This is a genomic window from Amycolatopsis umgeniensis (assembly GCF_014205155.1).
Classification (GTDB): Bacteria; Actinomycetota; Actinomycetes; order Mycobacteriales; family Pseudonocardiaceae; genus Amycolatopsis; species Amycolatopsis umgeniensis.
Genome location: NZ_JACHMX010000001.1, coordinates 5,615,844 through 6,538,589, shown reverse-complemented (window position 1 = coordinate 6,538,589; position 922,746 = coordinate 5,615,844). Strand labels below are relative to the sequence as shown.

Here is a 922,746-nt window from a genome sequence, read left to right as displayed (position 1 = left end):
GCCGTTCGCCCTCCGCGGTGAGGTGGACGTAGTCGAAGGTGAACTGGATCTGGGTCTGCGTCAGCTCTTCCAGCCGCAGCCGGATGGACAGCTCGTCGAACGCGGTGATCTCCGCGTAGAACTCGCAATCCACCTTGAGCGTGAACAGCTTGAGGTCGTGGCGGACCTCTTCGAGCACGGCGGGCGCCTTCTCCTTCAGGAACATCTCGCGGCACCGGCCCTGCCAGCGCACGTAGTTCACGTAGTAGACGTTGCCGACCAGGTTGGTCTCTTCGAACCCGACCGTGTGCAGGATCTCGTAGTAGTCGGCCATGTCAGTTCTCCTCTCCCTGGAGCACCGCGAAGACGACGGGATCGGTCCGGTCGTTGACGGTCGTCACCCAGGTGGCGATGCGGGCACTGCCGTGGGAAAGCACCGCCCAGCCGTCCGGGTCGACCCGGTGCACGGTGAGCGCCTGTGTCATGTCTCCGGTCTTGCGCACGCATTCCAGCGCGCTCCAGACCCTGGTGTGCGCGACCGAAAGCGGCTCGCGGGCGTCCGCGGCGAGCAGTTCGCCCACCGCGAGCAGATCCTCGCCGAGCAAGCCCGCCCAGTCCTCGGGTGTCCGTTCGATCGCCGTCTCGACGTCGCAAGCGATCTGGCCGGAGCCCGCGATCGCCAGGGTGAGGTCGGCGCTGTGCGACGCGCTGACGTCGACCCCGTCGGCCTCCGGTTTCCCGTCCGGCCGGTAGCGGATCTCGAGCGGGGCGTCGACGGCGCGGCCGGCGGCCAAGGCCGTCTGCGCCCGCCGTTCGGGCGTGGTCTCCACGGGAACGCCCACCGGATCCGGTTCGACGACGATCGCGCGGGACGAGCCGAGCAGCCGTTCGACGGAACGCTCCAAATAGGACCCGAGCATCGACGGGACCCAAGGCCCTTCGCCGTCGCGTTTGCGCACCGCGCGCAGCTTCAGCCCTTCCCACCGCTCGACGAGCGTCCCGTCCGGGTTGCGGACGTCGAGGTCGTAGACGTAGCTGTCGCCGTCCTGCGAACGCTCGCGGGCGTCGAGGAGCACGTACTCCGGGTCCTGCTCGCCGGGCTCGGCGAGGTACAGCCGCTCGATCCCTTGCGGCAGCAGGGTCGCGTCCGGGACGCAACACTGGATCGCGTGCATCATCGCGTCGCGGGTGCCCGGGTCGGCCAGGAGCTGTTCCTGCGGGAGGAACGGCGCGAACCAGTCGACCTCGGCGCCGGTCGCGATCTCCGCGACCGCGTGCCGCGCACTGGCCCGCCGGTATCCGGTGACGCGCTGGAATCGCTTGCCCTGGAAGAGAACCGTGCCGTACAGCTCGGTCGTCGGGTCGACCGGGACCGGCGGCAGCGCGACGTCGCGGAGCACCGTCTCGCCGAGCGGATCCGGCCGGGAGAACCGCAGCCTGGCACGGAAGTGGTCGGCGCTGAACCCGGTCTCCCCGCTGCGCAGCACCACGTCCACCGTTTCGGCGTCCCTGGCCAGCGCGGCGAGCCGGATCGTGGTCGACCCGCCCGGCGAGACGATGATCGGGCGCAGGAACTCGACGTCGGAGAACACCGGTGCCGGCAGGGTTTCCGCGGCCAGCGCGGCCTTGGCGACCTGGGTCATCGCCTCCATGCCGATCACCGCCGGGAACAGCAGCTGACCGTCGAGCAGGTGGTCGGCCAGATACGGGTCGCTGCCCGCCGAAAGGTCGGCCTCGGTGATCAGCTCGACCCCGGGATAGTGCACGACGGCGCGGTCGACGAAGCGGGTCAGCGGCAGTTCGCGCTTCTCCACCGGCAGGGTGGCCAGCCCCGCGGTACGGCCGCAGACGACCAGTACCGACGGGGCGGCCGGATCGCCGACGACCTGGCGGAGGATCTCGATGCCCTCCTCGGTCGGGATCGGGGTGATGCCGTCGCGCATCAAAGCGCTGACCACACCGAGCTTTTCGCCCATCCCGGTCCCGGACCAGACCGACCATTCGAGGGCGATCGCCCGCGCCAGGGGGTGTTCGCGGCCGAAGCGCACGGTCAGTTCGGTCATCCAGTCGTTGGCCGTGGCGTAGTGCGCCTCACCGCGCAGGCCCGCCCGTCCGATGATGCTGCCGAAGGTGACCAGCAGCTTGATCTTGTCCTGGTCGACGGCGTCGAGGACGGCGTTGAGGCCGCCGATCTTCGGGGCGAGGGTCTTGCGGAAGGTCTCCTCGGTCAAGGAGAACAGCGCGGCGGGCTCGTTGCGGCCCGCGCCGTGCAGGACCGCGGTGACCGGGCCGAACTCGGCCTGGATCCGGCCGATGGCGTCCGCCACCTGCTGGGCCGCGGTGACGTCGGCGCGCTCGTAGCGGAAGTCGATACCGGCCGCCGCCATCCGCCCGAGGTTCTCCGAAAGTTCGGCGTCGTCGGCCGGATCGCTCCGGCCGAGCAACGCCAGTTTCGCGCCGGAATCCTTGGCCAGCGCCAAAGCGCTTTCCGCGGTGATGCCCTTGCCGCCACCGGTGACGAGCAGGACGTCTTCGGTGCCCAGCGGGGTCCCTTCGGCCTCGGACGGTTTGAGCGCACCCAGTTTCGGCACCGTGCGAACACCGGTCGAGTCGTAGCGGACTTCGCTGAAGTCGGTGGTCGCCGCGACTTCGGTGACCACGGTGGACACCGCGACGGTGAGGGCCTCGGGGTCGACCGGGTTGACGTCGGCGAGATCGACGATCGTGGTCCGCGCGGACGGGTCCTCCAGGCGAAGCGTCTTCGCCAGGCCGGAGGCGCCGAGTCCGTGCTGCACCACGACGAACCGCGTGCCGTTGGGCGCGGCCAGCACCGCGCGGCCCGCGTCAAGGAACAGCCCGACGTCATCCGCGTCGCTGTCCTCGTTCAGGCAGAGGAGGACACCGTCTCCGACACCCGCGGTGGACAGCGCCGCGCGCAGCGGCTCCGCCAGCGGGTGACCGTCCGGGGCGAACGCCGTCCAGTCCGCCCGGGAGAGACCGGCGGTGGAGATGCCCGGGGTGAGGTCGGGCGCCGGCTTCGGCGCGACGACGTACTCGACCGCGAACGGCCGGACCCACGGGCCGACACCGGCGACCTCGGCCTGGTTGCTGTCGGCGGGTTTGGCGGTCTGCGCCAGTTCGTCGATCATCTCGGCGAGTTCGCCGAGACAGACGGTGGCGAAGTTCGGCATGCCCTCGAGCGCCGGGCGGCCGAGCGCCCGGGTCACGTCGTTGACCAGCTGACCGACGGTGATCGACGAAAGGTGCAGGTCGTCGAGCGGATGCGTGTCGGCGGTGACCGCTTCGAGCGGCAGTTCGACGCGCTCGGAAGCGAGCTTGCGCAACAGATCGAGCGTGCTGCTGCCGCCGCTTTCGGAGGCCTCTCCCGCCGGGCCCGCTTCTTCCGGTGCGGCGACGCGATCACGAGTCAGCACCGCGCCGATGGACGGCGCCGCCTCGCACGGGCTCGCCAGGAAGTTGAAGACACCGTCGGCGGGCAGTGCCCGGACGACGCGGCCCGCGAAGAGCGCGGAGGTCTCCAGCGGGGCACCGAAAGCGAACGCGGCACCGGCGACCTTGAGCACCGCGGCCAGCGTCGGGCTGTCGGTGTCGAGCGGGAGCACCGGGGTGCCGGGCGCGATCTGGCGGAACAGGCCGGTGAGCACCCGGCCGGGTCCGACCTCGATCACCAGGTCGCTGCGCTCGGCGACCTTCGCGGCCGCCTCACGGAAACGGACCGGCAGGACCACCTGGTCACGCAGGAGATCGCGCAGGTCTTCGGCGGCGTGCAGGACGTCACCGGTCACCGTGGAGACGACCGGCCGGTCGAGCCTGGTGAAGTCGAACGCGGCGAGTTCCTCGGTCATCGCCTCGGCGGCCGGGACGACCGCGGGTGAGTGGAACGCGTGTGAAACATTGACGCGAGCGGCGGTGACCCCTTCGGTGCGAGCGCGGGCGACAACCCTGTCGATCGCCTCCGCCGGTCCGGAAAGGACGGTCTGTTCGGGCGCGTTGTAGCCCGCGATGACGACCTCTTCGCCCTCCGCGAGCCGCTCGGCGACGCCCGGTGTGGCGGCGATCGCCGCCATGGCACCGTTTCCGTCGCTCGCGGTCGCCATCACCCTGCCGCGGATCTTGGCCAGCGCGAGGACTTCGCGTTCGGTGAGCGCGCCGCCCCAGTGCAGCGAGGTGAGCTCGCCGAGGCTGTGGCCCGCGACGGTCTGCGCCTCGATGCCGAGGCTCTTCAGGACCCGGAGCCCGGCGAGCGAACCGGTGACGATCCGGGGCTGGGCGACGTCGGTGGCGACCTGGTCGGCACCGGTGGACAGGCCCGCGGCCCGGTAGATGTCGTCGGCGTGGGCGAAACGTTTGCGCGCCGCGCCGACCGTGCCCTGCCCGGAACCCTGACCGGGGAACAGGAAGCCGATCTTCGGCCCCTTGGATCGCGAGCTCGCGAAGATGCCCTCACTCGAGGAGAAGACTTCCGGCTCGCCCTCGCCGAGGAGGTCGAGGAGTTTCGAGAGCTTGCGCTCGGCGTCGTCCGGATTGGTCGCGACGATCGCGGCCCGGACGGGCTTTCCGGACAGTTCCGCGGCAAGCGTGCCGGCGAGGTCCGCCAGCTCGGCGAGCGAGAGCTTGGGAACGACCTCCAGCAGCCCGGTCACCTGACCGCGCAGCGAGGCCGCGTCGTCGGCGTCGAGCAGCAGCAGTTCGCTGTCCTGCCGTCCGGCGACCAGCGACCGGGTCTTCTCGTCGAGTTCCTTGCGGCGCGCGGCGCCGGGGGCCTCGGTGACGGTGACGTGCGAGTTGATCCCGCCGAAACCCATCGCGGAGACACCCGCGCGGACAGGGTGGTCCGAGGGCCACAGCCCGGCCTCGGCCGGGACGTACATCCGCGCGGAATCCCCGACGAGCGACTCGTGCGGCTCGTAGTGGCCGGTGGCGGGCGGGATGACCTGGTGGTAGACGGCGAGGGTGGCCTTGATCAGCCCGGCGACCCCGGCCGCGGCCTTGGTGTGGCCGATGTTGCCCTTGATCGTGCTCAGCGCGGCACGTTCGGCGAGCGGGTCGGCGTCGCGGCGGGCGGTGGACAGCGCCTCGATCTCGGTGGCGTCGCCCAGTGCGGTGCCGGTGCCGTGGCCCTCGAAGTAGGAGACGGTCTCGACGCCGTAGCCGGCCTTGTCGTAAGCCCGCTTCAACGCCAGGCGGTGACCCGACGCCTCGGGGCGGGTGATGCCGCCCTTGCCGTCGGACGAGACACCCCAGCCGCCGATCGAGGCGTAGATCCGCTTGCCCTGCGCGATCGCGTCCTCCTCGCGCATCAGGACGAGCATGCCGGAGCCCTCACCGGGCCAGAACCCGTTGGAGTCGGCGTCGTAGACCTTCATCTCGCGTTTGGCGAGCGCGCCGGTCTTGGCGAAGCCGATCACCTCGAACGGGTCGATCGACAAGTCGACCCCGCCCGCGATGGCGACGTCGAGGTCGCCTTCCGAGAGCGCGTTCGCCGCGGTGACCACGGAAAGCAGCGACGACGAGCAGGCGCCGTCCACGGTGAACCCGCCGCCGCCGAAGTCGAAGAAGTTGCAGACCCGGCCGGCGATCGTGTTCGCCAGCCCGCCCGCGAGCGTGTCCTCGTCGATCTCGGGGAACGGCGCCTTGTACTGCGCCTCGAGGTCGTGGAGGAACTCCGCGGTGTCGCCCTCGGCCCAGCCGCGCTCGGCGAGCGCCGCCGCGACCGTGCGGCGGACGTACGGCCAGCGCAGCCGCATGATGTTGGCACGCGAGAACTCACCGGTGAGGCTGTTGCCGATGACCACGCCGGTCGCGGGCCTCGGCAGCCCTTCGCCCTCGGGGAAGCCCGCGTCCGCCAAGGCCTGCGCGGCGACGTCGAGGGCCAGCCAGTGCGTGGTGTCGGTCGAGCGGAACGTGCTGCCCGCGACCTTGTACTTGATCCGGTCGAATTCGTAGTCGCGGAGGACCGCGGCCTTCTGCGCGTAGAAACGGTCTGGGGCCCCGGCGTCCGGCGAGTAGTAGTCCTCGCGGTTCATCCGCTCGTCGGGCAGTGTCCGGAACGCCCGGCGGCCGGCGAGGACGTTCTCCCACAGTTCTTCCGGGGAACCGGCGTCCGGGTATCGGAGACCGATACCGACAATCGAAATCCGCTCAACGCTCATGCCACCGCACTCCCCTAGCTCTCAACCACTCAAGTCACGGAATCCGGTCTCGGCGCCCGCTCTGTCCCCAGAACCGCGGGCGCCGCCCGCATCTGCAGTCCGGTCAAGCATGACCCTGAGCGGGGCCGACAGTCTTCTCTCATGTTGTTGAAGCCGGGCCAACGAATCCGGCGGCCGCCACGGGAATCCCGTGACGGCCGCCGTGATGACGCGCGGACTATGTCCCGAACACGCCGGTGGTCCCAGGAGCATCAACAGTCACAGCGAGGCCGCGTGAAGGCCCCCTTCCCTACGCTCAAGGTAGGGAAGGAGTCCTTCACGGACCTGAGCGACCGGGCTAATCGCGGATCGGGGTGAGCGAAACGCAGTGGGCGGCGGCGGTGAAAGCCGTCCAGCCCACCAGCTCGACCAGTTCCCGATCGACCGGCCCGACGGCCGAAACCAAAGCGTCGTCGACCTGATACGGCGCTTTCGCGACCACCAAAGCCAGCCGGGTGGCCGGATCGTCGAAAGCGTCGATCCAGGAACGGCTCAGCCCCGGCGGCGATCCGTCCCAAGTGGACAGTTCGCTGAGGACGACATCCCGCACGGCCGCGGGGACCGTCAGCGACTCGAAAGCCGCGGAAGCACGCGAGAAGGCATCCTCGACCACGGGATTACCCGAAGCCCAGTCGACCGAACGCGACCCGGCGGGCAGGAACTCCAGGGACTCCCCCGGCGAAGCTCCCTGCTCGGGCCGCAGGAACCGGCCGAGCACGGCCTTCGCCTTGGGCCGCGCGGAATCCGGCACGGACGGAGGCAGTGGCGACGGTCCGAGGAACACGCTCACCACCCGGTTCAGGTAGTGGAACGCGAACGCGACCGCGGTCAGCTCGGCCCGGGCCGCGGCGGAGGACGCCGAAGCCCGCGGATCCGCCACCGGATGGCCGGACTCGATCGCCTCGGTCACCGAAGACCGCCCGAGCGAGCCCAGCGCCATCCCGTGGACCTCGACGCAATAGGGGCACGAATTCCCCTGCGACACCAGGGTCGCGACGACCTCTCGGTCCGCCCGGCTCGTCGCCCCGTCCGCCACCAGCGATTCCCGCAGCATCGACCAGACGGCCGCGAGTACGGGAGGGGACGGCGAGTGCAGCGCGACCGGCGGCGCCAGCATGCCGAAGTCCCGTTCCACCTGGCGGTAGACGTCGCGCACGAGCCCGGTCGCCCGGCCGGCCGGAACCGGCCGGACGTGCCGGACCTCGCGCAGAGCCCGCCGCAAGGCGAGCTGCACCACCTTCGGTGTCATGATCAGCTCCCGGCCACCAGCGACAGCTTGCTGACCGCCCGGCGCCCGGTGATGGAACCGTCCGGAGCCGGGGCGCCGTAGGTGACGTCGACGCCGCGAGCCTGCAGCGCCCGCACGATGCCCGGCACCGAACGTTCGGCCAGCGCCGCGATCGTCATCGCCGGGTTCACCGTCAGCGCGCCCGGCACGGAAGCGCTGTCGGTCACGAAGATCCCGGGGTGGTTGCGGAGTTCGTGGTTCGGGTGCAGCGCCGAGGTCTCCGGATCGTCACCGATCCGGCAGGACGCCAGCGGGTGCACGGTGTACGCGCCGACGACGTCGTTGGTCCACGGCGCCACCTTCGCCAGGCCGTCCTTCTCGAGGATCTCCTTGCACTCCGCGTCGGCCAGCGACCAGCCGTGCAGGGTGTTCGGCGTCGGGTCGTATTTCAGAGGGCCGCGGCCGAGCATCTGCTGCGAGATGCGGTAGGCGTTGCCGGTGGGCGGCGGCGCGCCGAAGACGCCCTCGTTGTCGTCCTCGGTCATCAGGAAGATGGTCAGCCAGGAGGCCCACTGCTTGAGGATCTCCTTCTTCTGCGGACCGAACCAGCGTGGTTCGTCGCCACCGGGCACCTGCGCGAGGATCGTGCCGAGCCCTGGCGGGAAGTACAGCTGCTCCAGCGAGTACCGCTCGTACTCCGGCAGCGAGCCGTCGAGTTTGTCCCAGTTCGCCACGGTCGGGCCCTTGCCGATGTGGTTGGCCTCGTAGACCTTCCCGTCCTCACGGGACAGTCCGAGCACCTCGCGGACCCGCTCTTCGTTGATGATCGCGGTGTTGAGCCGCTCACCGTTGCCCGAGAAGTACCGGCCGACCGCGTGCGGCATGGTGCCCAGCGCCGACTCGGACCGCTGCAGGATCACCGGGGTCGCCCCGGCACCGGCGGCGATGATGACGACCTTCGCGTCGATCGTCCCGCTGCCGGACTGCACGCGGTAGTCCTCGTCGTCGACGATGTTGAAGTGCACGCGGTAGTCGCCGTCGTCGATCCGCTCGATCCGCTGGACCTCGTGCAGCGGCCGGATCTTCGCACCGTGCGCGAGCGCGGCGGGCAGGTAGTTGGTCAGCAGCGAGCGTTTCGCGTCGAACCGGCAGCCGGCCATCATGAAGTTGCAGTTCACACAGCGGTCGTTGTCCACCGCGACCGGCGCCGGGTTGGCTGTCCGTCCCGAGTGGTCGCAGAGCGCGGCCCACAGGCCACCGGCGTACGAGACGTCGTTCCAGTCCTGTGTGGACACCGGGAGCGAATCCGAAACCCGGTCGTACCAAGGCTCCAGCGTGTCCCTCGTCAGCGCCGACGGCCACATGCGCCTGCCGATGCTGCCGTGGCGCTCGAAGACGAACTTCGGCGCCCGCGGCATCGCGGCGAAGTACACCACGCTGCCGCCGCCGACGCAGTTCCCGCCCAGCACGCTCATCCCGTCGCCGACGACGAAGTCGAACGCGCGGGTGTAGGACGAACCGAGCAGGTAGTCGTGCTCGAACTCCTTCGTCTCCAGCCACGGCCCACGTTCCAGCACGGTGACCTTCGCCCCGCCCGCGGCCAAGTGGTAGGCGGGGATGGAGCCACCGAACCCGCTGCCGACGATGACGACGTCGGTCTTGTCGTACGCGTTCATGCGGGGCTCCCGGAGGGCGTGGTGTCAGGGTGGAGTTGCGCGAGTTCGCGGCGGTAGGAGAACTTCGGGAACCGCCACAGGCCGTCCTCGTCGGGCGCGGTGTACCCCATCGCCAGCAGACCGGGGTGGCCTTCGGCGATGGCTTCGGCGGTGTGCTTGTGCGCCGCGCTGTCGAAGGACATGTTGCAGAACAAGGCGAGGCTGACCCAGCCGTCCTTCTCCGGATGCCCCGGTGCGGTCAGCTGTCGCACCAGTGCCGTCCTGTCCACGAAGGACAGTGCGACGAACGACGGCAGCGTCTCGTCCAGGGTGAGGTCGTGTTCCTTGGCGTAGACCTTCGCGTGGTCGTTGAGGGACTGCGCCAGATAGGGCAGTCCGACGGTCACCCCGGTCGCCTCGGTGTGCAGCAGTTCGAGCGCGCCCGCGACGACGGCACCCGGCCCCGCCGAAGCACCGGCGATCGCGTGGTCGTCGGGGAACCGCTTCTCCCCCGGCACGATCGTGTCCGCGTAGGCCTCCAAAGTGGACACCTTGACCTGTTCGTCCGAATCCACGGAACCTACCTCCTGTTCCTCGTGTGCACGGTCATCGGGAGGCCGCCGCGCACCCGCAGCGACAACATCGCCTCCGGGACGACTTCGTAGCCCGGCAGCTTCCTGAGCTCGAGATCCCGCAGGACCATCGTCAGCACGAAAACGGCCTCCATCACGCCGAGGCTGTTGCCGATGCAGAACCGCGGCCCGGCGCCGAACGGGATGTAGGCGTACCTGGGCCGCCCGCTCGGGCGGTCCGGATCGAAGCGGTCCGGGTCGAACTTCTCCGGATCCGGCCAGAAGTCCGGGTGGCGATGCAGGGTGTAGGGCACGACGACGACGTCGGAGCCGGCGGGGATGTGATAGCCGCCGATCTCGTCGTCGGCCTGCGCCACCCGCGGCAGCAGCCACACCGGCGGGTACAGCCGCATGACCTCCTCGACCACCCTCGCCGTGTACGGCAACCGGTGCAGGTCGTCATGCGTCGGCAGCTGGTCGCCGAGGACCTCGTCCGCCTCGGCGCGCAGTTTCGCCGCGACGTCGGGATGTTCGTCGAGCAGGTGGAACGCCCAGCCCAGCGTGCTCGCCGTCGTCTCGTGCCCGGCCAGCAGCAGGGTGATCAGCTCGTCGCGCATCTGCTCGCGGGTCCCGTCGGTGGCGATGAGACGCGAAAGCACGTCCTCGCCGCCCTCGATCGGGTTCGCCAGCCGCTGCTCGACGAGTTCCTCGGCGATCCGGCGGAGATCGTCCCGCGATTCCTTGAACCGCAGTTGTTTCTTGAGCGGGGCCCACTGCGGGACCATGCTCAGCGTCACCGCCTCGAACATCGCCTGGTCCTGCACCGCTTCGAACGAGTGCCCCAGCGAGGTGAACCCGCCGAGGTCCGCGTCGAGCAGCGTCTTGCCGAGTACCCCGAGCGTCAGCCCGGTCATCTCGTGCAGGATCTCCACCGGTCCCTCGGTGTCCCGCAGGTGTTTCACGAGACCTTCGACCTCGTTCGCGACGACCGAGGCCTGCCGCGCGATGCGCTTGGGCTGGAACACCGGCTGGATGGTCCGGCGCTGCTTCTTCCAGACGTCGCCGTCGCTGGTGAGCAGCCCGTCGCCGAGTGCCCGCCTCGCCTCCTGGAGGCCGATTCCCTTGTGGTAGTTCGCCGCGTTGTCCGCGAGTACGTGTTTCGCCAGCTCGGGATGGTTCACCAGGTACATCGTCTTGGGACCGATCGCGATCCGGACGACGTCCCCGTGCGCCTCAGCCGAGTCCGACATGAGCGCCAGCCGGTCGGTGAAGAGCTTCTTGAGCAGACCGAAGGTCGCTCGGCGCGGCGGCCCGGGGGGCGCGAGACGCGCCCCCCGGGTGGTTTCCGCACCGGAGGTCATGCCGCCACGGCCCCGGTCTCTTCGGTTTCCGGCTTCTCCGCCGGCTTGGGCAGGCTGGTGACCTCGGCCGACTTCGCCTGCTCGGCCTCCCACTTGGCGGTGGCCTTCTGCGAGAAGTGCAGGCCCCACAGGAACATCCCGCGGATCAGGCAGACCAGGGCGGTGGCGAGGAAGAGGCCGTACGCCACGTGGACCACCATGAAGAACCCGTAGGCGATCGCCACCCCCGAACCGAACAGCATCTGCGACGCGGGCTTCGACGGGGTCGTGCCCGGGTCGGTGACCATGTAGTTCGTGTAGAGCACGAACGCCACGCCCGTCATCATCCCGAGCGCGCCGGGGATGGCGGTGTCGAACACCAGGCCACGGATGATCGCCTGCAGCGCGAACGTGATCAGCCAGGCGCCGATCAGCCACATCCGCTGGGTCAGCAGCGCGTTGAGCACGGTGCCCGAGATCATGATGATGCCGACGATCAGCCAGCCGACCCACGAGTCGACCTGCTCGGTGAAGTGATAGGGCGGCGCGATGCTCGCCCAGGGGAACACCAGCAGGATGATCGTGATGCCGAAGTTCGACGGGTTCATGTAGTGCCGGAGCCTGCCGCGCACCGGGGCCTGGAGGACCCACTTGGCACCGACGGCGACCACCACGCCGAAGATCATCACGAGGACCTGGTCGTTGACGTAGGTCAGCATGTTCAGCGCGAGACCGGTGATGTGCGCCGGGAACAGGAACTCCACCAGTCCCTTGAAACCGTTGCCCCGGAAGCGGACGTCACGCCCCTGGACGCGCGCCCCGATGATCTCCAGCAGGATTTCCGTGGTGTACGCCGTCGCCAGCGCGATGAACGGATAGACGTACGGCTGCTCGAAACCGAGCACGGTGTAGCCGATGATGTTGAAGATGGTGATCGAGATCGCGAACCGGCGAAGGGCCGTGATCGTCTTGTTGCTCTTCGGTGCGGTGAGTGTCTGCTCAGCCATGACGGTCACTTCTCCTTAGCCTGAGCGCCGAGCTGGAACGTGTGGTTGCCCGGGGTCAGCTGGACTTCCTGGGTGCGGATGGTCCCCGTCAGGTCGCGCCACTGCAGGCACACCTTCACCGGCCCGGTGACCTTGCCGAGTCCGATCTGGACCTCGTGGCTGCGCTTGCCGGAGTGGCCGCTGCCGCCGTCGACGCGGTCCATGTACTTCTTGCCGTCGGGGGTGATGACGGTGACCTGCGCGCCGATCGCCGCGGTTCCCGCCGCCGGCAGCGGACCTTCGGCCGAAGCCTTGTCGTGCACCAGCTTCAGGTTCAAGTACGACCCGGAGTCGGGGCTGACGTTGCGGTAGAAGATCGGCTGCTCCCACTGGCGGGCCACGGCGAAGTCGAGCTTGCCGTCGCCGTCGGCGTCACCGGTGGCGATGCCGCGAGTGGGCACCGGGACGGCGAGACCGAGGCGCGGGGCCAGGTCGGTGTAGCGGCCGTCGGATCCCTTGGCCCAGAAGTGCAGCGTGTGGTCGCCGCCGACGTCGTCACCGGCCACCATGTTCGGCCAGAAGTACGGGTGCTTCAGCAGTTCGTCGTTGGACGTCGCCAGTTCCTGCAGCTGCGGCCAGCGGTTGACGTCACCCTTGACGAAACCGGTCGCCTGGGTGATCACGGACTCGCCGCTGTTGTTGTAGTCGGCGATCTTGACGTCCCAGCCCCAGCCGGACCACGCGGTGCCCGCCTGTGCGCTGCGGTCCACCCACGGTGCCTCACCGCCCTGCAGACGGCCGCGCAGATCCGCGGTGTCCTTGGCGGTGTTCATGAACTGGAAGTGGCTTTCCTCGATACCCCACGACGTCGTGATGTTGCTGACGTACAGGTCGTAGAGACCGTCGTGGTCGAGGTCGGCGAAGTCGACGCCCATGCCCTTGAAGGAGTCGTTGCCGAGCACCTTCGACTTCGGCTCGGCGGCCCCGCGGATCCCCTTCACCTCGGCGAATTCGACGTGGCCGGGGCGGGACTTGTTGTACAGCAGGCGGTCGTGCCCGAAGTCGTTGCCGATGTAGAGCTCCGGCAGGTTGTCGCCGTCGACGTCGGTGGCACTGGCCGCGAGCGACCAGCCGCCCTGGGCGTCGGCCGGGATGGCCTTGTCGTCGAGGGCGAACGTCGCGGTCGGTTTCGCGCCCTGGGTGGCACCGGTGAACCGGAGGATGTACTTGCCACCGGCGTTGTCGGCGTGCGACATCGATTTGTTCATCTCGACCCCGCCGTCGACCCGGTCGTCCAGCACCGCGCTGTCGGGGAAGTAGTTGCCGATGAAGACGTCCTGGTGGCCGTCGCCGTCGAAGTCACCGACGGACGCGGCGTTGGTGTTCCACAGTGGACCGGAGTACTCGCCGTTCTTGGAGTTGTTGCCCGGCACCAGCTCCACCGGCTCATACGCCGACGGCTCGAGTTTGGTTGCGACCGGCTTCGCCAGGAAGGCGATCGGCGTACGGCCCCAGTAGTAGGCCAGCAGGTCGACCCGCCCGTCCTCGTTCAGGTCGGCGGGGACACAGCCCATGGGTGCGATGTACTTGCCCATCGGCAACGGCGCCGCGTCGAGCGCGAACGGCGCGTACCGGTCACCGCCCTTGCCCGGCGTCGGGGTGACGACCACCTGGTCGCTGCGCGGGTCCACGAAGCACAGGTCGTTGGCGAGCTTGTCCCCGTCGAGGTCGTTCACCGCGATCGCGGCGCCGACCGACGAGATCCAGGCGCGGATGTGTTCGTACTCCTTGTTCACCGTGCGGATCGACTGGCTCTTCGCCGCCTCCGGCAGGGCGATCGTCAAGGGTTCGAACGCGTACTTGGAGGCCATGGTGTCCGCTTCGGCGGTGGAGACCGTCGGCAGCTGCGCCACCACGAAGAGTCCCGCCATCAACAGCAGCGCCACGATGCCCGCAAGCTGCTTGCGGAGCCAGCCCAGGGTCGACCTCATTTGCCTGCACCTCCAGAAGTGAGTACCTCGGCGGCGATCTGCTGTCGCCAGGTTTCGAAATGCGGGAGCTCGCCGTCGCGGACCACGGCGGGGCGAACTTCCTGGGTGATGGCCGCGGCACGCTCGGCGGGCAGCCCGCAGATGGCCTGTGTGGCGACATCGGTCTCGGGGATCAGCAGCCCGGCGCGGACGCGGGCCTCGGCGGCGAAAGCGCTGCCCTGCGCCAGGTTTCCCCGGTACTCACCGGCGAACTCGGCCAGCTTCAGCAGTTCGTCGGAGGTGACACCGCACGCGTACGTCGAGGCGAGCCCGACACCGGCGTAGAGGTCTCCGTGGCGCCGCTCGGGGAAGCGCGCGATCGCGTCGGTGACACGATCGACGTCGGTGCCGCAGATGAACCACAGCGCCCGGCCGATGCCCTGGTCGATCGCCCGCAACGAGTAGCCGTTGTTTCCCTTGGGCCAGTTGAAGTCCTGGTCCTGGAACTGACCGTCGATGTACTTGGCGGTCTTGAAATAGGCCTGGTGGAAGCCGTACCCGTCGAGCACCAGCCAGCGCAGCAACGGGTCGAAGTCCTCGGCGGACGGCCAGCGGAAACGCGGCAGCCGCGCCATCGCCCAGCCGACACCGACGTAGATGATGTAGTCGTGTTTCTCGCCGGGACCGGCGAGGAAGTCCGCGATGTGCCCTCGGCCGCCTCCCGGCAGCCCGTCCAGCATTCCGTACCCCATTCCCGCGCCTTCGTAGGCGAAACCGCGGTATTTCACCGGAATGTCTTCGAGCCATTCTTCCGCCTGCTCGACGGTGCGCGCTTCGACAGCGTGCGCGTAGCCGAGCAGGAATTTCTCACCGACGGTCTCCAGCAATTCTTGAGCGGCTGGGCTTTTCTTGTGGAAACCCCGCTTGTCCAGCGACGTCTCGGAGACATCCGGTGTGATCATGCGACGTCTGAACGTGCGCCAACCATTGCCCAACGCACTCTCCCCCTAACGGGTGGATTCGGATTCAAAGGACTGGTTAAAGGCTCACATGTGCGGCGATGGAGCAGCTACTCCACGGTTGCGCCCGCGTTCTCCCGGTTTGCGTGACCGGGAGAACGCGGGAACAAAACGTTCGGTCAGGCCACCGCACGGAGGTAGCCGGGCGCGGGCATGGTCATCCGGTTGCCGGTGGAAGCGGGCCCGCCCGCCAGGGTGATCGCCATCGGGGCGTCGGTCGGCTGCGGGGTGCGCATCGGCATCCGCAGATGGACCCGGCCGAACCGGGTGATGTCGACGCGGGCGGGCAAGGTGCCCACGGAGAACGAAGAGGCCGCCGTCCCCGCGGCGTGCTCGGCGACCGCGATCACGGTCCAGCGGCCTTCGGGGACGTTCTGGATCTCGATGTCCGCGGACAGGACGTTGGCCCTGCCGCCGAACGCGACCGGGCCGCACTGCGGGATCGACTCGGCGAACAGTCCGATGAGGACACTCGCCGGGCCCGCCCCGCGCGGGGTCTCGACGCGCACGCTGATCGTGCCGGTGCCGCTGCGCATCGTGGCGCAGCCCATTCCGGCGCTGTGCAACGCCTCCAGGGTGGGGAGCCGCTGGAAATGCGGCGCCAGCGCCACGAGCAGCTTGCCGACCTCGGGGTCACGGTACTGGGTCGGGGTCATCCCGACCGCACGGGTGAAGCGGCTGGTGAACGTGCCGACACTGCTGTAGCCGACGCTGCACACGATGTCCGACACCGTCAGCGAGGTCGTCAGCAGCAGTCGTTTCGCTTCGAAGAGCCGGATCGCGGTGAGGTACCGGCCGGGGGTCACCCCGGTCGCCTTGGTGAAGATCCGCGAGAAGTGGAACGGGCTGACGAAGACTTCGGATGCCAAGTCGCCCAAGGTGATCGGGTCGAAATACCTCGCGTGCATCGCTGAGATGGCCTGCAGCACCGCGGGTTGCAAGGGGGACGCCGGCTCGAGGAGCCGACCGGATTCGATGACGCCTTTCTCGTTCGCCGCCGTGGCGACTGTTCGTAGCTGCATCAGACCAACCTCGGATTCGCCGTCGCTTTTCCTCTGTGGTCAGCAAACGCGTCACCGATTTCGAAGCACTCGACACGCGATCGAGATGGGGTCTGTCCAGGCGTTATCCAGGTCTGCGCGATCGGCGAACGGTCGAGTCGACAGCACGAACGGCGATCTCGCGTGATTGAGAGGCGATCTCGCGTGATTGAAGACGGAACACGCGAGATCCGCCTTCAATCACGCGAGTTCGGTGTTCAGTCACGCGAGATCGGTGTTCAGTCAAGCCGGGAGATCGAGCGCGCACTCCCCGACGCCCACCTCGGCGGGCCATTCGAGTTTGAGGGCGCGGTCGACGCGGTCGCCGGCGTCCACCGGGACGGCGTGCGCGGTCAGCCCCATCGCGCGGGCGACGAGATAAAGCGTCTGTTGCAAGGCGCCGACGTGCGCGAGCGTCGTGGCGTACGCGCCACCGCCGAGTACCGACGCCATCCTCGGCATCCGCGCGGTCACCGTGATCAGCGCCGAGGGACGCCGGTGGTTGCCGCCGCCGATCATCGCCATGTCGAGCATCGCGTCGAGATCGGACTCGTCGTCGTTGACCAGGCTGAGCCGGTGGTCGAGCGGATCGTAGTGGTAGATCCCGCGATCCAGCCCCGAACAACGGTTCACCGAGACGTACAGCTCGAGCTCGTACAGGCAGGCGACGCTGAAGTACGGCCGCTGCGAAGCGCTGTGGCTGGGCCCGTTGGGCATGTGGGCGGGCCCGATCGACCGGATCCGCGCGCCGCGGAACAGGAACTCGCCGATCTGCTCCGCGGACAGCACGCCCTCGGTGAATTCGGGGCAGCTGTGGTCGTTCTCCAGCAACGTCGTCAGCGTCGGATCGGTTTCCGCGCGGTCGGCCAGATCCGGCCGGTAGAGCGCGTACACCGGTCCCTCGCCGGTGGCGGCCTTGACCACCGGCGGTTTCCCGAGCCCGGGCAGATCGGCCGGGCCACCGGGCCGCCAGGTCCGGCTCGTGGTGTGGAACAACAGTTCGTCCGGGGACCACAGGCCCAGCTCGGGGTCGTCGTCCTCGGCGAACCGGCCGTGCTCCCCGGCGATCTGGACGACACCCGCCGCGACCAGATAGGACACGATCGCGCCGACCACGCCGGCCTCGATCCCCGTCGTGGTGGCGATGTCCCCCGTCGACTTCGCCGTCGCCAAGGTCGCGGCAACGTGCACCGCCCACGGCTGGTACAGCACGACGCGGTACCGCGCGGACGGCGACTCCAGCCCCATCCCGTCGGCATCGGAGCGCAGGGAACAGAAGCGGGACAACCGGATCGGGCGCGCGGCCGGGATCTCCACCGGCTCGAACACGGGCGCGAGCACCACCGGGATCACCGACAGCAGCGGGCCTTTCCCGTCGGCGAGACCGAGTGAATGCACCACCGAACCGCCGAGCTCCTTGAGCGCTTGGCGCAGCGCGTCGGCGCCCTCGGCCGTCCAGCTCAGCTCGCCTTCGAGATCGGGCTCACGCTCGACCGGTTCCCAAGACGAAGTCACGTTCGCCAGGGAGACCGGCCCCAAGGCCATCCGCCGCAACGATTCCCGGACCAGTGGTTCCGCACGGTCGAAGTCGTACTCCCCCCACCGGGTGACGACCACCAGTGAGCCGTCCTCACCGATCTCGACAAGGCTGTCGTCGGTGAGCGACCACAGGGGGATCGTCTCGGCCACACCGGCGGGGGGATCAGTCGACACCAGTTGCTCCAGCGGGATCTACAAGAACATGGGGAAGGGGTTCAGCCGGTCGTAGGAGGTGGGTTCGGCGAGCCTGCCGAGCCGCACCGGCACGTCGAACAGCCGTCCGGGGGCGAAGCGGCTCCAGAAGGGCCGCAGCCCCGGAACGACCACCCTGACCACCGGCAGGTCGATGTCGGGTCGGGTCTGATCGAGCACCAGCGTCTCCATCCCCAGCGCGGACAGCTTGCGTACCAGTGATTCCACGTCGTCCCGTACGTCGGGCCGCCGGACGAACTTGAAGTCCGCGGCCCGTCTCGCCGATCGCCCGGGCGCCGGCCGCAGGTACGGCTGGTTGGCGACCGTAGCGTGCCGGAGCCACTGCGCCGCATCGGGATCGTCGAGTTCGACGTCGTTCGCGAGCACCGCGGGGATCATCTGGTTGAGCTCGCTGACCGCCCTCCGCAGCGCCGTCCTGGGGTCCAGGTGGGCGCCGAATCCCATCATGACGTTCTCGCGCGGCCCGGCGATACTCCTGGACAGCGCGACCATCACCGGGACGCCGAGGTCCGCGGTCAGATCGAGGACCCACAGTTCCCGGCCTGCCCGCGCGTACTGCCCGACCATCTCCTCGGCCCACGGGTCGTCGAACGTGGCGATGTCGACGCCGGGCATGGGAAGCCGGTTGTACCACCACATCGCGACGGCGTCGCGCTCGACGAGCTCGAGAAGTCCTTGCAGGATCGCGTCTTCGAGGCTGCTGCCCGCCGCGCAGCCATTGGAGTCGGCGCGCATCCCCGTGATCCCGCACTCCGGCGGCACGCCGTAGTAGAGGTACGCCGTCGGCATCAGCTTCCGGCGCTGCTGCGAAAGCGACCACAGCGGCGTCCAGTCGACGGCGGCCTTGTCATCGAACCGTTCGGGGACGTGCTGGAAGATCGCGTGCTTGGCGTTCCATTCGTCGCGCGCGGCGTACTGGCGCTCGTCGAAGAGCATGCACGAGTTCGGGTGGACGGCGTCCTCGCCGAGCGCGCGGAAGGTGTCCCGGATCCGCAGTTCGTCGCCCTGGTAGTTCGCGGAGAACCGCTCGATCGCTTCGCACAGCGCGCCGACCTCGGCGTCGAGCGGGCTCGCGCCCTTGCCGCCGTTGTCCCCGCGCAGCCCGGCCTGCAAGCCGGCCTCACCACGCACCCGACGCGCGACGTTGAGCCCGGAGCGGTACGCGTTCACGAACGCCGGCGCCCTCGGGTCGCGGGCGATCTCCTTGATGACGCCGGTGACCGGGCTGACCAGGTGGCCGTAGCGGTCGAGCACCTCGACCGGGGTGAGCGTCCGGTGCCCGCCACCGCCCGAGGTCGCCTTCTTCGCTTCCCGCAGCACGACCGGTTCGGCCGTCCGCTCGGCGACGATCCCGTCGTCGCCGCATTCCGGACACTGCGGGCGCCGCCGCAGTTCGTGCAGCCTGCCCTGCAGGTCGAGGGTGTCGAGGATCCAGACGGCCTGCTGACCCGGATACCGGTGTCCCGCCAGCCATTTGGACGCTTCGAGGGAGATCAGATGCGACGCGGCCGCGGTCAGCGGCGGCACGGCGGGCATCGGGAACGAGGCGGGGCCGTCGTGCCCGAGCACCTCCTGCACACAGGCCTCCGCGTGCCGGTGCCCCCACAGCCGGTTGGTCAGGCAGTGCCAGCAGCCGGACCGGCCGGGTTGCATGATCGGGCCGATCCACACCTGCGAACCCGACGGCCGCGCCAGCAACCACGGCCTGCCGGTGCGCCGGTGCTCGGCGTCGATCTCGGCCAGCCTCGGGTCGAGGTAGTCGTCGCACAGCACGATGGCCAGTTCGGAGGCGGTGCCGACCACCTCGATACCGCTCGCGACGAGCGCGTTCTGCACCTGGGAGGTGTCCACACCGCGGCCGATCGCGGTCAGGCTCGCCGTCGCGGGCTTCTGCCGGCAAGCCACCGCGGACGCGTCGAGACCGCACGCGTCCCAGTACGCGAGCGCGCGCTCGTCCCCGCTGAGCTCGTCCGGCACCCGGACGGTGACCAGACCCGCTTCCACCAACCGCGCCAGCACCCCGGTGACCTGCTCGGCGCTCATCCCCGCCGGGCAGGCGGACAGAACCGCGTCGAGGTCACGGGTGCCGTCGAGCAGCGCCGCCACCGAGGCGACCTGCGCGCCGCGCATCGCGATCACCCCCTGCTCCGAGAACAGGTATGCGCCGTTGCCCTCGCTGATCTCCGCGCGCAGATGCCGTTTGAATCCCAGACCGCCGGTGCTGGAGCCGGACCCGGTCAACACGGTCTCGTGCATGGGAACCCCCTAGGTCGGTGCGGTCTCCGAATCCTGCTGCCAGAGAGCACATATCGGCCAGTGCGCGATTCACGGCTCGGATGTGAAAAACCCATGTTTTCCCGGGAGACACGCACGCGGGACCTGGTGGACGGCTCACTGGCCCGGTGACGGGGCGCTCTGTCACTGTCGATGCACTGGGAAAACGACACGACGCGTATCGAGCTGGAGGGCGCTTGCGATGTACCCCGGATCACGAGTATCGGACACGCACCACGGCTCGGCACCCAACCCGATTCCGGCGCTGTCCGCAAGTCCACTCCGCTTCACGCTCCTCGGCCCGCTCGAACTCCTGCGGGACGGGATCGACTACGCGCCGACGACACCGAAACTGCTCCAGGTGCTCGCCATGCTGGTGATGAGCCCGGGCAAGATCGTGCACATCGACACGATCGTCCAGGAACTGTGGGCCAACGACCCGCCGCGCAGCGTCCGCACCACGATGCACACCTACGTCTACCAGCTGCGCCGGTGCATCGACGAGAACGGCCTCGCCCCCTACGGCGAGACCATGCTGGCGACGAAACCGCCGGGTTACGTGTTCCGGATCGACCGCGAGCAGGTGGACGTCTTCGAGTTCCAGGCACTGCAGAAGAAGGGCCGGGAGCTGCAGCTACGCGGCGAGCACGCCGAAGCGGCGAAGTCCTTCCGGGAGGCGCTGGACCTGTGGGCCGGCCCGCCGCTCGCGAACGTCCATTGTGGACCGGTGCTGTCGGCGTACGCCGTCGACCTCGTCGAGCAGCGGCGCAGCACCCTGCACCTGCGCATCGAGGCGGACATCGCGGCCGGGATGCGGCACGAGCTGATCGGCGAACTGCGTTCACTGGTCACCGCGAACCCGCTGGACGAAGCCCTGCACGGCCAGCTGATCCGCGTGCTCGGCCGCAGCGGGCGACGATCCGACGCGCTCGCGACCTACCGCCAGGTGCGCGCGAGGCTCAACAATGAACTGGGCGTGGAACCCTGCGACGAGCTGCAGATCCTGCACCATGACCTGCTCTCCGAGGGTGAACCCGCGTGAAAACCGACCTCTGCCACGGGAAACGAAAGTGAGGATCGACGGATGAGCAGTCGTACCTATGGACAGTTCTGTGGTCTCGCCAGGGCGCTGGAGATCATCGGCGAACGCTGGTCGCTGCTGATCGTCCGTGACCTCGTCCTCGGCCCGAAGCGGTTCACCGAACTGCAGGCGGGCCTGCCCAAGATCCCCGCGAGCACGCTGTCCGCGCGGCTCAACGAACTCGAGCAGTCCGGCGTGCTGCGCCGCCGCCTGCTCCCCCAGCTCGACGCCGCCGTGGTCTACGAACTCACCGAGTACGGCGGCGAACTCGACCAGATCGTGCTGGACCTCGGTCTCTGGGGGGCGCGGTCGCTCGGGCAGCCCGCTCCCGAGGACGTTTTCACCCTGGACGCGGCGATCCTCTCGCTGTACACGACCTTCCAGAGCGAGAAGGCCAAGGGCACCCACGCCACCTACGAGCTGCGCTATCCGGGTGAGATGGTCCTGCACGCGATCATCGAGGACGGCGCGCTCAAGGTCGCGGACGGCGCGCACCCCGGCGCCGACGCGACGATCGAGCCGCTCGGCCCGTTCATCAAGGATCTGCTGAGCGGGGAGCTCAGCGCCGCCGACGCGGTCCGGACCGGCAAGATCCGGATCGAGGGCGCCTTCGAGTACTTGGAACTGTTCACCGAGCTGTTCCACATCCCCGCCGCGCCTCAGGTGTCGAACGGAATCGTCATCCGCTGACCAACCGGGCCACCATTCCGTGACCCACGGTGCATTTCACTGATCCATTCGTGGTTACCGGCAACCGAACGGCGTAACACTACGAGTCAGATCAGCAATCCGGAGTAACGGGAACGGCCGGTTCGCGGGATATCTTCGATATCCGTCACCGGCCGGTCTTTCGCCCAAGGAGCCTCTTCATGGCCTCACTCGATTCGCCACGTCCGGGCCTACTCGCCTCGCTCAACGGGAAATACCACCGCGCGGCGCTCAACATCTTCGCGCTCGTCGTGCTCGCTCACTGGGCGGAACACCTGGTGCAGGCGTTCCAGATCTACGCCCTGGGCTGGAAGACCTCGGACGCGCGCGGCGTGCTCGGCATCCCGTTCCCCAAGCTGATCAGCTCCGAATGGCTGCACTACGGCTACGCCATCGTCATGCTGATCTTCCTGTTCGCCCTGCGCAAGGGCTTCGCCGGCCGCTCGCGGCAGTGGTGGAACCTGGCGCTCGGCCTGCAGTTCTGGCACCACATCGAGCATCTGCTCCTGCTGATCCAGGCACAGACCGGCTGGCGCCTCGGCGGCGGGACAGCGCCGAGCAGCATCATCCAGCTGTTCATCCCGCGCGTGGAGCTGCACCTGTTCTACAACACGATCGTCACCATCCCGATGATCATCGCGATGCTCGTGCACCGGAAGGCCGCCGCCGCCGAATGGCAGCTGACGGGTTGCACGTGCGCGCCCGAGAGCCGGCGTGAGCTGGCGTCGACGGCCTCGTGACCAGGAGACTCTTCGCGCTCCTGGCCCTGGTGGCCGCGTGGTTCGGGGTCGCGGTACTCGCCGCGGCCCCCGCCTCGGCCCACGTCGAACTCCTCTCCTCCACCCCCGCCGACGGCGCCCGGCTCACCTCGGCGCCCCCGCTGGTCTCGATCACCCTGTCGGAGAACATCGGCATCCAGCCGAACTCGATCAAGGTCGTCGACCAGCAGGGCACGAACGTCGTCAGCGGGCCGGTGTTCCAGCCCGGTGACGTCGCCGAGCAGGTCGCCGTCAAACTCGAGCCGGATCTCCCCGACGGCAGCTACCTCGTCGAGTACGCGTTCGTCTCGACGGACTCACATCCCGTCCGCGGCACGATCGCGTTCGTGATCGGCACCGGGCCGCTCATCACCTCGGCGGGCGCGGTGTCCGCCTCCACCGGGACCGATCCGGTGACCGACGCGCTGTTCACCACCTTCCGCTGGGGTTCTTTCGGCGGGGTGGCCCTGCTCGGCGGGCTGGTGTTCGTGCTGGTCTGCCGTCCGGGCGGCCGGACCGACCCGGCGGCGCGGAAACTGATCACCACGGGCGTGTGGCTTTCCGCCCTGACGGCCGTGGCCGGGTTCCTGCTGCAAGGCCCCTACGTCGCGGGCCGGGGCGTCGGCGCGGTCTTCGAACCGGAGCTGATCGAGGCGACCCTGCGAGTGGCGTACGGGAAGCTGCTGCTCCTGCGCCTGGCCGCGATCGTCGCGCTCGCCGTGATCGTGCGACGGCTGCTGGCGGGCGACCTGCCGGACAGGCTGCGGTCGCGCTACGAGAACCTCGGCATCGCGGCCGGGTTCGTCGTGATGCTGAGCTTCTCCGCGACCGGGCACGCCGTCGCCGACAAGATCATGTTCCTGTCGGTCAGCGCCGACCTCGCGCACTTCGGTGCGATGGCCGTCTGGGTGGGCGGGCTGATCCAGCTGGCCGTGCTGCTGCGCGGCAGGTACTCGGCGGACGAGGCCGAACCGGCGTTGGCGCGGTTCCACCCGATCGCCACCTGGTCGATCGTGATCATGGTGGTCAGCGGCGCCTATCTGGGCTTCCGGCTCGTCCCGTCGGTGGAAGCGCTCTGGACGTCGGCCTACGGCATCGTCTTCCTGCTGAAGCTGACCGGTTTCGCCGCGTTGCTGCTGGTGGCGAACCTGAGCCGCAACGCGGTGCGACGCGGGATCGCCGGCCGCGGCGGCACCGGCGTCGTGACCGCCGACCTGCGGAAACTGCGGGTCAGCGTCGGGGTCGAGGTGCTGATCGTGGCCGTGGTGCTCGCGCTGGCCGCGGCGCTGTCGTCGATGTCCCCGACAGGCTGATCAGCGCTCGACGGCCTCGGCCGGCGGGACGAACGGCCCCCACGTGAAGGCCCGGAGCCACGGTTCCGGATCGCCCAGCCAGTCCAGGGCGGCGATCTGGGCCGGGCTCCGGCGCCCGGCGAGTGACCGGTACAGGTCCACGGGCGGGCCCGAGAGCACGGCGGCGACCGGTTCGGTGCCGGCGATCCAGGTCGCGCCCTCGATCTCGATCCGCATCCCGGGCAGCCCGTGGCTCCCCAGCGAGGTGGCGAGACCGCTGACGAGCACTTCGAAACCGCGCAGCCAGGCCGCGTGCGCCTCCGGCGGCGGAACGCCGAGTGCGTAGCGGAGATCGAGTTCGTGGGTGAAGGCGTCCATCACCATGATGTCGCCGCGGCTCTTCCCCTCGCCGTCCGCGGCGAGGAGGGTGTCGGCCTCGAGTCCGCGCTCGGTCCAGAGCCGCAGCAGTTCGGCGGCCGACGCCGTCTCCGGAACCGGGCACGGCTCACCGCCGAACCGGGTGATCACCCGGTCGCAGATCTCGGTCAGATGCGCGAGCAGATCCCGCACGCTCCACTGTGGACACGACGGCACGGTGCGGCCGCCCGCGCCCGCGTGATCGGCGAGCAAGATCGCGATGTTCTCTCTGACCTGCCGATACCCCTCGGCCGCGGTCGCCGTATTCCAGCCAGGGACCCGAATTCGGCTACTCGTCACGCGGCCACCTCCACTGTGAGTCAAGGGACAGGGGTCAAGCGATGATCGTCCATTCTCCCACCGGTTCCAGGATCACCCTTCTTCCCGCTTGCGCGGACCGCTCGGCGCAAAGATCACCCACCAGTGACGCGTGTCGTTGCGGCTTCAGGCACACTGGGCGGGGAAAGCCCCCGTGCGACAAGGAACTCTGTCGTCTACGAGAAGCCGCACACAGGTGACGGATCGCCCACTGTGGAGGTGACCAATGGAAATGCCCGGCTTCGATCTGGCGTGGCGTGGTTTCAATCGCGCCCAGGTCCGGGAATTCGTTCGCGAGGTGGAAACCGAACTACGGCGCGTGGCCGCCGAACGCGATGAAGCGCTTCGCCGCGGCGAAGCTCTCGCCGCCAGGCTCACCGCCACCCAAGAGGAAAACCGTGAGCTGAAGGCCAGCGTCGACCGGATCAGCCGCGTCCCGATCGCCCCGGACGCGCTGCAGGAGCGATCGCGCCGAATGCTCGAACTCACCCGCGAAGAGGCCGAAGACATCACCGCGCGCGCCACCGAAAAGGCTGCCGAGGCCGAGGCGGAGCGGAGGCGGATCACCGAAGACTTCGAACTCGCCATGACGCTGCGCAGGGCGGAGGCGATGCGCGTGCTCGCCGCACAGGACGAAGCCGCGCAGGCGAGAGCACGGAAACTGCTCGACGACGCCGCCACCGAAGGCGAGCGCCTGGTCTCCGAAGCGCGACAGAAGGCCGACGTGGCCCTCAGCCTGCGCGAGGGTGTGCTGAAGCAACTGCTCGGCTGCCGCGATCTGCTCGCCGAAGCCGGTACGGTCCTGACGCTCACCGCCGACACGAAACCCGAAGTGCCCGTTCAGCGCCGGAGCAGGCCAGAGGCCCGCACCGGCACCGAAGCGGCCGCCACTTAAGCGTCGTCGCCCGACGAATAGACCACCGGCCGGATCTCCATCGCGTTGATGTGCGCGTCCGGGACCTGGCCCGCGATCTCGATCGCGCGTTCCTTGCTGTCGCATTCGACCAGGTAGAAGCCGGCCAGATACTCCTTCGACTCCGCGAACGGGCCGTCGGTGACCACCGGGACGCCGTCACGTACCCGGACCACCGTGCTCTCCTTCGGCTCCCCCAGCGCCTGCGTCCCGAGCAGCTCGCCGCTCTCGGTCAGCTTCTTCATGAAAGGGTCGATGCGGGCGACCACCTCGTCGCGCTCGGCCTCGGGGAGGGCGTCCCACGCGGCGGGGTTCATCGTGATCATGATCATGTACTTCATCGGTGTTCCTCCTGGTCGTCCGGCCGTGTCCCGGCCACTCACGCAGGAGTCGGAGTCACCGGATCGTCCTCGACATCCTGGCACCCGCGAATTTCGCCCGCCCGGGGCGGATACGTGGGGAGGGTATACTCGGCGATGGCTGGGGAACGACGAGAGAACGGGTGCGGAATGACGGGCTACGGCAGCGAGCGGGAGGCCTACCTCAAGCGCCTGCGCCGGATCGAGGGGCAGATCCGCGGTTTGCAGCGGATGGTCGAAGAGGACAAGTACTGCATCGACATCCTGACCCAGGTGTCCGCGGCCACCAAGGCGCTGCAGTCGTTCTCCCTCGAACTGCTGGACGAGCACCTCGCCACCTGCGTGGTCCAGGCGGCCGCCGCGGGCGGGGAAGAGGCCGACCTCAAGGTCCGGGAGGCGTCCGACGCCATCGCCCGGCTGGTCCGCTCTTAAGCAATCCCGCGGAACCCGCGCAGCCGCAGGCTGTTGCTGACGACGAACACCGAGGAGAACGCCATCGCGGCCCCGGCGATCATGGGGTTGAGCAGGCCGAGCGCGGCCAGCGGCAGCGCGGCGACGTTGTAGGCGAACGCCCAGAACAGATTGCCCTTGATCGTGCGCAGCGTCCGGCGCGAAAGCCGGATGGCGTCCACGGCCGCGCGCAGATCGCCGCGGACCAGGGTCAGGTCGCCCGCCTCGATCGCGGCGTCCGTCCCGGTGCCCATCGACAGTCCGAGGTCGGCCCGCGCGAGCGCGGCCGCGTCGTTGACGCCGTCACCGACCATGGCGACCACCCGGCCCTCGGCCTGGAGCCGTTTGACGACGTCGACCTTGTCCGCGGGCAGGACCTCGGCGACGACCTCGTCGATCCCCACCTCGGCGGCGACCGCTCGCGCGGATCCGGTGTTGTCGCCGGTCAGCAGAACCGGCCGGAGCCCGAGCGCCCGTAGTTCCGCCACGGCCTGCTTCGAGGTCGGCTTGACCGTATCGGCGACGACGACCACACCGAGCGCCTCGCCGTCGCGGGCGACGACGACAGCGGTCGCGCCGCGTTCCTCGGCGGCCGCCTTGACCTGCGCGAGCTCGTCGCCGATGGTGATGCCGTGCTGGTCGAGGAGAGCGGGACGCCCGGCGAGGACGGTCTTGCCCTCGACCTCGCCGATGACGCCCAGACCCTCGACGTTACGGAACCCTTCGACCGGCGGCAGCTGACCCAACCGCTCCTCGGCGGCCGTGACGATCGCGCGGGCGATCGGATGTTCGGAAGCGTGCTCGACCGCGGCGGCGAGCCGGAGCACCTCGTTGCCGCCATGGAGATCGGTGAGGCTCATCCTTCCCGCGGTCACCGTGCCGGTCTTGTCGAGGACCACGGTGTCGACGGCACGAGTGGACTCGAGCACCTCCGGCCCCTTGATGAGGATGCCCAGCTGCGCGCCGCGGCCGGTGCCGACGAGCAGCGCCGTCGGCGTGGCCAGGCCGAGCGCGCACGGGCAGGCGATGATCAGGACCGCGACGGCGGCGGTGAAGGCGGCGTCCGCCCCGCTGCCCGCCCCGAGCCAGAAGCCGAGCGTGCCGACAGCGAGCGCGATCACCACCGGGACGAACACGGCCGACACCCGGTCGGCGAGGCGCTGGACCCGGGCCTTGCCGTTCTGCGCGTCCTCGACCAGCCGCGCCATCTGCGCGAGCCGGGTGTCGGCGCCGATCCGCGCGGCGCGGACGACGAGCCTTCCGCCCGCGTTGACCGTCCCACCGGTCACGGTGTCACCGATGGTCACCTCGACCGGGACGGCTTCCCCCGTCAGCATGCTCACGTCGACCGCCGAACCGCCGTCGGTCACGACGCCGTCAGTGGCGATCTTCTCCCCCGGACGCACGACGAACTCGTCGCCGACCTTCAGGTCACCGATCGGGACACGGCTCTCGACACCGTTTCTGAGAACCGCGACGTCCTTCGCGCCGAGTTCGAGCAGCGCACGCAGGGCGGCGCCGGAACGGCGTTTGGACCTCGCCTCGAAGTAGCGGCCGGCCAGCAGGAACGTGGTGACCCCGGCGGCGACCTCGAGATAGAGGTTGCCGGAGCCGGACCCGCGTTCCATGGTCAGCTCGAAGCCGTGACGCATACCGGGCACTCCGGCGGCGCCGAACAGCAGCGCGTACAGCGACCAGAGCGTGGCCGCGGCGACGCCGAGGGAGATCAGGGTGTCCATGGTGGCGGCGCCATGACGGAAGTTCGTCCAGGCCGGGCGGTGGAACGGCCACGCGCCCCAGGTGACGACAGGCGCGGCCAAGGCGAGCGAGACCCACTGCCAGTAGGTGAACTGCCAGGCCGGGACCATCGCCAGCACGATCACCGGAACGGAGAGCACGGCGGAGACCGAGAGCCGCCGCTGGAGCCCCGCCGTGTTGTCTTCGGCCGGCTCGGGTTTCGGCGGCTCGGCCGTGTAACCCGCGGACTCGACGACACCGACGAGGTCGTCGACCGACACCGCGGCGGGAAAGTCGACCTGCGCCTTCTCGGTGGCGTAATTGACCGTGGCGGAGACACCGTCGACCTTGTTCAGCTTGCGTTCGACCCGCGCGGCACAGGACGCGCAGGTCATCCCGCCGATGGCCAGTTCGACCCGCTGGGATGTCCCGACGCTCACGGCGTGCCTCCCGTGTGACCCTCGTGATGCCCTTCGTGCACGCTGGTCGGCGCGGGCGGGGCCGGGGACGGCGCCTCGTCCAGCGGGCCGACGGCGGAGCCGATCGCCCAGGCGACGACGAACACCGCGACCAGGGCCGCGGCGAACGCCGACACCTTGACGGTGGTGCTCACGAGACGAGCTGGTAACCGGCCTCGGTGACGGCCGCGTCCACAGTGTGGACATCGAGCGCGGTATCGCTGGTGACGGTTACCTTGCCACTGGCCACGTCCACGTTCACGGCGCTGACGCCCGCGATGCCGCCGACCTCCTCGGTGACGGAGGAAGCGCAGTGCCCGCAGGTCATGCCCTTGACGGTGTAGGTGGTTTCGGCCATCGGTACGCACTCCTTCACAGGACAAACGAAGCGATCACTTCTTTTATACCCCATGGGGGTAGGGGTGTGCATTGAGAGGGCGGGCACACTGCGGCGATGAGGAAGATCTCCGCCATCGGCATCGGCGTCGGCGACCCGGAACACCTGACCGTCCAGGCCGTCCGGCTGCTGAACGAGACCGACGTGTTCTTCGTCCTCGACAAGGGTTCAGAGAAGCAGGACCTGGTGGGCCTGCGCCAGGAGATCCTCGACCGGTTCGTCGAACGGCCCGGCTACCGCGTCGTGCGGGCGCCGGACCCCGAACGCGACCGTACTCCGGCCGACTACCGGAAGGCCGTCGCCGACTGGCACCGGCTCCGCACCGACGTCTACGAAACCATGATCGGTTCCCTCGGCCCCGACGAGCGGGGCGCGTTCCTCGTCTGGGGCGACCCGGCGCTGTACGACTCGACGTGCGCGTTGCTGGACGCCGTACTGGAGCGGGGCAACGTCGAGTTCGAGTACGAGGTCGTCCCCGGGGTCAGCAGCGTGGCCGCGCTGACGTCCCGGCACCGGACCACGATGAACCAGATCGGACGGCCCGTGCTGATCACGACCGGCCGTCGGCTCGAGGCCGGCTGGCCCGCGGACGCCGACGACGTGTTCGTGATGCTGGACGCGCAGTGCACGTTCTCGCGATTCGTGGATGCGGGCCTGGAGATCTACTGGGGCGCGTACCTCGGCACACCCGACGAGCTCCTGCGCTCCGGCCCCCTGACCGCCGAACTCGCCGCGGAGATCCGCGACGTCCGCGCTTCGGCACGCTCGCGGAAGGGCTGGATCATGGACATCTACCATCTACGGCGCCCCGCTCCTCGCGCCTCGTGAGGCGAGAATGTCCTAGGTGGTCGTGAGCCTCTGCGTGGGCTGTGTGGATTTAGGGACGTTGAGTGTCCCTATTTCCACACGGCCTGGCCGGATCGGGCCGGTCATACGCGGGGGACTGTGTGGGTTTGGGACGTTAGATGTCCCGAAATCCACACGGTGCGGCGGGTGGGTATGAAAAAAGGGGCCAGGCCCCGGGAGAACTCGTGGTTCTCTACCGGGGCCTGGACCCTTTTCAATGTTAGTCCGGCGGTGTCCTACTCTCCCACAACCCTTCGGTTGCAGTACCATCGGCGCTGTCAGGCTTAGCTTCCGGGTTCGGAATGGGACCGGGCGTTTCCCTGACGCTATAACCACCGAAACACTACGAAACAACACACACTCGTTTGTTTCACACAAACGGTGTGGTGTTTCAGAGCTGTAGAGTGGATGCGTAACATCTTTGTGGGCAAGTCCTCGGCCTATTAGTACCAGTCAACTCGACAACACATTACTGTGCTTCCATTTCTGGCCTATCAACCCAATGGTCTGTTGGGGGCCTTAACCCATCAAGGGTGGGATACCTCATCTTGGAACAGGCTTCCCGCTTAGATGCCTTCAGCGGTTATCCCTTCCGAACGTGGCCAACCAGCCATGCCACTGGCGTGACAACTGGCATACCAGAGGTTCGTCCGTCCCGGTCCTCTCGTACTAGGGACAGCCTTCCTCAAGTATCCTACGCGCGCGGCGGATAGGGACCGAACTGTCTCACGACGTTCTAAACCCAGCTCGCGTGCCGCTTTAATGGGCGAACAGCCCAACCCTTGGGACCTACTCCGGCCCCAGGATGCGACGAGCCGACATCGAGGTGCCAAACCATGCCGTCGATATGGACTCTTGGGCAAGATCAGCCTGTTATCCCCGGGGTACCTTTTATCCGTTGAGCGACACCCCTTCCACCAGGTGGTGCCGGATCACTAGTCCCGACTTTCGTCCCTGCTCGACATGTCTGTCTCACAGTCAAGCTCCCTTGTGCACTTGCACTCAACACCTGATTGCCAACCAGGCTGAGGGAACCTTTGGGCGCCTCCGTTACTCTTTAGGAGGCAACCGCCCCAGTTAAACTACCCATCAGGCACTGTCCCTGAACCAGATCATGGTCCGAGGTTCAGATTCCCAATCCGACCAGAGTGGTATTTCAACAACGACTCCACCAACACTAGCGTGCCAGCTTCACAGTCTCCCACCTATCCTACACAAGCCGAACCGAAAACCAATACCAAACTATAGTAAAGGTCCCGGGGTCTTTCCGTCCTGCCGCGCGTAACGAGCATCTTTACTCGTAGTGCAATTTCGCCGGGCCTGTGGTTGAGACAGCCGGAAAGTCGTTACGCCATTCGTGCAGGTCGGAACTTACCCGACAAGGAATTTCGCTACCTTAGGATGGTTATAGTTACCACCGCCGTTTACTGGCGCTTAAATTCTCAGCTTCACCCCGAAAGGTTAACCGGTCCTCTTAACGTTCCAGCACCGGGCAGGCGTCAGTCCATATACATCGTCTTGCGACTTCGCATGGACCTGTGTTTTTAGTAAACAGTCGCTTTCCGCTGGTCTCTGCGGCCACCCACCCCTAGTCCGCGAAGGACTTCAGAGTGTTTGGCCCCCCTTCTCCCGAAGTTACGGGGGCATTTTGCCGAGTTCCTTAACCACAGTTCACCCGATCGCCTTAGTATTCTCTACCTGACCACCTGTGTTGGTTTGGGGTACGGGCCGTGCACGCACTCGCTAGAGGCTTTTCTCGGCAGCATAGGATCACTCTACTTCACCTCAATCGGCTACGCATCACGTCTCAGCCTTAATAGAGTGCGGATTTGCCTACACTCTGGCCTACACGCTTACACCAGTACTACCACTCACTGGCGGAGCTACCTTCCTGCGTCACCCCATCACTCGACTACTACGGAATCAGATCCCACGCTCCACACAGAAACCTCCGTCCGAAGACATTGGTAACTGGCTTTGGGTGGTTAGTATCAACCGCCTCATCCTGGGCGCACGTGCTCGGGTACGGGAATATCAACCCGTTATCCATCGACTACGCCTGTCGGCCTCGCCTTAGGTCCCGACTTACCCTGGGCGGATTAGCCTGGCCCAGGAACCCTTGGTCATCCGGCGGCAGAGTTTCTCACTCTGCATTCGCTACTCATGCCTGCATTCTCACTCCCACACCCTCCACGACTGGCTTCCGCCGCCGCTTCCCTGGATGCAGGACGCTCCCCTACCCATCCACACGACTAGATAACCATCCTAGGATGGAAACCGATCTGTATGTGTGAATGACACAGCTTCGGCGGTGTGCTTAAGCCCCGCTACATTGTCGGCGCAGGACCACTTGACCAGTGAGCTATTACGCACTCTTTCAAGGGTGGCTGCTTCTAAGCCAACCTCCTGGTTGTCTGGGCAATCCCACATCCTTTCCCACTGAGCACACACTTGGGGGCCTTAGCTGGTGTTCTGGGCTGTTTCCCTCTCGACGACGAAGCTTATCCCCCGCCGTCTCACTGCCACACTCTCACACCACGGTATTCGGAGTTTGGTTGATTTCGGTAACCCGGTAAGGCCCCTAGACCATCCAGTAGCTCTACCCCCGTGGTGAAACATGTGACGCTGCACCTAAATGCATTTCGGGGAGAACCAGCTATCACGGAGTTTGATTGGCCTTTCACCCCTACCCACAGCTCATCCCCTCAGTTTTCAACCTAAGTGGGTTCGGCCCTCCACGTCGTCTTACCGACGCTTCAGCCTGGCCATGGGTAGATCACTCCGCTTCGGGTCTAGACCACGCGACTCAGACGCCCTATTCAGACTCGCTTTCGCTACGGCTACCCCACACGGGTTAACCTCGCCACGCAGCACTAACTCGCAGGCTCATTCTTCAAAAGGCACGCCATCACCGTAAACATCAAAGATGTTGCTCGGGCTCTGACGGCTTGTAGGCACACGGTTTCAGGTACTCTTTCACTCCCCTCCCGGGGTACTTTTCATCTTTCCCTCACGGTACTAGTCCGCTATCGGTCTTCAGGAAGTATTTAGGCTTACCGGGTGGTCCCGGCAGATTCACAGCAAATTCCACGAGCTCGCTGCTACTCGGGAACACCAGACAAACAATCCACAACGTGTTTTCGCGTACGGGACTCTCACCCACTCCGGTCGCCCATCCCAAGGCGTTCCACTAACACGCGTAACCGTTCCGAGGACTGTCAGATCCTCGACGCTGGGTCCCACAACACCACACACACAACGCCTGACAGCTTGACATGTGCATGGTTTAGCCTCTTCCGCTTTCGCTCGCCACTACTCACGGAATCACGGTTGTTTTCTCTTCCTACGGGTACTGAGATGTTTCACTTCCCCGCGTTCCCTCCACACACCCTATATATTCAGATGCGGGTAACACCACATAACTGGTGCTGGGTTTCCCCATTCGGAAATCCTCGGATCACAGCTCGGTTGACAGCTCCCCGAGGCATATCGCAGCCTCCCACGTCCTTCATCGGCTCCTGAAGCCAAGACATCCACCATGTGCCCTTAATAACTTGACCACAAAGATGCTCGCATCCACTCTACAGTTCTCAAACACCACACCAGAAACAAACTCCCGGGGGGTTAGCCCCTTGGCGTGTTGCCTCAGGACCCAACAGCGTGCTCGTGAACGATCATCGACCAGACCCGGCAGAACACTTTCCACGCCCCCGAAGGAGCAGTACTCGCACTTGCCGGCAACCTGGCCTCAGGCCATAACCAGTAGTTCCACAATTCCTTGAGCAACCAGAACAACACCACATTCGGATGTTGAGTTCCGGCCACCCCATCATTCTGGTTCCGGGTATCCCGGGAACGATGGATGTGTTGCTCCTTAGAAAGGAGGTGATCCAGCCGCACCTTCCGGTACGGCTACCTTGTTACGACTTCGTCCCAATCGCCAGTCCCACCTTCGACCACTCCCCCCCTTGCGGGTTGGGCCATGGGCTTCGGGTGTTACCGACTTTCATGACGTGACGGGCGGTGTGTACAAGGCCCGGGAACGTATTCACCGCAGCGTTGCTGATCTGCGATTACTAGCGACTCCGACTTCACGCAGTCGAGTTGCAGACTGCGATCCGAACTGAGACCGGCTTTAAGGGATTCGCTCCACCTCGCGGTATCGCAGCCCTCTGTACCAGCCATTGTAGCATGTGTGAAGCCCTGGACATAAGGGGCATGATGACTTGACGTCATCCCCACCTTCCTCCGAGTTGACCCCGGCAGTCTCCCACGAGTCCCCGCCATAACGCGCTGGCAACGTAGGATAAGGGTTGCGCTCGTTGCGGGACTTAACCCAACATCTCACGACACGAGCTGACGACAGCCATGCACCACCTGTACACCAACCACAAGGGAAGCCCTATCTCTAGGGATGTCTGGCGCATGTCAAGCCCAGGTAAGGTTCTTCGCGTTGCATCGAATTAATCCACATGCTCCGCCGCTTGTGCGGGCCCCCGTCAATTCCTTTGAGTTTTAGCCTTGCGGCCGTACTCCCCAGGCGGGGCGCTTAATGCGTTAGCTACGGCACGGACAACGTGGATGTCGCCCACACCTAGCGCCCAACGTTTACAGCGTGGACTACCAGGGTATCTAATCCTGTTCGCTCCCCACGCTTTCGCTCCTCAGCGTCAGTATCGGCCCAGAGACCCGCCTTCGCCACCGGTGTTCCTCCTGATATCTGCGCATTTCACCGCTACACCAGGAATTCCAGTCTCCCCTACCGAACTCAAGTCTGCCCGTATCGCCCGCACGCTCCACGTTAAGCGTGGAGTTTTCACGAACGACGCGACAAACCGCCTACGAGCTCTTTACGCCCAATAATTCCGGACAACGCTCGCACCCTACGTATTACCGCGGCTGCTGGCACGTAGTTAGCCGGTGCTTCTTATCCAGGTACCGTCACTTGCGCTTCGTCCCTGGCGAAAGAGGTTTACAACCCGAAGGCCGTCATCCCTCACGCGGCGTCGCTGCATCAGGCTTTCGCCCATTGTGCAATATTCCCCACTGCTGCCTCCCGTAGGAGTCTGGGCCGTGTCTCAGTCCCAGTGTGGCCGGTCACCCTCTCAGGCCGGCTACCCGTCGTCGCCTTGGTAGGCCATTACCCCACCAACAAGCTGATAGGCCGCGGGCTCATCCTGTACCGCCAGAACTTTCAACCACCCCCCATGCGAGGAATGGTGATATCCGGTATTAGACCCAGTTTCCCAGGCTTATCCCAAAGTACAGGGCAGATTGCCCACGTGTTACTCACCCGTTCGCCACTAATCCACCCGAAGGCTTCATCGTTCGACTTGCATGTGTTAAGCACGCCGCCAGCGTTCGTCCTGAGCCAGGATCAAACTCTCCAACAATGTCAAATTTGATCGAGGCAAATAAATGCTCTCAAAGGAACCTCTTTACGAGGTTACAAATACATAAGCTCTACTGGCTTAGTTCACTAGCACACTGTTGAGTTCTCAAGCAACACACCCCGAATCGCACCGCAGTCACGCGGCCTTATCCGAAGCAGTTATTTCTAGCAGTTTTTGGTGAGACACCCACTCAACCACCCTGAGGTGAGAGCTTGGTTCGTGTCCCGCGGCCACCCGGTTTCCCTGGCGACTTGGAGAACTTTACATGGCCCGAAAGGGCCCGAAACAGGGGGGTACCTTAACGACGTTTACGCAGGTCAGCGGGCATAAACGAGCCCGCGCCCGGTGATCGTCCGGGGAGTGGCCCAGGTGAACGCCCGGAAGAAACATTGCTCCGAGTACATTGCACCGTATTGAACTACTCGATTGCTCCGATTAGCGTCGGCTCCATGAGTACTGCGGAACTCGACGGCATCTCCGTCGCCTACGACGACCTCGGCACCGGGTTGCCCGTCGTCCTCGTCCACGGCCACCCCTTCAACCGTTCGATGTGGCGTCCCCAGGCCGAACGCTTCAGCCGGGAGGGTTACCGGGTCATCACCGCGGACCTCCGCGGCTACGGGGAGACGACCAAGCCGGCACAGGAGCAGAAGACCGGGCTCGACGTCTTCGCCGCCGACATCGCCCGCCTCGCCGATCACCTGGGCATCGAGCGGTTCGTCCTCGGCGGTCTCTCCATGGGCGGGCAGATCGTCATGGAGTTCCACCGCACGTACCCCGGCCGCGTCCTCGGGCTCCTGCTCGCCGACACCTCCCCTCAGGAAGAGACGGAGGAGGGCAGGCGCGTCCGCAACGAGACCGCGGACCGCGTCCTCGCCGAGGGCATCGGCTGGTACGCCGACGAGGTGCTGACGAAGATGGTCTCGCCGGAGAACGTCCGCACGATGCCGGACGTGGCGGCGCACGTCTTACAGATGATGCGCACGACTCCCCCGGAAGGAGCGGCGGCGGCGCTCAGGGGCCGGGCCGAGCGCCCGGACTACCGGGACAGCCTCACCCGCGCGAAGGTGCCGAGCCTGGTCGTCGTCGGGACCGAGGACGAGTTCACGCCGGTCTCGGACGCCGAACTGATGCGCGACCTCATCCCGGGCTCCACCCTGGCGGTGATCGAGGGCGCCGCGCACATGCCTAACCTGGAGCGCGAGGCCGAGTTCGACGCCGTGTTCGCACGGTTCTTGAAAGAAATTGGGTGATCGTCTCCATGTCCGGGAAGACCGTTTTCGTGACCGGCGCCAGCGCCGGGTTCGGCGTCGAGATCGTCCGCCGGTTCGCCGCCGACGGCGCCAAGGTCGTCGCGGCCGCGCGCAGCAAGGACCGGCTCGACAAGCTGGCCGACGAGCTCGGCGAGAACGTCCTGCCGATCGAGCTGGACGTCCGTGACGCCGACGCGGTGGCCGCGCTGCCGGAGTCCCTGCCCAAGGAGTTCGCCGAGGTCGATCTGCTGGTCAACAACGCCGGCCTCGCGAAGGGGCTCGAGCCCGCCCATCGGGCGAAGCTCGACGACTGGGACCAGATGATCGACACGAACATCAAGGGGCTCGCGCATCTCACCCGTGCGTTGCTGCCCGGCATGGTCGAGCGCGGCCGCGGGCACGTGATCAACATCGGGTCGATCGCGGGTACCTATCCGTACCCCGGCGGCAACGCCTATGGCGCGACCAAGGCGTTCGTGCACCAGTTCAGCCTGAACCTGCGGGCCGACCTGCACGGCACCGGCGTCCGGGTGACCAACGTCGAGCCCGGCATGGTCGGCGGCACGGAGTTCTCGGTCGTCCGGTTCGAGGGCGACCAGGGCAAGGCCGACAACGTCTACAAGGGCACGACGCCGCTGACGGCCGCCGACGTGGCCGAGTCCGTCTTCTGGGCGGCTTCGCAGCCGGAGCACGTGAACATCAACGTCATCGAGTTGATGCCGGTGGTGCAGAGCTTCTCCGCGCTGCAGATCCATCGATCGGAGTAGAACCAGTCAGGCAGAGCCTGTCCGCTGAGGGTGGTGGTGGGGCGGGGTCTGGGTGAGCGCGAAGAGGTCGAAGAGCGCCTGCTGTTCCGGGCTCCGCTCGGTCAGCAGGCGCCGCGTCCGCGGGCGTCCGCCGGTGGAGGGGTAGCGCAGCACCGTCTCCCCTATCCCCGCGAGGCTGTCCATCAGTTCGCGGACCGACAAGTTCATCCCGGCCCGGTCGGCCTCGCGCCGCATGAGGTGCGTGACCGTCGACGCGAGCACCGTGACCAGTGTGTGGACGGCGATCCGGTGCGGGGTCCAGTCCCAGCGCGGGGCGGGCCCGGCGACGGCGGGACCGGTCAGCCAGCGGAACGTCGAGTCGAGGTGCGTCCGGGCGCGGTAGGCGGTGACGACCTCGGACACCGGCCAGTCGTGGTCGGTGACCAGTACCTGCTTGCCGAAGAACTCGTCGTGCAGCCGCGACACGGCGGCGTCGTCGACCTTCCAGGTCAGCCGGATCTCCCCCGGCCTGGTGCCGGTCAGCGCGGGTGAGAGCACCCTTTCGACACGGCGGCCGCGCGTGATGCGCGCGATTTCGGCGTTCACCTGCCCTCGGTCACCTCTATAGGTGCCCGAGGCCAGTGCGGCGTCGAGGCCGGCGAGCTCGCGGGCCGCCGTGCCCAGTTCCTCGCCGAACGCGCGGCCCTGCGCGTTGTGCAGGGTGTCCGAATGGGTCAGGATCACGCGCCGCCGTACGCCCGCGACCACGGCCCTGGTGTCGAGCGCGGTCAACCCGGCGAAGCGCTCCGGATCGACGGGCTTGCGCGCGGACGCCGGTTTCGCCAGCAGCTCCGGATGTTCCGAGAGCGGGAGCGCGCCGACGAAATGCCGTCCGAGGTCCAGTTGAGCCGCTTGGCCCGCCGTGAACACCAGTGTGACGGGATACAGCGAGCGGAGTTCCTCGGCGAGCGCCGCGAACGGCGGCGCCCCCGCCCTCGGGTACACGTGCGACGCCAGCGGGATCGCGCCGTCCTTGGTGACCACCAGGCCGAGTCCGGCGAGTTCGCAGTGGCAGGGATCGGCCGTGGTGAAGGTGGCGAACTGCGGCACGTCGACGGCGAGCGCGGCGTCTCCCGTCCCCAGCACCGAGAGCACCGCGTCGGCGACGGCGGTTTCGATCCGCGTGATCCGTTCCGGGGTGAGGCGTTGCAGCGCTCGCCAGTGATTCGCCAGGTCGGCCTTCAGGAACTCGCGCGCGACGCCGTCCTCCCACCAGGAGGCCAGGTCCGTGTCCGGCGCTGTCGCCCGGTGCAGGACCGCGAGCGCGAGATGTGAGCCCAAGGTGGTCTCGGCGCGCTGGGCTCCGACGGCTTCGTCGACCCGGCGGACGAACTCGAGCCGCCGCAAAGTGGCCCACACGGCCGCGACGTCGCCGAAGGTCCGGTGCCGCGCTTCGCCGGGCGCGGAGACGTCGCCGTCCATCGCGCGCCCGATCTCCTCGGCGGTGCCGAGGTAGCGCTGGGACACCACACGGGGCTCACCGTCGACCCGGGCGGAGGTGACGAGGTAGTAGTACGTCCGCCCGCCGACCTTCTTGCCGATCACCGAAGCCACACTTTAGGTAATACACTCCAGGCAGGTGATCGGCAACCAAGATATGCCTTTGACCAGCGGAAACAGTGACGATACCCACGTGGGTGACACAGTGGCGGGATGCGCACTGGCAGCTGGAGCGAGTCCGGCCATAGCGTGCGGGAATGGCATCCCCCGCTGACGCGACCGCCCCCACCACCTCGGCGATGCGCCGCGCGCTCGCCAGGGCGCGCGATGGGAAGACCCTCGACCTCACCGAGGCCTCGATCCTGCTCCAGGCTCGCGGCGACGATCTCAAGACGCTGTCCGAGCACGCCTCCCGCGTCCGTGACGCCGGGCTCGTCGCGGCGGGCCGCCCGGGCGTGGTCACCTACAGCCGTTCGGTGTTCATCCCGCTGACCCGGTTGTGCCGGGATCGCTGTGGCTACTGCACTTTCGCGACCGTTCCCGGCCGCGTCGAAGCGCCGTTCCTCTCCCCCGACGAGGTACTCGACATCGCGCGCAAGGGTGCCGCGATGGGGGTCAAGGAGGCGCTGTTCACCCTCGGCGACCGTCCGGAGGACCGCTGGACGGCGGCGAAGGACTGGCTCGACGCGCACGGCTACGACGACACGCTGTCCTACGTCCGCGCGATGGCGATCCGGGTCCTCGAAGAGACCGGCGTACTGCCTCACCTCAATCCGGGCGTGCTGACCTGGCAGGACTTCCAGCGCCTCAAGCCGGTTTCGGCGTCGATGGGCATGATGCTGGAGACGACCGCGAAGCGGCTCTACACCGAGAAGGGCGGCCCTCACTACGGCTCGCCCGACAAGGATCCCGACGTCCGCCTGCGTGTCCTGGAGGACGCCGGTCGCAGCTCGGTGCCGTTCACGACGGGCATTTTGATCGGCATCGGCGAGAACTTCGAGGAACGCGCCGACGCGTTGTTCGCCATCCGCAAGGTCGCGAAGACCTACGGCGGCATCCAGGAAGTCATCGTGCAGAACTTCCGCGCGAAGCCGGACACGAAGATGCGCGCGACCCCGGACGCCGATCTTGAGGAACTCGCCGCGACCATCGCCGTCGCGCGGCTCGTGCTCGGGCCGACGATGCGCATCCAGGCACCGCCGAACCTCATCGGCCAGCAGTACGAACTGATGCTGAACGCCGGCATCGACGACTGGGGCGGCGTCTCCCCGCTGACCCCCGATCACGTGAACCCGGAACGCGCGTGGCCGCAGATCGACGAACTCAAGCGCCGCACCGAGGCGCTCGGGTTCACCGTGCGCGAGCGGCTCCCGATCTATCCGGAGTACGTCAAGACCGGCGAGCCGTGGCTGGACCCGCGGATGAACGCGCATCTCGCGCCGCTGACCGACACCGAGACCGGGCTCGCGATCGAAGAAGCCATCCCGGTGGGCATCCCGTGGCAGGAGCCCGACGGCGGCTGGAAGGAGGCTGGGCGGACCGATCTGCACGTCGAGGTCGACACCGTCGGGCGAACGGAAGACCGCCGCAGCGACTTCGACTCGGTCTACGGCGACTGGGACGAGATCAAGGGCAACATCAAGACCGCGCCGCAGCGGTTCGACACCGACATCCGGGATGCCTTGCGCAGCGCGGAAAAGAACCCCGCCGGGCTTTCGGACGACGAGGCTCTCGCGCTGCTGCACGCCGACGGCCCGGAGCTCGACGCGTTCACCAAGATCGCCGACGACCTGCGTCGCGAGGTGAACGGCGACGACGTCACCTTCGTGGTCACGCGGAACATCAACTTCACCAACGTCTGCTACACCGGCTGCCGCTTCTGCGCGTTCGCCCAGCGGCGCACCGACGCCGACGCGTACACGCTTTCGCTGGAGCAGGTCGGCGACCGGGTCGACGAGGCTTGGGCCGCCGGAGCGACCGAGATCTGCATGCAGGGCGGCATCCACCCGGATCTGCCGGGCACCGCGTACTTCGACCTCGCGGCCGAGGTGAAACGGCGTCAGCCGGGCATCCACCTGCACTCCTACAGCCCGATGGAGGTCGTCAACGGCGCTTCGCGGACGAACCTCTCGATCGAGGATTGGCTGGCACAGGCGAAGGCGTCCGGCGTCGACTCGCTGCCGGGGACGGCCGCGGAGATCCTCGACGACGACGTCCGCTGGGTGCTGACGAAGGGCAAGCTGCCGACGTCGGAGTGGATCAACGTCGTCACCACCGCGCACAAACTCGGCATCACGACGACGTCGACGATGATGTACGGCCACGTCGACACCCCCGCGCACTGGGTCGGGCACCTGAAGCTGCTGGCGAAACTGCAGCGTGAAGGCCTGGAGCGCAACGGGCGGCGCGGGTTCAGCGAGTTCGTGCTGCTGCCGTTCATCCACCAGAGCTCGCCGATCTACCTCGCCGGGCTCGCCAGGGCGGGGACGACGCTGCGCGAGAACCGCGCGGTGCACGCGCTGTCCCGGCTGCTGCTGCACGGGATGATCGACAACATCCAGAGTTCCTGGGTGAAACTCGGTGAAGAGGGCAGTCGCGCGGTGCTGCGGGGCGGGGTCAACGACATCGGCGGGACGCTGATGGAGGAGACGATCAGCCGGATGGCGGGTGCGGCCAACGGGTCGTACAAGACGATCAGCGACATGCGCGCGATGGTCGAACCGCTGGGCCGTCCGCTGCGGCAGCGGACCACCGAGTACGGCACGCCGACGCCCGAGCGGATCGCGGCGGCCGAGGCGTCGGACGGTGTCGCGACCGCGGTCCGGCGGCCGTCACTGCCGCTTGTCACCACCTGACGAAAACCCCGTGATGGCCCCCTGACTCGCGTACACCGTGGGGAAGGGGGCCATCACTTTGCGTGTGTCACCGCTCACAAGGCGCGGGGGCTGCGGGTGTCTTCTGTGCTAAACCCGAGAATCACTTCCGGGCAGCCGAGAGGACGTCGATGACCGCGAGCGCAGTCCAGGTGGCCGACACCGCCCGCTATCCGCTCTCCGAACCGGGAAGCCCGGCCTGGCGCGAAATCGTCGCCCGCACCCGCGCCGAACTGCGGGAAACGGGGTGCAGCGTCTTGGCCGACTTCATCCGCCCGGAGTTGCGCGACGTCCTTCGCCGCGAAGGCGCGGAGATCGCTCCCGAGGCGTACGCGAAGGTCGAACGCGTCAACGCCTACAACACCGCCATCGACACTCCGCTGCCGGAAGACCATCCCGGCCGCACGATCATGGAACGCGGCAACGCCTTCGTGGCGCGCGACCAGATCCCGGCGACCGCGGTCATCCAGCAGCTGTACTCGAGCCGTGAGTTCCAGCGGTTCGTCGCGGACTGCTTCGAGCTCCCCGAGCTCCACGAACTCGCCGATCCGCTGTCCGGACTGGTGCTCAACGTGATCGAACCGGGCCGCTCGCATCCGTGGCATTTCGACACCAACTCCTACACCGTCAGCATGCTCACGCAGGAGGCCACCGACGGCGGGGTCTTCGAATACTGCCCGAACATCCGCTCCGAAGCGGCGGAGAACTTCGACGACGTCCGTGCCGTTCTGGCGGGCGAAGGGGATCACCTGATCCGGCGGCTCACTCTGCGTCCTGGCGATCTTCAACTCTTTCGCGGACGCTTCGCGCTTCACCGCGTGAGTAGTGTTCAAGGGTCAGTCGCCCGCCATTCCGCGATCTTCGCGTACAGCGAGCGTCCTGGGGTCATCGGCAGTCCGGAACGGACGAGACAGCTGTTCGGCCGGGTACTGCCGGAACACGTCGCTTCGGCGACCGTCCGGGGCGATCAGCTGCTCGACTAAGTCAGGAGCTTGGCCCGTGCCTTTGGATTCGACCGGCAAGATCTCTTTCGATCACATCTACACCGAGCCCGATCCGCGTGCCTTCTTCGGCACCTTGCGCAGGCTGGACTACGGCATCCCCCAGCAGGCCAAGGCCTACTTCGCGAAACTGATCGACGAGTACCGCGCCGAGCAGGACGTGAAGGTGCCGACGGTGCTCGACCTCGGCTGTTCCTACGGCGTCAACGCGGCGCTGTACCGGTGTGACACCTCGATGGAGGAACTGTACGACCACTACGCGGGCGTCGAGTCGCTGAGCAGGGACGATCTGATCGCGCACGACCGGCGGCTGGTCGAGAGGCTCGCCGTCGGGGACGGGGTCCGTTTCATCGGACTCGACACCTCCGCGCCCGCTCTGGACTACGCGCTCGCCGCGGGTTTCATCGACGAGGCGATCCACGCGGATCTGGAGAACGAGGAACCGACCGAGGAGCAACGCGCGCTGCTGGCCGACGTCGACATCGTCATCTCGACCGGCTGCGTCGGCTACGTCACCGAGAAGACCCTCGTCCGGATAGCGCGGGAAAACCGGCCCTGGATGGCGCATTTCGTCCTCCGGATGTTCTCCTACGATCCGGTCGCCACGAGCCTCGGCCGGCTGGATTACGAGACGACCGGGGTCGACGGCGTCTTCCGGCAGCGGAAATTCGCGTCGGAAGAGGAACGGACGCAGATCCTGGACAACCTGTCCGTCGCGGGCGTCGACCCGCGTGGGCTGGAAGACGACGGCAGGCTGTACGCGCGGCTGTTCGTCTCCCGCCCGAACGGCGCGGCGGGCGGGCTCGCCTCCGCACTGAACGCCCTTCCCCTTCGAGATCAAGGATGATCGTGAGCAGTCCGGAACTGTCCACCCGCACGTTCGGCAACGAGGACGTCCTGCCGCGGGTTCCCGTCCCCAGCCTGGAGGACACCTGTCGCCGGTTCCTCGAGTGGTGCTCGCCGCTGCTCACCCCCGGCGAGCTCGCGGAAACCGAAGGCGCCGTCGCCGAGTTCCTCGCGGAAGGGAGCCCCGCGCACGAACTGCAGAGCGCGCTCGAGGCGTTCGACAGCCGTGAAGACGTCCGCAGCTGGCTCGACACCTTCTGGCCGTACCGCTACCTCGGCCGCCGAGACCGGATCGCGCTCAACGCGAACTTCTTCTTCCTGTTCACCGAATCCCCCTTGGGACAGCTGGAGCGGGCGGCCGAACTGGCCGCGTCGGCGGTGGACTACAAGCTGAAGCTCGACGAGGAACTGGTGCCGCCGATCGTGCTGCGCGGGCAGCCGCAGTCGATGGTGCAGCACAAATACCTGTTCTCGGCGACGCGGATCCCCGGCGCCGTGCAGGACACCGCGCGCACGCCGTACCGCGAGGACTGGGAAGGGCCGTCGAGGGCGCGGCACATCGTGGTCTTCCACCGCGACACCCCGTTCCGGATGGACGTCATCGCGCCCGACGGCCGCCCGTACTCCCCCGAACAGCTGGTCGCGGGGTTGCAGGTGATCGTCAAGTCGGGGAACTTCGTCGAGGATCCGGAGACCGCCGCCGGGCATTTCACCACCAAGGCCAGGGCGGAGTGGGCGGCGACGCGCGAGGCGTTGCTCGCCGCCGGGAACGCGGCCGCGCTCGACGACATCGAGACGGCGCTGTTCTGCCTGTGCTTGGAGGACTTCACCCCGGCGGACACGCAGGAAGCGTGCGACAAGCTGCTGCACGGCGACAGCGGCAACCGCTGGTTCGACAAGGCCGTCTCGCTGATCGTGTTCGAGGACGGCACGGCGGGGATCAACGTCGAGCACTGCGAACTGGACGGGACCACGATCCTCGGGTTCACCGACGCGCTCCTGAGCGGAACGCGGCTGGAGCGGGCGCCCGCCGACGGTGTCCCGGCGTCCGAGGTCATCGAGTTCGTCCTGGGTGACGCGCTTCGCGAAGACGCGCGCGCCGCTGCGGCGTCCTTCGCCGAGTACGCCGGCGCGACAGCTACGAAGACGGTGTCCTTCACCAACTTCGGCGCGAAGCGGGCGAAGGAGCTGGGGATGTCCCCCGACGGCTTCGCGCAGATGGCGTACCAGCTCGCGCACAAACGCGCGAAGGGGATCACCGGCGCGACGTACGAATCGATCGCGACACGGCAGTACCGGAACGGGCGCACCGAAGCGATGCGGGTGGTGACGCCCGAGGTGCACTGGTTCGTCAAGACGATGGACGACCAGAACGCGGACCGGCAGACGCGGCAGTCGGCCTTCCGCGCGGCGGCGGCGAAGCACGTCACGCGGGCGAAGGAGTGCCAGGCGGGCGAGGCGCCGGAGCAGCACCTCTGGGAGCTGCAACTGATCCAAAAGCGGCGCGGTGTCGAGGGATCCCCGGCGCTGTACTCGTCGCCTGGCTGGCTGAAGATGCGCGACGACTACCTGAGCACCAGCTCGGCGCCGTCGGTGAACATCCAGTACTTCGGCTTCGGGTCGACCAGCCCGCAGTGCATCGGCATCGCGTACGTGCTGCTGCCGGACAGCCTCAACATCTACCTGTGCACACCGAAGCACGTGGCACACGAGATGGAACTGTTCGCGACGGAACTCGCCACCGCCGTCGAAGAACTGCAGGAGTTGCTGGCCTGAACTCGAACGGGTCGGTCCAGGTGGTCGTGAGTGTCCGGGCCCACTGTGACCGGCCCGTTCGTCGGGCTCGAAGGCGTGACTCGCGTGATCAGACCCGTAACTCGCGTGATTGGCTGCCGCACTCGGATGTACGGCGTCTGATCACGCGAGTTCCGTCTCTGATCACGCGAGTTCCGTCTCTGATCACGCGAGTTCGCCGTCTGATCACATGAAACCGCCGCCCGTGCGGGTCGATAGGATCCGCGGGTGCTGGGGAAAGCGATCTCAACGGTGTTGGCGACGGCGTTGGTGGCGGCTGGGTGCAGTACCCCGCCACCACCAATGCCTGTCCCGCCGACGGTCCACACTCCCGTGCCGGGCGAAGTCGAACCGGCGGGCTGTCTCGGCACCGGTGTCACGGTGAAGTCGGGGCCGGTCGACGCCGCTTTGGGTCACCGGGCGATCGTCCTGACCTTGACCAACTGCGGCACGACAGCGCGCACACTCACCGGCTATCCCGAAGTCCGCTTGCTGGACAAGGAAAAACGCCCGATGACGGTCGAGGTCGAGCACGGGACTTCGTATATGGCGATCGATCCCGGCGCCGCGCCGCAGACGGTCCAGCCCGGCGGGACGCTGCTGTCGGTGGTCTCGTGGTCGAACACCGTCACCGTGGGTTCGCCGGAAGCGGGCGCCTATGTGACCGTCGCGGCGGCGAAGGGCGACCCGGAGCAGCGGATCACGGTCGACACCGATCTCGGCACGACCGGCAAGCTGACGCTCACGGCCTGGAACCCGAAGATCAAGAACTGATCTTTGTGACGAGACCGCACGGCATCGCCACGGTTCGGCACGAAGTCTCCTGAACCGCGGCAAGGCCCGCTTACGATCGGTGACGAACTCGATCTTGGGGGACCTCCATGCCGCGCATCCTGCTCGTCGAAGACGACGAGGCCCTGGCTGAAGCGCTCACACTCGCGCTGAAGGCCCTCGGGCACGACGTCGTCGTCGCGCCGACCGGGGAGCGGGCGCTGGACGCGCTGTTCACCGACCGGCTGGACCTCGACTTCATCCTGCTCGACGTCATGTTGCCCGGGATGGACGGCTTCGAGGTCTGCCGCCGGATCCGCGCCCGCAGCAGGCTGCCGCTGGTCCTGCTAACGGCCCGCGGCGATCCGATCGACATCGTCGCCGGGCTGGAATGCGGTGCCGACGACTACGTGGTCAAACCCGCCGAACCGCGGGTGATCGACGCGCGGATCAAGGCGATCGGCCGTCGGGCGGTCACCGCTCCGGGGCCGTCGCCAGGGATGCTGCTGGTGGGGCGGCTGGAGATCGACGCGGGCGCGATGAGCGTGACCCGCGACGGCGTCGAACTCGCGCTCACCGCGACCGAGATCCGGCTGCTCGTCGAGTTCGCGGAGCATCCGAACCAGGTGCTGAGCAGGCAGACGCTGCTGAAACGGGTCTGGGACTACGGCTACGTCGGCGACTCCCGGATCGTCGACGCGGCGGTCGCGCGGCTGCGGGCGAAGATCGAGGACGATCCCGCGAATCCCGTCGTGCTGAAGACGGTGCGCGGGCTCGGCTACCGGCTGGTGGGCCAGTGAGGCGGCCGTCGTTCGGGCTTCGGACGAAGGTGACCGCGGCGGTCGTCCTGGTGACGACGACGGCGACCGCGGTGATGGCCTTCACCGCGTCGAAAGTGCGGGAAGACGACGCCGTCGACAGTTTCGTCTACACCGCCGAGACGTCGTTCGGCGCCATGTTCGAGCAGTCCTGGCGGGGCCTCGAAGCGATCATGGACAACAGATCCACCCTGGAAGGGTTCGCCACCATGATGACCGGCAAGACCGGGGAGTGGGCGCTGTTCGCCAAGTGGCCCGATGGCCAACCCGACCTCGTGACCTTCGCTTCGACCGATCTCTGGTACCGGGCACAGCCCGTGCCGGTGCGCGTCGCCGACCGGCTGGGGCTCGTGGCGTCGGTCAAGGACCGGGTGCTGGTCCGTACGGGCAAGACGATGGACCTGCTGACGGCGATCACCGTCGACCCGCAGACCGGCAGGCGGCTTCTCGTGGTCAGCGGCAACTTCGTCGACTACTGGCTGGTGCAGTTCTTCGACCTCACCCCGCTCGACATCGATCTGGCCGAACAGCGGAAGAAGCTGGTGTACATCGCTCTCGGCGTGGCCGCGCTCGGTGTCGTCGCGGCCCTGTTCACCGCATGGAACATCCAGCGGCCGGTGCGCCGGGTCGCGTCCGCCGCCCGCGATCTGGGCGACGGCGCCTTCGACGTCCGTGTCCCGGTGAAGGGCCGTGACGAACTCGCCGAGCTGGCCAAGTCTTTCAACACGATGGCCGATCGGGTCGGCGTGGCGATCGAGGACCTGCGCGCCAAGGACCGCCAGCAGCAGCGGTTCGTCGCCGACGTCGCCCACGACCTGCGGACCCCGCTCGCCTCGATGGTCGCCACGGTCGACACCCTCGACAGCGCCACCCCCGAGACCCGGACCCGCGCGACCGAACTGCTCGGCACGCAGACCCGGCGGCTGGCGAGGCTCGTCGAGGATCTGATGGAGATCTCCCGGTTCGACGCGGGCTCCGCGGACTTCCGGCCGGAACCGGTCGAGTTGCCCGAGCTGGTCGAGGACGCGATCGAGGTCAGCGTGCCGGGGGCCGCCGTCGAGGTGACGAGCATCGGGGACACGACCGTCGTCGCCGACCCTCGCCGCGTCCACACCGTCGTGAGCAACCTCCTGGTCAACGCCGTCCGGCACGGCCGGACCCCGATCACCGTGACCCTGGAGGGCGCCGCCGACGCCGTGACGATCCGGGTCGCCGATTCCGGGCCGGGGGTTCCCGGGGAACTGCTCCCGATCCTGTTCGACCGGTTCGTGCGGGGTGATCACGCGCGGCGGGCGACCGAAGGCAGCGGGCTCGGGCTGGCGATCGCCCGGGAGAACGTGCTGATCCACGGCGGCTCGCTGGCCGTCCGCAACGACCGGGGCGCGGTTTTCACCGTGCGTCTTCCACGGGTGTCACCAACGTGAGCCCACGCGGCTCGTAGCCGTCGAAGTACGGCATCGGGACGTGCGTGAGGATCAGGAACAGCGCGGTCAGGACGGCCATCTGCGGGAGCTTCAGTTCGCGGCGGCCGAGCCAGAGCCACAGCACGACCACGAAGTCGGTCACCAGCAGGAAACCCCAGCGGGCGTCGTCCCAGCCGCCGAACGCGAGCAGCACCGGTGCCGCGATGGCGGCGACGGGCGCCGCGGCCGTGAGCGAAGGCCGGTGCAGGACCAGGAATCCGCCGACCACCACGATCGCGATCGGCACCAGATACAACAGCACGTGGGTGATCGAGTACATCCGCCAGCTCTCGGCCTGCGTGCGCCCGAAGAGGTTCAGCGCGTCGACACGGTAGGCGAAGTCCACTGTGGACAGTTCTCGCCCGAGCTTGGCGACGGCGCCGGGAGCGACGGGCGGCAGCGCGAGGATCAGCAGGCCGAGCCCCGCGCCCGGGGCCAGCAACGCGCAAGCGCGCCGGAACGGGAACCGCCGCAGCAGGACGAAACCGAACACCGGCAACACGGTGAGCAGTGCGATTTCGTGCACCGTCACCGAAAGCGCCATCATCGCGCTCGCGAGCACCGGCCGGTTCCGGTGCAACGCCCACAACGCGCCGAACAGCAGCAGGTACAGCATCTGGTCGAAGTAGCCGACTTCGTGGAACAGATAGCCGCCGGTCGGCAGCAGGAGCCAGGCGACGATCAGCAGCCGCCGGCTTTCGGTACGGCTGCGGAAGAACGCGATCGCCACCGCCGTCAGCAGCGCGCCGAGGACGAGGAAGCTCGCGACCGCGAAGACCAGGTAGTGCTGCCCGAACGGCTTCAGGAGCGTGCCGACGAGGAAACGCCGGTGGAAACCGTCGGTGAGGGAAACCGTTTGCAGGGTCGCCGCCCAGGTCCCCGGCAGCCGGAGCCCGGTGTACGCGGCGACACCGGCGGCGATCGCGAACAGCGCCGTGATGCTCCGCCGCGGGGTTTTCTCGAGAACGGGAGCGAGCGCCCGTTCGAGCAAGGTGGCCATGACGCCAAGCTAGGAACGGATCATGCGAATCCCGTGATAATCGCGCGACAGTTCCGTCATGGCTTTGTTACATGATTGTCGAGGTGAGGAACGCCTGGTCGGCCCCGTCGGCGACGAACGCGGTCCGCGCCTTGCCGTTCATGGGCAGCTCGCAGGAACGCCACTGCGCGCCGGACGCCTCGACGATCTCCGGGAACGTCCGGACGACCGGCGCCGGATCGGTGTGGACGGCCGCGTCTTCCGGCGGTGCCGGGTCACAGGCCGCGATCAGGACGACCGCGGCCGTGCTCCCCAGCGTCTTCCCCATGGAGCGCATGGGGACATCTTCGCTCAGGCGGTGAGCTTCAGGATGTCGATTCCGCGAGTGTTGTCGGCGACGTAGACGTAACCCTTGTGCCAGTAGGGCGCCCACGCGCTGGCGTCCGCCGGGCGGAAGTAGGCGATCTGCTTCGGGTCGGTCGGATCGCTGACGTCGAGGAACCGCGTGCCCTGCGTGTAGAACGATTGCACGAGGACCTTGCCGCGGACGTCGAAGTAGTGCGCGGAGCAGTCGCCCGTCGCCGGGTCGCTGCCTTCCTGCCCGGCGACGCTCCAGGTGCCGACGGACTTGAGGCGGAACGGCTTCTCCGGCGTCGAGCGCCAGCCCTCGCCGTTGTAGGAGTTCTGCAGCGACGAGATCGTCAGCACGCCGTCACCGGCACAGCCGTCGAGGAAGCTCTCCTCGGTGGCGTAGATGAGATCCCGCCCACGCCAGCGGTTCGACTCGGCACCGTCGGCCGAGCGGTGTCCGGACGGATGGAAGCTGTTGTGCATGAACTTCGACGGCGCCGCCGTCTCCTCGATCCCGCCGCCCGCGTAGGGCACCGGTTCGAACGCCGTCGCGCGACGGACCTTGCCCAGTACGGGATCGCGGTGGTAGCCGCTGGTCCAGTAGCCACGGACGCCGCCGCGCCCGGACACCCACGCCACACCCTCGTCGTCGACCTGGACGTCGTGCACGTAGTCGGTCTTGCCGTCGTTGCGCGCGAGTTCGATCGGGTTCGGGAACGTCTTGGGGTTGCGCGGATCGCGGATGTCGGTCACCCAGATCGGGCGGCCGCCCCAGTCGGCGGGCTGGTTCGCGGCCTTCGCCGGGCCACCGGTCCAGAGGTACCGGCAGTCGTCGACGCAGCTCGTCGTGTGACCGGCGGGCACCTTGGTGTAGCTCAGGATGGCCGGTTTGTCCGGGTTCTTCAGGTCGATGATGTAGATACCGGACTCGCCGGTCTGCGTGGTCCCGCCGTAGGCCCGCGGATCCCGCGCGAGGAACACGAGCTTGCGTTTGACGTCGACCTCGGTGTCTTCGGTTTCCCACAGTCCGGGAAGGCTGACCTCGCCGATCAGCTTCGGCGCCGTGGGGTTCTTCGTGAGGTCGTAGACCTTCAGGCCGAACTCGCCGGAAACGGCCATGACGTCGCGGTGGCCGTACTGCAGGAAACCCATGGCGATGGCGCCCTGAGCGTCGGGCACGTTGCCGACGGCCTTGACGTTCTTCACCGCGCCGGGTGCCCCCGAGACCCGAACCTTCTCACTCGCCGGCTTGTCCTCTTCACCGCAGGCGGCGGCGGGCAGGCCGGTGGCGATCAGGGTCACGGTGACCGTGGTGATCGCCAAGCATGAACGTAGCAACCAGTTTCCTCGCACAGAAACCTCCCAGGCTGGTCCCCACACCCTATGATCACCACTTTGCCCGCACAACCGCCGATGGTCGGTGCGGAACTGCTATGACATGACCATGCGCTTGCGTCTTCTGGTCCCGCTCCTCGCCGCCGCCCTGATCGCCGCGGGCTGCACGGAATCCGGCGAACCGCCCGCACCGGACGTTCTTCGCGTGGGGCTGTCCGCGCCGGTCTCGACCAATCCCGCGGACGTCCGCGATCAGGCGGGCAGGCTCGTCACGAGCGCGCTGTGGACACCGCTGGCGGACTACGACCCCGCGACGGGGAAGGCGACACCGCGCGCGGCCGAGTCGATCGTCAGCACCGACCGGATCACCTGGACGGCCAAGCTTAAGGACGGCGGGAAGTTCCACGACGGCACCCCGGTCACCGCGCAGTCCTATGTGGACACCTGGAAAGTCGTGGCCCGGGAAAGCTGGGCGGCTTCGCGGGTGCTGAAGGATCTCGTGCGGGCCAAGGAGATCACCGCGCCGGATCCGCTGACGATCCGGCTCGTCCTCGACCGGCCGTCCGGGCAGATCCCCGCCTTGCTCTCCTCTCCCGCCCTGGTCCCGCTGCCCGCGTCCGTGCTGGCTTCGCGTGATTGGGCGGGGTTCGCCCGACGGCCCATCGGCAACGGACCGTTCCGCTTGGACGGGGACTGGCTGCCATCAGGCGGCAAACTCGTCCGCGTGGCGGACGCGGCGGGCAAGGCGCGCGTGATCGAGCTGAAGACCGGGGACGCGGCGGCGCAGTACGACGAGGTCAAGGCCGGGAAGCTCGATCTCTCCACCGCAGTCCCGGGCGATCGTCACGAGGCCATGCACACGGATTTCGCGCAGCGGCACGTGATGTGGGCGCTCCCGAACGTTTCCTACCTCGGTTTCCCGTTGACCGCTCCGCACTTCTCCGACGCGACCGTCCGGCACGGCTTCGCGCTCGGGATCGACCGTGCCGCGCTGGAGGCCGGCGTCCTCGGCAAGCAGGCGGACCCGGCGAAGTCGCTGCTGCCGCCCGCCGTCGCGCCCGGCGAGCGCAGCAGCACCTGCCGTCCGTGCACGTTCGACGCGGAGGCGGGGAAGTCCCTGTTGAGCCAGGCGGAGTTCCCCACCACTCCTGTCCACTTCGGACAGTCCCAGACGCGCTGGCAGGGACCGCTGGCCGAACAAGTCACCAAGGCCGCCGGTGTCCCGCTCTCCCCGGAGCCCGGCGAGGGACCGTTCGCGATCGACGTGGATCTCGCGACGCCCAGCCCGCAGGAGGTGCTGGCCAAGATCGTCGAGTTCACCGGTTACTCCAGTGACGGGTTCGCCGACCTGCTGAAATCGGCCGAGGAGACCGAAGCCGCCGACAGCGGCGAGGTCTATCGCCTGGTGGAGAACCAGTTGCTGCGGGATCTCCCGGTCGCGCCGCTGTGGTCCGGGCACGGGCACGCCGTCTGGGCGGACCGGGTCGGCGACGTGAAGGCGACGTCGTTCGGGAGCGTGGACCTGTCAGCGGTTTCCGTGCGGTGACCCGAGCGTGCACTCCCCCGCGACGACGTCGATGAAGGCCGAGGTCAGCGGGTCGGGCGTGCTCCGGCAGTAGGCGGCGAGCGTACGCCGGATCGCCGGTTCGGGCCGCAGGACCCGGCCGTGGAAGCCCTCGGGCAGCACGTTGGCCGGGACCAGCGCGGGACCGAGGCCTGCCGCGGCGAGCACCGGGGCCGCCGCGCTCTGTTCGGTCCGGACGGCGGCCCGCGGCTGGAATCCCACCGCGGCGCAAGCCTGGTCGACGAGATCGGCGAGGCCGTTGCCCGGCGCGTAATGCACCCACGCGCAGTCGGCGAGGGTCGCCAGGTCGACGACGCCGGTGCCGTCGTCCTCGCGGGGCCCGTCGATCGGCAGGACGACGACGAACTCCTCGGTGCCGATTTCGCGCACCGGCCCGTCCCAGCCCGGCGGGACCGGGCCGACCGCGACGTCGGCCTCCCCCGCCGCCATGGCGTCCCGGAGTTCGTCCGCGTGCCGGAACTCCACCAGCCGGACGTCGACGTCCGGCCGTTCCCTGCGCCACACGCGCAGCGCCGCGGGCAGGACACCGAGGCCGACCGAGTAGACCGTGGCGATCTGCAGTTCCCCGGCTTCCAGCCCGGACGCCTGCCGGGCGGCGCACCGGGCGCGTTCCGCGTCGGCGAGGGTGGCGCGGGCGTGCGGCAGCATGGCGCGGCCCATCGGCGTGAGGCGGACGCTGCGCGGCAGGCGTTCGAGCAGCGGGCCGCCGACGCCCTTCTCCAGCGCGCGCATCTGGTGCGACAGCGCGGGCTGCGTCACGTGCAGCAACTCCGCGGCGCGGGTGAAGGAGCCGGTGTCGACGACGGTCACCAGGTACTCGAGCTGCCGCAGGCTGGTCATGAACTCAGCTTATCGGAGCGGTGAGATCTATGCCTTGGACTTATCTCGACCGCCGGGCCAAGCTCGGTGACATGAACGAAGAACGCAAGGTCGCCCTGGTCGCCGGGGCCAACGGGGTCATCGGCAAGAACCTGATCGCTCATCTCGAGACCCAGCCCGGCTGGCGGGTCATCGGCCTGTCACGGCGCGGCGGCCCGGGTCAGATCGCCGTCGACCTGCTCGACGCGGACGACACCCGCGCGAAGCTCGGCGGCCTGGCCGACGTCACGCATGTCTTCTACGCGGCTTATGTCGACAAGCCGACCTGGGCCGAACTGGTCCCGCCGAACCTGGCGATGCTGACCAACCTCGTCGACGCGATCGAGCCCGCCTCGCCCGGCTTGAGCCACATCAGCCTCATGCAGGGCTACAAGGTCTACGGCGCCCACCTCGGCCCGTTCAAGACCCCGGCGCGCGAAGACGACGCCGGCCACATGCCGCCCGAGTTCAACGTCGACCAGCAGCAGTTCCTGGAACGCCGTCAGGCGGGGAAATCCTGGACCTGGTCGGCGATCCGGCCGTCGGTGGTCGGCGGAACCGCGCTGGGCAACCCGATGAACCTCGCGCTGGCCATCGCCGTCTACGCGTCGATCTCGAAGGAACTCGGCCTGCCGCTGCGTTTCCCCGGCAAACCCGGCGCGTACAACAGCCTCCTGGAGATGACCGACGCCGGACTGCTGGCGAAGGCCACCACCTGGGCCACCGGCTCGACGAACGAGGCGTACAACATCGCGAACGGCGACCTGTTCCGGTGGAGCGAACTCTGGCCGAAGATCGCCGCGTACTTCGAGCTGGAGGTGGCGCCGCCGCTGCCGATGTCCCTCGACGTGGTCATGGCGGACAAGGAAGAGCTGTGGGATTCCATCGCCGCGAAGTACGGCCTCGAGGTGCCGTACAGCGCCGTCTCGTCGTCTTGGGGCTTCGCCGACTTCGTGTTCAGCTGGGACTACGACATGTTCGCGGACGGCTCCAAGGCGCGGCGGGCCGGCTTCCACGAGTACGCCGAGACCTCGGCGATGTTCTTCCGGCTGTTCGACGAGTTCAAGAAGGCCAAGGTGATCCCTTAGCCCCGCCCGATGTAGGGCATCGTGGTCGCCGTGATGGTCAGGAACTGGACGTTCGCGTCCAAGGGCAGTCCGGCCATGTACAGCACGGCGTCCGCGACGTGCCGGGAGTCGAAGGTCGGCTCGGCCTTGACGCCGCCGTCGGCCTGCGGGATGCCGTCGGCCATCCGCAGCGTCATCTCGGTGGCGGCGTTGCCGATGTCGATCTGTCCACAAGCGACGTTCCAGGCCCGGCCGTCGAGGGAGATCGACTTCGTCAGCCCGGTGACAGCGTGTTTCGTCGCGGTGTAGGCCACGGACGCGGGACGCGGCGCGTGTGCGGAGATCGAGCCGTTGTTGACGATCCGGCCGCCGCGCGGGTCCTGCGCCTTCATCAGCCGCACGGCCTGCTGCGCGCACAGGAACATCCCGGTCAGGTTGGTGTCGACGGCGCGTTTCCAGTCCGCGAAGGACAGTTCGTCGACCGTGCCGCCCACCGACACGCCCGCGTTGTTCACCAGGAGGTCCAGCCGCCCCCACTCCGCGCGCACCGTCTCGAACAACGCGGCGACGGAATCGGGGTCGGCGACGTCGGTGGGCACGGGAAGCGCTTTCGCGTCCCCGCCCGCGGTCTCGGCCAGCGCGTCCGCGCGGCGGCCCGCGAGCGCGACCCGGTAACCCGCGCCGAGTAACGCCCGGGAGATCTCCCTGCCGAGCCCGGAGCCCGCCCCGGTGACGACCGCGGTCTTGCCGTTGCCCATCGATCCTCCTCGCAGACCGTGCCGGACCGATCCGGCTCGGTGATTGTTTTCCGATTACCCGCGTCCGTTCAGACTAGCGCGGCGGCGCTCGGGGAAAACGTTCACCCGGCGGCCGTCGCGCCTTCATGAAAACCGGTAACCCCTTCACCACATCGAGGCGATTCACCGGATGTGCCCAGGGGGAATTCACACCGTTCGAATCCGCGATTCCAGCTGGTCCAGACCGGCGACGAGACCATCCGATGGCGACTGCTCGGCGGCAACAACGTGTCGCTGGGCTCGGCCCCCGACGACTATCCGCGAGCTGAGGAATGCCTCGTCGCGATCACCTGGCTCAACGCGCACATAGCCGAGCTGACCAGCGATTTCAGTCATCTCAGCGGGGGTCGCTGGCGATGGCGCCTGCACACCGGCGACCGGATCGTCGCGATCGCCAGCCATGCCTACGGACGCCGTATCGAGGCGCAACGCGGACTCGACCGGTTCCGGTCGGCCACCACCGAAGCGGCCATCGGGGAAGGGATCGAGACCATAGCCGATTGGCGCCGGAAATACCGCCGTGATTCCGGCGGGCATTCACAGAATCGTTCTCCGTGACGGCTGATCACGGAAAGTGCGTTCCCCGGAGATTAACCACCATGACGTCGGGCGGGAACGCGAAGCACCGCAGCCGGACAGTGTTGCGGAGCGAGGATTGATGGCAAGTCACGGAATCCCGTGACGACTTGGGGACTAGAGAAAGAGTGCAAACAAGATGCGTGCTCGTACCACTCGGTTTCTCGGCGCCACCGCCATCGCCGCTTGTGCCTGCCTCACCCTGACCGGCACCGCCTCGGCGGTCGCCCCGGCCAACGGCCTCGAAGACGTCCTTGCCGCGGCGGGCTCGGACACCACCGTCGACATCACCGGCGCGATCCTGGCCAACGCCAACGGCGCCGCCTGGAACAGCGATCCCGACAACCACGTCAACATCCCGCCGCTGCTCGCCCCGGGCGCGACCTTCACGGTTCCGGGTGACCTGTACGCCGACGAGGTCGTCTACAACACCACGACCACCCTGCCGCCGAACGGCTCGTCCCAGGGCAAGGCCGCGCTCAAGGCTTCGGGCGACGCGGCCGACGGCAAGATCGACATCGCGCGTTCGTCGTCGCCCCGCGGCTCGTCCGACCCCGCGTCGTTCGAGTACTACGCCTTCGCGACCGACGGTGTCACCTGGTCCTCTTCGGCGACCGGCTCGGGCGCGGGCCTGACCCTGTCGCTCGCGCAGCTGCGCGGCATCTACGACGGCTCCATCACCAACTGGAACCAGGTCGGGGGCGCCAACGCCGCCATCGTCGTCTACCTGCCCCAGACCGGCTCCGGCACGCTGAGCTTCTTCACCACCACCGTCCTCGGCTTCGACCCCACCACCAAGCCGGTCACCATCAAGCGGTTCCAGGAGCACGACGGCAACTCCATCGCGGCCGCCGACCGCGCCCGGGCGATCGCGCCGTTCTCCATCGCGCAGTGGATCGCGCAGGGCAACACGGTCGTCGCCGACAAGCGTGCGGGCTTCACCGTCAACCCGCTGACCGGCGCCGGCTTCAACGGTTCCCCGGTCTCCGGTTCCGCCGGCAACTACACCCCGGCCTTCACCACGGCGTTCCTCGGTTCGCGCAGCGTCTACAACGTGCTCGACACCCGGACCCCGAGCTACGACCAGGCCCAGCGCGCCGTCGGTTTCGCCGCCGGTGACACGGCCGCGACCGCCAGCCCGCTGTGCGGTGGCCAGCTCGCCACCACCATCAAGCGGTTCGGCTTCCTGACCATCTCGGGCCCGAACGGCCTGTCCTGCGTCAAGTCCTGACCCCTCCTAGCGCGTGAAGGCCCCCTTCCCTCGGCCACGGTTTCAAGTGACCAGCCGAGGGAAGGGGGCCTTCACGCGGAGCGGGGTTCTACTTCTTGGGGGCGACACCCAGTGCGGCGAGCGCCGGGTCCGTCATGATCACGCCCGCGCCGGTGACCGGGTCGAAGCCCGGGGCACCGAGGTCGATCGCGGTCGACACCAGGGCGCTCCTGATCTCGGCCGGGGTCGCGGCGGGCTTGCCCTGCTTCAGCAGCGCGGCGATGGCGGCGGCGCTCGGCGCGGCGGCCGAGGTCCCGAAGAACGGCTGGAAGCCGGTCACCGAGGTCGCGACGCCGTCGGCGGCGGTGATGTCCGGCTTGTTCCGGATCGCGCCACCGGTCGAGGACACGTTGCCGGGCGTGATGACCGAACCGTCCGGGTTGTAGAACTGCTTGCGGCGACCGTCCGAAGTGAACCGCTCCCACTTGCTGGCCGCGGTGAACAGGCCGGGGAACGGACCGGCCGGGTTCGCCGGGTCACCGGTCTCGAGCGCGCGGCCGAAGGCACCGGCTGCCGGGGCGGCCGCGACGCTGAAGGCGTTGGCTGCCGCCGAGTGACCGGAGGTGACACCGTTGGTGCTGAAGGCTTTCAGCGATCCCGAGGTGACGAAGCGGCCGCGGATGACGTTGAGCGCGATGAACCGGTCGGAGCCGCTGTACTTGACCGCGGCGACCTTGAAGCCCGAGCCGCTGGCCGGGACCTGGGCGATCTCGTACGGGTTCTGGGTGCCGTTCTGCGTGCCCTCGCTGGAGGCGACGACCGAACCGGACGAGTTCAGGACGAACAGGTCGTAGTCGCTGGTGGCCTTGCCCCACGGGTCGGACCAGAACAGGGTGACGTAGCGGCCGACCGAGTTCGGCGAAAGCGCGTTGTACAGCTGGGTCGTGGCGCTCGGGTCGAAGTCGTGCGGCGTGCCGGTGACCCCGGGGATCTTGCTGCTGGAGCCGCGGAAGTCACCCTCGTAGTAGCCGCTGGTGCCGTCGGTCAGGTTGCCCGAGTTGCCCGCGGAGGAGAAGTAGAGCACGCCCGCCGCGGTCACGTCGTTGACGGCCTGCGCGACCGGGCCGTCCTGGAACGGCGACTCGTCGAAATAGGACACGTCGTCGACGATGATCGTGCACTTGCCGGTGGTGCGCAGCGCGCGGATGTTGTCGGCGAAGCTCTGCTCGCTGGTGAACGCGGTCGCGAAACCGAGCGCGGCGCCGGGAGCCATGTCGTGGATGATCTCGAGCATCGCGGTGCCCTCGTCACCGCTGCCCGCCTGACCGGGGAGAACGTCGACGGCGGGCAGCTCGCCCGCGGTCTGGGACGCCTGGAGCGACTTGATGCCGTCCGAGAGGACACAGACCTTCTGGCCCGCGCCGTTGACGCCGTACTTCGTGCGGGCGGTGTCGTTGCCGTGCGCCTTGTCGCCCTCGGCGACCTGCACCGCGGCGGCGGCCTGCGTCGCCGTGGCCTTGCGGCGTTCCTGCGGCGCGGACTCGTTCCAGGTCATCGCCTGGGAGGCGGCCCTGACCTCGGTGACGTCCCCGCGGCCGGCGATCGCGTCGACGGCGTTCAGCGGGAGGTCCGCGCGGATCGCGCCGGTCGGCGAGGCGTAGCGAACGTTTCCGCCCGCCGCCTTGACCGCGTCCACCAGGGACTGTCCGGCGCCCTTGATGTCCACCGCGACGGTGCCGGCGTCGCTGACGCCCAGCCCTGTCCGGTACTCGGGCAGCTTGCCGGCCAGACCCTTGTCGGCACGCAGGCGCTTCTCGACGACGAGCTGGCTCGACTGCTTGCGCTCGGCAGGAGTGAGGCTCTTCTTGATGCTCTGCAGCGCGGAGATCCCGGTCTGCGTCCGCACCTCTTCCGAGGCCTGCGCCCCGGAAACCGCGGTCGACAGCAGCAAAGCGCCGACCGCGACCGGAACCGAGTACGTGGCTACCCGGTTGAATCTGCTCATCGAACTCTCCCTGTTTTTCACGACACAGCCCGCTACAGGAATCCCTTCGGCTGCCCGAATGGATTACCCCTGAACGGGTGTAATGGGGAGAATCTAAAGAGCTCTCAGTGAGGAGTCCACCGACCAAAGTCGGTAAGGGGGAAGATCCAAAACGTGAGACGGATTTCGAGTCCGAAAAGACCGAAATCTTTCCCGGAGCTAAGCCCAGGCGGGAAACAGTCGCCAAAGCGCCAAAGCCGCCAGCGACGCCAGGGTGAGCAGGACCGGCCCGGTGATGACGTAGGTGGAAACGGGTCGCCATCGGCGGTAGAGGAAAGTCGCCCCGGCAGCCGCCGCCACGAAACCGCCGAAAGCCAGCACGAGCTCTGCCCACGCGGCGCTGTCCCCGGTCCGGCCGTCCTGCGCGTCCGCCTTGCCGTTCTGCGGGGTCGGCCGGAACGGCTTGCCCTCCAGCACCGCCGTCACCACGGTCGCTTCCTCCGAGGCCAACGGCCACCAGGACGCCGACGTCACCAGGGTCAGCCGGTCGTTCTCGGTCTTGCCGTAGTCCGCCCCCTCGTCGAGCGGGCGGGTGGCCTTCGCGGTCACGCGGTAGACGGACTTGCCCTGGGTCGTCGCGACGACGATCTCGTCGCCGGATTCGAGGGCGTCCAGCGAACCGAACGGACCGCCGTAACCCGCGTTGCGTGCCGCGATCGCGGCATTGCCCGGCTGGCCCAGCCCGGCGGTTCCCGGCACATGGCCGGGCCCGGAAGCGGTTTCCCCGCTCGACGCGCCTTCGATGACGACCTGCTGCAGCTTCAGCGAGGGGATCTCCAGTACGGCGACCGGTTTGCCGAACTCGACCGGTTTGGTGGGCGGAGCGGCGCCGAAGAGACTCTGGCTGGCACCCAGCGCCAACGCGATCTCGCCGCGGATCTCCCCCAGTGCCTTCCGCTGGTCGCTCGACTGCAGCATCGGTCCCAGCGCGTAGACGACCAGCGCCAGCGCCACCAGCGTGGTGACCAGCCAGGCGAAGAGCACGGCGCCGATCCAGCCCGGACCGAAGCTCAGGAACCGGGTCTCCGGTCCGGGCGCCGCCTGCCTGTCTTCGACGTAGGTGCTCACGCCGCCCCACCAGCCGAGTTGCGCCGCAGGAGACCGAAGAGCATGGCGAACGCGGCGCCGATCTCGGCCAGCGCCACGACCAGCCACCTCGGCACCGGGCGCCCGGCGGCGACGTACGCCGTCGCGGACGGGAGCGTCGCGAGGATCACCAGGGCCACCAACGGGATGAGGGCACCCAGCACCCCCGCCCCCGCGAACTTCGGGATGTCGATCGACTCGGCGAGGTTCTTGGCGGCCAGCACACTCTCCGGGGTGGGGGTGGCCGCGGGGGCGGGCCCGGTGGCGGCGGCCGTCCCCGACGTCCCGGCCGTCGAACCCGGTCCGCCGGAGGGACCGGTCAACGAGGAGTTGGCGACCGGCGTGGCACCGCTACCGCCCGCGGGCGGCGGATTCTTCGCTTCTTCCCGTTCCTGACAGGCGTCCTTGACCGTTCCGGTACCGATCTTCGCCGCCCGCACGGGTGCGGCGGCGGCCAGACCGGGACTCAACGGGGTCATCCCCGGCGGGAGCAGTGCCTGCCCGTAGCCGGCCGCCATGTCGGCGACTGCCTTGAGCTGCGCTTGCTTCGCGGTCATCGGTTTGCAGGTGGCGTCGATCAACGGATTGACCGGCGCCGCCAGGTACTCCACGAAGGTCAGCGGGTACGCGCCGTCCTTGGTCACGGTGCCGGGCTGCACGGTCCCGTCCGCGCCGACCGTCATCGAATCGGCCGCCAGCTGCAGGCTTTCCTTGGTCGGCGCGACGAAGTTCCCCTTGCCGTCCGGGAGCGCGACCGGCGCCCAGCCGTAGGCCCTCGCCGTCGCGAGATCGGTGATCACCCAGCTCATACAGCCGCCGGTGCAGACGAATCCCGTGCCGACGACACCGTTCTGCACGGTTTTGCGCACGGCGAGCTGACCGGTTTTCGCGTCGACGTTGTGCAGGGAGAGTGCGCCGGGATCGAGGACGTTCAGATCGGAGATCACCCCCGGTGATTTCCCGTCCAGCTCGCCGAAGTACTTCTCCCCCTTCTTCGGGAAGACCCAGGCCGTCGGCGCGGCCACGGCGAGGGCCTTGCTCAAGGTGAGCGGCACGGTGCCCGGTCCGGATTCCCCGGTCACCCCGAAGAAGTCCAGGCTTTCGGCGCCGGCCCGGGCGCTGGCCGCGTTCGTCTCGTTCTCCCTCGTGACCGCGGCGAGCCCGGGGTTGCGGCCGACCAGCGGGGAGCCGTTCCTGAAGATGCCGCCCCGGCCGTCCAGATCGGGTTGCTGGCCGCCCTTGGTGAGCATGTTCGCCACTTCGTCGTGGGTGAACCGCAGGGTGCCGTTGAACTTCGCGTTGAGCGAGTTCCCGTTGTCGTCGCTGTCGGTCGGCGACCACCCGACCGCGGCCACGACCGCCGCGTTGATCCCGACCGGGATGTACTGCCGGTCGCGCACGGTCTGGCTCGCGAGCGTGCTCCCGCTGCCGGTGATGACGAGATCGGAGGTGCCCTTGTCGAAAGCGGTCAGTCCGGCGTTCTCCGTCTCGCTCACGATGTTCGCCGGCTGCTCGGCCTGGGTGGGCGCGCAGAGAGCCTGGTTCCAAGCGACCGCGGCCCGCCCCAGCCTTTCGGGCATGCTGGCGCTGATCGTGTTCTGACCGGCGCCCTTGCACCCCTTGACGCCGATCTCCTGCTGCGTCGGGGTGAATTCGATCGAACTGTCGATCCAGGTCACGAAAGCGCCGTCCGCGTTCTTCGCGGTGATCGTGACCGCGACCGAACAGGGATTCCGCTCATCGCAGCGGAAGGAGTACTTCCTGCGGGTCTTGGCGCCGGTCGCCGGGTCGACGACGTCGGGATTGTCCGCCCAGGAAACCGCCGGAGGCTTGTCCGCCTGACCTTCGGCGTTTTTGTTGAAGGTGGTGTACTGCGGATCCCAGATAATCGGTTTCGGGGTGGAAGCACCGAGGGGGATCTGGGTGTCGATGACGATATCGCCGGTTCTGCTGCTCCGGCGTCCCGTAGCGCTGTCCATATGCGCCGGATTCGCGATGAACTCGTCCTTCAATTCCCCGCAATAGGCCTTGACCCGCGCGCTGACGGTGTTGTCCCGCGCCCACGGCGGTTTACCGGCCACCTTGATCAGATTGTCCGGGAGGACCTTCGGGCAGACTTTCAGGGACGCCTGGGCACCGCTCGCCAATCCCGACACCGTGATCCGCACCGGGTCGCCGTTGCGGGCCGCCGTCAGCTCCGCGGGCTCGGTTTTGAGTGTGTAGGGCGGGTTCGCCGGCGCTTGCGCCTGTGCCGCGGGGACGGACACTCCCGTGACCATCAGCACCCCGCAGATCAGCAAGATCCCGACTTGTCTCGCACGGACGAAGAACACGGACGACTCCCAAGGTGCGCGGGCATACGGCGGAGAGCGGGACTCGTTGGAGAACCTCGCCGAAACCAACGTCCCCGAGTCGCCCGTTCGGGGTCAACCGTCCCCGGACCCGCCCCGGCACAGATTCACACGCGCCCCGTCGGGCGTTCTCCGCATGGACACCTTTCGCGGTATCGGGCCGCACATACTGGCCGCATCGAGGGGCGACGTGGTGTGCCCTCAATTCCCTTGCTCACCGAGACGAAGGAAGGCCGCTCGTGACCGTCGCGCCACCCCGGCCCGACCCGTCCCCACCGGGAGCACCGGTGCGGCGGGCGATCACCGAAGTCCTTTCCCGGGCCGACCGGGCGTTCCGCCGGGTCACCACCGGCGCCGGGCTGACCATGCTGGGCATCCTCCTGGTCATCGGCTTCTTCCTGGTGTATCGGTCCGGACCAGCCTTCGAGAACAGCGGATTCGGCTTCTTCGGCACCATCCGGTTCGATCCGGCCTCCGGCGTACTCGGTGTCCTGGGCCTGCTCTACGGCACGGTGGTGGTCGCGCTCATCGCCGTCCTGATCGCCGTCCCGCTGAGCATCCTCGCGGCGCTGTTCATCACCGAGTACTCCAGCGGACGGGTCCGCGGCTTCCTCACCGGCCTCGTCGACCTGCTCGCCGCCATCCCCAGCCTGCTGTACGGCCTGTGGGGATTCAGCTTCCTCGGACCGCAGATCGTGCCGGTTTCGCAGTGGCTGACCGAGAACCTCGGCTGGTTCCCGCCGTTCGCGGCCAAGGAGAACACGCTGTACATCCAGTCCATGTTCATCGCCGGACTGGTGGTCTCCCTGATGGTCCTCCCGATCACGACCTCGGTGATCCGCGAGGTGTTCGCGCAGACCCCGCCCGGTGAAAAGGAAGCGGCGCTCGCTCTGGGCAGCACCCGCTGGGGCATGGTCAAAACCGTCATGCTGCCGTTCGGCCGGGGCGGGATCATCGGCGGTTCGATGCTCGGACTCGGCCGCGCGCTCGGCGAGACGATCGCCGTTTCCCTGCTGCTGCCCCAGGTTCCGGAGATCGCGCAACACGTCCTGCAGTTCGGCGGCGCGACCATCTCCGGGTTCATCGCGAACAACTCGGGCGCGTCCGGGCTCTATCTGTCCGGGCTGATGGCCGCGGGCCTGGTGCTGTTCCTCTTCACGCTGGCCACGAACTTCACCGCGTCCGTGATCATCTCGAAGAGCCGGTCCGGTGCGGGAGTGGATGCCTGATGACCACGACACTCACTCCCCCGGTCACGTCAGGCCCGCGCAAACTCGTCAAACGCCGTCCGTCGGAGACCACCCGCCACGACAGGCTGGCGGCGCTCGGCTGCGCGGTGTCGGCCACGTTGCTCACCTGGTTCGTCATGCACCTGCTGCTGGAATCCCCCGGCTGGCTGGCGGATCTGATCGTCGCCTACCTGCTGTACCTGGCGATGCTCTACCTGGTCACGCGAGACCGGCTGGGCAAGCTGGCCGCGTCGGACCGGATCGTCTCGACCATCGTGGTCTCCGGAGCGCTCACGCTGCTCGTCCCGTTGCTGTTCCTGTTGACCTACATCGTGATCGAGGGCGCGCCCTACCTGCGCCTGGGTTTCTTCACCCACGACATGTCCGAGGTCGCGCCGACCGATCCGGTCACCGCGACCGGCGGGCTGCACGCGGTGGTCGGCACCCTCCAGCAGACCGCGCTGACCCTGGTGTTCGTCGTCCCGCTGGGCCTGCTCACCGCGATCTTCCTCAACGAGACCCGGTCCCGGTTCCGCCGCCCGGTGCGGATCATGGTCGACGCGATGAGCGGTCTCCCGTCCATCGTGGCCGGTCTGTTCATCTACGCGGCGCTGATCATCCCCGGTATCCAGGCGGGCGTGGGATTGTTCAGCTACAACGGTTTGATGGCCACACTGGCGTTGACGATGGTCATGCTGCCGACGGTGACGCGGACCGTGGACGTGGTGCTCCGGCTGGTGCCCGACGGCCTGCGCGAGGCGTCGCTGGCGCTCGGCGCGAGCCGGGCCCGGACGGTGTGGTCGGTGGTCCTGCCCACCGCGCGGACCGGTGTCACCACCGCCGTCATCCTCGGCATCGCCAGGGTGGCGGGGGAAACGGCACCGCTGCTGTTCACCTCGTTCGGCTCGCTCGCGATGAACGCCAACCCGTTCTCCGCTCCACAGGAGAGCATCCCGCTGTTCATCTACCGCTTCATCAAGCAGCCGCTGGAGAACGTCCAGCAGCGCGGCTACGTCGGCGCGCTCGTGCTGATCCTGCTCATCTTCAGCCTGTTCGCGATCGCCAGGTTCGTCGGTCGTGATCGTTCGAAGCGCAAGGCCAAGAGTTCGAAGAAGACCTTGAGAACACAGGAGAACCGGTGACCGACACCACCGAACTGTCCGATGTGGACATCAGCAGGCCTCAGGTCACCTTGACCGGCGGTCCCCCGCCCGGTGCGGCCACGCTCGAGTCGCGGGAGATCGGCGCCTGGTTCGGCGACAGGCTGGTCCTCGAAGGCGTGTCGTTGCGGATGCCCGCCAAGGAGGTGACCGCGCTGATCGGCCCGTCGGGCTGCGGCAAGTCGACTTTCCTGCGCATCCTCAACCGGATGCACGAACTCGTGCCGTCGGCGTCCCTGACCGGCGAAGTCCTGCTGGACGGCCAGGACATCTACGCCGACGGAACCCGGCCCCAGCAGGTCCGGCTGCGCATCGGCATGGTGTTCCAGAAGCCGAACCCGTTCCCGGCGATGTCCATCCGGGACAACGTGCTCGCCGGGCTCAAACTCGCCGGTGTCAAATGCGACGACAAGAACGCGCTCGTGGAACAGAGTCTCGAGCGCGCCGGATTGTGGCGCGAGGTCCGCGACCGGCTGAGCTCCCCCGGCGGCGCCCTGTCCGGCGGACAGCAGCAGCGGCTCTGCATCGCCCGCTCTCTCGCGGTCCAGCCGAACGTGCTCCTGATGGACGAGCCGTGCTCCGCCCTCGACCCGACGTCCACCCGGCGGATCGAGCAGACGATCGCCGAGATCGGGCATGAGGTGACCGTCGTGATCGTCACGCACAACATGCAGCAGGCACAACGGGTTTCGGATCATTGCGCGTTCTTCCTCGCGGCCGAGAACGAACCCGGCCGGGTGATCGAACACGGTCCGACGGACACGATCTTCAACGCGCCTTCGGATGAACGCACCTTCGACTACGTGAACGGGCGATTCGGATGACGGCGAGCAGACTGGTCACGCTGGGCGGGGTCTCGGCGCTGCTGCTGGCGGTCTCGCTGGCCGGCGCGCCCGGTGCGGCGGCGCTCAGCAGGGTCACCGGCTCCGGGTCCAGCTATGTCGGCGTCGCGATGACGGACTGGCAGAACGGCGCGACGTCACGCGGTATCCCGGTGAACTATTCGGCCACCAACTCACCTGCCGGGGTCAACCAGTACGGCGACCGGACGGTCGACTTCGGCGGGACCGAAGCCGAGGTTTCCTCGCTCCTCGCGGCGGGCGGTGGCGGGGTGACCGCGCAGACCCGCGGCTACCAGTACGTCCCGGACGTCGCCGGCGCCGTCGCCGTCATGTACAACGTGACCGACCAGGCCGGGAAGCGGGTCGACTACCTGCACCTGACCCGCGAAGTGATCGGCCGCATCTTCAGCCGGGACATCACCCGCTGGAGCGATCCGGCGATCACCGCGACCAACGGCGGGAAGTCGTTGCCGGACCAGCCCATCACGCTGGTCGGGCGAACCGGGCAGTCCGGGACGACGGCGCTGTTCTACGACTTCATCGCGTATGCGGCGCCCGACGCGTACCAGCGCTTCGTCTCCCGCAATGTCGGCAACGGGATGGGGAGCCTGCCCTCCGGGGTGCGCCCGATCCAGCTGCCCGAGCGCGGACCGGACGCCGACTGGTACCGGCTGCTCGCGGACTCGGACCAGATCGCGCAGGCCATCGGCAAAGCGACCATCCCGTTCTCCATCGCCTACGACGAATTCGCCTACGCGCAACGTCACAACGTGCCGTCGGCGTGGGTGCAGAACGGCGCCGGTCAGTACACCCAGCCTTACGCGGAGAACATCGCGTCCGCGCTGAAGTTCGCGGAACTCCGCCCGGACCTCAGCCAGAAACTCGACAAGGTCTACTCGAACGCCGACCCGAAGACGTACCCGATTTCGGCGTATTCCTACATCATGATGCCCTGCACGACCGGCCGGGACACCTGCCGCGGCGGCTACGGCGATCAGGGCAAGACCGACACGATGACAGCGTTCCTCGAACACGTCGCCTGCGACGGCCAGATCAACATGGCCCGGATCGGCTATTCGCCACTGCCGCCGAACCTGTCGCAGGAGATCATGCACTCCAATTCACGGCTCACGGGGCAGCCGCCGAAACAGCTGAACGCGGGCAACTGCGGCAACCCGACCTTCCGCGGCAGCCTCGGGGCGGGCGCCAGCAGTCCGCCCGACCCGCTGGTGACCGCCGGGATCCTGAACCCGAACGGCAAACCCAAGGCCGGTCCCGGGGCCGGGGGTCCCAGCGCTTCCGCCGGTCCCAGCGCGGGTCCGGCCAGTGGCGACAAGACCGCGACCGCGACAGCGGGCCCCGACGAAGAGTCCGCGGGCGGCGGCTCGAAGAACTGGCGAGAGGCCGCACCCGCGGCCTACGACGAAGGCGGCTTGGGCGGCTTCGGGGGCTGGGCGGCGCTGGTGTTGTTCGTGGCGATCGTGGCACCGTTGGTGGTGCGCGGGGTGATCCGCAAGCTGCGGAGGACCTGAGGCAGGCTTCGGTAGGTGAGCATGCCGAGGGGCCCGTCGCCGGTGGGGGTGGCGGGCTTCTCGGGTCAGGCGTGGGCGCGGTGGAGGGTGTTGCGCCGGGCTCGTTGTAGCGGGTCCAGATACTGAGGCGGAATGAACTCCGGTAACCCGTCGGCTGCCATGCGGACTTGCCAGTCGCCGTGGTGAATCAGGCGGTGGTGGAACCCGCAGAGCAACACCAGGTTCCGGAGATCCGTGGGCCCGCCGTCTGCCCAGTGATCAATATGGTGGGCGTGGCAGTTCCTGGGCCGTCGATGGCAGCCGGGGAAGGCGCAGCCTCTGTCGCGGATGTTGAGGGCTCGGCGTTGCGCGGGGGTGACGAACCGCTTCAACCGCCCCACATCCAACGGCTCACCCGCCGCGTTCATCACGATCGGCAACATCAGGCAATCGCACGCGGCCATCCGCGCCTCGCGGGCGGTCATCTTTCCGACAAAGTCCACACACGCGGTGCCGAGCCCAGTTTTCAACTCCTCGAGCCCGATGGTCACGTGGATCAGGGTGCGGTAGCCGTTGGTTCCGGGCTGATCGGGACACGCGACCGCCAAGTCCAGGAGTTCAGCCCACGCGTCGCCCTGGCGTTCAGCTTTGGTGCGTATATCGGCTTGGCCGCACTCATCGGCCGGGCGTGGTGCTGCGTAGGCCTCGAGGGCGGCGGTGCGGGCACCGAGTTCGTCGTCGAGGAGGCCGTTCAGCTTCCAGAACCCGTCCTTGCGCCGTTCCAGGGTGACTTCACGACAGGGTTGTTTGGGTTCGGGGTCTTTGGGTTCGTTGCCGTCGGGGTCGAGCCAGGCGAGCAGGTTGTCCCCGAGCTTCGACACCTGCCGGGGCCCGGCGTCGCGGGCCAGATCGGCGAGGGTCTTCTCCGCGCACTCCCGATCCTCGACCGAGGTGCCCGGCGGGATCTTGGCCAGGATCTCCAGGATCTGCTTGATCCGTTCACTTCCGATAGCGCCCTCGGCGGCAGCCGCACCGGTCGCGGGAGCGACCGCCGGAACCTCCGAGCCGTCCAACGAACGCGTCGGGTTCAGCGCGATCGCCTGACTCACGATCGGACCGGCCTCACCCCGCGACAACCCGGCCACATCAGCGAACCACGCCGCCGTGGAACCGTAGCCGTAGAGGTCTTTCGCGCCCCGGGACTCGACCTCCGCCAGATACCGCCCCAGACCGGCGGAGGCGATCCGCATCAGCTGCAGGAACTGCAGCACGCCATGAGCAAGCTCCAGCTTGCCAGCACGCCACAACTCCTGCGGCAACTCGGGGAGAAAGGTCTCGGACACCCCACAACAATACCGCATTCTGTCGAACAGGTGTTCGTAATTTTAAGCAACAACACAACCGGCACATTCACCACCGCCGGGTGAATCCGTCAAATGACGCTGCTACTTGGCGTGAGATCAAACGTCAGCCTGGCGCTTGTTCGGCGATCTCGTCGCTGGGCAGGTCGAGGACGGGGAACCGGAGCCGCCCCAGGTGAGCCCTGGTTCGGGCACGAGACATGTGATTACCCGACGCCTTCATCCAGGGCAGTGAGCAGAAGCTCCCCGTCGCCGATCCAGTCGCGTCCCGGTCGGAATTTTAAGCAACAACACAACCGCCACAGTCACCACCGCCGGGCGAATCCGTCAAAATGATGCTGTTACTTGGTGTGAGATCAAACGTCAGCCTGGCACTTGTTCGACGATCTCGTCGCTGGGCAGGTCGAGGACGGGGAACCGGAGCCGCCCCAGGTGAGCCCTGATTCGGGCACGAGACATGTGATTACCCGACGCCATCATCCAGAACAGTGAGCAGAAGCTCCCCGTCGCCGATCCAGTCGCGTCCCGGTCGGAATTTTAGGCAACAACGCAACCGGAACATTCACCACTGACGGGTGAATCCGTCAGAACGGTGCTACTACCCGACGTGAGATAGCCGCAGTTAGTCGACTAGCTGCGGCGTAACACCTCACGCAGGACTGACGAGTTCATCCCGCAAGTTCCACCACAAAGCGGGAGAGCACCATGTACATCCCACCCGAACCATCCGCATACCCGGCGAAACCTCGACGCTGGCCGTGGTTTCTCGGTACTGCCATCGCCGTCGCCGCACTCTCGACCACCTTGGTCCTCGTACTGCTCGGCAACGAACGCGACGGAAATCCCAAGCCCGTGAGCGCCGCGAAATCGACCTCGTCACCCTGCAAGAGCCCGGATCTGAAACCGCCTTGCCAAGGCGTCAACGGCTGGGTTCTGGCCGATGGTTCCTACGAAAGCACCACACGCACGACCCCACCCGCTTACGTGGCACCGACGACGACCAGCCCGCCACCACTGACCCCCGCCGATTTCACCCTGGAACCGAAGACCTACTCCAAACAATGTTTCGGTTCGGCCGGATGCGTCGTGGTCGTCGAACCCGCCGTGAGCTACAAAGGCACCGCGGACGCCATGCTGAGCCACGGAACGTGCTCGATGACCTACGACATCACCGGGGACAAGTCCGGCACGATCACCGACACGCTCAGCTTCGTCGGAACGAGCGTGACCATGCACCGCTCCGTCCTTTCGACGTCGTCTTCGAAGACCAAGGTGGCCATCAAGATCGTCAGCGTTTCCTGTCCCTGACCGAGCCCCACCCTCACGGAAAGGTCAGCACGACCTTCCCGCGCCCGTGTCCGGTCTCGATCTCCCGATGCGCCGCCGCGGCCTCGCTGAACGGGTACGTCCGCCGCACCAGGAACCGCAGCTCCCCCTTGGCGTACAACGACGCCAGCATGCCCAACCGCTCCGCCGACCGCGTTCCGGTGACCACCCTCGCCCCCGCCTCGGGCGCGCGGGCGTGGTCGACCAGGGTGAGCACGCGGTCCGGATTCCCGACCAGCTCCAGCGAAAGGTCGAACGCGACACCGCCGGCCCCGTCCAGCGCGGCATGGATACCGGACGGCGCGAGGGCACGCACGCGATCGGCGAGACCGTCGCCGTAGACCAGCGGTTCGGCGCCGAGGGAACGGACGTACTCCTGGTTCGCCTCGCTCGCCGTGCCGATGACCCGCGCGCCGCGCAGCGCGGCGAGCTGGACGGCGGCCGTGCCCACCGCACCCGCCGCGCCATGGACCAGCAGCGTCTCGCCGCGGGCGACCCGCAGGGAGTCCAGCGCCAGGTACGCCGTCTGCGTCCCGGCCGTGAAACCGCCCGCGACCTCCCAGGGCATCTCCGGCGGCTTCGGCGTGACGTTCTCCGCGGGCACCACGATGTACTCGGCGTACGCCTGTACGGCGGTGAAGCCGAGCACCTCGGCCCCCGCGACGAGGCCGGTAACCCCGGAACCGACCTCGTCGACGACCCCGGCGAACTCGTTCCCCGGGACACGCGGCCAACGCAGCTCGAGCCCCGTGGGTTCCCAGCCCGCCCGAACGGCCGCGTCGTACGGCTGCACCCCCGCCGCCTTCACCCGCACCCGGACCTCTCCCGCCCCGGCGTGCGGCTCCTCCAGCTCCAGCACCCGGAGCACTTCCGGGCCACCGGCTTCCGTGAACGCGGCCGCTTTCATCTTGTTCCTCCAGTTCGTTCCCCTGCTGTCGGAACCCAGCCTCATCTCTCCACTTAACTGGAGGTCAAGAGTTGTCGGTGTGACGTTCTAAGCTTCGGGAGTGACGAGCTACCGCATCTCCAGGGCAAGCGCTTCCGACGCCGTCAGGATCACGGCACTGGTGCACGAATCCGCCGCCTACCAAGGGGAGTACGCGTCGATACTCGAGGATTACCGGGTCACCGAGGACTACCTCGCCACCCATCCCGCGTTCGTCGCCCACGCGCAGCGTGACGTGGTGGGCTTCTACAGCCTGATCGAGTACCCGGCCGAGCTGGATCTGCTGTTCGTCGCCGATTCCGCCCAGGGCACCGGCATCGGCGCGTGGCTGGTCGAGCATATGCTCGGGCAGGCCGCGGACCTCGGCATGACCGAAATCCGGGTCGTCTCCCACCCGCCCGCGGCCGGGTTCTACGAGCGGATGGGCGCGCGTCGCGTCGGTGTCATCCCGCCCAGCCCGCCGAAGGTCACTTGGGAGCGTCCGGAGCTGGTCTTCGACGTCAAGCGTCCACCGCGCGGCTGAACCGGCCGATCAGTTTGCGCAGATGCCCGGCGAACTCCGGCGAGTCGACGACGTCGAAGTCGGTGTCGAGCATGCCCAGGTAGAGCGCCAGGTAGTCGAGCGTGTCCGCACCGGCCTTGAGCAGGCAGGTCCGCTCGTCGATGGCTTCGACCACGACGGCGGGCGGCACCTTGGCCGCGACTCCGGCCGCCGCGGCGTGCACCCGGATCGTCACGTGGTGCCGCCACAGTGCCGCGCCCACGCCGCGCTGCAGATAGGCGATCACGCCGCCTTCGGGTGGTTCACGCTGGTCGAACCGTCGCCCGTGGGGAGTACGCGGCCGCACCCGATCCGCGCGAAAGGTCCGCCAGTCCTGCCTGTCGACGTCCCAGCCGACGAGGTACCACCGGCGGCTCATGTGCACCACCCGGTGCGGCTCGACCTGTCGCCGCGTCTCGGATCCGTCGTGCCCCACGTAATCGAACCGCAGGGTCTCGCGGTCACGGCAGGCGTTGGCGATGACCGTGAGCACTTCGGCTTCGACGGTGGGGCCGCCGCCCCGCACGGCGAGCGTCGCGGAATTCAGCGCCTCGACACGGCGCCGCAGCCGCGAGGGCAGCACCTGCTCCAGTTTCGCCAGCGCGCGGACCGACGTCTCCTCGATCCCCGCGATCGTCCCGCCCGCGGCCGTGCGCAGGCCCATCGCCACCGCGACGGCCTCCTCGTCGTCGAGCAGCAACGGCGGCATGGCCGCGCCGGCTCCCAAGGTGTAGCCGCCCGAGACGCCCGGCGTGGCATCGACCGGATAGCCGAGACCGCGCAGCCGCTCGACGTCGTTGCGGATGGTCCTGGTCGTGACGTCGAGCCGGTCCGCCAGTTCCGGGCCTGTCCACACACGTTTCGCCTGCAGCAGCGACAGGAGCCGCAGCAGTCTCGCCGAAGTTTCCGCCATGGATTCCACCTTGTCCGCAATCGCGGAACGATCCTTTCCGCAATTGCTTCTAGCGTAGCTCTCATGAACGAAATCAAGCCCTTCCGCATCGCCATCGACCAGACCGAGCTGGACGACCTCAAGGACCGCCTGAGCCGGACCCGCTGGCCGCGCGAGGTCACCGGAGACTGGAGCCGAGGCGTCCCCGTCTCCTATCTCAAGGGGCTGGCCGAGTACTGGGCCGGCGGCTTCGACTGGCGGGCCCAGGAAGCGAAGCTCAACGAGATCCCGCAGTTCACCACCGAGATCGACGGCCAGACCGTGCACTTCCTGCACGTCCGCGCCGCCGACCCGGACGCGCTGCCGGTGCTCCTCACGCACGGCTGGCCGAGCTCGCCCTTCGAATTCCGCGAGCTCATCGACTCGCTGGGCGGCGAGTTCCACCTCGTCATCCCGTCGCTGCCCGGCTACGGTTTCTCGATCTCAGAAGGGCCAGGCTGGGGCAACCTGTTCCGCGTCGCCCAGGCGTGGACCACGCTGATGGACCGCCTCGGCTACGAGCGCTTCGGTGTCCATGGCACCGACGCGGGTGCCGGGGTCGCGAGCATCCTCGGGGTGATCGCCCCGCATCGCGTGGTCGGCGTGCACCTGACCGGCACCGGCGCCGCCATGCCGCTCGGCCCCGCACTGGACCTCGACGGGCTGTCCGGCGAGGACCGTGACCGGGCCGAACAGTTCAACCAGAGACAGCTCGACGGGATCGGCTACCTTCACCTTCAGTCGACCAGGCCGCAGACGCTGGCGTATTCACTGAACGACTCTCCAGTCGGCCAGCTCGCGTGGATCGTGGAGAAGTTCGCCGAATGGACCGACCCCGCCAAGAAGCTGCCGGAGGACGCCGTCGACCTGGATCACCTGCTGGCGTCGGTGAGCCTGTTCTGGTTCACCGGCGCGGGCGCGTCCTCGGCGCACGCGATGTACGAAGGCATGCAGATCTATCGGCAGATGTCACAGGGCGGCTGGGACAGTGACGGCGAAACACCCGCCGGCCCGCCGCTCGGCATCGCCGTCTTCGCCGGGGACACCACGATCCGAAGCCTCCAAGACGGCCCGGTGGAACACTGGACCGAACACGACACCGGCGGCCACTTCCCGGCGATGGAGGTCCCCGACCTGCTCGCCGAAGACCTCCGCACCTACTTTGGCAAACTCCGCTGATGACGACGCAGATCCTGAGCCCGCGAGCGCTCAACCGCGCGACCCTGGCCCGGCAGCTCCTGCTGGAGCGTTCCGGCCTCCCCGCCGTCAGCGCGATCGAGCGGCTGGCGGGCCTCCAAGCGCAAGCGCCCGACGCGTCCTACGTCGGCCTCTGGTCGCGGTTGCGAGACTTCGAAGCGGACGAGCTGGCGAGACCGATGGCCGCTCGAGAGGTCGTCCGGTCGACGCTGATGCGGGGCACAGTGCACCTGGTGACGGCCGAAGACGGTCTCGCGCTGTGGCCGACCATCAAACCCGTGGTCGAACGAGGTTTCCTCGGTCATTACTCGAAGGAGGTCGCCGGTCTCGATCTCGTCGCGATCACCGAGGCGGGGCGGGCGCTGCTGGAAGAGCGGCCCCGCACGCGCGCCGAGATCCGGACCGCGCTGGCGGACCGGTGGCCCGACGCGGACCAGCCCACCCTCGCCTACGCGGTCAACAGCCTTCTCCCCCTCGCGCACGTGACGCCGCGGGGACTGTGGGGTCAGCAGGGGCCGGTCGCGTTCTCCCTGCTCGACGAGTGGGTCGGCAAACCGATCGCGGACGGCATCTCCCTCGACGATCTGGTGCTGCGCTACCTCACCGCGTTCGGCCCGGCGACCGTCCGGGACGCGCAGGTCTGGTCGGGACTCACCAAGCTCAAGGAGGTCTTCGAACGGCTCCGCCCACGGCTGCTCACCTTCACCGACACCGAAGGGAAGGAACTGTTCGATCTCCCCGACGCGCCGCGGCCCGATCCGGAAACCCCGGCACCGCCTCGGTTCCTGCCTGAGTACGACAACGTCCTGCTCTCCCATGCCAACCGTGCCCGTGTGATCCCGGATGGCCGCCGAGTGCCGTTGCCGCCGGGTTCCGGGGGCCGCAAGGGCACGCTGCTCGTCGACGGCGAATTCCTGGCCATTTGGGCGATCGGAGGGGCGACCCTGACGATCGAATCCCGGAAGCCCCTGCGCGATCAGGAATCGATCGCCGAAGAGGGCACCCGGCTGCTGGAATTCGTAGTGCCGGAACAGAGCCACGACGTACGTTTCGGCATCGGCGGATAACAGTCCGGCCTTTTGCCGTAACGATGGGCGCCGTTCGGGCGAAGCAAGGCCGCAAGAAGCCTGAAGGGAGCGGGCAATGAGCAGGAACTACGGATTCTTGACGGTGCTGGCGGGGCTGGGCGCGCTGGCGGTCATCGCGGTGGCGGCGGTCATGCGGTACCCGAACACTTCGGACGTCACGGCGGTGATCACCGCGGCGGGGACGGTGATCGGCACGGTGGTGGGCGCCTTCTTCGGGGTGAACGCGGCTTCGGCGGGGCGGGTGAAGGCCGAGGAAAGCCGGGATCAGGCGACGGCGGCACTGGTCAAGGTGGCCGCCAAGGCGGATGAGGACAGCGCCGTCGCGAAGGCGGCGATGGAAGGCGTGCGCTGAGCGTCCTCTGTGGACGCTCAGTCGAGCGCGTCGAGCAGGGCGAGATCCGGCGGGACGAGGGTGGTGGAGAGCACCAGCTCCCGCAACAGGTTGTCGTTCAACGCGTTTCCGACCGGTTCGCCGACCTCCTCGCGCCGCAAGCCGTAAACGCCGCCGGCGGACAACCGCGCCCGCACGTCGATGACGACGTGCTCGACGCGGCGGCTGGTCCACGTCTCGTCGGGGCGGAGTTCGGCGAGCATCTCGGCCGTGTGCTGACGGGACAGCGGCTGCGGGTTGAGGTCGTGCAGAAGGTAGCGCTGACCGAAGACGACCAGGACCAGCCGTTCCTCCGCGCTGAGGCGCCAGCGGCGGGGCGGGACGGTGACGTCACCGTGCCGGGTGGCTGGCTGGCCGCCGTCGGGACCCGCGACGTACAACTCGAGCAGGTGCTCCCGCCTGCCCGAGCCACGGACGAACAGCGGCGTGTAGCCATCCGACAGGGGGATCGGGTCCTCGCCCTGGGACAGCCAGCGCGAGTTCGGCAGCCGGATGGGCAACTGGCCGGTGTTGCTGACCCACCAGTGCCCGCCGGTGAAGTTCAAGATCCCGTGCCTGCGGCTGACCTGCAGATCGTTCTCCCCCACACAGACGTCGACCTGCGGCCGGTTGCGCCCGAAGGAGATCTCGCCGCCCTCGTCCGGGTCGACGGACACGCCACCCGCGAGCGTCAGGGCGAACACCGCACCGGGAGCCGACTGGGGCACGCCGAGCGCCAGGCTTTCGTGCGTCGTGGTGAGCCGCTTCATTCGTGCCTACCTCCTGTCCCCGGCAGTATGCGAGACGCCGCCGGGGAGGGGTCCCCGCGCCGTCGCTTTACGTTCAGCATATGTCTACTCAGCGTGTGGCCGGCTTCCTGCTCGTGTCCGCCGCGGCCCTGGCCGGTTGCGGATCGGACACCCCGCCCGCCTCGCCACCGCCCACCTCGTCGCCCGCCCCGGTGTCCTCTCCCGCCACCGTGTCCTCGTCGTCGCCCGCCCCTGTTTCGTCGTCGGGTGTCGCCCACCCGGATGGCCCCCTGGTAGCGGCGCAGGGCACCGACCTCAAGTCCTGCCGGGACGGCGACTGCGAAGTCATCGTGAAGCCGAAAGACAAAATCGCCTTCGAAGCCCGGCTACGCGTCACCTACTTCGCTGTCGACGCCGTGACGGCCGACGGTGTCACGATCTCGGCCGCCCTCACAAGCGGGGCACGCGCGTCGTTCAGTGGCCGCAGCGGCTCCTCGAACGGGATCGCGTACACGGTGACCGCGGTCAAGGACGGCAAGGCGGTCCTGAAACTCACGCCGGCGACCTGATGTCGCGTTCGTCCGTACTGTGGAGAGCATGATTGACTTCTCCAAGGACACCGTCTTCAAGCTCACGCCGTGCAAGCCGAAGGACATCGCGCCGACGGTGCAGCCGATCATCATCCCCGGGGAACAGATCATCTCGTCATTCAAGGCGGTGCGCGACTTCGTGGTGTTCACGAACAAGCGGCTGATCGCGGTGAACGTCCAGGGCATGACGGGCAAGAAGAAGGACTTCACTTCCTTGCCCTACAACAGGATCCAGGCCTTCTCGATCGAAACCGCGGGCACATTCGATCTGGACGCCGAGCTGGACCTTTGGTTCAGCGGACTGGGGAACGTGCGGCTGGAGTTCCGGGGGTCGGACATCCGGGCGATCGGCCAACTGATCGCGACCCACACGCTCTAAGTTCCGGTGCGTTGGTCGGCTACTTGCGTCAGGTTGGCTGCGGGAGGGCGTTGGGTCCGGTGGGTCGTGAGTGGCGATTCGGGTTTTGCCACTCACGACCCACCGGCGCTGACCTGCGTTGCTTTGGGCTGGCCGAGGTGTTGCGAAAGCCACTTTCGCAACGTTGAAGGTTGCGAAAGTGGCTTTCGCAACACTGCCGCTCAGCGTCGAGGCGACCGGGCGCCTACCTGTTGACCCAGGGCTCCCAAGCTCTTCGACCTCGACATGATCGCTCTGGCGGCCTGGAGACGGCCTAGCGGTCGACCGGAAGCGGATATGTCGGAGTGGCTGAGGTTCCACCAGGCCCACGCACGCATGTACCTCGAAGTGTCCGAAGTGGACCGATGGCGCCACCACGAACTCAAGTACTGGGTGGGATACGAAGAGCGCAAGGCCCAGGAGATAGCCGCACGGATGCGGTCGACTACAGCCTGACCGCACGGGGGTCGTGAGTGGCGATTCAGGTTAGGGCCAAGCGTGTCTTGAGTACCACGGCCAGGCGGTTTCGCGTGATCAGACGGACGACACACGTGACTGGGTGGACGACACGCGGTGGAACTCGGCCGTCGCCGGATGGCGTCCGTCTGGTCACGCGAGTCGTCCATCTGATCACAGGTGTCGTCCACCCAGGCACGCGAAAGTACCGGCTGGGTCGGGTGGGTCGTGAGTAGCAAGTCGCATTAGAAACACGACTCACCACTCACGACCAACTGGACCGAGCGCTTACATGTTGATCATGTGTCCCGCGAGACCGTGTACGGCTTCCTTCACCGCTTCCCCCAAAGTCGGGTGAGCGTGCACGTTTCGCGAGATTTCGTGCACCGTCAGGTCCCACTGCTGCGCCAAGGTCAGCTCCGGCAGCAGTTCGGTCACCTCGGGCCCGATCAGGTGCGCCCCCAAAAGCTCACCATGCGCAGCGTCGCTCAGGATCTTCACGAAACCGACGGCTTCGCCGAGGCCGTGCGCCTTTCCGTTGGCGCTGAAGGGGAACTTCGCCACCTGGACGTCGAAGCCCTTTTCGCGGGCCTGTTCTTCGGTCCAGCCGAAGCTGGCGATCTGGGGCTGGCAGTAGGTGGCGCGCGGGATCATCACGAAGTCGAGTTCCATGGTCTCGGCGCCCGCGATGGTCTCGGCGGCGACGACGCCCATGGACTCGGACGCGTGCGCGAGCATCAGTTTCGCGGTGACGTCGCCGATCGCGAAGATGTGCGGGACGTTGGTGCGGCCGCGCGAGTCGATGGCGATGGCGCCGCGGTCGGTCAGTTCGACGCCGGTCTTGTCCAGGCCGTATCCCTCGGTCCGGGGCTGGAAACCGATGGCCTGCAACACCTTGTCCGCTTCGAGGACGCGGGACTCGCCGTTCTTCGACACGGTCACCAGCACACGCTCGCCGGTGTCGTCGATCGTTTCGACCTTGGTGGAGGTCAGCACCTCGATGCCGAGCTTCCGGTAGCGGCGCGCGAGTTCGGCGGAGACCTCGGCGTCCTCGAGCGGGACCATCCGGTCGAGGTACTCGACGATGGTCACCTTCACACCGTAGTTGTGCAGCACGTAGGCGAATTCGACGCCGATCGCGCCCGCGCCGGCGATGACGATGCTCTCCGGCAGTTCGTTTTCCATGATCTGCTGTTCGTAGGTGACCACGCGGTCGCTGCGCGTGGTGCCCGGCAGCAGGCGCGCGGTGGCGCCGGTGGCGATCACGCAGTGGTCGAAGGTGACCCGTTCGCCGTTGACCTCGATGGTGTTGGCGTCGAGGAAGGTGCCGTGCCCGTCGTACTCGGTGATCTTGTTCTTCTTCATCAGGAAGTGCATGCCCTTGACGCGACCGTCCGCGACCTTGCGGCTGCGGTCGAAGGCGGCTTGGTAGTCGAAGGTGACCTTCCCTTCGACCTGGATCCCGAACGACTTCGCCTCTTTGGTCACGATGTGCGCGAGTTCGGCGTTGCGCAGCAGTGCCTTCGACGGGATACAGCCGACGTTGAGGCAGACCCCGCCCCAGTATTTCTCCTCCACGACCGCCGCGCTCAGCCCCAGTTGCGACGCCCGGATCGCCGCCACGTAACCGCCGACCCCGGCGCCCAGAACAACGACGTCATAGTGTGCGCTCATACCTCGAAACCTACCCCTCACCGGGACGGTCCGAAGGGTGAGAATGCCTACTCGGGACGGGAGCCCCGGATCTCGACCAGCAGCTCGGTCACCGCGGTCATGATCCGCTTCGTCGCCTCCTCCAGCACCTCGCGCGACGGCGAGGGCGTCATGAGGTCGGAGAGGTCCACCGGCGGACCCGCGATCAGGTTCACCGTCTTGCGGGGGAAGCCGCGCGGGAGCACCGCGTCCGACGGCAGCAGGTGGTGCGTGCCCCAGTTCGCCAGCGGGATCACCGGGACGCCGGTCTCCAGCGCGATCCGCGCGATCCCGGTCTTGCCGCGCATGGGCCACCCGTCCGGGTGATCCGTGAAGGTCGCCTCCGGGAAGATGACGACGCATTCGCCCTCACGCACGGCGCTGACGGCGTCTCGGTACGCGCCCGACGCCGTGGGCGCCCCGCGGTACACCGGGATGTGCCTGCCCGAGCGCATCACCGAGCCGACCACCGGCGCGTCCCACAGGCTCGCCTTCGCCAGGTAGCGCGGCACGCGCCCGTGCGCGAGGCAGTACGCCGTGACGGTAGTCGGGTCGGCGAACGAGAGGTGGTTCGACGCGACCAGGAAGCCGCCCGACGCGGGCAGGTGTTCCCCGCCGCGCACCCGGAACCGGGTGAACAGCACCAGGAACGGCCACACGACATTGATCGCGAGGCTGAACCAGAACCCCCGGCCGGCGCGGGCGAAACGCCGGCCGAAGGCGATCATCTGGCGGAACGTCAGCAAGTCACCCGAATCGGAGCTCAGTGCGGTCCAGCGTTCACGAGGTCTCAGCGCCATGGACGTAATTCGTAGCCGAACCCGCCCCGGTTCGGCTGAAACCAGGCGCGAACGCGGCGCGGATCACACGCGTTCGAGCACCACCACGGGGATCTCACGGTCGGTCTTCTTCGCGTACTCGTTGTAGTCCGGCCAGACCTTGGCGAGCTTCTCCCACAGCTTCGACCGCTCCTCGCCCTCGAGGGTCCGGGCCCGCGCGGTGAACTTGTCCGCCTTGACCTGGGCTTTGACCTCGGGGTTCGCCTGCAGGTTCTTGTACCAGCCCGGGTCCTCCGGCGCGCCGCCCTTGGAGGCCACGATGACCGGGTTGTTCTCGTCGTCGAACTGGTAGATCAGCGCGAACTTCCGGTCCTCGCCGGTTTTGCGCCCCTTGGTGGTGAGGACGAGACAAGGCGCGCCCTTCTCCCAGTCGTGACCCACCTCGCCGTCGGTCTCTTCGTAGCGACGGACGTGCTCGTCACCGAAAAGCATGTCTGGGTTCCTCTCCTCGTCCTGGCGTGTACCGGCGTCCTGCCAGTCTGACGCGAACCGGTCGGTCGCGCTGATCAACTCGTGCAGGGTGCCGGGTTCGTCGAACGCGTGACCCGAGTCGCCGACCATCACCAGTTCCGCACTCGGCAGCACCTGGCTGAGTTCCCAGGCGGTGATGGCCGGGGTGACCACGTCGTAGCGTCCCTGGACGAGAACGCACGGGATGTCCCGGAGCTTCCCGGCGTCACGCAGCAGCTGGTCTTCGGCCAGCCAGCCGCCGTGCCGGAAATAGTGGTTCTCGATCCGCGCGATCGCGAGGGCGAACGACGGATCGCTGAACGCGTCGATCACTTCCGCCTGCGGGCGCAGTTTGACCGTTTCGCCTTCCCAGCGGCTCCACGCGATCGCGGCGGGTCCGTGCACCGAGGGATCCGGATGGTGCAGGAGTTCGTGATAGACCTCGATCAGGTTCTCCTGGCGGCGCGAAAACGGCACGGGCGCCAGGAAACGCGACCACGCTTCGGGGAAGAGGAACGCCGCTCCCCCGCCGAAGAGCCATTGCAGTTCCTTCACCCGCAACGTGGCCACGCCGCGGAGAACGAGTTCCGTGACCCGCTGGGGATGGGTTTCCGCGTAAGTCAGCCCGAGCACACTCCCCCACGAGCCGCCGAAGACCATCCAGTGTTCGATGTCGAGATGCTCGCGCAACCGCTCGATGTCGGCGACCAGGTGCCACGTCGTGTTGGCCGAAAGATCCGCCTCCGGCGTGGCACAGTTCGGCGTACTGTTCCCGCAGCCGCGCTGGTCGAAAAGAACGATCCGGTACCGCTCGGGATCGAACAGTCTGCGATGTCTCGGGCTCGAACCACCTCCGGGGCCACCGTGCAGGAAGATCACGGGTTTGCCCTCGGGATCGCCGCATTCCTCCCAATAGATCTCATTGCCGTCACCGACAGGCAACATCCCTTGGACGTAAGGTTCGATTTCCGGGTAAAGGCCGAGCATGTCCGACACTATGCCCCAAACGCCAGCTTGGAGGATCGATGAAGGCCCGCCCCCACGTGACGCTGGAAGATGTGGCGCGCACCGCGGACGTGTCGCTCGCGACAGCGTCCCGCGTACTCAACGGCACCGCCACCGTCCGGGGGGATCTCCGCGAACGAGTGATCGCCGCGGCGGCCGAACTCTCGTACACCCCCAACGCTCACGCTCAGGCGTTGGCCGGTGGCTCACAGCCCACCGTCGGGGTGATCTGCCACGACGTCGGCGACCCCTATTTCGCCGCGATCGCCGGCGGGGTCATGCGGGTGGCGAGTGAGAACGACCTCCTGGTGATGCTCGCGAGCACGTTCCGGGATCCGGCCAAGGAGGTCGCCTACGTCTCCACGCTGCGCGCCCAGCGCGCGTCGGCCATCCTGCTGATCGGCTCCGCGTTCGAGGACAAGGCGTGGGAGAAGGCGATGGCCGCCGAACTCGAGCCGTACCGGCGCGGCGGCGGGCACGTCGCCGCGGTCAGCAGGCACCGCGGGCTCAAAGTGGACACCGTCCAGCCCGACAATCGCGGTGGCGGCGCCGAACTGGCGAAGGCCCTGCTGGAGCTGGGGCACCGGCGGTTCGCCGTCCTCGCGGGGCCGAGGAGTCTGACCACCGTCGTCGACCGGCTCGACGGGTTCGCCGCGCAACTGCTGGAGCACGGCGTCGAACTCCACGAGGACGACGTCGCCGAGGCGGCTTTCACCCGTGACGGTGGCTACGAGGCGATGGAGAAGGTGCTCGCCCGGCCGCGGCACCAGTGGCCGACGTGCGTGTTCGCGGTGACCGACGTGATGGCGATCGGCGCGATGACGGCGTTGCGCGACGCGGGCGTCTCCGTCCCCGGCGAGATCTCGATCGCCGGTTTCGACGACATCCCGGTAGTGCGCGATCTCACGCCGTCGCTGAGCACGGTCGCGCTGCCGCTGGAGAAGCTCGGCGAACGGGCCATGGACCTGGCACTCAAGGCCTCGCCCGGCACCCGGCCGCGCGTGGTGCGCATGTCCGGCGAGGTCGTCCTGCGCGACAGCACCGCTTCCCCCGCTCGCTGAAACCCTTGTGCGGGTCCCGAGGCGTGACTTACCGTGGTCCGAGAAAGCGCTTTCTCGCACCCGCGCCACGGAGACCCGATGACCTTGATCGCCCTGCCCACCGCCGACGGCGGACTGGCGGAGTGGACGCCGCAAGGGGCGGAAACGCCCGCGAAACCGGCATCACCGCCGACCTCCCGGATCGCTTACGCGGCCGCCCACGTGGTGGCCGACCCGCTCGCCGTCGCCGATCCCGAAGAAGGCGCGGTGCTGGACTGGGACACGACGCTCGCCTTCCGCGAGCACCTGTGGTCCTGCGGTCTCGGCGTGGCCGAGGCGATGGACACCGCCCAGCGCGGCATGGGCCTGGACTGGGACACCACCAAGGACCTCATCCGGCGCACCGGCGCGCTCGCCGACGGACGGCCGTGGGTCGCCGGGGTCGGCACGGACCAGCTTCCCGGCGGCGACGCGACCGCCGAGTCCATTGTGGACGCCTGGCGTGAGCAGCTGGACCTGGTCGGCGAAGCCGGGGCGATCCCGGTCGTGATGGCCAGCAGGGCGCTGGCCGCGTCGGCGTCCGAGCCCGAGGATTACCATGCCGCGTACGGGAAACTGCTCTCCGGCGCGGACCGTCCGGTCCTGCTGCACTGGCTCGGCGAGCAGTTCGACCCGGCGCTGGCGGGTTACTGGGGGCACGGTGACGTGCGAGAGGCCGCGCGCGAACTCGGCAAGCTCTGCGCGGACCACGCCGGCGTGATCGCCGGGGTCAAGGTCTCGGTACTCGACGCGTCGATCGAGACCGAGTTCCGCCGCGCGCTGCCCGAAGGCGTCGTTTGCTACACCGGCGACGACTTCCACTACCCGGAACTGATCGCCGGGGACGAATACGGGCACAGCGAAGCACTTCTGGGCATCTTCGACGCCGTCGCACAGGTCGCGGGCGCCGCGCTCGCGAGGCTCGACGAAGGAGACAAGGCCGGCTTCCACGGCCTGCTCGATCCGACGGTGGCGCTGAGCCGGGCGATCTTCCGCGCGCCCACCAGGAACTACAAGACCGGCGTCGTCTTCCTCGCCTACCTCAACGGGCACCAGGAGCATTTCCGGATGGTCGCGGGCCGCGAATCGGCCCGGTCCATCACGCATCTGGCCGAACTGCTGCGCCTGGCGGACGCCGCCGGGGCGCTCGCCGACCCGGACCTCGCCGTCGCGAGGATGCGGCCGTTGCTGGCCGCGGCGGGGGTGTCCTGATGGACCGGTTGAGCCTGAACCAGATCACCACCAAGGCGTGGTCGCTGCCGGAGGCCGTGGCGGGCTGCGCCGAGACGGGTGTCCGCTGGATCGGCCTGTGGCGGGACAAGGTCGCCGAGACCGGCGTCGAGGAGACGGCCCGGCTGCTCAAGGAGTACGACGTCGGCGTGTCGTCGTTGTGCCGTGGCGGTTTCTTCACCGGGATCACTCCGGAAGGGACGCCCGTGGACGGTGTCGCGCAGACCAGGGAGGCGATCGACGAGGCCGCCGCGCTGGGTGCGGACGTCCTCGTCCTGGTCGTCGGCGGGGTGAACGGCGACCTGACGTCGTCGCGGCAGCGGGTCGCGGACGCCGTCGGCGAACTGGCGCCCTACGCCGGGGAGCGCGGGGTCCGGCTCGGTCTGGAGCCCTTGCACCCCATGCAGTGCGCCGAACGCTCAGTGCTGTCCACAGTGGACCAGGCACTCGCGATCGCGCTGGAGCATCCGGCGGAGCAGGTCGGCGTGATCGTCGACGAGTTCCACGTGTGGTGGGATCCGCGGATCGAGGAGTCGATCGCCGCGGCGGCCGGGCGGATCGCCGGATTCCACGTATGCGACCAGAAGGTGCCGTTGACCGACACGCTGCTCGGCCGCGCGCTGCCTGGCGACGGCCCGATCGACCACCGTCATCTGAAGGCCTGTGTCGCGGCCGCCGGGTACACCGGGCCGATCGAGGTCGAGGTGTTCGACGCCGACCTCTGGCGCCGTCCCGGTGCCGAAGTCCTCGCGGAGACCATCGAGGCGTACCGGGATCACGTTTCCTGACGAAAGTAAGGGGCGTCCGCTGCCCTTGGACCGCTGTCCGGGCGGCCGTGGTTTCCTACCGTTCGCGGTATGAAACCACGGCTGCTCTGGTGGCTGGGCACAGCGCTGCTCCTGCTCGCCGTCCACACCGACTGGAACGTCCCTCTCGCGGCCTGGGTGTTCCCGGTCTTCCTTCTCCGCTACGCCCGCCTGGTACCCCTCCGGCGCGCGATCCTGTTCGTGGGCCTGTCCCTGCTGATCGGGCAACTGTTCTGGCTCGGGGTCACCGGTTTGGTGTTCGTCCTGTCGGGGTTGCTCGCCTTCGCGCTGCTCGCGGTCCTGCAGACGACGGCGTTCCTCGCCGATCGTCTGCTCGCCGATCGCACCGGACCGCTGAGGACCTTAGTGTTCCCGGCGACGCTGGTAGCGGGTGAGTACCTCTTCACCCTCATCACCGGCTTCGGGGAATTCGGTGCGCTCGGCAGTACCCAGGGCGGAAATCTGCCGCTGCTCCAGACGGCGTCCGTCACCGGCGTGTACGGCCTCACCTTCGTCCTCGCGTGGTTCGCCTCGGTGGCGAACACCGTGTGGGCGGAAGGATGGCCGCGGGTCAAGCGCACGGCGCTCGTCCACGCCTGCGTGCTCGGCCTGGTGTTCATCGCCGGCGGCGCTCGGTTGCTCTTCGGCGCTCCGACCACGGACACGGTCCGGATCGCGGGGATCAGCCCGTCGGCCGCCGCGGACAAGACGAGTTCCGACGCACTGGAGCGGATCAGTGTGAAGTATTGGCGGGCGCAGGAAGTCAACGCGGCCGACCCGGCCGCGGTCAGTGCCGCCTTCGCGCCGGTGACCGAAGATCTCGTGACCAGGACAAGGCAGCAGGCGTCGGCGGGGGCGAAGATCGTCGTCTGGCCGGAAACGCACGCCAGAGTCCTCGAACGCGACCAGGCGGAACTGCTGAAGCGGGTCGGGGCCGAGGCGAAGCAAGCGGGCATACACGTGGGACTCGCGTACGCGCTCTACACCACTCAAGCCCCCTATATCCGGAATCTGGCCGTGCTCGTCGGGCCGGCGGGCGAGGTGCTGTGGACCTACGACAAGACGCATCCGACGCCGATGGAACCGATGACGCCCGGCCCCGGCACCGTGCCCACCGCGGATTCGCCGTACGGACGGCTCGCGACGGTCATCTGCTACGACGCGGATTTTCGCGACCTGATGCGCCAGGCCGCGGACAAGGAGACCGCGCTGATGCTCGTCCCCGCCAACGACTGGCCCGGATTCGGTTCGCTGCACTCGGAGAAAGCCGTGTTCCGCGCGGTGGAAAACGGTTACTCGGTCTTCCGGCACTCCACCCACGGTATTTCCACAGCCGTGGACGAACAGGGCCGGATACTCGGGAAAGCGGACTACTTCCGCACCGATCAGCAGACACTCGTCGCGGATCTGCCGGTACAGCCGAGAACACAGACCGTGTACGGCCGTATCGGTGACGTGTTCGCCTGGCTGTGTCTCGCGCTCGCCGCGCTCTGTCCTTTATGGACATACCGACGGGGACACACAGGGAAACGTTAGCGCCCTGTTACGGACGGGGTGGCGTTCGTAACGTCTTGGCCGAAAAGAACAGTGTTCAACGGTTAAGCTCCCCCGCATGCCGAAATTGCTGGTGGTGGAAGACGACGACGCGATCGGCGGCGTCCTCGAATCGACCCTCCGCCTGCACGGCTATGAGGTTTCCTGGCAACGAGACGGGCGCACCGCGCTCGCGGCCGCGGCGGCCGACGACATCGACTTCGTCCTGCTCGACCTCGGTCTGCCGGATCTGGACGGGGTCGAGGTCTGCCGACGGCTGCGCGCGGCGCTCCCGGGCGCCGTCCTGGTGATCCTGACCGCCCGGCAGGAGGAGATGGACGTCGTCGTCGGCCTGGAAGCCGGTGCCGACGACTACCTCACCAAACCCATCCGCCTCGGCGAACTGCTCGCCAGGGTGCGGGCGCACCTGCGGCGCGGGACGGCACCGCCGGAGAGCAGGCCTGCGATCGCCGTCGGGCATCTGCGGGTGGACACCGCCGGACGCCGGGTCAGTGTCGGCGGCCGGGAGATCCCGTTGCGCGCCAAGGAGTTCGATCTGCTCGCCCGGTTGGCCGAACAGCCGGGCGTCGCGGTCAGCCGGGACACCCTGATGTCCGAGGTGTGGGACGCGCACTGGTACGGCTCCACGAAGACCCTCGACGTCCACATCGCCGCGCTGCGGCGGAAACTGACCGAGTCGGCGCCCACCCCCGAGCAGGCGCCGAGGATTTCGACACTGCGCGGCCACGGGTACCGCCTCGAACAGCCCTTCGAGGGCTAGGCGGTGTCCTAATAGTCCCGAAGGTCGGAGACCTCGTCGCGGGCGGCGAGCTGCGCTATCCGCGCCGACGCCGCCACGCACGAAACGATCACCACCGCGCCCAGCATCCCGAAGTACCCGTGCGGGAAGGCGACCCATTCCGCCGGGGTGAGCAGGACGAACAGCACGCCGAGCAGATGCCCGGCGATCAGTCCCCCGCCGCCGACGATCAGCGCGTCACCCGCGATGAAGGTCGCCACCTGACGGCGTTTCCCGCCGAGGGTACTGACGATCAGCAGGTCGCGGCGGCGTTCGTTGAGCGCCAGCCCGAACGACGGCCCTGCCGCGGCCGCGGCGAGCAGGAGTGACGCCACCCTGTCCACCGTCGCCGCGGTGCAGCCGTCCCTGGTGAGGGCGGACGAGATCGCGAACGCCACCGCCAGCGCGACGAGCGCCACCGACCGCGCCAGCAGCGCGCTCCGCCACGAAATGGACAGCGCGAGCACCCCGGCGAGCCCGGAGACGATCGGTCTGAGCGCCCCGCCGATCGCCCGTTTTCCCTTGCGCAGTCCCAGCTCCACCAGACGCCACAACAGCATCGTGCCGCCCGCCCAGCCGAGCAGCGGCCAGAAGAACGCGAGTGCGAGCAGGATGAAGTCGAGTCCGTAGGACGACCACCAGGGCGGCCCGTCGTCGGCGGGAACGAAATACCACTCGCGCAGGACGGGCGGGAGGACGGCGATGGCCGCGACGATCAGCCCGCCGAGCAGCAGGAGAACGATTTCCCGGACAAGCGACAACCCGGACCCCGGCAGGAAACCGGCGGCCAGCGACAGCACGACACCGACCACGCCACCGGCCAGCCCGGCGGCCGCGGCTTCGGCCGAGGCCAACGCGAGCACCTGTCCGCCTGTCGCGCCCCGGGCGCGCAGCAGATCCTGGTCTCCTCGCAGCGAACGCTCCGACGGGGCGGCCAGCAGCACCACGAGCACCGTCGCGGGCACCCACGGCGGTGCCGGGGCGCCGGTCCAGCCGTGCACCGCGAGCAGTGTGGTCACGATCGCGACCCCGGCCGCGGGCACGCCGAGCCTGGCGGGGCGCACGCGCGCGATCCCGCCGACCCACAACGCCATCGCCGCGATCACCGGTCCCGCACCAGCTTCCCGTCGACCATCGCCCAGCGTTCGCCGAACAGCTCCGCCGGGGCCTTCTCGGCGGTGGCCACCAGCAGCCCGGCGGCCAGCCGGTCCGCCGCCTGCACGAGCCTGCCGAGGAGTCTCTCCGCCGCCGGCTGGTCCAGCCAGCCCGCCGGGTCGTCGGCGAGGATCAGTTTCGGCGCGGGCGCGAGCGCCCTGGCCAGGATGGCCAGCCGGATCTGCTCGCCGGTCAGGTCACGGGGCGCCTTCTTGGCGAAGCCGGTGAGGCCCACCAGTTCCAGCGCGCCGTCGACGGCGTCGCGGACGGCGGTGCCGGTCCGGCCCGCGAGCACCAGCGGCAAGGCGACGTTGAGCCGGACGTCGAGATCGCGCAGCAGGCCGCCGTCCTGCAGGATCAGCCCGATCAGGTCGGGGCCCGGCGGCGACGGCTCGAACGCGGGCCAGTCGATGGTGCCCGCCGTCGGTTTCTTCATCCCGGCGAGCAGGTGCAGCAGCGTGGTCTTCCCGGCACCGGCCCTGCCGGTCACCACCGCGCGGGTCCTCGTGCCGATCACGCAGTTGACGCCGTGCACGGCCACCACCGCGGTCAGCCCGGAGCCATAGGTGTGCGCCAGTTCGTCGGTGCGGACCAGCGGCGCGGTCACGCCACTCTCACGATCCGGTGGGCGCCGGCGGCGATCCCTTGATCACGGGTCGCCACGACGACGGCCGTCCCGCAGGTCGCGACGGCGCACAGCAGGTCCATGAGTTCGAGTGCGGCGAGCCCGTCGAGTTCGCCCGCCGGTTCGTCGGCGAGGACCACGTCGGGCGCTCCGGCCAGCACGACGGCGACTCCGGCCCGCGCGCCTTCCAGCGCCGACAAAGCGCGGGGATAGGCGTCACCCCGCCCGGCCAGGCCGACCAGTTCCAGCAGGTCAGCGGCGGTTGCGGCGGTGTGGCGGCCGACGAGCCGACCCGCGAGCAACACGTTCTGCTCGACGGTGAGATGGTCGAAGAGGTTCCCTCGTCTGAGCAGGACGCCGACGCCGGGAGCACCACCGGAGGTGTCGTAACCGCCGGTGGGCAGCACGGCCACACACTCGCCCGGGACGGCGAACCGGACGAGGGGGACGGATCCGGGCCCCGGGCCTGCCATGACGGCGGCACGTCGGCGCATGGCCCCAAGGTAAAGCGAACGGGGTCAACATCGCCTTGATCTCAGGTCAACGGACGGCAAAATATCGCTTCGGGTGGGTGATCCTCGTCCTCGTCGGCCACACTCTGTCCGTGCGCCGCCGGATCGTCACCCTCACCGTGCTGGCCGCGGTGCTGGCGATCACCCTCTTCGGGGTGCCACTGGCCATCGCGGTCGCCAAATTCCACGAAGGCATGTCCACTCACGACCTCGAACGCGCCGCCGACACCGTCGCCCTCGCGGTGACCGGCGATCTCGCCAACGGCCGGATCCCGGAGATCAAGCCCGGTGACGACGACGAACGCATCCGGGGCATCGAGGTCGCGGTCTACACCCCCACCGGCAGGCTCATGACCGGGGACGGCCCGGCCACGGAGGACGAGTTCGTGCGGAGGGCGCACGACATCGACATGGCGACGGGGACACTCGGCGACGAAGTGGTCCTCGCCGTCCCGGTCCTCAGCGGACCTTCGCTGGTCGGGGTGGTCCGCGCCGCCCATCCACGGTCCGAACTGGACTCCAGGATCCGGCTGACCTGGCTGAAGATGGGCGGGCTCGCCCTCGTCGCGATCGCGGCCAGCTGGCTGATCGGACGCCGGATCGCCACCCGGCTCGCCCGGCCGCTGGAGGAACTGGCCGTCACCGCAGAACGTCTCGGCGAAGGCGACTTCACCGTGCGCACCCGCCGTACCGGGGTCCGTGAGATCGATCAGGTCGCCGAGGCGCTCGACGCCACCTCCGCGAGGATCGGCGAGACGCTGGAACGCGAGCGCACGTTCTCCTCCGACGCCTCCCATCAGCTGCGGACGCCGCTGACCGGGCTGCGCCTGCAACTCGAAGCGGCGCTGGAGAGTCCCGATCGCGACCCCTACGCGACGATCCGCGACGGCATCACGTCGGCCGACAGGCTGGAGCGCACCATCGACGACCTGCTGGCGCTGGCCAAGCAGACCAGGGCCCCGCGCGCGCTGCTCGATCTCGGCAAACTCTTCGAGGAGGTCCGCCAGACCTGGCACGGCCTGCTCGCCGGACGCGGTCGCGCGCTGCGGATCAGCGGCCGCGAGGCCCTGCCGGCGCGGGCTGCGGACGCGGCCGTGCGGCAGGTGCTCGCCGTCCTGCTGGACAACGCGGCGGCGCACGGACGCGGCACGGTCACCGTCGTCGCACGCGACGCCGGGGACGCGCTGGCCATCGACGTGAGCGACGAGGGGGCGATCCCGGACGGGAGCGATCCGTTCGTGACCGAAGAGCGGACCGAGGAGCGGGAAGGCCACGGGATCGGGCTGCGGCTGGCGCGGAGCCTGTCCGAGGCGGAGGGCGGGAGGCTGCGGCTGACGAGCCCGTCGCCGACGACGTTCACGCTGCTCTTGCCCGCCGAACGGCCCGCACCGCGTGAAGAAGGCCCGGGCCTGGCGAGCTAGGGGGGGTTACTCGCCAGGCCGGGCCGGTAGGAGGCAAACGCGCCCCGACAGCGCGCACGGCATGCCACCTGAGAGAAGACGGTAAAGACCGGCGGGCCAACAGACGGTACACGCCGGATTAACTTACACTTTGCTTTCAAATGTCACAGAGAATCCGCGACCGTCCGGCCGGGCTGAATCGATCGTGGGAAGATATGACGTATGACCACGGAGCCGGCGCCGAGATGGCGGAGACTGGAACCGGATGAGCGCAAGGAACAGATCTTCGCCTGCGCGGCGCGTCTTTTCGGGGACCGGCCCTACTCCGAAGTGTCCACATCGGACATCGCGGCCGAGGCCGGGGTGGCCAGGGGTCTGATCAACCATTATTTCGGCACCAAACGCGAGCTCTACCTGGAGATCATCCGGCGGGCGCTGACCGTGCCGCGGCTCGCTGTCGAGATTTTGCCGGAGGGCCCGCTCGAACTGCGCGCCGACGTCGCCATCGACTGGTTCCTGGACATGGTCACCAGTCAGGAGAAGATGTGGCTGGCCGCGATCGCGCCGGAGGGCATCGGGCGCGACCTCGAGGTCGAACGGATCCTCGAAGAGGCCGATCGCGAATCCGCCGACAGGGTGCTCGAAGCCGTCGGCCTTTCCCGCGAGAGCGAACACGGGCAAGAGCTGAACGCGCTGGTCCGCGCATTCGGCGGAATGGTCAAGGCGGCGGGCCGCGAATGGCTCGTCCGCGGTTCGCTCGATCGCACCCAGGTGCACACGCTGCTGAGCAAATCCCTCGTCACGCTGGTCGGTGAAGTGTTCCCCGAGATCCAGCGCAAGTGACATGAGAAGCCCCCGGCACCTCGAGGGGGAGGTGGGTGCCAGGGGCTTCGGGACCGGTGACTGAGCACCGGTATCCCTCCACACTACGCCGATTCACTGTCACGGCTCTGTCAAACTTTCAAGAGCGTTCAACTGGGTGAGCCGGTGCTCGAGCCCGTCGAGGCAGCGCTCGACAGCGTAACCGTAGAGACGTTCGTAGTAACCGGCCGCGAGATCGGGGTCGGCGACCAGCGCCGCGATCGATTCGCCCAGCGCCGCCATGCCCGGCAGGTCTTCGCGGTCGCGGTACGCCGCGTAGCCCTCGGACCGGTCGAGCTGGAGCGCCATCGCGCTCTCGCGGTCGTCCTCCATCGCGACGAACTGGCAGGCGGTGGCGAGCAGCAGGTTGTAGGCGAACGGCGCCTCGGTGCCGAATCCGGCCGCGAGCAGGCGGCCGATACCGGTGTTCATGGTCGGCACGGCGGCCGCGACCGACGGCCCGAACAGGGCCAGCCGTCGCGCCGAACCCGGATAGCGGCGCAGCACGGTCCGCACGGTGGGCAGGAACTCGTCGAACCAGGCCCGCCACGGCAGGGTCTCCTCGGGCAGGGTCAGTTCGCCGACCACCCGGTCCAGTACCGCGACGACGACGGTGTCCCGGTCCCCGACGTGGTGGTAGACCACCGCGGGGTAGGCGTCGACGGCGGCCGCGAGCTGCCGCAACGTCCAGTTCTCCAGACCGGTCTCGGACGACAGTTCGAGCGCGGCGTCGACGATCCGGTCCCTGGTGACCGCCGGCCGTCCGGAAGCCGCGCGGGATCGGGGGCGCGCACCCGCGTCTTCGGAGAAAGTCGGCATGCGGGCTACCGTATCCGCATTCGGCTGGTCGCATGGCGGGGGCTTCCGGCAGGATCGTGCCATGCCCCGCGCGCGTGTGAACGGTCTCGAGCTCGAGTACGACACCTTCGGCTCCCCCGCGGATCCGCCGCTCGTCCTGGTGATGGGGCTCGGCGCCCAGATGGTCACGTGGGAGGTCGGCTTCTGCGAGCTGCTCGCCGAGGGCGGTTTCCACGTCGTCCGGTTCGACAATCGCGACATCGGCCTCTCGTCCTATCTGGACGATCTCCCCACGCCTGACCTCGGCGCTCTCGCCGCGGGTGACCTGACGACGGCGCCGTACCTGCTCTCGGATCTCGCGTCCGACGTCACCGGGCTGTTCGACGCGCTCGGGTTCGGGCGCGCGCACGTCGTCGGCGCGTCGATGGGCGGGATGATCGTGCAGCAGCTCGCGATCGACGCGCCGGAACGGCTGCTCAGCCTCACGTCGATCATGTCGACCACCGGGGATCCCTCGGTCGGGCATCCGGAGCCGGCGGCGCTGGCCGGGCTGACGCGCCCGCCCGCCGCCACCCGTGAGCAGGCGATCGAAGACGGTGTCGCGTGGTTCAAGCTCGTGGGCTCGCCCGGTCATCCCTCCGACGACGAGTTCCTGCGGATGAAAGCCACCCGTAACCACGACAGGGCGAACCATCCGGCGGGCGGATTGCGGCAGGCCGCCGCCGTCGTCGCTTCGGGCGATCGCACGGCGGAACTGCGCGAAGTCCGCGTCCCGACGCTCGTCCTCCACGGCGAGAGCGACCCGCTGATCAACGTCAGCGGCGGGAAGGCGACGGCGGAAGCGATCCCGGACGCCGAACTGGTGCTGTTCCCCGGGACGGGACACGAACTGCCGCGGCAGCTGTGGCCCGCGATCGCCGAAACGATCATCGCGCACGCGCGCAAGGCCTGAGGCATCAGGATTTCGTCAAGAAAAGCGACGACAGCGTAGGGAAACCGTTCACGCGGGCGACACGTCCGGTCACGCGGAGTTGACTGGGCGGATGAGGAATCCCGAGTGCTTCGGTTTCCCGTTCGGTTGTGTCGCCGTCGTCGCCGCCGCGTCGGTCGCCGGACTGCTCGGCTCGGCACGACATCACGAAATTTCCTTGGTGGCCTTGGGTTTCGTCGTCCTCGTCGCCGGTGCCGTGACGAGTATGGTGGCGGCGGCCGGGACGATGCTGATCGCCTGGAGTGTCCACTCGGGATTCACCGCCGGATCGCTGGGCGCGCTCGAATTCACACCCGAAACCGGTGTCGCGGCCGCCGTCTTCTTCGGGGCGACGCTCACCGGAGCGGCGTATCGCGGCCGATGGGTTCAGCGGGCGACGACCATCGCGACCACGGTCGTGAAGGATCCGCCGACGTTCAAGGTCAGCACGTTCCGCACGCCTTCGATCTGAAGCGGTCCCGCGGTTCCCGCGACCTGGCGCGCGGCGTCGTGCACCATCCGCACCCCGGTCGCGCCGACCGGGTGACCGAGTCCGAGCAGCCCGCCGCCGGGATTCACCGGCAGGACACCGTCGCGCGCGATGCCGCCGGACTCGATGAGCCGTCCCGCCGACCCCGGCGGAGCCGCGCCGAGATGTTCCAGCGCCACCAGCGCGGTGATGGTGAAACAGTCGTGCAGTTCGACGACGTCCATCTCCTCGGCGCCGGAGACCTTCGCGCGCTTGTACGCGTCGAGCACCGCTCCGCGCAGATGTGGGAACAGGTACTCGTGACCTTCGGCGCGATCCAGCTTGCCCCGTAAGGACAACTGCGCCGTGCGATGCCCGAATCCGGCCAGGCGCGGAACTTCGGCGAGATCGCGGCCGACCCGTTTCGCCCACTCGGCGGCGAACCCCGGTGAGGCGAGGACGATCGCGGCGGCCCCGTCGGAAATGCGGCCGCAGTCGTTCTTGCGCAGGACGCCTTCCACGACGGGGTTGAGCCCATCGTCCTGGCCGAACGAGCCGTCCGGGAAATTCCAGCCGCGTGCCTGCGCCATCGGGTTGAGCGCGGCGTTCGCGAAAGCGTTGCGGGCGAACAGGCCGAGGTGCGCGGGATCGAGTCCGTACCGCCAGTCGTAGACATCGGCGACGTCGGCGAACAAGGCGGGCCAAGGGAACTCGGCCGCCTGCGCCTCGGCGCCGACCCACGCGGCCGACCCGAGATGGGCGGCCGCCGTCCGCGCGTCGGTGTTGCGCATGATCTCCAGCCCGGTCACCAGCGCGACGTCGTACCGGCCGGATTCGAGGTCGGCGCTCGCGGCGAGCACCGCCGTCCCGCCCGAAGCGCAAGCGGCCTCGTGCCGGGTGCTCGGGACGCCGTCCAGCTCCGGGACGGCCGACACCAGCAGCCCACCGAGCTGGGCCTGGCCGGTGAACAACTCGCCCGCCAGGTTGGCGACGTGGGCGACACCGATCTCGTTCGTCTCGACCTGCGCGTCCACCAGTGCGTCCGGGACCACTTCGGCGAACATCTCGAACAGTCCGCCGCCCTCTTTCGCGAAGTTCCGCGCGAAATCGGTCTGTGCCCCGCCCAGTACGAAGACCGTCATCGGCCGGTTCCACTCTCCAGGTCCTGACCTGGTGCCGTGCCCGAGTCGCCCCACCCCCTGGAAGGGGCGACTCGGACGGCGGCTTTCCGGCCCTTGCGCGCCTGCCCACACCCCTCCGGTGGGCGGACGCGAAGGGGATCACTACTTACGGGAAGGTTCCAGCTGGTCCGCCCGGACCCAGGTCGCGTGAAAACCGAGCGGGACACGCTGGGGCAACAGGACCCTGGCCACGGGTCCGGCAGTGAGATCGGCGGCGTCGAAGATGTCCAGTTCGGAGCGCCCCTCACGCTCGTCCTGGACGAAGGTCACCAGATAGCCGTCATCGGAATCGGCGGCCGCGCCGTCGCGGGGTGCGAACGGCGCCTCACTACCCCACCGGCCCGGACCGAAGCGATACTCGGTCTTGGCGCCGGCACGATTGTCGTAGCACACCAGGCCGTCGAACTTGAGCGTCGAATCCGGCGAGATGTGCACCGCGTAGGAGAAGCGGTTCCGGCCGCCGACCACCCTCGAGTCGACGGACGGGAATTCGGTGTTGTCGTCGTCGAGCTGGGCCTCCAGGCACTGTCCGGTCCGCAGGTTGAACCGGTAGCGGTGCAGCGACGCGTCCAGCCGCAGGTACGACAGCATTTTGGCGAGCGGGGTGTGCGCGTCGGCGCGTGGCTGCGGGCGCTGCACGCGGCAGACGTCGAGGACGATTTCCTCGCCCTGCTCCCAGGAGTTGACGACGTGGTAGATGTAGCACGGGCTGGCTTCGAACCAGCGGATCTGGCTACCGTCACCGTAGCGAGGCAACACCCCGAACCGGCTCGGCAGCGAACGGTCGAACAGCAGCTTGTGGCGTCCGTTGCGCGCCGCTTCCATGTCCTGGACCAGCGGTAAGTCCATCAGCACGGCGTAGTTCTCGGTGATCGCCATGTCATGCGGCAGGCGCGGGCCGGGGAGTGCGATCTCGGTCGTGTTCACGACCTTGCCGTCCGCGCTGATCACGCCGTAACGCAGGTACGGCGGCCGCGGCCCGTAGTCGAACCAGAACATCTCGCCGGTGCGCTCGTCGACCTTCGGATGGGCCATCATGTCGCCGACCAGCGTGCCGAGGAAGTCCTCGGCGCCCAGCGTCTCCAGCGAGAGCGGGTCGACCGCGTACGGCGTGCCGCACATGTACCAGGTGGAGAGCACCTGGCCCCGGTGGAAGATCAGGTCGGTGTTGGCGCTGTCCTTGACGTTCAGGCCGTGCGTGTTGCCGAACGGGTTGCCCTTGGGCGACTCCATGACGCCCTTCCAGAGCGCCTTGCCCGCTTCGGATTCGGCCTCGAAGGCCTTGGTGCGGACCCAGCGGTTGCGGTAGCGGGCCTTGCCGTTCTCCAGGTGGACGGCGTGGATCATGCCGTCGCCGTCGAACCAGTGGTAGCGGCCCTCCGGGGCGAACCGGGGGTTGGGCCCGTTGCGCAGGTACACGCCGTTGAGATCGGCGGGGATCTTGCCGATGACCTCGAGATCGCTCGCGTCGATCTCTTCGCCGACCGGGGCGTAGACGCCCATCAGATACGGGTTGACCTCGGGTTCCCCGGTGGCGGCTGCCACCAGGATCGGCTGCTCGGAGGTACTCGTCATCGGCTCTCCCCGGTTGGTTCGCGTTGACCGATTGGGTGAGACACTATGATTTCTGTAGCCAGCTGTCAATAGACTTCTTTTGCTGTAGTCAGTAGTACGCTGAGAGCGACACCTCCGAAGGGAACTACGTGACAGAGGCGACGGCGCACCGCGTCAGGCCGGCGGGCGACCCGCTGCGCCGGGCACTCGAACTGCTCGGCGATCAGTGGACCTTGCTGATCCTGCAAAGCCTCTTCCTCCGCTTCCGCCGCTACGAAGAGCTCCGGCTCCGGCTCGGCATCTCCCCCACCGCGTTGTCCGGGCGGCTGCGCGAAATGGTCGACGCGGGCATGCTCGTCCGCACGCCGTACCGGGACGCGCGCCGCACCCGGCACGAGTACCGGCTCACCGAACGCGGCCTCGAACTGAGGCCGCTGCTGATCTCGATCTGGGCGTGGGAACGGGAATGGGTCGAGGGAAGGCGGGCCGTCCTGCCCACGCTGATCCACCTCGACTGCGAACTGGCCACCTCGGCGCCGCTCGGCTGCGCCGCCTGCGAACGCCGTGTCGACGCCCGCGACATCCGCGCGCGGCGCCTCGACGACACCGGCGTCGTCGAGGCGACGGCGACGAAACGCTTCCGCCGCAAGGACGCCGAGTCCCTCGCCGCCGATCCGCTGATGTTCTTCCCCGACACCATGGAACTCCTCGGCGACAGGTGGTCGACGGGGCTGGTCGTGAGCGCGCTGCTCGGGGCGCGGCACTTCTCGGAGTTCGAACGCGAACTCGGCATCGGGCCCAGCGTTCTTTCGGGCAGGCTCTCGAAACTCGTGGAAGTCGGCGTGCTGCGGACGGGGATCGCGAAGACCCGCACCGACGCGCACGACTACCGGCTGACGGCGAAAGGGCTCGCGTTCTTCCCCGCGCTGGCCTTCATCGCCGAATGGTCGCGGGGCTTCGAGGTTCCGGGACAGGAGCCGGACATCACGCTGGAGCACGTGGACTGCGGCAACCGGCTGAAGCCGATCCTGCTGTGCGACCACTGCTGGCGGCCGCTGCTGCGGAACCGGATCCAGTTCGGCGGCCCGGTCCAGCTTCCCGCCCCGCCGAGGTGACGTAAATCGACTCGCCAACCGGAGTGGTTCCTGACAGGCTGAGGACTTGTCACATGTCGTCACCTCGGAGGTAGCAATGACTGAACCCGCGCCGTCCCCAGCGGATGGAGAAGAGGACGACACCAAGCGCAAGTTCCGTGAGGCGCTGGAGCGCAAGCAGGCTCAGGCCCGCTCCGGCTCGGCCCACGAGAACGCGGGCGGCAAGAACCTGCACGCGCACGGGCCCGCCGCGAACAAGCGCACCTTCCGTCGCAAGAGCGGCTGAGCTCCTAGGCCTCCCGGCCCGGACGGACATGACGCGAAAGCCACTTTCGCACCCTTCAAGGTTGCGAAAGTGGCTTTCGCGTCACTGCCTCTCCTAGCTACACCGTCAGGATCGACCGCAGTCCGCCGACCTCGGTCATCCGGCGCTCGGCCAGCCTGTCCGCCGCCGCGGCCGGGGGCACGCCGTCGGCCTTGGCCAGCGCGAACACCGCCTTGGTGGTGTCGAAGATGGCCGTCGTCTTGCGCTTCGCGCGCGCGAAGTCGAAGCCGTGCCGCTCGTCGTCGACCTGGATCACGCCACCGGCGTTGACCAGGTAGTCCGGCGCGAAGAGGATGCCGCGGTCGTCGAGCAGCTTGTCGACACCGGGGTGCGCGAGCTGGTTGTTGGCGGCGCCGCAGACGATCTTGGTGCGGAGCTCGGCGACACTCTCGTCGGTGAGCACCCCGCCCAGCGCGCACGGCGCGAAGACGTCGAGTTCGGTGCGCATCAGCGCGTCGAGGTCTTCGACGACCTCGACGCCGGGGTACGCCGCGCGGGTGCGCTCGATCGCCGCGGGCGAGACGTCGGTGATGACCACCTGCGCGCCCGCCTCGATCAGATGCCCGACCAGGATGTGCCCGACCTTGCCGACCCCGGCGACGCCGACCTTGCGGCCCGCGAGGTCGGGAACGCCCCAGACGGCGTCCGCGGACGCGCGCATGCCCTGGTAGGTGCCGAAGGCGGTGAGCACCGAGGAGTCGCCGGCGCCGCCGTTCTCCGGCGAGCGGCCCGTGACGAACTCCGATTCGCGGGCGACGATGTCCATGTCCTGGACGTAGGTGCCCACGTCGCAGGCGGTGATGTAGCGGCCGCCCAGCGACTGGACGAACCGGCCGAAGGCGCGAAGCAGCGCTTCGGTCTTGTGCTTGTGGGGGTCGCCGATGATGACGGCCTTGCCGCCACCGAGGTCGAGCCCGGCGAGCGCGTTCTTGTAGGCCATGCCCTTCGACAGCGCGAGGACGTCCGCGAGCGCGGCTTCCTCGGAGGCGTACGGGTAGAACCGGGTCCCGCCGAGCGACGGCCCCAGCGCCGTCGAGTAGATCCCGATGATGGCCTTCAGGCCGGTGGCCTGGTCTTGGCAGAAGACGACCTGTTCATGGCCGGTACCTTGGCCGAACACTTCGGTCACTGTGGTGACTCCTTGTCATGGAGTGCCCGTGGCTTGTGGCTCACGTGCGAAGTTCCTGGAACAAGGCACAGTCCCCGACGAAGGTCGTCCGGCGGCGACGGTGCCACAGCGCAAACCTAGCGGACGATCTCGCCCAGGATGCGGAGTGCGGAGTCGAGCTGACTGTCGGACAGATACGGCGCCGGTCCGAACCGCAGGTACGCGCCGCGGCTGTCGGTCCGTACCCCGCGTTCGGCGAGGGCGGCCTGCAGCGCTCCGGCGTCTGCGCACTTCAGCGACAGGAAGCCGCCGATGCGGTCCAGCGGGGTCTCGCGGTCGCGCGTGATGATGTCTTCGGGCAGGCCGAGCTTGTCGAAACCCTCGGCGAGGAAGCCGACCTGGTGCCGCGACACCTCCCGCAGGAACTCGGGTGTGAGCCCGTGCTCGGCGAAGAACCGGAAGACGCGGGCGCCCCGGTAGTGGCTCGTCGGGTCGTAGGTCGCCCCGGCGAACCTGTCCGAACCGCTGGCGTAGGCGACCTGGCCGGGCCGGCGCTCGTCCGCGAGCGCGCCGAACTCGGCGTACCAGCCGGTGACGACCGGCCGCAGTTCCTGCGCGTGCGCGGGCATCCGCAAGAAGCAGTTGCCCTCGCCGAGCTGGAGGTACTTGTAGCCGCCGCCGAGCACCCAGGCGTTGGTGAGCCCGAGGTCGTGCAGCGCGAACGGGACGACGCCGAGCGCGTGGTAGGCGTCGACGACGAGGTTCACCGACTTCGAAAGGCAGACGTCGGCGAGGTGGGCCAGCCCCGGCACCAGCCGGGAGGTCTCGAACAGCACGGCCGAGACGAGTACGGCGGCGGTGTCTTCGGTGACCTCGGCCGCGACGCGTTCGGCCAGGGTGGCGACAGGGGTCGAGGGGACGCGAACGACCTCGACACCCTCCTCGGCCAGCCTCGCCAGCTGACGGCGCAGTGTGTGGAACTCCCCGTCGGTGGTGATCAGGCGCGGACGGCCGCGCAGGTCCATCGCGGAAAGGAACCGGATCACCAGATCGTGGGTGCTGGCGCCGAGCGCGATGCCGCCGTGCGGGTCACCGAGCAGCGCCCGGAACCCGGCCCGCAGCTCGTCGGCCTTGGCGAAGGCCCGGTCCCATTTCGTGTCGACCTCTTCGGCCGCGTCCGCGAAAGCCTCCAGAAGGCCTTCCCGTGCGACGTCCGGCCAAGCCTGGTGCGAGTGCCCGGTCAACAGGATCCGGTCCGCCACACCGAATTCCGTGTAGTGCGCCGCGAGCGCGTTCGGGTCGCGGCGGAGTTCGTCGAGGTTCGTCAAAGCCTGCTCCGCACCGCCCAGAGGTCCGGGAACATCGGGGAGAAAAGCGTCGTACGCAGGTAATGCGCGCCCGACGAACCCCCCGTCCCGGTCTTGTCTCCGATGGTGCGCTCGACCATCTTCACGTGCCGATACCGCCACTCCTGCATCCCTTCGTCCAGATCGACCAGGTGCTCCGCCACGACGGACGGCCCTGTGTCGTCGCGGTAGACCCGCAGCAGAACCTCTTGGAGCGCCGGAGAGGGTTCGAGTGGCTTGGTGACATCGCGCCCGGTCGGGACGTCGTACCCCTTCACCGCGAGGTAGGTGGTGAAGGAATCGAACAGCGACGGCCGTGCCATCGCGTCCGCGATCTGGGCACGCTGGTCACCGCCCTCGGGGTAATGCGCGAACACCCGCTCGTCCCGACGGCCGAGAACGGCCTCCAGAACACGGAATTGAGCCGACTGGAACCCGCTCGAAGCGTCGAGTCGCGCGCGAAAGCTGGTGAACTGGCTCGGAGTCATCGTCTCGAGCACATCGATCTGCGCGACCACCACCTTGAAGATAGTCAGGATTCGCCTCAGCGTGCGGGTGGCGTGAGCGGTGTTACCCGCTTCGAGTTGCTCCTGCAGGTAAAGCGCCTCGTGGAGAACTTGTTTGAACCAAAGTTCATACACTTGGTGGATCACGATGAAGAGCAGTTCGTCGTGCTCTTCGGACCTCGGATGCTGCGCGTCCAGCAATTCGTCCAGCGAAAGGTAGGACGTGTAACTCAATGCGGCCTGCGTGTCTTCGTTCATGGTTCGGTCACCTCATCGAAGTGGCGCTGTGCCGCCGGGGCCAGCGCCTGGTACAGATCGTGGAACAGCTCGACCGCGGCCGCCCGGCTCGGCGGAGCCGGCACCAGCCCGACCGGGAGTTCCGGGTCGAGCGACGGGAAGGCGCGGAAGGTGTGCGTCAGCCAGGTTCGGACCTGGAACGCCTCGGCGTCAGGCAGGTCGCCTGAATATCCGCCGAAATCTCGGACGAACGCGTCGTAACGCGCGGCGAGGTCGTCGAGGTTCCAGGCCCGGCCGGCGAACCGCCGGACGTCGAGACCGGCCGACGGTTTGCCGAGCATCAGCCCGGCGTGTTCGGAAACGTCCAATTCGGTCAGCAGGGCGAGCACCTCGGCCTCGCGGTCGTGCGGGGCGATCCAGGTGCCGTCCTGCACCGGGCCGAACCCGAGGAAACGCAGGCGGCGCACCAGCCGTTCCCGAGCCTGACGGCGGCTTTCCGGGATGCTCTGCCACAGCACCGTCCACTCGCCGACCTCGCGTTCGCGTCTGCCGAGTGAGAAGATCCGGCGGTCGCCGTCCTCGAGCAACGCGATCGTGCGGCGGGTCAGCGAGTAGTGGACGAGCCTGCCCGCCTTGTGTCTCGCGAGCAGGTCGCGGCGGGCGAGCCTGGCCAGCGCGATCCGCGCGGCGCCGTCGGAGAAGCCGAGCCCGGCGAGCACGCCGACCAGGCCGCCGGACCAGACGCGGCGGCTCTCGCGCGGCGACACGTACGTGCCGAGCAGTGTCACCACCAGCTCTTGGGGACCTGGGTCGCCGTGGGATTCGGGCATGCGGGCAACTCTATACACCTCAGGCCGCTGCGGTGTAGCTTGATTCGGGTGACGTACTTCGCGGATTTGAGCTCGCGTCAGGTCGCCGCGCTCGCGTCCGACGCGCGCGTTCCCGTGCTGCTGTTGCCGGTGGGCGCCGTCGAACCGCACGGACCGCACGCGCCGCTGGGCACCGATCCCCTGATCTCGCGGGGGATGTGCGAGCGCGCGGCCGCGCGGCTGGCGGGCGACGCGAGCGTCCACGTGCTGATCCTGCCCGAGGTGCCCTACGGCGTGACACGGTTCGCGGCCGGGTTCGCGGGCGGTATCTCGATCGGCGAGGAGACGCTGCACGCGCTGCTCACCGACATCTGCGGCGCGCTCGTCGAGCAGGGACTCTCCCGGATCCTGCTGGTCAACAATCATTTCGAGCCCGCGCATCTCGCGGTGCTGCGGCGGGTGGCGGAGACGGCGGGCGTCGGCCTCGTCGATCTGGTGCGCCGCCGGTACGCGGCGCGGCTCACCGACGAGTTCCGCTCCGGCGAGTGTCATGCCGGGCAGTACGAGACGTCGCTGGTGCTCGCCGACCGCCCGGACCTCGTCGATGTCACGATTCAACGCGAGTTGCGACCGGTCCACGTCGACCTGGCGCGCGGCGGGGTCACGGATTTCGCCTCGGCCGGGATGACCGACGCCTACTGCGGAACCCCCGCCCAGGCGACCGCCGAAGAAGGCGAGAAGACCTTCTCGGTGCTCGCCGACATCCTGGTCGAAGCGATCCGGGAGCTGGTATGACCTTCAACCTGGCGACCCATTTCGTGGACCGCCTCCCCGGTTCCCGCACGGCGCTGGTGTGCGGCGACGACGAAGTCACCTACGCGGAGTTGGCGACGTTGGTGAACCGGGCCGGGAACGTGCTGCGGGAGCTGGGTGTCCGAAGTGGACAGCGGGTCCTGCTGGCGTTGAACGACAGCGTCGAGTTCGTGGCCGTCTGGTACGCGGCGCAGAAGATCGGCGCGGTCACCGCCGAGGTCTACTCCTTCCTGCAGCCCAAGGATTACGCGTACTACCTGGACTACACCGAGGCCGTCGTCGTCATCGCGGACGGCTCGACGCTGCCCGCGCTGCGCGAGGCCGGGGCGCGGAACCTGCTGGTGATCGGCGATGTCGCGCTGGAGCCCGGCGAGCACTCGTTCGCCTCGCTGGTCGCGTCGGCGTCGGCTGAACTGGAAGCCGCGCCGACTTCGCTGGACGACGTCGCGATCTGGAAGTTCACCACCGGGAGCACCGGCTCGCCCAAGGCGTGCGTGCATCCGGCGCGCAGCGCGCTGGAGAGCTTCGACCGCTACGCGCTCGGCGTACTCGGCCTCCGCGAGGACGACCGAGTGCTGGCCGTGCCGAAGCTGTTCTTCGGTTACGCGCGGGATCTGACAGCGCTGTTCCCGTTCGGCGTGGGTGCTTCCGGGATCGTGTTCCCGCAGCGCAGCACCGCCGATCTGCTCTTCTCGCTGATCGAGCGCTATCGGCCGACGATCCTGGTCAACGTGCCGACCATGATGAGCGCGATGATCGCCCATCCGGCGGCGTCCACTGTGGACATGAGTTCGTTGCGGCTCGCGACGTCGGCGGGCGAGGCGCTGCCTTCAGAGCTGCATCGCAAGTGGGACAACCTGTTCGGTGTCCCGGTGATCGACGGGATCGGCTCGTCGGAGGCGTACCACATCTATCTGTCCAATGTGCCCGGCGCGCAGCGGGTCGGCAGCCTCGGCCGCGAGGTCCCCGGCTACCGCGCCCGCATCCTGGACGAGAGCGATGATCCGTTGCCGGACGGCGAGATCGGCACCCTGGAGGTCACCGGTCCGACCATCGCGCGCGAATACTTCGGCGACGCGGAGAAGACCGCGCGGACGTTCCGCGGCGACACCCTGCGCACCGGCGACCTGTTCAGCCGCGACACCGACGGGTTCTTCCACCACCACGGCCGTGCCGACGACCTGCTGAAGGTGTCCGGCGTGTTCGTCGCGCCGAGCGAGATCGAAGACTGTCTCATCGGTCATCCCGCCGTCGTCGACTGCGCGGTGCTGGGCGTGACCGTCGACGGCCTGATGGTCCCGCGGGCGTGCGTCGTCCTGGCGGAAGGCTTTTCCGTCACGCCGGACGAACTGAAGGACTACGCGCGGACGCATCTGGCGAAGCACAAATATCCGCGCGAGGTGGTGTTCGTGACCGGACTCCCCCGCACCGCCAACGGAAAACTCGATCGGCGCGCGCTGCGCCGGGTGGAGGCAGAGTGAGCAGGATCGTCGTCGTCACCGGCGGGACACGCGGGATCGGCGCGGCCATCGCCGCCCGGTTCCAGGCCGCCGGGGACAAGGTGCACGCCCCCGGCCGGGCCGACTGCGACGTCACCGACGAGGCCGCCGTCGCCCGGTACTTCGACGGCCTCGGCCCGGTGGACGTGCTGGTGAACAACGCCGGGATCTCGGCGAGCGCGCCGCTGGCGAAGACATCGCTGGAGCAGTGGCGAACGCAGATCGAAGTCAACGCGACCGGCGCTTTCCTGTGCACGCGGGCGGTTCTGCCCGGCATGCGATCGCGCGACACGGGCCGGATCGTCACCGTCGCGTCGACCGCGTCGCATATCGGCTACCGCTACACGGCCGGGTACACCGCGTCGAAACACGCCGCTGTCGGCCTGATGCGGGCGACAGCCGCCGAAGTCGCCGGCACCGGCGTCACCGCGAACGCCGTCTGCCCGGCCTTCGTCCGCACGGACATGACCGCCGCCTCGGTGGCCCGGATCCAAGAACGAACCGGCCGCGACGAAGCCGACGCGGAAGCCGCCCTCGCCGCCGCGTCCCCACTCGGCCGCCTGCTCGAACCCGGCGAGGTCGCCCACGCGGTGACCTTCTTCGCGGCCGCCGAAGCCGCCGCGATCAACGGACAGACACTCGTCCTCGATGGAGGTGGGATCCAATCATGAGCCCGTTCCGTGCCACGCCGCCGATCACGGCGGACTGGGAACACTTCGAGTTCACCGTGGACGACGGCGTCGCCACGGTCACCCTGGACCGCCCCGAAAAGCTGAACGCGCTCACCTTCGACATCTACGCGGACCTCCGCGATCTGCTGGCCGAATTGCCGCACCGCGGCGACGTCCGGGTGCTGGTCATCACCGGCCGCGGCCGCGGATTCTGCTCAGGCGGCGACGTCGAGGAGATCATCGGCGAACTCCAGAAAATGGAGTCCGCCGAACTGCTGGAGTTCACCCGCATGACCGGCGCGGTGGTGAAGGCGCTGCGCGAGTGCCCCATCCCGGTGATCGCCGCGGTGAACGGTGTCGCGGCAGGCGCGGGTTCGGTGATCGCGCTGGCCAGCGACTTCCGGCTGCTGGCTTCGTCGGCGAAGTTCGCCTTCCTGTTCACGAAGGTCGGGCTGGCCGGTGCGGACATGGGCTCGGCGTACCTGCTGCCGCGGCTGGTCGGCCTGGGCCGGGCGACGGAATTGCTGATGCTGGGCGACAAGATCGACGCCGCGCGGGCCGAGGCCATCGGGCTGGCTTCGCAGGTCGTCCCCGACTCCGACTTGGCTTCGGCGGCTTCTTCGCTGGCACGGCGTTTGGCCGATGGACCGGCGCTGGCGTACAGCACGACGAAGGTCCTGCTGACCCGGGAACTGGACATGGATCTTGGGAGTTCCATCGAACTCGAGGCGATCACGCAGGCTTTGCTGATGACGGCGAAGGACCACGGGGAGTTCTATGCGGCCTGGGCGGCTGGGCGGTCGCCTCGGTGGACCGGGCGGTAGCCCGTCCTCTTTCCGTGAAGGCCTCCTTGCCTACCCTGAGGGTAGGGAAGGAGGCCTTCGCTACGTCCGGTCGGGCGCTGTCGGCGATCAGGCGTGTCGCGAAAGCCACTTTCGGGACGTCTGATGTCCCGAAAGTGGCTTTCGCGACATCAGGGTGGCAGCGTTGCGAAAGCCACTTTCGCAACCTTCACCGTTGCGAACGCCACTTTCGCAACACACCCCTGGCTCACCCACGACCAAGGCACGTTCGCCGCGCCCTCACCACTCACGACCCACCCGACCCACGCATTCAGTCCTCTAAATGCGGGCCGCGAGCAAACGTTCAGCCAGAACCCGGCACCGCTCCCCCAGCTCCACCGGTTCGATCACCTCGAAAGAATGCCCCAGCACCACCACATGCATCAGCAGGAAGTCGAGATCCCCGGCCCCGCTCAGCACCTCGCACCGCGAACGACCGGCGTCCCGCACCACCGCCGCCGACGCCGGGATCTGCGCCCGCACGACAGAAGCGGGCGCGTGCACCAAAAAACGCGCCTGATACCGATAGACCCGGCTGGCCACGTTCTCCTGCACATAGGCCGCCGCATCAGGCGCCGGACGCGGACGGAAACGCCAGGAGCGCGCGGAAACCTCGGTCATCCGGTCGACGCGGAAGGTGCGCCAGTCATCCCGGTCGAGGTCGAAAGCCAACAGATACCAACGCCTCCCCGAAGCCACCAACCGATACGGCTCCACCCGCCGAGCAGCAACCCCTCCAGAGGACGGATACCCGAAGCCCGCCTCGACCTCGTCCCGGCACGCGCGAGCCAAGGTCATCAGGACGTCAGGGTCGATCGGCGCGCGGCTTCCGTCGAACGAGACGACCGAGCCGGACAGCGCGCGGACCTCGTGCCGGAGTCTGGTCGGCAGCACCCGGTCGAGTTTCGCCAACGCCCGCAGCGCCGCTTCACCGCTGCCCGCGCCGGCGAGCAACGACACGGCGGTGGCGATCGCCTCCTCGTCGTCCAGCAGCAGTGGCGGCATGTCGTGGCCGGGACCGAGCTGATAGCCGCCGCCGACGCCGTTGCTGGCCTGCACCGGATAGCCGAGCGCGCGCAGCCGCTCGATGTCCCGCCGGATCGTGCGCGGGGTGACGCCGAGCCGTTCGCCCAGTTCGGGGCCGGTCCACACCGCGCGTTGCTGCAGCAGTCCGAGCAGGGTGAGCACCCGCTCCGTCGTACCCCGCTCGTCCTCCATGTCCCTCACTGTGTCAGAGATAGCGGACCGATCCTGTCCGCTAGGTGTGTCAGAGTGACCCCATGAACCGCAAGAGCCGCGAATTCCAGGTCAGCTTCGACGCCCTCGACCCGAAAGCCCTGTCGACCTTCTGGCGCGACGCCCTGGGCTACGTCCACCCCGGCCCGCCGGGGGTCGAAGTGCCCGAGGGCACCGATCCGCTGGACGCGTGGGACGAGTTCCTCGAGCGGGTGGGCGTGCCCGTCGAGCAGCGCAACAGCAGGTCGGCCCTCGAAGACCCGGACGGCGAAGGGCCGAGGATCTTCTTCCAGCAGGTTCCGGAGGACAAGGTCGCCAAGAACCGCGTCCACCTCGACCTCCGCGCCGCGCCCGGACTCCAGGGGGACGAGCGTATGGCGGCGCTCGAGGCCGAGTGCGAAAGGCTCGTCGCACTCGGGGCGAAGCGAATTCAGCGCTTCGAGCCCGAGCAGCCGCTGAGCCTCGGCTTCATCGTGATGAACGACCCGGAGGGCAACGAATTCTGCCTAGACTGACGTGACGGCGATCGCGTTGTCCTCCAGCGAGCCGAAATACAGCTTCCCGGCCCGCTCCCGGACCCCGACGAGCACATGGAACCCGTCGATCTCCCCGCGCAGTTCGTGGACCTGCTTCCCGTCCGGAGTCACGCCGCGCACCCCGCATTCCCGTGCGGGCGCGGGCTGGAGCGACGTCGGCAGCGCGCGGACGCCTGCCCGCAGCGGCGCGGGGAGCTTCTGCACCAAGGAAAGCGCGGGAACCTTCGGGCTCGCCACGGTGATCCAGATCAGCCCGTCGCTGCCGGTCGAGATGTTGTCGGGATAGCCCCACAGATCGTCGACGAGATAGTCCCGCGTGCCCGCCCGGTCACCCGCGAGCCAAACGCGGGCGACCCGGTAGGCGCCGGTCTCGGCAACGGCCACATAGGACTCGTCGGGCGGCAGCGCGACCCCGTTGGCGAACTGGAAACCGTCGGCGAGCTGCTCGATCTTCCCGTCCGGGGTCCGGCGCAGCAACCGGCCGCCGCCGGTCTGCTCGATCAGGTCGTCGCGCCACTTCTCGATGCCGAACCGCCGCGACGAGTCGGTGAAGTACACCGTGCCGTCGGCGGCGACGGCGGCGTTGTTGCAGAACACGAAGTCCAGCCCCACCGCCGAAGTCGCCAGTGTGGTGACGTCGCCACCGGCGAGCGGCATCGTCAAGAGCCCGGCCTTGGCGTCGCAGATCAGGAGGTCTTCACCGAAGAACTCCAGCCCCAGCGGACGGCCGCCGGTGTCGCCGAGGACGTCGATCCGCTTGCCGTCCGGCGAGACGCGCAGGATCCGCCCGTCGTCGACGCCGGTGTAGACGCGTCCCTGATCGTCGACCACGACGTCCTCGGGACCGTGCCCGTTGACCGGGATGACCGTGACCTCGCCGAACGCCATCGCGTGTCTCCTAGCGGTAGGTGAGCAGTTCCGCGGCTTCCGCCTCGAAATGCGGATGTTCGTTGAACGACAACAAGGTCACCCCGCCGCGGCCGGACACCAGTTTGGTGATGCCCGCGTTCACGGTGACCCGGTTCAGCTTCAGCAGTCCCGCTTCGGGCGTGCCCATCAGCGCGCCGCAAACCGTCGCGATCACACCGCCGGAGCTGAAGACGACGGCGTGCTCGCCCTTGCCCAGTGACGCCACGACATCCGCCAGCGCGCCCTTCACCCGCTCCAAGAACTGGGGCCACGTCTCGGCGCACGGACCGGAAGCCCCCGCCGAGACCCAAGCGCTCAGCGCACCGTCCAACGCGGCCTGATACGCCCGCGAATCGGTCTGCTGAACCCCGGCGGCATGGTACTTCGCGATGTCGACGTGATCGTACTCGTTCCAGCGTTCGTCCTCGACGACGGCGATTCCGGAGCCGAGCGTCTTCAACGCCGTCGCCGCCGTGTCCCGTTGGCGGGCAAGGGAACCGGCTCGCGCCTGGGTGAACTCGACACCTCGCCGCAGCAGTTCCTCACCGACCACGGTGGACTGTTCGAAGCCGCGCGGCGAGAGCTGGTCGTAATTCTCCGCGCCGAACGAAGCCTGCCCGTGCCGGACCAGGTAGATCGCACCCATCTACGCCCGCCCTCCGATGATCCGGCGGCAACGTCCGTCGAGATAGCCGACGAACTGCCAGAGATCCTTCAGCGCCGGGTTCGTCGTCTGTCCTTCGTGGAAACGGTAGTAGATCTGCTGGATCACCACCGCGAGCCGGAACAGGCCGTACACCTCGTAAAACGTCCAGTCGCCGATCTCGAGACCGGAGCGCTCCGCGTACCGCCGGACGAATTCCTCGCGCGTGTACATCCCCGGCACATGCGTCGGCTGACGGCGGCTGAGCTTCATGACGTCGTCATCGTCGTCCTGCACCCAGTACGCGAGGGTGCTGCCGAGTTCCATCAGCGGATCGCCGAGGGTGGCCATCTCCCAATCGAGCACGCCGACGATGTCGAGCTCGTCGTCGAGCACCAGGTTGTCGAGCCGGTAGTCGTTGTGGATCAGGCAGATCTTGACCTCGGACGGCTGATTCTCCTTCAGCCACGCCATCACCTCGGCGCAGTCCGGGACGTTGTCCGTGCGCGCCTTGAGGAACCGCTCCGACCAGCCGCGCACCTGACGTTCGACGTAACCGGCGCCCTTGCCGAGATCGGCCAGCCCGGCGGCCTCCACGTCGACGGCGTGCAACTCCACCAGCCTGTCGACGACCTTGCCGCACAGCTCGAGCGCGCTCTCCGCCGTCAGGTCGAGCCCTGGAGGAAGGTCTCCTCGCAGGATCAAGCCTTCGAGGCGTTCCATCACGTAGAAGTCGCCGCCGAGCACGGTTTCGTCGTCGCAGAAGGCGAGAACCTCGGGCACATAAGGGAAGACAGGCCGCAAAGCCCGCTGGACCCGGAACTCGCGGCGCATGTCGTGCGCGGAAGCGGCCTTGTGCCCGAGGGGCGGGCGCCGCAAGATCAGTTCCCGGTCCGGGTAGGTCAGCAGGTAGGTGAGGTTCGAGGCACCACCGGGGAACTGACGGACCTCGGGCGGCGAGTCGCCGGGTCCGGCCAGCCAGGCGTGCACCGCGGCGGGGTCGAACGAGTCCTCACCGCGTACCTCGACGGTCTTGTCCGCGGCCGAGGTCATCCGAACTTCTTCAGCACCGACACCGGGACGAACCGGAACACCTTCGCGAGCAGGCTCCACGGCCACGACGGCACGAACGCCTTCGGCTTCTCGGTTTCGATCGCCTTGACCAGCGCCTGCGCGCCGGCTTCCGCCTTGGTGGCGAGCGGGATCTTCGAGATGTCCACGTTCATCTCCGACTCGATGAAGCCGGGCAGCAGCTGGGTGACCTTGATCGGCGTCTTCATGAGCTCGATCCGAGTGCCCTCGGTCAGCGCCGAGACGCCCGCCTTCGAAGCGGCATACGCGGTCAGGTTGCCGGGGAAGGCGCGAAGCGCGGAGAAGGAGGAAACCACGACGAGGTGGCCTTCCTTCTGCTTGCGGAAGATGCCGGCGGCGGCCTCGATCTGGGCGGCCGCGGCGAGGAAGTTCGTCTGCAGGGTCTGGCGGTTGGCGTCGAACCGGCCGGAGCCGATCGGCTGGCCCTTGCCGAGGCCCGCGTTCACGATCACGCGGTCGAGGGATCCGAGCTCCTCGCGGAACTCCTCGAAGACGGTGAAGACCTGGTCGTGGTCGTTCACGTCCAGCTTCCGGGTGATCACGGTGATGCCCGGGTAGGCCTTCTTGAGCTCCGCGGCGAGGGTGTCGAGCCTGTCGACACGACGTGCCGCCAGTGCCAGATTGCGGCCTCTTGCGGCGTACTGCCTGGCCATTCCCTCGCCGAGTCCGGAGCTCGCCCCGGTGATCAGGATGTTCTTCCGCAGGACCATGGCTGGAGCTTACCCGTTGGTAACAAGTCCGGCGCCCCTCGGACAGGCGGCTGCCCCCGGCGCCTGGGATTCGCCGGGGGCAGCCTGTCCGAAAGGAGCGCTTACTTCACCTGGAGCAGCTTGTTCGCCGTGCCACCGGTCGGGTTGCTGATCTTGCCGTCGGCGGCCGCGGCGACCAGACCTTCGGCGACCTGGGCCGGGGTGGCGTCAGGGTGGGCCGAGAGGTAGAGCGCGGCAGCGCCCGCGACGTGCGGCGAAGCCATCGAGGTGCCACTGATGGTGTTCGTGGCGTCGTCACCGGTTCCCCACGACGAGGTGATGTCGACACCCGGCGCGTACAGGTCGACGACCGAACCGTAGTTCGAGAAGCTGGCCTGCTTGTCGGTCTTGTCGCTGGCGGCCACCGTGATGGCCTCCTTGACACGGGCCGGCGAGGTGGTGCCGGCGTCGGAGGACTCGTTGCCCGCCGCGAGCGCGAAGGTCACGCCCTTGGCGATGGCTCCCTTGACCGACTCGTCCAGGGCGTCGTCCGCGCCACCGCCCAGGCTCATGTTCGCGACCGACGGGCCCTTGGCGTTCGCCGCGACCCAGTCGACACCGGCGACGACACCTTCGGTGGTGCCGCTGCCGTTGGCGTCCAGCACGCGCACGCCGACGATCTTGACGCCCTTGGCCAGGCCGTGGTCCGTGCCGCCGATGGTGCCGGCGACGTGCGTGCCGTGGCCGTGCTCGTCGTTGGGGGTGTCGTCGTTGTCGACGAAGTCCTTGCCGCCGGTCGCGCGGTCACCGAAGTCCTTGTGCGAGCCGCGGACACCGGTGTCGATGACGTAGGCGGTGACGTTGTCGGCCTTCGTCGGGTAGGTGTATTTCTGGTCGAGCGGCAGGTCCGCCTGGTCGACGCGGTCGAGGCCCCACGACGGCGGGTTGTCCTGGGTTTCGCTGATCTTGAACGTCTTGTTCTGGACGACGTACGCGACCTGCGGGTCGGCGGCGAGACGCTTCGCGGCGGCCTCGTCGGCCTTGATCGAGAAGCCGTTCAGCGCCGAGCCGAACGTGCGGGAAAGCGTGGTGCCGTACTGACCGGTGAGGCCCTGCGCCTTGGAGGCGACGTTCGCGGTGATCTCGCTCGCCGCGGCCACGCCCTGGCCGACCGCGGTGGGCTTGAGGACGACGATGTAGCTGCCGCCGACCGCGTTGGCCGCGCCGGCGCCGCGGATCTCGCCCTGCTGGTCGGCGTTGGCCGCACCCGCACCGAACGTGGCGACCGCCGCGGTCACACCGGCGAGGGCGACCCCCGCCACCAAACCGCTACGGGTCTTTCGGGACTTCAGGTTCTTCCGGGACTTGCTCACTGGTTCCCTTCCTGCCGCGCCGTGCGGATCACCCGGGAGGATGATCGTTGCTGCAGCCATGCAAACCGGTTCGCAAGGTGCCGGGCAATGATTCACAGTTACCAGTACTAGGCCATACGGACTAGTCACGCTCGTCCGGAAAGGCGTTTTCGCCTGGCAGAAGGCGCCCCTGGAGTGTTACCCCAGACTGATAAAGTTATTCGTGTTGTTATCAACTCCGAGGGTGTCAAGAAACGGCAGGCGGGGGCGGTCGGGCGACATATGGTGGCGGGGAGCACGGCGGACCGAGTGACCACGAACGACGAAGAGGAGCCGCGTACCGCGTTCGCCACGGCGTTGCGATCGGCCATCGCCACCAGCGGCCTGAGTCTCGATCGGATCCAAGCCCGGCTCTTGGCCCGTGGCGCGTCGGTCAGCGTCACCGCGTTGAGTTACTGGCAGTCGGGTAAACGCCAGCCGGAACGGCAGAGTTCACTGTCCGCCGTCCGGGTCCTCGAAGAGGTACTGGCGGTTCCCGCGGGTTCGCTGCTCAGCCTGCTGCCGCCGCCGAGGCCGCGCGGAGCGTCCTCACGCCGCAGCCGCGCCACCACCGAACAGCCGATGACCTTCCCTCTCGAAGCGCTCCAGGCGCTGCTGGAGAAGGTCGGCGCCCCCAACGCGCTCGAACAACACCATCAGCTGAAACTGGTCGGCCTGCACGATCTGTGCGAGATCGCCGCGGACGGCGGGCAACGCGCGGTGACCGCGCGGGCGGTGTTCCAGGCGGGCGCGGACGGGCAGGACCGCTGGCTGCTGGTCTACGCCCAGGGCGATCCGGAGGCGGGGCCGCCGGTGCTGAACACGCTGCGCAACTGCCACGTCGGCCGCGCCGAGGTCGACGACGAGCACGGGCTCACGGTGGCCGAACTGCTCTTCGACCGGCCGATCGATCGCGGTGAGACGCATCTGATCGAGTATTCCCTGACGAACCCGGGGCCGCCGTACCCGGAATGCCGGAACACGCACTATCGCGAGTTCCGGCGTCCGGTCCGGGAGTACCTGCTGGAGATCCGGTTCGACCCGGACACCATCCCGACGAAATGCTGGCAATACTCCCGGCAAGGCACCTCACCGCTGGACCGGAAGGAACTCACCCTGGACCAGGGCAGCGGTGTCCACGCCGTCGCGCTCGACTTCGGTCCCGGCGTTTTCGGCATCGACTGGGAGTACTAGTGCAGCTTGGTGCGCAGCACCTTCCCGGTCGCGTTGCGCGGTAGCTCGTCGAGGAACTCCACGTCGCGCGGCACCTTGTACCGGGCGAGGTTGGCCTTGACGTACTCACGCACCCCCTCGACGTCCAGATCCGACTTCTCGGCCCGCACCACGAACGCCTTCAGCCGCTGCCCGAACTCGGGATCCTCGACGCCGATGACCGCCGCCTCGAGTACGTCCTCGCGTTCGACCAGGAGATTCTCCACCTCGATCGGGAAGACGTTCTCGCCGCCGGAGACGATCATCTCGTCGTCGCGGCCGTCGATGAACAGCAAGCCGTCCTCGTCGAAATGGCCGACGTCGCCACTGGAGAGGAGACCGTCGATGATCTCCTTGTTCCGGCCGTCGGTGTAGCCCTGGAAGCTGAGCCCGCTGCCGACGAACACCCGGCCGGTGACGTGCGGCTCGGTGATCTTGCCGCCCTTTTCGTCGTACAGCGCGACCTTGCAGCCCACCGGCGCGCGGCCGACCGTGCCCGGCGCCTTGCGCCAGTCCTCGGGCGTCGCGACCGTGGCGACCGCGACCTCGGTCGAACCGTAGAGGTTGTGCACGACGTCGCCGAACGCGGTGGTCGCGCGGTTCCCGAGGTCCGGGGACAGCGCGGAGCCCGCGACGAAGATGATCCGCAGGCACGAGGTGTCGTACTTGGCGCGGATCTCTTCGGGCAGGTCGACGATCCGCTGCAGCATCGTCGGAACCAGGACGAGCGTGGTGCAGCGGTTCTCCGCGACCCCGCGCAGCGTCTCCTCCGGCACGAACTTGCGCCGCATGACGACCTTCGAGCCGAGCGCGAAGGACAGGATGAACTGCGAAAGCCCGGTGCCGTGGAACAGCGGCGCGCCCATGTAGGTCGCCTCGCCGGTCCGCAGCGGGATGCGGTCGAGGAACTGCGCGGAGGCGAGCGCGGAGGTGTGCGGCCGCGGCGCGCCCTTCGGCGTCCCGGTGGTGCCGCTGGTCAGGAGGATGAAGCCACCCGGTTTGGCGGGCGCGGGCCACGGACGGTCGTCGGTGCTCGCGACCAGTTCGGTGACGACCGGGATGTCGCGGGGGCGCACGGTGTCCGAGTCGACCCACGCGAGGTAGTGGTCGACCTCGCCCTCGACAGCGTCCAGCAGGTCGGTGAACTCCTGGTCGTACACGAGCGCCGTGACACCTTCGCGCTTCGAGACGTCCGCGAGCTGCGGTTTGGCGAACCCGGTGTTCATCAGCAGCAGTTTCGCGCCGAGTTTGCCCGAGGCGAGCATCGTCAGCACGAGACCGCGGTGGTCCCGGCACAACGCCGCGATCACCGAACCCGGGCCGAGACCGCGTTCGGACCACGCCCTGGCCAGCGCGTTCGACTGGGTGTCGAGCTGCTTGAAGGTCAGCGGGCCGAGTTCGTCGATGATGCCCGTCGCGGTCGGGTCCCGGCGGGCGGCGATCATGTTCGCGCCGGCGAACGGACCCCACTTCCGCACCATGACCAGCGAGCGCAGGCCCTCGTCGACCCTCGGGATCGGGAGCAGGCCCGCTTGGCGCATCACGTCGATACTCCGCACGGTCTCGGTCACCTTGCCCGCCACCATGGTGGCGAGGCCGGTGGGGTTTCTCATCCGGGCACCTCCGTTGCTGCTGCGGCGAGACACCATGCCGACGGTGTTCGCGTACCGGCGGTATGGGTTGCTACTCGACAGTAGCCGACCGATAGCGCAGGCGCACTAACCGTCTGGTGACAGAAATGTCGGTGGGAACCACCACAATGTGAGTGTGCAGGCGATCGCAGGTCAAGAGGAAGAGGGCGACTTCGCGATCTCGATTTCCGGGGAACGGCCGCTGCGAGGCCTGAAGCTCCCGGAGTTCGTGGACCGGGTACGGAGTTCGGAGGCGGAGCACTCACCCCGTTGGGTGTTCCCGTCGGTCGAACGGACGTATCCGGCGTTGATCAAGGCGGGCGTCCGGGTGCGGCGGTGTCACGACCTGACGCTGACCGAGGGTCTGCTGCTGGCGCACGAGGGCCGTCCGCAGGAGTCCCGGAGCCTGCACGGCGCGCTGGCCAGGGCGAACGGTCAGGAGGCGCCCGCCGACGAGGCGCCGGTCTGGGCCGAGGACGACCAGCCGACGCTGTTCGAGACGCGCGGTCCCCGACTGCCGCCCGGTGTCACCCTGCTCGACGCGGCCCGCCGGGTGCTGGCCGAGCAGGAGAAGCGGGTCGCGCTCACCGAGCATCCGGAGCGGCTCCGGCTGCTTTTCGCGGCGGAGTCGGCGAGCGCGCTGGCGGCCGCGGAGATGTCGGCCGACGGCTTGCCGTGGCGAGCCGATCTGCACCTCCAGTTGCTCGCCGACCAGCTCGGGCCACGCGTGCCCGCCGGGAGCCGTCCGAAGCGGCTGGTCGAGCTGGCGGCGAAGATCAGCGACGCTTTCGGCGGTCGTCCGGTCAACCCGGATGCCCCGGCCAGCGTCGTCCGGGCGCTCGGACGCGAGGGCATCGAGGTCACGTCGGCGAGGAAGTACCTGCTGCGCGACATCGACCACCCCGCCGTCCCGCCGCTGCTGGAGTACAAGGAACTCGCGCGGCTGCATTCGGCCAACGGCTGGACCTGGCTCGACGAGTGGGTGCACGACGGCCGGTTCCGCCCGCACTACATCGTCGGCGGGGTCGTCTCGGGACGCTGGGCGAGCCGGGGTGGTGGCGCACTGCAGATCCCGAAGGTGCTGCGGACCTGCGTCCGGGCGGATCCGGGCTGGAAATTGGTGGTCGCCGACGCCGCGCAACTGGAGCCGCGGGTGCTGACGGCGCTGTCCGGGGACCGCAAGCTGGCCGACGTCGCCGCGGCCACGGATCTGTACGCGAGCCTCGCCGAGGCGATGTTCTCCGGAGTCCGCCGTGTTCCGGTGCCCGCCTGGGACGACCGCGACGATCGGGACCGGGCGAAGATCGCGATGCTGTCGGCGATGTACGGCGGCACGTCCGGCGAGGCGGGACCGCTGCTGGCGTTGCTGCGGACCAGGTTCCCGGACGCGGTGTCCTATGTGGAGCGTGCCGCGCAGGCGGGGGAACGCGGTGAGCGTGTCCGCTCCCGGCTGGGCCGGACGTCACCCGCGCCGTCGGAGGCCTGGCGCGCGCTGACCGGCGGCGTCGCGGAGGACGAGGCCGGCGAGCTCAAGGCCCGCCAGGCGTCACGCAACTGGGGCCGGTTCACCCGGAACTTCGTCGTGCAGGCGAGTGCGGCCGACATGACAGCGGTCCTGCTGGCGACCCTGCGGGGAAAGCTCCCCTCCCCCGCGCATCTGGTGTTCTTCCAGCACGACGAGGTCCTGGTGCACACCCCCGCCGAGTTCGCCGACGAGGTCTCACAGTCCATTGTGGACAGCATGGCGGAGGCGGCGCGGATGCTGTTCGGCACCGCCTGCCCGGTCCGGTTCCCGCTGCACATCGCCGCCGTGGACACCTACGCCGACGCGAAGTGAGTTCCGCCCCCAAGCACGCGAGTTCCGCCTCTGATCACGCGAGTTCGCCCCTCAATCACGCGAGTTCCGCCTTCCAGCCAGCGGAACACCCGTGATCGGGCGACGAACTCGCGTGATCGGAGGGACGACACTCGTGATTGAGGACGGGACACGTGTGATTGGGGGCGGGACTCGCGTGATTGGAGGCGGGACACGCGTGATTGGGGGCGGGACTCGCGTGATTGGAGGCGGGCCACGCGTGATTGGGGGCGGGACTCGCGTGGTCAGGCGGCGTCGTCGAGGGCCTTGATGACCCGCTTGAGGGAAACGGGGTGGGCGGTGCCGAGTGTCTGGGCGAAGAAGCTGACCCGCAGTTCCTCGATCATCCACCGGATCTCTTGCAGGGCAGGTGACGAAGTCCCGGGCGGCACCGCGTCGAGCGCGGTCTGGTACTCGTTGCGCAGCCACGCGATGTCGCCGGTGCGCTGGATGTCACGGGTCGGCTCGGTCGGGAGTTTCTCCAGTCGCCGTTCGATCCCGCGCAGGTACCGGACGACGTGCTTGAGCCTGTCTTGCCCGGTCTCGGTGACGAAACCCTTGTGCACCAGCCCGTTCAGCTGCGAACGGATGTCCGCGAGCGAATCCGCCGGACCGCGGGTGTCGGCCAGCCGCGTTTCGACGTCGTTCGCCGCGCGCAGGATCTTCTCGACGTTGGTCAGCACGTCGAGCACCCCGGCGTTCAGCCCGGCGCGCACCTTTTCCTGCAGGACGGCGAAACCGGCCTCGTCCCAGCGCGGGCCGCCGTTGTCGGCCACAAGCTTGTCGACGGCGCAGTCGACGCAGTCTTCGAGCAGGGCCGCCACGGAGCCGTGCGGATTCCGGTTCAGCACGAGCTTCGACGAGTTGCCGAGGTTGCGGGTGATGAACTTCATCGGCGACGGCAGGTTCAGCCGCAGCATCCGCCGTGTGCCCGCCCACATCGACTTTTCCTGCTGCCCCGGCGTGTCGAGCAGCCGCACCGCCACGGTGCCGCCTTCGTCGACCAGCGCCGGATACGCCTTGACGTCGTGCCCGCGCTGCTTGCTCGCGAACACCTTCGGCAGCTCGCCGAACGCGGGTGTGGTCAGGCCCTGGCGCTCGATGCTGTCGGCGGCCTGGGAGATCGTCGCGCGCACCTGGCCGCTCAGGTCCCGTTTGAGCGCCTCGATGTCCTTGCCCTCGGACACCTTCTTGCCGCGGACGTCGACCACGCGGAAGGTCATCTTCAAATGCTCGGGTACCGCGGACAGCTGCCAAGCGTCGTCCGGGATCACCACCCCGCGCAACGCTTCCAGCTCGTCGGCGGCGGCGTGCAGCAGCGGCCCGTCGGCCGGGCCGACCCGGGACAACACGAGCTTCGCGTGATCGGGCGCCGGCACGAAGTTGCGCCGGATCGCCTTGGGCAGCGATTTGATCAGCTGCGTCACCAGTTCTTCGCGCAGGCCGGGGACCTGCCAGTCGAAGCCGTCCGGGGTGACCTGGTTCAGCACCGGCAGCGGGATGTGCACGGTGACACCGTCCGCGTCCGCGCCCGGCTCGAACTGGTACGTGAGCTTGAAGGTCTGTGTGCCCTGGGTCCAGAAGTCGGGGTAGTCGGCCTCGCGTACGCCACCCGCGGTCTCGTTGATGAGCATCGTCTTCTCGAAGCTCAGCAGATCGGGCTCGGTGTGCCGCGCCTTCTTCCACCAGCTGTCGAAATGCCGTGCGGAGACGACGTCCGCCGGGACGCGCTGCTCGTAGAACTCGAACAGCGTCTCGTCGTCGACCAGAATGTCGCGGCGCCGGGCCCGGTTCTCCAGATCCTCGACCTCGTCGAGCAGCGCGCGGTTCTCGCGGAAGAAGTGGTGCCTGGTCTCCCAGTCGCCTTCGACCAGCGCGTGCCGGATGAACAGCTCGCGGCTCATCTCCGGGTCGATCCGGCCGTAGTTGACCCGGCGGTCGGCGACCAGCGGGACCCCGTACAGGGTCACCTTCTCGAGCGCCATCACCGCGCCCTGCTTGCGTTCCCAGTGCGGCTCGGAATAGTTCCGCTTCACCACGTGCCCGGCGAGCGGCTCGACCCATTCCGGCTCGATCCGCGCGTTGACCCGGCCCCACAGGCGCGAAGTCTCGACCAGTTCGGCCGACATCACGAACCGCGGCTGCTTCTTGAACAGCGCCGAACCCGGGAACACCGAGAACCGCGCTCCCCGCGCGCCGAGGTAGTCGCCCTTCGCCGGATCCTTGAGCCCCACATGCGACAACAGCCCGGCGATCAGCGACGTGTGCACACGTTGCGGATCGGCCGGGCCGGTGGAAACCGTGGCGAGGGTGATGCCGAGCGGTTTGGCCAGCTGGCGGAGCTGGCTGAAGATGTCCTGCCATTCGCGGATACGCAGGTAGTTCAGGTACTCGTTACGGCACAACCGGCGGAACTGGTTGCTGGACAACGCCTTCTGCTGCTCGCTGACGTACTCCCACAGGTTCAGGTACGCCAGGAAGTCGGACGTCTTGTCGGCGAAGCGCGCGTGCTGCTCGTCCGCCGCCTGCTGCTTCTCCGCGGGCCGCTCGCGCGGGTCCTGGATGGACAGCGCGGCGGCGATGATCATCACTTCCCGCACACAGCCGTTGCTCGCGGCTTCCAGCACCATCCGCGCCATCCGCGGGTCGACAGGGAGCAACGCCAGCTTGCGGCCGGTTTCGGTGAGCTTCTTGCCGTCGGTCATCTCGAAGGCGCCGAGCTCTTGCAGCAGCTGGACACCGTCGGTGACCTGGCGGCGATCCGGCGGTTCGACGAACGGGAACGCCGCGATGTCGCCGAGGCCGAGCGACGTCATCTGCAGGATGACCGACGCGAGGTTGGTCCGCAGGATCTCCGGATCGGTGAACTCGGGCCGCGCGTCGAAGTCGTCCTCGGAGTACAGGCGGACGCAGATACCGTCGGAGGTTCGCCCGCACCGGCCCTTGCGCTGGTTCGCGGACGCCTGCGAGACCGGCTCGATCGGCAGCCGCTGGACCTTGGTGCGATGGCTGTAGCGCGAGATCCTCGCGGTGCCGGGGTCGACGACGTACTTGATACCCGGCACGGTCAGCGAGGTCTCGGCGACGTTCGTCGCGAGCACGACCCGCCGCCCGGTGTGACGCTGGAACACCCGATGCTGGTCCGACGACGAAAGCCGCGCGTACAGCGGGAGGATCTCGGTGTTCCTCAGGTCCAGTTTGGACAGTGCGTCCGCGGTGTCGCGGATCTCGCGCTCGCCGGAGAGGAACACCAGGATGTCCCCGGGGCCCTCGTGCTGGAGTTCGCCGACGGCGTCGCAGATGGCCTGCGTCTGGTCACGATCGGTGTCGGCGTCCGGATCGTCTGGGTCGACGACCGGCCGGTAGCGGACCTCGACCGGATACGTCCGGCCGGAGACCTCGACGATCGGCGCGTCGTCGAAATGCTGGGAGAAGCGCTCCGGATCGATGGTCGCCGAGGTGATGATCACCTTGAGGTCGGGACGGCGCGGCAGGAGCTGCTTGACGTAGCCGAGGATGAAATCGATGTTGAGGCTGCGCTCGTGCGCCTCGTCGATGATCAGCGTGTCGTACTGCCGCAGCATCCGGTCGGTCTGGATCTCGGCGAGCAGGATGCCGTCGGTCATCAGCTTGACCAGCGTGTCCTGGCCGGACTGGTCGGTGAACCGGACCTTGTAGCCGACGGCCTCACCGAGTTCGGTGTTCAGCTCGGAGGCGATCCGGTCGGCGACCGTGCGCGCGGCGAGCCGCCTCGGCTGCGTGTGCCCGATCTGGCCCCGGATCCCGCGGCCGAGTTCGAGACAGATCTTCGGCAGCTGGGTCGTCTTCCCGGAGCCGGTCTCCCCCGCGACGATCACCACCTGGTGATCGCGGATGGCCGCGGCGATCTCGTCCTTGCGCTGGCTGACCGGCAGCTCTTCGGGATAGGAGATCTTCGGGACGCCGTCGCGGCGGCGGGTGACCCGCAGCTCCGCGGCCTCGATGTCGGCCTCGATCTGCGCGGCGGCGCTCTCGGCGTTCCGCGCTTTCCGGGCACCGTCGAGCCGGCGCCGGAGGCGGTGCTCGTCGCGCGACATCAACTCGGGCAGGCGAGCGCGCAGGGCGCCGAGCGGGGAAGTTGTGGAACCAGCCATGACCGGCACCAGGATAGCCGTGCGTGACGATCAGGGCCTCCGAATATGCCGGAGGCGACATCCCCCTGGTCAGGAACGGGTGAGCGACCCCGGCGTGAGATCGGCGATCCGCCGGTGACCGGACAGGCCCATGGTCAGGTCGAGGTCGGCGAGCAGGCTCCGCAGCACGTGCCGGACGCCCTCCTCCCCCGCGTGCGCGAGCCCGTACACCCAGGGCCGTCCCACCAGCACGGCCTTCGCCCCGAGCGCGAGCGCCTTGGCGATGTCGGCGCCGGTGCGGATGCCGGAGTCGAACAGCACCTCGATCCGGTCGCCGACCGCGGCCACGATCTCCGGGAGCGCGTCGAGCGAGCCGACGGCCCCGTCGACCTGGCGACCGCCGTGGTTGGACACGACGATCCCGTCCATCCCCGCTTCCACGGCACGGCGCGCGTCGTCGGGGTGCTGGATGCCCTTGAGGACGATCGGCCCGTCCCAGTGCTCACGCAGGAACGGCAGCCTGTCCCAGGTGCTGTCGGTGCCGGTGATCATCGAGATCCAGCGCAGGATCGCGGTGGGCGGGTCCTCTTCGGGCGTCTTTTCCAGCAGGCCGCGGAACACCGGGTCGCTGAGCGGGATCCCGAGCCCCTCGCCCTTGATGAACGGCAGGTACGCGTGGTCGAGGTCGTTCGGGCGCCACGCCAGCGTCCAGGTGTCGAGCGTGACCACGAGCGTGGTGAAGCCCGCGGCCTTCGCCCGCGCCAGGATGCTCGCGCAGACGTCGTTGTCGGTCGGCCAGTACAGCTGGAACCAGCGCTGCCCGTCGCCACTGGCCTCGGCGACGTCCTCGATGCTGGTCGAGGACGCCGTCGACATGATGTAGGGCAGGCCGACCGACGCCGCCGCCCGCGCGGCCGATGGCTCGGCACCCTCGTGCACGATCGACTGGACACCGACCGGCGCCAGCAGCACCGGCGCCGGCAGCGTGGTCCCCAGAACCGTCGTCGACAGGTCGCGGTCGGTGGAGCCGGTCAGCATCCGGGGCACCAGGCGCCAGCGGTCGAAGGCCTCGCGGTTGGCGCGCGCGGTGGCGCCCGAACCGGCCGAGCCCGCGACGTACCAGAACGGGCCGGGCTCCAGGATCTCCCGCGCCGACTCCTCCAGTTTCGTGGCGTCGGTGGAGCACGGCGGGAAAGTCCCGCCGAGCCCCTGCAGGTAGATCTCGTTCTGGTAGCCGCCGAACCGCTCGGTCACCCGGGCCTCCTCGTCACGTCGCCCTGGCCGGCTCTTCGCGGCGGGTCGAGCCTCGGACGATACCCGCCGGTAGTAACCAGGTGAGTTTCTCCGAGCGGATGACCGCGACTGGACCGATCACGGCCAGCAGCAGGACGTAGCCCGCGACGAACGGCGCGACCCGCGAGTCCAGCCCGGCCGCGGTCGCCATCGCGGCGAGCACCAGGGAGAACTCGCCGCGGGTGAGCACGGTCAGCCCGATGTTCACCCCGGCTTGGCGGTCGAATCCGTGCAGTCTCGCGGCCAGCGCTCCCGCGCCCAGGTTCAGCACGATGGTCAGCGCCACCGCGATCAGCACCGGCACGACCACCGAGCCGACCGCGTTCGGGTCGATGCTGAGCCCGAAGATGAAGAAGAACAGCGCGCCGAAAGCGTCCCGCAGCGGGAGCACCAGCTTGTGGATCCGCGGCGCGACCTTCGACCCGCCGAGCATCATGCCGACCATGAACGCGCCGATGGCGTCGGACACCCCGACCTCTTCGGCGACGGCGGCGCCCATGACGGCGACACCGACGAAGCAGACTGTCAGCAGTTCGTCGTCGGCCGAGCCGAACAGCTTCGACACCACCCGGCCGCCCCAGCGGGCGAGCGCGGCCATCACGATCAGGAACGCGAAGGCCTTGCCGAAATCGGCCATGGCCGAGCCGAAACTGCCGGCCCCGGACAACACCGGCTGCAGCAACGCCAGGTACAGCGCGAGGAACAGGTCCTCGATCACGATGATGCCCATGATCAGCCGGGATTCGGGGTTGTTCATCCGGCGCGCTTCGAGCAGGAGTTTGGTGACGATCGCCGACGACGAGATCCCGATGGCACCGGCGATGACCAGCGCTTCCCTGGTCCCCCAGCCCAGCAGGAAGCCGAACGCGAGCCCGCCGCCGATGTTGAGGATCAGGTAGATCAGCCCGGACCAGACGAGTTTGCGCCCGCCCTTGGCGAGATCGTCGAGTGAGAACTCGAGGCCGAGGTAGAACAGGAGGAAGACCAGACCGAGACCGGCGAGCACACCGAGCTCGCTCGGATCGTCCACAAGGGACAGTCCGGGGGTGTTGGGGCCGAAGACGAATCCGGCCAGCATGAACAGGGGGATGGTGGGCAGCCCGATGCGGGCGCCGGCTCTGGCGATGACACCGGCGGCGAGGAACGCCCCGCCGACGGCCAGCAAGGCATGACCGGAACTCATGGAGACCTCCGATGGTGGCTGACTTCTGGCTGAGGACCGGGTCAGCGCGGAGGCGCGCGTGCGGGCGCCTGGGGCACCGCACGGCTGATGACGACGGATTCGCCCTGCTCAGGGGCTGGTCCGGCGTCGAGGAGCTCGACGGTCGCCGTCTCGGCGGGCACGTCGGCGAGCGGAACTGCTTGGCCGCCGTGAAAGGCGGGCAGCGGATGGGTCGCGAAGACGGCGACCGGGTCTTCCTTCGCCGCGCGGCCGTGCCCGTGGGGGACCGTCGGCGTGACGAAGGCGAAGACGAGCAAGATCAGCAGGAAGAAGACGGAACGGTGCCGTGGGGCGGGGGCACGGTCCGTCGTCATCTGACAGATACTTTACCAGTCCTTTATAGACAAATCGACGGGTCCCGCCACATGGGCAGCATCGGCGGCCCGCCGTCGACCGCGAAAACCCGGCCATGATCGCGAAAACCCAGCCGCCGGTACAGTTTCGCGCTCTCCGGGCTGCTGGCCTCCAGGTACGCGGGCACGGTTCCGTTGCGGTCGAGGCCGTACCGCAGCAGCCGTGCGCCGATCCCCTGACGCTGAGCGTTCTCGCGGACGCCGATGAACTGCGCGTGGTGGTATTCGCCGCCGGGAGCGTGTTCCTCCATCAACTCGAACAACGCGGCGAGCCTGCCCAGTTCTTCCCTGGAGAGTCCTGCGAACGCTTCGCCGTCCATGTCCTCCGCACCGGCGGGCGTCCAGAGGACGGCGCCGGAGAGGTCGCCGGTGACGTCGATGTGGCCGCCCGCGGCCAGCGCCCCGCGCGCGATCGCGCGGTGGAAGATCGGCAGCGCCACCGCGCGGCGCCCGTCATCGGGGAAGACCCACACGCTGACCGGGTCTTCGTGGAAGGCCTCGGACAGCACGTCGACCACGGTGTCCATTTCGGACGGTCCGGCGGCGCGCACGGTCATCGTCCGGACCTCGGCGTGGCCGGCGCGTCCTCGTCTTCGAGCGGGCCACCGATGGCGGCGTACGTCTCGGGATCGCGTGTCCGCAGCACTTCCGCGCGCAGGAAACCCACCAGGGCCGCGAGGACCACGAGACCGGGCAGCCCCCAGCGCAACGCGAAGTTGCCCGCCGGGCCGAGCAGCAGATCGAAGTTGACCAGGATCAGCGCGAGCACGGCCGACAGCGCGAGGATCGCCAGCCCCGGCGCGATCCAGCGGCGCCAAGCGTTTTCGGCGTGGCGGCGCCGTTTGAAAAAGCCGATCACCGAAAGCGAGACGGCGATCATGATCACCACGACCCCGGTCGACGCCGTCGTGCCGAGCCAGGTGAACAGTTCGGTCACCGGGTCGCGGTCCGCGATCGCGAACAGGGCCACGACCACCAGGGCGAGCGCGGTCTGCGTGAGCGATCCGGCCACCGGGGAGCCGGTGCGTTTGCTCGTCTTGGCCAGCGAACGCGGCAGCAGCCCTTCCCGGCCCAGCGCGAAGAAGTAGCGCGCGACGGCGTTGTGGAAGCTCAGCAGCGCCGCGCATTGCCCGGTCACGAAAAGCGTGTAGGCGATGTCGGAGAACGTTCCGCCGAGATGTTGACCCGCCAGGTTGAACAGCAGATCCGGCCCCTGCGCGGCCGCGGTGGTGACGATGACGTCGGGTCCGGCGCCCACGGCCAGCGCGAGCGACGAAACGACGTAGAGCACCGCGGTGAGGCCGATCGCGGCGAACGTCGCCCGGCCGACCGTGCGGCTGGGCTCGCGCGTCTCCTCGCCGTAGGTCGCCGCGCCCTCGAAACCGATGAACGCCGCGGCGGAGAATGCGAACACCGCGCCCACCCCGGTGGTGAACAGGCTCGACGGCTCCAGCGGCACCCAGGAAACGCTGCCGCCCGCGGGATTCGCGAACAACGCGATGTCGACGATCGCGACGACGGCGACCTCGAGGCACAGCGCCACCCCGAGCACCTTGGCGTTGAGGTCGATCCGCAGGACCCCGAGCGCGCCGACGATCACCACCATCACCAGCGCGCACAGCCACCACGGCGGCGGGGATCCGGTGAGCGTGCCGAGCCAGGTCGACACCGACCAGCCGAACAGGCCGTAGATGCTGATCTGGATGGCGTTGTAGGTGATCAGCGTGACGAACGCGATCCCGGCGCCGGTGGATTTGCCGACGCCGTTGGCGACGTAGGGATAGAAGGCGCCGGCGTTGGTGATGTAGCGGCTCATCGCCGCGTACCCGACCGCGAACAGCCCCAGGATCGGAGCGAGCAGGAGGAACGACAAGGGCACACCGACATTGCCGGTGACCGCGTAGTTCGTCGGGACCCCGCCCGCGATGGCGAAGAGCGGACCCGCCGCCGCCACCACGAAGAAGACGATCTGAGCGGCTCCGAGCCGCCGTTGGCCGAGACCGCGCCGCGGTCTGTGCGTACCCATGAACCCGTCCCCCCGGACGTCGGTTTGGCGGCGAACGCGTTCGATCCACGTTCTTGATCTTGTGAAAGCCATCCAACCTTAGGGCCGGACAACCCGGCTAGGTACGTCCGTTCAGGCTAAAAACGGACCTCGGGTCGCAGCGGGTGGGCGGCTACCGCTACTTTGGCCGTCCCGCACTACAACGCCGGAGGGCGTGCCTATTCATGCGTCGGCTGACCTTGGTCGATTCCCTGTTCTTCCTCGCCCACGACGAGTTCACCGGAAAACCCGCGCTGCGCCGCACGGGACTCGGCATCGGAATGGCCGGTTCCGCGCTCTGCGATCTCCTCCTCGCCGAGCGGATCACCGTGGAACGCAAGCGAATCCGGCCGTTGTCACGGCGTGGCCTCGCCCATCCCGCGCTGGATCGGGTGTTCTCGGAAATCCTCGGCGAGCGCGAGTGGCACACCGTCCGGGAATGGGTCGACCACCTCCGCCAGGATCTCGGGGAAACGGTCGCGAACAATCTGCTCCACGCGGGAGTGATCAACCGCGAGACCGACCGCGTGCTCATGCGGAAAAATCACCGGTACCCGCCGCGGGATCTGCTGATGTCGACGGCCGCGCGCAGCAAGGCGAGGGCCGCCGTACTCGGCACCGACCGGCCGGATCCGCATTCGGTCTGCCTGGCGCTGCTGGCCTGGACCGTCGGCCTCGACGATCTCTGCGAACCGGAACTCGACCGCGCGGGCCTGCGGGCCTGGGCCGAAGCCACCCACCGGGAACTCCCCAAGGCGCTCGCCGAGCTGATCTCGGGCGTGGACGCGGTGGGGGCCGCGGTCGTCTACACCGGCGACAGGCGGTGACCGACGGTAGTGTGGCGCCATGCCCAGCGGCCGTGATCACGACGTCGTGCTGTTCGGCGCCACCGGGTTCACCGGTGGCCTGACGGCGGAGTACCTCGCGCGCACCGCGCCGCCCGGCCTGCGCCTCGCTTTGGCCGGACGCGATCTCGGCAAGCTGGAAGCGTTGCGGGAAAAGCTTTTCTCGCTCAACGCGGAGTTCGGCGCTTTGCCACTGGTGCGGGCCGACGTCTCCGATGTGGACTCGCTGCGGCGGGTCGCGGAGTCCACGAAGGTCGTCGCCACCACGGTCGGCCCGTATGTCCACTACGGAGAACCGCTGGTCGCCGCGTGTGCCGAGGCCGGGACCGACTACGCCGATCTGTGCGGCGAGCCCGAGTTCGTCGACAGGATGTACGTCGCCCATCACGCCCGCGCCGTCGAAACCGGCGCCCGGCTCGTGCACGCCTGCGGTTTCGATTCGATCCCGCACGACCTGGGCGTCCTCTTCACGATTTCCCGGCTGCCGCAAGGGAAACCGATCCGGATCGACGGATACGTGCGCGCGGGCGCACTTCCGTCGGGCGGCACGTTCCTTTCGGCGCTGACCGCGTTTTCCCGGCTGCCTTCGAGTTTCCGCGCCGCGCGGGACCGCGCCGCGGCCGAGCCACGACCGGAGGGCCGCCGTGCGCGTTCCCCGCTCGGCACTCCGCATCGCGGCCCCGACGGTTTCTGGGCGGTCCCGCTGCCGACCATCGACCCGATGATCGTCGAACGCTCCGCCGCCGCGCTCCCCGCGTACGGCCCCGACTTCACGTACCGGCATTACGCGGCGGTCAAACGGCTTCCGATGGTGGCCGCCGGTGCCGCCGGGATGGGTCTCGTCTTCGGCGCCGCCCAGATCCCACCCGCGCGGCGGGCGCTGTCGAAGCTGCTGAAGCCCGGCGGCGGCCCGGACGAGGCCCGGCGGGCCCGGTCGTGGTTCTCCGTGCGGTTCCACGCCGAGAGCGGCGGCGAGCGCGTCGTGACCGAGGTGTCCGGCGGCGACCCGGGTTACGGCGAGACGGCGAAGATGCTCGGCGAGTCCGCCCTGTGCCTGGCGCTGGACGACCTGCCGGAGACGGCCGGGCAGGTCACCACGGCGAACGCGATGGGGCAGGCCCTGATCGGCAGGCTGAGCGACGCCGGCCTGCGTTTCGCGACCCTCTAGGCGGAGCCGCGCAAAAATCTTCAACCATCCGACACCCTTGCCGGAAACTGTCATTCGTGGTTATCGTGTGCGCACGCCGCAGTCGAACCGATGAGAAAATGACAATTCTCTGTGGAAAGGGACACCTTTCATGAGTGACACCCTGCGGCCCGCGATGCGCCGCGCTCTCGGCGCGGTCTCCGTCCTCGCTCTCGCCGTTTCCGGCCCGGTCGCGATCTCCTCGTTCGCCTCCGCCGAGCCCGCCCCGGCGACGGCGTCGATCTTCGCTTCCGGTGGCGACCTCGCCTCGCCGGAGAAGAAGGAGATCGCGATGCAGATCGTCTCCAGCGCGGAAAACTCTTCGCTGGACTGGAAAGCGCAGTACGAGTACATCGAGGACATCGGCGACGGACGCGGGTACACCGCCGGCATCATCGGGTTCTGTTCCGGTACCGGTGACATGCTCGATCTCGTTGAGCGGTACACGAATTCGGTTCCCGATAATCCGCTCGCGGAATACCTCCCCGCGCTACGGAAGGTCGACGGCAGCGATTCGCACGAGGGCCTCGGCAGCGGTTTCGAAAACGCGTGGCGCCAGGCCGCCGCCCGTTCGGACTTCCAAGCGGCGCAGAACGGCGAACGCGACCGCGTCTATTTCGATCCGTCGGTGAACCAGGCGAAATCGGACGGCTTGGGCGCACTGGGACAATTCATCTACTACGACGCCATCGTGATGCACGGCCCGGGCACCAGCTCGGACAGCTTCGGCGGCATCCGCTCCACCGCGCTCCGGTCGGCCCGGCCGCCGTCACAGGGCGGCGACGAAACGACGTACCTGAAGGCGTTCCTCGACGCGCGGCGCGTGATCATGAAGCAGGAAGAGGCGCACGCGGACACCTCGCGGATCGACACCGCGCAACTGGTGTGGCTCGACGCGGGCAACCTCGACCTGCACACCCCGCTGAAGTGGAAGGTCTACGGGGACCCGTTCGAGATCGACTAGCGCGTGGCCTCGTGAGTGGCGAGGGGCCTTCACGCGCGGCCGGTGTGACTGCTGGTGCGCGTGAGCCGGAAGTGGCGATCCGCAAGTCCGTGAAGGCCTCCTTCACTACCCTCAGGGTAGGCAAGGAGTCCTTCACGGACCGGACCCACGAACTCACATGGCCAGCAGGTCCTCAGCGGTCCGCGTGTTGATCACCCTGTCCGGTTCGATCCCCAGCTCGGTGGCCCGCACACAGCCGTAGACCAGCCAGTCCAGCTGACCAGGCGCGTGCGCGTCGCTGTCGATCGCGAAGTCGCAGCCCAGGTCCACCGCGAGGTTCAGCAGCCGCGTCGGCGGATCCCGGCGTTCGGGCCGCGAGTTGATCTCGACGGCGACCCCGTTGCCCCGGCAAGCGGTGAACACCGCCTCCGCGTCGAACTCCGACTCGGGCCGCTTCCCGCGCGCCCCCATCACCAGCCGCCCGGTGCAGTGCCCCAGCACCCGGACCCGCGGATGCTGGACGGCCGCGAGCATCCGCGGCGTCATCTCCTTCGCGGGCATCCGCAGTTTCGAATGCACGCTCGCGACGACGAAGTCCAGCTGCTCCAGCAGGTCTTCCTCTTGGTCCAGCGTGCCGTCGAGGTGGATGTCGACCTCGATGCCGTGCAGGATCCGGAACGGCGCCATCGTCTCGTTCAGTTCCGCGACGACGTCCATCTGCCGCCGCAGCCGTTCGGGCGAAAGGCCGTTGGCGACGGTCAGCCGGGGTGAGTGGTCGGTCAGCACCATCCATTCGTGCCCGAGCGAGCGAGCGGCCTCGGCCATCTCCTCGATCGGGCTCCCGCCGTCGGACCAGTCCGAATGGGTGTGGCAGTCGCCGCGCAACGCCGCCCGCATGGGACCGCCGTCGGGCAGTTTCGGCTCGCCGAGCTTTTCGAAGTACGCGGGACGACGTCCGGCGAGGACGTCTTCGACCACGGCCGCTGTCGCCTTGCCGATATTCGGCAACGCGGTCAACGTGCCGGCCTCGGCACGTTTGCGCAGGTCATCCGGTTTGACCTTGGCGATGACCGCCGCCGCCTGCCGGAAGGCCCGCACCCGGTAGGTCGGCTCGCCCGCGCGCTCCAGCCGGAACGCGATCTCCCTCAACGCCTGCGCCGGTTCCATGGCTCCTGTCTACCCCGTCAGCGGCGAAGAGGCAGCTCATGCAGAGCGACGTCGCGCAACTCGCCGTCGCCGATCTCGGCGGTCTGGTACGTGCAGAACGGCTGACGGCGCCGGTCCGTCGGCGAGCCGGGGTTCAGCAGCCTCAGCCCCTTCGGCGTGACCGTGTCCCACGGGATGTGACTGTGCCCGAACACGAGGACGTCGGTGTCCGGGAAGAGTTCGTCGCAGCGGCGCTCGCGTCCCTGTTTGCCGCCGGTTTCGTGGATGACCGCCAGGCGGACACCCCCTAGTTCGGCCCGCGCGATCTCGGGGAGCCGCGCCCGCAGGTCCGCGCCGTCGTTGTTGCCGTAGACCCCGATGAGCCGCTTGCTCCGGGCCTCGAGTTCGTCCAGCAGGGCGACCTCGACCCAGTCGCCCGCGTGGACGACGACGTCCGCCGCTTCGACCTCACGCCAGACCTGTTCCGGCAGTGCCTTCGCGCGCGGCGGAAGATGCGTGTCGGCGATGAGCAGCAGGCGCATCACTCGTCTCCGATGGCCTCGAGGATCCGGCCGAGGAAGTCGCCGATGTGGGCGCGCAACAGCCCGGCCGCTCCGTCGGCGTCGCCCTTCTTCGCCGCCGCCAGCACCGCCTTGTGCTCTGTCCACTCCTTGCGCCAGCTGGGGTTCGCCTCCCAGCCGACCACACTGATCAACGCGGCGCGATCCTTGAGGTCGTCGAGTATCGAGACCATCAGCGGATTGCCGCAGCCGCTGTAGAGCGCGCGGTGGAACCGGCGGTTGAGCAGGCTGAGGGCGGCCTGGTCCTTGTCCGCGATCGCCGCCGACGCCTCCTTCAGCGCCTCCGCGGCGTCTTCGAGCAGCTCCGGCGCGCGGCGTTCCACCGACCGGCGCACGGCTTCGGGCTCCAGCACCATGCGGACGTCGTAGACCGACCTCGCCAGCTCCGCGTCCACCACGCATACCGACGCGCCCTTGTACGGGCTGAACGTCACGAGCCCCGTGTTCGACAGCACCTTGAGCGCCTCGCGGACCGGCGTCTTCGACACTCCGAGCCGGGCCGCGAGCTCGGCTTCGACCAGCGGCTGACCGGGCTTCAGCTCACGGGTGAGGATGCCGCGGCGAATCTCCTCGAGCACCACTTCGGTACGCGAGGCGGGCAGGCTGAAGGTCGATGACATCGGGCAATCATATATGAGATGCCATACTCGGGAGCATGAAAGCCCCCGAGGAACTCCGAAGCCACCGTTGGTTCGGTGGCGACGAACTGCGCGGCTTCAGTCACCGGGCCCGGAGCAGGCAACTCGGCTACAACCCCGAAGAACACCTCGGGAAACCCGTCATCGCGATCCTCACCACGTGGAGCGACATCAACCCGTGCCACATGCACCTGCGCGAGCGGGCGGAGCAGGTCAAACGCGGGGTGTGGCAGGCGGGCGGATTCCCGCTGGAGTTCCCGGTCGCGACGCTCTCGGAGACCTTTCAGAAACCGACGCCCATGCTCTACCGCAACCTGCTGTCGATGGAGACCGAAGAGATCCTGCGCTCCTACCCGATCGACGGCGCCGTCCTCATGGGCGGCTGCGACAAGACGACTCCGGCGTTGCTGATGGGCGCGACGAGCGCGGGCCTGCCCGCCATCTTCGTGCCCGCGGGCCCGATGTTGCGCGGGCACTGGCGCGACGAGGTGCTCGGCAGCGGCACCGACATGTGGAAGTACTGGGACGACAAGCGTGCCGGGCTGATCGGCGACGAGGAACTGTCCGAATTGGAGCGTGGGCTCGCCCGTTCCCCGGCACCTGCATGACGATGGGGACCGCCGCCACGATGATGTCGGTCGCCGAGGTGCTCGGCCTGACCCTGCCCGGCGCGGCGTCGATCCCCGCCGTGGACTCGGCGCACCACCGGATGGCCGCGGCGAGCGGCGCCCGCGTGGTGGACATGGTGTGGGAGGACCTCACCATCACGAAGATCCTCGACGAGCGCGCGTACGCCGACGCGATCACGACCGTGCTCGCGCTCGGCGGCTCCACCAACGCCGTCATCCACCTGATCGCGATGGCCGGTCGCGGGCGGATCCCGTTGTCCGTCGACGATTTCGACGCGGTCTGCTCTCCCGGCTGACCGACCTGCTGCACACCGATCGTGTCACCGTCACCGGCCGGACCCTCGGCGAGACACTGGAAACGGCGCGGGTGCACAACGACGACGTCATCCGCACCCGCGAGAACCCTGTCGCCGCCGAAGGAGGTGTCGCCATACTTCGCGGGAATCTCGCGCCGTCGGGCGCGGTGATCAAGCACATCGCCGCCCAACCGCGGCTGCTCGTCCACACAGGACCCGCGGTGGTGTTCGACGACTACGAGGACTTGAAGAAACGCATCAACGACCCCGCGCTCGGCATCACCGAGGACTCCGTCCTGGTGCTGCGCGGTTCCGGCCCGCTCGGCGGCCCCGGCATGCCCGAGTACGGGATGCTGCCGCTGCCCGATCACCTGCTGGCCAAGGGGATCCGCGACATGGTCCGGGTGTCCGACGCGCGGATGAGCGGCACCGGTTACGGCGCCTGCGTGCTGCACGTCGCGCCGGAATCCCACGTGGGCGGGCCACTCGCGCTGGTCCGCGACGGCGATCCGATCACCTTGGACGTCCCTTCGCGACGGTTGAGCCTCGACGTCGATGATGCGGAATTGCAACAACGCCGGGCGAGGTGGACCACACCACCCCCGCGGTACGAACGGGGTTACGGCGCGTTGTATTCCGAACACATCACGCAAGCCGACGAGGGCTGTGACTTCGACTTTCTCGCCAGAGTGGGCGAAAATCCGGAACCTGACGCCCAGTGACCACCCGACGGAGTGACGGGCTCACCCAACCGGGCGAGTTGCACGGCCACAAAACGCCCCCCGTATCTTGAACGTACGTCCGGAACGTGTGGAAGGCCCGGATGTTCGATCACGACGTCCAGGCTCACTGGACCGTGGAGGGTGGAGAGTTGCCGCAGGAACCGCGCTGGCCCGAGTCCCACGCTGAGCAGACGGACATTCTCCCGGTCGTCACGCCCGGGTTCGCGGAGTCTGCCACGCCGCAGGAGCCCACGCCACCGAAGCGCCGCCGGAGCTATCGCAAGGCCGCTTTCATCGGCGGCGGCGTGTTCGGCCTGCTGGTCGTCGCGTACGCCCTCGACGTGCTGGTCTCCCAGGGCAGCGTCCCGCGCGGCGTCACCGTCGCCGGGGTCGATGTCGGCGGGATGGACCGTACGGCCGCCGAGAGGGAGCTCAGGGGCGGCATCGAGCCGCGGCTGACCCGGCCGGTGAAGGTCGTCGCGGGCGACGCCGAGGAGTCGCTGGCGCCGACGGCGGCCGGACTGCGCCTCGACTGGCCCGCCACCCTCGACCAGGCGGGTGACCAGCCGCTGAACCCGTTCACGCGGGTCGCGTCGTTCTTCACGACCACCGAGGTCGGCGTCGTCACGCAGACGGAGGACGGCAAGCTCACCGCCGCGCTCGAGAACCTGCGCGAGAAGATCGACCGCGACCCCGTCGAAGGCACCGTCCGCTTCGAGGAGGCCAAGCCGGTCGCCGTCGAGCCGAAGACCGGGCAGAAGCTCGACGTCGAGGCCGCCAAGCAGACGATCCTGGACCGCTGGGCCGGCGGGGAGCCACTCACCCTCGCGGTCACGCAGACCCCGGTCAAGGTCTCGCCGGAAGCCGTCCACGCCGCTCTCGAGCAGGTGGCGAAGCCCGCCGTAGCGGCGCCGCTCGTGATCAAGGGCGAGGGCAAGGACGCGATCGTCAAACCGGACGCCATCGCCGGCGCGCTCACCTTCGAGGCCGCCGACGGCGGCGTGCTGAACCCGAAGGTGGACAACAACAAGATCATCGAGGCCGCGGGCCCGCAGCTGAAGTCCACCGAGAAGGAGGGCAAGGACGCGCAGATCGTCTTCGAAGGCGGCAAGCCGACCGTCCAGCCCTCCGAGGACGCCAACGTCGTCGACTGGGAGCCGAGCCTGAAGCCGGTGCTCGACGTGCTCAAGCGCACCGGTGCCCGCGACCTGCCGGTGACCTACAAGAAGACCCCCGCCAAGGTGACCACCGAGCAGGCGAACCAGCTCGGCATCAAGGAGGTCGTCAGCGAGTTCAAGACCGCCGGGTTCGCCGCGGACTCGGGGACGAACATCCGGGTCGTGGCGCAGAAGGTCAACGGCGCCATCGTGAAGCCGAACGAGACGTTCAGCCTCAACGGGTTCACCGGGCCGCGCGGCGCGGCGCAGGGTTACGTCGAGGCCGGGGTCATCAAGGACGGCGCGCCCGGCCGCGAGGTCGGCGGCGGGATCTCGCAGTTCGCGACCACGCTGTACAACGCCTCGTACTTCGCCGGCATGAAGGACACCGAGCACAAGGAACACAGCTACTACATCAGCCGCTACCCCGCCGCGCGCGAGGCGACGGTGTTCCAGAACCACAACGGCGGCAGCGTCATCGACCTGAAGTTCACCAACGACGGTGACACCGGTGTCGCGATCCAGACCATCTGGTCGCCTTCGGACATCACGATCCGGCTGTGGGGCACCAAGAAGTACACCGTCGAGTCGGTACCCGGCGGCCGCAGCAACCCGTCCGAGCCGCCGACGAAGCCCGGCCCCGCCGAGAACTGCAAGCCCAGCAACGGCGCACCCGGCTTCACCACTTCGGACACCCGGATCATCAAGGACGCCGCGAGCGGCCGCGAGGTCCGGCGCCACACCCGGAACGTGCACTACAACCCGCAGCCGAAGATCACCTGCGGCACGGAGTAGCGGGCTGAGGGGAACCATCCCCTCATCTCACGCGGCGAAGGGCGCTTTCCCTGCATGACCATGCGGGGAAAGCGCCCTTCAGCCTTCTCCGGACTTCACCGAGCGCGGCCGAGGAGGTACGCTAAGTAACTCACTCGATCAGGTGGGGGTGGCCACGACATGACCTCGACGGCGACCTTCCGGCAGATCCTCGCGGTCGGTGAACTGCGGGCGATCTGGTTCGCGGAACTCCAGTCGATCCTCGGCGATCAGGTGGCCAGGGTCGCCCTGTCGGTGCTGGTGTTCCAGCGGACCAACTCGGCGACCTGGCCCGCGCTGACCTACGCGCTCACCTACCTGCCCGATCTGATCGGCGGACCGCTGCTCGGCGGTCTCGCCGACCGGTTCCCGCGGCGGGCGGTGATGGTCTGCTCCGACGTCGTCCGGGCGCTCCTGGTCGCGGTCCTCGCGATCCCCGGCATCCCGCTGCCCGTACTCGCCGCCGTCCTCGTGGTGGTGCAGCTGGCGAACGCGCCGTTCACCGCCGCGCAGGCCGCCGTCCTGCCGTCGGTGCTGAGCGGGGACCACTACGTGCTCGGGCAGTCGCTGATGAAGATCACCAACCAGGTCGGGCAGCTCGCCGGATTCGCCTTGGGCGGCGCGGTGATCGCCACGATCGGCCCGGGACGCGGACTGGCCCTCGACGCGGTGACGTTCGGCATCTCGGCGGTCGTCCTGCGGCTGGGGGTCCGCGCGCGGCCCGCTTCGGGCCCCGCCGGACGGGCGACGTCGACCCTACGGCGGCTTTCGTCGGGTGCCCGCACGATCTGGCGCGACCGGCGGCTGCGCGCGCTGGTCGGCCTGGCGTGGCTGGCGGGTTTCGTGATCGTGCCGGAAGGGCTCGCCGTGCCGTACGCCGCGGAGATCGGCGGCGGGGCGGGGACGGCGGGACTGCTGCTCGCGGCGCATCCTGCGGGGATCGTGCTCGGTGTGTTCGTGCTGGGCCGTCTGGTGCGGCCCGAAGTCCGGCTGCGGATGGTCGGGATACTCGCGCTCGGTGCGATCGTGCCGCTCGCGGCGTTCTGGTTCCGGCCGTCGCTCCCCTACGCCGCCGGACTGCTCGTGCTGTCCGGGATGTGCGCGGCCTATCAGGTCACCGCGAGCACCACGTTCATGCGGTTGGTCCCCGACACCGAACGAGGCCAGGCCTTCGGCCTCGCCGGGTCGGGACTCATCGCCGTGCAGGGAATCGGGCTGATCGCCGGCGGCCTGCTCGTCGGCGTGCTCGGTTCACCCGCGACGACGGTCTCGGTCATCGCATTGGCCGGTCTCGTAGTGGCTGTTCCGGCCACCCGGGCTTGGCGCCACGTGGCCCCTCTTCACCCCCTTTGACCGGAACCGGGTATTCACCAGTTCTGCCCGCGCATGGAGCTCACCCCCTCCAAGTCCCGATCCCGGTCACGCGTGGTGCACCCACGCCTACCCATACAGCGTAGTGACACCTAGTATCCAACCGATTACGTTCGTCACCGTGGCGCTAACGAATTGGGCGCTGTGGCGGCTGCCCAATCGCGGTTTGATCGGCTTCGTCCTCCTGGTGGACGTCGCGGCGATCGCCGGATCCGCCTGGTCTTTTCTCCGCGTCCCCTTCACTCCGGGCGACGCCGTGCCCTTCGCGATCCTGATCGCCAGTGTCGTGCTGTACACGGAATTGTCGCGGCCGGTGGAGCGCGTGCGGGAACGGTTCGCGGGCACGCCGCACATCTCGCTCGACAGTGTCTGGACCTTCGCGGCCGTGTTGCTGGTGCACCCCGGGCTCGCCGCACTGGTCATCGCCATGTCGTTCTTCTACCGCTGGTTCCGCGGGCAACCGAACCCGTTGTTCCGTCGGACGTTCTCCGCGTCGGCGACAGTGCTCTCGGGCTTCGCGGCCGCGGTGTTCCTCGCCCGGTACGCGGACCCGTTCGACGTCCTCCCCCGCGACGTCCGCTCGTTCGGGCTCGTGGTCGCCGCGGGCGGAGTGTTCCTGCTGGTCAACACCGCGCTGATGACGACCGCGGTGTACTACGGCACCCCGCACGACAGGCTGCGCGACGCGCTGGCGAAGCCGTTCGAGTACGCGCTCGAGACGGCGACGATCGCGCTCGGCATCATCGTGGCGTGGGCGCTGCGGGACTGGCCGGTGGTGCTGCTGCTGGTCGTCGGGATCACGCTGGTGCTGCACCGTGGCGTGCTGCTGAGGCAACTGAAACGGCAAGCGCGCAGCGACGCCAAGACAGGGCTGCTCAACGCGAAGGCGTGGCGCGAGGCCGCGTCCGACGAACTCGATCGCGCGCGGCGCGCGGGACGGCACACCAGCCTCCTGATGCTCGACGTCGACCGGTTCAAACTGATCAACGACCGGCACGGGCATCTGGTCGGCGACCGGTATCTCGCCGCCATCGCGGAAACGCTGCGCACCGAAGTGCGCGGCACGGATCTGGTCGGACGGTTCGGCGGCGAGGAATTCGTCGTCCTGCTGCCCGGTACGCCCGCCGTGCACGCCCACGCGATCGCGGAACGCATCCGGTCGAGTATCGCGGGCCGGGCCGGTGACCTGCCGGAGCACGTCACCGTGTCGATCGGCCTCGCCGACCGGCCGGGGGTGGCCGACCTCGACGCGGTGATCGCCGTCGCGGACCGGGCGCTGTACGAGGCCAAGAACACCGGCCGGAACCGGACCTCCGGCTATCAGGTGACCGGCTGACCCGGGTCAGGGAAGCCCGGCCAGCGACTTCTCGAGGGCCTCGTCGGGCAGCGCGTTGTCGACGATGTCGCCCGCGAGGTACGCGCCGTACGCCGGGAGGTCGAGGTGGGCGTGCCCGCACAACGCGGTCAGAATCACCTTCTCCTCGCCGGTTTCCTTGCACCGCAACGCTTCCTGGATACAGGCGGCGAGCGCGTGCGTCGGCTCGGGCGCCGGGATGATGCCCTCCGTCCGAGCGAACCGGACACCCGCAGCGAAGCAGGCTTCCTGACCGATGGCGATCGCGTCGATGAGGCCGAGCTCGTAGATGTGCGAGATCAGCGGCGACATCCCGTGATAGCGCAGGCCGCCGGCGTGGATGGGGTCGGGGATGAAGCCATGACCGAGGGTGTGCATCTTCAGCAACGGCGTCAGCCCCGCGGTGTCGCCGAAGTCGTACGCGTACTTCCCCCGGGTGAGCGAGGGGCAGGCGGCCGGTTCGACCGCGCGGATCACCGGGTCCATCCGCCCGGCGAGTTTCTCGCGCAGGAACGGGAAGGCGAGCCCGCCGAAGTTGGACCCGCCGCCGGTGCAGCCGACAAGGACGTCCGGAGTGTCCCCGGCCAGCTCGAACTGCTTGAGCGCCTCTTCGCCGATGATCGTCTGGTGCAGGAGGACGTGGTTGAGCACGCTGCCGAGCGCGTAGCGGGTGTCCTCCGCCTGCGCCGCCTGCTCGACGGCCTCACTGATCGCGATGCCGAGGCTTCCGGTCGATCCCGGGTCGGCGGCCAGGATCGCGCGGCCGGACGCGGTCAGCTCGGACGGGCTCGGATGCACGGTGGCGCCGAACGTCTCCATCATCAGCTTGCGGTAGGGCTTCTGGTCGTACGAGGCGCGGACCTGCCACACCTCGCATTCGAGCCCGAAGGTGGCGCAGGCGAACGCGAGCGCGCTCCCCCACTGCCCGGCGCCGGTTTCCGTGGTCAGCCTCGTGACGCCCTCGGCCGCGTTGTAGAACGCCTGCGGCACCGCGGTGTTGGGCTTGTGCGAGCCGACCGGGCTGACACCTTCGTACTTGTAGTAGATGCGGGCGGGCGTGCCGAGCGCCTTCTCCAGCCGCCTCGCGCGGAACAGCGGCGAAGGACGCCAGAGCCGGTAGACGTCCAGGACCTCTTCGGGGATGTCGACGTACCGTTCGGTGGTGACCTCTTGCGCGATGAGCGCCTGCGGGAACAGCGGTGCGAGATCTTCCGGGCCGACAGGCTCGCGTGTGCCCGGATGCAGGGGCGGCGGTGGCGGCTCCGGCAGATCCGGGATGACGTTGTACCACCGGGTCGGCAGGTCCGCTTCGTCGAGGATGTACTTCGTCCGCTCCGCCATTGAGCCTCCTCCGTTCTCTTCAACCTAAAGGGACGGACGGCGTGACACCAGGGATCGCTACTACGGTGTGGGCATGGGGAATCTCGTACTGCTCGACGCACCGTCGAATCTCGGGCTGCGTCCACCCGCCGAAGGAGTGGTTCCGGGCTGTTACAAGGCGCCGGGCGCGCTGCGTGACCACGGCCTGCTCACACGTTTGGGGGCGGCCGACGGCGGAGTCGTCACTCCGCCGCGGTATCTGCCCGACTGGTCGCCGGACGGCCGCGTCCGGAACGCGGCCGGTATCGCGGCGTACACGGCGGCCCTCGCCGGGCGTGTCGCGAAGATCCGCGCGGACGGCGGCTTCCCGGTCGTCCTCGGCGGCGACTGCTCCATCGCGCTCGCCGCGATGCTGACCCTGCGTCGCGAAGGGCGCTTCGGCATCGTCTACTTCGACGGTCACGACGACTTCCGGCACCCCGGCAACTCCGACTTCGTCGCCAACGTCGGCGGCGAAGCGCTCGCCGTCGTGACCGGCCGCGGCGCTCCGGAACTGACCGATGTGGACGGCCTTTCGCCCTACGTCCGGGACGAAGACGTCCTCGTGCTCGGTGTTCGCGCGGAAGAGTCCGCCGAAGCACGGGAAGCCGGGCTTCGCGTCGTGACCAGCCAAGAGCTCATGGCCTCCGGCACCGAGGAGGCGCTCGCCGCCGCACGCGAGATTTTCGCGCCACTGGACGGTTTCTGGATCCACATCGACATCGACACGCTCGACCCGGAGTTCGTGTCCGCCGTGGACAGTCCCGACCCCGGCGGGCTCAGCCCGGACAGGCTCGTCGAACTTCTCCGCGGCCTGCTCGCGATCCCCGGCGCGGCCGGACTGGAACTGACCATCTTCGATCCCGACCTCGACCCCGACGGCACGCAGGCCGCCCTGGTGACGGACTGTCTCGTGCGCGCACTGGAAGGACTCCGATGACCCAGGTGACTCAGGTGACCGTCGCCGACGGCTCGTTCGACGCCCCGCTCTGGCTGCCCGAATCCGGCTCCGGCCCGGGTCTGGTGCTGATCCAGGAGATCTTCGGTCTCGACGACTACCTCGAATCGGTCGCCGCCGACCTGGCCGCACTCGGCTACGTCGTCGCCGTGCCCGAACTGTTCTGGCGGATCGCCCCCGGCTGGTCGGCCACCCACGACGAAGCAGGCGTCTCGGCGTCGATGGAGGTCGCCGGCAAGCTCGACCCGGCACGCGCCGTCACCGACGTCCTCGCGACCCTGGCGACGCTGCGCTCCCTGCCCGAAACCGACGGCCGCGCGGGCGTCTTCGGCTTCTGCCTCGGCGGCTCTATGGCCTACGCGGCCGCCGCCGAAGGCGCCCCGGACGTCGCGGTGTCGTACTACGGTTCGCGGGTTCCGGAGCAGCTTCCGTTGCTGGACAAGATCACCTGCCCGATCCAGTTCCAGTTCGGCGAGGCGGATCCGTACATTCCCGTCGAGGGAGTGCGTCGCCTGGCCGACGCGGTCGCTTCCCACGAGGGCGCGGAGATCCACATCCACGAGGGGGCGGGACACGCGTTCCACAACCATGTCGCGCCGATGTTCCACCAGCCTGAGCCCGCCGCGGCCGCTTGGGCGCTGACGCTGGAATTCCTGGGACGCACGTTTCCGGCCTCGTGAGTGGGGATGCTTAGCCGGGACTGTGTGGATTTCGGGACGTCAGATGTCCCGAAATCCACACAGTCGGGCGTCGCTGTTCCGGCTAACAGCGGCAGAGACCATCGTCGCGGACCGCGATACCGCAGCCGTCGCAGTAGTCGACCTTGACGTGTAGTGGCGTCGGACGTGCGGTCGATGGGTTAAGCGGTTTCGCCTTGCGGGATCGGACTTCACCGCGGAGCGCGGCAATCGCCGCACTGCTGACACCCGCGAACCCCGCCTCCTCGACCGCTTCCCGCCATTGGCGATTGCTCGCGCCCGGATGAGTTCGCAACCACTGGACGGCGAAGCCATGCCACGCTACATCGTCGGCGGAACGACGCCTCTTGTTTCCCGAAGTGCTGCGGCGGACGTGTTTCTTGGCCCGTGCCGGGTCCGTGCGTGACTTGACACGCAAGCGCTCGATCAGCTGCGTCGTCGCGTTCTTGTGGCCCGCCGAGCGCAAGGCGCGCAAGCACTCACGGTTCGTTCCCTGAGGGAAGGCAGCCAGCCATTTCCTTGCTGCCGACTGCCAAGTGCCTCCGGAGACAGCAGATGGCACCGTGCGCGGACCATCGGGCGCCGGAACACGCTTTTTGTGTCTGAGCCGCTGCCCGCTCCCATGGACGATCCACCCTTGAGCCGGTGACTCCCCGAAAACCTCCGGATCCGGAATGTCATCGTCAGGGCCGTACTCCGGCATGACCTCGTGTCGATGTGCCCGGGCCAGATACCAATCGTCGATCCCCACCACAGTCGGCCACCTTCCGCCCTGTCGTCCGTGTGACATGAGTCGTGTGAATGGCCGAATCCGCAACCTGCGATGGTCAACTGTCACGCAGGCGGGCATCGTCGGAATATGTCGGTGCCTCCCGGTAGTTTCCCCACCATGGCCACATTGGTGAGTTTTCACGCCCACCCCGACGACGAGTGCATCGTCGCGGGCGGCGTCATGCGCAAGGCCTTCGAGGAAGGTCACCGTGTCGTGCTCGTCGTCGCGACCAGGGGGGAGGTCGGCGAGGTCCCGGACGGGTTCCTCGACGACGGAGAGGAGTTGTGGCAGCGCCGCGTGCAGGAGACGCACGCTTCGGCCGAGGTGCTGGGAGCCAAGCGCGTGGAGTTCTTGGGGTACACCGACTCCGGCATGATGGGCGAGCCGCGCAACGACGTGCCCGGCACGTTCTGGCAGGCCGATGTCGAGGAGGCCGCGCAGCGGCTGGCCGAGATCCTGCGCGAGGAGCAGGCCGACGTCCTGACCGTGTACGACGACAACGGCGGCTACGGGCATCCGGACCACATCCAGGTGCATCGCGTCGGCATGCGCGCGGCCGAGCTGGCGGGCACGCCGCGGGTCTACGAGGCGACGAGCAACAGTGACGAGATGCGCCGCGGCATGGAGGAGGCGGTGCGGACCGGGGAGATGAAGGCCGAAGACCTTCCCGATTTCGAAGAGGGCGGCGCCGAGTTCGGCAAGCCGGAAGCGGTGCTGACCGCGCGGGTGGACGTCCACGAGTACCTGCCCCAGAAGCGGGCCGCGATGCGCGCGCACGCCAGCCAGATCAGCGAGGACTCGTTCTTCCTCGCGATGCCCGACGAGGGTTTCGCGCGGGCTTTCGGCGTCGAGTGGTTCATCCGCGCGGGGCAGGGGCCGGGCATCACCGAGACCGATCTGATGGCGGGTCTCTGACCGATGGGCATGTGCGGTGCGTATCTGCGGGTCACGCCGGATGAGCTGCGCGAGCTGATCGAGGAGCCCGATCGGTACTGGGGGTTCGCGGAGAAGGCCGTGGGCACCGAGCGGGCGGTGGACGTCGACAAGGCCTGGCACGCGCTGTGGTACCTGGCCGAGCGGGCCGGATCCGAGGTCGACTTCGTGCTGGGCGGAACACTGCTGGGGGAAGCCGACAGTGACGGGCCGCCGCGGTACTTCACGGCCGACGAGGTGCGGAAGGCCGCCGCGGAGCTGTCCGGGACGGGGTTCGACCAGCTCTCACGGGGCGTCGAGCTCTCGGACCTCGAGGCCAACGGCATCTACCCGTCGATCTGGGACGAGCCCGAAGCGCTGGACTACGTGAGGGGCTACCACGACGAGCTCGTGACCTTCTTCGCCGGAGCCGCGAAGGCCGGTGAACCGGTCGTCACGATCATCACCTGACGTCGCCGCTTCCCAGGTCCCGATGAGCCTTCGCCGCGTCCGACGCCGAGCGGCCGTGTCGCGAAAGCCACTTTCGGGACGTCTGACGTCCCGAAAGTGGCTTTCGCGACACCCCGGGTGAGCGAAGGCGTGACTCGCGTGTTCAGGAACGGATCTCGCGTGCTCAGGCGGCGAACTCCGTCATCGTCGCCCGATCACACGAGATCCGGCTCCAATCACACGTGATCGCCCCCCAAGCACGCGTGATCGCCCATCCCGCCCGAACACGCCACGGTTGCCCTTCCCCTCGACAACCCGAATCGCCACTCGCGACCCACTTGGCGGGACGGTCAGGCCGTGGCGGCGGTGACGTCGAGTTCGACGAGCTGTCCGGGGTAGCCGAGCTGCGCGACGCCGAGCAGGGTGCTCGCGGTCGTGAAGGCGTCCCCGATCTTCGACTCGACGAACCGGTCCCACACGGCCGAAAGCACGTCGGCGTCCGGTGTCACCACGTAGATCACCGTGCGCACCACGTCGGCCGGGGTCGCCCCGGCGAAGGCGAGTGCGGCGGCGGTGTTCGCGACGACCTGGTCGACCTGGGCGAGAACGTCACCCTCGACGACCTTCCCGTCTTCGGTGAGCGGGCACTGGCCGGCGAGGTGGACGTCCCGCCGTCCTTCGACGATGGTCACGTGGTGGTAGGTGGGCGTGGGGTGCAGACCGGGCGGATGGTGGCGTTGAATGGTCACAGGCCGCATCCTCACCGAGGCGGCCGAGGCCGGACAACCGGATTTCACGGGGGAGCCATGCGCAGGACGATCGACTGGACCGGCGACGCGGTCACGATCATCGACCAGACCGCCCTTCCCGCCGAGTATCGCGTGCTCGAGCTGCGTACGGTCGGGGAACTCGTCGACGCCGTCCAGCGGCTCGCGGTCCGCGGGGCACCGGCGCTCGGCGCGGCGGGCGCGCTCGGCGTGGTGCTCGCGACCCGCGCGAACGGTGACGTCGAGGCCGATGCGGACCGTGTCGCCCAGGCCCGGCCGACAGCGGTCAACCTGAGCTGGGGTGTCTCCCGAGCGCTCGCGAAGCTCCCGGAGGGGCCGGAAGCGGTCCTCGCCGAAGCGCTGGCGATCCTCGACGAGGACGAGCGGATCAACCGCGAGGCCTCCCGGCTGGCGGCCGAGGTGGTGCTCGCACAGTGCGGGCGGCGGCCGTTGAGCCTGCTCAGCCACTGCAACGCGGGCCACCTCGCGACGGTCGCCTGGGGCAGCGCGCTCGGTGTCGTCTGGCATCTGCACGCTCGTGGCCTGGTCGGTTCCGTACTGGTCGACGAGACCAGGCCGCTCCTGCAGGGTGCCCGCCTGACCGCTTGGGAGCTGGCCGAAGCCGGTGTCCCGTACCGGATCCAGCCCGACGGCGCGGCCGCCGCCGCGATGAGCCGCGGCCTGGTCGACTGCGTGCTCGTCGGCGCCGACCGGATCGCCGCCAACGGCGACGTCGCCAACAAGATCGGTACCTACGGTCTGGCGATAGCGGCGAAACACCACGGGATCCCGTTCGTGGTGGTCGCCCCATCGTCCACTGTGGACTCGGCGATGCCGGACGGCGCCGGGATCGTGATCGAGGAACGCGACCCCGGCGAAGTCCTGAGCTTCGGCGGCACGAAGGTCGCCCCAGAAGGTGCGGAGGTGTTCAACCCGGCCTTCGATGTGACGCCGTTCGAGCTGGTCACCGCGGTGGTCACGGAGCAGGGTGTGCTGAGCCCGTGAGCAGCTTGGTGAACAAGGCCGCCATCTCCGCGTCGTCGTAGTTCAGCGGAAGCGTGTCGAAGTAGTGGCGGATCGCGCCCCGCCCGGTGCGCGTGATCATCCCGAAGTCGATCGTCCGCCCCTTCGCCCGCACGGTTCCGCGGTACTCCTGGAACCTCGTGTGCGGACCGGCCGCCGTCTGATCGGGCTTCAGGCGGACGTCGGTCATCGCCTCCGAGAGCCTGCCGAGGTGGCGGAGGGCGCCCTTTTCGAGGGGGCGGAACCATTCCGTCCGATCGTGGTAGCGGCGCCCCTGGACGACCTCCCCGCCCGCGAGCACCACGCGGTACACGGCCGGGTACCGCACGGTCTCGCCGCCGATCACCGCTTCGTTGGCCGCTTCGTAGAACACGGTGTCGCCGCTGACCACGATCTTCACCGGCGTGAACCGGAAGGTCGGGAAGGCGCCCAGCAGGGTCCGCAGGTTGCCCTCGATGTTCGTCCTGCCCTTCACCGGCGGAGCGCTTCCCGATTCCGCCAAGGTCCCGTCGGCGGCGAAGATCGAGCCGTACAACCGGACACGGGCTTCCCGCTCTTCCGGCGTCGCCGACCGCATCGCCCCGAATTCGGTCTGCTTGGTGATGAAAGCGCGGGCACCCGGCGAAACGGCGCCTTCGACCTCGAAGATTTCTCCCACCTGCTCACCTTGGCAACCGAGGCAGCGGGAAGTCGATTACCCGCCAGGTAATGCCGCGCTAGAAGGATTCGAGACAGGACGGCTCACGGTCGGTGGCGAACGCGGCCGTCGCCCGCGAGACCGCGCCGGCGCTCCGCTCCTTGATCCGCCCGGCCGCGGCCAGCGTGCTCGGCCGGGTCCCGCCGAGGAAGATCGCGCCGAGGTCGATCACGTCCAGTTCGAGATCGGGCGCGTCGGTCACCCTGGTCACCTCGGCGTTCCCGCCCTCGTCGGTGACGAGCCGCCAGTTCCCGGTGTTCCACGGGCAGAACGCGTCGTGCACGCCGAACACCAGATCCACCGGAGCGTTGTAGCGGCGGGTGACCAGGCCGCGATCGACGTCGACGATCCGGAACCACAGCGAGTCACCGGCGGACCGGGTCATCTTGCGGGGGTTGGCGAGGAGGTGGATGAGCGGTTCGTCGAGGGCGGCGAATGCCTCCACCGTGAAAATCAGGTCGTAGTCGAGCAAGTAGCGATACAGCGTCGCGTAGGTCTCCGGCGTGTTCGCGACCAGTTCCTGCACCGTCAACGTCCCTCGCGGGCCCTCTTCGTTCCAGTCGTTCTTGACCCGGTAGATCGCGTAACCGTCCGGCAGGACGGCGAATTTCAGCGCGGTCGCGCCGTGGCGCCGGTACTCCGGGTCGTCGAGCAGGAATTCCCACGTGGACTCGGGCCTGTCGAGGGCACCGACCCGCAACGGCGCTTCTTTCTCGTAGATCGCCTTGATCAGAGGGATCGCCTGCTCACGCCGGACTTCACGCACCCGCTCCGCTTCGAGTTCGACGCCGGGCCGGAATTCCGCTTTCGCGTGCACCTTCGCGCGGAAGAACTGCGCCGCGAGGCCGTAGCCGAAGCGGGGGTAGATGACCGCTTCGGACGCCCACAGCGCGGCGATCGGTTCGCCGCCGTCCTCGTGCAGGCCGTGCAATTGCGCCCGCATGACCCGGGTGAGCGCGCCCCGCCTGCGATGCCCCGGTGCGACACCGACCGAAGTCACCGCGGCGAGCGGCGTCTGCCCGGCACCGGGAACGGTGATCTTGCGGGTGAGCAGTTCACCCGTTCCGATGAGCTCTTCGCCGTCGAACACACCGTGCGTACGGTCCGGCTCGAACACCAGCTCTTCGCGGTGTTTCAACCCGTCCGTGGGGTCGGTGAGGAAGGCGCCCGCGAGCAATTCCGCGAACGCGGGCAGGTCGTCGGTGGTCAGGGTGCGGAGGGTCAAGCCGTCATCGCTCACCCTGTCGTCCTACGCCAGTTCACCGACGACCGCCACGCATTAAAGAGCGGACATCAGGGCCGCGGCCCGATCACTTCACCCTTTTCCTTGACCTCGATGGCCATCGCGGGGCAGGAGTCCGCCGCGTCCAGCACCATCTCGTCCGGGTTCACCTCGCCCTCGATCACCGTCGCCGTGACGCCTTCGAGTTCGAAGACCTCCGGCACCAACGCGGCACACATCCCCGAGCCGATGCACGTTCCGCCATCGACCTCGACTTTCCAGCTCATGCTCACCATCCGATCGGCATGGAGCGGGGCCCCCGCACCAGCATCTGCGTCTTCCACACGATATCGCCGTCGACGCGCAGTCCGGGGAGATCTCGGAGTAATGCCCGCAGGGCTTCCTGCAGTTCCAGCCTGGCCAGCGGGGCGCCGAGGCAGTGGTGCACACCGTGCCCGAAACCGAGGTGGGGATTGGCTTCCCTGCCGAATTCGAGGGTTTCCGCCGAGGTGAACTGGAGCGCGTCCCGGTTGGCGGCGCCGATCGCGACCATCACCGGCTCGCCTTCCTTCACCAGCACGTCACCCACTTGGACGTCTTCGGTGGCGTAGCGGGCGAACCCGGCTCCGGCACCCAGCGGGACGAACCGCAGCAGTTCCTCGACCGCCGCCGGGATCAGGTCCAGGTCCGCGCGCAGCCGGGCGAGCTGCTCCGGCTGTTCGAGCAGGGCGTAGACGAAGTTCGGGATCTGGCTCGCGGTGGTCTCGTGCCCGGCGACCAGGATGCCGATGCACATGTCGACCAGTTCCAGCTCGCTCAGCCTGTCGCGGACGTCGCGCGCTTCGATCAGCGCGGTCATCAGGTCGTCCTGCGGCCGGGCACGGTGCTCTTCGATGAGCACGTGCATGTACGCCCGCAGCTCGTCCTGGTTGGCCATCATCTCTTCGGTGGTCAACGGGCTGGTCGACAGCGCGGCGTCGCTCCACACGCGGAACTTCGGCCGGTCCTCGACGGGGACGCCGAGCAGTTCGCAGATCACCGCCACCGGGATCGGCAGCGCGTAGTCCTCGACCAGGTCGGCGGGCTGTCCCTTGGCCTTCATGTCCTCGATCAGGCCTGCCGCGAGATCCGCGACCCTCGGCCGCAGCAGTTCGACGCGGCGCATGGTGAACGCCTTCGCGACCAGCGTGCGGAGCCGGGTGTGGTCGGGCGGGTCCATGCTCAGGATGCCACCCGGCCGCCTGCCCGGCGCCATCCGCGGCTCGTCCTTGTCCGTGGCCATCGCGCGGGAGAACCGCCTGTCGCCGAGGACGAACCGCGCGTCCGCGTACCGGGTGGCGAGCCACGTCGGCTCACCGTGCGGGAGGCGGACGCGGATCATGCCCTTGGCCGCGCGGGCGGTGGCGTAGGCCTCGTCGAGTTCGAGTCCCGTGTCCTGGTTGAACGGATAGGCGATGAATTCGGTGTCTGTGGTGGTCATTTGTCCGGAAACCCCCCGGCTCGGCGGTTTGTAAGCAACTGCTTACAACGCTAACCATGATCACGGTGAGCGTCAATGCGCCTACCGTGCGACGTCCGGCTAGCCTGTGCCCGATGACGGAAGAACCGCAGGTCCGCAAGCGCGACGCGGCCGCCACGAGAGCGGCCCTGCTCGACGCGGCGGCGGCGCTGTTCGCCGAACGCGGCTTCGACCGGACGACCGTACGAGACATCGCGAAGCTCGCCGGAGCCAATCAGGCGCTGCTGTTCCGCTACTTCGGGTCGAAGGACGCGCTCTTCGAGGAGGTCCTGGCACGCGGCGGACGCGAGCAGATCGCCACCACACCACCGGGCGAACTGCTCGGGACGGCGCTCCGCAGCATGCTGGAGTCCGACACCGGCCGTGACCGCACCCTCGACGCCTACCTGCGCTCGACAGGGCACGACAGCGCCGCCGCGGCGGTCCGACGGCAGCTCGGCGGGGAGTACGCGAAGGTGCTCGCGACGCTGACGGACGCCGAAGACGCGGATCTGCGGGCCGACCTCATCCTGGCGTGGCTGCTCGGGATCGGCCTGGTCCGCGAGATCACCGGTAAGGAACCCCTGGCCAGCGCGGATCCCGACGACGTCTGCCGCCTCGTGCTCGGCGCGGCTCGGACGCTGCTGGAACGCAGCGGGTAAATACCTCGCCGCGTCCGCTCCCCCTGTTCTACGGTCGGTTCCGTGATCTCGTTCCCGCCCGCCGGCACCGAAGCCGAGTTCGACGCCCTGACCAGGCAAAGCCTGCTTCCGGCCGTGACTTCCTTGACCGGATCGCTCGGTCTCGGCGAAGTCGTCCCGTTCACCGAAGGCTCGCTGCCGGTCTACGCCGTCGGCGAAGACCTGGTGCTGAAGCTGTTCCCGCCGGTGCATCTCGACGAACTCCCGACCGAGCGGACGATGCTCGAGGTCCTGCACGGGAAGCTGCCGATCCCGACGCCCGCCGTGCACGACGTCGGCGAGCGGGACGGTTGGGGCTACGTGCTCATGGAGCGCCTGCGCGGCGAAACGCTGAAGGACGCCTGGCCGAAACTGTCCACAGAGGACAAACACCGGCTCGCCCCCGAACTCGGCGAGGCGCTGGCCGTCCTGCATTCACTGCACGACCCGCGGCTGGACGTCCTGGATCCGCCGGACTGGGGCGCGTTCGTCGCCGAGCAGCGCGCGAACGCCGTCGAGCACCACCGCCGGACCGGCCTCGACGAGAGCTGGATCGCGCGGATCCCGGCGTTCCTCGACTCCGTCGAGCTGGGCAGCCCGCCCGCCGTCCCGCTGCACACCGAGTTCATGCGCGACCACGTCATGGTCGCCCATGACGGCGAACGCCCGCGACTGACCGGGCTCTTCGACTTCGAACCGGCGATGCGCGGCGCGGCCGAGTACGACTTCGTCGCCGTCGGCCTGTTCGTTTCCGGTGGGGACAAGGATTTCCTGCGGCGACTGCTCGCCGGATACGGCGTCGAACCGGACGAGGGGTTCTCCCGGCGCTGCCTGGCGTACGCGCTTTTGCACGTCTACAGCAATTTCACCTGGTACCTCAAGGTTCTTCCGGCGCCGGAAGAACCGACGCTGGAGAGCCTCAGCCGCGCTTGGTGGTAGCCCAGGTCACCGGCACGGCTTCCGGGCCGCGGATCGAAAGCGGCGGGCGCCACACGATGTCCGAAACCGGGACGGCGAGATCCAGTCCCGGGAGGCCGTCGAGCAGGGTCCGGAACGCGATCTCCCCTTCGAGCCGGGCGAGCGCCGCCCCGAGGCAGAAGTGGATTCCGTGCCCGAAGCCGAGTTGCGGCGCGTTCCGGCGCCGGATGTCGAACCGCGACGCGCCGGGAAAGGCGTTCTCGTCGCGGTTCGCGGCGCCGGTGTGCGCCAGTACGGCCTCACCGCGCCGGACCAGGCCGCCACTCAGCTGGATGTCCTCGAGCGCGACCCGGAGCAGCGACGCGTCGGCCGGTCCGTCGAACCGCATGATCTCCTCGACCGCCCCCGCCATCAGTCCGGGATCCGAACGCAGCGCGGCGAACTGGTCCGGATTCGCCGACAGCAGCACGATCCCGGTCGCGATCAGGCTGACCGTGGTCTCGTGCCCGGCCAGCAGGAGCTGAGTGGCCAGGTCGATCAGCTCCGCCTCGGTGAGCCGATCTCCGTCTTCGTCGCGGGTGTGCACGAGAACGCTCAGCAGGTCATCACCCGGCTCCGACCGCTTGACGGCGACGAGTGCCGCCATGTCGTCCGCCCCGTCACGACGGGCCCGCGCCACTTCAGCGGGGGTGTACGCCATCGGCGTGACGATCACCCGCGACCACTGACGAAACCGTTCCTTGCCCTCGAACGGGACGCCGAGGATCTCGCACATGACCGCTGTGGGCAACGGGAAGGCGAACGTCTCCACGAGATCCACCGGCGGATCGTGCCGGACCAGGTCGTGCAGAAGTCCTTCGGCGATCTCCTGGATCCGCGGCCGCAGCCCGGCGATCCGGCGGACGGTGAAGGCGGGCGCCGAAAGCTTCCGCAACCGGGTGTGATCCGGCGGGTCCATGTTCAGGATGCTGTGGTCACCGGTGGAGAAATCGCCCGGTTCGATGAGGCACGGCGCGCCGGGATCGAGCAGGTTCCGGGAGAACCGCGTGTCCGAGAAGATCAGGCGGACGTCTTCGTACCGGGTCACCAACCAGCCTTCGCAACCGCTGGGGAAGACGACCCGGGACATCGGCGGATACTCGGCGTAGATCGCGCCCATCGGGGTCGCGGGATCGTCCTTCGCCGCGGGATACGTGGCTGTCATGGGCCGATGATGAGTGGCGGGCGGCACCGCCGGAAGGCTCCGGCCGATCACCCGCCCGAAGAGCCGAAGATCCTTCTCACCGCGTGATAATCCCGCGCAGGAACTCCAGGTAGCCCGGCCGCTCGGCCGACGGCAGCAGCGTCCCGCCGCTCGCCCGCTGCGCCTGGATCAATCCGATGAAGGCCGTGTAGGCCAGCAATCCCCGATGTCCGGCCTCGACTTCGGGGCAGCCCATCTCCCGGAAGCAGCGGACGATGAAGTCGACGCGCCGCGCGGTGACGTCGGCGAGCATCGGACCGATCACCGGGTCTCCGGCGTCGGCGAGCAGGGCCAGTTCCGCGCGCTGCTCGTCCTTCGTTCCGAAGACGAGCTCGAAGAGTTCACGCAGCCGCGACGCCGGATCCGAGATCCCGTCCAGCAGCGCGATCAGCGCCTCGGTGTCCTGGTCGACCCAGCGGCGCACGGCGGCTTCGACCAGCGCGTCCCGGTTCGCGAAATGCCAGTAGAAACTGCCCTTCGTCGTCCCGAGTTTCGCCGCGATGGGCTCGACGGCGATCGCGGCGACCCCGCCGTCGCACAACGCCTCGAGCGCCGCGTCGGCCCAATCTTCACGGGCGAGCTTCCGTTTCCCGGCCACGGAGCATACGGTACCGTATGGAAAAACATACGGCACCGTACGGAGGCGGCCATGCCTTTCGGATCACTCGCGAACTGGGGCGCGACCCCGGCCGAGCGCCGCCGCGCACAGCCGGCGGACACGCTGCTCGACGGCCCCGTCGCGCTCTTCGACCGCGCCGTCACCGTGCGGGCGCCCGCCGCGCTCGCCTATCGCTGGCTCTGCCAGATCTCGGTCGCGCCCTACAGCTACGACCTGCTCGACAACCTGGGGCGCCGCAGCCCGGACACGCTCACCCCCGGCGCCGACGAGCTCGCTCCCGGCGACACGCTGATCGTGTTCGAGCTGACCGAGGTCGAGCGGGGCCGCAGCCTCACCGGCCGCACCTTCGCCAAATCCGAGAACCTGTTCGGACCGGTGGCCGCCACGTACTCGGTCGAGCCGATCGACGAGAACTCGTGCCGGATGCTGTGCCGCATCGTCGTGACCTCACAAGGGTTCCGCGGCCGCCTCAAGGAGTTCCTGCTCGGCTGGGGCGACCTGATCATGATGCGGAAACAGTTGCTGACGCTCAAGAAGTACGCGGAACGCGACGCTCTGACACTGCGCGCGTTGTGAGTGGCGTTTCGGTACGTGAAGGCGTAGCGGCCTTGTCGCGAAAGCCACTTTCGGGACATCAGAAGTCGCGAAAGTGGCTTTCGCGACACCCGAGACAGTCGTGAGTGGCGGTTCGGGTTCACTTGAGGGGAAGGTCGAACGTGGCGTGTTCGGGCGAGATGGGCGTTCACGTGTGATTGGGCGGCGATCACGTGTGATTGGGGGGCGATCACGTGTGATTGGAGCCGGATCACGCCCTCGCTCACCCTCAAGACAACCCGCAACGCGATTCACGACCAACTCGACCCACGCGGTCCGGGACTGAAGGCTTCTTCGTCACGTCCGAAACGCCACGAACCCGGGCAACGGCGTTGCGAAAGCCACGTTCGCAACCTTCAACGTTGCGAACGTGGCTTTCGCAACACCTGCCCCGCGACCGGCGCCGAAGGACAGCACGAGCACTCCACCTTTGCTTATCCCCCAAGACAAACCGGCCCTCAGTCACGAGAGGGCAGCGCGCGTCGTAGCAGCTCAGCCAGGTGCACGGCCTTGCGTCCGTCGAGTTGTTCGATCTGCGTCCGGCAGCTGAACCCGTCCGCGACCACTTCGGTGCCCTCGGCCGCGGCACGGATCGCGGGGAGCATGCGATCTTCGGCGCAGGCGACGGAAACGTCGTAGTGGCCGCGTTCGAAGCCGAAGTTGCCCGCCAGTCCACAGCAGCCGGAATCCATGGTGGAATTGTGGATACCCGCCGCGCGCATCGCCGCCTCGTCGGCGCCGAAGCCGAGCACGGCGTGCTGGTGGCAGTGGACCTGGCTGAGCGCTTCGACGTCCAGCGACCGGAACTCCAGCGGTGAGTCCTCGATCAGTTCGGCGAAGGTGCGGGTCTGCTCGGCGAGCAGTTTCGCCACCGGGTCACCGGGCAGGAGTGCCTCCAGGTCGCCGCGGAAGAGCGCCGTGCAACTCGGCTCCAAGCCTGCCACCCGGTACCCCGACCGCAGATACGGTTCGAGGACGGAAAGCGTACGGCGCAACACGTTCTTCGCCACATCCAGCTGCCCGGTGGACACCCAGGTGAGGCCGCAGCAGACGCCGCGATCGGGCAGGACGACGTCGTAGCCCGCCGCGGTGAGCACCTCGGCCGCGGCGTCGAGGACGTCCGGTGTGAGGTAGTTGTTGAAGGAGTCGGGCCACAGCACCACGGGACGAGGGCCGGTCGCCCAGCGCTTGAGATCGTCGCGGCGTCGAGTGAACGGCGTCCTGGCGAAGGTCGGCAGGTCGCGTTCCGGCGCGATCCCGCCGAATTTCTTCAGCAGGCCGGAGAACCGGCGTGACATCGTGTTCGCCAGCCGCGGCGCCAGCGAGGCCGCGCGCAGCCACACCGGGAGCCAGCCCATCGAGTAGTGCGACGCCGGGCGCAGCCGCCCTTTGTGGTGCTGGTGCAGGAATTCCGCCTTGTAGGTCGCCATGTCGACATCGACCGGGCAATCGGAGAGGCAGCCCTTGCACGACAGGCAGAGATCCAGCGCCTCGGCGACCTCTTCCGAACGCCAGCCGTCCGTGATCAGCTCGCCGTTGACCATCTCGGCCAGCAGATGCGCGCGGCCGCGTGTCGAGTGCTTCTCCTCGCGGGTGGCCCGATAACTCGGGCACATCACGCCCGCTCCGGTGGTGTTGCGGCATTTCCCGACGCCGACGCAGCGCCGCATCGCCTGCCCGAAGCTCCCCTGATCCTCCGGGTACGCGAGCGCGGTGACGTCCTCAAGGTCCAGCGGCGCCCGGCGGACCCGGAGATCGGCGTCGACCGGCCTGGGATCGACGAGGATGCCGGGGTTCATCCTGCCCGCCGGATCGAAGATCCCCTTGAACCGTGCGAAAAGCGCGAGGATCTCGGGGCTGTACATCCGCGAGAGCAGTTCCGAGCGGGCCTGGCCGTCGCCGTGTTCCCCGGACAGCGAGCCGCCGTGCGCGGCGACCAGGTCGGCCGCCTCCTCGAGGAACGACCGGAACCCGGCGACCCCTCGCGGGGACAGCAGATCGAAGTCCAGCCGCAGGTGGAGGCAGCCCTCTCCGTAGTGGCCGTAGACCACGCTCTTGCGGCCGTGCTTCCGCATGAGCTGCTTGAACTCACGCAGGTAGGCGCCCAAGCGTTCGGGCGGGACGGCCGCGTCCTCCCAGCCGGGCCAGGCTTCCTCGCCCCCGGCCAGCCGGGTCGCGAGACCGGCGCCCTCCTCCCGGATCCGCCACAGCCGCTTCTGCGCGGCCACGTCGTCCAGCAGCGCGGATCCGGTGAGCGCGCCGCGCAGTCCGGCGATCAGCCCACGCGCGCGATCCGGGTCTTCCATCTCGACGAACAACCAGGCACCGCCCGGCGGGAGTCCGTCCGCGCGGCCCGGTTCCAGCAGCGCGACGAGGTCCGCGTCGACCCCCTCCACCGTCAGCGGCGACCACGGCAGGATCGCGGGGACCGCGTCGGCGGCGGCGATGTCGGACTCGAAACCGAGCACCGCGAGCACCTTGCGTTTCGGTACCTCGGCGAGCGCGACCGTCGCCCCGAGCACGGTGACACAGGTGCCCTCGCTGCCGACCAGCGCCTTGGCGACGTCGAAACCGTTCTCCGGCAACAGGTGTTCCAGTCCGTACCCGGACACCCGCCTGCTGAACGAGGACAGTTCGGTGCGCAGCAACGCCAGGTTGTCCCGGACGAGCGCGCGCAACTCCGAAAAGACGCGGCCTTCCGTACCGGGTTCGGCCGCGCGTGCGTCCACTTCGGACGGTGAGGTGGGCCCGACGGTCAGCCGGGTGCCGTCGTAGAGCAGCACGTCCAGTTCGCGGACGACGTCCACCGTCCGCCCATAAGCGACCGAATGCGAACCGCAGGCGTTGTTGCCGATCATCCCGCCGATCGTGCAGCGCGAATGCGTCGACGGGTCGGGGCCGAACCGGAGCCCGTGCGGCGCGGCGAGCGCTTGGAGGTCGTCGAGGACGGTCCCTGGCGCCACCCGCGCCGTCCGCGCCCCGGGATCGAGGTCGAGGACGCCGCCGACGTGGCGCGACAGGTCGATCACGACACCCGGCCCGCACGAGTTGCCCGCGACGCTGGTGCCGCCGCCTCTGGCGATCACCGGCAGCCCGGCCTCGCGGCAGGCGGCGACGGCCGCGATCACCTCGTCGACGCTCCTCGGCACCACCACGCCCTCGGGCACGTGCCGGTAGTTGGAGGCATCGGTCGTGTACAGCGCCAGCGTCGCGGCGTCGGCCAGGATCTCCACGGAGTCCATTCAAGACAACCGCGGCCCGGAACGCATCGGCGAACCTCTCCGGCCGGGTGTGTCGGAAACCACGTCCGGTGTGCGATCGTGAGCGCGTGACGGCGAAACGCCAGGTCGCGGTGGAACTCGCCGCCGAGCACAGCGCGGTGCTCGGCGGGCTTCTGCGCGAGCGAGAAGCGCTGCTCGCCACCCTCGACAGGGTCGCGGCGCTCAACGGCACCGCGCGGCTGATCCGCGAGGCGATCGGCACGCATTCCGGCTTCGTCGCCGAGCTGACCGGCCCCGAGCAGGCGGTGATCCGCTGGATGTCGGGCACCCGCACGGACGCGCTGCAGGACCTCGCCGTGCCGATCGGCCAGGGCATCGGCGGCCGGGTGCTGGCGCTGGGCAGGCCGGTGCGGGTCAACGACTACGTCAGCTCGCCGAGCATCACCCACCAGTTCGACGCGCAGGTGCGCGGCGAGGGGCTGGCCGCGATGATCGCCGTCCCGATCGTGAGCGGGACAGAGACCGTCGCCATCGCGTACGCCGCCATGCGCGAGCCGCGCGACTTCGGCGACGACGCGATCCAGTCCCTCGAAAGCATCGCCGGCGAGGCGGGCCGGGCGCTGAAACTGGCGTCGGTCGCCGAGTCCGATCGGGAAACGGCGCTGTCCGCGGAGCGGCTCCGGATGCAGAGCGCGCTGCACGATTCGGTCGGCGCGCTGCTGTTCTCCATCGGGGTCCAGGTCCGGAACCTGCACGAGGACATCAGCGACAACCCGGCGCTCGAATCGCGGCTGCGGCGGCTGGAAGGTGACGTGTCGGCCGCGTCGCGGGCGTTGCGCGAGTCGCTGCTGGCGCTGTCGGAGTCGAGTCCGGAACGCGCGCTGCCGGTGGAACTGGCCGAGCACTGCCGTTCGTTCCAGGCCCGCTGCGGGGTCCCGGCGCGGTTCGTGCAGCTCGCGCCGGTGCCGCAACTGGACGCCGAACGCGCCGGGCTGCTGGTCGCGGCCGTCCGGGAGGGCCTGCTCAACGTCGAGAAACACGCCGACGCGCTGTCGGTCGTCGTCAGCCTGCTGCCCAGCGAGGAGGGCGTCCAGGTGGTCGTCGCCGACGACGGGACCGGTCATCGCGGCGAAGAACCGGCGCCCGGCACCGGGATGGGCCTGCGCGCGCTCGCCGAACGCGCCGCGCGGCTCGGCGGCCGGGTCAGCCTGGTCCACGACGAGGACGACGGGTGCACACTGCGCGCCTGGGTGCCGGAACCATGCCGTCGCCGGTGACCGTGCTCGTCGTGGACGACCATCCGGTGGTCCGCGACGGGGTGAGCCTGCTGCTGCGTTACGACCCGGCGATGACCGTGGTCGGCTCGGCCGAGACCGGCCGGTCCGCGATCCTGCGGGCGGGTGTGCTGAAACCGGCGCTGATCCTGCTGGACCTGCGGCTGCCGGACATGCTCGCGCCCGAGGTCATCGCCGAACTCCGGCGGGTGCACCCGGCCGGGCGGATCGTGGTGTTCACCGCGCACGGCGACCATCAGGGCGTGCGGGCCGCGCTGGACTCCGGGGCGCACGGCTGCCTGCTCAAGGACGTCGCCGGGACGGATCTGGTGGCGGCGTTGCGGCAGGTGCTCAAGGGTGATCGGGTCGTCGACCCGCGCATCTTCCCCGACGACGGCCATCGGTCCGACGCACTGGCCCGCAGCGGTCTGACGCGGCGCGAGTACGAGGTCCTGCGGCTGGCCGCGCAGGGGCAGACGAATCCGGAGATCGCGGAATCGACCGGGCTGGCGCGGAACACGGTGAAGACGTACCTGCAGTCCGCGCTGCACAAACTCGGTGCCCGCAACCGCGTCGAAGCCATCGGCAAGGCCTCCGAAGCCGGCCTCCTCTGACGCGTTTCGTCCTCTGGATGCGGTAGTTGCGCGTGCAAGGACCGCATCCAGAGGACTAAATGCGCCGTGTCCGTTTTGTAGCCGGGTGGGTCTCCAGGTGGGGGTAACGCGGCGGAGGGTGCCCACGCAGGATGACCGCCACCGATCGTGACTCGCGTCACACGGATGGAGGAGGCGGCTTGCTGAGTGTCCGTGATCTTCGCGTGCGGTACGGCCGGTCGGTGGCCGCGCTGCACGGGGTCGACCTCGACGTTTCACCTGATGGGGTGCTGGCCGTCCTGGGCAGCAACGGCGCCGGGAAGTCGACCCTGCTGCGGACCGTCTCCGGCACCCTGCGCATGCACCGCGGCTCGATCACCTCAGGCGAGGTCCGCTATGACGGCAAGCCGCTGACCAGGCTCGATCCGGCCCGCATCGTCGGCCTCGGCGTGGTCGGCGTCCCCGAAGGCCGCCAGGTCTTCGCACGGATGACGGTCGAGGAGAACCTCCGCGCCGGCGGGATCGGCGCCCGCTCCCCCGGGCAGCGCGCCGCCGCGAGGAAACGCGTCGACGAGCTCTTCCCGGTCCTGTCCGAGCGGGCGAAACAACGCGCGGGCCTGCTTTCCGGCGGTGAGCAGCAGATGCTCGCGATCGGCCGCGCGCTGATGTCCGGCCCCCGGCTGTTGCTGCTCGACGAACCGTCGCTCGGCCTCGCGCCGAAGATCGTCGAGCGGATCGGCGCCATCATCCGCGAGATCCACGATCAGGGCACCGCCGTGGTGCTGGTCGAGCAGAACGCCGTGATGGCGTTGCGCGTGGCCGACCACGCGATCGTCCTCGAGGTGGGCCGGGTCGCGCTGGCCGGGACGACGGCCGAGCTCACCGCGAGCGAGGACGTCCAGCGGCTCTACCTCGGTGGCCACGCGGAGGTGGAAGCCGTCGACGCCCGCAAGCGGCTCGCGGGCCGGAGCCTGTCGAGGTGGGCCGGATGACGCCGCCCGAGCTGCACGTCACGAACGTGACCCTGCGCTTCGGCGGGATCCGGGCGCTGGACGACGTCTCCTTCAGCGTCGGCTCCGGTTCGCTGCACGCGCTCATCGGCCCGAACGGCGCCGGGAAGTCCAGTTGCTTCAACGTGATCAGCGGGCTCTACCGGGCGAACACCGGGAGCGTCCGGCTCGGCGACACCGTCCTTTCCGGACTCGCGCCGCATCGGCTCGCCGGGCTCGGCGTCGGCCGGTCGTTCCAGAACGCCGCGCTCTCCCCCGGCTCGACCGTGCTCGACAACGTCATGCTCGGACGGCACGCCCTGACCAAGGGCGGTTTCCTCGCGTGTGGCCTCCGGCTGCCGTGGACGACCCGGGCCGAGCGGCGGCATTCCGCGCGGGCGAGGGAGATCTGCGACTTCCTCGGCATCGGCGCGCTGGTCGATCTCCCGGTCGGCGCGCTGCCCTACGGCGCGGTGAAACGCGTCGACCTCGCCCGCGCGCTCGCCGTCGAACCGGTCCTGCTGCTGCTCGACGAACCCGCGGCCGGGATGAACGCGACCGAGACCGCCGAACTGGCCGGCACGATCCGTGACGTCCGCGACGAACTCGGCATCTCGATTTTGCTGGTGGAGCACGACATGGGGCTGGTGATGGGCATCGCGGACCGGGTCACCGTCCTGGACTTCGGCAGGCGGATCGCCGACGGCACCCCGGCCGAGGTCCAGTCGGATCCGGACGTGATCAGGGCATACCTCGGCACGGAGGCCAGCGCGTGAACACTTTCCTGCAACTCGTGGTGAACGGACTCGGCAAGGGCGCGGTGTTCGCGTTGCTGGCGCTGGGTTTCGTGATCATCTTCAAGGCGACCGAAGTGGTCAACTTCGCGCACGGCTCGCTCGTGCTCTTCGGCGGCTACCTGGTCGTCGTGACGCGCGAATCGCTCGGCTGGGCGGGCGCTTCACTGGTGGGCATCGTGTCCGCCGGGCTGCTCGCCCTGCTGCTGGAACGGTTCCTGCTGTCCCGCTCGCGGCACGCCGACGCGAACAGCCTGGCGCTGCTGACCATCGGTGTCGACGTGATCATCACCGAGGAGATCGTGCGGCGTCTCGGCGTCACTTTGCCGTTCCTCGGCGACGCCTGGGACGCGCAGCCGTTCCAAATCGGCGGGATCACGCTGTTCCGCACGCATCTGGTCGCGCTGCTCGTCGCCGCCGTGCTGATCACCGCGTTCACCCTCGCGTTCAAGTACTCGAACTGGGGTGTCGCGATGCGGGCGCAGGCGGAGAACCGCGAGGCCGCCGCGCTGATGGGGATCCGCAGTTCCCGGGTGACGGCGACCGCGTGGCTGGTGGCCGGGGTGCTCGCCGGAGTCGCGGTGCTGTTCATCGCCACCCAGGACTTCTCGGGCGCGGGACTGTCCCGCGGCACGCACTCCATCGCGCTCGCGGCGTTCCCCGCGGCCATCCTCGGCGGACTGGATTCGACCGCGGGCGCGGTGGTGGGCGGGCTGGTCGTCGGCCTCGTGGAGGCGCTTTCGGCTCAGTACGTGTCTTTCGACTTTTCCAAGAGCGCGGTCTTCCTGGTGATGCTCGTGGTCCTGGTGGTGCGGCCGTCGGGGTTGTTCGGGACAAGGGAGAGCACCCGTGTCTGACACCGCTGTGAAATCCCCCGCCGCCGCGCCCCCGACACCGCCCGCGAAACGTGATCGGACGAGGCTGGTCAAGGCGCTGCTGTGGATCGGGCTGCTGGTCGTCCTCCTCGCGATCCCGCTGTATCTCGACGCGGCCTGGCTGAAGGCCGGGCAGTACATGATGATCGGCGGGGTCGGCGCGATCGGGCTGACCCTGCTGGTCGGGCAGGCCGGGCAGTTGTCGCTGGCGCACGCGTTCTTCCTGCTGGCGGGCGCGACCGGGTACACCGTCCTTTCCGGACCGACCGACGACGAGCGCGTATTCGGGCTCGGGCTCGACCCCGCCCTGTCGCTCGCCGGAGCGGTGGTCATCGCCGCGTTGCTCGGCTTGGCGTTCGCCCCGGTTTCCGGGCGGCTGCGCGGGATCTACCTCGGTGTCGCGTCGCTGTCGCTGGTGTTCTTGGGACTCTACTTAGGACAGTCCGCCGAGACGCTGACCGGCGGAACTTCGACAGGGCGCACACCCGAACCGTTCTCCCTGTTCGGCTTCCCGTTCACCAATGAGGGCCCCGAAATCGAGCTGATGGGCGTACCGATCCGGCAGGCGGAACGGCTCTGGTACCTGTTCCTGCTGCTGACCGTGCTCGCGTTCGTGGTCGCCCGCGCGGCCGTCTCCAGCCGGATCGGCCGGTCGTGGCGGGCGGTGCGGGACAACGAGGCCGCCGCGTCCGTGATGGGCGTCAACGTCACCAGGGCGAAGGCGGGCGCGTTCGCGGTCTCCTCGGCGTACGCGGGGCTGGCGGGTGCGATGACCGTGCTGTGGTTCGACATCCTCAAACCCGACGAGAGCGAATTCGGCACGTACGGCATCAACATCTCCATCGCCTTCCTGGCCATGGTGATCATCGGGGGACTCGGCTCGGTGCCCGGCGCGCTGGTGGGCGCGCTGATCGTCAACGGGCTGCCGCAGGTGCTTTCGCTGTACTCCGCCGATCTCGGCTGGTTCTCCGGAACCGGGGACGGCGCACTGACCCCGATTCTGGTCAGCTCGTTCGTCTACGGCGCCGCGATCATCCTCGTGGTGCTCTTCGAACCGGGCGGGCTCGCCGCGATCGGCCGCCGCATCACTCCCTCGAAGAAACCTCATCTCCCGGAGGAGCAAGGAAAATGAAACGCATGTATCCGGCCGTCGCGCTGGCGGCGGTCCTCGTCCTCTCGGCGTGCAGCACGAAAGCGGGCGACTCGGGGTCCTCGGGGGCGGACGGTTCGGGCGTCAAAGCAGGCAAGGGGGTGACGGCCTCGGAGATCACCCTCGGGGTGATGACCGACAAGACCGGGGTCTTCAAGAACCTCGGGCTCGGCATCACGCAAGGGAACGAACTGTGGGCCAAGGACTTCAACGCCGCGGGCGGGGCGTGCGGGCGTCAGGTCAAACTGGAGACCGTCGACCACGGCTACAAGGCGGACACGGCGAAGACCTTGTATCCGCAGATCGAGCCGAAGGTGCTCGGGTTCGTGCAGTTGCTCGGCTCGCCGGTGGTGGCCGCGCTGAAACAGAACATCGCCTCGGACAAGACCGTCGCTGCGCCCGCGTCGTGGTCTTCGGAGCTGCTCGACAATCCGTACGTGATGATCGTCGGGACGACGTACGACCTGGAGATCATCGACGGCCTGTCTTACTTCCAGGAGCAGGGCCTGGTGAAGGACGGCGACACGATCGGGCACGTCTACATCGACGGTGAGTACGGCAAGAACGGCCTGCGCGGCTCGCAGTTCTACGCCGAGAAGCACAATCTGACCGTCAAGGAAGTCAAGATCACCTCCACCGACAACGACCTCACCAACATCGTCACCGGGCTCAAGGGTGACGGCGTCAAGGCGATCGTCCTGACCACCACACCGGCGCAGACCGGTTCCGCGCTCGCGGCGAACAAGGCGCTCGGGCTGAACGTGCCGGTGCTCGGCAACAACCCGGTGTTCGATCCCGTGCTGCTGAAGAGCCCGGCGGCGAACGCGCTGGACAAGCTGACGATCGTCGCCAGCAGCGTCCCGTTCTCCGCCGACCTCCCCAAGGCCAAGGACGTCGCGGCGAAGTACAAGGCGGCGTACAAGGAGACCCCGAACGGCGGGATCCCCTACGGCTACGCTGTCGGCGAGGTGTGGGGCGCGGTGCTCAAGAAGGCCTGCGAGAACAAGGATCTCACCAGGGACGGCATCGCCGCGGCGCTGAAGCAGACGACGTCGGCGAGTACGGAGGATCTGGTGGCGGCGCTGGACTTCTCGAAGGCGGGCACCCCGGCGACGCGCCAGGTGTACGCGGCGACACCGGACGCGTCGGCCGAGGGCGGCGTCCGCTACGTCAAGCCGCTGTTCGAGGCTCCCGAGGCGAAGGAGTACGTGGCTCCGCACCAGAAGTGAGCCTCGCTTCGGCCAGGACGTTCGCTTCGGCCAGCGGCGTGGTGCCGTTGGCCGAAGCGGCGTCGAGAATTCCTCGCGTCGTGTCCTCCAGGGTCTCGACGCGAGCGAGCGCCTCGTCGTGCGTGAGGTTCTCTTTCTCGCGGCCGAGTGTGTAGACGACGCCCCCGGCGCTCGCGACGAAGTCCGGGATCCACAGGACACCCCTGGCGGCGAGTTCGTCCGCCACCGCGTCCTCGGTGAGCTGATTGTTGGCCGGGCCGACGACGAGCGGGGCGGAGACCTCGGTGGCGGGCCCGAGCACCCCGCCGACGGCCGCCGGGATCAGGACGTCGGCCTCGACGCCGAGCACCTGATCCGGCGCGACGCGGCGCAGCCCCTGTTCCGCGGCGGCCCGGAGCCGGTGTTCGTCCACATCGGACACGATCACCTCGGCGCCCTGCGTGACCAGGTCCGCGGCGAGATGAGCGCCGACCGAGCCGTATCCGCTGATGACCACCGTCCGACCTCGCATCGAGGCGTCGCCGAAGACCGTCCGTGCGCCGGCCCTCAAGGCGGCGAGCACGCCGACGGCGGTCGGCCCGCTCGAGGAACCGGTGCCGCCGTGCTCCTCGGGCAGGCAGAACACGTGCGGGGTCCGCTCGCGCAGCACGAGCATGTCGGCCGGGCCGGTACCGACGTCCGGTCCCGCGAGATACGCACCATCGAGTGACGCGATGAGGTCGGCGTGGTCGAGCAGGATGTCGCGACGCCGCTCCGGCGTCGGCACCTCCTCAAGCGCGACGACGCTCTTGCCGCCGCCGAAGTCCAGGCCCGCGACGGCGCACTTTCGGGTCATCGCCGCGGACAGCCGCAGGACGTCGTCGATCGCGTCGCGGACATCCGGATAGACCTTGAACCGGCAGCCTCCGACGGCCGGGCCGAGCACCCGCGAATGTACGGCGACCATCGTGGTCACCCCGGACCGGCGTCCCCGCCGGACGACCAGCTCCTGTACGGACATCTCGCTTCCTCCTGCGCATTTAGCCGACTACTTGCGCTGAAGTTAGGCTGATCGTCAGGTTCACAGGGACTCCGCCGAACGATATTCGGCAAGCCGAGGGAAGGGGCGAACGTGGACGAACTTGATTCGGCGATCATCCGGGAACTCCAAGCGGATGCGCGGCAGTCGAACCGCGACATCGCCCGCAAGGTCGGCGTCGCGCCGTCGACCTGCCTCGAACGCACGCGGCTGCTGCGGGAACGCGGCGTCATCCGCGGCTATCACGCGGACATCGACCTGCGGAGCCTCAATCGCGGCGTGCAGGCGATGGTGTCGGCGCAGGTGCGGCCGCTGAGCCGGGAGGTGATCGATTCCTTCCAGCGGTCGGTGGCGGAATTGCCGGAGGTCCTTTCGGTCTTCGTCACCGCGGGCAGTGACGATTTCCTGATCCACGTCGCCGCGCAGGACGTCGATCAGCTCCACTCCTTTCTGGTGGATCGCTTGTCGAAGCGCAAAGAGATCGTCGGCTTCCGGAGTTCGATCATTTTCCGGCATCTGCGCAAGACCGAGCTGGAACCGCTTCCGCGCCGAATACCAGGAGACAACCCCTAGGTGGTCACCCTTGAATACGCGACACGCCACCCCTAAGTCCGCCCGAAATCCGAGACTTCGCATCGGAGGAGACGGAAACTGTCGGGGGTATGGGTTTGAATGGTCGGAGTGGAACAGAAAGGAGGCGCGCCATGGACGTTCGGACAGAGCTGAATCATCGTGAGCGGGCCACCCTGAGAGCCGTGGCCGAGGGCCACGCCGAAATCAGCTGCAGCTGCGAGCCGGACCTGTTCGTCGACGGTCTCGCCTGCTGTGATCAGCACACCGCGCACCGCCTGGCCCATCTCGGCCTGGTGGAGCCTGCCCGCGGCGGCCGGTGGGGCGAACGTGTCCCCGCCCTGCTCACCGAGGCCGGAGCGGTGGCGCTGGGAGGCCTCGTCAGCCCCGAGGTGGCCGCGTAAACAGGTTGCCCCGGCATCCTCACGGCGCCACGCTGTGCCGATGCGTGTCTTCCTGGAGACGGAGCGGCTCCTGCTGCGGCAGTTCACCGGCGCCGACGCCGACGACCTGTTCGCGCTCTACGACGACCCCGAAGTCATGCGGTACCTCAATGGGGGCAAGCCCGCCGACAGGGCGGAGATCGAAGAACTCGACCTTCCCGCCTTTCTCGGTTACTACGAGCGTTTCCCCGGTTACGGGTTCTGGGCGGCGATCGAGAAATCAGGCGGGGCTTTCCTGGGGTGGTTCCATTTCCGCCCGCTGCGCGGTCATCACACCGACGATCCCGAACTGGGTTACCGGCTGAACCGCTCGTCCTGGGGCAAGGGATATGCGACCGAAGGTTCGCTCGCGCTCTTGGAGAAGGGCTTCACCGAATTCGGGGCACGGCGGATCTGGGCGGCGACCATGGCGGTGAACCTGGGATCCCGGCGGGTGATGGAGAAGATCGGGATGCGGCACGTCCGGACCTATCACGAGACCTTCGAAGACCCGATCCCCGGGACGGAGGAGGGCGAGGTCGAGTACGCCATCACGCTGGAGGAGTGGGAAGCCCGCACTCACCCGTGAGTTCGGCGCCCAATCACGCGAGTTCCGCCTCTAATCACGCGAGTTCCGCCTCTGATCACGCGATGGGGAGCCAGGTCTCGCCGATCTCCTCGGTGAGGGCCTCGCCCCCGGTGAGGTCGGCGAGCCAGGCGTGGAACGCGTCCCCCTGATCCGGCGCGAGCCCGACGTCGAAATGCGCGACGTCCTCGAACCGTGTCGCGTGCAGCAGGTACGGCGAGGAGCGGATGTCGTTCTCCAGCCGTCCGGCGCGGTCGTAGTCGACGACGACCTCCACCAGCCGCAGCCGCCGGTACTCCCGCACGCCGATGACGTCGACGGCCTCGGACACCGCCTGGCCGTACGCGCGGATCAGGCCGCCGGCGCCGAGCAGCACCCCGCCGAAGTACCGGGTCACGACCGCGACGGTGTCGGTCAGCTCCCGGCGCCGGAGCACCTCGAGCATCGGGACACCCGCCGTCCCCGAGGGCTCGCCGTCATCATTCGAACGTTGGGCGCGGCCGTCGGCGCCCAACACGAACGCGTGACAGTGGTGCCGGGCCGCCGGATCGGCCTTCTTCCTCGCCGCGATCACCGCACGGGCGTCCTCTTCCGAAGTGACCGGCGCGAGCGCGCAGAGGAAGCGTGAGCGCCGGATTTCGATCTCGTGGACCCCGGTGCCCGCCACGGTGAGATAACGATCCGCCATCGGCCAAGCCTCTCAAACCGGGCGGGTCACTCTGCCGTTCGGGCGATTCGACGGTCACCCCAGGTCACCGCAACCCCGGCGAAACCCACTCCAATGCGCGATCCAGGTCACACTATCGAGTGACGAAGGCGATCGTTTACGCAGGTCAGCGCGCTGATGCCCCACTCAGTGGACACGTCGTTCCAGCCAGTGGGCAGATGATGTTTGAAGTCAACGCCGACGTGGCATTTCCCACCCCGACCAACCGACGTATGTCGATAACAGCGATTTCACACTATCGTCATAAGACCGGCGAACCCGGGAGTAACACGTGCGCCCCGCCTGCCATCCACCACAACGGTCTGGCGGCACCCGGCGCGCGGCAGTACACATGAGACAGACAAGCGCATCGGCCGCCCAGTGCAGTGCGGCTCTACGAGGCCTGCCCCCGTTTCGCGGGCGGGATCGTTCCCTCTCGACTGACCATCGCGGTCCCGGACCACTTCGTTAGCAGGTTCGCTTTCGAACCACTCGAACGGAGTGTTACCGGTCGCGCCGACGCCTTGGGAGGCGGCCAGCCGTGACCCACCATGCCAGCAACAAGGGCAGCAAGGCCCCCGAAGGCCTGTACGACCCGGAGTTCGAACACGACGCCTGCGGTGTCGCCTTCGTCGCGGACCTCTCCGGTAAACGCGATCACGGCATCGTCGCCAAAGCGCTGATCGCGCTGCGGAACCTCGAGCATCGCGGGGCCCGCGGCGCCGACCCGGAGACCGGCGACGGCGCCGGGATCCTGATCCAGGTCCCCGACGAGTTCTATCGCGCCGTCGTCGATTTCGAGCTGCCCGAGCCCGGCGCGTACGCCGTCGGGACGGCTTTCCTGCCCCAGGACGAAAAACCGCGTGGCCTGGCGATGACCACCATCGAGCGCGTCGCCGCCGAAGAAGGCTTGCGCGTGCTCGGCTGGCGCGACCTTCCCGTCCACACGGAACACGTCGGAACCGGCGCGGCCGAGACCATGCCGCATTTCAGCCAGCTGTTCCTGGCAGGCGGGCGAGAGGCCCTGTCCGGGCTGGCCCTGGAACGCGCCGCGTTCGTGGTGCGCAAACGCGCCGAGCACGAGCTCGTCGAGGACGACGTCTACTTCCCGAGCCTGTCCTCGCGGACGATCGTCTACAAAGGAATGCTCACCGAGCCGCAGGTCGAGAAGTTCTTCGCCGACCTCACCGACGAGCGCGTCACCAGCGCCATCGGCCTGGTGCACTCCCGCTTCTCCACCAACACCTTCCCGTCGTGGCCGCTGGCGCATCCGTACCGGTACGTCGCCCACAACGGCGAGATCAACACCCTGCGCGGCAACCGGAACTGGATGGACGCGCGTGAGGCGCTGCTCGAATCCGATCTGATCCCCGGTGACCTCAAGCGGATCTACCCCGTCATCACGCGCGGCGCGAGCGACTCGGCGTCCTTCGACGAGGTGCTGGAGCTGCTCCACCTCGGTGGCCGGTCGCTGCCGCACGCGGTGCTGATGATGATCCCGGAGGCCTGGGAGAACCATCAGGAAATGGATCCCGCGCGCCGCGCGTTCTACGAATTCCACTCGACGCTGATGGAGCCGTGGGACGGCCCCGCGCTGGTGTCCTTCACCGACGGCACCCAGATCGGCGCGGTCCTCGACCGCAACGGCCTGCGCCCGGCGCGGTACTGGGTCACCGAAGACGGCCTCGTCGTCCTCGCCAGCGAGGTCGGCGTGCTGGAGCTGGAGCAGTCCACCATCGTCCGGAAAGGACGGTTGGAGCCGGGCCGTATGTTCCTCGTGGACACGGCCGCGGGCCGGATCGTCGAAGACGAGGAGATCAAGAACCAGCTCGCCACCGAGCACCCGTACGACGAATGGGTCGAGGACGGCCTGCTGCCGCTCGAAGGGCTTCCCGAGCGTGAGCGCGAGATCCCGCCGCACGGCGCGCTCGTGCGCCGTCAGCAGGCTTTCGGCTACACCGAGGAAGAGCTCGACGTCCTGCTCGAACCGATGGCCCGCACCGGCGCGGAGCCGATCGGCTCGATGGGCAACGACTCCCCCATCGCCTCGCTGTCCAGCCGCCCGCGGCTGCTCTTCGACTACTTCATCCAGCTCTTCGCCCAGGTGACCAACCCGCCGCTGGACGCGATCCGCGAGGAGCTGGTCACCTCGTTGGGCACCCAGCTGGGCGCGGAGCCGAACCTGCTGAGCGGCGACGCGTCGTCGTGCCGCCGGATCGTGCTGCCGTTCCCGGTGCTGGACAACGACGAGTTCGCGAAGCTGGTGCACGTCAACGACGACGGCGACCTGCCGGAGTTCCAGTCGGTCACCGTGCAGGGGACCTACGACGTCCACGGCGGCGGTGAGGCACTCGTGCGGCGTCTCGACGAGATCCGCGCCGAGGTGTCCGCGGCCATCGCCGAGGGCGCCCGGCTGATCGTGCTCTCCGACCGCGGGATCGACGAAGACCACGCGGGTATCCCGTCGCTGCTGCTCACCGGCGCGGTGCACCACCACCTGGTGCGCGAGAAGACCCGCACGCAGGTCGGCCTCATCGTCGAGGCCGGCGACGCGCGCGAGGTGCACCACATCGCGCTGCTGATCGGCTACGGCGTCGCCGCGGTGAACCCGTACCTGGCGATGGCGACCGTCGAAGAGATGGCCGACCAGGGCCTGATCGCCGGTGCCACCGCCAAACAGGCCACCACGAACCTGATCAAGGCGCTGGGCAAGGGCGTCCGCAAGACGATGTCCAAGATGGGAGTGTCCACAGTGGCCTCCTACACCGGCGCGCAGATCTTCGAGGCCGTCGGGCTCGGCGAAGAGGTCGTCCAGAACTGCTTCACCGGCACCACTTCCCGGCTCGGCGGGGTCGGCTTCGACACGCTCGCGCTGGAGGTCGAGCAGCGGCACCGCCGGGCGTTCCCGCTCGACGGGTTCCGCGCGAACCACCGCGAGCTGGAGACCGGCGCGGACTACCAGTGGCGCCGCGAGGGCGAACCGCATCTGTTCAACCCGCAGACGGTGTTCAAGCTGCAGCACTCCACCCGTGCCGGGAAGTACGAGGTCTTCAAGGAGTACACGAAGTCCGTCGACGACCAGGCGCAGAAGCTGTACACGCTGCGCGGGCTGTTCGACTTCAAGATCGGCCGGCGGCCCGCGGTGCCGATCGAGGAGGTCGAACCGGTCTCCGAGATCGTCAAGCGGTTCGCCACCGGCGCGATCTCCTACGGGTCGATCTCGGCGGAGATGCACGAAACGCTGGCCATCGCGATGAACCGCCTCGGCGGCAAGTCGAACACCGGTGAGGGCGGCGAGGATCCGGACAGGCTCTACGATCCCGAACGCCGCAGCGCGGTCAAGCAGGTCGCGAGCGGACGGTTCGGCGTCACGAGCGAGTACCTGGTCAACGCCGACGACATCCAGATCAAGATGGCGCAGGGCGCGAAGCCCGGCGAGGGCGGCCAGCTGCCCGGCCCGAAGGTGTACCCGTGGATCGCGAAGACGCGGCACTCCACGCCGGGCGTCGGGCTGATCTCGCCGCCGCCGCACCACGACATCTACTCGATCGAGGATCTCGCCCAGCTGATCCACGACCTCAAGAACGCCAACCCGGCCGCGCGCATCCACGTGAAGCTCGTGTCCGAGGTCGGCGTCGGCACGGTCGCGGCGGGCGTTTCCAAGGCGCACGCGGACGTCGTGCTGATCTCCGGGCACGACGGCGGCACGGGCGCTTCCCCGCTGTCGTCCATCAAGCACGCCGGCGGACCGTGGGAACTCGGGCTCGCGGAGACTCAGCAGACGTTGCTGGCCAACCGCTTGCGCGACCGGATCGTCGTGCAGACCGACGGCCAGCTCAAGACCGGCCGCGACGTCGTCATCGCCGCGCTGCTCGGTGCCGAGGAGTTCGGTTTCGCGACCGCGCCGCTGGTGGTCTCGGGCTGCGTCATGATGCGCGTGTGCCACCTCGACACCTGCCCTGTCGGCGTCGCGACGCAGAACCCCAAGCTGCGCGAGAAGTTCAGCGGCAAGGCCGAGTACGTGGTGAACTTCTTCGAGTTCATCGCGCAGGAGGTCCGGGAGTACCTGGCGGAGCTGGGTTTCCGGTCCATCGCCGAGGCCGTCGGCCACGCGGAGATGCTCGACAAGCGCAAGGCGATCGACCACTGGAAGGCCGCCGGGCTGGACCTGTCGCCGATCTTCCACGTGCCCGACATGGCTCCGGCCGGACGGCGGCACCAGCAGACGATGCAAGACCACGGGCTGGAGAAGGCGCTCGACAACACGCTGATCCAGCTGGCCGAGGGCGCGCTGTCGGCCGGGGACAAGGTGCGGCTGGAACTGCCGGTGCGCAACGTGAACCGGACCGTCGGCACCATGCTCGGCCACGAGCTCACCAAGCGGTGGGGCGGCGAGGGCCTGCCGGACAACACGATCGACGTCACCTTCACCGGGACAGCGGGTCAGTCGTTCGGCGCCTTCGTGCCGAAGGGCATCACCCTGCGGCTCTACGGCGACGGCAACGACTACGTCGGCAAGGGCCTCTCCGGTGGTCGGCTCATCGTGCGGCCGCCCGAGGTGGCGCGATACAACGCCGAAGAGCACATCATCGCGGGCAACGTGATCGGCTACGGCGCGACCAGCGGTGAGATCTTCATCCGCGGCAAGGTCGGCGAACGGTTCTGCGTGCGGAACTCAGGCGCGCTGGCCGTCGTCGAGGGCGTCGGCGACCACGGTTGCGAGTACATGACCGGCGGCAGGGTGGTCGTGCTCGGCGGTGTGGGCCGCAACTTCGCGGCCGGGATGTCGGGCGGTATCGCCTACGTGCTGGACCTGCCCGCGCACCGGACGAACCCGGAGATGGTCGACATCGACCCGCTGGATTCATCCGATGTGGACTTCCTGCGCGAGGCGCTCGAAAAGCACTACAACGAAACGGAATCCGCGGTCGCGCGTACGCTGCTCGCCGACTGGGACGCCGCCGTCGACCGGTTCGGCAAGGTCATGCCGAAGGACTACAAGCGGGTGCTCGCGGCGCAGGCCAAGGCCGAACGCGACGGGCGCGACGTGAACGAGGCGATCATGGAGGCCGCACATGGCTGACCCCAAGGGCTTTCTGACCACCACGCGCGAGACGCCGAAGAGCCGTCCCGTCGACCTGCGCCTGATGGACTGGCGCGAGGTGTACGAGGACTTCGCGACGACGAAACTGCAGAAGCAGGCCGGACGCTGCATGGACTGCGGCATCCCGTTCTGTCACCAGGGCTGTCCGCTCGGGAACCTCATCCCCGAGTGGAACACCCTGACCTGGCGCGACGATTGGCGCGAGGCGGCCGAGCGGCTGCACGCGACCAACAATTTCCCGGAGTTCACCGGGACCCTCTGCCCGGCGCCGTGCGAGACGGCGTGTGTGCTCGGGATCAACGACGATCCCGTCACCATCAAGCGGGTCGAGATCTCGATCATCGACCGGGCCTTCGAGGAAGGCTGGGTCACGCCTGAATTGCCGGTCGTCAGGACCGGCAAGAAGGTGGCGGTGGTCGGGTCCGGCCCGTCGGGACTCGCCGCGGCGCAGCAGCTCACGCGCGCGGGCCACACCGTCGTGGTCTTCGAGCGGGCCGACAAGATCGGCGGGCTGCTGCGCTACGGCATCCCCGAATTCAAGATGGAGAAGCACCGCCTCGACCGCCGCCTCGACCAGATGCGGGCCGAGGGCACGGAGTTCCGGACCTCGGTGAACGTCGGCGTCGACCTCACCGTCGAGGAACTGAAGTCGTCGTATGACGCCGTGGTCCTCGCCGGTGGCGCGACGGCGTGGCGGGACCTGCCGATCGACGGCCGCGAGCACAAGGGCATCTACCAGGCGATGGAGTTCCTGCCGCACGCGAACCGCGTCGCGGCGGGCGAACTGGACGTTTCGCCGATCAGCGCCGAGGGCCTCGACGTCGTCGTCATCGGCGGTGGCGACACCGGCGCGGACTGCGTCGGGACCTCGCACCGCCAGGGCGCGAAGTCGGTGACGCAGCTGGAGATCATGCCGAAGCCGCCGCTTTCGCGCGCCGACGCGCATCCGTGGCCGACGTACCCGATGATCTACCGCGTCTCGTCCGCGCACGAAGAGGGCGGCGAGCGGCTGTACTCGGTCAACACCCAGGAGTTCGCCGCCGACGCCGACGGCCGGGTGCGAGCCTTGAAACTCATCCAAGTACACAATGAGGGTGGCAAGTTCGTCCCGGTCGAAGGCACCGAGAAGGAACTGCCCGCGCAGCTGGTGCTGCTCGCGATGGGCTTCGTCGGCCCGGAGCGGGAAGGCCTCCTGGAGGCGCTCGACGTCGAGCTCGACCAGCGCGGCAACGTCGCCCGCGACAAGGCGTTCAAGACCAGTGTCGACAACGTGTTCGTGGCGGGCGACATGGGCCGCGGCCAGTCGCTCATCGTGTGGGCGATCGCCGAAGGCCGCTCCGCCGCGGCCGGTGTCGACGCGTTCCTCACCGGACGCGACGTCCTGCCCGCTCCGATCGCTCCCACCGACCGGCCCCTAACCTAGAGGCGTCCGCGACCAAAGCACCTGCTCGTGGTGGTTCAACGTTGAACCACCACGGGCAGGTGCTTTTTTGCGTCAATGCGGAGCGCAGTCGACACATTGGTCCTTTCGGGTGATAAAACCGCCGAAAGAGGGTACTTGCGGGTGATGACGGCGCGATTTCGGTATCGGTTGTATCAAGGGGTAAGGACCGCACGGCGGTGGGGACCGGCAAGACCTGCCGGGGCCGCCAGGCGGGTTTCCGACGAGGGGATTCCTTGACCATGACCATCGACTTGAGCGTGCCCTTGGAATGGAAGACCGCGACCGGCGAGGCCGCGAAGATGCTCGACGAACTACAGCCGAACATCCTCAAAGCGCACGCCCGCGATCACTTCTCCGCACTTTTCCTGCGTTTTTCGGAGGCCGCGAGCGCGAAAACGTTCCTCGCGGCACTTGTCCCGCTGATGAAGTCCGCGAAAGCCCATCTGACCGAGGTCGAACGCTTCAAGGACGAGGGCGTGAAGGGGTCGCCCTACGTCGGCACCGGGCTGACCGCGGCGGGCTACCGGTTCCTGAAAATCGATGCGCCGCAAGATGATTCCTTCCTCCGCGGTATGCGCGCGCAGGAGACTCGCGAGAAGCTGAGCGACCCGCCTCGCTCCACATTCGACAGCGGATACCACGACGAGATCCACGCCGTCGTCATCGTCGCCGACGCCGCCGACGCTCCGATGACCGCGCGCCGGAACGACGTCCTCTCGCTGATTCCGTCGACCATTTCCGTCGTCGCCGAGGAAACCGGACTCGGCCGGGTGAACACCCACGGCGAGGGGATCGAACATTTCGGCTACGTCGACGGCCGGAGCCAGCCGCTCTTCCTGATCGAAGACATTCGCGCGGAGAAAGCCGGAACCGACGGGATCACCACCTGGGATCCGAGCGCGCCACTGGATCAGGTGCTCGTCCCGGATCACTCGGCCCCGGATCCCACCGTACATTTCGGCAGCTACTTCGTTTTCCGCAAATTGGAACAGAATGTGCGGCGATTCAAGCAGGCCGAGGAGGCTTTGGCCGATCAACTGGGTCTCATCGGCGAAGACCGGGAACGCGCGGGCGCGATGATCGTCGGCCGGTTCGAGGACGGCACACCGCTGACCGCGCAACGGCAAGACGGAGTGGAAAGCCCGGTACCGAACAACTTCGACTACGCAAGTGACGCCGTCGGCGCGAAATGCCCCTTCCAGGCCCACATCCGGAAGACGAATCCGCGCGGCAGCGGCGGCGCCGAACCGGCCCCGCAGGAGCGCCTGCACCTGATGGCGCGGAGGGGGGTGCCCTACGGCGAACGGGCCGACGACCCGAACGCCGACCTGCCGCCGTCCGCCCGGCCGAGCGGCGGGGTCGGCCTGCTGTTCATGGCGTTCAATTCGGTGCTGGGCAACCAGTTCGAGTTCACCCAAGCGGTCTGGGCGAACAACCCGTCGTTCCCGGTCCCGCCCGACGGGTTCAAGCCGCCCGGCCTCGATCCGGTCATCGGCCAGGGCCCCCGTCCCGAATCCGTCTACACCAAGGAATGGGCTGGTACGCGGACGGTGACAGCGGATCCGTTCCCGCAGGCGGTGGCGTTGAAGGGCGGTGACTACTTCTTCATGCCGTCACTCGCTTTCCTGCGCGGACTGGGCGGCAAGGGCTGATTTTCTCACGCACCGTGGCCGGTTCCGGTGATCGGGTGGCGGGTTATCCGGTAAACGTCACCGGAATGGACGCAAACCGGATATCAGGCCGGAGCGGAGAGCGATAACTTACGAAGCGGGCCGGTCCTGGGCGTACCGGCCATGGGTTGGGCGCCGGTCACACTGGGGGTGGCCGGCGCCCGCTCCCCGCCGTTTCTCCCCGGCTTCCCAAACCTGCCGCTTCCCTCCGCCCGTATCGCGACGCGTAGTACTTTGTCCGGTGCGGTAAGCGATGTCGCGCTTCGGGGAGGGAGCTCGGATGAACCGGCATGAACGGCTGACGGCTTTATTGGACATGGTGGGAGAGCGGGAAAAAGTCGACGTCGAAGTTTCGGCCGGCGAACTCGGCGTTTCCCCCGCGACGATCCGCCGGGACCTCGATCACCTGGCGGGCCGCAATCTCGTGGTCCGCACCCGCGGTGGCGCCGTCGCGAGCAACGTCGCCTACGACCTTCCGCTCCGGCACAAGGCCGCGCGCAACGCACCGGAACAGCAGCGGATTTCCGCGGCCGCGGCGAAAATGGTCGACCCGGGCATGGTCGTCGGCCTCAACGGCGGCACGGCGAGCACCGAGGTGGGCCGCGCCCTCGCCACCCGGCCGGACATGGGCGAGCCGAGCGGCGGGCCTCTGCTCACCGTGGTGACGAACGCGCTCAACATCGCCCACGAACTCGCCGTCCGGCCCAATATCAAGATCGTGGTGACCGGCGGGGTCGCCCGGCAGCAGTCGTTCGACCTGTCCGGGCCGCTGTCGCATCTGTTCCTCGACCAGATCTCATTGGATCTGGTGTTCCTCGGCGTGGACGCTTTCGACCCGGTGCACGGCGCGCAGGCACACCACGAAGGCGACGCGAGCACGAACCGGCTGATGGCGGCCCGCGCACGCCAGGTCGTCGTGCTCGCCGACAGCGAGAAACTCGGTGGTCACGCCTTCGCGAAGATCTGCGCGACCACCGACGTCGACGTTCTCGTCACCGACGGCCGCGCGGATCCCGAGCGAGTGCACGCCTTCGAGGAGGAAGGCGTGCGGGTGGTCAAGGCTTGAGCCGGTCCAGCGCCAGCAGGGCCGCGCCGAGCCTGCCCGCCTCGTCGCCGAGCTGCGCGATCCGCAGTTCGGGCATCCGCTGGAACTGCAGGTTCGCCGCCAGCCAGGCCCGCACCGGCTCGAGGACGTAGTCGCCCGCGGTGAACAGGCCGCCGCCGAGGACGACGACCTCGGGCGCGAGCAACGTGACCAGGGTCTTGATCCCGTGGCCGAGCCCTTCGAGCGCGTCGTTGACCACGGAGATCGCGGCCTCGTCGCCATGGCGGGCGGCGTCGACCACCTGCTCGGCACCTTCGGCGGGACGTCCGGTGTGCTCGCTGTAGCGGCGGGCGATGGCCGACGCGGAGGAGATCGCCTCGAGGCATCCTGTCGCGCCGCAGCCGCACGGCAGCCGGTGACCGACATCGATGTGCCCGATTTCCCCGCCTTGGCCACCTGCGGCGTACAGCTTCCCGTCGAGCTGGAGTGCCGCCGCGATCCCGGTGCCGACCGGGATGAAGGCGGCGTCGGTGCAGCCCTTGCCCGCGCCGACGCGGAACTCGGCCAGCCCGCCCGCTCGGACGTCGTGCCCGAACGCGAACGGCAGCCCCAGCCTGCTGTCGAGCATCTCGCCGAACGGGACGTTCCGGAAGTCGAGGTTGGCCGAGAACCGGGCCACCCGCTCGACGTCGTCGACGATGCCGGGGATGACCACGCCGACGGCGTCCGGCGTACCGGTGCCCGCCTGCTTGCCCAGCGTTTCCACGATCCGCGCGACCTGGTCCGCGAGCGCCTCGCCGTCGGCTCCACGGGCCGTCGGCTCGCGCAGGCTGGCCAGGTCTTTCAGCTCGGCGTCGTACAAGGCCGCCTTGATGGACGTTCCGCCGACATCGAGTGCCGCCACCGCAGGTGTCATGGCTGGATTTTGACATGCCCCGCCGCCACGACGAGCCGCCGTAACGAGCATGGGCCGATTGGGTTCGGTCACATTGACCGGACGCTTCGTGGCGACCTACTCTCGACCGGCCAGACGACGGCACCCGGAACGCGGTGAGATTCCGCGCGGTCGCGCCACTGTGACCTCGGACCAGCCGGTTCGGGGAAGCCAGACCCGGAGCCGTCGTATCACCCCTGAAGAGGCCGCGCTAGCCCGAGGAGGTCCCACCGCCATGACCCAAGCGGTAGCCGCAGTACCCGTCCCGATCCGGATCCCCGTCCGCGAGATCCTGCCCTGGGCGGTGCTCGTCATCCTCCTTTCGCTGATCACGCTGTACTTCATCAGCGCCGAGCAGGGTGCGGTGTCGGTGTTCGCGAACTCGTACGTCCACGAGTTCGTCCACGACGGCCGGCACCTGCTGGCCTTCCCCTGCCACTAGGCGGCATACGCCCCATGATGAGGTCCTTGCTGGTCCGCGGCATGCTCGCGGGCCTGATCGCCGGTGTCCTGGCGACCCTTTTCGCGTACTTCTTCGGTGAGCCCTCGGTCGAGACCGCCATCGGTCTCGAAGGCACCGCGGCTCATTCCCACGACGACGCCGGCGCGCATGACCCAGCCGCCCATGACCCGGCCGCGCACGAACCCGCTCCGGCCGAGGAGGAAGAGCTCGTCACGCGTGGCGTGCAGAGCACCGTCGGCCTGCTGACCGGCGTCGGCCTGTACGGGGTCGCTGTCGGCGGGCTGTTCTCGCTCGCGTTCGCCTTCGTCTACGGGCGGCTCGGCACCCTGCGCCCGCGGGTGACCGCCGCACTTCTCGCCGGTGGCGCTTTCGTGGTCGTGTTCCTGGTGCCGTTCTTGAAGTACCCGGCGAATCCTCCCGCCGTCGGGCAGGCGGGCACGATCGGGAGCCGGACGTCCCTGTACTTCGGCTTCGTCGCGCTTTCGCTGCTGATCGGCATCCTCGCGGCGGCGTTCGGCCGGAAGCTGGCCGACAAGCTCGGCGCCTGGCGTGGCGGCCTGATCGCCGCGGGTGGGTACGTCGTGCTGATCGCGGTGGCGGCGGCGCTGCTGCCGTCGATCGACGAAGTCCCCGCCGAGTTCCCCGGTTCCACACTGTGGACCTTCCGGCTGGCCTCTGTCGGCACACAGGTGGTGCTGTGGACCGTGCTCGGCCTGGCCTTCGGCGCTCTGTCGGAAAAAGCTCTGTCGGAAAAAGCATTGACCGAGAAATCGTTGGTTCGCAAGGACGCCTAGCCCGCAGCCCGGCTGACCGGCTCCCACGAGCGCCACTCCGCCACGCGGTCCTGGTGTAGTTCCACGATGACGTCGAAGTCCCCGTCGCCGAGCAGCAGGCGGCGGGGCGGCGCGTCACTGCCCACCAGTTCGAGGACGGCCTCGGCGACCTTCACCGGGTCGCCGGGGACTCCGTCGGCGTACTTCGCCATCAGCGCCGCGCGCACCGGGTCGTAGGCCGGGCTCATCGGTGACATCTTGAGACTGGCGCCCATGAAGTCGGTGGCGTAGATCCGCGGCTCGACCAGGGTCACGTGGATACCGAAACCTTCGACCTCCTGCGCGAGCGCGTCGCTGAGGCCTTCGAGGGCGAACTTGCTCGCGTTGTAGAGCCCCATGGTCGGCACGGCCATCAGGCCGCTCACGCTCGACATCTGCAGGATCCGGCCCTCCCCCTGTTTCCGTAGCACGGGGAGCGCGGCCTGGGTGACCCACAGCGTGCCGAAGAAGTTCGTCTCCATGATGGCCCGCGCGTCTTCCTCGCCGACCTCTTCGACCGCGCCCATGAGGCCGAAGCCCGCGTTGTTGACCACGACGTCGATCCGCCCGAACGCCTCGGCCGCCTTTTCGACCGCCTCGAAGACGGCGGCTCTGTCCGTGACTTCGAGGGGCAAGACAACGAGCCTGCCTTCGCTCACGGCCACCAGATCGTCCAGCGCTTCGGGGCGGCGGGCCGTGCCGACGACGTTGTCCCCCGCCTTCAACGCGTGCTCGGCGATGAGACGACCGAACCCGCGGCTGACACCGGTGATGAACCAAGTACGCATTTCCTTCTCCTTCGTTCTGCGAGACGGACCGTCTCGTCTCGTTGTGCTACCATACCGACATGGCTGGAAACGTCAAGTCCCCGGATCCGACCAGGCGCAGCGAACGCTCGAGGCAGGCGATCCTGACGGCGACCACCGAACTGCTCGGCGAGGTCGGCTACCCGAAGCTGGCGGTGGAGGCGATCGCGTCGCGGGCGGGGGTGGGGAAGCAGACGATCTACCGGTGGTGGCCGGACAAGGGCGCGCTGGTGCTGGACGCGTACCTGACCCTGGTCCAGGGGGCCGGTGAGCTGACCTTCCCGGACACCGGCGATCTCGCGGCGGATCTGCGCACGGTGCTCCGATCCACTGTGGACCCGCTGACGGAGAAGGGGTACGAGGCGTACTACCGCGCACTGCTGACAGCGATCCAGGGCGACGTGAAACTTTCGGCGGAACTCGACGAACGGCTGATGAAGCCATGGCTGGAGGCGACAAGGGCACGATTCCGGACCGGTGCCGAAGCAGGGCAGATCGACGGCGTCGACATCGACGCCGCGGTGGATCTGTACTACGGCGCGGTCTACTACCGGTGGCTGCTGCGGACGGGGCCGCTCACGGAGGAGTTCGGCGAGTCGGTGGTCCGGCTGGTGCTGCGCGCGCTGACGCCCGGCTCAGGCTCCGGGCGGCACAAAAGGCAGGTCGACGTGGCAGCCGGTTTCGATCAGACGCTGGAGTCCCACGGTGTCGACGTGGTCCTCGACGGCGTCGGCGAGCCTGTCGAGCATGCTCTCCCGCAGCGCGCCGAATCCCTGCGCCCCGGCGGCCGGTGACCAGTCCGCCACTTCGCCCAGCCAGGCGCGACGGAAGCCGTCGTTCTCGAAGGCGCCGTGCCACATGGTGCCCCACACCGCCCCCTGCCGATATCCGTCCAAAAAGGACTCGGCGGGGCCGGTGGGAGTCACGGCGCCGTGGTGGATTTCGTACGCCTCCACGGGCTGGCCGCGCCAGGCTCCGGACGGGCGTGCCAGCACCTTGTCCGCGCTGAACGACACACGCGTCGGCAGCAGGCCGAGGCCGGGGACCGTTCCGGCGCCGGACTCGACGTCGTCCTCGATCTCGGCGGCCAGCATCTGATAGCCGCCGCAGATCCCCAGCACCGGTCGGCCCGCCTCGGCCCGCGAGAGGACGGCGGCCGCCAGACCGCGGGACCGCAGCCACGCCAGGTCGTCCACGGTCGCGCGGGAACCCGGCAGGATCACCACGTCGGCGGAAAGGACGGTGTCCGGATCGGCCGTCAACGCGACCGAGACACCGGGCTCGGCGGCGAGCGCGTCAACGTCGGTCGCGTTGGAGGCGCGAGGGAAACGCACGACCGCGACACGCAGGGAGCCACCGGTCGCACCCCAGCCCGCGGCGGCCAGCGCGTCCTCCGAGTCGATCCACACCTGGTCGAGCCAGGGCAGGACGCCGAAGACCTCGCGGCCGGTGAGCTTCTCCAGCGTCTCCAGACCAGGACGCAGCAGGCCGACGTCACCGCGGAACTTGTTGACCAGCCACCCCGAAACCAGTGCCTGGTCTTCGGCGGAAAGGAGAGCGAGAGTACCGAACATCGCGGCCATGACGCCGCCGCGGTCGATGTCGCCGACGACCACCACGGGCAGGCCGAAGCGCCGCGCCAGCCCCATGTTGACGTAGTCGCCCGCGCGCAGGTTGATCTCGGCCGGGCTGCCCGCGCCTTCGCACAGCACGACGTCGAAGCGCCGTCGCAACGAAGAGAAGGTGTCGAAGGCGATCTCGGCGAGCCCGGCCCGGCCGGTCGCGTACTCCCCCGCCTCCAGCGTGCCGAACGGTTTCCCGAGCGCGACGACGTGGCTGCGCCGGTCGCTGCCGGGTTTCAGCAGGACCGGGTTCATCGCGGCTTCGGGTTCGACGCGGGCCGCCCGTGCCTGCAGCCATTGCGCGCGGCCGATCTCGGCGCCGTCCGCGCACACCATCGAGTTGTTCGACATGTTCTGGGATTTGAACGGCGCGACCCGCACCCCCTTGCGGGCGAGCCAGCGGCACAACGCGGCGGTGACCAGGCTCTTGCCCGCGTCCGACGTCGTCCCCGCGACGAGCAGCCCGCTCACCGTGCCACCGCCACCGCGACGGCGAGCGCGGCCAGCCCGACGACCTTCGACAGCCGGACGGCGCGGCGGACGTCCACCGGCTCCGGCTCACGGCCTTCGCCCAGGACGCCGCGGCGTTCGGTGCGGCCGCCGTAGCTGTTCGTCCCGCCGAGCCGGATCCCGAGCGCGCCCGCGAAAGCGGCCTCGACCTGCCCCGCGTTGGGGCTCGGATGGTGTTTCCCGTCGCGGCGCCAGATCCGGAACGCGGGTTTGGCGAACCCACCGGCCAGCGGTGCCGACGCCACGGTCAACGCCGCGCCGACCCGGGCGGGCACCAGGTTGGCCACATCGTCCGCCCGCGCCGAGGCCCAGCCGAAGTTGACGTACTTCGGCGACCGGTAGCCGACCATCGCGTCCAGGGTGTTGAGCGCGCGATAGCCCAGCAGACCGGGGATCCCGGCGACAGCGCCCCACAGCAGCGGCGCGACGACGGCGTCCGAGGTGTTCTCGGCGATGGACTCGGTGGTCGCGCGCGCGAGTTGTTCGATGTCGAGGCCGGTGGCGTCGCGGGCGCACAGGTGCGAGAGCCGCCGCCGCGCGCCGGGCAGGTCGCCGTCGTCGAGCAGCCGGGCCATCCGCGTGCCCTCGGCGGCGAGCCCCCGTCCGCCGAGAACCACCCATGTGGACGCCGCGGTGAGCGCGAACCGCGCGAAAGGACGTTCGCGGGTCAAGATCCGGGCGGCGACCCCCAATCCGGTGACGGTCCCCGCGCAGGCGGCGGTGTACGCCGCGCCCCGTACCTTCGAATCGGCCCAAACCCGCTGTTCAAGGGCTTGCGCGGCGCGGCCGAAGCCGGCTACGGGATGTCCTCGCCGTGGATCTCCGAACACGGCGTCGGCGACGTAACCGGTAACGAGTCCGGCCGCGGTGGCGGCTTGTCGGAGTGGCACGTGGCGAACCGTAGCGCGTGCACGAGAATGCGGGGTATGACCAAGCTGACGCATCGCCTCGCGGGGGTTCTGGAGACTCTCGCGCGGGCACTTCGCCGCCACTCGCGCGACGACGGCAAGGTGCTGATACTGGGCGGCGTCCGCTCTGGGAAGTCACACCACGCCGAGCGGCTCGCGTCCCGTCACCCGCACCTGACCTATCTCGCGCCCGGGCTGCCGCCGAGCGCCGACGATCCCGAATGGGCCGCTCGGGTGGCCGCGCACCGCGCGCGGCGGCCGAGCACCTGGAAGACCATCGAGACCACCGACCTGGCCACGGTGCTGCGCACGGCGACGCATCCGCTGCTCATCGACTGTCTCGGCACCTGGATCGCCCGCGTGCTCGACGAGGTCGGCGCCTGGGATCAGCGCAAGGGCTGGGAACGCCGGCTCGACGACCGGCTGGAGGACTTCCTGGCGGCGTGGGCGCAGGCCGACGTGCCGGTGATCGCGGTCAGCAACGAGGTCGGCAGCGGTGTGGTGCCCGCGACGGTGTCCGGACGCGTTTTCCGTGATGTGCTGGGCGCGTTGAACAACCGGGTGTCCGCCGTCTCCGACCGGACCGTGCTGGTCGTCGCCGGACGAATGCTGGACCTGCCTTAGGGAGCAACGATGCGTATCGCCACCCCGGACGCCGCCGCCGAAGCCGCCGCGCGCACCAGACTGGACGGCCTGGTCAAGCCGCTGGGTTCGCTCGGGCGGCTCGAAGACCTGGCCGCTTGGCTCTGCGCAGCGCACGGAACCGTGCCGCCGCGGCCGCTCGACGACGTCCGGGTGGTCGTGTTCGCCGGGGACCACGGGGTTTCCGGGATGTCGGCGTATCCGCGTGAGGTCACCGCGGCGATGGTGCGGGTGTTCCTCGCCGGGAAGAGCGGTGTCGGCGTGCTGGCCGGGGTCGCCGGGGCGACGGTGCGCGCGCTGGACATCGCCGTGGACTGGGACGGCGCGGACGTACCCGCCGAGGTCACCGCGCACAAGGTGCGGCGGGGTTCCGGCTCGATCGACGTCGAGGACGCGCTCGCCGAGGGCGAGGCGCGGACGGCGTTCGAGCACGGGCTGGCGATCGCGGACGAGGAGATCGACGGCGGCGCGGATCTGCTCATCCCCGGTGACATGGGGATCGGCAACACGACGATCTGCGCGGCCGTGGTCGCTTCGGTGCTCGGTCTGGCCGCGGAAGACGTCGTCGGCACGGGTACCGGGATCGACGAGGACGGGCGGGCGCGGAAGGTCGCGGTCGTCGAGGCCGCGTTGGCCAGGGCTGGTGCGGGGAAGGACCCCTTCGCGTTGCTGACCGCGCTCGGCAGCGCTTGTCTCGCCGCGACGGCGGGTTTCCTCGTGCGGGCCGCGGTGCGCGGGGTGCCTGTGCTGCTCGACGGAGTGTTCTCCGGGGCCGCGGCGCTCGTCGCGCGCGAGATCGCGCCGGGCGCCGAGCAGTGGTGGCTGGCCGGGCACCGGTCGACGGAGCCGTCGCAGGCTTACGCGTTGAAGGCTCTCGGACTGGAGCCGATCCTCGATCTCGGGCTTCGGCTCGGCGAGGGCAGCGGCGCCGTGCAGGCGGTACCGACGCTGAGGGCGGCGCGGGCGATCATCGCGGACATGGGCCTGCTGGCGGATCTCGCTTGATCGCGGACGCGCTCAAGATGGCTTTCGGCACCCTGACCACCGTCCGGGTGCCGGCGCCGGGGCTGATCGACCGGCGGGTGGCGGGCGGCGCGATGGTGCTCGCTCCGCTGGCCGTCGTCCCGCTCGCGGCCGTCGCTTCGGTGATCGTCTTCTTGGGCGATCTGGCCGGACTGCCCGCTTTCGCGTCGGCCGCGCTGGCGCTGGGCGCGGTGGCGCTGGGCAGTCGCGGGCTCCATCTGGACGGGCTCGCCGACACGGCCGACGGGCTCGGCGCCTCCTACGACCGCGAGCGGGCGCTGGAAGTGATGCGCCGCGGGGATTCCGGGCCGACCGGCATCGCGACCTTGGTGCTGGTCCTGCTCGTGCAGGTCGGCGCGCTGGCCGGGGCGATCTCGGCTGGGCACGGGATCGCGGCGGCAGCGATCGCGGTCCTCGCCGGACGCGGCGTGCTCTCGCTGTGCTGCGCGCGCGGTGTTCCCTCGGCCCGTCCCGAGGGGCTGGGCGCGACCGTCGCCGGTTCGGTACCGGTGTGGACGGCCGCGGTGGTGTTCGCCGTACTCGCGAGCGCTGCGGCGCTGGTGTTCCCGTGGCGGCAAGGGCTGATCGCGGTGGCGCTGGGGTACCTGGCCGCGTCGGCGCTGCTGGCGCGGTGCGTCCAGCGGCTGGGCGGGGTCACCGGGGACGTGCTCGGCGGCTGCGTCGAGGTCGCCGTCGCGGCGGTCTTGCTGGCTTTGTCGTTCTGAAGCGCCCGTGGGGCAGTGAGTGGCAAGCTGGCGCTGGAGGTGCCGGCTTCGGATGTTGCGAAAGTGGCTTTCGCAACGCCGGGCGCTGGAGGACGGCGCCAGGCCGGGCCTCGTCTCAGAGCCCCGATCAAACCGGCTCGTCCGTCGCCAGCTTCTCGTCGATTTCCGGGAGCCAGAAGCACAGCTCGAGCGTCTTCATCCCCGCCCAGAGCCCGAGTTTGCGGCCCTGCGAAACCAGCGTGAGCGACGCGAGGAGAAGCAGCACCGCGAGACCGGCGGCGATGAAGGGGTGTTTGCCCGCGAAGATCTCGACGATCGCCGCGATCGCTCCGAACAACAGCGGCGGCGCGCAGTTGCGCACCATGAGGCCGGACGCGCGCAGCCGCGTGACGTCGACCGCGACCTCCTTGTCGTGCAGTTGCAGCGCGCACAACAGAAGGTGCGTGTTCTCCTTGAGGAACGGGCGGTCCTTGGCCGCGGGCATCCGGCGGACGAACTCCTCGGCGGCGTTCCGCTCGCGCCTTCGCGGCACGATCCGTTCCAGCGCGTCGCCGAGCGGATAGGCCAGATAGCCCAGCAGGAAGCTCAGCACCACGATCACGACGACCAGCACCACGGTCGGCACGCCGCCGATGGACGCGGCCGTCAGGATGTGGAGTTTCGTCCCGAGGTAGCCGAAGAACGCGACGTACAGCGCGCCGGGGATGGTGTAGGCGAAGAGATCGAAGACGCCGATCACGAAGTTCACCGGCTCATCCAACCACTTCTTGCCCGCGGTGCCCACGGTCGTGAGTGGTGAGGACGGTTCTCTTGAGGGATAAGTCAAAGGTGGCGTGGTCACGTCCTTCTGTGTCGGAGCCCTGCTCTCGCTCTTTCCGTGAAGGCCCCCTTCACTACCTTGAGCGTAGGGAAGGAGGCCTTCACGTACCTGCCCCGACAGGGCGGGCTGCCTCACAACACGGCGGCGAAAGCCGCCAGGAATCGATCCACCGTCTCCCGGTCCCGCACCGCGATCCGCAGGTACCGCGCGTCCAGTCCCGGGAAGGTGTCCCCACGCCGGACGGCGAAACCGTTCTCCCGCAGCCGTTCCCGGACGCCGTCCGCGCCGGGCAGCCGCACGAGCACGAACGGCCCTCGCGGCTCGCCCGGTACCTCGACGCCGAGCGCGGTCAGGCCCGAAACCAGGTACTCCCGGTCCGCTTCCGCCGCCACCGCCAGCTTTTCGGCTTCCTCCAGCGCGGACGGGCGGCAGCAGGCCACGACGGCGACGGCGGCGAGTGACGACACCGACCACGGCGGCTGCACCGCGCGCAGACTGTCCACAACGGACTCTTCGGCCAGTACGTAGCCGGCGCGCAGCCCGGCGATCCCCCAGGTTTTGGTCAGGCTGCGAAGGACGGCGAAACCTGGTCTTCCCGCGACGGTTTCGGTTTCGCCGGGGACGGCGTCGAGGAAGGCCTCGTCGACGACGACCAGGCGGCCCGGACGGCCCAGGGCGAGCAGGTCCGCGGCCGGGTGCAGTACGGAAGTCGGGTTCGTGGGGTTGCCGACGAAGACCAGGTCCGCGTCGTCCGGGACCGAACGCAGCCGGAAACCGTCGTCGGGCGACAGCAGGACCCGGTGCACGGGATGGCCGACCGCGCACAGGGCGGCTTCGGGCTCGGTGAACTGCGGATGGACCACCACGGCACGAGACGGCCGCAAAGCCGTGGCCAGCAACGTGAAGGCCTCGGCGGCACCCGACGTCACCAGCACGTGGGACTCCGGCAAACCGTGCCGGGTGGCGACAGCCTCCACGGCGGCGGTGACGTCCGGATACGCGGCCAGATCGTCCAGGGCTGCCGCCAGCTCGGCGCGCAGCCAGGCGGGCGGCGCCGGGAGCCGGACGTTGACAGCCAGATCGACGAGCCCTTCGCCGACCTCGCGATCGCCGTGATGCCAGAGATCGTAGTCAGCCATGGGCGTGCACCGCGGCGGCGAACCGCTCGGCGAGTTCGGGGTAGCCCGCCCAGTGGACGTGCAGGTAGGACGCGTGCAGCGACGCCGACGCGAAGCCGTCGGGTGTGCGATCCCAGCCCCAGGCGGGTGTCGGGCCGCTGCCGGGTTCGACGATCGTGCGGTGGAACTCATGGCCGGTGACGCGTTGCCCGGCGACGGTCAGCACGGTGTCCGCGGGCGAGAAAGCCTTGCGGTAGCCGAGTTTCCCGCGTTTGGTCATGGTGGCCGAGGCGTCGAGGACGCCTGTCATCGGCAGCCCGTCGATGTCCTGGCAGAGGTACAACAGTCCGGCGCATTCGGCCACGACGGGCATTCCGTCGCCGACGGCCCGCGCCACCGCCGTCCGCAGCGGGACGTTCGCCGAAAGCTCTTCGGCATGCACCTCGGGAAAGCCGCCGCCGAAGTACAGTCCGGCGCAGCCATCGGGAAGTTCCTTGTCCTGCAACGGATCCATATCGACGACGTCGACTCCGGCGGCGGCGAGCAGCTCGACGGCCTCGGTGTAGCGGAAGGTGAACGCCGGACCGGCGGCGGCCGCGACGACCGTACGCGGGCCTTCGTGTGCGAGCTGAGGCCGCCAGGGTTCACCTGAGAGACGGGAAGCCGCACGAGCGACCTGAACGACGGCGCCGAGGTCGACACCCTCGCTGATCCATCCGGCCAGTTCCGGCAGCAGCCGTTCCGACTCGCTCGCCCGTTCGGCCGCCGGGACCAGGCCGAGGTGACGGCTGGGCGCGTGGATCTCTTCGTTGCGGTACAACGTTCCCAGCAGCGGGACGCCGGTCGCTTCCAGCGCGGTGACGATCTCGTCCGCGTGCCGTCGCGAGCCCAGTTTGTTGAGGATCACCCCGGCGAGCCGGACGCGCGTGTCGTACTGAGCGAACCCCAGGACGGTCGCCGCGACACTGCGCGAAGCGGCCGAGGCGTCCACCACCAGCACGACGGGAGCGTCCAGCAGCCGCGCGACGTGCGCCGTCGAGGCGTAGCCCTCGGTGCCGAGCGCGCCGTCGAACAAGCCCATGACGCCTTCGATGATCGCGATGTCGGCACCGGCGGAACCGTGCAGCAGCAACGGGATCAGCTGCTCTTCGCTCTGGAGGAACGGGTCGAGATTGCGGGGCGGCCGCCCGGTCGCGAGGGCGTGATAGCTCGGGTCGATGAAGTCGGGGCCGACCTTGTGCCCGGACACCTTCAGCCCCCGCGCCCGCAGCGCCGCCATCAGGCCCGCGGCGATCGTGGTCTTGCCGTGCCCGGAGCCGGGCGCGGCGACGACCACGCGATTCACCATTCGATGCCTCGCTGGCCCTTTTGCCCGGCGTCCATCGGATGCTTCACCTTCGTCATCTCGGTGACCAGGTCCGCCGCTTCGATCAGCTCCGGCGGCGCGTATCGGCCGGTGATCACGACATGCTGGTGCCCGGGACGCGAGGTCAGCGTCGAGACGACGTCGTCGACCTCGAGCCAGCCCCATTTGAGCAGGTAGCTGAACTCGTCGAGGACGTAGAAGTCGTGGGTCTCGGCGGCGAGACGGCGTTTGATCTCGGCCCAGCCCTCGCGGGCGTTGGCAGCGTGGTCTTCCTCGGATCCGGACTTGCGCGCCCAGCTCCAGCCCTCGCCCATCTTGTGCCACTCGACAGGGCCGCCCTGACCGGAGTCTTCGTGCAGCTTGCCGAGCGCGCGGAACGCGGCTTCTTCGCCGACACGCCATTTCGCCGACTTGACGAACTGGAACACGCCGATCGACCAGCCCTGGTTCCAGGCGCGCAACGCCATCCCGAAGGCGGCCGTGGACTTCCCCTTCATCTCGCCGGTGTGCACGGCGAGCAGCGGGCGGTTGCGGCGCTGGCGGGTGGTGAGACCGTCGGCGGGTACGGTTTCCGGTTTGCCCTGCGGCATTACGCGGCCCTCCCCGAAATACGCGTGCGGACGGCTCCGGCGAGCGTGTCGGCGGCGACCTCGGTGACCGGGACGTGTTCCGCGCCCAGGTGTTCCGCCAGTTCCGCGGCGAGCCCGAGGCGCATCTTCCCGCTCTCGCAGTCCATCACGACGGAGGTCACGTTGCCGGCCAGCAGACCGGCCGCCTGTTGCGCCCGCTTGACGGCGTCCGCGCCGCTGGTCGCGCGGCCGTCGGTGACGACGACGAGCAGCGGACGTCGCAGCGGATCACGGACCGCTTCGATCCGCAGCACCCTCGCCGCCTCGAGGAGCCCCTCGGCCAGCGGAGTCCGGCCGCCGGTCGCGAGACCGTCCAAACGGGACGCCGCGGCGTCGACGCTGATCGTCGGCGGAAGCGACAGTTCGGCGCCGGAGGCACGGAAAGTCACCAGGCCGACCTTGTCGCGGCGCTGGTAGGCGTCGAGCAGCAAGGAGAGCACGGCGGTCTTGACCTCGCGCATCCGCTGGCGCGCACCCATCGATCCGGACGCGTCGACGCAGAACAGCACCAGGTTGCCTTCGCGCCCTTCCCGTCGCGCGAACCGCAGATCCTGTGGCCGCACCACGAGCCCGGCGCCGCTTCGACCGCGGGAACGCTGGTGCGGCGCGGCCGCGCGCACGGTCGCGAGCAGATGCGGATGCCCGTCCTTGGTCCCGGCGGGCTGGACGCCGATGGTCCGGCCGTTGTCGGTGATCGCCCTCGACCGCCGCCCGGCGGCGCCCTCTCCGGTGCCCTTCACCTCGAAACGCTTGGCACGAAAGGCTTCCCCGGCTTGAACCGGTTTCTGGTCACCGCCGCTCCGGCCACCGCCCGACGGCTCCTGGCCGCCTTCCGAGGGCGGAGCGTCGCCTTCCGAGGGCGGCGGGGTGCCCGAGCCGGGGCCGTCGTCGTCAGGACCAGGACCTTCGGGTTCGGCGTCCTGCAGCGCCTGTTCCAGCTGTTCCTCGGAGATTCCGGGCGCGTCGAAGGGATTCCGGCGACGGCGGTGCGGCAGCGCGAGCCGGGCCGCGACCCGGACGTCCTCGGTGGTCACCTCGGTCCGCCCGGCCCAGGCGGCGTGCGCGACGGCGGTCCGCGCGGTCACGATGTCCGCGCGCATCCCGTCGACCTCGAACGAAGCGCAGACCTCGGCGATCTGGCGCAGCGCGTCGTCCGGCAGCTTCACCGACGGCAGAAGTCGTTGCGCCGCCTCGATGTCGGCGGCGAGTTCGGCGTCGGCCGCCGCGTACTGGCCGGCGAAAGCCTCGGGATCGGCCTCGTAGGCGAGCCGTCGCCGGACGACCTCGACGCGCAGTTCGGGATCCCGGCTGGAGGCGACCTCGACGGTGAGCCCGAAGCGGTCCAGCAGCTGCGGCCGCAGCTCGCCTTCCTCGGGGTTCATCGTGCCGATCAGGACGAACCGGGCGGCATGCGACACCGAGACGCCTTCGCGCTCGACGGTCGCGCGCCCCATGGCGGCGGCGTCGAGCAGCGTGTCGACCAGGTGGTCGTGCAGGAGGTTGACCTCGTCGACGTACAGCAGCCCGCGATGTGCCGCCGCGAGCAGACCGGGCTGGAAATCGGTGACGCCGTCGGCGAGCGCGCGTTCCAGGTTCAGCGAGCCGATGACGCGGTCTTCGGCGGCGCCGACCGGCAGTTCCACGAGCCGCGCGGGACGGCGATGGGCGGCCGCGCCCTCGGCGTGCGGGCCGTCCGGGCAGGCCGGATCGGGCTCGACGGGGTCGCAGGAGAACCGGCACGCGTCCACGACGTCGACGCCGGGCAGCAGACCGGCCAGCGCGCGCACCATCGTCGACTTCGCCGTGCCCTTCTCCCCGCGCACCAGCACCCCGCCGACGGCGGGCGAGATGGAGGAAAGCACCAGCGCCAGGCGCAGATCCGGCATCCCCACAACGGCGGTGAACGGGTACGGCTTCACAGCTCTCCTGTCGTCGACGACGTCCGGCCGATCATCGCATAGGAAAAGCGTCATCTACCGTGACGAACGTGCGCGAAAAATCACCCCTGACCGTCGTCGGCATCGGTGCCGACGGCTGGCCGGGCCTGTCCGAGCAGGCACGGGAAGCGGTGCTGCGCGCGGACGTCGTCGTGGGCTCGCCGAGGCAACTGGCGTACCTGCCCTCGGACGTGAGATCCGAGCCGTGGCCCAGCCCGCTCCTCCCCGCCCTGGACGACTTCCTCGCGGACAAGGGCCGCGTCTGCGTGCTGGCCAGCGGAGACCCTCTTCTGTCCGGTATCGGCACGACACTCCTGAAGCGCGGCTACGACGTCGAGATCCTGCCAGCGCTGTCGTCGGTGACACTCGCCCGCGCGAGGCTCGGTTGGCCGTCGGAGGAGACCGAGGTCGTCACGGTCGTCGGCCGCGAGATCGGCCGGGTGAACCGGGCGCTGGCGCCGGGCCGGAAGATCCTCGTCCTCGGGGCGAACGCCGAAGACCTACGTGACCTGCTGAAAGCCCGCGGTTACGGCCGGAGCCGCGTCATCGCGTTGTCCGACCTCGGCGGCCCGGACGAGCGCATCGGCCCGGGTGAGCTGACCGTGTTCGCCATCGAGGCCGACGGGCCCGCGCTGCCGCTGACCGGCCTGCCGGACGACGCCTTCGAGCACGACGGCCAGCTCACCAAACGCGACCTCCGCGCGTCCGCGCTGGCCAGGCTCGCGCCGTCACCCGGTGAGGTGCTGTGGGACGTCGGCGCGGGCGCGGGCAGCGTCGGGATCGAATGGTCCCGCGCGCATCCGCTGAACCGGGCGATCGCGATCGAACGCCTCCCGGAGCGAGCCGCCAGGATCGCCCGGAACGCGGACACGCTCGGCGTCCCGGAACTCGACGTCGTGATCGGTGCCGCCCCGGAAGCACTCGAAGGGCTGGCCACGCCGCAGGCCATCTTCGTCGGCGGCGGGCTGACCGTGCCCGGTGTCCTGGACGCCTGCCTGGCGACAGGCGCACGGATCGTCGCGCACGGCGTGACCCTCGAATCCGAACAGGCCCTCGCCCGCGCGTACGGCGAACACGGCGGGGAGCTGATCCGGGTCAGTGTCGAGCAGGCCGCGCCGCTGGGCGGATTCACCGGCTGGACCCCGGCGCGAGCCGTGACCCAATGGAGCAGACCTTGACCGTGCACTTCATCGGTGCGGGGCCCGGCGCCGCCGACCTGATCACCGTCCGGGGCCGTGACCTGCTCGGCCGCTGCGAAACCTGCCTGTACCCCGGCAGCATGACCCCGACGGCGCTCTTGGAGTACTGCCCTCCGGAGGCGGTGCTCATCGACACGGCGAACCTCGACCTGCCCGCGATCGTCGATCGGATGGCCGAGGCCCACGGGAAGGGCCACGAGATCGCGCGGCTGTGCTCGGGCGATCCGTCGATCTACAGCGCCGTCGCCGAACAGATGCGCCGCCTCGACGCGGCGGGCGTCCCCTACGACGTCACCCCCGGCGTCCCCGCCTTCGCCGCCGCGGCCGCGCTGCTCAACCGCGAGCTCACCGTGCCCGAGGTCGGTCAGAGCCTGGTCATCACGCGGGCGCAGGCGCGTTCCACGGCCATGCCCCCGGGTGAGACGCTCGCGAACTTCGCGCGTACCGGCACCACCCTCGCGCTGCACCTGGCGATCAACCGCATCGAGCAAGTGGTCGACGAACTGCGGCCCTTTTATCAAGAGAACTGCCCCGCGGCGGTGGTGGCGCTGGCGAGCCAGCCCGGAGAGCAGGTAGTGCGCGGGACGCTCGGCACGATCGCCGCCCAGTCGCGCGAAGCCGGGATCAGCCGCGCCGCGATGATCTTCGTCGGAGAAGTCCTTGCGGCCGAAGGGTTTCCCGACAGTTTTCTGTATTCGGCCACCCGTGATCGCGCCGACCAACCGGAGTCACTGTGAAGAACCTTCGCTGGGGCCTGCTGGCCGCCGGGACCATCGCCGCCGAATTCGCGGCGGGCGTCGAAGAGAGCAAGCACGGCGTGCTGGAGGCCGTCGCCGCGCGGTCCGGCGACCGGGCGGCCGAGTTCGCGAGCCGCTTCGAGATCCCCAAATGCTATGGCTCCTACGAGGATCTGCTCGCCGATCCCGACGTCGACGCGGTCTACATCTCGACGCCGCATCCGCTGCACGGCGAATGGGCGATCCGCGCGGCCGAGGCAGGCAAACACATCCTGTGCGAGAAACCGCTGACAGTCTCCGTCAGCGAAGCCGAGAAGGTCATCGAAGCGGCCCGCGTCAACGACGTCTTCCTCATGGAGGCGTTCATGTACCGGCTGCATCCGCAGATCCGGCGGCTGGCCGAGCTGATCTCCTGCGGCGCCATCGGCGAGGTCCGCGCCGTGGACGTCGCCTTCAGCTACAACTTCGCCGTCCCCCGGCTCACCGATCCCGCGCTGGGCGGCGGCGGGATCTTCGACGTGGGGTGTTACTGCACCTCGCTTTCGCGGCTGGTTTCGCAGGCCGCGACCGGGCAGGACGTCGTCGAGCCCGAAGAGGTACTCGGGATGGCGAGGCTCGACGAGAACGGCATCGACGAGTTCGCCTTCGGGCTACTGCGGCTGCCGGGCGGGATCCTCGCGCAACTGGCTTGCGGCTTCCAGCTGACACAGGACGACCACATCCGCGTCTACGGCTCGCAAGGACAGCTGTACGTGCCGAAACCGGCGTGGATCCACGAAATGCGCGAACCGAAGACCTCGCAGATCATCCTCACGCCGGAAGGTGGCGAGCCCGAGGTGATCGAGGTCGAGGCGACACAGGGCCTCTTCGCCCGCGAAGCCGACCACGTCGCCACGCATCTCGCCGACCGGCAAGCGCCCGAACTCACCTGGGCGGAGACGCTCGCCAACCTGCGCACGCTGGAACGGTGGCGCGCGGCCGTGGCCCGATGACCCTGCTGATCCTCGGCGGCACCGGTGAGGCCAGGGAACTCGCGAAGGAGCTGGCGGCGCGCGGCGAGCACGTCGTGTCGTCGCTCGCGGGGCGCGTCGTGCGGCCGAAGCTGCCCGACGGCGAAGTCCGCGTCGGCGGCTTCGGCGGTCCGGAAGGTCTCGCGCGCTGGCTGACCGAGAACGACGTCGCGGCGATGATCGACGCCACTCATCCTTTCGCCGAACGCATCGGCGCCAACGCGGCCGAAGCCGCGCGCGAAACCGGCACACCGTTGCTCAGGCTGGCCAGGCCGGGATGGACGGAACGCCCCGGCGACACCTGGCACTGGGCCGAGGACCTCGACCACGCCGCGCGGCTGCTCCCGGCGCTCGGTGAACGCGTGTTCCTCACCAGCGGCCGTCAGGGGCTCGCCGCCTTCGCCGGCCTCGACGCCCTCTGGTTCCTGATCCGCTGCGTCGATCCGCCCGAGGTGGCGCTCCCCCGGCGTCGCGAAGTCCTGCTGGACCGCGGCCCGTACACGGTGGACAGGGAACGCGCGCTGATGGAACGGCACCGCGTCGACGTGCTCGTCACGAAGGACAGCGGCGGCGCGATGACCGCCGCGAAGCTGACCGCGGCCCGCGAACTCGACCTCCCGGTGGTCGTCGTCCGGCGGCCACCGCGCCCCGAAACGGCCAGCGTGACGACGGTTCAGGACGCCTTAACCTGGCTCGACGCCGAGACCAAGGGCAGCCCTGCGTAAGCCGTTCGGACCAGACCCGTTAGCGTTGCGCCGATGCGTTTGATCGCTGTCACGCTGGGGTTGCTGTCCGCCTTGTGCGCGTTGGCTTTCCCCTTCCTGCCGGTGGTGCAGGACACAGCGGAGGTCGTCTGGCCAACGGGCGGCGACACCCGCTCCGTCAACGCGCCCTTGACCGGGTACTGGGCTCAAGACCTGCGCGTCGATCTGCCGTGCACGACCGTCCGGTCACTGGACTCGCGTTCACAGGGGCAGGCGCTGCTGTTCTCGACCGTGCCCGACGGCCGCACCGACCCGAGGGCGGGCAAGGGCGTCGGCCTGCAGCTGCGCATCGACAACGGTGTGCTGCTCGCGTCCAGCCAGGGTCAGCAGATCGTCCAGCAGCCGCTTCCGCAGAACAATTGCGACGTCGAGCTCCGCGCGGACGCGAACCAGATGACGCTGACCGTCGCCGAGACGGTGGTCTTCCACGCCGAGGGCGACGTCCGGCCGCGACTGGTCGGGATCTACTCGTCGATCAACGCGGGCAAGGACCCGATCGCCGGACTGCACGTCTCGGTCGTCCCGGACACCCGCTACCAGACCTCGCCGACGCTGCTGAAGTGGATCATCGGCGTGATCGCGGCGCTGTCGTTCATCGGCTGCCTGATCGCGGTGTGGCGGATGGACTCCGGTTCCGCCCGCCGCGCGCCTCGCTGGGCGCCCGTCGGCTGGTGGCGGCTGACCGCCCGCGACGCCACGGTGATCATCGCGCTCGGCGCGTGGGTCTTCATCGGCCCGGTCACGTCGGACGACGGCTACATCCTCACGATGTCCAGAGTCGCCGAGGAAACCGGCTATCTGACCAACTACCACCGCTGGTTCGGCGTCGCCGAGGCCCCGTTCGGCTGGTTCTACCACGTGTATCAGCTGATGGCGCACGTCAGCACGGTGCCGCCGTGGATCCGGCTCCCGTCGTTCGTCCTCGGCGTGCTGAGCTGGCTGCTGATCAGCCGCGAGGTCATGCCGCGCCTCGGCACGCAGGTCCGGACGAGCCGCGCGGCGGGCTGGGCCGCCGCCGCCGTCTTCCTGGTCTGGTGGATGCCGTTCAACAACGGTGTCCGGCCGGAACCGGTCGCCGCGCTGGGCTCGCTGCTGGCGATCTGCGCCGTGGAGCGCGCGCTCGTGACGCGCCGCCTGCTGCCGCTGGCCCTCGGCCTCACCGCCGCCGGGTTCACCCTGGCCGCGACGCCGACCGGGCTGATCGCGGTCGCGCCGTTCCTGGTCGCCGCCCGCCCGCTGTTCAAACTGGTCCGCCAGCGCGCCGAGAACGGCTGGCTGCCGGTGCTCGCGCCGGTGCTGGCCGCCGGGCTGCTGGTGCTGGTCGTGGTGTTCGCCGACCAGACCTTCGCCACCGTTCAGGAGGCGACCCGGATCCGCACCCAGGTCGGGCCGAACCTGTCGTGGTTCCAGGAACTCGCGCGCTACCAATTGCTCTTCGAGAGCCTGCCGGACGGCTCGATGCCACGCCGGTTCCCCGTGCTGCTCGTGTTGCTGTGCACCGGGACCTGCCTGGTGGTGCTGCTGCGCCGCGGCCGGATCCCCGGCGCCGCGCTCGGCCCCAGCCGCCGCCTGATCGGCACGGTCGCGCTGTTCTTCCTGCTGCTGGCGCTGACGCCGACCAAGTGGACGCACCACTTCGGCGCGTTCGCCGCGGTCGGCGCGGCCATGGCGGCGCTGACGGCGCTGGCGACCAGTTCGACGGTGCTGCGGTCGAGACGGAACCGGGCGGCTTTCCTCGCCGGGCTGCTCGTGGTCGGCGCGCTGGCCGCGACCGGGCCCAACTCGTTCTGGTTCGTCTCGAAACTCGGCGTGCAGTGGACCGGGGTGGCGCCGTCGATCGGCGGGATCCCGCTGTCGACGATCCTGCTGATCGCGGCCGCGATCTCCGGGATCTACGCGTTCGTGGAGAACGTCCGCGCGCACCGGCCGGGGCTGCCGGCCGGGCCGCAGGAAGGCCGTGGCCGCTCGCTGCGGCTCGGATCGCTCTCGCTGGTGGTCGTGTGTGGCCTGATGGCCGGGGGCGAGTTCGTCAGCATGGCGTGGGCGATCCACAACCAACAGGGTTCCTACAGCCTCGGCGCCGCGAACTTCGGGCATCTGTCCGGCAAGAGCTGCAACCTTTCCGACCACGTGATGGTGGAACGGGACGCCGCGACCAGCATCCTGCGGGCCCAGCCCGAACAGCGAACGGTCCCGGTGAAGAAGGAGGAGCCGCCCGCCGGGCAGACCCCGCCGCCGCTGCCCGATCCGGAACAGGACAACGGCCGCGTGCAGACCGGGTTCCACACCCGCGCGATCGACGACAAGGACCCGCTGGCCGAACCGCCGCACGGCTTCAAACCCGACGAAGTGCCGATGTGGAGCAGCTTCCTCGACCCCGAAACGCGGGCCGGACGCCTGCGCAGCGACTGGTACGCCCTCGCCGAGAAGCCCGCGGACGGTCAGATCGTGGTCGCCACCGCGGGTGCCTCGCGGCGGCCGACGTCGGTCAGCCTCGACTACGGCGTGAACACCGGCGAAGGCGTGAAGGTCGTCCGGAGTCAGTTCGTGCTCCCGCCGGGCGCCGGGACCAACGGCTGGAACGACACCCGGATCAACCTGCGCGACCTCCCCGCCGAGACGACGTCGGTGCGGATCAACATCGTCGACAACGACCTCACCGAGGACGGCTGGATCGCCGCCTCGGCGCCCCGCGTGCCGACGTTCACCACGCTGACCGAGAAGATCGCGGGCAAACCGGTGTACGTCGACTGGCCCGCGTCGTTCGTCTACCCGTGCGTGCAGCCGGTGACCTCGCACGACGGCATCTCGAAGATGCCCGAATACCGGATCACCGCGGGCGCCGTCGCCGACGAGGCGAACTGGGCGTCCAGCACCAACGGCGGCCCGATCGGCTGGCTCGAAGAGGTCGCCGCCGAACCCGAGGTGCCCAGTTACCTGATCGGCCAGCCGAGCCAGTCCTGGGGGCAGTTGCTGCAGGTCGAACCGTTCACCGAGGGGATCGCTCCGACGATCGTCCACGGTGAGAAGGTCGTCCCCGGCTGGTGGTCGCCGGGTCCCGGCCCGAGGCAGCCGAACGGCAAGGACCCCACGCGCTGAGCCGAAGGGGACTTTCCCCGCATGAGACGCAGCGAAGGGGCCCTTCACCGCATGTGATGCGGTGAAGGGCCCCTTCAGCTCTCTCTAGAGGTTCCGCCGGTCTTCGGCCTGCCTGCGCTCGTTGTGCAGGCGCGAGGCCTCGGCCTCCTCGGGCGTCTGCCGGTACGGCTCGGGCGCCTTCCAGGTGAGGAGGTCGTACAGGAAGCGGCACGCCTCGTCCTCGGTGTCGAACGACCCGCGCGTCCAGGACTGGCCACGCTCGGCCTGCTTGACCTGCCACCGGCCGCCCTCGACCTCGAGGTAGGTGCCGCCGTCCGGGTTGCTCTCCCGCGGCGGCATGCCGGGGAAGTAGTACTCGGACCGGTCGACGCCCGCCTTGTCCAGCTCCGCGAGCAGCTGCCAGACGTCCATCAGAAGATCTCCCTCAGGTAGCCGTCGTCGATGAGTTGCTGGACGGTCCTCGACGTTTGGAACTGGATCCCGCCGCCGGGCTGCCCGAAGGCGGGGGCGACCTTGCTGGATTCGATGGCGCCCGCGTTCGAGTCCCACGGCTTGATCCACTCGTAGCGATGGTAACCGTCGCCGAGGTTGGTCGGCGGGATCGCGCGCTCGGCGTACGGCACCCCGTCGGGCGAAAGGTTCTTCCCGAACTTGGCGTCGCCGAAGCGGTCCCACACGTCACCCTTGACGGGCTGGTAGTTCGGGTTGGACGTACCGGGCACCTTGCCGTTGTTGGGCGCGGCCTTCGGCCAGTCCCAGGCGCCGGTCTTGTCCCAGCCGCCGTCCGGCACCCACAGCTTGGCCATGTCCTCACGGCTCATCTTCTCGAACGGCTTCCAGCCGTCGAGCATCTTCCCGGGCACGTTGGCCGGGATGACGTCCGGACCGAGCTTGCCGCGGGTGGTCAGCTCGTCGACCAGCTTCGCCAGCGCCGCCCGGTCGGACGCGTCGGCCACCAGCTTCAGCGCGCTGGCGACGTCGGCGGGTGACTTGCCGACGAGCAGCTTGCCGAGCTCGACCCCGCCCTTGTCGGCGATGTACTTGGTGACGTAGGCGGCACCGACCGAGTCGAGCGTCTTGACGAACTGGGCGATGCTCACCTCGCCGAGCACCTTCGACAGGTTGACCGAGCCGAACTTCCCGACCAGCTCGGCGAACCTCGTGCCGCCGATGTCGAGCATGCCCTTCATCAGCACCGAGCCGATGGTCTTCGCCGCACCGGCGCCGACCGCGACGATCGCCTTGCCCGCGCCCTTGCCGACCCCTTCGCCGACCTTCAGGCCGCCGGCGCCGGGGATGAAGAACGAGCCGATGTCGACGACGGTCATGCCCAGCGCCTTGGCCGGGTTCTTCGCCCACTCGTCCCAGTGCAGCAGCTGTTTCGGGTCGTCGATCAGCTTGCCGATGCCGTCCACGATGGACTTGCAGGCCTCTTCCCTGCCCATGACCGGGCCGGAGCCGGTCTGCGGGCCCATCCCGCAGCTGGCGAGGGTCCAGATCCCGAAGCCCATGTTGACGATCTCGCCCGCGACGCCCTTGAGGAACTCGCCCTTGGTGTCGCCGGGAAGGTGCTCGTCGAGCCACTTCTGGACGTCGGTGACCCATTTGGTCCGCTCGGCCTCGCGGATCTGCGGGGCCATGCCTTCGAGCGTGGTCGCGAGGTCGCGCATCTGCTGCGCGATCGGGCCGATCAGGTTGGCCATGCCCTCCGCGGCGGCCGCCGCGTCGTCGGCCTGCTTGACCGCGCCCTCCGCCGCCGACGCCGCCAGGTTGGCCTGGGAGGCGTCGCTCAGGGCCTGGTTGTAGGCCTGCCGGGCGATCGACGCGTCGTTCGACGCCGCGGCCGCGACCCCGTGCGCGGCGGAAGCGTCCTGCCGGGCCTGTGCGTCGGCGTAACCGGCCCGGCGGCTCGCGTCGCGGGCGTAGGTGGCATCGACGGCCGCTTGGCGGGCCGCCCTGATCGCCGTTTCCGCCGAGCGGACGGCCTTGGCCGCCGACTGGGCCGCGTCCGCCGCGGCCTGGTACGCCGGGGCGACTTCGCCGAGTGCTCGTTTGGCGGCGTCGGCGGCGTCCTTGGCCGCCTGATCGGCCTGGTCCGCGTGGCTCTTGGCCTTGTCGGCCTGGTCCTGGCCGATCGCCAGCGCGAGGGACGCGACGTCGGCGGCGAGCGCCGCGTCGGAATCCGTGTCCGCGAGCGGGCCCGCGAGATCGAGTGCCCGCGCGGCGGGTGAGGCGATCCCGTCCGCGGCGACCCGGGCGTTGAGCGAAGCCCGGCCCGCGACCTTCGCCTGGACCTGGGCGATGACGGACTCGCTCGCGGCCGCCTCCGCCTCGGACTTGGTCAGTTCCGCGTCGGTCTTGGCCTGCGCGGCCTGTTCCATCGCGGCCTGGGCGAGGTTGACCGCGGCCTGCGCGTCGGTGTTGGCCTTGACGGCCTCGGCGTTGGCGCGATCGGCCTCGGCACGGGAACGCACGGCTTCGTCGTGGGTCTTCTTGGCCTCGCGCGACGCCGTCGCGGCCTCGGCCCTCGCCTGCGCGGCGGCGGCACTGGCCCGTGCCGCTTCGGCGCCGGCGGCGGCCGCTGCCGCACCGGCGGCGTTGGACTCGGAGCGCGAGTTCTCCGCGGCGGGCCGGGCGAGGTTGACCTCGTCGCGGGCACGTTTCGCCTCCCTGGCGGTGGTCTCCGCCTCGGGGGTGCCCGCCTTGGCCGCCGCGGCGGCGTCCGCCGCGGCCAGGTTGAACTCGGCCGAGTTCAGCGCATCCCTTGCCCGCTGGGCCCGGCCCGCGGCGTCGGCCGCCTTGTTGCCCGCGTCGATGAACCGGTTCCCGGCGCCGACGGCGTTGTTGTGCGCCTCGATCGCCTTGCCCGCGTGGAAGAGCGCGACGTCCTGCTGCCCGATCGCCCGGCGGGTGGCGGCGTTGGCCAGCCCGGCCTGGCTGATCGCGTTCGTCATCGCCTGCTGCGCGATGGCGCGCTGCGAACGGGCCCGGTCCAAAGCGGCACGGGCCTTGGCCGCGTGCGCCCACGCGTTCTTCTCGGCCTGTTCGGCCTTGATCCGCGCGTCGTGCGCGTTGGCGGCGGCGGCCTGGGCGGCGGCGGCCTGCGCGGCCGCGGCGAGTTCGAGATCGTGGGCCTGACGAGCGTGTTCCTCGGCCGACAGCCGGTACTTCTTGGCGTTGTCGGCGTGCGCCTGCGCGTTCGCGTTGGCGTCGAGTGCGAGGCTCGCGGCTTCGGTCGCTTCCGTGGCACGCCAGGCGGTCTCGGCCGCCTTCACAGCGGCCTGCGAAGCGGCGGCGACGGCCTTGGTCACCTGCACCCAGTCGAGCCCTTGGGTGAGTCCGGTGTCCTTGAGCTGCTGCGCGGCCGCGTCCGAAAGCCCGGCCTGGGTGGTCGCCTCCCGGGAGGCGGCGGTGGCGCCGTCGAACTGGCGCTTGGCCTCGGCGGTGAGGCCGGCGAGTTCGGCCGCGCGGCCGCGTTTCCCGGCGGGGCGGCCGGGTTTGTCCTCTTCGAAGATCTGGTCGGCGCGTTTGGCCGCCTGGTTGCCGAAGCCCATCGCGGTGGACGCGTCGGTCAGCGACTTAACGGCCTGGACGCTGGACTTCAGGATCTGGGTCCGGGCGTTCGAGGCGCGGGCGGAGCGGTCGGCGAGGTCCTGCAGATCCTGCAGCGCCTTGTTCCGCGCGGCCTGTGCGGCTTCGATCGCGGCGCGGGCCTCACCGTCGCGTTTGTTCGCCTCGGTGTACCCGGTGGTGAAGAACTCTTCGATGACGGCGGGATCGCCACTGTCCAAAGCGGCCTGACCGAGCACCTGGACCTCGGGTCCACCGCGGGCGACCATGTCGGTGACCCGCGCCTTGATGCGCTCGGCCTTGGCAGCGGCGTCCTCGACGGTGCTGCGATCCTCCGCGTCCGCGAGATCCTTGCCGAAGGCGACGAAGTCCGCGATCTTCTTGTCGTCGTTGGTGCCCAGGACGTCCAGGGCACGCTGACGCGCGATCGGGCCCGCGGTCTTCGACCATTCGGTGACCAGCGCCCGGTTGTCGGCGGCGACCCGCTTCTTGCGGTCCGCGGCGGCCTTCCTGGCCAGCGCGTCGCCGGTGTCGAGGTATTCGCGGATCTTGGCCGGGTCGCCGGTCGCGAGCGCGGCACGGGCGGCGTCCCGGACTTCGACGTCTTCGGCGTGGTCGGCGATGTCCTGGACGAGTTCGCGGTTGAACGCGTCTTCCTCGTCGATCGGCGGCGGCGGGTTCTGTGCCGCCGGCGCGGCGGCGGGCGGGGCCGGTTCGGCGGCCACCGCGGGACCGGCCAACCCGGCGGGCAGCGCCAGCACGAGCAGGACGATCAGGACCCGCGCGAGGGCGTGTCTCAGCCCGGTTTTCTTTTCGTACATGAAGAAAGTGCTCCCAGTGAGTGTGACGGTCAGACGGCGGCGACGCGGGCTTCGGCCGCGCGCGCGGACTCGAGCAGCGAGGTCCACTGGCGCGCCTGCGCCTCGGCCCATTCGCGCTCCCCGGTCCACGAAGTACCCGTCGTCCCGGCGTGTTCGGAGATGTCGTGCCAGTTCTGGGCGGTGGTCGCCGTGCGCGCGAAGTCGGCGACGGCTCGCCAGGACGCGGCCTGCCCGGCGGCGCGGGCCCGTTCGGCGTCCCAGCCCCGCTGGGCCGACCCGGCGAGACCGGACACCTCGCGCCACGCGTTCACCGCGGTCTCGCGGGCCTTCTCCACCAATGCGGCGTCCGCGTTCGCGAGGGCGGTCTCGGCCTCCTCGGCCGCGCGAAGGAGCGTGGTCACGCGGTGCTGCCAGGCGGCTTCCTGGTCTCCGACGCGCACGCGGTGCGCCTCGGTGTCGCCGCGGGCGGCGGTGTCCCAGCCGAATTTGAAGAAGTCGGCCAGTTCCGCGTCGCCCCGGCCCGCCAGCGTCGCGGCGGCACGCACCCACGCGCCGGGATCGCTACCCGCGAGGGAGGCGACGAAGTCCCGGTCGGCCTGTGCCTGCTGGGCGACCTGTTCCTCTTCGCGGTTTTCGTTCCGTTCGTCCTCCGCGATCGCCGCGTCCCAGCCGGTGTTGACGAAGTGGTCCTTGTCGCTGAACACACCACGGGAAGCGAAATCGGCGGCACGCCAGACCGCGGGCGAGGACTTGCGGGTCGTGGTCCGCAGCACCCTGGCGATGATGGTGTCGTAGCGAGCCGCCTGCTCGAGATGACGCGCTTTCGCCTTCGCGAAACCGCCGTCGGGCGCCATGAACGCCAGGATCCCGCTGTCGCCGTTTCGCAACGCGGTCCACGCGGCGAGCACCACCTCGGGCCGCGGATCGGTCTCGGTCAGCCGGACCACGAAATCCCGTTTCCACGCGGGCAGGGCGGTCGTCGCCCCCACCGCCGTCGCCGCATCGGCCGCGTACGCCGCCGGAACCATGGTCCCGGCGCCGAGCGCGGCGAGCAGCGCGATCGTCGCCAACGATCGCTTGGTCGTCATCGAATCCCCCTAGCCATCTGAAATTCTCGCGGATCACCGGATCCGCCCCCGACCCCAGTAAGAAAATGCAGAGAACAGTGCGAGCAGATCCAACCTCACGAACTGTTCCGCGGGCAAGCAGCGAACTACTTTAGTCTGGTGAAGCAGCTCACACGGCCGACCGGGTAACGCGTCACCGGGTGATCGCGATGGGCAGTTCAGTGAATTCGAAAACTGGGGAGTTATCGCGGTATGCGTAATTTGAGAATTCGTGCGACCACCGGCGTCGCCGCACTCGCCGTGCTCGTCACGTCACTCGGCGCGGGGGTCGCCGGGGCCGTGCCACTGGCCGGGACAGCCGCGGCGACGACCGCGGCGGCCGCCGACGCGCCGCTCGAGCAGTCCACTGTGGAAGAGAAGATGGAGGCGCTCGACTGGGCCGCCATCCCGCAGAACCGCGATCTGCTCGCGCTGAACGACATGAACTTCGTGGTCGCGGTGTGGCGCAAGGCGAAAGAAGGCAGCGAGCTGAAGAGCGCCGCCCTCGCGGCGTTCACCAGCGAAGACTCCTACGCCCCCACCCGGTTCATCAAGACCGGCGTCCGGACAGCCGCGCTGCTCGACATCAAGAAGGAAGCCGAGCGCGAGCAGGCCGAGGCCGCGAAGCGCAAGCTGCGCCAGGACGCGGTCACCCAGGTTCCCGGCTGGAAACCCGGCGACGAGATCTACGCGATGTCGGACAAGGATTTCGTTTTCGCGATCTGGCAGAACGCCAAGGACGGTTCCCAGGTGAAGACCGGGGCCGCCGCGGTCCTGCGCCCGGAAAACGCGACTCCGGAAGCGTTGCAGAAGTTCATCGGCACCGATATCAAAACCCTTCGCGAACTCGATCGCCAGAAAGAATTGGCGGACGCGGACGAGGCCAAGCGTAAGGAAGAAGAAGCGCGGGCGAACAAAGCCGCCCGCGAGTCGGCGGCGCCCGCGGCGATGAATGTCGCGGCCGACGCGAACATGCTCGCCCTTTCCGACCGCGATTTCGTGGACCTGATCTACCGCAAGACCGAAGGCACCGAAGTGCGGCTGGCCGCGCGCGCCGCGCTCGACAGCTCCGACCCGAAGGCGCTCCGCGACTTCATCTTCACCGGCGTGCACACCGCGCATCAGCGGGACATCGACGCCGCGAACGCCAAGGACCGCGAGGTCAAACTGCGCCAGGTCCAGGAGGTGCTGGCCAACGCGGAACGCGACGGGTTCCAGCCGAACCTGGTCAACGCCGCCAAAGAGGCGCTGAAGAACCCGACGCTGAAGGTGCTCACCGACTTCCTCGCCAAGGGACAGCACGAAGCGGCGAAGCTCGACTTCGCCAAGCCCAAGGAGGGCATGGTCATCGAGCTGAAGGGGCTCCAGTCGGGCCGGTGCCTGCAGGTGGCGGGCCTGTGGGGACCCGGTGAGGGCGCGCACGCCAACGGCACCGGAACCGAACTGTGGGAGTGCGTCAGCGGGATCAAGCAGCGCTGGGTCCTGCACGACCGCGGCAACGGCCGTTACCAGCTGGAGAACGTCAACTCGCTCAAATGCCTGACCGTCGCGGGTGGCGGCGTGAACAACAACGACGAGCTCGTGCAGTGGGACTGCAACGCCGCCGACACCGCCCAGCTGTGGGAATTCCTCCCGGTGGGCGACCTCGGCATGGTGGAACTGCGCAACGTCAAGAGCGGCAAGGCCGCAACCGTCGCGGGCGGTGGCACGGAGAACGCCGCTCTGGTCGTGCAGTACACCAACACCCACGCCAGCAACCAGGCGTGGCGGCTCATCGACGTGAACCACAACTCGGCGACGCTGCCCATGCAGCCGGGCGAGGTCTACCTCAAGGGTCGTCAGTCCGGCCGTTGCCTCCAGATCGCGGGCATGTGGGACCAGCCGGACCAGGGCTCGCTCGCCCGCGGCGCCCTCACTGAGCTCTGGGACTGCATCGGCGGCGCGGCCAAGGAGCGCTGGGTGCTGGCCGACGCGGGCGACCGCAAGTACACGCTGAAGAACGTCAACTCCGGGAAATGCCTCGACGTGCTGGGCTCCCGCGCGACCAACGGCGCGAACCTCGGCCAGTGGGACTGCCACGGCGGCGCGAACCAGCAGTGGGTGTTCTACGCCGGGCGCGACGGCTCGGTGAAGCTGGTCAACGCCCAGACCGGCGGCCTGCCCACGGTGGAGAACTCCGCCACGCACAACGGCGCCGTCGTCCGGCAGTACGCCGACAGCAACGGCGACGAGCAGCAGTGGACGGTCACGCCGACCGTCTAGGTCAGTGACCTCGCGACTGCCCGGCGGCTGTGTCGCGAAAGCCACTTTCGGGACGTCTGATGTCCCGAAAGTGGCTTTCGCGACTTCCGCCGCACACTGGACCGCAGTGGGGCGGGGTGGTCGGGCGCGGGTGTCTTAGGTACCTACTGGATTCCGGCTGCGGTTGGTCGCGGGCTCGGTCCGTGAAGGACTCCTTGCCTACCCTGAAGGTAGTGAAGGAGTCCTTCACGCGGCTCAGCCGAGGAAACTCGACCTTCACACGTTCCCCAAGTACGTGAAGGGTTCCGCGCCGTGGTGGGGCAGGGTGGTCGTGAGTGGCGATCCGGGTCAGAGCCAGGAGCGTCTCAGGTGCCCGCACTCCGGCGGTTTCGCGTGACTGGAGGGACGACACGCGTGACTGGGTGGACGAGACCCCGGCCGCGCGGCGTGTCGTCCGTCTGAGCACGTGCCGTCCACCCAGTCACGCGAGCCGAGCTCGCCACTCACGAGACCCACCTCTTACCGGAGGGCTTCCAGCGCCGTCGGCAGCGGCCCGTCGTGCAGCACTCCGAGCCGCTGCGTAGCGCGGGTGAGCGCGACATAGAGCTCGGCCGCCCCACGCGGCCCGTCGGCGAGGATCCGCACCGGGTCCACCACCAGGACAGCGTCGAACTCGAGCCCCTTCGTCTCCGAGGCGGGCACCGTGCCCGGCACCCCCGGCGGCCCGATCACGACGCTGGTGCCCTCGCGGCCCGCTTCGTCCTTGACGAACTCCTCGATGGCGCCGGCCAGGGAATCCTCGGTGACCTGCCGCGCCCACGGCTGGACACCGCAGGAGCGGACCGACTCCGGCGGGACGACGTCCGGCGCGAACCCGGCGAGCACCGAGGCGGCGACGGCCATGATCTCCGCGGGCGTCCGGTAGTTCACCGTCAGCGAGCGGTAGACCCAGCGGCCCGGCACGTACGGCTCCAGCATCGCGCCCCAAGATCGCGCCCCGGCCTCGGACCGGCGCTGCGCCAGATCGCCGACGACGGTGAACGACCGGTTGGGGCAGCGCCGCATCAGCACCCGCCAGTCCATTTCGGACAGTTCCTGTGCCTCGTCGACCACGACGTGCCGGTACGTCCAGTCCCGGTCCGCCGAGGCCCGTTCGACGAGGCTGCGCGTGTCGTGTTCGACGAACCGGTCGGCGAGCTCGTCGGCGAAGAGCAGGTTCTCCGCGGACAGCAGGACGTCCTCGTCCATCTCCTCGCGGTCCAGCTTCATCGTGTCCAGCACACCTTCGGCGTACTCGGCCTCGGCCTTCTTCTCCCGCGCGACGGCTTTCTCCGCCGCCTGCTCCGCGGCCTTGTCGCGGCCGAGCAGGTCGACGAGTTCGTCGAGCAGCGGCATGTCCGACACCGTCCAGGCTTCCCCGTCTGCACGCAGCAGCGACGGGTCGGCGCCGGCGGCCATCAGCCGTTCCGAGGACGCGTAGAGCGACCCGAGCAGGCTCTCGGGCGTCAGGATCGGCCAGAGCGCGTCGAGCGCGGCCGTGAACGTCTCGCTCTCCGCCAGTTCCTTGAGCAGGTCCTTCCGCAGCCGCTCCCATTCGTCGCGGTCGTCCCGGCTCAGCCAGCCCTTGCCGATCCGCGCGATCGCCCGTTCGGTCAGGACGTAGGTGACGATGTCGGTGAACGTCACGCGCGCTTCGTTGTGCGGCAGACCGCTCTTGCGTGCCTCGTCCCTGGCCCATTCCGCGGTCTCGGCGTCGATCCGGACGGTGACGTCGGACAGGTCGATCGGCAGCGGCTCCTCAGGCAACCGCTGGCGATCGGCGACGGCCGCGGCCAGGACGTCCAGCATCCTCAGCGAGCCCTTGAGCCGCGCCACTTCCGGACCGTCCTCGGCGGTGACGTGCTTGCCGGGGACGAAATCGCCGGTGGTCGCGAACACCACGTCGGTCTCGCCCAGCGACGGCAGAACCCGGCCGATGTGGTGCAGGAACGCCGGATTCGGCCCGACCACGAGTACGCCGTGGCGCTCCATCCGCTCGCGCTGGGTGTAGAGCAGGTAGGCGACGCGATGCAGCGCCACCACGGTCTTCCCGGTGCCGGGCCCGCCCTCGATCACCAGCACGCCGGGATGTTCGTGCCGGATGATCTCGTCCTGCTCGGCCTGGATCGTCGCGACGATGTCTCGCATCCCCTCGCCGCGCGGCGCGTTGACGGCCGCGAGCAGCGCCGCGTCGCCCTCCGCGTCGCCGCCGGGGCGGCCGAACACCTCGTCGGTGAACCCGAGCACCTCACGTCCGTGCGTGTGGAACTGGCGGCGGCGCCGCATCTTCTCCGGTGTCGCGGCGGTCGCGGTGTAGAACGGGCGCGCCGCCGGTGCCCGCCAGTCGAGCAGCACCGGTTCGTAGTCGTTCTCCTCGTCGAAAAGACCGATGCGGCCGATGTGGGAGGTCTCCCCCGCGTCGCTGTCCAGCCTGCCGAAGCACAGGCCGTTGTCCACGACGTCCAGCCGCCGCGACTCCCTGGCCAGCGAACGCACCTCGACGTCGCGTTCCATGGCCGTCGCGCCGGTTCCCCCCAGCGCGGCCTGGAACTCCCCCTTCACCCGCGCGCGTTCGGCGTCCAAGCGCGTGTAGAGCCCGGCGACGTACTCGCGTTCGGACCGCAGCTCTTCTTCATGACCCTGAGTTGACACAGACTCCCATTTCGCCAGGTTTCGGCTACGGCGAGTGAGTTTGAAGCATGACCGGGGTCTTGTGGCAAGTCCCCCCATGCGCTATATGTTTAGTACGGAGAGAGTTACGAACCGCACGGTGGCGCGTAGTCGAGCCCCGGAAAAGACCTCTCCCACTCTTCTCTCGTGATCCTCGGCGTCGCCAACCGGCAGATCTCCTCGCCCACACGTTCGGCGTCCGTCTGCCACAGCTGCACCCCGCTGCTCCCGATCGCCAGCGTCCGCCCGTCCTGCCGGTAGGCCACCGAGTTGACCGTCGCGGCGAAGCCGGTGAGCTGCGCGGTCTCCACCGGGTTGCGGGGATCGGCGAGATCCCAGACGCGCACCGTCCGGAACGCCGAAGTCGCCAGTTCGCGTCCCGTCGGGCCGAAAGCGAGATGCCCGACACCTTCGGGATTGCCGCCCAGTTTCGCCAGCCGCACGGCGTGCGCGCGATCGGCGATGTCCCACAGGTAGACGTTCCGGTCGCTGCTGCCCGCGGCCACGGTGCGCCCGTCGGGGCTGAGCGCCATCTTGAACAGGGCACCGCCGTCGGGCCGCAGCGTCGACACCAGACCCGGCCGCCGGGGATCGGTGACGTCCCACAAGGTCACCGCGGACGAACTCAGCCCCTGGCTGCCCAGGAGCGTCCGCCCGTCGGGGGTGAACGCGAGCGACCACACCGTGCCGTCGCCGACGGGCAGGACCCGCGGTTCGGCGAACCGCGTGGGATCGCCGACGTCCCAGAGCTGGATCGGCCCGTCGTCGTGGCCGGAGGCGAAGGTCTTGCCGTCCGGGCTGAAAGCGAGCGAGTACGTGGGTTTCACCTCCGTCGACGCCGTCAGTTTCGGCGCCGTCGGATCGCTGATGTCCCAGCGCTGGAGCACGAAGGTCCCGGCGACGCCCGCGCCGTCGTGCGCGGCCAGCGCGAGACTGCGCCTGTCCGGGCTGAGCGCGACCGCGGTGACGGTGGCCGGGCCGGGGAGTTTCGCGAGCTGTCTGGGCGCGCGGAGGTCGTCCATCGCCCAGAGCCGCACGTCGTCCCCGGCGGTGACGAGGATCCGACCCTGTTCGGTGAACACGCCGGCGTTCCAGCCCGCGCTCGAGGCCAGCGCCAGTTCGCCGACGTCCTGCAGCCGGACGGTCCGATCGGCGCTGGTGGACACGATGGTCTTGCCGTCCGGCGTGAACCCGGTCCACCAGATGGCGTTCGTGTGCCCGGACAGCGGCGGCAGTTCCTTCGCCGGACCCGTGACGTCCCACAGGCGGACGGACTGGTCGTCCCCCGCGGTCACCACGAGCCTGCCGCTCGGGCTGAACCCGGCCGCCCAGACCACGGCCGGGGTGGTCAACGTCGTCAGCGGACGCGGCGCCGCCGGATCGGCGACGTCCCAGAGCTTCGCCGTGCGATCCCAGCTGGTGGTGAGCAGCCGTTCGCCGTCCGGGCTCCACGCCGGGGTGAGCTGCAGGTCCTTGTGCCCGGAGAGGACGGAGCGCTTCAGCGGCGCGGACGGCGTGGTGACGTCCCAGAGTTCCGCCGTCCAGTTCGTGTTCGTGACCGCGAGCAGTTCGCCGTCCGGGCTGAACACGGCGCGTTCGAGCTGCTCGGCCGGGATCTCGCCGAGCGGTCGGGGCGCGCCGGGGTCGGAGACGTCGGTGAGCCGGACGGTGCGGTCGGCGGAACCGGTGGCGAGCAGGCGGCCGTCCGCGCTGAAATCGGCCGAGAGCACCGCCTCCCGGTGACCGGTGACGTCCACCTTCCGCACCGGATGCCGAGGATCGGTCAGATCCCAGAGCCGGACGGCGTGCTCGCGCGTGACGGTCGCCAGCGCCCGCCCGTCCCGGCTGAACGCCAGCGGGCCGCGGACGTCCGCCGAACCGGGCAGCGTCGAGAGGAGTTCCGGACGCCGCGAATCGGCGATGGACCACACCCGGGTCGCCCGGTAGGAGTCGGAGGTGATCATGAGCTGCCCGCTCAGGACGACTGTGACGTCTCCGGGGTCGAAGGTCATCCGGGTGGCGAACGGCGCCGCCATGGACGTGAGCAGGCCGTCGTGGGTCTCCTGGATCGGCGCGAGCCGGTACGCGGCGAGGCTGAGTTGCGTCGATAGCGCCGGATTCGACTCTCGCAATCCCTTCGCGTCGACGACGGCCTTGCGCGCGAGCGCCACGTTCCGCTCGTCGGTCGCGGTGTTCCCGGCATCGACGGCGTAGACGACGGCCACGACCGCCAGGATCAGCAGTACGTGGAGAAGCGCGACGAGCCTTCGCAGCCTTCGCGTCCGTTTACGGCCGGCAGCGGTCTCCTCGGCTTCGGCGTCGAGTCCGGCCTGCAGGAACTCCTGCTCGCGCGTGCTCAAAGCTTCCGGCGCCCTGGCTGCCCACTCCGCCGCGCGACCCAGCCGCGTGCCGCGGTAGAGACTGCCTTTGTCGCGCTCCAGGCTCTCCCACAGGTCGGTCGCCTCAGCCAGCTGGCGGTGCAGCCGATGCCCTTCGCGGTCCTCCGCGAGCCAGTCGCGCAGCCGGGGCCAGCTGCGGATCAGGGCTTCGTGGGCGATCTCGACGCCGTCGCGGTCGAGGACCAGCAGGCGCGCGTCGGCGAGGCGGCCGAGGACCTCCGTCGTCGCGGGATCGTCGTCGAGTTCGCGCCGGTTGAGGCGGCGCTTCGTGTCTTCGGTGCCTTCGCCGGGCGCTGTCAGCCTCAGGAAGATCTGCCGGACGACGGCGTGAGCGTCCGGCTCCAGATCCGTGTAGACCGCCTCCGCGGTCTGCGCGATCGCGTTGAGGATCCCGCCCGCGGCCTCGTACGCCGCGATGGTCAGCGTGATCCCCTGGCGGCGGCGCCAGGTTTCCAGCAACGCGTGCGAAACCAGCGGGAGCATCGCCGGCTGGCCGGTGGCGTCGGCGACGAGCGTCGTGACCAGTGCCGCCTCGACCCGGCAGCCCGTGCGGACGGCGGGTTCGACGATCGCGGTCCGGAGTTCGTCGGCGGTCATCGGGCCGACCATCACCTGCGCGTCGGTGAGCGCCTCCACGAGACCCGCGTGACGGCAGAGGTGACCGTAGAAGTCCGCGCGGACACCGAGGACGACCCGGGTCCCGTGCTCGTCGGCGGCGAGCGCCAGCAGCGCGTCGATGAAGGCGGTGCGCTCGGCTTCGTCATGGCAGAGCGTGTAGAGCTCTTCGAACTGGTCGACGATCAGCAACCGCCCCGCGACGGCGCGGTCCTCTTCGAGTGGATGTGCTCCAGGCGTGCGAAGGTCGACAGGACGTTCGCTCGACGGCGCCAGCCCGGCTCGCAGGACGGACGACTTCCCCGAACCGGAAGCACCGAAGACGCCGACGAGCCGTCGTTCCGCGAGCTTGCCGGTCAGCTCCGCGACCAGTCGCTCGCGGCCGAAGAACCGCGCGGCGTCGGTCGCCTGGAACGCGGCCAGGCCCAGGTACGGGAGTTCGGTGTCGTCGGATTCGCCGTCGGCCGCGGCGAGTCCGGCGGCGACCTCACGCCAGCGGTCCTCCCAAACCGGGACGTCACCGCCGCAAGCGGTGACATACGCGACCGTCACCGCGAGCCCCGGCAGCTTCCGCCCGCCCGCCGCCTCCGACAGCGCGGCGGCCGAGTAGCCCGCGCGGGAAGCGAGGTCCCGGTACGTCGGCCCGCCGGCCTTCTCACGAAGCAGGCGAAGATCCGCCGCGAACCTCACGACGACGTCGTCGCCCGGCCCCAGCGGGCGCTCGCGTCTCGGCACCAGGCCCCCCTGATCGTCGAACCGTTATCGAATGGTCATTGTTCACCCAAAACGGCCGGACACTGTACAAAAGTTCTGCGCTACAACCGATGGCGTGCCGATTCGAACCCCAGTGGTGAGCGTGGTCTTCGCGGGTGTCCCCGAGCCGCCCGCGTCCTCCGAGCTGGAAGTGGTCGCCCATACCTCCGACGAACGCGAAGCGGTCTGGCACGCCACCGTGCTGCGCCCGGACGTCCTCGTCCTGTCCGTTCACCCACCCGCGCTCGACGGACTCGCCGTGACACGCGAGGTGTCGTCCCGTGTGCCGGGAACCGTCGTACTCGCGCTGACCCCGCCCGGCGACAACGAAACCTGGGTCGCCGCGATGCGCGCCGGCGCCCGCGGCGTCCTGGCCAGGACGGCGGGACTCGAAGACCTCGTCCGCGCCATCCACGGTGTCGCGGCGGGCGCCGTCGTCTTCGGTGAGCACGCCGCGAACCGGCTCTACGGCCTGTTGAGCGAATCGCGGCCGATCCAGGTGTTCCCGCAGCTCACTTCACGCGAGCACGAAGTCCTCGACCTGCTGGCCGGCGGTCTGAGGATCCCGGACATCGCGCGACGGCTGGGGCTCGTCCCCAAAACCGTGCGCAACGTCATGTCGTCGATCCACGCCAAGGTCGGCACGGACGATCGCGAGATCCTGCTCGGCCAGGCGCGCAACGCCGGGCTGGGCCGTCACTCGTAGCTGCGGGGCGTCCAGACCACTCCGTTCTCGGCACGGGTCTTGGAGGAACCCACGATCAAGAGGCAGCGCATGTCCACCGACGCCGGGTCGAGCGTGCCGAGGGTGACCACGCGGATGTCCTCCTCGGGACCGCCGACGTCGCGGGCGACGACCACCGGTGTCTCCGGCGCGCGGTGCCGGAGCAGGACGTCGCGGGCCTGCGCGAGCTGCGTCGTCCGCGTGCGGGACGCCGGGTTGTACAACGCGAGCACGAGATCCGCCGCCCCCGCCGCGTCGAGCCGCCGTTCGATGATCTCCCACGGCTTGAGCCGGTCGGACAGCGAAAGCACGCAGTAGTCGTGTCCCAGCGGCGCGCCGACCCGGGACGCGGCCGCCTGCGCGGCGGTCACCCCCGGCACGATCCGTACGCGCGTCCCCGTGCCGTGCTCGGCGGCGAGCTGCTCCAGCACCGCCGACGCCATCGCGAACACGCCGGGGTCGCCCGAGGACACCACCGCGACCTTGGCGCCGTTCGCGGCCAGTTCCAGCGCCTCGACGGCGCGTTCGGCCTCGACGCGGTTGCCCGACGCGTGCCGCTGCTGGCCCGCGCGCTGCGGCACCCGCGCGACGTACGGGCCGTAGCCGACGATGTGTTCCGCCGCGGCCAGTTCCTCGGTCGCCTCGGGGGTCAGCCAGCCGGGACCGGCCGGGCCCAGGCCGACGACCACGACCTCGCCACCGGTATGCGTTTCGGGCTTGCGCGGGCTCTCCGGTTCGTCGGCGAGCCGGGACGCGTAGGCCGGGCTGGGCAGCAACGCCAGCGAGAAGTACGGCACCGAGTCCGGGTCGACGTCGGCGAGCGGTTCGACGCGCTGCGCCTGCCAGGTGGCGCGTTCGATGTAGAAGGCGTCGTCCAGCTTCCCGGCTTCGGCCAGCGCCTCGCGGACGTTGCCGAACGTGCGGCCGAGTTTGAGGACCGCCGCGGCCTGCGTGTCGGCGAGGCGTCGCGCGAGTTCCGGCGCGGGCAGCGTCCCGGGCAGGATGGTGAGGACCTCGTCGCGCTGCACCAGCGGACGGCCGAGCACCGACGACGCCGCGCTGACCGACGTCACGCCGGGGATCACGGTCGCCTCGTAGCGGTCGGCGAGCCGTTCGTGCATGTACATGTAGGAGCCGTAGAAGAACGGGTCGCCTTCGCAGAGCACGACCACGTCGCGTCCGGCGTCGAGATGTTCGGCGAGCCTTTTCGCGCTGAGCTCGTAGAAATCGGCGATGGCGCCTTCGTAACCGCCGGGGTGGTCGGTGGTCTCGGTGGTGACCGGGTAGACCAGCTTCTCCTCGAGCTGGCCGTCCCGCAGGTACGGCTCGGCGACCGAACGCGCGATGCTCCGGCCGTGCCGCGCGCTGTGGTAGGCGATGACGTCGGCCTCGCCGATCAGCCGCGCGGCCTTGACCGTCATCAGTTCGGGGTCACCGGGCCCGAGCCCGACACCCCAGAGTTTCCCGAGCCCGCTCATTCGACCTCACTCGCCATCGCGTTGATCGCGGCGACGGCCATGGCGCTGCCGCCACGGCGTCCGTGCACCACCAGATACGGCGCGGGCGCCCGGTGCGCGAGCTCCACTTTGGACTCGACGGCGCCGACGAAACCCACCGGGACACCGATGATCGCCGCCGGGGCGCCGGCCCCCTCGTCGAGCAGTTCCAGCAGGCGGAACAGCGCGGTGGGCGCGTTGCCGATCGCCACCACGGAACCGGGCAGCTTGTCGCGCCACAGCTCCAGCGCGGCCGCGGAGCGGGTGGTGCCCATCCGCTCGGCCAGCCCCGGCACCTTCGGATCGGAGAGCGTGCACAGCACCTCGTTGGCCGAGGGCAAGCGTTTGCGGGTCACCCCGGAGGCGATCATGTTGGCGTCACAGAGGATCGGCGCGCCCGCTTCGAGCGCCGCACGGCCGGACTCGACGACGTCCAGGCTGTAGCGGAGGTCGTCGACCAGGTCGACCATCCCGCAGGCGTGGATCATCCGCACGGCCAGCACCGCGACGTCGTCGGGCAGGATCGCGAGATCCGCCTCCTCGCGGATGGTGGCGAACGAATGCCGGTAGATCTCGGCACCGTCGCGGAGGTAGTCGATCACTGCTGTCCCTTCACTTCGGCACTGCCCTTCTGCGCCAACGTCCTGGCCAGTGCACCGACCGGGACGAACGCCCCGTCGACCAGGTAACCGTCCTCCGTCGCGAGCACGTCGACGTGCTCGCGCGCGGGTTTTCCGCACCGGCGTCCACATCCGGCGAAATGGGCCCTCGGGCTCCGGCCGATCCGCGCCGCGTCGGCCCGGACGTCGGCGAGCGACTTCGCGCAGCCCGGACGTCCGATACAGGCGCTGATCCCGAGCGACGGCGAGTCCGGATCGGTGACCAGCCCGGCGTCCGCTTCCAAAGGACCGCGGACCAGGATCGAGCGCCACGGGGTGATCACCGCGTTTCCCGCGTCGGCGATCTTGCGTGCCTGCGCGGAAGTCAGGCGGCCGAGGACCGGGGCGACCCCGATCGCGTCGCCGATCGGGCCGATGGGCAGGCCGGGGTTCGTCGCGAAGGTCCGTGGTTCCTCGCTTTCGCCTGGTATGCCCCGGAGAAGTGGTGCCGTGTCGGAGAGTTCGCTGACTCGCCAGGCCGTTCCCCGTGCTCGCAGGAAAGCGCGCGCGACCGAGATCAGCGCCTCGACGGCGTGCTCCGCGGCGACACGCAGGCCCGTGTCTTCGCCGTCGAGCAGCAGCGCGCCGTCGCGCCAGCAGACGTCGGCGCCCTCGCCCGCGACGTCACCGCGACCGCCGTCGAGGGCGAAGAGGAACCGTCCGGGGAGCCCGGCCAGTTCGGGAACAGCGCACAGGGCCTGGTCGAGGGCGGGGGCGAGACGTTGGGCGACGTCGCTCAGGGGCGAGGCGAGGATGTTGCGGACGCGTTCGTGCGACGGCGAGGGCAGAAGCCCGGCCACGGAAAGCCTGGCCGCGAGACCGGGACGGGTGACGCCACGAAGCTGGACGTTGCCGCGGGAAGTCAGGTGGAGAGCGCCGTCCCCGAGGTCGTCGGCGGCGTCCGCGAGTGCCCTGAGCCGCACGTCGGTGATGGCGCCGCCGGGCAGCCGGACCCGGGCGAGCGGACCGTCGGCGGCGTCGTGCGTGGCGAAAACACCGGGGCACGCGTCGGCTCGGACACGCGCGCTCGTGGACATGCGCTCACTGTAGATGGCCGCCTCGGACGGAAGTATCTCTCAGATCGAATGTAGTAGGTGTGCTACATTCAATCGCAGCACTGAGATGGGGGTGACCAATGAGAGATCCACAAGACGTGATGATGTCCGTCAAAGATCTCCGGATGCGCTACGGCACGAACGACGTCCTCCACGGCGTCGACTTCACCGCGCACCGGGGCGAGGTGATCTGCCTGCTGGGGCCGAACGGCGCGGGCAAGACCACGACGATCGAGATCCTCGAAGGCTTCCGGATGCGGTCGGAGGGCGAGGTCAGCGTGCTGGGCGTCGACCCGGCGCACGCGGACGAGAACTGGAGGGCGCGGCTGGGGGTCGTCCTCCAGGCCTGGCGCGACCACGCGAAATGGCGTGTGCGGGAGCTTCTGGAGCATCTGGGCGGCTACTACGCGCCGTACTCCACCGACCGCATCAAGCGGCCGTGGGATCCGGACGAGCTGATCGCCGCGGTCGGGCTGACCGCGCACGCGGACAAGCGGGTCCGGATGCTTTCGGGCGGGCAGCGGCGCCGTCTCGACGTCGCGATCGGCATCGTCGGCCGTCCGGAACTGCTGTTCCTCGACGAGCCGACAGCCGGACTGGACCCGGAGGCGCGGCGCGAGTTCCACGAACTCGTGCACCGGCTGACCGATGACGACGACACGACGATCCTGCTCACCACGCACGACCTCGACGAGGCCGAGAAACTGGCGGACCGGATCCTGATCCTGAACCACGGCCGGATCGTGGCCGACGGTTCCGCCGACGCGCTGAGCAGGCAGATCGCCGGCGAAGCCGAGGTGCGCTGGACGCTGGACGGCCAGCGATTCGTGCACTCGACCACGGAATCGACGAAGTACGTGCACGAACTGTTCAAACAGCACGGGGACGCCATCGGCGACCTCGAGGTCCGGCGGGCGTCGCTCGAGGACACCTACATGACCCTGGTCCGCCAGGCGGAATCCCCGCTCACGGAGGTGGGTGCGCGATGAACCCGATTCAGCACAGCGTCCGGCTCGGCGTGCGACGGGGCTGGCTCGAAACGCGCCAGAACCTCACCAACTACGAAGACCTGTTCAACACCTTCATCTTCCCGGTGATCTTCGTGGTCGTCATGTTCTTCATGCGCGACGCGAAACTGCCGGGAACGGAGTTCTCGCTCGGCGCCGCGACCGTACCGAGCGTGCTGGGCGCGTCGATCGTGTTCAGCGGCATGCTCGGAATGGCGGGCGTGCTCGCCGTCGAACGCGAGGACGGCACACTCCTGCGTGCCAAGGCCACTCCGAACGGCATGATCGGCTACCTCGTCGGCAAGGTCGTCACCATCTCCACCGGCACCGTCATCGGGATCCTGCTGATCCTGATCCCGAGCATGGTCCTGTTCGACGGCATCGCGCCCGGCGGGCTGACGTCGTGGCTGGGCCTGCTGTGGGTGCTGGCGCTCGGCCTGCTCGCCACCATGCCCATCGGCGCGATCTTCGGCTCGCTGACCGCGAACGCGCGCAGCATCGGGCTGATCATGCTGCCCACCACCGGCCTCGGCGCGATCTCCGGGATCTTCTACCCGATCACCGCGCTGCCGGAGTGGCTGCAGTACATCGGACAGGTGTTCCCGATGTACTGGCTCGGCCTGGGCATGCGTTCGGCACTGCTGCCGGACTCGACGGTGATGGTCGAGATCGGGCAGTCGTGGCGGCCATGGGAGACCCTCGGCGTACTGGCCGCGTGGGCCGTGATCGGATTGGTACTGGCCCCGGTCGTCCTGCGGCGCATGGCGCGGCGCGAGTCCGGGTCCTCGGTGGCGGCACGACGGGAAAAGGCGATGCAGCGAATTGGCTAGCTCATGAGCGAGGTCGTTTACAACCGGATCGCGATGTTGCGGGCGGAACGGGGCATCTCCCGCCGCGAGCTCGCCGATGCGCTGGGCGTGCATTACCAGACCATCGGCTACCTCGAACGCGGCGAGTACAGCCCGAGCCTCTACCTCGCATTGCGGATCGCGACGTTCTTCGAGGTGGCGGTGGAGATCATCTTCTCCACCGCCCCTTTCCCGCGTATCGGCGATTCTTCGGAGCGGACAGCGTGAGCCCACACTGTCCGGCTGGGTCGGCGACGGGGAGCTTCTGCTCACTGTTCTGGATGATGGCGTCGGTAATCACATGTCGCGTGCCCGAATCAGGGCTCGCCTGAGGCGGCTCCGGCTCCCCGTCCTCGACCTGCCTAGCGACGAGATCGTCGAACAAGCACCGGGCTGACGTTTGATCTCACGCCAAGTAACAGCATCATATTGACGGATTCACCCGTCAGCGGTGAATGTTCCGGTTGCGTTGTTGCTTAAAATTCCGACCGGGACGCGACTGGATCGGCGACGGGGACCTTCTGCTCGCCGTTCTGGATGACGGCGTCGGGTATTCACATGTCGCCTGCCCGAGTCAGGGTTCGCCTGGGCGGCCCGGTTCCCCGTCCTCGACCTGCCCAGCGACGAGATCGCCGAACAAGCGCCGGGCTAACGTTTGATCTCACGCCAAGTAGCAGGGTCATTTTGACGGATTCACCCGTCAGTGGTGAATGTGGCGGTTGTGTTGTTGCTTAAAATTCCGACCGGGACGCGACTGGATCGGCGACGGGGGCCTTCTGCTCGCTGCCCTGGATGATGACGTCGGGTATTCACATGTCGCCTGCCCGAATCAGGGCTCACCTGGGGCGGCCCGGCTCCCCGTCCTCGACCTACCCAGCGACGAGATCGTCGAACAAGCGCCGGGCTGACGTTTGATCTCACGCCAAGTAGCAGCATCATTTTGACGGATTCACCTGTCAGTGGTGAATGTGCCGGTTGCGTTGTTGCTTAAAATTACGAACACCTGTTCGACAGTTGTGCGGTATTGTTGTGGGGTGTCCGAGACCTTTCTCCCCGAACTGCCGCAGGAGCTGTGGCGCGCCGGCAAGCTGGAGCTTGCCCATGGCGTGCTGCAGTTCTTGCAGATGATGCGGATCGCCTCCGCCGGACTGGGGCGATATCTGGCGGAGATCGAATCCCGAGGCGCGAAAGACCTCTACGGCTACGGCTCCACGGCTGCATGGTTCGCTGACGTGGCCGGACTGTCCCGGGGCGAGGCCAGCCCGATCGTGAGTCAGGCGATCGCGCTGAACCCGACCCGAGCGTTGGACGGCACCGAAGTTCCCGCCATCGCGCCCGCGACCGGCGTGGCCGCTGCCGAGGGCACGATCGGAGAGCAGCGGATCAAGCAGATCCTGGAGATCCTGGCCCGGATCCCAACAGGCGCCTCGGTGGAGGATCGGGAGTGCGCGGAGAAGACCCTCGCTGATCTGGCGCGCGACGCCGGGCCTCGGCAGGTGTCGAAGCTCGGGGACAACCTGCTCGCCTGGCTCGACCCCGACGGCAACGAACCCAAAGACCCCGAACCCAAGCACCCCAGCCGTGAAGTCACCCTAGAGCGCCGCAAGGACGGGTTCTGGACACTGAACGGCCTTCTCGATGATGAACTGGGTGCCCGGACCGCCGCGGCTCTGGAGGCTTATGCGGCCCCGCGGCCGGTCGATGAGTTCGGCCAAGCCGACCTGCGCACCAAGGCCGAACGCCAGGGCGATGCGTGGGCCGAGCTCTTGGACTTGGCGGTCGCCTGCCCCGACCAGCCCGGAACCAACGGCTACCGGACTCTCGTGCACGTCACCATCGGCCTGGAGGAGTTGAAGACCGGGCTCGGCACCGCCTGCGTGGACTTCATCGGCACCATGACCGCCCGCGAAGCCAGAATGGCCGCCTGCGACTGCCTCATGCTCCCCATCGTGCTCAACGCGGCCGGGGAGCCGCTGGACGTGGGGCGCTTGAAGCGGTTCGTCACCCCCGCCCAGCGCCGAGCCCTCAACATCCGCGACCGAGGCTGCGCCTTCCCCGGCTGCCACCGCAGGCCACGGAACTGTCACGCCCACCATATTGATCACTGGGCAGATGGCGGGCCCACGGATCTTCGGAACCTGGTGTTGCTCTGCGGGTTCCACCACCGCCTGATCCACCACGGGGACTGGCAAGTTCGCATGGCAGCCGACGGGTTGCCGGAGTTCATTCCACCCCAGTATCTGGACCCGCTACAACGAGCCCGGCGCAACACCCTCCACCGCGCCACCGCCTGACCCGAGGAGCCCGCCACCCACACGGCGACGGGCCCCTCGGCATGCCCATACCACCCATAACTGCAGGCCCACCGGTGACGATCCCTTACTTGCACTAGGTGCAGTGACCATGGACGTTGTTGACGGTTGAGCGGCGTGTTGGGTTGATCATGACGAAGACCTCCGCGTGGTGCTGGTGTCTGACGCCATCACCGATCACAAGGAGGTCTTCGTGTTCGACCGTAATGCCCGGTTGACCCTGCATGGGCGGCGGTTGCTGGTCGAGCGTGTCGCGACCGGTCGCTCTTGTCAGCGCCGGATGGGTATCTCACGGGCAACCGGCCATCAATGGGTCAACCGGTACCGCGAGGAGAGCCCCGCCCGCATCGCCGAAATCGTTGACCTGCACGCCTCCACCGAGTCCTGACACGCCACCACATGCCGAAACTGGCCTGACTCGACCGCTCGACCGGACAACCCATCCGCCACTACGAACGCGCATCCGCGACGGCGGAGGCTGGTGCACCCACGGACGCGGCAGCCTCGAACGCCGACGCGCCCGCCACGGACACCGCGTCTGCCACGACTACGTCCACTGCACCATCGACGACCACACCCGCCTCGCTGAAACCGCCGGCTTCCTCCACCACAGCACTACAGCTAGACGCAACGAAGGCTGCCTTCCCCCGCTACATGAAGGCAGCCTGAGCGCAGAACCACAGCCCACACCCACGACCAGCGCAAACACCCTCCCTCACCCCCTGCCGAACACATCACCTTGACTCCCGCCGGACCGCACCGGAGAGTGAGCGGGAACCCACGCGTCGGCAGAGGGAGGAACCCGGTGAGAGTCCGGGGCGGTCCCGCCACTGTCACCCCTCCGGAACCCGACCGGACCACGAGGGGAAGCCAGGAACTCCGGCCGTCGCGACCGCACGACCCGGGGCGCGGACACCCCGAGTGAGGACTGCCGTGATCCTGCTTCTGTCCACATCGGACACCGATCTGCTCAGCGCCCGCGCCGGCGAGGCCGACTACCGGCTGGCCAATCCCGCCCGGCTCGACCTGGCCGAGTTGCCCGCTCTGCTCGACGGCGCCCAGATCGTCGTCGTCCGGATCCTCGGGTCCGAGCGGAGCTGGCAGGAGGGGCTCGACACGGTCCGCGCGAGTGGCGCGCACGTGGTCGTCCTCGGCGGCGAGCAGACGCCGGACGCGCAGCTCATGAAGCTGTCGACGGTTCCGGCGGGGACCGCGGCGGAGGCCCACGCGTATCTCGCGCAGGGCGGCCCGGCCAACCTCACCCAGCTGCACCGGTTCCTGAGCGACACGCTCCTGCTCACCGGCGACGGTTTCGAGCCGCCCGCCGTGCAGCCGCTGTGGGGCGTCCTCGAACGCGAGCCGAAAGCCACCGAAGGTCCGGTCATCGCGATCCTCTACTACCGCGCGCATCACCTGTCCGGCAACACCGAGTTCGTCCACAGCCTTTCCGACGCCATCGAGGACGCCGGGGGCCGCGCGCTCCCGATCCACTGCGCGTCCCTGCGCACCCGCGAGCCGGAGATGATGGCCGAACTCACCAAGGCCGACGCGCTCCTGGTCACCGTGCTGGCCGCCGGCGGCACCAAGCCGTCCGAGGTCGGCGCGGGCGGGGACGACGAGGCATGGGACGTCTCCGAGATGGCCGCGCTCGACATCCCGATCCTTCAGGCTCTCTGTCTCACCAGTGACCGCGAGACCTGGGCGGCGAACGACGACGGCCTTTCCCCACTCGACGCGGGCAACCAGATGGCCGTCCCCGAGTTCGACGGCAGGCTCATCACCGTCCCGTTCTCGTTCAAGGAGATCGACGACGACGGCCTCCCCAAGTACGTGCCGGACGCCGAGCGCGCGTCCCGGGTCGCCAAGATCGCGCTCGCCCACGCCCGTCTGCGGCACACGCCGCCGCCGGAGCGCCGCATCGCGCTGATGCTGTCCGCGTACCCGACGAAGCATTCCCGCGTCGGCAACGCGGTCGGCCTCGACACGCCCGCGTCCGCGATCGAGCTGCTGCGCCGCATGCGCGACCGGGGGTACGACCTCGGCGAGGACCCGTTCCCCGGTGTCGAGCCCACCGGCACCGACCAGCCCGACGGTGACGCGCTGATCCACGCGCTCATCGCCGCGGGCGGTCAGGATCCGGAGTGGCTCACCGAGGAGCAACTGTCCGGCAACCCGATCCGCGTCCCCGCCGACAAGTATCGCGAGTGGTTCGCCGAGCTGCCCGCGGAGCTGCGCGAGGGGATGGAGGAGCACTGGGGCCCCGCGCCCGGCGAGCTCTACGTCGACAACGGCGACATCGTGCTCGCGTCCCTGCAGTCCGGCAACGTCATCCTGATGATCCAGCCGCCGCGAGGGTTCGGCGAGAACCCGGTGGCGATCTACCACAACCCGGATCTCCCGCCGAGCCATCATTATCTCGCCGCGTATCGCTGGCTCGAGGAGGAGTTCGGCGCGCACGCCGTCGTCCACCTCGGCAAACACGGTTCGCTGGAATGGCTTCCCGGCAAGACCGCCGGCCTCTCGGACTCCTGCGCGCCGGACGCCGTCCTTGGTAATCTGCCGCTGATCTACCCGTTCCTGATCAACGATCCCGGCGAGGGCGCGCAGGCGAAACGGCGCGCGCACGCCACGATCGTCGACCATCTGATCCCGCCGATGGCCCGCGCCGAGAGCTACGGCGACATGGCCCGCCTGGAACAGCTTCTCGACGAGCACGCCAACATCGCCGCGATGGACCCGGCGAAGCTGCCCGCGGTCCGCGCGCAGATCTGGACGCTCATCCAGGCCGCGAAGCTGGATCACGACCTCGGTGTCGAGGAACGCCCGCACGACGCGGAGTTCGACGACTTCCTGCTGCACATCGACGGCTGGCTGTGCGAGGTCAAGGACGCCCAGATCCGCGACGGTCTGCACATCCTCGGCGCCGCGCCGGAAGGCGAGGCCCGGATCAACCTCGTGCTCGCGATGCTGCGTGCCCAGCAGATGTGGGGCGGCAAACAGGGCGCCGTCCCCGGCTTGCGTTCCGCGTTGGGTCTCAAGGAGAACAGCGACACGCCACTGTCCGAAGTGGACGCGATCGAGCAGAAGGCGCGCGCGCTCGTCGTGGCGATGGAGGCCCGCGACTGGTCCCCCGCCGCCGTCACCGAGGTCGTCGCCGACATCCCGGAACACCAGGACGTCGCGCGCGTGCTGACCTTCGCGGCAACCGAGATCGTGCCGCGGCTGGCGGGCACCGGCGCCGAGATCGACGCCGTGCTCCACGCGCTCGACGGCGGTTACATCCCCGCCGGTCCCAGCGGGTCTCCCCTGCGTGGCCTGATCAACGTGCTGCCGACCGGCCGCAACTTCTACACCGTCGACCCGAAGGCCATCCCGAGCCGTCTCGCGTGGGAGACCGGGCAAGCGCTGGCCGACTCGCTTCTCCGTCGCTACAAGGAGGACACCGGAGACTGGCCGCGGTCGGTCGGTCTCTCGGTGTGGGGTACGTCGGCCATGCGCACCTCGGGTGACGACGCCGCGGAAGTCCTTGCCCTGCTGGGAGTCCAGCCGGTCTGGGACGAGGCGTCGCGGCGGGTCACCGGGATCGAGGCCATCCCGCTCGCCGAACTCGGCCGCCCGCGCGTAGACGTCACCGTGCGGATCAGCGGGTTCTTCCGCGACGCCTTCCCGCATGTGATCACGCTGCTGGACGACGCCGTGCGCCTCGTCGCGAACCTCGACGAACCGGACGAGCAGAACTTCGTCCGCGCCCACACCCGCGCGGATCTGGCGGCGCACGGTGACGAACGCCGTGCCACCACGAGGATCTTCGGCTCCAAGCCCGGCGCGTACGGCGCGGGTCTGCTGCCGCTGATGGATTCCGGGAACTGGCGCGACGACAAGGATCTCGCCGAGGTCTACGCGGTCTGGGGCGGGTTCGCCTACGGTCGCGACCTCGACGGCAGGCCCGCGCGCGAGGACATGGAGAACTCGTACAAGCGGATCGTGGTCGCGGCCAAGAACACCGACACCCGCGAGCACGACATCGCCGATTCCGACGACTACTTCCAGTACCACGGCGGGATGATCGCGACGGTCCGCGCGCTCACCGGGACGGCGCCCGCGTCCTACGTCGGCGACAGCACCACCCCGGACGCGGTCCGCACCCGCACCCTCGGCGAGGAGACCGCGCGCGTCTTCCGTGCCCGCGTGGTCAACCCGCGCTGGCTGGCGGCGATGCGCAAGCACGGCTACAAGGGCGCTTTCGAGCTGGCGGCGACAGTCGACTACCTCTTCGGTTTCGACGCCACCGCCGGCGTGGTCGGCGACTGGATGTACGAGAAGCTCACCGAGTCCTACGTGCTCGACGAGGTCAACCAGGAGTTCCTGCGCCAGGCCAACCCGTGGGCGCTGCGCGGCATCATCGAGCGGCTGAACGAGGCCGCCGATCGGGGACTCTGGGCCGAGCCGGACGCCGACCTTTTGGCTCAGCTGCGCGAGGTCTACCTATCGCTGGAGGGGGACCTCGAATCCTGACGTCACCCGCTGGAGCAGCGTCATGGCACTCCCGGCGGTACCACTGTCGTATGCGCAGAACTTAGCGTGACAGGGGCGGTGGGATGACAACGATCGGGAGGACAGCGATGATCAAGCGCCTGTTGAAGGTCGTGCTTCGCCACGGTTGCTGCTCGGCGTGCACCGGTCAGGGCTGCGGCTGCTGCAGCGCCTGCAAGTAGGTCAGGGGCGGACGCCCGCGAGATGGGTGTTCGCGCGGCGGACGTCGGCGGCGAGGGCTGGCACCTCGATCACCCGGCGTCCGGCCGCTTCCAGCGTTTCCGCGCCGACGCAGTCGACGAACACCGACGGCTCGCGCCAGGCGAACACGACGCGGGGAATGCCCGCGTCGAGGATGAGCTGGGTGCAGCTCCGCGGATGTGACGTCCGCGAGCTGCACGGCTCCAGCGACGTGTACATCGTCGCCTCCGCCAGCCTCGGGTCTCCCGGTTCGAGTTTGGCGAGCGCGGCTTCTTCGGCGTGGTTGTTCGGATCGCCGTCGCCCGAGTAGCCGGTGGAGATCACTTCGCCGTCGGCACCGGTGATGACGGCGCCGACGCGGAAAGTGCGCGGCGGGCAGTTCTCGGCCAGCGCGATGGCCTCGCGCAGGCGCCGGATGTCCACTTCGGACGGTTCCGGTGTGGCGTGGTACTCCAGGACGGCGATGTCGCCCAGCCGGGTGCTTTCGACCAGCGTGAGCCCGCGAGGGAACGCGCCCGGACCGGTGAACCGGGGCGCGCGCGGATCGCCGACGAAGAACGGCGCGATCGCCAGGTGCAGTTCGTCGGCCAGCCCCTCGGTGAGGAACTGGGTGTGCATCGCACCGCCGCCTTCGACCATCAGCCGCCGGATGCCGCGCGCGTGGAGGTCGGCCAGCATTTCGCGCAGGCCGAAAGTTTCAACCACGGTCGCCTTCACCCCCGTGACGACGCCGGGCGGCGCGTAGACCAGCTTCTCCGCGTCCCCGACGGTGAAGAACTGTGCCGCCGGATCGAGCGAGCCGCTCCGGGTGAGCGTGACCTTGACCGGTTGCTCCGGACGGCCCGCCGCGACGCGCTCGGCGACCAGCTCCGGGGAGCGGACCAGCAGGCGGGGATCGTCCGCGCGGACCGTGTTGGCGCCGACCAGGATCGCGTCCGACGCCGCGCGCAGGCCGTCCACCCGGGCCCAATCGTCCTGGTTGGACAGCACCAGCCGGGTGTCGGTCGCGTCATCGAGGTACCCGTCCAGCGAGACGGCGGCGGACAGCAGGACGTGCGGGCGTTCGATCACGTCGCCAGTATGCCCCCGCCAAATCGGTCGCACCGGCAGCGCCGCCCGGCTACCCTGGCGCGGTGATCTTCTGAGACGAACCTGCGCCCTCATCCACCTCCTTCGCAGGGAGTCTCATGTCTTCTTCCTTGACGTTTTCCGACGTCACCTTCACCTGGCCCGACGGCACCGGAGTGTTCGAGCGCCTTTCGCTCACCATCGGGGCAGGCCGCACCGGCCTGGTCGGCACCAACGGATCCGGCAAGTCCACACTGCTCCGCCTGCTCGCCGGCGGGCTGAAAGCCACCTCGGGCTCCATCACCACGCCGGGTGAGCTCGGCTACCTGCCGCAGAACCTCGTCCTCGACACCGGCCGCCGCGTCGACGACGTGCTGGGCGTCACCGCGCTCCGCTCGGCGATCAGGGCCGTCGAGAGCGGCGCTACCGCAGAGGAGCACTTCACCACCATCGGCGACAACTGGGACGTCGAGGAACGCATCCGCGCGATCCTCGACAGACTCGGCCTGGACGCCGTCCGCCTCGACCAGCGAGCGGGCGAGCTGTCCGGCGGTGAGCTCACGCTGCTCGGGCTGGCCGCCCTGCTCCTGCGGCGTCCCGCCGCACTGCTGCTCGACGAGCCGACGAACAACCTCGACCTGCGGGCACGCGAACTCGTGCACCGCGAGGTGGAGGGCTGGGGCGGGATCCTCGTCGTGGTCTCCCACGACCGCGAGCTCCTCCGGCTGGTCGACAGGATCGTCGAGGTCCGCGACAGCGAGGTGACCACGTACGGCGGCGACCTCGACGACTACGAGCATGCCGTCGAGGTCGCCCAAGAAGCCGCGCGACGGCACGTGCGCGCGGCCGAATCTCACGTCAAACGGCAGAAGCGCGAGCTGATCGAGGCCGGGACCACGCTCGCCCGGCGAGCCCGCTACGGCCAGAAGATGTGGGACCGGAAACGCGAACCGAAGGGACGGATGCGCAAACGACAGGAGGACGCGCAGATCGCCGCGGGCAAGTACCGGAACCTGCACACCGGCAGGCTGGAGGACGCCGTCGAAGCGCTGAAAGCCGCCGAGGAGCTGGTGCGCGAGGACGCCGAGATCCGCGTCGAGCTGCCGGAAACCACGGTCGCGCGGGGAACGGACGTGCTCCGCATCGACGCCGAACCCCGGTTCGGCCCGCCGGTGAACCTGCATGTCATGGGCCCCGAGCGGATCGCGCTCGTCGGCCCGAACGGTTCGGGCAAGACCACCCTGCTCCGCACGATCACCGGCGAACTCCCGCCGCGATCGGGCGAAGCGCGGCTGTTCGTCCCCGCGCGGCTGCTCCCCCAGCGGATCGACATCCTCGACGACACGATGTCCATTGTGGACAACGTACGTCTGGTCGCGCCGTCACTCACGGACAACGAGATCCGCGCGCGGCTGGCACGGTTCCTGTTCCGGGGCAAGACGGCCGACCGTGAAGTCGCGTCGCTCTCCGGCGGGGAGCGGTTCCGCGCGGCACTGGCGGCGCTGCTGCTGACCGAACCGACGCCGAAACTGCTGCTGCTCGACGAGCCGACGAACAACCTCGACCTGGCGAGCGTGCGACGGCTCACCGAGGCGTTGCTGGCCTACCGGGGCACGCTGATCGTGGCGAGCCACGACCGGCCGTTCCTGAAGGACATCGGCATCACGAGGTGGCTGGGGACTCACTGAGGGGGTCAGGCGAAGGCGGCATGTTGTGAAAGCCACTTTCGCAACGTTGAAGGTTGCGAAAGTGGCTTTCACAACGTCGGCCGAGGCGGGGAGCGATGGTTGCCCGCATGGCCCTGGGCAAAGGAGCCGTAACTCGCGTGATTGGACTCGTAACTCGCGTGATCAGGCGTCGAAGTCCACGGTGACGGCTTCGGACACCGGCACCGACTGACAGGTGAGCACGAAACCGGCGTCCACTTCGGCCTTCTCCAGGGCGAAGTTGCGCCGCATGTCCACCTTGCCGTCGCAGATCTTCGCCCGGCAGGTCCCGCACACGCCGCCCTTGCAGGCGAAGGGCAGGTCCGGACGGTACTTCTGCGCGCCGTCGAGCAGAGAGGAGTTGCGCGGCAACGTCATCGTCGTCGACCGGCCGTCGAGTACCAGCGTGACCTCGCTGGAGGATCCGACGACGGCCGGGTCGACGTGGTGCACCGGCTCCGGCGGAGTGTCCACATAGAACAGTTCCTGGTGGATTTTCTCGTCGGCGACGTCGAGCGAACGAAGGAGTTCCTGCGCGCCTGTCACCATCTCGAAAGGCCCGCACAGCCACCAGTGCGCGACGTCTTCGACCGGGATCAGCACGGTGCACAGGCGCCGCAGCTTCTCGACGTCGAGGCGGCCGGTGAACAGTTCGGCCTCGCGCGGCTCGCGGGAGAGCACGTGCACGAGTTCGAGCCGCGCGGGGTACCGGTCTTTCAGGTCCGCGAGGTCGTCGGCGAACATGACGGTGTCCGTGCGCCGGTTGCCGTAGAGCACGGTGACCGTCGCGTCGGATTCGCTGAGCAGCGAGGACGCGATCGACAGCACCGGCGTGATGCCGGATCCGGCCGCGATCAGCACGTGATGCCCGGCGGCTTCGAGATCCGGGCTGAAATTGCCGGTGGGCGCGGCGACCTCGATCTCGTCGCCGGGTTTCACGTCACGCACCAGCCACGACGAGAACAGCCCGCCCGGCACCTCCCGGACGCCGACCCGCGGCGCCGCCCCGGCGGGCGCGCAGATCGAGTACGAACGGCGCTCGTCGCGGCCCTCGACCTCGCGGCGCAGGGTCAGTGACTGGCCGGCCTTGAAGCGGAACGTCTCGGCGAGGTCTTCGGGCACGTCGAAGGTCACCGCGACGGCGTCGTCGCACAGACGCTGGACGTCGGCCACCTTCAGGGTGTGAAACCCGGTGCGGCGCAGGATCGCGGTCACTAGATCTCCTTGACGTGTTCGAACGGCTCGAGGCAGAACCGGCAGCGGCGCAACGCTTTGCACGCCGTCGCGCTGAACCGGGACTGCTCCTCGGTGTCCGCGGAGCCACAATGAGGACAGCGGACCGAAGACACCGGCGGGCTCAGCGTGAGCGGGATCGGGCCGGTCCGCCGCGGCGCGGCCCCCGGCGGCGCGATCCCGGCCTCGGCCAGTTTCCGTTTGCCGTCTTCGGTGATCCAGTCGGTGGACCAGGCGGGCTGGAGCACCGTGCGGACCTCGACCTCGCCGTAGCCCGCGCCGGTGAGCGCGTGGACGAGGTCGTCGCGCATGGTGTCCATCGCCGGGCAGCCGGTGTAGGTCGGGGTGATCGCGACGACCACCCGGCCATCGGATTCGGACACCTCGCGCAGTACGCCGAGGTCGGCGAGGGTGAGCATCGGCAGTTCCGGATCGGTGACCGTGGCCGCCACGGCGTACGCGGTCACCATGTCGCGTCCGGGTGTTCCCTGGCGACACTCTGCAGTTCCGCCAGCAGGAAGCCCATCCGCTCGGTGTGCACGCCGTCGCGGCCCATCCGGCCGGACACCCCGGCGATGGCACCGATTTCGGGGCGCGTCAGCTTCGCGACGGCCAGCACCTGGTCGAGGATCGCGTCGAACTCCGGCCTCAGCGACGGTGACTCGACGAACTCGACCTCGTGCGCGGTGAACAGCTCGCCCACATAAGGCCAGACCGCGTCGAGACCTTCCTGCATGCGCTCGTGGGACAGCTCGGTCCCGTCGCCCAGCCGGACGACCCACTGCGCCGCGTAGTCACGGTGGTACGCGACTTCCTTGACACCCTTGTCCGCGATGGCCGCCAGCACCGGGTCGACACTGGTCTGAAGTCGCTGCAAGAGCGCCAGCCGCCAGATCGAGAACACCAGCATCCGCGCGATCAGATGCCCGAAGTGCCCGCCTTCGAGTTCGGCGAGCCGGACGTTGCGGTACTCCTGCTCGCTCCGGAAGAAGGCGTACGAGTCCTCGGTGCGCTCACCGCCATCGGCCTTGCCCGCGCGGGCGAGCAGCAGCCGGGCCTGTCCGAGCAGGTCGAGCGCGATGTTCGCGATCGCGACCTCGTCCTCGAGTTCGGGCGCGTTCGTGCACCATTCCTGCAGCCGGTGCGAGAAGATCAGCGCGTCGTCGCCGAGCATCAGGCAGTAGGCCGCCAGCCGCGCACCGTCCACACCGGACGGAACCGCGGTGTCCACCCCGGACAGCGGGTCCTCGAAGCCGGTGCCGAAGGCCCAGCGCGAGTCGTTTTCCTCGGTGATCGCCTCGTAGGCGTTGTCGAAGCTCATGTCAGATGTGCGGAACGTTGTCGGGGATGTCGTAGAACGTCGGGTGCCGGTACACCTTGTCGCCGCTGGGCGCGAAGAACGGGTCCTTCTCGTCCGGAGAGGACGCGGTGATGGCGCTCGCACGCACGACCCAGATCGACACACCCTCGTTGCGGCGGGTGTACAGATCCCGCGCGTGGTGCAGCGCCATGTCGTCGTCCGCCGCGTGCAGCGAACCCACGTGCACGTGGTTCAGGCCGCGCTTGCCCCGGACGAACACTTCGTACAACGGCCAGTCGTGTTTCATCACGAAGCCCCTTTCTTGGCGGCGTGGGCGGCCGCTGCCTCGCGCACCCACGCGCCGTCTTCCTGGGCCCGCCGCCGATGCGCGATGCGCTGGGCGTTGCAGGGGCCGTTGCCCTTCAACACGTTCTTGAACTCGTCCCAGTCGACGGCGCCGAAGTCGTAGTGCCCGCGTTCGGCGTTCCATTTCAGATCCGGATCCGGAAAGGTGACGCCCAGCGCCTCGGCCTGCGGAATGGACATGTCGACAAAGCGCTGGCGCAGTTCGTCGTTGGTGTGGCGTTTGACCTTCCACGCCATCGACTGCGCGGTGTTCGGCGAATCCGCGTCGGGCGGGCCGAACATCATCAGCGACGGCCACCACCAGCGGTTCACCGCCTCCTGCACCATCGCGCGCTGTTCGTCGGTGCCACGCATCATCGTCATCAGCAGCTCGAAGCCCTGCCGCTGGTGGAAGGACTCTTCCTTGCAGATGCGGATCATGGCGCGGGCGTACGGCCCGTACGAGCTGCGGCACAGCGGGACCTGGTTGCAGATCGCCGCGCCGTCGACCAGCCAGCCGACCACGCCGACGTCGGCGAAGGTCAGCGTCGGGTAGTTGAAGATCGACGAGTACTTCTGCTTGCCGTTGATGAGCTTGTCGGTCAGGTCCGCGCGGTCGGCGCCGAGGGTGGCCGCCGCCGAGTACAGGTACAGCCCGTGGCCGGCCTCGTCCTGCACCTTCGCGAGCAGGATCGCCTTGCGCCGCAAGGAAGGCGCACGGGTGATCCAGTTGCCCTCGGGCTGCATGCCGATGATCTCCGAATGCGCGTGCTGCGCGATCTGGCGGATCATCGTCTTGCGGTAGCCCTCGGGCACCCAGTCGCGCGGCTCGATGCGCTGATCGCGCTCGATGGTCGCCTCGAAGTGCTGCTCGAGGTCGCGCTCGGGCTGTGTTCCCTCAACGACCGTGGCCGTCATGACTGCTCCTTCGCCACCAGGGTCAGCACGTCGTACTTGGCGACCGAGTCGCCGTCGGCGTTGGTCACGTCGGCGTCCCAGCGGACCTCGCCGTACTCCTGGTCGATGCGCGGGGTGATCTGCTTGGCGGTCAACGTCACCGTGAGGGTGTCGCCGACCTTGACCGGGGTGAGGAACCGCAGGTTCTCCAGGCCGTAGTTGGCCAGCACCGGGCCGGGCTCCGGCGAGACGAACAGGCCGGCGGCGAACGAGACCACGAGGTAGCCGTGCGCCACGATCCCGCCGAACAGCGGGTTCGCCGCGGCGGCTTCGGGATCGGTGTGGGCGTAGAAGGTGTCGCCGGTGAACTCGGCGAAGTGGTCTACGTCGGACTGCAGGACCTCACGCGGCCCGGCGACGACGGAGTCGCCGATCTTCAGCTCCGCCAAGGACTTCCGGAACGGGTGGACGTCGCCTTCGGCGCGCGGGGCGCCGGTGACCCAGCGGCCGGTGACCGTGCTGAGCACCTTCGGGCTGCCCTGGACCGCCGTGCGCTGCATGTGGTGCAGCACGCCGCGGACGCCGCCCATCTCCTCGCCGCCACCGGCGCGACCGGGTCCGCCGTGCACCAGCTGCGGCATCGGCGAGCCGTGGCCGGTGGACTCCTTGGCGTCTTCGGCGTCCAGCACCAGCAGACGGCCGTGGTACGGCGCGACACCGAGGACGACCTCGCGGGCGAACTCCGCGTCCGCGGTGACGATGGAGCCGACCAGGCTGCCGCCGCCGCGCGCGGCGAGCTCGATGACCTGCTCGGTGGAGGTGTAGGGCAGCAACGTCGAGACCGGGCCGAAGGCCTCGACCTCGTGCGGCTCGGAACGCTCCGGATCGGCCTTCAGCAGTACCGGCGAGATGAACGCGCCGCGTTCGGCGTCGGCGCCGACGACCTCGACCTGCTCCGGGTCGCCGAAGACGACCGTGCCGACGTCCAGCAGCGCCTTGAGCGACCGCCGGACCTCCTCACGCTGCTCCAGGCTGGCCAGGGCACCCATCCGGACCCCCTCGGCGGTGGGGTTGCCGACGACGGTCTTCGCCAGCCGCGCGCTCGCGGCCTCGGCGACGGCGTCCAGCAGGTCCGCGGGCACGAAGGCACGGCGGATGGCGGTGCACTTCTGCCCGGCCTTGACCGTCATCTCGGTGGTGAGCTGCTTGACGAAGAGGTCGAACTCGGTGGTGCCGGGTTTCGCGTCCGGGCCGAGGATCGAGCAGTTCAGCGAGTCGGCCTCGGCGTTGAACCGGACGGAGTTGCGCACGATCGCGGGGTGCGCGCGGAGCTTCTGCGCCGTCGACGCGGAACCGGTGAACGAGACGAGGTCCTGCGCGGTGACGTGGTCGAGCAGGTCTCCGACGCTGCCCGCGACGAACTGCAGCGTGCCCTCGGGCAGGATGCCGGACTCGATGATGATCTCGACCAGCCGCGCCGTCAGGTACGAGGTCTGGCTGGCCGGTTTGATCAGGCTCGGCACACCGGCGAGGAACGCGGGCGCGAATTTCTCCAGCGGGCCCCAGACCGGGAAGTTGAAGGCGTTGATCTGGACGGCGACGCCGCGCAGCGGGACGGCGATGTGCTGGGCGACGAACGTGCCGCCCTTGCTCAGCGGCTCGACGTTGCCGTCGACGTAGACGGTGTCGTTCGGCAGTTCGCGTTTGCCCTTGCTGGAGTAGGCGAACAGGACGCCGATACCGCCGTCGATGTCGACCATGGAGTCGCCCTTGGTGGCACCCGTCCTCGCCGAGAGCGCGTACAGCTCTTCGCGGTGTTCGCGCAGATGTGAGGCCAGTGCCTTCAGCAGCGCGGCGCGCTGGTGGAAGGTCAGCTCGCGCAGCGCGGGGCCGCCGGTGCGGCGGCCGTGGTCCAGCGCGGCGGCGAAGTCGATGCCGTCGGACGAGACACGGGCGACCTCCTCGCCGGTCGAGGCGTCGTGCAGCGGTACGCCGTCGTTTTCCGCCGTGTGCCACCCGCCGGAGACGTAGCTGCGCAGCAAAGCCATTAGTCGACCCTTCACCATGGTGGGATTTACAGACCGTCCGTTCAGTAATTCACTGTAGCTCGTGGCGGGGCACTTGCAAACCCCCCTGTTGGCGGTGGACCCTTGACATCTGCCCAATCTGACTACACCCTTTAGCAACCGTCCGTTCGGTCAGTAACTAGGTGGTCCCGGGTTGACTAACGCCGCGCACACGATGTTCGCCGAAGACCTGGCGTCGAACGCGCTGGGCATCGAGCTGATCGAGGCCGCCGAAGGGCACGCGGTCGCCTCCATGAAGATCACCGAGACGATGGTCAACGGCCACGGCATCGCGCACGGTGGCTACGTCTTTCTGCTGGCCGACACGACTTTCGCCTGCGCCTGCAACAGCCATGGCCCGGTCACCGTCGCTTCCGGCGCGGAGATCTCCTTCGTGTCCGCGGGCAAGCTCGGCGACCACCTCATCGCCACCGCCACCGAGCGGACCCGCTACGGCCGCAACGGCATCTACGACGTCACCGTGCACCGGGAGACCCCCGACGGGCCGGAGGTCGTCGCCGAATTCCGCGGCCGCAGCCGCACCATCCAGAAGGCGTGACGATGACTTTCAGCGACGAAGCCGAGAACCTGACCATCGACGAACTCCAGGCGTCGCAACTGGGCCGCCTCCAGTGGACGCTGCGGCACGCCTACGACAACGTGCCGTTCTACACCCGGAAGTTCGACGAGGCCGGCGTCCACCCGGACGACTGCAAGACGCTGGAAGACCTGGTGAAGTTCCCCTTCACCACCAAACAGGACCTGCGCGACAACTACCCGTTCGGCATGTTCGCCGTACCGGAATCGCGGGTGAGCCGGATCCACGCGTCCAGCGGCACCACCGGCAAACCGACCGTCGTGGGCTACACCGCCGAGGACATCGACACCTGGTCGACGGTGATGGCGCGCTCGATCCGCGCGGCGGGCGGACGGCCGGGCGACAAGGTCCACGTCGCCTACGGCTACGGCCTGTTCACCGGCGGCCTCGGCGCGCACTACGGAGCCGAGAAGCTGGGCTGCACCGTGATCCCGGCGTCGGGCGGGATGACCGCGCGGCAGGTGCAGATCATCACCGATTTCAAACCCGAGATCATCATGGTCACGCCGTCGTACATGCTCACGCTGCTCGACGAGTTCGAGAGGCAGGGCATCGACCCGCAGTCGAGTTCGCTCAGGGTCGGCATCTTCGGCGCGGAACCGTGGACCGAGCAGATGCGCACCGAGATCGAGGAGCGCGTCGGCATCGACGCCGTCGACATCTACGGCCTGTCCGAGGTGATGGGGCCCGGCGTCGCGCAGGAATGTGTCGAGACGAAGGACGGGCTGCACATCTGGGAGGACCACTTCTTCCCCGAGGTGATCGACCCGTTCACCGAAAAGCCCACCGGCGCCGAGGGCGAACTGCTGTTCACCTCGCTCACCAAACAGGCGCTGCCGATCATCCGGTACCGCACGCGCGACCTCACCCGGCTGCTGCCGGGCACCGCGCGGCCCGCGTACCGGCGGATGGAGAAGGTGACCGGACGCAGCGATGACATGATCATCCTGCGTGGCGTCAACGTCTTCCCCACGCAGATCGAGGAAGTCGTGCTGGTGACCCCCGCGCTCGCGCCGCATTTCCAGCTCGTCCGGTCCACGAAGGGCCGGATGGACCACCTGACCGTCCGCGTCGAAGCACGCCCGGACGCCAATACCGAGCAGCGCGCCGAAGCCGCCGCCAGGCTGATCGCCGGCGTCAAGGACGGGGTCGGCGTGAGCGTCGGCGTCGAAGTCGTCGATCCGGACACGCTGGAGCGTTCGCTGGGCAAGATGCGCCGCGTCCTCGACGAACGGGACCGCGGGTGACGACCCCCGCCCGCCGGGGGCGCCCCGGCTACGACCTCGAGTCGCTGCTGCAGGTCGCGGTGAAGCTGTTCAACGAACGCGGCTACGACGGCACCAGCATGGAAGACCTCTCGCGCAAACTGGGCATCACGAAGTCCGCGATCTACCACCACGTGCCGAGCAAGGAAGAGCTGCTGCGGCTCGCCGTCGACCGCGCGCTGAACGGCCTGTTCGCCGTCGCTCTGGAGACGGAGTACTTCGAGGGCAAGGCGATCGAGAAGCTGGAGCATCTGGTGCGGGGCAGCGTCCTCGTCCTGGTCGAGCAGCTGCCCTTCGTAACGCTGCTGCTGCGGGTGCGGGGCAACACCAAGATCGAACGGGCGGCGCTCGCGCGACGGCGCGAATTCGACCGGCTCGTGACGGAACTGGTGAAAAGGGCCGAAACCGAGGGCGACGTGCGGCCCGACATCGATCCCGCGGTCACCGCGCGGCTCCTGTACGGCATGGTGAACTCGCTGATCGAGTGGTACCGGCCGCGCCGGGGTTCGGCGGGCACGGAACTGGCGGACGCGGTGTGCAAAATCGCTTTCGACGGCCTGCGGACGCAGTGACGCGCGGGTACCCAGCCGGATCTCACGTGCCTGGAGCACGATCTCGTGTGATTGAAGCCGTAACTCACGTGTCTGGAGCTGTTCCGGCTTCAATCACGCGTGTTCCGGCTTCAGTCACTCCCCCGCCGCCTGCGGGGGTCGCCGCGCCTGCCAGATCAGTGCGTCCCGCAACTGCTGGATGAGCTGCTCGTCGTCGGCCTCCGACGGATCGACACCGAGCGGGATCCACCGTTCGCCGACCTCGTCACCGTTCTCGAAACTGGTGATCACGATTCCCGCGTACGAGACGCATTCGTCCCCGCTGTCACCTTGGATCCGGACGTCACGCTTCTGCAACCGCACACTGACCCACCGGCCGACACGCCGGACCGGATCACGTTCAGCACTGGTCATACGTCCCTACCCATGACACCCGGTCCCCCCGCCCCCAACGTCGCCTCGAAGGCCTCAGGGGTTACCTGCGGGTTGTTCCGGTTCAGTAACGGCAAGTGCCTCACCTGAAACAGTTACGCTCGGCCCATGAGCACCGATCCGGAGACCCGGCGGCGCCGCCTCGATCCGGCCGCCCGGCGCGCCGAGATCCTCGCCGCGGCCCGACGGCTGTTCGGCGCGGGTACGTACGCCTCGGTTTCGACCTCGGACATCGCGAAAGCGGCCGGAGTCGCCAGGCCGCTGATCAACCACTACTTCGGCGGCAAACGCGAGCTGTACCTGGAAGTCGTCCGGCAGATGATGATCGTGCCGGCGCCGGTGATCGAGAACCTGCCCGACACCACCGCCGAGGAGCGGCTGGCGATCAGCGTCGCGCACTGGATCGAGGTCGTCGAGCGCAACCAGCAGGCGTGGCTCACGGCGATCGGCCAGGAGGCCGTCGGCCGCGACCCGGACATCGAGCGCATCATGTTGGAGGGTGACGAGATCGCCGCCGACAGGGTGCTCGCGGCCGCGCTGATGAGCGACATCACCGAGGGCCGCGAGGAGCTCCGCGCGATGATCCGCTCGTACGGCGGGATGCTGCGCGCCGCGTCACGCGAGTGGTTGATCCGTGGCACACTCGGCCGCGAGGAGCTGCGGGTCTTCCTCACCGATTCGATTTTGCATCTGCTGCGGGTCACCTACCCGGCCGTGCTCGCAACGCGTTCCGCCGGGCGTAAGCCGCCGGCGTCATCCCCTTCCAGCGTTTGAAGGCGTAGATGAAACTCGACGCTTCGGCGTAGCCCAGCCGCAGCGCGACGTCTTCCACGCTGAGCGCCCCGGTGTCGAGCATCTCCTCCGCCAGCGCTTGGCGGACCTCGTCCAGCAGCGCGCGGTAGCCGGTTCCGGCCTCGAAAAGCCGTCGTCGCAGCGTGCGCGGGCTGAGCGCGAGGCGCCGCGCGACCTCCTCCATCCCGGCGTCGACACCGCCGAGCCGCACTAGCCGTTCCCTAACCTGCTGGGCGATCCCGGACCGTTCCCGTTTCCGTGACACCAGCAGATCGCATTGCGCGGCGCACACCGCGACGGTCTGGTCGTTGGCCTGCGGCAGCGGTTTGTCGAGGAAGACCGGGTCCAGGGTGGCGACGTGGGACGGCGCGGAGAACGACGGCGCCAGCCCGAAGGTCCGCACGTATTCGTCCACAGTGGAGGGTTTTTCGTGCCGGAAGGCCAGCGACCGCAGGGAGATCTCCGGCAGAATGTCGCGCATCACGGTGTGGATGGCACCGAGATCGCGCAGTACCAGGAACCGGGCGACGTCATCCGGCACGCGGCTGTCGTCCATGACCAGCGCGAGCCGCCCCGCTTCGACGGTCACGTGCGGAATGCAGAAGGTGAAGCTCAGATCCAGGTACCGCAGGGCGAAGCGCATCGCGTCACCCAGCGTCGGGCTGCTGATGCACGCGAAACCGAAGATGCCGAACGCGCTGACGCGGTATCGCCTGCTCAACCGGAGCGCGACGTCGTCACCGCCGCCGAGGCCGCGGACCACCGCGAGTTCCTGGCGCGCGTCGACCTGGCCGTCCACGGGAGCGCGCTCGTAGGGCTCCAGTCCCGTGATGCCGTTCTCGGCCGCGAAGCGGGCCATGAGGACGATGCTCGCCGTGCCGCGCGGGTAGTCCCAGTCCCGGATCACCGGCGGCGGTAGTTCCATGGCCGGGATTATGGATCCCCCGGCGAGAATCGGCGCATTGAGGACCGTAACTGTCCTTGATCCCGATTAGGGTGAGCGGCATGTCCGACACGTTGTTGAGCAGGCGCGCGCTGAACCGCGCCATGCTGGACCGGCAGCTGCTGCTCCGGCGTTCGAAGATGACCGCGCTCGAAGCGGTCGAGCACCTCGCCGGACTGCAGGCGCAGGCACCCAATCCGCCGTACTTCGCGCTCTGGACACGGCTGCACGGCTTCCACCAGGAAGACCTGGCGAACCTGCTGCTGGACAAGAGCGTCGTGCGGATCGCGCTCATGCGCGGCACGGTGCATCTGGTGACGCCTTCGGACGCGCTGGCGTGGCGGCCCATCGTGCAGCCCCTCTACGACCGCTCGGTGCTCGGCAACACCCAGTTCGGCCCCGACATCAAGGGCCTCGACCACCAGGAGATCGCCCGCACCGCCCGCAAACTGCTCGGCGAGCGGCCGCTGTCGTCGGCCGGGCTCGGCGCGGAACTCGCGAAGCACTGGGAGGGCACGGCGCCGTCGTCGCTGGTACACGTCGCGCGGGCACTGCTGCCGCTGGTGCAGATCCCGCCGCGCGGGGTGTGGGGCAAGTCGGGACAGCCGACCTATCAGACGACCGGCGACTGGCTCGGCGCCGAACCGGACGAGTCACTGTCACCCGAAGCGATGTTCAAGCGCTATCTGGCCGCGTTCGGGCCCGCGAGCGTGCAGGACGCGCAGGCGTGGGCCGGGATCACGAAGCTCGGCGACGTCGCCGAGCGGCTGCGGCCGGAGCTGCGGACGTTCCGCGACGAGAACGGACGCGAGCTCTTCGACCTGCCCGAAGCCTCGCGCCCGGATCCGGACACCCCCGCGCCGGCGCGGCTGCTGGGTCCGTTCGACCAGACCGTCCTGTCCTACGCCGACCGCACGCGGGTGATCAGCGACGAGCACCGCAAGGTCGTCATCACGCAGAACGGCCTGGTCAAGGGCACCATCCTGGTCGGCGGGTTCGTGAAGGGCTTCTGGGAGATCAAGGCCGCGAAGAAGGCCGCGACCGTGGTGATCACACCGTTCGAGCGTGTCCCGAAGCGCGACTTGGAGGCACTGGAAAGCTCGGCTCACCAACTCCTGGCCTGGGCCCACCCGAAGGCGGAGTCCCATACGGTCGTGGCCGAAAATCTCGATTGAGTGGCCGGTCGTGCACTTCCGGGCGGGATGAGGGCTGCGTAACTTCGATCGGCATGGGCGAGACGAGCGTGCTGATCGTAGGGACGGGATTCGGCGGGGTCGGGACGGCGATCGAGCTCAAACGCGCCGGATTCGACGACTTCACCATCCTGGAGAGCGCGGACGAACCGGGCGGCGTCTGGCGGGAGAACACCTACCCGGGCGCGGGCTGCGACATCCCGTCACCGCTGTACTCGTTCTCCTACGAGCCCAATCCCGACTGGCCGAAGCGGTTCTCGCTGCAGCCGGACATCCACTCCTACCTCAAACGCGTGGTGCGCCGCTACGGCCTCGAGCCGCACATCCGCTTCGGCACCCGCGTCACCGGCGCGTCCTTCGACGAGGGGCGCGGGCTCTGGCTGGTGGAGACCGCGGGCGACGAAACGTTCGAGGCAAACGTTTTCGTCCCCGCCGTCGGACAGCTTTCGCGGCCGGTCCAGCCGGACATTCCCGGCCAGGACGGCTTCGAGGGCCCCAGTTTCCACTCCGCGCGCTGGGATCACGACGTCGACCTGCGCGGCAAGAAGGTCGCGGTGATCGGCACCGGTGCGAGCGCGATCCAGTTCGTGCCCGAGGTCCAGCGCCAGGCGGGCGAACTGACGGTGTTCCAGCGCACCGCGCCCTACATCATGGCCAAACGGGACACCCGCTACCGGCGCTGGCAGCAGCGGCTGTTCCGGCATCTCCCGGCCACGCAGCTGCTGGGCAGGCTCCGGATCTTCCTGCTCGCCGAGTACGCGACCTACGCGATGACCAAACATCCGCTGCTGGCCAAGGTCTTCGAACTGCGGACGGGTCAGTTGCGCCGCCGTCACATCAAGGACCGGGCGCTGCGCGAGAAACTCACCCCGGACTATCCGCTGGGCTGCAAGCGGATCCTGTTCACCAACGAGTACCTGCCCGCGCTCGCCCAGCACAACGTCGCCGTGGAGACGCGGCGGATCAGCGCGATCACGCCGTCCGGGGTGCTCACCGAGGACGGCGTCGAGCACGAGGCCGACGTCATCGTCTACGGCACCGGTTTCGCGGCGACCGACTTCCTCGGCGAACTCGAGGTGGAGGGTCTCGGCGGGAGGTCGCTGTCGGACGCGTGGAAGGGCGGCGCGCGGGCGTACCTCGGCATGACCGTGCCGGGTTTCCCGAACCTGTTCTGCGTCTACGGGCCCAACACGAACCTCGGCGCGGGCTCCATCATCTACATGATCGAACGGCAGGCACGCTACATCCGCCAGGCCGTCGAACACCTCGCCCGGCCCGAAGTGTCCTATATGGACGTTGTCCCGGAGGTCGAGCAGCGGTACGACGAGGAGGTCCAGCGCCGGCTCGGCGGCAGCGTCTGGTCGGCCTGCGCCAGCTGGTATCGCCAGGAGAACGGCCGGGTCAGCACGAACTGGCCGGGGCTGGTGACCGAATACGACCGTCGCACGAAAACGCTCGACCTCGGCGACTACCGGACGGCGGGACCGCGATGAACTACGACGTGCTGGTGATCGGCTCCGGATTCGGCGGCAGCGTGACAGCGTTGCGGCTCACCGAGAAGGGCTATCGCGTCGGCGTGCTGGAGACCGGCCGCCGGTTCGCCGACGACGAGTTCGCGAAGACCTCCTGGCGGCTGCGGAAGTACCTGTGGGCACCGAAACTGGGTTGCTACGGCATCCAGCGGCTGACCCTGTTGAAGAACACCTTCGTGCTGAGCGGCGCGGGTGTCGGCGGCGGTTCGCTCGTCTACGCGAACACGCTCTACGAACCCCCGGACACGTTCTACGAAGACCCGCAGTGGGCGCACATCACCGACTGGAAGGCCGAACTCGCCCCGCACTACGACCAGGCGAAACGGATGCTGGGCGTGGTGGAGAACCCGCTGGTCACGCCGGCCGACCGCGTACTGCGGGAGGTCGCCGAGGACATGGGCATCGCGCACACCTACCGGCCGACACCCGTCGGCGTCCACTTCGGCGAACGCGACGTCGACCCGTTCTTCGGCGGCGAGGGCCCGCTGCGGAAACCGTGCACGCACTGCGGTGAATGCATGACCGGCTGCCGGGTCGGCGCGAAGAACACGACCGTCAAGAACTACCTGTACCTGGCGGAAAAAGCGGGTACGGAGGTCCATCCGCTGACCACCGCGGTGTCGGTGCGGCCGATCGACGGCGGCTACGCTGTCGACACCGTCCGGACAGGACGGTGGCTGCGCAAACGCAAGCGGACGTTCACCGCTCAGCAGGTCGTGTTCGCCGCCGCTTCCCTGGGCACGCAACGGCTTCTGCATTCGCTGAAGGACTCCGGCACGCTGCCGGACCTGTCACCACGCCTGGGACTGCTGGCCCGGACGAACTCCGAGGCCGTCCTCGCCGCGCGATCCCTTCAGAAGGACACGGACTTCACTCGCGGCGTCGCGATCACGTCGTCGATCCATCCCGACGCCGTCACGCACGTCGAGCCGGTGCGCTACGGCAAGGGCAGCAACTTCATGGGCCTGCTGACGACGGTGCTCGTCGACGGCGAGGCTGGCAAACGCCGCTGGGTGCTGGGCTTGCGCGAACTGCTGCGGAACCGGCGGAACCTGGCGCGGCTGCACAATCCGCGGCGGTGGTCGGAGCGGATGGTCGGGCTGCTGGTGATGCAGACGCTGAACAACTCCGTGACCACGTACACGAAACGCGGGCTCTTCGGCCGCAAGATGACCACGAAACAGGGCATCGGCGACCCGAACCCCGAGTGGATCCCGGCCGGGCACGAGGTCACCCGGCGGGTGGCGGACAAGATCGGCGGGCTGGCGCAGGGCGCCTGGACGGATCTGGCGAACATCCCGATCACCGGGCATTTCATCGGCGGCTGCGCGATCGGTGACAGCCGTCAGACCGGCGTCGTCGACCCGTACCAGCGGGTGCACGGTCATCCGGGGCTGCACATCGCCGACGGTTCGGTGATCTCGGCGAACCTCGGGGTGAACCCGTCGCTGACCATCACCGCACAGGCGGAACGCGCGATGTCGTTGTGGCCCAACAAAGGCGAGACCGACCCGCGCCCGCCGCTCGGCTCCCCGTACCGGCGGCTGTCCCCTGTCGCACCGCTCGAGCCCGTCGTGCCGCCCGAGGCCCCGGGAGCTTTGCGCCGCTGAAATGGAAGGGGCGGGTGCCGTCGCCCGCGCGACGCCGGCACCCGCCCCGGTCTAGCGGATCATCACGGGAGGCCCGCCAGGCCCGCGCTCACCGTGTTCGACCACGCATAGCCCTGGGAGGCGTCCCAGTTGATCGACCAGGTCATCGCGCCCCGGATGGTCGGGTACGTCGCCGCCGGCTTGAACGAGCCGCAGCCGGTGCCCTTCGCCAGGCAGTTCAGCGCGTTGACCGTGTTGCCGGGCGCCTGGTAGCCGCCGCCCGCCGCGGAACCGGAGGCGGGCAGGCCGAGACCGACCTGATCGGCCCGCAGACCGCTCTGCAGCTGGATGCAGGCCAGCGCGGTGAGGAAGTCGACCGTTCCCTGCGAGTAGACCTTCTGGTCGCAGCCGAGCATCGAGCCGCTGTTGTAGTACTGCATGTTGACGATGGTCAGGATGTCCTTGACGTTCAGCGCCAGCTTGAAGTACTCGGCCGCCGGGTTCTGCATGTCGATCGTCTGCGGGGCCATGGTGATGACCGTGCCGCCCGCCGCGTGGATGCTGCGCAGCGCCTGCGCCATGTAGGTCGCGTTGACGCCGTTCTCGAGGTCGATGTCGACGCCGTCGAAACCGTAGGTCGCGATGAGCGACTTCATGCTGTTGGAGAAGTTCGTCGCCGCGGCCGAGGAGTCGACGCGGATCGTGCCCTTCTCGCCGCCGACGGACAGGATGACCTTCTGCCCGCGCGCCTGCGCCGTCTTGATGTCGGCCTTGAACTGCGCGTCGGTGTAGCCGCCGAGCTGGCTCGACAGACCGGAGTCGAGGGTGAAGGTGACAGCGCCCGGCGTGGTCGTCGCGTCGGCGAAGGACACCGCGATGACGTTGTACTTCGTCGGGACGTCGGCGAGCTTGAGCGCCTTCGCACCGTTGTAGAAGTTCTGCCAGTACCCGGTGATCACGTGCTTCGGCAGGTCGCCGGGGTTCGGGTTGGTCGTCGTGGTCGTGGTCGGCGGGTTGCTGGTCGTCGTGGTGGTGGGCGACGACGTCGTGGGTGTCGTGGGTGTCGTGGTCGGCGAGCCGCCGGGGCCGTCGAGGTTGACGTCGTCGGCGAAGTACGCGGGCTGGCCGTACCAGCCGTGCAGGTAGATGTCGACGCTCGTGGTGGACGCGCCGGTGGTGAAGCTCAGCGAGAGCTGCGACCAGCTGCCGGTGCCCGGGGTCCAGGTGTTCTTGTCCCCCGTCCCGGTGCCGGTGACGCCGAGGTAGGTGTAGCTGCCCTGCACCCACGCCGAGAGCGTGTACGCGGTGTTGGCCTTGACCGGCACGCTCTGCGAGCAGCGGGCGTTGTCCTGTCCGGCCGGGGTGGCGCTGAGCGCACGGCTGCCCGAGTGGACCGGCGTGGTGACCACCGAGGACGTACCGGTACAGGTCCAGCCGCTCGTGGTCCCGAGTTCGAAGCCCGGGTTGGTCAGGATGTTGGCGGCCGAGGCACTGCCCGAGACCGCGAAAGTCACCCCCAGGCACACGGCCAGTGACGACAGCAGGGCGAGGAACGCGTGTTTCGGCTTGACTTTCACAGCTGGCCTCCACGAACAGGTGACGTCGGCCACATCAAAATGGTACAGACCAATCCCACTGTCAAGGGTTCGGTTAGAGGAGGCCATACGAAAGTCGGCTCGGCGGAAGCGGCAGAATGCAGGGTCCGAGAGCACCCGAGGGCGGATTTCAGGAGCGTGGGAGTGAGCGTGCAGGGCCTGCAGACAGTCGAGCAGAAGATCGCCGAAGAACTCGGTGTGCGCGAAGGGCAGGTCAAAGCGGCCGTCGACCTGCTGGACGGCGGATCGACCGTGCCGTTCATCGCCCGGTACCGCAAAGAGGTCACCGGGATGCTGGACGACGCCCAGCTCCGCACCCTCGAAGAACGCCTCCGCTACCTGCGGGAACTCAACGAGCGCCGGGTCGCGGTGCTGGAGTCGATCCGCAGCCAGGGCAAGCTCGACGAGGCGCTCGAAGCGTCGATCATGGAGGCGGACACCAAGTCCCGCCTCGAGGACATCTACCTGCCGTACAAGCCCAAGCGGCGGACGAAGGCGATGATCGCCCGCGAGGCCGGTCTGGAGCCGCTCGCCGACGGGCTCATGGGCGACCCGAACACGGACCCGCACGCCGCCGCCGCGGTGTTCGTCGACGCCGACAAGGGCGTCGCGGACGCGCAGGCCGCGCTCGACGGTGCCCGCGCGATCCTCGTCGAACGCTTCGCCGAGGACGCCGACCTGATCGGCGAGCTGCGCGAGAAGATGTGGTCGCAGGGCCGCCTCGCCTCGAAGGTCCGCGACGGCAAGGCCGACGAGGGCGCGAAGTTCTCCGACTACTTCGAGTTCTCCGAGCCGTACACAAAACTCCCCTCGCACCGGATCCTCGCGATGCTGCGCGGCGAGAAGGAAGAAATCCTCGACCTCACGATGGAGTCCGAGGAACCGTCCGACGAGCCGAAGACCGGGCCGACCGACTACGAGACCCGCATCGCGTACAAGTTCGGCATCTCCAACGAAGGCCGCCCCGGCGACAAGTGGCTCGGCGACACCGTCCGCTGGGCGTGGCGGACGAAGATCCTGCTGCACCTGGGCATCGACCTGCGGATGCGGCTGCGCCAGGCGGCCGAGGACGACGCCGTCCGCGTGTTCGCCGCGAACCTGCGAGACCTGCTGCTCGCCGCCCCGGCGGGCACCCGCGCCACGATGGGTCTCGACCCGGGTTTCCGCACCGGCGTCAAGGTCGCCGTCGTCGACGCGACCGGCAAGGTCGTCGGCACCCACGTGATCTTCCCGCATCAGCCCGCCAACAAGTGGGATCAGTCGATCGCCGAACTGGCCGCGCTGTGCGCCCGGCACAAGGTCGACCTGATCTCGATCGGCAACGGCACCGCCTCGCGCGAGACCGACAAACTCGCCGGCGAGCTGATCAAGAAGCACCCGGAACTGAAGCTGACCAAGGCCGTCGTCTCCGAGGCGGGCGCGTCGGTCTACTCGGCCTCGGCGTTCGCGTCGCAGGAACTCCCGGGCATGGACGTCTCGCTGCGCGGCGCGGTCTCCATCGCGCGGCGCCTGCAGGACCCGCTGGCGGAACTGGTGAAGATCGACCCGAAGTCGATCGGCGTCGGGCAGTACCAGCACGATCTGTCCGAGATCTCGCTTTCGCGTTCACTCGACGCGGTGGTCGAAGACTGTGTGAACGCGGTCGGCGTGGACGTCAACACCGCGTCGGCGCCGCTGCTGACCCGCGTCTCGGGCATCACGACGACGCTGGCGGAGAACATCGTGGCGCACCGCGACGAGAACGGCCCGTTCAAGACGCGGACCGGGCTCAAGGAGGTCGCGCGGCTCGGCCCCAAGGCCTTCGAGCAGTGCGCGGGCTTCCTCCGGATCCCGGACGGCGACGACCCGCTCGACTCGTCCTCGGTGCACCCGGAGGCCTATCCGGTGGTGCGGCGGATCCTGTCCTCGACCGGCACCGACCTGCGCGCGCTGATCGGCAACTCGCGGACGCTGCAGGCGTTGAAGCCGTCGGAGTTCGTCGACGACACCTTCGGCCTCCCGACGGTGACCGACATCCTCGCCGAACTCGACAAGCCGGGCCGCGACCCGCGTCCGGCGTTCAAGACCGCGACCTTCGCCGACGGCGTCGAGAAGATCGGTGACCTCAAGCCGGGTATGCGCCTGGAAGGCGTCGTGACGAACGTGGCCGCGTTCGGCGCGTTCATCGACGTCGGCGTGCACCAGGACGGGCTCGCGCACGTCTCGGCGCTGTCGAAGAACTTCGTCAAGGACCCGCGTGAGGTCGTGAAACCCGGCGACATCGTCAAGGTGAAGGTGCTGGAGGTCGACGTGCCGCGCAAGCGGATCTCGTTGACGCTGCGCCTGGACGACGAGCCCGGCAAGCCCGCCCGCGAGCAGGGCGGCAGCGGTCGTGACCGCGGTCAAGGCGGTGGCCAGCGGCAAGGCGGCCAGCGTCAGGGCGGGCAGCGCCAAGGCGGCGGCAACCGCGGTGGCGGCGGCAACCGGGGTGGGAACTCCGGCGGCGGCTCCATGGCGGACGCGCTCCGGAAGGCCGGCTTCGGCAAGTAGCCTCAGAAGTCCGTGAAGGCCTCCTTGAGGGACCCAGGGTCCCTCAAGGAGGCCTTCACGGATCTTTACGGGTTCATCGCGTAGGCACCGGAGAGATCGCGGACGAGGGCCCACACGTGATCGAAGCGGGCCGCGTCGACGACGGGCTTCCGGATCGAAGCCAGCGCGAGCGACTGCTGCGCCTCGGTCGAGGAAGACTTCCCGTGCAGGTCGATCGCGGCGACGCTGAAGTCCTGCACCAGGACGCCGAAGATCTGGTCGACGACCTCGGTCTCGATACCGGTGATCTCCGCCTGCTCCAGCACCAGCTGCCCGTACACGACCAGTGTGAACAGCTCGGTGAGCGCGAGCCCGAAGTCGAGGTCCTGCTGCTGCGCCTCGTCCGGGGCGGCGTCGGTGAACAGCTTCACCAGCGCCTCGGCCTGCTCGGTGAACCGCGCGACGTTCGGGATCGCGGACGCCTTGGCGTAGGCCTCACGCCAGTCGTGGAACCGCACCTTGGACAGCCCGCGCGCGGGGCCCTGGCGGAACAGGAACTCGTCGTCGGCAGCGTCGGAGCGCGTCGGCACCGGCTCGTACGCCTGCGGCGCGAACAGGTACGCGGGCACGAACTTCGCGATCAGCGCGAGGTTCACCGCCACGGTGCCTTCCAGCTTCGGCAGGCCGTCGATGTCGTTCTTGGACATCGCGAGATACGTGTCGGCCTCGAAACCCTTGGCCGCCACCACATCCGCGACCAGGCCGATGACCTTCTGCGCCTCGGTGGTCACCTTCATCTTGGTGATCGGGTTGAACAGCAGGTAGCGGCGGTCGTCCGCGTTCGCGCTGCGGAAGTAGTCCACGGCGCGGTCGGAGAACAGCTTCATCGCGACGAGCCGCGCGTACGCCTCGACGAATCCCCTGCGCACGTGCGGGAAATCGGTGACCTTCTTGCCGTAGAGCACCCGGTTGTGCGCGTGGGTGATCGCCTCGTACAGCGAGTGCGTCGACATCCCGATGCCGCCGAAGCACAGGTTGAACTTGCCGATGTTGACCGTGTTCAGCGCGGCGCTGAACGCTTCCGCGCCGACGTGGAGAATGTCCTCTTCGGACACCGGGTAGTCGTTCAGCTCGAACTCGGCGACGTACATCTGGGACGGGACGACGTTCTTCACCACGCGGTAGTTCGGGTGTTCCGCGTCGGCGTAGAAGAACACGTACTGGTCCGGGCCCTCGACACCGTCGATGCGGCCGAACACCGACACCGTCCGCGCGCAGTTCCCGTTGCCGATGTAGTACTTGGAGCCGTTCGCGCGGTAGCCACCGTCACCGTCCGGGGTGAGCACGAGGTCCGACGAGTAGATGTCGGCGCCGTGTTCCTTTTCGGACAGTCCGAACGCGGCGACGCCGCCCGCCGCGAGCGAGTCCGCCGCGCGTTTGCGGGCGGCCTCGTTCGCGCTCTGCCACACCGGGCCGAGGCCGAGGATGGTGACCTGCCACGGGTACCAGTAGTTCAGCCCGTAGAAACCGAGGATTTCCGACAGGGCGGCGACCCGCGCGGTGTCCCAGCGCTTGTCGGGGTTCCCGTCGGCGTCGGCGCCGGGAGTGAGGAACGTGGAGAACAGGCCTTCCTTGCCCGCGAACTCGATGAAGTCCGCGTAGAAGGTCTGAGCGTGGTAGTCCTCGACGAGCTTGCGCTTGCCGCGCTGTTCGAACCACTCGATGGTGGCGCGGAGCAGGCGACGCGTCTCCGGGTCGAACTGCCGTGGGTCGTACCCACCCGGGTTCAGCAACAACGCGGTCGCCTTTTCGCTCATAATCACTCCTGGTCAGCCGAAGTTACTACCCGGTAACCGTAGCGCGCCGCTTCGCCGTCCTGCCACCGAACTCGACCGAAGTCACCCGTCCACGCTCGTCACGCAGGAAGCGCGCACTGGCGGCACGGGTGTCGGCGGCGGGAGCGATCGCGTCGTCGGCGACGAAAACCGCTTCGAACGGAGGCGGTGACGGGAAGTCCTCGACGTCGGCGACCATCTGGGCCCAGAGCGCGCCGTCGCGGTCGGTGACCTCGAACGCGAGCTGCCCGGTCTCGTAGCGGCCGGTGTACTCGGCCAGCGACGGCGAAGACAGCGGCGGCAGGCTCTCGACCGGGGGCACGCCGACCAGGTGTTCCAGGCACCAGTCGACGACGTTCCGCCCCAGCGCCGCACCGCCCGCGCTGTTGGTCAGCACGGTGACCGCGAAGTCCTCCTCCGGCAGCGTGACGAACTCCGAGAGCTGCAGGTTGCTGACGTTGCCGCCGTGCCGCACGAGCCGGGCGGCCCCGTGCGTGGTGTGCAGCCAGCTCAGCCCGACCTCTTCGAACCGCAGCGCGGCCTTGCGCTGCGGCGTCCGCATGAGGTCACGTGTCTCGGCACTGAGCGGCGGTTCGCCCGCCGACTCCCCGGCCAGGAAGAACCGGGCCCATTTCAGCTGGTCCGCCACGGTGGACCACAGGCCGCCGCTCGCGCTGTCCGCACGGGTCAGGCCGACGGTGTGCGCGACCGAAGCCTCGCCGTCGGTGACGAAGTGGCCGACGGCGTGACGCCGGGTGAGCACCTCCCACGGCAGGTAATACGACTCGGTCATGCCGAGCGGCTCCAGCAACCGGGTGCGGACCAGGTCCTCGAAGGCACTGCCCGAAACGACCTCCGCGACGCGCCCGGCCAGCTGGAACCCCGCGTTGCAGTAGGAGAAGACCTCGCCGGGCGGGAAGATCTGCGGCAGGTCACCGAACTGCCCGACCGCCCTGGCCAACGCGTCGTCGCCCCAGCCGGTGTCGAGGTCGACGTCGCCGAGGAACCCGGCCGAATGCGTGAGCAGATGCCGCACCGTCACCGTCTTCCGCGCGACCGGATCGGCGAGTTCGAGCCCCGGAAGGTACTCGACGACAGGTTTGTCCAGGTCCAGCACGCCATCTTCGACCAGCGACAGCAACGCGGCCGCGGCGAACGTCTTGCTCGTCGAGCCGATCATGAACAGCGTTCCGGCGTCGACCGGCAATCCGGTGTCCACACTGGACACCCCGGTGGTGAACACCGACTCCCGCCCGCGGTGCAGCACTCCCACCGCGGCGCCGGGAACGCCGGCTTCACGCGCTCCCTCGTCGAGCACCACCTGTAGTTCCTGAACGTCCGACACCCGTGTCCCCTTTCGTCTGGTCCCGCCAGCGTTCCATCGCGCCGAGACCGGGGACTGGTGAAAATCGACGAACATCGGCCGCCCGCTTCGTCGCGGCAGGCAAGCGGTGACCGGGGTGCGGGCGATATCACGTAGCCCCGGAGATCACGACCCAGTACACTGGAGTCGCGGTCCGCTCAGTTCTGCCTCGGGCCGCGTTTCGTTGTCGAAGACCACGCGCCGCGACCCCCGAGGTCTGCGCCGGGCAGGACAACCGTTCCTATTCTTACGGAGACACCAGGGCGCACACGCGCCCATACGCTTATGAGCACACCTACTTTCACCGAACTCGGCCTGCCCGAAACCCTCGTCGACGCGCTCGCCGAACAGGGCGTCACCAGCCCGTTCCCGATCCAGGCCGCCACGCTGCCGCATTCGCTGGCGGGCCGGGACGTCCTCGGCCGCGGCCGCACCGGCTCCGGCAAGACCTACGGCTTCGTGCTGCCCGTCCTCGCCCGGCTCGCCGCCGGCCCGACGCGGCGCCGTCCCGGCCGCCCGCGTGCGCTGGTACTGGCGCCGACCCGCGAACTGGCCACCCAGATCGAGGCGTCGTTCCTGCCGCTCGCGAAGCCGCTCGGCCTCAAGGTCACCACCGTTTTCGGTGGCGTGAGCCCCAACCCGCAGATCACCCGGCTGCGTGACGGCGTCGACATCGTCGTCGCCTGCCCCGGCAGGCTCGCCGACCACATGCGCTCGGGCGAGGCGAAGCTCGACCACATCGAGATCACCGTGCTGGACGAGGCCGACCACATGGCCGACCTCGGCTTCCTTCCCGACGTCCGGCGCATCATGGCCGAGACCCCCGAGCGCGGGCAGCGGCTGCTGTTCTCCGCGACCCTCGACGCGGGTGTCGACGTGCTGGTCAAGCGCTTCATGCACGATCCGGTCACGCACAGCGTCGACTCGGCCCAGTCGCCGGTCTCGACCATGAAGCACCACGTGCTGCACCTGGAAGAGACCCACCGGCTGCCGGTGCTGATCGACCTCACCGCCGCGCCGGGCCGCACGCTGGTGTTCACCCGCACGAAGCACCGCGCCAAGCAGCTGACACGCAAGCTCATGGCCTCCGGTGTCCCGGCGGTCGAACTGCACGGCAACCTCGGCCAGACCGCGCGGACGCGCAACCTGGAGGCCTTCGCCTCCGGCGCGGCGAAGACGCTGGTCGCGACCGACATCGCCGCCCGCGGTATTCACGTCGACGACGTCACGCTGGTCATCCACGCCGACCCGCCGGTCGAGCACAAGGCGTACCTGCACCGTTCGGGCCGCACGGCACGCGCCGGCGCCTCCGGCACCGTCGTCACGCTGATGACCGACGCGCAGGTCGGCGACGTCCGCGATCTCACCCGCAAGGCGGGGATCAAGCCGACCACGACGCAGCTCGGCCCCGGCCACCCGCTGCTGTCGGAGCTGGCCCCCGGCGAGCGTTCGTTCACCGCGTCGCCGCGGCGGCCGATCGTGGACACGCGTCCGAAGAAGGTCACCGCCAGTGGCGAGGCCATCCGCGGCAAGGGCGAGGAAGAAGAGCGCCCCGCCAACCGGGCTCCCCGGACCGGTCGGGGCCGGGGCCCCTCCGCCGGTGGCCGTGGTGCTTCCGGTGGCGGCCGGGGCTCCTCCGGCGGCCGGGGCCGCAGTGGCTCCTCGGAAGGCCGTTCGCGTCAGCCGCGCGCCGAAGGCGACCGCCGTGGCGGCTCTTCCGCCGGTCAGGGCCGTCGTGCGGCCGAGACCACCGGACGTCGCGAAGGCGCGCCCAAGGGCGGGCAGGCTCGTCGCGGCGCTTCCGAACCCCAGCCGCGCCGAGGCTCCGGTGCCGCCGGGTCGCAATCAGGCAGGTCCCAGTCCTCGCGGAACCAGTCCGGTGGCGCTCCGGCCCGTCGCGGCGGTGCCGCCGCGTTCTCCGCGGGCACCCGCGCGGGTGGCCGCCGCTCCCGCTGATCCGCCTTCCATCACGCGAGTTCCGCCTCCAATCACACGAGTCCCGCCACTAATCACGCGTAGTCCGTCGCTCGACACGGCGTCGCCGAGCCCGCTCGGCGTGCGGCACGGCGGATCTCGCGTGATTGGGGGCGGGACTCGCGTGATTGGGGGCGGGACTCGCGTGATTGGGGGCGGGACTCGCGTGATTGGGGGCGGGTTACGCGTGTCGGGCGGCGGCGCGGGCTTCCGCGGCGGCCCGGCGCTCTTCGAAACGTGAGGCCTGGGTGTCGAGCGCCTTGAGGAACTGGTCGAGTTCGTCCCGCGCCTTCTCCCCCACCTCGCCGAGCCCTTCCAGCTCGAAGACCTTCCACTGCCGCAGCAGCGGCCAGATCACCTCGTCGTGATGGATCCGCAGGTCGTAGATACCCGCCTTCGCGATCAGCGCGGCCTTCCGCACGAAGCTCGGGATCACCGCGCCCGGCATCTGGAACTGGACGACCTCGTCGGTGATCGCGCGCATCATCGCGTCGGGTGAAAGCTGCAACGACGCCTGCACCAGGTTCCGGTAGAAGATCATGTGCAGGTTCTCGTCCATCGCCACCCGCGCGAGCAGCTTCTCGCACAACGGATCCTGCGTGTACTTGCCGGTGTTGCGGTGCGAAAGCCGCGTCGCGAGTTCCTGGAACGACACATACGCGAAGACGTTCAGCAACGCCTTGTCGCCGCTGTCGTACCCGGCCTGCATGGTCTGCATCCGCGCCCGCTCCAGCTCGACGGGGTCCACCGCGCGCGTCACCAGCAGATAGTCGCGGATGCAGATGCCGTGACGGCCTTCTTCGGCGGTCCAGCGGTGCACCCACGTGCCCCACGCGCCGTCGCGGCCGAAGGCGCGCTCGATCTCGCGGTGGTAGCTCGGCAGGTTGTCCTCGGTGAGGAGGTTGACCTCCAGCGAGGTCCGCGCGATCGGCGACACCCGCGACTGCTCGGGATCCCAGGGCTCGCCGCCCAGCTCGGCGAAGTTCTTGCCCTCGCTCCACGGCACGTACTCGTGCGGCATCCATTCCTTGGCGACCCCGAGATGCCGGTTGAGGTTCTCCTCGACCGTCCCCTCGAGCTCGAGCATCAGCCGGGTGCTTTCGGGGACCGTTGTCATGCGTTTCGTCCTTCCGGGGTACGGAAAACGCCTACCTACGACACCGTAACTTACGGTGTCGTAGGTCGACCAGGCGCGGAAGGTGAACGACCCGCTACGACCCCGGGACCGCCGCGAGCTTCGGTACCAGCTGCTCGATCGCGTAAGGGATGCTCAGCACGGTGTTGAACGAGATCGCGGCCCCCACCGGCGGATTGTCGTAGGTGATGAACAGATCCCGCTTGTCAGCCGACACCTTCAGCTTCCCGTACACCGGATCCGCCCGCACCCTGGCTTCCGCGCCGGTGTCGGAGTTCAGCCACACCAGGCGATCCGCGTCGAACAGGTCGAACCGTTCCGAAGTGACGTCGACGACGTTCTTCTCCGGTTTGCTCTGCGCCTTGACCGGTTCGAAGGGCCGGAAGCCCAGCTCGGTCATGAAGATCATCTTCGGATCGGTCGTGGTGAACGCCGAGAACTTGCCCGCCTCGAAGGTGTCGGCGACGACCATCGACAGCTTCGCGAACTCCGGGTGCGCGGCCCGCGCCTGCGCGAACTGCCGGTCGATCCCGGCAATCAGGTCGTCCGCCTTCTGCGCGAGCCCGAGCGCGCGCCCCACCATCCGGGTCGTCTCCTGCCACGGCGCCGCGTAGTCCTCGTACTTCGGCGGCTGCGCGACGACGGGCGCGATCTGGGAGAGCTTGTCGTACTGCTCCTTCTTCATGCCGCTGTACTGGGCGAGGATCAGCTCCGGCTTCAGTGCGGCGATCTTCTCGAGGTTGTAGTCGTCGCGTTCGCCGACGATCTCCGGCCGCTTGTCACCCCAGAGGGCCTGGGTCCACGGCCACTTCCCGTACGGGCGCTCCTTGAACCAGTCGACGGCGCCGACCGGCCGGATCCCCAGCGCCAGCACCGCGTCGTGGTCGGACAGGCCGAGCGTGACGATCCGCGACGGCTGCCGCTCCACCGTGGTCGACCCGTACTTGTGCTCGACGGTCACCGGGAAGGTGCCCCGTGCCTCCGGCGGGACCAGGGTCTCGTCGACGGACTGCGAAGACCCGCATCCGGCCACCAGCAAGGACATCATCAGCGCGGTCAGGATCGCCTTGACCCGCACACCCACATCGAACATGCGGGTAAGGCTAGCCTGACCAAAGTCCTAAAGGGACGCCGTGAGACCACGAGCACGCAGGACCGAACGCTCCAGCGGGCGGAACACCAGCAATTCGATGCCGACGCCGACCAGCAGGATCAGGAAGATCGCCGAGATCACGCCTTCCATGCTGTTGAACGACGAGCCTTCGTTGAGATACGCGCCGAGGCCCTTGCCCAGCGCCGGGGACAGCGCGATCAGCTCGGCGGCCATCAGCGAACGCCACGAGAACGCCCAGCCCTGTTTGAGTCCCGCCAGGAAACCGGGCAGCGCGGCGGGCAGGAGGATGTGCCGGGCCGAGGACAGCCTGTTGGCCCCCATCACCTGCCCGACCCGAGGCAGGATCGGCGGGATCTGGTCGATACCCGAGACGAGACCGTTCGCGATCGACGGGACCGAACCCAGCAGGACGACGAAGTAGATCGAGGCGTCGTTCAACCCGAACCACAGGATCGCCGCCGGCACCCACGCCACCGACGGGAGGCTTTGCAGCCCGGTCAGGAACGGCCCGACCGCGGCGCGGACGAGGCGGACCTTCGCCACCAGCAGGCCGAGCGGGGTCCCGATGACCACGCCGATGAGAAAGCCCAGCGCGGCGCGGTGCACCGACGTCCAGACGAACTCGAAGATCTCTCCGGTGCTCGTGATGTCGACGAGCTCGTCCCACACCGCGAGCGGCGCGGGCAGCATCGACTCCGACCAGAACGCGGCGGCCCACAGGATCTGCCACACCACGACCAGCAGGACCAGGAAGAGCAGCGGCGGCACGAAACCGCGCAGGAACCGCTTGCCCCGGCCCTCCCGGCGTTCGCCGGCGGGCGTGTCGAGTGAGTCGAGCCCCGCGCCGACGGCCTCGTCGGCGTCTTCCACCGCGGTGTCGGGGCGGTCAAGCCGCGGCATGGGTACTGATCACCTCCCGGAGGTGACCGGTGATCTCCAGCGTCAGCTCTTCGGCGTCGGAGGCCTGGACGTCGCGCCATTCCCGCACGACCCGGCCCGGCCGCGACGAGAGCAGCACGACCCGCTGCCCGAGCCGGACGGCCTCGCGGACGTCGTGGGTCACGAACAGCACCGACGTGCCGGTGCTGCGGTAGACGCGCAGCAGTTCGCCCTGCAGGACGTCGCGGGTGATGGCGTCGAGCGCGGCGAACGGCTCGTCCATCAGCAGCAGCGACTGCTCCGGGTCACCGCCGACACGCAGGGTCGCGGCCAGCGCCCTGGCGAGCGCGACCCGCTGCCGCATCCCGCCGGACAGCTCGTGCGGCCGCTTGTCGCCCGCTCCGCCGAGGCGGACGAGCTCAAGCAGTTCAGCGGCCTTCTCACGGCGCTCTGTCCGGCCGAAACCGGCGAGACGCAGCGGGAGTTCCACATTGCGGGCCGCGGTCAGCCACGGCATCAGCGCGGCTTCCTGGAACATCACCGCGGGACGGGAGGTCTCGAGCGTGATCGAGCCCGACGTCGGCCGGTCGAGGCCGGCGACCAGGTTCAGCAGCGTGCTCTTGCCGCAGCCGGACGCGCCGAGCAGACAGACGAACTCGCCGGGGGCGACCGTCAGATCCATCCCGTCGAGGGCCACGACGGCGCGGCCGGTGGGGCCGAACGCCTTCCGGACCCCGTCGAGACGCACGGCGACACCGGTGGACAGGCCGGGCTCCAAGGTGGTCGTCATCGCTGATCCCCTCCGGTCACTTCGTCAGCCCGGGCGCGTCCACGCCGGGCTTGCCCTGCTCTTTGAGCACGGCGTTGAGCGGGCCGAAATCGGCGAACCCCTTGAGGTCCACCGCGGACTTCACCACGCCGGCGGTCACCGAGTCCTTCGCGAGCTGGGCGAAGGTCGACGCCACCGGATCGATGCCGAGTTCGATGCCGGAGAACGCGCGGTCGAGAACGGCCTCGTTCAGTGTGCTGCCCGCGAGTGCCTTGAGTTCTCCGTTGACCACCTTCTTCGCCTCCGCGGGGCTGGTCTTCGCCCAGTCGATGGCGGCGAGTTCACCCTTGAGGATGGCGGTGACGGTCTCCGGGTGCTGCTGCAGGAACTCGCTGCGGACGATCACGACGGTGGTCGGGAACTTGCCTTCCGGCCACAGGGTCTTCTCGTCCAGCAGTACCTTCGCGCCCGCGTCCAGCACCAGCCGTGACGACCACGGCTCCGGCAGCCAGCCGCCGTCGAGCTCGCCCTTCTTGAAGGCGTCGAACGTCTTCGGGTTGTCGAGGTTGGTGATCTTGACGTCGGGCAGCTTCTTTTCGGCGATGAACTTCTTGAGCGCGACGTCCTGGGTGTTCGCGAGCGACGGCGTCGCGATGTTCTTGCCGGTGAGCTGCTCGGGCGTGGTGATCTCGGGCTTCACCACGAGCTGCGCGCCGCCGGTGACCGCGCCGGAGACGAGCTGGATGGCGCCCTTGGACTTGGTGAAGGCGTTGATCGCCGGGCCGGAGCCGATGAAGGCGATGTCGAGCGAGTTGCCGAGCAGCGCGTTGACCTCTTCGGGCCCGGCGTTGAACGTCTGGGTGGTGAGCTTCGTCGAGCCGAGTTCCTTGGCGAAGAAGCCGTTCTTCACGCCGATCAGCGCGGGCGCGTGGGTCACGTTCGGGAAGTACCCGACGCGCACCTCGCCCGCGGCGCCCTGGCTCTTCTGCTCCGCCGGTGCGCCGCTGTCCGCGCGTGAACACCCCGCGATACCGCCGGCCAGGGTCAGGGCGGCGAAGGCCGCGGCCAGCAAGCGTGTTCTGTGGTGGGTGCTCACGGGGAGTCGCCTTTCGGGGATACAGCTCGGCCTCGGGTGGTGGCCGCGAGAGTCGCATGTTCACCCACCTGCCTGCATCGCCATCCGGATGACGGGAAAGATGCTGAGAAACCTTGACACCAGGCGGACCTGTTGTTCCACATGTCAGGACAGGCGTCCCAGCGCCGCGTCCCCCGAGCAGGCGTCCTCCCGGTGTAACGGTCCGGGCCGAACGGGCGAATCACGCTTAGTGGTGACCCACCCTCGGACCGTCGCGATGGCGGGCGTCCTCACAGCGGGCATCGGGATGGGCGTGCTGGCGATGACGCTCAAGATCGCCGACGGCACGCACACCGTGCTCGACACCACCCTGTCGACGGCGACGGGGTTCCTCTTCCTCCTCGCCGGCGCCGTGGCGCACGTGCGCCGCGCCTCGAACCCCATCGGCCTGCTCATCGCGCTGGCCGGGCTCGCGTTGTTCTGCGAAGACCTGCAGTTCGCCGGGGACCCCCTCGCGCACACCGTCGGATTGGCGCTGACGGCCGCGTCCAGCCCGGTGATCGCGCATCTCGTGCTCGCCTTCCCCCACGGGACGCTTCGGTCCCGCTGGGAGCGCGTCCTCGCCCTCTCCGCGTACGCCGTGGTCTTCGGGGCGGCCGTCCTCGGACTGCTGGTCAACGACGATCCGAAGAACCTCGCCGCGATCGCGGCCTCCCCGGAGGCCGAACAGCTGGTCAAACGCCTGCTCGAACTGGTCGGCGCGCTGATCGGCGGCGGTGTCGTCGTGGTGCTGCTCTACCGCTGGCTCGCCGGACGGCTCCCGCAGCGGCGGCTGCTCTCCCCGGTCGTCGCGATCGCCGTGATCGGCGCGGTGAGCACCACGGTCGGCAGCGCGCTCGGCTCCGGGCATCCGGTCTCCGATCCGCTGCTGGACGTGTACCGGATCTCGTTCTGCCTGTGGCCGCTGGCGTTCCTGGTCGGGGTGCTGCGGGCGCGCGTCGGCAACGCGGAGATGATCCGGCTCCTGCTGGAACGCGACGGCTCGGGGCTGGCCGCGCTCGTGCAGGACGACGAGGTGTGGAAGGACAGCCGGTCGATCGACGCGCTCAACGCCGCCGCCGGGCTGGTGCTGGACAACCAGCGCCTCGCCGCGGAACTGGAGGAACGTCTCGTCGAGGTCCAGGCCTCCCGTGCCCGCATCGTCGCCGCCGCCGACGACGAGCGGCGGCGCGTCGAACGGGATCTGCACGACGGGGCGCAGCAGCGGCTGGTGAGCATCGTGCTGCTGCTGCGCATGGCCGAACGCCGGCTCGGGAACGACCTCACTCCGGCCGTCGGGACCCTGCTGGCCGGCACCATCGACGAACTGCAGGCCACCATCACCGAGTTGCGGGAACTCGCGCGCGGGCTGCGGCCCCCGATCCTCACCGAAGCCGGGCTGATCCCCGCCGTCCGGTCACTGCTGGACCGGATCCCGCTCGCCGTCGACCTCGCGGGCGCGGACGTGCCCAGGCTCAGCGGCGCCGTCGAGGCGACGGCGTACTTCGTCGTGTCGGAAGCCGTCACCAACGCCCTGAAACACGCGCAGGCGCGGGAAGTCCGCGTGTGCATCGGTGTCGAGGAGGACGGCCTGCGGGTGGACGTCCACGACGACGGCACCGGCGAGGCCGACATCGACGGCGGCTCCGGGCTGCACGGCCTGCGCGACCGTGTCCGCGCGCTCGGCGGTGAGCTCACCGTCCTCGGCGAGCCGGGTACCGGCAGCACGGTGTCCGCGGTGATCCCGCTGGGCAGCGCCTAGGCAAGCCCTCGGATCGCGCGCGTGGGCGGCCGTGTCCCCTGGATCGACGCGATCATCTCCAGCACCTGCCGGGTGCGCTTCACCTCGTGCACCCGGAACACCTTCGCGCCCTCCGCCACGGCCCAGGCCGTGGCGGCGAGGGTGCCGTCCACCCGCTCCGCGAGTTCCACGCCGAGCGTCTCCCCGACGAAGTCCTTATTGGACAGTGCCATCAGCACCGGCCAGCCGGTGCCGGCCAGTTCCCGCGCGTGCCGCAGCAGCGCCAGGCTGTGCCACGTGTTCTTGCCGAAGTCGTGGGTCGGGTCGATCAGCACGCCCTCACGAGGGACACCGAGCGCGACGACGGCCTCGGCGTGCGCCGTCGTCTCCGCGACGACCTCGGCGACGATGTCCGGATAGCGCACCCGGAACGGGCGGGTGCGCGGAACGGCGTTCCCGGTGTGCGAGCAGACGTAACCGGTGCCGAACTCGGCCGCGACCTCGGCCAGCTTCGGGTCGGCCCCCGCCCAGGTGTCGTTGATCAGATCCGCGCCCGCTTCCGCCGACCGCCTGCCCACCTCGTGACGCCAGGTGTCGACGCTGATCACCAGGTCGGGGTGCAGTTCGCGGATCCGCTCGACGAACGGGACCACCCGTCGGATCTCTTCCTCGACGCCGACGTCGGCACCGGGTCCTGCCTTCACCCCGCCGATGTCGACGATGTCGGCCCCCTCCTCCACCGCCCGAGCGACGGCGGCGAGCGCGTCCGGATCCGAGAAGGTCGCGCCCTTGTCGTAGAAGGAATCCGGGGTGCGGTTGACGATCGCCATGACCAGGGCGCGGTCCCGGGCGACGCGGCGCCCGCGGAAGGTCAGCTCGTTCACGTACCGATCGTAGGCGAGCAAGAGTTCGCGAAGGAGAGTGCCGCCCAGCGGGAAGAGATCGGATCTTTCTTGACTCGACGTCGAACACCCGAGTAGACGTTGTCCCATAAGGAAATACCGCAGTCCCGGCACGGGAAGGGCCTCGAATGTCACCGGATCCTCTTCGCGCGGCAGGGCTTTCGCGGCGCACGGTGCTGGCGGGCACCGCGGGCGCCCTCGGCGCGCTGGCCCTGCCCGGCACGGCGACCGCGGCACCGGTGGACTGGTCCCGCGCGGTCGTCGACTCGACGATGAAGCGCTACACCCCGGCCACGCTCGGCGGCTGGGGCTACACCCGCGGCCTCTACCTCTACGGCCAGTACCTCGTGTACCGGCGAACCGGTGAGAAGCCCTATCTCGACTACATCCTCGCCTGGTACGACCGGTTCGTCACCGAAAGCGGAATTTCCAACGGCTTCACCAACCTGGACGCCATGCGCTCCGGGCAGATGTTCCCCTTGCTGTACACCGAAACCGGGCAGGCGAAGTACAAGACGGCGGCGAAACAGCTGCGCGAGAAGTTCCCGTCCTATCCCCGGACGTCCGACGGCGGGATGTTCCACGCCACGGGCAAGACCGGGCAGCTGTGGGCGGACGGCGTGTACATGGCGCAGCCGTTCCTCGCCCTGTACGGCAAGACCTTCGGCGATCCCGCGTACTGCTACGAAGAAGCGGCGAAGAACGTCACCGTCTACTTCGACCGGCTCAAAGAGCCCACCAAGGGCCTGCTCTACCACGCCTACGACGAGGACGGCTCGGAACCGTGGGCCTCGGGCGACGGGCGGCATTCGAAGTACCACTGGGCCCGCGCGATCGGCTGGCTCGGGATGACGGCGATCGACCTCCTCGAGATCCTGCCCGCAGGCCATCCGCGACGGAAACGCCTCGTCGACATCGTCCGGTTCCTCGCGGCCGGCTACACCCGATGGCAGGACAGGGCTTCGGGCCGCTGGTTCCAGATCGTGGACAGGGGCGGCGACAAGGACAACTGGCTGGAGACCTCGGCCTCGGCGATGTACACGTTCCTGCTCTCGCGCGCGGTGGAGCGCGGCCACATCGGCGCCGAATACCGGCCGGTGGCCGCGAAGGGCCACACCGGGGTCTTGTCCCAGATCTCGGCCGGTGCCGATGGATTGGCGGATATCAAGAACATCTCCGAGGGCACCAATGTCGGCGACACCGCGTATTACTACGCACGTAAGCGCAACACCAACGATTTCCACGGTCTCGGCGCGTTCCTCATCATGAATGAGCAACTCGCTTTCCCGAGCGGTGCAGGGTATTGACCTGAGGCGCTAACATCGCGTGCTGCGACGCCCACTCCCAGGAGGGACGACCGGATGCGCGAGACGCCACCCCAGGCCTCTTATACCCGGCTCGAACTCGGTGACACCAGCACGCTCCCCGTCGGTGTGACGGTTTCCCCGCACATCTCACTGGTCTCGATGCTCGTCGAGGTCGTCGGCGGGTACGACCGCGGTCTGCCCGCCCCCTGGCGCCGCCAGGTGGGCTCGGCGATCCCCGAGCAGGGATACCGCGCGGCGAGCGCGCTCGCCCGCCGGGGGACCTCCGTCCAGCCGGACTTCATCGTGCCGATCAGTCCCGCCGCGGACGCTTCCGCCGCCGCCCAGACGGAAATGCTGCGCGACCTGGCGGAAACCGACGTCCTCAAGGGCCTGGAAGAGGTCTTCGGCGACCACCTGCCCCCGCAGTGGCGCCAGGCCGCCGACCATCCGAGACGCTGGGTCGCCTCGCTCGCGGACGCCTTCACCGCGACCCGGCTGGCGACCGAAAACCTGTGGACCAGGGCCCGCCCCCTGCTCGACCGCGAGATCGAACGGATCGGCGTCGCCTCCGTCCGAGGCGGGACGGACGCGGTGCTCGGCCTGCTGCGGCCTCATTTCCGGTTCAGCAACGGCTCCCTGCTGCTGCCCGACGCCGAACCGGCGCGGTACACCACCCGGGGCCGCAAGCTGATCCTCGTCCCGATGCTCGCCGGCTGCCGGTCGGTGGTGTCCAACTTCGACGAAGAGGACGCCATCTGGATCGGCTACCCCCTGCCCGGACTGGACGGCCTGCTCGAGAACGGCAAGCCCGAAGCGGCCCCCGGTGTCGACGGGCTCGATCTGGTCGTCGGCGCCCACCGCGCGAAACTGTTGCGGCACCTGGGAAAGCCCGCCCGGATGGGCGAGATCGCGAACCTGCTGTCCTGCGCCGCGAGCACCGCGACCTACCACTGTGAGCAGCTGGTCTCGGCGGGTCTGATCCAGCGGCACCGCGAGGGCCAGGTCGTCCTCGTCGTCCGGACGCCTCGCGGTGACGCGCTGGTGGATCTGCTGTCCTGAGCTGAAGGGGCCTTTCGTCGCATGCGACGCGGCGATGGGAGCTTTCACCACGTGACATGCGGGGAAAGTCCCCTTCAGCCTCCCTAGACCTTCTGCAGCCCCGGCTTACCGGCTTCGACGACGTAGCTGCGGTCCGCGGCCAAGGTCACCTTCGAGAAGTCGTACTCGCTGGTGTCCGAAACCGTCATGAAATCCGCCCGCATCTGCGTTTGCGAAGCCGTCACCCGGACATAACCGCGCTTTCCCCGGCAGTACTTGATGTGCGGGTTGTTCGAGAGCCACGCCGACGACGGATCGGTCGCGGTGTCGCTGTTGCTCGTGACCGAGGTCGTCACCAGTTCCGAACCGAACACCGGGTCGCTGTGGTTGAAGTAGTCGCGGCGCAGATCTGCCGCCCAGTGCCGGTGGACGTCACCGGTCAGCACGATCGGGTTCGGCACCTTACGGTCCACGATGCCCTTCGCGATCCGGTCGCGGGAGGCCTCGTAACCCTGCCAGGAGTCAGGGCTCTCGCAGGTCGCCTTGTTGCCGTCGCCGTCACGGGTGGCGAAGAAGACCTGCTGGCCCAGGAAGTCCCACTTCGCCGGCTTCGTCTCCAGCGCCTTCAGCAGCCACGCCTCCTGCGCGGTGCCGAGGATGCTGCGCGACGTCGACCGCATGTCGGTGCACGACGGCCCCGCCGAACCGGACGGGTCGGGCACCTGCGCGTTGCGGTACTGGCGGGTGTCGAGCATGTGGAACCGGGCGAGGTTGCCCCAGCCGAACTGCCGGTACAGGCGGATGGAGGCACCGCTCGGCTTGGCGGTGGACCGGATCGGCATGTTCTCGTAGAACGCCTGGAAACCGGCGGTCTTGCGCGCCGCAGTCGCCGGAGCGGTGGTGCCGTTCCAGTTGTTCATCACCTCGTGGTCGTCGAAGACCACGATCCACGGCGCCATCGCGTGCGCGTTCTGCAGATCGGCGTCGGTCTTGTGCTGGGCGTGCCGCGCGCGGTACTGCGCCAGCGACGTCACGTCGTCGGTGAAGGCCAGTTTGCGGGGGTTCCGTTCGGCGGCCGCGCGGCCGGACTTCTTCTCGTACATGTAGTCGCCGAGGAACAGCACCAGATCCGGGTCGTCGGCGAGCATGCCCTTGTACGAGTGGTACCAGCCCTCCTCCCAGTGCTGGCAGGAGGAGAAGCAGTACTTCAGCTGGTCGACGGCCGCACCGGCGGCGGGGGCGGTCCTGGTCCGGCCGACCGGCGAGATGTACCCGCCGGTCTTGAACCGGTAGAAGTACTCGCGTCCCGCCTCGAGCCCGGCCGGTTCGATGTGCACGCTGTGCCCGGAGGCGCGGGCCGCGGTCGCGGTGCCCTTCTGCACGACCGAGGAGAACGCCTGGTCGTTCGCGATCTCCCAGTCCACTGTGTACGCGGCGTCCGGCATACCGCCGAAACCGTCGGGGTTCAGCGGGGCGGGGGCGAGGCGCGTCCACAGCACGACGCTGTCCGGCAGGGGGTCACCGGAGGCGACACCGAGCTGGAACGGGTCGCGGATGGCGGGCGCCGCCGCCAGTGTTCTCGCGTTCGCCCACGAAGGCACCGTCGACGACAACGCCGCCGCCGAAACCGCCGCGGCTCCACCGAGGAGTACGGCCCGCCGGTTCACCTGACCCATGAGAATTCAACCTTTCGAAGTGGGGAAAGAACGGGGAGGGATTTCACGCGGCGTAATCGGTGAGGCCGCCGCTGCAGGCTTCGAGCGTCGGATTCGCGGAAGCGTTGGCGACGCAGACCTTGTAATAGACCCACGACCCCTTCGCGACCGGCACCGCCTTGTCGACGTGGGTGCCGTTGCCACCGGAAGCCCAGACGTAGAACGGGCCGGCGCCACCCTTCAGCCAGTAGGCGACCACGGCGGACTTGCCGTCGGCGTCCTTGTCGTAGACCAGGAAATGAGCATCCGATGAACGGAACTGCCCCTCACCGGCGCAGACGCCGGTGGAACATTCGGCGCTGCCGGTGCCGACCCCGCAGTCGGGCGCGATCCGCTGGTCGGAGCCGGTGTAGACGTAACCGTCCGAAATGTAGCCGCCGAGCGCGGGAATGTAGTCCCACAACGTCGTCTTGCCCAAGGGACCGGTGACCTCGGTCCCGATCGTCTGGCAATCGATGGTCACCGTGGCGCCGTTGGCCACCGTGCGCACCGCGGTCGAGGCGGTACTCGGGGCGCGGCGCACGTTCAGCGGGTCGCCCGCCGTCTTCACGGTCCCGGAGGCCGCGGCCAGCGCGGGAGTCGCGCCGGCGAGGCCGAAGGCACCCGCCGTCGCCAGCACGAGGAGGAAACCGGCGAGCCGCCGGACACTTGAACGCTTCATGGCTGCAGCGTCAACCGGCGTCGTACACGACCCGTACAAACCGGAACCGCTGTCTGCACATGCATGCGAATGGATCTAGCCAACCACGGCGGGACGGCAATATTATCGGCGGATATGGGGCTCCTGCCGTATTGGCGGTTTAGGTGACAATTCTCGGGTTTCGCGTTCTCGGTCCGCTCGAAGTGGCGGTGGACGGACAGGTGGTGCCGCTCGGCGGCCCCAAACCACGTCTGCTGCTCGCCGCTCTCCTGCTCCAACCCAATGTCGTCGTCTCCACCGAACTGCTGATCGAGGTCCTGTGGCCCTCGTCGGCTCCCCGTTCGGCGGCGGCGAACATCCGCACCTACGTCCATTCACTCCGCAAACGTCTCGCCGATCGCGATCCGGAACTGGGGGAACGCATCGGCAGCCGGGCATCCGGCTACATCCTGAAAACCACACCTGGGGAGATCGACCACATCAGCTTCGGCGAATTGGCCGCGCGGGCTCAGGAGGCACTCGGCCGCGGGGAGGCCGAATCCGCCCTCGACCTGCTGGATCAAGCCGAAGCGCTGTGGCGCGGCGAAGTCCTCGAAGGGCTCCCCCACGACCACGGCTGGGGCGCGACGGTGGCCCGGCTGACGGAACTCCGGCTCGCCGTCCAGGAACAGCGGCTGCGGGCGAGGATCGAACTCGGCAGGACCGCCGAGGCCGTCGCCGAACTGCGCGGCCTGGTCACCGAGCATCCGCTGCGCGAAGAGCTTTGGCAGCAGCTGATCGTCGCGCTGCGGGCCGACGGTCGCACGGCCGACGCGATCGAGGCGTACGAAACGGCGGAGAAGGTGCTGGCCGAGGAACTCGGCACCGAACCGGGACCGCGGCTGAGGGAATTGCGGGCCTCACTGGTCGTGACGCCGTCCGTGACCCCGGACGCGGTGGCCGTCGCCCTCGCCCGGCCGATGACGCCGGTCTGCCAGCTCCCGCTGGACCTGCCCGACTTCACCGGCCGCGACGAGGTCGTCGGCGAACTCGCGAGCCTGTTCCGCAAGCGTCGTGAGCAGGGGAAGCCCGCGATCGCGGTGCTTTCGGGGGCGCCGGGGGTCGGCAAGTCCTCGGTCGCGATCCGGGTGGCGCACGCGGTGCGGGAGGACTTCCCGGACGGTCAGCTGCACGTCGACCTCGCCGGGACGTCGTCCTCGCCCCGGCCCCCGATGACCGTGCTCGCCGAGTTGCTCCGCGCGCTGGGGATCCCCGACGCGGGGCTGCCCCGTGACCTTCCCGAACGCGCGGCGCTGCTGCGCTCCCGGCTGGCGAGCATGCGGATGTGCGTCGTCCTCGACGACGCGGGCAGCGCGGCGCAGGTCCGGCCGCTGCTGCCCGGCGCGGGCGCCTGCGCGGTGCTGATCACCAGCCGGGTGCGGATGCCCGATCTGGCCGGGGCCACCCCGTTCGACGTCGACCTCCTGCCCGAGGCCGAGGCCGCGACGCTGCTCGAAGGCATCGTCGGCACCGACAGGGTCGCCGCCGAGCCGGACTGCGCGGCCGCGATCCTGCGCCACTGCGGGTACCTGCCGCTGGCGATCCGGGTCGCGGGGGCCAAGCTCACCCACCGGCCCGGCTGGACACTGCGCGTGCTGGCGGACCGGTTACGCGACGAAAGACGAAGACTGGACGAGCTCCGGGTCGGCGATCTGGCCGTTCGCGCCAGTGTCACGCTCAGCTACGACCTCCTGCCGATGTCGGCGGCGACCGCGTTCCGCGGCCTCGGCGGACTCGGCTCGGTCCAATTCCCCGCCTGGGTGATCGCGGCGCTGCTCGGCCGCGCGCACGCCGACGACGTCCTCGACGTGCTGGTGGACGCCCATCTGGTCGAACTCATCGGCTCGGACGGCACCGGCGAACCCCGCTATCGCCTGCACGACCTGTTGCGGTGTTACGCCCTCGAACTGCGTGCGCAGGACGTCCCGACGAAGGCGCGCGACGCCACGAAACGGGTGCTGGAGGGCTATCTCGCGCTCGCGGTCGAAGCCGCGGACAGGCTGCCGATCCACTTCTTCGGGCTCTACCGGGACGACACGGCCGTCCAGCCCGCTCTCCCGCCGGGGACCGGTCGGCTGGTCGAGGATCCGGCCGCGTGGTTCGCCGCCGAGCGGCACACCTGCGTCGCCGCCGTCTCGCTGGCCGCGGACCTCGGTTTCGACGCGCTGGCCTGGCGCCTCGCCGCCGCGCTGGCGCCGTACTTCGACCAGCGCGGTCACCAGGACGACTGGCTGCAGACGCATGCCGTCGCACTGGCCGCCGCCCGCCGGTCCGGTGAGGTCCGAGGCGAGGCGATCATCCAGCGCAACCTCGGCCAGATCCAGCTGTACCAGGACAGTTACGCCGAGGCCCTGGTCGCGTTCGAGCAGTCGCAGCTGCTGTTCGACAAGATCGGCGACGCGCGGGGCGTGGCGATCGCGCTGGCCGGACTCGGCACCGTACTGCGGATCAAAGGCGAGGACACCGTCGCGCTGGAGCACTGTCACGCGGCGCTGGACCAGTTCTCGGCGGCCGGTGATCCGCACGGCGAGGCCGTCGCGCGGATCGCGATCGGCGCCGTCTGGCTGGCACGGCGCCGGTTCGCCGAAGCGGAACGGTGGTTCACCGAAGCGCTCGAGCAGTCGGCGGACATCGGCGACCGGCATCGGGAAGCGCACGCGTTGAAACGGCTCGCGATGCTGCGGCAGCATCAGGGCAATCTCGCCGGAGCGCGGGAACGGGTCGACAGGGCCATCGCGATCTTCGGCGAACTCGGCGACGACCATTGCGTCGGGTACGCGAACCAGAACCTCGGCGAGTTGTATCTGCACAGCGGCGATCTGGCCCACGCGCAACTGCTGCTGGTCAATTCGCTGAGCGTCCACCGGCGCAACGGGGACCGCCGGTCCGAGGCGGAGGTGTCGCAGTTGCTGGGAGAACTGCACGAGGCACTGAGCCAGCCAGAACGGTCGCGGACGTATTCGGAACGCGCGCTGGCGTTGTGGCGGGAACTCTCCGCGCGGCCGCAGGAATCCGCGCTCGCCTCGCGCCTGCAGGAGTCCGCCGAAGCCTCCTACGGCAAGCCCGCTTCCGCCTGATCCTCACTCAGCGAGACGGCACCCGGTAGCGATACCAGGTGCCGTCTCGCTTTTTGTATCGATCGTGTACACGTCCCGGCGAAGCTCCCTTCATAGCAACCGAGAGTGCTCGAAGGGAGACCGGAATGGTCCGGACCGTGAAGGCCCGCCGTGTGATGGCGGCCGTGCTGGCCATGGGGGCGGTCACCGCGCTGGCCGCCGGCCCCGCGAACGCGGCGCCTGAAGGAAGCTGGCGCGCCGATCTGTCCACTGTGGATGGTGACGACGTCAACGTCCGCAGCGACGGCGGCGTGCTCAGCCTGGAAAACGCCGCCTGGCACAGAAAACCCGACTCCATCGGCAGCCAGGGTTACCTGCTGCTGGCCGAGCGGAACCTGGGGAAGCCGGTGAACCGCGTCACCGCGCGGGTGACCGCCGACGCGCCGAAGGGCACCGAGGTCGAGGTCGACGTCCGCGGCAAGCTCAACGCCAACGACTGGACCGAGTGGACACCCGCCGAGGGTGGCGCCCAGCTGTCCACTTCGGTCTCCACCGTCCAGGTCCGCGTCGGACTGCGCACCTTGAACGACGGCGTGACCGCGAAGGTCAGCGACATCACCCTCCAGGGTGAGCTCGGCCCGCAGGTCAACGCGATCGGCGCGGCCGCGGCCCCGCTGACGTACAAGGTCTTCGGCACCCGTGAGGGTCTCGTCGGCGGCACCACCGCCAACGGGCACGTGATCAAGTCCCGCGACCACTTCGTCGCCCTGCCCTCGGGCCGCGGTCTGGCGCCCAAGAACACCGGCAACTACACCGTCCGGATCTGCCGCACCGACAACAGCCGCTGCGAGTACGCGCCGGTGTGGGACGTCGGCCCGTGGAACACCAAGGACGACTACTGGAACCCGTCGGCCACCCGTCAGATGTGGAAGAACCTGCCCCAGGGCAAGCCCGAAGCGCAGGCGGCGTACCAGGACGGCTACAACGGCGGCAAGGACGAGTTCGGCCGCAAGCCCGCGAACCCGGCGGGTATCGACCTCGCGGACGGCACCTTCTGGGACGGCCTGAAGATGACGGACAACGGCTGGGTCAACGTCTCCTACCTGTGGACCGGCTCCGGCCCGACCGGTGTCGTCAGCACGGCGGGCGACCCGATGAACGTCCGGGCGTCGGCGAGCACCACCGCGGCGATCAAGGGCCTCGCGGCCAACTACGCCAAGGTCAACATCGAGTGCTACGTCGAGGGTGACACCGTCACCGGCAAGTTCGGCACCAGCAACATCTGGGACCGGATCGGCCCGGGACACTACATCTCCGACACCTACCTGCAGACCGGATCGGATCTGCCGGTGGCGCCCAAGTGCTAGCAACCCCCTGAACGCGAAGGCCCGGCGTACCCCATAACGCCGGGCCTTCGCCCTTTCGGCCGCCCTTTCTCCCGTGCGAGTGGACCTTGAACCGGGCCGTCCGCCCTCGAGACTGTGCGGTAGCCACGACCTGAGGGGGTCCCATGAACACGCCCGAAACGACCGCGTTGCGCCGGAAGCTGTCCGGCACGGTGGTCACCGCCGCCGATCCGGGTTACGACACCGCCCGTGCCGTCTGGAACGGGGACATCGATCGGCGCCCGGCGGTGGTCGTCGAATGCGCCTGCCGCGAAGACGTCGTCACCGCCGTGGCCTTCGGCCGCGAGAAGGGCCTCGAGATCACCGTCCGGGGCGGCGGGCACAGTTTCAGCGGTTCCGCCGTGGTCGACGACGGCCTGATGATCGACCTCGGCGGGCTGCGGCGGGTCACCGTCGATCCGGCGGCCCGCACCGCGCTGGTCGGCGGTGGTGCCGTCTGGGCCGACGTCGACGAGGCGACGCAGCGGTACGGGCTCGCGACCGTCGGCGGCACGGTGAGCGACACCGGCGTCGGCGGTCTCACCCTCGGCGGCGGCTTCGGCTGGCTGACAGCGAAACACGGGCTCACGATCGACAACCTGCTTTCGGCGGAGGTCGTGACGGCCGACGGCCGGATCCTGCGGGCTTCCGAGGCGTCCCATCCGGATCTGTTCTGGGCGCTGCGCGGGGGCGGCGGGAACTTCGGCGTGGTCACGGAATTCGAGTTCCGGCTGCACCGCGTCGGCCTGGCCGAGGTCGGGATGTTCTTCTGGACGCTGGAAGACGCGCCCAAGGCGTTGCGCTTCGCGAAGGAGGTGATCGCGACGCTACCGCAGGGCACCGGCTCCATGCTCGTCGGGCTCAACGCGCCACCCGTGCCGTTCGTCCCGGCCGAGCATCACCACGCGCCGGGTCTCGCGCTGGTCGTCGCCGGCTTCGACGGCCCCGAACGGCACGCCCGGCTGATCGAGCGGATCCGGGGCGGGTTGCCCACCGCGTTCGAACTGGTCTCCCCGATGCCTTACGCGAACCTGCAGAAGTTGCTCGACCCGACAGCGCCCCGCGGCATCCTCGCCTACGAGAAATCGCTCTATGTCAGCTCGCTGTCCGAAGAGATCATCGACCTGATCGCCGCCCGCCTGCCGGACAAGGCGTCGCCGATGACGGTCATGCCGATCGTGCCGCTGCAGGACACGTTCTCGACGGTGCACGACGACGCGACCGCGTTCGGCGGGCCGCGGACGCCCGGATTCGTCGTCGGTTTCGCGGCCACCGCCCCGACCCCGGAACTCCTGGCCGCCGATCGCGTCTGGACGCGGGCACTGTGGGAAGAACTCCTGCCGCATTCCAACAACTACGGCGGCTACCTGAACTTCATGAACGAATACGACGAGGACAGGGTGCGCACGGCGTACGGCGCGGCGAAGTACGCGCGGCTGGCCGCGATCAAGACGGTGTACGACCCGGACAACGTGTTCCGGCACAACGCGAACATCCGTCCCGCTGAGTGAGGCTTTTGTATTCACAACCATGAATGGTCTTCACAAGCGCGTAATCGTCATGCGAAACTCCCGTGACGCATTTCCCACTGACGAATGGCGGGGCCTTGTGAGCGTTTCCCGGCGAACCCTGTTGACCCATGTTCCCGGCATCGCCGCCGTCGCGGCGACGGCGATCCCGTCCGTCGCCAGTGCGGCGGAGGAAGAAGCCGCCGGGCTGACGAGTTTCCGCCGGGCGGCCGATTACGCGGTGACCAAGCTGCGGGCCGTCGCGCCCGGCGTGAGCACCTTTCCGGAGATCACCCGGTTCGAGAAATGGACCTATTCCGCCAAAGGCGGCTGGATCGGCGGATTCTGGCCGGGCACATTGTGGCTCGCGTCGATCTACAGCGGCGATCCGCAATTCCGCGCCCTCGCGATGGCGTCCGCGGAAAAGCTCGCGCCGCGCCAGCACGAGACGAGCGATCACGACCTCGGATTCCTGTTCTACCCGTCGTGGGTGACCGGCTGGCGGCTCACCGGGGACGAGAAATGGCGCACCGGCGCGCTCACCGCCGCCGCGTCGCTCATCCAGCGCTACAACGAGAAAGGGAAGTTCATCCGGGCGTGGGGCGCGCTCGGCACGCCGGGCAACGCGGGCCGGGTCATCGTCGACACGATGATGAACCTGGACCTGCTCACCTTCGCGAGCAAGCAGACCGGCGACCGGAAATACCTCGACATCGCCGTCTCGCACGCGAAGACCACCGAGCGCGTCTTCCTGCGCCCGGACGGTTCGACCCCGCACGTCTTCGACTTCAACCCCGACACCGGCGCCGAGATCGGCCCGAATTCCGTGCAGGGCTACAGCCCGACGTCCTGCTGGTCGCGCGGTCAGGCCTGGGCGATCTACGGCTTCACCACGATGTACCGGCGCTCCGGCGACCCGCTGTTCCTGCGGACCGCGCAGCGGCTGGCGGACTTCGCGCTCCGCTCCCTGACCCCGGACAACGTCCCGGTGTGGGACTACCTCGCCCCGCAGGCGCCGCACGACATCAAGGACTCCTCCGCCGGAGCCGTGATGGCGTGCGGACTGCTCGACCTGGCGAAGGTCGCGAACCGGCCGCACTACCGCGAGGCGGCGATCCGGATCCTCACCGCGTTGTGCGACACCTGCCTGACCACGAAGTCCACCCGCGCCGAGGCGATCGTGGCGCGGGGCACGCGCAACCGTCCGTCGGAGGACGGCGTCGAGGTTTCGTTGCCGTACGCGGACTACTACCTGCTGGAGGGCATCCTGCGAGTGCTGATGCCGAAGGAGATCGACAAGGCGATCGACCTCTCGGCCGGCTAACTCCCGGAGGACTGGTGCGGCCGGTGGTCGGTCCGGGGCGTGAGTGGAGCAGGGCTCCGGTGTCGTCGGGTGAGGCCGTGTGGAAATAGGGACGTTGAATGTCCCTATTTCCACACACCCCTTCCGGGCCCGTCACCGGCACCGCGGCCGAAGCGCCACCCGCCCCGCTTGCCAACCGTGACAAGTGCCGCTCCGGAAGAGCGTGTAACGGGTTGGTCGGCGAACCGGTATCGCCTACCTACCGGGCCACGTCGCGAAAGCCACTTTCGGGACGTCTGATGTCCCGAAAGTGGCTTTCGCGACACTCGAAACGGCTGGCAGGCGACTCAGTGCGCGTGGCCACCGTGGTGCGCGTGGACCTTCGCGTGGCCCAGGCCGCGCCCGATCATCCACTTGTTCACCGGCACCGTCAGCACGAACGCGACGGCCAGCGAGAACGCCAGCGCGCCCCAGAACAGCGGGCTCGCGAGCCCGGCCTCCATGGCACCCGGCACCACCAGCATGACCCCGTTGTCGACGATCTCCATGACCGCGATCGACACGGTGTCCGCGGCCAGCGCCACCTTCAGCGCGGTGGCGAACGGCAGACCCGACTTCAGCACGCCGCGCATGGTCAGCGCGTAACCGAAGACGAACGCGAGCGCCACCGCCAGGATGATCGTCGCCAGATTGCCCAAGCCGAGCGCCGTGCCGATCACCATGCCGAGGACCTCACCGATCGCACAGCCGGTGAGGCAGTGCAGGGTCGCCGACGCCGCCATCGACCAGCTTGCTCCATGCCGTGTCTCGTTCATGCGGGGAAATATACCCCCCACCCGTATATGTGGCGCAGTGACACGCGTCTCCCGGTCGCTGACCGTCACCCCCGTGGGCCGACCCGGTAATCGGACCAGGTCGATGAACTCACTTCCGTAACCCTTTGCGCTCATCCGGTTGACCGGGGTAACCGAAGACCTTAGTTTCGCCGGAGGTCTCCACCGCGCGAAGACCGATCGGCTGGTTTCAGGTGGTTCCGTGACTATGGGGTGGAGATGCGAGGGCCGACCAAGACGCTCGTCGTGGCCACTGTGCTCGCTTTGGGCATGGTGTTCGGGCTGACCGGCTGTGCGAGTGAAGACCCGGAGGGGATGGCCGCCAGGCCGATCCGGATCGCGTTCGTGCCGAAGGTCGCGGGCATCCCGTACTTCGAGGCGATGAACACCGGCGGGATCGCCGCGGCCAAGCAACTCGGTGTCGAATGGACCTCGACGGGACCGGCCACGGTGGACCCCGCCGCGCAGGTCTCGATCGTGCGCGGCCTCGTCGACCAGCGGGTGGACGTCATCGCGATCGCCCCGAACGATCCCAAGGCGATGGCGCCGGCGATCACCGACGCGCGCGCCAAGGGTGTCCATGTGATCACTTCGGACACCGACGCGCCCGGCACCGATCGCGAGCTCTTCGTCAACCAGGCGACCCCCGACGGCATCGGCAAGGCGCTCACCGACGCCTTGATGAAGAAGATGGGCGGCGCGGGCAAGTACGCGATCGTCTCCTGCGGCGAGACCGCCGAGAACCTCAACGCGTGGATCGCCGTTCAGCGTGCGTATACCACTACGGAGTATCCCCATGCGCAACTCGTCGAGACGGTCTACGCCGGCGAGGACAAGGACAACGCCACCGCGCTGGCCAAGGACCTGATGGTCAAGTACCCGGACCTCACCGGCCTGGTCGGCGAGTGCACGACGTCCGCGCCCGGGGTCGCCGAGGCGGTCCGTTCGCAACAGAAGATCGGCCGCGTCTTCACCGTCGGCGTCGGCACGCCGCAGGCGATCAAGCCGTACCTGTTGGACGGTTCCTCGTCGCTTTCGGTGCTGTGGAACGTCGAATCACTCGGCTACCTCACCGCTTGGGCCGGCAAGCAGATCGCCGAAGGCAAGCCGCTCGGCGCGTCGAACAAGGTCAACCTCGAGCTCCCGGCGATCAAGTACGAGGAAGCCACGAAGACAGTGCTGCTCGGCGACCCGCTGCTGATCACGCGCGAGAACGTGGACCAGTTCAAGTACTGACTCACCGGGCCCGCCGCACGGCACCCGCCGCCGCTCCGCCGCCGAGGATCAGGACCAGCGCGGTCAAACCCCATCGGCGCTTCTCCTTCGTCCGGGCGTGCGGGTCGGTGTCCGCCGCGGTCTCCCGTTCCCGGGGAGGAGCCGCACGGCTCGGCTTCGGCACCGGAACGGGTGCCGGCGGCGGTGGGACCACCTTGGGCGCGGTCGTCGGACTCGGCGAAGGCGTGGGCGTGGGGCTCGGTGTCGGGACAGGACTGGATGACGACGTCGGCGCGGGGCTCGGTGTCGGCGCGGGGACGGGCGTGGGAGTCGGGGACGGCGTGGGTGTCGGAGTGGGTGTCGGAGTGGGTGTCGGGGTCGGCGTCGGCTTGGGCGGTTCCGGTTTCGGCGGCTCGGGAGCTTCGGGCACGGTGAGGCAGCCCGCCGCGTCCGAACCCGCCAGCGGCGCACCGGAAAGCACCTTGGTCACCTGCCCGCCGCGATCCAGGCGGTAGAGCACACTGCGCCCGCCGATCCGGTTCGCCGTGGCGTACAGGGCACCGTCGCGGGCGAGCACGACGGAACCGTAGACGTCGGCGGGCGGGAACCGGGCGTCGTCGGCTTCCCGGACCTTTCCCGACGCCGGATCGATGGTGATCACCGCGCCTTTTCCGCGCCAGGTGGTGGAAACGCCGTAGAGCAGTCCGTTGTGGTAGGCGAAATCGTTGACGTCGTGGGCGAGGGTGATCGGCCGCAGGAACACCGTCCGGATCACCCGCAGGTACCGCTCCCCCGGCGTCAGATCCACTGTGTACAGCGTGCCGTTCCTGAGCAGGTACCAGGAGTTGCCGCCGATCGCGCCGGCGGTCACCCCCGCGACGGGGCTCCACACCGGCAGCCGGTTCCCGGCGCGGGTGATCGGGCCGAGGTCCCGGGTTTCGCCGTCGCGATCGATCGTCACCGCGTGCGCACCCCGGCTGAGTCCTTCGGCGACACCGAAGACCAGATCGCGTGTCGCCGAGTAACCGAGCGCGTTGAGCCGGTACCCCGCGTCGGTCACCCGCGAGGTGGTCCCCGAACCGACATCGAGCCAGCGCAGCTTCGACTTCCCGTGCGACCCGGTCTCCGCCTGCACCACCAGGCAGGATTCGGCGGCGCGCGCGGCCATCGGGGCCAGCAGCGCCGACGCCCCGACCAGCCCGGCGACGGCGGCCGTCGCCGCCGCCCGTGTCACTCCGTCCACGGTGCCCGCCTGCTCAAGCGATCCTCGCCAGCGCGGCGGTGAACGCGTCGGGCGGGATCCGCACCCCGCCGCCGAACGGGTTCTGCAGCTGGTAGATCGCGAACAACAGCAGCGTGACCGTCCCGGCCAGAGTGGACACGATCACCAGATGCGCGGCCAGCCGGGTGCCGCCGAACAGGTTGGGCAGCAGCACCGAGATGAGACTGCCGAGAATGAGCGCGAACCAGACGACGCCGCCGACCTTGCCGCCCTCGACCGCGTTGAGCCGGTTTTGCCGGGCTTCGTAGACCTGCCAGAGCTGGGTGGCCGCCTCGGCCTTGCGCTCGCGGACCCAGTCGTCGTCCGAAGGGGCCTTGTCCACGGCCTTGCGCAACAGATCGAGCTGAGTCCAGCCGGTGTCGGGGACGGTCTCCCCGCCGCCGGCCATCTCCGGCCACTCCTTCTGCTCGACCGTGGTGATGTACTCCGCGCTCAGCTTCCGGACCTCGTCCTTGACCTCGGTCCCCAGTGAATCGGCGGCCCAGACGGCGGCGACCAGGCTGTCCGCCTCGTGGTACGAGCCGTCCCTCGCCGCGCTCGCGGAGTCGAAGAGGGAGATCAGGATGAACGCGACCAGGACGGCGTGGAGCCCGCCGACGATGGTGAACACCTGGCCGGCGGCGTCGTTGTTGTCGGGCCGCCCTTCGTCCCAGCCGAACTTGCGGACGAGGTAGCCGACGAACCCCGCGCCCACCGCGGCCCCGACGACCCAGGCGATGCCGGTCAGGTAAATACCCATTCGACTCCTTACGCCGTGAAGACTGCTGAAACTAGTTCACGCTTCACCTGATCGAAAAGAGGCGTTGAATCAATTCATACCGGCGGCGGATGAGAAAAAGTCGATCATCACCTTCTCGGCCCAATTTCTCATTCCGCGAAACGATTTCCGATACGCGCCGGAAAGTCACGTCACCGGTCGGAGAGCCCCGCTTCACGACCGAGTGAGGATCCGCCACGAGACGTCACCGACGTCGCCGTATACCGACATTTCTCGCAGCTTCGTCGCCCGAACGGCCGTCGCGGGCGGACGCGTCCGGCCCAATCCGGCAAACAGGTGAACATCCCCCGAGACCCGTTCGAGTGTTTGTCCGGGCATTACCGCTTGCTATGTTGACGTTGCGCCTACCCCGATCGAATGGGTATCCGCGAATTGTGAGAACAGCAGTTCACCAGGGCGGATTACCCGCCACGACGATAGGTGGATTTCTCGGTGACGATCACGGACAACCCGCAACTGAGCCTCGGCAAAGCCGCCGCTCGCACGCTGGCCACGACCACGAAGTCCGTCCCGCAGATGCAGGGCATCTCGTCGCGATGGCTGCTGAGAGTGCTGCCGTGGGTCCAGGTGTCGGGCGGTGCGTACCGGGTCAACCGCCGGTTGAGCTACTCCGTCGGCGACGGACGGGTCACCTTCACCACCGCCGGCACCGAGGTCCGGGTGATCCCGCCGGAACTGGGCGAACTCCCGCCACTGAGGGGTTTCGACGACGAAGAGGTGCTGGCCGAACTCGCCGGCCGGTTCGTCCAACGGGAACTGTCCCCCGGCGACACTCTGACGGAATTCGGCCACCGGGCCGACCAGGTGTTCCTGATCGCGCACGGGAAGATCGACAAGATCGGTGTCGGCGCGTACGGCGACGAGACCGTCTTAGGCGTCCTCGCCGACGGCGGCCATTTCGGATCGCAAGTCCTGGTCGACGACGGCGCGATCTGGGAGTTCACCGCGAAGGCGGTGACGTCCTGCACCGTGCTTTCCCTGTCGCGCAGTGCTTTCGCCGACATCGTGGAGCGCTCGGACGCGTTGCGCGACCATCTCGGCGGGTTCTCGTCCGGCGGGTCGCGAGCGAGCAACGACCACGGTGAAGCGTTGATCGACGTCGCGTCGGGTCACGACGGCGAACCGCTCCTTCCCGGCACCTTCGTCGACTACGAGACCAAACCGCGCGAGTACGAACTCAGCGTCGCCCAAACCGTCCTGCGGGTGCACACCCGGGTCGCCGACCTCTACAACCAGCCGATGGACCAGGTCGAGCAGCAGCTGCGGCTGACCATCGAGGCGCTGCGCGAGCGGCAGGAACACGAGCTGATCAACAACACCGGCTTCGGTCTCCTGCACAACGCGGACTTCTCCCAGCGCATCCACACCCGCACCGGCCCGCCGACACCGGACGACCTCGACGAGCTGCTCGCCTTGGTGTGGAAGGACCCCGGTTTCTTCCTCGCGCATCCGCGGACGATCGCCGCGTTCAGCCGGGAATGCAGCAAACGGGGTCTCTATCCGGACCCCGTCGACCTGGACGGCCACCAGGTCCCGTCCTGGCGCGGGATCCCGATCCTGCCGTGCGACAAGATCCCCGTCACCGAGACCAGCACCAGTTCGATCCTCCTGATGCGGACCGGCGAGGACACGCAAGGTGTCGTCGGCCTGCACCAGCTCGGGCTGCCCGACGAGTACCAGCCCGGGCTGAACGTCCGCTTCATGGGGATCAGCGAACAGGCGATCCTCTCGTACCTGGTGAGCGCGTATTACTCGGCGGCTGTCCTGGTCCCCGACGCCCTGGGGATCTTGGAGAACGCCGAACTCGGACGCGAAGGCTGAAAGGAAGTCCGTTGACGACCATCGACACCAGCACCGGCGCCAGGACGGGCGCCGAAGTCCTGACGTGGAGCCGGAATCTGCTCGACCCGGCGCTGCGCGAGGCCGTCGGCGGGCTTCCCGAGTCGATGCGGCTCATCGCCGGTTACCACTTCGGCTGGTGGGACGAGCACGGCCGTCCGTCCACTTCGGACGGCGGGAAGGCGTTGCGGCCCGCGCTCGCGCTGCTGTCGGCGCGGGCGGTCGGCGGTGACGCCGAAGTCGCCGTCCCGGTGGGAGTCGCGGTGGAGCTGGTGCACAACTTCTCGTTGCTGCACGACGACGTGATGGACCGCGACACCACCCGGCGGCACCGGCCGACGGCCTGGACCGTCTTCGGCACCGGCGCCGCGATCCTCGCCGGGGACGCCCTGCTGTGCCGGGCCTTCGAGTTGCTGGCGCCGTTCGGGCAGACCGCGCTGCGGGTGCTGAGCACGGCCGTGATCGACCTGCTGGAAGGACAGAGCGCGGATCTGAAGTTCGAAGAACGCGGTGACGTCGACACCGCCGAATGCGTACGCATGGCCGAGGGGAAGACCGGCGCGTTGCTCGGGGCGTCGTGCACGCTCGGCGCGCTCGCCGGGGAAGGGAGGCAGGATCAGGTGGACCGGCTGACCGAGTACGGGAGGGCACTCGGGCTGGCGTTCCAGCACATCGACGATCTCCTCGGGATCTGGGGCGATCCGGAAGTGACCGGGAAACCGGTCCACTCGGATCTCTCCAACCGGAAGAAGTCCCTGCCGGTGGTGGCCGCGCTCCACTCCGGCACGGATGCCGGTCGAGAACTGGATGCCTTGTACCGCAAGGAAAACCTCGACGTCGCGGAATTGCCCCACGCGGCGGAGCTGGTGGAACGGGCGGGTGGCCGGGCCTGGAGCCAGGAGCAGGCCGACGCGCTCCTGACCGGCGCGCTGCACCATCTCGCCGTCTCGGACCCGGTGCCCCGCCCAGGCACCGAGCTCGCGGCCCTCGCGAAACTGGTGGTACGGCGACGATATTGAAGTCGGGCGCGGAGAAGGCACGGGTGGGCCGGACGAACGGCTCGGCCCGCCCGTGTCCTCGCCCGGGGGTCAGCGACCGGGACGGGTCAGGCCCTGGTCTCCGGCGCCACGGCTGAGGACGACCTCGTCGGTGGCCTTGAGCGCGTCCGCCCCGGCGTCCCCGGTCTGTCCCGCGGTCAGATCGAGCAGCCGGATCGGCGGACCGAGCTGGACCAGCGTCGGGACGTACTCGGCCTTGTCGACCTTCCAGCGCTCGCCGTCCCGCACGAACCGGAACCGCGCCGCGGCGCCCTGTTCGGTCGAGCCCTTCGGCTCCGAATGCCGGGCGACGCTGTTGCCGAGGCCGTAGGCGACCCATTTGCCGTTGATCTGCTCGAAGGGCTGCACGACGTGCGCGTGGTGACCGATGATCAGGTCGATCGAGTCGTCGCCGAGGAGTTTCTTCGCCAGTGAGCGCTGTTCGGCGGTCGGGTCGTGCTGGTACTCGGTGCCCCAGTGCAGGCTCGCGAGGACGACCTGGGCGCCCGCCTTCCGCGCGGCCTTGGCCTGGGCGATCACGTCTTCGGCGTCGATCTGGTTGACCAGCCAGGGCTTCCCCGAGGGCACCTTGATCCCGTTGAACCCGTAGGAGAAGGAGATCTGGGCGACCTTGACGCCCTTGACGTCGACGATCAGCGGCTTCTTCGCTTCTTCGGCCGAGCGCGCCGAACCGGTGTGCTTGATCCCCGCCTCGTCGAGTTTGTCGAGCGTCCGCGTCGCGCCGTCCACGCCCTGGTCGATCGTGTGGTTGGACGCCGTCGAGCAGTTGTCGTACCCGGTGTCCTTGAGCGCGTCGACGATCTCGGGCGGCGCACTGAACGACGGGTAGCCGCTATACGGCCCACCCTTCGGCGCGAGCGGCGTCTCGAGATGACAGATGCCGAGGTCGGCGCCGGAGATCAGCGGTTTGATCCCGGCGAGGAGCGGCCGGTAGTCGATCTTCCCGCCACCGTCCTCCTTGGCCTGCTCGGTCAGCGCCGGATGGATCAGCACGTCGCCGGTCGCGACCACGGTGAACGCGCCGTCGGGCGCCTGGCTCGCCTGCGCCGGCGCTTCGGAGGTGGCAGGCGGCTGCTGCTGTTCGGGAGTGGAACCGCACGCGGCGAGCAGCAGGGCCGTGCTGAGGAGTGCGGCGCTTTGACGGGCGCGGGAGCTGAACATCGGTTCCCTCGATCGGGTGACAAGTCTCTTCATCCTGCCTTACGGCAAACGGGCGCGACACTCAACCAAAGTCAACAACAACGATCGGACAAACTTCCGACAAGTTCCACAGGACCGATCGCCAGGCCAGAGGCTGCCCGACAGGCGATTAGTACGACCACAGCCCTTTTTCGTGACCAGATCGCGCCTTGACGTCACCTGGAAGAGTGATTAGTAATACGAGTCACACTCTTCCGCTTCGTCCTGGGAGCATTCGATGTCCACAGCTTCGCACAGGTCCCTGCCCTGGCGCCTTGTTGGTTCTTGTTTGATCGCCGGTGTCGTGTTGACCGGTTGCTCGTCCGGGAAGGACGCCGCCGCGCCACCGCAGCAGGCACCCGCGAGCGGCAAGGTCACCCTGTTCTATCTGCAGAAACAGGGCGACCAGCAGTACTTCGTCGAGCAGGCGCAGGGCGCGCAGGAGAAGGCGAAGGAACTGGGCGTCGAACTCAAGGTCGTCAACCTCGGGCAGGACGCCAACAAGGCGATCACCGAACTCGACGCCGCGGTCGCCCAGGGCGCCAACGGCATCGCGATCGTCGTCCCGGACCAGGCCATCGGCCCGCAGGTGCTCGACAAGGCGAAGAGCTCGGGCATCCCGATCATCGCTTCCGACGACGTGATCAAGGACGGCGGCGGGACGAAGTCGCCGTTCGTGGGCTTCAACGGCTCCCAGATGGGCGATTCGGTCGGCAAGGAGGCCGCGAAGCTGTTCAAGGCGGCGGGCTGGACCGCGGCCGACACCAAGATCATCAGCGCCTACAAGCAGGACCTGACCGTGTGCTCGGACCGCGTCTCCGCGGCGAAGGCCGCTTTCGACAAAGACGCTGGTGCGCAGGTCCCGGTGATCGAGGTCGGCACCGACAACACCCCGGTGGACGCGCAGAACCGCACCGGCGCGGTGATCGGCTCGAACCCGGGCGTCAAGCACTGGGTGGTGTGGGGCTGCAACGACGAGAACGAGACCGGCGCCGTGACCGCGCTGGCGAACTCGGGCGTCGCCTCGGGCGACATCATCGGCGTCGGCCTCGGGGCCTACCTGACCTGCAAAGACTGGGCCGCGGGCAAGGAGACCGGCAACAAGTCGGCGCTGTTCATCTCCGGCGCCGAGGTCGGCCGCACCGCGATCCAGCTGCTGGTGGACAAGGTGAAGAACTCGAAGGATCTGCCGCCGGAGACGATCGCGAAGACCCAGATCGTCACCAAGGACAACTACAAGCAGGCCGGCGTCAACTGCATCTGATCCCGCGTGGAGGCGTTTCCATGGCCACATCCGAACCCGCGGCGGTGCTGACCGCCGAAGGGATCAGCAAACGGTTCTCCGGGGTGACCGCGCTCGACGGCGTCACCCTGGACTTCCGGCCCGGCGAGGTCCTCGCGCTGATGGGCGAGAACGGGGCGGGCAAGTCCACCCTGCTGCGGGTGCTGTCGGGCGATCACGGTCCCGATGACGGGCATCTGCTGGTCGACGGCGGTCCCGTGGCGTTCGACAGTCCGCGGGCCGCGATGGCCGCCGGGATCCGGGTGATCTACCAGGAGCCGGAGATCATCCCGCACGTTTCGGTGGCGGAGAACGTCTTCGTCGGTGAACTGCCCGCGCGCGGACGGCTGGTCAACCGCCGGACCCTGCACCGGATGACCCAGGACGCGTTGCGGGAATACGGATTCGAGGGCGTGCTGGATCCGGAGACGCTCGGGAGCAGGCTGTCCCCCGCGCAACGGCAGCTGGTCGAGATCCTGCGGGTGCTCACCGCCGCGACGCCGCCGAAGGTGATCGCGTTCGACGAGCCGACGTCGTCGCTTTCCGAGCACGAGGTCGACGCGCTGTTCGCGCTCATCCGGCGGCTGCGCGACAGCGGGGTGGCGGTCGTCTACGTCTCGCACCGGATGAAGGAGATCTTCCAGCTCGCCGATCGCGTGGCGGTGTTGCGCGACGGAAACCTGATCGGGGTCGAGGACGCGGCGTCCACCGACGAGAGCAGGCTGGTGCGCATGATGATCGGCCGCGATCTGTCCACTTTGGAGCGACGGGCCACCCAGGAGACCGGCCGGGTCGTGCTGCGGCTCGACCGGGTCACCACCGACGACGTCACCGACATCTCCCTGGAGGTCCGCGCGGGCGAGGTCGTCTGCCTCGCCGGACTGGTCGGCGCCGGGCGCTCGGAACTCGCGCACGCGATCGTCGGCGATCTGCCGGTGCGCTCGGGAACCGTCGAACTGGACGGGAAAGCGTTGCGTGCCCGCACTCCCGGCGACGCGGTCAAGGCGGGGATCGGGTTCGCGCCGGAGGAACGCAAAACCGACGCGTTGCTGATGCAGCGGTCCGTGCGGGACAACGTCTCCATCGCGGTGCTAGACCGGCTGCGCCGGTTCCGGGTGGTGCGCCGCGCCAAGGAACGCGAACTCGTCGACGAATACGTCCGTGAACTGCGCGTGCGGACGCCGTCGATCGAGCAGGAGGTGCGCAAGCTCTCCGGCGGCAACCAGCAGAAGACCGTCCTCGCGCGCTGGCTCGCGCGGCGCCCGAAACTGCTGATCCTCGACGAGCCGACGCGCGGGGTCGACGTCGGCGCGAAGGCCGAGATCTACCGGATCATCGACGGTCTCGCCGCCGAAGGCATCGCCCTCCTGGTGATCTCCTCCGACCTTCCCGAGGTGCTGAGCCTCGCCGACCGGATCGTCGTCCTGCGCGCGGGCCGGGTCGCCGGCGAGCTCGGACGCGACGACGCGAGTGAAGAAGCCGTGCTGACTTTGGCCATCCCGGCCACCGAAGACACTGAGGAGATCGCCTCGTGACCACCCTCGCCCAACCGGTGTCACCGTTCCGCCGGACGGTGACCGCGATCGGCGTGCAGAACTCGAGCCTGCTGCTCACCCTGATCGCGCTGGTGATCCTGATGAGCTCGCTCAACGAAAACTTCCTCCGCACCAACAACCTGCTGCTGATCGGCAGCGCGATCACCATCATGGGCCTGCTCTCACTCGTGCAGACCCTGGTGATCATCCTCGGCGCGCTGGACATCTCGGTCGGCTCGATGGCCGGGCTGGCTTCGGTGGTGTCGGCGATGGTGTTCACCTCGACCGGGAGTTCCGCTGTCGGCACCCTCGCCGCGGTCGGCGTCGGCGTGGTGTGCGGGCTGATGAACGGCATGATCATCATCTTCGGCCGGGTCAACCCCGTGGTCGCGACGCTGGCGATGCTGGCGACGTACAAGGGCATCGCGCAGGTGATCTCGGACGGCAAGGCACAGGGTTACACCGGCGCCGACGACCTGTTCATCTTCCTGGCCAAGGGTTCCATCGCCGGGCTGCCGACGCTGGTGTGGGTGTTCCTGATCGTCGCGGCCGTGCTGCACTTCCTGTTGCGCTACACCGACATCGGCCGCAACATCTACGCCATCGGCGGCAACGACACCGCCGCACGGCTGGCCGGGATCAACATCAACCGCTACATCATCGGCGTCTACGCGCTCGTCGGCGTGGTCGCGGCGATCGCGGGCCTGCTGATCACCGCGCGCACCGGATCCGGGCAGCCGACGTCGGGTTCGGAGGGGCTCGAACTGCTCGCCGTCACCGGCGCCGCACTCGGCGGCACGATGCTCAAGGGCGGCAAGGGATCCATCATCAGCACCGTACTGGCGGTAATCATCCTCGGCGTGCTCAACAACGGGATGTCCGGGCTCGGCGTCAACCCGTTCTGGCAGAACATGGCCACCGGGACGCTGCTCGTCGTGGCCGTCGTGCTCCAGCAGGTCCGGGGCGGGGAACGCCGGGTCGGTCTGCCCGTATGACACGACATGCCCGGATCGTCGACGAACTGGGCAGGCTGATCGTCTCCGGTGCCTTCGGGGCGGAGCAGCCGATCGTGCCGGAGGACATCGGGCGCCGGTTCTCCGCGTCACGCACCGTGGTGCGGGAAGCGTTGCGAGTACTGGAAACCAAGGGCATGGTCGCGGCGCGGCCGCGAGTCGGTACCTGGACGCGGCCGCCGGAACACTGGGACGCGATCGATCCGGACGTCATCGCCTGGCGGGTCGCCGGGCCCGAACGCTCCCGTCAGCTGGCGGAACTGTTCGAACTCCGGCTGGCGATCGAACCGCAAGCGGCGAGAATGGCCGCGTGGCACCGTCGACCGGACGAACTCGCGGTCCTCGTCGCGACGTACGGCCTGATGGCCGACGCCGCCGACCTCCGGGCTTTCCAGGAGGCGGACAGGGCCTTCCACGCGGCCCTGCTCCGCGCTTCCGGCAACGCCTTGATCGCGCAATTGCGCGTTCCGGTCGTGGCGGCGCTCGAAGAGATCCCCGGCGACGACGTGCTGGCCGCCCATTCGCGGGTGGTGGCGATGGTGCTCGGGAAGAACGCCGACGGCGCGGAGTCCGCGACGCGGCGTTTGCTGGAAACCTTCGCCCCGGCTGCCCCTGACCGCGTTTAGTCCTCTGAATGCGGTCCTTGCACGCGCAACTACCGCAACCAGAGGACGAAACGCGGGGTCAAGTGAGGCAGTCACCGGCGTCACCGCGGCGCAGCGCCGGGTCGTCCTGCGGAAAGGTTCGTGCGACACCCGGCCCGCTCGACCGCGTCTCGAAGCGCACGGTCACCCGGCCGTGCCCGGCACCCTGCACCCAGCCGCTTCCGTACTCGTCGTGCACGACGTCGTTCCCGGGCCGCCAACTCGAGGAGACGACGACCTCCGGTGCGGGCGCCCGCTCGACCAAGGGCACTTCGGACACCGGAACGGAAAGGGTGAACAGCGGATCCTGATGCGGTACCGAAAGCCCGGAGAACGCGACCCCGGCCAGCCGCACCCCGCCGAATTCGGTCGGGTCGATGAGCAGCCGTTCCGCCATCGAGGCGAGCTGGTCGAACTCGTCGGTGGGCGAAGCCATCGTCTCCGACCGGGTCACCGTGCTGAAATCGGTGTGCCGCAGTTTCACCACCACCGTCCGCGCGACCTTGTCGGCGTTGACGAGCCGTTTGTGCGCGTGGACGGCGAGGTCGCGGACCTCGCGCCGCAGGCTCACCAGGTCGATCAGGTCGCGATCGAAGGTCGTCTCCGCGCTGACCTGCTTGAGCTCGGCGCGGTCGGACACCGGCCGGTCGTCGACGCCGGTGGCCAGGCGCCGCAGATCCCTGCCGACCACACTGCCCAAAGTGGACACCGCGTCGGCGTCGGAGAGCGCTGTCAGCTGGCCCAGCGTCCGGACGCCGATCGCCCGCAGTTTCCCCTCCGCCACCGGGCCGATCCCCCACAGGACCCTGGTCGGCAACGGTGCGAGGAAATCGCGTTCGGTGCCCTGGTCGACGACGAGCAGCCCGTCCGGTTTCGCCAGATCCGAAGCCACCTTCGCGACCTGCTTCCCCGACGCCGCCCCGATCGACGCCACCAGCCCGATTTCGGACCGGATGTGCTCCCGCAGGCGGGTACCGAACTCCCGCACCCGATCCGACGAAGCCCCGGCCAGCGAAGGCGGTTCCGCGAAGGCCTCGTCGAGGGAGATCCGTTCCAGCACGGGCGCGTTCTGGGCGACGAGGTCGAACACCTGGGTGCTCAGCAGTTCGTAGAGTTTGAACCGCGGCGGCAGGATGACGCCGTTGGGCGGCAGCAGCCGCCGGGCCTGCGACATCGGCATCGCCGATTTGATGCCGTGTTCCCGCGCCTGATAACTCGCCCCGGCGACCACGCCGCGCGGGCCGGCGCCGCCGACCAGCACCGGACGGTGGGCCAAGGTCGGCCGGGTCAGCTGTTCACAGGAGGCGTAGAACGCGTCCATGTCGAGGTGGATGACCCACCGGTCATGCCCGCCCATCGCCCGGCACCTCGAGAAGACGGTGGAGGGCCTTCGTGTACTCCTCGAACGCAGCCCGTCCCCGGGTGGTCAGCTCGACCAGCGTCACCGGTGTGCGATGTTCGAACGCCTTGGTGATCTCGACGTAGCCCGCGTCCTCGAGTTTGCGCAGATGCGTCGACAGGTTGCCCGGCGTCATGTCCAGCAACTGCTGCAGCCGGGGGAAAGTGATGCTGTCCCCCGGGCCGAGGCTCGACAGCGCCACGGTGACCCGCAGCCGCGCCTGCGCGTGGATCACCGGATCGAGCTGGGGCAGCCCGTCTTCGCTCATCGCGACCGCACCAGGAAGACCAGCGACGCCACCAGGAAACCGCCGCCGCCCGCCAGGCTCAGCACGAGGAAGTTGTGCGGTCCCCCGGCCAGCACGCTCGCCGCGCCGCACGCGATGATCCACACGCCGAGGCCGTACTGCAGTTTGCTCTGCCACAGCATCCCGCCGGCGAGGTACATCAGACCGGTCAGCATGAGCGAAGTTCCGGACCACAGCAACGGGATCAGGTCGGTGTCGAGGCCGAGCCGGATCAGCGCGGTGTTCACCACCGTCAGCCCGCCGAACGCGATCATCCAGCTCCAGCCGTACATCGCCCCGACGAGCCGGGACGGGCCGCGCACGCCTCGGCCCGCACGGATGCCGTAGATCGCCGAGTACGCCATGGCCCCGACGAAACCGGCGACGGTGATCGCGCCGGCGACCCACAACGGCATCAGGGCGGTGGGCGGCGCGGAAACGTAGACGAGCCCGAAACCGAACAGCCACACCAGGCCCCAGACGGCGAGCAGCACGGCCGGGTTCGGCCCGATCTCACGCCGGGTCTGCTCCGTCTGCGCGGCGATGAGCGCGAGCGACTCCTCGGGCGTCATCGGCCTCGGGTCGTCGTCGTGCTCATCCTCCACCACCTCGGAAAACTAACACGGGCTCACAGTCTGGCCGTGTCGAGCCGGAACCGCGCCATCACCACGAGCGCGGGCACCACCAGCCACGCGGCGAGCACCAGGACCGCGGTGAGCGCGCCCGACCCGCCGAGCACCGGCGCGCGGCCGATCTCGCCGAGCCAGTACGTCGGCATGATGTGCCCGGCGGTGTTCATCCAGCCGGGCAGGATCTGCAGCGGGATCCACAGCCCGCCGAACATGCCCAGCGGCAGCATCAGCGCGCCGGTCACCGCCTGCACGGTGTCGCCCTTGCCGAACAGACCGATCATCAGGCCCAGCACCGCGAACGGCAGCGCGCCGAGCCACAGCGCGCCGAAGATCGTCAGCCACTGGCCGGTTTCGAGGCGGATGCCGCGGATCATGCCCGCCGCGAAGATCACCAGGAGTACGGGCAGCGCGACGAACAATCCCGCCGACACCTTGACCATCAGATAGCCCGGCGCGCGCATCGGGGTCAGCCGCAAGGTGCGCTGCCATCCGTCGGTGCGCTCGGTGGCGACACGGGTGCCGGTGAACAGCGCGGCGGTCATGGCGCCGTACGCGGCCATGTTCACCATGGTCACCGTCGCGGTCGAGATCCCAGGAGCGATCTCGCGGGCGCCGAAGATGCCGCCGAACAACAGGAACATCGCCAGTGGCATGCCGATGGTGAACAGCGCGAACTGCGGGCTGCGGACGATGCGCTTGATCTCCAGCGCGAGGTAACTCAGGTTCATCTCAAGGCTCCCTCTTCGACGTCGGCCGTCAGCGCGATGAACGCCTCTTCCAGTCCCACGGCGGTGATTTCGATGTTCGCGGCGAGCGGGAACTCGCGCAGCAGGCCGCGGATGGCGGCGTCGGAGTCGGCACAGCTCAGCTCCGCGTGCCCGGCCCGCAGCACCGCGCGGGACACTCCGGGCAGCGTGGCCAGCGCGGCTTCGGTGTCTCGGGTGGCATTCGGGATGACGGCGCGCAGCACCCGGCCCGCGACAGCGGCCCGGACCTCGCCGACCGGCCCGTCCGCGACGACCCGGCCGTGCCGCATGAGCACGACGCGGTCCGCGTAGTCCTCGGCCTCGGCGAGGTAGTGCGTCGCGAAGAGGACCGTGCGGCCCGTCTCGGTGTACTCGCGCATCGACGCCCAGAAGCGGCGCCGCCCGTCGACGTCCATGGCCGCGGTCGGCTCGTCGAGCACCAGCAGATCCGGATCACCGACCAGCGCGAGCGCGAACCGCACCCGCTGCTGCTCGCCGCCGGAGAGCTTCCCGCAGCGGCGGTTCGCGTACTCGGTGACACCGGCGCGCTTGAGCACCTCGCGGATCGGCAGCGGGTTGCGGTGCAGCGAGGCGAACAGGCCGACGAGTTCGGCGACCGTGGCGTCCCTGAGCAGAGTCCCGTTCTGCGCCATCGCGCCGACCATCCCCCGGTCCATCGCCTCGGCCGCGCTGAGCCCGGCGACCCGCACCTGACCGGCGTCCGGCCTGGTCAGGCCCAGCAGCATGTCGATCGTGGTGGACTTGCCCGCACCGTTCGGCCCGAGCAGCGCCACCACCTCCCCCGGCGCGACCCGCACGCTGACGTCTTCGACGGCCAGGACGTCACCGAAGCGCTTCACGAGCCCTTCGAGGCTGAACGCGTCCGCCATGACTTTCCCCCTTCGAGCACTCTGAACTACAAAGTCGACAGGCACTTTGTAACACAAAGTCCCCTGCCCTGAAAACCCCGGATGCGCGTGAAGGCCCCCTTCCCTCGGCTGAGCCGAGGGAAGGGGGCCTTCACGCGCATTCCGTCAGGTGGGTTAGGCGGGCACCCGGGAGAGTGCGGCGCCGGAGGTGGCCGCAGGTACGGGCGGTGGCACCGGGAGCGGCAGCGGCGCGCATTCGACGTCGGCCGTCCGCCCCGGTTTGCGGTCGGGCAGCGCGCCGGTCGCCAGGTAGTCGGCGATCCGGTTGTCGACGCACGCGTTGCCGCGCGGCGTGATGGCGTGGCTCGTGCCGCCCGGCTCACCGATCAAGCGAGCGCCGGGGAACCGGCTACGCACTTCGAGGCTGCCTTCGTACGGTGTCGCCGCGTCGAGCGTCTCGCCGATCATCAGCACACTCGGCACCTTCTTGCCGTCGACCTTGACCGGCTTGCCGGGTTTCGCGGGCCAGTACAGGCAAGGCCCGTTGTACCAAGCGTTCTGCCAGGTGAAGTACGGCGCCTTCCGGTAGGTCCGCCAGTTGTCGTGCTTCCACTGCTGCCAGCTCTGCGGCCACTTCACGTCCGTGCACTGGACGGCGAGATAGACGGCGTAGCTGTTGTCGTCGCCGCGGCCGCCGAAGGTCTCGAACAGCCCCTTCATCGTCTGCCAGTCACCCTTGTTGACGAACTTCGCGAGCGCGTCACCGAGCAGCGTCCAGCGCAGCTGGTAGTAGGAAGCCTGGTTGAAGACGTCGAGGAACTCGTCCGGTCCGACGTAGCCGCCCGCCGGGACCGCGGCCAGCTTCTTCAACTGCTCGTCGAAGACCTGCTTCACCGCGGCCTGGGTCTTGCCGAGGTGGTAGACGTCGTCGTGGGAGGCGACCCAGCCGAACCAGATGTTGAGGTTGACGTCGTAGGCGAGATCCTGGTTGAGGTTGGCCTGGTACCAGACGTTGCGGGGGTCCACAGTGGAATCGAGGACCATCCGGCGGACGTGCTGCGGGAACAGCGTCCCGTAGACCTGGCCGAGATAGGTGCCGTAGGAGTACCCGTAGAAGTTCAGCTGCTCCGCGCCGAGCGCCTTGCGGATGCTCTCCATGTCCTTGACCGTGTCGGTCGTCTTGATGTTCTCCAGCAGCGCGCGGCTGTTCTTCTCGGCGCACGCGTCGGCGTAGGACTTCGAGCGCTGCAACCAGGTCGTCTCCAGTTGCCGCGTCGTGGGCACGTAGTTCGGCCGGTTGTAGTCCATGTAGTTCGGGATGCACGAAAGCGCGGGCTTGCTGGAGCCGACGCCGCGCGGGTCGAAACCGACCCAGTCGTAGGCGTCGCCGGCGTGGTTCGGCACGCGCGGGCCGCGGGTCGCGAGCAGCAGCCCGGAACCGCCGGGGCCGCCGGGGTTGGTGAGCATGACGCCCTGGTACTGCGCGTCGGGCGTCTTGTGCTTGACGCGGCTGAGCGCGAGCTGGATCTTCTCTCCGCGCGGCCTCGAGTAGTCGAGCGGAACGGACAGGAAGCCGCACTCGGCGCCGGCGTTGATCAACGTCGGGTCGGTGCACGCTCCCCAGGTGATGGTCTCGGCGGGTTGCGCCGCTTCGGCCGCGCCGGCGGGCGCGGTCACCGCGACCGAGGCGAGCGTGGCGACGGCCAGCGCGGTGATGAGAACACGTCTCAAGGTTTCTCCCTTTCCCTCCAAAGGTGAAAGCCCCGAAACCCTATCCACGCCGCTGACCCGCGGAAGTCCTCCGGCGAAGGTCCCTACCAACGGCGGGTCCTGATCGCGGCAAACCGGGCAACCGGTTAATCGGTTGGGACGCCGAGTGGCGCGCGCTACGCTGTCGATCATGATCTGCCACGTTCGTATGCGCACCGCCTGAGACGGCGCGACCGCAGGGCCCCCGCGATCGGGAGGCCCCCTTTTCTGCGCGCCGTCCGACGTCACGACCTCAGACAGGACCTCATGCAGAAACACATCGCGATGATCGGCTGCACCGCGCCGAGCCACATCTACCCGTCGCTGGCCGTCATCCGTGAGCTGGTCGCACGCGGACATCGAGTCAGCTATGTCGTGGGCGAACCGCTCACCGGGCTGATCGAGCCGACCGGCGCCGAGGTGGTCTCGCATCCCTCGATCCTCCCGATCGGCGACCAGTCGGCGTGGCCGGAGGATCCCGCGTCGCAGATGCGGGTCTTCCTCGACGAGGGCATCCAGGCGATGCCGGTGCTGACCGATTTCTACGACGAGAACCGTCCGGACCTGCTGCTGTACGACATCGGCGGTCTCCCGGCACCCCTTCTGGCCAGGCGCTACGACGTTCCGGCCGTGCAGTTGTCCCCGACGTATGTCGCCTGGGACGGCTACGAAGAGGACATGGCCGAGATCCTCACCTCGATCCGGACCTCACCGTCCGGAAAGGACTATTTCGCCACTTTCACCCGGTGGCTGAACGAGAACGGTATCGAGGCCGACGCCTGGGACTGGATCTCCCACCCGGAGCAGGTGCTCGCGCTGCTGCCGAGGGCGATGCAGTCCAACGTCGAGCGGGTGCCGTCGTCGGTCCGGTTCGTCGGCCCGGCGCTGGACCCGGAACGGCTGGCCGATCGGAGCTGGACGCCGCCTTCGAGCGGCAAGAAGGTCCTGCTGATGTCGCTCGGCACCGCGTTCACCGACCAGGTCGACCTGTTCCGCGCGTGCGTGGACGGGTTCCGCGACTCGGACTGGCATGTGGTCATCTCGATCGGCCAGACCGATCCCGCCGGCCTCGGACCGCTCCCCGAGCACATCGAGGTACATCCGTTCGTCCCGCAGCTCGCGGTGCTCGAAGCCGCGTCGGCGTTCATCACGCACGCCGGCATGGGCGGCAGCACGGAATCGCTCTGGTACGGCGTGCCGACCGTCGCGATCCCGTTGGCCACCGACGGTTTCGGCAACGCGGCGAAACTGGCGGAACTGGGTGTCGGTGAGGAACTCGCGGCCTCGGACGTGACGGCTTCGACGCTGCGGGCCGCCGTCGAGCGGGTCTCCGGGTCGCCCTCGGTGGCCGCGCGCCTCGCCGAGGTGCGGGCCGAGACACGCGGGAACGGCGGGATCGACCGCGCGGCCGACGCCGTGGAGTCCTTCCTCCGCTAGTTGTTCGCGCGAGTCACGTGGCCCGGATCTCGTTCAGGTAGTTGTAGATGGTGTACCGCGTGACGTCGAGTTCCCCGGCGAGGTGGTCGACCGAGTCCTTGATGAGGAAGAACCCCGCCTCGTCCAGTTCCCGGACCACGGCCGCCTTGTGCCGCTTCTTCATCAGGTCCACCGGGATCCCGGCCTTCGTGACCGCGCGTCCGACGAGGAACCGCTGCAGGCTGTCGACGTCCGGCGGGAAGGTTTCGGGCTCGTGCCCGCCGGACTTCGGCGCCCCGTCGGACAGCCGGTTGACGCACAGGCAGCCGATCGCGATCCCGTCGGCGTCGCGCAGGAACAGCGTCGAGGAACGGATCGCGCGGCCGTCGGGGCCGTGGGTCTCGTAGTTCGTCAGATCCTGCGTGGTGCCGCGGCGGACCAGTCCCAGCAGCAGATCCGTCATCGGGCCGCCGACCGTCCGGCCGGTGAGATCACCCGCGATGGCGACGATCGAGTCCGGCAGCCTGCTCAGATCGTGCAGCAGGACTTCGTTGCCCGGTCCCAGCATCGTCGCGAGCGCGTGCACCGCCGGGACGAGCGCCGTGAGCAAGTCCCCCGAGCCCGCCGACGCGACAGCGGGCGCCTCGAAGACCTTGACCGGCTTCATCAGCCGCTCCAACGCCGAGCGCACCAGCTCCGCCGTGCTCGCCGGAGTCGACGCGTGCGGGGACAGCCGGACGTGCTCCGGCCGTACGGTCGCGGCGATCCCGGCGTTCGCCAGCGCGGAACCCACCTGCTCGGCGGCGTGCCCCGGCAGGGTGAAGGCGAGGATCCCGGCGCGCCGCTCGACGGCCGAAACCACCTCTCCCCCCACGGATTTCACGGCTTCTTCGAGTTCGTCGACGCGTTCGGCGATGCGGCCCGCGATGGCCTCGACACCCGCCTCTTCGACCAGTTCCAGAGCGGCCGCGAACGCACCCGAGGTGATCGGGCTCAGGTTCGAGATCGACCACGCGGCGGCGGTGTCGTCGGCCGGATGGATCTCGTCGTCGAACAGGCCCGGGTCACGGGCTCCTGTCCAGCCGGACAGGATCGGCTCCATCCGCTCGAGCGCACGGTCGGACAGGACGGCGAAACCGGTACCCCAGCCCGCCCGCAGCCACTTCTGGCCGCCGACGACGAGCACGTCCGCGACCTCCCACGGTGCCTCGACCACCCCGAAGCCCTGGATCCCGTCGACGACGAGCAGCCTGTCCCCGGTCACTTCCCGGATCGCCGCCAGATCGGCGCGATACCCGGTGCGGAAGTCGACGGCGCTCACGCTGACCAGCGACGTCTCCGGGGTCAGCGCCGCCTTGACCGCGTCCGCCGTGACGTTCCCCAGCGGCAGCCGCCGCACGGTCAGCCTGCCCGCTTGTTCGGCCCGCGCCCACGGGTACGTGTTGGCCGGGAACTCCGACGCCGAGACCAGCGCCTCGCCCCGCGGCGCGTTGAACGCGGCCTGGAACAACCCGAGACTGGTGTGCGGCAACAGCACCGTGTGGTCGGTGTCGCTGCCGGAAAGCCGTGCCGCGGCGGCCTTGGCCCGGGTCTCCTGGCGCATCAGGTCGTCCACAGTGGACGGACCGGCCTTGGTCGAGGCGTCGAGCAGGCTCGCCGTCGTGTCGAGCACGGCGTGCGACGGCGGGCCGAACCGGGCGAAGTCGAGGTACCCGGCCGGTTCGTCGAACTGCAGCAGGTACCGCGGCGAGATCCGCGTCATGCGAGGACCCGTGCCAGGAACTGCTTGGTCCGCTCGTGTTTCGGCGAGCTCAGGATCTCCCCCGGCGGACCGGTCTCGACGACCACGCCGTCGGCCATGAACACCACCTCGTCGGCGGCCTCGGCCGCGAACCCCATCTCGTGCGTCACCACGACCATCGTCATCCCCTCCGCGGCCAACGTACCCATCACCGCCAGCACCTCGCCCACGAGTTCCGGGTCGAGCGCCGACGTCGGCTCGTCGAACAGCATCAGCTTCGGTTTCATCGCGAGCGACCGGGCGATCGCGACCCGTTGCTGCTGTCCGCCCGAAAGCTGCGCCGGATAGGCGTCGGCCCGATGCGCGAGACCGACCCTGTCGAGCAGATCGAGCGCTTGGACGCGGGCCTCCTCGGGATTCAGCCCGAGCACCCGCACCGGCCCCTCGACGACGTTCTGCACCGCCGTCCGGTGGCCGAACAGGTTGAACCGCTGGAACACCATGCCGATGTCGCGCCGCTGCCGGGCGACCTCGCGTTCCTTCAGTTCGTACAGCTTCCCGTTCTTCAGGCGGAACCCGATCGGCTCGCCGTCGACCCAGACCTGTCCGGCGTCGATCGCCTCCAGATGGTTGACACAGCGCAGGAAGGTGCTCTTCCCGGCGCCCGACGGGCCGAGCAGGCAGACCACCTGTCCTTTGTGGACTTCGAGGTCGATGCCGCCCAGCACCTCCGTGTGGCCGTAGCTCTTGCGGACGCCGACGGCCTTCAGCAGCGGCTCAGCCACGTTCACTCCTCACCAGCGGCGCGGTGCGCAAGGCCTTGGCGGCCCGGGAGAACGGACTTCGCGCCCGGTCTTCGGAGTCGAAGGCGCGCTCCAGATAGTGCTGTCCGATCCCGGCGACGGTCACCACGACCATGTACCAGACCGCGGCCGCCAGCAGCGTCTCCATCACCAGCAGGTTGTTGGACGAGATGTTGTTGGCCGCGTGGATCAGTTCGGTCACGCCGATCACCGACGCCATCGACGTCCCCTTGAGCATGTTGATGAAGTCGTTGCCGGTCGGCGGGATGATCACCCGCATCGCCTGCGGCAGCACCACGCGGCGCAGTGTCGCGCCCGGCGACATCCCGATCGACTTCGCCGCCTCGGTCTGCCCGCTGTCGACACTGTTCAGCCCGGCACGGACGATCTCCGCCATGTAGGCGCTTTCGTTGAGCGCCAAGCCGAGCAGCGCGGCGGTGAACGCGGTGATCAGCACGTTGGTCTGCTCGTGCAGCAGGTAGCCGCCGAACGGCAGCGGGATGGAGATGAACTCGAAGACGAGCGCCAGGTTGTACCAGATCAGGATCTGCAGCAGCACCGGAAGCCCGCGGAACAGCCAGATGTAGCCCGCCGCGAACCAGCGCGCCACCGGATTCGCCGACCGGCGCATCAGGGCGATCACGATCCCGATGACGATCGCCGAACCCTGCGCGATCACCGCGAGCAGCACGGTGTTGAGCAGGCCGACCGCCATCACCCGGTACCACAGGAACTCCGGTACGGAATCCCATTGGATCTGGGCGTTCCCGAGCGCGATCCCGAGCAGGACCAGCAGCACGAGGATGACGACGGCGCTGACCCAGCGGCCCCAGTGTTTCAGCCGGACGATCGGCAGCGGCTCGGCTGTTGACCGATCAGCTTCCGCCATTGAGCTTCGCCTCCTTGACAGCGCCCTGCTCGACGCCCCAGGCCTGCAGGATCTTGCCGTAGCCGCCGTCGGCGATCAGGGACTGCAGGGCCTTCTGGACGGACTCGGCCAGCGGTTTGTTCTCCTTGTTGACGCCGATGCCGTACGGCCCGCCGTTGATCGGCTCGCCGGGGACGACCTCGAAGAACTTGCCCTCGCCCGCGGTCCGCGAGATGTAGACCGCACTGGGCAGGTCGTTGAGGATGGCGGCGACCCGCCCGGTGCGGAGCTGGTTCTGGTTCTGGGTGTCGCTGTCCGTCGCGGTCACGGTCAGCGCGGGCTTGCCCGCCTGCGTGCACTTGCCGTTCTGCTCCTCGGCGAACTTCTGGTGACTCGTCCCCTGCACGACGGCGACGTTCTTGCCGCACAGCGTGTCCGCGCCGGTGATCCGGTCGGGATTGCCCTTGCGGACCATGATCGTGATGCCGGAGGAGAAGTAGTCGACGAAATCGATCTGCGCCTGGCGGGTCTTGGTGTCGTTCATCGCGGCCATCGTGAGGTCCACGCGGCCGGACTGGAGGCTCGTGATCAGCGAACCGAACGCCATGTCCTGGTGGTGCACGGTGACGCCGAGCTTCTTGCCGATGGCCTTGGCGAGGTCGACCTCGTAGCCGATCGGGCTCTTGCCGTCGGCGGCGTAGAAGTTGTTGGGCGCGGACTGCAGGTTCGAGGCCAGGTGCAGCATCCCGGCCTGCGCGTACTTCGCGGGCAGGGTGCCGGCGACGGCGGCGTCCTTCTGGATGCCTTCGATCAGGGCGGTCGTGTCCGGGGTCGCGGCCGGCGCCCCCGACGCCGCGGGTTCCTGGCCGCCCGCACCGTCGGGCCCGCCTCCGCAGGCCGCGGTGAGGAGCGCGGCCAGACCGGTGAGCACGGCCAAGCGCCAGGTTCGGGTCAGGGTGAGCGGCGTCGACGGCATGAGGGGACCTCCACGGTGCCTTGGGTGGTCGCCGACGCTACAACTGGGTGTTGAAGAGGTCAACAAGCAGTTGAAATCCTGTCCGGTGGATGTCCGTTTCGAGCGTGAAGGCCCCCTTCCCCCGGCTGAGCCGAGGGAAGGGGGCCTTCACGGGAGATCAGACAGCGATGTAGTTACCGGAGAGGATGAGCAGGACCTGCACGGTGATGCCGGTGCCGTAGTAGTCCGTGGCGTTCGGCGTCCAGGTGGTGACGCGGGTCCACAGCTTGTCCAGCCAGGCCTGGCTGCCCGGGTCGTTCATCGCCGCGATGGCGAACGACGCGGTGAAGCAGGGGTGCTGACCCGACTCACCCGAGATCTTGGAGCCCGACAGCGTGTAGCCGGTGGTGATCTTGGCCGGGTCGCCGCCGGTCGTCTGCTGGATCCAGGTGTTCATCTTGCGCACCTGCCCCTGCGCCGGGCTGCCCGAAACGGTGACGCCGTCGACGCCGAGGCGCCACGGGTCACGGCAGGCGTTGTAGCTGTACTTGTCGTCCTTGCCCTCGAGGAAGTCCGCCGGGGCGGGCTTCGGCGTGGAGTTGGTGTTGACGACGAAGTCCGGGATCAGCCCGGTCTTCGGCGCGTACTGCTGCTGGAGCTGGGTGACGGCCTGCTCCTGCCGGGTGCGGACCTGACCCCAGAACGAGTCGCCGGTGGCCTTCTCGAACGCGCGGAGGTGGCCCGGCATCCAGTCGGAGGAACGCGAGCTGTTGATGTACTTGCCCTCGTCGGCCCAGTCGGCCAGCCGCATGAACTTGGTGGTGGGGTGCACCTCGCTGCGCTTGATCGCCTTGATGATCCGCAGCGCCTCGGCTTTGTAGTTCACCGAACCGCCGCTGCCCCAGACCTTGTCGGCGATGAGCAGGCCGTAGGCGATCTCGAGGTCGCCGTCGGTCGCCGAGTCGGTGCCGTTGACGCTCTTGCAGCTCGCGTCCTGCTCGGCGGCGTGGAGATCCTTGTCGATCGACGAGGGGTGCGCCTTCACGAACTTCAGGATGCCGTCGAAGACGGTCCGGGCCTGCGAGTCCTTGTCGCCCATCATGGCGGCGATGGTCATCCCGTAGCCCTGACCCTCGGCGACGAAGGCGTGGTCGGCGTCCGGCGCCTTGACCGCGTAGGTGCCCGTCCCGCACTTGGTGGTGAGGAAGTTCTTCTTCCAGAAGTCGTAGTACTTGGCGAGTGCCGCGTCCTGCGTCGCCTGGGACACCGACGGGCGGAGAACACCTGGCAGATAAGGGGTTCCTTGAGTGGTGGCCGCGATGGCGGGGGCGGTCGTGGCGACCAGCCCGGCGGTCAGCGCGGCCGCGGCCAGCACTGTCCGAACGGTCTTTCTCATGGCTCCTCCGGAAACATCGTTGGTGGCGGCGGCGCGTTTCGAGAGTGACATCCGGGTCGGCCAAAAACAAGAGAGTTAAGAAAGTTTCCTTACTATTACCTCAAATGACGCTTGCGTGAACAGTGCCCTAGCGTGAGCGTCATGACGATCGACTTGAGCGCGCGCGGCGAGACCTTCCGGGAATTCTGGACCGAGCGGCATCTCGCCACCCTGACCACCGTCCGCCCCGACGGGACCCCGCATGTCGTCGCGGTCGGGGTCACGGTGGACTTCGAGACCGGGATCGCCCGCGTGATCACGTTCCGCTCGTCCAAGAAGGCCCGCATGATCAAGGAAGCGGACGAAAAGGGCATTCCGGTCGCCGCCTGCCAGATCGACGGGCCGCGATGGTCCACTTTGGAGGGACGCGCGGTGCTGCGCGAGGATCCGGAGTCGGTGCGCGACGCCGAGAACCGTTACGCCGCGCGCTATCGGCAGCCCAAGCCGAATCCGGAGCGGGTGGTCATCGAGATCAGCGTGACCCGGGTGCTCGGCAACGCCTAGGATTTTCAGCCCACGAAGAGGCTGAGGAGCCCTTCCACCGACCGGACGATCACCCGCGCCGCGGCGCGTTCGGCGTGCGCGGCGTCGGCCCGTTCCGCCTCGTGCCGCCAGCGGACCAGCGCGCTTTCGGCTCCGGCGTGGATTTCGGCCGGGTCCGCGTCGGGTGCGAGGCCGAGCCGCTCGGTGGGCGCGAGTCCCTGCGCGCCGAGCAACCGGGCGGCCTCCTCGGCGATCTCCCCGGACAGCGCCGTGCGGCCGCCGCGGATGTCGGCGATGAGCCGCAGTTCCCGGAAGTCGTGCGCTGCCGCGGCGAAGCGCTCCACGCGTGCGGCCAGCCGGTCGCCGTGCGGGACCGGTTCGGCGGCGAGCAGGCTTTCAAGCCGCAGCACCGCCGTACGTGCCTTCAACGCTTCGCCCCTGGCGACGAAACAACCCGCGAGCGTGTCCCTCAGATCGCCGAGACCGCTGCGGTGCACGAGTTCCGCCGAAAGCTTCAGCCTGCTGTCACAGCCGGTGCGGATCAGGGTGATCGCGAGCCGGACGCCGTAGAGCCCGAAGCGCGACACCAGATGTTTCCTCGACTCCGGCGGGACACCCACCGGAAACGGATCATCCACAAAGGAATCCACGGACAGGAGATGCCGCTCCAGTTCCTGACGGGAGACCGACGCCAGCGCGCGCAGCACCGCGAATTCGTCGTCCCGCAGCGCGCGGCCCGCGTAGCCCAATTGCCCGGCGACCGCGATGACTCCCTGGAAGCCCGCGCAGTTCGGATCCTCTCGCCAAGCGCGCCGCGCCAGCTGTTTCGCGGTGAGCAGGGCGTCGATCCGGCCCGCGCCGACCTCGTCCGCCCGGCCGAGCACCAGCACCGAGTTCACCGCGCTCTGCCGCGCGAACGCGGAACCGCCCACCGGGCGGGCGCCGGCGAGTTCGTCGGGCTCGAGGTGACGCACCAGGCGCACTGTCGCGTCGACGTGTTCAGCCGGCGCCGGGGTGTCGAACAGTTCGAGGTCGCGCAAGGCCCTCGTCGGCCATTCCGCCAGCGCGGAGACCAAAGTGGACTTCCCGGTTCCCGGCGTGCCGACGAAACCGACGCGTAGCGGTTCTTCCAGCCGCTCCAGGCATTCCCGCAGCATCACCACCGCGTGCGGGCGGTCCCGGTAGTGCGCCGCGGCCTCGCTCACCAGCTCTCGGACATCCAGTGCGGTCACGCCGAAAGCTCCCGGATTTCACGGGCGGTCACGCCTAAAGCTCCCGCCTTCCGGTGCAGTGCGGCGAGCCGGTCGATCTCCTTTTTGACCCGCTGGGTGCGCCGGTCCCGGTCGGCGGAGCCGGCGATGATCAGTTCCCGTTGACGGGTCAGCTCTTCCGCGAGTTCGTCCGAGAGCGCGGCGAAATGGTCGCGCAGCCGCCGCTGGACCTGGCGGATCTCGTCCTTGATCTCCTTGCTGAACCGGATGAACACGTCGTCGACGTGGCGCTGAGCCGCGGCCTTCGCCAAGGCCTGACGCCGCTGCAGCCGCATCCCGCCTTCGTCGCGCACGCTCTTGGTGGCGAACGCGACACCGGCGCCGAGGGAAACCGGGTTGATCAGCGGCAGCCCGGCGAGACTGGTGACCAGGCCGAACATCAGCACGCCGCCGTAGGAACCGCGCAAGCCGGTGAAGAGTTTCTGCCCGATCTTGAACCGCTCGATCTTGGGCGTGCCGACTTCGGGGATCGAGTCCACTCCGGATCCGGTCAGCGGCAGTTCCGGGGCCTGGCCGAAGCGTGGCCCGAAACTCGTGGCGACCGCGTGCGCGATCCACGTCGAGCGGTCGGACACCCAGTTGTAGTTCGTCTCGACGGCCTCGGCGAGGTTCTCTTCCAGCCAGGTCTGGAAATCCGGCCAGATCTGCACCGGGTCGCCTTCGTCGAAGGTGCGGTCGATATGCCGCACGATCTGCCGGGTCCGCTCGCGCAGGTCGTATTCGGCGTCGGAGACCAGATCGGTGATCTCGTCCGACAACAGGTTCTGCCAGCGGACGTTCTGCCGCCGCAGTTCCTCGGTGCGCCGTTGTGCCTGCTGCAGCAGGGTGACCTGATCGATCCCGCTGTCCTGTGAGACGGCGTCGAGCCGCGTCTGCAGGCTCTCGACCAGCTCGACCGCCGCCGCGCGGACGCTCACCGCGGCGGCGAGCGCGCGGGTGCGTTCGATCGGTCGCGAAGCCTGCTCGCCGACCCAGTTCAGGAGTTCCGGGAAACCGGACCGTCCGTTGAGGCCGGCGTCACCGGCCTTCGCGGCGGCTTGGCGCACCGTCGCGGACACGGGGAAGACGTCGGCGACGACCCCGGTCTCGGAAAGCGCGGTGCGATTGCGGGCGGCGAGTTCCCGCCAGTCCGGGCTGACGTCGATCTTGGTCAGCGCCAGCACCAAGGCCGGGCACCAGGTGCGGATGTGCCGGGCCAGCGCGAGTTCGGCGGGCTGGAGTTCCTGCGTCGCGTCGGAGACGAGGATCACCGCGTGCGCGTCGGCGAGGACGTCGAGGGTGGCCGCCGTGCGCGGCGAACGAGGATCCCCTATCGCCGGGGTGTCCACCAGCACCAGACCCGTGCCGAGCAGTTCACGCGGCAGACCGACCTCGACCCGGCGCAGCGAACCGGGCGGCCGGATCTCGAGTTCCTTGGCCAGATCCGCGACCGGCACGCTTTCCCGAGCGTGCCCGACCAGCGTGGCGGCGGCGTCGGGGGCGTACCCGATCTCGGTGGGGACGGCGGGGGTGCTCGCGTCCCCGACCGCGCAGACCGGGGCGTTCAGCAACGCGTTGAGCAGGTAACCCTTGCCCTGTTTGGGAAAGCCGACCACCGCGATCCGGGTTCCCGGCGCCTGCTGGTCCCGTCTCCGCCGCAGGCGTTCGGCCAGGTCGGCGCGACCGTGGGCGGCACAGGCGTCCAAGGTCTCGTTGAGCACGTCGAGCCAGGCGGGGGCTGTCACGGGGATGCAGTGTTCCCTTAACCAAGCGCGGAATCAATGTGGCATGGGCCAACATGCCGCGAAGGCCCCGCGACCTGGTGCGGTCGCGGGGCCCGTGCACACGGTGAGAGCTGAAAGAGTTTCAGCTCATCAGCCGATGTGGATGTCGTTGTGCGAGGCGATGTCGCCGGCACCGAGGTTGATGTCGCCCACGTGGCCGATGTTGTTGGCCACACCGGAGACGACGTCGTGCACGTCGTTGACGCCCGCGTGGTTCGCGACGTCGTTCACGACGTTGTCGGTGACGTCGGTCGCGACGTTGTCGGTCACGTCGTTGACGATGCCGTTTCCGTTGCCGATGTCGTGCGCCTTGCCCGCGATGTCGTGCACCTTGGTGGTGACGTCCGCGACACCGACCTGGCCGATGACGCTGGTCAGGTCGCCGACCGTCGACAGGAAGTCGGGGGCACCGCCCGCGACGCCGTCGACGCGGGGCAGGTCGCTGCTCAGGTCACCGACGGCCGGAACCGAGTCGATGGCCGGAACCGAGTCCACGGCCGGGACGTCGTGGACCAGGTCGGTCGCGGTGTCGACGGCGCCGTTGGCGACATCGCCCGCCTGGCCGACGGAAGCGGCGTCGAGGCCACGCGAAAGGTCGTCGGTCAGCCCGAAGCTGCCGACGGTGTTCTGCGCGAGGGCGGTCACGCCGGCGGCGGCGTTCGACACGTCGGTCACGTCGGAGACGGCCGGGACGGCGGACAGGCCCGGGAGGTCGACCGGCAGGTCGCCCACGGCGGGCACGGCCGGGACGGCGGGCAGGCCCAGCTCCGGCAGACCCGGGAGACCGGCGTCGGGCAGGCCCGGGACACCCGGGAGGCTCGGCAGCTCGCCGACACCCGGGACGGCGACCGGCAGGCCGGCGGTCAGCGCGGTGAGCTGGTCGATCGCGCCCTGGACACCGTCGGCGCACTCGCCGTCGGTGCCGTTGACGACGTTCGCGACGCCGCCGAAGCCTGCCAGGTTGTCAGCGGTCGCCGCGGCGGTGCCGGTGACGTCGGTGGCGGTGTCGACCGGGACGAAGTCGAGCACCAGCGGGACGACCTCGTGCACGTCGGCGGCGTTGATGTCACCGAGACCGGCGTCGGCGAGGACCTGCTGCGGGTCGTTGGCGAACGCCGCGCGGGCCGCGGTGTCGTTCAGCAGGTTCAGCGTGAAGTCGTGCAGGGTCTGGACGGAACCCATGAAAGGACTCTCCTGGGGGTCTAGGTCGGTGGGGCTGGCGCAGCGGCCGGAGGGCACGGCTGAGCGCAGGTCACCGAAGTTAGTGAGCCGGTACCTCTCGGCACATCGGGGATCACTCCTGGTTGCCGCTCACTCAGCCAATAGGGGATCGGTATGACATCGTTAGGGCGTTAGGGGCTTAACCGAGACGCACCTTGTTGGGTTTAATGCCAACCCTCACCCGGATGGGTCAAGCCGTTCGGGTGAGTGGCCCTAGTTGGTCCTAGGGGCTGGTCAAGCGAAGGAGGATGCTCGTTGCCCTACGTCCTCGGCATCGATATCGCCTCGACCCGCACCACCGCCGCCACCTGCGTGAACCAAGGCGACGGCTGGGGCGTGCCGGAGCCGTCGTGGCTCGGCGCGCGCGGCCCGTCGGCGGCGTCCGCGGTGTTCCTCGACGACGACGGCTACCTGCTCACCGGGGACGCCGCCGTCGAAGCGGGCCGGTCCGCGCCCGCCCGCCTGCTGACCGGATTCCACGAGCGGGTCGGCGACGACGTCCCCGTGATCGTCGGCGGCGAGCGGTTCCCGGCCGAATCCCTCAGCGCCGTCCTCGTGGACGCCGCGGTGGATCAGGCGGCCGAGCGGTTCGGCGAGAAACCGCGGGACATCGTGCTCACGCATCCCGTCGGCTGGGGCTCGTTCCGCCGCGACCTGCTGCGCCGCGCGCTGGCCGAAGCCGGATTCCCCCGCGTCATGCTGGTACCGGCGCCCATCGCAGCGCTGCACGCGTACCTCGCCCCGCAAGGCGACGTCACCGCCGGTGTCTGCGAATTCGGTCCGGACGGCGCGGTGGTCACGATCGCCGCCGCCGGGATCAACGGCTGGCAGCCGGTCAAGACGGTCGAAGGCGTCGACCCCGGTGAGGCCATCGGCAGGGTCTTCGAACTCGCGCACGGCGCCGGGGTCCAGCCGCAGGCGCTGGCAGGCATCGTGGTCTGCGGCGAGGCCCCGCCGGTCCCCGGCCGGACTCCGTGCCCCGTCTTCGCCTCGAGCGACCCGGTGCTGACGGTGGCGACCGGCGCGGCCAACATCGCCGCGCGACGTGAGGTCTCTCAACCCGGCGGCCCGCGCTCGAGCGCCCTGGCCGCGGTGGCGACCGTGGAAACCACCCTGCTCCCCCGGGTCGACGAGGCCCCGGAACTCACCGAGCGGCCCGAACGGCCGCCGGTGGACATCACCCCGTTCCCCTTGCCAGAACGCACCGGGGCGGCGAAACTGCTCAGCCGACGCAAGCCCCTGGTCGCCGGAGCCGTGGTCGTGGTGCTGGCCGCGACCACCCTGCTGCTCACCCTGACCACCCGAGAAGCCACCGCGGACAAGGGTCCCGAAGCCCCTCCCACCACGCCGACCTCGTGCGCGCCGTCCACCCCCGGCGCCGCACCGTCCTCCCCCGAAGGTCGCTGTTGAACGCATTGCTAGACAAGCCCGGCATCATCCATCCGGGTGCCCGGCCTCTGCTCGACGAGGTGACCGCCGCCCCGGAACTGCCGGTGCGGATCACCGTCGTCGCCCCCGGCGGTCACGGGAAGACCCATCTGCTCGGCCTGCTCGGACGCCACTACGCGGGTGCCGGAGTCGAGGCGCTGCTGGTCGACGACGCCGACCAACTCGGCGACGACGAGATCGCGAAGATCAGGACACGAGCGGAGGAAACGACCACGCCCGTCGTACTGGCCTGCAGGACGACGGCCCGGACCAAGGCGCTGCGCGCGCTCGCCGATTCCTTCGGCAGATCGGTGTCCTTGGGCGCGTTCGGCGTCGACGACGTCCGGCGGCTCGTCGAGTACGCCGGTGGCGACGCTGCCACGGCCGAAGCTGTCCACGCCAGAACCGGTGGTGTGCCGGGACTCGTGCTCCGCGCGGTCACCGGCAGGCTCGCGGACTTCCGCGGTGAGCTGGAGCAGCTGGACGACGACGTCCACCGCTACCTGATCGCCGCCGAAGCGGGCGCGGGCCGGAACCTCGATCTCCTGGCGGCGCTGCTCAACCGCGATCGCGAGGGCTTGCCGGAGGTCTTCGACAACGCGAGGGCGACCGGGCTCCTCGGCGAGGACGACGTGCTGCTGCCGATCGCCGCCGAAGCCGTCCGCGCCTGGGGATCGCCGGGGCGTCGGCTGACGGTGCTGCAGCGACTGGTGGAACTCCAGCTGCGCGACGGACTGCCGGTACTGGAGCTCGCTCGATCCCTGCTCGGAACCGGAAGTTCGGGCGCGAGCGCGGCGGCGGCCTTCGAGGCGGCCGCGCGTGAAGCGATGCCCGACGACACGAAACTCGCGGCGCGGTTCTACGAAGCCGCGTCCGAGGCCGGTGGGCGCGGCGCGGCGCTCACCGTCGGCTGGGCGCACGCCGCGGCGCTGGCCGGGGACCTCGACACCGCGCTCCGTCTCGGCGACGGCATGCTCGGCAGCACCTCGGATACGGACGCCAGGGCCGCCGGCGCCGAAGTGGCCGCGACCGTGCTCGCGCATCGCGGCGAACTGGCGCACAGCGCCGAGCTGTACCAATGGTCCGGCCGGGCCGGATCGAAGGCTTTCGCCGCGATCGCCTTGCTGGGCACCGGAAAACTCGAAGCCGCCCGAGGTGTGCTGGAGACCCCCGAAGTCCCGACCCTGTTCGCGAACGCCGCCTCACGGACGGCGCGCGCGATCACCGGGTCGGTGTCCGGCTGCGGCGCCGAAACCCTGTCGGCCCTGCTGGGCGCGGCGTCGATGCTGGAATCGGCGGGGGCGCCCGCACCGCTCCCGGACAGCCCGGCGGCACTCGCGGCGTTGGTGGGGTTGCATTCCGGCGAACTCGCGCTGGCCGAGTCGGTGCTCAGCCGCGCGGTGACCGGGCGGATCGGCGGCGACCTGCTCGCGAAACGGCACCGGCTGCTGCTCGGGTGGGTCGCGATGACCGCGGGCGACCTCAAGACGGCCGCCGAGGCCTTGATGCCTCCGGACGGTCTCGAAGCCCGCGACGAACTTTTCGCCGCCACCCTGCAACTGGGCCTGGCACGGCGTTCGAGCGACCTTCCCGGGCTGCAACGGTCCTGGGACCGGGCATACCAGGCTTCGATGCGCCAGCAACCGGACCTGTATTCGTTGCTGCCGCTGGGAGAACTCGCGATCGCGGCCGCACGGGGCGGTGCGAGCGCCAAGCTGGCCGGGCAGCTCGAACGGGCACATACCGTCCTCGACGCGCTCGGCAACCCTCCACTGTGGACAGCCACCCTGCGCTGGCACGAGCTGCACGCCGCCATCACCGTCGAGGATCATTCTTCGGCCGGGGACCATCTGGCCGCGCTCAACGATTTCGCGCCCTGCGGACGCTACCCGGCCGCACTCGCCGCCGCCGCGACCAGCTGGCTCGCGGTCCTGACCGGGACTTTCGATCCCGAAGCGATCACCGCGGCCGCGTCGGAACTGCACGAACTCGGGCTCTGCTGGGACGCGTCCCGGCTGGCCGGGCAGGCGGCGATCCGGACCTCGGACCGGAAGGCGATGGTCCAGCTGCTCGAAGCGGCGCGACAGTTCCAAGGACGCGCTCCGGAACCCGTCGCGGCCACCGGTCTGAGCGCCTTGAGCGAACGGGAACTGGAGGTCGCCCGGCTCGTCGTCGACGGACTCACCTACAAGCAGGCCGGGGGCAAGCTGTTCATCTCGGGCAAGACCGTGGAGCACCACATGGCCCGGATCCGGGGGAAGCTCGGCGCTGGGGACCGGCGGGAGTTGCTGGCCATGTTGCGGGAGTTGCTTCCGGCGAGTGAAGGTTAGCGTTCGGCCGCCGGCGGGGTGCGGTGAGGACGGGGGCTCCATTGGGTCTGGTAGCCGTCCTCACCCAAGTCTTCGGGGATGATGTCGAAGGCCCTGAGCACGGCTCTGGCGAGCGGGGTGGCCGGCTGCCGCCTGTGTCAGATCCAGATTTCCGGCCCGCGTTTCGGTTTCGTCAGCGACCACCTCGGCGCTGCTCTGGTCGTCCAGGACGGAGCAGAAGGCCCACCCGTGATGTCTCAGTAGCCAGACAAGCCGCGTGCCCGGCATTGTCACGGTCCGGCGGCAGCAAAGTTCCACAATCACTGTCACCGATGTGAGCGGCCGCCTTTGCTTGGCGACTTGCGCGCACTTCCTTGCCTGGCAGAAACCTCATCCCGCGCGACGTGCCGACTCCGTCTGTCGTGACTGGCCCATTCACGCATTACGCGAATTCAGTCCCGTATTTCGTCGAATTCGAACTTGCGTCTGAGTATGGTCGAGGCATGACCTCAACTCTCGCTTATAACCCGAAAGCTGCTCGCTTTCTTGACACCTCGTTCGACGAAGAGGTTTCGCTTCGTCAGGCACAAGGGCGTCAGGTGCGTGCGTTAGCCGAGTTCGCCGCTGTCGGCGGTTCACGAAGATCGGTGACCGAGGAGATCGCCTTGCGCTTCTCGGTCACTCGCAATCGTGCGTTCCTGCTCGTCGAAACCTCCCGCGCGCTGGTGTCGCGGCTGCCGAACACGTTGGCAGCACTGGAACGCGGCGACATCGACCTGTACAAATCCTCCAAGGTCACCCAGCTGACCAGAGAGGTTTCGGACGAGGTCGCGGCCCAGATCGACGCCTGGCTGGCCGAACGTCTCGCCGGTCGCGATCCCGGCGCGATCCGCGGTTCGGTGAGCTACGCCGTGCAGAAGTTCGACCCCGACGGGTATCGCGAACGGGCCGCCAAAAAGCGCGCTCTGCGGCGTATCTCGTTGGAACACAACGACGAGACCATGTCCACGCTCTCCGGCCATCTTCCCACCGAAGTCGCCAGTTCTCTCTACGCCTCGATGAGCAGATCGGCGCGATCCCGGCGGAACAAGGACAAATCCCGAACCCTTGATCAGCATCGCGCCGACATCTTCGCGGAACGCCTGCTGGCCGAGGACGGCCGAGGGAAACGACGGGCGCATATCCATGTCTATGTCGATCTCTTGACACTCGTCGGCGCGCGCAACGACCCCGCGACGCTCGCCGGGTACGGACCCATCCCTGACTGGCTGGTCCGCGAGATCGCCTCCGACTCTTCGTCGACCTGGTCGCGGCTGATCACCGACTCGGCCACAGGCCAGCTACTCGAAGCCGGCGCCGACAAATATCGGTCACCGGCATCCCTGGCACGTCTGATCATGGCGAGGGATCGCGAGTGCACGCAACCAGGCTGCCACTGCCCGGCCGAGTTCGCCGAGATCGACCACATCGTCCCCCGGGCCCGCAAGGGCAAGACCGACCACCACAACTGCCACATCCACTGCAAAGGTCACAACCTGCTACGAGAGGAACCAGGATGGTCGGCCGTGCCCACCGGCAACGGCGGCATGATCATCACCACGCCGAGCGGACATACCTACGAGACATCACCAGAGCCCTTCCACGAACCGCGTACTGACCTCGAGGAGAACACCGAGGACTGACGGGCGCTGCCGGCTTTTGTCTGCGCTTGGCCCACTCTTCAGCGTTTCCTGGAGCGCCTCGGCCATGGAGTTTTTCTCCCGAAGATCACCCGGCGTTCCTCCCCCATCCACCGCCTGCCGCGCTCATCCTTTCGCGGGTAGACGCCCGATGGCCGGACGCGTAGGAACGAAGAATGGCTCAGGAGAGGTCCAGACGAGTGTTCCTGTCCACGTCGGCCGCGCTGTCCGCGGCCGCCCTGTCCTCCACCGCCCTCACCGGGGCCCCGGCCGGTGCCGATGAACTGGGCGATCGCGGGCCCGGCGGATCCCCCTCGCCGCAACGGCCGGACGCGGAACTGCGGGCGATCCTGCGGGAGATCGACGAACACCGCATCGAGGCCACCGTCCGCAGGCTTGCCGCCTTCGGGACACGGCACACGTTGTCCTCGCAGACCGATCCCGTCCGCGGAATCGGCGCCGCCCGTGACTGGATCTTCGCGGAGATGACGAAATCCGCGGAGAGGTCGGGCGGACGGATGAAAGTCGAGTTGCAGTCGTACGTGCAGCCACCCGCCCCACCCCGGATCCCCGTTGCCACCACGATCACCAACGTCGTCGCCACGCTGCGCGGATCCACCACGCCCGAACGCGTTCACGTGGTGTCGGGCCATTACGACTCGAGGTGCTCGGATCCGCTCGACGCCACGAAGGACGCGCCGGGGGCCGACGACGACGCCTCCGGCGTGGCCGTCTCGATGGAACTCGCCCGGGTGTTCGCCACCCGCCGTCCGGCCGCGACCCTCGTCTTCGTGGCGGTCGCGGGCGAGGAACAGGGCCTGTTCGGCGCACGGCACCTGGCCACCCTCTACAAAACGGCGGGCACCGACGTGCGAGCGATGTTCACCAACGACATCGTCGGTTCGAGCCGGGCGGACGACGGCACGCGGGACCCGCGCACGATCCGGTTGTTCGCCGAGGGCGTGCCGACGTCGGAAACCCCGGCGCAGGCCGATATCCGGCGCGCTGTCGGTGGTGAAAACGATTCACCCTCCCGGCAGCTGGCCCGGTTCGTGCGGTCGGTCGCGGAGAACGACGCGACCGGTATGGCCGTGCGGGTGATCTACCGGCGCGACCGCTACCTCCGGGGTGGCGACCACATCCCCTTCCTGGAGCAGGGGTATCCGGCCGCGCGGTTCACCGAACCGCACGAGGACTACGCGCACCAGCACCAGGACGTCCGGGTGGAGAACGGGAAGCAGTTCGGCGACCTGCCCGAGTTCTGCGACTTCCCGTTCATCGCCAGGGTCGCCCGGGTGAACGCCGCCACGCTGTGGTCGCTCGCGACGGCGCCCGGCGCCCCCGAGGACGTCCGGATCCGGACGAACCAGCTGACGAACGACACGAATCTGGTGTGGCGCCGCGGAACCGACCCGGATCTCGCCGGCTACGAGGTCGTCTGGCGGGAGACGACGGAGGCCGAATGGACGCACGTGATCGGAGTCGGCCACAAGACCGAGGCTAAAGTTGATCTGTCGAAGGACAACCTGTTCTTCGGTGTGCGCGCGGTCGGGAAGAACGGCCGCCGCGGTCCGGTCGCGTTTCCGACACCCTTGAGCTGATGCCTTGATGACGATCACGCCCGACGATCTCGACGCGGCGGTGACCAGCGTGGTGAGCGACCTGCGAAAAGCGGCGAACCACGACTGGTCATCGGCCCCCGGCACCGGCGAACTGAACGCCTGGCGGACGGCCGAGCATCTCGGCGACTGCCTCATCTCCTACGCCGGGCTGCTGATCGCCCGGCCGTCGACGCCGCGTTTCGTCTGCTTCGAATCCGTCGCCGACAGTGCCGCGACACCGTCGGAGATGCTGGAGTTCGTCACCGTCGGCGGCGGCATCCTCGGCGCCACCCTGCGCACGATGGCCCCGGACGTGCGTGCCTATCACCCGAGCGGTCGCGCAGACCTCGCGGGCTTCGCCGGAATGGGCTGCGTCGAGGCCCTGGTTCACGGCGAGGACATGGCCAGGGGCCTTGAAATCACCCTCGACCCGCCCCGCGACGTCTGTTCGCGTGTGCTCGCGCGGATGTTCCCGGAAGTGGACGCCGTCGACATCGATCCCTGGACCGCGTTGCTGTGGGCGACAGACCGGACGGACCTTCCCGGACGCCCTTCCCGCGCCGGCTGGCAGTGGCGGGGCGCACCCCTGGACGGCTAGCTTTCGGCCGCCTTGCTGCTGGAGGATCTCGGCGAACGAGTGCTGGAACAGGCGACGCTGCCGGAACGCGCCGGCCGGGCACGGAACGAGCGGGTCCGGGGCAGTGTCGTCCTGCGCGCGAGCACCGCGTGCTGGCAAGGTGATTCCCGTGACCCGAACACTCAGTGACGACGAGGTCCGCAAGGCCGTCCCCATGCGGGACGCGGTCGAGGCGGTCCGCGACGCGTTCGACGGACTCGCCGCCGGGCACTTCACCCAGCCGGAGCGGCTCGTCTTCGGCGACGGCCGGGTGCTGGTGATGACGGCGTACCACGAACCGTCGGGAACGGGAGTGGTCAAAACGCTCGGCGTCCAGCTGGACCGTGATCCGGCGATTCTCGGCACCGTGGTCTGGACGGGCGCCGGTGAACCACTCGTCGCCGACGCGACCGCCGTGACCACCCTGCGCACCGGCGCGGTCACCGGCGTCGCGACCGATCTGCTCGCCCCGCCGAGCGCCGGACACCTCGCGCTCCTCGGTTCCGGGGCACAGGCGGCCGACCAGGTCCGCGCGATCGCCGCGGTACGAGAACTGCGTGAGGTCGCGATCCACAGCCGGACCACCGGAAACGCCCGGGCGCTGTCGGAACGGCTCGGCACGGAGTTCCCCGCCGTCTCGTTCCGCGTCGCCGAGTCCGTCGAGGACGCCCTGGCGGACGCGGAGATCGTCAACTGCGCGACGTCGTCGGAGACGCCGCTCTTCGCCCTCTCGGCCCTCCCGCAGAACGTCCACGTCAACGCGATCGGCTCGTTCCGCCCGTCGATGCGCGAACTGCCCGGGGAACTGCTCGCGACAGCTTCGATCGTGGTCGTCGACCAGATCGGAGCCGCGCTCGAGGAGGCGGGCGAGGTCATCAAAGCCGTCGAGGACGGCGTTCTCGACCGCGGGTCCATCGTGGAACTCGGCGCGGCCCTGCGGGAGCCGCCAGCGGTCTCAGGAAGGACAGTGTTCAAGTCCGTCGGCGTCGCCGCCCAGGATTGGGCCATCGCACGGTCACTGGCGGCCTACGAGGAGTAGGTGGGTACGGCCGATCGGCGCAACTTGGCCGTTGAAACGTTTGCCGGGGCCGAATCCGGGAACTTTTCCGGCATGTCCAGATGGCGAACCACCAGTAGGAGCAACACCGCCGTGCGGGTCATCACCGGCATCGGCGCGCTGTTCGCTTTCATCGAGCTGCTGTACATGGTCATGGTGCTCGCAGGAGCCAACGCGGGCAACGGTTTCTTCATCTTCATCCAGGCACTCGCCGGACCTCTGGCGTTGTTCTGGCCGGGACTGTTCCCGGTGAGTGACCCGAATCTCGCGGTCATCCTCGACTACGGTCTGGCCGCGGCGTTCTGGGTGATCCTGGCGGGTGTCATCGCCCGTTTCGCGGCCCGCTGACCCCCCTGCGGCGGCAATCGGCGTCCCGTTCGGCGACACTGGTCGGATGAGCGAAGGCAGATGGTTCGAGCTGAACCCCCTTCCCGAGCTGTTCGGCCTGGCGGCCGCCGGGCGGGCGCTGTTGCCGAACGTGCCCGTGACCCCGGCCGCGGTGCTGAAGACCGTGACCGAACAGCTGGTCGGGCGACGGCTGACGACCAAGGTGGACGGGCACGACGTCGGGCTCACCCTGACCGGCCTCGACTACCAGGCCGACAGCCTCAGTCTGGCCGCCACCGGCCGGGTCGGCGACGTCCGCATCGTCGTGGAGGACGTCGACTGGCCGGAAACCCCGCTGAGTCGCATCACCGTCCTGGCCTCGAACGTCCGTCTCCGCTCGCTCCCGTCCCCCGCTGCTATCCCCGAACAGGTGAAGATGGCGATCCGGGTCGCGCCCGAGATCCTGCAGGCTCGGGTCGCCGAAGCCCGGCCGGGCATCATCGTGACCCCCGGCGAGGACGGGCACTTCCACATTCGCTGGGAAAAGCGGCCCCGCTGGGGACATCTCGCCCTGGAGTCCACTGTGGAGGGCGACGCCGTCGTCCTGCGGCCGATGTCCGTCCACATCGGACGCCGTCGCTTCGGTCCGCCGTCCCGCCTCAAGCCGATCGTGCTGCCCCTGCCGGAACTCCCGCAAGGGATCCGGCTCACCGCCGTCGAAGCGCACGACGGTCACCTCGTCCTGCACGCGCTGGCCGAGGAATGGCCGGAAAAGCTTTCCACGATCCCGCTCGGCGACCTGCTGGGCTGGGTGATGACGGCGGTCACCACGCTGACCCTGCCGAAGCTAGGCGGCCGATAGCCACGCACGTGACCATCGGCCGCCGAAACGGATCAGCTGTGCAGTCGTCCCTCCGCGACACGCACCGGAGGCACGGAAGGCGTCACCGCGGCGGCGCTTTCCGTCTGCGCTCCAGCGGAGGACCGCACGAGCCCCGCCGACTTCCCACACACCCTCTTCTTCTCGTCCGACGTCATCTTCTTGCCGACCGTCCTGGTCTGGCCCACGACACCGGGAGCGGGACCTTCACCACTGAAGTTCCAGACGTACCACTGGTTGTGGCCCCACTTGCGCTTGTCGAACCACATGTCGTACCAGCCGTCGGCCACGCGCATCACCGGTGAGCGGTCGAGGCCCGCCCAGTAACCCGGGTTCACCTCGATCCGGGTCTCGACGCTTTCGCTGGTCTCCCAGCCCCATTCCTGGCCCCACGTGCGCTTGTAGGCGACCGACCAGTCGACGAGGAACTGGAAGCCCGCGGTCACACTGATCTCGTTCGACACCGTGTTCTTCCCGCTTCGGGTGTCGCGTTTGCCGATCACCTGGGTGATCTTGTTGGCGCTGCAGTTGTACACCGTGTCGACACGGCCCCAGCTACCGCCGAAATCCTGACCGCGCTGGTCGACGTGGGCGTTGCAGTTCTTGGTGGCGCGGCCACAGTCCTTGAGCAGTTCGGCGCGGGAGGGGCCTCGCGAATACACCACCGAGCTGCCGCGGTCGTTCATGTTGGACCCGTAGTTCGCGCTGTCGTTGGCGTACCACTCCTGGCTTTCGCCCTGGTATTCGGCGTGCTCGTACATCGTGATGTAGCAGTTGTGGAAGGTCTGGAACGAGGAGATCTTGTCGTTCCAGTCGCCGAGGAACCCGATGGTCTGGTTGGTCCCTTCGACGCACGGCGACCCGGTGATGGCGACGCTCGCGCCACCAAAGTTCCCGTGTTCGTACAGCACGCTGATCACGGTCGCGGAGGCACCGACCTTGCCCGCCGACGCCGCAGCGAGGGAATCGCCGACACTGTCGAAGCATCGGATCACTTCGGTCGCCGTGTCGGCGACGCAGTGGTCGCCGCGCTGCGCGGCGTTCGCCGGGACACCACCGGCGAGACACACCATGACCGCGGCCAGCACGGCCGCCCCGAGTCTGTATTTACGCACGTCTGAGCTCCCTAGGAGAGACGGAACGCCGACCACGACCGGATCGGCGTCGCCCAGTCCAGCGCAGCGAACCCGGCTTGCCCATGCAGAACAACCGGCAGACTGATTCCCGGTTACCGCTGATCGGGACCGCCCTCAGGCCTCGCCCCGCTCACGCAGATACCGCGTGTGATCCGACTGCTGATGGACGTCGCCGGCGTAGAACCGTTCAGCGACCCGGTGCGCCTCGGTCTCCAGCAGCTCCAGTTGCGCGAGGAGTTCTTCGGACGCGCTCGGCTCGCCGCTCGCCCGCCGTTTGGCGGCGAACCACCACGGCAGGTTGAGGTAGGTCTCCACGGAAAGCGGCAGATCGGTTCGCGCCAACCTGGTGACGGCGTGCTGGACGTCCGGGTTGGCCGACAGCCGCTCCGGCCGCGACAGCATGTCGTCGAGGACTTCGACGACACGCCGGACACTGTCCACAGAGGACTCCGGCATGCGCTGCTCCCGCGCGGTCACCTTGGCCACCAGCGAGACGAGGTCCGCGCGCAGGTGCCCAGTGTCCACCGGCACCAACCGGACCCGTTCAGGCGGCGCGAGCAGGGCGAACACGCCGTACAGTCCGGCGACCACCACCGGCCACAGTCCGCCGACGACGCCGGTCAGGTACAGCACGAGACCGATGAGCCCGCCGACACAGCCCGCGAGGTTCTTCGTGGAGCCGAGGTACCGGATCATTGATACCCGCGGATTTCCTGGAACACCTTGGGCAGCACGTCACCCCGCGCGTCGAACACGTTGCCGCCGGTGCGTTTCGCGACCTCGCCGAGTTCGGCGGAGTCGCTCTCGCCGAAGATCACGGTGAACACCGGGATCTGCCGCATCGCCTCCGGCAGCGACGGGAACTTCCGCTGGAAGTCCTCGAAGCTGGAACCACTCGCGTTCTCCCCGTCGGTCATCAGCACGATCGACGTGAACCGGTCGGGATCACGCGCGACCAGCGGCCCCATGATGGCGTACGCGCGCTCGAGGCTGTCGTAGATCGCCGTGCCGCCGTTCGCGTCGAGGTCTTCGGCGAAGTGCTTGATCTTGTCCAGCGCGGGCTGGGGATCGCCGTCCGGGACGGCGAACGTTTGCGGGCTGCCGGGAACGGTGTCGAACGGCAGCATCGTGACCTCTTCGCGGCTGCGGAACCGGCGGTACCGGCCGGTGAGTGAACCGTCGGCGCCGGTCAGCCCGATCAGCGCGGTCCGCAGTGACTCGATCCGGTCCCCGGCCATGGAACCGGAGGTGTCGAGGACGTACAGGGTCCGCGACGGACGCCGGATCTTGTCGAAGTACGCTCCCAGCAACGCGTCGACGGCTTGCTGCGTCGCGGGGAACGGCAGTTCGACGAGGTCCTTCTGCGCGAACTGCTGTCCTAAAGGGACACCCGGGACGACCGGACGACGTTGCGTGGTCTCCATGATCTTGCGCTGAGTGTCCGGCGTCCGGAGCCGCTCGGCCAGCTTGCGGTGCGCGTCCCGCGCGTCGGAATTCGCGCCGGCCAGCAGGGTCAGCGGATAGTCGGCGGTGACGACACCGTCGGAGGGGTACACCAGCGTCAACGGTTCGGGGAGCTTCCCGCTCGCGTTCAGCGACAGCAGGACGGACTCGTAATTGATCAGCCCGTCGACCTTCTTGCCGGGATCCTGACCACTCGCCCGCCGTTGGTAGGTCTCGGAAAGCCAGCCGGACGAACCCGCTGACATCGCCTGCGCGCTGAAGAACTCGGTCAGTTTCGGAGTGACCGAAGCGATCTGCTGCGCGTCGATGGCGTTGCCCGCGCCCGCGAGCGCGGAAGCGACCCCGACCAGCGCCGAGAACCCGGAGTTCGACGCCGACGGATCGGTCATGCCGTAGGTGAAGGCCTTCTTCCCGGCCTGCTCGGCGATCTCACCCCAGCTCACCGGCCGCCCTGTCCAGCCGAGCCGTTGCGCCGCCGACGCGGAAAGCCCGAGCACCACCGGGGAACTCATGATCTTCACCTGCTCGCCGAGCCGTTTAGCCGCGTCGGGAACGGCTGCGGGATAACGGTTCGACGAGAACCAGACAGCGTCGTACTGGCCGTCCGCCTTCCCGTTCGCCAGCGATTCGGTGCCTTCCAGCGTCCCGGTGAACTGGAACTTGACCTTGACCCCGGTCGCCGCCGCTTCCTGCTCCAGCAACGGTTGCAGATCAGCCAGTTCGCTGCCCGCGAGCACCCGCAGGGTGCCCGCCTCGGCCTCCCCCAGTCTCCGCGCCGCACCCTCCCCCGAATCACAGGAAACCAGTGACAGCGCGCAGATCGCCGCCAGCGTGACCACCGTCCAGCGTTTCACGATGCCCCCTCGGCCGTCGCCGTCTCGTGAGACCGGCGCAGATGGTCTTCGGCCCGCCGGATTTCCCCGGACAGCGCCTCCACGGTCGCCGCCATCGTCGAGACGGCTCCCGCCTTGAACTCGTCGATCGCGTCGATACTGCGGTAGATCCGCTCGAACGACTCGCGGATCGTCGCCACCGCCACCGCCGGATCACTGCCCGCGCGCTGGATCTCGGCGCTGCGCAGCTCCAGCAGTTCGGCGTTCGCCCGGATCAGCCCGTCGGTGGTGGCCTGCACGGCACGAACCTCGTCGAGGACGTCCCGCTGCCCGGCGAGCGCGCCGCTCACCAGCAGCGCGACCTGCAGCGCCGCGACCGTGGTCGACACCGCCCGCTCGATGCCGCGGATCAGCTCGTCGTTGTTGCGCCGCACCAGATCCAGCGCCAGATAGCCCTGCGCGCTCACCGCGAGCTGGGTCAGCAGATCCTGATGCCGCTGCCGGATCGGATGCAGCGCGTCGGCCCTCAGCGATTTGGCCCGCGCGGGATCGGTCAGGTCGAAGATCCCCACCTGCCGGTCGATCGCCCCGTCCACGGCTTCGGCGAACGCGGCCGCTTCCGACAGTTTGCCGAGCGTCCCCCACAGCCGCTCCCGTTCACCCTTGAGCGCGGCGTTGTCCCGGCGCAGGACGTCCTGTCGTGCGCGCAGGTCCAGTACCAGCGCGTTCACCGGCTCATTGGCGGCGCGGTAGCGGTCCAGCGCCTTCTTCGCGCTGCCCGCGACCGGGATCAACCCCATCAGCTTGCGGCCGGTGATCGGCAGTTTCGCGGGGTCGATCTCCGCCAAGGTCCGCCGGAGCCCAGCCAGGCTCACCGTCGCCTGCTGTTGCGGTGACGCGATTTCCGCCAACGCCCTGGTCGAGCGGTCCAGCAGCGCGCCGGCGACGGTCGCCGCCGCGCGCATGTCGGACTCGCCGACCGCGAGCAGTTCGTCCAGGACGCGGGTGAATTCCGGCGATCGGACGTCGAGCGCTTCGAGCCGCACGGCGAACTTCTCCGCGCGCTTCGCGACTTCGGCGTGGACCTCCGGGCCGAGAGTGACCAGGCCCGCCGCCCGCTCGGCCGGGATCGCCTCCACCGGCTCGGGTGGAGTGAGCGTGAAATCGTCCATCAGTACTGCTTCTTGACGGCGTCGAGCAGGCGCTCCAGGGTTTCGTACGACGGCGGCTCGACGGCGTCCACCAGATCCGCGGGCACCGGCGCCTTGGCCGCGGCGACGACGTCGGCGAACAACCGCGGATCCCCGGTGCGGAAGCCGAAGGTGGCGGCGAGTTTCCCCAGCTCGGGATCGGTCGCCAGCAGCCTGCCGACCTGATCGCCGTTCGGCTTCAAGGGCACGAGCGTGTGCTTGGAGTACACCGTCGGCGCCGTGTAGAGCAGGCGCATGTCCGGCCGGATCGAACCGTCCGCGCGGACCAGCCTGTCGACGAACTGCGACTCGTAGATCAGCGCCATCGGCGTCTTGCCCATCCCCGCCGCGAGGTAGTCCTCGAACGGGCCTTCGGTGCTGTTCTGCGTGTAGCCCTGGTCGAGGAAGAGCTTCGACACCCCGGGCAGTACCTTCGCCTCGGCCTCCGGCGTGCTGACCACGTTGTTCCCGTTGGCGACGAAGGAAACGATCGACAGGTACATCGCCGCCGAGTTCGACTCGCGCGGGTCCGTGGTCGTGACCAGCACGTTCTTGCGCGCGGGGAAGGCGGTGTTGCCGGGGAGCTGGTCCCAGCGCGTGCCCTTCTGGGCGAGTTCGAGGTACTTCGCGACGTCGAGCACCTGGTAGTCCCCGGCGCCCTTGCGCACGATCCCGTTGGCGGCCAGCAGGTTCACGATCGGCTCGAAGGTCGCGATCGCCATCGGCGACTGGAACGGCGTGTGCACGCCGGTCACCTGGTGGTCACGCTGGATCCGTTGCGCGGCGGGCGACGAGGACGGGAACGCGAACTCATACGCGCCGAGGTCCATGCTCGCGATCTGCCGTGAGCCCGCGGTGTCGACGTCCACCTTCAAGCCGTGCTTGGCGAAAGCGTCCACCACTCGTTTGTCGGAGAAGAACGCGAGCTTCTCCGAACCGATGACCCCGCGCACCGTGGTCAGATCCGTACCCTGCGCGGTGTTCTCGTCACCGCCCCGGCCCCAGACGATCACGGCGACCACGGCCAGCAGCAGCACCACGGCCAGGCCGATCGACAGACGGCGTTTCACCGGCCCACCCCCTCGTTCACAGGCCTGATCCTTCAGCCCGTTCACCTCATTTGACGCGCGGGCGAGCCATTTCGAAGTGAACGATCGATGAACGGAAGAAGTCGTCAGTTCCTGGCGAAACGTTGGGGTAGAAGGAAAATCAGATCACGGACTGCTCCGAGACAGGCAGGCAGACGGTGAACCGCGTGTCTCCCGGTTCCGAATCGACCCGGAGATCGCCCTGATGCCGTTCGACGACGATGCGCCAGGAGATGTCCAAGCCGAGCCCGGTCCCCTGCCCCACCGGTTTCGTGGTGAAGAACGGCTCGAAGATCCGTTGCCTCACTTCGGCCGGGATACCGGGTCCGGTGTCGCCGATCTCGACGTGCACGTGATCGTCCACTTTGGATGTCCGCAGGGTCAGCGTGCCCTCGGCGCCCATCGCGCCGAGCGCGTTGTCGATGACGTTCGTCCACACCTGGTTCAGCTCGCCCGCGTACGCCGGGATCCTCGGCACCGCGTGGTCGTACTCCTTCACCACACGGATCCCCGGCGCGATCTTGCCCGCCAGCATGACGAGCGTGGAGTCGAGTCCCTCGTGCACGTCGATCCACTGGTGCGGCGCGCGGTCCATCTGCGAGTACTGCTTGGCCTTGCCGACCAGCACCGAGATCCGGGTCGTCGAATCCTCGATCTCGCCCATCAGCATCTCGGTTTCGAGCGCGTACGCCAGCCAGCGGACGGCGCCGTCGAGGAAGGTCTCCCCGACCGATGCGAGCAGCCGGCCGAGGTCGGGCACGGTCAGCCCGGCGCGGACATAGATGTCGGCGAGGTCCCAGCCCTGGTCGATACCGTGGTCGTCGAACCAGTCGCCGATCTCGTCCTCGCGGTCGGACTGCTGCATCGCGGTCAGCTTCGGCGCCGAGGCGACCTGTTTGACCAGCTGTTCCTGGATCTCGAGAAGCTGCTCCAGCAGCGTGGGGTCGACGTTCTTCTTCGCCAGCATCGCGAGTTTGTGCCGCATCCCGGCCACGCGCTCCCGCAACGACGCCGTCGCGCGCACGGCGGCCGCGGCGGGGTTGTTGAGCTCGTGGGTCAGCCCGGCGGAAAGCTCGCCGAGCGCGAGCAGGCGCCGCCGCGAGCCGATCACCGTGTCGCTGTTGCGCCAGCCGAGGTACATGCCCTCGAGCAGATGCGTCGCCATCGGGAACCAGCGGCGGAACTCGGTGGCGAACTCGGCCGCGGGCAGGGTCAGGAAGGTGAGGTCGCTGACGGCGTGCACCGAAGCGCCGTAATGATGTTCGTTCTCCTGGTGCACGAAGAACTGCGTCGCGCCGCAGTACGCGCCGCGCTGGTCGGAGCGGATCGTCTCGACCTCGGTGCCGCCGACGAGCCGCGTCATCCGCAGCGCGCCGGAGAGCAGGAGATAGAAGCAGGTGGCCGGCTCGCCCTCACGCATGACCGTGGTGCCGCCGGTGTACTGCTCGAGGACGGCGTGCTCGGCGATCCAGTCGAGCTGTTCCTCGCTGAGGTGCTCGAAAAGGAAGAGCCCGCGCAGTTCCTCCCTGGGCAGAACGCTCATTGCTCCTCCAAGTACCGGTGGACCAGGGTGACCGCCATGGCGCCTTCGCCGACGGCCGAAGCGACACGCTTCACCGACGCGGCACGGACGTCGCCCGCCACGAACACCCCGGGAACGGAAGACTCCAGGTAGTGCGGGTCGCGGTCGAGCGGCCAGCCGGGCGGCCGGTCGCCGTCGGTCAGCAGATCCGGCCCCGTCCGCACGAAACCGTGGTCGTCGCGCTGGATCTCCGTGCCCAGCCAGTCGGTGCGCGGTGCCGCGCCGATGAAGATGAACAGGTGGCCGGTGGGCACGGTCTCGGTCACGCCGCCGTTCTCGCACAGGGTCAGCTGTTCGAGGTGGTCTTCGCCGTGCGCTTCGACCACGGTGGTCCGAGTGCGGACGTGGATGTTCTCGATCCCGGCGATCTGCTCGATCAGGTAGTGCGACATCGACGCTTCGAGCGACTGACCGCGGACGAGGATGGTCACTTCGGCGGCGTGCTTGGAGAAGAACACCGCCGCCTGCCCCGCCGAGTTCGCGCCGCCGACGATGTAGACGTGCTCGCCCTTGCACTCGGGCGCCTCGGTGGCGGCCGAGCCGTAGTAGACGCCGCGGCCGGCGAGTTCGGCGATGCCGGTCGCTTCCAAAGCGCGATAGGTGACGCCGCTCGCGAGCACCACGGAATGCGCGGCGATCTCGGTGCCGTCGCCGAACAGCACGACCCGCGCCGAACCGCGCGCCTCCAGGCCCACGACGTCGCGCGTGGTCAGCACCTCGGCGCCGAACTTCAACGCCTGCCGCCGCGCGCGGTCGGTGAGCTGGGCGCCGGAAACGCCGTCCGGGAAACCGAGGTAGTTCTCGATCCGGGAGCTGGTGCCCGCCTGGCCGCCGGTCGCCTTGCGCTCGACGATCACCGTCCGCAGCCCCTCCGACGCGCCGTACACGGCCGCCCCGAGCCCCGCGGGCCCGCCACCGATCACGATCAGGTCGTAGAACTCCTGCGCGGGCCGCGTGGACAGGCCGACGGCGTCGGCGAGTTCCGGTCCGGACGGCTGGCGCAGCACCGTGCCGTCCGGCGTGACGAGCACCGGGATCTCCTGCTGGGTCGCGTCGGCGGCCTCCAGGATCCGGCGGCCTTCGTCGTCGTCGACCGAGTACCAGCGGTACGGAACGGCGTTGCGCGCCAGGAAGTCACGCAGGTGGAACGACGGCGACGAGTAGCGGTGGCCGATGAGCTTGATCTCGTCGACCGGCCGCTCCCCCACCGCGCGCCAGGTCTCGACCAGCGCGTCGATGACCGGGTAGAGCTTCTCCTCCGGCGGGTCCCACGGCTTGAGGAGGTAGTGGTCGACGTCGACGACGTTGATCGCCTGGATCGCGGCGTCGGTGTCGGCGTACGCGGTCAGCAGCGCGCGACGGGCGTTCGGGAACAGGTCCATCGCCTTCTCGAGGAAGACGATGCCGTCCATCTGCGGCATCCGGTAGTCGGCGAGGATCGCGGCCACGGCGTCGCCGCGCAGCTTGATCTCGCGCAGCGCTTCGAGCGCGTCGGCCCCGGAATCGGCCCGGATGATCCGGTAGTCCTTTCCGTACCGTCTGCGCAGGTCGCGGGCGACCGAACGGGATACGGCGGGATCGTCGTCGACGGTCAACAGGATCGGCTGGCTCACCGGATCAGCCTAATCCCTATTACGTTCGGGTCGTGCTGACCGAAGCCGAAGAAGTGATTCACGCCCGTGCCGTCGTCGCGTGTGAAGCGGCCACGGCGGCGGGGCTCCCCGGCGGCTACGAAGCCTGGCGTGAGGACGGGCTGCTCGCGGTGCTGGCCACGGCTCCGGAGCTGCGGTTCCTGCGCACGATCTCCGGCGTCAGCGCGGAGAACCTGCCGCGGGCCGTCCGGCTCGCCGGGGCGTCGTGCTGGGACGGGGATCCGCCGACGCTCGTGCTGCCGCCGGGCTTGACCCCGTCTGGTCTGGTGCCCGCCTGCCGCCGCCCGATCGCGGTCCTCCCGCTCACCGAACTCGCGGCATCGGACGCGGACGTCGATGACTCACCTGACATCGACGTCTTCCTCCGCATCCTGCTCGACGGCTACGGGAGCGACGGCGCCGTGACGGAGTTCATCGCCGCCGAGCACGCCGATCCCCGGATCCGGCGGTCGGTCCTGCTCGAGGACGGCGTGCCGATCTCCGCCGCGGCCCTGAGCTCGCACGGTCCCGGCGTCCTCCTCGGCGGCTCGGCCACACCGCGGGCCCACCGCGGCAAAGGCGCGCAGGCGCGGCTGCTGGCGCACGGTCTCACCGCGGCCGTCCGCGAAGGTCACCACTTCGCCGTCGCGACCGCCGTGGAGGGCTCGCCGAGCCTGTCGAACCTTCGCCGCGCCGGGGCGCGGGTCCACTTGCGACAGGCTTTCAGGCTTGCGTGAGTTTCCGCAGGCGGAACGCCAGGACGAGCAGCATCACGCCGTACAGCAGGGCGTAGATCCCGACCAGCAGCGCGATCCCGAACGCCCCCGCGACCGGGTTGATCACGATCACGATGCCCGCGATCAGCGAGAGCGCCCCCGCCGCGATCAGGAAGGCCTCGCCCTCGATCTGCTTGCGCAGCCGGATGGCGGCGACGATCTCGACGATGCCGGTGAAAATGGCCCAGAAACCGACCAGGAAAGCCAGCACCAGCACGGTGATCCCCGGCCAGAGCAGCACCAGCACCCCGGCCGCGATGCCGAGCACGCCCAGCACCCCGTAGGCGGCGCGATGGGCGGCGTCGCCCGGCCTGAAGGCCTGCATCACGCCGCCGATGCCGTCGAAGATCGCGTAGACGCCGTAGAGGATCGCCAGCGCCAGGACGGTCGTTCCCGGCCAGATCAGCGCGAGCACGCCGAACAGGAGGGCGAAGAGCCCGCGAAGGGCGACGAGCGGCCAAGCCAGGCGGGGTTCGATGGCGGTGAAACCGACGAGAGGCATGTTCCGAGTATCGAAGCGCCGGAGATCGTCCGCGCGGCACACCACCCGTTCGGGGGGCGGCTTTTCGGCGTGGGTGAAAGGCCGGTGCGCGCCGCGACCGCCATCACGGCGCGCACCGGGGTCCATCAGGGGTAGGCGACCAGGTTCGCCACGGTCGATCCCGAGTTCGCCGGTCCGCCGCGGTCGTTGACGACCCGGCTGATGGTGCCGTTCCCGCCGAGGGAAACGGCGACCATGCTGCGGAAACGGACGTTCGGGTTGTTCGGCGCTTCTAGCGCGCGATCGGCGACCACACTCGGATTCACGTTGAAGTAGCAGTAACTGCCGAGTCCGTACGCCTCGTGGTTCGTCACCGAGTTCGCCACCTTGTAGGCCGCGTAACCCCGCGTCGATCCGTTCATCCAGGCGGCCTGATTCGGCGGGTCGTAAGGCATTTCGTTCTGGTAGAAGTACGTCCGGCCGCGGTTGCCGTTCCAGATCGTCTGGTACTTCTGGTAATGCTCGACGAACAGGCCGTACATCGTGACGTCGTCGCCGTTGACGATCAGACCGGTGTCGGCGGTGTTGGTGTTCCAGCCGACCCCGCTGCCGTGGTCGGCGCGCCAGATCCACAGGTGGTCACCGATGACGTCGTCACTGTTGACCACCAGGCTGTTCGTGGCCTTGCCGACACCCGCGCCGCCGATGCGGAAGAACACGTCGTGCAGCGAAGTCGGGTTCGCCGCGTGATCCTGCGCCGAGCTGGCCGGGCCGACCTCCATGAGCGTGTTCGAGTTCGTGGTGCCCGCGTCGATGAGCACGCCGGCGATCTTGACGCCGTCGACGTCGGCCACCGTCATGGCGGTGATGCCGTTGTCCGGGATCAGCGTCGCCAGACCGAGGCCGAGCACGACGGTGTCCGGCCGCGTCACGCGCAGCGTCTCGTTCAGGTGGTAGACGCCCGGCGTGATCAGGAGATCCTTGCCCTCGGCGAGGGCCGCGTTGATCTGTGAAGCCGTCGTGCCGGGCTTCGCGATGAAGAACCGGCTGATCGGCAGCGACGAACCGGGCTGGTTGGCGCCCCACGTGATGCCCTGCGCATTGGTGCGCGTGGAGGGCACGAAAACCTGGTACGCGCCCGCGTTGTCGACGTAGAGGAACGGCTTCTCGCGGACCACCGGCGTCGTGTTCACCGTGGTGTAGGGCGGATTCGGGAAACTGGTCGAGGGCGCGCCGTTGACCCCGGCGAACACCATGTTCCAGTTGGAGCCACTCCAACCGCCGAACTGCGAGTTACGCGAAATCCACTGCTGCTGCGAACCGGACCGGACCTGGCCGTCGACCTTGACGTCGGACATCCAGCCGCCACTGGACCAGCCGCCGTCGTCGAGCTGCAGGTTGCCGCGGACGTGCATCCGGCGATACGGAGCGGCCTGCGAAACGGCCCAGCGGTCGGTGCCGCCGTTGGGGTTGACGGAGAGGTTTTCCGCGCCACGCCAGAAGTTCTGCGTCGCGTTGCCCTGGAACCAATCGGCTTCCGCGTGCACCGCGCCGTTGATCGTCACGTTGTCGGGGGACAGCCCGAGCCCGAGCACCTGCGTGTAGAACCCGACGTTGACGTCGATGTTGTACGAACCCGGTTTGAACAGCAGCGCCTTCCTGTTCGAGCCGAACTGGCTGGTCTCCTGCTGGGAGAAGACGCTGTTGACCTGGGACTGGATCGCGGACTGCGACATTCCGGGGTCGAAGAGGAGCACGTTCGGCCCGAGGTCGGGGTTGGCGGTGCCCGTGACCGGCGTGAGCCGGAAGGACTGCGCGCCGGAGCCGTTGCACGCGTACTGCTGCAGTTGGGTGCTGTCCTGCGTCGAGAGCCCGGGCAGGTCGAGGCACTTCCCGCTGTTGCGACTGACGAAGTGGTACGCGCCACCGGCTTCCTCGACCGGCTGCCACTGCTGGTTGTTGCCGCCGCCGTAGGCCCACAGATGGATCAGCCCGCCATCGGACGTCGACACCTCGGCGACGTCCCACACCTGCGCCGGATTGTTGCGCGTGTTGACCCGGTAATAGCCGCCCGAAGTCGGCTGGAACTGCCACTGCTGGGAAAAGGTCTGGTTGCAGGTGTACTGCTGCACGACCGTCCCGTTCGCCGACCCGGCGGCCCGCGCGTCCACGCATTTCCCGCTGGTGGCCGTCACCGTGTACCAGGTATCGGGGACGATGGCCGCCTGCGCCGCCGGCGCCACCACAATCAGCGCTCCGACCAGCGAAAACAGGGCTATCAAGGCTGCTCTGGCCCTCATCAGGACCTCCTCCGCGTCATAGGGCAGGGCGAGCTGAGGCGGAGCCCAATGGAGACGCGGCGTAGCGGGCGGGGACCTCGGCGTCACGATGGTCGAAAACGTAACGGCGGTCACACGCGGAGTCAATACACGTCTAAAAATAAGTCTCAAAGATGCAGGTGGGGGCAGTTTCCAGGGATCGGGACCACTGAGAGCGACCCCCTCGCGAACGGCCTACGCGGGCGGTGTAATGTATGGACACACGAGATGCGGAGTACAACTTCGCTCCGGGGCTATGGCGCAGCTGGTAGCGCACCTCACTGGCAGTGAGGGGGTCAGGGGTTCGAGTCCCCTTAGCTCCACACATGAAGTTACAGATGAACCCCCTGAGCGCTTGGAAACCCCAGGTCAGGCGCTCGTAGGGGGTTCATCTGTGTCGGGAGTTTGGCCGCGGCACGTTGGGTCGCTTACTAGAACATTGGTCGGGCCGGCTAGATCTTGGGCTGGCTCGTCATCCAGGCTTCTTGCGATCTCAACGAGGACCTTGGCGATCTTGTGCGCGTCTGGTGGATCGTGTCGCACACCCCGAATCCAGATCTTCGACACGTGGGTTCGGGGATTGTGTTGCCGCTTCTTTGGCTTGGCCATGAGAAGTCACCACCCTGTTGCGACAGTTCGTTGGTACGGGGTGGGGACGAAGATCTTGCTGTTCGCCAGCGAAGCTGCTGACGCTGATCTGGATGCCTAATCGAGGGTAATCTCCCAGCATTCGGATGTCTCTTCCTGCGAGAGCTTCGCAGGTGGACTGTGCCCGGTTCGGCGGACACCCCTCGTTGTCGACTGTGGTCGGGCCAGAGGCGCTGGTCAGCGGCGAAGGTCCGCGGCCGAACTGGGAAGTCGGAGGCATCGGCCCTGGTCGGCCATCTTCTGCATGAGGCCGAAACCCTCCTGGGTGCCGATGTCGCCATTGATGACGGCGATGCTGACCAGGTCGATCGTTTCGCGTGTGGTGATTCCCCGTAGGCGCGCGTAGCGCACGGCCTCCCGGTCGTCCGAGATCCACCAGGAGCCAGCGAACTCGCTCCGCTTGAGGATCACGAAGCAGGTCTGGGCTTCGCCGAGGTGTTTCAACGGTTCGTCATCGGTGCCGCCGAAGACGGCCCGGCGGATGGCGTTGATCTGCTGAATCTCGGACTCGTCGTCGATCTCGATCGGCTCGCCGAGCCAATCGCCGGCTGCCAGTTGGCCGAGGTCGGGCAGGACGCGCGCGGATCTGGTGGCCTCGTAGGCGACGGCCTCGGTCCACCGGCCGCGTCCGTCAAGCGTGGAGTCGAGCAGCTCGAGCCGATTCACGGCGGCGAAGTTGCACAGGACCGTGTTGTCCGGGAAGAGGAACTCGGTCATGGGACATCGTGGGTTCCGTGTTCAGACTCAAGTGCGTGCCTGAGTTCGTCGACGTCAATTCCGAGCAGGTTCGCGTAGGGGCGGAGCGTGGCCGTACCGGCTTCGTAGGCGGCGTAGGTGTCCCGGACGAGAGGCCCAGGTGGGCGTGGTGTCCGGGCTTCGGTAACCCGTTGGGCGAACTCTTCACCCCGCCCAACTATGGCCGCGGCCTTGGAGGCGGTGATGGCTTTGTAACGGTCGCAGGTTCCCGCGTCGATCAGTCGTAGGTGAAGCAGGCGGTAGGCGAGCGCCGACGGGGTCACCATCAGGTCGCACGCCAGTGCAGCGAAGGTGTGTTCCGTGAGGCCACTCGAGCCGACGGCGGCGCGAAGCCGATCCTCGGGCATGAGGAAGGCGGATGCGAACGCGTTGGCGCGCAGTTCGCTGGGATCTTTCGCCTGGGCTTTGTCGTAGATGTCCCGGTCGAGGTGGACGTCTTGATCGTCTTCGGCAAGGAGGTGGCCGAGTTCGTGAGCGAGCGTGAAGCGCTGCCTGGCCGGAACGTGCGAGGTGGCGAGCACGATGAGCTTGACGTGCTCGGACGATGCCGCCAGGCCGTCGAAACCGGCGCCGAGTTCAACAACGGCCACATCGGCCCCGAAGACCGCCTCGATGAGTGCCACCAAGTTGCCGACGGCGATCGAGCGACCGGCCTCACTGATGCGCGCGAGAGCTTCACGGGCCAACGACCGACCCTGCTCGGCGTATCCCCCCTTACCGAGACCCAAAGTCCTCGCCTGCCACGGCTGGGGATAACCAAGGGCCGCCATGTCGGTGCGCAGCGTGCTGTACCGCTTCGCCGCGTCAAGAGCGACGCCCGCGTCGCCGCTTGTGGTCCTGGCGGCCAGGGCGAGTGGCGGTTCCTCACCTGTGATCAGCCAGTCCACCGTGACCTTGCACAGTTCCGCAATCCGGGCAAGATCAACAGAGGAGAACCGGCGGGCGCCGCCAAGCGACTTGGACATCTTCGACTCGTCGAGGCCGATCCGCTGTCCGAACTCGCGGCGAGTCAGCCCGGATGCCTCGATCAGGGTCAACACACGCTCGGGAACACTTGGCACCTGGCAACACTAGCTCCCGACTTGCGAAAATCGCAAGTCGGGAGAAGGATGGCTCTCTAGTGAGCTACGAAGGGATCTACGTGACGATCACGGCGGAGCACGAGAAGCGCGCGGGGGCCGCTGGGGCGCCGATAATGCCGCCTGTGCCGGAATCGGGTCAAGTGGTGAACGTCCGCGGGTCGACGTGGGCGGTCGCGGCGGTCCGGCAGCAGGGCCTGCCGCGCAGTCCGGCTGACGAGGGCACCGCCGGTCTGACGCACGTGGTGAGTCTCCAGTCGTTGGAGGAGGACCGGCTGGGGCAGGAGCTCACGGTGGTGTGGGAGCTGGAGGTTGGCCACACCGTCGCACCCGACCAGGGACTTCCCGAGGGGATCGATCCGGACGCGTTCGACGACCCCAACACACTGGCCGCGTTTGTCGACGCCGTGCGCTGGGGTGCGGTGACCTCGGCCGACGCCAACTCCTACCAGGCGCCCTTCCGTAGCGGCGCGAACGTGGAGGCGTATCAGCTCGAACCGCTGCGCCGGGCGCTTCAGTCGTCGCGGACGAATCTGCTGCTCGCTGACGACGTCGGTCTGGGCAAGACCATCGAGGCCGGTCTGGTGATCCAGGAGCTGCTGCTGCGCCATCGTGCCCGGTCCGTGGTGATCGTCTGCCCGCCGAGCCTGGCGCTGAAGTGGCAGGACGAGATGCGGGAGAAGTTCGGTCTGGACTTCGTCATCGTCAACAGCGAACTGTTGGCGCGGGTGCGACGTAGCCACGGCTTGGCCGCGAACCCGTTCCGGCTGTTCCCCAGGGTGATCGTCAGCATGTCGTGGCTGCCGACCCTGCGTGCGCAGCGGCTGTTGCGAGACGTATTCGCTGACGTCACGGACACAGCCTCGGCCCGGCGGTTCGCCTTTGACGTTCTCGTGGTCGACGAGGCCCATCATGTCGCGCCGGCGAGCCCGACTACCGCGCCCGGCCGGCGTGGTTACGCCGTCGACAGCCAGCGTACGACGGCCACGAAGGCGCTGGCGGACAAGTGCGAGCACCGGCTGTTCCTGAGTGCGACCCCGCACAACGGCTACTCGGAGTCGTTCACTGCGCTGTTGGAGATGATCGATGGACGGCGCTTCAGCCGGGGTGCGAATCTCGACGAGCGGGCGTTGCGGGAGGTAGCGGTCCGGCGGCTGAAGACCGAGCTGCCGGAGAAGGACTTCCGCAAGCGGGAGCTCAAGCCGATCGTGTTCACGCCCAGCGACGATGAACAGCGCCAGTTCGACCTGCTGGACCGCATCCTCACCGACAGCGCACGCGCGAATGGCAAGGGGCGTTCCGGTGGGCTGGTGGCGATGCTGCTGAAGAAGCGTTTCCTGTCCAGCCCCTGGTCGTTCGCCCGCACGCTGGAGCTGTACGAGCAGGCCGCGAGCACCGGCCGTCAACTCGACCTCGATGACGAGGAGCAGTACTACGCCGAGGTGCTGGGCAGCGGCCAGTCCGACGAGGAAGAGGGCGCCGCCGAGCACCCCGAGTTCACCGCGCTCCGACACAGCAAAGGCTCCGACCCTTTGGTAACGGCCACCGGACGCGAGATCGAATCGTTGATCGGGTGGGGCTCCCGCTACGAGCACCGACCGGACTCACGGCTGGAGGCGCTGATCAAGTTCCTGGACACGACCTGCCGCCCCGATGGCCGGACGTGGATCAATGAGCGAGTGGTGGTGTTCACCGAGTACGCCGCCACATTGGATTGGATCGTCGATGTTCTGACCCAGCGGGGTTACCGGGACGTGCTGGCCACCATCCAGGGCTCGACCCCGACCGAGGAGCGCGAGCTTATTCGGGCGCAGTTCACCGAGGACCCCGCCAAGCACCCGGTGCGGGTACTGGTCGCGACCGACTCGGCTGGCGAGGGCATCGACCTGCAGGACCACTGCCACCGGCTGGTCAACTTCGACATCCCGTTCAACCCGTCGCGGCTGGAGCAGCGGATCGGCCGGATCGACCGCTACGGCCAGCGGAACATCCCGCAGATCTATCGGTTCGTGCCCGAGTCCGCCGACTCCCAGTACGCGCGCGACCTGCGGTTCCTGGTGGAGCGGATCGCGGACAAGATCGGGACCGTCGCCGCTGACCTCGGCTCGGTCAACCAGGTGGTCGACTTCGAGGTGCGCAACCACTTCGACCCGGCGACTGGAGGCCGCAAGGCCAAGCCCGCGGCGCCAGACGACGGCAACGCGGTCATCACCCGCGCGCTCGCTGGCGGGCTTGAACTCAACCGCCGGCTCACCGAGCTGTCCCGCACCTACGACGAGCACAAGGTGGAAATGCACCTGACCCCGGCAAACGCCCGCCGGGTCGTAGATGCCGCGCTCGCGCTCACCGCCCAGCCCCCGCTGCTGGAAGACTTCTCCTTCGCCCAGGACACCGACGCGGCCGTGTTCGCCGTTCCCGGGCTGGGGTCGGCATGGCAGCCCGCGCTGCGTGGTCTGGATACCCGGCTGGAGCCCGACACACTGCGACCGATCACCTTCGACGACAAGGCCGCGCAGGGCCGGCACGACCTGGTCCACATCCACCTCGGCCACGCCCTCATGCAGCGCGCCACCCGCGTACTGCGCAGCGCCCTGTTCGGGATCGACTCGCCAGTCCACCGGGTGACCGCCGTCGTGGCCGATGGCCTTCCCCAGTCTTGCGTGGCGGCGGTGTCACGGCTGGTCCTGGTCGGCCGCGGCGGACTTCGACTGCACGAGGAAGTCTTCCTCACCGGCATCCGAGTGCACGGCAACACCATGTCCGAGGCGAAGGTGGAAGAAGTGCTTGATGCGACCCTCGACGCGGAGAACCTGTCTCTCGCCGGGGAGGACGTGCGCACGGCACTGGCCGATCTGTGGAACGCCGAGGACTCGCGGCTGCGCAACCGTCTGCTAACAGCCATGGCCCGCAAGGCCGAGTCCCGCCAGACCCAGGTCACCGACGCTCTCCAGAAGCGCCGGGACTCCGACATCACGAGGGTGCGCGAGATTTTTGACGCGTTCCGGATCAATCTACGCGAATCCCGCGATCGGCTGTCGGGGGAGATCCGCGCCGAGGAGGAGAAGCTGTTCACCGATGACCAGCAGGCGCAGCGCCGCCGGGACCTGCGGGCGATGGAGGACCGGCTAGTAAGCCTGGACGACGAGGAACAGCGGGAGATCGCTGCGATCGGCGAGCGCTATCGCGACATCCGGCCGCACGTGTCAGCCGCGGCCGTCGTGTTCGCGCTGACCCCGGCCGACGCCGAGACTGGGAAGGTGCGGGCATGAACCGTCGAGCCGCGCCCACCGGAGCCGACCTACACCGCCGATGGCTGGAACTCGTCGACACCGACGGCCCGTTCCTTGCCATACCCGCGCTCAGGCGGGTCTGGCCGCAAGGCATACCAGTGCCGGCCAAGGACGCCATCACTGCGCTGAAAGACGCCAAGGTCGCGTTTGAGAAGGCATGGGAGAACTGGGACACACGGCGGGACGACGCCGCCGCGCTTGAGTTCTACCGTCAGGAGCGTGACACCTGGGCCCATGTGGTCCTACGAGACGTGCTCGGGTGGCGTGACTCCTACACCGCCGCCACGGTGGGTGACCAGGTGCGGTCTCCCGACCATGCCGTCACCGTGCGCGCGACCGGCGCCCTCGTACACGGCAACACGATCGGCGCGCTGGTCCTCATCGTCGATCCGGTCGACTCCCTGCGCGACCCGCTTGACGACGGGTGGGCGAACACCCCGATCGACCGGCTCGAAGAGTTGCTGCGCGCCAACGCGGTCCCGATCGGTCTCGTCACGGACGGTCGGTGGTGGGCGATCGTCAGCGCTCACAAGGAAACCATGGTCGCGTCGGGTGTCGTGGACACTCAGACGTGGATCGAAGAACCGCAAACTCGTGACGCCTTCATCGAATTGCTCCAGCGCCGCCGGCTGCTAGGCGGCAAACCCGAGGACCGGCTGACCGCGCTGTTCGGCGAGTCGGTTGCCGCCGCCGAGGAGATCACCGAGGCACTGGGAACGCAGGTCCGGCGCGCCGTCGAGTTGCTGGTGCAGGCGCTGTCCGAAGCCGCGCTGGCCGCGGACGGCCCCGATCCCCTGCCCGCCAAACGAGCGGACGTGTACGAGGCGGCCGTGACGGTGATGATGCGGGTGGTGTTCCTACTCTTCGCCGAGGAACGCAACCTGCTGCCCCAGAGCAGCCTGTTCACCCTCGGATATGGCATCAGCGAGGAGCTGGACGCGCTCGACGCCCGCGCCCGCGAAGAAGGCAGCGAAGCCCTCGACGCCACCCATCTAACCTGGCATCGCCTCCTTGCCACCTCACAGGCGCTCTACCGGGGAGCCTCCTTTGAGGATATTCGACTGCCGCCGTATGGCGGCTCGCTGTTCGACTCCAGTCGGTTTCCGTTCCTCGCCGCTCGTGGTCCACAAGGGACATTGGCCATCACGGTGTCCGACCGGGTGATGCTGGAGGTGATGCGCGCCGTCCAGTTCGCCAAGCTCAAGGGGCAGCCTGCCCGACGGATCTCCTTCCGGGACATCGATGTCGAGCAGATCGGCTACATCTACGAAGGCCTGCTCGGCTACTCGTGCGCCGAGGTCGACGAGGTGACCATAGGACTGATCGGAAAGGAGGGTGAGGAACCGGAGATCCCACTTGCGGTGCTGGAATCGCTCGCGACGACCAATCGCGGCGACAGCGCGCTGGCCGACGCGATCCTCTCGTGGGCTAAAGAGCACCAGCCCGCCGCCACCCCGCCCTCGAAGGCAGCACTGGTCAAGGCCATCCGCGACAACAATAAGATCGAGGACGCCGAACGCGCCCTGCGCGCGGTGACCTCGGATGCCGAGCTGCGAGACAGGCTGCGGCCGTTCGTCGGGATCGTCCGCCGCGACCTGCGCAACAGGCCCCTAGTCGTAGTGCCTGGCGGTGTTCTGGTGGTCGAGACGCCGTCACGAGCGACGGCGGGCGCTCACTACACGCCCCGATCCCTCGCCGAGGAGGTTGTGCTGCACGCACTGGAACCCCTCGTCTACGACCCCGGACCGCACCAACAAGTAGATGGCTGGGTACTGAAGGAGTCGTGGCGGATTCTTGACCTCAAAGTCGCCGACATCGCCTGCGGCTCGGGTGCGTTCCTCGTCGCTGCTGCCCGGTATTTGGCTGAGCGGTTGGTGGAGGCGTGGCAGCGTGAAGGCGTGGCCGTCGGTACACCGCATGAGCAGATGACACACGCCGTCCGAACCGTGGTGGCGACCTGCCTGTATGGGGCGGACATCAACAGTATGGCCGTGGAGATGTGCAAGCTATCGCTGTGGTTGGTGTCGCTCGACCCGAAACTGCCGTTCTCCTTCGTTGACGACAAGATCCTGCACGGCAACTCTCTTCTCGGCCTCACCGACGTCCGGCAACTGAAGTATCAACACATCGACCCTGACATCCCACGGCAGATGCCGTTCCAGCCCGACGTCGACAGCACGCTGCAGCGCGCGGTCACGTTGCGCAGGCAGCTCGCAACCGAGGTCAACGACGCCGACCCGCAGCGCTCGGCGACCACCAAACGCCGACAGTGGCGGGAGTATCGCGATCTCGTCGCGGAGCTGACCGAAATCGGCGACGCGGTGATCGCCACTGGGCTCAGGCACGGCGGCAAGCCGGGCAAGAAGCTGAACTCCGCGTACACAGACCTCAGTTGGGCGCTCAACCTGGCACACAACGGGTCCGACCGCGCCATGCTTGACGATATCCTCGACGCCGGACTCACCCCGACCATCCATACGGACTACGAGCGCTGGAAGCCGCTGCACTGGATCCTTATGGTGCCGGACGTGATGGAGCGCGGTGGCTTCGACGCCATCGTCGGCAACCCTCCATTTCTGGGCGGGACAAAGATCTCAGGCGCCCAGGGCGGCAACATCCGCGACTGGTTCAGTCACGTTCTTTCAAGCGGGACCGGCGGTGGGCGTGCAGACCTTGTGGCCTACTTTCTCTTGCGGGCGATGGACCTGCTAGGCGGTCAAGGGAATCTCGGACTAATCGCCACGAATACTGTGGCGCAGGGGGATACCCGCGAGACTGGTCTTGATCGGATTGTTGCGAGCGGATTCACCATCATCCGAGCGATCCAGAGCAAACCTTGGCCTGCTTCCAGTGCTAATCTTGAATACGCTGCGCTATGGGGAAGTCGTCGCGCCGTTGCGGCTGATGTGCCGCGAGTAGCTGACGGTGTAGTGGTTGACCGCATCTCTACCTTGCTGGAACCGGCCGGACGGATAGATAGTCGTCCGGTGAGATTGAATGAGAACCGCGGAATCACATTTGAAGGATGCAAGCCTTACGGTGACGGATTCGTGCTGGAGCCCGACGAGGCAATCGCATGGATAAGGCATGACCCAAAGAATGCGGAGGTTATACTTCGGTACCTTACCGGCGAAGATCTCAATTCTCGTCCAGACACTTCGCCTTCTCGCTGGGTGATCGACTTCAATGATAGGTCAGAGAGTAGCGCTCGCGACTACCCGCTGCCTTATCGGCGAATTGTTGAGACTGTAAAACCAGTGCGTGCAAAAAAGGCAAAGGCGGTGCGCGATGCACCTTGGTGGCTTTTCTTCAGGTCACGACCGGCGATGCGAAAAGCGATTTCGGAGCTGCAAGAAATCCTTGTCATCACACGCCATAGCAGAGCTGTAATGCCAATGAGACTAAAGAAGGGAGCGATCCCAAGCGAGGCAACGGTTGTGTTTGCGACGGACTCATTTGCTGATCAGGCGACGTTGTCGTCGAACCTGCACCAGATGTGGGCAATCAAGTACGGTTCTGGCTTGCGTAGTGACCCGCGCTATACGCCATCCGATGTATTCGAGACTTTTCCACGCCCTGAGCCGACAGAACGGCTGGCGGAGATCGGGCGGGTGTTGGACATCGAGCGGCGAGAGGTTATGTTGCGCCGCCAGCTGGGGTTGACCAAGCTCTACAACTTGGTCAACGACTCGGACACCGCAGACTCCGCTGATGCAGACGTGGCGCGGATGCGGGAGATTCACGTCGAGCTCGATCAGGCAGTCATGCACGCCTACGGCTGGGGTGACGTTCCACTGGACCACGGCTTCCACACTTACCGGCAGATGACCCGGTGGACGGTCAGTCCGGCAGCGCGGGTGGAGATTGTGGATCGGCTGCTTGAGGAGAACCAACGCCGGGCCGCCGCTCAGGGCGAGGCGCCACCAGCGGTCGAGGATGAGGGGGATGACGAGTGAACGCCCCGCAGGACCAGCACTACCGACTGATGCATGAGTCGGACGGGCGGTCGCTCACCGTGCGGGAGAACCTAGTCGACATCCTCGAACGGGAACTTCTCGGCCCCGCAAACGGTCCGGAGGAAGTGCTCGATGGTGTGCCGGATGTGGCCTATCTGGTAGGGCGGATCGCGCCGGCGCGGTTGGCATCCGGCAGGGAGGACCCGTCGGACGCCGACGAGGACGAAGCGGCTACCGACGTCGGTGACGCGACCGACGCTGATGAGAGCCGGGGGGTTCCGGTCACCGCCGTAGACGAGAGCGGTGCGGGGTCGGACGAGGACAGTGTCGAGGATCAGCCGCAGCAGCGCGGTCTGATGATCCCGGCGTCGATGGGGTTGCGCTGTCAGATCCCCGACGACCTGGCCGAGTTCACCGTGACCGCTTCGTGGGGGCAGTACGAGCCGACCAAAGAGAAGCGGGAGAACAGCGAAAATACCGTTCGCCGATACAAGCGCACACCCATCGAGATCAAGAAGACGATCAGCGTCGCCAATCTCGACCCCGTGCATACGACGACGATCCACCTGCGGGACACCGTTGTGCTCAGGGTGGACCGCTACGACGACGTCGAGGGCGGGAAGAAGCTGATCGAGGTGGCGCTGTGCAACGATCGGGTGGCGCCGCGCAAGATTCCCGTCAACGCCTGGCTGTATCAGACAAAACTGCTGGTCGAGGCGAGTGGCCGCGAGGTTTTCCTGCCAGTTTCCGACAGGCTGGCCGATACTCGCGAGGAACGGGACGACGAGCTGCGGCGCCTGAGGCTCCAGTACCGTGACCGGCTGGAGTTCGCCATCGGGCGCACCTGTTCGGTCGACTGGAAGGCGTCCGGCGAGATCCGGCGTGCCAGTGCCGTGTGGACGACCTGGTTGCCGACGGTGCAGACCCCGCAGACCACTGCCGAGGAGATCGGGGCGGCCCTGCTGGATATGCGAGGGCTGCAGGCCGCCAGCCGTGAGGAGCTGCGGACTGGGCTCGAGCCGATCGTCGCCGGATACCGCACCTGGCTCGACGAGCAGCTCACTAGAGCTGAGGCGCTGCCTGAGCATCTGCGTGTGGACGGCGTCGAACTGGTGCGAGAAGCTCAGCAGGTACAACGGCAGCTCGCGGATGGCCTTGACCACCTGCTCGCTGACGACGAGGCGCTGCGGTGCTTCCGGTTCATGAACCGGGTGATGGCTGATCAGCGCGTCCAAACGCAAGTGGCACAGCGCCGGGCAGGCAATCCCGGCGAGAGCATCGACCACGCGCGGGCGGCGGTCCTCGCGCAGGGGCCGAAGGCGCACTCGTGGCGCACGTTCCAGCTGGCGTTCGTGCTCATGCAGCTACCGATGCTGACCGACCCGGCGGCGCAGCGGCGTTCCAGCAACGATCCGAAGGCCCAGCTGCTGTTCTTCCCCACCGGTGGCGGCAAGACCGAGGCGTACCTCGGACTGGCCGCGTATACGTTCGCCATCCGGCGGCGCCAGGGCATCATGCCCACACCGGACGGTCCGCTGGACGGCAATTCCGGGATCGCGGTGCTAATGCGGTACACACTGCGGCTACTCACCGCCCAGCAGTTTCAACGCGCCACCTCTCTCGTGTGCGCCGCGGAGTTGGCTCGGCTTGACGACGTGGCCACGTGGGGGGCCGAGCCGTTCCGGATCGGTCTGTGGGTCGGAACGGACGTGAGCCCGAAGCGATTCGACGAAGCCGAACAACAGTTGACGCGGGCGAACAACGCCGGCGGCAACTACCGGCTGACCGTCTTGCAGATCCAGCGGTGCCCCTGGTGCGGCACCCGGATCGGGCCAGGCGATGTCAAGGCCAGGCCGGAGACCCGCCGTGTGCACGTCTACTGCGGCGACGACCTGGCCGAGTGCCCATTCGCCGAGGGCGGTGTGTCGGCAGAGGGGCTGCCGGTACTGACGGTGGACGAGGAGATCTACCGGCTCGTGCCCGTGTTCCTTATCGCGACGGTCGACAAGTTCGCCCGGCTGGCGCGCGAGGGCGAGGCGGCATCCCTGTTCGGGTATGTGTCGCGGCGGTGCGAGCGGCACGGATTCGTCCACCCTGACTACAAGCACTGCGACATCAAGGACGGCAACAAGCACCCGGCCAAGGACGGCCTGCCCGCAGCCGCAGTGCGTCCGGCTTCCCGGCTGCGCCCGCCGGATTTGGTCATTCAGGATGAGTTGCATCTGATAACCGGTGCGCTCGGGACCACGGTCGGGCTGTTCGAGGTCGCTATCGACGTGATGACCACGTGGCGAACCGCTGACCACCGTGCGGTGCGGCCGTTGCTGGTCGCGTCCACAGCGACGGCACGCAACGCCGCCGATCAGGTCAAAGCGCTGTATGGGCGGGATATCACGATCTTTCCGCCGCAGGTGCTGGACGCGGGCAACACGTTCTTCTCCAGGGAAGAACCGATCTCGGACAAGTTCCCAGGACGGCGTTACGTTGGCCTGTCGACCACGGGCGTCCGCCTGACCACCGCGGAGATCCGAGTGGCCGAGGTACTGATGGCGGCGGGCCAACTGCTGCTTGACCGCTGCGGTGAGGCGGCCGATCCGTACCTGTCGCTGGTGGGGTACTTCAGCGCCACCCGCGAACTCGCGGGCATGGCGCGGTACATGGGCGACGACATCCAGACCGCGCTCGCCAAGCGCCGACCGTGGTCGCTACTGCCCAGCAGGACCGGCACCGACTTCGGTTCGCTGCACGTCGCCGAACTCACCTCGCGGGTTGCCAGCGCCGATATCACCGCGACTCTGGACCAGATGGCCGTGAGCTTCGAGCCCAGGTTCGACTCCACGGCCGGCAAGCGCGAACTGCGGGCCTCGCGCGAGGCGAAGAAGCCGGTACTCACGCGCGAGGTCGCTCCGTTCGATGCGGTGCTGGCCACGTCGATGCTCCAGGTCGGTGTGGACGTCACCCGGCTCGGGTTGATGCTCGTGGTCGGCCAGCCGAAGAATACCGCCGAGTACATCCAGGCATCCTCGCGCGTGGGCCGGGACGCAACCCGGCCAGGATTGGTGGTGTCGCTGGGCAACTGGGCACGACCACGCGACCTGGCGCACTTCGAGCAGTTCCGGCACTACCACGAGACGTTCTACGCCCAGGTCGAGGCATTGTCGGTCACGCCGTTCTCGGCGACCTCACTCGACCGTGGCCTGGACGGCGTACTTGTCAGCGCGACCCGTGTCCTGCAGGCGGCCGAGACACAAGGACTCTCCCCGGAACACAACGCGGGCGGCATCGACAGCCGGCGCGACTTCGTCGTCGACCTCATCGACGCCCTGGTCAGCCGGGTGCTGGGCGCGTCGAACGAGGACGCCGCCCGCCGGGCGCGAGACCAGCTGGTGAACCGCCTCGACCACTGGGAGAAGCGGCGCAAGTACCTGGCCGACCACCGGAAGTCGCTGGTTTACGAGAAAGTCACCGACGAGACACGACATGACGCGCTGATGATGAGCGCAGAGAACGCCAAGTCCCGTGCGGACTCCCGGGACGCGCCGCCGTTCGTCGTGGCCAACTCAATGCGAGAGGTGCAGCCAGAAATCAACCTTCTCGTGAGCCCCATCAAGGAGAACCTCGTCTACATCGCGCCTCCCGGAGCACCCCGGTGGGAACCACCTCAGGAGAACCCGTGACCGTCGATACCCGGTTCGTCTATGACGCCGCCACCGCCGTCGACCCGCTGGGTGACGCGGAGCGCGAGGCCGAAAAGGCAACCAAGCACAATCGCGCGAAGGTCGGCTCGGGTCGTCCGTCATCGTTGCTCTACACCTACGGACCTGGCTCGATCATGGACCTGCCGCAGTTCACGATCATGCCGACTGGCCTGGACGACTGGGATCGAATCTGGCGGCGCCGCGACGGCATCCCGCAGATCCGCGCTCCACGGTTGCGCGAAGTCGTGGGCAAGCTGCTCCGGTCCCGCGACGTGCAGTTGCGCCCGCACCCGTGGCAGCCGAAGAAGATCAGCCTGTCCACCGAGGGCAACGACCTCGGTGTGCCCGCACGAGTGTTCCCGCAATGGCTGCGCTGCACCGGATGCGACATGCTGGGCACGGTTTCGCAGTTCGCGTACACGAACACCCACCCGTTTCGCGCCGACCTGGCCTGCTTCGAGCACGCCAAGTGCACAGGCAGGTCGGGCAACCGGACTCGTAAGCCGGTCCGGCGCACGGCAGTGCCCGCTCGGTATCTATTGGCTTGCGTGGACGGTCACCTCGACGAGTTTCCCTACGACGAGTGGGTACACCACTGGAAGCCCTGCCCACAGGCGGAGTTCCCGGCGCTGAAGATGGTTGACCGCACTGCGGGCAAGGGCGCATCGGCCGTGATCGGGTGCGAGTCATGTGGCGCACGGCGAGGGATGAACGAGGCTCAGGGGGAAGCGGGTAAGAGCAAGCTTCCCAACTGCCGTGGCCGCCATCCCCACCTCGACGCCTTCGAGCCGAAGGGGTGCCGCAACGAAGCTCGGCTCATGCTCGTCGGCGCGTCAAACCTCTGGTTCCCGGCGACGCAGTCGATCATCGTGATGCCAGAGTCGTCACAAGAAGAGACCGGCGACCTCGCCGCACGCATCCGCGTGGCGTTGGGCGAGAAGCTCGCCAAGTACGCAGACGACCTGGACACCCTGCGGGACGTACTCGACGGCAAGGTCGACGTGTCCGAACTCTCGGACGAAAAACTTGCCCAGGCCGTCGCGACTGCTCTTTTGCCGCCCGAGTCGGCCCAGGAACTGGACGCTTGGGCCAAGCAGTGGGACCCGGTGGACCTGCTCGTTCCGGAATGGCAGTACCTGCTCAAGGACCCGCTCGGGCTCCGGCACGAGGACGAAGTAAGCGGGCTGACGCTGTCTCGGCGGGATCGTGGTCCCGAGCTTCGACCGGAGATCACCAGGGTGCTGGCCGTCGAACGGCTGCGCAAGGTCAACGCGCTCGTCGGCTTCACCCGCATCGACGACATGGACCGGGTCGGTGACCTGCCCCAACGCCTGGCCCCGCTGACCAGAGCGCCGTACCCGGCGTGGACGGTGGCAACGGAGGATCGCGGCGAGGGCATCTATCTGCAACTCGACGAGGCCGCCGTGGCGGCGTGGGAAACCCGGATCGAAACGACGGAAATCTGGCGTGCCCAGCGAGACGCGCATCGGCGCAACTTCTACCGTCGCTTCTCCGAGACCGCGCAGGATGTGGACCCCGACACCCGGCTCAGGCCGCCGCGATACTGGCTCATCCACACCTTCGCGCACGTACTGATCCGGGAATTGGCCATGACGTGCGGCTACTCCGCCGCCAGCCTGAGCGAACGGCTGTACGCTTGGCCAGAGTCCGAAAGCCGCGAAGCGGCGGCCGGATTGCTCATCTGCACGACCGCCTCCGATAGCGACGGCACCCTCGGCGGCCTGGTGCAGCTGAGTGAACCTGACCGGCTCGAATGCGTTGTATCCGGCGCGCTGTACCGAGCCACCCGATGCTCCTCGGACCCGATCTGCGCGATGCGCACCCCACAGGACCCTGAGGACTTTCTGCACGGCGCCGCCTGCCACTGCTGTGTCATGGCATCGGAGACCTCGTGTGAACGGGCCAACCGGTTCCTCGACCGGCGCTTCCTCGTCGACCTACCTGGGAGTGGTGTTGGGTTCTTCGGACGCGCCGATTGACCCCGCGGCGGCCTGGGAACTGGGACAGCGACTCACCGGGACCGAGGCCGGCCTCGTCGCGGACCGGCTCGCAGACGGTGACACGCTTACCAGCGCGCTGAGAGCCGTCGCCGCGGGGAACCGCGCAACAGTTCGGACGCTTCTGGCCGCCGGGTCGTCCTCGGCGTCCCGCATCGCCGTCCTGAGGGCCATCGAGGGCGCACGGTCCGCCCCGACCTCGGCGACGCCCCTGTGGACGATGCCCGGACACCTCGCTCGCAGCGGGCCGCTCACCACCTCCGTGCCCCACCTTGTCGACAGTGCGCGGCAGTCCATTACCTGCTCCACCTTCAACTTCCAGCGCTCCTCGGGCCTGTGGCAAGCCCTGCGGCAGGCCGCCGGACGGCCGGAGCTGGCCGTGCGGGTGTACCTGGACGCGACAGCCGCAGGCCGAGGCGCACCGACCGCCTCGGAAGTTGCTGCGCACCTTCGACCCGCGATCGTCCTGCGTACGAAGGACTTCGACGGCGCAGGCGTGCGCAACCACGCGAAGTTTCTCGCCATCGACCACCGGTTCCTGCTGGTGACCAGCGCGAACTTCTCGTGGAGTGCGGAACATGGCAACGTCGAGTTCGGCGTACTCATCGACGACCGCACCCTCACCGAGGCCGTCGAACGCGAACTGCTTGAGGCCGAAGACCTGCTTTACCAACAAGTGCTTGTCACATGAGCGTCATACCCGTGTGGCGGCTAGGGTTCCTTCGTCGATGCGGTAGAACGTGGGCCACCTCGTGGAAGAAGCTGAACCAGAAATGCTCGTCCCTCTTGTAGCGGTCGCTCAGCGCGATCACGGCACGCGACGGACCTGCCCACCACGTCGCCCTCTGAATACGGCACTTGATCTCTGACACGAACACCACGGCAACGCCTGCGGTGGCGCACATCTCGGCGATACCGTTGGCGTCACCGCGCGCGGAAGCGGACGCCACGCGCAGCTCACGTCGGTCGCTTGTTCGTAGCCGCAGCCACGGCTGGTGTCAGTGACCAGTCAGACGCCGAAGGAGGCGACCCCACCAACGGCCCTGGGATGCAGGGACGGCATCGAGGATGCGGTGGTCTGACTCGCGGTTGAGCTGGATCTCGTCACAGGTGAAGTTGCGTGCCCACTTGATCGTGCCGCGATCGATGACGTAGTGGGATTGGCACGGCAACGCCCAGTTCCCGATCGATGGCCATATCGTGACCGTGCCGTCAAACGTGAGCACCCACTGAGCCGGCGAGAGGGGCGTGATGACCTCACGACCACAACCGCAGGCACACAGGTGTGCGGCGGTGGAGAACCGGGCGGACACGTAGAGGTGGCCCGGCTCCAGTTCTGCGGGAAACGACGTTACGAACTCGGGAACGATCCGCGTCTCCCTCACACTGCATCCTCCCCTGCATCCCCAATTCCGTTGCGGATGGTTCCCGTGAAGATCCGGTATACGGTCTCATCAACCGACTCGAGTTCGGCGTAGTACGTGAGGTACTTCTTCCAGTTGATGACCGCGAGCATTGCGTTGAGGCAGTTGAGGTCGGCGGTCTGAATGTTGCGGTCGTACTCGTCAGGCCTACCGGTCGCGGTGGAAATCGCGCTGGCTGACATGCCGGGGAAGTGGTTCACGACGGCCAAGAGTCCAGAGAGGCGCCCACCTTCGTCTCGGATGCCCATGCCGACTTCGATCGTGGGGATGTCTCGCTCGTGGAGCCAAGCGAGGATCGCAGTTTTGTCGTTCGCATCGGCGGCGGCCATGAAGACGAAGGTGCAGTTGCCGAGGAGTTCAAGGTTGTCGGCGGTGATGAAGTCCGGGTGCGCGGTGATACCAGTGTGCATGTGGGAGTAGACGCGGGCGAAGTGTTCGGCCTTGTTCGGACGCAACTTGAGGTCCTCGATGTCGGCAGCACCTGGAGCGCGGTAGGCGTTGTGGTTGTCGAACACATCGCCGTCGAACAAGTCGATGGTGTCGACCCAGGTCTTGGACACCTGGTCGAGGATGAAACTGCCGGTGCCGCCCAGACCGATGATGCCGATGCGGTGGCCTCGGAACTTCTCGTTCATCTCAGCGAGACCCGCGCGAGCGGTGCCGGTGTCGGGGTACACGAACGGCAGGTCGTCTGGAACCTCAGTCCAGCCGGCACCCGGCGTCGCCGTCACAGTCGGGTCGAGTGACTTTGCGGGATGGCTCAGGATCCGCACGTACGAGGTGATCTTGTCGTAGGTGTTGGCGTAGACGCCGGCGTTCTTCGGTTTACTGGAAATCATGAAACTCGCGCTGAGTTCCGGGGTAATGGCGTGACCGTCAGGTGATGGACCCGGGATCGGCTGCCCGTGGTGATCGCAGGGCTGCTCGCCGATGAACCAGATCCTGTGGTCGCCGGAGCCGTCCTGGACGATGTCGCCGCTGAACACGACCGGCAAGGCGAGCCGTCCGTACGTCACTGCCTTGGCGGCGGTGACGTACGGAACACGCTCGACGATCAGGTGGTTGCCCTCGAACGAGAGGCAGTAGCCCTCGTCGAGTAGTCGACGAGTCGACGGATCACGATCGAACGGTGACGTAGACATCGAAGACCATGTTTTCCTTGACCTTGACGGTGCCGCCGGGCTGGAGCGAGCCAGCCCCACCGCCGTTGTGCCCGCGCGAGTACTCGATACGCGCGACGTCTCCGTCGTTGAGCGGCTCGTTCGGGAACGCCAAGTTGTAGACCTCCTCATAGGAGATCTCCTTCTTGTCCCACTGGAACTCGCGGGTGTTGACGAAGATCGTCACGGTGTGCTCGCCGTGACCAGGATTGTTGCCGGGACTCATAGCCCCTCCCTGTGTCAGAGCCCCTACTAGGGCTTTGCCATAACTGTATCAGCAAAGCGTCATCACGCTTGTCAAGACACGACATGTCGTGTCACCAGGGCGGCAGTTCCGCGCTAAGCTCACCTCATGGAGCGGAACTGCGCAGCGTCGGCGAACCCGACATGGACGACGTGACAGGCGCCTCCGACACTTCTGCGAGCGTGGAGGGGCTCGATCTCGCCCGGCTGGGCGAGATGCTCCGCGAGCGCCGCGGGAAGTTGTCCCTGCGCCAAGCCGCAGCCGAGGCGGGTGTCAGCTTCAGCACCTTCACCCGCGTCGAAGCTGGCGCACAGCCCGACCTCACCTCGTTCACCCTCCTGTGCGCATGGCTCGGCGTCTCCCCAGGGCAGTTCTTTGCGCCCGTTATCGAACGCCAGGTCGCCCCGATCGACGAGGCGATCGCGCATCTCGCCGCCGATCCGCGGTTGGCGCCGGACGCCGCCTCGAAGATCGCGGACGTCCTCCGCAACATGTACGACGTGCTTGCCAAGGCGCCGGCGCAGCGGCAGGTAGTGGCGTGTCACCTGCGCGCCGCATCTGTGCTTCGCCCTGGGGTTCCCCATCGCCTCAACTCGCTCCTCGGTGAGATGCACGACAAGTTGGCAGCTCGCGTGGCCGGCGGGGAGCTGTGACGCTACGCCGCGGGTTCAAGGCTGAAGCCGAACGAGAGGCGGCAAGGGTCCGAAAGGAGCTGGGTCTCGCCTCGCACGATCGCCTTGACCCGCGAGACCTCGCCAAGCACCTCAGTGTCTCGATCGTTGACTCGGGTGAGCTTGTAGACGTTACAGAGCTTGAAGATCTGGAGCGCCTCCAAGCGTTCGCTTTTTCCGCAGCCACCTTCGAGATCGAGCAGCGCAAGATCATCGTGGTCAGCCCGTTGCGCAACACTGGCCGCCAGAACAGTGACATCGCGCACGAACTCGCGCACGTCATGCTCAAGCACGATCTGTCTGAGATCCGCGAAGTCGACGGGATGCCGTTCCGGACCTGCAAACCGGACGAAGAGGAAGAGGCCACCGCCTTCGGGGGAACACTCCTCCTGCCTCGGCCTCTGCTTCTTAGTGCTGCGCGGCGCCAAGCCTCGATCGAGCAGATCGCCAATCAGTACGACGTGACCGTCGAGATGGCGCGCTTCCGGTACAACACCACTGGCGTCGCCAAGCAAGCCATGTCCCGCTAGTCCCGCCCGCCACGTGGGAGCGATCCGAAATATGAACTGATCGGTTCACGATCGTGGTCGTCCGTGGGTGTCGCGGGTGGGGACGCCGCGTTCGCGGAGTTTGGTCAGCACGGTTGTGTGGTCGACGCCTAGGTGTTCGCCGACTCGCGCTAGTGACCAGCCGAGGCTGTAGAGGTGGATGGCGTCGTCGACCTGCTCGGGGAAGAGTCCACGGCGGCGCATCGGTACGTCGTATCGTTTGAGGATGTTGCTGACCGTCCGCCGTTCGATGCCGAACCGGGTACCCAGCTCGTACACGGTTGCTCCGGCTTGGTACCCAGCGATGAGGTCCTTGACCTGGACGGCGTCGAGTTGCCGGGCACGACCCGGTTTCGGCCGGTCGACGGGCGGCGGAGCGGGCTCGGACGGGTCGGGGAGCTTCCGGAGCAGCGTCTCCAGGGCTTCTACCTGGGGTTTTGTGTTGTAGTAAGCTCCCCCAAGGTCAACAGTGACGAAACACCGTCCACCTGGCATATCAGCCGAGGTAGGGCGGTTTTTTTCGTTGGAACTCACTTTGAGAATTGACCCGGCCACGCCAAATGGGGTCACATCGTCTGCTCCAGCCATGCAACCCGGCCAGGTGGTCTACCCGTGACCCCGCAGCCGGACAAACCCGTCAACGCCGACGAGTTGCAGACTCCCTCGGATTGAACCCCTCCGCCGCCATGCCAGGCAGTGCCACGCAGTGTCGAACATTGACCATCCGCGAAGGTCAAATGAGGTTCCCCCATTTCCACACACCCCTCACTCTTGGGGAGATCGCGCTCCCGACACCTTTGTCTCACTCCTCAAGAGAACCCCCCAAGAGCATCCGCGCTGCCCGGCTCACGGCCGGGGAGAAACGCGGGTCTTCTGCCGGTAGCGCCGCTGCTGACAGGCGCGTGAACAGTATCGGCGGCGCCTGCCCACGGCGGGCTGGGTGAATCGGTCTCCGCAGACGGTGCAGCGAGACGGCCACGCGGTGGTTTCATCACCGGTTTCGTCACGTCCGCCGTCGGCTCGGAGCGTCTCCGCCGCGTCGACGAGACTCGGCGCGGCGGCCCGCCGGCGTGGCGTGCGCCGCATCAGCTCGCCGTCGAGCCACGAGCATTCCTCCACGATGTCGTCGTCAGGACATTCCATGAGGTGCCGCAGGTACTCGTGAGCACCCTGCAACTGCCGGATCTTCTCCTCGATCACCCCGGCGTGGCTACGCACGACGCTCCGCCATTCGTCGTTGCGGCTGCCGGAAAGCACGACGGCCGCCTTCTCCAGCGGCATCGCGCCGGTCATGCAGCACAAGTAGGCGAGACCGATGCGGCGCAACTCGGTCTCGGAGTACACCCGCCGCCCATTGACGCGAGGCGGCTCGGGAAGCACGCCTTGGGACTCCCACCACCGCACCGCCGACGGTGCGAGGCCATAGAGAGCGGCCGCTTTGCCGATCGGGACACCCGGCGAATCGCTCATGCGCTCATTTGACATCAAGTCTTCTTGAAGATCCAGGATTGAAGTGAGGTTAGACAAACCTAAGCGAGGAGTCGGGATTTGAGGACGACCACCGACACCCGGGTGGATTCCGCGGCCGAGCCGGAAACCCGCCTGGACACGGAAGAACCGGCCGGGCTCGCCAAACCCGGGGCGCTGGGGCGCCTGTTCGCACCCATCCGGCCTCATCTGATCGCGTGCGGCGTGTTGTCGGCGCTGTCCGCGGCCGCGGGGATCGTGCCCTACGTCGCCGCCGCCGAGATGGCGCGGGCTGTGCTCACCACTCCGGAAGGAGCGGCGAGCACTGTCTGGACCTGGGTGGGCATCGGAGCCGCCGGCGCGGCCCTGTGGCTGGTACTCCTGGTCCAGTCCTCACGCCTGGGGCACTATGCGGACGCGGCGATCGTGCACGACCTGAGAGTGCGGATCGTGCGACACCTCGGCGCGCTGCCGATGGGCTGGTTCCGGTCCGCGGGCTCGGGCCGGGTCAAACGGGCCATGACCGGCGATCTCGAGGAAATGCACGAGGTCATCGCGCACGCTCTGGGACAGCTGACCGGAGCGATCACGGTGATGGTCGCCGCGGGCGGTTACCTGTTCTTCGTCGACGTCCCGATGGCGCTGGCGGTGACGGCGGTGCTGGGTCTGATGGGACTGAGCTACCGCGTCTCGATGCGCTCCATGACAACGCACGTGAACCGGCTGATCGCCGCGGAAGGCCGGATCAGCGCGGCCAGTGTCGAGTACGCCGACGGCATCCAGGTGGTGAAGGCGTTCGGCACCGGCGGACAGGTCCTTCGCCGCTACGACGACGCCGTGAACGAATACGCCGAAGCGTTCGCCGCGTGGGTCAGAGAGGTGCGCTACAGCTCGGCGGGCACGCGGCTGTTCGGCTCGGAGATGGCCGTCCTCACCGTCGTGACCGCCACCGGGCTGGCCTTCATCGCCGTCGGATCACTCGCCGCGGCGGACCTCGTGGCCTTCCTGGTCGTCTCGGTCGGGTTGCCGACGTCGATCCTCCCCGCGGTGTCGGCCGCGCAAGGAGTGCGCAAGGGCCGGATGGGGGCGGCCAACATCGAACGGCTGCTGTCCCGCCGCCCGCTCCCGGAACCCGGGGTCCCGGAGACACCGCGGGGTCACGGGGTCGAGTTCGACAACGTGTCGTTTTCCTACGACGGGGTGACCTTGGCGGTGGACCGGATCAGTGCCGTCTGCCCGCCGGGAACGGTGACCGCGATCGTGGGCCCGTCGGGAGCGGGCAAGACGACCCTCGCCGGGCTGCTGCCGCGCTTCCACGACGTGACCGAGGGCGCGATCCGGATCGGCGGGACCGACATCCGCGCGATCCGGTCGGCCGATCTGCTGGCGTCGATGTCGCTGGTGTTCCAGGACGTCGCGTTACTGCGAGACAGCGTGGCGGAGAACGTCCGGGTCGGACGGCCCGGCGCCGACGACGAGGACGTCCGCCGGGCCGCGATCGCCGCGCAGATCCACGGCGTGATCGAGGCCCTGCCCGCCGGATACGACACCCCGCTCGACGCGGGCGGGGGTGCTCTCTCTGGCGGTGAGCGCCAACGGCTGACGATCGCGCGGGCGATCCTGTCCGGGGCGCCGATCGTGGTGCTGGACGAGGCGACCGCGGCGCTCGACCCGGACAGTGAGGCCGCGGTCCAGGAAGCGCTCGCCGGGTTGACGGCAGGCAAGACGGTGCTCGTCATCGCGCACCGGCTGCACACGATCGCCGGGGCCGACCAGATTCTGGTGCTCGACAACGGACGGCTGGCCGAGCGGGGCCGCCACAGCGAACTTCTCGCCAAGGGTGGTCTCTACGCCCGGATGTGGGCCGCACAGGAAGGGGTCACCGCATGATCCGCCGGCTCTACGGTCTGTGGCCCGATCCGCGGCTGCTGGCCCGGCTGTGGTCGCTGACCTCGGCGCAGGCCGTCCTGCAAGGGCTGCTGCTGGGCCTGCTCATCCCGACCCTGGACGCCGTCGTGCGCCCCGAGCCCGACGTCGCCGCCGCCACGCCCTGGCTGGTGCCGGGTGCGATCGGAGCGCTGATCTACGGAACGCTCAGTGTCCTCGCGGACCCGGTGGGCTACGCCGCCGGCGGCGCGCTCGCCGCGCAATTGCGCAAGCGGGCGATTCGGCACGTGAGCACGCTGCCGCTGGGCTGGTTCACCGCGGCGAACAAAGCACGGCTCGCGAGGGCGGTGACCGCGGACATCGGCGACGCCGCCCATCTGGCGGTGGTGATCGGCAACCCGGTCATCACCTCGACGGTGTTGCCCGGCACGGTCGCGATCATCGTCCTGCTCGTCGAGTGGCGGGTGGCTTGCCTGCTGTGCCTGACGGCGCTCGCCGCCTCGTTCGTCCTCCGGCGGGCCGCGCGCGTCGCCACCGAAGCCGAGGTCGAACTGGAACGCGCGTCCGCCGAGGTGGCAGGCCGGGCGATCGAACTCGGCCAAGCCCAGCCCGTCCTGCGGGCCGCGGGGCAGGCCGAAGGCACCCCGCGGATGCACGCCGCGCTGGACGAGCACCGCAGGACCTACCGGGCGGGCATGGACCGCGCGCGGCGACCGTTCTTCGCCTACACCGGAGTGGTGGCAGCGGGATTCGTCGCGGTGCTCGCTCTGGTCGCCGGGCTCATGCTCGGTGGAAGCGTCGGAGTCGCCGAAGCGATCGTCCTGCTCGTGCTGGCCGCCCGTTTCCTGCAGCCACTCGGCAACCTCATCGACCTCGTCGGCGCGCTCAGGGCGATGACCAACAAGATCTCCCGTATCGAGGAGCTCCTGGCCGCTCCCGCGCTGCCGTCGCCGACCGGACCGGCCCGCGGGATCAGCGAGCCCTCCGTCGAACTCTCCCACGTCACCTTCACCTATCCCGGAGGCGCCGCCCCGGCTCTCCGGGACGTGTCGCTGTACTGCCCGCCGGGTTCCACGACCGCTCTGGTCGGCCCATCGGGCTCCGGGAAGACGACCGTGACCCGGCTCATCGCCCGGTTCTTCGACGCGGAGGCGGGGACCGTGTCCGTCGGCGGCGTCGACGTCCGCGACCTCGAACCGGCCGTGCTGCTCGACGACATCGCCATCGTCTTCCAGGACGTCTACCTGTTCGACGACACCATCGAGCACAACCTTCGCCTCGCCCGTCCCGAAGCGACCTGGGACGAGCTCCGCGACGTCGCCCGCGCGGCCCGGCTCGACGAAGTGATCGAACGTCTGCCCGGCGGGTGGGACACGCGGGTCGGCGAAGCCGGGGCCCAGCTGTCCGGCGGTGAACGGCAACGGGTCGCGATCGCCCGTGCGATGCTCAAGCGGGCACGCGTCGTCCTCGTGGACGAGGCGAGTTCCGCGCTCGATCCGGAGAACGAGGCCGCGATCACCCAGGCCATCGCCAATCTCGGCGCCGACCCGGACCGCACGATGCTGGTCATCGCGCACCGGCCCGCCACCCTGGCCGCGGCCGACCAGGTGGTCTCGCTGGACGCGGGTCAGGTCGTGGAGACCGGAACGCCCGCTGAATTGCTGCGCACAGGCGGGACTTTCGCGCGCATCAGCGGGCAATACGACCAGGCGCGGCATTGGCGCATCGGGACGACGGCACCGTGAGCGCCGCCCACTCGAAGGTTTCAGGAGGAACCACAGTGTCCAAAATGGACTTCGCCCGCCATCGTGGCGCCGTCGCGCTGCTGATGGCGTCGTGCGCCGTGATCGCCACGGCCGGCTGCGGTGGCGGTTCGCCCTCCGCCCGTCCGGGAGGCACGATCGAGGTTCCGTCGTGCGGCCGCACGGTCGCGCTGGACGCGCCCGCACGGAGCGTGGTGGTCGTCGGCGCCGGGTCGGTCGACACCCTGTTCGAGATGGGTGCCGGTGATCGCATCACCGGAGTCGTCGGAGTGCACGCGCGGCCCGCCACTCAGTTCGCCGCCCGGCTCGGCCACCTGCCCGACATCGGTGACGCGTTGCCGGGCCGCGAAGCGCTCCTCGCCTTGCAAGCCGATCTCGTACTCGCCGAGCAGGGCCGGACCCTGAGCGGCCAGGAGGGCACTCCCACGATCGAGCAGCTGCGGGAAGCGGGCACCGCCTCCTACGTCGTGGCCAGTGGCTGCGACGAGAACCCGGTGGCGGCCAAGGTCACCGACTCCTTCGCCGAGATCGAGAACTTCGGCAGGCTGCTCGGCGCGTCCGACGGCGCCCGGGACCTCATCGGCCGTCTCCGGGGAAGGCTCGACGACGTCGCCGAGCGCACAGCGGGCCGGAAGCCGGTCAAGGTCGCCTACCTCACGCTGATCGGCTCGGATCTGTGGGCCTTCACCAGCGGGCTGGACGTCGACATCGTCACGCGAGCGGGCGGGCGGAACCTGTGGGACGACCCCGGCAAACCGTTCACCGTGATGAGCAGGGAAGAGATCACCGCGGCCGATCCGGAGGCGATCCTGTTCTTCCCGTCGACCCCGACCGCCGACCCGCGGGAGTACGTGAGACGGCACTTCCCGACCACCGCCGCCGTGAAGAACGACCGGATTCACGTCGTGGCACCGGAAGACTCCGCCAGGACAGGGGTCCGCCCGGTGTATCAGGTCGAGACGATCGCGCGTTTCCTGCACCCCGAAGCCTTCGAGGAGAAGTGAACCTGCCAAGGCATTCCCGGTTCTCCTGGGTGCTGGTGCCCGCTCTGTTCGCGGTCCTGGTGGCGATGACGACGTTCGGGATCGCGTTCGGCTCGGTCGGCATCGACCTGCCCACGGTGGGTGAGGTGCTCTGGCACCGCCTGATCGGCGACGGCAGGACGGCGGCCGGTGCCGTCGACCAGATCGTCTGGAACCTGCGGGTCCCCCGGGTCCTGCTCGCGGTGGTGGTCGGGGCGGGTCTCTCGGTCGTCGGCGCCGTACTGCAGGCCACCGTGCGCAACCCCCTGGCGGACCCCTACGTGCTCGGTGTGTCGGCCGGAGCCGGGCTGCTGGCCGCGGTCGCGATCACGATCGGCTCCGCCGCCCTCGCCGGTCTCTCCACCTCGGCGGCTGCGTTCGCCGGGGCGCTCGGGGCCACCGTCGCCGTGCTCGTGCTGGGCAGGCAGGACGGTCGCTACTCACCGACCCGCCTGGTCCTCGCGGGCGTCACCTTGTCGTACTTGTTCACGGGACTGACCGGTTTCGTCATCTTCCAGTCCGCCGATCCCGACAAGACCCGTTCGGTGATGTTCTGGCTTCTCGGGTCCCTCGGGGAAGCCGGCTGGTCGAATCTCGCGATTCCGACGGCGGTGGTGCTGATCGGCTGTGCCTGTCTCCTCACCCAAGGCCGCGCTCTCAACGCCATGGTGCTCGGCGACGACACCGCGCTTTCGCTCGGCTTCGCCGTACACCGGCAGCGGTTCCTGCTGCTTGTTTCGGCTTCGCTGGTGACCGGGGTCCTCGTCGCGGTCGTCGGCGGTGTCGGGTTCGTCGGTCTGGTCATCCCGCACTTCGTCCGCCTGGCGGTGGGCCCGGATCACCGCCGCGTGCTCCCGATCGCCGTGCTCGCCGGCGCGATCTACCTCGTCGCGGTGGATCTGCTGTGCCGGGTGATCGTCCGGCCCGCGGAACTGCCGGTCGGGATCGTCACGTCCGTGCTCGGTGCTCCGCTGTTCCTGTGGTTGCTCCGCCGGTCCAGGGCCGGACGATGACGCGGCTCGAACTGACCCGGGTCACCGTCGAACTCGGCGGCGCACCGATCACCGCCGGCTGCGACCTGATGGTCCGCGACGGCGAACGCGTCGGCCTCGTCGGTCCCAACGGCAGTGGCAAGACCACGTTGCTGCGCACCGTTTTCCGTGCCGTCGACCCCGTCGGCGGCGAAGTGGCGCTCGACGGGGACCTCGTCGGCACGCTCAGCCAGCGGCAGATAGCCCGCCGGGTCGCGCTGGTCCACCAGGAGCCGGTCACGGACTTCGACCACACCGTCGAAGACATCGTCGCGCTGGGCAGGGCACCGTGGCAGGGCGCCTTCGACCGCACCGGCCCGGCGGTGCGCGCGGCCGTCACCGAGGCCTTGACCCTCGTCGGGCTCCCCGGCCACCGGGAACGCCCGATCGGCACGCTGTCCGGTGGTGAAAAGCAGCGCGTCCTCGTCGCTCGCGCGATCGCCCAGGAAAGCCCGCTGCTGCTGCTCGACGAGCCGACCAATCACCTCGACATCCACGCGGCGTTGGACCTTCTCGAACTGATCCGGGCGCTCCGCCGCACGACTCTCTGCGTGCTCCACGACCTCAACCTCGCCGCCTCCTACTGCGACCGGCTGTACGTCCTCGACGCCGGACGTGTCGTCGCCACCGGAGCCCCGGCCGACATCCTCACCCCCGAACTCGTCCGCGATGTCTTCCGCGTCGAATGCGTACGCCTGACCCACCCCACCACGGGAAAGCTCCTCCTCGCCTTCACCGCCTCCCCGTAGCCTGGCCGCCCTCGGCGTTAGACTCGCGGCCATGTCGACCCTCGACTACGTCACTCTCGAGGTCGCCGATACCTCGGCGGCCGAAGCGTTCTACGCCGCCGCCTTCGAAATCAACGACCGCGTACGCATCCGGGCGGCGGAAGCGCCGGCAGCCGGTTTCCGCGGGTTCACTCTGTCGTTGGTGGTGTCCCAGCCGGCCGCCGTTCGCGGCATCATCGACGACGCCTCCGCCGCCGGCGCAACCGTGGTGAAACCGGCGGCGAAGTCGCTCTGGGGTTACGGCGGGGCGTTCCAGGCCCCGGACGGCACGATCTGGACGGTGGCGTCTTCGTCCAAAAAGGACACCGGATCGGCCACGCGGCGGATCGACGAGATCGTGCTGCAGCTCGGCGTGACCGACGTGGGCGCGAGCAAGCAGTTCTACGCCGACCAGGGTTTCACCGTGGCCAAGAGTTACGGCCGCAAGTACGTCGAGTTCGGCACGGGGCCAGTGGGGCTCAGCCTCACCAAGCGTGGCGCGCTCGCCAAGGTCGCCGGAATCCCCGCTGACGGCAGCGGATCGCACCGGCTGGTGCTCCACGGCGACGCGGGAACGTTCACCGACCCCGACGGATTCGCCTGGGAAACGCCCGCGTGAGCAGGTCCTGACAGAAGACGGCCGCCTGCACCCGGTCCGCGGTGTTGGCATGATGAGCAGGATGAAGCGGATGCTGTTCTGGACCGGGGCGGACTCGTGGCGGGCGGAGGTCAGCGAGGTCGAATGGTCGGACACCGCGCTGACAGCGACCGGTACTCAGATCGGCGTGGCACCGCTGTCCTACCGTCTCGACTACTCGCTGTCCGTCGGCGAGGGTTTCGTGACCGACAGGCTCGAAGTGACCGCACGTGGGGAGAACTGGAGCCGTCAGCTGAACCTCGCCCGCCTGCCCGACGGTACATGGACCATCGGCGCCGAGCACCAGGGCACGGTGGATCTCCCGGATCCGGGCGGCGACCCCGCAGCCGTCACGGGAGCTCTCGACTGCGACCTGGGACGTTCCCCGCTCACCAACGTCATGCCGCTGCGTCGTCACGACCTCCACAAGAAACCCGGCGCAGTCGACTTCCTGATGGCCTGGGTATCGGTGCCCGACCTGAGCGTGCACCCCTCCCGGCAGCGCTACGAGCATCTACGGGCACCGGCAGACGGGGCCGGGCTGGTTCGCTACATCGGCGCACACCGCGCCTTCGAAGGCGAACTCGAAGTCGATGAGCACGGCTTCGTACTCACCTACCCGGAATTGGGTCGCCGCGTCCCACCACCCCAGCCGCGTTAGGACACCTGACCACAGGCGGTCCGGCGGCATCCGCCCGCTTCGAGCGGACGGACGAACCTCATCGCCGTCTCGTGACGACCGTCGCGACGCCGATCAGTGCGACACCGCAGAGCGCGACGATCATCCAGCCGGGGCGTGCCGCCGCGGCGAGCCCGGCCGGGGCGACGTCGGCGATCAGCCCACCGGCGACGGCTATGCCCATCGACACCCCGACCTGACGGGCGGTCGAGGTGGTCCCTCCCGCGACGCCGGCCCGTTCCGGGGGCAGGCTGCTCACGGCGATGTTCGTGAGGGGCGCGTTCGCGAACCCGACGCCCGAACCGACGAGCAGGTAGGCCAGGAGAAGTCCGGCGAGGCCGGTGTTCTCGCTCAAGAAGAACAGGCAGGCACCGCCGGCACCAAGGAGGACACCGGCGAACAGCAGCGGCATGCGGGCCCCCGTGCGCGCGACGAGGATCCCGGACAGCGGCGCGAACACGGTGGCGCCGACCGCCAACGGCAGGACCGCCGCACCCGCTTCGAAGGGGCTCCACCCCCGCGCGTTCTGCAGGGAGAACGTCGTCAGCAGCAGGGTCGTGCTCAGGGCGACGAACACCACGACCGCGCCCAGTACCGAGCCGGTGAACGCCGGGGTCCGGAAGAGCGCGGGATCGATCAGCGGTGCACTCCGGCGTGACTCCACCCGGACGAAAACGACCGCCGTGACCACCAGCAGAAGACAGAGCGCGCCCACCTCCGCCCAACCCAGTCGCGGAGCCTCGATCAGCGTTCCGACGGCCAGTCCGATCAAGACGATGAGCAGGAACTGACCGGGCAGGTCGAGCGGCCGAGGGTGAGGGCTGCGCGACTCCGGCACGACGAGAGCGACCAGTACGACGGCGGTCGCGACGACGGGCGCGTTGATCCAGAACACCGCGCGCCAATCGAGTACTTCCAGCAGCGCGCCGCCCACAGTCGGTCCCGCCGCCATGCTCAGCCCGAACACCGCCGCCCAGATCCCGATCGCCTTGGCCCGCTCCCCCGGATCCGTCATGGCGTTCACGACGATCCCCAGCGCGACCGGCCCCAGCATCGACGCACCGATCCCTTGCAGCGCTCTGGCCGCGATCAGAAGTTCCGGCGACGACGCGGCGGCGCACAGGACGGACGCGATCCCGAAGGTCACCAGGCCGATCTGGAATACACGTCGGCGTCCGAACCGGTCGGCGAGAGCGCCCGAGGTGATGAGCAGGCTCGCGAAAACGATCGTGTAGGCGTCGATCACCCACTGCAGGCCACGGGTGCCGGTCCGCAGGCCGCTCCCGATCCGCGGCAACGCGACATTCACGATCGTGGTGTCCAGGCCGATGAGGAACATCGCCGCCGCGCACACCGCGAGCACGGTCCATCGGCGGCGGGTACTCAATGTGGCGGGTGGCGGCGAAGAGATCGTGGTCATGGCGCTCGGTTTCCTCACTGGTGAGCCTGTTCTCGGGCACGCCATCGTGTGTCCCTCGCCGGCCCACCGGCCAGGATTTTTGCGATGACCGCAAAATGGGGGCATGAACGTGGACGAGATCCTCGACGGCATCGGCCCCCGGCTGCAGCGGCTGCGGCGTGACCGCGAGCGCACGCTCCAGTCACTCGCCGAGGAAACCGGCCTGTCGATCAGCACGCTCTCGCGCCTCGAGACCGGGAAACGCCGCCCCACCCTCGACCTGCTCATCCCGCTCGCGCACGCCTACCGGGTCGCGCTCGACCAGCTCGTCGCGGCACCCGCGACCGGCGATCCCCGCGTCCACCTCACACCGCACCGCAAAGAGCGCGGCAGCGTGGTGGTGCCCCTGACCCAATACCCGGGCCGCGTCCAGGTCTTCAAACAGATCCTCGCACCCCGGGAACCACGGCTGGTCACCCACGAGGGCTACGAATGGCTCTACGTCCTCGCCGGACGGCTCCGGCTGATCATCGGCGAGCACGAGCATCTCCTCGGCCCCGGCGAGGTGGCCGAATTCGACACGACGGAACCCCACTGGTTCGGCCCGGCGAACGAACAGGCCGTCGAAATCCTGCACCTGTTCGGCCCACACGGTGATCACGCCGTCACACGAACGCCTACCGGGACGCCGCACCCGGACGCGCCTTAGCCGCGGTGCGGACCGGTTTGGCGATCGCATCCCGATGCCGACGGCCGATGTAGCGGAAACTGTTGCGCAGCAAGTGAACGACACAGGTGTGGCGCCCACCGGGAACTTTTCCGGCGACCGCCGAAGCGAACACGAAGAGCCCGGCAGGGCTGACCTCGCCGCGCGGCGCCTCACAAGCCTCGGATCCTCTGTGGGCTATCCGCTGAACCGGACGTCGTGAACGGCGCCGGGTGCGGCGAACTCCAGTAATCGCAGCGCTTCGGCTTCGATGGCCTCTCGGTCGGCGGCGGAGATCGAGCGCAGCGGCGCGACGGTGAGCACACCGGTGCGGTCTTTCGTCCAGCTCGCGGCCACCGTGCCGTCGACGAGCACGGTGGCCGCGACCGCCGCGCCCTGGCAGACCTGACGCCGGATCGGCTCGGTCATCACGCGCGTGCGGTCGGCGTGGGCGAGCAGGGTCGCGTCGAACTCCGCGAGGAGCCGGACGGGCACGGGCAGGTCCGGCGATGGGATCTCGTGGTCCGGCAGGTCGAACAGCTCGCGCCCCGCTTCGTCGGTGTATGTCCGCAGTTCCGGCCGCAGCTGCTCGAAGACCTCACGCAGTCCGCTCACCCCGGACCAGGTCCGGGCGTCGGCGACGGTGGCCGGCCCGAACGCGGCGAGGTAGCGCCGGATCAGCTCGCGCACGTCGTCGGTGGTGGCGGCTTCGGGGACACCGGGAAAGACAGCGAACGGGGTCGCGCCGCGTTTGCCCCACGTTCCGCTCGGGGCGGGGTGCACCAGCGCGAGCAGGTACTGCACGGTCCAGCCGAGCGCCTGCGCGTCGGCACCCGGGCGGGTCCGCGCGAGCGCCCGCCCCAGCTCGGGCCGGGTGAGGACACCGCTGCCTTCGAGCAGCTCCGCCGCGTCGGCGACAAGTTCGCCGAGGTCGACGCCGGTGGTGCGGCCACCGAAGGCGTTGCGCTGCACCCGCCGCAGCAGTGATGCCAGCACCGGCCGGACGAGTCGGAAGTCGGCGGCCGACATCAGGTGCTGGGTGGCCCGCATCATCGTGGACCGAACGAGGACACCGCGTTCGATGGCGGCGGTGAGGTCCTGGATGGTGAAGCGTTCGAGCCGGTTCCAGAGCGCGAAATACGCGAGATCCGGGTCCTGCGCGTTCAGCCCGAAAAGGTGCTCGGTCGCCTCCGCCACCCCGAGATCGACACGGCCGAGGAGAAGTTGCCTGCTGAGAAGGGCGCGGTTGAGCGCCCGCGGGCTCAGCACCGCGGTCCCGCGGGCGCCCATCTCAGCGCACCTTCCGGAAGAACACGCGGACGTCGTCGACCAGCGCGGCGGGAGCCTCCATGGCGAGGAAGTGCCCGCCGTGGCCGAGTTCGGTCCAGTGCACGACGTGGTGATCGCGCTCGGCCCAGCGACGGACGGTCACGTCGTGCGCGGACACGAGCACGCCGGTGGGCACGGTCGGCGCCGCGGCGCCGCTCCAGTCGCCGGATCCCCAGTCGCCGGATTCGCCGCCGCTCCAGTCGTTCGCCGAAATCTCCTCATAGTAGATCTGGGCGGCCGAACCGGCGGTGCCGGTGAACCAGTACAGCGAGATCGTGGTGAGCATGCGGTCGCGATCCACGCATTCCTCGGGCAGCGCGTCTTCGGGCATGGTCAGTTCCTTGAACTTCTCCACGATCCACGCGAGCTGACCGGCGGGCGAGTCGTGCAGGCCGTAGGCCACCGTCTGCGGACGCTTGGAGTTGCACTGCAGGTAGCCGTCGTTGAAGTTCTGCATCGACGCCCAGCGACGCTGGTCGGCCTCGGGGAGATCGTCCATTTCCCCGTCGACGCCGATCGGGAACGTGATCATCGCGGTGAGGTGCACGCCGAGCACGTGCTCCGGATCCTGCTTGCCGATCTCCGGCGCGACCCACGAACCCGTGTCGTAGCCGTGCACGCCGTACCGCTCGTAGCCGAGCGCGGCCATCAGCCGGGCGAACAGCCCCGCCATCTTCGCGGCGCTCATCCCCGGGCCGGCCAGCGGCGTGGAGAACCCGAACCCCGGCAAGGACGGGATCACCAGGTGGAAGGCGTCGGCCGGGTCTCCCCCATGCGCCCGCGGGTTCGAAAGCGGTTCGATCACGTCGAGGAAGTCGGTCACCCCGCCCGGCCACCCGTGCAGCAGGATCAGCGGCGTGGCGTCCGGCTCCGGTGAGCGCACGTGGAGGAAGTGCAGGCGCTGACCGTCGATGGTGGTGACGAACTGCGGATGCGCGTTGAGCGCGGCCTCCTGCGCCCGCCAGTCGAACGCGGTGCGCCAGTACTCGGCCAGTCCGGCGAGGTAGCCGGCGGGCACACCCCGGCTCCAGCCGACATCCGGCAGTTCGCTCGGCCAGCGGGTGGCGGCCAGGCGCGTGGCGAGGTCGTCGAGGTCGGCCTGCGGGATGTCGATCGAGAACGGGTGGATGTCCTGTGTCATGAGACCACGCTAGAAACCGGTTAGGACTACTTCGGTCCTAACCGGAAGGCAGAATGAAAACCATGCTGGAGACCTCCGCACGGCTGCTGAAGCTCCTTTCGCTACTGCAGACCCACCGCGACTGGCCGGGTACCGACCTGGCCGAACGCCTCGGCGTCACCACGCGGACCGTGCGACGGGACGTCGAGCGCCTGCGGGAACTCGGCTACCCGGTGCACGCGCTCCAAGGCACGCCCGGCTATCGGCTCGGCGCGGGCGCGTCCCTGCCGCCGCTGCTGCTCGACGACGACGAAGCCGTCGCGGTGGCCGTCGGACTGCGCACCGCCACCGGCAGTTCGGTCACCGGGATCGAGGAGACCGCGTTGCGCGCGCTCACCAAGCTGGAGCAGGTACTGCCGTCGCGGCTTCGGCATCGGGTGAACACGCTCCAGACCGCGACCGTGCGCGCTGGAGTGGCGCCCGGCCCGAAGATCTCGGCGGACACGCTGATGACCATCGCGGACGCGTGCCGCCGCCACGAACGCCTGCGCTTCGACTACGTCAGCCCGCGCGGCGGTGCCTCCCGGCGGCACGTCGAGCCCTATCGCCTGGTGAACTTCGGTAGGCACTGGTACCTCGTCGCCTTCGACGTCGACCGCGACGACTGGCGCACCTTCCGCGTCGATCGCCTCACCCCGCGGCCACCCGCCGGCGCCCGGTTCACGCCCCGCGAGCCGCCGTTCGACGACGTCGCGGCCTATCTGGCGCAACAGCTCTCCGCGCGCGCCTGGCCGTGCCAGGCGACGGTCGAGCTGCACGAACCGGCCGACGCGGTGGCCGACCGGGTGTGGCCGGGAATGGGCGCCGTCGAGGCCGTCGACGAGCACCGCTGCCTCCTGCACCTCGGCGCCCCGACGACATCCGACCTGGTGTGGATGATCACGTCAGTGCAGACCGATTTCACCCTGGTCAGCGGACCGCCGGAACTCGAAGGCGCGCTCCGGCACCAGGCGGAACGGTGCCTGCGCGCGATCGAGGTTTGACTATGCGTCAGGTCAAGGCTGTTCCACCGAGGACGCGTTCTTGGCCTGGCCGTGTGACCCAGACCCTGTCCTGCACGACATGGCAGCAGATGGTGTTGTCCTCGGTCAGCGGGCCCATCACCCATGTCGTGCGGCAACTGGAAGCGGCGCAGCATTTCTTCCGGCCCTCCCCCTCTGGTGCGCGTACTCACTTGTCAGCCCTGGCTCCGCCGGTGGGCCACGATTTCTTTGAATCGCTTGGCGTCCTCCTCAGTGATCGGCTTCAGCCAGCCACTCTTGCGCGCGTCGCGTACGTCGAGGCGGAGATCACTCTTCTGCCACCCGGAATCGAGCGTGTACGTGTTCTCGAAGTCGTACCCCTGAGGAGTCGTCCACGTCCGGATGACCTGGCGCGCATCGTCCAATGAGGATTTGTCGTCGTCCAACCAGGCGAAGTAACGGTACTTCCCATCCGCTGGTTCGTAACCGACACCGCGACCGCTCTGGATGTCGACGAAACTGGATGCCAAGGCCGCCGTGATCGCGTGGGCTTCGGTCGCTTGATCACCGGACTCCGCCTCGGCCAACTCCGTGGTGGAGGTCCAGCCTGACTCGGTCGTGTAGATCTCGTCGTGTGCACACCCCGTCTCGTCCACGCGGCGCCGGGAGACGGCCCCCGACTCGTCCCAGCGCGGGCGCCCCTTGATGACGATGGCGTAGTACTGGTACCCGGAATCCACCTGAACCTCGTCTCGTCCGCCATGGAACGTGCCCCTGGTGGATACCAGAGGCACGTCCATGATGAGCGAACCGGTCAGTGATCACCGTGTTCGCGGTCCACGGTTCCGGCGAACGCTTCTCCCGCGGCCGGTGCCACGCCGATCGGATCATGGCGGTGGATCAGCCGCGCGGACAACACGTCCGATCGGTCTCGTGGATCGCACTCGTCCGGCCCGATCTCGACGAGGAAGACGTCGAACGCGCGCAGCGGCAGCGCCGACGGCCCGGTGGCGGAGCTCCGCACTTCGTCGAACTTCGGCCACGGCCGGTGGTTCATCCAGGCCAGAGCGGCACGGGAAAAGTCTTTCCTGACGCGGTCCGGCGCGTCGAGGAGATACACCTTCTCCAGCACGGACACCACGCGGAAGAACTCGACCGGCAGCATGCCCCACGGATCGGTGGGCCCGGTGGTCCGGCCGTCGGAATCGTAGAAGACGACTCGCAACTGCTCGCATCGGTCGGGCACGTGGTAGTTGAACATGTTGTAGGCGCAGAAAGGCCACCGGTTGCTGTCCCGCAGGGTGTGCGCCAGTTGCACGCAGAAATAGGAAGCGGCGGCCGCCAGCGTGACGGCCGTGCCCGGCGCCAGTCTGCGTGCTTTTACCATGTTCGCCTCCGAAATCGGTGCTTCATCCGCAAACCGGAAAGCAATCCGCGCCACCTTTCCGAAATTCACGGGTTTCGACTCCGATGGTCGCCGATCCCTGCGGCCACAGGCAAGGGCCCGTCCCGCCGGCGGGACAGGAGCCTTGGCGGCCAGGGCAAACCTTGACAGTTTCGCATTTCGCTAAATAGCCTTTCGGCAAATCATTTGGTTCGCCTTGGCAAGAGGGGTTCACCCCTGCCCGTTTTCACAATTTATGGAGAATTCCGTGCAGCCGACCGCAGATGAGATCACCCGCCGTCCCTACGTGGAACTGCTGGCCATGCTCGAAGAATCGAACCTGCCGCCCGGAGGGCTGGCGACCGTGCGCGACTTCGCTCAGCACCTGGGCCTGCGCCCCGGCCTGCTCGGCCTGCACGCCGGATGCAACGCCGGCTTCCTGAGCCGCGAAATGGCCAGGCGGACCGGCGCGAAGGTCGTCGGGGTGGACATCTCACCGGCGATGGCCGAAGCCGCGAACCTGCGGGCCAAGCAGGAAGGACTCGCCGACCTCGCCGCTTACGAATGTCAGGACACCCGCGCGCTCAATTTCCCGGACGAGCATTTCGACGTGGTCTTTTCCGGCGGCGCGATGGCCTTTGTGGACGGTCATCGGGCGGCGGTGGACGAACAGATCCGGGTCACCAAGAAATTCGGGCTGCTCGGCGACGTCCAATTCTACTATCGTGACGAGCCCAGCCAGGCGCTGCTGGACCAGGTTTCCGAGATCATCGAGGTTCCTGTTCCGCGCTACGACCGGGACTATTGGATTTCCCTGTACGACACTCCCGCCCTGCAGCCCTATTGGCGGACGGACGCCCAGGCGGTGACCAAGACCGACCAGGAAATCGAAGACTACTGCCGTCAGATGGTCGCCAGGTCCGCCGGGGACTGGCCCGAGGCGACCCAAGAGGCGCTGTACGGCCGGTGGCACCACATCATCACGTCGTTCAACGAAAACATGAAGCACATGAATTACACCGCCTACGTCTATCGCCGAGTCGACCCCGGCGCCGAACCGGCCCTGTTCATCTGATGACCCGGACAGCCGGACCGTTACGGCGCAGGTTCCGCGAGATCTTCCTCGACCAGCCCGCGGCGGGCGAACGACTGGCGCTCACCAGGCTGACCCTCGGGGCCGCCATCATCCGTACCGTGTGGCACCTCCCGCCCGGCGCGTTCTTCGCCGAGTTCTCGAAACTGCTCGAAGAGACGCAATCGCCGCGACGCGCGGGAACCCGACTGTCGGCCGCCGGATACGAGACGCTCCGCGCGGCCACCGTGCTCTCGGTCGGTGCTTGGGCGGTGGGTGTCGAGCATCCCGCGGTCAAGGTCCTCGCGAACGCGTCGTACGCCGCGCTGCAGCGCCACGTGGTCGGCTTCGACCGGGAACTGTGGAGCTTCACCGGTCATCTGAACGCCGGTCTCGCACTGCTGTCCTTCGCCGACACCCGTGGTGGAGTGGCGGAGCGGAACCCCCAGCTGGCATCGGCGTTGCTGGCCACCGCGCAGGCCGGGTACGCGATGGTCTACCTGCAATCCGGTCTCGCCAAGTTCACCGGCTCCGGATGGCGCTGGCTGGACGGCCGCACGGTGCGGTACTCCTGGGGAGAACTGGGCACCGCCGCCGGCAAACGGCTCGCGCTCCTCCCCAGGCCCGTCGCGGCGGCGGCGAGTGTCGCCACCGTGGCCTTCGAACTCGGCTTCGCCCCGGCGCTCGCCGCGTCGTGGCGGAATCGCGCCGCCTTCGGATTCGCGTCGATGGCCTTCCACGCCGCGGTCAAAGCGACGATGGACATCTCGTTCTGGCATTTCTCGTGGCTCGCCGCACCGCTGTTCTCCGCTCCCCCCGGCTTGGGGCGCTGGGTCGCCGACCACGTCTACAAAGACCGGCGGATCGCCGCGGCCGCGTTCGCGCTCGCGTGCCTCGGCCACCTGCACCACACGCTGAACCTTGGGAGTGAACGTGTCCGTACAAACCATCACTGACCCCGGCACGCTCCGGCCGCCGCACAGCTGGCGAGACCCGGCGGGCCACTACCTCTCGGTGCTGACCGAGCCCTGGTATCGCCACGTCTTCGAGCTGACCGACCTCTTCCACGTGGCGACCGTCGACTTCTGGCGCTCGCGCGGCGGCCGGGTCGCCTACCTGCCGATGACCACCGGTTCGATCTCGAGCCCGATGGGACGCGGCAGCGACTCGAGCCCGGTGCGGATCCGGCTGGAGGGCGTCGACACCTATCTCGCCGACTCGATGCAGTTCCTGCTGGAATTCAGCTGCCGCCTCAGCGACGGGCCGGTCTACTACGTCATGCCCTCGTTCCGGGGCGAGGCGGCCGACGACACCCATCTGTGCCAGTTCTTCCACAGTGAGGCGGAACTCGTCGGCGGGCTCGACGAGGTCACGGCGACGGTGGACGACTACGTCCGGCACCTGGCGACGGCCTTTCTCGAGCAGGCACCGGATCTGGTCGCGCATCTCGCGGGTACGGCCGAACACCTCCGCGAACCCTTCGCCGCGAAGGCTTTTAACCGGATCCCCTTCGACGAGGCCGTCTCACTCCTCGGCGCCGACCCGGCCTTCGTCAAGACGGATGTTCCCGGCGCCCGTTCACTGACCAGGGCGGGTGAACGGCGGCTCATGGACTTGCGCGGCCCGTTCACCTGGGTGACCCACATGGATCACCTGTCGACGCCCTTCTACCAGGCGTTCGCCGGGCCGGACAAGGACAAGGCGCAGAACGGCGATCTTCTGTTCGGCATCGGCGAGACGGTCGGCTGCGGCGAGCGGCACGCGACAGTGGACGAGGTCACCGAAGCACTCGCCCTGCACGAGGTGGACCGTTCCGACTACGAGTGGTACGTCAAGATGCGGGAGATCTCGCCGCTGCGGACGGCCGGGTTCGGGATGGGTGTCGAGCGCTTCATGCTGTGGCTGCTGGCTCACGACGACATCCGCGACCTCCCGCTGTTGCTCCGCTTCAACGGCCAGCAGATCGATCCCTGACGTGACCACGGACGCGCGCTCGGCGCGTGCGGAACGCCTGACGGAACGATTGCGTGGCCTCGACGCGGATGAGCTCACCGCGATCGGCGATTCCGATATCGGCCTGGCTTTCCGGGACGGGTCGCTGTTCCTTGGCGACCACGGTGCCGAAGAACTGTTGGACCGCTTCGGCTCGCCCTTGCTGGTCTTCGACGGCGACCGCCTGCGCTCCAACGCGGAGCGGGTTCGTTCGGCGTTCGGAAGGCATTTCAGCGACGTCCGCGTCTGCTACGCGCTGAAAGCCTGTTACACGCCGGAAGTGGTGCGAACGCTGCTCGACGCCGGGGTCGGTATAGAGGTGATGAGCGATCTCGAGCTCCAGCTCGCCCAGGCACACGGCGCGGACGGCTCGGTGTTGTGTTCCAACGGCATCGGGCGCGGGGATGCCTACAATCGCCGGACGGCCGCTGCCGCGCCGTTCCTGACCGTCGTCGACTCGGAGTCCGATGTGGACGGTCTGGAGCGGTTCGCGACGGCGGAACGTCCACTGGAGGTCGCGGTCAGGGTCAGCCCGGCGGCGAGCGGTTCCGTGTACTTCGACGCGGCGGGCTCCAAACTCGGCTCCGACGCGGGCGACGGATCGTTTTCCCGCGTGCTGCGCCGATGCCTGGCCTCCGACCGGCTGAAGGTCGTCGGCCTGCACGCCCATCAGTTGTCCCATTGCGCCGACCGGGAACTGTTCGCGGAATCGGTGCGAGGGCTGGCCGAAGTCGCCACCCGGGTCGAGCGGGAGCACTCGATCCGGCTCGACGTGATCGACATCGGCGGCGGCTGGGAAACGCGTTTCCTGTTCGAACGCGCGGGGGCCGACCTCGACGAGTTCGCGAGGGTGGCCGCCGAGGAACTCTCGCGCCTCGGCCACGACATCACCCTCGTGGTCGAGCCCGGCCGGTGGCTCGTGGCCGACGCTGCCACGGCGCTGTGCACGGTGACCGGGATCAAGGAGAACAGCGGGCGGCGGTGGGTGATCGTGGACGTCGGCGCGGAACTGCTGATTCCGTTGCCGGAACTGGTCTATCCACCGGTTCCGGTGAAGCTGGGTCCCCGGCCGTGGCTGGAGTACGCGGTCGCCGACCGGACCTGTGACGCGCAGAACGTGCTCTGCGCTTCGGCCGAGCTGCCGGCGCCCGTCATCGGCGATCGGCTGGCGCTGCTGAACTGCGGCGCCTACACCTCCGTGTTCGCCTCGGCCTGGGGACATCCGCTGCCCACGGTCTTGTTCCGCGAAGGCGGGGAAGTCACCGAAATCTTCGGCTCGGCCGGACGGGCCGCGCTGTGGTCCACCTTGCACGGTGTGGACGTCGAACAGTGATCGGAGGCGAAAGCGTGTTCACCGCTTGCGAAGACGAGGCCGAATACCTCGACCGGCTGACCGGGCTCGAAGCGGCTGGCCCCGTGCCGGTGCTGGGTATCCCGGCGGCGCGGCTCGAGGCGACGGCGGCGCTCGACAGTGGCGAGACGCGGCGGGACGGTGCCGAGCGCGGCGGGACGGCGATCCTGGTACCCGCGAACTCGCCGTTGCGGGGCATGGCGACCGCGCTCGGCCACGCGCTCGGTCACCCGGTGACGACCTTGGCTTCGGCCACCGAATTCGGCGCGGCCGTCGACCGGTCCGGCGGCGCGGAGAACCTCCTGGTGTTCGCGCTCGACGGTGAGCTGACCGAACGGGACATCGCGCGGATGAACGACGCGCTCTGGGAACGCGTGCGGCGTGGCTTCACCGGCTCGCTCGGCCTGCTCGGCGGTCCCGATGCGGCGGAAGTGTCCTGGCTGCTGGCCAAGGGACTCACCCACGACCGTCGTCGCGCGCCCGACGAGCCCTTGGTACGGCTGTGGCCCGCTCTCGACGACGTGCCGGTCACCGCCGGCGCGGGCCCGTTGTTCCTGCGCCGGGACTGTACGGCGGAACGCGTGGGCGAGTTCCTCACCGACCGCCACACCGCCATGCTGTCGGTGTTCGCCCACGGCCGGGACGACGTGCTCCACCTGCACGACACCGTGATCTGCGCGGCGGGACCCGGGATCGCGCCCGCCGCCCCGGACAAGGCGCCGGTGTGCGCGTTCACCGGCCGCTGCTTCCGCGGCGAGATCCCGGTGGAGCGGATCCTGCGGTCGGAACGGGTGCGCGCCGACGTGCTGTTCGTGAACTCGTGCATGGGTCTTCGGCTCGGCGACGGTCTGTTCGCTTCCCGATACCTGCTCTCGCAGGGCTTCCTGCGGGGAACGGCCGCCGCGTACGTCGGCGCGCCGTATCTGGTCAACGGTGTGATCAAGCTCAACGAGATCTTCCAGGAGGCGTGCCGGAGCGGGGCCACGGTCGGGATGGCCACCGCGGCGGTCAACGACCATCTGCGCTACGAGCGGGTGGATCGACCGTACTTCACCCTGCTGGGGCTGCCGTGGCTCACCCCCGCCGTCGAACGCGGGGAACCGGCGCTCGAAGTCGTGGACGGTACGCGGAGCTCGCCGGGCGGAACGCTCGCCGCCGCGGTACGGACCATGGACGCGGCGGCGAAGCGGGACAAGCCCGTCCACGTGGTGCTGACCTCTCCCCGTTCCCGGCGGGCGCTCGGTCGCTCGGACGCCGCCGCCGTCGAGGACCGCGCGCCGGGGGTGCCTGCGGAGATCCGGCGGCTCGGTCGCTCGATCGACGGCCTCGGCGAGGCCGTCCACCTCGGTTTCCGTTACGCCAGGCAAGGGAACATCGCCGTGAACCTGCGCGATCAGGTGGCTTCGCTGGCGAGGACCATGCTCGGTTCGGTGTCCACCGGGGACGCCGGCCGGATCACGCGGCGGCTGGACGGGCTCGCCAAGGCGGTCGGCAAGGCCGAGCGGGAACTGGCGCAAGCCCTGCAGGGGCGCGGGACCACGTCCTTCCTGAACTTCGACGACCTTTGGCGTGAGGTGCTCGAGCCGCACGACACCACCGCGGCCGCGCCGGACTGTCCCCATTGCGGCCGGGAATGCCACGCTCAGCGGTTCGAGCATCCGGTGCTCCCGCGGATCGCGAGGAACACCAGGAGCTGCGGGCGCTGCGGAGTCGTCGAGGATCTGGACGCGGCGGGCCCGATCACGCGTGTTTCGTTGCGTGGTGCGGAAACCTGGTATCAGGGCAGCGAGGTCGACGTGACGCTGGACATCGGTTCCGACCCCGGTTCCGGCGCGCGGCCCGCCTGGATCGGCGTCTACACCGAGAACTGCGCCAAGAACGGCGTGTCCTTTCCCGAGGTGCAACGGATCCGGCTCGAGGGCACGCGAGAGGTCACCATCACCGCGAAGCTGGACCCGCAGGCGCACAGCCACCAGGAGTTCCTGCACGGTTTCGTCGTCGCCTCCGGCACGATCAACTTCGCCTCCCGTCCGGTGTGGGTGCGACCGCGGTGACCGTGGACGAGCGGCTCACCGCGCTGAGCACCGGCGGCGCCAGCCCGTACCCCGTCTACGCGGAACTGCGGTCGGTCGACCCGGTGCACTGGCACGCTCCCACCAAGACCTGGTACGTCACCGGCCACGAACTGGTGAAAACCCTGCTGCTGCGGCGGGATCTCTCCGCCTGCCCCGGCGACTTCGTCGATCACGACCGTTCGTGGACGGCGGCGGAACTGGCCGTGATCGACCGCGCCGAGGAGTTCTTCGACTCCTGGATGGTGTTCAGCGATCCGCCGAGGCAACATCGGCTCCGCTCCGCGATCTCCGCCGATTTCACCAGGAAGACCGCCGAACTCTGGCGGGTCCGCGCCCGTGAGATCGCCACCGGGCTGGTGGCCTGCCTCCCGAGCGGCCCGGCCGACCTCTGCGCCCGGTTCGCCGAGCCGCTCGCCGCCCGGCTCACCTGCGCCGTGCTCGGCGCGGATGAGACCGACACCGATCTGCTGCGCGGCTGGTCGGCCGACCTCATGGGGTACCTGTCCACCCCGAGCGCCGATCCGGAAAAAGCCGCCACCGCGGTCCGTGCCGTCGACGACCTCCGCGGCTACCTGGCCGACGTCGTCCTGCCCGGGCTCGGCTCGCGGGAGGACGGCGCGCTGACCGGGCTCCGGTCGCTGGACCCGGACTCGGCGACCGCCCTGTTCACGCAACTGCTCACCGGCGGGATCGACCCGGTGGCCAGTTGCCTCGGCACGGCTTTGACCGAGGTACTCGGGGCCGGGGAACGGATACGGGTCGATCGCGGCACCGTCGGCGCCGTCGTCGAAGAAGCGCTTCGGTATGACGCCCCTTTCCATTTCGTGCCCAGGGTGACGACCACCGAGCTCCGCGCCGGGGAGCGGCTCCTGCCGGCGGGGGCCAGGGTGGTGCTGGTCATCGCGGCGGCCAACCGGGATCCGGCGGCCCATCCGGACCCCGACCGGTTCGACCCATCCCGCGAAACCGGCCCCCACCTGTCCTTCGGGCACGGTGGCCACTACTGCCTCGGCGCCGCGCTGGCCAGAGTCGTGGTGCAGGAAGGCCTGCTCGCCGCGGTGAACTGGGCGGACACCGCCGATCCGGCGCTGCTGGAGGCGGTGCGCACCCCTTCCTTCGGCACCACGGCCTGGCGCCGTATCGCGGTGGGGCCCCGCTGACCGGGCCGGGTCCGGCTAATGTGCACGCGTTCTCGAAGTCGCCTGAACGGACGAGGTCCTTCGCGGCGTGGTTCTGGACTGGCTGACAGGAGCCAGCCGCGCTCGTGAGTGGCAAGTGGTGTTCTAGCTGAGGGGTAAGGCATACGTGTCGGATGATCGCTTGGCTGCGTGCTGCTTCGAGTGTCGCGAAAGCCACTTTCGGGACATCTGACGTCCCGAAAGTGGCTTTCGCGACATCGGCGCGACAGAGAGGCGCCGGCACCGAGGGAAGCCACGGACCAGGCGTTGCGAACACGCCACATTTGCCTTACCTCTCAATAGAACCGTCCTTACCACTAACGACCGCGCTCGCAAAGCGTGCAAATGGGCATCAGTCGGACATTTACTCCGCCCAAGTTGTCCTCTGTGGACAGTCAGGTAGATGTCTTCTTCGACGGCCCCGTCCCTGTCGCCGACTCCGGCACGCCAGCCGGGAAGGTGTCAGGCCCCTGATGACCAGTGGATAGACAACCTTGCCGTGCCCCTGGGCTAATGTGCACGCGTGTGCTCACTCGTGTACCCGCCGAAACCGAAGCCCGGTGACCGCGTGGCGATCCTCTCGCCCTCCCACGGTCTGCCGGGGGCGTTGCCGCTCCCCCACGAACTGGGCCTGCGCAGGTTGCGCGAGGATTTCGGGCTGGAACCGGTGGAGTATCCGACGACGCGACGGATGGGCAGCGGCTCGGCGGAACGAGCGGCCGACCTGCACGCCGCGTTCGCCGATCCCGGTATCAAGGCGGTGATCTCCACCATCGGCGGGGACGCCCAGATCGCGATGCTGTCACATCTGGACCCGGAGCTGCTGCGAGCCTGCCCCAAGCCGTTCTTCGGCTTCAGCGACAACACGAACCTGCTGGCGTACCTGGCCATGCTGGACATCGTCGGGTACCACGGCGCCTCGGTGATGACCCAGTTCGGCAGGCCGGGGCAGATGCATCCGCTGACGGCGGAGTCGGCGCGGGCCGCGCTGTTCACCTCCGGCGAGTACGAGCTGCGCGCGGCGTCCGAATACGGCGACATCGACCGGGATTGGGCCGAACCCGGCACCTTCGCCGCGCAGCCGACGATGCGGCCGTGCGATCCGTGGTGGTGGCACAACCCCGGCCGGGTGGTCACCGGGCGGAGCTGGGGCGGCAATCTGGCGATCGTGTCCTGGCTGCTGATGGCCGACAAGGCCGTGCGGCCGGTGGAGGAGTACGCGGGCCAGGTCCTGATCCTGGAGACGTCGGAGGAGCTGCCCTCCGACGAGGAGGTCTATCGCGTCCTGCGCTGCATGGGTGAACGCGGCCTGTTGCGCCAGTTCTCTGCGCTGCTGTTCGCCAAGCCGAAGACGTGGGCACTGGACCGGCCGACCACGCCCGAAGAGAGTGCGGCCTACCGCGCCGCCCAGCGCGCCGCCGTGCTCCGGGCGCTGGATGAGTACGCGCCGGAGATGATGGCCGTGTTCGACGTGGATTTCGGCCACACCGATCCGCAGCTGGTGATCCCTTACGGTGGCTCGATCCGGGTGGACGGCGTCGCCGAGCGGATCTTCGTGACGTACTGAGCTTTCGATCGCCGTGAGGATCAGCGGATTTCGCCGCGCAACGCCACGCCGAACTCGGAACCCAGCCGCGCGGCGACCCGCCGCAGGACTTCCTTGGCGTCGTCTCGGCCCGACTGGACGGGAAGGTCCATTTCGACGCCGAGGGTCACGGAGCGTCTGCCGGGCGCGGAGGCCCCGTCCCACACGTCCTTGACCTCCGCGGCCAGGCCGACCACATCCGGGAAACCGGTCGCCGCCACCGCGGCGGCCAGTTCGTCCGGCGAAGTCTCCTTTTCGCACCAGAAGGACAGGTCGTGTTTCCGCGAAACCGTGCGCTCGGTGGAGATCCGCGCGAAGTCGTCGCGGACGAACTCCGCGACCGGCTTCCCCGGCGCCTCGACGGCGGCGAGATCGGCGATCCTGCCGAGGATCCGGTCCTGGCTCGTGCCGAGCCGCTCGGCCATCTTCAAGGTGAAGCCGACGGCCTTGCGCAGCACGTGCCCCTGTGCCCGCGAAGAGATGCGCACGTCGTCCGCGTAGAGGCGGACCAGGAGACCGACGAGGTCGGCCAGTTTGCCTTCGTCCGTTGTGGACAGTGGGGAGACGGCGCCCGCGGGAACACATTCGAGTACCCAGGGCAGCCGGTCCAGGCAGACGGCCAAGGTTTCCAGGCCGATGCCGAACCCGTAGTGGGTCGCCTCGCCTTCGTTCTCGAACGCGATCAGGTTGCCGAGATCGCGATAGGTGCCGTCGCCCTGAGCGATGGCGAATGTGGCGCCACGGCCGGAAAGCCTCGGATCGCCGAAACCCCAGCGATAATATGAGCGTTTGAAGGCATCAGTCTCCACCGGTCCCGGCCAGACGGAGCGCCACAGCCCGATGAGGTCCGTGTCGTCGGAGGCGACATGGAAGAGCACGTCCTCCGGGGCGAGCCCGAGTGCCCGCGAGAAATAGTCCCCGGTGACGACCGCCGCCGCCTCGGCGCCGTCGGCGGTGAACAGCGCGCCGAGCATTTCGAACTGCAGCAGGAATTCGGTGGCGAACCTTTCGGCGAAGACCGCGCCGAAGTTGTGTGCGCGCACGCAGGGCTGCCGGACCATCACCCCGTTTCCGCCGAAATCCCGGTCCCCGCGCAGAAAGGGTTTGAACGGCACCACGGCGGAATTGGTGAAAAGGATCGTCCGGTCCTCGGTGGGCACGGCGGGCTCGGGGGTGAGTTCCCCGAAACCCGCCGCACGGAAGTGCGCCATGAAGCCGTCCGCCAGCCCGTCCAGCCGGGCCCGGCGCCCCCGGGCCCGCTCGATGTCTTCGGCCGTCATCGCAGCACGACCCCTTCGTCACCGAACACCGTGGCCACCGCGTCGATCATGAGCTGGACCTCGGCGTTCAACTCCTCCGAAGTCGGCGTCGGCTCGACGGCGAGGACGAGGAGATAAGTGACGGACCGGGCGCCTACACCGAACTGGCCGGGATCCACGAACACGTCGGTCACCCGCAGGTCGCGCAGGCGATCCGGGGCCGCCGCGCGCAGGACCTCCATCACCTCGGCCGAGGAGACCGGCGCGGGCAACACGAAGTCCAGCATCCGGGTGATCGGCGGAACGTCTTCGAGCGGCGGACGTGGTTTGGCCGGGGCCGCGGTCAACGCCGACGTCTCCAGCTCGAGGTACACCGGCCGGACGCCCGTCACGCCGAACCGCTTGAGGACCTCCGGATGGATTTCGCCCAGCACGCCCGCGGGCACACCGTCGAAGTACAGGACGGCGGCGCGGTTGGGGTGCAGGTACGGCGTCAGCGGATGCTCGGCTTCGTCGGGCAGGCGCACGGTCAGGTCGCGGTTGAGCGCGTTCGCGATCTCTTCCACCGCGCCCTTCGCGAAGAACAGGTCGACCGGCCGCTGTTTCCCGTCCCAGCCGTGGGGCAGCCCGGAGCCGGCGCAGATCGCCCACAGCAGGCTCCGCTCGGCGCAGCCGCCGTCCCGGTCCGGCCGGAACACCGTGGCCAGTTCGAACAGCCGGAGATCCGGGGAGTGGTTGCGGAGGTTGATGTCGACCGCTTCCACGGCCTGGGCGAGACAGTTGTTCTTGAGGAACTCGTAGTGACGATCGGCGGCGTCGACCAACCGAATATGGTGCGCCAAGGGGGAATCCGGCTCGACGCCCAGCCGCTTCAGCAGCGAGCGGTCGTAGAAGCTGTCGGTGAAGACCTCGTAGAACCCCAGGGACACCAGGATTTCGCCTGCCGCGCGGAGATCCGCGGCCTCGTCCGACTGCCCGACCCCGGAACCGGAGAAGGAAGCAGAACCGGGCAACTCGTCGTAACCGATGTTGCGGGCCAGCTCCTCGTAGACGTCCTGGGCCTCGACGAGGTCCCAGATCCGGCTGCCCGGTACCTGGAACCGCCCGCCCTCCAGGTGGCGCAGACCGTAGCCCGCCAGCCGCCGCACGACGTCCTCCGGCGACGAAGGGATGGCGAGGAAATCCGCGAGGTCGTCGAAATCCACGTCGATCACCGGCAGGTCACCGTGCCACTCGCGGGCGCAGACCGTCGGGCCCGAGACGGCGGCCGCGCCGCATTCTTCGAGCAACCGCACGACACGTCCGGCGCCGGCCAAGGGCAACGTCGGGTCGCCGCCACGCTCGAATCGCTGTGAAGCCGCGGTGCGCACGTTGAGCGCGGAGGCCGCCTTGCGTACCTCGACGGGATCGAAGGTGCCGGATTCGAGCAGCACGCGCCGGGTGTTCTCGGTGACCCGCGACTCCTCGCAGCCGATCACCCCGGCCACCGCGAGCACCTTGACCTCGTCGGCGATCACGATCGTCCCCTCGGGAAGCTCCCGGCGCGTCGTCTCGCCGAGCAGCAAGGCTGTCTCGCCCGCGCCGGACAGCCGGACCTCGATCGTGCCGGTGAGCCGGTCCGCGTCGAAGGCGTGTGTCGGCTGGCCGAGTTCGAGTGCCGCCGCGTTGGTGGCGTCCACGATCACCGACCCGGTCGTCTCTTCCGCGACGGCCAAAGCGGAGCGGACCTCACCGGGCAACAGGACGCCGCTGTCGCGGACCACGAGCGGGGTGAGCGTGTACGCGAGGCATTTCTCGGTGCGCACCACCACCGGGAACCCGTTGTCCTCGGCGACCGTCAGGAGCCGCGACGGCGGCGCGGCCACCACCCCGTCCAGCCTGGCCGCGAGTTCCCTGGCCACCCCGGTATAGCAGCGGTGGTCGCCGCGGTTGGCCAGCAGCTCGACGGAGATCACCGTGTCGCCGCCCGCGGACTCGACTCCTTTGACCTCGATGCCCGCCTCGTCCAGCGCTTGCCGCACGTCGGATGCACCGGCGGGAAGCGCCGGGCAATAGGACCGCAGCAGGCTCACCGACAGTTTCACATCTGCTCCCGATCCAGGTACTGGAATTGACGCTGCTTGACCTCGTACAGCTGCCGGATCTTGCTCAGCCCGAGCCATTGCGCCGTCATCCGGGTGAGACCCCAGCCGAAGGCGAGACCGCGGACGCCGGGCCGGTCGTAGCCGAACTCGCGGAGCACGTTCGGGTGGATCATGCCCGCGCCCATCAGCGTCACCCAGCCGACCCGGTGGCAGGCGTCGCAGCCGTCGCCACCGCACCGGGTGCAGCTGATGTCCAGCCCGACCGACGGTTCGGTGTACGGGTAGTACTTGGGCTTGAACCTGATCCGCGCCTTGGGTCCGTACAGTTCCCGGACGACGAAGGCGAGCACGCCCTTCAGATCGGCCAGTGAGAGACCGTTGTCCACCCAGAAACCCTCGAGCTGGTGGAACATCGCCAGATGGGTGGCGTCGACGGCCTCGTTGCGATAGACACGCCCGGCGGAAGCCACTTTGATCGGCAGCGCCGGTTTCCCGGCGAGCACGCGCGCCTGGACCGTCGTCGTATGCGAACGGAGCACCGCGCCCGTGTCCAGCCAGAACGTGTCCTGCAGATCCCTGGCCGGATGATGCGCCGGGATGTTCAGCGCGTCGAAGTTGTAATAGGGGTCCTCGGCTTCCGGGCCGGAGCGGAATTCGAAGCCGAGCTGCCGCAGCACCGCCAGGCACCGCTGTTCGACTTCGGTGACCGGATTCCAGGCACCACGGCGGGGAGCGAGTCCCGGCAGGGTGATGTCGACGGCCTCGGCACGCCAGCGCGCTTCGCTCTCCTGCCTGCCGACTTCGGCCAGCCGCGCGGCGAATTCGCGTTCCAGCCGATCGAACTCCGCGTTGAGCACGACGGCCTTCGCTTTGCGTTCCTCGGGTTCGAGGCCGCCCAGCGCACGGAACATCGCCTTGAACTCGCTTCGCTTTCCGAAGAATTTGAGCCGCATGGCGTCGAGCTGGGCGACCGTTCCCGCTTCGCGCAGGGCGATCTCGAACTGCCGCGTTATTTCTTCGATGGCTGTCACAGACACCCTTGCCTCACCCCTCGAACCGCCATTACCACACTCGAGACCGCCCCGTATCCGGTGGCGAGGGACGGGATCGAACCGCCGGCCCCGCGATTTTCAGTCGCGTGCTCTACCTGCTGAGCTACCTCGCCTCGGTGATCATGACGGTACCGGAACGACCGCGGCGCGGGCACCACCCCGCCGGGCACTTCCTGTCCCGCCGGCGGGACGGGCGCATCGGCGGGAATTCCGGCCCGGCGGCGCCACTTGTGAATGGAAAGCCGGGGCCCATAAAGTCGAAATCGCAATTCCGATTCGAATCCGAATAGCCAGAGAAACGGCTACCGGATTCACCTGAGAAAGGAATGAAAAATGTTCGACAACGTCAACATCGTCGGCCTTTCCGACGAGGAGCTGGACGACATCGTCGGTGGCACGCTGTACGCCCCGCTCTGCGGCGACCCCAAGTAGGTCACGCGAAAGCGGCGTGGGCCGGGCATCCTCCCGGCCCACGCCGGCCATTCGCCGCCACCCGCGCGAATTTCTGACGGCCGCACCGGAACGACCGGCGACAAGGACGGGGCACGATGCCGACGAACACCCGCTTCCGCACCGAGGCGCTCGAACACAACAGGTCCGACGGGAACGGCCCGGTGCTCGGCGACGAGTCGGCCGCGCGGACCAGGAGAAGCCTCACCGGTCTGTTCTCCACCCTCCGGGAATCCGCCGTCCGATGGCGAGCGGGGAACCGGATCCCCGTCTGCCTGCAGACGCAGGTCAGCGACTGCGGTCCGGCGTGCTTGGTGATGATGCTGCGCCAGCACGGTGTCGACGTCGGCCTCGACTCGATCCGCGCCCGCGCGGACGCCGGGCGCAACGGCGCCTCCGCCCGCACTCTGCTCGAGATCGCCAGGGAGCACGGCGTCAACGGCCGGGGGGTGCGCGCCGATCTGGACGCGCTGCGGCGGCTGACCCCCGGCGCCATCCTGTTCTGGAACTTCAACCACTTCGTCGTACTCGAGGGGGCGACCCGGGACCACGTCGACGTCATCGACCCGGCTTTCGGGCGAAGGCGGTTGAGCAGGGCGGCCGTCGACGAGGCGTTCACCGGCGTCGCCTTGGAGTTCGACCCGCCGCTGGCCGGAGCGGCCAAAGCCGGAGCGGGTGCCGGAACGGCGGGCGAACGAAATCCTTGGCGCCAGCTCGTGCAATTCCTGCCGCGGGGCAAGGAACTGGCCAAGTTGACGGTGGCCACCACGGCGCTCATGGGCCTCGAAGCCACCCTCCCGCTCACCACCGGCTTCCTGGTCGAGAAGGTCCTGCCGGGCAAGGCGACCGGCTCGCTGGCCGCCGTCCTCGCCGGGATCCTCGCGCTCGGCGTGCTCTTCCTGGCGCTACAGGTGTTCAGGTCGTTCATGGTCACCCGGCGGCAAGCGGTCGTCGAGAAACAACTGAGCCTCGGGACAGCGCGACATCTCGCTTCCCTGCCGTACGACTACTTCACCGTCCGCAACTCCGGCGATCTGACGATGCGGGTGCGTGCCAGCGGCGCGGTCACCCAGGTGCTGAGCCTGACGGCCGTTTCCGCCGCGTTCGACAGCGTGCTGATCGTCGTCTACCTCACGGCGCTCGTCTTCGCCGACGGGACGCTCGCCGTTCTGGTCGTCCTGCTGATCGGCGCGCAGACCGGGCTGCTCGCCCTCACCTGGCGTCGCCAGATCCATCTCGGCCAGGAAGTGCTCGAGCGCCAGGCGAAGGCGCAGGACGAACTGGTGGACCTGCTGGAGAGCATCACCACGCTCAAGGCCAGCGGCCTGGAGTCCCTCGCCGTCGAGCGCTGGTCGCATTCGCTGGTCCGTGAGGTGAACAAACGCCTCGGCGCACGGCGCAGCCTGGCCGTCACCACGTCGCTGAGCCGGACAGTGCAATTCGGCGCTCCTCTCGTGGTCATCGTCGCCGGTGTCTGGCGGGTGCTGGACGGCCAGATGTCCCTCGGCGCGGCGCTCGGCTTCATGTCGCTGACCATGGCGCTGTTCATCCCGCTGGAAGGCGTGTTCGGCGCGGCCTCCGAACTGGCCGCGGTGAAGCCGACCCTGGCGAGGTTGAACGACGTGCTGCGCTCGGAACCCGAACCGCGTGGCCTGCTCGCCGGTGAAGGTGTCGCCGAGCCGGGGCGGATCAGCGCGACCTCCGTCTCCTATCGGTATCCCGGCGCCCCCGCGCTCGCACTGTCCGATGTGGACATCCAGGTGGAGCCCGGCCGCTTCGTCGTGGTGGTCGGCAGGTCCGGCTCCGGGAAGTCGACGCTGGGGATGCTGCTCGCCGGGTTGCATCTGCCCACTTCCGGCACGATCACCTTCGACGGCACCGATCTGTCCGCGCTGGACCGGCCGACGCATCGGCGGCGGATCGGCTACATCAACCAGAACGCGCATCTGTTCAACGGCACCATCGAGGAGAACATCCTTTTCGGATCGGCGGGTACGGCCGTCGAGGACGTGCGCGCCGCGATCGCCCTCGCGCATGTCGACGCCGAGATCGAGTCGATGCCGATGGGCTACCAGACCCTGGTGGGACCGAGCGGCCATGGGCTTTCCGGCGGCCAGCGGCAGCGCATCGTGCTGGCCAGGGCGCTGACCCGCAAACCGCGCCTGCTCATCTTCGACGAGGCGACCAGCGCGCTCGACCCGGCGCTGGAGCGGAACATCCTGCGCGGACTGATCGGGACGGGCATCACCGTCGTCGTGATCGCGCACCGGCTGACCGTGCTGGAGGACGCCGATCAGGTCGTCGTGCTGCGGGACGGCCGGATCGTGGACGCCGGGACGCCGGCGGAACTGGCCGAGCGGGGCGGGGAATTCTCGTGCCTGAGCTGACTTCCGCCCCGCTGACCTACGAACAGGACTGGCTCGACGCCAAACTGCGCGGCGGCCGGGTCTACCGCAACGTCCAGCTGTCCTACGAGATCATCGGCGACCTCGACCCCGCCGCCCTGACCGCCGCCGTCCGGGACTGCGTGCGACGGCACGACGCCTTGCGCATGCGGATCGACGGCACGGGCCAGCATCCGGTCGAACTCGCCGCGGATGAGGAACCGGTGCGGTGCCTGGAGGTCACCGCCGCGTCCTCGGCGCAGTTCGGGCGCTACGCGTCGGCCTTGCTTTCGCGGGATTTGCTGCGCCCGTGGGACAACGCACTCCCCTGCTCCTTCATTCTGCTCCGCAGGGACGACCACCATCACGCCTTTCTCGCGACGTTCCACCGTCTCTTCTTCGACGCACGGGCGCGCGAACTGTTCGGCAGGGACCTGTGGGCCTGCTACGCGGCACGCACCCGAGGCCGCCCCTCCCTCCCGGCGGCACCGTCCTTCGCCGAGGCCGCCACCCGCCAGCGGACAAGAGCGACCGCCCGCACCCTCGCGCGGGCCAAGGAGAGCTGGCGCGACCGGCTGGAATTCTGCGCCGAGAACCCGTGGGTGCGCCCGCCGTCGGCGACGGAGACCGAAAGCGGGGTGATCACCTTGGAGCTGGACGGCCGGGTGACGGGATCGCTCCGCGCCGCCACCGGGCGGACGGGGCACACCCCGCTGCAGTGGGTGGTCGCCGCGTTCGCCCGTGCCGCCACCGAATGCGCCGGTCTGCCACGGGCCGGGATGTGGACCTCGATGGACACCCGGCTGTCCGCGGACCGCGAGGTGGTCGGCATGTTCGCCGCCGCGTGCCCGATCGCCTTGCGCCGGCCGGGCGCGGACGACGCCGCGCTCCTGGCCGAGGTACGCGGACAGCTGCTGAACGCCTTGCGCTACCACCAGGTCACCGCTGACGACCTGGACGATCTGGTGCCCGGGTTCGGTTCCGGTTCCGTGACCGCCCCCGGTATGGACATCTACGTCAACTTGCTCGACGCCACCGGCGGTCCGGACCGGCCGCCGTCCACCGGCGGACTCCGGGTGACCGCCGACGCTTATCCGCTGCTTCAGGATTCCCACCGCAGCTCGTGGGCCTTGCACCTGCGGTGCGCGGAACATCGGGACCGGATCGCCCTCGACCTCGTCTACGACGGGGAACGGGTGGGCGAGCCGCTGGCCCGATCGATCATGGACCACGTGCGAAAGGCGGCGGGACCGTCGTGACCGACCGAGGAGAGACCATGTCCGGCGCCACCTTGCACCAGGTACTCGCCATCGCTTCCGCCGTTTTCGAGAGGCGGACCGAACCTTCCGACAACTTCTTCGCGCTGGGCGGGGACTCGATCGCCGCGGTGGAACTCGCCGCGGGGCTGGAAGAGGCGCTGGACCGCGAAGTGGAGACCGAGATCGTCACCGATTCGGCCGATTTCGCCGCCCTGGCGGAAATTCTCGACGCACACCTACGCAGCTGAGGGAGACCACTCGTGCGAACCCACCTCTGGAGCCCGTGGCGATCCGCGCGGCACCGACCGGACCGCGTCGCCGTGATCGCGGACGACGAGCAGTGCGATTTCGGCTGGCTCGCCCGGCGCGCCGATCTGCTGGGCCAGGGCCTGCGCGACCGCGGGCTTCCGGAGGGGAGCATGCTCTCCACCGACCTCGCCGCCGGCCCGAGGTTCTTCGCGCTGGCGCTCGCGGCGCTGCGCTACGGCTACGGGCTCTTCCCGATCGGCCGCGAAGACGTCGAGTCCCCGCTCGGTCCGCCGATCATGGTCGATCTGGACGTCGTCCTGCACGTCACGGACACGCCGATCACCATCGGCGTCCCCCCTTCGGCCTGTCCGGTCGTCCTCGACGACGAACTGGTCGCGAAGGACGTTCCGGACGAGGAACCGTCGTGTGCCGCGGGCTACCTCGCCTACGTGACGTCGGGGACCACGGGTGTTCCCCAGGCCGTGTTCCGTGCCCGCCCGCATCGGTCCTACCGGGGGGTGGCTGTCGACGAGCGGTACGGCGCCGGCCCGGAGATGGGGCCCCATCTCATGGCGAACGCCAACTTCTTCCTCGGCACGCTCGGCCCGGCGCTCTACGCGCTGCAGGCGGGCAGCGCGGTCGTGGTCCAGCGGAACTGGTCCGCGGACACGTTCATCCGGCTGATCGACGAGCACGGGGTCGACAGCGCCTTCCTCAGCCCGGACCACCTGCTGGACGTCGCCGCCGCCGGCCTCTCCCCACGGCACCGGCCGCGGGTCGTCTTCCACGGTGGTGCCTCGTGCCCGCCCGCGATGAAACGCACCGTGATCCGGTTGCTCGGCCCGGTGCTGCACGAGTACTACGGCACTTCGAAAAGTGTGCTGACCGAGATCACCACACCGGAATGGCTCGAACGTCCCGGTTCGGTGGGACGCGCGCTGCCGGGGATCCGGCTCGAGATCCGGAACCAGGGCCGGGCCGTGCCCGACGGCGAGATCGGTGAGATCTGCGCCTGGTTGCGGGCCGTGGACCAACGGACCGCGCAAGAGGCGCTCCTGCACACCGGGGACGCCGGTTTCCTGGACGCCGACGGGTATCTCTCGATCATCGGCAGGGCCGCCGAACCGCGACTGCTGCCCGGAGCCAGGCTGGAGCACGAGATCCGGCTCCTGCCCGGCGTCGTCGACGTCGTCGTGCTCGGCGACCGCCGTCCGGTGTGCTTCGTGGAAATCGGCCCCGACCCGGCTCCCGGACCGGACGGCGCGGTGGCCGAGGCCGCGGCGCGGCTCGGTTTCGAGTGCCCGGAGGTGATTCTGGAACCCGCCGGCGCCCTGCCCCGGACGACGAGCGGCAAGATCCGGCGCGCCGCGCTCGAGAGCCGCGCCGCGAGGATCGGGCGGTGACGCCGGCGCTGACCGGACTCGCCGAACACGAGCGGCTGCGGCCGGACGCACCGGCGGTCGCCCACTGGAGCGACGGTTCGGTGCGCGAACAGTTCACCTTCGGGGAACTCGGCGACCTGGTGAGAAGGGCCGGATCGGGGCTCCGCACCGGCACCGCGACCGGTGATCGCGCGATCCTCTCGCTGCCCAACGACGTTTCCTTCACCGCCGCTTTCCTCGCGTGCCACGAGGCGGGTCTCGTCCCGGTTCCCGCTCCGGCCTTCGGCGGCTCCCGGCGGCAGGCCGTCGAACTGCGGCTGCTGGGCATGGTGGCGGACTGCCGTCCCGCCGTGGTGATCACCGTCGAGCGATGGGCCGCGCCGCTGCGCGCGCTGGTGGCGGAGGCCGGTTTGCGCTGCCCCGTCCGGAGCTGGGAGGAGCTGCGCGGCCATCGGGCCGTTCCGGGCGGGGCGCGCGCGGCGGCCGGGTTCGCCTTCCTCCAGTACACCTCCGGCTCGACCGGGACGCCGAAAGGGGTCGCCATCAGCCATCGGGCGTCGCGAGCCGGCTGCGCGCAAGCCGCCGTCGCCTACCGGGAGCGTCCTGCCGACACAGCGGTCACCTGGGTGCCGCTGCACCACGACATGGGCCTGCTCACCGGGGTACTGCGGCCCCTGTTCAGTGGCTACCTTTCCGTCCTCATGTCTCCCCGCGAGTTCGCGGCGGCACCCGCCGCCTGGCTCTCCGCGATTTCGGTGACGCGCGGAACCCTGTCCAGCGCACCGGATTTCGCCTACGACCGGTGTGTCCGCCGGGTCCCCGCCGCCGACGTCCGCGAGTTCGACCTGTCGGCCTGGCGGGTGGCGCGCGACGCGGGCGAAGTCGTGCGAGCCGCCACGGCCGAACGTTTCACCACTCATTTCGCCGAGGCCGGATTCGTGGCGGACGCCTTCTGCCCGTCGTACGGAATGGCCGAAGCCACTCTCACGGTGACCACGTGCTCGCCGGAGCTCCGCCCGCTGCGGCTGCCGGTCGGGCGGGACGCCCTGCACCAGGTCCGGATCCGGCCGCCGCGATCCGGCGAGCCGGTCACCACGCTGCTCTCCTCCGGCGCGCCACTGCCGGGGACGCAGGTGACCATCCGGAATCCGAACCCCGACGGAATCGGGGAAATCGTCATCTCCGGCCCACAGCTCTTCGACGGCTACTGGCCGGCCACACCCGGCGGCCGCACCGGCGGGCACGCGACCGGCGATCGCGGTTTCCTGCGCGACGGGCAGCTGTTCGTGCTGGGCCGCGCCGACGAAGTCCTGGTCTGCCACGGCCGGAACTTCCATCCCGCCGACGTCATCGCCGCCTGCGCGGAAGTGCCGGGGCTCCGGCCGGGACGGTGCGCCGCCTTCGTCACCGAGCCGGACCGCGTCGTCCTGGTGGCCGAGGCGCGGCAGCCCTGGGACGACGGCGCGGGAGCCGAGCTCGCCCGGCTGGTCAGGCTGCGACTGGCCGACCGGCTCGAGCTGTACGTCTCCGACGTCGCCCTGCTCGCCCCCGGCGAGCTGCCCCTGACGACGAGCGGCAAAGTGCGGGTCGCCGAGACCAGGCGCGCGTACGCCGACGGCTCGCTGTCCGTGCGGTGGCCGCCGGCGTCGCGCTGAGCACCGGTCATCCCGCGACCGGTTCCCGGGGACCCACGACGGCCGGGCCGGTCAGGACCTGACCGGCCGCCTTGTCGAGCGCGGCGACGACCCAGTTCTGGAAATCCCCGTCGTGCTGCTCGGCCGCCGCCTGCCACCAGGCCAGTCGTTCGCCGCGGACGTGGATCTTCGGCAGCTGCCTCGGCGCGTCCGGCTTGACCTGCTGGGCGGTTCCGTCCTGGTTCGACTGCCTGAGGTGCGCACGCAACTGGTTGCGCGACCACTTCCCCTGTTCCGCGCGGCGCAGCCACTGATCCTGCGCTTCGGCCGGGAGCGAGGCGACCTCGGAGTGATGCTGGAAGCTGACGGCGGCGCGCCGGACGGCGGCCCCGACGCGTCTGGCCACCCAGGCGTAGTTCCGCAGCGTCTGGTACTCCAGGCCCACCAGCGCCACCGCCTGCTGGTAGCGATCCGGATAGCGTTGCTGGCCGCACACCAGCCAGTCGCCGAGGCACCAGGCCGACGAATTGGCGATCCGCGCCACCTTCACCCCGGTCTGCGCCCAGCTGTCGTAGCTCAGGTCGCGGGGCAGCATCAGCCCGGTCGGGGAGATCAGCACCTCCCGGTCGCGGCGCGCGGGGGTCTCGACGGGAGTTTCGTTTTCGTCCCGCTGCGTCATGGGCTGGCTCCTGGTGTTCGAAAGGGCATGGAAAAAGGGTCGGACGGGCCCGTTCCAGATTGCCGACGCGCGTTCCACGTATGATCCACACGGAGTCCACGCAGTCATTGACCAGACACGGATCTCGTGCTCGACGGTCCGATCACCGCGGGCGAGCACGCGGGAGCAGGAGCTGGAGTCAGTGGGAGAGCCGGAAAGCGCGGACACCTCCGGCGGCACCGCGCCACCACGGTTCGGCGTGCTCGGCGCGATGAACGCGAGCCGGGGCGGTCAGGAGATCAAGCTCGGTCCGCCGCAGCAGCAGGCGATGCTGGCGTACCTCCTCCTGCAGGCAGGCCGCACCGTCTCCGTCCGGCAGCTCGTCGACGCGGTCTGGGAGTACCCGCCCGCCGGTGGCGGCGTCCGCACCTTGCGCACCTACGCCTGGCAGCTGCGCCGTCTCCTGGAACCCGACCCGTCACAGCCGCGCGTGCTGGTCTCCTCCGGCGACGGCTACCGCCTCGACCTTCCGCCCGACGCGCTGGACCTGCGGCGCGCGGAGGCGGCGATCGGCCGCGCCGCGCAGGCCCGCGCCGACGGATCGCTGAAACAGGCACGCGCTCTGCTCGAGGAAGCACTGGATCTGTGGCGCGGCGATCCGCTGGCCGGGGTTCCGGGGCCGTTCGCCCAGATCCAGCGGGACAGGCTCAGCGAACTGAGGGTGGCCACGCTGGAAGAGCTGCTGGCCATCCAGCTCCGTTTCGACGAGCGGCCGCCCATCCCGGCGCTGACCGAACTGGCCGCCGCGCATCCGCTCCGCGAACGCCCGCACGGCCTGCTGATGCGCGCGTTGCACCTGGCCGGACGCCAGGCCGAAGCGTTCAGCGTCCACGCCCGGTTCCGGCGCCGGTCCATCGACGAACTCGGCGTGGAGCCGGGCCCCGAACTGACCGCGCTGCACGCCGAGCTTCTCGCGGGCGAAGACACCGAGGCCAAACGGCGGGCACCCGACGCGGAGCCGCCCGCCGAGACCTCCGGAGGCACCGACGCGGCCACCGTCACCGGCCTGCCCGTTCCCCACCAGCTCCCGCCCACCCTCCCGGATTTCGTCGGCAGGGCGGCCTGCCTGGACCTGGTGACCGCGCATCTGGAGGACGCCGAGCGCAGCACCCCGGCCGTCGCGGCGGTCGTCGGGATGGGCGGGATCGGGAAGACCTCGCTCGCGATGCGCGCCGCCCACCTGGTGCGGAACTCCTACCCCGACGGCCAGCTCCACGCCGACCTGGGCGGCGAAGGCGAAGACCCGGTGCAGCCGGGCGTCGTGCTGGCCGGCTTCCTGACCTCGCTGGGCATCGGCCCGGAAGCGGTGCCGGACCGGCTCGAGGACCGGAGCGCGCTGCTGCGGTCCGTGCTCGACGGCCGACGGGTGCTTCTCGTCCTCGACAACGTCCTCGACGCCGCCCAGATCAGGGACCTGATCCCCAGTTCGCCGAGCTGCGCTGTCGTCCTCACGACCCGCGTCGTCCCGGCGGGCCTGCCGCTCACCTCGCACCTCGTCCTGGACACCTTCACCACGGAAGAAGCGCTCGACCTGCTCGGCACCGTGGTCGGCGCGGACCGGGTCGCGGCCGAAACCGAGGCGGCACGGCGGCTGGTCGAGGCCTGCGGACTGCTGCCGCTGGCCATCCGCATCGTGGCGAACAGGCTGGCGGCGCGCGCGGGCTGGACCCTCCAGGCGCTCGCCGACCGGCTCGACAACGAGCGCCGCCGCCTCGCCGAGCTGCGGGTCGGAGACCTCGCCATCGAGGCCGTTTTCGCGACCAGGCACCAGCAACTGACACCCGATCAGGCAAGGGCCTTCCGCCTTCTCGCGGTCCCCGGCGTCGCGGCGATCTCCCTGGCCTCGGCGTCCGCCCTGCTGGCGACCACGGAAGCGGTGACGGAACCGCTGCTGGAATCCCTCGTCGACGCCGCCCTGCTCGAATCCCCGGCGCCCGGCCGCTACCGCTACCACGATCTGGTCCGGGTCTACGCCGCCCAGCGGGCCGGGGAGCATCCGGCGGAAGCGGACGACGCGCTGCGGAACCTCCTCACGTACCTGCTGACGACCTCGTGTGCGGCCTTGGCGCACGTGGTGCCCGGCGATCCGGTGCCCGACATCGCGATGCCGCTGCCCCACCCCGGGCAGACCTTCGCCGACGGCCACGAGGCCAGGAAATGGGCCGACGACGAATTCGAAACCGTCACGGCCGCCGCCCGCCGCGCGGTGGCACACCCGGACGTCGGAGAGCCGAGCTGGTCGCGGGCCGCCGCGGATCTCCTGCTGTGCACGAGCCCGCTCAGCCATGACGCCCGCTATCCCCGCCTCGCCGCCACCGCGGAGCTGCTGCTGGCCGACGCGGAACGCCGGGACTGCGCCCCTTGCCGGGCCAGGGCGCTGCTCATCCTGGCCATCGCCGCCCTCCGTGCCTCCCGGCCGGCCGATGCCGCGCGACGCGCACGCGAAGCCGTCGAGATCTCCCGCCTCACCGGCGAGAAGAACATCCTCCGGCAGGCGCTCAACGGCCTCGGCGTGGCCTGCCAGTACCTACGCCGCTTCGAGGAGGCGCTGGCCTGCTACGAGGAATCCACGGAGCTGGCCCGCGAACTGGGCCATCGTTCGGCGGCGGCGCTGACGAGCCTCAACGCGAGCCTGACCAGGGTTCGCGCCGGCCGGGCGGCGGAAGCGATACCGGCGTGCGAAGAGGCGTTGCGTCTCACCGAAAGCCTCGGCGACCGGCCGGGCAGTGCGTCCGCGCATTACGTCCTCGGCCTCGCGCTCCACGAATTGGATCGTCACGACGAGGCGATCACCCATTTCACGGCCTGCCTGGACATAAGCCGCGATTCCGGCATGCCGGACCGAGCGTCGCATTCGCTTTACCGGATGGCCGAGACATTTCGGGCGATGGGCCGTTTCGAGGAAGCGGAAAACCGCGCCACCGAAGCCGTCACAAGCTGCGAAAAACTCGGAATCGACCGAGATCTCGCCCATGCGCTGACCGTGCTCGGCCGCACGCTCAAAGCGCGCGGGGCCATGGACGACGCCGAAATCCACCTGCGCCGAGCCCATGCCCTTTTCGTCCGGCTCGGCCTGCCCGACGCGGACGACGTCCACGCCCTCCTCTGCGAAATCGGGCGGAACGCCCGGACAGAACACCCGGGGAACTTTCCCGCGGCGACCGAATAGGCAAAGCGGGATACTTTACCGAAGAACGGCAAGCGAAAACGAGCAAGAACGCCGCCCCGTTCGAGAGATGTTCATTCAGCTGTATCCCCTGTCCTTTCGCGCCATCGTTGTGGCGCCCCCAGGACCGGATCCTGCATCCTGAGAGAGCCAAGGGGGCGAGAAACAAAATTCGAAGGATGGTTCTCTTTTGTCGAACGAAAAAGCGGGCAGAGGTCAGTACAAGCGCCTGGCCGCCGCGGCGGCTCTCGTAGTGGCCTGCCTCGCGGGCGGAAGCGCGATCATCGACTCGGGCCAGGAATGGCGGAGCGCCGACAACGGCACCTCGGGACCGAAGGACACCTACGTCGGGTCGAGCGTTCCGAATCAAACGCCGGCGTCCTGACCCATTTCGCCTGTCCCGCCGGCGGGACCGCGGCCTTCCGTCGGAGCGGGTCGTCGGAACCAACCTTCGCGCAATGGCTCGGTGAGTGTGGCTTTCGCCGCGGATCCGCGGCGAAAGCCACACTCACCGCATTCACTTGAGGCGTACCGGAAGACTCGTGTGCCCGTTCGAAATGAACGACGGCATCTTCTCGAGTTCGAAAACCTCCGACGCCAGGGTCAGCTCGGGGAACCGTTCGAACAGCGCCGGTAGTGCGAGTTCCGCCTCCAGTCGCGCCAAGGGCGCACCGAGGCAGTAGTGCACCCCGTGCCCGAACGACAGGTGCTGGCTCTTCGACTCCCGCGCGAGCCGGAACTCGTCCGCGTCCGAACCGTGCACCTCGGGCGAGCGGCCCGCCGCCGCGTACGAAGCGAGGATCGCCTCGCCCGCTTTGATGTGCACTCCGTCGATCTCGAGGTCTTCCACCGCGTACCGCAGCGGAAGATTCGCGATCGGCGCCTGCCACCGCATGGTCTCGTCGATCACCTCGGCCCAGGTGTGCTCCCCGGAGCGCACCTTCGCCAGCTCCTCCGGATGCGTCAGCAGCGCCAGGATCGCGTGGTGCAGCAGGTTCACCGTGGTCTCGTGCCCGGCCGAGATCATCAGGATCAGGGTGTCGATCAGCTCGGCCTCCTCCAGCACCGAACCGTCTTCGTCCCGTGCGGCGATCAGGCCGCTGGCGAGGTCCTCACCGGGGTTCTCCCGCCCGTTCGCCACCAACTGCCCGAGAATCCCGTACATCAGCACACCGTTCGCCTGCGCGTCCTCGGCGCTGAGCGAGGTGTTGAACACCCCGTCCACCGCGCGTCGCAGATCCGGCCGGTGCTCCTCGGGTACGCCGAACAGCTGGCAGATCACCTCGATCGGCAACGGGTAGGCGAAATTCTCCCTCAGGTCCACCGAATCCGGCCCGGCGGCGAGCCGGTCCAGCAGGCCGGTGGTCAGCTCCTCGATCCACGGCCGCAGTGCTTCCACTCGGCGCGGGGTGAACGCCTTCGACACCAGCGAACGCAGCCGCCGGTGGTCGCCGCCGTAGGCGGTGAACATGTTCTGCACCGAGACCCAGATCCGCAGCGGCCAGTCCTCGGGGATCTCACCGTCGCGGTAGGCCGCCCAGTGCAGGTTCGGGTTCTTCGACACCCGCGGGTCGGACAGCAGTTTCCGCAGCAGCTCGGGCTGGGTTACTGACCACGCCACCACTTCGCCAGGGAGTTCCACCAGTGTCGCGGCTCCGCGGGCGCGGAGTTCGGCGCCTTCGGTGTGGATGTCACGGCCGTTGGGATCGAGGACGAACGGGCGGGCTGGTGCCATGGGTGCTCTCCTGTCGGGTCGGGAACGGGGGTGACCGGTGCGACGACGGGGGTGAACAGGACCGGGAGACCGGCCAGCGCGCGGTGGAACGGGCCCGGCCGCCAGCGCAATTCGGCGTCCGGCACGGCCAGGCGCAGATCCGGCAGCGCGTCGAGCAGGGTCTCGATGGCGGTGGTCGCGATCAGCCGTGCCGGGCCCTGCGCCGGACAGGAGTGCACACCGGCGCTCCAGGCGATATGCGCCCGGTTACCGGCCCGCTGGGCCTCGCCCAGCTCGGGATCGGTGTTGGCGGCGGCGAAACTGATCACCACGGGCTCGTCGGCAGGCAGCCGCGCGCCCATCAGGTCGGCCGCCGGATAGGGGTAACCGGCGGAGTAGTTGGCCATCGGCGGGTCGCTCCAGAGGATCTCCTCCAGCGCGTCCTCCACGTGCAGGCTGCCTCCTGCCAGGTCCCCGGCGAAGCGCTCGTCCACCAGCAGCAGCCGCAGCCCGTTGGCGATCAGGTTCTGCTGCGGTTCGGTGCCCGCGCCCATCAGCAGCACCAGCTGGTGCAGCATCTCCTCGTCGGTCAGCCCTGAGGGATGCGCCATCATCCACGAGGGCACGTCCTGGCCCGGCTGCCGCCGCTTGAGCGCCAGCAGGTCCAGCATGGCCGCGGTCAGCTCGGCGTTGGCGCGCTCCGGGTCCACCATGTCGAAGATCCCGCGCATCCCCGCGGTGAGCCGGTCACCCAGTTCCGGCGGGCAGCCGAAGAGATGGTTGAACACCTGAAGGGAAAGGGTTCCCGCGTACTCGGTGAGCAGGTCCGCCCGGCCGTTCCGGGAGAACTTCGCGATCAGCTCCCGCGCGGCCTTCTCCACGTAGTCCAGCAGGGCGTGCGGGTTCACCCGCGAGATGCTGTCGGTGACCGCGCTGCGGTAGCGCGCGTGCACCGCGCCGTCGGTGAACAGGCAGTTCGGCCGGTAGCCCATCATCGGCATCACCGGGTTGTCCGGCCGCTGATTGGCCTGCCAGCGGCGCGGGTCCCGCGGATAGGTCTGCGGGGAGCGCAGCACGTCCAGCGCGGCCTCGTAACTCAGCACCAGGCTCGCGTTCACCCCCGGCGCCAGCTCGACCGGCGCGACGTGGCCGTGTTCCTTGCGCATCCGCGCGTAGACCCTCGCCGGGTTCGCGGCGAACTCCTCGTCGTGGAGCGGGGTGCGCGTGGCGTGCGCGGGACAACCGGGGGGCGGGGTGGCGGGAACGGTCACGAATGCTCCTGGCGGACGGGAGTGAACAGGTAGTCGACCAGGCTGATCAGCGCGGAGGCAGCCGACGCGCGATCGCGGGCGTCACAGGTGACCAGCCGGGTCTGGGGTAGCAGATCGAGCGCCTCGCGCAGCTCGGCTTCGGGGAAACGCGGCGCGCCGTCGAACTGGTTGACCGCCACCGCGTAGGGCAGGTCCAGTTCCTCCAGCAGGCCCATCACGTCGAACGAGTCCTGCAGGCGGCTGGGATCGACCAGCACCAGCGCCCCGAGCGCACCGTGGGCGAGGTCCTTCCACATCTGCGTGAACCGCTGCTGCCCCGGGGCGCCGAAGAGGTAGAGCACCACCTCGTCGCTCAGTGTCAGGCGTCCGAAGTCCATGGCCACCGTGGTGGTGTCCTTGCCTCGTACGCCGGACAGGTCGTCGACCAGCGCGCCCGCCTGGGTCATCCGCTCCTCGGTGCGCAGCGGGCGGATCTCCGAGAGCGTGCCGACGAAGGTGGTCTTCCCCACCGCGAACGGGCCGACGATGAGGATCTTGACCGAGGTCCGGACCGTGGCGGAAACGTAGCGATCAGGTGAGAGCACGGAGGCCATCGAGTACCTTCTGCAGGAGTTGCTGGTCGGGGACCTCGGTCTCGCGCACCGCAGCCCGTGATTCGATGTGCCCGCTGTCGAGCAGGTCCGACAACAGCACCTTGGTGACGCTGGTGGGCAGCTTGAGATGCGCTGCCACCTCCGCGACGGCCAGCGCGCCGCCCCGGCACAGCTCCATCACCCGTCGTTTTTCCGGGCTCAGCCCGGTCACCGGCGCCCAGGTGGCCAGCACCACGGTGGCCACGTCGAGGGTGTTGCGGGTCGGATGGGCCCGGCCCTCGGTGACCACGTGCGGCCGGACCAGCGCCCGTTCCCCCCGCTGCCCGCTCATGCCGGGTTGCCAGGTCCCTCGGCCGGAAAGCGCGGTGGCGCGGTGAGTTCCTGGCCGAGTCTTTGCACCAGCTCTTGCAAGCGCGAGGAAACGCCCTCGATGTCCACCCGGCCGGTGGTGGACACGGCGACGTAGGCGCCCTGTCCCGCGGAGGTCAGGAAGACGAACCCGCCGTCGAATTCGATCAGCGTCTGCCGCCACTTCTCGGGCGGCTGACGGCAGAACTCGCCGGTGGCGCGGGCGAGCGACTGGAGCCCGGAGACCGCGGCGGCGGTGCGCTCGGCGTCCTCCACGGTGATTCCCTGCGAATGGGCCATCAGCAGGCCGTCGGCCGACAGCAGCACCGCGGAGATGGTCTCCGGCATCTGCAGGGCCTGGTCGAGCATCCAGCCCAACCGGTTGTTGGTGGTGACGGAGCCGCTCACTGGAAATCCCTTTCGTCATCGGTGGAAGAAGCGCGACCCTGGCGGGTGCCGCGCTGCCAGGCCGTGGCCGTGGCGACCGGGCTGTGGTTCACCGGGGACCCGGTCGGTTCCGGCGCGGCGGGCGGCGGCACCGGAACCGACAACGTGGTGGTGGCCGCCCCGGTCACCGGGGCGCGTCGGCGACGGCGGGGCAGGCCGTGCTCGGTGGTGCCCAGTTCCTCGGCCGGTTCGGCCGGTTGTGGTTCCGGCGCGGGAACGCGCAAGTGCGGGGCCGGGCTGGGGGCGATCGCGGCCGGGCTGGCCGGCGCGGCCAGCGACGGGACTTCCTGCGGCACGGGGACGGCGGCGCGGGTGAGCAGCTCGCCCGGCAGGAACAGCACCGCGCGCACCCCGCCGAAGGGCGAGCGCATGTCCACCGAGACACGGAAGCCGTAGCGCTGGGAAAGCACGCCGATGACGGCGAACCCGATCCGCGGCGGCACACCGAGCGCGGCGATGTCCTGACCGCCGTGGCCTTCCAGCAGCCAGCCCGCGCGCTGCACCGCTTCCACCGTCATGCCGACCCCGGCGTCGTCGATGACGATCGCCAGCCCGTTGTGCGCCTGCTGGAAACTGACCTGCACGGGCGAACCGGGCTGCGAGTGGCGGGCGCCGTTGTCCAGCAGCTCGGCCACCGCGAGGACCACCGGTTCCACGGCCTGGCTGACCACCGCGGTGTCCGAAGGCGCCGGGATCTGCACACGCGCGTAGTCGCGGATGCGGCCGGTGGCCCCGCGCACCACGTCGGTCAGGGTCGCGGCGGAACGCTGCAGGCCCGGCCACGAACCGCAGAGCACGGCGGTCGCCTGAGCACGACGGCCCAGCTGCGAGTTCGCGTGATCCAGGCCGAGCAGGCCGTCGAGCACGTCGGGATCGTCGTGGTGCTCCTCCATCGCCGAGATCAGCACCTGCTGCTCCCCCGCGAGGTTCTGCACCGTGCGCATCATCGCGCGCAGGGTGGCGGCGGCGGATTCGGCGGCGTTGCGGCGGGTCTGGCCGGTCAGCTCGCTGATCACCACGAGCAGTTCGCGGTGGGGGTCCTCGCCGTTGAAGACGCGCAAGGGGCCGGGCACGGTCACGGCCTGGTTGGCCTGCGCCTCGACGATCGCGGGCAACCGCCGGTGCAGCAAGTGCCGGTTCTCCTCCTCGCGAGCGCGGAGTTCGGCCAGCAGCTGCTCACCACGACGGGCGGCGTTGACGGTGACCCGGCGCTGGCGCACCAGCAGCAGCGCGAGGGCCGCGGCGAGCAGCGAGACGCAGACCAGCGCTGCCGTCAGCAGGGGGTACTCCATGAAATCCTCACGATCGACAGGGCAAGGACGCCTGGGCCGAGCCCGGGGATCATGCGGCAGCTCCACGGCATCGGGGATCGAAGGACGTCATCAGCAGCGAGTACCGTAGCGCAAACACGCCGTGAGCGGCAGCCGCTTCCCGAGACAAAAATGGTTCTGTGCAGGGCAAGCCGCGCGGGAAAGTTCCGCACCGTGCCCCAACGGCATCGCCGCGGGCGAATCTCCGTGCCCGAGGAACACCCGCCACCGGTCGTATGTCCTATGTGGACTTCACAGCCGCGGCCTGCGATGAGGGCGTTGTCGGACCGTCCGGACAGATCCCGGTCATCGGCTGTACCTCTTCGCCGAAGAGGTACAGCCGATTCACCGCGACGCCGAAGACCTAGCGCCGCTAGACAATCTAGCGACGCTAGTGTTAGCGTCGCCTCTCGACCTAGCAACGCTAGATTTCAGGAGGGACAGTCATGCTCACGACACTCGAGATCGTCACCACCGTGATCGTCGGCCTGATGGTGGGCGTGGAGTTTTCCGTCGCGTTCGTCATCAACCCGATCCTCAACGCGCTCCCCGACGACAGCATGGTGCGTGGCCGTGCCCACGGTGGCCGGATGCTCGGCGCCGTCATGCCGGTCTGGTACATCGGTTCGCTCATCCTCGTCGCGGGCTGGGCGATCGCCGGATGGCAGCACGCCGGCGCCGGACTCGTCGCCGCCGCCGGCGCGCTGCTGATCGTCAGCGTGGTCATGTCGCTCCTGCTGCTCGTCCCGATCAACAATCGGGGCAAGACGTGGACCGCCGAGAACCGGCCCGCCGACTGGAAGCAGCAGATGAACCGCTGGGACCGCCTCCACTACATCCGCGTCGCCGTCATCATCGCCGCCTTCGCCCTGCTGGTCGTCGCTCTTGCCTGAGAGCCGACCAGGGACCCCTCACTAGCGGACGTACACCGGGTAGCCGATGCCACCCGACCTGGTGCCGTCGGCCGTGTTGCCCCGCACGAAGACCGAGAAGACGCCTCGGTCAGACGGGGTCCACGTCATCGTCCCCGCACCCGAACCGTCCGCCGGTACGGTGACCTCCTCTGTCACGGCACCCCAGTCGTTCCGGACGTGGTAGGTGTACGAGACGATGCCCGGCATACCCGGCGTGAAGGTGAACGTCCCCGGCACACCGGCACCGCCCGACCACTCGCCTTCCGGGTATTCCTTGGAAGACACGTACGGCGCGCTCAATATGTTGAAGTAGTACGTTTTCTCCTGCGAGGAGACATTGTCGGCGGTCACCGTACGCACCCGCAGATTGTGGTACGCCGAGCCTTCCGGTGGCAGCGGGGGAGTCCATGCCAGCACGGCGCGTCCGTCCTGAGCGGCTATCCGCTGGAACGGACCCCAGCCGAACGAGTACTCGAACGCCACCGCGCCCGGCTGGCGGGCTTCGAACGTGAAGGTGCCGGGGAACACCCGCCCGTTCGTCTGGAACTCCTTCGAGGTCACCGTCGGATCATTCGTCACCGTCCACGTGATGTCGTCCGCCGCCGACCACACGCCCGCCGTGTTCTTCGCGCGCGCCAGCATTTCGTAGTCGCCGATCCTCGGCGGGGTGTAGCTCACCGTCGCCGTGTTACCGCTGACCGGCACGGTCCACCTGGTCGCCGGGTCCGCCGTCAGCCAGTACTCGAACTCCACGGCGTTCGGCATCGGGGTGGTGAAGGTGAACGTGGCCGCCCCACCCTCCGTCCCGATGTCGCCCTCGTAGCCGATCGTCGGTCGCCAAGTGTTGAGCCACAACCGTTTCTCCGTCACCGGGGACAGCCCGCCGGACGCGTCGCGGGCCTGCACCCGCAGCACGTTCTGGTCGGCCGAGGTGAATTCGACCGGCAGCGTGGCGGTTCCGTCGGCATTCGCCTTGACCGTCCACTTAGTACTCTCGGCACTCGCGAACCAGTAGTCGTACTCGGCCACGCCCGGCATTCTCGGTTTCGCCGTATACGTGGCCGACGTGCCGAGTTCGACGTTTTCGGGCCCGCTCACCACCGGTGACGCGTCGACAAGGAACCGGTACTCCCGTTCCGGCGACTTCACGCCCGAGGTGTCGGTGCTGCGCACGAAAAGCACGTGATCACCACCGGTGGCCGGCGCGATCGTCACCTCGGCGACGCCGTCCGGGCCTGCCGTTGCCGTGGCGGACGCGCCGTCGTCCAGCCGGTAGTCGTACGCCACGACGTTCGGCGTCCCCGGCGCGAACCGGAACACGCCCGGCACGCCGATGCCGCCGTCCGGGCCGCCCTGCGGCGGGTAGCGGTCGGACGTGACCGTCGGCCGCGTCTCCTTGACGATGAACGAGTGGTAGGTGCTGAGCGAGAGGTTGCCCGCCCGGTCCCACGCCCGCACGACCACCGAATGCCAGCCGTTGGCCGTCGGCGTGAAGCTGACGGTGGCCGTGCCGTCGGGACCCGCGGCGATCTCCCGCGTGTCCGCGCCGAAGCTGTAGTCGTACCGCGCGACGTCGGTGGAGCCGTTGGGGGAAAAGGTGAACTCACCCGCCACACCGACCCCGCCGCCCTCGGTGTCCGCCGGGTACGTCGCGGAGACGACGGCAGGCGCCTTCGGATCCGTGCGGTCGACGGTGAACCGGCACGGGCCGGCCGTGGACGACTTCGCGCCCCAGTTGTCCTGCGCGTACACCTCCCACGCGTAGGTCCCGTCGGCGAGGGCCGAGGTGTCCGGGTACGCCTCGACGGGGTTGCCCGGCCCGACACCCGTGTGCCGTTGCGACGGGTCCGCCACCGGCCACCAACTGAACTGCCCGGACGTGCTGTCGCCGTCCGGGTCGGGTGCCTGTGCGCTCAGCTTCAACTGGCGGCTCGCCAGCGCTCCGATGCCGTCCTTGGCACAGGGTTCGTCGTTGGTGCGGAGGTCGGTCGGCTTCGCGGGCGGCGCGTTGTTGACCACCCGAAGCGTCGCCGGGGCCTCGATCCGCCGATAGAACGCCGGGTCCGCCTCGTGGGCTTCGGCGACACGGAGGCCCAGCGTGAGATGACGAACCTTGTGGGCGACCGCGTCCCGCACCGCGGCGGTGACGTCGAACGTGGCGTCGTTGTCGACGCAGGTGCCGTCGGCACCCCTGGACGCTACCCGTGTCCGCTCCGCCGGGCGGTTCTGCCAGGTCGACTGTTTCGTGTAGGCGGAGGTCCGCCACACCTCGGTGGCGCGGCTGTCGCAGCCGACGTAGTGCGTCTCGCCTGCCGACAGCAGCACCGTCGTGAACGGCGCTCCCCGCAACGAACTCAGGTCGAAATTCACGTAGGAGCGTTGGCGGTGCGGTGTGGTGTCCCACGTACCGATCGGCAAGGTGCCGGATGGCTTGAAGTAGGCGGTGGTCGGTGTCGCCGAGTCGACGTGACCCCAGGACGTCGCGGACAGCGTCACCTCGGAACGCTGTTGACCGGCGGTTTCCGCTGCCGCCATCGCGCCACCGGTGACGGTCGGCGCAATCACGAGCGCGACGGTGAGCAACGTCAGTGATCTTCGTAAGGTCATGCTGGCCCTCCCCTTGTCCGTACAGGCATGACGAACACGCCTGCGGGGGAGGATTGGTTGCCGCCCGCTCGAAGCCGGACCGCGACCGCAGGTCAGCGGAAGAGGCGGAAGAACCCGCGCACCTGCTCGATCAGTGACTGCGGCTGCTCCAGGGCGGCGAAGTGGCCGCCTCGCGGCATTTCCTCGAACCAGCGCAGGTCGGTGAACCGCAGTTCGGCCTCCCTCCGCGACGGACGGGTGATGTCACGTGGGTAGACCGACAGTCCGGATGGCGCGGTCACCTTGTCCCGGAAGCCGGCGAAGCTCTCCCAGTACAGACGCGCCGACGACGTGGCCGACGCGGTGAACCAATAGACCGAGATCTCGTCGAGGATCTTCTGCCGCGGCAACGCGTCCTCGAGACTGCCCCCGTGATCCGTCCAGGCCCAGTACTTCTCGGCGATCCAGGCGGCCTGCCCCGCCGGGGAGTCGGTGAGGCCGTAGCCGAGGGTCTGCGGGCGGGTGGCCTGGATCGCCGAGTACCCCCGGCCGGTGCGCTGGAACTCCTTCTCTGCTTGGAGGTTCGCCAGCTCCGCGGGCGTCGGGTCGTCGAAGGTGCCCGCCGCCACGGACCCCAGGTTCAGGTGGACGCCGGCGACCCGCTCGGGTGCCACCTCGCCCAGCGCACCGGACACCGCCGAACCCCAGTCACCGCCTTGCGCGCCGTATCGCTCGTAGCCCAGCGAAACCATCAGCGTGTCCCAGGCCCGCGCGGTGCGCGTGACGCCCCACCCGGTCGTCGACGGCTTGTCACTCCAGCCGTAGCCGGGCAACGACGGCGCGACCACGTGGAACGCGTCCGCCGGATCACCGCCGTGCGCGCGCGGATCGGTCAGCGGGCCGAGGACCTCCAGGAACTCCAGCACCGAACCCGGCCACCCGTGCGTGAGCACGAGCGGGAACGCGTCCGGCTCCGGCGAGCGGACGTGCAGGAAGTGGATGCCCAGCCCGTCGACGGTGTCGCGGTACTGCGGGAAGGCGTTCAGGCGCTCGGCGAACCCGAAGTCGTAGTCCTCGGCCCAGCCGCGGCACAGCTCCTGCGCGTAAGCCAGCGGCAACCCCTGCGACCAGTCGTCCACCGGCTCGGGCTCGGGCCACCGCGTCCGTCGCAACCGTTCACGCAGATCCGCGATCTCGGCTTCGGTGATGCTGGCCTTGAACGGCTCGGCGACCATGGCGGGATCCCTTCCTTCCTCGGATGATGTCAGGTTGCGGCTCGCGCGGACGCTCCGACTGCGTGACCACCCCGTGCCGCCGGTGATCGACTCCAGGCCGCGGCACCTGATCACGTGGGGTGGATGAGGCGGCTCTCGTAGGCGAAGATCACGGCCTGGATCCGGTCGCGGAGCTCGAGTTTCTGCAGGACCCGCCCCAGGTGCGACTTCACGGTCGCCTCCGCGAGGTACAGGGTCGCCGCGATCTCGGAGTTGGACAGGCCGGCGCCCACCTGGACGAGCACCTCGTGTTCACGGGCGCTGAGCCGGCTCAGCCGCTCGTCGCGTCCGGTGCTGTCGGCGGGGATGTGCGGCCGGAACTTCTCCAGCAGGCGGCGGGTGATCCGCGGGGAGACCACCGCGTCGCCCGCGGCCACGTGGCGGATCGCGGTGAGCAGGTCCTCGGGCCTGGTGTTCTTCAGCAGGAATCCCGAGGCTCCGGCCTTGAGCCCGGCGAAGGCGTACTCGTCCAGATCGAAGGTGGTGAGGATCAGCACCCGGGTCTGCGGGCAGCTCTGGATGATCTGCCTGGTCGCTTCGATCCCGTCGGTCCCGGGCATCCGGACGTCCATGAGGACGACGTCGGGGCGCAGTTCCCGGGTGAGGCGGACGGCCTGGGCGCCGTCTTCGGCTTCGCCGACCGACGCCATGTCGGGCTGGGCTTCCAGAACCGTGCTGAAGGCCATGCGGAGCAACGCTTCGTCGTCGGCGATGAGGATGCGGATCGTCATGCGGACACCACCCCGCTGCCGGCGAGGAACAGGCGGGTGTGGACACCCCAGCCGCCGCTCGGGAGCGGTCCTGCCCGCAACGTCCCCCCGTAGGCGGCCGCGCGCTCTCGCATGCCGGCGATGCCGTGGCCGGACCGGGTGGTGGCGAGGGCTGGCGGGCGAGGGCCGCTGTCGGTGACGTCCACGGTGACGGTCTCGGTCGAGCACTCGATCCGGACCTTCGCTTCGGTGCCGGCGGGGGTGTGTTTGAGGGTGTTGGTCAAGGCTTCCTGGACCAGGCGATAGACGGTCAGTTGCGCGGTGGCGGGTACGTGGGCGTGGCCGCCGCGGAGGTCGATACGGGTCGGCAGCCCGGCGGCGCACATCTGGTCGGCGAGGGTCTTCAGCTGGCTGATCCCGGGCAGCGGATGCCGCAGCGCGTCCGGTTCGCCGGTGCGCAGGAGGCCCAGGGAACGCCGCATGTCGGTCAGGGCCTGCCGTCCCGTCTCGGAGATCTGGAGCATCGCGGTGGTGGCCTTGCCGGGCGACCGGTGCTGTGCGTAGACGGCGGCGTCGGTGAGCGCGACCATGACGGACAGGTTGTGGGTGACGATGTCGTGCATCTCCCGGGTGATCCGGGTCCGCTCTTCGGCGACGGCCACCCGCGCCTGCTGATCGTGTTCCCGTTCCAAGCGCACGGCTCGTTTCTCGACGGCCGCGAGGTAGGCGCGGTGGGTCCGCACGTGCACACCGAGGACGCCGACGGCGACGATCATCGCGGTGACCGCGACGAACGGCGTGAGGAACGCGCCATCGGTGGCCCAGCGCAGACAGGCCAGTACGCCCCCTGCCTCCAGGACGGCGCCGGCGACCAGGGTGTCGCGCAGGTCCGAGTGCAGGGCCACCGTGTAGAGAGCCACCAGCAGGGCGATGTCCGCCGGGAGCTGGACGTCCAGCAGCCACTGGACCGCGGCCACGGCCGCCACGGCACCGAACACCGTGCGCGGCGCCCGGTGCCGCCACACCAGGGGCAGCATGAGGACGACGGTGAAGGTCACGGCCACCGGCAGTTCTCGCGGCGGCCGGGTGGTCACGACGTTGAGCAGGAGCAGCACCGGCAGCAGCGAACCCCGCACCACCGGTGGCAGCCGGGAAACCCGGCGCCGAACGGCTGTTCTCGCAGAACGCACCCGATGATCGTAAGCCGGGCGCACCGCCACGCACATGAGCCCGGCGTCTGACCGCACCCGGCCGGGATGAGACCTGAGGAGGAGTTCCACCACCTCCTGCGGTCTCAACCGGACCACCGATCCGGCCTGTCCGATTGCCACTCCCGTCGCATGCGACGTGCCCGGAATTGCGATCACGGTCGCCCGGCGATGGCGCCCCGGGAGCGATGTGGCCCCGCCTTCCCGGCGCCGAGGATGGCCGGGTGACCGAGATCATCACGGGACTGAACCTGTCCCTCCTGGAAATCCTTGCGTTGCTCGGTGCCGTCGCGCTGGTGGTGGCGCGCTGGCTTCCGCCCGCCGCCCGTCCACGTGCCACGATCGCGGCGGGAGTGGCTCTCCTGGCGTCCGTGATCGCGCTGGGCGTGACGGGGATCCGCTGGCAGCTGCTGCCGGTACTGACAGGCGCCCTCCTCGCGGCGCCGTTCGCCTTCTCCCCCGTACTGCGACGGCGTTCCGGCCGGCCAGTACGGCGGGTCCGCTGGTGGCTCGCGTTGCCGGGATCGATGGCCTGCGCCGGGCTGATCACCGCGGGCGCCTTGGCCGCCTGGGCCTTTCCCGTCCCCGTGTTCCCCGGCCCCTCGGGGCCCTTCGCGGTCGGCACCCGCGTGCTGCAGTGGACCGACCCGCTCCGCCCCGAGACCTTCACCGCCGATCCGCTCGACCGGCGCACGGTCGTGGCCCAGCTCTGGTACCCCGCGCAGAACAGCCCCGGGGACGCGCCGCGGGCCCCTTACCTCGGACGCACCGAGGACGAAGCACGCACCGTCTCCGAAGCCCTCGCCCGCGGAACCGGCCTGCCGGGGTTCTTGATGGACGACGTTCCGCGCGCCCGCACCCATTCGGTCTTCGGCGCCCCTGTCGCCCGGGAGGGAGGACGGTTCCCGCTCGTGCTGTTCTCCCCCGGGTCCAGCGGAGTGCGCACCCAAAACACCGCGTGGGCGGAGGAACTGGCCAGCCACGGCTACGTGGTCGCCGCCCTCGACCACCCGTACGACTCCGCCGCCGTCGTCCTCGCCGACGGCCGGACGATCACCACCGAGACCGTCTCGAGCGGCGACCGCGGTGAGGACGAGAAGCTGGCGGCCGGCTGGACCGCGATCCGAGTCGCCGACCTCGGCTTCGTCCTCACCCGCTTGGTCGATCTCGACCGGGCCGACCCGCTGGCCGGACGTCTGGACACCGGCCGGGTCGCCGCGACCGGTCACTCCCTGGGTGGCGCCGCCGCGCTGCAGGTCGTCCGGCAGGACCGCCGGTTCGCAGCCGTCATCGATCTGGACGGCTACCCGCACGGCCCGGTATCGCCCGCCCTCGACCGGCCCGCGCTCGCGCTCACCCAGGCCATCACCCCGGGCACCGACCCGCGCTACCTGCCCCGCCTCACCGAGGTGTTCGAGCGCAACACCTCGGTGAGCTACCGGCTCACCATCCCCGGCGCGGCCCACCTCACGTTCACGGACGGTCCCCTGTACCTGCCACCGGTGCCCTCGATAGTCGGTTCCCTGGGCCGCACCGAGAGCCCGCGAGTCGTCGCCGCGGCCACTTTGGCCTTCCTGGACACCGTTCTCCGAGGCGCCTCCACCGACCTGTCCGTCGTGCTGCCCGCCTACGGCGAACTCAGCGTCCACCGCCAGGACTCCCGATGATCGGCACCACGGTTCAGCTGATGAAGCCCGCCGACTTGAGCCAGTCGTGGGCGACCGTGGCGGCCTTCTGGCCGTCGACGCTGACCTTCTTGTTCAGGTCGGTGAGCGTCGCGGTGTCGAGCTTCGCGGCGATCGGCGTGAAGACCTGCTCCAGCTGCGGGTACTTCTGGGCGAGCGGAGTGGCGATCGAGATGGCGGGGTTGTACGTCGGGAAGAAGTGCTTGTCGTCCTCGAGCACGGTGAGGTTCTGCGCGGCCACGCGCCCGTCGGTGGAGGCGACCGAGCCGAAGCCGCAGGGGTCCCCCTTGCCGACGCTCGGGTAGACGACGGCGTCGTTGAGCAGGTGCACCTGCGGATCGGGCAGGGTGAACCCGTAGGTCTTCGCCAGGCCGGGGAACCCGTCGTCCCGGCTCTTGAACTCCGGCCCCATACAGGTCGAGGCCGCGGCCGGGTCCTGTTTCACCAGTGCCGCGTAGTCGGACAGCGTCTTGACGCCGGTCCGGGCCAGTGTCGCCGGGTTGCCGGCGAGGGCGTAGGTGTCGTTGGCCGGCGAGCGTGCCCACCAGGTGACGCCGTTGGCGATGTCGGCTTGTTTGACCGCTTCGTACTGCGCCTGCGGATCGCTGATCGGCTTGGTCTGGGTGAGGTAGCTGATCCAGGCGGTGCCGGTGTATTCCCAGTACAGGTCGACCGCGCCGCTGGTGAGCGCCTGGCGGACGTTGCTCGAGCCGGTGATGTTGGTCTTGTCCTGCGGGCTCGCCCCGGCCGCCTGCAGTGCGACGAGGGCGATCTGGCCGAGCAGCAGTTGCTCGTCGAACTCCTTGGAGCTGACCCGGATCTGGACGCCGTTGAGCGCGTCGATCTTCTTGATGGATCCCGCGCCGACCTGGGCGCCGGTCTCGTCCTTGCCGATCGTGCAGCCGACCGCGAGCGACGCTGACGCGACGAGCGCGAGCACAACGGCTGTCGTGCGCTGGAGCATCCGCATGGGTTGGTCCTCCTTGAAGTCGGTCGGGCTACATTCCGCGCGGGTGCAGTACCTCCTCGGCGACCAGCCCCAGCCAGTCGACGAAAAGCGCCAGTGCGGCGACGATGATGCCGAAGGTCAGGCTCAGGATCGGGCGGTACAAACCGATCCCGGCGACAAGCCCGCCGCCGAGACCGCCGCCGTCGATGAACGTCGCCAGCGTCGCGCTCGCGACGGTGAGCACCAGCGCGGTCCGGATCCCGGCGAGGATCACCGGGACGGCCAGCGGCAGTTCGATCCGCCACAGGATGGCCGTCTTGCCCATGCCCATCCCGCGCGCGGCGTCGACGAGGGTCGGGTCGACGCCGTCGAGCCCGACGATCGTGTTGCGCAGCACCGGCAAGGTCGCGTAGACGACGAGCGCCGTCACCGCCGTCGCGGTGCCCGTGCCGATCCAGAGCGCGAGCAGCACGACGAGCCCGATCGACGGGATCGCCTGGCCGAGGTTGCCCAGCCCCAGGCCGATGGGCCTCGCCCAGCGGGCTCCGGAGCGGGTGAGCAGGATGCCGAGCGGGAGGGCGATGGCGATGGTGCACACCGTCGAGATCAGGGTGAGCCGCAGATGCGCGCCCAGTTCGGTGAGGATCTCGCCGGGGTTGAGGAAACGCTGTTCGATCGAGTCCATCGGGTGCGCACGCACGATCATGAAGAGCGCCAGCAAGGCGAGGATCAGCAGGACCGGGCGCACCAGCAGTCCGAGCCGACGCCGACGAGGCCGTGCGGGCGCTGTGGCGTCCGTGCCCGGTTCAGGCGCCTCCTCGGCGTCCGGGATCGCGGGCGCGGGTGCCTCGTCGGCAGGTTGGAGTGCCGCGACGAGACTGGGCGCGTCGCACACCCCCAGCGGCCTCGCGGCACTGTCCTCGGTGACCACGACCGCGGTACTACCCGTCCGCACCATGACATCCAGTACGTCCCGGAGCGTGTCGTCGGGCCGGACCGGAGGCAGGCCGTCCGGCTCGGCCGCCGGCCGGAGGTCCAGGTCACCCACCCGGATCAGCGCGAGCCGCTTCAGGTTCCGCTTCGAGCCGACGAAACTCGCGACGTAGTCGTCCGCGGGCGCGGCGAGGATCGCCTGGGGCGTGTCGTACTGCGCGATCACCGACCGCGGCCGCAGCACGGCGATCCGGTCGCCGACCTTCACCGCCTCGTCGAAGTCATGCGTGACGAACACGATCGTCTTGCGTACTTCCCGTTGCAGGCGAAGGAATTCATCCTGCAGCCGGGCGCGCGTGATCGGGTCGGTGGAGCCGAACGGCTCGTCCATCAACATGACCGGCGGATCCGCGGCCATCGCCCGCGCCACACCGACGCGCTGCTGCTGGCCGCCGGAAAGCTCACGCGGGTACCGGATGCCGTGTTCGCGGGTCAGGCCGACGACGCCGAGCAACTCGCGCACGCGGTCGGCGATACGTCGTCGAGTCCAGCCGAGCAGCCGCGGGACAACGCCGATGTTGGCGTCCACACGCAGATGCGGGAAGAGCCCGATCTGCTGGATGACGTAACCGGTGTTGCGCCGGTGTTCGTCGAGGTCGAGCGCCGACACGTCGGTGCCGCCGATCGTGACGACGCCCGCGGTGGGCTCGACGAGCCGGTTGATCATCCGCATGGTCGTCGTCTTGCCGCATCCCGACGGACCGGTCAGCACGACGATTTCGCCCGCGGGGATTCGCATCGTCAGGCTTTCGACAGCCGGTGCCGCCCGTCCTGGGTAATGCTTGCTGACGTCCCGCAGCTCGATCGTCTCGCCGCCCATTCCGGCTGCTCCCCCGGACGTCCCCGAAGCCATCGCTGCGCGGGCACGGGGACGTCGTCGTGTGGTCAGCTTGCCGACCACCACGAAGGCCAGGTCGAACAGCAACGCCAGCACCATGATCCCGAGCGTTCCGGTGAGTACCTGGTTCAGCGAGTTGACCGAGCCGAACCGGCCGAGCCCGTCGAAGATCTCGTTGCCGAGGCCGGGGCCCTTGACATACGCGCCGATGGCCGCGATACCGATCGTGATCTGCGTCGAGACCCGGATGCCGGAAAGGATCACCGGCCAGGCGAGCGGCAGGCGCACACGGAACAGCAGCCGCGCGCGGCCGAACCCCATGCCGCGCGCCGCGTCCACCACGGCCGGATCGACGCCACGCAGCCCGACGATCGTGTTGCGCGTGATCGGCAGAAGCGCGTAGAGCACCAGTGCGCACAGGACATTCGTCAGTCCCAGCCCGAACGGGCCGATCAGGATGCCCAGCAGCGCGATCGACGGGACGGTCAGGAACGCCGCCGTCGTCGTGGTCGCCATCGCGCCGAGCCATCGCCGCCGGTAGGTGAGCAGGCCGATCGTCATTCCGACCAGCACGGCCAGCGCCATCGCCGCCAGGGTGAGATCCACGTGCAGGATCGCGTCGTTCACGACGTCGATCCAGTTCTCCCGGAGGTACTCCGACAGGCTCAGGGCGCCGCTCCTCGACGTCGCAGGGCAGAAAACAGCCGACCACTTCGGGCTCGGCCGGGTCTCAGCCCAACATGTCCACGGGGCTCCTGTCCACCGCTCGACGTAAAGATCCGGCTGACCCGGCCCTGGTCGACCCGCGCGGGCCTGGCGCGCTGACCGACGATCAGCGCGCGATCAAGGTCTCCGAACCCGCCGAAGTCGAGGCGCTCGACCAATCGAACCACTTCGCACCGGCGAGACCACGGTCGGTTTCCTCGTAAAGCAGGACGTCGAGGTCCTGCCGGGGAGGCTGTGACCACGCCACCACCAAGTTCTGTTCCCAAACGAACCCGACGCCCGCGTACTCCAGCACTTCCCCGTGGAACCATTTTGCCCGGAGACGGCCACGGTGTTCCGTGATCTCCTTGGTCAGGCTGGGGAATTCCGACCCGCCGGCACCGTAGTCCGCCCGGTACACGCCGCATATCCGATCGGTCGGGCCGCCGGTGGAGACCCCTGAACCGAGTTCTCCCGCCAGATCGGGGTGGTACCACGTGGCAGGGAGGCGCCCCAAGCTTTCGATGTCGTAGTTCACCACCCCGGGATACGTTTCCGGGATGGCGGGTTCCACGGACCTGCTGCGCGCCACGCAAAGCCGCCCATGACATTCGATGCCTATTCCCGAAAAGGTCGTCGTCTCGTGGCCGGACTCAAGTGACCAGTGCAGTCTGATCGCGTCTCCGTCACCTTCGATTGACACCGTTCCTTGATAGGGCGAGCCTTCCGGAGTCGTACCCCGCACTTCGATCTCCGAGCTTGCCAGCGACAACGACTTCAGCATATGCGCATCCTCGCTAATTCCCAACGAATACGACAAGTCCGACCATGCCGACGATGACGATCGCGATCCTGAACCAGGCGTCTGGAACCCTTTTCGCCACAAGAGCTCCCACTTGGCCGCCGATGATCGATCCGCTTCCCAAGAGCGCGACGATCAGCCAATCCACCTGGGAAATGGAGATGTACAGCAAGGCGGACACCAGGTTGTCCACCCCTTGAAGCAGGTTCTTCAGGGCGTTGATCGCTTGAAGGCTCTGCTCCATCAGCAGCGACATGACGGCGATCAGTATCACTCCCTGCGCGGCGCCGAAATATCCACCGTAAACACTGGCGAGGAAGACCGAGACGATCAGCAAGGTGGACTTGCCGCGGGACGGCCGTTGCGCCGGTTCTTGATTCTTCGGCAACCATTTGGACACCACCGGCTGCACCGCGATGAGCAGCACCGCGACGCCGATGAGCCAGGGTACGATTGATTCGAAAGTCTTGTCAGGCAGAAGAAAAAGCAGGATCGCGCCGAGCGCGCCGCCTCCCGCCGCGGCCGCGCAGCAGGCGATCACCCGCCAGGCGGGCCCGGTCAACTCCGATCGATAGCCGACGGCTCCGCTGATCGAACCCGGCGCGAGACCTATGTTGTTCGCGATGTTGGCTTGAATCGGCGGGATCCCGATCGAGACGAGGATCGGAAAAGTGAGGAGGGTCCCGGAGCCGACCACCGTGTTCAGCACACCTGCGCCGAAGCCGGCCGCCAGCACCGCCAAAACTTCTCCCGTGCCCATCTGACCGCCGCACCGTCCTCGGTTGTTCGAATCACCTCGCCGCGAATCCGGCACGGCCTGGAACGATCAGGCTCCCAGCAGGGCCCCGCCGTCCCTGTTTCCGGATGAATATCCGCTGATCTGGAGCAGTCGCCACACCAAGGCCTGGTTACTCGTGATCACCGGCTTGCCGTAAGTCTCTTCCAGGTACCTGATCGATGACGCGACCCTCAACGCATTGCAGCCGATGAGAATCGCCTGCACCGCGTCCTCCGCCAACATCCGTCCCGCGATGTCTAGAATCGTTCGCTGTGACAGGCGTGCGATCAGGTCGTTCGAGTCGATCGCCAGCGCACAGCTGCTTCGCACTTCGATCCCTTGAGCACCGATGTCGGCTTCGATGACGGAATTCAGTTGTTCGGTGTAGGGAGTCAACAAGGCGATCCTCGACACCGACAGCTCCGCCAAGGCCGCGACGACGGCATCCCGAGTCGTCACAACCGGGCCGCGACCCCCGAGAAGGCGCCCCAGTTCGCCAAAACTGCCGGACGTGCAAGCGTATCCGACCGCGTCCACCCGGGCGTCCGGGTACACCAGGCGCGCGGCGTCGACGATTTCGTCTTTGCATGCCCGTAAGTCTCTGCCCTCGTAGTTTCGAACGCGGACGAGGCTCGCCGCGACGTCCGCCGGGACCAACGACAGGATCTCTCGATCGGAGCCGTGGTCGGTGTCCAACAGCAGAAACCCGATTCGCGCTTTCGGTTCCGGTGCGAAGTCGGGTAGTGGGTAGGTCATGTTCACCGTTCCCTCTCCTCGCGGACCCCATTCGTCACCAGTCTCGACGAATGCCGACCTAAGGTAAAGTTACTTATTTTGCCGTTCTGAGGTAGTTTGACTGAATGTCGCTCGATCCACGTCGCCTGCTCGTCCTGCGCGCCGTCCGTCAGAGGGGCAGCGTTCTCGCCGCCGCGCGCGCACTCCAGTTGACGCCCTCCGGCGTCTCGCAACATCTGGCCAAACTCGAGAAGGAGGTCGGACTCGCACTGGTGGACAGGGAACATCGTGGTGGCGGACGCGCCATCCGACTCACGCCGGCGGGTGACACGCTCGCGGACTCCGCGGATCGCGTGGCGGAGGCGTTGGCCGAAGCGGATCGCGGATTGGAGCAATTTCGCGAAGGGGCACACGGCCCCTTGAGGGTCGGCGGGTTCTCGGTCGCGCTCAGCGAACTGGCCGCGCCGGTCGCGATGCGGATGGCCATGGCGGATCCCGCGATGGATCCCTGCATCTTCGAGATGTCCGACTCCGAGGGAGTCGGCAAGGTGGCCGCGGGCGATCTCGACCTGCTGCTCAGCGTGCGCCCCGGCGCCGGCGACGCCGCCAGGCCACCGGAACTGGTCGAGGTCGATCTGATGCGTGATCCGTACCGGGTCATCATTCCCGACACCTGGCCGACCGATGTCGACGCGCGGACGTTGCTGGCGAGGTCCTGGATCACCACATCGTCCGGCCCCGCGACGCGCCGCAAGCTGGAACGGTTGTGCCGCCGACACAAACTCGAGCTCGATGCCCACGATATCGGCACCGGCTCGGCGCCGACACTGATCGCCCTGGTCGCGCACGGGCTTGGCGCGACCATCATCCCGGCGCTGACGTTGCGTCAGCATCCGGCGTCGAACGTGCGGGTGAGCAACGCGATCGCGGACCCCGGATCCCGGGTCGTCACGGCCCTGTACCGCAAGGACGCGGCGCCCGGTGTCATCCGGCTGCTCGCCGAGCTGCAGCGGTTCGCCGGCACCGAAGTGGAGCCCGACATCGCCCAGCGGGTCACCCCCGGCGGCAGGCGCGGCGGCAGAGGTGAGTCCCACCGCTGACCGAGCCGACGGACACCGCCCAGTCCCGCGCGACCGGTTCGCCGGGCCGTCCGGTGGCGGCCGTGATGGCGAGATGGTCGGCGTGATCGCGGGATTCGACCGGAGCACCGAAGTGACGGCTCGGTGTGGCGGCGTACTCCGCGTGCGCGCTGACTTCCTCGGCCACGCCGGAATTGTCTCAGCCGAGGACGAACGGCGGGATCGCTCATCGGGTCGGTCTCGCGGGTCTTTCAGTCGACCGGGTTGAGGCTGGCGGCGTACGCCCGGACCAGGGTCTGGGCCGGGGCGGGGGTGGGTCTTTCGAGGTCGACGGGTTCGAGGACTTCGGGGCTGCTCAGGCGGTTCTGGATGATCGCTTGCAGGGGTTCAGTGTTCGGTGAGTGTCGTGCTTTCGGTGAGGCTCGGGTGGGCTACGGGTCGTCAGGATCGGGGCAGCGGGTGCAGGGGCCTGCGGGAGCGCGTTGTGAAGGCCACTTTCGCAACGTTGAGGGTTGCGAAAGTGGCTTTCGCAACGCCGCCGCCCGCCCCGCCCGCCCTGCCCCGCCTCAAAAGGGTCTCGTCAGCTCTCTCCGGTGTCGCGAAAGCCACTTTCAGGACATCAGACGTCCCGAAAGTGGCTTTCGCGACACCGCTGCACGGCAGTCGTGAGGAGCCGACCCCACCTAGGCGCTGCCGGAGTAAGTCTGGGCGCGAAGCCATCGACCAGACTCACCGGACACCGCCTAGTCCCGGAGTTCGTCGAAGAGCCGCAGGGCCCTGTCGAGGCCCTCGGCGTCGACCGCATGGAAGTTCCAGGGGCGGATACGGGTGGTTTTGACGAGCCCGACCTGGATGAGCCTCTCGATATGCCGGGAGGCGGTGGGGACGGAGATCCCGGCTTTGGCGGCGATGAGGGAGAGACACGCGCCGTGCTCACTGAGGTCGCCTTCGCGCTCGGAGACGAACTCGGCCTGAGGATCCTTGAGCCACCGCAAAATATTGATGCGCACATCGGAGGAGAGCGCCGCGGCCACGTCACTGAGCTTCACCTATTTAGCCTACTTGCTAACTAGCTTACCGCACAAGTAAGGTCCCGATCATGCGCAGCCTGGTCTCGGTGTGTGCCGCCCTGCTGGCGGTCGCACTCTGGGCGACCAACGCGACAGTGGCCGCGGAAGCGCTGCGCAGCGTGACGGCCTTGCAGTTGCTGACCTTGCAGTACGGCGCGGCCGCGGCGACGCTGGCCATCGTGGGAGCGTGGGGCGCCCTTCGCTCACGCGAGGCCGCGCGGGAGACATGGACAAGGGGGCCGAACTCGCCAGGCTGGCGTGGCCTGACTGTCGGGATGGTCGGGCTGACGGGCACGATCTTTCTCCAGAAGGTGTCCTTCGCGTTCGCCCCCGTCTTCGACGCGAACGCGATCTCCTACGGGTGGCCGCTACTCATCGCGGTATGGGGCGCGTGGTCGCGGGGAATCACCCGAGGCTGGCCGCAGCTGCTTCTGTCGGCGCTCGGGATGGCCGGAGTGGTGCTACTACTGGGCGCGGGAGCGGAGGGTCTGTCCCCGGGCTCACTGGTCGGCTACGTGCTTGCGGCGGGTTCCGCTGCCTGCATGGCTTTCTACACCGTGGCGGCGGGCCGATCGCGGTTGCGGACCGTGCGGGTTCTGTTCCCCGCGGCGATCGCGGGAACCGTCGTCGCCTGGATCGGATCCGGGATCAGTGGTGCGGCGTGGCCACCGGTGTCGGAATGGCCGGGGTCGATCTACCTGGGTATCGGCCCGATGGCGGCCGGATATCTCTTGTGGACGGCGGCAAGCGCCCGCGGCCATCCCAGTGTGATCGCCGCGATCGGTTACCTCACCCCGTTCGCGTCCACGGCGTTGCTGATCGTGGCGGGCGCACCGGTCACCGCATTGACCGTGGTGGGGGCGATCCTGATCCTGGCGTGCAATATCGGCGTGCTCCTCCTCAGCCGCAACCCCGAGGCGGAACGGAACCACGCGGGCGACGAGACAATACCGAACACCTCGACTCCGGAGTTGCTGCGCAATGCTGGCCACTGACGCCCTCGACCGGACACGCCTGAGTGTCGAACACCTTCGGCGCACCGTCGCCCCTCCGGTGTCGAGGACAGCGCTCAACCCGGCGATATCCACCGCCGATCTCTACCTCGTCACCGGAAACCTCGTGAACGTGCTCGAGGCGATCGCGACCGGCGTGACCACGATCAACAACGAGCTGATGCAACGCTGGCGGCAGGACCTCCTGTCGTCGGAAGGTTCGTCCGATTCCGTGGAAAACGAGGTGTTCGCGGTGAATCACTGGTCGGCCGTGGCGAGTGGTGCCGCGCACGATCTGCGTCGCGTTCTCGCCGATATGCAGTTTCTCCTTTCCGGACTCTCGGATCGATAGAAAAAGACCGGACGGATCATTGAATCCGCGGTTGTTCACCCGATTGCCACAGGGTTTCCACTTACTGAGAATCGCTTGGCGCCAGATGCAAATAGTTGGTAAAATTCTCACGACAGCCTCGGCCGGGCACGCCTTGTCGCTTTTTTGGGAGAAGCTGAAGTATCGGGGAGGTACTCGTGCGCGTCTTCGAAGAAAAGTCCAGAGCGGAACTCATCGGCAAGAAGTCATACTGGCAGATATCGGATCTAGGCCTGAAGCAGGCCGAGTTCGACTATGATCCCGAACTACTGAGACTGATACTCGACAAGGCTCAGCGCATAAAGGACGAGGCCAGCGAGAAACGACATCTGAACCTCCGCTTCATCCGGAAGGCACATGTCGCGATACCCGAGATACTCGAACTGGTCCACCATCCCGGCCGCCTCGACAGGCTCAGCGAACTGGCGGGAACGGCACTCGAGCCGTATCCGGTATCGGTGATCAGCACCACGATCACCTTCATGGGCGCGAACCCGGATGACGGAACGATCGCCTGGCACGCCGACGGAGTGCCGGCCACCGAGATCGTGCCGCTGGCCATGCACGACGTCGAAGGCGGAGAACTGCAGATCTACCACGGAGACTACGAAACCGGCTTCACCAGCCTCGACGAACACGGCGCGTTGTCCGAACGCGATCTGATCACCGTCCCCCATCGACTGGGGGCGAGCACCCTGGCCCAGCTGATGCGCGTCCTGCACCGCACCGCCCCCATCCGGAGCGGGTATCGCGTCAGCCTCAACATGAATCTGCGATCGCGGGACCAGCCTTTCATCGACGACAACCCGTTGTACTACCTGGCCGCGGACAACCCCGACTACGACTGGGTCGACCAGTACCTCAGTGATGTGCGAGGTCGCCAGGTCCCGGCCTACCTGGCCTCGCGCTGGCACGCGAAAGCATAGAGCGGATCAGTCTCCAAAACATCATCTACGCGAAGGTGATCGATGTCGACTGCATACACGCACTTCAATTCAGCGAAGATCAATTTGGATGACGTCTACCGATCCGACGACGCGTCTCCTTATTACGCGGAAATGAGCAGGCTCGACTATCAGATACCACAGAATTCGCTTCCGTGGTTCTTGCGCATCATCGACGAAATCCGAGCCATTCGTGGCGGCGATCGGGTGAAGATACTCGACGTCGGCTGTTCATACGGCGTCAACGCGGCGCTGCTGAAATACGACATCCCTCTCGAAGCTGTCTACCACCACTACGCGACTCGTCCCCAAGGCCAGGTCCGGGCGGCGCGAATAGGCTACGACCAGGCGTTTTTCTCCCGCTTCGCCCCCCGAACCGGCCTGAGCATCCACGGCATCGACATATCCCCTTCAGCCGTGAGCTACGCGACAGCCACGCGACTCCTCGATTCAGGGCACGTGGTCGATCTGGAACACGGCGACGCACCCGACGAACTCCGGCGAACCCTCGACGGAGTGGACCTGATCGTCTCCACCGGATGTGTCGGCTACGTCACCGAGAAGACCTTCGCCAGATTGCTGGGGCACCTACCGCCCGATCGCCTCCCCTGGATTGCCGTCACGGTGCTGCGAACGCTGGATTTCACCGATTTCCTCCACCGGTTCGAGCAATACGGACTCCGGACCGAACGCATCGCCGGGCCGATGAAACAGCGAACCATCGCCGACGACCAGGAACGCGTCTCCGCGATTTCAGCCGCACGGGCGCTCGGAAAACCGACTTCGACGCTCGAAGAACTCGGCTCCCTCTACGCCGACCTGTACCTCTCGATCCCCGGCATCGAGGCCGCGGAAAGCAACCTGACGCCGGCTGTCCGGACAGACGAGGAGATCCTTGATGACCGCGAATCGCCGGTTGTTCACCAGTGAGTCGGTGACCGAGGGACACCCCGACAAGATGTGTGACGCGATCAGCGACACGATTCTCGATGCCCTGCTCGCGATCGATCCCCGCAGCCGGGTCGCGGTGGAATCGTTGATCACCACCGGCCAAGTGCATGTCGCGGGCGAAGTGACCACGGAAGCCTACGTCGACGTGCCCACGCTGGTACGGCAGAAAATCCTCGAGATCGGTTACGACTCGTCGGCGAAGGGTTTCGACGGGGCCTCGTGCGGATGCGACGTCGCGATCGGGTCGCAGTCGCCCGATATCGCGCAGGGCGTGGACACCGCCTACGAGTCCCGTGTGGACGAAGCACTGGACGAGATCGATCGGCAGGGCGCGGGCGACCAGGGGTTGATGTTCGGGTATGCGTGTACCGACACCCCCGAGTCGATGCCTCTGCCGATCGCGCTGGCTCACCGTCTCTCCCGCCGCCTCACCGCGGTTCGCAAGAGCGGCGCGGTTCCCTATCTGCGGCCGGACGGCAAAACCCAGGTGACCATCGAGTACGCGGGCGACCGGCCGGTTCGCGTGGACACGGTGGTCATCTCGAGTCAGCACGCCGAGGGCGTCGACCTGGACACCATGCTGGCGGTGGACCTCACGGAGCAGGTCATCGGGCCGGAGATCGAGTCGCTCGGCCTGGACGCGGACCGGCCGAGGATCCTGATCAACCCGACCGGCCGGTTCGTCGTCGGCGGTCCGATGGGTGACGCGGGACTGACCGGTCGCAAGATCATCGTGGACACCTACGGCGGGATGGCCCGGCACGGCGGAGGTGCGTTCTCGGGTAAGGATCCGTCGAAAGTGGACCGCTCCGCGGCGTACGCGATGCGGTGGGTGGCCAAGAACGTGGTGGCCGCCGGACTGGCGGATCGCGTGGAGATCCAGGTCGCGTACGCGATCGGCAAGGCCGCGCCGGTGGGGCTGTTCGTGGAGACGTTCGGAACCGAGCACGTCGACCCGGGCCGGATCCAGCGGGCGATCGGCGAGGTGTTCGACCTGCGCCCGGCGGCGATCATCCGTGATCTGGACCTGCTGCGGCCGATCTACGCCCAGACCGCGGCCTACGGGCACTTCGGTCGCGCTGACCTCGATCTGCCGTGGGAGCGCACCGATCGTGCCGCCGCGCTCAAAGACGCCGCCGAGGCTTGAGGAGATCAGGGGGCGCGCCCGACCTCCATGGCTCTCGAGCGTTCACCTACCTCCTCCGGCCGGATCCGGTCCGCCAGGCAACCGCGGTGGGCGACGACGGTATGGCTTCCCGGGCCGTCGTTGCTGCGGACGTCGAGGACGAGACCGTCCCCGCCGGCCGAGAGAACGGCGGGGTCTCCGCAGAAGGCACAGGGCCAGCGGAAGGATTCGAGATCCCGAGGCCGGATACTGAGTCGGACCCACGCCGGGGAATTCCACCGGCGAACCTGCTCGACCACCGCGGCGATCTCGGTACCCACCTCTGGGAACAGGGCCCGCAACTCCTCATGACCGCTGGTCGTCCGGCCGAACTGCTCGACCATGTCGATCGAAGCGCCCACCCGCTCGTACCCGGCAAGCCGCACGATCACACCCCAGGGATGGTGACTGAGCACCGTCGCACGGACCAACTGGCCGGGGATGAGCGCGAGACTCTCTGTTTCGAATCGCTCCATGATCGCCTCATCCTCGTCCAGGGGTCAGGTGTGCAGCCGCAGCAGGTCTTCGACTCCTTGGAGGAAGGTTTCGCAGATCGGTTCCGGGTCGGACAGGCAGCCCGTGGCCATTGCTCCGTCACGCAGCAGGACGAAGCGCCGCGCGGTGGGTTCGGCCGGTGCTTTCCCGACGTGGGTCAGCACTTCGGTGATCACGCTCGCGAACCATTCGCGGTGGGCGAGGACTGCTTGGTGCACGGGGTGGGCCGGGTCCGGATACTCCGCGGCGGCGTTGAGGAAGGCACAGCCGCGGAAGCCCTGCGACCGGATGCCCTCCGCGATGGATTCGGCGATCGCCCGGAGGGTCTCGGGCGCCGGCGACTCCCCGGCGACGATGGCGTCCACCTGGCGACGGATGGCCTGGTCGGCTTCCTGCAGGTAGTGGACGATCAGGTCGTCCTTGCCGGGGAAATGCCGATACAGGGTCGCGCGGGTCACCTGCGCCTCGATCACGATCCTGTCGATGCCGACGGAGTGGATGCCCTCCGCGTAGAAGAGCCTGGTCGCCGTGGCGAGCAGCTTGGACCGTGCGCTGGAGGCTTGGCCGCGGACGTTGGTCATTACCGGCATCTTACGGGATAGAACGTTCGGTCTTGACGCGGTCACGGAAAACTGCCAGTCTCAAAGTAGACCGAACGTTCTCCTCACTTTAGGAGCCCCCGTGAGTAGCCAGACCGTCGTCGCGCCCGTCCTGCGACGTTTGTACTTCGCTCGTTTCGGCTTCGCCCTCGTGTGGGCTGGACTGTTGTTCACGAGCGCGTCCAAGCTCGGGCCGGTCAGCGTCGCACTGCTCGTGCTGTACCCACTGTTCGACGTCGTCGCCGCTCTCATCGACCTGCGCTCATCGCAGGACGAGAAGCCCGTTCTGGGTCTCTACGGGAACATCGCGATCAGCGGGATCGCGACCATCGGCCTCGCGATCGCCGCCACCTCCGGCATCCCGGCGGTACTGCGCGTTTGGGGAACCTGGGCGATCGTCTCGGGCCTCATCCAGCTCGCCGTCGGCCTCGGCCGCCGCAAACTGGGCGGGCAGTGGGCGATGATCGCCAGCGGGGCCATCTCCACCGTCGCCGGCACTTCCTTCATCCTGCAAGCCACACAGCAGGACGCGTCATTGGTCAACTTGGCCGGATACGCCGCTCTCGGCGGCGTGTTCTTCCTCGTCTCGGCGATCCGTCTCGGCTACTCCGAGCGCACCTGAACCATCCGGGTGCGCAAGGCCTCGGCGGCTTGCCACGCCTCGTCGATCGGCGCGATCCACTCGTCCTGGTGATCGGGCTCCTGTTCGCCGAGCAGGCTCGAAGAATTCGCGCGTCAACAACGGAGTCAGAAGCGGCTGAGCACGTCTCTCAACGGGTCATCGAAGTAATGCACAGGCACACCTTTACCGAGAAGCCGGGTCCGCAACACTTCCCACTCCGGGCGGAGATCAGGACGGAGAGTGCGTGTGCCGTGGTCCAAAACGGCGTGAAGAGCGTCCTGCACACCAACATAGAAGTCCCGGTCCCGAAACCTCGGGACTCGCAGAAGCACCTCCGGGCACTCGTACGCGACGGCCAACACGGTGTTCGGGCTGATCTTGAAGGTATCTGGGTACTCGACTAGGCGCTGCAGCGCCTTGGTGACGAACTGCTGAGTCAGCGCATGGGCACGTACTCGCAACACGAGTACCAACGCCTCACCCACAGATACGACGTCCGCATCAGACGCGTTTTCCGGTGGGTCGAAGAGGAGGTGCGATCTGTCGTGGAGGACACGAGGGGAGAACAACCGGGCTTGCAGCCACGCAAGTGCCTCATCCGCCCAACCCGGCCCCTGATTGTAAAACTCCGCGCCATCGACCAGAGCAAGCCCACGCCGGATTCGAGAGGCGTGCAAGTCGTCCCCGGCCACCCTGGCGCTCCAGTACTCATCCGCGCCCGGCAGTTCGAAACTCTTGAACAGCGGCGGGTGGTCGACCAGTGTGGCGTTGTCCTTCAAGTTCAACGAGGACAGCAGCGCCAGCCAGCTGTCGTGGTCCAGGCCGGACCGCCACAACGACAGCATCGACCGCCAGTTCGCCAGCGCTTCGGCTTCGTCGTCGCCGAAAGCACCCACCAGTGGGAACCCGACCTCTGGGTCGCTGAACAGAATCGACAGCGTGGTCAGATTCGCCGAATAGGCCGCGAGCTGTCGCACGAAGTCGAGTGGCGTCGGGCGGTAGCCGTCGAACTCCGTCGACCGCCGCCGCTGTCGGAATGATCCGAGCAGGTCCAGCAGCGCTCGGCGAATGTGCTCCTGCTCGTCCGGCGACAGAGCGGCGAAGATCTCTTTCGCGAAGTCACCCACCGACGGCCGCGCTGCCCACGCGTGGTGGGAGAGCAAGGCGAACAGCACCTCGTCGTTGGGAGTGCGCTCCTGGTAGCGGCCACCGTAAGCGGCGTTGGCCAAGGCGGCCAGCTCCCCCACCCCGTGCTGCGCCACCAGGTACTCACCAAAAGTGGCGTGCAGGAACTCGTAGGCACGTTCTTGCGTCCGCATGATCGCCTCGGGTGCGTGGACGAAAAAGAACTCGCCGAGCAACCTGGCACCCTCGTCGTCGGGAAGGTTGGTTCGTCCGGTCAACGCCGTGAGGTCGGACCGCAGATCGGTCTCCCTCACGCTCTGTACCCCGCGGTTGAACATCGCCAGCGCCGCGATCGCCAGCCGAAACACCTGATCCGATACGCAGTTTTCCAGTTCCTGGGGGCGTAACCGGCCTACCGCGTGCTTGCGCACCTCGCGCCGGGCGAAGCTGTCGAAGATCCGCTCGTACAGAGCCGACTTCGACAGGACCGCGTCGAGCTGCGGCGACTTCGGATCGGCGGCGTAGAGGGCGAGCATGAGCAGCAGCAGCGGCTGCTTGGCCAAGTCAGCTTGGTGAAGCGCCTCGGCGGCGGTCAGCTCGCGCACGGTCCCTGATTGGATCGCCCGCAGATTCGTGGCGCGCCACTCGTTCAGCCAGGCGGCGACCTGGTCTTCGTCGAATTCGTCCAGTTTGACCACGGTCGCGCCGTCCGGCACGTCCACCCGATCGGCCACCACGGTCCGAGACGTCACGATGACCGATACCGGCCGGTTCTGCTCGCCTTCGATCCGCTGGAAGTCCATGACCTCCCGTAGGTACTCACTGCGGTCGAAGTCCGCGGCCTGCAGCAGCTCGTCCAGACCGTCCAGCAGGACCACCAAAACGGTGTCCTGGTCGGACAACGCCTGCCACTGCAACCGGTTGTTGCTCGCGATGTCCAGGGCCTGCTGGATCTGGGCGGCGATCGGCGCGCCGGCCGACACACTGCGCAGCGGCACGCGGACCACGGTGTATTCCTCTGGCGGCAGCCGAGCCGCGAGAACCTTCGTCAGGATGGACTTGCCCGCGCCCGGGTGCCCCAGCAGCAACATCGGCACCGACGTGGAGTCGGCCGAGGTGAAGTACGCGGCGAGCATCAGTTCCAGATCCCGCGCGACCGAACGTTCCGACCACCAGTCCTCGTCCGCGATGCGGCTGTCCTTGTCATGCGCCGCCATCCGGTAGTGCGGCGTGACGAAGGCTCGTTCGATCGTCGGGAACACGACATCGGTGTCGTAGCGCTCGGTGTCGCTCGGGACGATGAGCTTGGCGAGCACACCCACGTTCGCGCTGCGTAGCCCTTCGCGTTGCCGGCCGATTTCGGCACTACGGTCGGAGACCAGGCCGAGCAGAACCTGAATCTGGGCGAGTGCCTGCCCCTGGAACTGCAGGACGGCCTGGACATAGGTGCTGACAGCCTCGAGGCGGTGCCTGGTGGCGGCGTGCTCTCCGAGCATGGCCCAGAACACGAACTCCGGCGCTTTCTCCGCCAACTCCAGGTAGTGGGATTGGTATCGATCCAGAACCTGCTCGCGGAAGATCGTGCTGTGCACCGTGTCGGCGCCCGCACCTGCGGTGAGGCCGCTGAGGAAGTCGCGGGTCCTTGCCGTCGCATCATCGACCCAGCCGGCCAGGTTTGACAGGTTCTCCTGGAACCCGCATGACGGCGACGGACACGGGATCACCGACCAGTAGAGGGAATCGTAGTAGTCCTGAGTGTTGTGCTTGCCGGCGCCGATGGTGAGAAATCGCCGTTCCGCGTCAGTGACGGCCAGCTCACGCATCCGCAGAGCGCCGAGGTGTTCCTCCAACACCTCGAAGAACGCTGCGGCAACGATGGTGCTGTGCGCGGCGATGATCAGGTCACGGCGCGCCACACCCCTGATGCCGGCCATCCGGTCCGACAACTTCCCGACCAGGCCTCGTAGCAACCCGGTGGCCTCGTTCTTCTGATCGACCCAGCCCCACACCGCGGCCAGAAGTGCCGCCGGCACGAACGCCGCGCCACCGCCGATCACGGCGGCGGCGCCGGCAGCGAGGATGGTTCCACCCAACACCTTGTCAAGCTTGCCGACCGCCTCTGGCTCGTACTTGCCGAGGATGCGCAAGGCGCCGGCGAACGTGAGGGAAGGCTTGCGAGGCATGGGCGACTCCGAGAAAGTAGGTTTCCTGCTGTACATCGAGCGGAGGACCGCCCCGTTAACATTCGCCACTTGCTCAAGCTGGCAGCGTGAGGGTTCTCCTCAGTGCCACTCCGCTGTTTCGACGTTCTGCCGCAGCTTGAGGATCTTGCCGGCGCCGTGGTGACCGCGGACGTTCGTGTTGGGATAGACCCGGACTCCCCTGCCGAGCAGCGTCCCGGGATTCACCACGACGTTGCATCCTGTTTGGACGTCATCGCCCAGGATGGCCCCCAGCTTCGTGAGCCCGGTGTCGTAGACCGTGCCGTCGACCTCGACCTGGAACGTCTTCCGGCGCCCGGGTGCGGTGATGGGCAGATTGCTCAGTTTGGTGCCGGCACCGAGGTTCACTCCGTTTCCGAGAATGCTGTCGCCGACGTAAGCGAAGTGCGGCGCCTTGGCTTTCGGCAGCATGACGGAGTTCTTCATTTCCGACGCGTGCCCCAGCACGGCTTCGTCCAGCAGAATGCAGTTCTGCCGGACATAGGCGCCATGCCGGATCACCGCACCCGGCCCGACATAGGCGGGCCCGCGGAGGTAAGCGCCGGGCTCGATCCGCGCTCCCGCCGCGACGAACACCGGTTCCGTGCCGATCACCGCACCGGCCATGACTTCACCGTCGATCACCTGCCTGCCGTCCAGCCACGACGCCAAGACTTCTGACAGTCTCGGAAGCAGGTCCCACACCCGGTCGACGCCGTCGAACAACCGCCGAACCGTCGCGTGGTCGAGATCGAAGAAAACACTCGGCTGAACCATCTGAAACCCCTTAGTCGACGTTCTCGACCCACGCCCGGAGAGCCCGTTCGACGGCGTCCCTGACCAGATCGACCATCGGTTCGTCGGGATCACCGTTCGACAAGTGATAAGCGAGTGCGGCGTTGAACGCGTTGTTCTTGCCAGGGACGTCGTGCGACGGCGGCAGCCCCGGTTCGACCGTCACCGGATCGAGCAGATGGCCGTCGATGACGACATATGAGGTGACGGATTCGGCGGTCACCTCGCCGCGCACCACCGTCACCCGAGGGAGCAGATTCGTCCGCCGCGCGTAGATCTTCATCTTTTCCACCGTCGGCAGCTCTTCGTCGACGTCCACGTCCGCCAGTGCCATCAACCGGTGCAGCTCCGGCGGTGTCGAGATGTAGACGTCGATCAGCTGCCTGCTGAACGCATCCAGCAGGGCCTGTGCGGACATCGCGTGATCCTCGGGAAGAAACCTGCCGTGGTCGACGCAGACGATGAGGTTCGGGGAAAGACGCTGGAGCGAGTCGCAGAGTTCCTTGTGCAAGCCGGTCCTGAAGTAGCCCGAGATGTGCAGCACGCCGCCTCGCCCGGTCTTCTTGACCAGTTTGCTCAGCACCGGGCCCCAGCTGAGCCCCTCGAGCGCGCCCTTGTGCGTGAAGGTCGTGCGATAGTCGTCGCCCTTCTGCTTCAGGTGGATCGACACACCCGACTGCACGCTCGGGTCACCGTCTCCGTACCGGCCGCGCTTGATCCACGGCTCCTGCCGCAGCAGCTTCTTCAGTTCACGGCTGAGCATGCCGAGCCCACCGATCCTCGAATACAGGTAGCTCTTCTTCCCGAAGTTTTCATAGAGGTAGTAGCCGACATAACAAGCGGATCCACCCCACGAGCAATGCACTCGGTCGAGATTGCTGTATTCCTTGTTTTCGAGCTGCTTCACCCCGATGGGCCGCACGAGCAGGTCGAGATAGACCCCGCCGAGAATGAAGTAGCCTCGCCGGCGCTGGAGCAACCGCCGCACGGTCCGGAATCGCCATTCGAGCCGAACCTGCCGCCGCCGTATGCCGGTTTTGATCCGCCAACTCGGGTAGAGGCGGTCGGCCTGCCTGCTGACGGCCCGTTCGAGCCAGTCGGGTCCGCTCTTGATCAGTATCCTCCCGCGCCGGAGAATCGGCCCTCGCAACACTCTCACCACGAAACCGGCCACCAAGACAGCAAGGAACTTCGTCGTCACCTCGATGTAGAAGTCCATCGACACCAGAGCTGTGGTTATCACGTGCATCGGCGGCGCCTGCCCTTCACCGGAACGGTCACGAACTGGGGGTAATCCAAGGGTCGGGTTGCGAAAAGGGATTGTTACCGTGGAAGGGAATCGTTACCGAAGGTATCGTGACTTCATGCGGACGAACGCCTGGCAGGGACCGCCCACGGACATATTGGGCCATCCCGCGCCGATCGAGCAGTTCGTGGTCAGGACGGGAGACACGGTCGTCGCGCTGCAGCACGCCCTCGCCTTTCGCGAGGGCTGCTGTTTCACGCTGCAAGTGGCCGTCCGGCGGGGTTCCTGGGACGAGACGGCGTGGAAGGGTTTGACCGACAGGTATTCCACCAGAGGATTCCCTCCCGAGCCGACCGACGCCGACCTGAAGTTCGGAGTCCGCTTCCCCGACGGCTCATCGGCGACCACGGTCGGCGACGCCTTCCACCGCTGGGCGAATCCCGCCGAACGTCCGGAAGCGCCCCGGCTCGTCGACGCGGGCGGCGGATTCAGCAGTGACGACCGGTATTACCAGAGCGATCAACGCCTTTGGCTCTGGCCGCTTCCCCCGCCAGCGCCCTTCGAGTTCGTCATCGAGTGGCGGAAAAGGGACATCGACGCCACTTCCACACCTCTTGACGGAAGTGCTATCGTCCGCGCGGCCGAACGGGCCCGGCCGTACTGGTCCTGATTTCCCCGAGGCGCGTCGACAGCGTTTCATCGATATTTCATCGACGCTCCTTAACGTTCATCGGGGAATTCACCAGCGGGGAGAAACCGATGAGAAAAGCCAGAGCACGCTCACTCACGACAGCCGTCCTGTCCGCCGTCACCCTGGCCTGCGCGATCGCCGGTTCAGGGGTGGCACAGGCCGCCGCCAAGCCCGACGGCGCGTGCGGGCCGGTCATGTTCGTCGTACCGGGCTACCAGGACGGCGGGGCCCAGAAACTTCTGGACCCGGCGCTCGCGCCCGGTGGCGCCGATCCGGTGCGCATCCCGTATCCGAACAGTGCCGGGGACGTCAACCTGTACGCCGACGTCGACGCAGGTGTCGCCAACCTCAGGACGGCGCTTTACAACCTCTACGTCACCTACGGCTGCGATCTCGACACCAAGGTGTACATCGTCGGGTTCAGCCTCGGCGCCCTCGTCGCGGGCACCGTACTGGAGACCGAGCCGCCCGGACGGAACGTCCAGGGGGTGCTGTTCGCCGACGGCAGGCGGCAGCCTGTCGAGTCGAACTGGCCGGGTGACCCCGGCGGGCTGATCGGGCACCTGCCCGTTCCCGGTCCCGGCGGCGCCGGTTTCCGGCCGCTGGACTCTTTCCGATACCCGACATTGAGCCTGTGCAACGGCCCCAATTCGGGCGGTGGCGCGGATTTGATCTGTTTCGGCGGCACCAATCTGGACAGCTACTTCAGCTCGCACCCGTATTACAGTTTCGAGGTGGGCAACGAGCTGAACATCCACGGTGAAGGCCCGTACCCGTTCAACCTGAGGAACCGCGTCATCCCGTGACCCGTCGCGGTCGCTGGTGCGTCGGCGGGGTCCGTTCTGCCCGCGCACCAGCGATTGTGCGGCAGGTTGCGAGGCGGCCCGAGGTTCTGCCCGCGGGGACAGGACGGATCGGACCTTCGGGCAACCCTGCGCCGTAGCGGCCCCCCGAAGCAACCCGATTCCGGTTCTGACGTCTTCCGGGCAAAGCTTCGAAACAAAGGCCGCGAGAGGGGCACTGAAATGGAATTCACCGCGAAGAAGACAATCAAAATGGTCATGGTGGGCGGGGCGATCGCCGCCACCGCGCTCCTTTCCGCGTGCAGTGGGAACAGTGTCGCGGGAAACAATTCTCCGGTGAAGAACGCGGCCGTCGAGCAGGTTCCGGATGGCGGCGGCCAGGGGGCGGCCGCCGGGGGTTCCGGCGGCACGGCGAACGGCGACGTCAACTGCAGCCGGCACGGTGGCCCGGTCGGTGCGCCCGGGCGGGTGAAGATGGATCTGATCGCGGTGGCCGCCACCGACGGCACCACGCCGGGCTGCACCGAGGCGTTCACCGTGATCGCCGAGTACTACGAGAAGCTGCCGCAGGCCGAAGGCCCCGGCGAGCGGGTGCTCGACGTCCAGGGGAAGTGGACCTGCGCCCGCCAGGCGGACGCGGCGGGCAGCCAGGGCGCGGTGGTCTGCGGCGTGCCCAACAGCTCCCTGCAGCTGGAAACCAGGCCCTCGGGCGGAACCGGACAGGTCCGGAAGTTCCCGAACTCCACCCAGCGGGTGCAGTTCAGCGGGTACGACGCCAAAGCGCGGATGGTGCGCTTCGAGCTGGTCGGCCACGAGCGGGACACCCAGTCCGCGCCGCTCGACGACAAGACGTACCGGCTTCCGCTGCAGAAGGCCGTCAAGGTGTTCAGCGCGGCCACGCTGTGCCCGAGCGACTCGGTCACCATCGACGACGAGGGCTACGGCAGCCGGCCGTGCGGTCAGGATCAACTGCTCCAGCAGTTGAAGGACGGCAACCCGGTACTCGCGCGGATCACCGTGAACGGCGACGACCAGATCACCGTGGTCAAGGAGATCTACCGCCCCTGATCCGAGGGAACCGAAGAACAGGCAACCGTGCCGGGTCACTGCTTGCGTGCCGGCTTCGGGTGTCGCGAAAGCCACTTTCGGGACGTCTGATGTCCCGAAAGTGGCTTTCGCGACATCAGGGTGGCAACCTTACCTCTCGATAATAAGCATGTGCGTATCATCTTCGGCATGATCAGGAGCAAATGGATCACCGGCCCCGCGGCGGACGTCACGGGAGACGTGCTGGTCAGTGTCACCGAGTTGACACTGGACCACTTCCGGCGCACGCCCGGCGCTTACCTGGCCGGCTACTCGCTCAGCCGCGAGTGGCCTCGGCTGGCCGGCGCCGTCGGCCAGTGGCTGTGGGCCGATCCGCTCCGACGGCGGCTGGGGTCGGTCTCGGTATGGCGTGACCGCAAAGGCTTGCGCGGTTTCGTCGGGCTCCCCGCGCACGTCGCGATCATGCGGAAGTATCGCGACCTCGGCACCACTCGCGCCACCAGCTGGCATGCCGCCGATGCCGACCCACTGACCATCTGGCGGACGGCGAGCCGGTGGTTGCGAGACGAGACACAACCGGCGGTGTAGCAAGCGCTCAGTTTGGTATGCCAAAGTGGTCGCGCTGGGGTCTCGTCGAGGAAGGTGCTCTCCGTGTTGATCCGTGACGTCCGCCCGTGGGGTGGACCACGCAGTGACGTCGACGTGGCCGACGGCCTCATCGCCGCGGTGCGGCCGCACGATCCCGCCGCCGTGACGGCGCCCGGCACGGTCGAAGGACGCGGGCGGCTGCTGTTCCCGTCGTTCAGCGACGTGCACGTCCACCTGGACTCGACTCGTGTCGGCCTGCCGTTCCGGCCGCATACGGGCGCGCCGGGCGTGTGGGCGATGATGCTGAACGACCGCGAGAACTGGCGCGACGCCGAGGTTCCGCTGCCCGAGCGCGTGGCCGGGACGCTGGAGCGGATGATCGCCAACGGCACCACACGGGTGCGCACCTACGCGCAGGTGGACGTCGACTGCCGACTGGAGAAGCTCGACGCCGTGCTCGCCGCGAAGGAGCGCTTCGCCGGGCACGCGGACGTCGACGTGATGGCGTTCCCCCAGGCCGGGATCCTGCGTGAGCCCGACACCGTGGACGTGCTGGAGGCTTCGCTGCGCTCGGGCGCCACGGTGGTCGGCGGGATCGACCCGTGTTCGCTCGACAAGGACCCCAAGGGCCATCTCGACGTCGTGTTCGGGCTCGCCGAGAAGTACGGCGTGGAGGTGGACATCCACCTCCACGAACCGGGACATCTGGGCGTGTTCTCGACCGATCTGGTGATCGAGCGGGTCCGCGCGCTGGACATGCGCGGCAAGGTGACCATGTCGCACGCGTACGAGCTGGGTTCGATCTCGGAGTCGGTGAGCCGCCGCCTGATCGACACGTTCGCGGAACTGGACATCGCGATGGCGACCGTCGCACCGTCCGTCGACGGCCAACTGTCCCTGGCGGATCTCACGACAGCGGGTGTCCGCGTCGGTTTGGGCGAGGACGGCCAGCGGGACTACTGGAGCCCGTACGGCAACTGCGACCTGCTCGACCGCACCTGGCAGCTGGCCTTCACGCACGGCTTCCGCCGCGACGACCTGATCGAAATGGCGCTGGCCGTCGCGACGATGGGCGGCGCGTCGATCATGCGCCACGACGTCCCGCGGCTGGCCGGCATCGCCGACCGTCCCGGCGTGGCCGTCGGCGACCGCGCCGACCTGCTGCTGGTGGACGGCGAAACGCCGACGAGCGCGGTGATGGACCGCGGCAAGGACCGCACGGTGCTGCACGACGGCGTTGTCGTGGCCGACGGCCTGTCGGTGGTGGACCTCTGACCCACCGGCCGGCGACGGGCGGCCCGCCCCCAGGGAGATGGGGACGGGCCGCCGTCCAGCGAACCGTCAGCCGTCGTACCAGCCGTACTTGACGATGTGGCCGTAGCCGCGGCAGTTGCCACCGAAGAGCCAGTTGCCCCGTCCCACCAGCGGCCCGTAGTGGTCGCTGCCGTCCGAGCAGTGCGTCCAGGCGCCACTGCGGCCGCGGTCGACGAGCACGGTGGCCTTCCAGGTGACGCCGTCGTAGTAGGTCGTCGTCCACCTGCCCACGTGACTGGTGCCGACCTCCCCGCCGGTCGCCGAGTGATGCGTCACCTTGGTGTCGGCGGACGCCGTGCCCGCGCCTGCGAGCAGCACACCCCCGGCCAGCGCGACGGCCCCCACCGTCGCCGCGATTCCGCGAATCCCCACGTTATTCATTTCCCCTCCATTGATCATTTCCGATTTCCGAAAAACGAGGGCCGCGTCTCGCACGGCACCCGCTGCATCCTGTCTAGTGCGCCGGAAGCGTTCTGTGCCGGGGAGTGGACAACGAACGACAAACGTCTGGACAATGACAAAAAGCAGACACCTTGGGGGGTGGCTGATGCCACGGCATGAGCGTCCATTCGTTACGGAAGAAGATTCATTGTCACAGTTCGCGGGGGATCTGCGGAGGCTGCGCGAGAACGCCGGAAGTCCGCCGTACCGGGAATTGAGCAAGCGGGCCCACTACTCGGCGAGCACCTTGTCCGACGCGGCGGGCGGCCGGAAACTACCGACCTTGGCGGTGACGTTGGCCTATGTCCGCGCGTGCGAAGGTGACATCGCCGAGTGGGAGGAGCGCTGGCACGGAACGGCCGCGGTGAACCGTGTCCCGGAGCCGGAGGAAACCGATGAAGTGATCCCCTATCCGGGTCTCGAATCATTCGGCGCGCACCAGGCGGGCTATTTCTTCGGCCGCGAGTGCCTTGTCGAAGAATTGTCGCGCCAAGTCACCGAACGACGACTCCTCGCGGTTTCCGGCGCTTCGGGATCGGGCAAGTCGTCCTTGCTGGAGGCCGGGCTGATAGCGGACGTCCGGCGATCCGGCCGGGAATGGCCGATCCTGCGGTTCACGCCCGGGCCGCATCCGCTCCGGGAGACCGCTGTCCAGCTGGCCGCGGCGAGCGGCGGATCGGCGGTCCGGCTGCACGGGGAGCTGACAGTGGATCCGGCCGGACTGCATCTGCTCGTCCGTCAGCTCCTGGCCGAGCGGCACGCGGACGCGGAACTGCTGCTCGTGGTCGATCAGTTCGAGGAGGTCTTCACCCACTGCCGGAACGCCCAGGAGCGTGATGCCTTCGTCGCGGCGCTCCTGCACGCCGTCCAGGAGCGCGACAGCCGGGCCCGGCTCGTACTCGGCGTGCGTTCGGACTTCGTTCGGCGCTGCGACCGGTACCCGGCGCTCGCCGAGGCGCTGCGCACCGGAAGCAGGGTCGACGCCGGGCCGATGACCGCGGAGCAGCTGCGTTCCGCGATCGTGCGCCCGGCGATCGCCGCCGAACGTCAGCTGGAAGGCGCGCTGGTCGCCACGGTCATGGCCGAGGCGGCGGGCAGGCACGGCGCCCTCCCGCTGGTCTCCCAGGCGATGCGCCGGACCTGGCAACGCCGTCACGGCGCCACGCTCACCCTCGCCGCGTACCAGGCGGCCGGCGGGATGACGCGCGCTCTCGCCTGTACCGCCGAGGAGGTCTTCGGCGAGTTCGACCGGCTCGGGCGGCAGCGGGCACGGGACGTGTTCATCCGGCTGACCACACTCGGCGCCGACGGCCACGACACTCGGCGTCGCATCCCCGCCGACGAGCTCGACCCGTCCGCCGGGCCGGTGCTCACCCGGCTGATCGACGCCCGCCTCGTGACCGCCGACGCCGACGGGCTCGAGCTCGCGCACGAAGCGCTCATCCGGGAGTGGCCGCGGCTCCGGACTTGGCTGTCCACCGACCGCGGCGGCCTGTACCTGCACCGGCGGCTGACCGAAGCCACCGCGTTGTGGGAGCGCGCGGACCGCGATCCGGCCCCGCTCTACCGAGGGAGCCAGCTCGACGAAGCGACCACTTTGCCCGGAAGGGCGATGCTGACACTCCGGGAACGCGAGTTCCTGAACGCGAGCATCGAGGCTCGCGACGAGGAGAACGTCCAGGCGCACAGGTCCGCCTCGAGGCTCCGACGGCTCGCGGCCGCGGTGGTGGTCGTGAGCGGGCTGGCGGCGGTTTCGGCCGCGCTGGCCGTGCGGGAACGGAGGCTGGCTTCGGCGCTTTGCTGACGAATCCGTTCCCGTGCCACGCGTCTGCCGGAAGCCAGGACTGGGCCCACCCGACGCGGTAGCATCACCGGGGCCAGCTGATATGGCCGCCACCGTCGGCCGAATCGCTGTTCCGTTCTTTGGGAGGTAGCTCGATGTACAGCCCGTCCGCCCGGTCCTTCCCGGTGCCGCTGAGCCCCGGTGACCCGGTCCGGGAAGCGGCACTCCAGGCCGCCACCGCACGACTCGACGAGTTCTTCGGCGATCGTGTCCGGGTGGAGGTGGAACAGCTCGACCGCGTCGGGCCCTGGGTGTTCCTGCAAGGGACGATGCGCGGCACCGAGGCCGGTCGTCCGTATTACGCCGGCACCGTCTACGAAGAACGCCGGGCCGACGGCGTCATGTCCGACGTCTACGTCGCCCTGCTCAAGAAGAGGGACGAAGCGGCCGCCGACGACGACGCGCGGTCTTGGCGCTTGTCCGACTATGCCATCGGCCCGACCGATGTCGCCTGGCTGACCTGGCCGGACGAGCACGAAGCACCGCGCACGCTGTTCGGTTTCTGAACCCGTCCGCCCCGCCGGCACTGTCCGGCGGGGCTCACCGGGTGGATCAGGTCGGCGGGGTCAGGATTTTGACGAGGCCGCCGCCGCCACCCATGCTGATCTTCTGGGAACCGTCGGGGTTGACGTTGTTCGAGCCGATGAACTGACCATCGCCCGCGTACAGCACGACGTGCCCGCCGTTGTTCGAGATCACCACGTCGCCGGGCTTGGCCTCGGAGAGCGGTACCGACTTCCAGCCGTCCGCTTCGAGGTTGGCCGTCAGACCCGCGACGGAAGCGCTGGCCTGGCCCTTGTCGATGAGGCCGGACGCCTCCAGGCAGCCCGAAACGAAGTTCGCGCAGTTGACGTTGTTGGGCACCCAGGACTGCATCGCGGGCAGCTCACCGCTGCGCTTGAGGTCACCGGCGTTGCGGCCGAGGAACTGCTCGGCGATCTTGGCCGGGTTGTCGCCCTGCGCGTCGATCGGCTTGGCGGGCCTTCCGTCACCCTGGACTCCGGCGACACCACCGCCGCCTCCGCCACCACCGCCGCCGTCTCCTCCGCCGTGGTGGGAGGGAGGCGCGCTGACCCGGGAATCGACGGGAGTGGCGTTGACGCTCGACGCCGTGGTCTGACCAGTGTCGGCGGGCACCAATTCGAGGAAACCGTCCTCGATTTCGAGGCCGAGCGGTTTGAGGAGATCGTCGATCTGCTTTTCGGCCTCGTCGAGCGCCCGCTCGATCTCGTCTTTCTTGCCGTTGGAGTCCTTCTCGTTGAGCTGCCGGAGCCGCTCGATGTCCGACGCGGCCGCGGCGATCTCGTTCTCGTCCTCGGAACTGTTCTTCCGCTTCCGGGCCGCGCCGATCAGGGCGCGATTGTCCGCGTCCTTGTCGTTGGCTTCCTGCGCGAGCTGGGCGACCTTCTTCTTGGTGTCGTCCAGGATCTCGGAAACGCGCTGAAGGATGTTCTTGGCCGCTTCGGCCTTGTCACTGACCTTGTAGCTGGCCTTGCCGAGCTTTTCGAGGTGGTCGGCGACGGCGTCGGCGTCCTTGCCTTCCCATTCGCGCAGCACGTCGTCGCGGAAGACCTTGAGATCGTCTCCCAGATCGTTGGCGCGCGTGGCGGCTCCGCCCACCTTCGCCGCCTGGTCGTTGACGGCGCTCGCGTTGAGCTTCTGTGCCTGCTGGGCGTGCTTGTCGATGGCGTCCAGCGACTTCGGCCGGTCATGCGACGGGTCGTCGAGCGCACGCTGATCCCGCTCCGCGGTGGTCATCGGTCAAATCCCCCTGGTTCCCGTCTTCAGTCCGATCAAGACCGCTCGCGGTTGCCGCCGAGGGTGTGGACACCCGCGGCCTCGTCGTTACGCATACGTTCGGCAGCGTGAGCCAGTGCCACGGACGCGGCGTCGACGAGCTTCTCCGCGGCGGCCAAATGGGCGTTCACTCCGGAGTGAAAACCCTTCACCGTCTTGCCCGTGGTGGCCGCGTTGCTCAGGTCGCCGAACGCGCCGCCCGGGTCGCCGTCGCCCAGTTCCTTGCCCGTTTTGCTGAAGCCGTCCTTGAGCCCGCCGACCTTCTTGGCCAGCGCGGCGATCTGCTCTGGATCGAATCGGCGAGTCATGAGTGCTCCCTCACTTGCTGTCCCACGCTGCTCTACCGCGCAGCCTAGAAGCTCACAGTCACCCGTGCGCCCCGTTTCCCGAAACGCGGATGACCACATTCGTGTACACCGACGCATCCGGCCGCGCTTTGGTTCCCCACGTCGGCGGGAAGAGCTTACCGCGTCGGTATCCGCATTCCCCCGGACCGAAACGGGAGGCGCCCCGGAACCCGGGAGAGGTTCCGGGGCGCCTGTCGACGGGGTCGGTTCAGCGGAAAGCGGCGATGGACCGGGCCGTCCAGTCGGCGAAGGTGCGCGGGGCGCGGCCGAGGACCCGCTGGACGTCGGGGCTGACGCGCAGCTCCGCCGGGCTCGGGGAGCCGAGGATGTCCAAAGTGTCGTCGGCGAGTTCCGCCGGCATGCTCAGGGCCATGCCGGCCTTGGCCTCGTCGCGGGTGAGCTCGTGGAACCGCACCGGCGAGCCGAGCGCGGTGGCGATGGCCTCCGTCTGCTGACGCGGCGTGATCACCTCGGGGCCGGTCAGCTCGTGGACACCGCCGGTGTGCCGGTCTTCCAGCAGGCAGGCCGCCGCGACGTCGGCGATGTCCGCCGGGTCGATGATCGGCACCCCGACGTCGCCGAAGGGCGCGGCGACGACCTGCCGCTCACGGACGGACTCCGCCCACCACAGGGCGTTGGACGCGAAGCCGCCCGGCCGCAGGATGGCCCAGTCCATCCCGGACTCCCGCAGCTTGTCCTCCACCTCTCGCAGCGCGATCCGCGTCGAGCCGAAGGGTCTGGTCGCCACACCCAGCGAGGAAAGCAGGACGACCCGGCGAACCCCGCCGGCCGCGGCGCGGCCGATGAGGTCGGCCGGACTGGCCCTGGCGGCGTGCAGGTCGCCGGACAGCAGCAGGAACAACGCCTTCGCCCCGGTCAGCACGGGCTCGAGACCGGCGGGGTCGGCCAGGTCGGCCACCACGTGGCGGACGCCGTCCGGCACCGCCGCGGTGTGCCGCGACACCGCCGTCACCTGCTGACCCGCCTCGGCCAGCGCCTGTGTCAACGGCTTGCCGATGTTTCCGGTTGCCCCGGTCACCACGATCATGAACTGCTCCTCGTCCGATGTCTTCTGTGATCGAGACGCTAGGAGCCGAGCTAACTTTTGGTAAGGACATACCTCGGGGTAAGCTCCTGCTATGGCGGAAGGCGAACAGCTCAGGGAGACCGGGTCAGGGCGGCCTTATGAGGTGTTTCACACCGACTGCCCCGCACGCGACGTGGTCGACCACGTGACCAGCCGGTGGGGTGTCTGGGTGCTCATCTCCCTGCGGAACACCGACCTCCGGTTCTACGAACTGCGCGAAAGCATCAGGGGGATCAGCGAGAAGATGCTCGCCCAGACGCTGCGCGCGCTGGTCCAGGACGATCTGGTGTGGCGGAAGGTCGAACCGACGACACCGCCCCAGGTCACCTACGGGCTGACCGAGTTCGGCCGGGACGTCGGCGAACCGCTGACGGAGCTTTTCGACCGGATCACGGAGCGGTTGTCACCGACCAAGCCGGCCACGGGGGCGGTGAGTCCGTGAAGGCCTCCTTCCCTACTCGCAAGGTGAGGGTGTGTGGAAATAGGGACGTTGAACGTCCCTATTTCCACACACCCCCTTTGAGTCGCTGGTTCGCCCGCCTGTCGTGACCGGACCGGTCACTCGGGACCGTGTGGATTTCGGGACGTCCAACGTCCCAAAATCCACACAGTCCTGAAGGCCACCTTGGAGACGTTGAACGTCCCCAAGGTGGCCTTCAGGACACGGGTCCACGTCCCGTCCATGTCACGCGGGCCGAAGGCGTCCTTCATCCCGTGAGATGAGGTGAAGGGCCCCATCACCCCGCCCCCAACACCCACCACTGGCGCCTCACCGACGGATTCGGTGATCCACCGCGATCCAGTTCGTTTCCCACGTCGTCCCGCCGTCCGCCGAGAACGCCTGCTCGAAGCGCGCGTCGTCCGGACCCTGCCGGACGACGAGGAAACGCACCTTGATCGGACGGCCGCCGTACTGGTCGTCGCCGTGGAACTCGCCGACACCGTCGCGGAAACCGCCGTACACCGCCGGGGTGGGCAGACCGTCGCGGATGTTGACGAAGGTCAGGCTCCACCGCCGCGCCTGCGGCTCGTACAGGCGCAGGTTGAGCGCCTCGATGCGCCCGTTCGCCCCCGAGACCTCGAATTCGAGGACGTTCGCCCGCCGGTCCAGCAGTGGGCGAACGGTGCTCGTGCCCGCGAACTGCAGCCACTGGTCCGCGGAGTCCGAAAGGGGCTCGGCGAGGACTCGTACCGTGGAGCGCCAGGTGCCGATCTCCCAGTCGAAGGCGCGTTGGCCGTCGGCGGTGCCGGGCGGCGTCGAGGCGTCGCCCGACACCGCCGTCGCGATCAGCATGAAGGCCGAAAGGCCCGCTATCAGGATTCGTCTGTATGGCACGGTCATGGTCCGACTATCCGAGTGGAGCACGGCCATGGACAAGAAGGCACCCTCAGGTAACCCCTCCCGTCCCAATCCGCTGCCCGGCTGCCCGATGGCGGCGGCGTTCGCCGCGTTCGGCGGGAAGTGGAAGCTGACCCTGCTGTACTGGCTCGCCCACGGCGAGACCCATTTCGCGGGTCTCCGCCGCAGGGGTGCGCCGATCACGCCCAAGGTGCTGGCCGAACAACTGCGCGAACTCGAGGCCGACGGACTCGTCGAACGCGTGGTGACCGGTCCGGTCCCGGCGCGGGTCCTGTACCGGCTCACGCCTTACGGGACAACGGTTTTGCCGGTGGTCGAAGGAGTCAGGGTCTGGGGTGAGACGCATCTTCGGCGCACCGGCGGGGAGGCCGCGCCGAATCCGGCGATGGGGTGTGCCGGCGCGATCGGTTAGTCACTTCGGTTGCTTCCGTCGCGCGGCCGTCGCCGTGGCGAGGGTCTGGAGAACCTCTTGGGTGGCGGCCATGTCGATGCAGGCGTCCGTGATGGACTGTCCGTAGGTGAGCGGCCTGTCGGGGTGGAGGTCCTGCCGGCCCGCCTGGAGGTTGGATTCGAGCATGACGCCGACGATGCCGCGCTGGCCGGTCCTGATCTGGTCGGCGATCTGCTCGGCGACGACGGCTTGCCGGAGGTGGTCCTTGCGGCTGTTGTCGTGACTGGCGTCGATCACGACCCGCCGCGGCAGGCCCGCGTTCTGCAGCATGGTGAGTGCCGCGCGGACGGACGCGGGGTTGTGGTTGGGCGCGGTGTTCCCGCCGCGCAGGACGAGATGGCAGTCGGGATTGCCGACGGTGTGCAGGATGGCGGGCAGGCCGCTGGGGTCGACGCCGGGGACGACGTGGCGGGCCTCGGCGGCACGGATGGCGTCGACGGCGACGGTGACATCGCCGTCACGGCGGTTCTTGAAACCGACGGGCATGGACAGGCCGCTGGCCAGCATGCGGTGGTTCTGGCTTTCCACGGTCCTGGCGCCGATCGCACCCCAGGAGACCGTGTCGGCGAGATAGGCCGGAATGGTGGTGTCCAGCCATTCGCACGCGGCGGGCAGGCCGCCTTCGGCGAGTTCGAGGAGCAGGTCCCGCGCGATGCGCAGCCCGCGGTTGACGTCGCCGGTGCCGTCGAGGTGCGGGTCGTTGATGAGCCCTTTCCAGCCGCCGACCGTACGGGGTTTTTCGAAGTACACGCGCATGACGATCAGGAGATCGTTGACGAACCGGCCCGCGACGGAAGCGAGGCGATCGGCGTACTCGAGGGCCGCGGCGGGGTCATGGATGGAGCAGGGGCCGGCGATCACGAGCAGCCGGTCGTCCGTGCCGTCGAGGACGTTGAGGACGGTTTCGCGGCCTTGCCGCACCGTGTCCGCCGCGGTCGCGCTGAGCGGCAGTTCGTGGTGCAGCAGGGCCGGGGTGACCAGGGGGACCATACGGTCGATGCGCTGGTTGTCGAGATCGACGGCGCCGATGGTTGTCATCAAGGATATCCAGGGTTTCTGCCGGCACCGGGCGAAGGGAAAGCCGGGATTTCCCGGCCCGGCCGGCGGTCTCGGGTGAACGACGAAACAGGCTCGGAAAAGCCCGGCTCTACTCAGCGAGGAGTTTTTCGGTGATGTCTCTTACACCGAAAATCTCCCACCATCCCTCACTCAAAACAATGGAAAAAGCCCTGTCCAACTTCTTTTGTCGCCGACCGCCGGGAATTCAGCGCCCCGTCCAGATCGGATCCCTTTTCTCGGCGAAGGCACGGGGCCCCTCGCTCGCGTCGGCGCTCCGCTGACGGCGTTCCTCCCACGGATACGAGGCCTTGAAGGCTTCTTCGAGCGGGAGGTCGAGTGAACGCAGTGCGGCCTCCTTGATCGCGCGGACCGAAAGCGGGGCGGCGCGCACGAGGCTGTCCGTCCATTCGGCGACGCACCGATCCAGTTCGGCGAACGGGACGACCTCGTTCACCAGTCCGTGGTGAAGCGCCGTCGCCGCGTCCATCCGGCGCCCGGTCAGCAGATAGCCCATCGCCACCTTCTGCGGCAGCTGCCTCGGCAGCCGGAACACGCCTCCCGCACCGGCGATCAGCCCGAGTCGGACCTCGGGCAGGGCGAACACCGCCGCCTCGGAGGCGATGACGATGTCGCAGGCCAGCATCAGCTCGAAGCCGCCGCCCAGCGCGTATCCGTGCACCCTGGCGACCACCGGCTTGGACAGCGTGAACCGGTCGGTCAACCGGGGATGACCCGGCTGCCCGCCACTGCCGAACGTCGAGGCCCCCACACCCGCCTCGGTCAGCCGCGCGCGTTCCTTGAGGTCCTGGCCGACGGAGAACGCGCGGTCCCCCGCGCCGGTCAGCACCACCGCCCTGATGTCGTCGTCGGCCTCGACGTCGTCCCAGATCCCGGCGAGTTCCGTGTGCATCCGCCGGTCCATCGCGTTCAGCACTTCGGGCCGGTCCATCGTCACGTGGGCGACGTGATCCTTCTTTTCGTACCGCACCCGGGTTTCGCTCATCGTGATCCCACCGCGAAGCCGTCCACCTTGCCGATCACGTCCGCGCCGTAGATGCGCAACGCCTGCTGCAACGCGAATTCGGCCATGTACCGGCGGAATTCCTCCGGCGGTTCCTCGGCGAGGTTCACCATGCGCCGGTTGGCCGCCACCGCTTCCCCGTCGAGACGGGCCAGCGCGCCGTCGATCGCCGCGTCCATCTCCTCCGGCGCGACGACCTCGTCGAGGATCAGCCGCGCGTCCGGCTCGTCCGCCTGGATCCGGCGGCCGCCGAGGATCACCTGCCGCGCCACCCGAGGTCCGGTGAACCGGGAAAGCCGGAAGTTCGCCGCCCCGGGGATGATCCCCTCCTTGGCCGCGGGCAGGCTGAGGTACGCGTCGGACGCCGCGAGCACATGGTCGAAGGCCAAGAGGAGCTGCGTCCCGCCGCCGATGGCGAAGGAATCGACTGCGGCCATCCAGGGCTTGTCGACGAACCGCGAGTGCCACGAGCCGTCCGTGAGCACCCCGCGGACGATCTTGTGGATATAGCCCAGTTCCCGACGCAGAAGGAAATCGACGAGCGGGATGTCGCCCGAGCTCAGCTTCTTGAGGTTGATCCCCGCGCAGAACACCCGGCGCCCCTCGTACCGGGGATGAGTCATCACCCCGCCCCGCAGCAGTGCCACCCGGACGGACGGGTCGAGCAGCACCAGGTCGACCGCGGTCTCCATGTCGTCGACCTGCTGGGCGTCCTCGGCGTTCAAACAGTCGTCCCGGCACAGGGTCAGATACGCGACGCCGTCACGGCGTTCCAGCCGGACGGCTTCCATCCGGACCAAACCGGTCTCGGTGAATTCGGGCAACAGCCGCAACGCCCGGGAAGTGGGGCGGAGCATGGCGTCGAGCAGATGCGGACCGGCCTTCGGGGCACGCAGGATCCCGCGCAGGAAGATGCCCTGGTCGATCTCACGTCCCGTCTTTTCCGCCTGCGGCAGCGCGCGCTCGGCCGCCATCTGCTCTTCCGTCGGCACCAGGCCGGGGAAAGCGAGGGCGGCGGCACCGACGAGTTCGTCGATGCGCAGGTATCTCGTCCGGCCGTCGGTGAGTTCGGCGTAGATCTCTTCGGCGTGCGCCTCCACGAAGGCGGCGCGCATCGCCCGGACGCCGTCGTCGACCCGGTGAGCCTCCCCCGCCAGGGCCCGAAGGTCGAGCCCTGGCGGAAGAGTCACCGAATCCGTTGTCACGACTTGGCTTCCCGTCGCAACGCCCGGTCCGCCGCGGCGAGGTGGGCGCCGAGTGCCTCCTCGAAGGTGGTCGAGCCCGCTTCGAAGATCAGCTGCCGCCGGATCGCCGTCTCCGCGCCGTCCGTGGCACCGGCCAGTTCGGCCAGTGTCTTCGCCGGATCCGCGGACACCTCGTCGATCAAGTTGAGCGCGAGAGCGCGATCGGTCTCGATCGGCGTTCCGAGCAGGACGGCCCGCCGGATTCCCGCCGCGCCGGCCTGCTGGGTGAGCCGGTAGACGGTCATCCCCGGCCAGGCGCCGCCGCCCGCCCACGAGAGCAGCAACCGCGTCCCCGGTTCGGCGATCCGGACGTCGGCGGCGAGCAGGAGGTCCAGCGCCATTCCGGCACACTCCCCCGACGCCACCGCGGCGGTGAGCCTGCCGAGCCGTTCGAACCGGCGCACGACCCGTTCCCATTTGTTGACCAGGCCGACGGCCAGCCCTTTCGCCCAGTCCGCGGGCGGGGCACCCGTGACGTGGAGGGTGACCGGACCCGGTTCCCGATGGTCCTCGGCCCGATCGCAGAGCGCGTCGATCTCCTCGACCGCCGCGGCCGACAAGGGCCGTGCGCCGTCGAAACGCAGCACCAGTTCGTCGTTCACTTCGTTACGCGTCACCATTGGATAAGCGCCATTTCGATCGTGGAGCCGGGCCCCATGGTCATGAGCACGCCGTACTCACCGGGACGGGCCACGTCCTCGTCGGCGAGACGCTCGTAGGAGAAGAGGAAGGAGCCGCTGGAGAGGTTCCCGTAGTCACGGAGCACACCGGTGGTGTGGCGGACGTCGTACCGGCTCAGGCCGAGATTGACGACAACGGCGTCGACGACCTTCTTGCCGCCGGAATGCACCAGCCACTGGGCGATGTCGCTGCGGCGCAGGCCCGTACCCGACAGAAGCCTGTCGATCACGATCTCGGCGTGCGCGCCGACCACGTAGGGAATCTGCGGGTCGAGGAAGAAGCTGAACCGGTCCTGCTCGCGATCCCAGTCGTAGCGCATCGCTTCGACCGCGTCGGTGATGATGTAGCTCGCGAACTTCAGGACCCGGGGGCCGGGCACCCGGCCGTCACCGGAAATGACGGCGAGGGCCGCCGATCCGTCGCCGAAGAGGCTGTTGACCACCGCGGTCCGCATGGTGCCGTCGAGGGCGTACGCGGCGGAACAGGCTTCGCTGCACAGAACGACGCCGAGCTCGCCCGGATGTGCCGCGGACCAGCCCGAGACCACGTTGAGCGCGTTCAGGCCCGCGTTGCAGCCCATGCCCACGATGTCCGAACGGCTGCAATGCGGGTCGATGCCCATCTCGCGGATGATCAGCGCGCTCAGGCCGGGGGTCAGGAAACCAGTCGAGGTGACGCAGCACAGGTGACGCAGGTCCGAAAGTGTGGCCCCCGCCGATTTCAGGCAGGCCTCGAGCGCCCGGCATCCCATGTCGACCGCGATCTTCTTGTGCTTGTCCAGCAGATCGCCCTGCGGTTCCGAGACTCGCTCCCCGCCGGGACCCTCCGGCGGAAGTGTGAGGAAGCGCCGGTCGATCGCGCTGTTCAGGAAGATCGACCGGATCTTGGGATCCTCGATGTCGAGGATTTCGAGGAGCTCGGATTGCGAGTAGGACGACGCGGAAACCGCTGTCCCCACCCCGGCGAACCGGGTTATTTCGGTCAGCCCGGTGAAAACGGAAAGGTCTTCGGCGGGTTCGGCAATGGCGGTCATCGGTACATCCACCCCCATGTTCTGAGCTTGCTTCGGAGCAGCTGCTTGAACTGCGCAGCGAGCATTGATCTCACCTTTCGCGGAACTGAAGTGAACATTCTCGAAATTAGGCTTCGCCGATCTCGGTGGTCAACAGCGTCCAAGGCCGGAAAGCTTTCAGCGCGAGGTACTTGTTTGCATCCTGTTGATGTCGCTGAGCCAGCGTTCGCGATCGGTGACGCGCTGGGCCGCGTGCTCGGCGACCTCGGGATGCGGGAGGACCAGGAACCGGTCCGCCGCGATGCTCTCGAACAGCGCGTCCGCCACCTTCTCGGGACCGATGGCGGTCGAAAGCAATTGCAGCTCAGTGGATTCGAGTTCCGCCTCGTAGGCTTCGGTACGCACGGCACGCGGGCAGATCGCGTGCACGTGGACGCCGAGGTGCCGGTACGTCACCGACATCCATTCGGCGAACGCGAGCGACGCGTGTTTGGAGACCGCGTACGGCGCGGATCCGATCAGCGTGAGCAAAGCCGCCGACGAGGCCACCGAAACGAACCGGCCCCGGCCGCGGTCCAGCCAGTCGGGCAGCAGGTCACGGGCGGCTTGGACATGGGCCATGACATTGACGTCCCAGGACGTGGCCCAGTCGTCGTCGGAGGCCTCGGGGCCGCCGGTGCGCAGGACGCCTGCGTTGGCGCAGTAGACGTCCACGGCCCCGCCCAGCAGTTCGCGGGCCGCGGGTACCAGGCGATCGGAGGCGTTGCCGGGCAACGCCAGCCCGCCGATCTCGGCGGCGACCGCCGCGGCCCGGTCGGGATGCCGGTCGTTGACCACCACCCGGGCGCCCGCTTCGGCGAACCTCCTCGCCAGCGCGGCGCCGATGCCCCGGCCGGCGCCGGTGACGACGACACCGGCACCGAGCAGGGCGGCGACAGGATCGTCCCCACGCCCGTTGTCCACATTCATCTCCTCGATCATGGCGTTGTCAGGCCGTGACGGGGGCTTCGGTCAGCCGCCGCTCGAGTTCCCGGCTGGTGGCGTAGTCCGGCAGGAGCCCCCGCTCCTTCGCTTCGGCGAGGGTGATCGCCGTCCGGTCCCGCTCGGACAGGATCGGCTCCGCACCGATGTCCAAGGACAGGCCCAGCGCGGGATCCAGCACCGAAAGGGCGAGTTCGTTCTGCGGCACATAGGTTCCGGAGATCATGTAGGACATGACGGTGTCGTCCTCGAGCGCCACGAACGCGTGGCCGAGCCCGACGGGGAAGTACATCGTCCGGTGGTCCCGCTGATCCATCAGGACCACGTCGGTCTTGCCGAACGTGGGCGAGCCGACCCGGATGTCGACCACGATGTCCAAGGCACTGCCGCGCGCGCAGTAGACGTACTTCGCGACACCCGGCGGTGTCACGGTGTAGTGGACGCCTCGCAGGACACCGCGCTTGGACACGCTGTGGTTCGTCTGCGCCACCCGGAAAAGCGGGGCGCCGTTGGCCTCGACGAAAGCCTCTTCCTGGTACGGCGAGAGGAACATGCCCCTGTCGTCGGGGAAGACGCGAGGGGTGAACTCGATCGCGCCTTCGACGGCGAGTTTGCGTGCTTGCACGGCTTGCTCCTGTGATCGATCTGGTCAGAGGGAGGACAGCACTTCGCGGACCGCGTGGATGACCTTGTCCTGGACGTCCGGGTCGAGCGCCGGGTACATCGGCAGCGAGAAGATCTCGGTGGCCAGTTTCTCGGTGACCGGGAGCGAACCCGTCTCGTAGCCGAGGTGGGCGAACCCGGTCATGGTGTGCACCGGCCACGGGTAGCTGATGTTGAGGTGGATGTCGTACGCCTTGAGCCGCTCGAGGATGTCGTCACGCCGCGGGTGCCGCACCACGTACACGTAGTAGACGTGCTCATTGCCGGGCACGGTCCGGGGAAGCTTCAGTTCGGTGTCGCCGAGACCCTCGGCATAGCGCTCGGCGATGGCCCGGCGGGCGGCCGTGTACGTGTCGAGCCGCTTGAGCTTGCGCCGCAGGATCTCGGCCTGGACCTCGTCCAACCTGCTGTTGTGGGCAGGCGTCTCCAAGGTGTAGTACTGCGTGTCCATGCCGTAGTACCGCAGCCGCCGCAGCTTGCGCTCCACTGCTTCGTCGGACGTGATGGTCGCGCCGCCGTCGCCGTACGCGCCGAGCACCTTGGTCGGGTAGAACGAGAACGCGGCCGCGTCACCGGTCGAGCCGGCGATCACGCCGTTCTGCTTCGCCCCGTGCGCCTGGGCGCAATCCTCCAAAATGGACAGACCGTGCTTCGCGGCGAGTTCCTTGAGCGGGGCCATGTCCACGCACTGCCCGTACAGGTGGACGGGCAGCAGGCATTTGGTGCGTTCGGTGATCGCCGCCTCGACCTGACCGGTGTCCATCAGGAAATCGTCTTCGCGGACGTCGACGAAGACCGGGGTGGCGCCCGTGCCGTCGATCGCGACCACGGTCGGGGCCGCGGTGTTCGACACCGTGATCACCTCGTCGCCCGGACCGATCCCCAGCGCCTGCAGGCCGATCTTGATCGCGTTCGTCCCGTTGTCGAGACCGACACAATGCGAGACCCCGTGGTACGCGGCGAATTCCGACTCGAAACCGCGCACACTGGCGCCGAGTACGAGCTGTCCAGAATCGAAGACCGTCTCGACCGCGTTCAGCAGGTCGAGCCGCTCGTTCTGGTATTCGGCCTGGTAATCCCATACACGCGTGGTCATGCGCGAGCCTTTCCGTGAACTGAGAGGGAATCGAGGGCGGCGGTTCCCCGCGGCTGTGCCACCGCGGCGTTGATACAGGCGAGAAGAGTGCGGGCCTCGACGCTGACGTAGTGCCCGTGCCGGGTGAGCGCGGTGAGCTGCGCCGGGGTGACCCAGGCGAAGCCGGGCGGCGGATCGATCGTGCCGTCCGCGTCGACCACAAGATACCGGGCCCTGGCGTTGAGGAAGCGGCCGCCTTCCTCGGAATGGACGGCCTCGTAGCGGATCCGCGACCGGGGCGCGTCCTGGACGAAGTCGAGGAACGGCGGCCGGTTCTCCGCGGGCAGGTGCGCGTAGTTGAGGGGCGTGCGCTGGACCGTCGGCGCCAACTCGACGGTGTCGAGGAAACCGGCGTCGGCGCGGGCGTGCACCAGGACATGCGGCACACCCTCGATCTCGCGCATGAGGAACGCGACGACACCCTCGCCGACGGATTCGAGCAACGGCTGAGTCCAGCTGATCTTCTCGCGGTTGCTGCCCTTCACAGCGACAGCGCGGACGTTGAAGAACCGGCCGTCCTCGTGCTCGATCGCTTCGACGCCCTGTTTCCAGCCGCCCACGTCCTTGAGCGGGATGCGATGGGCGCGCACGTCATGGCGTGAGCGTTCGTTCGTGAACCACGAAAGGAGCTGGACGTCGGAGAACAACGCGCCGGGAGCCGTGTCGTGGTAAGGCAAACACGACAGGACGCTCCTGGCGTTCATGTTGATCGTCTCGTCCTCGTGCATCAGCTCCGCGATCTGGCCGAGGGTGAGCCAACAGAAGTCGTCCTCTTGCGGCACGTCGTCGACGGTCTCGACGATCATGTTGCGATTGGACTTGCGGAAGAACCAAGACCCTTGCTCCGCTTGGAGAACGTCGACGATGACCCGTTCGGGGTCGGGCGGGGCGAAGTACTCGATCAGTTTGACGTTCGTGCCGCCGTGCGCCTTGGTGTAATTGCTGCGGGTGGCCTGCACCGTCGGCGAGAGCTGCACCAGATTGGGGTTCCCTGGCTCCATTTTGGCCTGCATCAGGAAATGCAGGACGCCGTTGAATTCCTTGGCCAGGATGCCGAGAATGCCCACTTCGGGCTGTTTGATGACCGGCTGCTGCCATTCACGGTAGGGACCGTCGCCGTGGGGGCCGTCGTGCTCGACCACGTGCAGGCCCTCGATCGCGAAGAACCGTCCGCTGCGGTGCACGAGATTGCCGGTGGCTCCCTCGAACCACCACTGGTCCATCTCCGCGAACGGGATGCGCTCGACGTGGAAAGCGTTGGCCTCACGACGTTCCGCGATCCAGGCGCGCACGTCCTCGGTCCGCAGGTGCACCCCGTCGGTGGTCGCGGCCGACAGGGCGATCCGGTCGGTGTGGTCACGGTCGTCGCGGCGACGCACCGCGTTTCGCGGGACGAGACAGGGCAGCATCAAAGGACTCCTTGTCATGACCACCGCGCGGTGCTCAAGCCATGTCGTTGAAGGTAGCTTCGAGTGATCTCGACGGTCCAGACCGTCCAATTCCCTTGAGCGGTAAAGGTGACGTGGTCTTCGGCGATGTCGCGAAAGCCACTTTCGCAACGCACCCACGCAGCGACCGGTGGGCCGGTTCGCAGTCAGGGCGAAGACGTGACTCGCGTGATCAGGCGCCGCACTCGCGTGATCAGACCCGGAACTCACGTGATTAGAGGCGGAACTCTTGAGTGCGGCGTCCAATCACGTGAGTTACGGGTCTGGTCACGTGAGTTCCGGGTCTGGTCACGTGAGTTACGTGGACCTGCTCCTCGCCTAGAGTGGTTGTTCCTGCTGGGTTTTCGCCGTTTGCGTGGTCCACGCGCGGTGCTCGGTTTCCCGCACCTCTTCCTCGGCGGTCTGCTCCACTCTCTTCATCGCGAACCGCAGGATCGGCGGTGCCATGAGCGAGGTGACGATCGCGACGAGGATCACGATCGTGTAGATCTCCACGCTGAGGATGCCCAGCCGCAGGCCCACCATCGCGACCACGATTTCGATGACGCCGCGCGCGTTCAGTCCCGCGCCGAGCGCCAGTCCCTCCCATTTGTTCAGGCCGCTGAGCCGCGCGCCGGCGTACGCGCCGACGAATTTGCCGATGATGGCCAGCGCGAGCACCGCCAGCCCGGTGAGGAGGACCTGCGGGCGGATCAGCGCGGTGAGATCCATGCGCAACCCGGCCGTGGCGAAGAAGATCGGCGCGAAGACCGACAGGACCACCGTGCGCAGAGGCGCGAGCTTGGCCGGTTCCACCTTGCCCGCGGTGCTGATCAGGATGCCGCAGAGGAAAGCACCGAAGATCGCCTCCAGCCCGAGGGCTTGCGTCCCCGCTGAGGCGAGGAGTATCAGGACGACGGCGGCGGAGACGGTGAGACCGGGGCCCTCGGACTTGGCGGCGGTGCGCAACACGCTCCGGACCAGTGGCCTGCCGATGGTGAACGCGAAGACGAGGACCCCGAGCAGGTAGCCGAGCGAGAGGAGCACCGCGCCGGTCGACACCGCCGTGACCGCCATCGCGCTGACGATGGACAACATGAACCAGCCGAACGCGTCCTCGATCGCCCCGGCGGCGAGCGTGAGCTGTCCGACGTTGCGGTGCAGCAGTTTCATGTCCATCAGGGTCTTGGCGATGACCGGGATGGCGCTGACGCACAACGCCACGCCGAGGAAGAGCGCGAAGACGGTGATGTCCGTGCCCTCGGGAATCAGCATCTTGGGCAGGACGTAACCCGCGCCGATCCCCAGGCCGAGTGGAACGATCAGGCCGCCGAGACCCACTCCCGCGGCCGCGGCGCGCCGACGGCGGAGCAGACCCATGTCCATCTGCATGCCGGTGAAACCGACCAGCAGGATGACACCGATCTGGCCGACCGCGTCGAGCAGGTGGTACTGCTCGCTGACGGCGGGGAACAACCAGCCGTGCAACCCCGGTGCGGCCCACGCCAGCAGGGACGGGCCGAGGAGCACCCCGACGACCAGTTCGCCGACGACCGCGGGCATCCCGAACCGGGCGGCCAGCCTGCCGAACACCACGGCGAGCAGAAGCAGCAAGCCGACCTGGAGCAAGAAGATCAGGAGACTGTGCGCGGCGATCGGGGCGATCGGCGCGGGAAGCGAGAGAAGCACCTTCCTCCTTCGGGAAAGAACCACCGTTGGCAAACGGATCAGCCGGGTCCGGAGACCCTCGTGCTCAACCGCCGGGCCGCGCCCATCGAGTCGCAACCCGCCAGGCCGAGCGCGTTCCGGAGTTCGGTGGCGAGCAGGTCGAGCGTCTGACGGACGCCGTCCTCGCCCGCCGCGGCGAGCCCCCACATCACGGGGCGCCCGACCAGTACGGCCGACGCGCCGAGGGCGGCGGCCTTGAGGATGTCCACGCCGTTCCGGATTCCCCCGTCGAGCAGCACTTCGCAACCACCGGAAACCGCCGCGGCGATCTCGCCCAGCATCTCGATCCCCGGTATGGCGCCGTCCAACTGACGACCTCCGTGGTTGGACACCACGATTCCGGCCGCCCCCGCGTCGACCGCACGCGTCGCGTCCTCGACCGCGAGGATCCCCTTGAGCACGACCGGAAGGTCCGTATGGGCACGGACGGCCTCCACGGATTCCCAAGTGGCGGGCGCGAACTCGCGCGCCGTGTGGTCGGCGACGGCCGAAAGTCCTTGTGTCCGGCGGTGCGCGGCCGCCCCGGCGTCGAAATTGGCCGCCGTCACGGAATCCGGCAGCGCGAAGCCGTTCCGCATGTCCCGCAGGCGCCGTCCCATCCACGGCACGTCGACGGTGAACACGATCGCCTCGCACCCGGCGTCTTCCGCGCGGCGGACGAGTTCGAGGGATCGCTTCTCGTCGCGCAGCCAGTACAACTGGAACCACGGCCGCCCGCCGACGGCCGCGATCTCCTCCAGCGGGACACTGCTCAGGGTGCAGATGGTGTACGGCACCCCGGCGTCCCGCGCCGCGCGGGCCGCCGCGAGTTCACCCGCTGGGTGGAACAACCGCTGGTACGCGACCGGCGCGACCGCCATCGGCAGGGCGGTGCGCCGGCCGAAGAGCTCGACCTCGGTGGTGCCGCCGGTCAGCTCGCGCAACATCCGGGGGATCACGAAGATCCGCTCGAGTGCGGCGCGGTTGGCCTCCAGCGAGGCCTCGGCGCCGCTGCCCCCGGCGAGAAAGTCCCACATCTCGCCGGGGAGGACGTCACGGGCGGCCCGTTCGAGGTCGTCCAGGCAGAGGTGGGTCATCGCCGGGCGGGACCGAGCTTGCTCTGTCCGGTCCGCTCCAGCTCCACGGCTTCGTACAGGGCCTTGATGTTGGAACTGCCGAACGTTCCCGCGCCCTGCCGCTCGATGATCTCGAAGAAGATGGTCTTCCGCGGATGCGTGGAGGCGGTGAAGATCTGGAACAGCTGGCCGCCGTGGTCCTCGTCGGCGAGCAGTTTCGTCTCCCGCAGGTCGTCCAGCGAGTGCGTCTCCAGCTCGATCCGCTCGCCGAGCAGGTCGTAGTAGGCGTCCGGGGTCTTCAGGAATTCCACGCCGCGCGCGGAAAGCTCCTTGACCGCGCGCACCGCGTCCGCGCTGGTGAAGGCGATGTGCTGGACGCCGGACCCGTGGTGCTCCTTGATGAAGTCGTCGATCTGGCCGGGGTCGGCGGTCTTGTCGGGCTCGATCAGCGTGAGGGTGACCGATCCCGACGCGCTCTGCACGACGGTCGAGTTCATCGCCTGCGCGCCGACCACGATGTGCTCTTCGAAGATCTGCTTGAACCCGAGGGCGCGCTCGTAGTACGCCACCGTGGGGCCGAGGTCACCCGCGTTGAGGCAGACCGCGAAATGGTCGATCGCGAGCAGTTCCAGTGCTCCCCTGCCGCGGAAGGCTTCCGGCGCTTCACCGGTGACGTCACGCTGGATCAGGGTGTGCACGACGTCGCCGAAACCGCCGACGGTGGCCGTGATGACCGAATCCGCGCGCTCAGCCGGCTCGCGGATGGCCTCCGCCCCCGCCTTCACCGCGGCCTCGAAAGCGGCGGCCACGTCCGGAGTGCGCAGCCCGATGTCGGCCACCCCGTCGCCGTGGGTCTGCAGGTACGTCGCCCCCGGGTGCCGGTCCGAAGTCGGCTCGGTGAGGACCAGCGCGATCGGCCCCTGCCGCAACGTCACGCTCCGGTGGTCGGCCGACCGGTCGGTGGAGGCGACGGAAAAGCCGTATTTGTCCATCCAGCCGGACGCGGCCACCTCGAGGTTGGCCACATACATTTCCACATGGTCGATCTCGAAATTCTGTGTGGTTTCTTGAGAAGACAAGACATTCCTCCGTGGAATAGATGTAATCCTCGATCTCAGGATGGCCCGGAGCCCCTTGAGCATCAATGGTGTCCGCTTGACACTTACGTCCACATAGGACAGACGCGGGCTCAGCGGCCCGCGAACCGCACCGGGAGCTCGCGATATCCCTGCACGACGACCGCGCGCAACCAGGACGGTTCCTTCACCAGCTCCACTCGCGACACCCGCTCGGCGACCTCACGCAGCACGACAGCCAGCTCGATCCGCGCGAGCGCGGATCCGAGACAGTGGTGCATGCCGTGGCCGAAGGCGATGTGCCGATTGGGTTTCCGGTCCGGCAGGAAGGTGTCGGGGTCTTCGAACACGGCCGGATCCCGGTTCGCGGCGGGCAGCCAGGCGACCACCGGCGTCCCGGGTGGCAGGTCGCGGCCGTTGATCGTGACTTCACTCGTCGACACCCTGAGCACGTGCATCGCGGGCGAGGTCCAGCGCAGCACCTCGTCCACGACGGTGTCGACGTCCGCGCTCCCGTCCCGTACCCGCGCCAGCAGGCCGGGCACGGTGGCGAACGCGTGCACCGCGCCGGTGATCGCGTGCCGGGTGGTCTCGTTGCCGCCGATCAACACGTTGTCGCAGTTGAGAACCACGTCGTCGATCGAGAGCTCGTCGTCGGACAGCAGGGTGCTGACGAGATCTTCGCCGGGGCTTTCGCGGCGCGCGCCGACCAGTTCGTCGAAGTAGACGAGGATTTCGGTATGCGCCTGACGCGGCGTCATCCCGTCGAACAGTTCGTCCTCACCGCCGAAAGCGTGATTGGTCAGGTCGATGAGCATGTCCTGGTCCTCGACGGGAACGCCGAGGATTTCGCAGACGACGGCGGCGGGGATACGCGGGCCGATCGCGGCGGCGACGTCGCACACCTCGCCGTCGAGCACTCTGTCGAGCACGCCGCGCACTTCCGTGCGCACGCGCTCCGAAAGCTTCCGCGCGGCCGCCCTCGACAGCAGCGGCCCGACCAGCTTGCGCAATTTGCGGTGCTGGTCCTGTTCGGACACCACCATCATCTGGCCACCCGAGTTGTCCGGATGGTCGCGGTCGAAGCCGATCATCATCCCGTATTCGGAGGTGAACGGCGCGGAAGGGCCGAGGACGGCGGCACACGCCTGATGCGAGAACACCGACCAGAAACCGCCGGGCGAACTGCCCGGCTCGCTCCACACCATCGCGTCTTCCGAGGCGAGCTCACGCCAGCGGCCGTGGCGGTCCAAGGTCGTGTACAGATCGGGGTTGCCGAGATCGACGGCGTTCGTCGTCTGCATGAAGGTGTCTCCAGGTCAGGTGTGTGCGCCGTCGAGCACCTTGGCGAGTCGCGCCACCGTCGGCGCGTCGAAGAAGGCCTGCACTCTCAGCCGGATCTTCAGGCGTTCGCGGATACGGCTCACCAAACGGGTCGCGAGCAGCGAATGGCCGCCGATCTCGAAGAAGCTGTCCTCGACGCCGACAGTGCTGACGCCGAGCACGTCGGCGAACAGCTCGGCGAGGATGATTTCCGTGGGAGTGAGCGGTGCCCGCCCCGCCGCCGCGCGCCCGGCGTGCTCCTCTTCAGGAGTGGGCAGGGCGACCCTGTCGATCTTGCCGTTCGGCGAGACCGGCAGGCTCGGCAGGCTGACGACCACATCGGGTATCAGGTACGAAGGCATCCGCTCACGCAACGGCGGGAGGAGATCGTCCGCCGTCACCCGCTCGCCGCCGGTGCCGACCACGTAGGCGACCAGCCGGTTGTCGTGCGCCGTCACCACCGCCTGGGCCACGCCGTCCACCGAGAGCAGGGCGGCCTCGACCTCGCCCGGCTCGATCCGGTGGCCGCGCACCTTCAGCTGGTCGTCGGCGCGGCCGACGAAGACGTACTGGCCGTCCGAACGCTTTCGCACCCTGTCCCCGGTGCGGTACATGCGGCCGCCCGGCGTGCCGAACGGATCCGGCAGGAACCGTTCCGCGGTCGCGGCCGGCCTGCGGAGGTAACCGCGGGCGAGGCCGGGGCCCATCGTGTACAGCTCGCCCACATCCCCGTCCGGGACGGGCCGCAGCCGCTCGTCCAGGACGTAGGTGCGGACACCGGTGATCGGCCTGCCGATCGGCGGGGTGTCCTCACCGGTCAGCGGCTCGCTCGCGGTCACCGCGACGGTGACCTCCGTCGGGCCGTAGGCGTTGATCATCACGCGGTCCATGGCCCAGCGTTTCGCCACCGGAGCCGGGCACGCCTCGCCGGCGACCAGGAGGGTCAGCCCCGCGGGCAGGCCGCCGGACTCCTCCAGTGGCGCCAGCGCGGACGGCGGCAGCGTGACGTGGGTGATGCCCTGGTCTCGCACCAGCTTGCCGAGCGGCTCACCGGGGACCAGATCCGGAGCGGAGGCCAGCACCAGGCAGCCACCGGCCTGCCAGATCGGCCAGAACTCGGCGACGGCGGCGTCGAAGCTGGGCGAGGCGAAGGCCAGCAACCTGCTCTCCGGCACCAGGTTCTGGCGGCGCACGTAATCGTCGGCGAGGTTCGGGATCCCGCGATGCGTGACCAGCACGCCCTTCGGCTTCCCCGTCGAGCCCGAGGTGTAGATGACGTACGCGGGATGATCGGGACGCAACGGGCCGAGACGTTCCCGGTCGTCCAGGTTCGGCTCGGACAGGCCCGGCTCCCGTTCCACGCTCAGCACGACGGGCGCGCCGGCCACGTCCTGGCCCGGCAGGCACAGCAGGCAGTGCGCCGCCGTGTCGTCCAGCATGTGCCGCTTGCGTTCCTCCGGATAGTCCGGATCGACGGGCACGTACGCGGCGCCCGCCTTGTGCACGGCCAGGATCGCGATGACGAACTCGATCGACCTCGGCATCGCCAGCGCGACCAGCCGTTCCGGGCCGACCCCGTGTGCCACGAGCTTCCGCGCGAGCCGGTTGGCCTCGCCGTTCAGCTCGGCGTAGGTGAGCGTGGTGGTGTCCATCGCCACCGCCGGCCTGTCCGGCAGCACGGCTGCTGTCGCCTCGAACAGGGCCGGCGTCGTGGCCGCCGAAAGGACGGTCATGCGGTCTCTCCCAGTGTCTCGCGGGATTCCGTGCGCAGGAACCGGAGGAGCTCGCGGTTCACCGCTTCCGGGTTCTCCAGGTAGCCGAAATGCCCGCAGCCGGGAATCGTGCGGTGTGTCGCGCCGGGGATCGCGGCGGCCAGCTCCCGCCCGGCTTCCGGCGGCGCCACGAGATCGTGCTCGAACGAGACGACGTGGCTGGGCACCTTGATCGAGCGATAGGCCTCGAGGCGGTCGGGCAACGCGCTCAGCAACAGCTGCGCGCGGACACCCGGCCCCCAGGCCCCCGCCGCGGCGAACAGGTCGAGCCAGTCGCCCGCGAGGTCGTCGTCGGCGAGTGTCGCGGGCCCCAGGTTGTGCATGGCGCGAACGGCGGCGAGGAAATCCGGGGGCAGCTCGATACCCCGCTCGATCAGTTCCGCCTCGCCTTCCGCGAGTACCCGCTGGACGAGACTGCTCTTGCCGCAGGCGGCCATCAGCAGGACCGAGTCCAGCAGTTCCGGATGCGTGAGTGCCAGCTCCTGCGCGATGTAGGAACCCATCGACGTGCCGATCACGCGGCACGGCACCGCGTCCAGGTAGTCGATCAGGGCGGCCACGTCCGCGACGAGGTCTTCGATGGTGAACCCGTCCGTGCCGTCGTCGCTCGGCGGGATCCCGCGATTGTCCATGGTGATCACCCGGAAGCCGGCGGCGCGGAGTACGGGGATCTGGTGCAGATCCCACACCGAACTCGGCGCCCCGGTGCCGGTGAGCAGCAGCACCGGCGGGCCGTCACCACAATCGTTGTAGGACAACCGGATCCCGTTCTCGGTTGTCATCAGCATGATGCTCCTGTCGGGAGTGCGGCTTCTGCGCCGCGATTCGATGGTGAGGCCGCCGGTGAATTCCTGGCGAAAGTGTTTCCCCTCAACGGGTCCGTCCTCGCCGGATGGGCGGCACGGACTCGACCGTACCTTCAGAGATCGAGTGTCCGGAGGATTCGGCGATGGACAGCCGGAGCGCGACGGAAATCATCGCGCCGTCCACCGCCTTTTCTTGACACCTCAACGGCGTATGGAAATCCTAGTATTCATGGATTCAAACGGTCTGTCCACTCAGCTGAACGTGGAAACGCTGCACGGATCGCTCACTGATCCGGCCATCTCGTCGATGAATCTGCTCAACGAGCTGATCGACGAATACCCTGTGGCCATTTCCATGGCGGCAGGACGGCCGTACGAAGAGTTCTTCGACATCAGCCTCATTCACCAGTACATCGACGCCTATTGCGACCATTTGCGGCGCGATCGGAAACTGGACGAGGCCGGGGTCACCCGCACTCTCTTCCAATACGGCACCACCAAGGGCGTCATCGCCGATCTCATCGCCCGGAATCTCGCCGAAGACGAGAACATCGACGCCGCCCCCGAATCGGTGGTCGTCACCGTCGGCGCCCAGGAGGCCATGTTCCTGGTCCTCCGCACGCTGCGGGCGAGTGACCGGGACGTGCTGCTCGCCCCCGCCCCCACCTATGTCGGGCTGACCGGCGCGGCGCTGCTCACCGACACCCCCGTCTGGCCGGTGCGGTCCAACGAGAACGGCATCGACCCCGACGACCTCGTGCTCCAGCTGAAACGGGCCGACGAACAGGGCAAGCGGGTCCGGGCCTGCTACGTGACCCCCAACTTCGCCAACCCCACCGGCACCAGCATGGACCTGCCCTCCCGCCACCGTCTTCTCGACGTCGCCGAGGCGCACGGAATCCTGCTCCTGGAGGACAACGCGTACGGGCTGTTCGGCTCCGAGCGGCTCCCCGCGCTGAAATCCCTCGACCGGTCGGGGTCCGTGGTCTATCTCGGCTCCTTCGCCAAAACCGGGATGCCCGGCGCCCGCGTCGGCTACGCGGTGGCGGATCAGCGGATGGCGGGCGGCGGCCTGTTCGCCGACCAGCTTTCCAAGCTCAAGGGCATGCTCACGGTGAACACCTCCCCCATCGCGCAGGCGGTGATCGCCGGGAAGCTGCTGCTCAACGATTTCAGCCTGACCAAGGCCAACACCCGGGAAATCTCCATCTACCAGCGCAATCTCCACCTGACGCTGGGCGAACTGAGCCGCAGGCTCGGGTCTTGCGAGGGCGTCAGCTGGAACACTCCGACGGGCGGCTTCTTCGTCACCGTCACCGTGCCTTTCGTCGTCGACGACGATCTGCTGGAACGCTCGGCCCGCGACCACGGCGTGCTGTTCACCCCGATGCATCACTTCTACGGCGGCAAGGGCGGATTCCACCAGCTCCGGCTGTCGATCAGCCTGCTCACCCCGGAACTGATCGAAGAGGGCGTTTCGCGGCTGGCGGACCTGATCACCGCGCGCCTCTGAGGTCTGTGCGATAGCGCGTGAAGGCCCCCTTCCCTCGGCTGAGCCGAGGGAAGGGGGCCTTCACGCGCTTGGGGGAACCTCGGGTTCGTGGCGAATACGACGTTCTTTCAAGAGACCGACGTGGGTTGTGTGGAAATAGAGACAGTGAGCGTCCCTATTTCCACACAGTCTCAGGTCTCCGGCGTCCCGGCTGTCGCGATCGGGCCGGTCACGCGGGACTGTGTGGATTTCTGGTCATCTAACGTCCCAAAATCCACACAGTCGGCGTCGTGGGTGTCTCGTGAGCGGTGAGAGGAGCAAGGCGAACTTGGCGGGTCACTGCTTGCGTGCCGGCTTCGGGTGTCGCGAAAGCCACTTTCGGGACGTCTGATGTCCTGAAAGTGGCTTTCGCGACACCAGGGTGGCGCGGATCGGTCACGCGGATCCCGAAGCCGGTCCGGCGTTGGCGTCGAAGGAACTGCCGGAGTAGTCCGAGTCCAGTACGGACACGGCGTACGTGGCGGGCGCGGCGAGTACGGCCGCGACGCCGATGGCGAGCCCCGCCGTCACCAACCCGGTGGACGAGCTCTTGCGCACTCGCGCCAGAACCAGCACGACGAGCGCGATCACGCCCAGCGCGAGCGTGCCCCACCTCGCCCACGGTAGGAAGTTGGGATAGTGCGACCAGAGCCACGCACTCCAAGCCAGCTGGGCAGCGATCGCGATCGGCAGTATCCAGGCCGCCCGGCCGCCGCGCTGGTACGCCCGCCAGAACGTCACGATCCCGAGGGCGGAAAGGGCGGCGATCGCGGGGGCGAACGAGGCGACGTACGCGGTGTGCGCGACGTCCCCCAGGCTGAACACGACGGTGAAGGTCACGAGCCACACGCCCCACATCACCAGTCCGCCGCGCACCGGATCGGTGCGCTCGGACCGGCGCGACCACCAGAGCCCGCAGAGCAGGGCCAGGAAGGCCAGCGGGAACAGCCAGGAGATCGCGACGCCGAGGTGACCGTCGAGCAACTTGTTCCACCCCAAGGGGTCTGTCCGGCTCTCGACCTTCGACTGGTCCATCTGGGGAGGCGGTCCGCCACCCGGTCCCACGATCACGTCCCCGTTGGGGAGCACCAGCACGTCTCCAGGTCCGGGCTGGCCCTGTCCCGGCCCCGGCTGCCCCGCTCCCGGCCCCGTGTCACCAGGCCCGGTGTCCCCAGGACCAGGCCCCGTGTCTCCAGGTCCGGTGTCCCCGGGTCCCGGCCCGGCGCCCGGCCCCGTGTCGCCGGGTCCGGTGTCTCCGGGGCCCCGGTCGCCGGGCCCCTGGCCGAGGTCACCCGGACCGGCTTCCGACAGGTTCAGCGGATGGTCGGGCGGACCGAGCGACGGTGCCCCGCCCGCCCGGCCGGCGTCCGGCACGGCGCCGGGGATGTTGATGCCCACCCGCGCGAGACCGTTGTATCCGAACACCATCGCGAAGGCGCTGTTGTTGGTGGTGCCACTGACATACGGACGGGCGTTGGCCGGGGTGAAGGTGTACAGCGCGATCCACGACAGCGAAACCGCCAGCATCACCACTCCGGCGATCCCCACATGCTTCACCCGGCGGCGGGTCTCGATCGGCGCGGTGAGCAGGTAGCCGATCGCCAGCGCGGGCACGATCATCCACGCCTGCATCATCTTCGCCTGGAAGCCGATCCCGATCCAGACTCCCGCCCACACCAGCGATCGGAGCCGCCCCTCGAGGACGGAACGCTGATACGCGTCGACGGCGAGCACCAGGCACATGGTCAGCAGACCGTCCTGCATGCTGTGCCCGAACATGGACGCGGCGACCGGGGTGAGGGTGAAGATGCCCGCGGCGAGCAGTCCGGGCACGACGCCCGCCCAGCGCCGCACGACCCGGTACATCACCAGTACCGAGATCACGCCCTCGATCACCTGCGGCAGCGCGAGGGACCATTCGCTGTAGCCGAAGATCTTGGCCGAGACGACCTGCGGCACGAATGAACCGGCGAGCTTGTCGAGCGTCGCCGTCGCCTGCGGGTCGACGGCGCCGAACAGGAACGCCTTCCAGCTCCCGGACATGCTCTTGACGGCGTCCGAATACAGGGGCGCGTAGTCCACCCGGGGCAGGTTCCAGGCGTAGAGGACCACCGCGACGAACGCGATGCCCAGCAGCGCGGGCCGGGCCCACGGCGGCTGACCGGCGGGCGAACGCCAGACGGCCCAACGGTTTCGCCCGCTTTCGGGAGGAGGCGAGTCCTGGGGTGGCGACGGCAGATGAGTGAGTATTGCGGACACTCCGGTACCTCCGGGCGTGATACGGCGTCGATGAGGGGAGGTCAGGTTTAGCTGTTCACTTCGTCGCGGACAACCGGCCAAGTCGTTTCGCCGTAGCCGCCGTCCGGGGAATTGTTGCGTGCGTGCTCGGTCAGCCGCTCGAACATGTTCTTGGCGCGCCCGTTGAGCATTCCCAGCTGGGAAGAGTAACACTCCACGGCCTGGAATTTCCGTGTCCGCGTCCCGTCGGTGGCGGGGCTGAAAACAGCGGGACCGCGGTGGAAGCCCGGCGGGAGTTCGACCGGGCCGGGCCTGGTCACCGCGTAAGGAAGGTCTTCCCACAGCCGGGTCGGAATGTTCTTCTCGTGCGCGGCGAACAACGCGGCGTCGCGGGCGACCTGATTGTCGGGGTGATCGAGAATGGCCGCGCAGGTCACGATCAGCGTGGGGCCGAATTCTTCGATGACCGACTCGAGGTCTTCTTTGATCTCGGCGACGAGTTCACCGTCACTGTCCGACGAACGTTCCTGGACAGCCAGTTTCGCTCCGCCTGCCACCGGCGACGCCAGCCATTGACCGTCCGGCCGCTTGCGGTAGATGGAGTCGAGGAACCGGCCGTGCCGATACGTCACCCCCAGGTGATCGAGAGCGGCGATGTCCTCTTCACGGCGGCGAAGCGTGGCGTCCTCGTGCGGCGAGAGCCCCCACACCGCGTGCATGCGTTCCGCCGCCGCGGAATACGGAGGCGGCGCGCTCCCGGCGAACACCGTATGGACGATCACTTTCGCCCCGTCGAGCGCCGCCTGCGCCAAGCCGGCCCCGACGGACAGGACCGCGTCGTTCAGATGGGGGGATATCGCCAGCACCCGGGCCGTCTCAGGGTCTTCGAACATGAGGGTAAGTCTGGTGACGGCGTTGCCGCGCTACAACAGGCGAAGCCTGGACAAACAGAGAAGCAGGCATGGCAAGGGCCATGCCTGCTCTCACAGCGGGAAACTCGTCAGGAGGACGACTTGATTTCGAGCTGGGGAAGGGGAAACACCAGGGTTCCGCCGTTCGCGAGGTACTCGTGCTCGCGCTCGATGAAGCTGTCGCGGTAACCCCACGGGAGGACGAGCAACTGGTCGGGCTTCTGCCCCTTGGCGTCTTCCTCCGACACGATGGGAATCTCGCTTCCCGGGGTGAAGCAGCCGGACTTGTCCGCGTTGACCTCGCCGATGGCGGGCAGGTCCTTCTCGGTCAGCCCGCAGTACTGGAGGATCACGTTGCCCTTGGTCGACGCGCCGTAGCCCAGGGTCAGCTTCCCCGCGGCCCTCGAGGCGTCGAGGAAGTCGCGCAGTTCGTCCCGGTGCGCGTTGGTCCTGGCGGCGAACTTCTCGTAAGGGGCCATCGTGTGCAGGCCGACTTTTTCTTCGCTGCGCCGGAAAGCCGCGAGACCGGCTTCGTCCACCCGGTGGTGGCCGCTGTTCTTCGCCATGGTCACCCGGATGCTGCCGCCGTGCACCTCGGTCATCTCGGCCTTGAGGACGGTGAAGCCGACCTTCTCGGCCATCCATTCGAACTGCCGCAGCGCGTAGTACTCGAGGTGTTCGTGGCAGATCGCGTCGTAGGCGACCATGTCCAGCATGGACGGCAGGTACGCCTGCTCCGAGATCCAGACGCCGTCCTCGTCGAGGATGTCGTGGATCTCCTGCATGAACTCGACCGGCCGGGGCAGGTCGTAGAACATGGCGATGGAGGTGACGACCTTGGCGCGCCGGGCGCCGTAGCGATCGATGAAGGCCTTGCCGGTGAAGTAGTCCGCGACGAGGGCGACGTTCTCCGGGTACAGCTCGCGGAACTGTTCGCCGTTGGGGTCGAAGCCCACGAGTTCCGGGCCGCCCGCCGGGTAGCCGCGCAGCAGGGTGGAGTCGTTGCTGCCGATGTCGACGACGAGGTCACCGGGCTTGAGGTCGACCAGATCGGTGACCTGACCGACGATGCCGTGCAGGTGGTTGATCATGTACGGCCGGATGCTGGACCGGTAGCCGTAGCCGCCGTGGCCGTACATCAGGCTGGAGTCGGTGGTGTGCTTGAGCTGAACGAGTCCACAGCCACCCTGCGAGCACTTCACCAGTTCGAGCGGGACGACGGGGACGACCTGGCCGCGGGTCCGCGGGAACACGCTCGTGACGGCTTGCGAGCCGAGATCCAGTACCGGCAACAGTTCCTTGTTGCCGCAGATGCGGCAGCTGTCGGCGATCATTTGCTTTCCGGTGGCGCTCATGGACGGTTCTCTCCTGTTTCCTTACTCGTTTTTCCAGCCAAGGTGGTTCAGACAGAAACAGACGGCCTTTCCCGGCTGACCGTTTCGAGCAGCAGTTCCGCGGCCACCGTCGCCCCGTCGGTGCGGATCGTGCCCGCCACCGCGGCCGCCCGCGCCCGGGTTTCCGGAGCCAAAGCCCTGACGAGCGCGGCCGAAAGGGACTGAACGGTCGGGTTCGGGCCGTCGTGCGCCACCCCGACACCCAGCTCGGCGACTTTGCCCGCGTGATGCGGATGGTCCGCGATCTGAGGGACCACGACCTGGGGAACTCCGGCCCGCGTGGCGACGTGCGTCGTCCCGACACCGCCGTGATGGACGGCGGCGGCCACCCGGCCGAACAACGCCTGCAGGTTCACCTCGCCGACGGCGAAACAGTCGGCGCCGTCGTCGGGCAGGGTCAAATCGGCCCAACCAGGGGAAAGGAGCACCCGGCGGCCCTGGGCGCGGATCGCCTCGACGGCCACCCTGGCGGCGTCATCGGGTGCGGGCGAGCTACCGAAACCCACGTACACCGGTGGCTCACCCGCCGCCAGGAACGCTTCGAGCTCCTCGGGAAGAGGACGGTCGTCGGACACCATCCACGCTCCGGTCCGCACGCCGTCGAGCTCCGGCCGGGGCGGGGTCAGCACCTCGTCCGCCGCCAGCAGGGGACGTTCGGTGCAGCCGAAGTCGAAGAGGTTCCGCGCCGGCGGCAGGCCGATCGCCGCCCGCTGATCGTTGAGCGCGCCGCCGAACATCTTGTCGATACCCTGGTTGTACATGGCCCGCTGTTCCGGCGACGGCTGGAGAACCGGGGAAGCGACCGCGAAGAAGTACGGGATACCGAGCTTCTCGGCCACCGACCGCACGGCGATCGCGCCGGTCAGCAGACCACTCGCGACCACCGCGTCACACCCCTCGGCCGCGGCGGGCACCTTGGCGAACTGCTCGGCGATCCCCTCGGCCGCCTGCGCGGGGTCGGGCGGCCCGCCCAGTCCGCCGCGGGCCCCTTCGAGCACCGATTCACCGACGACCACGTGCGGCACGCCGACCTCGGCCAGCCGCTCCACGTAGTCGGGAGGCGCGCACATCCGCACCTCCGCGCCGAGTTCCCGCATCCGCACCGCCAACGCCACCAACGGTTCGACGTCGCCGCGTGGACCGTACGCCCAGAACAACACCCGCATGACGGATCCCCTTTTCCCGATGGCCTTCACCGCCTTGTCGCGGTGATGCCTTCGGTGGCGTAGTGGATGGTGAAGGTGCCGCCGAGTTCGTCGATCGCCGAGCCGAGGTGCGAGAGGAACCGGGCACGCGCGTCCTCGTCGAGGTGGTTCATACCGCCCTGGGTGGGGACCAGATCCAGCCATTCGTCGCGGGTGTAGACGCGTTCCCATTCGAAGCGCAGTTCTCGTGGCTCGGTGAACGCACCGGTCTGCTGGATGCCTTCGGCGGCCTTCACGTACTGCTTGGCGTAGATCTGCTTGGCGTACTCCTCCACGTTGCCTTCCCTGTCCTCTTTGGACGGTTCTTGGAACGTGACGCCGGGCATGGCGTGGCGATACGCCTCGCCCTGAGCCTTCATGACCGCTTCCGGGAGCTCGAAACCGTTGTCGAACAACGCGAGCAGGCCGTTCGGGGCCAGCACGCCCGCCACCTTGCGCGCCCCCGCGAGCGGGTCCACCCAGTGCCAGGCCGTACCCGAGACCACCGCGTCGAAGGTGCGGCCCGCCGGATCCCAGTCCTCGAATTTGGCCACCTCGACCTCGAGGCCCCGCCCGCGGGCGACGTCCGCCATCCGCCCGTCCGGTTCGACGCCGAGCACCGTGCAGCCCGCCGCCTGGAACGGGCGGGAAGACAGGCCGGTGCCGCAGCCGACGTCGACGAAGTTCTTACCGGGACTCAACCCGATGATCCTGTCGACCAGCGCGCCGGGATAGCCGGGCCGGGCACGGTCGTAACGCGCCGCGTCGAGACCGAACCACTCCGCCATCTGCCGGTTTTTGTGCGGTTCAGGTGCTAGCTTGGACATATTCCCCACTCTAGTCAATTTGCCTGATGTCCACTTTTGCCGAAGGGGACTTTCACTGCGTGATACGGGGTGAAAGACGCTTTCGCCCTCGCAGAGCGGATCCGTCTGGGACGGGGGTGTTGCGAAAGTGGCTTTCACAACGTTGAAGGTTGCGAAAGTGGCTTTCACAACGTCCGCGGAGCCAGCGCCCCCGAGGGGAACCTTCCCCGCATGCCACGCGACGAAGGACGCTTTCACCCCATGCCACGCGACGAAGGACCCCGTCACCCCATCCCGAGGTGGCTTCAGCTCCGCGACGCGTGCACCAAATACATCGGCTCCACCATGATCTTGTCGTCGAGTTCGGCTTCCACCGTGTAGCCGTGGCTCTCCAGTGTTTTCCGGAGCACGCCGAGCTGACCATCGGCGTCGCTGATCTCGATCACCCACGACTGGATTTTCGCCCAGTCGCCCTCGGACAGTCCCGCGAGGACCTCGAGCTCCGAACCTTCCACGTCGATTTTGACCAGGTCGACGCGCTCCAGCTCCGGATGTCTTGCCAGCACCGAGGAAACGGTCGCCACCTCGACCCGGACCTCGACGGCTTGGGCAGCGAAGTGTTCGTTCTTCGTCTCCGGATGCCTCGTCGAATTGCCCGGCATACCGGGGTAGTAGGTGAAAGCGACGTCCTTCCGGTCCACCTCGCCCAAAGCCAGCGGGTAAACGGTCACGCCGGTCATTCCGTGCAGTTCGATGTTCCGGCGCAGCGCCGACACCGATGCCGGAATCGGTTCGAAGGCGATCAAGGTCGCATTCGGCTTCTGCCTCTTCGCGTAGATCGAAAAGAGTCCGACATTGGCACCGATGTCGAGGATGACACCTTCTTCGGGAACGTTCCCCACACTCTGGGCATAGGTGTCGAAGTGGAAGACCTCGTTGAAGATGAACATCAGCTCATCGTGCTGGCCCGACGGATCCGGTCCGGCGTAACAGGTGAAGTCCTCCGTCACCTCGACCAGGACAGGCTCGTTCGCGTGCGTGATGTTTCCGGACATGTTCAGCACCTTTCTCGCGTTGAGGCGGTTACCGCGTCGCGCAGCAGTCCGGCGGCCACCGTCGTCCCGTCGGTGCGGATCGAGCCGGCCACCGCCTTCGCCCGCGCACGGGTCTCCGGGGACAACGCCGTGGTGAGCGCGGCGGACAAGGACTCGAAGGTCGGGGGCGGACCGTATTCCTCGAAGGCGACGCCGATGCCCAATTCGGCCACCTGGTCGGCGAAGTACGGCTGGTCCGTCATCTGCGGGATCGCGACCTGGGGGACGCCCGCGCGCGCGGCCACGTGCGACGTTCCCCCGCCACCATGGTGGACGACGGCGGCCACGCGGCCGAACAGCGCCTGGAAGTTGGTCTCACCGACGGCGAAGCAATCCGCCCCGTCATCGGGCAGGGCCAGCTCCGCCCACCCGCGAGAGAGGACCACCCGGTGGCCTTGGGCACGAATCGCCTCGACGGCCAGCTTCGCGGTGTGGTCGGTATCGGACGTACTGCCGAAGCCGACGTACACCGGGGGCGGGCCGACGGCCAGAAACGCTTCCAGTTCAGGGGAAAGCGGCCGTTCGTCGGGCAGGATCCAAGCCCCGGTCTGCACGACGTCCTGGCCCGGCCGCAGCGGCGCCAGGAGCGGGTCCGCCGCCAGCCACGGCTGATCGGTGCACCCGTAGTCGATGAGCTTCTCGACCGGCGGCAGCCCGATCTCGGCCCGCCTGGTGTTGAGCGGTCCGCCGTACCGCTGCGAGTAGACCTGGTTGTAGAAACCCCAAAGCGCCTGGTTGTCGTCCAAGTCGAGGTCCGCGGGCGGCTCGCCGTCACCACGGCCCAGCGGCGGCGGGAAATGCGGTGACGGCAGGTAAATCGGACAGTAGGCAGCGTAGAAGTACGGGATGCCCAGCTTTTCGGCCACCGACCGCACCCCGATCGCGGCGGACAGCACGCCGGTCGCCACCACCACGTCACAACCCTCGGCGGCCGCCGGGACCTGGTCGAACTGCTCGTCGATCTCCTCGGCCGGGAGCCGGAGCCCGTCGCCCCGCGACGATCCCGTGATCGCGCGCATCATCGCGCGCAACGACTGGCCGACCGGGAACACCCGCACGTCGAGTTCGGCGAACCGCTCCGCGGCGTCCGGCGGCGCGCACATCCGCACTTCCGCGTCCAGTGCCCGCAACCGCGTCGCCAGCGCCACCATCGGTTCGACGTCTCCGCGCAGTCCGCTCGTCGACAACAAGACACGCATTACGTGGTTCCTCGTTCTGTAGTACCTGGCGGGTTCATACGGAGACGGCGTCGAGCAACAGTTTCGCGGCGACTGTCGCCCCGTCGGCGTGGATCGTGTCCGCCACTGCCTTCGCCCGCGCACGGGTTTCCGGTGACAGAGCCGTGACGAGCGCCGCCGACAACGACTCGACGCTCGGTGTCCGGCCTTCGTGGGCCACCCCGACGCCCAGTTCGGCCACCCGCCTGGCGAAGTACGGCTGGTCCGCGATCTGCGGCACCACGATCTGAGGGGCACCGGCCCGCGCGGCCGCTGTCGTCGTCCCCACCCCGCCGTGATGGACGACGGCGGCCACCCGGCCGAACAGTACCTGGTGGTTCACCTCGCCGACGGCGAAGCAGTCGGCCTGATCGTCGATCAGCGCCAGGTCGGCCCAGCCACGGGAAAGGATCATCCGGCGTCCCTGGGCGCGGACAGCCTCGACGGCCACCTTCGCGGCGTCCTCCGGGGCGCGCATACTGCCGAAACCCACGTACACCGGCGGCTCGCCCGCCGCCAGGAACGCTTCCAGCTCGGCGGAAAGCGGCCGTTCGTCGGGCAGGACCCAAGCCCCGGTCTGCACGGCGTCGAGATCCGTCGGCTGCAACGGCGCCAGGATCGGATCCGCCGCGAGCAAGGGGTGATCGGTGTAGCCGTAGCCGAAGATGTCGTCCACCGGCGGCAGCCCGATCGCGGCCCGCTCACTGTTGAGCGGATCCCCGAACCGGCGCTGGGCACTCTGGCTGTTCCGGGCCCACAGCGCCCGGATGTCGGTCCCCTCCGGGGCGGGCGGCTCGCCCAGCGGGGGCGGCGGCGCGTAGTACGGCGACGGCAGATAGATCGGGCAGTGGAAGGCGTAGAAGTACGGGATGTCCAGCTTCTCGGCCACCGACCGGACGGCGACAGCGGCGGCGAGCATCCCGGTCGCCACCACCGCGTCGCATCCCTCGGCACCTGCGGGGACCTGCGCGAACTGCGTGGCGATCGCGTCGGCCGAAAGCCGGGGGCCGTCCTTGGGCGACGGCGGCTTCTTCTCGTGCGTCATCGCGCGTGTCGACTCGCCGACCGGTACCAGCGGCACCCCGAACTCGGCCAGCCGCTCCCCCGCGTCCGGCGGCGCGCACATCCGCACCTCCGCACCCAGTTCCCGCAACCGCACCGCCAAGGCCACCAGCGGTTCGACATCCCCGCGGCTGCCGGACGTCGACAACAACACACGCATTACGTCTTTCCCCGTTCCTGGGTTCACACCGAAACAGCGGGCTTTTCCCGGCTGACCGCTTCACGCAGCAGTTCGACGGCCACCGCCGGGCCGTCGGTGCGGATCGTGCCGGCCACGGTGGCCGCCCGAGCCCGGGTTTCCGGGGACAGCGCGGTGGCGAGCGCGGCCGACAAGGACTCAACGGTCGGGTTCGGACCGTCGATCGCCACCCCGATGCCCAGTTCGGCGATCCGCTCGGAGTAGTACACCTGCCCCACGATGTGCCGGACCACGACCTGGGGGACGCCCGCCCGCGCGGCCACGTGCGTCGTGCCCGTGCCTTCGTGGTGGACGACGGCGGCCACCCGGCCGAACAGCACCTGGAAATTGGCCTCACCGATGGCGAAGCAGTCGGCCCCGTCGTCGGGCAGGGCCAGATCGGCCCACCCACGGGAAAGAATCACCCGATGCCCCTGGGCGCGAACCGCCATGATGGCCGACCTCGCGACGTCGGCGGTTTCCGGCGAGCTGCCGAAACCCACATACACCGGCGGCTCGCCCGCTGCCAGAAACGCGTCCAGTTCCGGGGAAAGCGGCCGTTCGTCGGGCAGGATCCACGCCCCGGCCCGCACGGCGTCCTGCCCCGGCCGCAAGGGGGCGAGGGTCGGGTCCGCGGCCAGCCAGGGCTGATCGGTGGCGGCGTAGTCGAAGAGGTTCTTCACGGGCGCCAGGCCGAGCGCGACCCGCTGGCTGTTGAGCGCGCCCCCGATCAGGTTGTCGGTGCCCTGGTTGTAGTCGGCCCGCTGTGCCGGATCGAGCGCCGTCGGCAGGTGGATCGGGCAGAGCACGACGTTGAAGTACGGGATGCCCAGTCTCTCGGCCACCGACCGCGCGGCGACGGCGCCGGAGAGCAGGCCGACCGCCACCACCACGTCACAGCCCTCGGCGACCTTGAGGATCTGCTCGAGCCGCTCGGCGTTCGTCCCGGCCTCGGCGTCGGGCGTCCCGTGTGAGGCCGAGGCGCCCTTCCACCGTTCGACCGGTACCAGCGGCACGCCGATCTCGGCCAGCCGCGCCGCGCTGTCCGGAGGCGCGCACATCCGCACCTCCGCGCCGCTCTCCCGCAGCTTCGCCGCCAAGGCCACCAGCGGTTCGACATCGCCGCGTGATCCTCGCGCCCACAACAAAACGCGCATTTCGCATCCCTTGATCGAGGTTCACACCGAAACAGCGGGCTTTTCCCGGCTGACCGCGTCGAGCAGCAGTTCCGCGGCAGCCGCGGCCCCGTCCGTGCGGGCGATCTCGGCCACGGCCTCGGCACGCGCACTCGTTTCCGGGGCCAAGGCCGTGACGAGCGCGGCCGACAGCGATTCGACGGTCGGGGTCGGACCGTCATGTGCCACGCCGATGCCCAAACTCGCCACCCGGGCGGCGAAGTACGGCTGATCCATGCCCTGGAAGATGATGACCTGCGGGACACCCGCCCGCGTGGCCACGTGCGCCGTCCCCGAACCGCCGTGGTGGACGACGGCGGCCACCCGGCCGAACAGCACCTGGACGTTCACCTCGTCGATCACGAGACAGTCGCTCTGGTCGTCGATCCGGGCCAGTTCGGCCCAGCCACGCGAAAGGATCACCCGGCGTCCCTGGGCACGGACAGCCTCGATCGCCACCCGCGCGGCGTCATCGGGGGCGTCCAAACTGCCGAAACCCACGTACACGGGCGGTTCGCCCGCCGCCAGGAACTCCTCCAGCTCCGCGGGAAGAGGCCGTTCGTCGACCAGGTACCAGGACCCTGTCTGCACGGCTTCCTGGCCCGGACGCAGGGGGACCAGGACCGGATCCGCGGCCAGCCACGGGCGCTCGGTGTAGGCGTGGTCGATGATGCTGTCCACCGGCGGGAGGCCGAGCACGGCGCGACGGCTGTTGACCGGTTCACCGAAGCGCTGGAACAGACCCTCGTCGCGCATGTCCCGCAGCGAATGCTGATCGGTGGTGTCCAAGGCGAACGACTCGCCTTCGCGATCGGGCCGCAGCTGAGGGTCGTGCGGCGACCGCACGTCGATCGGATGGCAGGCGGCGTAGAAGTAGGGAATCCCCAGCTTCTCCGCCACCGACCGGACGGCGGACGCGACGGCCACCATCCCGGTCGCCACCACCGCGTCACAGCCCTCGGCGACGGCCGGGACCTGGTCGAACTGCGCGGCGATCAACTCGTCCGCGAATCCGGGCCCCGGCCCCGCTCCCGCGCGCACCGGCGGACCGACGGGCACCATCGGCACCCCGAATTCGGCCAGCCGGTCCACGAAGTTCGCCGGCCCGCACACCCGCACGTCGACGCCGCGTTCCCGCAACCGCACCGCCATGGCCAGTACCGGCTCGAGATCTCCGCGTGTCCCGAACATCGACAACAACACACGCATTACGTACTTCCCTCGAATCAGACGGGACGGTGGGGCAGCCACTTCATGCCGTCGGGCGAGACCACGAGCCCGCCGGGGAACAGCGGCATCTCGGGTTCGGCGTCCTCGCCGAGGACCACCCGCATCTGCTCCTGGCCGCCCTCCTGCATCACCTGCTTGACCACCTGGGATTTGAACAGCGGCACCATGCTGGCGTCGTCGCCACCCGCCATCTGATCGACGGCCGTCGCGAACTCGGCGCTGCGCTCGACGAGCTGGTTCACAAGTGCGTTCTCACCGGAGGACACGCCGCCGACCAGGTCGACGAAGGACTCCAGGTCGGTGTTCTTGCTCTTCGTGACCTTCTTGGCCTGCCAGAAGTACGACTCCTCGTTCACGTTCATCTCGTAGAACGCGACGAGGAATTCGTAGTACACGCTGTACTCGCGGCGGTACCGCGCTTCGAACTCGGTCAAGGCCGTCTTCTCGTCCAGATCGCCGGCGAGGACGCTGTTGATCGACCGCGCCGCGAGCAAACCGCTGTAGGTCGCCAAGTGCACGCCGGAGGAGAACACCGGGTCGACGAAACACGCGGCGTCGCCGACCAGGATCATCCCGGGGCGCCAGAATTCGGTCTGGTTGTAGGAATAGTCCTTGCGGACACGGACTTCCCCGTACTTGCCGGTGGTCACCCGCTTCGCGTCCGCGAGGTACTCCGCGATCAACGGGGCCTCGGAGATCAGGGACTCGAGCGCCTTCTCCCGGTCACCCTGGACCTTGTCGGCGTCCTCCCGGCGCACCACCGCGCCGACGCTGGTCAGCGTGTCGCTCAGCGGGATGTACCAGAACCAGCCGTTGTCGAAAGCGACGCTGAGGATGTTGCCCGAATACGGGGCGGGAAGCCGCTTGCCGCCTTCGAAGTAGCCGAACAGCGCCAGGCTGCGGAAGAACTCCGAATAGTTCCGCTCGCCGCCGACCTTCGAGTACAGCCGGCTCTTGTTGCCCGACGCGTCGACCACGAAGGACGCGGACACCTCGTGCTCGTTGCCGTCGCGATCGGTGTAGCGCACCCCGGTGACGCGCTCACCCTCTTCCAGCACGTCGGTGACCGAGCACTCCTCCCGCACCACGACGCCCTTGCGTTTGGCGTTGTTCAGCAGGATCTGGTCGAACTTCGCGCGCTCCACCTGATAGGCGAACGACGACGGGCCCGTGATCCGCGGCGAAACGGAGAAGGAGAACGTCCACGGCTCCGGACGGGCGCCCCACCGGAACGTACCGCCCCGCTTGATCGGGAAACCGGCCGCCGCCAGCTCGTCCGTGACGCCGAGCATCTGGCACACGCCGTGGATCGTGGACGGCAGCAGCGACTCGCCGATCTGGTACCGGGGAAAGAGTTCCTTCTCCAGCAACAGCACTCGATGACCCTGCATGGCCACGAACGTGGCAAGGGTCGACCCGGACGGCCCACCACCCGCGACCACCACGTCGAATTCTTCGACCGACATCTCTCACCATTCCTCTGTCGACGTCATTTGTGTTACCAGGCGACCGGCAATTGATCCGGGCAATCGATGAACGCGTTCCGGAGTTTGATCTCCTCGCGGGGAACGGCGAGCCGTAGATCGGGGAATCGGCCCCACAAGGACTGATAAGCCATCCGCAGCAGCGACCTCGCCACCGCCGCGCCGATGCAGTAATGAATACCGTGCCCGAACCCGACATGGGAACCCGAAGTGCGATTCGCGTCGAGGACGTTGGCGTTCGGCGTGAGCGCTTCGTCGCGGTTGGCCATCAGGATCGAGCACATCACGTACTCCCCCGCTTTGATCAGCTGTCCGCCGATGACCACGTCCTTGATGGCGAGCCGTGGATTCGGCTGCTGCACGGGCGACAGGTACCGCATCAGTTCGGCGACGACACGATCCGCTTCTTCCTTGCCCGCGAGCATCAAATCCTTCTGCTCGGGATGATCCAGCAAGGCGAGCACGCCGAACCCGATCATTCCCGCGACGGTCTCGACACCGCCGAGGATGAGCGCGGTGAACACGCCCCGCAGTTCCGCGTCCGTGACGTCGTCCCCGTGTTCGCGCACGATCGAGCCGATGAATTCCTCGTCGGGATCCTGGCGCTGCCGGGCGATGAGACCGTCCAGGTACCGGTTGAACGCCGCGCTGTCGTGCGCCCTCGCCTTGAACCCGCGGCTGAGCGCGACGTTCTGCCTGACGCGCCGGATGAATTCGCCGCGATCGTCACGCGGGATGCCGAGCAATTCGCACAGTGCCATCCCGCCGACCGGATCCGCGAACAACCCCTGGACGTCCGCGGGCGGCCCCTCGGCCTCGAGCACGTCGATGCGGTCCTCGATCAGTTCCTGCATCGCGGGTTCCAGCCTGCGGATCCGCCGGGTGGTGAACTCCGGCGTCAGCATTCCGCGCAGGCGGGTGTGCTCGGGCTGGTCGTAAACCGACAGCTGCCCGATGAGATCCGGCGGGATGGGTTCGTCCTCGAGGGATTCCGCCGAACTCCAGCGGGGCCGCGTCGTGAAGTGCTCGTGATCGCCGAGCACCTGCCGCACGACGTCGTAACCCATGGCCTGCCAGACATAGTCCGTCCGCAGCTGGGTGGACGCGCTCCCGACTATCCGCACCAGCGGGCCGTGCGCCCGGAGCTCGAACATGTCCTCGTGGGGGTCGCAATGCGTTCTGAGCATGTAGTTCGCCGTCGGCTGCACGAGCGGCGCGACCTCATCGATATCGTGCTCCATATCGAGTGGAAACTCCTTCACTGACCGCAAATGGTGTTCCGGATTCCTCTTCGGACACTGGTTCATTCGCCGCTGTCAGTCGTCGTCTCGAACGCTCGGGCGAACCAATCTTCGCCCGTGCTCAGGAAAGAAGTCCAGGGTGTCGCCGTGGACGAGAACCGCGCGGTTGCCTCAGAGCGGCCTGGGTGTCGCGAAAGCCACTTTCGGGACATCAGACGTCGCGAAAGTGGCTTTCGCGACATGTTCAGCCGGGCCGTCGCGCCCGACAAGAGAGTCAAGACGGAGTCCCGGGACTGAGGCGTTGGCGTTGCGAACGCCACTTTCGCAACGTTGAAGGTTGCGAAAGTGGCGTTCGCAACGCCTCCCTGGCGCCCATGTCGGGTGAGCATTGGTACAGCACCTACCACTCACGACCCACCCGACCCAACGCTGACCGATGTCGCGAAAGCCACTTTCGGGACACCAGACGTCGCGAAAGTGGCTTTCGCGACACCCACCGGCAAACGGCCGCGCCCGACAAGAGAGTCAAGACGGACCCCCGGGACTGAGGCGTCGGCGTTGCGAAAGCCACTTTCGCAACGTTGAAGGTTGCGAAAGTGGCGTTCGCAACGCCTCCCTGGCGCCCATGTCGGGTGAGCATCGGTACAGCACCTACCATTCACGACCCACCCGACCCAACGCTGACCGATGTCGCGAAAGCCACTTTCGGGACACCAGACGTCGCGAAAGTGGCTTTCGCGACATGTTCAGCCGGGCCGTCGCGTGGGTCACAGGTCGGTCGGATGGGCGATTTCGCGTGACTGGCGGGGCAACTCGCGTGACGGGATGGACGACACGCGTGTCCAGAGGGACGACTCGTCGCGTGGCCCGGTCACCATTCGACCATCAGGCTGGTCAATCCGTACGCCGGCGTGGTCAGCCGGTACGCGGTCTCCTGGCCGGGATCCGCCAGCCGCAGCTTGGGGAAACGCTGCCACAGCGCGGAATAGACGACCCGGAGTTCGAGGCGCGCCAGCGCCGCGCCCAGGCAGTGGTGGACGCCGTGTCCGAACGCGACATGCGGAACCGGGTCGCGCGTGACGTCGAGGCGGTCCCCGTCCGGCAGCAGGGCGGGATCGCGATTGGCCATGGGGAGGGAACAGGTGACCGTCTCGCCCTCCTTGATCACCTTGCCCGCGATGGTGACGTCTTCCTTGGCGGTGCGCGGTGTCGGGGCGTACGGGACCGTCAGGTACCGGATCAGTTCGTCGACCGCCCGGTCCGCCGCCTGGTCGGTGTCCTGGAAAGCGGCGATCTGCTCGGGATTTTGCAGCAACGCCAGCACACCGAGCCCGATCATGCCGGAGATGTTGTCGTCCCCGGCCAGCATGACCTGTACGCAGAACCCTCTCAGCTCCTCGTCCGTGGCCGCGTCGCCGTGTTCGGCGACGACCGCCCCGATCAGGCCCTCACCCGGTTCCTTCCGCTGTGTGGCGATCATGGCCAGCAGGTAGCGGGAGAACGCCTCGCCCGCGGCCGCCCGTTTCCGTTGGCTCAGCGAGGGATCGAGATGCCGGTGGCACAGCTGGGTGAACGTGGCGCGGTCGTCCCGGGGCACCCCGATCAGCTCGCACAGCACGGCCCCGGGCACCTCGTCGGCGAGGAGTTCGATCAGGTCCGCGGGGGATCCCTCGTCCTCCATGGCGTCGAGCCGGTCCGCCACGATCTGCTCGATGTACGGCTGCAGACGCCGGATCCGCCGCAAGGTGAAGCCCGGCATCAGCTTCTGCCGCATCCGCGGGTGCTCGGGCAGGTCGTAGTCCATCAGGTTGCCGACCAGTTCCCGCGGCCGGAAGATGCCCGTCCCGCCGACCTCGTCCTGGTCGTGCCAGCGGCGCCGGTTGCTGAACCGCTGGTGATCGCCGAGTACCTGCCGGACGACCGCGTGCCCCGCGGCCAGCCAGCTGGTCTCCGCGCCCGCTCCCTCGCCGATGGTGATCTGGGTCAGTGTCCCGGCGGACCGCAGTTCCTCCGCCGGGCCGAAACCGTCCCGCCGGATGTGGAGCGGCCGCGCGTCGTCACCACTCAAGGGGAAGCTCCTCTACGGCGAAGGGCGCGGGCCTGCCCGGCTTGAACCGCAGCTCCTCTTCGGGGACGGCCAGCCGGAGCGAGGGGAACCGGCGGACCAGCGCGGGCAGCGCCACCCGCAGCTGAAGCCTGGTCAGCGGCGCCCCGATGCAGTGGTGGATGCCGTGCCCGAAAGCGATGTGCTCGGTGTTCTCCCTGGTGATGTCGAACTGGTCGCCCCGCGCGCGGTTCACCGCCAGCAGCGAGCACGTCAGGACGTCGCCCGCGTGGATGGTGCGGCCCGCGATGGTCACGTCGACGAGCGCGGTCCGGGGAGAGGGGGTCTCGACGATCGACGCGTACCGGAGCACTTCCTCGGCCGCGTTGTTCGCGAGTTCCGGACGCTCGCGAAGCAGCGCCATCTGGGCGGGATGGGTCACCAGGAGCAGCGCCGCGATCGCCAGCTGGGACGCCAGCTGCTCGACGGCCCCGATCATGATCCCCTCGGCGAGCCCCGCCAGTTCCTCGTCGGTGACCTCGTCGCCGTGGTCGCGCACGATGCCGCCGATCATCCCGTCGCCGGGCTCGACGCGGTTGCGCGCGGCCAGTTTCTGCGCGTAGTTGACGATGCCAAGCCCCGACAAGTTCCGCTGCCGGGGAAGCCTGCTCTCCCGGCTTTCCCTGAACATTCGCGACAACTCGTACTGATCGTCACGAGGGACACCGAGGAAGTCGCAGGCGAGCAAAGCCGGGATCGGCCAGGCGGCGTTCCGGACGAAGTCGACGGGCGACCCCATGTCCTCGAGATCGTCCAAGCATTCCTCGACGATCTCCTCGGCGGCCGGCCGCAGGACCTCGACCCGCCGGACGGTGTTCGCCCTGGTCACGGTCCCCCGCAAGCGGGTGTGGTCGGGCGGGTCGTACGACTGCAGGATCCCGGGCAGCCAGGCCCGGTCCGCCTCGTCGTCGACAGGGCGCATCGAGCTGAACCGGCCGACGTCGGAAAGGATCTCCCGGATTTCGTCGTACCCGGTGACCAGCCATTGTTTGCGGCCGTCGAGCCCGGGCTCGGTGTCGTATTCGTGCAGCGGCCCGTTCTTCTGCAGATCGCTGAGCTCCGGCACCGGATCGAGCCCGAACCGCTGATGTGGCAGCGGAACTACCATGATTCTCCTCAAGCTTTCGCGCGGTGTTACCAGTCGAGCGGCAGGGCCTTCACGTCGAACGGGGGCGGACCCAATTTGATCTCGCGGTCCGGTTCGGCCAGCCGGAGTTTCGGGAAGCGGGTCGCCAGCGCCGGGATCGCCACGCGGAAGATCAGATCGGCCAGCGGCCTGCCGAGGCAGTGATGGATGCCGTGCCCCCACGCGACGTGCGGCGTCTTCGCCCGGGTGATGTCGAACCGATCCTCCGGCGAGGGGAAGTCCCGGCGGTTCACGCCGATCAAGGAGCAGGTGACGGTATCCCCCGCCTTGACAAGGAATTCGCCGACGCGCACGTCTTCGGTCGCGATACGCGGGGTGAGTTTCTCGGAGGTGCTGAGAAAACGGACCATCTCCTCGAGCCAGTCCGGGATGACGTCCGGCTTTTCCCGGAGCAGATCGAACTGCTCGGGCGCCTCGACCATCAGCCACGCGCCCGCCGCGAGGAACCGGGCGACCTGATCCCCGCCCGCGCCCATCACGAACGCGGCCAGCCCGGTCAGTTCCGAGTCGGTGATCTCGTCGCCGTGCTCGCGCACGACGACACCGAGCATGTCGTCACCGGGATCGCGACGCGTACGAGCCGTGTTCTGGGTCATGTACGTCATGTACTTGTTCCCGGCCGCCACGCGCCTGCTGCCCGTCCGTTCGGCCCGGCTGGCGTGCAGGCTGCGCGACAACTCCGTCTGATCGTCCCGAGGGATGCCGAGGAAGTCGCACGTCGTCGTGGTCGCGATGGCCCACCCGAAATGCGGGACGAAGTCGAGCGGGCCACCGATGGAGTCGATGTCGTCCAGTACGTCCTCGACGACCTGCTCGACCTGAGACCGGAATCGCTCCATCCGCCGGACGGAGAACGCGGGCGACAGCACCCGCCGCAGCCGCGTGTGCTCCGGCGGGTCGTACTGGGTGATGAAGCCGGGAAAGGTGATGCCGGACGCCGTCCCGCCGTAGAGCAGCCGGGCGCTGAACTTGTCCGAGCCGAGAACCTGCCGGACCTCGTCGAATCCGGTGGCCAGCCACGCTGTCCGGCCTTCGCCGTCCTCCTCGGTGCCCAGTTCGGTCATCGGGCCCTTGGCCATGAAGTCGAGCAGCAGCCGGACCGGGTCGAACCGGTCCCGCCAGTGCATCTCCGTCGGCAGGACGACGTTGAGCTCCTCGAACGCTTCCACTTCACAGGTCCTTTCCCGGGGTCAGTCGGACGAGCCGCGTGGCTCGTCCAACTGACCGCATCGAACGGCTGGACAGCGCCGCTCAGCTACCGACTTCCTGGATGAGGCTCTTCGGCCGGAGGTCCGTCCAGTTCTCCTCGACGTAGGCGAGGCACTCCTGACGGCTGGCCTCACCGTGGACCCGGGTCCAGCCGGCGGGCACCTCGGCGAAGGTCGGCCAGAGCGAGTGCTGTCCTTCGTCGTTGACGAGCACCAGGAAGGAACCGTCTTCGTTGTCGAACGGATTGCTCATCGTTGCGTCCTTTCGCGGTCCGGCCGGGGCCGGAGCTTCTCGGCGACGACGGCCCCGATCTGGGCCAGCGCCGCGGGTTGCAGCATTTCCATGTGACCGGTGGGAATCTCGTGCGGTTCGACGGTCCCGCTGGTGAGGGGCTTCCAGCTGGCGATCGCGACCTCGGTGGGCAGATGCGAGGGCCGGTTCTCCGTCGCGACGAACAGCAAGATGTCGCTGGTGAAGCTCTTGGCGGTGTGCTCCGGCCCGATCCGGCGGAGGTGCCCCATGACCTCCTCCAGGTTCGTCCTGGCGCCGGCGTCGCGGGCCACTCCGGCGGCGAGCGCCAGTTGCTGGTCCTGTTGCTTGTCGAAGGCGTCGGCCTCCTCGTCGACGGCGGTGCCGCGTTGTGCGCGCGGCAACCTCCCCACGTCGGTGGGATACGCGTCGAGCAGGGCTACCAGGCCGACCTCTTCCCCTTGCGCCTCCAGCAAAGTGGCCATCGCCTGCGAGATCCGGCCGCCGAGCGACCAGCCGAGCAGGTGGTAAGGCCCGGACGGCTGCACGGCGCGGATCTGGTCGACGTAGTCGGCCGCCATCTCCTCGACATCGGCGGGCAGCGGTTCGGCGCGGGCGAGGCCGCGCGCCTGGAGGCCGTACACCGGCTGGTTCTGCGGAAGGCTCCGCAGCAGCGGCGCGTAGTTCCAGCTGAGCCCGCCACTCGCGTGGACGCAGAACAGCGGCGGCCGGTTTCCGCCTTCCCGCAACGGAAGCAGCACCTCGAAGTCGCCGGTTCCGGTGGTCACCGCAGTGCCCGGTCGACGCCGTTCACCCACCACGGTCAGGGCGTCGGAGGAGTTCCAGCGGGCGAGCAGATCCGTACGCACCATCCGCCTCCCCTCTGTACCGAATGGGCAGGCCACAGTCTTCTCGGCCGGGCTCGCGTCCACCACCGATCCGGTGAGGTACAGATCGCCGACGGCCCCCGCGACGACGGGACGCAGCTCGTCGTCCAGCACGAGTGCGCCGAGCGGGCCGCCCTCGGCCAGTTTCGCGGCCACCGCGGGCACCGGTCCGGACCACTTCGCCGGTGCCTCGGCCGGACGTTCCCTTTCGGTTTCGTCCAGGGAGAAGTCGACTTCGCTGATACGCCGCTGCGGATTCTCCGCGACCTGTTCGAGGACGCGGACCAGCCGCCGTGCCAACGACTCAGCCGTGGCCTCGTCGAAGAGGTCGGTGGCGTAGCGGAGGGTGCCGTCGATGCCGTCCTGGGCGTCCTCCTCGTCGAGGCGCTCGGTGAGTTCGAACGACAGATCCAGCTCGAAGGCGTCGGGCCCGAGGGGTTCGGCTTCGGTGCGCAGCGCGGGCAGTTCCGTGGCGTCCCAAGCGCCGAGGTCCTCCTCGCCCACTTCCAGTGCCACCTGGAACACCGGGTGACGGGCGAGCGAGCCCGGCAGATCCAGCAGCTCGACGATCTTTTCGAACGGCAGATCCAGGTACAGGCGCGCCGTCCGGGCCGCCTCCTGCGCCCGGGTGACGACCTCGAGGAAGGTGGGGTCGCCCGAGAGGTTCGTCCGCAGGGCCAGCGGCCGGGCGAACGGCCCGACCATCGGCTCGAGGTCGATGAGGTCGTCGTCCTTCGGCAGCGACGTACCGATCACGACGTCGTCGCTCGCGCCGAACTTGACCAGCAGGACGGCGAGCGCCGCCTGCACCACCTGGAGGACGTGCGCGCCGACCGGTTCCACCGCCTTGGTCAGCCGGGCGTGCGGTTCGGCCTCCAGCCGCACCGGGACCGTACCGGCCCGCCGCGACGGGACGACCGGCCTCGGCCGGTCGAACGGGAGCACCGTCTCGCCGTCGATACCGGCCAGATTGGCCTGCCAGAAGGTGATCTGCTCGGTGATGAGGCTGTCCTGCCCGCGCTCGTCGTCGAGCAGCCGCCGCTCCCAGATCGCGTAGTCCGCGAACTGCAGGGCCAGCGGCGCGCGCTCCGGGACCCGGCCCGAGCGCCGCGCGCCGTACGCGGCCGCCAGGTCACGGAAGAACACGTCCAGCGAGCCGTCGTCGGCCAGGATCCGATGCACCTTCAGATACAGCACGTGCGCCTTCTCCGAAAGTTCGAAGAGGTCGCAGCGCCACGGCACCTCCTCGGTGAGGTCGAAATGCTGTTCACGCCGCTGGGCGATGAGGCCGGGAAGGGTTTCCTCGGTCGCCGGGATCGGGGTCAGCTCGACCGCCAAGGTGTCCAGGATGTGCTGGTGAACGGTCTGCGCGTCGCCGGGGAAGGTCGTACGGAGGATCTCGTGCCGGGCCGCGACGTCTCCGAAGGCCTCTGCCAGCGCGGGCACGTTCAGCCGGCCGCGCAGGCGCAGGGCGACCGAGATGTGCAGGCCGGAGGCCTCGTCTCCGGGGCTGGCCAGCAGCCAGGAGCGGAGCTGGCGGGCGGTCAGCGGCACGCGGCCCGGCCGCTCGACGGCTTCCAACGGCGGACGGGACTTCGCGGCGAGCGCGCGGGCGACCCCCGCGGGTGTCGGCGAGGAGAACAGCTGCCGGATGGGCAGATCCGCGCCGAGTTCCTCACGGATCCGCGCGATGAGCCGCATGGCCAGCGCCGAACTCCCGCCGAGATCGTGGAAGGCGTCGTCGACCCCCACCTGCGGAACGCCGAGGATCTCGGAGAACAGTCCACAAAGGACCTTCTCGGTCTCGTTCTCCGGTGCCTTCTCCGACGCCTGTCCGGCGAGGTCCGGGGCGGGCAGGGCTCGGCGGTCCACCTTGCCGTTGGGCGTGACGGGCAGGCCGGGCAGGGCGATCACCGCGAGGGGGACCATGTACGCGGGCAGGACCAGTGCCATCCGCCGCCGGATCTCCTCCGGCCCCGCGTCTTTGCCGTCGGAGACGAAGTAGGCCACCAGGCGCTTTTCGCCCGGCTGGTCCTCGCGCGCCATGACGACCGCTTCGACCACGCCCGGCTGGGCCGCCAGGACGGCCTCCACCTCGCCCAGCTCGACCCGGTAGCCGCGGATCTTCACCTGCTCGTCGCCGCGGCCGAGGAACACGACCTCGCCGTCGCGGGTCCAGCGCGCCCTGTCGCCCGTGCGGTACATGCGCTCACCGTCGAGAAACGGGGACGCCACGAACCGCTCGGACGTCAGGCCGGGGCTGTCGAGGTAGCCGCGAGCCAGCCCGGTGCCCGCGATGTACAGCTCGCCCGCCACGCCCGGCGCGACGGGACGCAGGAAGGCGTCGAGAAGGTAGATCTTGCGGTTGGTCATCGGGTGACCGATCGGCAGTTCCCGCTCGATCACGTCGCCGGGTTCGATCGGCAGCCACGTCGCGCACAGCGTGGTTTCGGTGGGCCCGTAGGTGTTCCGCACCCGCAAGCCGGGCTGGGCTCGCCGCAGGTTCTCCACGGACTGCGCGGGAACGACGTCGCCGCCAGTCCCGATCTCGGTCAAGCCCTCGAAGCATTCTGGCGACGTCTCCGCCAGCGCGCGGAAGCTGCCGGCGGTGAGGTGGACGGCGGTCGCACCCCGTTCCACCGCCTGGCGAACGCCTGCCGCGTCCAGCACTCCCGGCTCGGTCAACAGGACCCGACCACCGGTGACGAGTGGCACCCACATCGCGTACAGCGAAGGGTCGAAGACGTGCGTCGCATGCATCAGGACGCCGTCGTCGGGGCCGAGCCGCCAGCCCGCGTCGCCCGCCAGACCGGCCACGGCACCGTGCGGGATCGCCACGCCCTTCGGCAAGCCGGTGGATCCCGACGTGTACATCACGTACGCCAGGTCGCCCGCGTTCGGCCGGAATTCCGGCGCGGTGGTGGGAAGAGCGTCGACGGCCGCGCGCGTTTCCGGCGCGTCGAGGACGATCGCGCCGTCCGGCACGACTCCGCTGGTGGCCTGGACGCACAGGATGGTCGAGACCCCGGAGTCGGTGAGGATGAACTCGATCCGCTCGGCCGGGTACTCCACGTCCACCGGGACGTAGGCAGCGCCCGCCTTCCAGATCGCGAGGAACGCGATCAGCAGCTCGGGCGACCTTTCCATGGCGACGCCGACACGGTCACCACGGCCGACGCCGCGATCCGCGAGATGCCGGGCCAGCCGGTTCGACGCCTGGTCGAGGGCGGCGTAGGTCAGGTTCGCCCCGGCCGCGTCGGTGATCGCCACCGCGTCGGGCGCGGTCTCCACCCGCCGCGCGAACAGCTCGACGACGGACTCCCCCGGCACCGGGCCTTCGGTCGCGTTGAACGTGTCCACGACCAACGTGCGCTCGGCCTCGCTGACCAGCGTCAGGCGGCCGACCAGCACCTCCGGCTCGGCGACAAGCCGCTCCAGCACCCGTGACAGCGCGCCGACGACCGATTCGGCGGCGGCCTGGTCGAAGAGACCCCGGTCGTAGTCGAGGATCAGCGGCATCCGCTCACCGGGACCGGTGATCAGGGTGAACGGGTAGTGCGAGGAGTTGCGTCCCCGCTTCACCGGGATCAGGCTCAGGCCGCCGTCCGGCGACCGGCCGAGCCCCTTGCGGGGGAAGTTCTCGTAGATGACGAGCGTGTCGAAGACAGCGCCCGCGCCGACGACGGCCTGCACGTCCTGCAGGCCGAGGTGCTGGTGGGTCATGAGCGCCGCCTGGTCGCGCTGCAACCCGGCGAACAGGTCGACGGCCCGCCGCGCACCGTCGAGCCGGACCCGCACCGGCAGGGTGTTGAGCAGCTGGCCGACCATCGACTCGACACCGGCCAGATCGGCGGGCCGCCCCGAGGCGGTCGCGCCGAACACGACGTCGTCACGGCCGGAGAGCTGCGACAGCACGACTCCCCACGCGCCCTGCACGACGGTGTTCAGCGTGAGGTCGTGGCCGCGCGCCAGCCGCGCGAGACCGTCTGTCAGTTCCTCGGACAGCTCGACGACCGTCGTGTCGATGTCCGGCACGCGCGCCGGATCGGCCGGGGCGACCGTGGTGGGGGTGTCCAGTCCGGCGAGTTCCGTCCGCCAGGCCGCGCGGGCGACTTCCTTGTCCTGCCTGCCGAGCCACGCGAGATAGTCCCGATAGGACACTGTGGCGGGCAGCCCGGACGCGTCGCCGCCCGCCGCGTAGATCGCCGCGAGCTCGCGGTGCAGGATCGGCATCGACCAGCCGTCGACCAGGACGTGATGCAGCGTGTGCACGAGCCGGTGGCTCTCCTGGCCGAGCCGGATCAGGTGCAGCTTCATCAGCGGCGCCGCGTCGATGCTCAGCCGCTCGGCCAGCTCGTCCGCCGCGAGCCTGTCGACCTCGCTGTCGAGGATGTCCTCCGGCAATCCGGTGAGATCCGTTTCACGCCAAGGGATTTCGGCGTCCCGCTTGATGACCTGCACCATCTGCGCGCCGCTGACATAGCGGAAACAGGCCCGCAGCGCGGCATGCCGGTCCACGAGGGCCTGCCAAGACGCCTTCAGCAGTCCGGCGTCGAGCGGTCCTTCGATGCCGTAGACGGTCTGCACGGTGTAGGTGTCGGGCCCGTCGTCGTCCAAGACGGTGTGATAGAGCATTCCTTCCTGCAACGGCGAAAGAGGCCAGACGTCCTCCACGCTGGAACGCGGCTTCGCGCGGGTGTCGTCAACGGTCACGATCTACTCCTTAAAGCGTCAGTCGCCGGACAGTCCAGCCTCGAGTTGTTCCAACTGGTCAAGGGAAAGTGCGACGAGCGTGCCCCCGGCGGGCTCCGGCTCCGGGGTGGTCTCGTCTTCGGTCGGCAGGGGTTTGACGAGCGCCGCCAGCCGTTCCGGCGTCTTCTCGGTGAACACCTGGCCCGGGGTCAGCGCGAGCCCTTCCCGGCGGGCCATCGCGGACACCTGCATCGAGGTGATCGAGTCGCCGCCGAGCTCGAAGAAGCTGTCGTCCGCGCCCACCCGGTCCAGGCCCAGCACCTCCGCGAACAGCCCGCACACCAGTGCTTCCATGGGTGTGCTCGGCTCCCGCTGCGAAGCCATCGCGGCGAAATCGGGGGCTTGCAGCGCCTTGTGGTCGAGTTTGCCGTTCGGGGTGAGCGGCATCTTCTCCAGCGCCACGAACGCCGCGGGCATCATGTACTCCGGCAGGCGTTCGGCCGCCAACTCCCGCAGCGCGGCCGTCAGACCGTCCACATCGGACTCCACGGGGACGACGTAGGCCACCAACCGCTTCTCGCCCGGCCCGTCGGTGCGGACGGAGACAGCCACCTGAGCCGCTCCCGGATGTTCCGAGAGCACGGCCTCGATCTCGGCGGGCTCGACCCGGTAGCCGCGCACCTTGACCTGCGCGTCGACCCGGCCGACGAACTTCAGCTGGCCGTCGGGATCCCAGCGGAACAGGTCGCCGGAGCGGTACATGCGCTCACCGGGGGCGAACGGGCTGGCGACGAAACGTTCCGACGTCAGGCCGAACCGCCCGAGGTAGCCGCGGGCCAGCCCGACCCCGGTGATGTAGAGCTCGCCCGTCACCCCGGGCGGCACGGGCTGCAGGAACGCGTCGAGCAGGTAGTGCCGCACGTTGTGGATCGGGCCGCCGAGCGGGACAGCCCCGTCGTGGCCAGGGGACAACGGGGCGCTCATCGTCGAGCAGATGGTCGTCTCCGTCGGCCCGTAGGCCTGGATCACCCGGCGCCCCGGCGACCAGCGGTCCACCAGCGCGGCCGTCAGGGCCTCGCCGCCGGTCAGCACGGTCCGCAGGGTGTCGGGCAGGTCGTCCTCGCTCGCCAGCACACTCGGCGAAACGGTCAGGTGGGTGATGCCCGCCTGACGGATCGCGTCGCCCAGCGTCACCTTGGGCGGCATGCTCGCCGCGCCGGGCAGCACCAGGGCCGCGCCGGCCAGCAGCGACATGTAGAGCTCGGAAACCATGGCGTCGAAACCGATCGCGGACAACTGCAGGATCCGCGAGGACGACGTGACGGCCATCCGCTCGATATGCGCGTACCCGAGGTTGACGAGTCCGGAATGGGTGACCAGGACGCCCTTCGGCACCCCCGTCGACCCCGACGTGTAGATCACGTACGCCGCGTCTTCCGGCGCCACCGACGGCAGCACGACAGCCGGATCGGCGTCGGGCAGCTCGTCCAGCAGCAGCACCGTGCCCGCGAACTCCGCGGGCACGAACGCCCGGGTCGTCTTCGTGCACACCAGCACTTCGGGTGCCGAGTTCGCCAGCATGAACTCGACGCGGTCGCGCGGATAGTCCGGGTCGACCGGGACGAACGCGCCGCCGGCGAACGTGATCCCCAGCAGGGTCACCGCCAGCTCGACCGAACGCTCGACCAGCACCCCCACCCGAGCCTCACGCCGCACACCCGAACCGGCGAGCAGCCGTGCCAGCGCCTCGACCTCGTCCAGCAATCCGCTGTACGTCAGGCTTCTCGCGCCGTCCTCGACCGCGATCGCGTCCGGCGTCCGCGCCGCCTGCTCGCGCACGAGCGACGGCAACGTGTCCGCCACGAGCGGCGCGTCGGTCCGGTTCCACTCGTCCAACACCAGACGGCGGTGTTCCGGCCCGATCAGGCCGACGCGGCCCACCGGGATCCGCGGCTCGGCGGCCACCTGCTCGAGCGCGCGGACGATCGACGCGAGGAACTCCTCGGCCCGCGTCCGGTCGAACACGTCCGGCCGGTAGATGACCTCGCCGTGGACGCCGCCCCCTTCGGATGCCCGCAGGGACAACGGATAGTGCCCGTTGTCGTCCGGGATGCCCGCCGGGCGCATGGCGAGGACGCCGGGATCGTCGGAGGGCTCCGGCGGCGGCGGGTAGTTCTCGAACACGACGATCGTGTCGAACGCCGCGCCGGGACCGGCGACCTGGGTGAGCTCGGTCAGTCCGAGATGCTGGTGCGGCATCAACGCGACCTGACGTTCCTGCAGATCCGTCAGCATGTCGACGAACCGGTCCGCCCCGGCGAGGCGGGCACGGACGGGCAGCATGTTCATGAACAGGCCGACAGCGGACTCGACGCCGGGGATCTCGAGCGGACGTCCGGCCACCGTGGTCCCGAACACCACGTCTTCGCGCCCGGTCAGCCGGGCCAGCAGCAGCGCCCAGACCCCTTGGAACAGCGTGTTCATCGTGACGCCGTGCCGCCGGGTGAACTCCGTCAGCCTGCCGCTCAGGTCTTCGTCGAGCGCGAACCGTACGCGATCGGGCTCGATGGGCGTCGCGATCGCCTCCGGCGGCACGACCCTGGTCGCCTCGTCGAGTCCCGCGAGCGCGGTCCGCCACGCCTCCCTGGCGGCCGCGTTGTCCTGACGGGCGATCCACGCGAGGTACTCGCGGTACGACGTCGGGGCGGGCAGGACCCGGTCCGACTCGTACGCCGCCATCACCTCGACCAGGAAGACCGGAAGCGACCAGCCGTCGGCCGAGATGTGGTGCGACGCGAGGATCAGCCGGTGCCGCCGTTCCGCGAGGCGCACCAAGTGCAGGCGCAGCTGCGGCGCCTTGGTGAGGTCGAACCGGTCGGCGTGCGCCTCCGCGGCGATGAGCTCGAATTCCGCCAGCGCCTCGCCCTCGGGCAGATGCGACAGGTCGGTCTCCTGCCAGGGCAGCGTCACGTGCCGGGCGACAGCCTGCACACCGGTCCCGGACCCGAGCTGGTGGAAACTCGCGCGGAGGGCGTCGTGCCGGTCGAGGAGGGTCTGCCAGGACGCGCGGAAGCGAGCGGCGTCCAGCGGGCCGTCGAGAGCGAGGACCCGCATACCCGCGTAGACGTCCGGGCCGCGCTCGTCGATGGCGTGGAACAGCAGGCCTTCTTGGAGCGGGGAGAACGGCCAGATGTCGAGCAGCTCCGGCACGGCGGCCTCGATCTCCTCGACTTCGTTCTGTGCCAAGGAAACGAGGGGGAAGTCGGACGGCGTGTGCCCGCCCGCGCCACCCGCGCCGACGTGGGCGGCGAGTCCGGTCAGCATGTCCAGCCACGTCTTCCCGAGCGACTCCGCCTCGGCTTCGTCGAGGATCCGCCCGGCCCACGTCACGGTCAGGGTGAGCTCGGGGCCGTCCTCGGCGTCCAGCACCGCCGCGTCGATCTCCACGACGTGACGCAGGGGCAGGTCCTGCCCCGCCGCACCGCCGATGGTCCCCACCAGCTGCCAGGGTTCCGCGTCACCCTCGGAGCGGGACGAGAAGCGGCCGAGGTAGTTGAACCCGATCTCCGCCTTCGGCAGCGCCGAAAGGGCCTGCCCGGTCTCGTCGTTGAGGTGCCGCAGCATCCCGTAGCCGAGCCCGCCGTCGGGCACGGCTCGCACGTTCTCCTTGACACCCTTGAGCAGCCGTCCGGCCGCGGCGCCACCCGCGATCACTTCGGCCGGGTCGATCCCCGTCGCGTCCAACCGGAGCGGATGGACATCGGTGAACCAGCCGATCGTCCGCGAAAGGTCCAGGTCTTCGAGGGCCTGTCGGCCGTGGCCTTCGACGTCCACCACGACGGAGGTGCCGCCGCGCCAGCCGGTCACCGCGCCGGCCAAGGTCGCCAGCAGTACCTCGTGGACACCGCAGTGGAAGGCCGAGGTGGCCTTCTCCACGAGCACACTCGCCCGCTCCCGCGGAAGGATCCAGGACTTGCGTCCCGAGGTCGAAATGGTGTCGCGCTTCGGATCCAGTTCGCCCAGCCGCGCTTCCGCGCGAGAGAGGATCTCCGTCCAGGTCGCCAGTTCCGCGGTCCGCGCCGCCGCCTGTTCCGTCAGGGTCCGCGCCCAGCGCCGGAATGAGACGTCCACCGGGTCGAGCTCCGGTTCCCGGCCCGCGGTCACGGCTTCACAGGCCGTTTGCAGGTCCGGCAGCAGGATCCGCCAGGACACCACGTCGGCCACGAGGTGGTGCGCCACCACGACCAGCCGTCCGAGGTGACCGGGGCCCGCGTCGACCCACACCACCCGGACCATCACCCCGCCGACGGGATCCAGGCGCGAGGCCGCCTCACGGGCGCGGCGATCCGCGACCTCGTCGACGTCCCCGGCGCCCGACTCGACTCGCTCGACCAGCCCTGTCGCGTCCACGCTTCCGCGCTCGGCCACGACCAGCCTCGGCGCCGCCCCCTCGGTCTCGACGACCCGGCTCCGCAGCAGGTCGTGCGTGTCGATCACCGCGGCGAGCCCGGCCGTCAGAGCGTCGACCGACAGGTCGCCGGGTGCGCCGACGGTCACCCACTGCGCCAGCGCGCCCCCGTTCAACGCGCCGGAATCGTGCTCGATCAGCTCCCGCACCACCGGCGTCCACGGGACTTCGCCGACGCCGTCCGCGAGGACGGTCCGGGGCTGCCCGCCGCGCTCCGCGATGGCCGCGATCCCCGCCGGGGTCTTCTGTTCGAAGACCTGCTTGGCACCGAAGACGACGTCCTCGCGTCGTGCTCGGGCGGCCAACCGCATCGAGAGGATCGAGTCGCCGCCGAGTTCGAAGAAGCCGTCGTCGGCGCCGACCTCGTCCAGTCCGAGGATCTCGGCGAACAGGCCGCACAACACGCGTTCGGTCTCGGTGCGCGGCTCACGGCCGACGCGTTTCGCGGTGAGCTCGGGGGCGGGCAGGGCCGCGCGGTCGATCTTTCCGTTGAGCGTCAACGGGAAACCGTCCAGCACCAGCACCACCGCGGGCACCATGTACTCCGGCAGCCGCGCCGCGAGATGCTCGCGGACGGCGCCGGATTCCAGCTCCGACCCCTCTTCCGCGGTCACGTACGCGATCAGCCGCTTCTCACCCGGCCGTTCCTCCCGCGCCACCACGATCGCCTGCGCGACCTGGGGGACGTCGGTCAGCGCGACCTCGATTTCCCCGGGTTCCACGCGGTAGCCGCGGATCTTCACCTGGGAGTCGGCCCGGCCGCCGAACAGCAGCTCGCCCTGATCCGTCCAGCGCGCCAGGTCGCCCGTGCGGTACATCCGCTCGCCGGAGGCGAACGGATTCGCGACGAATCGCTGCGCGGTCAGCGCGTGCGCGTCCAGGTAACCGTGCGCCAGACCGGCACCGGCGAGGTAGAGCTCGCCGGTCACGTTCGGGGCCACCGGCTGGAGGAACGCGTCGAGCACGTAAGCCCGCCTGCCGTCCAGCGGCCCGCCGATCGGCAGGACGTCACCCGTCGCGACCCCGGGCTCGAGGACGAGCCAAGTGGCGCAGAGAGTGATCTCGGTGGGACCGTAGAGCTGCCGGACCCGGACCCGCGGGCAGGCCTGGCGCATCCGCACGACGGACGCGAGCGGAACCGCGTCACCGCCGGTCAGGATCTCGCGCAGCCCGAGGAAGGACTCCGGCGCTTCCTCCGCCACCGCACGAAAAGCGCCCGCCGTCAGGTGGACGATGGTCACGCCGCGATCGATCGCTTCACGCAGCCTGTCCGCGTCGACCGTGCCCGGTTCCGCGATCACCACGCGGGCCCCGCTGACCAGCGGTACCCAGATCTCGACCAGCGACGCGTCGAAAGCGTGCGACGCGTGCAGCAGCACTCGATCGTCGGGCCCCTGGGACCAGCCCGGGTCGCTCGCCAGCGCCGCGACACTCGCGTGCGGGACCGCGACGCCCTTGGGCACGCCGGTCGATCCCGACGTGTACATCACGTACGCCACGTCGTGCCCGGCCACCGAGACCGACGGCGCCTGCCCCTCGATCCCCGGTGCGCCGACGACCACCGGTTCGACCCCGGCCGGCACGACGCCACGGGTCGCTTCAGCGCAGACAGCCACCGACGCACCGGCGTCGGCCAGCATCCGTCCGATCCGTTCCGCGGGATGCCCGACGTTCACCGGGACCTGCGCGGCCCCCGCCTTCCAGACCGCGAGCAGGGCGACCAGAAGGTCCGCGCCGCGCTCCATCACCACGCCGACGCGGTCACCGCGCCGCACGCCGATGCCTGCCAGATACCCGGCCAGCCGATCCGATTCCCGGTCGAGTTCCGCGTAGGACAGCGTGCGTCCGCCGTCCTCGACAGCCGTCGCGTCCGGGGAAACGCCGGCCTGGCGCCGGAAAAGCTCCAGCACGGACGACTCGCTCGCCGCTTCGCCGGTCGAGTTCCACTGCTCCACCACCGACGCGCGAGCCGGTTCGCTCGTCACGCTCAGGCGGCCGACGGGAAGCGACGGTTCCGCCACCACCTGTTCGATCACGCGCACGACCTGCGCGGCGATCTCGGTGGCCGTCTCACCGGCGATCCGGTCGGGCCGGTAGGACAGGTGGATCTGCAGGCGTTCGCCCGGCATGGCGCTCAGCGACAGCGGGAAAGTGGTGCCTGTCCTGGTGCGGACCGAGCTGATCGCGACACCGCCGTCATCCGCTGCACCCAACGGAAAATTGACGGTCATCAGGACGGTGTCGAAGACCGCTCCCGTCCCCGCCGCCTTCTGGATCTCCCGCAAGCCCATGTACTGGTGCTCCGTCAGCGCCGACTGACGTCGCTGCAGGTCCTGGAGCAGCTCCAGCACCGGTATGCCGCCGTCGAGCCGGACGCGGACCGGGACGGTGTTGATGAACATCCCCACCATCCGCTCGACATCCGGCACCTCGGCAGGACGCCCCGAAACCACCGTCCCGAACACCACGTCCGTCCGGCGCGCCAACCGCGCCAGCACCAGCGCCCACGCGCCTTGCACGATCGTGCTCAACGTCAGGCCGTGACCGCGGGCGAAGTCGGTGAGAGCGCGGCTCGATTCCTCGGGCAGCCACGCGGAATGTTCGTCCGGCAACACCATCGTCTTGCCCGCGTCGGCGTCCACCAGGGTCGGTTCGTCGACGCCGTCGAGCTCGGCGCGCCACGCCGCTCGGGTCGCTTCCTCGTCCTGACGGCCCAGCCACGCCAGATAGTCCCGATAGGACGGTGCCGTCGAGGGAGCATGTCCGCCCGCGTAGGCGGCCGACGTCTCGCCGAGGACGAGCGGCGTGGACCAGCCGTCGACGAGAAGGTGATGTGCCGTCAGCACGAACCGGTGCTTGTCTTCGCCGAGCCGGATCAGCAGCAGCCGGAGCAGCGGCGGCTTGGTCACGTCGAACCGCTTCGCCGAATCCTCCGCGAGCAGACGTTCGACCTCGGCGGCCGCTGCCGCGTCGTCGAGATGCGACAGATCCGTTTCACGCCAAGGGATTTCGACGTCGTCGACGACGACCTGCACCGTTTCGCCCGCGCCCAGCTCGTGGAAGCTCGCCCGGAGCGACGCGTGCCGCGCGGCCAGCCCGTTCCACGCCGCGCGCAGCCGTCGCGCGTCGAGCGGTCCGTCGAGGTCGAGGATCCGCTGGGTCTGGTAGACGTCGACACCGTCGTCCTCGAAGGCCCGCTCGAAGAGCATGCCTTCCTGCAACGGTGACAACGACCAGATGTCCGTCAGCCCCGGTGCGGCGGTTTCCAGCTCCACCACGTCCCGCTGCGTCAGCTTCACGAGTTCGAAGTCGGACGGGGTGTGCCCGCCGCCGGTAAGGGCCGCGAGGTCGGTCAGCGTCTCCAGCCAAACCTCACCGAGCCGCTCCACCGCGGCGGGTTCGAGGTCCCGGCCGTCGATGACGAGCCGCAGGCGGGGCCCGTCCGGGGTGTCCTGGACGTCCGCGCCGATCTCCAGTTCGTGGGCCTGGACCGCGTGCTGACCGCCGCCGAGCGAACCCGCGGTCGTCTGCCACGCGGTGACCTCGGCGGCGGCACCGGACCGGCCGAGGTAGTTGAACCCGATCTGCGCGGACGGCAACGTGGCCAGCCTGGCGCCCGTCTCGGAGTTGAGATGACGCAGCAACCCGTATCCGAGCCCGTCGCCGGGGACGGCGCGGACCTGCTCCTTCACGGCCTTCAGCAGATCCCCGGACGCCAGATCGGCGGCCTCGAGGCGGACCGGATGCACGCCGGTGAACCAGCCGACGGTGCGCAACAGGTCCTCACCGTCGGCGGCGTGGCGGCCATGGCCTTCCACGTCCACCAGAACCGCGCCGTTGTCACCGCGCCAGCGCGCGACCGCACCCGCGAGGCCCGCCAGCAGGACTTCCTGGATCCCGCAGTGGAACGCACCCGGGACCTGCGAGACCAGACCGAGCGCCGCGGTGCCGGACACCGTCGCGGACCACGAGTGCGACTGCCCGGTCCCCCGCTCCGGCAACGGCTCCACGCCGTCCAGGACGGCGGCCCAGTGCTCGATCTCGGCGACCGTTCTCGCGCTGAGCGCCTGTTCCGCCAGCCGCCGGGCATATCGCTGATACGACGTCGAGGCGGGTTCGAGGGCAGGAGTCTCACCGGAGTTCGCCTCGTCGTAGGCCGCGCGCAGATCCGGCAGCAGGATCCCCCACGAGACCGCGTCGACGACCAGGTGATGCGCCACCAGCGCCAACCGGCCCGGCTCGGCCCCCGCGTCGATCCACACGGCCCGGACCATGGTTCCCGCCGAGGGATCCAGCGTCGCCGCCGCGGCTTCGCGTGCCGCGATCTCGTCGACGTTCCCGGCCCCGGCCGCCACGCGGGTCACCAGCGCGGCCGCGTCCACGGCGCCCTTCTCCGCCACGATCAGCCGGCCGACGGACTCCACCCGTGCCCGCAGGAGATCATGCGTGTCCAGGACCGCGCGCAGGGCGGACACGAACGCGTCCTGATCGAAGCCCGCCGGGGTGACGACGACGCGCGCCTGTGTGAAGCCGGGCCGCAGAGCCTCTTCCCCGAGGGCGAGCATCACCGGCGTCCACGGGACTTCGCCGATTCCGGTGTCCACTATGGACTCTTGTGCCACCGGGGCCAGTGCCGCGAGACGCTCGGGCGTCCGGTGCTCGAACACCTGCCGCGGGGTCAGCGGGATCCCTTCGCGGCGGGCGCGGGCGGCGACCTGCATCGACGAGATCGAGTCCCCGCCGAGTTCGAAGAAGCTGTCCTCGAGTCCGACCTTTTCCAGGCCGAGGACTTCGGCGAACACGCCGCGCAGGATCCGCTCGGCCTCGGTGGCGGGCTCACGGCCATCGGCCTTCGAAGCGAAGTCCGGCTCGGGCAGCGCTTGGCGATCCACCTTCCCGTTGACCGTCAACGGCAACGCGTCCAGCACCAGCACCACGGCCGGGACCATGAACTCGGGCAGCGTCTCGGAAAGCTCTCCGCGCAACCGCTCCGGGTCGAGGACCTTCCCCGCTTCGGCGACCACGTAACCGATCAGGTGCCCGTCCCTCGGGGTCACCACGGCCTGGCCGACCCCGGGAAGTTCGGCGAGGGCCACTTCGATCTCGCCGGGCTCCACCCGGTAACCGCGGATCTTCACCTGGTCATCGGCACGGCCGGCGAACGCCAGCGCGTCCTGCTCCGTCCAGTACGCCAGATCCCCGGTGCGGTACATCCGCGCGCCGGGGGTGAAGGGATCGGCGACGAACCGCTCGGCCGTCAGCACCGGACGACCCAGATACCCTTGCGCCACACCGGCTCCGGCGAGATACAGCTCGCCGGGCAGCCCCGGGGGCAAGGGCCGCAAGAACGCGTCGAGGACGTAGACCCGCCGCCCGTCGAGCGGACGGCCGATCGGCAGCACGGAACCCGCCTGCTCGCCCGGTTCGAGGACCCACCACGTCGCGCACAGCGTGGCCTCCGTCGGGCCGTAGAGATGCCGCACCCGCACGTCCGGGCAAGCCCGCCGCACGCGGTCCACCGCCGACGGCGGTACCGCGTCACCACCGGTCAGCACCTCGCGCAGACCGGCGACCGACTCCGGTGATTCCTCGGCCAGCACCCGGAAGGCACCGGCGGTCAGGTGCGCGGCCGTGACCCCGTCGGCCACGTATCCGACCAGCGCAGCGCCGTCCACCACACCCGATCCGGCCAGCCGCAGCCGGGCACCCGAGACCAGCGGTACCCACAGTTCGAACAGCGAGATGTCGAACGCGTGCGAGGCGTGCATCAACACCGTGTCGTCGGGGCCCACTCGCCATCCCGGCTCTCCGACCAGTGCGGCGACGTTGCCATGCGAGACCGCGACACCCTTCGGCGTCCCCGTCGATCCCGACGTGTACATCACGTACGCGACGTCATCGGCCACGACACCGGCCGAAAGGCGAGCGTGCTCCGCCACCACCTGCCGCGTGCGCGGATCGAGGACGATCGGAGCGAGCCCGACGTCCAGCACGGCCTCGCGGTACGCCTCCGCGCACACCACCGCCGCCGGCTCCGCGTCCGCCAGCATGAACTTCACGCGTTCGATCGGATAGGCGGGATCCACCGGCACGTATGCCGCGCCCGCCTTCCACACCGCGAGCAGCGTCGCGATCAGCACGGGCGACCGTTCCATCACCACGGCGACCCGGTCCCCGCGCCGGACCCCGTGATCGCTCAGGTACCCCGCGAGCCTTTCCGCGTACTCGTCCAGTTCTCCGTAGGACAACGTCCGCTCGCCGTCGTCGACCGCGATCGCGTCGCGACGACGCTCCACCTGACCGTCGAACAGCTCCGGCGCCAGCCGGCTCGGCGCCGGAGCGGCCGAACTTCCTTTGCCCAGCACCCCTTCGCGGTCGGCCGCGCTCGTCAGGTAGAGGTCGGCCACCGTGATGTCGCGGGCGTCGGTGAGCTGACGCAGAACCCCGGTGAAGCGATCGAGGATGGCCAGAGCCGCGTCCCGGTCGAAGAAGTCCGTCACGAAGTCGAGGTTGAGCAGCATCGACTCGCCGGGGACGGCGACCAGCGTCAGCGGGTAGTGGGCGGCTTCCTTGCCCTGGGTGATCCGGATCCGGAAGTGCTCCCCGGTCTCCGCTTCGCCGAGCTCACGCGGGAAGTTCTGGACGACGAGCAAAGTGTCGAAGATCGCGCCGGGGCCGACGGCCTTCTGGATGTCCGCCAGGCCCGCGTAGTGGCCGGAGATGAGCGCGGACTGCCGCTTCTGCACTTCCGCCAGCAGCTCGAGGACGGGCGCCGAACCGCGCAGCCGCACCCGCACGGGGACGGTGTTGAGGAACAGCCCCACCATTTCCTCGACGCCGGGCAGATCCGGCGGGCGCGCCGAGACCACCGCGCCGAACACCACGTCCGTCCGGCCCGAAAGCTGCGCCAAGACGAGTCCCCACGCGCCCTGCACCACCGTGTTCAGCGTCAACCCGTTGGCACGGGCCAGTTCGCTCACCGATCGCGTGAGCTCTTCCGGCAGCTCGATCATGATGTTGTCGGGCATGCTGGGCGCTCGCCCCTGGCCCGAGGGCGCCACGAGTGTCGGCTCCTCGGCACCATTCAGCTCAGCAGCCCACGCCGACAGCGTCTTTTCCTTGTCCTGCCTTTCGAGCCACGCCAGGTATTCGCGGTACGACCGCGCCCCGGGCAGGTCCAGCGAGCCGCCATCGGCCGCGTACAACAGCGACAGCTCGTCGAAGACGATGGGCATCGACCAGCCGTCCATGATCGCGTGATGACAGGTCATCACCAGGCGATGGCTGTCTTCGGCGAGCCGGATCAAAGTGAGCCGCAGCAACGGCGCGTTCGCGAGATCGAATTTCGTCGTCCGATCCTCCTCGGCCAGCTCGCGCACGGCCTCCTCGGGATCGTCGAGATCGGAGAGATCGACCTCCCGCCACGGCAGGTCCACCTGCCGCGCGATGAGCTGCACCGTCTCACCCGATTTACGCTGCCGGAAACAGGCCCGCAGAGCGACGTGCCGGACCAGCAACGCCTCCCAAGCCGCGCGCAGCCGGGCCGCCACCACCGGACCGTCCAGCTCCAGGATCCAGTGACCGACGTAAAGACCGGGCCCTTCGTCGTCGTAGACCGTGTGGAAGAGCAAACCTTCCTGGAGCGGCGAAAGCGGCCAGAAGTCCTCGATCCGCGACTGAGCCATCAATTTCCCCTCGATCATCTGCGGGCTCCGCATAAAGAATCATCTCACCGGGCGGGCAGGCCCGGACAATCCGTCCAACCCCATTCGGACCGGTCGTTTTCGCGGTTTCGGTGAACGCTGGTCTTGCTTTGGGGTAGAAGGAAGTTTTCACGGCAGGCAGGCGCCCGTGCGGCGGCTCCGCCGTGTCGCGAAAGCCACTTTCGGGACATCAGACGTCGCGAAAGTGACTTTCGCGACACCAGCGTTGCGGCGGGGTGTCGAGACGGATGTTGCGAAAGCCACTTTCGCAACCTTCAACGTTGCGAAAGTGGCTTTCGCAACCATCACCACCACGAACACCCTCACAACCCGCACCGTGTCCCGAAAGCCACTTTCGGGACATCAGACGTCGCGAAAGTGGCTTTCGCGACACCAGCGTTGCGGCGGAGTGTCGAGACGGATGTTGCGAAAGTCGCTTTCGCAACCTTCAACGTTGCGAAAGTGGCTTTCGCAACCATCACCACCACGAACACCCTCACAACCCGCACCGTGTCCCGAAAGCCACTTTCAGGACACCAGACGTCCCGAAAGTGGCTTTCGCGACACCAGCACGGCGGTAAGATGCCGAGACAAGCGTTGCGAAGGGGCCCTTCACCGCATCACACGAGGCGAAAGGGCCCTTCACCACATCGCACGAGGCGAAGGGCCCCTTCACCCCGCACCGAGGAAAAAGTCTCCGTCAGCTCCGGGCGTCGTCGAATTCGGATTCGAATTCGTCGATCTCGTCCTGCCCGAGGTCGAGCAATTCGGTGTCAGGAGTGTCAGGAGCAGCCGGAGCGACCGCGGGCTCCCCCGGCGCGATGACCGCCGCGAGTCCCGCCGGTGTCCGGTGCTCGAACACGTCCGCCACGTCGAAAGCCATTCCGGCCCGCAATGCCCGCGCCGTCAGTTTCACCGAATAGATGGAATCGCCACCGATCTCGAAGAAACTGTCGTCCACGCCGACCCGCGCCAGGCCGAGCACGTCGGCGAAAAGCGCGCACAGCGCCCGCTCGGGGTCGGTGGTCGGCTCCCGGTAGGTCACGCGCTCGCTGAAGTCGGGATCCGGCAACGCCTCCCGGTCCACCTTCCCGTTCGCCGTCACCGGCAGGGCGGGCAGCGCGATCACTTCCGCGGGGACCATGTAGTCCGGCAGCACCTTGGCGATCCGGGCGCGGAGCCGGGTGGGATGCACCTCGCCTTCGGACACGACGTAACCGATCAGACGACCGTCTCGCGCCACCACCACGGCCTGGTCGACGCCCGGCAACTCGGCCAGCACCGCCTCGACCTCGCCCGGCTCCACCCGGTGGCCGCGGATCTTGACCTGGTCGTCGGCCCGCCCGGCGAACACCAGCTCGCCTTCGTCGTTGCGGTACGCCAGGTCGCCCGTGCGATACATCCGCGTGCCCGCGGCGAACGGGTCGGCGACGAACCGTTCCGCGGTCAAGGCCGTCTGCCCCAGGTAACCCTGCGCGACCCCGGCGCCGGCGATGTACAGATCACCCACGACGCCCTGCGGCAACGGACGCAGGAAGACGTCCAGCACGTACAACCGCCGCCCCGGCAGCGGGCGGCCGATCGGCAGGGTCGGGCCGACCCGGTCGCCGGGCTCGATCGCCTTCCACGTCGCGCACAGCGTGGTTTCCGTCGGTCCGTAGGTGTGCCAGACCCGCAGCGCGGGACACGCCTGCCGGACCTTCTCCACCTCTTCGAGCGGCACGACGTCCCCACCCGCCGACACATCCCGCAGGCCCGCGAAGGATTCCGGCGACTCCTGCACGAGCGCCCGGAAATGCCCCGCGGTGAAGTTGACCGCGGTGAGACCGTCCGCCACATGGGCCGCGAGCCGCGCGGCGTCGACGACGCCCGGTTCGGTGATCATCACCCGCGCACCGGACACGAGCGGTGCCCAGATGTCGTACAGCGACGCGTCGAAAGTGTGCGGAGCGTGCATCAGGACCGTCTCGCCGGCGTGTAGGTCCCAGCCCGGTTCCCCGGCCAGTGCCGCCACGCCACCGTGCGAGATCGCCACGCCCTTCGGGGTCCCGGTCGATCCGGACGTGTACATCACGTACGCCAGATCGTCCGCCCCGACAGGGACGAGAGCGACATCGCCGTGGTTCGCGTCCTCCACGAGGACCCGCGCGTAGTCCGGCGGCACCGCGGCCGAAGTCTCCGCCCGGCAGACCACCGCCGCGACCGCGGAGTCGGCCAGCATGAACGCCACCCGATCGGCCGGGTAGTCCGGATCGACCGGGACGAACACCGCTCCGGCCTTCCACACCCCGAGCCAGGCCGCCAGCACCTCGGCCGACCGCTCCAGCACCACGCCGACACGGTCACCGCGGCGCACCCCGCGTTCCGTCAGCGCCCGCGCGACGCGGCCGGACCACTGGTCGAGCTCCGCGTAGGACCAGGCCCGGTCACCGGAGGTCACCGCCGTCGCCTGAGGCGCCTTCTCCACCTGTGCCAGGAAAAGATCCACCGGCGATGCCGCGGTGATCGCGTCACCCACGTCGTTCCACCGCTCGACCACGAGTTCGCGTCCGGCGTCGCTCATCGCGTCCAGACGGCCGACCGGAGCGTCGGGCTCCGCGATCATCCGCTCGAGCACCCGGAAGAGGCCGTGCAGGACTTCCCGCGCGGTGTGGTCGTCGACCAGTTCCGGCAGGTACTCCACTTCGGTCCGAAGGCTCTCGCCCGGGATGACCCCCATCAGGATCGCGTACGGCGCCGACTGGTGGAACTCCTTCAGGCTCAGCCGAAGATCGCGATCGGAGCCCGCCTCCGCCGGATCGACGTAGTTCTCGAACGAAAGGATCGTGTCGAAACTCGCGCCCGGCAGCTTCTGGATCTCCTGCAGGCCGAGGTGCTGGTGCGAGATCAGCCCGGCTTGCCGGTCCTGCAGATCCGTCAGCATCTTCAGGACCGGCTGTCCACCGTCCAACCGCACGCGCACGGGGACGGTGTTGATGAACAGGCCCACCACGTTCTCCGCGCCGGGCAGATCCGCCGGACGGCCGGAAACCACCGCGCCGAACACGACGTCACGACGGCGTGCCAGCCGGGCGAGCACCAGCGCCCACGCCCCTTGCACCAGTGTGTTCAGCGTCAACCCGTTGCGGCGGGCGAAATCGACCAGTGCGGAGGTGAACTCCGGGGAATAGCGGAGCTCTTCCCGTGCCTGCTTCCCGGGAGCTTTCCGTGCCTTCTCGGGGATCCCGAGCGCCGAGCGCTCGGCACCGGCCAGTTCCTCGCGCCAAGCCTCACGAGCGGCCTCTTTGTCCTGCTTGTCGAGCCAGGCCAGATAGTCCCGATACGAGCGGGGGGACGGCAGCGCGGAAGTGACGCCGCCCGCCGCGTAGATCTTCAGGAGCTCCGATTCGAGCAGTGCCCGCGACCATCCGTCCATGACCAGGTGATGGCTCGTCGTGACGAGACAGTGCTTCTCCGGGGCGAGCCGGATCAGCGTCAGCCGCAGCAGCGGCGGCTTCACCACGTCGAACTTCTTGGCACGCTCCTGCTCCGCGATCACGCTCACCTCGGCCAGCGCGTCCTCCTCGGCGAGGTGGGACAGATCGCGCTCCTCCCAAGGGAGTTTCACCTCCCGGGGGATGAGCTGGACCATCTCACCGGACTTCCGCCGGACGAAGCCCGCGCGCAGCGCCGCATGCCTGCCGAGAAGGGCCTGCCAGGACGTCCGGAACAGTTCCGCGTCCAGTGGCCCGTCGATGATCAGCGTCTGCTGGATGCCGTAGGTATCGGGTGCCTCGCCGTCGAGCGCGAGGTGATAAAGGATTCCCTCCTGCATCGGTGACGGCGGCCAGACTTCCGCGAGCGCCATTCCGGAGGACGTGGTCGGAGTATTCACGAAATCTAGCCTCCATTGCTTTCCACCGCTATTGCTGGAGCTCGGCCGCCAAGGCTTCGAATTCCTCGATCTCGTCCTGGTCCAGGTCGAGCAGGTCGAAGTCGGAAGCCGTGTGTCCGCCCGCGAAAGGATCATCCGCCTGCCGGGCCAGTCCTGACAACATGTCCAGCCATTCCTGGCCGAGTCGCCCGATCCGGTCCTCGTCGAACACTTCGCCGGACCATTCCGCCATGAGCACCAATTCGGGGCCGCCCGGCAGATCCTGCACGATCGCGTTCACTTCGAGTGCGTGCGGAAGATTCATGGTCGAATCCATCGAACCGCCGATGTCCCCGACGAGTTGCCAAGCCCGCACGTCGCTTTGATCACCGGCGACGAACCGGCCCATGTAATTGAATCCGATCCGCGGCGACGCGCCCGCCGCCAAAACCGGCTCCGTGTCCCCGCCGGGATAACGCAGCAAACCGTAGCCGAGCCCGTCGCCGGGCACGGCCCGCGACTGCTCTTTGACCGCCTTCAGCAGCCGACCGGCCGCCGGGCCACCGGCGAGCACGTCCGCCAGATCGATCCCGGCCACGTCGAGCCGGACCGGATGCGTGCTGGTGAACCAGCCCACCGTCCGGGAAAGGTCCATTCCGTCGACGGGATGACGGCCGTGGCTTTCCACCTCCACCAGCACGGCGTCCCCGCCGCGCCAGCGCGCCACCGCTCCCGCCAGCCCGGCCAGCAGTACCTCGTTCACGCCGCAGTGGAACACCACCGGAGCGCGCCCCACCAGCACCGACGTCTCGGCCGGCGGCACCACCCAAGACCGCGAGCGCACCTTCCCCCTCGACTCGGGCTCCGGCTGCTCCTCTTGTCCGAGAATCGCCTGCCACGAAGGCAGTTCCGCGGCCCGCTCGACGGAGACGGCCCACTGCTCCAGCAGACCGGACCAGCGGCGGAACGACACGCTCACCGGCTCCAGTTCCGGCGCCCGGCCCTCGGCCGCGGCCTCGCAGGCCGCTCGCAGATCCGTCGCCAGAACCCGCCACGAGACCCCGTCGATCACCAGATGGTGCGCCACCACGACCAACCGCCCCAGCCGATCCGGCCCGGCGTCCAACCACACCGCCTGGACCATCACGCCCGCGAGCGGGGCCAACCGGGCGACGGCCTCCCGCGCCGCGTCCGCCGCCGCCTCGTCCAGCGAGCCGCCGTCGACCTCGATCCGTGTGAGCACACCGGCCACGGAACCGCGCTCGCCGACCACCAGGCGCCGTCCCCCGTCGCCGTCGACGACCCGGGCCCGCAGCATGTCGTGCGTGTCCGCGACCGCCGTCAGCCCGGCGGCCAAAGCCTCCTCCGTCAGTTCCGGAGGCGTGCCCAGCACCATCCACTGCGCGAATCCCGGCGCCGCGACGCCGTCCCCGAACATCCGCATCACCGGCGTCAGCGCGACTTCACCCACACCATCGTCCACTGTGGACAACTCCTGACGCGCCAGCGGCGTTTCCGCCACCAACTGCGCGAGCCTCTCGGGGGTCCGGTGCTCGAACACCTGCCGCGGGGTCAGCGAGATCCCGTCGCGGCGCGCGCGGGAAGCGACCTGCATCGACGAGATCGAATCCCCGCCCAGTTCGAAGAAGCTGTCCTCGACCCCGACCCGCGCCAGGCCGAGCACCTCGGCGAACACTCCACAAAGGATTCGCTCGAGCTCGGTCGAGGGCTCCCTGCCGACAGTTTTCGAGGAGAAGTCCGGTTCGGGCAACGCCTTCCGGTCGATCTTCCCGTGCGCCGTCAGCGGCAGCGCGTCCAGCGCCATCACCGCCGCGGGCACCATGTACGCGGGCATCCTGGCCGCGAGTTCCTTCCGCAGCGCGTCCGGATCGATGTCGCCTGGCGCCACATAGGCCACCAGACGGCCTTCGCGGACGGTCACCGTCGCCTGCGTGACTTCGGGATGCGCGGACAAGGCGAACTCGATCTCGCGGGGTTCGACCCGGAACCCGCGGATCTTGACCTGGTCGTCGGCCCGTCCGGCGGACACCAGTTCGCCGTCGCCGGTCCAGTACGCCAGGTCCCCGGTCCGGTACATCCGCTCGCCGTCGACGAAGGGATCGGCGACGAACCGCTCGGACGTCAGCGCCGAGCGGCCCAGATACCCGCGCGCCACGCCGATCCCGGCCAGGTACAGCTCACCCGTGACCCCCGGCGGCAGCGGGCGCAGGAAAGCGTCCAGCAGATATCCGCGGACACCGGCGATCGGCCCCCCGAACGGGATCACCTCCCCGCCCGGCGCCAGCGGCATGCTCACCGTCGCGCAGATCGTGGTCTCGGTCGGCCCGTAGGCGTTGATCATCCGGCGGCCCGCCGCGAAGCGTTCCACCAGTCCCGGCGGACAGAGTTCGCCCGCCGCGGTCACCGTCTCCAGCCTGTCCGGCACCGTGTCCACGGTGGCCAGCACCGACGGCGGGGCCTTCACATGCGTGATGTCCCACCGTTCCAGGGTGTCGGTCAGCGAAGCGTGCGGCGGCAGGTCCTCGTCCGGCGGCATCACCAGCGTCGCGCCCGAAAGCAACGCCATCATCACCTCGGACACGATGGTGTCGAAGCCCAGCGCCGCGAACTGCAGCACACGGGACGACGGCGAAACGGCGAGCCGTTCGATATGCGCCATCGCCAGATTGCCCAGGCCCGAGTACGTGACGACGACACCCTTCGGCGTCCCCGTCGAACCCGACGTGTAGATGACGTACGCCGCGTCGCGCATTCCCACCGGCGGCAGCACCGTGCTTTCGGCTCCGGCCAGATCCAGTTCGTCGAGCACCAGGATCCGGTCCGCGAAGTCCTCCGGCACCGCTTCGCGCGTCTTCCCCTGACACACCACCAGCATCGGGTCCGCGCTGCCGAAGATCAGCTTCACCCGCTCGGCCGGGTACGCGGGATCCACCGGGACGAAGACGCCGCCCGCCAGCGAAACCCCGAGCATCCCGATCAGCCACCACGCCGACCGGCCGACCACCAGCCCGACACGGCGTTCCCGTTCGACCCCGCGAGCCCGCAGGACGGCGCCGAACTTCTCCGCGCGCTCCCACAGTTCCGCGTACGTCAGTTCGCCGTCGCCGTCCGCGACGGCCACCGCGTCCGGCCGCTCCGCCGCCATCCGCCCGATCAACGACGGCAGCGGCTCGTCCGCCACCAACGCGGACTTCCAGTGGGGCAAGGGAATCTCGCCCATCCCGGTCCGGCCCACCAGGGCGGACGGATCGGCGGCGATCGCGCCGAGCGCGCCGACGAACCAGTCCAGCACCGAATCGGCGACAGCTTGATCGATCTGCCCGCGCCAGTAGGCGAGCTGGATCCTGAACCGCTCTCCCGGGATGACACCGACGGTCACCGGGTAGTGGGTTCCCTCGACCGTGCCCAGATACGTGAACTGGTCGGCGAAATCCCGCGGGTAGTTCTCGAACACCAGCAGCGTGTCGAACATCGCGCCGGGTCCGGCCGTCTTCTGGATCTCCGTCAGGCCCAGATGCTGGTGCGGCATCAGGGCCACCTGACGGCGCTGCAGCCCGGTGAGCATGTCCACCACCGGCTGTCCGCCGTCCAGCGACACCCGGACCGGGACCGTGTTCATCATGAGCCCCGGCATCGACTCCACCCCGGGGAGTTCCGCGGGGCGGCAGGCGACCGTGGTGCCGAACACCACGTCGGTCCGCCGCGCGAGCCGCGCCAGCACCAGCGCCCACGCGCCCTGCACCACCGTGGCCAGCGTCAGCCCGTGATCGCGCGCGAAGTCGGTCAGCCGGGTGTAGACCTCCGGAGTCAGATGGGTGACGCGATAGTCGTAGGCGAGCGCGGCGTCCGATTTGGCGACCAGCGCGGGCACGTCGATGTCCGACAGTTCCGCCTGCCAGGCCTCGCGCGCCGCGTCCTTGTCCTGCCTGTCGAGCCAAGCCAGATAGTCCCGATAGGACGCCGCACCCGTGCGATCCGGGAACCGTCCGCCCGACGTGTACGCCTCGGAGACCTCGTTGAGGATCACCGCCACGGACCAGCCGTCGGTCAGGATGTGGTGATTGACGACCAGCAGGCGGTGCCGGTCCTCGCCGACCCGGATCAGCACCAGCCGGAACAGCGGCGCCTTGGCGAGATCGAAGCGTTCCCGCTGTTCCTCCGCGGACAGGGCTTGGACGGCCTCGTCGACATCGCTCGCGCCCGTCAGGTCGACCTCGCGCCAAGGCAGGTCGACGTGGACGGCGACGGCCTGCACCGCCTTGCCCGATTCGAGCCGGTGGAAGGTCAGGCGGAGTTCGTCGTGCCTGGCGAAAACCGCTTCCCAGACGGACCGCAGCCGCGCGACGTCCAGCGGTCCGGTCAGCTCGACGATCCACTGTGTCTGGTAGATGTCGGAACCCTGGTCGTCGAGGGTCGTCTGGAACAGCAGCCCCGCCTGGAGCGGCGCCAGCGGCCAGACCTCGGCGGCGTCCGGGACGGCGATCGCCAGTTCCGCTTCGTCTTCCGCGGTCAGCTCGATCAGGGGGCCGGTCTCGGGCTCTTCGGCCGGGACGGCCCGCGCCACGGCGGCCAGCCGCGCGGGGGTCTTCTCCCCGAAGATCTCCGACGGCGTCACCAGCAGGCCCGCCTTGGCCGCCCGGGCTGCCACGCGGACGGCGAGGATCGAATCCCCGCCCAGTTCGAAGAAACCGTCGTCGACCCCGGCCCGTTCCGTGCCGAGGACTTCGGCGAACAGTCCACAAAGGACGCGCTCGGCCTCGGTGGCGGGTTCGCGCCCGTCGGAGGTCGCGGAGAAATCGGGCGCGGGCAACGCCGCGCGGTCCACCTTGCCGTTCCCGGTCAGCGGTAACGTGTCCAACGTGAGCACCACGGCCGGGACCAGGTAGTCCGGCAGCACGGCCCCGAGACGATCGCGGAGCACGGCGGGGGCCACGTCCGAAACCGCGTAACCGATCAGGCGCCCGTCGAGAGCCACCACCACGGCCTCGTGGACGTCCGGCTGGGCGGTCAGCGCGGCCTCGATCTCGCCGGGTTCGACGCGGAACCCGCGGATCTTGACCTGGTCGTCGGCCCGGCCCGCGAACAGCAACTCGCCGCCCGCGCTCCACCGGGCGAGGTCCCCGGTCCGGTACATCCGCTTTCCGGGCGCGAACGGATCCGCCACGAACCGGTCCGCGGTGAGCCCGGCCCGGTCGAGGTAACCGTCGGCGAGACCGGCACCGGAGAGGTACAGATCGCCGACCATCTCCGGCTCCACCGGGCGCAGCGACGCGTCGAGCACGTGGGCCCGCCGCCCCGTGAGCGGACGGCCGATGGGCAGCACCGAGCCCAGCGCGTCACCCGGTTCGAGTACGTGCCAGGTGGCGCACAGCGTCGTTTCCGTCGGACCGTAGAGGTGCCGGATCCGCGCTCGCGGTGCCGCCTTCCGCACGCGTTCCACCGCGTGTGCGGGCACCAGATCGCCACCGGTCAGGATTTCGTCGAGCCCCGCGAACGATTCCGGCGATTCCTCCGCCACCGCGCGGAAACTGCCCGCGGTCAGATGCGCCCTCGTGACGCCGTCCGCGACGGCCTCGCGCAGCCGCCGGGCGTCCACCGGCCCCGGCTCGGCGACCACCACCCGGGCACCCGACACCAGCGGTACCCAGATCTCGCACAGGGACGCGTCGAAGGAATGCGGCGCGTGCATGAGGACCGCGTCGCCGGCGCCCATCGCCCAGCCGGGATCCCCCACCAGCTCCGCGACACTGGAATGCGGGACGGCCACGCCCTTCGGGGTACCCGTCGAGCCGGAGGTGTACATGACGTACGCCAGGTCCCCCGGGCGCGCCGTGACAGCGGCGGGCGCGTCACCGGGGTCATCGCCGGTGACGACGATCGCGTCGATCCCCGCCGGTACCCGGTCGCGCGTCGCGGCCGAGCACAGCATCAGGGACGCGCCCGAATCCGCCAGCAGGAAGGCGATCCGCGGCGCGGGGTACGCGGCGTCCACCGGTACGTACGCCGCCCCCGCCTTCCAGACGGCGAGCAGCGCGACCAGCAGGTCCGCCGAACGGTCCAGCATGACCGCGACGCGACCGCCGTGGCCGGTCAAGCGCCGGGACAGCCTGCCCGCGAGTTCGTCGAGTTCCCGATAGGTCAGCACCCGGTCCCCGTCGGCAACGGCCACCGCGTCGGGTGCCCGGCCCACTTGGCGGGAAAAAAGATCCAGCACGGTTTGCGCTGCGGAACTCATCGTCACCCTCCATGGCCCATGAAGGTGGCCACTGGCTCAGGCTCGTCGTCGAGCTCGGGCTCCGGCTTGGGGCCGAAGCGGTCGGGATTGGCGAACTGCGTGTGGTACAGCTCCGCGTAGAGACCGCCCTCGGCCATCAACTCTTCGTGCGTCCCGCGTTCACGGACGGTTCCGCCGTCGATCACGAGGATCTGGTCGGCTTCGCGGATCGTGGACAACCGGTGGGCGATCACCAGCGAGGTGCGGCTGCGCAGAGCGGTCTTGAGCGCCCGCTGCACGGCGGCCTCCGACTCGGAGTCCAGGTGCGCGGTGGCTTCGTCGAGCACGACGACCGTGGGCGCCTTCAGCAGCAGCCGGGCGATGGCCAGTCGTTGCTTCTCCCCGCCCGACATCCGGTAGCCGCGGTCACCCGTGACGGTGTCGAACCCCCGGGGAAGGGATTCGATCAGGTCCCAGATCTGGGCGCCCTTGCAGGCTTCGATCAGCTCGTCCTCGGTGGCTGTCGGGCGGGCGTAGAGCAGGTTCTCCCGGATCGTGTCGTGGAAGAGGTACGCGTCCTGGCTGACCACCCCGACCGTGCCGCGGAGCGATTCGAAGGTGAGGTCCTTCAGATCGTGCCCGCCGACCCGGACGGTCCCGGAGTTCGGGTCGTACAGCCGGGAGACCAGATGCGTGATGGTGCTCTTCCCCGCGCCGGACGGGCCGACGAGCGCGGTGAGGGTTCCGGCTCGCGCGTGGAAGCTGATGCCGCGCAGCACATCCGCCGAAACCTCCCCGTTTTCCCGTTTGGTCCGCAGGTGTTCGAGCGAGGCCAGCGAGACCTCGTTCGCGCTGGGATAGCGGAACGCCACGTCGTCGAACTCGACGTCCGGCGCCACGTCCTCCTCGAGATCGACGGCGTCGGCGCGTTCCTGGATCAGCGGCTTCAGGTCGAGCAGCTCGAAGATCCGGGAGAAGCTCACCACGACGGTCTGCGCGGTCTCCTGCAACGAGGACAGCTGGGTGATCGGCCCGAGCAGCCGCCCGAGCAGGGTGGCGATGGCGATGAGCGTGCCGAGCTGGATCGCCCCGTCGATCACGAGCCCGCCGCCGACCCCGTAGACGACCGCCGTGGCGATCGAAGCCATCAGCGCCATCATGGCGAAGGACATCCGGCCCCAGATCGAAATGCTCACGCCGATCTTGCGGATCCGCCCCGACCGCTCCCGATAGTCGGCCATCTCCTCTTCCGGACGGCCGAAGAGCTTGGAGAGCATCGCCCCCTGGACGTTGAACCGCTCGTGGAGTAGCCCGCCGAGACCGGCGTTCGCCTCCATCAGCCTGCCGGTGCGCTTCTGGATCATCCGCCCCACGTAGACCCAGGGCACGACGAACAGCGGGATCAGCACCAGCGTGACGACGGCGACGAGCCAGGACAGGTAGAACATCTCGGCCAGCACCAGCAGCACCGTGACCAGACTGGTGATCGACATCAGCAGGTGGCCGAACGACTGCTGGGCCATGATCAGTTCCGTGTGCAGCCGTCCGACCAGCACCCCGGTCTGGGTGCGGGTGAAGAACGCGACCGGCAGCCTCCGGACGTGGTCGATCGCCTGGACCCGGAGGTCGTAGGTGACCCCCTCCCCGATGCGTGCGGAGACGTAGGCCGACAGCAGTGAGAACAACGCGGCCGCCACGGCGAGCACGGCGGTCAGGGTGGCCATCAGGATCACGACCCCGAAGTCGTTCTTGAGGATCCCGCCGTCGATGAGTTCCTTCATCAGCAAAGGAGTCGCGATGACGATGGCGGCCTCCAGCGCCGCGATGAAGGCGAAGAGCGCGACGAGTCCGGTGTGCGGGCGGAAGTAGGCGAGCACTCGGCGCACCGTCCCCGGACGGACCCGGTCCGACCAGGGATCGGGATCGTCGTCGCTCTTGGTAGGTGCCCCGAAGTTCAACACCACGTCCATACGGTCTGTCCTCCCACGCGCGAAGTCCGCGATCTCAATCGTGCTGAATCGTGTCGGTGTCCACGAGGGGGCCGCGTGCACTCGCGGCCGCTCGCACCGTCCACAAGCGACACAAGGCCTAGGCGTCGCCCTCCGGCCCGCCGTGCTTACCGGGGATCCGGGCCTGACCGTCCACGCCACGCCGCAGCAGATCCGTCACGTCGTCGAGATCGCCGGACCGCAGCGCCGAGGCCGCGGCGGCGAGATCGGCCGCGACCCGCTCGAGCACACCCGCCACCGGCAAGGCGTTTCCCGCGAGGATCATCCGCCACAGCAACGGATTCCCGGCGGCGATCCGCGTGACGTCGCGTAATCCCTGCCCCGCGAGGCCCAGCGCGACGTCGTCGCCGTCCGCCAGGCTCGCCGCCATCGCCGACGCCACCAGATGCGGGGCGTGCGACACCAGCGCCACCGCCGAGTCGTGCTCGCCCGCGTCGACGGTGACGGCCTTCGCCCCGCACATCGCCACCAGGTCCCGCGTCACCGCCAAGGCTTTCGCGTCCGTCCGGGGGCGGGGGCAGAGCGCCCAGGGTCGGCCCGAGAACAGGTCGGCGCGGGCGGCCGCCGGCCCGGACCGCTCCCGACCGGCGAGCGGATGCCCTGGTACGTAGGAGGTCAGGTCGCAGCCGAGCCGCTCCGCGTCGGCGATCGGATCGGCCTTGACGCTGGCCACGTCGGTGTACACCCGCGCCGCGCCCCGCTTCTGCAGTTCGGCCAGCCGCTCCCCCACCAGATGCGGCGGAACGGCGATCAGCGCCAGGTCGGCCTCCTCGCCGGCCCATTCCCGGCCCGCCCCGAGTTCACCGGCCAGCCGCACGGCGTCCGCGTCGACGTCGGAGAGGTACACCGTCACGCCTTTTCCGCGAAGGGCCAGCGCGGCGGAAGTGCCGATGAGCCCGGTACCGACGACGAGCGCCTTCTCGATGGTCACCTTCACTTCTTATGCCGCCCGCCCGATGGTGTCGAGCCGGGGGTCTTGGCACCCGTCCACTCAGGACTCGAAGTGTCCAAGGACGCGCCTGGACACCGAGGGGACGGAAGCGCACGAAGGGGACTTTCACCGCGCACCGCACGGGAAAGCCCCCTCGTCACGAACCGTCGCTCACCCCGCCGCGAGATCGGTGGCGCGGTTCTCCAAGTGATCGGCGAAACCCGCCCAGACCCGGGCGTGATCCCTGGCGAATCCGGCGACCACGCCGTAGAGGTGCGGCGGTACGCCGTGCAGGATCCGCTCCCACTCCTGTCCGTCGATGGAGTGCATGGTGAGCATGCGCAACAGGATCCGGCCCACCTCGCTCAACCGCAGGGTGGGGTCGGCCTTGAGCCGCTCGAGCACGGCGAGCCGCTCCCGGTCCAGCGCGTGCCCGAGGTCGGGTTCCGTCAGGCTCAACGGATGCTGTTTGGTCCGCAATCTCCGGTTTCCGTCCGGGGTGGGGCTTTCGCCGCGCTCCAGCCTGCCCCGCACGTCCCGGACCGTCTCCGGGGAGATGCCGACCTGCTTCGCGACCTGCCGGAGCGAAAGGCCGGGATCATTGCGGATGAGGTCCGCGGCGAGTCTTCGCCTTTCCGAACTGTCGACGGGACGGATACGCCCGTCCCGCCCGATCCTGGCCTCGTTTCCGCCCTCCCCACCACGTTTGCGGAGGTCCGCCACCGTGCCGGCGGAGATGCCCGTCGCCGAGGCGACCCGCCGATCGGACCACTGCGGATGGGTGCCGATGATCTGGACGGCCGCTCGTTTGCGATCGGAGAGCGAAAGCGGCAAGCCGTGCCGGATGTTCGCTTCCACGGCCAAGACGAAGGCATCGGATTCGGTGCCGTCGATGAACCTTGCCTGAATTTTAGTGTCGCCTCTGACTTGCGCCGCCTTCAGGCGGTGCAGGCCGTCGACCACCCTCATCGTCGGTCTGTGAACGAGAATGGGCGGAAGCTCCCATTCTGCCGACAGCAGCGTCTCGACATGTTCCGGATCTTCGCCCGAAGTCCGCGGCGAGCAAACGGAAGACAGCCGCGACAGCTCGATTTCGACGACCGGGAGAGCGGACAGGTCAACTCTCGTCGGATCCACCTAGCCCCCATTGAATCTCATTCGTCAACTTTGTGACATGGCTTGGAACCCACCGTCCAACTGCTTGGCTTCGGTGGTTGGACACCACGATTCCCGTCCGGCACGCGTTTCCGGCCGCGGCGGGCGTCCTCGACGGTGAGGACTATTCGAACGCTCCCGGCGGGCCCACGCAGGCGGGCCGCCTCCACGGTCTCCCAGATGACCGGTGGCAGCGTGCACTCAGACGAACTCCGGGGCCGAAGGACATCCTTCACTCACCCCGGATGACGCTCTCCTCAAGACATTCGCGCAGCCGCCTCGGTCCGGCAAGGGCCTACACCCGTTCAGCCCGAAGAAGCCGGAACCCACGACAACGCGAGGTCTCGGAAGTTTCGATCCTTTGTTCTCGACACCCATTCGGCCCAGCGGATCACCGGCCGGAAACCATGACTTCCTCGCGGTCGCGAGTCAACGTCGTCCTCCCTCGGTCCCCAGTAAGTGCGCATCTTGTCAACCCCAGCGAGTTGCACACCTCAGCAGCATGGCATGGCCAATCGTTGTCGGCAATTGACGAACAGTGTAATTTCCGCAGCGATCTGGCCGCCCAAGATCATTATTCGTAACTTTCACATCGGTATTGACTCGCTCGCCGTCCATAAGTACGGCACCCCCGCATACCCTGCTCACGGACGTCACGGGCTGGGCTGTTCGCAGGACGGATTAGGCCGTTCGCGGGACTTGCTTTGTCACGCGGGGATCGTCACCGCGCCCGCTCGTCCCGTTCCGGACTTCGACACTTATTCACACGAACGGTCGAGTCGGTCTCCCACTGGCTGGTCCGAAGCCGACTCGCACCGAGAGCAAAGTGAGGGATGCCAAGGTGAACAGGACCGTGCGTCGTCCACATCGTGGTGGTCGGCGGCAAAGCCGACGTTCTCCACCTTTTCACCCAGGGGTGGGCGCACGCCGACCCGCCAGGAGGAGGGTTTCTTTGACAGGACAGCAAAATCTGTCCAATGACAGAAATGCCGCGGACCCCCCGTCCGGGGGACCCGCGGCATCATCGTGAACGACCGGCCGGACACCGGCCACCTTCCCAGCGGCTAAGCGATGGGAAAGTCGAAATAGGTGTCCGGATACGGTTCGTCCTTCAAGTTGTAGTGCCACCACTCGCACTCGTACGCGCTGAACCCGCTGTCCTCCATGACGGAACAGAGGGTCTTGCGGTTCTTCTCCTGCTCCTGCGTGATCCCCGGCGCGCCGTGGTGCGAGACGACGTCCATCACGTCGTGGTCGCCACCCATGTCGGCGAGCTCGCCGGTGTCCAAGCGGTAGAGCGTCAGGTCCACCGTACTTCCCCGGCTGTGACCCGACTTGGTGGCGACGTAGCCCTGCTCGAACATCTGCGGCCTGTCGATGTTCGGGTAGTGCCTTGCCTTCTTACGGCCGTCTTCGGGCTCTTCCGCCCAGCGCATGAAGCGATCCACGGCGCGCTGTGGACGGTAGACGTCCCAGAGAAGGAGGCCGAAGCCGAGCGACTCGGCCTTGTCCCGCGCCTTCTCCAGCGCCGCGCAGAACGCACGCGTGCCGACGACACGGTTCACCAGATAGCCGTCCACCGGCTTGCCGGTGAAGTTGTCCCACGTGGCGTACTTGGCGTCCCAGCGGATTCCGGACACAACCTCGTCTACGAAGACGAAATCGTCTTTCATCCGTTGCGCCCCGCCAGGGTCAGCTTCGCCAGCCTGTCGATCACTTCACCGAGCGAGATGCCGGCGGCCGCCATCATCCGCGGGTAGCGGCTGTAGGAGGTCAGGCCGGGAAGGGTGTTGACCTCGTTGAGGACGACGCTTCCGTCTTCCTTGAGGAACAGGTCGACCCGCGCGAGCCCACTGCAGCCCAGGGCGCGGTAGATGACCTTCGCGGTCTCCTTGACGAGCGTGCTCGACTCCTCCGGGATGTCCGCGGGAACGATGAAGCTCGAGTTCTCGGAACCGGTCTCGGGGCTTTCTTCCTGGTGGATCTTGAAGAACCCGTGGGTCAGCGCGACCCGGTCGACCTCACCCGTCAGTAGGTCGTCGCCGTCGCCGAGGACGGAGCAGCCGATTTCGCTGCCGATGACGGCTTCTTCGATCAGGATCTTGCCGTCGTACTGACGCGCCTCCGCCAGGGCGGCGGGCAGCTCTTCCTTCGAGGAGACCTTGCTGACGCCGAAGGACGAACCCGAACGGGCCGGCTTCACGAAAACGGGGTAGTTCAGCTGGTCGGCGTCGACGTCGTTGTCCGCCGTGAGGATCCAGAAGTTCGGCGTGGCGATCCCCGCCTCGCGGACGACGGCGTAGGTGAGGGACTTGTCGATGCACATGACCGAGCTCGGGAGGTCGCAGCCGACGTAGGGGATGCCGGAGAACTCCAGCAGACCCTGCACCGTGCCGTCTTCACCGAACTTGCCGTGCAGGACGGGCAGCACCAGGTCCAGGGCGATCGTCTCGTACTTGCCCTCGTCCAGCACCAGCAGCCCGTGCGTGCCGCGGTCCGGCGACAGGATGGCCGGACGGCAGTTCCCGGTCTGCTCCCAGTCGGCGGAGGGTCCGTCGCACAGCATCCAGGAGCCACTCTGCGTGATCCCGATGTAGAACGGCTCGTACTTTTCGAGATCGAGGTTCTTCGCGACCTCTTGCGCGGACTTGATGGAGATAGGGTGTTCTTCGGAAAGCCCGCCGAACAGAATTCCGATTTTCAACCTATCCATGCTACTTCCCGCTTTCGAATTTGAGACAATTGATGATGGAATTTTCGACAGTGTCACTCAACGCGTGGTCGGTGTAGTAGGCGGTATGCGGACTGATGAGCACGTTCGGCAGTTCCTGCAACCGTAGCAACGGTTTGCCGTCGATGGCCTTGTTCCGGCAGTCGGCGTAGAAGATACCTTCCTCTCCTTCGACGACGTCCAGTGCCGCACCGCCCAGTTTTCCGCTTTCCAGGGCCGCGATGAGGGCCTCGTTTTCGATGAGCGGACCACGTCCGGTGTTGATGACATACGCGCCGTCCTTCATCTGCTCGATGTTCCGGGCATCGAGCAGATGGCGCGTATCCGTGTTGAGCGGTACGTGAAGGGTCACGATGTCGCTCTGCTGTAGCAATTCATCGAGAGAGACGTAATCGGCGTCCGCGGTGCGCAGCGTGTCGTAGGCCAGCACCCGGCTGCCGAAGCCACGCAGCCTGTCCAGGACCGCGACCCCGATGCGCCCCGTCCCGACCACCCCGATGGTCAGGTCGCGCAGCTCTTTCCCGCGCACCTCGTTCAGCCGGTAGTCGTGCACTTCGGTGCGGCGGATGATGGATTTGGCGTCGCGTACCGCCATCAGCATCAGCATCAGCGTGAAGTCGGCCACGCTGTCCGGCGAGTAGGCGACGTTGCCGACGGAGATGCCGACGCTCTCGGCGTACTCCACGTCGATGTGGTTGAACCCGATACTCCTGGTGGAAATGTACTCCACACCGGCTTTACCGAGCGCGAGAAGAAGGGAATTCGAGATCGGGGTCTTATGACCGACACTGATGCATCGATTACCGATTGCCAGCTCGAGATTGACCTCGGATACCGGTTCCTCGACGATGGTCGGCACTACACCGAAACGAGGCGCCATCTCCCGGAACAAGGCGGCCTCGTCCTGTCCGCATCCATAAATCGTGATTCCCCTCGCCAAGACGGCCGAGGAGGACGCGGACGCCAGCGATCCGGTGCGGGGGGCAGCTGATCGCGCTGGTTCGCTGTAGGTCATGCCGGACATTGTAGGCAGCACGGTATTGCCGACTCAGATGGGGTTTTCGAGGCGCCGACAATATGTTACCGCTTGGTAGCGGGGCGTGCACGCCCTGCCGATCGTCCGTGGTGAGCCCCTGTTCGCAGGGGCCGGACCGCGCTCCCCACCTGCCCCGCGGCCGCCTGACCACTGATCTTGCCCGCCCGGCCGCCGGACCGAAACCGGCCAGTGACGGGTACCACAGACAGCGGCCGTCAAGTGATCAAGACCTCAGCCGCCGAAGGCCGGGACGCGACCTCTGGCGCGACCTCGGCAACCCTAACACCGTCCGACGCCCGAAACGCGCGTTTCGGCAATTCCGGAGAAGACGGCCCGGCGGAGGAAAAGAATTCCCGGACGTATTCACTCTGCGTATTCGTCCGGTCGGGATTCCCGGCCTCGCCACGCGAGGGCGTGCGCCGAGACGAGGTCGGCGAGCTCTTCCGGGGCGTCCCGCGCCACGAGATGACCGGCGGACGGCACGCGGGCCACGGTGACCCGGCGATTGGCCGTACGCAGGCGGCGCACGTCGGAGTCGTCGAGCGGGGACCCCGGACCTCCGTGCACCACCAAGATCGGCAGGTCCAGGGCCCCGGCCGTCGCGAACAGGGCGGTGCCCGACCCGAGGACGTCGTCCACGACCTGGGTGTAGCGGCCGCCGAGCCCTTGGAAATCGAGCCACGAGCGCACCCGGGCCGGGGGCAGGTCGGGGACGACGTCGACGAGCACCAGTCCGGCCGCACGATCCGCGACGGCGGGGTCCGCGAGGGCGGCGATGGCGGCGAGCCCGCCGATCGAGGCGCCCACGAGGACGATCGGCGCCCGCTGGCTCCCGATCATCCCGACCACGTCGTCGGCGAGCTGCCGGAGCGTGGTCGCCTTGCCGGAGCTGTCCCCGTGACCACGCAGGTCGAAGGCCACCGTCCGGAGCCCGCGCCGGGCCAGCACGGCCGCGACCGGGGCCCAGACCCCGCGCCGCTCGCCGCCCGCGTGGAGCAGCAGAACCGTCGGCCCGGTGCCTGTCACCGTGCCCCGGAGGGTGACTTCCCCCAGGTCGAGACTGATTTCGGTCATCGCTCCCCCGCTTACCTTGAGATGCCAAGGTAACGCACTTACCTTGGCGACTCAAGGTATGGTGCCGATCGTGACGACACCCCGAGCGAGAAGGACTCCGGACGAGGCCCGGCGGCTGATCCTCGACGCCGCGGCTTCACTGCTGGCCGAGTCCGGTCTGGCCGCCGTCCAGATGCGCGCGGTGGCCGCGCGGGTCGGCATGACCGACGCCGGCGTCGCCCACCACTTCGGTAATCGCGAAAAGCTGCTCGCCGAACTGCTCCGGCACGGCGGCCGCCGCCTTCGAGACGCGCTTCAGGACGTTCTCGGGGGATGGCTGGACCACGAGACCGACCTGCTCGAACTCGTCGAGGCCCTCCACGCCCTGTACCAGCGCGGTTACGGCGAACTCGCGGTCGCGCTGCACACGGCGGGCTGGCGGGATCAGGGCAGCGGGATGCTCGCGCCGGTCGTCGACGCCCTCCACCGCCTCCGCCCACCCGGCACTTCACTCGACGACACCCGGCTCGCCGTCGCCGCCCTGCATCAGGCGATGGCGACGGAGGCCCTCTACGGAAGCGCCTTCCGGCGCAGTGCCGGGATCACGGACACCGCGGACGATTCGGCCGCCCAGGTGCGCTGGTGGGCGCGCCAGCTCCGGCTCGCTCTCGGCCTCAAGCCCGATAGGGACCGTGGTCCCCGAGATCCGGGCTCACCCGAGGAGACCGGCCCTCCTGCCCCGGCACCGGCGTGACCGTCGGCTGGGCGAGCTCGTCGGACGTCGTCACCGGCTCGTCGGTCCGGCGAGCGCGGTAGCGGGATTCGACGGCGGTGTCCTGGCGCCTGCCGGCGAGCACCGACAGCGTGAGCACGTGGGCCACGGCCATGAGCAGCAGGAAGACACCCAGCCTGCCGATGAAGGCCGCTGTCGACCCGGACCAGTCCGGGGCCACGACCGCGAGCAGCGCCAGCACGCCGATCGCGGCCAGATGGAAGACGGTCACCACCATCCAGGCCACCGATCCGCCGCCCTCACGGGCGTCCGGCCCACTCAAGTAGCGGCGGGCGCCGCGATAGAGGATCTGGCCGTCCGCGACGACGAAGATCAAGCCGATGATCAGGAAACCCGGAAGCTCGTTGTCGGGCATCGTTGCCTCCTCCGTTTCCGGAGGAATACCCACGGGGCGCGGCGCGATGCCGCCGTCACCGCATCGAGTGACCACCCGAGGACCGCGCTGGGGGCCGTGAGTGGCGATGACAGTTCTAGTGAGGGGTAGGGCAACCTCTCCTGTCGGGGCATGTCCGTGAAGGCCTCCTTCCCTACGCTCAAGGTAGGGAAGGGTCCCTTCACGGACACCCGTGCCCCAGAAGCACCAGCAGTCACTGCAAGGCAGACAAGAGTGAGGGCAGGGCTTCGACACAGAAAGACCTGACCACACCACGGTCGACCCACCCCTCGATAATCGCCACTCACGACCCCTGTTCAGGTCAGCGAATGCCCTGCGAGATGAACTCGCTCAGGCCTTCGACGTCGCCGAGCGCTGTTCGCAACTCGGCGGCGTACTCTTCGGCCCCCGCCCGCAGACCCCGTTCGATGACGCCGGTGGTGTCGAAAGCCTCGACGTCCGCACCGCTCAACGCGGCGACGGACTCCTTGACGACACCACCCAGCAACAGTTCCACCGGCGCCGCCGGCGTACCTTCCAGCGGCCAGACGAGATCGTCCAGCACACCCTGCCCGGCGACCTCGCGGACCAGGCCCGCCGCGGTGCTCCCCGGCACGCGGAAACCCTCCGGCAACACCGCGCGGAGGCTCAGGTTGTGCGACAGCCAGTACAGCAGCTGCGCGTTCACCTCGAGCTTGATCGACTTCGGCGCCAGCCACAGCGTGAGGTTCACGTAGTACTCGGTGAGCTTGTCGAGCACCTCACCGCCCTTTTGGAAACCCCACAGGTTGATGTCGAAATAGTGGTGCCACGTGGCGTCGGCGACGATCCGCCCGACCCCGGCGGCCGCGCCGTCGTACACAGTGGACACGCCGTAGACCTGACCGTTGCGCTTGTCGGTGCCCTGCGCGACGATCTCGGGCTTCGGCTGGCCCGTGCGACCCGACGGCCAGACCTCCGCCGGGAACCGCTCGGGAATGAGCAGCTGCCCCTCGTGCATGTGGTCCGGGAAGATCGTGATCGGGCCGCGCCTGCCCTGGAACAGCGGGTGCGGCCTGCCGAGCCGCTTCCGCAGGATCAGCTCCTGCGGGTACGGGTCGAAATCGTTCGGGATCACGTCGTTGAGGTCGTTGCCCCAAGGGTCGGGCTGATGGGTGTTGTGGCTGAACTCGATACTCGAGTCCGGCCGGTCGTTCCACACCCGCAGCTCGCCCGCCCTCGGGACCCGATGTCCCAGCGCCCGCCCCAGGTTCAGGTACTCGGGCAGCGACGGATCCGCTCCCGGCGGACGCGGATTGGAGTGGTCGCCGGTGATGAGCACGCCACCGCCCGCGTCCATCCAGGCCCGCAGCGCCGCGACCTCCGCGTCCACGAGTTCGTTTTCCGGCTCTCCCGGCATGTTGCTCTGCAGCAGGCCGAAGAACCACACCTGCTCGTATCCGCCGAGTACCGCGGGAGTGAGTTTTCTGGCCGCGTGGCCGCCCTCGTGCCGATTGATCAAATCGATCTCGAACTGCGCGAAGAACGGCTGGTTCGCCAAGATCACATCGCGAAGAATGCCCAGTGCGAAACCACCGCCTCCCTTGAGTCCGATGAAGTCCGTGTAGAACAGCACTCTGATCTTCGGCTTCGCGGCCGGACTGACGTGATCGGCGACAATACGTTCGTCGAACATGAATTCCCCCTTGCCTGACGCGCCATACCGTCCTCCCCGGTGGCGCTGTCCCTTCCACGTATACCTGAATTTCCGGAGGTCTCCCAGGTGCCGGCGCACGGCGATGGATTTCGCCGTGCGCGCCGTCCCGGCCGGGCGGAATCCCTCTTTTCGGAAGGCGCGCGCGATCGAAAATGTTTCGCTTTCACTTTCGCCCGCGCCGGGTGATTCCCAGGCCGGGGCGGCCTGTCACGGTGGGACGCACCGATTGTCCGACCGTCTCCGAAGGGCGTCGCATGGTGCGAGTCTCGCTCGACCTATTCCCCGCGTATCGGTTCAGATGGCCTCGCCGGACGGCCGCTCCGCCCGTTTCCCAGGCACCCTCGGAGGTACAAGGCGAAAGCAAACCGTTACCCCGCGCCTTGGTCGTGCTGCTGGGATCCGCCTCCGCCGTCGTCGTATCGGCCGGACTCCACGCCGTCGCCTGGCTCGTCGGGCCGATGTTCCTCGCCCTGGTCATCGTGATCACCCTCGATCCGGTGCGAACCTGGTTGCGTGGCAAAGGCCTGCCGCGCTGGCTCACGGTCGCCGTCCTGGTCGTCGCCGTCTACGCCGCGTTGTTCGCGTTGTTCCTGGTGATCGTGGTCTCGCTCGCGCAGTTGTCGGCCCTGCTCCCGCATTACGCCGCACAGGCCGACGAGCTCCTGCGGGACGGCATGGCGTTCCTCGGCGGGTTCGGGGTCGGCGATCGGGAGCTCCGCGAGATCCTGTCCACTGTGGATGCCGGGAAACTGATCGGTTTCGCCGGTTCCCTGCTCTCCGGCGTCGGCGGCCTGGTCACGAACCTGGCGTTCCTGCTGGCGTTGATGTTGTTCCTGAGCACCGAATCGGCGTGGGCGGGCCAACGGCTCGGGCGTATCGCGCGCGATCGGCCGTGGATCAGCGCGGCGTTGCGTCGTTTCGCTTTCGGCACCCGGCGCTATCTGCTCGTGACGACGGTTTTCGGCGGTTTGGTAGCGGCACTCGACACCGTCGCGCTCGCCCTCATAGGCGTTCCCGCGGCCGTACTTTGGGGCTTGTTGTCCTTCGTCACCAATTACGTGCCGAACGTGGGTTTCGTGATCGGGGTGGCCCCGCCCGCCCTCATCGCGCTCCTCGACGGCGGATGGCGTGTCATGCTCGTGACGCTCGTCGTGTATCTCCTGCTGAACTTCGTGGTGCAGTCGCTGATCCAGCCCCGGTTCGTCGCGGGCTCGGTCGGTCTGTCCACTTTGGTCACCGTCCTCGCGCTCGTGTTCTGGACCTGGCTGCTGGGCCCGCTCGGCGCGGTCCTCGCCGTACCGGCGACGCTGCTGGTCAAGGCGCTGCTGGTCGACGTCGATCCCCGGGCACGGTGGGCGGAGGCGCTGCTGTCGGCGCCGGACCGGGACACGCCCTGACGCCGGTCAAGTCAGGCCGTGGTGGCGCGCCACCACCACGGCCGACCGGCGGTTGTTCACCCCGAGCTTGCCGTAGATGGAGCGGACGTGAGTCTTCACCGTGTTGACCGAAACCGTGAGATCCGACGCGATCTCGTCCAGCGAACGCTGCGACGGCAGCCGCCGCAGCACCACCTGCTCCCGATCGGTCAGCTCACTGGGCGGGGTGTTCGGCACGAGTCTGCCGCGGACCGACTGCGCGAAGCCGTCGAGCGGGCCGAAGCCGCCGGAATGGTCGATCAGCAGGTTCCTGACCCGCGACTCGGCGAGCGCGAACGGGCGGATCAACCGATGCGGCCGGGCGAGGATCAGCGCGCGGTCCAGCGCGTGCAGCGCCGTGGTCCGCCGGTGGGAACGCAACGCGAGCGCGGTCTCCGCCAGGCAGAGGTCCACCGGCGTGGCGGGCAACAACGCGCGAGCGGACGCGGCCGCGCGGATGGCCTTCCCCGCGAGGCCGGTCTCTTCGACGACGAGATGGGCCCGCACCTGGAGCAGTGCCAGCTCGGCGGTTCCCGGCAGTCTCTCCTGCGCCCAGGCGAGCACCTCGGCCGCGTGCAGGCCTTCACCGACCACGAGCGCCGCGTGGTGTTCCGCGACCGTGCACATCCCCGTGATCTCGCGCGGCAGTTCGAGGTCCACGAGCCGGTGCCGTGCTGCCCGCATGGCCTGCGAGCCTGCCGCCCGGTCACCGCCGTCGAACCGGACCATGCCCTCGAAGAATCCCCGCAGCGGTCCGAGAACCGGCGCGGAACCGGGGACTTCCGCCCTCGGTGCCCTCGCCAGTTCCCCCGCCGCCGCCACCGGCTCGAAGCGCATCAGATCGTCGTAGGCCAACATCAGATGGCATTCGGCGACACCCGGCGACCGGCGCCAGCCGTGCCGTCGCGCGACGGCCAACGCCCCGATACACGCTCGCCGCATCGCCGTGTGGTCCCCGAGGAGCGCGGTCGCGACGGCGAGCGCGAGTCTGCTGTGGAGTACGAGATGTTCGAGACGTTCCCCGTGGGCCAGGCGCAGCGCTTCTTCCGCTCGGGTGACCGCGTGACGTCGAGCGCCCCGGTGCAGGGATCGCCAGACCAGGTCGAGTTTGTCCCAGGCAGCGGCCTCCGGGGACCGCGCCACCGGGGGCACCGCGATCTCGGGCGGCCTGCTCCCCGTCACCAGCGCCAGATGCGGCACGGCCAGCAGGCGCAGGCCGTCGTCGCCGAGATCGGTGGCGGCCGCGGTGAACTCCCCGCGCTGGACGTGTTCCAGCGCGGACGCCAGCCGCAGCCGCGGACTCGCCGTCAACGCCCCCTCCCCCAGATAGGCGAGCGCTCCCCGGACGAGTTCCCCGTCGCCCGCCAGCACCTGGCGCACCGCGTGATCCCGCGCCAGGCTCAGGACGCGCTGCCGGTCCCGGCCCGCGACGGCGTGCGTGAGGGCTTCCCCGAACCGTCCCTCCCCGGCGTACCAGCGGGCGGCGATCCCCTGCAGCCGTCGCGCCCGTGAAGGTGATCGCCGGGTCAGTTCCGCCTGCAGGAAACCGCGTAGCAAGGGCGGGAGCCGATAGGTGTCGGCCGGGGTTCGGGCGACCAAGCCGGTCTCGCGCTCCAACTCGTCCAGCGTCACCCCCGCCTCCGGGGAGCCCGACAGGCGGGCCGCGAGGGTCGCGCTCACCGCGTCGCAGGCACTGATGCACAGCAGGAGATCCGAGGTCGCCGGCGGCAGCCGTGAGAGCACCTCATCGGCGAAGAACCGGGCGACCGCCAGCTCGTCACCGTCGACGGCCGCGACGAGCCCGTCGGCGTCGGCGGCGTCGCGCACCGAGACCGCGGCCCAGCCGAGCGCCGCTGCCCAGCCCGCGGTGCGCTCGGTGAGTTCGCGGATGCGGTCCTCACTCACCGCGGCCCCGGTGGCGCGGAGCAGGCTCGCCGTCTCGTCCGCGCTGAACCGGAGTTCGGCGGCGCCGAGCCGCGAGAGCGTGCCCTCGACCTGTAGCCGCGCCAGCCGCAGCTTCGGCTCGACCCGGGTGGCGAGCACGAGCCGCAGCATCGGCGGCTGATGGCGGGCCAGCGCCGCCAGCGCCTCCGAGGACTCCGGCCGGGAAATCTCCTGGACGTCGTCCAAGACGAGCCACACCGGTTCGCGCAGCACCGCCAACGCGTCACCGAGGTCGGCGAGGAACTCGGTACGCCGTCCGGGGGACGGCGGGGCGAGCCTGTCCAGCGAGCCGCCCTCCGGCAAGCCGCGACAACGCCGCAGCGCGAGAAGGATCGCCGCCCACAGACGGCGCTCGTCGTTGTCGTCCTCGTCGAGCGAAACCCAGGCGACGTCCCGGCCGGCGCGAGCCCAGCCGGCCAGTGCCGTGGTCTTGCCGGAGCCCGCCGGTGCCCGGAGCACGGTCACCGGCCGGCTGGTCGCGCGGTCGAACAGGGCCAGTAGCCGGGAACGCGGGACGAAGATGCCGGGTACCCGCGGCACCGTCACCTTGGCTCCGGGGATCCGCCAGGACCGCGACGTCGTTCGAGCGGGCAAGTCAACCTCTCGATCGTCCGAAGGATCGCGACCCGGTCCGCGGTCGACGCCGGCGGAGCCACGACTGTACTGACCCGCGGGTCACCAGATCTCGTACGTGGCCTCGCCTCCGTGCACAAGGACCGCCCAGATCACCAGGACGTCTAGTCCGATGACGACCACTCCCCACACCGGGTACGCGGAGAGGAACGCCAACTGCCCCAACGCGTTGATGCCCGCGAGCGCGACCGTGACGACGCGGGCCCAGGTGGCCCCGCTGAACAGCGCGCCCCCGGCGATCACCGCGAGGGTTCCGACGATCAGGTGGATCCAGCCCCAGCCGACGAGGTCGAAGACGAGCAGTCCCGACGGGCTGAGCACGTAGTAGTTCCGGTCGAACAACGCGACCAGGCCTTCCACCAAGGTGAACATGCCCGCCATGACGGTGATCGAGCCGGCGAACCAGATCCAGCCCGCCCGCCGGGACCGGGCGATGGCCGGATCCGACGGGGACGGCGGCTGGCCCGATCCGGTCGTGGCGGTCCAGTGATGCGCTCTTTCGCTCATGATCCCTCTTTTCCGGGGAGAGGCTGTGGACCCGGGCGATCATGGTGGGTCCACCACGGCGACGGCCTCGCCCGCGTCAGGTGAGATCAGGCCGGTCCGGGGCGGTCCCCGGCTCATCCGGCGTGGGCGATGCGGGATGGCGCCGCACGGAGCACAGTGCCGCTCCACGACCGATTCCGGACCGAGGAGGACCGCGCAGTGAGTTCGCTGACCGTTTGGACCTTTCCCACCGCCGAGGGCGCCGAGAACGCGCTCGGGCTGCTGAAGAAACTGCAGAAACAACAGCTCATCTCGATCGCCGACGCGGCCTATGTCAGCTGGCCGGAGGACCGGAAGAAGCCCAAGACGAAGGATCTCGGCTCCTTGACCGGGGCCGGCGCGCTGGGCGGCGGGTTCTGGGGCCTGCTGTTCGGCCTGATCTTCCTGGTCCCGCTGCTGGGAATGGCCGTCGGCGCGGCGATCGGGGCGCTGACCGGTTCGCTCTCCCACGTCGGCATCGACGACGAATTCATCGCCACCGTCCGGAATCGCGTCACGCCGGGCACGTCCGCGCTGTTCGTGATGGCGGACGGCGCCGTCCTGGACCGGGTCGTCGAGCCGTTCAAGGAGACCGGTGCCGCCCTGCTGACGACCAATCTCTCCGACGAGGAAGAGGCACGGCTGCGCACCGCTTTCGGCGAGTACCCCGTTCCCGAGCCTTCCTGACCGGGGGCTCCTTCACACCTTCCCAAGTACCTGAAGGCCCCTTCCGCTCGCATTTGCTGTGGCTGGCGGTCGAGTGTGCCCTGGGGCGTCTCGGCACTGGGTGGAGCTTGCCGGACGCCGGTGCGGTCGAGTGGGGAAGATTCGGGACGTTGAACGTCCTGAATCTTCCCCACTCGAGTTGTCTGCCTTCACGGACTTCTGGCTAGCACCTTTAGCCCCAGCAACCCCACGAGTCCCGGCGACGCCGCGTGAAGGCCCCCTTCACGCGGCTCAGCCGAGGAAACTCGACCTTCACACCCTCCGAGACCCAGGTCCGTGAAGGCCTCCTTCCCTACCCTCACAGTAGGGAAGGAGGCCTTCACGGACTTCCGGCACGAACTTCCGGCGACCGGACTTCCGGCACGTACTTCCGCGAGGCGACCGGTCCGGCTACCACTCACCACTCCTGGCCCCCGGCACGGCGAGGTCCCCGTTTCCGATTCCCCGCGCATTCGGGAAATGACCTCCGGTCTCCTGCCGCGGCAGTTCCCGGACCCGGTGCACGGAGTGCACGCGCATCCCGAGTGTCTCGAGCGCCCAGAGAATTCGTGAAATGCTTCCTTGATCGGTCACGGTGCCGAAGACGATCATCTCCTTGCCGACCGGAACGACGACCATTCCCCGGAAATCGTCTACCGCGCCGTTCGCCTGTTCGGGGATTCGCCCACTGCCCCGGAAGACGTAATTCACTCCGGCCAACGGTCCACGCCGGGCCGGAATCCGCGGGCTCATCGACTCCCCTTTCCCCGGACTGTCCCGGCCGCTCGTCCCGCCACGAACCAGGCCGCCGCGAGTACCGCGAGATCGACCGCCAGCATGACCACCGACCAGGTGTGCACCGGCAGGAAGACCAGCCGTGCGAACAGGTCCAGACCGGCGCGGGCGGCGAGGCGCACCGAGGTCACCGAGGTCAGGGCGGCGAGGAAGACGGCGAGCGAGAACAGTACGGACTCGGCGCCGACGCGGCCGGTTCGCAGAACATCGAGTATCACGAACTCGCCGGGGCCGACCCAGAAGAAGTGCGTCACGAGTAATGCGGACGTCGGCCGATTTCGGATTTCCTGTCTTTTCCGGGAATCTCCACGGGCGTTCACGGGGAACACGATTCTGGGTGCACACGGCCTTTTCCTCGCCCAGCGCGGGTGAGACGGACGAATTGCGTGGCAGGATCCGCCGGGACGATGTGAAACTGGCCGCTGAGGAGGCTGGCGCATGCTGGAGAACCACGAAGTTTCGCCGCGAAGACGGGTTCCGAGGACGAAGGTGACCATCCCCGATCCCCCGGGTGATCTCGTTTCGCGGCCGCGTCTTCTCTCCGCTCTCGACGCCGGGGCGGAGCGGGCCATGGTGCTCGTCGGGGCACCGGCCGGTTACGGCAAGACGGTGCTGCTCGCCGACTGGGCGAGCCGCCATCGCGGCGCGGTCGCCTGGGTGTCCGCCGACGCCGAGGACAACGACGACCGGCTCTTCTGGTCCGCGGTGCTCGACGCGCTCGGCGGCTGCGACCGGATCCCGGCGGGAAACCCGGTGCGGTCGCTCGCGGTCCCGGCCTCCCCCGGCACGGACCTCACGTTCCTCGCCACGGTCGCCGACGCGCTGGACACGGTGCCCGAGCCCGTTCTCCTGGTGCTCGACGGCGCACAGGAGATCACGGATCCGGGCACGTGGCGGGGACTGCAGGCGCTCCTGCGGCATCAGCCGACGGGGCTGCGCCTGGCGATCTCGAGCCGCCGGGAGCCGCCCCTTCCACTGGTGCGCGCCCGAGTCGCGGACAGACTCCTCGAAGTGGGCGTGCACCAGTTGCGTTTCTCGCCGGAGGAAGCCGGAACGCTCGTCGGCTCGGGGATCCCGCCGCACCAGGTCGGCCTGCTCGCCGCCAGGACGGGCGGGTGGCCCGCCGGCTTGCGTCTCGCCGCCGCTTCCGCGGCACGGCAAGGAAATCTCGGCGACTTCTTCGCCGGACGGGACAGGGCGGTGCTCGACTACCTGACCGACGAGGTCCTCGCTCCCCTCACCGCCGCCCAGCGGGATCTGTTGCGCGCGATCAGCATCTGCGACGACGTCCCCGCCGGGCTCGCGGCCGCGCTGGCCGACCGGCCGGACGCGGAGGCGATGCTCCGCGAACTCGGCGAACCGGCCGCGCAGGTGGTGCGTTCCGACGGAACGCCGCCGCGCCATCGGCTGCCGCCCCTGTTGCGCACGTACCTGCGGGCCGAGTTGCTGCGCCGGGCCCCGGAGCGGACGCGGACCCTGCACGCGGCGGCCGCGCGCTGGTTCGCCGAACACGACCGGGCCGCTCCCGCCTTGCTGCACAGCGTCCGTTCGGGGAACACCGCCCGCGTCGGCGAATTGCTGCGGCGGCACGCGGTGTCGCTGTTCCTCGACGGCGAGCACAACGTGGTGCGGCTGGCGCTCGCCGTCCTCGGCGATCGGCGGGCCGTGGCGTCTCCCTTGCTCGCGCTGATCTCGGCCGCGTTGCACCTGGAGCGCGGCGAGCCGCAGTCGGCCGAGTCTCAGCTGAGCTGCGCGGAAGCGGCGTGGCCGGAAGAACCGTCGGCGGATCTGACCGTCCTGCGGCAACTGGTGCGCTCCCGGCTCGCCCAGGTCGACCGCGGCCCGGCACAGGCCGTCCGCGCGGCCGAGCAGGTCGACGAGCGGCTCGCGGCGGGCACCGGGCTCGGCGGGGCGACGACCTTGCACCGGGCGGGTGTCCTGACCGCACGCCACGATCGCGGCGCGGCGCGGGAGGCCCTGACGCACGTGGCCGAAGCCGCCGAGACGGCACACCATCATTTCCTGGTCACCCAATGCCTCACCGTCCTCGGCGATCTGGCGAGGACGGCGGGCGACTACCGGGTGATGGACGAACTGGCCCGCCGGGTCCTGGCCCGCCACGCGGCGAACGACCCGCATCGCTCGCTCGAAGGCGCCCAGGTGTACGCCCAGCTCGCGTACGGCTCGTTGCTGCGGGGAGAGGCCGCCGAGTGCGTCGAACACGCGAAACAGATCGGCCGGATGCTGGGCGACGCGCCTGCCAGGGCGGCCCGGAACCTGGGCCTGATGGCCGAAACCCTGCGCGGCGCCGGCGAATTCGAGCTCGGCGGCTGGCATTCGGGGCTGCGGAGGATGCGTCGCGCACGCACGCGGCTGGGCACCGGGCGGAGCTTCTCCGCCGAACACGCGGCCTGGTGCGCGGTGCTGGAGCACCGTGCGGCGCTGCGGCTCGGCGCGGCGGAGCAGGCGAGGGAGACCTTCCGCTGGGCCCAGCCGATCATCGCCGGTTCGGGCGAGTTGCTGTTGATGCGGGCCCGGACCAGGTTACGGCTGGGCAGGCAGGACGCGGCGAGTTCGGTGCTGCGCTCGCTGTCGGAGGAGAACGCGCCGATGTTGCTGCCGTGGGCGGGGATCGAAGCGTCGCTGATCGGTGTGCAGGCGGCGCTGGCCGCCGGGGCCGGGGAACGCGCGGTGCGGTCGCTGGACGAAGCCCTGGTCGCCGCCAAGACCGCCGATGTCCGGTTCCCGTTCGTGTTCGCGCCCACCGACGTCATCGCGTTCCTGACCGCGCGGCTGGGCAAACTCGGTACCGGCGAACGGTTCGCCGGTCAGGTGCTCGCTCTGCGCCGCGAGCTGCGCACCCCGCCGATGCCGACACCGCTGACCGAACGGGAACGCAGCGTCCTGCGCCTGCTGCCCACCCAGCGGTCGATCGACGAGATCGCCCAGGATCTGACGGTTTCGCCGAACACCGTCAAGACCCACGTCCGCGGCATCTACGCGAAGCTCGACGTCCGCAGCAGGCGCGACGCCGTGGCGACGGCGCTGCGCCGCGGTCTGCTGGACACCGAGATCACCGATTTCACGGTCTGACGCTCGCTCGCCTCACCCGCCACGGGTGAGGCGAGCGAGCGGGCGAGGAGAGGTCATGATCCCGGCGTCCCGATGGCGGTTCTTCCACCTGGCGATCCTGCGGCCGCTGCTCACGGTCACCGCCCTGCTGTGCCTGTACTACCTGCTCCCGGTCGACCAGGAACTCACCGCCTGGACCGTCACCGTCTTCGCCTGCGGGCTCGCCGTCGTGACCCTGCTCGTGGTCGGCGAGGTGCGGCTGATCCTTCGCTCACCGTTCCCCGCCCTGCAGGGAATCCAGGCGCTGGCCTTGATCGTGCCGCTGTTCCTGCTCCTGTTCGCCGACGTCTACTACGTGCTCGGCCACGACCGGCCCGGCTCGTTCGGCCCGGACCTGACGCGGACGGACGCCCTGTACTTCACGGTCACCCTCTTCACCACGGTCGGTTTCGGTGACATAGCGCCGGTTTCGGCCACCGCGCGGATCGTGGCGACGATCCAGATGGTGGCGAACCTGATCGTGCTGAGCGTCGCCCTGCGGGTGATCGTGACGGCCGTGCGGTACCGGCATTCGTCCACATCGGACGGTTCAGCGCGGTTTAGGGAGCAGCAGGGCGGCGATCAGCCCGCCCACCGCGACCAGTGTCAAAGTGGCGAGTGCCAGCGCGAAGGACGTCCCGCCGGGGCGCACCACCCCCGCCAGCACGGAACCGGCCAGCGCCGTCCCCACCGAAGACCCCAGGTTGGACACACTGCGCGAGACCCCCGAGATGTCGCCCTGGGCCGAGTCCGGGCGGCCGGACTGGACCAGGTTCACCGACGCGGTCAGCATGATCCCGATCCCGGCACCCAGCAGGAACAACCCCGGCACGGCACTCGCCACCCCCGAATCCGCCCGCACCAGGAGGAGCACGAGCGCCAGTCCCGCGATGGCGATCACGAAGCCGCCGCGGATCAGCAGGCGTTGTGAGTGCCGCCGGGCCATCCGTCCCGCGGCCGCCGAGGCGACGAGGATGCCGATCGTCGCGGGCGTCAGCATCAGTCCGGTCCGGATGGCGTCGTAACCGCGGACCTGTTGCAGGAAAACGGCGATCACGAAGAACGAGCCCTGCAGGACGAGCCACTGCACGTGCTGGGTGAGAAGGCCGAGGCGGGTGGTGCGGTCCCGGAAGATCCCGGGCGACACCAGCGGTTCGCGCCCCGCCCGTTCCCGGTTGTGGATATGCGCGAAGAACAGGAACAGGATCGCGACGCCGATCCCGGCGAACAGCCAGAACGGCGAGGTGCCCACCTGCAGCAACCCGGCCACGACGAAGAACAGGCCCGCCGCCGAAAGCACCGCGCCCGCGACGTCGAACCGGGTGCGGCCGGGCGCGCCCGGCGGCTCCACCATCCGCCAGGCGAGCACGACGATCACGCCGACGATGAGCACCTGCAGGAGAAACGAGGCGCGCCAACCGAACCAGGTCGTGACCAGACCGCCGACGAGTGGTCCGGCGGCGGCGCCGAGCGCGCCCGCGCCGCTGACCACACCGAAGCGGCGCGCCCTGGTCTCGACGTCGGGACTGGTCACGGTGACGAGGATGTAGATCGGCGGGATCATCAGCGCCGAGCCGATGCCTTGCAGCAGGGAATAGCCCAGTACCAGCGTTCCCGTCCCCTGCGCGGCCGACGCGAGCAGCGCGCCGACGCCGTAGACGACGAGTCCGAGGACGAAACATCTCTTGCGGCCCAGGACGTCGGTCAGCTTGCTGCCGGGCACCATGAGCGACGCCATGGTGAGGGTGAACAACGTGATCGCGATCTGGACGCCGAGCACCGTCGTGCCGAGGTCCGCGGCGATCACGCTGACGGCGACGGTCATCGTCGTCGCGGCGTAACTCGCGACGAACTGAGCGAGGGCCAGGGGCGGCACGGTCATCGGCGTGGCCTTCCTTCTCGGGTTCCGCACACGGTGGCGTGGGCGGCACCCCGGCCACCTCACCCCGGGCGGATGAGGCAGCGCGCGCCCGCCGGGACGACGGTGATCGAGACCGCACCCGGAGACCGAGGAGACGCCATGACCGAAACCGCGATCGCCGACCACGGCCTGATCGGCGACCTGCAGACCGCCGCACTGGTCACCACCGGCGGGTCGATCGACTGGTTCTGCTGCCCGCGCTTCGATTCACCGTCGATCTTCGGCGCGCTGCTCGACGACGAACGCGGCGGCCGGTTCCGCGTCCACCCGGTGGGGCCGTACACGAGCAGGCAGATGTACTACCCGGACACCGCCGTCCTGATCACCCGGTTCTCCAGCGCGGACGGCATCGGCGAGGTGGTCGACTTCATGCCACCACGCGAGGGCGCCGCGACCGCCAAACACCGGATCGCCCGCCTGGTGCGCTGTGTCCGCGGGAGGATCACCTTCGACATGCTGGTCGCGCCCCGGTTCGACTACGGCCGCCGTCCGCACGAGGCGATCCTTTCCGGACACGGCGCCGTCTTCGTCGCGAGTGAGATGTCGTTGACGCTGCACCCGGTCCGCGAACCCGACGACGAGTTCCTCGCCGAGACGCGTGTCGAAGGGGACGACGTGCACCTGCGGCTCACGCTGGTCGCGGGGCAGGTCCGGGGCGTCGTGCTCGAGACGGACACCGCGGAACCGCCGCGCGAGATCCGCCTGTCCGAATTCACCGCCCTGTTCGACGACACCGTGGGCTGGTGGCGCTCGTGGCTGGCCGGCTCCACCTATCGCGGCCGCTGGCGGGAGATCGTGGCGCGTTCGGCGATCACCCTGAAACTGCTCACCTACCGGCCGACCGGCGGGCTGGTCGCCGCGCCCACCCTCGGCCTGCCGGAGGAGCTCGGCGGGGAGCGGAACTGGGACTATCGCTACACGTGGGTGCGGGACGCGTCGTTCTCGGTCTCCGCGCTGCTGGCCCTCGGCTTCACCGAGGAGGCCGCCAGGTTCGGGAACTGGCTGGGCGACCGGATCCGCGAAGGTGCCCGCGAGCGTCCCGAGGGAGGTCCGCTGGCCGTGCTCTACCGCGTGGACGGCGCGAAGGACCTCCGCGAGGAGGACCTCGTGCACTGGTCCGGGTATCGCGGATCGAGTCCGGTCCGGATCGGCAACGACGCGGCGGGGCAGCTGCAACTCGACATCTACGGCGAGGCTCTGGACAGCGTCTTCGCCGCCGACAGGGCGGGTTTCGGGCTGCCCCATCGCGGCTGGACGGCGGTCCGCGCGGCGCTCGACTGGCTCGGGGAACACTGGGACCAGCCCGAGGAGGGCATCTGGGAGTCCAGGGCCGGGCGCCGGTCCTTCACCTACGGACGCCTGATGAGCTGGGTCGCCTTCGACCGCGGCCTCCGGCTGGCGAACACGTACGGCCGTCCCGCCCCGGTCGAGGACTGGACGTGGCAGCGCGACAGCATCTACGACCAGATCCTGAACCAGGGCTGGCACCGGACACGGCAGGCGTTCGTCCAGCACTACACGGGGGACGAACTGGACGCGTCGCTGCTGCGGATGCCCCGCACCGGTTTCCTCCCGTCACGGGATCCGCTGTGGCTCTCCACGCTCGACGCGATCGGGACCGATCTGGTCACCGACAGCCTGGTCCACCGCTACGACCCGGCCGCGTCCCCGGACGGCCTGGCGGGCTCGGAAGGCACTTTCTCCTTGTGCAGCTTCGCCTATGTCGACGCGCTGGCCCGCGCCGGCAGGCTGGACGAAGCGCGGGCGGCGTTCGAGAAGATGCTGACCTACGCCAACCACGTCGGTCTCTACGCCGAGGAGATCGCGCCGAGCGGCGAGCAGCTCGGCAACTTCCCGCAGGCCTTCACCCATCTCGCGCTCATCGACGCCGCGGTCACCCTCGACGCCGCGCTCGGGTGATCGCGTGCGCGAGGATGCTGGGATGGGTTACCGGACCTGGATGCGGTACTTCACACCGTCCGCCGTGCACAGACGGCTGGGCTTGGTGTGCCTCGGCGTCGGGCTGCAGCACGGCGTCCTGCCCGTCGTCGGGCCCCGCGTGCTCGACCACTACGTGGCCGTCGTGGTGTCCAAGGGGCGCGGCTGGTTCGCCGTGGCGGGCGGGGAGCGGCGGGAGGTCGTCGCTCCCGCCCTGCTGTGGCTCGTCCCCGGGGTCGGGCACCACTACGCGCCCGACTCCGCGCACGGCTGGGAAGAGTGTTTCGTCGACTTCGACGGCAGCGCCGTGGACGCCTACGTGGAACTCGGCTACGTCACCCCCTGGGAGCCGGTGGTGCCGCTGGGCGACGTCGAGGTCGTCCGCGACATCGTGAGCCGGATCGTGCGCTGCGCGCGAGGCGGCAGCCCGCTGGCGCAGGTCGACGCCTCGGCGGCCGTGCACCACCTGCTGGTGGCACTGCGCCGGGCCCGCGCCGACCGTACGCCCAGCGGCGGTTCCCTGCTGGAGGCGCTGGCGCGCGACGCCCTGCTGCCGATCAGCGTCGCCGAGATCGCGGCCCGCCGCGGCATGACGCTGCCCGAACTGCGCGCGGCCGTCCGCCGGAGCACCGAGTCGGGGCTGAAGGATCACCTGCTGACCCTCCGTCTCAACCGCGCGAAAGAGCTCCTGGCCACCACCCGGCTGCCGGTGCAGGGGGTGGCCCAGGCGATCGGCTACGAGGACGCCGCCTACTTCAGCCGCCTGTTCACCCGCCGGGTCGGTGTCTCCCCCGGGCGATTCCGCGAGTCGCGCGTCCAGGCCGTCCCCGGCGGCTGGAGTTCGCAGATCCCCTCCCCCGACGACCCGCCGCTGGTGCCCGAAGACTGACCTTGGACTTCCGTTCGGCACCGCTTGGACTTTCCGCGCAATAAGTGCATGAACCACGCTTGAAGTTGAGCGAACGCGTTGACTTACGAGCAGTAACATTCATAACATCGGCGACCGCCCCGCCAACTGTGGTGCGGGTCACCCTTGGGAGAGAGTCATGCGGACCCTGCCTCTTCTCGGCGCCGCGGCGTTGGCCGTGGCGGCGACCACGGTGGTACCGGTGTCGTCCGACGCCGCGCCGCCGGACGCGACGTACACCATCACGGTCGACGCCAAGAAGTCGTTCAGCCCGACCACCGACACCCCGGCGAGTACCTATGTCGACAAGGACGGCACGTTCTACTTCCAGCAGGCGGCCGCGCTCTACGGCGCGGACCAGCCGCGTGAGTGGGAGTTCTTCAGCGGACGCGACTTCGACAGTTTCACCAAGAACCCGATCAGCGACGCGGTGAACCCGGCCAATCCCGCCGACCGCAACGACGACACGACCTGGCGCTGCAACAACAGCCCCACCGGCAAGGAATCCACCGATCCGCCCGCCGGATCGGGCTACTCGCAGCGCAACTTCTGCGACCTCGTCGGCACCTGGGTCGATCCGGACACCGGCGACTGGTACGGCCTGATCCACAACGAGTTCACGCCCGAGCCGTTCGGCGCGTACTCGTTCTCCCACTACGACGCGATCGACATGGCCGTGTCGAAGGACCGGGGCAAGACGTGGGCCATCAAGGACCACGCGATCACCTCGCCCCACAGCACGAAACGCGGGGACACGGCGGCCTTCCCCCATCAGACGTTCGACTACGGTGACGGCGACCCGCGCCTGTTCGTCGACACCGCCTCCGGGTACTTCTACGTCTATTACGGCTCGCGCATCGTTCCGAAGGCGGGCGCCGGCGGCCCGATGACCGGCCTGGCGCACGTCGCCCGCGCGCCGATCTCGGGCAAGATGGCGACCGGTTCGTGGCAGAAGTGGTTCGACGGCGGCTGGACCCAGCCCGGCGTCGGCGGCCGCGAGAGCAACATGGTCCCCGTGGCTTCGGCGGGCGACAAGGGCTACACGCCCGTCGCGGACGACTACGACCCCGCCAACACCGGCAACGTCAGCCAGCAGATCGCCGCGGGGCAGCTGCCGCGCAAATCCGATCTGTTCATCATGAACATCGCCTACAACGCGCATCTCGGGCTCTACATCGGTGCGCCGGAGGCCGTCGACAGCGTCGTCCCGCAGCGGTACTACGTGACCGACGACCTGGCGACGCAGAAGTGGCGGCTGATCGGCGACACCGGGAGCTACACCAACCAGTCCTGGTACCGCTGGTTCGTCGACGCCGCGAACAAGACGAACTCGACCATCATCGGCAAGCAGTTCCGGTCGTACTGCGCGGTGGCGTGCTCCGGCAACGCGGGCGGCGAGTACACCACCCAGACCATCACATCCTCCGCTCCCGCACCGTCCCCTGTGGACACTTCCCGCAAGTACCGCGTCGGTCTCGGTGACGGCCGTGTTCTCGCGCAGGGCAACGGAAGCGCGACGACGTCGGTCGCGAGCACGACCGGATCCGACCGCGAAGCGTGGCAGTTCTCCGCCGACGGCGACGGCTCGTACCGCGTCACCAACGCCGCCACGGGCCAGTTCCTCGGCGTCGACGCCGTGCAGGCAGGCCGGGCCTGGGGCGCGAAACCCACCGTGACCTCGGCTTCGACGGTGGGACAGCAGTGGTTCATCATCCGGTCCACCGTGGACGCCGGAACCTTCCGGCTGGTGAACCGCTACAGCGGGCTGGTGCTCGGCCTTTCCGGCAAGACGGCACGCCTGGCGGAAACCACTCCCCTGCGGTCCTGGACCGACACCACGGGCAGCACGGTCGGCGGCGGCCGGACCGCGGCCGAGCAGACGCTGAAGTTCACCGACGCCGGCGCGGGCACTCTCGAAGGAGTCCGCACCCTGTCCGCGTCCGGCAAGAACCTCGACGACCCGGACTCGTCCACGACAACCGGTACGCCGCTGGTCACCTGGGCGCCGAACCAGGGCGCCAACCAGAAGTGGCAGTTCACCAGGCAGTCCGACGGCTCCTACACGCTGACCAACACGCATTCGAAACTGTGCGCCGACGTCGAAGGCGGGGCCACCGGCGCGGGTGCGCGCGTCATCCAATGGACGTGCACCGGCGGGCCCAACCAGCGCTGGACCGCGACGAAACAGCCCGATGGGACCTACAAGCTCAGCAGCGTCCGGTCGGGACTGCTCCTGACCACGGCGTCCACTTCGGACGGTGCCGCCGTCACGCAACGGGCCGACACCGGCTCCGCGCTCCAACGGTGGGCGATCGGCTAGCGAGGGACTAGAGGTCGTGAGTCGCGCTGTTGAGGGGTAAGTCCGTGAAGGCCTCCTTCCCTACGTTCAAGGTAGTGAAGGAGGCCTTCACGGACTTGGGGGCGCAAGGCTCCGTGCCACCCGCTCGAGAACACGCCACGGTTGGCTTTCTCCTCAACAGAACCCGACTCACGACCACCCCGGCCGACACCTTCGCCGCTCCGATGTCGCGAAAGCCACTTTCGGGACATCAGACGTCCCGAAAGTGGCTTTCGCGACATCGGCAGCCGGCGCGCCGGGCGACCCGACAACCCTCGCCAGTCCGCTCTCGCATCGTGTGGCCCGCCCTGTCCCGAGGGCGGCCACACGGGCGTTTCGGCACGGGGTTGCGCTTGTGTGGCACATCACACTCTCACTGCACTTCCCGGCCTCGTGGCCGTCTCCCCTTGTGAGAACACTTTCGGTGAAAAGATCACCGGAAGCGTGGAGGGAGACATCATGAACCACACCGGCATCATCCGTACCGCCACCATCACCGGCATCGCCGCGGCCCTGAGCCTCGCCGCCATCGCCCCGGCGCTGGCCCACCCGCTCAGCAACCCGCTGGCCGCCGCCCCGGCGAGCGACCCGGTCACCACCGTGGCCGACCTCGACGGCGACGGCGAGATCGAGACCGTCACCGCGCAGCTGACCAGCGCCACCGACCAGGTCATCTCCGCCACCGTGAACGGCGCCTTCACCTCGATCCACCTGCCCGCGGACGGCTCCGTGCCGCTCGAGGCCCCGCGTGTCACCGACCTCAACGGTGACGGCCGCGCGGAACTCATCGTCACCCAGTCCGTCGGGGCCAACACCACGTTCTTCACCGCGCTGCACTTCGACGGCCGCAACCTCAGCCAGGTCGTCGACAACGACAGCAAGCCGCTCTCGGTCGCCGAAGGCGGTGGCGTCGCCGCCCACCTCGGCTACCAGTGCACCCCGCTCAACGGTGGCGGACGCACCTTCGAGACCGTCGCCGCCGAGGCCGACGACGTCAGCGCCGCACAGCTCACCTACAGCGGCACCCGCACCGTCTACACCCTTCGCGACGGCGCGCTGACCACCCAGGACACCCAGACCATCACCAACCGCCCGGTCACCGACCCGATCCTCGGCACCGACGCCGCCACGTGCGCCCAGACCGGCAGCTGAACACCTTTCAGCCGGATCTTGTCACGTTTCCCGGGCAGGCTGAAAACGCCGCGGTATCACGGTCTTCAACGGCAGCACCGAATTGCGAGTACCCGACTAGGCAAAATCCGTCAGGCCTGATCCGTGAAGGCCTCCTTGAGGGACGCTTGATCCCTCAAGGAGGCCTTCACGGACTTGCGGATCGAGACTACGGCGCGTAGGTCAGGCAGTTCGCGGCGTGACCGCCTTCGCCTGGTCCGACACGGACGCTCGAAGCGGTGCATTCCAGTGCGGAATTGTGACGGCAATCGGACCGCGAGCAGGCGCCGACCTGCGCGGTCACCCGATCGAGACCGCCCTTGGTATTCAGCGGGACGAACGTTCCGCAATCGGCCGAGCCATTGCCTCCGCCCACCGTGATGGCGAAAGCGTGACAGCCGTCGTGATTGTAAGAACATCCGCTGACCGTGCATTCGTGGACAGCGGGCATTTCGGTGGTGGTCATAACGACTCCTGTGATTCGTGGTGGTGGTGTCGTTCGGTATGACCAGGGTTACACCGCTCCGTGCCACCGGCAATTCGAGCGGGAGATGACCACCCGGGCAAGCTATCGGGGCCTGGCGAGCAGCCGTTCCAACCAGGACTCCCGCGCGGCGACACACGATCGAGCGACAGCCGACGCCGGCGCGAGGTCGTGGAAACCGTGGAAAGCGCCGCCCCAGACGTGCAATTCCGCCTCGCCACCGGCGGCCCAGATGGCGCTGGCGAAGGCCACGGCCTCGTCACGGAACACTTCGACGGCGGCGACGTCGAGGAACGTCGGCGGCAATCCGCCGAGATCCGTCGCGCGGGCCGGGGCGGCGTACGGCGAGACACCGGGCGTGCCCCGCCGCTCGCCCAGGACCATCGTCCAGGCGGTCAGGTTGCTGGTCCGGTCCCAGACGCCGACACCGTCGTACTCCCGCGCGGAGACAGTTTCGTTGCGGTCGTCGATCATCGGACATTGGAGCAGCTGACCGGACAGCGCCGGTCCACCGCGATCGCGTGCCAGCAGCGTGACACCGGCGGCGAGACCGCCTCCGCCGCTCCCGCCGAAGATGACCAGCCTTTCCGGGTCGAATCCCAGCTCGTCCGCGTGCGCGGCCATCCATTCGAGACCGGCGTAGCAGTCCTCCACCGGTACCGGATGCGGATGCTCGGGCGCGCGCCGGAACTCGACGGTGACCGCGACGGCGTCGTACTTCATCGCCCAATCGACGAGTGGACCCACCGAAGCGAACCGATCGCCCATCACCATCCCGCCGCCGTGGACGTGGTAGATCCCCGGACCGCCACCGCGATGGTCCTCGCGCGCGATGACCGAGACCGTGATCTCCGCCCCGCCGTGACCGGCGATCGTGTGATCCGTCCAGGTGACCGGCCGATCGCCGATCTGCTCCTCGATGGACGGGAACTCCAGCGCCCGGTAGCGCTCCAGCTGATCCGCCGTCATGCCGACCGGCACCTTCCCCGCGAGCGCGGGCAGTACGGCGGCGAGTTCGGGATCGTATGCGGGCTCCACCATCCGCACGAGCCTAACCACGACGGCTCAGAGGTCGAGATCGAGCCTGGACGTCGCGCGTGAGACACAGCAGTACATGCGGCCCGGCGGTGCCCCGATGTCGTCGCGGTGCTCCGGTTCACCACCCACGACGGCGATCTCGCAGCTGCCGCAAACCCCTTCCCGGCAACCGGACGGTATCCGGAACCCCGCATGGTTCAACGCGTTCAGCAGGGATTCCTCGGCAGCGACAGCCACCGTCCTTCCTGAGCGGACACAGCGCGCCTCGAACGGCTCGTTCGGCGCGAATTCCTTGGCCACCGGCTGGAAACGCTCGAGGTGCAGTCCTCGCGCGGGAAACGCCGCCTCGGCCGCGTCGAGCATCGACGCGGGGCCACAGCAGTAAACCAGCGCTCGCGGGCCGAGTCCGGCCGCGAGCGCGGCGAAATCGGGCCTGCCGTGCTCGCCGGTGGCGTGGACACGCACCCTGTCGCCATAGGCGGCCTGGAGTTCGGCGGCGAACGGCATGGCGGCCACCGACCTGCCCACGTACACCAGCGTGGCCGCGGCACCCGCCTCGACGGCGGCCGCCAGCATCGGCACCATGGGGGTGATGCCGATCCCGCCGGCGAGGAACAGGTATTCCGGCGCGGGCAGCAAGGGGAAGTTGTTGCGCGGCAACGATACTTCGAGAGCGCGACCCGCACTCAGGAACAGGTGGATGTACTCCGAGCCGCCCCGGCTGAGCCGGTCGTACCGGACGGCGACCCGGTAACTGCCGCGATCGGCCGGGTCACCGCACAGCGAGTACTGCCTGGTCAGCCAGTTCGGCAGCGCCAGATCGACGTGCGCCCCGGGTTCCCAAGGCGCCAGCGGGCCTTCGGCGCCGCGCAGGACGAGTGAGACGGTGCCTTCGGCGACAGGCTCCATGTGGTCGAGAATTGTCCGCTGCATCAACGAAATCACCTCAGTACAACTGCCGGTAGCCGGTTTCGAGCAGGTTCTCCAGTACCGCCGGGTCGAGGTCGAGCCCCATCTGCTCGACGGCGACCTCGCCCGCGGACGGCAATTCCTCCGCCAGCGCCTGGCTCGCGGGATCCCAGAGCCGCGACCGGATCAGCGCGCGGCCGCAGTGGAAGAAGGCCTCCGCCACCTCCACGACGATCGCCAGTTCCGCCGCCTTGCCCTCGGTCCGCATCCGCGCGAGCACGTCCGGTTCGTCGGTGGGATAGGCGTGCCCGTTGACGCGGAACACTTCCCGCAACCCGGGGATCACGAACATCAACCCGATCCCGTCGTTCTCGGCGAGATTGCGGAACGAGTCGGCGAGCTTGTTGCCCGGCCGGTCGGGTATCGCCAGGGTGCGCTCGTCGAGCACCTTGACGAAGCCCGGATAGTCGCCGCGTGGTGAACAGTCGGGCAGGCCCGTCGCGTCCGACGTGGCCATCGCCACGAACGGGGAATGGGCGATGAACCGATGGCCGTGCCTGTCGACGCGATCGTGGACCTTGGCCTTGATCATGGCCTCCGGCTCGCCGAGCCGGGCGCGCACCTCCTCGTACGAGATCCGGCGCGGACGCGTCTCGTTCACGAGATCACTGCTGGTCATGGCACAATTATGAGCAATTGTTCAGTCCGCTCGCTACTCGCTTTCGCGCCGCTTCACCGGGAGTGTCATGACGTCGGAGCAACGACGGCTTCAGCCGCGTAAACAGCCGCGCCAGGTCCGGGCCGAGCTCACCAGGCAGCGCATCCTCACCGCGGCTGCTCACATTTTCGCCGAGTACGGGTACGCCGCGGGGACGACGAACCGCATCGCCGAACAGGCGCGGATCTCGATCGGCTCGCTGTATCAGTACTACCCGAACAAGGACGCGATCCTGGCCGAGTTGCTGACCCGTCACCTCGACGGAGACCAGGCCACGGCGACGCTCCGCAGGCACAAGGAGTCGCCGGAACCGCTCGAGACCATCGTCAGGGAGTTCGTGCGCACGGTGATCGACAACCATCTCGACGATCCGCAACTCCTGCGGATCATGATCGAGCAGGCACCTCGGTCCAGCGAGGTACTGGATCGGGTCACGCGGCTGGAATGGGCGATGATCGGGGATCTGCGCGAGCTGTTCCACAGCCATCCCGAAGTCCACGTGCAGGACAAGGACACGGCGGCCAGGCTCGTCGCGTCCACTGTGGAGCTGACGGTGCATCAGCTCATCGCCGCGCCGGGCTCCATCGACACCACCCGGCTCGAGAACGAACTCGTGGCGATGATCACCGGCTACCTCCGCACCTGATTTCCGGGGGTTGACCAGGCGATGAGTGGGTATCCACCAGCATGCGCAGCTTCATCGATCGCTGGAGACGAAGAGGTGACACTCTCGCTCTGGCTTGGACGCTGATCACCCTCGGCTTGGCCGCGATGCTGTGGGTTTCGGGGTTCCGTGCCTGGCCGGTCTATCTGATGGCGGTACCGAGCGCCGTCGTCTCCGTTCTGCTGTGGGTCGGCGTCGTGCGCACGCGGCGTCGGACGAGCGGTTGAGCTACTTCGTCGCGCGGGTGGCCAGTGCGTCGAACTCGCGATCCGGCAGTGTCCTGTTGAGCTCCAGCAGTTTCTCCGCGAGATGGCCGACGGCGTAGCGCGTTTCCGGGCGGCCGGACTCGATGGCGCGGCGGATGGCTTCCACGACGACGGCGGGATCCGAGCCGTCGCTTAGCCCGGTTTCCCCGTGCCGCGCCATGGCTTCCGCCATCTGCCCGTACGCCCCGCCGCCGGATATCTCCCTGAGCTGTGCGGAGGTCTGGTCTTCGAACTCGGTCTTGATGATGCCGGGCTGGATGATCACGACGTCGATGCCGAAGGGTTCGACCTCCATCCGAAGCGTGTCGGAAAAGGCTTCGAGGGCGTGCTTCGACGCGTAGTACCAAGCGCCGAGCGGCAAGGCGATCTCACCGCCGATCGACGAGACGTTGACGATCGTGCCGGACCGTCGTTCACGCATGGCGGGCAGGACGAGCTGGACCAGCCTCGCGGGCGCGAGGAGATTCACTTCGAGCTGGTCACGCGCGCTGTCGAGCGGCACGTCCTCGATGGCGCCGTGCAGCACGGTTCCGGCGTTGTTGACCAGGACGTCGATCCGCCGCTGCTCCTCGAGAACGGTGCCGACCGCGTGGCGGAGGTCGTCCTCGTCCCGGGCGTCCATCTTCAGCGGATGCCCGCCCGCCGCGCGGAGGTCGTCCATCTTCTCCACCCGCCTCGCGGCGCCGTAGACAATGTGCCCGGCGCGCAAGAGCTCCAACGCGGTGGCGTGGCCGATCCCTGACGAAGCGCCGGTGACCAGGCAAACCTTGGCCGTCATCCCGAGTACCTCCCGATCTCTTCGCCACTCACGAAACACCGGATTTCCCGTCACGGCAACGCCGATCCAGCATTTGTCCAGGCAGCAGGCCTACAATCGATGCAATGACCATGGAGCTGAACGCACCGAGAGGAGCCGGGTGCCGGGAACCCGCCTGACCCACGAAGAGCGCGGGCAGATCGCCTCGGGACTGACGGCGGGGCTCACGTACGCCGAGATCGCCCGGCGGATGGAACGCCCGAAATCGACGATCATCCGCGAGGTGGCGCGCAACGGCGGCGCCCACGGCTACCGGGCGAACCAGGCGCAGCTGGCGACACGGTGGCGGGCGCGACGGCGCAAACCCGGTCCGCCGCCCACCGCCGAGCGCACCCCCGAGGCGCTGGGCGACTTCGAGGCCGAGTTCGCCGAGACGATGGCCGCGACCGGGCTCCCGGCGATGATGGCCAGGGTGCTGGCCTGCCTGTTCACCGCCGACACCGGCGGCAGTACCGCCGCCGAACTCGCCGCCAGGCTGGAAGTCAGCCCGGCGTCGGTCTCCAAGGCCGTCGGCTGGCTCGAACAGCGGGGCCTGATCGCCCGCGAACGCGAGGGCAGGCGGCAGCGATACGTCGTCGACGACCAGTTCGGCTATCGGGCCTGGCAGGCCAGTCTCGAAGCGATGACCAAATGGGCGGACGTCACCCGGCGCGGCGCCGGTCTGCTCGACGGCCCGGCGGGCGCGCGGCTGGAGGCCACCAGCCGGTTCTTCCGGCATCTGCACCAGGACATGAGCGAGGCCGCCGAACACTGGCGGCGGACCAGCCTGCGGTGACGTCATTTCGACGGTCTCGCCCCGGATCCGGCTGTGTGACGATGCCCCGGCAAAAGCGAAGACCGAGGGGCGAAAGACATGGGTGCGGTGGTCGCGGCGCTCGCCGCGGGCTGCGCGGTGCTGGCGGTGTTCCTGTCCGGTGACGCGGTCCGCCCGGACCGGCCGGATCTCGACGTGGCACTGGTCGCGGCCGCGTCGGTACTGGCGGCGTTGCTGGCGTTCGGAAAGTCCGGCGGGGCGAAGATCGCCTCGGTGATCTTCGCCGCGGGCGCCGCGGGCTGGGCGATCTACTGCCTGAGCACCGATCTCGGCAGCGGTACGCCGGGAAGTTCGTCGGCGGTGCTCGCGGTCGCCGCCGTCGTCGCGCTGGTGGCGACCGGACTCCCCCGGCAGACCCGATGGTGGCTCGCGGTCCCGTTGGTGGTGGTGCTCGCGGCGGGAACGGTGACCGCCGTGGCAGCCGTTCCCGCGCTGGCAGTGCGGTCCACGACGGCACCGGCCATCGCTGCCCCCGCGCTCGCCGACAAGGTGGTGACATCGCCGTGGCAGTGGACGGCGCCCGCCAAGGTGCTGGACGTGGTCGCGGCGGGCGCCGGGGTCGCGGTCGCCGGCTCGGACGGCGAGGTCACCGCGCTCGACGGCCCGACAGGGGCGGTGCGCTGGACCTACGCCCGGCCCGGCGCTCACGTCCGCGCGCTCGTCCCCACTCCGGACAGGCTTCTGCTGCTGGCCGTCTACGCCCCCGGCGACGGCGGCACGGACCGTCAGCACCTCACCGTTCTCGACGCGTTCACCGGCGTTCCGCTCCAGGAGAAGCTGATCGAGGAGGTGCACGGCGCGGATCTGCTCGCACCGACCTCCGCCGTGCTGCCGTCGCTCGCTTATCTGGGGGACGGCAACTTCCGCGTCGACGCGCTCGACCTGCGCGGCGGGAACACGCGGTGGTCGTGGCAAGCGCCCGCGGGCTGCGTCTCGCCGTTCGCGCTGCCCGCGAGCGGCCGTGACGTGGTGCTGGCGCCGCTGCTCTGCCAGGACAGGCTGAGCGTGCTCGGCCTGGACGAACGCACCGGCACGCCGCGCTGGGAGCACCGGCTGCCGGTGACGCGGCCGTCCGACGAGAAGGCCGACTACTACCTGCACGCGGCCCCCGGCGGCGGCACCGTTTCCCTGACCCTGCGGTACTCCGGGCTGGCCACCGGCGACAACACCGACGTCGTGCTCGACGCCGCCACCGGCACCGTCGTGTCCACAATGGACCCCAGGGCGCCGAAGCGGATCACACTCGGCCCGGTGGCCGTCTCGGAACGCGACGAGAACGGGAAGATCACCGCGGCCACGTTGGACGGAGGAGTGACTGTCGACCTCGCCGCCTGCCCGGACCGGCGGGCGCACGCCACCACCCCGACGGCGTACCTGCGCCTGTGCGCCGAACCCGGCGGCAAGCTGGTGGTGCACCGTCAGGAACTGGACGGCTCGACGGCGTCGAGCCTCCCCCTCGACTGGCCGCCACCCGGCGAAACGACCATCAGCCTGCTGTCGAGCAGGACGCGGCACGCGATCATCCCCGCACCAGGTGCCCTCGTCGCCGCTCGTGGCGGTGACGCCGCGGTCATCGGCTATCCGTCGCCCTTGCCCACGTGAGGGCGGCCTTCCACGCGTCGAAGTAGTCCGATGCGGGCACACGGGACTGTCGTTCGAACCCCGGAACCCCGGGAACGTCCGTCTCGGCGATCAGGACGTCATCGCCGTCACGCCAGATCAGCAGAAGCCAGCACTGGTCGAGGTCCCGGAACGGCTCCTCCGGCGTACCCAGCGGGATGTCGTCGAGTGTCCAGCCCCGCAAGGTCACTTCCACGTGGTCCCACCAGGAGAATTCGGCGAGAACCGCGTCGCCGCCGTCGACGAAGCGCAGTACGTGACCCGGCAGGTTCGCCCGCTGGAACAGCTGGACGGCGAAACCGTCGACTTTCGCGAACGTGCCGGTGTCCAGGTCCGCGATGAGCTCGTCCACGAAGGTGATCGTACGGAGCAGGGCAGGCGGCCGAAGCCGCCCGCCCTCCCGCGTCACCTCGCGGTCATCCGCGCTTGAATTCCTCCCAGGTCACCTTCTTGACCTGCGGGCCGTCGTCCTTCGCGTGGCTCGCCAGGCCGTTGAGGCCCTTGAAGTAGTCACCGGCCTGCGCCTGCGCCTGCGGCGACATGTCGGTGTCGCTGATCGCGATGCCGTGGATGTGCTCCGCCCAGTCGCCCTGGCTCGGGGTGCGGTGCCAAGCGGCGAACCCGACCTCACGCAGGGCCTTCACCGCGGCGTTCTTGTTGGAGATGTTGTTCACCGAAATGTCGACCGCGCCGCCGCCGTCGTGCGTCCCGCCCGAGGCGCCGACACCGCCGGCGTTGTACGAGCCCTGGGTGACGGTGAACTTGACCCCGGCCTTCTTCTCGGCGGCCGCGATCATGTCGGCGGTGCGCTTGTTCACCGTCTTGCCGTCCAGGCTGGTCTTCGCGCCGACGCCGATCGGCGCGGTCACGGTGTAGCGGCCCTTGCCCAATTCGGTCAGCGAGCCCTTGCCGGGCAGCCCGCTGGCGGCGAGTCCGCTGTGCCCCAGCGACTTCTGGTACTTCGCGTACGCCTTCACCGTCGAGGTGCCGAAGTGTCCGTCGACCTGCTTCTTGTCGAGCATGTTCTTCGCCGCCAGCGCCTCTTCGACCACCTTGACGCTCGGGCCGGAACCCGGCGTGATCGACTGGTCGGCCTTGTACGGATCCCACATGGCCGCCTTGACCACGGCCTCCATGTTGACCGACGGCGCGGCCACCGCGGGCTGTCCCGCCGTCATCCCGAACGCGGCTCCGGCCAGAGCGGTGAACATCGCGGCGGTTGCCACCTTGCGCATGACTGCTCCTTCACTCGGTGCTGCTCCCTGTGAACAGCTCGTGACCGACACTGGCCCGGCCGGGGGGCCGTCCGGAACCACCTGTACGGAACGTCTGACGTCAAAAACCGCAGGTTGACAGCGTTTGACAGCGGCGAGGCGAGGACGATCCCGCTGGTCGGCACGGCGATCGGGACGAAGTTCGCGATATAGTTACCCGGCCGCGCAGAGTGACGAAAATCGTTGTCACGTTTGACACGATCGCGAGGGGGAGCGTGCCGGGAGAACGGACACCGGAGCTGGAAGCGTTCATGGACGGGCTGCGGAAGCTGCGGACGCGGGCAGGCGAGCCGTCGTTCCGGAAGATGGCCGCGAAGTCCGGCGCGGTGTCCCACGCGACCCTGCACCTCACCGTCACGGGCAGGCGGCTGCAGCCGTGGGAGACCGTCCGCGAGTTCGTCCGCGCCTGCGACGGTGACGAAGAGGAGTGGCACGCCCGGTGGCAGGGTGTCCAGCTCATTCACTCCGCCGACCGCGAACCGGACCCTGCGCCGCCCGCGCCGAAGTGGCGGTCAAAACGCGTCCTGGTGCCGTTGGCCCTCGTCCTTGTCGCCGCGATAGCCGCCGTCGTCGTCATCCTGCTGCCGGAAGACCAGGCCGCGCCGCCGCATCCCGGCGACTCGAGCAAATTCGTCGCCGACGTGACGATCCCTGACGACACCGTGGTCAAGCCGGGGACGCAGTTCGTGAAAGTGTGGGAGCTCAAGAACACCGGCACGGTCGAGTGGCGGAAGCGCTACCTGCGCCGCACCGATCTCCCGGTCGCGCCCGGCACCTGCCGCACCCCGGAGCGGATCCCCGTCAACGACACCGCGCCGCAGGGGCAAGTGCAGGTGACGGTCACCGTGAGCACTCCGCCCACCGGCCCGGTCGACTGCAAGATCTTCTGGAAGATGGTCGACGAAGAGGACCGGGAAGTGTTCCCGTCCAACAAACCGATCTACTTCTCCGTACTCGTGCGCGCCTGAGCGGCGGACCCCCATCGCCGCAGTCAGCGCTGTTGGGGGTAAGTCGGATGTGGCGGGTTCAGGTCGCGGGAGCACTCCAGTCTCAGACCGGTCACGACACCCACTGTGACGGCTGAGCACTCCGGTCACGCCAGAACACGACCTGCCACTCACGACCCCTTCACAAAGATCCGCGACGCCGAAGGCTCTGGGCCACCCGCTCGAGAGCACGCCGCGTTCGCCCTTCCCCTCAACAGAGGTCCGTGAAGGCCTCCTTCCCTACTGTCAGGGTAGGGAAGGAGGCCTTCACGGACCTCCATCGCCGCACGGAGTACCGCGAAAACACCTCGTTCGACCGGGAAAGTGCGCTAGCCGCCGCATTCCGGGCTGCCTACGCTGAATTCCGCGCACCGGAACCACAAAAGCCTCGGGAGTCTCCAGTGAGAACAACGAGAATCGTGTTCTGCGCCTTATTCGTCCTCGGCGCCACCGGCCTTTTTCCGGCAACGGCGGCTTCGGCGGGGCAAAACGCGTTCGCCCTGTCCAGCACCGCTTTCGCCAACGGCGGCCTCATGCCCAAGGTCCACGAGTGCACCAGCGGCGGCGGCCAGGACCCCGCCAAGAAGAACGAGTCGCCGCCCTTGGCGTGGTCGGGCGCTCCCACCGCGGCCAAGAGCTACGCGATCGTCATGCGCGACCTCGACAACGCCAACCTCATCCACTGGGTCATCTACGACATCCCGGTGACCGCGGCCTCGCTCCCCCAGAACGTCGAGCACGCGTACCGGCCCTCGGTGCCCGCGGGCGCCAGGCAGATCTACTACCGCGGCAGCGCGAGCCTCTACGGCTATCAGGGACCGTGCTCGCCCTCGACGGTGAACACCTACGAGTTCGTCGTGCACGCGCTCAACCGCGCCTCGCTGACCAACCTGACCTCCAGTTCGTCCACGCAGACCGCCGCGAGGGCGATCACCGCGGCCTCGCTCGGCACGGCGAGGATCACCGGCGAGTCGTAGCTCGGTGACATCGGCGGGATACGCAGAGCCAACGCTTGATCAGTCCCGAGTCCGCGCCCGGAGTCCCGCTGATCACCCGTGGCAAAATCGGCCCAATGCAGATCGGGATGCTGGGCCCCTTCGAGGTTCGCACGGATGAAGGCGTCCTCGCCGACGTGCCGGGCGCCCGGCTGCGGGGGTTGCTGATCGCCCTCGCGCTCGAACCGGGCCGGGTGGTCCCGAAGGCGACGCTCGTCGACTGGATCTGGGGCGAGCAGCCGCCCGCTGACGCGACGAATGCCTTGCAGCGCTTGGTTTCCCGGTTGCGGAAGGTACTTCCGGAAGGGGTCGTCGAGGGGCAGACGGACGGCTATCGGCTGAAGGTGGCGCCCGAAGCCGTTGACGCCGTACGGTTCGAGCGCCTCGTCGGCCAGGCTCGCGGCGACGAGGAGCCGAGGCGGCTGCGAGAGGCCCTCGCCCTGTGGCGTGGTGGGGCCATGCAGGACGTCGGCCTGCAGGACAGCGAAGCGTTCGACGCGGCGGTCACCCGGCTCGACGGGTTGCGCCTGACGGCCATGGAGGATCGTTTCGACGCGGAGATCGACCTCGGCCACGGCGCGAAACTGGTCACCGAACTGACGGATCTGGCGGCCGCGCATCCCCTGCGCGAGCGGCTCGTCGCCGCGCTGATGCGGGCACTCGCGGCCACGGGGCGCGACACCGAAGCACTGCTCGTGTACCAGCGCACGAGGGAGGCCCTTGCCGACGCGCTGGGCGTCGATCCCTCGCCGGAGCTGTCCGCGGTGCACGTCGCGCTGCTGCGGGGCGAGCTGGGACGCCGGGAGGAGAACCGCAAGACCAATGTGCGCGCCGAGCTGACCACCTTCGTCGGCAAGGACGCCGACGTCGCCACGGTCCGGGACCTCGTCGCCGAACACCGGCTCACCACTCTGATCGGGCCCGGCGGTTCGGGAAAGACCAGGCTGGCCACGGAAACCGCACGCACCCTGCTCGGCGACCTGCCGGACGGGGCCTGGCTGGTGGAGTTCGCGGCCATCGGCGCCGATGGCGATGTCGCCCAGGCGACGCTCGCCGCGCTCGGCCTGCGGGACGCCTTGCTCGGTGACTCGCCGAGCGCCGAACCCGCCGACCGGGTCATCGCCGCGATCCGCGAGCGGGAAGTACTGCTGATCCTCGACAACTGCGAGCACGTGATCGAGTCGGCTGCGGCCTTCGCCCACCGCGTGCTCGGGGAATGCCGCCGCCTGCGGATCCTGGCGACCAGCCGGGAACCGCTCGGCATCACCGGCGAGGCGTTGTGGCACGTCGTCCCGCTGGGCGTGCCGGATCGGCACGCCGGCCCCGCCGAGATCGAGTCCTCCCCCGCCGTCCGGCTGCTGCGGGACAGGGCGAGCGCGGTGCGCAAGGATCTCGTGGCCGACGAGGCCACGCTGGCCACGATGGCGCGCGTGTGCCGGATCCTGGACGGGATGCCGCTGGCGATCGAACTGGCCGCGGCCAGGTTGCGCACCATGTCCATCGACCAGCTCGCCAACCGGCTCGACGACCGGTTCCGCCTGCTGACCGGCGGCAGCCGGACCGCGCTGCCCCGGCACCGGACGTTGCGCGCGATGGTCGACTGGAGCTGGGAGCTGCTGTCCGAAGCCGAACAGACGGTCCTGTCCAGGCTTTCGGTGTTCTCGGGTGGGGCGAGCCTGGAAGCGGCCGAGCGGGTCTGCGCGAGCGAGGCCGTCGAGCAGTACGAGGTGCTCGAACTGCTCACCGCGCTGACCGAGAAGTCGCTGCTGGTCGCCGCGGGCGACGAAGCGCCGCGCTACCGGATGCTCGGCACGATCAAGGAATACGCTGAGCACCGGCTCGCCGAAGCGGGGGAAACGGCGCTGGCGCGCGACGCGCATCTCGTCCATTTCACCGAACTCGCCGAGGCCGCCGAGCCGATGCTCCGCAGCTCCGAGCAACTGGAATGGCTCGCCACGCTCAACGCCGAGCACGACAACATCGGTTCCGCGATGCGCGGCGCGCTCGCGGCGGGTGACGCCCCGTCGGCGATGCGGCTCGCGGCGGCCGCCGGCTACTACTGGTGGCTCAGCGGGCACCGGTCGGAGGGCATGGAGCTGATCAGCGCGGCCGTCGAAACGCCGGGCGAAGTGCCAGACGACATCGCGGCCTTGGTGTACGGGCTCGTCTCGCTGTTCGTGAACTCCGGTTTCGCCGACGAACACACCGCGGCGAAATGGATCAACGAGTCGTACCGGCTCAGCCAGAGCGGCAAGTCGAAGCATCCGTTGCTCGGGCTCGTCGTCGCGCTGGAACGCATGCTGCGCGGAGTGGAAACGTTGTCGGCTTGGGAACCCGTCCTGGCGGACGAGGATCCCTGGGTCCGTGCGCTGGCCCGGCTGCAGCTCGGCAAGATGCGGATCGCGCTCGGCCACCCCGGCCCGGAGGCGGAGGTGTGCCTCGAGCAGGCGCTCGCCGAGTTCCGCGCCATCGGCGAACGGTTCGGGACCTCCTTCGCCCTGACCGAATTGGGCGACCGGATCGCCACGCGCGGCGAATTCGCCACCGCTTGCGAGTACTACGAACAGGCGGTCACGGTCGTGACCGAGGTCGGCTCCGTCGAGGACCTCATCCGGTTGCGGTCGCGCCAGGCGCAGCTGTACTGGCTGCTGGGCGACGAAGACGCCAGCGCGGCCGCCTCGGCCGAAGCGCAGCGGTACGCCGAACGGGTCACCTGGCCGGGAGCGCTGGGCATGCTGGCCCTTTCCCGGGCGGAACTCGCCTACTGGCGCGGTGAAGCGGAAGAAGCGACACGCCAGCTCACCCTCGCGACCACCGTGATGGGCGAGGAGGCGGAACTCGGGCACGTCCGGGCCATCACCCACGACCTGCTGGGGTATCTCTCCGACGATCTCGAGGAGGCCCGCGCCCACCGCGAGTCCGCCTGTGCTGCGGCGAGCGAGGTGCGGCACGTTCCCTTGATCGCCCACATGCTCGTCGGGGTCGCGGATCTGGCCCTGCGCCGCGACGAGCCCGAGCAGGCCGCGCGGTTGCTCGGGGCGGCCGACGAGCTGCGCGGGCTGCCGGATCGCTCCCACCCCGACTTGGCGAGGATCGAGCAGACAGTGCTGCGCCGCCTCGGCGAAGCGAAGTTCGCGGAGGCGGCGCAGGAGGGCACCCGGACGAGCTGGAAGCAGTTGACCGAGGTCACGCTCGCTTCTTGAACGTCGAGGACGCCCACAGGTACCCGGCGAGGGCGATCCCGACGCACCACCCGAGGGCGGGGATCACGTCGCCGGCGGCCGGTGCCCCGTTGAGGAGCCCGCGCAGTGTCTCGATGATCGGGGTGAAGGGCTGGTACTGGGCGAACTCCCGGAGCCCGGGCCCCATCTTCTCCGCCGGCACGATCGCGCTGCTGAAGAACGGCAGCATGACCAGCGGCACGGAGGCGATCCCCGCGGTTTCCGGGGACTTCGCCGCCAGGCCGAGCGCGACGGTGAGCCAGCCCGCCGCGAAACCCAGCAGGACGACGATCCCGACCACACCGAGCCAGTCGAGGAAACCCGCCGACGGGGAGAACCCCAGCAGGAAGGCGACCCCGGTGAGCGCCGCGATGGCGACCAGGTTGGTCAGCACGCTGGACACGACGTGCCCGGTGAGCACCGCGCCGCGAGAGACGTCCATGACCTTGAAGCGGTTGATGATGCCCTTCGTCATGTCGGAGTTCACCGCCGTCGCGGTGGCGCCGAGGCCGTAACAGACGGCCAGCAGCATCAATCCCGGCGTCGCGTAGTCGATGTAGTCGACGCCGACGCTGAAGGCGTCTCCGAACACGTACACGAACATCAGCATCATCACGACCGGCATCAAGATCGCGTTGAAGACCGAGGTCGGATTGCGGGTGAGGTGCTTGAAGTTGCGGCGCAACATCACCATCGAGGGGGACTTGGCGCTCATCGTCTGGGTGGTCACTTGACTGCCTCCGTGTCGTGGCCCGTCAGGGCGAGGAAAACGTCGTCGAGATCAGGGGTGTGGACGGAAAACTCTTCCGCCGCGATCGAGTGCTCGTCGAGCCTGTCCAGCAGCGAGCGCAGGGACCGGGTCCCACCGTCGCTGGGGACCCGCAGGGCCAGCGCCTCGTCGTCCCGCGTGGACGCGGGGAAGAGCCGCGCCGCCGCGTCGAGTTCTTCGACCGTGGTGAACCGGAGCCGGACGTGCGTGCCGGGCATCTGGCGCTTGAGTTCGGCGGGGGTGCCGTTGGCGACCAGACGGCCGCCGTCGAGGACCGCGATGCGGTCGGCGAGCTGATCGGCTTCCTCGAGGTACTGGGTGGTGAGGAAGATGGTCACGCCGCCGGCCACCAGCTCGCGGATGATCGTCCACATCGTGCGGCGGCTGCGCGGGTCGAGCCCCGTGGTCGGTTCGTCGAGGAAGATGATGCGCGGATCGCCGACGAGCGTCATCGCCAGATCCAGCTTCCGGCGCATCCCCCCGGAGTAGGTCGACGCCGGCTTCCGTGCCGATTCCACCAGGTCGAAACGCTCCAGCAGATCGGTCACGACCCGCTTGCCGCCGGAGGCGCGTTTGTTCAGGTCCACCATCAGTTGCAGGTTCTCCTGCCCGGTCAGCAGCTCGTCCACCGCCGCGAACTGGCCGGTGACCCCGATCGCCGCGCGCACCGCCTTGGCCTCGGCCGTGATGTCGTATCCGGCGACCTTCGCCGTCCCGCCGTCGGCCTTCATCAAGGTGGTCAGGAGGTTCACCGTGGTCGTCTTGCCCGCCCCGTTCGGGCCCAGGAGGGAGAAGATGGTGCCCGCCGGGACAGCCAGATCGATGCCGTCGAGCACGACTTTGTCGCCGAAGGTCTTGCGCAGTCCGGAGACCGCGATCGCTGAATCTTTCATGCCGCTCACTCTGGGCGGCCCGGCTGACACGCCCCCGCCACGACGCTGACACGGGTGGTGTCAGCGCCGTGTCAGGAGGGTGTCAGCTCTCGCGGGGAAGGTGGTCGTCACAACCACCACGAAAGGCATCCCGATGACTCAGACGGTTCCCGTCCCGCAGGGCCTCCCGATGAAGCGCGACGCTGGTCCCTTCGACCCGCCCCGCGAGATCACCCGGCTGCGCGACGCCCGCCCGGTGAGTCCCATGGTGTTCCCCGACGGTCACGAGGGCTGGCTCGTCACCGGCTACGACGAGGTGCGGCAGATGATGGCCGACACCCGGTTCAGCTCACGCCAGGACATCGGCATCCTCCACATGCCGTACGAGACGCCGGGGATGCCCGCGCAGACCGAGCCGTCCCCGGCGATGCCGGGCATGTTCATCGCCATGGACCCGCCGGACCACGGCCGGCTGCGGAAGCGGCTCACCGGCGCTTTCACCGTGAAGCGGATGAAGCAGCTCGAAGAGCAGATCGTCGAGGTCACCGAGCGGCAGCTGGACGCGATGGCCGCCCTCGTCCCGCCGGTCGACCTGGTCAAGGAGTTCGCGCTGCCGGTGCCGTCGCTGGTGATCTGCGCGCTGCTCGGTGTCCCCTACGAGGACCGGGAGAGCTTCCAGGCCAACTCCGCCCAGCTCATGGTGAGGGACCAGACGCTGGAGGAGAAGATGGCCGCGTTCATCGGGATGAACACCTTCCTCACCGAACTGGTCACGCGCAAACGCGAGACCCCCGACGACGACATCCTGTCCGACCTCGGCCGCTACGAAGACCTCACCATCGAGGAACTGGCGGGCGCCGCCTTCTTGCTGCTGCTCGCCGGTCACGAGACGACCGCCAACATGCTGGCGCTGGGCACCTTCGCGCTCCTGGAAAACCCTGAGCAGCTGGCAGAACTGCGGGCCGACGCGGAACTGCTCCCCGGCGCCGTCGAGGAACTCCTCCGCTACCTGTCCGTCGCCGACATTTTCTTCCGCTACGCCACGGAGGATCTCGAGCTCGGCGGCGAAACGATCCGCGCGGGATCGACCGTCATCGTGTCGCTGCTGGCCGCCAACCACGACCCTCGACGCTTCGAGAACCCCGACAGCCTGGACATCCACCGCAACGCCCGCGGCATGCTGTCCTTCGGCCACGGCGTCCACCAGTGCCTCGGCCAGCAGCTGTCGCGGATCGAGATGCGCGCGGGTTTCGATGGCCTGCTGCGGCGCTTCCCGGATCTCGAACTCGCCGTCCCCGCCGACGAAATCAAGCTCAAGACCGACATGAACATCTACGGCGTGCACGAATTGCCGGTCACCTGGACGAAATCGGACCGGTGAACGCTGACGCTCGTGAGTGGTAAGTCGCGTTAGAACGGGCCCGTATTCACCTACCTACGCTCGACCTGCGCAAGGACGACGGGGCCACTCCAGTCTCATACCGGTCACGACACCCCTCGGACGTCGAAGTCGACGATGAAGGAATTGGGACGTTCAGTGTCCTAAATCCTTCACCGTCGCAGGGCATGCTGGTCACGCCAGCCCGAGCTCCGCTAACTCGCCGAGGCGAAGTCCGTTTCCAGTGGGTCGGCAAATACCGGTCCGCCAGAACACCACTTGCCACTCACGACCCCCGCACCGACACATAACCGAGCACTCGCGAGCGGCAAGAGCGCGAGGCCCAACCGTGCTCACTTACCTACGATCCGGCCGTGGCCGGGTGTCGTCCGCCCAGTCACGGGTGTCGTCCACTCGATCACACGTGTCGTCCGTCTGATCACGCGAAAGTACCGGCTCGGACCACGTGGATTTTGAGTACGTATCCCTACGCACCCCCTTGTCACCGTTCACAATCCCCAGACGCCAAACCTGGGAAACCTCCAGCTCGCCTTTCCTCTCCGCTTGGAATGATCGAGGAACAACCTCTCGACCCTTCGGAGGCACCATGCGTTCCTTGAGCCGCAGGGCACTGCTGGCCGTCACGGCACTGACCCTCGCCACCACGCTGGCCCCCCAGCCCGCCGTCGCCGCGGCCTCGACCAGCCCCCGCGTCTACGAGAAAACGGGCCCGCACAAGGCGGTCAAAGCACCGGGCGGCCCGGCGCACACCCTCTACTACCCCGCGGACATCGCCTCCGACAGCACCGCGCATCCGGTCCTGATCTGGGGCAACGGCACCGGCGCCACCGTCGATCAGTACGACCTCCTGTTCACCCATCTCGCGAGCTGGGGTTACGTCGTCGCGGCCGCGAACACCGGCCAATCGGGGTCCGGCAAGGAGATGCTGGCGGGCGCCCGGTATCTGATCGCGGAGAACTCCCGCTCGGGCAGTGTGTTCGAAGGCCGGATCGCCACCGGGAAGATCGCCGCCGCCGGGCATTCGCAAGGCGGGGGCGGCGCGATCGCGGCCGGCGCCGATCCGCTGGTGAAGACGACGCTGCCGATCATGCCTGGACCGCAGGGCACCGTGAACAAGCTGCACGGACCCGCTTTCTTCGTGTCCGGGCAGGCGGACACCATCGTGCCCGCCTTCTACGTCCGCGGGCGTTTCCTCGCCTGCGACCAGGTTCCCGCCGTCTACGGCCAGTTGAAGGGCGCCACCCACTTCCTCCAGGGCGAGACGCGATACCGCCTCCTCGGCGCCATCACCGCCTGGCTGCAGTATCACCTCGCCGACGACCAGAACGCCAAGAGTGTCTTCTATGGCAACGATTTCGGTCTCGGCCAGGACAAGGACGGCTGGTCCGCGACAGAGCGGAACAAGAAGGCCGCCTGAGGCGGGCGGATGCCCTCCCCCAGCCAAGCGGGGGAGGGCATCCGTCGTGGTCACTTCTTCAACCACTCCAGCAGTTCGACCTTTCCGTTACCCTTCGCGCCGGTCTTGTGGATCGACGGCTCACGAGAACCGTCCACGTAATAGGAAGTACCGGCTCCGCCGCCGCCTCCGGCCGAGTCGTTGGTCCCCGACTTCCCGCCCCCGCCTCCGCCGCCGCCCTTCAGCGTGTACCCCGCGCCGCCGCCACCGCCGCCACCGGCTGTCGACGCTCCTGGCGCGCCCTGGCCGTTGTCACCCTTGGACGTCTTCGCGGTACCACCGCCTCCGCCGTCGCCGCCGACCCCGAGAGTCCCGCTTTCGCCGTTGTCGCCCCTGTGCGGCGTCTTGTCCCCCGCCCCGCCGTCGCCGCCGCGGCCCACCAGTGATCCGCCACCGGCGCCGCCTCCCCCGCCTGCCACGATCAAGGGCACGCCGCCGCGGCAGACCGCGCTCGATCCGCCGCCGCCTCCGCCATTGCGGCCGGTATCGGTTTCTCCTGACCCGCCTCTCCCGCCGGTGGTGAATCCCGATCCACCGGATCTGCCCGCTTGTTTACCGACATGGATTGTGAGTGTTTCCCCGCCTTTGACCGGCACGGTCGCGTCGACTTCGGCACCGTGGCCGGGGCCGCCGGAATCCGCGTTACCGTGCCCGCCCTGTCCTCCTCGCAACTTGAAACGACCCCACTTCGCGTCCGCCGGAACGTGGATTTTCTGTTCGCCTTCAACGGCTTCGAAGGCTTGCGTGGTCACGGTCTCGGTCATGATTCCTCCTGGATCGGTGCTGGACATCCAGTCTGGAATGCGCGATTCGTCGGCGGATAGTGCACGATCGGGCAAGAAAAGACTTCGCTGCGTTCGCGACCGGGCCCGTTTGTACCAGCGTGGAGCAGCGTCGCTATACCTTCGTGTAATGACCGAGATTCGCGGCGGGCCGCCGCGGCCATTGGTGACGTTGCTGAAGGAGCTTCCGGGCGATCGGCCCGCGTTCACCGACGAGCACCGGACCCTGACCTTCGGGGAAGTGCTGGAGTCGAGCGGCCGGTTGGCGACGGGGCTCGGAATCGCCCGGGGCGACCGGGTACTGGTGCACGTCGGCGCGCGCGTCGAATTCGCCGAATACTGCCTGGCGGTCCTGCGGGCGGGCGGAATCGGTGTCCCGGCGAGCGTGCGATCGACGACGGCCGAGCTGACGCGGCTCGTGGCCGACTCCGGCGCCGGTCTGCTGGTCACGGAGGAACGGCACGCCGCGACCGTGCGCGAAGTCCAGGCGGAGCGGCCGCGGCTGCGAGTGGTGTTCGTCGAGGACGAGCCGCCGCCCGCCCGAGGTGAGCCGCGGGACGATCTCGGCCTCGACGAACCCGCCTGGCTGCTGTACACCTCGGGCACCACCGGCCGCCCCAAAGAGGTGCTGACGACGCAACGGGCGGTCCTCTGGTCGTCGGCGGTCTGCTACGGCCCGATGTACGGGATCTCCGGCACCGACACCGTTCTGTGGCCGCTTCCGCTGCACCACGCGTACGCGTTGTCGCTGGCCTTCGCCGGGACGATCGCGCTGGGCACGCATACGAGGATCGTCGGCCGTGATCTGCCGTCGGCGCTCACGGCGTATCCCGGCGGCGTCCTCGCCGGCGTCCCCGCGACCTTCCTGAACCTGCGGCAGGAGATACGGCACCCCCTTCCCGCGCCGCGCCTGTGCCTGTCCGGGGGCTCGCCCTGCACCCCGTCGGCACGCGCCGCCGTCCGGGAGCTGTTCGGCATCCCCGTCCTCGACGGTTACGGCAGTACCGAGACCAGCGGCAAGATCGCCGCCCAGCTCCCCGGCGAGGAGGACCTGACCCCGTTGCCGGGGATGGAGATCCGCGTCGTCGACGGGCAGATCGAGGTGCGCGGCCCCGGGGTGGCGCCGAGCGCCGCGGGAGTCGGCGGCTGGTACCGGACCGGTGACGCGGGCAGGTTCGCCGACGGGCGGCTCACGATCGACGGCCGGGTCGACGACGTCATCGTCTGCGGTGGCCAGAACGTGCACCCGACCGAGATCGAAGCGGTCATCGCCGAATTCCCGGAGGTGGACGACGTCCTCGTGACGGGAAGACCTGACGAGGTCCTCGGAGCGGTGCCGGTGGCGTTCCTCGTCTCCGGCCCTACCGAGCCGGACCTCGACGAGGTGCGCAGGCTGTGCCGTGAGCGGCTCTCCCCCTTCAAGGTCCCTGTGGCCTTCCACCGGATCGAACGGCTTCCCAGGACAACGTCGGGAAAGGCGCTACGGCGGGCGTTGCGCGTCCCCCGGCCCGGCGATGGGGAAGCTCTGGTGCGTGAGGCGCTCGCCGAACTGGGCGACGAGGACCTCGGTGAACAGTGGCGAGAAAGGCCGTTCGCCGAACTGGGTCTGACGTCGGTGGGCGGCGTGCAGTTGCGGCACCGGCTGGCGGGTGCGATCGGGTTCGACCTCCCCCAGTCACTCGTCTACGACTTCCCGACACCGGCCGCGGTCATCGGCGAACTCGACCGGCTGTTGTCCGGGGAAAGCAGGCCCGCCAGGACGGGAACCGTGTCCGCTCGGGCAGGCGAACCGATCGCCATCGTCGCGACGGCCTGCCGGTTCCCCGGTGGCGTGACCTCGCCCGAAGAGCTGTGGAACCTGGTGGCCGGCGGTGTCGACGCCACCGGCGACTTCCCGTCCGACCGGGGCTGGGATGTCGCGGCGCTGTACGACCCGGACCCCGGCCGGATCGGCGGGTCCACCACCCGCCGCGGCGGATTCCTGTACGACGCCGCGGATTTCGACCCCGCGTTGTTCGGCATGTCGCCGCGTGACGCGCTGGCGACCGACCCCCAGCAGCGGCTGCTGCTGGAGACGTCGTGGGAGCTGTTCGAACGCGCGGGTCTCGACACTGCCGAGGTGCGGGGCAGCGACACCGGCGTGTTCGTCGGGGTGATGCACGAGGACTACGCGAGCCGTCTCGAAGGACATCAGCTGGAAGGACGGCTGGGCATCGGGTCTTCGCACGCGCTCGCGTCCGGCAGGATCTCCTACACCTTCGGTTTGACCGGCCCCGCGATCACGGTCGACACCGCGTGCTCCTCCTCGCTGGTCGCGCTGCACTGGGCCGTGCGCGCGCTGCGCGCCGGGGAATGCTCGCTCGCCGTCGCCGGCGGGTCCACGGTGATGTCGACGCCGCGCACCTTCCTCGAGTTCAGCCGTCAGCGCGGCCTTTCCCCGGACGGGCGATGCCGTTCCTACGCGGCGGGCGCGAACGGCACGGCCTGGGCCGAGGGGGCCGGTGTCGTACTGCTGGAGCGGCTTTCGGACGCTCGCCGGAACGGGCATCCGGTGCTGGCGCTGGTGAGCGGTTCGGCCGTCAACTCCGACGGGGCGTCGAACGGGCTGACCGCGCCGAGCGGGCGGGCGCAGCGCGCGGTGATCGCGTCCGCGCTGGCCGACGCGGGCCTCGCGGCAACGGACGTCGACGCCGTGGAAGGGCACGGCACCGCCACCCCGATCGGCGATCCGATCGAGGCGGAGGCGCTGATCGCCGCGTACGGCGGCGGACGTGACCGGCCGTTGTGGCTCGGGTCCGTGAAGGCCAACATCGGGCACACCCAGGCCGCGGCGGGGGTCGCCGGGGTGATCAAGATGGTGGAAGCACTGCGGCACGAGCGGTTGCCGCGGTCGCTGCACGCCGACGATCCGAGCCCCCGGATCGACTGGTCGGCGGGTGACGTCACCCTGCTCGCCGAAGCGCGGGACTGGCGTGCCGGGCCGAAACCCCGGCACGCGGGGATTTCCGCGTTCGGGATCGGCGGCACCAACGCCCACGTTCTCGTCTCGGAAGCACCACCGCCGGCCGAGACCGCCCGCCCGGAGCCGCTCGCGGCGCCGTGGCTGGTGAGCGCCGCCGACGACGGCGCCCTGCGCGCGGTCGCCTCCCGGCTGCTGGCCACGGCGAGCGGACGCGACGAGACCGATGTCGCGTTCACCCTCGCCACCCGCACTTCGCTGGAACACCGCGCGATGGTGCCGTCCGGCGACCTCGACGCGTTGCGCGCGCTCGCCACGGGCGGCCGCCGCGGCCGGACCGTGCGCGCACCGGCGACCGCGGCCTGTCTCTTCAGCGGGCAAGGCGCGCAACGCGCGGGAATGGGAAAAGAGCTGTCGGACGGCTTCCCCGTGTTCCGCTCGGCGTTCGACGCGGCCTGCCAGGCGCTGGGCGGTCCGGTCCGTGACGTCGCGTTCGACGGCGGCGAACTGCTGAACCGGACCGACCACGCGCAGGCCGCCCTGTTCGCGTTCGAGGTCGCCCTGTACCGGTTGCTGGAATCGTGGGGTGTCCGGCCGGGTGTCGTCACCGGGCACTCGATCGGGGAGATCGCCGCCGCGCACGTCGCCGGCGTTCTGTCCCTCGAAGACGCGGGAGCCCTGGTGTCCGCGCGCGGCCGTCTGATGGCCGCTTTGCCGCCAGGGGGCGTCATGATCGCCGTCCGGGCGGCCGAGGACGAGGTCGCGCCGCTGGTGGGGGAATTCGCCGATCAGGTGGCGATCGCCGCGGTCAACGGTCCCCGATCCCTTGTCCTGTCCGGAGCCGAGAGCGTGACCGAAGCGATCGCGGCCCAGTGGCCGGGTTCCACGCGGCTGCGCGTCAGCCACGCGTTCCATTCGCCGCTGATCGATCCGATCCTCGCCGAGTTCCGCGAAGTCGCCGCCGGGCTGACCCACCGGAGCCCGGAGATCGTCCTGGTCTCCGGGCTGACCGGCCGCGCGATCACCGGTATCGGTCCGGAGCATTGGGTGCGGCACGCCAGGGACACGGTCCGGTTCGCCGACGCGCTGGACGCCGTGGCCGCGGCGGGAACCGGTATCTGCCTGGAGATCGGCCCGTCGGCCGTACTCAGCAGGGCCGCGGGAGCGGTACTCCCCACAGTGTCCACTATGGACACCGCGCGGGGAGTGCTGGAAGCGGTGGGCGAACTGCACACCGCTGGAGTGCCGGTCTCGTGGCGCTCGGTGTTCGACGGCCGTCTTGTCTCCCTGCCGACGTATCCTTTCCAGCGCGAGCGTTTCTGGCTCGATCCGCGACCGCGCCGGAGCCCGGAAGGCGGCGGGCACGCGATGCTCGGCCCCGCGCTGGTCGCGCCCGACTCGCCCCGGATCGTGCACGGCGGCTCGACGGGTGTGCACACGCACGGCTGGCTCGCCGACCACGTCGTCGGCGACTCGACCCTGTTCCCCGCCAGCGCTTTCGTCGAGATCGCTTTGCACGCTGGGAAAGCGAGTGTCGCCGAACTGACGATCGAGGCGCCGCTCCTGGTGACCGAAGACGTCGCGCTCCAGGTGGTCGTGGACGGACCGCGGATCGACATCTACGCCAAGGACGCCGACGACTGGACACGTCATGCCACGGGCCGCCTGCGCCCGTCCGATGTCTTCGCGCAGCCATGGAAAGGTGACTGGCCGCCTCCCGCCATCAAGCCCGTCTCACTGGGCGAGGCCTACGCGGCCCGCGAGTACGGCCCCGCCTTCCGCGCGGTGACGGGCTTGTGGCAGGACGGCGACGAACTGTTCGCCGACGTCGCGCTCCCCGAAGGCGTCGACGGCCGGTTCGGGATCCATCCCGTGCTGCTCGACGCGGCCGTGCACACCTTGGCGCTGGCCGAAGCGCCCGACGCCGAGGTGCGCGTGCCGTTCCTCTGGAGCGGCGTCCACTTGTTCGCCCCGGCCGCGCGCCGAGCGCGAGTCCACTGTGTACGGACAGGCCCCGGCGAAGCCCGCGTCGAACTCTTCGACTCCACCGGAATGCCGGTCGCGATCGTGGAATCCCTGCTCACCCGGCCGCTGCCCGCCGGGAACGAGATGCTCTACCGCCCGCGCTGGGTCCCCGTTCCGGCCGCGCGCGCCGATGACGTCCGGATCGTCGAAGGCGGCGACGTCCGGACCGTGCTCACCGCGCTGCAGGACACGCTCCCGCGCGGGGAACGCACCGTCGTCGTCACCCGCGGCGCGACCGATCCGGCGGCGGCCGCCGTCTTCGGGCTCTGCACCGCCGCTTCGGCCGAGTACCGCGGTCTGATCACCGTGGTCGACGCCGAAGTCCCCGTCACCGAGGTGCGCGAACTCGTCGGCGGCAACCCCGAGCCGCAGCTGGCGATCCGGGACGGCGTGCCGCACGCGCTGCGGATCGCCAGGACCGCACCCGCCTCCACCCGGCCGATCGATCCGGCGGGCACCGTGCTGATCACCGGTGGCACCGGCGCGCTCGGCGCGGCGCTGGCGCGGCATCTCGTATCCGCGCACGGTGTCCGGCATCTGCTGCTCGTCAGCCGCCGCGGCCTCGCCGCGCCCGGCGCCGAAGAGCTGCTGTCGCTGCCCGCCGACGTGCGGATCGTCGGCGGTGACATCGCCGACCCCGGCTTCGTCCAGCGTCTGGTCGACACCTGCGATCCGCCGCTGACCGCCGTCGTGCACGCCGCGGCTGTCGTCGCCGATGCCGCGTTCACCGCGCAGACGACCGCCGGACTCGACACGGTCTTCCGCCCGAAGGCCGACGCCGCCAGGATCCTGCACGAGGCCACGCGGGATCTCCCGTTGTCGGCCTTTGTGCTCTTCTCTTCCCTGGCGGGCATTTTCGGCAACGCCGGACAAGCGAACTACGCCGCGGCCAACCGCTGTCTCGACGCGCTGGCCGTCCTTCGGCGGGCCGAGGGCCTGCCCGCGACGTCGATCGCCTGGGGCCTCTGGGATCTGGAAATCGGGCTCGGCTCGCAGATCCCCGAAGCGGCGAGGCACCGCATCCAGAACTCGGGGGTGGCCGCGCTGACCCTGGAGCAGGGGCTGGCCCTGTTCGACGCCGCGATCGGGCACGCCGAACCGGTCTTGATCGCCGCCAGGCTCGACCCCACGGCCGCCGGTCTGCCCCCGATCGCCGACGGACTCGCCCGCCCCGCGCCGAGACCGGCGCCGTCACCGGATCGGCGCTGGCCGGATCACCCCTCGGAGGAGGAACTGCGAGACCTGCTCCGCGTCGAACTCGCCGAGGTCCTCGGCCACCAGACCCCGGACACGATCCCCGAGGACAAACCGTTCACCGATCTCGGGATCGACTCGCTGGCCGTCGTCGATCTGCGCACGCGGCTTCGCGAGCTGACCGGACTGGAGTTGCCCGCGCGCGTCCTCTTCGAGCACCCGACCGTCACCGAACTCGCCGGGCTCCTGCGCGAACGGCGGTGAGGGTCTGGCTGAGCGTCAAGGCGGTGAGGGCGACGGCGAATCCGGTGAGCTGCCAGCCGGTGAGGGTCTGGCCGAGCACGAGGAATCCGGCGGCCGTGGCGATCAAGGGGTTGGTCAGCGTGAGCAGCGAAAGCGACGCCGGGGCGAGACGGTCGATGCCGCGGAACCACAGCGGATAGGCCAGCGCGGTGGTGACGATGCCGATGTAGGCGTAGCCGAGCAGGTTCGCTGTCGTCAGCGAATCCGGGAGGCCTTCGAACAGGAGCGTCGCCGGGGCGAGGACGAGGCCGCCCATGGTCAGCTGCCAGCCGGTCATCGCCAGCGGATACTCGGGACGGCCCCATTTCTTGGCGAGGACGATGGCCACGGCGACGAGTCCGACGGCGCCGAGCATGGCGGCCAGGCCGAGCGGGTCGAGCCGGGCTTCCGCCGAGAGCGTCAGCAAGGCGACGCCGCCAGCACCGGCGATCGCCGCGAACAGGACCGGCGCCGGTGTCCGGACGCGGAGCACCGGGAGCGCGAGCAAGGCCACCATCAGGGGTTGCAGGGCGCCGAGGGTCGCGGCGACGCCGCCGGGGAGGTGGTACGCGGCGTAGAAGATCAGCGGCAGGAAGGCACCGAAGTTGAGCATTCCGAGCACCGCCGTCTTCCACCACCAGGCGCCGCGCGGGAGCCGTCTGGTGAGGGCCAACAGGAGCAGCCCCGCCGGGAGCGCCCTCAGCACGGCGGCCAGCAGCGGCCGGTCCGGCGGCAGCAAGGTCGCGGTGACGACGTAGACGGTTCCCCAGCTCGCCGGTGCCAACGCGGCCAGTCCTGCGTCGCGGAGGGTCGGGCTCGGGGCCGGGGTGACCGGCCGTTCGGCGACGATCGCCATGATGTCTCCTCACTGATAATCTCAACGTTGAGATAACACCAGCGAGTTCTGTCAATGTCAAGTCTCTTAATGTTGAGACGATTGGAGGGCGCCCCGTGGCCGACGCGGTGGACGCGGTGATCGGGCTCTGGCGACGCGAGCGGCCGGACCTCGAAGACAGGCTCTGGCCTGCCGAGGTGATCGGGCGCCTCCAGCGGCTTTCCCGGATCCTCGACAAGAAGCTCAAGGAGTTCAACGCCGAGCACGGCCTGGAGTCGTGGGAGTTCGACGTGCTGACCACGCTGCGCCGCTCCGGCGAGGCCGACGGTCTGACACCCGGTGCGCTCCTCAAGGCCGCGATGGTCACCTCGGGGGCGATCACGAACCGCATCGACCGCATGGAGACCAAGGGCCTGGTCGAGCGGGTCCGCGACAGCGACGACCGCCGATCGGTCAAGATCCGCTTGACCGCCAAGGGACGCGAGGTCGTCGACGAGGTCTTCGTCCTGCACCTGGAGAACGAGGCCCGGCTCCTGCCCGACCTGGCCCCGGCGCAGTGGGCCGAACTGATCAGCGGCTTGCGGCTGCTGCTCGAGCACTTCGGCGACACGTCACTGGAGTGACTCCCGCGCGGCGGCGAGTGCTTCATCACCAAACTGACGACGTCGCCTTCTCGTCAGCACAATAGAACTAGCGACGACGCCAGACACCTCCGGTTTCGACATAACTCTGCCCGGCGGCTTGGACTGACGAAGTACGGAACAGTCCACCCCCCTCTCCCATGATCACCATTTCCCGATCCTGCCCTTCGTCAGCATAGAAAAGCCTTATCGTCCAGCCACAAGCGCAATCCTCAGTAACCGGCCTGATATCGAAGGTGACACTCTCAGTGGGAGCCAACTCCACTACTGAATCGGCGAAATAAGACGACGAGCCGTTAACTGACTTGCTCACCCGAGGATCCGAAGAATCGAGGTCGACAGTCAGAGGAATGCTCGCCCTTGCGTCAATCCAGTTAACGCACGCGAAGGCCGTACCCGTCGCAGGTTTCGATCGCTCCATTACCTGCGCTCGGATTCCCCCAATCACAACCGTCCGCTTTGCCAGCCCGATCAACGTTATACGCACAGGCGTCCCGCTGGCGAAGAACCCACCCCGGCGGACAACCTCGCTCTCCAAATCCCGACAATACCTCGATCCAGGAATATCGTCCGGAGTGTACAAGTTCGAGTGAACAGCTATCGGCTTATCCTCGAGCAAGTACGCCGCCTGAGCAGTGAACGGGACCTGATAAGCAGGACTCTCCTCAGTATTCGACGAGACGACAGCCAGGACCGCACTAAGGATCACGGCTACTACAAACAACGCAAATACCGAGAACAAGGCTCTATTTCTGCGCTTGTTGAGAACCTTTCTCCAGTTCGAGGAGGCGATGCCAGCGAATCCCACCCATGCCCGCGTTCGTGTCTCTTTGTTGAATACTGAAATTCGCCGAAAAGCGGCTGGATCGATATCATCGTAACGATTGCATATGACTTGCTCGAAAACCCTCCCGGAAACAATCACCCCAAACTCCGCGTCAAGCGATAACATCATTCGCCGGAAGGTTCTACAGCCTTCAAGCCTAGCCACGAGATTTACGTCGGATCCCACCGACCCCCACGGATCAGAATGCACGAGTCCCACATGAACGGCCACCCGCAAGGCGATCCGCTCTGCCGCAGGATGAACCTCATTCCGTACACGCAACCTACGAGCTAGATCAACCGTGAAGATACGCACCACCTTGACCACCGACACAGCGGGCGGAATAATTATGAGAGCACCATCGCCTCGTTCATCGAGCGAGAAACCCGGCAGCGAACGGCCGGCCGCCTCCAAAATCTCCTCGAGAGCAGTAAAGAGCCATTCGCGCACCACCAGCTGATGCGGATTACTGCCTACACCGAAACCCGCGACGTCGACCATGACGACCGTCTTCTGCAGTGGCTCATCCATGTGTCACGCCTGCCGTTCGCTCAAAACCGCAACCATGGATCAAAACGGCATATATCATCGTTCGAGCTGAAAATACAACCTGAATAAGCTGAAAAGCTTTCAAAGTTATCGCTGTTCCTTCTCACCTGGCCACCCCTCCCCGGGCAACGGCGAGGAGTTCCTACCAGTCCCCAAGCGGAAAGCGCAAATCGGCAGGCGCCGAAATCAGTCCCTGCCCAGTGCAGCTGCGACGGCGTCCAGCGCAACGCCCTGGTCGACGCCCAGTTCACGAGCAACGCGGGCGTACTCTTCCGCCGCCGCCCGGAGCAGGGCGGCCTTGCCGGGACGGTCGGCGATTTCGGCGACGACCGTCCCCCTGGCGCGGGCGGTGTACACCCAGCCGTTCTCTTCCAGTTCCCGGTACGCCCGCGCCACGGTGCCCGAAGCCAGCGCCAGATCCCTGGCGAGTTGGCGGATGGACGGCAACCGAGTGCCCGGCGCCAGCGCGCCGGCGGTGATCAAACGGACGATCTGATCCCGGACCTGCCGCCACGGCGCGATCCCGAGATCCGTGTCGACGACCACCTTCAGCGGCATCGAGCGACCTCGGCACGCGACCGGTGCGCGAGGTGGTACCAACCGGCGAACCCGGCGACGACCAGGAGCCACGAACCCAGGTTCGTCACTTCGGGGATCGCCAAGGTCACCGTCGCGGCCAGACCCAGCCCCGCGGCCACCCTGGCACTGCGAACCCTCAGCGCCCCGTCGGCCGCACCGTCCCCTGTGGACGGTCGGCGCACGGCGAGCAGGATGACCAGCCACGTGACCACCGAGACGGCCGCCGCGATCCCGAGCAACGCCCACCACCCATGGATAATGAGCCAAACCACTGCGGCCACGACGATCGCCGCGTAGATGACCAGGCCCCACACGGGAATGAGCCCCGACACCGCACGCCGGTCCAACCCGGCCTCACGTCGAGCGCTCCTCCGCGGCCGCTGAGCCAGCACCTCGGCGATCAACGCGCCGATGAGCAGGGTGGCCAGGAAGAACGCCGTCGTGTCGCCCCGCAGCCCGGCGACATCCGCCAGCAACGGCAACCCGAGGAACAGCCAGGGATACCAGAACCGGCGGCGGCGCAGATAACGCACGGCTTCGGCGACGTCGGACGGCGAGGGATCGTCGACACCCCACCGGCGCAGCACCTTCCGGCCCTGTTTTTCGCCTGGCCACAGCAGAACCAGGATCGCCAGGCCGAACAGGCCCATGATCAGGGCGACGGCCACGATGTTGTCGAACGGCACGATCATCCTCCCCGTCTTGTATCAAGGTGATGATACAAGACGGGGAGGGTGGGCGCAGTGCGCGACGGTCGGGTGGGTTGTGTCGTGAGTGGGCCCCGGGTGTCGCCTCCGGGTGCCGCCTCCGGGTGCCGCCTCCGGGTGCCGCCTCCGGGTGCCGCCTCCGGGTGCCGCCTCCGGGTGCCGCCTCCGGGTGCCGCCTCCGGGTGCCGCGAAAGCCACTTTCGGGACATCAGACGTCCCGAAAGTGGCTTTCGCGACACCCGGGCCGCGGCGGAGCGCGGGCAGAGCCGGGCCCGCATGACAGGTCCGATCACGCGGGGCCGTGTGGAAATAGGGACACTCAACGTCCCTATTTCCACACACCCCCCCACCTCTGCGCAACAGCGGCACGGTCGCAGCCGGTGAAGTCACGCGGGATCGGCGAGGATGCCGTTCACGTAGGTTCCGGGATGCGTGGCGGCGTCTTGGCGCAGCACGGGGAGATCGGACGGCCAGTTCGCGGTGAGCGCCTGGGTCTGGCCCGGCGGGATGGTCGTCACCCGCGTCGGCGTCCACGTGGCCGCGTCGTCGGACGGCTTCAGGACGGTGATCGTCGCGGTCGCGGTGGTACCCGCGGGGACCTCGTTGTACTTCACGCCGTTGTCCACCCTCGGCAGGTGGTACACCGCGCCGTTCGCGTGCTCGGGCCCGTTCAGGTCGACGCCGGATACGCCATACAGCCCGCACGTCCGGGACGACGTGTTCTTGTACGTCAACGGCACGTCGAACTGTCCCGGCGAGTTCGGGCTCGGTTTGGGGCTACCCAGGACGAGCGAGAGTTCCGTTGTGGCGCAACGGGGAGCGTTACCCGATCCCGCCTGCTTTCCCTTGGCGGCACGCACGATATTCGGTCGGATGGATCGGTGGCTCATCAACTTCTCCCCGCTCGCTGTCGATCTTTCACGAAGCAGGATGCCCGAGGAGGGCGGAAAGATGCGTCACGATGACGCTGCTCTCAGAAAAGCAACCTCGGCGGCCGCGACGCATCTTTCCCGTTAGGACAAGGGGTTCTGCCCGTTCGTTCAAACCCAGCCGAGCGGGGTCACCTCCGCGGCCGACGTCCACGGCCCGCGCCCGCCCGCCTCGGTGAGCGCACGGAAGCGAACATAGCGGGCCCGGGTCGGCCAGAACCGAAGTGTCTTCGAGACGGCGTCGTCGGGGAAGGTCCCGGCGGCGACAGGGCTTCCCCAGGCCGAACCGTCGGCGCTCAGGTGGACCTCGTAGCCGCCGACGCGGCCATGGTCGGAGCCGTCCTGGCGCGGCAGGTAGGACAGGCCGGTGACGGTGCGGGCGGCGCCCAGATCGAGCTGCAGTTCGTGAGGCAACGGATCTTCCCCGCCGGACCATTTGGTGTGCCAATGGGTCGCGGGGTTGCCGTCGACGGCGTTCGTGGCGGCACCGGACTCGCCCGAGGTCTCCTGACTGTCGGCCGAGCGGACGGTGGCCGGGAGCGGTCCGGAGCCCATGACAGGGTCGCTGATCGTCTCGGCGCCTGTCTCGACGTGGCCCGCGAAGCGGCGCAGGAAGCCGTCTGGTCCCTGAACGGTCAGGTCATACCAGCCGCCCATGCCGCCTTCGGTGCTGAACCAGTCCTCGACCGTCGCGCCGGTGCCGACCGTGTACTTCCACGGCCCGCCGCCCCGGTTGCCGGTGCGCACGGTCAGCTCGCACGCGGCGCCGGCGTTGGTCATCTTCAGGTACACGACGCCGGAACCCGGCCGCAGTACGACTTCCGGATTCGGTTTCCCCGCGGTGGTCGCGGTGATCCGGTTCCCGGCGAACCGCCGCAGGAAACCGTTGGGGCCGTGCGTGGTGAGGTCGTACGCCCCGTCCGGGGAACCCACCTGCCAGTAGTCCGAGAGCGTGGCCCCGGCGCCGACGGTGTAGCGCCACGGGCCGTCGGTCCGGTGCGCGGTGGCGTAGACGGAGAAATGCACGCCCGCGGATCCGGTGTTGCCGAAATCGATCCAGAACCGTTCTGCCGTCACCCGGCCCGACGCCGTCACCTGATAAGGCAACGGCCTCGCCGTTTTGACCCCGCTCTCCGGAATGGGCGGTTTCTGCACGGAAGGCGGCTGCGGTTGCGTGTTCCACGGCCCGCTCGTCGGTACCGGTTTGGTCAGCGCGGGATAGGTGGCGCTCGGCGCCGTGGTGTCCAGCGCCGACGTCAGATCGCCGCAGACGGTACGCCGCCACGGCGAGATGTTCGGTTCGCCGACCCCGCTCCACCGTTCCAGGAACCGCAGCACGGAGGTGTGGTCGAAGACCTCCGAGCACACCTTCCCGCCCCGGCTCCACGGCGAGATGACGAACATCGGCACCCGCACGCCCAGTCCGATCGGCTCGCCGGACACGAACTCGTCGGTCGTGGCGACGGAACTCTTGCCTTCGTCGTCGGAAGCGGGCGGCGCGGGCGGCGGCATGTGGTCGAAGAAACCGCCGTCCTCGTCATAGGTCAGCAGGAACAGCGTCTTGTTCCACACGGCGGGTTTGGAGGCGATCGTGTCGAGGATCGACTTGACCAGGTCCGCGCCGGTGTTCGGGCCCCACGCGGGATGCTCGGTCTGCGATTCCGGCGCGACGATCCACGACACCGACGGCAGTTTGCCCGCGTCGACATCGGCTTTGAAGGCGCTCAGCAACTGCTTCGGCGCGACACGGGCCAGCCCGCCTTCATAGAGCCCGCGCTCGGCCGCGGTCAGGGTCGCCACCCCCGCCGCCAGTCCGTCGAGCAACCGGGTCCGCTCGGCGGCCGAAGCCTTGTCGAGGGCGTAGTAGAAGTACTCCAGCTTCGGGAAGGCCTTGCCCGCCGAGTCCTTCACCTTCGACAGCGCCTTGGTGCCGACGGCCAGGAAGCTGCTGAAGTAGTCCAGCGAATTGTCGCCGTAGTTGTCCCATTCCTGATAGACCCGCCAGCTCCGGCCCGCGGTCTGGAGCCGCTCGGCGTAGGTCTTCCAGGTGTAGCCGGCATGCCCGGGGTTCTGCCAGGCGTCGTTGCCGATGGCGCGGGTGGTGCCGTCCGGCTCGAACCCGAGTTTGCCGGTGAACAGGTACATCCGGTTCGGGTTGGTGGGGCCCATTTCCGAGCAGTGGTAGGCATCGCAGACGGTGAACGCGTCGGCGAGCTCGTGGTAGAACCGCAGTGCCGACCGGGTGTGATAGGTCAGCGAGCGGACGCCCTTGGCCGCGCGCCACGCGTCGTGGCGCCCCTTGTTCCACGCGCGGTGCCCGCCGGACCAGCTGTGGTCGACGTCGGCCATGAACTGATCGTCGATCGCGTAGGGCAGCAAGGTGCCCGCGCCGTCCGGCTGCTGGAAGACCGACGCCCCCGAAGGCAGTTTGATCGCGGCCGGATCGGCGAACCCCCGGACGCCGCGCAAGGTCCCCAGATAGTGGTCGAAAGACCGGTTCTCCTGCATGAAGACCACGACGTGCTCGATGACGTCGAGTCCGCCCGTCGGTGCCTCGGCGGCGAGCGCCTGCCGGACGCTCTCCGGGAGCAAGGTGAAAGCGGAAGCCGCACCAGCGGCCTTCAGCAGGGTACGACGGCGCACGGAGCCCTCCAGAAACTGCATTGAACCCGTTTGAATGTGCTCGAAACTGCACCTTTGGTGCGACTATCGAGCAGATGGAAACATATCGATCGGTCGGGTTCAAGAGTTCCGTGTCCGGGCTGCATGATCGGAGCAACAAGACGCGACTTTCGGAGGACGGGAAGCCACGGTGGGGGCCGCCCCCCTTGAGCGGCCCCCACCCGGTGGGTCCGGCCGGAAACGGCCGGACATCTCTCGTGTCGCCTACTCCGCGTCCTCGGAGCGCCGGGACAGCGCCGCCAGCGAGAGCACCATGACGACCGGCCAGATCACCGCCACCACCGGGGCTCCCCCGAGGGTGATCGCCGTGACCGCCATCGCCGTCCCGATCAGCCCGCCGACGGGCGACACGTAGCAAAATCCCAAGGGGCCCAGGAAAAGCGCCCACAACAACGCCGCCTTCACCGATTTGGGCTGCGGACGGGGGACCGGATACCGCCCCGGGCCGACCACCTCGTGGTCGGCACCCTGGTACCACCCGCCGGACATCAGCGGCGGGTGCGGCGCGAAGAAAGCCGGTCTTCGCCCGAACGCCTTCGGCGTCCGCGGGTTCTCCTCGGCCGGCTCGTGGCGGTGGTCCTTCGGCTGTCCCATGACACTTTCGGCACTGCGCATGACATCCTCCCCCGTCGCCGGCCCGAGGTCTGGTGAAGTCACCTCTTGCCTGGCACAATTACCGGTTGCGGTTCGAAACTTCCGGGTCGTTCTGCCCACAGACCATGCTGGCGAGTCGGGGGAGTGTGCGATGCGTCAAATGGAACACAGCGCCGATCCGGTTTCCACGGAACCGGAGGGCCAGGATGACCGGTTCCTCCACGGGTGAGCACGGAGACCTCGGAACCTGGCGCCGGTTGACGCCTGCCGAGCAATCCGCGATCCGGAGCGCGGGGCATCTGAAGGTGTGGCAGCCCGGCCAGATCCTCGCCCTCCAAGGCAGTCCGCCCACCAGTTTGTTCGTCGTCCTGCACGGCTGGGTGAAGATCAGCGCCACCAACTATCGCGGCGAAGACGCCCCGCTCGCCGCTCGTGGCCCCGCGGAGATCGTGGGCGAACTGGCCCCGATCAGCGGGCTCCCCCGGTCCGCCACCATGTCGGCGATCGACGAGGTGCACACCCTCGTCGTGTCGAGGGAGAAATTCCTCGGCGTACTGCGCGCCCAGCCTCGGATCGCGGAGGAGATCTTCCGCACCGCGGCGATCCGGCTCCAGGAGTCCGACAGGCTGCGTCTCGAGTCCGGCGGACCGGATTTCCCGCAACGTCTCGCCGCGGTCCTGCTGGAACTGGCACTCCAGCACGCCGTCGACTGGGCGGCGGGGAAACAGGTCGATCTCCGCTTCAATCAAGGGGAATTGGCGGGTTTCGCCCGCGTCTCCCGCAGCACCCTCATCCGGGGGCTCGAAGAACTCCGCCGACTGGGCGTGGTGCGCACCGCCCGTCAGCGCGTCACCATCACCAGGCCTCGCGCACTCCGAGAATTGGCCGCCGGACGGCCACCACCGGACGAAGGGGCCTGATCGAACACGAAATCTCGGCTATCCTTGTCAAGGTTCAACTCTCGCAACCGTTTCACGGGGTGGAGGGAATCGGCACGATGAGTTCTTTCTCGGCAGGTACGGAACCGGACATCGAATCGGCGTTGATCGATCTCGACGCGGTCTCATTCACCGCGTTACGAGAGCTGGACAGTGAAGCCTTCCGCGATTCGGCGCACCACGTCGTCGAACGCACCACGCATGTCCGCGCGCGCTACAGAAGCGGTTCAGCGGGGACAGGTGAGCGAATCGACTGATGCCGCCACCAGCCGAGGCTCGCCCCGCGTTCCACCGCTTGTCGTGGCGAGACTTCGACGCACTCGCACGCCTTGACGGCGACGAGGACATGGCCCGCCGTCTGCGACGGGCCGAGCGGAGCCGTCGCAAACTGCTGATCCACGCGTTGCTGACCGAGGCCACGAAGAGCCCGGATCACTCAGGTCCGTTGCCCTCGCTGGATTCCGCGTGGGAGCTCCTTGCACGTGCCGAAGCACGAGCACCGCGAGCGGTGAACCGGATGCTCACGAATCCGTACACCGGCAGCTGGGCGGGCTACACGACGCGTCTGCTGCGCAACGGAATCGACGGCATCGGTCCTTTGTGGATGCATCTGGGACACGCGCACGCGATCGCGGCGGCCGCGGCGATCCGGGCGGAGCTGGACTTCGAAACGGCCATCCCGGCGTGGCACGGAAACGCCATGCTCCCCTCGCTCGGGATGGCCAGATTCCCCGGCACCGAACCGTTTTCCTCGGCCGTCGTCCGAGGCGTGAACGGCCGGTACTCCGTGTCGAACGGCGAGACGACGGTCCACCTGCCGAGCGCGCGAGACTCCGACGCTCTCGGCTGGTGGGGAATCCGGCGGGTACGGAGCCAGGTCGGTTCGCACCGGTTCACGCTCTGGCTGGACGATCTCGATCCCTATCGCGGGCTCTACGAACCGGTGCCCCCGGAACGGCTGCCGGGTAAGGACCTGGCGGATTGGCAGGGGTTGATCGACGAGGCCTGTCGTCTGATCGCCGATCATCTCCCCGGGTTGGCCCGCATCATGCCGGTGGGGTTGGCCTCACTGGTCCCGAAACCCCAGGTGCTCTTCCGGAATCCGAGCGCGTCGACAGGGGAGGCGTTCGGCAGCGCGGTGGTCGGCCTGCCCGCCGACGGCGCGTCCCTCGCCGAGACCTTGATCCACGAATTCCAGCACATAGTGCTCGGCGGTCTGCTGCACCTCGTCGAGCTGTACGAGCCGGATCCCCGGGAACGGATCTACGTGGCTTGGCGCGATGACCCGCGGCCGCTGAGCGGTGCCCTGCAAGGGGTCTACGCGTTCTTCGGCGTGACGGCGTTCTGGCGTGCGCTGCATCGAGCCGGGCGGAGTCCCCGGCGCTCCGGCTTCGAATTCGCGTTCTGGCGCCGTCAGACCTGGCGGACCCTCCAGGCCCTGCGAGGGGACGCGACCATGACCACGGCCGGACGCCGCTTCCTCGACGACATCGCCGAACGCCTCGGCCCGTGGCAGGGCGAACCCGTTCCGGCGGAGGCGAGTGAACTGGCCACGGCCGCCTGCCGGGATCACCTCGCGGGTTGGCGTGCTCGACACCTTCGTCCGGATCCGGCGGTGGTCGCCGGACTGGCGGCGGCTTGGCTGGGTGGGCGGCCCAGACCGCCCGCCACCCTCGACCCGACCGATCTTCCGCCGACGCCGGTGCCGGACGGCGGCTGGTCCCACGCCAGGACGGATCTGATCCGGCTCTCCGTCGGCGACAACCCGCTTTCGCCGGCGGTGCCCGGCGCCACGGCCGCGGATTTCGCCTATGTCGCGGGCGATTTCCTCGAAGCCGTCAACGGCTACCGCCAGGAACTCGCCTGGGATCCGGATCGGCCCGCTTCCCTGGTCGGGCTGGGCCTCGCGCTCGCCGCGCGTGGCCCCCATCCCGCCGCCCGGGCTCTGCTGCACTGCCCCGAACTCGTCCGGGCGGTGCACCGGCCCTTACGAGCTGTTCCGCGGCCACCGACCGTGGAACAGCTCGCCTCGTGGATCGGCCAGCTCGTCCCGGACTGACCTACATCAGCATCGGGTCGATGTCGCAGTCGCCGCGGACACCGCGGACCGCGGCCTGCGTTCCCGGGTGGGCCTCGCCGAGGACCCGGCGGTACTTCACCAGGATCGGATCGCGCAGCGGCGCGGCCTCTTCGGCCCGGCCGAGCGCGGCCAGGTCCAGCCCGAGGTTGAAGGTCGCCGCCAGGAGCGTGGGGTGCTCCTCACCGAGCACCTGCTTGCCGCGCTCGACGGCGTCCCGCCCCAGTTCGACAGCCCTGTCGAGCTCGCCCAGTGCCGAAAGATCACTCGCCAGGTTGATGGTGGCGATGACGGCATAGGGGTGATCCGGGCCGATGGTGGCCCGGAAATGCTCGAGGGCGCGCTCGTCGAGGACACGGGCCGTCGCGGGGTCGCCCAAGAGCCGCAACGTCACCGCGAGGTCGGCGTTGGCCGCGAGGGTGTGCGGATGGTGTTCGCCGAGACCGCTCCGGTACCGCTCGAAGGTTTCCTCTCCCAGCCGCCTTGCCGCCCCCAGATCGCCGGAGTGGCGGAGGTCGATCGAGTGAGCGAGAGCGCACGCCATGGTGATGGAGTGGTCGTCACCGTAGGCGAACCGGAACTTCTTGAGGGCTTCACTGGACAGGCTGAGCGCGCCCGGGTGGTCGCCGTCCTTGCGCCTGGCCACCGAAAGCAGGAACGAGTTGCCCGCCGCGTCCAGCTGGTCCGCGCCGAAACGGGCGTAGAAGTTCTCCGTGAGCCTTTCCTGCTGGACGCGGGCCTGGCCGTACTCCCCCGCCTCCCGCAGGTCCACGATCAGCGAACTGTTGACGGCGAAGGTGCGGACGTGGTCGCGGCCGAGGACCTCGATCCGCCGCCGGAGCGTGTCCTTGTCCAGTTCCGCCGCCGCCTCGTAGGCGCCGGTGAGCCGCAGGCTGATCGCGTGCTGGTACGCGGCGTTGAGCGTCTCCGGGTCGTCTTCACCGAACATGCGCTTGGCCTTGTGGTAGATCTCTTCGCTCAGCTTGGTCGCCGCCGCGAAGTCCCCCTGTGCCCGGAGGTCGATCGTGATGTTCCTTTGCAGCGCGAAGGTTTCCTCGTCCTCCTCGCCCGATACCTGAAGGCGCAGCGCGAGCGTGCGCTGGTTGAGCTCCGCGGCTTCGGTGTACCGGCCGATCGCCCACAGATAAAGGCCCAGCCTCGACGAGACCTCGAGTGTCTGCGGATGCGTGGGGCCGAGGGTGTCGGTGAGCCGCTTCCGCGCTTCGAGGCCGAGCCGGGCGGCTTCCTCGTGGTCGCCGTATTCGAAGAGGTAGCGCATCAGGTTGATGTGGAGCTGACGCGGCCAGTTGTCGTCGCAGTCCAGCACGTTCGCCGCGTAGACGTGCGGCAGCAGTTCGCGATAGCGCGACCAGTGCCTGCTGGACTCGGGGTCGTTCGGGTCCAGCGCGGCGAGCAGCTGGTGAGCCCCGTGCTGCATCCGCGCGTGCACCTGACGGGCCATGACCCGGTTGCGCAGGACCAACTGGACCAGTCGGTGCAGCTGGAGGGTGTTGTTGCCGTGGTCGATCTTCGCCAGGCCGTACCTGTTGATGTCACGGATGGCGCGGGCGAGCTTGATCGGATCGCGCAGCGCGGCGTCGAGTTCCGGGGAGATCGAGACCCGGCTGACCCCGGTGAGCAGGTCACGCGAAATCGGTTCCGGCGAGAAGAAGGCGCAGATGTGCAGGATCTGGTGAGCCGCCGGGTTGCGGGTCTTCAGCTCCTCGAACGAAACGTTCCACGCGGCGGCGACGGAAACCTCGTAGTCGGGCGCCGAGGCGGTGTCGAGGATTTCCTCGACAGACTCGTCGAACAGCCGCAGGTACTCCTGCACCGGCATCCCGGTCACCGCACGCCAGGCGGCCGCCTGCTCGACGGCCAACGGCAGATCGCCGAGCTTCTCGGCGAGTTCGTCGGCGTCGTCCGGGTCGATCTCCGGACCGCGACGGCCGAGCAGCTCGACGCTTTCCTCACGTTTGAACACCGCGAGCTCCAGCGGGCGCGCGATACCGGCCCAGTCGGAGTTCCGCGAGGTGATCAGGATTTCACCGGGACCGTTGCGCGGGAAGAACGGCAGTACGGTCTCCGGGCTCTCGGCCGCGTCGAAGATCAGCAGCCAGCGACGGAAGGGCCGCCCGGTCCGGAGCGCCTCGATCACCGCGGGGACCGCGACGTTGGCCTCGGCCGCGCCTTGGAGGCCGAGGATCCCGGCGAGTTCGGTGAGACCGGCGCGGATCTGCGTGGTGTGCGCCGCGTCGATCCACCAGACGAGGTCGTAGTCCTGCAGATGCCGATAGATGTACTCGGTCGCCATCTGGGTCTTGCCGATACCGCCGAGACCGTGCAGCGCCGACGGGAGCACCGCGGTGGTGCCGCTGCTCAACCGTTTGGTGAGCTGGCCGAGCAACTCGTCGCGACCGGTGAAGTTGGGGTTGCGCGGCGGTACGTTTCCGAAGACCAAGGGCGGGTCGTCGGGCTGGCGGGTCGGGAAACTGCGGGAGGTTTCCGACGCGGCGGGATGGACGATCCTGGTCGTCGGCTCGTTCGATTCGGGCTCACTGAGATAAGTCGAGCGTCCCTGGATCGCGGTAGTCGAGGCAGTTGGACGTTCGGCCGTCTCAGGCATCTTTGGGCTCACAGTCTTTATGGATGTCTTCAGCGATTGAGGTGCGGACACGACGAGGTCTTGGTGTTGTACCGCGTTCCGTAGCCGGTCAGCCCGGGACAGGTACGGGCCGGAGAGCGCGCGCATGACGGCGCTCTCCAGTTCCACATCGGCCGACGACTCGAGGGTGAGCACCGGATCCGGCGTGTTGTGCGGGTCGGCGATGGCGTCTCGGAGGTGACCGAGCAGCGGAATCCGGCCACCTAAATGGGTGGCGGCCACTCGGACGACACTGGCCGTCTCCGACCGCCGCGCGCCACTGAGTAGCAATTCCCGGACTGCCTCGGGAAAAGCGAAGACCCCACCTGTGTCCCAAGTGGACTTCCCCTCCCTGAGTCCGGGAGCGTACATGATCCCCGAAAGCAAAAGTTCGAGGAGGTGCTCCAGCCCCGCTTCCGGCACGAACCGTTGTCGAACCAGCTTCGCCACGTCGAGGCGCACCGGTACCGCCGCGAGTAACTGTGCCAAGCGTAGCGCCGGTGGCGACGCCACACTGCGGAATCTGTGCACTCTTTCGGCGGGTGACAAAGTTACCGGCCGGTCATCGGAATCGGAGCGAGAAATCCGTTCCGTGGTGAGGACGACCGTTCCTTCGACGTCGCCGGCGTTTTCGCCGGTCATCAGTCCGGCCCACCAGCCGAGCGCCCTCGGCCGCAGTTCGAGCACCGGCACCGGGACGGTGCCTTCGGGCACTTTCGCCTCCGGTTCGAGCCACGCGTCCGCGAGGTCGCAAGTCCAGCGGCCGTTGGGGGCCAACGCGTTCGGGACCCGCAACCGGGCCTTGTGCGGGCTCATGCCGCAGCGGCCCCACAGCCATTGCGGGAGCAGATGCACGATGCTCACCGGCATCGTCCGGCCCCAGCGCGCCAGGGTCGGGTACAACGCGTCTTTCTTCTGCCAAGCGTCCCCGACGCCGTCGGTCAGCAGGAGAACCGCGCGCCGTCCCGAAGAATCCAGGATCTCGTTCGGGTCGCGGGCGGGGGCGCCGGGCGTGCCACCGCGAAGAACGAGATCCTCTTGACCGTTGTCTTTCGCGGTTTCCAACAGGCGGACCTGAATGGTGCGGAAAGCACCCACCTGCCGGAGTAATTCGACAAACGCGGACACCCGCGGGCGCCACAAGGCCATCGACGGACCGTTGTCGAGGACGAGTGTCAGGTCCAGCCAGCGCTCTTTTCTCGATCGGGTGACAGGCCACCACCGTCCGGTCTCCGCGGCCCGGACGGCGGTCGCCACTTCGTCCAGGACCACATTGTTGTGTCGCAGAGAGGGCGTCTCCCGTTTCAACGTTCTCAGCGAACGGAAGTACGCGAGTGATTCGAGGAGTACCACTCCGCCCGGTCCCGAACCGTCCACCGCGGGTTCGGGCAGCTCACCGGGGACGACGTCGATTCCGGCGGCCCGGCCGTTGCCGTTGCCGTCGCCCGACGGCGTGACGTCGGGGACCGGGGACGGCCGGGGTTCGGGGAGCGCGGGGATTTCGTCGCGTTCCGCGAGCGCGTTGCGGATCCGCACGTCGTCGGGCTCCGGCTCCTCGGCGGGAGCGGGCTCGCCATCACGCCGCGGCGTGATGGCGGCGGCCAGCCACACGATGTCCGCGACGTCGGTCCAGTTCAGGTCCTCGAAGCGGACCTGCTTGACCCCTGGGGGAAAGCCGCCCGGCCCGCCCATGTCACCGCACCGTCAGTCGTTGCCAGAGTGCGTCCACCAGCCGCGGCCACGCCTCCTGATCCGGCTGGTACGCGCCCGACGTCGCCAGGTAGACGGCATCGAGCAGCCTGTCGGTGGGGAGTCCGCCTTCGGCCTTGCTCCGTTCGGCGAATTCCCGGATGAGCCTGTCCCGGTGTTCGCCGTTCTCGGTGACCAGATGGCTGGCGACGATCGCCGCGAGCTGGTCGTGATCGGGGTTCTCGATCCGCAATTGCAGGCACCGGCGGAGGAAGGCGGGCGGGAACTCCCGCTCTCCGTTGCTGCTCATGATGATGATCGGGAACGCGTGGCAAGCTATCCGGCCGTCGCGGACGACGGCGGTGCGCTGCGGGTCGGCGGTGTGCACGGTGACTTCGGGATGCCGGTTGCGCACGCGGGCCAATTCCTCGATGGAGAATTCGCCGTCCTCGAAGATCGACAGCAGATCGTTGGGCAGATCCGCCTCGGATTTGTCCAGTTCGTCGATCAGCAGCACGCGGGGCAGCCTGCCGGGCAGGAACGCGGTGCCCAGCGGGCCGAGCCGGACGAAATCACCGATCGGCGGTTCTTCGGCCTCGCCGCCGCGCTGCGCCTGACTCGTCGCCGCGGCCTGCACCCGGCCGATGGCGTCGTAGCCGTACAGCCCGGAACTCAGCGCGGTATGACTCGTGATCGCCCAGCGCAGCACCCGGCCGAGACCGAGTTCCCTGGCGATCCGGTACGCGAGACTGGACTTCCCGGTTCCGGGATTCCCCGTGACCAGCAACGGCCGCCGCAGGTACAGCGCGGCGTTGACCATGTTCAATTCACCCGCGTCGGTGTCCTGCTCGGAAAGCGTGAACGCGGTACCGAGACGACGCTCCATCTCGCCGTCGTCCGGCGGCGGCACGTCGTGCTCCGGCGGCGGATCACCCCGGTAAGACCGCCACGGTGGCGGCGCGGGCAGCAGTTGCGCGAGATCGATGTCGTGGATCGGCCTGCCGGTACCCCGGTAGATCCACCAATCGGGTGCATCGGGCCGGGCGGCCCGTCCGTCCACGGTCGCGTCCTGATCGTTCACACTCATCCGCGGCATCCCCTTACTGTCGAGTCGGGATCAACGGCTGGTCCAGAACGATTACGCGTTTCGGATCGTCCCACATTACCACCAGATCGTGAGCCAGAGAATTCTTGAACGGTACCGCCGCACCGGAATTCGCCAGTTTGCGACGATCCGGAAGTTCGATAAAACCGCTCTCCGCGGCCAATACCCAGTCGAGCAACTCGCGCAGGTTCTCCGGCTCGGCGTCCGGATGCCACAGCACCACCGGCAATCCACTGCGGAGGGCGGTCGTCAGTTCGTCCGGCGCGGCACCCTGTTCCGCTTGGGGCGACGGCGGTTTCGCCAAAACCATACCCACCCAGTGTTCGTCGCTCAGTATCGCGTCGATCGGGTGATCCTCGAACTCCACGCAACCGGAATAGTGCAGCCTGTCGGCGGCGGGATCCTTCACCATCGAGTCCCAGCGAACGTGCCATGCGCGATGCCAATACCTCGCCCGCATCCTCTCCAAAGACCGTATTCCCAGCCGGTAGCCGTACCGCAGCGGCTGCGGCTGACCGGTCCCATGTTCCTTGGCCCACCGCTGCACGGGCAAATTGATCAACGTCCTCGGCAGCAGGAATTCCACCGACGCGGACACGCTCTGACCGGACCAGACGCCTTCAGTCTCCAGGATGACGTCGTCGACCCTGAACTCGACCTCGTCTATTCCGATTTCCCGCACTCCACCGAGCGAAGGCGGCCACACTTCCGGGTCGTCTTGGCGCCAGAATGCGAGAGTGCACCGCGTCGGATCGGCGGAAAGGGGTTCGAGCATGATCATCAAATGCAAATGGGGGCGCTCCGGAATCGGCGGCCTGCTGTACCGCTGGTTCCCCAGCGCGGGGCCGAGCCGCAGCGATCGGGCCTGGTCGGCGATCCAGCCCGCGATCATGGCACCCGGCTCGCCTTCCACGTTCTCCGAGAGCAGGCGCAAGAACGTCACCGCGGGCGGGATCCCGTCCGGGCCGGCGTTGAAATCGGTGAGCAGTTGGAAGGCGCCCCAAGCGTCGGTGACCCCCTCCAGCCGGGGCAACGGAACGGCGGGACCGAGCGCGCGGCTCATCATCACCGCCAGATGGGGGACCTCCATCCGGGTCAGATGATGGTGCAGGCCCGCCAGATCCTTGCGGGGGATCAACTCCAGAACGGCGCTGTTCAGGTCGATCAGAAACGGGTCGTCCGGGGTCTCCGCCACGAAAGGCACCGATTTGGTGACAGGTGCGGTCAGTTCACCGTGCAGACGTAAATAAGCCATTCCGGTGAACGTCTTCACCGAAACCGGTATCGGACTGTACAACTCGGGCAACAGACCCGGATCCTGCGCGATGACGTCGGCGAAGAAGCGCTGCGACGAGATGAACGCGATCATCCGGTCGGATTCCGCGAACGCCTCCTTCGCCTCTTGCGCGTCCAGGATGCGGAAAGCGATGTCGACCGCGTCGCCGACCCACCCGTTCCCGTCGTTCAGCACCTCGCCCGAGTTGAGACTCACCCGCAACCGGATCTGTGCCTGCGGGGTCCGCGTGTGGTTGTACCGGCGGAGGGCGACCGCGATGCGATCCGGCAAGCGGTCGGCGACGAGGCTTTTGGTCGTGCCGGGAGGCAACAGGATCAGCGCGCCGTCGCCGCGGTCTTCGCGCGCGCAGGAATCGAAGTCGACGTCGCTTTCGGCGAAAGCGGTCTTGAGCACCTCGTACATGCCCTGGCGCACGGCCAGGCGATCGAGGGGGTTCCGCTCCGGAGCGGTGAAGCCCGCGACGTCCACGACGACGATCGTGCGGTCGAGAGCCTGCGTCGGTTGCGCCACTGGCCCCCTCCCAAGGTCCACAGCGCCGACCCGTCGGCGCCGACCGCCACATTATCGCGTCAATCGGCCCGGGGTTGAGTGTCAATTGACAAATATGTTCTCCCGTTTCCGTGCTCGTGATTTCCTCACCACATCGGAAGAGCCCTCCCCGACCGCGCCGGGGAGGGCTCCGCATTCACCGAGGGGTCAGACGCCGGCGACCTGCTGGATCCAGCTGCGGTAACGGGTGATGTTGGTGTAGGCGGTGTTGTTCGACCGGTCACTGGTCGACGCGACACCGACCTGACGGCCACCGGAGAACATCGGGCCGCCCGAGTCGCCGCCGGCGGTGATGCCGTTGACGCGGTTCGCGCACACCGCGACGCCGCCGTTGTAGTCACTGCAGTTGACCGAGTTGACCCGGACGGTGGCGACCTTCAGGTAACGGGACTGGCAGTTGATCTCGGAACCGCACTGGCTGGTCGCGCCCCAGCCGTAGACCTGGACGTTCTGGCCGACCGCGACGTTGCTCGTGGTGCCGAGCGGCGAGTAGGTGGCGTTGACCGAACTGGTCAGCTTGACGATGGCGAGGTCGGCGCCCGAGTGCCGGGTGATGGTCGAGCCGGTGGCCATGGTGCCACCGCTCTGCTGGTCGAGGCTGCCGATCCGGAAGGTGTAGGTGCCGCTGCTGGCGACACAGTGCTTGGCGGTGAGGATGTACTGCGGCGCGATGATCGTCGCGGTGCAGTTCTGCTGGCCGTTCACGAACAGCCGGGCCGCCCAGGGACCGCTCTGCGCGTTCTGGCCTCCGATGATCATCGGCTGCGCACCGGAAGGCTCGGCGGCGATCGCGGCGGGGGCGGTCGAGCCGAGCAGCGCCATGAAGGCGGTACCGGCCAGCAGGACGAGGGAGCGCAGTCGCATTTCCGACTCATTTCTGCGGCCGGATCCCAGCCGCGTCCGTGGGGACTGACGCGCTGATTCTGTGTCGTGCCAAGGGAATCCGGAAACCGACGAAAGTTCGCGTGCGCTACCTATTTATTTCCATGACGGCCGGGGACGTTTTTTGAGTATTCGGCGAAGATCATTAGGTAGTGCTTCACTCGCCGAGCAGCCGCCAAGCGGTGAGGGCGAGCCTGGCCCGGGTCAAGCCCGCGGGGTCGTTCAGTTCGACGGCCAGGCTCTTGCCGATCTGGGTGAGCCGGCGCGCGACGCTGCTGTGGTGCAGGTGCAGGGAGTCGGCGGCCTGGCGTACGGAACCCGTGGCGCAGTAGGCGTCCAGCGTCCGCAGATCCTCCGGATCCGTCGCCAGCCTCGTGATCGCGACGACGTCGGCGTTGGCCCGCGTGTCCTCCTCGGGGATCCGCGCGAGCAGCGCCAACGCCCCCAGGTCGTCGTAGCGGATCACCGGCTGGCGGGCGGTCGTGAACCGCAGGGCGGTCCTCGCGTCCTGCCAGGACCTGTGCGGGCAGCCGCCGGCACCGATCCCGGCGCGTACGCCTTCCGGCAGCCGGGCCGGATCCACCGTGGTGGCCAGGATGATGCCCACGTCCGTGAGCGGCGCCGCCTTGACCGGACGGGCCGGGCAGAGCAGGCCGCCGATCTTCTCGAGCGGGATCTCCGACCGGACGGCGACCACGAAGACCGGCGGATCGGCGGGGAAACCCAGCAGCCGCAAGGCCCGGTTCCTGGCGGCGTCGTCGCTGGCTGCGCTGATCACGAGTTCCACCAGCGCCGGATCGGCCATGGTGGTGCGGGCCGGTCCGTACCGTTCGACGACCGTCGCCACGGCGATCGCGAGCCTGTCCAGCACCGCCTCGTCGAGGGCGCCGGGCCCACCCTCGCGTTCCAGCCACACCGTGCCGATCTCCTCGTCGTCGAGGGTGATCGCCGTCGTGATGGACGCCGACGCGGGCGGGGCGGCTTCGCGGCCGTCGGGCGCCATGCGGATCGTGCGCCCCGTGCCGTGGAGCCGGATGCCCGCCACGCATTCCGCCAGCCCCGCCGTGGCACGGGCCAGCGCCGCGAGGTCGACCCGCCGCCGCATCAGGGTGTCGTAGAACATCACGACCCGGATCACGCCTTCGACATCGGGATCCAGATGCGACAACCGCGCGGCGAGTGCCTCCATGTTCGCGAGCGTACGCGGCGATCGTCGCGCGAAGGGGCGCTCACGCGCGACGCTTGGCGGGCGACCTCCGGACCGGGGACCGGAAGGATCATCGGTATGGATCCCGAACTGGAAGCCTTCATCGCCCTGTTCCCCCCGGCGCAGCTCGACGACCCGCTCGCCGAACGCGCGACCTTCGCCAAGCTCGCCACCTCGATTCCGCAGCCGGACACCTCCGCCATGACGGTCGAGGACCGGACGGTGCCCGGCGACCCGGACGTCGCGATCCGGATCTACCGCCCGCACGAGGCGCACGGCGCCCTCGTCTGGCTGCACGGCGGCGGGTGGGTCATGGGCAACCTGGACACCGAACACCCGTGGGCCGCCCGGCTCGCCGAGGCCTCCGGCGCGGTGGTGGTCTCGGTGAACTACCGCCTTGCTCCCGAAAACCCGTTCCCCGCCGCACTCGACGACGTCTACACGGTGCTGAACTGGGCGGCGGAGAACGCGACGGAACTCGGCGTCACCCCGGACCGGATCGCGATCGGCGGGCACAGCGCGGGTGGGGGTCTCGCGGCGGCCACGGCGTTGCGAGCCCGCGACGAACAGGGTCCGCGGATCCGGTTCCAGCTGCTCAACCAGCCGGGACTCGACGACCGGCTGGAAACCTGGTCGGCGCGGAACTTCACCGACACACCATGGATCAACCGCGCCAAGGTCGCCGCGATGTGGCGCTACTACCTGGGCGGACAGCCCGCCCCTTCGTACTACGCCGCGCCTTCGCGGGCCACCGACCTCACCGGCCTGCCGCCCGCCTACCTGGGCACCGCCGAGTTCTGCCCGAACCGCGACGAGAACATCGACTACGCGGTCCGCCTGCTGCAGTCCGGGGTCTCGGTCGAGCTGCACCAGTGGCCCGGCACCTTCCACGGATCGCAGGCGATCCTGTCCGCCGAGGTGTCGCGCCGTCAGATCGCCGAACTGGGCGCCGCCCTGTCGCGCGCGCTGGCCGACTGATGACGACGCCCGCGCCCACCGGTCTGCTGCGCCCGTTCGCCGGGAGTTTCGCCGCTCTCGTCGTCCTCCAGGTCATCGGTGCCGTCTCGGGGTTGGCACCGCTGCTGGCGGTCGTCGAGCTGGGCCGGGCCCTGCTCGCGCCCGGCCCCGTCGACGAGAGCCGCGTCTGGACGGCCGTACTCGTGGGCGCGGCCGGGCTGTTCGTCCGGCTGCTGCTCACGGCCGCGTCGTCCGGTATCGGGCATCTGCTCGACGGCCGGGTCCAGCTCGCCTTCCGCCGTCTGCTGGCCGAACGCCTCGGCCGCGTGCCGCTCGGCTGGTTCTCCGGCCGCCGGACCGGTGAGCTGGCGAAAGTCGTCGGCGAGGACGTCGGCGCCGTACATCCGTTCATCGCCCACACCCCCGGCGAACTCGTGTCCGCCTTCGTCGTCCCGCTGGTGTCGCTGGGCTACCTGCTCACCATCGACTGGCGGCTCACCCTGATCACGCTGATCCCCGTCGTGCTGGCTGTCGCGCTGGTCCCGCTGATGATGACGCCTTCCCGGCTGCGCGAGCAGGAGGAATTCGACCAGGGCATGGCGGGGATCTCGAATTCGGTCGTCGAGTTCGTCGGAGGCATCGCCGTGGTCAAGGCGTTCGGCGGCGCGGGCCGCGCCCATCGCAGCTTCCGCACGGCCGCGGACGACTTCGTCGCCACCTTCACCCGGTGGGTGCGGGGTATGGCCGGACCCGCCGCCGGGATGCAGCTGGCGCTGTCGCCGCCGTTCGTGCTGCTGGTCATCCTGATCGGCGGCACGGTCCTGATCGCGAACGGCGGACTGGCCCCGGTCGATCTCCTGCCCTTCCTGGTACTCGGGCTGGGGCTGACGGCGCCGGTGGCGGCACTCGGCCACGGTTTCGACGAACTGCAGGCCGCCCGGCGCGCGATCGGCCGGATCCGCGAGGTGCTCGGGGTGCCGCCGCTGCCGGAGCCGTCGAATCCCGTCGCGCCCCAGGGACATCGCGTGGAATTGCGCGGCGTGCGCTTCGGCTACGAAGCCGGTCGCGAAGTCCTGCGCGGGATCGACCTGGTGCTCGAACCGGGGACGGTCACCGCCCTCGTCGGGCCGTCGGGCAGCGGAAAGTCCACTTTGGTCACTCTGCTGCCGCGGTTCTTCGACCCGGCGCAAGGATCGATCCTGCTGGGCGGCGTCGATCTGCGCGAACTCGGCAGCCGGGAGCTGTACCGCCACGTCTCCTTCGTCTTCCAGGACGTCCGCCTGCTGCGTGCGTCGGTCGCGGACAACATCGCGCTGGCCGTCCCGCACGCCGGTCTCGACGAGGTCGTGCGCGCCGCCCGGCTGGCGAACATCCACGACCGGATCCTCGAACTGCCGCACGGCTACGAAACCGTGCTCCAGGAGGAAACCGGCCTTTCGGGTGGCGAGGCCCAGCGGATCTCGCTGGCCCGCGCGCTGCTCGCCGACACACCTGTCCTGGTGCTCGACGAGGCCACCGCCTTCGCCGACCCTCAGACCGAACTGGCCGTGCGCCGGGCACTGACGGCGTCGCGCGCCGATCGGACGATCCTGGTCATCGCCCATCGCCTGGAAACGGTCGTCGACGCCGACACCGTCGTGATGCTGGAGAACGGCACGATCGCCGAACGCGGCAAGCCCGCGGAACTGCTGGCACGCAAGGGAAAATTCGCCGCCTTCTGGCAGTCCCACCGGACGGCCGAACCACTGGGGGAAGCTCGATGATCCGGATGTTGCTGCGTGTCCTCGGACCGGAATACGCCCCGCCGGTGCGGCGCACCGTGGCACTGATGACGACGACAGCGATCGTCGAGGGCCTGTCGTACGCGCTGCTGGTGCCCTTGCTACGGGCGCTGCTCGGCGGCTCCCCCGGCGACGCCACGCCGTGGCTGATCGCGTTCGGCGCGGCCGTCGCGGTGTTCGCGATCCTGCGGTATCGCGCCGATCTCTCCGGGTTCCGGGTCGGGACGACGTTGCTGCGCGGGATGTACCACCGGCTCGGTGACCATCTCGCCCGGTTGCCGATCGGCTGGTACAGCACGAGCCGGGTCGGTGAGGTTTCGGCGCTGGCCGGACCGGGTGTTTTGCGGGCGATGAGTGTGATCGCGCATCTGCTGGCGCCGTTCCTCTCCGCCTGCGCCACTCCGGTGACGGTCGTGTTCGTGATCTCCGTCTTCGACTGGCGGCTGGGGCTCGCCGCGTTGATCGCCGTCCCGGTGGTGGCGGCGGTCCAGGTCTGGACGGGTCGTTCGACGGCCGCCGCCGACGAGGAGGGCACCGAACGCGGGCATGAGGCCACCGGCCGGGTCATCGAATATCTGCAGGCACAGCCCGTGCTGCGGGCCGGCGGCCGGACAGCGGACCGGTTCAAGCTTCTCGACGACTCCCTGAGAGATCTCCAGAAGGCGAACCACCGGTCCACGCTTTCGGCTCTGCCCGGTGTCGTCGGCCTGACGTTCACGGTGCAGGCGATGTTCACCGTTCTGCTGATACTGGGCGCTTTCCTCGCACTCGGTGGCGAAATCGGGACGGCGGAAGCGCTGACGATCCTCGTGCTGGCCGCGCGCTGCGCGGATCCGCTGCTGTCCCTGTCCGACATCGGCGGCAAACTCCGGGGCGCGCGTTCGGTGCTGGCGAGGCTCGACGCGGTGCTGCGGACCGAACCGCTCCCGGAGCCGCCCGAGCCGGTCCGGCCGGAGCGGAACGACCTGGAGTTCGACTCCGCCGTCTTCGCGCACGGTGGCCGCACGGTGCTCGACGGTCTTTCGCTGTCCGTCCACGAAGGACAGCGGCTCGCCGTCGTCGGACCGTCGGGTGCGGGGAAGAGCACGGTGCTGCAACTGCTCGCGCGGTTCCACGACGTGGCTTCGGGGGCGGTGCGCGTCGGCGGGGTGGACGTCCGCGCGATCAGCACCGAGGAGCTGATGTCGCGGATCGCCATCGTGTTCCAGGACGTCTACCTTTTCGACGGCACGATCGAGGAGAACGTCCGGCTCGGCCGTCCGGACGCCGAGGACGCCGAAGTACGGGCGGCCGCGACGGCGGCGAGGCTGGACGAAGTGATCGAACGGCTGCCCGGCGGCTGGTCCGCGAACGTCGGTGAGGGCGGGGCGCTGCTGTCCGGCGGGGAACGCCAGCGGGTCTCGATCGCGCGGGCGCTGCTGAAGGGCGCGCCCATCGTGCTGCTCGACGAGGTGACGTCCGCACTGGATCCGGTGAACGAAACCGCCGTGCACGACGGGATCGAACGGTTGATGGCGGGCAGGACCGTGGTGATGGTGGCGCACCGGCTGCGGACCGTCCAGCGCGCCGACAGCGTGGTCTTCCTGGACGGCGGCCGGATCGTGGAGGAAGGGAGCCACGACGACCTGGTCCGCCGCGGTGGCCGGTACGCCGGCTTCTGGGAACTGCAAATCGCTTGACCCCGGCCGTGGGACGGCGCTGCACTGTGCCGATGCAGATCCGTCCCACGACGGGCGAGGAATTCGACGTCTTCGTCGACACCTTGCACGCCGCGTTCGCACGTTTCCCGGAAACCCCGGCCACGCTCTGGTCGGCACTCGAAGAGGACCGCGGCCTGTTCGCGATGTCCGAGGACGGGCGGCCCGTCGGCACGGCCGCCGCGTACTCCTTCGAGCTCACCCTTCCCGGTGAAACCGTCATTCCGGTCTCGGGAGTGACCGCCGTCGGCGTCCTGCCCTCTCACCGGCGCCGAGGCGCGCTCAGCGCGATGATGCGGCGTCAGCTCGCCGACTTCCGGGCCAGGGGCGAATTCCTTTCCGTGCTGCTGGCCTCGGAGGCGCTGATCTACCGACGGTTCGGCTATGGACCGGCCACCTACACCCACCGGCTGACGGTGCAGCGCCACCAAGCGGCCTTCGCTGTCCCACGGACGGCCTCCGGTTCGATCGAGCTGCTGCGCCGTAGCGACTGCGGCGAGATCCTGGAAGAGGTCTACGACCGGTACCGCCGCGCACGGCCCGGCGCGCTGTCACGTCCGCACCGCTGGTGGGCGGAGGGGGCGGGGCAGTCCCCGATCTCCACGGCGCCGCGCTACATCGCGGTTCACCGCGACGCCGACGATGTCCCGGACGGGTACGCCTGCTATTCGCACACCGCCCCGAGCACCTTGACCGTCGACGAGATCATCGCCGCCGACGACGCCGTCTCCACGGCGCTGGCCCGATTCCTCCTCGAACACGACCTGATCACCGAGGTCGTGTTCAAGCACTGCCCGCCCGACCACCCGCTGCGCTGGCAGCTCGAGGACTTCCGGGCCGGCGAGGTCAGCGGCGACACCGACTGGCTCTGGGTCCGGCTGCTGGACATCCCCCGCGCGCTCACCGCACGCGGCTGGTTCACCGACGGCGAGCTCGTCCTCGACGTCGAAGACCCGGCGCTCGGCGAGCACGGCCGCTACCTGCTGACCGTCCGGGGCGGCGAAGCCACCTGCGTCCCGACGGACCGGGAACCCGACCTGTCACTGGACGCGAGCGACCTCGGCTCGATCTACCTCGGCGGCACCCTCCCGAGCAAGCTCGTCCGCGCGGGACGCGTCCGGGCGGGTCACCCGGACGCCGGAGTGCTCGCCGATGCCCTGTTCCGCGCCGAGCGTTCCCCGCACTGCCTGCACTGGTTCTGACCGGTGACGCTAGGACGTGGCCCGGCGGGTGCCGACCGTGAAGAGCAGTGAGGCCGCTGTCAGCACCACGCCGAACCACACCACACTGGTGATGCCCGCGTTGTCCGCCAGCAGTCCGGCGAACAACGCGCCCAGGGCGATGGAAGTGTTGTACGCCAAGGTGTTGAGCGACATCGCGGCCTCGAACGTGTCGGGCGCGGACCGCTGGGTCATGGTGAGCTGGCTCAACTGCACGATGCCGTAGGACAGACCCCAGAGCACCAGCGCGATCATCACCCCCACCCGCCCGTGACCGACGAGGAGCAGCAGCACCAGCGACGCCACGAGCGCGACCGCGCCCACCGTGAAACTCGCCAGCACGTTCCTCGCCACGAAATATCCGGCGATGAAGTTCCCCGCCGCTCCTCCCGCACCGAAGACGATCAGGCACACCGTGATGAAGGTGGGCGACGCCGAAGAAGTGCCTTCCAGGAACGGGCGGATGAAGGTGTAGACACCGAAATGCCCGAGGACGAACAGGACCACGGTGATCAAGACCGAGCGCAGGCGCGCGTTCACCCGCGGCAGGCCGAAGACCTCCCGTACCGAAACCGCGTTCGCCGACGGCAAGGACGGGACCAGGACGACGACAGCGAGAAACACCAGGACGCTGAGCCCGCTCCAGATCAGGAACGTGGTCTGCCAGCCGGTGAGGCTCTCCAGGATGGTGCCCAGTGGCATGCCCAGCACCGTGGCGACCGAGATCCCCGACATCACGACCGCCGCCGCCCGGTTCGCGTGGCGGTCCGGGACGATGCGCATCGCCATGCCCACCCCGATGGCCCAGAACGCCCCGTTGGCGAAGCCCATGACGAGCCGGGTCGCCAGTACCAGCGGATAACTCGGGGCGAGCGCGGTGATCAGGTTGCCCACGGCCAGGATCGCGAGCAAGGTGGAGAGCAGGACGCGCCGGTTGATCCGCCGGGTCCACGCGACGATGAACGGCACGCCCAGCCCGGCCGAGACGCCGTAGAGCGTGACCATCAGGCCGGCGACACCCACCGAGATGCCCAGGCTGGAGCTCACCGGCGTGAGCAGGCCGACGGGCATCAATTCGGTGGTGAGGAAGACGAACAGGCTGGCGGTGATCGCGGCGACCCCCGCCCAGCCCTTCAGGGTCGAATGCGCACTTTCGGTTCGGGTGACCATTCTTCTCTCTCGATTCACGAGCATGACGAAGAAACCTCTGCCGGACCGGCGATTCCGGTCGCGTGAGGTGCATCGTCGGAGGAGTTCGACGGCGCGCGGGACAGTCCCACGACCTCTTAGCGCTAAGCTATTCGATGCTTAGCGCTAAGTCAAACGAGTGCTCGAGAGCGGTGCGGGTCAGTCCTCCAGGGCGACGTCACCCAAGGACTGCAACAGGTTTCGCAGCAAGGCGGCCAGTTCGTCCCGTTCCACCGGGCTGACCGCCTTCAGGAGCCGATGCTCGGTGTCGACGTGATCGGGGAGCGCGCGGTCGATGAGTTCGCGACCCTTCTCGGTCAGGTCGACCAGCACCCGGCGGCCGTTCGTCTCGTCGGGAGCACGGGCCACCAGGCCTCGTTCCTCGAGGCGATCGAGCCGTTGGGTGACCGCGCCGGAGGTGATCATCGCCGAACGCATCAGGTCGGCGGGGGTCAGCGTGCCCGCCCGGCGCAGGGTGGCCAGCACGTCGAACGAGGACCTGTCGAGGTCGTGCCGCGCGAAGGTCTTCCGCAGTTCGCCGTCCAGGACCCGGTTCAGCCTGGACAGCCGTCCGATGACGGCCATCGGGGAGACGTCCAGGTCGGGACGGGCTACCGCCCACTGGCTGAGAATATGGTCAACGTGATCCGGCACGCCCGGAGATTACCCCGGTCTCAGAGCGCGGACGTTCGTTGACACCCCGTAGTGCCACTGCTCTACTCGGACGCATGCGCTGTACGGCCTGAATCAGTGTCCGCCACCTTCGAGAACCACCCGGGAATTCCGGGCGCTCCGCCCTGCCCAAAATTCCCGTTCGCCCTCGCACAGAACGGAATTCACCCATGACCACGACCGAGAACCGGATCCGGTCCGCCACCGAATGGCTGGCCGTCGCGAAGGACGTCGCCGACCGGCTCGCGGCGGACGCGGCCGAACGCGACCGGAAGAACGAGACGCCCCATCAGGAAGTCCTGCTGCTCAAGGAATCCGGGCTGGTGACGCTGCTCGGCCCGGTCGAGCACGGAGGCGGCGGCCAGAGCTGGGAGACCGCCTATCGCGTGACCCGAGAGGTCGCGCGGGGTGATGGCTCGATCGGGCAAGTACTCGGCTATCACTATCTTTGGGCCTGGGCCGCGCGGCTGGTGGCGACGGACGAGCAGGTCGCCGCGGTCGAAGAACTGTATACGCGGAACAATTTCGTCTTCGGCGGCGCGGTCAATCCCCGCGATTCCGATCTGAAGATCACCGAGGACGGCGACGAGATCGTCTACAACGGACACAAATCGTTCTCCACCGGCAGCAAGGTCTCCGATCTGACCGTGCTCGAAGGCATCCTGGAAGGCACCGAGGACCACATCTTCGCCATCGTTCCGTCCAAACAGGACGGTATCGTCTTCCACGACGACTGGGACAACATCGGCCAGCGGCTCACCGAGTCGGGCAGCGTGACCATCACCGACGTGCGCGTCCCTTGGGCGAGCGCGGCGGGCTACGTCGACAAGAAGTTCCACCCGCTGACCTACAACACGCTCAACGTCCCGGCGATCCAGCTGGTGTTCGCCAACTTCTACCTCGGCATCACCCAAGGCGCGCTGGAAACCGCGCTGGCGTACACCCGCGAGCACACCCGCGCGTGGCCGTACGGCGGCGACAACAAGGCGTCTTCCAGCGAAGAGTGGTACATCCTCGACGGTTACGGCGATCTCCAGTCGAAGCTGTGGGCCGCCGAAGCGCTGGTGGACAAGGCAGGAGCGGCGATCTCGGCCGTCCTGCACGCGCCGCGCGAAGAGCTCACGCCGGAGGCGCGCGGCGACGTCGCGGTCCTCATCGCCGCCGCCAAGCAGCGCGTGATCGACACCGGACTCGAGATCGGCACGAAGGTCTTCGAGCTGACCGGCGCCCGCGCGAGCGCCACGAAGTTCGGCCTCGACCGCTTCTGGCGGAACCTGCGCACGCACTCACTGCACGACCCGGTGGCCTACAAACGCCGCGAGGTCGGTGCGTACGCGCTGCTGAACGAGCTGCCGGAACCCACCTGGTACACCTGATCGACCCGTCCGCGGTGGTCCTGAAGGCCCCCTTTGAGACGGTGATCGTCTCAAAGGGGGCCTTCAGGACACCGGGCCCCGCGCCCCGCCCCAGACAGGACCCGCATCAGGCGGTCGGCCGCACCGTCACCGACTGCCCCGGCCGCAGCCGCAGCTCCCGCCGCCACCCACCGGCCCGCACCGTCGTGGTCTTCCCGCCGACGCTGCGCACCGTCGCCGAGGTGACCTTCCCGTCGCGCCACGCGAGATCCACGACGAAACCGCCCCGCGCCCCGATCCCGGTCACCTTCCCGCTGCCCGACCACGCCTCGGGCAGCGCGGGCAGCAGTTCGATCACGCCCGGCCGTGAGTACAGCAGCATTTCCAGCATCGCCGACGGCGCGCCGAAGTTGGCGTCGATCTGGAAGATCGCGCGGTCGCCGAAGCTGTACATGTCGAACAGGTTGGGCGCGCTCCCGTTGCCGTGGTCCACCGACGGCCTCATCACCGTGAGCACCAGCCGATAGGCGCGTTCGGCGTCCTTGAGCCGGGCCCAGCACAGCGACCGCCAGGCGCAGGCCCAGCCGAAACTGTCCATGCCCCTGGCGATCAGCTGATTGCGGACGCCGTCGATCACCTCCGCCGGACTCTCGTCGAGGTTGACGCGGTCACCGGGGAAGAACCCGATCAGTCCGGAAAGGTGCCGGTGCGTGGTCTCACCGAGGTTCGACGGCGTCATCCATTCCTGCAGCCATCCGGTCACCGGGCTCACTTCGGGCAGGTAGAGGCGATCCTGCAGGCCGCCGATCGTCCGCGCGTACCCGCGATCGCGGCCGAGCACGTCGGTGGCGTGCCGGAAGTGCTTGAACAGGTCGAAGACGAGTTCCTGCGCGTAGGTGATGCCCTTGGCGTCGGTCGGGCCGTGTTCGGGCGACCAATCGTTGTCGTCGATCAGGACTTCGCGCGTGGTGCCGTCGGGCGCGGTGACCGTGGTGGTGATCAGCCGCGCTTCCCAGAACTCGACAGCTCCCTTGAGCATCGGATAGATCTTCGCCAGGAAGGCCCGGTCCTGCGTGAACTCGTAGTGCTCCCAGAGGGAATTGCACAGCCAGGCGTTGCCTGCCGGATGCCACCACCAGCCCATGCCGCCGTGGATGTTCGTGGAGAACGCCGTCGTCCAGCCCGCGACCTTCCCGGTCGAGTTGCGGAATCCGTTACGCGGATCGTTGAACAGCCGCCGCGTCTGCGTCGTCCAGGATGACAGCTGCGAGAGGCAATAGTCGGTGAGCGCGTCGAAACAGCGCGACAACCCCGCGCGATCCGCGAGCCAGTAGTTCATCTGGACGTTGATGTCGGTGTGGTAGTCCGCCATCCAGTCCGGTGTGTTGTTGTGCAGCCACAACCCTTGCAGGTTCAGCGGCAGGCTGTCGCGCGAGCCGGTGATCATCAGGTACCGGCCGAACTGGAGGTAGCTCGCCTCCAGTTCCGGGTCCGGCGCCGGGCCGGCGGCGCGCGCACCCAGCCTCGACCACGTGTCGAGGGCGCGCTGCTCGGGCGTAGACCGGCCGAGGTCGACCTGCATGGTGCGGTACAGCTTCTGGTAGTCGAAAACGTGTGCCGCCCGCAACGCCGTCGCGGGTACGGCCGCCGCCATCCTGGCCTTCCGGGTGGCGAGCGCGACAGGGTCGAGCCCGCGGTCACGGAAACCGGTGGCGGGATCGGGTGAGTAGTTCGTCCCGCCGCTGATCACGATCACCAGTTCGGCGCAGCCGCGGAAGGTGACCCGCGCGCCCTCGACGGCGACCTTCCCGGTCCGGCTCGTCGCCGTCACCACGGCGCCGTACACGAGTCCGTTGTCGAAAGCGCCTTTCAGGACACCGCCGGTCGTCGTCTCGCCGTGTGTGCCGTCGAGGGTGATGGTCCCGGTGTAGGTCCCGGACCCGTTTTCCCTGCCCAGGCGGACGATCACGACGTCATCGGGGTAACTCGCGTACACCTCGCGGACGAACCTGGTGCCGTCGTGGGTGTAGCTCGCGGAGACGAGGCCGTTGCTGAGGTCGAGACGGCGCCGATAGCCCGTCACCCCCGAATGCCCGACGGCGATCCGCACGGTGGCGAGCAGGTTGAAGGTGCCGAAGTTCTCCCTCGCGTACGGGAACTGCCCGTCGTCCTGGAGTTCGGCGTTGAGGTGGCCGGTCCACAGCGAGGCGTCGGTCAGATAGAGGACATCGTCGCCGACCAGCGCGCCGAGCCTGCCGTTGCCGATCGGCAGGCCCTCTTCGATGATCCTGCGCTCGTCGGCCGGGGTGGGATACCAAAGCACGGTGGCTTGCTCTTCGGGGACCAGATCCACCGACTCGGGCCTGGCGACCTCGGCGTGGGCGGCGAAGGGCCGCGCTCCGCTGAACGCGAGACCGGCTCCGAGTGCTCCGGTGTACCGCAGGAAGTTCCGCCGCGACGGTGCGGCGAAAGAGTCCGTCATCGTGGGAATCCCTTCGGGGGCAGGGGAAACGACGGTTGACAGCACGGGCACCGTAACACAAGAATCACAGATCCTATAGGATTTATGATCCGAAGGGCGACCGGATGAGACGCGTGCTTGTGCTGGCCCTGATGGGAACGCTGCTGGTGGGAGCGGTGACGCCGGCTTCGGCGGCCCCCACGCCGTTCGCCGGGCTGAGTGCCTTCTTCGACAACGCGGGGTCCTCGAACCTCGACGGCTTCGGTCACGGCCTCTCCGCCGAAGCGCTGAGCCTGCGTGGCGTCAGCCCCGGCGCGCTGATCTCGTCGCACGGCACCCGCTTCACCTGGCCGACGGCCTCGCCCGGCGCCCGGGACAACGCCACCGCGCAGGGCCAGACGGTCGGCGTGCCCGGTTCGTCGGACCGGCTGGGCTTCCTGGTCACCGCGACCGGCGGCCGGTCCGTGAGCGGCACCGGCACGATCACCTACACCGACGGGACCACGCGGCCGTACCGGATCGGCAGCCCGGACTGGGCGGCCCCGGTACCGTCCGGCGTCGCCCCCGCCATCAGCATGCCGTACCGCAACGGTCCCGGCGGCAAGGATGTCCGGCAGGTCAACGTCTACCACGCCGACGTCGCGATCGATCCACAAAGGACGGTCCACCGGGTGCGCCTGCCGGACGCGCCCGCGCTGCACGTCTTCGCGGTCGCGCTCGCCGGTCGGCCGAATCTGGCGCTGGGCGCGCTCGCCCGGCAGTCTTCGGACGCGTTCGGCTCGCCCGCGAGCCGGGCCGTCGACGGCGACACCAACGGCGTGTACGCGAACAACTCGATCACGCACACCGGCTCGGATCGCCACGCCTGGTGGCAGGCGGATCTCGGCGGGGCCGCCGCGATCGACACCCTCGAACTGTGGAACCGCACCGACTGCTGCGCCGAACGGCTCACCGGTTTCCGGGTGTTCGTCTCCCCCGAGCCGCTCGATCCCGCCGTCCCGCCCGAAGAACAGGCGAAACGGCCGGGTGTCTGGTCGAGCCACCACTCGGGCCCCGCGGGCGCGCTCACGATCCTGAAACCGGGCACGACCGGCAGGTATGTCCTGGTCCAGCTCGACGGAACAGGGAACCTCTCGCTCGCCGAGTTGCGGGTCTTCGGCCGCGCCCAGGCCGAGACAGGCTGGGTGGGCACTTGGGGGACGTCGCAAGCCGGCCCCGCCTCGGCGGGCTACGCGGGTTACTCGATCCGCAACGTCGTGCACACCAGTGTCGGTGGAAACCGCGCCAGGGTCACGTTTTCCAACAAGTTCGGCACCGCTCCCCTGACCCTCGGCGCCGCCACCGTCGCGTCGCGCGGGTCCGGTGAGACCGCCGACGCCGTCCCCGGTTCCGTGCGTCGGCTGACCTTCGCCGGTCAGCCGACGGTCACCGTTCCGGCGGGCGACGACGTCACGAGCGATCCGCTGGACTTCGCCGTCCCCGAGGACGCCGACCTGCTGGTGACCACGTACACACCGGATTCGCCGGGCGTCGCGACGCACCATCCCTCCGCGAGCCAGACCTCCTTCCTCGCGCAAGGCGACGTTTCGGCGGCCGAGTCCGGCGCGCGGTTCACCGAGCGGACCGGTTCCTGGTTCTACGTCGAGGAGATCGACGTCCAGGGCGCCCCGGCGGCCGGATCCGTGGTGGCTTTCGGGGACTCGATCACCGACGGCGGCTACTCGACGAGCGGGGCGAATCATCGCTGGCCGGACTACCTCGCCGACCGGATGAAGGTCCTGCCCGCGGCACAACGGCGAGGTGTGCTGAACTCCGGCGTGAGCGCGAACCGGCTGCTGCTGGACGGCGGCGACGTCCCGATCCTCCGAAGTGGACTGTCCAGGTTGGACGACGACGTGCTGGACCGCACCGGCGTCCGGACCGCGATCGTCCTGATGGGGATCAACGACCTCCTGCAGACCCCGCGCCAGAACGATCCGGCCGCGCTCGCGGCGGGCTACCGGAATCTCGTGGACCGACTGCACGCCAAGGGAATCAAGGTCATCGGCGCCACCTTGACGCCGTTCAAGGGCTGGTGGGGCCACGACTCCGGACTCGAAGCCACCCGAACGGGGGTCAACGAGCTCATCCGGTCCGGCGGGATCTTCGACGGCGTCGCCGATTTCGACGCCGCGGTGCGCGATCCCGCCGATCCCTCGGCCATGCGGCCCGAATTCGCCGCCGAAGACAAGCTTCACCCGTCCGACGCGGGCAACGAGGCGCTCGCCGCCGCGATCGAGCTCGCCGGGCTGTGAGCCATATACTCCCGGCGGAGGGGGTGTGGACCGTGTCGGAGCGGCTGACCAAACTGCCGGGCAGGCAGGTGCTGGCGGACGGCGTCTACGAACGCCTGCGCGCGCTGATCATGAACCACGGCATCGCCCCCGGCGACCGCGTCAACATCGACGAGATCGCCCGCGAACTCGACGTCTCGGGGACGCCGGTACGGGAAGCGTTGGCGCGGCTGGAATCCGAGGGACTCGTCAGCCGTCTTCCGCTGCGCGGCTACCGGGTCACCGAACTGCTCACCGCGCGGGAACTCACCGACCTGTACGAACTGCGCCTGCTGCTCGAACCGGTCAGCGCGGCCAAGGCGGCGGCCAGGATGACCACCAAGGCGGCGCAGGAACTGCGGGCCGAGCTGCGGACCTGCCCGACGGCGCCGGTCGGCGACAGCTACGAGACGTACCGGGCACTGACGTCACACGACGATCGGCTGCACACCCGGATCCTGCGGCTGGCCGGCAACACCGCCGTCGAGCAGGCTTTCGCCCGCACCCACTGTCACCTGCACGTGTTCCGGCTCAGCTACGACCGGCCGTTCGGTGTGCAGACCATCGAGGAACACCGGGCGATCGTGGTGGCGCTGATCGCGGCCGATCCCGAAGCCGCCTCGGCGGCGATGGTGCACCACCTCGAAACGGCCCGGGATCGGCTGCTCTCCCGCTACTGAACGGGCTACTCCTCGAAGCCCTCGTCACCGCCGTCGAAGACGTCTTCCATGACCTCGCCGAGGATCATGCCGCCGACCACACCGGCCGCGGCACCGGCGACCACGCCGCCCATCCCCGGGCCGCGCCTGCCGTGCCCGCCGTGGTGACCGTGGTGGTCGTAATCGTGGTCGTGGTGCCCCTGGTGCCCGCCGAACATGGCGTGCCCGCCGCCGGACTCGGCGACCTTGGCCAGCCAGCCGTCGATCGCCGCGGTCCAGTCGGTGCGCAGGGCCTCCTCGTGCGAGACGTGGAAGCGTCCGAAGGAGTCACCGCCGGAGCGGAACATGCCACCGCGTTTGTCCGCCTCCAGCACCACCACCAGCTCGTCCGGGCTCGCGACGAAGGTCAGTTCCACCTGGCTGACGCGGCCGGCGTAGCGCGACGGCGGGAAGAACTCGATCTCCTGGAAGAAGCCGAGCTCCTGCCGGACACCGTGCAGGCGCCCTGCCTCGACGTCGGCGCTGCGGAAGGAGAAGCCCAGCTCGCCGAAAGCCTCCAGCACCCGATCCTGCGAGTCCAGCGGCCCGACCAGCAGTGGGTCGAGGTCTCCCTTGTCCGGCGCGCCCGCGATGACGAGTTCGGTCCGCACGCCGACGACCATGCCCGGCAGCTCACGTCCGCCGACCGCGCTGATCGGCGTCTCCCACGGCAACGCGATCTGGAACGGAACGGTGGTCAGCTGCCCCGCCGTCACCTTCACCTTCCGGCCCGCGCTGACCCGCAGGAACTCCGCGGTCCCGGCGCGCTCGTGATCGCCGTGCTCGACCTCGACCCGGGTGACCAGCGAAAGCAGGATCTCCTCGATCTGCGCGTCGCTCGAACCGCCCTGGATGCGGACCTGGCCGGTGATCACCTCGCCGGGCACGGCGTGCGGTGAGTCGAGCACGGTGTCGACGGACGGGCCGCCGACCCCGAAGGCGCTGAGCATCCGTTTGAACATCAGGGATTTCCTCCGCTGGGTACTGGAACTGGGGTGCCGCGAAAGCGAACACTTCGACTACTACCGAGATCCGCCGCGGCGCGCCAGGAAAACCGGGTTGAAAACCCCTAAACGGGCGCGGCGTCACTACCTTCTCAGATCGGCCTGACGGACGTCGTGCAGGTGGATGACGACGTCGTAGGAGCGCCCGAGCGAGATGGGCGCCGGGTCGACGGGGAACTGCGTGCCGATCGTGCGGGTGGGCCGGGCGGTGTCCAGCCAGGCGCGCGCGGCGGGCGGCGCGGTGCGGACGTCGAGGTAGAAGTCCTCGAACCGGACCTGGTCCAGAGCGTGCTCGTTCGAGCCCGCGGGCGCGGCGGGCACGGAGAACCGCTTCCAGTCGCCGCCGACCGCCGTGTCCTTGGACAGGAAGGAACCCCTGTCGAAGCTGAAGCCGATCGGCAGGTAGTCCCGGCCGAGCGTTTCGCGCAGGAAGGCGCCCTGGGTCTTCGGGTACAGCCCCGGGTTGTCGGTGACGTAGGAGACGTGACCGTTGTGCGCGGACAGCAGGATCTTGTGCCCGGTCCGCTGCTGCCACCAGGCGACGTTCTGCGCCATCGCCTTGTCGCGCAGGATCTGCGCGGTGGGCAGCGACTTCGGATCCGTGAGGTCGACGGCGAGGAACCGGGCGGTCTGCGCGACGAACCGGGCGTGCTGCCCTGTCCAGTCGTAGGGGTCCGCGCCCATCAGGCCTTTGACCAGCTCGAAGGCCTGTTCCGCCTGGGTGGCGAGCCGTTGCCGTTCGCCGAGCGGCTTGCGGAGGTAGGCGAACGCGTCGTCGATCGGACGCAGCCCTGTGTACAGCTCGTTGAGCCTGGGCAACGCCTTCGGGTGGTGCTGCCGCACGTAGCCGGTGATCCTGGCGAAGAACGCGTCGTTCACCGACGGCGCGCCGAGGTCGTCGCCGACGAAGTGCACGGTGCGGCCGGGATGCGCGCGGTTGTAGTCGCGCATCCACCGGATCAGGCTCACGAACTCGTCGCGATCCCACGGGGAACCGGTCAGCGTCCGCTTCGCGATTTCCCGGGCGTCACCCCTGCCCGTCTGCACGTACTCGTCGATCTCGAGACCGGCGGACCAGCTCAGTTCCAGCGCGAACGCCCGGAACCCCTTCTCCTCCACGAGATGCCGGAAGACCCGCTCCTTCATGGTGAAGAACTCGTGGGAACCGTGCGTGGCCTCGCCGAGGCCGACCACCTTCGCGCCGCCGATCATCGCGCCCAAGGCCCGCAGGTCGGCGGTGTCCCGGCCCGGCTCGGTCGAGCGCAGCGGATGCGCCACCCGGTCCAGCGACCGCACCGGATCCCGCCGGGCCCCGGCCGTCTCGGCCGCGCTCGCGAGGGCCGGGCTCGCCAGGGGAGCGAGCACCGCGCCCGTCACCACCACCGCGGCCGCGAGCACTCCCCGTCTGCCCCAGCGCTTTTTCGTGTCTGCCATGTCGTTCGCCCCTTCGGTCGATGTCCAGGCGATCATCGCCCGCGCATCGACGGCGGCGCGCTGTAGCAGAGCCCCCACTTCGGATGGGGGAAAACCCCACCCCGCGAAAAGCGGATGGACCCCCACCGCCGGGGTGTGGGTCCCGGCGGCGGGAGTCCACCCGCGTTTATCTCCCTCCGCAGCGGTCGTTCGTCACTCCGCGCGCCACAACGCGGGCGTGTTCGGCGGCTCCCAGCCGGGCTGGGCGGTGTGCCCCTGCAAGCACACGAAACCGCGACCGCTGTAGGTGACCCGGGCGCCCGCGGAATAGCCGGTTCCCGCCGCCCAGGTCGTCCCGCCGGGCGGGTTGGAGGTCGAGGTGGGCGGGTTGGAGGTCGTCGGGTTCGAGGTGGTCGGCTGCGACGTGGTCGGCCGGGTCGACGTCGGCGTCTGCGGCACGTTCAGCACGAAGTCGAACGAGGCCTGCTTGCCGGGCGGCTGGTCGCGCACCGTCATCAGCAGCCTCGGGTCGAAGATCGTGTCGGTGTTGTTGCGCGGCTCGTTGGGGAAGTAGAGCTGCGTGGTCAGGATCGGCCTGCCCGGCGCCTGCACCTTGACGTGGATGTGCCGCGTACGGCCGGGGTACAGACCGGGCACGATCGTGCTCAGCGAGAACGCGCCCTGGTCGTTCGTGAACTGGTGACCGCGGAAGGTGTACCCCACGTTGTCGTAGTTGCCGTTGACGTCGGCCTGCCAGAAGTCCAGCAGTGCCCGCGCGATCGGCAAGCAGCCGAGACCGAAGACGAAGCCCGAGACGGTGAGCCTCGTGCCCGGCGTGCTCCCCGTGACCAGCGAGGTGCGCTGCGGCGAGTTCGGCTTGAAATAGGGACCTTCGGTCTGCGGAATGGTCGGGTCGTCGCCGTCGTCACAGGTCGGGGTCAGCTCGGGTACCTGCCCGCTCGCGACGGTGGTGCGTGCGAGGGCGGGGCCACCGATCAGCGCGACCGGGGCCGCGACACCCGCGATGAGCGCGGCCTTCAGCACAGTCTTTCGGCTGAGCTTGTTCTCTTCGTCCATACCTGCTCCTCGTGGGGCTTCGGGAATCACCCTCGACGGTATGGAGAAGATCAGCTGCGGACGATGGACTGAGGTGGTCAGTCGTGGTGAATCTCGGGGGCGGCGTCTCCGGTCCGGCGATAATCTCCGGGGCTCAACCCCGTTTCCCGTCGGAAGAACCGGCAGAAATAAGCCGGATCCGCGAATCCGACCCGGCTGGCGACCTGCCGCACGGTGAGATCGGTGCCGAGCAGGAACCGTTTCGCCTCCCGAGTCCTCGCCTCGCGCATCAATTGCGCCGCCGTCCGGCCGGTCGCCGTTTTCACCGCGTCCGTCAGGTATCCCGGCGTGACACCGATCCGTTCCGCGAGCGCGCCCACCGACCAGAGTCCGAGATCGGGCCTGCCGAGCAGCCGCGCGAATTCCGTTCCCACCGCCTGTGCCCTGGCGGGCGGGCGCGGATCCGCCAGCCCCGGCAGCCTTCCCGCCCGCACGATCAGCACGTGCATCAGGGCACGCAGCACCGAATCGGTACCCTGCCCGCCACAACGGAATTCCTCGTCCAATTCGGCGACCAGCCGCGCCGTCTCCTCGGCCGCGCGTTCGTCGAGCCGCCACGGCTGCTGACTCAGCCGCCGCAGGGTTTCGCGATCCGCCGGATGTTCGAGCAGGAAGTCGTCGGTGAACAACACGACGAATCCGCTGAGATCGCGGGCATCCCAATGATGTACCTGCCCCGGTGTTATGACCGCGAGTTGCGGCGGCCCCAATTCCCAGCGCGTGAAATCGACGACGTGGTCACCGGCACCGCCGGTGACGTGGACTATTTCGTAGAAAGTGTGCCGATGTGGGAAAGCGGCCCTCGACATCGGCCCGATCGTGTCGAAGGTACCGACCGTGAACGGCAAGGCGTCCGGCGAGCGGACCTCCAGCCGATGCAAGGGCAATTCCCCCGCCTTCGGTTTCAGGCAAGGCGTCCTGGGCAATACCGTCGTTCCGCGCATGGACAGGTCCCTTTCACCACGCTGGGGAATAAAAAGTCTAGACCAATCCGGGTCCGCTGACTGCCAACGGAAGTCGCATATGACCGCCCGGTACAGTCGGATCATCGACGCACGTCCGAAGGGTCACCGAGCGATGTCTCCAGTCACGTCGCGCGGTCGGGCCTGGTGGTCGGTCGGCGCGTTCGCCGCCCTGGTGCTGGCGTGCGCCGTGGCCTGGGCGACGGCGGGTGATTCCCACAGTGACCTCGAGATCTACCGCTTCGGAGTCGACGAACTGTGGAGCGGCGGCGACCTCTACGGCGCCTTGCCGCTTTCCGAGGCGGGCATCCCGCTGCTGTTCATCTACCCGCCGTTCGCCGCGCTGGCGCTCACCCCGCTGGCGTCGGTGCCCTGGACCGTCGCGGTGCTCCTGCTGTTCGCGCTCAGCCTGGCCGCGCTGGGGATCACCTTCCACGCGATCGTCCGCACGCTGTGGCCGTCCGGGGACAAGCGGAAGGCGCTGCTCGTCGCGTCGCTGGCGATCACGCCGGCGCTCTTCCTCGAACCGGTCCGCCAGACGCTCGGCTTCGGCCAGATCAACCTGCTGCTGATGGGGCTCGTCGCGGCCGACTGCCTGCTGGCGCGGGGCCGCTACCGCGGTATCGGCGTCGGCCTCGCCGCGGCCATCAAGCTGACACCCATGGCGTTCGTGCTGTTCTTCCTGGTACGCAAGGACTTCCGTGGCGCGCTGACCGCGATGGGGACGTTCGTGGCCGCCTCGGCCGTCGCGTTCGCCGTCGCCCCGGAGGCCTCCGCGCGTTACTGGTTCGGCGGGCTCGCCGGAGCGTCGGGGATCAGCGGCACCTCGTTCCACACCAACCAGACCCTGCAGGCGGTGCTCGCGCGGTTCGGCGCCGAGTCCGCCAAGCCGCTGTGGCTCGTCCTCACCGGCGTCCTGCTGGTGCTGGTGACGCTGACGATGCGCCGCTCGGCGGCGGTGCCGGCGCTGCTGCTGAACGCGACGTTCGCCCTGCTCATCTCGCCGACGTCGTGGTCGCATCACTGGGTGTGGATCGCCCCGGCGCTGTTCACCACCGCCGCTTGCGCGGTGCTCCATCGCCGGGATCGACGGCGGGCGGTGGCCTGGCTCGCCGCCACCGGGATCGGCGCCACGATCTTCGTCGCGGCGCCGTTCCGGTACTTCCCCGCCTTCGACCGGCCGGGCCAGACGTGGACGACCGCCCAGCAGTGGCTGGGGAACTGCTACGTCCTCGCGGGCCTGATCTTCCTGGTCGTCGCGGGTGCGCTCGCGCTGCGGAAGGGATCCCGATGCTCGACCTGACCGGCACCACGACCCTCGTCACCGGAGCGAGTGGCGGCATCGGCCAGGGCATCGCGCTGCGCTTCGCCGAGGCGGGCGGCGCGGTCGCCGTGCACTACCACCGTGACGAGGCCTCGGCGCTCGCCGTCGTCGAGCGGATCCGAGCGGCGGGCGGCACCGCCACGGCCTTCGCCGCCGACCTCACCGACGACGACGCGTGCCGACGGCTCGTGGCCGCCGCCGCGGCCTGGACCGGTCGGCTGGACACCCTGGTCAACAACGCCGGCGTGCAGCCGGTCGAGCCGTTGCCGGGGATGTCGGCGGAAAGCTGGCAGGCCGTCCTCGACGCGAACCTCACCAGCGCGTTCTCGTGCACGCAGGCCGCGGCCGAGGTGATGGACGGCGGCAGCGTCATCCACATCGCCTCGATCGAGGCGGACCGGCCCGCGCCGGGGCACGCGCACTACAGCAGCGCGAAGGCCGCGCTGGTCATGCACGCGCGCGCCGCCGCGCTCGAATACGGCCCCCGGGGTATCCGCGTCAACAGCGTCTCCCCCGGTCTCATCGACCGTTCCGGACTCGACGACGCCTGGCCGGAGGGTGTCCGCCGCTGGGAACAGGCCGCGCCACTCGGCAGGCTCGGCACCCCCGGCGACGTCGCGAACGCCTGCCTGTTCCTCGCCTCACCGCTCGCGGGGTGGATCACGGGACACAACCTGACCGTGGACGGCGGCGTATCCGCCCATCCCACCTGGTAGACAACTCAGCGTGACCTCTGTCACACGCTCCGGAATGAGCCGATTCCACTCCGGAATTGCCCATCACGCCTTCGGGTGGGAAGCGCGGCACTCTTCATCAAATCTGATGGCGATTCCGGTGACGGATTGTCGATCACTCGCTGGTAAACGATTGCCGTACCCGCCCGTGTGTGTTCCTTGCTGTCACGCACATCGACCGTCCCGCTGCTACAGTCCGTTTCGTCCGGCGCGGTTCGTTTTCCTCTGAATTCCCGGTCATTTCCCACGATTATCCCGCCGATTTCCGGCATTTTCCTCAGAAAAGGCACCACTTGACGGATCTCAACCACCCGTGGAGCGTCACCGCGTTCCTCGGGGCCGACGCCTGCCTGCTCGATTCCGTCCGCGAACTCCGCGCGCGGATCCTGTTCGACCGCGGCCGCCGTCCGGCCTTTCGCCGGGCGGACGGCTCGCATACCGATGACCAGGACCTCGACTTCGGCGCCTGGCATTTCATCGCGCGGCAGCATCCGGACGGCCCGCCGCTCGGCTACATCCGGCTCTCCACCCCGGCCACCGGCGACAACTTCCAGTCGCGGAGCTACCTCGGCGCCGGACGGTACGAGGATTTGCTGGCCACACAAGGTGTCGAGCCAGGTCGCGTCTTCGAGCACAGCAGGCTCGTCGTCGAGCACCGATCCCGGAAACTGGGGCTCGGACAGTACCTCAACGCGCTCGCGATCGGCGCCGCGCACCACCTCGGCGCCCACGCCATGATCGGCACGTCGGGCACGAAGGACGGCCAGGACCGTTTCCACGAGCAGTTCGGTTTCCGCGCCATGCCGGGCACCCGCCGTTATGTCGAGCAGTACACCGAAGACGTGGTGATCATGTTCCACCTTGCCGCCGACGGCGGTGGACGGCACCACGACCTCGTCACCCGGCTCCGGGACGAATTCCCGCGGATCGCCGCCTCCGCTCCGGCCGCGCTCACGGGCGGTTCGCCGTCGGGAAGGGCCGCGCCCGCCGCGCTCGCCGACGTCTCCGGACCCGATCGCGACCGGTGGCGGCCGACCCTGCTCGCACCCCGCGATCCGGAGGATTTCGCGGCCCTGACGGCATTGCTGGCCACCGGTGACGTCCGCGAGGTCCACGACACCATCGACGAACAGCTCGCCGAACTGATCCGCAGCCGCGAACCGTCGTGCCGGGACGCGGCCGAAATCGAGGACAGGAAACGGGAACAGCTCGCCGGACTGGCGAACTGGGAGTACGGCACGTGGGCCTGGTACCCGTGGTCGCGGCGGCTGGTGCACATCCTGCCGCGCGACGAATTCCGGCTCGTGCGCACGGATCGCAACCGCGGCAAGGTCGACCGGCCCGAACAACGCCGCCTGCTCGGCAAGCGCATCGGGATCATCGGTCTCTCGGTCGGCAACAGCGCGGCGCTCACGTTCGCGCTCGAAGGCATCGGCGGCGCCTACGCGCTGGCGGACTTCGACGATTTCAGTCTGTCCAACCTGAACCGGCTGCGCGCGGGCGTGCACGAACTCGGGGTCAACAAAGCGGTCCTGTCCGCGCGCCAGATGTTCGAGATCGACCCGTACCTCGACATCGAGATCCACCGCGGCGGCTTGACCGAGGACAACATCGAGGCGTTCTTCACCGGCGGGATCGACCTCCTGATCGAGGAGTGCGACACCCCGTGGGTCAAGGTCGCGGCCCGCGAATACGCGCGTGACCTGCGCATCCCGGTCGTCATGGACTGCAACGACCGCGGCATGCTCGACGTCGAACGCTTCGACCTCGAGCCGGACCGGCCGCTGCTGCACGGCCTGCTCGGCGACATCAAATCCGTGGACGTCGCCGAGCTGAGCCATCAGGAGAAGGTCGACCTGATCCTCGCCATGGTCGACGCCCGCCGGATCAGCCCGGAGCTGGCGGCGTCCTTCGGCGAACTCGGCCGCACGCTGAGCAGCTGGCCGCAACTGGCCTCCGGGGTCGCGCTGGGCGGCGCGCTCTGCGGCGAGGCCGCGCGGCGCATCCTGCTCGGCCTGCCTTGCGCGTCCGGCCGGTTCTACACCGATCTCGACCGCCAGCTCAGCCCGGAGCGGAGCACCGTCACGTGACCCCGCTACCCGTGCGGATCGCCGGCACCGGCGTCCACCTGCCACCGGACGTCGTCACCAACCGGCGGCTCGCCGAAACCCTCGACACCTCCGACGAGTGGATCGTCAACCGCACCGGGATCCGGGAACGCCGTTGGCTGGCACCGGATCTCGCCACCTCGGACATGTGCGTGGCCGCCGCGCACCCCGCGCTCGCCGCGGCGGGGTGCGCGGTGAGGGACGTCGACGCGATCGTCGTCGCGACCTACACCTACGACCAGCCCCTGCCCTCGACGGCCCTGATCGTCAAGGAAGCGCTCGGCGCTTTCCGGGCGCTCACCTTCGACATCACGCAAGCGGCCTGCGCGAACGGTGTCCAGGCACTGTTCCTCGGCTCCCTGCTGGTGCGCACCGGTGCGGCGCGACGGGTCCTGGTGATCGCGGCCGACAGCGCGTCCCGCGTGACCGATCCGGAAGACCGCACCACCCGGGTCTTCTTCGGCGACGCCGCGGGCGCAGCCGTCCTGACCGGGGCGACGACGCCCGGCACCGGACTGCTCGGCTGGGACTTCGGCGCCGAACTGTCCTACGACGTCGAGATCCCGGCGGGCGGCTCGCGGCAGCCCGCCGGCGCGACGACGTTCGCGGACAGGCGGCACTACCTCAAGATGAACGGCCGGACCGTCTGGGACACCGCCACCCGATGCCTCCCGGACAGTGTCTTGAACGCCACCGCCAAGGCCGGGCTGACCGTGGACGACGTGGCCCATTTCTTCCTGCACCAAGCCAACCTGAACATCGTGCGGGCGGCGATGGACAAACTCGGCGTACCCCGTGACCGCGCGCCGATCACCGTCGACCGGCTCGGCAACACCGGCTCCGCGGGCGTGTTCACCGTGCTGCACAAGGGTTTCTCGGAGGGCACCGTGCGGCCGGGTGACGCTTTCGTGGTCTCGGCGATCGGGGCGGGGTTCCAGTGGGGCACTCTGTGCTTCCGGGCTTAAGGGGCCTTTAGCCGGATGTTCCCAATGTCGCATTCGAGACGCTCAGCGTCTCGAATGCGACATTGGGAACATGGCCGGTGCAGGCGACCTCGGCACAGAACATAGCACTCTTTGGGCTTTCGCGGAATGTCACCTGAATATGTACTACATAAACGTGTGATAGCACAGGTGTTCGACTGCGAGTATCGTTGGAGTCGTGGCCAGCAACGATGCACCCCAGACGACACCCGCCGAGTGGTGGCGTGTCGACACGGCGACGCTGCATGCCCGCAAGCAGGAACTCGAAGTCCTCAAACGTCAGTTGGATTCGGAGCAGAACGCGATCCTGGCGGAAATCAATATCCGTGGGGTTCGGGGGTGTTCGGGTCATTCGACGTTGGCGGCGATGATTTTCGAGGATTTTCACGTCAGCGTGAAGGAAGCCGATGCACGAGCTGACCGGGTACTGGCGCTACATCCCGGTGTGGCGGTGGGTGGTGATCGGGTGCCACCGCTGGCGCCGCTGACCGCTGAGGCCGCTGCTGAAGGGGCGATCGGTGGCTCGCAGATCGACGCGATCATCGGGGCCCTGGCGCGGATCCCGTCCTTCGTCCCGGAGGAAGACGTGCGGGGTGGGGAGAAGATCCTGGTGGATCTCGCCCGGCACGCCGGGCCCCGCGCGATCGCCCAAGCCGGGCGGCGGTTGCTGGACGAGCTGGACCCGGACGGGAAAGAGCCCCGGGACGAGAACCCCAAAGACACGCGCCCGGAGTTGCGGTTCGTCAAACACCGCAACGGCACCCTCGGTCTCAAAGGCACTCTCGATCTGGAGACCTACGCACGCTTGAAGTCCGACCTCGACCCCATGGCCAAACCGCACAAGGCCATCGACGGTGTCCGGGACTCCCGCACCCAAGACGAACGCTACGGCGACGCCTTCACCGACTACGTGAGGTTGAAGACCACCAGCCGCAACCTTCCCGGCCAAGCCGGAGAAGCCACCCACATCCTGGTGACCATGTCCTACGAGGACCTCATCAGCGACCTCGGTGAAGCACACCTGGACCTGGTCGGTCCGATCAGCGCCACCGACGCCCGCATCCTCGCCTGCGACGCCCGCGTGCGGCCTGGGGTTCTCGGTACCGCGGGCGAGCCCTTGGATATCGGCAGGTCGAAACGGACCGTGTCGTTGGCGCAGAAGTACGCGCTCACCATCCGCGACGGAGGCTGCGCCTTCCCGGGCTGCGACATGCCGGTACCACGCTGTACCGCACACCACATCGTTTTCTGGGAACACCACGGCGAAACGAAAATCGACAACCTCGTGCTCCTGTGCACCAAACACCACCGGCTCATCCACCACAGCCAATGGAAAGTCCGGATCGCTCAGGATGGCCTGCCCGAATTCACCGCCCCGGCCTACCTTGACCCCACTGGCCAACCGAGGCGCAACACCATGCACCTCAGGACATAGGCCGGCCCACCTCGGTCCCTTGCCTCAGATTCGTCACCAGCGCCGTCGATTTGCCCGTGACGGCGGCGGCGAGGGGACGTTCGAGGCCCGGGAGCTTCGCCACGCGCAGGAAGATCCGGCGCGCTTGGAGCAGGAGCCGGTTCGCGGGCAGGAACCATCGTGCTCCGCGGCGGGCGACGTGCTGCTTCTCGGTGACCACGGGGCGGACCAGCTTTTCGTACTCCGCGAAAGCGTTCTCGATCGAGCTCGCCCGCGTGAGTTGCTCGGCCAGCACGAACGCGCCCGTGATCCCGAGGGAGGCGCCCTGTCCGGCAAGGAGCGAGACGGCGTAGCAGGCGTCGCCGACGAGGACGACTCGGCCGCGGCTCCAGGACGGCATTTCGACCTGGGCGACCTGGTCGTAGTACACCTCTTCGGCGGGTGGGCAGAGATCGAGCGCTCGGGGTACGGCCCAGCCGAGCGAGCCGTAGTTCGCGCGGAGCGCGTCTCGCGCGTCGGCGGGCAGGGCGGGATCGGTGGCGCGGTGTACGGCGAACGCGGCGAGCTTGCCGTCGCGGAGACCGTAGAAGCCCATCTGCCTGCCGATGGTGTCGGTGAGGCAGAACCGCTCCCCCACCTGGTCGCGGATCGCTTCGTCCTCGAAGACGAACGCGGCCGTGTGGAATCCGAGATACCGCAGGAACCGGTCCTCATCACCGAAGACCAGCCGCCGGACGGTCGAATGGATTCCGTCGGCCCCCACCAGGAGATCGGCTTCGAGCACCTCGCCGTCCGCCGAGGTCACCCGCACGCGGTCGCCGAGATCCTCGAACTCCGTGACCCCGGCACCGAACCGGACGTCCACTGTGGACGGTAGCGTCTCACGCAACACCCGTTCGAGATCGGGCCGCATGATGCTGCACAGCCTGCCCCGCACCGACTTGGCGAACTGGACGTAGTCGATCGCGGCCCGGCGGCGTCCGTGTTCGTCCAGCAGGCTCGCTTCGTCCACTCGGTACGCGACGTTCTCGACCTCGGGCAGCAGGCCCATCTCCTCGACCGCGTCGTAACCCGGGCCGAAGAAGTCGATCATGTAGCCCTGCTCCCTGGGCCTCGGGGCGCGTTCGAGCACCACGACTTCGATGTCTCGCGCCGCGAGCCGGTGCGCGAGCGCCAAACCGGTGATCCCGGCACCGCAGATCGCCACCTTCATGACTTCCCTCCCTTTCGATTCAGCGGACCAGCCTGTGCAGGACGGCCGGGATGACCCCGCCGCCGGACTCCGGTTCGAGCGCGCGATGCAGCAGAAGCCCGTCCACCGTCGCGAAAAGCACCTCGGCCGTGGCCTCGGCGTCGGTCACTCCGCGCTCCGCCAGCCAGCCGCCGAACCTGGTGCGCAAGCCGGTGAGGATCTCCCGGATGCCTTGGCGCAGGGTGTCTTCGCGGGTCGCGGCCAGGTACGCCTCGGCGAACAGCAACGACATCGGGTCGGTTCCGGTGTACTCGCCGACCGACGCCAGCAACGCGTCCACCGCGGCCTCGGGTGTTCCGGCCGCCTCCAGCGCCGGTTCGAAAGCGACGGCGACCTCGCGCATCGCTCCCAAAACAGCCTCGATCAGCAGGGCTTGCAACGACGGGAAGTGGTAGTGCACGACGCTCGGGGTCACCCCCGCGCGTTCGGCGAGGATCCGGGTGCTGACCGCGGACCAGCCGAGTTCGGGCACCAGTGCGACCGCGGCTTCGAGTAACCGCCGCCGCGCGATCTGACCACGTTCCGCGGCCGGGGAGCCTGCCACCATCGCCTCCTAGGGCGTTCGTCCTGTACGACTGCCCTGATAGTAGGCCTGGTTCGCGCAGGCGCGCAAACTCGGTGGTCACGGCGCCGCACGAGCCCTAAAGTTCCGCTGGAGCCGAGGGGGGAACGAGGGCACGGTGGAACTGGACGGGTACAAATGGCGCACACTGATCAGTCAGGTCCGCCTCGGCAAGGACGAGTACCGCGTCATCCGCCCGGCACGTCGGATCTCACACGGCTCGTTGAGCGAAAGCTGGCACGGCGCGGAGCTGGACTTGGACGAAGCGGCCGCGCGCGAGCTGGCCGTCGCGTGGTGGCTGGCGTCGCGCTCGCCACGCAGCCTGGTCTATCTGCCTTATCGCACGAGCCGGACGACCTGCGAACGGGACTGTGACTGCCGGTCCCTCGATCTGGTCCTGCTGCATCACAGCCTGCAGTTTCCGTTGTCCCGTTGGAAAAGCGTGCGCGCCCGGCTCGGCGCCGGAGTGCCTCACACAGTGAAAACGCCGCCGAACGCCTTCCCTGTCCTCGGCCGCGAAGACCGCCTGGGCTATCCCGGCGACCTCAACCAGCTTCGCCCGGGCATCGCCGCGGACACTCTTTTCCTCGTCGGCAGCCGCCACGCCTTCGAGGTCGAAAGCGACAACGTGCGTGACGTCGCCGAGGACGGCCCTGCTCTGATCGGCGAAGCGCCGGGACGGCATTACTGCGCGGAACTCGGCCTCGGCCCCACCTACGTCACCTATCCGAACAGCGGCTTGCCCGGCGGCATGCTGCACGTGGTGCTCTGCGAAGACCCGGAAGTCCGAACGCGGCAAAAATGACCTCGCTCCGCGCCGCGGCCGTCGCGAGGCTTGCTCTCCCGATCTCATATCTGGAGGACACATGGTCTCGAAACCCCGCGTCGCGCTGGGCATGTTCGTTCTGGTCGCGCTGGCGGGCGGATTGATCGCGTTGCTGATCTCGCTCGAGGCGGGCGCCTTCTGGATCAAGGTGCTGCCACTCGGCTTGATGGCGGGCGGAGCAGCCGTCGCCCAGTCGCTCGGGCTCTTCAACAAGCCCTCGAAGGAGTCGAAAGACTAGGGACCGGTCCCCGCTTTCGCTGTTAACGTCCCGCCGGTGACCGAACTGGGTGCCTACATCGAACGCTTCGAGACGAACTCCCGCAGCCGCGCGATCCGGGGGCTGGCCGCGATGGCGATCGGCACACCGATCGCCCTCTTCGGCACCGTCCTGTTCCTCATGGGACAGGAGGCCGGGGTCTCCGGCGGGGAGATGTTCATCGGCCTCGTCATCGGCTGCGGACTGGGGCTGGCCTTGATGGGCGCCTGGCTCTGCTGGCAGGCCATCGGCAAACGGGGCGAGACCTTCACCCTGTACGAGCAGGGGTTCGTGCACACCTGGCGCAAGTCGACCACCGTCGTGCCGTGGGACGTGATCGAGGCGGTCGTCGACCACACGAAGAGCAACGTCCTCGCCAGGACCCTCGGCGGCGACGTCGGCTGCCTCGTCAAACTCGCCGATGGCCGGAAGATCCTCATCAACGGGTTCACCGAAGGCGCCGCCATGCTGACCTACAACATCTTCGAGGCCGTCGGGCGACGTCCGGCCTGAGCCACGGCAACCTTCCGGCCCCGCCGCGCGTTCTCTCAACACGGGCAGGAGGGGTCATGGAGATCATCGTCGCGAACGAACTGGGCGTCCGGGCCGTGGTGCTGACGCTGCGGGCCAAGGGATCGGCGCTCGATTTCCGGCTGTTCCCCATGGTGCACATCGGCACGCAGGCCTACTTCGACACCGTGCGGCGGCAGGCGAACGAATGCGACGTGGTGGTGGCCGAGGGGGTCGGCGACGCGAAACCGGTGTCCAGGCTGACAGCGAGTTACCGGCTCGCCGCCCGGAACAAACGCCTCGGGCTGGTGGTGCAGGACCTGAAGGCCGGCACCTTCACCGTGCCGACCGTCCGCCCGGACCTCGACGGCCCCGCCTTCTCCGAGGGCTGGCGCCGCGTCCCGCTCGGCGACCGGTTGATGATGTCCCTCCTCGCGCCGACGCTGGGGGTCTTCCTGCGCGGCTTCGGCACTCGCGGGATGCTGGCGCGGTTCCTGACCGTCGACGACGAAGACGATTCGTGGACCGAAACCGCCGAGGTCATGCCCGAGTTCGACGACCTGATCGGCGTCAGCCGCGACAAGCTCCTCGTGGACGCGCTGGCCGAGCTGCACGAGCAGCGGCATCACGAGCCGGGGACGATCGGCGTGGTCTACGGCGCCGAGCACATGCGCGCGGTCGTCCGCGAACTCCGCACCCGGTTCGGCTACGTCGTGCGGGACGCGGAGTACGTCACCGTGTTCAGCCTCTGAGCGCCTAGGTGGGGTCGCCTCTTCACGACTGCCGCAGCGGTGTCGCGAAAGCCACTTTCGGGACGTCTGATGTCCTGAAAGTGGCTTTCGCGACACCGGAGAGAGCTGACGCGACCCCTTCGAGACCGGGCAGGCCGGGCGGGGCGGGCTGGCCGGGCGGGGCGGCGGCGTTGCGAAAGCCACTTTCGCAACCCTCAACGTTGCGAAAGTGGCTTTCACAACGCGCTCCCGCAGGCCCCGGCACCCGCTGCCCCGAACCTGACGACCCGTAGCCCACCCGAGCCACACCGAAAGCACGACACTCACCGAACACTGAACCCCCTGCAAGCGATCAACCAGACCGCCTGAGCAGCCCCGAAGCCCTCGAACCCGCCGACCTCGAAAGACCCACCCCCACCCCCGACCCAAACCCTGGTCCGGGCGCACGCCACCGGCCTCAACCCAGTCGACCGGAAGACCCACGAGACCGGCGAAACCGACCCGATGAGCGACCCGCCGTTCGTCCTCGGCTGAGACAATTCCGGCGTGGCCGAGGAAGTCAGCGCGGGCGCGGAGTACGCCGCCACACCGAGCCGTCACTTCGGCGCTCCGGTCGAATCCCGCGCTCACGCCGACCATCTCGCCATCACGGCCGCCACCGGACGGCCCGGCGAACCGGTCGCGCCTAGACGCGCTGCGGCGCGAAGGTCCGGCGGTAGTCCTGCGGCGCGACACCGACGACCTTGTGGAAGTGGTGGCGCAGCAGGGCTCCCGAGCCGAAACCGCAGCGGCGCGCGACCTCGTCGACGCTCATCGTCGTCTCCTCGAGCAGCGACCTCGCGTGCAGCACCCGTTGCGTCGAAAGCCATCGGTGGGGTGTGGTGCCCGTCTCGGCGACGAACTTGCGGGCGAAGGTGCGCTCGGACATCTGCGCGCGGCGGGCGAGGTCGGCGACGGGATGTTCGTGGGCGATGGTGTCGAGCATCCAGGTGAGCACCGGCTGGAGACTGTCGCTGGTGCATTCCGGGATCGGCACTTCGACGAACTGGCGCTGCCCGCCCTCGCGCTGCGGCGGCACCACCATGCGCCGGGCGATCGCGGTGGCCGCGGCGGAGCCCAGTTCGCGCCGGATCAGGTGCAGGCAGGCGTCGATGCCGGCGGCCGTCCCCGCGCTGGTGATGATGTCGCCGTCGTCGACGAAGAGGACGTCCGGATCCAGCCGCGCCTTCGGGAACCGCTCCCGGAACCGGGCGCTGTGCCGCCAGTGGTTCGTGCACCGCCGCTCGTCGAGCAGGCCCGCGGCGCCCAGCACGAACGCGCCGGTGCAGACCGAAAGCAGCGTGGCGCCCCGCGCCGATGCCGCGCGGAGCGCCTCGAGCACCGCGGGCGGGTACTCGTCGCGCACGTCGCAGGCGGGGACGACGACGAGATCCGCGTCCTCGGTCGCTTCGAGGCCGTGCTCCGGAGTCACCTTGACGCCGTGGCCGAGGGTGAGCGGCTCTCCCGCCCGCTCCCCGCACACGCGGAAGTCGAGCAGGGGCACTCCGTCATCCGTGCGGTCGTAACCGAACACCTCGCAGACGACGCCGAACTCGAAAGCGGCGAAATCGTCCAGCAGCACCACGGCGACGCTCTTCAGCATGACCGCAGCATAGCTGGCAGGATTTTGACGCACAACGACAGGACTGCCACTTTTGGCAGGATGTCGAGTGGCGCAAACTTACTGCCATGACCGCAATCATCGTCACCCTCGCCCTGATCGCCCTGATCACCTACCTCCTGGAGCGCAACCACGCGCGGCAAGGCCGTCCGACCGCGTCCGGCGGCGACCCGCTCGGTCACCCCTTCTGGAGGGGAGGTTCGACAGTCTGAGCCCATCGGTGTCACGAGAGACACGTTCGCCGCCGAGAGCGTGAACAAAGCCGCCATCCGCCGAGGTCAAACCCCTGATCATGGGTTTAAACCACTTCGTCCGTATTTTCTGCCGGTTACCAGTTTTCTGGTTAGGGTGCAGTGGTGCAAACGGGTTAACTCGGGCGGAAGGAGAACGCGCCGTCATCGGCGCGTGGCTGAACATGAGTTCGCAGGACGGTAAACAAGCGGAAGAAGAGGTCGTCGCGGAGACCGCGACGGATCTCGCCCACGCACCGGATACGACAGGTCCGGGCCACACGCCCGATGAACACGTCCCCCTCGACCTCGCCTCCGAACGACCCGCCGAGACCGACCGCACCGTTTTCGGTGTGGCGGCGGCCCTCGCGCTCGCGATCATCGTCTGGGGCGTCCTCGCGCCGGAGAGCCTCGCGAACGTCGCGTCGACCCTCCTCAACGACGCCGTGATTCCTTATGGCGGCTGGGCTTTCGTGCTCACCGCGAGCGGTTTCGTGATCTTCGCGGTCTGCCTGGCGATAAGCCGCTACGGCCGGATCCCGCTGGGCGGGGACAAGGAACTGCCCGAGTTCCGGACGTCGTCGTGGATCGCGATGATGTTCAGCGCCGGCATGGGCATCGGCCTGATGTTCTTCGGTGTGTACGAGCCGGTCTCCCACCTCGCGAGCCCGCCCCCGGGCACCGCGGCCCCCAACTCCGACGAAGCCGTCCACACCGCGATGGCGACGACGTTGTTCCACTGGACCGTGCACCCGTGGGCGATCTACGCCGTCGTCGGTCTCGCGATCGCCTACAGCACCTTCCGCAAGGGCCGCACCCAGCTGATCAGTTCGGTGTTCGCCCCGCTGATCGGCAAGCGGCGCACCGAGGGCCCGCTGGGCAAGGCGATCGACATCATGGCGATCTTCGCCACCCTGTTCGGTTCGGCCGCTTCCCTCGGCCTCGGCGCGCTCCAGGTAGGCGGCGGCATGGGCGCCGTCGGCTGGATCGACGACCCCGGCAAGGGCCTGCTGGTCGCGATCATCGCGATCCTCACCATCGCGTTCATCGCCTCGGCGGTTTCCGGCGTGGCCAAGGGAATCCAGTGGCTGTCCAACATCAACATGGTGCTCGCCGCGGTACTCGCGGTGTTCGTCCTGGTGGTCGGGCCGACCGTGCTGATCCTCAACATCGTGCCGGGCGCGATCGGCGACTACTTCCGCGAGCTGGCCGAGATGTCCGGCCGTACCGGGATGACCGGCGGCGAGGAGATGCAGACCTGGCTCGGCGGCTGGACGGTCTTCTACTGGGCGTGGTGGATCTCGTGGACGCCCTTCGTCGGCATGTTCATCGCGCGGATCTCCCGCGGCCGCACCATCCGGCAGTTCATCTTCGGGGTCATCGCGATCCCGAGCGTCGTGAGCCTGATCTGGTTCGCGATCTTCGGCGGCGCGGCGATCAGCAGGCAGCGGGCCGGTACGGACATCGCGGGCGCGGGCAGTGCCCAGTCGGCGACGTTCGAACTGCTCGAAACCCTGCCGTGGTTCATCCCGATCGCGATCCTGGTGATGATCCTGGTGTCGATCTTCTTCGTCTCCGGCGCGGACGCGGCGTCGGTGGTGATGGGCACCTTGTCCCAGCGCGGAAGTGTGCATCCGAAGAAGGGTGTCGTCATCTTCTGGGGTGTCCTGATGGGCGCCGTCGCGGCGGTGATGCTGCTGGTCGGCGGGGACAAGGCGCTGACAGGGCTGCAGAACCTCACCATCCTGATCGCGGTGCCGTTCGTGTTCGTGATGGTCGGGCTGTGCGCGTCGGTCTGGAAGGACCTGCGCAACGATCCGCTGATGAAGCAGGAAGACGCGATGATGCTGTCGCTGAAGGAACTGCACGAGGAACGCACGAACGGCCACGGCCGCCGTCGGACCATCCTCGGCCGGTCGAAGCAGCGCACCTGAGCTGATCGCGCGTGAAGGCCCCCTTCCCTCTGCCCTGGTTTTAGATGACCAGCCGAGGGAAGGGGGCCTTCACGCGCATCAGGCACGCCCGAGGGCGACGAACGCGCACAACGCGAGATACGCCAGGTCCAGCAGCGCGATCTTGGGCTCGCGACGGCGGATCCGCAGGACCACCGCCCCCGCCATGACCAGCGCCAGCCCCAGCGCGGCCAGCGGCACCAGCACCGGCGCGATGTCCAGCAGCGCGGGCAGGATCAGGCCGGCCGCCCCCAGGATCTCGACCGCCCCGATCGCCTTGACAGTGCCCGGCCCGAAGTCCAGCACCCAGCCCGCGCCGGACGCCACCCCGGCGATCTTTTCCCTCGGCAGGAACAGTTTCCCGACACCGGACACGAGATACATGACGGCGAGCAGACCGGCGACGATCCACAGCGCGGTGTCCATCAGTGCCCTGCGAACTGGCCCGGCGTGTAGTCCCCCGCCGGCTGCCGGGTGATGACGTTCAACCGGTTGAAGGCGTTGATGAGCGCGATCTGGGTCACCAGGGCCAGCAACTGCTCGTCGTCGTAATGCTTGGCGGCGGCTTCCCACGCCTCGTCGGTGACACCGCTGCTGTCGGCGATGCGGCAGCCCTGCTCGGTGAGTTCCAGCGCGGCGCGCTCGGCCTCGGTGAAGACCGTCGCCTCCCGCCAGCACGCGACCAGGTTCAGCCGGACGGCCGTCTCCCCCGCCGCCGCGGCGTCCTTGGTGTGCATGTCGAGGCATCCCGAGCAGCCGTTGATCTGGCTGGCCCGGATGTTCACCAGTTCCCTTGTCGCGGCGGGAAGTTCGCTGCCTTCGAGGACCCTTCCCGCCGCGACGAGGTGCTTCACCAGCTTCGGCGCGAGAGCGGTCTTGAAGACTTCGAGTCGTGCCTGCATGGGATTCTCCTTCTCGTCGTTGTTTCGCTTACTTGGACGAGGGAGCCTCCAGAGAGGTAACACCCAGTGCCGCGAGGCGACGTGGATCACTCACGGAGTCGATCGCGACGATGCGGCCGTCGACGACGGTGCACGCCATCACGCCGCCCAGCCTGCCGCGCTTGTCCCAGGTCACGAGGCCGGGCTTGCCGCCGACCAGTGCGGGGCGCAGGGTCCCCACGGCGCGGGCGCCGCGCTGGACCCGGGTGGCCACGTCGGTCGCGCCCGACCTGACGACGACACCGCGCGCGGTCTCCGAGCGCCACGTCACGTCGGGATCGAGCACCCGGATCAACCCGTCGAAGTCCCCTTCGCGCGCGGCCGCGAGGAACGCGTCGACCACGGCGCGCTGCTGCGGCTCGTCGACCGGGCGACGGCCCTGCACCTTCCGGCGCGCGCGGCTGGCGAGCATCTTGGCCGCGTCCGCGGATTTGCCGAGGATCTCGCCGACCTCGGCGAACGGGACCGCGAACAGATCGTGCAGGACGAAGGCCAGCCGTTCGGCCGGGCCGAGCGTGTCGAGCACCACGAGCAGCGCCAGCCCGACCGATTCGGCCAGCAGCGCGTCTTCTTCGGGCGAGTCCTCGAGCACCAGCACCTCGGGCGCCTCGTCGAAGGGCTCCTCGGGGCGGGTCTTGCGGGAGCGCAGGACGTCGATGCAGACACGGCCGACGACGGTGGTCAGCCAGCCGGAGAGGTTGTCGATCGTGTCGGCGTCCTGACGCGCCAGCCGTAACCAGGCCTCCTGGACGGCGTCTTCGGCGTCCACACGCGAGCCGAGCATCCGGTGGGCCACCGCCACCAGACGTCCGCGCTGCTCCTCGAACGCACTGGCCAGGGCATCGCCGGTCATGTCGTCACCTTCCTCGCGCCGAATCCGTCATGGCCATGACGAACGCGGCGCGAGAAAGGTAACTCCTTCACACCGTGACCAGCCGGGCCGGGGCGTTGCGAAAGCCACTTTCGCAACGTTGAAGGTTGCGAAAGTGGCTTTCGCAACGCCCGGCAGTTGGGTATTGAGGGCCACCGAGCAGTTGGCCGGGCAGGTGAAGGCCCCCTTCCCTCGCCTCAGCACAGGGAAGGGGGCCTTCACGGACAACACCGAGAGATCAGACGTCCCGGATCGGTGTCTTCACGACCTTCTTCATGCCGGGGTTCTTCGTCTCCGGCCGCTTCTGCGGTTCAGCGGTCGAGCCGCCGATGCCGGAGTCGATCGCCGCCGTGACGATCAGGTTCCGCTCGTCGGACGAGATGACCTCGCCGTCGAGGAGTTCCTGCGTCACGGCCCGCACGTAGGTCACGAACTGGTCGTTCGACGAGTAGTCCGACTCGTCGTCGATCACGTCGTTGATCGTGCAGCCGTTACCGGTGTCGCGGTTCTCGACCTGGCTGTCCGCCGAGCCGAGGATCACCGTGTCCCGGACGTCGGAGTCCGGGCACGTGTCCGGACCCGGCGGCGCGGCGACGATGGTGAACGCGCCGCCCTGTTCCGCCGAGACGTTGCCCGCCTTGTCCGAAGCCCGGTACGTCAGCGTGTGCGTGCCGAGCGCGGTGACCTTGACCGGTGCGGTGTACACCGTCCAAGCCCCACCGTCCATTTTGTACTCGATCTTGTCCACACCGGATCCGGTGTCGGTCGCTGTCAGGTTGATGGTCGCGTCCTCGATGTACGACCAGCTCCCGTCCAGATCACCGCTCACCACCACCGAAACGGCGGGCGCGGTGCTGTCGTCGCCTTCGACGATGGTGAACGCCGCCGCACCTTCGGCCGAGACGTTGCCCGCCTTGTCGGTCGCCTTGTAGTTCACCGTGTGCGCGCCGACGACGGTCAGCGCGAGCGGCGCCGAGTACGTCAGCCAAGGGCCGCCGTTCAGCTTGTACTCGACCTTGCCGACACCCGAACCGGCGTCGGTGGCCGTGAGGGTCACGGTCGCCTTGCCGACATAGTTGCCGGCGGTGTCCTTGGTCCCGGTCACTTCGGAAGTCACCGCTGGGGCGGTCGTGTCACCGCTGACGATCGTGAAATGCGCCATGCCCTCCGGCGAGACGTTGCCCGCCTTGTCCGAAGCGCGGTAGTGGACCATGTGCATCCCCGGCGCGGTGACCGCGACCGGAGCGGTGTACGCGGTCCACGCGCCATCGTCCACTTTGTACTCGACCTTGTCGACGCCGGAGTCGGCGTCGGTGGCGGTCACCTTCACGGTCGCGGTGTCGAGGTAGTTCCCCGCGCCGTCCTTGTTCCCGGTCACCTCGGACGTCACCGTCGGCGGCGTCTTGTCACCGGGCTGGCCTGCGACAACACTGAACGACGACATCCCTTCCGGGGAAACGTTCCCGGCCTTGTCGGTCGCCTTGTAGTGGACCATGTGCGAACCCACGGCGTTGACCACCACGGGCGCGGAGTACGCGGTCCAGGCGCCGCCGTCGAGCTGGTACTCGACCTTGTCCACCCCGGACTGGCTGTCGGTGGCGGCCAGGTTCACCGTCGCGGAACCGACGTAGTTCCCGGCGGTGTCCTTGGTGCCGGTGACGTTGGCGGTCACCGTCGGCGGGGTCGTGTCGGGGTTGCCGCCGCCGTCGGTGACGACGAGCTCGCCGACCATCTTGCTGTGCCCCTGGATCGTGCAATAGAACCGGTACTTGCCCGGCGTCAGCGTCACGGTCGCCTGGTGCTCGCCGTTCTGCTCGTCATAGGGGTTCGCGAGGATGTTGAGGTTGACGTCGTGGTTGTAGCCGGCGGTCGTGGTGTCGAACGTCAGCGTGTGCGACATCGTCGAGCCGAGGGCTTCGGTGTTCTTGAACAGGATCGTGGTCTCGCCCGCCACCGCGGTGGTGGGCGCGCTGAGGTAGTGGTCGGTGCTGTCGCCCGCGGTCCATTCCAGGGTCTGGACGGGCGCGGCGGAGGCGGGTGCGGAGGAGGCCGGTAACACCAGGCCCGCTATCGCGAGCGTCGCGGCCAGCAAGGCCGCGACGAGGATTCTTGGGGACATCGCAGGGAAACCTTCCGTACAGGGAGACCGGCCGGGCACGCGGAATCCACGCGCCCGGCCGGCTTTCGCGCTACAGCTGCCGCACCCGGATGTTGCGGAACTCCATCAGGTCGTTGTCACCGTGGTTCTGCAGACCGATGAACCCGCTGACGAACTGCCGGAAGTCGGTCGACGGGTCGCCCGCACGCGAGGACTGGATCCCCGGCGCGTTCTCGAACTCGTTGATCACGACGCCGTTGCGGCTGATCGTGTACTTCTGCCCGACAACCTTGACCTCGTACTCGTTCCAGGTCCCCTTCGGCTTCACGCCAGCCTGGTCCAGCGGCCGCGGGTCGAAGTTGTAGATCGACCCGGTCTTCTGCGGTTCACCGGTGGCCCCGTCGTACAGCTGGACCTCGTGTCCGCAGTAGATCGCGACCCAGGCCTGCGAGGTCTTCGCCGACCCGACCGTGCCGCAGCTGCCCGGCGGGCGCTGCTCCAGCGGCGTGCGCGGATCCGGGAACCGGACGAACACCCCGCTGTTGGCGCTGCCGCTCGGCGCGATGTCCTTGAACTGCAGCTTCACCGAGAAGTTGCCGAACTGCCGGGCGGAATACCACAGCATGCCCAGCCCACCCGACGGTCGCAGTGACCCGTCCGGCTGGATGGCGAACTGCCCGGACGGCGCCTGCGACCAGTTGCGGAACGACTCCGCCGTGCCGTCGTAGATCGCGTCGTAGCCGGTGACGCCCTTGTTGCCGATGGGCGACGCGGCGGCCGCGGCGTTGATCTTGTCCGACTCGGCCGAGTTCAGCACCCCGAGATCGCCCAGCCGGTCCACGGCCTGGGTGACGTGGTTGACGAAACCGGCGTGGGAGGTCCACGTGCTCTCGTCGTCGATCATGTCGTCGACCGTGCATCCGCCGCCCGCGTTCCGGTTGGTCACCCCGGTGTCGGTGTCACCGATGCTCACCGTGGCACTGGGATCCGCCACGAAACAGCCGACACTGACCGAGTTCCGCGTGGTCACCGTCTCGCCGTCCGCGTAGGTCACGGTCAGCTTGGCGGTGTAGAGGCCGGTGCGCGGGTAGGTGTGCCGCGGGTCGGCCTGCGTCGAGATCGTGCCGTCGCCGAACTCCCACTTGTAGGAGACGCCGCCGGACTTCGACCCGGTGAAGGCCGCGGTGAGCGGCTTGTTCTGCACCATGGTCGACATCGCCGCCGCGGACGGGGTGGCCTCGCCGCCGGTGTAGCTGATCTTCACCAGCTTCTGGTTGTCCTGCAACGTGAAGAAGCCACTGCCGTAGTCGAGCGCGTACAACGCGCCGTCCGGACCGAACTCGGCGTCCATCCAGCTCTGGAGCTTCAAGTCGCCGCCGCCGGTCGGGATGATCTGCCGCACGGTCTCGGCGAACACCGGCGGATCCTGCTTCGGGACGCCGTTCGGGTCGACGGTGACCGCGATCCGGTTCTGCCCGTTGCTCTGGTCACCGATGAACCACTTGTCGTTCCAGTACGACGGCCACGCCACACCGCTGGTGGTGTTGACGAGATCGCGGTGGTACGTCGGCCCGGTCATGACCGCCTGGCCGCCGCCCTTGAGGTACGGCTGCGTGTAGGTGGCCTCGGCCGCGTTGTACGACGGGACGGAGCTGTTGGGACGGTTGGGGAACACCGGCCCGCCGCCGTCCGGCGAGTACCAGATCATGTTCTTCTTGACCGGCGGCAGGTTCACCAGGCCGGTGTTGCGCGGCGAGGTGTTGACCGGGTTGTCGCAGTCGTACCAGCCGGTGAGCACTCCGGCGTTGGTGCTGCTGCGGTCGCGGTAGGGCTGCTTGTTGCCCATGCAGTACGGCCAGCCGTGGTTGCCGGCCTCGGTGATGATCGTGGCGGTCTCGTACTTCGCCGGGCCGAGTTCCGGACTCGGCGTGGACGCGTCCGGACCGACCCACGCCGCGGTCAGCCAGTTGGTCTTCTTGTCGACTTGCAGACGTGAGATGTTCCGCACGCCCATCACGTAGATCTCGGGCCTGGTCTTGTTCCCGGGGTCGTTGGCCTCGGGGAACAGGTTGCCCGCCGGATTGGTGTACGTACCGTCGGCCTCGGGGTGGATCCGCAGGATCTTGCCGTTGAGGTCGTTGGTGTTGCCGGCGGTGCGGCGCGCGTCCTGGAACGAGACGCCCTTGTAGTCCTCGGTCCAGTTGTTGCCGGAGTACCCGTTGGAGCCCTGCGACGAGTTGCTGTCACCGGAACCGACGTAGAGGTTCCCGTCCTTGTCGAACGCCATGCCGCCACCGGCGTGACAGCAGCTGTGGATCTGCACGTCCCACGAGAGCAGGTCCTTGCGGGTCGCCTGGTCCAGCGTCTGCTTGGTCAGGTCGTAGGTGAACCGCGAGACCGTGCGCTTGCCGATCCGCTTGTCGATGTCGATCGACGCGTGCGGCATCCAGTAGGCGTACATGAAGCCGTTCTCGCTGAACTTCGGGTCCAGCTCGAGCCCGAGGAGGCCTTCCTCGTTCTTGACCAGTTCGTCGCCGCTGCCGCGGTTGCCCATCACCTTGAGCGTGGTGAGCAGCTTCGGTTTCTTGGTGACCGGGTCCCACTGGTGGATCGTGCCGCAGCCGGCGCCGATCTCGGGGTTGGTCCAGTCGTTCGGCGCGGGCACCGAGTTGCCGGCGCAGGCCGCGCGGCCGATGTAGAAGACCCGGCCGTTGGGTGCGATGGTGAGCCCGTGCGGTTCGCCGATCTGGTCCATCTGGCCCGGCTGGTTCTTCGCGGTCAGGCGTTCGACCTTGTAGTGGGCCGCGATGCCCGCCTTGCAGTCCCCGCGCACCATGCCGGTGGTCCACTTCAGCGCGCCGAGGATGTGGCTGCGGAACTGGGCTTCGCCGTAGCTCGCCTCGGTCCGGCCCATCCCGGAGTAGAAGGAACGGCCGCCGTCGTAGTCACGGCACCACGAGATCGGGTGGAAGGCGCCGTTCGCGCCGACACCCGGCTTGTAGGTCGACTCCTCGACCTGCGCGACGGTGTGGACGGTGCCGACCGGGTTGACCTCCCAGTTGAGCCACCGGTCCGTGCGGACCCACTTCTGCGGCAGCCCCGCCGTGGTGGGGTTCGCCTTGTCGAGGACGTCGACAGTCGCCTCGGCCGGAGCGGTCTCCGGCGGCGGCGGGGTGGTCGACTGGTCCTTGAACAGTTTGAAGTCGGCCAGCTGGGTGGCCGATTCACCGGCGTTGGCGGTGATGTTCAGCCGGTAGTTCGAGTACGCCGTCGTGTTGGCGAAGGTGAAGGTGCGGCTCTGGAACCGGTCGGCGAACACCTCGTTGGTGCGGGTGTCCAGATCGGTCCACGCGGTCCCGTCGTTGGAGCCCTGCAGGGTCCAGCTCTTCGGGTCACGGCCGGCGAAGTCGTTCGCCGACACGAGCGCGTAGCTGCTCACCGCGACCGGCGCGGCCAGCTTGTAGGCGATCCACGCGGTGTTCGCGAAGGCCAGCCACTTGGTGTTCTCGTTGTTGTCGGCCAGCTTGTCCTTGCCCTCGTTGGGCGCGTTCTCCGCACTCGCGGTGACCGAGGCGACCGCCTCCGGCGTGGGACGCGCCCCCACCGGACGCGCGCCGATCAGACCGGAGAACCACTGCGAGCCGTCCTGGGCGCGCGCGGCGTCCGACAGCCCGAGGAAACCGCCGCCCGCCTTCATGTAGTTCTGCAGCGAGGTTTCCTGGTCGCGGTTGAGCGTGATGCCCTGCGCGGAAAGGAAGACGACGCCGCGGTACTTCGCGAGGTTCGCCGGGGTGAACACCGCGGGGTCCGAAGAGGACGCGACGGAGATCCCGTTGGCCTGACCCAGGCTCGAGATCGCGTCCGTGGCGCGCAGGACGGGGTCCTTCTGGTCCGCGGCGGTGCCGTGGAAGACCAGGACGTTCACCGGGACGTTCGTCGCGGCTTCGGCGGTCACCGGTGCGATGGCCAGCGGAAGCCCGGAGGTGACGACGGCGCCGACCGCGATCGCGGCCAGTGACCGTCTGCGGAGGCGTCGTTGCGAAAAGACTCGTCTCAAGTTCTCGCTCCTTTCAAGACTAGTGGTGGGAATGGGCGGAAGCGCCCGTGGCGTCCGGCTTGGCCGCGGTGGTGCCGTGCTGATGTCCCTTGAAACGGTCGATCGCGTCCTGGGCGCCCGCGGGCATCCCGCCGTCGGCGTTGCGGACCAGGAACACCCCGGACATGCCGTCGTCCGAGTGCTGCTGGACGTGGCAGTGGTACATCCACGCGCCCGGCCCGACGCCGTCACCGGCGATCACCTGGAACCCGAAGGAGTTGCCGGGGTCCAGGGTCTTGTTGTCGAGGATCGGGGCGTTGTCGGTCGCGCTGGTGAGCATGCCGGTGCGGGTGTCCGCCCAGCGGTGCGCGTGCAGGTGGAAGGTGTGCATCAGGTTGCCGTGCCCGATGCAGATGAACTCGACGCGTTCGCCGAGGTTCGCCTCGAAGATCGGGGTGTTCGGGGCGACCTGGTGGTTGATCCACATTTCGGTGAACACGACGGTGAATTGCTTGCTGGGCAGCAGATCCCCGCGTTTGCGCACGATCAGGCCGCCGTAGAGGCCCTTCATCAAGCCGATGGTGCCGTGGTCGCCGCCGAAAGCGTGGTCGTGGTAGTGCCAGTACCCCGCGCTGCCGGGCATCCAGAAACCGTTGGCAGCCTGGTAAGCCGTCCGCGTCTTCCAGGTGTAGGTCTTGGTTTCGTAGGGCTTGTTGAAGGAATCGTTGAACGGCGAACCGTCCGACTTGGTGTCGTAGTTGACGCCGTGCGGGTGGATCGAAAGCCGCTGGTCGGTGTTGTTGACCAGCTCGATCACCAATGTGTCGCCCTCGTAGCACTCCAGGAGCGGCCCGGGGATGGTCGGCTTGCCGGGCTCGAGCCCGTAACCGACCCGGGTCGAACCGGGAACGTAGTCGGCGTACACGGTGATGTTGCGGGTCATCCCGGCCGCGGCAGCCGGTGCCGAACCGGCGCTGGCCGACACCACGACCGGGGCGATGACCCCGGCCGCGGTGCCCGCGAGCATCGATCTGCGGGACAGCCCGCGTTTACTCTTGTCCATTGTGGAATCCCCAGCTAGAAGCGGACGTTACGGAGATAGGTGAATCCGGTCTGGGCGGTGCTCAGGGGATCCGTGGGGTTGTCGTGCTCGACGATGTACTCGTGCAAGTTCGGCCGGGTGCAGCCGAAGATGCGGGGGAAGTCGATGACGCCCTTGCCGGGGTCGACCATCTGCCCGTCCGCGGTCCGGTCCTTGACGTGGTACTGGACCACGCGCGGGAAGTGCCTGCGGTACAGCGAAATCGGGTCGACGCCGCCTTCCACCGCCCAGAACAGGTCGATCTCCAGGTGCACGTAACGCGGGTTGGTGCCCCTGGTGAGCACGTCGTACGGGCGCACGCCGTCGATGGCCGCGAACTCGTGCGCGTGGTTGTGGTACCCGAGCGGGATCCCGGCCTGGCGGAACTTCCGTGCCGCCGTGTCGAGCCGTCCGGCGAACTGCTTCCAGCCGTCGAGGGTGTCGAAGGCCGCGAACGGCACGTTGGCCCGGGTGTTCCCGAGGACCTTCGCGTCGGCGATGGTCTTGTCGAGGTCCCCGTCGATCCCCACGTGCGTGGACGTCGCGCGGATGTGGTTCTTGTCGAGCAGACCGCGGAACTCCGCGGCCGTGCGGCCGTAGGTGCCCGCCAGTTCGACCTTCCGGTACCCGATGTCCGCCAGCGCGGACAGGGTTCCCGGCAGATCGGCCTGCAGCGCGGTGCGCAGGGAGTAGAGCTGGATGCTGATCTTGTCCACCGGGATCCGGCCCCGACCGTGGTGGCCGGATCCCTCGGTGGCGGCACTGGCCACGCTCGGCAGGGCTACCGCCGCGCCGACCGCGACGGCCGCCGTCGCGGCACCTCGGAGGAGCGAACGTCGAGAGTGGAACCGCTCAGCTTCTTCACCGCACATGAAACCGCCCTCACTTCTGGTTGCTGAAAGCCGCGTCGAAGGCCGCCGACGGCTTGTCGAACAGGAGCCCCCGCAGAAAGGTCACGGCTTCCGCCGCGCCCCGGAGCCGGTCCATGCCGGCGTCTTCCCACTCCACCGAGATCGGACCGGCGTAACCGATCGAATTCAGTGCGCGGAAACAGTCCTCCCAGGGCACGTCGCCGTGCCCGGTCGAAACGAAGTCCCAGCCGCGTCGGGGGTCTCCCCAGGGGAGATGCGAGCCGAGCCGTCCGTTGCGTCCGTCGAACCGTTTCCTGGTGTCCTTGCAGTCCACGTGGTAGATCCGGTCGGCGAAATCGAGGATGAAACCGACCGGGTCGAGGTCCTGCCAGATGAAATGCGAAGGATCCCAATTCAGCCCGAACGCCGGACGGTTGCCGACGGCTTCGAGCGCTCGTTTCGTGGTCCAGTAGTCGTAAGCGATCTCCGACGGATGGACCTCGTGCGCGAACCGCACACCCACCTCGTCGAAGACGTCGAGGATCGGGTTCCACCGGTCCGCGAAATCGGTGTAACCCTCGTCGATGACCGCCTGCGAGACCGGCGGGAACATCGCGACGTACTTCCAGGTCTTCGAACCGGTGAAACCGATCACCGTGTCCACGCCGAGTTTCGCCGCCGCGCGGGCGGTGTCGGCCATTTCCTTCGCCGCCCGCCGCCGGACGCCTTCCGGTTCACCGTCGCCCCACACCCTCGAAGGGATGATGGCCTGGTGGCGTTCGTCGATCGGGTCGTCACAGATGGCCTGCCCGACGAGGTGGTTGGAAATGGCCCACACCTTGAGGCCGTGCTCGGCGAGCAGCTTGAGGCGCCCAGGCACATAGTCCTCTTCGGACAGTGCGCGGTCGACCTCGAAGTGGTCGCCGGAACACGCGATCTCGAGGCCGTCGTAGCCCCACTCGCTGGCCAGCCTGCACACCTCGGTGAACGGGAGATCCGCCCACTGGCCGGTGAACAGGGTGATCGGACGGCTCATCAGTTCTCCTCGAAGGTGATCGCGTCTAGGTCGAACAGACCGCCGGAACCGCCCTTGAACACCAGGAACAAGGAGCCGGTGCCGCCGGGGTCGGTGATCGCGGAGGCCGGGATGTCGGCGTAGGTGTCCCAGCCGCCGGTGTTGGCGACCGTGACCGTCTGGACCAGCGGCCCGTCCACCGCGCCCGAGCGGACCTCGATCGTGCCGCCCGCGCCGCCGGAAGAGACCCGGTAGCCGATCCCGCGGACACCCACGAGATTCACCGGGTCGAACTTGATCCAGTCACCGGCTTCGATGTGGCCGACCCGCTTGCCGCCACTCGCGCCGTCATGCCCGACGACCTCGATCCCGCTGGACTGGGTGTAGAACTCCGCCTGCTTCAACTTGGGCTGCAGCAGGGATTCCGCCTCGCCGGTGAGCGCCGGGACGCCGTTTCCACCGTTGTCGGTGTAGCTGGCGTTGATGACGCCGAAGACGTTGGCGTCCGCACCGTGGCCTTCGTCGGCGGGCGTGGCGATGGTGCCCTCGCAACCGGTCGCGCGGCTCAGCGGATGCCCGTGGCCCTCGTGGCCGAGGATGTATTCGACGGTCACCTTCGAGCAGTCGATCGGGTTGTCCTCCGCGTCGGTCACCTCGACCTTGAACGGGACCATGTCGCCGAAGCTGAACACGCTGCCGTTGACCGGCGTCTTCAACGTGACCACCGGCGCGGTGTTGCCGACGGTGACCACCACGCTCGCCGAACCGGTCAGCCCGGTGGAGTCGGTGACCGAGAGCTTCGCCGTGTACTGGCCGTTCGCGGTGTAGGTGTGGGAAACCGGGGCCGCTTCGGTGGAATCGGTCGTGCCGTTCCCGTCGAAGTCCCAGGCGTAGGTGAGCGCGCCACCGTCGGGGTCGTTCGTCCCGGCCGGGTCGAACCCGACCGTGAGCGGTGCCTGGCCGGACGTCTTGTCCGCGGCCACCTGGGCGACCGGCGTCCGGCGTCCCTTGGTGTAGTCGACGCGGTAGACGGCGGATTCCTTGGAGCCCCCGAAATAGCCGGTGCCGTAGTCGAGGACGTAGAGCGCGCCGTCCGGGCCGAACTCGATGTTCATCGGGCGCACCAGGTCCATCGAATCGAAGAACGGCTTGATGGCGCCGCGCTCACCGTTCTTGCCGACGGTGATCTCCTTGATCCAGCCGCGTTCCCACTCGTAGGCGAAGGTCTTGCCGTTGAAGTACTCCGGGAACTTGGTCTGCGACGGGTTCTTCGCGTCGTAGGAGTAGACCGGGCCGCCCATCGGTGACTCGGGGCCGGTGCCGAACTCGGGAACCGAACCGCCGTCGTAGGGAATCCAGGCCTTTTCCACCGGCGGCAGATCGGTGAGCCCGGTGTTGCGCGGACTGGTGTTCTTCGGCTTGGCGCAGTCGAAGGCGGCGCCGGACTGGCCGGTGGCGAAGTCGTAGTCGATGAACGGCTGGTTGTCCCCGACGCAGTACGGCCAGCCGAAGTTCCCCGGCTTCTTGATCAGGTTGAACTCGACGGTGCCGCCGGGGCCGCGCGCCGGGTTGGCCGCGCCGGCGTCGGGACCGTAGTCGGCGAGGTGGATCCAACCGGTCTTGCGGTCCACGGCGAACCGGAACGGGTTGCGGAAGCCCATCGCGTAGATCTCGGGCTTGGTCTTGGCCTTGCCCTTCGGGAACAGGTTGCCCTTGGGGACGGTGTACTTGCCCTTGGCGTCGACCTTGATCCGCAGCACCTTGCCGCGCAGGTCGTTGGTGTTGCCGGAGGTGCGCTGGGCGTCGTAGACCGGGTTGCGGTCGGCTCGCTCGTCGATCGGGGTGAAGCCGTCGGACGAGAACGGGTTGGAATCGTCCCCTGTGGACAGATAGAGGTTGCCCTGCGCGTCGAAGTCGATCTCGCCGCCGGCGTGGCAGCAGATACCGCGTTCGGCCGGGACCTGCAGGATCTTCTGTTCGCTGGCGAGGTCCAGGTTGTTGTCGGTGCCCAGCTTGAACCGCGAGAGCTGGTTGTAGCCCTTGAACGGTGCGAAGTCCGCCGGGGTGCCGTTCTGCGGCGCGTCACCGGCCGGGGTGTTCAGCTTGGGCGCGTAGTACAGGTAGACCCAGCGGTTCTTGGCGAAGTCCGGGTCGATGGCGACACCCTGCAAACCGTCCTCGTCGTGGTTGTAGACGGGGATGGTCGCGGCCAGTTTGGTCGTCGCGCTCGAGCTGGTGTACCAGACGCGGCCGTCGCGCGAGGTGTGCAGGACGTCGCGGTTGGGCAGGACGGAGAGCGCGATCGGCTCGCCGGTCTTCTCCTCGCCCTTGGCCAGGGTGATCTGGTCGAAGTCCGCGTCGACCGGGTCTTCCTGGGTCTTGGCGCAGCCCGCCTCGCTCAGCTTGGTGGCGTACTTGATCCCGCCCGCCAGATGCTTGCGGAACGCCGGTTCGCTGTAGGACTCCTTGGTGTGCCCGCCGCCGGTGTACCAGGAGCGGCCGCCGGAGTTCTCGTGGCACCAGGCGATCGGGTGGTCGCCCATCGCGCCGTCACCGGGCTGGTAGCTCTTTTCGTCCAGGCTCGCGAGCACGTGCACGTTGCTGCGCGGGTTCTGGCGGTAGTTGTACCACTCGTCCGTCCGCGGCCAGGTCTCCGGCAAATCCACAGTGGACACATGGGAGTGGTCTTCGACCTTGACGTTCGCCTTCTGGATCTGCGGATGGGACTTGAAGTACGCCCCGACCAGTTCGCCGTACCAGGGCCAGTCGTATTCGGTGTCGGAGGCGGCGTGCACGCCCACGTACCCGCCGCCTCCCTTCACGTACCGTTCGAACGCGGACTGCTGGCTCGCGTTCAGCACGTCACCGGTGGTGGAAAGCCAGACCACCGCGTTGAAGCGTTTGAGGTTCGCGTCGGTGAAGGCCGCCGCGTCCTCGGTGGCTTCCACCGCGAAGTGGTTCTGCGCACCCAGTTCCTTGATCGCCTTGATCCCGTCCGGGATCGAATCGTGCCGGAAGCCCGCGGTCTTGGAGAACACGAGCACCGTCGCCGCTTCGTGCGCCGATGCGGTGGGCATCGGTAGCGCGAAGCCTGTCAGAGCGGTGACCATCGACGTGACGAGCACGCCGAGCCGTCGTTTTAAGGACATGGCTGGAGCGATCCTTTCGATGAGCGGCGGCGATCAAGGAACGGAGCTGGTAACGCGCCTTTCTGTGGGGTGCCGATGACCTATTCGGGCGAGCTGCGAAGCCGGATCACGCGTGATTGGAGGCGGATCACGGTGTTCGGTCTCTAATCACGTGTGTTCCGCCTCCAATCACGCGTGTCCCGTGTCATTTCAAGCCCTGCAGGGACAACAGGAGCGGATGGACGTCGAGCGCGCCGACGCGGCCGGACGGCTGGAAGGCCGGGTCGCTGCACAGCAGCACCGGACCGTCCTCGGAGGAATCCGGTAGCCGCCCGTGTGAGCCGCGCACCCAGCGCGGGTCGGTCGGGACGACGTCCATCGCGTACCGGAGCCCGGCGAACTTCTTCGCCAGGTTGAGCCCGGCCCGCGCCTTGGCGAACTTGTCCTCCGGATCGAAGAACAGCTCGGCGGGGTCGTAGCCCGGTTTGCGGTGGATCTCGACGCCGCGCGCGAAGTCGGGCTTCCGCTCGTCGTCGAGCCAGTAGTAGTAGGTGAACCACGAGTCCGGCTCCGCGACCGCGACGAGTTCGCCGGCGCGTTCGTGGTCGATCCCGTACTTGGCCTGTGCCTCGCGGTCGAGGACCTCGTCGACACCGGTCAGCTCGCCGACGACTCCGCGCACACGCTCCACATCGGAGGAGTCGCGGACGTAGACGTGCGCGACCTGGTGGTCGGCGACGGCGAACGCGCGCGACGCCCACGGGTCGAGGTACTCCATCCCCGCCTGGGTGTAGACCTCCAGCAGGCCCTCGCGGCGCAGCGCCCGGTTGATGTCGACGGGCCGTTGCACGTTGGTGATCCCGTACTCGCTGAGCACGACCACGGTCGCCCCGGCGTTGCGGGCGTCGTCGAGCAGCGGCACGAGCGCGGTGTCCAGTTCCCGCGCGGCCAGCGCCGCCTGGGGAGCGTCCGGGCCGAAGCGCTGCAGGTCGTAGTCCAGATGCGGAACGTAGGTCAGCAGCAGATCAGGCCGTTTCTCCCGCAGGATCTGCCGGGACGCGCCGATCACCCATTTGCTCGACTTGATCGACGCCGTCGGGCCCCAGTACTGGAAGAGCGGGAACTCCCCCAGCGCGCCGGTCAGCTGATCGTGCAGTTCCGGCGGGCGCACGTAGGCGTCCGGCGACTTGCGGCCGTCGGCGTGGTAGATCGGCCTCGGGGTCACCGTGACGTCGGTGCTCATCCCCATCGCGTACCACCAGCACACGTTCGCCGACGTGTAGCCGGGGTGCGCCGCCCGCGCGGTCTCCCACAGCTTCTCCCCGCCGACGAGCCGGTTGTGCTGGCGCCACAAGAAGATCTCGCCGAGCTCACGGAAGTACCAGCCGTTGCCGACGATCCCGTGCTGCGCGGGCATGAGACCGGTGAGGAACGTCGACTGCGCGCTGCAGGTGACGGCGGGCAGCACCGTGCCCAGTTCGGCCTGCCAGCCGTCGCGGGCGACGGCGGACAGGTTCGGCATGTCCCGCAACGCCTTCGGGGTCAGCCCGACGACGTCGATGACGACCAGCGGCTTCACGCGGAAACCCCTTCCCGGACAAGGTTCGCCTTGGCCCAGTCGAGTTCGGCGGCGATCCCGCCGACGAGGTCACCCGCGTCCGGGAGCACGCTCCAGGTGTAGGTCTCGACCTCGATATGCGGTTCGCCGGGCAGTCCGGCGGCGACGGTGCGCAGGACGTCCGTCGTGGTGGCGAGCGGTGCGGCCGGGGCCTGGTGCAGCGGCATGTGGAAGTGCACCCGCCACGGGCCTTCTCCTGGTAATTCTCGCCAGGCCTCGGGCAGGTCGTCCGCCTTGTGCACCACACCGCCCGAAAGCTCCCGGACCTGGTGCAGGTAACGGGGTTCGGCGAAGGCGGCTAGCGCTTCCCTCGCCTCGGCGGGCTTTTCGACGTGCAGCGCGGCCGAAGCCTGCACCTTGACGATGTCCAAACCGGACTTCCTGATCGCGTCGAGGGTCTCCGCCGGGTCGGCGAAGGACACCGCCAGGTGACAGGTGTCCAAGCACAACCCGACATGTTCCGGGTCGACCCGGCCCGACAGCCAGCTCAGCGCGTCGGCCACGGTGTCGAGCACACAGCCGGGCTCGGGTTCCACCGCCAGTTTGATCGGCCGGTCACCGATCGCGTGGACGACCTGCTCGAAGGCAACGGCCGCGCGGTGGTCGTCGTGCTCGGTCCACGGTTCACGCCACGCGAGCGGCAACGTGGAGATGCTGCCGTAAGCGGCGTCCTCCGCGAGCAGGTCGGACAGCACCGTGACACAGTCGATCGTGTAGGCCGCCCTGTCCGGATTCGTCCACTCAGGACGGTAGACCGCGTGCTTGACGACCTCGTCGTGGAAACCGCCGTACGGGAACGCGTTCAGCGTGTAGACGGACAGCCCGCGCGCGTCCAGCTCCGCGCGGAAGGCCTTGCGCGCTCGAGGGTCGTCGGCGAGTCCGCGCGCGACCGGCGCGGAAAGCCACAGGCCGACGCCGAGCTTGTCCGCGCCCAGCCGCTCACGCACCGGGAGCGCGTACCTCTCCAGCTGCGCGACGATGCCGTCGACGTCTTCGGCCGGGTGGACGTTCGTACAGTAGGAGATCATTTGCGGGCACCTCGCAACACCGAGTTGCCTTCGAACGTCTCCGCCTCTCCGGTGAAACCGGGCAGCGGGTCGAGGGTGAGCCGTCCACTTTGGTCGTAGAAGGCGACCGGGTTCTGCCACAGCACCTTGTCGACATCGGCTTCGGTGAAGCCGCCGTCGAGCATCGCCTGCCCGGTTTTGGCCGTCTTCAAGGGATCCGAGCGGCCCCAGTCCGCGGCCGAGTTGACGATCATCTTGTCCAGCCCGTACCGGCGCAGGATCTCGACCATCCGGTGCTCGTCCATCTTGGTGTCCGGGTAGATGGAGAAACCCATCCAGGCACCGGAATCCTTGACCAACTCGACGGTGACCTCGTTGAGGTGGTCGACGATGACGCGTTCCGGCGCGATACCCGCTTCCCGGACGACGTCGAGGGTGCGCTTGGTGCCTTCGAGCTTGTCGCGGTGCGGGGTGTGCACCATCACCGGCAGATCGTGTTCGAGGGCCATCGCGAGTTGCCGCGCGAAGACCTCGTCCTCTTCCTTGGTCATCGAGTCGTAGCCGACCTCGCCGACCGCGACCACGCCGTCCTTGGCCAGGTACCTCGGGAGCACGTCGAGCACCTCGCGGCAGCGGGGGTCGTTGGCTTCCTTGGGGTTCAGCGCGATCGTGCAGTGGTGCCGGATGCCGAACTGGGCGGCACGGAACCTCTCCCAGCCGATGAGCGCGTCGAAATAGTCGGTGTACGAGCCGACGCTGGTGCGCGGCTGCCCCAGCCAGAAGGCCGGTTCGACCAGCGCACGGACACCGGCCGCGTACATGGCTTCGTAATCGTCGGTGGTCCGGGAGGACATGTGGATGTGGGGATCGAAGATGCGCACGGTCAGCGGCCTTCCTTGAGCAATGAGAGGGCGTCGGCGGGAACGTCACGTCCGGCCGCCCTGCGTTCGTCGGCGAAATCGGCGAGCATGCGCCTCAGCTCGTCGTCCGCGCGGGTTTCGAGTTCCGCGACGGCGGCGAGTGGGACACCGACGAAAACGCATTTGAGGACACCGTGCCGCCAGGCGTGGTCGTCCAGGAACCGGGCGAAGGCACCCATGGCGGCGGCGACCAGGCGGATGTCGTTGGCGCGTAGGGCGTCTTCGACCAGCTTGATCCCGGCATCGGTGACCTCGGCTCCCGGGGACTCCAGCCCGTTCAGCGCGCGGAGCACGCCGCGCCGCTCGGCGTCGTCGCCGTAGCGATAGAGATCGCGCAGTTCCGCGGCCAAGTCGGCCGGGGACAGCTGACCCGCCAGCACCCCGATCAGCCGCGAGCGGGCCGCGTCGTCGACGGTGCCGTGGACCAGACCGCGCGGATCGGTTTCGGGCCGAAGCGCCGCCCGTCCGACCTCACGGCCGACGGCCGGGAAGAGCGAACCGATGACCGACGGCTTCTCCCGGATCCGGTCTTCCGCCTTGTCCAGCCACGTTCGCGGCAGGGCCGTGGTCAACGCCGCGAAAGCGCGTCGCGCGGTGTCCGGCGCGGCGTGACTGTGCCGCGGCAGTTCGACCGCGGCCAGCCCGGTGTAGCCGATCTCGCTCAGCGCGGCCAAGGTCGCGGGCAGATCCAGCTGCCCGTCACCGAACTCCAGATGCTCGTGAACCTCCGGCAGCATGTCGTCCAGCTGCACGTTCCACAGCAGCGGGCCGGCGAGGCGAACGCATTCGGCCGCGTTCATCGGCTCGACGGCGACACAGTGCCCGACATCGAGCGTGACACCGAACAGTTCCGGCTCGCCGAGCTCCTTCCGCAGGTCCAGGACCTGGCCCAGATGCTGCACGAGGTGCCCGGGCTCGGGCTCCATCGCCAGCCGGACGTTCAGCCGCGCCGCGTGCTCCAGGACCGCCGCGACACCGTCGCGCAACCGGGACCAGGCCACTCCCTTGTCCACAGTGGACACACCCGACCAGAACGAGACACAATCCGCACCGAGATCTCCGGCGATCTGCAGCGCCTTCGCCAGGAAGTCGATCCGGAGCGCGGGGTCGTCCGACAACAGCGTCGGCGAGTGCTTGCGCCACGGGTCGAGCAGGTAGCGCGCACCCGTCTCGATGACGACCCGGTTCAGGCCGAGCGCCGAAAGCCGGGACGCCACGTGGTCGACCTGCCGCGCCAGATCGTCGGCAAACGGGTCGAGGTGGTCGTGGTCCAGCGTCAGCGCGACCCCGGTGTACCCGAGGTCGGCTATCACCGCGAGAGCGTCGTCGAGGCGGTGGTTGGAGAACCCGTTGGTGCCGTATCCCAGTTGAAAACTCATGTGGGGCTCACCTTCCGCGACAGCTTGCGGGCGATCGGCAGCGCAGCCGCGACCAGCGCGGCCCCGAGTACCGAGCCCTTGGCCGTGACCGCCGCCTGCAGCGGGACCATGCCGTGGATGCCGGATTTGGTCGCCGAGCGCACGGACTTCGCCGAGGGATCGCGGACGGCGTCCGCCTGCGCCCTCCCGACCAGTCCCGCGTAGCCCGAACCGGCCGCCAGCGAGGCCGCGCGATGCCAGCCGCCCCGGGCCGGACCGGTCAATGCCAACGTTGTCGCCGCACAGCTCGTGGCGAGCGCGGCACGAGCCGTCGCCGGGTTCCCACCGTGGACTTCCCCGGTGGACAACGCGGTGACACCGAGCGTGTGGACGCCCACGGCCGCCGCGGCGGTGAGAGCACGGCGAGTTTCAGTGCCCGCGCCCAGCAGGACGTCGAGCGTGCGGCAGGCCGCCATCGCCACCGGTCCGGCCGGGGTCGGCTTGAGCACGGTGTCGTAGGCCCACACCGCGGCCGCGAGCGGGACCGCGACCTTCATCGCCCGGCGGCCGCCGCCGAGCGCGGCCAGGCCGAGCCCGGCCGCGGTCAGCGCGGCACCGGTGGTGAGCGCCGCGCCGGCGCTCACCCGCCCGGACGGGATCGGCCGCTCGGGACGCTCCACGGCGTCGAGCTCCCGGTCCGCCCAGTCGTTGAGGGCCATCCCCGCCCAGTAGAAGGCGACTGAGGACAGCGGCAGCAGCAGCCGTCGCCCGGTCATCTCGAGTCCCGCCGCGGCGGACCCGGCGACCGTGTCGCCGAGCACCGTCAGCGCGGCGGGTGCCCGCACGAGTTCCACATAAGCCTTCACAGTGCGGCCGCCCAGGTGATCAGGCGCGCGGACTGCTCGGCGAAGCGGTGCTCGTCGCTGCCCAGCGGGTCCTTGAAGAAGAAGCCGAGTTCGGTCAGCGCGCCGCTCTGGCCCGCGGCGTGCGCGGTGGTGACCAGGCGGGCGAGGTCGAGGATCAGCGGCGCCGCGAGCGCGGAGTCGTAGCCGGTCCAGGTGAACTGCAAGCTCATCCGCGCGCCGAGGAAACCCTCGAACGACACGTGGTCCCACGCGGTCTTGACCTCGCCGAGGTCGGGCACGTTGTCGATGTGCAGCGGCGCGGTGACGTCGTCGCCGAGCAGCGCGGCGAGCCCGCGTGCCTTCGATTCCAGCTTGCTGTTCGCGGTCACCGGATCGGCGAGGGTCTCGCCGTCGCCGCCGCCGAGCAGGTTGGTGCCCGCCCAGGAGCGGACCTTCAGCGCCCGCGCGCTGAACATCGGCGCGAGGACGGTGCGGAGCAGGGTCTCACCGGTCTTGCCGTCCGAACCCGCGTACGGCAGGCCTTCCCGCTCGGCGAGCTCCCGCAGCGCGGGCAGGGTGATCCCGGCCGACGGCGTGAACTCGACGTACGGGCTCCCCGCCTTCAGCGCCGCGTAGGCGGTCAGCGAACTGGCCGGGAGCACCGCCCGCGCCGGATCTTCCAGCGCCTTCTCGAGCGCGTCGAGGTCGTCGTGTTCGGGCAGGTGGGGACACGGGGCCTCGGTGGAGGACACGTTGACCACCACGACCCGCGCGAGGTCGTGCCGGTCGGCGAAAGCTCGGATGTCCGCGGTGAGCCGGGCGGCCGCGTCGGACTGGGCACCCGTATGCGTCGCCGGGTGGTAGCCGTCGCGGATCTCGGCGTCCACTTCGGCCAGCCCGGACCGGACCGCCGAGAACACCGAGTGCCCGAACACGCCGGCGTGCGCCAGCTGTTCCGCGCGCTTCTCCAGCGGGGTGTGCACGATGTCGTGCCCGCCGAGGACCAGATCATCCCAGCCCGGCAACGGAACACCGGCGAACGCGGGCAGCTCGGTGACACAGCCTCCTCGACCGGCCACGCCCGCGCGCAGGGCGAGCAGCCCCACCGCCGCGGTCGTGGCCACAGACCCCCTCGCGCCGATCAACCAGATGCCAGTGCGCTCGTGAGCAGGCATTTCTCCACCTTTCCAAACCCGAAACCGTTCACCATCGGATGGTCGGACGTTTCGGATCGAACCAAGTCGCAGTGATGTACGTCCATGCGACTTTCGGCTGGATCTACTACTCAGTTACTCCCCTTCGCAGTGACGCCGGGCACAGCGGTCCATCGGGACTCTTCGGACGCGCTGCGCTCGACAGCGTCCAAGACCTGCTGAACCCTCAACCCGTCCTCGAAAGACGGTTCGGGATCCGTGCCGTCGCCGATCGCGGTGAGCAGGTCGGCGACCTCGTTGGTGAAGGTGTGCTCGTAGCCGAGGAGATGCCCCGGCGGCCACCACACCCCGACATACGGGTGCTCGGGTTCGGTGACCAGGATCCGGCGGAACCCGGCCTCGGTGGCGGGCTGTCCGCCGTCGAAGAAGGACAGTTCGTTCATCGATTCGAAGTCGAACGCGAGGCTCGCCTTCGACCCGTTGATCTCCAGCCGCATCGCGTTCTTGCGGCCCAGCGCGAACCGGGTCGCCTCGAAACTCGCCACCGCGCCGCCGGCGAACCGGCCGAGGAACAGGGCGGTGTCGTCGACCGTGACCTGTCCGGTGCCGCCGTCGCCGTCCGGCCGTTCCTTGACGAAGGTGTTGGTGAGCGCGGAAACCCCGGTGATCGTGTCGCCGGTGACGAACTGGGCGGCGTCGACGATGTGCGCGCCGAGGTCGCCCAGCGCGCCCGAGCCCGCCTTGTCCTTGTGCAGCCGCCAGGTCATCGGCGACGCCGGGTCGGACAGCCAGTCCTGCAGGTACACCGACCGCACGTGGCGGATCTCGCCGAGTGCCCCGCTCGCGACCAGTTTCCTGGCGTGCGCGAGCGCGGGCACCCGGCGGTAGTTGAACGCCACCATGGACCGGACGCCGTTCGCGCGGGCCTTCGCCGCCGCCTCGGCCATCGCTTCGGCCTCGGCGAGGGTGTTGGCCAGCGGTTTCTCGCACAGCACGTGTTTCCCGGCTTCGAGCGCGGCGATCGCGATCTCGGCGTGGCTGTCGCCCGGCGTGCAGATGTCGACCAGGTCGACGTCGTCGCGGGCGATCAGCGCGCGCCAGTCCGTCTCGACGTCTTCCCAGCCGAACCGTTCCGCCGCGGCCTTCGCCCGCCCCTCGTCACGGCCGCCGAGCACGGCGAGTCTCGGGATCAGCGGTGGTGTGAAGAACCGGTGCACGCTGCGCCACGCGTGCGAATGCACCGCACCCATGAACGCGTGGCCCACCATGCCGATCCCGATCGTTTCCCTTGCCGTGCTCATGCCCCTCCTAGATCGCGTGCGTGTGTCGGGTACGCAGGTCTTACGAGTCGAAGCCGACGTCCATGTACTTGTCGACGTTCTCCTTGGTGACCACCGCGGAGTACGTGGTGATCTCGGCGGGGATCTCGTGCTCGGCGAAGTCACCGGCGCCCTTGCCCTGCCCGAGGAGCCGCGCGAGCGAGATCGCCGAAGACGCCATCGACGGGCTGTAGAGCACCGTCGCCTTCAGCGGCTCGGCGTCGGACTTGATCAGGTTCATCGCGTTCTTCGAACCGGCGCCGCCGACCATCAGGAAGTTCTTGCGGTTGGCGTTGTTGATCGCGGCGATGACCCCGACACCCTGGTCGTCGTCGTGGTTCCACAGCGCGTCCAGTTTGGGCGCGGACTGCAGCAGGTTCGACGTCTGCTTCTCGCCCGACTCCGGCGTGAACTCCGCGGCGACCCGCGGGCCGACCGCGAAACCCTGCCGTGCCAAGGCGTCCTTGAAGCCCTTGCTGCGTTCCTGGGTCAGCGGCAGCGAGTCGATCCCGGCGACCTCGCCGATCACGGGGCTCGCGATGTTCTTGGCCTTCATCTGCTGGGCGATGTAGTTTCCGGCGTTGACGCCCATCCGGTAGTTGTCGCCACCGATCCAGGTGCGGTACGCGAGCGGGGTGTCGAAGACGCGGTCGAGGTTGATCACCTGGATACCGGCGTCCATCGCCTGCTGGCCGACGGCGGTGAGCGCCTTGCCGTCGAACGGCAGGATCACCAGGACGTTGACCTTGGCGTTGATCAGCGTCTCCACCTGGGAGATCTGCTGGTTGACGTCGTTGGTGCCCTCGGTCGCGTTGAGCGTGACCTCACTGAACTTCTGCGCCTGCGCGCGGGCGTTCTTGGTGATGGCCGCCATCCAGCCGTGGTCCGCGGCCGGGGCCGAGAACCCGATGGTGACCGGGGTTCCGGGCTGCGAGTTGGCCCCAGCGTTGGCGACATTGGCGGCGTTGTCCTGTGCCGGTGCCTCGTTCGAGGTGCACGCGGTCAGCAGCGCACCCGCTCCGACGGCCGCGCCTCCCAGCAGGAAGCGGCGGCGGTGCAGGGATTGTTCGGTCATGAGGACTCTCCATCCACGGTGACGGGGGTGACCACTAAGTACTCGTCTTGGTTTTCTTGACGGAGCGGAACTGGAGCAGCGCGGCCAGCACGATGATCACGCCTTTGGCGATGTTCTGGATGTCGGTGTCCAGGTTGTTGAGCGTGAAGATGTTGGACAGCACGGTGAAGATCAGCACGCCGATCAGGGTGCCGATGAGCGAGCCGCGGCCTCCGGTGAGCAGCGTGCCGCCGATGACGACCGCCGCGATGGCGTCGAGTTCGTACAGCAGGCCGTTGGTCGAGGCGCCCGCGGTGGTGCGGGCGACGACCATCAGCGCGGCGATACCGCAGCACAGGCCGGCGACGCCGTAGACGAGTGCGGTGTGGCGTTTGACGTTGATGCCCGCCAGCCGCGACGCCTCGGGGTTGCCGCCGACGGCGAAGGTGCGGCGGCCGAACGTGGTGCGGTTCAGCACCACCCAGCCGACGGCGAACACCAGCGCGAACATCCAGATCAGCACCGGGATGCCGAGCAGGTCGCCGCGGAAGAAGTCGAGGAAACCCGCGTTCGAGACCACCTGCGTGCGGCGGCCGCTGATGCGTTCCGCGAGGCCGCGGGCGGCGACCAGCATCGCCAAGGTCGCGATGAACGGCACGACTTTCCCGTAGGAGATCAGGATCCCGTTGACCAGGCCGCAGCCGAGACCGACCAGGAGTCCACAAAGGACCATCACGACCGGACCGTAGGCCTGGGTGGCCAAAGTGGTCAGCCAGACACTGGACAGCGCCAGGATCGACCCGACCGAGAGGTCGATGCCGCCGGCGATGATCACGAACGTCATCCCGACGCTGACCACGCCGATGGCCGCGGCCAGCCGGAGGATGGTCGAGATGTTCCCCTCGGTGAGGAACTGGTCCGGCCGGGTCACCGTCCCGACGACGCACAGGATCACCAGCACGCCGAGCAGCCCGATCAGCCGGGTGTCGAGTGCGAAGTTGGATCGCTTTTCTTTGGGTGGCAGGGGTTCCACGGCGCTACCCGTACGCACCGATTCGGCTTGGTCGGTCACGCCGCACTCCCCTCGAGAATCACGTCGAGCACATCCGCCTCTGTCAGCTCCGCAGACGGCTTTTCAGCCAGGACACGTCCTTCACGCAGCACCAGCACCCGGTCGGACAGTCCGAGTACTTCGGGGATCTCGCTGCTGACCAGCACGATCGCGACGCCGGTCGCGGCCAGCTCTTCGATCAGCCGGTAGAGCTCGGCCCGCGCGCCGACGTCGACCCCGCGCGTCGGCTCGTCCAGCAGCAGGACCCGGCAGCCGCGGACCAGCCAGCGCGCGAGCACCGCCTTCTGCTGGTTGCCGCCCGAGAGCGTGCGGATGATCCGGTTCGGGTCCGCGGGCCGGAGATCGAGACGCCGCAGGCTTTCCCCTGCGTCGTCGAGTTCCTTGCCCCGCTCGGTGAAACCGAACGTCGCGTATTTGCTCAGGCTCGCCAGGGTCACGTTGTGCACGACGGGCAGGTCCAGCAGCAGCCCTTGGCTCTTGCGTTCCTCGGGCGCCAGGCCGATCCCGGCCTTGACCGCGGCGGACACACTGCCCGGCCGGACCGGCGCTCCGTCGACCGACACCGAACCGGTGTCCTGCTTGCGCGCGCCGAAGATCGTCTCCAGCAGCTCGCTCCGGCCGGAGCCGACGAGGCCCGCGATACCGACGACTTCGCCCGCGTGCACGGTGAAACTCACGTTCTCGAACTCGCCGACGGTGGTCAGGTTCTCCACCTTGAGAACCTCGGTGTCGGAGTCCACATGCTCCTGGTGGCGCGGGCCGAACACGGTCTCGACCTTGCGGCCCGCCATCAGCGCGACGAGATCCGAGGTCGGCGTCTCCTTGGCGTCGAGGCCGGTGGAAACGGTCTTGCCGTCCTTGAGCACGGTGACGCGGTGGCCGATCCGGCGCAGTTCTTCGAGGCGGTGGGAGATGTAGATGATCGCGACACCCTCGGCGGTCAGTTCGCCGACGATGCGGAACAGGTTGTCGACCTCTTCCCCCGCCAGCGCCGCGGTGGGCTCGTCCATCACCAGCAGCTTCGCGTCGTACGCGAGTGCCCGCGCCATCGAGACCAGCTGCTGGCCGGCGGCGGAGAGTTTGCCGACCTCGGTCGACGGCGTGATCTCCGGATGCCCGAGCCGGGTCATCAGCTCGGCGGCCTTCTTCCGGGATTCGCTGATCCGCGTGAAGCCGAACGACGCGCGCTCGCGGCCGAGGAAGATGTTGTCGGCGACGGAAAGTCCCGGTACCAGGTCGAGTTCCTGGTACATGGTCGCGATCCCGATCTTCAGGGCGGCGACCGGCGAGGGCAGGGTGACGGGCTCGCCCTGCCAGAAGATCTCGCCGCCGTCGGGACGGTGCGCCCCGGCGAGGGTCTTGATCAGCGTGGACTTGCCCGCGCCGTTCTGGCCGAGGAGACAGTGCACCTCGCCGGGTTCGACGTCGAAGTCGACACCGTCGAGCGCGCGCACCCCCGGAAAGGTCTTCACGATCCCCCGGACCGAAAGCAGGGTCATGCCGGTGCCTCCTGGGTGACGAACGGGACAAGCGTCGGATCGGCGAAAAGCCGTTCGGTGGCGAGATGCGCGGCGCCGCGCAGCGGGGCGGTGGTGCCCAGCGGCGACGGCTCGACGCGGCAGGCGGGCTCGTGCCCGAGCGGACGCGCGGACAGTTCGCGGCGCACCGGTTCGACCAGCCACTCGCCCAGTTCGGCGAAGTAACCGCCGAGCACCACGACGTCCGGGTCGAGCACGTCGACCACGGTGGACACCGCGACGCCGAGCGCGACCCCGAGTTCCGAGACCGCCGCGACGGCGCGCTGGTCACCGCGCTGCACGCGGTGCTTGAGGAGCCCGACCCGGCCGTCGACGCCGAGCGCGGGGTCGTGCAGCGGGTCGCCGGGTGAGGCGGCGCCGCGCAGGACGGCGTTGAGCCCGGCCTTGGTCTCCAGGCAGCCGACCCGGCCGCACTGGCACTGCTCGCCGGACGGGTCGACGGTGATGTGCCCGACCTCGCCCGCGAAACCCCTGGCACCGCGCAGGATCGCGCCGCCGGACACGAGTCCGCCGCCGACGCCCATGCCGCCGCTGAGGTAGAAGAGCTCCCGAACGTCGCGGCCGACACCGGCGACGGCCTCGCCGACCGCGCCGAGGTTGGCCTCGTTGTCGACCGCGATGGCGTCGACCGGCAGCCCGAGCCGGGCGGCGAGCAGATCGGCGATCTCGGCGTCGCGCCAGCGCAGGGTCGGCGCGAACCGCAGTACCGCGGCGGCCGAGTCGACGAGGCCCGGGACGGACACCGTGACGCCGACCGGCAGATCGTCGCGCAGCACCTGCCCGGCGAGGAAGGCGAGCTCGTCCATGCTCCGGTGGAGGCCGAGCGCGGCGACGTCGGCGGTCTCCGCTCGCTCGGCGACGACACGGCCGTCGAGGTTCGTGACGACGGCGGCGAACCGATCGGCTTCGACGCTGAGCGCGAGCCCGTACGCGCTGGCGCCGTTCAGCTCGACCAGCTGGCTGGGCCTGCCGTTGCCGCCCGCTTGGAGTCCGGCGGAGCGGACGAGACCACGTTCGGACAGCTCGGTGATCAGCCCGGAGACGGCCGCTTTGGTGATCCCGCAGCGCGCCGCGAGCTGGGTGCGCGAGAGCGGCCCCGCGCGCAACGCCCGCAGGAGCGCGGCGAGGTTCGCCGTGCGTGGATCAGTCGCGGCCACACTGCCCAATTTGACGACGCCTCACTTACGACTCGGCCGTAACAAACTTTGTTACTTAGCCAGCGAAAGTAGGGTGGTGCGTGTCACTCGTCAAGGTGACAACAGGACAGAAATGCCCGCCGTCACCCGAATAGCCGTCCAGATCGGTACAGACTTTTGTACTTAGCGAGCGAAAGTCTGTACGATCTTGACGTTACTAATCGAAATCGAGTGGATGCTCAACGTGCCCTGGGGGCGTCAGCTGCTCAGCGTGAACGCCCTGTCCGTGGCCGACCAGGCGGCCCCGATGACCCCTGCGGTGTCCCCCAATTCGGACAGCACGATCGGCAGATTCCCGGTCGCGAGCGGCAGCGACCGCCGGTACACCGAGCTGCGGATCTCGGCGAGCAGCTGATGTCCGAGCTGCGCCACACCGCCGCCGATCACGACCATGCCCGGGTTCACGAAACTCACCAGTGAGGCGACCACCTGGCCGAGACGGCGGCCGCCGTCGCGGATCAGGTTGACCGCGCCGAAGTCGCCCGACGCCGCCGCGCGGCCGACGTCCTGGGCGGTGATCGCGCCGCGGTCCGCGACGACGTCGGCGAGATACGCCGACCGGCCGCTGCGCGCCAGGGTCAGACCGTCGCGGGCCAGCGCGGCGCCGCCGAAGTACGCCTCGAGGCAGCCCGTCTCACCACAGGCGCAGGTCGGCCCGTAGTCGTCGAGGCGGATGTGCCCGATGTCGCCCGCGGTGCCCGCGACGCCGCGGTACACCTTGCCGCCCAGCACGATCCCGCAGCCGATACCGGTACCGATCTTGACGAACACCAGATCGTCGATCGAGCGGGCGACCCCGGCGTGCCGTTCCCCGAGCGCCATCGAGTTCACGTCGTTGTCGACGGTGACCGGGCAGCCCAGCAGGCCGCCGAGATGGTCGCGTACGGAGAACCGGTCCCAGCCGGGCATTATCGGCGGCGCGACCGCCATGCCCTCGGCGAAGCTCACCGGCCCCGGCAGGCCGATCCCGGCGGCGATCAGCTTGCCCGGCGCCTCTTCGCGGATCTTTTCCGCGAGCGCGCTCACGCGTTTGAGCACGGCGTGCGGCCCCTGCCGGACGTCGCAGTCCTCGACGGTGTGCACCAGCACCTCGCACGAAGCATCGGTGAGGGCGACCCCGACCGACGTCGCGCCGACGTCGACGGAGAGCACGCGCAGGTCTCCCGCCAGCCGCACCAGCGTCGACCGCCTGCCGCCCCGGCTCGCCGACGGTCCCGCGGTTTCGACGAGGCCGACCTCGGCAAGGCGCGCGACCTCGGCACCCACGCGGGCACGCGGCAGCTCCAGCCGCTCTCCCAGTTCGACCCGGGACATCGGGCCCTCGTCCCGCAGCAGGGTGAGCAACTGGGTCTGGTGCCGGGTTTCGACCATCGGATGCTCCGTGGTGGATGCCGTGCTCATTCAGCCGAGCCTACGGCGTTCTCCCCGGGGTGTCCCGAATGCCACGGTGTTGACCCGCACGGGATTCGGAACCTTCGAGAAGCCCCGGACGGGAACAAACCCACCGGCACCTTACAGTCCATTGTGGACTGTTCGAAACGCTCGCCGACCGGGACGCCCGATCATCCTACCTGCCGTTCTTATCACTGTTAAGAACTTAACGATGATAAGATCGACTCGGGTTGTCAAGGTCGACACGGACCGGCGAAGGTGTGCTCATGGTCGTGAGACGGGATGGCTACGTTCGAGCCGCGCTCGAACTCCTCGACGAGGTCGGGCTCGACGGTTTGAGCCTGCGCAAGCTCGGGGAAAAGCTCGGCGTGCGGGGTCCCGCGCTCTACACGCATTTCAAGAGCAAGCAGGCGTTGCTCGATCAGATGGCCGAAACCATGCTGGAAGACAACCTCGCCCCGCTGGACGACCCCGCGGCGATGGACGAGTGGCCCGAGTGGCTGGCCCGGCGCGCCCGCACGATCCACCGCACGCTGCTGTCGTACCGGGACGGCGCGCGCCTGCACGCCGGCTCCCGTCCGACCGGGAAGTCGGCGATGACACCCCTGATCAAACCGTTGCTGGAAGCCGGTTTCACCGAAGAAGACGCGACACACGCGATCCTCTCGATCTGCCGGTACACCCTCGGCTGCGCGATCGACGAACAACATCACGCCGAGGGCGACCACGCCGAGGATCCGGCCGCCTCCTTCGAGTACGGCCTCTCGCGCCTGATCGCCGGGCTCCGTGCCGACGTCGATGTCGCAAATCCGCCAGACCGGGATGTCGCGAAACTGCTGGACTGATCCCATGACGACCGAAAACGCCCGGCGGTTCCGTTCCCTCCACGTCCCGTCGAACCCCTTGGTGCTGGCCAACGCTTGGGACGTCGCGAGCGCCCGGATCGTCGAGGACGCGGGCGCCGCGGCGATCGCGACGACCAGCGCCGGGGTGGCGTGGAGCCTCGGCGCTCCCGACGGCGACCTGCTCGGCCGCGACCTCGCGGTGGACCTGATCACCCGGATCGCCCGCGTGACAACGGTTCCGGTGACCGCGGACATCGAGGGCGGCTACGCGGACACCCCCGCGGGCGTCGGTGAAACCGTCGCGGCCATGGTGGCCGCGGGCGCCGTCGGGATCAACATCGAGGACGGTCCGCGTCCGCCCGAAGAGGTGGCCCCGCGGATCGCGGCGGCCCGCGCGGCGAGCGACGCGGTGTTCGTCAACGCCCGGATCGACACCTTCCTCCGGGGGCTCGGCGGAGTGCCGGAGACGCTGGAGCGCGCCGCCGCCTACCTCGCGGCGGGCGCGGACGGGATCTTCGTTCCCGGCGCCACCGATCCCGCCGTGATCACCGCGCTCGTCGAGGGCATCGACGCGCCGGTGAACGTGATGGCCCACCCCGGCGCGCCGAGCGTCAAGGAACTGGCCGCGCTCGGGGTCGCGCGCGTGAGCGTCGGTTCCGGGATCAGCCAGGCCGCGTACGCCGTCGCACGCGAAAGCGCCAGGGAGCTCTTCTCGGCAGGCACCTACTCGCGCCTCGAAGAAGCCGTGGACTACGGAACCCTGAACGCGCTCCTCACCCCCCGCATTTAGAGGACGAAACGCGGGGCGGTCGCCCCCAGCGGCAAGGCGTGACTCGCGTGATCAGGCACGTGAATCGCGTGATCAGAGCCGGAACTCACGTGACTGGATGCCGCACTCGGTGTGCGGCGCCTGATCACGCGAGTTCCGGCTCTGATCACGCGAGTTCGCCTTCTGATCACGCGAGTGCGGTGTTCCGCCGCATTTAGAGGACGAAACGCGGGGGCTCAGGACCAGAGGTAGCGGCGCTCGGGCCGTCCCGTCCCGCCGTACTTGAGGGTCACCTCGGCCTTCCCCGTCGCCACGAAATGCTCGAGGTACCGGCGCGCGCTCACCCGCGCGACGCCGGTCGCCTCGGCGCATTCGCTCGCGGACATCCCGCCGGACGCGCCCCGCAGCGCGGTCTCCACCAGCCGCGCGGTTTCGGCGGTGAGTCCCTTGGGCAGCACGGGTTTCGCGCTCGGCCGCGCGCCGAAGACCTGGTCGACGTCGGCCTGTCCGGCCTCGGCGAGCCGGTCCAGCCGCCGGTGCAGCGTGGCGAAATGGGTGAGCTGATCACGCAGGGACGCGTACTCGAACGGCTTGATCAGGTAGTGCAGCACCCCGCCCCGCATCGCCTGCCGCACGGTTTCCACGTCGGTCGCCGCGGTGATCACGATGACGTCGACGTCTTCGGTGGCCCGGAGTTCCCGCAGCACCGAAAGCCCGTCGAGATCGGGAAGGTAGACGTCCAGCAGCACCAGATCCGGTTTCAGTTCCCGCGCCAGCCGGATCGCGTCGGCGCCGGTGTGCGCGACGCCGACCACGGCGAACCCGTCCGTGCGCGCGACGTATCCACTGTGGACCTTCGCGACCATGAAATCGTCGTCGACGACGAGGACCCGGATCATCGCGGCAACCTCGCGGTGAACACGGCGCCGCCGGAGTTGTGCACCTCGACCGAACCGCCCCGCCGGACGCACGCCTGCCGGATCAGCGCGAGCCCGAGACCGCGCTGACCGTGCGCCGCGGCCTTCGTGGTGAACCCGTGCTCGAACACCTCTTCCGCGATCTCCGGGGCGACACCCGGCCCGGAATCACGGACCTCCACCCGCACTTCGTCCTCCTCCTGCCAGACGCCGACCTCGATCCAGCCGCGTTCGCCGCCCAACGCGTCCAGCGCGTTGTCGACGAGATTTCCCAGCACCGTCACCAGATCCGTGGAGAGCGCGTCCTCGACGCGGTCCAGTTCGCTGTCCGGGGCCATGCGCAGCCCGACACCGCGTTCCGCGGCCAGCGACGCCTTCGCGATCAGCAGCGCCGCCACCGCCGGGTCACCGACGCGCGAGCCGACCTCCGCGCGCCACTCCCCCTGCGCCGAGCTGATCCGGCTGACGAAACCGCGGACCTCGTCGTATTCCCCGAGTTCGAGCAGCCCGGAGATGGTGTGCAAGCGATTGCTGAACTCGTGCGCCTGCGCCCGCAACGTGTCGGTGGCGTGCCTGCTGGCGTCGAGTTCTTCCCGCAGGGTCATCAGATCGGTGCGGTCCCGCAGGGTGACCACGGCGCCCCGCACGTCGATCGGCATCCGGTTCAGCGTCAGCACCTTCCCCTTCCGCAGCACGATCTGGTCGGCACCGGTCGCGCGGCCGGTGAGCAGATCGCGGATCCGCTCGTTGAGGTCGAGGTCCTCGACCGACCGGCCGACGGCGTCCCGGGGCAACGCCAGCAGTTCGCGTGCTTGGTCGTTCACCAGGGTGATCCGGTGCTGCGGGTCCAGGCCGACGACGCCCTCCTTGATCCCGTGCAGGAGCGCCTCCCGGTTCTCCACCAGCGCGGTGATCTCGTGCGGCTCCAGGCCGAGCGTCTGGTTCTTCACCCGCCGCGCCAGCAACAGCGAGCCGCTCACCCCGATCACCAGCGCGACCCCCAGCACCCGCAGGGCGTTGTCCGGCGAGTCGAGCACACCGGCGAAAAAGCCGGGCGACTTCGAGCCCGCCGCGACCATGCGAACCGTCTTGCCGCCCTTCGCGTCGAGCACCGGGACGTGCGCCACGATCGAACCGCCGAGTTCGCCGACCCACGACCGTCCGGAAAGGACGGTGCTCTCCCCGATGTCCAGCCTCGTCCGGAGCTGATCCGGATACGGCGACGCGAGCACGTAGCGATCGGCGTCGGCGATGACGACGAAGTCCACCCCGGAGAAGCTTCGCGCGGTCTCGGCGGGCGCGTTGAGTTCGTACGGACCGTTTTCGAGGTCGCCCACGATGTACTGCGCGGCGACGGTTTCCGCGACCGAAAGCGCCCGGCGTCCCTCGGTGGTGCGGAAGTTGCTCCCCGCCTGGGTGACGGCCAGGACGCCCACCGCGCACAGTAGGCAGGTGACGACTACCAGTTGCCATACGAGGAGCTGGCGGGCCAACGAACCCCGAGCACCCATCGCCACCTCCGCGTGACCAAAACGACCACAACAACCATTGGGCCCGCAAGCGGGACATCTCTGTTTACACGAGTGCAACATGTCCAACCACGCGGCAGAGAGGCGGGGATCACAGTGAAGCCCAGTAGCTGGTTGGCCATCGCGGCGGCGCTCGTCGCCGTTTTGCTGGTGCCACCGTTGCTCACCCCGGGCAGCGAGGCCGACGAGGGCTCGCAGATCCGGTCGATGCGGGTACTCGTGCCCAACGCGCCCGGCGGCGGTTACGACATCACGGCCCGCACGGCGACCAAGGCGATGGAAGACGCCGACCTGCTCGGCAACGCGGAGGTGTTCAACCTCCCCGGCGCCGGCGGCACGGTCGGTCTCGGCCGCACGGTGGCCGAGCGCGGCAACGGCAAACTCGTCATGTCGATGGGGCTCGGCGTGGTCGGCAGTGTGTTCACGAACAAGTCGCCGTCTTCGCTGCTCGACACCACACCGGTGGCGAAACTGATCGAAGAGTCGGACATCGTCGTGGTCGGCAAGGACTCGCCGTACCAGACGATCGACCAGCTCATCACGGCCTGGAAGGCCGATCCGGGCGCGGTGCAGGTCGGCGGCGGTTCGTCGCCCGGCGGCCCGGACCACCTGGCGCCGATGCTGATGGCGAAGGCCGTCGGGCTCGCGCCCAAGGCGGTCAACTACGTCCAGTTCGACGGCGGCGGCGAGCTGCTCGCGTCGGTCCTCGGCGGCAAGGTCGCGTTCGGCGTCTCGGGCGTCGGCGAGTACCGCGACCAGATCGCGGCGGGCACGCTCCGGGTGCTGGCGGTGACCAGTGAGAAGCGGATCCCCGGGATCGACGCGCCGACGCTGTCGGAGTCCGGTGTGGACGTCAAGTTCACCAACTGGCGCGGGATCGTCGCGCCGCCCGGCATCACCGAGTCGGACCGCGCGAAGCTGGTGAGCCTGTTCGAGCGGCTGCAGAAGACGCCGCAGTGGCAGGAAGCCTTGCAGCGCAACGGATGGACCGGAGCGTTCGCGCCCGGGGAGCAGTTCGGTTCGTTTCTCGAAGAGGAGAACACGCGAGTGGCAACGGTGCTGAAAGAGCTGGGTCTGGCATGACGACCACGTGGTTGAAGGAGCGCTCCGAACTCGGGGTGAGCGTGGTACTCCTGACACTCGGCGTGCTGGTGCTCACCGACGCGCTGAGCATTCCCACCGATTTCGCCCAGCGCGGACCGGTGGGCCCGAAGGCGGTGCCGATCCTGGTCGGCTCGCTGCTGCTGATCGTCGCCGTCCTGTTGGCGCGCGACGTGCTGCGCGGCGGCAAGGGAGAGGCCGAGGGCGGCGAGGACGTCGACCTCACCGAACCCGCGGATCTGCGCACGGTCCTGTTGCTGTGCGGCGCCTTCCTCGCCAACGCGGCGCTGATCGGCCTGGTCGGGTTCCCGATCTCGGGCGCGATCCTGTTCTGGGGCGCGGCGTACGCGCTCGGCAGCCGGAACCTGGTGCGTGACCCGCTGATCGCGGCGGGCATGTCCGTCGTGACCTTCCTGGTCTTCAACAACCTGCTCGGTGTCCCGCTCCCCGGTGGCCCGTTGATGGAGGTGTTCTGATGTTCCAGCAACTCATCGACGGCTTCGGCACCGCGTTGACCCCGACCCATATCGCGATGGCGGCGATCGGGGTCCTGCTGGGCACCGCGATCGGTGTGCTGCCGGGTATCGGCCCGGCCATGGCGGTGGCGCTGCTGCTCCCGGTCACCTACGGGCTCGAGCCCACCGGCGCGTTCATCATGTTCGCCGGCATCTACTACGGCGGGATGTTCGGCGGTTCGACGACGTCGATCCTGCTGAACACCCCCGGCGAGAGCGCGGCGGTCGTCGCGGCCATCGACGGCAATCCCATGGCCCGCAAGGGCCGTGGGGCGCAAGCGCTTGCGGCGGCCGCGATCGGGCATTTCGTCGGCGGCATCCTCGGCACGATCGCGCTGGTCGTACTGGCCCCGGTGATCGCCAAGCACGCCGTCGACATCGGCGCGCCGGACCTGTTCGCGATCATGGTGCTGGCGTTCATCGCGGTCACCTCGGTACTCGGCAGTTCCCGGATCCGCGGCGTGGCGTCGCTGCTGATCGGGCTCACCATCGGCCTGGTCGGCCTGGACGAGATGACCGGTCAGCAGCGGCTGACCTTCGGCTCGCTGCATCTGGCCGACGGCATCGACGTGGTGATCGTGGCCGTCGCGCTGTTCGCGGTCGGCGAGTCGCTGTGGGTCGCCGCGCATCTGCGCCGCAACGCGTTCAAACCGATCCCGGTCGGCAGGCCGTGGCTCTCGCGCGCCGACCTCAAGCGGACGTGGAAGCCGTGGCTGCGCGGTCCGCTCATCGGGTTCCCGTTCGGCGCGGTGCCCGCCGGTGGCGCCGAGATCCCGACGTTCCTCTCGTACGTCACGGAAAAGCGGCTCTCGAAGCACAAGGACGAGTTCGGCAAGGGCGCCATCGAAGGTGTCGCGGGCCCGGAAGCGACAGCGTCGGCGTCGGCCGCCGGAACGCTGGTCTCGATGCTGACGCTCGGCCTGCCGACCACCGCGGTCGCGGCCGTGATGCTGGCGGCGTTCCAGCAGTACGGCATCCAGCCGGGACCGCTGCTGTTCGAGCGGGAGTCTTCGCTGGTGTGGGGCCTGATCGCGTCGCTGTTCGTCGGCCTGACGCTGCTGCTGGTGCTGAACCTGCCGCTGGCGCCGCTGTGGGCGAAGCTGCTGCGGATCCCGCGGCCGTACCTCTACGCGGGCATCCTGTTCTTCGCCAGTGTCGGCGCGTACGCGGTCAACGCGGACATCTTCGACCTGCTGGTGATGTTCGTGATCGGCCTCATCGGGTTCGCGATGCGCCGCTACGGCCTGCCGGTGCTGCCGGCGATCATCGGCGTCATCCTCGGCCCGGCCGCCGAACAGCAGATGCGGCGCGCGCTGCAACTGAGCGACGGCGACCTCGGCGGACTGGTCAACACCCCGTTCTCGATCGTGGTCTACGTGATCATCCTGGTGATCCTGTTCTTCCCGTTGATCAAGCGCTTCCTGCCTGCCCGTCCCACCGCCACCGAGGCGGAGCCCAAGGACAAGGTGGACGCCTGACCAGTGGGAATCGGAAGGAAGGCCCGGTCTCGACTGCCCCGAGACCGGGCCTTCTTTCGTACCGTCGCCGCCCGATTTCATATAACGAAAAGATAACGGCAAGATCGCGTTTTGAACCGACCTCGCTCCGGAGCCGTTTCAGCCAACGCGGAGTCAGTGACGCCGGCGCTGCCGGCGCCGCATCCCCCGGGCCCGCGCAACGACACCGAACGAGGTGAACAAGTTCATGCCCCGTACCCCGAGATCCGCCGGCCGCCATCGCATGGCTCGCCGTACCAAGGTCGCCACCGGCGCCATCGCGCTCTCCCTCGCCGTCGGCGGGATCGTCGTGATCAACACGACCGGAACCCCCGACGCGGCCAGGGCCGACGGCGCGGACAAGTCGTTCTTCATCGACATCAAGAAGGTTCCCCGCGGCAACAACGTCAACCTCGACCTCGCGAAACGAGGCGCCCGAGGGACGTTCACCGTGGACTGCGGCCGCAACGAGAACGGCCACTTCAACGGCGACAACTTCATCGCGCAGCCCGGCGTCCGCAATGGAGCCGAGCACCTCCACGACTACGTCGGAAACCTTTCGACCAACGCGGATTCGAACAACAAGAGCCTGCTGCGCGCGGGCACCACCTGCAAGAACGGTGACAAATCCGCCTACTTCTGGCCGGTCATCCGGATCAACACCGAGGAAGAGGAAGAAAACGAAGCGGCGAACGAGGAGAAGCTCGCCGCCGACCGCGCGAACGCGGCCAAGGACGAGGCGGGCGCGCAGGTCGACTGTCCCGATGTCGCCAGTGAACTCGACGAGGTCCCCGACCAGTCAATGCCCGCGGTCGACGAGAACCTCGACAAACTCGACCAGGAGTCCGAGAACGCGAACAACCAGCTGGCGCAAGGAAAACAGGCCGGTCAGGTACTCGACGAGCTGAAGAACAAACGGAAGCCTTCGATCAAACAGATCAGCGACGCCATGAAGCAGGCGGGCAAACCCGTCGCGAAGAACGACGACCAGCTCGCCGGCTGCGCGGTGAAACAGAACGGCGAAGGCGGTCTCGACAACGGCGGCGAGAACAGCAATGTCAACGCGGCCGGTGACGTCGAGAAGAAGAAGTCCGACGGCAAGGTCGCCGATCTGCCGGGCGCCAACGACAACAACGAGATCGGCAACAACGAAGGCGAGATCCAGCGCCCCGAGAAGGTCGACCTGACCTTCACCAGCGGCGGCGCCCGCCGTGTCGTCGCGATGCCGAAGTTCCTGCGCGTGCTCTACGGCGACGCCAAGCAGAGCACCAACGGCCCGGCCAACGCCCGGCCCAGCTGGACCTGCACCGGCTTCGAGGACCGCCTCACCGAGCTGTATCCGATCTGCCCGCAGGGCAGCAAGGTCGCCCGGATCCACGCGTTCCCGAACTGCTGGGACGGGAAGAACACCGACAGCGCCAACCACCGCACGCATATCGTGTTCTCCGACCGCAACGGGAAATGCCCGCGCGGCTTCAAGAACGTGCCGCAGCTGCGGATCACGCTGGTGTACAACATCCCGCCGAACATCCAGGCCGCCGGACAGTACGCCGTCGACGCGTTCGCGCAGGAGAAGCACAACCCGCGCTCCGACCACGACGACTTCGCGAACGTCATGTCGCAGCGGCTGATGAACCAGCTGGTGAAGTGCGTCAACAGCGGAAAGCGTTGCAGGCAGTAGGAAAGTCTCGTGAGTGGTAAGAGCGGTCAGCGCCGCCCTTACCACTCACGAGGTCTCTGCGAGGGGGCGCGGCGGGGATGACCCGCGCCCCCACCCCCCGCGCCGGGGGTCCGGTTCCTGGCCCGGCGTAGGGGTACCGGGCCAGAAACCGGCGAGCGATACGGCCTTCCCTCCCTGGAAGCCGGACCGCCCGGTCTGGGGTCAGGCCGTCGTGGACAACCGGCTCACCCGGTCGAACACGAGCGGCACCGCGACGGCGGGGCTCAGCTCGGTGAGAACCGCTTCGGCGTCCAAGCCCGGCAGGTGGATCCACGCGCTGTCCGCGAAGTCCGGGGTCGTGACGCTGATCCTGGCGCAGCGGGCGGGCGGGACCAGCGCGACCCCGAACGGTTCGACCACGTTGCGGAACACCGACTGCGAGACGATCATCCCGGCGCCGAACTTGTCGCCCGTCGGGTCGAGACGACACCAGTAGCCGACGGCGTCGTTGAAGGTCGACGCACACAGCAACCGGGTCAGCGTGATGTACGTGCGGTGATAGCGGTGGTTGTCCGCCATCGGTCCCATATGGACGGCCACCCGGGCCCGCATCGGGACGCGGGCGTAGCGGTTGCGGGTCCGAAGCAGATGGTCCAGGTGGAACACGACCTCGCAGAGCTGCCCGACGGCCCGGTCCGGGTACGCGACCATCAGCCCGTCCCCGGTCTCCCGGAAGTGACGTGCTTCCCCCGGCGCGAGCCCGACCGCGGTGAACGCGCGGGACACCAGCGTCTCCATCTCGGTCTTCATCGGATCCAGCAGGTCATCACTGGCCTTGGACGAACCGACGATGTCGACGGACAGTACGGCGTGGGTGTGCGCGTTGTAATGGCCTGAGGTCAGCACCTGCATCTCTGCGACCCCTCCCCTGATCGGTGAAAACTGGCGGCAGCAAGCAGTGTTCCCACTCGTCACCGGAAGTTCTGTTCGGAACCGAACAGAACCTGACCCCGCCCTGGTCAGCGCCAGTGAGCTAAGTCACACCTTTTTCCGTGATCACCCGCAAAGCCTCGCGGTCGACGACGGTGATCGCACGGCGCGAACTGGCCACAACTCCCGCCTTCCGCAGCTTGTCCAGTGCCTGCGCGACCATCGTCCGGCCCATCGGGATGAACTGCGCGAGTTCGTCCTGGCTCAGCGGGATCCCGATCCGCCAGCCTGCGGGCGTCCGGATCCCGCAGACGTCGACGAGGTAGTCCAGCCGCGTCGCGACCCGCGCCACCGCCTGCGGTTTCCAGGACTGCGTCCGCTGCCGCTGGGCGAGGACGAACCGTCGGGCGACACTGACGAGCACCTCCCGCATCGCGGCCGGATGGTCCAGCAGGAAACGGTTGAACTCGCTCGCCGCGATCCGCCGGACGTGCACTTCCTCGATGGCGACGACGTCGGCCATCCGGATGCCGCCCGCGATCACCGCGATCTCGCCGTGCAGATCGCCGGGCACGCCGACGTCGAGGATGACCGTCGCCCCCATCCGGTCGGCGCTGGTCACCTTCACGTACCCGTGCCGCAGCAGCATGACGAAGTCGCCGGGCTCGCCCGCCCGCATCAGCGCCTGTCTGCTCTCGTAGGTCTGCGGGGTGCCCATCTCCAGCAACCGGGCACGGACGGGTTCGTCCAGCCGCTCCAGGAACGGACGTTCTCTTTCTTCGGCGGCCTCCGGGCCCAAACCCACGAAACACCCTCCCAGGCAGTCGTGAACACCTATCGCGGAGAGTAACCGAATCGGCCACCCGATCCGGCGGCGGAACCATCGTGGGTGGTGAAAATGCCCAGCCGGACCAACTCCGACCTGATCCACTCGGCCAGCCGGTGCAACGGTCCGTCTTCGGCCTCGACGAAATAGCTGTCCACGATCTGGTGTCGCCTGTCGGCGTGCTTCGCCGCGTATAGCAGCGCTGACCGTACCTCCGACACCTTCAACGGAGCGACCTTGATTCCTGGAGCGGGCCGCACGGTGCTCTTGGCGGCCATCACCGCCAGTACGGCTTCCTCCAGGCTGAACCGGTGCTCCACCGGCACGACCACATGTTCCACGCCCTCGACAACCCGGCGCCCGATCAACGGCATACTGTCAGATCAGCATGACGCACGGCCGTAGTCTGTTCGGCACCGAACACTCAGCGTGGTTCGACCACTGCGAGGGCGTCTTCGAGTCCTTCCCGGTACAGCCTCATCCGCTCGACGAGCATCACCGGATCCGGGTTCTCGTCTCGCGCGTGTCGCTCCAGTTTCTCGGTGGTCTGCTTGACGGTGACGCGCAGTTCGACGACCGCGGGCGCGTTCTGGTCCTTCAGTTGTTCGAGCCTCGTCACCGCACGCCGGAGCACCGGCGAAAGCTCCGTTTCGCCCGGTCGCACGATTTCGATGGCCGTCAGCGCGCGCCCGAGCAGGCTGTAGTGGTCGTGGACGGCGGCCGTCTCCGGCGCGCGGACCTCTCGCGCCGGCCTCGATTTCCTGCTGCTCAGCACGAAGAACGCGACCTCGGCGGGCACCAGCACGGCGAAAGCCGCGGCACCACCGAAAAGCCACGCCTGCGGATGCGGCACGGTCACCGCGTGACCGAGCAGGCAGGCGATCAGCGTGAGGACCCCGGCGACGACGTGGAACGGGCGGTTGTCGTGCTCGGCCATGTCAGAAGTTGCTGAAGACGTTGACGAACATCTTGTCGATGCTCTGCGGGTCGACGGCCTTGTAGCTGCGCGCCTTGGACTTCAGCGCGATCTCGTCGAGCACGCGGCTGTCCGCCTGCGCGCCGTAGGCCATGGTGAAGATCCGGACCGAGTTGTCCAGCCGCTCCGCGTCGACGGCCTGGAGCATCTGGTCCTTGGTGGTCCCGGCCGCGGTGTTCTCGCCGTCGGTCAGGAAGACGACGGCGTTGATGAGGTTCGGGTCGAACTCCCGCCGCATCTTGTCGTTGGCGTCCACCACGGATTTGTAGAGCGCCGTGTTCCCTTGGGGGATCAGGTTCTCGACCAGTTGTTTCATCGGCTCACGGACGTCCTTCACCTTGCCGATCGGCATCTTCTCCTCGTGCCCGTCCGAAGAGAACGTCCACAGCCCGACCTCGTCTTCCGGATGGAGGTAGTCGAGTTGCTTCTTGATCGCGGGTTTCAGCAGGTCGATCCTGCGCTCGGAGTACGGCTTGTCCTTGCGGTTCTTGTCGAACGGCTCGTCCATCGAGCCGGACAGGTCCAGCACCAGGAGGATCCGGCCACGCCGCTGCGTGTACTCCCAGCCGTCGAGCATCTTCTGGATCTGTTCGCCGGTGGGGATCCCGATGCGCCGCGGTTCGGCGACCCCCTCGGTGTGCACGCCCTTGGCGAGCTTGTCGTTCCCGCGGCCCTCCGGATCACGGAAGCCGAGGTCACGGAAGCGGTCCTGTTGCGCCTGCTCCCGCAGGAAGGCGTAGAAGTCCTTGGCCGCCTCACGCTGTTCCGGCGACGCCTTGGCCGTGGTCAGGAAGGGATGGTCGATCAGCATCGTCCCTTCGCTCGGGTGCACGGCGACGAGCGGCCGGTTCAGCTGGACGGGTTCGCCCTTCAACTGCTTCGGATCACCCGTCGGGGCGCCGTGGTTGTAGAGGTAGACCATCTGTTCCTGCATCGCCATCGCGCTGATGTAGGGCGTGGGCTTCTTCTGGTCCTCTTCGTACAGCGTCTTCAGGAAGGCCACCGAATCGTCGCTGTAGTAGGCGACCGAAGCCTCGATGCCGCGGACGAACTGCACGGCGTCCGCCGAATCGATCTTGCCGTAGTCGCCGCCCGTCGCCGCGAAGTAGGTCGAGATGGTCGCGGCGAGCCCCGAGGTCGAGCGGCGCGGATTGTCCTTGCCCAACGTGAAGTTCCCCCACTGCGCGTTCTTCGATGGGGTGGAGGCCCAGCCGCCGTTCCGGTTCACCTCGAGCACGTCCCGCCAGCCGATGCCCTTCGCGGGCCAGCCCAGTTCCTTCGCCATCGGCTCCGGCATGGCGATCACCATCGGGCTCGTCGCGAGAGAGGTCTTCGGACCGTCCTGGATCAGGTCCCCTTTGCCGCGCTGGCGCAGCAGATCGAGCCAGAGCGACGAGCTCGGCAGCCAGACCTGGGGTTCGGGTTGCCGCTCGTCGAGGTCGTTCCAGCCGTCGGCGATCAGGTCGAGCGCGGCGCCCGAGGTCTTCTTGAACGCCTCGATCTTCGCGCACCGGCCACCGTCGAACGTTCGGTCGGTGTTGTTGTACCGCTCGGCCAGTTCGCCGATCAGATCGCCCTTCTCGGTGGAAGAACTGGTGATCAGCCGCACGCAGTCGGTCCTGGCCGCGTTCGAGGGCGCGGTGACCGTGGCCGAGAGCAGCACGATCACGAGCGTCCCCACAAGCGCGCCGAAGGCAAGCGAAAGCCAGCCTGATCTCCGCATGCGCCGCCCCCTCGCCGTCGTAACGCGCAAGTGTAGCTACAACGTGGTTCCCGGTTCTGTTTCCTCGGTCACCAGATCGTAGGTTTCGAAACTGAAGCGGGCGAGGGTACCCACCCAATTCCGATAGACCTGTAGATCATCGAAGGATTCGACGTCTAGCCGCCATTCAGGTGGAAAGGCTTCGGACAACGATTCTCCGCCGGAAAGCGCGACGAAGGTCGAGCGCGCGGTGTCCGGATCGGCGACCAGCAGGGTCAGCAGGACGAGCACCGCCCGATAGGGACCGCCGACGAACCGCGCCAGTTCCGCGTCGGGGATGCCGATGCGCACGAGCCGGTAGAGGTTGACCAGTTTCCGGATTTCACGCGGTGTGTTGAGCCTTTTCCGCAGCACGTGGACGAAATCGCGTTCGACCTCGGTGAGCCGCAACCGATCCGGCCGCATGTTGTAGAACGTCGGCGGGGCCGTGTCGTCGACGACGACCTCCACCTGTTCGCCGCCTTCACCGCGTTCGAAGGTGTCCCCGTCCTCCGGCCATTCTCCGTGCCCACCCGAGTCCGGCCCCCGTCCCTCGATCGGCATCAGGGCGTCGATCAGTTCGTCCGCCGCGGCTCCCATGGGGCGCAACGCGAACACGATCTGGAAGATCTTGTCGAGATACTCGGTCCGCCGCGCTTCCCCTGCCCCGAACAGTTCTTCGTGATGCTGGTCGAGGCATCGCCGCAACCACCTCGGATCGACGGCCACCACCACGACGAACGCTGGCAAGGCCAGCAGCAGGTGCACCGCGGCGAGCACCTCGATCACCTTCGACGGCGGGCACCGGTCGAGGTCGTCGATGTAGAGCACGATCCGTTCCAGCGGCGGCTCGCCCTCGCCGCCCGCCAGCAGCCAGTCCTTCCGCGCGTCCGCCAGATCGGCGCTCAGCTCCGCGAGATCTTCCCGGACTCGGGCGAAAACCCCTTGGTAGTCCCCGTATCTGCTCGTTCTCGCCTCGTCGATCAGATCGCCGAGACGGGCGGCCGCGTCCAGCCGCCGGAGCCGCTCCTCGGTCTCACGGACCTCGGTCTCGAACCGTTCCGCCCGTCTGCCGACGTCGTGCCGCAGTTTGTCCAATGTGGACTTCACCGGCGCGAGGGCCGCCCTCGCGGTGGTGAGCGCCGGGGTCAGCACGGCGCCGAGTGCGACGATCGCCCCCGCGGCGGCGAGGATCGCGTTGTGCCACAAGGCCCAGCCGGTGATCGCCGCGGCGGCGCCGAGCACGCCGGAGACCGCGTAGCCCGCGACGGCGAGCCGCCGACGACGTCGCTCGGCCCGGTCCGCCCCGGACACCAGTAGCCGCCAGCGCCAGGTGAACGGGGAATCCGCCTTGATCGCCCGGAGGCTCGCGAGCCTGGTCCTCAACTCCTCGCGTTCGGCACGGACCTCGTCGGCGTCCGCGTGCGTCTCGGGCGCGCCGAGATTCCGGAACAGGTGGTCCACCAGCCCGACCCACAGATGGTCGTCGTGGTACTGCCAGGCGTTGAACCGGATCTGCCGGATCTCGCCGGCGAAGACGCTGTTGGCGGCATTGCCCCGGGAGCGGCGGGCCAGTTCGGCCACCCTGTCCGCCACCTGCCGCACGAAACTCGACTTGCCGGAACCCCAGGGGCCCAGCAGCGCGACGCACAGCGGCGGGCTGGTCTCGCGGTCGGCGATGACCGCGGCGAGCGTGCGCACGTCGTCCTGGAAACCGATCAGGTCGACCGAACTCTCGACGTCCGGGGTGATCCGCGGGCGCGCCCGGCCCGGTTTGGGCTCGACGAACCCGGTGCCGTCGATCTGGTTGCCGAAGCGGTCCCACACCCGGATCGTGCGATCGTCCCCGACCGTGACGATCTTCTCGTTGCCCGCGGTGCAGGCGATCGCGCGGACGTTGCCCTCGTGTCCCTTGAGGAGGGTGTAGTCGGCCGGGTTTTCGCTGTCGCGGACGTGGACCTCGCCGCCGGAACCGCCGGAGAGCACCCATTTGCCGTCCGGGCTGAAGGCCAGTGACCGCACCACCCCGTCGTGTCCGGGGAAGACGAGGGCCGGATCGCCCTTGCGGCCCCACAACCGGACCGTCTCACCCTCACCGGACAGCACCCGCGTGCCGTCGGGCGAAACCGCGACCACGTGGACCGAGCCCACGCCGCCGAACCGGTAGTGGGAAACGACTTCCCGGTCCCACAGCCGCACTCCGCCGGTGTCGTCACCGGCGACCACGACCCGGCCGTCCGGGGTCACCGCGACCGATTCGATCTCCGGGCCGCCGGTGCGCAGGCCGCGGACCGTCACGCCGTCCAGCCGCCGGACCTCGATGGTGCTTCCCGCGCCGGACACGGCGAAATCCTTCGCCACGGCGACCGTGAGTGTCCTCTTGATGGTCTGGACCTCCGGGGGATGCGCCTCGCGACCGGTGAGCCGCCAGCGGCGCACCGTCGTCCCATCGCAACCGACCACGTACTGACCCGAGATACCCACCGCGAGCACCGGCCGATCGTGCCCTGTCAAGGCGAACCGCTGCGCGCCGGTCTCCAGGTCCCATACCCGCACCGTCTTGTCCGTACCGCCCGTGACCAGCCGGTTTCCGTTCACGGCGACAGCGAGGATGGGTGCTTCGTGTCCGGTGAATCGCGCCGTCGTCATAGCCGCACAGTCTTCCGGGCGAGTCAAGATCTTGGTTAACGACAGGCGACTATCGGCGGGTACCCCGACGACCTCGACAGGTCCTAACATCACGCGGAGGCAACGGAGGACTACTCAGAGATCCCTCCCGCCAGAACCAAGAGTGTCGACACTGCTCCGAAATTCCAGCACGCCTTAAACGCGAGGAGTTCAACGTGCTTCGACGTACCTTCGCCGCGGTGCTCACCGGCGCCGCGCTCTCCATCTCGGTGCTCTCGGCACCCTCCGCCGGTGCCGCCGAGATCATGGCGACCACCCTGACCTACGACGACAGCCAGGCCGCGGAGTTCAAGGACGCGGTGGCCGCCGGCGTCAACGTCTGGAACACCAACGTCACCAACGTCCGCCTCGTGAAGGCGACGCCGGGGCAGCGGGTCAACATCCGGATCGTCGCCGACAACGGCTGGCCGCGCGCCACCCTCGGGCCCGTCCGCCCGAACGGCCAGGTCACCGTCTGGTACGGCAGGCAGGCCGTCCAGCAGGGCTACAACAAGACCCGGATCGCTTCGCACGAACTGGGCCACAGCCTCGGCCTGCCCGACGTGAAGCCCGGGCCGTGCTCGTCGCTGATGTCCGGCTCGACCGGTGGCGTCAGCTGCGCCAGCGTGAACCCGAACGCCCAGGAGAAGGCCCGGGTCCAGCAGCTCTACGCCGGCACCGCCGTGCAGAGCGCCGACGCCGGCAAGGTCCTCGCGGACGTCGGCTGATCCCGTGCCAGGGGGTGCCCGCCCGGCACCCCCTGGCCTGGGCGACGTCCCAGGGCGCGTTTCATAGGCCCAGTTCGCGGTCAGCACGCACATCCCGGCGCCCACGCAACGTTCGCGATCGACCTCGAGCTTCATCGCGATCAGTCCCAGGCCACCGGGAGCGCGTACACCCCGTGGATGTCGGAATCCGTCCGCAGCGGGACCTCGTCGGCCGGGACGGCCAGGCGCAGCGCCGGGAACCTGGCGAGCAGCCCGGTGAAGGCGACCTTCATCTGCACCCGCGCGAGCTGCTGACCGAGGCACTGGTGGACACCGTGCCCGAAAGCCAGATGCCCGGCGGCCTTCCGCTTGACGTCGAGCCTGTCGGGCTCCGGGAACTTGAGCGGATCGCGGTTGGCGGCCAGCACCGACACCGCGACAGCCTCCCCCGCCTTGACGAGCTGTCCGCCGATCTCGACGTCCTCGATCGCGGTGCGCACACCGGTGTGCGCGATCGCCAGGTAGCGCAGGAGTTCCTCGACGGCGCCTTCGATGGCCTCCGGGTCCTCGCGCAGGACGGCGAGCTGGTCCGGATTCCGGAGCAACGCGAAAGTGCCCAGCGCCAACATGTTGGCCGTGGTGTCCAAACCGGCCCCCAGCACCAGGAACGCCATACCGGTGAGCTCTTCGTCGGTGAGGTCCGTGGCGGCCAGCTCGCCGAGGATGTCGTCCGTCGGCGCGGCCCGTTTGGCCACGACGAGCCGGTAGAGGTACTCCCCCAGCGCGTTCATGGCGGCTTCCTGTTCCGCGAGCGAGGCGTCCGGCATGTTCAGCGGCAGGACGTTGCGGCGGAAGAACTCGTGGTCTTCGTAAGGGACCCCGAGCAGCTCGCAGATCATCAACGCCGGAATGGGCTGCGCGAAAGCCGTCACCAGATCGGTGGACGTTCCCTGCCGCTCCATGGCGTCGAGAAACTCGGCGGTCACCCGCTCCACCCTTTCGGTGAGCAGCCGCATCCGGCGGACGGTGAACTTGCCCGTGAGCAGCTTGCGGTACCGCGCGTGCTCCGCGCCGTCCATCCTGATGAACATCCCCGGGGCCGCGGGCGGCGGCACCGCCATCGCCGCCGGTCCCGGCAACGGTGAGTGCAGCAGCTCCTGCCGCGAGCTGAACCGCGGATCCGCGGCGATCTCCCGGACGATCGCGTGCCCCGTCGCGAGCCAGCCTTCGTGACCGTCGGGATACGTCAGCCGGACGAGCGGATGCTCGTCGCGCAGCTTGCCGAGTTCGGCGGGTGCGTCGAACGGGCAACCCCGAGGCCGTTCGAGGGGCATTTCCGCGAGATGCGGAACTGAAGTCGTCATAGCTGTTCCTCCCAGATCTTCAGCCAGAACTGAAGGCTACGTTGCATTTATCGATCTCTCAAAGGTCGATGCTGGCGATTTCTCGGTTATAGCTGGTAGATTTCCGGAAATCGTTGCAACGGTGCTGCGGATGAATGCAACAATTCGTTGCACTTGTCTGCGCGTGAACGCACAGGGAGGCACCCATGCCGGGCGGCAGGCTGACGCTCGAAGACCGCCGGCTGATCGCGGCCTGGCTCAAGGACGGCCACGGATACGCCGAGATCGCCCGGCGGCTCGGGCGCCCGACATCGACGATCAGCCGTGAGGTCTCCCGCAACAGCGGGCATTCCGGCTACCGCGCCGAAGAAGCGAGCCGCGTGACCGGCGAACGCGCGCGGCGCCGTTCTCCGAGTCGTTCACGCACCACTCCCGTCGTCGCGAACGGGTACGGACGGGACGAGGAGGCCGTCCGCGCCTTCGAAGCCGAGTTCGCGGAAATGATGGTGACGACCGGACTGCCCCGGATGACCGCGCGGGTGCTCGCCTGCCTTGCCGTCACCGACAGCGGCGTGCTCACCGCGGCCGAACTGACCCGGCGGCTCCAGGTCAGCCCCGCGTCGATCTCCAACGCGGTCGCCTACCTGGAAACGCAAGGAATGCTCAAACGCGAACGGGACGGACGGCGGGAACTGTACGTCGTCGACGGCGAGATCCCCCAACGCGCCTGGGCCGCGAGCGTCCGCTCGAACCACGACTGGGTCGAGGTCACCTACCGGGGCGCCGAACTCCTCGGCACCGCGACCCCGGCCGGCACGCGCATGGACGATCTCGCCCGGTTCTACGGCCGCATCCACGAAGCCATGGTGGACACGGACATCGCGATCTACGTCGGCGACGCCCTCACGGCACTCGCCGCCCTCCTGCACGCCGGCCGCGCGCTCTCCGTCTCGGCACTCTCGGACGCGCTGGGCTGGCCCGCCGAGCGGGTCTCGGCCGCCTTGCGTGCGGCGGAGGAGTACCCGCACATCGCCGGTCCGGTGACGGTGGTGGTTTCCGGCGGTGGGGAGTATCGGGCGGTTCCTTTGGTGGAGCGGCTCACGGCTGCGCAGCTGGAGGCTTTGGGGGGTTGAGGGGTGGTCGGTCTTTGGTTATGGGGGGGGGCTTGGATTGGGGCGGGGTCGCTGGCGGTTGCCGGTTTTCGGCGACGGTGGTGCGGCTCCGTTGCTGGAGTGGCTCGCTGCTGGGCGCGTTGGACTCTCGAGCGGTCGCCGGTTTTCGGCAACGGGGTGGGATGGTGGGGTTCCGCTGGAGGAGTGGCCCACGGCCAGGTGGCTGGCGGCGTCGGAGCTCGGTCGGTAGCCGTTTTTCGGCGATGAGGCAGGCTCCCCGTTGGGGGCGACTCACGGCTGGGCAATTGGCGGTGTGGGGGATGGCAGCGGTGGCCGGTTTCGCCGTTGGTGGAGCGGCTCACGACTGGGGCAGCTAGTGGCATTGGAGGCGGGAGGAGTCGCCGCTTTTCGACAACGGGGGTTCCGTTGATGGGGGCGGCTCACGACCATATCGAAACGCGAACGGTAGCCACTTTTCGGCAATGATGCGGAACGGGTGGCAGTTCCGTAGCCCGGCAACTCACGAGCGCGCCGAGAACGAGGCCGATAGCCGTTTTTCGGCGACGGCGCTCAGAACGGTGGTGGTTCCTCGGCTGGGGGTGCTTTCGGGCGGGGTTCGTGCAGTGGCGGTGGTGTGCTGTCGTAACTCTGCCCGGTCGGGGTGGTGATGGTCAGAGTGCCGTCAGACGCGAGCCGGTAGATCCAACCGGGTTCGTCTTTCAGCCGATGGTCGCGGCGGCACAGGTCGATCAAATCGGCGGCATCGGTGTGGCCGCCGAATTGCCACGGCACCGAGTGGTCGATATCGCAGGCCTGAGCCGGTCGGTGGCAGCCCGGTCTTCGGCACTCGCGGTCCCGCACCCGGACGAACTCGCCTTGCCCGGCTGTCGGCCGGTATCGGTTGCGGCCCAGGTCCAGAACTTGTCCGGACACCGGATCGGTGATGATCCGCCGCAGCACCGTGTCCGCACCGGTCGCGATCTCCCGGGCCAGTGTGGCGGGGATGTGGCCGTGCCCGGCCAGCTCCGCCGGATCGTCATTCACCCCGAGGTAGGTGAACAAGTCCATGTAGAGGAACACCTCGGTACGTTCAGTCTTCCCGCCCTGACCGCCCAGCAGGAGATCGAGCGCCACATCGGCACGCAGCTGATCCAGCGTGCGGGTCTCGCTGCCGGTCTTCAACGCCCGAGCCTCACGATCGATCCGCACATAAGCCGCGGCGACCTTCTCGACGGGGCCGTCCTCGACCTCGATCGACGCCACCCCCGTCTCCCCGTGGCGCACGGTCAACCGACGCCCCTCCCGGTGCCGCTCGACACGCCTGCCCGCACCCTCCCGGTCGACCGTGATCGCCGCATGCCCCGCCGCTTTACGGATCTGCTCGGAATTCTTGTCCTCCAACCGATCCTCCAACACAGCATCCGCCGCGAGCGCGTCCTCATCCGACAACCACGCCGTCGCCGCGGCGACCTTCATCGCGCCAAAGCCGCTCAGTTTGCCTTGGTCCATCAACCCCAGGGTGCGGGGCAGGCGGGTGGTCAACGCTTCAGCCGCGGCGACCATCGCACCAGCATGAGTGTCCACAAGAGACAATCCGAGCGCGACTTCCTGCACTACGCTCCGCGCGCCCTCACGATGCCGTGACAACTGCGCCAGCGCCCGGAACCGCACCGCCTCCAACCGCGCGATATCAGCCGACACCGCCTGCGCCAAAGCGACACACTCCTCGTCACCCAACGTGCGAGGATCCGGTATTTCCTTCAGAACAGCCAAAGAAGTATCCACCCGACAAACCTACAACCAGCCACCGACAATTCCCGATCATGCGACCGGAGTGAGGCGTCGCCGATTTTCGGCAACGCCTCACTAAAGGCAGCCCTACATCACGTCCCGCACGACCATTCGCTCCAAAACACGCTCAAGCCCCACAAGTCCGGACCATACGACCAGAGCGACGCGTCGCCGCAATCCGGCAAAACCTCATCAAAGACGGCCAGCCATCCACAAATCCCGACCACACGACCGGAGCGAGGCGTCGCCGAATTTCGGCAACGCCTCACCAAAGGCGGCCCTAAATCACGTCGCGCACGACCAGAGTGACGCGTCGCCGATTTCCGACAACACCCCACCAAACGCAGCCCTACATCACGTCCCGCACGACCATTCGCTCCGAGGCACGCTCAATCGCCGCCTCAACCGCGCCGACCTTGTCCGCCAGCAGGCCCATCGCGCCGACCGCGCGGCTCATCGGGTCTTCGTCGTCGCCGCCCAGGGCCTGCGCCCGCAGGTAAGCCGCCTTCACGTCCGCCCACCGCTGCGCCTCCGAGGAGTTCAGCCGTCCGCGTAGTTCGGCCAGCTTGAGCAGGTTGGCCTCGGCGCCCGAGGTCAGCGTCTGCGCTTCACCGGCGTAGTGGTCGTCGATGAGCGCTTCCAGTTCGGCGTCGTTCATCGCGGGCACGATACGGCCGGCGAGCTTGTTCATGTTCCGGTACGAGCCCTGTAGCTGGAACGGCGGCTCGACCCGGGACGCGTCCGCCTGCGCGGCCGAAGCGATGTACGCCTGGTTGTTCTTCAGGATGATCCGCTGTACCTGGATCAGTTTTCGCAGCACGGCGAGGATCTGCTCCAGTTCTGTCGCCGAGTACGCGTGCTTGAGCTGATCCGCCCGCACCGAGCCGTCGCCGCGGGCCAGCCGCACGAGAACGTCCACATCGGACCGTTCGCGTGACACCAGCGGAGCCAGTACGGTGTTCGCGGTGAGCGAGTTCTCGATGTAGCTCAGCGCGAACAGCTCTTCCTTGCCCGAAAGGACATCGCCGAGGTTCCACACGTCGGCACGGTTGGCGAGCATGTCCGGGATCCGGAACCGCTTGCCCTGCTCGGTGTACGGGTTGCCCGCCATGCAGACCGCGAACCGCTTGCCACGCAGGTCATACGTCCGCGTCCGGCCTTCCCACACGCCTTCCATCCGCCGCTGCGCGTCGCACAGCGAGATGAACTTCTGCAGCAGCTCCGGCGAAGTGTGCTGGATGTCGTCCAGGTACAGCAACACGTTGTTGCCCTGCTCCAACGCGAACGAGATCTTCTCGACCTCTTGCCGTGCCGTCGCGTTGGGCGCGTCCGCCGGATCCACCGACGTGACGTCGTGCCCGAGCGCCGGACCGTTCACCTTGACGAACACCAGCCCGAGGCGGCTCGCGACGTACTCCATGAGTGTCGTCTTGCCGTAGCCGGGCGGCGAAATCAACAACAACAGACCGGACTGGTCGGTGCGCCGCGCGTCGCCGGTCGCGCCGAGCTGCTTGGCGAGGTTGTCGCCGATCAACGGCAGGTAGACCTCGTCGAGCAGCCTGTTGCGCACGAAGGCGCTCATCACCTTCGGCTTGTACTCGCTCAGCCGCAGCCTGTCCCGCTCGGCCGCCACGAGTTCGTTGCGCTGCCGCTGGTAGGCGCGGAAACCCGGCACCCGATCGCGCCGGAACCGCTGTGTCCTGGCCAATGTCTCGTCGAGTCGCAGGGTCAGGGACCGGTTGACGATCCGCGGATGCGCACCGAGCAGACCGTCCACAGTGGCCGAGAGCTCGGCCGAGGAATCGTATCGGGGCAGGTCCGCCAGCTCGATCGCGACGGCCTCTGCCAGCTCGTCACCGGGCAGGCCAGCTGAGTCCACAAAGGACGTGAGCCAGGCTTCAGCGAGCTGATACCGATCTGCCAGGTCTTCGAGTGCGCGAAGGTCCTCGGCGAAACTCCGGCGGTCGAGCCGGAACTTGTCGAGCAACGTCCGCGCGCCACCGCTGGTGACGAATCCGGGCGACGCGTCGGCCAGTTCCTCGAACAGGTACTCGCCGGCGGATTCGAGATCCAGGGCCAGCCCGGACGCCGCGGCGAAAGCGGCCATCGCCTCGGTGAACTCCCGCGCGAGCGAGTCGATCGCCGTGGTGTGCCCGAACGCTTCCCGCACCCGCGCGAGCGACGCGGCGCGCGTCGTCCACGCCGACTTCGCCGCCTCTTCGGCACCGAAAGCCCAGAACAGCTGAGCGGCGGCCCTCGCCGTGGGCGGATAGCGCAACAATCCGGCGGCGGACCGCAGGCGCAGCAACGCGGACAAGATCGCGGTGGCGTCGTGGTCGTGCACACCGCGCGCGTAGCCCTCGTCGTAGCGGTCGCCCGCCACTCGCCGGACGACCTCCAGCAGATCGGCCTCTTGCAGATCCGGCTTTTCGAGCAGGATCGACGTGGCAAGGTACTCGGCGCGATAGACCTCGGGCGATTCCGAGACCAGCAGCTGATCCCAGTACGGCCGCGTCGCCTCGAACGACTCGTCCCGCACGGGCGAGCGGTAGTCGGTCCCGGTGATCGCGAACTTCATCCCGCCTTCGTGCGGCACCAGGGTGAGGTCGATGTCCTGCGTGTTGACCGCGAAAGTGTTGCGGCCGAGGCGGATCGTCTCCCCGCCCTCGCCGTACAGGTCGAGCCTGTCGCGCAGCGCGCGGCCGGCTTCCTGGCGGGCGGCCTTGACACGGCCTTCGAGCTCTTCGGCACGCACCTGGTCGCCGAGGTCACGCAGTTCGGCGACGACACTGCGCAGCTTCGCGACCATGGGGTCGGACGCGAAGTACGTGTTGATCTCGTCGACCGAACCGAGCGTGCCGACCCGCCTGGTCACGCTCGAGAGGATCCGGCCCGCCGAATCGACGAGTCTGTCCGCACGGCGCGCCCGCTCGTCGAGCAGCGCTTGCTTGCGCGAGGAGAAAGCCTCGTAAACATCGGTGCGCTTCTCACCCAGCGACGCCAGGAAGTCGTCGAACTCACCGAAGCGCGATTCGAGGTTCTCCAGCTGCAGCAGCAATCTGCCGAGCTGCTCGTCGCACCTGTCCGGGGTGTCCGCGACCGCGAGCCCGCCGGTGATGGCCTGCGCCAGCAAGGCGAACTCGGCGGCGAACTCCGCCCGGCCCTCGGTCTCCAGCAGTTCCTTGCGCCGCGCGTCGAGCGTGGCCCGAGCCCGGTTGACGCCGCCGATGACTTCGCCGACCCGTTCGAGGATCCGCGTCCGCACCACGGCGTCCGCGATCTCCAGCCCGCCGACGACGTCGGTGAGGACTTCGAGCCCACCGGACTGCTCGTCCAGCTGCTCGGCGACCGGGACCGCCTCGGCGACGGTCGAGATCGCGCCCGCGGCCTCGATCAGCCCGTCGACCTCGGCGTGGTAGCTCGTGAACGCGTCCTCGCCCTGCAGGAACCGGACAGCCCGCTGCGCTGCCTCGCCGAACTCCGTGTCGAGGTCGGCGATCAGCTTGTCGACCCGGTCGGTGTCGACATAACGCAGGTCCCGCACGGTGACGAGATGTCCCCGCGCGCGGTGCATTTCGGCGAGCCTGCGCACCCACGCGTCAGCCGCGTTCAGCGCCTCGCCGCGCACCTTCCGCACGAGCGACGCTGTCTCCGCGGCCGCTTCCTCGACGGCTTCGGCCGCCTGCGCGGTGAGCGAGGTGACCGTCTCGAACTCGTCGAGCACCTGCTCCGCGGTGACACGGACATCCGAAAGCGGCGAACGCAGATCACCGAGTTCGGCCTCGCCGAGCCAGTGGTAGTGGTCGAAAACCCGCGCGCACGCGGCGATCAGCGCCTCGAACACAGCGGCCGACGGCGCCATCTCGCCGACCATCCGGCCGATCGAAAGACAGTCGGAGATCCCGCGGACCAGATCGGCGTTGCCGACCCGCTCCAGCGGCCCAGTCCCTGCGGGCTGCGACGCGGCGAAGGTGTCCGATTGAAACGGCGTCCGCCACACCTGCATCGGGTGCACCCGGCTCGGCTCGTCGGACATCGCCCGGAACAGCACCATCGTGCCGTCGTCGAACAGCGAGTACCCGTGGCACGGGATCGGGTTCGAGACCTCTTTGCGGATCACGTTGTACGGCAGGAGAAGCGAGCGTCCCTCGGCCCGCGCGTGGAAGACGTAGAGCACGTCCTCCCCGTTGGGCGAGCGGATCACACGCTCGAATTCGAGACCGTCCACAGTGGTGTCGAACGTCTTGCTGACACCCGTGTCGAGGTAGTACCCGCCGGGGAAGATGATCCCGTGGTCCTCGGGCAGCCGCTGGCACGCCTGCCCGATCCCGTCGAGACGCACCACGTCCCGCGTGCGCGTGTTGAACACCAGATACCGGTGCTCGGTCTCCTTGTACGGCAGCATCCGCAGCAGGATCAGCGGACCGATCCTGGCGTAGGAGACCTCGGCGTCGGCCAGGCTCTGCAGCGGCTCGTCGACAGGCTCGGCATAGACGCCCTCGCCGGTCTCGGTGTTGTTCTCGACCTTGATCGTCAGGTTGCCGCCGACGGTCTCGACGAACACCTCGTCCTCGATCGAGATGTGCGGATGCCGTCCGAGGACGTGCTGCTCGCGGCTGGTCTCGGTCCACTCGAAATCGTGCGACGGCGGGAAGACGTGGTCGCGTTCGCCTCGGCTGTCCACATAGGACACCTTGCCGTCGGACGCGATCCCCCAGCGCAGCACACGGATGTCCTCGGTCCGCGGACCGATCTGGAACACCGCGAGCAGTTTGCCCTCGACCCGCCGCAGCTGCAGCAGTTTCGCCTGCCGGTAGTACCGGTACAGCTCGGCGAAATCGCGGACGAACTGCTCGTCGCGCAACAGTCCCGGGAGCTCTTCGGCAGGCACGTCGTCGAAACGGAAGGCCTCCGCGTCATGACTGAAGCCGTGCAGCGAGAAGACGTCGTCGACCGTCGTCTCGGGTTTGAGCCCGATGAAGACGTTGTAGCCGAACAACATCCGCCCGCCGACCGAAACGACGTCGCGCGGCACGCAGTTGTTCGCGGTGCGGATCCGTTCCGTCCCGATCAGCGCGAGTTGCGCGCTGCCGAACACCCCGAGCCGCGCGGTGTTGAGTTCGTCCGCGCGTTTCGCCAGTTCGGCGGCCTGTGCGGCGAGCCGGGCGCGGAGCACCTCATAGGTGCCCGCGTCCAGCTGCTCCGTTCCTGCCGCCGGTTCGGTCGTCGTCACTGCTTCGCGGGGGCGAGGGCGGCGACAGACTGCTCGGCGAGGCCGAGCCGCTGCGCCATCGACAGCAGCTCACGCAGCTTGTCGCTGTCCGGGCCGCCCGCCTGCAGCTGCTTGGCCAGGAAGGCCGACAGCGTCAGGTTCTTCACGTCCTCGGTGCTCACCGAGCCGACCAGTTTGGTCAGGTCGTCGGTGAAGCTGCCCGAACCGTCGAGCCACGACTTCCCCAGCGTCTGGACGACGTCCGAGTGCTCGACGAATCCGTCCACGCTCTTGCCGAGCCCGATCGAGCCGATGACCTTCTCGAAGAACATGGTCTCGCCGCCGACGATGTCGATGTCGGCCTTCTCCAGCCCGATGCCGAGCACCGTGGCCTGCGCCTCGGCGACCTCACGCTGCACGTTGAGCGCGGCGAGCCGGATCTCCTTCTCGGCCTCCAGGCGCAGGCGGTACTCCTCGTGCTGGCGGCTGGCGGTGTCGAGTGCGGCCATCGCAGCGGCCTTCTCGGTGAGACCTTCGGCCTCGCCCTTGAGCTTGTCTCGCATCGCGTCGGCGAGCACGATCGCTTTCTCGCGCTCGACGATCGCCTCGGCGCGGCCGACCTTCTCCAGCGCGTCGGCGTCGCGTTCCTTGACCTGCGCCGCGGCCAGCCCGATGGCGGCCTCCTCGGCCTGGATGCCTTCCGCCAGGCGGATCTTCGCGCGGGTCTCCAGCTCGGCGGCCTGCTGGCGCGCCTCGGCCAGCGTCAGTTCCTCGCGGGCCTTGTGCTTCGACGCGGCCTCGGCGGCTTCCGCGGCCTTGATGTCCTTGACGAGGTTTTCCTGCGCCTCCGCCTCGGCACGGATGATGATGGCCGAGCGCTGACGCTCCGCCTCTTCGACGACGCGGAGCTTCTTGATGTTCTCTTCCTGCTCCGCCACGGTCTTCTCGACCGCGATCCGCTCGCGGATCACCTCGGCGATGGACCGCTTCTCGGTCTCGACTTCCTTGTCCTTGGCGATCCGGGACAGTTCGGTCTCGCGTTCGCGGCCGATGACCTCGAGGAGCCTGTCCTTCTCGATGCGCTCGCTCTCGATGGCGATCACGCGCTCACGGTTCTTGCCCGCGACCTCGATCTCACGCTGCTGGTTCTGGTGCTGGACGCCGAGCTGCTCGTCCGTGCGCAGATCGGCGGCCTGCGACTTGAGCCGCTCCTCCGCCTGCACCTTGGCGATCTCGGCCTCTTCGCGCGCCCGCATGGTCTCGACCTCGCGGCGCTGCTTGATCTCGGCGTCGGCCTGCCTGCGCTCCAGTTCGAGGATCGCTTCGCGGGCGTCCACGTTCTGGCGGGTGATCTCTTTTTCCTCGCCGCGGCGGAATTCGTTGGTGCGCACGTGCTCGATCGCGGTCAGCTCGGTGATCTTGCGGATACCCTGCGCGTCGAGGATGTTCGCGGAATCGAGCTGCGACATCGGCGTCTGCTCGAGGTAGTCGATGGCCGCGTCCTCGAGGCTGTACCCGTTGAGGTCGGTGCCGATGACGCGGATGATCTGGTCGCGGAATTCGTGGCGTTTGGTGTAGAGATCGACGAAGTCGAGCTGCTTGCCGACGGTTTTCAACGCCTCGGAGAACTTGGCGTTGAACAGTTCCTGCAGCGTCGCCTCGTGGCTCGCGCGTTCGGTGCCGATCGCCTGCGCGACCTTGATGACGTCCTCGACGGTCTTGTTGACCCGGACGAAGAACGAGATCCGGATGTCGGCGCGGATGTTGTCCCGGCAGATCAGGCCCTCACGGCCGGTGCGGGTGATTTCCATCGCCTTGACCGAAGTGTCCATGATCTCGGCCTTGTGCAGTACCGGAAGGACGATCGCGCCGGTGAAGGTGACGTCCACCCGGCGGACCTTCGAGATGATCAGTGCCTTCCCCTGCGGCACCTTCTTGAACAACCTGGTGATCGTGAAGAGCAAGACCAGGAGGATGACAACTATCACGGCGATCAGAACGCCGGCCCCCACGCTGATGGCACCCATAGTGTTCCTTTTCTGCTTCAGATGTCCAAAGACTCGACCCAGAAGAACTCGCCTTCGGAGTCGTAGTCATAGAGAACTACGCGGCTCCCCGCCGTCAGGTTGCCTTGGCCCGCCTGCCGAACGTCCACAATGGCCGTCGACCCGTCGGCGGCGGCGACTTCGGCCTGCCCGAAGTCGTGGGTCACGGACGACGTGCGGATGACCGCGGCGCGACCGACGAAGTCCCTCCTGCTCGGTTCCTTCGCGGGACCGAACACCCGGCGCAGTGGCACCACGATCACCCTCGTCCCGAGTGTGCCGAGGACGAGCGCGACGGCGAGTACGCCGACCCCGAGCCCGATCCTCGATGGTGTCGAAAGCTCCAAGTCATCGAGAAGAACCGTTCCTGCCAGGCTGGCGAACCAGGTGAATGCGATCAGCAATGAGAGCGAAAGGGACAGTGGGACACCGCCGAAGCCCGCCAAGAGCCCGTCGCCGCCGTCGAAGCCATCGGTGTCGACGCCGCCGAACAGTGCCAGCAGCCAATAGCCGATCACCACGATCAGCAGGAAGCTGAACAGCACGGCCGGAAACCCCAGAGCCGCGGTGACGAACCCGCCCATCGCCGTCGTTCCCTCCCCCATTACCCCGGGTCAGGACTATAACCAGCGCGTGACACCCGGCGGGCCGTTTTCGGCTACGAGTGGGTCACGGTGTGCGGAAGCGTGCGCGGTCACGTGTGCTTGGAGCCGGAACTCACGTGACCAGAGCCGTGACTCACGTGTTTGGAGCCGGAACTCACGAGATCCGGCTCCAAGCACGCGAGTTCCGGGTCTGATCACGCGAGATCGGTGCGCGGCCGGGTGCGGAGCGTTACGCCGACCGGCCGCGCGGAAGCCATCCGGTTGGACCTGTCGCGCCACCGGGGCGACCCCTACTCTCCAGTATTGAGAGTGACACAGGACACACCACGGTCTTGGGAGGCTCCATTGGGGTGGCACGTTCGCGAGGTGATCGACGGGGATCAGCGCGAACGGCGGATCCGCCACGTCACCCGATGTCTGAGCTGCACGCTCACCTGCGTCCATTGTGGACTTCCGGCCGGCTTCGCCCTTCCCGTGGGACATCCCGGACTCGGGGTTGTCGAGCACCTCCCTGGCTCGACAACCCCCGGCCTGCCCGACCTCGCCCTGCTGCACCGGTTCTGCCGGGACAACCTCGCCACTGAACCCGGCATCGCGCTCAGACGCGCGTACCTCGGGCTGGCGACCGAACTCTTCGAAGCGGGGCGGCGGATCCGCCGTCTCCGCAGACTCGGCGTGCATCCCCCGCGGCCGGGACATCTCGAGGCCTACCGAAAACGGTGGCGAGTGGCCAAAATGCGGTACGCCTGCAAGGCGTGCCGGTACTACACCGGCTCTCACTGAGCCGATTCTCCCCCGGAGGACTCGTGCTCGTTCGTCTCATCCTCGGTCTGCTCATCACCGTCGCCGGCCTCGCTTTCGCCGCCCGCCGCGCCGCTTGGCTCGCCAAGCTGATCCGATCCGGCCAGCCGGACGAGAAACGGTCGGACGTCATGGCCGTGCGCGCGAAAACGCATGTGGCCGAAGTCTTCGGGCAGCGCAAACTACTGAAGTGGTCCGTCCCCGGGCTGGCGCATCTGTTCACGTTCTGGGGTTTCGTGATCCTCGGCTCGGTCTACGTCGAGGCGTACGGCGCTCTGTTCGACCACGACTTCCACATCCCGCTCATCGGGCACTGGGCGGTTCTGGGTTTCCTGCAGGATTTCATCGCTGTCGCGGTCGTCGTCTCGCTCGCGGTCTTCGCGGTCATCCGGATCCGCCAGGCACCCGAGCGGAAAGACCGCGCGTCGCGCTTCTTCGGTTCGCACACCGGGGGCGCTTGGCTGATCCTGTTCATGATCTTCAACGTGATCTGGACGATGTTCCTCTTCCGCGGCGCGTCGGCGGCGGTCGGCGTCTTCCCGTACGAGTCGGGCGCGTGGGTTTCCCTCGGCGTCGGCGAACTCCTGGAGCCGCTCGGACTCCCGGTCACCGAGCCGCTGGAGACGGTCGGCCTGCTGCTGCACATCGGTGTCATGCTGGCGTTCCTGTCGATCGTGCTCTATTCCAAGCACCTGCACATCTTCCTGGCGCCGGTCAACGTCACCGCCAAACGGCTGCCCGACGCGCTCGGCCCGCTGCTGCCGATGGAGTCCGGCGGCAAGCCGATCGACTTCGAGGATCCGGGCGAGGACGACACCTTCGGCCGCGGCAAGATCGAGGATTTCACCTGGAAGGGCATGCTCGACTTCGCCACCTGCACCGAATGCGGCCGCTGCCAGTCGCAATGCCCGGCGTGGAACACCGGGAAACCGTTGTCCCCCAAGCTCATGATCATGGATCTGCGTGACCACCTCTTCGAGAAGGCGCCGTACATCCTGGACGGTAAAGAGGCGCCCGAAGAACGTCCGCTCGTCGGCACCAAGGAGGACTTCGGCGTCATCGACCCGGACGTCCTGTGGTCCTGCACCTCCTGCGGTGCTTGCGTCGAGCAGTGCCCGGTGGACATCGAGCACGTCGACCACATCGTCGACATGCGCCGCTACCAGGTGATGATCGAGTCGGCCTTCCCCAGCGAACTCGGCGTCCTGTTCAAGAACCTCGAGACCAAGGGAAACCCTTGGGGCCAGAACAATTCCGACCGTCTCGCCTGGACGAAGGACCTCGGCTTCGAGGTGCCGATCTTCGACGGCGAACTGGCCGAAGACGTCGAGTACGTCTACTGGGTCGGCTGCGCGGGCGCGTTCGACGACAACGCCCGCAAGACCGTCCGAGCCACCGCCGAGCTCCTGCATCTCGCGGGGGTCAAGTACACGATCCTCGGCACCGACGAGTCCTGCACCGGCGACCCGGCCCGCCGTTCCGGCAACGAGTTCCTCTTCCAGATGCTCGCGCAGCAGACCGTCGAGACGCTGAACGCGGTGTTCGACGGCCGCGAACCAGGGACGCGCAAGATCGTCACCACATGCCCGCACTGCCTGAACACGCTCGGCCGCGAGTACCCGCAACTCGACGGGCACTACGAGGTCCTGCACCACACGCAACTGCTCAACCGCCTGGTCCGCGCGAAGAAGCTGACCCCGGTCAAACCGGTCGACGCCGGGCCGGTGACCTATCACGACCCGTGTTACCTCGGCCGCCACAACAAGGTCTACGAGCCGCCGCGCGAACTCGTCGGCGCGACGGGCGCCACGCTCAGCGAAATGCCCCGGCACGCCGATCGCTCCCTCTGCTGCGGCGCCGGTGGCGCGCGGATGTGGATGGAGGAGCAGATCGGCAAGCGCATCAATCTCGAACGCGTCGACGAGGCCCTCGGCACGGACGCCGAAACCATCGTCACCGGCTGCCCGTTCTGCCGCGTGATGCTGAACGACGGCCTGGTGCAGCGGCAAAGTGAGCAGCGTGGCGAGAACGTCACCGTGCGCGACGTCTCCCAGCTCCTGCTGGAGACCGTGAAGGAGCGAGACCGGACCGCGACCGAGATTTAAGGCACACGGGAGTTGGAAGTTCGGCGCACCGAACTCTAGACTCACGGGATGGCTAATCTCCGCAAGACCGTCTTCGCGCTGGCCGCGTCGACGCTCGTCCTGACCGCGTGCGGTGCCGCGGGCAACGGAACGAGCGGCGGCACGGACGACAAGCGGCCCGTGGTGCTGACCACGTTCACGGTCTTGGCGGACATCGCGGCGAACGTCGCGGGCGACAAGCTCAAGGTCGAGTCGATCACCAAACCCGGCGCCGAGATCCACGGTTACGAGCCCACGCCGGACGACATCAAGAAGGCCGCGAAGGCCGACCTGATCCTCGACAACGGGCTGAACCTGGAGGCCTGGTTCGCCCGGTTCGTCTCGGAGAGCGACGCGCCGCACAAGGTGGTCAGCGAGGGTGTCGAGCCCATCGCCATCGGCGAGGATTCCTACCAGGGCAAGCCGAATCCGCACGCCTGGATGTCGCCGAAGAACGTCGGGATCTACGTGGACAACATGGTCAAGGCGTTCAGCGAGGTCTCTTCCGGTGACGCCGCCGTGTTCAAGGCCAATGGCGACGCCTACAAGGCGAAACTGCAGGCCGTCCAGGACGAGATGACCGGTGCGCTGAGCGGGCTGCCGAAGAACGAGCGCGCGCTGGTCACCTGCGAGGGCGCCTTCTCCTACCTCGCGCGAGACACCGGCCTCACCGAGCGGTACATCTGGGCGGTCAACGCCGAACAGCAGGCCACGCCGCAGCAGATCACCCGCGCCATCGGCTTCGTCAAGGAGAACAAGGTCCCCGCGGTGTTCTGCGAGTCGACCGTCTCCGACGCCCCGATGCGCCAGGTCGTCTCCGCGACCGGTGCCGCTTTCGGCGGCGTCCTCTACGTCGATTCCCTGTCCGGCCCCGAAGGCCCGGTGCCGACGTACCTCGACCTCATCCGCCACGACTCGAAGACGATCGTGGCCGCCCTCACCGGGGCGAAGCCGTGACGGCCGCGATCCGCGTCGAAGGCGTGACCGTTCACTACGGTGACGTCCTGGCGCTCGACGGTGTGGACGTCTCCCTCGAACACGGCCGCGTCTGCGGGCTGATCGGGATGAACGGCTCCGGGAAGTCGACCCTGTTCAAGACGATCATGGGCATGGTCCGGCCGGACTCCGGCACGGTCTCGGTCGACGGCGGCCCGCCCGTCCGCGCCCGCAAGTCCGGCGCGATCGGGTACGTGCCACAGAGCGAGGACGTCGACTGGTCGTTCCCGCTCTCGGTGCGCGACGTCGTGATGATGGGGCGCTACGGGCATCTCGGCTTCACCAGGAGGCCGCGCCGCGCCGACCACGAGGCCGTCGATCTGGCGCTGGAGCGGGTCGAGCTGACCGAACTCGCCGGACGCCAGATCGGGCAGTTGTCCGGCGGGCAGCGCAAACGCGCGTTCGTCGCGCGCGGGATCGCCCAAGGCGCCCGTGTCCTCCTGCTGGACGAGCCGTTCGCCGGGGTGGACAAGCGGTCCGAAGCCACGATCACCCGGCTGCTCAAGGAACTCGCGGCCGACGGCGCCGCGGTCCTGATCTCCACACACGATTTGCACGCGCTGCCCGGTCTCGCCGACGAGGCGATCCTGCTGATGCGCAAGGTGCTCGCGCACGGCTCCCCCGGCGAGGTGCTCCGGCCCGAGAATCTCGCGCTCGCCTTCGGACTCGACGTCCTGCAACGGGAAGAAGAACCCGCGTGAGTCTCTACGACCTGTTCCTCGAGCCGCTGAGCTACGACTTCATGGTGCGGGCGCTGGCTTCCACGGTGATCGCGTCCACGGTCTGCGCGGTGCTTTCGTGCTGGCTGGTGCTGATCGGCTGGTCGCTGATGGGCGACGCGGTTTCGCACGCGGTGCTGCCCGGCGTCGTGCTCGCCTACGTCCTCGGCGCGCCGTTCGCGCTGGGCGCCGTCGTATTCGGTTTCCTCGCCGTGGCGCTGATCGGTGTCGTCCGCGACACCAGCCGTGTCAAGGAGGACGCCGCGATCGGCATCGTGTTCACCACGCTGTTCGCGCTCGGCCTCGTCCTGATTTCGGTGACGCCGAGCCAGACCGACCTGAACCACATCATCTTCGGGAACCTGCTCGGCGTGGACACCTCGGATCTGCTCCAGATCGGCGTCCTCGGCGCGATCACTCTCGGCCTGCTGGTACTCAAACGCCGCGATTTCACCTTGTACGCCTTCGATCCCACGCACGCGCACGCCATCGGCCTCAACCCGAGGGTGCTCGGTGCCGCGCTGCTCGGGCTGCTCGCGCTGACAGCGGTGGTCGCGCTGCAGGTGGTCGGCGTGATCCTCGTGGTGGCGATGCTGATCATCCCCGGCGCGACGGCGTACCTGCTCACCGACAGGTTCGGCCGCATGCTGGTGTTCGCGCCGTCGTTCTCGGTGCTCGCGGCGGTGACCGGGCTGTACCTGAGCTACCACCTCGACACCGCGTCCGGCGGGATGATCGTGCTGGTGCAGGGCGCCGGGTTCACACTGGTGTACCTGTTCGGGCCGCGGCACGGGATCGTCGGGAAGCGGCTGGCCAAGCGCAGGCGCGAGCGGCGTGACGTCTCAGTTCCAACGGCCGGCTAGCACGAGGGCGACGGTGGCGCCGAGCACCCGCACACCCCGGTAAGAGCCCGCGTCCATTCCGGCGAGTTCGCGGATCCGGCGGAGCCGGTAGTCGAGGGTCCGCGGGTGGATGTGCAACGCCCCCGCGGTGTTCAGCCGGTTCATGTCGTGCCGGTAGTAGGCGTCGAGCGTGGTCACCAGATCGGGTCCGGACTCCAGCCGCCGCGCGACCCCGCGTAGCCACTCGTCGACCTGCGGCAGCCGGGCGACGCCGAGTTCGGCGAAGACATCGGTCATCACGGGCAACCGGCCCGGTCTGGCCTCGACGGGAGCGACCCGGCTGATCCGCCGGGCCAGACCGGCGGTGTCGGCCAACGCGCGGACCCGACCGGAAGCCGCGCCTGTCGCGCAGGGACGTCCGATCAGCTCCGCGCACTCGCGCACGAGACCCAGCGCGCGTTCCCGCACCGTTTCGGGGTCCGCGCAGGGGAACAGGGCGACCAGTTCGCCGGGCTCCGTCCAGATCATCGGCACCCTTTCGCGTTTCAGCAACGCGCCGATGATCTCCTCGCGCCGTTCCTCCGGAGGCAGGGGTTCCCCGGGAAAGCGCACGACCGCGATCAGGTACCGGTCGGCGGAACCCAGCTCGAGGCTTTCCGGGAGACCTGGGATCACCGCTTTGTCCTCGAGCAGGGCCGCGGCGAGTTCCTGTGTCCGTTTGACGAACGGCGTACCGCGTTTCTGCCCGGTCAGGAATCCCCGGAGGTACGCGTTCTGCCCGGCGAGGCCGTTGCCGGGCAGCCAGCCGATCATCTCGGTCACTTGACCGACCTCGTGCAAGCCGGCCGCCTCGTGGATCTCGCGCAGGGTGAGCACGTCGTGCAGATCGAGAACGCGGCGCCCGGACCCCGTGGAAACCCCCTGTGCGCCGCGTTGCTCGCCGAAAGCCGTCAGCACCGCCAAATCCTCGCCCGTGAAGGGCGAGCCGTCGGCGGCGAGTTCGACCTCACGACGTCTGAGCAGGACCGCGAAGTCCAGCATCGAAGCACGGACGCCGTCCACCCGTGCCGCGGCCCGGAAATCGGGGACCTCGCTCAGATAGACGTCGACGGCCCGTCGCGCGTTGTGGTCCACCCTGTCCCACAACAGTTTGTAGAGACCTTCCATATCCGCTCCCCCGCCTCTCCGCTCGGGAGGCTACGGACCACGACTGGATTTTCTCTGGACCGGCCGGGGCGCCCGCGGTAACCGGACAATCACGCGGCGCTCTGTGTCACTCACGACATCCGTCCGGCCATCCGATTAGGTTAGGCTCCCCTCATGTCTACGGAAGACGCGCTGCTCACCGGCCATGACCTGGTGCTCGCGCACCATGAGCGGGCCGTGGTGGACGGCGTGTCCCTGTCGCTGCGCGCCGGGACGGTGACCGCGCTGGTCGGCCCGAACGGCTCCGGCAAGTCGACGCTCCTGCGGTCGCTGGCGCGGCTGCACAAGCCCCGCGCGGGCAGTGTCCACCTCGGCGACCGCACCGTCTGGGGCGGGAACGCGTTGTCCGGCAAGGAGTTCGCCCGTCAGGTCACGTTGCTGACCCAGCATCGGCCCACCCCGAGCGGGGTCTCCGTACGCGACGTCGTCTCCTACGGCCGCTACCCGTACCGCTCGGGCTGGCGCGGGGTCGACACCGACGGCGCCGCCGCGATCCGCCGCGCGATGGAACTGACCGGCGTGACGCCGATGGCCGAACGCGGTGTCGACGAACTCTCCGGCGGCGAACTCCAGCGTGTCTGGCTCGCGTCCTGTCTCGCCCAGCAGACGTCGGTCCTGCTGCTCGACGAGCCCACCAACCATCTCGACCTGCGCTATCAGGTCGAGATCCTCGACGTCGTCCGCGATCTCGCCAACGAAGGCGTCGCGGTCGGCGTGGTACTGCACGACCTCGACCACGCGGCGATCATCGCCGACGAGGTCGTGCTGCTGAGCGAGGGAACCATCGTGGCCACGGGTGACATCGGGCAGGTGCTCTCCACCGAGCACCTCTCCCAGGCCTACGGAGTCACCGTCCACGTCGCGAACGACCCGGTGACGGGCGCGATCCACTGCAGGCCACTCGGGCGGCATTCGCCCAGGCCCGCCTGAGAAACCAGGAAGAACCATGCGTTTGCTGACCCCTGCCGTCCTCGTCGCGACGGCGGCCCTGCTGCTGTCCGCGTGCGGCACCACCGAGAACACCGCGGCCGCGCCGAGTGAAGCCGCCGCGACCGGACCGGTCACGGTGACCGACGCGCGCGGCAAGGCCGTCAACCTCAAGGCGCCCGCCAAACGCGTCGTCGCGCTCGAGTGGGGCGAGGCCGAGATGGTCGCTTCGCTCGGTGTCATGCCGGTCGGCGCCGCGGACGTCGCGGGCTACAACGTCTGGGACAAGGCCGTTCCGCTGACCGCCGAGGTCAAGGACGTCGGCAAGCGCAACGAGCCCAGCGTCGACGCGATCGTCGGGCTGAACCCCGACGTCGTCATCATCGCCGAGGAGCGTGACTCGCCGCTGGTGCCGCAGATCGAGAAGTACGTCCCGGTCGTGGTCACCAAGACCAGCGACGCGAGCCGCAACTTCGACCGCCTGCGCGAGGACTTCAAGCTGATCGCCAAAACGGTCGGCAAGGAGGCCGAGGCGGACAAGCAACTGTCCGAAATGGACGCCAAACTCGCCGAGGGCAAGAAGGCCGTCGAGGGCAAGGGCGCCGCGGGCACCCCGTTCCTGATGGCCGACGCCTACCTCGAAGGCAGCACCGTCAGCATCCGCCCGTTCGGCAAGGGTTCGCTGGTCTCCGACACCGCCGAGGCCGTCGGCCTCAAGAACGTCTGGACCGGCCAGGTCGACCCGCAGTGGGGTCTCGGCCAGACCGACGTCGAGGGCCTGACCGCGATCACCGACCCGAAGACCGTGCTGATCTACAGCGCCTCCGAAGAGGACGTCTTCACCACCGGGCTCGCGCAGAACGCCGTCTACCAGCGGCTGCCGTTCGTGGTGTCCAAGAAGATCCACAAACTGGAGTCCGGCACGTGGACCTTCGGCGGCCCGAAGTCGATCATCTTCACCGCCGACCAGATCGTGAAGGCCATCACCGCCTGATGACCAAGGAAGTTCGTGCGCCCCAGGCGGTGCGCACGGCGGTGGTGTCGGCGGGGCTGGTGGTGCTGATCGCCGTCCTCGCCGGCATCCACCTGACACAGGGCACTTCGACGTCCGGCCCGCTGGACGTGGTGAAGGCGATCTTCGGCCACGGCGACGCGCAAACCCTCGCGGTACTGGAGGGTTCGCGCGTCCCCCGGCTGCTCGCCGCGCTGCTGCTCGGGGTCGCGCTCGGTGTCGCGGGCGCGGGAATGCAGTCCGTGGCGCGGAATCCGCTCGCCTCGCCCGACACGCTCGCGGTCAACGCGGGCGCGCATTTCGCCGTGGTCGCCATCTCCGCGTTCGGGCTTTCGCTGCCGCTCGTCCCGGTGGGCGGGGCGGCGTTCGCGGGCGGGCTGGCCGCGGCGGTCGTCGTGCTCGGACTGGCGGGCGGCGGTTCGGCGAGCCCGCGGCTGGTGCTCGTCGGTTCGGCGGTGCTGCTGGCGCTCCAGTCGGTGACCATCCTGCTGCTGCTCTTGTTCGAGCAGGAGACGTCCGGGCTGTTCGCGTGGGGCAGCGGCTCGCTGACCGTGTCCGATCTGCGCGCGACCGGCCAGATGACGCCGATCGTGGTGATCGCCGTCGTGGCGCTCGTCGCGATGGGCCGCAAACTCGACGTCCTCGCCCTCGGCGACGACAACGCGACCGTCCTCGGCCTGCGGGTCCGCCGGACACGGATCGGCGCGGTCGTGCTGACCGTCGCGCTGACCGCGGCGGCGGTGACCGTCGCCGGACCGGTCGGATTCGTCGGGCTCAGCGCGCCGGTGATCACGAAGCTGCTGCTGCCGATCGCGAAGCACCGCGTGCTGTTGCCGGTTTCCGGCCTGGTCGGTGTGGTGACGGTGCTCGGCGCCGACGTCGTGCTGCGGGCGATCATGGGCTCGGCCGCGGCCGTACGAGTGCCGACCGGTGTGGTGACCACGATCGTCGGCGCCGTCGTCATGGTGTGGCTGGCCCGGCGCGGCCGGGGCAGTGGCTCGCGCCGTCCGGCTCCGGCGGGACGCGTCGGGGTCGCCGGATCGAAGCGGCGGCTCGTGCTGATCTCCGCCGTCCTGGTGGTGCTGCTCGCCGTGATCCCGGTCGTCGGGCTGATGCTGGGCGACCGGATGGTGCTGCTCGGCGACCTCGCGAACTGGGTCACCGGCAACACCGGGACCGCACTCACTTTCGTGCTGGACCAAAGACTTCCGCGGGTGCTCGCCGCGCTGCTGGCCGGTGCCGCGCTGGCGGTGTCCGGCTGCGGGATCCAGTCGGTCAGCCGCAACCCGCTCGCCGAACCCGGGCTGCTCGGCATCACCGCCGGTGCCGGGCTCGGCGCGATCACGCTGATCACCATCGTCCCGGTGGCCGGCGCCTGGGCGATCGCGGGCGCCGCCGGCGCCGGGGCGACCGTGGTGTTCCTGCTGGTCTACGGGCTGGCGTGGCGGTCGGGGCTGGATTCGGACCGGCTGGTGATCATCGGCATCGCGGTCTGGTCGGCCGGGATGGCGCTGATCACGCTGCTGATCGTGGTCTCCGACCCGTGGAACTCGGCCAAGGCGCTGACCTGGCTCTCGGGATCGACTTACGGCCGCACGCTGGAGCAGGTCGTGCCGGTGGCGCTGGCCCTCGTCGCGCTGACGCCGTTGTTGTGGGTCAAGCACCGCGAGCTCGACCTGCACGCTCTCGACGAGGACACGCCGCGGGTGCTGGGGATGCGCATCGAGCGGTCGCGGCTGCTGATCCTGGGGGCTTCCGGGATCCTGGCGGCCACCGCGGTGTCCGCGATCGGCGTGGTCGTCTTCGTCGGGCTGGTCGCGCCGCATCTGGCGCGGTCGCTGGTCGGCGGTCGGCACGGCCGGATCGTCCCGGTGGCCGCGGCGCTCGGGGCGCTGCTGGTGAGTGTCGCGGACACTCTCGGGCGGACGGTCATCGCGCCAGCCCAGATCCCGGCGGGCCTGGTCATCGCGATGGTCGGGACGCCGTACTTCATCCTGGTGCTCTGGCGGACCCGGCCGTAGAGGGCTGAAGGGGCCCTTCACCGCATGTGATGCGGTGAAGGGCCCCTTCGTGGCGTCTTATGCGGGGAAAGTCCCCTTCAGCCCCGCCCTACAGGGTCTTCTGCAGGTGCTTGGCCAGCAGCTTCGTGAAGCGGGCCGGGTCGCCCAGTTCCCCGCCTTCGGCGAGCAGAGCCATGCCGTAGAGCAGTTCCGCGGTCTCCGCGAGCCCCTCGGACTCGCCGTTCTCCGCGAACGAGGACCGCAGCCCGGAGACCAGGGGGTGGTCCGGGTTGAGTTCCAGGATCCGCTTGATCTGCGGCATCTCCTGGCCCATCGCGCGGTACATCTTCTCCAGCGTCGGGGTGACGTCGTTCGTGTCGCCGACGATGCAGGCGGGCGACGTCGTCAGCCGCGAAGAGAGCCGCACCTCCTTGACCTGCTCCGCGAGCGAAGTCGTCAGCCAGGTCAGGAGTCCGGAGAACTCTTCCTTCTTCTCGTCGCTGGTCTCGTCGAGCTCGACCTCGCCCTTGGCGACCGACTGGAACTGCTTCTCCTCGAACCCGGGCACCGCGTCGACCCACATCTCGTCGATCGGGTCGGTGAGCACGAGCACCTCGTACCCCTTGGCCTGGAAGGCTTCCAGATGCGGGGAGTTCTCGATGCTCTGCCGGGATTCGCCGGTCAGGTAGTAGATGTGCTCCTGGCCGTCCTTCATCCGCTCGACGTACTCGCGCAGCGACGTCGGCTTCTCCGGGTCGTTGGTCGACGCGAACGAGCAGATGTCGAGGATCGCGGTGCGGTTCTCGTGGTCGTCCAGCAGCCCTTCCTTGACGGCGCGGCCGAACTCCTTCCAGAACGTCTCGTACTTGTACGGGTTCTCGTCCGCCATCAGGGTCTTGACCGTCGAGAGGACCTTCTTCACCAGGCGACGGCGGATCAACTGGATCTGCCGGTCCTGCTGCAGGATCTCGCGCGAGACGTTGAGCGAGAGGTCCTGCGCGTCGACGACACCCTTCACGAAGCGCAGGTACTCCGGCATCAGCGCTTCGCAGTCGTCCATGATGAAGACGCGCTTCACGTACAGCTGGACGCCGCGTTTGCGCTCCCGCATGAACAGGTCGAGCGGCGCGTGCCCCGGCAGGAACAGCAGCGCCTGGTACTCGAAGGTGCCCTCGGCCTGGAGCCGGATCGTCTCCAGCGGGTCGTTCCAGTCGTGCGCGACGTGCTTGTAGAACTCGTTGTACTCGTCTTCGGTGACGTCGGACGACGAACGGGCCCACAGCGCCTTCATCGAGTTGACCGTGGCGACCTCTTCGCCCTCGGTCATCCGGATCGGCCAGGTGATGAAGTCCGAGTACTTCTTGACGATCTGCTTGATCTTCGTCGCCGAGGTGTAGTCGAAGAGCTGGTCTTCGGCGTCTTCCGGCTTGAGGTGCAGGACGACCGACGTGCCCTGCGGCAGGTCCGGGACCGTCTCGATGGTGTACGTGCCTTCGCCCTCGGACTCCCACCGGACGCCCTCGTCCGACCCCGCGTGGCGGGTCAGCAGCGTGACCTTGTCGGCCACCATGAAGCTGGCGTAGAACCCGATGCCGAATTGACCGATCAGATCCTGCGAGGCCGCGGAATCCTTGGTTTCCTTCAGCTTCTTCAGGAATTCGGCGGTGCCGGATTTCGCGATCGTGCCGATCAACGCGACGACGTCGTCCCGGCTCATCCCGATTCCGTTGTCCCGCACGGTGAGGGTGCGGTTTTCGGGGTCGGTTTCGATCTCGATGTGGAGATCGTCGGTATCCGCCTGGAGTTCCTTGTCGCGGAAGGCTTCGAGGCGGAGTTTGTCCAGCGCGTCGGAGGCGTTGGACACCAGTTCGCGGAGGAAGGTGTCCTTGTTCGAGTAGATCGAGTGGATCATCAGCTGGAGGAGCTGACGTGCCTCCGACTGGAACTCGAGTGTTTCGGCAGAGGTGGTCACGCGGCGATATTACCGAGCGCGAAAACGGCTCAAGCCAGCCTCTGCCGAGCCACCTCGATCAGCCCGTCGCCGGTGGCCTGTTCGATGGTCGTGACGGCGGACCTGCCGGAGGTCTCGACCGTGGCGACCACGTTGCCGAAATACGGTCCCGACGTCTTCCGCCAGTCGAGCGGAAGGGGTTCGACGCCGCCCCGCTCCGCCCACCGGCGCGCGAGGGACGCCACCCGGGGCGACCAGGTGGCGGCGAAGGCCGCGCGGAGCTGCCGGGGCATCGCGTTGTGGACCGGCGAGCAAGTGAGCTGGTAGACCGTCGACGTCACCGGCTCGGGGTAGCGCGCCTCGGCGATGTACGCGTGGTGGACGTCGCCGGAGAGCACCGCGATCGTGGCGGGCGGATCCTCCCGCCGTCCCTCACGGGCGATCATCGCGGCGAGCCGGTCGAACGACGCGCGGAACGCCGCCCAGTGTTCGAGGTCGCCCGCCTGCCGGATCTTCTCCGCGAGCCGTCCTCGCCACCCTGGCCGTTCGCAGGCCCGCTCGTTCAGGGACTGCAGGTGGGAGATGACCGGTGGCAGCAGCCACGGCAGCGACGATCCGATGAGCAGGTGGTCGCACGGCGCGGAGGCGTTCTCCTCGATCCAGTCGAACTCGTCGTCGTCGACCATGGACCGGGTTCCGCCCGCGAGGATCCGGCCGGCCCGGCTGTCGATGACCAGCAGCCGCACGCCGCCGAAGTCGCGGCGGTAACTCCAGCGCGCGCCTTTGGTGCCGTCGCGTTCGTTGTCGGCCTCGTCGGCGTACGCGACGAGCAGGTCCGCGTTGTCACCGCCGGAGGTGACGGCCTTCTGGAAGGTCGAGTCCTCGGCGAGTTCGGCGGGGCCGAGATTCCCGAGATGCTGGTAGACCCAGTACGACATGATCGCGCCGCGCAGGCGTTCCTTCCACCACGGCTGCGCGCGCATCTGCCGCTGCCAGGCGCAGGAGGTGTTCCAGTCGTCGCGGACGTCGTGGTCGTCGAAGATCATCGACGTCGGCACGGTGGACAGCAGCCAGCGGATCGACGGTTCGCCCCAGGCTTCGAGGTAGAGGTGGGTGTACTCCTCGAAATCCGTCACCTCGGTGCCCGGCGGTTTCGAGGTGTCCCGACGCTGCTTCAGCCACTCCTGCGTTTCGTCGGTGGTCTCGTCGGCGTAGACCTGGTCGCCGAGCATCAGCAACGCTTCCGGCCATTCGGTCTCCTCGCCGTCCGCCATCCGGCGGGCGTACGCGGCCAGCGCGTCCGGGCCGTAGACGTCGCCGTCGTGCGGTTTGCGGCAGGAGCCGAACACGAGCCGGACCCGCGATTCGTGCTCGGGCAACGTCCGGATGCGACTGGGCGGGAACTCGGACCCCTTGTCGGGCCACACCTTCTCACCGTCCACGCGCACCTCGTAGTCGGTGCACGTGCCGGGTTCCAGTCCGGTCAGCACCAGCAGGGCGTAGTGGTGGCCGCGGATCTCGAACGTCCGCGCCGTCGTGCCGAGGACCTCGACCTCACCGGCGGTGGCCGTCTCGACCCATACCGTCGCCGAGGTCGCGTCGACATGCCGCAGCAGCGGGCCCAGGCGCAGACTCATGCCTGAAACGGTGCCACAACCGGGCCAAGATCGTGCGCTGAGCGGGACGTCAGCCAGTGAACTCCTCGCCGAAGCGGTAAACGCCGAGGCAGTAGGTGAAGCCCGACTCGCTCAGCGGGTCCAGGCCTTCCCGGCGGCAGTGCTCGACGAAGCCTTCGGCCTGCGTCCACCGCTCGCCGTCGAACCAGAACACGCCACCGGCGTAGTGGATCGTGGCTCCCGTGTCCTGGTCCGTGAGGTTCAGGGACTCGTAGTTCTCGGGACGGTTCCGCACCAGCTCGACGAGGTCTTCGGGGACGCCGCCATAGAGCGCCTCCTGCACCGAGTAGTCCTCCTCGGCGTAAAGGTTCAGGTCCGACTCGTGGTCGAAGGTCAGCAGCAGGGCACGCCCGTCCGGGGTGAAATACCAGACGGCCGACTGCCCGCCGCCGTCGTTCCAGGCGAACCGCTCGGCACCGTCCACCGCGATCGGCGTGATCTCGGTGATCGCGTCGACAGCCGCGGCACGCCGTCGCACCTCTTCGAGGGGTGTCGCCGCGAGGGCGGCCCAGATCTCGTCACTCACCGGCGCAGATTACCGGCCGTTGAACCGACCGGTCCCGCATTCCGTGTAACCCGATGAAGGCCGTCCCCTGGAAGGAACCTGCGTTGACCGTTTTCACGCGTCCCGCCCTGGTGGGCCTGCCGGGCGACCGGACGGCCGCCCGCGAAATCGCGTCCAGCGCGGTGACGACCCTGAGCTCGGTCCTGGTGCTGTTCGCCCTGCTCGTGCCGAACGACCTCGACAGGCTGACGCCGGAGGCGTTCGTGCGGCTGCCGGTGGAAGCGCTGCTCGGGGTGGCCGTCGTGCTCATGCTGCGCGACGGCGCCCGGCGGACGGTCGCGTTGTCCGCCGGCGCGGTCCTCGGGCTCCTGACCGTCGTCAAGGCCATCGACATCGGCTTCGGGCTCGCGCTGAACCGGCGGTTCAACCCGGTGTTCGACTGGGGTGTGCTCGGCAACGGCGTCGACCTGCTCGGCACGTCGATCGGCCGGACGGGCGCGATCGCGTCGTTCCTCGGGCTGGCGTTGCTGGCCGTGGTCGTGATCGTGCTGATGGCGCTGGCGATGCTGCGGCTGAGCCGGGTGGTGGCCGGACGCCGCACCGCGTCGACCCGGGTGGTCGCCGTGCTCAGCGTGATCTGGATCGTGTGCGCGGTGTTCGGCGCGCAGCTCGCGCCGGGGCAGCCGCTCGCGTCGCGCAGCGCTGTCGCCTTCGCCTACGACGACCTCCGCCAGGTGCGGGCCGGTATCCGCGACCGTCAGGCCTTCGCCGAGGAAGTCTCCGTCGACGCCTTTCGCGGCACTCCGCCGTCCGGGCTGCTGAACGCCTTGCGCGGCAAGGACGTCCTGTTCACCTTCATCGAGAGCTACGGGCGGGTGGCCGTCCAGGACTCCGACATCGCGCCCAAGGTCGACGCGGTTCTCGACGCCGGGACCGCGCGGCTGAAGAACGCCGGGTACGGCTCGCGCAGCGCGTTCCTGACGTCGCCGACCACGAGCGCGGGAAGCTGGCTCGCGCACTCCACGTTCCAGTCCGGGGTCTGGGTCGACAGCCAGCACCGCTACGACGACTTCGTGAAGACCGACCGGTTCACCCTCGGCGGCGCGTTCGAACGCGCGGGCTGGGAGACCGTCGGCGTCGTCCCGGCGCACACCGAGGACTGGCCGGAGGGCAAGGTCTACGGCTACGACCGCTACTACGACTCGCGCGGCATCGGGTACCACGGCCCGCCGTTCTCCTACGCCACGATGCCGGACCAGTTCACGCTTTCGGCTTTCCAACGCGCCGAACGCACACTGGAACGTCGAAAACAGGACCGCCCGCCGCTGATGGCGGAAATCGATCTCGTCACCAGCCACTGGCCGTGGACGCCGCTCCCCCGCCTGGTCGACTGGACCGCCGTCGGCGACGGTTCGATCTACAACCCCATGCCCTCGCAAGGGAAAACGCCCGACGAGGTGTTCACCGACCCCGCCAAGGTGCGCGGCGCGTACGGCGACTCGATCGCCTATTCGCTGAACTCGCTCATCTCGTACGTGGAAACGTACGGGGACGACGATCTCGTGCTGGTGTTCCTCGGCGACCACCAGCCGAATCCGATCGTCGCGGGCGAAGGCGCGGATCGCGACGTCCCGATCACCGTCGTCACGCGGGACGAGGCCGTACTCGGCAAGGTCGCCGCGTGGAACTGGCAGGAGGGCCTGAACCCGGACCGGAACGCGCCGGTCTGGCGGATGGACACGTTCCGGGACCGGTTCCTGACCACCTTCGCGCACTGACCTCCCGTGCTTGGAGACGGATCTCGCGTGATTGGAGACGGATCTCGCGTGCTCAAGCGGCGATCACGCGTGTCTGGAGGCGGAACACCCTGCGGCGGCGTGTTCCGTCTTCAAACACGGGAGATCGCCGCCCAAACACGCGAGATCCGTCTCCAATCACGCGTGGTCGGGCGGAGCTAGCGGGTGGCGTCGCGGAATCGGTCGGCCAAGGTGCGCAGGTGGTCGACCAACTGCGGCGGTTCGGTGACCCGGAAGGGGTGATTGAGCAGTCCTAAGTGGACGGCCAGGGTCTCGATGCTGTCGGCGCCGGTGTGCAGCACGCACGTGTCCGCGTCGATGGCCTCCACCGTGCCGACGGCCGGGTTGATCCGCGCCGTCACCTCGTCGGCCGGTGCGTGCACGGTGACGTCGGCCCGGTAGCGCCAAGCGGCGGACGAGACGCCGCGCCGCACCCGGTCCGTGACGTCCTCGGGCAGCTCGCGCGGGGTGAACCGGGGTCCGATCGGGACACGCGGGGTCAGCCTGTCGACGCGGTAGGTGCGCCAGTCGCCGCGGTCGAGGTCCCAGGCGACGAGGTACCAGCGGCGCCCCCAGTTGACCAAACGGTACGGCTCGACCTTGCGGACGCTTTCCGAGCCGTCGTGGGCCCGGTAGCCGAAACGCAACTGCTCGTGGTCGCGGCAGGCGGCCGTCAGGACGGTGAGCGTCTTCGCGTCGACCCGCGGTCCGGGTTCGTCCCTGGGCACGGGGATCGTGTACGCCTGCAACGCGTTGACGCGGCGCCTCAGCCGCGAGGGCAGCACCTGCTCCAGCTTCGCGAGCGCGCGCAACGACGTCTCCTCGACGCCCGCGATGGTGCCCCCGGCCGCCGTGCGGAGTCCTATCGCGACGGCGACGGCCTCCTCGTCGTCCAGCAGCAGCGGCGGCAGATCGGCGCCCGCGCCGAGCCGGTAGCCGCCGACGGAACCCCGGGTCGCGTTCACCGGGTAGCCGAGCGCGCGCAGCCGCTCGACGTCGTTGCGGATCGTCCGGGAGCTCACTTCGAGGCGTTCTGCCAGTTCAGTGCCGGTCCAGTCACGGGGAGTCTGCAAAAGGGAGAGCAAGCTCAGCAGTCTTGCCGAAGTTTCCAACATTTTTCGAGACTGCCTTCCCATTAGGAACGGGATGTTCCTAATGAGAGCTTACCTTGGTCTCATGAACGAGAACACCGAGATCAGACCCTTCCGCATCGACGTCCCGCAGTCCGAATTGGACGATCTGGCCGACCGCCTCGCGCGGGTCCGCTGGGCGAACGAACTGCCCGCCGATCAGATCACCGACGGGGTGCAGCGTGGACCGGTCACGCCGGGCTGGGAGTACGGCGTGCCCCTCGACTACGTGCAGCGCCTGGTCGCCTACTGGCGTGACGGCTACGACTGGCGGGAGTGGGAGGCGAAGCTCAACGAGTACCCGCAGTTCACGACGGAGATCGACGGGCAAAACGTGCACTTCCTGCACGTCCGCTCGCCCGAACCGGACGCGACCCCGCTGATCCTGACGCACGGGTGGCCGAACTCGGTCTTCGAGTACCTCGACCTGATCGACCAGCTGACCGACCCTCGGTCTCACGGCGGCGACGCGGCCGACGCGTTCCACGTGGTCATCCCGTCGCTGCCCGGCTTCGGTTTCTCTGGCGCCACTCGCGAGAAGGGCTGGAACCGGTACCGCACCGCCCGCGCTTGGGCCGAGCTGATGCGCCGGCTGGGCTACGAGCGCTACGGCACGCACGGGAACGACGCCGGTTCCTTTGTCGCTCCCGAGGTCGGCCGCGTCGATGCCGAGCACGTCGTCGGGGTGCACGTCACGCAGCTGTTCTCGTTCCCGAGCGGGGACCCGGCGGAGTTCGAGGGCATGACCGAGAAGGAACTGGAGTACATGCAGTTCCTCCAGACCTTCAACGACGACATGTCCGGCTACGCGAAGCTCCAGGAGAGCGCTCCGCAGAACCTCGCGCACGCGCTGGCCGACTCACCGACCGGGCAGCTCGCCTGGAGCGCGCAACTGCTGTCGGGCACGAGCGACGACCACGTGCTCACCAACGCCACGCTGTACTGGCTCACCAACACCGCGGCCTCGGCGGCGCGGTTCTACTACGAGGACAAGCACACCGAGCACGTGACCGAGCCGACGACCGCGCCGACCGGGCTGGCGAGTTTCGCCTACGACTTCCGGCCGCTGCGACGCTTCGCCGAACGCGACCACGCGAACATCGTTTCGTGGCAGGAATTCGACCGCGGCAGCCACTGGGCGACCCAGGACGCGCCGGATCTGCTGGTCGGGGACCTCCGGGCGTTCTTCCGCAAACTGGCGTGACGTGAAGGGGAGCTTTCGCCGCATGCCATGCGGCGAAAGCTCCCTTCACCGCGTCGCATGCGGTGAAGGGCCCCTTCAGCTCCCGGCGCCGTCCAGCACCGCCAGCTGCGACGCGCTCAGCTCCAGCGTGAAGGCCGGCCGGATGGCCTCGTAGTGCTCCCAGGTCCGCGGCCCGATGAGCGGCAGCACCCGCGGCGACGCCTGACACAGCAGCCACGCCAGCGCGACCTGGTTCCCGGTCGCCCCCACTTCCCGCGCCACCGCGTCGACGGCGGCCATCCTTGCCTCGCCGTCCGGCCCGGCGTAGGTCTGCCAGACGGGATGCGCGAGGCGCCGAGCGGAGTCGTCGTAGATGCCGCGCAGGATCGACGAGTACGCGGCGAGCGCGATGTCTTCGTTGTCCCGCAGGAAATCGAGCATGTCCCCGGTGGCCAGCGACGCCGAATCGGCCACCGGCCGCAGGTACGAGTGCTGGAGCTGGACGGCCACCGGCGACGCCCATCCGTTCCGTTCCGCGAGCGCGCGAATCCGTTCCAGCCGCCAGGAGCGGACGTTGCTCCAGCCGATGTGCCGCACCTTCCCCGCGCGGACGATCTCGTCGAGCGCGGACAACGTCTCCTCCAGCGGAGTCGCCCGATCGTCGACGTGGATGTAGTACAGGTCGATGTGGTCGGTGCCGAGCCGCCGCAGGCTTTCGTCGACGCCGCGCCGGATCACGTCGCCGCCCGCGCCCTCGAAGTGGCGTCCGATGTAGTCCCAGTCCGCGCTGCCGTCCTCGTGGTACCCCTTGCGCGCGCTGTCGGCGTCGGCGACCGCGGCCGACACCTTCGTCGCGAGGAAGACCTTGTCCCGCCTGCCTTTCAGCAGTTTGCCGAGCAGTTCCTCGCTCTCCCCGCCCGCCGCGCCGGGCACCCACCACGAGTAGCAGTTCGCGGTGTCGAGGAAGTCGCCGCCGTCGTCGAGGTACGCGTCCAGGATCCGCGCCGAGGTCCGCTCGTCGGTGGCGGTGCCCATCGTCATGCACCCGAGCGAGACCTGGCTGACTTTCCGGCCGGTCCGGCCGAGCTCCACCTTTTCCATGGTCTAGACCTTACGATCGGATCGGTCCGGGACTACAGTCCATTCACATGACGAAATCCCAGACCAATCTGGCTTGGGACGTGCTCCTCGACCTCTCCGGACCGGGTCCCCGGCACGAGCGGCTCACCAGGGCGCTCCGCACCGTGATCCGCGAAGGCGCGCTCGGCACCGGCGCCGCGCTGCCGCCCAGCCGCACCCTCGCCGCGGATCTGGGCTTCTCCCGCTGGGTGATCACGCAGGCGTACGAGCAACTGATCGCGGAGGGCTACCTCGCCGCGCGCACCGGCTCGGCCACCGTCGTGCGCTGGACGGCGCCGGGGCCGGAGCCCGCGAAACCCATCCGGCGCCGGGCCGCTCCGCCGGAGATCGACCTCGCGCCCGGCCTGCCCGACCTGCGGCATTTCCCGCGTCAGCGCTGGGCGGACGCGGTCCGCGAAGTGCTCGCGAACGTGCCCCACGGCGAGTTCGGCTACCCCATCCCCGGCGGGCATCCGCGTCTCCGCGCCGTACTGGCCGACTACCTCCGTCGCTGCCGGGGCGCCGTCGTCGACGATGTGCGGATCTCGTCCGGCGTCACCGACGGGTTCGGCCGCGTGTGCCGCGCCCTGCTCGCGGCCGGGATCACCCGCGTCGCGGCCGAGGAACCCGGCTGGCTGACACTCCGCCGCGTCGCGACGCGGGCCGGGCTCGAAGTCGTCGGCGTTCCTGTCGACGAAGACGGCCTCCGCGTCGATGAGATCCCGCCCGGTGTCCGCGCCGTCCTCGTGACCCCCGCGCACCAGTTCCCCACCGGCACCGTCCTGTCCCCCGCCCGCCGCGCCGGACTGCTGAACTGGGCGCGCGACGTCGACGGTCTCATCGTCGAGGACGACTACGACGCCGAGTTCCGCTACGACCGTCGCCCGGTCGGGACCGTGCAGGGCATGGACCCGGCGAGGGTCGCGCTGCTCGGCTCGGTCAGCAAGACGCTCAGCCCCGCGCTCGGCCTCGGCTGGTACGCGCTGCCTCCACAGTGGACAGAGCTCGTCGAACCCTCGCCCGCCCCGCCCGCGCTGGACCAGCTCGCGTTCGCGACCTTCCTCGAACGCGGCTCGTACGACCGGCATCTGCGGGCGGCCCGGCGGCGCTACCGTTCCCGGCGCGACGCGCTGGTCGGCGCGCTCGGCCCGCTGCCGCTCTCCGGCGTCGCCGCGGGTCTGCATCTCGTGCTGGACCTGCCGGGCGGATCCGCGGCCGAGGTGGTGCGGCGGGCCGCGGTCAAGGGGTTGCGGGTGGCCGATCTCGACGACTACCGCACGACCTCTGGCACACCCGGGCTGGTCCTCGGCTACGGCAACCTCGCCGACGGTTCCGTCGGCACCGCGGCCCGTCTTCTGCTCGAGGCCATCGCGTGAGGCTCACTCGGCCATGCGATGCAGCAGGAAGATCCCGTTCAGCAGTGGCCTGTCGAGCCGCTGATGGTCGGTGGCCACGTACTCGTCGAGGATGTCGAGGATGCGGTTGTCGAGTTCGGTGACCTCCTCGGGCGAGAGGTGCAGCGCGAACCGCTCGACCACCCGCACCGAAGCCGGACCCGCTTCGCGGAGTTCGTCCTGGAAGGCCTCGATCGGCCCGAACCGGGTGTCTTCGTTCTCGGCGTTCAGCGGCCCGTCCAGCCACCAGGTCTTTCCCGCGTTGCGGTAGGGCTTCTCGAGCGCGCCGCTCACGCCGGTGCGCACCGGCGCCTGTTCCAGCAGCCCGGCCTCGGTCAGTTGCCGCACGTGGTGGAGCACCGTGCCGGGATCCTTGCCGAGCCGGTCGGCGAGTTCCTTGTTGGTCAGCTCCCGCTCTCCACAGAGCCGGAGGATGCGCAGCCGCAACGGGTGGCCGAGCGCCTTGGCCTCGCGCGCCGTCGCCTCGCGCCGCCGGTCCGCGACCCTCGCGGCGACCTGATCGTCCATGACCGCAGCGTAGCCGACCGATGGACAGAAGACACATCGATGGAGTTTTCCCCATCGATGTGCGATCCTCGATCGATGACCGCGCTGGGGACCGCTTACTGGCGGCTGTGGAGCTCGTCGGGGCTGTCGAATCTGGCCGACGGGATCGTCAAGGTCGCGCTCGGCCTGGTGGCCGTCCAGTACACCCGGTCGCCGGCGCTCATCGCGGGGCTGGCGACCGTGTCGTCCCTGCCGTGGCTGGTGTTCGCCCTGCACGCCGGGGTGCTCACCGACCGCGTCGACCGCCGTCGCGCGATGCTCACCGCCAACGTGGTCCGCGCGGTCCTGCTCGCCGCGCTCGCCGTGGTGAGCGCGCTGGGCTTCGGGTCGATCTGGCTGCTCTACGTGGTCGCGCTCGGACTCGGACTCGCCGAAACGGTCCATGACACGGCCGCGCAGGCGATCCTGCCCCAGGTCGTCGGCCGCGATCGGCTGACGCGGGCCAACAGCCGCCTCTACGCCGCCGAACTCACCGCCAACGAGTTCGCCGGGCCACCCTTAGGCGGCTTTCTCGTCGCCGCGGGCACTCTCGCCGCGTTCGCGGCCCCCTCGGCGCTCTGGATCGTCGCGGTCGTCGCGCTCTTCTTCGTCCCTGGCTCGTTCCGCACCGAACGGACACGCGAAACGAGCGTGCGCGAAGATCTCGTCGAAGGACTGCGTTTCCTTTGGGAGAACAGGATTCTCCGGATCACGGCGATCATGGTCGGCGGGTTCAACTTCGCCACGAGCGCCACGATCACGATCTTCGTGCTCTACGCGGTGGGCCCGGCCTCGGCGATGGGTGACGGAACAGGCCTACGGTTTCCTGCTGTCCGCCATCGCCGTTGGCAGTTTCGCGGCGTCGTTCGCGGCCGAGCGGATCGAATTCGCGCTCGGCCGCACCCGGTCCCTGATCCTCAGCCTGCTCACCGGCGCCGCCCTCGTCGGGATCCCCGCGGTGACCACGAATCCGTACGTGATCGGCGCGGTGTTCCTCCTCGGCGGGGCCGGGGTCGTGGTGTGGAACGTCATCGTCGTGTCGCTGCGGCAACGGATCATCCCGGACCACCTGCTGGGGCGGTGCACCAGCGGCTACCGGCTCGTCGCCTGGGGCACCAAGCCGCTGGGCGCGTTGGCGGCGGGGCTGCTCGCGGAGGGCGTCGGACTGCGGCCGGTGTTCGCGGGAGCGGCGGCGGTGATCCTGGCGCTGGTGCTGATCTGCCCTCGCGAGTGGTGAGTGCGGGTCCGTGAAGGGCCCCTTGCCTACCCTGAAGGTAGTGAAGGAGGCCTTCACGGACTTGCGGATCGCCCCACGCGCACCAGTAGGGGCACGAGGTGTTCAGCCGGGCAGCACCGACTGCACGGCCTCCGGGGTCCGCCCGACGACGGTCGTGCCGTCGTCGGCGGTGATGATCGGCCGCTGGATCAGTTTCGGATGCGTGACCAGCGCTTCGATCCACCGGTCGCGGTCGGCGGGCGTGCGCCCCCAGGTCTTCAGGCCGAGTTCCTTCGCGATCGCCTCGGCGGTGCGGGTGATCTCCCACGGCTCGAGCCCGAGACGCTTGAGGACGGCCTTCAGCTCCTTCGCCGTCGGCGGCTCCTCGAGGTACTTCCGCACGGTGTACTCGGCCCCGGCCTCGTCCAGCATCGACACCGCAGACCGGCATTTGGCGCACGCCGGGTTCACCCAGATCTCCATCTGAGGCCACCTCCCTTCGAAAAGTGCCCAGTCGGTGAGCACTTTGCTTCCGATGATGGTCACAGACGTTACGACGAGAGGAACCCGGTCATGGACGAGCCCACCTTCACCGCCACCACCCCCGCCGAGTGGCGCGCATGGCTGGCCGCGAACGCCGGTACCGCGAAGGAGATCTGGCTGGTCATCCGGCACAAGGACACCGGGATCGCGAGCGTCCGCATCCACGAGGCGATGGAGCAGGCACTGTGCTTCGGCTGGATCGACGGGCTGCACCGCAAGAACGACGCGACCAGTTCCCGGCTGCGGTTCACCCCGCGCAATCCCCGGAGTTCGTGGAGCCGGGTCAACCGCGAGCGGGCCGCCCGCCTGATCGCCGACGGGCTGATGACCGCGCGGGGGCAGGCGATGATCGACCTGGCCAAGGAAAAGGGCCGCTGGCAGGTCGTGCCCGACGGCGAAGGCGTCCCCGAGGACCTGCGCGCCCGGCTCGACGCCGACGACTCGGCCCGCGCTCATTTCGAGAAGTTCCCGCCGTCGTCGAAAAGGCTGATCCTGGAATGGATCCTGACGGCCAAGAAGCCGGAAACCCGGGAGCGGCGGATCGTCAGGACCGTCGAACTCGCGTCCGTGAACCTCCGCGCGAACCACCCGATCCGGTGACTCAGTTCTCGTCGCGCCGGGCCACGAGGAGGGCGATGTCGTCCTGCGCCGGCGTCGCGCCGACGAGCGCGGCCATCACCTTCGCGCACACGGCTCCGGGCAGGTCGGGGGTGACCACGTCGACGAGCCGCCGCAATCCGACGTCGATCAGATGGTCCCGGCGTTCCACGAGACCGTCGGTGTAGAAGGCGAGCACCCCGCCGGGCGGCAGTTCGACCACCGTTCTTCGCCGCGCCGGCCCCGTGACCCCGATGGGCGGGTCGACAGGGACGTCGATGAACGCCGACGGGCCGCCGGGTACCGCGAGCACCGGCGGCAGATGCCCCGCCAGTGAAATCGCCACGCTGTCCCGCGAAGCGGACACCAACCCGTACACGACGGTGGCCAGCGCCCCCGGCTCGAAATGGTGGACCTTCCTGTCCAATTTGGACAGAACCTCCGCCGGATCGTCCGATTCGAGCGCATAGGCGCGAAGCGCGCTGCGCAGCCGTCCCATGATCACGGCGGCGTTGAGGCCGTGCCCGGCGACGTCGCCCATCACGATGCCGAGGCGATCGCCCGGCAGCGGGAACAGGTCGTACCAGTCACCGCCGACCCCGGGTTCGGTACCCGGCACGTAGCGCGCGGAGAACCTCATCCCGTCGACGGCGGGCAGCCGCCCCGGCAGCAGGCTCCGCTGGAGCGCCGCCGCGGCCGCGCGATCGGTGGCGGAGTTGTCGATCTGCAGCGCCAGCGCGAGCCGCGCGGCCACCAGCCGCAGCAGTTCGACGTCGGCCTCGGGGAATTCGCGCGGTGTCACGGAGCCGACGTGCAGCACGCCGATCAGATCGTCCCCGGCCAGCATCGGCACCCCGAGCAGGGTGCGAAGTCCGCGTTCCTGCAGAAGCGCGTTGACCACGGTGGTCTCGTCGACGTGGTCGAGGATCACCGGTCGCCGGTCCGCGGCCACCCGGCCCGCGAAACCCGCGCCGACGGCGATCCGGACGTCCTGGAAGACCTCTTCTTCGATGCCGGAGGCGGCGATGGCGTGCAGCAGTTGCGCGTCCGCGTCGTGCCGGAGCACCGTGGCCGTGTCGACCTTGAGCACCTCACGCACCCGGCCGAGGATCGTGGCCATCACCCGATCGGCGTCAAGGTGTCCCAAGGCGGTGTCGGTGATGGCTTCGAGCACCTGAAGCCGATCATCGGTTGTCGAGGTCCCGGACATGCGCGAAATCCTAGCCAGTCCGGGTCCGCGATGTCGCCCAGCCCGCCGCCAGTTCGTCGAGGCCGTCGGCCAGTTCGGCACTCGGCGGAATGGCCTCCCTCGGGACCCGGCAGGCGAGCGCGGTACCGAGCCCCGCCATCCGGATGACGGTGTCGATCAGCGCCTCCGGCTCCTGTGGCCAGTCGAAGCCCGGCTGGGCGATCAGCAGGCTCACGCAGCCGTGCATCGCCGACCACAGGCCCATCGCGAGGACCTCCGGTTCGCCACGCAGGATGCCCGCCCGCACACAGGCGGCCGTCGCGTCGGCGAGGTGCCGGAAACAAGCGATCGCGCCGGGGGACGAACCGCCGGACGGGCGCATCAGGAGCACCCGGTACTGCACCGGATGGTCCAGGGCGAACCGCGCGTACACCCGCGCGCACCGGCTGAGCGCGCGCATGGGGTCGGCGACCTCGGCGGCGTGCTCGCGCATCCGGTGCGCGAGCTCGTCCCACACTCCGAGACAGACCGCTTCCAGCAGGGCATCGCGGCTCGGGAAGTGCGCGTAGACCGACGGAGTGGAGACGCCTGTCCGTCTCGCGACGGCGCGCAGCGTCAGCGCCTCGTCGGTCCCCGTCTCGGCGAGCAGGGCATCGGCGGCGCGCAGGATCTCGCCCCGCAGCTTCTCTCCCTCGCCCGGCCGCGCCTTCGTCCGCTTCGCGCCCATGCCGTGATGCTGCCAGCATTGACTTGACACCGTCAACTTGACGGTGTCAGCTTGAGCGTATGGCGCATTTCCAGACCGCGACCGCCCTGGCCCGCCGGGGCGACGAGCCGGTGTTCGACACCGAACTCGATCCACAGTGGACGATCGGGGCCAAGCTGCACGGCGGTTATCTGCTCGCCGTCCTCGCCAGGGCCGCCGCCGAGGTCTCGTCGCATCCGCACCTGACCGCGATCAGCGGATCGTTCTCGGTGGCGCCGGAGCCCGGTCCCGCGGTCGTCGAGGTCGAGGTCCTGCGCGAAGGACGCGGCCTCACGCAGCTGCGCGCGCGGCTGAGCCAGCACGGCGCGCCCTGCACCGAGGCCCTGATCACCCAGGGCGTCCTGACGGACGGCGACGCTTGGTGGTCCGGAGTGGACCCCGTCGAGATCCCGGCGGAACAGGACTGCCTGCCCGTGCCCGCCGACGGCGGCGGAGGTTTCCGCATCGGCCTGATGGACGTCGTCGAGCAGCGGATCGACCCGGCCTCGGCCGGTTTCGCGGTGGGACAGCCGTCCCGGAAAGGCGTCATCTCGTCCTGGCTGCGGCTCGCCGACGGCGCCGACTGGGATCCGGTGAGCCTGCTCGTGGCGCTCGACCCGGTGCCGCCCATCTCCTACGACCTCGGCATCGCGGGCTGGGCACCGACCGTCCAGTTCACCGCGTACCTGCGCGGGATCCCGGCGCCGGGCCCGGTCCGGGTGCGCATGCGGGCGGGCGAGGTCGGCGGCGACCGGATGGACGAGGTCGCCGAGCTCTGGGACGAAAAGAACAGGTTGATCGGGCAAGCCACCCAAATCGCCGCCGTCCGCATTCCCTGATCCACCCGAAAGCAGGGTCATGACGGAACTCCGGGAGTTAAGATCCGGCGTCGACGTCATTGTTCTGGGGGCAGGACCATGGAAGTGGAACCACGCCGCGCGGACGCGGGCGGCTCCGACGGGGACGGGGCCGAAATCACCCGGCTCTGCCGGACCCTGGTGCCGCTGGCGGCCGCCGGTAAGCACGCCGAGGCCGCGTCGACCTACCGGTGGGTGACCAGGGCTTCGCTCGGCGCCCCGCGCCGGTACGGAGACCACGCCATGCGGCTGGAGTTCTGCGCGCTCACCGGCAACGAGCACACCGGTTTCGATCTTCTGTCGCTTTTGGACGGTGTCGGCGACCATTCGGACGCCATCGGCAGGCTCGAGTTCTTCGCGTCGGCGGCCTTGCTCACCCGGCGGTTGACGGAAACCGGATACGGCGAGATCCGGTTCGTCCTCAACGGTCCGTACGACGGCCTTTCCCTGCGGCTGCTGCACCGGCGGATGCGGGCGGCGGCGTTCGTCGAGGCCGAGGAACTCGACGAACTCGATCAGAACGACTATTTCACCGCGTACGCCGAGCAGAAGATGACCGCGAAACCGGTCACGGAATTCGTCCCGCTCCTGCCTTCCGCGCTCCCCCGGATCCCGATCCTGCCGCCGCCCGATCTGTCGGCGGAGGAACTCGTCGTCCGGGCCGAGATCCACAATCACCGGTCCGAACCGGAGGAAGCGCGAGCCTGTCTCGCCGCGATCGGCGCCGTCGGAGACGAGATCGCCCCGAGACTGGCCGAACTGCGCGCGATCTTCTTCCAGGGCGACGACACCGAAGAACGGCTGCGCCGCGCGGCCGCCGGATTCCGGCGACAGGGTGACGAAATCCGGTTCCTGCTCAACCAATGCTGGCTCGGCCTGTGGCTCGTGTTCGACGATCAGGCCGAGACCGGCGTCGCGCTGACGACGGTGGCCGCGGCACGATTACGCGCCGGGACCGACGATCGCGCCGCCTGCTGGGGCGAATACTGGCTGGCGCACGTGCTTTCCGGGCAGGGCCGCACCCCCGAGGCGTACGAGGCCTTGCGGCGTGGGGCGGAACGAGCCCACGAGGCGGGCGATCCCTTGCTCCACGGCACTCTTCTGTGCCTGGAGGCGTCGCTGCGGAACGGCGACGGCGAGGATCCGGTGACCACCTTGGAACTCGCGCAGGCCGCGACGGACGCCTTCATCGTCGGCAACGTCGGCGAGAAGGCCGTCGAAGCCGTCGAACAGGTCCGGATCGCTTACGAGCGCGTGGGATCTCTCGACGAGTTGGACGTCTTCGTGGAGAACCTGCTGTCGACGCTGCCCGCGAGCGGCCCGGACAGGCTGCGCGGACATCTCCGTCAACTCCGGGCGCTGTCGTTGATCGGCACCGGCCGCTTCGCCGATGCCGTCGAAGACGCCTACGCGTCGCTCGGTATCGCCGCGTCGAAGGGCAAGGACACCGCGGAACATTGGTACGTCCTCGTCACCGCGCTGCACGGCGCCGGCCGTTACGACGAGGTGCTCGACGTCGCGCCCCACACCATCGACCTGCTCATCGGGCTACCGGACTGGGGCCATCGCTGCCGGTGGATGTACGCCGACACCTATCGCGCGCTCGGTGAATCTTCGCGCGCCTTCAACGAGTACGCCCTCCTCGCCGAAATCCTCGAAGAGTCGGGCGACACCGGGCACTCCTACATCTCGGTGAGCATGGCCGCCGCCGAACAGCTCGACCTGCTCGGCTACGGCGCGAACGCCGCCGACTTCTACGCGCGGGCCGCCGACGCGGCACTGGCGATCGGCGGCGGGTACGTGGCCGCCACCTGCCGTAACGCCGCGACGCTCTCCCGGCTGCGGTCCGGCGACCTCGACGCGGCGCTGACCGCGCTCGACGCCGCGGAAACCGCCGTGCACGCGGTGGAAACCGAAACCGCGCCCGCCAGGGAACATCTCATCGCCCAGCTCGACCACGTCGCCGCCCACGTGCTCAGCGCCGCGGGCCGGATCCGGGAAGCCGCCCGCCGCGCGCTCCGCGCCGCCGAAACCTTCCACCGGATAGGCGAAGCCGAGTCCGCCCGCGACGTCGACCTGCTGCTCGAACAGATACTCCTCGGTGACCAAAGCGGCTGAAGGGCCCCTTCCCCGCGCCTGACGCGGTGAAGGGCGCTTTCCCCACGTGACATGCGGGGAAAGCGCCCTTCAGCCCCCTTGCCAGCCCTCCCACACCGGGAGAAAAATGCCGGTCATGTCCGATGGAGCCAGCGGTACCCGAAGCCTGCCTTTCGGCTCGATCGTGCTGTGGATCGTGCGCGTCGCGCTCGCGGCCGAGTTCCTCTACAGCGGTTACCTGCTGTTCGCGGGCGGCCACACCGAACAGACCTTCGCCGAGATCGGGCTCGGACAGTGGCTCCGGTACGTCACCGGCGTCCTCGAGGTCGGCGGCGCGATCGGCCTGCTGATCCCCCGTCTCGGCGGGCCCGCGGCACTGCTGCTGGCGGGCGTCATGGTGGGCGCGAGCGTCACCGAGCTGTTCATCCTCACCAACGGCGGCCCGGTCCTCCCGCTGATCCTGCTGATCGTCTCCGCGACTCTCGCGTGGTTCCTCCAGGATCAGACCCGCGCGCTCCTCGGGATCGAGCCTCCCGAAGACGACGAGGACCACCGCTAGGCGAACGCGAGGCGACTGTTGCGCCGATCGGCGCAACAATGACCGTCCGAATGCACCGCTCACCGGCACAGTCAACGAAAAACCGCATGTCAGCACGCCTCGCGAGGGTCTGACGTGGACCGCGAAATGTCCACATGAGCGTGATCATCCGCTCACTCAAGGTGAAAGATTGCGGCTCGTTTACAACGAACCGGCCACCCGCTTGACAGTCGGAGTGGTACGTACCACGCTGCCGACATTGGTCTACACCATTTTGTGGGAGCCCGGCACAGTGGCCGGGCATCGAAAGGACGGCACGAGTGAAGCGCTGGCTCAAGATGACTGCGGGCGCCGCGGCCATCACCCTCGCGACGGCGGGCTGCGCCGGTTCCGGCAGTGGCGACAGCACGAATTCGAGCGCTCCGGCCTCGAACGGCTCGCTCACGGTCTGGCTCATGACCGGGACCGCCCCGGAAGCACTGACGAACTCGCTCCACAAGGAATTCGAAGACGCGCACCCCGGCGTCAAGGTCAAGTACGAGATCCAGCAGTGGAACGGCATCCAGCAGAAGCTGACCACCGCGCTGGCGAGTGACAACCCGCCGGACGTGATCGAGCTGGGCAACACCCAGACCCCCGCGTTCGCCAACCAGGGCGTGCTCGCCGACCTCACCTCGAGCGTGGGCGACTTCAACGGCGCGCAGTGGCTCCAGGGCCTCAAGGCTTCGGGCGAGTTCGACGGCAAGACCTACGGCGTCCCGTTCTACGCGGCCAACCGTGAGGTCATCTACCGCAAGGACATGTTCGAGCAGGCGGGCATCACCGCGACGCCCAAGACCCGCGCGGAGTGGCTCGACGCGATCACCAAGCTCAAGGCCAAGTTCGGCAGCGACCCCGAGTTCCAGGCCCTCTACCAGCCGGGCCAGAACTGGTACGAGCTGCTGTCGTTCATCTGGGACGAGGGCGGCGACATCGCGCAGGCCAACGGGAAGTCCTTCAAGGCGACCCTGGACTCCGCGCAGGCCAAGGCCGGGCTCGAGTTCTACAAGCAGCTCACCGAGGCTTCGGGCACCAAGGCGCCGAAGGACGCCGACGAGGCCACCCCGCAGCAGGCCGGTATCTACGGCGCGGGCAAGGTCGCGATGATGATCGGTGTCCCGGGTGAGGCCGACACCGCCGCGAAGACCGACCCGTCGATCAAGGAGAAGTCGGGCGCCTTCCCGATCCCCGGCAAGACCGCCGACAAGTCGGCCCCGGTCTTCCTCGGCGGTTCGAACCTGGTCATCCCGGCCAACAGCAAGAACGCGGCCGCGGCCAAGGACTACGTCAAGCTGTTCTCCACCCCGAAGTACCAGACCGAGCTGGCCAAGGCCGGTTACGTCCCCGGTACCTCGACCGACGTGTCCGCGCTCGACGCGAACCCGCTCACCAAGGTCATGGCCGAGGCGTCCAAGAACGGCCGCGCCGTGCCGACCAGCCCCAAGTGGGGTGACGTCGAGTCGGGCCAGAACCCGATCAAGGACATGCTGACCGCTTACCTGACCGGAACGAAGACGCTCGACCAGGCGACCGCCGACGCCAACGCAGCGCTCGACAAGCTCATCGGCGGATGACCACGACCAAAGATGTGACGACGCCGGCGGGGGCCACCCCGCCGGCTTCGCCGCGCATCAAGCCCCCGAAATCGAACCGACGCCTCCGCCTCGGCGAGCGGACGGCGCCGTACCTGCTGATCCTTCCCGCGTTGATCGCGATCCTGGTCCTGCTGGGCTGGCCGACGCTTCAGCTGATCGGGATCAGTTTCCGCAAGCTCGACCTCCGTGAGCTGGTCTCCGGAGAGATGGTCTGGGTCGGGTTCGAGAACTTCTCCGAAATCCTGTCCGACTCCGAATTCTGGGAGATCACCGTCCGCACGCTGGTGTTCACCGCCGCGGTCGTGATCACCACCCTGCTGCTCGCGCTGTTCATGGCGCTCCTGATGCGGCACCTCAACCCGGTGGTCCGGGTGATCCTGCAGGTCGCGCTGATCCTCGCGTGGGCGACCCCGGTGCTCGCGACGACCACGGTCTTCCAGTGGATCTTCGACCAGCAGTACGGGATCCTGAACAAGACGCTCGCGAAACTCGGCTTCGAAGGCTTCATCGGGCATTCGTGGTTCGCCACCGGCCCGAGCACGCTGACCGTGATCGGCCTGCTGGTCGTCTGGCAGGCCGTGCCGTTCGTGGCGTTCACGCTCTACGCCGGGCTCCTCGGCGTCCCGAAGGAGCAGTACGAGGCCGCGGGCATCGACGGCGCGAACGGCTGGCAGGCGTTCTGGGCGGTCAGCTGGCCGGCGATCCGGCCGATCCTGACCATGGTCACGTTCCTGTCGGTCCTGTGGGACTTCAAGTTGTTCGCCCAGGTGTGGGCGATCCGCCAGGGCGGGCCGGACGGCGCCAGCACGACGCTGCCGGTCTACATGTACCTCAAGGGTCTCGCGGGCAACCACTTCGGCCTGGCGGCCACCGCCGCCCTGCTGATGATGCTCGTGCTGATCCTGCTCACCGCCCGGTACGTCCAGCTGCTGGTGCGTTCGAAGGAGGCCGACCTGTCATGAAGAAATCCCTGGCACAGCGGATCGGCCTCGGCACGTTCGGCGTGATCGTGGCCTTCCTGTTCGTCTTCCCGACGTACTGGATGGTCACCTCCTCGCTGAAGACGCCAGGCCAGGTCCTCTCACCGGATTACGACCTGATCCCGTCCTCGGCGACGTTCGACAACTTCGTCACGGCGCTGACGAAGCCCGGTTTCACGACGTACCTCGCCAACAGCCTGATCGTCACGCTCGGCGCGGTCCTGTGCTCGCTCGTCGCGGGCGTGCTGGCCGCGGTTCCCTTGTCCCGCATGCGATTCCGCGGCCGCAAGGGGTTCCTGATGCTGGTGCTGGTCGCCCAGCTCGCGCCGTTCGAAGCGCTGCTCATCCCGATGTACCTGCTGATGAGGGACGCCGGGCTGCTCAACCAGCTGCCTTCGCTGCTGCTCGTGTACTTCGCCGCGACGCTGCCCTTCACATGCTGGATGCTCTACGGCTTCGTCAACGGCATCCCGTACGACCTCGAAGAAGCCGCGATGATCGACGGATGCAGCCGGGCGGGCGCGTTCCGCCGGGTGACGCTGCCGCTGCTCGCGCCGGGACTGGTGACCACGTCGGTGTTCAGCTTCATCACCGCGTGGAACGAGTTCCTGTTCGCGTTCGTGTTCATGCGCGACCAGAGCAGGCAGACGCTGCCGGTGTGGCTCTCCTCGTTCCGGACCGCGTTTTCCGTGGACTGGGGCGGGATCATGGCGGCGTCGGTCATCTACGCCATCCCCGCGCTGGTGTTCTTCATCCTCGTCCAGCGCAAGCTCGTGTCCAACCTGACCGCAGGCGCAGTGAAGGGATAACCCTTGTCTTCACCGGAAAAGCTCGCCGCATCCGTTCTCGTATCGGGCTTCGACGGCACCACCGCGCCGGACTGGCTGCGGCGCAAGGTGGCCGACGGCCTCGGCGGCGCGATCCTGTTCGGCCGCAACGTGGTCGACGACGAGCAGGTGGCCGCGCTCAGCGCGCAGCTGCGGGCGGAACGGCCCGACGTGCTCATCGGCATCGACGAAGAAGGCGGTGACGTCACCCGGCTCGACGTCGCCACCGGCTCGTTCGTCCCGGGACCACTCGCACTCGGCGCCGCGGACGACGTCGAGCTGACGACGTCGGTCGCCGCGGCGCTCGGCGAACGGCTGGCCGCTTGCGGGGTCACGATCAACTTCGCCCCGTGCGCGGATCTGACCCTGGCGGCGGAGGATCCCTCCATCGGTGTCCGGGCGTTCGGTTCGGATCCGGTGAAGGCGTCGCCGCATGTCGCGGCATACATCACCGGACTGCAGAAGTACGGCGTTGCCGCGTCGGCGAAGCACTTCCCCGGGCACGGGGCGGCGACCGACGATTCGCATCACGCGCTGCCGGTCCTGCCCAGGACCGAGGCGGAGCTGAACGAGCTCGAACTCGTCCCGTTCAAGGCCGCGATCGCGGCCGGGGTGCGCGCGGTGATGACGGGGCATCTGGTCGTGCCCGCGTGGGGTGAACTGCCCGCGACGCTCAACCCGAAGGCGCTGACCGACGTCCTGCGCGGCGAACTCGGCTTCACCGGCGCGGTGGTCACCGACGCGCTCGACATGGGTGCCATCGCGGGCGAACTCGGCAAGACCGAGGGCGTCGGCCGGGCCGCGGTGCGGGCGCTGATCGCCGGCGCCGACGCGCTCTGCCTTGGCGGCGTGTCGTTCGAAGAGGACGAGCTGAACCGGATCGCGGCGGTCATCGCGGCCGCGGTCGAAGCCGGCGAACTGCCGCTGGAACGGCTGGCCGAGGCGTCGGAGCGGGTCGCCGCCCTCGGCACCGCCCCGGTGGCGACGCCGATCTCCGCGGTGGACAACCGGCTCGGCCTGGAGGCCGCGCGCAAGGCGTTGCGAATCCAGGGCGCGCCGAAGCTGGACGGCCCGCCGCTGGTGATCGACATCGAGACCGAGCCGATCGTCGCCGCGGGCCCGATGCCGTGGGGGCTCGGTTCGCATCTGACCGAACTCGTGCCCGGTACCCGCGCGCTCAAGGTGACCGCGGACGGGATCGCGACCGCGATCGACGCCGTCCACGGTGCGCGCGATCTCGTCGTGGTGACGCGCGAGGCGCACCGGAATCCCGAGGTCCGCGAGTTCCTGAGCTGGCTCCGGGAGGCAGGCGTGGACTACATCCGCGTCGAGACCGGGGTTCCCGGGCCGGACACCGGCGACGGGCCGCGGATCGACACGTTCAGCGGGTCCTACGTCAGCCTCCGCGCCGCCGCGGAATACCTGGCCTGACCTCTCGACGTCTTTCGTCCTCTGGATGCGGTACTTGCACACGCAAGCACCGCGACCAGAGGACGAAATGCGTCAGGGGGTTATTCGGTTGCGGCACCGACGCGAGAGTGCTGTAGTCGACTGGACCTAGGAGATGATCGTCTTGCGAGTGTCCATGTCCTTCCCACAGGTAATTTCCGCCTACCTCAAGGACAAGACACCTCGTGAAGACCCTCAATCTGGGGATTTTGGCGCATGTTGACGCCGGGAAGACGAGCCTGACCGAGCGGCTGTTGCATACGGCCGGGATCATCGGCGAGCTGGGCAGTGTCGATGACGGCAGCACGCAGACAGACACGCTGGCCCTGGAACGCGCCCGCGGGATCACCATCAAGGCGGCCGTGGTGTCGTTCGCCGTCGGCGACGTCACCGTCAACCTGATCGACACCCCCGGTCACCCCGATTTCATCGCCGAGGTCGAGCGCGCGCTCGGCGTGCTCGACGGCGCCATACTGGTGCTGTCGGCGGTCGAAGGCGTTCAGGCGCAGACACGCGTGCTGATGCGGACCCTGCGACGGCTGGGCATCCCGGCGCTGCTGTTCGTGAACAAACTGGATCGCCGCGGGGCCGAACCGGACCGCGTGTTCCGCGAGATAGCCGAGAAGCTCACACCGTCGGTCGTCGCGATGAACCCCGGAGACCCCGATCGGGTGGTCGACCTGCTCGCGACGCTCGACGAGGACTTCCTGACCGGGTACCTCACCTCTCCGGAGGAGTTCACGCCTTCGCGGCTCCATGCCGAGCTCGCCGCGAAAGTGGCCGAAGGGCTCGCCCACCCGGTCTACTTCGGATCGGCGATCACCGGCGCGGGTATCGACGAACTCCGCGACGGAATCCAGCGCCTTCTGCCCGCCAAGGAGAGCGCCGTCGACGGACCGCTGTCCGGCACGGTGTTCAAGGTCGAGCGCGCGCCGGGTGGCGAGAAGATCGCTTATGTCCGGCTGTACTCCGGCAGTGTCGCCGTCCGCGACAAGATCCCGCTCGGGGACGGCGAAGGCAAGGTCACCGCGATCAGCGTCTTCGACAACGGCTCGGCCGTGCCGTCGGGAACGGCCGAGGCCGGGCGGATCGCGAAGCTGTCCGGGCTCGACGTCCGGATCGGTGACGTGCTCGGGGCCCGCCCGAGGCACGAACGGGAGGCCCTGTTTTCGCCGCCGACACTGGAAACCGTCGTCTCGCCGGTGCGCACGGCCGATCGCGGGCCACTGCACCAGGCGCTGACCCGGCTGGCCGAACAGGATCCGCTGATCGGCCTGCGGCACGACGAAATCCGCCAGGAGACCTCGGTTTCGCTGTACGGCGAAGTGCAGAAGGAGGTCATCCAGGCGACGCTCGCGGACGAGTACGGCGTCGATGTGACGTTCAGCGAGACGACCACGATCTGCGTCGAACGCCTCTCCGGCACCGGGTCCGCCGCCGAAATCATCGACAAGGCACCGAATCCCTTTCTGGCGACGGTCGGGCTGCGCGTCGAGCCCGGTCCGGCGGGGAGCGGGATCTCGTTCCGGCTGGAGGTCGAACTCGGCTCGATGCCGTACTCCTTCGTCAAGGCCGTGGAGGACACGGTGAAGAAGACGCTGCGTGAGGGCGTCCACGGCTGGGAGGTACTCGACTGCGTGGTGACGATGACGCATTCCGGCTACCACGCCAGGCAAAGCCACGCCCACGGCACCTTCGACAAGAGCATGTCGAGTACCGCGGGCGACTTCCGCGACCTGACCCCGCTGGTGCTGATGGCGGCGCTGCGCGAAGCCGGGACGACGGTGCACGAACCGATGCACCGGTTCACCCTCCAAGCCCCGGCCGACACGCTCGGCCCGGTCACCGCGTTGCTGGCGCAGGCTCACGCCGTCCCGCGCACGACGCTCACACGAGGCGGGACGGCGGAACTCGACGGCGAGATCCCGGCGGCGAAAACCCATGCGGTGCACCAGCTCCTGCCCTCGGCGACGCGGGGAGAAGGCACGATGGAGACGGCCTTCCACGGCTACCGGCCCGTCCGGGGTGCGACACCGTCACGATCGAGGACCGATCACAACCCTTTGGAGCGCAAGGAATATCTGCTGCGCGTGCTGCGGCGCGCCTGAGTTTTCAGAGGAACGGAGAACGTCATGGTTTCACGGCTCGGAGTCAGGATCCCGCGCGAACTGCCCGCCGCCCGGCTGAAGGATTTGGCCAGGCGCGCCGAACACGAAGGCTTGGACGAGGTCTGGATCGTCGAGGACTGCTTCTACGCGGGCGGGATCGCGACGGCGTCGGCGGTGCTGGCGGCGACCGAGAAGATCACCCTCGGCATCGGCATCATGCCCGCCGTGGCCAGGAATCCGGCCATCGCGGCGATGGAGATCGCGGCGCTGGCGGAGCTGTACCCGGGACGCCTGATCGTCGGGTTCGGGCATGGCGTGCCGAGCTGGATGCGGCAGATCGACGCGTGGCCGAAGTCCGCGCTCGCCGCGTTCGAGGAGACGCTGACGGTCATCCGCCGGCTGCTCGCGGGTGACCGTGTTTCCTTCGAGGGCAAGCACGTCCGGCTGGACGAGGTCGAACTGGAGTTCCCGCCGTCGGTGCCGCCGAAGCTCATCGCCGGCGTCCGGGGGCCGAAGTCCCTCGCCGCGGCGGGCCGTGTGGCCGACGGGACACTCCTGGCCGAACCGGCGACCCCGGAGTACGTCCGCGCGACACGGGAGCTCGTCGGCGTCGAGGGGCATTCGATCGCCACCTACAACTGGCTGGCCCTCGACGCCGACCCGGAGCGGGCCCGCGAACGGGCGCGGGCCGACGTCGCTTCCGCGATCGGGCCGAACTCGGGCCCAGCCCTGGACCCGCTGGACTTCGGCGCCGAACTGCTGGCCGAGGTCGCCGCCGCGGGCGACGACCGGGCGGAACTGGCCCGGCGCTTGCGTCCGGAGTGGATCGACAGGCTGAGCGTCAGCGGCCCGCTCGACCGTTGTGTGGAGCAGATCCGCGCGCTGTACGCGGCGGGGACCGAATCCGCCATCCTGCTGCCGTTGCTCGGCGAGCCGGAGGAGGAGTCCTTCGCCGCGGCGGGGCGGATCGCCGCGGCCCTGCGCGGGTAGCGCCTCGTGAATGGCGAGTCGCCGGCTCCTCCCCTTCGCTACTGACTGACCTGTGCCTGTGTCACGAAAGGTGTCTCAGGTACCCACTGATCCGAAGTCCGATCTCGCGTGATCAGGCACGTAACTCGCGTGACTGGACACCGCACTCGAGTGTTCCGGCTTCAATCACGCGAGATCCGGCTTCGATCACGCAGGTGCGGTGCCAGGTCGCAGCGCAAGCCTTGCCTCGCCCCTCAAAGATCGTGAGTGGTGAGGACGGCTAGAGCCGTAGGCGTCTTGGTTACCTACTGGATTGGGGTCGCGGTTGGTCACGGGGTTCGCCGCGTGTCGTCGGTCTGGACACGGGAGTCCGCGTCAGTGGTGTCGCCCCTCGCTAGCCAGGTAAAGGTCGTGAACGAGCCGGAGGGTGGGGTGTCCTGAAGGCCCCCTTTGGGACGGTGAACGTCTCAAAAGGGGCCTTCAGGACGCCACGACAAACCCCTCGCAACCCTCGTGAGCGGCGATTCAAGTCAGAGCCGTCCTCACCACTTCCTGAGTCTTCAGAACGGGTGCACCATCCACACGTTCGCCTCGACGTAGACCCCGCAGTCCCGCTCGACGTTCGCGTGTACCGGCGCGATCCCGCCGGGGATCACGTTGTCGCCGTCGGCGAGTTTGACGCCGGTCCAGTCATGCCAGTCCGCGATCGAGCCCGAGATGGTCACGGCGAACGGGCACACCTTGATCATCTGCGCGCCGAGCCGTTCGTGGGTGCGCAGCCAGCGGTCGGCGAACAGGCCGTCCTCGCGGCGCCGGACGGCGTAGCACTCCATCGGGACGTCGGGCTCGTCTTCCTTGCCGATCGGTCGCACGGAGACGATCAGCCGCTTCAATCCCGTCTCCGCCGCACGCGCCTTGAGCGCCTTCAGCATCGGCGTGGACAGGCCCGTCCCGCGCATCTTCGGCGCCACCACGACTTCGAGCGCGCACAGCGTGTCCGGCTCACGGCCGTCCATGAGGTCCTGCGCGGCCCACTGGATCGCCTCGTCCCAGCCGTGTTCCGGAAGTTCCCGGCGGTCCTCGGCGGGGTAGGTCAGCGGCACCGACAGCGCCCGCGCGATCGGCACGCCGTCGTCGTCCAGCGCGATCAGGAAGTAGCGGGCCCAGTGCCGCAGGAACCGCTCCGGGGTGATCATCTTGCCGCTGAAACCCCGGTAGATGAACTCACCCCCGACATCGCCGAGATTCAGCGCGGGATCGAGGAGATCGGGTCGGGACGCAAGATCGACGATTCGCATGCCGCCCAGTCAACCGAGCCGATGATCGACGGCGATAGCTGCTTCCGGGCGATGATCAAGCCAGCTGACGCGGCGTGGCCTGCAACCGGGACAGGACATCGGTGAGCCTGCCCGCGGCGACGTCCCATTCCTCGAGGACACTGCTGCGCGCGAGCGCGGACGTCCGCAGCGAATGGCGGAGTTCGGCGTCGAGCGACCAGCGCATCAACGCCGTCGCGAGCGCCGCCGGATTGTTCGGCGGCACCAGCATGCCGGGGACCCCGCCGCCGGGCGCCATGCCGAGTGCGTCGTGCGCGCCGGCGGTTTCGGTGGCCACCACGGGGATCCCGCGCGCCAGCGCCTCGGCGACGACCAGTCCGGACGTGCCGCCGCGAGCGGGCAGGACGAGCAGATCCGCGCCGTCGTAGACCAGGTCGAGATCTTCCGGCGGCCGGATGAGGCTGATCCGGGAACCGAGCCCGAGCCGCTCGACCGTCCAGCGCAGTTCGTCGACGTAGGTGGGGTCGTGGTGCGTCGCACCGGCGAAGACGCATTTGAACGCCAGCTCGTCGACGGTCGAGAGAGCCTGGATGAGCACGTCCTGACCGTGTCGCGCGGTCATCGGCGCGAGGCAGAGCAGCCGGGAGACACCGTCGGCGCCGGTGGCGAGCGGCGCCGAGTCCGTACCGGGTGTCGCGACGTAGACCCGGGTGGGATCGAGGTCGTGCCGGTCGATCAGCTGCCGCGCGAGCCACGGCCCGGTGGCGACGACCATGCCCGCCAGCCGCAGGGTCTCCCGTTCGCAGGCGTCGAGTTCGGCGGCCTGCGCCGGATCGAGCGCGGGGTCTTCGGCGAGCGGCTGGTGCACCAGGACGGCCAGCCGCAGCCGCCGGGCGTGCGGGATCACGATCTCCGGGACCCCGCAGGCGACCGTGCCGTCGATGAGAACGACGGTGTCGTCCGGAAGCGCGGTGAGCGAGCGGGCCAGTCTCGACCGGGCCAGCGGCCCCGGCATCGGCCAATCGCCCGCGATCGGCAGTTCCAGCAGCGGGAGGCCCGTGGCCGGGAGGTTCTGGCACATACGACGGTCGTACTCACCGCTGGTCTCGCCGGCTTCCCCCGGCAGGACGAAGACGACCGGTTCGGTCACGCGGACATTCGAGGTGAACACGGTTACCTCCAGATGCGGGCGCCTTATCAGGAGACACGGATACGGAGCCCGGACGGTTCACACCCGGAGGAAGAAATTTTTCACCCGTGCACGCGCGCGATCGCGGCGACGATCTCGTCGCGCAGCCCGGCCCCGACGGCGATGGTGGCCGCCGAGCGCACCGTGTGGTCGCCGCCGTCGGTGTCGACGACCACTCCCCCGGCCTCGCGCACGAGCAGGACACCCGCCATCGTGTCCCACGGTTTGTTGGCGAGGATGACACTCGCGTCGAGTTTGCCGTGCGCGACCCAGGCCAGGTCGATCGCCGCGGAGCCGAGGAACCGGACCCGCTGCACGCGGCCGCCGAGTTCGGCCAGCAACGCCATCCGGACGCGGTTCTTGACCTCCGCGCCCTCGCCGACCGCGAAGTCGCCGATCGAGACGATCGCGTCGGACAGCTTCGTCGCCTTCGAGGCCTGGAGACGCTCTTCGCCCGCGTACGCGCCCTGGCCTTCCGCAGCGGTGTACGTGACATCCAGGAACGGCAGCGAGATCGCCGCGACCGTGCTCTTCAGACCGTCGACGAGACCGAGCGAAACGCCGCAGAGGGGAATGCCGCGCGCGAAGTTGGCCGTGCCGTCGACGGGGTCGAGCGCCCACCACAGGTTCTCGTCGCCCTGGTGCCCGCGTTCCTCGCCGAGGATGCCGATCTCCGGGGTCTCGCGCGCCAGGAATTCGCGCACGGCGTCCTCGACAGCGAGGTCGACGTCGGTCACCATATCGCGATCACCTTTGGCGGCAACGGAAAACGACGTCATCGAGCGGATGATCCCGGTCGCCTTGGCGACGGCTTCACGGGCGACGGACAACAATGCGGCGTGGTCGGTCATCTGGGTACCGTAGCCCGGTGAATCTGTTCCCGACGGCCACGACGGCCGACGAACGCGCCCGGGACGCCGACGTCGCGGTGCTACCGGTCGGCAGTTTCGAACAGCACGGCGCGTATCTCCCGCTGGCCACGGACGCGGTGATCGCGACGACGATCGCCGACGCCCTCGCCTCCGCGTACCCGGTGTTGCGGCTCCCGCCGATCACGATCGCCTGCTCGCACGAACACGCGGACTGGCCGGGGACGGTCAGCATCTCGGCCGCGACGCTGTACGCCGTGGTGACAGACATCGCGGCCTCGCTGCGCCGTTCAGGAGTGCCGAAACTGGTGCTGGTGAACGCGCACGGCGGCAACTACGTCCTGTCCAACGTGGTCCAGGAGTCGACGTCGCCGATGGCGCTGTTCCCCGGCGTCGAGGGCTGGCAGGCGGCGCATGACGCGGCCGGACTGGAGACCTCGCTCGACAGCGACATGCACGCCGGGGAACTGGAGACTTCGCTTCTGCTGCACGCCCACCCTTCGCTGGTCCGGCCCGGTTTCACGGAGGCGGACCACCTGGCCGACGACAGGCGGCACCTGCTGACGACGGGGCTGCGGCCGTACTCGGAGTCCGGCGTGGTGGGACGGCCTTCGCTGGGGACGGCGGAAAAGGGACGACTGGTGCTCGAGTCACTGGTGGAGAGCTTCGGGGAGACCCTGTCCGCGCTCGCTTGACTCGGCCAGGTCCAGATGCGGCAGGAAGTGATGCATCCGTTCCTGTTTCGTCCTCAGGTACCGCAGGTTCTCGTCGTTCGGAGTGACCAGCAGCGGCACCCGCTCGCTGATCCGGACCCCGTGCAGTTTCAGCTGGTCGACCTTGGTCGGGTTGTTGGACAGCAACCGCACCGATCGCACCCCGAGGTCGGTCAGGATCTCCGCCGCCGCACGGTAGTCCCGCGCGTCCACCGGCAGCCCGAGCGCGATGTTCGCCTCGACGGTGTCGAGCCCTTCGTCCTGTAGCCGCATCGCCTTCAGTTTCGCGAGCAGGCCGATTCCGCGCCCTTCGTGCCCTTGGGCGTACACGAGGACTCCGGCGCCCTCCTCGACGATCGCCCGCAGCGCGGCGGCCAGCTGGTCGCCGCATTCGCAGTGCATCGAGCTGAACACGTCGCCGGTCAGGCATTCCGAATGGACGCGCGCCAGCGTGCCGAAGCCCGCGATCTCGCCGTGCACCAGCGCCATCTGCTCGGTGCCGTCGGCGTCCAGGTACCCGTACGCGCGGAAAACGCCGTAATGGGTCGGCAATCTGGTCTCTACGACCCTTTCCACGGTCATCGGGGTGCTCCTGTCTGTTCGGTGACTCTTGAGAGAACGTGCGAGCAGTACGCCCGCGCCGGGGAGACTGGCGACGAGCGCGAGCACGCCGTAGACGACGGCCACGGTGACGCCCTGCGCCGAACCGAGCCCGGCCGCGCCGAACAAAAGTGCGCAGACGCCTTCGCGCGGGCCCCAGCCGCCGATGTTCAGCGGCAGCCCCATCGCGAGCAGGGCGAGGATCATCAACGGCAGCAGTTCGCCGACGGGCGCGGTGACCCCGGCCGCCCGCGCCGCGACGACGAACAGGGCGAGGTGCCCGGCCAGCGTGGCGATCGAAAGCAGGCTCACGCCGGGCCAGGTCTCCTTGGTCAGCAGGCCGAGCCGGACGTCGGCGAGGGTGACGGCGAATCCGCGGCGCCACCTCGATCCACTGTGGATCCAGTGTTTCCCCGCCGTCATCCCGGTGACGACGGCCGTGAGGGCGAGGACCACGACCACGATCCCGGCGACCATGACGACCCCGTCGATCGGCGGCGGGACCACGGAAGGCGTGCTGAGCACGACGGCGACCGAAGCGCCGATCACGACGATCTGCCCGGCCGTGCGCTCCAGCACCACCGCGCGGACGCCTCGCAGGACGTCGCCGGATTCGCGGCCGTGCTGCACGGCGCGGTGGACGTCGCCGAGCACACCCGCCGGCAGGACTCCGTTGAGGAACAACGCGCGGTAGTACTCACCGACGGCGCTCCACAGCGGCAACTGGAGGCTGAGCCTGCGCGCGACCAGACACCAGCGTCCGGCGCTGAACAGTGTCGTCGCGAAGCCGATGCCGAGCGCGGCGGCGACACCGGTGGCGTCGACCTCGCGGAGTCCGTCCAGGAAAGCCTGGGTGCCCAGTTGCCCGGCCAGGACGGCGAGGATGCCGAGCGCGCCGAGGATCCGCAGCCAGGGCCAGAACCGCTTCACGACGGCACGACCAGAAGATCTTCGTGCTGGATCACCGCGTTCAGTTCGCCCGCCGCGCACTGCGCGAGCCGCCACCGCAGGTAGGCGTCACCGTCCGCCGCGAGCTCCGGCCGCTGCTCGCAGGCGGCGCCGACCCAGCCGGTGAGCCATTCCGCGGTCAGCGCGGCCTGATCCGCCCCGAGCCGCCACGGGCTCGGAACTCGCCGCACGGTGGCGCCGAGCCGTTCGAAGACGCCGAACGCGACGTCCACCGCGTCCGGGCCGAGCAGCCACCGGCCGTTGGTCACCCGGCGCTGGTGCGCGTTGAAGGCGTCGGCGATCTCGATGTCGAACTTGTCCTTGGGCGACAGCGTGACCCTGCCCGAAACGCTCAGCGTGAACAGGACCGCGCAACCGGCCTCGACGCACGCGACCGCCAGCTGGGACATCTCTTCGGCGGTGAGGAGGTCGAGCAGCGCCGAAGCCGCCACGAGCGATGTCCCGGCGAGGTCCTCCGCGCGCAGTTCGGTGATGTCGCGCTCTTCGGTGACGACGGTGACTTCGCTCCCGTCCAGAGCGTGGTCCGGACGGCTGGTGCGCGCCAACGCGTGGGTGAGCAGGTCGGTGTCGCGGTCGTGCAGGATCCAGCGCTGACGGCCGGGCAGCCGCCGGGCCAGCCAGCGGCCGAGCGAGCCGGTGCCGCAGCCGAGGTCCCGGATCACGACCTCGTCCTGTGTCTTCAAGAAGGACCGGACCGGTTCGAGCAGCTCGGTCGCGCGGGCGGCGGCGTCGGCGTCCTCGCGCAACTGCAGCCAGCTGGGCGCGAATTTGGTCATGCCGCCGTCCTTTCGCTCAGCAGCACGGCGGCGACACCGCGGGCCGTCGCGTCCCAGCCGGTCAGCGTCTCGCGGCGAAGGCGGGCGGAGGCGCGAAGCCGGTCACGCAGCTCAGGTTCGGTGAGCCAGCGGCGAAGGGCCGCGGCCAGCGCGTTGACGTCCTCGCCAGGGACGAGCATCCCGGGCACGCTGCCGTCGGGCGACCGGCCGAGCGTGTCCGGCAACGCGTCGACGGCCGTCGCCAGCACGGGAACGCCGTGCGCGAGCGCCTCGGTGACGACCATGCCGTAGGTCTCCGCGCGTGAAGGCAGCACGAGAAGGTCTGCGGCCGCGTACGTCGCTTCGAGCGCCTCGCCGGACCGAGGGCCGCTGAGGGTGAACCGGTCGCCGAGGGTGTGTCGCCGCAGGCGCTCGACGTAGCGCGTCTCGCGACGGATGGCGCCGACGCATTCACAGATCCACGGCAGATCGGTGAGCGATTTCAGCGCTTCCGCGAGCAAACCCTGCCCCTTGCGGGGAGTCACGTTGGCGACGCAGACCAGATGCGTCCCGTCCAGGCTCCCGGACGAGACCGCGGCCTTGTCGACCCCGGGCGGGACGGCGTGCACGCGATGCGGCGCGAGGTCGTGGTGCTCGATCAGCCGCCGCGCCGCCCAGTCACTGGTCGCGACGACGGCCTCGACAGCACTGAGCGTCTCCCGCTCCAGACGGTCGAGTTCGGCGGCGAGCGAGGGCGAAAGCCCCGTCTCGTCGGCCAGCGGCAGGTGCACCAGCACCGCGATCGACAGCCGCTGCGCCGCGGGCACAATCACCTCGGGCACCCCGCAGGCGATCAGCCCGTCGAGCAGGACCGCCGCGCCGGCGGGCAGTTCGGCGAGTTTGCGCGTCAGGACCTTGCGCGCCTCGGTGTCGGGCCGCGGCCAGTTCCCGCGTACGGCGATCTCGTGGACTTCCACGCCCGTCGCGGCGAGGCCGTCGCACAGGCGGCGGTCGTAGACGTTGCCGCCGCTCGGCGCGCTCAGGTCGTCGATGTCGTTGGGCAGGACGACATGGAGCCCGTTCACAGCGCACGCTCGTAACTCGCCCACGCGACGTGGGATTCGTGCAGCGAGACGGTGATCCCCTCGAGCCCGCGCGCCCCCTCGCCGAGCGCTCCCGCGTGGACACGTTCGGCGAGCCTGTCGGCGACGACCTTGGCGAGGAACTCGGTCGAGGTGTTGATCCCGGCGAACTCGGGCACGTCGTCGAGGTTGCGGTAGTTCAGGTCGGCGAGCACCGCATTGAGCTCTTCGGTCGCCTTGCCGATGTCGACGACGATGTTGTCGGCGTCCAGCGCGGACCGGCGGAACGTCGCGTCCACCACGAAGGTCGCCCCGTGCAGTTTCCGCGCGGGTCCGAAGACCTCGCCGCGGAAGCTGTGGGCCACCATGACGTGGTCGCGGACGGTGATACTGAACAACGGACCTCCCGAATCGTGCCCTAACGCGTGTCCTCCATCTGATAAGTGACACGGAGGCAGAGCGTTCCCGGTTCATTCGCGGCCAGACGCGGCAAGACGTCCGGTAGTTCATGGAACCGGCATTCCCCGCTGACCAGCACCTCAAAGGTGGGATCGGCCAGAATTTGCAAAGCGAGGGCCAAGCGGTCGCCATAACTTCGGCTCGCGCGGCGAGCGGGCGAGACCATGCCGACCTGGCTGCTGCGGATCGTCAGCCGTCCCGAGTGGAAGTTCTCGCCGAGCGGGACGCTGATCCGGCGGTCGCCGTACCAGCTCAGCTCGATGACCTCGCCCTCCGGCGCGAGCAGTTCCAGCGACCGGGCCAGCCCGGCCTCACTCGCGCTGGCGTGCACGACGAGGTCGCAGTCGCCGAGCGCGTCCTCCGGTGTCGAGAAGTCGACACCGAGCGCTTCGGCGATCTTCGCGCGCCCGGGGTCGACGTCGATCAGCTGTACCCGGGTCGCCGGGAAGCCGGCCAGCAGTTTCGCGACGCCGCTGCCGACCATCCCGGCGCCGACCACGGCGATCCGGTCGCCGAGTTTCGGCGCCGCGTCCCAGACGGCGTTGACCGCGGTCTCGATCGTCCCCGCGAGGATCGCGCGCTCCGGCGGCACCCCGACGGGCACCGGCGTGACGGCCGACGCCGGGACGACGTAACGGGTCTGATGTGGATAGAGGCAGAAAACCACTTGCCCGACCAGGTTCTCCGGACCGCGTTCGACCACGCCGACGTTGAGGTAGCCGTACTTAACGGGGCCCGGGAAGTCGCCTTCTTGGAACGGCGCGCGCATGGCCTCTCGTTGACTCGCCGGGACCTCGCCGCGGAAGACGAGCGTCTCGGTACCCCGGCTCACGCCGGTGCACAGGGTGCGGACCAGCACCTCGCCGTCACCGACAGGAGGGAGCGTGACCGGCCGGAGCTCACCGTCACCGGAACCACTGAACCAGAACGCGCGTTCCATCGTGTCCTCTCATGTCGGACCCTGGAGACGGGGTCGCCGTCACCATAACGAGGAGGCCTCGTGATGAACCCCGGAATCTTCCTGGGGGTCCTCGTCCAGCTGGCGTTGCTGGGAACGCTGGACGCCGTCGCCGGACTGGGCCCGCTGGGCTGGTTCGCCGGAGCGGCCTACGGCATCGCCGTCGGCGGATTCCTGACCTACGGCCTGAACCGGAGCACCGCGCGCTCCCTCGGTCCGGCCGACGCCGTGACACTCGGACGTTCCGGGCTCGTCGGCTGCGTGACCGCCCTCGTCGTCGACACCGCGGGCCGGGAGATCGTCACGATGGTCGTCATCGCGTCGGTCGCGCTCGCCCTGGACGCCGTCGACGGGCAGGTCGCGCGCCGCACCGGAACCGCGTCACCGCTCGGCGCGCGCTTCGACATGGAGGTCGACGCGTATCTGATCCTGATCCTGAGCGTGGTCGTCGCGCAGTCGCTGGGCCCGTGGGTGCTCACGATCGGCGCGATGCGCTACGCCTTCGTCGCCGCGAGCAAGCTGTGGCCGTGGCTGAACGCTCCGCTGCCGCCGAGCATGGCGCGGAAGACGGTCGCGGCGGTGCAGGGCATCGTGCTGGTCGCCGCGGCTTCGACGATCCTGCCGCTCTGGGCCGGTTTCGTGGTGACGCTGGGCGCGCTGGGACTGCTGACGTGGTCTTTCGGACGCGACACGTGGTGGCTGCTGGAGCAGCACGCCTTCAGGGCCGTTCCCGCCGAAGTCGCGTGATCACGCGTACTGCGCTTCGCCGTTCCCGAACGACCAGTTGACCAGATCGGTCTCGTTGATCGTCACGAGCACGTTCCGCGGCTCGGTCCCCGAGTACTCCTCGGCGAGCTCCGCGATCCGCCGGTACAGCGCCTTCTTCCGTTCGTCGGTACGCCCCGGCCGCATGGTGATCGCGACGAACACGATCCCCTCGTCCCGGTGGATCCCCAGGTAGTCGTCGTACTTCAAGGTGCTCCGGCCGTTGAGGACCTGGAAGCGGTCGTCGGCGGGGATGCCGAGCGTCTCGACCATCGCGTCGTGGACGGCGTTGCCGAGGGCCTCGAGCTTGTCGGTTCCCTGCGCGTCGATGCGGACGAAAGGCATGTCAGTTCTCCTTGGTGGCGAGCAGGCCGAGGGCGCCATCGACGGCTTTCGCGAACACGTCCGGTGACCCGGCGGCGCGGGCGAGGACGTAGCCGCCCTGCAGCACCGCGACCAGCGCTGTCGCCGTGGCGAGCGGATCGAGCGCGGCGTCGAGTTCACCGGCCTCGCGACCCTCTTCGAGCAGTTCGGCGAGGCGGCCGGTGAGCCAGCCGAAGGTCTCCTCGACCGGCTTTCGCAGGTCCGGATCCGCCATCACGTCGGGATCCTGGGTGAGCTTGCCGACCGGGCAGCCCTTGAGGACGTCGCGCTCGCGGCGCAGGTAGACGGTGATCCGTTCGACGACCGTGCCGGGTCCGGTGAACTCGGCCTCCGCCCTGGCCCGCAGATCTTCGGCGTTGCGCCCGATCGCGGCGAGTGCGAGGCCGGACTTGCCTTGGAAATGGTGGTACATGCTGCCCTGGCCGGCGCCGGAGCGCTCCTGGATCGCCTTCGGGCTGGTGCCGACGTACCCGCGCTCCCACAGGAGTTCGCGAGTGCTCTCGATGAGCTGTTCCCTCTTGTCCACATCGAGACCGTACATACTAGTAGGTACAGAGACAAGTCGAAGGCGCGGGAGCAAGGGACCTTTGCTATCACTTCCGCGCCGATCCGCAGGTCAGCGCCCAAGTCCGCCGCCGCTCTCGCCCACCCGCAGGTGGGTGAAAGCGTGAAGGTCGAGTTACCTCGGCTCAGCCGAGCGAAGGAGACCTTCACGCGGCATCGCTGTGACTACTGGTGTCCCTGAGGCCACAGGTACCGTCCGGGTCTCCGTGAAGGCCCCCTTCGCTACCTTGAGGGTAGGGAAGGGGGCCTTCACGGACTTGAGCCGGACGAGAGCCCCTCAAGGAGGCCGTCACGGCAGGTCAGGAGCGCGAGTCCTGCCCGAACCGTTCCCACTCCCGGTCCCAGGCCGCCCGCCGCGCCCGGTCGAGCAGCTGCCGCGCGACCAGGTACCCCGCCGCCAGCAGCGTGACCGCGATCAGCCACACCCCCACCCCGACACCGACCCCCGTACTGGTCGCGTCGAGCGGCGTCACCGGCGGAGCGACCACGGCCTCGGCTTCGTCGAGCCACACGGTCACCCCGTCACCCGCCGAAGCGCCGAGATCGGCGGTGACGAGCTCCTCCCGGAAGGTCCCGTCCGGCAGCGCCCACCGAGCCGCCACCGAAGCCGTCTCGGCCGAAGGCGTTCCGTCGACGCCGACGCGCGCCGGCGGAGCGTCCTCGAGCAGGAACGCTGTCGTCGAGTGACGTGTGGCCGTCTCGAGCGCCGAGCGCGCCATCATGGTCGCGTAGGCCTCCGAACCGGCCGCCGCCGCCAGCGGGACGCCGAGCAGCGCCACCGCGACGCCACCGAGGAGGATCACCGCCTCGATCCGGTCCCAGACACGCGCGAGCGGATTCCGGCCGGGGTGAATCCGGCGCCACAGGAACAGAAGCGACACGACAGGCCTCCTTCACCGGTTCCCCACCGACAAGACTGCGTCGCGAAGAGCCGGAGAGATAGGAGGCTTTGGTCCCGTCAGCGGCGAGGAACGTGCTCACCCGGGACCACGTGCGCGGAAACGAATCGGTTCATCGCACCACGTGTTCGTACGCGGACTTCAGGTCCTCGACCGGACCCGGCGGCGCCACCAGCGGCCCTTTCGCCCAATCGCAGCCGAGTTCGTGCAGGACTTTCAGCTGCCGCGCGGTCTCGACCCCCTCGGCGACCACCACGAGGTCGACGGCGTGCGCCATCGCCATGATCCCGGCGACGATCGGCTCGGCGTCGCTCGACCTCCCGAGATCCGCCACGAACGACCGGTCGATTTCGATCACGTTCAGGTCGAGACGGCACAGCTGGGCGAGCGAGGAGTACCCGGCACCGAACCGTTCCGCGGTCACCCGGACCCCGGTCTTCCGTAGCGCGTCGACGGCGTCGGCCGCGTCCTTCAGCGCCGTCTCGTCGACGTCGAGACTCAAGTCGTTCGGGCCCAGCCCCGCATCTTCCAGAGTGGTCTGAACCAATTGCAGCAACGTGGGATCGCCCAGTTGGCGGACCGAAAGGCTCACATTCACATTACAGTGCACACCATGATCGGCACGCCATCGGGAGATCTCACCGGCGGCTTTGGCGAGGACCTCCGCACCGATGATCGTCAAAAGATCGCCGTCGTCGGCGATCTCGGCCAATTCCGCCGGATCGATCGGCCCGCGCACCGGATGGTCCCAACTGGACTTGGCCTTCACCGCGACCATGTCGCCCGTCCGCAGATCGACGACGGGCTGATAAACGGTTTCGACCAGGCCTTCCGCGACGGCGTTCCGCAGATCCTGCTCCAGGATGAAACGGTCCTGTACCCGTTTCCGCATGATCGGCGCATAGAACGCGTACCGGCCGGGGCCGAATGTTTTGGCCTGATACATCGCCAGATCGGCGTCTTCCAGCAATTCGTCGGCACTGCGGGAATCGCCGGGTTCCGCGATCACTATTCCGATGCTCGTATTGATATGCAGTTCCCGGCCGTGCACGGTGAGCGATTCGGCGAGATGCCGCTGGAGGTGATCGGCCAGCGCCCGCACCTCGGCGGCCTCGGTATAACCGGTGGTGATGACCAGGAACTCGTCCCCGCCGAGCCGTCCGACCAGGTCCGAAGGCCCGGCGGCGGCCCTCAGCCGCTCGCCGATGATGCGCAGCACCTGGTCGCCGACGGTATGACCGAGCGAGTCGTTGATGATCTTGAACTTGTCGAGGTCGATGAACATCACGGTGGTCGTCCGCGCCGGATCCGCGATCGTGAGCCGCAGATGGTTCAGCGCGAGCGTGCGGTTCGCGAGCCTGGTCAGCGGATCGTGGGTCGCCTCGTAGGCCAGCCGCTCGCTGATCGCCCGCCGTTCGGTGATGTCGGCGAAGGACGTCAGTACCGAGGGCACGCTCTGCCCCGGCGCCATCAGAGGACCGGACGTCAGCGAAAGCCACCGGTGTTCGCCGTCGCGCCGCCGCACTTGCACGACCCGCCCGGTCTCGACCTTCCCGGAACGCCGCACGCGCGCGGACGGCAGATCGTCGACGGGCACCGGGGCGCCGGACTCGTCGTGCAGCCGCAAAGTCCGGCTCTCCAGGCCGATCAGGGAACCCTCGGGTACACCGGAGATCCGGTGCGCCGCGGAATTCGCCAGCTCGATCCGCCCGCCGGGGCCGACCACCAGCACCCCTTCGTCGAGCGTTTCGACGACGGTGGCGAATTCGGCCTCGGCCCGGCGCTGCGCCGTCTCGTCGGCGCACAGCAGCACGTAACCGTCGAACATCTCGGCGGCGGAGACACGCACCGCGAGCGCCGTGCCGTCGGCGCTGAAATGCGTCGCCTGCACGACACCGCCCGCCGCGACGACCTCCCGCGGGCTCATCGGCGCGCCGACGACCTCGGCCACCGGCACACCGATGACCTGGTCGAGTTCATGGCCGTAGACGGCCTCGGCCGCCGGATTCCAGCTCGTCACCAGGCCGTCGGGCGAGGTCGCGATGATCGCGTCACTCGCGTGGCCGACCAGCGCGGCCTGAAACCGCAGACCGGCTTCCGCCGCTTTCTGCGTGGTCAGATCGCGCATGATCACCTGGTAGGCGGGTTTGCCCTCCCAGGTGGTGAGCACCGCCTGGGATTCGACGGCGACCTTGTGGCCCTGGAGGGTCCGCAGCGTCATCTCGGTCGGTTCACTGAACGAGCCGGGCGCGACCAGGGAACCGATCCGCGCCAGCAGCGCGTCCTGCGAGCCCTCGTCGACCAGATCCGTGATGTGCATCCCGATGATCTCGGTCGACACGCTCGCGCCGACGAAACGCATCGTGGCCGAGTTCACGAAAACGACTTTGCCCCGCTGATGGACACAGATCCCGTAAGGGCTCGCTTCGACCATCGTGAGGTATTGCGTTCCCAAAGTGCCGCCGTCGGGATTTTGCTCCAAAAGGCGGTACCCCTTGCCGAGAAAGGCGAGCGCGGGTTCGCCGCGCCGATCCCTCTCGACGGACAACTCGGTCAGCAGACGGACGAGCGAGGCATGACGGTCAGGTTCTCCAACCGTGCAGGTCGCGGTGCCGTTCGCTGGCGAGGAATCCTGATCCGAAGGCCGGTGGGTGTCGGGGGTCCCACCGTCGAGATCGTCAGGATCCATGTGATCCAAACCCCCTACTCGACTGATGTAGCTTCCGATTAGATCACTAAATCGACGTAGCCGTCCTCCTCGACCAGCTGATCGGTACGGCTTTTCCACCCCGGCGTTGACGGAATGTAGTTGAAGGGAAACACGTGCGGAGCAAAACAGACATCTGCGGCATCGGCGCCGTAACCGCCTACGGCTGGGGGCGCGATTCGCTGTGGGAAGGCCTCGCGAGCGGCGTCCCCTGCGCCCACTTCGTCGACGGCTTCGGGGAAACCCCCGAACTGCCCGGCTGGGTGGGGCACGTTCCCGAGGGCGGCAGACCGCGGGACGGCAGCCTGCACGCCCGCGCCCTGCTCGCCGCCGCACGGGAGGCGATCGAGGACGCCGGCGCACGCGGCTGGTCACCGGGACGGCGGGTGGGTGTCATCTCCGGCGGCGTCCGCGAGGACCTGCGGACCTGGGACAGGCTGACCGCGCTCGGCGAGGAACTCATGTACCGGCGTGAGTTCATCGGCATGATGCCCTCGACCCCGATCGCTTCGCTGATGTCGGAATTCGGCTTCCACGGCCCGTCCATGGCCACGTCCGCGATGTGCGCGACAGGCAGCGCCGCGGTGCTGACCGCGAAGATGTGGCTGGACGCGGGCATGGCCGACGACGTCGTGGTGGTCACCACCGATCTGTCCGCGACCCGCACGATGGTGCGCAACTTCGTGCACTGCGGGGTGGCGATCACCGACGCTCCCCCGCTCGACGCGTGCCGCCCTTTCCAAGAGGGCACAAGGGGATTCACCTTCTCCGAGGCCGCGGTCGCGGTGGTGCTGACCCGGCGGAAGACCGACTCGTACGCCACGGTGCTCGGCGGCGCCATGTCCCACGAAGCGCACAACGCGATGGCGCTCGACCCGGATCCGACGAACGCGATCGCGGCGGTGACCGACGCCCTGGAGAACGCGAACGCCGACGCGGCCGACGTCCGCTACCTGAACGCGCACGGAACGGGGACGAAACTCTGCCACCGGACGGAATCCCGGATCCTCGAGGCCGTCTTCCCCAGTAGTACGGAGATCTACTCGATCAAACCGCTGACCGGCCACAGCCAGTCGGGCAGCGCGCTGACCGAGATCGCGACGATCTGCCTCGCGGCGCGGCACGATCTCGTCCCGGCGCCGAAACCGGTGGCGGACGGACATCCGCAGCTGATGGACGGACCTTCGCGGCCGGAAAGCGGGCTCACCGTCAAGACGTCGATCGGGATGGGCGGGTACGTCGCCGCCGTCGTACTGGACACCGCCTAGATAACACACGGTCTCAACGTCGTCACGAAGTGTCATTTCCGGTGCTCATCGGGGTGATACTGCCAAGTAGCGATACGCACTAGGCACGGAGGCGGCCATGAGCCCGAGAACGGCATCCGACAATCTCGTCCACAACTACCTGTTCTTGCGGCGTGCCATCGGTTTCCTCGGGATCGGGCTGCCTTTCGTGCTGATCTTCGGGAAGATCGCCGTCGACGGCGGCGGCCTGCTCAACTCGATCAGCGGCTACTACTACTCGGGGATGCGCGACGTCTGGGTCGGCGTCATGTGCGCCATCGGCGTCTTCCTGTTGTCCTACCGCGGTTACGGCCGGATCGACGACATCGCCGGGAACATCGCCGCCGTGGCCGCTGTCGGGGTCGCGCTGTTCCCCACGACGCCGGCGAACGGCGACCGCACGGACGTGATCATCGGTTTCGTCCACCTCGGTTTCGCCGCGATCTTCTTCCTCACCTTGGCGTTCTTCTGCATCGTGCTGTTCACCAAGTCCGACAAGGAGATCCCCGGCGCCCGCAAACCCGAACGGAACCGGCTGTACGTCGCCTCGGGCATGATCATGCTGGTGTGCCTGGCCTTGATCGTGCTCTGCGGCTTGGTCTTCGACGACCTGACGAAGTCGCTCTACCCGGCGCTGTGGCTGGAGTCGGTGGCGATCCTCGCGTTCGGTGTCGCGTGGCTCACCAAGGGCGGGACGCTGCTTCCGGACAAGACGGTGACGCCGGGAACACCGGTGGCGGCCTGACCTGTACCGGAGCCGAGCCGATCAAGGTAAAGGAACCTTTATCATCGGCCGGGTCGTTGACGCCTCATGACCGATCGCATCGCACTCCAGCTCGGCCGCCGCGATCTGCTGGTGGTCGCGGGGATCCCCGGGGCGGGCAAGACCACCCTCCTGTCCCGGGCGGCGACCGGCGCGATGCCGGTGCTCGATTCCGACCAGGTCCGCGCGCGGCTGCGCGCACGGCTGCCCGCCGCACTGCCGTACCGGTGCTACCGGCCGCTGGTGCATCTGTGGCACCGCGCGCGGGTCGTCCGGTCCGCGCTGGCGTACGACGGCCCCCTGGTCGTGCACGAGCCGTCGACCCGCGCGACGACCCGCGGCTTGCTGGCCCTGCTCGGCCTGGTGAGCCGCCGCCCTGTCCGGCTGCTGTGGCTCGACGTCACCCCGGAGGAGGCCCGCGCGGGCCAAGTCGCGCGCGGGCGCGTCATCCGGCCGCACTCGTTCGCCCGTCACGTCCGAAGGGCCGAGAAGGTGCGCCGTGACCTGCGCGCCGGTTGGGTCCCCGCCGGCTGGCACGGCGCGCGGATGGTGACCCGCGAGGTCAGCGGGGCCCTGCGGTTCGTCACCGAGGAGGAGCCGGGGAGAGATCGTTCAGGCGACGTCCGGCTCCTCCCTCTCGACCGGCCCGCCACCCCCGCAGTGCGCGCAGGCTGACGGTTCCGGCTCGGGTTCTTCCGACGGACCGGGCCGATTCGGGTGCGGACACGGGTTCCCTGGCGCCCAGCGGAGACGTACCGGCATCGTCGTTCGTCCTTTCCACACCGCGAAGGAACCTCGGACCTCTGCTCCGTGATACGGACGTGCCGATCCCCCGGTTCACCGAATCCCCGGATCCGCCTCAGATACCGACGTAACTCTCGGCGAAGAAATCCTGGTGTGCGCGGGAAACCCGCAGGCTCTCGAGCCGGGCGTCCCGCAGCGCCCGCTGGAAGAGGGCCTCGTCGTCGTATCCGGCCGGGGCGTGCAGGAAGTCGATCATCCAGTGCGAGAACTCCTGGGCGCGCCAGATACGCGGCAGGCATTCCGCGGAGTAGCGGTCGAGCGCCGTCGTGTCGTCCTCTTCGTGGGCGGCGATCAGCGCCTTGGCGAGGATCTCGGCCTCCATCAGCGCGAGGTTCGCGCCTTTCGCCGCGGAGGGACTGATCAGGCTCGCCGCGTCACCGACGAGGAACAGCTTCCCGCGCTGGATCGTGTCCATCACGTGCGAACCCAGGTCCACGATCCGGCGTTCGACGACGGGGCCGCGTTCGAGCGCGCCGTGCCGATCGGCGCGCATCCGCAGGTGCAGTTCGTCCCAGACGCGTTCGTCCGGCCAGGTTTCCGGATCTTCACCGCGCGGGACTTCGAGGTAGTAGCGCGTCACCGTCGGCGTCCTCGCCATATGCCCGGCGAATCCGCGTTCATGGAGCGCGTAACCGACAGCGGACATACTGGGCGGCGCCTCGGCGAGGATCGCGAGCCACGAGATCGCGTGGTCTCGCCGGAAGACCCGCGCGGGAACCGACCTCCGCGAAGCGCCGTGCCTGCCGTCGCAGCCGGCGATGTACCTGGCGCGCAAGAGAAGATCATCGGCGATGACGGTGGCCTCCGTCCCCGACACCGACGACACCTCGGCCCCGAACCGGATCTCCCCGCCGCGGGCGAGGAATTCCGCGATCAGATCGGTGACCAGGAATTGCTGCGGATAGACGGTGTGCACCTCGCAATCGCCGAGTTCACCGTACTTGAGCTCGAATTCCCCCCGCTCATCGCGAAAGGCACAGGTATCGTGCCGGACACCGTTCTCCAGCAGTCCGCCCGCGAGGCCGTTGCCGTCGAGTACACGGACACTATTCGCGGCCAGAAACCCCGCTCTGGCACGGTTTTCGATATGTTCCCGGCTGCGCCGTTCCAGGATCAGGCAGTCGATTCCGGCCGCCCGTAAAAGATTTCCCACCACCAGCCCGGCCGGACCCGCGCCCACGATGATCACGTCAGCGTCGATCTTTCCCACGAATGCCCCCAGTACCGCTGCCCCGCCCCCTGCGGTCCAAGGTACACAAAATGTTTTCGCCAGGCGGGTGTTCAGCCCTTCTGGGCACGCGATCTCGCCCGCCGTTTCCCTTCGTGCATCGCCACGACACGCGCGATCGGGATCGTATGCCCCTGCTCGACGAGATCGGCGGGCAACGTCTGCGGTTCCGGCATCGCCTCGGCCCACGGATCCCCGTCACCGAGCAGAGCGGGCGCCGTGTGGACGGTGAAGTCGGCGGGGACCACGTTCGCGAGATCGTCCCAGGCCACCGGGAACGACACCGGCAGTCCGGGCCGCAACCGCGGGCTGTACGCCGCCGCGACCGTGTTGCCGCCCGCCCGCGTCGAATCGAGGTACACCTTTCCCTCGCGGTCTTCCACGATGTACGCGGTCGTCGCGACCGACGGGTCGATCTGCTCCGCACGGGCGGAGAGCGCGCGGGTCGCGGCCGCGACGTCTTCGAAGCCCTGCCCCTCCGCCAGCGGAACGAAGATGTGCACTCCCTTGGAACCGCTGGTCTTCACCGCACCCGCGAGACCGCAATCGGAGAGAGCCCGCCGCACCAGCCCGGCGGCCTTCACGACATGCGCGAAATCGTCACCCACGGGCGGGTCGAGGTCCAGGACGAGGTGAGTCGGGCCCGCGACGTCCCCCGCGGTCATCAACGTCGGGTGGTACTCGACGGCGCGCTGGTTCGCGAACCACAGCAGCGTGCGGCGGTCGTCGCACAACGCGTACGACACCTGCCGCTTCGACGTCTCCGCCCAGATCTCGTATCGCTTCACCCAGTCGGGCGTGTATTTGGGCAGATTCTTCTGCATGAACGGGTCCTGGCCGCGCAGGATGCGGATCACCGAAAGCGGCCGGTTCTCCAAGACCGGGAGGAGACGGTCCGCGACGACGTCCAGGTAGTCCACTAGGTCGCGTTTGGTCGCGCCCTCGAACAACGGCTGGTCGAGGTTGGTCAGCTTGACCCCGTCACGCTCGTCATCGCTCATGACGGTGAGCCTGACACAAAAGCCTCGTGAGTGGGTAAGGACGGTTCTAAGCCGAGAGTGCCTTGGGTACCTGCTGGGTTCTGGCTGCCGTTGTTGGTAGGTGCGGTCCGTGAAGGCCTCCTTAGCGGGCTTGTGTTTGCTGACCTGCTGGTGTGTGTGGGTTCGGGTGTGGAGGTTTCAGGACGTTGAACGTCCGGAATGTTCCTCGTTCGGTCGTCGGCCACGAGGTCGTGACCGACACTGCCTCGATCAACCAGGTGACTCGCGCGACGATGGACGATTTGGGACGTTGAACGTCCCAAATCCTCCACCGTCGATCCCCGAACAGATCGAGCCGCCAGCTACGCGCAGGTCAGACGTAGGTAACCATATGAAGGCCTCCTTCCCTCGGCTCAGCCGAAGAAACCTGACCTCGACCCCTTCCCCAAGTACGTGAAGGACCCCTTCATTGCGCCTGGCGCAATGAAGGGGTCCTTCACAGACTTCAAACCGGAATCGACCCTTAACTGATGTTCGCGTCGATGCAGGCGTAGAACGCGTTCGCCGTGTCGTAGACGTTCCAGCGAGCGAGGATCTTGTGCCGCCCGCTCTGCTGCAGGTTCACGCTGTGCGTGACCGTGGCGCCCGGCTGCGCACCGTTGTCGTTGACGGTCGCGACCTTCGCGCCGTCGACGAAGTACTCCCACGTGCTGGTGCGGTGGCGAGCCGTGATCGTCCACCGGAACGTGGTGGTACGGCCGAGGGAATGCACCTTCCAGCCCTTGCTGTCATTGTTGAGATCCGCGAAACGGCCGACGCCGCCGTTGCAGCTCATGAGCCCCTTGGGGCCCTCGACACTTTGCGGTTCCCATTTGATGTCACCACAGGAAACGGTGTTCTGAGCGCACTGCGCCTGCCTGCTCGCGGGCGAGGAAACATAACCGTGCGCGCTGGCGGTTCCCGCCGGGATCGCGACCAGAACCGCCGGCACCGTTGCCGCACCTGCCGCCAGGGTCAAAAGCCGTCGTTTGAAGCTCATGCCTACCCCTTTCCCATCTCTGCACTCACCGCGGGCCCGGTGGCGAAACCATCCGCGAACTCGGGGTTCCTGGGCCACGGCGAGGGAAAACCAACGAAGGTTGGGACCACATCCGCCGAAGCGCCGAGCAGGCGAATGTGGTCTAGACCATAATTGGTTCAGACGACTCGGTCAAGAGTAACCAACCGGGCACTTGGAGTCGTGAAGATCGAACAGGGGCTGTCAAGCCGGGCGATCAGCCCGCACCCAAACAGACGAACGGTCGCCGGAACGGATCAACCGCGACGGTGTCGGCCAACGCCGTCGCCGGTCCGGCACCTTCGGCGAGTCCGCGGTGGTAGTCGTCCATCGCGGCCGTCGCGGCCTCGTCACCGACTCGGCTCAACGGCGCGATCACCGTCCGCGAACCACTCGCGAGCAACGCGCTGGCGAAACCGAGGACTTCGTCGCCGGACCGGATCCGGTTCAGCGCCAGTTCGCACGACGCGAAGACGACCTGCGACGGCGGCTGCGCGAGCCCGGCCATCTCGTGCGCGAAGAGGGTGCCGTCGGCCAGTTCCAACCGGGAGAACAAGGCGTTCTCGGGCTCGTGCGCGCCATGCGCGGCGATGTGCGCGAGATCCGCGCCGTCCAGTGCCTGCAGGACGGACTTCACCGTCGCGTCCGGGCCGGTCAGCGTATGCGCGGTCCGGTAGTGCGTGACGAGTTTGGCCAGCTCACCCCTGGTCCCCACGAGGCCGGGGCCACGAACGAGGACGACCTTCCGCGACGGCGAGCCCGTCGAGCGTTCGGCGCCCAGCCACGCCGTCGCCGACGGGGCGACGACGATCGGCCGCGACCGCAGCGACGGCAGCACCCCCCACGGGACGGCGAACAACGGACCGGTCGGCACGACGACCAGGCCGCGATCCCCGAGCAGCCGCTCCAGCGGCCGGATGAGCTGGGTGTCGAGCCGTTCGGCCTGTTTCCTCGCCGATCCCAGTACCGACTGGACCAGTGGTGCGGGCAGCTGATCCGGCGCGAGGGCGTCGAGGTCCACGTTCAGCATCCGGGCGGACTCCGCCGCGAGTGCCGCCGAGCCGAGCCGAACCAGTTCGCACCGTTCGCCCGTGACGACGATCGCCACCAGGTCGTCGTCGGAGGACACGAAACTCACCAGCGCGCGCTCGCCCAGTTCTTCGGCGACCTCGGCGAGCCTCGAGATCGGCCGCGGCCTGCCCCAGCGTCCGGTATGCCACCCGAGCCGATGCGCCTCGCGCAACCGCTCGGCATGCTTCGCGCGCAAGACCGCCGTCGGATGCCCGTCGTGCTGCGCCTGGTGGATCGCCTGATCGAGACCGCGGACCTCGCCGACCCGCTCGGCGAGATCAGGGTCGGTCGCCGCGACGGGTTCGTACCGGTAACTCTGCGCGCGGGTCCGTTCCGTCCAGCCGAACAACCGGGCCGCGTCCGCGCGCTCGAGCACGATCTTGACCGCCAGATCCGCCAGCTCCCTGCCGTGCAAAGCCGTCCCGGACAACAGTTCGAGGCCGCCCATCCGGTCGCGGACGCGGTCGAGGTCGGTGAGCCCCGCGCGGATCTCGGCCAGCGCCTTGGCCTTGTCCCCCTCGGCGACAGCGAGTTCCGCACGGCAGAGCCGTCGCAACATCCGGTAGTCGACGGAGGTCAACCGCCCCGGCTGCGGAATCCGCGTCAGCAACTCGGCGGCACGTTTGCGCTTTCCCTTCCGCAGTTCCACCCGGACGGCCAGCATCCGCGCCAGCGCGGCCTGGTCGGCGAGCCGCGGCATCGGCATCCCGTTCGCCGCGCGCAGCGCGCGGGCCGTCAGATTGACCGGGATTTCGTTGGTGCTCAAGGCTTCCCGTACGTCGGCGCGAAGGCCGACGATGGTCGCGTTGGCGACGCAGGTCTGGCATCCCCAGCGCAGCGTGCGACGCCGGGCCGAAGAGGCGTACGTTCGCGCGAGCTCCAGGTCGTCGGTCATCAGCGCCGCCGACGCGCGGAACAGCTCCACCCCGCCCAGATCCCTGGTGATACTCCGCTGTTCCAGCATCACCGGCAGGATCTCGTCGAGATGGGCACCGGCCTCTTCGGCCAAACCCGCGGTCAACAGCGCTTCGGCCCGTTCGTACCGCAGCAGCGGCGGGATCTCCAGGTCGAGCGAACGGTAGATTCGTTCGCTTTCCTCGTAGAGCCGCAGCGCGGCGGGCACGTTGCCGACGCGGAGTTCCAGCGTGCCCAACGGGCGGCGGGCGTCCGCGGCCTGGGCTCGCAGGCCGTTCCGTTCGGCGAGCGACACGGCGCTGGCGAGGTCGCGCCTGGCCCGGCGGATGTCGCCGAGCCTGGTGTAGGCGAGCCCCCGCGTGGTCAACGTCCCCAAATAGGGATCGAGCGACGGCGCGGGGTCCTTTTCCATGGCGAGGGCGGCCTCTTTGTGCGCCAGCGAGGAATCGAAGTACGCCGTGCTTTCCTCGTTCCGCCCCACCGCCATGAGCAGGAGTCCGTAATTGTGGTCGAGCTGGCCGCGCAATTCCGCGTAGAGCCGGGGTTCGTCCACCGCCTTGAGCAACAGCCGGACGTCGTCCAGGCCGGCGAGGCCGGAAGCCACACCGCCACTGGTCTCCGACCCCACGGTCGCGATGCTGGAGGCCAGCCGGATCCGGGTGGCCAGCCAGTCGTGCCTGATCCGTTCGGCGACCGGATGGACCGAATCGAGCAAGGCCATACCCCGCCGCAGCAGAAGGATGCCTTCGCGCTGGCGGGCCGAACACGCGGCATCGATACCGGCGCGCTGGAGTTCGCGCGCCTTGCGGATGACCTCTGCTTGATCGAGCTGTGTAACCGCCACTGATCTATGACAGCACACTCCGTAGCCGAGAGTCGCCCGCCACCGGCGCGAACCCGGGTGACGGGCGAAACCTCTCAGCCCAGAGCGTTGCTCAGGGAGTGGGCGGCGGTGTCTGAGCGCAGCCGCCAGGGCACTCCCAGGCGCGCACGTTCTTGTGCTCGCAGTCGGGGCTGTGCTGGTGTTCTCCCTGGTCGGGCTGGGGCTGAGCCGGGTCGACCGGCTCTTCCTCACCGATGGGATCCTTGACGTCCGTAGGCGTCGACATTTGACGATCTCCTCCCCTGACGATCTTTCCTTGTCGTACCAGGCAGCCCCGTCACACCTGGGCCCCCTCTGTCCGCAGGCCCTCTTCCTGCGAACGGGGCAATAGTGCCACAACGGAGCAGTGATCGGGAGTTTTTACCTACACTGAGTCATCGGCGGCACCCATTAGGGGGACGCCTGGTTAGCAAACCTCACGATCTGCGCCGAATGGCCGATCGGGTATTGCACCGCCCCCGATCCGGTCGCGGGCCGAGATCATCACCGAACTCCTTGGCAACGCGGGGAAAACGGCCGGAAAAGCCGCGCACGCACTCGACGAAGCCCGCTGCGCCATCCGGCCTAAGATCCAAAGATTCTTGCGGCACAAGGGTTTCCGGTCACAAATGCCGGGGAACTCACGGCCTGTCGGGGGTTGACCGGCAAGACATCCGGAGGAGATAACGATGCCCACGTGGTTGGTCATCATCATCGTCATCGCCGCGATCCTGGTGGTGGGAGCGGCCGCCTGGTTCGTCGTCGCGGGGCAGCGCAGGCGGCGGTTGCGAGAGACGTTCGGGCCCGAATACGACCGGGCCGTCAAGGAACACGAAAACCCGCGGGAAGCGGAACGCGAGCTGTCGTCGCGGGTGAAGCGCCATTCGGATCTCGACATCCGGCCACTGCCGTCGTCCACAAAGGACCGGTACGCGCAGGAATGGGCGCTGATCCAGGAACAGTTCGTCGACCGCCCGTCCGGTGCCGTCGTCGAGGCGGACCGGGTACTGGTTTCCCTGATGGCCGAGCGCGGCTACCCGACCGAAGGGTACGACCAGCAGCTCGCGGACCTGTCCGTCCGGCACGCGAACGCGTTGCGGCACTACCGCGCCGGACACGACACGCTGGTGCGCCATCGGGATTCCGAAATGTCCACAGAGGACATGCGTGAGGCGATGAAGCACTACCGCGAGGTGTTCGAAGATCTGTTGACCGATGGTGGCGAAGGAGCGGAAACTCATGGAAAGCAGGCCTCTGGGAACCGAGGGAACGGAACCGCGGACCACGGAGAGCGTCGCGGGGACGACGGATCGGCTCGACGAGGAACGGACCGCTGACGGCGCCGACAACGCCCTGAGCACCGAGGATCTGGTGGCCGCCGAACCCGAGCCCGCCACGGGATCCACGACCGAACGCCACGAAGACGAGGCGCAGACGTTGTTCGACAACGTCGACGTGGACAGGTTCCGTGACAGCTGGCAAGGCATCCAGACGGCCTTTGTGGACGATCCGCAGCGGGCGGTCAAAGAGGCCGACGAACTCGTCGCCGTCGTGATCCAGAACCTGGCCGCGACCTTCGCGGACCACAAGAAGGAACTGGAATCCGCTTGGAGCCAAGGCGAACCCGCCACCGAAGACCTGCGGATCGCGCTGCGCCGCTACCGCTCGTTCTTCAATCAACTGCTGAGGGCGTAAAAGCGCTCGTGAGTGGCCGCGGGTGCGTTGTGAACGCCACTTTCGCAACCTTCAGTGTTGCGAAAGTGGCGTTCACAACGCCTGCACGTGTGGCCACCCCGATGTCGCGAAAGCCACTTTCGGGACGTCTGACGTCCCGAAAGTGGCTTTCGCGACACCCAACGGTGGCGAGTCTGCGCCGGATTCGACGGATGCCGCGTGAAGGCCCCCTTCATTGCGCTAGACGCAATGAAGGGGGCCTTCACGTCCTTCAAGCGGGCAAGGGCCCGGAACCGAGCGCATGGGCTCACGCGCCGGTCGTCGACCCCGGCCTCACGATCATCAGCACCGTCACCACGGCCCAGAGCAGATTGAACATCCCCGTGTACATCGCCACGCGCCCCGCCGTCGCGGGTTCCGACGGCGGGGCGGTTTCCAGCGTCGCGAGGATCGCGTTCTGCCCCGGCAGGACCAGCAACGCCAGCACACCGGCGGCCGCCGCGGTGAGCACGATCGACACGATCACCCACACGTCGCCGAAAACCCGCATGCTGCCCGCGGTCGCCAGCCCGAACAACGGCACGGCCACCCCGAAGATCGCGTACACCCGGCAAATCCGGTTGAGCATGCGCGGGACCGACAGCCCGGGGCCCGGTTCGGCGAACGCGCGCCGGGCGGCGGCCGGGAACATGCTCGCCGCGACGGTGACCGGGCCGACCGCGATGACGGCGGCGAGTACGTGGAGGATCAGGAGTACTTTCGACACCCGTCGACCCTAAGGTCGTCGCCCTGGTGGCCGATACGGGTGTTTTCGACGGATGTCACAGGATTCCGGCCACGCGCTACGTCCCAGGGCGTACGCCAGGTGCCGCCCGCGAACGGATGTGGTGCGGCCTCGCGGAGGCCACCCTTTGTCATCATGAACCTTCCCGTGGACACAGACGAACTCACGAAACGGTACGGAGAACACCTCGCCGTCGACCGGATGAAGCTGACCGTGCCGCCCGGCGAGATCTACGGTTTCCTCGGCCCGAACGGCGCGGGCAAGACGACGACGTTGCGGATGCTGCTGGGCCTCGTCCGGCCGACGTCCGGCAGCGTACGGCTGTTCGGCAGACCGCCCGGCGACCTCGACGGGGTCGGCGCGCTGATCGAATCGCCGGGCTTCTACCCGTATCTGTCCGGTTCGGACAATCTCGAAGTGCTGGCCCGGTACAGCGGAACGGATCCGCGCCGCGTCGGCGAGGTGCTCGCGCTGGTCGATCTCACCGATCGCGGCAAGGACCGGTATTCGACCTACTCGCTGGGGATGAAGCAGCGGCTGGGTGTCGCGGCGGCGCTGCTGAAGGATCCGCGGCTGCTGATCCTCGACGAGCCGACCAACGGGCTCGACCCGGCGGGGATGGCCGACATGCGCGTGCTGATCCGCCGGCTCGGCGCGGAGGGCTGCACTGTGCTGCTGTCGAGCCATCTGCTGGGCGAGGTCCAGCAGATCTGCGACCGCGTCGGCATCGTCTCCCGCGGCAGGCTGGTCGCGGAGAACACGGTGGCCGAACTCCGCGGCGGCACGGTGCTGCACATCGAAACCGACGAGGTCCTGCGCGCCGCCGATCTGGTGCGGCACTGGATCGGCGCGGAGAACGTGCGCGCGAGCGGGACCGGACTCGATCTGACCGTCGACCCGGAACGCGCGTCTTGGCTGAACCGCGAACTCGTCACGGAAGGGATCCCGGTCCGCGAACTGCACGTCCGCGAACGGGATCTGGAACAGGTCTTCTTCGAGCTCACCGGAGAGGTGGCAGGTCATGTGGGGTAGCTGCACCGCCGAGCTGGCGAAACTCGTCCGGCGTCCGGCGAACTGGTTCATGCTGGGGATCGCGGTCGTACTCGGCCTGACCTTCACCTACCTGCTGCCGCTCGCGGGCGCGGCGGGCTCGTCGAGCGGGGCGCCCGGCACGGATCGCGGGCTGGCCTCGACGATGCCGCCGAACCTTGTCGGCAACTCGATCGGCGGACTGCCGGTGTTCCTCGGGGCGATCCTGCTCGTGATCGGGGTACTGGCCGTCGGCAGCGAATACGGCTGGGGTACCTGGAAGACCGTGCTGACACAAGGCCCCTCGCGACTGACCGTCTACAGTGGAAAGTTGTTCGCACTGGCCGTCGCGACCCTGACGATCGTGCTGAGCGGCTTCGCGACCGGCGCGGTCACGAGCGCGATCATCGCGTCCTCGGAAAGCGAGCCGATGAACTGGCCCGCGTTCGACGAGCTCGTCACCGGGATCGGCGCGGGCTGGCTGATCGCGATGACGTGGGCGGCACTCGGCGCGGTGCTCGCCATCGCGATGCGCGGGGTGGCGCTGCCGATCGGCCTCGGCCTGGTGTGGCTGCTGGTGATCCAGAACCTGCTGTTCGGCGTCGCGGCCCCGCTGCTGGACTGGGTCGACACGCTCCAGCTGGCCTTGCCGGGAGCCAACGCCGGTTCGCTGGCCGCGTCGCTCGGCGCTTCCGGGGCGACGCCGGGGATCGGGGAACTCGTCGGCGTCTCCCAGGCGACGCTGGTGGTGGCCGGCTACCTGGTGGTCTTCGCGGCTCTCGGCGGCTGGCTGCTGCGGCGCCGGGATGTCCTCTGAAAGCGCGTGAAGGCCCCCTTCCCTCGGCTGAGCAGAGGGAAGGGGGCCTTCACGCGGGATCAGGCGAGGGCGTCGAGGTCCGCGATGACGTCCTCGGGCAACTCCAGCTTCGCGGCGGCGACGTTCTCGTGCAGGTGCAGCAGCGACGACGTACCGGGGATCAGGAGGATGTTCGGCGACCGCTGGAGCAGCCACGCGAGCGCGACCTGCATCGGCGTCGCGTCGACGCGGCGGGCGCAGTCGTCGAGCACGCCGGACTGCAACGGCGTGAACCCGCCGAGCGGGAAGTACGGCACGAACGGGATGTTGATGGCCGCGAGCGCGTCGAGGAGACCGTCGTTGGCGCGGTTCGCGACGTTGTACTCGTTCTGCACGCAGACGACCGGCGCGATGGAACGGGCTTCCTTGACCTGCTCCGCCGAGACGTGGCTCAGGCCGAGATGCCGGATCAAGCCCTGTTGCCGCAATTCGGCGAGGACCTCGAACGGCTCCGTGATCGAAACCGGGATCGGGAAGACGCCGTGCTCACCCGCGAGCCGCAGGTTGACGACGTCGAGCACGTCGACGCCGAGGTTGCGAAGGTTGTCGTGGACCGCGGAGGTCAGCTCCTCGCGCGAAAGCGCCGAAGGCCAGCCCTTGTCCGGAGTCCGCTTCGCACCGACCTTCGTGACGATGTGAAGGCTGTCCGTGTATGGGTGCAGTGCCTCGCGGATCAGCTCATTGGTCGTGTGCGGACCATAGAAGTCGCTGGTGTCGATGTGGGTCACGCCCAGCTCGACCGCCGCGCGGAGGACGGCGATCGCGGTTTCGCGATCACCCGGCGGCCCCCAGATGCCGGGGCCGGACAGCCGCATGGCGCCGTAGCCCATCCGGCTCACGGTGAGATCGCCGAGGGTGAGGGTGCCGCCTGGGCTCATGATCGCTCCTTGCTCGTGGGTCCGGCTCACCCTATGCAGGGCAGGCCGCTGCGGCTCGCGCGGGAAGGGAGCAAGGGACCTTTGCTATCGCCCGAGGCTCTGACCTGCGCGAACGACCAGGCCGACCAGCTGGTTCGCCAGCCCTTCGGTCAGCCCGGCGACGAACATCTCGGGGCCTGCGGGCGCTCCCCGTTCGGCCAGGACCGTCGCCACGGCCTCGCCCGGGTTCGCGTAGGGCCACAGTCCCGCGACAAGGATGAAGACGGCCTTCGCGAAGTGCCCGGCCGCTTCGGCGCCCAACGGGACCTGGGTCCGGACGACGTCGGCGAGCCGCTCGGTCCGTTCGCCCGCCCGGCTCTTGAACGTCCGGGCGGTCTCGACGGAGATGTTGCGCTCGAGCACGGCCGCCATGGTGCTGATCAGCTCGCACAACAGCCGCTGCCGTGAGATCGACGTCGCGATGACAGTCGCGACACGCACTTCGCGCTCGTAACCAGGCTTCGCGTCACTAGAGGTGCCTAGTTCGGTTTCGAGCTCGTCGAGCCACGCGACCCAGATCGAGTCGAGGACTTCCAGGAAGATCGCCTCGCGGCTGTCGAAATAACGCAGCACGTTCGACTTCGCCAAGCCCACGCGATCGCTCAGTTCGCGCAGGCTGATCTGCGACACGGGCCGCTCGGCCAGGAGTTCGCGCGCCGAACCGAGGATCGCCGTGCGCCGCGCCTCCACCTGTTCCGGCCGCCGTGCGCGCTGGAAGTCGGGGGACACGCGCCGCACGGTACCAGACCACCCGGCTGTTATTCGGCCTTCGCGACCCTCCGGGCCTGCACCCGCTTGTAGCTCCAGATCAGCAACGCGAACAGGATGAGCCCGGACAGGATCAGGCTCGAGCCGGTGCTCCAGCCCGCGAGCGGCAGACCGGGCACGAGTCCCCAGACGACCCCCGCGGCCAGCAGGCCCAGCCCGGCCAGCACGGAACCCGCGATGCGCAGCGGAGACGAAACGCTGTCCTCCGCCGCCTTCATCGCCCTGTCGCGGATGGGATCGACGTACTTCTCCACCGCGGGGAACTCCGAAGCCAGCACGAGCAGACCCGCGAGCACCAGCAGCAGACCCGGTCCGGGCAGGACGAGGAGCGCGATGCCGACCAGCAGGAGAATGACGCCCGCGATCAGGATCAGGACCTGCTTCACAGGTTTTCCGATGCCCATCGTGTTCTCCTCGCCGTCGTTCCTGAGACCGATTGTGCCGGGAACGCGCTGGTCCCGCCCGGCCGGAGGATGGAGGCGCGGTCTTGATCAACGAAACGATCCATCGACGATGAAGGAATCAGGACACTCAACGTCCCGATTCCTTCATCGTCGACTTCGGCAAACGCTGAATCGCCACCCTTGTGCCGGCGCGGGGTGGATCACCTCACCCAGGCGATAGCAAAGGTCCCTTGCTCACTCCCCCGCGTTCAACAGCTGGTCGAAGGGCACGAACCCGCTGCTCGCGGGCGCCACCGGCGACGACGAGAGCCGCGAAGCGAACTCCCGTCCGGCCCGCGAAGCCCGCGTGTCGAGATCACCCGGAGAAGCCCAGTCCGACGAAGCCGCGTACACCGCCGTCGCGACAGGCTCGGCGCGAAGGTAGGCGAAGAGCGGGCGTAGCGCGAAGTCGAGCACGAGCGAGTGCCGTTCGGTGCCTCCGGTGGCCCCGATCAGCACCGGCTTCCCGTCGAGCGCCTTCTGGTCCAGCACGTCGAAGAACGACTTGAACAGCCCGCTGTACGACGCGGTGAACACCGGTGTCACGGCGATCAGGCCGTCCGCGGAGGTCACCTTGTCGATGGCCGCGCGCAGGGCCGGGGAAGGAAACCCGGTCAGCATGTTCTTCGTGACGTCGAGGGCCAGGTCGCGGAGTTCGATCACCTCGATTTTCACGTCCGGCAGCGCGGAAGAAGTCGCGGAAGCCAGCTTGTCCGCGAGCAGCCGCGTCGAGGACGGCTGGCTCAACCCCGCGGTCACGACAGCGATCGTCGTCATACCGTCACCCCCGACAACAGCGAAGCGTGCGTAGGCGCCTCAGGCACGTGAGCGGGGCGAAGCGAGTCGAGTTCCTTGCGCAGCACCGGGATCACGTGCTCACCCAGCAGATCGAGCTGCTCCAGCACGGTCTTCAACGGCAGCCCGGCGTGGTCGAGCAGGAACAGCTGACGCTGGTAGTCGCCGAAGTGCTCGCGGAAGGTCAGCGTCTTGTCGATCACCTCTTGCGGGCTGCCGACGGTCAGCGGCGTCTGCTCGGTGAACTCCTCGAGCGACGGCCCGTGCCCGTACACCGGCGCGTTGTCGAAGTACGGCCTGAACTCCCGCACCGCGTCCTGCGACTTCGGCCGCAGGAACACCTGACCGCCGAGGCCGACGATCGCCTGGTCCGCCGTACCGTGCCCGTAGTGCTCGTACCGTTCGCGGTACAACCGGATCAGCGCCTGGAAATGCTCCTTCGGCCAGAAGATGTGGTTCGCGAAGAACCCGTCGCCGTAATAGGCGGCCTGCTCCGCGATCTCCGGGCTGCGGATCGAACCGTGCCAGACGAACGGCGGGACACCGTCGAGCGGCCGCGGGGTCGAGGTGAACTCCTGCAGCGGCGTCCGGAACTTGCCGGACCAGCTGACCACGTCCTCACGCCACAACCGGTGCAGCAGGTGGTAGTTCTCGACGGCGAGGGGGATCCCCTGCCGAATGTCCTGCCCGAACCACGGGTACACCGGGCCGGTGTTGCCGCGGCCCATCATCAGGTCGACGCGCCCGTCGGCGAGGTGCTGCAGCATCGCGAAGTCTTCGGCGATCTTCACCGGGTCGTTCGTGGTGATCAGCGTGGTCGAGGTGGAAAGGATGAGTTTCGACGTCCGCGCGGCGATGTAGCCGAGCATCGTCGTCGGCGAAGAGGGTACGAAGGGCGGGTTGTGGTGCTCGCCGGTCGCGAAGACGTCGAGGCCGACCTCTTCGGCCTTGAGCGCGATCCGCACCATCGCCTTGATCCGCTCGTACTCGCTGGGCGCCTCCCCGGTGGTCGGGTCGGTCGTCACATCGCCCACCGTGAAGATTCCGAACTGCATGACCTGCTCCCTATCCCGGGTTGTTGTTGCTTGAGCGTTCAACCTCACGCGCGCGAGAAGTATTCCAGACCATCGAAGCAGGCCGAAAGGGTGACTTGATCGGCCGGGAAAGTGGCCGCCCTCACACTCGAATCCATGTGGCTCACCTCCCTGCTTGTGACAACGTTGACATTCGCTCTCACACCGGCCACCACCACTCCCGAACCCACCGTCACCGCGACGATCTGCGCCCAGTACTGCGATCTCCGCGATCCCGCGCTGGCCGTCGGCGAGAGAAGACCCGGCACGGCGACGGTCTGGGGGCGCGGCATCACGCTGCATCTCTCCGACGGCGACGACATGGGCTGGGGCAGCATCGGCACCGGCGACCCCGGCGACGAGGTCTGGCTCGACCGCTCCTTCGACGGCGGCCGCACCTGGGCGGGCGACAGCCGGATCGGCGACACGAAGATCCCCGACGGCCAACGCGGCTGGCGGACCCTGATGTTCAACGCGGACGATCCCGCCACCCACCGTTTCGGCGCTCTGCGCGCCTGCGGGAAAGCGGGCAACCGGCCGGAAATCGCCTGCACGCCGTGGTTCCGCACCACGGTCGCCGCGAACGACCGCACCGAAGCCGCGGCCACCGCGCTCATGCAGTTCTACGACAACGGCACCGGGCTCTGGCAGACCACGGGCTGGTGGAATTCGGCGAACGCGCTCACCGCGATCCTCGACTACAGCACCCGCACCGGCTCACGGAACTACCGCTACGCGATCGCCAACACCTTCGACCGCAACCGAGGCAGCAACTTCACGAACGAGTACATCGACGACACCGGCTGGTGGGCGCTCGCCTGGATCCGCGCCTACGACCTGACCAAGGACCGCCGCTATCTCGACACCGCCGTCATCGCGGCGGACTACATGTACTCCTACCGCGACGGGACCTGCGGCGGCGGACTGTGGTGGTCGACGGCGAAGACGTACAAGAACGCCGTCACCAACGAGCTGTACGTCAAGGTCGCCGCGTCCCTGCACAACCGGCTCCCCGGCGAGACGGTCCAGCTCGCACGGGCACGCGAGGTCTGGGACTGGTTCCGCGCGAGCGGCATGATCAACGGGAGCGACCTGATCAACGACGGCCTGAACTCCTCCTGCGCCAACAACGGGCAGGCCGTCTGGAGTTACAACCAGGGCATCGTCCTCGGCGCGCTGCTCGAACTGAACCGCGCGACCGGCGACGCCGCCCTGCTCACCCGCGCCCGCCGGCTCGCGGACGCCTCCACCACGACGCCGCTGCTGCACACGAACGGAATCCTGCGCGACCCGTGCGAGTCCGGCGACTGCGGCGCCGACGGACCGTCGTTCAAGGGCGCGTACGCCCGCAACCTCGGCGAGCTGGACCGGGCGCTGGCGGGCAGGCCGTACCGCGCTTACCTGACGCGCCAAGCGAACTCGACGATCGCGCACAACCGCACGTCGCTCGACCAGCACGGCCTGCGCTGGGCGGGGCCGGTCGACAAGGTCGACGCCGCCCGTCAGCACAGCGCGCTGGAGGTCCTCACGGCAGCGCTCTGATCACCGGATCCGGGACGTGCAGCCAGGCGCGGACCTCGGTCTCCTTCTCGTGCACGAGCACCTGCCGGTAGCTCATCGTGTCGAGACCGGGGCCGCCCTGGTCCTGGACGTCCTCGTGGAACCGGTCCGACACGAGCACGACCATGGGCGAGCCGTCCGGCGCCTCGGACAGCGCGTCACGCAGCACCCGTGAATCGAGCAGCCGGGCCAGCAGCACCTTCGGCCGCCCCGTCACGCCGTATTCGTCGAGCGTGACCTCACCCGCGTGGATCGCGACCCGCACCCGGATCCGCAGCTCGGGCGCCGTGACCACGTTGTACCTGGCCAGTTCCGCCGCGAGCTGGGAAAGGAGCGGGTACACCAGCCTGAACTTCGGGAACTGCGGCGGGACGACCACGATCATCCCGTCCCCGGTGTCCCGCCTCAGGCAGGCCTGCCAGGCGATCCCGCTGCCCTCGAAGGCGTTCTCCAGCACGCCGAAGAGCATCCGCCGGACCTGGACGAAGATCTCGCTGCTGCGCCCGACCTGCCCGAACCCGGCGATGTCGATCGAGAACAGCCCGCAGTGCATGCCGGATTCCACCCACACCGTGGGCGGCGGGTAGAGGATCCTCTTCCGCAGCAGGGCGAGGTGCACACAGGACACGGTGACGAACAGGATCGTGCCGAAGAACCAGAGGAAGCCGAACGCGATCTCCGTGTTGTCCTCGTCGCCCGCCAGCGCGAGCGAGTAGAGCATCAGACACGACACCGCCGAGTAGGCGAGCACGTAGAGCCACAGGACGGCCCGCCGCAGCCGCCACGCGGCGTGCACGAACGCCAACGGCGCGAGCACGCCGAGCGACAGGACGACCGCCACGAAGTACCAAAGACTCACGACGCGCTGTACGGTCGACGCGCGCCTGGGACCGAGTCCGACGACCACTTCCTTCCCCCCGTCACCCTGTGACACCGGAAACGATATCGCCTCATCCGCGAGACGAGGAAATCGATTCGGCGGCCGTGACCCGGCCATCGGGACAGGGCTGTTCGCCACACCGAGGGCGCTGGAGAAGACTAACTGTCAGAGGGGACGGATATCCTCCAGTACGGTGTCGCGTTGAACGCCACCGTCACGAGCAAGTTCGCGAGCCACGACTCCAGGAGAAAGACCCAGTGACTGCTGAGACCCTGTACGGGGCCGACGACCTGACGCATCTCGAGGGTCTGGAAGCGGTCCGCAAGCGCCCCGGGATGTACATCGGCTCCACCGACAGCCGCGGCATCAACCACCTGTTCTCCGAGGTCGTGGACAACTCGACCGATGAAGGTGTGGCGGGTCACGCCGCGAAGATCGTGGTCACCCTGCACGCCGACGGCAGCGTCCAGGTCGACGACGACGGCCGCGGCATCCCCACCGGCACCCACGCCAAGTCCGGTTTGTCCGGTGTCGAGCTGGTGCTGACGAGGCTGCACGCCGGCGGCAAGTTCGGCGGCTCGGGCTACAAGACCTCCGGCGGCCTGCACGGCGTCGGCGCTTCGGCGGTGAACGCGCTGTCGCACCGCTTCGACGTCACCGTGAAGCAGGACGGCAAGGTCCACCAGATGTCGTTCGCGCACGGCGTCCCCGGCGTGTTCGACGGGCCGGGCCCGAAGGCGAAGTTCACCCGCAGGTCCGGGCTGAACATCACCGGGAAGATGAAGCGCGGCGAGCGCGGCGGAACGTCGATCCGGTACTGGTACGACTCGCGCTACTTCGAGACCGGCGCGGTGCTCGACGTCGAAGGCGTCCGCGCCAAGATGCGCAACACCGCCTTCCTGGTCCCCGGCGTCACGTACATCCTGCGCACCGCCGTCGACGACTCGATCAGCGAAGAGACCTTCCACTTCCCCAACGGCCTCGCCGACATGGTCGACTTCCTCGCCCCGGACAGCGAAAAGCCCGTCTGTGGCACGCTGATCATCAACGGCGAGGGCACGTACAAGGAGAACGCCGCCGACGCCAGCGGTGTCATGCAGTCCAATGTGGAGCGTCACGCGGAGATCGAGGTCGCGCTGCGCTGGGGCACCGGCTACGAGCGCACGGTGGAGTGCTTCACCAACACCATCCGCAACGTGCACGGCGGCACGCACCGGCGCGGCTTCGACCGCGCCGTGCTGAAGTCCTTGCAGGACGCCATCTCCAAAACCCGCGGGCTGCTCAAGCCCAAGGAGGACATGCCGACGGTCGAGGACGTCCTCGAAGGCATGACGGCGGTCGTCCACGTCCGGCTGCCGGAACCGCAGTTCACGTCGCAGACCAAGGACGAACTGTCCACCGCCGGGATCACCCGCGTCATCCAGGGCATCGTCGACAAGCACATCCGCGCCTGGACCGAAGAGCGCAAGACCAAGTCCGAGGCGAAGATCGTGCTGCAGAAGGTGGTCGACGCGGCACGCGTCCGGCTCACCCAGAAGCAGCAGAAGGACGCCGCCCGGCGCAAGACCGCGCTCGAGGGCGCGGCCATGCCGCCGAAGCTGGTCGACTGCCGCACCACCGGCGTCTCCCGCAGCGAACTGTTCCTCGTCGAGGGTGACAGCGCGCTCGGTTCGGCGCGGATGGCTCGCGTGTCGGAGTACCAGGCGCTGCTTCCCTTGCGCGGCAAGATCCTCAACGTCCAGAAGGCGTCGCTCGGCGACACCTTGAAGAACGCCGAGATCGCCTCGATCGTGCAGGTGCTCGGCGCGGGCAGCGGACGCACGTTCGACCTCACGACCATGCGCTATGGCCGGGTGATCCTGATGGCCGACGCGGACGTCGACGGTTCGCACATCCGGACGCTGCTGATCACGCTGTTCGCCAAGTACATGCGGCCGGTCATCGAGGACGGCAGGCTCTACGCCGCGATGCCGCCGCTGCACAAACTGGTCACCAAGGGCCGCAACCCGGAGACCCACTTCACCTTCACCCAGAAGGAGATGGAGACCAAGTTCGCCGCGCTGGAGCGCGCGGGCAAGCAGATCGTCACGCCGGTGCCGCGGTTCAAGGGCCTCGGCGAAATGGACGCCGACGAACTGTGGGACACCACGATGAACCCGGCCACCCGCTCGGTCCGCCGGATCACCCTCGACGACGTCGAAGCCGCGGAGAACGCGCTCGAACTGTTGATGGGCGAGAAGGTCGAGCCGCGCCGCAACTGGCTGGTCGAATCCTCCGACCGGGTCGACCGCGAAGCCATCGACGCCTGATTTCGTTGCTATTCAAGGAGCTTTGAGCAATGGCACGCCGTAAGGGCACCACCACCAAGGTCGACCCGTCAGCGTTCGACAAGCCCGGCGCGAACGTCTTCGACAACTCGCTGAAGACGGAGATCGAGGACTCGTACCTGGAGTACGCCTACTCCGTCATCCATTCGCGGGCCCTCCCGGACGCGCGGGACGGGCTGAAGCCGGTCCACCGCCGGATCATGTACTCGATGAACGAGAACGGCTACCGGCCGACGCACGCGTACGTGAAGTCTGCGCGGGTGACCGGCGACGTGATGGGTAAGTACCACCCGCACGGCGAAACGGCGATCTACGACGCGATGGTCCGGCTCGCACAGGACTTCTCGCTCAACGTCCCGCTGATCGACGGGCACGGCAACTTCGGCTCTCCCGACGACGGCCCCGCCGCCTCGCGATACACCGAGGCGCGGCTGTCTCCCGAGGCGATGCTGCTGGTCGGCGAGCTCGGCGAGGACACCGTCGACTTCCGGCCGAACTACGACGGTTCGCTCGAAGAGCCGTCGGTGCTGCCCGCGGCTTTCCCGAACCTGCTGGTCAACGGCACTTCCGGGATCGCGGTCGGGATGGCGACCAACATGATCCCGCACAACCTGACAGAGGTCATCGGGGCGGCGAGGTGGCTGATCAACCACCCGAACGCCACCCTCGACAAGCTGATGGAGTTCGTCCCAGGCCCCGACCTGCCGACCGGTGGTTCGCTGCTGGGCTTGGACGAGGTCCGCCGCGCGTACGAGACCGGCCGCGGCGTGGTGCGCATGCGCGCCAGCGCCGAAACGGGGCCGCTGGAGGGCAGCCGCGGCCGCCAGGCGATCACCGTCACCGAACTGCCGTACGGCGTCGGCCCGGAGAAGGTGATCGAGAAGATCACCGACGAGGTCAACAAGTCCAAGCGGCTCACCGGGATCGCCGACGTCAAGGACCTCACCGACCGCGAGAACGGCACGCGGCTGGTCGTCGAATGCAAGGTCGGCGTGAACCCGCAGGCGCTGCTGGCGGATCTGTACCGCCTGACCCCGCTGGAGCAGTCCTTCGGCATCAACAACCTGGTACTGGTGAACGGACAGCCGCAGACGCTGGGGCTCAAAGCGCTGCTGGAGGTCTTCCTCAGCCACCGCTACGAAGTCGTCACCCGCCGCACGCGCTATCGCCGCCGCAAGCGCGAAGAGCGCCTGCACCTGGTCGAGGGCCTGCTCGCCGCCCTGCTCAACATCGACAAGGTGATCAAGCTGATCCGCGAGAGCGAGAACGCCGCGGCCGCGAAGGACGGCCTGATGAAGCGGTTCAAGCTCTCGGAGATCCAGGCGACGTACATCCTGGACACCCCGCTGCGGCGGCTCACGAGGTACGACCGCATCGAACTCGAGGCCGAGCAGGACAAGCTGCGCGACGAGATCGCCGAACTGTCGAAGATCCTCGACGACGAGACAGTGCTGAAGAAGGTCGTCTCGGCCGAGCTGGCCAAGGTCGCCAAGGACTCCCCGGCCGAACGCCGCACCGCGCTGATCGACGGCGACCTCAAGGAGGTCCTCGCCGCGTCGAAGCCGTCCGGTCCACTGGAGGTCACCGACGACCCGTGCCAGGTGATCCTTTCCGCCACCGGCCTGGTGGCGCGGACCGCCGCGGAATCGGAGGAGGCGTCGGAGGTGCGGCGGCGCAACGGCCGCGTCAAACACGACTCGGTGTCCGCCGTCGTGCACTCGACCGCACGCGGTCAGGTGCTGCTGGTGACCAACCGCGGCCGCGCGTTCAAGACCGACGTGCTGCCGCTGCCGGTGCTGCCCGAGCAGGCGGGCACCGTCTCGCTGCGCGGTGGGATGGCCGCGAAGGAACTGGTACCGCTGGAAAAGGGTGAACACGTCATCGGGCTGGCACCGCTCGGCGAGCAGGCCGCCGGCTCCCCGGGTCTCGCGCTCGGCACGAAACTCGGCGTCGTGAAGGTGTGCGCGCCGGAATGGCCGGTCCGCTCGGACGAGTTCGACGTGATCAGTTTGAAGGACGGCGACGAGGTCGTCGGCGCCACTTGGCTCACCGACGGCAACGAGACTCTGGCGTTCCTGTCGTCCGAGGCGTCACTGCTGCGCTACGCCGCTTCCCTCGTGCGGCCGCAAGGCCTCAAGGGCGGCGGTATGGCCGGGATCAACCTGAACGGTGACGCCGAGGCCGTGTTCTTCGCCGCCGTCCGCACGGACGACGCCGAACACGGCGAGCCGATGGTCGTCACCGCGACAGGCGCGAGCGTGAAGGTGACGCCGTTCAACGAGTACCCGGCCAAGGGCCGCGCGACAGGCGGGGTCCGCGCTCAGCGGTTCCTCAAGGGCGAGACGCGGCTGGTCGTCGGCTGGATCGGCCCGCGCCCGGCCGGTGCCGCCCGCAACGGAGACCCCGTGGAACTGCCCGAAATCGACCCGCGCCGCGACGGCTCCGGCCACGCTCACCCGGGTCCCGAGGTCGTGGGCCACCTCATCGAACGCGACTGACCCCACCGGGCGACCGGGACCGGGTGGTGACGCGAAGGGAGCTTTCCTGCGTGCGATGCGGCGAAAGCCCCCTTCGCCCCGGCCTGGCACCCTGCCCTACAGGAAGCCCCTTTGCTCTCGCCAGGCGCGAGCAAGGGGGCTTTCCTTTGTCTCACGGCCATCTGCCGACGGATGGCGTAAGCCAGTAGGGCACTTTGAGTGCTCCTAAGGGCAGGCTAAGAGACTTCGCGCACTCGAGCCCCCTGGACCGAAAAGCGTTTTCAGTACCGATCCCCCGGCCTCGTCGCTGAAATCGTAGGGGTTCCCGCACGGGAACCCGGGAAGATCTTCCGAGCTCCGACATCCCGGTATTTCAAGGGTCCATTCGGGCGATTCCCATTTTCCCTATCAGCAGTTGACCTTGCGGCCGGGATACGGATACATTTCCGATCGGCCAGCTCGGCCCAGACACTTCACGCAAAGACGCGGACAGCAGAGCTGCGACTCTTGTTCTGAGGGGAATTCAGATGTCGGGGTTTGTCGACCTGCTCAACTCACCGAAAGACACAAGGCCGAACATGAAGTTCGAGCAGTCAGGAGAAAAATCGGACAGTCAGAACATTCTTGCCCGCGTTGCATTCGAAAAGAATGGGTTCGCCCCGGAATTGCACCACGGCGTGCCGACGGTGGGCGTACCGATGACCACGGAGACCGAACCGGGATTCCACGAGGTTTTCGCCGCTTCGGGCCCGGTCGTGGCTGGCAAGGAAGGCAACCTGGTCTACGCCGTGGACGGCCGCCATCTGTTCTGCTCCGTGCAGGTCAGCGAGCGCGACGTCTATCGCGACGCGGCCAGGATCGCCTACGACTCCGCCTTCGAACTCGCCACCCGCCTCGGCTATCCGAACATCCTGCGGATGTGGAACCTGGTCGGCGGCATCATCGACGAAAACGCGGACGGGATGGAGATCTACCGCGATTTCTGCGCCGGCCGGGCCGAGGCCTTCGCCCTGTGGGCGGGCAGGATCCTCCACATCCCGGCGGCCACCGGCATCGGCACCCGTGGCAACGGCGTGTACCTGTACTTCATCTCCGGACGCGCCGACGCCGAGGTGCACCACCTGGAGAACCCCCGCCAGACCCCGGCCTACCACTATCCGGACAGCTACGGCCCCAAAGCGCCGAGCTTCGCGCGAGCCACCTTCACCGACGGAATCCTGTACATTTCCGGGACCGCGAGCATCATCGGCGATGAAACCGTGCACAAGGGAGACATCTCGGGACAGGTCGATGTCACCTTGGAGAACATCGCGACACTGATCAGCACGGAAAATCTGGGGAAAGTTCGGCCGGAAGGCGGTTACACCCTCCAGGACCTGGACCTGATCAAGGTTTATGTGAGCCGTCCCGAAGATATCCCCTTCGTCCGCTCACGGTGCAAGGAAGTCTTTTCTCCCGATGCGCGGGTCGTCTATTTGAACGTCGACATCTGCCGTCCCGATCTCCTCGTCGAAATCGAGGCGATAGTCCAATGAACCTGGCCTTTCGCCTAGCTGAACTCGCCGACGAAAACGGCTGGTCGGGGCGGACCGCCTACCAGGCAGGCGACGTGGCGGTTTCTTACGCGGAGTTGTACGCCGGTTCGGCACGATGCGCCGGCGGACTGGCCGCACACGGGGTGAAGGCGGGAGACCGTGTCCTGCTGCTGCTTCCCGACAGTGTCGAACTCGTGCAGGCCGTCCTCGGCACGATTCGGCTCGGGGCCGTGGCGATCCCCGTCAACACCCTCATCCACGAGGCGGCCATCCGGCGCGCGGTCGAAACCGCGAGCCCGTTCCTGACCATCGCGGAACCGGGGACACCGGGCCTCGAGCAGGTCAGCCCGGTCACGCCGGAACAGCTCCTCGACCACGAGCCGGCGACAGAGTACGCCGCCGCTCGCGCGGATACGCCGGCGTTCGCCTTCTTCACCTCCGGCACGACGGGGACTCCCCGGCTTTGCTTCCACACCCACGGCGACCCGGAGGTCTACGACCAGGCCATCGGCTCGGTGGTGGACCTCACCCCGGAGGACGTCACCCTTTCCGTTTCGCGGATGTACTTCTCTTACGGATTCGGTAACTCCATCCTGTTGCCGCTGCTTCGCGGGGGCTCGACGGTGCTCAGCCGGGAGCGCCTCACCGAAGCCGAGGCCTTGAAGCTGATCACGCGGCATCAGGTCTCGGTGCTCTACGGACAGCCCAGCTTCTACGCGCGGCTGCTCCAGCACCCCTTCGCCGAGGCACTCCGCGGTCTGAAGCTGGCGCTCGTCGCCGGCGAACCGCTGCCGGACAGCGTCGAAACCACGCTCCGCGAAACGCTCGGGAACAGATTCCTCAACATCTTCGGCACCACGGAAATCGGGCATGCGTTGATCGCGAACACCCTGTCCTCGCAACGGGACGGCACCATCGGCCGGATCCTTCCGCCGTACCGCATGCGGGTCGTCGACCAGCAGCGCCGGGAGGTGGCGGCCGGGGTGGAGGGCAAGCTGGAGGTGCGTGGCCCGACGATCGCACCCGGGGTCGCTCGCGGCTCCGACACCCCACGGCGAACGCCGGACGACTGGTACGTGACCGGCGATGCCGCCACCGTCGACCCCGACGGTTTCGTCCGCTTGCACGGCCGGCTGGACGACATCGAGATCGTCGGCGGGCAGAACGTGCATCCCGCCGAGATCGAAGACCTCTTGGTGAGTCACCCCGCCGTTCGCGCGGCCGGTGTCTGTTCGGTACGCCGGGAGTCCTCCACGACTTCGCTCCGCGCCCACGTCGAACTGGACGAGGGTGCCGAGCCCGACCAGGTGATCGCCGAGATCGGCTCCCTGACGAAGAAAAACCTGAGCTGGTTCGAGATACCGGAGGACATCATCGTCGTCGAATCCCTTCCCCGCACGCCGGTCGGCAAGCTGGACCGCCGGGCGCTCCGGACGCTGGCGGCCGTCCGATGAGCACTCGAACCGAGACCGAGGCCGGCATCGACGTCAAGGCCGTCGCCGCGATCACTGTCACGCTGGTTCTGTGGGCGTCCGCCTTCGTCGGCATCCGCTTCGCCGGTGCGCACTTTGAGCCCGGATCACTCGCCTTGGGCAGGCTGCTGGTCGGCGCGCTCGCCTTGGGGGCGATCGCGGCGGTCAAGCGCATGCCGCTCCCGCCACGCAAGGCCTGGCCCGGCATAGCCGGTGCCGGGGTCTTCTGGTTCGGCCTGTACATGGTCGCGCTGAACTGGGGAGAGCACTACACCGACGCGGGGACGGCGTCGCTCCTGGTCGGCATCGGCCCGGTCTTCGCCGCGATCCTCGCCGGAATCGTCCTGAAGGAAGGGCTGCCCCGCCCCCTGGTGATCGGATTGGTCGTCGCTTTCACGGGCGCCGCGATCGTGGGGCTCTCCTCGCAGCACGGCTCCTCCAGTGTCCTCGGCGTCGTGCTGTGTTTGCTGGCGGCGGCGGGATACGCGGTGGGAGTGGTCTCTCAGAAACCGGCTTTGAGCCACGCCACCGCTTTGCAGGCCACGACCTTCGGCTGCGTTGTCGGCGCCGTCGCCTGCCTTCCCTTCAGCGGTCAGCTGATCGACGACGTGGCCACCGCACCGGCGTCGGCCACCTGGTCGGTGGTCTACCTCGGCTTGCTGCCCACCGCGCTCGCGTTCTACACCTGGGCATACGCGTTGTCCCGGACCCCCGCCGGAAAGCTCGGCGTGACCACCTACGTGGTCCCGGTGATCGTGATCGCGCTGTCCTGGCTCTTCCTCGACGAGGTTCCCACACTGCTCGCCATCCTTGGCGGGGCTCTTTGCCTTGCCGGCGTCGGCGTTTCCCGGACCAAGAAACGGAGAACGCAGTGACCACGATCCCCACCTACGAACTGTTGCCGAGTCCGGCGGAACTGGCCGCCGAACATCCCGTTCCCGACCGGCTCGCCGACGAAATCCGGGAACACCGCTCGGAGATCACCGACGTCCTCAACGGTCGTGACGGACGGATGCTGGCCGTCGTCGGCCCGTGTTCCGTCCACGACCCTGTCGCTGTCCTCGACTTCGCCGCCCGGCTGGCGAAGTCGGCCGAACCGATGAAGGACCACTTGCTCGTCGTGCTGCGGGCATACCTGGAGAAACCGCGAACCGCTGTGGGCTGGAAGGGTTTGCTCCACGATCCCTGGCTCGACGGCTCCGAAGACATCGCCGGCGGGCTGCGGACCGGCCGCCGGTTCTTGATCATGGCAGCGGAGAGCGGCCTGCCCTTGGCCGGGGAGTTCGTCGAGCCGATGCTCGCCCCCTACCTGAGCGATCTCCTCAGCTACGGTGCCATCGGGGCGCGGACGGTCGCCAGCCAGTCGCACCGGGAGCTCGCGTCCCAACTGCCGATGCCGATCGGGATCAAGAACGGTCTCGACGGTGACTTGAACGTCGCCACCGCCGCGATCCAGTGCGCCGGCACCGCGCAGCGGCACCCGGCCGTGAGCGAACACGGCGCTCTCGTCGTGCGAAGTTCGCCCGGCAACCCCTCGGCGCATTTGATCCTCCGCGGCACTACGGCCGGGGCCAACTACGACTCGGCGACCGTCGACGCGGCCATCGAGGGGCTACGCGCCAAAAAGTCCTTGGACCGGATCGTCGTGGACGCGTCGCACGGCAATTCCCGCAAGGACCACCGCCGCCAGCCCGGCGTCGTCGCCGACATCGCGAGCCGGATCGCCTGCGGTGAGCGGGGAATAGCGGGGATCATGCTGGAGTCGTTCCTCGAGGAGGGAAGACAGGACTACCCGGCGCCCTACGGGGTCAGCATCACCGACTCGTGCCTCGACCTGGGCAGCACCGTGTCGGTGCTGGAGTCGCTCGCCGACGCCGTGCGAATGGGTCGTTCGGTCGTCCTCGGATGACGTGACGCGAAGGGGCTCCATGGGACGGCGTCCCTTGGAGCCCCTTCGTCTTCAGCGACCCAGCAGACCCTTCGCGATGTGTGTCACCTGGATCTCGTTGCTCCCCGCGTAGATCATCAGCGACTTCGCGTCCCGCGCCAGCTGCTCGACGCGGTACTCCGCCATGTATCCGTTGCCGCCGAACAACTGCACGGCCTCCATCGCGACCTCGGTGGCCGCCTCGGACGAATACAGCTTCATCGCCGATGCCTCGGCCAGCGTCGGCATCTTGCCCGCGCGCAGCGTCTCGATCAGCTGGAACACCATGTTCCGCACGTTGATCCGCGCGACCTCCATCTTCGCCAGCTTGAGCTGGACCAGCTGGAACCGCCCGATCTCCTGCCCCCACAGCTTCCGGTTCTTCGCGTAGTCCACGCAAAGCCGGTGGCACTCGTTGATGATCCCGAGTGCCAGCGCAGCGACACCGATCCGCTCCACGGCGAAGCCGGACTTGACCTCGGCCTTGCTGTCACCGTCACGGCCGGTCTCGGATTCGCCGAGCAGCCTGTCCCGCCCGAGCCGGGCGTCGCTGAAGAACAGCTCGCCGGTCGGTGAGGACATCATGCCCATCTTCTTGAACGGCTTGCCCTGCGTGAGCCCCGGCATGCCCTTGTCCAGCACGAACGTCAACACCTGGCGATCGCGGACGTCGGCGCCGTTGCCTTCGTCCAGCTTCGCGTAGACGATGATCGTGTCGGCGTACGGGCCGTTGGTGATGAACGTCTTCTGTCCATTGAGGACATACCCGTCGCCGTCGCGCCGCACCGACGTCTTCATGCCGCCGAAAGCGTCCGAGCCGGAGTCGGGTTCGGTGATCGCCCACGCGCCGACCTTCTCGAACGTCGCCAATCCCGGCAACCAGCGTTCCTTCTGCGCCTGCGTGCCCTTGGTCAGGATCGTCTGCGCGGTCAGCCCGATGCTCACGCCGAGCGAGGCGACGATGCCGAGGCTGACCCCGGCCAGCTCGCTCACCGCGATCAGCGCCATCGCCTCCTGCCCGCCGAAAGCGAGCCCGCCGCCGGATCCGGAGCCGCCCTCCTTCGCCAACAGCTTCGTCACCGATTCCCGCGCGAGCGCGTCGATGCCGAAGGCGGCGAACATCTTCCGGATGATGTCGTACGGGGGCAGCGTCCCGCTTTCGAGCTCGTCGACGTGCGGCCGGATCTCCTTGTCGACGAACTCGCGGATCGCGTCCCGGATCAGCAGATCGGTCTCGGACCACTCGATCACGGCAGCCTCGCCGCGATGTCGTCGATCTCCCAGGCTTCCTCGGTTTCGATCACCTTGACGTCGTGCCAGCCCGCGAGTTCCGAGATCGCGCCGCCCTGCACCGCGAACACCTTGCCGGTGATCGGGCACTTCTCGGTCGCGAGGTAGGCCACCAGCGGCGAGATGTTGGCCGGGGAGAACGCGTCGAACTCCCCTTCTTCGACCTCCTGCGCGAAGATCGCGCCCATCCCCGGCGTCGCCAAGGTGAGCCGGGTGCGCGCGATCGGCGCGATCGCGTTGACGCGCACGCCGTAGCGTTCCAGTTCCTCGGCGGCGACCAGGGTCAGCGCGGCGATCCCCGCCTTCGCGGCGCCGTAGTTGGCCTGCCCCGCGTTCGGCAGCGTGACGCCGGACGCCGACGCGGTGTTGATCACCGACCCCGCCACCCGCTCACCCGCCTTGCTCGCCGTCTTCCAGTACGCGGACGCGTGCCGCAGCACCGCCGCGTGCCCCTTGAGGTGCACCGCGATCACGGAATCCCACTGGGATTCCTCGAGTCCGGCAAGGAACGCGTCCCGCAGGATGCCCGCGTTGTTCACCACGACGTCGAGCCTGCCGAACTCGTCCACCGCCTGCGCGACCAGCTCGGCGGCGCCCGCCCAATCCGCGACGTTGGCCGTGTTCGCCACGGCCTTCCCGCCCGCCGCGCGGATCTCGTCGGCGACCTCCTGTGCCGGGCCGACATCGGCGCCGCTTCCGTCGTTCGCCCCGCCGAGGTCGTTGACCACGACGCTCGCGCCTTCCCTCGCGAACAGCAGTGCGTGCTCGCGGCCGATCCCGCGACCGGCGCCGGTGATGACGGCGACCCGCCCGTCGAGTGCTCCCATGACTTTGGCTCCTACTCCGCGAATTCCGCGAGACCGTCTTTGATCACGACGGTTTCGCCGACGGTGGTTTCGAACGCGTGGCTCCCGGCGCCCGCGCGCCAGATCCGCGTCGTCAGGTCCTGGCCGGGCAGTACCGGTTTGGCGAACCGGACGGCGAACCGTTTCAGTCTGTCCACATCGGACCCGGCGACCTCGGTCAGCAGCGCCCAGGACGTGAACGCCATCGTGCACAGGCCGTGCGCGATGATCCCCGGCAGTCCCGAATCCTTCGCGACCTCTTCGTCGAGGTGGATCGGCATCGGGTCGCCCGCGGCGGGCGCGTACCGGTACGTCTGGTCGTCGTCGACGTGCTGCTTCACCTCCGCCACCGGCGCCTGTGAGCGCAGCGCTTCGTCGAACTTGTGCTCCGGCCCGAGTTCGCCCCGCGTCTCGCCGGTGTCGAACCCGCGGACGAACAACGTCACGTACTGCTCGTTGACGAGGTCTCCGTCCTCGGTCCGGCATTCGAGGTGGATGGTGCCGCGGGTGCCGTTCGGCAGGCCCTCGTAACCGGTCATCCGCGCTCGCGAAACGAGCTCGTCGCCGGGCCGGATCGGCCGGTGGAACCGGAATTCCTGTTCCCCGTGCACGATCCGGCCGAACAGCCCGACCGGTACGACCTCGAGCGCGGGTTCCATCAGCGACTCGAACACCGGCACGATCGCGAACACCGGGCTCGCGACGTCCCCGTCGAGATGCGCCGGGATCGGGTCGTTGGTGGCCTTCGCGTACTCGATCAGCCGCTCGCGGGTCACCTCGAACCGGGACTCGTCGGTCCACTTGCCGAGCCCGCCGGGATCGAACCGCTCGTCGGTCACGCGACCAGCGCCTTGAAGTTCTCGAGGGAGGCGTCGAGGTTCTTCTTGCCGTCCTTCTCGACGGCCTTGCCGAGCGCGCCGATGATCATCTGGCCCGCGAACTCCGCGTCGATGCTGGCGAGCGAGCCGTCTCCGGAGGCCTCCACCGACAGCTCGAACTTGACCTTCACCCCGGCCATCCCGGTCCCGGAGATCGCGAGCTTCGACGGCGCCTCGAACTCGTCGACGGTCCAGGTGATCGTGTTCGGCATCCCGAGCATCGTGACGACCTCGGAAGCCTGCGCGCCCTTCGAGAATTCGGCCGGGACCTCGCCCTTCCACTTGGTGTGGATGGTCAGCCACTTCTCGAAGTTGTTGGGGTTGGAGAACTCCGCCCAGACCTTGTCGGGTGCGGCGGGGAGTTCGACGGAGGCACTGATCTTGCCCATGGTTCTTCCTTTCGGTGAGATCAGCGCACGGCGCGCTGGTAGGCGGTGACGACGGCGGCGCCACCGAGTCCGATGTTGTGCTGCAACGCAGCTTCGACGCCGTCGACCTGGCGTTTGTCGGCGGTGCCGCGCAACTGCCAGGTCAGTTCGGCGCATTGCGCGAGGCCGGTGGCGCCGAGCGGATGCCCCTTGGAGATCAGCCCACCGGAAGGGTTGACGACCCATTTGCCGCCGTAGGTGGTGTCGCCGGAGTCGACGAGCTTCCCGGCTTCTCCTTCGGCGCAGAGTCCCAGCGCTTCGTAGAGCAGGAGTTCGTTGGCGGAGAAGCAATCGTGCAGCTCGATGACCTGGAAGTCCTCCGGTCCCAGCCCGGCCTGGTCGTAGACCTGGCGCGAGGCCTGGACGTTCATGTCGTGGCCGATGATGTTCTTCGCCGTCCCGTCGAAAGTGCTGGCGAAGTCGGTGGTCATCGCCTGCCCGACGATCTCGACGGCCTGGTCCGCGAGCCCATGCGAGTCCACAAAGGACTCGCTGACGAGGATCGCCGCGCCCGAACCGTCCGAGGTCGGCGAGCACTGGAGCTTCGTGAGCGGGTCGTAGATCATCCGCGAGTCCAGGATGTCCTGCAGCGAATAGCTTTCCTGGAACTGCGCGTACGGGTTGTTCACCGAGTGCCGGTGGTTCTTCTCGCCGATCTTGGCGAAGTGCTCGGCGGTCGTGCCGTAGGTCTTCATGTGCTCGCGGCCCGCCGCGCCGAACATCCACGGCGCGGGCGGGAAGAGCACCTCGGAGATCTCCGCGAGCGCCTGGAGGTGCCTGCCCATCGGCTGCTCGCGGTCGTCGTAGGTCGAGCCGAGCGAACCCGGCTGCATCTTCTCGAAACCGAGCGCGAGCACGCAGTCCGCGCGACCGCCCCGGATCGCCTCCGCCGCCAGGTACAACGCGGTCGACCCGGTCGAGCAGTTGTTGTTGACGTTGACCACCGGGATGCCGGTCATGCCCAGCTCGTAGACCGCGCGCTGCCCCGAGGTCGACTCGCCGTAGACGTAGCCGACGTAGGCCTGCCGCACCTCGTCGAACGAGATCCCGGCGTCGGCGAGCGCCTTGGTCCCGGACTCCTTGGCCATCTGTGGGTAGTCCCAGTCCTCACGGCGTCCGGGCTTCTCGAACTTCGTCATGCCCACGCCGACGACGTACACCTTGTTGGCCACCACGACGCTCCTTGTCGTTGCCGGGTCGCTGCTGAAACTGAAGATACAGACAGGTCTGTATTTATCAACCCCTTACATACAATCCTGCACGGATGTTACTTAGGGCACGTTGAGTGTCAGGTGACGCAGACGGGCGGCTCGTACCCCCGTTAAACAGGTCGAACACCACTGACTGGGGGTTTCGATGAAACGTACGAGCATGGTTCTGGCCGCGACCGTCGCCGCCGGACTGCTGTCGGCGGGGACGGCGTCGGCGACCGGATGGACGATGAGCTATCTGCCGTTGCCGTCCGGCGGTGGCGGCATCGCACGGGTGAACGCCACGAACGGCGCCGGGGGCTACGCGGGGACCTACGACGGGAGGCTGATCACCTGGGCGGGCGGGACCTTCGCGGACCACGGCATCCCGGCGGGCTACCTCTCGGTCGAAGCGGTGGACGAGAACGCGTCCGGTTCGGTCCTCGGCAACGCCGTCTACTACCCGGAGGGGAGCCGCTACCCGGCCAAGCACGCCTTCGCCTTCGAAAACGGCGGATTCCAGTTCTTGGGGAAGGTTCCGGGCTACTACAACACGCAAGCCCTCGGCACGAACGACCGCGGCGACGTCGTCGGCACGGTGTTCAACGACATCCGCTACGGCTCCACCGCCGCTTTCTGGCCGTCCGGCGACCACGCGCACCCGGTGCTGCTGGACGTCCCGCCGCGGCTCACCCCCGTCGACATCGACCAGGACGGCACCGTCCTGCTGAACGAGCAGGTCGGTGGCACCTGGCTCTGGAAGGACGGGACGCTGCGGCAACTCGTCCTCCCCGACGGCCTCCGGGAATCACGCGGGATCGCGATCCGGAACGGGAAGGTGCTGGCCTCGACCCAACTGGGCGACAGGCTCTGGACGGCGTTCGACACCTCCGAGGAGATCCCGGGCAACATGTACACGACGGCGCTCAACGGGTCCGGTCTGGTCACCGGCTGGATCTCGCCGAGGACTCCCACGGTGTGGTCCCCGGGCGGCCCGGTGACGACGCTCCCCTCCCCTGGCAACGCGAACGGCACCATCGTGGGCGACAACGGCGAGATCGCCGGAACGCTCGAGGGCAACGGCGGCGGCAACACCCCGGTGGTGTGGCGCCGTGGCTAAAGTCGGGATATGGATCCAGAGGAGCTTCGGCAGCGGTTCTCCCTGCTGACCACCGCGCATCTGACCGACGGGTGCGTCCGCGCCGGCGTCCCGGTCCGGTGCGCGCCCGCCGGAACGCACGCGGTCTTCCCCGGCGCCAGGCTGGCCGGGCGGGTCACCCCCGCCCGGCACGTCGGCAGCGTCGACGTCTTCCTGGAGGCGTACGAAACCGCGAACCCCGGCGACATCCTCGTCGTCGACAACCGCGGCAGGCTCGACGAAAGCTGCGTCGGCGACCTAGCCGTCCTCGAAGCCGAAGCGGCCGGGCTGGCCGGCGTCGTCATCTGGGGGCTGCACCGCGACACGGCCGACATCAAGAAGATCGGCCTGCCGGTCTTCAGCCTCGGCTCGATCCCGACCGGCCCGCTCTCGGTCTCCGAACGCCCGGACGGCGCGCTGGACTCGGCCGTCGTCGGCGAGTGGACGGTGACGCGCGACGATCTCGTGTTCGGCGACGAGGACGGGGTCCTGTTCGTCCCGGCCGACCGCGCCGACGAGGTCCTGGATCGCGCCGAGGCCATCCGCGACACCGAACGGCGTCAGGCCGAGCGGATCCGCTCCGGAGAGTCCCTTCGCGAGCAGGTGCGCTTCGCCGACTTCCTCGCTGAGCGCGCGAAGACGCCTTCGCTGACGTTCCGCGAACACCTGCGGTCGGTCGGCGGTGCCATCGAGGAGTAGCAAGGGACCTTTGCTATCGCCTGCCGCGCGTGAGACACCCGGGGCGAGGTGGCTGTCCGTGAAGGTCCCCTTCACTACCTTCAGGGTAGGCAAGGAGGCCTTGACTACCCCGCCCTACGTAGGTGGCCTTCACAGTGCACGAAGCCGCCGAGTAGCAAGGGACCTTTGGTATCGCCGAGGCCTCTGACCTGCGAAAAGAGAGCAAGGGACCTTTGGTGTCGCCGGGCGGCGGCCGCGCTGTGGCAGTCTGGGTTCATGCAGGTCAAGACCGGCCGCTGGGCCCGGATCGCCACCGTCGGCCAGGCTCACTGGTTCTTCGGGAACCTCTACGAAGCGGTCGTCGACGTCCCGAGGCTCGTCGGCGAGCGCTCACCCGGGCTGCTCGAGCGGGGCAGCCCCGCGCGCTACTTCATCCCGGCGGCGCCGGTGACGATCGCCTCGACGGCGGTCGCGCTCGCGAGCGGCTGGCGCGACGGCGGCGACCGCCGGGCGATCGTCACCGCCGCCGCGGGCACGGCCGCCGCCACCGGCATCACGGTCCACCTCGTCCGGTCGGTCAACCTCACGTTGCTGAAAGAGCAGCCGGACCGGATCCGCCGCGAAGAGCTCGCCAAGAAATGGCATCGCGCGAATCTGGCCCGGCTGGCCCTGCTCATCGTCGTGCGGTTTGCTTTCCGCCGAGCCACAGCAGACCGTCGATGACGAATCGGTTCTGCACCTCACTGGCGAAGGTCGACGACAGCAGCTGGTTCGTCTCGTAGTTCATCTTGTTGTGGCCGAAGTTGGCGTACAGCATCTTGTACTTGTTGTTGGTCCAGAGAATCGGGTAGTACCCGCTGTACCAAGACTGGTTCGGGTCGGTCCCCAGCGGGAAGCTCACCGGGTCCACCGACGCGAGGATCTTGATGTCCGGGTTCTTGCGCAGGTCGCTGTTCCAGGCGTACCACTCGCTCACCGACGAGGTGAACGTCGCGGGCAGCCGCGTGGTCGAGGGGTGCGGCCGATTCTCCACCTTCAGCGTCGCCGTCGTCGGACCCCAGGTGTTGGACTTGAACGCGCCCGTGCCGAGGAACTTGTTGTGATACCAGTCCCAAGTGGACGGATTGGTGTTGAAAGCCGCCACGTGGAAGCCGAAGAACGCGCCGCCCGCCTTCATGTAGCGCTCGAAGCCCGCACGCTGCGAGGAGGTCTGCGGCAGGTCGTCCAGGAACAGCACGACCTGGTACTGCGAAGGCTGCAGCGAGTTCAGCTGGTTCCAGTTGTTGGTCGCGGTGTAGCTGAAGTTGTTCTGTGAAGCGGTGTTCGGGAACCACTGGTTGGCTTCCTTGACGAAGCTGATGTGCGCCGCGTCGTAGGTGCCGTTGTAGAAGGCCAGCACCTTGAACGCGGGTGCCGCCTGTGCCGTCACCGGCGCCAACGCCAGTGCGAGACACGAAACGAACAGCAGAGCGAGCCGGACCGCGAGTTTCTTCATCTTGCTCACCACCCATGCCGATAGCGAAGGCCGAACCCGAACGGGAACAGCCCGGACTTTCCATCGCCGACGTTGATCGGCTGCTGGTCAGCACTGCGCATCCACGTCACCGGCAACTTGCCGGTGGGGTTGTAGTCGCCGAAGAGCACGTCCGCGACGCCTTGGCCTTCCGAACCGGGCAACCACGACGCGATCAACCCGTCCCATTCCGGCAGCTGCCGGGCGATGTCCAGCGGCCGCCCGGAAACGAGCACCACCACCGTCGGGACGCCGCTGTCCTGGAGCCGTTTCAGGGTCGCCAGATCTTCGGCGTCGAGTCCCATTCCCTCGGGCTTGTCACCGCGGCCTTCGGCGTACGGCGTCTCCCCGATCACCGCGACAGCGACGTCGTAGGACTTGTCGATCCCGTTCGCGTCCTTGTCGAAGGTGACCGTGGACGAGGGTTTCGCGGTGTGCCGGATCCCTTGCAGGATGGTCGTTCCCTCGGTGACCGGTCCGCTCTTGCCCTGCCACCCGACCGTCCAGCCGCCGCTCTGGTTGCCGATGTCGTCGGCGCTCTTGCCCGCGACGAAGATCCGGTTGCGCGACTTGTCCAGCGGCAGCACCCGGTTCTCGTTCTTCAGCAGCACCTGCGATTCCCGGACGGCCTGCCGCGCGAGGGCACGATGCTCGTCGCTGCCGACGGTCTCGAGGAACCGCCGGTCGGTCAGCGGCCGTTCGAACAGGCCGAGTTCGAACTTCTTGGTCAGGATGCGCTTGTTGGCGTCGTCGATCCGCGCCTGCGTGACCCGCCCGGCGAGGACTTCGGCCTTCAGCGTGTCCATGAACTTCTGGTACTCGAAGGGCACCATCACCATGTCGATGCCCGCGTTGATCGACGCGGTGACCTCGGCCGGGGTGAAGCCCGGCTGCCGGTCGATCTGGTCGATGCCGTTGTAGTCCGAGATCACGATGCCGGAGAACCCGAGTTCGCCCTTGAGCACGTCGTTGATCAGGTAAGAACCGGCGTGCATCTTGAGGCCGTTCCAGCTGCTGTAGGAGATCATCACCGAGCCGACGCCGCGGCGGACGGCCTCGCGGAACGGCGGCAGGTGCACCGCGCGCAGTTCAGCTTCACTGATGTCGGTCTCGCCCTGGTCATCGCCGCCGGTCGTACCGCCGTCGCCGATGTAGTGCTTCGCGGTCGCGAGCACCGATCCGGGCGCGGACAGCGAACGGCCCTGCATCCCGTCGATGGCCGTCGTCATCGCGGACGCGATTTCCGGTACCTCGCCGAAGGATTCGTAAGTTCGGCCCCACCGGTCGTTGCGCGCGACGCACAGGCACGGCGCGAAGTTCCAGTCGATCCCGGTGCCCGACACCTCTTCCGCGGTCGCGCGGCCGATCTTCTTGACCAGCGAGGGATCGCGTGTCGCGCCGAGGCCGATGTTGTGCGGGAAGACCGTGGCGCCGTAGAGCCCGTTGTGGCCGTGGACGGCGTCGACGCCGTAAATCAGCGGGATGCCGAGCCGGGTGGCGAGCGCTTCCTTCTGGAAGTCGTCGTACATGTCGGCCCACGTGACCGCGTTGTTCGGGGTCGGCTGGGAGCTGCCGCCGGAGAGCAGGGAGCCGAGCATGCCCTTGGTGACGTCGCCGGGCGCCTTGATCCCGAGCCGCTCGGCCTGCGTCATCTGGCCGATCTTCTCGTCGAGAGTCATACGCGACAGCAGATCGGCCACGCGCACCTTCACCGGCCGCCAGGCGTCCCGGTAAGCGGGGCCGTTTCCGGCCAATGCCGGGGTGTGCGACCCCAGCACCAGCGCGGCCGTCAGTATCCCCAGTGTGAATCTCCGCATCCGGGTCCTCCTCGACACCATGCGTAAGTTCAAGGCTTGAATTAACGCATGACAGAGGTTGCGTGGTCTAGACCTGCGGAAAAGACGGTTCCCGGTGACCGACACCGCCCCGAATCGATAACCTGGGGATTATGGAACTGCGGGATATCGAGATCTTCTTGGCGCTGGCGGACGAATTGCATTTCGGCCGCACCGCCGAGCGGTTGCACGTCTCGCAGGCACGGGTGAGCCAGACGATCAAACAGGTGGAACGCCGGATCGGCGCGCCCTTGTTCGCCCGCACCAGCAGGCGGGTCCAGCTCACACCGATCGGCAAACGGCTGCGGGACGACCTCGGCCCCGCGTACCGCGCGCTACGCGAAGGCGTCGAGCGCGCGGTCGCCGCCGGACGCGGGATCGGCGGCGTGCTGCGGCTGGGATTCGAGGCCCCCGGCGTCGCCGATCTGACCGAAGATCTGCTGGACCGCTTCCGGCGTCGCTACCCCGACACGGAACTGCTCATCCGCGAGGCCGATTTCGCCGACCCGGTCGCGATGCTGCGATCGGGTGAGATCGACGTTCTGGTCACCCTGCTTCCGGTAGACGAAGCCGATCTCGCGACCGGACCGGCCGTGTACACCGAACCGATGGTGCTCGCGGTGTCGTCGAAACACCCTTTCGCGCGACGGAAGTCAGTCACCCTGGACGACCTCGCTCGCGACACCGTCCTTCGCGCGGCGCATCCGCCGGAGCCGTACTGGATCGAGGAGCCACGCCAATGGCTGACGCCGGCCGGGCACCCCGTGACCCGAGGCAAACCCTTCGCGACCTTTCAGGAACTGCTCGCCGCGATCGCCACCGGCGCCGGAATCTGCCCGCTCGCCGCGCACGCGCGGGAGTACTTCAGCCATCCGCGAATCCGCTTCGTGCCCTTCGCCGGTTCGCCCGACGTCGAGTGGGGCCTCGTCTGGCCACGCTCCGCCGAGACAGCCCGCGTACAGGCCTTCGCGTCCGTCGCCGCCTCTTCGCGCCCCTGACTCCCTCGCGTTTAGTCCTCTGGATGCGGTACTTGCACACGCAACTACCGCATCCAGAGGACTAAACGCGGCGCCCACCTGCGGGAGGGAGCAAGGGACCTTTGCTATCGCCTCCCGGTCACGAACCGCGTGAAGGCCCCCTTCCCTCGGCTGAGCCGAGGGAAGGGGGCCTTCACGCGCAAAAGCGAAAACTAGCCGGCGACCTTCTCCACCCAGTCCGGCTCGAGCTTCACGACCTGCCCGTTCGACGCGACCGTCGGCGTGCCGAAACCAGGACCGTTGCCGAAGTCCTGCTGCAGCGACGGATCCGTCGAAATCTTCTTGTACGCGTCCTGGATCTGCTGCTCGTAGACCCCGGTGTGGATCGCCGTCGCGAAGGCCGGGTCGGTGATGCCGACATCCTGGCCGAGCTTGATCAACTGCGCCTTGTCGAATCCGCGCGCGCCTTCTTGCGGCTGGTCCTTGAACAACGCGTCGTGGAAGGCGACGAACTTGCCCGCGTCGGCCGCGGCGAGCGAGGCGTTGGCGGAGTCCAGCGAGTAGCCCGGCGGGTCGGAACGCTGGTTGAGCATCGGCAGCATGTGATACCGGACCTGCAGGGTCCCGTTGTTCACCCGCTCCTCGATCTGTCCCTTGAACGACTCCTCGAACTGCTTGCAGATCGGGCACAGGAAGTCGGCGTAGACGTCGATGGTCTTCTTCGCTTCGGGCTTGCCGACAGTGACGACGGCCCCGTCGCGTTTCTGCACGACCCCCTCCGCCAAGGTGCCGGTCTGCGCCGCGATCACCTTGCCCTCGGTGCTGTCCTTGCTGGACGTCGTCCAGATCACGCCACCGATCACCAGCGCGGCGAGCACGACCACCGCGACCGTGATCGCGACGACCTTCTTCTTGTCGCCGCCCGCGACGCCCCTTGCCTGCGCCACCGAGCGCGAGGCCGTCTGCTGCTGCTTGCGTTTCCGAGCGTTGCGCTCAGCTCCACCCACGATTATTCGTTCCCTTCAGCGATACCCACATAGTCGTCGTCGGCGGGGACCCGAGAGTTCCCGAGCCAGCCGTCCACGGACAGCCAGGTCCGCGGCCGCACGATCAGCCAGACACCCAATAGGGCGAACCCGAGGTCCCTGGCGATCTCCTGCGGATACTGCGTCTGATCCGCGGCGATCTGACCGCCACCGCCGAAGCAGCCGCAATCGATGCTCAGCCCGCGCGCCCACGATTGGGCGATCGCGGCGATGAGCACCGCGAGCAGCAGCACCGACAGCACCGACACCCAGCGGGTCACGAACCCGGCGAGCAGGAACAGCCCGAGCGCCAGTTCGGCGAGCGGCATCCCGATCGCGACCGGGCGCACGAGCCCGTCCGGCAGGACGTCGAACGCCTGCACGGCGACATAGGTCTGCCCCGGATCACTGATCTTCAGCGCTCCGGAAATCAACCAAACGGCGGCCAGTCCGAGCCGGGCGAGTGTGCCCACGGCGTCGAGCACGACTTGGGGCGGTCTACGCACGGGCCTAGGCTAGCCGTCGACCCTGAGAACAACGTGAGGCGGCGGACGGAGGCACCCGATGAGGGGACGCGCCCTGCTGGCGGTCTGTTTGATGCTGGTCACAGCGGCGGCCTGCGGCAAGGAGGCGGGTCCGGCGGATTCCCTCGTCGCACGCGCCGTCGCGTCCAACAAACTCACCATCGGCATCCGCTTCGACCAGCCGGGAATCTCCAAACGGACGGTCGACGGCCGCTATGTCGGCTTCGACGTCGACGTCGCGACGTACATCGCGAGCGAATTGGGCGTCGACGAGGATCACATCACCTGGCACGACAGCAGACCGTCGTCCCGCGAGACGGACATAACATCCGGAGTCACGGATCTGATGGTGGCGACCTACTCGATCACCGAAAAACGCAAACAGGTGGTCGCGTTCGCGGGCCCCTACTTCGACACGGGCCAGGACCTGCTGGTCCGCCTCCGGTCGACCGACATCACCGGCCCCGAAAACCTCAACGGCCGCAAACTGTGCGCCGTGGGCGGCACCACCTCGGCCGAGCAGGTGCGCGACAAATTCGCCCAGGCCGTCCAGCTCGTCGAGTACCCGCGCTACCAGGACTGCGTCACGGCGCTGCTCGCCGGACAGGTGGACGCGGTGACCACCGACGACGTCATCCTGGCGGGTTACGTGGCACAGAATCCGGAGCTGCTGAGAGTCGTCGGCAAGCCGTTCTCGAAGGAGAAATACGGCGTCGGCCTGCGCAAGGGTGACGACGAGGGCCGCGCGGCGGTGGCCAGGGCCATCCAGAAGATGATCTCGTCGGGAGACTGGCTCGACTCGCTGAACCGCAACATCGGCCCGTCCGGCTACCGGATCCCGCCCCCGCCGCAGGTCACCGAACAGTGATCCTTCCCGATCTCCCGGTCCGCGCCGTCCTGCCCGAACTCGAGGCCGCGCTGAACGCCCACGGCACCGCGGTGCTCGTCGCGCCTCCTGGAACCGGTAAGACCACTTTGGTGCCGCTCGCGCTGGCCGGCGGCGAAGGCCGGGTGATCGTCGCCGAGCCGAGGCGGCTGGCCGCCCGGGCCGCGGCGGCGCGGATGGCGTCCCTGCTGGGCGAACGGGTCGGTGAGACGGTCGGCTACTCGGTGCGCGGAGATCGGAAGGTGTCGTCTTCGACGCGTGTCGAGGTGGTCACTTCGGGGCTGTTGGTCCGGCGGGTGCAGGGTGATCCCGAACTGGCCGGGGTTTCGACCGTCCTGCTGGACGAATGCCATGAGCGTCATCTCGACGCGGACCTGCTGCTCGCGCTGCTGCTGGACGTCCGCGCCGGGCTGCGGGACGACCTGCGCCTCCTCGCGACGTCCGCCACCGTGGCCGCCGGCAGGCTGGCGGCCCTGCTCGGGGACGCGCCGGTGATCACCGCGCGGGCGCGCGCCTATCCGGTCGACGTCTCGTACTCCCCACCCGCGCGCGGCGAGCGGATCGAGGCGACCGTCGTCCGCGCGATCCACAAAGCACTGTCCGAAGGGGACGGTGACATCCTCGCTTTCCTGCCCGGCGCCGGCGAGATCGCCAGGGTGAGCGGCCTGCTCAACGGCCTGGACGCCGACGTGCTGCCCCTGCACGGACGGCTTTCGGCGGCGAGCCAGGACGACGCGCTGCGCCCGCGCGCCCGCCGCCGGGTGGTGCTCTCGACGTCTGTCGCCGAGTCCAGCCTGACCGTGCCGGGCGTGCGCGCGGTGGTGGACTGCGGGCTTTCCCGGGTGCCCCGCGTCGATCACCGGCGCGGTCTGCCGGGGCTGGCGACGGTCCGGGTTTCGGCCGCGGTCGCGGAACAGCGCGCCGGCCGCGCCGGGCGCGAGGCGCCGGGGCGCGCGTACCGGTGCTGGGCGGCGCATGAGCAGGGTTCTTTGCCCGCGTACCCCGAACCCGAGATCAGGACGGCGGAGCTTGCGCGCTTCGCGCTCGAACTCGCGTGCTGGTCCACTCCGGACGGTTCCGGCCTCGCCTGGTGGGATCCTCCTGGCGAGGGCGCGCTGGCCGCCGGTCGCGCGTTGCTGACCACACTCGGGGCGACAGCGGAGGACGGGACGGTGACCGAACGCGGCCGGAAGATGGCCGGGCTCGGCCTCCATCCGCGGCTGGCCCGGGCGTTGCTGGACGGCGCGGCGCGGACCAACGCGCGTTCGGCGGCCGAGGTCGTCGCCCTGCTGGACAGCGGCGGCACGCTGACCGACCTCGAAGCCGAACTGCGGCGCGTGCGGGGCGACGAGCGCTGGAAGTCCGACGTGCGGCGCCTCGTGAAGCTGGTACCCGACGGCGGCGGCGCCCCCGATCCGGCGCTGGTCGTGGCGCTGGCGCATCCCGAACGGCTGGCGCGGCGGCGCTCCGCGGGGACGCCGGTGTATCTCATGGCCAGTGGCACGGCGGCGGAACTGCCGCGCGGCAGCGGGTTGGCGGACGTCGAGTGGCTGGCGGTGGCCGAAGCGACCCGCGATCCCGGCCGCGCGCAGGGCATCATCCGGCTGGCAGCGCCCGCCGACGAGGCCCTCGCCGTGCGCGCGGCGCCGAACCTCGTTTCGACGGTGGACGAAGTACGTTGGTCCGCCGGGGAGGTCGTGGCGCGTTCGGTGCGGCGGCTCGGGGCGATCGTGCTGTCGGAGAAGCCGTTGCGCTCACCCGCGCCGGACGCGATCCGCGCCGCGCTGCTGGACGGCTTGCGCACCGAAGGGCTGGACCTGCTGCGGTGGTCGGAGGACGGGCGAAGGCTGCGCGAGCGGCTGTCTTTCCTGCATAGGGTGCTGGGTTCGCCTTGGCCCGCTGTCGACTCCGTCGCCTTGCTGTCCACTTTGGACAGCTGGCTCGACCTGGGATCGGCCCGCCGCCGGTCGGATCTGGCATCGCTGGACGCGGGTTCCGCGCTGCGCGGGCTCTTGCCCTGGCCGGAAGCTTCACGGTTGGACGAACTGGCGCCGGACAGGCTGGAGGTACCGTCGGGTTCGCGGATCCGGGTCGACTACTCGGGTGAGCAGCCGGTGCTGGCCGTGAAACTGCAGGAGACGTTCGGCTGGCTCGCGACGCCGGAGCTGGCGGGCGTCCCCGTCGTCCTGCATCTGCTCTCGCCCGCCGGGCGGCCCGCCGCGGTCACCGCCGATCTGGAGTCGTTCTGGCGCAACGGTTACGCGGCCGTGCGCGCCGATCTCCGCGGTCGATACCCGAAGCATCCCTGGCCGGAAGACCCGCTGAGTGCCGCCCCCACCCGGCGGACCACGCGGCGCGGCGGGACGTGAACGGACCGTTCATTCCTTGGGTTTCCCGGATTTCGTGGCTCATCTGGTGGTCGAGCCCCCAGCCGCGCCACAACATGCAGCCCAGGCGAGAGCAAAGGTCCCCCGCTCTTTTCGCGATCCGGACGAACTGTGCTACTCACCCCGGCACCGACCCGCCGTAGCCGGTCCGGACACAGCGACCTGAAGGGCCCCTTCCCCGCATGTAACGCGACGAAAGCTCCCTTCACCGCGTCGCATGCGGCGAAAGTCCCCTTCAGCCCCCACCCGCTCAGTCCATCATCTGGTGCTGAGGCCTGGTCGGCAGCCGCGCGGCCAGTTCCTCGTCGTCTTCCCTCTCGTTCAACCCCAGCTGCACCGCTGTCCGGATCTGCTCCCGGTTCTCGCGCACCACATGCGCGAAGAACTCGTCGATCCGCGGATCGGTCAGCACCTCGAGGATCACGCGCATCGCGGTGTCGATCACCGAGCGCACCACCTCGTCGTGGAACGGCAGTTTCGAAAGCCGTCCCGCCTGCGGGTCGCTCTTCAGTTTCTCGGCGATGATCCCCCGCAACAACGTCTGGTTCTCGCCGAGTGAACGCGCGAGGTTCTGCGGGTAGTTCCCGGTTTCCACCACCTTGACGACCTCGTCGAGCACCGCGATCGTGATCGGTTTCTTGATCGCCAGCACGATCGGCCGCGAAAGCCGTTCGACCAGCCGCTGCGTGAACCGCTCCCCGAAAGCGCGGTCGGCCGTGCGCGCGAGCCGGACGAGCACGACCAGGATCCGCAGCAGCCGGAATCCGCGCAGCGCCGGATGCGCGATGGGGATCATGCCGAGGATTTCGTACCAGTTGCGCAGCGGGAACCACTTTTCCCAGCCGTTGCGCCGCCAGCGCCACAGGAATTCCAGCGCGAAGATCCCGCACACCGCCGTGTCGATGATGAAGACGGTGTGCGCCGTCTCGTCCGAATGCGGGAAGAACGTCACGTAGACGAGCAGCCCGACGGAGAACACGGCGAGGACGAGCATCACCAGGTCGAGCGGATTCACGCGCCGTTGTTCGCGGGTGGTCATGGCGCCGATTGTGCCTTTCCGCCGGGACTCGTGCCGAGCGGCACCTGCCGAAAGTAAGGGGTGGCCGATGACTTCGGGGCAATGCCCCCACGTGTCCCCGCGTCGGAAACTTCAGGGACACGAAGGAGGGCGCGGATGATCACGCTTCGAGGACTCACGAAGCGCTATGGCGAGAAGACGGTGGTCGACGGGCTGACCTTCGCCGTCGAGCCGGGCAAGGTGACCGGTTTCCTCGGTCCCAACGGCGCGGGCAAGTCGACGACCATGCGGATGACGCTGGGCCTCGACACGCCGAGCGACGGCGATGTCCACATCGACGGAAAGAAGTACGCGGACCTGCGGTATCCGCTGCGCGAGGTCGGCGCGCTGCTGGAAGCCAAGGCACTGCATCCCGGCCGGAGCGCGGGCAAACATCTCCTGGCGATGGCGCGCAGCAACGGGATCGCGGCGAGCCGGGTGGACGAGGTGCTCGCGACGGTCGGTCTCACCGACGTCGCGGGCAAACGAGCCGGGACGTTCTCCCTCGGCATGGGGCAGCGGCTCGGCATCGCCGGCGCGCTGCTGGGAGATCCGGGCGTGCTGATGTTCGACGAGCCGGTCAACGGCCTCGACCCCGACGGCGTCCGCTGGGTGCGGCATCTGATGCGCTCGCTCGCCGAAGAAGGCCGCACGGTGTTCGTGTCGAGCCACCTGATGAGCGAGATGCAGCTGACCGCGGACAGGCTGGTCGTCATCGGCAAGGGAAGGCTGCTCGCCGACGCCCCCGTCGACGAGTTCATCGCGGGCAACTCGCGGACGTCGGTCGCGGTGCGGGTGCCCGTTCCCGTCGAACTCCGGGCGCTCGAACAGCGTCTGCGCGCACTCGGCGCGACCACGGAAACCGATCGGGACGAACTGATCGTGCACGACCTGCCGGTGCACCGCGTCGGGGACGCGGTGCACGAACTCGGGATCCGCGTGCACGGGCTGGCCGAACGCACCGCGTCGCTGGAACAGGCCTACATGGAATTGACCGCTTCGTCGGTCGAATACGGAACGGGAGTCGCGGCATGAAGTCACTCATGGTCCTGGTGGCGGTGATCGCCGGCCTGCTGGGGGTGCCGACGATCGCGAAGGCAGCGACGGTTCCGGCGCTGCCCGCGACGGGCGGCCCGTTCCCGATCGGGCTGCGCACACTGCACCTCACCGACCAGGCGCGAGCCGACCCTTGGGTGCCGGAGAAGCGGCGTGAGCTGATGGTCAACGTCTGGTACCCGGCGGTCCCGGTCGGCCGCGCGCCGCTGTACATGACGCGGGCGGAATCGGCGGCGGCGATCGCCGGGCGGAAGCTCGACCTGCCGCCGGACACGCTGAGCAAGGTGCGCGTCCACTCACGGGAGAACGCCCCCTCGCTGCCGGGAAGGCGTCCTCTCGTACTGCTGTCGCCGGGTGCGGGCAACAACCGGATGACGCTGACCTCGATCGCCGAACGTCTTGCCGCACAAGGATTCGTGGTCGCCGGGATCGACCACGCCTACGAAGCCTGGGCGACGGAGTTCCCCGACGGCCTGCGCCAGTGTGTCGCATGTGGACGTCCGAACGACCCCTGGCCCGCCGCGATCGCGAACCGCGCGATCGACACGTCGTTCGTCCTCGACACCCTGCTGAAGGACTCGCGCTGGTCGATCGACGCCACGAAGATCGGGATGGGCGGACACTCCGCGGGAGGTTCGGCGACCGCCGCCGCGATGGCCGCCGACAGGCGGATCAAGGCGGGTGTGAACATCGACGGCCCGTTCTTCGGCACCGTTTCCCTCGACCGGCCGCTGCTCCTGCTGGCCAGCCCGATCGGCCAGAAGTACTACAGCCCGACCTGGGACGAAACCTGGCCGCGGCTCACCGGACCGAAGGAGCGGTACCTGCTGGAGAACAGCGGCCACTCCTCGGTGACCGACTCCGCGATCCTGGTGGACCAGCTGGGCCTGCGGCCGCATATGCCCGCCGCCGAGATCGAGAACCAGTACGGCTCGATCGACTCGCGGTGGGCGCTGGACTTCTACCGCGACCGGCTGACCGCCTCCTTCAAGCAGTGGAGCGCACGATGAACGCGATCTCTTCGGAATGGACCAAGTTCTGGTCGGTCCGGTCGACCTGGTGGTGCCTGATCGGCGGACTGGTCCTGATGCTCGCCTACTCCGGCGCGCTGGGCCTGGCCGCGAACGCGGGCGTCGAACGCGAGATGGCCCCGCACGCCGTGGTGACCGGCGCGGCGTTCTACCTCACGCAATTCGCCGTGGTCGCGCTGGCGACGCTGTTCATCACGAGCGAGTACGCCAGCGGCAGCATCCGCTCGACCCTGCAGTGGGTCCCGGTGCGGAACCGGGTCCTCGCGGCGAAATCGGCGGTCCTGCTGCCGGTGCTGTTCGGCTACGGCGTCCTGAACACGCTCGCCGGGGTTGTGCTCTCGGCGCCCCTGATCCCGACGCGGGATTCTTCGGTGGGCGACGTCCTCGCGACCGCGGCGGGCATGGGCGGCTACTTCGCGCTGCTGGGCCTGCTCTGCCTCGGGCTGGGGTCGGCGCTGCGGAGCACGGCGGGGACGATCGTGACGGTGTTCGTGCTGCTGGTGATGATCCCGATGTTCGCCGGTTCGCTGGGCGGGGAAGACCTCGTGAACTACTTCCCCGGCTTCGCGGGTGTCAACGCGATGGTCACCTCAGGTGAGCCGAACCCCATCTTCGGCGGCGTCGCGCCCTACGCGCCCTGGGTCGGCATCGCGCTCTGTACGGCGTGGGCCGCGGCCGGTCTCGCCACCGGTTCCGCCGTGCTCCGCCGCCGCGACGCCTGAGCGCGGAAGCAAGGGACCTTTGCTATCGCTTGCTCGCGCGGCATGTCCGTGAAGGCCTCCTTCCTTACCTTGAGGGTAAGGAAGGAGGCCTTCACGGACTTTCGCCTCCCAGGACCCGGCCACGCACTACCGGTCCGCTCACGCCCGAGATGACCGACCGTGGCGGCTGTGTGGAATAGGGACACTCAACGTCCCTATTTCCACACAGCCCCGGCCCAAGCCGTCCCGAAGGCGCCCGCCTCGGCCGGCATGTCGCGAAAGCCACTTTCGGGACACCCGATGTCCCGAAAGTGGCTTTCGCGACACCCGGCCCCCGGACCGACGCGCCACCGCCGCCAAGCCCTGCCCGAGCAGGCGACACCAAAGGTCCCTTGCTCCCTTCCGCACCAAAAGCGCAGGTCAGCGCCCCCGGCGATAGCAAAGGTCCCCCGCTATCCCGCTACGCCGAGCCCCGCCAAGACCTCCCGTGCCCCTCGCGTCAGCTCCGCCAGATCCGGCGGCCGCAGCGACCCTGTCCCGGCCAGCGCGTCGAAGATCGTCCCGTCCAGCCACGCGACGAGCACCCGCGCGTGCCGCTCCGGCTCGGCCGATCCGCGATCGGCCAGCACCTCGGCGCACCGCCGCCGGATGACCAGCCCCCCGCGGTCATACGCCTCGCGCAACTCCGGCCGCCGCGTCGCCTCCAGCGCGAACTCGTACCGCGCGAGCATCCGCGTCCGCCCCTGCGTGATCGCCGCGTGGACGAACCCCGCCACATACTCGGCCAGCTGCCCGGGTGCCGGATCCAGGGTGACGTCGTCGAGTTCGACCATCCGCGAGATCGCCAGCTCCAGCAGCGCCGCCCGCGTCCGCGCGTAGTAAGAGGTCGAACCCGCGGGCAACCCCGCAAACCGGTCGACCGCGCGATGGGTCAGCCCGCGCATCCCTTCGGCCGCGATCACCTCGATGGCCGCGTCCCCGATCGTCGCCTTTCGCACTCTACAAGTGTAGTAGTACTCTACAAGTGTAGAGGAGGTCACCATGCGCAAAGCGATCGTGGTCGGCGGAGGAATCGGCGGACTGAGTGCCGCCGTCGGACTGCACGGCATCGGCTGGGAGGTCACCGTCCTGGAACGCGCGCCGGAACTCACCGCCGCCGGCGCGGGGATCTCCCTGTGGCCGAACGCCCTGCGCTCACTCGAAACACTGGGCATCCACCTCGACAGGCTGCGGGAACAAGCGTCCGGCGGCCTCCACGACCGCGCGGGCCGCCGCATCACCCGTTGGGATGCCGAGGCGTTCCGCCGTCACCACGGCCGTCCGCTCGCCGCCATCCACCGCGCCGACCTCATCGGCGCGCTCCGGGACGCCCTTCCCACCGGCTGCGTCCGCACCGGCACCGAAGTCACCGGCCTCGACGGTCTCGACGCGGACGTCATCATCGCCGCCGACGGAATCCACAGTGGACTCCGGAAGCAGCTGTGGCCGCAACACCCCGATCCGGTGTACAGCGGCAGCACGGCCTTTCGCGCGGTGACCACCCTCCCCCGCGCGGTCGACCTCAGCACGAGCTGGGACGACGGCGCCGAGATCGGCGTCATCCCCTTGCACGGCGGCCAGGTCTACTGGTGGGCGGGCTACGTCGCCGAGGCGGGAATCCGGCACGAAGACCCGAAGTCGTATCTGAGAAACCGCTTCGGCGGCTGGCACGAACCCATCCCCGAGCTCATCGACGCGACAGTGCCGGAGACGCTGCTCCACCACGATCTCCACCTGCTCGGCACTCCCCTGCCGTCCTACGTGCGGGGACGCGTCGCGCTCCTCGGCGACGCGGCGCACGCGATGCCGCCGTTCCTCGGCCAAGGCGGCTGCCAGGCGATCGAGGACGCCGTCGTCCTCGCCGCCGCGCTCAGTGAAACCGAGGACGTCGACGCGGCGCTGAAGAGCTACGACGAGCAGCGCCGACCGCGCAGCCAAGCGGTCGTCAAAGCCTCGGTCCAAGCGGGCAGAATCGGCCCGCAGCTGCGCAATCCGCTCGGCGTCGCCGTCCGCAACGGCGTCGCCCGTCTGCTCCCCGGCGCGCTCACCGCTCGTATCGGCGCCGGCGTCAGCGGCTGGACTCCTCCCGTTCCCCGCCGACCAGCCCCGCCTCGTACGCGGTGATCGCCGCCTGCACCCGGTTCCGCGCGCCGAGCCGGTTGAGGATGGTGCTCACGTAGGCCTTCACCGTGCCCTCGACCACGAACAGTTTCCCGGCGATGTCCGCATTGGACAGTCCGGAACCCAACAGTGCCAGTACTTCCTGTTCGCGCGGGGTCAGCTTGGCGATCATTGCCTTCGCCTCCTCGGCGCGGGAAACCTGATTGCCGGAGAAGCGGGCGATGACCCGCTGCGCGACCTTCGGCGAAAGGAACGCCGCCCCGCCGGCGACAGCGCGGATGCCGGACAGCAGTTCGCGCGGATCCCCGGATTTCAGCAGGAAACCGCTCGCGCCGAGGCCCAGCGCGCGCTCGATGTAGGTGTCCTCACCGAACGTGGTCAGCATGATCACGCCGATCTCGGGCAACAGCCGCCGGATCTCCTCGGCCGCTTTGAGCCCGTCCATGACCGGCATCCGGATGTCGAGAAGCACGACATCCGGCCTGGTCGCGCGGGCCTGCTCGACGGCGCCACGGCCGTCCTCGGCCTCCGCGACCACTTCGATCCCGGCGTCCGCGGCCAGGATCGCCGACACCCCGGCGCGGATCATCGCCTCGTCATCGGCCAGCACCACCCGGATCATCCGGGTTCCCCCTTTGCTCGTCTTCACTGATCATGTCCTTCGCCACGAGTTTCCCGTCGGCGAAGCACAGCCTGTAGGCCTCGTAGTTCAAATTGAACAGGGTGCGTTCGGTGCCGTAGTACTCGCATTTCGCTCCCTCGGGCACCGGCGGCTCCACGGTGCGCGGCCGCGCGATCCGCTGGCCGCCGGGCAGGACGTACGCGAACTCCGCCTTCGTCTGTCCCACTCGCAGCCGGTCGTAGTCGCCCGCGGGCAGCACGGAGCCGTACCACTGGACGAGGAACACCACCCCGCTGATCCCGACCACCACACCGAAGAGCCCGATCGGGACGATGATCGCCTGGATCAGGCTCCGCCGGACGTCACGGCGGGCGCGCTCCAGCTCCCTCGCCGACGTCGACTGCCCCACCTCGGCGTCCATCGCCGCCTGACTCTCCGGTGATTCCTCCGACGGTGCCGCGTCGTGCGGCAAGCTCGCACCGACCTCGAAACCGCCGCCGCTCGGCCCCGCGCGCAAGGTCCCGCCGACCAGCCGGACCCGCTCGCGCAGGCCGATCAACCCGCGCCGCCCGGAAGCCCGGCCGGGCAACGGTCCCGCGGGCGGCGCGGCGTTGGCGACCACCACGTCCGTCCGCCCCTCCGAACGGACGACCCGCACGGTGACGGCGGCGCCGGGCGCGTGCTTCACGACGTTCGTCAACGACTCCTGGACCACGCGATACGCCGCGCGGTCGACCATCTGCGGTTCGTCGTCGGCGGGCCCGTCCACGGTCGACTCGATCAATACGCCGGACGCCCTGGCGCGGTCGAGCAGGTCGTCGATGCTCTCGTGCACCGGTTCGGTCGGCGCGTCGTCCTCGCGCAGCACACCGATGATCTCGCGAAGCCGTTCGGTCGCCGTCGCGGCGCTCTGCCGCAGGTCGCCCGCGGCCTGCCGCTGCTGCTCGTCGAGTCCGCCCGCGACCTCCAGCACCGCCGCGCGCACCGCGATGAGACTCAGCTCGTGGCCCAGTGAATCGTGCATGTCGCTGGCGATCCGGGTGCGTTCACGCAGCCGCGCGCGATCGGCGATGAGCCGCTGACGGCTCTCCATCTCCTCGGCACGGCGCCAGCCGTCGCGCGCCATGTCCTCACGCTGACGGATGTACCTGCCCAGCAGCCACGGCGTCACCGACGCGAAGACCAGGACACCGAGCAACGCACCCCATGCCGAGAAGCCGTCCTCGGCCCACAGCAGCGCCACGGGGACCGCGATCACCGAAACGACGGCGAAGATCCGCAGCATCGGCTTCGCGATCGGCTGCCGATACCCGGCGAGATAGCTCACCGCGACCAGGAGGAAGCCTTCCCAGATCGGCACCCTGCCGCCGAAGCTGCCCATCACGACGAAGCTCGCGATCATCGCGATGGTGAGCGACACCAGCGGGTAGCGGCGCGAGAGCGCGATCGCGGCCGTGGTCGCGACGAGCCCGGCGAGCAGTTCCCAGTGCTTCGTGCTGGACCCCGCGTCGACGACCACCCAGCCGCAGAGGCCGAGCCACAGCGCGACGTCCATGACCAGCCGCCGTCCGCGCCGTACGGGTTCCTCAGGGTCCTTCACGTGACAGGACGCTACAAGTCGCGCCGAGCCGTCCGCCATGGACGAAAGTAAAGGTCCCCCGATCATCGGGCCTCCGGCGGACCCATGAGGCATGATGATCGACCATGGCCGAGCGCACACTCACCGGTCAGCTAGGCGGTCCTGTCCCGGCAGGCATCGAAGCGCTGGCCGACAACGAGAAACAGGACCTCTCCGACGCGTTGCGCGACGCGCGCCACCGCCAGGCCAGGGCCTTGGCCGAAGCGGGCGAAGAGGGCCTGAAGTACGTACCCGCGCTTCTGCGGGGCACCATTCGCAAGGTGGTGGGCCTGTGAGCAGCGAAAACTTCGCTTCCCAGGCGGAGATCCTCAAACTCGCCCGTGTCCTCGGCACCACCCCTGAGCGGCTGTCCTACCTGGAGAACGTGGACGCGGCGGAGCTCCAGGCGTTCCGCGAGCAGGTCACGGACACGCTGTTCGACGCCAACCTCGCCGCTCTCGAGCGGATGGCGATGGCGAGCAAGCTCGTCCCGAGCCCGATTCTCGCGAAGATCGCCGAGAAGGTCTTCGGCCCGCTTCTTTGCGCGAGGATCGCCGGGCTGGTGGACGCCTCTAGGGGCGTCGACGTCGCGAAGAGGCTGAAGCCGCAGTTCCTGTCCGACGTCGCGGCCGAACTGGACCCGCGCCGGGCGAGCGCCATCATCGCGCGGATCCCGCTCGACACCGTGGTCGCGGTCGCCGGGGAACTGGTGCGCCGCGAGGACTGGATCACCGTCGGCCGGTTCGTCGGCCACCTGCCCGATCCGACGGTGCGAAGGGCTCTCGGCGTCATCGGCGACGAGGCGCTGATCCGGATCGCGTTCGTCCTCGACGACAAGAGCCGGATCGATCACGTCCTCGGGCTGCTCTCCGAAAGCCGGTTCCGCGGCCTCCTTCGGGTCGCGGCCGCCGACGAAGACCTGTGGGCGCCGGTGCTCGACCTGCTCACCCACCTGAGCGAGAAGCGGATCGAGCAGTGGTCGCGTCTGCTCGGCGAACTCCCGCCGGAGCTGCGGGAGCGCGTCGAAGAAACCCTCGACCAAGCCTCCTGACCCGCCGGGAGAGCAAGGGACCTTTGCTATCACTTTGAGGCGAAACCGCTGGTCAGAAGCTCGCCGCGCCGCCAAACAGCAGCCGTCAGCGGCACCCCGGGCCGGTACGCAAGGTGAGTCGTCGAAGGCGCCTCCAGCACGTGAAGGTCGGCGCGCGCGCCTGGCCGCACGAAGCCCACATCGTCACGCCTCAGGGCGCGAGCGCCACCCGCCGTCGCCGACCAGACCGCCTCGTCGATCGTCATCCGCATCTGCAGCACCGCGGTCGTGACGCAGAACGCCATCGACGTCGTGTACGAACTACCCGGGTTCGCGTTGCTGGCCAGCGCGACCGTCGCCCCCGCGTCCAACAGCCGCCGCGCCGGCGCCAACGGCTGCCGGGTCGACAGGTCGCACGCCGGCAGCAAGGTCGCGACAGTGTCCGAAGCGGCGAGAGCCTCGACGTCCGCTTCGCTCAGGTACGTGCAGTGGTCGACACTCGCCGCCCCCAGCTCGACGGCGAGCCGCACACCCGGCCCCTCCCCCAGCTGGTTCCCGTGCACCCGCAGCCCGAGGCCGCGTTCCCGCGCCGCCTTCAGCACCCGCCCGGACTGCGCCTCGTCGAAAGCGCCGGTCTCGCAGAACACGTCCGCCCACCGCACGAGCGGCGCGACCGCGTCGAGCATGTCACCGCACACCAGGTCCACATAGGACTCCGCGTCCGCACCCGGCGGCACCAGATGCGCGCCGAGGAACGTGACTTCGTCGGCCACGCCGGCGGCGATCCGCGCCGAGCGCACCTCGTCTTCGACGTTGAGCCCGTACCCGGTCTTCGTCTCCAGACAGGTCGTCCCCTGCCTCGCCGCTTCGTCGACGTGACGCCGCAGGTTCGCCGCCAACTGCTCGTCGGAGGCCGACCGCGTCGCGTCGACGGTGACCGCGATACCCCCGGCGCTGTACGCCTTCCCCGCCATCCGCGCCTCGAACTCGGCCGTCCTGTCGCCTGCGAAGACGAGGTGCGTGTGACTGTCCACCCAGCCGGGCAGCACCGCGCGGCCCTCGACGTCGATCCGCTCGTCCGCGTCGGGCGCGTCCGCCGCCGGGCCCGCCCAAGCGATCGTCTCGCCCTCGACGACGACCGCCGCGTCGCGGAGTTTGCCCAGCTCGGCGTCGTTCGTGGTGAGCTCGCCGATACCCGTGATCAGGACTGCCACAATGCCTCGATCTCCTTGGCCAAGACCGTTTCCGGCCGGTCGATCAGCTGATGCACGCCCTCGCGGACGATCTCACGCCCGGCGACCACGACATCACGGACGTCCGCACCGGAGGCGGCGAAGACCACCCCGGACGGCTCGATCCCCGCGGTCCGCACCGAGCCGAGGCCGACGGTCACGAAGTCCGCCCCCGCCCCCACGGCCAGCGAACCGACCTCGTGCCAGCCGATAGCGCCGTGATCCGTCGCCGCCGCGAGCAGTTCCTCCGCGGTGAACCGGCCGCGCTGCTCGCTGGCGAGCCGCTCGTTCAGTTCCAGCGCCCTGGTCTCCTCGAACGCGTCGACGACCGCGTTGCTGTCGCTGCCGAGCGACAGCCGCACCCCCGCGTCCAGCAACGTCCGCGCCGGGCCGATGCCGTCGCCGAGATCCCGCTCCGTCGTCGGGCAGAAACAGGCGCGGCTCCGCGCTTCACCCAGCCGCTTGACATCATCCGGCGTCAGATGCGTCGCGTGCACCGCTGTCAGGCGTTCGGTGAGCACTCCGTGGTGATGGAGCAAACCCGTCGGCGTCCGACCGTAGGCCGCCAGGCATTGTTCGTTTTCCGCCCGCTGCTCGGAAAGATGGACGTGCAGCGGGCGCGTACCACTATCCACTTCGGACAGTTGATCTTCGGGAACCGCGCGCACCGAGTGGATCGCACCGCCGACACGGAACGTCTCCCCCTCAGGCAATTCGTCGACTCGTTGCGCCCACTTCGCGGCCGAGCCGTCGGAGAAACGTCGCTGCACTTCGTCGGGTTCTACGCCGATACCGCCCGCGAGATAACAGGTGTCGAGCAGGGTCAGCCGGATTCCGGCGTCCTCGGCGGCCTGCCGCAACGCTTCGCCCATCGCGTTCGGCTCGACATAAGGCTTTCCGCCCGGCGCGTGGTGCAGGTAGTGAAACTCGCCGACACTCGTGTACCCGGCCAGCACCATTTCGGCGTAGACGCCGCGCGCCAGACGGTGGTATGAGTCAGGATCGAGCCGGGACGCGAGCGAGTACATCCGCTCGCGCCACGTCCAAAACGTCCCGCGATCGTGATGCGTCCGCCCCCGCAACGCACGGTGGAACGCGTGCGAGTGCCCATTGGCGAAACCGGGCAAGGTCAGTCCATTCAGGACGGTTCCTTCGCGAGGCGCGTTCGCCGCGACCGACGCGATCTTCCCGCCGTCGACCTCGATCCGGACGGCATCGGCGATCCCGTCCGACAACCAGGCACGCTCACACCAATATGTCGTCATGTCGACAGTTTCTCCAGGGCGTCCGCGAGCGCGCGAGCACCGTGGTCGACGTCCTCGGCCTCGGAGAACTCCTCCGGGGAATGGCTGATCCCGGTCGGATTGCGCACGTAGAGCATGCCGGACGGGACGAACCCGGCGAGGATCGCCGCGTCGTGCCCGGCTCCGGTCGGCAGCTCCGGCGGGCCACCCAGCCAGGTGCCCAGGTCACGCCGCAGCGCGTCGTCGAAGATCACGTCGTCCGAATAGGACTCCCTGGTCACCTCGACCCGGCAACCTTCTTGACCCGCCGCTTCTTCGGCCAGTTTCGCGATCTCCGCGACCAGTTCGGGGGTGTCCGTGCCCGGCACCCGCGCGTCCAGCCAAAGATCCACGGTGGACGCGATGACGTTGGTTCCGCCCGGGACGGGCACGAGCCTGCCGACGGTGGCCCTGGCGTCGGCCGTCGTCCTCGCCAGTTTCCGCACGGCGAGGACGGTCTCGGCCGCCGGGATCATCGGGTCACGACGATCACCGATCAAGGTCGCACCGGCGTGGTTTCCCTGACCCTCGAAAGAGAATCGCCATCGGCCGTGCGCGATCACCGTGTTGCCGACGGCGATCGGCGAGCCGAGGTCGATCAGCCCGCGCCCCTGCTCGACGTGCAGTTCGAGGAACCGCCCGATCAGGCCGAGCCGCTCGGAGTCACGGCCGACGCGCGCGGGATCGAGGCCGGATTTCGCCGCCGCTTCGGCGAACGTGACGCCGTCCGGGTCACGCAGGTTGCGCGCCTTGTCCGCGTCGATAGTCCCGGTCAGCAGCCGCGACCCGAGGCATGGCACACCGAAGCGGCCACCTTCCTCCTCGGCGAAGACCGCCACGGCAAACGGCTTGGCGGGGCGGAATCCCTTGGCCTGCAAGATCTCCACCGCGTCGAGCGCGCTCGCGACACCGAGCGGGCCGTCGAAGGCGCCGCCGCCGGGAACCGAGTCGAGATGGCTCCCGGTGACGACAGCGTCCGGACCGGGTGTTCCCCACCAGGCCCAGATGTTGCCGTTGCGGTCGGTCTCGACGCCCAGTCCCAGCCGCCCCGCGCGCTCGACGAACCACGCGCGCAGTTCGGTTTCGCCCGCGTCGAAGGCGTGGCGTGAGTAGCCGCCCCGCTTCGGGTCGCGGCCGACGTCCGAGATCTCCTCCAGCAGCGAAGACGCGGTCACTCGGCGTCCCGCATCGGCACGCGGACGCCACGCTCGTCGGCGACGTCGGCGGCGCGGTCGTACCCGGCGTCGACGTGCCGGATGACGCCCATGCCCGGGTCGTTGGTGAGCACACGCTCGAGTTTCTGCGCGGCCAGCAGGGTTCCGTCGGCCACACTGACCTGGCCGGCGTGGATCGACCGGCCCATGCCGACGCCGCCGCCGTGGTGGATCGACACCCAGCTGGCACCCGACGAGGTGTTGACCAGCGCGTTCAGCAACGGCCAGTCGGCGATCGCGTCGGAGCCGTCGGCCATGCCCTCGGTCTCACGGTACGGCGAGGCGACACTGCCAGAGTCGAGGTGGTCACGGCCGATGACGACGGGCGCCTTCAGTTCTCCGCTGGCGACCATCTCGTTGAACCGCAGGCCCGCGAGGTGCCGTTCGCCATAGCCGAGCCAGCAGATCCGCGACGGGAGCCCCTGGAAGGCGACCCGCTCGCCGGCCAGTTTGATCCAGCGCGCGAGGGATTCGTTCTCCGGGAACAGTTCCAGCATCGCGCGGTCGGTCGCCGCGATGTCCTCGGGGTCACCCGACAGCGCCGCCCAGCGGAACGGGCCGTTGCCCTCGCAGAACAGCGGGCGGATGTAGGCGGGTACGAACCCCGGGAAGTCGAACGCGCGCTCGCAGCCGCCGAGTTTCGCCTCCCCGCGCAGGGAGTTGCCGTAGTCGAAGACCTCGGCACCCTTGTCGAGGAAGCCGAGCATCGCCTCCACGTGCTCCGCCATCGACTCGCGGGCGCGTTCGGTGAACTCGTCGGGCTTCTTGTCCGCGTAGTCCTGCCACTCATCGACGCCGATGCCCTTGGGCAGGTAGGAAAGCGGGTCGTGTGCGGAGGTCTGGTCAGTGACGATGTCGACCTCGACGCCGCGGCGCAGCAGTTCGGGCAACACCTCGGCGGCGTTGCCGACCACGCCGACGGACAGCGCGCGCTTTTCCTTCTTCGCGGCTTCCACGCGGCGGATCGCGTCGTCGAGGTCGTCGGCGACCTCGTCGAGGTAGCGGGTTTCGACGCGGCGGTGGGCGCGCTGCGGATCGCATTCGATGACGAGCGCGACGCCGTCGTTCATCGTGACGGCCAGCGGCTGCGCGCCACCCATGCCACCGAGGCCCGCGGTGACGGTGAGCGTGCCCTTGAGAGTGCCACCGAACCGCTTCTTCGCGACGGCGGCGAAGGTTTCGTAAGTGCCCTGCAGGATTCCCTGCGTGCCGATGTAGATCCAGGACCCCGCGGTCATCTGGCCGTACATGGTCAGGCCTTGCGCCTCGAGGCGGCGGAATTCCGGCCACGTCGCCCAGTCGCCGACGAGGTTGGAGTTCGCGATGAGCACGCGTGGCGCCCATTCGTGCGTGCGGAACACGCCGACCGGCTTGCCGGACTGGACGAGCAGCGTCTCGTCACTGTCCAAAGTGGTCAGTTCGCGGGTGATCGCGTCGAAGCTGGCCCAGTTGCGGGCGGCCTTGCCGGTGCCGCCGTAGACGACCAGATCCTCGGGGCGCTCGGCGACCTCGGGGTCGAGGTTGTTGTGGAACATCCGCAGCGCGGCTTCGGTCTGCCAGTTCTTCGCGGTGAGCGTGGTGCCTCGGGCGGCACGGACCGTGCGGGTCATGGGCTCAGACCTCCAGTTGGGCCGCGGCGAGGACGGCACCCGACGCGACGAGTTCTTCGGCGGCGGCGATCTCCGGCGCCAGATGACGGTCGGGGCCGGGGCCCTCGACCTTGCTGCGGACGAGATCCCGGACCCGGCCGGTGACCGGCGACGGGACCAGGGGCGCGCGCATGTCGAGTGCCCGCGCGGCGGTGAGCAGTTCGATGGCGAGAACGGTGTTGAGGCCCTCGACGGCCTTGCGCAGCTTGCGCGCCGCGGACCAGCCCATGGAGACGTGGTCCTCCTGCATGGCGCTGCTCGGGATCGAGTCGACCGAGGCCGGCACCGCGAGGCGTTTGAGCTCGCTGACTACGGCCGCCTGCGTGTACTGGGCGATCATGTGGCCGGAGTCGACGCCCGGGTCGAACGCGAGGAACGGCGGCAGGCCGTGCGAGCGGGCCTTGTCGAGCATGCGGTCGGTACGGCGCTCGGCGATGCTGGCGACGTCCGCGAGCGGGATGGCGAGGAAGTCGAGCACGTAGGCGATGGGCGCGCCGTGGAAGTTGCCGTTCGACTCGACGCGGCCGTCGGACAACACGACCGGGTTGTCGACCGCGGAGTGAAGCTCACGCTCGGCGACGAGCTCGGCGTGCGCGAGGCTGTCCCGTGCGCCGCCGTGCACCTGCGGCGAGCAGCGCAGCGAGTACGCGTCCTGGACGCGGTTGCAGTCCGGGCCTCGGTGACTCTCGACGATCTTCGAATCCTGGAGCGCGTTCCACATGCGCTGCGCGCTCAGCGCCTGTCCCGGGTGGGGGCGCAGGGCCTGGAGATCGGCGGCGAAGGCGCGATCGGTGCCGAGAAGCGCTTCGACGCTCATCGCCGCGGTGATGTCGGCGGTGTCGAGCAGCTTGCGCAGGTCGGCGGCGGCCAGCAGGAGCATGCCGAGCATGCCGTCAGTCCCGTTAGTGAGGGCGAGGCCCTCCTTCTCCGCGAGAACGACCGGCGCGATCCCAGCGTGCTTCAGCGCGACGGCGGCCTGGACGACTTCGCCGTTGTACTCGACTTCGCCCTCCCCCATCAGTGCGAGCGCGACAGCGGCCAGAGGCGCGAGGTCGCCGGAGCAGCCCAGGGAGCCGTACTCGTGGACGAGCGGGGTGATCCCGGCGTTGAGCAGGGCCGCAAGCGCTTGCGCGGTCTGCGGGCGGACGCCGGTGTAACCGCTGGTGAGGGTGCGGAGACGCAGCAGCATCAGCGCGCGCACGACCTCGGTCTCCACGACCGGTCCCGCGCCCGCCGCGTGCGAACGGATCAGCGACCGCTGGAGCGCGGTGCGGCTCTCGAGCGGGATATGCCTGGTGGCGAGCGCTCCGAAGCCGGTCGAAACGCCGTACGTCGGCGTCTCGGCGTGGGCGAGGTTGTCGATGTGCTGACGCGTCGCGGCGAGGTTCTTCTCGGCCGCTTCGCTGACCGCGACGGGCGAGTGGTCACGGGCGACCGCGACGACCTGTTCGGGCCGAAGCGATTCGGACCCCAGAAGTACGGTTTCCGGCATAGCCCCATTGGACAACGCCATGCCCGCTGGTGGGCGGCCCCAACCGGTGGTTGTGTCTGGTATCCAAGACATACCCGGCGGGAGCAAGGGACCTTTGCTATCGCGGGCGACGGGAGGGGCTGTGTGGAAATAGGGACGTTGAGTGTCCCTATTTCCACACAGCCACCTCGCCCTCGACTCACGCCGGGAGCGGGGGACCTTTGCTCTCGCTCTCTCAACGTTGAGAGAGCGGGAGCAAAGGTCCCCCGCTCCCCCGAGGTCAGTCCAACAGGAGGTCGGCATGGGTGAGAGCAGCGAAGTACCAGCGCTGCGACGTGGTCTCGGCATCCTTCGCGCCCTCGCCGCGCGGCCGGGCCCGGTGTCGGCGGCCGCGATCGCGCGCGAAGTGCACCTGCCGCGCTCGACGACGTATCACCTGCTCGCCGAACTGGAGGCCGCCGGTTTCGTGGCGCACTTGCCCACCGAACGCCGCTACGGTCTCGGCATCGCCGCGTTCGAACTGGGCTCCGCGTACCTGCGGCACGACCCGCTGGAACGGCTCGCCGTCCCGTTGCTGCGCAAACTCGCCGACAGGGTCGGTCACACCGCTCATCTCGGCGTACTGCACGGCAACGAGTCGCTTTACCTGGTCAAAGAGCGCCCCACGCGACCGGAAACCCTGGTCACCGAGGTCGGCGTGCGGCTACCCGGCCAACTCACGGCGTCGGGCAGGGCGATGCTGCGGCACCTGCCGCCACCACACGTTCGCGCGCTCTTCCCGGCCGCTTCGGCGTTCGTCCTGCGCACCGGCCGCGGCCCGCGCACCCTCGCCGAACTGCGCCGCACGCTGAACGCGGAGGGCAGACTCGGCTGGGCTGTCGAAGACGGCCACGTCACCGAGGGATTCGCCTCGGTGGCCTGCCCGGTCTTCGACCACGGCGGCCGGCCGATGGCCGCGATCAGCGTGACCCTCCGCCACCTCTGCCCAGGAGCCGAGGGATGCGAGGAAACTTGGCCTGACCTCGCGGAAGAGGTCCGTCTGACCGCGGCCGAACTGACCACCCGGATCGGGGGTCAGGTGCGCTGAGCGTGCTTCTTCTGGACTCCCTCGAGGCCGAGCATCGCCAGCAGCTCCGCACAGTCGAGGGCGTCCGAAGCGTGCCCTGCGACGGTTCGTGCGGCTCTGCCGTTCTGCAGGGTGAGGCGGACTTCTTCCTCCGCGCGCACACCGGCCATCCGGCTCTGGTCTTCTGCGGGATCGGGACGACTGGAATGCCTAGCCCAGGTCATCTGCCACCTTCTTCCGGCCATCCGTCGACTCGGGGTCGGTTCGACAGAGGGCCATGGTCGGACACTCAGCATGACATCCCACCCCGCGACAGTTCCCGGCGCGGGTGAATTGAGACGAAAATGATCTAGATTTTGCTACTCTCCGTGATTCAAGAAGGACTCAAGACGGGTATTGAACGGCGCACCCGTGTCAGGGACCAAATGTGCCATCCCCGCCACGACGTCGCGGTCCGCGCCGGTCCCGGCCACGATCGCGTCGGCGATGATTTCGTACTCCGGCCGATGGCCGCCGGTGAGCACGAGCATCGGGAAATCCGCTGAGGACAGCACATCGAGCGGCAATTCCGCGTCTCCGGGCGGCCGCATCCCGATCAAGGCGCGGGCGCCGCGCCGCAACGTTTCCGGTACCGGATCCGGGATGGGCAGCGGCACACCCGCGAGCGGGAAGAACGCTTCGAAGACCTCGCGAGGGTCGTCCAGCGGGCTGGCGAGGAGTTGCCGCAGTTCGGCATCCCACCTGTCGACGACCTCGTCACCTCGGACGATCCCGGTCGCGGGCGGTTCGACCACCGTGAGCGTCCGGACCATCTCCGGCCTCCGCGCGGCGGCGAGCATCGCGACGATCGCGCCGTAGGACAGACCGACCAGATGCGCGGGTTCGTCGAGCACCTGCTCCACGATCAAACCGGCGTCGACCTCGAAGTCCTGCACGCCGTCGGGCGACTTCCCGTGACCGAGGCGGTCCGGCGCGAGCAACGTCCACCGCTCGGTCAACGGGCGCTGCGCCCGCCACGCCTCCCGGCCGCCGAGCAGCACGCCGTGGACGAGCACGACGCGCGGTCCGGATCCCCATTCATGTACGTGAAGCCGCATGACGCCGAGCCTATCCCGGAGAATTTCTCGTTGACGCTCGAAAAGGCGACCAAACGGGTCGACCTATGCTCTGAGGTGCATGGTGTTGCGCCTCGGCTGACCGGTGGGGTCGAGGTAGGCGGGTGCGGTGAATTCCGGCAGGCCATCCTGAGCGATCCGGACTTTCCATTGGCTGTGGTGGATCAGGCGATGGTGTTTGGTGCACAGGAGCACGAGATTGTCGATTTTGGTTTCTCCGTGGTTTTCCCAGAAAACGATGTGGTGAGCGGTACAGCGCGGCACTGGCATGTCGCAGCCCGGGAACGCACAGCCACCGTCACGAATGGTGAGCGCGTATTTCTGCGCGAGTGACACGGTCCGTTTCGAGCGGCCGATATCGAGGGGCTCGCCCGCGGTGCCGAGCACCCCCGGTCGAACGCGGGCATCACAGGCCAAGATGCGGGCGTCGGTCGCACTGATCGGACCCACCAAGTCCAGGTGCGCTTCACCCAAGTCACTGATCAAATCCTCGTAGGACATGGTCACCAGGATGTGCGTGGCTTCCCCAGCCTGCCCGGGTAGGTTCCGGCTCGTAGTCTTCAACCGCACATAGTCGGTGAACGCATCCCCGTAGCGTTCATCCTGAGTACGCGAGTCCCGGACCCCGTCGATGGCCTTGTGCGGTTTCGCCATCGGATCCAGATCGGACTTCAACCGCGCATAGGTCTCGAGGTCGAGGGTGCCCTTCAAGCCCAGGGTGCCGTTGCGGTGTTTGACGAACCGCAACTCCGGCCGGACGTCCTTCGGGTTCTCATCCCGAGGCTCTTTCCCATCCGGGTCCAGCTCATCCAGCAACCGCCGCCCGGCTTGGGCGATCGTGCGAGGCCCGGCGTGCCGGGCGAGGTCGACCAAGATCTTCTCCCCGCCCCGCACGTCTTCTTCCGGGACGAAGGACGGGATCCGCGCCAGGGCCCCGATGATCGCGTCGATCTGGCTGCCACCGATCGCCCCTTCAGCAGCGGCCTCAGCGGCCAGCGGCGCCAGCGGCGGCACCCGATCACCACCCACCGCCACACCGGCATGTAGCGCCAGTACCCGGTCAGCTCGCGCATCGGCTTCCTTCACGCTGACGTGAAAATCCTCGAAAATCAACGCCGCCAACGTCGAATGACCCGAACACCCCCGCACCCCACGGATATTGATTTCCGCGAGGATCGCGTTCTGCTCCGCATCCAACTGGCGCTTGAGGACTTCCAGTTCCTGCTTACGGGCATGCAACGTCGCCGTGTCGACACGCCACCACTCGGCGGGTGTCGTCTGGGGTGCATCGTTGCTGGCCACGACTCCGACAATACTCACAGTCGAACACCTGTGCTATCACATATTCAGGTGACAGCGCCTTGGGCACGAGCAACTCGAAAGGAGACTGCGACAGCAATTACAGACACTGCAAGAATCGTAATGAACCTTCGGACGCTTCGCGGACTGTAACACCAACAACCCCTATAACGACTGTGCGAGCAATGAGAGTCCCTTACGAGCACTGGACGGTCAATGCCTGAAACCTTCGCGATGGACCGCGTCGACCGCATCTCTGACATTCTTTACGGAGTCGCGTCAGGCGAGGGACTGATCGAGTACACGCCGTTGGGCAGACGAGTCGGCGTGCGCCCCGATCACCTGGGCCGATTCCTGGACCAAGCGTCGATTCGCGCCGCGGACCGCACCGAACCGTTGTGGAGCGCGCTTGTCGTCTCCAAGGCGACCGGACGACCCAGCTCGGGCTTCTATCTTCTGGCCCGGCGGCTGCGCGCGGAGTATCGCGACCTCGACGCCGAGTCGATCTGGGAACAAGAGCGGCAGCGCTGCTACGCCGCCGCACGCCCCGCATAAAGAAGCGGCCCCACCCCGCTGGGGTAGGGCCGCTTCCACCAAGAGGTGGAGGTGCCGGGAATTGAACCCGGGTCCTCTGGCGTATCACCAGGACTTCTCCGTGCGCAGTCCGCTATGTCTCTACTTGGCCCCTTCAGTCACGCGAACAAGCTGAAGTGACGAGCCCAGCCACTGTTTGATTCCCAACCACACCCCGTAGCCGAGTGTGGCGGTAAGCCTCCTAGCTGATGCCGGTGACCGGGTCGGAGGCGACCCCGGACCGACAGAGTTGCTCTACTGCTTAGGCAGCAAGAGCGAACTCGCGCTGGCTCTTAGGCTCGGCGCTTATTGGTTTGCGATGACGCTTACGGTGGTCTCTCGCCTGCACCGGCACGCTTCTCCTGATTCAACGTCCAAAGTCGAAACCGTTCACCCCCTTGGTGGGACACAACCCGTACAGCATAACGCGGTCGGCAACCGGGTTAATCCCGCAGGTGGGGCTAGCCCCACCCAGGAGATGCCCGCGGGCACCATGTCACCCGCCCACCGGGAGGACGATGCTTGTCCCATCGACCCCGGAGAGGAGCACGACCATGAGTTCGCTAGCGGCCGAGCGGGAGCTGAGCAGGTCCGATCCGTCGTTCGGCGGCTCGCTGGTCTACCTGCTGATGAACCTGCCGATGGGCGTCGTCGCGTTCGCCCTCCTGATGGCGTTCGTCTGGGCGGGCATCGGCACGGCGATCGTCTGGATCGGATTGCCCATCCTCGCGCTGGTGATCCTGTCGGTCCGCGGGGCGGCCCGGATGGAGCGCGCCAGGGTGTACGCGCTGCTCGACCGCTACATCGACCTGCCGTACCTCCCGTTGCCCGCCGCCGGCCAGTCCGTGCGCTGGAAGGCACGGCTGAAGGACGGCTCGACCTGGCGCGACCTCAGCTACTTCCTCGTGCTCTTCCCCCTCGGGATCATCGAGTTCGTCCTGGTCACGGTGTTCTGGTCGACCAGTCTCGGCCTCGTGGGCCTGCCGATCTACTACCGTTTCCTGCCGGGCGGCGCGTACCGCTTCCCGAACTGGGACGTTCCGTGGTTCACCGTCGATTCGACGGTCGCGGCGTTGCCCTGGGCGGCTCTCGGCGTGCTGTGCATCGCCCTCTCGGTAGCGTTGACGAAGGCGCTGGCGGGCATGCACGCCCGGCTGGCGACGGCGTTGCTCGGGCCCACCCACGCCCAGCGCCGCCGTCTGGAGGATTCTTGGGGCGAGGTTCCGACGATGAGCACGGTGAACGGATGACGATCGACCAGCAGATCCAGCACGTCGAAATCCCGCGGCCACGGCCGTTGCGGTCGATCGTCTACATGTTCGTCAGCTTCTTGTTCCGGCTGCTCCAGTTCATCTTGATCATCGTCGGCCTGGCGGTCGGCATCGGGACGGCGGTGGTGTGGATCGGCTTCCCGATCCTCATGGCCACGACCAACTTCATCCGCTGGTCCGGCGACCGGGAGCGAAGCTGGGCGCGGAAGATGCTCGGCACTCCGCTGGAGCCGGTCGAGCGTCTCCCCGTCGACGGGCTTTCGCTGGTCAAGCGCTGGCTGACCCGGCTGACCGATCCGACGACGTGGCGCGACCTCGCCTACCTGATGGTGGCGTTCCCGCTCGCCTGCCTGGAGTTCCCGATCGCGATCGCGTCGATCGTGCTGCTGCCGATGGCGATCTGGGTGACGCCGTGGCTCGGGTGGCTGCACGGCAACCTGGCGTTCTCGCTGCTCGGCCCGAACCGCACGCAGCGGCTCGAGCAGAAGGCCGAACGGCTGCAGGCGTCGCGGGCTCGTGGCGTCGACGCCGCCGAGGCCGAGCGCCGCCGCATCGAACGCGATCTGCACGACGGCGCACAGCAGCGTCTGGTCGCCGTCGCGATGAGCCTGGGCCGCGCGAAGTCGAAGTTCGACCAGGACCCGAACGCCGTGCGCGAGCTGATCGACGAGGCGCACCTCGACGCCAAGCTCGCCGTCTCGGAACTGCGAGACCTCGCTCGAGGCATCTACCCCGCCGTGCTCGGCGACAGAGGCCTCGACGCGGCACTGTCCGCGCAGGCCGCGAAGTCCCCGATCCACGTCGACGTCCAGGTGGACGTCGAGCCGCGGCCGCCCGCCGCGGTCGAGACGACGGCGTACTTCATCGTCGGCGAGACGCTGACGAACATCGCGAAGCACTCCGGAGCGACCGAAGCAGGCGTGAAGGTGTGGCGCACCGACTCGATGGTGATCGTGGAGATCACCGACAACGGCCACGGCGGCGCCGAGGTCCGGCCCGGCGGAGGTCTCGCCGGTCTCGCGGACCGGGCGGCCACGATCGACGGCGTGATCACCGTCGTCAGCCCGACCGGCGGCCCGACCGTGATTCGCGCGGACCTGCCGTGTCAGTGGTGACCCTGTCGTGAGTGAATAGGCTCTGCTCATTCACTCACGACGCTGGGGGCAGGATGCGGGTTGTCATCGCCGAAGACGCTGTGCTGTTGCGCGCGGGGGTGATCCGCCTGCTCGCCGATGAGAACATCGAGACCGTCGCCGCCGTGGACAACGGCGAAGACCTGCTCGTCGCGGTCAAGGAGCACCGGCCGGATCTCGCGATCGTCGACGTGCGGATGCCGCCCACCTTCACCGACGAAGGCCTGCGCGCGGCGCTGGGCGCCCGTGAGGCGATCCCCGGACTGCCCGTCCTGGTGCTGTCGCAGTACGTCGAAGAGAGCTACGCCGTCGAACTCCTGTCCGGTGGAGCGGGCGGAGTCGGTTACCTGCTCAAGGAACGCGTCGCCGACGTCGGGGATTTCCTCGACGCGGTCAAGCGCGTCGCCGGCGGCGGCACGGCCATCGACCCGGACGTCATCGCGCAACTGATGGCACGAGGCCGTAAGAACCCCCTCGACGCGCTCACCGCGCGCGAATCCGAGGTGCTGGGGTTGATGGCGCAGGGCTTGTCCAACAACGCCATCGCGAACTCGCTCGTCGTCTCGCACGGCGCCGTCGAGAAGCACATCGGCAACATCTTCTCGAAGCTCGGTCTCGAAGCGAGCTCCGTAGAACATCGCCGCGTCCGCGCGGTCCTCACTTACTTAGGACGCTGAAGTAGCTCTTGGTGGCGAAGCCGTCACTCACCTAACATGGGCAGACTGTTGGTGAGTGACGAGCCGAACCGAGGAGGACCCATGACCGACAGGCCCTCCCACAGCGCCCGCTTCTTCGGCGGGCCTCTCGACGGACGTGTCCAGGAACTCGGTGACACCGAGCCGGTCGCGGGAACCGTCCTCAAACACGTCCATCTGCACGACGGACCGAAGATCGAAACGCGGTACGAACTCGGCCTCGCCGAGGACGACTGCTGGGAGTTCCGGCTGTGCTCCACCCCGGTTCCGGAGCCCGCGCCGCGGCCGGAGCCCGAACCCGACGGCGTGGGGTAGGGAAAACTCCACCTTCGAGGGGCGAAAACCGGAAGATCGATACGGCGGCCCACCCCGCTGTTTTCGGAGCCCTGAAGCACCAGGCTCATTTCCATGCACACGAGCCAGAAACAGGGCCGGGACAGGTTCCTGGACATCGTCCGCGCGGTCGCGATCCTCGCGGTCGTCGTCCAGCACTGGGGCATGCCGGTGCTCTCCTACGCCGACGGCCACCTCGCCACCGGCAACGCCCTCGCGACGCCCGGCTGGTGGGTCATCACCTGGCTGTCGCAGGTCATGCCTCTCGTCTTCTTCGCGGGTGGCGCGGCGAACCTGATCTCCCTTTCCCGCGCGGAAAGTTCCCGCTCCTGGCTCGCGGCCCGCCTCAAGCGGCTGATGCTCCCGGTGCTGCCGCTCGTGGCCGTCTGGCTCTTCGTGCCAGACATCCTGCGCGGGATGGGCATCCCGGAGCAGCCGCTTCAGGTCGGTGGCGCGATCGCCGCGCAGCTGCTGTGGTTCCTGGCCGTGTACGTGCTCACCGTGCTGCTCACCCCGATGCTGGCCGCGGCGCACCGCCGCTGGGGTCTCAAGGTCCCGCTCGTGATGCTCGCCGCCGCCGTCCTCGTCGACGTCGCCCGCTTCAACGACCTCGGCCTGATCGGTTTCGCGAACGCCGTCTTCGTCTGGATGGCCGTGCACCAACTCGGTTTCCACTACACCCAGGGCCGCCTCGGCTCACTGAGCCGCAACGCCGCGCTGGGCATGGCAAGTATCGGATTCGGCATCACCGCGCTGATGGTCGCCTTCGGTCCGTACCCCGCCAGCATGATCGGCATGCCGGGAGCCCCGGTGTCCAACATGAGCCCACCGACCGTGCTGCTGGCCTTCCTCGCGATCGGCCAGATCGGGCTCCTGCTGGCCTTCAAGCCGCAGCTCAACGCTCTCGCCGCCCGCCCGAACCTCGACGCCGCCTTGAAGTGGATCGGCCCGCGGTTCATGAGCGTCTACCTGTGGCACATGCCCGCCCTGATCGTCGTCTCCGGTGTCGCGGTCTACGGCCTGGGTTACGAGACCCCCGAACCGGGTTCCGTGCTGTGGCTGACGATGGTCCCGGCCTGGCTCGGCGCCTGCGGGCTGGTGCTTCTCGGTTTCCTTCGGCTCTTCGCCCGCTTCGAAACGCAGAGCTCCGGCCCGGCCTCGACAGCGCACACGCCTCAGCTCGTCCTCGCCGGACTCGCGATCGCGGGTGGCCTGCTCGGACTGGCCGCGCACGGTTTCGCCCCGCTGAGCGACGGTCTCGCGCAGGGCCCGGTGCCGTGGGTGGCGCTGGCGACGGGCGGATTCCTCCTGGCGGGCAAGCAGATCCCGGTCTCGGACCTGGGGACGCGGCTGCTCGGCCGTGCTGTCTCGGTCACCGAGGTGGCACAGCTCAAACGCTGAGCAGTTTCGCGGGGGTGTCGTGCAGCACCGCTCGCAGGAAAGGCTCACCCAGGCGATCGTCGGCCGCCCAGCCGGCGATCGCCTGCAGCTGTGTGGCGTAGGAGTACGGGATGTTGGGGAAGTCGGTGCCGAGGACGACGCGATCCGGGAACTCCGCCAGCAGGTCCGTCCAGTCCGGCGGGAGCGGATTACCGCGCCGGGTGAACTCCACGCCGACCATCGTGGTGTCGAGGTGCACGCGCGGATACTTCCGGGCCAGCTCGAACGCGAAGTCGTTCTCCGGCATTCCGGCGTGCGCGAGCACCAGCGTCAGTGCGGGATGCCGCACGAGGATCTCTTCGAAGAGTCGTAGCCCGGTGTAGGCGCCCTTCAACGGTCCGTGTCCACAGTGGACGACCACCGGGACACCCGCGTCCGCCAGCGCGCCCCACACGCCGTCCAGCAGTTCGTCACGCGGGTCGTAGGCGCCGACCTGGACGTGCGCCTTGAAACAGCGGGCACCCGCGCGCAGCGCACCGTCCACAACGGACAACGCCGACGGCTCCGGGTAGAAGGTGCCCGTCGGGACGGCGTCCGGAACGCGTTCAGCGAATTCCAGCGCCCAGGACGTCAGCCATTCGGCCATCCCCGGCTTGTGCGGATAGACCAGCGGCGCGAATTTGCGCACGCCGAGCGCGCGCAGCGTTTCGATCCGCTCTTCTTCCGACGTGCGGTAGTGCACCGGCCAGGCCATGCCGTAGTGCTCCTCGGCCTGGTCGAAGTAGGCCCACACCTTGTCCATGACCGGCTTCGGCAGGAAGTGCAGGTGAAGGTCCACGAGCCCGTCGATGCCCAACGCCGAGATCCACTCGGGGATCTCGGCGTCCGAAGCGGGCCCGTGGATCAATCGTTGTACCGGCCCTTCAGCGCCCGGCCCATGGCCCGGCTGATGGTGCGGTCCGCGTCACGCTTGGCGATGTCCTGACGCTTGTCGTAGGACTTCTTGCCCTTCGCCAGCGCGATCTCGACCTTGACCTTGCCGTCCTTGAAGTACATCGCCAGCGGGACCAGCGAGAGCCCGCTCTCCTTGGTCTTGCCGATGAGCTTCTCGATCTCCTGGCGGTGCAACAGCAGTTTGCGGGTGCGGCGCGGCGTGTGGTTCGTCCACGTGCCCTGCACGTACTCCGGGATGTGCACGTTGCGCAGCCAGACTTCGCCGTCGTCCACCGTGGCGAACGCGTCGGCCAGCGATGCCCGTCCTTCACGCAGGCTCTTCACCTCGGTACCGACGAGCACGAGACCGGCTTCGTAGGTATCGAGGATGGAGTAATCGTGGCGAGCCTTGCGGTTCGACACGATCACCTTGTGTCCACGTTCCTTGGGCATGATGGCGACTTTACGTGAGTTTCTGTGTTCGGGCAGGTGGTTATCGGGGCGGCTAGTGGCGCACGTACAGGCGCAGCGTCACGTAGCCGGTGATCGCCGAAATGATGACCGAGACGGCGAGCAGGATCGGCGCCACCGGGAACAGCAATTCGAGCATGCCGACCGCGGGGAACACGTCCCCGGTGAGCACCAGGTCGAGCAACAGCACCTTGGTGAGCACGAGGAACACGATCCCGATGATCGCGCCGACCAGGCCGGCGACCACCGCCTCCAGGAGGAACGGCAGCTGCGTGTACCACCGGGTCGCGCCGACCAGTCGCATGATGCCGACCTCGGTGCGCCGGGTGAACGCCGAAACCTGGATCGTGTTGGCGATCAGCATCAGCGCGGCGATGGCCATGATCAGCGCGGCACCGAAGGCCAGGTTCCGCACACCGTTGAGGGCGTTGAACACGCGGTCCAGTGCCTTCTGCTGGTCGTCGACCTTGCTGACGCCCGGTTTGCCGGTGTACTCCTGGATGATCGCCTGGCTGCGCTCCGGGTTCTTCAGCTTCACGTGCAGGGACGCGGGCAGCGCCTCCGGCCCGGTCAGCGCGAGCAGTTCCGGCTGGCTCTCGAACATCTTCTTGAACCGCTCGTAGGACTGCTCGCGGTTCTCGAACACGACCGACTCGACGCCGTCGTTGCGCTGCAGGTCCTGGCGCAGCGACTGGCAGGCGGACTGCGAGCAGTTCGGGTCACCCGAGCTGATGTCGTTGACCAGATAGACCGAAACCTCGACGTCGGCGAGGAAGTTGGCCTTCATCTTGTCGATCGTTCCGACGGCCAGCAGACCGAAGCCGAGCATGGCGAGGGAGACCGCGGTGGTGAGGATCATCGCGATGGTCATCGTGACGTTCCGGCGCAAGCCGGTGACTACCTCGCTGAAGACGAAACTGGCGCGCATCGGGGTTGCTGTCCCTTGGAAGTCGTGGGTAACGGAGGAGGGCGGGGCCGGTCAGCGGCCGATGCCGTAGACGCCTCGGGCGTCGTCACGGATGACCTTGCCGAGCTGGAGCTCGACGACCCTTCGCCGCATCGAGTCCACGATCGAATGGTCGTGGGTGGCCATCAGCACCGTCGTGCCGGTGCGGTTGATCCGCTCCAGCAGCAACATGATGTCCTGGCTGGTGTCAGGGTCCAGGTTCCCGGTCGGTTCGTCGGCGAGCAGCACGAGCGGGCGGTTCACGAACGCGCGGGCGATCGCGACACGCTGCTGCTCACCACCGGAGAGTTCGTTGGGGAGGCGGTCGGCCTTGCCGTCGAGGCCGACGAGTTCGAGGACCTCGGGCACGACCTTGCGGATCGTGGGGCGCGGCTTGCCGATGACTTCGAGCGCGAAGGCGACGTTCTCGGCGACCGTCTTGTTCGACAGCAGGCGGAAGTCCTGGAAGACGCAGCCGATGGTCTGCCGCAGGCGCGGCACCCGGCGACGGGCGAGCTTGGCGACGTCGAAGTTGGAGACCATCACGCGACCCTTGCTCGGCACCTCTTCGCGCAGCAGGAGACGCAGGAAGGTCGACTTCCCGGATCCCGAGGGACCGATCAGGAAGACGAACTCACCTTTGTCGATCTCGACCGACACCCTTTCGAGGGCGGGACGGGTCGAGGTCTTGTAGACCTTGGAAACCTCTTCGAGCCGGATCACGGTTCGGCATACTACCCATGCCCGCCGTTAAGCCCGGGTAGCCCGGTCCCGGCGGCCAAGCGAGCAAGGGACCTTTGCTATCACTCTCTTCCGGAAAGTGACAGCAAAGGTCCCTTGCTCTCTCACGCAGGGTTGTTACGCGGCTCCGGACTGCTTGCGCCAGCGGATGCCCGCCTCCAGGAAACCGTCGATCTCACCGTCGAGAACGGACGACGGGTTGCCGACCTCGAACTCGGTCCGCAGGTCCTTGACCATCTGATACGGGTGCAGCACGTAGGAGCGCATCTGGTTGCCCCAGCTGGAGCCGCCGTCCTTGAGCGCGTCCATCTCGGCGCGCTCCTCCTCCTTCTTCCGCTGCAGCAGCCGCGCCTGGAGAACCTTCATCGCCGCCGCCTTGTTCTGCAGCTGCGACTTTTCGTTCTGGCACGAAACGACCACGCCGGTCGGGATGTGCGTGATGCGCACCGCCGAGTCCGTCGTGTTGACGCTCTGGCCACCGGGACCGGACGAGCGGTACACGTCGACGCGGATGTCCTTCTCGGGAATGTCGACGTGGTCGACCTCCTCGACCTCGGGCATCACCTCGACGTGCGCGAAGGAGGTCTGGCGACGGCTCTGGTTGTCGAACGGCGAGATGCGCACCAGCCGGTGCGTCCCCTGCTCGACCGAGAGCGTGCCGTAGACGTAAGGCGCGGTCACCTTGAACGTGGCGGACTTGATGCCCGCCTCTTCGGCGTAGGAGATGTCGTAGACGTCCGTCGGGTAGTTGTGCCGCTCCGCCCAGCGCAGGTACATCCGGAGCAGCATCTCGGCCCAGTCGGCCGCGTCCACGCCGCCGGCCTCGGACCGGATGGTGACCACGGCGTTGCGCGGGTCGTATTCACCCGACAGCAGGGTGCGGACCTCGAGCCCGTCGATGTCCTTGGTGAGCGACGTGAGCTCGGACTCGGACTCGGCCACGCTGGCGGAGTCGCCCTCGGCCTCGGCCAGTTCATAGAGGACGCCCAGATCGTCGAGCCGCTGCCGCAGCTCGGAAATGCGTCGCAGCTCACTCTGCCGGTGGGACAACTGGCTGGTGACCTTCTGCGCCGCTTCGGGGTCGTCCCAGAGGTTCGGGCTGGACGCCTGTTCCTCCAGCTCGGCCACCTGGGCACGCAGCGCGTCCAGGTCCATCACCGACTCGATCTGCGTCAGCTTGCCGGTCAGGTCCTTCAGGGCCGCATCGAACTCATCACTCACGTCGGACAAGGTTACGGCAAAACCCACGACCGGTTGCGGGGAACCGGTCGTGGGTACCTGTCCGGGTCAGGACTGGGGGATGGAATCCAGCAGTTTCAGTGCGGCTTTCGCCTGCGCCTGGGCGAACTCGGCGACCGCCTTGGCGTACGGGCCGTCGGCGCCCTTGGTGGCGGCCTTGGCCTCGTCGAGTTGCTGGGTGTAGCTGGCGCGCGCCGACTCGAGCAGCGTCGAGCGCTGCTTCACCGTCAGCGAACCGGCGTGCACGAGACGCAGGATCAGCGGGCTGCGGAGGTGGTCAGGACCGGCTTCGGAGGACAGCCACGTCTTGAACGCCTTCTTGCCCGCCGCGGTGATGAGGTACTGCTGGCTCGACCGCGGGCCCTGCTTGCCGAGGCGGACGAGGCCCTCCTTCGACAAGGCGGGGAGCTCGCGGTACACCTGGCTGCGGGTCACGCTGAAGAAGGCGCCGAAACGCTCACCCGCCCCCGCGACCAGTTGCCCGCCCGTGGCGGGACCGTCGTGGAGAAGACCGAGCAGTGCGGCGGCTGTTGCATTCAATTCGGACACGTACTCTACGGTCCCACTTTTCCGAACCTGTGTCCACTGTGGTCAGCACATCTGTCCATTGTGGCTAGTGATATGCGCTCATTCGGCCCAACGCACTACGCCTGTCCACAATGGACCGGACACGCTGCGCAACCGGCCTCCGCCACGGACAGCGGTACGCGTCCCCCGCCCCGACCAACGACGGCCGGTGATCGACCCGGAGGGCACACGCGCAGCGGAACCGGAAAACAAAGAGGCGCGGGTCTGCGATTTCCGCAGACCCGCGCCTTGTTTTCTCTGTAGCGGGGACAGGATTTGAACCTGCGACCTCTGGGTTATGAGCCCAGCGAGCTACCGAGCTGCTCCACCCCGCGTCGTTGTGTCAATAGATTACATGGGCCGGAAACTGGGTTTCAGGGGGGTCCCCTTAACTTTCCAAAGAGCCTTTGACCTGCCCCTATGGCGCAACTTTGTCATCCAGCCAACCGAAGACGCCGTTGAGCACCATGGTCAGCCCGTCGCCGAACCGGCCCTCGACGTCCTCGTCGAAGACCCAGGCCGTGGGCGTCGTGTCATAACGAGGGTCCCGCTCGCCCGGCACCGGGTAGACGGCCTGTTCTTCGATGACGAAGCCGATGACATAGCTGTAGACGGTGAACAACGCTCGTCCAGCCAGGTACGGTTTCAGCCCCGCGTCGATACGAGGCTGGAACGGATTTTCGGTGAGCAGCGTGTCATCGGTCAGAAATGTCCCGGAGAAGACCTTCGCGCCGTCACGGTAAGCGAGCATCATCCCGCGCATCTGCCGCGATGCCAGCTCGAGCGACTCCCGCTCCCCCACGACTCCCGGCGTCCGGCCGGGCATGGCGTCGGCGTACATCAGCGTCGCCATCTCGTCGAGCAGCTCCTGCTTGTTCTTCACATGCCAGTACAGCGCCGGCGCCTTGACCCCGAGATCCTGCGCGATCAGGCGCAGTGTGAGCCCGTTGAGCCCGACTTCATTGAGCAGCCGCAGCCCGGCGCGGACGACGTCCTGCCTGGTCAGACTCACTTTTGGACCCTCTTCCCGATGAACCGCCTTGACAATTTAACGATGTTAAGGGCACGCTGGGCGCGGGTCAATTTAACGTTGTTAAGGAGTGGTATGAACAACCTGGGGACGGACGTCATCGTGGCCGGAGCGGGCCCGACGGGGCTGATGCTCGCCAACGAGCTCGCGCTCGCCGGTGTCGATGTCGTGGTACTGGAACGGCTTCCACAACGGACCGGCCTGTCGAAAGCGCTGAACCTGCAGCCGCGTACTGCGGAAATACTGGAACTACGGGGACTTCTGGCGGGCGCCGAGGCCCGTTCGTACGCCACTGTCGGCGACGGACACTTCGCGATGATCCCCGTCACCTACGACGGCTGGGACACTCGATTCCCGTTCCAGTTGGGGATTCCGCAGGCGGAGATCGAGTCGCACCTGGAAGAACGGCTTGCCACACAAGGAACGAAGGTGATGCGCGACAGCGAAGTAATCGATTTCGTTCAGGACAAAGACTCTGTGACTGTCCGGTACCGAACAGACGGTGGCGAAAACCGGCTGCGCGCGAAGTTCCTCGTCGGCTGCGACGGCTCTCGAAGCGTTGTACGCAAAGGACTCGAAGTGGACTTTCCCGGTGTGGACGGTGACGGCTACGGCGTGGTCGCGGATGTGCTGTTCGACAAAGTGCCTGACGGCGCGCAAAAACAGTGGCGAACGATGCGGAACATCGGGCAGCCGACCGGCGCGACGACGTTCAAAGGCCTGATTCCGTTGGGAGAACCGGGTCTTTACCGCTTCACCTACGGCGACAGGGCCTCGCGGCCTGCGGACATGCGGTCCACCGTCTCGCCCGACGAGGTGCGGCAGGCGGTGCTCGACTCGTACGGCGAGTCCTCGACGGTGACGGAAGTCCGGTGGGCGTCCCGGTTTTCCGACGCTGCGCGGCAAGCGGCGCACTACCGCGCCGGACGGGTCCTGCTGGCGGGCGATGCGGCGCACATCCATTTCCCCGCGGGTGGTCAGGGGTTGAACCTGGGCGTGCAGGACGCGATGAACCTGGGCTGGAAGCTCGCCGCGACAGTGCGCGGCTGGGCCGGTGACGACCTGCTCGACACCTACGAGGCCGAGCGGCACCCTGTCGGCGCGCAGGTGCTGCACAACGTCGCCGCGCAGTTAGGGCTGACTCCGCGGACTCACGAGACGCGCGCGCTTCGCGACTTCTTCGCCGATCTGGTCGAGCTGCCCGAGGTAAACCGGCACCTGGCGGGCATGGTCTCCGGTCTCGGGATCCGCTACACGACCTACGGGACGTCGCATCCGGCACTCGGTTCGCGGCTCACCGACCAGGACGTCGCCACCGAAGGCGGCCCGCTTCGCCCCAGCTCGCTCTTCCACGAGGGCCATTTCGTGCTCCTGACGACCACGCCAGACCACATCGACGCCGCCCGCGCCCTCTCGACGCGCCTGACGACCCAGCTGGTCACAGAGCTCCCCTGGCCGTCGACCGAAGCCGTCCTGTACCGACCCGATGGCTACGCCTGCTGGACCGCCGCCCCCACGCGATAGCAAAGGTCCCCCGCTACCGGCGATACCAAAGGTCCCTTGCTCCCGCGGCCACTTCGGGCCCCTGAGCAACCGGCCTCTGGGGGGGCAAACACGAAAGAGGCCCGTGTTCGCGATATCCGCGAACACGGGCCTCTTCCCTCTGTAGCGGGGACAGGATTTGAACCTGCGACCTCTGGGTTATGAGCCCAGCGAGCTACCGAGCTGCTCCACCCCGCGTCGTGACACCTACCTTACGCCTGCGTTTCCAGCAGGCGCAAAGCAGGTGCCCTTTAGGTAAGCGACGTCACCCTCCGGGCTGGCCGGAGGTCGGCGGCGCACCGGATGCCGGCGGGCTGGCCTTGGCCGACTCGTAGGCCTTGGAGGCGGCTTCGAGAGCGGCGAGTGCGGTTCCCTGGTCGGCGTAGTTACCGGATTGCTGGGCCGTGCGGAACTTGAGCCAGGCGTCGTGCATGTCGCTCGCGGCCTTGTCGAGCGCCGGGTTGCCGCTGGCAGGCGGCTGCGGGGTCGTCGTGCCCGGCGGTTGCGGTGTCGTGGGTCCCGGAGTGCCGCCGGTCTGCGGCGGCGTGACCCCGGAGCCGGTGCCGGCGCCGAAGACCTGGTCCAGGGCTTCGTTGAGCGTCGGCGCGAAACCGATCTTGGTGCCGTAGGAGACCAGGACGCGGGCCAGCTGCGGATAGCTCAACTGGTTCCGTTGCCGGATGTAGACCGGTTCCACGTACAGGAAGCCGTTGGCGACGGGCAGAGTGATCAGGTTTCCGTAGGTGACCGTGACGTTCGGGTTGTTGAAGAGTGTCCGGTCCTGCGCGACCCGTGGGTCACTCTGGAATCTGTTCTGGACCTGGACGGGACCGTCGACCTGGGTCGAGCCGCTCGCCCCCGTGGGCAGTCTCAGGACCCGCATTCGCCCGTAGTCTTCGGGATCCGAAGACACCGACATCCATGCCGCCAGGTACTGACGTTGGAGACCGGTCAGCGAACTGGTGAGCTGGAACCGCGACTTGCTGTCGCCGGGCGCGGTGGCCAGGACGTAGTAACCGGGCTGGTTGGCGATACCGGAAGCGGACGCGTTCACGCCGCCTTCCTGCGTCGGGTCCTGCGGAACACTCCAGAAGGCCTGCTGAGCGTAGAACTCGGCCGGGTTGTTCACGTGGTACTTCGACAGGAGTTCCCGCTGCACCTTGAAGAGATCCTCGGGGTAGCGGAGGTGCGACCGCAGGTCCGGGGAGATCTCGCTGCTCGGCTTGACCAGGCCCGGGAAGACCTTCTTCCAGGCGTTGAGCACCGGCTCGTTGTCCTCGACCCCGTACAGGGTCACGGTGCCGTCGAACGCGTCGACGGTGGCCTTGACCGAGTTGCGGATGTAGTTGATCGAGGAGTTCGCCTGACGGGTGGTGCCGCTGAGCGAGTCGTTGGTCGCCTGGCCGAGCTGGGTCTGCTGGGCGTACGGGAAGTTGTTCATCGTCGTGTAGCCGTCGACGATCCAGATGATCTTGCCGTTGACGACCGCCGGGTACGGGTCGCCGTCGAGGGTCAGCCACGGAGCTGCCTTGGCGACACGTTCCCGCGGCTCGCGGTTGAACATGATCTTGGAGCCGTCGCCGATGGCGTCGGAGAAGAGGATGTTCCGCTCTCCGTATTCGGCGGCGAAGACGAGCCGGTTGAACCAGTTGTCGATCGAGACGCCGCCGGAGCCCTTGTAGATGTAGCCGCGGTCGACGGCGGTGTCGTACTCGCCAGGCGCCTGTCCTGCCTTGCCGCCGACGATCGCGTACGCGGCGTCGGTCGCGAGCTCGCCGTAGTAGATGCGGGGCTCGTCCACCTTGATGCCCGGCTTGCTCGGGTCGGTCGAACCGGCGCCCGTCGGGTTCTGGGTGTCGCTGGTGGTGGCGATCGGGTAACCGCCGTCGGAGTTGGCGTCCTTCAGCGCACGGTCGATCGTGTTGGCCGGCGCGGCGACGAAACCGTTTCCGTGCGTGTAGACGAGGTGCTTGTTGATCCAGTTCGTCTGGTTGCCGGTGAGACCCTCGGTCTTGATCTCCTTGGCCGCGACGATGTAGTCCTGCGTGACACCGTTGAGGGTGTAGCGGTCGATGTCCAGCTTGGACGGGAAGCCGTAGAAGTTCTCACGGCCGACGCGCTGGGTGAACGTGTCGCTGAGGACGTTCGGGTCGAGGAGCCGGATGTTCGGCACCGTCCCCTTGTCCGCCTTGATCTCCGCGGAGGTCGCCTCGGACTTGCCGGTGTAGTCCTTGTACTCGACGTTGGTCAGGCCGAACGCCTGGCGCGTCGCGTCCATGTTGCGCTGGATCGACGCGGATTCCTTCTCGTTCGCGTTGGGACGCACCGAGAACTGGTCGAGCACGGCGGGCCACGCGACGCCGACGAGCACGTTCGACAGGATCAGCAGCACCAGTGCGATCGCGGGCAGCTGCAGGTTGCGCAGGAACGCGCCGGCGAAGAACGCAACGGCACAGATCACCGAGATGCACAGGAGGATCAGCTTCGCGGGCAGGACCGCGTTCAGGTCGGTGTAGGTCGCACCGACGAACAGCGGCGCTCCCCGATCCGAGAGCAGCAGGTTGTAGCGGTCGAAGAAGTACTCGACCGCCTTCAGCAGCACGAAGATGCCGATGGTGATGGCGAGCTGGGCGCGGGTCGGGCCGGCGAGCTGGCCGCCCTTGCCCGCGAGCCGGATGCCGCCGAAGACGTAATGCGAGATCAGCGCGCCGAAGAACGCGATGACGACCGCGATGAACAGCCAGCCCAGGAGCCAGTTGTAGAACGGCAGGTCGAAGGCGTAGAAGCCGACGTCGTTGCCGAACTCGGGATCGGTCTGCCCGAACGGCGTGCCGTTCAGGAACAGCTGCACGACCTGCCAGTCGCTCTGCGCGGAAGCGCCGGCGATGAGCCCGGTGAGCACCGGGATGCCGATGCCGAACAGGCGGATCCGGCCGACGATCGCGGAGCGGTAGCGCGCGAGCGGGTCGTCGTTGCCGGAAATCGGCACGAAGACGGGCCTGCTCCGGTACGCGATCATCAAACTGATCGCGAGCGCGCCTCCCACCAAGAGCCCTACGGCGAAGAACAAGATGACGCGGGTGATCAACACCGTGCTGAACACGGTGCGGGCGCCGACTTCGCCGAACCACAACCAGTCGACATAGGTATCGAGCAGTCTCGCGCCCAGCAGCAGGGCCAGAATGACTACGGCGGCGATGATGAGCAGTATCCGGCTGCGCCGGGACAGCTTCGGCAGGCTCACGGGGGGCCGAGTGGCCACTGCACACGCTCCTGGTTTGGTGAACTTTTCGCGGGGCGCGCGTACCGCGTGCGGCCCCTGTTGCTCTAACTCTACGGATGCCGTCAGAAGTTCCCGGAACCCGCCCAAACCGGACTCGGAAGGCCGTGGCCACGACCGCCTGGAACGATGTGCCCATGGCACCGAGTGAGCAGCAGGGCGTGGCCGGCCTGGCCCGCGAAGTCGAGGAGTTCGTAGCCTCCGGAGGATGGGATCAGCCGCCGCAGTTGTTCGCGCTGGTCCCGACCGCGGCACTGCTGGACGAACAGCCCGAACTGGCCGGACAACTCGACCCGTCGGCCCCGCTGACGCCGGTCGCTCAGGAGTCCCTGCCCGATGGCGATCTCGGTGAAGCGCTGGCGCAGATCGCGTGGCCCGATCTGGTCCTGGGCTGCGCACTCGCGCAGGAGATCATCGTGCTGCCGCCGGACGCCGAGGCCGAGCTCCCGGTCGTGCCCGAAACCGATGCCGACCGTCTGCGCCAAGCGGCCGCAGACCACCCGCGCCGTACCGAAGCCCGGCTCGTGGCCGCTGTACTGCGAGACGGTGCCGGAGCGTGCGTCATGCGGCTTCGAGGTGCCGGAAAGTCCGAAGAACCCGGTGACGTCCCTGTCGACGAGATCATCGAGAACCCGGAGTTGGCCCCCAACCTGCTCGAAGCGTTGAGGGCAACCCTGCAGCCCTGACCTGCGAAAAGAGAGCAAGGGACCTTTGCTATCGCCAGCGCCGGACGCACGCTGGGCGATACCAAAGGTCCCTTGCTCTCGTCAGTCAGCCCAGCGGCGGTAGCAAAGGTCCCTTGCTCCCCCGGGGTCAGCAGGAGGCGGTGGGCCTTCCGGCCTTGAGGTTCTCGAGCTGCGCGATCGCCTCGTCCAGCGTGGACACCTTGATCAGGTTCAGGCCATCGGGCGCGGCGGTCTTCGCCTCGGCGCAGTTGTGCGCGGGCACGAGGAAGTCGGTGGCGCCGGCCTCGCGAGCGCCGACCACCTTGAACGAGATGCCGCCGATCGCCCCGACGACGCCCTTTTCCGAGATCTCGCCCGTCCCGGCGATATGCCTGCCACCGGCGAGGTCACCGGGCTCCATCTTGTCGACGATCGCGAGCGCGAACATCAGGCCCGCCGACGGGCCACCGACGTCTTGCAGCGAGATCTTCACGTCGAAGGGAACATCGGCGCGGTCCACCGCGGTCAGGCCCATGAAGCCTTCCGGGCCGTCGGGCCGCTGCGCGAGCGTGAGCGGCACAGTGCGCTCAGCCTGCCCGTCGGACTTGAAGGTGATCTGGACGGTCTGCCCGGGCTTCGTCCCGTTCAGCGCGGCCCGCACCTCGGTCGCCTCCGTGACCGTCTTCCCGTTGACCACCAGCAGCCGGTCCCCGGGCGCGAGCACCTTGTCCGCCGGACTGCCGGAGACGATCGTCTTCGCGAGCACCTTCACCGGGAACTTGCGGCGCAGCGCGGCGACCTGAGCCGCGGTCTGCGAGTCCTGCAGTTGCTGGATGTTCTCCTGGCGAACCTGTTCGTTGGTCTCGCCCGGTTTGAAGTACTCCTCGCGCGGCGCCAACGCGTACCGGCCACTCGCCCAGAGCCCAAGCGCGTTGAACAGCGTGATGCCGCCATCGCGCAGGGAGACTGTCGTCATCCGCAGCTCGCCGGAGGTCTGGAACATCTCGTGCCCGTTGACCTGGATCACCGACTGCCCGGCGGCGTCTTTGCCCAAGGTGTCGTAAGTCGGGCCGGGGCTGATCGCCACGTACGGCACCGGGATGAAGAACCCGACCAGCGCGAAGGCGACGAACAACGCGCCGCTGACCAGCAGCGTCCAGCCGCGCCGGGTCAGCCGCCGTTCGGAGCGGTCCTGGTCACTCGCGGAGCCCGCACGGCTCCGCGCTGCTGTGGTCTCCTCCGAGGGCTCAGTCACGCGTGACAGCGTACGGTGACGGCGTTCGCTTCTCGGTGAAGGCCACGCGCATCACTCCAGTTGACGAGCTCTGGGTCCCAGGACCCGCGTACGGTGGTGCCATGAGCAAACCCCCGTTCGGCTTCGGACCGCCCGATCCCGACAAACGAGGCGAGAACGAGCCGTCGGACTCCGGCGGCCAGCCCTCCGGCGCCGAGGCCTTCAATCAGCTCGGTCAGATGCTCAGCCAGCTGGGCCAGATGCTCAGCCAGGCCGGCAGCTCGACCGGGCCGGTCAACTATGACCTGGCGAAACAGATCGCGCTGCAGAATCTCAGCAGCAGCGACAGCGACGTCAAGCTCGGCTTCTCGTCGTCCAGCGGCGGAGACTCGAGCACGGCCGTCCGTGACGCCGCCCATCTGGCAGAGCTGTGGCTCGACGCCGCGACGATCCTGCCCGCCGGTGCCACGACGACCGTCGCATGGTCCGCGCGCACCTGGGTCGAGAAGACCTTGCCGACCTGGCAGCGCCTCTGCGACCCCGTCGCACAGCAGGTCTCGGGCGCATGGGTCCAGGCCCTGCCCGAGGAGGCCAAACAGGCCGCCGGCCCGCTTCTGTCGATGATGGGACAGATGGGCGGGATGGCCTTCGGCTCCCAACTCGGCAACGCCCTGGCTCAGTTGGCTTCCGAAGTGCTCACCTCCACCGAGGTCGGCCTTCCGCTCGGCCCCGCGGCCACGTCCGCGCTCCTGCCGGCGAACATCGAGAAGTTCACCGAGGGCCTGGAGCTGCCGACCAGCGAGGTGCTGGTCTTCATCGCCGCGCGCGAGGCCGCCCACCAACGGCTGTTCGCCCACGTTCCCTGGCTGCGGCAGCGCCTGCTTGCCACCGTCGAGGAGTTCGCGAGCGGCATCTCCGTCGATACCTCGGCGCTGGAACAGCTCGCGGGCCAGATCGACCCGTCGAACCCGGCCAGCATCGAAGAGGCCATGTCCTCCGGCCTGCTCGAGCCGCAGACCTCGCCTGAGCAGAAGGCGGCGCTGAACCGGCTGGAGACCCTGCTCGCGCTGGTCGAAGGCTGGGTCGACGTCGTGGTCGCGGAGGCCATCGGCGACCGCCTCCCCGGCGCGGACGCGCTTCGGGAAACGCTGCGGCGCCGCCGGGCCACGGGTGGCCCCGCCGAGCAGACCTTCGCCACCTTGGTCGGACTCGAGCTCCGGCCCAGGCGGATGCGGGCGGCTTCGGCCTTGTGGAAGCTGGTCGGCGACCAGCACGGCATCGAGAAGCGGGACGGCCTCTGGTCCCACCCCGACCTGATGCCGACCGCCGGAGACCTCGACGAGCCGCTCGACTTCGCCGAACGTCTCGGCGATGGCGAGTCGACCCTCGAAGGGATCGACCCGATCGCCGAGATCGAACGCGCCGAGCGCGAGAAGAACAAGCCCAAGGGCGACGAAGACAAGAGCTGAGGCACGTCAGTCCTCCGCCGCGATGCCCCATCCGGCGGCGGAGGACAGGCCCTCCAGATAGCCGATGGCACGCTCGGTCTTGGGATAACGGCGAACGAGCTCCCAGAACGCCGCGTTGTGCCCTGGTTCCTTCAGATGCGCGAGTTCGTGCACGAGAACGTAGTCCAGCACCCACGCCGGCACCCTGCGCAGGCGATCACTGACCCTGATCGTCGCGTCGACCGGTGTGCAGGACGCCCACCTCGTCCGCATCGGCGGTACCCAGCGAACGCTCGCGGGTATCGCCTTTCCGTCCAGATACTTCGCCGAAAGTACGGCGCACCGCGCCAGCAGCGCCTCGTCCGAGGCCTTCGGCGGAGCGGCCTGCCGCGGGCCCTTGCGCAGCAGCTTGCGCTGCATCTCGGCTACCCAGTGCTTCTCCTCGGCCCGGGTCATCCGGGCAGGGATCAGCACGACGAGGGTGTCCTCGTCCCAGTACGCGGTGACGGTCCGGTGACGGCGCTGGCTACGCCGTACCTCGACCTTGTGTTCGGGAGTGTCCGACGGATTCGTCGTGTCCCGGCTCCTCAATGAGGGCGTCCGTGCTTCGACCACTCGACCACGGTAAGGCCAGTCACCGACAACTCCGAGAGCCGAAAGGTCACAGCCTCGAGTTGTCCACAACGGGGCCAACCTGTGGATAACTCACGTCTTTCTTGGCTGCCGGTCAGCGGTCAGGTGCGATCCTGCGATCATGAACCTTCGCGAACCGGATCTGCGATCGATCATCCTGCCCGACTTCCCCGCCCTTCTTCCCGGCCTGGATGTGCTGGAACGCGGCGACGGCGAGATCCAGATCGGCCTCGATCCCGCCCACGCCGTGGTGATCGCCGGAGTCGCCACCGAGGTGGCCGAAGCGCTCCGCGATTTGGACGGAAAACGGGCCGCCGACGACATCGTGCTCGCGCAGAGCGAACACGATGAACAGCTGCGGGACCTGATGACGGATCTGACGGCCCGCGGGCTCCTGACCGACGCGGGGCAGTCTCCTCGTCATCCGAGATCGAGGCTGGAGACGGGACTGTGGTCGCTCCGTGCCCGCCACCACCAGGCGGCCATGACGGCACGCCGCGAACAGACCGCGGTGGCGATCCACGGGGACGGCCGGCTGGCCGTGGCCATCGCCGTCCTGCTCGCGAACGGCGGAATAGGGCATATCGACATCCGGGCATCGGGCACGGTGCTCGAACGTGATCTTGGCTCGGGCTACACCGAGGCCGAAATCGGCATGCCGCGCCGGGACGCGATGGCGCAGGTGGTGCACCGTGCCGGGGCGGAGACGTCGACCACCCGGCTCTACTCGGATCGTCAGCCGGAACTCGTGCTGCTCACCGACGCCGTGGTACCCGCTCCCGAAGTGGTCGACGAACTCGTCCGGGACGGCATCAGTCACCTGCCGGTGCGCGTCCGGGACGGGATCGGCATCGTCGGGCCGCTGGTGGTGCCCGGCCGCAGCAGCTGTCTGCGTTGCGCCGACCTGCACCGCGCCGGTCTCGACGAGTCCTGGCCCAGGGTGGCGAGCCAGCTCGCGGGACGCGTGCAACGGCCGGACCTCGGCGCCGTGCACGCGTGCGCCGCGCTGGCCGCCGCACAGGCACTCCGGCTTCTCTCGCCGAGCGATCAGGCACCTCCGGCGTGGAACGCCACCCTGGAGATCGATTTCTTCGACGGCACGATTCGCCATCGAGACTGGCCGCCGCACACCGGATGCGGATGCGGCGCGCGTTGATACGGCGAGCGACGTAGCCCACACCCACGCCCTCAACAGGCTGCGCGGGCGGAGTGAATCAAGGCAGAATCGCGAAGGTGACCGACTCCCGCAGCGCCGAGGACCGTGAAGCCGCCATCCCCCGCAACGGGGCCGCGCGAACGGCGAAGCTGGCCAGTATCCCGCTCGGCATAGCGGGCCGGGCGGTCGGAGGCTGGGGAAGGCGGCTGACCGGGCAGAGTGCCGAAGAGGTCAACGCAACGCTGTCCGCCAAGGCCGCGGAGCAACTCTTCGAGGTCCTCGGCACGCTCAAAGGCGGCGCGATGAAGTTCGGCCAGGCGCTGAGCGTCTTCGAGGCCGCGGTGCCGGATGAGATGGCGAAGCCCTATCGCGAGGCCCTGACGAAGCTTCAGGCGGCAGCGCCGCCCATGCCCACCCGGCAGACCCATCGGGTCCTCGCCGAGCAACTGGGACGCACCTGGCAGCAGCGGTTCGCCGCCTTCGACGACGAACCGGCCGCGTCCGCGAGCATCGGCCAGGTCCACCGCGCGACCTGGCACGACGGCCGCGAAGTCGCCGTCAAGGTCCAGTACCCCGGAGCCGACGACGCCTTGCGGAGCGACCTTCGGCAGCTCCAGCGTTTCAGCCGGTTGTTCCAGGCTTTCGTGCCGGGAACCGAGGTGAAACCTCTCCTGGCGGAACTCGCCGAGCGGATGAACGAAGAGCTCGACTACCAGGCGGAAGCCCAGAACCAGCGTGCTTTCGTGAAGGCCTTCGAAAACGTCCCGGGATTTTTGATCCCCCGTGTGGTCGCCAGCGCTCCAAAGGTCGTCGTCACGGAGTGGGTCACCGGCACTCCGCTGTCGAAGATCATCGCCGGCGGTGACAAGGAGACACGGGATCGCGCCGGCCGCCTGCTCACCGAGTTCCACTACTCGTCGCCGGAACGGGCCCGGCTGCTGCATTCGGACCCCCATCCCGGCAACTTCATGCTGACCGACGACGGCAGGCTCTGCGTGATCGACTTCGGCGGGGTGTCCCGGCTGCCCGAAGGGATTCCGCAGCACCTCGGCGAGATGACCAGGTTGGCGCTCGACGGCGAGTCCTCGAAGCTCATGCGGCTGCTCAGGGAGTCCGGTTTCATCCGGGCCGACGCGGATCTGCAAGCCGATGACGTGCTCGCCTACCTGGCGCCGTTCACCGAGCCGCTGGCGGGCGAGACGTTCCACTTCACCCGACGCTGGATGCAACGTCAGGCGGGCCGGGTCGGCGACACCCGGGGCCGGGATTTCCGGATCGGCCGCTCGCTCAACCTGCCGCCCGAATACCTGATGATCCACCGGGTGACCGCCGGATCGACCGGCATCCTCTGTCAGCTCGACGCCGAAATCCCCGCCCGCGCGATCGTCGAACGATGGCAGCCGGGCTTCGCGGCCTGAGAAGTTATCCACAGGGATCGTGGGAACTGAGCCGAAATCGGGGTCGCCGGGCGAGTTGTCCACAACTTCGCGGAAGCTGTTCCACCCGGACGGCCCAACGGTCATTCTCGATCCATGACCACTACACGAAGCGCCCGACTCATGGCGCTCAGTAACACCAGCGAGTCCGGGATCATCACCAGCCGCGAGCTGCGCAAGGCGGGCGTGACCGCGCGTTACGCAGCGAAGCTCTGCGGTCCGGGCGGTCCTTGGCGAAGGCTGATGCCGGGTGTGATCCTGTTGCGCGACTCCGCGCCCACCCGGCTTCAGCTGCTACAGGCCGCCGTCGCGCGGTTCGGGCCGGACGTCGTGGTGACGGGCTCCGACGCGCTTCGCGCGCGAGGCGTGGACTGCCCGCTGACGCGGGAGGTCCATCTCCTCGTCCCCGACTATCGCCGTATGCCGGCGGAACCCGGCATGCTGCCCCGAAGAACCACACGGATGCCGCCGCCGACCTCGATCGACGGCGTCCCGTTCGCCCCGCCCGCCCGGGCGGCGCTCGATCTGGCCCGGTTGGAGCTCGATCCGGCACGGATCGACGAGTTGATCTCGCTACCGCTGTACTGGGGTCTGTGCACGCTCGAAGAGCTCAACGAGGAGCTCGATTCCGGTAACCGGCGAGGCTCAGCGGCGGTCCGTACGGCTCTGCGTCGTGTCGATCCCGAAGAGACCTACGCGCATGGCTTGGCGAAGAAGGCTCTCGGCGGCTGCCCGCTGCCGTCGCCGTCATGGAACATGACGATCTGCGACCGACGAGGGCGCCCCATCGGCGTTGCCGATGCTTGGTGGGACGACATCGGCCTGGCCTGGCAGTTCCGTGCCCCGAAACAGGGCGCCGCGAATTTTCATCCGCTGGCACTGACCGCGACCGGAACCGTCCTGGTCCGCTGCACCATCGACCAGCTGAAGAAGGTTCCGATGGAAGTGGCGGCCGAGCTCGTCAGGGCGTTCGCCGAAGCGGCACGGACACCACGCCCGAAGGTCCGCACGATCGGCCGGATCGGCGACGCGGCCTGAGGGCTCACCAGTACTCGTCCGGCAGTTTTCCCTCGATGTCGCGGGTGTGGCGGCGAGCGCAGGCAGGACACGTCCAGCGCACGACGCCGTTCTCGCGGGTGGACATCCAAGCGAGCGTCTGCGCGGGCTCCTCGTCGGCGCCGCGGATCCGGCCGCACAACGAGCAACCGACCTGGTCACTCACGGCCGACACCCGCGATGGATCGTCTTCGCCCCCTGTAGGAACAGATCCTGACGTGCGCCGAGGAAGGCTGGGTCCGCTGGATCCAGCAAGGCGGCCGCGGTTTCGCGGTCTTCGGCGCTCAGGAGGTCGCCCGCCACCTCGGTCAGCCAGGTAATCCGCTCGAGGACGAACTCGCGCAGCAGGTCCGGACCGGGCGCCGGGTGGTGGATGAGCACCCCGAAGGAATCGACGTCGTCGAGACCGGCCCGCTGGAGTGCGATGTTCCAGCCGTAGGGCATGGAGACGGAGCCGGGGATGCCCGCTCGCATCTCGGCGAACCACTCGCCTCGCGCGGCGAGGAGTCGCTCCTCGAGCCCAGGGCGGCCGATGCCGAGGTCCCAGGGGAGGCAGTTGAAGTCCAGGCCGCCCTCGGAGATGGCGACCAGCCCGCCAGGGCGGGCGAGCTTGGCGAGGGTGCCGATCGCCGCTTGCTGGTCGGGCAGGTGGTGAACCACGCGTGATGCCCAGACCAGATCTGCGGGAGGCAGTTTGGCGGGCAACCCGCCGTCGGCAACGTCGGCGTGGATCGTCTCGACGGCGGCCCTGTCCCCAGCGACAGCGCTGACAACCTTGTGCGCCTCGGCCAGCAGGTGCTCGGTCGCGTCGACCAGCACGATCCTGGCTCCGGCCGAGGTGAGCTCCTCGGCGAAGAGGACGCTCATCCCGCCCGCGCCGCAGCCGACGTCGACGATGGTCGGCCCGTCCGGCATGCCATCCAGCAGCCGGCGGGCCGCCTCCCGTGTCGGCTCGGCGTCGAGCGCCTCGGCCATGCGAAGCGACCGAAGCCGGTCCGCCCAGTCGATGTCGTCGTGCGTGTGTACGGCCATTCCCCCAGTGAACACCACCCCCGAACCGCACCACGCCCAAAGGGGGAGCGGGGGACCTTTGCTGCCGCGCGGCGATAGCAAAGGTCCCCTGCTTCCCCGTAGGGTCAGGCCTGAAGGCGCTCGGCTCGCCGACTCGCCCAACGGGCGACCTTGGTCCACCTGCGTACGGCGCGTGCGCCGCTCCGAGCCCGTTGCGCGCGGACTCCCTCTTCGAGGTCTCGTATTCGGGCTCTGGACAGTTCTTCATAAAGCAACATTTCGCTGGTCTCCTCGACCTTGATCTCGTTCAACTTGGCAGGCGCGAGAGTTCGGTTACCCGTCCGCGCCTCGTAATCCCTGGTGGTGATGGGTTCGACGGTCATGCCGCGGCGCTCCGCTCGACCTTGTGCGCAACGGGGCGCGCCTCGGCGGCGGGCTCGACGACCGGGTTCTTGCGGGGGCGGCCACGGGGCCGCTTCCGCGCGACGACAACGCCGCGTTCGAAGATCTCGCCGCCCCAGACACCCCACGGCTCACGCCGCGAAAGGGCGCCCGCGAGGCAGGCGGAACGGACCGGGCAGTCCCCGCAGAACGCCTTCGCGCGCTCGAGCTCTGCCGGCGACTCGGCGAACCAGAGGTCCGCGTCGCCCGAACGGCAGGGAAGCATCGACTCGGGCGAGTCGATGGCGTCGAGCAGGTCGACGACGCCTGCGTCGGCGAAGGGCAGGGCCTCCCCCGGCGCGAAAGCTATGGCCGATGACATGAGTGCACTCCTCTGTTCCGTGACGGATTTCTTACTGACGGTGGAACTGGACAACGCTGAACCCCAATTAGGTTGTGCAGCCAACTTGTTTGTGCAGCAAAAACACGAAGGCCGCGGATCCGGTAACCGGTTCCGCGGCCTTCGTGAGCCTCTAGTCCTGACTAGGTCAGGAACTTCGCTCCCGTATGGACAACGGAACACGGAACTGCTTGATGACCGGCAGATCGACGCCACCGTTCACGTACGCTCCACCGAAGGCGGCAACGTGCGTGAAGGTTTCGTCAGCGGCGATCCGGCTCAGGTCGAGACGCAAGGTGCCGCGGGCGGCAAGGGTGCTCACGGGCATGAAGGTGCCCTGACGCTGAGCCTGCGGGACTTCCGCGATGCAGGACAGACGGGTGCCAGGGCTCGTGAGCGTCATCTTGATCGTCATTTCACCGGCACCACCTTTCTCTGTCGCGCGCGAACCGCCCTGCGGTCTACGCTGTGTTGTAGAAGTTCTTCCCCAGCCGGGCGCTTCCGCCCGGTACCAGCAGGTTATTGCCCCTGACCATACCGGGGCAACTTATTTTCCAGAAAAACCGTCGAAGCTACGAAGATCGGCTCTGAGCAGCGGGTTCGCCGCGCGGATCAAGCCGGCGACGCGGTCAAGACTCCACCGAGGCCCGCACGACGTCGAGAACCTCCGCCCCGAAGCGTTCGAGCTTCGTCGCGCCGATCCCGGAGATGGCGCACAACGCTGTGTCATCAGTCGGCCGCTGCTCGGCGATGGCGACCAGCGTCGCGTCCGTGAAGACGACGAAAGCCGGCACCTTGAGTTCGCGGGAGCGTTCCCCTCGCCAGGACCTCAGCTTTTCGAGAAGTTGCTCATCCACGTTGGACGGGCAACGGGAACAGCGCCCCAGCTTGATGTCCAGGGTCTCCAGCAGCGGCCCGCCGCACACCCGGCACCGCGCCTTGGTACCGGACTGCTTCGGCTGCTGAGCTCGCGCGACCCTCGCTGCCGGGTGGTCTTCGGGGATCAGGCCGTAGAGGAATCGGCTGCGCCGCCGGTTGCGGCGGTTGCCCGACGTCCTGGCCAAAGCCCACGACAGCGAGAGGTGCTCTCGGGCCCGGGTGACGCCGACATAGAAAAGGCGGCGCTCTTCCTCGATGGCCGCGTCGTCACCGTCAGCGTGGAGGATCGGCATGGTCCCCTCGGCGAGCCCGACAAGGAACACGGCGTCCCATTCGAGGCCCTTCGCCGCGTGAAGCGAGGCCAAAGTGATGCCCTCCACCGTCGGCGGATGCTGCGCGGTGGCCCGCTGCTCGAGCTCCGCCACGAATCGGGGCAGGTCCGCGTCGTCGATCGTGGAAGCCAGCTCCTCCGCCAGCTCGACGATCGACAGAAGCGCGTCCCACCGCTCCTTCGCCGCGCCGCCGGCCGGAGGCTGGTCGGTCAGCCCCACCTTCGCGAGCACGGAGCGAACCCTGGTCACGAGCTCGCCGGTGTCGGCGTCGGTCGACGCCATCCGCAACGCGGACATCGCCTGCCGAACCTCGGCCCTGGCGAAGAACCGCTCGCCGCCGCGGACCAGGTACGGAATGCCCACTTCCGCCAGCGCCTGCTCGTAGGCCTCTGATTGGGCGTTGACCCGGTAGAGAACGGCGATCTCGCTGGCCGCCACTCCGCCGTCGAGCAGGTCACGGATCCTGCGTGCGACTGCGGCCGCCTCGGCGGTCTCGTCGTCATATTCGGCGAAACGCGGGACCGGCCCCGAGGGACGCTGGCCGATGAGTTTCAACCTCGACCCCGCGGGACGACCACGGGCGGCGCCGATCACCTGGTTGGCGAGAGCCACGACCTCCGGAGTCGAGCGGTAGTCCCGCTCGAGCCGCACGACCGTCGCCTCGGGGAACCTCCGAGTGAACTCCAGCAGCGGCCGAGGAGAGGCACCACCGAACGAGTAGATGGTCTGGTTGGCGTCGCCGACCACGGTCAAGTCGTCGCGGCCGCCGAGCCACGCGTCGAGCAGCCGCTGCTGGAGCGGAGTGACGTCCTGGTACTCGTCGACGACAAAACAGCGGTAGCGCTCGCGGAACTCCTGGGCCACGACCGTGTGCTCCTCGAGGACGGCGGTGGTGTGCAGGAGCAGGTCGTCGAAATCGAGCACCTGCGCGGCGTTCTTGACCTTCTCGTAGTTGCGGTAGACCTCCGCGACCTGCGACGCGGGCGCGGGGGTGTCCCGCTGAGTGCGTGCGGCGACGGCCGGATAGTCGTCCGGCGATACCAAAGAGGCCTTGCTCCACTCGATCTCACTGGCGAGGTCGCGCAGGAGCTCCGTCTCGGTGCCGAGGCCGGCCTTGTTCGCGGCTTGGCTGATGTAGCGGAACTTGTTCTCGAGCAGCTCCCACGGCCGGTCCCCGACGACTTGCGGCCAGAAGTACCGAAGCTGACGGCGAGCGGCGGCGTGGAAAGTAAGCGCCTGGGCGGCTTCGACACCCAAGCCCCGAAGGCGCGCTCGCATCTCGCCCGCGGCGCGGGTCGTGAAGGTCACCGCAAGGACCTGACCAGCGGCGACGTGCCCGGAACGGACCAAATGAGCGATGCGATGCGTGATCGTCCGAGTCTTGCCTGTCCCCGCTCCAGCGAGAACACAGACCGGCCCCCTCGGCGCGCAGGCGGCGGCGCGTTGCTCGGGATCGAGCCCATCGAGCAGGCCTGGACGACTCTTCGGGGACGATGCGCTAACCACGCCCCGATCCTCGCAGAGGGCCCGACGGGATCGACGCAGGGCACGCGGCCGTATCCTGGTCACATGGCGGGAAAGCAGGACAAGGAAGCAGCGAAGCTGGCCAAGAAGGAGAAGCGCGCCGCGAGCAAGGCTCGCCGCGGGCAGATCTTCGAGGCCTTCAAGATGCAGCGCAAGGAAGACAAGGCGCTCATCCCCTGGATGGCCGGATCGCTCCTGGTCATCACCGGTGTCGTTTTCGGCATCGGGTTCATCTTCGACGTCCACTGGGTCGTGCTGCCGCTGGGCATTCTGCTCGGCGCACTCGCCGCTGTGATCATCTTCGGCAGGCGGGTCCAGAAGACCGTGTATTCGAAGGCGGACGGACAGCCGGGCGCCGCGGCCTGGGCACTCGAGAACATGCGAGGCCGCTGGAAGGTGACGCCGACAGTGGCGGCCACGACCCAGCTCGACGCCGTGCACCGAGTACTCGGTGGCCCGGGTGTCGTACTCGTCGCCGAAGGTGCGCCGCACCGCGTGAAGTCCCTGCTCGCGCAGGAGAAGAAGCGCGTTTCCCGCCTGATCGGTGAGACCCCGATCTACAACGTGATCATCGGGAACGAAGAGCAGCAGGTGCCGCTGAAGAAGCTTCAGGGCTACCTCATGAAGCTCCCGCGCAACCTCAAGCCCGCCCAGGTGGACGCGCTGGAAGCGAAGCTGGCCGCCCTCGGCAGCCGCGGCGCCGCGATGCCCAAGGGCCCGATGCCGGCCGGCGCGAAGATGCGCAACGTCCAGCGCACCATCCGCCGCCGCTGACCAAACGAGCATCAGGGGTCCTTTGCTACCGCCTCGCGTGGTAGCAAAGGACCCCTGATTCGTTTCCGAACAAAAACTGTCGGTGGGTGGTCGCATGATCACTGCGTGGACGGAATCCCAGGTGCCTTGCAGGCGGCGCTGGCAGCGATGTTCCCGGACGGTGTGGCCGCCCGGGCGAAACTTGTCGCCCTGGGCCACTCCCACTCCTGGATCTCGCGCCGCTGTCGCGAAGACGGCCCGTGGCGACGTCCGATTCCCGGCGTCATCCTTCTGACCGACGCCGCGCCGACCAGGCATCAGCTTCTGAAGATCGCGCTGACTCACGCGGGTCCGGACGCGATGCTCACCGGAGTCCAGGCTGCCCGGTTGTACGGGGTCAGAAGACTTCCACCGGAAAGACGGGCCCACACCTTGATCCCCCACCGGAGCAAGGTCGCCACCTGGGGATTCGCCGTCGTCGAACGAACGATCCACCTACCGGAACCAGTGGAGATCGACGGGCTGCCGGTAGCTCCGCTCGCCCGGGCCCTGATCGACGCGGCTCGCCGCATGGACGAACTCCACTCCGTGCGAGCGATGATCCACGACGCGGTCCACCGCGGACTCTGCACTCCAGAGAAACTTCGAACCGAGCTGGCGCAGGCCAGCACGATCGGCTCGGCACTCCCCCGCATCGTCGTCGGCGCACTCCAGGACGGTGTCGACTCCGCCGTGGAGCAATGGCTGGAGACCGTGCTCGACCGCAGTGGACTGCCCAAACCGATGAGGAAGGCCGAGCTACGAACTTCGGCTGGGGAGGCCATCGGTGTCGCCGAAGTCTGGTGGCCAAAGGTCGGGGTCGCCATGCAACTCCGCTACGAGGAGATCTCTCTCGAACCGGACAAGGCATCCGAGATACCCACCTTGGTCGCCGTCGGCCTCATCGTCGTCCAGGTAAGTCCGGCGCAGCTACGGGACCAGCCGCTGGTAGTGATTCAGGAGCTGCGAGCAGCTCACCGCCGCGCTCGGCAACGACCGCCCCCGGAACTCGGCAGTGCTCCCTCGGCACCGGCCGCCTGAACGCAGTCAGCAAGGCAGCCGTTCCTCTGGCGAGAGCAAAGATCCCTTGCTCTCTCTTCCGAGGTCATCGCATCCGGATCACGACGGTTCCGGTCAGCCGGTCGAGCCAGCTCCGGCCGTCGATGTTGCGGAGCGCGGCAGGGATGATCAGAAAGGTCAGTGCGGCCCGCACTACTGCACGCCACACTCCGACCATCTGTGCGCCGTCGAGCCTGGCAACGCGGACTCCGACCACTGCCATACCCGGAGTGAAGCCGAAGAACGTGGCGGGAATGACCGTGATGGCCGCCCAGACACCCACAGACCAGAGGTTGAACGTCTGCATGACGGCCGGATCCTGGAGGTTGGGTGTCACGAAGAGAGTGGTGACCAACGAGGCGAGCACCAAATCGATGACCAGCCCGAGGAGTCGTGCCCCACCGCCCGCTACCGAGCCGACACCCGATTGGGGCAAGCCGAGTCGCTCACCACGCCATCGCTGCGTACCCTCGCCACCGGCCGTCGTTTCGTCCCCGGCTCCGGGTAGCCATTCTCCGGTCCATCTCGCCACCCATCCAGGGTATGCCGGTGGCGCGGGCCACATTCGCCCTGGTCGACTACCCGATATCGCCGCCCCGTTAACACCGGCGAAACATACGGGTGACGGTCGGGCAACACCGCGCTCTTAGCGTGAGCCGAAGAGAGTACTGCCGCCGGCAACGAACGAGAAGGAGTCACCGAGGGTGCCCACTACTCCAGACGACATTCAGCGCCTTATCGCCGACGAGAACGTAGAGGTCGTCGACGTCAGGTTCTGCGACCTGCCCGGTGTGATGCAGCACTTCACCGTTCCGGCGAAGGCGTTCAACGAAGAAGCCTATGAAGAAGGCCTGGCCTTCGACGGCTCCTCGGTGCGTGGGTTCCAGTCGATCCACGAATCCGACATGCTGCTCCTCCCGGACCCCGAAACCGCGCGTATCGACCCGTTCCGCAAGGCCAAGACGCTTTCGCTGAACTTCTTCGTGCACGACCCGTTCACCCGGGAGGCGTACAGCCGCGACCCGCGCAACATCGCGCGCAAGGCCGAGCAGTACATCTCCGAGTACGGCGTCGCCGACAACGTGTTCTTCGGCCCGGAGGCCGAGTTCTACATCTTCGACTCGATCCGGTTCGACTCCGCCGAGCACGCCTCGTTCCACGAGATCGACTCCGTCGAGGGCTGGTGGAACACCGGTGCCGACGTGCCGGGCGGCAACCAGGGTTACAAGACGAAGTTCAAGGGCGGCTACTTCCCCGTTCCGCCGGTCGACCACTTCGCCGACCTGCGCGACGAGATCGTCAGCAAGCTGCAGGGGTCCGGTTTCGAGATCGAGCGCGCGCACCACGAAGTGGGCACCGCTGGTCAGACCGAGATCAACTACAAGTACAACACGCTGCTGCACGCTGCGGACGACCTGCAGCTGTTCAAGTACATCGTGAAGAACACCGTGTTCGCCGCCGGCAAGACCGCGACGTTCATGCCGAAGCCGCTCGCCGGTGACAACGGCTCGGGTATGCACTGCCACCAGTCGCTGTGGAAGGACGGCACGCCGCTGTTCCACGACGAGTCGGGTTACGCGGGGCTGTCCGACACCGCCCGTCACTACATCGGCGGTCTGCTCAAGCACGCGCCGAGCCTGCTGGCCTTCACCAACCCGACCGTCAACTCGTACCACCGGCTCGTGCCGGGCTTCGAGGCTCCGGTCAGCCTGGTGTACTCGCAGCGGAACCGGTCGGCTTGTGTCCGTATCCCCATCACGGGCAACAACCCGAAGGCCAAGCGCGCCGAGTTCCGGTGCCCGGACTCGTCCGGCAACCCGTACCTGGCGTTCTCGGCGATGATGATGGCCGGTCTCGACGGCATCAAGAACAAGATCGAGCCGCCGGAGCCCATCGACAAGGACCTCTACGAGCTCCCGCCGGAGGAGGCCCAGAACGTCAAGCTCGTTCCTGGCGACCTGGGTGCGGTTCTCGACACGCTCGAGGCCGACCACGATTACCTGCTCGAGGGTGGCGTGTTCACCCCCGACGTGATCGACACGTGGATCTCCTACAAGCGTGAGAACGAGATCGACCCGCTGCGGCTGCGCCCGCACCCGTACGAGTTCTCGCTGTACTACGACGTGTAAGTCGTGCGGTAGCAACACCAAGAGCACGCCGGTGGTGAGGTGCGGAAACGCCCTCACCACCGGCGTTTCTTTTGGTCCGGCGGAGCGACTACTCCGAGGTGGAGAGAACCTTCAGGTCGACGCCCGCACGCTCGATACGGCCGCGCGGGTCATCCACCAGCTTGCGTCGCTCGAGATCCATCAGCCCCAGCGTGCAGGTGATTTCCGCGGACAGGGTGCCGTCGACCTTGTAGATGTTCGAGTCCATGTGGAAGGTCTTGCCGGTACCGAACTTGGCATCACAGGTCACATCGACGACGTCACCGGCTCGAAGCTCGCGTCGGAACACGATGTGGGACTCCAACAGCACGAACGCGAGATTCGCGTCTCGCATGCCCGAGTTGAGGCCCCCGGCGAGCTCCATCAGCTCGAGCCTGGATACCTCGCCGTACGAGTGGTAGACGGCGTGGTTGAGATGGCCGAGAGTGTCCAGCTCGTAATGGCGCACCTTGATCCGGGTGCGAAATGGCTCGCGCACAGTCACCAGACCACTCTAAGTGCCGCTCTCCGTCCGCGTCTCCAAGTGTGAGCAAGGGACCTTTGCTACCGCCTGCCGCGCGTGGGCGAGGCGATAGCAAAGGTCCCTTGCTCACTTCTCGCAGGTCAGAGCGGTCGATCCTGGTAGAAGAGGGTCTCCACGACCGCATGGGCACGCCGCGTCGTCCGCCGGTAGGCATCAAGAAACTCGCCTGGATCGTCGTCCGCGGAGTAACCGAGTACCCGCGCGACCGCGGCGAGATCTCGACCGGAGCTGGGGATCTCGTCGACGGCCTTGCCCCTGACCAGCATCCCGGCGTTCCGGACCCTTGTCGCCAACAGCCAGGCTTCGGTCAGAGATTCGATCTCGGCGGCCTCGGCGAGCCCTGCCTCCACCGCGGCCTTCAGCGCTTCGATCGTCGACGTGGTCCGAAGTCCCTCAACCTCGTGCCCGTGACGCAGTTGCATGAGCTGCACGGTCCACTCCACGTCGGCGAGCCCTCCGCGCCCGAGTTTCGTGTGCCTTGTCGGGTCGGCGCCCTTGGGCATCCGCTCCGTCTCCACCCGCGCCTTGATCCGTCTGATCTCGCGCACTCGAACCGCGTCGAGGCCGGCCTGCGGGTAGCGGATGGGGTCGATCATTGCGATGAACCGTGCGCCGAGATCGTCGTCGCCGGCGATGAACCGGGCCCGAAGCAGTGCCTGCGATTCCCAGACCTCCGCCCACCGTCCGTAGTAGCTGCGGTAGGACTCGAGGGTCCGCACCAACGGGCCGCTCCGCCCTTCGGGACGAAGATCGGCGTCGACGACCAATGCAGGGTCAGGGCTGGGCGCGCCGAGAATCTTGCGCACCGTCTCGGCGACGGAGGAAGCGAACTTCGCTGCTTCGGAGTCCGACACCCCCTCAGTCGGCTCGCAGACGAAGAGCACGTCGGCGTCGGATCCATAGCCGAGTTCGGCTCCGCCCAGACGCCCCATACCGATGACGGCGATCTTCGCGGGCGTCTGGCCGAGCTCTGCCTGCCGCTGGCGAAAAGCCGCAGCCAAGGCGCCTTGCAACACGGCGACCCACACACTCGACAGCGCCTCGCAGACCGCGGGGACATCGAGCAACCCCAGTAAGTCGGCGGACGCGATCCGCAGCATCTCGTGCCGTCGGAGCGATCTGGCGGCCGCGACCGCGGCGTTCAAACCCGGCTGACGGCGAACCGCAGCTCGTAGTGAAATGGCCACTTCCGCCGGGGTGCGACCCGCCAGGCGCGCGGGATCTCCGAGCAGTTGCAGGACTTCCGGCGCTCTCACCAGCAGGTCAGGCACCAACCGCGATGTGCCCAGCAGGAAGGCGAGCCGTTCGACGACAGCACCCTCGTCCCGAAGAACCCTGAGGTACCAAGGAGTTTGCTCAAGCGCCTCGGAGACCTTCCGATAGGACAGAAGTCCGCGGTCAGGGTCCGGGGTGTCGGCGAGAAGGTCCAGCAAGACCGGCAGCAGAGCCTGCTGGATGGCCGCCCGACGCGACATTCCGGCAGTCAGTGCCTTGATGTGCTGCAGTGCCCCGTCCGGCGCGGCGTAGCCGAGTGCGGCGAGGCGGCTTTCCGCCTGTTTCGTCGTCAGCCGTAGTGCTTCGGTGGGCACGTTCGCAACGGACTGCAGGAGCGGGCGGTAGAAGAGCTTCTCGTGAAGACGTCGGATGCTCTGCAGGTGGCGCCGGAACTCCGCCAGCAGCACATCTCCTTCGCTCCGGCCACGGGCGGGCCGAACTCCGCTCGCCCTCGCGATCGTTCGCAACTCACTCGCGTCCGAAGCCGCGGGAAACAGGTGCGTACGCCGAAGCCGGCGAAGCTGGAGGCGATGCTCAATGGTCCTGAGGAATTCGTACGACGATCCAAGCTCCGCGGCATCCGTGCGACCGACGTACCCGCCCTCCCCCAATGCGGCGAGCGCGTCCATCGTGGACGGAGAACGCAGCTCGGCATCGATTCGACCGTGGACCAGCTGCAGCAACTGCACCGCGAACTCGACATCGCGAAGGCCGCCGCGTCCCAGCTTCAGTTCCCGCTCGGCGTGCGCGGAGGGCACGTGGCCTTCGACGCGGCGCCGCATCTTCTGCACCTCGGGGACGAAGTTCTCCCGATCGGCCGCCGCCCACACTTTCGGAGCGACCATCTCCGCGTACTGACGCCCGAGCTCGGGGTCGCCTGCGACCGGTCGCGCTTTGAGCAACGCCTGGAACTCCCAGGTCTTGGCCCATTTCTGGTAGTAGGCAGCGTGGCCGTCGAGGGTGCGGACCAATGCGCCCGCCTTGCCCTCCGGGCGCAAAGCCGCGTCGACCTCGAAGCAGGCCTTGCCGACCACGCGCATCATCGTGCTGGCCAGCCGCGTCGAAACCGAGAGATCTCCATCTCCGACGAAGATGACATCCACGTCGCTCACATAGTTCAGCTCTCGGCCACCGCATTTGCCCATCGCGATCACGGCCAGCCGGCCTTCGACCCCGGCACCCACCTCTGACTCCGCGACCAGAAGGCCCACCGTGAGTGCGGCCTCGGCCAGCTTGGTGAGCTGAGCACCGATTTCGGCATAGGGCGGCTGATGGAGGCCAGGTTCGACGAGATGACCGAGGTCGGCCGCCGCGATCCCGAGAAGCAGTTCGCGGTATCCGGCGCGAAGAGCCTGCTCTGACTCAAGCCCTGTGAGCAGCTCTCCTTCCGACCGTAAATGGTCAAGAAGGCGGCTCACGTACTGATCCGGCTCAGTGCACTTGTCGCCCTGGAGGGTCTTCCAGCAATCGGTGTTCCCGACCAGGAAGTCCGCGAGCGCGCTTGAGGTGCCCAGAACACCGAGCAACCGGCCACGGAAGGTGCGGTTCGCCCGAAGCTCCTGGTCGAGCTCAGTCCAGGCAGCCGGATCGGCCTCCCTGATCCGGTCGAGTCCACTCAAGGCCAGATCGGGATCCGCCGCGCGGGAAAGGGCTGACAGCACGTCGGCAGCGGAGCTGTCCGGGCCGGATTCGGTCCACCAACCGGCAGCACGCAGCTGCCCGTCGGCACGGGGGTCGGTGAAGCCGTATCTCGCCACGGAAGCGGTCGGCCTGGCGCGCTCAACCATCGGCTTCCACCGTAGTCGCCCTTCCGTCCATGACCAGACGGACGCGCAAGAGAGCAGGGGACCTTTGGTGTCGCCGAGCGGCGGCGATACCAAAGGTCCCCTGCTCCGCTAGGCGGCGATCCTGCCGACTTCCTGTTCTGGAACGGTCGGGGCCGGAGTGGTGAAGCTGCCGGCGTTGACGGGGCTCCGCCGCGAAAGAAGGTAAATCCCGATACCGATCGCCAGGCCCACTACACCGACGGAGATGGTGCCCACAGTGCCTGTCGAAGTCACGAGACCTGCAGCGGCTCCGACGATGGCAGCTGCCGGAAGCGTGAACAGCCAGGCGATCACCATGCGGCCGGCAGTACCCCAGCGGACCGGTGACTCGTTCCTGCCCACACCTGAACCGACGATGCCGCCGGAACAGACGTGAGTCGTCGAAAGCGGAAAGCCGAAGCTCGTCGAGGCGAGAATGACCGCCGCCGAGCTGGTCTGCGCGGCGAAGCCCTGCGGGCCATCGATGTCCGTCAGGCCCTTACCCAGCGTGTAGGTGATTCGCCAGCCACCCAGGTAAGTGCCGAGCGCCAACGCCAATGCCGCACTGACGATCACCCAGAGCGGCGGACCGGCTCCGGCGGGCAGGGTTCCGGCAGTGATCATCGTCAGCGTGATGACACCCATGGTCTTCTGCGCGTCGTTCGTGCCATGAGCTAGCGAGACGAGCGAAGCCGAGATGATCTGGCCGACTCGGAAGCCCGACGTGCGGCCGCGCCGGACGAAGATCCGGTAGACGAAGTACGTCACGATCATCGCGGCAAGGCCTGCCAGGACAGGCGACAGTGCCGCTGGGATCAGCACCTTCTCGACGATCTTTCCGAAATGGACGGAGTCCGTTCCGGCCGACACCCACGTAGCGCCGATCAGCCCACCGAACAACGCATGGGACGAACTGGACGGCAGTCCCACGAACCAAGTGACCAGGTTCCACACGATCGCCCCGACCAGACCGCCGAACACGATCGCCGGCCCGATCTTGGTGTCGTCGACCAGTCCATTCGAGATGGTCTTGGCGACTTCGACCGACAGGAAGGCTCCGACCAGGTTCAGGACCGCGGAGATCGTCACGGCCACCTTGGGACGCAGCGCCCCCGTGGCGATCGACGTCGCCATCGAGTTGGCCGTGTCATGGAACCCGTTTGTGAAATCGAAAATTAGGGCCGTGACGACGACGAGCACGACCAACACTGAGGGCTCCACCCCGACCTCCGAACCCTTCGAAACTCCCTTCGCAAGGTACCTGACAGCAAGACAAGAGCGTTAACAACCCATACACATTTGAGACATAAGTCGTTAAGCCATCGGCAATGTACGTTGACGTTCCGCAGCCGGAGCGAGGTCACCGGACACCAGTCGGACGAAGCGATGCGCGAACGGTCGCCAGGTTTCGGTGATGTCGGCGTGCACCTGGGCGAGATTTTCCGGGGTGAGTGCGTCCGGCCGGGTGAGTTCCGCCATTTCCGGCGACTGCCGCGCCCAGTCGAGCACGATGTCCGGCGTTGTCTCGATATGGAACTGGACACCGTAGGCACAACGGTCGAATCGGAAGGCCTGGTAGGCATACCGCGGCGAGGAAGCGAGGAGTTCGGCTCCGGCCGGCAGCCGAGTGATCGCGTCGTTGTGGAACTGCAAGACGTCCTGCATGAGCGGCAGGTCCGCGAAGAGCGGGTCAGTCCAAGCAGCGTCCTTCTTGGACACAAGCCCCGGGCCGACCTCGGGCCCTTGATCACCTGTGGCGACGATGCCGCCCAGCGCCGTCGCCAGGAGCTGGCCGCCGAGACAGATCGCGAGCGTCGGGATGTGAGTGCTCGCAGCCTTCGAAAGAAGCTTCCGCACGTCCGCAAGCCACGGATGGGCTGCGTCGTCGTTGGCACCCATCCCCCCGCCAAGACAGACGACGCCCGCGTACCCGTCAAGATCGGCGGGGAGATCCTGTTCGGGCGGCAACCGGATGTCGAGCTCGGCTCCCGCCTCGGTGAGCCAGTCGCCGAGGGGGCCGATCGGATCTGATTCGTCTGGCTGGATGACGAGCAACTTGGGAGCGGTCACCACCCCAGCCTACGACCGCGGGGAGAGCAAGGGACCTTTGCTATCACTCGGGGCCGCGATAGCAAAGGTCCCTTGCTCCGCTCCGGGTGTCAGCAGGCGCAGCGTGGGGTGGGGGCGGAAGTGAGGGAGAGCGCGAGGGTGTCCCGGTCGACGGGATAGCCGGCTGCTTGCCAGGCGGTGATACCGCCGGAGAGGCGTTTGACCTTGAAGCCGAACTCCGCGAGTTTCAGGGCTCCCTTGGTCGCGGCGTTGCAGTGAATGCTCTCGCAGTAGCAGACGTAGACGAGACTGCGGTCGAGGTTGCTGACCGACTCGGGCGTCAGGTCCCGGTAGGGGAGATTGATCGCGCCGGGGATGCGAGCCGACGCGAAGGCTTCGGGAGCCCGGGTCTCGACGACCACGTATCCACGCTGGGTATCGGCGGTGAGATCGCGGATCAAGTCATCGGGGTCCACATCGAGGGCGAGCTCGGCGCGAAGGTGCGCGGCCGCGGTCGCGCTGTCCAGAGCCGGGGACGTCAGTACGCGGGGTTCGATCGTCATGCCTTAATCCTGCTGATCGGTGATCATCCAGAACATCGGAGAATCCAGGCGCTGCCGCCGACTAGCCTGGAGATTCCTGGCGGATACGACGATCGACCTGGAGTTCCGTGAACCTCGATGATCTCGACTGGCAGCTGCTCGAGCTGCTGCAGTCCGACGGACGGCTGACCTTCTCGGAGCTCGGTCGACGAGTGTCGCTGTCCGCGCCCGCGGTGACCGAGCGGGTCCGGCGCCTCGAGGAGAAGGGGGTCATCACCGGCTACTCGGCCAGCGTCGACTTGACGAAGCTCGGGCTGCCGATCGAGGCGATGATCCGGGCGAAGGTGCGGAGCCTCGACACCGCTCGCTTCCGAGAAGCCATCCTCGTACTGCCCCAGGTGCTCGACGCCGATCACGTCACGGGGGACGAGTGCTGGTTAGTGCGAGTTGCCTGTCAGAACACTGCGGAGCTGGAGGAGCTCGTAGAGCGGATGCAGCGCTATGGGGAGACGACGACTTCGCTGGTGTTCTCGTCGCCGGTCCGCCGACGTGCGGTCGGCCGGCCGAGCGGTTGAGCGCTGCCGCGGTGATAGCAAGGGACCTTTGCTATCACCGGGCGGAGGCGGGCATGAAAAAAGGTCTGGGACCTGGGAGAACCACGAGGGTTCTCGACCAGGTCCCAGACCTTTTCAATGTTAGTCCGGCGGTGTCCTACTCTCCCACAACCCTTCGGTTGCAGTACCATCGGCGCTGTCAGGCTTAGCTTCCGGGTTCGGAATGGGACCGGGCGTTTCCCTGACGCTATAACCACCGAAACACTACGAAACAACACACACTCGTTTGTTTCACACAAACGGTGTGGTGTTTCAGAGCTGTAGAGTGGATGCGTAACATCTTTGTGGGCAAGTCCTCGGCCTATTAGTACCAGTCAACTCGACAACACATTACTGTGCTTCCATTTCTGGCCTATCAACCCAATGGTCTGTTGGGGGCCTTAACCCATCAAGGGTGGGATACCTCATCTTGGAACAGGCTTCCCGCTTAGATGCCTTCAGCGGTTATCCCTTCCGAACGTGGCCAACCAGCCATGCCACTGGCGTGACAACTGGCATACCAGAGGTTCGTCCGTCCCGGTCCTCTCGTACTAGGGACAGCCTTCCTCAAGTATCCTACGCGCGCGGCGGATAGGGACCGAACTGTCTCACGACGTTCTAAACCCAGCTCGCGTGCCGCTTTAATGGGCGAACAGCCCAACCCTTGGGACCTACTCCGGCCCCAGGATGCGACGAGCCGACATCGAGGTGCCAAACCATGCCGTCGATATGGACTCTTGGGCAAGATCAGCCTGTTATCCCCGGGGTACCTTTTATCCGTTGAGCGACACCCCTTCCACCAGGTGGTGCCGGATCACTAGTCCCGACTTTCGTCCCTGCTCGACATGTCTGTCTCACAGTCAAGCTCCCTTGTGCACTTGCACTCAACACCTGATTGCCAACCAGGCTGAGGGAACCTTTGGGCGCCTCCGTTACTCTTTAGGAGGCAACCGCCCCAGTTAAACTACCCATCAGGCACTGTCCCTGAACCAGATCATGGTCCGAGGTTCAGATTCCCAATCCGACCAGAGTGGTATTTCAACAACGACTCCACCAACACTAGCGTGCCAGCTTCACAGTCTCCCACCTATCCTACACAAGCCGAACCGAAAACCAATACCAAACTATAGTAAAGGTCCCGGGGTCTTTCCGTCCTGCCGCGCGTAACGAGCATCTTTACTCGTAGTGCAATTTCGCCGGGCCTGTGGTTGAGACAGCCGGAAAGTCGTTACGCCATTCGTGCAGGTCGGAACTTACCCGACAAGGAATTTCGCTACCTTAGGATGGTTATAGTTACCACCGCCGTTTACTGGCGCTTAAATTCTCAGCTTCACCCCGAAAGGTTAACCGGTCCTCTTAACGTTCCAGCACCGGGCAGGCGTCAGTCCATATACATCGTCTTGCGACTTCGCATGGACCTGTGTTTTTAGTAAACAGTCGCTTTCCGCTGGTCTCTGCGGCCACCCACCCCTAGTCCGCGAAGGACTTCAGAGTGTTTGGCCCCCCTTCTCCCGAAGTTACGGGGGCATTTTGCCGAGTTCCTTAACCACAGTTCACCCGATCGCCTTAGTATTCTCTACCTGACCACCTGTGTTGGTTTGGGGTACGGGCCGTGCACGCACTCGCTAGAGGCTTTTCTCGGCAGCATAGGATCACTCTACTTCACCTCAATCGGCTACGCATCACGTCTCAGCCTTAATAGAGTGCGGATTTGCCTACACTCTGGCCTACACGCTTACACCAGTACTACCACTCACTGGCGGAGCTACCTTCCTGCGTCACCCCATCACTCGACTACTACGGAATCAGATCCCACGCTCCACACAGAAACCTCCGTCCGAAGACATTGGTAACTGGCTTTGGGTGGTTAGTATCAACCGCCTCATCCTGGGCGCACGTGCTCGGGTACGGGAATATCAACCCGTTATCCATCGACTACGCCTGTCGGCCTCGCCTTAGGTCCCGACTTACCCTGGGCGGATTAGCCTGGCCCAGGAACCCTTGGTCATCCGGCGGCAGAGTTTCTCACTCTGCATTCGCTACTCATGCCTGCATTCTCACTCCCACACCCTCCACGACTGGCTTCCGCCGCCGCTTCCCTGGATGCAGGACGCTCCCCTACCCATCCACACGACTGGACGTGATCCTCAAGGGACACGTCGATCTGTATGTGTGAATGACACAGCTTCGGCGGTGTGCTTAAGCCCCGCTACATTGTCGGCGCAGGACCACTTGACCAGTGAGCTATTACGCACTCTTTCAAGGGTGGCTGCTTCTAAGCCAACCTCCTGGTTGTCTGGGCAATCCCACATCCTTTCCCACTGAGCACACACTTGGGGGCCTTAGCTGGTGTTCTGGGCTGTTTCCCTCTCGACGACGAAGCTTATCCCCCGCCGTCTCACTGCCACACTCTCACACCACGGTATTCGGAGTTTGGTTGATTTCGGTAACCCGGTAAGGCCCCTAGACCATCCAGTAGCTCTACCCCCGTGGTGAAACATGTGACGCTGCACCTAAATGCATTTCGGGGAGAACCAGCTATCACGGAGTTTGATTGGCCTTTCACCCCTACCCACAGCTCATCCCCTCAGTTTTCAACCTAAGTGGGTTCGGCCCTCCACGTCGTCTTACCGACGCTTCAGCCTGGCCATGGGTAGATCACTCCGCTTCGGGTCTAGACCACGCGACTCAGACGCCCTATTCAGACTCGCTTTCGCTACGGCTACCCCACACGGGTTAACCTCGCCACGCAGCACTAACTCGCAGGCTCATTCTTCAAAAGGCACGCCATCACCGTAATATCACAAGGATATGCTCGGGCTCTGACGGCTTGTAGGCACACGGTTTCAGGTACTCTTTCACTCCCCTCCCGGGGTACTTTTCATCTTTCCCTCACGGTACTAGTCCGCTATCGGTCTTCAGGAAGTATTTAGGCTTACCGGGTGGTCCCGGCAGATTCACAGCAAATTCCACGAGCTCGCTGCTACTCGGGAACACCAGACAAACAATCCACAACGTGTTTTCGCGTACGGGACTCTCACCCACTCCGGTCGCCCATCCCAAGGCGTTCCACTAACACGCGTAACCGTTCCGAGGACTGTCAGATCCTCGACGCTGGGTCCCACAACACCACACACACAACGCCTGACAGCTTGACATGTGCATGGTTTAGCCTCTTCCGCTTTCGCTCGCCACTACTCACGGAATCACGGTTGTTTTCTCTTCCTACGGGTACTGAGATGTTTCACTTCCCCGCGTTCCCTCCACACACCCTATATATTCAGATGCGGGTAACACCACATAACTGGTGCTGGGTTTCCCCATTCGGAAATCCTCGGATCACAGCTCGGTTGACAGCTCCCCGAGGCATATCGCAGCCTCCCACGTCCTTCATCGGCTCCTGAAGCCAAGACATCCACCATGTGCCCTTAATAACTTGACCACAAAGATGCTCGCATCCACTCTACAGTTCTCAAACACCACACCAGAAACAAACTCCCGGGGGGTTAGCCCCTCGGCGTGTTGCCTCAGGACCCAACAGCATGCCAGCGAACACCAATCCCTCTCGACCCCACAGCACACGTTCCACGCACCCGAAGATGCAGTACTAGCCCGTGCGGGCATCAAGCGAACCAGCATAAACCAGTAGTTCCACAATTCCTTGAGCAACCAGAACAAGTACACATTCGGCACTTGAGCTCTGGCCACTCCACCACCGTTGGTCCGGGTATCCCGGCGGGGTGGATGTGTTGCTCCTTAGAAAGGAGGTGATCCAGCCGCACCTTCCGGTACGGCTACCTTGTTACGACTTCGTCCCAATCGCCAGTCCCACCTTCGACCACTCCCCCCCTTGCGGGTTGGGCCATGGGCTTCGGGTGTTACCGACTTTCATGACGTGACGGGCGGTGTGTACAAGGCCCGGGAACGTATTCACCGCAGCGTTGCTGATCTGCGATTACTAGCGACTCCGACTTCACGCAGTCGAGTTGCAGACTGCGATCCGAACTGAGACCGGCTTTAAGGGATTCGCTCCACCTCGCGGTATCGCAGCCCTCTGTACCAGCCATTGTAGCATGTGTGAAGCCCTGGACATAAGGGGCATGATGACTTGACGTCATCCCCACCTTCCTCCGAGTTGACCCCGGCAGTCTCCCACGAGTCCCCGCCATAACGCGCTGGCAACGTAGGATAAGGGTTGCGCTCGTTGCGGGACTTAACCCAACATCTCACGACACGAGCTGACGACAGCCATGCACCACCTGTACACCAACCACAAGGGAAGCCCTATCTCTAGGGATGTCTGGCGCATGTCAAGCCCAGGTAAGGTTCTTCGCGTTGCATCGAATTAATCCACATGCTCCGCCGCTTGTGCGGGCCCCCGTCAATTCCTTTGAGTTTTAGCCTTGCGGCCGTACTCCCCAGGCGGGGCGCTTAATGCGTTAGCTACGGCACGGACAACGTGGATGTCGCCCACACCTAGCGCCCAACGTTTACAGCGTGGACTACCAGGGTATCTAATCCTGTTCGCTCCCCACGCTTTCGCTCCTCAGCGTCAGTATCGGCCCAGAGACCCGCCTTCGCCACCGGTGTTCCTCCTGATATCTGCGCATTTCACCGCTACACCAGGAATTCCAGTCTCCCCTACCGAACTCAAGTCTGCCCGTATCGCCCGCACGCTCCACGTTAAGCGTGGAGTTTTCACGAACGACGCGACAAACCGCCTACGAGCTCTTTACGCCCAATAATTCCGGACAACGCTCGCACCCTACGTATTACCGCGGCTGCTGGCACGTAGTTAGCCGGTGCTTCTTATCCAGGTACCGTCACTTGCGCTTCGTCCCTGGCGAAAGAGGTTTACAACCCGAAGGCCGTCATCCCTCACGCGGCGTCGCTGCATCAGGCTTTCGCCCATTGTGCAATATTCCCCACTGCTGCCTCCCGTAGGAGTCTGGGCCGTGTCTCAGTCCCAGTGTGGCCGGTCACCCTCTCAGGCCGGCTACCCGTCGTCGCCTTGGTAGGCCATTACCCCACCAACAAGCTGATAGGCCGCGGGCTCATCCTGTACCGCCAGAACTTTCAACCACCCCCCATGCGAGGAATGGTGATATCCGGTATTAGACCCAGTTTCCCAGGCTTATCCCAAAGTACAGGGCAGATTGCCCACGTGTTACTCACCCGTTCGCCACTAATCCACCCGAAGGCTTCATCGTTCGACTTGCATGTGTTAAGCACGCCGCCAGCGTTCGTCCTGAGCCAGGATCAAACTCTCCAACAATGTCAAATTTGATCGAGGCAAATAAATGCTCTCAAAGGAACCTCTTCACGAGGTTACAAATACATAAGCTCTACTGGCTTAGTTCACTAGCACACTGTTGAGTTCTCAAGCAACACGCTTTGCTTCAAGCGATATTCACAAGCTTTTGGTCGAGCATGCCGAATCCTACGGTCTTAGTCGTAGGGGGTCGGCGGCCGCTCGTGGGCCGACGCTGAACGTTACCTGGTCCGGTTCGCGGTGTCAACCCGCTCGGCCCGTGTTCCTGGCCTGGGGCTTTCGGCCCCGGTGGCCCGGTGTTCTTGGCGACGAAGAGAAGATTACATGCCCCGGAACCCCCTGAAAACAGGGGGGTCACTTAACGACATCGCCGCAGGTCAGCCAGTGTGAACCCCGGTCATCCGACGGTCTTCAGGTAGCGGGGCGGTTTGCGGGCGGGGACGACGCGTTCGAAGTCGGCCGCGTAGGAGAGCACTCGGGCGTCCGTCCACTGCCCCGCCATGAACGAAACCCCGACCGGGAGCTCGCCGACGAAGCCGGCGGGCACGGTCACGGCGGGATAGCCCGCGACCGCGGCGGGCGTCGACGACGGGATGACGTCGTTGTCGCCTGTCTTGCAGTCGGTCTTCCAGGCGGGCGGGTTCGTGGGCGCGGCGATCGCGTCGAGGCGGTACTTGGCGAGGGTCTCGTCGATCGAGCGTTTCGCCAGGTCGGTCAGCTCGCGGCGCATGGCCTGGTAGCCGGGATCGGCGGGGCCGGGGGCGGCGAGTGCCTGTTCGAAGAGTTCCTGCCCGGCGAAGCAGGTCTGCTCGAGCGGGTCGGACCGGTTGTAGTCGATCAGCGCGGCGAGGTCGCGCGGTCCCTCCGGGCGTGTGGCCAGGTAGCGGTCGATGTCGCGGTGGAACTCGGTGAGCAGTGCCGGGAACTCCAGTTCGCCGAGCCTGGCCTGGTACGGCGGAGTCACTTCGACGACTTCGGCGCCTGCCTTGACCAGCGAGTTCCTGGTCCGCGTCAGCACTGCGTCGACGTCCGGACCCAGGACCGGCAGCCGCCAGAGTCCGATCCGGGAGCCTTTCAGCACGCCGGGCCGGAGGTGCGCGGCGTAGTCGGTCGGCTGGTTAGGCGGGTACGCGCCGGTGGCCGGGTCGCTCGGGTCGCGGCCTTGGAGCGCGGAAAGAGTGAGCGCGACGTCGACGACGTGCCTGGCCATCGGGCCGGCGGTGTCCTGTTCGGCCGAGATCGGCACCACGCCGGTGCGGCTGACCAGGCCGAGGCTCGGTTTGTGGCCCACGGTCGAGGTCATCCCGGCCGGGCAGACGATCGAGCCGTCGGTCTCACTGCCGATCGCGACCTGGGCGAGCGATGCGGCGACACCCGCGGCGGATCCGGCGGATGACCCACAAGGATTGCGGTCGAGCACGTACGGGTTGTTCGTCTGACCGCCGACGCCCGACCACCCGGAAGTGGGTTTGGCGGCGCGGAAGTTCGCCCATTCGGACAAGTTCGCCTTGCCGAGGAGCACGGCGCCCGCATCACGCAGTCGGTGGAGCAAGGTTGCGTCTTTCGCGGGCTTGCTGCGCAGGGCGCGCGAGCCGGCGGTGGTCTGCATCGAGCGGGTGTCGACGTTGTCCTTCACCAGGACCGGGATGCCGTCGAGGGGGCCGCGGGTCTTGCCCGCCCTGCGCCTGGCGTCGCTCTCGGCGGCTTGCGCGAGCGCGGCGGGGTTGACCGCGATGACCGCGTTGACCTTCCGGTCGACCTTGTGGATGCGCTCGAGATAAGCCGAGGTCAGACCTACCGCGGTCAACCGTCCGGAGGACATCCGCGACTGGAGCGCGGGGATGTCGGCGGCGTCGAGATCGAGGGGTCTTCCGCCCGCGGACGCCGCGGGCGCGGCGCTCGCCGCGATGGTCGCGGCGACCAATGTCGTCAGAACTCGGAACACCGGTCGCCGCACCATCAGGTCTCCTTCGTTAGAGAACCGGAAGCAGGGTCCGCAGCTCGTACGGGGTCACCGCGCTGCGGTAGTTATCCCATTCAACACGTTTGTTACGCAGGAAGAAGTCGTAAACGTGCTCTCCGAGCGCTTCGGGCAGAAGTTCCGATTTCTCCATCTCGGACAACGCCTCGCCGAGGTTCTGCGGGAGCTGGGCATATCCGGCCGCGCGGCGCTCGGCGTCCGAGAGCTGCCAGATGTTGTCCTCGGCGGGAGGCGGCAGCTCGTAGCCCTTCTCGATGCCCTTGAGGCCCGCGGCCAGGATGACCGCGTACGCCAGATAGGGGTTGCAGGCCGAGTCGAGCGTGCGGATCTCCACTCGGCGTGACGACGCCTTGCCCGGGGAGTACATCGGGACCCTGACCAGCGCGGAGCGGTTGGCGCGGCCCCACGAAACGGTCGTCGGGGCCTCGCTTCCGCTGATCAGCCGTTTGTAGGAGTTCACCCACTGGTTGGTGACCGCGGAGATCTCCTTCGCGTGATGCAGCAGCCCCGCCACGAAGGCCTTGCCTGTCGCGGACAACTCGTACGGGTCTTCCGCGTCGTAGAAGGCGTTGCGATCACCCTCGAACAGGCTCACGTGGGTGTGCATTCCCGAGCCCGGCTGGTTGGTGAACGGCTTCGGCATGAACGTCGCGCGGACCCCCTGGGTGAGCGCGACCTCCTTGACGACGTAGCGGAAGGTCATCACGTTGTCGGCCATGGTCAGCGCGTCGGCATACCTGAGGTCGATCTCCTGCTGGCCGGGCGCGCCCTCGTGATGGCTGAACTCGACCGAGATCCCCATCGCCTCGAGCGTCTCGATGGCGTGGCGACGGAAGTGCGTCGCGGTCGCGTGGCTGGCCTGGTCGAAGTACCCGCCGTTGTCCGCGGGCTCGGGCTCGCTGCCGTCGTCCGGCAGGCTGGCGAGCAGGAAGAACTCGATCTCGGGGTGGACGTAGCAGGTGAAACCCGCTTCGGCCGCCTTGGAGAGTTGCCTGCGCAGGACGTGCCGGGGGTCCGCCCAGGACGGGGAGCCGTCGGGCATCGCGATGTCGCAGAACATGCGCGCCGAGTACGGGCCGCCGTCCGGGGTCTCCCAGGGCAGGACCTGGAACGTGGCCGGATCCGGCTTCGCGACCATGTCGGATTCGTAGACGCGCGCGAACCCTTCGATGGCCGATCCGTCGAAGCCGATCCCCTCGCTGAAGGCGCCCTCGAGCTCGGCGGGCGCGACGGCGACGGACTTGAGAAACCCCAGCACGTCGGTGAACCAGAGCCTGACGAAACGGATGTCGCGCTCTTCCAAGGTACGGAGCACGAACTCCTGCTGGCGATCCATGGCCGCACCCTAACGAGAACGTGTTAACGACATGTTTCGCGACGCGCCGATCGACCGGAAGTGGTGGATCACCCCACCAGAACCGGTTCGGGTTTGGTGGCCCTCGTGATCGACAGCGAAGCGACCGAACCGAGCACTGCGAGGCCCGCCGCGATGTACCAAGCGAGCGCGTAGCTGCCGGAAGCGTCGCGGATCGCGCCGGCCCCGAAGGCGGCGATACCGGCGCCGAGCTGGTGACTGGCGAAGACCCAGCCGAAGACGATCGGACCCGCGGCGCCGTATTGGCGCACGCAGAGCGCGACCGTCGGCGGAACTGTCGCCACCCAGTCGAGGCCGTAGAAGACGATGAACGCCCACATGCTCGGTTCCACCGATCCGCTCAGCAGCTGCGGGAGCAAGGCGAGCGAAACGCCGCGAAGGGCGTAGTAGACGCCGAGGAGAATCCGCGGATCCACCCGGTCGGTGAGCCAGCCGGAGGCGATCGTGCCGACGACGTCGAAGATCCCGACGAGGGCGAGCAGGCCGGCGGCGGTGGTCTGCGGCATGCCGTGATCGTGCGCGGCGGGCACGAAATGGGTGCTGACCAGGCCGTTCGTCGTGGCGCCACAGATCGCGAAACCGACGGCGAGCAGCCAGAACGTCCTCGTGCGTGCTGCCGAGCCGAGGACCGACAGTGCCCGTCGCGCGGAACCGCCCGCTCGGGGCGGCGGCGGTGCGACTTCGCCGGGTTCGGCGCCGTACGCGGCCGTGCCGACATCGGACGGGTGGTCGCGGACCACCAGGAGGACGACGGGGACCACCGCGAGGGCGGCGATGGCGATGACGAGCGAGGCTGTCCGCCAGCCTTCGTCGATGGCGAGGTTCGCCACGATCGGGAGGAAGATCAGCTGGCCGGTGGCGCCCGCGGCGGTGAGGACCCCGGTGACGACGCCGCGGCTGCGGACGAACCAGCGGGCGGCGACCGTCGCGGCGAAGCTCATCGCCATCGAGCCGGTGCCGACGCCGACCAGGACGCCCCAGCAGAGGATGAGCTGCCAGCTCGCGTTCATGAACACCGTGCCGCCCGCGCCGATCGCGACGACGAACAACGCCGTCGAGGCGACGCGTCGCATGCCGAAGCGCTCCATGAGAGCTGCTGCGAAGGGCGAGAAGAGGCCGTAGAGCACGAGGTTCACGGAGACGGCCGACGCGATCGTCGCGCGTGACCAGCCGAACTCGTTGTGGAGCGGATCGATGAGCACGCCGGGGGCCGCGCGGAAACCGGCGGCGGCGAGGAGGGCGATGAACGCGGCGGCGGCGACGAACCACGCACGGTGGAGCCGGGTTTCAGGAGGCACGGGTACAGAGTCATCGCTGTCGGCTCCCCGCGTAAGCGGCTGGAAGGACACTGTGCGAAAGATTCGGGCCAAGGCCATAGGCTCTGGCCATGCGCTGCCGTCACCTCGTGCCGGCGCTGCTGCTCACGATCGGGCTCATCGGCGGCTGTGCGGGGTCGCCCCCGTTGCCGCCTGCCCAGGAGTTCGTGAGCGCGGCGGCCGACTCCCTCGTCTCGTTACGCAGCGTGCGGTTCACGCTCGGGGTGAACGGCGTGGTCACCGGGCTGCCGGTGCGTGGGCTCGACGGCGAGGTCAGTCTCGAGGGTGGCGCGGTCGGTAATGCCGACCTGCAGGACGACTTCGAACGGATGAAGGTCGAGTACCGGCTGTCCGGGTCGGAGATCACGCTCAGTGGGCCCGACGGGGAACGGGTGATTCCGGTTACGGCGCCGTATACACCGCGGGCGATGCTCGGGGCGGACGGCGGGCTGCGTCGGCTGCTGACCGGGGCGACCGAACTGAAGGGCGAGCGGTGGGAGCGGGTGCAGGACACCGACTCGTTCCGGATCGCCGCGAAGGTGCCCGCCGCGGTGATCGGCGGGATCGTGCCGGAGATCCGGTCGGACGTGTTCGTGAAGCTGTGGATCTCGAAGGACGAGCCTCGGCGGCTGGTGCGGGTGTGGTTGCAGGTGCCGCCGACGAGCCCGCAGGACTTCGCGGTGATGCTGGAGTTGGCGTTGACCAGGCATAACGCGGTGGTCGTCGGGGGCGGGCGATAGCAAAGGTCCCTTGCTCCCCCGCTAGGTGCAGCGGGTGTCGGGGGCGGGCAGCTTCCCGTCGATCAGGTAGGCGAAGCCGGCGCCGTCCACGCACTCGTTGCCGTCGAGGAAGACGGTGTGCTGCGCGCCCTCGAACGTGAGCAAAGCTCCCTTGAGGTCGCGTGCCAGGTTCACGCCGGACACGTACGGGGTCGCCGGGTCATCGGTGGTCGAGATGACCAGCGGCCGCGGCAGGCCTTCGATGTCCGGCTTGTGGACCTCGGAGGTGGCGGGCACCGGCCAGACCGAGCAGATGTCGAGTTCGCTCATGTCCGGCGTGCCGCCCGCGAGGAACGGCGCGCCCTGGAGCATCCGCTCGTGGGCACCTTCGATGACGCGCCGGTCGGTGATCCGCTTGCTGTCGACGCAGCGAACCGCGAAGTACACGTCGAGGATCCCGGTGTACCGGCCGTCCGATTCCCGGCCGTAGTAGTTGTCGGCGAGCGCGACCAGTGCTTTGCCGTTCCCCCGTTTGAGCTCGGCGAACCCGTCGTTGAGGAACTTCCACGCGTCCTGCGAGTACAGCGCGGCGCTGGTGCCGGTGATGGCGTCCTCGAACGAAAGTTCGCGGTTCCCCGCCGGGACCGGCTTGGTGATCAACGGCTGGACCAGGTCCTGGAACGCCTTCGTCACCGCGCCCGCCTCGCGACCGAGCGCACAGTCCGCGCGGGCGACACACCAGGTGCCGAATTCGGTGAACGTGTTCTGGAAGCCGGCCATCTGCGTGACCAGCGATTCGGCGGTGTCGAGTTCGGGATCGACCGCGCCGTCGAGGAGCAGCGCCCGCACCTTGTCCGGATAAGCCTCGGCGTAGGCGGTCCCGATCTGCGTGCCGTACGAAAAGCCCAGGTAGGTGAGCTTCTCGTCGCCGAGGGCCGCGCGCAGGACATCGAGGTCGCGAACGACATCCCTGGTCCCGATGTTGGCGAGGAACTCTTGACCGTGCTTCGTGCGTTCGGCGCACTTCGCGGCGTACGCCTTTGCGTCGGCTAGTTGCTTCGCGACGCCGGCGGGGGTCGTGTCGCTTTCCGAATCCTCCGCGCGGTCCGCGTCGCGTTCGGCGTCGGTGAGGCATACGAGCTTCGGATCGCTGGTCCCGACGCCGCGCGGGTCGAATCCGACGATGTCGAAGCGTCCGGCCAGGGTCGCCGCGGGCGGGGACTTCGCGATGCGCGCGGCCGCTGAGACGCCCGAGCCGCCGGGCCCGCCCGGATTGACCACGAGCGAGCCGATCCGCTGGCCGTCCTTCTTCGCCTTGTGCCGGAGGACGCCGATCGAGATCGTTTCGTCGTCCGGCTTCAGGTAGTCGAGCGGCACTGTGAGCTTCGCGCAGTCGAACGCCTTGTCCTTGAAAGACGGACACGCGTCCCACGCCAACTCCTGCTCGGCGAACTTCTCGAGCGCCTTCGGATCCGGAGTCGGTGACGCCGTGGTCGGCTGAGGCGCAGGCGGCACAGGCTGCGGCTGAGGCGACGTGCACGAAGCGATCAGCACGACGACGGCGAGCGCGGCCGGGACGCGGCGAAGGCTCATCTCGCGATCTTCGCAGCGTCCCGGTGGCTCACGCCTCTTCGCACTGAACTCGTTACTTGGCCGCGCAGCGGGTGCCCTCGTCCGGCACGGCACCGTTCACCAGGTAGTCGATGCCGATCCGGTCGACGCACGAGACGCCCTGGAGGAACACCGTGTGCTGGGTGCCCTCGAACGTCAGCAAAGCTCCCTTGATCGCTTTCGCCAGGTTGACGCCCGCTTGGTAGGGGGTCGCCGGGTCGTTCGTGGTCGAGATGACCAGCGTCTTCGGCAGGCCCTCGACGTTGGGCTGGTGCGGCTCCGACGTGTTCGGCACCGGCCAGAAGGCGCAAGCGTCACGCGCGGAACCGTCCTGCCTGCCGTCGTCGAGGAACGGCGCGGCCTGCGCGTACCGCTTCTGCGCGTCGAGGATCTTCGCCGGATCGGTGACCCGCGGGTCGTCGACGCACCGGATCGCGACGAACGCGTCCTGCGTCGTGCCGTAGCGGCCATCGGCGCCGCGCTCGTTGTAAAGGTCGGCCAGCCGCTCCAGGCCGTCGCCGCGCTGGCGCTTCAGGTCGTTGAGCGCGGTGTTCAGCGGTTCCCAGAGATCCTGCTGGTAGAGGGCCTGTATCACGCCTGTCGTCGCGTCTTCGTACGACAGTTTCCGGCCGTCGCTGACGGGCACGGGGAAGTCGATCAGCGGCCGCACCAGGTCCTGGAACGCCTTCGTCACGCCCGCGGCGTCACGCCCGAGGGCGCAGTCCTCGCGCGCGGCGCACCAGTTCGAGAACTCCTCGAACGCCTTGCCGAAGCCTTGGCCCTGCGCGACCAGCGACTCCACCGCGTCCTGCTCCGGGTCGACGGCACCGTCGAGCACCAGCGCGCGGACGTTCGCCGGGAACGCCTCTGCGTAGGCGGAGCCGATCCGCGTCCCGTACGAGTAGCCGAGGTAGTTCAGCTTCGGGTCGCCGAGGACCGAACGCAGGATGTCGATGTCCTTGACGACGTCGCGCGTACCCACGTTCGCGAGCATCGAGGCGCCGTGTTCGGTCCTCGTGGCGCACCTGCTCGCGAACTCCTGGGACTCGGTCTCCTGCTTTTTCACCCCGTCGGGTGAACCGTCCGTCTCGCTGTCGTCCGCCCGGTCCGCGTCGCGTTCGGCGTCGGTCAGGCAGCGGATCTGCGGCTGGCTCGCCCCGATGCCGCGTGGGTCGAAACCGACGACGTCGAAGCGTTTGCCCAGCTCGTTCGTCGCCGTCCGCGAGGCGAGACCGGCGGCGGCCTCCATGCCGGAAGCACCCGGACCACCCGGGTTGACCACGAGCGATCCAATCCTTTCGTCGGTTTCCAGCGCCTTCCGGCGCAGCAGGCCGAGCGTGATCGAATCGCCTTCAGGCTTCGCGTAGTCGAGCGGGACGGTCAGCCGGGCACACTGTGCGTCCTTCACTCGAAACGCCGCTTTTGCGTCATCGGATGTCGCGTAGGGTGCACAGTCGGCCCAGGTCAGACTCTGTCCGTAGAACTTCTCGAGTCCTGCGGGCACCGGTCCGGTCGGAGCGTGCGATTCGGTCGCCGGAGGCGGCGGCTGGGTTCTACCCTCTCCCGACGAGCACGCGGTGAAAGTGACGGCGAGCAGGCCGGACAGCGTGATCGCGGCGAATCGACGGGCACGGGACCTGGCGCTGACATGAGTGGACACGGTTGGATCGTGCCATCGGCCGTGGAACTCGGCCGCACCACCACTGCGTTGGTGATACGGGTGCGGACGGCAGAAGAACAGACGGGAGCACAGGGGTGGCAGCACTGATCAGCCGGGTGGGCAAGAAGCTGCGCCGGATCATCCAGCGGCCGGGCAGCGTCGAGCTGACCCGCTACGAAGCGCTGCTGCCGGCCATCGAGAAGCTCGAGCCCGAGTTGGAGAAGCTCTCCGACGAGGAGCTGACAGAGCGGGCCGGCAAGCTTCGGGACGCCACGTCCTTCGGCAACGACCAGCTGGTCGAGGTCTGCGCGCTCGGCCGTGAGGCGGCTCGGCGCGCGCTCGGCGAGCGAGCCTTCGACGTCCAGCTGCTGGGCACGATGGGCCTGCTCAGCGGGCATATCGTGCAGATGGAGACCGGTGAGGGCAAGACGCTGGCTGGCGCGCTGGCGGGCGCCGGGTACGCGCTGCGCGGGAAGCACGTCCACGTCGTCACGGTGAACGACTACCTCGCCCGCCGTGACGCGGAGTGGATGGGGCCGATCTACGACCTGCTCGGCGTCTCCGTCGGCTGGATCGAGCCCGCTCACTCCCGCGACGAGCGCCGCGAGGCCTACGCGAAGGAAGTCACGTACGGCGCCGTCAGCGAGATCGGCTTCGACGTGCTTCGCGACCGCTTGGTGACCCGCGAAGAGGATCTGGTCCAGCGCGAGCCCGAGGTGGCGATCGTCGACGAGGCGGACTCCGTGCTGGTCGACGAGGCGCGCGTGCCGCTGGTGATGGCGGGGTCGATCGACCACACCGACGCCGACGAAGAGGTCGCGAACATCGTCCGGCGGCTGCGGCTCGGGCTGCACTACGAGACCGACGCCGACGGCCGCAACGCCTGGCTGACCAAGGCGGGCGCGTCGGTGGTCGAGAAGGCCCTCGGCGAGGACATCAACCTTTACGACGACACCGGCTCCGACCGGTTGCCCGCGGTGAACGTGGCGCTGCACGCGCACGCGCTGCTCACCCGCGACGTCGACTACCTCGTGCGCGACGGCAAGGTGCAGCTGATCAACGCCGCTCGCGGCCGCGTCGCCGAGCTGCAGCGCTGGCCGGACGGCCTCCAGGCCGCCGTCGAGGCGAAGGAGCAGGTCAAGGCGACCGACCGGGGCGAGATCCTCGACTCGATCACCGTGCAGGCGCTGCTCGCTCGCTACCCCGAGGTCGCGGGTATGACCGGTACCGCGGTCGCGGTGGCCGAGCAGCTGCGCGAGTTCTACAAGCTCGAGGTCGCGGTCATCCCGCCGAACACGCCGAACATCCGCGAAGACCAGGAAGACCGGATCTTCGGGTCGCCGTCGCAGAAGCTGCGCGCGATCGAGGAGGAGATCCGGCGGGTGCACGAGAGCGGGCGGCCGATCCTCGTCGGCACCCAGGACGTCGCCGAGTCCGAAGAGCTGGCCGAGAAGCTGGCGAAGGTCGAGCTCGAATGCGTCGTGCTGAACGCGCGCAACGACGCCGAGGAAGCCGAGATCATCGCCGACGCCGGCAAGAAGGGCGCGGTCACCGTTTCGACCCAGATGGCCGGTCGAGGGACCGACATCCGGCTGGGCGGCAAGGACGGCGACGGCCGCGACGAGGTCGTCGAGCTGGGCGGCCTGCACGTGATCGGCACCGCCCGCTACCCGTCGAGCAGGTTGGACGGGCAGCTGCGCGGCCGGTCGGGACGACAGGGTGACCCGGGCAGCGCCGTGTTCTTCGCCAGCCTGAATGACGAACTCGTGCTGTCGAACGCGCCGGATGTGCCCGAGGGCATCGGCTCCGACGTGGGCAGCGGCGAGGTCACCGACCCGGCGGCGCTGCGGCAGATCAACCACGCCCAGCGTGTCGCCGAGGGTGTCGACCTGGAGATCCACCGGAACACCTGGCGCTACACGCGGTTGATCGAGCGGCAGCGCGGCGAGCTGCTCGCGCACCGGGACGAGGTGCTGCGGACAGGGCACGCGGCGGAGGTGCTGGAGAAGGCGCATCCGGAGAAGTTCAAGGAGCTTTCGGAGGCCGTCGACGACGAGGCCCGTGTCGAGCAGCTGAGCCGCGAGGTGCTGCTGTTCCACATCGACCAGCTGTGGTCGGACCACCTGGCGTTCCTGACGGACGTGCGGGAGAGCATCCACCTGCGGGCGCTGGCGCGGGAGACGCCGATCGACGAGTTCCACCGCGCGGCGATCCCCGAGTTCCACAAGATCATCCCGGAGGCGGCCGAGCGGTCGGCGAAGACGCTCGAGGAGGCCGAGATCACCGAGAACGGGATCGACCTCGGTGACGCGGGAGTGCGGCGGGCGAACACGACGTGGACCTACCTGGTGCACGACAACCCGTTCGACTCCGACTTCGAGCAGACCATCAAGAAGGTGCGGAGCATGATCAAGCGGAAGTAGCTCCGGCCCCGGAACGAAGCAGGGGACCTTTGCTATCGCTCTCCAAAAGAGAGTGAGAGCAAAGGTCCCCTGCTCTCTTTCGCGACGTGGGCTGCGGCATCCTTCCCCCGTGCCGATCACCACGGAGTTCTGGGCGACCACCGCCCAAGTCATCCCCGCCCTGCTCCTCGCCTTCGTCCTGACGCAACGCCCGAAGGAGCGCAAGGAAGACCGCGAAAAGGTGAAGCTCGGAGCGGCGCGGCTCATCTACAGCATGGTCGTGCTGGTCTCGCTCGCCCTGGGAGTGGCGGCCGAGTTCCTGGCGCTGGACGGCTTGCTCGGCGGCGGCGGGCGAGGGACGGCGCGAGTGGTGATCCTCGCGATCGGCGTGCTCTCGTTCTGGGCGGTCCTGGCCGTGGCGATCTGGTCGGGCACGAGGTTCTTCCCCGAGACCGACGAGGACATGGACCGGCTGCGGCTCCGCGTCGGCGCGCTGCTCACCGGCCAGCTCCTGTTCTCGGTCGTGGTCGCGCTGCTGCCGCTGGCGGCGGCGATCTGGCTGACGATCCGGATGTGATCCCGCGGGCGCCGACACAGGTGGGCGATTCGGCACATCCGCTCGTCCCCATGAGCGCGCGTGAGTGAGAATGTCGGCATGCCGCAACTGCGCATCGCACTGGCCCAGGTCAACACCACCGTCGGCGACCTCGAGGGCAACGCCGACCTCACCGTCGAGTGGACCCGCAAGGCCGCCGAAGCAGGCGCCCACATCGTGGTCTTCCCGGAGATGTCCCTCACCGGTTACCCCGTCGAGGACCTCTCCCTCCGCCCGACCTTCGCCTCCGCCTCGAAGCAGATGGTCGAAGAGGTCGCCCGGCGGCTCGAGGAAGCCGGATGCGGCGAGGTGCTCACCTACATCGGGTATCTCGACCTGGACGAGACCGGCGCGCGCGACGCGGCCGCCGCGCTGTACCGCGGCGAGGTCGTCGCCCGCCAGTTCAAGCATCACCTGCCCAACTACGGCGTCTTCGACGAGCACCGCTGGTTCAAGCCGGGCCACGACCTCGAGGTCGTCCGCTTCCACGGCGTCGACGTCGGCATGGTGATCTGCGAGGACGTCTGGCAGGACGGCGGCCCGATCTCCGCGCTCGGCAAGGCCGGGGTGGACCTCGTCGTCGCGCCCAACGCTTCGCCTTTCGAGCGCGCGAAGGACGACATCCGCCTGCCCCTCATCGCCCGCCGCGCGGCCGAGGCCGGGGCGCCGCTGGTGTACACGAACCAGGTCGGCGGTCAGGACGACCTCGTCTTCGACGGCGACTCGATCGTGGTCGGCGCGGACGGCCGGTTGCTGGCGCGCGCGCCGCAGTTCGTCGAGCACTTGCTCGTCGTCGACACGGACCTCGTCGCGGGCGGGCACACCGCCGAGGGCGAGGTCGAGGGTCTGCGGGTCAAGCGGCGCGTACTCAGCGAGGAACCTGTTCCGGCGTACAGCCCGAGCAACGACTCGGCGATCAGCGAACCGCTGTCGGACGAAGCCGAGGTCTGGCACGCGCTCGTCGTCGGTCTGCGCGACTACGTGCACAAGAACGGCTTCTCGTCGGTGACGTTCGGCTTCTCCGGCGGCATCGACTCGGCGGTCGTCGCGGCGCTGGCAGCCGACGCGCTCGGCGGCGACAACGTCTACGGCGTTTCGATGCCTTCGGAGTACTCCTCGGGGCACTCGAAGGACGACGCCGAGGATCTCGCCCGGCGCATCGGCGCGCACTATCGCGTCGAGCCGATCGCGGACATGGTCAAGGTCTACGTCGAACAGCTCCAGCTGACCGGCCTCGCCGAGGAGAACATCCAGGCCCGGGTCCGCGGCATGCTGCTGATGGCACTGTCCAATCAGGACGGTCACCTGGTGCTCGCCACCGGCAACAAGACCGAGCTCGCCGTCGGCTACTCGACGATCTACGGCGACGCCGTCGGGGCCTTCGCGCCGATCAAGGACCTGTTCAAGACCTACGTCTGGCATCTGGCCAAATGGCGCAACGCGGAAGCCGAAAAGAACGGCGAGACCCCGCCCATCCCGGAGAACTCGATCACGAAGCCGCCGTCGGCCGAGCTGCGGCCCGGCCAGCTGGACAGCGACTCGCTTCCCGACTACCTGATGCTCGACGACATCCTCGACGACTACATCGAGGGCGACCGCGGTTACGTCGATCTGGTGGACGCGGGTTTCGATCCGGAGACCATCGATCGCGTGGTGCGTATGGTCGACAAGGCCGAATACAAGCGCCGCCAGTACCCGCCGGGCACCAAGATCACGTTCAAGGCGTTCGGGCGGGACCGGCGGTTGCCGATGACCAACGGCTGGCGCGAGGGCACCGTCGTGGCCCGCTCAGCTCAGCGTGATCTGCTTCCCCGCTGAGTTCTGGAGCACGGCCACCAGGCCGGGCTTCTTGTCACGGCGCACGAGCATGTCCATCCCGAGTGCCCGGACCGCGGCTTCCACCGCGACGGGCTCGGGGTGGACACCGGTGACGAGAAGCAGCGGGATCGCGGGGAGTCCCCGCGTCGTCGGATGCGGGGTGCTCCCCCAGTCGATGAGGAAGGGCGCGAGCCCGTCCAGACCGCCGGCGCCGGTGAGGCGCCATGTCAGCAGTTCACCGTCATCGGTGGCGCGCGACATCTCGGACGCCTCGCCAGGGTCGTAACCGCGCTCGCGGGCCTCGGCGATCGCTTCGTCGAGGCCCTCCACACGCGCGGCCCACGTGACCAGCGCCGGCTCGGTCAGCTCGTCGATGCCGAACGGTCGCGGCCCGACGTGCTCGGGTTGATCCGGATCGGGCCCCACCACCTCGAGGTAGGCACCGGCGCCGAGATCGGCCAGGTGGTTGGCCGTGCCGAATCCGACGTGCCTGCCCCCGCGTACGGGCGTGACGCCGGTGAGATCGGCGACGCGCGCGACGGCCTCTTCGAGATCCGGCCCGGCGTAGACGAGGTGATCAAGCACGAGGTCGCTCATACCCATAGTCCTATCGCAGCCGCCGCTCCGGCGGCACCCGGCATGGCGGTGAACTCGAAAGGCCGCGAACCCGAAACTGTCGGACCCCTCTCGTACCCTGGACTCATGACGGCACCGGGCTACGCCGTGTTCGGCACCGCGATCGGCGACTGCGGCATCGCGTGGAGCGAACGCGGGGTCATCGCGGTCCAGCTCCCCGAAGGCAGTGAAGAGAAGACCAGGGCACGGCTCACCGCCCGCCTTCCCGACGTCGTCGAGTCCGCACCGCCGGCGGCGGTCCAGCGGGCGATCGACGACGTGGTCTCGTTGATGAACGGCAAGCGCACGGACCTCACCGGCGTCGAACTCGATTACGAGGGCGTGCCGGAGTTCCATCACCGGGTGTACGAGTTCATCCGCTCGATCCCCGCGGGCAAGACGCTGACCTACGGCGACATCGCGAACATCCTCGGCATGCCCGGTGGGGCGCAGGCCGTGGGGCAGGCGATGGGACGCAACCCGTTCCCGGTCATCGTTCCGTGCCACCGGGTGCTCGCCGCGGGCGGCAAGGACGGTGGGTTCTCCGCGCGTGGAGGGGTCGCCACCAAGCGCCGGATGCTGGTCATCGAAGGCGCTTTGGCGGACGAACCGACGTTGTTCTAAACGGTCGCGGCGGGCGACCAGGGCTTGAGCCAGGGCGTCTCCGGCCAGCCTTCCGCGGCGGCCATCAGCGGGATGGCGGTCGCGCCGTCGACGTGCTCGCGGATGATGTCGGCATGGCCCGCGTGCCGCGCGGTCTCCTCGATGAGGTGGAACAGCACCCAGCGGACCGACCAGGCCTCGACGTCCTTCGGGTACCAGGGCACGTTCTGCGGCACCGGGACCGGCTGGCCGAGGTCGGCGATCCCGGCGATGACGTCCGAGGTGCGGCGGGCGACCTCGTCGTAGCGGGCGAAGACGTCTTCGAGCGTCTCGTCGTCAGCCATCACGTAGCCGGCTTCGTAGTCCTTCATCGCCTCCTCCATCGGCTTCGCGGGCTTCTGGAGAAGGATGTCGATCCAGCCGTCTTCCGTGAACGCGGTGTGCTTGACGAGGCCGCCGACGCTCAGTGAGCTTCTGGTCGGGACCGCTCTGGCCTGTTCTTCGGTCAAGCCGTGCGCGGCGATGCGCAGGACGTGCCGCTGCTGCTCGAGGTAGGCGAGGAGACCTTCGCGTTCGTCGGCGACAGGGGGGACGTTTCCAGCCATGGTGGCTCCTTCCGTAGAGAAGGATCTTTACATCCGGATTCGGCTTCCCGAAGCGATTCGGCGAGGAAGGGAGCAGGGGACCTTTGCTATCGCTCGTTAGTGAGGCTAACGAGCGATAGCAAAGGTCCCCTGCTCTCCCGCTACGACTGGGGGCGCACGAAGGGGAACAGCACCGTCTGCCGGATCGACGCTCCGGTCAGCATCATCAGCAGCCTGTCGACGCCGATACCGAGCCCGCCGGTCGGCGGCATGCCGTGTTCGAGCGCGAGCAGGAAGTCCTCGTCCAGCTCCATCGCCTCTACGTCCCCGCTCGCCGCGCGCAGCGACTGGGCCTCCAGCCGCCGCCGCTGCTCGAGGGGGTCGGTCAGTTCGGTGTAGGCGGTGCCGACCTCGGAGCCGAACGCGATCAGGTCCCAGCGCTCGGCCAGTCGCGGATCCACGCGATGTTGCCTGGTCAGCGGCGAGACGTCGGTCGGGTAGTCGGTGTAGAAGGTCGGCAGCACGGTCGCGCCTTCGACGAGGTGCTCGTGCGCCTTGAGCACGAGATCGCCGTGACCGGCCTCCTCGTTCACCGGCACTCCTGCCGCACGGCACAGTCGTTGGAGTTCGGCGACCGAGGTGCCCGCGTCGATCTTCTCCCCGAGCGCCGCCGAAACGGCTTCGTGGACCGGGATCACCGGCCAGTCACCGGAGATGTCGTACTCGACGACCTTCCCGTCCGGCCCCGGACGGCGGACGACCTGCGCGCCATACGCGGCCTCCGCGGCGTGCTGCACGAGTTCACGCGTCAGCGTCCGCATCGTGTTGTAGTCGGCGTACGCCTGGTACGCCTCCAGCATCGTGAATTCGGGATTGTGCGTCGCGTCGACGCCTTCGTTGCGGAAGTTCCGGTTCAGTTCGAAAACGCGCTCGACCCCGGCAACGCACAGCCGCTTCAGGTACAGCTCGGGCGCGATGCGCAGGTACATCCGCATGTCGTAGGCATTGATGTGGGTGACGAACGGGCGGGCGTTGGCGCCGCCGTGCACGGTCTGCAGCATCGGCGTCTCGACTTCGAGGTAATCGTCCTGGTGCAGCCGTTCCCGCACCGCGCGCACCACGGTCGAGCGCATCCGCAGCATCGCCGTCGAATCCGGGTTCACCGCGAGGTCGAGGTAGCGCTGCCGCACCCTCGTCTCCGGGTCGGTGAGGCCCTTTCGCTTGTCCGGCAACGGATGCAGGCTCTTCGCCGTGACTGTCCACTCGTCGACGAGCACGGAAAGTTCACCGCGTCGCGAGGTCACGACCTGCCCGCTCACGCCGACGTGGTCGCCGAGGTCGACACCGCGCCGCCAGCCGCCGAGGTCGAGCACGGAGGCATCGAGCATCAACTGGATCTCGCCGCCGAAGTCCTTGACCCGCGCGAAACAGAGCCCGCCGAGGTTGCGCAGCGCGAGCACCCTGCCCGCGACGCGGACCCGGTGACCGGTGTGGGTGTCCGGGCTCAGGTCCCCGAACTTGGCGACGACGTCACCCAGTTGATCCTCCCGGGCGAAACCGACCGGGTAGGGGTCGATCCCGGCTTCCCGCAAGCTGTCCAGCTTCGCCATCCGCACGCGGACCTGGTCGGGCCGCCGTACCTGTTTCGCTGCGGGGGTGGCCGCATTCGCGTCGATGCGGTGGACCTCGGCGACGAATTCGTCGGTGACCGTTTCCAGTTTCAGCGCCCGCCCCGAACGTCCGGTCGGGACGAATCCTTCGAGCGCGCCGGCGACGATGCCGACCCGCGGCAGCCGTCGAGCCGAGGAATAGCACAGGAAACGTGGTTCCCAGTCGGGTCCGTACTTGGCGTTGGACCGGTAGAGCGATTCCAGCTGGAAGAACCGCGAGGCCATGCTGAGGACGCTGCGCCACGCGCGCAGCACCGGGCCCGCACCGATCCGCTCCCCCTCGGAGAATACCGCGCGGAACATCGCGAAGTTCAGCGAAATCCGTTGTGCGCCAAGGTGAGAGCTCGCCGCCACGACCTCGGCGACCATGTACTCGTTGAGCCCGTTTTCGGCGTCTCGGTCGCGCCGCATCAGGTCGAGGGACAGACCGCGACGACCCCACGGGACGAACGACAGCATGCCGCGAAGCTCGCCCTTGGCGTCGTATGCCTCCACCATCACGCTGCGGCCGTCGCTCGGATCGCCGAGCCTGCCGAGCGCCATCGAGAACCCGCGTTCGGTCTCCGCGCCGCGCCACTGCTGCGCGTGCAGCAATAGTCCGGCCATCTCGTCGGCCGGGATTTCGCTGTGACGCCGGACTTTCGTGGTGTATCCGGCGCGTTCGATCCGTTTGACCGCTTGGCGGACCGAGCGTCGCTCCGGCCCGGCGAGGCTGAAGTCGCGGACGTCCAGGACCGCTTCGTCCCCGATTTCCAGTGCGCGCAGACCCGCGTCGGCGTAGGCCTTCGCGCCGCGTTCGCTCGCGCCGAGCACACCGGGTGTCCAGCCGTAGGTGCGCGACTCGTTCAGCCAGGCGCGGACCGCGTCGGGCCAGGCGTCGGGATCGCCGATGGGGTCGGCACTCGCGACGCTGGTGCCCGCGAGTACGCGGTAGGCCACGGCGGCGCGGCCGTTGGGCGAGAAGACGACACTCTTCTCGCGCCGGGTGGCGAAATATCCCAAAGAGTCGTTTTCGCCGTGTTCGGCGAGGAGGCGGCGTACGCGCAGTTCTTCCTCGTCTGTCCTCAAGCGACGGCTGCGCACGCCACGGAAAAGCGTGTACAAAGCGGCTGTCGCGACTGCTGTCGCGCTGAGGTCGAGCAGGAGGTCGAGCCAGGCGGGTCCTTCGCCGATGCCGACGCGGCGCAGCTGGATGTTCTCACCGGTCGTGTGGTTGACGACCCACGCGAACCGCTCCCAGGTGTCCGCGAGGCGGCCGGGGAAGGCTTCACTCAGGCCCCAGCCGACGAGGATCACCGCGGCGAGGCCGCCGAAGAGCACAGTGAAGCCGTCGCGCCAGGCGCCCGGTGCGAGCCGGGCCGGGAACGCGGGGCGGATGATCCAGAGGAACGCGATCATGCCGATCGAGATCAGGTCGGCGATGGCCAGCACCCACACCTGGTGCGGGATGTGCCGGACCTGCCACGGACCCAGTTTCAGCAGCTCGGGCCACCACAGCAGGGCGGCCTGGAAGGCCAGGGTCACCGCCAGACCGCCGACCTGGAACAGCAGCAGCGTGTAGAGGGCGGCGCGTTTGCGTCGGCGGAGCGCGGCTCCGAGGACGACGAGCAGCAGGACGATCACGAGACTCGCGTTCGTCGGGATGCTCAGTGCCGAGAAGGCGACATCACCCGTCTTCAGCACCGGCCCCTTCACGCCGCCGGCGAGGAGGAGGATCACCGAGAACACGGCCGCGAGCTGCACGAGGGTGGCGACGATGCCGCCCGCCCTCGCCTTCCACGGCGGCACACGGCTCGCTGGGTTTACCATTCTGGCCTTTCGCGGTACTCACAGGTGATCGACAGCTGCTCTTACTTGACGTCAGACAACCCCGTGTGGTTGTCAACGATCATCATCCTCTGGTCTGAATTTCATCGTTCGCAGGCGTGACGCCGCGTCGACACCGCGGTGTGAAGCTGGTCGCACGGCCTTGGGGGCGGTATCCCCGCGTGTCACGCTTTGACTTGTTCCAGCTCCACGACCCGGGGACCTCTTCGAGGCCTCGAGGGAAGGACGGTCGACAAGGATGTCTGCCACCGAGAAGGATTCGGGAGAACTCGCCGCCCCCTACGGGACCGGCGCCGCGCCCCAGGCCACGTCTGGGAAGAAAATCCGCGTACATCACCTTCGCGACATGAAGGAGCGCGGCGAAGCCTGGCCGATGCTCACCGCCTACGACATGTACACCGCCGCGCTGTTCGACGAGGCGGGCATTCCCGTGCTGCTCGTCGGGGATTCCGCGGCGAACAACGTCTTCGGCTACGACACGTCACTTCCGGTGACCGTGGACGAGCTGCTTCCCCTGGTCCGCGCGGTGACCCGCTCGGTGAAGCGGGCGCTGGTCGTGGCCGACCTGCCGTTCGGCTCGTACCAGCTCTCGCCGCAACAAGCGCTGGAGACGGCGGTGCGATTCATGAAGGAAGGCCGCGCGCACGCGGTGAAACTCGAAGGCGGGCGGAAGTTCGCGCCCCACGTCGAGGCGCTGACCTCGGCCGGTGTCCCCGTGATGGGACATATCGGATTCACCCCGCAGAGTGAACACAATCTGGGCGGCTACCGGGTCCAGGGCCGCGGCGAAGCGGCCGACGCGCTGCTCGCCGACGCGCTCGCCCTGGAGGAGGCCGGCGCCTTCGCGGTCGTCATGGAGATGGTGCCCGCCGAAGCGGCGAAGCGGATCACGCACGAGCTGAAGATCCCGACCGTCGGCATCGGCGCGGGCCCGGACTGCGACGCGCAGGTGCTCGTCTGGCAGGACATGGCCGGGCTCCGGCGCGGCAAGACTCCTCGCTTCGTCAAGAAGTACGCCGATCTCGCCGGTGTGCTGGCCGGGGCCGCGACGGCGTTCGCGGAGGACGTCCGGCGGGGCGAGTTCCCGGCTTCGGAGCACTCGTTCCACGACTGACCCACCTCTGACCCGCAGAAAGAGAGCAAGGGACCTTTGCTATCACTCCCACTGGGGAGGGCAATAGCAAAGGTCCCTTGCTCTCTCCGGCCGCGTGATCGTGTGGATTTCAGGACATCTAACGTCCCAAAATCCACACAGTCACTACGCGGAGTACGGGCTGTGTGGAAATAGGGACACTCAACGTCCCTATTTCCACACACCCCCTCCCGCGGCCCGCGATAGCAAAGGTCCCCCGCTCTCCCAGGGCGGTCCGGGGGCGTCGACCCTTCTTTAGTTGTTCACGTATATGAACTTCAATCATGTCCTTGACTCACGTTCGGAAGGGGGCTTAACGTCTAGCCCGTCGCCGCCACGACCGAGCTTCGATCCCTCGACGAGGAGGACTACGGATGCGTGTTCGTGAGCGGGTTCTGGCCATCGCGACCGGTGCCGCCCTGCTGTCGACCCTGGCGGCGTACCCCGCGCAGGCCGCGACGGTCCGTGTAGGGACTTCGGAGCAGCTGACGGCGGCGCTCGCTTCGGTCACACCCGGCACCATCATCGAGCTCGCGGCCAATACGACCTTCTCGGGCAACTTCAAGGCGGCGAAGAGTGGCACCTCCGGCAGCCGGATCACGCTGAAGGGTCCGCGAAGCACGGTCATCAAGGCCTCGGCCGGACGCACGCTCGAGCTCACCGGCAGTTACTGGAACCTGACCGGCTTCACCCTCACCGGTGGCCAGAAGGGCCTGATGGCGACGGGCGTCAAGAACACCGTCGTCGACAGCATCAAGGTCGCCGCCGTCGGTCACGAAGGCATCCACTTCCAGTACACGAGTACCGACAACGTCGTGAAGAACTCCGAGGTGACCGACACCGGCCGCGAGTACGCGGGCTACGGCGAGGGCATCTACTTCGGTTCCGCGAAGGGCAACTGGCCCGGCGGCACACCCGACCGCAGCGATCGCAACAAGGCGCTGAACAACAAGATCGGCCCGAACGTGCGGGCCGAGTCGATCGACATCAAGGAAGGCACCACCGGCGGTGAACTGCGCGGCAACGTCTTCGACGGAGCCGGGCAGAGCGGCGAGCACTTCGCCGACAGCTGGGTGGATATGAAAGGCAACAACTACGTGGTCGCGGACAACCGGGGCAACAAGGTCTTCGTGCACGACGCGACCTACGGCGGCTTCGAGGTCCATGTCCAGCTGGACGGCTGGGGCCGCGACAACACCTTCTCCGGCAACACCGCGGACGTGCGGTCCAGTTACGCGAACGGCTTCTATCTCGTGAAGGCCGCTACGGGGAACAAGATCTGCGCGAGCAACAAGGTGACCGGTGCCGGGAAGGGATTCGCGAACGTGGCCGCCACGACGGGCTGCTGACGCGACCGAAGACCGGGGGCCCGCTCAGCCCGGCGGCGGGGGCGGGCCCCCACCCTTCGTCCACCCGCAAATTCGGGCATGGTGTCCGTATGGACGATTTGTATCCGCCCATCCACATTCGCGCCGAGGGCATGCTCGACGTCGGCGACGGACACCGGATCTACTGCCAAGAGGCCGGGAACCCGGACGGCAAACCCGTGGTCGTCCTGCACGGAGGCCCTGGTAGCGGCATATCTCCCATGGCAAGGCGACATTTCGATCCCGATGCCTACCGGATCATCTTGTTCGACCAGCGCGGTGCCGGCCGCAGCACTCCGGCCATCGGCGAGCCGGACGTCGACCTGTCGGTCAACACCCTCTGGCACCTTGTCTCGGACATGGAAACTCTGCGCGAACGGCTGAATCTCGAACAATGGCAAGTCTTCGGCGGCTCTTGGGGAGCGACCCTCGCCCTCGCCTACGCCGAGACCCATCCGAGCCGCGTCACCGAGATCATCCTGCGCGGCGTCTTCACCGTCCGGCGTAGCGAACTCGACTGGATCTATGGCGGCGGCGCCGCGAATCTCTTCCCTCGCGAGTGGGAAGCCTTCCTCGCTCCGATTCCCGAAGAAGACCGCGGCGACCCGATGTCGGCCTACCGCGAACTCGTCTATCACCCCGATCAAGTGGTCCGGGAGCGTGCCGCGATCGCCTGGAGCACTTGGGAAGGAGCGATCGTCTGCCTGCGCCCGGATCCGGCTTTCCACAACCAGTACGCGTCGCCTGACTTCGCTGTCACCTTCGCGCGGCTCGCGCTGCACTACTTCTCTCACGGCGCGTGGCTCGACGACGGGCAGCTGATCCGGGAGGCCGGGAAGCTGTCGGGGATTCCCGGCGTGATCGTGCAGGGCCGGTATGACGCGGTGTGCCCGCCGGCGACGGCTTACGAGCTGCACCGGGCTTGGCCGGACTCGAAGCTGGAACTGGTGGAGGCGGCAGGGCATGCGGTGACGGATCCGGGGATGCTGGCGGCGCTTCGGGAAGCGACGGATTCCTTCCGGTCGAGGTGATCGAGTCTCCTGAGCCGAGGTGCCCACGCCTGCCAGGCAGCGAAATCTGGAACTCCCGCAAACGTCACGGTACCGCGAAGGCCCCGCCAGCCCAGCTGGGCGGAGCCTTCCTTCGCCCTCGTTATCCAGGCAATCGAGACAACATCCGCGCGAGTTCCTCTGGGAGCCCGAGCCATCGACGCCGTGGGGACGCCCGGCGACCATGACGACGATCCTGACGCCCCACCCACCACAGCCGTCGTCCGCTGACGTTGCCGTCAAATACCGCAGAGCCCTCATCGACATCTCCTGCCGATGAGGGCTCTTGTGCGGTTTTCAGGGTTCTGAATCCTCAGCCGAAAGGGTTTCGTTTCCGAAGAACCCAAGTTCATCAAAGGCTGCCGCGCATCCTTCTCACTGAAGCGTCCACTCACCCAATGAAATTGGGCGAATCCCAGCCCTCATCATCGAGAACATCGCATTGCAATCTTCCCCATATTGATAGACCGACGAATCGAACCCTGCATAGAACCTTCCGTCGCTTCCCGAGTACACGGTCAGATGGAAGCTGTCCACGCCAATCGGGAATAGAGCGGTGTCAGCCACCTCTGCGCATCGGTGAGCCACGTCTGCATCACGGGTGGTGCAGACCGCGGACGGATCAAAATTCGTCCAACTCGAGATCCTCTCCCCCGCGATGACGAGGGCCGGGAGATGGTCGATCCTTAGGCCAAGATATTCACCCAAGAACTTCCTTGCCTCCTCATGGCAGGCGAAACCGACACGCTCCAGACCCGCCACGATGGCATCCGTCTCACGGCGAAGCCCAGCCCCCTCCCAGCCACACGACCTGAGGAATTTCTCCAACTCCGACTCGCTCATTCTTTTTCACCTCGATAGGTCTGTCGCTCCACGCCGAACAAGAACACTCTGACAGGATAAGCACGCCGCTTCTGGGGCACCCGTGGCACTGCGAACGGTCAAGAACTCGATGTCACTCAACCGCAGCGAGCGCCCGGCTTGATCCTCAAAGTCGGCTCCATGTTCGGCGATTAGAGTATTGCAGGCCCGGATCTCGGCACAGTTATCGGCTCCGCGGCCGGCGATCTGCCCACCATCCGCGAGAACAGAATCAATCTCGGGCTCGAAATAGGCGGGGCGAGACGTATGACCAGAGTGACCTGTGGAAACCATATCCGTACCCCGGAACCGAGCTGCCGCGCTCATTGTGGCGTCCGCGGGCGCCGATTGCGCTGCTGCTCTAGCCTCACGTCCGCAGTTGTGCGTCAGGACAGGCGTCTGACCTGCGACGACGAAGTACGTGTGGTCCGTGTCGACGGTCAGGTTGTAGACCCGCCGGGTCTCCGACCAAGACCGCGTCCCCGTAACCGTGGCATCCCGGTGATCCCCGGTCTCGAGCCGATGCCCGGCCTTCAGATCAACAGCGTGAGACCACCGCTTCTCCGACTCGACCCAGAACGGATGCTCATCCGTCGCCACCAAGGACCCACGATCGGCACCACTCGCGACACCGACCTCGACCAACGTCCGCTGACTCGCATGCGAACGGGCATCCGTCACCACCCGGACAGCGGTACGCCCCGTCGTCGGATCCTTCGCCAGGACCTTGTCCCCGACCTTGACGTCCTTGATCGGCTTACGAGACCCGTCGCCCATCACCACCAGCGTGTTGGGATCGAAGCTGTTCCCCGTCTCGCACTTGCCCGCCGGGCTGCTCGACGACTCGTCGTGGTGTTTGCCCCGTCCCTTGTTCCGGCCGGCCAAACCACCCAACCCGGAAAGGATGTCGTCCGGCGAGCCGCCCGACTGAGCGATCTCCGACACCGCCGTCACGGTTTCGGCGACGTTCTGGACGACGTTCCCGTCCCCCACCACCTGCTTCTTGAAGAAGTCCGCGACCTGGCCCGCGTCCTGCACGTTCGCCTTGAACGACTGCACGATCCGAGCCGGCATCAGCGGTGACGACGACACCAGGTCCGTGCCCTTGAAGACCGGCTTCAACGCCGCCTTCAACGTCGGGATCGGGTTCCGCTTCGCCGTCTTCTCCGCGGCGCCCCGAGCGGCGGCAGCGGCGGCCTTCTTCTTCGCCAGGATCGCCGCGGCTCGCCGGGCCGCGGCCGCGGCCGCTGCGGCGGCTGCCTTGCGGGCGGCGGCGACAGCGGAAGCCTTGCGTGCGGCGGAAGCGGCTGCGTCACCGGCGGTTCGACGGGCCGCGCCCGCGACGTCGTCGCCATAACGGCGACCGAGGTCGATGGCGTCGTCGGCGTACCGACCGGCCCGGCGTCCGCCGCCGATGAAGTCACCGGCCTTACGGGCCCACTTCGCGGCTGTCGCGGCGTTGCCACCGAACGGGATGGCGCCCGCGGCGGACCACGCGGCGTTCTCCCAGTCGCCTTCCACCGCGTAGATCGCGGCGTTGGCCAGGTCGGCGATCTCACCGATGCCGGGGATCATGCCCGCCACGTCCAGCGCGGTGTGCACGATGCCGCCCGCCTTGTCCCACAGGTCGCTGAACCAGCCGTGACCGTCGGGATCGAAGAAGTTCAGCGGTGAGCCGAGCACGTAGGAGTACCGGTTCGCGCTGATCGACGGCGAGAACGGCAGCTCGATGCTGTCGCGGGAGGCGAAGGTGCCGGAACCCGGCTGGTACCACCGCGCGCCCATGTTGACGTTCCCGTTGTCGGGATCCGTCCAGTCGCCTTGGAAGCCGACCGACCGCTGCGCCCCGGTCGTCGCGATCCGCTTGCCGTACGGGTCGTACGCCGTCGAATCGACGACGCCACCGGAGGCGGGTGCCAGCGCACCGACGACGTCGCCGTGCCGGTCGGAAAGCGTGAGCCGGGAATCGGATCCCTGCGAGAGCGAAAGCAAGCCGCCGTCGGGACCGCGACCGAAGCGGGAAACGCCGTCGCTGGCCGCGTCCCTTTCCATGCCCGCGTAGGAGAACTGCTGTCCACCGCGGGTGGCGAGCCGGTCGAAGTCGTCGTAGGTGTACTCGGTCGAGCCGAACTTCACGAGCCTGTCGAAGCCGTCGAAGGAGTACTTCTCCTCCAGCCCCGCGGAGGTGCGTGAAGCCAGCGAACCGCGCGGCGTGTACGCGTAGGTGTAGTCGCCGTCCGCGAGGACGCGGTTCCGCTCGTCGTAGCCGGCGGCCTTTTCACCGGCCTTGACCCTGTTCCCGGAGTCGTCCCAGCCGTACTCGGTCGCCTTGCCCGCCGGATCGGTCCACGAGAGCATCCGGCCCTGGTAGTCGTACGAGTAACTGTTCTGACCGGAACCGGCCAGCCCCGTGGTGCCCTTCGTCTTGACCCGGTCGTTCGGGTCGTAGGTGTAGGCGATCGACGAAAGAACCGAACCGTTGGCTTCCTTGAGGACATCGGACTTCGGCCGCGCGAGGTTGTCGTACTCGTAGGTCCGGACCCGGCCCGCGCCGTAGTCGACGGTCTTGACCTTCCCCGCCTCGTTGTAGCCGTAGGACAGCCGTCCGCCGGTCGCGCCGTCGGTGACGGAATCCAGACGCCCGTTGAGATAGCCGTAACCGGTGGTCCCGGCGGCGTCCGTGCGCTTGCTGAGACGCCCGGCGGTGTCGTACTCGAACGACGAGTTGCCGGAGGTGCCCGTGGCGGTCAGCAGACCACCTCGGTCGTTGTAGGTGTACCCGTTCTGGCCGGCCACCATCAGACGGCCGTCGGCGTCGTAGGCGCGCTCCTTGGTCTTCGTCGGGGCCTCCGCGCCCGAGCCGGACTCGGTGAGCATCCGGTTGAGAGCGTCGAAGGTCCGGTCCCGGGTCACGGCGCCGGGCGCGGTCAGACGCGTCGCGTTCCCCGCCGCGTCGTAGGACTGCGTCCAGGTCCGGTCCGCCGCCGCGGGATGCGCGGCGGTCGACGGTTCGATCACCGATTCCGGCAGGTTCAGGGTGTTGTAGGTGAACACCGTCTTGTTGGCCCGGCCGTCGGTGAACCTGGTGCGGTTCCCGGCCGCGTCGTATCCGAAGGACGTCGTGATCGACTTCCCCTCGGCGACGGGTTCGACCTGGCCCGAAAGCCGGTTCGCCGCGTCGTAGGAGAACGTCGTGACGCGCTTTTCCCAGTCCTCCGCCGTCTTCACGTTCCCGGCGAGGTCGTAGGTGAACTTGCGTTCCCGCAGCGGAGGCTGCGTTCCGGCCCAGCCCGCGTCGACGTCGAACTCGGACACCTGACGACCGGCCAGGTCGTAGTTGAGGCGCTTCGTGACGCCCGCGCCGTCGCTCACCCGGACCAGGCGGCCCTGCCGGTCGTAACCCCTTTGGGTCTTCACTCCCGCCGGGTCTTCCGCGGTGATCAACTGGTTCAGTTTGTCGTAGGTGCTCTTGCTCTTCTCCCCGGCGGGGTTCTCGACCAGGGTGACGTTGCCCGCGTCGTCGTGCCGGTACTTGGTGGTGTAGCTGGCCGGTTTCGGGAACCGCTCCACCGCGGTCGACGTGACCTTGCGGCCCAGTTCGTCGTACGTCGCCTCGACCCGGGCCCCGGTCGGCGAAGTCGCCGAAAGCGGGAGGCCGGTCATCGTGTACGAGTACTTCCACACGCCGCTCGCCGTACCGTCGGCCTTCGGATCCTGCCGCTCCAGCAGCCTTCCCAGCTGGTCGTACCGCAGCTCGGTGGTATGGGTCCGCGCGTCGATCTGCTTGATCACGCGCCCCACGCCGTCGTACCGGATCTCCTTGCTCGGGGTGATCGGCGCGGTGCCCCCGGGCGGTGTGTACGACGGCAGACTCGACTTGACCAGCCGGCCGAGCCGGTCGTACTCGGCCGCCGTGACCCGGCCGACCGGGTCCTTCGTATGCGTGACCGAGCCGAAGGTGTCGTACCCGGTGACCATGGTCGCCTGCGTGTCGGTGGCCGCGCCGCCGCCGGATTCGGTACGGACTCGCGGGCCGGTGGCACGGATGGGCCTCGCCAGCTCGTCGTAGTCCATCTTCGTGGTGAACGCGGGCAAGGGCACCTGTCCGAGATTGCCTCGGGGATCCGTCACGTCCGTCGGCATTCCGCGTTCGTCGTACCGCCAGCGCGTGATCAGGCGTTCCTGACCATTGTGGACGGTCTGCTCGATCCGCTTCCCGTTCGCGTCATAGACGAAATCCGTGGTTTCGGTGACGTTCGGCTGACCGGCCCCGACGTTCGAGGAGTACCCGGACTTCTCCGAGCGGACGACGTTGCCGGCGCGGTCGTAGGTGAACTGCGTACGCCGCTCAAGACCGCCAGAGTCCTCGTTCGTCACCGTGAGCCTGCTGACGGCGTCGTACTCGTAGGTCGTGGTCCTGTTGCCCGCGGTGGTCTGCTTGATCAGGTTCCCGGCGCCGTCGTAGCTGTTGTTCTCCAGCAGGACGTCGCGGACGTTCCCGGTGACCGGATCGCGATAGCCCTCCGCCACCACCTGCGCGATGAGATCGTTGGCGTAGTAGTGGTTCCGTGTCGCCCGGCCCATCGCGTCGACGTGCAGGATCTGCCTGCCCGATTCGTCGTACCGGAAGGATTCGAGCACCGTCGGCTTGGACGCGCCCGGATCCTGGTCTCCCTCGCCGTCCCCCGGCCTGCCGTCACCGTCGGCCGGGTCGGCCACTCCGCCGTGCCAGCCGTGCAGCCGGACCTCCGCGACCTCGTTCCTGGCTGTGTACGCGTACGACCTCTTCACACCGTTCGCGTCGATCGAGAACATCCGGTTGCCGAAGACGTCGAAGCCGTACCGGGTTTCCTTGCCTTCGGGGTTCACGACGTGGACGAGCCTGCCGCGATCGTCGTATCCCCGTGTCGTGACCCGGGCCCTGTCGCCGCCGATGAGGTCCGAGACCTCTTCCCGCTCGACGTTCCCGTCCTTGTCGTAGGACGTCACGGTCTTGGCCCGGTGCTTCACGCCGGTGACGGAGTTCGTGGTCTCCGGCCCGGTCTCCGCGATCACCCGGGAGAGCTCGTCGTACTCGTAGGTGGTCTTGACGCCGTCGGGATACGCGTCGGTGTAGACCGTGGCCGACGTCTTGCGCCCGCCGACGTCGTAGCCGAACCGGGTGCGCATTCCGGCCTGTTCCTGGATCTCGCCGAGATCACCCGAGCGGTAGTACCGGTAGATCGTGGTGTCGCCGAGCGCGCCCCGTGTCGTCAGCAGCAGGTCCGCCGGGACATTGAGGAGCGGGTTTTCGAGCGACGGCTCGGTGCCGTCGGTGTAGGTGTGCGTGACGGACCCGCCGTCGGGCATCTGCTGGTTGAGCAGATCTCCCTTGGCGCTGTAGAGGTACGTCGTCAGGTACCGGTCGTCGGTGGCGTTCGTCGACCTGCCGTCCCGGCTCCACGCGATCTTGTCGTTGGTCGGGTCGAGCGGGTTGCCCGTGTTGAGGAAGTACCCGAAGTACTCGGTCTGGCACCTCGAGGCCATCGTGCAGGTCCGCTTGCTGGTCACGTTGCCGCGTTTGTCGAAACCGAGGACGACCTCGTTGAGGTTCTCGGAAACGATGGTGCTCTGGTTGCCTTCGTCGTCGTAGGCGTAGCTGCGGATCCCGTAGCCCGCCTCGCCCGGCTGACCGGGGTTGTCCTCCGGCCGGACGCCGAGACCCAGCGGGGTGACCATCCGCACGATCCGGCCGCGGACCGGGTCGTAGTCGTAGGTGTGGTCGCGGTTCCCCGGATCCGTGAACTTCACGGTCCGGATCAGGTTGTTCTCCTCACCGGTGATCACCGGGGCGCCGAGTCTCCACACCCCGCCGTTGCGGTCGGTGTAGGTCTTCACCCGTTCGTTGACCGTGTCGTACTCGACCTCCGCGGCGACCCGGCCGCTGGGCAGCACGATCTTGCTCAGCCCTTCGGACGGCTGCGCCGCTTGGAAGTGCTCGCGGACCACGCTGTCGCTGAGCGGCTTGCTGTAGACGGCGATCTCGTCGATCGCGCCGGCGAAGTACCCGTGGTCGTTGGTGGGCTTCGCGGGCCAGTTGCCCGCGATGAACCCGGCCCCGGCGTAGACCTTGGTCTGGTTGCCGTGGTCGATCACGCCCTGCTTCGTCCCGGCCTGGACACCGTCCAGGTAGAGCCACTGCGTCGCCAGCGCCCCGGAAAGCACCACGTGGTGCCATTTCCCGTCGTTGACCGAAGCGGCGGTGCGGATCGGATTGGTCGTGCCGTCGGAGAACTGGCCGTACAGCTTGCCGTCCGTCCCGACATAGAGCGCCGGGGTGTAGGCGTTCTGGAGCGCGCCGGTGATCTCGTTCTGCTGGTAGCCCAGCAGGACACCGGAGCCGGTGGTCTTGAACCACAGCTCGACGGCGAGGTCCCTGCTCTTCTTGACCGAGCCGTCCTGCAACTGCAGCACCGAACTCGAACCGTTGAACGTCGCGGCGGTGTCGGCCGAGCCGGGCAGCGCGCCGGGGGCGCCGAGGACGACGTTCTTGTACTTCCCGTTGTCCTTGCCCCGGTTGAACGCCACCTGGCTGACGGCGGTGTCTCCGGTCGCGTCACCGAGCCGCCAGTACGCGTCGGGCGACGCGTCGTTCATGACGGTGCGGAACCTGGACTGGTCCGTGTACTGGTATTCGGTGGCGTTCCCCTGGGGGTCTTCGACCCGCCGCAGCCGGTTTCCTTCGTAGAAGTACTTCCAGTTCCGGATTTGCCCGTTGATCTCGGTGGCGAAGACGTGCGCGACCTTGCCGCCCTCGACCAGGAAGACGAGTTGCCGTTCGCTGGCCAGGTCGAGGACACGGGACAGGTTCGCCCCGTCCCACTGCACGATCGCGCCGCGCCCGACACCGTCGGTGTAGCCGGTCAGCCTGCCGGCCGTGTCGAACCGGTAGGTGGTCGCAGTCTTGTCGGTGAGCCGCCATCCACCGTCCGATGTGGACGCGAAGTCCGCAAAACGGCCTTGCGGAGGGGCGTAGGTGCCATCGGGGTTGAGACCGAAGCGCAGTTGCTGCCCGTCGGGATAGGTGACGAGGGCGTTCCCCGCGTAGTCGCGGGCCACCTTCATGTCGTACTTCGTCGCCCAGCCCGTGCCGAACCAATGGTCGCGCCGCGGGTCCAGCGAGTTGTACGTCCGGGTCACGCTCAGTTCGGGACCCGCTGTCGGCAGCTGGACGTCGACGGCGCTGGAGTAGTAGTTGCCCACCATCGGGTCGAAGTCGCGATCGGATCCGCTGTGCGGCGTCATCGCCATATGCGAGGTGATCGCGGGCTGGGGGACCGCGCTGAGGATCGCGCTGAACGGGAGCGGTTCGCTCTCGTTGGCACCGTCGAAGGCGAACGACCGCCAGAGATAGATCTTGTTCCAGAACAGTTTCTTGTCCGGCACCGTCCACGTGGGACTCGGCTGGTACGCGGAACTGAAGCAATCGACGGGGGTGTCGTCGTCGCCCTTGCGGCACACCTCGAACCGGTACTTCAAAGTGCTGCCGGGCGGCGGGTCGACGTCGATGCCGTTGGCCCACAGCTGCGGCGTCAGCGTCTGGACGGACGCGCCGTTGGGCGGGTACTGATGTTTGATGAACGGCGGCACGTCGTAGACGTCGAGCCCGATCCGGGCCGGTGCGACCTGGTGGTCGGTGAAGTAGTCGTCCGCTTTGCGGAACATGCTGAAGTCGAGCAGATAGCTGCCGACACCGATCGGCTTGATCTCGGCGTCGAGCGTCACGGACGCCCCTCGCGCCACGTCACCGGGGAGCTCGGCGGCCGGCTGGGAACCGAGCGGGTTCCCGTTCCGGTCGAAGACGCGGTAACCCAGCGCGAAATCGGCACGAGTCCACGCCTGCGCGCCGCGGTTGGTCACGGTGATCTTGACCTTGCCCGCGCTCGTGCGGGTGACCGGCGGTTCGGGCGTCGCGCGGTCGACGCGGTACTCGGCATTGTACGGCGAGTGCGTCACGTACAGCCGGGGCGGGTTCGCCGTACCGAAGCCGGTGAACCGCTTCCACGCGGCCGGATCGTTCGGGGCCTGCAGGGCGAGGCCGTGGTTCGCCGCACCACTCGCCCACTGCTGGACGAGGTTCCGGCCGTCGGCGCCGAGATCGACGAGTTCGTGCGCGGTCGGGCAGTTGGACCTGGTCGCCAGCGGGGCCATGTAGCCGTGCGAGAACACACCACCGCCGAGCGCGCCGCCGGTCGGCGGTGTCCCGGACGAACCCCAGTCCGCGGTGACCGGATGCACGGACATCGGGCGGGGTGTGCAGGAACCGGACCAGAAGTTGGTCAGCTGCAACTGGGCGCCGAAGATCCGGTTGTCCTTCAGATCCCCGCCGATGCCCCCGAAACGGAGATAGCTCGAGGCCGTTTTGCCGCCGCTGCGGCCGATCCGCAGTTCGTTCGCGTTGACGTGACGCCGACCGTTCTCCACCACCAGGTTTCCGGTGCTGACCGATTCCTTGACCACGGTGGGGTCGACCCGCACGGGATAAACCCGGGCCGGGTCGCGCAGCCACGCGGAATCCAGTTCCACGCGCAGGATCTGGCGGCCGTCACGGGACACGAGCCGATAGGTGACGCCGTAGGACGTCGCGGGCTCACCGCTTTCCTGACGGCTCGAGTCGAGCATGTACCCCGCCGGGACACGCAGGACCGCGGCGCCCGCCTGGTCGACGAAGACCACGGCGCCGTCGACGATCCTCGCTTCGAGGCCCTTCAGGTCGAGAGCGAACTCCCAGGCGTGAGGGGCGTCGGGGCGCTTGAGGACGAACCATTCCTTGGCCGCGCCGGCGGAGAACTCCACCTGCAGGTCGGCGTTCGGCAGGACGTCGGGGTAGCCGACGGTGCCGCCCTCCGCGCGTCCGGCCGAAGCCCGCGCCCCCAGCAGGGTGAAGGAGGCTTCCTGTCCGGCGCCCGGCTCGACCCGCATCGAGCCCGCCGTCTGCCCCAAGTGGACCTGGAGCGCGTCGCCCGCCTTGCGCCAGCCACCGGCCTCATCCGGCACCGGACGCGCGTCGATCGCGCCGTAGCCGCCCTCGGGCAGCTGATAGTTCAACGGATCCTGGCCGTACACCGTGGTCTGCGTGCCGTCGGGGTTGTCGTAGACGCTGCTGTGCGAGGTGCGCTGCCCCGGCAGTTCCCGGCTCGCCTTGTCGTCGAATCCGCGCACCTGGGTGGCGGGCGGCGGCACGACCTTGGCGCTGCTGTGCTTGTCCGCCGCGGGTTCGGGGAAGGTCAACGGCGGGTACTTCGACTGCAGCGAGGCGGCCGTCGCGCGGTTGATCGCGGGCGCGGTCGCGCTGTCGTGGGTCGGCCGATCCGGAACTCCCTCGGCGGTTCCCGATTGCTGCTCGGGCGCGTTGGCCACGGCGGCGGCGTCCGCGTCGCCGGAGGACGGGAATCGTTGCGACGCCACCGGCCCCAGCGTCGCGACCAGCGCGACGATCAGCAGCAAGGCGAGCGTCGCCCGGAGTCTTGCGCGCAGGACAGGTCCACGACGGATCCGCTTCATGATTTCCCCCCTTGGGATGCCCCCAGGGCAGCCCTCGGCTCCTTCAGAGCAGGTCGGCAAGTTGATATTGGTGGGACGAAGAGGCGTCCGGCAAGCCCCTTTCCCGAAATTGGGCCGAATGGCCGTGACCGTTTGAACATGACCCAATGGCCAAGTAGGCATCGAACGGGCGTTCGACATCAGGAATTGCCTGCCACATGCGATGATCTTCGTCACAGAACATCGTCGAATCACACTTATGGTCGAATGACGGCAGTTCGAGCAGCCGCTAGCGTCCGGCGTGCTTATAGCCAGAAGCGAGGGCGCTGGGGGCGGATCGTCGCGTCGCGTTACAGAATGGGCAACTCTGTCGCGGGGTCACATTTTTGTGCGTTTGTGAGCACTTTTCCGCACGTGGCACTCTCCGTATTCGGAGAAGGAAGGTCCAATGCGGACTCGAAGATCCCTGATCGTCTCCGCGGCCACCACGGCCCTGCTCGGCACCGTGGTGGTCACGGCACCCGCGGCACACGCCGCCCCGGCGTTGCCCGCGGGATTCGCCCTGTTCGACGCCCCCACCGGCCACCAGGCCGGAGATCTCACCGACGCCGCCTACCTCCCGGACGGAAGCGCGCTGAGCACCGGCCGCCTGGGTTCCGTCCACCTGACCCCGCTGGGCGGTCAGCCGACCCAGATCGCCTCACTGCCGGTGTCCACCACCGGCTCGCTCGGCCTCACCGGCATCGCGGTGGCGCCGGACTTCGCCACCAGCCGGGCGGTCTACACCACTCGGGCGGTGCCGTCGGGTTCCTCCGCGGTGTTCCGTCTCAGCAGGTGGAAAGCCGGCGGATCCGACGCCCCCACGTCGTTGACCGAAGAGTCCACGGTCCTCGAGTTCCCGGTCACCTCGGACAGCAAGGGCATCCAGGACGTGGCCGTGGACCCGTCGGGCGCCTCGCTGTGGGTCGCCGTCGGCGACAACGCCGCCGTCCGGTCCCCCGCCGACGCCACGAAGGACAACGTCGACAAGTTCGCGTTGCGCGCCTTGGATCCGGCCCATCCGACGGGCAAGGTCCTCCGAGTCGACCTCACCGGCCGGGGCCTGCCGGAAAACCCGTTCTACGAAGCGGCCTCTCCCCTGTCGTGGAAGAGCCGCAACTACGTGAGCGGGCTGCGTGATCCCCGGATCGCGCTGGACCCGCGCGGCGGTGTGGTCGTCACCGACATCGGCTGGTCGGCCCGTCACGAGGTCGACCTCGCGTTCCCCGGCCAGAACCTGAAATGGCCCTGCTGGGAGGGCACGACCCGGACACCGGGCTATCGCGACACGCCGGAGTGCAAGAATGTCGCGAACGCCGCGCCGCTCGGCGAAACGGTGCACGGAACCGCGGATACGCTCGTCGGTGGTGTTCCTTACACCGGAATTTCCTATCCCGAGGCTTTCCGCGGAATTCATTTCGTGGCCAACAAGGGCGCGCAAACCCTTTCCACTCTGGGTTTCGACGGCGGGGGCACGGTCACCCAGCCCCTCACCACCGTCGCTTCCGCGATCGGTGACGCGGTCTCCGTCCTGACCGCACCCAACGGTGACATCGTGCTGGCCGACGCGGCGGGCGCGAAATTGCGCAGGCTGAGCTACAAACCCGTCAACAAGGCTCCCCGCGCGGCGTTCACCGCGACCACGGATCCGGCCACGCGCACGGTCTCGTTCGACGCGAGCACTTCGGACGATCCGGACCGCGAGGCCCTGAGCTACCAATGGACCTTCGGTGACGGCACCACCGGAACCGGGAAGACCGTGAGCCATCCTTACTCGGCGGGAGATCCGGTGACGGCGACCCTCACGGTCACCGACCCGCACGGTGCCCCGGCGAGCATCAGCCAGACTGTCGTCCCGGCCGAGGCGAGCCCCACCGTCGAACTCCTCCCGCCGTCGCCGACCGTCTTCTCCGCCGGTGAATCGGTCTCGCTCGGTGCCAACGGGGAAGATCCGGGCGACGGACCGCTCACCGTGAACTGGCGCGCGGATCGCGTGCACTGCCCTCGCAACGCCGCTTGTGAGATCACCCAGCTCAAGACCGGCACCGGGCTCACGTTCTCGCTGAGTTTCCCGAACGAGAACGACACTCGCGTCGTGATCACTTCGACGACGGCGAACGGCCGCAACGTCCTCGCCAGCAAGCAGTACACCGCGAATCCGCGACAGGCCCGCTTCTCCGTCGTCGGGAACCACCCGGCCCGGATCAAGATCGGCGCCAACGAGGACGCCGGCCGTCTGGTGACGGTGGGAACGTCGGTGCTGATCACCGCGCCCGCCACCTCGCTCGACGCGGCGAAGTTCGTCAAGTGGGCGGACAACCAGAGCACGGAGCCGATCAGGCAGGTCACCATGCCCGGCGGCGGGCTCGGCCTGCGGGCCGACTACCAGACCCCGATCGAGAAGCGGTACGCCGACGAGGCACCTCTCCGCGCGCTGCTGGGAACTCCGGTGGGGTCGGAACTGATCGAGGGCGACGGGCACTGGCAGCTGTACACGTCGGGCCGTCTCTACTGGACGCCGTTGTACGGCGTGAAGACCGTTTCCGGCGAGATCCTGACCAAGTACGTCACGCTCGGCGCGCACGCCTTCCTGGGGTCGCCGAAGACCGACGAACTGGTGGCCCGCGCGGGCAACGGCCGCTACAACGATTTCACCGGCGGACCGACCACGGGGGACGGCTCGATCTACTGGACTTCCAGCATCGGGGCCATGGCGATCCACGGCGAGATCCGCGCGAAGTGGATGGAGACCGACGCCGAGAACGGACCACTCGGCTTCCCGACCACCGACGAGGTCGGCACCCCGGACGGAGTCGGCCGGGTCAACCACTTCTTCAGGAACAACGCTTCGATCTACTGGACCGCGGCGACCGGCGCGCACTTCTTGAAGGGCCGGATCTGGCAGAAGTGGGGTTCGCTGGGCTGGGAGACGTTCTTCGGCTACCCGACCACCGACGAGATGGCCACCCCGGACGGGGTCGGCCGGTACAACCACTTCAGCACGAACGGTTCGATCTATTGGTCGCCGTCCACGGACGCCTTCGAGATCCACGGAGCGATCCGTGACCGCTACCAGGCACTCGGCTGGCAAGACGGGCTCGGCTACCCCATCACCGACGAGACGTGGGTGCCCGGGAACGGCGGGAAGTACAACCACTTCCGCCAGGGCGGCTTCGATCACTCGATCTATTGGCGCCAAGGCACCAGCGTTGCCTGGGAGGTCAAGGGGTCGATCCGGCTGCGCTGGCGGGACCTCGGCTGGGAGACGTCGTATCTCGGTTTCCCCATCAGCGGCGAGTACAACACCCCGACGGGCAAGCGCAGTGACTTCCAGAACGGCTACATCACCTACAACGCGACGACGGGGGCGATCGAAGACCGCCGGTACTGAGTGACCGGAAACGCCGGTGTGGCTTTCGAGCCACACCGGCGTTTTCTTTTACAGCCGTCCACCCGAAGTGGTGTCACCGGAAAGCCGTTGCGCCAAATAGACCGGGATCGTCGACGCCAGGATCAGGACCGCCGCCACGACGTTGACGATCGGTGCCTGGTTCGGCCGGAACAAGTTGTTCAGGATCCAGATCGGCAAGGTCTCCAGCCCGGTGCCGAGGGTGAAGGTGGTGACGATGATTTCGTCGAACGACAGCGCGAAAGCGAGCAGTCCACCGGCCAGCAGGGCCGAACGCAGCATCGGGAACGTCACCAGCCGGAACGTCGTGAGCCCGTCGGCGCCGAGGTCCATCGACGCCTCTTCGAGGTTGCCGCCCATCCGCCGCAGGCGCGCGACGACGTTGTTGAACACCACCACGATGCAGAACGTCGCGTGCGCGACGATCGCGGTGAACAGGCCGAGGTCGATGCCGAGGATCGTGCGGAAGGCGTTGTTCAGCGCGATACCGGTGACGATGCCGGGCAGCGCGATCGGCAGGATGATCAGCAGCGACACCTGATTGCGGCCGAAGAAGCGGTACTTCTGCAAGGCGAACGCCGCCATCGTGCCCAGTACCAAGGCGATCGCGGTCGCCGCGAGTCCTGCTTGGACACTCGTGCCCAGCGCGTTCAGCGCGCCTTCGTTCTCCGCCGCTCGTCCCCACCACTCGAGGGTGAAGCTCGACGGCGGCCAGCCGAAGGTGGTGTCCGCGTTGAAGGAGTTGAGCAGCACCACCAGCAGCGGGAAGTAGATGACCGCGAGGCCGAGGACCAGCGCCGCCAGCAGCAGGTATTTGGTCGTCCGGGAAAGCCGCATCGCGCGCTCCTACAGGTTGTCCAGCGCGCCCGTGCGGCGCACGGCGGCGAGGTAGGCGAGCATGATCACCACGGGAACGGTCGCGACGGTCGCCGCGAACGGCAGGTTGTTGGCCGCGCCGATGTTGTCGTAGACGACGTTGCCGAGCATCTGCGACGTGCCGCCGACGATCTTCACCGCGATGTAGTCGCCCAGTGACAACGAGAACGTGAAGATCGACCCGGCGACGACGGCCGGGAACGTCACCGGGAGCACCACCGAGCGGAAGGTCCTGAACGGCCGCGCGCCGAGGTCGCCCGAGGCGTCCACCAAGGAGTTCGGCAGCCGCTCGAGTCCCGCGTAGATCGGCAGGATCATGTACGGCAACCACAGATACGAAAGGGTGATCACGGTCGCGAGCACGCCGTAGCCGGGGGTGTCGAGGCCGAACGGGTTCAGCAGCCAGTGCAGGACCCCGTTGCCGGACAACATGCTCCGCCACGCGTAGGCCTTCACCAGGTAACTCGCCCACAGCGGGGTCATCACCGCGATCACCAGGAGCCGTCGTGCCCTCGGCGAGGCGAATTTGGCCATGTAGAAGGCCATCGGGAAGGCGAGGACCGCGGTGATCACGGTGACGAGCGCGGCGATCCCGACCGTCCGGAAGGTGATCGTGCGGTACACCGCGTCGCTGAACAGCATGGCGAAGTTGTCGAGCGACCATTCGGTCACCACCTGGCCGGTGAAGACGTCTGTGTGCCAGAACGCGGTCACGAACAACGCGGCCAGCGCGCCGAGGTATGCGAGGCCGAGCCACAGCGCCGGCGCGGACAGCAGCAGGCCCAGTCGCAGCCTGGGTTTGCGGTACAGGAAGGCGGAGGCTTTCCGCCTCGGCGATTCGAGTGTGGTCGTCATTTTTCCACCTACGGGCGGGGATGGGACCGGGAGCGGCCGGCGTTGGGGGGCACCACCAGCCGCTCCCGGAGTTTCGGGAGGTCAGCCCTTGATCTCGGTCCAGGCGCGCGTCCACTCGCCGTAGTCCTTGCACTTGACGTCGGTGCGGCCGTCGAGGCACTGCGCGATCGGCGTCGTCCAGTACTGGATCTTCGCGGCGTACGCGGCGTCACCGGCGTGGTAGGTGTCGCAGTGCGCCTTCTCCTTGGTTTCGGCGCACGCCTTGGGGTTCGAGGGCGACTCGCCGAAGTACTCGGCGACCTGAGCGTTGGCCTTCGGGCTGACGATGTGGTTCAGCCACTTGTAGGAGCACGTCTTGTGCGGCGACTTCGCCGACACCATCCAGGTGTCCGACCAGCCCGTCGCGCCTTCGGACGGCAGCACGGATTCGACCGGCGCGCCCTCGCTCTTGGTCAGGTTCACCGTCACCTGCCAGGCGGTGCCGACGACGGCGTCGCCACTCTTGAGCGCCTGGCTTTCCTTGAGGTAGTCCGACCAGTACTCCCCCACCATCGGACGCTGCTGCTTGAGCAGTTCGACGGCGGCCTGGAACTGCTTGTCGTCCAAGGCGTACGGGTTCTTGATGCCGAGTTCGGGCTTGTGCGTCTGGAGGTACAGCGCGGCGTCGGCGATGTAGATCGGCGAGTCGTAGGCGGAGATCTTGCCCTTGTACGGGCTGTTCGCGTCGAACATCACCGACCACGACGTCGGCGCCGGGGTCACCTTGTCGGTCCGCCAGGTGAGCAGGTTCGCGCCCCAGCCGTGCGGCACGCCGTAGGCCACGTTGTTCACGCTGTTCCACGGGCGGTTCTTGAGGAAGTCGAAGACGTCCGCGTAGTTCGGCACGAGCGCGGTGTTCACCGGTTCGACGTCGCCGGAGGCGATGAGCCGCAACGAAGCGTCACCGGAGGCGGAGATGACGTCGTACTGTCCGGTCTTCATCAGGCTCACGGCCTCGTCGGAGGTGCCGAACGCCTTGACGTTGACCTTGCAGCCGGTCTCCTTCTCGAAGCCGGTGACCCAGTCGACGGCCGGGTCGTTGGAGCCGTTCTCCGCGTAGCCCGGCCAGGCGAGCACGTTGACCTGGCCTTCCGGCTGACCGAGCTGGGCGAGGGCGTCGAGTTTCGGCGGGGTGAAGCCCTGTCCGCCGGGCGCGGCGGCGGTCGAATCGGATCCGGAGGTTCCGCAGGCGGCCACGAGCAGCCCGGCGCCGAGCAGCCCGGCGAGCGCGAGTTTCCTGTTCTTCATTGAACAACCTTTCGGTGCTGGGAGGGCTACTTGAGGGGTGAGGCAGAGGCGTCGGGTCGCTGGGTGTCGGTTTCGGGTGTCGCGAAGGCCACTTTCGGGACGTCTGATGTCCCGAAAGTGGCTTTCGCGACATCAAGGTGGCGGTGAGGTGGGTCGTGAGCAGGCGCGTCGCTAACCGGCTTCGGGGACGCGGAAACTGTGTTCGTGCCGCCAGCTCAGGCGGACGCGGCCGCCCTCGAAGTCCGCGGGCTCGGCGGTGTTCTGCCGGACCACGGAGAGCTGGCCACCGGCGTCGAGCGTGACCTCGTAACGCACGGTCGCGCCGGCGTAGACGGTGTCGGTGACCGTGCCGGTCGCGCTGGTCTCGCCGACCGCCGCGGAGTTCGAGAGATCGGCGTCGATGCGGATCTTTTCGGGGCGGATGCTGAAGACACCGGGTTTGCCGATGATGTTTTCGGCGCCGCCCCCGCTGAGCAGATTCGAGGTGCCGACGAATCCGGCGACGAACGCCGACGCGGGCCGTTCGTACACCTCGACCGGCGAGCCGACCTGTTCGATGCGGCCTTCGTTGAACACCGCGATGCGGTCGCTCATCGTCAACGCCTCGTCCTGGTCGTGGGTGACGAAGATGAAGGTGATGCCGACGTCGCGCTGGATCTGCTTGAGCTCGGTCTGCATGGTGTGGCGCAGTTTCAGGTCGAGCGCGCCGAGCGGTTCGTCGAGCAGGAGCACCTTCGGCCGGTTGACCAGGGCCCTGGCGAGGGCGACCCGTTGACGCTGGCCGCCGGAGAGCTGGTCGGGTTTGCGCTCGCCGAACTCGCCGAGTCTCACCGTGTCGAGGGCTTCCTTCGCACGCTGACGCCGCTCCGCGCGGGGGACGCGTTTCACCCGAAGGCCGTACTCGACGTTCTGGCGCACCGTCATATGCGGGAAGAGCGCGTAGTCCTGGAAGACCGTGTTGACGTCGCGGTCGAACGGCGCGAGACGGCTGACGTCGCGGCCGTGGAGTTCGATCGTGCCCGCCGTCGGCAGTTCGAAGCCGGCGATCATGCGGAGCACGGTCGTCTTGCCGGAACCGGACGGGCCGAGCATCGAGAAGAACTCGCCGGGCGGGATGTCGAGGTCGACGCCGTCGACCGCGTGGACCTGGCCGAACTCCTTGCGCAGCCCGCGCAGCCGGATGGCGGGCTCACCACCGCCACCGGAGGCGATAGCAAAGGTCCCTTGCTCCCCCTCGGCGGAGGCGGTGGGCGCTTGATGAGGCATGGCGTGCCTTTCGGTGGTCGTCACAACGCGCTCATCACGTGCTTGACGCGGGTGTAGTCCTCGAGGCCGTAGAGCGAGAGGTCCTTGCCGTAGCCGGACTTCTTGAAGCCGCCATGCGGCATTTCGGCGACCAGCGGGATATGCGTGTTGATCCACACGCAGCCGAAATCGAGCTTCCCGGCCAGCCGCATCGCCCGCTGGTGGTCGGTGGTCCACACCGAGGACGCGAGCGCGTAGTCGACGCCGTTGGCCGCGGCGAGCGCTTCGGCTTCGGAGCCGAACCGCTGGACGGTGATGACCGGGCCGAAGACCTCCGTCTGGCTGATCTCGTCGTCCTGACGGACACCGGAGATCACCGTCGGCGCGTAGAAGTAACCCTCGTCCCCATACCTTTTACCTCCACAGTGGACTGTCGCGTGCGAGGGAAGCCGATCGACGAAACCAGCGACCCTTTCGAGTTGCGCGGCGTTGTTGAGCGGCCCGTAGCTGACCGACTTGTCGTCGGGTTTGCCGGTGGTGGTCGCCCGCGCCTGCCTGATGAGCGCCTCGACGAACGCGTCGTGGACCTCGCCGTCGACCAGGACGCGGGTCGCCGCGGTGCAGTCCTGGCCCGCGTTGAAGTATCCGGCGGCGGCGATGCCTTCCGCGGCCGCTTCGATGTCTGCGTCGGCGAAGACCACTACGGGCGCTTTACCGCCGAGCTCGAGATGTACGCGCTTCACGTCCTTCGCCGCCGAGGCGGCGACTTCGATCCCGGCGCGCACGGAGCCGGTGATGGACACCATCGCGGGGATCTCGTGCTCGACGAGCGCTCGTCCGGTGTCGCGGTCGCCGCAGATCACGTTGAGCACACCGGGCGGCAGGAATTCGGCGCAGATCTCGGCGAAGAGCAGGGTCGACGCGGGTGTCGTGTCGGCCGGTTTGAGCACCACGGTGTTCCCCGCGGCGAGCGCGGGAGCGATCTTCCAGACCGCCATGAGGAGCGGGTAGTTCCACGGCGTAACCTGCGCGCACACGCCGATCGGTTCTCGGCGGACGAAAGAGGTATGCCCTTCCATGTACTCGCCCGCCGACCGTCCTTCCAGGACACGCGCGGCACCCGCGAAGAACCGCAACTGGTCGACGATCATCGGCAGTTCTTCGGTCGCGGTCAGCGCGATCGGCTTGCCGGTGTTCGCCGATTCGACGAGCACGAGGCCTTCGGCGCGCGCTTCGACGGCGTCGGCGATTTTCAGCAACGCGAGCTGTCTCCGCGCGGGCGTGGTCTCTCGCCATTCTTCGAAGGCGGCGGCCGCGACCTTCAGCGCGCGGTCGACGTCCTCGGGTCCCGCGACGGAGGCGGTGCGATACGGGCGGCCGGTGACGGGATCGACGATGTCGGCGACCTCGCCCGACGCGGATCCGGTGTACTCACCGCCGATGAAGTGCTTCAACTGCTGCACGAGAGCTCCTGGCTACTGGGCCTGGGGGCGTGAGGCGATAGCAAAGGTCCCTTGCTCCCTTGTGGGGCGACGAGGGAGCTAAAACATATAAGTCCAGATGTTAAATGACAAGACGATGGGGCAAGATTGGTTCCATCGGGTAGCGGTACGGGCGAAAGGCCACCATGCGTAAGGGGATGTCGCACAGCGCGCGGTCAGCGATGTTCGCGCCACTCGACCAGATCGGCCGGGCGGAAGCGGTCACCGCGAGGCTGGTCGACGCCATCACGCTCGGACTGCTGGCCGACTCGGAACAGCTGCCGAGCGAAGCCGAACTGGCCGCTCAGTTCGGCGTCTCCACCGTGACGGTTCGCGAAGCGCTCGTGGCCCTGCGACAGCAAGGGCTCGTCGAGACGCGACGCGGCCGAGGCGGCGGAAGCTTTGTGAAGACGCCTGTGGATCCTTCGGCTGCTTCATGGCGAGAACGCCTTCGCACGGTTTCGCTGTCGGATCTGCGCGACGTCGGCGACCACTATCTCGCCATCGCCGGCGCCGCCGCCAAACTCGCCGCCGAGCGGAGTTCGCCCGAGGACATCGAGCGGCTCGAGCTGGCGACAGAGGACATCCGCGTCGCGACCGGCGCGGAGGCCTCGCGCGCCGAGCGTCAGTTCCACCTCGAAGTCGCCGCGGCCGCGCAGTCGCCGCGACTGACCAGGGAAGAAGTGCAGTTGCAGAGTGAGCGAGGCGGGCTGCTGTGGCTGCCGCTCGAGCCGCACGGCACCCGGGAGAACGCCTACGCCGAACACCGCGCGATCACCGCCGCCATCGCCTTGGGCGACGGTGAGCTGGCCAGGAAGCTCACCGAGGAGCACATCCTCGAAGCGATAGACCGGCTGGCGGACGTGCATTTAGACCTTCTGGCCCCTTAAGCTGCGGCATCCGCGCATCCGAGGTGAGCATCGTGAACGACACACCGTCCGCCGGTTCCGAGGTCGTCGAACAGGTATCCGCCCTCGTCGAGGACGTCTTCGGCAGACTGAAGCCGGTTCTGTCCGGCGCCGAGGGGCTCATGGCCGCTTCCGCCGATGCCACCGCCGACGATCTGACCAGACTCCGTCCGCAGGTCTTCGACGTCCTCGGCGGCCTGGTCGTCGGCGCGGGGTTCATCAGCGCGCCGAACGCGCTGGCCGATCAGGAATTCGGCTTCGAATGGTGGACCGAGACCGGAGACGCCGAGCCCGCCCAGCTGGTCATCAGTCTCGATCCCGACAGCGACAACTTCCTCGACTACACCCGGCAATCGTGGTTCACCGTCCCGCGTGACACCGGCCGCCGCCATATCAACGGCCCGTACGTCGACTACCTCTGCACCGACGAGTACACGCTGACCTTCACCGTTCCCGTCCAGCGGAGCGGAACGTTCACGGGAGTCGTCGGCGCGGACATCTACGTGCGCGAGGTCGAGCGTCTGCTGCAGCCGAAACTGCGCGCGCTCGGCGGCCGCGCGGCGCTGGTCAACGCCCAGGGCCGGGTGATCGTGTCGAACAACGCGCGCCAGGCCACCGGTTCGCTGGTGCGCGACGTCGACGTCCCGGCGTGGTGGTCGTCCGGCGCGGAACCGGTCACCACCGAGAACGGCACCACGCTGCGGCGATGCGGGGACTCCCCGATCGCGCTGGTCCGGTCCGAGCGCTGAAGGACGCTTTCCCGCATGCGACGCGGTGAAGGGCGCTTTCCCCCCATCAGATGCGGGGATGGCGTCCTTCAGCGCCCGGCGACCTGCAGCGCGAGCCAGAATTCGGCGCGCACACCGGGGGAATCGAGGTCACGGCCGGTCAGTTCGGCGACCTTGCGTACGCGGTTGCGCAGGGTGTGCCGGTGCACGCCGAGCCGCGCGGACGCCAGATCCCAATGACCGTGGTGTTCGAGCCAGCAGGTCAGTGAGGCGACCAGTTCGCCCCGGCCGGTTTCGTCATGGTGCCGCAGCGGTGCCAGCAAGCTGTCCGAAAACGCTTGCGCCGCTTGGGAATCGACCAACTCCAGGAAGCCGCGCCCGGCATGTTCGGCGAACCGGACCAGCGACGCCCGCTCGGCCTTCGCCGCTTCCGCCGCCTGCGTGGCCTGACGGAGCCCGGCCGGGAAATCCACTGTGGACACCGGATCGGAGAGCCCGGCGTGCAGCCCGCCGATCCGGGAAGCCAGCCGGGCGGCCGCCTCCACGTCGCCGAGCGCGACCAGAAAAGCCCCGGATTCACCGAAGAAGACCTTTTCACCGGGGACTTCGGCGTCGAGCGCGTCCGCGAGCGACCGGCGGGCGACGGCCGGACCGGTGACGGCGAGGACCGGCCACGGTGGTTCCGGGACCCCGCCCCAGAGCGTCTTCATCGTCCGGGTGGCGAGTTCGGCGTGTCCCTCGGCGAGCAGTTCGCACAGCCCCGACCTCAGCTGCCGGAGCGCGACGACGTGTTCCCGATTCTGTTCCAGCGCGAGGGAAAGCAACGACACGGCGGTGTTGACGATGTGCTGCCCCGCGGCGTCGAGTGGCCCACGGGTCCCGACGACGAGCACGCCACGCGCCCGGGTGTCGAGTGTCTGCAGCACCACCTCGTCCTCCCCCACCGTCGTCACGAGCGTGCCCGCACGCAGGCGCGCGAGGTCTTCTCGCACGTAATCGAGGGAGTCACGAGCGGAGGCGGGTGCCGCTTCGGTGACCCGGCCCGCCGAATCGAGCAGGAGCACCCAGCCGTCGACCAGCTTCGCCAGTTTGCGGACGACCCCACCGGGACCACCCTTGCCGACGGCGGTCCTGGTGAGTTCCTGCTGCCCCTTGCCGGTGCGTACGAGCGAGGCGTACTCGTCGGCCGCGACAGCCCGGGAGACGGCGCGCGTGATCGCGATGAACGGCGTCTTCCTCGGCACTTCGAAAACCGGGAGCCCGACCTCTTCGGCGGTGTCCACAAGGGACTGAGGGACACTCTCGTGACTGAGGCCGACACCGAAACCGAGCCCGGCGACACCCGCGTCGACAAGTCGCCGGACGTACTCCGGCGCCGTGCTCTCGTCGAGCGAGAGGCCCGTGGTCAGCAGCAGTTCGCCGCCTTCGAGGAAGGCCTGCGGATCGGTCAGTTCGGTGGGGTGGACCCAGCCGATCGGCCGGTCGAGCCCGGCCTCGGCCGCACGCACGCGCAGGCCGAGCGGGCGTTCGGCCGCGAGGGCGCGGAGCGTCAGTGCCATGTTGTCCAATTCTACGCCTCGATATCGACAAGATGTCGAGCTGACGCCGCTCGTCCGGGCTCTCATCCTGGAGGGCGACCCCGTCCCTCGCGTCCGCAGGAGTTTGGCCGTGACCGCCACCACCGAAACACAGCGCAGGCTGCGCACCGAGATCCCCGGCCCCGCCTCGCGAGCGCTGCAGGAACGTCGCGCCGGCGTCGTCGCCGCGGGCGTGAGTTCGGTGCTGCCCGTCTACATCACCTCGGCCGAGGGCGGCCTGCTCACCGACGCCGACGGCAACGTCCTGATCGACTTCGGTTCCGGCATCGCGGTGACGAACGTCGGCCACGCCGCCCCCGCCGTCGTGAACCGCGTCCGCGAGCAGGTGGGCCTGTTCACGCACACGTGTTTCATGGTCACGCCGTACGAGGGGTACGTCGAGGTGTGCGAAGCCCTCGACAAGCTGACGCCGGGAACCCACGAGAAGCGTTCGGTGCTGTTCAACTCCGGCGCCGAGGCCGTCGAGAACGCGGTGAAGATCGCCCGCGCCGCGACCGGCCGCCAGGCGGTCGTCGTGTTCGACCACGCCTACCACGGCCGCACCAACCTGACGATGGCGCTGACCGCGAAGTCCATCCCCTACAAGCACGGTTTCGGCCCGTTCGCGCCCGAGGTCTACCGGGTGCCGGGGTCGTACCCGTACCGCGACGGCCTGTCCGGCCCCGAAGCGGCGCGGATCGCCATCGATCGCATCGAGAAGCAGATCGGCGGCGACCAGGTCGCGGCCGTCGTGCTGGAGCCGGTGCAGGGTGAGGGCGGGTTCATCGAGCCCGCGGCCGGTTTCCTGCCCGCGCTTTCCCGCTGGTGCACCGAGAACGGCGTCGTGTTCGTCGCCGACGAGGTGCAGACCGGCTTCTGCCGCACCGGCGAGTGGTTCGCGTCCACGCACGAGGAGGTCGTGCCGGATCTGATCGCCACCGCCAAGGGCATCGCGGGCGGACTGCCCCTGGCAGCCGTCACCGGCCGCGCGGAACTGCTCGACGCCGTCCCGCCCGGCGGACTCGGCGGAACCTACGGCGGTAACCCGATCGCGTGTGCCGCGGCGCTCGGCTCGATCGAGGTCATGCGGCAGGAGAACCTCGCGGCGTCGGCGAAGCGCATCGAGAACACGGTGTTGCCGCGGCTGCGGGCACTGGCCGAGGAGACCGGCGTGATCGGCGACGTCCGCGGCCGCGGCGCGATGCTGGCCGCCGAGTTCGTGAAGCCGGGCACCACCGAACCCGACGCCGACCTCACCAAGCGGATCGCGCAGGCGTGCCACCAGGCCGGCGTCGTCGTGCTCACCTGCGGCACCTACGGGAACGTCGTCCGACTGCTGCCGCCGCTTTCCCTGTCCACCGAACTGCTCGACGAGGGCCTCTCGGTCCTGGAGCACGCTGTCCGTACGGAGGCCGTCAAGTGAGCACCTTTCCTTTCTGGGTAGCCGGAAAGCCCGTCACCGGCGGCGAGACCGTCGTCGTCCGTCACTCCTTCGACGGCAGTGAGGCGGGCTCGCACCACGTTCCGTCCACTTCGGACATCGAGACCGCGGTCCAGGCCGCGCACGACGTCTCCGGCGAATTCGCGACGCTGCCCGCGCACGTCCGGGCGGGCGCGTTGGACCACGTGTCCCGAGTTCTGGGTGAGCGGTCCGAAGAGATCGCTCAGCTGATCACCGCCGAGTCGGGCAAGCCGCTGAAGTGGTCGCGCGGCGAGGTCGGCCGGGCGGCGTCGACGTTCCGCTGGGCCGCCGAGGAGGCCCGCCGGTTCTCCGGCGACCTGCAGCGACTCGACACCGACCCGGGCGGCACCGGACGGCTCGCGCTGGTGCGCCGCGTGCCGAAGGGGCCGGTGCTGGGCATCACGCCGTTCAACTTCCCGCTGAACCTGGTGGCGCACAAGGTCGCGCCCGCGATCGCGGTCGGCGCGCCGATCGTGCTCAAGCCCGCGCCCGCGACGCCGCTGACCGCGCTGCTGCTCGGCGAGATCCTCGCCGAGACCGGCCTGCCCGCCGGCAGCTGGTCGATCCTCCCGGTGAGCAACGAGGAATCGGCGAAACTGGTCTCGGATCCGCGGCTGCCGGTCGTGTCGTTCACCGGTTCCGTGCCGGTGGGCTGGGGCATCCGCGACAGCGTGCCGCGCAAGCACGTCGCGCTCGAACTCGGCGGCAACGCGGCGGTGCTCGTCTGTCCCGATTGGACGGATCTGGACTTCGCGGCGCAGCGGATCGCGACGTTCGCGATGTACCAGGCCGGACAGTCGTGCATCTCGGTGCAGCGCGTGTACGCGCACGCCGACGTCTACGAGGAGCTTCAGGCGAAGGTCCTGGAGCAGGTGCGCGCGCTCGGGACCGGCAACCCGCGGACGGACGGCGTGGACGTCGGCCCGCTGATCAACGCCGCCGCCGCTTCCCGGGTGGAATCGTGGATCACCGCCGCGGTCGACGCGGGCGGCGAACTGCTGACCGGTGGCAAGCGCGACGGCGCGACCGTCGAGCCGACCGTGCTCGCGAACGTGCCGGAGGACGCGTCGGTGATGGCCGACGAGGTCTTCGGCCCGGTCGTGTCGATCACGCGGGTGGAGTCGGTGGACGACGGCGTGCGCCGGATCAACGACTCGCGCTTCGGGCTGCAGGCGGGCGTGTTCACCCGCGATCTGCCGACGGCTTTCGACGTGTCCGCGAAGCTGCGCGTCGGCGGGGTGCTCGTCGGCGACGTGCCGAGCTTCCGGGCCGATCAGATGCCCTACGGCGGTGTGAAGGACTCCGGCGTCGGCCGCGAGGGCCCGGCGTCGGCGATGGCCGACTTCACCGAGGAACGCGTCACCGTCCTCACCGGCCTGACCCTCTGACCCTCCCCGCGTTTAGTCCTCTGGATGCGCTGGTTCGTGGCGCGAACTACCGCATTCAGAGGACTAAACGCGTGAGGTGGGCGTGGGCCTCGACGAGTGAGGGGCCGTACCAGGTGAGGTGGCGTCCTGAGACCAGGACGTACTTCGCGCCGGGGAACGCTTCAGGGCCGTCGTCGGCGGTGAACTCGTAAGGCTCGTCGGGCAGGACGAGCAGGTTCGCCTCTTCGCTCGCGAAGCGCGCTTGGAGCTCTTCGAGCTTCGGGCGCGGGTAGCGCTCTTCGTCGTCCTTGTAGACGTTGCCGATTCCGACGCGATGCAGGACGTCGCCGCCGAAGGTGTCCCGGCCGAGCACGATCCACGGTTTCCGCCAGACCGGCACGACCGCCCGGAACCGCTCCGGCAGGGTCTCCCGCCACACCTCTTCGGCCTCGACCAGCCAATCCGGCTCGGTGAGGTCGTAGGCCTGCGTCAGGATCCGCCGGATCGAGGCGAGCGCGCCGGGCACGGTCGCCGACGCCTCCATCACCCAGACCGCGATCCCGTTGGCACGCAGGCGTTCCACGTCCTCCGGCCGGTTCTCCTCGGAGTTGGCCAGCACCAGATCCGGAGCGAGTTCGAGCACTTTGTCCACGTTCGGGTACTTCGAGCCCCCTACCCTCGGGACGTCCAGATCGACCGGATGGGTGCAGTAGTCCGTGGCGCCCGCGAGCCTCCCCGGCGCGCTCACCTCGACGGCCTCGGTCAGCGACGGGACGAGCGAAACCACCCGCGCCGCCGGACCGCGCAGCGGGACCACTTCACCGAGATCGTCGATCATGCCCGCTCGAACGACAGTTTCCGCTTGTCGACGTCCACCGCGGTGAGCCGGACGCGGATCCGCTCGCCTTCGGGCAGCTTCTCGCCGGTGCACTTGGACATCACCGGCGGATCCTCGACCAGGATCTCGGCCTTGGTCTCCTCCGCGCGCAGGACGATCGCGCCGAACTCGCCGCCGATGTGCTCGGCCATCACCCAGACCTCGACCTGGTCGATACAGGCCCGTTCGACCTTGGCCGCCAGCGTGTCGGACGCGGTCATCTGCTCCGGCACCTCCGAAAGCGCCGCGCGGACCCACGCGGGCACTTCGCGCCCGGCGCTCACGGCGAGGCAGATCTCGGTGGCGAACCGGTCGACCAGCCGCCGGATCGGGGCGGTGACGTGGGCGTACGCGCCGCCTATCCCGGCGTGTGTGGTCAAGGCGGGCAGTTCACCGTCGAACGCGGTGTACCCGGCGCCGCGCAAAAGCCTTGTGGTGTCGGCGAAAAGCGCCATGGAGGCGGGCTGGCCCGGATCCAGCGCGGCCAGGAACTCCGACACGCTCTTGCCCTCGGGCCAGTCGATGTTCAGCGCGTGCGCGGATCGGCCCAGCCACTCGACCGCCTCGGCGTCGGGTGGGGGCAACGTCCGCAGGACGCCGATCTTGGCGTCGATCATGATCTTCGCCGCCGCCATCCCGGTGAGCAGCGAGATCTCGGCGTTCCACGCGTCGACGTCGTTGCGCGGCCGCTGGATCAGCGCCCAGCCGCCGTCGGGATCCCCGCTGATCTCCTGCTCCGGCAACTGGAGTTCGACCGCGCCGCGCCGGATCGCGAGCTCGCGGCGCAGGCGGCCCAGCTCCGGCAGCGCGGCGACCGACGGATGCGGGTTCCCCGCGTCGATCGAAGCCTGGACGGTCTCGTAGTCGAACTGTTCGGTGGAGCGGACCAGCGCCCGGCGGACGTTGGTCGCCGTCGGCTCACCGCCCGCGTCGACGTCGATGGTCCACAGCACGGCGGGCCGGGTTTCCCCCGGCAGCAGGCTCGCCGCGCCTTCGGACAGCACCGGCGGATGCAGCGGGACGTTGCCGTCGGGCAGGTAGAGCGTCTGCCCCCGGCGCCGCGCCTCCTTGTCGAGCGCGCCACCCGGCGGGATGAACGCGGCCAGATCGGCGATCGCGTAGTGGACCCGGAACCCGCCGCCCTCGACGCGCTCGATCAGCACCGCCTGGTCGAGATCCTTGGAACCCGGCGGATCGATGGTGACGAAGGGCAGACCGGTGGCGTCCTCGCGTCCCCCCGCCGACTCGAGCGGGTCGACGACCGCCGCCTCCGCCTCGGCGAGCACGTCGGGCCCGAACGACTCCGGCAGCGAGAACTCGGCTCGCAGGCGACCGAAGTCCCCTCCGGCCGTGTGTGTCCTGATCACGAGTGGAGGCACCACCCAACCCTATCCCGAGTCGGCCCCGTTGATCGCCCGTTCGGGTGCGGGCCAGTCGGGTGTACGTTACGGCCGAAATGAAAACCGATACCCTTTTCAAAACGACAGGAAGGGCCGTGGTGTGAAGATCGCGTTCGTCGGAAAGGGCGGCAGCGGCAAGACGACGCTGGCCTCGCTGTTCACCGCGTACCTGGCCGGCGGCGGGAAACCCGTACTGGCGATCGACGCGGACATCAACCAGCACCTCGCCGTCGCGCTCGGCGCGAGCGAGGAAGAGGCCATCGCGTGGCCGACGCTGGGCGACAACATGGGCCTGATCAAGGAATACCTGCGCGGCGACAACCCGCGGATCGCCGACGCGGCCGCGATGATCAAGACGACCCCGCCGGGACGCGGGTCGCGGCTGGTCCGGCCGTTCGAGGACAACCCGATCTTCGGGGCCTGCTTCCGCGAGTTCGGCGGCGTGCGGCTCGGCGTCACCGGGCAGTTCGACGAGGACGACCTCGGCGTCGCCTGCTACCACTCGAAGGTCGGCGCGGCGGAACTGCTGCTGAACCACATGGTCGACGACGCGGGCGAGTACGTGGTCATGGACATGACCGCCGGCGCCGACGCGTTCGCGTCCGGGCTCTTCACGCGGTTCGACGTGACGTTCCTGGTATGCGAGCCCACCGTGCGCAGCGTCGGCGTGTACCGGCAGTACGCCGACTACGCGCGGGACTTCGGCGTGCGGCTCGTCGTCGTGGGCAACAAGGTGACCGAGGACGAGGACATCGACTTCCTGCGCGACGAGGTCGGCGACGCGCTGTTGGGCTGGATGGAGAACTCGCGGCACGTCCGCGCCGCCGAACGCGGCCGCGCGCGCCCGATCGGCGAACTCGAGGCGCACAACCTCGAGACGCTGGGCTCGATGCTCGCGACCGTCGACGCCGAGCAGCGCGACTGGGCCCGCTATCAGCGCCAGGGCGTCGAGTTCCACCTCCGCAACGCGCGGGCTTGGGGCAGCGGACGAGCCGGGGAGGACCTCACGGCGCAGGTGGACCCGGAGTTCGTGCTGGGTCCGGCGCTGGCCGGGCAGGACGCCTGACCTCCCTCTCCTCCCCCTCCCCCACTTCCGCCCAAGTCGGTGAAGGCCTCCTTGAGGGACTCTGGGTCCCTCAAGGAGGCCTTCACGGACTTGCGCTATGAAGACCGGTGCGTCAGTCGCCGTTCCATTTGGCGTCTTCGGCGTCGGCCTGCCGCGTGCGTTCCTTGGCGATGTCCAGGGCACGCTTGGCCGTCGCCTCGTCCGGGTACGGGCCGAGGAGGTCGACGCTCCGGCCTCGTTCCAGGTGCTCGACCTGATTCGTCTTGGTGTTGTAGTACCAGCCTTGGTCCGGGTTCGGGTCGCTCGACATACGTCTAGCGTGACATCACCCGGACGTCCTGTCATCACTTGCGGTAGCGGTACGGGATCTCCGTGGGATCACCGGTCGGGCCGAACTCGCCGCCTTCGGGCTGATCCACCTTCGAGCTTTCCGGCACGTTCTCGCCGAGTTCGTCGAACCAGCCCCGGCCCATCGGGATGCCTCGCGGCGGGGTGGCGGCCTCCGGCGCGGCGGGGATGCCCTGCGGCGGAGCAGTGGGAGCCGGAGGCATCGCGGACGACGGCGGGGTCGTGGCGGGCGGCGGGGCCGGTGGGCTCACGGGCGGCTCGGGCTCCGCCTGAGACGGCGCGGCGGACTGCGCTTCCGGGGTGGCCGGAGGCGCGCTCACCGGCGGAGGCGAAGTCCGGGAAGGCTGAGGCAACGGAGGCAGAGCCTGCGACACAGGCGGCTGCTGCGCGGGTGCCTGAGGCGCAGGCGCTTGAGGTGCGGGCGCCTGAGACGCGGGTGCCTGAGACGCAGGCGGCTGCGGCGCGGGCGCCTGAGGCGCCGCGTGATTGCCCGGCAACGGCGGCGCGGGCGGCCCGGCCGGCGGGGCGACCGTGCGCCACACCGGCGCGGGGCCGATGTTCATCGGCGCGGGGGCGCGCGGCGGCTGCCCGGTCACCGGCGGGGCGGCCTGCGAAGGCGGCGGGGGTGCCTGACGCCGCACGGGCTTCGGGATCGGGTCGAGGCAGGAGACGAGCACCGTCGTGTTCGCCGGGTCCTCGATCTTCCGTCCGCTGCGCTCGCGGTAGATCATCTCGCCTTCGGTGTCCATCTCGACCAGGTAACCGGCCTCCGCCAGCTGCTCCTCGTCGAGGTCGACGAGCTTCTCGTAGCGCGACGGGACAACCCGGTAGATCGGCCACGCGAGACGGGCGTTCTCCTGGTGGAACTGGGCCAGCAGGGCGGCCATCTGCTGCTGCCAGGGCAGCGACATCCCCTCGGCCAGCGAACGCGGCAACACGACGTAACCGGGGTCGACCCCCGGCCAGCCCTGGTTCAGCTGGTCGGCCAGCGGCGTGCTCGACGCCGGCCGGGCGGCTTGCCGCGCGGGCTGGGGAGTGCCGAAGAGTTCGCGGGGATCGACCTCCGGGCCGACTCCCGCCGCGGGCTTGCCTCGCCTTCCGAATTTCCGTGCCACGTTCTTCATCCTCTGCCAGTGTGCGGCCGCTTGCCGGTGGACAGGCCGCCACTTCGGGTGAATCGGATGGTCCCGCGATCGCGATACCACGCTTTCACCATGCTAAACGCCAGGACGGACCGCCTGCGCGACCACTTCGGCCTCGTCGAAGGAGAAGTCGCGGATGTGCACCGGGACCCCGGTCTGCTGTGCCTCGACGATCTTGCCTTCGCCCAGGTACATCATCACGTGGTGGATGGTCGCCGGATTCGACGGCACGGTGGCGAGGAACAGCAGATCACCGGGCTGCGCCTGGCGGACCGGCAGCATCGCGCCCGCCTTGTACTGGTCCCGCGAAACCCGCGGGAGGATGATCCCGGCCGACTCGTAGGCCCGCAGCATCAGCCCGGAACAGTCGTAACTGTTCGGCCCGGTCGCGCCCCAGATGTACGGCTTGCCCTGCTCGCCGAGGGCGAACTTGATGGCCTCCGCGGCGGCCTGGCTCGGCGGCACCACGCTGCCCACGCTCGTACCGCAGCCGACGACGTCGACGATCTGGCCCTCGTTCTGCACGAGGAGGGCCGCCATCGGCTCCCAGCTGTGATACCGGTCGGGGAAACCGGAGCGCTCCACCCGCTGCGCGGCGTCACCGGGACGCATGTTCTCCCAGTCCGGCACCGCGAGCAGCACGTCGAAGAACTTGTTGACCTGGTACGGCGGATCGGTGACCTGCGCGACGGTGCCCCAGCCCATCGACGGCCGCATCTGGAAGATGCCGAGCGAGTCGCGGTCGCCGTAGGTGAGGTTCCGCAGTTTGGACTCGGTCATCCCGGCCTGGATCGCCACCTGCCACGCGCGCGGCGACAGGGTCCGCTGCTTGCCGATCGAGATGATCAGCGCGACGATCCCCTTCTGTTCGTCGTCGAGTTTGTTGATGTCCGAAGAACCGCGATCGGTCTGGCCGGGCAGGGTCGGCCCGATGGAGGCGTCGCAGGAGGTCTTGACGACGCCGCCCGCCTGCGCCTCCATGTGGTCGGTCACCACCTTGGAGACGGTGCTCGTGGTGACCACCGCGGCGAAGACCGCGGCGATCAGCACGCCGACGAGGATCCCGATCTTCATCGGGTCAGCCCGCTTGCGTGAACTTGGTGACCCGCCATCCGAAGTTCAGCTTGGCGACGGTGACCCGGACCTTGGGGCCGTCCGTCGGGACGTCCACCTCCATCGATCCGGCGAGCGAGGACACGACCTGCGGCTCCCCGGTCACCTTCGTGGCGGTGATGTTCGCGGGATCGACCGTCGTCATTTCCCCGGCCAGGTATTCCTCGGTGGTGTACGGCCGCAAGCCGTTCAGCCACTGCTCGGTCGTCGTACCGTCGGGATGGTTCGCCCATGCCGTCACCCACTCCTTGGCGACCCGGACACCGCTCTGGTCAGGTGGCGCGGAAGACGGCGGCGGCTGGGTGGTCAGCCTCGGCGGCAGCGTCGACGTCACGGTCACCGGCGCCGCGACGCCGGGACGTGAGGTGGCTGTCGCCGAAGCACCCGGCCCGTTCGCCGTCTGCCCCGGTTTTCCGATGGCTTTCGGCAGCAGGATGCCCACCGCGGTGAGCACCACCGCGAGGATGACCAGCGTGCCGACGAGATGCCGGGGCGAGCGCAGCGGCCAGCCCCACAGTCTGCGATAGACCGCGGTACGGCCGCGGTTGGTCCGGATCGGCATGGGTCACCGACCCACGGCGTGGTCTGTGTCGCGGACTTCCTCGCGGACTTCGAGCCCGCGCGAAGGCCGGTACAGCACGAAGACCGGCTTGCCCGCGACGACTTCGGGATCGACGCGGCGAGGACGTGGCGTCGACGGCCCCGGTTGCACCGGCACGGTGCCCGAGTAGTCCGGAGTGGCGTAGCCGCCGCCGGCGGAATTCATCCGCGACGGCACCACGACCGGCTCCGGTTCGTCGCTCCAGCGCCGGTCGGCGACCGGCGACGTGTCGACCCGGCGGCTCGGGATCTGGACAGGGCTCCGCCCACCCGAGGTGAACATGGAGTCGCCCGGATTGCCCGCGGCCGGGTTGTACTGGCCGAACACCGGAACGCCTCCGCCGCCACCGGCGGGCAGCGCGGCCATGCCGCCACCTCCGCCGACGGCTCCCGGCCAGGGAGCGCCGGACCAGGCCGCCGCGGGCCGGATCGCGCCGGAGCCGTTGTCGAGCCGCTGGGAGCTGGCGAAGATGGTCGCCTCCGGCCGGAAGCGCCCGCCGCCGACCGTCGCACCGACAGGACCGCGAAGGTCGCCGTCGACGACATCGTCGGTGTCGCGGACGTTCTGCCAGAAGGCGTCCTGCGGAGTCGCTTCGTTGTTCTTCTTGCGGAAACGGGAGAAGAGCCCGCCGCGTGGCGAGGGCACCGCGCCGCCGACCATGCCGACGGACATCTCCACCATCTGCCAAAGTCGTCGTACGGGACGGCCGATCATGAACAGCAACACGGTGATGATGGCCGCGAGCGCCATCTTCGTCAGCAGGGAAAGCGAGTTCCCCGCGGTGAAGATCGCCTCGAGCAACAGCGTGTGCACGCCTGCCAGCACGGAAAGCACCATGAGGTTGAAGGCGACCGCGCCGACGACCTTGAGGATGCGCTGCATGATCTGCGGCTGGAGCAGCGCGATCAGCCCGATCAGCGGAGCCGTCAGGACGAAGATCCTGATCAGCACCTGCGCGAGCAGGACCGTCGCCTTCGCGAGCAACTGGAACAGCGAGTAGAAGATTCCCTGGCCGAGGGAAAGGAAACCGGCGCCGACGCGGCTGCCGTCCTCACCCGTGAAATAGCCCGTCGCCGGGCCGAGTTTGGTCGAGATGTCCTTGAACGCCGCCTTCTTGGAGTCCACCAGCGCGGTGTCGGCGTCGCCGCCCTGCTGGATCTGGCCCCAGGTGAAGGCACGCGCGTCCAGCAGGAGCGGGCCGTACTGGAGCGCCTGCGGCGAGTCCGGGCTGCCGAACTCCCCGCGCAGCCAGTTGTCGTAGACGACCCGGCAATGCAGTTCGGTCGGGACCCGGTCCCACGGCTGGCGAGCGGCGACCGCCTCCGGGGTCGCCTGGCACGGTTGTGCCGAGGGCGGCGGCGGCTGGGTCGGCGGTGGCGTCTTGGGCTCGTCGATGAACCCGGCCTGGATGTTGGTCGTGGTCTGCACGATCGCGTTGTCGATCGGATCGAGGAATCTCAAGAGCGCCAAGGAGGACGCGGCCAGCCAGACCGCGGCCAGCCCGTACAGCGCCCGTTTGCTGACCGCCGCGAGATCGCCACGCCAGATGTTGCGGAACAACATGATGGACATGATCAGCGCGGCGAGGCCGAACAACTGGGCGTAGATGTTGTTGTAGACCTTCTCGGCGCCGGCCTTGACCGCGTTGTACAGCGGGCTGAGCAGGCTTCCCTGCAGCACGGTGTAGTGCAGCGAGTTCGTGGCGCCGACGAGGTTCTTGCCGATGTTGAAGAGCTGGTTGCCCGCCCAGGTGTCGATCGTCGAGTTGGGCGAGGTGATGCCCGCCAGCGGGCCGCAGTCGGTTTCGAAGGTGTCCCAGACGTGCCCGGCGTAGCCGTAGACGTTGTACGGGCTGCCGCCTTCACCACGAGCCGTCGCGGGCGGGTCGAGCGCGCCGACCATGCCCGCGCCGGGCCGCTCCGGGTTCGGCGCTTCACCACAGGCCGCCGCCGACGCCGCCGGAGCGGTCGCCACGGCCTGCAGCCCCAGGATCAGCATGACGACGAACATCGTCGCGCGGCGGCTGGGCCTGCTCTTGCCCGGCCGCGGCCCCTCTTTGAGGCGGCGGCGCAGCGCGTGCCAGCCGGCGGCGAACGCGAGCACGAACGCCAGGGTGATCACCGTGTTCATGCGGCATCCCTGCCGGTGCCACCCTTGCCGGCGCGCGCGTGCTCGCCCTTTTCCCCGTTCGTGATGTGTCCATTTTGGACGGCGCCTTGCACTTCGCCCGTCTCGGCCGCCAGCGGGTCCGGGGCGCCGAGCATCTGCTCGTCGGTGAGGCCGACCTCGAGTTCGGCCGCGAGTTCGAGATCCTCTTCGAGCTCGAAGTCGTCTTCCTCCGGTGGCGACGCCACGAACTGCTTCTCTTCCGGGACCGCGAGTTCGTTGCCCGGCCTGGACGGCTTGGCGTCGGACGAGCCCGGCGTGGTGTCCATGACCCGGCGCAGATGCTCCAGATGCGGTCCGGAGAAGTCGACGCGGATCCGCTCCACGCCGCCGGCACCGTCGCCGAAGATGAACTGGCGGGGCTCGACGTCCCGCTGGAGATCGCGGGACGAGCCGGGACGGCGGCCGAGCGCGGCCACCACCTGCTCGTAGCCGACGCCGACCGGGACCTTGAGCAGGCGCAGCGCGTCGGCCTGGGCGTCGTCGTCGTCGAGACGGCCGACGAACACCGAGTCGAGCAGCGCCACGAAACCCTGGATCTTCAGGAAGTCCGCGGGGATCTGCGAGGACAGCAGCACCCGGACGTTCCACTTACGCGAGTCACGAGCGAAGCGGTTCATCAGGACGCGGCCCGTCGGGACCTCGGACAGGAAGAACGCCTCGTCGATCCAGACGCCCTTGCGCAGTTCCTTCGGCTTCTCGTACACCGACCTCTGCGTCAGCCACGCGGCGAGGTTCAGCATCTCGACGCCGAGCGATTCCGCGTCCGTCCAGTACTCGCGCGGGACACCGTCCTTGGGCAGGGTCAGCCCCGCCATGGTCAGCACGGTCATCCGGTCGTCGCGGGTCTCCGCGTACGGGTCCGCGTCGGTCTCCGGGATGAGCAGCGCCATCCGCTCGCGCATCTCGTCGAGGAAGTCCGCGACGACGACGGCGTGTTCGTGGTGCTCGCTGGAGTCCCGGCGCAGCGCGTCGATGACCTGGCCGGGGTCGGCTTCGAACCGGCCGCCGACCGCGCGGACGGCGCGCAGCAGCACGATCCGGGTCTGCGCCATCCGCGAGACCTCGTACGGCAGGACACCGGTGAGGACGTCGAGCACGAGACGGCGGCGCGTCGCGCCCGCGAGGGCCTTCTCCCGCCGCCACGAGCGCTCGGGGTCGTCCTCGTCCATGAAGTGTTCGATCTGCGGCTCGGCGACCACCCGGTACGGGTTGAGGATGCCGGGCTGCGCGTTGAGCAGGTTGATGTTCCGCGCGTACGGCCGCATCTCGGGCAGGTCGCACAGCCGCGAAAGCGGGCCGGACGGGTCGAGGATCGTCCAGTGCGCGCCCGCGCGGAGCGTCTTGTAGACGATGCCGCCGCCGAGGAAGGACTTGCCGCCACCGAGGCCGGCGACCATCGCCGTCAGGCCCGAGCCGTCGCGGATCTCCTGCGCCATCCACGGGTCCCACGCCACCGGGCGCCGGGTCGCGGTCACGGTCTCGCCGAGCAGGATGCCGCGGCGGTCGCCCACCTCGGCCGTCGCCGTCGGCACCGACGAGGACGCCCACACGACCGAACCGCGGCGCATGTACGCCGCCGAGGCCAGCGGCTCGCCGGGGATGAACTCCCGGGCCAGCGCGTACTGGGCCTCGGGATGCTCGACGGCGATCTTCGGCTTGTAGAGGTCGAGAAGCTGCTGGGCCAGGCGCAACGCGTCACGCTCTGTCGGCCCCGAAACCGCCAGCCGCCACCACGAGCGGACGCGGGTGGCCAGCGCGGTGAAGCCCGACGTCATCTCGTCGTCGATCTCCAGCACCCGGCCCGCCTGGCGCGCCAGCGACTGCGGTGGCTCCAGCTCGTGCTCGTCGGTGTAGTGCTTGACCTGCGAACGCACCTTGTTCATCTGGCGTTGCAGCTCACCGGCGACCTCTTCGGGGCGCCGGACGTAGATCCGCGCGGACACCTCGACGGCGGCGGGCAGCCTGTCGGCGTGCTGGATCCACGGGTCGTCGACCTCGGGGATCTGCAGGCCGTGCATCTGACCGACGGTGAGGACCGCGAGATGCCGCGAGACCCCGGCGTTCGATCCGGTGCGGCCGCGGACGGTGACCGTCGGCGCGTACGGCTCGGCGTGGAAGTCCGCCGCGTCGGTGAAACTGGCGAGGTCCTCGGGCTCCCAGGCGGCGCCCGGGACCGCGGGCATGTTGCGCGGCGCGGGCAGGCCGAGCGAGCACGAGCGGTGCATCAGCCAGGACATCTCTTCGGCGTGCACCGGGCGGCCTTCGAGCCCGGCCGAGCCGATCACCTGGTCGAGATGCTCGACCTCGGAGTCGAGCGCGGCCAGTTCGGCGTCGACGGCCTCCGGCAGGATCTTGCGCAGCACGGGGGCCGCGCTCTCGACAGCGCGGTCGATCATCCGCCTGGTCTGCACCTGGACACCCAGGTAGACCTCTTTTTCGGCCATCGAACGGCCCATCAGCTGCTGCTGCTCGCCGATGAGATAGTCGTCGAAGGACAGCGCGCCCTGGACGTCCTGGGGACGGCCGACGGCGTTGTGCACGTGGGCCTCGGCCCACATGCGGATCGGGTACGGCCGGTTGGTCACCCGCAGGTGCAGCCAGCGGCCCTGGAGCTCCGCGTACTGCCCGGCGATGGCCGCGATCAGGTCGCGACGCTGCGAGTCCGACCGGAACGACCAGCGCTGCGGCGCGAGCCGATACCAGGCGTAGACCTCATAACCGGTGCGTAACAGGTGCCCGTCGATGCTTCGCGCCGCGATGGACGGGGTATAGGACGGTATCGCCGCCTCGCCGGGCAGCCGCCTTCCCTTGCCGGCCTTCTTGGGCTGCGCGGAGCGGACCTGCTGGGGCGGGTTCCAGGCCCCTTGCTGCAGGTCTCGATCACGTTTTCCTCGGCTTCCGCCGCGACCGAACAACGACTACCTCCCGGCCCGAGCCGCAGGACGGCTCCGACGCGCTCGTGGTGTTCCCTGAGCTCCGGCGCCGCCGCCGTAGCCGTCGTACTGGTACTGCCGTCTCCTGCGGTGCTTCGGTAGCGGGCGGGTGGCCCGTACCCGGACGCGGGATGCGCTGGCCGCGCCGCCCGTGCCCGTGGTCCGTTCTCTAGGTGAGTTGAGCTCTTTCGCCGCCATCGCGGCCACGGCGCCCAGCGGGCGCTCGTGGCTGATCTTGGCCGTGATCAATCTCGTGATCACAATTGTGGCGACGAAAGCCCAGGCGGTCGAGAAGAACCCGAAGCTCCAGCCCGCCCACCGTTCGGCGGTGAGCACGAGCAGGAAGACCGGGATACCGACGAGCCACGCGACGTAGCGGGCTCTCCAGGGAAAAGTCGCTTTCGGCGGGCCCAGCCACACGGCATCGACCCGGTAAACCTCGTCATCGGTGCGGATACGCAACGCGGGCCCTCAGCCTGTGAAGAGGCCGGCGATCCACTGGCCCACGTTGACTCCGGCACCACTCACCGCGAGGCCGATGATCGCCAGCGCGATCACGACACCGGCGAGACGGCGCATGACACCGGCGTTGTCCCCCTTGCCACCGCCCAGCCACAGCAGAAGAAGTGCGACGGCCAGCAGCACCAGGGGGATGATGTTGTCGATCAGCCAGGTGCGGACGTTGCCGGTGCCGAGCTCGCCGGCGGCCAGCGTGTCGAGGGTGGTCAAGGTCATCATCGCATTACTCCCGGTGCGCGGAGAGGGGGTTCGCGCGGTTCTGGCTCGGTGGTGCTTCGAACATCATGGCGTCACGAGGCGTAGTGGTCAAAGCGCGCTCTGTAGATGTCGTTTTGTCTACTAGTCACAGAGCGAGGCACAGCACCACGACCATCCTCGGTCTCCATCATCGTTGCAAGGGTCGTCTGGATTAACCCCGGCCACCCGGATTTCGCAGTGCGCTGACGAAATCCCCCGGTTGCGAGGAACTTGCTCACTGTGAGTACGGGTCGACCGCTGAGAATCCGGCCGCGACCAGTGTGACATGACTCGTTCGGTGGCTTCTCGCGAGTCCGCTGGGTGAGCACGCATTCGACAAAAATCATCGACGCCGATCAATCGAAAGTCATACTTCCGTTACCCAAAGCGAAATCCTGACGGCCTTTTTCACTACATAGCGTGATTATCGGCCCGTCGAGAACACATTCGCGGGAAAAGCGCCCGCTTCGACGGCCTGGCGGCTCAAGGGCCCGCACAGCTCGTGAAGACGCTTGGTCTTTTCCTCGCCGAGGTGCTCCCAAGGGCCGGCCGATGCCGCGTTGGTGGCGGCTTCGATCCGCTCGCGGAGATCGTTCCCGGCCTCGGTCAGGCCGCCCTCGGCGTCGAGTACGCCCTTCTCGCGGAGTTTGGCGGCCGCGCCGTCCCACTGCTCGTCGCTCCAGCCCCGGGAGGCCTTGGCCGCGGCGGCCAGGAACCCCTTGCCGGTGGCGGTGTGCGTGAGGAGGGCGTCGAGCCCGTCGAGACCGTTGACCAGGAGCGCGGCGATGTGCCCGTCGCCGCGGTGCTCACGCAACAGGGTGATGGCGTGCCAGAGGACGAGATGCGGCTCGCTCGGCCAGTCGAGGTCGGCGTGCCCGGCGTAGAGCGGGCGGCCGTCGACCTGGCAACCCCCGGTCGCCTCGCGGGCGAGTTCGGCGGCCTCTTCGACCTCTTTCGAGTCGAGGGTGTCCTTGCCGAGCAGCCGGGTCAGCGTCGCGTCGACGGCTTCGAACCGGGCCTCGATGATCCGGTCGGGGCTGGCCAGCGTCCACGCACGCGGGATGTGGCGGGCGACCAGCTCCGGGTTGAAGTTGTAGAAAGTGGCCGCGACCACGCCCGGCCCCACCGCGCCCATGGGTGCCGCGCGGCCCGCGAAGTAGGTCATGCGCCCCGGCCGGAGACCCGCGTCGGTGAGCGCGGCTTCCGTCTCGGGTGCGAAGTAGGTAAGGGAATGCAGTACATCGAACGTCCCGCGGAACCGTCCCGTGACCCGACTCGCTTCGCCCATGGAAGGCACCCTACCGGCAAGTAGACAGGGGGCGCAGCGTCCGAAGGGGCCGAGATCGGGAGCAAGGGACCTTTGCTATCGCTTCCGCAGGTGGGCGGGCTGGGTGGTGATTCGGGTCCTTGACCGAATGGGCCCTGGACCCGGCCGCTCACCGCTTCCGGAGGTCCGTGAAGGCCTCCTTCCCTACGCTCAAGGTAGGTAAGGAGGCCTTCACGGACCTCCTACCCCGCCGCTAAGTACAGGAAGGGGTCCTTCACGGACTGAGAGCGACCACAAAAGAAGTAGCGGACGAGTCGGCGTGTAAGCCGGATCCTGTCCTCGCTTCGCCTTGCGGCTCCGCGAGTGGCGGCCATCCATCTAGGCCCGCCGTCGCCGGCGGGCTCGAGCGGCCTACCCGCAGACTCGGGCGGGCAGCCCTCGATCGTCTGCGCAGGAGCCTCGCGGCTCCCTCTTGGCCTTGCTCCGGGTGGGGTTTACCTAGCCGTCCTGGTCACCCAGGACGCTGGTGGTCTCTTACACCACCGTTTCACCCTTACCTCCGCCCGCGAAGCGCACGGAGGCGGTCTGTTCTCTGTGGCACTGTCCCGCGGGTCGCCCCGGGTTGCCGTTAACAACCACCCTGCCCTGTGGAGTCCGGACTTTCCTCGAACCGGTCTCCCGGCTCGCGGCCGCCCTGCCGACTCGTCCGTCGGCGAATCCTACTGCACGGGCACCGGCAGGCAGTTCAGGTTGCGCTGCCCGTCGGGTTTGACCACGAACCAGAGGTGGTCGGCGCCCTGACCGGTCCATTCGCCGGGCCGGGCGTTGGCGAACTTGTAGAGCGGCCACCCGGCGAGGGTGACCTGCTTGGCTCCTTCGGGACGTTTGATGGTGTCGACGATCGCGGGATCGATGCCGGTCACCACCGGCGTGCCGGTGGTCGTGATGGGGATCCACACCTCGGCGCAGTCCCCGAGGCACGTCGAGCGGGCCTTGTGCGGGTCGTCGCGCTGGTATCGGAAGAGGACGGCGCCGGTCTCGTCGAGGACGGCCTGCCCCATCTTCGCCATGTAGACGGCGGTGAGCTGCGTGCCGGGCGGCGTGTCCTCGGGAGTTCGAGGACGCGAGGTGCCGGACGGCGGGACACGCGGACTGGGGAGGGCTTCGGTGACCGGAGCCCTCGCCGTCAGCGCCACCTGATCCCCGGAGTCAGCCGCCTGCCACCACATCGCGGCGCCCACGACGAGCGCCGCGATGACGACGAGCATGGTCAACCGCGATCGGTGCATCAGGCGTCTCCGTTTCTTGCGGGCTGACGGGGTTCTGTTCCGCGATCTCGTTGGTCCAGTGGAGGACGGCGGACGGGCTGTCGAGGCCGACGACACCGACAAGGCGTCCCTTGCGGACGAAGCCGGTGACGGGTTTCTCGCCACCGACGGGTGAAGCGAGCGCGACGGTGTCGGTGCCCAGCTTCGGGATGCCGCCCGCCTGGATGCGCACGCCGTGCTGTTCCGACCAGAACCGCGGCACCGGCGCGAACGGCCGCGCGGACTGCGGCCCGGCAAGGAGACTTTCCGCGGCGGCCCGGCCCATCTCGACGGCGTTGAGCCAGTGCTCGACCCGTCTCGGTGTCTCGTCGAACCGCGGATTCGGCCATTGCGCGACATCGCCTGCCGCGACGATGTTGCCCATCCCCAGCACGTGACAGGTCGGCGCGCAGACGACGCCGTCGTCGAGCGGCAGTTTCGACCCGCGCAGCCACGAGATCGACGGCACGGTCCCGACGGCCACGACGACACAGGAGACGTCCAGGATCCAGCCGTCGGACGACCGCAGCCGCAGGCCGTTCGCCGTGGTCTGCCAGTCTTCGATGGACGCGCCGAGCGCGAGCCGCACGCCGCGCGAACGGTGCAGCGCCGAAAGCTTCTGTCCGATGTGCTTGCCGACGACCTCGCCGAGCAGGGTCTCCGACCGGCCGATGATGGTGACCTCCCGGCCGGTCTCGCGCAGGCTCGCGGCGACCTCGCAGCCGATGAAACCGCTGCCCAGCACCGCGACCGGACCGTGGTCGGCGGCGAGATTGTCGCGCAGTTCGGCGGCGTCGGCCAGGGTCCGGACCACGACCACGCGCGGATGTCCGTGCGGGACACCGGAAAGCCGCCGCGGTTCGACGCCGCTGGCGATGACGAGCCCGTCGTAGCGCAGTTCCTCCGCCCCGGGCAGGTGGACGACCTGGCGGCCCGGCTGCAGGTGCGTGGCCGGGGTGTTGAAGCGCCATTCGGCGTCGATCTCGTCGAGCCGGGCGAGCATCATCTCCGCCGGATCCGTGGTGCCGGTCAGCAGTTGCTTGGACAGCGCCGGCCGGTGATACGGCAGGTCCGGTTCGTTGCCGACGATCACCAGTTCGCCGTCGAACCGCAGTTCCCGCAGCCGTTCCGCACACCGCAGACCGGCCAGCCCGCCGCCGACCACGACGATCCGTTCGCTCATTGTCCCGCCCCTTGCAGTTGGATGGCTCGCATCGGACAAGCTCGGGCCGCGGCCTGGACCAGCGGCACCTGTTTGGCGCCGGGTTTTCGGAGATAGCGCAGCTGGCCGTCACCCTGTAACTGGAAGACCTGCGGCGCTTCGGCCTGGCAGATGGCGTAGCGGTGGCATTTCTTGTCGTCGACGGAGATCCGGACAGGCGCGGCGCGGCCGGTGTCGCCGTCGAGCAGGCCGAGGCGGACCAGCGCCCGCGGCGGGAGCACCCGGAGCACGGTGAGCACGACGGCCGGGGTGAGCACGGTGATCCCGCCGAGCCAGACCGTCGCGAGATTCCCGTTCGCGGCCGCGCCGAGCCAGGAGTGGATCACCAGCAGGCCGACCGAGAGGTAGCCGGCCTGATGGAACCGCTGCCAGCTGCGGTTGACCACACCGCGGCGCAACGCGGCGGTGACCGAGACGGCGATGAACAGTTCCAGCCCGACCACACCCGCCGCGTGCCGCGCGAATCCGCCGCCCGCGAACGGGATCAGCAGTGCGACGAAGCCGAACGAGCCGTCGTCGAGGAAGAGATAGGACAGGCCGTGGACGACACCGGTGGCGAGGGTGAACGCGGCGAGCACGACGTGGCCGCCGCGCAACGCCTCGTGCCCGGTGACCCGCCTGATCCAGCCGGTGGCGCTCAGCACGCCCCAAGCCAGCGTCAGGCACATCGTCACGTAGGCGAAGCGGGCCGAAAGCGTCGCGATGTCCCGCACTCCGCTGTCGTGCGGCGACGGGGCCGGGATGACCGCGAGGAGCGAGGCCGTCATGCGCGCCTGCCCGGTGAGCCGAGGGCTCGCACCAGACCGAAGGTCGCTCCCCCGGCGATCCCCACCATGAGGACGCCGAGCGCGATGTCTCCGCCGCCGAGTTCGTTGCCGCCGGTGGAAACGACCATCAACGAGGTCGTTTCGGCGATACCGGTGCTTTCGAGCAGGGTCATGTGCCGCATGACGGTGTCGACGGCCGTCTGGGCGAAGGAGCGCATCGCGTCGTCACGGGTGGCGGCCCGGACTTGGGAAGCGAGCCCGAAGATGCTGCCGTGCGCGGCGCGGGCGCGGTTGACGTAGGCGCGGTCGAAGTCGGCGCCGACGGCACCGGTGATCTCGTCCACCCAGGACCGTTGTTCTTCGGTGGGTGCGCCGGGAAGTCCGACGCGGACCCTGGAGGCGAGGTCGCGGACCTGGGCGTCCAGGCGGTCGTGATCGTCGGCGAGTTTTCGCCCGACTTCCCGCACCCGCTGCGCGCTCCCGCGCTGTTCCGCCTGACGGCTGACGGGGCCTTCCCACAATCCGGCCTGACGCACCCGCACGAGCAGCTCCCGATCATGGGAATCGATTTCAGCGAAGGCGACGGCGGGTGTTCCCGCCCATATCACCAAGAAGGCGATCACCACTCCGAGCAGTCGATAGATCATTTCACCCGTCCCCGTCCGCAAAGTGCCTCACTGGAAGTACGGCGAAACGGAGCGGCCGGTTCGATCTCCGTCCACCCACGTCAGTGTGACGTGAATCACACGACATATTTAGAACCGTTTATCCCCGGGATACGTACCGGGTCACTAATGGTAAATAGAGCACTACTGCACATGGCTCACGGCGATAGTCTGCGCTACGGTGTACGAACCTGTGAAATCCTCCACCGTCGGGGAGGTCGCGAACCTTATGGAAGCAGTGGGCAGAGAATGCCGTTTCGGTGGCGAGCAGCAGCCGAAAGAGCTGCCTGACGAGCTGATTTCGTTGCTGTACAAGGATTTCCGGGAACCTCTGTTCGGGCAGGTGATGTACCTGACCGGCCATGATCAACAATGGACCGAGGACGTCGTCCAAGAGACACTGATTCGCGCCTGGCAACATTCCGACACGTTGAACCGCGAGCCGGGAATGCTGCGCGGCTGGCTGCTCACGGTCGCGAGGCGGATCGTGATCGACGGCTGGCGAAACCGGCGAGCCCGGCCACAGGAGGTGGAGCTGGACAGTTCCGAAAACGCCGAAATAGCGGACCAGACCGATCAGTCACTGTCCGCACTCGTCATTTCCGAAGCGCTACGATATCTGGACAGCAAATATCAGGCTGTCATCTACGAGACGTATCTGACCGGGCATACGGTCCGGGAGGCGGCGGTGATATTGGGAATCCCGGAGGGAACGGTCAAATCACGGCTGTACGCGGCTATGAGGACATTGCGACGGTCGTTAGGAGAGCTGGGTTCGCGATGAGGAAGCGAAAGGTGAAACACACCGATGTCGCGGCCTATGTGCTCGGTGTGCTGGATCAAGCCGAGGCATACGCCTTCGAGAAGCATTTGGCGGGCTGCCGGCGCTGCGGCCGCCAGGTCGCGGAATTCGCGTCGGTGGAGGGCGCGCTGGCGAAGGCCGATCTGCGCTACCTGTCCCCCGGTGCCGCGCGGCGTTGTGGGCGGCCTTCGACGATCACGGCCAACCTCGTCGTGGTCTTCGTGGCGTGCGTCGTCGCGGCCTTGATGTCGTCACGGTCCTCCCGCCGGTTCCGGCGGATGTCGTCGGATGCGGACATCTCGACCCCTGCTCCCCTCGACGACCAGCGATTACTCCCACTTCCGCTTACGTTCAAGTAGTCTGCCGCAAGCCGACACGAAGGTCTCTACGGTGCATACCGAAGTAAATCCCGAGAGTCCCTTCGGCGGGCCTTCGGTACCGAAGCGCCGCGCCGCCGGACTGCTGGGTCGCGAAAGCGACCTCGAAGCGATCACCGGGCTGTTCCAGGCCGCCCTCCAGGGGCGCGCCACCAGTGCGGTGGTGGTCGGCGAGTTCGGCATGGGCAAGTCGTCGGTGCTCACCCGGAGCGGGGAACTGGCGAAGGCGGCCGGGTTCGCCGTCGCGATCGCCACCGCGTCCCGGCTGGAAACGCATCTGAGCGGCGGTGTCGGCCGTCAGCTGATCGAAGGGCTCACCCACGCCCCCACCGAACCCGGCTCGCCGCGGCCGCGGGCACCCCACGTGAGTGAAATCCTGCCGGACCGCCACCCCCGGAACGAACAGGAACAGACGGAAGCGCTCGACGCCTTCTTCCACACCGTCCGCCACGCCGCCGAGCAGGGGCCGGTCTTCCTCGGCATCGACAACATCCATCTCGCCGACCCGTGGTCGATGCGCTGTCTCGCCTACATCCGGCACCGGGTGGAGAACCTGCCGGTGATGGTCGTGCTGACGTCGCTGATCGGGCATCTGCAGACCGGTGAGGTCGCCCTGCTCGAGATGTCCGGCTGCACTCCGGCGACGATCAGGCTGCGCGGGCTGGGAACGCGGCATGTCGCCGAGTTCCTCGGTGTCTCCCTCGGACGGTTCGCCGAAGAATGCAGTGAGGTGACCGGCGGCAACCCGTACCTGCTCACCGCGCTGCGCCGCCGGCTCGTCCCCGGGATGGATCTGGACACCGCGGGGTCGGCGATGATCGGCGAAGTGCTGCGGGTCCGCATGCACGAGTACACCGCCGCGCCGAAGATGCTCGAAGCCGTCGCGATCCTCGGCGAGGACGCGAGTTTCGACCTGCTGGCGCAGCTCGCGGGGGTCGACGAGATCACCGCGCTGGAGGCCATCGACACGATGGTGCGCGTGCATCTGCTGACCAACAGCCATCAGCCGGCGCTGACGTACCCGTTCGTCCGCAATTCGGTGCTCGCCGACATGCCGCTCACCACCAGGGCGGTCACCCAGTCACGGGCGGCGCGGCTCCTGCACGACGCGGGCGCCGCGCCGGAGCGGGTCGGCGCGCACCTCTTGGAGGCGACGGCGATCAGGATCCCCTGGGCGGTCGACGTGCTGCGACTGGCCGCCCGGCATTCGGTGGTCAACGGCGATCCGGACCTTGCCGTCCGTTTTCTGGTGCGGGCGCTGGAAGAACGGCTCAGCGAACGCAAGCGGATGGCGATCCTGCTCCAGCTCGCGCACGCGGAGTTCCACTGCGACCCGGATTCGGCGCCCGCCAGGGTGCGCGAGGCCGTCGACCACATCGACGACCGCGAAACCGCGGCCTTCGTCGCGACGGCCATGATCCTTTCGCTGTGCTGCGGGCCGGACGCGCGGCTGGCGATCAACTCGGCGGGCCAGTTCGCCGCCCGGCTCGACGCCGGCGGGCCCGACGCCGTCTGGCCGTTGCTGTGCATGACGTATCTCGCCGAAGCGGGCAGCAGACTCGGCCCGCCGCCGGACTTCCGCGATTTCGAGCAGCAATGGGCGCCGCTGAACGACCCCGCCGCGCAGCAGAGCCGCTCGGGTCTGCTGGCGCTCGATACCGTCCGGAGTGGAAAGTCGTCGGCGAACGCCGTCCGCCATTTCGGCGAGGCGTTGTCGGGCGAACAGCCGGAGCTGTTCGAGCAGCCCTACTTCTTCACCCTCGCGACAGCGGTGCTCGCCGACGAGTCCGCGCTCACCGACAAGCTCTGCCAGGTGCTCGACACCAAACGCCTGCCGTGGGACTTCCACGTGCCGAAGGGCGCGCTCGCCACCCTCGCCCGCGGCATCGCCCTGCAAGCGGGCGGCGACCTGGTGAGGGCGAGCGTCCACTACGAATCCCTGGTGCGGCAGTTCGACGAACGCGGCGTCACCAGCCACTGTCCGATAGCGGTGCTGTGCGCGGCGAGGCTGATCGAGACCTCGGTCGACCTCGGGCGCTACGACGTCGCGAACGCGCTGCTGGACAAAATCGATTTCGGGGCCACACAAGCACTTTTCACGCACAACTACCTGCTGTACGCCCGCGGCAGGCTCCGGACGGCCACCGGCGAGCCCGAACTCGGCTACGAAGACCTGCGCGGCTGCGGCCGCCGTCTCGAACACCACGGCATGCGCTTCCCCGGATTCGCCCCCTGGCGGGCGCACGCCGCTCGCACCGCGCTCGCGCTCGGACGCACCGACGCGGCGGCCCGGCTCGCCGAAGAGGATCTCGAAGCCGCGGAACGCTGGGGAGCACCGAGAATCCTCGGCGGCGCGCTGACCACGGCGGGCCTCACGCGCGACGACGAGGAAGCCGAGCGCCTGCTCACCAAGGCCGTCGACATCCTCGGCGGGTCGACGGCGAAACTGGCGCTGGCCGAAGCACTGACCGAACTCGGCGCGTTGCAGGCCCGGCACGGACAGGGCGAGAAGGCGATCGTCACGCTGCGGGAGGCCGCGCAGTCGAGCAGGCACTGCGGGGCGCGGCCGCTCGCGAGGCGCGCCGCCGAGGCGCTGCGGGACGCGCGGGCGAGTATGGCGACGGCCAAGGAGAACGAACACGGCCTCACCAAACAGGAGTACCGCGTCGCGGTGATGGCGTCACAGGGTCTCACCAACCGGGAGATCGCCGAGGCGCTGCACCTGACCCGCCGCACCGTCGAACTCCATTTGTCCGGGGCCTACCGCAAACTCGGGATCACCGGACGGACCGAATTGAGTACCGCGCTCGGACGTTCCCAGCGCGTGGACGGTGATTGACGGTTTCCGGGGGCGGCGGGTTCACTCCGCGACATGCCGGGAATCGAATCCGAACCACTCAAATTCGCCTATTGGGTCCCCAATGTGAGCGGCGGGCTGGTCACCAGCGACATCGAGCAGCGCACCGACTGGGGATACGAGTACAACCGGGATCTCGCCGTCCTCGCGGAGAACAGCGGGTTCGAGTACGCGCTGAGCCAGGTCCGCTACACGGCCAGCTACGGTGCCGCCTACCAGCACGAATCGACCGGATTCAGCCTCGCGCTGCTGCTCGCGACGCAACGGCTGAAGGTGATCGCGGCGATCCATCCCGGACTGTGGCACCCCGGGGTGCTCGCGAAGTTCATCGCCAGCGCGGACGTGATCTCCGGCGGGCGCGCGGCGGTCAACGTGGTCAGCGGCTGGTTCAAGGACGAATTCACCAATCTGGGTGAAGCGTGGCTCGAACACGACGAGCGATACCGTCGTTCGGAGGAGTTCATTCGCGTACTGAAGGAACTCTGGACGAACGACCACGCCGAATTCAACGGCGATTTCTACCGGATTCACGATTTCGACATCAAGCCCAAACCGGTGGGACGGCCGCATCCGGAGATCTTCCAGGGCGGCAACTCCACCGCCGCGCGGAAGCTCGCGGGCCGCGTCTCCGACTGGTACTTCAGCAACGGCAAGGACTTCGACGGGTTCAGCGAGCAGGTCGAGGAGGTCCGCGGCTACGCGGCCGAGAACGATCACGCCGTCCGCTTCGGGCTCAACGGTTTCCTGATCGCGCGGGAGACCGAAAGCGAGGCGAAGGCCGTGCTGCGCGAGATCGTCGAGAAGGCGAACAGCGACGCCGTCGAGGGTTTCCGCAACGCCGTCAAGCAGGCGGGAGGCTCCACTTCGGACAAGAAGGGGATGTGGGCCGACTCGGAGTTCAAGGATCTGGTGCAGTACAACGACGGCTTCCGCACCGGGCTGATCGGCACGCCGGAGCAGATCGCGGATCGGGCCATCGAGTACAAGAAGCGCGGGGCGAACCTGCTGCTGCTCGGTTTCCTGCACTACCTGGAGGACGTCGAGCACTTCGGGAAGCACGTGCTGCCGGTGATCCGGGCGAAGGAGGCGGACCTGGAGCGAGGCGCCGCCACCCCCGAACCCCTGGTCACCTCCGCCTCCTGACCTCCCCCTACGCGTTTAGTCCTCTGGATGCGATCGTTGCGCGTGCAAGTACCGCATCCAGAGGACTAAACGCGAGGGGGGTTAGGGCAGGTACACCGTCTGGCCGGGGTGCATGGTCGGGCCGCAGTCCTTCAGCGGGCCGCCGAAGCGCGCCTTCTCGACGTCCGGCAGGGTCTTCGCGGCGTACTCCTGGGCGGCCTTCAGCTTCTCAGGGCTGGAGACGGCGTCCTTGCGCACGAAGTCACCGTTGCGCGGCCCACTGCCCGGGTACACGAAGATCGGCTCGTAGTCGCGATCGATCCTCGGGTCGACGGTGATGCCGTTGCCCGCGGCCCACGGTCCCCACGAGTGGATGAAGGTCGGCTTGACCTTGTCGAACACGTAGTCGCGCAGCCCGGGCATGTCGCCCTTCTTGACGAAGTCCGCGACGTCCGCCTCGACCAGCCCGGCCATGTCGACCAGGTGCAGGCGGCTGGTCATCGACGAGCCGCCGAGGTCGGGCAGCAGCAGCGACGCCTGCTGCAGGCCGAGGATGTCGGCGATGGTGTTGAAACCGCGGCCGAAACGGTCGGCGATGAGACACGCGGGGACGGTCGGGACCTCTTGGAACTTCTCCGAGGAAGACGCGAAACCCATCCCGGACGGGATCGCGGCCGCGACCAGTACGAGCACCACGACGGTCCGCAGCACCGCGCGCGACCGGCGCAGCAGTTCGCCCGCGGCCAGCGTTCCCGCCAGCACGGCGAGGATCCAGATCGGGGTGGCGAAGCGGTGCTGGCCCATCCAGTCCGGGACCATCACGCCGTAGGCGACGATGCCCAGCGCCAGCGGCGTCATCAGCGCGATCAGCGCGCGCCGCCACTCCGCGCGGACCAGCGCGTAACCGATGGTCAGCGCCAGCAGGATCGTCCCGGCGACACCGGCGTAGCCGACCAGTTCGAAAGGCTGCTTCAGCGCCGAAAGCCCGGGCAGGCCCTGCCCCTTCGCGATGGACGGGTTCGCCAGCAGCCTGCCGAACTCCGCGATCCGCCAGGCGAGGTACGCCCCGAACGGGATCGCGAACGCGACCACCGACACCACGACGAGTTTGACGCTCTGCCCGAGCAGCGGCTTCCGCAGCTGGAACAGGACGACGAGCGGGTACGCGCCGCCGTAGATCAGGCCTTCGGGACGGGTCAGCGCGGCGAACGCGACCAGCACCCCGGACCAGATGGCGACCTTGGCGGTGAGCACGGTGTCCTTGCGCACGGCCACGAACAGCAGCACGGCGAGCCAGGCGACGGCCATCCCGAACAGGGAGTTCTCGAGACCGGAGATCGTCCAGATGACGAACGACGGGATCGCGGCCAGCGTCAGCCCGACGACCAGCGTCGCCAGCCAGGCGAAGCGCTTGAAAATCTGCTTCGCCGCGATGTGGCAGGCCGCCAGCGTTCCGGCGGTGAACAGGAGCCCCAGCAGCTTCGGGAACAGGACGTAATCGGGGAGGCCGAACAGCGTGCCGCTGTCGAAGAGGCCGACAACCTTGCCGAGTGCCAGCAGCACCAGCCAGGTCGAGTTCGACCAGCCCTCGACCGACGGCTGCCCCGGCTGCAGCACCGGGCCGATCCCGTCGGCGAAGCTGCGCGCGTAGGAGAACGTGATGGCCGCGTCGTCGACGATCCAGTGGCCGTAGAGGGTGGCGTGCCAGGCCAGCGCCGCGACACCGGCGAGCACCGCCAGGTACGGGGCGATCCGGGCGGCCGGGCCACGACGGGCCGGCGTCTCCGCCGGGTCGGGCACGTCTTTTTCGGAAGCTTCGCTGAGTGCGCTCGCCGTCATGTCCCCGTCTTTGCCTTTTCGCTCACGTGCCCGTCGCCGAAACTGTAGCCAATACCCCATCGGCCGCCCACGACACGTCATATCCAGGCGTGATCCGCGCCACATTCCCTCGCGTCAGGACAGATGCGAGATGTCGTTCACCAACCGGACCGAGGCGTTGCCGTCCGGATAGAACTCGACGATCGACAGCGAGGCAAGGTCGAGGTGCAGGCGGAACAGCAGCGACGGCCCGGCGTCCAGGCCCATCCGCAGCAGCGCCTTGATCGGCGTGACATGGCTGACCAGCACGAGCGTCCGGCCGCCGTACCGCGCGATCAGTTCGTCACGCGCCTTGCGGACACGCCGGTGGACGCCGTCGAAGCTCTCTCCGCCCGGCGCCGCGATCGACGTGTCGGAAAGCCAGTCGGTCTGGAACTCCGGGTCGCGGTCCATGGCCTCTTTGAAAGTGAGGCCTTCCCAGTCGCCGAAGTCGGTCTCGATCAGCCCGGGGTGTGTCTCGACCCGGCCGCCGAGTGCGTCCGCGATCGCCTGCGCGGTCTGCTGGGTGCGGATCAGCGGCGAGGCGATGATCGGCGCGGCCTCGCCGTCCACGACCAGGCCCTCCATCGCGCCGAGGCGTTTCGCCGCAGCGGCTGCCTGCTGCTTGCCGTGTTCGGTGAGCGGCACGTCGCCGCGGCCGGAGTAGCGCTTGTCGACCGACATCGCTGTCTGGCCGTGCCGCACGAGGAGCAGTTTGGTCGGCGTGCCGGTGGCGCCGGTCCAGCCGACCGGGCTGATCCTGTCCTGCTTCACGGTCTTCGGTGCTTCTGGCTTCTTCTCGACCCCGGCGTCCATCGCCTCGTTCGCGAGCCCGTCCGCGTGGGAGTTCTCCGCACGCGGGATCCACTCGTAGCGCACGCGGGAAAAGCGCGCCGCCAGCTCCTTGGCCTCGGCGTTCAACGGCTGCATCGACGGGTGCTTGACCTTCCAGCGCCCGGACATCTGTTCCACCACGAGCTTCGAGTCCATCCGGACGTCCACTGTGGACGCTCCGAGCTCGGCGGCCGCGGCGAGCCCGGCGATCAGGCCGGAGTACTCGGCGACGTTGTTGGTCGCGATGCCGACGTACGCCTTGCGCTCGGCGAGCACCTCACCGGTGGCCGCGTCCTTGACCACGGCGCCGTAGCCCGCCGGCCCTGGGTTGCCCCGCGAGCCGCCGTCGGCCTCGATCAGCACGTGGTCGGTCACAGGCCGGACTCCAGCGTGCGCACCAGGATGGCGCCGCAGTTCTCGCACTGGATGACGTTGTCCTCGGGGGCGGCCTTGATCTCGGCGATCTCGCGGCGGTCGATGTCGAGCTGGCAGGCGCCGCAGCGGCGGGCCCGCAGCAGCGCGGCACCGATGCCCTTGTGTGCCCGGACCCGCTCGTAGAGCTTCATCAGGTCTTCCGGGAACCGTGGCAGGAGTTTGGCTCGGTCCTCGTCGCGGCGGGCCTTCGTGGTGTCGAAGTCGACGAAGTTCTCGTCGCGGCGTCGGACGGCGTCGGCGACCTCGCCCTCGGCCTTCGCGACCTCGGCGCTGGTGCGCTGGGCGTCGAGGTCGAGCGCCTCGCGACGTTCCATCAGTTCGAGCAGGTCGTCCTCGAGCGCGGACTGACGCCGGTTGAGGCTGTTCAGCTCGTGCTCGATGTCGGTCATCTGCTTCGCCGCGACCGAACCGGATTCGAGCAGCTTGCGGTCGCGGTCTCCGCGGGCGCGCACCGACTCGATCTCCTTCTCCTGGCGGGCGATCTCGCGGTCGAGGTCGGACGCCGCCGTCTGGACCGAGACCAGCGCGTCGCGTCGATCGCGGACCGTCTTCTCGCCCGCGTCGATCTCGGCGATCTCCGGCAGGGTGCGTCGGCGGTGGGCGGTACGCGAGAGTTCGGCGTCCACCTTCGCGAGTTCGAGCAGCTGGCGCTGGACGGCGGGGTCGGCCTTCACGGTGCTCCTTGGAGTTTCTTAGTGCTCGGTTCGGGTGGCCCGTAGCGTCCACGGGTCGGTGCACCGCGTGGAGACGTGAACGTCGACGTTACCCGCAAACGCGGCGCGGACGACGCCCGAGGCTTGCTCGCACCACGGCCATTCGCTCGCCCAGTGCGTGACGCCGACCAGGGCGGGGACTTCGGTGATCTCGGCGAGGTGCTCGCCCGCGGGATGATGCCGGAGATCGGCGGTGACGTACGCGTCGACCCCGGCGGCGGTGGCCCGTTTGAGATAGCTGTCGCCGGAGCCGCCGGAAACGGCGACGCGGCGGATCGGGCGCGCCGGATCGCCCGCGCCGTAGACGCCGGGTTCCGTGCGGGGCAAGGCGTTCGCGACGCGTTCGACGAAGGCGGAGAACGGTTCGGGCGCGGGCAGTTCGCCGATGCGGCCGATTCCGGTGACGCCGTCCTCGCGGGGATCGAGCGGGCCGAGGACGGTCAGGCCGATCGCGTCGGCGAGCGCGTCGGAGACTCCGGGCGACGCGGAATCGGCGTTGGTGTGCGCGCAGTAGAGGGCGACACCGGCGCGGATCAGGCGGTGCACGAGGCGTCCCTTGGTGCTGTCGGCCGGGACGCCGTGGACGCCGCGCAGCAGCAGCGGATGGTGCGCGACGATCAACTGCGCGCCGTCGGCGATCGCCTCGTCGACGGTCTCGTCGACCGGGTCGACGCAGAACAGGACCTTGTCCACGTTCTCGGCCGGGTCGCCGCAGACGAGTCCGACGGCGTCCCACGATTCGGCGAGTTCGGGCGGGTACGCCTGCTCCAGGGCGGCGATGACTTCGGCTAGCGCGGGCACCCGGGGATTTTCGCATGTAGCGTTTCCGGGCATGCGACTTCGGGTGCTCTGTGTGTTGCTCGTGACCGGGCTGCTGGCGGTGCCCGCGCCGGCGTCGGCGTCTCCGGGTTTCTGGAAACTGACCGACCTCGCCGCGCAACGCGTGCAGATCGCCGACAAGGTCGCGGCCGCGAAGTTCGGCACGCCGTCGCCGATCGACGACCCGGTGCGCGAACAGCAGATCCTCGACTCGGTGGCGGCGAAGGCGCCCGGCCTCGGTCTCGACGCGGACGGCGTGGTGCGGTTCTTCCGCGACCAGATCGAGGCGAACAAGGTCGTGCAGCGCGGCCTTTACACGCGCTGGACCGAGCACCCCGGCACGCGGCCGCCCGGGCGGCCCGATCTGGCGACCGAGGTCCGGCCGGTGATCGACCGGCTCAACGCGGGCCTGCTCACCGAACTCGCCGCGACCCGGGACGCGCGGGCGCGGCGGTCGTGCGACGCGCGGCTGGCGGTCACGGTGCGGCTGGTCGACGCGCGGCGCGCGCTGGACCGGCTGCACGCGGGCGCGCTCGGGGAAGCGGTCCGGTCGGCCTGCTCGCGCCCCTGACCGCGAGGCGGGAGCAAGGGACCTTTGCTATCGCCTGGGCCGCTGACCTGCGGGAAGAGAGCAAGGGACCTTTGCTGTCGCGGGCGGCCGGACGGGGTGGGCTCGAACGGTGACCGTGTGGATTTTGGGACGTCAGATGTCCCAAAATCCACACGGTCACGTCAGAAGTCCCGACTCACTCCAGCGCCTTCGCGTCCTTGTTGATCGCCCAGCGACCGGCCGCCCGCATGACCCGGCCGGTCCAGAGCATCGCCCGGTAGGCCTTGGTCGAGTGGTCGGGGACGTCGAAGTGGTCGACCTGGTAAGGCGCGACGGACGCGCTCGACCGGAGGTGCAACGGCATCCTGGTCATCGCCTCTTTCGGCGATCTCGCCTGGACGAAGTGGTGCTCCGACAGGATCCGCCCGACCTCGTAGGGGTGCGGATGCGTGACGGTGATGCGGTACCACCGGAGCCCGGTTGCCGGGGACTCGACGATGGGTGTTGGTGCGCTCATACGCGACCTTCCTGCGTGTTTCTCTCCAGGAGGTCTACTCCCGCTTCGCCCCGGCTTTCCAGCTTCGCGCGCCCGGTAGCCGTTCGGAGCCGGTGAGCGGTCGATCTCGGTCTGCCTTCACACTGATCGGGTGCTGCACATCGTCTTCGTCTGTTCCGGCAACATCTGCCGCTCACCGATGGCCGAGCTCGTCTTCCGCACGAAGGTCGAGGAGTCCGGTCTCGATCATCTCGTCCAGGTGTCCAGCGCGGGCACCGGCGGCTGGCACGTCGGCGAGGCCGCCGACAAGCGGGCCCGCGCGAAGCTGGCCGAGCACGGTTACCCGACCGGTCACGTCGCGGCCGAGGTCGACCGCGGGCATCTGGCCGCCGACCTGCTGCTCGCGGCGGACGAGAGTCATCTGTCGTTCCTCCGGCGCAAGGTGTCGGATCCGTCGAAGGTCCGGCTGCTGCGCGAGTTCGACCCGTCCGCGCCCGAAGGCGCCGAGGTGCCGGACCCGTACTACGGCGAGGACGACGGTTTCGAGGACGTCCTCGGCATGATCGAGCGGTCCGTTCCGGGCCTGCTCGACTGGGTGCGCGCACACGCCTGAGGCGGACCGCTTACCGTGGTGGGGTGCGGTTGAAGTTCCTGCTGAAGCCCGGGTGGCTGGCCTTGACGTTGGTGGTGTTCACCTTCGCCGTGTGCTGCTTCACCCTGCTGGCGCCGTGGCAGTTCTCCCGTGACAACGAGCGCGAACATCAGAACGCGGCGCTGCGGGAGTCGTTCTCCGGTCAGCCGAGGTCGCTGGACCAGCTGCTTCCCGGTGGAGCCGCCCCTGATCAGCGCACCGAATGGCACCTGGTCGCGATGAAGGGCACGTACCTGCCCGAGGGCGAGGTCGTGGCCCGTCTGCGCTCCGTACAGGGCGAAGCGGCCTTCGAGGTGCTGACACCGTTCCGGACCGTCGAAGGCACGGTCGTGCTGGTGGACCGCGGGTACGTCCGGCTCGACGACAAGTCGCGCGCCCTCCCCTTCGCCGCGCCTCCCGCCGGGACGGTCGACATCGTCACGCGGGCGCGTCACGACGAGAGGGACGGGAAGAACCGCGACGCTTTCGCCGACGACTCGACAGGCGGGCAGCTGCAGAGCTACGTCGTCGATTCCCAGGTCGTCGCGCGGGCCGCGAAGCTGGACATCCGGCCTGGCTACTTCCAGCTCGACCAGAACCAGCCCGGCGTACTCGGCGCGCTGCCGCTGCCGCAGACCGACGCGGGACCGTTCTTCTCCTACGCGCTCCAGTGGATCGCGTTCGGGGCCATGGCGTTGATGGGCTGGCTGTACTTCACCGTCCGCGAACTGAAGCCGGGCGGCGCGCTGACCACGCAACGGCCGCAGCGCCGCAAGAGCGTCGCGGAGATGCTGGCCGAGGACGAGCACTCCGAAGTGGCCACCTGATCTGACGCGAAACTGGCCCTTTTATAGGTCCATTCCGCGTGCTCATACTCGATCATGCTGATTCACCCGTGGGACGCCGCCCACGACGACGCCGAATGGCGGGCCTGGCTCTCCGACCACGACTTCGGCCAGCTCATCGCCGGCGGAGCGGGCCGCGACCTGCCGGTCGTCAACCCGGTGCACTTCGTTTACGACGGCGACCGGACGGTCCTGCTGCACCTCGCGCGCCCCAACCCGGTGTGGCCGCTGCTGGAGGAACACCCGCGGGCGCTGCTCGCGGTGACCGACGACCACACCTACATCCGATCCGGCTGGAACACCCCCGCCGACCCACCGCACGGCGTCCCGACGTCGTACTACGCGTCGGTGCAGCTCGAATGCGACGTCCGGCTGGTCGATGACGCCGCGGAGAAGGCCGCGCTCCTGGACCGGCAGCTCGCGCACTTCGAGCCTTCCGGGGACCGTGTCGCCGTGAGCGCCACCGAGGCGCCGGACAAACGGCTGCTCCCCGGTATCCGCGGCGTCGCGCTGACCGTGACGGGTGTGCGGGCGAAGTTCAAGTTCGGTGGGAACAAGCAGCCGGCGGACCGGTCGCGGATCGACGCGGAACTGGAGCGGCGCGACGGCCCGGGAGACGGGCGGGCGCGGGCGCAGCTGGCGCGGCGGGGAGCTCACGGCTCTCGCTCGTGAGTGGCAGGTACGGCGCTGACCTGCGGCAAGCAGGGGCCGCGGTATCCGTGAAGGACTCCTTGAGGGACTCAGGGTCCCTCAAAGTTCCCCTCACCCGGCCCGGCGTGGCCTCTGACTTCGGCGCCATCAATGCACGTGCAGGACTTCTTCCCCTCGGCTCAGCCGAGGAAACTCGACCTTCACACTTCCCCAAGTACCTGAAGGCCCTTCAGGTACTTGGGGCGAGAAACTTTCCGCTGGTCAGAGCCCCGGCGATAGCAAAGGTCCCCCGCTCCCCCGCGGTGACCGTGTGGATTTTGGGACATCTGACGTCCCAAAATCCACACGGTCACAGGGTGGGGGTGTGTGGAAATAGGGACACTCAACGTCCCTATTTCCACACACCCCCACGCGACAGCAAAGGTCCCCCGCTCTCTTTCCGCAGGTCAAGCCCCCCGGCGATAGCAAAGGTCCCTTGCTCCCGCGGCTCAGCGCTTTCGCCGCCGCAGACCGACCAGGACCGCCAGCACCACCGAGCTGATCGCGCCCAGCCACCCGACCACCCGCGAAAGCTCCACGGCCCGCGTCACGTGACCGGCGTCCGGGTTGCGGCCGATGCCGAGCACCGGCAGTTCTTCGACGCCGTGCGGGTACACCGTCCGCCCGCCGACCCGGATCTCCAGCGCCCCGGCGAACGCGGCTTCGACGCGGCCCGCGTTCGGGCTCGGGTGCGCGGTCGTGTCCCGCCGCCACGCCCGCCACGCGCCGCCCGCCGAACCGCCGACGACCGGGGCCGCGAGTACGGTCAGCCCGGCCGCGACCCGCGTCGGCACGAGATGGACGATTTCATCCAGCCGGGCGACCAGCCAGCGGTACCGTTCGGGACGCCCCCGGCCGAGGCCGCGCAGCAGGCTGATCACGCGCGAGCCGAGCAGGCCGGGCACACCGGCCAGCGCTCCCCACACCAGCGGCGCGATGACGACGTCCGCGGTGTTCTCGGCGAGCGTCTCCACCGAAGCGCGCGAGAGGCCGATGACGCCGAGGTCGTCGGCGACGCGGGGGTCCAGTGTGGACAGTGTGCCGCGCGCGGTCCCGAGGTCGCCTTCCTCGAGATCCCGCGCCAGCGAAGTACCGTGCGCGGCCAGACCGGCGGCGCCGAGTACGGCCCAGGTGGTCACCGCGGTCGTGGTCGCCTGCAGGACAGGGCTGCGCCGTCCGGCGCGTTCGGCGAGAAAGCCCGCCAGCACGGCGGAACCCGCGAGGCCGCCGGTCCACAGTAGTCCGGCCGCCGGATGCTTCGACCGGACTTTCGCGTCCATCGCCGAAGCCGCCCTCGCGAACGCCGTCACCGGAGGCCGTGACCGGGGATCCCCGATCGCCCCGTCCGCGGCCACCCCCAACACCAAACCGATCGCGCGCGCCGCGCTCACCGTCGCCCCCCGCATGCAGTTCCCTCGAAGACCTGCAGAGGTTACTCGAACATCATCCGTCCAGAAGGACGGCCATCTCGTCACGCGCCTGGATGACGATGTCCCGCATCGCGCGTTCGGCCCGGTCAGGGTCACCGGCGTCGACGGCGGCCGCGACCTCGACGTGCAGCGCGACGGCCTCGGGCTGTGGTTCCTCCGGCATCAGCCCGTGCCCGGTACGCCCGGCGAGCACTTCGGCGACGACGGCGGAAAGCTGCGCGAACATCGGATTCCGCGACGCGGTCAGCAGCAGATCGTGGAAAGCGACGTCATGCTCCAGGAAAGTCACGAGGTCCCGCTGATGCGCTGTCTCCTCCAGCCGCTTCGCCAAGGCCCGGAGCCGGCCGCCTTCTTCCGGCGTCGCCCGCAGCGCCGCGAACCTCGCCGCGCACGGTTCGACGCCGGAGCGCAACTCGGTCAGCGTGCGCAGCGCGGTCTTCCGCTCGGCCCCGTCGAGTTGCCAGCGGAGCAGTCTCGGGTCGTAATGGTTCCAGTCACGCGGCTCGCGCACGGTCATCCCGACCCGGCGCTTGCTGCTGGTCAGGCACATCGTTTCGAGGACGCGCACCACCTCGCGCGCCACCGTGCGCGACGCGCCGAACCGCTCTTGGAGCTCGTCGGAGCGCAGCACGGAACCCGGTGGCAGCTGCCCGTTCGCGATCGCGGAGCCGAGCGCGTCGAGCATTTCGGCATGCCTGTCATTGCCCACCAGGCGACCTTAACGTTCTGATTCGATTAAGTAGTACTTGATGTTGCTTAAGTAGTACTTTTGAGCTGTACTCGTCGGGCTACAGCGACGTGGGAGGTACGGATGACCGTCATCGTGGTGATGGGCGTTTCCGGCTCGGGCAAGACGACCGTGGGCACGGCACTCGCCGAACGCCTCGGCGTGGACTACGCCGAGGCCGACACGTTCCATCCGCAGGCGAACATCGACAAGATGAGCTCCGGCCACCCGCTGAACGACGAGGACCGGCAACCCTGGCTCGAAGCCATCGCCGACTGGATCCGGCACCACCGGGACTCGGGCGGCGTCGTCACCTCTTCCGCGCTCAAGTATCGCTACCGCGACATCCTGCGCGGCGGCAGCGATGTCTGGTTCCTGCACCTGCACGGCGACCGCGACCTGCTCGCGAGCCGGATGAAGACCCGCTCCGGCCACTTCATGCCGGTGTCCCTTTTGGACTCCCAGCTCGCCGACCTCGAACCGTTGCAGCCGGACGAGTTCGGCCTCATCGCGGACATCGCGAAGACGCCGGAAGAGATCGTCGACGCCACCCTCTCCGCCTTCAAGGACCGCTGATGACCACCACTCTCGCCGCCTCCTGGACCGGGCACGACACACGCCTCATCGGCGCGACCGTGCTCGCCATCGCCGTGATCGTCCTCCTGATCACCAAGGCGAAACAGCATCCGTTCCTGGCCCTCATCCTCGGCTCCGGCGTACTCGGGCTCGTCGGGGGCATGCCGGTGGACAAGCTGATCAAGAGCTTCAGTTCCGGCGTCGGCTCCACCGTCGCCTCGGTCGGCGTGCTGATCGCGCTCGGCGCGATGCTCGGCAAGCTGCTCGCCGACTCCGGCGGCGCGGACCAGATCGTCGACACCATTTTGCGCCGCGCGGGCAATCGCACGCTCCCGTGGGCGATGGCGCTGGTCGCCGCGCTGATCGGGCTGCCGATGTTCTTCGAGATCGGCCTGGTCATGCTGATCCCGGTGATCCTGCTTGTCGCCAAGCGCACCGGGAAACCGTTGCTGCTGCTGGGAATTCCGGCACTCGCGGGGCTTTCGGTGCTGCACGGTCTCGTCCCGCCACACCCCGGGCCGCTCGCCGCCGCGGGCGCGCTGAACGCCAACATCGGCCTCACCCTGGCCTTCGGCCTGCTCGTCGCGATCCCGACGGTGATCATCGCCGGACCGCTGTTCGGCAGGCTCGCCGCGAAAATGGTCCCGGACGCCGTCGCGCCGGGGCGGCTCGTCCCCGAGTCTTCGTCCGAAGAAGGACGGCGCCCCGGCTTCCTCGCGACGCTGTCCACCGTGCTGCTGCCGGTCGTGCTGATGATGGGCAAGGCGCTCGCGGACATCCTGCTGGACAAGGAGAACCACGTCCGCCGCGTGCTCGACTTCATCGGTGACCCGCTGGTCGCCCTGCTCGCCGCGGTCCTGCTCGGCATGCTCACCCTCGGCAAGTCCGCGGGCTTCACGCGCGACAAGCTGGCGTCCACCGTTGCCGATTCGCTCCCGCCTATCGCCGGCATCCTGCTCATCGTCGGCGCGGGCGGCGGCTTCAAGCAGACGCTGGTCGACGCCGGGGTCGGCAACGTCATCACCGGCCTGGCGACCGGCGCGAACCTGTCGCCGCTGCTGCTCGGCTGGCTGGTCGCGGTCGCGATCCGGCTCGCCACCGGCTCCGCGACGGTCGCGACCGTGTCCGCCGCCGGCATCGTGGCGCCGCTCGCGGCGACCATGGACCCGTCGCACAGCGCGCTGCTGGTGCTGGCGATCGGCGCCGGTTCGCTGTTCTTCTCGCACGTCAACGACGCCGGGTTCTGGCTGGTCAAGGAGTACTTCGGACTTTCGGTCGGGCAGACGCTCAAGAGCTGGTCGGTCATGGAGACGATCATCTCCGTGACCGCGATCGCGCTGATCTTGCCGCTGGGCGCCCTCCTGTAGCGAAGCCACCGGTTGACACGTGACCTTTTGGTCACCTATTCTTCCCTCGTGCCCGACGACGACCTGGTTTTCAAGGCTCTGGCAGATCCGACCCGCCGGTTCCTGCTCGACCAGCTGTTCGCGCGTGACGGCCGCACGCTGACCGAGCTCGAGTCCGAAGTGGACATGAGCCGGTTCGGTGTGATGAAGCATTTGAAACTGCTGGAAGAAGCCGGACTTGTCGTCACGCGCAAGGAGGGCCGGGAGAAGAAGCATTTCCTCAACCCGGTTCCGATCCGGCAGATCCACGACCGGTGGATCGACAAGTTCACCGAGCGCAACGTGACCGCGTTGCTCGGACTCAAAGCCGAACTGGAAACCGAGGACCCGCAATGACCGACACCCAGGTTTACCGCGTCTACATCAAGGCCACCCCGGAGAAGATCTGGGACGCCATCACGAAGCCCGAGTGGTCGCAGAAATACGGCTACACCGGCCTCGTCGACTACGACCTGCGGCCGGGCGGCAAGCACGCCACCCACCCGACGAAGGACTACGTCGACGCCGGGTTCACGAACGACCTCGTCGACGGCGAGGTCCTCGAGGTGGACCCGCCGCGCAAGCTGGTCATCACCTGGAAGCTGCGGATGGACCCGGCCTTCGACAAGGAGCCGCACACCAAGCTCACCTACGAGATCGAAGAGACCAAGACCGCGGGCACCCGGCTGACCGTCACCCACGACGTCACCGACGCGCCGACGACGGCCGCGCTGGTCAACGGCTCGCAGGAAGACGTCAACGCCGGACCTGGCGAGAACGCCGGTGGTGGCTGGGCCTGGATCCTCTCGGATCTCAAGTCCCTGCTGGAGACCGACGAGCCCCTCGTCCCCGCCGCTTCTTGAGCCGCTAGTCCGTGAAGGCCTCCTTGAGGGACTCTGGGTCCCTCAAGGAGGCCTTCACGGACATTCAGACCCGTTTGGTCGCGGCCTTCAGGGCGGACTTGGCCGTGTCAGGAGCGCCGATGGTGTCCAGGGCGAACAGCGCCGCGCCGACCACGGGCGCGACGTCGACGACGCTGATCGAAGCGCGCGGAGCCACCTTCAGGCACCGCCGCTCGATCTCCGCGATCACCTGCGCGCCGACGCCGGTCAGCACTCCCCCGCCGAGGATGACTTCGGGCGTGTCCTCGGTCAGTTCGAGCCGCCGCAGGATGACCGCGACCAGCACCGCGACCTCCTCGACGAACCGGCCGACCACGTCCTGCGCCACCTCGTCGCCGTCCGCCGCGACGGTGAACAGCAGCGGGCACAGCCCGTGGATCGCGTCGGTGTGCAGATCCTCGAAGTGCAGGCGCCGCACCACTTCCAGCACGGACGACGCCTTGAAGTGCGCGGCGACGGCGGTCTGCAGCGCCGTGCCAGGACCCCGGCCGTCCTCGGCGCGGACGGCCCACCACAAGGCCTCCTCGCCGAGCCGGTAGCCGCCGCCCCAGTCGCCGGAGATCTTGCCCAGCGCGGGAAACCGGTGCTCACGGCCGTCGGCGCTGACGCCGGCGCCGTTGATCCCGGCGCCGCACACCACCGCCACGCCCGTCCCGTCGGAACTGCCCGCGCGCAGCAGCGCGAGCGTGTCGTTGCCGACGATCAGCGTGTCGCTCCAGCCGCGTGCGGCCAGCGCCGCGTGCAGGATCTCCTCCTCCTGTGGGAAATCCAGCCCCGCGAGGTAGGCCGACGTATGCGTCGCGAACGGCCGTTCCTCGGGAAGCCCCGCGTCGCGAAGGGCCTCCAGGACCAGCTTCTCCAACGCGCTGACGCTGCCGTCGACCCCGATGTTCTGCGGGGAAGCGCCCGGCCCCCGCGACTGCCCGAGCACCCGTCCGTCCCGCGAGACGATCAGGACGTCGGTCTTGCTGTTGCCGCCGTCGATCGCGACGACGACGTCTCGTGAGCCCGCCGTCATGCCCCGGCCCACGGCAGGAACTGGCGATTGACCTGCACCAGCGTGTCCGCGAGCTGGTCGGCCTTGGTGTACTGGCCGATCAGCGGATGCGCGAGCAGCGCGTCCGCCACCCGGTCCCGGCCGCCCTTGATCGCCGCCTCCAGCGCGAGGTGCTCGTACGAGGTCACCCCCGCGATGAGCCCGGCGAAGCGCTGCTCCACCGGCGCCTGCGGGATCGGGCGAGGCCCCTTTCCGTCCACAAGGGACGGAACCTCGATGACGGCGTCGTCCGGCAGGAAGTCGAAAGTTCCTTCGTTGCGGACGTTGACGACGTGCTCCTCCGCGGGCCCGCCGGACGTGAGCGCGTGCACGAGCTGCACCGCGGCCTCCGAATAGTAGGCACCGCCCCGCTTTTCCAGCTGCTCCGGTTTGGTCACCACCTCCGGGTCGAGGTACACCTTGAGCAGTTCTTCCTCGACGTCGCTGACGACGTCCGCGCGCGGCCGCTCGGTGCGCTGCTTGGTGACCTGCTCGTCGTGCCCGTAGTAGTACTTCAGGTAGTACGACGGCACGACGTTCATCCGCCGCATCCACTCGACCGGCGCGGTGACGTGCTCACCGAGGAATTCCGCGTGCTCCGCCAGGAGTTCCGGCAGGCGGTCCTCGCCGTTGACGAGCACTTGCCGTTCCCAGCTCAGGTGATTCAGTCCGGTGTGGACGAGTTTGACGTCGTCGATACCGGCGCCGAGCAGATGCGCGAACGTGCGCTGGAGGTGGATCGCGACGTTGCACAGCCCGACGGCGCGGTGGCCCTCGTTGAGCAGCGCGCGGGTGACGATGCCGACGGGGTTGGTGAAGTTGACGATCCAGGTGTCGTCACCGGCGATTTTCCGGACCCTGTCGGCGATGTCGAGCACCACCGGCACGGTGCGCAGCGCCTTCGCGAGGCCACCCGCGCCCGTGGTCTCCTGCCCCACGCAGCCGCAGGCGTGCGGGAACGTCTCGTCCCCGCGCCGCGCGCGCTGCCCGCCGACCCGCAACTGGATCAGCACCGCGGACGCGCCCTCGACACCTTCTTCGAGATTGGCGGTGGTGCGGACCCGCGCCGGATGCCCGGCGTGGCTCAGCAACCGGTTGCTGAAGTCCCCGACCGCCTCCACCCGGTAGGCGTCCGGATCGATCAGCACGATCTCGTCGACGTCCAAAGTGGACCGCCGCCCGGCGATCCCGTCGATCAGCTCGGGTGTGTAAGTGGATCCACCACCGACGACTGCCAGTTTCATCCCTTGACCCCTGTGAATGTGACGCCCTTGACGAAGGACTTCTGCGCGAACACGAACAGCACGATCACCGGCAGCATGATCAGCGCGGTGGCCGCCATGGTGAGGTTCCATTCCACGTGGTGCATCCCGCGGAACGACGCGATCGCCAGCGAAAGCGGCCAGCTGTCGCGGGTCTCACCGGTGTAGAGCAGCGGACCGAAATAGTCGTTCCAGGTGAACAGGAAGCAGAACATCGCGGTGGCCGCGATCCCCGGTTTCGCCATCGGGATCAGCACCTTGATCATTGCCTGGAACTCGTTGCAGCCGTCGATCTTCGCCGCTTCGAGATAGTCCTTCGGAATGGTGAGGAAGAACTGCCGCAGCAGGAAGATCGAGAACGCGTCGAAGAAGAAGTACGGCACGATCAGCGGAATCAGTGTCCCGGTGAACCCGAGCCGCACCCACAGGTCGTACAGCGGCACGACGGTGACCTGCGGCGGCAGCATCATCGCGGCCACGGTCAGCATGAAGAACAGGTTCTGCCCGCGGAACTTCAGCTTCGAAAGCGCGTACGCCGCCGGGATCGCCGAAACGAGCGCCCCGATCGTGGCCAGCGACGAATACAGCATGCTGTTGCCGAAGTACTGCAGCAACGGCGCCTTTTCGAACACCTCGATGAAGTTCTCGAAGTGCCATTCCTTCGGCCAGAAGTTGGACGAAAGCGCCTGGTCGCTGGACATCACCGCGGTGAGGAAGACGAACAGGATGGGCAGCATGAAGATCACGCCCATCGCGATTCCCAAGCTGTGCGTCGCGATCCAGTAGAGCTTCTTGTCCCATTGGCGCCGCACCCGCACCTTCGGCGGTTCGGACGCCGGGGCGGTGTGCCGGGGCTCGGCCAGTGTGGTCATCCGCCCTCCTCCTGGTGCTGGGACTTGCGAAGCTGCCGCACGAGAATCCAGGTGAACCCGGCCGAGACGATGAACAGCAGGACGGCCATCGCCGCCGCGTAACCCATGTTGAAGTACCGGAAACCCTGGACGTACAGCCAAACCGGGTAGGTCAGCGTCGAGTTCTGTGGCGCACCGATGAATCTCGTGTTGCCCGCGACGTCGGCCGCGCCCGCGGCCGCCGAACCCGCGACGATCGCCTGCGTGAAGAACTGCAACGCGAAGATCATCGAGTTGACGACGCCGAACAGCAGCACCGGCGAGATCGACGGGATGGTGACGTGCCAGAACCGGCGGACCGGACCGGCGCCGTCGAGTTCGGCGGCCTCGTACTGTTCCTGCGGCACGTCGAGCAGCGCCGCCAGGATGATGATCATCAGCTCGCCCGAACCCCACATCACCAGCAGGGTCAGCGCGGGCTTCGACATCGCCGGATCGTTGAACCACAGGCCGCCGTCGATGCCGACAGCGCCGAGGAACGCGTTGACCGGGCCGTATTCCGGGTTGAACAGGAACACGAACGCCAGGGTCGCCGCGGCGGGCGGGGCCAGCGAGGGCAGATAGCAGAGCGTCCGCACCAGGCCCACACCCGACTTGAGCCGGGAGATGATCGACGCCGTGCCGAGGGCGAACACCACCCGGCAGAACGTCAGGACGATCACCAGCCACAGCGTGTTGTAGGCGGCGGTGCCGACCAGCGGCTCGCTGGTGAACATCCGGATGTAGTTGTCGAAGCCGACGAATTCGGGCGCGTTGATCAGGTCGTAGCGGGTGAACGAGTAGTACAGCGTGGCGATCAACGGGTAGCCGAAGAAGATCAGGAACCCGAGCATCGCCGGTGCGATGAAGTAGAAGACGGTGCGACGGCGGCGGGCCGCGTTCCCCTTCCGCGTCCGGGTGGACGCGGAAGGGGAAGCGACCGCCCTGGAGTCCAGGGTCGATGTCATGCGATCAGCCGCCGGCGCGTTTCTGGGCCAGCTCGTCGTTGATCTGAGCGTCGACCTGCTTGAGACCCGCGGCCATGTCGGGGATGTTGCCCGCCTGCCACTTCTCCGCGAAGTCGTTGACGGCCTTGAGGTGCGCGTCGCCGATCGGGGTCGACGGGTTGGGAAGCAGCTTCCCGCCGTTGTACAGATCGAGGAACGTCTTGAACTCGGGCGTGACCTCGAGCTTCGGGTCGGTCAGCGCGGCCTTGGTACTCGGCACGTTCTTGAGCCCGTTCGACAGCTCGACGAGCGTCGACGTGTCGAGGGTGACCTGCTTGATCAGTTCCCAAGCCGCGCCGGGGTTCTTGGCACCCTTGGGGATCGCGATGATCGTGCCCGTGGTGAACGCGCCGCCGTAGCGGTCCGGCTTGCTGTCGAGCACCGGCGGGGCGGCGGTCGCGAACTTCAGGTCCGGCGCCTGGTCCTTGATAAACGCGGTGCGGTACTCGCCGTCGATCATCATCGCGAGCTTGCCGCGCTGGAAACCGTGGTCCGCCGAGTACTCCTCACCGAGACCGGCCTTGAATTGCTCGACCTTGGCGTGGCCACCGTAGAAGTCCACGAGCTGCTTCTGGAAGTCGAACATCGCCTTCCACTCGGGGCTGTCGGCCAGGTGGGACTGCCCGTCCGGGCCGAGGTAGGTGGCGCCGAAGTTCGGGGCCCAGTACTGCGCGTAGTTGGCGTAGAACGGCATCGACGGCAGGAAGCCGGCGACCTTGATCGAGCCGTCCGGGTTGAACTCGGTCAGCTTCTTGGTGGCCTCGAACAGTTCCGAGGTCGTCTTCGGCGGTGACGTGACGCCCTTCGCCGCGAACATGTCCTTGTTGTAGTAGAAGCCGTAGACGTCGGCGAGCAGCGGCATGGCGCAGCGCTTGCCCTGGAACTCGGTGTAGCTGCGGACGGCGTCGGGGATCTGCGTCAGGTCGATCTTGTCGCGATCGATGTAGGGCTTCAGATCCTGGAAGCTGCCCGTGGAACACCAGGCGCCGAGGTTGTCGGTGAAGAACGAGATCGCCACGTCCGGCGGGTTGCCGCCGCGGACGGACTGGGTGATCTTGTCGTCGTCCTGCTGGCCTTCGTGCTTGATCTCGATGTTCGGGAACTTCGCCTTGAGCTTGTTGAGCCCGGCGGTGACCACGTTGTACTCGCGGTCGGTGAACTTGCTGTAGACGGTCAGCGTGAGCTTCGCGTCCGCGGCGGGGGCGGCCGCGGCGTCACCCGAGCCGGAGTTCGGGCCGCTTGCGGCGCCCGAACAAGCGGACACCAGCGCGGCGACGGTGACCGCGCCGAGCACTATCGAGCCGCGCCAACGGCGGCCACTTCTCCGAACCTGGGTCGTGGAACTCATGACCCTCCTCCTAGTTGGTTGGGGCGGGAGACGGTGGTTCTGTTCGTGATTCGGGGATCGCCGCGACCTGACCGGGCTCTCCCGCCCCGGACCTGCGGGGCCCGAGGAGCGAAGGGGTGTTGACGCCGAAGACGTCCCTGCGAACGGTGGCGAGCGCGGATTGGAGCGCACCCGCGCGGACCGCGTTGCCCTGCACCGAAGCGACCCCGACGGGGGTGGGGGGCAGGACGAGTTCGTGCAGCCTTTTCGCCACCAGCGCGGCGAATGCGTCGCCACCGGCCCGGCTGGTGTCACCGGAAAGCAGGACGAGTTCGGGGTCGACGACCGCGATCAGGCCGGCCGCGCCGCTCGCGACTCGGCGGGCGAGGTCGTCGAGGAAGGCTTCGTTCTTTTGCTCCCGGGCCTTGGCGACGGCGTCCGCGCCGGTCTCGGCCTCGATGCCGTGCGCGGCGGCCAACACGACCACGGCGGGTGACGCGACGAGGTCACCGAAGCGGTCGCCCTCGCGCGGCTTTTCTCCTTGCCTGGCAACCGAAGCCGGATCCGGCACGCGCATCCAGTCGATCTCGCCGCCACCGCCGGTCGCGCCGCGCAGCAGCCGCCGCCCGACCACCACCGCGCCGCCGACGCCGTCGCTGAGCCAGATCATCACGAAGTCGTCGAGGCCGAACGCCTGACCGACGGTCATTTCGACGATCGCGACGAGGTTGACGTCGTTCTCGATGGTGACGCCGACGCCGAGTTCCTCGCTGAGCCTGGTCGGCACGTCGAAGCCGAGCCAGCCGGGGATGTGCGGCGCCGACGACAGCAGCCCGGTGCGCGGGTCGAAGGCGCCCTGCGCGCCGATGACGACGTGACGGAGGTCGGTGGCGGCGAGTCCGGCCTCGGCGGCGACGTGGGTGAGCGCCGCGCCGAAGGTGCCGACGACGTCCGCGCCCTCGTGGACCGGCAGCGGGACCTGGTACTCGGCGAGCACCGCGCCGGTGACGTCGGCGACGACGAAATCGGCGACGTGCGGGGTGAGATCCACGGCCGCGACGTAGGCGACACCGCCGTTGACCTCCCAGAGCTGCGCCCTCGGGCCGCGGCCCCCGCCACGCACGCCCGCCTTGGCGACGACGTCGTCCTGTTCGAGGCGGGTGAGCAGCTGCGCCGTCGCGGGCTTCGACAGGCCGATCGCGACCTCGAGCTCGGAACGCGTCATCGGCCCCTCCTGGAGGAGGACCTCGATGGCCGCGCGATCGTTGATCTCGCGCAGCATTCGCGGACTACCGGCTCGCATGGGGACTCGCTCCCGACTTCGTTAGGAAACTTTACAGACGGTTTCCGGGGACTGTAGTGAGCCGAACCACAGTCGTCAACGGGCCCGAGAAACGGGGAGGTAACGCTTTCGTGCGGCGCGGACGACGAAGGGCCGCTCAGGAGTTCCTGAGCGGCCCTTCGGCTACGCGGCGGTGGATCAGAAGTTGGGCTGCACGTACAGGTCGTACACCCAGGGGATCGTGGGGGAGGGGTAGCACATCCACCCGTCCCAGTCCCCGGCGAGCTTGCCGTGGTGGCCGGTGATCCCGCAGTCCTCCTGGTTCGGGTACGAAGCGAAGTACTCGTAGTCCGAGGCCTGCGCCGCTCCCGCGTTCACGGCGCTGAACGAAACGACGGCCGCGACAGCGGCTCCGGCGACGGCGAACCGCCGCAAGGTGTTCTTCATGGTTTTCCCCAGTTTTTCGATGCGAAAGTCCTGAAATCGGACGACCGGAGAATAGCGGACACTTCACCGCCCGGTGGGCCAATCACCAACCTTGGCTAGATGGCCTTTCGGCGATCTCGCGTGATCAGACGGCGAACTCACGTGATTGGGCAGCGAACTCACGTGATCAGAGACGGAACTCGCGTGATCAGACGCCCGCCCAGGCCGCCAGCATCACGCGCGCGATGGACGAGTTGCCCGGCAGCACCAGCTCCCGGGTACCACCGGCGATCGGGGTCGGCACGGCGCCCTCGTTCCGCAGCTGACTGTTCGCGAAGGCGGCCCGCACCTCCGCGCGCGAAACCCAGAACGCCTCTTCGATCTCGCCCTCGGCGGGCACCAGCGGAGCGGAGATGTCCGCCCGCGCGGTGAACCCGAGCATGATCGACCGCGGGAACGGCCACGGCTGGCTGCCGAGATAGCGCACTTCACGCACGTCGACGCCGACCTCTTCGCGGATCTCCCGCTCGACACAGCCTTCGAGCGACTCCCCCGCCTCGACGAACCCGGCGAGGATCGAGTACCGGTTCGGCGGCCAGATCGGCTGCCGCGCCAGCAGGACGTGCTCGCCGTCGACACCGGCGTCGTCGTGCACGAGGCAGATGACGGCGGGGTCGGTGCGCGGGTACTCCTCCCGGCCGCAGCCGGTGCACTTGCTCGCCCAGCCCAGCTGGACCAGCTCCGTCGGGCTCCCGCACCGCGTGCAGAACTTCGCCTGCCGACGCCAGTTCTGCAACGCCTGCGCGGTGGTGAACAGCCCGGCCGAAGCGTCGTCGAGCAGGTCACCGTAGCCGCGCAGGTCGACCCAGATCTCGCCTTCGTGCCGCGGGACCTCTTCGACGACACCCCAGCTGCCCGCCATCTCGACGGTGTCGGTCTCCCCCGCGGGGCGGCCGGGCAGCGACCAGAAGTCGGTGCCCCGCCACTCCCCCAGGAAGACCGCGTCGGCGGGCGGCTCGGTGCCGAAGTCCTGCGTCTTGCGGGTCGCGAGCGAGCCGGAACCCTCCACCACCGGGGTGCGCGCGTGCTCGTCGAGCAGCACGACCCTGGCGTCGGACCAGCGCGCGGCGAGCCTGTCCGGGTTGGTGCGCAAGGACTCCTGACGGTCCGCCGTGGAGCGCGAAAGCGTCGGGAGCGCCCCTAACCCGAACGGCGTCTCCATCAGGCGGGTTCTCCGACCGTCACGTCGCCCAGTGCCTTCAGCTTCGGCGCGAGGACGTCGGCGTCACCGACGACGACCCCGGTGAACCGCTTGGGCGCGAAGAACTCCAGCGCGGCGTTCGCCACGTCCTCGGCGGTGACCGCGGCGAGCCGGGCCGGATGCTCGGCGAGCCATTCGGCGCCCAGCCCGGTCGCGGCGAGCGCGGCCAGCTGCGCGGCGAGGCCCGCCTGCGAGGACGCGGCCGTGACCAGCGAGCCGATCGCGTACTGCCGCACCGACTCGACCTCGTCGGCGGTCGGCGGCACGAGACCGAGCCTGGCCAGCTCGTACCGCGTCTCCAGGAGCGCCGCGGCCGTCGCGTCGGTCGCGGTGTCCGCGTCGACGTTCACCACGGCGGTCTGGTCGGTGAACTCGAAGCCGGAGTGCGCGCTGTAGGTGTAGCCCTTGTCCTCGCGGATGTTCTCGACCAGCCGCGACGAGAAGTACCCGCCGTACGCGAGGTTCGCCAGCTGCAGCGCGGCGTACCTCGGGTCCGTACGCGACACGGTCTGCGCGGACAGCCGGATCTGCGACTGCACGGCACCGGCCCGCGGCACCAGCAGGACGTTGCCGCCGGTGAGATCGGGCAGTGCGGGCAGGCGGACGGCGGAGCGATCCGAAGCCCAGCCGCCGAGCGCCTTCTCCAGGTCGCCGATGACGGTCTGCGGGTCGATGTCGCCGACGAGCACCAGCACGGATCCGCGCGGCAGCACCGAGGCCTGGTGCAAGGCACGCACCTGCTCCGGCGTCACGACCGCGACATCTTCGGCCTGCGGGACCTCGCGGACGGCGGGGTGGTTCCCGTAGCGGTGCTTCTGCAGCGCCTCGCGGGCGATCGTCCGCGGCTGCGTGCGGGAGACGGCGATCCGCTCGATCAGCCGTTCGCGTTCCCGCGCGACCTCGGCGTCCGCGTACGACGCGCCGGTGAGCGCGTCGGCGAGGACGTCGAGCATCGTCGGCAGGCCTTCGGCCAGCGAGGTACCGGAGATGGACAGCCGCTCCGGGTCGACACCGGACCCCAGGTCACCACCGATCAGCGCCAGATCCGCGTCGATCTCGATGCGGTCGCGGCGGGCGGTGCCGGTCAGCAGGGTCTCGGCCAGCACTTCGGCCGTCGCCGGGTGCAGCGCGTCTTCGCCGGCGAACGGGATCCAGACCCGCAGCTCGACCAGCGGCACGGTGGCCTTGCGGACGGCGAGCACCCGCAGCCCGTTGCTCAGCGTGGTGTCCACATGGGACAGATCGGCGGCGGCGCGCTGCGTCCCCAGCGACGGGACCGGACGCGGCCCGGCGGCCGTGCGGCCGATCTCCTCGGCGGTGCGGTGCGGTGCGCTCACTGCTCGGTACCTTCCTGCTCGGATTCGACACTGCCGCTGCCGGGGCGGACGACGAGGACGGCGCGCGAGTCCGGCCGCAGCGCCTTCGCCGCCGCCGAGACGGCTTCCCCGGTGACCGCCGACATCTTCTCGGCGAGCCGGTACACCAGCGACGCGTCGCCGTACAGCAGCTCGAACGAGCCGAGAGCCAGCGTGCGGGAGACCAGCTTGTCGTGCTCCGAGTGCAGGCTCGCGGCCCAGCGTGCGGTGACCTTCTTCAGTTCCTGGTCTTCCGGCGGCGTGGCCGCCAGCTTCTCCAGCTCCTCGTCCAGCGCGGCGAGCACCTGCTCGGTGCTCACGTCCGGCGGGTGGATCGCGGTGATGGTGAACGTGTCCGGGTCGCGGGCCTCGAACGGGCCGAACAGCCCGGCACCCGCGCCGATGTCGACGACCAGCGGCTCGCGGTGCACCATGCGCTGCTGCAAGCGGGAGCCGTCGCCGTCGGTGAGCACGCCGGCGAGCACGAGATTCGCCAGGTAGCCGTCGAGGTCGTTGATCGGATCCGGCATGCGGTAGCCGATGCCGATCGCGGGCAGCGGGGCGTGCGGGTCGTTCTGCTCGCCGCGCAGCTCGCCCTCGGGGGCGGGCTCGGCGAACGAGGGACGCTCGGGCGCGGGCCGGTGCGGCACGTCGCCGAAATGCTTCTCGATCAGCTCGCGGGCCTCCTCGACGGTGAAGTCACCGGCGACGGTCAGCACCGCGTTCGCGGGCGAGTAGTAGGTGTCGAAGAAGGCCGCGCAGTCGTCCAGGGTGGCCTGCTCGAGATCCTCGAAACCGCCGTAACCGTTGTGCGCGTTGGGGAACGTCGAGTACAGCACCGGCGGGAGGGTGATCCACGGGAATCCGCCGTACGGCCGGTTCAGCACGTTGAGGCGGATCTCCTCCTTGACCACGTCGATCTGGTTGGCCAGGTTCTCCTGCGTCAGCTTCGGCGCCCGCATCCTGTCCGCTTCGAGGAACAGGGCGCGCTCGAGAGCCGCGGCGGGGAGGACCTCGAAGTAATCCGTGTAGTCCGGATGGGTGGAGCCGTTGAAGCTGCCACCACTCGACTGGACGTACCGGAAGTGCGCGAGCTTCTCCAGGCTCTCGCTCCCCTGGAACATCAAATGCTCGAAGAGGTGCGCGAAACCGGTGCGCCCTTCGGGCTCGGAACGGAAGCCCACGTCGTAGTGGACGCTGACACCCACCACCGGAGCGGTCGCGTCGGGCGCGAGCACCACGCGCAGACCGTTGTCGAGGGTGAATCGGACAAGCTCGGGATCGGCCATGCGCACCACCCTACGGGCAACTCAGGCCTCCAGGCGACGACCCTGTCGGGTCGCGGCGAAGGTTCCCACCACGGCGGCCGTGAAGTCGCTCACCCGCGCGATCTCCCCCTCGTCGGCGGCTTCCCTGCCGTACCAGTAGATCTTGGGCCCGCCCTTGAGCGCGGCGAATCCGGCGACCCACCGTTCTTGTTCGCCGAGAGCGAGCGCGTAGGGCAGCGCGCGAGAGAGGAGCACCTCGCGTTCGAGCTTCGGGACGTCCGCCGCCTCGGTCTCCAGCAGCGCTTCACGGACGCCGAGCAGCCGCCGGTGCAGCACGACGCCGGCGCCGGTGCGCGCCGGCAGCCACCGGGCGGCGACGGCGAGGACGGCGCCCGCGGCGATGACGATCAGCCCGAACTGGGCGTAGCCGACGGTCAGGGCCAGCAGGACGGTGAGAAACAAACCGTAGAAGCAGACACGCAGGCCGACGCGGGTGAGCCTGCCGGGCAGCCTCGAATACCAGCGACGTTCGACAACGCTGTCGTCGAGCGCGCCCCGCACCGTCTCGATCCCGATCCGGGCGGCCTGGATCTCCGACAGCAGCACCGACTCCCGCCCGTCCGGCAGCAGGACGTCGAACACCGCGCGTTCGAAGGCTGTCAGCTGTTCGTCCGGCGGGTTGCGGCGGACGAGCCGCCAGCCGGTCAGCTCGCCGGGCTCCTCACTCACCCACAGGTAGTTGCGGACCGCGAGGTCGACGACCGTCGCGGCGAGGTCGACGGCGTCGGCACGACCCGAGAGGACGATCCCGATCTGTCCCGGCAGCACGCCGTCGGGTGACGCGAACGCGGCCCGGTCGTCCTTGCCGGTGAGCAACCGGACCGGGAGCGCGTCACCCGGGTGCTTGTCCCGCCTTCGCAGCAAGCCCAGCGCCACGGCGGCCGCGACCAGTACGAGCGCGAAGCCGCCCCAGGCCCAGCCGACCGGAGCCGTGAGCACGAACGAACCGGCGAAGGTCTTCGACGGCTCCAGCCGCGCGTTCGCCGGGACGGTGCCGCCGGGCAGCTCGACCGAGATCTCCATCCGCTGCCCGGCCGCGAGGTTCTGCTGGCTGAACCGGGTCAGCCCGGAATGCGCGATCTGCGCGGTGCCGCAATGCGCCCGCGAGCCCTCGGGACCGGCGTAACAGGTGACCGCGTTCGGAATGGACGGCGCGGCGAAGTTCGCGCGCACGAGTTCGAGCCTGCTGTCCCAGCCGCCCGCGACCTGCCAGCCGACCCGCGTCAGGCCGTCGGCTTCGGCGACGACACCGTCCACTGTGTACCGGACGATCGAGGTGCCGCCCTTGAGCCGGATGGTGAACTCGTCCTCGGTCAGCTCGGCATCGCCCGCGCCTTCGATCACGACGTCACGGACGCCGATGATCCGGTCACGGTCGCGCGGGGCCGCCGTGCGGAGCGGGATGCGACGGGTCATCGTCGCCTCGCTCGGCACGGAGACCGCCTCGACGACCGAGAGGGCGCCGTCGCGTTCCACCTTGAGGGAGATCTCCGCGCTGTTGGGGAGCGCGGGCAGCGACGGCTCGCCCTGCGCTCCCGCCGGTGCCGCGCCCAGCACCAGCAGGAGGACCACCAGCACGCAGATCTTCACGTCAGGCGGGGACCGGTTCCGGGCGGATCGAGCGCAGGTGCCCGGATTCGGCGAGGAGTCCGTCCAAAGCGGACAGGAACGACGGCAGATGCGCGGCGAACCGGCGCAGATCCCGATCGCCCTCGAGGCCGCCGAACCAGTACAGCCCGGCCGAACCGTCCGCCGACGGGTCGAGCGACTCGAACGTCCGGAGCCAGTGTTCGGTGTCGCCGAGGACGATGGCGTACGGCAGCGACCGGGAGAACACCATTTCGCGGTCCGCCAAGGGAATGCCGTCGACCTTGACCGTGTGCAGGTACTCGAGCAGCCCGCGCACCTGGCCGACCAGGCGCCTGCCGCGTGAGGTCCTCGGCGGTACCCAGGAGGCGCCGAGCAGCGCCGCGACCCCGGCGAGCGCGACAGCGACACCGAGCAGCGCGTGGCCCGCCGTGAAGGTCAGGACCACGGTGCCCACGAGGCCGAGCGCGACCAGGCCGATACCCGCCCAGGTGAGCTTGCTCTTGCCCTTGTCCGGACGGCGCGAGAACCAGCCCTTGCGGACCACGTCCGTGTACATCGCCTCGCCCGCGACGCGGAGATCGACGGTGCCGCGGCCGCGGAGTTCCGACAGCAGCACGGAATCGGTGCCCTCGGGGAGGAGCGCGGTGTAGATCTCGCGTTCGAAGGCGACGAGATGCTCGTCCGGCGCGTTACGGCGGGCGATCTGCCAATCGACGGTGCCCGCGCCGCGGACCTCGGCGATCCACAGGTAGTTGCGGACCGCGAGGTCGACCACCGTGCCGCTGACGTCCACGACGTCGACGGTCTCGTCGACGACCGTGCCGACTTGTCCGGGCAGGACGCCGTCGGGAGAGGCGAAGGAGACCCGGCCGCCGTCTCGCATGAGGACGTCGACCGGACCGGTGCCCGCGGTGAGGGCGCCCTTGTCACGACGGCGCAGCAGCAGAACGGCCAGCGCGCCGAGGATGAGGAACAGTGCGAGCGCCCCGAAACCGATGCCGGTGAGCGTGGTGAGGGCGAACGCGCCGCCGACCGAGGCGATCTGCTCGAAGCGCGCGTTCGCGGGCACGGTGCCCGCCGGGAGCTGGACGGCCAGATCGACCCGCTCGCCCGCGGCGAGCTTGTCCTGCTCGATGCGGACGACACCGCTGTGGTCGGTCTCCGCGAGCGAACACTGCCTGTCCGAACCGAGCGGCCCGGCGAAGCAGTCCACTGTGGGCATTTCGCGCGTCGGCGCGCTGAACGAGGCGGACACGCGGGACAGTTCGCCGTCCCAGCCGCTCGCGACCTGCCAGCGCACCTGCTGCGCGCCGTTGACGTCGGCGACCGCCCCGTCCACTTTGTACTCGAGGGTGGAGGCGCCGCCGTCGAAGGTGGCGACCAGCTGCTCGCCGTTCGGCTCGGCCTTGCCCGCGCCCTCGACCGAGACGTCACGGACCCCGTAGACGCGATCCTGCTCTTCACCCGCGGGAACCTTCAGGGGGATCCGACGCACCAGACGCTGTCCACCCGGGACGGTCACCTGCTCGGTGATCGACACGGAACCGTCGCGTTCCACCTTCACCGCGATGTTCGCGGACGCGCCGCTCGGTGGCTGCAGCAGCCCGAGCTCGCCGCGGGCACCCAGTGGCGGCGGCTTCGGCAATTGTGGCGCGTTCGTCAGCGAAGGGCCCGCTTCCGGCGCCTCCGGAACATTCGAATCCGACGGCGGGGCCATCAAGGCCGAGCTCGCCGCGACGGCCACGACCGCCGTCCCCCATTTCGTCAACACAGCCACACACTCTAGGGCAGCCGATCTATGCTGACCGCCGAAACGCCGAATCCGCCACCTGGGCGAACGGCGTTGCCGAACCGCATGGGGGATCCACTCGATGAACCACCAGCCGCCCGGCCCGCCTGATCCGCGGCGCCGGCCGACTCCGCCACCGACTCCACCGCCACGGCCACCGCAGGGCGGCCGTCCGCTGCCGCCGCCGGGCGCGCGCCCGCTGCCGCCGCGCGGTGGCCCGCCGATGCCGCCGCCGAACCGGCCGGGCCCCGTACCGCCCGGTCGTCCCGTTCCGCCGGGACCGCCGGGACCGCCGCCGTTCCGGCCGGGACCGCCGAGTGGCGGGTTCCCGCTGCCCCCGCCGGGCGCGGCCCCGCTGCCGCCGCCGCGGATCGGCGCACCGGTCCCGTTCCAGCCCGGTGCCGTCGGACCGCCGCAACTGCCCTACGGCCCGCGTTTCGTCCAGCCGGCTTTCGCGCCCTACGGGGGATACCGCGCCAAGAAGTCGAACGGCGGTGTCATCGCGGCCGTCGCGATCGTGGCCGTGATGGCGGTGATGGGCGGGCTGATCATGGTGATCGCCATCGCGAACAGCAGCTCGCGCCACGTCGCGGACGCCGGATACTCGAGCTATTCGACGAGCCCGACGACGTCCTCTTCGGACTACACGACAACGACATCCAGCGAGACATCGACGACCTCGACCCGCTCGCGCGATTCGACAGCGTCGCGCGAGACGTCGGCCGGCTCGACCCGTGAGACCTCGGCGAGCCGGGCACCGTCCGGTCCGCAACCGCATCACAAACTGGCGGACAACCCGCTGTGGCTCAGTTCCGACGTCGGCCTGCCGAACCAGGCGTGCAACCTCTCGCGCTGGGCGAGCAACCCGAACGCGTCTTCGGCGTTCTTCGAAAGCGCGCGGCCTTGCCTGGACAGCGTTTGGCAGCAGGTCATGAGCTACACGAAACTGCCGTTCCGGGTGCCGACCGTGAAGTACCCGTCCGGCAAGAACTGGTCGAGCCCGTGCGGTGACGCCAGCGGCGGCACGGTCGCGGCGTTCTACTGCTCGCAGAACGAGACGCTGTACATGCCGTACGAAGGCCTTCAGCCCAACCAGTACGGCAACCGGCCCGGGGTCTACCTGGCCGTCTTCGCCCATGAGTACGCGCACCACATCCAGGCGCTTTCCGGTATCTCGGAGGCGTATTGGGACGCACGCTACGACGCGGGCACCGACTCGGCGGCGGGCCTGGAGATGTCGCGGCGGAACGAACTTTCGGCGCAGTGTCTGTCCGGGACGTTCCTCGGCTCGACGGTCGGCCGCGGCGGCTCGGTCGATCAGTCGATGTACCGGGACGCGTGGGGGTCGCAGGACCGCGGCGACCACAACGGCGGCCCGCGCGACCACGGCTCCGACGCGCACGCGATCTCGTGGTGGCAGCACGGCGCGCAGAAGAACCGGATCGCGCAGTGCAACACGTGGGCGGCGAACTCCTCCGATGTGTCCTGAGTGGAGGGTCTGCGCAAGTCCGTGAAGGCCTCCTTGAGGGACTCTGGGTCCCTCAAGGAGGCCTTCACGGACAGCGCGGCAGGTCAGCCCGGCGGCGTGAAGGGGTTCTCGGGCTCCGGCTGGGCGACCGGCACGGGAGCGGCCGCCTGCGGATAAGGCTGCGCCACAGGCACAGGCGGCGCCACAGGCACAGGCTGCGTGACAGGCACAGGCGGCCCGTACTGAACAGCAGGCTGCAACTTCGCCTGATCCCGCCGCCGTCGCTCGGCCAGCACCGCCGACAGGTACGCCCAAGCCGGGACACCCGGCGGCACCGGCGCCCCGATCGTCACCGCGACCTGCTGCGCGAGCCCGTACCCGAGGGCCTCGACCGCTTCGGGACGAAGCTCGCTCGTGCGGCTCAGGTACTGGCGGACGGCCAGCGCGAGTTCGTTCGGCAGCCGGGACAGGTCCAGCTGCGAAGCCCAGTGCGCCAGCTGCGGCGGCATCCCGACGTAAGGCGTCCGGGAGGCGGGCATGCGTTCCCGGATGACCAGGGTGCCGGCGAGGTAATCGCCGACGCGGCGCCCGTCGGGCGACAGCAGCGACGTGACCACCGCCACGACGCCGAGCAGGCCCAGCGCCCAGAAGTCGATGAAGAACCCGGCGAGACCGCGGACCAGCGCGTGCCGGAACCGGACCGGACCGCCGTCGGTGCGGACCACCCGCAGGCCGAGCGCCATCTTCCCGAGGGTTCGGCCGCGGCTCAGCGTCTCGAAGATCACCGGGTAGCCGACCATGATCAGCACGAGGGTCACCAGGAACAGGGTCAGCGCGAGCGCCTCGTCACCGAACGCGGCGACCTGGCTCAAGACCAGCACCGCGACGAACAGCGCGATCAGCTGGAGGGCGACGTCGATGATCATGGCGAGCCCGCGGCTGGCCAGCTTCGCGGCGCGCACGTCCAGGACGACGGCCTCGCCGGTGACGAGTTCGGACTCTTGTTCCACCCGGCAAGCGTAGTGACGAATAGGCTGGGCGACCAAGGACGATTGCCGGGAGGGCTCCGAGTTGGACGTGGACGTGTTCGTCGCCGCGCACCAGGCCGAATGGAACCGGCTGCGTGACCTCGTCGGCCGCGCCGGGAAACTCAGCGGACCGGACGCCGACGAGCTGGTGACGCTGTACCAGCGCGTCGCGACGCATCTTTCGATCATCCGCTCGGTCGCGCCCGACCCCGTGCTCATCGCGCATCTGTCCGGCCTGGTCGCGAAGGCCCGGTCCGCCGTCACGGGTTCGCACAGCCCCGCCTGGCGCGAGGTCGGGCTGTTCTTCACCCAGCGGCTCCCGGCGGCGCTGTACCTGAGCAGGCGCTGGTGGCTGGCGTCGGCTGCGGCGTCGATCGCGGTGATGGCGATCGCGGCGGTGTGGATCGCCGGTGACCCGCAGGTGCTCGCGTCGCTGGCCTCGCCCGAGGAGTTCAAGGATCTGACGGCGCCGGGCGGCAAGTACGAGACGTACTACTCGTCCGACCCCGCGGGCTCTTTCGCCGCGCGAGTCTGGACAAACAACGCGTGGGTGGCCGCGACCTGCCTGTTCCTCGGCGTCGTGCTGGGCGTCCCGGTGATCTACGCGCTCTGGGCGAACTCGCTGAACCTCGCGATCGGCGCCGCGCTGATGTCCTCCGCCGGACGGCTCGACGTGTTCTTCGGCCTGATCCTGCCGCACGGCCTGCTGGAGCTGACAGCGGTCTTCGTCGCGGCCGGGACGGGGCTGAAACTCGGCTGGACGGTCATCGACCCGGGACGCCGCTCCCGGACGGCCGCCCTCGGCGAGCAGGGGCGATCGGTCGTGGTGATGGCGCTCGGGCTGACCGTGGTGCTCCTGATCTCCGGCGTGATCGAGGGTTTCGTGACGCCGTCGGGCCTGCCGACCTGGGCGAGGATCGGAATCGGAGTAATCGCCGAGGTCGCGTTTCTACTCTACGTGTTCGTCGTGGGCCGCCGGGCCGCGAAAGCGGGCGAAGTGGGTGATGTCGACTGGCGATACGCTGGAGATTCTCGACCGGAAGCGGGCTGACCTGGTTAGCTCCTCCCATGGGGAGAAAACGTTTACGCGTATTCGCGATAGTCGTCCTGTCCGTCCTCGCCTCGACGCTCCTCGCCGGCGCGTCCCAGGCCAAGACCTCGGCCGCGCCCGGGGGCAAAGCGAACTGGGTGGTGAGCGTCGGCGGCTTCCGCACCGACGCCGACCGCAACTACGTCCGGCTCGG

At 68.5% G+C, this 922,746-nt stretch carries 742 protein-coding genes, 4 tRNA genes, 6 rRNA genes, 2 other RNA genes, 11 pseudogenes and 1 riboswitch (2 of these 766 running past the window's edge); of the genes and pseudogenes, 331 read left to right on the top strand and 434 right to left on the bottom strand.

The genetic code is table 11. The annotated features are described in order from the left end of the window. The 12 genes from HDA45_RS30535 to HDA45_RS30480 all read right to left on the bottom strand — a co-directional run. On the bottom strand, positions 1–313 hold the 5' portion of the coding sequence (locus HDA45_RS30535; RefSeq protein WP_005154182.1) for an acyl-CoA thioesterase. The gene continues 128 nt to the left of window position 1, outside the view; the window shows 313 of its 441 coding nt (coding positions 1–313); it begins with the start codon at positions 311–313; its stop codon lies beyond the left edge, outside the window. A 1-nt stretch (position 314) separates the two neighbouring features. Beyond that, a complete protein-coding gene (locus HDA45_RS30530; RefSeq protein WP_184901128.1) occupies positions 315–6,152 on the bottom strand; it encodes a type I polyketide synthase in 5,838 nt (1,945 codons plus the stop codon). 337 nt (positions 6,153–6,489) lie between these two features. Next, positions 6,490–7,440 (bottom strand): carboxymuconolactone decarboxylase family protein, encoded by a 951-nt coding sequence (locus tag HDA45_RS30525; protein WP_184901126.1) that lies wholly within the window; start codon positions 7,438–7,440, stop codon positions 6,490–6,492. Between the two features lie 2 nt (positions 7,441–7,442). Further along, positions 7,443–9,095, bottom strand: a complete 1,653-nt coding sequence (locus tag HDA45_RS30520; protein ID WP_184901124.1) for a GMC family oxidoreductase N-terminal domain-containing protein — start codon at positions 9,093–9,095, stop codon at positions 7,443–7,445. Continuing rightward, on the bottom strand, positions 9,092–9,649 hold the full coding sequence (locus tag HDA45_RS30515) for a DUF5987 family protein (protein WP_184901122.1): 558 nt from the start codon (positions 9,647–9,649) through the stop codon (positions 9,092–9,094). Before HDA45_RS30515 ends, HDA45_RS30520 begins: the two co-directional genes overlap by 4 nt. 5 nt (positions 9,650–9,654) lie before the next feature. Then, complete coding sequence (locus tag HDA45_RS30510; protein ID WP_184901120.1) at positions 9,655–11,007, bottom strand: cytochrome P450; 1,353 nt, start codon at positions 11,005–11,007, stop codon at positions 9,655–9,657. Then, positions 11,004–11,993 (bottom strand): enediyne biosynthesis protein, encoded by a 990-nt coding sequence (locus tag HDA45_RS30505; RefSeq protein WP_184901118.1) that lies wholly within the window; start codon positions 11,991–11,993, stop codon positions 11,004–11,006. The genes HDA45_RS30510 and HDA45_RS30505 overlap by 4 nt, the downstream gene beginning before the upstream one ends. Positions 11,994–11,998: 5 nt before the next feature. After that, complete coding sequence (locus HDA45_RS30500) at positions 11,999–13,963, bottom strand: CRTAC1 family protein (RefSeq protein WP_184901115.1); 1,965 nt, start codon at positions 13,961–13,963, stop codon at positions 11,999–12,001. Continuing rightward, positions 13,960–14,937 (bottom strand): DUF1702 family protein, encoded by a 978-nt coding sequence (locus tag HDA45_RS30495; RefSeq protein ID WP_184901113.1) that lies wholly within the window; start codon positions 14,935–14,937, stop codon positions 13,960–13,962. Before HDA45_RS30495 ends, HDA45_RS30500 begins: the two co-directional genes overlap by 4 nt. A gap of 143 nt (positions 14,938–15,080) precedes the next feature. Next, positions 15,081–15,983, bottom strand: coding sequence for a helix-turn-helix domain-containing protein (locus tag HDA45_RS30490; RefSeq protein ID WP_184901110.1), 903 nt, complete (start codon positions 15,981–15,983; stop codon positions 15,081–15,083). Positions 15,984–16,244: 261 nt separating this feature from the next. Continuing rightward, a complete protein-coding gene (locus tag HDA45_RS30485) occupies positions 16,245–17,690 on the bottom strand; it encodes a SagB family peptide dehydrogenase (RefSeq protein WP_184906210.1) in 1,446 nt (481 codons plus the stop codon). Positions 17,691–17,732: 42 nt separating this feature from the next. Beyond that, positions 17,733–20,009 carry a TOMM precursor leader peptide-binding protein gene (locus tag HDA45_RS30480; RefSeq protein WP_184901108.1) on the bottom strand — a complete coding sequence of 759 codons (2,277 nt, stop codon included), beginning with the start codon at positions 20,007–20,009 and terminating at the stop codon, positions 17,733–17,735. Positions 20,010–20,229: 220 nt separating this feature from the next. Between HDA45_RS30480 and HDA45_RS30475 the strand changes: the two genes are divergently transcribed. The 4 genes from HDA45_RS30475 (at position 20,230) to HDA45_RS30460 (ending at position 23,887) form a co-directional block, all read left to right on the top strand. Continuing rightward, positions 20,230–21,069 (top strand): AfsR/SARP family transcriptional regulator, encoded by an 840-nt coding sequence (locus HDA45_RS30475; protein ID WP_184901106.1) that lies wholly within the window; start codon positions 20,230–20,232, stop codon positions 21,067–21,069. A gap of 42 nt (positions 21,070–21,111) precedes the next feature. Next, a complete protein-coding gene (locus HDA45_RS30470; protein WP_184901104.1) occupies positions 21,112–21,798 on the top strand; it encodes a winged helix-turn-helix transcriptional regulator in 687 nt (228 codons plus the stop codon). A 179-nt stretch (positions 21,799–21,977) separates the two neighbouring features. Next, complete coding sequence (locus HDA45_RS30465; protein WP_184901102.1) at positions 21,978–22,556, top strand: hypothetical protein; 579 nt, start codon at positions 21,978–21,980, stop codon at positions 22,554–22,556. Next, positions 22,553–23,887 carry a copper resistance protein CopC gene (locus tag HDA45_RS30460; RefSeq protein WP_184901100.1) on the top strand — a complete coding sequence of 445 codons (1,335 nt, stop codon included), beginning with the start codon at positions 22,553–22,555 and terminating at the stop codon, positions 23,885–23,887. The genes HDA45_RS30465 and HDA45_RS30460 overlap by 4 nt, the downstream gene beginning before the upstream one ends. Here HDA45_RS30460 and HDA45_RS30455 read toward each other — a convergent pair whose 3' ends face one another. Further along, the gene (locus tag HDA45_RS30455) at positions 23,888–24,583 is read right to left on the bottom strand and encodes a maleylpyruvate isomerase family mycothiol-dependent enzyme (RefSeq protein WP_184901098.1); all 696 of its coding nucleotides are present in this window, start codon (positions 24,581–24,583) and stop codon (positions 23,888–23,890) included. Positions 24,584–24,833: 250 nt separating this feature from the next. On the opposite strand from HDA45_RS30455, the gene HDA45_RS30450 reads away from it, so the two are divergent. Then, the gene (locus tag HDA45_RS30450) at positions 24,834–25,496 is read left to right on the top strand and encodes a M protein (RefSeq protein WP_246480837.1); all 663 of its coding nucleotides are present in this window, start codon (positions 24,834–24,836) and stop codon (positions 25,494–25,496) included. Here HDA45_RS30450 and HDA45_RS30445 read toward each other — a convergent pair. Beyond that, on the bottom strand, positions 25,493–25,855 hold the full coding sequence (locus tag HDA45_RS30445) for a YciI family protein (RefSeq protein WP_184901094.1): 363 nt from the start codon (positions 25,853–25,855) through the stop codon (positions 25,493–25,495). The two genes, HDA45_RS30450 and HDA45_RS30445, sit on opposite strands and share 4 nt — an antisense overlap. Positions 25,856–26,023: 168 nt before the next feature. On the opposite strand from HDA45_RS30445, the gene HDA45_RS30440 reads away from it, so the two are divergent. Then, on the top strand, positions 26,024–26,305 hold the full coding sequence (locus HDA45_RS30440; protein ID WP_009081418.1) for a metal-sensitive transcriptional regulator: 282 nt from the start codon (positions 26,024–26,026) through the stop codon (positions 26,303–26,305). Here HDA45_RS30440 and HDA45_RS30435 read toward each other — a convergent pair. The 3 genes from HDA45_RS30435 to HDA45_RS30425 are packed head-to-tail and all read right to left on the bottom strand — an operon-like array spanning position 26,302 to position 28,876. Continuing rightward, positions 26,302–28,455: a heavy metal translocating P-type ATPase gene (locus HDA45_RS30435; protein WP_184906208.1), complete on the bottom strand. Its 2,154-nt coding sequence runs from the start codon at positions 28,453–28,455 to the stop codon at positions 26,302–26,304. The two genes, HDA45_RS30440 and HDA45_RS30435, sit on opposite strands and share 4 nt — an antisense overlap. Positions 28,456–28,496: 41 nt before the next feature. Then, positions 28,497–28,673, bottom strand: a complete 177-nt coding sequence (locus HDA45_RS30430) for a hypothetical protein (RefSeq protein WP_184901092.1) — start codon at positions 28,671–28,673, stop codon at positions 28,497–28,499. Beyond that, complete coding sequence (locus HDA45_RS30425; protein WP_184901090.1) at positions 28,670–28,876, bottom strand: heavy-metal-associated domain-containing protein; 207 nt, start codon at positions 28,874–28,876, stop codon at positions 28,670–28,672. The genes HDA45_RS30430 and HDA45_RS30425 overlap by 4 nt, the downstream gene beginning before the upstream one ends. 96 nt (positions 28,877–28,972) lie before the next feature. On the opposite strand from HDA45_RS30425, the gene cobF reads away from it, so the two are divergent. Continuing rightward, a complete protein-coding gene (cobF, locus tag HDA45_RS30420; RefSeq protein WP_184901088.1) occupies positions 28,973–29,743 on the top strand; it encodes a precorrin-6A synthase (deacetylating) in 771 nt (256 codons plus the stop codon). 241 nt (positions 29,744–29,984) lie between these two features. Here the strand turns inward: cobF and rrf (HDA45_RS30415) are convergent. From rrf (HDA45_RS30415) to HDA45_RS30405, 3 genes are all read right to left on the bottom strand, one after another. After that, a 5S ribosomal RNA gene (gene rrf, locus HDA45_RS30415) occupies positions 29,985–30,101 on the bottom strand. A gap of 83 nt (positions 30,102–30,184) precedes the next feature. After that, a 23S ribosomal RNA gene (locus HDA45_RS30410) occupies positions 30,185–33,321 on the bottom strand. Positions 33,322–33,639: 318 nt separating this feature from the next. After that, positions 33,640–35,154 (bottom strand): 16S ribosomal RNA (locus tag HDA45_RS30405). Together the 16S, 23S and 5S rRNA genes form the textbook arrangement of a ribosomal RNA operon. A 449-nt stretch (positions 35,155–35,603) precedes the next feature. On the opposite strand from HDA45_RS30405, the gene HDA45_RS30400 reads away from it, so the two are divergent. Both HDA45_RS30400 and HDA45_RS30395 read left to right on the top strand, forming a co-directional pair. Then, positions 35,604–36,407: an alpha/beta fold hydrolase gene (locus HDA45_RS30400; protein WP_184901085.1), complete on the top strand. Its 804-nt coding sequence runs from the start codon at positions 35,604–35,606 to the stop codon at positions 36,405–36,407. Positions 36,408–36,415: 8 nt separating this feature from the next. Next, on the top strand, positions 36,416–37,174 hold the full coding sequence (locus HDA45_RS30395) for an SDR family oxidoreductase (protein ID WP_184901083.1): 759 nt from the start codon (positions 36,416–36,418) through the stop codon (positions 37,172–37,174). Positions 37,175–37,180: 6 nt separating this feature from the next. On the opposite strand, the gene HDA45_RS30390 is transcribed toward HDA45_RS30395, so the two are convergent. After that, positions 37,181–38,767 (bottom strand): IS1634 family transposase, encoded by a 1,587-nt coding sequence (locus HDA45_RS30390; RefSeq protein ID WP_184901081.1) that lies wholly within the window; start codon positions 38,765–38,767, stop codon positions 37,181–37,183. Positions 38,768–38,952: 185 nt separating this feature from the next. Between HDA45_RS30390 and HDA45_RS30385 the strand changes: the two genes are divergently transcribed. The 7 genes from HDA45_RS30385 (at position 38,953) to HDA45_RS30355 (ending at position 48,180) form a co-directional block, all read left to right on the top strand. Continuing rightward, the gene (locus HDA45_RS30385; protein WP_246481446.1) at positions 38,953–41,508 is read left to right on the top strand and encodes a bifunctional FO biosynthesis protein CofGH; all 2,556 of its coding nucleotides are present in this window, start codon (positions 38,953–38,955) and stop codon (positions 41,506–41,508) included. A 149-nt stretch (positions 41,509–41,657) separates the two neighbouring features. After that, positions 41,658–42,509 carry a HalD/BesD family halogenase gene (locus HDA45_RS30380; RefSeq protein ID WP_184901077.1) on the top strand — a complete coding sequence of 284 codons (852 nt, stop codon included), beginning with the start codon at positions 41,658–41,660 and terminating at the stop codon, positions 42,507–42,509. Between the two features lie 16 nt (positions 42,510–42,525). After that, on the top strand, positions 42,526–43,374 hold the full coding sequence (locus tag HDA45_RS30375; RefSeq protein WP_343072193.1) for a class I SAM-dependent methyltransferase: 849 nt from the start codon (positions 42,526–42,528) through the stop codon (positions 43,372–43,374). After that, positions 43,371–45,149: a choline/carnitine O-acyltransferase gene (locus tag HDA45_RS30370; protein WP_184901075.1), complete on the top strand. Its 1,779-nt coding sequence runs from the start codon at positions 43,371–43,373 to the stop codon at positions 45,147–45,149. Before HDA45_RS30375 ends, HDA45_RS30370 begins: the two co-directional genes overlap by 4 nt. A gap of 351 nt (positions 45,150–45,500) precedes the next feature. Next, the gene (locus HDA45_RS30365; protein ID WP_343072192.1) at positions 45,501–45,941 is read left to right on the top strand and encodes a DUF4232 domain-containing protein; all 441 of its coding nucleotides are present in this window, start codon (positions 45,501–45,503) and stop codon (positions 45,939–45,941) included. 107 nt (positions 45,942–46,048) lie between these two features. Continuing rightward, positions 46,049–46,738: a response regulator transcription factor gene (locus HDA45_RS30360; RefSeq protein WP_184901071.1), complete on the top strand. Its 690-nt coding sequence runs from the start codon at positions 46,049–46,051 to the stop codon at positions 46,736–46,738. Continuing rightward, on the top strand, positions 46,735–48,180 hold the full coding sequence (locus HDA45_RS30355) for a sensor histidine kinase (RefSeq protein WP_343072191.1): 1,446 nt from the start codon (positions 46,735–46,737) through the stop codon (positions 48,178–48,180). Before HDA45_RS30360 ends, HDA45_RS30355 begins: the two co-directional genes overlap by 4 nt. On the opposite strand, the gene HDA45_RS30350 is transcribed toward HDA45_RS30355, so the two are convergent. The 3 genes from HDA45_RS30350 to HDA45_RS30340 form a co-directional block, all read right to left on the bottom strand. Beyond that, positions 48,146–49,219 (bottom strand): hypothetical protein, encoded by a 1,074-nt coding sequence (locus HDA45_RS30350; RefSeq protein ID WP_184901069.1) that lies wholly within the window; start codon positions 49,217–49,219, stop codon positions 48,146–48,148. The two genes, HDA45_RS30355 and HDA45_RS30350, sit on opposite strands and share 35 nt — an antisense overlap. Before the next feature lie 67 nt (positions 49,220–49,286). Then, positions 49,287–49,535, bottom strand: coding sequence for a hypothetical protein (locus tag HDA45_RS30345; protein WP_184901067.1), 249 nt, complete (start codon positions 49,533–49,535; stop codon positions 49,287–49,289). A gap of 14 nt (positions 49,536–49,549) precedes the next feature. Continuing rightward, on the bottom strand, positions 49,550–50,887 hold the full coding sequence (locus HDA45_RS30340; RefSeq protein WP_184901065.1) for an LVIVD repeat-containing protein: 1,338 nt from the start codon (positions 50,885–50,887) through the stop codon (positions 49,550–49,552). Between the two features lie 100 nt (positions 50,888–50,987). On the opposite strand from HDA45_RS30340, the gene HDA45_RS30335 reads away from it, so the two are divergent. Beyond that, positions 50,988–52,430, top strand: coding sequence for a peptide ABC transporter substrate-binding protein (locus HDA45_RS30335; protein ID WP_184901063.1), 1,443 nt, complete (start codon positions 50,988–50,990; stop codon positions 52,428–52,430). On the opposite strand, the gene HDA45_RS30330 is transcribed toward HDA45_RS30335, so the two are convergent. After that, entirely contained in the window at positions 52,410–53,309 is a 900-nt protein-coding gene (locus HDA45_RS30330) for a LysR family transcriptional regulator (RefSeq protein ID WP_184901061.1), read from the bottom strand. The genes HDA45_RS30335 and HDA45_RS30330 overlap by 21 nt on opposite strands. Positions 53,310–53,380: 71 nt before the next feature. On the opposite strand from HDA45_RS30330, the gene HDA45_RS30325 reads away from it, so the two are divergent. Beyond that, positions 53,381–54,415 (top strand): SDR family oxidoreductase, encoded by a 1,035-nt coding sequence (locus HDA45_RS30325; RefSeq protein WP_184906203.1) that lies wholly within the window; start codon positions 53,381–53,383, stop codon positions 54,413–54,415. On the opposite strand, the gene HDA45_RS30320 is transcribed toward HDA45_RS30325, so the two are convergent. After that, the gene (locus HDA45_RS30320; protein ID WP_184901059.1) at positions 54,412–55,152 is read right to left on the bottom strand and encodes an SDR family oxidoreductase; all 741 of its coding nucleotides are present in this window, start codon (positions 55,150–55,152) and stop codon (positions 54,412–54,414) included. The two genes, HDA45_RS30325 and HDA45_RS30320, sit on opposite strands and share 4 nt — an antisense overlap. 171 nt (positions 55,153–55,323) lie before the next feature. Here HDA45_RS30320 and HDA45_RS30315 point away from each other — a divergent pair, with 171 nt between their 5' ends. Together HDA45_RS30315 and HDA45_RS30310 are read left to right on the top strand one after the other, a co-directional pair. Then, the gene (locus tag HDA45_RS30315; protein WP_184901058.1) at positions 55,324–55,749 is read left to right on the top strand and encodes a YegP family protein; all 426 of its coding nucleotides are present in this window, start codon (positions 55,324–55,326) and stop codon (positions 55,747–55,749) included. 157 nt (positions 55,750–55,906) lie between these two features. Next, the gene (locus tag HDA45_RS30310; protein WP_184901056.1) at positions 55,907–56,998 is read left to right on the top strand and encodes a substrate-binding domain-containing protein; all 1,092 of its coding nucleotides are present in this window, start codon (positions 55,907–55,909) and stop codon (positions 56,996–56,998) included. A gap of 88 nt (positions 56,999–57,086) precedes the next feature. On the opposite strand, the gene HDA45_RS30305 is transcribed toward HDA45_RS30310, so the two are convergent. The 3 genes from HDA45_RS30305 to HDA45_RS30295 form a co-directional block, all read right to left on the bottom strand. Beyond that, positions 57,087–58,982, bottom strand: a complete 1,896-nt coding sequence (locus HDA45_RS30305; protein ID WP_184901054.1) for a S8 family serine peptidase — start codon at positions 58,980–58,982, stop codon at positions 57,087–57,089. Between the two features lie 198 nt (positions 58,983–59,180). Next, positions 59,181–60,089, bottom strand: a complete 909-nt coding sequence (locus HDA45_RS30300; RefSeq protein WP_184901052.1) for a sortase domain-containing protein — start codon at positions 60,087–60,089, stop codon at positions 59,181–59,183. Further along, positions 60,086–62,440: a hypothetical protein gene (locus tag HDA45_RS30295; protein ID WP_184901050.1), complete on the bottom strand. Its 2,355-nt coding sequence runs from the start codon at positions 62,438–62,440 to the stop codon at positions 60,086–60,088. Before HDA45_RS30295 ends, HDA45_RS30300 begins: the two co-directional genes overlap by 4 nt. A 257-nt stretch (positions 62,441–62,697) precedes the next feature. Here HDA45_RS30295 and pstC point away from each other — a divergent pair, with 257 nt between their 5' ends. The 4 genes from pstC to HDA45_RS30275 are packed head-to-tail and all read left to right on the top strand — an operon-like array spanning position 62,698 to position 67,221. Further along, complete coding sequence (gene pstC, locus HDA45_RS30290; protein WP_184901048.1) at positions 62,698–63,687, top strand: phosphate ABC transporter permease subunit PstC; 990 nt, start codon at positions 62,698–62,700, stop codon at positions 63,685–63,687. Further along, positions 63,687–64,829 carry a phosphate ABC transporter permease PstA gene (gene pstA / locus HDA45_RS30285; RefSeq protein WP_184901046.1) on the top strand — a complete coding sequence of 381 codons (1,143 nt, stop codon included), beginning with the start codon at positions 63,687–63,689 and terminating at the stop codon, positions 64,827–64,829. The genes pstC and pstA overlap by 1 nt, the downstream gene beginning before the upstream one ends. Before the next feature lie 29 nt (positions 64,830–64,858). Beyond that, positions 64,859–65,671 carry a phosphate ABC transporter ATP-binding protein gene (locus HDA45_RS30280; RefSeq protein WP_378317541.1) on the top strand — a complete coding sequence of 271 codons (813 nt, stop codon included), beginning with the start codon at positions 64,859–64,861 and terminating at the stop codon, positions 65,669–65,671. Next, positions 65,668–67,221 (top strand): substrate-binding domain-containing protein, encoded by a 1,554-nt coding sequence (locus HDA45_RS30275; RefSeq protein WP_184901042.1) that lies wholly within the window; start codon positions 65,668–65,670, stop codon positions 67,219–67,221. The genes HDA45_RS30280 and HDA45_RS30275 overlap by 4 nt, the downstream gene beginning before the upstream one ends. A gap of 65 nt (positions 67,222–67,286) precedes the next feature. Here HDA45_RS30275 and HDA45_RS30270 read toward each other — a convergent pair whose 3' ends face one another. Beyond that, positions 67,287–68,543 carry an HNH endonuclease signature motif containing protein gene (locus tag HDA45_RS30270; protein ID WP_343072190.1) on the bottom strand — a complete coding sequence of 419 codons (1,257 nt, stop codon included), beginning with the start codon at positions 68,541–68,543 and terminating at the stop codon, positions 67,287–67,289. A 723-nt stretch (positions 68,544–69,266) separates the two neighbouring features. Between HDA45_RS30270 and HDA45_RS30265 the strand changes: the two genes are divergently transcribed. Next, positions 69,267–69,869, top strand: a complete 603-nt coding sequence (locus HDA45_RS30265) for a hypothetical protein (protein WP_184901038.1) — start codon at positions 69,267–69,269, stop codon at positions 69,867–69,869. A gap of 13 nt (positions 69,870–69,882) precedes the next feature. Here HDA45_RS30265 and HDA45_RS30260 read toward each other — a convergent pair whose 3' ends face one another. Continuing rightward, positions 69,883–70,794, bottom strand: a complete 912-nt coding sequence (locus HDA45_RS30260) for an NADP-dependent oxidoreductase (protein ID WP_184901036.1) — start codon at positions 70,792–70,794, stop codon at positions 69,883–69,885. Between the two features lie 100 nt (positions 70,795–70,894). Between HDA45_RS30260 and HDA45_RS30255 the strand changes: the two genes are divergently transcribed. Further along, complete coding sequence (locus HDA45_RS30255; protein WP_184901034.1) at positions 70,895–71,356, top strand: GNAT family N-acetyltransferase; 462 nt, start codon at positions 70,895–70,897, stop codon at positions 71,354–71,356. Here the strand turns inward: HDA45_RS30255 and HDA45_RS30250 are convergent. Then, positions 71,334–72,287 (bottom strand): helix-turn-helix transcriptional regulator, encoded by a 954-nt coding sequence (locus HDA45_RS30250; protein ID WP_184901032.1) that lies wholly within the window; start codon positions 72,285–72,287, stop codon positions 71,334–71,336. The two genes, HDA45_RS30255 and HDA45_RS30250, sit on opposite strands and share 23 nt — an antisense overlap. 63 nt (positions 72,288–72,350) lie before the next feature. On the opposite strand from HDA45_RS30250, the gene HDA45_RS30245 reads away from it, so the two are divergent. The 3 genes from HDA45_RS30245 (at position 72,351) to HDA45_RS30235 (ending at position 74,942) form a co-directional block, all read left to right on the top strand. Next, positions 72,351–73,484 (top strand): epoxide hydrolase family protein, encoded by a 1,134-nt coding sequence (locus HDA45_RS30245; protein WP_184901030.1) that lies wholly within the window; start codon positions 72,351–72,353, stop codon positions 73,482–73,484. Continuing rightward, a complete protein-coding gene (locus tag HDA45_RS30240; protein WP_184901028.1) occupies positions 73,484–74,569 on the top strand; it encodes a winged helix DNA-binding domain-containing protein in 1,086 nt (361 codons plus the stop codon). Before HDA45_RS30245 ends, HDA45_RS30240 begins: the two co-directional genes overlap by 1 nt. Positions 74,570–74,645: 76 nt before the next feature. Next, positions 74,646–74,942: a hypothetical protein gene (locus HDA45_RS30235; protein ID WP_184901026.1), complete on the top strand. Its 297-nt coding sequence runs from the start codon at positions 74,646–74,648 to the stop codon at positions 74,940–74,942. 17 nt (positions 74,943–74,959) lie between these two features. Here the strand turns inward: HDA45_RS30235 and HDA45_RS30230 are convergent, their stop codons facing one another. Continuing rightward, positions 74,960–75,730 (bottom strand): FHA domain-containing protein, encoded by a 771-nt coding sequence (locus tag HDA45_RS30230; protein ID WP_184901024.1) that lies wholly within the window; start codon positions 75,728–75,730, stop codon positions 74,960–74,962. Between the two features lie 80 nt (positions 75,731–75,810). On the opposite strand from HDA45_RS30230, the gene HDA45_RS30225 reads away from it, so the two are divergent. From HDA45_RS30225 to HDA45_RS42870, 3 genes are all read left to right on the top strand, one after another. After that, complete coding sequence (locus tag HDA45_RS30225) at positions 75,811–76,278, top strand: hypothetical protein (RefSeq protein WP_184901022.1); 468 nt, start codon at positions 75,811–75,813, stop codon at positions 76,276–76,278. A gap of 28 nt (positions 76,279–76,306) precedes the next feature. Next, positions 76,307–76,678: a PH domain-containing protein gene (locus HDA45_RS30220; protein ID WP_125787591.1), complete on the top strand. Its 372-nt coding sequence runs from the start codon at positions 76,307–76,309 to the stop codon at positions 76,676–76,678. A gap of 264 nt (positions 76,679–76,942) precedes the next feature. Continuing rightward, positions 76,943–77,152, top strand: coding sequence for an AMED_5909 family protein (locus tag HDA45_RS42870; protein ID WP_281400805.1), 210 nt, complete (start codon positions 76,943–76,945; stop codon positions 77,150–77,152). A 288-nt stretch (positions 77,153–77,440) separates the two neighbouring features. On the opposite strand, the gene lpdA is transcribed toward HDA45_RS42870, so the two are convergent. The 4 genes and pseudogenes from lpdA to pip (HDA45_RS30205) form a co-directional block, all read right to left on the bottom strand. Then, positions 77,441–78,826 (bottom strand): dihydrolipoyl dehydrogenase, encoded by a 1,386-nt coding sequence (lpdA, locus tag HDA45_RS30215; RefSeq protein WP_184901020.1) that lies wholly within the window; start codon positions 78,824–78,826, stop codon positions 77,441–77,443. Between the two features lie 47 nt (positions 78,827–78,873). Next, complete coding sequence (locus HDA45_RS30210) at positions 78,874–79,644, bottom strand: lysophospholipid acyltransferase family protein (protein ID WP_184901017.1); 771 nt, start codon at positions 79,642–79,644, stop codon at positions 78,874–78,876. 63 nt (positions 79,645–79,707) lie between these two features. Beyond that, entirely contained in the window at positions 79,708–80,115 is a 408-nt protein-coding gene (locus tag HDA45_RS43270) for a nitroreductase family deazaflavin-dependent oxidoreductase (RefSeq protein ID WP_425491798.1), read from the bottom strand. Positions 80,116–80,181: 66 nt separating this feature from the next. Further along, positions 80,182–81,120 (bottom strand): annotated as a pseudogene (gene pip / locus HDA45_RS30205) (prolyl aminopeptidase); the annotation flags it as partial. A gap of 38 nt (positions 81,121–81,158) precedes the next feature. Here pip (HDA45_RS30205) and HDA45_RS30200 point away from each other — a divergent pair. The 5 genes from HDA45_RS30200 (at position 81,159) to HDA45_RS30180 (ending at position 86,567) form a co-directional block, all read left to right on the top strand. Continuing rightward, a complete protein-coding gene (locus tag HDA45_RS30200; RefSeq protein ID WP_184901013.1) occupies positions 81,159–82,199 on the top strand; it encodes a LacI family DNA-binding transcriptional regulator in 1,041 nt (346 codons plus the stop codon). Between the two features lie 78 nt (positions 82,200–82,277). After that, positions 82,278–83,429: a dihydrodipicolinate synthase family protein gene (locus HDA45_RS30195; RefSeq protein WP_184901011.1), complete on the top strand. Its 1,152-nt coding sequence runs from the start codon at positions 82,278–82,280 to the stop codon at positions 83,427–83,429. Next, entirely contained in the window at positions 83,429–84,235 is an 807-nt protein-coding gene (locus HDA45_RS30190) for a sugar phosphate isomerase/epimerase family protein (protein ID WP_184901009.1), read from the top strand. Before HDA45_RS30195 ends, HDA45_RS30190 begins: the two co-directional genes overlap by 1 nt. 69 nt (positions 84,236–84,304) lie before the next feature. Next, complete coding sequence (locus HDA45_RS30185; RefSeq protein ID WP_184901007.1) at positions 84,305–85,789, top strand: nitrilase-related carbon-nitrogen hydrolase; 1,485 nt, start codon at positions 84,305–84,307, stop codon at positions 85,787–85,789. 76 nt (positions 85,790–85,865) lie between these two features. Further along, positions 85,866–86,567: a response regulator transcription factor gene (locus tag HDA45_RS30180; RefSeq protein ID WP_184901005.1), complete on the top strand. Its 702-nt coding sequence runs from the start codon at positions 85,866–85,868 to the stop codon at positions 86,565–86,567. 8 nt (positions 86,568–86,575) lie between these two features. On the opposite strand, the gene HDA45_RS30175 is transcribed toward HDA45_RS30180, so the two are convergent. The 3 genes from HDA45_RS30175 to HDA45_RS30165 are packed head-to-tail and all read right to left on the bottom strand — an operon-like array spanning position 86,576 to position 88,859. Next, positions 86,576–87,691: an FtsX-like permease family protein gene (locus HDA45_RS30175; RefSeq protein WP_184901003.1), complete on the bottom strand. Its 1,116-nt coding sequence runs from the start codon at positions 87,689–87,691 to the stop codon at positions 86,576–86,578. Next, a complete protein-coding gene (locus tag HDA45_RS30170; RefSeq protein WP_184901001.1) occupies positions 87,688–88,347 on the bottom strand; it encodes an ATP-binding cassette domain-containing protein in 660 nt (219 codons plus the stop codon). The genes HDA45_RS30175 and HDA45_RS30170 overlap by 4 nt, the downstream gene beginning before the upstream one ends. Next, complete coding sequence (locus HDA45_RS30165; protein WP_246480833.1) at positions 88,344–88,859, bottom strand: P-loop NTPase family protein; 516 nt, start codon at positions 88,857–88,859, stop codon at positions 88,344–88,346. Before HDA45_RS30165 ends, HDA45_RS30170 begins: the two co-directional genes overlap by 4 nt. Positions 88,860–88,936: 77 nt before the next feature. On the opposite strand from HDA45_RS30165, the gene HDA45_RS30160 reads away from it, so the two are divergent. After that, the gene (locus HDA45_RS30160) at positions 88,937–90,298 is read left to right on the top strand and encodes an ATP-binding protein (protein ID WP_184900999.1); all 1,362 of its coding nucleotides are present in this window, start codon (positions 88,937–88,939) and stop codon (positions 90,296–90,298) included. A gap of 201 nt (positions 90,299–90,499) precedes the next feature. Beyond that, positions 90,500–91,120 carry a TetR/AcrR family transcriptional regulator gene (locus HDA45_RS30155; protein ID WP_184900996.1) on the top strand — a complete coding sequence of 207 codons (621 nt, stop codon included), beginning with the start codon at positions 90,500–90,502 and terminating at the stop codon, positions 91,118–91,120. 99 nt (positions 91,121–91,219) lie between these two features. Here the strand turns inward: HDA45_RS30155 and HDA45_RS30150 are convergent, their stop codons facing one another. Continuing rightward, complete coding sequence (locus tag HDA45_RS30150; RefSeq protein WP_184900995.1) at positions 91,220–91,957, bottom strand: TetR/AcrR family transcriptional regulator; 738 nt, start codon at positions 91,955–91,957, stop codon at positions 91,220–91,222. 61 nt (positions 91,958–92,018) lie between these two features. On the opposite strand from HDA45_RS30150, the gene HDA45_RS30145 reads away from it, so the two are divergent. Both HDA45_RS30145 and HDA45_RS30140 read left to right on the top strand, forming a co-directional pair. Beyond that, on the top strand, positions 92,019–92,888 hold the full coding sequence (locus HDA45_RS30145; RefSeq protein ID WP_184900993.1) for an alpha/beta fold hydrolase: 870 nt from the start codon (positions 92,019–92,021) through the stop codon (positions 92,886–92,888). 91 nt (positions 92,889–92,979) lie between these two features. Further along, positions 92,980–93,378, top strand: a complete 399-nt coding sequence (locus tag HDA45_RS30140; RefSeq protein WP_184900991.1) for a hypothetical protein — start codon at positions 92,980–92,982, stop codon at positions 93,376–93,378. On the opposite strand, the gene HDA45_RS30135 is transcribed toward HDA45_RS30140, so the two are convergent. Together HDA45_RS30135 and HDA45_RS30130 are read right to left on the bottom strand one after the other, a co-directional pair. Then, positions 93,294–94,517, bottom strand: a complete 1,224-nt coding sequence (locus tag HDA45_RS30135; RefSeq protein WP_184900989.1) for an acetyl-CoA acetyltransferase — start codon at positions 94,515–94,517, stop codon at positions 93,294–93,296. The two genes, HDA45_RS30140 and HDA45_RS30135, sit on opposite strands and share 85 nt — an antisense overlap. A gap of 141 nt (positions 94,518–94,658) precedes the next feature. Continuing rightward, on the bottom strand, positions 94,659–96,131 hold the full coding sequence (locus HDA45_RS30130) for a carotenoid oxygenase family protein (protein WP_184900987.1): 1,473 nt from the start codon (positions 96,129–96,131) through the stop codon (positions 94,659–94,661). Positions 96,132–96,259: 128 nt separating this feature from the next. Here HDA45_RS30130 and HDA45_RS30125 point away from each other — a divergent pair, with 128 nt between their 5' ends. Beyond that, the gene (locus HDA45_RS30125; RefSeq protein ID WP_184900985.1) at positions 96,260–97,225 is read left to right on the top strand and encodes a winged helix-turn-helix transcriptional regulator; all 966 of its coding nucleotides are present in this window, start codon (positions 96,260–96,262) and stop codon (positions 97,223–97,225) included. Positions 97,226–97,301: 76 nt separating this feature from the next. Further along, positions 97,302–97,490, top strand: coding sequence for a DUF5302 domain-containing protein (locus HDA45_RS30120; RefSeq protein WP_076164687.1), 189 nt, complete (start codon positions 97,302–97,304; stop codon positions 97,488–97,490). 97 nt (positions 97,491–97,587) lie between these two features. Here HDA45_RS30120 and HDA45_RS30115 read toward each other — a convergent pair whose 3' ends face one another. From HDA45_RS30115 to HDA45_RS30100, 4 genes are all read right to left on the bottom strand, one after another. Then, positions 97,588–98,658, bottom strand: a complete 1,071-nt coding sequence (locus HDA45_RS30115; RefSeq protein ID WP_184900983.1) for a Glu/Leu/Phe/Val dehydrogenase — start codon at positions 98,656–98,658, stop codon at positions 97,588–97,590. 116 nt (positions 98,659–98,774) lie between these two features. Next, positions 98,775–99,965 carry a PLP-dependent aminotransferase family protein gene (locus HDA45_RS30110; protein ID WP_184900981.1) on the bottom strand — a complete coding sequence of 397 codons (1,191 nt, stop codon included), beginning with the start codon at positions 99,963–99,965 and terminating at the stop codon, positions 98,775–98,777. Further along, a complete protein-coding gene (locus tag HDA45_RS30105) occupies positions 99,962–100,747 on the bottom strand; it encodes a tryptophan 2,3-dioxygenase (RefSeq protein WP_184900979.1) in 786 nt (261 codons plus the stop codon). The genes HDA45_RS30110 and HDA45_RS30105 overlap by 4 nt, the downstream gene beginning before the upstream one ends. Further along, the gene (locus HDA45_RS30100) at positions 100,744–101,556 is read right to left on the bottom strand and encodes a PaaX family transcriptional regulator (protein ID WP_184900977.1); all 813 of its coding nucleotides are present in this window, start codon (positions 101,554–101,556) and stop codon (positions 100,744–100,746) included. Before HDA45_RS30100 ends, HDA45_RS30105 begins: the two co-directional genes overlap by 4 nt. A gap of 48 nt (positions 101,557–101,604) precedes the next feature. Between HDA45_RS30100 and HDA45_RS30095 the strand changes: the two genes are divergently transcribed. From HDA45_RS30095 to HDA45_RS30080, 4 genes are read left to right on the top strand one after another with little or no spacing between them, the layout of a single operon-like run. After that, positions 101,605–102,330, top strand: coding sequence for a creatininase family protein (locus tag HDA45_RS30095; protein ID WP_184900975.1), 726 nt, complete (start codon positions 101,605–101,607; stop codon positions 102,328–102,330). Continuing rightward, the gene (locus tag HDA45_RS30090; protein WP_184900973.1) at positions 102,327–103,829 is read left to right on the top strand and encodes a benzoate-CoA ligase family protein; all 1,503 of its coding nucleotides are present in this window, start codon (positions 102,327–102,329) and stop codon (positions 103,827–103,829) included. The genes HDA45_RS30095 and HDA45_RS30090 overlap by 4 nt, the downstream gene beginning before the upstream one ends. Beyond that, a complete protein-coding gene (locus HDA45_RS30085) occupies positions 103,826–104,518 on the top strand; it encodes an SDR family NAD(P)-dependent oxidoreductase (protein WP_184900971.1) in 693 nt (230 codons plus the stop codon). Before HDA45_RS30090 ends, HDA45_RS30085 begins: the two co-directional genes overlap by 4 nt. After that, entirely contained in the window at positions 104,515–105,342 is an 828-nt protein-coding gene (locus HDA45_RS30080) for an enoyl-CoA hydratase family protein (RefSeq protein WP_184900969.1), read from the top strand. Before HDA45_RS30085 ends, HDA45_RS30080 begins: the two co-directional genes overlap by 4 nt. Positions 105,343–105,639: 297 nt before the next feature. Here the strand turns inward: HDA45_RS30080 and HDA45_RS30075 are convergent, their stop codons facing one another. Continuing rightward, positions 105,640–106,578 (bottom strand): helix-turn-helix transcriptional regulator, encoded by a 939-nt coding sequence (locus tag HDA45_RS30075; RefSeq protein WP_184900967.1) that lies wholly within the window; start codon positions 106,576–106,578, stop codon positions 105,640–105,642. A gap of 62 nt (positions 106,579–106,640) precedes the next feature. Here HDA45_RS30075 and HDA45_RS30070 point away from each other — a divergent pair, with 62 nt between their 5' ends. Next, positions 106,641–107,111, top strand: coding sequence for a VOC family protein (locus HDA45_RS30070; RefSeq protein ID WP_184900965.1), 471 nt, complete (start codon positions 106,641–106,643; stop codon positions 107,109–107,111). Here HDA45_RS30070 and HDA45_RS30065 read toward each other — a convergent pair. The 5 genes from HDA45_RS30065 to HDA45_RS30045 all read right to left on the bottom strand — a co-directional run bounded on the left by HDA45_RS30065 (position 107,103) and on the right by HDA45_RS30045 (position 111,838). Then, a complete protein-coding gene (locus tag HDA45_RS30065; RefSeq protein WP_184900963.1) occupies positions 107,103–108,020 on the bottom strand; it encodes an SMP-30/gluconolactonase/LRE family protein in 918 nt (305 codons plus the stop codon). The two genes, HDA45_RS30070 and HDA45_RS30065, sit on opposite strands and share 9 nt — an antisense overlap. Positions 108,021–108,030: 10 nt before the next feature. Further along, on the bottom strand, positions 108,031–108,687 hold the full coding sequence (locus HDA45_RS30060; protein ID WP_184900961.1) for a histidine phosphatase family protein: 657 nt from the start codon (positions 108,685–108,687) through the stop codon (positions 108,031–108,033). After that, on the bottom strand, positions 108,688–109,737 hold the full coding sequence (locus HDA45_RS30055) for a phosphotransferase family protein (RefSeq protein ID WP_184900959.1): 1,050 nt from the start codon (positions 109,735–109,737) through the stop codon (positions 108,688–108,690). Next, entirely contained in the window at positions 109,734–110,486 is a 753-nt protein-coding gene (locus HDA45_RS30050) for an SDR family oxidoreductase (protein WP_184900957.1), read from the bottom strand. Before HDA45_RS30050 ends, HDA45_RS30055 begins: the two co-directional genes overlap by 4 nt. Positions 110,487–110,587: 101 nt before the next feature. Then, positions 110,588–111,838 carry a S8 family serine peptidase gene (locus HDA45_RS30045; protein WP_184900955.1) on the bottom strand — a complete coding sequence of 417 codons (1,251 nt, stop codon included), beginning with the start codon at positions 111,836–111,838 and terminating at the stop codon, positions 110,588–110,590. Between the two features lie 261 nt (positions 111,839–112,099). Here HDA45_RS30045 and HDA45_RS30040 point away from each other — a divergent pair, with 261 nt between their 5' ends. Continuing rightward, positions 112,100–113,050 (top strand): hypothetical protein, encoded by a 951-nt coding sequence (locus HDA45_RS30040; RefSeq protein ID WP_184900953.1) that lies wholly within the window; start codon positions 112,100–112,102, stop codon positions 113,048–113,050. On the opposite strand, the gene HDA45_RS30035 is transcribed toward HDA45_RS30040, so the two are convergent. Next, positions 113,047–114,681, bottom strand: a complete 1,635-nt coding sequence (locus tag HDA45_RS30035; RefSeq protein ID WP_184900951.1) for an acyl-CoA synthetase — start codon at positions 114,679–114,681, stop codon at positions 113,047–113,049. The two genes, HDA45_RS30040 and HDA45_RS30035, sit on opposite strands and share 4 nt — an antisense overlap. A 148-nt stretch (positions 114,682–114,829) precedes the next feature. Here HDA45_RS30035 and HDA45_RS30030 point away from each other — a divergent pair, with 148 nt between their 5' ends. After that, entirely contained in the window at positions 114,830–116,536 is a 1,707-nt protein-coding gene (locus tag HDA45_RS30030; protein WP_184900949.1) for a bifunctional 3'-5' exonuclease/DNA polymerase, read from the top strand. A gap of 263 nt (positions 116,537–116,799) precedes the next feature. Here HDA45_RS30030 and hrpA read toward each other — a convergent pair whose 3' ends face one another. The 6 genes from hrpA to HDA45_RS30000 form a co-directional block, all read right to left on the bottom strand. Next, a complete protein-coding gene (gene hrpA, locus HDA45_RS30025; RefSeq protein WP_184900947.1) occupies positions 116,800–120,687 on the bottom strand; it encodes an ATP-dependent RNA helicase HrpA in 3,888 nt (1,295 codons plus the stop codon). A 69-nt stretch (positions 120,688–120,756) separates the two neighbouring features. Then, entirely contained in the window at positions 120,757–121,920 is a 1,164-nt protein-coding gene (locus HDA45_RS30020) for an alpha-hydroxy-acid oxidizing protein (protein WP_184900945.1), read from the bottom strand. Positions 121,921–121,933: 13 nt separating this feature from the next. Further along, a complete protein-coding gene (locus tag HDA45_RS30015; protein WP_184900943.1) occupies positions 121,934–123,142 on the bottom strand; it encodes a cation:proton antiporter in 1,209 nt (402 codons plus the stop codon). Between the two features lie 41 nt (positions 123,143–123,183). Then, positions 123,184–123,495 (bottom strand): hypothetical protein, encoded by a 312-nt coding sequence (locus HDA45_RS30010; RefSeq protein ID WP_184900941.1) that lies wholly within the window; start codon positions 123,493–123,495, stop codon positions 123,184–123,186. 23 nt (positions 123,496–123,518) lie between these two features. After that, positions 123,519–124,091 carry a GNAT family N-acetyltransferase gene (locus HDA45_RS30005; RefSeq protein ID WP_184900939.1) on the bottom strand — a complete coding sequence of 191 codons (573 nt, stop codon included), beginning with the start codon at positions 124,089–124,091 and terminating at the stop codon, positions 123,519–123,521. After that, on the bottom strand, positions 124,088–125,560 hold the full coding sequence (locus HDA45_RS30000; RefSeq protein ID WP_184900937.1) for an APC family permease: 1,473 nt from the start codon (positions 125,558–125,560) through the stop codon (positions 124,088–124,090). Before HDA45_RS30000 ends, HDA45_RS30005 begins: the two co-directional genes overlap by 4 nt. 203 nt (positions 125,561–125,763) lie before the next feature. Between HDA45_RS30000 and HDA45_RS29995 the strand changes: the two genes are divergently transcribed. From HDA45_RS29995 to HDA45_RS29985, 3 genes are all read left to right on the top strand, one after another. Next, the gene (locus tag HDA45_RS29995) at positions 125,764–126,405 is read left to right on the top strand and encodes a GOLPH3/VPS74 family protein (protein WP_184900935.1); all 642 of its coding nucleotides are present in this window, start codon (positions 125,764–125,766) and stop codon (positions 126,403–126,405) included. Positions 126,406–126,424: 19 nt separating this feature from the next. Then, the gene (locus tag HDA45_RS29990) at positions 126,425–127,591 is read left to right on the top strand and encodes a saccharopine dehydrogenase family protein (RefSeq protein ID WP_184900933.1); all 1,167 of its coding nucleotides are present in this window, start codon (positions 126,425–126,427) and stop codon (positions 127,589–127,591) included. 130 nt (positions 127,592–127,721) lie between these two features. Next, positions 127,722–128,573 (top strand): chitosanase, encoded by an 852-nt coding sequence (locus tag HDA45_RS29985; protein WP_184900931.1) that lies wholly within the window; start codon positions 127,722–127,724, stop codon positions 128,571–128,573. Between the two features lie 153 nt (positions 128,574–128,726). On the opposite strand, the gene HDA45_RS29980 is transcribed toward HDA45_RS29985, so the two are convergent. From HDA45_RS29980 to HDA45_RS29970, 3 genes are read right to left on the bottom strand one after another with little or no spacing between them, the layout of a single operon-like run. Continuing rightward, positions 128,727–129,719, bottom strand: a complete 993-nt coding sequence (locus HDA45_RS29980) for a PHP domain-containing protein (protein WP_184900930.1) — start codon at positions 129,717–129,719, stop codon at positions 128,727–128,729. A gap of 17 nt (positions 129,720–129,736) precedes the next feature. Next, positions 129,737–130,240, bottom strand: a complete 504-nt coding sequence (locus tag HDA45_RS29975; RefSeq protein WP_184900928.1) for a metallophosphoesterase family protein — start codon at positions 130,238–130,240, stop codon at positions 129,737–129,739. Further along, entirely contained in the window at positions 130,240–130,899 is a 660-nt protein-coding gene (locus tag HDA45_RS29970) for a GntR family transcriptional regulator (RefSeq protein ID WP_184900926.1), read from the bottom strand. Before HDA45_RS29970 ends, HDA45_RS29975 begins: the two co-directional genes overlap by 1 nt. Positions 130,900–130,934: 35 nt before the next feature. Between HDA45_RS29970 and HDA45_RS29965 the strand changes: the two are divergent. The 4 genes and pseudogenes from HDA45_RS29965 to HDA45_RS29950 all read left to right on the top strand — a co-directional run bounded on the left by HDA45_RS29965 (position 130,935) and on the right by HDA45_RS29950 (position 137,241). After that, positions 130,935–132,564 (top strand): annotated as a pseudogene (locus tag HDA45_RS29965) (IlvD/Edd family dehydratase). 101 nt (positions 132,565–132,665) lie between these two features. After that, entirely contained in the window at positions 132,666–134,516 is a 1,851-nt protein-coding gene (locus HDA45_RS29960; protein ID WP_246480831.1) for a VanW family protein, read from the top strand. 159 nt (positions 134,517–134,675) lie between these two features. Beyond that, entirely contained in the window at positions 134,676–135,887 is a 1,212-nt protein-coding gene (locus HDA45_RS29955; protein ID WP_184900924.1) for an MFS transporter, read from the top strand. Between the two features lie 139 nt (positions 135,888–136,026). Next, on the top strand, positions 136,027–137,241 hold the full coding sequence (locus HDA45_RS29950) for a GGDEF domain-containing protein (protein ID WP_343072189.1): 1,215 nt from the start codon (positions 136,027–136,029) through the stop codon (positions 137,239–137,241). 6 nt (positions 137,242–137,247) lie between these two features. On the opposite strand, the gene HDA45_RS29945 is transcribed toward HDA45_RS29950, so the two are convergent. Next, positions 137,248–138,600, bottom strand: a complete 1,353-nt coding sequence (locus tag HDA45_RS29945) for a TrpB-like pyridoxal phosphate-dependent enzyme (RefSeq protein ID WP_184900923.1) — start codon at positions 138,598–138,600, stop codon at positions 137,248–137,250. 73 nt (positions 138,601–138,673) lie between these two features. Between HDA45_RS29945 and HDA45_RS29940 the strand changes: the two genes are divergently transcribed. Beyond that, entirely contained in the window at positions 138,674–139,558 is an 885-nt protein-coding gene (locus HDA45_RS29940; protein WP_184900921.1) for an arginase family protein, read from the top strand. A 5-nt stretch (positions 139,559–139,563) separates the two neighbouring features. Continuing rightward, complete coding sequence (locus tag HDA45_RS29935) at positions 139,564–140,256, top strand: dienelactone hydrolase family protein (RefSeq protein ID WP_184906191.1); 693 nt, start codon at positions 139,564–139,566, stop codon at positions 140,254–140,256. Positions 140,257–140,338: 82 nt separating this feature from the next. Here the strand turns inward: HDA45_RS29935 and HDA45_RS29930 are convergent, their stop codons facing one another. After that, entirely contained in the window at positions 140,339–141,025 is a 687-nt protein-coding gene (locus HDA45_RS29930; protein WP_184900919.1) for a hypothetical protein, read from the bottom strand. A gap of 138 nt (positions 141,026–141,163) precedes the next feature. Here HDA45_RS29930 and HDA45_RS29925 point away from each other — a divergent pair, with 138 nt between their 5' ends. Together HDA45_RS29925 and HDA45_RS29920 are read left to right on the top strand one after the other, a co-directional pair. Next, positions 141,164–141,961, top strand: coding sequence for a PIG-L family deacetylase (locus HDA45_RS29925; protein ID WP_184900917.1), 798 nt, complete (start codon positions 141,164–141,166; stop codon positions 141,959–141,961). 3 nt (positions 141,962–141,964) lie between these two features. Then, positions 141,965–142,429 (top strand): YfbM family protein, encoded by a 465-nt coding sequence (locus tag HDA45_RS29920; protein ID WP_184900915.1) that lies wholly within the window; start codon positions 141,965–141,967, stop codon positions 142,427–142,429. Between the two features lie 329 nt (positions 142,430–142,758). Here the strand turns inward: HDA45_RS29920 and HDA45_RS29915 are convergent, their stop codons facing one another. Next, complete coding sequence (locus tag HDA45_RS29915) at positions 142,759–143,166, bottom strand: RidA family protein (RefSeq protein WP_221471271.1); 408 nt, start codon at positions 143,164–143,166, stop codon at positions 142,759–142,761. Positions 143,167–143,214: 48 nt separating this feature from the next. Between HDA45_RS29915 and mtnA the strand changes: the two genes are divergently transcribed. Next, entirely contained in the window at positions 143,215–144,180 is a 966-nt protein-coding gene (gene mtnA, locus HDA45_RS29910; protein ID WP_184900911.1) for an S-methyl-5-thioribose-1-phosphate isomerase, read from the top strand. On the opposite strand, the gene HDA45_RS29905 is transcribed toward mtnA, so the two are convergent. From HDA45_RS29905 to HDA45_RS29890, 4 genes are read right to left on the bottom strand one after another with little or no spacing between them, the layout of a single operon-like run. Beyond that, positions 144,152–144,856: a nuclear transport factor 2 family protein gene (locus tag HDA45_RS29905; protein ID WP_184900909.1), complete on the bottom strand. Its 705-nt coding sequence runs from the start codon at positions 144,854–144,856 to the stop codon at positions 144,152–144,154. The genes mtnA and HDA45_RS29905 overlap by 29 nt on opposite strands. A 58-nt stretch (positions 144,857–144,914) precedes the next feature. Further along, on the bottom strand, positions 144,915–146,135 hold the full coding sequence (locus tag HDA45_RS29900; RefSeq protein ID WP_184900907.1) for a GNAT family N-acetyltransferase: 1,221 nt from the start codon (positions 146,133–146,135) through the stop codon (positions 144,915–144,917). Between the two features lie 53 nt (positions 146,136–146,188). Then, positions 146,189–146,404, bottom strand: coding sequence for a ferredoxin (locus HDA45_RS29895; protein WP_184900905.1), 216 nt, complete (start codon positions 146,402–146,404; stop codon positions 146,189–146,191). 2 nt (positions 146,405–146,406) lie between these two features. Further along, positions 146,407–147,597, bottom strand: coding sequence for a cytochrome P450 (locus HDA45_RS29890; protein ID WP_184900903.1), 1,191 nt, complete (start codon positions 147,595–147,597; stop codon positions 146,407–146,409). 113 nt (positions 147,598–147,710) lie between these two features. Between HDA45_RS29890 and HDA45_RS29885 the strand changes: the two genes are divergently transcribed. Next, a complete protein-coding gene (locus tag HDA45_RS29885; RefSeq protein ID WP_184900901.1) occupies positions 147,711–148,277 on the top strand; it encodes a TetR/AcrR family transcriptional regulator in 567 nt (188 codons plus the stop codon). Between the two features lie 42 nt (positions 148,278–148,319). Beyond that, a complete protein-coding gene (locus HDA45_RS29880; protein WP_184900899.1) occupies positions 148,320–149,234 on the top strand; it encodes a phosphotransferase in 915 nt (304 codons plus the stop codon). Here the strand turns inward: HDA45_RS29880 and HDA45_RS29875 are convergent. Together HDA45_RS29875 and HDA45_RS29870 are read right to left on the bottom strand one after the other, a co-directional pair. After that, positions 149,215–150,417, bottom strand: a complete 1,203-nt coding sequence (locus tag HDA45_RS29875) for a cytochrome P450 (RefSeq protein ID WP_184900897.1) — start codon at positions 150,415–150,417, stop codon at positions 149,215–149,217. The two genes, HDA45_RS29880 and HDA45_RS29875, sit on opposite strands and share 20 nt — an antisense overlap. A gap of 76 nt (positions 150,418–150,493) precedes the next feature. Then, a complete protein-coding gene (locus HDA45_RS29870) occupies positions 150,494–151,054 on the bottom strand; it encodes a TetR family transcriptional regulator (RefSeq protein WP_184900895.1) in 561 nt (186 codons plus the stop codon). Positions 151,055–151,105: 51 nt separating this feature from the next. Between HDA45_RS29870 and HDA45_RS29865 the strand changes: the two genes are divergently transcribed. Further along, complete coding sequence (locus HDA45_RS29865) at positions 151,106–151,651, top strand: SRPBCC family protein (RefSeq protein ID WP_184900893.1); 546 nt, start codon at positions 151,106–151,108, stop codon at positions 151,649–151,651. A 476-nt stretch (positions 151,652–152,127) separates the two neighbouring features. Here HDA45_RS29865 and HDA45_RS29860 read toward each other — a convergent pair whose 3' ends face one another. Then, positions 152,128–154,911, bottom strand: a complete 2,784-nt coding sequence (locus tag HDA45_RS29860) for an FAD-binding and (Fe-S)-binding domain-containing protein (RefSeq protein ID WP_221471270.1) — start codon at positions 154,909–154,911, stop codon at positions 152,128–152,130. A gap of 86 nt (positions 154,912–154,997) precedes the next feature. Here HDA45_RS29860 and HDA45_RS29855 point away from each other — a divergent pair, with 86 nt between their 5' ends. From HDA45_RS29855 to HDA45_RS29825, 7 genes are all read left to right on the top strand, one after another. Then, complete coding sequence (locus HDA45_RS29855; RefSeq protein ID WP_184900891.1) at positions 154,998–156,167, top strand: GAF domain-containing protein; 1,170 nt, start codon at positions 154,998–155,000, stop codon at positions 156,165–156,167. After that, positions 156,152–156,778, top strand: a complete 627-nt coding sequence (locus tag HDA45_RS29850; protein ID WP_184906187.1) for a response regulator — start codon at positions 156,152–156,154, stop codon at positions 156,776–156,778. Before HDA45_RS29855 ends, HDA45_RS29850 begins: the two co-directional genes overlap by 16 nt. A gap of 179 nt (positions 156,779–156,957) precedes the next feature. Beyond that, complete coding sequence (locus HDA45_RS29845; protein WP_184900889.1) at positions 156,958–157,749, top strand: ABC transporter ATP-binding protein; 792 nt, start codon at positions 156,958–156,960, stop codon at positions 157,747–157,749. Continuing rightward, positions 157,746–158,522 carry an ABC transporter ATP-binding protein gene (locus tag HDA45_RS29840; RefSeq protein WP_184900887.1) on the top strand — a complete coding sequence of 259 codons (777 nt, stop codon included), beginning with the start codon at positions 157,746–157,748 and terminating at the stop codon, positions 158,520–158,522. Before HDA45_RS29845 ends, HDA45_RS29840 begins: the two co-directional genes overlap by 4 nt. Continuing rightward, positions 158,519–159,397 (top strand): ABC transporter permease subunit, encoded by an 879-nt coding sequence (locus HDA45_RS29835; RefSeq protein WP_184900885.1) that lies wholly within the window; start codon positions 158,519–158,521, stop codon positions 159,395–159,397. The genes HDA45_RS29840 and HDA45_RS29835 overlap by 4 nt, the downstream gene beginning before the upstream one ends. Further along, positions 159,390–160,547, top strand: a complete 1,158-nt coding sequence (locus HDA45_RS29830; RefSeq protein WP_184900883.1) for an ABC transporter permease subunit — start codon at positions 159,390–159,392, stop codon at positions 160,545–160,547. The genes HDA45_RS29835 and HDA45_RS29830 overlap by 8 nt, the downstream gene beginning before the upstream one ends. Beyond that, positions 160,544–161,794, top strand: a complete 1,251-nt coding sequence (locus tag HDA45_RS29825) for an ABC transporter substrate-binding protein (protein ID WP_184900881.1) — start codon at positions 160,544–160,546, stop codon at positions 161,792–161,794. The genes HDA45_RS29830 and HDA45_RS29825 overlap by 4 nt, the downstream gene beginning before the upstream one ends. On the opposite strand, the gene HDA45_RS29820 is transcribed toward HDA45_RS29825, so the two are convergent. Continuing rightward, on the bottom strand, positions 161,736–162,794 hold the full coding sequence (locus HDA45_RS29820) for a Glu/Leu/Phe/Val dehydrogenase (RefSeq protein WP_184900879.1): 1,059 nt from the start codon (positions 162,792–162,794) through the stop codon (positions 161,736–161,738). The genes HDA45_RS29825 and HDA45_RS29820 overlap by 59 nt on opposite strands. Before the next feature lie 111 nt (positions 162,795–162,905). Between HDA45_RS29820 and HDA45_RS29815 the strand changes: the two genes are divergently transcribed. The 3 genes from HDA45_RS29815 to HDA45_RS29805 all read left to right on the top strand — a co-directional run bounded on the left by HDA45_RS29815 (position 162,906) and on the right by HDA45_RS29805 (position 164,393). After that, the gene (locus HDA45_RS29815; protein WP_184900877.1) at positions 162,906–163,385 is read left to right on the top strand and encodes an AsnC family transcriptional regulator; all 480 of its coding nucleotides are present in this window, start codon (positions 162,906–162,908) and stop codon (positions 163,383–163,385) included. Between the two features lie 131 nt (positions 163,386–163,516). Further along, positions 163,517–163,786, top strand: a complete 270-nt coding sequence (locus tag HDA45_RS29810; RefSeq protein ID WP_184900875.1) for a hypothetical protein — start codon at positions 163,517–163,519, stop codon at positions 163,784–163,786. Positions 163,787–163,826: 40 nt separating this feature from the next. After that, complete coding sequence (locus HDA45_RS29805) at positions 163,827–164,393, top strand: GNAT family N-acetyltransferase (protein ID WP_184900873.1); 567 nt, start codon at positions 163,827–163,829, stop codon at positions 164,391–164,393. Positions 164,394–164,448: 55 nt separating this feature from the next. Here HDA45_RS29805 and HDA45_RS29800 read toward each other — a convergent pair whose 3' ends face one another. Further along, complete coding sequence (locus HDA45_RS29800; RefSeq protein ID WP_184900871.1) at positions 164,449–165,078, bottom strand: YigZ family protein; 630 nt, start codon at positions 165,076–165,078, stop codon at positions 164,449–164,451. A 559-nt stretch (positions 165,079–165,637) separates the two neighbouring features. Between HDA45_RS29800 and gltB the strand changes: the two genes are divergently transcribed. The 4 genes from gltB (at position 165,638) to HDA45_RS29780 (ending at position 174,380) form a co-directional block, all read left to right on the top strand. Beyond that, positions 165,638–170,179 carry a glutamate synthase large subunit gene (gene gltB, locus HDA45_RS29795; protein ID WP_184900869.1) on the top strand — a complete coding sequence of 1,514 codons (4,542 nt, stop codon included), beginning with the start codon at positions 165,638–165,640 and terminating at the stop codon, positions 170,177–170,179. Further along, a complete protein-coding gene (locus HDA45_RS29790) occupies positions 170,172–171,623 on the top strand; it encodes a glutamate synthase subunit beta (protein ID WP_184900867.1) in 1,452 nt (483 codons plus the stop codon). Before gltB ends, HDA45_RS29790 begins: the two co-directional genes overlap by 8 nt. A 260-nt stretch (positions 171,624–171,883) precedes the next feature. Continuing rightward, the gene (locus HDA45_RS29785; RefSeq protein ID WP_184900865.1) at positions 171,884–173,296 is read left to right on the top strand and encodes a Dyp-type peroxidase; all 1,413 of its coding nucleotides are present in this window, start codon (positions 171,884–171,886) and stop codon (positions 173,294–173,296) included. A 298-nt stretch (positions 173,297–173,594) separates the two neighbouring features. Then, complete coding sequence (locus HDA45_RS29780; protein WP_184900863.1) at positions 173,595–174,380, top strand: DeoR/GlpR family DNA-binding transcription regulator; 786 nt, start codon at positions 173,595–173,597, stop codon at positions 174,378–174,380. Here HDA45_RS29780 and HDA45_RS29775 read toward each other — a convergent pair. Continuing rightward, complete coding sequence (locus tag HDA45_RS29775; protein ID WP_184906185.1) at positions 174,370–175,263, bottom strand: ROK family protein; 894 nt, start codon at positions 175,261–175,263, stop codon at positions 174,370–174,372. The genes HDA45_RS29780 and HDA45_RS29775 overlap by 11 nt on opposite strands. Positions 175,264–175,528: 265 nt before the next feature. On the opposite strand from HDA45_RS29775, the gene HDA45_RS29770 reads away from it, so the two are divergent. Together HDA45_RS29770 and HDA45_RS29765 are read left to right on the top strand one after the other, a co-directional pair. Beyond that, positions 175,529–175,735: a CbtB domain-containing protein gene (locus HDA45_RS29770; protein ID WP_184900861.1), complete on the top strand. Its 207-nt coding sequence runs from the start codon at positions 175,529–175,531 to the stop codon at positions 175,733–175,735. Between the two features lie 14 nt (positions 175,736–175,749). After that, on the top strand, positions 175,750–176,550 hold the full coding sequence (locus tag HDA45_RS29765) for a CbtA family protein (protein ID WP_184900859.1): 801 nt from the start codon (positions 175,750–175,752) through the stop codon (positions 176,548–176,550). Here the strand turns inward: HDA45_RS29765 and HDA45_RS29760 are convergent. After that, a complete protein-coding gene (locus HDA45_RS29760; protein ID WP_184900856.1) occupies positions 176,547–177,356 on the bottom strand; it encodes an SDR family NAD(P)-dependent oxidoreductase in 810 nt (269 codons plus the stop codon). The genes HDA45_RS29765 and HDA45_RS29760 overlap by 4 nt on opposite strands. Before the next feature lie 59 nt (positions 177,357–177,415). On the opposite strand from HDA45_RS29760, the pseudogene HDA45_RS29755 reads away from it, so the two are divergent. Beyond that, a pseudogene (locus tag HDA45_RS29755) lies at positions 177,416–177,976 on the top strand (TetR/AcrR family transcriptional regulator); the annotation flags it as partial. A 33-nt stretch (positions 177,977–178,009) separates the two neighbouring features. Here the strand turns inward: HDA45_RS29755 and HDA45_RS29750 are convergent. Both HDA45_RS29750 and HDA45_RS29745 read right to left on the bottom strand, forming a co-directional pair. Beyond that, positions 178,010–179,467: a cobyric acid synthase gene (locus tag HDA45_RS29750; protein WP_184900854.1), complete on the bottom strand. Its 1,458-nt coding sequence runs from the start codon at positions 179,465–179,467 to the stop codon at positions 178,010–178,012. Continuing rightward, entirely contained in the window at positions 179,464–180,396 is a 933-nt protein-coding gene (locus HDA45_RS29745) for a cobalamin biosynthesis protein (protein ID WP_184900852.1), read from the bottom strand. The genes HDA45_RS29750 and HDA45_RS29745 overlap by 4 nt, the downstream gene beginning before the upstream one ends. Positions 180,397–180,432: 36 nt before the next feature. On the opposite strand from HDA45_RS29745, the gene HDA45_RS29740 reads away from it, so the two are divergent. Genes HDA45_RS29740 through HDA45_RS29730 form a run of 3 tightly spaced genes read left to right on the top strand, consistent with a single transcriptional unit; the run spans position 180,433 to position 182,804 of the window. Then, the gene (locus HDA45_RS29740; RefSeq protein ID WP_184900851.1) at positions 180,433–181,038 is read left to right on the top strand and encodes a bifunctional adenosylcobinamide kinase/adenosylcobinamide-phosphate guanylyltransferase; all 606 of its coding nucleotides are present in this window, start codon (positions 180,433–180,435) and stop codon (positions 181,036–181,038) included. Between the two features lie 9 nt (positions 181,039–181,047). Further along, entirely contained in the window at positions 181,048–182,061 is a 1,014-nt protein-coding gene (cobT, locus tag HDA45_RS29735) for a nicotinate-nucleotide--dimethylbenzimidazole phosphoribosyltransferase (protein WP_184900849.1), read from the top strand. After that, positions 182,058–182,804, top strand: a complete 747-nt coding sequence (locus tag HDA45_RS29730; protein ID WP_184900847.1) for an adenosylcobinamide-GDP ribazoletransferase — start codon at positions 182,058–182,060, stop codon at positions 182,802–182,804. The genes cobT and HDA45_RS29730 overlap by 4 nt, the downstream gene beginning before the upstream one ends. Before the next feature lie 127 nt (positions 182,805–182,931). Here HDA45_RS29730 and HDA45_RS29725 read toward each other — a convergent pair whose 3' ends face one another. The 5 genes from HDA45_RS29725 to HDA45_RS29705 all read right to left on the bottom strand — a co-directional run bounded on the left by HDA45_RS29725 (position 182,932) and on the right by HDA45_RS29705 (position 188,656). Beyond that, positions 182,932–183,552, bottom strand: a complete 621-nt coding sequence (locus HDA45_RS29725) for a hypothetical protein (RefSeq protein WP_184900845.1) — start codon at positions 183,550–183,552, stop codon at positions 182,932–182,934. Between the two features lie 203 nt (positions 183,553–183,755). Then, on the bottom strand, positions 183,756–184,763 hold the full coding sequence (gene cobC, locus HDA45_RS29720; protein ID WP_184900843.1) for an Rv2231c family histidinol phosphate aminotransferase CobC: 1,008 nt from the start codon (positions 184,761–184,763) through the stop codon (positions 183,756–183,758). Next, positions 184,756–186,090: a cobyrinic acid a,c-diamide synthase CobB gene (locus tag HDA45_RS29715; RefSeq protein ID WP_184900841.1), complete on the bottom strand. Its 1,335-nt coding sequence runs from the start codon at positions 186,088–186,090 to the stop codon at positions 184,756–184,758. The genes cobC and HDA45_RS29715 overlap by 8 nt, the downstream gene beginning before the upstream one ends. After that, the gene (gene cobO, locus HDA45_RS29710; protein WP_184900839.1) at positions 186,084–186,698 is read right to left on the bottom strand and encodes a cob(I)yrinic acid a,c-diamide adenosyltransferase; all 615 of its coding nucleotides are present in this window, start codon (positions 186,696–186,698) and stop codon (positions 186,084–186,086) included. Before cobO ends, HDA45_RS29715 begins: the two co-directional genes overlap by 7 nt. Next, a complete protein-coding gene (locus HDA45_RS29705; RefSeq protein WP_184900837.1) occupies positions 186,698–188,656 on the bottom strand; it encodes a putative cobaltochelatase in 1,959 nt (652 codons plus the stop codon). The genes cobO and HDA45_RS29705 overlap by 1 nt, the downstream gene beginning before the upstream one ends. Positions 188,657–188,715: 59 nt before the next feature. Between HDA45_RS29705 and cbiE the strand changes: the two genes are divergently transcribed. The 5 genes from cbiE to HDA45_RS29680 are packed head-to-tail and all read left to right on the top strand — an operon-like array spanning position 188,716 to position 195,483. Beyond that, the gene (gene cbiE / locus HDA45_RS29700; RefSeq protein ID WP_184900835.1) at positions 188,716–189,852 is read left to right on the top strand and encodes a precorrin-6y C5,15-methyltransferase (decarboxylating) subunit CbiE; all 1,137 of its coding nucleotides are present in this window, start codon (positions 188,716–188,718) and stop codon (positions 189,850–189,852) included. Beyond that, positions 189,849–190,610: a precorrin-4 C(11)-methyltransferase gene (gene cobM / locus HDA45_RS29695; RefSeq protein WP_184900833.1), complete on the top strand. Its 762-nt coding sequence runs from the start codon at positions 189,849–189,851 to the stop codon at positions 190,608–190,610. The genes cbiE and cobM overlap by 4 nt, the downstream gene beginning before the upstream one ends. Further along, positions 190,607–191,602 carry a Gfo/Idh/MocA family oxidoreductase gene (locus HDA45_RS29690; RefSeq protein ID WP_184900831.1) on the top strand — a complete coding sequence of 332 codons (996 nt, stop codon included), beginning with the start codon at positions 190,607–190,609 and terminating at the stop codon, positions 191,600–191,602. Before cobM ends, HDA45_RS29690 begins: the two co-directional genes overlap by 4 nt. Then, positions 191,599–192,345: a cobalt-precorrin-6A reductase gene (locus tag HDA45_RS29685; RefSeq protein WP_184906182.1), complete on the top strand. Its 747-nt coding sequence runs from the start codon at positions 191,599–191,601 to the stop codon at positions 192,343–192,345. Before HDA45_RS29690 ends, HDA45_RS29685 begins: the two co-directional genes overlap by 4 nt. A gap of 33 nt (positions 192,346–192,378) precedes the next feature. Then, positions 192,379–195,483 carry an arabinosyltransferase domain-containing protein gene (locus tag HDA45_RS29680; protein ID WP_184900829.1) on the top strand — a complete coding sequence of 1,035 codons (3,105 nt, stop codon included), beginning with the start codon at positions 192,379–192,381 and terminating at the stop codon, positions 195,481–195,483. 84 nt (positions 195,484–195,567) lie between these two features. On the opposite strand, the gene HDA45_RS29675 is transcribed toward HDA45_RS29680, so the two are convergent. From HDA45_RS29675 to HDA45_RS29665, 3 genes are read right to left on the bottom strand one after another with little or no spacing between them, the layout of a single operon-like run. Then, complete coding sequence (locus HDA45_RS29675) at positions 195,568–195,894, bottom strand: hypothetical protein (protein ID WP_184900827.1); 327 nt, start codon at positions 195,892–195,894, stop codon at positions 195,568–195,570. Next, a complete protein-coding gene (locus tag HDA45_RS29670) occupies positions 195,894–199,874 on the bottom strand; it encodes a glycohydrolase toxin TNT-related protein (protein ID WP_184900825.1) in 3,981 nt (1,326 codons plus the stop codon). The genes HDA45_RS29675 and HDA45_RS29670 overlap by 1 nt, the downstream gene beginning before the upstream one ends. A 29-nt stretch (positions 199,875–199,903) precedes the next feature. After that, the gene (locus HDA45_RS29665; RefSeq protein ID WP_184900823.1) at positions 199,904–200,962 is read right to left on the bottom strand and encodes a hypothetical protein; all 1,059 of its coding nucleotides are present in this window, start codon (positions 200,960–200,962) and stop codon (positions 199,904–199,906) included. 231 nt (positions 200,963–201,193) lie between these two features. Between HDA45_RS29665 and HDA45_RS29660 the strand changes: the two genes are divergently transcribed. After that, positions 201,194–203,242 (top strand): RICIN domain-containing protein, encoded by a 2,049-nt coding sequence (locus tag HDA45_RS29660; RefSeq protein WP_184900822.1) that lies wholly within the window; start codon positions 201,194–201,196, stop codon positions 203,240–203,242. Between the two features lie 498 nt (positions 203,243–203,740). Here HDA45_RS29660 and helR read toward each other — a convergent pair whose 3' ends face one another. Next, positions 203,741–205,912 carry an RNA polymerase recycling motor ATPase HelR gene (helR, locus tag HDA45_RS29655; RefSeq protein WP_184900820.1) on the bottom strand — a complete coding sequence of 724 codons (2,172 nt, stop codon included), beginning with the start codon at positions 205,910–205,912 and terminating at the stop codon, positions 203,741–203,743. 104 nt (positions 205,913–206,016) lie between these two features. Beyond that, positions 206,017–209,679, bottom strand: a complete 3,663-nt coding sequence (locus HDA45_RS29650) for an nSTAND1 domain-containing NTPase (RefSeq protein ID WP_184900818.1) — start codon at positions 209,677–209,679, stop codon at positions 206,017–206,019. Between the two features lie 94 nt (positions 209,680–209,773). Between HDA45_RS29650 and HDA45_RS29645 the strand changes: the two genes are divergently transcribed. Then, positions 209,774–210,403 carry a response regulator gene (locus HDA45_RS29645; RefSeq protein WP_343072188.1) on the top strand — a complete coding sequence of 210 codons (630 nt, stop codon included), beginning with the start codon at positions 209,774–209,776 and terminating at the stop codon, positions 210,401–210,403. Here HDA45_RS29645 and HDA45_RS29640 read toward each other — a convergent pair. Genes HDA45_RS29640 through HDA45_RS29630 form a run of 3 tightly spaced genes read right to left on the bottom strand, consistent with a single transcriptional unit; the run spans position 210,394 to position 213,613 of the window. Further along, entirely contained in the window at positions 210,394–211,899 is a 1,506-nt protein-coding gene (locus HDA45_RS29640) for a precorrin-2 C(20)-methyltransferase (protein WP_184900816.1), read from the bottom strand. The two genes, HDA45_RS29645 and HDA45_RS29640, sit on opposite strands and share 10 nt — an antisense overlap. After that, positions 211,896–212,519 carry a precorrin-8X methylmutase gene (locus HDA45_RS29635; protein ID WP_184900814.1) on the bottom strand — a complete coding sequence of 208 codons (624 nt, stop codon included), beginning with the start codon at positions 212,517–212,519 and terminating at the stop codon, positions 211,896–211,898. The genes HDA45_RS29640 and HDA45_RS29635 overlap by 4 nt, the downstream gene beginning before the upstream one ends. Further along, a complete protein-coding gene (locus HDA45_RS29630) occupies positions 212,516–213,613 on the bottom strand; it encodes a precorrin-3B synthase (RefSeq protein WP_184900812.1) in 1,098 nt (365 codons plus the stop codon). The genes HDA45_RS29635 and HDA45_RS29630 overlap by 4 nt, the downstream gene beginning before the upstream one ends. Positions 213,614–213,711: 98 nt before the next feature. Between HDA45_RS29630 and HDA45_RS29625 the strand changes: the two genes are divergently transcribed. From HDA45_RS29625 to cobN, 7 genes and pseudogenes are all read left to right on the top strand, one after another. Then, a complete protein-coding gene (locus HDA45_RS29625) occupies positions 213,712–214,620 on the top strand; it encodes an ABC transporter ATP-binding protein (protein ID WP_184900810.1) in 909 nt (302 codons plus the stop codon). After that, positions 214,617–215,468 carry an ABC transporter permease gene (locus HDA45_RS29620; protein ID WP_184900808.1) on the top strand — a complete coding sequence of 284 codons (852 nt, stop codon included), beginning with the start codon at positions 214,617–214,619 and terminating at the stop codon, positions 215,466–215,468. Before HDA45_RS29625 ends, HDA45_RS29620 begins: the two co-directional genes overlap by 4 nt. Positions 215,469–215,471: 3 nt before the next feature. Beyond that, the gene (locus tag HDA45_RS29615) at positions 215,472–215,714 is read left to right on the top strand and encodes a helix-turn-helix transcriptional regulator (protein ID WP_184900806.1); all 243 of its coding nucleotides are present in this window, start codon (positions 215,472–215,474) and stop codon (positions 215,712–215,714) included. 806 nt (positions 215,715–216,520) lie between these two features. Then, positions 216,521–217,780, top strand: coding sequence for a DUF222 domain-containing protein (locus tag HDA45_RS29610; RefSeq protein WP_184900804.1), 1,260 nt, complete (start codon positions 216,521–216,523; stop codon positions 217,778–217,780). 211 nt (positions 217,781–217,991) lie between these two features. Continuing rightward, positions 217,992–218,212, top strand: a pseudogene (locus tag HDA45_RS29605) (leucine zipper domain-containing protein); the annotation flags it as partial. A 44-nt stretch (positions 218,213–218,256) separates the two neighbouring features. After that, a pseudogene (locus tag HDA45_RS43265) lies at positions 218,257–218,385 on the top strand (IS481 family transposase); the annotation flags it as partial. A gap of 208 nt (positions 218,386–218,593) precedes the next feature. Further along, positions 218,594–218,678: riboswitch (cobalamin riboswitch) on the top strand. Positions 218,679–218,731: 53 nt separating this feature from the next. After that, positions 218,732–222,313, top strand: a complete 3,582-nt coding sequence (gene cobN / locus HDA45_RS29600) for a cobaltochelatase subunit CobN (protein WP_184900800.1) — start codon at positions 218,732–218,734, stop codon at positions 222,311–222,313. 201 nt (positions 222,314–222,514) lie between these two features. Here the strand turns inward: cobN and HDA45_RS29595 are convergent, their stop codons facing one another. Next, entirely contained in the window at positions 222,515–223,603 is a 1,089-nt protein-coding gene (locus tag HDA45_RS29595; protein ID WP_184900798.1) for a dihydrofolate reductase family protein, read from the bottom strand. 116 nt (positions 223,604–223,719) lie between these two features. Between HDA45_RS29595 and HDA45_RS29590 the strand changes: the two genes are divergently transcribed. After that, complete coding sequence (locus tag HDA45_RS29590) at positions 223,720–225,288, top strand: ABC-F family ATP-binding cassette domain-containing protein (protein WP_184900796.1); 1,569 nt, start codon at positions 223,720–223,722, stop codon at positions 225,286–225,288. 162 nt (positions 225,289–225,450) lie between these two features. Here HDA45_RS29590 and paaE read toward each other — a convergent pair whose 3' ends face one another. From paaE to paaZ, 6 genes are read right to left on the bottom strand one after another with little or no spacing between them, the layout of a single operon-like run. Further along, positions 225,451–226,521, bottom strand: coding sequence for a 1,2-phenylacetyl-CoA epoxidase subunit PaaE (paaE, locus tag HDA45_RS29585; RefSeq protein WP_184900794.1), 1,071 nt, complete (start codon positions 226,519–226,521; stop codon positions 225,451–225,453). Next, complete coding sequence (gene paaD, locus HDA45_RS29580) at positions 226,521–227,009, bottom strand: 1,2-phenylacetyl-CoA epoxidase subunit PaaD (RefSeq protein ID WP_184900792.1); 489 nt, start codon at positions 227,007–227,009, stop codon at positions 226,521–226,523. Before paaD ends, paaE begins: the two co-directional genes overlap by 1 nt. Continuing rightward, a complete protein-coding gene (gene paaC, locus HDA45_RS29575) occupies positions 227,003–227,860 on the bottom strand; it encodes a 1,2-phenylacetyl-CoA epoxidase subunit PaaC (protein WP_184900791.1) in 858 nt (285 codons plus the stop codon). The genes paaD and paaC overlap by 7 nt, the downstream gene beginning before the upstream one ends. Before the next feature lies 1 nt (position 227,861). Beyond that, positions 227,862–228,146 (bottom strand): 1,2-phenylacetyl-CoA epoxidase subunit PaaB, encoded by a 285-nt coding sequence (gene paaB, locus HDA45_RS29570; protein WP_037303338.1) that lies wholly within the window; start codon positions 228,144–228,146, stop codon positions 227,862–227,864. Continuing rightward, the gene (gene paaA, locus HDA45_RS29565) at positions 228,146–229,102 is read right to left on the bottom strand and encodes a 1,2-phenylacetyl-CoA epoxidase subunit PaaA (RefSeq protein WP_184900789.1); all 957 of its coding nucleotides are present in this window, start codon (positions 229,100–229,102) and stop codon (positions 228,146–228,148) included. Before paaA ends, paaB begins: the two co-directional genes overlap by 1 nt. After that, the gene (gene paaZ, locus HDA45_RS29560; RefSeq protein WP_184900787.1) at positions 229,099–231,129 is read right to left on the bottom strand and encodes a phenylacetic acid degradation bifunctional protein PaaZ; all 2,031 of its coding nucleotides are present in this window, start codon (positions 231,127–231,129) and stop codon (positions 229,099–229,101) included. The genes paaA and paaZ overlap by 4 nt, the downstream gene beginning before the upstream one ends. 193 nt (positions 231,130–231,322) lie before the next feature. Here paaZ and paaI point away from each other — a divergent pair, with 193 nt between their 5' ends. The 3 genes from paaI to HDA45_RS29545 are packed head-to-tail and all read left to right on the top strand — an operon-like array spanning position 231,323 to position 233,582. Further along, positions 231,323–231,706, top strand: coding sequence for a hydroxyphenylacetyl-CoA thioesterase PaaI (gene paaI, locus HDA45_RS29555; protein ID WP_221472601.1), 384 nt, complete (start codon positions 231,323–231,325; stop codon positions 231,704–231,706). Positions 231,707–231,708: 2 nt separating this feature from the next. After that, positions 231,709–232,992: a phenylacetate--CoA ligase PaaK gene (gene paaK / locus HDA45_RS29550; RefSeq protein WP_184900783.1), complete on the top strand. Its 1,284-nt coding sequence runs from the start codon at positions 231,709–231,711 to the stop codon at positions 232,990–232,992. Continuing rightward, positions 232,989–233,582 carry a TetR-type transcription factor C-terminal domain-containing protein gene (locus tag HDA45_RS29545; protein ID WP_184900781.1) on the top strand — a complete coding sequence of 198 codons (594 nt, stop codon included), beginning with the start codon at positions 232,989–232,991 and terminating at the stop codon, positions 233,580–233,582. The genes paaK and HDA45_RS29545 overlap by 4 nt, the downstream gene beginning before the upstream one ends. Positions 233,583–233,696: 114 nt before the next feature. Here the strand turns inward: HDA45_RS29545 and HDA45_RS29540 are convergent, their stop codons facing one another. After that, a complete protein-coding gene (locus HDA45_RS29540; protein WP_184900779.1) occupies positions 233,697–233,975 on the bottom strand; it encodes a hypothetical protein in 279 nt (92 codons plus the stop codon). A 126-nt stretch (positions 233,976–234,101) separates the two neighbouring features. On the opposite strand from HDA45_RS29540, the gene HDA45_RS29535 reads away from it, so the two are divergent. Continuing rightward, complete coding sequence (locus HDA45_RS29535) at positions 234,102–234,767, top strand: TetR/AcrR family transcriptional regulator (RefSeq protein ID WP_184900777.1); 666 nt, start codon at positions 234,102–234,104, stop codon at positions 234,765–234,767. Here the strand turns inward: HDA45_RS29535 and HDA45_RS29530 are convergent. Then, on the bottom strand, positions 234,694–235,710 hold the full coding sequence (locus HDA45_RS29530) for an AraC family transcriptional regulator (RefSeq protein WP_184900775.1): 1,017 nt from the start codon (positions 235,708–235,710) through the stop codon (positions 234,694–234,696). The genes HDA45_RS29535 and HDA45_RS29530 overlap by 74 nt on opposite strands. Positions 235,711–235,790: 80 nt before the next feature. On the opposite strand from HDA45_RS29530, the gene HDA45_RS29525 reads away from it, so the two are divergent. From HDA45_RS29525 to HDA45_RS29515, 3 genes are read left to right on the top strand one after another with little or no spacing between them, the layout of a single operon-like run. Then, positions 235,791–236,903, top strand: coding sequence for a winged helix DNA-binding domain-containing protein (locus HDA45_RS29525; RefSeq protein ID WP_184900773.1), 1,113 nt, complete (start codon positions 235,791–235,793; stop codon positions 236,901–236,903). A gap of 53 nt (positions 236,904–236,956) precedes the next feature. Beyond that, positions 236,957–238,414 (top strand): flavin-containing monooxygenase, encoded by a 1,458-nt coding sequence (locus HDA45_RS29520; RefSeq protein WP_184900771.1) that lies wholly within the window; start codon positions 236,957–236,959, stop codon positions 238,412–238,414. Continuing rightward, the gene (locus HDA45_RS29515) at positions 238,411–240,063 is read left to right on the top strand and encodes a GMC oxidoreductase (protein WP_184900769.1); all 1,653 of its coding nucleotides are present in this window, start codon (positions 238,411–238,413) and stop codon (positions 240,061–240,063) included. Before HDA45_RS29520 ends, HDA45_RS29515 begins: the two co-directional genes overlap by 4 nt. Positions 240,064–240,125: 62 nt before the next feature. Here HDA45_RS29515 and HDA45_RS29510 read toward each other — a convergent pair whose 3' ends face one another. Continuing rightward, a complete protein-coding gene (locus tag HDA45_RS29510; RefSeq protein WP_184900767.1) occupies positions 240,126–241,619 on the bottom strand; it encodes a carbohydrate binding domain-containing protein in 1,494 nt (497 codons plus the stop codon). Between the two features lie 162 nt (positions 241,620–241,781). Here HDA45_RS29510 and HDA45_RS29505 point away from each other — a divergent pair, with 162 nt between their 5' ends. Further along, positions 241,782–244,166, top strand: coding sequence for a helix-hairpin-helix domain-containing protein (locus HDA45_RS29505; RefSeq protein WP_184900765.1), 2,385 nt, complete (start codon positions 241,782–241,784; stop codon positions 244,164–244,166). A 65-nt stretch (positions 244,167–244,231) separates the two neighbouring features. Here the strand turns inward: HDA45_RS29505 and HDA45_RS29500 are convergent, their stop codons facing one another. Further along, the gene (locus HDA45_RS29500) at positions 244,232–245,962 is read right to left on the bottom strand and encodes an acyl-CoA dehydrogenase family protein (protein ID WP_184900763.1); all 1,731 of its coding nucleotides are present in this window, start codon (positions 245,960–245,962) and stop codon (positions 244,232–244,234) included. Between the two features lie 25 nt (positions 245,963–245,987). Continuing rightward, positions 245,988–247,325: a serine hydrolase gene (locus HDA45_RS29495; RefSeq protein ID WP_184900761.1), complete on the bottom strand. Its 1,338-nt coding sequence runs from the start codon at positions 247,323–247,325 to the stop codon at positions 245,988–245,990. Between the two features lie 303 nt (positions 247,326–247,628). Here HDA45_RS29495 and HDA45_RS29490 point away from each other — a divergent pair, with 303 nt between their 5' ends. Next, on the top strand, positions 247,629–249,299 hold the full coding sequence (locus HDA45_RS29490; protein ID WP_184900759.1) for a DEAD/DEAH box helicase: 1,671 nt from the start codon (positions 247,629–247,631) through the stop codon (positions 249,297–249,299). A gap of 199 nt (positions 249,300–249,498) precedes the next feature. Here the strand turns inward: HDA45_RS29490 and HDA45_RS29485 are convergent, their stop codons facing one another. The 5 genes from HDA45_RS29485 to HDA45_RS29465 all read right to left on the bottom strand — a co-directional run bounded on the left by HDA45_RS29485 (position 249,499) and on the right by HDA45_RS29465 (position 254,310). Then, positions 249,499–250,434, bottom strand: coding sequence for an acyl-ACP desaturase (locus HDA45_RS29485; protein ID WP_184900757.1), 936 nt, complete (start codon positions 250,432–250,434; stop codon positions 249,499–249,501). Between the two features lie 94 nt (positions 250,435–250,528). Continuing rightward, complete coding sequence (locus HDA45_RS29480; protein WP_184900755.1) at positions 250,529–251,545, bottom strand: iron-siderophore ABC transporter substrate-binding protein; 1,017 nt, start codon at positions 251,543–251,545, stop codon at positions 250,529–250,531. Between the two features lie 27 nt (positions 251,546–251,572). Next, on the bottom strand, positions 251,573–252,466 hold the full coding sequence (locus HDA45_RS29475) for an ABC transporter permease (RefSeq protein WP_184900753.1): 894 nt from the start codon (positions 252,464–252,466) through the stop codon (positions 251,573–251,575). Further along, a complete protein-coding gene (locus HDA45_RS29470; protein WP_184900750.1) occupies positions 252,453–253,235 on the bottom strand; it encodes an ABC transporter ATP-binding protein in 783 nt (260 codons plus the stop codon). The genes HDA45_RS29475 and HDA45_RS29470 overlap by 14 nt, the downstream gene beginning before the upstream one ends. A 16-nt stretch (positions 253,236–253,251) precedes the next feature. Then, entirely contained in the window at positions 253,252–254,310 is a 1,059-nt protein-coding gene (locus HDA45_RS29465) for an aliphatic sulfonate ABC transporter substrate-binding protein (RefSeq protein ID WP_184900749.1), read from the bottom strand. Positions 254,311–254,566: 256 nt separating this feature from the next. Between HDA45_RS29465 and HDA45_RS29460 the strand changes: the two genes are divergently transcribed. Beyond that, complete coding sequence (locus HDA45_RS29460; RefSeq protein WP_184906178.1) at positions 254,567–256,090, top strand: sensor histidine kinase; 1,524 nt, start codon at positions 254,567–254,569, stop codon at positions 256,088–256,090. On the opposite strand, the gene folP is transcribed toward HDA45_RS29460, so the two are convergent. Beyond that, a complete protein-coding gene (folP, locus tag HDA45_RS29455; RefSeq protein WP_184900747.1) occupies positions 256,087–256,953 on the bottom strand; it encodes a dihydropteroate synthase in 867 nt (288 codons plus the stop codon). The two genes, HDA45_RS29460 and folP, sit on opposite strands and share 4 nt — an antisense overlap. A 146-nt stretch (positions 256,954–257,099) precedes the next feature. Between folP and HDA45_RS29450 the strand changes: the two genes are divergently transcribed. Further along, a complete protein-coding gene (locus HDA45_RS29450; protein WP_184900745.1) occupies positions 257,100–258,278 on the top strand; it encodes a glycoside hydrolase family 88/105 protein in 1,179 nt (392 codons plus the stop codon). A gap of 54 nt (positions 258,279–258,332) precedes the next feature. Further along, a complete protein-coding gene (locus tag HDA45_RS29445) occupies positions 258,333–259,337 on the top strand; it encodes a winged helix-turn-helix domain-containing protein (RefSeq protein WP_184900744.1) in 1,005 nt (334 codons plus the stop codon). Positions 259,338–259,420: 83 nt separating this feature from the next. Here the strand turns inward: HDA45_RS29445 and HDA45_RS29440 are convergent, their stop codons facing one another. Continuing rightward, entirely contained in the window at positions 259,421–260,992 is a 1,572-nt protein-coding gene (locus tag HDA45_RS29440; RefSeq protein WP_184900742.1) for an alkaline phosphatase D family protein, read from the bottom strand. Positions 260,993–261,035: 43 nt separating this feature from the next. Next, positions 261,036–261,692: a hypothetical protein gene (locus HDA45_RS29435; protein WP_184900740.1), complete on the bottom strand. Its 657-nt coding sequence runs from the start codon at positions 261,690–261,692 to the stop codon at positions 261,036–261,038. Between the two features lie 143 nt (positions 261,693–261,835). Between HDA45_RS29435 and HDA45_RS29430 the strand changes: the two genes are divergently transcribed. The 4 genes from HDA45_RS29430 (at position 261,836) to HDA45_RS29415 (ending at position 268,983) form a co-directional block, all read left to right on the top strand. Beyond that, a complete protein-coding gene (locus tag HDA45_RS29430) occupies positions 261,836–264,787 on the top strand; it encodes a BTAD domain-containing putative transcriptional regulator (protein ID WP_184900738.1) in 2,952 nt (983 codons plus the stop codon). A gap of 125 nt (positions 264,788–264,912) precedes the next feature. Continuing rightward, positions 264,913–266,133, top strand: coding sequence for a hypothetical protein (locus tag HDA45_RS29425; RefSeq protein WP_184900736.1), 1,221 nt, complete (start codon positions 264,913–264,915; stop codon positions 266,131–266,133). 143 nt (positions 266,134–266,276) lie between these two features. Next, positions 266,277–267,662, top strand: coding sequence for an FAD-binding oxidoreductase (locus HDA45_RS29420; RefSeq protein ID WP_184900734.1), 1,386 nt, complete (start codon positions 266,277–266,279; stop codon positions 267,660–267,662). Positions 267,663–267,759: 97 nt separating this feature from the next. Next, positions 267,760–268,983 carry a glycoside hydrolase family 88 protein gene (locus HDA45_RS29415; RefSeq protein ID WP_184900732.1) on the top strand — a complete coding sequence of 408 codons (1,224 nt, stop codon included), beginning with the start codon at positions 267,760–267,762 and terminating at the stop codon, positions 268,981–268,983. Positions 268,984–269,309: 326 nt separating this feature from the next. Here the strand turns inward: HDA45_RS29415 and HDA45_RS29410 are convergent, their stop codons facing one another. Then, positions 269,310–269,744, bottom strand: coding sequence for a DUF4396 domain-containing protein (locus tag HDA45_RS29410; RefSeq protein WP_378317545.1), 435 nt, complete (start codon positions 269,742–269,744; stop codon positions 269,310–269,312). Between the two features lie 270 nt (positions 269,745–270,014). Between HDA45_RS29410 and HDA45_RS29405 the strand changes: the two genes are divergently transcribed. Then, on the top strand, positions 270,015–271,031 hold the full coding sequence (locus HDA45_RS29405) for an autoinducer 2 ABC transporter substrate-binding protein (RefSeq protein WP_184900728.1): 1,017 nt from the start codon (positions 270,015–270,017) through the stop codon (positions 271,029–271,031). A gap of 1 nt (position 271,032) precedes the next feature. On the opposite strand, the gene HDA45_RS29400 is transcribed toward HDA45_RS29405, so the two are convergent. Both HDA45_RS29400 and HDA45_RS29395 read right to left on the bottom strand, forming a co-directional pair. Continuing rightward, the gene (locus tag HDA45_RS29400; protein ID WP_184900727.1) at positions 271,033–272,253 is read right to left on the bottom strand and encodes a DUF6923 family protein; all 1,221 of its coding nucleotides are present in this window, start codon (positions 272,251–272,253) and stop codon (positions 271,033–271,035) included. Positions 272,254–272,266: 13 nt separating this feature from the next. Continuing rightward, on the bottom strand, positions 272,267–273,031 hold the full coding sequence (locus tag HDA45_RS29395) for a bestrophin-like domain (protein WP_184900725.1): 765 nt from the start codon (positions 273,029–273,031) through the stop codon (positions 272,267–272,269). Positions 273,032–273,502: 471 nt separating this feature from the next. On the opposite strand from HDA45_RS29395, the gene HDA45_RS29390 reads away from it, so the two are divergent. Both HDA45_RS29390 and HDA45_RS29385 read left to right on the top strand, forming a co-directional pair. Beyond that, on the top strand, positions 273,503–274,891 hold the full coding sequence (locus HDA45_RS29390; RefSeq protein WP_343072187.1) for a family 2B encapsulin nanocompartment shell protein: 1,389 nt from the start codon (positions 273,503–273,505) through the stop codon (positions 274,889–274,891). Positions 274,892–274,902: 11 nt separating this feature from the next. Beyond that, entirely contained in the window at positions 274,903–275,928 is a 1,026-nt protein-coding gene (locus HDA45_RS29385; protein WP_184900723.1) for a family 2 encapsulin nanocompartment cargo protein polyprenyl transferase, read from the top strand. A 69-nt stretch (positions 275,929–275,997) separates the two neighbouring features. Here HDA45_RS29385 and HDA45_RS29380 read toward each other — a convergent pair whose 3' ends face one another. Further along, on the bottom strand, positions 275,998–277,128 hold the full coding sequence (locus tag HDA45_RS29380; protein ID WP_184900721.1) for a CapA family protein: 1,131 nt from the start codon (positions 277,126–277,128) through the stop codon (positions 275,998–276,000). Positions 277,129–277,435: 307 nt separating this feature from the next. On the opposite strand from HDA45_RS29380, the gene HDA45_RS29375 reads away from it, so the two are divergent. Genes HDA45_RS29375 through HDA45_RS29360 form a run of 4 tightly spaced genes read left to right on the top strand, consistent with a single transcriptional unit; the run spans position 277,436 to position 281,602 of the window. After that, positions 277,436–278,410 (top strand): substrate-binding domain-containing protein, encoded by a 975-nt coding sequence (locus HDA45_RS29375; protein WP_184900719.1) that lies wholly within the window; start codon positions 277,436–277,438, stop codon positions 278,408–278,410. A gap of 20 nt (positions 278,411–278,430) precedes the next feature. After that, the gene (locus HDA45_RS29370) at positions 278,431–279,963 is read left to right on the top strand and encodes a sugar ABC transporter ATP-binding protein (protein ID WP_184900717.1); all 1,533 of its coding nucleotides are present in this window, start codon (positions 278,431–278,433) and stop codon (positions 279,961–279,963) included. Then, positions 279,960–280,958 (top strand): ABC transporter permease subunit, encoded by a 999-nt coding sequence (locus tag HDA45_RS29365; protein WP_184900716.1) that lies wholly within the window; start codon positions 279,960–279,962, stop codon positions 280,956–280,958. The genes HDA45_RS29370 and HDA45_RS29365 overlap by 4 nt, the downstream gene beginning before the upstream one ends. Then, entirely contained in the window at positions 280,955–281,602 is a 648-nt protein-coding gene (locus HDA45_RS29360; RefSeq protein ID WP_184900715.1) for a FadR/GntR family transcriptional regulator, read from the top strand. Before HDA45_RS29365 ends, HDA45_RS29360 begins: the two co-directional genes overlap by 4 nt. Before the next feature lie 58 nt (positions 281,603–281,660). Here the strand turns inward: HDA45_RS29360 and HDA45_RS29355 are convergent, their stop codons facing one another. The 6 genes from HDA45_RS29355 to HDA45_RS29330 all read right to left on the bottom strand — a co-directional run bounded on the left by HDA45_RS29355 (position 281,661) and on the right by HDA45_RS29330 (position 287,283). Beyond that, positions 281,661–282,977, bottom strand: coding sequence for a DNA polymerase IV (locus HDA45_RS29355; protein WP_184900714.1), 1,317 nt, complete (start codon positions 282,975–282,977; stop codon positions 281,661–281,663). Then, a complete protein-coding gene (locus HDA45_RS29350) occupies positions 282,964–283,287 on the bottom strand; it encodes a transcriptional regulator (RefSeq protein WP_034320046.1) in 324 nt (107 codons plus the stop codon). Before HDA45_RS29350 ends, HDA45_RS29355 begins: the two co-directional genes overlap by 14 nt. Further along, on the bottom strand, positions 283,284–283,913 hold the full coding sequence (locus HDA45_RS29345) for a hypothetical protein (RefSeq protein ID WP_184900713.1): 630 nt from the start codon (positions 283,911–283,913) through the stop codon (positions 283,284–283,286). The genes HDA45_RS29350 and HDA45_RS29345 overlap by 4 nt, the downstream gene beginning before the upstream one ends. Positions 283,914–283,933: 20 nt before the next feature. Beyond that, entirely contained in the window at positions 283,934–284,665 is a 732-nt protein-coding gene (locus tag HDA45_RS29340; RefSeq protein ID WP_184900712.1) for an ABC transporter permease, read from the bottom strand. Continuing rightward, on the bottom strand, positions 284,662–285,573 hold the full coding sequence (locus HDA45_RS29335) for an ABC transporter ATP-binding protein (protein ID WP_184900711.1): 912 nt from the start codon (positions 285,571–285,573) through the stop codon (positions 284,662–284,664). Before HDA45_RS29335 ends, HDA45_RS29340 begins: the two co-directional genes overlap by 4 nt. A gap of 153 nt (positions 285,574–285,726) precedes the next feature. Further along, entirely contained in the window at positions 285,727–287,283 is a 1,557-nt protein-coding gene (locus tag HDA45_RS29330) for an alpha/beta hydrolase (protein WP_184900709.1), read from the bottom strand. A gap of 285 nt (positions 287,284–287,568) precedes the next feature. Here HDA45_RS29330 and HDA45_RS29325 point away from each other — a divergent pair, with 285 nt between their 5' ends. Then, positions 287,569–288,738, top strand: a complete 1,170-nt coding sequence (locus HDA45_RS29325; protein ID WP_184900707.1) for a macrolide family glycosyltransferase — start codon at positions 287,569–287,571, stop codon at positions 288,736–288,738. Between the two features lie 13 nt (positions 288,739–288,751). On the opposite strand, the gene HDA45_RS29320 is transcribed toward HDA45_RS29325, so the two are convergent. From HDA45_RS29320 to HDA45_RS29300, 5 genes are all read right to left on the bottom strand, one after another. Beyond that, the gene (locus tag HDA45_RS29320; protein ID WP_184900705.1) at positions 288,752–290,479 is read right to left on the bottom strand and encodes an aminotransferase class V-fold PLP-dependent enzyme; all 1,728 of its coding nucleotides are present in this window, start codon (positions 290,477–290,479) and stop codon (positions 288,752–288,754) included. Continuing rightward, positions 290,476–291,243: an amino acid ABC transporter ATP-binding protein gene (locus tag HDA45_RS29315; protein ID WP_343072186.1), complete on the bottom strand. Its 768-nt coding sequence runs from the start codon at positions 291,241–291,243 to the stop codon at positions 290,476–290,478. The genes HDA45_RS29320 and HDA45_RS29315 overlap by 4 nt, the downstream gene beginning before the upstream one ends. Further along, positions 291,236–292,150: an amino acid ABC transporter permease gene (locus tag HDA45_RS29310; RefSeq protein ID WP_184900703.1), complete on the bottom strand. Its 915-nt coding sequence runs from the start codon at positions 292,148–292,150 to the stop codon at positions 291,236–291,238. The genes HDA45_RS29315 and HDA45_RS29310 overlap by 8 nt, the downstream gene beginning before the upstream one ends. Further along, complete coding sequence (locus HDA45_RS29305) at positions 292,137–293,105, bottom strand: ABC transporter substrate-binding protein (RefSeq protein ID WP_184900701.1); 969 nt, start codon at positions 293,103–293,105, stop codon at positions 292,137–292,139. Before HDA45_RS29305 ends, HDA45_RS29310 begins: the two co-directional genes overlap by 14 nt. Positions 293,106–293,262: 157 nt before the next feature. Then, positions 293,263–294,480 (bottom strand): family 8 glycosyl hydrolase, encoded by a 1,218-nt coding sequence (locus HDA45_RS29300; protein WP_184900698.1) that lies wholly within the window; start codon positions 294,478–294,480, stop codon positions 293,263–293,265. A gap of 141 nt (positions 294,481–294,621) precedes the next feature. Here HDA45_RS29300 and HDA45_RS29295 point away from each other — a divergent pair, with 141 nt between their 5' ends. Next, positions 294,622–295,023, top strand: coding sequence for a PPOX class F420-dependent oxidoreductase (locus HDA45_RS29295; RefSeq protein ID WP_184900696.1), 402 nt, complete (start codon positions 294,622–294,624; stop codon positions 295,021–295,023). Positions 295,024–295,028: 5 nt separating this feature from the next. Here the strand turns inward: HDA45_RS29295 and HDA45_RS29290 are convergent, their stop codons facing one another. The 3 genes from HDA45_RS29290 to HDA45_RS29280 all read right to left on the bottom strand — a co-directional run bounded on the left by HDA45_RS29290 (position 295,029) and on the right by HDA45_RS29280 (position 299,218). Then, positions 295,029–296,234 carry a GTPase gene (locus HDA45_RS29290; protein WP_184900694.1) on the bottom strand — a complete coding sequence of 402 codons (1,206 nt, stop codon included), beginning with the start codon at positions 296,232–296,234 and terminating at the stop codon, positions 295,029–295,031. Further along, complete coding sequence (locus tag HDA45_RS29285) at positions 296,231–297,997, bottom strand: dynamin family protein (protein ID WP_184900692.1); 1,767 nt, start codon at positions 297,995–297,997, stop codon at positions 296,231–296,233. Before HDA45_RS29285 ends, HDA45_RS29290 begins: the two co-directional genes overlap by 4 nt. Before the next feature lie 129 nt (positions 297,998–298,126). Then, a complete protein-coding gene (locus HDA45_RS29280; protein WP_184900690.1) occupies positions 298,127–299,218 on the bottom strand; it encodes an IniB N-terminal domain-containing protein in 1,092 nt (363 codons plus the stop codon). A gap of 294 nt (positions 299,219–299,512) precedes the next feature. Between HDA45_RS29280 and HDA45_RS29275 the strand changes: the two genes are divergently transcribed. The 9 genes from HDA45_RS29275 to HDA45_RS29235 all read left to right on the top strand — a co-directional run bounded on the left by HDA45_RS29275 (position 299,513) and on the right by HDA45_RS29235 (position 309,136). Continuing rightward, a complete protein-coding gene (locus HDA45_RS29275) occupies positions 299,513–300,667 on the top strand; it encodes an Hsp70 family protein (protein WP_184900688.1) in 1,155 nt (384 codons plus the stop codon). Further along, positions 300,664–303,015 (top strand): helix-turn-helix transcriptional regulator, encoded by a 2,352-nt coding sequence (locus tag HDA45_RS29270; RefSeq protein ID WP_184900686.1) that lies wholly within the window; start codon positions 300,664–300,666, stop codon positions 303,013–303,015. Before HDA45_RS29275 ends, HDA45_RS29270 begins: the two co-directional genes overlap by 4 nt. A gap of 626 nt (positions 303,016–303,641) precedes the next feature. Further along, positions 303,642–304,676 (top strand): HNH endonuclease signature motif containing protein, encoded by a 1,035-nt coding sequence (locus HDA45_RS29265; protein ID WP_343072308.1) that lies wholly within the window; start codon positions 303,642–303,644, stop codon positions 304,674–304,676. 173 nt (positions 304,677–304,849) lie between these two features. Continuing rightward, positions 304,850–306,274 carry a M28 family metallopeptidase gene (locus HDA45_RS29260; RefSeq protein ID WP_184900684.1) on the top strand — a complete coding sequence of 475 codons (1,425 nt, stop codon included), beginning with the start codon at positions 304,850–304,852 and terminating at the stop codon, positions 306,272–306,274. A gap of 7 nt (positions 306,275–306,281) precedes the next feature. Beyond that, on the top strand, positions 306,282–306,872 hold the full coding sequence (locus tag HDA45_RS29255; protein WP_184900682.1) for a maleylpyruvate isomerase mycothiol-dependent enzyme family protein: 591 nt from the start codon (positions 306,282–306,284) through the stop codon (positions 306,870–306,872). A 12-nt stretch (positions 306,873–306,884) separates the two neighbouring features. Beyond that, a complete protein-coding gene (locus HDA45_RS29250; RefSeq protein WP_184900680.1) occupies positions 306,885–307,040 on the top strand; it encodes a hypothetical protein in 156 nt (51 codons plus the stop codon). Between the two features lie 25 nt (positions 307,041–307,065). Continuing rightward, positions 307,066–307,929, top strand: a complete 864-nt coding sequence (locus HDA45_RS29245) for an ornithine cyclodeaminase family protein (protein ID WP_184906170.1) — start codon at positions 307,066–307,068, stop codon at positions 307,927–307,929. Positions 307,930–308,040: 111 nt separating this feature from the next. Continuing rightward, positions 308,041–308,295, top strand: a complete 255-nt coding sequence (locus HDA45_RS29240; protein ID WP_101612927.1) for a hypothetical protein — start codon at positions 308,041–308,043, stop codon at positions 308,293–308,295. Positions 308,296–308,341: 46 nt separating this feature from the next. After that, positions 308,342–309,136, top strand: a complete 795-nt coding sequence (locus HDA45_RS29235; protein WP_184900678.1) for an LmeA family phospholipid-binding protein — start codon at positions 308,342–308,344, stop codon at positions 309,134–309,136. A 32-nt stretch (positions 309,137–309,168) separates the two neighbouring features. Here the strand turns inward: HDA45_RS29235 and HDA45_RS29230 are convergent, their stop codons facing one another. The 7 genes from HDA45_RS29230 to HDA45_RS29200 form a co-directional block, all read right to left on the bottom strand. Next, positions 309,169–310,269: a peptidase inhibitor family I36 protein gene (locus HDA45_RS29230; protein ID WP_184900676.1), complete on the bottom strand. Its 1,101-nt coding sequence runs from the start codon at positions 310,267–310,269 to the stop codon at positions 309,169–309,171. A 135-nt stretch (positions 310,270–310,404) separates the two neighbouring features. Next, positions 310,405–310,986 (bottom strand): hypothetical protein, encoded by a 582-nt coding sequence (locus tag HDA45_RS29225; protein WP_184900674.1) that lies wholly within the window; start codon positions 310,984–310,986, stop codon positions 310,405–310,407. After that, positions 310,983–312,608, bottom strand: coding sequence for an extracellular solute-binding protein (locus tag HDA45_RS29220; RefSeq protein ID WP_184900672.1), 1,626 nt, complete (start codon positions 312,606–312,608; stop codon positions 310,983–310,985). The genes HDA45_RS29225 and HDA45_RS29220 overlap by 4 nt, the downstream gene beginning before the upstream one ends. Beyond that, positions 312,605–313,759 carry a toxic anion resistance protein gene (locus HDA45_RS29215; RefSeq protein WP_184900670.1) on the bottom strand — a complete coding sequence of 385 codons (1,155 nt, stop codon included), beginning with the start codon at positions 313,757–313,759 and terminating at the stop codon, positions 312,605–312,607. Before HDA45_RS29215 ends, HDA45_RS29220 begins: the two co-directional genes overlap by 4 nt. Next, the gene (locus tag HDA45_RS29210; protein WP_184900668.1) at positions 313,759–314,847 is read right to left on the bottom strand and encodes a hypothetical protein; all 1,089 of its coding nucleotides are present in this window, start codon (positions 314,845–314,847) and stop codon (positions 313,759–313,761) included. Before HDA45_RS29210 ends, HDA45_RS29215 begins: the two co-directional genes overlap by 1 nt. A 139-nt stretch (positions 314,848–314,986) precedes the next feature. After that, a complete protein-coding gene (locus tag HDA45_RS29205) occupies positions 314,987–316,408 on the bottom strand; it encodes an ATP-binding protein (RefSeq protein ID WP_184900666.1) in 1,422 nt (473 codons plus the stop codon). Further along, complete coding sequence (locus HDA45_RS29200) at positions 316,405–318,060, bottom strand: FAD-dependent oxidoreductase (protein ID WP_184900664.1); 1,656 nt, start codon at positions 318,058–318,060, stop codon at positions 316,405–316,407. Before HDA45_RS29200 ends, HDA45_RS29205 begins: the two co-directional genes overlap by 4 nt. A gap of 32 nt (positions 318,061–318,092) precedes the next feature. Between HDA45_RS29200 and HDA45_RS29195 the strand changes: the two genes are divergently transcribed. Then, complete coding sequence (locus HDA45_RS29195; protein ID WP_184900662.1) at positions 318,093–318,815, top strand: hypothetical protein; 723 nt, start codon at positions 318,093–318,095, stop codon at positions 318,813–318,815. Here HDA45_RS29195 and HDA45_RS29190 read toward each other — a convergent pair. Together HDA45_RS29190 and HDA45_RS29185 are read right to left on the bottom strand one after the other, a co-directional pair. Then, positions 318,802–319,356 (bottom strand): HdeD family acid-resistance protein, encoded by a 555-nt coding sequence (locus tag HDA45_RS29190; RefSeq protein WP_184900660.1) that lies wholly within the window; start codon positions 319,354–319,356, stop codon positions 318,802–318,804. The genes HDA45_RS29195 and HDA45_RS29190 overlap by 14 nt on opposite strands. A 125-nt stretch (positions 319,357–319,481) precedes the next feature. Next, on the bottom strand, positions 319,482–321,635 hold the full coding sequence (locus HDA45_RS29185) for an RICIN domain-containing protein (protein ID WP_184900659.1): 2,154 nt from the start codon (positions 321,633–321,635) through the stop codon (positions 319,482–319,484). 268 nt (positions 321,636–321,903) lie between these two features. Between HDA45_RS29185 and HDA45_RS29180 the strand changes: the two genes are divergently transcribed. Further along, positions 321,904–321,976 (top strand) — tRNA-Ala (locus HDA45_RS29180). A 502-nt stretch (positions 321,977–322,478) separates the two neighbouring features. On the opposite strand, the gene HDA45_RS29175 is transcribed toward HDA45_RS29180, so the two are convergent. Next, positions 322,479–323,018, bottom strand: a complete 540-nt coding sequence (locus tag HDA45_RS29175; protein WP_184900658.1) for a PIN domain-containing protein — start codon at positions 323,016–323,018, stop codon at positions 322,479–322,481. Then, positions 323,015–324,118, bottom strand: a complete 1,104-nt coding sequence (locus tag HDA45_RS29170; RefSeq protein WP_343072185.1) for an ImmA/IrrE family metallo-endopeptidase — start codon at positions 324,116–324,118, stop codon at positions 323,015–323,017. The genes HDA45_RS29175 and HDA45_RS29170 overlap by 4 nt, the downstream gene beginning before the upstream one ends. A 59-nt stretch (positions 324,119–324,177) precedes the next feature. On the opposite strand from HDA45_RS29170, the gene drmD reads away from it, so the two are divergent. The 5 genes from drmD to drmC are packed head-to-tail and all read left to right on the top strand — an operon-like array spanning position 324,178 to position 337,789. Beyond that, positions 324,178–327,405, top strand: coding sequence for a DISARM system SNF2-like helicase DrmD (drmD, locus tag HDA45_RS29165; protein ID WP_343072184.1), 3,228 nt, complete (start codon positions 324,178–324,180; stop codon positions 327,403–327,405). Beyond that, positions 327,402–331,382: a DNA methyltransferase gene (locus HDA45_RS29160; protein WP_184900657.1), complete on the top strand. Its 3,981-nt coding sequence runs from the start codon at positions 327,402–327,404 to the stop codon at positions 331,380–331,382. The genes drmD and HDA45_RS29160 overlap by 4 nt, the downstream gene beginning before the upstream one ends. Beyond that, on the top strand, positions 331,379–335,059 hold the full coding sequence (gene drmA, locus HDA45_RS29155) for a DISARM system helicase DrmA (RefSeq protein ID WP_343072183.1): 3,681 nt from the start codon (positions 331,379–331,381) through the stop codon (positions 335,057–335,059). The genes HDA45_RS29160 and drmA overlap by 4 nt, the downstream gene beginning before the upstream one ends. Beyond that, positions 335,056–337,080: a DrmB family protein gene (gene drmB / locus HDA45_RS29150; RefSeq protein ID WP_184900656.1), complete on the top strand. Its 2,025-nt coding sequence runs from the start codon at positions 335,056–335,058 to the stop codon at positions 337,078–337,080. Before drmA ends, drmB begins: the two co-directional genes overlap by 4 nt. Continuing rightward, entirely contained in the window at positions 337,052–337,789 is a 738-nt protein-coding gene (gene drmC, locus HDA45_RS29145) for a DISARM system phospholipase D-like protein DrmC (protein ID WP_343072307.1), read from the top strand. The genes drmB and drmC overlap by 29 nt, the downstream gene beginning before the upstream one ends. A gap of 307 nt (positions 337,790–338,096) precedes the next feature. On the opposite strand, the gene HDA45_RS29140 is transcribed toward drmC, so the two are convergent. From HDA45_RS29140 to HDA45_RS29130, 3 genes are read right to left on the bottom strand one after another with little or no spacing between them, the layout of a single operon-like run. Continuing rightward, positions 338,097–338,483: a ubiquitination-like system serine protease family protein gene (locus HDA45_RS29140; protein WP_184900653.1), complete on the bottom strand. Its 387-nt coding sequence runs from the start codon at positions 338,481–338,483 to the stop codon at positions 338,097–338,099. Beyond that, positions 338,480–339,664, bottom strand: coding sequence for a ThiF family adenylyltransferase (locus tag HDA45_RS29135; RefSeq protein ID WP_184900651.1), 1,185 nt, complete (start codon positions 339,662–339,664; stop codon positions 338,480–338,482). The genes HDA45_RS29140 and HDA45_RS29135 overlap by 4 nt, the downstream gene beginning before the upstream one ends. After that, positions 339,639–339,908, bottom strand: a complete 270-nt coding sequence (locus tag HDA45_RS29130; RefSeq protein ID WP_184900649.1) for a multiubiquitin domain-containing protein — start codon at positions 339,906–339,908, stop codon at positions 339,639–339,641. Before HDA45_RS29130 ends, HDA45_RS29135 begins: the two co-directional genes overlap by 26 nt. A gap of 161 nt (positions 339,909–340,069) precedes the next feature. On the opposite strand from HDA45_RS29130, the gene HDA45_RS29125 reads away from it, so the two are divergent. Both HDA45_RS29125 and HDA45_RS29120 read left to right on the top strand, forming a co-directional pair. Then, entirely contained in the window at positions 340,070–340,579 is a 510-nt protein-coding gene (locus HDA45_RS29125) for a helix-turn-helix domain-containing protein (RefSeq protein ID WP_221471262.1), read from the top strand. After that, positions 340,576–341,127 carry an ImmA/IrrE family metallo-endopeptidase gene (locus HDA45_RS29120; RefSeq protein WP_184900647.1) on the top strand — a complete coding sequence of 184 codons (552 nt, stop codon included), beginning with the start codon at positions 340,576–340,578 and terminating at the stop codon, positions 341,125–341,127. Before HDA45_RS29125 ends, HDA45_RS29120 begins: the two co-directional genes overlap by 4 nt. Positions 341,128–341,172: 45 nt before the next feature. On the opposite strand, the gene HDA45_RS29115 is transcribed toward HDA45_RS29120, so the two are convergent. After that, positions 341,173–341,733 carry a hypothetical protein gene (locus HDA45_RS29115; protein WP_246480828.1) on the bottom strand — a complete coding sequence of 187 codons (561 nt, stop codon included), beginning with the start codon at positions 341,731–341,733 and terminating at the stop codon, positions 341,173–341,175. A gap of 258 nt (positions 341,734–341,991) precedes the next feature. Then, positions 341,992–342,615 (bottom strand): MerR family transcriptional regulator, encoded by a 624-nt coding sequence (locus tag HDA45_RS29110; RefSeq protein WP_221471261.1) that lies wholly within the window; start codon positions 342,613–342,615, stop codon positions 341,992–341,994. Positions 342,616–342,693: 78 nt separating this feature from the next. Between HDA45_RS29110 and HDA45_RS29105 the strand changes: the two genes are divergently transcribed. Genes HDA45_RS29105 through HDA45_RS29075 form a run of 7 tightly spaced genes read left to right on the top strand, consistent with a single transcriptional unit; the run spans position 342,694 to position 350,380 of the window. After that, positions 342,694–344,502: an ABC transporter ATP-binding protein gene (locus tag HDA45_RS29105; protein ID WP_246480826.1), complete on the top strand. Its 1,809-nt coding sequence runs from the start codon at positions 342,694–342,696 to the stop codon at positions 344,500–344,502. After that, entirely contained in the window at positions 344,499–346,244 is a 1,746-nt protein-coding gene (locus HDA45_RS29100) for an ABC transporter ATP-binding protein (RefSeq protein ID WP_184900643.1), read from the top strand. Before HDA45_RS29105 ends, HDA45_RS29100 begins: the two co-directional genes overlap by 4 nt. 44 nt (positions 346,245–346,288) lie before the next feature. After that, positions 346,289–347,266 carry an ABC transporter substrate-binding protein gene (locus HDA45_RS29095; protein WP_246481429.1) on the top strand — a complete coding sequence of 326 codons (978 nt, stop codon included), beginning with the start codon at positions 346,289–346,291 and terminating at the stop codon, positions 347,264–347,266. Then, entirely contained in the window at positions 347,263–348,297 is a 1,035-nt protein-coding gene (locus HDA45_RS29090; protein WP_343072182.1) for a FecCD family ABC transporter permease, read from the top strand. Before HDA45_RS29095 ends, HDA45_RS29090 begins: the two co-directional genes overlap by 4 nt. Beyond that, entirely contained in the window at positions 348,294–349,064 is a 771-nt protein-coding gene (locus tag HDA45_RS29085) for an ABC transporter ATP-binding protein (protein ID WP_184900639.1), read from the top strand. Before HDA45_RS29090 ends, HDA45_RS29085 begins: the two co-directional genes overlap by 4 nt. Before the next feature lie 31 nt (positions 349,065–349,095). Then, the gene (locus HDA45_RS29080) at positions 349,096–349,701 is read left to right on the top strand and encodes a VOC family protein (protein ID WP_184900637.1); all 606 of its coding nucleotides are present in this window, start codon (positions 349,096–349,098) and stop codon (positions 349,699–349,701) included. Between the two features lie 49 nt (positions 349,702–349,750). Then, positions 349,751–350,380, top strand: coding sequence for a putative glycolipid-binding domain-containing protein (locus HDA45_RS29075; RefSeq protein WP_221471260.1), 630 nt, complete (start codon positions 349,751–349,753; stop codon positions 350,378–350,380). Positions 350,381–350,438: 58 nt separating this feature from the next. Here HDA45_RS29075 and HDA45_RS29070 read toward each other — a convergent pair whose 3' ends face one another. Further along, the gene (locus HDA45_RS29070) at positions 350,439–351,818 is read right to left on the bottom strand and encodes an MFS transporter (protein WP_184900635.1); all 1,380 of its coding nucleotides are present in this window, start codon (positions 351,816–351,818) and stop codon (positions 350,439–350,441) included. Between the two features lie 103 nt (positions 351,819–351,921). Between HDA45_RS29070 and HDA45_RS29065 the strand changes: the two genes are divergently transcribed. Further along, on the top strand, positions 351,922–352,506 hold the full coding sequence (locus HDA45_RS29065; RefSeq protein WP_184900633.1) for a helix-turn-helix domain-containing protein: 585 nt from the start codon (positions 351,922–351,924) through the stop codon (positions 352,504–352,506). A gap of 195 nt (positions 352,507–352,701) precedes the next feature. On the opposite strand, the gene HDA45_RS29060 is transcribed toward HDA45_RS29065, so the two are convergent. Both HDA45_RS29060 and HDA45_RS29055 read right to left on the bottom strand, forming a co-directional pair. Further along, complete coding sequence (locus tag HDA45_RS29060; RefSeq protein WP_184900631.1) at positions 352,702–353,793, bottom strand: winged helix DNA-binding domain-containing protein; 1,092 nt, start codon at positions 353,791–353,793, stop codon at positions 352,702–352,704. A 1-nt stretch (position 353,794) separates the two neighbouring features. Beyond that, positions 353,795–354,973 (bottom strand): epoxide hydrolase family protein, encoded by a 1,179-nt coding sequence (locus HDA45_RS29055; protein ID WP_184900629.1) that lies wholly within the window; start codon positions 354,971–354,973, stop codon positions 353,795–353,797. Positions 354,974–355,035: 62 nt separating this feature from the next. Here HDA45_RS29055 and HDA45_RS29050 point away from each other — a divergent pair, with 62 nt between their 5' ends. Beyond that, positions 355,036–355,995 carry a helix-turn-helix transcriptional regulator gene (locus HDA45_RS29050; RefSeq protein WP_184900627.1) on the top strand — a complete coding sequence of 320 codons (960 nt, stop codon included), beginning with the start codon at positions 355,036–355,038 and terminating at the stop codon, positions 355,993–355,995. Between the two features lie 194 nt (positions 355,996–356,189). Here the strand turns inward: HDA45_RS29050 and HDA45_RS29045 are convergent, their stop codons facing one another. After that, the gene (locus tag HDA45_RS29045; protein WP_184900625.1) at positions 356,190–356,774 is read right to left on the bottom strand and encodes a hypothetical protein; all 585 of its coding nucleotides are present in this window, start codon (positions 356,772–356,774) and stop codon (positions 356,190–356,192) included. A 14-nt stretch (positions 356,775–356,788) separates the two neighbouring features. After that, complete coding sequence (locus tag HDA45_RS29040; RefSeq protein ID WP_184900623.1) at positions 356,789–357,361, bottom strand: hypothetical protein; 573 nt, start codon at positions 357,359–357,361, stop codon at positions 356,789–356,791. 265 nt (positions 357,362–357,626) lie between these two features. Between HDA45_RS29040 and HDA45_RS29035 the strand changes: the two genes are divergently transcribed. The 7 genes from HDA45_RS29035 (at position 357,627) to HDA45_RS43080 (ending at position 366,593) form a co-directional block, all read left to right on the top strand. After that, on the top strand, positions 357,627–358,433 hold the full coding sequence (locus HDA45_RS29035) for a methyltransferase domain-containing protein (RefSeq protein ID WP_184900621.1): 807 nt from the start codon (positions 357,627–357,629) through the stop codon (positions 358,431–358,433). Continuing rightward, entirely contained in the window at positions 358,433–359,386 is a 954-nt protein-coding gene (locus HDA45_RS29030; RefSeq protein WP_184900618.1) for a hypothetical protein, read from the top strand. The genes HDA45_RS29035 and HDA45_RS29030 overlap by 1 nt, the downstream gene beginning before the upstream one ends. Then, positions 359,364–360,404 carry an amino acid--tRNA ligase-related protein gene (locus HDA45_RS29025; protein WP_221471259.1) on the top strand — a complete coding sequence of 347 codons (1,041 nt, stop codon included), beginning with the start codon at positions 359,364–359,366 and terminating at the stop codon, positions 360,402–360,404. Before HDA45_RS29030 ends, HDA45_RS29025 begins: the two co-directional genes overlap by 23 nt. A gap of 1 nt (position 360,405) precedes the next feature. Then, positions 360,406–361,755 carry an alanine racemase gene (locus tag HDA45_RS29020; RefSeq protein ID WP_184900616.1) on the top strand — a complete coding sequence of 450 codons (1,350 nt, stop codon included), beginning with the start codon at positions 360,406–360,408 and terminating at the stop codon, positions 361,753–361,755. A gap of 14 nt (positions 361,756–361,769) precedes the next feature. Then, positions 361,770–363,827, top strand: a complete 2,058-nt coding sequence (locus HDA45_RS29015) for a hypothetical protein (RefSeq protein ID WP_184900614.1) — start codon at positions 361,770–361,772, stop codon at positions 363,825–363,827. After that, positions 363,824–365,008 (top strand): cytochrome P450, encoded by a 1,185-nt coding sequence (locus HDA45_RS43085; RefSeq protein ID WP_184900611.1) that lies wholly within the window; start codon positions 363,824–363,826, stop codon positions 365,006–365,008. Before HDA45_RS29015 ends, HDA45_RS43085 begins: the two co-directional genes overlap by 4 nt. A gap of 541 nt (positions 365,009–365,549) precedes the next feature. Continuing rightward, positions 365,550–366,593 carry an LD-carboxypeptidase gene (locus tag HDA45_RS43080; RefSeq protein WP_184900609.1) on the top strand — a complete coding sequence of 348 codons (1,044 nt, stop codon included), beginning with the start codon at positions 365,550–365,552 and terminating at the stop codon, positions 366,591–366,593. A 20-nt stretch (positions 366,594–366,613) separates the two neighbouring features. On the opposite strand, the gene HDA45_RS29000 is transcribed toward HDA45_RS43080, so the two are convergent. The 4 genes from HDA45_RS29000 to HDA45_RS28985 form a co-directional block, all read right to left on the bottom strand. Next, entirely contained in the window at positions 366,614–367,891 is a 1,278-nt protein-coding gene (locus HDA45_RS29000; protein ID WP_184900607.1) for an alanine--tRNA ligase-related protein, read from the bottom strand. Next, positions 367,888–369,954 carry a phenylalanine--tRNA ligase beta subunit-related protein gene (locus HDA45_RS28995; protein ID WP_184900604.1) on the bottom strand — a complete coding sequence of 689 codons (2,067 nt, stop codon included), beginning with the start codon at positions 369,952–369,954 and terminating at the stop codon, positions 367,888–367,890. The genes HDA45_RS29000 and HDA45_RS28995 overlap by 4 nt, the downstream gene beginning before the upstream one ends. Then, positions 369,951–370,991 carry a phenylalanine--tRNA ligase subunit alpha gene (gene pheS / locus HDA45_RS28990; RefSeq protein WP_184900602.1) on the bottom strand — a complete coding sequence of 347 codons (1,041 nt, stop codon included), beginning with the start codon at positions 370,989–370,991 and terminating at the stop codon, positions 369,951–369,953. The genes HDA45_RS28995 and pheS overlap by 4 nt, the downstream gene beginning before the upstream one ends. A gap of 55 nt (positions 370,992–371,046) precedes the next feature. Further along, positions 371,047–371,119 (bottom strand) — tRNA-Phe (locus HDA45_RS28985). Between the two features lie 435 nt (positions 371,120–371,554). On the opposite strand from HDA45_RS28985, the gene HDA45_RS28980 reads away from it, so the two are divergent. Genes HDA45_RS28980 through HDA45_RS28960 form a run of 5 tightly spaced genes read left to right on the top strand, consistent with a single transcriptional unit; the run spans position 371,555 to position 378,385 of the window. After that, complete coding sequence (locus tag HDA45_RS28980; RefSeq protein WP_184900600.1) at positions 371,555–373,843, top strand: peptidase domain-containing ABC transporter; 2,289 nt, start codon at positions 371,555–371,557, stop codon at positions 373,841–373,843. Further along, positions 373,831–375,099: a condensation domain-containing protein gene (locus HDA45_RS28975; RefSeq protein ID WP_184900598.1), complete on the top strand. Its 1,269-nt coding sequence runs from the start codon at positions 373,831–373,833 to the stop codon at positions 375,097–375,099. The genes HDA45_RS28980 and HDA45_RS28975 overlap by 13 nt, the downstream gene beginning before the upstream one ends. Positions 375,100–375,116: 17 nt before the next feature. Continuing rightward, the gene (locus HDA45_RS28970) at positions 375,117–375,347 is read left to right on the top strand and encodes an acyl carrier protein (RefSeq protein ID WP_184900596.1); all 231 of its coding nucleotides are present in this window, start codon (positions 375,117–375,119) and stop codon (positions 375,345–375,347) included. Between the two features lie 12 nt (positions 375,348–375,359). Beyond that, entirely contained in the window at positions 375,360–376,751 is a 1,392-nt protein-coding gene (locus tag HDA45_RS28965) for an AMP-binding protein (RefSeq protein ID WP_184900594.1), read from the top strand. Next, complete coding sequence (locus HDA45_RS28960; protein ID WP_184900592.1) at positions 376,748–378,385, top strand: AMP-binding protein; 1,638 nt, start codon at positions 376,748–376,750, stop codon at positions 378,383–378,385. The genes HDA45_RS28965 and HDA45_RS28960 overlap by 4 nt, the downstream gene beginning before the upstream one ends. Positions 378,386–378,392: 7 nt before the next feature. Here the strand turns inward: HDA45_RS28960 and HDA45_RS28955 are convergent, their stop codons facing one another. Beyond that, complete coding sequence (locus HDA45_RS28955) at positions 378,393–379,043, bottom strand: LmbU family transcriptional regulator (RefSeq protein WP_246480824.1); 651 nt, start codon at positions 379,041–379,043, stop codon at positions 378,393–378,395. 181 nt (positions 379,044–379,224) lie between these two features. Here HDA45_RS28955 and HDA45_RS28950 point away from each other — a divergent pair, with 181 nt between their 5' ends. Together HDA45_RS28950 and HDA45_RS28945 are read left to right on the top strand one after the other, a co-directional pair. Continuing rightward, complete coding sequence (locus HDA45_RS28950) at positions 379,225–382,251, top strand: BTAD domain-containing putative transcriptional regulator (RefSeq protein ID WP_184900590.1); 3,027 nt, start codon at positions 379,225–379,227, stop codon at positions 382,249–382,251. Positions 382,252–382,438: 187 nt separating this feature from the next. After that, positions 382,439–382,633 carry a hypothetical protein gene (locus tag HDA45_RS28945; RefSeq protein ID WP_184900588.1) on the top strand — a complete coding sequence of 65 codons (195 nt, stop codon included), beginning with the start codon at positions 382,439–382,441 and terminating at the stop codon, positions 382,631–382,633. 132 nt (positions 382,634–382,765) lie between these two features. Here HDA45_RS28945 and HDA45_RS28940 read toward each other — a convergent pair whose 3' ends face one another. Genes HDA45_RS28940 through HDA45_RS28915 form a run of 6 tightly spaced genes read right to left on the bottom strand, consistent with a single transcriptional unit; the run spans position 382,766 to position 387,913 of the window. Then, positions 382,766–383,872, bottom strand: coding sequence for a cytochrome P450 (locus HDA45_RS28940; RefSeq protein WP_184906147.1), 1,107 nt, complete (start codon positions 383,870–383,872; stop codon positions 382,766–382,768). Then, positions 383,854–385,233, bottom strand: a complete 1,380-nt coding sequence (locus HDA45_RS28935) for a cytochrome P450 family protein (RefSeq protein WP_184900586.1) — start codon at positions 385,231–385,233, stop codon at positions 383,854–383,856. The genes HDA45_RS28940 and HDA45_RS28935 overlap by 19 nt, the downstream gene beginning before the upstream one ends. After that, the gene (locus HDA45_RS28930; RefSeq protein ID WP_184900584.1) at positions 385,230–385,826 is read right to left on the bottom strand and encodes a GTP-binding protein; all 597 of its coding nucleotides are present in this window, start codon (positions 385,824–385,826) and stop codon (positions 385,230–385,232) included. Before HDA45_RS28930 ends, HDA45_RS28935 begins: the two co-directional genes overlap by 4 nt. Continuing rightward, a complete protein-coding gene (locus HDA45_RS28925; RefSeq protein WP_184900582.1) occupies positions 385,804–386,157 on the bottom strand; it encodes a DUF742 domain-containing protein in 354 nt (117 codons plus the stop codon). The genes HDA45_RS28930 and HDA45_RS28925 overlap by 23 nt, the downstream gene beginning before the upstream one ends. Then, complete coding sequence (locus HDA45_RS28920; RefSeq protein ID WP_184900580.1) at positions 386,154–386,582, bottom strand: roadblock/LC7 domain-containing protein; 429 nt, start codon at positions 386,580–386,582, stop codon at positions 386,154–386,156. The genes HDA45_RS28925 and HDA45_RS28920 overlap by 4 nt, the downstream gene beginning before the upstream one ends. After that, positions 386,579–387,913 carry an ATP-binding protein gene (locus HDA45_RS28915; protein WP_184900578.1) on the bottom strand — a complete coding sequence of 445 codons (1,335 nt, stop codon included), beginning with the start codon at positions 387,911–387,913 and terminating at the stop codon, positions 386,579–386,581. The genes HDA45_RS28920 and HDA45_RS28915 overlap by 4 nt, the downstream gene beginning before the upstream one ends. Before the next feature lie 464 nt (positions 387,914–388,377). On the opposite strand from HDA45_RS28915, the gene HDA45_RS28910 reads away from it, so the two are divergent. Beyond that, positions 388,378–388,824, top strand: a complete 447-nt coding sequence (locus HDA45_RS28910; protein ID WP_184900576.1) for an anthrone oxygenase family protein — start codon at positions 388,378–388,380, stop codon at positions 388,822–388,824. Positions 388,825–388,845: 21 nt separating this feature from the next. On the opposite strand, the gene HDA45_RS28905 is transcribed toward HDA45_RS28910, so the two are convergent. From HDA45_RS28905 to HDA45_RS28890, 4 genes are all read right to left on the bottom strand, one after another. Next, entirely contained in the window at positions 388,846–391,452 is a 2,607-nt protein-coding gene (locus HDA45_RS28905; protein WP_184900574.1) for a DNRLRE domain-containing protein, read from the bottom strand. A 92-nt stretch (positions 391,453–391,544) separates the two neighbouring features. Further along, complete coding sequence (locus HDA45_RS28900) at positions 391,545–392,666, bottom strand: epoxide hydrolase family protein (RefSeq protein WP_184900572.1); 1,122 nt, start codon at positions 392,664–392,666, stop codon at positions 391,545–391,547. 110 nt (positions 392,667–392,776) lie between these two features. Continuing rightward, the gene (locus tag HDA45_RS28895) at positions 392,777–393,436 is read right to left on the bottom strand and encodes a response regulator transcription factor (RefSeq protein WP_184900570.1); all 660 of its coding nucleotides are present in this window, start codon (positions 393,434–393,436) and stop codon (positions 392,777–392,779) included. After that, positions 393,433–394,605: a sensor histidine kinase gene (locus HDA45_RS28890; protein ID WP_343072181.1), complete on the bottom strand. Its 1,173-nt coding sequence runs from the start codon at positions 394,603–394,605 to the stop codon at positions 393,433–393,435. The genes HDA45_RS28895 and HDA45_RS28890 overlap by 4 nt, the downstream gene beginning before the upstream one ends. A 242-nt stretch (positions 394,606–394,847) precedes the next feature. On the opposite strand from HDA45_RS28890, the gene HDA45_RS28885 reads away from it, so the two are divergent. Then, the gene (locus HDA45_RS28885) at positions 394,848–396,290 is read left to right on the top strand and encodes an alpha/beta hydrolase family protein (RefSeq protein ID WP_343072180.1); all 1,443 of its coding nucleotides are present in this window, start codon (positions 394,848–394,850) and stop codon (positions 396,288–396,290) included. A 13-nt stretch (positions 396,291–396,303) separates the two neighbouring features. Here HDA45_RS28885 and HDA45_RS28880 read toward each other — a convergent pair whose 3' ends face one another. The 7 genes and pseudogenes from HDA45_RS28880 to HDA45_RS28860 form a co-directional block, all read right to left on the bottom strand. Continuing rightward, positions 396,304–397,278: a glycine betaine ABC transporter substrate-binding protein gene (locus HDA45_RS28880; protein WP_184900566.1), complete on the bottom strand. Its 975-nt coding sequence runs from the start codon at positions 397,276–397,278 to the stop codon at positions 396,304–396,306. Between the two features lie 28 nt (positions 397,279–397,306). Beyond that, positions 397,307–397,825: pseudogene (locus HDA45_RS42500) on the bottom strand (ABC transporter permease); the annotation flags it as partial. A gap of 453 nt (positions 397,826–398,278) precedes the next feature. Continuing rightward, a pseudogene (locus tag HDA45_RS42495) lies at positions 398,279–399,070 on the bottom strand (ABC transporter ATP-binding protein); the annotation flags it as partial. Between the two features lie 84 nt (positions 399,071–399,154). Continuing rightward, positions 399,155–399,649, bottom strand: a pseudogene (locus HDA45_RS42490) (ABC transporter permease); the annotation flags it as partial. 271 nt (positions 399,650–399,920) lie between these two features. Further along, on the bottom strand, positions 399,921–400,613 hold the full coding sequence (locus tag HDA45_RS28870) for a hypothetical protein (RefSeq protein WP_184900562.1): 693 nt from the start codon (positions 400,611–400,613) through the stop codon (positions 399,921–399,923). Next, on the bottom strand, positions 400,591–401,355 hold the full coding sequence (locus HDA45_RS28865) for a sulfite exporter TauE/SafE family protein (protein WP_184900560.1): 765 nt from the start codon (positions 401,353–401,355) through the stop codon (positions 400,591–400,593). The genes HDA45_RS28870 and HDA45_RS28865 overlap by 23 nt, the downstream gene beginning before the upstream one ends. 66 nt (positions 401,356–401,421) lie before the next feature. Then, positions 401,422–402,129 (bottom strand): maleate cis-trans isomerase family protein, encoded by a 708-nt coding sequence (locus tag HDA45_RS28860; RefSeq protein ID WP_246481413.1) that lies wholly within the window; start codon positions 402,127–402,129, stop codon positions 401,422–401,424. 104 nt (positions 402,130–402,233) lie between these two features. Between HDA45_RS28860 and HDA45_RS28855 the strand changes: the two genes are divergently transcribed. Then, entirely contained in the window at positions 402,234–403,208 is a 975-nt protein-coding gene (locus HDA45_RS28855; RefSeq protein WP_184900556.1) for a LysR family transcriptional regulator, read from the top strand. Here the strand turns inward: HDA45_RS28855 and HDA45_RS28850 are convergent. Continuing rightward, positions 403,162–403,374, bottom strand: coding sequence for a hypothetical protein (locus tag HDA45_RS28850; protein ID WP_184900554.1), 213 nt, complete (start codon positions 403,372–403,374; stop codon positions 403,162–403,164). The genes HDA45_RS28855 and HDA45_RS28850 overlap by 47 nt on opposite strands. A gap of 556 nt (positions 403,375–403,930) precedes the next feature. Beyond that, positions 403,931–404,236 carry an ArsR/SmtB family transcription factor gene (locus HDA45_RS28845; RefSeq protein ID WP_343072179.1) on the bottom strand — a complete coding sequence of 102 codons (306 nt, stop codon included), beginning with the start codon at positions 404,234–404,236 and terminating at the stop codon, positions 403,931–403,933. A 50-nt stretch (positions 404,237–404,286) separates the two neighbouring features. Here HDA45_RS28845 and HDA45_RS28840 point away from each other — a divergent pair, with 50 nt between their 5' ends. From HDA45_RS28840 to metK, 5 genes are all read left to right on the top strand, one after another. Next, positions 404,287–405,252 (top strand): DMT family transporter, encoded by a 966-nt coding sequence (locus HDA45_RS28840; protein WP_184900552.1) that lies wholly within the window; start codon positions 404,287–404,289, stop codon positions 405,250–405,252. Further along, entirely contained in the window at positions 405,239–405,601 is a 363-nt protein-coding gene (locus HDA45_RS28835) for a hypothetical protein (RefSeq protein ID WP_184900550.1), read from the top strand. Before HDA45_RS28840 ends, HDA45_RS28835 begins: the two co-directional genes overlap by 14 nt. Before the next feature lie 176 nt (positions 405,602–405,777). Further along, on the top strand, positions 405,778–406,545 hold the full coding sequence (locus tag HDA45_RS28830) for a hypothetical protein (RefSeq protein ID WP_184900548.1): 768 nt from the start codon (positions 405,778–405,780) through the stop codon (positions 406,543–406,545). A 42-nt stretch (positions 406,546–406,587) separates the two neighbouring features. Continuing rightward, complete coding sequence (locus HDA45_RS28825) at positions 406,588–407,493, top strand: class I SAM-dependent methyltransferase (RefSeq protein ID WP_184900546.1); 906 nt, start codon at positions 406,588–406,590, stop codon at positions 407,491–407,493. After that, complete coding sequence (gene metK / locus HDA45_RS28820; protein WP_184900544.1) at positions 407,462–408,661, top strand: methionine adenosyltransferase; 1,200 nt, start codon at positions 407,462–407,464, stop codon at positions 408,659–408,661. The genes HDA45_RS28825 and metK overlap by 32 nt, the downstream gene beginning before the upstream one ends. A gap of 5 nt (positions 408,662–408,666) precedes the next feature. Here metK and HDA45_RS28815 read toward each other — a convergent pair whose 3' ends face one another. Both HDA45_RS28815 and HDA45_RS28810 read right to left on the bottom strand, forming a co-directional pair. Beyond that, complete coding sequence (locus HDA45_RS28815; RefSeq protein WP_184900542.1) at positions 408,667–409,155, bottom strand: hypothetical protein; 489 nt, start codon at positions 409,153–409,155, stop codon at positions 408,667–408,669. Between the two features lie 24 nt (positions 409,156–409,179). Beyond that, a complete protein-coding gene (locus HDA45_RS28810; RefSeq protein WP_184900540.1) occupies positions 409,180–409,755 on the bottom strand; it encodes a TetR/AcrR family transcriptional regulator in 576 nt (191 codons plus the stop codon). A gap of 100 nt (positions 409,756–409,855) precedes the next feature. On the opposite strand from HDA45_RS28810, the gene HDA45_RS28805 reads away from it, so the two are divergent. After that, positions 409,856–410,395 carry a hypothetical protein gene (locus tag HDA45_RS28805; protein WP_184900538.1) on the top strand — a complete coding sequence of 180 codons (540 nt, stop codon included), beginning with the start codon at positions 409,856–409,858 and terminating at the stop codon, positions 410,393–410,395. Positions 410,396–410,520: 125 nt separating this feature from the next. On the opposite strand, the gene HDA45_RS28800 is transcribed toward HDA45_RS28805, so the two are convergent. The 3 genes from HDA45_RS28800 to HDA45_RS28790 form a co-directional block, all read right to left on the bottom strand. Beyond that, positions 410,521–413,703: an NACHT domain-containing protein gene (locus HDA45_RS28800; protein WP_184900536.1), complete on the bottom strand. Its 3,183-nt coding sequence runs from the start codon at positions 413,701–413,703 to the stop codon at positions 410,521–410,523. A gap of 99 nt (positions 413,704–413,802) precedes the next feature. Then, a complete protein-coding gene (locus HDA45_RS28795; protein ID WP_221471258.1) occupies positions 413,803–414,498 on the bottom strand; it encodes an LbetaH domain-containing protein in 696 nt (231 codons plus the stop codon). Between the two features lie 10 nt (positions 414,499–414,508). After that, the gene (locus tag HDA45_RS28790) at positions 414,509–415,765 is read right to left on the bottom strand and encodes a hypothetical protein (RefSeq protein WP_184900534.1); all 1,257 of its coding nucleotides are present in this window, start codon (positions 415,763–415,765) and stop codon (positions 414,509–414,511) included. Positions 415,766–415,880: 115 nt separating this feature from the next. On the opposite strand from HDA45_RS28790, the gene HDA45_RS28785 reads away from it, so the two are divergent. From HDA45_RS28785 to HDA45_RS28765, 5 genes are all read left to right on the top strand, one after another. Then, positions 415,881–416,432, top strand: coding sequence for a hypothetical protein (locus tag HDA45_RS28785; RefSeq protein ID WP_184900532.1), 552 nt, complete (start codon positions 415,881–415,883; stop codon positions 416,430–416,432). An 89-nt stretch (positions 416,433–416,521) separates the two neighbouring features. Next, on the top strand, positions 416,522–417,259 hold the full coding sequence (locus tag HDA45_RS28780) for a lipase family protein (protein WP_184900530.1): 738 nt from the start codon (positions 416,522–416,524) through the stop codon (positions 417,257–417,259). A gap of 219 nt (positions 417,260–417,478) precedes the next feature. After that, entirely contained in the window at positions 417,479–418,324 is an 846-nt protein-coding gene (locus HDA45_RS28775; RefSeq protein WP_184900529.1) for a hypothetical protein, read from the top strand. A gap of 168 nt (positions 418,325–418,492) precedes the next feature. Next, on the top strand, positions 418,493–418,891 hold the full coding sequence (locus HDA45_RS28770) for a hypothetical protein (RefSeq protein ID WP_184900527.1): 399 nt from the start codon (positions 418,493–418,495) through the stop codon (positions 418,889–418,891). Between the two features lie 63 nt (positions 418,892–418,954). Further along, complete coding sequence (locus tag HDA45_RS28765; protein WP_184900525.1) at positions 418,955–420,166, top strand: amidohydrolase family protein; 1,212 nt, start codon at positions 418,955–418,957, stop codon at positions 420,164–420,166. A gap of 66 nt (positions 420,167–420,232) precedes the next feature. On the opposite strand, the gene HDA45_RS28760 is transcribed toward HDA45_RS28765, so the two are convergent. Beyond that, entirely contained in the window at positions 420,233–420,586 is a 354-nt protein-coding gene (locus HDA45_RS28760; RefSeq protein ID WP_184900523.1) for a hypothetical protein, read from the bottom strand. A gap of 208 nt (positions 420,587–420,794) precedes the next feature. Between HDA45_RS28760 and HDA45_RS28755 the strand changes: the two genes are divergently transcribed. Together HDA45_RS28755 and HDA45_RS28750 are read left to right on the top strand one after the other, a co-directional pair. Continuing rightward, complete coding sequence (locus HDA45_RS28755; RefSeq protein WP_184900521.1) at positions 420,795–422,450, top strand: nSTAND1 domain-containing NTPase; 1,656 nt, start codon at positions 420,795–420,797, stop codon at positions 422,448–422,450. A gap of 134 nt (positions 422,451–422,584) precedes the next feature. Further along, positions 422,585–422,995, top strand: coding sequence for a hypothetical protein (locus HDA45_RS28750; protein WP_184900519.1), 411 nt, complete (start codon positions 422,585–422,587; stop codon positions 422,993–422,995). 46 nt (positions 422,996–423,041) lie between these two features. Here the strand turns inward: HDA45_RS28750 and HDA45_RS28745 are convergent, their stop codons facing one another. The 3 genes from HDA45_RS28745 to HDA45_RS28735 form a co-directional block, all read right to left on the bottom strand. Then, positions 423,042–424,247 carry a peptidoglycan-binding protein gene (locus HDA45_RS28745; protein WP_184900517.1) on the bottom strand — a complete coding sequence of 402 codons (1,206 nt, stop codon included), beginning with the start codon at positions 424,245–424,247 and terminating at the stop codon, positions 423,042–423,044. A gap of 35 nt (positions 424,248–424,282) precedes the next feature. After that, complete coding sequence (locus HDA45_RS28740) at positions 424,283–424,594, bottom strand: hypothetical protein (RefSeq protein WP_184900515.1); 312 nt, start codon at positions 424,592–424,594, stop codon at positions 424,283–424,285. Between the two features lie 247 nt (positions 424,595–424,841). Further along, positions 424,842–425,681 carry an SDR family oxidoreductase gene (locus tag HDA45_RS28735; protein WP_184900513.1) on the bottom strand — a complete coding sequence of 280 codons (840 nt, stop codon included), beginning with the start codon at positions 425,679–425,681 and terminating at the stop codon, positions 424,842–424,844. Between the two features lie 91 nt (positions 425,682–425,772). Between HDA45_RS28735 and HDA45_RS28730 the strand changes: the two genes are divergently transcribed. Further along, the gene (locus HDA45_RS28730; RefSeq protein ID WP_184900511.1) at positions 425,773–426,162 is read left to right on the top strand and encodes a winged helix-turn-helix transcriptional regulator; all 390 of its coding nucleotides are present in this window, start codon (positions 425,773–425,775) and stop codon (positions 426,160–426,162) included. A gap of 327 nt (positions 426,163–426,489) precedes the next feature. Here the strand turns inward: HDA45_RS28730 and HDA45_RS28725 are convergent, their stop codons facing one another. After that, positions 426,490–427,062, bottom strand: coding sequence for a hypothetical protein (locus HDA45_RS28725; protein WP_221471257.1), 573 nt, complete (start codon positions 427,060–427,062; stop codon positions 426,490–426,492). Between the two features lie 28 nt (positions 427,063–427,090). On the opposite strand from HDA45_RS28725, the gene HDA45_RS28720 reads away from it, so the two are divergent. After that, positions 427,091–427,492, top strand: a complete 402-nt coding sequence (locus HDA45_RS28720) for a winged helix-turn-helix transcriptional regulator (protein WP_246480822.1) — start codon at positions 427,091–427,093, stop codon at positions 427,490–427,492. Here HDA45_RS28720 and HDA45_RS28715 read toward each other — a convergent pair whose 3' ends face one another. The 15 genes from HDA45_RS28715 to HDA45_RS28645 form a co-directional block, all read right to left on the bottom strand. After that, positions 427,493–428,569, bottom strand: a complete 1,077-nt coding sequence (locus HDA45_RS28715; RefSeq protein WP_184900510.1) for a 3-deoxy-7-phosphoheptulonate synthase — start codon at positions 428,567–428,569, stop codon at positions 427,493–427,495. A gap of 226 nt (positions 428,570–428,795) precedes the next feature. After that, the gene (gene dpgD / locus HDA45_RS28710) at positions 428,796–429,593 is read right to left on the bottom strand and encodes an enoyl-CoA-hydratase DpgD (RefSeq protein ID WP_184900508.1); all 798 of its coding nucleotides are present in this window, start codon (positions 429,591–429,593) and stop codon (positions 428,796–428,798) included. Continuing rightward, positions 429,590–430,816, bottom strand: a complete 1,227-nt coding sequence (gene dpgC / locus HDA45_RS28705) for a (3,5-dihydroxyphenyl)acetyl-CoA 1,2-dioxygenase DpgC (RefSeq protein ID WP_184900506.1) — start codon at positions 430,814–430,816, stop codon at positions 429,590–429,592. Before dpgC ends, dpgD begins: the two co-directional genes overlap by 4 nt. Continuing rightward, entirely contained in the window at positions 430,813–431,457 is a 645-nt protein-coding gene (dpgB, locus tag HDA45_RS28700) for an enoyl-CoA-hydratase DpgB (RefSeq protein WP_343072178.1), read from the bottom strand. Before dpgB ends, dpgC begins: the two co-directional genes overlap by 4 nt. Positions 431,458–431,468: 11 nt before the next feature. Then, positions 431,469–432,569 carry a 3,5-dihydroxyphenylacetyl-CoA synthase DpgA gene (dpgA, locus tag HDA45_RS28695; RefSeq protein WP_184900502.1) on the bottom strand — a complete coding sequence of 367 codons (1,101 nt, stop codon included), beginning with the start codon at positions 432,567–432,569 and terminating at the stop codon, positions 431,469–431,471. A 156-nt stretch (positions 432,570–432,725) separates the two neighbouring features. After that, positions 432,726–433,511, bottom strand: a complete 786-nt coding sequence (locus tag HDA45_RS28690) for an SDR family oxidoreductase (RefSeq protein ID WP_343072177.1) — start codon at positions 433,509–433,511, stop codon at positions 432,726–432,728. A 25-nt stretch (positions 433,512–433,536) separates the two neighbouring features. Then, positions 433,537–434,154 carry a dTDP-4-dehydrorhamnose 3,5-epimerase family protein gene (locus HDA45_RS28685; RefSeq protein WP_184900498.1) on the bottom strand — a complete coding sequence of 206 codons (618 nt, stop codon included), beginning with the start codon at positions 434,152–434,154 and terminating at the stop codon, positions 433,537–433,539. Positions 434,155–434,178: 24 nt separating this feature from the next. Further along, positions 434,179–435,288 carry a DegT/DnrJ/EryC1/StrS family aminotransferase gene (locus HDA45_RS28680; RefSeq protein WP_184900496.1) on the bottom strand — a complete coding sequence of 370 codons (1,110 nt, stop codon included), beginning with the start codon at positions 435,286–435,288 and terminating at the stop codon, positions 434,179–434,181. After that, the gene (locus tag HDA45_RS28675) at positions 435,285–436,736 is read right to left on the bottom strand and encodes an NDP-hexose 2,3-dehydratase family protein (RefSeq protein ID WP_184900494.1); all 1,452 of its coding nucleotides are present in this window, start codon (positions 436,734–436,736) and stop codon (positions 435,285–435,287) included. Before HDA45_RS28675 ends, HDA45_RS28680 begins: the two co-directional genes overlap by 4 nt. A gap of 357 nt (positions 436,737–437,093) precedes the next feature. Further along, entirely contained in the window at positions 437,094–438,443 is a 1,350-nt protein-coding gene (locus HDA45_RS28670; protein WP_184900492.1) for a cation:proton antiporter domain-containing protein, read from the bottom strand. Between the two features lie 38 nt (positions 438,444–438,481). Further along, a complete protein-coding gene (locus HDA45_RS28665; RefSeq protein WP_184900490.1) occupies positions 438,482–439,558 on the bottom strand; it encodes an alpha-hydroxy acid oxidase in 1,077 nt (358 codons plus the stop codon). Then, the gene (hppD, locus tag HDA45_RS28660; protein ID WP_184900488.1) at positions 439,555–440,616 is read right to left on the bottom strand and encodes a 4-hydroxyphenylpyruvate dioxygenase; all 1,062 of its coding nucleotides are present in this window, start codon (positions 440,614–440,616) and stop codon (positions 439,555–439,557) included. Before hppD ends, HDA45_RS28665 begins: the two co-directional genes overlap by 4 nt. Before the next feature lie 110 nt (positions 440,617–440,726). After that, on the bottom strand, positions 440,727–441,917 hold the full coding sequence (locus tag HDA45_RS28655) for a cytochrome P450 (protein WP_184900486.1): 1,191 nt from the start codon (positions 441,915–441,917) through the stop codon (positions 440,727–440,729). A gap of 15 nt (positions 441,918–441,932) precedes the next feature. Further along, entirely contained in the window at positions 441,933–443,669 is a 1,737-nt protein-coding gene (locus tag HDA45_RS28650) for an amino acid adenylation domain-containing protein (protein ID WP_184900484.1), read from the bottom strand. Then, the gene (locus HDA45_RS28645) at positions 443,666–444,496 is read right to left on the bottom strand and encodes an alpha/beta fold hydrolase (protein ID WP_184900482.1); all 831 of its coding nucleotides are present in this window, start codon (positions 444,494–444,496) and stop codon (positions 443,666–443,668) included. The genes HDA45_RS28650 and HDA45_RS28645 overlap by 4 nt, the downstream gene beginning before the upstream one ends. 247 nt (positions 444,497–444,743) lie before the next feature. On the opposite strand from HDA45_RS28645, the gene HDA45_RS28640 reads away from it, so the two are divergent. After that, positions 444,744–446,027, top strand: a complete 1,284-nt coding sequence (locus tag HDA45_RS28640; RefSeq protein WP_184900480.1) for an aminotransferase-like domain-containing protein — start codon at positions 444,744–444,746, stop codon at positions 446,025–446,027. Positions 446,028–446,441: 414 nt separating this feature from the next. On the opposite strand, the gene HDA45_RS28635 is transcribed toward HDA45_RS28640, so the two are convergent. The 26 genes and pseudogenes from HDA45_RS28635 to HDA45_RS28510 all read right to left on the bottom strand — a co-directional run bounded on the left by HDA45_RS28635 (position 446,442) and on the right by HDA45_RS28510 (position 502,742). Next, positions 446,442–448,304, bottom strand: coding sequence for an ArnT family glycosyltransferase (locus HDA45_RS28635; RefSeq protein WP_343072176.1), 1,863 nt, complete (start codon positions 448,302–448,304; stop codon positions 446,442–446,444). Between the two features lie 47 nt (positions 448,305–448,351). Next, positions 448,352–449,176: a PIG-L deacetylase family protein gene (locus HDA45_RS28630; RefSeq protein WP_184900478.1), complete on the bottom strand. Its 825-nt coding sequence runs from the start codon at positions 449,174–449,176 to the stop codon at positions 448,352–448,354. A 107-nt stretch (positions 449,177–449,283) separates the two neighbouring features. Then, positions 449,284–450,549: a class I SAM-dependent methyltransferase gene (locus HDA45_RS28625; protein WP_246480820.1), complete on the bottom strand. Its 1,266-nt coding sequence runs from the start codon at positions 450,547–450,549 to the stop codon at positions 449,284–449,286. Between the two features lie 47 nt (positions 450,550–450,596). After that, complete coding sequence (locus HDA45_RS28620) at positions 450,597–451,754, bottom strand: glycosyltransferase (protein WP_184900476.1); 1,158 nt, start codon at positions 451,752–451,754, stop codon at positions 450,597–450,599. Positions 451,755–451,780: 26 nt separating this feature from the next. Next, positions 451,781–452,560 carry a class I SAM-dependent methyltransferase gene (locus HDA45_RS28615; protein WP_221472573.1) on the bottom strand — a complete coding sequence of 260 codons (780 nt, stop codon included), beginning with the start codon at positions 452,558–452,560 and terminating at the stop codon, positions 451,781–451,783. Between the two features lie 323 nt (positions 452,561–452,883). Next, positions 452,884–453,633 (bottom strand): FkbM family methyltransferase, encoded by a 750-nt coding sequence (locus tag HDA45_RS28610; RefSeq protein ID WP_184900472.1) that lies wholly within the window; start codon positions 453,631–453,633, stop codon positions 452,884–452,886. A gap of 2 nt (positions 453,634–453,635) precedes the next feature. Further along, positions 453,636–454,871 (bottom strand): glycosyltransferase, encoded by a 1,236-nt coding sequence (locus HDA45_RS28605; RefSeq protein ID WP_184900470.1) that lies wholly within the window; start codon positions 454,869–454,871, stop codon positions 453,636–453,638. 34 nt (positions 454,872–454,905) lie between these two features. Next, positions 454,906–456,111, bottom strand: coding sequence for a glycosyltransferase (locus HDA45_RS28600; RefSeq protein WP_184900468.1), 1,206 nt, complete (start codon positions 456,109–456,111; stop codon positions 454,906–454,908). A 23-nt stretch (positions 456,112–456,134) separates the two neighbouring features. After that, a complete protein-coding gene (locus tag HDA45_RS28595) occupies positions 456,135–457,286 on the bottom strand; it encodes a glycosyltransferase (RefSeq protein WP_184900466.1) in 1,152 nt (383 codons plus the stop codon). Positions 457,287–457,307: 21 nt separating this feature from the next. Continuing rightward, complete coding sequence (locus tag HDA45_RS28590; protein ID WP_184900464.1) at positions 457,308–458,513, bottom strand: glycosyltransferase; 1,206 nt, start codon at positions 458,511–458,513, stop codon at positions 457,308–457,310. 17 nt (positions 458,514–458,530) lie between these two features. Further along, positions 458,531–460,000 carry a tryptophan 7-halogenase gene (locus HDA45_RS28585; RefSeq protein WP_184900462.1) on the bottom strand — a complete coding sequence of 490 codons (1,470 nt, stop codon included), beginning with the start codon at positions 459,998–460,000 and terminating at the stop codon, positions 458,531–458,533. A 32-nt stretch (positions 460,001–460,032) separates the two neighbouring features. Then, positions 460,033–461,259 carry a cytochrome P450 gene (locus tag HDA45_RS28580; RefSeq protein WP_184900460.1) on the bottom strand — a complete coding sequence of 409 codons (1,227 nt, stop codon included), beginning with the start codon at positions 461,257–461,259 and terminating at the stop codon, positions 460,033–460,035. An 871-nt stretch (positions 461,260–462,130) separates the two neighbouring features. Beyond that, the gene (locus tag HDA45_RS28575) at positions 462,131–463,327 is read right to left on the bottom strand and encodes a cytochrome P450 (RefSeq protein WP_184900458.1); all 1,197 of its coding nucleotides are present in this window, start codon (positions 463,325–463,327) and stop codon (positions 462,131–462,133) included. Next, a complete protein-coding gene (locus tag HDA45_RS28570) occupies positions 463,317–464,471 on the bottom strand; it encodes a cytochrome P450 (RefSeq protein ID WP_184900456.1) in 1,155 nt (384 codons plus the stop codon). Before HDA45_RS28570 ends, HDA45_RS28575 begins: the two co-directional genes overlap by 11 nt. A 26-nt stretch (positions 464,472–464,497) precedes the next feature. Then, complete coding sequence (locus HDA45_RS28565) at positions 464,498–465,637, bottom strand: cytochrome P450 (protein WP_184906131.1); 1,140 nt, start codon at positions 465,635–465,637, stop codon at positions 464,498–464,500. A 124-nt stretch (positions 465,638–465,761) separates the two neighbouring features. Then, positions 465,762–465,971: an MbtH family protein gene (locus tag HDA45_RS28560; RefSeq protein ID WP_184900454.1), complete on the bottom strand. Its 210-nt coding sequence runs from the start codon at positions 465,969–465,971 to the stop codon at positions 465,762–465,764. Then, the gene (locus HDA45_RS28555) at positions 465,968–471,568 is read right to left on the bottom strand and encodes a non-ribosomal peptide synthetase (protein ID WP_184900452.1); all 5,601 of its coding nucleotides are present in this window, start codon (positions 471,566–471,568) and stop codon (positions 465,968–465,970) included. Before HDA45_RS28555 ends, HDA45_RS28560 begins: the two co-directional genes overlap by 4 nt. An 18-nt stretch (positions 471,569–471,586) precedes the next feature. Further along, positions 471,587–483,700, bottom strand: coding sequence for a non-ribosomal peptide synthetase (locus HDA45_RS28550; protein WP_184900450.1), 12,114 nt, complete (start codon positions 483,698–483,700; stop codon positions 471,587–471,589). Positions 483,701–484,418: 718 nt separating this feature from the next. Next, positions 484,419–493,833, bottom strand: a pseudogene (locus HDA45_RS28545) (amino acid adenylation domain-containing protein). Further along, positions 493,830–495,776: an ABC transporter ATP-binding protein gene (locus HDA45_RS28540; protein WP_184900447.1), complete on the bottom strand. Its 1,947-nt coding sequence runs from the start codon at positions 495,774–495,776 to the stop codon at positions 493,830–493,832. The pseudogene HDA45_RS28545 and the gene HDA45_RS28540 overlap by 4 nt, the downstream one beginning before the upstream one ends. Before the next feature lie 118 nt (positions 495,777–495,894). Beyond that, positions 495,895–496,746 carry a prephenate dehydrogenase gene (locus HDA45_RS28535; protein WP_184900445.1) on the bottom strand — a complete coding sequence of 284 codons (852 nt, stop codon included), beginning with the start codon at positions 496,744–496,746 and terminating at the stop codon, positions 495,895–495,897. A gap of 171 nt (positions 496,747–496,917) precedes the next feature. Continuing rightward, complete coding sequence (locus HDA45_RS28530; RefSeq protein WP_246480815.1) at positions 496,918–497,715, bottom strand: helix-turn-helix domain-containing protein; 798 nt, start codon at positions 497,713–497,715, stop codon at positions 496,918–496,920. Between the two features lie 1,250 nt (positions 497,716–498,965). Next, complete coding sequence (gene vanX / locus HDA45_RS28525; protein WP_184900441.1) at positions 498,966–499,574, bottom strand: D-Ala-D-Ala dipeptidase VanX; 609 nt, start codon at positions 499,572–499,574, stop codon at positions 498,966–498,968. Next, entirely contained in the window at positions 499,571–500,614 is a 1,044-nt protein-coding gene (gene vanA-Ao2, locus HDA45_RS28520) for a D-alanine--(R)-lactate ligase VanA-Ao2 (protein WP_184900439.1), read from the bottom strand. Before vanA-Ao2 ends, vanX begins: the two co-directional genes overlap by 4 nt. Before the next feature lies 1 nt (position 500,615). After that, positions 500,616–501,647, bottom strand: a complete 1,032-nt coding sequence (gene vanH, locus HDA45_RS28515) for a VanH-AOV family D-lactate dehydrogenase (protein ID WP_184900437.1) — start codon at positions 501,645–501,647, stop codon at positions 500,616–500,618. 384 nt (positions 501,648–502,031) lie between these two features. Next, positions 502,032–502,742 (bottom strand): alpha/beta fold hydrolase, encoded by a 711-nt coding sequence (locus tag HDA45_RS28510; RefSeq protein ID WP_184900435.1) that lies wholly within the window; start codon positions 502,740–502,742, stop codon positions 502,032–502,034. A 70-nt stretch (positions 502,743–502,812) separates the two neighbouring features. Here HDA45_RS28510 and HDA45_RS28505 point away from each other — a divergent pair, with 70 nt between their 5' ends. Beyond that, the gene (locus tag HDA45_RS28505; RefSeq protein WP_343072174.1) at positions 502,813–503,475 is read left to right on the top strand and encodes a TetR/AcrR family transcriptional regulator; all 663 of its coding nucleotides are present in this window, start codon (positions 502,813–502,815) and stop codon (positions 503,473–503,475) included. Here HDA45_RS28505 and HDA45_RS28500 read toward each other — a convergent pair. Together HDA45_RS28500 and HDA45_RS28495 are read right to left on the bottom strand one after the other, a co-directional pair. Beyond that, complete coding sequence (locus HDA45_RS28500) at positions 503,396–503,869, bottom strand: hypothetical protein (protein WP_184900433.1); 474 nt, start codon at positions 503,867–503,869, stop codon at positions 503,396–503,398. The genes HDA45_RS28505 and HDA45_RS28500 overlap by 80 nt on opposite strands. Before the next feature lie 340 nt (positions 503,870–504,209). Further along, positions 504,210–505,562 (bottom strand): hypothetical protein, encoded by a 1,353-nt coding sequence (locus HDA45_RS28495; RefSeq protein WP_184900431.1) that lies wholly within the window; start codon positions 505,560–505,562, stop codon positions 504,210–504,212. 275 nt (positions 505,563–505,837) lie between these two features. On the opposite strand from HDA45_RS28495, the gene HDA45_RS28490 reads away from it, so the two are divergent. Beyond that, entirely contained in the window at positions 505,838–506,980 is a 1,143-nt protein-coding gene (locus tag HDA45_RS28490) for an AI-2E family transporter (protein WP_184900429.1), read from the top strand. Between the two features lie 6 nt (positions 506,981–506,986). On the opposite strand, the gene HDA45_RS28485 is transcribed toward HDA45_RS28490, so the two are convergent. Together HDA45_RS28485 and HDA45_RS28480 are read right to left on the bottom strand one after the other, a co-directional pair. Further along, complete coding sequence (locus HDA45_RS28485; RefSeq protein WP_343072173.1) at positions 506,987–509,488, bottom strand: winged helix-turn-helix domain-containing protein; 2,502 nt, start codon at positions 509,486–509,488, stop codon at positions 506,987–506,989. 129 nt (positions 509,489–509,617) lie between these two features. Continuing rightward, a complete protein-coding gene (locus HDA45_RS28480; RefSeq protein ID WP_184900425.1) occupies positions 509,618–510,082 on the bottom strand; it encodes a DUF7144 family membrane protein in 465 nt (154 codons plus the stop codon). Between the two features lie 198 nt (positions 510,083–510,280). On the opposite strand from HDA45_RS28480, the gene HDA45_RS28475 reads away from it, so the two are divergent. Then, positions 510,281–510,787, top strand: a complete 507-nt coding sequence (locus HDA45_RS28475; protein WP_184900423.1) for a DUF1269 domain-containing protein — start codon at positions 510,281–510,283, stop codon at positions 510,785–510,787. 429 nt (positions 510,788–511,216) lie between these two features. On the opposite strand, the gene HDA45_RS42135 is transcribed toward HDA45_RS28475, so the two are convergent. Both HDA45_RS42135 and HDA45_RS28465 read right to left on the bottom strand, forming a co-directional pair. Continuing rightward, entirely contained in the window at positions 511,217–511,558 is a 342-nt protein-coding gene (locus HDA45_RS42135; RefSeq protein ID WP_246480813.1) for a hypothetical protein, read from the bottom strand. Further along, positions 511,555–511,854 carry a hypothetical protein gene (locus HDA45_RS28465; protein ID WP_343072172.1) on the bottom strand — a complete coding sequence of 100 codons (300 nt, stop codon included), beginning with the start codon at positions 511,852–511,854 and terminating at the stop codon, positions 511,555–511,557. The genes HDA45_RS42135 and HDA45_RS28465 overlap by 4 nt, the downstream gene beginning before the upstream one ends. A gap of 184 nt (positions 511,855–512,038) precedes the next feature. Between HDA45_RS28465 and HDA45_RS28460 the strand changes: the two genes are divergently transcribed. Together HDA45_RS28460 and HDA45_RS43260 are read left to right on the top strand one after the other, a co-directional pair. After that, entirely contained in the window at positions 512,039–514,693 is a 2,655-nt protein-coding gene (locus HDA45_RS28460) for a winged helix-turn-helix domain-containing protein (RefSeq protein WP_184900421.1), read from the top strand. A gap of 55 nt (positions 514,694–514,748) precedes the next feature. Further along, positions 514,749–515,171: pseudogene (locus tag HDA45_RS43260) on the top strand (potassium channel family protein); the annotation flags it as partial. Between the two features lie 90 nt (positions 515,172–515,261). On the opposite strand, the gene HDA45_RS28450 reads toward HDA45_RS43260, so the two are convergent. Continuing rightward, positions 515,262–516,593, bottom strand: a complete 1,332-nt coding sequence (locus tag HDA45_RS28450; RefSeq protein ID WP_184900419.1) for an MFS transporter — start codon at positions 516,591–516,593, stop codon at positions 515,262–515,264. 138 nt (positions 516,594–516,731) lie between these two features. Between HDA45_RS28450 and HDA45_RS28445 the strand changes: the two genes are divergently transcribed. From HDA45_RS28445 to HDA45_RS28430, 4 genes are all read left to right on the top strand, one after another. Further along, positions 516,732–518,552 carry a glycoside hydrolase family 15 protein gene (locus HDA45_RS28445; RefSeq protein WP_184900418.1) on the top strand — a complete coding sequence of 607 codons (1,821 nt, stop codon included), beginning with the start codon at positions 516,732–516,734 and terminating at the stop codon, positions 518,550–518,552. Between the two features lie 22 nt (positions 518,553–518,574). Further along, the gene (locus HDA45_RS28440) at positions 518,575–519,459 is read left to right on the top strand and encodes a helix-turn-helix domain-containing protein (RefSeq protein WP_184900416.1); all 885 of its coding nucleotides are present in this window, start codon (positions 518,575–518,577) and stop codon (positions 519,457–519,459) included. A gap of 157 nt (positions 519,460–519,616) precedes the next feature. Beyond that, on the top strand, positions 519,617–521,797 hold the full coding sequence (locus HDA45_RS28435; RefSeq protein ID WP_184900414.1) for an RICIN domain-containing protein: 2,181 nt from the start codon (positions 519,617–519,619) through the stop codon (positions 521,795–521,797). A gap of 477 nt (positions 521,798–522,274) precedes the next feature. Beyond that, entirely contained in the window at positions 522,275–522,967 is a 693-nt protein-coding gene (locus HDA45_RS28430; RefSeq protein ID WP_184900412.1) for an FG-GAP repeat domain-containing protein, read from the top strand. A gap of 187 nt (positions 522,968–523,154) precedes the next feature. Here HDA45_RS28430 and HDA45_RS28425 read toward each other — a convergent pair whose 3' ends face one another. The 4 genes from HDA45_RS28425 to HDA45_RS28410 all read right to left on the bottom strand — a co-directional run bounded on the left by HDA45_RS28425 (position 523,155) and on the right by HDA45_RS28410 (position 526,095). Next, complete coding sequence (locus tag HDA45_RS28425) at positions 523,155–523,451, bottom strand: DUF1540 domain-containing protein (RefSeq protein WP_184900410.1); 297 nt, start codon at positions 523,449–523,451, stop codon at positions 523,155–523,157. A gap of 102 nt (positions 523,452–523,553) precedes the next feature. After that, complete coding sequence (locus HDA45_RS28420) at positions 523,554–524,510, bottom strand: alpha/beta hydrolase (protein ID WP_184900408.1); 957 nt, start codon at positions 524,508–524,510, stop codon at positions 523,554–523,556. 24 nt (positions 524,511–524,534) lie between these two features. Further along, entirely contained in the window at positions 524,535–525,440 is a 906-nt protein-coding gene (locus tag HDA45_RS28415; RefSeq protein WP_184900406.1) for a PDR/VanB family oxidoreductase, read from the bottom strand. Between the two features lie 13 nt (positions 525,441–525,453). Further along, positions 525,454–526,095 carry an MSMEG_1061 family FMN-dependent PPOX-type flavoprotein gene (locus HDA45_RS28410; protein ID WP_184900404.1) on the bottom strand — a complete coding sequence of 214 codons (642 nt, stop codon included), beginning with the start codon at positions 526,093–526,095 and terminating at the stop codon, positions 525,454–525,456. Between the two features lie 67 nt (positions 526,096–526,162). Between HDA45_RS28410 and HDA45_RS28405 the strand changes: the two genes are divergently transcribed. After that, the gene (locus tag HDA45_RS28405) at positions 526,163–526,780 is read left to right on the top strand and encodes a TetR/AcrR family transcriptional regulator (RefSeq protein WP_184900402.1); all 618 of its coding nucleotides are present in this window, start codon (positions 526,163–526,165) and stop codon (positions 526,778–526,780) included. 41 nt (positions 526,781–526,821) lie between these two features. Continuing rightward, on the top strand, positions 526,822–527,025 hold the full coding sequence (locus HDA45_RS28400) for a hypothetical protein (protein ID WP_184900401.1): 204 nt from the start codon (positions 526,822–526,824) through the stop codon (positions 527,023–527,025). A gap of 1 nt (position 527,026) precedes the next feature. Here the strand turns inward: HDA45_RS28400 and HDA45_RS28395 are convergent, their stop codons facing one another. Further along, positions 527,027–527,842, bottom strand: coding sequence for an oxidoreductase (locus HDA45_RS28395; protein ID WP_184900399.1), 816 nt, complete (start codon positions 527,840–527,842; stop codon positions 527,027–527,029). A gap of 139 nt (positions 527,843–527,981) precedes the next feature. Between HDA45_RS28395 and HDA45_RS28390 the strand changes: the two genes are divergently transcribed. Next, a complete protein-coding gene (locus tag HDA45_RS28390) occupies positions 527,982–528,656 on the top strand; it encodes a helix-turn-helix domain-containing protein (protein ID WP_184900397.1) in 675 nt (224 codons plus the stop codon). Between the two features lie 78 nt (positions 528,657–528,734). Beyond that, positions 528,735–530,297, top strand: a complete 1,563-nt coding sequence (locus HDA45_RS28385) for an outer membrane protein assembly factor BamB family protein (RefSeq protein WP_184900395.1) — start codon at positions 528,735–528,737, stop codon at positions 530,295–530,297. Here HDA45_RS28385 and HDA45_RS28380 read toward each other — a convergent pair. Then, positions 530,266–530,667 (bottom strand): hypothetical protein, encoded by a 402-nt coding sequence (locus HDA45_RS28380; RefSeq protein WP_184900393.1) that lies wholly within the window; start codon positions 530,665–530,667, stop codon positions 530,266–530,268. The genes HDA45_RS28385 and HDA45_RS28380 overlap by 32 nt on opposite strands. Positions 530,668–530,731: 64 nt before the next feature. After that, on the bottom strand, positions 530,732–531,550 hold the full coding sequence (locus HDA45_RS28375) for a peptidoglycan-binding domain-containing protein (RefSeq protein WP_184900391.1): 819 nt from the start codon (positions 531,548–531,550) through the stop codon (positions 530,732–530,734). A 254-nt stretch (positions 531,551–531,804) separates the two neighbouring features. Here HDA45_RS28375 and HDA45_RS28370 point away from each other — a divergent pair, with 254 nt between their 5' ends. From HDA45_RS28370 to HDA45_RS28360, 3 genes are all read left to right on the top strand, one after another. Further along, positions 531,805–532,557, top strand: coding sequence for an NBR1-Ig-like domain-containing protein (locus HDA45_RS28370; RefSeq protein ID WP_343072171.1), 753 nt, complete (start codon positions 531,805–531,807; stop codon positions 532,555–532,557). 437 nt (positions 532,558–532,994) lie between these two features. Continuing rightward, entirely contained in the window at positions 532,995–533,552 is a 558-nt protein-coding gene (locus HDA45_RS28365) for a YbhB/YbcL family Raf kinase inhibitor-like protein (RefSeq protein WP_184906121.1), read from the top strand. Between the two features lie 95 nt (positions 533,553–533,647). Beyond that, on the top strand, positions 533,648–536,773 hold the full coding sequence (locus HDA45_RS28360) for an AfsR/SARP family transcriptional regulator (RefSeq protein ID WP_184900389.1): 3,126 nt from the start codon (positions 533,648–533,650) through the stop codon (positions 536,771–536,773). Here HDA45_RS28360 and HDA45_RS28355 read toward each other — a convergent pair. After that, entirely contained in the window at positions 536,757–537,479 is a 723-nt protein-coding gene (locus HDA45_RS28355; protein WP_246481405.1) for an ABC transporter permease, read from the bottom strand. The two genes, HDA45_RS28360 and HDA45_RS28355, sit on opposite strands and share 17 nt — an antisense overlap. Before the next feature lie 38 nt (positions 537,480–537,517). After that, positions 537,518–538,453, bottom strand: coding sequence for an ATP-binding cassette domain-containing protein (locus tag HDA45_RS28350; protein WP_184900387.1), 936 nt, complete (start codon positions 538,451–538,453; stop codon positions 537,518–537,520). A gap of 133 nt (positions 538,454–538,586) precedes the next feature. Here HDA45_RS28350 and HDA45_RS28345 point away from each other — a divergent pair, with 133 nt between their 5' ends. Both HDA45_RS28345 and HDA45_RS28340 read left to right on the top strand, forming a co-directional pair. Next, positions 538,587–539,813: a cytochrome P450 gene (locus HDA45_RS28345; protein ID WP_184900380.1), complete on the top strand. Its 1,227-nt coding sequence runs from the start codon at positions 538,587–538,589 to the stop codon at positions 539,811–539,813. Between the two features lie 604 nt (positions 539,814–540,417). Beyond that, positions 540,418–541,248 carry a poly(ethylene terephthalate) hydrolase family protein gene (locus HDA45_RS28340; protein WP_184900378.1) on the top strand — a complete coding sequence of 277 codons (831 nt, stop codon included), beginning with the start codon at positions 540,418–540,420 and terminating at the stop codon, positions 541,246–541,248. A 50-nt stretch (positions 541,249–541,298) separates the two neighbouring features. On the opposite strand, the gene HDA45_RS28335 is transcribed toward HDA45_RS28340, so the two are convergent. Beyond that, entirely contained in the window at positions 541,299–542,051 is a 753-nt protein-coding gene (locus tag HDA45_RS28335) for a PE-PGRS family protein (protein WP_184900376.1), read from the bottom strand. Positions 542,052–542,199: 148 nt separating this feature from the next. On the opposite strand from HDA45_RS28335, the gene HDA45_RS28330 reads away from it, so the two are divergent. After that, positions 542,200–548,511: a beta-ketoacyl synthase N-terminal-like domain-containing protein gene (locus tag HDA45_RS28330; RefSeq protein ID WP_184900374.1), complete on the top strand. Its 6,312-nt coding sequence runs from the start codon at positions 542,200–542,202 to the stop codon at positions 548,509–548,511. On the opposite strand, the gene HDA45_RS28325 is transcribed toward HDA45_RS28330, so the two are convergent. After that, the gene (locus tag HDA45_RS28325; protein WP_184900372.1) at positions 548,474–549,385 is read right to left on the bottom strand and encodes an EamA family transporter; all 912 of its coding nucleotides are present in this window, start codon (positions 549,383–549,385) and stop codon (positions 548,474–548,476) included. The genes HDA45_RS28330 and HDA45_RS28325 overlap by 38 nt on opposite strands. Before the next feature lie 95 nt (positions 549,386–549,480). On the opposite strand from HDA45_RS28325, the gene HDA45_RS42480 reads away from it, so the two are divergent. Continuing rightward, the gene (locus HDA45_RS42480; RefSeq protein ID WP_184900370.1) at positions 549,481–549,987 is read left to right on the top strand and encodes a MarR family transcriptional regulator; all 507 of its coding nucleotides are present in this window, start codon (positions 549,481–549,483) and stop codon (positions 549,985–549,987) included. 67 nt (positions 549,988–550,054) lie between these two features. Here the strand turns inward: HDA45_RS42480 and HDA45_RS28315 are convergent, their stop codons facing one another. From HDA45_RS28315 to HDA45_RS28290, 6 genes are all read right to left on the bottom strand, one after another. After that, entirely contained in the window at positions 550,055–551,362 is a 1,308-nt protein-coding gene (locus tag HDA45_RS28315) for a nucleotidyl cyclase domain-containing protein (protein ID WP_184900367.1), read from the bottom strand. Positions 551,363–551,566: 204 nt separating this feature from the next. Continuing rightward, positions 551,567–551,938: a GntR family transcriptional regulator gene (locus HDA45_RS28310; protein WP_184900365.1), complete on the bottom strand. Its 372-nt coding sequence runs from the start codon at positions 551,936–551,938 to the stop codon at positions 551,567–551,569. Then, the gene (locus HDA45_RS28305) at positions 551,929–552,651 is read right to left on the bottom strand and encodes a hypothetical protein (protein WP_221471252.1); all 723 of its coding nucleotides are present in this window, start codon (positions 552,649–552,651) and stop codon (positions 551,929–551,931) included. The genes HDA45_RS28310 and HDA45_RS28305 overlap by 10 nt, the downstream gene beginning before the upstream one ends. A gap of 401 nt (positions 552,652–553,052) precedes the next feature. Further along, positions 553,053–553,556 (bottom strand): DUF4232 domain-containing protein, encoded by a 504-nt coding sequence (locus HDA45_RS28300; RefSeq protein ID WP_184900361.1) that lies wholly within the window; start codon positions 553,554–553,556, stop codon positions 553,053–553,055. Between the two features lie 150 nt (positions 553,557–553,706). Next, positions 553,707–556,238, bottom strand: a complete 2,532-nt coding sequence (locus HDA45_RS28295) for a phosphocholine-specific phospholipase C (RefSeq protein ID WP_184900359.1) — start codon at positions 556,236–556,238, stop codon at positions 553,707–553,709. A 243-nt stretch (positions 556,239–556,481) separates the two neighbouring features. Then, positions 556,482–556,892 carry a hypothetical protein gene (locus tag HDA45_RS28290; protein ID WP_184900357.1) on the bottom strand — a complete coding sequence of 137 codons (411 nt, stop codon included), beginning with the start codon at positions 556,890–556,892 and terminating at the stop codon, positions 556,482–556,484. A gap of 185 nt (positions 556,893–557,077) precedes the next feature. Here HDA45_RS28290 and HDA45_RS28285 point away from each other — a divergent pair, with 185 nt between their 5' ends. Genes HDA45_RS28285 through HDA45_RS28275 form a run of 3 tightly spaced genes read left to right on the top strand, consistent with a single transcriptional unit; the run spans position 557,078 to position 559,868 of the window. Then, on the top strand, positions 557,078–557,791 hold the full coding sequence (locus tag HDA45_RS28285; protein ID WP_184900355.1) for a Crp/Fnr family transcriptional regulator: 714 nt from the start codon (positions 557,078–557,080) through the stop codon (positions 557,789–557,791). A 59-nt stretch (positions 557,792–557,850) separates the two neighbouring features. Then, positions 557,851–558,066 carry a hypothetical protein gene (locus HDA45_RS28280; RefSeq protein ID WP_343072170.1) on the top strand — a complete coding sequence of 72 codons (216 nt, stop codon included), beginning with the start codon at positions 557,851–557,853 and terminating at the stop codon, positions 558,064–558,066. Further along, positions 558,066–559,868, top strand: coding sequence for an HEXXH motif domain-containing protein (locus HDA45_RS28275; RefSeq protein ID WP_184900353.1), 1,803 nt, complete (start codon positions 558,066–558,068; stop codon positions 559,866–559,868). Before HDA45_RS28280 ends, HDA45_RS28275 begins: the two co-directional genes overlap by 1 nt. A gap of 1 nt (position 559,869) precedes the next feature. On the opposite strand, the gene fxsT is transcribed toward HDA45_RS28275, so the two are convergent. The 5 genes from fxsT to HDA45_RS28250 all read right to left on the bottom strand — a co-directional run bounded on the left by fxsT (position 559,870) and on the right by HDA45_RS28250 (position 569,241). Beyond that, positions 559,870–564,222 (bottom strand): FxSxx-COOH system tetratricopeptide repeat protein, encoded by a 4,353-nt coding sequence (fxsT, locus tag HDA45_RS28270; protein WP_184900351.1) that lies wholly within the window; start codon positions 564,220–564,222, stop codon positions 559,870–559,872. Between the two features lies 1 nt (position 564,223). Then, positions 564,224–565,306, bottom strand: a complete 1,083-nt coding sequence (locus tag HDA45_RS28265; RefSeq protein ID WP_184900349.1) for an AAA family ATPase — start codon at positions 565,304–565,306, stop codon at positions 564,224–564,226. A 13-nt stretch (positions 565,307–565,319) separates the two neighbouring features. After that, positions 565,320–567,131, bottom strand: coding sequence for a VMAP-C domain-containing protein (locus HDA45_RS42475; protein WP_184900347.1), 1,812 nt, complete (start codon positions 567,129–567,131; stop codon positions 565,320–565,322). Positions 567,132–567,317: 186 nt separating this feature from the next. Beyond that, on the bottom strand, positions 567,318–568,034 hold the full coding sequence (locus tag HDA45_RS28255; protein ID WP_184900345.1) for a S1 family peptidase: 717 nt from the start codon (positions 568,032–568,034) through the stop codon (positions 567,318–567,320). Positions 568,035–568,209: 175 nt separating this feature from the next. Then, positions 568,210–569,241 carry a PucR family transcriptional regulator gene (locus HDA45_RS28250; RefSeq protein WP_184900343.1) on the bottom strand — a complete coding sequence of 344 codons (1,032 nt, stop codon included), beginning with the start codon at positions 569,239–569,241 and terminating at the stop codon, positions 568,210–568,212. A gap of 96 nt (positions 569,242–569,337) precedes the next feature. On the opposite strand from HDA45_RS28250, the gene HDA45_RS28245 reads away from it, so the two are divergent. Genes HDA45_RS28245 through HDA45_RS28230 form a run of 4 tightly spaced genes read left to right on the top strand, consistent with a single transcriptional unit; the run spans position 569,338 to position 574,896 of the window. Next, on the top strand, positions 569,338–570,237 hold the full coding sequence (locus HDA45_RS28245; protein WP_184900341.1) for an alpha/beta hydrolase: 900 nt from the start codon (positions 569,338–569,340) through the stop codon (positions 570,235–570,237). Then, positions 570,237–571,979 (top strand): ABC transporter ATP-binding protein, encoded by a 1,743-nt coding sequence (locus tag HDA45_RS28240; RefSeq protein WP_184900339.1) that lies wholly within the window; start codon positions 570,237–570,239, stop codon positions 571,977–571,979. The genes HDA45_RS28245 and HDA45_RS28240 overlap by 1 nt, the downstream gene beginning before the upstream one ends. Next, positions 571,976–573,676, top strand: coding sequence for an ABC transporter ATP-binding protein (locus tag HDA45_RS28235; protein ID WP_184900337.1), 1,701 nt, complete (start codon positions 571,976–571,978; stop codon positions 573,674–573,676). Before HDA45_RS28240 ends, HDA45_RS28235 begins: the two co-directional genes overlap by 4 nt. A 32-nt stretch (positions 573,677–573,708) precedes the next feature. Continuing rightward, the gene (locus HDA45_RS28230; RefSeq protein WP_184900335.1) at positions 573,709–574,896 is read left to right on the top strand and encodes a GNAT family N-acetyltransferase; all 1,188 of its coding nucleotides are present in this window, start codon (positions 573,709–573,711) and stop codon (positions 574,894–574,896) included. A 9-nt stretch (positions 574,897–574,905) separates the two neighbouring features. Here HDA45_RS28230 and HDA45_RS28225 read toward each other — a convergent pair whose 3' ends face one another. Beyond that, the gene (locus HDA45_RS28225) at positions 574,906–576,084 is read right to left on the bottom strand and encodes an MFS transporter (protein WP_184900333.1); all 1,179 of its coding nucleotides are present in this window, start codon (positions 576,082–576,084) and stop codon (positions 574,906–574,908) included. A 177-nt stretch (positions 576,085–576,261) separates the two neighbouring features. Then, entirely contained in the window at positions 576,262–576,756 is a 495-nt protein-coding gene (locus HDA45_RS28220) for a MarR family transcriptional regulator (protein ID WP_184900331.1), read from the bottom strand. A 188-nt stretch (positions 576,757–576,944) separates the two neighbouring features. Between HDA45_RS28220 and HDA45_RS28215 the strand changes: the two genes are divergently transcribed. Next, the gene (locus HDA45_RS28215) at positions 576,945–578,150 is read left to right on the top strand and encodes an acyl-CoA dehydrogenase family protein (RefSeq protein ID WP_184900329.1); all 1,206 of its coding nucleotides are present in this window, start codon (positions 576,945–576,947) and stop codon (positions 578,148–578,150) included. A gap of 106 nt (positions 578,151–578,256) precedes the next feature. Here HDA45_RS28215 and HDA45_RS28210 read toward each other — a convergent pair whose 3' ends face one another. Next, positions 578,257–580,611 carry a glycosyl hydrolase family 95 catalytic domain-containing protein gene (locus tag HDA45_RS28210; RefSeq protein ID WP_184900327.1) on the bottom strand — a complete coding sequence of 785 codons (2,355 nt, stop codon included), beginning with the start codon at positions 580,609–580,611 and terminating at the stop codon, positions 578,257–578,259. 104 nt (positions 580,612–580,715) lie between these two features. On the opposite strand from HDA45_RS28210, the gene HDA45_RS28205 reads away from it, so the two are divergent. After that, complete coding sequence (locus HDA45_RS28205) at positions 580,716–582,884, top strand: GDSL-type esterase/lipase family protein (RefSeq protein WP_184900325.1); 2,169 nt, start codon at positions 580,716–580,718, stop codon at positions 582,882–582,884. Positions 582,885–582,916: 32 nt separating this feature from the next. Beyond that, positions 582,917–583,582, top strand: coding sequence for an FCD domain-containing protein (locus HDA45_RS28200; protein ID WP_221471250.1), 666 nt, complete (start codon positions 582,917–582,919; stop codon positions 583,580–583,582). Between the two features lie 5 nt (positions 583,583–583,587). On the opposite strand, the gene HDA45_RS28195 is transcribed toward HDA45_RS28200, so the two are convergent. The 4 genes from HDA45_RS28195 to HDA45_RS28180 form a co-directional block, all read right to left on the bottom strand. After that, positions 583,588–584,562, bottom strand: a complete 975-nt coding sequence (locus HDA45_RS28195; protein WP_184900323.1) for a sporulation protein — start codon at positions 584,560–584,562, stop codon at positions 583,588–583,590. 126 nt (positions 584,563–584,688) lie between these two features. After that, positions 584,689–586,038, bottom strand: a complete 1,350-nt coding sequence (locus HDA45_RS28190) for an erythromycin esterase family protein (RefSeq protein WP_184900321.1) — start codon at positions 586,036–586,038, stop codon at positions 584,689–584,691. Between the two features lie 192 nt (positions 586,039–586,230). Next, entirely contained in the window at positions 586,231–587,094 is an 864-nt protein-coding gene (locus tag HDA45_RS28185; protein WP_184900319.1) for a dioxygenase family protein, read from the bottom strand. A 77-nt stretch (positions 587,095–587,171) separates the two neighbouring features. Next, entirely contained in the window at positions 587,172–588,077 is a 906-nt protein-coding gene (locus HDA45_RS28180; protein ID WP_184900317.1) for an AraC family transcriptional regulator, read from the bottom strand. 133 nt (positions 588,078–588,210) lie between these two features. Here HDA45_RS28180 and HDA45_RS28175 point away from each other — a divergent pair, with 133 nt between their 5' ends. From HDA45_RS28175 to HDA45_RS28155, 5 genes are all read left to right on the top strand, one after another. Continuing rightward, positions 588,211–589,398 (top strand): glycosyltransferase 87 family protein, encoded by a 1,188-nt coding sequence (locus HDA45_RS28175; protein ID WP_184900315.1) that lies wholly within the window; start codon positions 588,211–588,213, stop codon positions 589,396–589,398. Next, positions 589,386–590,135: an SDR family NAD(P)-dependent oxidoreductase gene (locus HDA45_RS28170; RefSeq protein ID WP_184900313.1), complete on the top strand. Its 750-nt coding sequence runs from the start codon at positions 589,386–589,388 to the stop codon at positions 590,133–590,135. The genes HDA45_RS28175 and HDA45_RS28170 overlap by 13 nt, the downstream gene beginning before the upstream one ends. Before the next feature lie 311 nt (positions 590,136–590,446). Continuing rightward, positions 590,447–592,243 (top strand): ThiF family adenylyltransferase, encoded by a 1,797-nt coding sequence (locus HDA45_RS28165; protein WP_184900311.1) that lies wholly within the window; start codon positions 590,447–590,449, stop codon positions 592,241–592,243. Continuing rightward, positions 592,240–593,226, top strand: coding sequence for a beta-ketoacyl-ACP synthase 3 (locus HDA45_RS28160; protein WP_184900309.1), 987 nt, complete (start codon positions 592,240–592,242; stop codon positions 593,224–593,226). The genes HDA45_RS28165 and HDA45_RS28160 overlap by 4 nt, the downstream gene beginning before the upstream one ends. A 196-nt stretch (positions 593,227–593,422) precedes the next feature. Next, positions 593,423–594,679 (top strand): DUF222 domain-containing protein, encoded by a 1,257-nt coding sequence (locus HDA45_RS28155; protein WP_184900307.1) that lies wholly within the window; start codon positions 593,423–593,425, stop codon positions 594,677–594,679. Here HDA45_RS28155 and HDA45_RS28150 read toward each other — a convergent pair. After that, on the bottom strand, positions 594,669–595,871 hold the full coding sequence (locus tag HDA45_RS28150) for an FAD-dependent oxidoreductase (RefSeq protein WP_184900305.1): 1,203 nt from the start codon (positions 595,869–595,871) through the stop codon (positions 594,669–594,671). The two genes, HDA45_RS28155 and HDA45_RS28150, sit on opposite strands and share 11 nt — an antisense overlap. Positions 595,872–595,890: 19 nt before the next feature. Continuing rightward, positions 595,891–596,454 carry a TetR/AcrR family transcriptional regulator gene (locus tag HDA45_RS28145; protein WP_343072169.1) on the bottom strand — a complete coding sequence of 188 codons (564 nt, stop codon included), beginning with the start codon at positions 596,452–596,454 and terminating at the stop codon, positions 595,891–595,893. 136 nt (positions 596,455–596,590) lie between these two features. Here HDA45_RS28145 and HDA45_RS28140 point away from each other — a divergent pair, with 136 nt between their 5' ends. From HDA45_RS28140 to HDA45_RS28125, 4 genes are all read left to right on the top strand, one after another. Then, positions 596,591–597,277, top strand: a complete 687-nt coding sequence (locus tag HDA45_RS28140) for a hypothetical protein (protein ID WP_184900301.1) — start codon at positions 596,591–596,593, stop codon at positions 597,275–597,277. A gap of 61 nt (positions 597,278–597,338) precedes the next feature. Next, complete coding sequence (locus HDA45_RS28135) at positions 597,339–597,536, top strand: hypothetical protein (RefSeq protein ID WP_184900299.1); 198 nt, start codon at positions 597,339–597,341, stop codon at positions 597,534–597,536. Positions 597,537–597,572: 36 nt separating this feature from the next. Then, a complete protein-coding gene (locus HDA45_RS28130; RefSeq protein WP_184900297.1) occupies positions 597,573–598,067 on the top strand; it encodes a hypothetical protein in 495 nt (164 codons plus the stop codon). Positions 598,068–598,123: 56 nt separating this feature from the next. Continuing rightward, positions 598,124–598,816: a hypothetical protein gene (locus tag HDA45_RS28125; RefSeq protein WP_184900295.1), complete on the top strand. Its 693-nt coding sequence runs from the start codon at positions 598,124–598,126 to the stop codon at positions 598,814–598,816. Between the two features lie 664 nt (positions 598,817–599,480). Here HDA45_RS28125 and HDA45_RS28120 read toward each other — a convergent pair. Continuing rightward, positions 599,481–600,437 carry a GlxA family transcriptional regulator gene (locus HDA45_RS28120; RefSeq protein WP_184900293.1) on the bottom strand — a complete coding sequence of 319 codons (957 nt, stop codon included), beginning with the start codon at positions 600,435–600,437 and terminating at the stop codon, positions 599,481–599,483. A gap of 86 nt (positions 600,438–600,523) precedes the next feature. On the opposite strand from HDA45_RS28120, the gene HDA45_RS28115 reads away from it, so the two are divergent. Together HDA45_RS28115 and HDA45_RS28110 are read left to right on the top strand one after the other, a co-directional pair. After that, positions 600,524–600,667 carry a hypothetical protein gene (locus HDA45_RS28115; protein WP_184900291.1) on the top strand — a complete coding sequence of 48 codons (144 nt, stop codon included), beginning with the start codon at positions 600,524–600,526 and terminating at the stop codon, positions 600,665–600,667. Between the two features lie 203 nt (positions 600,668–600,870). Beyond that, positions 600,871–602,619, top strand: coding sequence for a BCCT family transporter (locus tag HDA45_RS28110; RefSeq protein ID WP_184900289.1), 1,749 nt, complete (start codon positions 600,871–600,873; stop codon positions 602,617–602,619). A 78-nt stretch (positions 602,620–602,697) separates the two neighbouring features. On the opposite strand, the gene HDA45_RS28105 is transcribed toward HDA45_RS28110, so the two are convergent. From HDA45_RS28105 to HDA45_RS28005, 21 genes are all read right to left on the bottom strand, one after another. Then, entirely contained in the window at positions 602,698–603,063 is a 366-nt protein-coding gene (locus HDA45_RS28105; RefSeq protein ID WP_184900287.1) for a DoxX family protein, read from the bottom strand. Beyond that, the gene (locus HDA45_RS28100; RefSeq protein WP_184900285.1) at positions 603,063–603,539 is read right to left on the bottom strand and encodes a carboxymuconolactone decarboxylase family protein; all 477 of its coding nucleotides are present in this window, start codon (positions 603,537–603,539) and stop codon (positions 603,063–603,065) included. The genes HDA45_RS28105 and HDA45_RS28100 overlap by 1 nt, the downstream gene beginning before the upstream one ends. A gap of 28 nt (positions 603,540–603,567) precedes the next feature. Continuing rightward, the gene (locus tag HDA45_RS28095) at positions 603,568–604,431 is read right to left on the bottom strand and encodes a sigma-70 family RNA polymerase sigma factor (protein WP_184900283.1); all 864 of its coding nucleotides are present in this window, start codon (positions 604,429–604,431) and stop codon (positions 603,568–603,570) included. A 256-nt stretch (positions 604,432–604,687) separates the two neighbouring features. Next, positions 604,688–606,568, bottom strand: a complete 1,881-nt coding sequence (locus HDA45_RS28090) for an OmpL47-type beta-barrel domain-containing protein (protein WP_184900281.1) — start codon at positions 606,566–606,568, stop codon at positions 604,688–604,690. A 70-nt stretch (positions 606,569–606,638) separates the two neighbouring features. Next, on the bottom strand, positions 606,639–610,604 hold the full coding sequence (locus tag HDA45_RS28085) for a ThuA domain-containing protein (protein WP_184900279.1): 3,966 nt from the start codon (positions 610,602–610,604) through the stop codon (positions 606,639–606,641). Positions 610,605–610,623: 19 nt separating this feature from the next. Further along, the gene (locus tag HDA45_RS28080) at positions 610,624–611,646 is read right to left on the bottom strand and encodes a multicopper oxidase domain-containing protein (protein WP_184900277.1); all 1,023 of its coding nucleotides are present in this window, start codon (positions 611,644–611,646) and stop codon (positions 610,624–610,626) included. A gap of 14 nt (positions 611,647–611,660) precedes the next feature. Beyond that, the gene (locus HDA45_RS28075) at positions 611,661–612,536 is read right to left on the bottom strand and encodes a sugar phosphate isomerase/epimerase family protein (protein ID WP_184900269.1); all 876 of its coding nucleotides are present in this window, start codon (positions 612,534–612,536) and stop codon (positions 611,661–611,663) included. A 10-nt stretch (positions 612,537–612,546) separates the two neighbouring features. Beyond that, positions 612,547–613,551: a sugar phosphate isomerase/epimerase family protein gene (locus tag HDA45_RS28070; protein WP_184900267.1), complete on the bottom strand. Its 1,005-nt coding sequence runs from the start codon at positions 613,549–613,551 to the stop codon at positions 612,547–612,549. Then, positions 613,551–616,640 carry a ThuA domain-containing protein gene (locus HDA45_RS28065; RefSeq protein WP_184906113.1) on the bottom strand — a complete coding sequence of 1,030 codons (3,090 nt, stop codon included), beginning with the start codon at positions 616,638–616,640 and terminating at the stop codon, positions 613,551–613,553. The genes HDA45_RS28070 and HDA45_RS28065 overlap by 1 nt, the downstream gene beginning before the upstream one ends. A 223-nt stretch (positions 616,641–616,863) precedes the next feature. Further along, positions 616,864–618,237 carry an alkaline phosphatase family protein gene (locus HDA45_RS28060; RefSeq protein WP_184900265.1) on the bottom strand — a complete coding sequence of 458 codons (1,374 nt, stop codon included), beginning with the start codon at positions 618,235–618,237 and terminating at the stop codon, positions 616,864–616,866. Further along, complete coding sequence (gene eboE, locus HDA45_RS28055; RefSeq protein WP_184900263.1) at positions 618,234–619,304, bottom strand: metabolite traffic protein EboE; 1,071 nt, start codon at positions 619,302–619,304, stop codon at positions 618,234–618,236. Before eboE ends, HDA45_RS28060 begins: the two co-directional genes overlap by 4 nt. Further along, on the bottom strand, positions 619,301–620,164 hold the full coding sequence (locus HDA45_RS28050) for a TatD family hydrolase (RefSeq protein WP_184900260.1): 864 nt from the start codon (positions 620,162–620,164) through the stop codon (positions 619,301–619,303). Before HDA45_RS28050 ends, eboE begins: the two co-directional genes overlap by 4 nt. Before the next feature lie 2 nt (positions 620,165–620,166). Next, the gene (locus HDA45_RS28045; protein WP_184900258.1) at positions 620,167–621,582 is read right to left on the bottom strand and encodes an EboA domain-containing protein; all 1,416 of its coding nucleotides are present in this window, start codon (positions 621,580–621,582) and stop codon (positions 620,167–620,169) included. Then, positions 621,579–622,427, bottom strand: a complete 849-nt coding sequence (locus HDA45_RS28040; RefSeq protein ID WP_184900256.1) for an SCO3242 family prenyltransferase — start codon at positions 622,425–622,427, stop codon at positions 621,579–621,581. The genes HDA45_RS28045 and HDA45_RS28040 overlap by 4 nt, the downstream gene beginning before the upstream one ends. Further along, positions 622,424–623,581 (bottom strand): inositol-3-phosphate synthase, encoded by a 1,158-nt coding sequence (locus HDA45_RS28035; RefSeq protein ID WP_184900254.1) that lies wholly within the window; start codon positions 623,579–623,581, stop codon positions 622,424–622,426. Before HDA45_RS28035 ends, HDA45_RS28040 begins: the two co-directional genes overlap by 4 nt. 110 nt (positions 623,582–623,691) lie before the next feature. Beyond that, the gene (locus HDA45_RS28030) at positions 623,692–624,861 is read right to left on the bottom strand and encodes a Gfo/Idh/MocA family protein (protein ID WP_184900252.1); all 1,170 of its coding nucleotides are present in this window, start codon (positions 624,859–624,861) and stop codon (positions 623,692–623,694) included. A 40-nt stretch (positions 624,862–624,901) separates the two neighbouring features. Then, complete coding sequence (locus HDA45_RS28025) at positions 624,902–625,954, bottom strand: substrate-binding domain-containing protein (RefSeq protein ID WP_184900250.1); 1,053 nt, start codon at positions 625,952–625,954, stop codon at positions 624,902–624,904. A 34-nt stretch (positions 625,955–625,988) separates the two neighbouring features. Then, entirely contained in the window at positions 625,989–627,005 is a 1,017-nt protein-coding gene (locus tag HDA45_RS28020; protein ID WP_184900248.1) for an ABC transporter permease subunit, read from the bottom strand. Then, positions 627,002–628,504, bottom strand: coding sequence for a sugar ABC transporter ATP-binding protein (locus HDA45_RS28015; RefSeq protein ID WP_184900246.1), 1,503 nt, complete (start codon positions 628,502–628,504; stop codon positions 627,002–627,004). Before HDA45_RS28015 ends, HDA45_RS28020 begins: the two co-directional genes overlap by 4 nt. Continuing rightward, positions 628,501–629,700: an ROK family transcriptional regulator gene (locus HDA45_RS28010; RefSeq protein WP_343072168.1), complete on the bottom strand. Its 1,200-nt coding sequence runs from the start codon at positions 629,698–629,700 to the stop codon at positions 628,501–628,503. Before HDA45_RS28010 ends, HDA45_RS28015 begins: the two co-directional genes overlap by 4 nt. A gap of 237 nt (positions 629,701–629,937) precedes the next feature. Continuing rightward, the gene (locus HDA45_RS28005) at positions 629,938–631,140 is read right to left on the bottom strand and encodes an ROK family transcriptional regulator (RefSeq protein WP_184900243.1); all 1,203 of its coding nucleotides are present in this window, start codon (positions 631,138–631,140) and stop codon (positions 629,938–629,940) included. A gap of 257 nt (positions 631,141–631,397) precedes the next feature. Between HDA45_RS28005 and HDA45_RS28000 the strand changes: the two genes are divergently transcribed. Continuing rightward, a complete protein-coding gene (locus HDA45_RS28000; RefSeq protein ID WP_184900241.1) occupies positions 631,398–631,976 on the top strand; it encodes a TetR/AcrR family transcriptional regulator C-terminal domain-containing protein in 579 nt (192 codons plus the stop codon). A 4-nt stretch (positions 631,977–631,980) separates the two neighbouring features. Next, a complete protein-coding gene (locus HDA45_RS27995) occupies positions 631,981–632,766 on the top strand; it encodes an isocitrate lyase/PEP mutase family protein (RefSeq protein WP_184900239.1) in 786 nt (261 codons plus the stop codon). A gap of 215 nt (positions 632,767–632,981) precedes the next feature. Here the strand turns inward: HDA45_RS27995 and HDA45_RS27990 are convergent, their stop codons facing one another. Together HDA45_RS27990 and HDA45_RS27985 are read right to left on the bottom strand one after the other, a co-directional pair. Continuing rightward, a complete protein-coding gene (locus HDA45_RS27990) occupies positions 632,982–633,644 on the bottom strand; it encodes a response regulator (protein WP_184900237.1) in 663 nt (220 codons plus the stop codon). Continuing rightward, positions 633,641–635,173: a sensor histidine kinase gene (locus HDA45_RS27985; protein ID WP_184900235.1), complete on the bottom strand. Its 1,533-nt coding sequence runs from the start codon at positions 635,171–635,173 to the stop codon at positions 633,641–633,643. The genes HDA45_RS27990 and HDA45_RS27985 overlap by 4 nt, the downstream gene beginning before the upstream one ends. 132 nt (positions 635,174–635,305) lie before the next feature. Here HDA45_RS27985 and HDA45_RS27980 point away from each other — a divergent pair, with 132 nt between their 5' ends. The 4 genes from HDA45_RS27980 to HDA45_RS27965 all read left to right on the top strand — a co-directional run bounded on the left by HDA45_RS27980 (position 635,306) and on the right by HDA45_RS27965 (position 639,984). Next, positions 635,306–636,274, top strand: coding sequence for a Bug family tripartite tricarboxylate transporter substrate binding protein (locus HDA45_RS27980; protein WP_184906111.1), 969 nt, complete (start codon positions 635,306–635,308; stop codon positions 636,272–636,274). After that, a complete protein-coding gene (locus HDA45_RS27975; RefSeq protein ID WP_184900233.1) occupies positions 636,271–636,768 on the top strand; it encodes a tripartite tricarboxylate transporter TctB family protein in 498 nt (165 codons plus the stop codon). The genes HDA45_RS27980 and HDA45_RS27975 overlap by 4 nt, the downstream gene beginning before the upstream one ends. Continuing rightward, on the top strand, positions 636,768–638,285 hold the full coding sequence (locus HDA45_RS27970; protein WP_184900231.1) for a tripartite tricarboxylate transporter permease: 1,518 nt from the start codon (positions 636,768–636,770) through the stop codon (positions 638,283–638,285). The genes HDA45_RS27975 and HDA45_RS27970 overlap by 1 nt, the downstream gene beginning before the upstream one ends. Positions 638,286–638,547: 262 nt before the next feature. After that, on the top strand, positions 638,548–639,984 hold the full coding sequence (locus HDA45_RS27965; RefSeq protein WP_184906109.1) for a DUF1996 domain-containing protein: 1,437 nt from the start codon (positions 638,548–638,550) through the stop codon (positions 639,982–639,984). A 201-nt stretch (positions 639,985–640,185) separates the two neighbouring features. Here the strand turns inward: HDA45_RS27965 and HDA45_RS27960 are convergent, their stop codons facing one another. The 6 genes from HDA45_RS27960 to HDA45_RS27935 all read right to left on the bottom strand — a co-directional run bounded on the left by HDA45_RS27960 (position 640,186) and on the right by HDA45_RS27935 (position 647,085). Then, entirely contained in the window at positions 640,186–640,875 is a 690-nt protein-coding gene (locus HDA45_RS27960) for a hypothetical protein (protein ID WP_184900229.1), read from the bottom strand. Between the two features lie 121 nt (positions 640,876–640,996). Beyond that, positions 640,997–641,698 (bottom strand): cyclic nucleotide-binding domain-containing protein, encoded by a 702-nt coding sequence (locus tag HDA45_RS27955; protein ID WP_184900227.1) that lies wholly within the window; start codon positions 641,696–641,698, stop codon positions 640,997–640,999. 29 nt (positions 641,699–641,727) lie between these two features. Continuing rightward, complete coding sequence (locus HDA45_RS27950; protein ID WP_007034234.1) at positions 641,728–642,093, bottom strand: hypothetical protein; 366 nt, start codon at positions 642,091–642,093, stop codon at positions 641,728–641,730. Positions 642,094–642,143: 50 nt separating this feature from the next. Beyond that, entirely contained in the window at positions 642,144–642,656 is a 513-nt protein-coding gene (locus HDA45_RS27945) for a hypothetical protein (protein ID WP_184900225.1), read from the bottom strand. 1 nt (position 642,657) lies between these two features. Then, positions 642,658–644,418: a substrate-binding and VWA domain-containing protein gene (locus HDA45_RS27940; protein ID WP_184900223.1), complete on the bottom strand. Its 1,761-nt coding sequence runs from the start codon at positions 644,416–644,418 to the stop codon at positions 642,658–642,660. A gap of 36 nt (positions 644,419–644,454) precedes the next feature. Then, positions 644,455–647,085: a P-loop NTPase fold protein gene (locus tag HDA45_RS27935; RefSeq protein ID WP_184900221.1), complete on the bottom strand. Its 2,631-nt coding sequence runs from the start codon at positions 647,083–647,085 to the stop codon at positions 644,455–644,457. Positions 647,086–647,279: 194 nt separating this feature from the next. Here HDA45_RS27935 and HDA45_RS27930 point away from each other — a divergent pair, with 194 nt between their 5' ends. Beyond that, entirely contained in the window at positions 647,280–647,831 is a 552-nt protein-coding gene (locus HDA45_RS27930) for a snapalysin family zinc-dependent metalloprotease (RefSeq protein ID WP_184900219.1), read from the top strand. A gap of 140 nt (positions 647,832–647,971) precedes the next feature. On the opposite strand, the gene HDA45_RS27925 is transcribed toward HDA45_RS27930, so the two are convergent. Further along, positions 647,972–649,174, bottom strand: a complete 1,203-nt coding sequence (locus HDA45_RS27925; protein ID WP_184900217.1) for a cytochrome P450 — start codon at positions 649,172–649,174, stop codon at positions 647,972–647,974. A 185-nt stretch (positions 649,175–649,359) separates the two neighbouring features. On the opposite strand from HDA45_RS27925, the gene HDA45_RS27920 reads away from it, so the two are divergent. Further along, the gene (locus HDA45_RS27920) at positions 649,360–650,286 is read left to right on the top strand and encodes a GbsR/MarR family transcriptional regulator (protein ID WP_184900215.1); all 927 of its coding nucleotides are present in this window, start codon (positions 649,360–649,362) and stop codon (positions 650,284–650,286) included. Between the two features lie 549 nt (positions 650,287–650,835). Here HDA45_RS27920 and HDA45_RS27915 read toward each other — a convergent pair. From HDA45_RS27915 to HDA45_RS27900, 4 genes are all read right to left on the bottom strand, one after another. Continuing rightward, positions 650,836–652,038 carry an HNH endonuclease signature motif containing protein gene (locus tag HDA45_RS27915; protein ID WP_184906107.1) on the bottom strand — a complete coding sequence of 401 codons (1,203 nt, stop codon included), beginning with the start codon at positions 652,036–652,038 and terminating at the stop codon, positions 650,836–650,838. A 367-nt stretch (positions 652,039–652,405) separates the two neighbouring features. After that, positions 652,406–657,289 carry a DNA repair ATPase gene (locus HDA45_RS27910; protein WP_184900213.1) on the bottom strand — a complete coding sequence of 1,628 codons (4,884 nt, stop codon included), beginning with the start codon at positions 657,287–657,289 and terminating at the stop codon, positions 652,406–652,408. Further along, a complete protein-coding gene (locus tag HDA45_RS27905) occupies positions 657,286–659,232 on the bottom strand; it encodes a flotillin family protein (RefSeq protein WP_246480808.1) in 1,947 nt (648 codons plus the stop codon). Before HDA45_RS27905 ends, HDA45_RS27910 begins: the two co-directional genes overlap by 4 nt. A gap of 80 nt (positions 659,233–659,312) precedes the next feature. After that, complete coding sequence (locus HDA45_RS27900; RefSeq protein WP_246480807.1) at positions 659,313–659,918, bottom strand: hypothetical protein; 606 nt, start codon at positions 659,916–659,918, stop codon at positions 659,313–659,315. 366 nt (positions 659,919–660,284) lie between these two features. Here HDA45_RS27900 and HDA45_RS27895 point away from each other — a divergent pair, with 366 nt between their 5' ends. From HDA45_RS27895 to HDA45_RS27875, 5 genes are read left to right on the top strand one after another with little or no spacing between them, the layout of a single operon-like run. Then, complete coding sequence (locus HDA45_RS27895; protein WP_343072166.1) at positions 660,285–660,701, top strand: hypothetical protein; 417 nt, start codon at positions 660,285–660,287, stop codon at positions 660,699–660,701. Between the two features lie 23 nt (positions 660,702–660,724). Beyond that, the gene (locus HDA45_RS27890) at positions 660,725–662,824 is read left to right on the top strand and encodes a heterodisulfide reductase-related iron-sulfur binding cluster (protein ID WP_184900206.1); all 2,100 of its coding nucleotides are present in this window, start codon (positions 660,725–660,727) and stop codon (positions 662,822–662,824) included. Between the two features lie 48 nt (positions 662,825–662,872). After that, positions 662,873–663,799, top strand: a complete 927-nt coding sequence (locus HDA45_RS27885; RefSeq protein WP_184900204.1) for a metal ABC transporter substrate-binding protein — start codon at positions 662,873–662,875, stop codon at positions 663,797–663,799. Further along, positions 663,796–664,539 (top strand): ATP-binding cassette domain-containing protein, encoded by a 744-nt coding sequence (locus tag HDA45_RS27880; RefSeq protein WP_184900202.1) that lies wholly within the window; start codon positions 663,796–663,798, stop codon positions 664,537–664,539. The genes HDA45_RS27885 and HDA45_RS27880 overlap by 4 nt, the downstream gene beginning before the upstream one ends. After that, positions 664,536–665,420, top strand: a complete 885-nt coding sequence (locus HDA45_RS27875; RefSeq protein ID WP_184900200.1) for a metal ABC transporter permease — start codon at positions 664,536–664,538, stop codon at positions 665,418–665,420. Before HDA45_RS27880 ends, HDA45_RS27875 begins: the two co-directional genes overlap by 4 nt. Here HDA45_RS27875 and HDA45_RS27870 read toward each other — a convergent pair. Then, on the bottom strand, positions 665,400–666,566 hold the full coding sequence (locus tag HDA45_RS27870) for a PucR family transcriptional regulator (RefSeq protein WP_184900198.1): 1,167 nt from the start codon (positions 666,564–666,566) through the stop codon (positions 665,400–665,402). The genes HDA45_RS27875 and HDA45_RS27870 overlap by 21 nt on opposite strands. A gap of 153 nt (positions 666,567–666,719) precedes the next feature. Between HDA45_RS27870 and HDA45_RS27865 the strand changes: the two genes are divergently transcribed. Genes HDA45_RS27865 through HDA45_RS27855 form a run of 3 tightly spaced genes read left to right on the top strand, consistent with a single transcriptional unit; the run spans position 666,720 to position 670,565 of the window. Beyond that, positions 666,720–667,535 (top strand): ABC transporter ATP-binding protein, encoded by an 816-nt coding sequence (locus HDA45_RS27865; RefSeq protein ID WP_184900196.1) that lies wholly within the window; start codon positions 666,720–666,722, stop codon positions 667,533–667,535. Between the two features lie 16 nt (positions 667,536–667,551). Continuing rightward, on the top strand, positions 667,552–668,526 hold the full coding sequence (locus HDA45_RS27860; protein ID WP_184900194.1) for an ABC transporter substrate-binding protein: 975 nt from the start codon (positions 667,552–667,554) through the stop codon (positions 668,524–668,526). Then, on the top strand, positions 668,526–670,565 hold the full coding sequence (locus tag HDA45_RS27855) for an iron ABC transporter permease (protein WP_184900192.1): 2,040 nt from the start codon (positions 668,526–668,528) through the stop codon (positions 670,563–670,565). Before HDA45_RS27860 ends, HDA45_RS27855 begins: the two co-directional genes overlap by 1 nt. 88 nt (positions 670,566–670,653) lie before the next feature. Here HDA45_RS27855 and htpG read toward each other — a convergent pair whose 3' ends face one another. Genes htpG through HDA45_RS27840 form a run of 3 tightly spaced genes read right to left on the bottom strand, consistent with a single transcriptional unit; the run spans position 670,654 to position 674,697 of the window. After that, a complete protein-coding gene (gene htpG / locus HDA45_RS27850) occupies positions 670,654–672,516 on the bottom strand; it encodes a molecular chaperone HtpG (RefSeq protein WP_184900190.1) in 1,863 nt (620 codons plus the stop codon). A gap of 29 nt (positions 672,517–672,545) precedes the next feature. Then, a complete protein-coding gene (locus HDA45_RS27845) occupies positions 672,546–674,132 on the bottom strand; it encodes an alkaline phosphatase D family protein (RefSeq protein ID WP_184900188.1) in 1,587 nt (528 codons plus the stop codon). Between the two features lie 49 nt (positions 674,133–674,181). Further along, positions 674,182–674,697 carry a hypothetical protein gene (locus tag HDA45_RS27840; protein WP_184900186.1) on the bottom strand — a complete coding sequence of 172 codons (516 nt, stop codon included), beginning with the start codon at positions 674,695–674,697 and terminating at the stop codon, positions 674,182–674,184. A gap of 83 nt (positions 674,698–674,780) precedes the next feature. Between HDA45_RS27840 and HDA45_RS27835 the strand changes: the two genes are divergently transcribed. Then, positions 674,781–676,454 (top strand): LTA synthase family protein, encoded by a 1,674-nt coding sequence (locus HDA45_RS27835; protein WP_184900183.1) that lies wholly within the window; start codon positions 674,781–674,783, stop codon positions 676,452–676,454. A gap of 176 nt (positions 676,455–676,630) precedes the next feature. Here the strand turns inward: HDA45_RS27835 and HDA45_RS27830 are convergent, their stop codons facing one another. Next, a complete protein-coding gene (locus HDA45_RS27830; protein ID WP_184900181.1) occupies positions 676,631–677,587 on the bottom strand; it encodes a helix-turn-helix transcriptional regulator in 957 nt (318 codons plus the stop codon). Between the two features lie 61 nt (positions 677,588–677,648). On the opposite strand from HDA45_RS27830, the gene HDA45_RS27825 reads away from it, so the two are divergent. Then, positions 677,649–678,806, top strand: coding sequence for an epoxide hydrolase family protein (locus tag HDA45_RS27825; RefSeq protein WP_184900179.1), 1,158 nt, complete (start codon positions 677,649–677,651; stop codon positions 678,804–678,806). A gap of 75 nt (positions 678,807–678,881) precedes the next feature. Here HDA45_RS27825 and HDA45_RS27820 read toward each other — a convergent pair whose 3' ends face one another. After that, entirely contained in the window at positions 678,882–679,886 is a 1,005-nt protein-coding gene (locus HDA45_RS27820; protein WP_184900178.1) for an aldo/keto reductase, read from the bottom strand. Between the two features lie 47 nt (positions 679,887–679,933). Between HDA45_RS27820 and pdxR the strand changes: the two genes are divergently transcribed. After that, a complete protein-coding gene (gene pdxR / locus HDA45_RS27815; protein WP_184900176.1) occupies positions 679,934–681,280 on the top strand; it encodes a MocR-like pyridoxine biosynthesis transcription factor PdxR in 1,347 nt (448 codons plus the stop codon). Between the two features lie 3 nt (positions 681,281–681,283). Here the strand turns inward: pdxR and HDA45_RS27810 are convergent, their stop codons facing one another. After that, positions 681,284–681,826, bottom strand: coding sequence for an ArsR/SmtB family transcription factor (locus tag HDA45_RS27810; protein WP_184900174.1), 543 nt, complete (start codon positions 681,824–681,826; stop codon positions 681,284–681,286). A 39-nt stretch (positions 681,827–681,865) separates the two neighbouring features. Here HDA45_RS27810 and HDA45_RS42850 point away from each other — a divergent pair. Next, a pseudogene (locus HDA45_RS42850) lies at positions 681,866–682,558 on the top strand (MFS transporter); the annotation flags it as partial. A gap of 88 nt (positions 682,559–682,646) precedes the next feature. Beyond that, entirely contained in the window at positions 682,647–683,081 is a 435-nt protein-coding gene (locus tag HDA45_RS42845) for an MFS transporter (protein WP_343072165.1), read from the top strand. Between the two features lie 102 nt (positions 683,082–683,183). Here the strand turns inward: HDA45_RS42845 and HDA45_RS27800 are convergent, their stop codons facing one another. Next, the gene (locus HDA45_RS27800; protein ID WP_184900172.1) at positions 683,184–683,543 is read right to left on the bottom strand and encodes an arsenate reductase family protein; all 360 of its coding nucleotides are present in this window, start codon (positions 683,541–683,543) and stop codon (positions 683,184–683,186) included. 90 nt (positions 683,544–683,633) lie between these two features. On the opposite strand from HDA45_RS27800, the gene HDA45_RS27795 reads away from it, so the two are divergent. Then, positions 683,634–684,203 (top strand): YdeI/OmpD-associated family protein, encoded by a 570-nt coding sequence (locus HDA45_RS27795; RefSeq protein WP_184900170.1) that lies wholly within the window; start codon positions 683,634–683,636, stop codon positions 684,201–684,203. Between the two features lies 1 nt (position 684,204). Here HDA45_RS27795 and HDA45_RS27790 read toward each other — a convergent pair whose 3' ends face one another. Both HDA45_RS27790 and HDA45_RS27785 read right to left on the bottom strand, forming a co-directional pair. After that, on the bottom strand, positions 684,205–685,410 hold the full coding sequence (locus tag HDA45_RS27790; protein WP_184900168.1) for a PP2C family protein-serine/threonine phosphatase: 1,206 nt from the start codon (positions 685,408–685,410) through the stop codon (positions 684,205–684,207). A gap of 10 nt (positions 685,411–685,420) precedes the next feature. Beyond that, positions 685,421–686,116 (bottom strand): TetR/AcrR family transcriptional regulator, encoded by a 696-nt coding sequence (locus HDA45_RS27785; protein ID WP_184900166.1) that lies wholly within the window; start codon positions 686,114–686,116, stop codon positions 685,421–685,423. Positions 686,117–686,175: 59 nt separating this feature from the next. On the opposite strand from HDA45_RS27785, the gene HDA45_RS27780 reads away from it, so the two are divergent. From HDA45_RS27780 to HDA45_RS27740, 9 genes are all read left to right on the top strand, one after another. After that, on the top strand, positions 686,176–686,973 hold the full coding sequence (locus HDA45_RS27780) for a thioesterase family protein (RefSeq protein ID WP_184900165.1): 798 nt from the start codon (positions 686,176–686,178) through the stop codon (positions 686,971–686,973). 78 nt (positions 686,974–687,051) lie between these two features. Next, entirely contained in the window at positions 687,052–689,109 is a 2,058-nt protein-coding gene (locus HDA45_RS27775; RefSeq protein ID WP_184900163.1) for a hypothetical protein, read from the top strand. 115 nt (positions 689,110–689,224) lie between these two features. Further along, entirely contained in the window at positions 689,225–689,647 is a 423-nt protein-coding gene (locus HDA45_RS27770; RefSeq protein WP_184900161.1) for a DoxX family protein, read from the top strand. Between the two features lie 299 nt (positions 689,648–689,946). Further along, positions 689,947–691,239: an extracellular solute-binding protein gene (locus HDA45_RS27765; RefSeq protein ID WP_184900159.1), complete on the top strand. Its 1,293-nt coding sequence runs from the start codon at positions 689,947–689,949 to the stop codon at positions 691,237–691,239. Then, positions 691,236–692,222 carry a carbohydrate ABC transporter permease gene (locus HDA45_RS27760; RefSeq protein WP_184900157.1) on the top strand — a complete coding sequence of 329 codons (987 nt, stop codon included), beginning with the start codon at positions 691,236–691,238 and terminating at the stop codon, positions 692,220–692,222. The genes HDA45_RS27765 and HDA45_RS27760 overlap by 4 nt, the downstream gene beginning before the upstream one ends. Continuing rightward, entirely contained in the window at positions 692,219–693,049 is an 831-nt protein-coding gene (locus HDA45_RS27755) for a carbohydrate ABC transporter permease (protein WP_184900155.1), read from the top strand. Before HDA45_RS27760 ends, HDA45_RS27755 begins: the two co-directional genes overlap by 4 nt. Before the next feature lie 3 nt (positions 693,050–693,052). Then, a complete protein-coding gene (locus tag HDA45_RS27750; protein ID WP_184900153.1) occupies positions 693,053–694,498 on the top strand; it encodes a glycoside hydrolase family 3 protein in 1,446 nt (481 codons plus the stop codon). Between the two features lie 203 nt (positions 694,499–694,701). Then, complete coding sequence (locus HDA45_RS27745; RefSeq protein ID WP_184900151.1) at positions 694,702–696,624, top strand: GTP-binding protein; 1,923 nt, start codon at positions 694,702–694,704, stop codon at positions 696,622–696,624. A gap of 24 nt (positions 696,625–696,648) precedes the next feature. Continuing rightward, the gene (locus tag HDA45_RS27740) at positions 696,649–697,614 is read left to right on the top strand and encodes an LLM class flavin-dependent oxidoreductase (protein ID WP_184900150.1); all 966 of its coding nucleotides are present in this window, start codon (positions 696,649–696,651) and stop codon (positions 697,612–697,614) included. Between the two features lie 539 nt (positions 697,615–698,153). On the opposite strand, the gene HDA45_RS27735 is transcribed toward HDA45_RS27740, so the two are convergent. The 3 genes from HDA45_RS27735 to HDA45_RS27725 all read right to left on the bottom strand — a co-directional run bounded on the left by HDA45_RS27735 (position 698,154) and on the right by HDA45_RS27725 (position 700,910). Next, entirely contained in the window at positions 698,154–698,891 is a 738-nt protein-coding gene (locus HDA45_RS27735) for a GNAT family protein (protein WP_184900148.1), read from the bottom strand. 55 nt (positions 698,892–698,946) lie between these two features. Further along, a complete protein-coding gene (locus HDA45_RS27730) occupies positions 698,947–700,041 on the bottom strand; it encodes a glycosyltransferase (RefSeq protein WP_184900147.1) in 1,095 nt (364 codons plus the stop codon). 80 nt (positions 700,042–700,121) lie between these two features. Then, entirely contained in the window at positions 700,122–700,910 is a 789-nt protein-coding gene (locus tag HDA45_RS27725; RefSeq protein ID WP_184900145.1) for an inositol monophosphatase family protein, read from the bottom strand. Between the two features lie 17 nt (positions 700,911–700,927). On the opposite strand from HDA45_RS27725, the gene HDA45_RS27720 reads away from it, so the two are divergent. Continuing rightward, positions 700,928–701,623 (top strand): creatininase family protein, encoded by a 696-nt coding sequence (locus HDA45_RS27720; protein ID WP_343072164.1) that lies wholly within the window; start codon positions 700,928–700,930, stop codon positions 701,621–701,623. Here the strand turns inward: HDA45_RS27720 and ribA are convergent. Genes ribA through HDA45_RS27695 form a run of 5 tightly spaced genes read right to left on the bottom strand, consistent with a single transcriptional unit; the run spans position 701,579 to position 706,446 of the window. Continuing rightward, positions 701,579–703,171, bottom strand: a complete 1,593-nt coding sequence (ribA, locus tag HDA45_RS27715; protein ID WP_184900141.1) for a GTP cyclohydrolase II — start codon at positions 703,169–703,171, stop codon at positions 701,579–701,581. The two genes, HDA45_RS27720 and ribA, sit on opposite strands and share 45 nt — an antisense overlap. Then, positions 703,168–703,986, bottom strand: coding sequence for a class I SAM-dependent methyltransferase (locus tag HDA45_RS27710; protein WP_184900139.1), 819 nt, complete (start codon positions 703,984–703,986; stop codon positions 703,168–703,170). Before HDA45_RS27710 ends, ribA begins: the two co-directional genes overlap by 4 nt. Then, entirely contained in the window at positions 703,983–705,050 is a 1,068-nt protein-coding gene (locus HDA45_RS27705) for a glycosyltransferase (RefSeq protein ID WP_184900138.1), read from the bottom strand. The genes HDA45_RS27710 and HDA45_RS27705 overlap by 4 nt, the downstream gene beginning before the upstream one ends. Then, positions 705,047–705,445 carry a 6-pyruvoyl trahydropterin synthase family protein gene (locus HDA45_RS27700; protein WP_184900136.1) on the bottom strand — a complete coding sequence of 133 codons (399 nt, stop codon included), beginning with the start codon at positions 705,443–705,445 and terminating at the stop codon, positions 705,047–705,049. The genes HDA45_RS27705 and HDA45_RS27700 overlap by 4 nt, the downstream gene beginning before the upstream one ends. Before the next feature lie 20 nt (positions 705,446–705,465). Next, complete coding sequence (locus HDA45_RS27695) at positions 705,466–706,446, bottom strand: zinc-dependent alcohol dehydrogenase (protein ID WP_184900134.1); 981 nt, start codon at positions 706,444–706,446, stop codon at positions 705,466–705,468. Positions 706,447–706,506: 60 nt separating this feature from the next. Here HDA45_RS27695 and HDA45_RS27690 point away from each other — a divergent pair, with 60 nt between their 5' ends. After that, entirely contained in the window at positions 706,507–707,211 is a 705-nt protein-coding gene (locus HDA45_RS27690; RefSeq protein ID WP_184900132.1) for a CDP-alcohol phosphatidyltransferase family protein, read from the top strand. Here the strand turns inward: HDA45_RS27690 and HDA45_RS27685 are convergent, their stop codons facing one another. The 4 genes from HDA45_RS27685 to HDA45_RS27670 all read right to left on the bottom strand — a co-directional run bounded on the left by HDA45_RS27685 (position 707,212) and on the right by HDA45_RS27670 (position 711,765). Then, positions 707,212–707,574 carry a tautomerase family protein gene (locus tag HDA45_RS27685; protein WP_184900130.1) on the bottom strand — a complete coding sequence of 121 codons (363 nt, stop codon included), beginning with the start codon at positions 707,572–707,574 and terminating at the stop codon, positions 707,212–707,214. Between the two features lies 1 nt (position 707,575). Continuing rightward, on the bottom strand, positions 707,576–708,139 hold the full coding sequence (locus HDA45_RS27680; protein ID WP_184900128.1) for a TetR family transcriptional regulator C-terminal domain-containing protein: 564 nt from the start codon (positions 708,137–708,139) through the stop codon (positions 707,576–707,578). A 337-nt stretch (positions 708,140–708,476) separates the two neighbouring features. Further along, positions 708,477–709,058 carry an Rv1733c family protein gene (locus tag HDA45_RS27675; protein WP_184900126.1) on the bottom strand — a complete coding sequence of 194 codons (582 nt, stop codon included), beginning with the start codon at positions 709,056–709,058 and terminating at the stop codon, positions 708,477–708,479. Between the two features lie 130 nt (positions 709,059–709,188). After that, positions 709,189–711,765 carry a sensor domain-containing protein gene (locus tag HDA45_RS27670; protein WP_184900124.1) on the bottom strand — a complete coding sequence of 859 codons (2,577 nt, stop codon included), beginning with the start codon at positions 711,763–711,765 and terminating at the stop codon, positions 709,189–709,191. A 134-nt stretch (positions 711,766–711,899) separates the two neighbouring features. Here HDA45_RS27670 and HDA45_RS27665 point away from each other — a divergent pair, with 134 nt between their 5' ends. The 3 genes from HDA45_RS27665 to HDA45_RS27655 all read left to right on the top strand — a co-directional run bounded on the left by HDA45_RS27665 (position 711,900) and on the right by HDA45_RS27655 (position 714,507). Continuing rightward, positions 711,900–713,051: a beta-ketoacyl synthase N-terminal-like domain-containing protein gene (locus HDA45_RS27665; RefSeq protein ID WP_184900122.1), complete on the top strand. Its 1,152-nt coding sequence runs from the start codon at positions 711,900–711,902 to the stop codon at positions 713,049–713,051. Between the two features lie 97 nt (positions 713,052–713,148). Then, entirely contained in the window at positions 713,149–713,814 is a 666-nt protein-coding gene (locus HDA45_RS27660; protein WP_184900121.1) for a DUF998 domain-containing protein, read from the top strand. A 66-nt stretch (positions 713,815–713,880) separates the two neighbouring features. Further along, positions 713,881–714,507, top strand: a complete 627-nt coding sequence (locus HDA45_RS27655; RefSeq protein WP_184900119.1) for an AAA family ATPase — start codon at positions 713,881–713,883, stop codon at positions 714,505–714,507. A gap of 184 nt (positions 714,508–714,691) precedes the next feature. Here the strand turns inward: HDA45_RS27655 and HDA45_RS27650 are convergent, their stop codons facing one another. From HDA45_RS27650 to HDA45_RS27630, 5 genes are all read right to left on the bottom strand, one after another. After that, the gene (locus HDA45_RS27650) at positions 714,692–715,846 is read right to left on the bottom strand and encodes a 4-hydroxybenzoate 3-monooxygenase (RefSeq protein WP_184900117.1); all 1,155 of its coding nucleotides are present in this window, start codon (positions 715,844–715,846) and stop codon (positions 714,692–714,694) included. A 71-nt stretch (positions 715,847–715,917) separates the two neighbouring features. Continuing rightward, positions 715,918–716,865: a DNA polymerase domain-containing protein gene (locus HDA45_RS27645; RefSeq protein WP_184900114.1), complete on the bottom strand. Its 948-nt coding sequence runs from the start codon at positions 716,863–716,865 to the stop codon at positions 715,918–715,920. 502 nt (positions 716,866–717,367) lie between these two features. After that, the gene (locus HDA45_RS27640; RefSeq protein WP_184900112.1) at positions 717,368–717,883 is read right to left on the bottom strand and encodes a lytic polysaccharide monooxygenase auxiliary activity family 9 protein; all 516 of its coding nucleotides are present in this window, start codon (positions 717,881–717,883) and stop codon (positions 717,368–717,370) included. A 235-nt stretch (positions 717,884–718,118) separates the two neighbouring features. Then, positions 718,119–720,731 carry a CHAT domain-containing protein gene (locus tag HDA45_RS27635; RefSeq protein ID WP_184900110.1) on the bottom strand — a complete coding sequence of 871 codons (2,613 nt, stop codon included), beginning with the start codon at positions 720,729–720,731 and terminating at the stop codon, positions 718,119–718,121. A 91-nt stretch (positions 720,732–720,822) separates the two neighbouring features. After that, entirely contained in the window at positions 720,823–720,996 is a 174-nt protein-coding gene (locus tag HDA45_RS27630) for a hypothetical protein (protein WP_184900108.1), read from the bottom strand. A 442-nt stretch (positions 720,997–721,438) separates the two neighbouring features. On the opposite strand from HDA45_RS27630, the gene HDA45_RS27625 reads away from it, so the two are divergent. Then, positions 721,439–722,086, top strand: a complete 648-nt coding sequence (locus HDA45_RS27625) for a hypothetical protein (RefSeq protein WP_184900106.1) — start codon at positions 721,439–721,441, stop codon at positions 722,084–722,086. Continuing rightward, complete coding sequence (locus HDA45_RS27620; protein ID WP_184900104.1) at positions 721,989–722,444, top strand: hypothetical protein; 456 nt, start codon at positions 721,989–721,991, stop codon at positions 722,442–722,444. Before HDA45_RS27625 ends, HDA45_RS27620 begins: the two co-directional genes overlap by 98 nt. A 286-nt stretch (positions 722,445–722,730) precedes the next feature. Here HDA45_RS27620 and HDA45_RS27615 read toward each other — a convergent pair whose 3' ends face one another. Next, complete coding sequence (locus HDA45_RS27615) at positions 722,731–723,189, bottom strand: hypothetical protein (protein WP_184900102.1); 459 nt, start codon at positions 723,187–723,189, stop codon at positions 722,731–722,733. Positions 723,190–723,342: 153 nt separating this feature from the next. Between HDA45_RS27615 and HDA45_RS27610 the strand changes: the two genes are divergently transcribed. Continuing rightward, a complete protein-coding gene (locus HDA45_RS27610; protein WP_184900101.1) occupies positions 723,343–724,239 on the top strand; it encodes an ABC transporter ATP-binding protein in 897 nt (298 codons plus the stop codon). Further along, on the top strand, positions 724,229–725,053 hold the full coding sequence (locus HDA45_RS27605) for an ABC transporter permease (protein WP_184900099.1): 825 nt from the start codon (positions 724,229–724,231) through the stop codon (positions 725,051–725,053). The genes HDA45_RS27610 and HDA45_RS27605 overlap by 11 nt, the downstream gene beginning before the upstream one ends. A 59-nt stretch (positions 725,054–725,112) precedes the next feature. Here HDA45_RS27605 and HDA45_RS27600 read toward each other — a convergent pair whose 3' ends face one another. From HDA45_RS27600 to HDA45_RS27580, 5 genes are all read right to left on the bottom strand, one after another. Continuing rightward, positions 725,113–725,970, bottom strand: coding sequence for an oxidoreductase (locus HDA45_RS27600; RefSeq protein WP_184900097.1), 858 nt, complete (start codon positions 725,968–725,970; stop codon positions 725,113–725,115). An 84-nt stretch (positions 725,971–726,054) separates the two neighbouring features. Next, complete coding sequence (locus HDA45_RS27595; protein WP_343072163.1) at positions 726,055–726,747, bottom strand: TetR/AcrR family transcriptional regulator; 693 nt, start codon at positions 726,745–726,747, stop codon at positions 726,055–726,057. 20 nt (positions 726,748–726,767) lie between these two features. Then, positions 726,768–727,181, bottom strand: a complete 414-nt coding sequence (locus tag HDA45_RS27590; protein ID WP_184900094.1) for a PGPGW domain-containing protein — start codon at positions 727,179–727,181, stop codon at positions 726,768–726,770. A gap of 234 nt (positions 727,182–727,415) precedes the next feature. Then, positions 727,416–727,997, bottom strand: coding sequence for an FMN reductase (locus HDA45_RS27585; RefSeq protein ID WP_184900092.1), 582 nt, complete (start codon positions 727,995–727,997; stop codon positions 727,416–727,418). Then, entirely contained in the window at positions 727,994–729,070 is a 1,077-nt protein-coding gene (locus HDA45_RS27580) for an LLM class flavin-dependent oxidoreductase (protein ID WP_184900090.1), read from the bottom strand. Before HDA45_RS27580 ends, HDA45_RS27585 begins: the two co-directional genes overlap by 4 nt. A 135-nt stretch (positions 729,071–729,205) precedes the next feature. On the opposite strand from HDA45_RS27580, the gene HDA45_RS27575 reads away from it, so the two are divergent. Further along, entirely contained in the window at positions 729,206–730,630 is a 1,425-nt protein-coding gene (locus HDA45_RS27575; protein WP_184900088.1) for a glycoside hydrolase family 76 protein, read from the top strand. Here the strand turns inward: HDA45_RS27575 and HDA45_RS27570 are convergent. Then, the gene (locus HDA45_RS27570) at positions 730,614–731,507 is read right to left on the bottom strand and encodes a hypothetical protein (protein WP_343072162.1); all 894 of its coding nucleotides are present in this window, start codon (positions 731,505–731,507) and stop codon (positions 730,614–730,616) included. The two genes, HDA45_RS27575 and HDA45_RS27570, sit on opposite strands and share 17 nt — an antisense overlap. A 278-nt stretch (positions 731,508–731,785) precedes the next feature. Here HDA45_RS27570 and HDA45_RS27565 point away from each other — a divergent pair, with 278 nt between their 5' ends. From HDA45_RS27565 to HDA45_RS27540, 6 genes are all read left to right on the top strand, one after another. Further along, positions 731,786–733,837, top strand: coding sequence for a toprim domain-containing protein (locus tag HDA45_RS27565; RefSeq protein WP_184900084.1), 2,052 nt, complete (start codon positions 731,786–731,788; stop codon positions 733,835–733,837). Positions 733,838–733,866: 29 nt separating this feature from the next. Next, positions 733,867–736,353 carry a DNA gyrase/topoisomerase IV subunit A gene (locus HDA45_RS27560; RefSeq protein ID WP_184900082.1) on the top strand — a complete coding sequence of 829 codons (2,487 nt, stop codon included), beginning with the start codon at positions 733,867–733,869 and terminating at the stop codon, positions 736,351–736,353. A 557-nt stretch (positions 736,354–736,910) separates the two neighbouring features. Next, positions 736,911–737,867, top strand: coding sequence for an FkbO/Hyg5 family chorismatase (locus HDA45_RS27555; protein ID WP_246480805.1), 957 nt, complete (start codon positions 736,911–736,913; stop codon positions 737,865–737,867). Next, the gene (locus tag HDA45_RS27550) at positions 737,864–739,321 is read left to right on the top strand and encodes a class I adenylate-forming enzyme family protein (RefSeq protein ID WP_184900078.1); all 1,458 of its coding nucleotides are present in this window, start codon (positions 737,864–737,866) and stop codon (positions 739,319–739,321) included. The genes HDA45_RS27555 and HDA45_RS27550 overlap by 4 nt, the downstream gene beginning before the upstream one ends. Further along, positions 739,318–740,214 carry a DMT family transporter gene (locus tag HDA45_RS27545; RefSeq protein WP_184900076.1) on the top strand — a complete coding sequence of 299 codons (897 nt, stop codon included), beginning with the start codon at positions 739,318–739,320 and terminating at the stop codon, positions 740,212–740,214. Before HDA45_RS27550 ends, HDA45_RS27545 begins: the two co-directional genes overlap by 4 nt. After that, the gene (locus HDA45_RS27540; protein ID WP_184900074.1) at positions 740,211–741,248 is read left to right on the top strand and encodes a 3-deoxy-7-phosphoheptulonate synthase; all 1,038 of its coding nucleotides are present in this window, start codon (positions 740,211–740,213) and stop codon (positions 741,246–741,248) included. The genes HDA45_RS27545 and HDA45_RS27540 overlap by 4 nt, the downstream gene beginning before the upstream one ends. Positions 741,249–741,299: 51 nt before the next feature. Here the strand turns inward: HDA45_RS27540 and HDA45_RS27535 are convergent, their stop codons facing one another. From HDA45_RS27535 to HDA45_RS27515, 5 genes are read right to left on the bottom strand one after another with little or no spacing between them, the layout of a single operon-like run. Next, entirely contained in the window at positions 741,300–742,517 is a 1,218-nt protein-coding gene (locus HDA45_RS27535) for an acyl-CoA dehydrogenase family protein (protein ID WP_184900072.1), read from the bottom strand. Further along, the gene (locus tag HDA45_RS27530; protein WP_184900070.1) at positions 742,514–743,383 is read right to left on the bottom strand and encodes an SDR family oxidoreductase; all 870 of its coding nucleotides are present in this window, start codon (positions 743,381–743,383) and stop codon (positions 742,514–742,516) included. Before HDA45_RS27530 ends, HDA45_RS27535 begins: the two co-directional genes overlap by 4 nt. An 11-nt stretch (positions 743,384–743,394) precedes the next feature. Next, positions 743,395–744,240 (bottom strand): MaoC/PaaZ C-terminal domain-containing protein, encoded by an 846-nt coding sequence (locus HDA45_RS43075; protein WP_184900068.1) that lies wholly within the window; start codon positions 744,238–744,240, stop codon positions 743,395–743,397. Continuing rightward, entirely contained in the window at positions 744,237–744,668 is a 432-nt protein-coding gene (locus tag HDA45_RS27520; RefSeq protein ID WP_101612668.1) for a type II toxin-antitoxin system Rv0910 family toxin, read from the bottom strand. Before HDA45_RS27520 ends, HDA45_RS43075 begins: the two co-directional genes overlap by 4 nt. Before the next feature lie 20 nt (positions 744,669–744,688). Beyond that, positions 744,689–745,882 (bottom strand): lipid-transfer protein, encoded by a 1,194-nt coding sequence (locus HDA45_RS27515; RefSeq protein WP_343072161.1) that lies wholly within the window; start codon positions 745,880–745,882, stop codon positions 744,689–744,691. A 181-nt stretch (positions 745,883–746,063) separates the two neighbouring features. On the opposite strand from HDA45_RS27515, the gene HDA45_RS27510 reads away from it, so the two are divergent. The 3 genes from HDA45_RS27510 (at position 746,064) to HDA45_RS27500 (ending at position 748,436) form a co-directional block, all read left to right on the top strand. Then, positions 746,064–747,017 carry a hypothetical protein gene (locus HDA45_RS27510; protein ID WP_246480804.1) on the top strand — a complete coding sequence of 318 codons (954 nt, stop codon included), beginning with the start codon at positions 746,064–746,066 and terminating at the stop codon, positions 747,015–747,017. Positions 747,018–747,026: 9 nt separating this feature from the next. Next, positions 747,027–747,734: an RraA family protein gene (locus HDA45_RS27505; RefSeq protein WP_184900064.1), complete on the top strand. Its 708-nt coding sequence runs from the start codon at positions 747,027–747,029 to the stop codon at positions 747,732–747,734. Positions 747,735–747,989: 255 nt separating this feature from the next. Beyond that, positions 747,990–748,436 (top strand): anthrone oxygenase family protein, encoded by a 447-nt coding sequence (locus HDA45_RS27500; RefSeq protein ID WP_184900062.1) that lies wholly within the window; start codon positions 747,990–747,992, stop codon positions 748,434–748,436. Here HDA45_RS27500 and HDA45_RS27495 read toward each other — a convergent pair. Further along, entirely contained in the window at positions 748,387–749,208 is an 822-nt protein-coding gene (locus HDA45_RS27495) for a ThuA domain-containing protein (protein WP_184900060.1), read from the bottom strand. The two genes, HDA45_RS27500 and HDA45_RS27495, sit on opposite strands and share 50 nt — an antisense overlap. 5 nt (positions 749,209–749,213) lie before the next feature. Then, positions 749,214–751,043 (bottom strand): glycoside hydrolase family 3 protein, encoded by a 1,830-nt coding sequence (locus HDA45_RS27490; protein WP_184900058.1) that lies wholly within the window; start codon positions 751,041–751,043, stop codon positions 749,214–749,216. A gap of 131 nt (positions 751,044–751,174) precedes the next feature. Here HDA45_RS27490 and HDA45_RS27485 point away from each other — a divergent pair, with 131 nt between their 5' ends. Beyond that, complete coding sequence (locus tag HDA45_RS27485) at positions 751,175–752,059, top strand: LysR family transcriptional regulator (RefSeq protein WP_184900056.1); 885 nt, start codon at positions 751,175–751,177, stop codon at positions 752,057–752,059. A 191-nt stretch (positions 752,060–752,250) separates the two neighbouring features. Here the strand turns inward: HDA45_RS27485 and HDA45_RS27480 are convergent, their stop codons facing one another. Both HDA45_RS27480 and HDA45_RS27475 read right to left on the bottom strand, forming a co-directional pair. Beyond that, positions 752,251–753,045: a thioredoxin domain-containing protein gene (locus HDA45_RS27480; protein WP_184900054.1), complete on the bottom strand. Its 795-nt coding sequence runs from the start codon at positions 753,043–753,045 to the stop codon at positions 752,251–752,253. A 2-nt stretch (positions 753,046–753,047) separates the two neighbouring features. Continuing rightward, positions 753,048–753,536 (bottom strand): MauE/DoxX family redox-associated membrane protein, encoded by a 489-nt coding sequence (locus HDA45_RS27475; RefSeq protein WP_184906101.1) that lies wholly within the window; start codon positions 753,534–753,536, stop codon positions 753,048–753,050. 91 nt (positions 753,537–753,627) lie between these two features. Between HDA45_RS27475 and HDA45_RS27470 the strand changes: the two genes are divergently transcribed. Together HDA45_RS27470 and hrpB are read left to right on the top strand one after the other, a co-directional pair. Continuing rightward, positions 753,628–754,455, top strand: coding sequence for a glutamate ABC transporter substrate-binding protein (locus HDA45_RS27470; protein WP_184900052.1), 828 nt, complete (start codon positions 753,628–753,630; stop codon positions 754,453–754,455). Further along, complete coding sequence (hrpB, locus tag HDA45_RS27465; RefSeq protein WP_184900050.1) at positions 754,452–756,842, top strand: ATP-dependent helicase HrpB; 2,391 nt, start codon at positions 754,452–754,454, stop codon at positions 756,840–756,842. The genes HDA45_RS27470 and hrpB overlap by 4 nt, the downstream gene beginning before the upstream one ends. A gap of 268 nt (positions 756,843–757,110) precedes the next feature. Here the strand turns inward: hrpB and HDA45_RS27460 are convergent, their stop codons facing one another. Continuing rightward, entirely contained in the window at positions 757,111–757,899 is a 789-nt protein-coding gene (locus HDA45_RS27460; protein WP_184900048.1) for an ion transporter, read from the bottom strand. 135 nt (positions 757,900–758,034) lie between these two features. Here HDA45_RS27460 and HDA45_RS27455 point away from each other — a divergent pair, with 135 nt between their 5' ends. From HDA45_RS27455 to HDA45_RS27445, 3 genes are read left to right on the top strand one after another with little or no spacing between them, the layout of a single operon-like run. Then, on the top strand, positions 758,035–758,952 hold the full coding sequence (locus HDA45_RS27455; protein WP_184900046.1) for an ATP-binding cassette domain-containing protein: 918 nt from the start codon (positions 758,035–758,037) through the stop codon (positions 758,950–758,952). Beyond that, positions 758,949–759,983 (top strand): alpha/beta hydrolase family protein, encoded by a 1,035-nt coding sequence (locus HDA45_RS27450; RefSeq protein WP_184900038.1) that lies wholly within the window; start codon positions 758,949–758,951, stop codon positions 759,981–759,983. Before HDA45_RS27455 ends, HDA45_RS27450 begins: the two co-directional genes overlap by 4 nt. Next, positions 759,980–760,726 carry an ABC transporter permease gene (locus tag HDA45_RS27445; protein ID WP_184900036.1) on the top strand — a complete coding sequence of 249 codons (747 nt, stop codon included), beginning with the start codon at positions 759,980–759,982 and terminating at the stop codon, positions 760,724–760,726. Before HDA45_RS27450 ends, HDA45_RS27445 begins: the two co-directional genes overlap by 4 nt. A 431-nt stretch (positions 760,727–761,157) precedes the next feature. Here HDA45_RS27445 and HDA45_RS27440 read toward each other — a convergent pair whose 3' ends face one another. After that, positions 761,158–761,703: a TetR/AcrR family transcriptional regulator gene (locus HDA45_RS27440; protein ID WP_184900034.1), complete on the bottom strand. Its 546-nt coding sequence runs from the start codon at positions 761,701–761,703 to the stop codon at positions 761,158–761,160. 43 nt (positions 761,704–761,746) lie between these two features. Here HDA45_RS27440 and HDA45_RS27435 point away from each other — a divergent pair, with 43 nt between their 5' ends. Next, a complete protein-coding gene (locus HDA45_RS27435; protein WP_184900032.1) occupies positions 761,747–762,868 on the top strand; it encodes an FAD-dependent monooxygenase in 1,122 nt (373 codons plus the stop codon). On the opposite strand, the gene HDA45_RS27430 is transcribed toward HDA45_RS27435, so the two are convergent. After that, positions 762,813–763,487 carry a response regulator transcription factor gene (locus tag HDA45_RS27430; protein ID WP_184900029.1) on the bottom strand — a complete coding sequence of 225 codons (675 nt, stop codon included), beginning with the start codon at positions 763,485–763,487 and terminating at the stop codon, positions 762,813–762,815. The two genes, HDA45_RS27435 and HDA45_RS27430, sit on opposite strands and share 56 nt — an antisense overlap. Further along, positions 763,462–765,042, bottom strand: coding sequence for a histidine kinase (locus tag HDA45_RS27425; protein ID WP_184906099.1), 1,581 nt, complete (start codon positions 765,040–765,042; stop codon positions 763,462–763,464). The genes HDA45_RS27430 and HDA45_RS27425 overlap by 26 nt, the downstream gene beginning before the upstream one ends. Positions 765,043–765,191: 149 nt before the next feature. On the opposite strand from HDA45_RS27425, the gene HDA45_RS27420 reads away from it, so the two are divergent. Then, positions 765,192–765,401 carry a hypothetical protein gene (locus HDA45_RS27420; protein WP_184900027.1) on the top strand — a complete coding sequence of 70 codons (210 nt, stop codon included), beginning with the start codon at positions 765,192–765,194 and terminating at the stop codon, positions 765,399–765,401. Continuing rightward, on the top strand, positions 765,398–766,156 hold the full coding sequence (locus tag HDA45_RS27415) for a hypothetical protein (RefSeq protein WP_184900025.1): 759 nt from the start codon (positions 765,398–765,400) through the stop codon (positions 766,154–766,156). Before HDA45_RS27420 ends, HDA45_RS27415 begins: the two co-directional genes overlap by 4 nt. 29 nt (positions 766,157–766,185) lie before the next feature. Here HDA45_RS27415 and hutI read toward each other — a convergent pair whose 3' ends face one another. The 5 genes from hutI to hutH are packed head-to-tail and all read right to left on the bottom strand — an operon-like array spanning position 766,186 to position 773,005. Next, positions 766,186–767,349 (bottom strand): imidazolonepropionase, encoded by a 1,164-nt coding sequence (gene hutI, locus HDA45_RS27410; RefSeq protein ID WP_184900023.1) that lies wholly within the window; start codon positions 767,347–767,349, stop codon positions 766,186–766,188. After that, entirely contained in the window at positions 767,337–768,632 is a 1,296-nt protein-coding gene (locus tag HDA45_RS27405; protein WP_184900021.1) for a formimidoylglutamate deiminase, read from the bottom strand. The genes hutI and HDA45_RS27405 overlap by 13 nt, the downstream gene beginning before the upstream one ends. Then, complete coding sequence (locus tag HDA45_RS27400; protein WP_184900019.1) at positions 768,629–769,825, bottom strand: allantoate amidohydrolase; 1,197 nt, start codon at positions 769,823–769,825, stop codon at positions 768,629–768,631. The genes HDA45_RS27405 and HDA45_RS27400 overlap by 4 nt, the downstream gene beginning before the upstream one ends. Then, entirely contained in the window at positions 769,822–771,474 is a 1,653-nt protein-coding gene (gene hutU, locus HDA45_RS27395; RefSeq protein ID WP_184900017.1) for a urocanate hydratase, read from the bottom strand. Before hutU ends, HDA45_RS27400 begins: the two co-directional genes overlap by 4 nt. A gap of 4 nt (positions 771,475–771,478) precedes the next feature. Further along, the gene (hutH, locus tag HDA45_RS27390) at positions 771,479–773,005 is read right to left on the bottom strand and encodes a histidine ammonia-lyase (protein WP_184900015.1); all 1,527 of its coding nucleotides are present in this window, start codon (positions 773,003–773,005) and stop codon (positions 771,479–771,481) included. 280 nt (positions 773,006–773,285) lie between these two features. Here hutH and HDA45_RS27385 point away from each other — a divergent pair, with 280 nt between their 5' ends. Then, a complete protein-coding gene (locus HDA45_RS27385) occupies positions 773,286–774,071 on the top strand; it encodes an IclR family transcriptional regulator (protein WP_184900012.1) in 786 nt (261 codons plus the stop codon). On the opposite strand, the gene HDA45_RS27380 is transcribed toward HDA45_RS27385, so the two are convergent. The 3 genes from HDA45_RS27380 to HDA45_RS27370 form a co-directional block, all read right to left on the bottom strand. Beyond that, a complete protein-coding gene (locus HDA45_RS27380) occupies positions 774,059–774,274 on the bottom strand; it encodes a hypothetical protein (RefSeq protein ID WP_143253029.1) in 216 nt (71 codons plus the stop codon). The two genes, HDA45_RS27385 and HDA45_RS27380, sit on opposite strands and share 13 nt — an antisense overlap. A 135-nt stretch (positions 774,275–774,409) precedes the next feature. After that, positions 774,410–775,147, bottom strand: a complete 738-nt coding sequence (locus HDA45_RS27375; protein WP_184900010.1) for an alpha/beta fold hydrolase — start codon at positions 775,145–775,147, stop codon at positions 774,410–774,412. Between the two features lie 63 nt (positions 775,148–775,210). Then, on the bottom strand, positions 775,211–776,467 hold the full coding sequence (locus tag HDA45_RS27370; protein WP_184900008.1) for a DUF222 domain-containing protein: 1,257 nt from the start codon (positions 776,465–776,467) through the stop codon (positions 775,211–775,213). Positions 776,468–776,680: 213 nt separating this feature from the next. Between HDA45_RS27370 and HDA45_RS27365 the strand changes: the two genes are divergently transcribed. After that, the gene (locus HDA45_RS27365) at positions 776,681–777,019 is read left to right on the top strand and encodes a hypothetical protein (protein ID WP_184900006.1); all 339 of its coding nucleotides are present in this window, start codon (positions 776,681–776,683) and stop codon (positions 777,017–777,019) included. A 43-nt stretch (positions 777,020–777,062) separates the two neighbouring features. Here the strand turns inward: HDA45_RS27365 and ssrA are convergent. Continuing rightward, positions 777,063–777,435, bottom strand: a transfer-messenger RNA (tmRNA) gene (ssrA, locus tag HDA45_RS27360). A gap of 156 nt (positions 777,436–777,591) precedes the next feature. Here ssrA and HDA45_RS27355 point away from each other — a divergent pair. From HDA45_RS27355 to HDA45_RS27335, 5 genes are all read left to right on the top strand, one after another. Next, positions 777,592–778,287, top strand: coding sequence for a sensor domain-containing protein (locus tag HDA45_RS27355; protein WP_184900004.1), 696 nt, complete (start codon positions 777,592–777,594; stop codon positions 778,285–778,287). After that, positions 778,284–779,423: a sensor histidine kinase gene (locus HDA45_RS27350; RefSeq protein ID WP_184900002.1), complete on the top strand. Its 1,140-nt coding sequence runs from the start codon at positions 778,284–778,286 to the stop codon at positions 779,421–779,423. The genes HDA45_RS27355 and HDA45_RS27350 overlap by 4 nt, the downstream gene beginning before the upstream one ends. A 53-nt stretch (positions 779,424–779,476) precedes the next feature. Next, positions 779,477–780,118: a response regulator transcription factor gene (locus tag HDA45_RS27345; RefSeq protein WP_184900000.1), complete on the top strand. Its 642-nt coding sequence runs from the start codon at positions 779,477–779,479 to the stop codon at positions 780,116–780,118. A gap of 81 nt (positions 780,119–780,199) precedes the next feature. Then, a complete protein-coding gene (locus HDA45_RS27340; protein ID WP_184899998.1) occupies positions 780,200–780,451 on the top strand; it encodes a hypothetical protein in 252 nt (83 codons plus the stop codon). Positions 780,452–780,544: 93 nt separating this feature from the next. Continuing rightward, on the top strand, positions 780,545–781,870 hold the full coding sequence (locus HDA45_RS27335; RefSeq protein WP_184899996.1) for an acyltransferase family protein: 1,326 nt from the start codon (positions 780,545–780,547) through the stop codon (positions 781,868–781,870). On the opposite strand, the gene HDA45_RS27330 is transcribed toward HDA45_RS27335, so the two are convergent. From HDA45_RS27330 to HDA45_RS27295, 8 genes are all read right to left on the bottom strand, one after another. Continuing rightward, a complete protein-coding gene (locus HDA45_RS27330; RefSeq protein WP_184899994.1) occupies positions 781,860–782,756 on the bottom strand; it encodes an amidohydrolase family protein in 897 nt (298 codons plus the stop codon). The genes HDA45_RS27335 and HDA45_RS27330 overlap by 11 nt on opposite strands. Further along, positions 782,753–783,235, bottom strand: a complete 483-nt coding sequence (gene smpB / locus HDA45_RS27325; RefSeq protein ID WP_020633850.1) for an SsrA-binding protein SmpB — start codon at positions 783,233–783,235, stop codon at positions 782,753–782,755. The genes HDA45_RS27330 and smpB overlap by 4 nt, the downstream gene beginning before the upstream one ends. A gap of 52 nt (positions 783,236–783,287) precedes the next feature. Then, positions 783,288–784,181, bottom strand: coding sequence for a permease-like cell division protein FtsX (gene ftsX / locus HDA45_RS27320; protein WP_184899992.1), 894 nt, complete (start codon positions 784,179–784,181; stop codon positions 783,288–783,290). Between the two features lie 51 nt (positions 784,182–784,232). Next, complete coding sequence (gene ftsE / locus HDA45_RS27315) at positions 784,233–784,922, bottom strand: cell division ATP-binding protein FtsE (RefSeq protein WP_005168409.1); 690 nt, start codon at positions 784,920–784,922, stop codon at positions 784,233–784,235. A gap of 135 nt (positions 784,923–785,057) precedes the next feature. Then, the gene (gene prfB, locus HDA45_RS27310) at positions 785,058–786,161 is read right to left on the bottom strand and encodes a peptide chain release factor 2 (protein WP_184899990.1); all 1,104 of its coding nucleotides are present in this window, start codon (positions 786,159–786,161) and stop codon (positions 785,058–785,060) included. A gap of 66 nt (positions 786,162–786,227) precedes the next feature. Further along, complete coding sequence (locus HDA45_RS27305) at positions 786,228–786,728, bottom strand: PadR family transcriptional regulator (protein ID WP_020633847.1); 501 nt, start codon at positions 786,726–786,728, stop codon at positions 786,228–786,230. Between the two features lie 279 nt (positions 786,729–787,007). Then, positions 787,008–787,081, bottom strand: a tRNA-Met gene (locus tag HDA45_RS27300). An 83-nt stretch (positions 787,082–787,164) separates the two neighbouring features. After that, on the bottom strand, positions 787,165–787,758 hold the full coding sequence (locus HDA45_RS27295) for a TetR family transcriptional regulator (protein ID WP_184899988.1): 594 nt from the start codon (positions 787,756–787,758) through the stop codon (positions 787,165–787,167). 93 nt (positions 787,759–787,851) lie between these two features. Between HDA45_RS27295 and HDA45_RS27290 the strand changes: the two genes are divergently transcribed. Then, positions 787,852–789,300, top strand: a complete 1,449-nt coding sequence (locus HDA45_RS27290) for an FAD-dependent monooxygenase (RefSeq protein ID WP_184906097.1) — start codon at positions 787,852–787,854, stop codon at positions 789,298–789,300. 142 nt (positions 789,301–789,442) lie between these two features. Here the strand turns inward: HDA45_RS27290 and HDA45_RS27285 are convergent. Together HDA45_RS27285 and HDA45_RS27280 are read right to left on the bottom strand one after the other, a co-directional pair. Next, positions 789,443–789,516, bottom strand: a tRNA-Met gene (locus HDA45_RS27285). A 67-nt stretch (positions 789,517–789,583) separates the two neighbouring features. After that, positions 789,584–792,580: a UPF0182 family protein gene (locus tag HDA45_RS27280; protein WP_343072160.1), complete on the bottom strand. Its 2,997-nt coding sequence runs from the start codon at positions 792,578–792,580 to the stop codon at positions 789,584–789,586. A gap of 155 nt (positions 792,581–792,735) precedes the next feature. Between HDA45_RS27280 and HDA45_RS27275 the strand changes: the two genes are divergently transcribed. Next, complete coding sequence (locus HDA45_RS27275) at positions 792,736–793,284, top strand: PPA1309 family protein (RefSeq protein WP_184899986.1); 549 nt, start codon at positions 792,736–792,738, stop codon at positions 793,282–793,284. Between the two features lie 127 nt (positions 793,285–793,411). Here the strand turns inward: HDA45_RS27275 and HDA45_RS27270 are convergent, their stop codons facing one another. Beyond that, entirely contained in the window at positions 793,412–794,416 is a 1,005-nt protein-coding gene (locus HDA45_RS27270; RefSeq protein WP_184906094.1) for a YlbL family protein, read from the bottom strand. A 203-nt stretch (positions 794,417–794,619) separates the two neighbouring features. Between HDA45_RS27270 and HDA45_RS27265 the strand changes: the two genes are divergently transcribed. Continuing rightward, the gene (locus tag HDA45_RS27265) at positions 794,620–795,966 is read left to right on the top strand and encodes a zinc-dependent metalloprotease (protein ID WP_184899984.1); all 1,347 of its coding nucleotides are present in this window, start codon (positions 794,620–794,622) and stop codon (positions 795,964–795,966) included. Positions 795,967–795,972: 6 nt separating this feature from the next. Here the strand turns inward: HDA45_RS27265 and HDA45_RS27260 are convergent, their stop codons facing one another. After that, a complete protein-coding gene (locus tag HDA45_RS27260) occupies positions 795,973–796,536 on the bottom strand; it encodes a M48 metallopeptidase family protein (protein WP_005167498.1) in 564 nt (187 codons plus the stop codon). A gap of 163 nt (positions 796,537–796,699) precedes the next feature. Between HDA45_RS27260 and HDA45_RS27255 the strand changes: the two genes are divergently transcribed. From HDA45_RS27255 to HDA45_RS27245, 3 genes are all read left to right on the top strand, one after another. Continuing rightward, entirely contained in the window at positions 796,700–797,734 is a 1,035-nt protein-coding gene (locus HDA45_RS27255) for a hypothetical protein (protein ID WP_184899982.1), read from the top strand. Positions 797,735–797,811: 77 nt separating this feature from the next. Beyond that, positions 797,812–799,152: an AarF/UbiB family protein gene (locus HDA45_RS27250; protein WP_184899980.1), complete on the top strand. Its 1,341-nt coding sequence runs from the start codon at positions 797,812–797,814 to the stop codon at positions 799,150–799,152. Between the two features lie 141 nt (positions 799,153–799,293). After that, positions 799,294–800,208: a hypothetical protein gene (locus tag HDA45_RS27245; RefSeq protein WP_184906092.1), complete on the top strand. Its 915-nt coding sequence runs from the start codon at positions 799,294–799,296 to the stop codon at positions 800,206–800,208. A 4-nt stretch (positions 800,209–800,212) separates the two neighbouring features. Here HDA45_RS27245 and HDA45_RS27240 read toward each other — a convergent pair whose 3' ends face one another. From HDA45_RS27240 to HDA45_RS27220, 6 genes are all read right to left on the bottom strand, one after another. After that, entirely contained in the window at positions 800,213–800,392 is a 180-nt protein-coding gene (locus tag HDA45_RS27240) for a hypothetical protein (RefSeq protein ID WP_184899978.1), read from the bottom strand. Next, entirely contained in the window at positions 800,389–801,258 is an 870-nt protein-coding gene (locus HDA45_RS27235) for a class I SAM-dependent methyltransferase (protein WP_184899976.1), read from the bottom strand. Before HDA45_RS27235 ends, HDA45_RS27240 begins: the two co-directional genes overlap by 4 nt. A gap of 104 nt (positions 801,259–801,362) precedes the next feature. Then, a complete protein-coding gene (locus HDA45_RS42470) occupies positions 801,363–801,620 on the bottom strand; it encodes a hypothetical protein (RefSeq protein ID WP_246480800.1) in 258 nt (85 codons plus the stop codon). Beyond that, positions 801,617–802,000, bottom strand: coding sequence for a WhiB family transcriptional regulator (locus HDA45_RS27230; RefSeq protein WP_281400801.1), 384 nt, complete (start codon positions 801,998–802,000; stop codon positions 801,617–801,619). The genes HDA45_RS42470 and HDA45_RS27230 overlap by 4 nt, the downstream gene beginning before the upstream one ends. Before the next feature lie 166 nt (positions 802,001–802,166). Beyond that, positions 802,167–802,433 carry a hypothetical protein gene (locus tag HDA45_RS27225; RefSeq protein WP_184899974.1) on the bottom strand — a complete coding sequence of 89 codons (267 nt, stop codon included), beginning with the start codon at positions 802,431–802,433 and terminating at the stop codon, positions 802,167–802,169. Between the two features lie 214 nt (positions 802,434–802,647). After that, positions 802,648–804,735: a UvrD-helicase domain-containing protein gene (locus HDA45_RS27220; RefSeq protein WP_184899972.1), complete on the bottom strand. Its 2,088-nt coding sequence runs from the start codon at positions 804,733–804,735 to the stop codon at positions 802,648–802,650. A 63-nt stretch (positions 804,736–804,798) separates the two neighbouring features. On the opposite strand from HDA45_RS27220, the gene HDA45_RS27215 reads away from it, so the two are divergent. Further along, on the top strand, positions 804,799–805,527 hold the full coding sequence (locus HDA45_RS27215; RefSeq protein WP_076168932.1) for a DUF4191 domain-containing protein: 729 nt from the start codon (positions 804,799–804,801) through the stop codon (positions 805,525–805,527). A gap of 105 nt (positions 805,528–805,632) precedes the next feature. Next, positions 805,633–806,586: a hypothetical protein gene (locus HDA45_RS27210; protein WP_343072158.1), complete on the top strand. Its 954-nt coding sequence runs from the start codon at positions 805,633–805,635 to the stop codon at positions 806,584–806,586. 64 nt (positions 806,587–806,650) lie between these two features. On the opposite strand, the gene HDA45_RS27205 is transcribed toward HDA45_RS27210, so the two are convergent. Next, positions 806,651–807,136 (bottom strand): RDD family protein, encoded by a 486-nt coding sequence (locus HDA45_RS27205; protein WP_184899970.1) that lies wholly within the window; start codon positions 807,134–807,136, stop codon positions 806,651–806,653. 172 nt (positions 807,137–807,308) lie between these two features. Here HDA45_RS27205 and glnA (HDA45_RS27200) point away from each other — a divergent pair, with 172 nt between their 5' ends. Beyond that, on the top strand, positions 807,309–808,733 hold the full coding sequence (glnA, locus tag HDA45_RS27200) for a type I glutamate--ammonia ligase (protein WP_076168933.1): 1,425 nt from the start codon (positions 807,309–807,311) through the stop codon (positions 808,731–808,733). An 88-nt stretch (positions 808,734–808,821) separates the two neighbouring features. Here the strand turns inward: glnA (HDA45_RS27200) and HDA45_RS27195 are convergent, their stop codons facing one another. The 5 genes from HDA45_RS27195 to HDA45_RS27175 all read right to left on the bottom strand — a co-directional run bounded on the left by HDA45_RS27195 (position 808,822) and on the right by HDA45_RS27175 (position 814,987). After that, on the bottom strand, positions 808,822–809,256 hold the full coding sequence (locus HDA45_RS27195; protein ID WP_020633826.1) for an acyl-CoA thioesterase: 435 nt from the start codon (positions 809,254–809,256) through the stop codon (positions 808,822–808,824). A 119-nt stretch (positions 809,257–809,375) separates the two neighbouring features. Continuing rightward, positions 809,376–812,357, bottom strand: a complete 2,982-nt coding sequence (locus tag HDA45_RS27190) for a bifunctional [glutamine synthetase] adenylyltransferase/[glutamine synthetase]-adenylyl-L-tyrosine phosphorylase (RefSeq protein WP_184899968.1) — start codon at positions 812,355–812,357, stop codon at positions 809,376–809,378. A gap of 108 nt (positions 812,358–812,465) precedes the next feature. Further along, positions 812,466–813,584: an inorganic phosphate transporter gene (locus tag HDA45_RS27185; protein ID WP_378317794.1), complete on the bottom strand. Its 1,119-nt coding sequence runs from the start codon at positions 813,582–813,584 to the stop codon at positions 812,466–812,468. A 105-nt stretch (positions 813,585–813,689) separates the two neighbouring features. Continuing rightward, positions 813,690–814,445, bottom strand: coding sequence for a glutamine amidotransferase-related protein (locus HDA45_RS27180; RefSeq protein ID WP_184899965.1), 756 nt, complete (start codon positions 814,443–814,445; stop codon positions 813,690–813,692). A gap of 89 nt (positions 814,446–814,534) precedes the next feature. Further along, positions 814,535–814,987: a rhodanese-like domain-containing protein gene (locus HDA45_RS27175; protein ID WP_184899963.1), complete on the bottom strand. Its 453-nt coding sequence runs from the start codon at positions 814,985–814,987 to the stop codon at positions 814,535–814,537. Positions 814,988–815,094: 107 nt separating this feature from the next. Here HDA45_RS27175 and HDA45_RS27170 point away from each other — a divergent pair, with 107 nt between their 5' ends. Beyond that, positions 815,095–815,541, top strand: a complete 447-nt coding sequence (locus HDA45_RS27170) for an AsnC family transcriptional regulator (protein WP_184899962.1) — start codon at positions 815,095–815,097, stop codon at positions 815,539–815,541. A gap of 123 nt (positions 815,542–815,664) precedes the next feature. Here HDA45_RS27170 and rrf (HDA45_RS27165) read toward each other — a convergent pair. The 6 genes from rrf (HDA45_RS27165) to HDA45_RS27140 all read right to left on the bottom strand — a co-directional run bounded on the left by rrf (HDA45_RS27165) (position 815,665) and on the right by HDA45_RS27140 (position 825,485). Next, a 5S ribosomal RNA gene (gene rrf, locus HDA45_RS27165) occupies positions 815,665–815,781 on the bottom strand. A gap of 83 nt (positions 815,782–815,864) precedes the next feature. Next, a 23S ribosomal RNA gene (locus tag HDA45_RS27160) occupies positions 815,865–819,001 on the bottom strand. 318 nt (positions 819,002–819,319) lie between these two features. Continuing rightward, positions 819,320–820,834, bottom strand: a 16S ribosomal RNA gene (locus HDA45_RS27155). Positions 820,835–821,228: 394 nt separating this feature from the next. Beyond that, positions 821,229–822,791: an amidase gene (locus HDA45_RS27150; protein ID WP_184899960.1), complete on the bottom strand. Its 1,563-nt coding sequence runs from the start codon at positions 822,789–822,791 to the stop codon at positions 821,229–821,231. 13 nt (positions 822,792–822,804) lie between these two features. Beyond that, positions 822,805–824,148 carry a type I glutamate--ammonia ligase gene (gene glnA, locus HDA45_RS27145; protein WP_184899958.1) on the bottom strand — a complete coding sequence of 448 codons (1,344 nt, stop codon included), beginning with the start codon at positions 824,146–824,148 and terminating at the stop codon, positions 822,805–822,807. A gap of 68 nt (positions 824,149–824,216) precedes the next feature. After that, a complete protein-coding gene (locus HDA45_RS27140) occupies positions 824,217–825,485 on the bottom strand; it encodes an MFS transporter (RefSeq protein ID WP_184899956.1) in 1,269 nt (422 codons plus the stop codon). A gap of 89 nt (positions 825,486–825,574) precedes the next feature. Between HDA45_RS27140 and HDA45_RS27135 the strand changes: the two genes are divergently transcribed. Next, the gene (locus HDA45_RS27135; RefSeq protein WP_184899953.1) at positions 825,575–826,243 is read left to right on the top strand and encodes an LppX_LprAFG lipoprotein; all 669 of its coding nucleotides are present in this window, start codon (positions 825,575–825,577) and stop codon (positions 826,241–826,243) included. 21 nt (positions 826,244–826,264) lie between these two features. Here HDA45_RS27135 and HDA45_RS27130 read toward each other — a convergent pair whose 3' ends face one another. Both HDA45_RS27130 and HDA45_RS27125 read right to left on the bottom strand, forming a co-directional pair. Continuing rightward, the gene (locus HDA45_RS27130; protein ID WP_184899945.1) at positions 826,265–827,815 is read right to left on the bottom strand and encodes an alpha/beta hydrolase; all 1,551 of its coding nucleotides are present in this window, start codon (positions 827,813–827,815) and stop codon (positions 826,265–826,267) included. A gap of 52 nt (positions 827,816–827,867) precedes the next feature. Then, the gene (locus tag HDA45_RS27125) at positions 827,868–829,439 is read right to left on the bottom strand and encodes an alpha/beta hydrolase (protein WP_184906086.1); all 1,572 of its coding nucleotides are present in this window, start codon (positions 829,437–829,439) and stop codon (positions 827,868–827,870) included. 149 nt (positions 829,440–829,588) lie between these two features. Here HDA45_RS27125 and secA2 point away from each other — a divergent pair, with 149 nt between their 5' ends. From secA2 to HDA45_RS27110, 3 genes are all read left to right on the top strand, one after another. Continuing rightward, a complete protein-coding gene (gene secA2 / locus HDA45_RS27120) occupies positions 829,589–831,916 on the top strand; it encodes an accessory Sec system translocase SecA2 (protein ID WP_184899943.1) in 2,328 nt (775 codons plus the stop codon). Positions 831,917–832,025: 109 nt separating this feature from the next. Then, the gene (locus HDA45_RS27115) at positions 832,026–832,472 is read left to right on the top strand and encodes a hypothetical protein (protein ID WP_184899941.1); all 447 of its coding nucleotides are present in this window, start codon (positions 832,026–832,028) and stop codon (positions 832,470–832,472) included. A 78-nt stretch (positions 832,473–832,550) separates the two neighbouring features. Then, entirely contained in the window at positions 832,551–834,308 is a 1,758-nt protein-coding gene (locus HDA45_RS27110; RefSeq protein WP_184906084.1) for an NAD+ synthase, read from the top strand. Here the strand turns inward: HDA45_RS27110 and HDA45_RS27105 are convergent. After that, positions 834,279–834,905 carry a VOC family protein gene (locus HDA45_RS27105; protein WP_184899939.1) on the bottom strand — a complete coding sequence of 209 codons (627 nt, stop codon included), beginning with the start codon at positions 834,903–834,905 and terminating at the stop codon, positions 834,279–834,281. The two genes, HDA45_RS27110 and HDA45_RS27105, sit on opposite strands and share 30 nt — an antisense overlap. Before the next feature lie 105 nt (positions 834,906–835,010). Here HDA45_RS27105 and HDA45_RS27100 point away from each other — a divergent pair, with 105 nt between their 5' ends. Then, positions 835,011–835,547: a methylated-DNA--[protein]-cysteine S-methyltransferase gene (locus HDA45_RS27100; RefSeq protein ID WP_184899937.1), complete on the top strand. Its 537-nt coding sequence runs from the start codon at positions 835,011–835,013 to the stop codon at positions 835,545–835,547. On the opposite strand, the gene HDA45_RS27095 is transcribed toward HDA45_RS27100, so the two are convergent. Both HDA45_RS27095 and lysX read right to left on the bottom strand, forming a co-directional pair. Then, positions 835,544–836,131: a DinB family protein gene (locus HDA45_RS27095; RefSeq protein WP_184899935.1), complete on the bottom strand. Its 588-nt coding sequence runs from the start codon at positions 836,129–836,131 to the stop codon at positions 835,544–835,546. The two genes, HDA45_RS27100 and HDA45_RS27095, sit on opposite strands and share 4 nt — an antisense overlap. A 140-nt stretch (positions 836,132–836,271) precedes the next feature. Beyond that, positions 836,272–839,589 (bottom strand): bifunctional lysylphosphatidylglycerol synthetase/lysine--tRNA ligase LysX, encoded by a 3,318-nt coding sequence (gene lysX, locus HDA45_RS27090; RefSeq protein WP_184899933.1) that lies wholly within the window; start codon positions 839,587–839,589, stop codon positions 836,272–836,274. Positions 839,590–839,845: 256 nt separating this feature from the next. Between lysX and panB the strand changes: the two genes are divergently transcribed. The 3 genes from panB (at position 839,846) to pip (HDA45_RS27075) (ending at position 843,137) form a co-directional block, all read left to right on the top strand. Then, positions 839,846–840,721 carry a 3-methyl-2-oxobutanoate hydroxymethyltransferase gene (panB, locus tag HDA45_RS27085; RefSeq protein WP_184899931.1) on the top strand — a complete coding sequence of 292 codons (876 nt, stop codon included), beginning with the start codon at positions 839,846–839,848 and terminating at the stop codon, positions 840,719–840,721. A 392-nt stretch (positions 840,722–841,113) separates the two neighbouring features. Beyond that, positions 841,114–842,088, top strand: coding sequence for a right-handed parallel beta-helix repeat-containing protein (locus HDA45_RS27080; RefSeq protein ID WP_184899928.1), 975 nt, complete (start codon positions 841,114–841,116; stop codon positions 842,086–842,088). A gap of 89 nt (positions 842,089–842,177) precedes the next feature. Continuing rightward, the gene (gene pip / locus HDA45_RS27075) at positions 842,178–843,137 is read left to right on the top strand and encodes a prolyl aminopeptidase (RefSeq protein WP_184899927.1); all 960 of its coding nucleotides are present in this window, start codon (positions 842,178–842,180) and stop codon (positions 843,135–843,137) included. 393 nt (positions 843,138–843,530) lie between these two features. Here the strand turns inward: pip (HDA45_RS27075) and HDA45_RS27070 are convergent, their stop codons facing one another. Continuing rightward, positions 843,531–843,998 (bottom strand): SUKH-3 domain-containing protein, encoded by a 468-nt coding sequence (locus HDA45_RS27070; RefSeq protein ID WP_184899924.1) that lies wholly within the window; start codon positions 843,996–843,998, stop codon positions 843,531–843,533. A 6-nt stretch (positions 843,999–844,004) separates the two neighbouring features. After that, on the bottom strand, positions 844,005–853,559 hold the full coding sequence (locus HDA45_RS27065; protein WP_184899922.1) for a polymorphic toxin-type HINT domain-containing protein: 9,555 nt from the start codon (positions 853,557–853,559) through the stop codon (positions 844,005–844,007). Positions 853,560–853,986: 427 nt separating this feature from the next. Here HDA45_RS27065 and HDA45_RS27060 point away from each other — a divergent pair, with 427 nt between their 5' ends. Then, positions 853,987–856,968 carry a PQQ-dependent sugar dehydrogenase gene (locus HDA45_RS27060; protein WP_184899920.1) on the top strand — a complete coding sequence of 994 codons (2,982 nt, stop codon included), beginning with the start codon at positions 853,987–853,989 and terminating at the stop codon, positions 856,966–856,968. 48 nt (positions 856,969–857,016) lie between these two features. On the opposite strand, the gene HDA45_RS27055 is transcribed toward HDA45_RS27060, so the two are convergent. The 5 genes from HDA45_RS27055 to HDA45_RS27035 all read right to left on the bottom strand — a co-directional run bounded on the left by HDA45_RS27055 (position 857,017) and on the right by HDA45_RS27035 (position 862,712). Continuing rightward, entirely contained in the window at positions 857,017–857,823 is an 807-nt protein-coding gene (locus HDA45_RS27055; RefSeq protein WP_184899918.1) for an ABC transporter permease, read from the bottom strand. Positions 857,824–857,832: 9 nt separating this feature from the next. Continuing rightward, positions 857,833–858,717, bottom strand: coding sequence for an ABC transporter permease (locus tag HDA45_RS27050; RefSeq protein WP_184899916.1), 885 nt, complete (start codon positions 858,715–858,717; stop codon positions 857,833–857,835). Between the two features lie 81 nt (positions 858,718–858,798). Then, positions 858,799–860,004, bottom strand: a complete 1,206-nt coding sequence (locus HDA45_RS27045; RefSeq protein ID WP_184899914.1) for an ABC transporter substrate-binding protein — start codon at positions 860,002–860,004, stop codon at positions 858,799–858,801. A 171-nt stretch (positions 860,005–860,175) separates the two neighbouring features. Then, entirely contained in the window at positions 860,176–861,294 is a 1,119-nt protein-coding gene (locus HDA45_RS27040; protein ID WP_184899912.1) for an ATP-binding cassette domain-containing protein, read from the bottom strand. Further along, on the bottom strand, positions 861,291–862,712 hold the full coding sequence (locus HDA45_RS27035) for an aminobutyraldehyde dehydrogenase (protein ID WP_184899910.1): 1,422 nt from the start codon (positions 862,710–862,712) through the stop codon (positions 861,291–861,293). Before HDA45_RS27035 ends, HDA45_RS27040 begins: the two co-directional genes overlap by 4 nt. 164 nt (positions 862,713–862,876) lie before the next feature. Between HDA45_RS27035 and HDA45_RS27030 the strand changes: the two genes are divergently transcribed. Further along, a complete protein-coding gene (locus HDA45_RS27030) occupies positions 862,877–863,620 on the top strand; it encodes a FadR/GntR family transcriptional regulator (RefSeq protein ID WP_184899908.1) in 744 nt (247 codons plus the stop codon). Between the two features lie 32 nt (positions 863,621–863,652). Continuing rightward, a complete protein-coding gene (locus HDA45_RS27025) occupies positions 863,653–864,387 on the top strand; it encodes a PDC sensor domain-containing protein (RefSeq protein ID WP_184899906.1) in 735 nt (244 codons plus the stop codon). A 68-nt stretch (positions 864,388–864,455) separates the two neighbouring features. Here HDA45_RS27025 and HDA45_RS27020 read toward each other — a convergent pair whose 3' ends face one another. Further along, positions 864,456–865,925 carry a PucR family transcriptional regulator gene (locus HDA45_RS27020; RefSeq protein ID WP_184899903.1) on the bottom strand — a complete coding sequence of 490 codons (1,470 nt, stop codon included), beginning with the start codon at positions 865,923–865,925 and terminating at the stop codon, positions 864,456–864,458. Between the two features lie 109 nt (positions 865,926–866,034). Here HDA45_RS27020 and gabT point away from each other — a divergent pair, with 109 nt between their 5' ends. Together gabT and HDA45_RS27010 are read left to right on the top strand one after the other, a co-directional pair. Then, a complete protein-coding gene (gabT, locus tag HDA45_RS27015) occupies positions 866,035–867,366 on the top strand; it encodes a 4-aminobutyrate--2-oxoglutarate transaminase (protein WP_184899901.1) in 1,332 nt (443 codons plus the stop codon). Next, positions 867,363–868,793 (top strand): aldehyde dehydrogenase family protein, encoded by a 1,431-nt coding sequence (locus HDA45_RS27010; RefSeq protein WP_184899899.1) that lies wholly within the window; start codon positions 867,363–867,365, stop codon positions 868,791–868,793. The genes gabT and HDA45_RS27010 overlap by 4 nt, the downstream gene beginning before the upstream one ends. A 55-nt stretch (positions 868,794–868,848) precedes the next feature. Here HDA45_RS27010 and HDA45_RS27005 read toward each other — a convergent pair whose 3' ends face one another. Both HDA45_RS27005 and HDA45_RS27000 read right to left on the bottom strand, forming a co-directional pair. Then, on the bottom strand, positions 868,849–869,610 hold the full coding sequence (locus HDA45_RS27005; RefSeq protein WP_184899897.1) for a helical backbone metal receptor: 762 nt from the start codon (positions 869,608–869,610) through the stop codon (positions 868,849–868,851). Continuing rightward, positions 869,607–871,016 carry an RNB domain-containing ribonuclease gene (locus HDA45_RS27000; RefSeq protein WP_184899895.1) on the bottom strand — a complete coding sequence of 470 codons (1,410 nt, stop codon included), beginning with the start codon at positions 871,014–871,016 and terminating at the stop codon, positions 869,607–869,609. The genes HDA45_RS27005 and HDA45_RS27000 overlap by 4 nt, the downstream gene beginning before the upstream one ends. 133 nt (positions 871,017–871,149) lie before the next feature. Between HDA45_RS27000 and HDA45_RS26995 the strand changes: the two genes are divergently transcribed. After that, positions 871,150–872,115, top strand: a complete 966-nt coding sequence (locus HDA45_RS26995) for a nucleotide-binding protein (RefSeq protein ID WP_184899893.1) — start codon at positions 871,150–871,152, stop codon at positions 872,113–872,115. Between the two features lie 112 nt (positions 872,116–872,227). Here the strand turns inward: HDA45_RS26995 and HDA45_RS26990 are convergent, their stop codons facing one another. From HDA45_RS26990 to HDA45_RS26925, 14 genes are all read right to left on the bottom strand, one after another. After that, positions 872,228–872,425: a hypothetical protein gene (locus HDA45_RS26990; protein ID WP_184899891.1), complete on the bottom strand. Its 198-nt coding sequence runs from the start codon at positions 872,423–872,425 to the stop codon at positions 872,228–872,230. A gap of 34 nt (positions 872,426–872,459) precedes the next feature. Beyond that, the gene (locus HDA45_RS26985) at positions 872,460–873,587 is read right to left on the bottom strand and encodes a hypothetical protein (protein ID WP_221471243.1); all 1,128 of its coding nucleotides are present in this window, start codon (positions 873,585–873,587) and stop codon (positions 872,460–872,462) included. 93 nt (positions 873,588–873,680) lie between these two features. Then, positions 873,681–874,679, bottom strand: coding sequence for a C40 family peptidase (locus tag HDA45_RS26980; RefSeq protein WP_184899887.1), 999 nt, complete (start codon positions 874,677–874,679; stop codon positions 873,681–873,683). A gap of 4 nt (positions 874,680–874,683) precedes the next feature. Further along, on the bottom strand, positions 874,684–875,280 hold the full coding sequence (locus HDA45_RS26975) for a hypothetical protein (RefSeq protein WP_184899885.1): 597 nt from the start codon (positions 875,278–875,280) through the stop codon (positions 874,684–874,686). Between the two features lie 3 nt (positions 875,281–875,283). Continuing rightward, on the bottom strand, positions 875,284–877,449 hold the full coding sequence (locus HDA45_RS26970; protein WP_184899883.1) for a magnesium transporter: 2,166 nt from the start codon (positions 877,447–877,449) through the stop codon (positions 875,284–875,286). Beyond that, a complete protein-coding gene (locus HDA45_RS26965; protein WP_184899881.1) occupies positions 877,446–880,403 on the bottom strand; it encodes an ATP-binding protein in 2,958 nt (985 codons plus the stop codon). Before HDA45_RS26965 ends, HDA45_RS26970 begins: the two co-directional genes overlap by 4 nt. Before the next feature lie 3 nt (positions 880,404–880,406). Next, positions 880,407–880,883, bottom strand: coding sequence for a hypothetical protein (locus HDA45_RS26960; protein WP_184899879.1), 477 nt, complete (start codon positions 880,881–880,883; stop codon positions 880,407–880,409). A gap of 9 nt (positions 880,884–880,892) precedes the next feature. After that, the gene (locus HDA45_RS26955; RefSeq protein WP_005166545.1) at positions 880,893–881,159 is read right to left on the bottom strand and encodes a hypothetical protein; all 267 of its coding nucleotides are present in this window, start codon (positions 881,157–881,159) and stop codon (positions 880,893–880,895) included. A 442-nt stretch (positions 881,160–881,601) separates the two neighbouring features. Next, positions 881,602–882,465 (bottom strand): SCO6745 family protein, encoded by an 864-nt coding sequence (locus tag HDA45_RS26950; protein WP_184899877.1) that lies wholly within the window; start codon positions 882,463–882,465, stop codon positions 881,602–881,604. 285 nt (positions 882,466–882,750) lie between these two features. Next, positions 882,751–883,149: RNase P RNA component class A (gene rnpB, locus HDA45_RS26945), an RNA gene on the bottom strand. Positions 883,150–883,163: 14 nt separating this feature from the next. Next, complete coding sequence (locus tag HDA45_RS26940) at positions 883,164–883,733, bottom strand: COG4315 family predicted lipoprotein (protein ID WP_246480798.1); 570 nt, start codon at positions 883,731–883,733, stop codon at positions 883,164–883,166. Next, a complete protein-coding gene (locus HDA45_RS26935) occupies positions 883,654–884,934 on the bottom strand; it encodes an NAD(P)/FAD-dependent oxidoreductase (RefSeq protein ID WP_184899875.1) in 1,281 nt (426 codons plus the stop codon). Before HDA45_RS26935 ends, HDA45_RS26940 begins: the two co-directional genes overlap by 80 nt. Then, positions 884,931–885,740 (bottom strand): 4Fe-4S domain-containing protein, encoded by an 810-nt coding sequence (locus HDA45_RS26930; protein WP_184899873.1) that lies wholly within the window; start codon positions 885,738–885,740, stop codon positions 884,931–884,933. Before HDA45_RS26930 ends, HDA45_RS26935 begins: the two co-directional genes overlap by 4 nt. Continuing rightward, positions 885,737–886,387 (bottom strand): DUF4142 domain-containing protein, encoded by a 651-nt coding sequence (locus HDA45_RS26925; RefSeq protein WP_184899871.1) that lies wholly within the window; start codon positions 886,385–886,387, stop codon positions 885,737–885,739. The genes HDA45_RS26930 and HDA45_RS26925 overlap by 4 nt, the downstream gene beginning before the upstream one ends. A 247-nt stretch (positions 886,388–886,634) precedes the next feature. On the opposite strand from HDA45_RS26925, the gene HDA45_RS26920 reads away from it, so the two are divergent. From HDA45_RS26920 to sfnG, 4 genes are read left to right on the top strand one after another with little or no spacing between them, the layout of a single operon-like run. Next, positions 886,635–887,189 carry a sigma-70 family RNA polymerase sigma factor gene (locus HDA45_RS26920; RefSeq protein ID WP_184906080.1) on the top strand — a complete coding sequence of 185 codons (555 nt, stop codon included), beginning with the start codon at positions 886,635–886,637 and terminating at the stop codon, positions 887,187–887,189. An 11-nt stretch (positions 887,190–887,200) separates the two neighbouring features. Further along, positions 887,201–887,566 carry a zf-HC2 domain-containing protein gene (locus HDA45_RS26915; protein ID WP_343072157.1) on the top strand — a complete coding sequence of 122 codons (366 nt, stop codon included), beginning with the start codon at positions 887,201–887,203 and terminating at the stop codon, positions 887,564–887,566. A 31-nt stretch (positions 887,567–887,597) separates the two neighbouring features. Beyond that, on the top strand, positions 887,598–890,423 hold the full coding sequence (locus HDA45_RS26910; RefSeq protein ID WP_184899867.1) for a BREX system ATP-binding domain-containing protein: 2,826 nt from the start codon (positions 887,598–887,600) through the stop codon (positions 890,421–890,423). A 33-nt stretch (positions 890,424–890,456) separates the two neighbouring features. Beyond that, positions 890,457–891,584, top strand: a complete 1,128-nt coding sequence (gene sfnG, locus HDA45_RS26905) for a dimethylsulfone monooxygenase SfnG (RefSeq protein ID WP_184899865.1) — start codon at positions 890,457–890,459, stop codon at positions 891,582–891,584. 81 nt (positions 891,585–891,665) lie between these two features. Here sfnG and HDA45_RS26900 read toward each other — a convergent pair whose 3' ends face one another. The 4 genes from HDA45_RS26900 to HDA45_RS26885 form a co-directional block, all read right to left on the bottom strand. Further along, a complete protein-coding gene (locus tag HDA45_RS26900) occupies positions 891,666–893,402 on the bottom strand; it encodes a hypothetical protein (RefSeq protein WP_184899863.1) in 1,737 nt (578 codons plus the stop codon). A gap of 114 nt (positions 893,403–893,516) precedes the next feature. After that, a complete protein-coding gene (locus HDA45_RS26895) occupies positions 893,517–894,629 on the bottom strand; it encodes a bifunctional RNase H/acid phosphatase (RefSeq protein WP_184899861.1) in 1,113 nt (370 codons plus the stop codon). Then, complete coding sequence (locus HDA45_RS26890) at positions 894,626–895,363, bottom strand: CT398-like coiled coil hairpin domain-containing protein (RefSeq protein WP_184899859.1); 738 nt, start codon at positions 895,361–895,363, stop codon at positions 894,626–894,628. Before HDA45_RS26890 ends, HDA45_RS26895 begins: the two co-directional genes overlap by 4 nt. An 18-nt stretch (positions 895,364–895,381) precedes the next feature. Next, positions 895,382–896,203 (bottom strand): Nif3-like dinuclear metal center hexameric protein, encoded by an 822-nt coding sequence (locus tag HDA45_RS26885; protein WP_184899856.1) that lies wholly within the window; start codon positions 896,201–896,203, stop codon positions 895,382–895,384. 31 nt (positions 896,204–896,234) lie between these two features. Between HDA45_RS26885 and HDA45_RS26880 the strand changes: the two genes are divergently transcribed. After that, positions 896,235–896,792 carry a chorismate mutase gene (locus HDA45_RS26880; protein ID WP_184899848.1) on the top strand — a complete coding sequence of 186 codons (558 nt, stop codon included), beginning with the start codon at positions 896,235–896,237 and terminating at the stop codon, positions 896,790–896,792. A gap of 175 nt (positions 896,793–896,967) precedes the next feature. Here HDA45_RS26880 and HDA45_RS26875 read toward each other — a convergent pair whose 3' ends face one another. Continuing rightward, positions 896,968–897,288, bottom strand: a complete 321-nt coding sequence (locus tag HDA45_RS26875; protein ID WP_184899847.1) for a hypothetical protein — start codon at positions 897,286–897,288, stop codon at positions 896,968–896,970. Positions 897,289–897,418: 130 nt separating this feature from the next. Between HDA45_RS26875 and HDA45_RS26870 the strand changes: the two genes are divergently transcribed. Genes HDA45_RS26870 through HDA45_RS26860 form a run of 3 tightly spaced genes read left to right on the top strand, consistent with a single transcriptional unit; the run spans position 897,419 to position 899,415 of the window. Continuing rightward, positions 897,419–897,880 carry an arsenate reductase/protein-tyrosine-phosphatase family protein gene (locus HDA45_RS26870; RefSeq protein WP_184899845.1) on the top strand — a complete coding sequence of 154 codons (462 nt, stop codon included), beginning with the start codon at positions 897,419–897,421 and terminating at the stop codon, positions 897,878–897,880. A 23-nt stretch (positions 897,881–897,903) separates the two neighbouring features. Next, positions 897,904–898,725, top strand: a complete 822-nt coding sequence (locus HDA45_RS26865) for an SURF1 family cytochrome oxidase biogenesis protein (RefSeq protein ID WP_184899843.1) — start codon at positions 897,904–897,906, stop codon at positions 898,723–898,725. Between the two features lie 54 nt (positions 898,726–898,779). Next, complete coding sequence (locus HDA45_RS26860) at positions 898,780–899,415, top strand: FMN-binding negative transcriptional regulator (RefSeq protein WP_184899841.1); 636 nt, start codon at positions 898,780–898,782, stop codon at positions 899,413–899,415. A gap of 467 nt (positions 899,416–899,882) precedes the next feature. On the opposite strand, the gene HDA45_RS26855 is transcribed toward HDA45_RS26860, so the two are convergent. Together HDA45_RS26855 and HDA45_RS26850 are read right to left on the bottom strand one after the other, a co-directional pair. Further along, positions 899,883–900,839 carry a cobalamin biosynthesis protein CobD/CbiB gene (locus HDA45_RS26855; RefSeq protein WP_184899839.1) on the bottom strand — a complete coding sequence of 319 codons (957 nt, stop codon included), beginning with the start codon at positions 900,837–900,839 and terminating at the stop codon, positions 899,883–899,885. Between the two features lie 37 nt (positions 900,840–900,876). Continuing rightward, positions 900,877–901,548, bottom strand: coding sequence for a FadR/GntR family transcriptional regulator (locus HDA45_RS26850; RefSeq protein WP_184906078.1), 672 nt, complete (start codon positions 901,546–901,548; stop codon positions 900,877–900,879). Positions 901,549–901,674: 126 nt separating this feature from the next. On the opposite strand from HDA45_RS26850, the gene HDA45_RS26845 reads away from it, so the two are divergent. From HDA45_RS26845 to HDA45_RS26830, 4 genes are read left to right on the top strand one after another with little or no spacing between them, the layout of a single operon-like run. Next, positions 901,675–902,166: a gluconokinase gene (locus HDA45_RS26845; protein ID WP_184899837.1), complete on the top strand. Its 492-nt coding sequence runs from the start codon at positions 901,675–901,677 to the stop codon at positions 902,164–902,166. Continuing rightward, positions 902,166–903,533 carry a GntT/GntP/DsdX family permease gene (locus tag HDA45_RS26840; protein WP_184899835.1) on the top strand — a complete coding sequence of 456 codons (1,368 nt, stop codon included), beginning with the start codon at positions 902,166–902,168 and terminating at the stop codon, positions 903,531–903,533. Before HDA45_RS26845 ends, HDA45_RS26840 begins: the two co-directional genes overlap by 1 nt. A 48-nt stretch (positions 903,534–903,581) precedes the next feature. Continuing rightward, positions 903,582–903,908, top strand: coding sequence for a metalloregulator ArsR/SmtB family transcription factor (locus tag HDA45_RS26835; RefSeq protein ID WP_184899833.1), 327 nt, complete (start codon positions 903,582–903,584; stop codon positions 903,906–903,908). Then, positions 903,905–904,414 (top strand): SRPBCC family protein, encoded by a 510-nt coding sequence (locus HDA45_RS26830; RefSeq protein WP_184899832.1) that lies wholly within the window; start codon positions 903,905–903,907, stop codon positions 904,412–904,414. Before HDA45_RS26835 ends, HDA45_RS26830 begins: the two co-directional genes overlap by 4 nt. 64 nt (positions 904,415–904,478) lie before the next feature. Here HDA45_RS26830 and HDA45_RS26825 read toward each other — a convergent pair whose 3' ends face one another. The 12 genes from HDA45_RS26825 to HDA45_RS26770 all read right to left on the bottom strand — a co-directional run bounded on the left by HDA45_RS26825 (position 904,479) and on the right by HDA45_RS26770 (position 918,988). Further along, positions 904,479–905,483, bottom strand: coding sequence for a BadF/BadG/BcrA/BcrD ATPase family protein (locus HDA45_RS26825; RefSeq protein ID WP_184899830.1), 1,005 nt, complete (start codon positions 905,481–905,483; stop codon positions 904,479–904,481). Beyond that, positions 905,468–906,733 carry a 6-phospho-beta-glucosidase gene (locus HDA45_RS26820; protein WP_184899828.1) on the bottom strand — a complete coding sequence of 422 codons (1,266 nt, stop codon included), beginning with the start codon at positions 906,731–906,733 and terminating at the stop codon, positions 905,468–905,470. The genes HDA45_RS26825 and HDA45_RS26820 overlap by 16 nt, the downstream gene beginning before the upstream one ends. Further along, positions 906,730–907,623, bottom strand: a complete 894-nt coding sequence (locus HDA45_RS26815) for a carbohydrate ABC transporter permease (RefSeq protein WP_184899827.1) — start codon at positions 907,621–907,623, stop codon at positions 906,730–906,732. Before HDA45_RS26815 ends, HDA45_RS26820 begins: the two co-directional genes overlap by 4 nt. Then, positions 907,620–908,609, bottom strand: a complete 990-nt coding sequence (locus HDA45_RS26810; RefSeq protein WP_184899825.1) for a carbohydrate ABC transporter permease — start codon at positions 908,607–908,609, stop codon at positions 907,620–907,622. Before HDA45_RS26810 ends, HDA45_RS26815 begins: the two co-directional genes overlap by 4 nt. A gap of 4 nt (positions 908,610–908,613) precedes the next feature. Then, entirely contained in the window at positions 908,614–909,996 is a 1,383-nt protein-coding gene (locus HDA45_RS26805) for an extracellular solute-binding protein (protein ID WP_221471239.1), read from the bottom strand. A gap of 10 nt (positions 909,997–910,006) precedes the next feature. Further along, positions 910,007–911,257 carry an ROK family transcriptional regulator gene (locus HDA45_RS26800; protein WP_184906075.1) on the bottom strand — a complete coding sequence of 417 codons (1,251 nt, stop codon included), beginning with the start codon at positions 911,255–911,257 and terminating at the stop codon, positions 910,007–910,009. Between the two features lie 198 nt (positions 911,258–911,455). Beyond that, on the bottom strand, positions 911,456–911,704 hold the full coding sequence (locus HDA45_RS26795) for a hypothetical protein (protein ID WP_184899823.1): 249 nt from the start codon (positions 911,702–911,704) through the stop codon (positions 911,456–911,458). Positions 911,705–911,891: 187 nt separating this feature from the next. Beyond that, positions 911,892–912,905 (bottom strand): NAD(+) diphosphatase, encoded by a 1,014-nt coding sequence (gene nudC, locus HDA45_RS26790; protein ID WP_184899821.1) that lies wholly within the window; start codon positions 912,903–912,905, stop codon positions 911,892–911,894. Next, the gene (locus HDA45_RS26785; RefSeq protein WP_184899819.1) at positions 912,905–914,281 is read right to left on the bottom strand and encodes an insulinase family protein; all 1,377 of its coding nucleotides are present in this window, start codon (positions 914,279–914,281) and stop codon (positions 912,905–912,907) included. The genes nudC and HDA45_RS26785 overlap by 1 nt, the downstream gene beginning before the upstream one ends. Beyond that, the gene (locus HDA45_RS26780; RefSeq protein WP_184899817.1) at positions 914,278–915,588 is read right to left on the bottom strand and encodes a M16 family metallopeptidase; all 1,311 of its coding nucleotides are present in this window, start codon (positions 915,586–915,588) and stop codon (positions 914,278–914,280) included. The genes HDA45_RS26785 and HDA45_RS26780 overlap by 4 nt, the downstream gene beginning before the upstream one ends. Positions 915,589–915,609: 21 nt before the next feature. Further along, entirely contained in the window at positions 915,610–917,205 is a 1,596-nt protein-coding gene (locus HDA45_RS26775) for a DUF2207 family protein (protein WP_343072156.1), read from the bottom strand. Positions 917,206–917,218: 13 nt separating this feature from the next. Continuing rightward, on the bottom strand, positions 917,219–918,988 hold the full coding sequence (locus HDA45_RS26770) for a DUF2207 family protein (protein ID WP_184906073.1): 1,770 nt from the start codon (positions 918,986–918,988) through the stop codon (positions 917,219–917,221). Positions 918,989–919,229: 241 nt separating this feature from the next. Here HDA45_RS26770 and HDA45_RS26765 point away from each other — a divergent pair, with 241 nt between their 5' ends. After that, positions 919,230–920,495 (top strand): neutral zinc metallopeptidase, encoded by a 1,266-nt coding sequence (locus tag HDA45_RS26765; RefSeq protein ID WP_184906071.1) that lies wholly within the window; start codon positions 919,230–919,232, stop codon positions 920,493–920,495. Between the two features lie 83 nt (positions 920,496–920,578). Here the strand turns inward: HDA45_RS26765 and HDA45_RS26760 are convergent, their stop codons facing one another. After that, positions 920,579–921,484: an RDD family protein gene (locus tag HDA45_RS26760; RefSeq protein ID WP_184899813.1), complete on the bottom strand. Its 906-nt coding sequence runs from the start codon at positions 921,482–921,484 to the stop codon at positions 920,579–920,581. Between the two features lie 61 nt (positions 921,485–921,545). On the opposite strand from HDA45_RS26760, the gene HDA45_RS26755 reads away from it, so the two are divergent. Next, positions 921,546–922,553 carry a stage II sporulation protein M gene (locus HDA45_RS26755; protein WP_184899811.1) on the top strand — a complete coding sequence of 336 codons (1,008 nt, stop codon included), beginning with the start codon at positions 921,546–921,548 and terminating at the stop codon, positions 922,551–922,553. A gap of 17 nt (positions 922,554–922,570) precedes the next feature. Next, positions 922,571–922,746, top strand: the 5' end (the start) of a protein-coding gene (locus tag HDA45_RS26750) for a hypothetical protein (protein ID WP_184899809.1). Its footprint extends 898 nt past the window's final position; the window shows 176 of its 1,074 coding nt (coding positions 1–176); it begins with the start codon at positions 922,571–922,573; its stop codon lies off the right edge, out of view.

What these genes read in the sequence shown, in the direction of transcription:
- HDA45_RS29215 (WP_184900670.1), bottom strand. Translation starts at nt 313,759, where the DNA reads ATGGACGATTTCACGCTCACTCCACCCGAGCCGGTGGAGGCGATCCCG.
- HDA45_RS29480 (WP_184900755.1), bottom strand. Translation starts at nt 251,545, where the DNA reads ATGTTCGATGTGGGTGTGCGGGTCAAGGCGATCCTGACCGCGCTGATG.
- HDA45_RS28395 (WP_184900399.1), bottom strand. Translation starts at nt 527,842, where the DNA reads ATGACGGCCAAGGTTTGCCTGGTCACCGGCGCTTCGTCAGGGATCGGC.
- HDA45_RS28815 (WP_184900542.1), bottom strand. Translation starts at nt 409,155, where the DNA reads ATGGAGCGATTCGAAACAGAGAGTCTCGCGCTCATCCCCGGCCAGTTG.
- HDA45_RS27150 (WP_184899960.1), bottom strand. Translation starts at nt 822,791, where the DNA reads ATGGTGCGGCGACCGGTGTTCCGAGTTCTGACGACATTGGTCGCCGCG.
- HDA45_RS30335 (WP_184901063.1), top strand. Translation starts at nt 50,988, where the DNA reads ATGACCATGCGCTTGCGTCTTCTGGTCCCGCTCCTCGCCGCCGCCCTG.
- HDA45_RS30070 (WP_184900965.1), top strand. Translation starts at nt 106,641, where the DNA reads ATGAACCGCAAGAGCCGCGAATTCCAGGTCAGCTTCGACGCCCTCGAC.
- HDA45_RS29075 (WP_221471260.1), top strand. Translation starts at nt 349,751, where the DNA reads ATGATGAGCAGGATGAAGCGGATGCTGTTCTGGACCGGGGCGGACTCG.
- HDA45_RS26925 (WP_184899871.1), bottom strand. Translation starts at nt 886,387, where the DNA reads ATGATCTATCGACTGCTCGGAGTGGTGATCGCCTTCTTGGTGATATGG.
- HDA45_RS29780 (WP_184900863.1), top strand. Translation starts at nt 173,595, where the DNA reads ATGAACCGGCATGAACGGCTGACGGCTTTATTGGACATGGTGGGAGAG.
- HDA45_RS30345 (WP_184901067.1), bottom strand. Translation starts at nt 49,535, where the DNA reads ATGCGCTCCATGGGGAAGACGCTGGGGAGCACGGCCGCGGTCGTCCTG.
- HDA45_RS28620 (WP_184900476.1), bottom strand. Translation starts at nt 451,754, where the DNA reads ATGCGGGTGTTGTTCTGGGCGTACGGTCCACGCGGCGACGTCGAACCG.
- HDA45_RS29500 (WP_184900763.1), bottom strand. Translation starts at nt 245,962, where the DNA reads ATGAGCGAAAAGGCGACCGCGTTGTTGCTGAACCCGGGTGGGTACGAC.
- HDA45_RS27965 (WP_184906109.1), top strand. Translation starts at nt 638,548, where the DNA reads ATGGCTCGCCGTACCAAGGTCGCCACCGGCGCCATCGCGCTCTCCCTC.
- HDA45_RS28580 (WP_184900460.1), bottom strand. Translation starts at nt 461,259, where the DNA reads ATGGAGCACGATATCGATGAGGTCGCGCCGCTCGTGCAGCCGACGGCG.
- HDA45_RS28030 (WP_184900252.1), bottom strand. Translation starts at nt 624,861, where the DNA reads ATGAGCACGGCAAGGGAAACGATCGGGATCGGCATGGTGGGCCACGCG.
- HDA45_RS29190 (WP_184900660.1), bottom strand. Translation starts at nt 319,356, where the DNA reads ATGCCTCTCGTCGGTTTCACCGCCATCGAACCCCGCCTGGCTTGGCCG.
- HDA45_RS28125 (WP_184900295.1), top strand. Translation starts at nt 598,124, where the DNA reads ATGGAGATCATCGTCGCGAACGAACTGGGCGTCCGGGCCGTGGTGCTG.
- HDA45_RS27425 (WP_184906099.1), bottom strand. Translation starts at nt 765,042, where the DNA reads ATGGACGTCGCGCTGTGGCTCGGCCTCTGCGGCTGGGTGGTCGTCGAC.
- panB (WP_184899931.1), top strand. Translation starts at nt 839,846, where the DNA reads ATGTCTGCCACCGAGAAGGATTCGGGAGAACTCGCCGCCCCCTACGGG.
- HDA45_RS29340 (WP_184900712.1), bottom strand. Translation starts at nt 284,665, where the DNA reads ATGAACCTGAGTTACCTCGCGCTGGAGATCAAGCGCATCGTCCGCAGC.
- HDA45_RS27970 (WP_184900231.1), top strand. Translation starts at nt 636,768, where the DNA reads ATGTTCCAGCAACTCATCGACGGCTTCGGCACCGCGTTGACCCCGACC.
- HDA45_RS28900 (WP_184900572.1), bottom strand. Translation starts at nt 392,666, where the DNA reads ATGGTCGCCGAGCCGTTCAAGGCCAGCATCACCGAAGCCGAGATCGCG.
- HDA45_RS29765 (WP_184900859.1), top strand. Translation starts at nt 175,750, where the DNA reads ATGATGAGGTCCTTGCTGGTCCGCGGCATGCTCGCGGGCCTGATCGCC.
- mtnA (WP_184900911.1), top strand. Translation starts at nt 143,215, where the DNA reads ATGCGCAGGACGATCGACTGGACCGGCGACGCGGTCACGATCATCGAC.
- HDA45_RS27605 (WP_184900099.1), top strand. Translation starts at nt 724,229, where the DNA reads ATGTGGGGTAGCTGCACCGCCGAGCTGGCGAAACTCGTCCGGCGTCCG.
- HDA45_RS29440 (WP_184900742.1), bottom strand. Translation starts at nt 260,992, where the DNA reads ATGGGTCAGGTGAACCGGCGGGCCGTACTCCTCGGTGGAGCCGCGGCG.
- HDA45_RS28335 (WP_184900376.1), bottom strand. Translation starts at nt 542,051, where the DNA reads ATGACCGAGACCGTGACCACGCAAGCCTTCGAAGCCGTTGAAGGCGAA.
- HDA45_RS29840 (WP_184900887.1), top strand. Translation starts at nt 157,746, where the DNA reads ATGACGCCGCCCGAGCTGCACGTCACGAACGTGACCCTGCGCTTCGGC.
- HDA45_RS28255 (WP_184900345.1), bottom strand. Translation starts at nt 568,034, where the DNA reads ATGCGACTGCGCTCCCTCGTCCTGCTGGCCGGTACCGCCTTCATGGCG.
- HDA45_RS29805 (WP_184900873.1), top strand. Translation starts at nt 163,827, where the DNA reads ATGCGTGTCTTCCTGGAGACGGAGCGGCTCCTGCTGCGGCAGTTCACC.
- HDA45_RS28090 (WP_184900281.1), bottom strand. Translation starts at nt 606,568, where the DNA reads ATGTCCCCAAGAATCCTCGTCGCGGCCTTGCTGGCCGCGACGCTCGCG.
- HDA45_RS27385 (WP_184900012.1), top strand. Translation starts at nt 773,286, where the DNA reads ATGGGTGAGAGCAGCGAAGTACCAGCGCTGCGACGTGGTCTCGGCATC.
- HDA45_RS27070 (WP_184899924.1), bottom strand. Translation starts at nt 843,998, where the DNA reads ATGAGCGAGTCGGAGTTGGAGAAATTCCTCAGGTCGTGTGGCTGGGAG.
- HDA45_RS28980 (WP_184900600.1), top strand. Translation starts at nt 371,555, where the DNA reads ATGCCGACGAACACCCGCTTCCGCACCGAGGCGCTCGAACACAACAGG.
- sfnG (WP_184899865.1), top strand. Translation starts at nt 890,457, where the DNA reads ATGCCGGGAATCGAATCCGAACCACTCAAATTCGCCTATTGGGTCCCC.
- HDA45_RS27110 (WP_184906084.1), top strand. Translation starts at nt 832,551, where the DNA reads ATGCCGCAACTGCGCATCGCACTGGCCCAGGTCAACACCACCGTCGGC.
- HDA45_RS30150 (WP_184900995.1), bottom strand. Translation starts at nt 91,957, where the DNA reads ATGCCGACTTTCTCCGAAGACGCGGGTGCGCGCCCCCGATCCCGCGCG.
- HDA45_RS26880 (WP_184899848.1), top strand. Translation starts at nt 896,235, where the DNA reads ATGCGACTTCGGGTGCTCTGTGTGTTGCTCGTGACCGGGCTGCTGGCG.
- HDA45_RS26975 (WP_184899885.1), bottom strand. Translation starts at nt 875,280, where the DNA reads ATGCCGATCCGGACCAACCGCGGCCGTACCGCGGTCTATCGCAGACTG.
- HDA45_RS28565 (WP_184906131.1), bottom strand. Translation starts at nt 465,637, where the DNA reads ATGCACTGGCGGGACCGGTTCGACCCGGTCCGGCTGCTGCTCGACTTC.
- HDA45_RS29515 (WP_184900769.1), top strand. Translation starts at nt 238,411, where the DNA reads ATGAACTACGACGTGCTGGTGATCGGCTCCGGATTCGGCGGCAGCGTG.
- HDA45_RS28340 (WP_184900378.1), top strand. Translation starts at nt 540,418, where the DNA reads ATGCGTTCCTTGAGCCGCAGGGCACTGCTGGCCGTCACGGCACTGACC.
- HDA45_RS30240 (WP_184901028.1), top strand. Translation starts at nt 73,484, where the DNA reads ATGACGACGCAGATCCTGAGCCCGCGAGCGCTCAACCGCGCGACCCTG.
- HDA45_RS29980 (WP_184900930.1), bottom strand. Translation starts at nt 129,719, where the DNA reads ATGGAACCGGCGCAGGCGTTGAGGGAGATCGCGTTCCGGCTGGAGCGC.
- HDA45_RS29425 (WP_184900736.1), top strand. Translation starts at nt 264,913, where the DNA reads ATGGTCCGGACCGTGAAGGCCCGCCGTGTGATGGCGGCCGTGCTGGCC.
- HDA45_RS30105 (WP_184900979.1), bottom strand. Translation starts at nt 100,747, where the DNA reads ATGAACGAAGACACGCAGGCCGCATTGAGTTACACGTCCTACCTTTCG.
- HDA45_RS29960 (WP_246480831.1), top strand. Translation starts at nt 132,666, where the DNA reads ATGTTCGATCACGACGTCCAGGCTCACTGGACCGTGGAGGGTGGAGAG.
- HDA45_RS42870 (WP_281400805.1), top strand. Translation starts at nt 76,943, where the DNA reads ATGATCGCTCTGGCGGCCTGGAGACGGCCTAGCGGTCGACCGGAAGCG.
- HDA45_RS29370 (WP_184900717.1), top strand. Translation starts at nt 278,431, where the DNA reads ATGGCCACATCCGAACCCGCGGCGGTGCTGACCGCCGAAGGGATCAGC.
- HDA45_RS28680 (WP_184900496.1), bottom strand. Translation starts at nt 435,288, where the DNA reads ATGACCACGCGTGTATGGGATTACCAGGCCGAATACCAGAACGAGCGG.
- HDA45_RS27925 (WP_184900217.1), bottom strand. Translation starts at nt 649,174, where the DNA reads ATGACGACTTCAGTTCCGCATCTCGCGGAAATGCCCCTCGAACGGCCT.
- HDA45_RS28190 (WP_184900321.1), bottom strand. Translation starts at nt 586,038, where the DNA reads ATGGCAGACACGAAAAAGCGCTGGGGCAGACGGGGAGTGCTCGCGGCC.
- HDA45_RS29800 (WP_184900871.1), bottom strand. Translation starts at nt 165,078, where the DNA reads ATGGCGGATCGTTATCTCACCGTGGCGGGCACCGGGGTCCACGAGATC.
- HDA45_RS28045 (WP_184900258.1), bottom strand. Translation starts at nt 621,582, where the DNA reads ATGAGTTTTCAACTGGGATACGGCACCAACGGGTTCTCCAACCACCGC.
- HDA45_RS27800 (WP_184900172.1), bottom strand. Translation starts at nt 683,543, where the DNA reads ATGGAGATCTGGGTGAACCCGGCGTGCGCCAAATGCCGGTCTGCGGTG.
- HDA45_RS27505 (WP_184900064.1), top strand. Translation starts at nt 747,027, where the DNA reads ATGGATCCAGAGGAGCTTCGGCAGCGGTTCTCCCTGCTGACCACCGCG.
- HDA45_RS29625 (WP_184900810.1), top strand. Translation starts at nt 213,712, where the DNA reads ATGAGAGATCCACAAGACGTGATGATGTCCGTCAAAGATCTCCGGATG.
- HDA45_RS30425 (WP_184901090.1), bottom strand. Translation starts at nt 28,876, where the DNA reads ATGGCCGAAACCACCTACACCGTCAAGGGCATGACCTGCGGGCACTGC.
- HDA45_RS28745 (WP_184900517.1), bottom strand. Translation starts at nt 424,247, where the DNA reads ATGACCACCGCGGAGCGGGATCAGCGTGCGCTCGACGACCCGTCGCAT.
- HDA45_RS29395 (WP_184900725.1), bottom strand. Translation starts at nt 273,031, where the DNA reads ATGGGTATTTACCTGACCGGCATCGCCTGGGTCGTCGGGGCCGCGGTG.
- HDA45_RS29450 (WP_184900745.1), top strand. Translation starts at nt 257,100, where the DNA reads ATGTCACCGGATCCTCTTCGCGCGGCAGGGCTTTCGCGGCGCACGGTG.
- HDA45_RS29350 (WP_034320046.1), bottom strand. Translation starts at nt 283,287, where the DNA reads ATGAGCGAAGACGGGCTGCCCCAGCTCGATCCGGTGATCCACGCGCAG.
- HDA45_RS29255 (WP_184900682.1), top strand. Translation starts at nt 306,282, where the DNA reads ATGACGATCACGCCCGACGATCTCGACGCGGCGGTGACCAGCGTGGTG.
- HDA45_RS28460 (WP_184900421.1), top strand. Translation starts at nt 512,039, where the DNA reads ATGCTGGAGAACCACGAAGTTTCGCCGCGAAGACGGGTTCCGAGGACG.
- HDA45_RS29065 (WP_184900633.1), top strand. Translation starts at nt 351,922, where the DNA reads ATGAACGTGGACGAGATCCTCGACGGCATCGGCCCCCGGCTGCAGCGG.
- HDA45_RS27340 (WP_184899998.1), top strand. Translation starts at nt 780,200, where the DNA reads ATGACCGACAGGCCCTCCCACAGCGCCCGCTTCTTCGGCGGGCCTCTC.
- HDA45_RS28245 (WP_184900341.1), top strand. Translation starts at nt 569,338, where the DNA reads ATGGATCCCGAACTGGAAGCCTTCATCGCCCTGTTCCCCCCGGCGCAG.
- HDA45_RS29790 (WP_184900867.1), top strand. Translation starts at nt 170,172, where the DNA reads ATGGCTGACCCCAAGGGCTTTCTGACCACCACGCGCGAGACGCCGAAG.
- HDA45_RS28015 (WP_184900246.1), bottom strand. Translation starts at nt 628,504, where the DNA reads ATGACCCTGCTTTCGGTCCGGGGGATCGTGAAGACCTTTCCGGGGGTG.
- HDA45_RS27460 (WP_184900048.1), bottom strand. Translation starts at nt 757,899, where the DNA reads ATGACCACCCGCGAACAACGGCGCGTGAATCCGCTCGACCTGGTGATG.
- nudC (WP_184899821.1), bottom strand. Translation starts at nt 912,905, where the DNA reads ATGGAGACGCCGTTCGGGTTAGGGGCGCTCCCGACGCTTTCGCGCTCC.
- HDA45_RS29380 (WP_184900721.1), bottom strand. Translation starts at nt 277,128, where the DNA reads ATGTTCAGCTCCCGCGCCCGTCAAAGCGCCGCACTCCTCAGCACGGCC.
- HDA45_RS30445 (WP_184901094.1), bottom strand. Translation starts at nt 25,855, where the DNA reads ATGAAGTACATGATCATGATCACGATGAACCCCGCCGCGTGGGACGCC.
- HDA45_RS30395 (WP_184901083.1), top strand. Translation starts at nt 36,416, where the DNA reads ATGTCCGGGAAGACCGTTTTCGTGACCGGCGCCAGCGCCGGGTTCGGC.
- HDA45_RS28355 (WP_246481405.1), bottom strand. Translation starts at nt 537,479, where the DNA reads ATGTTGCGCCGCAACTTCAAGCACCTCACCCGCAATCCGACCTCGGTC.
- HDA45_RS28625 (WP_246480820.1), bottom strand. Translation starts at nt 450,549, where the DNA reads ATGAGCGCCACCGGAAAGCAAATGATCGCCGACAGCTGCCGCATCTGC.
- paaK (WP_184900783.1), top strand. Translation starts at nt 231,709, where the DNA reads ATGACTTTCAGCGACGAAGCCGAGAACCTGACCATCGACGAACTCCAG.
- HDA45_RS29435 (WP_184900740.1), bottom strand. Translation starts at nt 261,692, where the DNA reads ATGAAGCGTTCAAGTGTCCGGCGGCTCGCCGGTTTCCTCCTCGTGCTG.
- HDA45_RS26980 (WP_184899887.1), bottom strand. Translation starts at nt 874,679, where the DNA reads ATGAAGATCGGGATCCTCGTCGGCGTGCTGATCGCCGCGGTCTTCGCC.
- HDA45_RS28790 (WP_184900534.1), bottom strand. Translation starts at nt 415,765, where the DNA reads ATGCACGTGATAACCACAGCTCTGGTGTCGATGGACTTCTACATCGAG.
- HDA45_RS27940 (WP_184900223.1), bottom strand. Translation starts at nt 644,418, where the DNA reads ATGCGGAGATCAGGCTGGCTTTCGCTTGCCTTCGGCGCGCTTGTGGGG.
- HDA45_RS27275 (WP_184899986.1), top strand. Translation starts at nt 792,736, where the DNA reads ATGGCACCGAGTGAGCAGCAGGGCGTGGCCGGCCTGGCCCGCGAAGTC.
- HDA45_RS29875 (WP_184900897.1), bottom strand. Translation starts at nt 150,417, where the DNA reads ATGACAGCCACGTATCCCGCGGCGAAGGACGATCCCGCGACCCCGATG.
- HDA45_RS27005 (WP_184899897.1), bottom strand. Translation starts at nt 869,610, where the DNA reads ATGATCGACGATCTCGGTGAAGTGGTCCCGCTGCGCGGTCCGGCGGCG.
- glnA (WP_184899958.1), bottom strand. Translation starts at nt 824,148, where the DNA reads ATGGATCGCCAGCAGGAGTTCGTGCTCCGTACCTTGGAAGAGCGCGAC.
- HDA45_RS27135 (WP_184899953.1), top strand. Translation starts at nt 825,575, where the DNA reads ATGCGCTGCCGTCACCTCGTGCCGGCGCTGCTGCTCACGATCGGGCTC.
- HDA45_RS27860 (WP_184900194.1), top strand. Translation starts at nt 667,552, where the DNA reads ATGCGTTTGCTGACCCCTGCCGTCCTCGTCGCGACGGCGGCCCTGCTG.
- HDA45_RS28540 (WP_184900447.1), bottom strand. Translation starts at nt 495,776, where the DNA reads ATGGACGTGGTGTTGAACTTCGGGGCACCTACCAAGAGCGACGACGAT.
- HDA45_RS29445 (WP_184900744.1), top strand. Translation starts at nt 258,333, where the DNA reads ATGCGCGAGACGCCACCCCAGGCCTCTTATACCCGGCTCGAACTCGGT.
- HDA45_RS30195 (WP_184901011.1), top strand. Translation starts at nt 82,278, where the DNA reads ATGACCTTGATCGCCCTGCCCACCGCCGACGGCGGACTGGCGGAGTGG.
- HDA45_RS28075 (WP_184900269.1), bottom strand. Translation starts at nt 612,536, where the DNA reads ATGTGCGGTGAAGAAGCTGAGCGGTTCCACTCTCGACGTTCGCTCCTC.
- HDA45_RS28315 (WP_184900367.1), bottom strand. Translation starts at nt 551,362, where the DNA reads ATGGATGAGCCACTGCAGAAGACGGTCGTCATGGTCGACGTCGCGGGT.
- HDA45_RS26780 (WP_184899817.1), bottom strand. Translation starts at nt 915,588, where the DNA reads ATGGCCGATCCCGAGCTTGTCCGATTCACCCTCGACAACGGTCTGCGC.
- HDA45_RS27445 (WP_184900036.1), top strand. Translation starts at nt 759,980, where the DNA reads ATGAACGCGATCTCTTCGGAATGGACCAAGTTCTGGTCGGTCCGGTCG.
- HDA45_RS30100 (WP_184900977.1), bottom strand. Translation starts at nt 101,556, where the DNA reads ATGCCCGAATCCCACGGCGACCCAGGTCCCCAAGAGCTGGTGGTGACA.
- HDA45_RS27685 (WP_184900130.1), bottom strand. Translation starts at nt 707,574, where the DNA reads ATGCCTTTCGTCCGCATCGACGCGCAGGGAACCGACAAGCTCGAGGCC.
- HDA45_RS30000 (WP_184900937.1), bottom strand. Translation starts at nt 125,560, where the DNA reads ATGGGTACGCACAGACCGCGGCGCGGTCTCGGCCAACGGCGGCTCGGA.
- HDA45_RS29060 (WP_184900631.1), bottom strand. Translation starts at nt 353,793, where the DNA reads ATGGGCGCCCGCGGGACCGCGGTGCTGAGCCCGCGGGCGCTCAACCGC.
- cobC (WP_184900843.1), bottom strand. Translation starts at nt 184,763, where the DNA reads ATGGCTGACTACGATCTCTGGCATCACGGCGATCGCGAGGTCGGCGAA.
- HDA45_RS28285 (WP_184900355.1), top strand. Translation starts at nt 557,078, where the DNA reads ATGACCGGTTCCTCCACGGGTGAGCACGGAGACCTCGGAACCTGGCGC.
- HDA45_RS27590 (WP_184900094.1), bottom strand. Translation starts at nt 727,181, where the DNA reads ATGGGCATCGGAAAACCTGTGAAGCAGGTCCTGATCCTGATCGCGGGC.
- HDA45_RS29665 (WP_184900823.1), bottom strand. Translation starts at nt 200,962, where the DNA reads ATGACGACCAAGCGATCGTTGGCGACGATCGCGCTGCTCGCCGCGCTC.
- HDA45_RS30310 (WP_184901056.1), top strand. Translation starts at nt 55,907, where the DNA reads ATGCGTGCTCGTACCACTCGGTTTCTCGGCGCCACCGCCATCGCCGCT.
- HDA45_RS29470 (WP_184900750.1), bottom strand. Translation starts at nt 253,235, where the DNA reads ATGACGACCACCTTGGAGCCCGGCCTGTCCACCGGTGTCGCCGTGCGT.
- HDA45_RS28780 (WP_184900530.1), top strand. Translation starts at nt 416,522, where the DNA reads ATGAGAAAAGCCAGAGCACGCTCACTCACGACAGCCGTCCTGTCCGCC.
- HDA45_RS28860 (WP_246481413.1), bottom strand. Translation starts at nt 402,129, where the DNA reads ATGACCTACCCACTACCCGACTTCGCACCGGAACCGAAAGCGCGAATC.
- HDA45_RS28175 (WP_184900315.1), top strand. Translation starts at nt 588,211, where the DNA reads ATGTCTCCAGTCACGTCGCGCGGTCGGGCCTGGTGGTCGGTCGGCGCG.
- HDA45_RS29915 (WP_221471271.1), bottom strand. Translation starts at nt 143,166, where the DNA reads ATGCGGCCTGTGACCATTCAACGCCACCATCCGCCCGGTCTGCACCCC.
- HDA45_RS30165 (WP_246480833.1), bottom strand. Translation starts at nt 88,859, where the DNA reads ATGCGCCGACGTGCCGCCGTCATGGCAGGCCCGGGGCCCGGATCCGTC.
- HDA45_RS30275 (WP_184901042.1), top strand. Translation starts at nt 65,668, where the DNA reads ATGACGGCGAGCAGACTGGTCACGCTGGGCGGGGTCTCGGCGCTGCTG.
- HDA45_RS26795 (WP_184899823.1), bottom strand. Translation starts at nt 911,704, where the DNA reads ATGAAGAACACCTTGCGGCGGTTCGCCGTCGCCGGAGCCGCTGTCGCG.
- HDA45_RS27225 (WP_184899974.1), bottom strand. Translation starts at nt 802,433, where the DNA reads ATGACGATCAAGATGACGCTCACGAGCCCTGGCACCCGTCTGTCCTGC.
- HDA45_RS28385 (WP_184900395.1), top strand. Translation starts at nt 528,735, where the DNA reads ATGGGTGCGGTGGTCGCGGCGCTCGCCGCGGGCTGCGCGGTGCTGGCG.
- HDA45_RS28590 (WP_184900464.1), bottom strand. Translation starts at nt 458,513, where the DNA reads ATGCGTGTGTTGTTGTCGATGTTCGGGACACGCGGAGATCTCGAGCCG.
- HDA45_RS29045 (WP_184900625.1), bottom strand. Translation starts at nt 356,774, where the DNA reads ATGGACGTGCCTCTGGTATCCACCAGGGGCACGTTCCATGGCGGACGA.
- HDA45_RS28180 (WP_184900317.1), bottom strand. Translation starts at nt 588,077, where the DNA reads ATGCGCGGAACGACGGTATTGCCCAGGACGCCTTGCCTGAAACCGAAG.
- HDA45_RS28440 (WP_184900416.1), top strand. Translation starts at nt 518,575, where the DNA reads ATGGGTTACCGGACCTGGATGCGGTACTTCACACCGTCCGCCGTGCAC.
- vanH (WP_184900437.1), bottom strand. Translation starts at nt 501,647, where the DNA reads ATGACCTACAGCGAACCAGCGCGATCAGCTGCCCCCCGCACCGGATCG.
- HDA45_RS29670 (WP_184900825.1), bottom strand. Translation starts at nt 199,874, where the DNA reads ATGTACGAAAAGAAAACCGGGCTGAGACACGCCCTCGCGCGGGTCCTG.
- HDA45_RS27430 (WP_184900029.1), bottom strand. Translation starts at nt 763,487, where the DNA reads ATGATCCGGGTGGTGCTGGCCGATGACGAGGCGATGATCCGCGCCGGG.
- HDA45_RS27555 (WP_246480805.1), top strand. Translation starts at nt 736,911, where the DNA reads ATGAAGTTCGAGCAGTCAGGAGAAAAATCGGACAGTCAGAACATTCTT.
- HDA45_RS28425 (WP_184900410.1), bottom strand. Translation starts at nt 523,451, where the DNA reads ATGACCACCACCGAAATGCCCGCTGTCCACGAATGCACGGTCAGCGGA.
- HDA45_RS26930 (WP_184899873.1), bottom strand. Translation starts at nt 885,740, where the DNA reads ATGACGGCCTCGCTCCTCGCGGTCATCCCGGCCCCGTCGCCGCACGAC.
- HDA45_RS29640 (WP_184900816.1), bottom strand. Translation starts at nt 211,899, where the DNA reads ATGAGCGGGCTCGGGAAACTCTGGGGTGTCGGGCTCGGGCCCGGTGAC.
- HDA45_RS28265 (WP_184900349.1), bottom strand. Translation starts at nt 565,306, where the DNA reads ATGAGTGTGAACGATCAGGACGCGACCGTGGACGGACGGGCCGCCCGG.
- HDA45_RS29940 (WP_184900921.1), top strand. Translation starts at nt 138,674, where the DNA reads ATGGGGAATCTCGTACTGCTCGACGCACCGTCGAATCTCGGGCTGCGT.
- HDA45_RS30320 (WP_184901059.1), bottom strand. Translation starts at nt 55,152, where the DNA reads ATGGGCAACGGCAAGACCGCGGTCGTCACCGGGGCGGGCTCCGGGCTC.
- HDA45_RS30475 (WP_184901106.1), top strand. Translation starts at nt 20,230, where the DNA reads ATGTACCCCGGATCACGAGTATCGGACACGCACCACGGCTCGGCACCC.
- HDA45_RS30090 (WP_184900973.1), top strand. Translation starts at nt 102,327, where the DNA reads ATGACCTTCAACCTGGCGACCCATTTCGTGGACCGCCTCCCCGGTTCC.
- HDA45_RS30465 (WP_184901102.1), top strand. Translation starts at nt 21,978, where the DNA reads ATGGCCTCACTCGATTCGCCACGTCCGGGCCTACTCGCCTCGCTCAAC.
- HDA45_RS27355 (WP_184900004.1), top strand. Translation starts at nt 777,592, where the DNA reads ATGAGTTCGCTAGCGGCCGAGCGGGAGCTGAGCAGGTCCGATCCGTCG.
- HDA45_RS30250 (WP_184901032.1), bottom strand. Translation starts at nt 72,287, where the DNA reads ATGGCGGAAACTTCGGCGAGACTGCTGCGGCTCCTGTCGCTGCTGCAG.
- HDA45_RS27175 (WP_184899963.1), bottom strand. Translation starts at nt 814,987, where the DNA reads ATGACGATCGAACCCCGCGTACTGACGTCCCCGGCTCTGGACAGCGCG.
- HDA45_RS29770 (WP_184900861.1), top strand. Translation starts at nt 175,529, where the DNA reads ATGACCCAAGCGGTAGCCGCAGTACCCGTCCCGATCCGGATCCCCGTC.
- HDA45_RS28770 (WP_184900527.1), top strand. Translation starts at nt 418,493, where the DNA reads ATGATCAGGAGCAAATGGATCACCGGCCCCGCGGCGGACGTCACGGGA.
- HDA45_RS28195 (WP_184900323.1), bottom strand. Translation starts at nt 584,562, where the DNA reads ATGTTCAAACGGATGCTCAGCGCCTTCGGGGTCGGCGGCCCGTCCGTC.
- HDA45_RS29055 (WP_184900629.1), bottom strand. Translation starts at nt 354,973, where the DNA reads ATGACACAGGACATCCACCCGTTCTCGATCGACATCCCGCAGGCCGAC.
- HDA45_RS28305 (WP_221471252.1), bottom strand. Translation starts at nt 552,651, where the DNA reads ATGATCGTGCCGTTCGACAACATCGTGGCCGTCGCCCTGATCATGGGC.
- HDA45_RS30385 (WP_246481446.1), top strand. Translation starts at nt 38,953, where the DNA reads ATGCGCCGCGCGCTCGCCAGGGCGCGCGATGGGAAGACCCTCGACCTC.
- HDA45_RS29990 (WP_184900933.1), top strand. Translation starts at nt 126,425, where the DNA reads ATGCCCAGCGGCCGTGATCACGACGTCGTGCTGTTCGGCGCCACCGGG.
- vanX (WP_184900441.1), bottom strand. Translation starts at nt 499,574, where the DNA reads ATGAAAGACGATTTCGTCTTCGTAGACGAGGTTGTGTCCGGAATCCGC.
- HDA45_RS28720 (WP_246480822.1), top strand. Translation starts at nt 427,091, where the DNA reads ATGGACAAGAAGGCACCCTCAGGTAACCCCTCCCGTCCCAATCCGCTG.
- HDA45_RS27255 (WP_184899982.1), top strand. Translation starts at nt 796,700, where the DNA reads ATGAACCTTCGCGAACCGGATCTGCGATCGATCATCCTGCCCGACTTC.
- HDA45_RS28655 (WP_184900486.1), bottom strand. Translation starts at nt 441,917, where the DNA reads ATGCAGACGACGAACGCCGTCGATCTCGGCAACCCCGATCTGTACACG.
- HDA45_RS28740 (WP_184900515.1), bottom strand. Translation starts at nt 424,594, where the DNA reads ATGACTCGCCGATTCGATCCAGAGCAGATCGCCGCGCTGGCCAAGAAG.
- HDA45_RS30305 (WP_184901054.1), bottom strand. Translation starts at nt 58,982, where the DNA reads ATGAGCAGATTCAACCGGGTAGCCACGTACTCGGTTCCGGTCGCGGTC.
- HDA45_RS27960 (WP_184900229.1), bottom strand. Translation starts at nt 640,875, where the DNA reads ATGCAGGTGCTGACCTCAGGCCATTACAACGCGCACACCCACGCCGTA.
- HDA45_RS28005 (WP_184900243.1), bottom strand. Translation starts at nt 631,140, where the DNA reads ATGAGCACGGCATCCACCACGGAGCATCCGATGGTCGAAACCCGGCAC.
- HDA45_RS42135 (WP_246480813.1), bottom strand. Translation starts at nt 511,558, where the DNA reads ATGAGCCCGCGGATTCCGGCCCGGCGTGGACCGTTGGCCGGAGTGAAT.
- HDA45_RS27230 (WP_281400801.1), bottom strand. Translation starts at nt 802,000, where the DNA reads ATGTCATCGGCCATAGCTTTCGCGCCGGGGGAGGCCCTGCCCTTCGCC.
- HDA45_RS29175 (WP_184900658.1), bottom strand. Translation starts at nt 323,018, where the DNA reads ATGACCGAGTTCCTCTTCCCGGACAACACGGTCCTGTGCAACTTCGCC.
- HDA45_RS28400 (WP_184900401.1), top strand. Translation starts at nt 526,822, where the DNA reads ATGCGCAGCTTCATCGATCGCTGGAGACGAAGAGGTGACACTCTCGCT.
- HDA45_RS29295 (WP_184900696.1), top strand. Translation starts at nt 294,622, where the DNA reads ATGACGATCGACTTGAGCGCGCGCGGCGAGACCTTCCGGGAATTCTGG.
- HDA45_RS30040 (WP_184900953.1), top strand. Translation starts at nt 112,100, where the DNA reads ATGGTGGCGGGGAGCACGGCGGACCGAGTGACCACGAACGACGAAGAG.
- HDA45_RS27945 (WP_184900225.1), bottom strand. Translation starts at nt 642,656, where the DNA reads ATGGCCGAGCACGACAACCGCCCGTTCCACGTCGTCGCCGGGGTCCTC.
- hrpA (WP_184900947.1), bottom strand. Translation starts at nt 120,687, where the DNA reads ATGGCTGGTTCCACAACTTCCCCGCTCGGCGCCCTGCGCGCTCGCCTG.
- HDA45_RS26860 (WP_184899841.1), top strand. Translation starts at nt 898,780, where the DNA reads ATGCTGATTCACCCGTGGGACGCCGCCCACGACGACGCCGAATGGCGG.
- HDA45_RS28925 (WP_184900582.1), bottom strand. Translation starts at nt 386,157, where the DNA reads ATGAGCGGGCAGCGGGGGGAACGGGCGCTGGTCCGGCCGCACGTGGTC.
- HDA45_RS27630 (WP_184900108.1), bottom strand. Translation starts at nt 720,996, where the DNA reads ATGTCGACGCCTACGGACGTCAAGGATCCCATCGGTGAGGAAGAGCCG.
- HDA45_RS28080 (WP_184900277.1), bottom strand. Translation starts at nt 611,646, where the DNA reads ATGGACAAGAGTAAACGCGGGCTGTCCCGCAGATCGATGCTCGCGGGC.
- paaA (WP_184900789.1), bottom strand. Translation starts at nt 229,102, where the DNA reads ATGACGGCCACGGTCGTTGAGGGAACACAGCCCGAGCGCGACCTCGAG.
- HDA45_RS28800 (WP_184900536.1), bottom strand. Translation starts at nt 413,703, where the DNA reads ATGCCTCGCAAGCCTTCCCTCACGTTCGCCGGCGCCTTGCGCATCCTC.
- paaC (WP_184900791.1), bottom strand. Translation starts at nt 227,860, where the DNA reads ATGAGCTTCGACAACGCCTACGAGGCGATCACCGAGGAAAACGACTCG.
- HDA45_RS28240 (WP_184900339.1), top strand. Translation starts at nt 570,237, where the DNA reads ATGACGACGCCCGCGCCCACCGGTCTGCTGCGCCCGTTCGCCGGGAGT.
- HDA45_RS28290 (WP_184900357.1), bottom strand. Translation starts at nt 556,892, where the DNA reads ATGCGCAGTGCCGAAAGTGTCATGGGACAGCCGAAGGACCACCGCCAC.
- HDA45_RS29325 (WP_184900707.1), top strand. Translation starts at nt 287,569, where the DNA reads ATGCAGAAACACATCGCGATGATCGGCTGCACCGCGCCGAGCCACATC.
- HDA45_RS30155 (WP_184900996.1), top strand. Translation starts at nt 90,500, where the DNA reads ATGACCACGGAGCCGGCGCCGAGATGGCGGAGACTGGAACCGGATGAG.
- HDA45_RS27405 (WP_184900021.1), bottom strand. Translation starts at nt 768,632, where the DNA reads ATGACGACATATTGGTGTGAGCGTGCCTGGTTGTCGGACGGGATCGCC.
- hutU (WP_184900017.1), bottom strand. Translation starts at nt 771,474, where the DNA reads ATGACCCGCACGGTCCGTGCCGCCCGAGGCACCACGCTCACCGCGAAG.
- HDA45_RS27660 (WP_184900121.1), top strand. Translation starts at nt 713,149, where the DNA reads ATGAGCCCGAGAACGGCATCCGACAATCTCGTCCACAACTACCTGTTC.
- HDA45_RS29460 (WP_184906178.1), top strand. Translation starts at nt 254,567, where the DNA reads ATGGCGGGCGTCCTCACAGCGGGCATCGGGATGGGCGTGCTGGCGATG.
- HDA45_RS29110 (WP_221471261.1), bottom strand. Translation starts at nt 342,615, where the DNA reads ATGAGCGATTCGCCGGGTGTCCCGATCGGCAAAGCGGCCGCTCTCTAT.
- HDA45_RS29405 (WP_184900728.1), top strand. Translation starts at nt 270,015, where the DNA reads ATGCGAGGGCCGACCAAGACGCTCGTCGTGGCCACTGTGCTCGCTTTG.
- HDA45_RS30065 (WP_184900963.1), bottom strand. Translation starts at nt 108,020, where the DNA reads ATGGCGTTCGGCGAGGTCACGGTCATCCCGGTCAACGGGCACGGTCCC.
- HDA45_RS27855 (WP_184900192.1), top strand. Translation starts at nt 668,526, where the DNA reads ATGACCAAGGAAGTTCGTGCGCCCCAGGCGGTGCGCACGGCGGTGGTG.
- HDA45_RS29305 (WP_184900701.1), bottom strand. Translation starts at nt 293,105, where the DNA reads ATGCCGTCGACGCCGCTCACCCTGACCCGAACCTGGCGCTTGGCCGTG.
- HDA45_RS27045 (WP_184899914.1), bottom strand. Translation starts at nt 860,004, where the DNA reads ATGAAGAACAGGAAACTCGCGCTCGCCGGGCTGCTCGGCGCCGGGCTG.
- HDA45_RS30530 (WP_184901128.1), bottom strand. Translation starts at nt 6,152, where the DNA reads ATGAGCGTTGAGCGGATTTCGATTGTCGGTATCGGTCTCCGATACCCG.
- HDA45_RS29895 (WP_184900905.1), bottom strand. Translation starts at nt 146,404, where the DNA reads ATGAGCTGGAAAGTCGAGGTCGATGGCGGAACGTGCATCGGCTCGGGG.
- HDA45_RS30450 (WP_246480837.1), top strand. Translation starts at nt 24,834, where the DNA reads ATGCCCGGCTTCGATCTGGCGTGGCGTGGTTTCAATCGCGCCCAGGTC.
- HDA45_RS27725 (WP_184900145.1), bottom strand. Translation starts at nt 700,910, where the DNA reads ATGACCGACCACGCCGCATTGTTGTCCGTCGCCCGTGAAGCCGTCGCC.
- pip (WP_184899927.1), top strand. Translation starts at nt 842,178, where the DNA reads ATGGACGATTTGTATCCGCCCATCCACATTCGCGCCGAGGGCATGCTC.
- HDA45_RS27050 (WP_184899916.1), bottom strand. Translation starts at nt 858,717, where the DNA reads ATGACGACCACACTCGAATCGCCGAGGCGGAAAGCCTCCGCCTTCCTG.
- HDA45_RS29850 (WP_184906187.1), top strand. Translation starts at nt 156,152, where the DNA reads ATGCCGTCGCCGGTGACCGTGCTCGTCGTGGACGACCATCCGGTGGTC.
- HDA45_RS27380 (WP_143253029.1), bottom strand. Translation starts at nt 774,274, where the DNA reads ATGACCTGGGCTAGGCATTCCAGTCGTCCCGATCCCGCAGAAGACCAG.
- HDA45_RS29335 (WP_184900711.1), bottom strand. Translation starts at nt 285,573, where the DNA reads ATGGCGGACGCGTTCAGCCTCGAAGGGCTCGTGAAGCGCTTCGGTGAC.
- HDA45_RS27265 (WP_184899984.1), top strand. Translation starts at nt 794,620, where the DNA reads ATGAGCAAACCCCCGTTCGGCTTCGGACCGCCCGATCCCGACAAACGA.
- smpB (WP_020633850.1), bottom strand. Translation starts at nt 783,235, where the DNA reads ATGCCCAAGGAACGTGGACACAAGGTGATCGTGTCGAACCGCAAGGCT.
- HDA45_RS28025 (WP_184900250.1), bottom strand. Translation starts at nt 625,954, where the DNA reads ATGACCGAACAATCCCTGCACCGCCGCCGCTTCCTGCTGGGAGGCGCG.
- HDA45_RS28835 (WP_184900550.1), top strand. Translation starts at nt 405,239, where the DNA reads ATGCTGGCCACTGACGCCCTCGACCGGACACGCCTGAGTGTCGAACAC.
- HDA45_RS27550 (WP_184900078.1), top strand. Translation starts at nt 737,864, where the DNA reads ATGAACCTGGCCTTTCGCCTAGCTGAACTCGCCGACGAAAACGGCTGG.
- HDA45_RS28150 (WP_184900305.1), bottom strand. Translation starts at nt 595,871, where the DNA reads ATGAAGGTGGCGATCTGCGGTGCCGGGATCACCGGTTTGGCGCTCGCG.
- HDA45_RS30440 (WP_009081418.1), top strand. Translation starts at nt 26,024, where the DNA reads ATGACGGGCTACGGCAGCGAGCGGGAGGCCTACCTCAAGCGCCTGCGC.
- HDA45_RS29320 (WP_184900705.1), bottom strand. Translation starts at nt 290,479, where the DNA reads ATGACGCGGATCTCGCCGCGGTACCTGCTGCAGTTCGACGAACCGGCC.
- HDA45_RS28450 (WP_184900419.1), bottom strand. Translation starts at nt 516,593, where the DNA reads ATGACCGTGCCGCCCCTGGCCCTCGCTCAGTTCGTCGCGAGTTACGCC.
- HDA45_RS27620 (WP_184900104.1), top strand. Translation starts at nt 721,989, where the DNA reads ATGGAAAGCAGGCCTCTGGGAACCGAGGGAACGGAACCGCGGACCACG.
- HDA45_RS30220 (WP_125787591.1), top strand. Translation starts at nt 76,307, where the DNA reads ATGATTGACTTCTCCAAGGACACCGTCTTCAAGCTCACGCCGTGCAAG.
- HDA45_RS27560 (WP_184900082.1), top strand. Translation starts at nt 733,867, where the DNA reads ATGGCACGCCGTAAGGGCACCACCACCAAGGTCGACCCGTCAGCGTTC.
- HDA45_RS29630 (WP_184900812.1), bottom strand. Translation starts at nt 213,613, where the DNA reads ATGTCCACGAGCGCGCGTGTCCGAGCCGACGCGTGCCCCGGTGTTTTC.
- HDA45_RS28095 (WP_184900283.1), bottom strand. Translation starts at nt 604,431, where the DNA reads ATGACCGGCGATGCCCTGGCCAGTGCGTTCGAGGAGCAGCGCGGACGT.
- HDA45_RS29685 (WP_184906182.1), top strand. Translation starts at nt 191,599, where the DNA reads ATGACCCTGCTGATCCTCGGCGGCACCGGTGAGGCCAGGGAACTCGCG.
- HDA45_RS30325 (WP_184906203.1), top strand. Translation starts at nt 53,381, where the DNA reads ATGAACGAAGAACGCAAGGTCGCCCTGGTCGCCGGGGCCAACGGGGTC.
- HDA45_RS27670 (WP_184900124.1), bottom strand. Translation starts at nt 711,765, where the DNA reads ATGGATCCTGACGATCTCGACGGTGGGACCCCCGACACCCACCGGCCT.
- HDA45_RS28420 (WP_184900408.1), bottom strand. Translation starts at nt 524,510, where the DNA reads ATGGTGGAGCCCGCATACGATCCCGAACTCGCCGCCGTACTGCCCGCG.
- HDA45_RS27625 (WP_184900106.1), top strand. Translation starts at nt 721,439, where the DNA reads ATGCCCACGTGGTTGGTCATCATCATCGTCATCGCCGCGATCCTGGTG.
- HDA45_RS29970 (WP_184900926.1), bottom strand. Translation starts at nt 130,899, where the DNA reads ATGTCATCGACCTTCAGCCTGCCCGCCTCGCGTACCGAAGTGGTGCTC.
- HDA45_RS29205 (WP_184900666.1), bottom strand. Translation starts at nt 316,408, where the DNA reads ATGAGCGTTCTGCCCAGGGAGGAACTGCGCGGGCTCTTCCTTTTCGAG.
- HDA45_RS28445 (WP_184900418.1), top strand. Translation starts at nt 516,732, where the DNA reads ATGACCGAAACCGCGATCGCCGACCACGGCCTGATCGGCGACCTGCAG.
- HDA45_RS29115 (WP_246480828.1), bottom strand. Translation starts at nt 341,733, where the DNA reads ATGGCTGGAGCAGACGATGTGACCCCATTTGGCGTGGCCGGGTCAATT.
- HDA45_RS29530 (WP_184900775.1), bottom strand. Translation starts at nt 235,710, where the DNA reads ATGGAACTACCGCCGCCGGTGATCCGGGACTGGGACTACCCGCGCGGC.
- HDA45_RS28360 (WP_184900389.1), top strand. Translation starts at nt 533,648, where the DNA reads ATGCAGATCGGGATGCTGGGCCCCTTCGAGGTTCGCACGGATGAAGGC.
- HDA45_RS29925 (WP_184900917.1), top strand. Translation starts at nt 141,164, where the DNA reads ATGGCCACATTGGTGAGTTTTCACGCCCACCCCGACGACGAGTGCATC.
- HDA45_RS26800 (WP_184906075.1), bottom strand. Translation starts at nt 911,257, where the DNA reads ATGCTGCGCGAGATCAACGATCGCGCGGCCATCGAGGTCCTCCTCCAG.
- HDA45_RS30235 (WP_184901026.1), top strand. Translation starts at nt 74,646, where the DNA reads ATGAGCAGGAACTACGGATTCTTGACGGTGCTGGCGGGGCTGGGCGCG.
- HDA45_RS29100 (WP_184900643.1), top strand. Translation starts at nt 344,499, where the DNA reads ATGATCCGCCGGCTCTACGGTCTGTGGCCCGATCCGCGGCTGCTGGCC.
- HDA45_RS28855 (WP_184900556.1), top strand. Translation starts at nt 402,234, where the DNA reads ATGTCGCTCGATCCACGTCGCCTGCTCGTCCTGCGCGCCGTCCGTCAG.
- HDA45_RS29360 (WP_184900715.1), top strand. Translation starts at nt 280,955, where the DNA reads ATGACACGACATGCCCGGATCGTCGACGAACTGGGCAGGCTGATCGTC.
- HDA45_RS26985 (WP_221471243.1), bottom strand. Translation starts at nt 873,587, where the DNA reads ATGAAGAACGTGGCACGGAAATTCGGAAGGCGAGGCAAGCCCGCGGCG.
- HDA45_RS28730 (WP_184900511.1), top strand. Translation starts at nt 425,773, where the DNA reads ATGGCGGAAGGCGAACAGCTCAGGGAGACCGGGTCAGGGCGGCCTTAT.
- HDA45_RS29525 (WP_184900773.1), top strand. Translation starts at nt 235,791, where the DNA reads ATGTCCGACACGTTGTTGAGCAGGCGCGCGCTGAACCGCGCCATGCTG.
- HDA45_RS28585 (WP_184900462.1), bottom strand. Translation starts at nt 460,000, where the DNA reads ATGTCGGTCGAAGAATTCGACGTGGTGGTCGCGGGTGGTGGGCCGTCC.
- HDA45_RS29050 (WP_184900627.1), top strand. Translation starts at nt 355,036, where the DNA reads ATGCTGGAGACCTCCGCACGGCTGCTGAAGCTCCTTTCGCTACTGCAG.
- HDA45_RS27645 (WP_184900114.1), bottom strand. Translation starts at nt 716,865, where the DNA reads ATGAGCGATGACGAGCGTGACGGGGTCAAGCTGACCAACCTCGACCAG.
- HDA45_RS26900 (WP_184899863.1), bottom strand. Translation starts at nt 893,402, where the DNA reads ATGACGGCGAGCGCACTCAGCGAAGCTTCCGAAAAAGACGTGCCCGAC.
- HDA45_RS26815 (WP_184899827.1), bottom strand. Translation starts at nt 907,623, where the DNA reads ATGACCACACTGGCCGAGCCCCGGCACACCGCCCCGGCGTCCGAACCG.
- lpdA (WP_184901020.1), bottom strand. Translation starts at nt 78,826, where the DNA reads ATGAGCGCACACTATGACGTCGTTGTTCTGGGCGCCGGGGTCGGCGGT.
- HDA45_RS27975 (WP_184900233.1), top strand. Translation starts at nt 636,271, where the DNA reads ATGACGACCACGTGGTTGAAGGAGCGCTCCGAACTCGGGGTGAGCGTG.
- HDA45_RS30360 (WP_184901071.1), top strand. Translation starts at nt 46,049, where the DNA reads ATGCCGCGCATCCTGCTCGTCGAAGACGACGAGGCCCTGGCTGAAGCG.
- HDA45_RS27345 (WP_184900000.1), top strand. Translation starts at nt 779,477, where the DNA reads ATGCGGGTTGTCATCGCCGAAGACGCTGTGCTGTTGCGCGCGGGGGTG.
- HDA45_RS28405 (WP_184900402.1), top strand. Translation starts at nt 526,163, where the DNA reads ATGACGTCGGAGCAACGACGGCTTCAGCCGCGTAAACAGCCGCGCCAG.
- HDA45_RS27640 (WP_184900112.1), bottom strand. Translation starts at nt 717,883, where the DNA reads ATGAGCTTCAAACGACGGCTTTTGACCCTGGCGGCAGGTGCGGCAACG.
- HDA45_RS29420 (WP_184900734.1), top strand. Translation starts at nt 266,277, where the DNA reads ATGAACACGCCCGAAACGACCGCGTTGCGCCGGAAGCTGTCCGGCACG.
- HDA45_RS27055 (WP_184899918.1), bottom strand. Translation starts at nt 857,823, where the DNA reads ATGCGGCTTTCCCGGACGACCAAATACCTGCTGCTGGCGGCGCTGGTC.
- HDA45_RS29615 (WP_184900806.1), top strand. Translation starts at nt 215,472, where the DNA reads ATGAGCGAGGTCGTTTACAACCGGATCGCGATGTTGCGGGCGGAACGG.
- HDA45_RS28500 (WP_184900433.1), bottom strand. Translation starts at nt 503,869, where the DNA reads ATGCCCGACAACGAGCTTCCGGGTTTCCTGATCATCGGCTTGATCTTC.
- HDA45_RS28035 (WP_184900254.1), bottom strand. Translation starts at nt 623,581, where the DNA reads ATGCCTGCTCACGAGCGCACTGGCATCTGGTTGATCGGCGCGAGGGGG.
- HDA45_RS30435 (WP_184906208.1), bottom strand. Translation starts at nt 28,455, where the DNA reads ATGACCTGCGCGTCCTGTGCCGCGCGGGTCGAACGCAAGCTGAACAAG.
- HDA45_RS27290 (WP_184906097.1), top strand. Translation starts at nt 787,852, where the DNA reads ATGAACAACCTGGGGACGGACGTCATCGTGGCCGGAGCGGGCCCGACG.
- HDA45_RS29985 (WP_184900931.1), top strand. Translation starts at nt 127,722, where the DNA reads ATGAGTGACACCCTGCGGCCCGCGATGCGCCGCGCTCTCGGCGCGGTC.
- HDA45_RS27490 (WP_184900058.1), bottom strand. Translation starts at nt 751,043, where the DNA reads ATGCGGAGATTCACACTGGGGATACTGACGGCCGCGCTGGTGCTGGGG.
- lysX (WP_184899933.1), bottom strand. Translation starts at nt 839,589, where the DNA reads ATGGTAAACCCAGCGAGCCGTGTGCCGCCGTGGAAGGCGAGGGCGGGC.
- HDA45_RS29785 (WP_184900865.1), top strand. Translation starts at nt 171,884, where the DNA reads ATGACCATCGACTTGAGCGTGCCCTTGGAATGGAAGACCGCGACCGGC.
- HDA45_RS26920 (WP_184906080.1), top strand. Translation starts at nt 886,635, where the DNA reads ATGGAAGCAGTGGGCAGAGAATGCCGTTTCGGTGGCGAGCAGCAGCCG.
- HDA45_RS28570 (WP_184900456.1), bottom strand. Translation starts at nt 464,471, where the DNA reads ATGGTAGTTCCGCTGCCACATCAGCGGTTCGGGCTCGATCCGGTGCCG.
- HDA45_RS26935 (WP_184899875.1), bottom strand. Translation starts at nt 884,934, where the DNA reads ATGAGCGAACGGATCGTCGTGGTCGGCGGCGGGCTGGCCGGTCTGCGG.
- HDA45_RS27785 (WP_184900166.1), bottom strand. Translation starts at nt 686,116, where the DNA reads ATGGGCGCGAAGCGGACGAAGGCGCGGCCGGGCGAGGGAGAGAAGCTG.
- HDA45_RS30200 (WP_184901013.1), top strand. Translation starts at nt 81,159, where the DNA reads ATGAAGGCCCGCCCCCACGTGACGCTGGAAGATGTGGCGCGCACCGCG.
- HDA45_RS27710 (WP_184900139.1), bottom strand. Translation starts at nt 703,986, where the DNA reads ATGACCAAATTCGCGCCCAGCTGGCTGCAGTTGCGCGAGGACGCCGAC.
- HDA45_RS29475 (WP_184900753.1), bottom strand. Translation starts at nt 252,466, where the DNA reads ATGCCGCGGCTTGACCGCCCCGACACCGCGGTGGAAGACGCCGACGAG.
- paaD (WP_184900792.1), bottom strand. Translation starts at nt 227,009, where the DNA reads ATGGTGACCGCGTACGCCGTGGCGGCCACGGTCACCGATCCGGAACTG.
- HDA45_RS28510 (WP_184900435.1), bottom strand. Translation starts at nt 502,742, where the DNA reads ATGACCGAAATCAGTCTCGACCTGGGGGAAGTCACCCTCCGGGGCACG.
- HDA45_RS28610 (WP_184900472.1), bottom strand. Translation starts at nt 453,633, where the DNA reads ATGTCCGGAAACATCACGCACGCGAACGAGCCTGTCCTGGTCGAGGTG.
- HDA45_RS28650 (WP_184900484.1), bottom strand. Translation starts at nt 443,669, where the DNA reads ATGACCGTCCTTTCGGCGGCCACGACGCCGGCCCTGTTCGAGGCGACA.
- HDA45_RS28490 (WP_184900429.1), top strand. Translation starts at nt 505,838, where the DNA reads ATGGTGCGAGTCTCGCTCGACCTATTCCCCGCGTATCGGTTCAGATGG.
- HDA45_RS29520 (WP_184900771.1), top strand. Translation starts at nt 236,957, where the DNA reads ATGGGCGAGACGAGCGTGCTGATCGTAGGGACGGGATTCGGCGGGGTC.
- HDA45_RS28865 (WP_184900560.1), bottom strand. Translation starts at nt 401,355, where the DNA reads ATGGGCACGGGAGAAGTTTTGGCGGTGCTGGCGGCCGGCTTCGGCGCA.
- HDA45_RS27655 (WP_184900119.1), top strand. Translation starts at nt 713,881, where the DNA reads ATGACCGATCGCATCGCACTCCAGCTCGGCCGCCGCGATCTGCTGGTG.
- HDA45_RS30505 (WP_184901118.1), bottom strand. Translation starts at nt 11,993, where the DNA reads ATGGCTGAGCAGACACTCACCGCACCGAAGAGCAACAAGACGATCACG.
- HDA45_RS29540 (WP_184900779.1), bottom strand. Translation starts at nt 233,975, where the DNA reads ATGACCAGTGCTGAACGTGATCCGGTCCGGCGTGTCGGCCGGTGGGTC.
- cobF (WP_184901088.1), top strand. Translation starts at nt 28,973, where the DNA reads ATGAGGAAGATCTCCGCCATCGGCATCGGCGTCGGCGACCCGGAACAC.
- HDA45_RS27520 (WP_101612668.1), bottom strand. Translation starts at nt 744,668, where the DNA reads ATGGGCAAGATCAGTGCCTCCGTCGAACTCCCCGCCGCACCCGACAAG.
- HDA45_RS27775 (WP_184900163.1), top strand. Translation starts at nt 687,052, where the DNA reads ATGGAAGTGGAACCACGCCGCGCGGACGCGGGCGGCTCCGACGGGGAC.
- HDA45_RS28065 (WP_184906113.1), bottom strand. Translation starts at nt 616,640, where the DNA reads ATGGTCACCGCTCTGACAGGCTTCGCGCTACCGATGCCCACCGCATCG.
- HDA45_RS30260 (WP_184901036.1), bottom strand. Translation starts at nt 70,794, where the DNA reads ATGAAAGCGGCCGCGTTCACGGAAGCCGGTGGCCCGGAAGTGCTCCGG.
- HDA45_RS28070 (WP_184900267.1), bottom strand. Translation starts at nt 613,551, where the DNA reads ATGAGCCGTCCGATCACCCTGTTCACCGGCCAGTGGGCGGATCTCCCG.
- HDA45_RS30265 (WP_184901038.1), top strand. Translation starts at nt 69,267, where the DNA reads ATGTACATCCCACCCGAACCATCCGCATACCCGGCGAAACCTCGACGC.
- HDA45_RS30350 (WP_184901069.1), bottom strand. Translation starts at nt 49,219, where the DNA reads ATGGCCACCTTGCTCGAACGGGCGCTCGCTCCCGTTCTCGAGAAAACC.
- HDA45_RS29865 (WP_184900893.1), top strand. Translation starts at nt 151,106, where the DNA reads ATGCCTTTCGGATCACTCGCGAACTGGGGCGCGACCCCGGCCGAGCGC.
- HDA45_RS29185 (WP_184900659.1), bottom strand. Translation starts at nt 321,635, where the DNA reads ATGAGGGCCAGAGCAGCCTTGATAGCCCTGTTTTCGCTGGTCGGAGCG.
- HDA45_RS28810 (WP_184900540.1), bottom strand. Translation starts at nt 409,755, where the DNA reads ATGACCAACGTCCGCGGCCAAGCCTCCAGCGCACGGTCCAAGCTGCTC.
- HDA45_RS30120 (WP_076164687.1), top strand. Translation starts at nt 97,302, where the DNA reads ATGACTGAACCCGCGCCGTCCCCAGCGGATGGAGAAGAGGACGACACC.
- HDA45_RS28275 (WP_184900353.1), top strand. Translation starts at nt 558,066, where the DNA reads ATGCCGCCACCAGCCGAGGCTCGCCCCGCGTTCCACCGCTTGTCGTGG.
- HDA45_RS30225 (WP_184901022.1), top strand. Translation starts at nt 75,811, where the DNA reads ATGTCTACTCAGCGTGTGGCCGGCTTCCTGCTCGTGTCCGCCGCGGCC.
- HDA45_RS26765 (WP_184906071.1), top strand. Translation starts at nt 919,230, where the DNA reads ATGCCGCCGCCGAACCGGCCGGGCCCCGTACCGCCCGGTCGTCCCGTT.
- HDA45_RS29680 (WP_184900829.1), top strand. Translation starts at nt 192,379, where the DNA reads ATGCGTTTGATCGCTGTCACGCTGGGGTTGCTGTCCGCCTTGTGCGCG.
- HDA45_RS27920 (WP_184900215.1), top strand. Translation starts at nt 649,360, where the DNA reads ATGCCGGGCGGCAGGCTGACGCTCGAAGACCGCCGGCTGATCGCGGCC.
- HDA45_RS29860 (WP_221471270.1), bottom strand. Translation starts at nt 154,911, where the DNA reads ATGGACTCCGTGGAGATCCTGGCCGACGCCGCGACGCTGGCGCTGTAC.
- HDA45_RS28185 (WP_184900319.1), bottom strand. Translation starts at nt 587,094, where the DNA reads ATGGACGAAGAGAACAAGCTCAGCCGAAAGACTGTGCTGAAGGCCGCG.
- HDA45_RS26875 (WP_184899847.1), bottom strand. Translation starts at nt 897,288, where the DNA reads ATGAGCGCACCAACACCCATCGTCGAGTCCCCGGCAACCGGGCTCCGG.
- HDA45_RS27845 (WP_184900188.1), bottom strand. Translation starts at nt 674,132, where the DNA reads ATGAGTCTGCGCCTGGGCCCGCTGCTGCGGCATGTCGACGCGACCTCG.
- HDA45_RS27105 (WP_184899939.1), bottom strand. Translation starts at nt 834,905, where the DNA reads ATGAGCGACCTCGTGCTTGATCACCTCGTCTACGCCGGGCCGGATCTC.
- HDA45_RS26970 (WP_184899883.1), bottom strand. Translation starts at nt 877,449, where the DNA reads ATGAACACGGTGATCACCCTGGCGTTCGTGCTCGCGTTCGCCGCCGGC.
- HDA45_RS27350 (WP_184900002.1), top strand. Translation starts at nt 778,284, where the DNA reads ATGACGATCGACCAGCAGATCCAGCACGTCGAAATCCCGCGGCCACGG.
- HDA45_RS29820 (WP_184900879.1), bottom strand. Translation starts at nt 162,794, where the DNA reads ATGTCCGTACAGGAGCTGGTCGTCCGGCGGGGACGCCGGTCCGGGGTG.
- HDA45_RS30470 (WP_184901104.1), top strand. Translation starts at nt 21,112, where the DNA reads ATGAGCAGTCGTACCTATGGACAGTTCTGTGGTCTCGCCAGGGCGCTG.
- HDA45_RS26805 (WP_221471239.1), bottom strand. Translation starts at nt 909,996, where the DNA reads ATGAGTTCCACGACCCAGGTTCGGAGAAGTGGCCGCCGTTGGCGCGGC.
- HDA45_RS28955 (WP_246480824.1), bottom strand. Translation starts at nt 379,043, where the DNA reads ATGACGCAGCGGGACGAAAACGAAACTCCCGTCGAGACCCCCGCGCGC.
- HDA45_RS30140 (WP_184900991.1), top strand. Translation starts at nt 92,980, where the DNA reads ATGAGGAATCCCGAGTGCTTCGGTTTCCCGTTCGGTTGTGTCGCCGTC.
- HDA45_RS27215 (WP_076168932.1), top strand. Translation starts at nt 804,799, where the DNA reads ATGGCGGGAAAGCAGGACAAGGAAGCAGCGAAGCTGGCCAAGAAGGAG.
- paaB (WP_037303338.1), bottom strand. Translation starts at nt 228,146, where the DNA reads ATGAAACACGACTGGCCGTTGTACGAAGTGTTCGTCCGGGGCAAGCGC.
- HDA45_RS27335 (WP_184899996.1), top strand. Translation starts at nt 780,545, where the DNA reads ATGCACACGAGCCAGAAACAGGGCCGGGACAGGTTCCTGGACATCGTC.
- paaZ (WP_184900787.1), bottom strand. Translation starts at nt 231,129, where the DNA reads ATGGCTTTGCTGCGCAGCTACGTCTCCGGCGGGTGGCACACGGCGGAA.
- metK (WP_184900544.1), top strand. Translation starts at nt 407,462, where the DNA reads ATGACCGCGAATCGCCGGTTGTTCACCAGTGAGTCGGTGACCGAGGGA.
- HDA45_RS28230 (WP_184900335.1), top strand. Translation starts at nt 573,709, where the DNA reads ATGCAGATCCGTCCCACGACGGGCGAGGAATTCGACGTCTTCGTCGAC.
- HDA45_RS30135 (WP_184900989.1), bottom strand. Translation starts at nt 94,517, where the DNA reads ATGACGGTCTTCGTACTGGGCGGGGCACAGACCGATTTCGCGCGGAAC.
- HDA45_RS28135 (WP_184900299.1), top strand. Translation starts at nt 597,339, where the DNA reads ATGGTCTCGAAACCCCGCGTCGCGCTGGGCATGTTCGTTCTGGTCGCG.
- HDA45_RS29080 (WP_184900637.1), top strand. Translation starts at nt 349,096, where the DNA reads ATGTCGACCCTCGACTACGTCACTCTCGAGGTCGCCGATACCTCGGCG.
- HDA45_RS27760 (WP_184900157.1), top strand. Translation starts at nt 691,236, where the DNA reads ATGACCACGACCAAAGATGTGACGACGCCGGCGGGGGCCACCCCGCCG.
- HDA45_RS26810 (WP_184899825.1), bottom strand. Translation starts at nt 908,609, where the DNA reads ATGACATCGACCCTGGACTCCAGGGCGGTCGCTTCCCCTTCCGCGTCC.
- HDA45_RS29995 (WP_184900935.1), top strand. Translation starts at nt 125,764, where the DNA reads ATGCGTCGGCTGACCTTGGTCGATTCCCTGTTCTTCCTCGCCCACGAC.
- HDA45_RS28715 (WP_184900510.1), bottom strand. Translation starts at nt 428,569, where the DNA reads ATGACAACCATCGGCGCCGTCGATCTCGACAACCAGCGCATCGACCGT.
- HDA45_RS29095 (WP_246481429.1), top strand. Translation starts at nt 346,289, where the DNA reads ATGGACTTCGCCCGCCATCGTGGCGCCGTCGCGCTGCTGATGGCGTCG.
- HDA45_RS42470 (WP_246480800.1), bottom strand. Translation starts at nt 801,620, where the DNA reads ATGACCGTCGAACCCATCACCACCAGGGATTACGAGGCGCGGACGGGT.
- HDA45_RS28775 (WP_184900529.1), top strand. Translation starts at nt 417,479, where the DNA reads ATGGAATTCACCGCGAAGAAGACAATCAAAATGGTCATGGTGGGCGGG.
- HDA45_RS29715 (WP_184900841.1), bottom strand. Translation starts at nt 186,090, where the DNA reads ATGGTGAATCGCGTGGTCGTCGCCGCGCCCGGCTCCGGGCACGGCAAG.
- HDA45_RS28330 (WP_184900374.1), top strand. Translation starts at nt 542,200, where the DNA reads ATGACCGAGATTCGCGGCGGGCCGCCGCGGCCATTGGTGACGTTGCTG.
- HDA45_RS30380 (WP_184901077.1), top strand. Translation starts at nt 41,658, where the DNA reads ATGACCGCGAGCGCAGTCCAGGTGGCCGACACCGCCCGCTATCCGCTC.
- HDA45_RS27435 (WP_184900032.1), top strand. Translation starts at nt 761,747, where the DNA reads ATGCGCAAAGCGATCGTGGTCGGCGGAGGAATCGGCGGACTGAGTGCC.
- HDA45_RS28480 (WP_184900425.1), bottom strand. Translation starts at nt 510,082, where the DNA reads ATGAGCGAAAGAGCGCATCACTGGACCGCCACGACCGGATCGGGCCAG.
- HDA45_RS28325 (WP_184900372.1), bottom strand. Translation starts at nt 549,385, where the DNA reads ATGGCGATCGTCGCCGAACGGCCGGTCACCCCGGCCCCGAGCCCGACC.
- HDA45_RS28375 (WP_184900391.1), bottom strand. Translation starts at nt 531,550, where the DNA reads ATGCGCAAGGTGGCAACCGCCGCGATGTTCACCGCTCTGGCCGGAGCC.
- HDA45_RS30480 (WP_184901108.1), bottom strand. Translation starts at nt 20,009, where the DNA reads ATGCACGAGACCGTGTTGACCGGGTCCGGCTCCAGCACCGGCGGTCTG.
- HDA45_RS29355 (WP_184900714.1), bottom strand. Translation starts at nt 282,977, where the DNA reads ATGGGCGGGCATGACCGGTGGGTCATCCACCTCGACATGGACGCGTTC.
- HDA45_RS30330 (WP_184901061.1), bottom strand. Translation starts at nt 53,309, where the DNA reads ATGACCAGCCTGCGGCAGCTCGAGTACCTGGTGACCGTCGTCGACACC.
- HDA45_RS27500 (WP_184900062.1), top strand. Translation starts at nt 747,990, where the DNA reads ATGCAGGTCAAGACCGGCCGCTGGGCCCGGATCGCCACCGTCGGCCAG.
- HDA45_RS27235 (WP_184899976.1), bottom strand. Translation starts at nt 801,258, where the DNA reads ATGGCCGTACACACGCACGACGACATCGACTGGGCGGACCGGCTTCGG.
- HDA45_RS29920 (WP_184900915.1), top strand. Translation starts at nt 141,965, where the DNA reads ATGGGCATGTGCGGTGCGTATCTGCGGGTCACGCCGGATGAGCTGCGC.
- HDA45_RS28225 (WP_184900333.1), bottom strand. Translation starts at nt 576,084, where the DNA reads ATGGTCACCCGAACCGAAAGTGCGCATTCGACCCTGAAGGGCTGGGCG.
- hutH (WP_184900015.1), bottom strand. Translation starts at nt 773,005, where the DNA reads ATGCCGGAAACCGTACTTCTGGGGTCCGAATCGCTTCGGCCCGAACAG.
- HDA45_RS29030 (WP_184900618.1), top strand. Translation starts at nt 358,433, where the DNA reads ATGACCCGGACAGCCGGACCGTTACGGCGCAGGTTCCGCGAGATCTTC.
- HDA45_RS28100 (WP_184900285.1), bottom strand. Translation starts at nt 603,539, where the DNA reads ATGCAGGCACGACTCGAAGTCTTCAAGACCGCTCTCGCGCCGAAGCTG.
- HDA45_RS30050 (WP_184900957.1), bottom strand. Translation starts at nt 110,486, where the DNA reads ATGGTCCTGCGGAAGAACATCCTGATCACCGGGGCGAGCTCCGGACTC.
- HDA45_RS27080 (WP_184899928.1), top strand. Translation starts at nt 841,114, where the DNA reads ATGCGTGTTCGTGAGCGGGTTCTGGCCATCGCGACCGGTGCCGCCCTG.
- HDA45_RS30180 (WP_184901005.1), top strand. Translation starts at nt 85,866, where the DNA reads ATGCCGAAATTGCTGGTGGTGGAAGACGACGACGCGATCGGCGGCGTC.
- HDA45_RS28115 (WP_184900291.1), top strand. Translation starts at nt 600,524, where the DNA reads ATGACCGCAATCATCGTCACCCTCGCCCTGATCGCCCTGATCACCTAC.
- HDA45_RS27470 (WP_184900052.1), top strand. Translation starts at nt 753,628, where the DNA reads ATGAGGGGACGCGCCCTGCTGGCGGTCTGTTTGATGCTGGTCACAGCG.
- HDA45_RS26830 (WP_184899832.1), top strand. Translation starts at nt 903,905, where the DNA reads ATGACCGACACCCAGGTTTACCGCGTCTACATCAAGGCCACCCCGGAG.
- HDA45_RS27420 (WP_184900027.1), top strand. Translation starts at nt 765,192, where the DNA reads ATGGCCGAGCGCACACTCACCGGTCAGCTAGGCGGTCCTGTCCCGGCA.
- HDA45_RS29760 (WP_184900856.1), bottom strand. Translation starts at nt 177,356, where the DNA reads ATGCGTACTTGGTTCATCACCGGTGTCAGCCGCGGGTTCGGTCGTCTC.
- HDA45_RS27495 (WP_184900060.1), bottom strand. Translation starts at nt 749,208, where the DNA reads ATGAAGAAACTCGCGGTCCGGCTCGCTCTGCTGTTCGTTTCGTGTCTC.
- HDA45_RS28840 (WP_184900552.1), top strand. Translation starts at nt 404,287, where the DNA reads ATGCGCAGCCTGGTCTCGGTGTGTGCCGCCCTGCTGGCGGTCGCACTC.
- HDA45_RS27830 (WP_184900181.1), bottom strand. Translation starts at nt 677,587, where the DNA reads ATGTTGGAAACTTCGGCAAGACTGCTGAGCTTGCTCTCCCTTTTGCAG.
- HDA45_RS29410 (WP_378317545.1), bottom strand. Translation starts at nt 269,744, where the DNA reads ATGGCGGCGTCGGCGACCCTGCACTGCCTCACCGGCTGTGCGATCGGT.
- HDA45_RS30060 (WP_184900961.1), bottom strand. Translation starts at nt 108,687, where the DNA reads ATGGGTGCGATCTACCTGGTCCGGCACGGGCAGGCTTCGTTCGGCGCG.
- HDA45_RS28595 (WP_184900466.1), bottom strand. Translation starts at nt 457,286, where the DNA reads ATGCGCGTTTTGTTGTGGGCGCGAGGATCACGCGGCGATGTCGAACCG.
- HDA45_RS27885 (WP_184900204.1), top strand. Translation starts at nt 662,873, where the DNA reads ATGGCTAATCTCCGCAAGACCGTCTTCGCGCTGGCCGCGTCGACGCTC.
- HDA45_RS28910 (WP_184900576.1), top strand. Translation starts at nt 388,378, where the DNA reads ATGCTCACGACACTCGAGATCGTCACCACCGTGATCGTCGGCCTGATG.
- HDA45_RS27865 (WP_184900196.1), top strand. Translation starts at nt 666,720, where the DNA reads ATGTCTACGGAAGACGCGCTGCTCACCGGCCATGACCTGGTGCTCGCG.
- HDA45_RS28205 (WP_184900325.1), top strand. Translation starts at nt 580,716, where the DNA reads ATGAGACGCGTGCTTGTGCTGGCCCTGATGGGAACGCTGCTGGTGGGA.
- HDA45_RS28435 (WP_184900414.1), top strand. Translation starts at nt 519,617, where the DNA reads ATGCGGACCCTGCCTCTTCTCGGCGCCGCGGCGTTGGCCGTGGCGGCG.
- HDA45_RS27455 (WP_184900046.1), top strand. Translation starts at nt 758,035, where the DNA reads ATGATCACGCTTCGAGGACTCACGAAGCGCTATGGCGAGAAGACGGTG.
- HDA45_RS29260 (WP_184900684.1), top strand. Translation starts at nt 304,850, where the DNA reads ATGGCTCAGGAGAGGTCCAGACGAGTGTTCCTGTCCACGTCGGCCGCG.
- HDA45_RS28930 (WP_184900584.1), bottom strand. Translation starts at nt 385,826, where the DNA reads ATGGCCTCCGTGCTCTCACCTGATCGCTACGTTTCCGCCACGGTCCGG.
- HDA45_RS28630 (WP_184900478.1), bottom strand. Translation starts at nt 449,176, where the DNA reads ATGTTCGAAGACCCTGAGACGGCCCGGGTGCTGGCGATATCCCCCCAT.
- HDA45_RS28235 (WP_184900337.1), top strand. Translation starts at nt 571,976, where the DNA reads ATGATCCGGATGTTGCTGCGTGTCCTCGGACCGGAATACGCCCCGCCG.
- HDA45_RS29225 (WP_184900674.1), bottom strand. Translation starts at nt 310,986, where the DNA reads ATGATCCGGTACCTCGGCTCCACGAAGAACCTCGCGGGCTGTGTCGGC.
- HDA45_RS29955 (WP_184900924.1), top strand. Translation starts at nt 134,676, where the DNA reads ATGACCTCGACGGCGACCTTCCGGCAGATCCTCGCGGTCGGTGAACTG.
- HDA45_RS28750 (WP_184900519.1), top strand. Translation starts at nt 422,585, where the DNA reads ATGTACAGCCCGTCCGCCCGGTCCTTCCCGGTGCCGCTGAGCCCCGGT.
- HDA45_RS29675 (WP_184900827.1), bottom strand. Translation starts at nt 195,894, where the DNA reads ATGGACGTCTGGCAGCTGCTCGCGGAGCTGGACAAGGCGGGCGTCGAC.
- HDA45_RS29160 (WP_184900657.1), top strand. Translation starts at nt 327,402, where the DNA reads ATGAACCGTCGAGCCGCGCCCACCGGAGCCGACCTACACCGCCGATGG.
- HDA45_RS29310 (WP_184900703.1), bottom strand. Translation starts at nt 292,150, where the DNA reads ATGGCGGAAGCTGATCGGTCAACAGCCGAGCCGCTGCCGATCGTCCGG.
- HDA45_RS28915 (WP_184900578.1), bottom strand. Translation starts at nt 387,913, where the DNA reads ATGGAGTACCCCCTGCTGACGGCAGCGCTGGTCTGCGTCTCGCTGCTC.
- HDA45_RS28215 (WP_184900329.1), top strand. Translation starts at nt 576,945, where the DNA reads ATGACCACGACCGAGAACCGGATCCGGTCCGCCACCGAATGGCTGGCC.
- HDA45_RS29660 (WP_184900822.1), top strand. Translation starts at nt 201,194, where the DNA reads ATGCGTAATTTGAGAATTCGTGCGACCACCGGCGTCGCCGCACTCGCC.
- HDA45_RS30510 (WP_184901120.1), bottom strand. Translation starts at nt 11,007, where the DNA reads ATGACCTCCGGTGCGGAAACCACCCGGGGGGCGCGTCTCGCGCCCCCC.
- dpgD (WP_184900508.1), bottom strand. Translation starts at nt 429,593, where the DNA reads ATGAGCGAAACCCGGGTGCGGTACGAAAAGAAGGATCACGTCGCCCAC.
- HDA45_RS30230 (WP_184901024.1), bottom strand. Translation starts at nt 75,730, where the DNA reads ATGAAGCGGCTCACCACGACGCACGAAAGCCTGGCGCTCGGCGTGCCC.
- HDA45_RS28735 (WP_184900513.1), bottom strand. Translation starts at nt 425,681, where the DNA reads ATGATCGTGGTGACCGGGGCAACCGGAAACATCGGCAAGCCGTTGACA.
- HDA45_RS28530 (WP_246480815.1), bottom strand. Translation starts at nt 497,715, where the DNA reads ATGAGGGTGGTCGACGGCCTGCACCGCCTGAAGGCGGCGCAAGTCAGA.
- HDA45_RS28675 (WP_184900494.1), bottom strand. Translation starts at nt 436,736, where the DNA reads ATGCTGCCCTGTCTCGTCCCGCGAAACGCGGTGCGTCGCCGCGACGAC.
- HDA45_RS27130 (WP_184899945.1), bottom strand. Translation starts at nt 827,815, where the DNA reads ATGAGCCTTCGCCGCGTCCCGGCCGCGCTCGCCGTCGTCGTGCTGATC.
- HDA45_RS27545 (WP_184900076.1), top strand. Translation starts at nt 739,318, where the DNA reads ATGAGCACTCGAACCGAGACCGAGGCCGGCATCGACGTCAAGGCCGTC.
- HDA45_RS27060 (WP_184899920.1), top strand. Translation starts at nt 853,987, where the DNA reads ATGCGGACTCGAAGATCCCTGATCGTCTCCGCGGCCACCACGGCCCTG.
- HDA45_RS26950 (WP_184899877.1), bottom strand. Translation starts at nt 882,465, where the DNA reads ATGGGCGAAGCGAGTCGGGTCACGGGACGGTTCCGCGGGACGTTCGAT.
- HDA45_RS27985 (WP_184900235.1), bottom strand. Translation starts at nt 635,173, where the DNA reads ATGGGTGCTCGGGGTTCGTTGGCCCGCCAGCTCCTCGTATGGCAACTG.
- HDA45_RS27510 (WP_246480804.1), top strand. Translation starts at nt 746,064, where the DNA reads ATGAAACGTACGAGCATGGTTCTGGCCGCGACCGTCGCCGCCGGACTG.
- pstA (WP_184901046.1), top strand. Translation starts at nt 63,687, where the DNA reads ATGACCACGACACTCACTCCCCCGGTCACGTCAGGCCCGCGCAAACTC.
- HDA45_RS30130 (WP_184900987.1), bottom strand. Translation starts at nt 96,131, where the DNA reads ATGACGAGTACCTCCGAGCAGCCGATCCTGGTGGCAGCCGCCACCGGG.
- HDA45_RS30190 (WP_184901009.1), top strand. Translation starts at nt 83,429, where the DNA reads ATGGACCGGTTGAGCCTGAACCAGATCACCACCAAGGCGTGGTCGCTG.
- HDA45_RS30210 (WP_184901017.1), bottom strand. Translation starts at nt 79,644, where the DNA reads ATGGCGCTGAGACCTCGTGAACGCTGGACCGCACTGAGCTCCGATTCG.
- HDA45_RS27600 (WP_184900097.1), bottom strand. Translation starts at nt 725,970, where the DNA reads ATGAGCCCAGGCGGCACCCTCACCCTCGGCGATCTCACCGTGAGCCGG.
- HDA45_RS27820 (WP_184900178.1), bottom strand. Translation starts at nt 679,886, where the DNA reads ATGGAAAAGGTGGAGCTCGGCCGGACCGGCCGGAAAGTCAGCCAGGTC.
- HDA45_RS28000 (WP_184900241.1), top strand. Translation starts at nt 631,398, where the DNA reads ATGGTCGTGAGACGGGATGGCTACGTTCGAGCCGCGCTCGAACTCCTC.
- HDA45_RS27020 (WP_184899903.1), bottom strand. Translation starts at nt 865,925, where the DNA reads ATGGCACTGACGCTCCGCGCCCTCGCGGCCGAACGCCCGCTCGGCCTG.
- cobT (WP_184900849.1), top strand. Translation starts at nt 181,048, where the DNA reads ATGCGTATCGCCACCCCGGACGCCGCCGCCGAAGCCGCCGCGCGCACC.
- HDA45_RS28495 (WP_184900431.1), bottom strand. Translation starts at nt 505,562, where the DNA reads ATGTTCGACGAACGTATTGTCGCCGATCACGTCAGTCCGGCCGCGAAG.
- HDA45_RS29135 (WP_184900651.1), bottom strand. Translation starts at nt 339,664, where the DNA reads ATGTCTACGTCACCGTTCGATCGTGATCCGTCGACTCGTCGACTACTC.
- HDA45_RS27095 (WP_184899935.1), bottom strand. Translation starts at nt 836,131, where the DNA reads ATGGCTGGAAACGTCCCCCCTGTCGCCGACGAACGCGAAGGTCTCCTC.
- dpgA (WP_184900502.1), bottom strand. Translation starts at nt 432,569, where the DNA reads ATGACCGCCATTGCCGAACCCGCCGAAGACCTTTCCGTTTTCACCGGG.
- HDA45_RS26840 (WP_184899835.1), top strand. Translation starts at nt 902,166, where the DNA reads ATGACCACCACTCTCGCCGCCTCCTGGACCGGGCACGACACACGCCTC.
- HDA45_RS30400 (WP_184901085.1), top strand. Translation starts at nt 35,604, where the DNA reads ATGAGTACTGCGGAACTCGACGGCATCTCCGTCGCCTACGACGACCTC.
- HDA45_RS28560 (WP_184900454.1), bottom strand. Translation starts at nt 465,971, where the DNA reads ATGAGCAATCCGTTCGACAACGAAGACGGTTCCTTCCTGGTGCTCGTC.
- HDA45_RS29890 (WP_184900903.1), bottom strand. Translation starts at nt 147,597, where the DNA reads ATGACCACCACAGACACCGAATTCATCGCCTATCCGTTCAACCAGGAC.
- HDA45_RS29535 (WP_184900777.1), top strand. Translation starts at nt 234,102, where the DNA reads ATGAGCACCGATCCGGAGACCCGGCGGCGCCGCCTCGATCCGGCCGCC.
- HDA45_RS28600 (WP_184900468.1), bottom strand. Translation starts at nt 456,111, where the DNA reads ATGCGTGTGTTGTTGTCGACGTCCGGCAGCCGCGGGGATGTCGAACCG.
- fxsT (WP_184900351.1), bottom strand. Translation starts at nt 564,222, where the DNA reads ATGGGCGGGCCGGGCGGCTTTCCCCCAGGGGTCAAGCAGGTCCGCTTC.
- HDA45_RS29740 (WP_184900851.1), top strand. Translation starts at nt 180,433, where the DNA reads ATGACCAAGCTGACGCATCGCCTCGCGGGGGTTCTGGAGACTCTCGCG.
- HDA45_RS27770 (WP_184900161.1), top strand. Translation starts at nt 689,225, where the DNA reads ATGTCCGATGGAGCCAGCGGTACCCGAAGCCTGCCTTTCGGCTCGATC.
- HDA45_RS28350 (WP_184900387.1), bottom strand. Translation starts at nt 538,453, where the DNA reads ATGAAAGATTCAGCGATCGCGGTCTCCGGACTGCGCAAGACCTTCGGC.
- HDA45_RS27245 (WP_184906092.1), top strand. Translation starts at nt 799,294, where the DNA reads ATGGCGCTCAGTAACACCAGCGAGTCCGGGATCATCACCAGCCGCGAG.
- HDA45_RS26955 (WP_005166545.1), bottom strand. Translation starts at nt 881,159, where the DNA reads ATGATGACCTTGACCACCCTCGACACGCTGGCCGCCGGCGAGCTCGGC.
- HDA45_RS29945 (WP_184900923.1), bottom strand. Translation starts at nt 138,600, where the DNA reads ATGGCGGAGCGGACGAAGTACATCCTCGACGAAGCGGACCTGCCGACC.
- HDA45_RS28550 (WP_184900450.1), bottom strand. Translation starts at nt 483,700, where the DNA reads ATGGCTCAGTCGCGGATCGAGGACTTCTGGCCGCTTTCGCCGCTCCAG.
- HDA45_RS30245 (WP_184901030.1), top strand. Translation starts at nt 72,351, where the DNA reads ATGAACGAAATCAAGCCCTTCCGCATCGCCATCGACCAGACCGAGCTG.
- HDA45_RS27780 (WP_184900165.1), top strand. Translation starts at nt 686,176, where the DNA reads ATGGCGCATTTCCAGACCGCGACCGCCCTGGCCCGCCGGGGCGACGAG.
- vanA-Ao2 (WP_184900439.1), bottom strand. Translation starts at nt 500,614, where the DNA reads ATGGATAGGTTGAAAATCGGAATTCTGTTCGGCGGGCTTTCCGAAGAA.
- HDA45_RS27575 (WP_184900088.1), top strand. Translation starts at nt 729,206, where the DNA reads ATGTGGCTCACCTCCCTGCTTGTGACAACGTTGACATTCGCTCTCACA.
- HDA45_RS27580 (WP_184900090.1), bottom strand. Translation starts at nt 729,070, where the DNA reads ATGCAGTTCGGAATCTTCACGGTGGGCGATGTGACGACCGACCCGACC.
- eboE (WP_184900263.1), bottom strand. Translation starts at nt 619,304, where the DNA reads ATGATCTCCTACTGTACGAACGTCCACCCGGCCGAAGACGTCGACGGC.
- HDA45_RS29245 (WP_184906170.1), top strand. Translation starts at nt 307,066, where the DNA reads ATGCGGGACGCGGTCGAGGCGGTCCGCGACGCGTTCGACGGACTCGCC.
- HDA45_RS27900 (WP_246480807.1), bottom strand. Translation starts at nt 659,918, where the DNA reads ATGGGGGAGGGAACGACGGCGATGGGCGGGTTCGTCACCGCGGCTCTG.
- HDA45_RS27755 (WP_184900155.1), top strand. Translation starts at nt 692,219, where the DNA reads ATGAAGAAATCCCTGGCACAGCGGATCGGCCTCGGCACGTTCGGCGTG.
- HDA45_RS29280 (WP_184900690.1), bottom strand. Translation starts at nt 299,218, where the DNA reads ATGGGTTCCGTCCAGACCCTGCACGACTTCACGCTGAACCTGCTGAAC.
- HDA45_RS29825 (WP_184900881.1), top strand. Translation starts at nt 160,544, where the DNA reads ATGAAACGCATGTATCCGGCCGTCGCGCTGGCGGCGGTCCTCGTCCTC.
- HDA45_RS29975 (WP_184900928.1), bottom strand. Translation starts at nt 130,240, where the DNA reads ATGCGCCTGCTGCTCATCGCCGACACGCATCTTCCGCCGCGCGCGAAG.
- HDA45_RS30015 (WP_184900943.1), bottom strand. Translation starts at nt 123,142, where the DNA reads ATGAGTTCCGGTCATGCCTTGCTGGCCGTCGGCGGGGCGTTCCTCGCC.
- HDA45_RS27365 (WP_184900006.1), top strand. Translation starts at nt 776,681, where the DNA reads ATGCCTGAAACCTTCGCGATGGACCGCGTCGACCGCATCTCTGACATT.
- HDA45_RS27585 (WP_184900092.1), bottom strand. Translation starts at nt 727,997, where the DNA reads ATGACGACGATCGCTGTCGTGACCGCGGGGTTGAGCCAGCCGTCCTCG.
- HDA45_RS29130 (WP_184900649.1), bottom strand. Translation starts at nt 339,908, where the DNA reads ATGAGTCCCGGCAACAATCCTGGTCACGGCGAGCACACCGTGACGATC.
- HDA45_RS30145 (WP_184900993.1), top strand. Translation starts at nt 92,019, where the DNA reads ATGCCCCGCGCGCGTGTGAACGGTCTCGAGCTCGAGTACGACACCTTC.
- HDA45_RS28785 (WP_184900532.1), top strand. Translation starts at nt 415,881, where the DNA reads ATGCGGACGAACGCCTGGCAGGGACCGCCCACGGACATATTGGGCCAT.
- HDA45_RS27870 (WP_184900198.1), bottom strand. Translation starts at nt 666,566, where the DNA reads ATGGAAGGTCTCTACAAACTGTTGTGGGACAGGGTGGACCACAACGCG.
- HDA45_RS27375 (WP_184900010.1), bottom strand. Translation starts at nt 775,147, where the DNA reads ATGCGGCTTCACGTACATGAATGGGGATCCGGACCGCGCGTCGTGCTC.
- HDA45_RS28880 (WP_184900566.1), bottom strand. Translation starts at nt 397,278, where the DNA reads ATGCGGATGCTCCAGCGCACGACAGCCGTTGTGCTCGCGCTCGTCGCG.
- HDA45_RS30005 (WP_184900939.1), bottom strand. Translation starts at nt 124,091, where the DNA reads ATGACCGTGCGCGCCGCCGGACCGTCCGAAATGGACACCGTGGTCGAC.
- HDA45_RS27450 (WP_184900038.1), top strand. Translation starts at nt 758,949, where the DNA reads ATGAAGTCACTCATGGTCCTGGTGGCGGTGATCGCCGGCCTGCTGGGG.
- HDA45_RS27030 (WP_184899908.1), top strand. Translation starts at nt 862,877, where the DNA reads ATGCGTAAGGGGATGTCGCACAGCGCGCGGTCAGCGATGTTCGCGCCA.
- HDA45_RS29485 (WP_184900757.1), bottom strand. Translation starts at nt 250,434, where the DNA reads ATGACAACGGTCCCCGAAAGCACCCGGCTGATGCTCGAGCTCGAGGGG.
- HDA45_RS27735 (WP_184900148.1), bottom strand. Translation starts at nt 698,891, where the DNA reads ATGCGAATCGTCGATCTTGCGTCCCGACCCGATCTCCTCGATCCCGCG.
- HDA45_RS28170 (WP_184900313.1), top strand. Translation starts at nt 589,386, where the DNA reads ATGCTCGACCTGACCGGCACCACGACCCTCGTCACCGGAGCGAGTGGC.
- HDA45_RS28415 (WP_184900406.1), bottom strand. Translation starts at nt 525,440, where the DNA reads ATGCAGCGGACAATTCTCGACCACATGGAGCCTGTCGCCGAAGGCACC.
- HDA45_RS27795 (WP_184900170.1), top strand. Translation starts at nt 683,634, where the DNA reads ATGGACGAGCCCACCTTCACCGCCACCACCCCCGCCGAGTGGCGCGCA.
- HDA45_RS28310 (WP_184900365.1), bottom strand. Translation starts at nt 551,938, where the DNA reads ATGCCGCTGAAGGTGGTCGTCGACACGGATCTCGGGATCGCGCCGTGG.
- HDA45_RS30035 (WP_184900951.1), bottom strand. Translation starts at nt 114,681, where the DNA reads ATGAGAAACCCCACCGGCCTCGCCACCATGGTGGCGGGCAAGGTGACC.
- HDA45_RS28105 (WP_184900287.1), bottom strand. Translation starts at nt 603,063, where the DNA reads ATGGACACCGCGCTGTGGATCGTCGCCGGTCTGCTCGCCGTCATGTAT.
- HDA45_RS29040 (WP_184900623.1), bottom strand. Translation starts at nt 357,361, where the DNA reads ATGGTAAAAGCACGCAGACTGGCGCCGGGCACGGCCGTCACGCTGGCG.
- HDA45_RS29590 (WP_184900796.1), top strand. Translation starts at nt 223,720, where the DNA reads ATGTCTTCTTCCTTGACGTTTTCCGACGTCACCTTCACCTGGCCCGAC.
- HDA45_RS27065 (WP_184899922.1), bottom strand. Translation starts at nt 853,559, where the DNA reads ATGAAGCGGATCCGTCGTGGACCTGTCCTGCGCGCAAGACTCCGGGCG.
- HDA45_RS26990 (WP_184899891.1), bottom strand. Translation starts at nt 872,425, where the DNA reads ATGTCGAGCGACCCGAACCCGGACCAAGGCTGGTACTACAACACCAAG.
- HDA45_RS28120 (WP_184900293.1), bottom strand. Translation starts at nt 600,437, where the DNA reads ATGCTGAAGAGCGTCGCCGTGGTGCTGCTGGACGATTTCGCCGCTTTC.
- HDA45_RS27810 (WP_184900174.1), bottom strand. Translation starts at nt 681,826, where the DNA reads ATGGACGATCAGGTCGCCGCGAGGGTCGCGGACCGGCGGCGCGAGGCG.
- HDA45_RS28895 (WP_184900570.1), bottom strand. Translation starts at nt 393,436, where the DNA reads ATGACGATCCGCATCCTCATCGCCGACGACGAAGCGTTGCTCCGCATG.
- HDA45_RS28640 (WP_184900480.1), top strand. Translation starts at nt 444,744, where the DNA reads ATGGATTCAAACGGTCTGTCCACTCAGCTGAACGTGGAAACGCTGCAC.
- HDA45_RS27100 (WP_184899937.1), top strand. Translation starts at nt 835,011, where the DNA reads ATGACGGCACCGGGCTACGCCGTGTTCGGCACCGCGATCGGCGACTGC.
- HDA45_RS27695 (WP_184900134.1), bottom strand. Translation starts at nt 706,446, where the DNA reads ATGGAACGCGCGTTCTGGTTCAGTGGTTCCGGTGACGGTGAGCTCCGG.
- HDA45_RS27995 (WP_184900239.1), top strand. Translation starts at nt 631,981, where the DNA reads ATGACGACCGAAAACGCCCGGCGGTTCCGTTCCCTCCACGTCCCGTCG.
- HDA45_RS29620 (WP_184900808.1), top strand. Translation starts at nt 214,617, where the DNA reads ATGAACCCGATTCAGCACAGCGTCCGGCTCGGCGTGCGACGGGGCTGG.
- HDA45_RS29885 (WP_184900901.1), top strand. Translation starts at nt 147,711, where the DNA reads ATGACGGAAGAACCGCAGGTCCGCAAGCGCGACGCGGCCGCCACGAGA.
- HDA45_RS28970 (WP_184900596.1), top strand. Translation starts at nt 375,117, where the DNA reads ATGTCCGGCGCCACCTTGCACCAGGTACTCGCCATCGCTTCCGCCGTT.
- HDA45_RS29000 (WP_184900607.1), bottom strand. Translation starts at nt 367,891, where the DNA reads ATGACGGCCGAAGACATCGAGCGGGCCCGGGGGCGCCGGGCCCGGCTG.
- HDA45_RS30520 (WP_184901124.1), bottom strand. Translation starts at nt 9,095, where the DNA reads ATGAACGCGTACGACAAGACCGACGTCGTCATCGTCGGCAGCGGGTTC.
- HDA45_RS28410 (WP_184900404.1), bottom strand. Translation starts at nt 526,095, where the DNA reads ATGACCAGCAGTGATCTCGTGAACGAGACGCGTCCGCGCCGGATCTCG.
- HDA45_RS28645 (WP_184900482.1), bottom strand. Translation starts at nt 444,496, where the DNA reads ATGCTGATGACAACCGAGAACGGGATCCGGTTGTCCTACAACGATTGT.
- HDA45_RS29070 (WP_184900635.1), bottom strand. Translation starts at nt 351,818, where the DNA reads ATGACCACGATCTCTTCGCCGCCACCCGCCACATTGAGTACCCGCCGC.
- HDA45_RS26850 (WP_184906078.1), bottom strand. Translation starts at nt 901,548, where the DNA reads ATGCTCGACGCGCTCGGCTCCGCGATCGCGAACGGGCAGCTGCCACCG.
- HDA45_RS28250 (WP_184900343.1), bottom strand. Translation starts at nt 569,241, where the DNA reads ATGGAGGCACTCGCCGCGCGGTTGTCGCATCTGGATCCCGATGTCGAA.
- HDA45_RS29490 (WP_184900759.1), top strand. Translation starts at nt 247,629, where the DNA reads ATGAGCACACCTACTTTCACCGAACTCGGCCTGCCCGAAACCCTCGTC.
- HDA45_RS28430 (WP_184900412.1), top strand. Translation starts at nt 522,275, where the DNA reads ATGAACCACACCGGCATCATCCGTACCGCCACCATCACCGGCATCGCC.
- HDA45_RS30075 (WP_184900967.1), bottom strand. Translation starts at nt 106,578, where the DNA reads ATGGAGGACGAGCGGGGTACGACGGAGCGGGTGCTCACCCTGCTCGGA.
- HDA45_RS30080 (WP_184900969.1), top strand. Translation starts at nt 104,515, where the DNA reads ATGAGCCCGTTCCGTGCCACGCCGCCGATCACGGCGGACTGGGAACAC.
- HDA45_RS28300 (WP_184900361.1), bottom strand. Translation starts at nt 553,556, where the DNA reads ATGAGCCACCGATCCATCCGACCGAATATCGTGCGTGCCGCCAAGGGA.
- paaI (WP_221472601.1), top strand. Translation starts at nt 231,323, where the DNA reads ATGTTCGCCGAAGACCTGGCGTCGAACGCGCTGGGCATCGAGCTGATC.
- HDA45_RS28795 (WP_221471258.1), bottom strand. Translation starts at nt 414,498, where the DNA reads ATGGTTCAGCCGAGTGTTTTCTTCGATCTCGACCACGCGACGGTTCGG.
- HDA45_RS29125 (WP_221471262.1), top strand. Translation starts at nt 340,070, where the DNA reads ATGGACGACGTGACAGGCGCCTCCGACACTTCTGCGAGCGTGGAGGGG.
- HDA45_RS28615 (WP_221472573.1), bottom strand. Translation starts at nt 452,560, where the DNA reads ATGGCGGAGTGGTTCGGTCTCGACGCGGCGCGTTACGACCGTGCCCGG.
- pdxR (WP_184900176.1), top strand. Translation starts at nt 679,934, where the DNA reads ATGACGAAATCCCAGACCAATCTGGCTTGGGACGTGCTCCTCGACCTC.
- HDA45_RS43270 (WP_425491798.1), bottom strand. Translation starts at nt 80,115, where the DNA reads ATGCTTTTCGGTGACGAGCACGTCCGTCGCTACGAAGAGACCGACGGC.
- HDA45_RS26820 (WP_184899828.1), bottom strand. Translation starts at nt 906,733, where the DNA reads ATGAAACTGGCAGTCGTCGGTGGTGGATCCACTTACACACCCGAGCTG.
- HDA45_RS27935 (WP_184900221.1), bottom strand. Translation starts at nt 647,085, where the DNA reads ATGACGACGGCGCGATTCACCGGACACGAAGCACCCATCCTCGCTGTC.
- HDA45_RS30185 (WP_184901007.1), top strand. Translation starts at nt 84,305, where the DNA reads ATGAAACCACGGCTGCTCTGGTGGCTGGGCACAGCGCTGCTCCTGCTC.
- HDA45_RS28725 (WP_221471257.1), bottom strand. Translation starts at nt 427,062, where the DNA reads ATGACCGTGCCATACAGACGAATCCTGATAGCGGGCCTTTCGGCCTTC.
- ftsX (WP_184899992.1), bottom strand. Translation starts at nt 784,181, where the DNA reads ATGCGCGCCAGTTTCGTCTTCAGCGAGGTAGTCACCGGCTTGCGCCGG.
- HDA45_RS28825 (WP_184900546.1), top strand. Translation starts at nt 406,588, where the DNA reads ATGTCGACTGCATACACGCACTTCAATTCAGCGAAGATCAATTTGGAT.
- HDA45_RS27485 (WP_184900056.1), top strand. Translation starts at nt 751,175, where the DNA reads ATGGAACTGCGGGATATCGAGATCTTCTTGGCGCTGGCGGACGAATTG.
- HDA45_RS28760 (WP_184900523.1), bottom strand. Translation starts at nt 420,586, where the DNA reads ATGAATAACGTGGGGATTCGCGGAATCGCGGCGACGGTGGGGGCCGTC.
- HDA45_RS26855 (WP_184899839.1), bottom strand. Translation starts at nt 900,839, where the DNA reads ATGCGGGGGGCGACGGTGAGCGCGGCGCGCGCGATCGGTTTGGTGTTG.
- HDA45_RS27190 (WP_184899968.1), bottom strand. Translation starts at nt 812,357, where the DNA reads ATGGTTGAGCGCGCCAGGCCGACCGCTTCCGTGGCGAGATACGGCTTC.
- HDA45_RS29810 (WP_184900875.1), top strand. Translation starts at nt 163,517, where the DNA reads ATGGACGTTCGGACAGAGCTGAATCATCGTGAGCGGGCCACCCTGAGA.
- HDA45_RS28905 (WP_184900574.1), bottom strand. Translation starts at nt 391,452, where the DNA reads ATGACCTTACGAAGATCACTGACGTTGCTCACCGTCGCGCTCGTGATT.
- HDA45_RS30010 (WP_184900941.1), bottom strand. Translation starts at nt 123,495, where the DNA reads ATGACGACGGACCGTGCCCCCGCCCCACGGCACCGTTCCGTCTTCTTC.
- HDA45_RS28665 (WP_184900490.1), bottom strand. Translation starts at nt 439,558, where the DNA reads ATGACCCACCTCTGCCTGGACGACCTCGAACGGGCCGCCCGTGACGTC.
- HDA45_RS28110 (WP_184900289.1), top strand. Translation starts at nt 600,871, where the DNA reads ATGAGTTCGCAGGACGGTAAACAAGCGGAAGAAGAGGTCGTCGCGGAG.
- HDA45_RS28345 (WP_184900380.1), top strand. Translation starts at nt 538,587, where the DNA reads ATGACTCAGACGGTTCCCGTCCCGCAGGGCCTCCCGATGAAGCGCGAC.
- cobO (WP_184900839.1), bottom strand. Translation starts at nt 186,698, where the DNA reads ATGCCGCAGGGCAAACCGGAAACCGTACCCGCCGACGGTCTCACCACC.
- HDA45_RS27825 (WP_184900179.1), top strand. Translation starts at nt 677,649, where the DNA reads ATGAACGAGAACACCGAGATCAGACCCTTCCGCATCGACGTCCCGCAG.
- HDA45_RS27610 (WP_184900101.1), top strand. Translation starts at nt 723,343, where the DNA reads ATGAACCTTCCCGTGGACACAGACGAACTCACGAAACGGTACGGAGAA.
- HDA45_RS29085 (WP_184900639.1), top strand. Translation starts at nt 348,294, where the DNA reads ATGACGCGGCTCGAACTGACCCGGGTCACCGTCGAACTCGGCGGCGCA.
- HDA45_RS27790 (WP_184900168.1), bottom strand. Translation starts at nt 685,410, where the DNA reads ATGTCCGGGACCTCGACAACCGATGATCGGCTTCAGGTGCTCGAAGCC.
- HDA45_RS29235 (WP_184900678.1), top strand. Translation starts at nt 308,342, where the DNA reads ATGAGCGAAGGCAGATGGTTCGAGCTGAACCCCCTTCCCGAGCTGTTC.
- HDA45_RS30500 (WP_184901115.1), bottom strand. Translation starts at nt 13,963, where the DNA reads ATGAGGTCGACCCTGGGCTGGCTCCGCAAGCAGCTTGCGGGCATCGTG.
- HDA45_RS27530 (WP_184900070.1), bottom strand. Translation starts at nt 743,383, where the DNA reads ATGGGAGCACTCGACGGGCGGGTCGCCGTCATCACCGGCGCCGGTCGC.
- HDA45_RS30490 (WP_184901110.1), bottom strand. Translation starts at nt 15,983, where the DNA reads ATGCAGCTACGAACAGTCGCCACGGCGGCGAACGAGAAAGGCGTCATC.
- HDA45_RS30055 (WP_184900959.1), bottom strand. Translation starts at nt 109,737, where the DNA reads ATGACCTCGGCCGCGGACAAGACCGTCGAGGTACGCGGTGAGGACTCG.
- HDA45_RS28210 (WP_184900327.1), bottom strand. Translation starts at nt 580,611, where the DNA reads ATGACGGACTCTTTCGCCGCACCGTCGCGGCGGAACTTCCTGCGGTAC.
- HDA45_RS27740 (WP_184900150.1), top strand. Translation starts at nt 696,649, where the DNA reads ATGGTTTCACGGCTCGGAGTCAGGATCCCGCGCGAACTGCCCGCCGCC.
- HDA45_RS30370 (WP_184901075.1), top strand. Translation starts at nt 43,371, where the DNA reads ATGATCGTGAGCAGTCCGGAACTGTCCACCCGCACGTTCGGCAACGAG.
- HDA45_RS28605 (WP_184900470.1), bottom strand. Translation starts at nt 454,871, where the DNA reads ATGCGTGTCTTGTTGTCGACGAGCGGACTGCGCGGAGACGTCGAACCG.
- HDA45_RS26845 (WP_184899837.1), top strand. Translation starts at nt 901,675, where the DNA reads ATGACCGTCATCGTGGTGATGGGCGTTTCCGGCTCGGGCAAGACGACC.
- HDA45_RS30525 (WP_184901126.1), bottom strand. Translation starts at nt 7,440, where the DNA reads ATGACACCGAAGGTGGTGCAGCTCGCCTTGCGGCGGGCTCTGCGCGAG.
- HDA45_RS27990 (WP_184900237.1), bottom strand. Translation starts at nt 633,644, where the DNA reads ATGATCCGGGTCCTCGTCGTCGACGACGATTTCATGGTCGCGAAGGTC.
- HDA45_RS26940 (WP_246480798.1), bottom strand. Translation starts at nt 883,733, where the DNA reads ATGCACCGATCGCGGTTGACCATGCTCGTCGTCATCGCGGCGCTCGTC.
- HDA45_RS27950 (WP_007034234.1), bottom strand. Translation starts at nt 642,093, where the DNA reads ATGCCGTTGATCGGGCGCCGGGTTGTCGAGGGCGTGGAACATGTGGTC.
- HDA45_RS29300 (WP_184900698.1), bottom strand. Translation starts at nt 294,480, where the DNA reads ATGAGAAAGACCGTTCGGACAGTGCTGGCCGCGGCCGCGCTGACCGCC.